Source organism: Escherichia ruysiae (assembly GCF_031323975.1).
Taxonomy (GTDB): Bacteria; Pseudomonadota; Gammaproteobacteria; order Enterobacterales; family Enterobacteriaceae; genus Escherichia; species Escherichia ruysiae.
Genome location: NZ_JAVIWS010000001.1, coordinates 227915 through 1150660, shown reverse-complemented (window position 1 = coordinate 1150660; position 922746 = coordinate 227915). Strand labels below are relative to the sequence as shown.

At 49.9% G+C, this 922746-nt stretch carries 878 protein-coding genes, 13 tRNA genes, 2 other RNA genes, 28 pseudogenes, 2 riboswitches and 2 other annotated features (2 of these 925 only partly in view); of the genes and pseudogenes, 515 read left to right on the top strand and 406 right to left on the bottom strand.

Annotated elements, in window-relative coordinates; all coding sequences use genetic code 11:
- The 6 genes from argT to rpnB all read left to right on the top strand — a co-directional run.
- Positions 1-755 carry the 3' portion of a lysine/arginine/ornithine ABC transporter substrate-binding protein ArgT gene (gene argT, locus RGV86_RS05815; protein WP_000748236.1) on the top strand. 28 nt of this gene lie to the left of the window's left edge, so 755 of the gene's 783 nt are visible here — the last part of the coding sequence; the start codon falls outside the window, past its left edge; the stop codon is at positions 753-755.
- A 220-nt stretch (positions 756-975) separates the two neighbouring features.
- Positions 976-1758: a histidine ABC transporter substrate-binding protein HisJ gene (gene hisJ / locus RGV86_RS05810; RefSeq protein ID WP_000737617.1), complete on the top strand. Its 783-nt coding sequence runs from the start codon at positions 976-978 to the stop codon at positions 1756-1758.
- A gap of 89 nt (positions 1759-1847) precedes the next feature.
- Positions 1848-2534, top strand: coding sequence for a histidine ABC transporter permease HisQ (hisQ, locus tag RGV86_RS05805; protein WP_000965518.1), 687 nt, complete (start codon positions 1848-1850; stop codon positions 2532-2534).
- Entirely contained in the window at positions 2531-3247 is a 717-nt protein-coding gene (locus tag RGV86_RS05800) for an ABC transporter permease (protein WP_000569947.1), read from the top strand. Before hisQ ends, RGV86_RS05800 begins: the two co-directional genes overlap by 4 nt.
- Positions 3248-3254: 7 nt before the next feature.
- The gene (hisP, locus tag RGV86_RS05795) at positions 3255-4028 is read left to right on the top strand and encodes a histidine ABC transporter ATP-binding protein HisP (protein WP_309508399.1); all 774 of its coding nucleotides are present in this window, start codon (positions 3255-3257) and stop codon (positions 4026-4028) included.
- Between the two features lie 196 nt (positions 4029-4224).
- Complete coding sequence (gene rpnB, locus RGV86_RS05790; protein WP_309508400.1) at positions 4225-5127, top strand: recombination-promoting nuclease RpnB; 903 nt, start codon at positions 4225-4227, stop codon at positions 5125-5127.
- 47 nt (positions 5128-5174) lie between these two features.
- Here rpnB and RGV86_RS05785 read toward each other — a convergent pair whose 3' ends face one another.
- Genes RGV86_RS05785 through yfcG form a run of 3 tightly spaced genes read right to left on the bottom strand, consistent with a single transcriptional unit; the run spans position 5175 to position 7155 of the window.
- The gene (locus RGV86_RS05785) at positions 5175-6068 is read right to left on the bottom strand and encodes a TIGR01777 family oxidoreductase (RefSeq protein ID WP_309508401.1); all 894 of its coding nucleotides are present in this window, start codon (positions 6066-6068) and stop codon (positions 5175-5177) included.
- Between the two features lie 20 nt (positions 6069-6088).
- Positions 6089-6451, bottom strand: a complete 363-nt coding sequence (gene folX / locus RGV86_RS05780) for a dihydroneopterin triphosphate 2'-epimerase (RefSeq protein ID WP_000068453.1) — start codon at positions 6449-6451, stop codon at positions 6089-6091.
- Between the two features lie 56 nt (positions 6452-6507).
- Positions 6508-7155, bottom strand: a complete 648-nt coding sequence (yfcG, locus tag RGV86_RS05775; protein WP_085460972.1) for a GSH-dependent disulfide bond oxidoreductase — start codon at positions 7153-7155, stop codon at positions 6508-6510.
- 134 nt (positions 7156-7289) lie between these two features.
- Here yfcG and yfcF point away from each other — a divergent pair, with 134 nt between their 5' ends.
- The 3 genes from yfcF to yfcD are packed head-to-tail and all read left to right on the top strand — an operon-like array spanning position 7290 to position 9141.
- Positions 7290-7934 carry a glutathione transferase gene (gene yfcF, locus RGV86_RS05770; RefSeq protein WP_000042423.1) on the top strand — a complete coding sequence of 215 codons (645 nt, stop codon included), beginning with the start codon at positions 7290-7292 and terminating at the stop codon, positions 7932-7934.
- A 55-nt stretch (positions 7935-7989) separates the two neighbouring features.
- On the top strand, positions 7990-8541 hold the full coding sequence (yfcE, locus tag RGV86_RS05765; RefSeq protein WP_010346680.1) for a phosphodiesterase: 552 nt from the start codon (positions 7990-7992) through the stop codon (positions 8539-8541).
- A 57-nt stretch (positions 8542-8598) separates the two neighbouring features.
- Positions 8599-9141 (top strand): NUDIX hydrolase YfcD, encoded by a 543-nt coding sequence (gene yfcD / locus RGV86_RS05760; protein WP_000437935.1) that lies wholly within the window; start codon positions 8599-8601, stop codon positions 9139-9141.
- 31 nt (positions 9142-9172) lie between these two features.
- Here yfcD and yfcC read toward each other — a convergent pair whose 3' ends face one another.
- The 3 genes from yfcC to ackA form a co-directional block, all read right to left on the bottom strand.
- Positions 9173-10693, bottom strand: coding sequence for a putative basic amino acid antiporter YfcC (yfcC, locus tag RGV86_RS05755; RefSeq protein WP_001274494.1), 1521 nt, complete (start codon positions 10691-10693; stop codon positions 9173-9175).
- A gap of 189 nt (positions 10694-10882) precedes the next feature.
- A complete protein-coding gene (gene pta, locus RGV86_RS05750; protein WP_016158687.1) occupies positions 10883-13027 on the bottom strand; it encodes a phosphate acetyltransferase in 2145 nt (714 codons plus the stop codon).
- A 74-nt stretch (positions 13028-13101) separates the two neighbouring features.
- Positions 13102-14304 (bottom strand): acetate kinase, encoded by a 1203-nt coding sequence (ackA, locus tag RGV86_RS05745; RefSeq protein WP_000095696.1) that lies wholly within the window; start codon positions 14302-14304, stop codon positions 13102-13104.
- 337 nt (positions 14305-14641) lie between these two features.
- Here ackA and yfbV point away from each other — a divergent pair, with 337 nt between their 5' ends.
- The 4 genes from yfbV (at position 14642) to RGV86_RS05725 (ending at position 18255) form a co-directional block, all read left to right on the top strand.
- A complete protein-coding gene (gene yfbV / locus RGV86_RS05740) occupies positions 14642-15097 on the top strand; it encodes a terminus macrodomain insulation protein YfbV (RefSeq protein ID WP_000106624.1) in 456 nt (151 codons plus the stop codon).
- Positions 15098-15180: 83 nt separating this feature from the next.
- The gene (locus tag RGV86_RS05735; protein ID WP_000426118.1) at positions 15181-15675 is read left to right on the top strand and encodes a YfbU family protein; all 495 of its coding nucleotides are present in this window, start codon (positions 15181-15183) and stop codon (positions 15673-15675) included.
- Positions 15676-15685: 10 nt separating this feature from the next.
- On the top strand, positions 15686-16336 hold the full coding sequence (gene hxpA / locus RGV86_RS05730) for a hexitol phosphatase HxpA (protein ID WP_001203421.1): 651 nt from the start codon (positions 15686-15688) through the stop codon (positions 16334-16336).
- A gap of 86 nt (positions 16337-16422) precedes the next feature.
- Positions 16423-18255 carry an SLC13 family permease gene (locus tag RGV86_RS05725; RefSeq protein WP_001012872.1) on the top strand — a complete coding sequence of 611 codons (1833 nt, stop codon included), beginning with the start codon at positions 16423-16425 and terminating at the stop codon, positions 18253-18255.
- Between the two features lie 86 nt (positions 18256-18341).
- On the opposite strand, the gene yfbR is transcribed toward RGV86_RS05725, so the two are convergent.
- Both yfbR and alaA read right to left on the bottom strand, forming a co-directional pair.
- Positions 18342-18941 carry a 5'-deoxynucleotidase gene (gene yfbR, locus RGV86_RS05720; RefSeq protein WP_000813872.1) on the bottom strand — a complete coding sequence of 200 codons (600 nt, stop codon included), beginning with the start codon at positions 18939-18941 and terminating at the stop codon, positions 18342-18344.
- 83 nt (positions 18942-19024) lie between these two features.
- A complete protein-coding gene (gene alaA, locus RGV86_RS05715) occupies positions 19025-20242 on the bottom strand; it encodes an alanine transaminase AlaA (RefSeq protein ID WP_000074519.1) in 1218 nt (405 codons plus the stop codon).
- 920 nt (positions 20243-21162) lie between these two features.
- Here alaA and lrhA point away from each other — a divergent pair.
- From lrhA to nuoN, 14 genes are all read left to right on the top strand, one after another.
- Positions 21163-22101 carry a transcriptional regulator LrhA gene (gene lrhA, locus RGV86_RS05710; RefSeq protein WP_085460971.1) on the top strand — a complete coding sequence of 313 codons (939 nt, stop codon included), beginning with the start codon at positions 21163-21165 and terminating at the stop codon, positions 22099-22101.
- A 628-nt stretch (positions 22102-22729) separates the two neighbouring features.
- Positions 22730-23173 (top strand): NADH-quinone oxidoreductase subunit NuoA, encoded by a 444-nt coding sequence (nuoA, locus tag RGV86_RS05705; protein WP_000062994.1) that lies wholly within the window; start codon positions 22730-22732, stop codon positions 23171-23173.
- Positions 23174-23188: 15 nt separating this feature from the next.
- Positions 23189-23851: an NADH-quinone oxidoreductase subunit NuoB gene (gene nuoB / locus RGV86_RS05700; RefSeq protein ID WP_000386733.1), complete on the top strand. Its 663-nt coding sequence runs from the start codon at positions 23189-23191 to the stop codon at positions 23849-23851.
- Between the two features lie 89 nt (positions 23852-23940).
- A complete protein-coding gene (gene nuoC / locus RGV86_RS05695) occupies positions 23941-25743 on the top strand; it encodes an NADH-quinone oxidoreductase subunit C/D (protein WP_000247878.1) in 1803 nt (600 codons plus the stop codon).
- A gap of 2 nt (positions 25744-25745) precedes the next feature.
- Positions 25746-26246 carry an NADH-quinone oxidoreductase subunit NuoE gene (nuoE, locus tag RGV86_RS05690; RefSeq protein WP_000545042.1) on the top strand — a complete coding sequence of 167 codons (501 nt, stop codon included), beginning with the start codon at positions 25746-25748 and terminating at the stop codon, positions 26244-26246.
- Positions 26243-27580 carry an NADH-quinone oxidoreductase subunit NuoF gene (nuoF, locus tag RGV86_RS05685; RefSeq protein ID WP_000789511.1) on the top strand — a complete coding sequence of 446 codons (1338 nt, stop codon included), beginning with the start codon at positions 26243-26245 and terminating at the stop codon, positions 27578-27580. Before nuoE ends, nuoF begins: the two co-directional genes overlap by 4 nt.
- A 156-nt stretch (positions 27581-27736) precedes the next feature.
- A complete protein-coding gene (gene nuoG / locus RGV86_RS05680; protein WP_085461033.1) occupies positions 27737-30463 on the top strand; it encodes an NADH-quinone oxidoreductase subunit NuoG in 2727 nt (908 codons plus the stop codon).
- Positions 30460-31437: an NADH-quinone oxidoreductase subunit NuoH gene (gene nuoH, locus RGV86_RS05675; protein WP_000118685.1), complete on the top strand. Its 978-nt coding sequence runs from the start codon at positions 30460-30462 to the stop codon at positions 31435-31437. Before nuoG ends, nuoH begins: the two co-directional genes overlap by 4 nt.
- Positions 31438-31451: 14 nt before the next feature.
- Positions 31452-31994: an NADH-quinone oxidoreductase subunit NuoI gene (nuoI, locus tag RGV86_RS05670; protein ID WP_000172749.1), complete on the top strand. Its 543-nt coding sequence runs from the start codon at positions 31452-31454 to the stop codon at positions 31992-31994.
- Positions 31995-32005: 11 nt separating this feature from the next.
- Positions 32006-32560, top strand: a complete 555-nt coding sequence (gene nuoJ, locus RGV86_RS05665) for an NADH-quinone oxidoreductase subunit J (protein ID WP_000393513.1) — start codon at positions 32006-32008, stop codon at positions 32558-32560.
- On the top strand, positions 32557-32859 hold the full coding sequence (nuoK, locus tag RGV86_RS05660; RefSeq protein ID WP_000612644.1) for an NADH-quinone oxidoreductase subunit NuoK: 303 nt from the start codon (positions 32557-32559) through the stop codon (positions 32857-32859). Before nuoJ ends, nuoK begins: the two co-directional genes overlap by 4 nt.
- Positions 32856-34697 carry an NADH-quinone oxidoreductase subunit L gene (gene nuoL, locus RGV86_RS05655; RefSeq protein WP_001056618.1) on the top strand — a complete coding sequence of 614 codons (1842 nt, stop codon included), beginning with the start codon at positions 32856-32858 and terminating at the stop codon, positions 34695-34697. The genes nuoK and nuoL overlap by 4 nt, the downstream gene beginning before the upstream one ends.
- A gap of 230 nt (positions 34698-34927) precedes the next feature.
- Positions 34928-36457 (top strand): NADH-quinone oxidoreductase subunit M, encoded by a 1530-nt coding sequence (nuoM, locus tag RGV86_RS05650; protein WP_000926452.1) that lies wholly within the window; start codon positions 34928-34930, stop codon positions 36455-36457.
- Positions 36458-36463: 6 nt separating this feature from the next.
- Positions 36464-37921: an NADH-quinone oxidoreductase subunit NuoN gene (gene nuoN / locus RGV86_RS05645; RefSeq protein WP_000156703.1), complete on the top strand. Its 1458-nt coding sequence runs from the start codon at positions 36464-36466 to the stop codon at positions 37919-37921.
- A gap of 68 nt (positions 37922-37989) precedes the next feature.
- Here nuoN and RGV86_RS05640 read toward each other — a convergent pair whose 3' ends face one another.
- The 3 genes and pseudogenes from RGV86_RS05640 to rbn form a co-directional block, all read right to left on the bottom strand.
- Positions 37990-38493 carry a YfbM family protein gene (locus tag RGV86_RS05640; RefSeq protein WP_085460970.1) on the bottom strand — a complete coding sequence of 168 codons (504 nt, stop codon included), beginning with the start codon at positions 38491-38493 and terminating at the stop codon, positions 37990-37992.
- Positions 38494-38594: 101 nt separating this feature from the next.
- Positions 38595-38795 (bottom strand): annotated as a pseudogene (locus tag RGV86_RS05635) (M28 family peptidase); the annotation flags it as partial.
- A gap of 145 nt (positions 38796-38940) precedes the next feature.
- Positions 38941-39858: a ribonuclease BN gene (gene rbn / locus RGV86_RS05630; protein ID WP_085460968.1), complete on the bottom strand. Its 918-nt coding sequence runs from the start codon at positions 39856-39858 to the stop codon at positions 38941-38943.
- A gap of 64 nt (positions 39859-39922) precedes the next feature.
- Here rbn and RGV86_RS05625 point away from each other — a divergent pair, with 64 nt between their 5' ends.
- From RGV86_RS05625 to pmrD, 9 genes are all read left to right on the top strand, one after another.
- Complete coding sequence (locus tag RGV86_RS05625; protein ID WP_000568146.1) at positions 39923-40384, top strand: GNAT family N-acetyltransferase; 462 nt, start codon at positions 39923-39925, stop codon at positions 40382-40384.
- A 54-nt stretch (positions 40385-40438) separates the two neighbouring features.
- Entirely contained in the window at positions 40439-40744 is a 306-nt protein-coding gene (gene elaB / locus RGV86_RS05620) for a stress response protein ElaB (RefSeq protein WP_000070617.1), read from the top strand.
- Positions 40745-40822: 78 nt separating this feature from the next.
- Complete coding sequence (gene menF / locus RGV86_RS05615; protein ID WP_001191450.1) at positions 40823-42118, top strand: isochorismate synthase MenF; 1296 nt, start codon at positions 40823-40825, stop codon at positions 42116-42118.
- Positions 42119-42206: 88 nt separating this feature from the next.
- Positions 42207-43877 carry a 2-succinyl-5-enolpyruvyl-6-hydroxy-3-cyclohexene-1-carboxylic-acid synthase gene (gene menD, locus RGV86_RS05610; protein ID WP_085460967.1) on the top strand — a complete coding sequence of 557 codons (1671 nt, stop codon included), beginning with the start codon at positions 42207-42209 and terminating at the stop codon, positions 43875-43877.
- Positions 43874-44632, top strand: coding sequence for a 2-succinyl-6-hydroxy-2,4-cyclohexadiene-1-carboxylate synthase (gene menH, locus RGV86_RS05605; protein WP_032225771.1), 759 nt, complete (start codon positions 43874-43876; stop codon positions 44630-44632). The genes menD and menH overlap by 4 nt, the downstream gene beginning before the upstream one ends.
- Positions 44633-44646: 14 nt before the next feature.
- Entirely contained in the window at positions 44647-45504 is an 858-nt protein-coding gene (gene menB / locus RGV86_RS05600) for a 1,4-dihydroxy-2-naphthoyl-CoA synthase (RefSeq protein ID WP_000640000.1), read from the top strand.
- Positions 45504-46466, top strand: coding sequence for an o-succinylbenzoate synthase (gene menC / locus RGV86_RS05595; protein ID WP_085460966.1), 963 nt, complete (start codon positions 45504-45506; stop codon positions 46464-46466). Before menB ends, menC begins: the two co-directional genes overlap by 1 nt.
- Positions 46463-47818 (top strand): o-succinylbenzoate--CoA ligase, encoded by a 1356-nt coding sequence (gene menE, locus RGV86_RS05590; protein WP_000577540.1) that lies wholly within the window; start codon positions 46463-46465, stop codon positions 47816-47818. Before menC ends, menE begins: the two co-directional genes overlap by 4 nt.
- Positions 47819-47927: 109 nt before the next feature.
- A complete protein-coding gene (gene pmrD, locus RGV86_RS05585) occupies positions 47928-48194 on the top strand; it encodes a signal transduction protein PmrD (RefSeq protein ID WP_000455127.1) in 267 nt (88 codons plus the stop codon).
- Here pmrD and arnF read toward each other — a convergent pair.
- From arnF to arnB, 7 genes are read right to left on the bottom strand one after another with little or no spacing between them, the layout of a single operon-like run.
- A complete protein-coding gene (arnF, locus tag RGV86_RS05580) occupies positions 48188-48574 on the bottom strand; it encodes a 4-amino-4-deoxy-L-arabinose-phosphoundecaprenol flippase subunit ArnF (RefSeq protein WP_000523886.1) in 387 nt (128 codons plus the stop codon). The two genes, pmrD and arnF, sit on opposite strands and share 7 nt — an antisense overlap.
- Positions 48574-48909, bottom strand: a complete 336-nt coding sequence (arnE, locus tag RGV86_RS05575; protein ID WP_085460965.1) for a 4-amino-4-deoxy-L-arabinose-phosphoundecaprenol flippase subunit ArnE — start codon at positions 48907-48909, stop codon at positions 48574-48576. Before arnE ends, arnF begins: the two co-directional genes overlap by 1 nt.
- On the bottom strand, positions 48906-50558 hold the full coding sequence (arnT, locus tag RGV86_RS05570) for a lipid IV(A) 4-amino-4-deoxy-L-arabinosyltransferase (RefSeq protein WP_085460964.1): 1653 nt from the start codon (positions 50556-50558) through the stop codon (positions 48906-48908). Before arnT ends, arnE begins: the two co-directional genes overlap by 4 nt.
- Positions 50555-51448: a 4-deoxy-4-formamido-L-arabinose-phosphoundecaprenol deformylase gene (gene arnD / locus RGV86_RS05565; RefSeq protein ID WP_085460963.1), complete on the bottom strand. Its 894-nt coding sequence runs from the start codon at positions 51446-51448 to the stop codon at positions 50555-50557. The genes arnT and arnD overlap by 4 nt, the downstream gene beginning before the upstream one ends.
- Positions 51449-51450: 2 nt before the next feature.
- Positions 51451-53427 (bottom strand): bifunctional UDP-4-amino-4-deoxy-L-arabinose formyltransferase/UDP-glucuronic acid oxidase ArnA, encoded by a 1977-nt coding sequence (gene arnA, locus RGV86_RS05560; RefSeq protein WP_137598264.1) that lies wholly within the window; start codon positions 53425-53427, stop codon positions 51451-51453.
- A complete protein-coding gene (gene arnC, locus RGV86_RS05555) occupies positions 53427-54395 on the bottom strand; it encodes an undecaprenyl-phosphate 4-deoxy-4-formamido-L-arabinose transferase (protein WP_000461630.1) in 969 nt (322 codons plus the stop codon). The genes arnA and arnC overlap by 1 nt, the downstream gene beginning before the upstream one ends.
- A gap of 3 nt (positions 54396-54398) precedes the next feature.
- A complete protein-coding gene (gene arnB, locus RGV86_RS05550; RefSeq protein WP_024212460.1) occupies positions 54399-55538 on the bottom strand; it encodes a UDP-4-amino-4-deoxy-L-arabinose aminotransferase in 1140 nt (379 codons plus the stop codon).
- A gap of 316 nt (positions 55539-55854) precedes the next feature.
- Here arnB and ais point away from each other — a divergent pair, with 316 nt between their 5' ends.
- Positions 55855-56457 (top strand): lipopolysaccharide core heptose(II)-phosphate phosphatase Ais, encoded by a 603-nt coding sequence (gene ais, locus RGV86_RS05545; protein ID WP_000879241.1) that lies wholly within the window; start codon positions 55855-55857, stop codon positions 56455-56457.
- A 38-nt stretch (positions 56458-56495) separates the two neighbouring features.
- Here the strand turns inward: ais and nudI are convergent, their stop codons facing one another.
- Complete coding sequence (gene nudI / locus RGV86_RS05540) at positions 56496-56921, bottom strand: nucleoside triphosphatase NudI (RefSeq protein WP_001249882.1); 426 nt, start codon at positions 56919-56921, stop codon at positions 56496-56498.
- Positions 56922-57199: 278 nt separating this feature from the next.
- Here nudI and RGV86_RS05535 point away from each other — a divergent pair, with 278 nt between their 5' ends.
- Positions 57200-57742 (top strand): YfaZ family outer membrane protein, encoded by a 543-nt coding sequence (locus RGV86_RS05535; RefSeq protein WP_000712688.1) that lies wholly within the window; start codon positions 57200-57202, stop codon positions 57740-57742.
- Between the two features lie 99 nt (positions 57743-57841).
- Entirely contained in the window at positions 57842-59047 is a 1206-nt protein-coding gene (locus RGV86_RS05530) for a nicotinamide mononucleotide deamidase-related protein YfaY (RefSeq protein WP_000921647.1), read from the top strand.
- Positions 59048-59100: 53 nt separating this feature from the next.
- On the opposite strand, the gene RGV86_RS05525 is transcribed toward RGV86_RS05530, so the two are convergent.
- The 7 genes from RGV86_RS05525 to glpA all read right to left on the bottom strand — a co-directional run bounded on the left by RGV86_RS05525 (position 59101) and on the right by glpA (position 68489).
- Positions 59101-60147: a fimbrial protein gene (locus RGV86_RS05525; RefSeq protein WP_128568110.1), complete on the bottom strand. Its 1047-nt coding sequence runs from the start codon at positions 60145-60147 to the stop codon at positions 59101-59103.
- 4 nt (positions 60148-60151) lie between these two features.
- Positions 60152-62638, bottom strand: coding sequence for a fimbria/pilus outer membrane usher protein (locus RGV86_RS05520; protein WP_085460958.1), 2487 nt, complete (start codon positions 62636-62638; stop codon positions 60152-60154).
- 61 nt (positions 62639-62699) lie between these two features.
- Positions 62700-63404, bottom strand: a complete 705-nt coding sequence (locus RGV86_RS05515; protein ID WP_085460957.1) for a fimbrial biogenesis chaperone — start codon at positions 63402-63404, stop codon at positions 62700-62702.
- A 57-nt stretch (positions 63405-63461) separates the two neighbouring features.
- On the bottom strand, positions 63462-64052 hold the full coding sequence (locus RGV86_RS05510) for a fimbrial protein (RefSeq protein ID WP_309508402.1): 591 nt from the start codon (positions 64050-64052) through the stop codon (positions 63462-63464).
- A 372-nt stretch (positions 64053-64424) separates the two neighbouring features.
- Complete coding sequence (glpC, locus tag RGV86_RS05505; RefSeq protein WP_001000376.1) at positions 64425-65615, bottom strand: anaerobic glycerol-3-phosphate dehydrogenase subunit GlpC; 1191 nt, start codon at positions 65613-65615, stop codon at positions 64425-64427.
- The gene (gene glpB, locus RGV86_RS05500; RefSeq protein ID WP_001209913.1) at positions 65612-66871 is read right to left on the bottom strand and encodes a glycerol-3-phosphate dehydrogenase subunit GlpB; all 1260 of its coding nucleotides are present in this window, start codon (positions 66869-66871) and stop codon (positions 65612-65614) included. The genes glpC and glpB overlap by 4 nt, the downstream gene beginning before the upstream one ends.
- Positions 66861-68489, bottom strand: a complete 1629-nt coding sequence (gene glpA, locus RGV86_RS05495; RefSeq protein WP_309508403.1) for an anaerobic glycerol-3-phosphate dehydrogenase subunit A — start codon at positions 68487-68489, stop codon at positions 66861-66863. Before glpA ends, glpB begins: the two co-directional genes overlap by 11 nt.
- A gap of 273 nt (positions 68490-68762) precedes the next feature.
- On the opposite strand from glpA, the gene glpT reads away from it, so the two are divergent.
- From glpT to inaA, 3 genes are all read left to right on the top strand, one after another.
- A complete protein-coding gene (gene glpT, locus RGV86_RS05490) occupies positions 68763-70121 on the top strand; it encodes a glycerol-3-phosphate transporter (protein WP_000948733.1) in 1359 nt (452 codons plus the stop codon).
- A 4-nt stretch (positions 70122-70125) separates the two neighbouring features.
- Positions 70126-71202 carry a glycerophosphodiester phosphodiesterase gene (glpQ, locus tag RGV86_RS05485; RefSeq protein ID WP_085460956.1) on the top strand — a complete coding sequence of 359 codons (1077 nt, stop codon included), beginning with the start codon at positions 70126-70128 and terminating at the stop codon, positions 71200-71202.
- A 239-nt stretch (positions 71203-71441) separates the two neighbouring features.
- The gene (gene inaA / locus RGV86_RS05480; RefSeq protein WP_000301024.1) at positions 71442-72092 is read left to right on the top strand and encodes a lipopolysaccharide kinase InaA; all 651 of its coding nucleotides are present in this window, start codon (positions 71442-71444) and stop codon (positions 72090-72092) included.
- Positions 72093-72145: 53 nt separating this feature from the next.
- On the opposite strand, the gene yfaE is transcribed toward inaA, so the two are convergent.
- From yfaE to nrdA, 3 genes are all read right to left on the bottom strand, one after another.
- Positions 72146-72400, bottom strand: coding sequence for a ferredoxin-like diferric-tyrosyl radical cofactor maintenance protein YfaE (gene yfaE / locus RGV86_RS05475; protein ID WP_000135040.1), 255 nt, complete (start codon positions 72398-72400; stop codon positions 72146-72148).
- Complete coding sequence (gene nrdB, locus RGV86_RS05470) at positions 72400-73530, bottom strand: class Ia ribonucleoside-diphosphate reductase subunit beta (RefSeq protein WP_000332038.1); 1131 nt, start codon at positions 73528-73530, stop codon at positions 72400-72402. Before nrdB ends, yfaE begins: the two co-directional genes overlap by 1 nt.
- Positions 73531-73618: 88 nt before the next feature.
- Positions 73619-75904, bottom strand: a complete 2286-nt coding sequence (gene nrdA / locus RGV86_RS05465; protein ID WP_001075191.1) for a class 1a ribonucleoside-diphosphate reductase subunit alpha — start codon at positions 75902-75904, stop codon at positions 73619-73621.
- Positions 75905-76584: 680 nt separating this feature from the next.
- Here nrdA and yfaL point away from each other — a divergent pair.
- Positions 76585-80313: an AIDA-I family autotransporter adhesin YfaL/EhaC gene (gene yfaL, locus RGV86_RS05460; RefSeq protein ID WP_085460955.1), complete on the top strand. Its 3729-nt coding sequence runs from the start codon at positions 76585-76587 to the stop codon at positions 80311-80313.
- A gap of 142 nt (positions 80314-80455) precedes the next feature.
- Here yfaL and ubiG read toward each other — a convergent pair whose 3' ends face one another.
- Entirely contained in the window at positions 80456-81178 is a 723-nt protein-coding gene (ubiG, locus tag RGV86_RS05455) for a bifunctional 2-polyprenyl-6-hydroxyphenol methylase/3-demethylubiquinol 3-O-methyltransferase UbiG (RefSeq protein ID WP_000990774.1), read from the bottom strand.
- Positions 81179-81324: 146 nt separating this feature from the next.
- On the opposite strand from ubiG, the gene gyrA reads away from it, so the two are divergent.
- From gyrA to RGV86_RS05440, 3 genes and pseudogenes are all read left to right on the top strand, one after another.
- A complete protein-coding gene (gene gyrA / locus RGV86_RS05450) occupies positions 81325-83952 on the top strand; it encodes a DNA topoisomerase (ATP-hydrolyzing) subunit A (protein ID WP_001281237.1) in 2628 nt (875 codons plus the stop codon).
- A 159-nt stretch (positions 83953-84111) separates the two neighbouring features.
- A pseudogene (locus RGV86_RS05445) lies at positions 84112-84201 on the top strand (hypothetical protein); the annotation flags it as partial.
- Positions 84192-84641 (top strand): annotated as a pseudogene (locus RGV86_RS05440) (YfaP family protein); the annotation flags it as partial. The pseudogenes RGV86_RS05445 and RGV86_RS05440, both read left to right, overlap by 10 nt.
- Positions 84642-84714: 73 nt before the next feature.
- Here RGV86_RS05440 and atoB read toward each other — a convergent pair.
- The 6 genes from atoB to atoS form a co-directional block, all read right to left on the bottom strand.
- Positions 84715-85899 carry an acetyl-CoA acetyltransferase gene (gene atoB, locus RGV86_RS05435; RefSeq protein ID WP_000786558.1) on the bottom strand — a complete coding sequence of 395 codons (1185 nt, stop codon included), beginning with the start codon at positions 85897-85899 and terminating at the stop codon, positions 84715-84717.
- A gap of 30 nt (positions 85900-85929) precedes the next feature.
- Positions 85930-87252: a TIGR00366 family protein gene (locus tag RGV86_RS05430; protein ID WP_074494152.1), complete on the bottom strand. Its 1323-nt coding sequence runs from the start codon at positions 87250-87252 to the stop codon at positions 85930-85932.
- Positions 87249-87899 (bottom strand): acetate CoA-transferase subunit beta, encoded by a 651-nt coding sequence (gene atoA / locus RGV86_RS05425; RefSeq protein ID WP_000339060.1) that lies wholly within the window; start codon positions 87897-87899, stop codon positions 87249-87251. The genes RGV86_RS05430 and atoA overlap by 4 nt, the downstream gene beginning before the upstream one ends.
- On the bottom strand, positions 87899-88561 hold the full coding sequence (atoD, locus tag RGV86_RS05420; protein ID WP_000850524.1) for an acetate CoA-transferase subunit alpha: 663 nt from the start codon (positions 88559-88561) through the stop codon (positions 87899-87901). Before atoD ends, atoA begins: the two co-directional genes overlap by 1 nt.
- A gap of 194 nt (positions 88562-88755) precedes the next feature.
- Entirely contained in the window at positions 88756-90141 is a 1386-nt protein-coding gene (gene atoC, locus RGV86_RS05415; protein WP_032225738.1) for an acetoacetate metabolism transcriptional regulator AtoC, read from the bottom strand.
- Positions 90138-91964 carry a two-component system sensor histidine kinase AtoS gene (atoS, locus tag RGV86_RS05410; protein WP_085460954.1) on the bottom strand — a complete coding sequence of 609 codons (1827 nt, stop codon included), beginning with the start codon at positions 91962-91964 and terminating at the stop codon, positions 90138-90140. Before atoS ends, atoC begins: the two co-directional genes overlap by 4 nt.
- Positions 91965-92130: 166 nt before the next feature.
- On the opposite strand from atoS, the gene rcsC reads away from it, so the two are divergent.
- A complete protein-coding gene (gene rcsC, locus RGV86_RS05405; protein WP_309508404.1) occupies positions 92131-94980 on the top strand; it encodes a two-component system sensor histidine kinase RcsC in 2850 nt (949 codons plus the stop codon).
- A 142-nt stretch (positions 94981-95122) separates the two neighbouring features.
- Here the strand turns inward: rcsC and rcsB are convergent, their stop codons facing one another.
- Together rcsB and rcsD are read right to left on the bottom strand one after the other, a co-directional pair.
- Positions 95123-95773: a response regulator transcription factor RcsB gene (gene rcsB, locus RGV86_RS05400; RefSeq protein WP_001516743.1), complete on the bottom strand. Its 651-nt coding sequence runs from the start codon at positions 95771-95773 to the stop codon at positions 95123-95125.
- Positions 95774-95789: 16 nt separating this feature from the next.
- Entirely contained in the window at positions 95790-98462 is a 2673-nt protein-coding gene (gene rcsD, locus RGV86_RS05395; RefSeq protein ID WP_309508405.1) for a phosphotransferase RcsD, read from the bottom strand.
- Positions 98463-99200: 738 nt separating this feature from the next.
- Here rcsD and ompC (RGV86_RS05390) point away from each other — a divergent pair.
- From ompC (RGV86_RS05390) to mqo, 6 genes are all read left to right on the top strand, one after another.
- The gene (gene ompC, locus RGV86_RS05390) at positions 99201-100307 is read left to right on the top strand and encodes a porin OmpC (RefSeq protein ID WP_021551088.1); all 1107 of its coding nucleotides are present in this window, start codon (positions 99201-99203) and stop codon (positions 100305-100307) included.
- 111 nt (positions 100308-100418) lie between these two features.
- Positions 100419-101474, top strand: a complete 1056-nt coding sequence (gene apbE, locus RGV86_RS05385) for an FAD:protein FMN transferase ApbE (RefSeq protein WP_085460952.1) — start codon at positions 100419-100421, stop codon at positions 101472-101474.
- Between the two features lie 73 nt (positions 101475-101547).
- The gene (ada, locus tag RGV86_RS05380; RefSeq protein WP_000786436.1) at positions 101548-102612 is read left to right on the top strand and encodes a bifunctional DNA-binding transcriptional regulator/O6-methylguanine-DNA methyltransferase Ada; all 1065 of its coding nucleotides are present in this window, start codon (positions 101548-101550) and stop codon (positions 102610-102612) included.
- Positions 102612-103262 carry a DNA oxidative demethylase AlkB gene (alkB, locus tag RGV86_RS05375; protein WP_000884981.1) on the top strand — a complete coding sequence of 217 codons (651 nt, stop codon included), beginning with the start codon at positions 102612-102614 and terminating at the stop codon, positions 103260-103262. The genes ada and alkB overlap by 1 nt, the downstream gene beginning before the upstream one ends.
- Before the next feature lie 75 nt (positions 103263-103337).
- On the top strand, positions 103338-104981 hold the full coding sequence (gene yojI / locus RGV86_RS05370) for a microcin J25 efflux ABC transporter YojI (RefSeq protein ID WP_032225729.1): 1644 nt from the start codon (positions 103338-103340) through the stop codon (positions 104979-104981).
- Between the two features lie 217 nt (positions 104982-105198).
- A complete protein-coding gene (mqo, locus tag RGV86_RS05365) occupies positions 105199-106845 on the top strand; it encodes a malate dehydrogenase (quinone) (protein WP_085460951.1) in 1647 nt (548 codons plus the stop codon).
- A gap of 82 nt (positions 106846-106927) precedes the next feature.
- On the opposite strand, the gene eco is transcribed toward mqo, so the two are convergent.
- Complete coding sequence (gene eco / locus RGV86_RS05360; RefSeq protein ID WP_000849222.1) at positions 106928-107416, bottom strand: serine protease inhibitor ecotin; 489 nt, start codon at positions 107414-107416, stop codon at positions 106928-106930.
- Between the two features lie 132 nt (positions 107417-107548).
- Positions 107549-107713 (bottom strand): hypothetical protein, encoded by a 165-nt coding sequence (locus RGV86_RS05355; protein ID WP_021551082.1) that lies wholly within the window; start codon positions 107711-107713, stop codon positions 107549-107551.
- A gap of 108 nt (positions 107714-107821) precedes the next feature.
- Here RGV86_RS05355 and napF point away from each other — a divergent pair, with 108 nt between their 5' ends.
- Genes napF through ccmH form a run of 15 tightly spaced genes read left to right on the top strand, consistent with a single transcriptional unit; the run spans position 107822 to position 119961 of the window.
- Positions 107822-108316 carry a ferredoxin-type protein NapF gene (gene napF, locus RGV86_RS05350; protein WP_000686746.1) on the top strand — a complete coding sequence of 165 codons (495 nt, stop codon included), beginning with the start codon at positions 107822-107824 and terminating at the stop codon, positions 108314-108316.
- Positions 108306-108569, top strand: a complete 264-nt coding sequence (gene napD / locus RGV86_RS05345; RefSeq protein WP_000557384.1) for a chaperone NapD — start codon at positions 108306-108308, stop codon at positions 108567-108569. The genes napF and napD overlap by 11 nt, the downstream gene beginning before the upstream one ends.
- A complete protein-coding gene (gene napA / locus RGV86_RS05340; RefSeq protein ID WP_000778067.1) occupies positions 108566-111052 on the top strand; it encodes a periplasmic nitrate reductase subunit alpha in 2487 nt (828 codons plus the stop codon). Before napD ends, napA begins: the two co-directional genes overlap by 4 nt.
- Before the next feature lie 6 nt (positions 111053-111058).
- Positions 111059-111754, top strand: coding sequence for a ferredoxin-type protein NapG (gene napG, locus RGV86_RS05335; protein ID WP_000091291.1), 696 nt, complete (start codon positions 111059-111061; stop codon positions 111752-111754).
- Positions 111741-112604: a quinol dehydrogenase ferredoxin subunit NapH gene (gene napH, locus RGV86_RS05330; RefSeq protein ID WP_000013513.1), complete on the top strand. Its 864-nt coding sequence runs from the start codon at positions 111741-111743 to the stop codon at positions 112602-112604. Before napG ends, napH begins: the two co-directional genes overlap by 14 nt.
- A complete protein-coding gene (gene napB / locus RGV86_RS05325; protein ID WP_000835177.1) occupies positions 112601-113050 on the top strand; it encodes a nitrate reductase cytochrome c-type subunit in 450 nt (149 codons plus the stop codon). The genes napH and napB overlap by 4 nt, the downstream gene beginning before the upstream one ends.
- Positions 113051-113059: 9 nt before the next feature.
- Positions 113060-113662 carry a cytochrome c-type protein NapC gene (gene napC / locus RGV86_RS05320; protein ID WP_000528377.1) on the top strand — a complete coding sequence of 201 codons (603 nt, stop codon included), beginning with the start codon at positions 113060-113062 and terminating at the stop codon, positions 113660-113662.
- Between the two features lie 12 nt (positions 113663-113674).
- Positions 113675-114298 carry a cytochrome c biogenesis heme-transporting ATPase CcmA gene (gene ccmA / locus RGV86_RS05315; protein ID WP_000525568.1) on the top strand — a complete coding sequence of 208 codons (624 nt, stop codon included), beginning with the start codon at positions 113675-113677 and terminating at the stop codon, positions 114296-114298.
- Positions 114295-114957, top strand: a complete 663-nt coding sequence (gene ccmB / locus RGV86_RS05310; protein WP_000971724.1) for a heme exporter protein CcmB — start codon at positions 114295-114297, stop codon at positions 114955-114957. Before ccmA ends, ccmB begins: the two co-directional genes overlap by 4 nt.
- 41 nt (positions 114958-114998) lie before the next feature.
- Complete coding sequence (gene ccmC / locus RGV86_RS05305) at positions 114999-115736, top strand: heme exporter protein CcmC (protein WP_001295447.1); 738 nt, start codon at positions 114999-115001, stop codon at positions 115734-115736.
- Positions 115733-115942 (top strand): heme exporter protein CcmD, encoded by a 210-nt coding sequence (gene ccmD / locus RGV86_RS05300; protein ID WP_000186547.1) that lies wholly within the window; start codon positions 115733-115735, stop codon positions 115940-115942. Before ccmC ends, ccmD begins: the two co-directional genes overlap by 4 nt.
- Positions 115939-116418 carry a cytochrome c maturation protein CcmE gene (gene ccmE / locus RGV86_RS05295; protein ID WP_001026418.1) on the top strand — a complete coding sequence of 160 codons (480 nt, stop codon included), beginning with the start codon at positions 115939-115941 and terminating at the stop codon, positions 116416-116418. Before ccmD ends, ccmE begins: the two co-directional genes overlap by 4 nt.
- The gene (ccmF, locus tag RGV86_RS05290; protein ID WP_000982467.1) at positions 116415-118358 is read left to right on the top strand and encodes a cytochrome c-type biogenesis heme lyase CcmF; all 1944 of its coding nucleotides are present in this window, start codon (positions 116415-116417) and stop codon (positions 118356-118358) included. The genes ccmE and ccmF overlap by 4 nt, the downstream gene beginning before the upstream one ends.
- Positions 118355-118912 (top strand): thiol:disulfide interchange protein DsbE, encoded by a 558-nt coding sequence (gene dsbE / locus RGV86_RS05285; RefSeq protein WP_000824453.1) that lies wholly within the window; start codon positions 118355-118357, stop codon positions 118910-118912. The genes ccmF and dsbE overlap by 4 nt, the downstream gene beginning before the upstream one ends.
- Positions 118909-119961 (top strand): cytochrome c-type biogenesis thiol:disulfide oxidoreductase CcmH, encoded by a 1053-nt coding sequence (ccmH, locus tag RGV86_RS05280; protein ID WP_001211595.1) that lies wholly within the window; start codon positions 118909-118911, stop codon positions 119959-119961. Before dsbE ends, ccmH begins: the two co-directional genes overlap by 4 nt.
- 212 nt (positions 119962-120173) lie before the next feature.
- Here the strand turns inward: ccmH and narP are convergent, their stop codons facing one another.
- The 4 genes from narP to RGV86_RS05260 form a co-directional block, all read right to left on the bottom strand.
- Positions 120174-120821 (bottom strand): nitrate/nitrite response regulator protein NarP, encoded by a 648-nt coding sequence (gene narP, locus RGV86_RS05275; protein WP_010348111.1) that lies wholly within the window; start codon positions 120819-120821, stop codon positions 120174-120176.
- A 182-nt stretch (positions 120822-121003) separates the two neighbouring features.
- Positions 121004-121080, bottom strand: a tRNA-Pro gene (locus RGV86_RS05270).
- A gap of 74 nt (positions 121081-121154) precedes the next feature.
- Positions 121155-122915 carry an LPS biosynthesis-modulating metalloenzyme YejM gene (gene yejM / locus RGV86_RS05265; RefSeq protein WP_085460950.1) on the bottom strand — a complete coding sequence of 587 codons (1761 nt, stop codon included), beginning with the start codon at positions 122913-122915 and terminating at the stop codon, positions 121155-121157.
- A 19-nt stretch (positions 122916-122934) separates the two neighbouring features.
- The gene (locus RGV86_RS05260; RefSeq protein WP_001135667.1) at positions 122935-123162 is read right to left on the bottom strand and encodes a YejL family protein; all 228 of its coding nucleotides are present in this window, start codon (positions 123160-123162) and stop codon (positions 122935-122937) included.
- A gap of 181 nt (positions 123163-123343) precedes the next feature.
- Here RGV86_RS05260 and yejK point away from each other — a divergent pair, with 181 nt between their 5' ends.
- Positions 123344-124351 carry a nucleoid-associated protein YejK gene (yejK, locus tag RGV86_RS05255; protein WP_000050780.1) on the top strand — a complete coding sequence of 336 codons (1008 nt, stop codon included), beginning with the start codon at positions 123344-123346 and terminating at the stop codon, positions 124349-124351.
- Positions 124352-124514: 163 nt separating this feature from the next.
- Here the strand turns inward: yejK and rplY are convergent, their stop codons facing one another.
- Positions 124515-124799, bottom strand: a complete 285-nt coding sequence (rplY, locus tag RGV86_RS05250; protein ID WP_000494185.1) for a 50S ribosomal protein L25 — start codon at positions 124797-124799, stop codon at positions 124515-124517.
- Between the two features lie 124 nt (positions 124800-124923).
- Positions 124924-126684: a DNA repair helicase RadD gene (gene radD / locus RGV86_RS05245; RefSeq protein ID WP_000578056.1), complete on the bottom strand. Its 1761-nt coding sequence runs from the start codon at positions 126682-126684 to the stop codon at positions 124924-124926.
- Positions 126685-126833: 149 nt separating this feature from the next.
- Here radD and rsuA point away from each other — a divergent pair, with 149 nt between their 5' ends.
- The 3 genes from rsuA to RGV86_RS05230 all read left to right on the top strand — a co-directional run bounded on the left by rsuA (position 126834) and on the right by RGV86_RS05230 (position 129424).
- Positions 126834-127529 (top strand): 16S rRNA pseudouridine(516) synthase RsuA, encoded by a 696-nt coding sequence (gene rsuA / locus RGV86_RS05240; RefSeq protein ID WP_024212366.1) that lies wholly within the window; start codon positions 126834-126836, stop codon positions 127527-127529.
- A 27-nt stretch (positions 127530-127556) separates the two neighbouring features.
- The gene (gene bcr, locus RGV86_RS05235; protein ID WP_000213383.1) at positions 127557-128747 is read left to right on the top strand and encodes a multidrug efflux MFS transporter Bcr; all 1191 of its coding nucleotides are present in this window, start codon (positions 127557-127559) and stop codon (positions 128745-128747) included.
- Positions 128748-129079: 332 nt separating this feature from the next.
- Positions 129080-129424: a YejG family protein gene (locus tag RGV86_RS05230; RefSeq protein ID WP_000202796.1), complete on the top strand. Its 345-nt coding sequence runs from the start codon at positions 129080-129082 to the stop codon at positions 129422-129424.
- 3 nt (positions 129425-129427) lie between these two features.
- Here RGV86_RS05230 and yejF read toward each other — a convergent pair whose 3' ends face one another.
- The 10 genes from yejF to yeiP all read right to left on the bottom strand — a co-directional run bounded on the left by yejF (position 129428) and on the right by yeiP (position 141866).
- Entirely contained in the window at positions 129428-131017 is a 1590-nt protein-coding gene (yejF, locus tag RGV86_RS05225; protein ID WP_085460949.1) for a microcin C ABC transporter ATP-binding protein YejF, read from the bottom strand.
- Between the two features lies 1 nt (position 131018).
- Entirely contained in the window at positions 131019-132044 is a 1026-nt protein-coding gene (locus RGV86_RS05220; protein ID WP_085460948.1) for an ABC transporter permease, read from the bottom strand.
- On the bottom strand, positions 132044-133138 hold the full coding sequence (locus RGV86_RS05215) for a microcin C ABC transporter permease YejB (protein ID WP_000501604.1): 1095 nt from the start codon (positions 133136-133138) through the stop codon (positions 132044-132046). The genes RGV86_RS05220 and RGV86_RS05215 overlap by 1 nt, the downstream gene beginning before the upstream one ends.
- Positions 133139-134953 (bottom strand): extracellular solute-binding protein, encoded by a 1815-nt coding sequence (locus tag RGV86_RS05210; protein ID WP_085460947.1) that lies wholly within the window; start codon positions 134951-134953, stop codon positions 133139-133141.
- A gap of 81 nt (positions 134954-135034) precedes the next feature.
- Complete coding sequence (locus RGV86_RS05205) at positions 135035-136591, bottom strand: cyclic di-GMP phosphodiesterase (RefSeq protein ID WP_000470615.1); 1557 nt, start codon at positions 136589-136591, stop codon at positions 135035-135037.
- 178 nt (positions 136592-136769) lie between these two features.
- Entirely contained in the window at positions 136770-137336 is a 567-nt protein-coding gene (gene mepS / locus RGV86_RS05200) for a bifunctional murein DD-endopeptidase/murein LD-carboxypeptidase (RefSeq protein WP_000241011.1), read from the bottom strand.
- 411 nt (positions 137337-137747) lie between these two features.
- The gene (gene lpxT, locus RGV86_RS05195) at positions 137748-138461 is read right to left on the bottom strand and encodes a Kdo(2)-lipid A phosphotransferase (RefSeq protein WP_010347233.1); all 714 of its coding nucleotides are present in this window, start codon (positions 138459-138461) and stop codon (positions 137748-137750) included.
- A 38-nt stretch (positions 138462-138499) separates the two neighbouring features.
- The gene (yeiR, locus tag RGV86_RS05190) at positions 138500-139486 is read right to left on the bottom strand and encodes a zinc-binding GTPase YeiR (protein WP_000198832.1); all 987 of its coding nucleotides are present in this window, start codon (positions 139484-139486) and stop codon (positions 138500-138502) included.
- 117 nt (positions 139487-139603) lie between these two features.
- The gene (locus RGV86_RS05185) at positions 139604-141070 is read right to left on the bottom strand and encodes a mannitol dehydrogenase family protein (RefSeq protein ID WP_085460945.1); all 1467 of its coding nucleotides are present in this window, start codon (positions 141068-141070) and stop codon (positions 139604-139606) included.
- A 223-nt stretch (positions 141071-141293) separates the two neighbouring features.
- Entirely contained in the window at positions 141294-141866 is a 573-nt protein-coding gene (yeiP, locus tag RGV86_RS05180) for an elongation factor P-like protein YeiP (RefSeq protein WP_001136827.1), read from the bottom strand.
- Between the two features lie 154 nt (positions 141867-142020).
- Here yeiP and RGV86_RS05175 point away from each other — a divergent pair, with 154 nt between their 5' ends.
- Positions 142021-142275 (top strand): YkgJ family cysteine cluster protein, encoded by a 255-nt coding sequence (locus RGV86_RS05175; RefSeq protein ID WP_024165195.1) that lies wholly within the window; start codon positions 142021-142023, stop codon positions 142273-142275.
- On the opposite strand, the gene setB is transcribed toward RGV86_RS05175, so the two are convergent.
- Positions 142272-143453, bottom strand: a complete 1182-nt coding sequence (gene setB, locus RGV86_RS05170) for a sugar efflux transporter SetB (RefSeq protein WP_000551953.1) — start codon at positions 143451-143453, stop codon at positions 142272-142274. The two genes, RGV86_RS05175 and setB, sit on opposite strands and share 4 nt — an antisense overlap.
- A 367-nt stretch (positions 143454-143820) precedes the next feature.
- On the opposite strand from setB, the gene fruB reads away from it, so the two are divergent.
- The 6 genes from fruB to RGV86_RS05140 all read left to right on the top strand — a co-directional run bounded on the left by fruB (position 143821) and on the right by RGV86_RS05140 (position 151233).
- Positions 143821-144951 (top strand): fused PTS fructose transporter subunit IIA/HPr protein, encoded by a 1131-nt coding sequence (fruB, locus tag RGV86_RS05165; RefSeq protein ID WP_085460944.1) that lies wholly within the window; start codon positions 143821-143823, stop codon positions 144949-144951.
- Positions 144951-145889 carry a 1-phosphofructokinase gene (gene fruK / locus RGV86_RS05160; protein ID WP_000091270.1) on the top strand — a complete coding sequence of 313 codons (939 nt, stop codon included), beginning with the start codon at positions 144951-144953 and terminating at the stop codon, positions 145887-145889. Before fruB ends, fruK begins: the two co-directional genes overlap by 1 nt.
- A 16-nt stretch (positions 145890-145905) precedes the next feature.
- A complete protein-coding gene (gene fruA, locus RGV86_RS05155) occupies positions 145906-147597 on the top strand; it encodes a PTS fructose transporter subunit IIBC (RefSeq protein ID WP_085460943.1) in 1692 nt (563 codons plus the stop codon).
- Positions 147598-148021: 424 nt separating this feature from the next.
- On the top strand, positions 148022-148963 hold the full coding sequence (locus tag RGV86_RS05150; RefSeq protein ID WP_001207111.1) for a pseudouridine kinase: 942 nt from the start codon (positions 148022-148024) through the stop codon (positions 148961-148963).
- Positions 148951-149889 carry a pseudouridine-5'-phosphate glycosidase gene (psuG, locus tag RGV86_RS05145; protein ID WP_001292473.1) on the top strand — a complete coding sequence of 313 codons (939 nt, stop codon included), beginning with the start codon at positions 148951-148953 and terminating at the stop codon, positions 149887-149889. The genes RGV86_RS05150 and psuG overlap by 13 nt, the downstream gene beginning before the upstream one ends.
- Before the next feature lie 93 nt (positions 149890-149982).
- Positions 149983-151233, top strand: a complete 1251-nt coding sequence (locus RGV86_RS05140) for a NupC/NupG family nucleoside CNT transporter (protein WP_000353893.1) — start codon at positions 149983-149985, stop codon at positions 151231-151233.
- Positions 151234-151303: 70 nt separating this feature from the next.
- On the opposite strand, the gene RGV86_RS05135 is transcribed toward RGV86_RS05140, so the two are convergent.
- Positions 151304-152002 (bottom strand): transcriptional regulator YeiL, encoded by a 699-nt coding sequence (locus RGV86_RS05135; protein ID WP_085460941.1) that lies wholly within the window; start codon positions 152000-152002, stop codon positions 151304-151306.
- A gap of 128 nt (positions 152003-152130) precedes the next feature.
- Between RGV86_RS05135 and rihB the strand changes: the two genes are divergently transcribed.
- A complete protein-coding gene (gene rihB, locus RGV86_RS05130) occupies positions 152131-153072 on the top strand; it encodes a ribosylpyrimidine nucleosidase (RefSeq protein ID WP_000415410.1) in 942 nt (313 codons plus the stop codon).
- 54 nt (positions 153073-153126) lie between these two features.
- Here rihB and RGV86_RS05125 read toward each other — a convergent pair whose 3' ends face one another.
- The 3 genes from RGV86_RS05125 to RGV86_RS05115 form a co-directional block, all read right to left on the bottom strand.
- Positions 153127-154215, bottom strand: a complete 1089-nt coding sequence (locus tag RGV86_RS05125) for a sugar kinase (RefSeq protein ID WP_001065007.1) — start codon at positions 154213-154215, stop codon at positions 153127-153129.
- A 2-nt stretch (positions 154216-154217) separates the two neighbouring features.
- Complete coding sequence (gene nfo / locus RGV86_RS05120) at positions 154218-155075, bottom strand: deoxyribonuclease IV (RefSeq protein ID WP_000873890.1); 858 nt, start codon at positions 155073-155075, stop codon at positions 154218-154220.
- A 73-nt stretch (positions 155076-155148) separates the two neighbouring features.
- Positions 155149-156198: a YeiH family protein gene (locus RGV86_RS05115; RefSeq protein ID WP_000182060.1), complete on the bottom strand. Its 1050-nt coding sequence runs from the start codon at positions 156196-156198 to the stop codon at positions 155149-155151.
- A gap of 98 nt (positions 156199-156296) precedes the next feature.
- Between RGV86_RS05115 and yieE the strand changes: the two genes are divergently transcribed.
- The 3 genes from yieE (at position 156297) to cirA (ending at position 161136) form a co-directional block, all read left to right on the top strand.
- Positions 156297-157178: a DNA-binding transcriptional regulator YeiE gene (yieE, locus tag RGV86_RS05110; RefSeq protein ID WP_085460940.1), complete on the top strand. Its 882-nt coding sequence runs from the start codon at positions 156297-156299 to the stop codon at positions 157176-157178.
- Positions 157179-157382: 204 nt separating this feature from the next.
- Positions 157383-158852, top strand: coding sequence for a lysine-specific permease (gene lysP, locus RGV86_RS05105; protein WP_000253268.1), 1470 nt, complete (start codon positions 157383-157385; stop codon positions 158850-158852).
- 292 nt (positions 158853-159144) lie between these two features.
- Positions 159145-161136, top strand: coding sequence for a catecholate siderophore receptor CirA (gene cirA, locus RGV86_RS05100; RefSeq protein WP_085460939.1), 1992 nt, complete (start codon positions 159145-159147; stop codon positions 161134-161136).
- A gap of 31 nt (positions 161137-161167) precedes the next feature.
- Here the strand turns inward: cirA and yeiG are convergent, their stop codons facing one another.
- A complete protein-coding gene (gene yeiG / locus RGV86_RS05095; protein ID WP_000425475.1) occupies positions 161168-162004 on the bottom strand; it encodes an S-formylglutathione hydrolase in 837 nt (278 codons plus the stop codon).
- A 257-nt stretch (positions 162005-162261) separates the two neighbouring features.
- Here yeiG and folE point away from each other — a divergent pair, with 257 nt between their 5' ends.
- The 6 genes from folE to mglC all read left to right on the top strand — a co-directional run bounded on the left by folE (position 162262) and on the right by mglC (position 169171).
- Entirely contained in the window at positions 162262-162930 is a 669-nt protein-coding gene (gene folE / locus RGV86_RS05090) for a GTP cyclohydrolase I FolE (protein WP_001139613.1), read from the top strand.
- Between the two features lie 16 nt (positions 162931-162946).
- Entirely contained in the window at positions 162947-164104 is a 1158-nt protein-coding gene (gene yeiB, locus RGV86_RS05085; RefSeq protein ID WP_000440930.1) for a DUF418 domain-containing protein YeiB, read from the top strand.
- Between the two features lie 141 nt (positions 164105-164245).
- A complete protein-coding gene (galS, locus tag RGV86_RS05080; protein ID WP_000628680.1) occupies positions 164246-165286 on the top strand; it encodes an HTH-type transcriptional regulator GalS in 1041 nt (346 codons plus the stop codon).
- Positions 165287-165565: 279 nt separating this feature from the next.
- Positions 165566-166564, top strand: a complete 999-nt coding sequence (mglB, locus tag RGV86_RS05075; RefSeq protein WP_001036964.1) for a galactose/glucose ABC transporter substrate-binding protein MglB — start codon at positions 165566-165568, stop codon at positions 166562-166564.
- Positions 166565-166624: 60 nt separating this feature from the next.
- A complete protein-coding gene (gene mglA, locus RGV86_RS05070; RefSeq protein WP_000255048.1) occupies positions 166625-168145 on the top strand; it encodes a galactose/methyl galactoside ABC transporter ATP-binding protein MglA in 1521 nt (506 codons plus the stop codon).
- Between the two features lie 15 nt (positions 168146-168160).
- Entirely contained in the window at positions 168161-169171 is a 1011-nt protein-coding gene (gene mglC, locus RGV86_RS05065) for a galactose/methyl galactoside ABC transporter permease MglC (RefSeq protein ID WP_001275122.1), read from the top strand.
- 152 nt (positions 169172-169323) lie between these two features.
- Here mglC and preA read toward each other — a convergent pair whose 3' ends face one another.
- The 8 genes from preA to RGV86_RS05025 form a co-directional block, all read right to left on the bottom strand.
- The gene (gene preA / locus RGV86_RS05060) at positions 169324-170559 is read right to left on the bottom strand and encodes an NAD-dependent dihydropyrimidine dehydrogenase subunit PreA (protein WP_000956051.1); all 1236 of its coding nucleotides are present in this window, start codon (positions 170557-170559) and stop codon (positions 169324-169326) included.
- Positions 170553-171791, bottom strand: a complete 1239-nt coding sequence (locus RGV86_RS05055; RefSeq protein WP_137598269.1) for an NAD(P)-dependent oxidoreductase — start codon at positions 171789-171791, stop codon at positions 170553-170555. Before RGV86_RS05055 ends, preA begins: the two co-directional genes overlap by 7 nt.
- Positions 171792-172055: 264 nt before the next feature.
- Entirely contained in the window at positions 172056-172295 is a 240-nt protein-coding gene (locus RGV86_RS05050) for a DUF2542 family protein (RefSeq protein ID WP_000383083.1), read from the bottom strand.
- A gap of 2 nt (positions 172296-172297) precedes the next feature.
- Positions 172298-173017 (bottom strand): outer membrane permeability protein SanA, encoded by a 720-nt coding sequence (gene sanA, locus RGV86_RS05045; RefSeq protein WP_000920075.1) that lies wholly within the window; start codon positions 173015-173017, stop codon positions 172298-172300.
- Between the two features lie 184 nt (positions 173018-173201).
- A complete protein-coding gene (gene cdd, locus RGV86_RS05040; RefSeq protein WP_000553574.1) occupies positions 173202-174086 on the bottom strand; it encodes a cytidine deaminase in 885 nt (294 codons plus the stop codon).
- A 130-nt stretch (positions 174087-174216) separates the two neighbouring features.
- On the bottom strand, positions 174217-174912 hold the full coding sequence (locus tag RGV86_RS05035) for a CidB/LrgB family autolysis modulator (RefSeq protein ID WP_000968197.1): 696 nt from the start codon (positions 174910-174912) through the stop codon (positions 174217-174219).
- The gene (locus RGV86_RS05030) at positions 174909-175307 is read right to left on the bottom strand and encodes a CidA/LrgA family protein (protein ID WP_001516704.1); all 399 of its coding nucleotides are present in this window, start codon (positions 175305-175307) and stop codon (positions 174909-174911) included. Before RGV86_RS05030 ends, RGV86_RS05035 begins: the two co-directional genes overlap by 4 nt.
- Positions 175308-175437: 130 nt before the next feature.
- On the bottom strand, positions 175438-176346 hold the full coding sequence (locus tag RGV86_RS05025; protein WP_000024642.1) for a LysR substrate-binding domain-containing protein: 909 nt from the start codon (positions 176344-176346) through the stop codon (positions 175438-175440).
- A 126-nt stretch (positions 176347-176472) separates the two neighbouring features.
- Here RGV86_RS05025 and mhbT point away from each other — a divergent pair, with 126 nt between their 5' ends.
- The 6 genes from mhbT (at position 176473) to dusC (ending at position 182458) form a co-directional block, all read left to right on the top strand.
- On the top strand, positions 176473-177831 hold the full coding sequence (mhbT, locus tag RGV86_RS05020; RefSeq protein ID WP_000194207.1) for a 3-hydroxybenzoate transporter MhbT: 1359 nt from the start codon (positions 176473-176475) through the stop codon (positions 177829-177831).
- An 11-nt stretch (positions 177832-177842) separates the two neighbouring features.
- A complete protein-coding gene (gene gtdA, locus RGV86_RS05015) occupies positions 177843-178871 on the top strand; it encodes a gentisate 1,2-dioxygenase (RefSeq protein ID WP_000131690.1) in 1029 nt (342 codons plus the stop codon).
- 15 nt (positions 178872-178886) lie between these two features.
- Positions 178887-179588, top strand: a complete 702-nt coding sequence (locus tag RGV86_RS05010; protein ID WP_000196042.1) for a fumarylacetoacetate hydrolase family protein — start codon at positions 178887-178889, stop codon at positions 179586-179588.
- Positions 179589-179596: 8 nt separating this feature from the next.
- On the top strand, positions 179597-180241 hold the full coding sequence (maiA, locus tag RGV86_RS05005; protein ID WP_000781173.1) for a maleylacetoacetate isomerase: 645 nt from the start codon (positions 179597-179599) through the stop codon (positions 180239-180241).
- A 14-nt stretch (positions 180242-180255) separates the two neighbouring features.
- A complete protein-coding gene (locus RGV86_RS05000) occupies positions 180256-181449 on the top strand; it encodes a 3-hydroxybenzoate 6-monooxygenase (protein ID WP_000170146.1) in 1194 nt (397 codons plus the stop codon).
- A 61-nt stretch (positions 181450-181510) separates the two neighbouring features.
- Entirely contained in the window at positions 181511-182458 is a 948-nt protein-coding gene (gene dusC, locus RGV86_RS04995) for a tRNA dihydrouridine(16) synthase DusC (RefSeq protein ID WP_001264860.1), read from the top strand.
- Positions 182459-182829: 371 nt separating this feature from the next.
- Here the strand turns inward: dusC and yohP are convergent, their stop codons facing one another.
- Positions 182830-182913 carry a small membrane protein YohP gene (gene yohP / locus RGV86_RS04990; RefSeq protein ID WP_000691708.1) on the bottom strand — a complete coding sequence of 28 codons (84 nt, stop codon included), beginning with the start codon at positions 182911-182913 and terminating at the stop codon, positions 182830-182832.
- A 222-nt stretch (positions 182914-183135) separates the two neighbouring features.
- Between yohP and mdtQ the strand changes: the two genes are divergently transcribed.
- Both mdtQ and RGV86_RS04980 read left to right on the top strand, forming a co-directional pair.
- A complete protein-coding gene (mdtQ, locus tag RGV86_RS04985) occupies positions 183136-184572 on the top strand; it encodes a multidrug resistance outer membrane protein MdtQ (RefSeq protein WP_085460937.1) in 1437 nt (478 codons plus the stop codon).
- 52 nt (positions 184573-184624) lie between these two features.
- Positions 184625-185386, top strand: coding sequence for an SDR family oxidoreductase (locus RGV86_RS04980; RefSeq protein WP_085460936.1), 762 nt, complete (start codon positions 184625-184627; stop codon positions 185384-185386).
- Between the two features lie 125 nt (positions 185387-185511).
- Here RGV86_RS04980 and RGV86_RS04975 read toward each other — a convergent pair whose 3' ends face one another.
- On the bottom strand, positions 185512-186090 hold the full coding sequence (locus RGV86_RS04975) for a DedA family protein (RefSeq protein ID WP_085460935.1): 579 nt from the start codon (positions 186088-186090) through the stop codon (positions 185512-185514).
- A 169-nt stretch (positions 186091-186259) separates the two neighbouring features.
- Between RGV86_RS04975 and RGV86_RS04970 the strand changes: the two genes are divergently transcribed.
- Both RGV86_RS04970 and pbpG read left to right on the top strand, forming a co-directional pair.
- Positions 186260-186847, top strand: coding sequence for a Yip1 family protein (locus RGV86_RS04970; RefSeq protein ID WP_000020073.1), 588 nt, complete (start codon positions 186260-186262; stop codon positions 186845-186847).
- A gap of 173 nt (positions 186848-187020) precedes the next feature.
- Entirely contained in the window at positions 187021-187953 is a 933-nt protein-coding gene (gene pbpG, locus RGV86_RS04965; protein WP_010347193.1) for a D-alanyl-D-alanine endopeptidase, read from the top strand.
- Positions 187954-188073: 120 nt separating this feature from the next.
- Here pbpG and dld read toward each other — a convergent pair whose 3' ends face one another.
- On the bottom strand, positions 188074-189789 hold the full coding sequence (gene dld / locus RGV86_RS04960; RefSeq protein ID WP_085460934.1) for a D-lactate dehydrogenase: 1716 nt from the start codon (positions 189787-189789) through the stop codon (positions 188074-188076).
- Between the two features lie 195 nt (positions 189790-189984).
- Here dld and bglX point away from each other — a divergent pair, with 195 nt between their 5' ends.
- The 5 genes from bglX to yehW all read left to right on the top strand — a co-directional run bounded on the left by bglX (position 189985) and on the right by yehW (position 196270).
- Positions 189985-192282 (top strand): beta-glucosidase BglX, encoded by a 2298-nt coding sequence (gene bglX / locus RGV86_RS04955; protein ID WP_000871484.1) that lies wholly within the window; start codon positions 189985-189987, stop codon positions 192280-192282.
- A gap of 251 nt (positions 192283-192533) precedes the next feature.
- On the top strand, positions 192534-193451 hold the full coding sequence (gene osmF, locus RGV86_RS04950; RefSeq protein ID WP_085460933.1) for a glycine betaine ABC transporter substrate-binding protein OsmF: 918 nt from the start codon (positions 192534-192536) through the stop codon (positions 193449-193451).
- A gap of 6 nt (positions 193452-193457) precedes the next feature.
- The gene (gene yehY, locus RGV86_RS04945) at positions 193458-194615 is read left to right on the top strand and encodes a glycine betaine ABC transporter permease YehY (protein ID WP_085460932.1); all 1158 of its coding nucleotides are present in this window, start codon (positions 193458-193460) and stop codon (positions 194613-194615) included.
- Positions 194608-195534, top strand: coding sequence for a glycine betaine ABC transporter ATP binding protein YehX (gene yehX / locus RGV86_RS04940; protein WP_085460931.1), 927 nt, complete (start codon positions 194608-194610; stop codon positions 195532-195534). Before yehY ends, yehX begins: the two co-directional genes overlap by 8 nt.
- Before the next feature lie 4 nt (positions 195535-195538).
- Positions 195539-196270 (top strand): glycine betaine ABC transporter permease YehW, encoded by a 732-nt coding sequence (yehW, locus tag RGV86_RS04935; RefSeq protein ID WP_085460930.1) that lies wholly within the window; start codon positions 195539-195541, stop codon positions 196268-196270.
- Here yehW and RGV86_RS04930 read toward each other — a convergent pair.
- Together RGV86_RS04930 and mlrA are read right to left on the bottom strand one after the other, a co-directional pair.
- Positions 196251-196358, bottom strand: a complete 108-nt coding sequence (locus RGV86_RS04930; protein WP_001216965.1) for a protein YohO — start codon at positions 196356-196358, stop codon at positions 196251-196253. The genes yehW and RGV86_RS04930 overlap by 20 nt on opposite strands.
- A 59-nt stretch (positions 196359-196417) precedes the next feature.
- Complete coding sequence (gene mlrA, locus RGV86_RS04925) at positions 196418-197149, bottom strand: HTH-type transcriptional regulator MlrA (protein ID WP_001240389.1); 732 nt, start codon at positions 197147-197149, stop codon at positions 196418-196420.
- Between the two features lie 221 nt (positions 197150-197370).
- On the opposite strand from mlrA, the gene btsS reads away from it, so the two are divergent.
- Genes btsS through RGV86_RS04910 form a run of 3 tightly spaced genes read left to right on the top strand, consistent with a single transcriptional unit; the run spans position 197371 to position 200289 of the window.
- The gene (gene btsS, locus RGV86_RS04920) at positions 197371-199056 is read left to right on the top strand and encodes a two-component regulatory system sensor histidine kinase BtsS (RefSeq protein ID WP_010347186.1); all 1686 of its coding nucleotides are present in this window, start codon (positions 197371-197373) and stop codon (positions 199054-199056) included.
- Positions 199053-199772, top strand: coding sequence for a two-component system response regulator BtsR (gene btsR / locus RGV86_RS04915; protein ID WP_000598641.1), 720 nt, complete (start codon positions 199053-199055; stop codon positions 199770-199772). Before btsS ends, btsR begins: the two co-directional genes overlap by 4 nt.
- 46 nt (positions 199773-199818) lie before the next feature.
- Entirely contained in the window at positions 199819-200289 is a 471-nt protein-coding gene (locus tag RGV86_RS04910; protein ID WP_010347183.1) for a YehS family protein, read from the top strand.
- Positions 200290-200331: 42 nt separating this feature from the next.
- On the opposite strand, the gene RGV86_RS04905 is transcribed toward RGV86_RS04910, so the two are convergent.
- From RGV86_RS04905 to metG, 3 genes and pseudogenes are all read right to left on the bottom strand, one after another.
- A complete protein-coding gene (locus tag RGV86_RS04905; RefSeq protein WP_010347181.1) occupies positions 200332-200793 on the bottom strand; it encodes a YehR family lipoprotein in 462 nt (153 codons plus the stop codon).
- Positions 200794-200899: 106 nt separating this feature from the next.
- Positions 200900-201139, bottom strand: a pseudogene (locus tag RGV86_RS04900) (SWIM zinc finger family protein); the annotation flags it as partial.
- Positions 201140-201312: 173 nt separating this feature from the next.
- Positions 201313-203346, bottom strand: coding sequence for a methionine--tRNA ligase (gene metG / locus RGV86_RS04895; RefSeq protein WP_137598273.1), 2034 nt, complete (start codon positions 203344-203346; stop codon positions 201313-201315).
- A gap of 132 nt (positions 203347-203478) precedes the next feature.
- Here metG and apbC point away from each other — a divergent pair, with 132 nt between their 5' ends.
- The 6 genes from apbC to RGV86_RS04865 all read left to right on the top strand — a co-directional run bounded on the left by apbC (position 203479) and on the right by RGV86_RS04865 (position 210272).
- Positions 203479-204588: an iron-sulfur cluster carrier protein ApbC gene (apbC, locus tag RGV86_RS04890; protein ID WP_001005449.1), complete on the top strand. Its 1110-nt coding sequence runs from the start codon at positions 203479-203481 to the stop codon at positions 204586-204588.
- A 262-nt stretch (positions 204589-204850) separates the two neighbouring features.
- A complete protein-coding gene (locus tag RGV86_RS04885) occupies positions 204851-205132 on the top strand; it encodes a YehE family protein (protein ID WP_032225669.1) in 282 nt (93 codons plus the stop codon).
- Positions 205133-205423: 291 nt separating this feature from the next.
- Entirely contained in the window at positions 205424-205966 is a 543-nt protein-coding gene (locus RGV86_RS04880; RefSeq protein ID WP_000682827.1) for a fimbrial protein, read from the top strand.
- An 85-nt stretch (positions 205967-206051) separates the two neighbouring features.
- Positions 206052-206726 carry a fimbria/pilus periplasmic chaperone gene (locus RGV86_RS04875; RefSeq protein WP_000677336.1) on the top strand — a complete coding sequence of 225 codons (675 nt, stop codon included), beginning with the start codon at positions 206052-206054 and terminating at the stop codon, positions 206724-206726.
- A gap of 15 nt (positions 206727-206741) precedes the next feature.
- Positions 206742-209222, top strand: a complete 2481-nt coding sequence (locus RGV86_RS04870) for a fimbrial biogenesis outer membrane usher protein (protein WP_085460888.1) — start codon at positions 206742-206744, stop codon at positions 209220-209222.
- A gap of 15 nt (positions 209223-209237) precedes the next feature.
- Positions 209238-210272 (top strand): putative fimbrial-like adhesin protein, encoded by a 1035-nt coding sequence (locus RGV86_RS04865; protein ID WP_000797247.1) that lies wholly within the window; start codon positions 209238-209240, stop codon positions 210270-210272.
- 81 nt (positions 210273-210353) lie between these two features.
- Here the strand turns inward: RGV86_RS04865 and rcnB are convergent, their stop codons facing one another.
- Both rcnB and RGV86_RS04855 read right to left on the bottom strand, forming a co-directional pair.
- Positions 210354-210692 (bottom strand): Ni(II)/Co(II) efflux transporter accessory subunit RcnB, encoded by a 339-nt coding sequence (gene rcnB, locus RGV86_RS04860; RefSeq protein WP_000155513.1) that lies wholly within the window; start codon positions 210690-210692, stop codon positions 210354-210356.
- 218 nt (positions 210693-210910) lie between these two features.
- Entirely contained in the window at positions 210911-211732 is an 822-nt protein-coding gene (locus RGV86_RS04855) for a nickel/cobalt efflux protein RcnA (protein ID WP_000134643.1), read from the bottom strand.
- Positions 211733-211852: 120 nt separating this feature from the next.
- Here RGV86_RS04855 and rcnR point away from each other — a divergent pair, with 120 nt between their 5' ends.
- From rcnR to RGV86_RS04830, 5 genes are all read left to right on the top strand, one after another.
- Positions 211853-212125, top strand: coding sequence for a Ni(II)/Co(II)-binding transcriptional repressor RcnR (gene rcnR, locus RGV86_RS04850; protein ID WP_000019944.1), 273 nt, complete (start codon positions 211853-211855; stop codon positions 212123-212125).
- A gap of 91 nt (positions 212126-212216) precedes the next feature.
- Positions 212217-212313, top strand: a riboswitch (TPP riboswitch).
- Between the two features lie 34 nt (positions 212314-212347).
- A complete protein-coding gene (gene thiM, locus RGV86_RS04845; protein WP_085460887.1) occupies positions 212348-213136 on the top strand; it encodes a hydroxyethylthiazole kinase in 789 nt (262 codons plus the stop codon).
- A complete protein-coding gene (gene thiD / locus RGV86_RS04840) occupies positions 213133-213933 on the top strand; it encodes a bifunctional hydroxymethylpyrimidine kinase/phosphomethylpyrimidine kinase (protein WP_085460886.1) in 801 nt (266 codons plus the stop codon). Before thiM ends, thiD begins: the two co-directional genes overlap by 4 nt.
- A 66-nt stretch (positions 213934-213999) precedes the next feature.
- Positions 214000-214818 (top strand): glycoside hydrolase family 25 protein, encoded by an 819-nt coding sequence (locus RGV86_RS04835; RefSeq protein WP_085460885.1) that lies wholly within the window; start codon positions 214000-214002, stop codon positions 214816-214818.
- A 51-nt stretch (positions 214819-214869) separates the two neighbouring features.
- The gene (locus RGV86_RS04830) at positions 214870-215616 is read left to right on the top strand and encodes a GntR family transcriptional regulator (RefSeq protein WP_000434025.1); all 747 of its coding nucleotides are present in this window, start codon (positions 214870-214872) and stop codon (positions 215614-215616) included.
- Here the strand turns inward: RGV86_RS04830 and RGV86_RS04825 are convergent.
- Genes RGV86_RS04825 through RGV86_RS04815 form a run of 3 tightly spaced genes read right to left on the bottom strand, consistent with a single transcriptional unit; the run spans position 215590 to position 218830 of the window.
- Positions 215590-216555: a carbohydrate kinase family protein gene (locus tag RGV86_RS04825; RefSeq protein ID WP_085460884.1), complete on the bottom strand. Its 966-nt coding sequence runs from the start codon at positions 216553-216555 to the stop codon at positions 215590-215592. The two genes, RGV86_RS04830 and RGV86_RS04825, sit on opposite strands and share 27 nt — an antisense overlap.
- A complete protein-coding gene (locus RGV86_RS04820; RefSeq protein WP_085460883.1) occupies positions 216552-217556 on the bottom strand; it encodes an ADP-ribosylglycohydrolase family protein in 1005 nt (334 codons plus the stop codon). The genes RGV86_RS04825 and RGV86_RS04820 overlap by 4 nt, the downstream gene beginning before the upstream one ends.
- The gene (locus tag RGV86_RS04815; protein WP_000858522.1) at positions 217553-218830 is read right to left on the bottom strand and encodes a nucleoside permease; all 1278 of its coding nucleotides are present in this window, start codon (positions 218828-218830) and stop codon (positions 217553-217555) included. The genes RGV86_RS04820 and RGV86_RS04815 overlap by 4 nt, the downstream gene beginning before the upstream one ends.
- Positions 218831-219085: 255 nt before the next feature.
- On the opposite strand from RGV86_RS04815, the gene fbaB reads away from it, so the two are divergent.
- From fbaB to RGV86_RS04775, 8 genes are all read left to right on the top strand, one after another.
- On the top strand, positions 219086-220138 hold the full coding sequence (gene fbaB, locus RGV86_RS04810; protein WP_000129560.1) for a class I fructose-bisphosphate aldolase: 1053 nt from the start codon (positions 219086-219088) through the stop codon (positions 220136-220138).
- Positions 220139-220366: 228 nt separating this feature from the next.
- On the top strand, positions 220367-221221 hold the full coding sequence (locus tag RGV86_RS04805; protein WP_032225655.1) for a tagatose bisphosphate family class II aldolase: 855 nt from the start codon (positions 220367-220369) through the stop codon (positions 221219-221221).
- 28 nt (positions 221222-221249) lie between these two features.
- Positions 221250-222512 carry a tagatose-bisphosphate aldolase subunit GatZ gene (gene gatZ / locus RGV86_RS04800; RefSeq protein WP_085460880.1) on the top strand — a complete coding sequence of 421 codons (1263 nt, stop codon included), beginning with the start codon at positions 221250-221252 and terminating at the stop codon, positions 222510-222512.
- 12 nt (positions 222513-222524) lie between these two features.
- A complete protein-coding gene (gene gatA, locus RGV86_RS04795) occupies positions 222525-222977 on the top strand; it encodes a PTS galactitol transporter subunit IIA (RefSeq protein WP_085460879.1) in 453 nt (150 codons plus the stop codon).
- Positions 222978-223008: 31 nt separating this feature from the next.
- Complete coding sequence (gatB, locus tag RGV86_RS04790) at positions 223009-223293, top strand: PTS galactitol transporter subunit IIB (RefSeq protein ID WP_000823282.1); 285 nt, start codon at positions 223009-223011, stop codon at positions 223291-223293.
- Positions 223294-223296: 3 nt separating this feature from the next.
- The gene (locus RGV86_RS04785) at positions 223297-224652 is read left to right on the top strand and encodes a PTS galactitol transporter subunit IIC (protein ID WP_137598275.1); all 1356 of its coding nucleotides are present in this window, start codon (positions 223297-223299) and stop codon (positions 224650-224652) included.
- A gap of 47 nt (positions 224653-224699) precedes the next feature.
- Entirely contained in the window at positions 224700-225740 is a 1041-nt protein-coding gene (gene gatD, locus RGV86_RS04780; RefSeq protein ID WP_085460876.1) for a galactitol-1-phosphate 5-dehydrogenase, read from the top strand.
- Between the two features lie 105 nt (positions 225741-225845).
- Positions 225846-226619: a DeoR/GlpR family DNA-binding transcription regulator gene (locus RGV86_RS04775; protein WP_010347143.1), complete on the top strand. Its 774-nt coding sequence runs from the start codon at positions 225846-225848 to the stop codon at positions 226617-226619.
- A gap of 89 nt (positions 226620-226708) precedes the next feature.
- Here the strand turns inward: RGV86_RS04775 and yegS are convergent, their stop codons facing one another.
- The 3 genes from yegS to RGV86_RS04760 form a co-directional block, all read right to left on the bottom strand.
- Complete coding sequence (gene yegS / locus RGV86_RS04770) at positions 226709-227608, bottom strand: lipid kinase YegS (RefSeq protein ID WP_085460875.1); 900 nt, start codon at positions 227606-227608, stop codon at positions 226709-226711.
- Between the two features lie 193 nt (positions 227609-227801).
- Positions 227802-228815: a site-specific integrase gene (locus RGV86_RS04765; RefSeq protein ID WP_309508406.1), complete on the bottom strand. Its 1014-nt coding sequence runs from the start codon at positions 228813-228815 to the stop codon at positions 227802-227804.
- A gap of 115 nt (positions 228816-228930) precedes the next feature.
- Positions 228931-229230 carry a helix-turn-helix domain-containing protein gene (locus tag RGV86_RS04760; RefSeq protein WP_000020919.1) on the bottom strand — a complete coding sequence of 100 codons (300 nt, stop codon included), beginning with the start codon at positions 229228-229230 and terminating at the stop codon, positions 228931-228933.
- Positions 229231-229351: 121 nt separating this feature from the next.
- Between RGV86_RS04760 and RGV86_RS04755 the strand changes: the two are divergent.
- The 9 genes and pseudogenes from RGV86_RS04755 (at position 229352) to RGV86_RS04715 (ending at position 235055) form a co-directional block, all read left to right on the top strand.
- Positions 229352-229628 (top strand): annotated as a pseudogene (locus RGV86_RS04755) (regulatory phage cox family protein).
- A gap of 10 nt (positions 229629-229638) precedes the next feature.
- The gene (locus tag RGV86_RS04750; protein WP_001005162.1) at positions 229639-229809 is read left to right on the top strand and encodes a hypothetical protein; all 171 of its coding nucleotides are present in this window, start codon (positions 229639-229641) and stop codon (positions 229807-229809) included.
- Positions 229806-230306, top strand: a complete 501-nt coding sequence (locus RGV86_RS04745) for a hypothetical protein (RefSeq protein WP_000217670.1) — start codon at positions 229806-229808, stop codon at positions 230304-230306. The genes RGV86_RS04750 and RGV86_RS04745 overlap by 4 nt, the downstream gene beginning before the upstream one ends.
- A gap of 63 nt (positions 230307-230369) precedes the next feature.
- Positions 230370-230594: a DUF2732 family protein gene (locus RGV86_RS04740; RefSeq protein WP_000557703.1), complete on the top strand. Its 225-nt coding sequence runs from the start codon at positions 230370-230372 to the stop codon at positions 230592-230594.
- Entirely contained in the window at positions 230594-230896 is a 303-nt protein-coding gene (locus tag RGV86_RS04735; RefSeq protein ID WP_001754915.1) for a DUF5405 family protein, read from the top strand. Before RGV86_RS04740 ends, RGV86_RS04735 begins: the two co-directional genes overlap by 1 nt.
- Positions 230896-231120 carry a TraR/DksA family transcriptional regulator gene (locus tag RGV86_RS04730; protein WP_001113263.1) on the top strand — a complete coding sequence of 75 codons (225 nt, stop codon included), beginning with the start codon at positions 230896-230898 and terminating at the stop codon, positions 231118-231120. Before RGV86_RS04735 ends, RGV86_RS04730 begins: the two co-directional genes overlap by 1 nt.
- Positions 231117-231392, top strand: coding sequence for a DUF5405 family protein (locus RGV86_RS04725; protein ID WP_000027664.1), 276 nt, complete (start codon positions 231117-231119; stop codon positions 231390-231392). The genes RGV86_RS04730 and RGV86_RS04725 overlap by 4 nt, the downstream gene beginning before the upstream one ends.
- Positions 231382-233649, top strand: a complete 2268-nt coding sequence (locus RGV86_RS04720; protein ID WP_309508407.1) for a replication endonuclease — start codon at positions 231382-231384, stop codon at positions 233647-233649. Before RGV86_RS04725 ends, RGV86_RS04720 begins: the two co-directional genes overlap by 11 nt.
- An 83-nt stretch (positions 233650-233732) precedes the next feature.
- Complete coding sequence (locus RGV86_RS04715) at positions 233733-235055, top strand: HEPN domain-containing protein (RefSeq protein ID WP_309508408.1); 1323 nt, start codon at positions 233733-233735, stop codon at positions 235053-235055.
- Positions 235056-235384: 329 nt separating this feature from the next.
- Here the strand turns inward: RGV86_RS04715 and RGV86_RS04710 are convergent, their stop codons facing one another.
- A complete protein-coding gene (locus RGV86_RS04710) occupies positions 235385-236419 on the bottom strand; it encodes a phage portal protein (protein WP_052893703.1) in 1035 nt (344 codons plus the stop codon).
- Positions 236419-238191, bottom strand: a complete 1773-nt coding sequence (locus RGV86_RS04705) for a terminase ATPase subunit family protein (RefSeq protein ID WP_000156861.1) — start codon at positions 238189-238191, stop codon at positions 236419-236421. The genes RGV86_RS04710 and RGV86_RS04705 overlap by 1 nt, the downstream gene beginning before the upstream one ends.
- A 173-nt stretch (positions 238192-238364) precedes the next feature.
- Here RGV86_RS04705 and RGV86_RS04700 point away from each other — a divergent pair, with 173 nt between their 5' ends.
- The 21 genes and pseudogenes from RGV86_RS04700 (at position 238365) to RGV86_RS04600 (ending at position 252428) form a co-directional block, all read left to right on the top strand.
- Entirely contained in the window at positions 238365-239219 is an 855-nt protein-coding gene (locus RGV86_RS04700) for a GPO family capsid scaffolding protein (RefSeq protein WP_001297840.1), read from the top strand.
- 58 nt (positions 239220-239277) lie between these two features.
- The gene (locus RGV86_RS04695; protein ID WP_016237184.1) at positions 239278-240351 is read left to right on the top strand and encodes a phage major capsid protein, P2 family; all 1074 of its coding nucleotides are present in this window, start codon (positions 239278-239280) and stop codon (positions 240349-240351) included.
- Between the two features lie 3 nt (positions 240352-240354).
- The gene (locus RGV86_RS04690; RefSeq protein ID WP_309508409.1) at positions 240355-241092 is read left to right on the top strand and encodes a phage terminase small subunit; all 738 of its coding nucleotides are present in this window, start codon (positions 240355-240357) and stop codon (positions 241090-241092) included.
- Positions 241093-241191: 99 nt separating this feature from the next.
- Positions 241192-241701, top strand: coding sequence for a head completion/stabilization protein (locus tag RGV86_RS04685; RefSeq protein ID WP_309508410.1), 510 nt, complete (start codon positions 241192-241194; stop codon positions 241699-241701).
- Positions 241701-241904, top strand: a complete 204-nt coding sequence (locus RGV86_RS04680) for a tail protein X (protein WP_001668220.1) — start codon at positions 241701-241703, stop codon at positions 241902-241904. The genes RGV86_RS04685 and RGV86_RS04680 overlap by 1 nt, the downstream gene beginning before the upstream one ends.
- Positions 241905-241907: 3 nt before the next feature.
- Positions 241908-242189: a phage holin family protein gene (locus RGV86_RS04675; RefSeq protein WP_000123123.1), complete on the top strand. Its 282-nt coding sequence runs from the start codon at positions 241908-241910 to the stop codon at positions 242187-242189.
- Entirely contained in the window at positions 242189-242686 is a 498-nt protein-coding gene (locus RGV86_RS04670) for a glycoside hydrolase family 24 protein (protein WP_032139888.1), read from the top strand. The genes RGV86_RS04675 and RGV86_RS04670 overlap by 1 nt, the downstream gene beginning before the upstream one ends.
- Before the next feature lie 14 nt (positions 242687-242700).
- Entirely contained in the window at positions 242701-243126 is a 426-nt protein-coding gene (locus RGV86_RS04665) for a DNZ54_00345 family protein (RefSeq protein ID WP_000736576.1), read from the top strand.
- Positions 243114-243539, top strand: a complete 426-nt coding sequence (gene lysB / locus RGV86_RS04660; protein WP_032139887.1) for an Rz-like lysis system protein LysB — start codon at positions 243114-243116, stop codon at positions 243537-243539. Before RGV86_RS04665 ends, lysB begins: the two co-directional genes overlap by 13 nt.
- Positions 243439-243684: an Rz1-like lysis system protein LysC gene (gene lysC / locus RGV86_RS04655; RefSeq protein ID WP_231552033.1), complete on the top strand. Its 246-nt coding sequence runs from the start codon at positions 243439-243441 to the stop codon at positions 243682-243684. Before lysB ends, lysC begins: the two co-directional genes overlap by 101 nt.
- Positions 243647-244114 carry a phage tail protein gene (locus tag RGV86_RS04650; protein WP_000917155.1) on the top strand — a complete coding sequence of 156 codons (468 nt, stop codon included), beginning with the start codon at positions 243647-243649 and terminating at the stop codon, positions 244112-244114. The genes lysC and RGV86_RS04650 overlap by 38 nt, the downstream gene beginning before the upstream one ends.
- On the top strand, positions 244107-244565 hold the full coding sequence (locus tag RGV86_RS04645; protein WP_032139886.1) for a phage virion morphogenesis protein: 459 nt from the start codon (positions 244107-244109) through the stop codon (positions 244563-244565). Before RGV86_RS04650 ends, RGV86_RS04645 begins: the two co-directional genes overlap by 8 nt.
- An 11-nt stretch (positions 244566-244576) precedes the next feature.
- Positions 244577-245317 carry a hypothetical protein gene (locus RGV86_RS04640; protein WP_224732889.1) on the top strand — a complete coding sequence of 247 codons (741 nt, stop codon included), beginning with the start codon at positions 244577-244579 and terminating at the stop codon, positions 245315-245317.
- 77 nt (positions 245318-245394) lie between these two features.
- Positions 245395-246030: a phage baseplate assembly protein V gene (locus RGV86_RS04635; RefSeq protein WP_032139884.1), complete on the top strand. Its 636-nt coding sequence runs from the start codon at positions 245395-245397 to the stop codon at positions 246028-246030.
- The gene (locus RGV86_RS04630; protein WP_032139883.1) at positions 246027-246374 is read left to right on the top strand and encodes a GPW/gp25 family protein; all 348 of its coding nucleotides are present in this window, start codon (positions 246027-246029) and stop codon (positions 246372-246374) included. The genes RGV86_RS04635 and RGV86_RS04630 overlap by 4 nt, the downstream gene beginning before the upstream one ends.
- 4 nt (positions 246375-246378) lie before the next feature.
- Complete coding sequence (locus tag RGV86_RS04625) at positions 246379-247287, top strand: baseplate assembly protein (RefSeq protein ID WP_309508411.1); 909 nt, start codon at positions 246379-246381, stop codon at positions 247285-247287.
- Positions 247280-247810, top strand: a complete 531-nt coding sequence (locus RGV86_RS04620) for a phage tail protein I (RefSeq protein ID WP_001285323.1) — start codon at positions 247280-247282, stop codon at positions 247808-247810. Before RGV86_RS04625 ends, RGV86_RS04620 begins: the two co-directional genes overlap by 8 nt.
- Before the next feature lie 10 nt (positions 247811-247820).
- Entirely contained in the window at positions 247821-250442 is a 2622-nt protein-coding gene (locus RGV86_RS04615) for a phage tail-collar fiber domain-containing protein (RefSeq protein WP_105280168.1), read from the top strand.
- Positions 250442-251020, top strand: a complete 579-nt coding sequence (locus RGV86_RS04610) for a tail fiber assembly protein (protein ID WP_105280169.1) — start codon at positions 250442-250444, stop codon at positions 251018-251020. The genes RGV86_RS04615 and RGV86_RS04610 overlap by 1 nt, the downstream gene beginning before the upstream one ends.
- 125 nt (positions 251021-251145) lie before the next feature.
- Positions 251146-251280 (top strand): annotated as a pseudogene (locus RGV86_RS04605) (IS3 family transposase); the annotation flags it as partial.
- Positions 251281-251348: 68 nt separating this feature from the next.
- Positions 251349-252428, top strand: coding sequence for a hypothetical protein (locus tag RGV86_RS04600; protein ID WP_001516654.1), 1080 nt, complete (start codon positions 251349-251351; stop codon positions 252426-252428).
- Positions 252429-252616: 188 nt separating this feature from the next.
- On the opposite strand, the gene RGV86_RS04595 is transcribed toward RGV86_RS04600, so the two are convergent.
- Positions 252617-252784, bottom strand: a complete 168-nt coding sequence (locus RGV86_RS04595) for a hypothetical protein (RefSeq protein ID WP_157917063.1) — start codon at positions 252782-252784, stop codon at positions 252617-252619.
- A gap of 78 nt (positions 252785-252862) precedes the next feature.
- Between RGV86_RS04595 and RGV86_RS04590 the strand changes: the two genes are divergently transcribed.
- From RGV86_RS04590 to ogrK, 8 genes are all read left to right on the top strand, one after another.
- Positions 252863-254053, top strand: coding sequence for a phage tail sheath protein (locus tag RGV86_RS04590; protein ID WP_105280170.1), 1191 nt, complete (start codon positions 252863-252865; stop codon positions 254051-254053).
- A gap of 12 nt (positions 254054-254065) precedes the next feature.
- Positions 254066-254584, top strand: a complete 519-nt coding sequence (locus RGV86_RS04585) for a phage major tail tube protein (protein ID WP_001251408.1) — start codon at positions 254066-254068, stop codon at positions 254582-254584.
- Between the two features lie 56 nt (positions 254585-254640).
- Entirely contained in the window at positions 254641-254916 is a 276-nt protein-coding gene (locus RGV86_RS04580; RefSeq protein ID WP_001031303.1) for a phage tail assembly protein, read from the top strand.
- 32 nt (positions 254917-254948) lie between these two features.
- Positions 254949-255068 carry a GpE family phage tail protein gene (locus tag RGV86_RS04575; RefSeq protein ID WP_000785970.1) on the top strand — a complete coding sequence of 40 codons (120 nt, stop codon included), beginning with the start codon at positions 254949-254951 and terminating at the stop codon, positions 255066-255068.
- Positions 255061-257508 carry a phage tail tape measure protein gene (locus RGV86_RS04570; RefSeq protein ID WP_105280171.1) on the top strand — a complete coding sequence of 816 codons (2448 nt, stop codon included), beginning with the start codon at positions 255061-255063 and terminating at the stop codon, positions 257506-257508. Before RGV86_RS04575 ends, RGV86_RS04570 begins: the two co-directional genes overlap by 8 nt.
- Before the next feature lie 14 nt (positions 257509-257522).
- Positions 257523-258002 carry a phage tail protein gene (locus tag RGV86_RS04565; protein ID WP_000978905.1) on the top strand — a complete coding sequence of 160 codons (480 nt, stop codon included), beginning with the start codon at positions 257523-257525 and terminating at the stop codon, positions 258000-258002.
- Positions 258002-259165: a phage late control D family protein gene (locus RGV86_RS04560; RefSeq protein WP_105280172.1), complete on the top strand. Its 1164-nt coding sequence runs from the start codon at positions 258002-258004 to the stop codon at positions 259163-259165. Before RGV86_RS04565 ends, RGV86_RS04560 begins: the two co-directional genes overlap by 1 nt.
- Positions 259166-259246: 81 nt before the next feature.
- Positions 259247-259465 carry a prophage transcriptional regulator OgrK gene (ogrK, locus tag RGV86_RS04555; RefSeq protein WP_000468308.1) on the top strand — a complete coding sequence of 73 codons (219 nt, stop codon included), beginning with the start codon at positions 259247-259249 and terminating at the stop codon, positions 259463-259465.
- Between the two features lie 272 nt (positions 259466-259737).
- On the opposite strand, the gene trhP is transcribed toward ogrK, so the two are convergent.
- The 10 genes and pseudogenes from trhP to mdtA all read right to left on the bottom strand — a co-directional run bounded on the left by trhP (position 259738) and on the right by mdtA (position 273549).
- Positions 259738-261099, bottom strand: coding sequence for a prephenate-dependent tRNA uridine(34) hydroxylase TrhP (trhP, locus tag RGV86_RS04550; protein ID WP_000476029.1), 1362 nt, complete (start codon positions 261097-261099; stop codon positions 259738-259740).
- 102 nt (positions 261100-261201) lie between these two features.
- A pseudogene (locus tag RGV86_RS04545) lies at positions 261202-261450 on the bottom strand (type II toxin-antitoxin system RelE/ParE family toxin).
- Positions 261451-261499: 49 nt separating this feature from the next.
- Positions 261500-261797: pseudogene (locus RGV86_RS04540) on the bottom strand (type II toxin-antitoxin system ParD family antitoxin).
- A gap of 209 nt (positions 261798-262006) precedes the next feature.
- Positions 262007-262339, bottom strand: a complete 333-nt coding sequence (locus RGV86_RS04535; protein WP_000929406.1) for a YegP family protein — start codon at positions 262337-262339, stop codon at positions 262007-262009.
- Between the two features lie 227 nt (positions 262340-262566).
- Positions 262567-263289 (bottom strand): envelope stress response regulator BaeR, encoded by a 723-nt coding sequence (baeR, locus tag RGV86_RS04530; RefSeq protein WP_000137883.1) that lies wholly within the window; start codon positions 263287-263289, stop codon positions 262567-262569.
- Complete coding sequence (baeS, locus tag RGV86_RS04525) at positions 263286-264689, bottom strand: envelope stress sensor histidine kinase BaeS (protein ID WP_000675167.1); 1404 nt, start codon at positions 264687-264689, stop codon at positions 263286-263288. Before baeS ends, baeR begins: the two co-directional genes overlap by 4 nt.
- A complete protein-coding gene (locus tag RGV86_RS04520; RefSeq protein ID WP_032225638.1) occupies positions 264686-266101 on the bottom strand; it encodes an MFS transporter in 1416 nt (471 codons plus the stop codon). Before RGV86_RS04520 ends, baeS begins: the two co-directional genes overlap by 4 nt.
- A complete protein-coding gene (mdtC, locus tag RGV86_RS04515; protein ID WP_085460873.1) occupies positions 266102-269179 on the bottom strand; it encodes a multidrug efflux RND transporter permease subunit MdtC in 3078 nt (1025 codons plus the stop codon). It lies immediately after the preceding gene.
- Positions 269180-272302, bottom strand: coding sequence for a multidrug efflux RND transporter permease subunit MdtB (gene mdtB, locus RGV86_RS04510; protein ID WP_085460872.1), 3123 nt, complete (start codon positions 272300-272302; stop codon positions 269180-269182).
- On the bottom strand, positions 272302-273549 hold the full coding sequence (gene mdtA / locus RGV86_RS04505) for a multidrug efflux RND transporter subunit MdtA (protein WP_085460871.1): 1248 nt from the start codon (positions 273547-273549) through the stop codon (positions 272302-272304). The genes mdtB and mdtA overlap by 1 nt, the downstream gene beginning before the upstream one ends.
- A gap of 278 nt (positions 273550-273827) precedes the next feature.
- Between mdtA and RGV86_RS04500 the strand changes: the two genes are divergently transcribed.
- The 5 genes from RGV86_RS04500 to RGV86_RS04480 all read left to right on the top strand — a co-directional run bounded on the left by RGV86_RS04500 (position 273828) and on the right by RGV86_RS04480 (position 277783).
- Positions 273828-273884, top strand: coding sequence for a type I toxin-antitoxin system Ibs family toxin (locus tag RGV86_RS04500; RefSeq protein WP_100792650.1), 57 nt, complete (start codon positions 273828-273830; stop codon positions 273882-273884).
- 270 nt (positions 273885-274154) lie between these two features.
- The gene (locus tag RGV86_RS04495; RefSeq protein ID WP_100692412.1) at positions 274155-274211 is read left to right on the top strand and encodes a type I toxin-antitoxin system Ibs family toxin; all 57 of its coding nucleotides are present in this window, start codon (positions 274155-274157) and stop codon (positions 274209-274211) included.
- Positions 274212-274428: 217 nt separating this feature from the next.
- Entirely contained in the window at positions 274429-275088 is a 660-nt protein-coding gene (locus tag RGV86_RS04490; RefSeq protein WP_000003183.1) for a vWA domain-containing protein, read from the top strand.
- Positions 275085-275846 (top strand): PP2C family serine/threonine-protein phosphatase, encoded by a 762-nt coding sequence (locus tag RGV86_RS04485; protein WP_085460870.1) that lies wholly within the window; start codon positions 275085-275087, stop codon positions 275844-275846. Before RGV86_RS04490 ends, RGV86_RS04485 begins: the two co-directional genes overlap by 4 nt.
- Positions 275843-277783 carry a helix-hairpin-helix domain-containing protein gene (locus RGV86_RS04480; RefSeq protein WP_085460921.1) on the top strand — a complete coding sequence of 647 codons (1941 nt, stop codon included), beginning with the start codon at positions 275843-275845 and terminating at the stop codon, positions 277781-277783. Before RGV86_RS04485 ends, RGV86_RS04480 begins: the two co-directional genes overlap by 4 nt.
- Positions 277784-277795: 12 nt before the next feature.
- On the opposite strand, the gene yegD is transcribed toward RGV86_RS04480, so the two are convergent.
- Positions 277796-279148 (bottom strand): molecular chaperone, encoded by a 1353-nt coding sequence (yegD, locus tag RGV86_RS04475; RefSeq protein WP_000469767.1) that lies wholly within the window; start codon positions 279146-279148, stop codon positions 277796-277798.
- 133 nt (positions 279149-279281) lie between these two features.
- On the opposite strand from yegD, the gene alkA reads away from it, so the two are divergent.
- Positions 279282-280130 (top strand): DNA-3-methyladenine glycosylase 2, encoded by an 849-nt coding sequence (gene alkA / locus RGV86_RS04470; protein ID WP_085460920.1) that lies wholly within the window; start codon positions 279282-279284, stop codon positions 280128-280130.
- A 79-nt stretch (positions 280131-280209) separates the two neighbouring features.
- Here the strand turns inward: alkA and RGV86_RS04465 are convergent, their stop codons facing one another.
- Complete coding sequence (locus tag RGV86_RS04465; protein ID WP_000042970.1) at positions 280210-283527, bottom strand: diguanylate cyclase; 3318 nt, start codon at positions 283525-283527, stop codon at positions 280210-280212.
- 318 nt (positions 283528-283845) lie between these two features.
- Here RGV86_RS04465 and udk point away from each other — a divergent pair, with 318 nt between their 5' ends.
- The 3 genes from udk to asmA all read left to right on the top strand — a co-directional run bounded on the left by udk (position 283846) and on the right by asmA (position 287035).
- Complete coding sequence (udk, locus tag RGV86_RS04460) at positions 283846-284487, top strand: uridine kinase (protein WP_000132077.1); 642 nt, start codon at positions 283846-283848, stop codon at positions 284485-284487.
- Between the two features lie 91 nt (positions 284488-284578).
- Positions 284579-285160, top strand: a complete 582-nt coding sequence (gene dcd / locus RGV86_RS04455) for a dCTP deaminase (protein WP_001234767.1) — start codon at positions 284579-284581, stop codon at positions 285158-285160.
- A 21-nt stretch (positions 285161-285181) separates the two neighbouring features.
- Positions 285182-287035 (top strand): outer membrane assembly protein AsmA, encoded by a 1854-nt coding sequence (gene asmA, locus RGV86_RS04450; protein WP_085460869.1) that lies wholly within the window; start codon positions 285182-285184, stop codon positions 287033-287035.
- A 67-nt stretch (positions 287036-287102) separates the two neighbouring features.
- Here asmA and RGV86_RS04445 read toward each other — a convergent pair whose 3' ends face one another.
- On the bottom strand, positions 287103-288686 hold the full coding sequence (locus RGV86_RS04445; RefSeq protein ID WP_085460868.1) for a TerC family protein: 1584 nt from the start codon (positions 288684-288686) through the stop codon (positions 287103-287105).
- Between the two features lie 650 nt (positions 288687-289336).
- On the opposite strand from RGV86_RS04445, the gene wza reads away from it, so the two are divergent.
- The 39 genes and pseudogenes from wza to wzzB all read left to right on the top strand — a co-directional run bounded on the left by wza (position 289337) and on the right by wzzB (position 331602).
- Entirely contained in the window at positions 289337-290476 is a 1140-nt protein-coding gene (gene wza, locus RGV86_RS04440) for a polysaccharide export protein Wza (protein WP_000978081.1), read from the top strand.
- Positions 290477-290481: 5 nt separating this feature from the next.
- Positions 290482-290925: a low molecular weight protein-tyrosine-phosphatase Wzb gene (gene wzb / locus RGV86_RS04435; RefSeq protein WP_000482919.1), complete on the top strand. Its 444-nt coding sequence runs from the start codon at positions 290482-290484 to the stop codon at positions 290923-290925.
- Between the two features lie 2 nt (positions 290926-290927).
- Complete coding sequence (wzc, locus tag RGV86_RS04430; protein WP_085460867.1) at positions 290928-293090, top strand: tyrosine-protein kinase Wzc; 2163 nt, start codon at positions 290928-290930, stop codon at positions 293088-293090.
- A gap of 138 nt (positions 293091-293228) precedes the next feature.
- Entirely contained in the window at positions 293229-294068 is an 840-nt protein-coding gene (wcaA, locus tag RGV86_RS04425) for a colanic acid biosynthesis glycosyltransferase WcaA (protein ID WP_000662438.1), read from the top strand.
- Between the two features lie 2 nt (positions 294069-294070).
- Entirely contained in the window at positions 294071-294559 is a 489-nt protein-coding gene (gene wcaB / locus RGV86_RS04420; protein WP_000888726.1) for a colanic acid biosynthesis acetyltransferase WcaB, read from the top strand.
- Positions 294556-295773, top strand: a complete 1218-nt coding sequence (gene wcaC, locus RGV86_RS04415; protein WP_085460866.1) for a colanic acid biosynthesis glycosyltransferase WcaC — start codon at positions 294556-294558, stop codon at positions 295771-295773. The genes wcaB and wcaC overlap by 4 nt, the downstream gene beginning before the upstream one ends.
- The gene (gene wcaD, locus RGV86_RS04410) at positions 295748-296965 is read left to right on the top strand and encodes a colanic acid polymerase WcaD (protein WP_309508412.1); all 1218 of its coding nucleotides are present in this window, start codon (positions 295748-295750) and stop codon (positions 296963-296965) included. The genes wcaC and wcaD overlap by 26 nt, the downstream gene beginning before the upstream one ends.
- 10 nt (positions 296966-296975) lie before the next feature.
- Positions 296976-297722, top strand: a complete 747-nt coding sequence (gene wcaE / locus RGV86_RS04405; RefSeq protein ID WP_000927036.1) for a colanic acid biosynthesis glycosyltransferase WcaE — start codon at positions 296976-296978, stop codon at positions 297720-297722.
- Positions 297723-297737: 15 nt separating this feature from the next.
- Positions 297738-298286 (top strand): colanic acid biosynthesis acetyltransferase WcaF, encoded by a 549-nt coding sequence (gene wcaF / locus RGV86_RS04400; protein WP_085460865.1) that lies wholly within the window; start codon positions 297738-297740, stop codon positions 298284-298286.
- Positions 298287-298312: 26 nt separating this feature from the next.
- A complete protein-coding gene (gene gmd / locus RGV86_RS04395; protein ID WP_000048207.1) occupies positions 298313-299434 on the top strand; it encodes a GDP-mannose 4,6-dehydratase in 1122 nt (373 codons plus the stop codon).
- A gap of 2 nt (positions 299435-299436) precedes the next feature.
- The gene (gene fcl / locus RGV86_RS04390; protein ID WP_000043606.1) at positions 299437-300402 is read left to right on the top strand and encodes a GDP-L-fucose synthase; all 966 of its coding nucleotides are present in this window, start codon (positions 299437-299439) and stop codon (positions 300400-300402) included.
- Positions 300403-300404: 2 nt separating this feature from the next.
- Positions 300405-300884: a GDP-mannose mannosyl hydrolase gene (gene gmm, locus RGV86_RS04385; protein ID WP_085460864.1), complete on the top strand. Its 480-nt coding sequence runs from the start codon at positions 300405-300407 to the stop codon at positions 300882-300884.
- Positions 300881-302104, top strand: a complete 1224-nt coding sequence (gene wcaI, locus RGV86_RS04380) for a colanic acid biosynthesis fucosyltransferase WcaI (RefSeq protein ID WP_085460863.1) — start codon at positions 300881-300883, stop codon at positions 302102-302104. The genes gmm and wcaI overlap by 4 nt, the downstream gene beginning before the upstream one ends.
- A 2-nt stretch (positions 302105-302106) precedes the next feature.
- The gene (gene cpsB / locus RGV86_RS04375; protein WP_000079280.1) at positions 302107-303543 is read left to right on the top strand and encodes a mannose-1-phosphate guanyltransferase; all 1437 of its coding nucleotides are present in this window, start codon (positions 302107-302109) and stop codon (positions 303541-303543) included.
- A 155-nt stretch (positions 303544-303698) separates the two neighbouring features.
- Positions 303699-305069, top strand: a complete 1371-nt coding sequence (cpsG, locus tag RGV86_RS04370) for a colanic acid biosynthesis phosphomannomutase CpsG (protein WP_085460862.1) — start codon at positions 303699-303701, stop codon at positions 305067-305069.
- A 127-nt stretch (positions 305070-305196) separates the two neighbouring features.
- Complete coding sequence (gene wcaJ / locus RGV86_RS04365) at positions 305197-306591, top strand: undecaprenyl-phosphate glucose phosphotransferase (protein ID WP_085460861.1); 1395 nt, start codon at positions 305197-305199, stop codon at positions 306589-306591.
- A gap of 1 nt (position 306592) precedes the next feature.
- The gene (gene wzxC, locus RGV86_RS04360) at positions 306593-308071 is read left to right on the top strand and encodes a colanic acid undecaprenyl disphosphate flippase WzxC (RefSeq protein ID WP_085460860.1); all 1479 of its coding nucleotides are present in this window, start codon (positions 306593-306595) and stop codon (positions 308069-308071) included.
- A gap of 178 nt (positions 308072-308249) precedes the next feature.
- Positions 308250-309530, top strand: coding sequence for a colanic acid biosynthesis pyruvyl transferase WcaK (gene wcaK, locus RGV86_RS04355; protein WP_085460859.1), 1281 nt, complete (start codon positions 308250-308252; stop codon positions 309528-309530).
- Positions 309527-310747 carry a colanic acid biosynthesis glycosyltransferase WcaL gene (gene wcaL / locus RGV86_RS04350; RefSeq protein WP_085460858.1) on the top strand — a complete coding sequence of 407 codons (1221 nt, stop codon included), beginning with the start codon at positions 309527-309529 and terminating at the stop codon, positions 310745-310747. Before wcaK ends, wcaL begins: the two co-directional genes overlap by 4 nt.
- Positions 310748-310757: 10 nt before the next feature.
- The gene (gene wcaM / locus RGV86_RS04345; RefSeq protein WP_085460857.1) at positions 310758-312152 is read left to right on the top strand and encodes a colanic acid biosynthesis protein WcaM; all 1395 of its coding nucleotides are present in this window, start codon (positions 310758-310760) and stop codon (positions 312150-312152) included.
- 174 nt (positions 312153-312326) lie between these two features.
- Complete coding sequence (gene galF, locus RGV86_RS04340) at positions 312327-313220, top strand: UTP--glucose-1-phosphate uridylyltransferase GalF (RefSeq protein ID WP_000183032.1); 894 nt, start codon at positions 312327-312329, stop codon at positions 313218-313220.
- 370 nt (positions 313221-313590) lie between these two features.
- Positions 313591-314676 carry a dTDP-glucose 4,6-dehydratase gene (gene rfbB, locus RGV86_RS04335; protein ID WP_085460856.1) on the top strand — a complete coding sequence of 362 codons (1086 nt, stop codon included), beginning with the start codon at positions 313591-313593 and terminating at the stop codon, positions 314674-314676.
- Positions 314676-315575 (top strand): dTDP-4-dehydrorhamnose reductase, encoded by a 900-nt coding sequence (gene rfbD, locus RGV86_RS04330; RefSeq protein WP_085460855.1) that lies wholly within the window; start codon positions 314676-314678, stop codon positions 315573-315575. The genes rfbB and rfbD overlap by 1 nt, the downstream gene beginning before the upstream one ends.
- Before the next feature lie 58 nt (positions 315576-315633).
- Positions 315634-316509 carry a glucose-1-phosphate thymidylyltransferase RfbA gene (gene rfbA / locus RGV86_RS04325; protein ID WP_085460854.1) on the top strand — a complete coding sequence of 292 codons (876 nt, stop codon included), beginning with the start codon at positions 315634-315636 and terminating at the stop codon, positions 316507-316509.
- 17 nt (positions 316510-316526) lie between these two features.
- Positions 316527-316937 (top strand): sugar 3,4-ketoisomerase, encoded by a 411-nt coding sequence (locus RGV86_RS04320; protein WP_085460853.1) that lies wholly within the window; start codon positions 316527-316529, stop codon positions 316935-316937.
- Positions 316924-317148: pseudogene (locus tag RGV86_RS22305) on the top strand (acyltransferase); the annotation flags it as partial. The gene RGV86_RS04320 and the pseudogene RGV86_RS22305, both read left to right, overlap by 14 nt.
- Before the next feature lie 60 nt (positions 317149-317208).
- Positions 317209-317367: pseudogene (locus RGV86_RS22300) on the top strand (DapH/DapD/GlmU-related protein); the annotation flags it as partial.
- Positions 317368-317383: 16 nt separating this feature from the next.
- Positions 317384-318490 carry a DegT/DnrJ/EryC1/StrS family aminotransferase gene (locus tag RGV86_RS04310; protein ID WP_085460851.1) on the top strand — a complete coding sequence of 369 codons (1107 nt, stop codon included), beginning with the start codon at positions 317384-317386 and terminating at the stop codon, positions 318488-318490.
- A complete protein-coding gene (gene wzx, locus RGV86_RS04305; RefSeq protein WP_085460850.1) occupies positions 318490-319752 on the top strand; it encodes an O2/O50 family O-antigen flippase in 1263 nt (420 codons plus the stop codon). The genes RGV86_RS04310 and wzx overlap by 1 nt, the downstream gene beginning before the upstream one ends.
- A gap of 16 nt (positions 319753-319768) precedes the next feature.
- Positions 319769-320818 carry a glycosyltransferase family 4 protein gene (locus RGV86_RS04300; RefSeq protein ID WP_085460849.1) on the top strand — a complete coding sequence of 350 codons (1050 nt, stop codon included), beginning with the start codon at positions 319769-319771 and terminating at the stop codon, positions 320816-320818.
- Positions 320819-320842: 24 nt separating this feature from the next.
- Positions 320843-321400, top strand: a complete 558-nt coding sequence (gene rfbC / locus RGV86_RS04295; RefSeq protein ID WP_085460848.1) for a dTDP-4-dehydrorhamnose 3,5-epimerase — start codon at positions 320843-320845, stop codon at positions 321398-321400.
- 66 nt (positions 321401-321466) lie between these two features.
- Complete coding sequence (locus tag RGV86_RS04290; protein WP_085460847.1) at positions 321467-322435, top strand: EpsG family protein; 969 nt, start codon at positions 321467-321469, stop codon at positions 322433-322435.
- Positions 322422-323309, top strand: a complete 888-nt coding sequence (locus RGV86_RS04285) for a glycosyltransferase family 2 protein (protein ID WP_085460846.1) — start codon at positions 322422-322424, stop codon at positions 323307-323309. Before RGV86_RS04290 ends, RGV86_RS04285 begins: the two co-directional genes overlap by 14 nt.
- A gap of 30 nt (positions 323310-323339) precedes the next feature.
- The gene (locus RGV86_RS04280) at positions 323340-324416 is read left to right on the top strand and encodes a DUF1972 domain-containing protein (protein ID WP_085460845.1); all 1077 of its coding nucleotides are present in this window, start codon (positions 323340-323342) and stop codon (positions 324414-324416) included.
- A 305-nt stretch (positions 324417-324721) separates the two neighbouring features.
- A pseudogene (locus RGV86_RS04275) lies at positions 324722-325829 on the top strand (ISAs1 family transposase).
- Positions 325830-325906: 77 nt separating this feature from the next.
- A complete protein-coding gene (locus tag RGV86_RS04270; RefSeq protein WP_286136342.1) occupies positions 325907-327526 on the top strand; it encodes an LTA synthase family protein in 1620 nt (539 codons plus the stop codon).
- 134 nt (positions 327527-327660) lie between these two features.
- Entirely contained in the window at positions 327661-329067 is a 1407-nt protein-coding gene (gene gnd, locus RGV86_RS04265; protein WP_085460843.1) for an NADP-dependent phosphogluconate dehydrogenase, read from the top strand.
- 245 nt (positions 329068-329312) lie between these two features.
- On the top strand, positions 329313-330479 hold the full coding sequence (ugd, locus tag RGV86_RS04260) for a UDP-glucose 6-dehydrogenase (protein WP_085460842.1): 1167 nt from the start codon (positions 329313-329315) through the stop codon (positions 330477-330479).
- A gap of 145 nt (positions 330480-330624) precedes the next feature.
- On the top strand, positions 330625-331602 hold the full coding sequence (gene wzzB, locus RGV86_RS04255) for an LPS O-antigen chain length determinant protein WzzB (RefSeq protein ID WP_137598307.1): 978 nt from the start codon (positions 330625-330627) through the stop codon (positions 331600-331602).
- Between the two features lie 96 nt (positions 331603-331698).
- Here the strand turns inward: wzzB and hisIE are convergent, their stop codons facing one another.
- The 9 genes from hisIE to hisL form a co-directional block, all read right to left on the bottom strand.
- The gene (gene hisIE, locus RGV86_RS04250) at positions 331699-332310 is read right to left on the bottom strand and encodes a bifunctional phosphoribosyl-AMP cyclohydrolase/phosphoribosyl-ATP diphosphatase HisIE (RefSeq protein ID WP_000954890.1); all 612 of its coding nucleotides are present in this window, start codon (positions 332308-332310) and stop codon (positions 331699-331701) included.
- Positions 332304-333080: an imidazole glycerol phosphate synthase subunit HisF gene (hisF, locus tag RGV86_RS04245; RefSeq protein ID WP_085460839.1), complete on the bottom strand. Its 777-nt coding sequence runs from the start codon at positions 333078-333080 to the stop codon at positions 332304-332306. The genes hisIE and hisF overlap by 7 nt, the downstream gene beginning before the upstream one ends.
- A complete protein-coding gene (gene hisA, locus RGV86_RS04240) occupies positions 333062-333799 on the bottom strand; it encodes a 1-(5-phosphoribosyl)-5-[(5-phosphoribosylamino)methylideneamino]imidazole-4-carboxamide isomerase (RefSeq protein ID WP_032225603.1) in 738 nt (245 codons plus the stop codon). The genes hisF and hisA overlap by 19 nt, the downstream gene beginning before the upstream one ends.
- Positions 333799-334389: an imidazole glycerol phosphate synthase subunit HisH gene (gene hisH, locus RGV86_RS04235; protein ID WP_001103560.1), complete on the bottom strand. Its 591-nt coding sequence runs from the start codon at positions 334387-334389 to the stop codon at positions 333799-333801. The genes hisA and hisH overlap by 1 nt, the downstream gene beginning before the upstream one ends.
- Entirely contained in the window at positions 334389-335456 is a 1068-nt protein-coding gene (gene hisB, locus RGV86_RS04230; protein ID WP_000080099.1) for a bifunctional histidinol-phosphatase/imidazoleglycerol-phosphate dehydratase HisB, read from the bottom strand. The genes hisH and hisB overlap by 1 nt, the downstream gene beginning before the upstream one ends.
- A complete protein-coding gene (gene hisC, locus RGV86_RS04225; protein WP_085460838.1) occupies positions 335456-336526 on the bottom strand; it encodes a histidinol-phosphate transaminase in 1071 nt (356 codons plus the stop codon). The genes hisB and hisC overlap by 1 nt, the downstream gene beginning before the upstream one ends.
- Positions 336523-337827: a histidinol dehydrogenase gene (gene hisD, locus RGV86_RS04220; RefSeq protein WP_000009582.1), complete on the bottom strand. Its 1305-nt coding sequence runs from the start codon at positions 337825-337827 to the stop codon at positions 336523-336525. Before hisD ends, hisC begins: the two co-directional genes overlap by 4 nt.
- 5 nt (positions 337828-337832) lie before the next feature.
- Complete coding sequence (gene hisG / locus RGV86_RS04215) at positions 337833-338732, bottom strand: ATP phosphoribosyltransferase (RefSeq protein WP_000131781.1); 900 nt, start codon at positions 338730-338732, stop codon at positions 337833-337835.
- A 46-nt stretch (positions 338733-338778) separates the two neighbouring features.
- Positions 338779-338902, bottom strand: a sequence feature (His leader region).
- Entirely contained in the window at positions 338878-338928 is a 51-nt protein-coding gene (gene hisL / locus RGV86_RS04210) for a his operon leader peptide (protein WP_001364200.1), read from the bottom strand. It overlaps the preceding feature by 25 nt.
- Positions 338929-339354: 426 nt before the next feature.
- Between hisL and RGV86_RS04205 the strand changes: the two genes are divergently transcribed.
- From RGV86_RS04205 to plaP, 4 genes are all read left to right on the top strand, one after another.
- Positions 339355-340179, top strand: a complete 825-nt coding sequence (locus RGV86_RS04205; protein WP_085460837.1) for an SDR family oxidoreductase — start codon at positions 339355-339357, stop codon at positions 340177-340179.
- Positions 340180-340224: 45 nt separating this feature from the next.
- A complete protein-coding gene (locus tag RGV86_RS04200; RefSeq protein WP_000803376.1) occupies positions 340225-341154 on the top strand; it encodes a LysR substrate-binding domain-containing protein in 930 nt (309 codons plus the stop codon).
- A 214-nt stretch (positions 341155-341368) separates the two neighbouring features.
- Entirely contained in the window at positions 341369-341431 is a 63-nt protein-coding gene (yoeI, locus tag RGV86_RS04195; RefSeq protein ID WP_105279388.1) for a membrane protein YoeI, read from the top strand.
- Complete coding sequence (gene plaP, locus RGV86_RS04190; protein ID WP_000019197.1) at positions 341421-342779, top strand: putrescine/proton symporter PlaP; 1359 nt, start codon at positions 341421-341423, stop codon at positions 342777-342779. The genes yoeI and plaP overlap by 11 nt, the downstream gene beginning before the upstream one ends.
- A 73-nt stretch (positions 342780-342852) precedes the next feature.
- Here plaP and sbcB read toward each other — a convergent pair whose 3' ends face one another.
- Positions 342853-344280 carry an exodeoxyribonuclease I gene (sbcB, locus tag RGV86_RS04185; RefSeq protein WP_000980575.1) on the bottom strand — a complete coding sequence of 476 codons (1428 nt, stop codon included), beginning with the start codon at positions 344278-344280 and terminating at the stop codon, positions 342853-342855.
- 209 nt (positions 344281-344489) lie between these two features.
- Between sbcB and dacD the strand changes: the two genes are divergently transcribed.
- The 4 genes from dacD (at position 344490) to RGV86_RS04165 (ending at position 348016) form a co-directional block, all read left to right on the top strand.
- Positions 344490-345656, top strand: a complete 1167-nt coding sequence (dacD, locus tag RGV86_RS04180) for a serine-type D-Ala-D-Ala carboxypeptidase DacD (protein WP_010347049.1) — start codon at positions 344490-344492, stop codon at positions 345654-345656.
- Positions 345657-345775: 119 nt separating this feature from the next.
- Positions 345776-346249 (top strand): DNA gyrase inhibitor SbmC, encoded by a 474-nt coding sequence (gene sbmC, locus RGV86_RS04175; protein WP_001105402.1) that lies wholly within the window; start codon positions 345776-345778, stop codon positions 346247-346249.
- A 207-nt stretch (positions 346250-346456) separates the two neighbouring features.
- Positions 346457-347515 carry an FUSC family protein gene (locus tag RGV86_RS04170; RefSeq protein WP_001200875.1) on the top strand — a complete coding sequence of 353 codons (1059 nt, stop codon included), beginning with the start codon at positions 346457-346459 and terminating at the stop codon, positions 347513-347515.
- A 171-nt stretch (positions 347516-347686) separates the two neighbouring features.
- Positions 347687-348016, top strand: coding sequence for a DUF496 family protein (locus tag RGV86_RS04165; RefSeq protein WP_000450409.1), 330 nt, complete (start codon positions 347687-347689; stop codon positions 348014-348016).
- 101 nt (positions 348017-348117) lie between these two features.
- On the opposite strand, the gene pduV is transcribed toward RGV86_RS04165, so the two are convergent.
- From pduV to pduA, 19 genes are read right to left on the bottom strand one after another with little or no spacing between them, the layout of a single operon-like run.
- Positions 348118-348561, bottom strand: a complete 444-nt coding sequence (pduV, locus tag RGV86_RS04160) for a EutP/PduV family microcompartment system protein (RefSeq protein ID WP_001189427.1) — start codon at positions 348559-348561, stop codon at positions 348118-348120.
- A 4-nt stretch (positions 348562-348565) separates the two neighbouring features.
- The gene (gene pduU / locus RGV86_RS04155; protein ID WP_137598290.1) at positions 348566-348916 is read right to left on the bottom strand and encodes a propanediol utilization microcompartment protein PduU; all 351 of its coding nucleotides are present in this window, start codon (positions 348914-348916) and stop codon (positions 348566-348568) included.
- Positions 348916-349470 (bottom strand): propanediol utilization microcompartment protein PduT, encoded by a 555-nt coding sequence (gene pduT, locus RGV86_RS04150; protein ID WP_309508413.1) that lies wholly within the window; start codon positions 349468-349470, stop codon positions 348916-348918. Before pduT ends, pduU begins: the two co-directional genes overlap by 1 nt.
- 2 nt (positions 349471-349472) lie before the next feature.
- Positions 349473-350816 (bottom strand): 4Fe-4S dicluster domain-containing protein, encoded by a 1344-nt coding sequence (locus tag RGV86_RS04145; protein WP_085460835.1) that lies wholly within the window; start codon positions 350814-350816, stop codon positions 349473-349475.
- A complete protein-coding gene (locus RGV86_RS04140; RefSeq protein WP_001091430.1) occupies positions 350813-351925 on the bottom strand; it encodes a 1-propanol dehydrogenase PduQ in 1113 nt (370 codons plus the stop codon). Before RGV86_RS04140 ends, RGV86_RS04145 begins: the two co-directional genes overlap by 4 nt.
- Before the next feature lie 10 nt (positions 351926-351935).
- On the bottom strand, positions 351936-353321 hold the full coding sequence (pduP, locus tag RGV86_RS04135; protein ID WP_085460834.1) for a CoA-acylating propionaldehyde dehydrogenase PduP: 1386 nt from the start codon (positions 353319-353321) through the stop codon (positions 351936-351938).
- Entirely contained in the window at positions 353318-354325 is a 1008-nt protein-coding gene (gene pduO / locus RGV86_RS04130) for a two-domain cob(I)yrinic acid a,c-diamide adenosyltransferase PduO (RefSeq protein ID WP_309508414.1), read from the bottom strand. The genes pduP and pduO overlap by 4 nt, the downstream gene beginning before the upstream one ends.
- Before the next feature lie 11 nt (positions 354326-354336).
- Entirely contained in the window at positions 354337-354612 is a 276-nt protein-coding gene (gene pduN / locus RGV86_RS04125; protein ID WP_000549827.1) for a propanediol utilization microcompartment protein PduN, read from the bottom strand.
- A gap of 3 nt (positions 354613-354615) precedes the next feature.
- Entirely contained in the window at positions 354616-355107 is a 492-nt protein-coding gene (gene pduM, locus RGV86_RS04120) for a microcompartment protein PduM (RefSeq protein WP_085460832.1), read from the bottom strand.
- Entirely contained in the window at positions 355104-355736 is a 633-nt protein-coding gene (locus tag RGV86_RS04115; RefSeq protein ID WP_000361049.1) for a phosphate propanoyltransferase, read from the bottom strand. The genes pduM and RGV86_RS04115 overlap by 4 nt, the downstream gene beginning before the upstream one ends.
- A gap of 2 nt (positions 355737-355738) precedes the next feature.
- Complete coding sequence (locus tag RGV86_RS04110; protein ID WP_085460831.1) at positions 355739-356161, bottom strand: BMC domain-containing protein; 423 nt, start codon at positions 356159-356161, stop codon at positions 355739-355741.
- Positions 356162-356184: 23 nt separating this feature from the next.
- Positions 356185-356460: a propanediol utilization microcompartment protein PduJ gene (gene pduJ, locus RGV86_RS04105; protein WP_001057752.1), complete on the bottom strand. Its 276-nt coding sequence runs from the start codon at positions 356458-356460 to the stop codon at positions 356185-356187.
- A gap of 19 nt (positions 356461-356479) precedes the next feature.
- Positions 356480-356830: a glycerol dehydratase reactivase beta/small subunit family protein gene (locus tag RGV86_RS04100; RefSeq protein WP_000444018.1), complete on the bottom strand. Its 351-nt coding sequence runs from the start codon at positions 356828-356830 to the stop codon at positions 356480-356482.
- Positions 356820-358652, bottom strand: a complete 1833-nt coding sequence (locus RGV86_RS04095) for a diol dehydratase reactivase subunit alpha (protein WP_085460829.1) — start codon at positions 358650-358652, stop codon at positions 356820-356822. Before RGV86_RS04095 ends, RGV86_RS04100 begins: the two co-directional genes overlap by 11 nt.
- Positions 358653-358661: 9 nt before the next feature.
- Entirely contained in the window at positions 358662-359180 is a 519-nt protein-coding gene (gene pduE / locus RGV86_RS04090) for a propanediol dehydratase small subunit PduE (RefSeq protein WP_085460828.1), read from the bottom strand.
- Positions 359181-359194: 14 nt separating this feature from the next.
- A complete protein-coding gene (locus RGV86_RS04085) occupies positions 359195-359851 on the bottom strand; it encodes a propanediol/glycerol family dehydratase medium subunit (RefSeq protein WP_000405044.1) in 657 nt (218 codons plus the stop codon).
- 9 nt (positions 359852-359860) lie between these two features.
- A complete protein-coding gene (gene pduC, locus RGV86_RS04080; RefSeq protein ID WP_001256909.1) occupies positions 359861-361525 on the bottom strand; it encodes a propanediol dehydratase large subunit PduC in 1665 nt (554 codons plus the stop codon).
- Between the two features lie 18 nt (positions 361526-361543).
- The gene (gene pduB / locus RGV86_RS04075; protein WP_000098932.1) at positions 361544-362356 is read right to left on the bottom strand and encodes a propanediol utilization microcompartment protein PduB; all 813 of its coding nucleotides are present in this window, start codon (positions 362354-362356) and stop codon (positions 361544-361546) included.
- Positions 362353-362637 carry a propanediol utilization microcompartment protein PduA gene (gene pduA / locus RGV86_RS04070; protein ID WP_001183616.1) on the bottom strand — a complete coding sequence of 95 codons (285 nt, stop codon included), beginning with the start codon at positions 362635-362637 and terminating at the stop codon, positions 362353-362355. Before pduA ends, pduB begins: the two co-directional genes overlap by 4 nt.
- A 510-nt stretch (positions 362638-363147) precedes the next feature.
- Here pduA and pduF point away from each other — a divergent pair.
- The 7 genes from pduF (at position 363148) to ldtA (ending at position 369487) form a co-directional block, all read left to right on the top strand.
- Positions 363148-363957 carry a propanediol diffusion facilitator PduF gene (pduF, locus tag RGV86_RS04065; RefSeq protein WP_085460827.1) on the top strand — a complete coding sequence of 270 codons (810 nt, stop codon included), beginning with the start codon at positions 363148-363150 and terminating at the stop codon, positions 363955-363957.
- A 202-nt stretch (positions 363958-364159) separates the two neighbouring features.
- Positions 364160-365074: a transcriptional regulator PocR gene (gene pocR / locus RGV86_RS04060; protein WP_000622042.1), complete on the top strand. Its 915-nt coding sequence runs from the start codon at positions 364160-364162 to the stop codon at positions 365072-365074.
- A gap of 88 nt (positions 365075-365162) precedes the next feature.
- Positions 365163-365337: riboswitch (cobalamin riboswitch) on the top strand.
- Between the two features lie 218 nt (positions 365338-365555).
- Positions 365556-365990 carry a cobalamin biosynthesis protein gene (locus RGV86_RS04055; RefSeq protein ID WP_085460826.1) on the top strand — a complete coding sequence of 145 codons (435 nt, stop codon included), beginning with the start codon at positions 365556-365558 and terminating at the stop codon, positions 365988-365990.
- 123 nt (positions 365991-366113) lie between these two features.
- Entirely contained in the window at positions 366114-366659 is a 546-nt protein-coding gene (cobU, locus tag RGV86_RS04050; RefSeq protein WP_085460825.1) for a bifunctional adenosylcobinamide kinase/adenosylcobinamide-phosphate guanylyltransferase, read from the top strand.
- On the top strand, positions 366656-367399 hold the full coding sequence (gene cobS, locus RGV86_RS04045) for an adenosylcobinamide-GDP ribazoletransferase (RefSeq protein ID WP_010347019.1): 744 nt from the start codon (positions 366656-366658) through the stop codon (positions 367397-367399). The genes cobU and cobS overlap by 4 nt, the downstream gene beginning before the upstream one ends.
- 11 nt (positions 367400-367410) lie before the next feature.
- Positions 367411-368490 carry a nicotinate-nucleotide--dimethylbenzimidazole phosphoribosyltransferase gene (cobT, locus tag RGV86_RS04040; RefSeq protein WP_001193769.1) on the top strand — a complete coding sequence of 360 codons (1080 nt, stop codon included), beginning with the start codon at positions 367411-367413 and terminating at the stop codon, positions 368488-368490.
- Between the two features lie 61 nt (positions 368491-368551).
- A complete protein-coding gene (gene ldtA, locus RGV86_RS04035) occupies positions 368552-369487 on the top strand; it encodes a L,D-transpeptidase (protein ID WP_000986313.1) in 936 nt (311 codons plus the stop codon).
- Between the two features lie 55 nt (positions 369488-369542).
- Here ldtA and RGV86_RS04030 read toward each other — a convergent pair.
- Positions 369543-369618 (bottom strand) — tRNA-Asn (locus RGV86_RS04030).
- Between the two features lie 326 nt (positions 369619-369944).
- Between RGV86_RS04030 and nac the strand changes: the two genes are divergently transcribed.
- Together nac and cbl are read left to right on the top strand one after the other, a co-directional pair.
- The gene (gene nac, locus RGV86_RS04025) at positions 369945-370862 is read left to right on the top strand and encodes a nitrogen assimilation transcriptional regulator NAC (RefSeq protein ID WP_085460918.1); all 918 of its coding nucleotides are present in this window, start codon (positions 369945-369947) and stop codon (positions 370860-370862) included.
- A 100-nt stretch (positions 370863-370962) separates the two neighbouring features.
- Positions 370963-371913 (top strand): HTH-type transcriptional regulator Cbl, encoded by a 951-nt coding sequence (cbl, locus tag RGV86_RS04020; RefSeq protein ID WP_001011042.1) that lies wholly within the window; start codon positions 370963-370965, stop codon positions 371911-371913.
- Between the two features lie 36 nt (positions 371914-371949).
- Here cbl and RGV86_RS04015 read toward each other — a convergent pair.
- Positions 371950-372025, bottom strand: a tRNA-Asn gene (locus tag RGV86_RS04015).
- A gap of 160 nt (positions 372026-372185) precedes the next feature.
- Here RGV86_RS04015 and RGV86_RS04010 point away from each other — a divergent pair.
- Positions 372186-373670, top strand: a pseudogene (locus RGV86_RS04010) (EmmdR/YeeO family multidrug/toxin efflux MATE transporter); the annotation flags it as partial.
- 103 nt (positions 373671-373773) lie between these two features.
- A tRNA-Asn gene (locus tag RGV86_RS04005) sits at positions 373774-373849 on the top strand.
- A 91-nt stretch (positions 373850-373940) separates the two neighbouring features.
- Here RGV86_RS04005 and amn read toward each other — a convergent pair.
- The 3 genes from amn to RGV86_RS03990 form a co-directional block, all read right to left on the bottom strand.
- Positions 373941-375395, bottom strand: coding sequence for an AMP nucleosidase (amn, locus tag RGV86_RS04000; protein WP_085460824.1), 1455 nt, complete (start codon positions 375393-375395; stop codon positions 373941-373943).
- Positions 375396-375496: 101 nt separating this feature from the next.
- Entirely contained in the window at positions 375497-376813 is a 1317-nt protein-coding gene (shiA, locus tag RGV86_RS03995) for a shikimate transporter (RefSeq protein ID WP_021550951.1), read from the bottom strand.
- Positions 376814-377156: 343 nt separating this feature from the next.
- A tRNA-Ser gene (locus tag RGV86_RS03990) sits at positions 377157-377246 on the bottom strand.
- A 93-nt stretch (positions 377247-377339) separates the two neighbouring features.
- Here RGV86_RS03990 and mtfA point away from each other — a divergent pair.
- Positions 377340-378137 carry a DgsA anti-repressor MtfA gene (gene mtfA / locus RGV86_RS03985; protein WP_085460916.1) on the top strand — a complete coding sequence of 266 codons (798 nt, stop codon included), beginning with the start codon at positions 377340-377342 and terminating at the stop codon, positions 378135-378137.
- Positions 378138-378237: 100 nt separating this feature from the next.
- Positions 378238-378313 (top strand) — tRNA-Asn (locus tag RGV86_RS03980).
- 95 nt (positions 378314-378408) lie between these two features.
- Here RGV86_RS03980 and RGV86_RS03975 read toward each other — a convergent pair.
- Together RGV86_RS03975 and hchA are read right to left on the bottom strand one after the other, a co-directional pair.
- Positions 378409-379467 carry a glycosyltransferase family 9 protein gene (locus tag RGV86_RS03975; RefSeq protein WP_085460823.1) on the bottom strand — a complete coding sequence of 353 codons (1059 nt, stop codon included), beginning with the start codon at positions 379465-379467 and terminating at the stop codon, positions 378409-378411.
- A gap of 298 nt (positions 379468-379765) precedes the next feature.
- Positions 379766-380617, bottom strand: coding sequence for a glyoxalase III HchA (gene hchA, locus RGV86_RS03970; RefSeq protein WP_000218185.1), 852 nt, complete (start codon positions 380615-380617; stop codon positions 379766-379768).
- A gap of 571 nt (positions 380618-381188) precedes the next feature.
- On the opposite strand from hchA, the gene RGV86_RS03965 reads away from it, so the two are divergent.
- Entirely contained in the window at positions 381189-381593 is a 405-nt protein-coding gene (locus RGV86_RS03965) for a universal stress protein (RefSeq protein WP_024212477.1), read from the top strand.
- 87 nt (positions 381594-381680) lie between these two features.
- On the opposite strand, the gene ompC (RGV86_RS03960) is transcribed toward RGV86_RS03965, so the two are convergent.
- The gene (gene ompC / locus RGV86_RS03960; RefSeq protein WP_105290846.1) at positions 381681-382874 is read right to left on the bottom strand and encodes a porin OmpC; all 1194 of its coding nucleotides are present in this window, start codon (positions 382872-382874) and stop codon (positions 381681-381683) included.
- Positions 382875-383522: 648 nt separating this feature from the next.
- On the opposite strand from ompC (RGV86_RS03960), the gene drpB reads away from it, so the two are divergent.
- The 4 genes from drpB to vsr all read left to right on the top strand — a co-directional run bounded on the left by drpB (position 383523) and on the right by vsr (position 386475).
- A complete protein-coding gene (gene drpB, locus RGV86_RS03955) occupies positions 383523-383804 on the top strand; it encodes a cell division protein DrpB (protein WP_016158467.1) in 282 nt (93 codons plus the stop codon).
- A 39-nt stretch (positions 383805-383843) separates the two neighbouring features.
- Positions 383844-384539, top strand: coding sequence for a phosphohydrolase (locus tag RGV86_RS03950; RefSeq protein WP_085460821.1), 696 nt, complete (start codon positions 383844-383846; stop codon positions 384537-384539).
- A gap of 66 nt (positions 384540-384605) precedes the next feature.
- The gene (dcm, locus tag RGV86_RS03945; protein ID WP_085460820.1) at positions 384606-386024 is read left to right on the top strand and encodes a DNA-cytosine methyltransferase; all 1419 of its coding nucleotides are present in this window, start codon (positions 384606-384608) and stop codon (positions 386022-386024) included.
- Positions 386005-386475, top strand: coding sequence for a VSPR family DNA mismatch endonuclease (gene vsr, locus RGV86_RS03940; RefSeq protein WP_085460819.1), 471 nt, complete (start codon positions 386005-386007; stop codon positions 386473-386475). Before dcm ends, vsr begins: the two co-directional genes overlap by 20 nt.
- Here vsr and yedA read toward each other — a convergent pair.
- Positions 386464-387384 carry a drug/metabolite exporter YedA gene (gene yedA, locus RGV86_RS03935; protein WP_001212251.1) on the bottom strand — a complete coding sequence of 307 codons (921 nt, stop codon included), beginning with the start codon at positions 387382-387384 and terminating at the stop codon, positions 386464-386466. The two genes, vsr and yedA, sit on opposite strands and share 12 nt — an antisense overlap.
- A gap of 171 nt (positions 387385-387555) precedes the next feature.
- Between yedA and RGV86_RS03930 the strand changes: the two genes are divergently transcribed.
- The 3 genes from RGV86_RS03930 (at position 387556) to dgcQ (ending at position 390611) form a co-directional block, all read left to right on the top strand.
- On the top strand, positions 387556-388473 hold the full coding sequence (locus RGV86_RS03930) for a DUF808 domain-containing protein (RefSeq protein WP_000922671.1): 918 nt from the start codon (positions 387556-387558) through the stop codon (positions 388471-388473).
- A 78-nt stretch (positions 388474-388551) separates the two neighbouring features.
- Positions 388552-388734 carry a YodC family protein gene (locus tag RGV86_RS03925; RefSeq protein ID WP_032225582.1) on the top strand — a complete coding sequence of 61 codons (183 nt, stop codon included), beginning with the start codon at positions 388552-388554 and terminating at the stop codon, positions 388732-388734.
- Between the two features lie 182 nt (positions 388735-388916).
- The gene (gene dgcQ / locus RGV86_RS03920) at positions 388917-390611 is read left to right on the top strand and encodes a cellulose biosynthesis regulator diguanylate cyclase DgcQ (RefSeq protein WP_077629652.1); all 1695 of its coding nucleotides are present in this window, start codon (positions 388917-388919) and stop codon (positions 390609-390611) included.
- Here dgcQ and RGV86_RS03915 read toward each other — a convergent pair.
- Together RGV86_RS03915 and yodD are read right to left on the bottom strand one after the other, a co-directional pair.
- Positions 390608-391423: a mannosyl-3-phosphoglycerate phosphatase-related protein gene (locus tag RGV86_RS03915; RefSeq protein WP_085460818.1), complete on the bottom strand. Its 816-nt coding sequence runs from the start codon at positions 391421-391423 to the stop codon at positions 390608-390610. The two genes, dgcQ and RGV86_RS03915, sit on opposite strands and share 4 nt — an antisense overlap.
- A 296-nt stretch (positions 391424-391719) precedes the next feature.
- Positions 391720-391947, bottom strand: coding sequence for a peroxide/acid resistance protein YodD (gene yodD / locus RGV86_RS03910; protein ID WP_010346997.1), 228 nt, complete (start codon positions 391945-391947; stop codon positions 391720-391722).
- 162 nt (positions 391948-392109) lie between these two features.
- On the opposite strand from yodD, the gene dsrB reads away from it, so the two are divergent.
- Positions 392110-392298, top strand: a complete 189-nt coding sequence (gene dsrB, locus RGV86_RS03905) for a protein DsrB (protein ID WP_000867217.1) — start codon at positions 392110-392112, stop codon at positions 392296-392298.
- Between the two features lie 43 nt (positions 392299-392341).
- Here dsrB and rcsA read toward each other — a convergent pair whose 3' ends face one another.
- The 14 genes from rcsA to fliF form a co-directional block, all read right to left on the bottom strand.
- On the bottom strand, positions 392342-392965 hold the full coding sequence (rcsA, locus tag RGV86_RS03900; protein WP_000104005.1) for a transcriptional regulator RcsA: 624 nt from the start codon (positions 392963-392965) through the stop codon (positions 392342-392344).
- 289 nt (positions 392966-393254) lie between these two features.
- Positions 393255-394040 (bottom strand): flagellar biosynthetic protein FliR, encoded by a 786-nt coding sequence (gene fliR, locus RGV86_RS03895; RefSeq protein ID WP_000942311.1) that lies wholly within the window; start codon positions 394038-394040, stop codon positions 393255-393257.
- Between the two features lie 8 nt (positions 394041-394048).
- Positions 394049-394318: a flagellar biosynthesis protein FliQ gene (gene fliQ, locus RGV86_RS03890; protein WP_000187358.1), complete on the bottom strand. Its 270-nt coding sequence runs from the start codon at positions 394316-394318 to the stop codon at positions 394049-394051.
- 9 nt (positions 394319-394327) lie between these two features.
- On the bottom strand, positions 394328-395065 hold the full coding sequence (fliP, locus tag RGV86_RS03885) for a flagellar type III secretion system pore protein FliP (protein ID WP_001253450.1): 738 nt from the start codon (positions 395063-395065) through the stop codon (positions 394328-394330).
- On the bottom strand, positions 395065-395430 hold the full coding sequence (fliO, locus tag RGV86_RS03880; protein WP_010346992.1) for a flagellar biosynthetic protein FliO: 366 nt from the start codon (positions 395428-395430) through the stop codon (positions 395065-395067). Before fliO ends, fliP begins: the two co-directional genes overlap by 1 nt.
- 2 nt (positions 395431-395432) lie before the next feature.
- The gene (fliN, locus tag RGV86_RS03875) at positions 395433-395846 is read right to left on the bottom strand and encodes a flagellar motor switch protein FliN (protein WP_001281690.1); all 414 of its coding nucleotides are present in this window, start codon (positions 395844-395846) and stop codon (positions 395433-395435) included.
- Positions 395843-396847 (bottom strand): flagellar motor switch protein FliM, encoded by a 1005-nt coding sequence (gene fliM, locus RGV86_RS03870; RefSeq protein WP_010346990.1) that lies wholly within the window; start codon positions 396845-396847, stop codon positions 395843-395845. The genes fliN and fliM overlap by 4 nt, the downstream gene beginning before the upstream one ends.
- A gap of 4 nt (positions 396848-396851) precedes the next feature.
- On the bottom strand, positions 396852-397316 hold the full coding sequence (gene fliL, locus RGV86_RS03865; protein ID WP_000133127.1) for a flagellar basal body-associated protein FliL: 465 nt from the start codon (positions 397314-397316) through the stop codon (positions 396852-396854).
- 104 nt (positions 397317-397420) lie between these two features.
- On the bottom strand, positions 397421-398548 hold the full coding sequence (locus tag RGV86_RS03860; protein WP_085460817.1) for a flagellar hook-length control protein FliK: 1128 nt from the start codon (positions 398546-398548) through the stop codon (positions 397421-397423).
- The gene (gene fliJ / locus RGV86_RS03855) at positions 398545-398988 is read right to left on the bottom strand and encodes a flagellar export protein FliJ (protein WP_000807573.1); all 444 of its coding nucleotides are present in this window, start codon (positions 398986-398988) and stop codon (positions 398545-398547) included. Before fliJ ends, RGV86_RS03860 begins: the two co-directional genes overlap by 4 nt.
- Positions 398989-399009: 21 nt before the next feature.
- Positions 399010-400380: a flagellar protein export ATPase FliI gene (gene fliI, locus RGV86_RS03850; RefSeq protein WP_000213313.1), complete on the bottom strand. Its 1371-nt coding sequence runs from the start codon at positions 400378-400380 to the stop codon at positions 399010-399012.
- Positions 400380-401066, bottom strand: a complete 687-nt coding sequence (gene fliH, locus RGV86_RS03845) for a flagellar assembly protein FliH (RefSeq protein ID WP_085460816.1) — start codon at positions 401064-401066, stop codon at positions 400380-400382. Before fliH ends, fliI begins: the two co-directional genes overlap by 1 nt.
- A complete protein-coding gene (fliG, locus tag RGV86_RS03840; protein WP_085460815.1) occupies positions 401059-402054 on the bottom strand; it encodes a flagellar motor switch protein FliG in 996 nt (331 codons plus the stop codon). The genes fliH and fliG overlap by 8 nt, the downstream gene beginning before the upstream one ends.
- Positions 402047-403705: a flagellar basal-body MS-ring/collar protein FliF gene (fliF, locus tag RGV86_RS03835; protein WP_001098223.1), complete on the bottom strand. Its 1659-nt coding sequence runs from the start codon at positions 403703-403705 to the stop codon at positions 402047-402049. Before fliF ends, fliG begins: the two co-directional genes overlap by 8 nt.
- Positions 403706-403919: 214 nt before the next feature.
- Between fliF and fliE the strand changes: the two genes are divergently transcribed.
- Positions 403920-404234: a flagellar hook-basal body complex protein FliE gene (gene fliE / locus RGV86_RS03830; RefSeq protein WP_085460915.1), complete on the top strand. Its 315-nt coding sequence runs from the start codon at positions 403920-403922 to the stop codon at positions 404232-404234.
- Positions 404235-404812: 578 nt separating this feature from the next.
- On the opposite strand, the gene pliG is transcribed toward fliE, so the two are convergent.
- A complete protein-coding gene (gene pliG / locus RGV86_RS03825; protein ID WP_000700153.1) occupies positions 404813-405214 on the bottom strand; it encodes a g-type lysoyme inhibitor PliG in 402 nt (133 codons plus the stop codon).
- 184 nt (positions 405215-405398) lie between these two features.
- Positions 405399-405803, bottom strand: coding sequence for a DUF1398 family protein (locus tag RGV86_RS03820; protein WP_085460814.1), 405 nt, complete (start codon positions 405801-405803; stop codon positions 405399-405401).
- A gap of 223 nt (positions 405804-406026) precedes the next feature.
- Here RGV86_RS03820 and zinT point away from each other — a divergent pair, with 223 nt between their 5' ends.
- Positions 406027-406674, top strand: coding sequence for a metal-binding protein ZinT (gene zinT / locus RGV86_RS03815; RefSeq protein WP_309508415.1), 648 nt, complete (start codon positions 406027-406029; stop codon positions 406672-406674).
- 126 nt (positions 406675-406800) lie between these two features.
- On the opposite strand, the gene yedF is transcribed toward zinT, so the two are convergent.
- Positions 406801-407034 carry a sulfurtransferase-like selenium metabolism protein YedF gene (yedF, locus tag RGV86_RS03810; RefSeq protein WP_000790504.1) on the bottom strand — a complete coding sequence of 78 codons (234 nt, stop codon included), beginning with the start codon at positions 407032-407034 and terminating at the stop codon, positions 406801-406803.
- Positions 407031-408236, bottom strand: coding sequence for a selenium metabolism membrane protein YedE/FdhT (yedE, locus tag RGV86_RS03805; protein ID WP_000118927.1), 1206 nt, complete (start codon positions 408234-408236; stop codon positions 407031-407033). Before yedE ends, yedF begins: the two co-directional genes overlap by 4 nt.
- 186 nt (positions 408237-408422) lie before the next feature.
- On the opposite strand from yedE, the gene yedD reads away from it, so the two are divergent.
- Positions 408423-408836, top strand: coding sequence for a lipoprotein YedD (gene yedD, locus RGV86_RS03800; protein WP_010346797.1), 414 nt, complete (start codon positions 408423-408425; stop codon positions 408834-408836).
- Between the two features lie 120 nt (positions 408837-408956).
- Here yedD and amyA read toward each other — a convergent pair whose 3' ends face one another.
- From amyA to fliD, 4 genes are all read right to left on the bottom strand, one after another.
- The gene (gene amyA / locus RGV86_RS03795; RefSeq protein ID WP_085460812.1) at positions 408957-410444 is read right to left on the bottom strand and encodes an alpha-amylase; all 1488 of its coding nucleotides are present in this window, start codon (positions 410442-410444) and stop codon (positions 408957-408959) included.
- Positions 410445-410521: 77 nt separating this feature from the next.
- Complete coding sequence (gene fliT, locus RGV86_RS03790; protein ID WP_001015044.1) at positions 410522-410887, bottom strand: flagella biosynthesis regulatory protein FliT; 366 nt, start codon at positions 410885-410887, stop codon at positions 410522-410524.
- Positions 410887-411297, bottom strand: a complete 411-nt coding sequence (gene fliS, locus RGV86_RS03785) for a flagellar export chaperone FliS (RefSeq protein ID WP_000286600.1) — start codon at positions 411295-411297, stop codon at positions 410887-410889. The genes fliT and fliS overlap by 1 nt, the downstream gene beginning before the upstream one ends.
- A gap of 15 nt (positions 411298-411312) precedes the next feature.
- Positions 411313-412728 carry a flagellar filament capping protein FliD gene (fliD, locus tag RGV86_RS03780; protein WP_000146827.1) on the bottom strand — a complete coding sequence of 472 codons (1416 nt, stop codon included), beginning with the start codon at positions 412726-412728 and terminating at the stop codon, positions 411313-411315.
- Positions 412729-412974: 246 nt separating this feature from the next.
- Here fliD and RGV86_RS03775 point away from each other — a divergent pair, with 246 nt between their 5' ends.
- The 4 genes from RGV86_RS03775 to tcyJ all read left to right on the top strand — a co-directional run bounded on the left by RGV86_RS03775 (position 412975) and on the right by tcyJ (position 416752).
- Positions 412975-414243, top strand: a complete 1269-nt coding sequence (locus tag RGV86_RS03775; protein ID WP_085460811.1) for a FliC/FljB family flagellin — start codon at positions 412975-412977, stop codon at positions 414241-414243.
- 304 nt (positions 414244-414547) lie between these two features.
- Positions 414548-415267, top strand: coding sequence for an RNA polymerase sigma factor FliA (gene fliA / locus RGV86_RS03770; protein ID WP_000839543.1), 720 nt, complete (start codon positions 414548-414550; stop codon positions 415265-415267).
- A 45-nt stretch (positions 415268-415312) separates the two neighbouring features.
- Positions 415313-415864: a flagella biosynthesis regulatory protein FliZ gene (fliZ, locus tag RGV86_RS03765; protein ID WP_024165180.1), complete on the top strand. Its 552-nt coding sequence runs from the start codon at positions 415313-415315 to the stop codon at positions 415862-415864.
- 87 nt (positions 415865-415951) lie between these two features.
- The gene (gene tcyJ / locus RGV86_RS03760) at positions 415952-416752 is read left to right on the top strand and encodes a cystine ABC transporter substrate-binding protein (protein ID WP_085460810.1); all 801 of its coding nucleotides are present in this window, start codon (positions 415952-415954) and stop codon (positions 416750-416752) included.
- 34 nt (positions 416753-416786) lie between these two features.
- On the opposite strand, the pseudogene RGV86_RS03755 reads toward tcyJ, so the two are convergent.
- The 3 genes and pseudogenes from RGV86_RS03755 to RGV86_RS03745 form a co-directional block, all read right to left on the bottom strand.
- A pseudogene (locus tag RGV86_RS03755) lies at positions 416787-417028 on the bottom strand (integrase core domain-containing protein); the annotation flags it as partial.
- Positions 417029-417051: 23 nt separating this feature from the next.
- Positions 417052-421023, bottom strand: coding sequence for an autotransporter outer membrane beta-barrel domain-containing protein (locus RGV86_RS03750; RefSeq protein WP_309508416.1), 3972 nt, complete (start codon positions 421021-421023; stop codon positions 417052-417054).
- A gap of 439 nt (positions 421024-421462) precedes the next feature.
- Positions 421463-421597 (bottom strand): annotated as a pseudogene (locus RGV86_RS03745) (hypothetical protein); the annotation flags it as partial.
- 239 nt (positions 421598-421836) lie between these two features.
- Here RGV86_RS03745 and dcyD point away from each other — a divergent pair.
- The 4 genes from dcyD to sdiA all read left to right on the top strand — a co-directional run bounded on the left by dcyD (position 421837) and on the right by sdiA (position 425208).
- Positions 421837-422823 (top strand): D-cysteine desulfhydrase, encoded by a 987-nt coding sequence (dcyD, locus tag RGV86_RS03740; RefSeq protein WP_085460808.1) that lies wholly within the window; start codon positions 421837-421839, stop codon positions 422821-422823.
- Positions 422824-422837: 14 nt separating this feature from the next.
- Positions 422838-423506, top strand: coding sequence for a cystine ABC transporter permease (gene tcyL / locus RGV86_RS03735; protein WP_032225570.1), 669 nt, complete (start codon positions 422838-422840; stop codon positions 423504-423506).
- Complete coding sequence (gene tcyN / locus RGV86_RS03730) at positions 423503-424255, top strand: L-cystine ABC transporter ATP-binding protein TcyN (RefSeq protein WP_001273017.1); 753 nt, start codon at positions 423503-423505, stop codon at positions 424253-424255. The genes tcyL and tcyN overlap by 4 nt, the downstream gene beginning before the upstream one ends.
- A 230-nt stretch (positions 424256-424485) precedes the next feature.
- On the top strand, positions 424486-425208 hold the full coding sequence (gene sdiA, locus RGV86_RS03725; protein WP_001154261.1) for a quorum-sensing transcriptional regulator SdiA: 723 nt from the start codon (positions 424486-424488) through the stop codon (positions 425206-425208).
- Between the two features lie 66 nt (positions 425209-425274).
- Here the strand turns inward: sdiA and yecF are convergent, their stop codons facing one another.
- Both yecF and RGV86_RS03715 read right to left on the bottom strand, forming a co-directional pair.
- The gene (yecF, locus tag RGV86_RS03720) at positions 425275-425499 is read right to left on the bottom strand and encodes a DUF2594 family protein YecF (RefSeq protein WP_000106474.1); all 225 of its coding nucleotides are present in this window, start codon (positions 425497-425499) and stop codon (positions 425275-425277) included.
- The gene (locus RGV86_RS03715) at positions 425486-425662 is read right to left on the bottom strand and encodes a hypothetical protein (protein ID WP_032155896.1); all 177 of its coding nucleotides are present in this window, start codon (positions 425660-425662) and stop codon (positions 425486-425488) included. Before RGV86_RS03715 ends, yecF begins: the two co-directional genes overlap by 14 nt.
- 296 nt (positions 425663-425958) lie before the next feature.
- Here RGV86_RS03715 and uvrY point away from each other — a divergent pair, with 296 nt between their 5' ends.
- The 7 genes from uvrY to yecA all read left to right on the top strand — a co-directional run bounded on the left by uvrY (position 425959) and on the right by yecA (position 430362).
- The gene (gene uvrY, locus RGV86_RS03710) at positions 425959-426615 is read left to right on the top strand and encodes a UvrY/SirA/GacA family response regulator transcription factor (RefSeq protein ID WP_000611331.1); all 657 of its coding nucleotides are present in this window, start codon (positions 425959-425961) and stop codon (positions 426613-426615) included.
- A complete protein-coding gene (gene uvrC / locus RGV86_RS03705) occupies positions 426612-428444 on the top strand; it encodes an excinuclease ABC subunit UvrC (RefSeq protein WP_085460807.1) in 1833 nt (610 codons plus the stop codon). Before uvrY ends, uvrC begins: the two co-directional genes overlap by 4 nt.
- Before the next feature lie 56 nt (positions 428445-428500).
- Positions 428501-429049 (top strand): CDP-diacylglycerol--glycerol-3-phosphate 3-phosphatidyltransferase, encoded by a 549-nt coding sequence (pgsA, locus tag RGV86_RS03700; protein WP_001160187.1) that lies wholly within the window; start codon positions 428501-428503, stop codon positions 429047-429049.
- Positions 429050-429200: 151 nt separating this feature from the next.
- Positions 429201-429276 (top strand) — tRNA-Gly (locus RGV86_RS03695).
- 53 nt (positions 429277-429329) lie between these two features.
- Positions 429330-429403 (top strand) — tRNA-Cys (locus RGV86_RS03690).
- Between the two features lie 12 nt (positions 429404-429415).
- Positions 429416-429502, top strand: a tRNA-Leu gene (locus RGV86_RS03685).
- A 194-nt stretch (positions 429503-429696) separates the two neighbouring features.
- The gene (yecA, locus tag RGV86_RS03680) at positions 429697-430362 is read left to right on the top strand and encodes a UPF0149 family protein YecA (RefSeq protein ID WP_000847898.1); all 666 of its coding nucleotides are present in this window, start codon (positions 429697-429699) and stop codon (positions 430360-430362) included.
- 62 nt (positions 430363-430424) lie between these two features.
- Here yecA and tyrP read toward each other — a convergent pair whose 3' ends face one another.
- The gene (tyrP, locus tag RGV86_RS03675) at positions 430425-431636 is read right to left on the bottom strand and encodes a tyrosine transporter TyrP (protein ID WP_000797587.1); all 1212 of its coding nucleotides are present in this window, start codon (positions 431634-431636) and stop codon (positions 430425-430427) included.
- A gap of 190 nt (positions 431637-431826) precedes the next feature.
- On the opposite strand from tyrP, the gene RGV86_RS03670 reads away from it, so the two are divergent.
- Positions 431827-432066 carry a YecH family metal-binding protein gene (locus tag RGV86_RS03670; protein ID WP_000094895.1) on the top strand — a complete coding sequence of 80 codons (240 nt, stop codon included), beginning with the start codon at positions 431827-431829 and terminating at the stop codon, positions 432064-432066.
- 37 nt (positions 432067-432103) lie between these two features.
- Here RGV86_RS03670 and ftnA read toward each other — a convergent pair whose 3' ends face one another.
- Together ftnA and yecR are read right to left on the bottom strand one after the other, a co-directional pair.
- On the bottom strand, positions 432104-432601 hold the full coding sequence (ftnA, locus tag RGV86_RS03665) for a non-heme ferritin (protein WP_000917207.1): 498 nt from the start codon (positions 432599-432601) through the stop codon (positions 432104-432106).
- Between the two features lie 178 nt (positions 432602-432779).
- Positions 432780-433103, bottom strand: coding sequence for a YecR family lipoprotein (gene yecR, locus RGV86_RS03660; RefSeq protein WP_000681392.1), 324 nt, complete (start codon positions 433101-433103; stop codon positions 432780-432782).
- A gap of 263 nt (positions 433104-433366) precedes the next feature.
- Here yecR and azuC point away from each other — a divergent pair, with 263 nt between their 5' ends.
- Together azuC and yecJ are read left to right on the top strand one after the other, a co-directional pair.
- A complete protein-coding gene (gene azuC / locus RGV86_RS03655; RefSeq protein WP_077629254.1) occupies positions 433367-433453 on the top strand; it encodes a stress response protein AzuC in 87 nt (28 codons plus the stop codon).
- A 115-nt stretch (positions 433454-433568) separates the two neighbouring features.
- Positions 433569-433820, top strand: a complete 252-nt coding sequence (yecJ, locus tag RGV86_RS03650; RefSeq protein WP_000082114.1) for a DUF2766 family protein YecJ — start codon at positions 433569-433571, stop codon at positions 433818-433820.
- Between the two features lie 83 nt (positions 433821-433903).
- On the opposite strand, the gene RGV86_RS03645 is transcribed toward yecJ, so the two are convergent.
- Positions 433904-434407 carry a non-heme ferritin-like protein gene (locus tag RGV86_RS03645; protein WP_000246122.1) on the bottom strand — a complete coding sequence of 168 codons (504 nt, stop codon included), beginning with the start codon at positions 434405-434407 and terminating at the stop codon, positions 433904-433906.
- Positions 434408-435196: 789 nt separating this feature from the next.
- Between RGV86_RS03645 and araF the strand changes: the two genes are divergently transcribed.
- The 5 genes from araF (at position 435197) to otsA (ending at position 441141) form a co-directional block, all read left to right on the top strand.
- The gene (gene araF / locus RGV86_RS03640) at positions 435197-436186 is read left to right on the top strand and encodes an arabinose ABC transporter substrate-binding protein AraF (RefSeq protein WP_000548667.1); all 990 of its coding nucleotides are present in this window, start codon (positions 435197-435199) and stop codon (positions 436184-436186) included.
- Positions 436187-436259: 73 nt separating this feature from the next.
- A complete protein-coding gene (araG, locus tag RGV86_RS03635; protein ID WP_001187835.1) occupies positions 436260-437774 on the top strand; it encodes an arabinose ABC transporter ATP-binding protein AraG in 1515 nt (504 codons plus the stop codon).
- A 14-nt stretch (positions 437775-437788) separates the two neighbouring features.
- On the top strand, positions 437789-438775 hold the full coding sequence (gene araH / locus RGV86_RS03630; protein ID WP_000100212.1) for an arabinose ABC transporter permease AraH: 987 nt from the start codon (positions 437789-437791) through the stop codon (positions 438773-438775).
- Positions 438776-438938: 163 nt separating this feature from the next.
- Positions 438939-439742: a trehalose-phosphatase gene (otsB, locus tag RGV86_RS03625; RefSeq protein ID WP_000138759.1), complete on the top strand. Its 804-nt coding sequence runs from the start codon at positions 438939-438941 to the stop codon at positions 439740-439742.
- On the top strand, positions 439717-441141 hold the full coding sequence (gene otsA, locus RGV86_RS03620) for an alpha,alpha-trehalose-phosphate synthase (protein WP_032225565.1): 1425 nt from the start codon (positions 439717-439719) through the stop codon (positions 441139-441141). Before otsB ends, otsA begins: the two co-directional genes overlap by 26 nt.
- A 6-nt stretch (positions 441142-441147) precedes the next feature.
- Here the strand turns inward: otsA and uspC are convergent, their stop codons facing one another.
- Positions 441148-441576 carry a universal stress protein UspC gene (gene uspC / locus RGV86_RS03615; protein WP_000122665.1) on the bottom strand — a complete coding sequence of 143 codons (429 nt, stop codon included), beginning with the start codon at positions 441574-441576 and terminating at the stop codon, positions 441148-441150.
- Positions 441577-442352: 776 nt separating this feature from the next.
- Between uspC and flhD the strand changes: the two genes are divergently transcribed.
- The 14 genes from flhD to flhE all read left to right on the top strand — a co-directional run bounded on the left by flhD (position 442353) and on the right by flhE (position 456450).
- The gene (gene flhD / locus RGV86_RS03610; protein WP_001516558.1) at positions 442353-442703 is read left to right on the top strand and encodes a flagellar transcriptional regulator FlhD; all 351 of its coding nucleotides are present in this window, start codon (positions 442353-442355) and stop codon (positions 442701-442703) included.
- Positions 442704-442705: 2 nt separating this feature from the next.
- Positions 442706-443284, top strand: a complete 579-nt coding sequence (flhC, locus tag RGV86_RS03605; protein WP_001291590.1) for a flagellar transcriptional regulator FlhC — start codon at positions 442706-442708, stop codon at positions 443282-443284.
- 123 nt (positions 443285-443407) lie between these two features.
- On the top strand, positions 443408-444295 hold the full coding sequence (gene motA, locus RGV86_RS03600) for a flagellar motor stator protein MotA (RefSeq protein WP_000906346.1): 888 nt from the start codon (positions 443408-443410) through the stop codon (positions 444293-444295).
- Complete coding sequence (motB, locus tag RGV86_RS03595; protein WP_000788499.1) at positions 444292-445218, top strand: flagellar motor protein MotB; 927 nt, start codon at positions 444292-444294, stop codon at positions 445216-445218. Before motA ends, motB begins: the two co-directional genes overlap by 4 nt.
- Before the next feature lie 4 nt (positions 445219-445222).
- Entirely contained in the window at positions 445223-447187 is a 1965-nt protein-coding gene (gene cheA / locus RGV86_RS03590) for a chemotaxis protein CheA (protein WP_077629640.1), read from the top strand.
- A 20-nt stretch (positions 447188-447207) separates the two neighbouring features.
- A complete protein-coding gene (gene cheW, locus RGV86_RS03585; protein WP_085460806.1) occupies positions 447208-447711 on the top strand; it encodes a chemotaxis protein CheW in 504 nt (167 codons plus the stop codon).
- 144 nt (positions 447712-447855) lie between these two features.
- Positions 447856-449517, top strand: a complete 1662-nt coding sequence (gene tar / locus RGV86_RS03580; RefSeq protein ID WP_085460805.1) for a methyl-accepting chemotaxis protein II — start codon at positions 447856-447858, stop codon at positions 449515-449517.
- A 148-nt stretch (positions 449518-449665) separates the two neighbouring features.
- Positions 449666-450526 (top strand): protein-glutamate O-methyltransferase CheR, encoded by an 861-nt coding sequence (gene cheR / locus RGV86_RS03575; protein ID WP_085460804.1) that lies wholly within the window; start codon positions 449666-449668, stop codon positions 450524-450526.
- Between the two features lie 2 nt (positions 450527-450528).
- Positions 450529-451578: a protein-glutamate methylesterase/protein glutamine deamidase gene (gene cheB, locus RGV86_RS03570; protein WP_000036399.1), complete on the top strand. Its 1050-nt coding sequence runs from the start codon at positions 450529-450531 to the stop codon at positions 451576-451578.
- 14 nt (positions 451579-451592) lie between these two features.
- On the top strand, positions 451593-451982 hold the full coding sequence (cheY, locus tag RGV86_RS03565) for a chemotaxis response regulator CheY (RefSeq protein WP_000763855.1): 390 nt from the start codon (positions 451593-451595) through the stop codon (positions 451980-451982).
- Between the two features lie 10 nt (positions 451983-451992).
- On the top strand, positions 451993-452637 hold the full coding sequence (gene cheZ / locus RGV86_RS03560; protein ID WP_000983593.1) for a protein phosphatase CheZ: 645 nt from the start codon (positions 451993-451995) through the stop codon (positions 452635-452637).
- Between the two features lie 201 nt (positions 452638-452838).
- Entirely contained in the window at positions 452839-453987 is a 1149-nt protein-coding gene (gene flhB / locus RGV86_RS03555; RefSeq protein WP_309508493.1) for a flagellar biosynthesis protein FlhB, read from the top strand.
- On the top strand, positions 453980-456058 hold the full coding sequence (gene flhA, locus RGV86_RS03550; RefSeq protein WP_000067001.1) for a flagellar biosynthesis protein FlhA: 2079 nt from the start codon (positions 453980-453982) through the stop codon (positions 456056-456058). The genes flhB and flhA overlap by 8 nt, the downstream gene beginning before the upstream one ends.
- Positions 456058-456450, top strand: coding sequence for a flagellar protein FlhE (flhE, locus tag RGV86_RS03545; RefSeq protein WP_001221459.1), 393 nt, complete (start codon positions 456058-456060; stop codon positions 456448-456450). Before flhA ends, flhE begins: the two co-directional genes overlap by 1 nt.
- 52 nt (positions 456451-456502) lie before the next feature.
- Here the strand turns inward: flhE and argS are convergent, their stop codons facing one another.
- Positions 456503-458236: an arginine--tRNA ligase gene (gene argS, locus RGV86_RS03540; protein ID WP_085460802.1), complete on the bottom strand. Its 1734-nt coding sequence runs from the start codon at positions 458234-458236 to the stop codon at positions 456503-456505.
- Positions 458237-458450: 214 nt separating this feature from the next.
- Here argS and RGV86_RS03535 point away from each other — a divergent pair, with 214 nt between their 5' ends.
- The 4 genes from RGV86_RS03535 to torZ all read left to right on the top strand — a co-directional run bounded on the left by RGV86_RS03535 (position 458451) and on the right by torZ (position 463721).
- Positions 458451-459017: a VOC family protein gene (locus RGV86_RS03535; protein WP_085460801.1), complete on the top strand. Its 567-nt coding sequence runs from the start codon at positions 458451-458453 to the stop codon at positions 459015-459017.
- A gap of 13 nt (positions 459018-459030) precedes the next feature.
- Positions 459031-459777 carry a copper homeostasis protein CutC gene (cutC, locus tag RGV86_RS03530; RefSeq protein WP_001185707.1) on the top strand — a complete coding sequence of 249 codons (747 nt, stop codon included), beginning with the start codon at positions 459031-459033 and terminating at the stop codon, positions 459775-459777.
- Between the two features lie 389 nt (positions 459778-460166).
- Positions 460167-461267 carry a NapC/NirT family cytochrome c gene (locus RGV86_RS03525; RefSeq protein ID WP_085460800.1) on the top strand — a complete coding sequence of 367 codons (1101 nt, stop codon included), beginning with the start codon at positions 460167-460169 and terminating at the stop codon, positions 461265-461267.
- Between the two features lie 24 nt (positions 461268-461291).
- The gene (gene torZ / locus RGV86_RS03520; RefSeq protein ID WP_137598298.1) at positions 461292-463721 is read left to right on the top strand and encodes a trimethylamine N-oxide reductase TorZ; all 2430 of its coding nucleotides are present in this window, start codon (positions 461292-461294) and stop codon (positions 463719-463721) included.
- A 34-nt stretch (positions 463722-463755) separates the two neighbouring features.
- On the opposite strand, the gene cmoB is transcribed toward torZ, so the two are convergent.
- Genes cmoB through RGV86_RS03495 form a run of 5 tightly spaced genes read right to left on the bottom strand, consistent with a single transcriptional unit; the run spans position 463756 to position 467337 of the window.
- On the bottom strand, positions 463756-464727 hold the full coding sequence (gene cmoB, locus RGV86_RS03515; RefSeq protein WP_000564729.1) for a tRNA 5-methoxyuridine(34)/uridine 5-oxyacetic acid(34) synthase CmoB: 972 nt from the start codon (positions 464725-464727) through the stop codon (positions 463756-463758).
- A complete protein-coding gene (gene cmoA / locus RGV86_RS03510) occupies positions 464724-465467 on the bottom strand; it encodes a carboxy-S-adenosyl-L-methionine synthase CmoA (RefSeq protein ID WP_000019591.1) in 744 nt (247 codons plus the stop codon). The genes cmoB and cmoA overlap by 4 nt, the downstream gene beginning before the upstream one ends.
- Positions 465468-465507: 40 nt before the next feature.
- Complete coding sequence (locus RGV86_RS03505; protein ID WP_010345040.1) at positions 465508-465903, bottom strand: MAPEG family protein; 396 nt, start codon at positions 465901-465903, stop codon at positions 465508-465510.
- Between the two features lie 52 nt (positions 465904-465955).
- Entirely contained in the window at positions 465956-466774 is an 819-nt protein-coding gene (locus RGV86_RS03500) for a DUF72 domain-containing protein (RefSeq protein ID WP_085460799.1), read from the bottom strand.
- Entirely contained in the window at positions 466771-467337 is a 567-nt protein-coding gene (locus RGV86_RS03495; protein WP_085460798.1) for a hydrolase, read from the bottom strand. The genes RGV86_RS03500 and RGV86_RS03495 overlap by 4 nt, the downstream gene beginning before the upstream one ends.
- Before the next feature lie 310 nt (positions 467338-467647).
- On the opposite strand from RGV86_RS03495, the gene aspS reads away from it, so the two are divergent.
- Genes aspS through ruvC form a run of 4 tightly spaced genes read left to right on the top strand, consistent with a single transcriptional unit; the run spans position 467648 to position 471191 of the window.
- Complete coding sequence (gene aspS / locus RGV86_RS03490) at positions 467648-469420, top strand: aspartate--tRNA ligase (protein ID WP_001258658.1); 1773 nt, start codon at positions 467648-467650, stop codon at positions 469418-469420.
- Positions 469413-469865, top strand: coding sequence for a dihydroneopterin triphosphate diphosphatase (gene nudB, locus RGV86_RS03485; RefSeq protein ID WP_077629663.1), 453 nt, complete (start codon positions 469413-469415; stop codon positions 469863-469865). The genes aspS and nudB overlap by 8 nt, the downstream gene beginning before the upstream one ends.
- 29 nt (positions 469866-469894) lie before the next feature.
- The gene (locus RGV86_RS03480; protein ID WP_085460797.1) at positions 469895-470635 is read left to right on the top strand and encodes a YebC/PmpR family DNA-binding transcriptional regulator; all 741 of its coding nucleotides are present in this window, start codon (positions 469895-469897) and stop codon (positions 470633-470635) included.
- Between the two features lie 34 nt (positions 470636-470669).
- The gene (gene ruvC / locus RGV86_RS03475) at positions 470670-471191 is read left to right on the top strand and encodes a crossover junction endodeoxyribonuclease RuvC (RefSeq protein ID WP_001295503.1); all 522 of its coding nucleotides are present in this window, start codon (positions 470670-470672) and stop codon (positions 471189-471191) included.
- 1 nt (position 471192) lies between these two features.
- On the opposite strand, the gene RGV86_RS03470 is transcribed toward ruvC, so the two are convergent.
- Positions 471193-471795 carry a YebB family permuted papain-like enzyme gene (locus tag RGV86_RS03470; protein ID WP_085460796.1) on the bottom strand — a complete coding sequence of 201 codons (603 nt, stop codon included), beginning with the start codon at positions 471793-471795 and terminating at the stop codon, positions 471193-471195.
- A gap of 275 nt (positions 471796-472070) precedes the next feature.
- Between RGV86_RS03470 and ruvA the strand changes: the two genes are divergently transcribed.
- Together ruvA and ruvB are read left to right on the top strand one after the other, a co-directional pair.
- Positions 472071-472682 (top strand): Holliday junction branch migration protein RuvA, encoded by a 612-nt coding sequence (gene ruvA / locus RGV86_RS03465; protein ID WP_000580342.1) that lies wholly within the window; start codon positions 472071-472073, stop codon positions 472680-472682.
- An 8-nt stretch (positions 472683-472690) separates the two neighbouring features.
- Positions 472691-473701 carry a Holliday junction branch migration DNA helicase RuvB gene (gene ruvB, locus RGV86_RS03460; RefSeq protein ID WP_000568522.1) on the top strand — a complete coding sequence of 337 codons (1011 nt, stop codon included), beginning with the start codon at positions 472691-472693 and terminating at the stop codon, positions 473699-473701.
- 87 nt (positions 473702-473788) lie between these two features.
- On the opposite strand, the gene dsbB is transcribed toward ruvB, so the two are convergent.
- Both dsbB and nhaB read right to left on the bottom strand, forming a co-directional pair.
- Complete coding sequence (dsbB, locus tag RGV86_RS03455) at positions 473789-474319, bottom strand: disulfide bond formation protein DsbB (RefSeq protein ID WP_000943446.1); 531 nt, start codon at positions 474317-474319, stop codon at positions 473789-473791.
- Between the two features lie 145 nt (positions 474320-474464).
- On the bottom strand, positions 474465-476006 hold the full coding sequence (gene nhaB / locus RGV86_RS03450) for a Na(+)/H(+) antiporter NhaB (protein WP_000406374.1): 1542 nt from the start codon (positions 476004-476006) through the stop codon (positions 474465-474467).
- Positions 476007-476227: 221 nt separating this feature from the next.
- On the opposite strand from nhaB, the gene fadR reads away from it, so the two are divergent.
- Positions 476228-476947 carry a fatty acid metabolism transcriptional regulator FadR gene (gene fadR / locus RGV86_RS03445; RefSeq protein ID WP_010350948.1) on the top strand — a complete coding sequence of 240 codons (720 nt, stop codon included), beginning with the start codon at positions 476228-476230 and terminating at the stop codon, positions 476945-476947.
- A gap of 144 nt (positions 476948-477091) precedes the next feature.
- Here the strand turns inward: fadR and RGV86_RS03440 are convergent, their stop codons facing one another.
- Positions 477092-478624: a SpoVR family protein gene (locus RGV86_RS03440; RefSeq protein ID WP_000190825.1), complete on the bottom strand. Its 1533-nt coding sequence runs from the start codon at positions 478622-478624 to the stop codon at positions 477092-477094.
- A 329-nt stretch (positions 478625-478953) separates the two neighbouring features.
- On the opposite strand from RGV86_RS03440, the gene dadA reads away from it, so the two are divergent.
- The 3 genes and pseudogenes from dadA to RGV86_RS22435 form a co-directional block, all read left to right on the top strand.
- Positions 478954-480252: a D-amino acid dehydrogenase gene (gene dadA, locus RGV86_RS03435; RefSeq protein WP_001266918.1), complete on the top strand. Its 1299-nt coding sequence runs from the start codon at positions 478954-478956 to the stop codon at positions 480250-480252.
- Positions 480253-480261: 9 nt separating this feature from the next.
- On the top strand, positions 480262-481332 hold the full coding sequence (gene dadX / locus RGV86_RS03430) for a catabolic alanine racemase DadX (protein WP_000197887.1): 1071 nt from the start codon (positions 480262-480264) through the stop codon (positions 481330-481332).
- A pseudogene (locus RGV86_RS22435) lies at positions 481293-481457 on the top strand (hypothetical protein); the annotation flags it as partial. The gene dadX and the pseudogene RGV86_RS22435, both read left to right, overlap by 40 nt.
- Here the strand turns inward: RGV86_RS22435 and RGV86_RS03425 are convergent.
- Positions 481386-483128 carry a potassium/proton antiporter gene (locus RGV86_RS03425; protein ID WP_000338387.1) on the bottom strand — a complete coding sequence of 581 codons (1743 nt, stop codon included), beginning with the start codon at positions 483126-483128 and terminating at the stop codon, positions 481386-481388. The pseudogene RGV86_RS22435 and the gene RGV86_RS03425 sit on opposite strands and share 72 nt — an antisense overlap.
- Positions 483129-483222: 94 nt before the next feature.
- A complete protein-coding gene (gene ldcA, locus RGV86_RS03420) occupies positions 483223-484137 on the bottom strand; it encodes a muramoyltetrapeptide carboxypeptidase (RefSeq protein ID WP_085460795.1) in 915 nt (304 codons plus the stop codon).
- A 99-nt stretch (positions 484138-484236) separates the two neighbouring features.
- Between ldcA and emtA the strand changes: the two genes are divergently transcribed.
- Positions 484237-484848 (top strand): membrane-bound lytic murein transglycosylase EmtA, encoded by a 612-nt coding sequence (gene emtA / locus RGV86_RS03415; RefSeq protein WP_000776968.1) that lies wholly within the window; start codon positions 484237-484239, stop codon positions 484846-484848.
- A gap of 1 nt (position 484849) precedes the next feature.
- Here the strand turns inward: emtA and ycgR are convergent, their stop codons facing one another.
- Positions 484850-485584, bottom strand: coding sequence for a flagellar brake protein YcgR (gene ycgR / locus RGV86_RS03410; protein WP_000020172.1), 735 nt, complete (start codon positions 485582-485584; stop codon positions 484850-484852).
- 200 nt (positions 485585-485784) lie between these two features.
- Between ycgR and RGV86_RS03405 the strand changes: the two genes are divergently transcribed.
- On the top strand, positions 485785-486039 hold the full coding sequence (locus RGV86_RS03405; protein WP_000511315.1) for a GlsB/YeaQ/YmgE family stress response membrane protein: 255 nt from the start codon (positions 485785-485787) through the stop codon (positions 486037-486039).
- 138 nt (positions 486040-486177) lie between these two features.
- Here RGV86_RS03405 and RGV86_RS03400 read toward each other — a convergent pair whose 3' ends face one another.
- Positions 486178-487869 (bottom strand): alpha,alpha-trehalase, encoded by a 1692-nt coding sequence (locus RGV86_RS03400; RefSeq protein ID WP_000804565.1) that lies wholly within the window; start codon positions 487867-487869, stop codon positions 486178-486180.
- Between the two features lie 330 nt (positions 487870-488199).
- Between RGV86_RS03400 and RGV86_RS03395 the strand changes: the two genes are divergently transcribed.
- Positions 488200-489555, top strand: coding sequence for a glycoside-pentoside-hexuronide (GPH):cation symporter (locus tag RGV86_RS03395; protein ID WP_032225544.1), 1356 nt, complete (start codon positions 488200-488202; stop codon positions 489553-489555).
- 52 nt (positions 489556-489607) lie between these two features.
- On the opposite strand, the gene dhaM is transcribed toward RGV86_RS03395, so the two are convergent.
- Genes dhaM through dhaK form a run of 3 tightly spaced genes read right to left on the bottom strand, consistent with a single transcriptional unit; the run spans position 489608 to position 492750 of the window.
- Positions 489608-491026, bottom strand: coding sequence for a dihydroxyacetone kinase phosphoryl donor subunit DhaM (gene dhaM, locus RGV86_RS03390; RefSeq protein ID WP_024212517.1), 1419 nt, complete (start codon positions 491024-491026; stop codon positions 489608-489610).
- Between the two features lie 10 nt (positions 491027-491036).
- Entirely contained in the window at positions 491037-491669 is a 633-nt protein-coding gene (gene dhaL, locus RGV86_RS03385; protein WP_032225542.1) for a dihydroxyacetone kinase subunit DhaL, read from the bottom strand.
- 10 nt (positions 491670-491679) lie between these two features.
- Complete coding sequence (dhaK, locus tag RGV86_RS03380; protein WP_085460794.1) at positions 491680-492750, bottom strand: dihydroxyacetone kinase subunit DhaK; 1071 nt, start codon at positions 492748-492750, stop codon at positions 491680-491682.
- 226 nt (positions 492751-492976) lie between these two features.
- Here dhaK and dhaR point away from each other — a divergent pair, with 226 nt between their 5' ends.
- Positions 492977-494896, top strand: a complete 1920-nt coding sequence (gene dhaR / locus RGV86_RS03375) for a dihydroxyacetone kinase operon transcriptional regulator DhaR (protein WP_085460793.1) — start codon at positions 492977-492979, stop codon at positions 494894-494896.
- Between the two features lie 91 nt (positions 494897-494987).
- Here the strand turns inward: dhaR and ychF are convergent, their stop codons facing one another.
- A complete protein-coding gene (gene ychF, locus RGV86_RS03370; RefSeq protein ID WP_000505860.1) occupies positions 494988-496079 on the bottom strand; it encodes a redox-regulated ATPase YchF in 1092 nt (363 codons plus the stop codon).
- 116 nt (positions 496080-496195) lie between these two features.
- Positions 496196-496780 carry an aminoacyl-tRNA hydrolase gene (gene pth / locus RGV86_RS03365; RefSeq protein WP_085460792.1) on the bottom strand — a complete coding sequence of 195 codons (585 nt, stop codon included), beginning with the start codon at positions 496778-496780 and terminating at the stop codon, positions 496196-496198.
- A gap of 276 nt (positions 496781-497056) precedes the next feature.
- Between pth and ychH the strand changes: the two genes are divergently transcribed.
- Entirely contained in the window at positions 497057-497335 is a 279-nt protein-coding gene (ychH, locus tag RGV86_RS03360) for a stress-induced protein YchH (RefSeq protein ID WP_309508417.1), read from the top strand.
- Between the two features lie 59 nt (positions 497336-497394).
- Here the strand turns inward: ychH and dauA are convergent, their stop codons facing one another.
- The 4 genes from dauA to lolB all read right to left on the bottom strand — a co-directional run bounded on the left by dauA (position 497395) and on the right by lolB (position 501771).
- Positions 497395-499074, bottom strand: a complete 1680-nt coding sequence (gene dauA, locus RGV86_RS03355) for a C4-dicarboxylic acid transporter DauA (RefSeq protein WP_071995177.1) — start codon at positions 499072-499074, stop codon at positions 497395-497397.
- Positions 499075-499198: 124 nt separating this feature from the next.
- Positions 499199-500146: a ribose-phosphate diphosphokinase gene (gene prs, locus RGV86_RS03350; RefSeq protein ID WP_001298109.1), complete on the bottom strand. Its 948-nt coding sequence runs from the start codon at positions 500144-500146 to the stop codon at positions 499199-499201.
- A gap of 150 nt (positions 500147-500296) precedes the next feature.
- Positions 500297-501148 carry a 4-(cytidine 5'-diphospho)-2-C-methyl-D-erythritol kinase gene (gene ispE, locus RGV86_RS03345; protein ID WP_085460791.1) on the bottom strand — a complete coding sequence of 284 codons (852 nt, stop codon included), beginning with the start codon at positions 501146-501148 and terminating at the stop codon, positions 500297-500299.
- Positions 501148-501771 (bottom strand): lipoprotein insertase outer membrane protein LolB, encoded by a 624-nt coding sequence (lolB, locus tag RGV86_RS03340; RefSeq protein ID WP_001130680.1) that lies wholly within the window; start codon positions 501769-501771, stop codon positions 501148-501150. Before lolB ends, ispE begins: the two co-directional genes overlap by 1 nt.
- A 213-nt stretch (positions 501772-501984) precedes the next feature.
- Between lolB and hemA the strand changes: the two genes are divergently transcribed.
- The 6 genes from hemA to kdsA are packed head-to-tail and all read left to right on the top strand — an operon-like array spanning position 501985 to position 507289.
- Positions 501985-503241 carry a glutamyl-tRNA reductase gene (gene hemA / locus RGV86_RS03335; RefSeq protein WP_085460790.1) on the top strand — a complete coding sequence of 419 codons (1257 nt, stop codon included), beginning with the start codon at positions 501985-501987 and terminating at the stop codon, positions 503239-503241.
- A gap of 40 nt (positions 503242-503281) precedes the next feature.
- A complete protein-coding gene (gene prfA, locus RGV86_RS03330; protein ID WP_000804726.1) occupies positions 503282-504364 on the top strand; it encodes a peptide chain release factor 1 in 1083 nt (360 codons plus the stop codon).
- Positions 504364-505197 carry a peptide chain release factor N(5)-glutamine methyltransferase gene (gene prmC, locus RGV86_RS03325; protein WP_085460789.1) on the top strand — a complete coding sequence of 278 codons (834 nt, stop codon included), beginning with the start codon at positions 504364-504366 and terminating at the stop codon, positions 505195-505197. The genes prfA and prmC overlap by 1 nt, the downstream gene beginning before the upstream one ends.
- Positions 505194-505586, top strand: coding sequence for an invasion regulator SirB2 (sirB2, locus tag RGV86_RS03320; RefSeq protein ID WP_000200410.1), 393 nt, complete (start codon positions 505194-505196; stop codon positions 505584-505586). The genes prmC and sirB2 overlap by 4 nt, the downstream gene beginning before the upstream one ends.
- 3 nt (positions 505587-505589) lie before the next feature.
- Entirely contained in the window at positions 505590-506399 is an 810-nt protein-coding gene (gene sirB1 / locus RGV86_RS03315) for an invasion regulator SirB1 (RefSeq protein WP_001257033.1), read from the top strand.
- Positions 506400-506434: 35 nt separating this feature from the next.
- Positions 506435-507289, top strand: coding sequence for a 3-deoxy-8-phosphooctulonate synthase (gene kdsA / locus RGV86_RS03310; protein WP_000811058.1), 855 nt, complete (start codon positions 506435-506437; stop codon positions 507287-507289).
- A 148-nt stretch (positions 507290-507437) separates the two neighbouring features.
- On the opposite strand, the gene RGV86_RS03305 is transcribed toward kdsA, so the two are convergent.
- Together RGV86_RS03305 and chaA are read right to left on the bottom strand one after the other, a co-directional pair.
- Positions 507438-507545 (bottom strand): type I toxin-antitoxin system toxin Ldr family protein, encoded by a 108-nt coding sequence (locus RGV86_RS03305; RefSeq protein ID WP_000170965.1) that lies wholly within the window; start codon positions 507543-507545, stop codon positions 507438-507440.
- Positions 507546-507951: 406 nt separating this feature from the next.
- A complete protein-coding gene (gene chaA, locus RGV86_RS03300; protein ID WP_000180147.1) occupies positions 507952-509052 on the bottom strand; it encodes a sodium-potassium/proton antiporter ChaA in 1101 nt (366 codons plus the stop codon).
- A 268-nt stretch (positions 509053-509320) separates the two neighbouring features.
- On the opposite strand from chaA, the gene chaB reads away from it, so the two are divergent.
- Both chaB and chaC read left to right on the top strand, forming a co-directional pair.
- Positions 509321-509551, top strand: a complete 231-nt coding sequence (gene chaB, locus RGV86_RS03295) for a putative cation transport regulator ChaB (protein ID WP_001146436.1) — start codon at positions 509321-509323, stop codon at positions 509549-509551.
- A gap of 157 nt (positions 509552-509708) precedes the next feature.
- Positions 509709-510404: a glutathione-specific gamma-glutamylcyclotransferase gene (chaC, locus tag RGV86_RS03290; RefSeq protein WP_010351803.1), complete on the top strand. Its 696-nt coding sequence runs from the start codon at positions 509709-509711 to the stop codon at positions 510402-510404.
- Positions 510405-510459: 55 nt separating this feature from the next.
- Here the strand turns inward: chaC and ychN are convergent, their stop codons facing one another.
- Positions 510460-510813: a DsrE/F sulfur relay family protein YchN gene (ychN, locus tag RGV86_RS03285; RefSeq protein ID WP_001169665.1), complete on the bottom strand. Its 354-nt coding sequence runs from the start codon at positions 510811-510813 to the stop codon at positions 510460-510462.
- Between the two features lie 183 nt (positions 510814-510996).
- On the opposite strand from ychN, the gene RGV86_RS03280 reads away from it, so the two are divergent.
- Complete coding sequence (locus tag RGV86_RS03280) at positions 510997-512391, top strand: YchO/YchP family invasin (protein WP_085460787.1); 1395 nt, start codon at positions 510997-510999, stop codon at positions 512389-512391.
- Here the strand turns inward: RGV86_RS03280 and narL are convergent, their stop codons facing one another.
- On the bottom strand, positions 512392-513042 hold the full coding sequence (narL, locus tag RGV86_RS03275; RefSeq protein WP_000070495.1) for a two-component system response regulator NarL: 651 nt from the start codon (positions 513040-513042) through the stop codon (positions 512392-512394).
- Complete coding sequence (gene narX, locus RGV86_RS03270) at positions 513035-514831, bottom strand: nitrate/nitrite two-component system sensor histidine kinase NarX (RefSeq protein ID WP_000918092.1); 1797 nt, start codon at positions 514829-514831, stop codon at positions 513035-513037. The genes narL and narX overlap by 8 nt, the downstream gene beginning before the upstream one ends.
- 338 nt (positions 514832-515169) lie before the next feature.
- Between narX and narK the strand changes: the two genes are divergently transcribed.
- The 5 genes from narK (at position 515170) to narI (RGV86_RS03245) (ending at position 523616) form a co-directional block, all read left to right on the top strand.
- The gene (narK, locus tag RGV86_RS03265; RefSeq protein ID WP_016158408.1) at positions 515170-516561 is read left to right on the top strand and encodes a nitrate transporter NarK; all 1392 of its coding nucleotides are present in this window, start codon (positions 515170-515172) and stop codon (positions 516559-516561) included.
- Positions 516562-516953: 392 nt separating this feature from the next.
- Positions 516954-520697: a nitrate reductase subunit alpha gene (locus RGV86_RS03260; protein WP_000032861.1), complete on the top strand. Its 3744-nt coding sequence runs from the start codon at positions 516954-516956 to the stop codon at positions 520695-520697.
- Positions 520694-522232: a nitrate reductase subunit beta gene (narH, locus tag RGV86_RS03255; protein ID WP_000702656.1), complete on the top strand. Its 1539-nt coding sequence runs from the start codon at positions 520694-520696 to the stop codon at positions 522230-522232. Before RGV86_RS03260 ends, narH (RGV86_RS03255) begins: the two co-directional genes overlap by 4 nt.
- Positions 522229-522939, top strand: coding sequence for a nitrate reductase molybdenum cofactor assembly chaperone (narJ, locus tag RGV86_RS03250; RefSeq protein WP_000571678.1), 711 nt, complete (start codon positions 522229-522231; stop codon positions 522937-522939). Before narH (RGV86_RS03255) ends, narJ begins: the two co-directional genes overlap by 4 nt.
- Positions 522939-523616, top strand: a complete 678-nt coding sequence (gene narI / locus RGV86_RS03245) for a respiratory nitrate reductase subunit gamma (protein WP_001160110.1) — start codon at positions 522939-522941, stop codon at positions 523614-523616. Before narJ ends, narI (RGV86_RS03245) begins: the two co-directional genes overlap by 1 nt.
- 151 nt (positions 523617-523767) lie before the next feature.
- Here narI (RGV86_RS03245) and RGV86_RS03240 read toward each other — a convergent pair.
- The 6 genes from RGV86_RS03240 to RGV86_RS03215 form a co-directional block, all read right to left on the bottom strand.
- Positions 523768-523899, bottom strand: a non-coding RNA gene (locus RGV86_RS03240) — RtT sRNA.
- Positions 523900-523942: 43 nt separating this feature from the next.
- Positions 523943-524027: transfer RNA gene (locus RGV86_RS03235), tRNA-Tyr, on the bottom strand.
- 33 nt (positions 524028-524060) lie between these two features.
- Positions 524061-524190: non-coding RNA, RtT sRNA (locus tag RGV86_RS03230), on the bottom strand.
- A 44-nt stretch (positions 524191-524234) separates the two neighbouring features.
- Positions 524235-524319: transfer RNA gene (locus RGV86_RS03225), tRNA-Tyr, on the bottom strand.
- Between the two features lie 159 nt (positions 524320-524478).
- Positions 524479-525321 carry a formyltetrahydrofolate deformylase gene (purU, locus tag RGV86_RS03220; RefSeq protein WP_000555850.1) on the bottom strand — a complete coding sequence of 281 codons (843 nt, stop codon included), beginning with the start codon at positions 525319-525321 and terminating at the stop codon, positions 524479-524481.
- Positions 525322-525370: 49 nt separating this feature from the next.
- Positions 525371-525829: a YchJ family protein gene (locus tag RGV86_RS03215; protein WP_016158404.1), complete on the bottom strand. Its 459-nt coding sequence runs from the start codon at positions 525827-525829 to the stop codon at positions 525371-525373.
- 112 nt (positions 525830-525941) lie between these two features.
- Between RGV86_RS03215 and rssA the strand changes: the two genes are divergently transcribed.
- The 3 genes from rssA (at position 525942) to galU (ending at position 529063) form a co-directional block, all read left to right on the top strand.
- The gene (gene rssA / locus RGV86_RS03210) at positions 525942-526853 is read left to right on the top strand and encodes a patatin-like phospholipase RssA (RefSeq protein WP_010344798.1); all 912 of its coding nucleotides are present in this window, start codon (positions 525942-525944) and stop codon (positions 526851-526853) included.
- Between the two features lie 86 nt (positions 526854-526939).
- The gene (gene rssB / locus RGV86_RS03205) at positions 526940-527953 is read left to right on the top strand and encodes a two-component system response regulator RssB (protein WP_000193438.1); all 1014 of its coding nucleotides are present in this window, start codon (positions 526940-526942) and stop codon (positions 527951-527953) included.
- Positions 527954-528154: 201 nt separating this feature from the next.
- On the top strand, positions 528155-529063 hold the full coding sequence (gene galU, locus RGV86_RS03200) for a UTP--glucose-1-phosphate uridylyltransferase GalU (protein WP_000718987.1): 909 nt from the start codon (positions 528155-528157) through the stop codon (positions 529061-529063).
- A gap of 146 nt (positions 529064-529209) precedes the next feature.
- Here galU and hns read toward each other — a convergent pair whose 3' ends face one another.
- Entirely contained in the window at positions 529210-529620 is a 411-nt protein-coding gene (gene hns / locus RGV86_RS03195) for a histone-like nucleoid-structuring protein H-NS (protein WP_001287384.1), read from the bottom strand.
- A gap of 602 nt (positions 529621-530222) precedes the next feature.
- Between hns and tdk the strand changes: the two genes are divergently transcribed.
- The gene (gene tdk / locus RGV86_RS03190; RefSeq protein ID WP_024165082.1) at positions 530223-530840 is read left to right on the top strand and encodes a thymidine kinase; all 618 of its coding nucleotides are present in this window, start codon (positions 530223-530225) and stop codon (positions 530838-530840) included.
- A 302-nt stretch (positions 530841-531142) separates the two neighbouring features.
- On the opposite strand, the gene adhE is transcribed toward tdk, so the two are convergent.
- Positions 531143-533815 carry a bifunctional acetaldehyde-CoA/alcohol dehydrogenase gene (adhE, locus tag RGV86_RS03185; protein ID WP_000301666.1) on the bottom strand — a complete coding sequence of 891 codons (2673 nt, stop codon included), beginning with the start codon at positions 533813-533815 and terminating at the stop codon, positions 531143-531145.
- A gap of 479 nt (positions 533816-534294) precedes the next feature.
- Between adhE and ychE the strand changes: the two genes are divergently transcribed.
- The 7 genes from ychE to oppF all read left to right on the top strand — a co-directional run bounded on the left by ychE (position 534295) and on the right by oppF (position 541263).
- Complete coding sequence (gene ychE / locus RGV86_RS03180) at positions 534295-534942, top strand: NAAT family transporter YchE (protein WP_000616769.1); 648 nt, start codon at positions 534295-534297, stop codon at positions 534940-534942.
- Between the two features lie 369 nt (positions 534943-535311).
- Positions 535312-535449, top strand: coding sequence for a hypothetical protein (locus tag RGV86_RS03175; protein ID WP_157941585.1), 138 nt, complete (start codon positions 535312-535314; stop codon positions 535447-535449).
- Positions 535450-535677: 228 nt separating this feature from the next.
- Complete coding sequence (gene oppA, locus RGV86_RS03170) at positions 535678-537309, top strand: oligopeptide ABC transporter substrate-binding protein OppA (protein WP_000182038.1); 1632 nt, start codon at positions 535678-535680, stop codon at positions 537307-537309.
- Between the two features lie 84 nt (positions 537310-537393).
- Positions 537394-538314 (top strand): oligopeptide ABC transporter permease OppB, encoded by a 921-nt coding sequence (gene oppB / locus RGV86_RS03165; protein ID WP_000911117.1) that lies wholly within the window; start codon positions 537394-537396, stop codon positions 538312-538314.
- Between the two features lie 14 nt (positions 538315-538328).
- A complete protein-coding gene (oppC, locus tag RGV86_RS03160) occupies positions 538329-539237 on the top strand; it encodes an oligopeptide ABC transporter permease OppC (RefSeq protein WP_000979659.1) in 909 nt (302 codons plus the stop codon).
- 11 nt (positions 539238-539248) lie between these two features.
- The gene (gene oppD / locus RGV86_RS03155; RefSeq protein WP_000110959.1) at positions 539249-540262 is read left to right on the top strand and encodes a murein tripeptide/oligopeptide ABC transporter ATP-binding protein OppD; all 1014 of its coding nucleotides are present in this window, start codon (positions 539249-539251) and stop codon (positions 540260-540262) included.
- On the top strand, positions 540259-541263 hold the full coding sequence (oppF, locus tag RGV86_RS03150) for a murein tripeptide/oligopeptide ABC transporter ATP-binding protein OppF (protein WP_000994883.1): 1005 nt from the start codon (positions 540259-540261) through the stop codon (positions 541261-541263). The genes oppD and oppF overlap by 4 nt, the downstream gene beginning before the upstream one ends.
- 51 nt (positions 541264-541314) lie before the next feature.
- Here the strand turns inward: oppF and RGV86_RS03145 are convergent, their stop codons facing one another.
- Both RGV86_RS03145 and cls read right to left on the bottom strand, forming a co-directional pair.
- A complete protein-coding gene (locus RGV86_RS03145; protein ID WP_000366958.1) occupies positions 541315-541644 on the bottom strand; it encodes an HI1450 family dsDNA-mimic protein in 330 nt (109 codons plus the stop codon).
- A 34-nt stretch (positions 541645-541678) separates the two neighbouring features.
- Positions 541679-543139 carry a cardiolipin synthase gene (gene cls, locus RGV86_RS03140; RefSeq protein WP_000214525.1) on the bottom strand — a complete coding sequence of 487 codons (1461 nt, stop codon included), beginning with the start codon at positions 543137-543139 and terminating at the stop codon, positions 541679-541681.
- A 142-nt stretch (positions 543140-543281) separates the two neighbouring features.
- Between cls and RGV86_RS03135 the strand changes: the two genes are divergently transcribed.
- Positions 543282-543455, top strand: coding sequence for a YciY family protein (locus RGV86_RS03135; protein ID WP_001309467.1), 174 nt, complete (start codon positions 543282-543284; stop codon positions 543453-543455).
- A 53-nt stretch (positions 543456-543508) separates the two neighbouring features.
- Here the strand turns inward: RGV86_RS03135 and kch are convergent, their stop codons facing one another.
- Together kch and RGV86_RS03125 are read right to left on the bottom strand one after the other, a co-directional pair.
- On the bottom strand, positions 543509-544756 hold the full coding sequence (gene kch, locus RGV86_RS03130; protein ID WP_010344796.1) for a voltage-gated potassium channel protein: 1248 nt from the start codon (positions 544754-544756) through the stop codon (positions 543509-543511).
- Positions 544757-545056: 300 nt separating this feature from the next.
- Positions 545057-545353 carry a YciI family protein gene (locus RGV86_RS03125; RefSeq protein WP_000967595.1) on the bottom strand — a complete coding sequence of 99 codons (297 nt, stop codon included), beginning with the start codon at positions 545351-545353 and terminating at the stop codon, positions 545057-545059.
- 223 nt (positions 545354-545576) lie between these two features.
- Between RGV86_RS03125 and tonB the strand changes: the two genes are divergently transcribed.
- Positions 545577-546296: a TonB system transport protein TonB gene (tonB, locus tag RGV86_RS03120; RefSeq protein WP_024212522.1), complete on the top strand. Its 720-nt coding sequence runs from the start codon at positions 545577-545579 to the stop codon at positions 546294-546296.
- A 39-nt stretch (positions 546297-546335) separates the two neighbouring features.
- On the opposite strand, the gene yciA is transcribed toward tonB, so the two are convergent.
- From yciA to RGV86_RS03105, 3 genes are all read right to left on the bottom strand, one after another.
- On the bottom strand, positions 546336-546734 hold the full coding sequence (gene yciA, locus RGV86_RS03115) for an acyl-CoA thioester hydrolase YciA (RefSeq protein ID WP_000108165.1): 399 nt from the start codon (positions 546732-546734) through the stop codon (positions 546336-546338).
- A 104-nt stretch (positions 546735-546838) separates the two neighbouring features.
- Complete coding sequence (locus RGV86_RS03110; protein ID WP_000808667.1) at positions 546839-547378, bottom strand: septation protein A; 540 nt, start codon at positions 547376-547378, stop codon at positions 546839-546841.
- Positions 547379-547407: 29 nt separating this feature from the next.
- Positions 547408-548151 (bottom strand): YciC family protein, encoded by a 744-nt coding sequence (locus RGV86_RS03105; protein WP_000028528.1) that lies wholly within the window; start codon positions 548149-548151, stop codon positions 547408-547410.
- Between the two features lie 354 nt (positions 548152-548505).
- Here RGV86_RS03105 and ompW point away from each other — a divergent pair, with 354 nt between their 5' ends.
- Positions 548506-549144: an outer membrane protein OmpW gene (ompW, locus tag RGV86_RS03100; protein ID WP_000737249.1), complete on the top strand. Its 639-nt coding sequence runs from the start codon at positions 548506-548508 to the stop codon at positions 549142-549144.
- A 57-nt stretch (positions 549145-549201) separates the two neighbouring features.
- Here the strand turns inward: ompW and RGV86_RS03095 are convergent, their stop codons facing one another.
- From RGV86_RS03095 to trpL, 9 genes are all read right to left on the bottom strand, one after another.
- Positions 549202-549708, bottom strand: coding sequence for a ferritin-like domain-containing protein (locus RGV86_RS03095; RefSeq protein WP_032225064.1), 507 nt, complete (start codon positions 549706-549708; stop codon positions 549202-549204).
- Positions 549709-549753: 45 nt separating this feature from the next.
- Positions 549754-550254, bottom strand: coding sequence for a YciE/YciF ferroxidase family protein (locus RGV86_RS03090; protein ID WP_001056502.1), 501 nt, complete (start codon positions 550252-550254; stop codon positions 549754-549756).
- A gap of 85 nt (positions 550255-550339) precedes the next feature.
- Positions 550340-550519: a con-10 family general stress protein gene (locus RGV86_RS03085; RefSeq protein ID WP_000807651.1), complete on the bottom strand. Its 180-nt coding sequence runs from the start codon at positions 550517-550519 to the stop codon at positions 550340-550342.
- A gap of 380 nt (positions 550520-550899) precedes the next feature.
- On the bottom strand, positions 550900-551706 hold the full coding sequence (trpA, locus tag RGV86_RS03080) for a tryptophan synthase subunit alpha (protein ID WP_000443104.1): 807 nt from the start codon (positions 551704-551706) through the stop codon (positions 550900-550902).
- Positions 551706-552899 (bottom strand): tryptophan synthase subunit beta, encoded by a 1194-nt coding sequence (gene trpB, locus RGV86_RS03075; RefSeq protein ID WP_000209511.1) that lies wholly within the window; start codon positions 552897-552899, stop codon positions 551706-551708. Before trpB ends, trpA begins: the two co-directional genes overlap by 1 nt.
- Positions 552900-552910: 11 nt before the next feature.
- Positions 552911-554272, bottom strand: coding sequence for a bifunctional indole-3-glycerol-phosphate synthase TrpC/phosphoribosylanthranilate isomerase TrpF (gene trpCF / locus RGV86_RS03070; protein WP_000983853.1), 1362 nt, complete (start codon positions 554270-554272; stop codon positions 552911-552913).
- Entirely contained in the window at positions 554273-555868 is a 1596-nt protein-coding gene (gene trpD / locus RGV86_RS03065) for a bifunctional anthranilate synthase glutamate amidotransferase component TrpG/anthranilate phosphoribosyltransferase TrpD (RefSeq protein WP_085460785.1), read from the bottom strand. It abuts the gene before it with no gap.
- Positions 555868-557430, bottom strand: a complete 1563-nt coding sequence (gene trpE, locus RGV86_RS03060; protein ID WP_001194557.1) for an anthranilate synthase component I — start codon at positions 557428-557430, stop codon at positions 555868-555870. Before trpE ends, trpD begins: the two co-directional genes overlap by 1 nt.
- Before the next feature lie 21 nt (positions 557431-557451).
- Positions 557452-557545: a sequence feature (Trp leader region), on the bottom strand.
- Entirely contained in the window at positions 557522-557566 is a 45-nt protein-coding gene (trpL, locus tag RGV86_RS03055; protein ID WP_001700591.1) for a trp operon leader peptide, read from the bottom strand. (Overlaps the previous feature by 24 nt.)
- 137 nt (positions 557567-557703) lie before the next feature.
- Between trpL and rnm the strand changes: the two genes are divergently transcribed.
- The 4 genes from rnm to rluB all read left to right on the top strand — a co-directional run bounded on the left by rnm (position 557704) and on the right by rluB (position 562200).
- The gene (gene rnm / locus RGV86_RS03050) at positions 557704-558585 is read left to right on the top strand and encodes an RNase RNM (RefSeq protein ID WP_001285663.1); all 882 of its coding nucleotides are present in this window, start codon (positions 557704-557706) and stop codon (positions 558583-558585) included.
- On the top strand, positions 558582-559202 hold the full coding sequence (locus RGV86_RS03045; protein WP_001516499.1) for an L-threonylcarbamoyladenylate synthase: 621 nt from the start codon (positions 558582-558584) through the stop codon (positions 559200-559202). The genes rnm and RGV86_RS03045 overlap by 4 nt, the downstream gene beginning before the upstream one ends.
- A 27-nt stretch (positions 559203-559229) precedes the next feature.
- Positions 559230-561113, top strand: a complete 1884-nt coding sequence (locus RGV86_RS03040) for a DUF2207 domain-containing protein (RefSeq protein WP_085460783.1) — start codon at positions 559230-559232, stop codon at positions 561111-561113.
- A 211-nt stretch (positions 561114-561324) separates the two neighbouring features.
- Entirely contained in the window at positions 561325-562200 is an 876-nt protein-coding gene (gene rluB, locus RGV86_RS03035) for a 23S rRNA pseudouridine(2605) synthase RluB (RefSeq protein ID WP_001291217.1), read from the top strand.
- A gap of 39 nt (positions 562201-562239) precedes the next feature.
- On the opposite strand, the gene cobO is transcribed toward rluB, so the two are convergent.
- Together cobO and RGV86_RS03025 are read right to left on the bottom strand one after the other, a co-directional pair.
- Positions 562240-562830 (bottom strand): cob(I)yrinic acid a,c-diamide adenosyltransferase, encoded by a 591-nt coding sequence (gene cobO, locus RGV86_RS03030; protein WP_085460782.1) that lies wholly within the window; start codon positions 562828-562830, stop codon positions 562240-562242.
- On the bottom strand, positions 562827-563585 hold the full coding sequence (locus RGV86_RS03025; RefSeq protein ID WP_085460781.1) for a YciK family oxidoreductase: 759 nt from the start codon (positions 563583-563585) through the stop codon (positions 562827-562829). The genes cobO and RGV86_RS03025 overlap by 4 nt, the downstream gene beginning before the upstream one ends.
- 218 nt (positions 563586-563803) lie before the next feature.
- On the opposite strand from RGV86_RS03025, the gene sohB reads away from it, so the two are divergent.
- Entirely contained in the window at positions 563804-564853 is a 1050-nt protein-coding gene (sohB, locus tag RGV86_RS03020) for a protease SohB (RefSeq protein ID WP_000422074.1), read from the top strand.
- A 35-nt stretch (positions 564854-564888) separates the two neighbouring features.
- Here sohB and RGV86_RS03015 read toward each other — a convergent pair whose 3' ends face one another.
- Positions 564889-565140, bottom strand: a complete 252-nt coding sequence (locus RGV86_RS03015) for a YciN family protein (protein WP_001031530.1) — start codon at positions 565138-565140, stop codon at positions 564889-564891.
- 379 nt (positions 565141-565519) lie between these two features.
- Here RGV86_RS03015 and topA point away from each other — a divergent pair, with 379 nt between their 5' ends.
- From topA to acnA, 6 genes are all read left to right on the top strand, one after another.
- Positions 565520-568117: a type I DNA topoisomerase gene (gene topA / locus RGV86_RS03010; RefSeq protein ID WP_085460779.1), complete on the top strand. Its 2598-nt coding sequence runs from the start codon at positions 565520-565522 to the stop codon at positions 568115-568117.
- A 208-nt stretch (positions 568118-568325) separates the two neighbouring features.
- Positions 568326-569300 (top strand): HTH-type transcriptional regulator CysB, encoded by a 975-nt coding sequence (cysB, locus tag RGV86_RS03005; RefSeq protein WP_000776255.1) that lies wholly within the window; start codon positions 568326-568328, stop codon positions 569298-569300.
- A 318-nt stretch (positions 569301-569618) separates the two neighbouring features.
- Entirely contained in the window at positions 569619-569759 is a 141-nt protein-coding gene (locus tag RGV86_RS03000) for a YmiA family putative membrane protein (RefSeq protein WP_001234284.1), read from the top strand.
- Positions 569760-569762: 3 nt separating this feature from the next.
- Positions 569763-569933, top strand: a complete 171-nt coding sequence (locus RGV86_RS02995) for a YciX family protein (RefSeq protein ID WP_000261429.1) — start codon at positions 569763-569765, stop codon at positions 569931-569933.
- 116 nt (positions 569934-570049) lie between these two features.
- Entirely contained in the window at positions 570050-570145 is a 96-nt protein-coding gene (gene ymiC / locus RGV86_RS02990; RefSeq protein WP_016158389.1) for a small membrane protein YmiC, read from the top strand.
- Positions 570146-570308: 163 nt separating this feature from the next.
- Entirely contained in the window at positions 570309-572984 is a 2676-nt protein-coding gene (acnA, locus tag RGV86_RS02985) for an aconitate hydratase AcnA (protein ID WP_085460778.1), read from the top strand.
- Between the two features lie 63 nt (positions 572985-573047).
- On the opposite strand, the gene ribA is transcribed toward acnA, so the two are convergent.
- Entirely contained in the window at positions 573048-573638 is a 591-nt protein-coding gene (ribA, locus tag RGV86_RS02980) for a GTP cyclohydrolase II (protein WP_001176295.1), read from the bottom strand.
- Positions 573639-573807: 169 nt separating this feature from the next.
- Between ribA and pgpB the strand changes: the two genes are divergently transcribed.
- The 5 genes from pgpB (at position 573808) to yciH (ending at position 577461) form a co-directional block, all read left to right on the top strand.
- Positions 573808-574572 carry a phosphatidylglycerophosphatase B gene (gene pgpB / locus RGV86_RS02975; protein WP_085460777.1) on the top strand — a complete coding sequence of 255 codons (765 nt, stop codon included), beginning with the start codon at positions 573808-573810 and terminating at the stop codon, positions 574570-574572.
- Positions 574573-574720: 148 nt separating this feature from the next.
- Positions 574721-575029: a lipopolysaccharide assembly protein LapA gene (lapA, locus tag RGV86_RS02970; RefSeq protein WP_000876289.1), complete on the top strand. Its 309-nt coding sequence runs from the start codon at positions 574721-574723 to the stop codon at positions 575027-575029.
- Positions 575030-575035: 6 nt separating this feature from the next.
- On the top strand, positions 575036-576205 hold the full coding sequence (gene lapB / locus RGV86_RS02965) for a lipopolysaccharide assembly protein LapB (protein WP_000891366.1): 1170 nt from the start codon (positions 575036-575038) through the stop codon (positions 576203-576205).
- Positions 576206-576397: 192 nt separating this feature from the next.
- Complete coding sequence (pyrF, locus tag RGV86_RS02960; protein ID WP_085460776.1) at positions 576398-577135, top strand: orotidine-5'-phosphate decarboxylase; 738 nt, start codon at positions 576398-576400, stop codon at positions 577133-577135.
- Positions 577135-577461 (top strand): stress response translation initiation inhibitor YciH, encoded by a 327-nt coding sequence (gene yciH / locus RGV86_RS02955; RefSeq protein ID WP_010344773.1) that lies wholly within the window; start codon positions 577135-577137, stop codon positions 577459-577461. The genes pyrF and yciH overlap by 1 nt, the downstream gene beginning before the upstream one ends.
- Positions 577462-577587: 126 nt before the next feature.
- On the opposite strand, the gene osmB is transcribed toward yciH, so the two are convergent.
- From osmB to RGV86_RS02940, 3 genes are all read right to left on the bottom strand, one after another.
- Positions 577588-577806 carry an osmotically-inducible lipoprotein OsmB gene (gene osmB, locus RGV86_RS02950; protein ID WP_000498252.1) on the bottom strand — a complete coding sequence of 73 codons (219 nt, stop codon included), beginning with the start codon at positions 577804-577806 and terminating at the stop codon, positions 577588-577590.
- A 268-nt stretch (positions 577807-578074) separates the two neighbouring features.
- Complete coding sequence (yciT, locus tag RGV86_RS02945; RefSeq protein ID WP_032225076.1) at positions 578075-578824, bottom strand: DNA-binding transcriptional regulator YciT; 750 nt, start codon at positions 578822-578824, stop codon at positions 578075-578077.
- An 88-nt stretch (positions 578825-578912) separates the two neighbouring features.
- Positions 578913-579086 carry a YciZ family protein gene (locus RGV86_RS02940; RefSeq protein WP_001288366.1) on the bottom strand — a complete coding sequence of 58 codons (174 nt, stop codon included), beginning with the start codon at positions 579084-579086 and terminating at the stop codon, positions 578913-578915.
- A 36-nt stretch (positions 579087-579122) separates the two neighbouring features.
- On the opposite strand from RGV86_RS02940, the gene RGV86_RS22430 reads away from it, so the two are divergent.
- Positions 579123-579251 carry a hypothetical protein gene (locus RGV86_RS22430; RefSeq protein WP_225762567.1) on the top strand — a complete coding sequence of 43 codons (129 nt, stop codon included), beginning with the start codon at positions 579123-579125 and terminating at the stop codon, positions 579249-579251.
- Here the strand turns inward: RGV86_RS22430 and pdeR are convergent.
- Positions 579233-581218, bottom strand: coding sequence for a cyclic di-GMP phosphodiesterase (pdeR, locus tag RGV86_RS02935; protein ID WP_000859925.1), 1986 nt, complete (start codon positions 581216-581218; stop codon positions 579233-579235). The genes RGV86_RS22430 and pdeR overlap by 19 nt on opposite strands.
- A gap of 53 nt (positions 581219-581271) precedes the next feature.
- Between pdeR and RGV86_RS02930 the strand changes: the two genes are divergently transcribed.
- Positions 581272-581394, top strand: a complete 123-nt coding sequence (locus RGV86_RS02930; protein WP_085460775.1) for a hypothetical protein — start codon at positions 581272-581274, stop codon at positions 581392-581394.
- A 65-nt stretch (positions 581395-581459) separates the two neighbouring features.
- On the opposite strand, the gene RGV86_RS02925 is transcribed toward RGV86_RS02930, so the two are convergent.
- The 13 genes from RGV86_RS02925 to puuA form a co-directional block, all read right to left on the bottom strand.
- On the bottom strand, positions 581460-583394 hold the full coding sequence (locus RGV86_RS02925) for an exoribonuclease II (RefSeq protein WP_085460774.1): 1935 nt from the start codon (positions 583392-583394) through the stop codon (positions 581460-581462).
- A 67-nt stretch (positions 583395-583461) separates the two neighbouring features.
- Positions 583462-584601 (bottom strand): CMD domain-containing protein, encoded by a 1140-nt coding sequence (locus tag RGV86_RS02920; protein WP_032225080.1) that lies wholly within the window; start codon positions 584599-584601, stop codon positions 583462-583464.
- A gap of 143 nt (positions 584602-584744) precedes the next feature.
- Positions 584745-585533, bottom strand: a complete 789-nt coding sequence (gene fabI / locus RGV86_RS02915; RefSeq protein ID WP_000506490.1) for an enoyl-ACP reductase FabI — start codon at positions 585531-585533, stop codon at positions 584745-584747.
- Positions 585534-586022: 489 nt separating this feature from the next.
- Positions 586023-586385, bottom strand: a complete 363-nt coding sequence (locus RGV86_RS02910; RefSeq protein WP_000357908.1) for a DUF559 domain-containing protein — start codon at positions 586383-586385, stop codon at positions 586023-586025.
- A 70-nt stretch (positions 586386-586455) separates the two neighbouring features.
- Positions 586456-587262 carry a peptide ABC transporter ATP-binding protein SapF gene (gene sapF, locus RGV86_RS02905; RefSeq protein ID WP_000573415.1) on the bottom strand — a complete coding sequence of 269 codons (807 nt, stop codon included), beginning with the start codon at positions 587260-587262 and terminating at the stop codon, positions 586456-586458.
- 1 nt (position 587263) lies between these two features.
- The gene (sapD, locus tag RGV86_RS02900) at positions 587264-588256 is read right to left on the bottom strand and encodes a peptide ABC transporter ATP-binding protein SapD (RefSeq protein WP_001128858.1); all 993 of its coding nucleotides are present in this window, start codon (positions 588254-588256) and stop codon (positions 587264-587266) included.
- A complete protein-coding gene (sapC, locus tag RGV86_RS02895) occupies positions 588256-589146 on the bottom strand; it encodes a peptide ABC transporter permease SapC (RefSeq protein WP_001146145.1) in 891 nt (296 codons plus the stop codon). The genes sapD and sapC overlap by 1 nt, the downstream gene beginning before the upstream one ends.
- Positions 589133-590098 carry a putrescine export ABC transporter permease SapB gene (gene sapB, locus RGV86_RS02890; protein ID WP_000583301.1) on the bottom strand — a complete coding sequence of 322 codons (966 nt, stop codon included), beginning with the start codon at positions 590096-590098 and terminating at the stop codon, positions 589133-589135. The genes sapC and sapB overlap by 14 nt, the downstream gene beginning before the upstream one ends.
- Positions 590095-591735: an ABC transporter substrate-binding protein SapA gene (sapA, locus tag RGV86_RS02885; RefSeq protein WP_001250190.1), complete on the bottom strand. Its 1641-nt coding sequence runs from the start codon at positions 591733-591735 to the stop codon at positions 590095-590097. Before sapA ends, sapB begins: the two co-directional genes overlap by 4 nt.
- Positions 591736-591974: 239 nt before the next feature.
- Complete coding sequence (locus RGV86_RS02880) at positions 591975-592220, bottom strand: YmjA family protein (RefSeq protein ID WP_001015108.1); 246 nt, start codon at positions 592218-592220, stop codon at positions 591975-591977.
- A gap of 133 nt (positions 592221-592353) precedes the next feature.
- Positions 592354-593739 carry a putrescine/proton symporter PuuP gene (gene puuP, locus RGV86_RS02875; protein WP_309508418.1) on the bottom strand — a complete coding sequence of 462 codons (1386 nt, stop codon included), beginning with the start codon at positions 593737-593739 and terminating at the stop codon, positions 592354-592356.
- The gene (locus RGV86_RS02870; RefSeq protein WP_120795382.1) at positions 593729-593893 is read right to left on the bottom strand and encodes a YmjE family protein; all 165 of its coding nucleotides are present in this window, start codon (positions 593891-593893) and stop codon (positions 593729-593731) included. Before RGV86_RS02870 ends, puuP begins: the two co-directional genes overlap by 11 nt.
- Before the next feature lie 148 nt (positions 593894-594041).
- A complete protein-coding gene (gene puuA, locus RGV86_RS02865) occupies positions 594042-595460 on the bottom strand; it encodes a glutamate-putrescine ligase (RefSeq protein ID WP_000449623.1) in 1419 nt (472 codons plus the stop codon).
- Between the two features lie 212 nt (positions 595461-595672).
- Between puuA and puuD the strand changes: the two genes are divergently transcribed.
- From puuD to puuE, 5 genes are all read left to right on the top strand, one after another.
- Positions 595673-596437: a gamma-glutamyl-gamma-aminobutyrate hydrolase gene (gene puuD / locus RGV86_RS02860; protein WP_010344757.1), complete on the top strand. Its 765-nt coding sequence runs from the start codon at positions 595673-595675 to the stop codon at positions 596435-596437.
- A gap of 26 nt (positions 596438-596463) precedes the next feature.
- A complete protein-coding gene (gene puuR / locus RGV86_RS02855; RefSeq protein WP_001278727.1) occupies positions 596464-597021 on the top strand; it encodes an HTH-type transcriptional regulator PuuR in 558 nt (185 codons plus the stop codon).
- 149 nt (positions 597022-597170) lie between these two features.
- Entirely contained in the window at positions 597171-598658 is a 1488-nt protein-coding gene (puuC, locus tag RGV86_RS02850; RefSeq protein ID WP_085460751.1) for an aldehyde dehydrogenase PuuC, read from the top strand.
- A 1-nt stretch (position 598659) separates the two neighbouring features.
- A complete protein-coding gene (gene puuB / locus RGV86_RS02845) occupies positions 598660-599940 on the top strand; it encodes a gamma-glutamylputrescine oxidase (RefSeq protein WP_000134843.1) in 1281 nt (426 codons plus the stop codon).
- A gap of 37 nt (positions 599941-599977) precedes the next feature.
- On the top strand, positions 599978-601243 hold the full coding sequence (gene puuE, locus RGV86_RS02840) for a 4-aminobutyrate transaminase (RefSeq protein WP_085460750.1): 1266 nt from the start codon (positions 599978-599980) through the stop codon (positions 601241-601243).
- A gap of 109 nt (positions 601244-601352) precedes the next feature.
- Here the strand turns inward: puuE and pspF are convergent, their stop codons facing one another.
- A complete protein-coding gene (gene pspF / locus RGV86_RS02835) occupies positions 601353-602330 on the bottom strand; it encodes a phage shock protein operon transcriptional activator (RefSeq protein ID WP_085460773.1) in 978 nt (325 codons plus the stop codon).
- A gap of 166 nt (positions 602331-602496) precedes the next feature.
- Between pspF and pspA the strand changes: the two genes are divergently transcribed.
- From pspA to tyrR, 8 genes are all read left to right on the top strand, one after another.
- Complete coding sequence (gene pspA / locus RGV86_RS02830) at positions 602497-603165, top strand: phage shock protein PspA (protein ID WP_000511032.1); 669 nt, start codon at positions 602497-602499, stop codon at positions 603163-603165.
- 53 nt (positions 603166-603218) lie between these two features.
- Complete coding sequence (pspB, locus tag RGV86_RS02825; RefSeq protein ID WP_085460748.1) at positions 603219-603443, top strand: envelope stress response membrane protein PspB; 225 nt, start codon at positions 603219-603221, stop codon at positions 603441-603443.
- Positions 603443-603802: an envelope stress response membrane protein PspC gene (gene pspC / locus RGV86_RS02820; RefSeq protein WP_000907390.1), complete on the top strand. Its 360-nt coding sequence runs from the start codon at positions 603443-603445 to the stop codon at positions 603800-603802. Before pspB ends, pspC begins: the two co-directional genes overlap by 1 nt.
- Positions 603803-603810: 8 nt before the next feature.
- Positions 603811-604032 (top strand): phage shock protein PspD, encoded by a 222-nt coding sequence (gene pspD / locus RGV86_RS02815; protein WP_001295585.1) that lies wholly within the window; start codon positions 603811-603813, stop codon positions 604030-604032.
- A gap of 74 nt (positions 604033-604106) precedes the next feature.
- Positions 604107-604421 (top strand): thiosulfate sulfurtransferase PspE, encoded by a 315-nt coding sequence (gene pspE, locus RGV86_RS02810; RefSeq protein WP_000473117.1) that lies wholly within the window; start codon positions 604107-604109, stop codon positions 604419-604421.
- Between the two features lie 118 nt (positions 604422-604539).
- On the top strand, positions 604540-605937 hold the full coding sequence (locus RGV86_RS02805; protein WP_085460747.1) for a YcjX family GTP-binding protein: 1398 nt from the start codon (positions 604540-604542) through the stop codon (positions 605935-605937).
- The gene (locus tag RGV86_RS02800) at positions 605934-606992 is read left to right on the top strand and encodes a YcjF family protein (protein WP_000138698.1); all 1059 of its coding nucleotides are present in this window, start codon (positions 605934-605936) and stop codon (positions 606990-606992) included. Before RGV86_RS02805 ends, RGV86_RS02800 begins: the two co-directional genes overlap by 4 nt.
- Before the next feature lie 150 nt (positions 606993-607142).
- Positions 607143-608684: a transcriptional regulator TyrR gene (gene tyrR / locus RGV86_RS02795; protein WP_010344747.1), complete on the top strand. Its 1542-nt coding sequence runs from the start codon at positions 607143-607145 to the stop codon at positions 608682-608684.
- A gap of 44 nt (positions 608685-608728) precedes the next feature.
- Here the strand turns inward: tyrR and tpx are convergent, their stop codons facing one another.
- Positions 608729-609235 carry a thiol peroxidase gene (gene tpx, locus RGV86_RS02790; RefSeq protein ID WP_000078460.1) on the bottom strand — a complete coding sequence of 169 codons (507 nt, stop codon included), beginning with the start codon at positions 609233-609235 and terminating at the stop codon, positions 608729-608731.
- Positions 609236-609353: 118 nt separating this feature from the next.
- Here tpx and ycjG point away from each other — a divergent pair, with 118 nt between their 5' ends.
- Positions 609354-610319 (top strand): L-Ala-D/L-Glu epimerase, encoded by a 966-nt coding sequence (gene ycjG, locus RGV86_RS02785; RefSeq protein ID WP_010344733.1) that lies wholly within the window; start codon positions 609354-609356, stop codon positions 610317-610319.
- On the opposite strand, the gene mpaA is transcribed toward ycjG, so the two are convergent.
- On the bottom strand, positions 610294-611022 hold the full coding sequence (gene mpaA, locus RGV86_RS02780) for a murein tripeptide amidase MpaA (protein WP_010344731.1): 729 nt from the start codon (positions 611020-611022) through the stop codon (positions 610294-610296). The genes ycjG and mpaA overlap by 26 nt on opposite strands.
- Positions 611023-611204: 182 nt before the next feature.
- Between mpaA and mppA the strand changes: the two genes are divergently transcribed.
- The 4 genes from mppA to RGV86_RS02760 all read left to right on the top strand — a co-directional run bounded on the left by mppA (position 611205) and on the right by RGV86_RS02760 (position 616016).
- Positions 611205-612818, top strand: coding sequence for a murein tripeptide ABC transporter substrate-binding protein MppA (gene mppA, locus RGV86_RS02775; RefSeq protein WP_105290187.1), 1614 nt, complete (start codon positions 611205-611207; stop codon positions 612816-612818).
- Positions 612819-613100: 282 nt separating this feature from the next.
- Positions 613101-614087, top strand: coding sequence for a glycoside hydrolase family 25 protein (locus RGV86_RS02770; RefSeq protein WP_085460745.1), 987 nt, complete (start codon positions 613101-613103; stop codon positions 614085-614087).
- A gap of 3 nt (positions 614088-614090) precedes the next feature.
- Positions 614091-614348 (top strand): hypothetical protein, encoded by a 258-nt coding sequence (locus RGV86_RS02765; protein WP_309508419.1) that lies wholly within the window; start codon positions 614091-614093, stop codon positions 614346-614348.
- 54 nt (positions 614349-614402) lie between these two features.
- Entirely contained in the window at positions 614403-616016 is a 1614-nt protein-coding gene (locus RGV86_RS02760; RefSeq protein ID WP_373921661.1) for a glycoside hydrolase family 25 protein, read from the top strand.
- 57 nt (positions 616017-616073) lie between these two features.
- Here RGV86_RS02760 and ynaI read toward each other — a convergent pair whose 3' ends face one another.
- Positions 616074-617105 carry a low conductance mechanosensitive channel YnaI gene (gene ynaI / locus RGV86_RS02755; RefSeq protein ID WP_000559884.1) on the bottom strand — a complete coding sequence of 344 codons (1032 nt, stop codon included), beginning with the start codon at positions 617103-617105 and terminating at the stop codon, positions 616074-616076.
- 243 nt (positions 617106-617348) lie between these two features.
- Between ynaI and RGV86_RS02750 the strand changes: the two genes are divergently transcribed.
- Positions 617349-617606: a DUF2534 family protein gene (locus tag RGV86_RS02750; RefSeq protein WP_000605087.1), complete on the top strand. Its 258-nt coding sequence runs from the start codon at positions 617349-617351 to the stop codon at positions 617604-617606.
- Positions 617607-617655: 49 nt separating this feature from the next.
- On the opposite strand, the gene uspE is transcribed toward RGV86_RS02750, so the two are convergent.
- The 4 genes and pseudogenes from uspE to RGV86_RS02730 all read right to left on the bottom strand — a co-directional run.
- Positions 617656-618606: a universal stress protein UspE gene (gene uspE / locus RGV86_RS02745; RefSeq protein ID WP_085460744.1), complete on the bottom strand. Its 951-nt coding sequence runs from the start codon at positions 618604-618606 to the stop codon at positions 617656-617658.
- Positions 618607-618757: 151 nt separating this feature from the next.
- Complete coding sequence (gene fnr / locus RGV86_RS02740) at positions 618758-619510, bottom strand: fumarate/nitrate reduction transcriptional regulator Fnr (RefSeq protein ID WP_000611911.1); 753 nt, start codon at positions 619508-619510, stop codon at positions 618758-618760.
- A gap of 194 nt (positions 619511-619704) precedes the next feature.
- Positions 619705-620220: a methylated-DNA--[protein]-cysteine S-methyltransferase gene (ogt, locus tag RGV86_RS02735; protein WP_000945016.1), complete on the bottom strand. Its 516-nt coding sequence runs from the start codon at positions 620218-620220 to the stop codon at positions 619705-619707.
- 17 nt (positions 620221-620237) lie between these two features.
- Positions 620238-620369: pseudogene (locus RGV86_RS02730) on the bottom strand (hypothetical protein); the annotation flags it as partial.
- Positions 620370-620389: 20 nt separating this feature from the next.
- On the opposite strand from RGV86_RS02730, the pseudogene RGV86_RS02725 reads away from it, so the two are divergent.
- Positions 620390-620585, top strand: a pseudogene (locus tag RGV86_RS02725) (LysR family transcriptional regulator); the annotation flags it as partial.
- Between the two features lie 172 nt (positions 620586-620757).
- Here RGV86_RS02725 and RGV86_RS02720 read toward each other — a convergent pair.
- Positions 620758-621573 (bottom strand): AraC family transcriptional regulator, encoded by an 816-nt coding sequence (locus RGV86_RS02720; protein ID WP_000156571.1) that lies wholly within the window; start codon positions 621571-621573, stop codon positions 620758-620760.
- A 96-nt stretch (positions 621574-621669) separates the two neighbouring features.
- On the opposite strand from RGV86_RS02720, the gene RGV86_RS02715 reads away from it, so the two are divergent.
- The 3 genes and pseudogenes from RGV86_RS02715 to smrA all read left to right on the top strand — a co-directional run bounded on the left by RGV86_RS02715 (position 621670) and on the right by smrA (position 624955).
- Entirely contained in the window at positions 621670-622698 is a 1029-nt protein-coding gene (locus RGV86_RS02715; protein ID WP_000587193.1) for an HlyD family secretion protein, read from the top strand.
- A 2-nt stretch (positions 622699-622700) separates the two neighbouring features.
- Positions 622701-624159 (top strand): annotated as a pseudogene (locus RGV86_RS02710) (DHA2 family efflux MFS transporter permease subunit).
- A 232-nt stretch (positions 624160-624391) separates the two neighbouring features.
- Complete coding sequence (smrA, locus tag RGV86_RS02705; RefSeq protein WP_001046841.1) at positions 624392-624955, top strand: DNA endonuclease SmrA; 564 nt, start codon at positions 624392-624394, stop codon at positions 624953-624955.
- A 20-nt stretch (positions 624956-624975) separates the two neighbouring features.
- On the opposite strand, the gene RGV86_RS02700 is transcribed toward smrA, so the two are convergent.
- A complete protein-coding gene (locus RGV86_RS02700; RefSeq protein WP_000207188.1) occupies positions 624976-626208 on the bottom strand; it encodes a sensor domain-containing diguanylate cyclase in 1233 nt (410 codons plus the stop codon).
- Between the two features lie 257 nt (positions 626209-626465).
- Between RGV86_RS02700 and zntB the strand changes: the two genes are divergently transcribed.
- The 3 genes from zntB to dbpA all read left to right on the top strand — a co-directional run bounded on the left by zntB (position 626466) and on the right by dbpA (position 629300).
- Complete coding sequence (zntB, locus tag RGV86_RS02690) at positions 626466-627449, top strand: zinc transporter ZntB (RefSeq protein WP_016158374.1); 984 nt, start codon at positions 626466-626468, stop codon at positions 627447-627449.
- A 274-nt stretch (positions 627450-627723) separates the two neighbouring features.
- Complete coding sequence (gene ynaL / locus RGV86_RS02685) at positions 627724-627897, top strand: proline-rich small protein YnaL (RefSeq protein WP_032225105.1); 174 nt, start codon at positions 627724-627726, stop codon at positions 627895-627897.
- A gap of 29 nt (positions 627898-627926) precedes the next feature.
- Positions 627927-629300 carry an ATP-dependent RNA helicase DbpA gene (dbpA, locus tag RGV86_RS02680; RefSeq protein ID WP_085460743.1) on the top strand — a complete coding sequence of 458 codons (1374 nt, stop codon included), beginning with the start codon at positions 627927-627929 and terminating at the stop codon, positions 629298-629300.
- A 94-nt stretch (positions 629301-629394) separates the two neighbouring features.
- Here dbpA and ttcA read toward each other — a convergent pair whose 3' ends face one another.
- The 4 genes from ttcA to nifJ form a co-directional block, all read right to left on the bottom strand.
- Positions 629395-630330 carry a tRNA 2-thiocytidine(32) synthetase TtcA gene (gene ttcA / locus RGV86_RS02675; RefSeq protein WP_032225108.1) on the bottom strand — a complete coding sequence of 312 codons (936 nt, stop codon included), beginning with the start codon at positions 630328-630330 and terminating at the stop codon, positions 629395-629397.
- Positions 630331-630506: 176 nt separating this feature from the next.
- Positions 630507-630941: a universal stress protein UspF gene (gene uspF / locus RGV86_RS02670; RefSeq protein WP_001082294.1), complete on the bottom strand. Its 435-nt coding sequence runs from the start codon at positions 630939-630941 to the stop codon at positions 630507-630509.
- Between the two features lie 140 nt (positions 630942-631081).
- Positions 631082-632215 carry a porin OmpN gene (gene ompN, locus RGV86_RS02665; protein ID WP_000836969.1) on the bottom strand — a complete coding sequence of 378 codons (1134 nt, stop codon included), beginning with the start codon at positions 632213-632215 and terminating at the stop codon, positions 631082-631084.
- A gap of 366 nt (positions 632216-632581) precedes the next feature.
- Complete coding sequence (gene nifJ, locus RGV86_RS02660) at positions 632582-636106, bottom strand: pyruvate:ferredoxin (flavodoxin) oxidoreductase (protein ID WP_000628249.1); 3525 nt, start codon at positions 636104-636106, stop codon at positions 632582-632584.
- A gap of 273 nt (positions 636107-636379) precedes the next feature.
- On the opposite strand from nifJ, the gene RGV86_RS02655 reads away from it, so the two are divergent.
- Positions 636380-636646 carry a putative hemolysin gene (locus RGV86_RS02655; protein ID WP_001200698.1) on the top strand — a complete coding sequence of 89 codons (267 nt, stop codon included), beginning with the start codon at positions 636380-636382 and terminating at the stop codon, positions 636644-636646.
- Here the strand turns inward: RGV86_RS02655 and hslJ are convergent.
- Together hslJ and ldhA are read right to left on the bottom strand one after the other, a co-directional pair.
- Positions 636643-637065, bottom strand: a complete 423-nt coding sequence (hslJ, locus tag RGV86_RS02650) for a heat shock protein HslJ (protein ID WP_010348254.1) — start codon at positions 637063-637065, stop codon at positions 636643-636645. The two genes, RGV86_RS02655 and hslJ, sit on opposite strands and share 4 nt — an antisense overlap.
- A gap of 156 nt (positions 637066-637221) precedes the next feature.
- The gene (ldhA, locus tag RGV86_RS02645; protein WP_000762235.1) at positions 637222-638211 is read right to left on the bottom strand and encodes a D-lactate dehydrogenase; all 990 of its coding nucleotides are present in this window, start codon (positions 638209-638211) and stop codon (positions 637222-637224) included.
- 207 nt (positions 638212-638418) lie between these two features.
- On the opposite strand from ldhA, the gene RGV86_RS02640 reads away from it, so the two are divergent.
- From RGV86_RS02640 to RGV86_RS02625, 4 genes are all read left to right on the top strand, one after another.
- On the top strand, positions 638419-641058 hold the full coding sequence (locus tag RGV86_RS02640) for a YdbH family protein (RefSeq protein ID WP_000901013.1): 2640 nt from the start codon (positions 638419-638421) through the stop codon (positions 641056-641058).
- The gene (locus tag RGV86_RS02635) at positions 641055-641240 is read left to right on the top strand and encodes a YnbE family lipoprotein (protein WP_000706311.1); all 186 of its coding nucleotides are present in this window, start codon (positions 641055-641057) and stop codon (positions 641238-641240) included. Before RGV86_RS02640 ends, RGV86_RS02635 begins: the two co-directional genes overlap by 4 nt.
- A gap of 7 nt (positions 641241-641247) precedes the next feature.
- On the top strand, positions 641248-641571 hold the full coding sequence (locus RGV86_RS02630; protein WP_000831643.1) for a YdbL family probable chaperone protein: 324 nt from the start codon (positions 641248-641250) through the stop codon (positions 641569-641571).
- Positions 641572-641976: 405 nt separating this feature from the next.
- Entirely contained in the window at positions 641977-648192 is a 6216-nt protein-coding gene (locus tag RGV86_RS02625) for a pectate lyase-fold domain-containing protein (protein WP_309508420.1), read from the top strand.
- A gap of 140 nt (positions 648193-648332) precedes the next feature.
- Here RGV86_RS02625 and azoR read toward each other — a convergent pair whose 3' ends face one another.
- Positions 648333-648938 carry an FMN-dependent NADH-azoreductase gene (gene azoR / locus RGV86_RS02620; RefSeq protein WP_000048934.1) on the bottom strand — a complete coding sequence of 202 codons (606 nt, stop codon included), beginning with the start codon at positions 648936-648938 and terminating at the stop codon, positions 648333-648335.
- A 200-nt stretch (positions 648939-649138) separates the two neighbouring features.
- Here azoR and hrpA point away from each other — a divergent pair, with 200 nt between their 5' ends.
- The 5 genes and pseudogenes from hrpA to RGV86_RS02595 form a co-directional block, all read left to right on the top strand.
- Complete coding sequence (gene hrpA, locus RGV86_RS02615) at positions 649139-653041, top strand: ATP-dependent RNA helicase HrpA (protein ID WP_085460742.1); 3903 nt, start codon at positions 649139-649141, stop codon at positions 653039-653041.
- Positions 653042-653312: 271 nt separating this feature from the next.
- Positions 653313-654113 (top strand): DUF218 domain-containing protein YdcF, encoded by an 801-nt coding sequence (gene ydcF / locus RGV86_RS02610; RefSeq protein WP_085460741.1) that lies wholly within the window; start codon positions 653313-653315, stop codon positions 654111-654113.
- A 526-nt stretch (positions 654114-654639) separates the two neighbouring features.
- Positions 654640-656328, top strand: a complete 1689-nt coding sequence (locus RGV86_RS02605; protein ID WP_000718747.1) for a T6SS phospholipase effector Tle1-like catalytic domain-containing protein — start codon at positions 654640-654642, stop codon at positions 656326-656328.
- Between the two features lie 10 nt (positions 656329-656338).
- Positions 656339-657025 carry a DUF2931 family protein gene (locus RGV86_RS02600; protein WP_001253647.1) on the top strand — a complete coding sequence of 229 codons (687 nt, stop codon included), beginning with the start codon at positions 656339-656341 and terminating at the stop codon, positions 657023-657025.
- Between the two features lie 69 nt (positions 657026-657094).
- Positions 657095-657314, top strand: a pseudogene (locus tag RGV86_RS02595) (aldehyde dehydrogenase family protein); the annotation flags it as partial.
- Between the two features lie 116 nt (positions 657315-657430).
- On the opposite strand, the gene gap reads toward RGV86_RS02595, so the two are convergent.
- Positions 657431-658432 (bottom strand): type I glyceraldehyde-3-phosphate dehydrogenase, encoded by a 1002-nt coding sequence (gene gap / locus RGV86_RS02590; protein ID WP_000048677.1) that lies wholly within the window; start codon positions 658430-658432, stop codon positions 657431-657433.
- Positions 658433-658620: 188 nt separating this feature from the next.
- Between gap and cybB the strand changes: the two genes are divergently transcribed.
- Together cybB and RGV86_RS02580 are read left to right on the top strand one after the other, a co-directional pair.
- Positions 658621-659151: a cytochrome b561 gene (gene cybB / locus RGV86_RS02585; RefSeq protein ID WP_010347364.1), complete on the top strand. Its 531-nt coding sequence runs from the start codon at positions 658621-658623 to the stop codon at positions 659149-659151.
- Positions 659152-659396: 245 nt separating this feature from the next.
- Positions 659397-659597, top strand: a complete 201-nt coding sequence (locus RGV86_RS02580) for a YdcA family protein (protein WP_286136290.1) — start codon at positions 659397-659399, stop codon at positions 659595-659597.
- Positions 659598-659670: 73 nt separating this feature from the next.
- Here RGV86_RS02580 and RGV86_RS02575 read toward each other — a convergent pair whose 3' ends face one another.
- Entirely contained in the window at positions 659671-659820 is a 150-nt protein-coding gene (locus RGV86_RS02575; RefSeq protein ID WP_024165206.1) for a type I toxin-antitoxin system Hok/Gef family toxin, read from the bottom strand.
- A gap of 400 nt (positions 659821-660220) precedes the next feature.
- On the opposite strand from RGV86_RS02575, the gene RGV86_RS02570 reads away from it, so the two are divergent.
- Entirely contained in the window at positions 660221-661861 is a 1641-nt protein-coding gene (locus RGV86_RS02570) for a methyl-accepting chemotaxis protein (RefSeq protein ID WP_000557614.1), read from the top strand.
- A gap of 37 nt (positions 661862-661898) precedes the next feature.
- Here the strand turns inward: RGV86_RS02570 and RGV86_RS02565 are convergent, their stop codons facing one another.
- A complete protein-coding gene (locus tag RGV86_RS02565) occupies positions 661899-662822 on the bottom strand; it encodes a LysR substrate-binding domain-containing protein (RefSeq protein WP_000414570.1) in 924 nt (307 codons plus the stop codon).
- Positions 662823-663038: 216 nt separating this feature from the next.
- Here RGV86_RS02565 and hglS point away from each other — a divergent pair, with 216 nt between their 5' ends.
- The 4 genes from hglS (at position 663039) to rimL (ending at position 667229) form a co-directional block, all read left to right on the top strand.
- On the top strand, positions 663039-664382 hold the full coding sequence (gene hglS / locus RGV86_RS02560; RefSeq protein WP_085460740.1) for a 2-oxoadipate dioxygenase/decarboxylase HglS: 1344 nt from the start codon (positions 663039-663041) through the stop codon (positions 664380-664382).
- Positions 664383-664606: 224 nt separating this feature from the next.
- Complete coding sequence (gene opgD, locus RGV86_RS02555; RefSeq protein ID WP_000375981.1) at positions 664607-666262, top strand: glucan biosynthesis protein OpgD; 1656 nt, start codon at positions 664607-664609, stop codon at positions 666260-666262.
- A gap of 141 nt (positions 666263-666403) precedes the next feature.
- Positions 666404-666628 carry an HP1242/YdcH family protein gene (locus RGV86_RS02550; RefSeq protein ID WP_010351400.1) on the top strand — a complete coding sequence of 75 codons (225 nt, stop codon included), beginning with the start codon at positions 666404-666406 and terminating at the stop codon, positions 666626-666628.
- 61 nt (positions 666629-666689) lie between these two features.
- A complete protein-coding gene (gene rimL, locus RGV86_RS02545; RefSeq protein ID WP_000140870.1) occupies positions 666690-667229 on the top strand; it encodes a 50S ribosomal protein L7/L12-serine acetyltransferase in 540 nt (179 codons plus the stop codon).
- On the opposite strand, the gene ydcK is transcribed toward rimL, so the two are convergent.
- Positions 667221-668201: a YdcK family protein gene (ydcK, locus tag RGV86_RS02540; protein WP_085460739.1), complete on the bottom strand. Its 981-nt coding sequence runs from the start codon at positions 668199-668201 to the stop codon at positions 667221-667223. The genes rimL and ydcK overlap by 9 nt on opposite strands.
- A gap of 123 nt (positions 668202-668324) precedes the next feature.
- Here ydcK and tehA point away from each other — a divergent pair, with 123 nt between their 5' ends.
- The 3 genes from tehA to RGV86_RS02525 all read left to right on the top strand — a co-directional run bounded on the left by tehA (position 668325) and on the right by RGV86_RS02525 (position 670859).
- Positions 668325-669317 carry a dicarboxylate transporter/tellurite-resistance protein TehA gene (gene tehA / locus RGV86_RS02535; protein ID WP_001190280.1) on the top strand — a complete coding sequence of 331 codons (993 nt, stop codon included), beginning with the start codon at positions 668325-668327 and terminating at the stop codon, positions 669315-669317.
- On the top strand, positions 669314-669907 hold the full coding sequence (gene tehB, locus RGV86_RS02530; RefSeq protein ID WP_000586748.1) for a tellurite resistance methyltransferase TehB: 594 nt from the start codon (positions 669314-669316) through the stop codon (positions 669905-669907). Before tehA ends, tehB begins: the two co-directional genes overlap by 4 nt.
- 283 nt (positions 669908-670190) lie before the next feature.
- Positions 670191-670859: a DUF3313 domain-containing protein gene (locus tag RGV86_RS02525; protein ID WP_001261028.1), complete on the top strand. Its 669-nt coding sequence runs from the start codon at positions 670191-670193 to the stop codon at positions 670857-670859.
- Between the two features lie 34 nt (positions 670860-670893).
- Here the strand turns inward: RGV86_RS02525 and ydcO are convergent, their stop codons facing one another.
- The gene (ydcO, locus tag RGV86_RS02520; protein WP_071987904.1) at positions 670894-672105 is read right to left on the bottom strand and encodes a BenE family transporter YdcO; all 1212 of its coding nucleotides are present in this window, start codon (positions 672103-672105) and stop codon (positions 670894-670896) included.
- A gap of 52 nt (positions 672106-672157) precedes the next feature.
- On the opposite strand from ydcO, the gene RGV86_RS02515 reads away from it, so the two are divergent.
- Both RGV86_RS02515 and rlhA read left to right on the top strand, forming a co-directional pair.
- Positions 672158-672694, top strand: coding sequence for a helix-turn-helix domain-containing protein (locus RGV86_RS02515; RefSeq protein ID WP_000429135.1), 537 nt, complete (start codon positions 672158-672160; stop codon positions 672692-672694).
- Positions 672695-672766: 72 nt separating this feature from the next.
- Positions 672767-674728, top strand: coding sequence for a 23S rRNA 5-hydroxycytidine C2501 synthase (gene rlhA / locus RGV86_RS02510; RefSeq protein WP_024212373.1), 1962 nt, complete (start codon positions 672767-672769; stop codon positions 674726-674728).
- Between the two features lie 92 nt (positions 674729-674820).
- Here the strand turns inward: rlhA and RGV86_RS02505 are convergent, their stop codons facing one another.
- Positions 674821-675051 carry a DUF2554 family protein gene (locus RGV86_RS02505; protein ID WP_000494236.1) on the bottom strand — a complete coding sequence of 77 codons (231 nt, stop codon included), beginning with the start codon at positions 675049-675051 and terminating at the stop codon, positions 674821-674823.
- Between the two features lie 221 nt (positions 675052-675272).
- Between RGV86_RS02505 and RGV86_RS02500 the strand changes: the two are divergent.
- From RGV86_RS02500 to patD, 8 genes and pseudogenes are all read left to right on the top strand, one after another.
- Positions 675273-675438 (top strand): annotated as a pseudogene (locus RGV86_RS02500) (type II toxin-antitoxin system HicA family toxin).
- Positions 675439-675482: 44 nt separating this feature from the next.
- Positions 675483-675899 carry a type II toxin-antitoxin system antitoxin HicB gene (gene hicB / locus RGV86_RS02495; RefSeq protein WP_085460770.1) on the top strand — a complete coding sequence of 139 codons (417 nt, stop codon included), beginning with the start codon at positions 675483-675485 and terminating at the stop codon, positions 675897-675899.
- A gap of 78 nt (positions 675900-675977) precedes the next feature.
- Entirely contained in the window at positions 675978-677387 is a 1410-nt protein-coding gene (locus RGV86_RS02490) for an aminotransferase-like domain-containing protein (protein ID WP_000760661.1), read from the top strand.
- Positions 677388-677628: 241 nt separating this feature from the next.
- The gene (ydcS, locus tag RGV86_RS02485; protein WP_000047453.1) at positions 677629-678774 is read left to right on the top strand and encodes a putative ABC transporter substrate-binding protein YdcS; all 1146 of its coding nucleotides are present in this window, start codon (positions 677629-677631) and stop codon (positions 678772-678774) included.
- Between the two features lie 17 nt (positions 678775-678791).
- A complete protein-coding gene (locus RGV86_RS02480) occupies positions 678792-679805 on the top strand; it encodes an ABC transporter ATP-binding protein (protein ID WP_000220384.1) in 1014 nt (337 codons plus the stop codon).
- Entirely contained in the window at positions 679806-680747 is a 942-nt protein-coding gene (locus tag RGV86_RS02475) for an ABC transporter permease (protein ID WP_001251309.1), read from the top strand. It abuts the gene before it with no gap.
- Complete coding sequence (locus RGV86_RS02470; RefSeq protein WP_000555451.1) at positions 680737-681531, top strand: ABC transporter permease; 795 nt, start codon at positions 680737-680739, stop codon at positions 681529-681531. Before RGV86_RS02475 ends, RGV86_RS02470 begins: the two co-directional genes overlap by 11 nt.
- Before the next feature lie 21 nt (positions 681532-681552).
- A complete protein-coding gene (patD, locus tag RGV86_RS02465) occupies positions 681553-682977 on the top strand; it encodes an aminobutyraldehyde dehydrogenase (protein WP_085460737.1) in 1425 nt (474 codons plus the stop codon).
- A gap of 98 nt (positions 682978-683075) precedes the next feature.
- On the opposite strand, the gene yncL is transcribed toward patD, so the two are convergent.
- A complete protein-coding gene (yncL, locus tag RGV86_RS02460) occupies positions 683076-683171 on the bottom strand; it encodes a stress response membrane protein YncL (protein WP_309508421.1) in 96 nt (31 codons plus the stop codon).
- A gap of 193 nt (positions 683172-683364) precedes the next feature.
- Here yncL and RGV86_RS02455 point away from each other — a divergent pair, with 193 nt between their 5' ends.
- Both RGV86_RS02455 and ydcY read left to right on the top strand, forming a co-directional pair.
- Positions 683365-683538: a GhoT/OrtT family toxin gene (locus RGV86_RS02455; protein ID WP_000061189.1), complete on the top strand. Its 174-nt coding sequence runs from the start codon at positions 683365-683367 to the stop codon at positions 683536-683538.
- Positions 683539-683623: 85 nt separating this feature from the next.
- Positions 683624-683857 (top strand): DUF2526 family protein YdcY, encoded by a 234-nt coding sequence (ydcY, locus tag RGV86_RS02450; protein ID WP_000018633.1) that lies wholly within the window; start codon positions 683624-683626, stop codon positions 683855-683857.
- Here ydcY and RGV86_RS02445 read toward each other — a convergent pair whose 3' ends face one another.
- A complete protein-coding gene (locus RGV86_RS02445) occupies positions 683858-684307 on the bottom strand; it encodes a DMT family transporter (RefSeq protein WP_001076560.1) in 450 nt (149 codons plus the stop codon).
- A complete protein-coding gene (locus tag RGV86_RS02440; protein WP_010347329.1) occupies positions 684304-684822 on the bottom strand; it encodes a GNAT family N-acetyltransferase in 519 nt (172 codons plus the stop codon). Before RGV86_RS02440 ends, RGV86_RS02445 begins: the two co-directional genes overlap by 4 nt.
- Positions 684823-685002: 180 nt before the next feature.
- On the opposite strand from RGV86_RS02440, the gene curA reads away from it, so the two are divergent.
- Positions 685003-686040 (top strand): NADPH-dependent curcumin/dihydrocurcumin reductase, encoded by a 1038-nt coding sequence (gene curA, locus RGV86_RS02435; RefSeq protein WP_000531446.1) that lies wholly within the window; start codon positions 685003-685005, stop codon positions 686038-686040.
- A gap of 39 nt (positions 686041-686079) precedes the next feature.
- Here curA and pqqU read toward each other — a convergent pair whose 3' ends face one another.
- Entirely contained in the window at positions 686080-688182 is a 2103-nt protein-coding gene (gene pqqU / locus RGV86_RS02430; protein WP_085460736.1) for a TonB-dependent receptor PqqU, read from the bottom strand.
- A 240-nt stretch (positions 688183-688422) separates the two neighbouring features.
- On the opposite strand from pqqU, the gene yncE reads away from it, so the two are divergent.
- Positions 688423-689484, top strand: a complete 1062-nt coding sequence (gene yncE, locus RGV86_RS02425) for a 7-bladed beta-propeller protein YncE (protein ID WP_000550658.1) — start codon at positions 688423-688425, stop codon at positions 689482-689484.
- Positions 689485-689596: 112 nt separating this feature from the next.
- Here yncE and ansP read toward each other — a convergent pair whose 3' ends face one another.
- Positions 689597-691096, bottom strand: a complete 1500-nt coding sequence (gene ansP / locus RGV86_RS02420) for an L-asparagine permease (RefSeq protein WP_032225162.1) — start codon at positions 691094-691096, stop codon at positions 689597-689599.
- Positions 691097-691388: 292 nt separating this feature from the next.
- Here ansP and RGV86_RS02415 point away from each other — a divergent pair.
- A pseudogene (locus RGV86_RS02415) lies at positions 691389-691454 on the top strand (glutathione S-transferase); the annotation flags it as partial.
- Here RGV86_RS02415 and RGV86_RS02410 read toward each other — a convergent pair.
- Positions 691455-692504, bottom strand: a complete 1050-nt coding sequence (locus RGV86_RS02410; protein ID WP_000236737.1) for a GGDEF domain-containing protein — start codon at positions 692502-692504, stop codon at positions 691455-691457.
- 105 nt (positions 692505-692609) lie between these two features.
- Positions 692610-694586 carry an alkyl/aryl-sulfatase gene (locus tag RGV86_RS02405; RefSeq protein WP_085460733.1) on the bottom strand — a complete coding sequence of 659 codons (1977 nt, stop codon included), beginning with the start codon at positions 694584-694586 and terminating at the stop codon, positions 692610-692612.
- A gap of 311 nt (positions 694587-694897) precedes the next feature.
- Here RGV86_RS02405 and pptA point away from each other — a divergent pair, with 311 nt between their 5' ends.
- Positions 694898-695125 carry a tautomerase PptA gene (gene pptA / locus RGV86_RS02400; RefSeq protein WP_001120152.1) on the top strand — a complete coding sequence of 76 codons (228 nt, stop codon included), beginning with the start codon at positions 694898-694900 and terminating at the stop codon, positions 695123-695125.
- A gap of 4 nt (positions 695126-695129) precedes the next feature.
- On the opposite strand, the gene RGV86_RS02395 is transcribed toward pptA, so the two are convergent.
- A complete protein-coding gene (locus tag RGV86_RS02395) occupies positions 695130-695699 on the bottom strand; it encodes a flavin reductase family protein (RefSeq protein ID WP_000077277.1) in 570 nt (189 codons plus the stop codon).
- Positions 695700-695873: 174 nt separating this feature from the next.
- On the opposite strand from RGV86_RS02395, the gene nhoA reads away from it, so the two are divergent.
- The gene (gene nhoA, locus RGV86_RS02390; RefSeq protein WP_000187937.1) at positions 695874-696719 is read left to right on the top strand and encodes an N-hydroxyarylamine O-acetyltransferase; all 846 of its coding nucleotides are present in this window, start codon (positions 695874-695876) and stop codon (positions 696717-696719) included.
- Positions 696720-696829: 110 nt separating this feature from the next.
- On the opposite strand, the gene RGV86_RS02385 is transcribed toward nhoA, so the two are convergent.
- The 7 genes from RGV86_RS02385 to yddG all read right to left on the bottom strand — a co-directional run bounded on the left by RGV86_RS02385 (position 696830) and on the right by yddG (position 707087).
- Positions 696830-697723 carry a PhzF family isomerase gene (locus RGV86_RS02385; protein WP_137598303.1) on the bottom strand — a complete coding sequence of 298 codons (894 nt, stop codon included), beginning with the start codon at positions 697721-697723 and terminating at the stop codon, positions 696830-696832.
- 79 nt (positions 697724-697802) lie between these two features.
- Positions 697803-698483, bottom strand: a complete 681-nt coding sequence (narI, locus tag RGV86_RS02380) for a respiratory nitrate reductase subunit gamma (RefSeq protein ID WP_000617141.1) — start codon at positions 698481-698483, stop codon at positions 697803-697805.
- Entirely contained in the window at positions 698480-699175 is a 696-nt protein-coding gene (narW, locus tag RGV86_RS02375) for a nitrate reductase molybdenum cofactor assembly chaperone (RefSeq protein WP_001166380.1), read from the bottom strand. Before narW ends, narI (RGV86_RS02380) begins: the two co-directional genes overlap by 4 nt.
- Positions 699175-700719 carry a nitrate reductase subunit beta gene (gene narH / locus RGV86_RS02370; protein ID WP_000702538.1) on the bottom strand — a complete coding sequence of 515 codons (1545 nt, stop codon included), beginning with the start codon at positions 700717-700719 and terminating at the stop codon, positions 699175-699177. Before narH (RGV86_RS02370) ends, narW begins: the two co-directional genes overlap by 1 nt.
- Entirely contained in the window at positions 700716-704456 is a 3741-nt protein-coding gene (gene narZ / locus RGV86_RS02365) for a nitrate reductase Z subunit alpha (protein WP_085460731.1), read from the bottom strand. The genes narH (RGV86_RS02370) and narZ overlap by 4 nt, the downstream gene beginning before the upstream one ends.
- A 109-nt stretch (positions 704457-704565) precedes the next feature.
- Positions 704566-705954, bottom strand: coding sequence for a nitrate/nitrite transporter NarU (gene narU, locus RGV86_RS02360; RefSeq protein ID WP_001207929.1), 1389 nt, complete (start codon positions 705952-705954; stop codon positions 704566-704568).
- A 251-nt stretch (positions 705955-706205) separates the two neighbouring features.
- On the bottom strand, positions 706206-707087 hold the full coding sequence (yddG, locus tag RGV86_RS02355) for an aromatic amino acid efflux DMT transporter YddG (protein ID WP_010347315.1): 882 nt from the start codon (positions 707085-707087) through the stop codon (positions 706206-706208).
- Between the two features lie 231 nt (positions 707088-707318).
- On the opposite strand from yddG, the gene fdnG reads away from it, so the two are divergent.
- The 3 genes from fdnG to fdnI are packed head-to-tail and all read left to right on the top strand — an operon-like array spanning position 707319 to position 711909.
- Positions 707319-710366 carry a formate dehydrogenase-N subunit alpha gene (fdnG, locus tag RGV86_RS02350; protein ID WP_085460729.1) on the top strand — a complete coding sequence of 1016 codons (3048 nt, stop codon included), beginning with the start codon at positions 707319-707321 and terminating at the stop codon, positions 710364-710366.
- Between the two features lie 12 nt (positions 710367-710378).
- Entirely contained in the window at positions 710379-711263 is an 885-nt protein-coding gene (gene fdnH / locus RGV86_RS02345; RefSeq protein ID WP_001240582.1) for a formate dehydrogenase N subunit beta, read from the top strand.
- Positions 711256-711909, top strand: a complete 654-nt coding sequence (fdnI, locus tag RGV86_RS02340; RefSeq protein WP_000045648.1) for a formate dehydrogenase-N subunit gamma — start codon at positions 711256-711258, stop codon at positions 711907-711909. The genes fdnH and fdnI overlap by 8 nt, the downstream gene beginning before the upstream one ends.
- Positions 711910-711959: 50 nt before the next feature.
- Here fdnI and RGV86_RS02335 read toward each other — a convergent pair whose 3' ends face one another.
- The 6 genes from RGV86_RS02335 to bdm all read right to left on the bottom strand — a co-directional run bounded on the left by RGV86_RS02335 (position 711960) and on the right by bdm (position 716161).
- Positions 711960-712244 carry a HigA family addiction module antitoxin gene (locus RGV86_RS02335; RefSeq protein WP_000781370.1) on the bottom strand — a complete coding sequence of 95 codons (285 nt, stop codon included), beginning with the start codon at positions 712242-712244 and terminating at the stop codon, positions 711960-711962.
- Complete coding sequence (locus tag RGV86_RS02330) at positions 712244-712522, bottom strand: type II toxin-antitoxin system RelE/ParE family toxin (RefSeq protein ID WP_000605676.1); 279 nt, start codon at positions 712520-712522, stop codon at positions 712244-712246. The genes RGV86_RS02335 and RGV86_RS02330 overlap by 1 nt, the downstream gene beginning before the upstream one ends.
- A gap of 186 nt (positions 712523-712708) precedes the next feature.
- The gene (gene adhP / locus RGV86_RS02325; RefSeq protein WP_000642407.1) at positions 712709-713719 is read right to left on the bottom strand and encodes an alcohol dehydrogenase AdhP; all 1011 of its coding nucleotides are present in this window, start codon (positions 713717-713719) and stop codon (positions 712709-712711) included.
- 133 nt (positions 713720-713852) lie between these two features.
- Positions 713853-715550, bottom strand: coding sequence for a malate dehydrogenase (gene maeA, locus RGV86_RS02320; protein ID WP_000433478.1), 1698 nt, complete (start codon positions 715548-715550; stop codon positions 713853-713855).
- Between the two features lie 156 nt (positions 715551-715706).
- Positions 715707-715844, bottom strand: coding sequence for a stationary-phase-induced ribosome-associated protein (gene sra, locus RGV86_RS02315; RefSeq protein ID WP_000841553.1), 138 nt, complete (start codon positions 715842-715844; stop codon positions 715707-715709).
- A 101-nt stretch (positions 715845-715945) separates the two neighbouring features.
- The gene (gene bdm / locus RGV86_RS02310; RefSeq protein WP_000495764.1) at positions 715946-716161 is read right to left on the bottom strand and encodes a biofilm-dependent modulation protein; all 216 of its coding nucleotides are present in this window, start codon (positions 716159-716161) and stop codon (positions 715946-715948) included.
- A 344-nt stretch (positions 716162-716505) separates the two neighbouring features.
- Here bdm and osmC point away from each other — a divergent pair, with 344 nt between their 5' ends.
- Together osmC and RGV86_RS02300 are read left to right on the top strand one after the other, a co-directional pair.
- Positions 716506-716937 carry a peroxiredoxin OsmC gene (gene osmC / locus RGV86_RS02305; RefSeq protein WP_000152304.1) on the top strand — a complete coding sequence of 144 codons (432 nt, stop codon included), beginning with the start codon at positions 716506-716508 and terminating at the stop codon, positions 716935-716937.
- A 310-nt stretch (positions 716938-717247) separates the two neighbouring features.
- Positions 717248-718171, top strand: a complete 924-nt coding sequence (locus RGV86_RS02300; protein ID WP_000928773.1) for an omptin family outer membrane protease — start codon at positions 717248-717250, stop codon at positions 718169-718171.
- 67 nt (positions 718172-718238) lie between these two features.
- Here the strand turns inward: RGV86_RS02300 and dosP are convergent, their stop codons facing one another.
- The 5 genes from dosP to gad form a co-directional block, all read right to left on the bottom strand.
- Positions 718239-720644 (bottom strand): oxygen-sensing cyclic-di-GMP phosphodiesterase DosP, encoded by a 2406-nt coding sequence (gene dosP, locus RGV86_RS02295; protein ID WP_000778561.1) that lies wholly within the window; start codon positions 720642-720644, stop codon positions 718239-718241.
- Between the two features lie 24 nt (positions 720645-720668).
- On the bottom strand, positions 720669-722051 hold the full coding sequence (locus RGV86_RS02290; RefSeq protein ID WP_000426304.1) for a diguanylate cyclase: 1383 nt from the start codon (positions 722049-722051) through the stop codon (positions 720669-720671).
- Positions 722052-722400: 349 nt separating this feature from the next.
- On the bottom strand, positions 722401-723720 hold the full coding sequence (locus RGV86_RS02285; RefSeq protein ID WP_000350415.1) for a family 10 glycosylhydrolase: 1320 nt from the start codon (positions 723718-723720) through the stop codon (positions 722401-722403).
- Between the two features lie 130 nt (positions 723721-723850).
- Complete coding sequence (gadC, locus tag RGV86_RS02280) at positions 723851-725386, bottom strand: acid resistance gamma-aminobutyrate antiporter GadC (RefSeq protein ID WP_085460728.1); 1536 nt, start codon at positions 725384-725386, stop codon at positions 723851-723853.
- A 156-nt stretch (positions 725387-725542) separates the two neighbouring features.
- Positions 725543-726943: a glutamate decarboxylase gene (gene gad / locus RGV86_RS02275; RefSeq protein WP_032225179.1), complete on the bottom strand. Its 1401-nt coding sequence runs from the start codon at positions 726941-726943 to the stop codon at positions 725543-725545.
- A gap of 870 nt (positions 726944-727813) precedes the next feature.
- On the opposite strand from gad, the gene RGV86_RS02270 reads away from it, so the two are divergent.
- Positions 727814-732697 carry an invasin domain 3-containing protein gene (locus tag RGV86_RS02270; RefSeq protein ID WP_137598466.1) on the top strand — a complete coding sequence of 1628 codons (4884 nt, stop codon included), beginning with the start codon at positions 727814-727816 and terminating at the stop codon, positions 732695-732697.
- Positions 732698-732846: 149 nt separating this feature from the next.
- Here the strand turns inward: RGV86_RS02270 and RGV86_RS02265 are convergent, their stop codons facing one another.
- Positions 732847-733704, bottom strand: coding sequence for a helix-turn-helix domain-containing protein (locus RGV86_RS02265; protein ID WP_024165164.1), 858 nt, complete (start codon positions 733702-733704; stop codon positions 732847-732849).
- Between the two features lie 701 nt (positions 733705-734405).
- On the opposite strand from RGV86_RS02265, the gene RGV86_RS02260 reads away from it, so the two are divergent.
- The 16 genes and pseudogenes from RGV86_RS02260 to RGV86_RS22295 form a co-directional block, all read left to right on the top strand.
- Positions 734406-736268, top strand: a complete 1863-nt coding sequence (locus tag RGV86_RS02260) for a metallophosphoesterase (protein WP_286136253.1) — start codon at positions 734406-734408, stop codon at positions 736266-736268.
- A 115-nt stretch (positions 736269-736383) separates the two neighbouring features.
- The gene (locus RGV86_RS02255) at positions 736384-737166 is read left to right on the top strand and encodes a prepilin peptidase (RefSeq protein ID WP_029365882.1); all 783 of its coding nucleotides are present in this window, start codon (positions 736384-736386) and stop codon (positions 737164-737166) included.
- 57 nt (positions 737167-737223) lie between these two features.
- Complete coding sequence (gene gspS2 / locus RGV86_RS02250) at positions 737224-737628, top strand: type II secretion system pilot lipoprotein GspS-beta (RefSeq protein ID WP_085460725.1); 405 nt, start codon at positions 737224-737226, stop codon at positions 737626-737628.
- Positions 737629-737745: 117 nt separating this feature from the next.
- Complete coding sequence (gspC, locus tag RGV86_RS02245; RefSeq protein WP_238151694.1) at positions 737746-738618, top strand: type II secretion system protein GspC; 873 nt, start codon at positions 737746-737748, stop codon at positions 738616-738618.
- 113 nt (positions 738619-738731) lie between these two features.
- Positions 738732-740711, top strand: a complete 1980-nt coding sequence (gene gspD / locus RGV86_RS02240) for a type II secretion system secretin GspD (protein ID WP_000960770.1) — start codon at positions 738732-738734, stop codon at positions 740709-740711.
- Positions 740712-740713: 2 nt separating this feature from the next.
- Entirely contained in the window at positions 740714-742207 is a 1494-nt protein-coding gene (gene gspE, locus RGV86_RS02235; protein ID WP_024165167.1) for a type II secretion system ATPase GspE, read from the top strand.
- Complete coding sequence (gspF, locus tag RGV86_RS02230; RefSeq protein WP_001173471.1) at positions 742207-743442, top strand: type II secretion system inner membrane protein GspF; 1236 nt, start codon at positions 742207-742209, stop codon at positions 743440-743442. The genes gspE and gspF overlap by 1 nt, the downstream gene beginning before the upstream one ends.
- A gap of 16 nt (positions 743443-743458) precedes the next feature.
- Complete coding sequence (gspG, locus tag RGV86_RS02225) at positions 743459-743917, top strand: type II secretion system major pseudopilin GspG (RefSeq protein ID WP_000286808.1); 459 nt, start codon at positions 743459-743461, stop codon at positions 743915-743917.
- Positions 743918-744472 carry a type II secretion system minor pseudopilin GspH gene (gene gspH / locus RGV86_RS02220; protein ID WP_000946124.1) on the top strand — a complete coding sequence of 185 codons (555 nt, stop codon included), beginning with the start codon at positions 743918-743920 and terminating at the stop codon, positions 744470-744472. It begins immediately after the preceding gene.
- Between the two features lie 5 nt (positions 744473-744477).
- A complete protein-coding gene (gene gspI, locus RGV86_RS02215; protein WP_000820082.1) occupies positions 744478-744852 on the top strand; it encodes a type II secretion system minor pseudopilin GspI in 375 nt (124 codons plus the stop codon).
- Entirely contained in the window at positions 744849-745442 is a 594-nt protein-coding gene (gspJ, locus tag RGV86_RS02210; protein WP_085460724.1) for a type II secretion system minor pseudopilin GspJ, read from the top strand. Before gspI ends, gspJ begins: the two co-directional genes overlap by 4 nt.
- A 7-nt stretch (positions 745443-745449) precedes the next feature.
- A complete protein-coding gene (gene gspK / locus RGV86_RS02205) occupies positions 745450-746415 on the top strand; it encodes a type II secretion system minor pseudopilin GspK (protein ID WP_024212690.1) in 966 nt (321 codons plus the stop codon).
- Positions 746412-747590, top strand: a complete 1179-nt coding sequence (gene gspL / locus RGV86_RS02200) for a type II secretion system protein GspL (RefSeq protein ID WP_085460723.1) — start codon at positions 746412-746414, stop codon at positions 747588-747590. Before gspK ends, gspL begins: the two co-directional genes overlap by 4 nt.
- Position 747591: 1 nt before the next feature.
- A complete protein-coding gene (gspM, locus tag RGV86_RS02195) occupies positions 747592-748140 on the top strand; it encodes a type II secretion system protein GspM (RefSeq protein ID WP_000943885.1) in 549 nt (182 codons plus the stop codon).
- Between the two features lie 644 nt (positions 748141-748784).
- The gene (locus RGV86_RS22425; protein ID WP_176241071.1) at positions 748785-749099 is read left to right on the top strand and encodes a helix-turn-helix domain-containing protein; all 315 of its coding nucleotides are present in this window, start codon (positions 748785-748787) and stop codon (positions 749097-749099) included.
- A pseudogene (locus RGV86_RS22295) lies at positions 749021-749533 on the top strand (ISNCY family transposase); the annotation flags it as partial. The gene RGV86_RS22425 and the pseudogene RGV86_RS22295, both read left to right, overlap by 79 nt.
- Before the next feature lie 142 nt (positions 749534-749675).
- On the opposite strand, the gene RGV86_RS02180 reads toward RGV86_RS22295, so the two are convergent.
- Positions 749676-750869, bottom strand: coding sequence for an MFS transporter (locus RGV86_RS02180; protein WP_000494214.1), 1194 nt, complete (start codon positions 750867-750869; stop codon positions 749676-749678).
- Between the two features lie 177 nt (positions 750870-751046).
- The gene (locus tag RGV86_RS02175; RefSeq protein WP_309508422.1) at positions 751047-752183 is read right to left on the bottom strand and encodes an alpha/beta hydrolase; all 1137 of its coding nucleotides are present in this window, start codon (positions 752181-752183) and stop codon (positions 751047-751049) included.
- A 172-nt stretch (positions 752184-752355) separates the two neighbouring features.
- Between RGV86_RS02175 and RGV86_RS02170 the strand changes: the two genes are divergently transcribed.
- Positions 752356-753240 carry a LysR family transcriptional regulator gene (locus tag RGV86_RS02170; RefSeq protein ID WP_001119030.1) on the top strand — a complete coding sequence of 295 codons (885 nt, stop codon included), beginning with the start codon at positions 752356-752358 and terminating at the stop codon, positions 753238-753240.
- A 463-nt stretch (positions 753241-753703) separates the two neighbouring features.
- A complete protein-coding gene (locus RGV86_RS02165) occupies positions 753704-754144 on the top strand; it encodes a GNAT family N-acetyltransferase (protein ID WP_000243017.1) in 441 nt (146 codons plus the stop codon).
- 145 nt (positions 754145-754289) lie between these two features.
- Here the strand turns inward: RGV86_RS02165 and RGV86_RS02160 are convergent, their stop codons facing one another.
- Complete coding sequence (locus RGV86_RS02160; RefSeq protein ID WP_309508423.1) at positions 754290-755243, bottom strand: hypothetical protein; 954 nt, start codon at positions 755241-755243, stop codon at positions 754290-754292.
- A gap of 380 nt (positions 755244-755623) precedes the next feature.
- Between RGV86_RS02160 and tam the strand changes: the two genes are divergently transcribed.
- Positions 755624-756382, top strand: a complete 759-nt coding sequence (tam, locus tag RGV86_RS02155) for a trans-aconitate 2-methyltransferase (protein WP_105280467.1) — start codon at positions 755624-755626, stop codon at positions 756380-756382.
- Between the two features lie 3 nt (positions 756383-756385).
- Here the strand turns inward: tam and RGV86_RS02150 are convergent, their stop codons facing one another.
- The 6 genes from RGV86_RS02150 to sad all read right to left on the bottom strand — a co-directional run bounded on the left by RGV86_RS02150 (position 756386) and on the right by sad (position 763469).
- Entirely contained in the window at positions 756386-757300 is a 915-nt protein-coding gene (locus tag RGV86_RS02150) for a bestrophin family protein (protein ID WP_024212389.1), read from the bottom strand.
- A gap of 196 nt (positions 757301-757496) precedes the next feature.
- Positions 757497-758948 carry a tagaturonate reductase gene (uxaB, locus tag RGV86_RS02145; protein WP_085460720.1) on the bottom strand — a complete coding sequence of 484 codons (1452 nt, stop codon included), beginning with the start codon at positions 758946-758948 and terminating at the stop codon, positions 757497-757499.
- Between the two features lie 226 nt (positions 758949-759174).
- Positions 759175-760593 carry a sensor domain-containing diguanylate cyclase gene (locus tag RGV86_RS02140; RefSeq protein WP_137598467.1) on the bottom strand — a complete coding sequence of 473 codons (1419 nt, stop codon included), beginning with the start codon at positions 760591-760593 and terminating at the stop codon, positions 759175-759177.
- 138 nt (positions 760594-760731) lie between these two features.
- Positions 760732-761091 (bottom strand): DUF4186 domain-containing protein, encoded by a 360-nt coding sequence (locus tag RGV86_RS02135; RefSeq protein ID WP_001191014.1) that lies wholly within the window; start codon positions 761089-761091, stop codon positions 760732-760734.
- Positions 761091-762017 carry a glutaminase B gene (gene glsB, locus RGV86_RS02130; RefSeq protein WP_000257398.1) on the bottom strand — a complete coding sequence of 309 codons (927 nt, stop codon included), beginning with the start codon at positions 762015-762017 and terminating at the stop codon, positions 761091-761093. Before glsB ends, RGV86_RS02135 begins: the two co-directional genes overlap by 1 nt.
- Before the next feature lie 63 nt (positions 762018-762080).
- Entirely contained in the window at positions 762081-763469 is a 1389-nt protein-coding gene (gene sad, locus RGV86_RS02125; RefSeq protein ID WP_000156607.1) for a succinate-semialdehyde dehydrogenase, read from the bottom strand.
- Positions 763470-763569: 100 nt separating this feature from the next.
- On the opposite strand from sad, the gene ptrR reads away from it, so the two are divergent.
- Together ptrR and ydeA are read left to right on the top strand one after the other, a co-directional pair.
- Positions 763570-764430 (top strand): putrescine utilization regulator PtrR, encoded by an 861-nt coding sequence (gene ptrR / locus RGV86_RS02120; RefSeq protein WP_085460718.1) that lies wholly within the window; start codon positions 763570-763572, stop codon positions 764428-764430.
- A 147-nt stretch (positions 764431-764577) separates the two neighbouring features.
- The gene (gene ydeA / locus RGV86_RS02115; RefSeq protein ID WP_000210512.1) at positions 764578-765768 is read left to right on the top strand and encodes an L-arabinose MFS transporter; all 1191 of its coding nucleotides are present in this window, start codon (positions 764578-764580) and stop codon (positions 765766-765768) included.
- 181 nt (positions 765769-765949) lie between these two features.
- Here the strand turns inward: ydeA and marC are convergent, their stop codons facing one another.
- Positions 765950-766615, bottom strand: a complete 666-nt coding sequence (gene marC, locus RGV86_RS02110) for an NAAT family transporter MarC (protein ID WP_000885044.1) — start codon at positions 766613-766615, stop codon at positions 765950-765952.
- 211 nt (positions 766616-766826) lie between these two features.
- On the opposite strand from marC, the gene marR reads away from it, so the two are divergent.
- Genes marR through marB form a run of 3 tightly spaced genes read left to right on the top strand, consistent with a single transcriptional unit; the run spans position 766827 to position 767914 of the window.
- Positions 766827-767261 carry a multiple antibiotic resistance transcriptional regulator MarR gene (gene marR, locus RGV86_RS02105; protein WP_000843428.1) on the top strand — a complete coding sequence of 145 codons (435 nt, stop codon included), beginning with the start codon at positions 766827-766829 and terminating at the stop codon, positions 767259-767261.
- 20 nt (positions 767262-767281) lie between these two features.
- A complete protein-coding gene (gene marA / locus RGV86_RS02100; protein ID WP_000091195.1) occupies positions 767282-767665 on the top strand; it encodes an MDR efflux pump AcrAB transcriptional activator MarA in 384 nt (127 codons plus the stop codon).
- A 30-nt stretch (positions 767666-767695) separates the two neighbouring features.
- Positions 767696-767914 carry a multiple antibiotic resistance protein MarB gene (gene marB, locus RGV86_RS02095; RefSeq protein WP_000803538.1) on the top strand — a complete coding sequence of 73 codons (219 nt, stop codon included), beginning with the start codon at positions 767696-767698 and terminating at the stop codon, positions 767912-767914.
- Between the two features lie 30 nt (positions 767915-767944).
- On the opposite strand, the gene eamA is transcribed toward marB, so the two are convergent.
- Positions 767945-768844, bottom strand: a complete 900-nt coding sequence (eamA, locus tag RGV86_RS02090; RefSeq protein WP_000087182.1) for an O-acetylserine/cysteine exporter — start codon at positions 768842-768844, stop codon at positions 767945-767947.
- Positions 768845-769039: 195 nt separating this feature from the next.
- Between eamA and ydeE the strand changes: the two genes are divergently transcribed.
- Positions 769040-770227, top strand: coding sequence for an efflux MFS transporter YdeE (gene ydeE / locus RGV86_RS02085; RefSeq protein WP_085460717.1), 1188 nt, complete (start codon positions 769040-769042; stop codon positions 770225-770227).
- Between the two features lie 35 nt (positions 770228-770262).
- Here the strand turns inward: ydeE and RGV86_RS02080 are convergent, their stop codons facing one another.
- Complete coding sequence (locus RGV86_RS02080) at positions 770263-770661, bottom strand: rhodanese-like domain-containing protein (RefSeq protein ID WP_001271098.1); 399 nt, start codon at positions 770659-770661, stop codon at positions 770263-770265.
- Positions 770662-770755: 94 nt separating this feature from the next.
- Between RGV86_RS02080 and ftrA the strand changes: the two genes are divergently transcribed.
- The 3 genes and pseudogenes from ftrA to RGV86_RS02065 all read left to right on the top strand — a co-directional run bounded on the left by ftrA (position 770756) and on the right by RGV86_RS02065 (position 772033).
- Positions 770756-771727, top strand: coding sequence for a transcriptional regulator FtrA (gene ftrA, locus RGV86_RS02075; protein ID WP_309508495.1), 972 nt, complete (start codon positions 770756-770758; stop codon positions 771725-771727).
- Between the two features lie 107 nt (positions 771728-771834).
- Positions 771835-771930, top strand: coding sequence for a protein MgtS (gene mgtS / locus RGV86_RS02070; RefSeq protein WP_085460715.1), 96 nt, complete (start codon positions 771835-771837; stop codon positions 771928-771930).
- Positions 771930-772033, top strand: a pseudogene (locus tag RGV86_RS02065) (hypothetical protein). The gene mgtS and the pseudogene RGV86_RS02065 overlap by 1 nt, the downstream one beginning before the upstream one ends.
- Positions 772034-772148: 115 nt before the next feature.
- Here RGV86_RS02065 and dgcZ read toward each other — a convergent pair.
- Together dgcZ and ydeI are read right to left on the bottom strand one after the other, a co-directional pair.
- Entirely contained in the window at positions 772149-773039 is an 891-nt protein-coding gene (gene dgcZ, locus RGV86_RS02060) for a diguanylate cyclase DgcZ (RefSeq protein ID WP_085460714.1), read from the bottom strand.
- Positions 773040-773293: 254 nt separating this feature from the next.
- The gene (ydeI, locus tag RGV86_RS02055; RefSeq protein WP_085460713.1) at positions 773294-773686 is read right to left on the bottom strand and encodes a YdeI family stress tolerance OB fold protein; all 393 of its coding nucleotides are present in this window, start codon (positions 773684-773686) and stop codon (positions 773294-773296) included.
- Positions 773687-773977: 291 nt separating this feature from the next.
- Here ydeI and RGV86_RS02050 point away from each other — a divergent pair, with 291 nt between their 5' ends.
- Positions 773978-774496 (top strand): 2-oxo-tetronate isomerase, encoded by a 519-nt coding sequence (locus tag RGV86_RS02050; RefSeq protein ID WP_032225211.1) that lies wholly within the window; start codon positions 773978-773980, stop codon positions 774494-774496.
- Positions 774497-774541: 45 nt separating this feature from the next.
- On the opposite strand, the gene dcp is transcribed toward RGV86_RS02050, so the two are convergent.
- Positions 774542-776587: a peptidyl-dipeptidase Dcp gene (gene dcp, locus RGV86_RS02045; RefSeq protein WP_085460711.1), complete on the bottom strand. Its 2046-nt coding sequence runs from the start codon at positions 776585-776587 to the stop codon at positions 774542-774544.
- 136 nt (positions 776588-776723) lie between these two features.
- Here dcp and ydfG point away from each other — a divergent pair, with 136 nt between their 5' ends.
- The 3 genes from ydfG (at position 776724) to ydfZ (ending at position 778623) form a co-directional block, all read left to right on the top strand.
- Positions 776724-777470: a bifunctional NADP-dependent 3-hydroxy acid dehydrogenase/3-hydroxypropionate dehydrogenase YdfG gene (gene ydfG, locus RGV86_RS02040; protein WP_010346482.1), complete on the top strand. Its 747-nt coding sequence runs from the start codon at positions 776724-776726 to the stop codon at positions 777468-777470.
- An 88-nt stretch (positions 777471-777558) separates the two neighbouring features.
- Positions 777559-778245: a DNA-binding transcriptional regulator rspR gene (gene rspR, locus RGV86_RS02035; protein ID WP_000215570.1), complete on the top strand. Its 687-nt coding sequence runs from the start codon at positions 777559-777561 to the stop codon at positions 778243-778245.
- A 174-nt stretch (positions 778246-778419) separates the two neighbouring features.
- Positions 778420-778623, top strand: a complete 204-nt coding sequence (gene ydfZ, locus RGV86_RS02030; RefSeq protein WP_000214710.1) for a putative selenium delivery protein YdfZ — start codon at positions 778420-778422, stop codon at positions 778621-778623.
- A gap of 35 nt (positions 778624-778658) precedes the next feature.
- On the opposite strand, the gene RGV86_RS02025 is transcribed toward ydfZ, so the two are convergent.
- Positions 778659-780119, bottom strand: a complete 1461-nt coding sequence (locus tag RGV86_RS02025; protein ID WP_085460710.1) for a mannitol dehydrogenase family protein — start codon at positions 780117-780119, stop codon at positions 778659-778661.
- A gap of 87 nt (positions 780120-780206) precedes the next feature.
- Positions 780207-781490: pseudogene (gene ydfJ / locus RGV86_RS02020) on the bottom strand (MHS family MFS transporter YdfJ); the annotation flags it as partial.
- A gap of 603 nt (positions 781491-782093) precedes the next feature.
- Between ydfJ and RGV86_RS02015 the strand changes: the two are divergent.
- The 3 genes from RGV86_RS02015 (at position 782094) to RGV86_RS02005 (ending at position 783416) form a co-directional block, all read left to right on the top strand.
- The gene (locus RGV86_RS02015; RefSeq protein WP_120795384.1) at positions 782094-782207 is read left to right on the top strand and encodes a YnaM/YnfT family protein; all 114 of its coding nucleotides are present in this window, start codon (positions 782094-782096) and stop codon (positions 782205-782207) included.
- 68 nt (positions 782208-782275) lie between these two features.
- Entirely contained in the window at positions 782276-782509 is a 234-nt protein-coding gene (gene ydfK, locus RGV86_RS02010; RefSeq protein ID WP_000836768.1) for a cold shock protein YdfK, read from the top strand.
- 316 nt (positions 782510-782825) lie between these two features.
- Positions 782826-783416 carry a recombinase family protein gene (locus RGV86_RS02005; RefSeq protein ID WP_000086527.1) on the top strand — a complete coding sequence of 197 codons (591 nt, stop codon included), beginning with the start codon at positions 782826-782828 and terminating at the stop codon, positions 783414-783416.
- 97 nt (positions 783417-783513) lie between these two features.
- On the opposite strand, the pseudogene RGV86_RS02000 reads toward RGV86_RS02005, so the two are convergent.
- The 35 genes and pseudogenes from RGV86_RS02000 to essD form a co-directional block, all read right to left on the bottom strand.
- Positions 783514-783624, bottom strand: a pseudogene (locus RGV86_RS02000) (tail fiber assembly protein); the annotation flags it as partial.
- Positions 783625-783643: 19 nt separating this feature from the next.
- Positions 783644-783937 (bottom strand): hypothetical protein, encoded by a 294-nt coding sequence (locus RGV86_RS01995; protein WP_000355601.1) that lies wholly within the window; start codon positions 783935-783937, stop codon positions 783644-783646.
- Between the two features lie 42 nt (positions 783938-783979).
- A complete protein-coding gene (locus tag RGV86_RS01990) occupies positions 783980-785020 on the bottom strand; it encodes a tail fiber domain-containing protein (protein WP_021560598.1) in 1041 nt (346 codons plus the stop codon).
- A 9-nt stretch (positions 785021-785029) separates the two neighbouring features.
- Positions 785030-785311 (bottom strand): hypothetical protein, encoded by a 282-nt coding sequence (locus tag RGV86_RS01985; RefSeq protein ID WP_000654155.1) that lies wholly within the window; start codon positions 785309-785311, stop codon positions 785030-785032.
- Positions 785308-786345, bottom strand: a pseudogene (locus RGV86_RS22420) (prophage tail fiber N-terminal domain-containing protein); the annotation flags it as partial. The pseudogene RGV86_RS22420 and the gene RGV86_RS01985, both read right to left, overlap by 4 nt.
- Before the next feature lie 233 nt (positions 786346-786578).
- The gene (locus RGV86_RS22290) at positions 786579-786908 is read right to left on the bottom strand and encodes a phage tail protein (protein ID WP_077881232.1); all 330 of its coding nucleotides are present in this window, start codon (positions 786906-786908) and stop codon (positions 786579-786581) included.
- A gap of 432 nt (positions 786909-787340) precedes the next feature.
- Positions 787341-787704: pseudogene (locus RGV86_RS22285) on the bottom strand (prophage tail fiber N-terminal domain-containing protein); the annotation flags it as partial.
- 58 nt (positions 787705-787762) lie between these two features.
- Positions 787763-791242 carry a phage attachment tail tip protein J gene (gene gpJ, locus RGV86_RS01975; RefSeq protein ID WP_021560600.1) on the bottom strand — a complete coding sequence of 1160 codons (3480 nt, stop codon included), beginning with the start codon at positions 791240-791242 and terminating at the stop codon, positions 787763-787765.
- A gap of 60 nt (positions 791243-791302) precedes the next feature.
- Positions 791303-791851: a tail assembly protein gene (locus RGV86_RS01970; RefSeq protein WP_000847646.1), complete on the bottom strand. Its 549-nt coding sequence runs from the start codon at positions 791849-791851 to the stop codon at positions 791303-791305.
- Complete coding sequence (locus RGV86_RS01965) at positions 791848-792591, bottom strand: C40 family peptidase (protein ID WP_309508424.1); 744 nt, start codon at positions 792589-792591, stop codon at positions 791848-791850. The genes RGV86_RS01970 and RGV86_RS01965 overlap by 4 nt, the downstream gene beginning before the upstream one ends.
- Before the next feature lie 5 nt (positions 792592-792596).
- Complete coding sequence (locus tag RGV86_RS01960) at positions 792597-793295, bottom strand: phage minor tail protein L (protein ID WP_001152368.1); 699 nt, start codon at positions 793293-793295, stop codon at positions 792597-792599.
- A gap of 9 nt (positions 793296-793304) precedes the next feature.
- Positions 793305-793634: a phage tail protein gene (locus RGV86_RS01955; protein ID WP_000447253.1), complete on the bottom strand. Its 330-nt coding sequence runs from the start codon at positions 793632-793634 to the stop codon at positions 793305-793307.
- Positions 793634-796699 carry a phage tail tape measure protein gene (locus RGV86_RS01950; protein WP_000372027.1) on the bottom strand — a complete coding sequence of 1022 codons (3066 nt, stop codon included), beginning with the start codon at positions 796697-796699 and terminating at the stop codon, positions 793634-793636. The genes RGV86_RS01955 and RGV86_RS01950 overlap by 1 nt, the downstream gene beginning before the upstream one ends.
- Complete coding sequence (locus tag RGV86_RS01945) at positions 796671-797000, bottom strand: phage tail assembly protein T (protein ID WP_001161009.1); 330 nt, start codon at positions 796998-797000, stop codon at positions 796671-796673. Before RGV86_RS01945 ends, RGV86_RS01950 begins: the two co-directional genes overlap by 29 nt.
- Before the next feature lie 8 nt (positions 797001-797008).
- On the bottom strand, positions 797009-797395 hold the full coding sequence (gene gpG, locus RGV86_RS01940) for a phage tail assembly chaperone G (RefSeq protein WP_001341514.1): 387 nt from the start codon (positions 797393-797395) through the stop codon (positions 797009-797011).
- A gap of 60 nt (positions 797396-797455) precedes the next feature.
- Positions 797456-798199 carry a phage tail protein gene (locus RGV86_RS01935; RefSeq protein WP_000211132.1) on the bottom strand — a complete coding sequence of 248 codons (744 nt, stop codon included), beginning with the start codon at positions 798197-798199 and terminating at the stop codon, positions 797456-797458.
- Positions 798200-798209: 10 nt separating this feature from the next.
- Positions 798210-798611 (bottom strand): phage minor tail U family protein, encoded by a 402-nt coding sequence (locus RGV86_RS01930; RefSeq protein WP_024176264.1) that lies wholly within the window; start codon positions 798609-798611, stop codon positions 798210-798212.
- Positions 798608-799186: a phage tail protein gene (locus RGV86_RS01925; RefSeq protein ID WP_000677102.1), complete on the bottom strand. Its 579-nt coding sequence runs from the start codon at positions 799184-799186 to the stop codon at positions 798608-798610. The genes RGV86_RS01930 and RGV86_RS01925 overlap by 4 nt, the downstream gene beginning before the upstream one ends.
- 11 nt (positions 799187-799197) lie before the next feature.
- On the bottom strand, positions 799198-799473 hold the full coding sequence (locus RGV86_RS01920; RefSeq protein ID WP_001283153.1) for a DNA breaking-rejoining protein: 276 nt from the start codon (positions 799471-799473) through the stop codon (positions 799198-799200).
- Positions 799466-799789, bottom strand: a complete 324-nt coding sequence (locus tag RGV86_RS01915) for a DUF2190 family protein (protein WP_001097054.1) — start codon at positions 799787-799789, stop codon at positions 799466-799468. The genes RGV86_RS01920 and RGV86_RS01915 overlap by 8 nt, the downstream gene beginning before the upstream one ends.
- Before the next feature lie 86 nt (positions 799790-799875).
- Positions 799876-801903 (bottom strand): ClpP-like prohead protease/major capsid protein fusion protein, encoded by a 2028-nt coding sequence (locus RGV86_RS01910; protein WP_137489990.1) that lies wholly within the window; start codon positions 801901-801903, stop codon positions 799876-799878.
- Positions 801848-803356: a phage portal protein gene (locus tag RGV86_RS01905; RefSeq protein ID WP_000985959.1), complete on the bottom strand. Its 1509-nt coding sequence runs from the start codon at positions 803354-803356 to the stop codon at positions 801848-801850. The genes RGV86_RS01910 and RGV86_RS01905 overlap by 56 nt, the downstream gene beginning before the upstream one ends.
- Positions 803356-803568 carry a DUF6148 family protein gene (locus RGV86_RS01900; RefSeq protein ID WP_001072975.1) on the bottom strand — a complete coding sequence of 71 codons (213 nt, stop codon included), beginning with the start codon at positions 803566-803568 and terminating at the stop codon, positions 803356-803358. The genes RGV86_RS01905 and RGV86_RS01900 overlap by 1 nt, the downstream gene beginning before the upstream one ends.
- Positions 803565-805667 (bottom strand): phage terminase large subunit family protein, encoded by a 2103-nt coding sequence (locus tag RGV86_RS01895; RefSeq protein WP_000934102.1) that lies wholly within the window; start codon positions 805665-805667, stop codon positions 803565-803567. Before RGV86_RS01895 ends, RGV86_RS01900 begins: the two co-directional genes overlap by 4 nt.
- Positions 805667-806161 (bottom strand): DUF1441 family protein, encoded by a 495-nt coding sequence (locus tag RGV86_RS01890; protein WP_000373425.1) that lies wholly within the window; start codon positions 806159-806161, stop codon positions 805667-805669. Before RGV86_RS01890 ends, RGV86_RS01895 begins: the two co-directional genes overlap by 1 nt.
- A gap of 552 nt (positions 806162-806713) precedes the next feature.
- Positions 806714-806920 carry a hypothetical protein gene (locus RGV86_RS01885; RefSeq protein WP_000548593.1) on the bottom strand — a complete coding sequence of 69 codons (207 nt, stop codon included), beginning with the start codon at positions 806918-806920 and terminating at the stop codon, positions 806714-806716.
- A gap of 295 nt (positions 806921-807215) precedes the next feature.
- Positions 807216-807389, bottom strand: coding sequence for a GnsA/GnsB family addiction module toxin (locus RGV86_RS01880; protein ID WP_001019207.1), 174 nt, complete (start codon positions 807387-807389; stop codon positions 807216-807218).
- A 172-nt stretch (positions 807390-807561) separates the two neighbouring features.
- Positions 807562-807792, bottom strand: coding sequence for a protein YnfN (ynfN, locus tag RGV86_RS01875; protein WP_000720961.1), 231 nt, complete (start codon positions 807790-807792; stop codon positions 807562-807564).
- Between the two features lie 4 nt (positions 807793-807796).
- A complete protein-coding gene (gene ynfR / locus RGV86_RS01870) occupies positions 807797-807862 on the bottom strand; it encodes a small protein YnfR (protein ID WP_120795388.1) in 66 nt (21 codons plus the stop codon).
- A gap of 2 nt (positions 807863-807864) precedes the next feature.
- Complete coding sequence (gene ymcF / locus RGV86_RS01865; protein WP_071524604.1) at positions 807865-808053, bottom strand: cold shock small protein YmcF; 189 nt, start codon at positions 808051-808053, stop codon at positions 807865-807867.
- Positions 808054-808063: 10 nt separating this feature from the next.
- Positions 808064-808276 (bottom strand): cold shock protein CspI, encoded by a 213-nt coding sequence (cspI, locus tag RGV86_RS01860; protein WP_000066495.1) that lies wholly within the window; start codon positions 808274-808276, stop codon positions 808064-808066.
- 362 nt (positions 808277-808638) lie between these two features.
- Entirely contained in the window at positions 808639-809136 is a 498-nt protein-coding gene (locus tag RGV86_RS01855; RefSeq protein WP_001071769.1) for a DUF2514 domain-containing protein, read from the bottom strand.
- Positions 809133-809666 carry a lysozyme gene (locus tag RGV86_RS01850; protein WP_001092974.1) on the bottom strand — a complete coding sequence of 178 codons (534 nt, stop codon included), beginning with the start codon at positions 809664-809666 and terminating at the stop codon, positions 809133-809135. Before RGV86_RS01850 ends, RGV86_RS01855 begins: the two co-directional genes overlap by 4 nt.
- Complete coding sequence (locus RGV86_RS01845) at positions 809663-809974, bottom strand: YdfR family protein (protein WP_000189915.1); 312 nt, start codon at positions 809972-809974, stop codon at positions 809663-809665. Before RGV86_RS01845 ends, RGV86_RS01850 begins: the two co-directional genes overlap by 4 nt.
- A 4-nt stretch (positions 809975-809978) precedes the next feature.
- Positions 809979-810194: a phage lysis protein EssD gene (essD, locus tag RGV86_RS01840; protein WP_000839590.1), complete on the bottom strand. Its 216-nt coding sequence runs from the start codon at positions 810192-810194 to the stop codon at positions 809979-809981.
- A 218-nt stretch (positions 810195-810412) separates the two neighbouring features.
- Between essD and ynfU the strand changes: the two genes are divergently transcribed.
- A complete protein-coding gene (gene ynfU / locus RGV86_RS01835) occupies positions 810413-810583 on the top strand; it encodes a putative zinc-binding protein YnfU (RefSeq protein WP_001405948.1) in 171 nt (56 codons plus the stop codon).
- A 363-nt stretch (positions 810584-810946) separates the two neighbouring features.
- Here ynfU and cspB read toward each other — a convergent pair whose 3' ends face one another.
- On the bottom strand, positions 810947-811162 hold the full coding sequence (cspB, locus tag RGV86_RS01830) for a cold shock-like protein CspB (RefSeq protein ID WP_000066484.1): 216 nt from the start codon (positions 811160-811162) through the stop codon (positions 810947-810949).
- A 298-nt stretch (positions 811163-811460) separates the two neighbouring features.
- Between cspB and cspF the strand changes: the two are divergent.
- Positions 811461-811663, top strand: a pseudogene (cspF, locus tag RGV86_RS01825) (cold shock-like protein CspF); the annotation flags it as partial.
- A gap of 174 nt (positions 811664-811837) precedes the next feature.
- Here cspF and RGV86_RS01820 read toward each other — a convergent pair.
- The 10 genes from RGV86_RS01820 to RGV86_RS01775 form a co-directional block, all read right to left on the bottom strand.
- Positions 811838-812590 carry an antitermination protein gene (locus RGV86_RS01820; RefSeq protein WP_001047131.1) on the bottom strand — a complete coding sequence of 251 codons (753 nt, stop codon included), beginning with the start codon at positions 812588-812590 and terminating at the stop codon, positions 811838-811840.
- A 13-nt stretch (positions 812591-812603) separates the two neighbouring features.
- Positions 812604-813653, bottom strand: coding sequence for a DUF968 domain-containing protein (locus tag RGV86_RS01815; protein WP_001265197.1), 1050 nt, complete (start codon positions 813651-813653; stop codon positions 812604-812606).
- Position 813654: 1 nt separating this feature from the next.
- Positions 813655-813933 (bottom strand): hypothetical protein, encoded by a 279-nt coding sequence (locus tag RGV86_RS01810; protein ID WP_001309521.1) that lies wholly within the window; start codon positions 813931-813933, stop codon positions 813655-813657.
- 66 nt (positions 813934-813999) lie between these two features.
- Positions 814000-814251 carry a protein Rem gene (gene rem, locus RGV86_RS01805; protein ID WP_000980999.1) on the bottom strand — a complete coding sequence of 84 codons (252 nt, stop codon included), beginning with the start codon at positions 814249-814251 and terminating at the stop codon, positions 814000-814002.
- A 216-nt stretch (positions 814252-814467) separates the two neighbouring features.
- On the bottom strand, positions 814468-814623 hold the full coding sequence (hokD, locus tag RGV86_RS01800; protein WP_000813254.1) for a type I toxin-antitoxin system toxin HokD: 156 nt from the start codon (positions 814621-814623) through the stop codon (positions 814468-814470).
- A gap of 734 nt (positions 814624-815357) precedes the next feature.
- Complete coding sequence (locus tag RGV86_RS01795) at positions 815358-816383, bottom strand: RelA/SpoT domain-containing protein (RefSeq protein ID WP_000547812.1); 1026 nt, start codon at positions 816381-816383, stop codon at positions 815358-815360.
- Between the two features lie 533 nt (positions 816384-816916).
- Positions 816917-817318 (bottom strand): DUF977 family protein, encoded by a 402-nt coding sequence (locus tag RGV86_RS01790; RefSeq protein WP_001151252.1) that lies wholly within the window; start codon positions 817316-817318, stop codon positions 816917-816919.
- A 40-nt stretch (positions 817319-817358) separates the two neighbouring features.
- Positions 817359-818324, bottom strand: coding sequence for a phage replication protein O (locus tag RGV86_RS01785; protein WP_000054495.1), 966 nt, complete (start codon positions 818322-818324; stop codon positions 817359-817361).
- On the bottom strand, positions 818305-818826 hold the full coding sequence (locus tag RGV86_RS01780; RefSeq protein WP_000705360.1) for a toxin YdaT family protein: 522 nt from the start codon (positions 818824-818826) through the stop codon (positions 818305-818307). Before RGV86_RS01780 ends, RGV86_RS01785 begins: the two co-directional genes overlap by 20 nt.
- Positions 818810-819037 (bottom strand): dicB transcriptional regulator DicC, encoded by a 228-nt coding sequence (locus RGV86_RS01775; protein ID WP_000921596.1) that lies wholly within the window; start codon positions 819035-819037, stop codon positions 818810-818812. Before RGV86_RS01775 ends, RGV86_RS01780 begins: the two co-directional genes overlap by 17 nt.
- An 80-nt stretch (positions 819038-819117) precedes the next feature.
- Between RGV86_RS01775 and RGV86_RS01770 the strand changes: the two genes are divergently transcribed.
- The 3 genes from RGV86_RS01770 to RGV86_RS01760 all read left to right on the top strand — a co-directional run bounded on the left by RGV86_RS01770 (position 819118) and on the right by RGV86_RS01760 (position 820223).
- Complete coding sequence (locus tag RGV86_RS01770) at positions 819118-819525, top strand: helix-turn-helix domain-containing protein (RefSeq protein WP_139723562.1); 408 nt, start codon at positions 819118-819120, stop codon at positions 819523-819525.
- Between the two features lie 168 nt (positions 819526-819693).
- Positions 819694-819846, top strand: coding sequence for a DUF1391 family protein (locus tag RGV86_RS01765; RefSeq protein ID WP_000379591.1), 153 nt, complete (start codon positions 819694-819696; stop codon positions 819844-819846).
- Positions 819847-819857: 11 nt separating this feature from the next.
- Entirely contained in the window at positions 819858-820223 is a 366-nt protein-coding gene (locus RGV86_RS01760; protein ID WP_001320327.1) for a hypothetical protein, read from the top strand.
- On the opposite strand, the gene RGV86_RS01755 is transcribed toward RGV86_RS01760, so the two are convergent.
- Positions 820192-820392, bottom strand: a complete 201-nt coding sequence (locus tag RGV86_RS01755; protein WP_000159335.1) for a hypothetical protein — start codon at positions 820390-820392, stop codon at positions 820192-820194. The two genes, RGV86_RS01760 and RGV86_RS01755, sit on opposite strands and share 32 nt — an antisense overlap.
- A gap of 502 nt (positions 820393-820894) precedes the next feature.
- Here RGV86_RS01755 and dicB point away from each other — a divergent pair.
- The 5 genes from dicB (at position 820895) to RGV86_RS01730 (ending at position 825475) form a co-directional block, all read left to right on the top strand.
- Positions 820895-821083: a cell division inhibition protein DicB gene (gene dicB, locus RGV86_RS01750; protein ID WP_000854559.1), complete on the top strand. Its 189-nt coding sequence runs from the start codon at positions 820895-820897 to the stop codon at positions 821081-821083.
- Entirely contained in the window at positions 821080-821271 is a 192-nt protein-coding gene (ydfD, locus tag RGV86_RS01745; protein WP_001083272.1) for a lysis protein YdfD, read from the top strand. The genes dicB and ydfD overlap by 4 nt, the downstream gene beginning before the upstream one ends.
- A 93-nt stretch (positions 821272-821364) precedes the next feature.
- On the top strand, positions 821365-823836 hold the full coding sequence (locus tag RGV86_RS01740) for a 3'-5' exonuclease (protein WP_001695751.1): 2472 nt from the start codon (positions 821365-821367) through the stop codon (positions 823834-823836).
- 72 nt (positions 823837-823908) lie between these two features.
- Complete coding sequence (locus RGV86_RS01735; RefSeq protein WP_000005552.1) at positions 823909-824160, top strand: excisionase family protein; 252 nt, start codon at positions 823909-823911, stop codon at positions 824158-824160.
- Positions 824161-824194: 34 nt separating this feature from the next.
- A complete protein-coding gene (locus tag RGV86_RS01730; RefSeq protein WP_000877000.1) occupies positions 824195-825475 on the top strand; it encodes a tyrosine-type recombinase/integrase in 1281 nt (426 codons plus the stop codon).
- Positions 825476-825662: 187 nt separating this feature from the next.
- Here the strand turns inward: RGV86_RS01730 and RGV86_RS01725 are convergent, their stop codons facing one another.
- From RGV86_RS01725 to RGV86_RS01715, 3 genes are all read right to left on the bottom strand, one after another.
- Entirely contained in the window at positions 825663-826682 is a 1020-nt protein-coding gene (locus tag RGV86_RS01725; protein ID WP_085460708.1) for a Zn-dependent oxidoreductase, read from the bottom strand.
- Between the two features lie 14 nt (positions 826683-826696).
- The gene (gene rspA, locus RGV86_RS01720; RefSeq protein ID WP_085460707.1) at positions 826697-827911 is read right to left on the bottom strand and encodes a starvation-sensing protein RspA; all 1215 of its coding nucleotides are present in this window, start codon (positions 827909-827911) and stop codon (positions 826697-826699) included.
- A 215-nt stretch (positions 827912-828126) separates the two neighbouring features.
- Positions 828127-828453 carry a YnfA family protein gene (locus RGV86_RS01715; protein WP_010346477.1) on the bottom strand — a complete coding sequence of 109 codons (327 nt, stop codon included), beginning with the start codon at positions 828451-828453 and terminating at the stop codon, positions 828127-828129.
- Positions 828454-828587: 134 nt separating this feature from the next.
- Between RGV86_RS01715 and RGV86_RS01710 the strand changes: the two genes are divergently transcribed.
- Positions 828588-828929, top strand: coding sequence for a DUF1283 family protein (locus tag RGV86_RS01710; protein ID WP_001027858.1), 342 nt, complete (start codon positions 828588-828590; stop codon positions 828927-828929).
- Positions 828930-828963: 34 nt separating this feature from the next.
- Positions 828964-829524 carry a spermidine N1-acetyltransferase gene (gene speG / locus RGV86_RS01705; RefSeq protein WP_000199501.1) on the top strand — a complete coding sequence of 187 codons (561 nt, stop codon included), beginning with the start codon at positions 828964-828966 and terminating at the stop codon, positions 829522-829524.
- A 2-nt stretch (positions 829525-829526) separates the two neighbouring features.
- Here speG and RGV86_RS01700 read toward each other — a convergent pair whose 3' ends face one another.
- A complete protein-coding gene (locus RGV86_RS01700) occupies positions 829527-830237 on the bottom strand; it encodes a YnfC family lipoprotein (RefSeq protein ID WP_077629694.1) in 711 nt (236 codons plus the stop codon).
- Positions 830238-830343: 106 nt separating this feature from the next.
- Between RGV86_RS01700 and RGV86_RS01695 the strand changes: the two genes are divergently transcribed.
- The 3 genes from RGV86_RS01695 (at position 830344) to clcB (ending at position 832923) form a co-directional block, all read left to right on the top strand.
- On the top strand, positions 830344-830649 hold the full coding sequence (locus RGV86_RS01695) for a DUF1161 domain-containing protein (protein ID WP_085460706.1): 306 nt from the start codon (positions 830344-830346) through the stop codon (positions 830647-830649).
- Between the two features lie 209 nt (positions 830650-830858).
- The gene (gene dmsD / locus RGV86_RS01690) at positions 830859-831473 is read left to right on the top strand and encodes a Tat proofreading chaperone DmsD (protein WP_000148722.1); all 615 of its coding nucleotides are present in this window, start codon (positions 830859-830861) and stop codon (positions 831471-831473) included.
- 157 nt (positions 831474-831630) lie between these two features.
- Positions 831631-832923, top strand: coding sequence for a voltage-gated ClC-type chloride channel ClcB (gene clcB / locus RGV86_RS01685; RefSeq protein WP_071987965.1), 1293 nt, complete (start codon positions 831631-831633; stop codon positions 832921-832923).
- On the opposite strand, the gene bioD is transcribed toward clcB, so the two are convergent.
- From bioD to RGV86_RS01670, 3 genes are all read right to left on the bottom strand, one after another.
- The gene (bioD, locus tag RGV86_RS01680) at positions 832876-833571 is read right to left on the bottom strand and encodes a dethiobiotin synthase (RefSeq protein ID WP_000919215.1); all 696 of its coding nucleotides are present in this window, start codon (positions 833569-833571) and stop codon (positions 832876-832878) included. The genes clcB and bioD overlap by 48 nt on opposite strands.
- Positions 833572-833696: 125 nt before the next feature.
- Complete coding sequence (gene mlc, locus RGV86_RS01675) at positions 833697-834917, bottom strand: sugar metabolism global transcriptional regulator Mlc (RefSeq protein WP_000225268.1); 1221 nt, start codon at positions 834915-834917, stop codon at positions 833697-833699.
- A 134-nt stretch (positions 834918-835051) separates the two neighbouring features.
- On the bottom strand, positions 835052-835945 hold the full coding sequence (locus tag RGV86_RS01670; protein ID WP_001019520.1) for a LysR family transcriptional regulator: 894 nt from the start codon (positions 835943-835945) through the stop codon (positions 835052-835054).
- 106 nt (positions 835946-836051) lie between these two features.
- Here RGV86_RS01670 and RGV86_RS01665 point away from each other — a divergent pair, with 106 nt between their 5' ends.
- A complete protein-coding gene (locus RGV86_RS01665; RefSeq protein ID WP_000091808.1) occupies positions 836052-837305 on the top strand; it encodes an MFS transporter in 1254 nt (417 codons plus the stop codon).
- A gap of 51 nt (positions 837306-837356) precedes the next feature.
- On the opposite strand, the gene RGV86_RS22280 is transcribed toward RGV86_RS01665, so the two are convergent.
- Complete coding sequence (locus RGV86_RS22280) at positions 837357-837461, bottom strand: KPN_01571 family protein (RefSeq protein ID WP_212592170.1); 105 nt, start codon at positions 837459-837461, stop codon at positions 837357-837359.
- 269 nt (positions 837462-837730) lie between these two features.
- Between RGV86_RS22280 and asr the strand changes: the two genes are divergently transcribed.
- The 3 genes from asr to RGV86_RS01650 all read left to right on the top strand — a co-directional run bounded on the left by asr (position 837731) and on the right by RGV86_RS01650 (position 839136).
- Entirely contained in the window at positions 837731-838039 is a 309-nt protein-coding gene (gene asr / locus RGV86_RS01660) for an acid resistance repetitive basic protein Asr (RefSeq protein WP_000756321.1), read from the top strand.
- A gap of 92 nt (positions 838040-838131) precedes the next feature.
- Positions 838132-838215 (top strand): small membrane protein YdgU, encoded by an 84-nt coding sequence (ydgU, locus tag RGV86_RS01655; RefSeq protein WP_000233094.1) that lies wholly within the window; start codon positions 838132-838134, stop codon positions 838213-838215.
- A 99-nt stretch (positions 838216-838314) separates the two neighbouring features.
- Positions 838315-839136, top strand: a complete 822-nt coding sequence (locus RGV86_RS01650; RefSeq protein ID WP_001260826.1) for a trypsin-like serine peptidase — start codon at positions 838315-838317, stop codon at positions 839134-839136.
- Positions 839137-839174: 38 nt separating this feature from the next.
- Here RGV86_RS01650 and mdtI read toward each other — a convergent pair whose 3' ends face one another.
- The 3 genes from mdtI to RGV86_RS22415 all read right to left on the bottom strand — a co-directional run bounded on the left by mdtI (position 839175) and on the right by RGV86_RS22415 (position 840133).
- Positions 839175-839504, bottom strand: coding sequence for a multidrug/spermidine efflux SMR transporter subunit MdtI (gene mdtI, locus RGV86_RS01645; RefSeq protein WP_000046659.1), 330 nt, complete (start codon positions 839502-839504; stop codon positions 839175-839177).
- Positions 839491-839856: a multidrug/spermidine efflux SMR transporter subunit MdtJ gene (mdtJ, locus tag RGV86_RS01640; RefSeq protein WP_000276160.1), complete on the bottom strand. Its 366-nt coding sequence runs from the start codon at positions 839854-839856 to the stop codon at positions 839491-839493. Before mdtJ ends, mdtI begins: the two co-directional genes overlap by 14 nt.
- Before the next feature lie 106 nt (positions 839857-839962).
- Complete coding sequence (locus RGV86_RS22415) at positions 839963-840133, bottom strand: protein YdgV (protein WP_085948676.1); 171 nt, start codon at positions 840131-840133, stop codon at positions 839963-839965.
- A 134-nt stretch (positions 840134-840267) separates the two neighbouring features.
- On the opposite strand from RGV86_RS22415, the gene tqsA reads away from it, so the two are divergent.
- Entirely contained in the window at positions 840268-841302 is a 1035-nt protein-coding gene (gene tqsA, locus RGV86_RS01635; protein ID WP_001118201.1) for an AI-2 transporter TqsA, read from the top strand.
- A 24-nt stretch (positions 841303-841326) separates the two neighbouring features.
- Here the strand turns inward: tqsA and pntB are convergent, their stop codons facing one another.
- Positions 841327-842715, bottom strand: coding sequence for a Re/Si-specific NAD(P)(+) transhydrogenase subunit beta (pntB, locus tag RGV86_RS01630; RefSeq protein WP_000014065.1), 1389 nt, complete (start codon positions 842713-842715; stop codon positions 841327-841329).
- Between the two features lie 10 nt (positions 842716-842725).
- The gene (gene pntA, locus RGV86_RS01625) at positions 842726-844258 is read right to left on the bottom strand and encodes a Re/Si-specific NAD(P)(+) transhydrogenase subunit alpha (RefSeq protein ID WP_309508425.1); all 1533 of its coding nucleotides are present in this window, start codon (positions 844256-844258) and stop codon (positions 842726-842728) included.
- 520 nt (positions 844259-844778) lie between these two features.
- On the opposite strand from pntA, the gene ydgH reads away from it, so the two are divergent.
- The 3 genes from ydgH to folM all read left to right on the top strand — a co-directional run bounded on the left by ydgH (position 844779) and on the right by folM (position 848049).
- Positions 844779-845723 (top strand): DUF1471 family protein YdgH, encoded by a 945-nt coding sequence (gene ydgH, locus RGV86_RS01615; RefSeq protein ID WP_085460704.1) that lies wholly within the window; start codon positions 844779-844781, stop codon positions 845721-845723.
- 184 nt (positions 845724-845907) lie between these two features.
- Positions 845908-847290 carry an amino acid permease gene (locus RGV86_RS01610; RefSeq protein WP_000412365.1) on the top strand — a complete coding sequence of 461 codons (1383 nt, stop codon included), beginning with the start codon at positions 845908-845910 and terminating at the stop codon, positions 847288-847290.
- A gap of 36 nt (positions 847291-847326) precedes the next feature.
- Entirely contained in the window at positions 847327-848049 is a 723-nt protein-coding gene (gene folM, locus RGV86_RS01605) for a dihydromonapterin reductase (protein ID WP_085460703.1), read from the top strand.
- On the opposite strand, the gene RGV86_RS01600 is transcribed toward folM, so the two are convergent.
- Entirely contained in the window at positions 848046-848381 is a 336-nt protein-coding gene (locus tag RGV86_RS01600) for a GlpM family protein (protein WP_000524882.1), read from the bottom strand. The two genes, folM and RGV86_RS01600, sit on opposite strands and share 4 nt — an antisense overlap.
- A 128-nt stretch (positions 848382-848509) precedes the next feature.
- On the opposite strand from RGV86_RS01600, the gene rstA reads away from it, so the two are divergent.
- The 3 genes from rstA to tus all read left to right on the top strand — a co-directional run bounded on the left by rstA (position 848510) and on the right by tus (position 851538).
- On the top strand, positions 848510-849229 hold the full coding sequence (gene rstA / locus RGV86_RS01595) for a two-component system response regulator RstA (protein WP_001092492.1): 720 nt from the start codon (positions 848510-848512) through the stop codon (positions 849227-849229).
- Positions 849230-849232: 3 nt separating this feature from the next.
- A complete protein-coding gene (rstB, locus tag RGV86_RS01590; protein ID WP_000732532.1) occupies positions 849233-850534 on the top strand; it encodes a two-component system sensor histidine kinase RstB in 1302 nt (433 codons plus the stop codon).
- 74 nt (positions 850535-850608) lie between these two features.
- Complete coding sequence (gene tus, locus RGV86_RS01585) at positions 850609-851538, top strand: DNA replication terminus site-binding protein (protein ID WP_000135175.1); 930 nt, start codon at positions 850609-850611, stop codon at positions 851536-851538.
- Here the strand turns inward: tus and fumC are convergent.
- Together fumC and fumB are read right to left on the bottom strand one after the other, a co-directional pair.
- Entirely contained in the window at positions 851535-852938 is a 1404-nt protein-coding gene (fumC, locus tag RGV86_RS01580) for a class II fumarate hydratase (RefSeq protein ID WP_000860011.1), read from the bottom strand. The two genes, tus and fumC, sit on opposite strands and share 4 nt — an antisense overlap.
- Positions 852939-853080: 142 nt before the next feature.
- Positions 853081-854727 (bottom strand): class I fumarate hydratase, encoded by a 1647-nt coding sequence (gene fumB, locus RGV86_RS01575; RefSeq protein WP_000066634.1) that lies wholly within the window; start codon positions 854725-854727, stop codon positions 853081-853083.
- Between the two features lie 198 nt (positions 854728-854925).
- Between fumB and manA the strand changes: the two genes are divergently transcribed.
- The gene (gene manA / locus RGV86_RS01570; protein WP_085460701.1) at positions 854926-856101 is read left to right on the top strand and encodes a mannose-6-phosphate isomerase; all 1176 of its coding nucleotides are present in this window, start codon (positions 854926-854928) and stop codon (positions 856099-856101) included.
- A gap of 99 nt (positions 856102-856200) precedes the next feature.
- Positions 856201-857709 carry a YdgA family protein gene (locus RGV86_RS01565; RefSeq protein WP_001043388.1) on the top strand — a complete coding sequence of 503 codons (1509 nt, stop codon included), beginning with the start codon at positions 856201-856203 and terminating at the stop codon, positions 857707-857709.
- A 44-nt stretch (positions 857710-857753) separates the two neighbouring features.
- Here RGV86_RS01565 and uidC read toward each other — a convergent pair whose 3' ends face one another.
- From uidC to malI, 6 genes are all read right to left on the bottom strand, one after another.
- Complete coding sequence (uidC, locus tag RGV86_RS01560) at positions 857754-859019, bottom strand: glucuronide uptake porin UidC (protein ID WP_085460700.1); 1266 nt, start codon at positions 859017-859019, stop codon at positions 857754-857756.
- A 38-nt stretch (positions 859020-859057) separates the two neighbouring features.
- A complete protein-coding gene (gene uidB, locus RGV86_RS01555; protein WP_001075886.1) occupies positions 859058-860431 on the bottom strand; it encodes a glucuronide transporter in 1374 nt (457 codons plus the stop codon).
- Positions 860428-862239: a beta-glucuronidase gene (gene uidA, locus RGV86_RS01550; RefSeq protein ID WP_137598436.1), complete on the bottom strand. Its 1812-nt coding sequence runs from the start codon at positions 862237-862239 to the stop codon at positions 860428-860430. Before uidA ends, uidB begins: the two co-directional genes overlap by 4 nt.
- Positions 862240-862610: 371 nt before the next feature.
- Positions 862611-863198, bottom strand: a complete 588-nt coding sequence (gene uidR / locus RGV86_RS01545; RefSeq protein ID WP_000369705.1) for a DNA-binding transcriptional regulator UidR — start codon at positions 863196-863198, stop codon at positions 862611-862613.
- A gap of 231 nt (positions 863199-863429) precedes the next feature.
- On the bottom strand, positions 863430-864197 hold the full coding sequence (gene hdhA / locus RGV86_RS01540; RefSeq protein WP_085460698.1) for a 7-alpha-hydroxysteroid dehydrogenase: 768 nt from the start codon (positions 864195-864197) through the stop codon (positions 863430-863432).
- Between the two features lie 111 nt (positions 864198-864308).
- On the bottom strand, positions 864309-865337 hold the full coding sequence (malI, locus tag RGV86_RS01535) for a mal regulon transcriptional regulator MalI (protein ID WP_000179525.1): 1029 nt from the start codon (positions 865335-865337) through the stop codon (positions 864309-864311).
- 175 nt (positions 865338-865512) lie between these two features.
- Here malI and malX point away from each other — a divergent pair, with 175 nt between their 5' ends.
- From malX to add, 3 genes are all read left to right on the top strand, one after another.
- On the top strand, positions 865513-867105 hold the full coding sequence (malX, locus tag RGV86_RS01530; RefSeq protein ID WP_085460697.1) for a PTS maltose transporter subunit IICB: 1593 nt from the start codon (positions 865513-865515) through the stop codon (positions 867103-867105).
- 9 nt (positions 867106-867114) lie between these two features.
- Positions 867115-868287, top strand: a complete 1173-nt coding sequence (gene malY / locus RGV86_RS01525; RefSeq protein WP_085460696.1) for a bifunctional maltose regulon transcriptional repressor/cystathionine beta-lyase MalY — start codon at positions 867115-867117, stop codon at positions 868285-868287.
- Positions 868288-868390: 103 nt separating this feature from the next.
- Positions 868391-869392, top strand: a complete 1002-nt coding sequence (gene add / locus RGV86_RS01520; protein WP_000567476.1) for an adenosine deaminase — start codon at positions 868391-868393, stop codon at positions 869390-869392.
- 67 nt (positions 869393-869459) lie between these two features.
- On the opposite strand, the gene RGV86_RS01515 is transcribed toward add, so the two are convergent.
- Positions 869460-870500: an oxidoreductase gene (locus RGV86_RS01515; protein ID WP_001282509.1), complete on the bottom strand. Its 1041-nt coding sequence runs from the start codon at positions 870498-870500 to the stop codon at positions 869460-869462.
- A 241-nt stretch (positions 870501-870741) separates the two neighbouring features.
- Between RGV86_RS01515 and blr the strand changes: the two genes are divergently transcribed.
- The 12 genes from blr to gstA all read left to right on the top strand — a co-directional run bounded on the left by blr (position 870742) and on the right by gstA (position 881077).
- Complete coding sequence (blr, locus tag RGV86_RS01510; RefSeq protein ID WP_032155957.1) at positions 870742-870867, top strand: division septum protein Blr; 126 nt, start codon at positions 870742-870744, stop codon at positions 870865-870867.
- Between the two features lie 272 nt (positions 870868-871139).
- On the top strand, positions 871140-871355 hold the full coding sequence (gene ydgT, locus RGV86_RS01505; protein ID WP_000126621.1) for a transcription modulator YdgT: 216 nt from the start codon (positions 871140-871142) through the stop codon (positions 871353-871355).
- An 86-nt stretch (positions 871356-871441) separates the two neighbouring features.
- Positions 871442-871882 (top strand): DUF2569 domain-containing protein, encoded by a 441-nt coding sequence (locus tag RGV86_RS01500; protein ID WP_010348242.1) that lies wholly within the window; start codon positions 871442-871444, stop codon positions 871880-871882.
- A gap of 76 nt (positions 871883-871958) precedes the next feature.
- Positions 871959-872540 carry an electron transport complex subunit RsxA gene (gene rsxA, locus RGV86_RS01495; protein ID WP_000133182.1) on the top strand — a complete coding sequence of 194 codons (582 nt, stop codon included), beginning with the start codon at positions 871959-871961 and terminating at the stop codon, positions 872538-872540.
- A complete protein-coding gene (gene rsxB, locus RGV86_RS01490; protein WP_000991800.1) occupies positions 872540-873118 on the top strand; it encodes an electron transport complex subunit RsxB in 579 nt (192 codons plus the stop codon). Before rsxA ends, rsxB begins: the two co-directional genes overlap by 1 nt.
- A complete protein-coding gene (rsxC, locus tag RGV86_RS01485; protein ID WP_137598438.1) occupies positions 873111-875237 on the top strand; it encodes an electron transport complex subunit RsxC in 2127 nt (708 codons plus the stop codon). The genes rsxB and rsxC overlap by 8 nt, the downstream gene beginning before the upstream one ends.
- The gene (gene rsxD, locus RGV86_RS01480) at positions 875238-876296 is read left to right on the top strand and encodes an electron transport complex subunit RsxD (protein WP_032225245.1); all 1059 of its coding nucleotides are present in this window, start codon (positions 875238-875240) and stop codon (positions 876294-876296) included.
- 3 nt (positions 876297-876299) lie between these two features.
- Entirely contained in the window at positions 876300-876920 is a 621-nt protein-coding gene (gene rsxG / locus RGV86_RS01475) for an electron transport complex subunit RsxG (protein WP_000920784.1), read from the top strand.
- 3 nt (positions 876921-876923) lie between these two features.
- Positions 876924-877619: an electron transport complex subunit RsxE gene (gene rsxE / locus RGV86_RS01470; protein WP_001289640.1), complete on the top strand. Its 696-nt coding sequence runs from the start codon at positions 876924-876926 to the stop codon at positions 877617-877619.
- Positions 877619-878254: an endonuclease III gene (gene nth / locus RGV86_RS01465; protein ID WP_001030339.1), complete on the top strand. Its 636-nt coding sequence runs from the start codon at positions 877619-877621 to the stop codon at positions 878252-878254. Before rsxE ends, nth begins: the two co-directional genes overlap by 1 nt.
- Positions 878255-878863: 609 nt before the next feature.
- Entirely contained in the window at positions 878864-880366 is a 1503-nt protein-coding gene (dtpA, locus tag RGV86_RS01460) for a dipeptide/tripeptide permease DtpA (RefSeq protein WP_000100947.1), read from the top strand.
- 105 nt (positions 880367-880471) lie between these two features.
- Positions 880472-881077 carry a glutathione transferase GstA gene (gstA, locus tag RGV86_RS01455; protein WP_000765736.1) on the top strand — a complete coding sequence of 202 codons (606 nt, stop codon included), beginning with the start codon at positions 880472-880474 and terminating at the stop codon, positions 881075-881077.
- Positions 881078-881115: 38 nt separating this feature from the next.
- On the opposite strand, the gene pdxY is transcribed toward gstA, so the two are convergent.
- The 5 genes from pdxY to anmK all read right to left on the bottom strand — a co-directional run bounded on the left by pdxY (position 881116) and on the right by anmK (position 885690).
- Positions 881116-881976, bottom strand: coding sequence for a pyridoxal kinase PdxY (gene pdxY, locus RGV86_RS01450; protein ID WP_085460694.1), 861 nt, complete (start codon positions 881974-881976; stop codon positions 881116-881118).
- A gap of 60 nt (positions 881977-882036) precedes the next feature.
- Positions 882037-883311 carry a tyrosine--tRNA ligase gene (gene tyrS, locus RGV86_RS01445; RefSeq protein WP_085460693.1) on the bottom strand — a complete coding sequence of 425 codons (1275 nt, stop codon included), beginning with the start codon at positions 883309-883311 and terminating at the stop codon, positions 882037-882039.
- A 128-nt stretch (positions 883312-883439) separates the two neighbouring features.
- Positions 883440-884096, bottom strand: coding sequence for a pyridoxamine 5'-phosphate oxidase (gene pdxH, locus RGV86_RS01440; RefSeq protein ID WP_001282324.1), 657 nt, complete (start codon positions 884094-884096; stop codon positions 883440-883442).
- Positions 884097-884154: 58 nt separating this feature from the next.
- Positions 884155-884478 carry a C-type lysozyme inhibitor gene (gene mliC / locus RGV86_RS01435; RefSeq protein WP_000734947.1) on the bottom strand — a complete coding sequence of 108 codons (324 nt, stop codon included), beginning with the start codon at positions 884476-884478 and terminating at the stop codon, positions 884155-884157.
- 90 nt (positions 884479-884568) lie between these two features.
- The gene (gene anmK / locus RGV86_RS01430) at positions 884569-885690 is read right to left on the bottom strand and encodes an anhydro-N-acetylmuramic acid kinase (RefSeq protein ID WP_085460692.1); all 1122 of its coding nucleotides are present in this window, start codon (positions 885688-885690) and stop codon (positions 884569-884571) included.
- 274 nt (positions 885691-885964) lie between these two features.
- Between anmK and slyB the strand changes: the two genes are divergently transcribed.
- Complete coding sequence (gene slyB / locus RGV86_RS01425; RefSeq protein ID WP_000597203.1) at positions 885965-886432, top strand: outer membrane lipoprotein SlyB; 468 nt, start codon at positions 885965-885967, stop codon at positions 886430-886432.
- Positions 886433-886478: 46 nt separating this feature from the next.
- Here slyB and slyA read toward each other — a convergent pair whose 3' ends face one another.
- Positions 886479-886913, bottom strand: a complete 435-nt coding sequence (slyA, locus tag RGV86_RS01420) for a transcriptional regulator SlyA (protein ID WP_016158207.1) — start codon at positions 886911-886913, stop codon at positions 886479-886481.
- Between the two features lie 200 nt (positions 886914-887113).
- Between slyA and RGV86_RS01415 the strand changes: the two genes are divergently transcribed.
- The 3 genes from RGV86_RS01415 to RGV86_RS01405 are packed head-to-tail and all read left to right on the top strand — an operon-like array spanning position 887114 to position 890222.
- A complete protein-coding gene (locus RGV86_RS01415; protein WP_000671001.1) occupies positions 887114-887350 on the top strand; it encodes a DUF1656 domain-containing protein in 237 nt (78 codons plus the stop codon).
- A 2-nt stretch (positions 887351-887352) separates the two neighbouring features.
- A complete protein-coding gene (locus tag RGV86_RS01410) occupies positions 887353-888210 on the top strand; it encodes an efflux RND transporter periplasmic adaptor subunit (protein WP_085460691.1) in 858 nt (285 codons plus the stop codon).
- Positions 888210-890222 carry an FUSC family protein gene (locus tag RGV86_RS01405; protein WP_137598439.1) on the top strand — a complete coding sequence of 671 codons (2013 nt, stop codon included), beginning with the start codon at positions 888210-888212 and terminating at the stop codon, positions 890220-890222. The genes RGV86_RS01410 and RGV86_RS01405 overlap by 1 nt, the downstream gene beginning before the upstream one ends.
- Here the strand turns inward: RGV86_RS01405 and sodC are convergent, their stop codons facing one another.
- The 3 genes from sodC to RGV86_RS01390 all read right to left on the bottom strand — a co-directional run bounded on the left by sodC (position 890223) and on the right by RGV86_RS01390 (position 892008).
- A complete protein-coding gene (gene sodC / locus RGV86_RS01400; RefSeq protein WP_000819796.1) occupies positions 890223-890744 on the bottom strand; it encodes a superoxide dismutase [Cu-Zn] SodC in 522 nt (173 codons plus the stop codon).
- 79 nt (positions 890745-890823) lie between these two features.
- Positions 890824-891720 (bottom strand): aldo/keto reductase, encoded by an 897-nt coding sequence (locus tag RGV86_RS01395; protein ID WP_000250650.1) that lies wholly within the window; start codon positions 891718-891720, stop codon positions 890824-890826.
- Positions 891721-891768: 48 nt separating this feature from the next.
- On the bottom strand, positions 891769-892008 hold the full coding sequence (locus tag RGV86_RS01390) for a DUF1289 domain-containing protein (RefSeq protein ID WP_032225257.1): 240 nt from the start codon (positions 892006-892008) through the stop codon (positions 891769-891771).
- 102 nt (positions 892009-892110) lie between these two features.
- On the opposite strand from RGV86_RS01390, the gene nemR reads away from it, so the two are divergent.
- From nemR to RGV86_RS01365, 5 genes are all read left to right on the top strand, one after another.
- Positions 892111-892710, top strand: coding sequence for a DNA-binding transcriptional regulator NemR (gene nemR / locus RGV86_RS01385; protein ID WP_032225259.1), 600 nt, complete (start codon positions 892111-892113; stop codon positions 892708-892710).
- Between the two features lie 38 nt (positions 892711-892748).
- Positions 892749-893846: an N-ethylmaleimide reductase gene (nemA, locus tag RGV86_RS01380; RefSeq protein ID WP_000093630.1), complete on the top strand. Its 1098-nt coding sequence runs from the start codon at positions 892749-892751 to the stop codon at positions 893844-893846.
- Positions 893847-893926: 80 nt separating this feature from the next.
- Complete coding sequence (gloA, locus tag RGV86_RS01375; RefSeq protein ID WP_001237802.1) at positions 893927-894334, top strand: lactoylglutathione lyase; 408 nt, start codon at positions 893927-893929, stop codon at positions 894332-894334.
- 102 nt (positions 894335-894436) lie between these two features.
- The gene (gene rnt / locus RGV86_RS01370) at positions 894437-895084 is read left to right on the top strand and encodes a ribonuclease T (protein WP_001282285.1); all 648 of its coding nucleotides are present in this window, start codon (positions 894437-894439) and stop codon (positions 895082-895084) included.
- 92 nt (positions 895085-895176) lie between these two features.
- Positions 895177-899793 (top strand): ATP-dependent helicase, encoded by a 4617-nt coding sequence (locus tag RGV86_RS01365; RefSeq protein ID WP_137598440.1) that lies wholly within the window; start codon positions 895177-895179, stop codon positions 899791-899793.
- 50 nt (positions 899794-899843) lie between these two features.
- Here RGV86_RS01365 and grxD read toward each other — a convergent pair whose 3' ends face one another.
- On the bottom strand, positions 899844-900191 hold the full coding sequence (gene grxD / locus RGV86_RS01360) for a monothiol glutaredoxin 4 (protein WP_000108172.1): 348 nt from the start codon (positions 900189-900191) through the stop codon (positions 899844-899846).
- A gap of 334 nt (positions 900192-900525) precedes the next feature.
- Here grxD and mepH point away from each other — a divergent pair, with 334 nt between their 5' ends.
- Both mepH and sodB read left to right on the top strand, forming a co-directional pair.
- Positions 900526-901353, top strand: coding sequence for a peptidoglycan DD-endopeptidase MepH (gene mepH / locus RGV86_RS01355; protein ID WP_000101173.1), 828 nt, complete (start codon positions 900526-900528; stop codon positions 901351-901353).
- Positions 901354-901480: 127 nt separating this feature from the next.
- Positions 901481-902062 (top strand): superoxide dismutase [Fe], encoded by a 582-nt coding sequence (sodB, locus tag RGV86_RS01350; protein WP_000007278.1) that lies wholly within the window; start codon positions 901481-901483, stop codon positions 902060-902062.
- Between the two features lie 145 nt (positions 902063-902207).
- Here sodB and RGV86_RS01345 read toward each other — a convergent pair whose 3' ends face one another.
- Positions 902208-903377, bottom strand: coding sequence for an MFS transporter (locus RGV86_RS01345; protein ID WP_000701028.1), 1170 nt, complete (start codon positions 903375-903377; stop codon positions 902208-902210).
- 165 nt (positions 903378-903542) lie between these two features.
- Entirely contained in the window at positions 903543-903632 is a 90-nt protein-coding gene (gene cydH, locus RGV86_RS01340; RefSeq protein WP_000102278.1) for a cytochrome bd-I accessory subunit CydH, read from the bottom strand.
- A gap of 297 nt (positions 903633-903929) precedes the next feature.
- Here cydH and purR point away from each other — a divergent pair, with 297 nt between their 5' ends.
- Complete coding sequence (gene purR / locus RGV86_RS01335; protein ID WP_000190978.1) at positions 903930-904955, top strand: HTH-type transcriptional repressor PurR; 1026 nt, start codon at positions 903930-903932, stop codon at positions 904953-904955.
- Here purR and punR read toward each other — a convergent pair.
- On the bottom strand, positions 904952-905884 hold the full coding sequence (gene punR, locus RGV86_RS01330; RefSeq protein ID WP_085460688.1) for a DNA-binding transcriptional activator PunR: 933 nt from the start codon (positions 905882-905884) through the stop codon (positions 904952-904954). The genes purR and punR overlap by 4 nt on opposite strands.
- A 112-nt stretch (positions 905885-905996) precedes the next feature.
- Here punR and punC point away from each other — a divergent pair, with 112 nt between their 5' ends.
- Together punC and cfa are read left to right on the top strand one after the other, a co-directional pair.
- The gene (punC, locus tag RGV86_RS01325) at positions 905997-907208 is read left to right on the top strand and encodes a purine nucleoside transporter PunC (RefSeq protein ID WP_001182342.1); all 1212 of its coding nucleotides are present in this window, start codon (positions 905997-905999) and stop codon (positions 907206-907208) included.
- A 289-nt stretch (positions 907209-907497) separates the two neighbouring features.
- A complete protein-coding gene (cfa, locus tag RGV86_RS01320) occupies positions 907498-908646 on the top strand; it encodes a cyclopropane fatty acyl phospholipid synthase (RefSeq protein WP_000098889.1) in 1149 nt (382 codons plus the stop codon).
- A 48-nt stretch (positions 908647-908694) separates the two neighbouring features.
- Here the strand turns inward: cfa and RGV86_RS01315 are convergent, their stop codons facing one another.
- Positions 908695-909321 carry a riboflavin synthase gene (locus tag RGV86_RS01315; protein WP_000493959.1) on the bottom strand — a complete coding sequence of 209 codons (627 nt, stop codon included), beginning with the start codon at positions 909319-909321 and terminating at the stop codon, positions 908695-908697.
- Between the two features lie 215 nt (positions 909322-909536).
- Here RGV86_RS01315 and mdtK point away from each other — a divergent pair, with 215 nt between their 5' ends.
- Positions 909537-910910 (top strand): multidrug efflux MATE transporter MdtK, encoded by a 1374-nt coding sequence (gene mdtK, locus RGV86_RS01310; RefSeq protein WP_085460687.1) that lies wholly within the window; start codon positions 909537-909539, stop codon positions 910908-910910.
- A gap of 38 nt (positions 910911-910948) precedes the next feature.
- Here the strand turns inward: mdtK and RGV86_RS01305 are convergent, their stop codons facing one another.
- Positions 910949-912205 (bottom strand): AIDA repeat-containing protein, encoded by a 1257-nt coding sequence (locus tag RGV86_RS01305; RefSeq protein WP_085460686.1) that lies wholly within the window; start codon positions 912203-912205, stop codon positions 910949-910951.
- A 307-nt stretch (positions 912206-912512) separates the two neighbouring features.
- Here RGV86_RS01305 and RGV86_RS01300 point away from each other — a divergent pair.
- The 4 genes from RGV86_RS01300 (at position 912513) to RGV86_RS01285 (ending at position 914812) form a co-directional block, all read left to right on the top strand.
- Positions 912513-912589, top strand: a tRNA-Val gene (locus RGV86_RS01300).
- Between the two features lie 4 nt (positions 912590-912593).
- Positions 912594-912670: transfer RNA gene (locus RGV86_RS01295), tRNA-Val, on the top strand.
- 106 nt (positions 912671-912776) lie between these two features.
- On the top strand, positions 912777-913082 hold the full coding sequence (locus RGV86_RS01290; RefSeq protein WP_085460685.1) for a monooxygenase: 306 nt from the start codon (positions 912777-912779) through the stop codon (positions 913080-913082).
- 125 nt (positions 913083-913207) lie between these two features.
- A complete protein-coding gene (locus RGV86_RS01285) occupies positions 913208-914812 on the top strand; it encodes an FAD-NAD(P)-binding protein (protein WP_085460684.1) in 1605 nt (534 codons plus the stop codon).
- On the opposite strand, the gene ydhT is transcribed toward RGV86_RS01285, so the two are convergent.
- From ydhT to fumD, 7 genes are all read right to left on the bottom strand, one after another.
- Complete coding sequence (ydhT, locus tag RGV86_RS01280; protein WP_085460683.1) at positions 914813-915625, bottom strand: protein YdhT; 813 nt, start codon at positions 915623-915625, stop codon at positions 914813-914815. It abuts the gene before it with no gap.
- 3 nt (positions 915626-915628) lie between these two features.
- On the bottom strand, positions 915629-916414 hold the full coding sequence (gene phsC / locus RGV86_RS01275; RefSeq protein ID WP_137598441.1) for a thiosulfate reductase cytochrome B subunit: 786 nt from the start codon (positions 916412-916414) through the stop codon (positions 915629-915631).
- A complete protein-coding gene (locus RGV86_RS01270; protein ID WP_050545344.1) occupies positions 916411-917079 on the bottom strand; it encodes a 4Fe-4S dicluster domain-containing protein in 669 nt (222 codons plus the stop codon). Before RGV86_RS01270 ends, phsC begins: the two co-directional genes overlap by 4 nt.
- A gap of 63 nt (positions 917080-917142) precedes the next feature.
- On the bottom strand, positions 917143-917793 hold the full coding sequence (locus RGV86_RS01265; RefSeq protein WP_137598442.1) for a YdhW family putative oxidoreductase system protein: 651 nt from the start codon (positions 917791-917793) through the stop codon (positions 917143-917145).
- Between the two features lie 12 nt (positions 917794-917805).
- Positions 917806-919908 carry an aldehyde ferredoxin oxidoreductase gene (locus tag RGV86_RS01260; protein ID WP_001273487.1) on the bottom strand — a complete coding sequence of 701 codons (2103 nt, stop codon included), beginning with the start codon at positions 919906-919908 and terminating at the stop codon, positions 917806-917808.
- 20 nt (positions 919909-919928) lie between these two features.
- Positions 919929-920555, bottom strand: coding sequence for a ferredoxin-like protein (locus tag RGV86_RS01255; RefSeq protein ID WP_001070270.1), 627 nt, complete (start codon positions 920553-920555; stop codon positions 919929-919931).
- A gap of 455 nt (positions 920556-921010) precedes the next feature.
- Positions 921011-921220 carry a fumarate hydratase FumD gene (fumD, locus tag RGV86_RS01250; RefSeq protein WP_000528337.1) on the bottom strand — a complete coding sequence of 70 codons (210 nt, stop codon included), beginning with the start codon at positions 921218-921220 and terminating at the stop codon, positions 921011-921013.
- A 354-nt stretch (positions 921221-921574) separates the two neighbouring features.
- Between fumD and ynhH the strand changes: the two genes are divergently transcribed.
- Positions 921575-921769, top strand: coding sequence for a protein YnhH (gene ynhH / locus RGV86_RS01245; RefSeq protein WP_242664678.1), 195 nt, complete (start codon positions 921575-921577; stop codon positions 921767-921769).
- 7 nt (positions 921770-921776) lie between these two features.
- A protein-coding gene (gene pykF, locus RGV86_RS01240) for a pyruvate kinase PykF (RefSeq protein ID WP_010346010.1) crosses the window boundary here: on the top strand, positions 921777-922746 show its 5' portion. It continues 443 nt past the right edge of the window; only the first 970 of its 1413 coding nucleotides appear in the window; the start codon lies at positions 921777-921779; the stop codon falls past the right edge of the window.

Here is a 922746-nt window from a genome sequence, read left to right as displayed (position 1 = left end):
TGTTAGTCGGTATTTCCGCAGCGGCCTCCAGCTATGCGGCGCTACCGGAGACGGTACGTATCGGAACGGATACCACCTATGCACCGTTCTCATCGAAAGATGCCAAAGGTGACTTTGTTGGCTTTGATATCGATCTCGGTAACGAGATGTGCAAACGGATGCAGGTGAAATGTACCTGGGTTGCCAGTGACTTTGATGCGCTGATCCCCTCACTGAAAGCGAAAAAAATCGACGCCATTATTTCGTCGCTCTCCATTACTGATAAACGTCAGCAGGAGATTGCCTTCTCTGACAAGTTGTACGCCGCAGATTCTCGTTTGATTGCCGCCAAAGGTTCGCCGATCCAGCCGACGCTGGATTCACTGAAAGGTAAACATGTTGGCGTGCTGCAAGGCTCTACCCAGGAAGCGTATGCCAATGATAACTGGCGTAGTAAAGGCGTCGATGTGGTGGCCTATGCTAACCAGGATTTGGTCTATTCCGATCTGGATGCAGGCCGTCTGGATGCCGCTTTGCAGGACGAAGTCGCGGCCAGCGAAGGATTCCTCAAGCAACCTGCCGGTAAAGAGTTCGCCTTTGCTGGCTCATCAGTGAAAGACAAAAAATACTTCGGTGATGGTACAGGCGTAGGGCTACGTAAAGATGATGCCGAACTGAAAGCCGCTTTTGATAAGGCGCTTGGCGAACTGCGTCAGGACGGCACTTACGACAAGATGGCGAAAAAGTATTTCGACTTTAATGTCTACGGTGACTGATACGTCGCTGGGAAGCTGTACCTGATGGAATGATCATCATGGTCCACGCCAGGTTTGTTGCACTATCGTGGTGCATTGAAATGCATACTTAAGCATTTTTAATGAAAAATAATACGTCTAACGGGGCGGGATATTTTGCCTTGATGGTCAATTTTATGGCACGATAAGTGTAACAAACCTGTAAATATTCCCTATAAAAAGACTGTCAGTTGAGGACATTATGAAAAAACTGGTGCTATCGCTCTCTCTGGTTCTGGCCTTCTCCAGCGCAACTGCGGCATTTGCTGCGATTCCGCAAAACATCCGCATCGGTACCGACCCGACCTATGCGCCATTTGAATCAAAAAATTCACAAGGCGAACTGGTTGGCTTCGATATCGATCTTGCGAAGGAGTTGTGCAAGCGCATCAATACGCAATGTACGTTTGTCGAAAACCCGCTGGATGCGTTAATCCCGTCCTTAAAAGCGAAGAAGATTGACGCCATCATGTCATCGCTTTCCATTACGGAAAAACGTCAGCAAGAAATTGCCTTCACCGACAAACTGTACGCTGCCGATTCTCGTCTGGTGGTGGCGAAAAATTCCGACATTCAGCCGACAGTCGAGTTGCTGAAAGGCAAGCGGGTAGGCGTATTGCAGGGCACCACCCAGGAGACATTTGGTAATGAACACTGGGCGCCCAAAGGCATTGAAATCGTCTCTTATCAGGGGCAGGACAACATTTATTCTGACCTGACTGCCGGACGTATTGATGCCGCGTTCCAGGATGAGGTCGCTGCCAGCGAAGGTTTCCTCAAACAACCCGTCGGTAAAGATTACAAATTCGGTGGCCCGTCTGTTAAAGATGAAAAACTGTTTGGCGTAGGCACCGGCATGGGTCTGCGCAAAGAAGATAACGAACTGCGCGAGGCACTGAACAAAGCCTTTGCCGAAATGCGCGCTGACGGTACTTACGAGAAACTGGCGAAAAAGTACTTCGATTTTGATGTTTATGGTGGTTAATCGCCATCGGTGAAGGAAAGCCCGCTCCCTTCGGGTAACCGGAGGGAGACAAGAGGCGGTAATTCACCACACACGACAGGACAGGCTGCATGTTGTATGGGTTTTCAGGTGTTATTTTACAGGGTGCGCTCGTCACGCTGGAGCTGGCTATCAGCTCTGTAGTGCTCGCTGTAATCATCGGTTTAATTGGCGCTGGCGGTAAGCTCTCGCAAAATCGGCTTTCGGGGCTGATTTTCGAAGGATACACCACGCTGATTCGTGGCGTGCCGGACTTGGTGTTGATGCTGCTGATTTTCTACGGTTTGCAGATTGCGCTAAACACGGTGACGGAGGCGATGGGCGTCGGGCAGATTGATATCGACCCGATGGTCGCCGGCATTATCACTCTCGGTTTTATCTACGGTGCTTATTTTACCGAAACGTTCCGTGGCGCGTTTATGGCAGTGCCGAAAGGACATATAGAGGCGGCGACGGCGTTCGGTTTTACTCGTGGGCAAGTGTTTCGGCGGATCATGTTTCCGGCGATGATGCGTTACGCCCTGCCGGGGATTGGCAACAACTGGCAGGTAATCCTCAAATCTACAGCCCTGGTTTCGTTACTCGGCCTGGAAGATGTGGTCAAAGCCACGCAGTTGGCAGGAAAAAGTACCTGGGAACCGTTCTATTTCGCCATCGTCTGTGGCGTGATTTATCTGGTTTTCACCACCGTTTCCAATGGTGTGCTGCTGTTCCTTGAGCGCCGCTATTCCGTGGGTGTGAAGAGGGCTGACCTGTGATCGAAATCTTACATGAATACTGGAAACCACTGCTGTGGACCGATGGTTATCGTTTTACCGGCGTGGCGATCACCCTGTGGCTGCTGATTTTGTCGGTAGTGATAGGCGGAATTCTGGCGCTGTTTCTGGCGATTGGTCGCGTCTCAAGTAATAAATACATCCAGTTTCCAATCTGGTTATTTACCTATATTTTTCGCGGTACGCCGCTGTATGTTCAGCTGCTGGTGTTCTATTCTGGCATGTACACGCTGGAGATTGTTAAGGGCACCGAGTTCCTTAATGCCTTTTTCCGCAGTGGCCTGAACTGTACCGTGCTGGCGCTGACGCTCAACACCTGTGCTTACACCACTGAGATTTTTGCCGGGGCGATCCGTTCGGTGCCGCACGGGGAAATCGAAGCCGCCAGAGCCTACGGTTTCTCAAGCTTTAAAATGTATCGCTGCATTATTTTGCCATCGGCGCTGCGTATTGCGTTACCGGCCTACAGCAACGAAGTGATCCTGATGTTGCATTCTACTGCGCTGGCTTTTACCGCCACAGTGCCGGATCTGCTGAAAATTGCCCGCGATATCAACGCCGCCACGTATCAACCATTTACCGCCTTCGGCATTGCCGCTGTGCTCTATTTAATTATCTCTTATGTCCTGATAAGCCTGTTCCGTAAAGCGGAAAAACGCTGGTTGCAGCATGTGAAACCTTCTTCAACGCACTGAGAATACGATGTCCGAGAATAAATTAAACGTTATCGATTTGCACAAACGCTACGGTGAACATGAAGTGCTGAAAGGGGTCTCTCTGCAAGCGAACGCCGGAGATGTGATAAGCATCATCGGAGCGTCGGGATCGGGGAAAAGTACCTTTCTGCGTTGCATTAACTTCCTCGAAAAACCGAGCGAAGGATCGATCGTGGTTAACGGCCAGACCATCAATCTGGTGCGTGATAAAGACGGCCAACTCAAAGTCGCCGATAAAAATCAGCTGCGCTTACTGCGCACACGCCTGACGATGGTGTTCCAGCACTTCAATCTCTGGAGCCACATGACGGTACTGGAAAACGTCATGGAAGCGCCGATTCAGGTGCTGGGTCTGAGTAAGCACGAAGCACGCGAGCGGGCGGTGAAGTATCTGGCGAAAGTCGGCATAGACGAACGTGCGCAGGGGAAATATCCGGTGCATCTTTCCGGCGGTCAGCAACAGCGTGTTTCCATCGCAAGGGCGCTGGCAATGGAACCGGAGGTTCTGCTGTTTGATGAACCCACCTCGGCGCTCGATCCTGAACTGGTAGGCGAAGTGTTGCGTATTATGCAGCAGCTCGCAGAAGAGGGAAAAACGATGGTTGTAGTGACCCACGAAATGGGCTTTGCCCGCCACGTCTCCACGCATGTAATTTTTCTTCATCAAGGGAAAATTGAAGAAGAGGGGGCGCCAGAACAGTTATTCGGCAACCCGCAAAGTCCGCGTCTGCAACAGTTCCTTAAAGGTTCGCTGAAATAATTACCTCTCCGGTGGCTAATGCTGCCGGAGTATTTTCAGGGGAAATTTGCGAGTCAGCTTCCGCTGAAATGTAAAAGTTGCAGTCCGCTAAAAATACTTCTGAATTCGCTGTCCAAAGATAAAAACTGCCTGCTGCATTAGCTATTAAGGATGGGTATTGTCACGTCATCTTAAATTTGAGGGGTGACGGAACGCCATGACAATATCGACAACTTCCACGCTGCATGATGCGGTATTTAAATCTTTTTTACGCCATCCAGACACCGCGCGGGATTTTATTGATATTCATCTTCCCGCACCGCTGCGCAAACTGTGTGATTTAACGACGCTCAAACTGGAACCTAACAGTTTTATTGATGAAGACCTGCGGCAATATTATTCCGACCTCTTGTGGTCTGTGAAAACGCAGGAGGGCGCGGGCTATATTTATGTAGTGATAGAGCACCAAAGTAAGCCAGAAGAATTAATGGCTTTTCGCATGATGCGCTATTCCATCGCGGCAATGCAAAACCATCTTGATGCGGGCTATAAAGAGCTTCCGTTGGTGATCCCGATGCTGTTTTATCATGGTTGCAGGAGTCCTTACCCTTATTCTCTCTGCTGGCTTGATGAATTTGCGGAGCCAGCTATAGCCCGCAAAATTTATTCATCGGCTTTTCCGCTGGTGGATATTACCGTAGTGCCGGATGACGAGATTATGCAACATCGCAAAATGGCGTTGTTGGAATTAATTCAGAAACATATCCGTCAGCGCGATCTGTTGGGATTAGTCGATCAAATTGTTTCGCTGCTAGTTACAGGGAACACTAATGACAGACAGCTAAAAGCTCTGTTTAATTACGTATTACAAACAGGGGATGCCCAGCGTTTCCGAGCATTTATTGGTGAGATAGCGGAACGTGCACCACAAGAAAAGGAGAAACTGATGACCATTGCTGACAGATTACGTGAAGAAGGGCGGAATGATGGATTAATTCTGGGCAAACGTGAAGAAGCCCTGCGTATTGCTCAGGAGATGTTGGAGAGAGGTTTAGACAGAGAGTTAGTTCTGATGCTGACCCGACTTTCGCCAGACGATCTTATCGCGCAAAGCTACTAATCCTGTAACGCCGGGAGTTAACTGGCGGATGTTTGCAGTAAACCACATCAGCGAACGACATCCGCCAGCGCCTCTTCTAAATCGTACCAGCGAAACGCAAAACCCGCTTCTTCCAGCCGTTTTGGCAACGCACGTTGTCCGCCCAAGACCAGAACCGATGATTCCCCCATCAGCAAGCGAATAGCTGTGGCAGGGACGCGCAAAATCGCCGGGCGATGCAGCGCATGACCAAGCGCATGGGCAAATTGTTCATTGTGTACCGGATATGGCGAGACCATATTAAATGGCCCGCGCAGATCGTTATCCAGCAGCCAGAGAATACCGTTGACCATATCATCAATATGAATCCAGGCCAGATACTGCCGACCGGAGCCAATCGAACCGCCCAGGCCAAGGCGAAACGGAGGCAGCATTTTACCGAGGATACCGCCATCCGAAGCCAGTACTACGCCGGTACGCAGCAGGCACACTCGTGTTTTGTCGCTTTGCGCCCGACAGGCAATTTCCTCCCAACGGGCGCAGAGTTTATGGGTAAATTCGTTATGTGGCGGTTCTTCTTCGGTGACCACGACTTCACCTAAGTCACCATAATATCCCGCCGCCGAGCCGGAAATGAGCACTGACGGCGGCGTGTCGCTGGCGTTAATCAAATCTACCAGTTTTTGCGTTATATTCCAGCGGCTTTGGCAGAGGCGATCTTTTTGCTCGCGAGTCCAGCGTTTATCGGCTATTGGTTCACCGGCCAGATTGATCACCGCATCAACGCCGTTGAGGTTGCTTTGATCGGCAAGCTCTTGCCATAGTGTCACCTGGGAGCCGAGAACTGAGCTGGCTTTCTGCGGGTTACGTGTTACAACCGTGACCTGATGGCCCAGTTCCAACAAACGTGGGATTAAATGACGACCAATTAATCCCGTTCCTCCAGTGATCACTATGTTCATGCAGCCTCCCGATATGGCGGTTAACGCTGCCAGCGTAAGGTCATGGATACCGAATCCGCGTAGCGCAGCGCGTGCAGTTTATCGATCTCCACTTCAGCATACGTCACCCAGTGATGTTCACGTGCGATATCGAGCACATCCTGAGTTAATTTTTCCAGCAAAGAGAAACGGTTATTCTCTACATGCTGAATAATGTTTTTCGTTACGGTGCGATAATTCAGCGCATCGTTGATATCTTCACTGGTTCGCGCTTTATCGGCGGGGTAGTGGATCGTCACATTGATAACAATATCCTGACGGTTGTTAATCTCTTCGTCCTTAATGCCAATAAACGTTCGTAAACGAAGGTTCTTTATCCGAATAATCGCGGCAGGTTGTGCCATTGCAGGTTCTCCGTTGTTTTATTTAGGATTAAATAATACACGAGAACCAGGTTCTGTTAACTATTCGAAATCTCATCATTTACTTGTGCTTTTAGTAGCGCCTGCCCGGTAGCAGGACGTGAGCGGATTCGTTCATACCAGTTTTTTACTGCCGGATACATTGCGAGTTCAATTCGCTGGCGAGTCCAGGCATTAACCCACGGCCAACAGGCAATATCTGCAATGCTGTAGTTTTCACCGCCCAGCCAGGGCGAGTTTTCCAGGCGCTTATTCAATACATGATACAGACGCTGAGTTTCAACCTGATAACGCTCAATTGCATAGGGAATAGTCTGTGGCGCTGCATGATTAAAATGGTGATTTTGCCCGAGCATCGGCCCCAGGCCTCCAACCTGCCAGAATAACCACTGTAATGTAGTGGCGCGCTCACGCGGTTGATGACCTAAAAATAGCCCTGTTTTTTCCGCCAGATACAACAAAATCGCACCTGATTCAAAGAGGCTTAATGGTTCTCCGCCGTCAGTCGGGGCATGATCAACAATCGCCGGAATTTTATTGTTGGGCGAAATGAGCAAAAACTCCGGGCGAAACTGACCACCTTTACCGAGGTCAACTTTGATTAAGCGATAATCCAGTCCCGCCTCTTCGAGAAACAACGTAATTTTGTGACCATTCGGCGTTGGGGCGAAATAGAGATCGATCATTGCAGCTCCGGTTATCTAATAATCTGAACACATCAAGTATAGAAAGCGCAGCGACTTGTGTAAGTTTTCATCAAGTCACCGTGACAAAAAGGCTCTATAGTTTGATAGCAAGCCCATTTATCGCTGAGGACATAATGAGTAAACCTGCTATCACGCTGTGGTCAGATGCCCATTTTTTCTCCCCTTATGTGTTATCCGCCTGGGTGGCGTTGCAGGAGAAAGGCCTGCCTTTTCATATAAAAACCATCAACCTCGACAGCGGTGAACATTTGCGGCCGACGTGGCAAGGTTACGGACAGACACGGCGCGTGCCGTTGTTACAAATTGATGATTTTGAGTTGAGTGAATCCTCTGCCATTGCAGAATATCTGGAGGATCGTTTTGCGCCGCCGACCTGGGAGCGCATTTATCCGCTTGATTTACAAAATCGGGCGCGAGCACGGCAGATTCAGGCCTGGTTACGCAGCGATCTGATGCCCATCCGCGAAGAACGTTCGACGGATGTTGTCTTTGCTGGTGCGAAAAAAGCGCCACTAACGGCGGAGGGAAAAGCCAGTGTAGAGAAACTGTTCGCGATGGCAGAACATTTACTGGCACATAACCAGCCGAATCTGTTTGGTGAGTGGTGTATTGCGGATACTGATTTGGCGTTAATGATTAACCGCCTGGTATTACAGGGTGATGAGGTGCCGGAACGTCTGGTGGATTATGCAGCATTCCAGTGGCAGAGGGCTTCAGTTCAGCGTTTTATTGCACTTTCGGCGAAGCAATCTGGCTGATAGAGGCGATAGAATCCAGTATCATAGCTTACGTTTTTTCGACGAGGAGTGAGTGATGAAACTGATGTTTGCATCGGACATTCATGGGTCGTTACCGGCGACGGAACGTGTTCTGGATTTGTTTGCCCAGAGCGGAGCTCAGTGGCTGGTGATTCTTGGCGACGTGCTGAATCATGGCCCGAGAAACGCCCTGCCTGAAGGGTATGCGCCAGCCAAAGTAGCCGAACGGCTGAATGAGGTGGCGCATAAAGTTATCGCCGTGCGCGGCAACTGCGATAGCGAAGTGGATCAGATGCTGCTGCACTTCCCGATAACCGCACCGTGGCAACAGGTATTACTGGAAAAACAACGTCTGTTTCTGACGCATGGTCATCTGTTTGGCCCGGATAATCTGCCGACTTTAAACCAGAACGACGTGTTGGTGTACGGTCATACCCATCTACCAGTGGCGGAACAGCGGGGTGAAATCTTCCACTTTAACCCCGGTTCGGTAAGCATCCCGAAAGGCGGTTATCCGGCGAGCTATGGCATGTTGGATGATGACGTACTAAGCGTAATCGCACTCAATGATCAAAGTATCATTGCGCAGATCGCGATTAATCCGTAATTTACCCACAACTCAAAATGCGCCGTAAGAGCGCCAGAAAAAGAAGGTTTCCTGATAATGGAACAGCGTCGTTTGGCAAGTACTGAATGGGTGGATATTGTCAATGAAGAGAACGAAGTCATTGCACAAGCCAGCCGGGAACAAATGCGGGCACAGTGTCTGCGTCATCGTGCAACTTATATTGTCGTGCATGATGGCATGGGCAAAATTCTTGTGCAGCGTCGTACCGAGACAAAAGACTTTTTACCCGGCATGTTAGATGCGACCGCTGGTGGTGTGGTCCAGGCCGATGAGCAACTGCTGGAATCCGCACGTCGCGAAGCGGAAGAAGAGTTGGGCATTGCCGGTGTCCCCTTTGCCGAGCACGGGCAGTTCTATTTCGAAGATAAAAATTGCCGTGTCTGGGGCGCGCTGTTCAGTTGTGTCTCTCACGGTCCATTCGCCCTCCAGGAAGATGAAGTCAGTGAAGTTTGCTGGCTAACGCCGGAAGAAATCACCGCACGTTGCGATGAGTTCACTCCAGACTCGCTGAAAGCACTGGCGTTGTGGATGAAGCGCAATGCCAAAAATGAAGCCGTAGAGACTGAAACGGCAGAATAAAAAAGAGCCGCAATTGCGGCTCTTAACATTTTTAATGGTAGCCCATTAACTGAGCGCCTATCACCACCACGCTGGACATAATAAACAGCAGTCCAAGCAGTGTCGCACCCACTTTCACCCAGTTACGGAAGTCCACCCGGCAAACACCGAGCGTGGCCATTAACGACGCCGAGGTCGGGTAAATGATGTGACTGAAGCCATCGCCGAACTGGAATGCCAGCACGGTAACCTGGCGGTTAACACCGACCAGATCGCCAAGCGGTGCCAGTAATGGCATGGTTAGCGCAGCCTGACCAGAACCGGATGTCACGAAGAAATTAAATACCGCCTGGAAGAGCAACATAAACCAGGCCGCGACTGCGTTATCCAGACCGCTAATGGCATTGGCAATGCTGTTGAGGATAGTATTCAGCACGCTGGCCTCACCGGCTTCACCGTTACCCACCAGCAGCAAAATCCCTTTGGCGAAACCTACCAGCAGGGCAGGGGCGATCATCATTCGCGCGCCTTCGGTAAAGGATGAAGCCATGGTATTTACCGTCATGCCGTTAAGACGGAAGACAACGCCGATGATGCCAATCACCAGCCCCATAGTGAAGAACTGGCTGGCGATTTCTGGAATAAACCATGCATTAACGATCACGCCCCAAATTACCCAGACCATCACGGCGGTCAGGACAATCAATACCAGCCAGTCACCAAAGGTAAACGGACGTTGTTCAACATCAGCCTGCTTTTCACGAAAGAAGCGGTCGGACTCATGCACGCGTGACAGAAGAGGATTCTTTTTCACTCGTGAGGCATAAACCATGGTAAAGATCAGGCCAATCAGAGTCGCGATAACCCACACTACAATGCGCAGGCCGGAGCCGGAAAGCACCGGAACGCCAGCAATCCCCTGGGCGACAACCACGCAGAACGGGTTCATCCACGAGCTGGCAAAACCGATTTGCGTGGCGATATAGGTCACCAGGACGGTAGTAATACTGTCATAACCCAGTCGTACCATTAGCGGGGCAATGATGATGGCAAAGGCGACAGCCTCTTCTCCCATGCCGAACACCGCACCACCGAGCGAAAAGAGAATAAACAGCGCCGGAATAAAGAGAATTTCATTCCCTCGTGTATGGCGGATAAGCGCCAGGATGCCGTTATCAATGGTTCCTGTACGCATCACGATGCCAAATGCACCGCCAATCACCAGCATAAACATGATGATGCCAACGGCTGTCCCGTATTTCGATCCGGAGGTTAACCCTTCAAACGGGAAGTTCATCAGGCCTGGACGTTCATCTCCGGTCGTGAACAGTTGTACGCGATGATACTCAGGTTCGCCGGCCTCGTTGGTCAGAATGCGAAATGAGTGAGGGTCTACGACTTTGCGTGTTTTCGTCTGACCATCAACCTGGTACTGCACTTCCTGACTGTCAAACATCCCCACCGGAACAACCCATGTGGCGAGGCTGGTTAAAATAGCGACAAAAAAGATAATCACCAGCGTATCGGGCATTGCCCATCTTCTGGTTGGTTTGGATTCAGTTATTGCGGACATAGCGCAAATTTTCCCTTGCACAAGACAAAGTGGTAAGTATGCAAAGTGATATGGCGCAATTCATTGATGCAGCGCAGTTAAGCAAGATAATCAGAAAGGAGTAATGCAAATTAAGAGAATAAAAAACCGGAAATAGTGACTATTTCCGGTTCAGATATCCGCAGCGTAAGGCTGCGGATGATGACGAGATTACTGCTGCTGTGCAGACTGAATCGCAGTCAGCGCGATGGTATAGACGATGTCGTCAACCAGAGCGCCACGGGACAGGTCGTTAACTGGCTTGCGCATACCCTGCAGCATCGGCCCGATGGAGATCAGGTCGGCAGAACGCTGTACCGCTTTGTAGGTGGTGTTACCGGTGTTCAGATCCGGGAAGATGAACACGGTAGCGCGACCTGCAACCGGAGAGTTCGGTGCTTTAGATTTCGCAACGTCAGCCATTACCGCAGCGTCGTACTGCAGCGGACCGTCGATCATCAGGTCAGGACGTTTTTCCTGCGCCAGACGAGTTGCTTCGCGAACTTTTTCTACGTCGCTACCTGCACCAGAAGTACCGGTGGAGTAGGAGAGCATAGCAACACGCGGTTCGATACCGAAGGCAGCGGCGGAATCTGCGGACTGAATCGCAATTTCTGCCAGCTGTTCTGCGGTCGGATCCGGGTTGATCGCACAGTCACCGTAAACGTAAACCTGTTCCGGCAGCAGCATGAAGAACACGGAAGATACCAGAGAGCTGCCCGGTGCAGTTTTGATCAGCTGCAGTGGCGGACGGATGGTGTTTGCGGTGGTGTGGACAGCACCGGAAACCAGACCATCAACTTCATCCTGTTCCAGCATCAGCGTACCGAGAACCACGTTGTCTTCCAGCTGTTCGCGGGCAACGGTTTCGGTCATGCCTTTGTTCTTACGCAGCTCGACCAGACGAGCAACATAGCTTTCGCGAACCACTTCTGGATCAACGATTTCAATGCCTGCGCCCAGTTCTACGCCCTGAGACGCGGCAACGCGGTTGATCTCTGCCGGGTTACCCAGCAGTACGCAAGTTGCGATACCACGTTCAGCACAGATAGCGGCTGCTTTAACGGTACGCGGTTCGTCGCCTTCCGGCAGAACGATACGTTTGCCCGCTTTGCGCGCCAGTTCGGTCAGCTGATAACGGAACGCCGGCGGAGACAGACGACGGCTGCGCTCGGAAGTGGCAGTCAGAGAATCGATCCAGTCAGCGTTGATGTAGTTAGCAACATATTCCTGAACTTTCTCGATACGCTCGTGATCGTCAACCGGAACTTCCAGGTTGAAGCTCTGCAGGCTCAGAGAAGTCTGCCAGGTGTTGGTGTTCACCATAAATACCGGCAGGCCGGTAGCGAAAGCACGTTCGCACAGTTTAGAAATGCGCGCGTCCATTTCGTAGCCGCCAGTCAGCAGCAGGGCACCGATCTCTACGCCGTTCATTGCAGCCAGGCAAGCGGCAACCAGCACGTCAGGACGGTCTGCGGAAGTCACCAGCAGAGAACCAGCACGGAAGTGCTCCAGCATGTGCGGAATGCTGCGTGCGCAGAAAGTGACGGATTTAACGCGGCGAGTGTTGATGTCGCCTTCGTTGATGATGGTCGCATTCAGGTGACGCGCCATATCGATCGCACGGGTTGCGATCAGATCAAAGCTCCACGGCACAGCGCCGAGAACCGGCAGCGGGCTGGATTCTTGCAGCTTCGCCGGATCGACGTTGTTGACTTTAGCTTTGGAAGAGTCGTCGAAAATCTCGGACAGATCCGGGCGAGTACGACCCTGTTCATCAACCGGTGCATTCAGTTTGTTAACGATAACGCCGGTGATGTTGGTGTTTTTGGCACCGCCGAAGCTGTTGCGGGTCAGTTCGATACGCTCTTTCAGCTGTTCCGGGGTGTCAGTGCCCTGAGACATGACGAAGACGATTTCCGCGTTCAGCGTTTTAGCGATTTCGTAGTTCAGAGACTGGGCAAATTGGTGCTTACGTGTCGGGACCAGACCTTCAACCAGAACCACTTCAGCGTCTTTGGTGTTAGCGTGGTAGTTCGCGACGATCTCTTCCATCAGCACATCTTTTTTATTGCTGGAAAGCAGACCTTCAACGTAACTCATTTTCAGCGGTTCAGCGGCTGTCGTGGTGGAAGAATTCGCACGCACAATAGTCGTTGTCTGATCGGGCGCATCGCCACCGGTACGCGGCTGAGCGATAGGTTTGAAAACGCTCAGACGAACGCCTTTGCGTTCCATTGCACGGATCACGCCAAGACTGACGCTGGTCAGACCGACGCTGGTTCCGGTAGGGATCAGCATAATAATACGGGACACGGTTTATCCTCTTTCGTTACCGCCGGTTTGGCGGGTTACAAAACAGCACCGCCAGCAGGGCTGGCGGTGTGGAATTAGGCGGTCAGGCGGCAGGCGTCTTGCGCGATAACCAGCTCTTCGTTGGTTGGGATCACAACAGCAGGGCGGGTGCCTTCTTTGTTGATGAAACCAGATTTGCCGAAACGTGCAGCCAGGTTGCGTTCATGATCAACTTCAAAGCCTAGCACGCCCAGTTTGCCCAGAGACAGTTCACGAACCATCGCGGCATTTTCACCGATACCACCGGTGAATACAACAGCGTCCAGACGGCCATCCATCAGTGCAGTGTATGCACCGATGTATTTCGCCAGACGGTGGCAGTAAACGTCCATTGCGCGCTTCGCGTCTTCTTTAGTCGCGTAGTTGTCTTCAACATAGCGGCAGTCGCTGGTGACTTCAGTCAGACCCAGCAGGCCAGACTCTTTGGTCAGCATTTTGTTGATTGCGTCAACGCTCATGCCCAGGGTGTCGTGCAGGTGGAAGATGATAGCCGGGTCGATATCGCCAGAGCGAGTACCCATTACCAGACCTTCCAGCGGGGTCAGACCCATAGAGGTGTCAACGCATTTACCGTTGCGGATAGCAGAAACGGAACCACCGTTGCCCAGGTGGCAGGTGATGATGTTCAGCTCTTCTACCGGTTTGTTCAGCATTTTTGCCGCTTCCTGGGTTACATAGAAGTGGCTGGTGCCGTGCGCGCCGTAACGACGGATGCCGTGCTCTTTGTACAGGTTGTACGGCAGGGCGTAGAGGTAAGACTCTTCCGGCATAGTCTGGTGGAACGCAGTGTCAAATACAGCAACGTTTTTGTCTTTCAGCTGCGGGAAAGATTTCAGAGCTTCTTCGATACCGATCAGGTGAGCCGGGTTGTGCAGCGGTGCAAAAGAAGCCGCATCTTTGATACCCTGAATAACAGACTCATCGATCACTACGGAGCTGGTATACTTCTCGCCGCCGTGTACGATACGGTGACCGATAGCGGTTAGCTGCGCAGAAAGTTCTGGTTTTTGTGCCAGAATATTATTAACGATAAAGTTGAGCGCTTCGCTGTGAGCGGCGCCTGCACCTAAAGCCGCTTCTTGTTTATTGCCGTCCATTTTCCATTTGATGCGTGCTTCGGGCAGGTGGAAACATTCGGCTAAACCAGAAAGGTACTCTTCACCATTTACAGCATCGATGATTGCAAATTTCAGTGAAGAACTACCGCAGTTCAGAACCAGTACTAACTTACTCGACATGGAAGTACCTATAATTGATACGTGGCTAAAAAAACGTCAGGGAGCCATAGAGCGTAGCGCATGATGACACCGACATTTATGATTAACATCATGCACTGCAAATTTTTTTTGCATGATGGAATAAATATCTTGAGTCTATGCCATTTTGCGTAATTTTCAGCCAATGGCATAATGTATATGAATTTGACGACTCAATGAATATGTACTACTTAGGCCTTCAGGCTGCTAAAGGATACCTGATAGTGGGTATGGAAGACAAAATGTTTTGAACGTTGTCCCGCTGAGTTGTGAATTTGCACAAATTTTTGAATCTTTATATGTGAAGTTGAGGTGAAGCATGTCAACGCCGGATAATCGTTCTGTTAATTTTTTTAGCTTGTTTCGCCGGGGACAGCATTACTCAAAGACGTGGCCGCTGGAAAAACGCCTTGCCCCGGTCTTTGTTGAAAATCGCGTCATCAAGATGACGCGCTATGCGATTCGTTTTATGCCGCCGATTGCTGTGTTCACTCTCTGCTGGCAAATTGCACTAGGCGGTCAGCTTGGGCCGGCTGTTGCTACTGCACTGTTCGCCCTGAGTTTGCCGATGCAGGGGCTGTGGTGGCTGGGCAAACGTTCTATTACGCCATTACCGCCGGCGATCCTGAGTTGGTTTTATGAGGTTCGTGGTAAATTGCAGGAGGCCGGGCAAGCATTAGCACCCGTAGAAGGCAAGCCTGACTATCAGGCATTAGCTGACACGCTTAAGCGCGCCTTCAAACAACTGGATAAAACTTTCCTTGATGATTTGTAATTGACCCCTGATTACGCATATAAAAGAAGGCAGACATCGGCCTTCTTTTTTTTCACCGTAGTAAAGTGATACAGGAGTCAACAATGGAAATGACCAACGCGCAACGTCTTATTTTGTCTAACCAGTACAAGATGATGACTATGCTCGATCCGGCAAATGCTGAACGTTACCGTCGCCTGCAAACAATCATTGAGCGTGGTTATGGATTGCAGATGCGCGAACTGGATCGTGAGTTTGGCGAGCTGAAAGAAGAAACTTGCCGCACTATCATCGACATTATGGAGATGTATCACGCACTGCATGTTTCCTGGTCTAATTTACAGGATCAACAAGCTATCGATGAACGCCGTGTCACCTTCCTCGGCTTCGACGCCGCTACTGAAGCGCGTTATCTCGGTTATGTACGCTTTATGGTTAATGTTGAAGGGCGTTACACCCATTTTGATGCCGGGACTCATGGCTTTAATGCTCAGACGCCAATGTGGGAGAAATATCAACGCATGTTGAACGTCTGGCATTCTTGCCCGCGTCAGTATCATCTGAGCACTAACGAAATTAATCAAATCATTAATGCCTGAGGAGGCTAGCGTGCGGTGCAAAGGTTTTCTGTTTGATCTTGATGGTACGCTGGTGGACTCCCTGCCTGCGGTAGAGCGGGCGTGGAGCAACTGGGCGAGACGCCATGGATTAACGCCGGAAGAAGTGCTGGCTTTTATTCACGGTAAACAGGCAATAACGTCTCTGCGCCATTTTATGGTGGGGAAATCGGAGGCGGAAATTGCTGCAGAGTTTACGCGTCTGGAGCAAATCGAGGCTACGGAAACCGAAGGGATCTCCGCACTACCTGGGGCGATAGCTTTGCTCAATCATTTGAATAAAGCAGGTATTCCATGGGCAATTGTCACTTCTGGTTCTATGCCAGTTGCACGAGCCCGCCACAAAATAGCCGGACTTCCCGCACCGGAAGTATTTGTTACTGCGGAGCGGGTGAAACGTGGAAAACCAGAGCCTGATGCATATCTGTTAGGCGCGCAACTGCTGGGGCTTGCACCACACGAATGCGTGGTGGTGGAAGATGCTCCCGCAGGTGTGCTTTCAGGCCTGGCGGCGGGATGCCATGTTATTGCGGTTAATGCCCCGGCAGACACTCCACGTCTGAATGAGGTAGATTTGGTTCTCCATAGTCTGGAGCAAATTACTGTGACCAAACAGCCAAATGGCGATGTTATTATTTCGTGAAACACCTAATCATGATTTAGCCCCGTCTCGTCGGGGCTTTTTTGTGGCAGAATCAAGCCATCCCCCTCAATTAACAAGGATAAGTTGTGAACGGTGAATTGATCTGGGTTCTCTCATTACTGGCCGTTGCCATAGTCCTGTTCGCTACAGGCAGAGTGCGTATGGATGCGGTCGCTTTGTTTGTTATTGTCGCGTTTGCATTAAGCGGAACGCTGACGGTTCCCGAAGTTTTTTCCGGCTTTTCCGATCCCAACGTTGTGCTGATCGCCGCCCTGTTTATTATTGGTGATGGTTTAGTCCGTACCGGCGTTGCAACCGCGATGGGGACATGGCTGGTTAAAGTAGCAGGCAACAGTGAAATCAAAATGCTGGTTTTACTGATGTTAACTGTTGCGGGTCTTGGCGCATTTATGAGTTCAACTGGCGTCGTCGCTATCTTTATTCCCGTGGTGTTAAGCGTTGCCATGCGTATGCAAACGTCGCCGTCGCGCCTGATGATGCCGCTGAGTTTTGCCGGGTTGATTAGCGGCATGATGACGCTGGTGGCGACGCCGCCTAACCTGGTGGTGAACAGTGAACTGCTACGCGAAGGTTATCACGGGTTTAGTTTCTTTAGCGTAACGCCTATCGGCCTGGTCGTATTGGTACTCGGCATCTTATACATGCTGGTGATGCGTTTTATGCTGAAAGGGGATTCCCAGACCCCGCAGCGCGAAGGCTGGACGCGTCGCACCTTCCGCGATCTTATTCGTGAATACCGTCTTACCGGACGTGCGCGCCGTCTGGCTATTCGCCCCGGTTCGCCGATGATTGGGCAACGACTGGACGACCTTAAATTGCGTGAACGCTATGGCGCAAATGTCATTGGTGTTGAACGCTGGCGTCGTTTTCGTCGTGTTATTGTGAATGTGAACGGGGTTTCTGAATTTCGTGCGCGTGACGTTTTGCTAATCGATATGTCAGCGGCTGATGTCGATCTCCGGCAATTTTGCAGTGAGCAATTGCTGGAGCCGATGGTTTTGCGCGGTGAGTATTTTTCCGATCAGGCTCTTGATGTCGGCATGGCGGAGATTTCATTAATTCCTGAGTCAGAGCTTATTGGTAAATCGGTGCGCGAAATTGGCTTTCGTACTCGCTACGGGCTGAATGTCGTGGGGCTGAAACGCAATGGCGTGGCGCTGGAAGGTTCGCTGGCGGATGAGCCTCTGCTGCTGGGCGATATCATTCTGGTGGTCGGTAACTGGAAACTGATCGGTATGCTGGCAAAACAGGGGCGCGATTTTGTGGCGCTGAATTTACCGGAAGAAGTGAGTGAGGCATCGCCCGCACACAGCCAGGCACCCCATGCCATTTTTTGTCTGGTGTTGATGGTGGCCTTAATGCTAACCGATGAAATTCCTAACCCTGTTGCCGCTATCATTGCCTGCCTGCTAATGGGGAAATTCCGCTGTATCGATGCCGAAAGCGCCTATAAATCCATTCACTGGCCGAGCATTATTTTGATCGTTGGGATGATGCCGTTTGCTGTAGCATTACAGAAAACCGGAGGTGTTGCGCTGGCGGTAAAAGGACTGATGGACATCGGCGGCGGTTACGGACCGCATATGATGCTGGTCTGTTTGTTTGTCTTGTCGGCGGTTATTGGGTTATTTATCTCTAATACCGCGACGGCGGTGTTGATGGCGCCGATTGCGCTGGCTGCCGCAAAAACAATGGGCGTATCACCTTATCCGTTCGCAATGGTCGTGGCGATGGCTGCATCCGCCGCTTTTATGACGCCAGTTTCTTCGCCCGTTAACACACTGGTTTTAGGTCCGGGGAATTACAGCTTCAGTGACTTTGTGAAGCTGGGTGTACCGTTCACCATTATCGTGATGGCGGTTTGTGTGGTGATGATCCCGATGCTGTTTCCATTTTGACAAGAGCCTGATGTCGCATCCGTCGCTTATTGCCTGATGCGACGCTGGCGCGTCTTATCAGGCTGTGTCGGCTGGTATCTGGCTGCTTACAGCGGTGAATCCTGGCTAATCTCATCGAGCGAAAGATGGAAGCTGGGAACAAATACTTCCATGAAGTAGTCCATCTCCTGGCTGCGGCGCGCTTCAAGCGTCGCTTCCAGCCGCGTTTTTGCCAGCAAAAATTCATTATTTCCGGCTGCGAGTTCTTCAAGGCATTTCAGATACGCACACAGCGCATCCGCCTGTTTAACCAGTGACTTTTCTTCATCGCTATACGCATTCTCATCGATTAAAGGCGCAAAGATATCCCGCAACTCCTCAGGAACCATATCGACAAGTTTTTGCTGAGCGATTTTCTCAATGGCTTTATATTCCTGGGCGATTTGCGAGTTGAAGTATTTCACCGGAGTAGGAAGATCGCCAGTGAGCACTTCAGAGGCATCGTGGTACATCGCCAGCAGTGCGATGCGTTCTGCATTCACCTGTCCGCCAAATTTGCGATTCTTGATGGCTGCCAGCGCATGGGCGACCATCGCTACCTGCAAACTGTGTTCGGACACATTTTCCGTCCGCACGTTGCGCATTAGCGGCCAGCGGTTAATGAGTTTCAGGCGGGAGAGGTGGGCAAAAAAATGGCTCTGTTTCATAGTGACCTTACGAGTGATGACATCCTGAGGCCATTGTGGAGGGATAACACTGCCGGATGCAATCTCCGGCAGTGAATTTAAGATTACAACTGATGATAACCGGAAAGGAAACGAGCGAACTTGCTCAAGGACAGTTCGATATCATCAACACGCGGAAGCGTAACAATGCGGAAGTGATCCGGCCACGGCCAGTTAAATGCAGTTCCTTGTACCAGCAGAACTTTTTCCTGTAACAGGAAATCCAGTACCATCTTCTGATCGTCGTGAATATTAAAGCGTTTGGCGTCGATTTTCGGGAACATGTACAGTGCGCCGCGCGGCTTCACACAGGAAACGCCTGGAATGTCGTTAATCAATTCCCAGGCGCGATTACGCTGCTCGTAAAGACGTCCACCCGGCATGATAAACTCGCTGATACTCTGATAGCCGCCGAGTGCGGTTTGTATTGCGTGTTGCGCGGGAACGTTGGCGCACAGTCGCATTGAGGCCAGCATTTCCAGACCTTCGATGTAGCCTTTGGCGTGTTTTTTCGGCCCGTTCAGCACCATCCAGCCCTGACGGAAGCCAGCGACGCGATACGTTTTCGACAGCCCGTTAAAGGTAATGGTCAGCAGGTCAGGAGCTAACGGCGCAATCGAGTGATGCTCTGCGTCGTCATAGAGGATTTTGTCGTAAATTTCATCGGCGAAGATAATGAGATTATGTTGACGCGCAATCTCCACAATCTCCATCAAAAGCTCTTTGGAATATACTGCGCCGGTTGGGTTGTTCGGGTTGATAATAACAATGCCGCGCGTGCGTGGCGTAATTTTGGCGCGAATGTCATCGAGATCCGGGAACCAGTCAGAGGATTCATCGCAAAGATAGTGCACTGCTTTACCGCCGGAGAGCGAAACTGCCGCTGTCCATAGAGGGTAATCAGGCGCAGGAACCAACATTTCGTCCCCACTGTTCAGCAATGCCTGCATTGCCTGAACGATAAGCTCTGATACACCATTGCCAATGTAAATATCTTCCACGGTAACATCACGCATACCACGAGCCTGGTAGTGCTGCATGATGGCTTTACGCGCGGAATAAAGGCCTTTGGAATCGCAATAGCCCTGAGCTGTCGGGAGGTTGCGTATCACGTCAACCAGGATCTCATCGGGTGCGTCAAAACCGAACGGCGCTGGATTGCCGATGTTCAGTTTCAGTACTTTGTTACCTTCTTCTTCCAGGCGTTTTGCTTCTTTCAGCACCGGACCACGGATGTCGTAACAGACATTCTCTAATTTGCTGGATTTTTCAATGGGGGACATGAATCTTGACCTTTTTGCTGTTATCGCCACTCCCTGCCGTGGAAGTCAGCTTAGAACAATGTACTCTCCCAGGGCGGCGTTTTGAAGTTCTGCAGAACAAGATTTTGCTAGCAGAGAAAGAGGAATTGTGCTGTTAATAACTTAATTATCGCAAAATAATAAGATGCATATACTTAATAAGCGATGTTTTGTAGTGATTTATTCTGAATATTAATTCGCTGTATGGTTTTTTTGTCTGGCAGATAAATGCGTAAAATTTCTTCGGCTTAAGAAATCACGAACATAAAGTGTTGATGATATTTTCGTTATAAGTGAAAAATTAACGAGTAGTGATTGCCGATGTGTCGTATAGGTGATGACGGGGGTAATTATTGTTAAGAGGAATTAATGAATGCGGGTGATGCTAATTAATTATTATTTAATATTCAAAAAGGTTTTGTTGTGCATATTAATAATAGAAGATTACTTTGCCTAACATAACATAACTTTGCATCAGATAATTCGCAATGACCCTTATAAATAAAAGGGTTTTAGGGTAAAATGCCTGCTTTAATGACGGAACACCTGCTTTTGATGCGGTCTCATCCTTGCTGTTTGTACGCGTATACGTATTAGCCGCGCTGCTGCGAGGAAGAGGAGCAGGGAGCAACATTTACATTTACACAAACTCGCGCATGTCATAAATAGAAAAGAGTGAGTAACTTAATAGATATGCGATCCCTGAAGATATATTCTGTGATCTACTTCAGGCATTATAACGGAACAATGTGAGCCACATTTTTAGTGCAACTCATATGCATTTTTACTTTCATCCGGGTTCCGGATGAAACTGCCAGGGAGGCACATTACAAATGGAATTGCTTGTTTGTGTGTGCACAGCATTAACCAGCTCAGTATGAGCCGCCAGTAAGTGATAATATATGATAAGTGCAAATCGTCCGATAATTAACCTCGACCTCGATCTGCTGAGAACATTTGTTGCTGTTGCCGATCTGAACACTTTTGCTGCTGCAGCTGCCGCTGTGTGTCGTACTCAGTCCGCTGTTAGCCAGCAAATGCAACGTCTGGAACAACTCGTTGGGAAAGAACTGTTCGCTCGGCATGGTCGCAACAAACTGTTAACTGAACATGGCATTCAGCTTCTTGGTTACGCCAGGAAAATCCTGCGTTTTAATGATGAGGCTTGCTCATCATTGATGTTCAGTAATCTTCAGGGCGTGTTAACTATCGGTGCTTCAGATGAATCTGCTGATACGATCTTACCTTTCCTGCTTAATCGCGTAAGTTCGGTTTATCCGAAACTTGCGCTGGATGTCCGCGTTAAGCGCAATGCCTATATGGCAGAAATGCTGAAGTCCCAGGAAGTGGATTTAATGGTTACCACTCATCGTCCTGATACCTTTAAGGCGTTGAACCTGCGTACTTCTCCTACGCACTGGTATTGCGCTGCGGAATATGTGTTGCAAAAAGGCGAGCCGATCCCACTTGTGCTCCTGGATGATCCTAGTCCGTTCCGTGACATGGTTCTGGCAACGCTCAATAAAGCGGATATTCCATGGCGCCTGGCGTATGTTGCCTCCACATTACCGGCGGTTCGTGCTGCAGTAAAAGCGGGTCTTGGCGTGACGGCAAGACCGGTTGAGATGATGAGTCCGGATCTGCGCGTTTTGAGCGCGGTAGACGGTTTACCTCTACTACCAGATACCGAATATTTGCTGTGCTATGATCCATCCAGCAATAATGAGTTGGCGCAGGTGATATACCAGGCGATGGAGAGTTATCACAACCCATGGCAATACAGCCCGCTGACTACCCAGGAGGGGGACGATTCCCTGTTGATAGAAGGGGATTACGAATAATCGTCCGGCAATAACAATTTCTGATGACAAGTTTGTAAAAATAAGCCACTGGTGACGAATAAAACGTCAGTGGCTTTTTTTACAATAAATCCTTAAGAATTTTCCTCACGACGAACAAAATCGTTCATTTTTCAATCATCAGCCATTCTCCTCGCTGACGAACAAAAAATCGCCTGAAAAAAATCTCCTGCTACAATGATGTTAAAAAATGCGTAAAATTTTTGCTGTATTTTTGTTATGGATTAACAAAAGCGTGTCACAGATCAAGAAAATACTCTCTTTTGGGGGGAGGAATCGACACAAATTCCTGTCAAAATAGACCCGTATTTTTTCCATTGCTTCACAACGGACACGATTCAACAACATCTAATTTTCCTGGAGTTGTCAACAATCTGGGGCTAAAGGGCATTAAATGCAAAAGTTGTTGATATCATGTAAATTAATGTGAAGAAACCTTTGTTAAAGTTGACAAAAGGTTATAGAAAGGAGTAAAAGACCACATCAATTAGCTGTATAAAATAGTTTCTACAGTGATTGTAAGGTTTTTTTTATTCCTCCCCATGAATCGATGTGGCGTCCATCTGCCGTGAAGAGCAGTGAATCTGGCGCTACTTTTGATGAGTAAGCAATGAGTATGTCAACATCCACTGAAGTCATCGCTCATCACTGGGCATTCGCTATCTTTCTTATCGTTGCCATTGGCCTGTGTTGCCTGATGCTGGTAGGCGGTTGGTTTTTAGGCGGTCGCGCACGCGCGAGGTCGAAAAACGTGCCGTTTGAATCAGGTATCGACTCGGTCGGCTCCGCCCGCTTACGCCTGTCTGCCAAGTTTTATCTGGTGGCCATGTTCTTCGTTATCTTCGACGTTGAGGCGCTGTATCTGTTCGCATGGTCAACCTCCATTCGCGAGAGCGGCTGGATTGGCTTTGTAGAAGCGGCAATTTTTATTTTTGTGTTACTGGCTGGTCTGGTTTATCTGGTGCGTATTGGCGCGCTGGACTGGACGCCCGCGCGTTCTCGCCGCGAGCGTATGAACCCGGAAACGAACAGTATCGCTAATCGTCAACGCTAACCGCGAGGCATTAAGATGGATTATACGCTCACCCGCATAGATCCCAACGGTGAGAACGACCGTTACCCCCTGCAAAAGCAGGAGATCGTAACCGACCCTCTGGAGCAAGAAGTTAACAAAAACGTGTTTATGGGCAAGCTCAATGACATGGTTAACTGGGGTCGTAAAAACTCAATTTGGCCGTATAACTTCGGTCTTTCCTGCTGTTACGTTGAGATGGTGACCTCGTTTACTGCGGTGCATGACGTGGCGCGTTTTGGCGCAGAAGTATTACGTGCTTCGCCGCGTCAGGCTGACCTGATGGTGGTGGCAGGAACCTGCTTTACCAAGATGGCACCGGTTATTCAGCGTCTGTATGACCAGATGCTGGAGCCGAAATGGGTTATCTCTATGGGAGCCTGTGCCAACTCCGGTGGTATGTACGACATTTATTCCGTTGTACAGGGCGTTGATAAATTCATTCCGGTTGATGTGTATATCCCGGGGTGTCCGCCGCGTCCGGAAGCGTATATGCAGGCACTGATGTTGTTGCAGGAATCTATTGGTAAAGAACGTCGCCCGCTCTCCTGGGTCGTTGGCGATCAGGGCGTTTATCGCGCCAATATGCAATCAGAGCGCGAACGCAAGCGCGGTGAACGCATTGCCGTTACCAACCTGCGCACCCCTGACGAGATTTAATTTGCGCCTGTCGGCAAAGGCATTTTTCTTCGCTTATTCCTAAATCTATTGCGCGAAGCCACGCCGACAGTCACCACGGACCATATGCAATGGTGAACAATATGACCGACTTAACCGCGCAAGAACCCGCCTGGCAGACCCGCGATCATCTTGATGATCCGGTGATAGGCGAACTGCGCAACCGTTTTGGGCCGGATGCCTTTACTGTTCAGGCGACTCGCACCGGGGTTCCCGTTGTGTGGATCAAGCGTGAACAATTACTGGAAGTTGGCGATTTCTTAAAGAAACTGCCGAAACCTTACGTCATGCTGTTTGATTTACACGGCATGGACGAACGTCTACGCACCCACCGCGAAGGGCTACCTGCTGCGGATTTTTCTGTTTTCTACCATCTGATTTCCATCGATCGTAACCGCGACATCATGCTGAAGGTGGCGCTGGCTGAAAACGACCTGCACGTACCGACCTTTACCAAATTGTTCCCGAACGCCAACTGGTATGAGCGTGAAACCTGGGATCTGTTTGGCATTACTTTCGATGGTCACCCGAACCTGCGCCGCATCATGATGCCGCAAACCTGGAAAGGTCACCCGCTGCGTAAAGATTACCCGGCGCGCGCTACCGAATTCTCGCCGTTTGAGCTGACCAAAGCCAAACAGGATCTGGAGATGGAAGCCCTGACCTTCAAACCGGAAGAGTGGGGGATGAAGCGCGGCACCGAAAACGAAGACTTCATGTTCCTCAACCTCGGCCCGAACCACCCGTCGGCGCACGGGGCTTTCCGTATCGTTTTGCAACTCGACGGCGAAGAGATTGTCGACTGCGTACCAGACATCGGCTACCACCACCGTGGCGCTGAGAAAATGGGCGAACGCCAGTCCTGGCACAGCTATATTCCTTACACCGACCGTATCGAATATCTCGGCGGCTGCGTTAACGAAATGCCTTACGTACTGGCGGTAGAGAAACTGGCCGGAATTACCGTGCCGGATCGCGTTAACGTGATTCGCGTAATGCTCTCCGAACTGTTCCGTATCAACAGCCACCTGCTGTACATTTCCACCTTTATTCAGGACGTCGGCGCGATGACGCCCGTGTTCTTCGCCTTTACCGATCGGCAGAAAATCTACGATCTGGTAGAAGCGATAACCGGTTTCCGTATGCACCCGGCGTGGTTCCGCATTGGCGGCGTAGCGCACGACTTGCCGCGTGGCTGGGATCGTCTGCTGCGTGAATTCCTCGACTGGATGCCGAAACGTCTGGCGTCTTACGAGAAAGCGGCGCTGCAAAACACCATTCTGAAAGGTCGTTCCCAGGGCGTTGCCGCCTATGGCGCGAAAGAGGCGCTGGAGTGGGGCACCACCGGCGCGGGCCTGCGCGCCACCGGGATCGACTTCGACGTGCGTAAGGCGCGTCCTTATTCTGGCTATGAAAACTTCGACTTTGAAATCCCGGTGGGTGGTGGTGTTTCTGACTGCTACACCCGCGTAATGCTGAAAGTGGAAGAGCTGCGTCAGAGTCTGCGCATTCTTGAGCAGTGCCTCAACAACATGCCGGAAGGCCCGTTCAAAGCGGATCACCCGCTGACTACGCCGCCGCCGAAAGAGCGCACGCTGCAACATATCGAAACCCTGATCACCCACTTCCTGCAAGTGTCATGGGGGCCTGTGATGCCTGCCAATGAATCCTTCCAGATGATTGAGGCGACTAAAGGGATCAACAGTTACTACTTGACCAGCGACGGCAGCACCATGAGTTATCGCACCCGTATCCGCACGCCGAGTTATGCGCATTTGCAGCAAATTCCGGCGGCGATCCGTGGCAGCCTTGTGTCTGACCTGATTGTTTATCTGGGCAGTATCGATTTTGTTATGTCAGATGTGGACCGCTAATTATGCACGAGAATCAACAACCACAAACTGAGGCTTTTGAGCTGAGTGCGGCAGAGCGTGAAGCGATTGAGCACGAGATGCACCACTACGAAGACCCGCGTGCGGCGTCCATTGAAGCCCTGAAGATCGTTCAGAAACAGCGTGGCTGGGTGCCGGACGGTGCGATCCACGCGATCGCTGACGTTCTGGGTATTCCGGCGAGCGATGTCGAAGGCGTGGCAACATTCTACAGCCAGATCTTCCGCCAGCCGGTTGGTCGCCATGTGATCCGTTATTGCGACAGCGTGGTCTGTCACATCAACGGTTACCAGGGCATTCAGGCGGCGCTGGAGAAAAAACTGAACATCAAACCAGGGCAAACGACGTTTGACGGCCGCTTTACGCTGCTGCCAACCTGCTGCCTGGGGAACTGTGATAAAGGGCCAAACATGATGATCGATGAGGATACTCACGCGCATCTGACCCCGGAAGCGATCCCTGAACTGCTGGAGCGGTATAAATGAAAAACATTATCCGTACTCCCGAAACGCATCCGCTGACCTGGCGTCTGCGTGATGATAAACAGCCAGTGTGGCTGGATGAATACCGCAGCAAAAACGGTTACGAAGGGGCGCGTAAGGCGCTGACCGGACTTTCTCCGGACGAAATCGTTACTCAGGTAAAAGACTCCGGCCTGAAAGGGCGCGGCGGTGCAGGCTTTTCTACAGGCCTGAAGTGGAGCCTGATGCCGAAAGACGAATCCATGAACATCCGTTACCTGCTGTGTAACGCCGATGAAATGGAGCCGGGCACCTATAAAGACCGCCTGCTGATGGAACAACTGCCGCACCTGCTGGTGGAAGGTATGCTCATCTCCGCGTTTGCGCTGAAAGCTTACCGTGGCTACATCTTCCTGCGTGGCGAATATATTGAAGCAGCAGTGAATCTGCGCCGTGCCATTGCTGAAGCGACCGAAGCAGGTCTGCTTGGCAAAAACATTATGGGAACAGGTTTTGATTTTGAACTGTTTGTCCATACCGGGGCAGGGCGCTACATCTGCGGTGAAGAAACAGCGTTAATCAACTCCCTGGAAGGGCGTCGCGCTAACCCGCGTTCAAAACCGCCATTCCCGGCAACCTCCGGCGCATGGGGTAAACCGACCTGCGTCAACAACGTCGAAACCCTGTGTAACGTTCCGGCAATCCTTGCTAACGGCGTGGAGTGGTATCAGAACATCTCGAAAAGTAAAGATGCTGGCACCAAGCTGATGGGTTTCTCCGGTCGGGTGAAAAATCCGGGTCTGTGGGAACTGCCGTTCGGCACTACCGCACGCGAGATCCTCGAAGATTACGCCGGTGGTATGCGTGACGGCTTGAAATTCAAAGCCTGGCAGCCAGGCGGCGCGGGCACCGACTTCCTGACCGAAGCGCACCTTGACCTGCCGATGGAATTCGAAAGCATCGGTAAAGCGGGCAGCCGTCTGGGTACGGCGCTGGCGATGGCGGTTGACCATGAGATTAACATGGTGTCGCTGGTGCGTAACCTGGAAGAGTTTTTCGCCCGTGAATCTTGCGGCTGGTGTACACCGTGCCGTGACGGTCTACCGTGGAGCGTGAAAATTCTGCGTGCGCTGGAGCGGGGCGAAGGTCAGCCGGGAGATATCGAAACACTTGAGCAACTGTGTCGATTCTTAGGCCCGGGTAAAACCTTCTGTGCCCACGCACCTGGTGCGGTGGAGCCGTTACAGAGCGCCATCAAATATTTCCGCGAAGAATTTGAAGCGGGAATCAAACAGCCGTTCAGCAATACCCATTTGATTAATGGGATTCAGCCGAACCTGCTGAAAGAGCGCTGGTAAGGACCTTTTACCCCTCACCCTAACCCTCTCCCCGGAGGGGAGAGGGGATGATCCTGAGCCGCTTTTCTCCCTCGCCCCTTAGGGGAGAGGGCCGGGGTGAGGGGAATGATTTCGATTAACGCTCAGTCTCTGACTGAGAAAACTGGAAGCATGCTAATGGCTACAATTCATGTAGACGGCAAAGAATACGAGGTCAACGGAGCGGACAATCTGCTGGAAGCTTGTCTGTCTCTGGGTCTTGATATTCCTTACTTTTGCTGGCATCCGGCGCTGGGAAGCGTCGGTGCTTGCCGCCAGTGTGCGGTGAAGCAGTACCAAAACGCGGAAGACACGCGTGGTCGCCTGGTGATGTCCTGTATGACACCGGCTTCCGATGGCACCTTTATTTCCATTGACGACGAAGAAGCGAAACAGTTCCGTGAAAGTGTGGTCGAGTGGTTAATGACTAACCACCCGCACGACTGTCCGGTATGTGAAGAGGGCGGTAACTGCCATCTTCAGGATATGACCGTGATGACCGGACACAGCTTCCGTCGCTACCGTTTCACCAAACGTACCCACCGCAATCAGGATCTGGGGCCGTTCATCTCCCACGAAATGAACCGCTGCATCGCCTGTTACCGCTGTGTGCGTTACTACAAAGATTACGCTGACGGTACGGATCTGGGCGTTTATGGCGCACACGACAACGTCTACTTCGGTCGCCCTGAAGACGGCACCCTGGAAAGCGAATTTTCCGGTAACCTGGTCGAAATTTGCCCGACTGGCGTATTTACCGACAAAACGCACTCCGAGCGTTACAACCGTAAATGGGATATGCAGTTTGCGCCGAGCATCTGCCAGCAATGTTCCATCGGCTGTAACATCAGCCCCGGCGAACGTTACGGCGAACTGCGTCGTATCGAAAACCGTTACAACGGTACGGTAAACCACTACTTCCTCTGCGACCGTGGTCGTTTCGGTTACGGCTACGTCAACCTGAAAGATCGTCCGCGTCAGCCAGTACAGCGTCGTGGCGATGATTTCATCACCCTTAACGCCGAACAGGCAATGCAGGGCGCAGCAGATATTCTGCGTCAGTCGAAGAAAGTGATCGGCATCGGTTCTCCGCGAGCCAGCGTAGAAAGCAACTTTGCGCTGCGTGAGCTGGTGGGCGAAGAAAACTTCTATACCGGTATTGCTCACGGTGAGCAGGAACGTCTGCAACTGGCGCTGAAAGTACTGCGTGAAGGCGGCATTTATACTCCTGCTCTGCGCGAAATCGAATCTTACGATGCGGTACTGGTGCTGGGCGAAGACGTTACCCAAACCGGCGCGCGCGTCGCGCTGGCAGTGCGTCAGGCGGTGAAAGGTAAAGCGCGCGAAATGGCGGCAGCACAGAAAGTGGCTGACTGGCAGATTGCGGCAATCCTCAACATCGGCCAACGTGCGAAGCATCCGCTGTTTGTTACCAACGTTGATGACACCCGTCTGGATGATATCGCGGCGTGGACTTACCGTGCACCGGTTGAAGATCAGGCGCGTTTAGGATTTGCCATCGCCCATGCGCTGGATAACTCCGCGCCAGCGGTTGACGGTATCGAGCCTGAGCTGCAAAGCAAAATCGACGTCATCGTACAGGCACTGGCTGGTGCGAAGAAACCGTTGATTATCTCCGGGACGAACGCCGGTAGCACAGAAGTGATTCAGGCGGCGGCTAACGTGGCGAAAGCCCTGAAAGGTCGCGGCGCTGACGTAGGTATCACCATGATTGCCCGTTCCGTCAACAGCATGGGGCTGGGCATTATGGGGGGCGGTTCGCTGGAAGAAGCGTTAACCGAACTGGAAACCGGACGCGCCGACGCGGTGGTGGTGCTGGAAAACGATCTGCATCGTCACGCTTCCGCAACCCGCGTGAATGCTGCGCTGGCTAAAGCGCCACTGGTGATGGTGGTTGACCATCAACGCACAGCGATTATGAAAAACGCCCATCTGGTGCTTTCCGCCGCCAGCTTTGCTGAAAGCGACGGTACGGTTATCAACAACGAAGGTCGCGCTCAACGTTTCTTCCAGGTTTACGACCCGTCCTATTACGACAGCAAAACGGTCATGCTGGAAAGCTGGCGCTGGCTGCACTCGCTGCACAGCACCTTGCTGAGCCGTGAAGTGGACTGGACACAGCTCGACCATGTAATTGACGCTGTTGTGGCGAAAATCCCGGAACTGGCGGGTATCAAAGATGCTGCGCCGGATGCGACATTCCGTATTCGTGGGCAGAAACTGGCCCGTGAACCGCACCGTTACAGCGGTCGTACCGCCATGCGCGCCAATATCAGCGTTCATGAGCCGCGTCAGCCGCAGGATATTGACACCATGTTCACCTTCTCGATGGAAGGTAACAACCAGCCGACCGCGCACCGTTCGCAAGTGCCGTTTGCCTGGGCACCGGGCTGGAACTCCCCGCAGGCGTGGAACAAATTCCAGGACGAAGTGGGCGGCAAACTGCGCTTTGGCGATCCGGGTGTGCGTCTGTTTGAAACCAGCGAAAACAGTCTGGATTACTTCACCAGCGTACCGGCTCGCTTCCAGCCGCAGGAAGGGAAATGGCGTATCGCGCCGTACTACCACCTGTTTGGCAGCGATGAACTGTCACAGCGTGCTCCGGTCTTCCAGAGCCGTATGCCGCAGCCGTACATCAAACTTAACCCGGCAGATGCCGCGAAGTTGGGTGTGAACGCGGGTACACGCGTCTCCTTTAGTTACGATGGCAACACGGTCACGTTGCCGGTTGAAATCGCCGAAGGGCTGACGGCAGGGCAGGTGGGCTTGCCGATGGGGATGTCCGGCATTGCTCCAGTGCTGGCTGGCGCGCATCTTGAGGATCTCAAGGAGGCACAACAATGAGTTGGTTATCACCGGAACTGATTGAGATCCTGCTGACCATCCTCAAAGCGGTGGTGATCCTGCTGGTGGTTGTCACCTGCGGGGCATTCATGAGCTTTGGCGAACGTCGCCTGCTGGGTCTGTTCCAGAACCGTTACGGACCTAACCGTGTTGGCTGGGGCGGTTCGCTCCAGCTGGTCGCGGACATGATCAAAATGTTCTTTAAAGAAGACTGGATCCCGAAATTCTCGGATCGCGTCATCTTTACTCTGGCGCCAATGATTGCCTTTACCTCGCTGCTGCTGGCCTTTGCGATTGTGCCAGTCAGTCCGGGTTGGGTGGTTGCCGACCTGAACATCGGGATTTTGTTCTTCCTGATGATGGCAGGTCTGGCGGTTTACGCGGTGCTGTTTGCGGGCTGGTCAAGTAACAACAAATACTCTCTGCTGGGTGCGATGCGTGCTTCTGCACAGACTCTGAGCTACGAAGTGTTCCTTGGGCTTTCTCTGATGGGCGTGGTGGCGCAGGCCGGTTCATTCAACATGACCGACATCGTCAACAGCCAGGCGCATGTGTGGAACGTCATCCCGCAATTCTTTGGTTTTATTACCTTTGCCATCGCGGGCGTGGCGGTGTGTCACCGTCACCCGTTTGACCAGCCGGAAGCCGAGCAGGAACTGGCGGATGGTTACCACATTGAATATTCCGGTATGAAATTCGGTCTGTTCTTCGTGGGTGAATACATCGGGATTGTGACCATCTCTGCACTGATGGTGACGCTGTTCTTCGGTGGCTGGCAAGGCCCGTTGTTACCGCCATTCATCTGGTTCGCGCTGAAAACCGCGTTCTTTATGATGATGTTCATTTTGATTCGTGCGTCGTTACCGCGTCCGCGTTATGACCAGGTAATGTCCTTCGGCTGGAAAATCTGCCTGCCGCTGACGCTGATCAACTTGCTGGTAACGGCGGCTGTCATTCTCTGGCAGGCGCAATAAGGGGCAATAAGACCATGACCTTAAAAGAATTGTTAGTAGGTTTCGGCACCCAGGTTCGTAGTATCTGGATGATCGGCCTGCACGCGTTCGCCAAACGCGAAACGCGAATGTACCCGGAAGAGCCGGTCTATCTGCCGCCCCGTTATCGTGGTCGTATCGTTCTGACCCGCGACCCGGACGGCGAAGAGCGTTGCGTAGCCTGTAACCTCTGCGCGGTAGCCTGCCCGGTCGGCTGTATCTCGCTGCAAAAAGCAGAAACCAAAGACGGTCGCTGGTATCCGGAATTTTTCCGCATCAACTTCTCACGCTGCATTTTCTGTGGTCTGTGCGAAGAAGCCTGTCCGACCACGGCGATCCAGTTAACCCCGGATTTCGAAATGGGGGAATACAAACGCCAGGATCTGGTTTACGAGAAAGAGGATCTGCTGATCTCCGGTCCGGGCAAATACCCGGAATATAACTTCTACCGGATGGCAGGTATGGCAATCGACGGCAAAGATAAGGGCGAAGCAGAAAACGAAGCCAAGCCTATCGACGTCAAGAGCCTGTTACCGTAAGGAGAGGGGCAATGGAGTTCGCTTTTTATATCTGTGGCCTGATAGCCATACTTGCGACCTTGCGAGTGATCACCCATACCAATCCGGTACACGCACTGCTGTACCTGATTATTTCGCTGCTGGCGATTTCCGGGGTGTTCTTCTCACTGGGCGCTTATTTCGCTGGTGCGCTGGAAATTATCGTCTACGCGGGTGCCATTATGGTGCTGTTCGTGTTCGTGGTGATGATGCTCAACCTGGGCGGTTCAGAAATCGAACAGGAACGCCAGTGGCTGAAACCGCAGGTGTGGATTGGTCCGGCAATTTTGTCGGCCATCATGCTGGTGGTGATTGTTTACGCCATTCTCGGTGTTAACGATCAGGGTATCGACGGTACGCCAATCAGTGCTAAAGCAGTGGGTATTACGCTGTTCGGGCCTTACGTACTGGCGGTGGAACTGGCTTCTATGCTGCTGCTGGCTGGTCTGGTTGTGGCCTTCCACGTCGGTCGTGAAGAGCGTGCGGGTGAAGTGCTGAGCAATCGTAAAGACGACAGCGCGAAAAGAAAAACGGAGGAGCGCGCATGATCCCCTTACAACATGGACTGATCCTCGCGGCAATCTTATTCGTTCTTGGCTTAACCGGTCTGGTTATCCGTCGCAATCTGCTGTTTATGCTGATTGGTCTGGAAATCATGATTAACGCCTCCGCGCTGGCCTTTGTGGTCGCCGGTAGCTACTGGGGCCAGACCGACGGTCAGGTGATGTACATTCTCGCCATCAGCCTCGCGGCGGCAGAAGCGAGTATCGGCCTTGCGCTGCTGCTGCAACTTCACCGTCGTCGCCAGAACCTGAACATCGATTCAGTAAGTGAGATGCGCGGATGAACATGCTTGCCTTAACCATTATTTTGCCATTGATTGGCTTCGTCCTGCTGGCGTTCTCCCGTGGACGCTGGTCTGAAAACGTCTCTGCGATCGTTGGCGTTGGCTCTGTGGGCCTGGCGGCGCTGGTGACCGCTTTTATCGGCGTCGATTTCTTCGCTAACGGCGAGCAGGCTTACAGCCAGCCGCTGTGGACGTGGATGTCGGTAGGCGACTTTAACATTGGTTTCAACCTGGTGCTGGACGGCCTGTCGCTGACTATGCTCTCGGTGGTTACCGGTGTGGGTTTCCTGATCCACATGTACGCTTCCTGGTATATGCGCGGTGAAGAGGGATACTCCCGCTTCTTCGCCTACACCAACCTGTTCATCGCCAGCATGGTGGTTCTGGTTCTCGCCGACAACCTGCTGCTGATGTACCTCGGCTGGGAAGGCGTGGGTCTGTGCTCCTATCTGCTGATCGGTTTCTACTACACCGATCCGAAGAATGGCGCAGCGGCAATGAAAGCGTTCGTCGTGACCCGTGTGGGTGACGTGTTCCTCGCTTTCGCGCTGTTCATTCTTTACAACGAACTGGGCACCCTGAACTTCCGCGAAATGGTGGAACTGGCACCAGCGCACTTTGCTGACGGCAATAACATGCTGATGTGGGCGACGCTGATGCTGCTGGGCGGTGCGGTCGGTAAATCTGCGCAGTTGCCGTTGCAGACATGGCTTGCCGACGCGATGGCTGGCCCGACGCCAGTCTCCGCGCTGATCCACGCCGCAACGATGGTAACAGCCGGTGTCTACCTGATCGCTCGTACCCACGGCCTGTTCCTGATGACCCCGGAAGTTCTGCATCTGGTGGGTATCGTGGGTGCGGTTACGCTGCTGCTGGCAGGCTTTGCCGCTCTGGTACAAACTGACATCAAACGTGTTCTCGCTTACTCCACCATGAGCCAGATTGGTTACATGTTCCTCGCGCTTGGCGTACAGGCATGGGATGCGGCGATTTTCCACTTGATGACCCACGCATTCTTTAAAGCGTTGCTGTTCCTGGCATCCGGTTCCGTCATTCTGGCCTGCCATCACGAACAGAACATCTTCAAGATGGGCGGTCTGCGTAAATCTATTCCACTGGTTTATCTCTGCTTCCTGGTGGGCGGCGCGGCACTGTCGGCACTGCCGCTGGTCACTGCGGGCTTCTTCAGTAAGGATGAGATCCTCGCGGGTGCGATGGCGAATGGTCATATCAATCTGATGGTGGCAGGTCTGGTCGGTGCGTTTATGACCTCGCTTTACACCTTCCGTATGATTTTCATCGTCTTCCACGGAAAAGAACAAATTCACGCTCACGCCGTGAAAGGGGTAACTCACAGCCTGCCGCTGATTGTGCTGCTGATCCTTTCCACCTTCGTTGGCGCACTGATTGTACCGCCGCTGCAGGGCGTGCTTCCGCAAACGACGGAACTGGCGCACGGCAGTATGTTGACCCTGGAAATTACCTCTGGCGTGGTTGCGGTCGTCGGCATTCTGCTGGCTGCCTGGCTGTGGCTGGGTAAACGTACTCTGGTGACCTCCATCGCCAACAGTGCGCCGGGTCGCCTGCTGGGAACCTGGTGGTACAACGCCTGGGGCTTTGACTGGCTGTACGACAAAGTGTTCGTCAAGCCGTTCCTGGGTATTGCCTGGTTGCTGAAACGCGATCCGCTGAACTCAATGATGAACATCCCGGCTGTCCTTTCCCGCTTTGCAGGTAAAGGCCTGCTGTTAAGCGAGAATGGCTACCTGCGCTGGTATGTGGCATCCATGAGCATCGGTGCGGTCGTGGTGCTGGCACTGTTGATGGTACTGCGTTGAGTTGTTGGCTGAGTGAATATACCCGGCGTTGCGCCGGGTCTGTGAACTAAGAATAAATTTTAGGTAACTGTTCCTGAAGTACAGGCGTCATCGGCGAAGTCAGACCGGATACCGCCAGCGCACAGCAACCGGAGCGTACTTAAGTACGTGAGGATTGCGAGCACTGCCGGGATTCGGGCTGGCGAGTGAGATAGCCTGAGCAGGAGTAAATATAAGGGACATACTTAGCTATGTTATTACCCTGGTTAATACTAATCCCCTTTATCGGCGGCTTCCTGTGCTGGCAGACCGAACGCTTTGGCGTCAAGGTGCCGCGCTGGATCGCGCTGATCACCATGGGATTGACGCTGGCGCTGTCGCTGCAACTGTGGTTGCAGGGCGGTTATTCACTGACGCAATCCGCCGGAATTCCACAGTGGCAGTCTGAATTCGACATGCCGTGGATCCCGCGTTTTGGAATCTCTATCCATCTCGCCATTGATGGTCTGTCGCTGCTGATGGTCGTCCTGACCGGTCTGCTCGGCGTGCTGGCGGTACTTTGCTCGTGGAATGAGATCGAAAAATATCAGGGCTTCTTCCACCTCAACCTGATGTGGATCCTGGGCGGCGTTATCGGCGTGTTCCTTGCCATCGACATGTTCCTGTTCTTCTTCTTCTGGGAAATGATGCTGGTGCCGATGTACTTCCTGATCGCACTGTGGGGGCATAAAGCCTCTGACGGTAAAACGCGTATCACGGCGGCAACCAAGTTCTTCATTTACACCCAGGCGAGTGGTCTGGTGATGTTGATCGCCATCCTGGCGCTGGTTTTTGTTCACTACAATGCGACTGGCGTCTGGACCTTCAACTATGAAGAGCTGCTGAATACGCCGATGTCCAGTGGTGTGGAATATCTGTTGATGCTGGGCTTCTTCATCGCCTTTGCGGTGAAAATGCCGGTGGTTCCGTTGCATGGCTGGCTACCGGATGCGCACTCCCAGGCACCGACCGCCGGTTCCGTTGACCTCGCGGGGATCTTGCTGAAAACCGCTGCTTACGGTCTGCTGCGTTTCTCCCTGCCGCTGTTCCCGAACGCGTCGGCAGAGTTTGCGCCAATCGCTATGTGGCTGGGTGTTATCGGCATTTTCTACGGTGCGTGGATGGCCTTCGCTCAGACCGATATCAAACGTCTGATCGCCTACACCTCGGTTTCCCACATGGGCTTCGTGCTGATTGCTATCTACACCGGCAGCCAGTTGGCCTACCAGGGCGCGGTAATTCAGATGATTGCGCACGGCTTGTCGGCGGCGGGTCTGTTTATTCTCTGCGGTCAGCTCTATGAACGTATCCATACCCGCGACATGCGCATGATGGGCGGTCTGTGGAGCAAAATGAAATGGCTGCCAGCACTGTCGCTGTTCTTTGCGGTGGCAACGCTTGGGATGCCAGGCACCGGTAACTTCGTCGGCGAATTTATGATTCTGTTCGGCAGCTTCCAGGTTGTGCCGGTGATTACCGTTATCTCTACCTTTGGGCTGGTCTTTGCATCTGTTTATTCGCTGGCGATGTTGCATCGCGCTTACTTCGGTAAAGCGAAAAGCCAGATTGCCAGCCAGGAACTGCCAGGGATGTCGCTGCGTGAGCTGTTTATGATCCTGTTGCTGGTGGTGCTGCTGGTACTGCTGGGCTTCTATCCGCAGCCGATTCTGGATACCTCGCACTCCGCGATTGGCAATATCCAGCAGTGGTTTGTTAATTCCGTTACTACTACAAGGCCGTAAATCGCCATGACAATAACTCCACAAAACCTGATCGCACTGCTACCGTTGCTGATCGTCGGCTTGACGGTGGTGGTTGTGATGCTCTCCATTGCGTGGCGACGCAATCATTTCCTCAACGCTACGCTCTCGGTTATTGGGCTTAACGCGGCGCTGGTTTCGCTCTGGTTTGTCGGCCAGGCTGGCGCTATGGACGTTACGCCGCTGATGCGCGTTGATGGTTTCGCCATGCTTTATACCGGGCTGGTCCTGCTGGCGAGCCTCGCCACCTGTACTTTCGCCTACCCGTGGCTTGAAGGCTATAACGACAACAAGGACGAGTTCTACCTGTTGGTGTTAATTGCCGCGCTGGGCGGGATCTTGCTGGCGAATGCCAACCATCTGGCGTCTCTGTTCCTCGGTATCGAACTGATCTCTTTGCCGCTGTTTGGCCTGGTCGGTTACGCTTTCCGTCAGAAACGTTCGCTGGAAGCCAGTATCAAATACACTATCCTTTCTGCCGCAGCATCTTCTTTCCTGCTGTTCGGTATGGCGCTGGTGTATGCACAGTCTGGTGACCTGTCGTTTGTCGCGCTGGGTAAAAACCTCGGCGACGGTATGCTCAACGAGCCGCTGTTGCTGGCAGGTTTTGGCCTGATGATTGTCGGCCTCGGCTTCAAACTCTCTCTGGTGCCGTTCCACCTGTGGACGCCAGACGTATACCAGGGCGCGCCTGCGCCGGTTTCCACTTTCCTGGCGACGGCGAGTAAAATCGCTATCTTCGGTGTGGTGATGCGTCTGTTCCTTTACGCACCGGTGGGTGACAGCGAAGCGATTCGCGTGGTGCTGGCGATTATCGCCTTTGCCTCTATCATCTTCGGTAACCTGATGGCGCTGAGCCAGACCAACATCAAACGTCTGCTCGGTTACTCGTCTATCTCTCACCTCGGCTATCTGCTGGTGGCGCTGATTGCGCTGCAAACCGGCGAGATGTCGATGGAAGCGGTAGGGGTTTACCTGGCCGGTTATCTGTTCAGCAGCCTCGGTGCGTTCGGTGTGGTCAGCCTGATGTCCAGCCCGTACCGTGGCCCGGATGCTGATTCCCTGTTCTCTTACCGTGGTCTGTTCTGGCATCGCCCGATACTCGCGGCAGTGATGACGGTGATGATGCTGTCGCTGGCAGGTATTCCGATGACGCTGGGCTTTATCGGTAAGTTCTATGTGCTGGCTGTCGGTGTCCAGGCACACCTGTGGTGGCTGGTGGGCGCCGTGGTTGTCGGTTCGGCAATCGGCCTCTACTACTACCTGCGCGTGGCGGTGAGCCTGTACCTTCATGGTTCAGAACAGCCAAACCGTGATGCGCCGTCAGACTGGCAGTACACAGCAGGTGGTATCGTGGTGCTGATCTCTGCCCTGCTGGTTCTGGTGCTGGGTGTATGGCCGCAACCGCTGATTAGCATTGTGCGTTTGGCAATGCCGATGATGTGAGTCGTCAGTCAGTAAGCTGAGAAAGCCGCCGACATGTTCGGCGGTTTTTTTATGGTGCCCTGACACCATCACCCAACAATAACCGTCAGCGCATGATTCCCTTGCCGCAGCATACGTCGATACGCACTAATCAGTTTTTCCATATCAAGCATGATCGAAGCAAAGAGTTGCCCCTCTAACTCCTCTGAAAAGGTCACTCCCGGATAAATATCCATTTCATTGAGTCGCTTAATGGAAAACTGTTTACGCAGTTCATTTCGGTCGAGTGCCTCCAGCCGGTCAATAGTGGCGGCTAACTCCTGATTCCAGGTCAATCCCAGGAAACCATCGATGCCATCTTCGAGACTATGTTCACCGAGCACCGCACGACTCAGCGGATCATTCTTCGCTGGATCAAAAGCAGAGGTGCCCGTCAGGCCAAAATGTAAAAAGTCCCAGCGTTTATCAATATCCAGTCGCCTTGAGCCTGAAATCGTTTCATGAATATCGTCCATTAAAGATTTCTCATTAGACTCAATCAATTTGTTGGCCTTTTCTGAGTTAATTTCCGCAAAATACGCAATCATTCCCATCTTATTTCTCCCGTCAGATTTCCTTTTGCGCATCTTAAAACAGACGGGGGGAAATAAAATATACAAGCTGCTTTTTCTGGAGCCGCCTCGAGAAAATTTTATTATTTACTGTTGTACAACAAGGTTATAACACCATCCACCACCTGCGCCATTTTCTGATAGTTCAGTCTGTCTGCGGTATCACCGGGCAGGTGATATTGTTTATTACGATAAAAAGCGGTGTCTGTAATCATGACGGCGGGGATATCTTGCTGCCAGTAATTAAGATGGTCAGAGAAATCGATACCGGGAATAAAACCAGGACATAGGCGAGTCTGTTATTTATCACTATTAATGATAAATATCATGCTCAAATATATTGTTGGCTTGATAGATTTATATAAAAGTAGCCTGAGTCATTGGCTGATGAAACAGGGCGATTTTGCCCTGTTATCAATTAATTAAAAATTATACGTGAAACACCGTGAAATCGCTCGCCAGTTCTGTTGCCGGGAAAATTGCCCGGCACTCGCGTAATAAATGCTGACAGCCTTTATCATCATAGCGTGAGCTGACGTGAGTAATGATCAATTTGCCGACACCCGCCTCACGAGCCAGAGTCGCCGCCTGACGGCTTGAACTGTGCCCACGGCTGTTGGCTTTGGCTTCCATCTCCATATCCAGCGTCGTTTCGTGAACCATTATGTCGACACCTTTAGCAAGATCGATTGCGGCATCGCAAGGGCCGGTATCACCGAAAATGGCGATTGATTTACCCGGTGTAGGCGCGGCTAAGTAATCAGCGCCGTTAATCTGCCGACCGTCTTCCAGCGTGACTGTTTTGCCTTTTTTCAAATCCTGGAACAGCGGACCAGGTTGTACGCCGGCATCTTTTAACGCCTGGGCATTCAGCGCGCCTGGTTTATCATGTTCTTCAATACGATAGCCGTAACACTCCAGTGGATGTTCCATTGGATATGCCGTTACCTTGCGCAGTCCATCATCAACTATTTCTCCTGCTGTAATTTCAACAATTTCCAGCGGATAATCGGTCCATGAGCCGCTAATGCGTAACGCTGTCTCAACAAATTCACGGATACCTTTCGGACCATAAATTGTTAATGGTTGCACAATGCCTGACATGGAACGACTGCATAGCAATCCTGGCAAGCCGAAAAGATGATCGCCATGAAGATGGCTTATAAAAATCCTGTCCAGTTTTCCTGGGTTAAATGCCGTGTGCAACATCTGGTGTTGTGTACCTTCACCACAATCAAATAACCAAAGCCCGGCTTGCGTCGGATGTTGCAGATTAAGCAATATTGCCGTGACATTACGTGTCCGGGTCGGAACACCTGCCGAAGTGCCTAAAAAAATTAATTCCATGAGTTCATCACGCTGCTGAAAATATTCCGGCTAGTATAAAGCAAACAGCACAAAGGAGCCTTCCATGATCGACTGGCAAGATCTGCATCATTCTGATTTATCCGTTTCTCAGCTTTATGCCTTATTACAACTGCGTTGTGCGGTATTTGTAGTGGAACAAAACTGTCCTTACCAGGATATCGATGGCGACGATCTGGTGGGAGAAAATCGCCACATTCTCGGTTGGCATAACGGGACACTGGTGGCGTATGCGAGGATTCTGAAAAGTGACGACGAACTGCAACCCGTTGTGATTGGTCGGGTGATTGTCAGCGAAGCCTTACGCGGCGAAAAAATTGGTCAGCAATTGATGAGTAAGGCGCTGGAATCGTGTACTCGCCACTGGCCGGAGAAGCCGATTTATCTGGGGGCGCAGGCGCATTTACAAAACTTTTATGGGCAATTTGGTTTCATCCCTGTGACCGATATTTATGAGGAAGATGGTATTCCGCATATCGGGATGGCGCGCGAGGTTATTCAGGCGTAATCGATAACCGTTGTCTATAGTTAGTGGCAGGTTTTACGCAAATGGAGAACGAGAATGTCTAATCAGTTTGGTGATACACGTATCGATGACGACCTGACGTTGCTGAGTGAAACACTTGACGAGGTACTACGTTCCTCTGGCGATCCCGCCGATCAAAAATATGTTGAACTAAAGGCGCGTGCAGAAAAGGCGCTGGATGATGTGAAAAAAAGGGTAAGCCAGGCTTCTGACAGTTATTACTATCGGGCGAAGCAGGCAGTTTATCGCGCCGATGACTACGTCCACGAAAAACCCTGGCAGGGAATTGGCGTTGGCGCGGCTGTTGGACTGGTGTTAGGACTATTGCTGGCACGCCGTTAAAACCTCCCTACACTGGGGTACTGCATTTTTTCTGTAGTACCCCGTATAATGTGAGGCTTTTAACAGGGAGAGGTCCGCGTGCAATCACTTACTACGGCGCTGGGAAATCTACTGCGCCATTTGTCGCAAGAGATTCCGGCGACACCCGGCATTCGGGTTTTCGACATTCCTTTCCCTCTCAATGACGCTTTTGATGCCTTAAGCTGGCTGGCCAGTCAGCAAACGTATCCGCAATTTTACTGGCAACAACGTAATGGCGATGAAGAAGCTGCCGTGCTGGGCGCAATCATCCGCTTTACGTCGTTGGGGCAGGCGCAACGTTTTCTTCGTCAGTATCCGGAACACACCGACTTACGCATCTGGGGATTGAATGCGTTTGACCCGTCGCAGGGTAATCTACTTTTACCACGTCTGGAATGGCGACGCTGTGGCGGTAAAGCCACGCTACGGCTGACGCTATTCAGTGAAAATTCCCTTCAGCACGATGCAGTTAAGGCAAAAGAATTTATCGCCACACTGGCGAATATTAAACCTTTGCCCGCGTTACGTTTAACCACCACGAAAGAACAACACTGGCCGGACAAAACTGGCTGGACGCGATTAATCGAACTGGCAACGAAAACCATCGCCGAAGGTGAACTCGACAAAGTGGTTCTTGCCCGGGCGACTGACCTGCATTTCGCAAGTCCGGTCAATGCGGCGGCGATGATGGCTGCCAGTCGTCGGCTCAATCTGAACTGCTATCATTTTTACATGGCCTTTGATGGCGAAAATGCTTTTCTTGGCTCAACGCCTGAGCGGCTATGGCGGCGGCGAGACAAAGCTCTGCGTACCGAAGCCCTGGCGGGAACGGTAGCAAATCATTCTGATGATAAGCAGGCGCAGCAGTTGGGTGAGTGGCTGATGGCGGATGATAAAAACCAGCGCGAGAACATGCTGGTGGTGGAAGATATCTGCCAACGATTGCAGGCCGATACCCAGACGCTGGATGTGTTACCGCCGCAGGTACTGCGCCTGCGTAAAGTGCAGCATCTGCGCCGCTGTATCTGGACTTCACTCAACAAAGCGGATGATGTGATCTGTTTACATCAGTTACAGCCAACGGCAGCCGTTGCTGGCTTACCGCGCGATCTGGCGCGGCAGTTCATCGCCCGGCACGAACCGTTCACCCGTGAATGGTATGCCGGTTCTGCGGGTTATCTCTCATTACAACAAAGCGAATTCTGCGTTTCCCTGCGCTCGGCGAAAATCAGTGACAATGTGGTGCGATTATATGCCGGAGCAGGCATTGTCCGAGGCTCAGACCCCGAGCAGGAGTGGCAGGAAATCGACAACAAAGCGGCAGGGTTGCGAACATTATTACAAATGGAATAGTAATGAGTCGCATCATTACCGATTCATATCAATAATCTATTTTTGTAGCTCCTTATACTTAGCCGCAATATTGATACCGGACAAACTCATGTCAGTAAGCGCATTTAACCGACGCTGGGCGGCGGTCATTCTGGAAGCATTAACGCGTCATGGCGTCAGACACGTCTGCATTGCCCCTGGCTCTCGTTCTACGCCGTTAACGTTAGCGGCGGCGGAAAATTCTGCATTCATCCACCACACCCATTTTGATGAGCGTGGGCTGGGGCATCTGGCACTGGGGCTGGCGAAGGTCAGCAAACAGCCGGTGGCGGTGATAGTAACTTCCGGCACGGCGGTGGCAAATCTCTACCCGGCACTGATTGAAGCGGGGTTAACCGGAGAGAAACTGATCCTCTTAACCGCCGATCGCCCGCCGGAACTGATTGACTGCGGCGCGAATCAGGCGATTCGCCAGCCGGGAATGTTCGCCTCTCACCCCATGCATAGCATTTCACTACCGCGTCCGACCCAGGATATTCCCGCTCGCTGGCTGGTATCTACCATCGACCATGCTCTCGGTACTTTGCATACTGGCGGAGTCCATATCAACTGCCCGTTTGCTGAACCGTTGTATGGCGAGATGGACGACACCGGGCTTAGCTGGCAACAACGTCTGGGCGACTGGTGGCAGGACGATAAACCGTGGCTGCGTGAAGCGCCTCGTCTGGAAAGTGAAAAACAGCGCGACTGGTTCTTCTGGCGGCAAAAGCGCGGCGTGGTCGTTGCGGGTCGCATGAGTGCGGAAGAGGGCAAAAAAGTCGCCCTGTGGGCGCAAACTCTTGGCTGGCCGCTGATTGGCGACGTGCTGTCGCAAACCGGGCAGCCGCTGCCGTGTGCCGATCTCTGGTTAGGCAATGCCAAAGCGATCAGCGAGTTACAGCAGGCGCAGATTGTGGTGCAACTGGGGAGCAGCCTGACCGGCAAACGGTTACTGCAATGGCAGGCAAGTTGTGAGCCGGAAGAGTACTGGATTGTTGATAATATCGAAGGGCGACTCGACCCGGCGCACCATCGTGGACGTCGGCTGATTGCTAATATCGCCGACTGGCTGGAACTGCATCCGGCAGAAAAACGCCAGCCCTGGTGCGTTGAAATCCCGCGTCTGGCTGAACAGGCAATGCAGGCGGCTGTGGCGCGCCGAGACGCATTTGGTGAAGCGCAACTGGCGCACCGCATCAGCGACTATCTGCCGGAACAGGGGCAACTGTTTGTCGGTAACAGCCTGGTGGTGCGTCTGATTGATGCGCTCTCGCAACTTCCGGCAGGTTATCCGGTTTACAGCAACCGTGGAGCCAGCGGTATTGACGGACTGCTCTCTACCGCCGCAGGTGTTCAGCGGGCGAGCGGTAAACCCACGCTGGCGATTGTTGGCGATCTTTCCGCACTTTACGACCTGAACGCACTGGCGTTACTGCGTCAGGTTTCCGCGCCGCTGGTATTAATTGTGGTAAACAACAACGGCGGGCAAATTTTCTCGCTGCTACCAACGCCGACAAGCGAGCGCGAGCGTTTCTATCTGATGCCGCAAAACGTCCATTTTGATCATGCTGCCGCGATGTTTGAGCTGAAATATCATCGCCCGCAAAACTGGCAGGAACTTGAAGCGGCGCTTGCCGACGCCTGGCGCACCCCGACCACCACCGTGATTGAGATGGTGGTTAACGACACCGATGGCGCACAGACCCTCCAGCAATTGCTGGCGCAGGTAAGCCATTTATGATCCTGCACGCGAAGGAAAAACACGGCAAGCCAGGTTTACCCTGGCTGGTTTTTCTGCACGGTTTTTCCGGTGATTGCCACGAATGGCAGGAAGTCGGCGAAGCGTTTGCCGACTACTCGCGGTTGTATGTTGATCTCCCAGGTCACGGCGGTTCGGCGGAAATTAGCGTCGATGGTTTTGATGATGTCACCGACTTACTGCGTAAAACCCTTGTTAGTTACAACATACTTAACTGCTGGCTGGTGGGGTACTCGCTCGGTGGACGCGTGGCGATGATGGCGGCTTGTCAGGGGATGCCGGGGCTGAGTGGGGTTGTTGTGGAAGGCGGTCATCCGGGGCTGCAAAATGCTGAACAACGCACGGAACGTCAGCGTTCCGATCACCGTTGGGCGCAGCGTTTTCGCACAGAACCATTAACGGCAGTATTTGCCGACTGGTATCAACAACCAGTTTTTGCCTCGCTTAACGACGAGCAGCGCCGGGAACTGGTGACGCTGCGTAGCAACAATAATGGCGCAACCCTTGCCGCCATGCTGGAAGCAACCTCATTGTCCGTCCAGCCTGATTTACGTGCTAACCTTAGCGCCCGCACATTTGCGTTTTATTATTTATGTGGTGAACGTGACAGCAAATTCCGCGCTCTGGCGGCGGAACTGGCTGCTGACTGCCATGTCATTCCTCGCGCCGGACATAACGCGCACCGGGAAAATCCCGCTGGCGTAATCGCAAGTCTGGCGCAGATCTTGCGTTTCTGACTAAAGGACACAATATGATTTATCCTGATGAAGCAATGCTTTACGCACCGGTTGAATGGCACGACTGCTCCGAAGGTTTCGAGGACATTCGTTATGAAAAATCCACCGATGGTATCGCAAAAATCACCATTAATCGTCCGCAGGTGCGCAATGCCTTCCGTCCTCTGACGGTAAAAGAGATGATCCAGGCGCTGGCGGATGCGCGTTATGACGATAACATCGGCGTGATCATTCTGACTGGCGCAGGCGATAAAGCGTTCTGCTCTGGCGGCGATCAAAAAGTCCGTGGTGACTACGGTGGTTATAAAGATGACTCCGGCGTACATCACCTGAACGTGCTGGACTTCCAGCGCCAGATCCGTACCTGTCCAAAACCGGTTGTCGCGATGGTGGCTGGCTACTCCATCGGCGGCGGTCACGTTCTGCACATGATGTGCGATCTGACCATTGCGGCAGAAAACGCCATCTTCGGTCAGACTGGGCCGAAAGTCGGTTCCTTCGACGGCGGCTGGGGCGCTTCCTATATGGCGCGTATTGTCGGGCAGAAAAAAGCGCGTGAAATCTGGTTCCTGTGCCGTCAGTACGACGCAAAACAGGCGCTGGACATGGGCCTTGTGAACACCGTTGTGCCACTGGCGGATCTGGAAAAAGAAACCGTCCGCTGGTGCCGCGAAATGCTGCAAAACAGCCCGATGGCGCTGCGCTGCCTGAAAGCTGCGCTGAACGCCGACTGCGACGGTCAGGCAGGGCTGCAAGAGCTGGCGGGGAACGCCACCATGCTGTTCTATATGACGGAAGAAGGTCAGGAAGGTCGCAACGCCTTCAACCAGAAACGTCAGCCTGATTTCAGCAAATTTAAACGGAATCCGTAATGCGTAGCGCGCAGGTATACCGCTGGCAGATCCCCATGGACGCGGGGGTGGTTCTGCGCGACAGGCGGTTAAAAACCCGCGACGGGCTGTACGTTTGCCTGCTCGATGGCGGGCACGAAGGGTGGGGAGAGATCTCCCCACTGCCGGGCTTCAGTCAGGAAACCTGGGAAGAGGCGCAAAGCGTGCTGCTTGCCTGGGTAAATGACTGGCTGGCAGGCGATTGCGAATTACCGCAAATGCCTTCCGTCGCCTTTGGCGTGAGCTGCGCGCTGGCAGAGCTTACTGATACGTTGCCGCAAGCAGCCAATTACCGTGCGGCACCGCTGTGTAACGGCGATCCGGACGATCTGATCCTCAAACTTGCCGATATGCCTGGCGAGAAAGTGGCGAAGGTCAAAGTGGGATTGTACGAAGCCGTGCGCGATGGCATGGTAGTGAATCTGTTGCTGGAAGCGGTTCCGGATCTGCATTTGCGTCTTGACGCGAATCGCGCCTGGACGCCGCTGAAGAGCCAGCAGTTTGCCAAATATGTCAATCCGGATTATCGCGACCGCATCGCTTTTCTCGAAGAACCGTGCAAAACACGCGATGATTCCCGCGCCTTTGCCCGTGAAACTGGCATTGCCATTGCCTGGGATGAAAGCCTGCGCGAGCCGGATTTTGCCTTTGTGGCGGAAGAGGGCGTGCGCGCGGTGGTGATCAAACCTACGCTCACGGGCAGCCTGGAGAAAGTACGCGAGCAGGTGCAGGCGGCGCACGCGCTGGGGCTGACGGCGGTGATCAGTTCTTCCATCGAGTCGAGCTTAGGCTTAACGCAACTGGCGCGGATTGCGGCCTGGTTAACGCCAGACACCATTCCGGGTCTGGACACGCTGGATCTGATGCAGGCGCAGCAGGTTCGTCGCTGGCCGGGTAGCCCGCTACCGTTAGTGGAAGTAGATGCACTGGAGCGGCTGCTATGATCTTCTCTGACTGGCCGTGGCGTCACTGGCGGCAGGTGCGGGGAGATGCCATCGCCTTGCGTCTCAATGACGAGCAACTCAACTGGCGCGAGCTTTGTGCTCGCGTCGATGAATTAGCGTCGGGATTTGCGGCGCAGGGCGTGGTTGAGGGCAGCGGCGTGATGCTGCGGGCGTGGAATACGCCGCAAACGCTGCTGGCCTGGCTTGCGTTGTTGCAATGCGGTGCGCGGGTGCTTCCCGTCAACCCACAGCTTCCGCAGCCGTTGCTTGAGGAGTTGCTGCCCAATCTTACGCTGCAATTTGCGCTGGTGCCGGAAGGGGAGAACACCTTTCCGGCGTTAACGTCACTGCAAATTCAGGCTGGAGAGGGCGCATATGCAGCTATGTGGCAGCCGACACGCCTGTGCTCAATGACGTTGACCTCTGGTTCTACCGGGTTGCCGAAAGCAGCTGTTCATACTTATCAGGCTCATCTTGCCAGCGCCGAAGGGGTGTTATCGCTGATTCCGTTTGGCGAGCACGATGACTGGCTGCTCTCTTTACCACTATTTCACGTTTCCGGGCAGGGAATTATGTGGCGCTGGTTGTATGCTGGCGCGCGGATGACGGTACGCGATAAACAGCCGCTGGAGCAAATGCTGGCAGGCTGTACTCACGCTTCGCTGGTGCCGACGCAGCTCTGGCGTTTGCTGGTTAACCGTAGTTCAGTTTCCCTGAAAGCGGTATTGCTTGGCGGCGCGGCAATCCCGGTCGAATTGACGGAACAGGCACGCGAGCAGGGTATTCGTTGCTTTTGCGGCTATGGTCTGACCGAGTTTGCCTCCACGGTGTGTGCGAAAGAAGCCGACGGTCTGGCAGACGTCGGTTCGCCGCTGCCCGGTCGGGAAGTGAAAGTTGTTAACGATGAGGTATGGTTGCGCGCTGCCAGTATGGCAGAAGGTTACTGGCGTAACGGGCAACTGGTGTCGCTGCTCAATGATGAAGGCTGGTACGCTACGCGCGATCGCGGCGAGATGCATAACGGTAAACTGACCATTGTCGGGCGCTTGGATAATCTGTTCTTTAGCGGTGGCGAAGGTATTCAGCCGGAAGAGGTGGAGCGGGTTATTGCTGCGCATCCTGCGGTTTTGCAGGTGTTTATCGTCCCCGTTGCAGACAAGGAGTTTGGTCATCGCCCGGTAGCTGTGGTGGAGTATGACCAGGACAGCGTGGATCTTAGCGAATGGGTGAAAGATAAGCTGGCCCGTTTTCAGCAACCGGTGCGTTGGCTGACGTTGCCATCAGAACTGAAAAACGGCGGCATTAAAATTTCACGCCAGGCGTTGAAAGAGTGGGTTCAACGCCAGCAGTAATGGAACATCCGTTTCACTTCTCATTTTTGCCATTCCATTGCCGTTGATAAAGAGTTTATCTGTTAATCTGTAACTTAATGTGAAAACTCTTAGTTAACAGGATAATGCAATGGAATGGCTGGTCAAAAAATCGTGTTGCGATAAACAAGATAAGAGACATGTAATTATGCTCTGCGATGCTGGCGGCGCGATAAAAATGATCGCTGAAGTGAAGAGTGACTTCGCCGTGAAAGTGGGGGATTTACTCTCGCCTTTGCAGAATGCGCTTTACTGTATTAATCGTGAAAAGTTGCACACGGTGAAAGTCCTCTCGGCAAGCAGTTACAGCCCCGATGAGTGGGAACGGCAGTGTAAATCGGCTGGGAAAATTCAGTAACGTTGTTTTGTCGTGGGAAGGAAAATCAGCATTAATCCGCTCGCAATACAGGTTACGCCCAGCAGCGCTTTCAGTGAAAAAGTCCCTTCCCAACCAGGAAGCACCATTGAAGCAATCCATACCAGTACATAACTCATACTCAGTAAGGCATAGGCTTTGCTGAGTGCCAGTTGATGTAACGCTTTATACCAGCAAAAAACGGAGATCAGATAACCAAGCAATCCGACCAGCAGAATCTGAGCACCGGTATCAAAAGCAAAAAACGCCGCGATAAAATCCCGCCACCGCGTCATCGATGGCAGATGACTTGCCGCATAACCCAGACTTAATTGTGCTGCAGAAGCAATCATGACGCTGAATAATCCCCACATCAGCCCCATTACACCGTACTCCCCAGGATCACAATGCCGCCAATAATGAATGCTACCCCGCACCAGTGACGCAGCGATACCTGCTCGTGCCACAGTTTTACTGCCGCCAGCGTCACCCAGACAAAATTCAGACTCAACATCGGGTAGGCAATGCCTACCGGAACGCTCTGCAAGACCAGTAGCCAGAGCACCATCGCAAGGCCAAGACAAGCCAGCGCCAGTCCCAGCCACAGTACGATATGTTTGCGCCGCTTTTTTATTGCCACAAAGCCGGTTGCCTGTTTCTGACACAACTGCCCGGCTACACTAAGCAGGCTGGCAAAGACTAAAATCATCCAGATCATTTTGGGCGGTACTGAATGAGCACCAGACGTCCCTGATGATCGATGGCATCAGCGGGCGGAATGGCGAGACTGTTGATGTCTTCATCGCGGTCAACCGAAAGCACGAGTGTAATCATCCCCTCCTGACGATGTTGATTAAGCCAGTTTGCGAACTCATCACCGCTGACAAATCTCCCTTGCGCATCCGGATAATTAAGGCCGTATTTCAATTCACCCGTCTGGCGATACATGATGATGTCATCGCGTTGCAGGCTCCATGCCAGACCAGCGGCAACGCCGACGCTGTCGGTAAGAATATAGCGGCTTGGCTGCAGTGATTCTTGTGTCATCTCGACAAAAAATTGCGGATGTTTTCCTTCCATAACTCTGTCAGGAATTGAAAATCCTACCAGCAACGCCATCCCCAGCGGGCAAAGCGCGGCATAAGGCCAGGTTTTATCCACGTTTGTTAAGGTATACCAGCCGAAAAATGCCCATAGCGAAAAAATCGACCATGCACAGAAGACTTTATAGCTCTCGAAGGTTTGCCACACTGGAGTGTTCATTGCTCCCCAGGGGGAGACTACAAACGTGGCAATAATGCCAGTGACACCAAAAGCGATGTTAATCCAGCCATTCATCCGCAACGCCAGAGGATTATTTTTTGCTGCCAGCAAAGCGTAATGCGCCATCAGCATTGCCAGAGGTGCAAAGCAGGAAAGAATATAGGTAGGTAATTTGCCTTTCGCGACGGAGAAAAACAGCAGCGGCATTATCGTCCAGCTCAACAAATAGACGGTTGCGGAATGCTTGCGGTTTTTCCAGCCTGTGTACAGTGCACCGGGGAGTAACCCCAGCCACGGCAGGCTACCGGCAATAATGACCGGCAAGTAGTACCAGAACGGAGCTTTATGCTGGGCATCATCCATCGCAAAGCGTTGAATATGCTCAACCCAGAAAAAATAATGCCAGAAGTCAGACTCCCGCTGCGCTATCGCCAGTCCCCAGGGGAGAACCGTCAGTACGCAACTGATAACCGCCAGCCAGCCGTAAATAAAGAGATCTTTCCAGCGTTTTTGCGTCGCTACCCATGGCAGCACGCTTAATACCGGCACGGCAAGGGCGAGAAAACCTTTAGTCATCACCCCCATGCCGCAGGTGATACCCAGCAGTAAAAATCCCACGCTTTTGCCTTTCCACGTCTGTGCCTGCATTGCCAGCCAGAAGCTGCACATTCCCGCCACCAGCCAGAATGCAATAAACGGATCGAGCACGGCATAAGTGCCGATGGCATAGACAATAAACAATGAGAGATAAATCACTGCGGCGAGTAGTGCCAGACGTTTATCGCGCCATAAGCGCAGTGTAAACCAGGCCACCAGCGCGGCGGTTAACAGGGTCGCAAAGATAACGCCTGCCCGCACACCAACGTTATTCGCACCAAATAGCCATTGCCCAATGCTGTTAATCCAGTATCCGGCAATGGGTTTTTCAAAATAACGTAGCCCTAACAGATGGGGCACAATCCAGTCTCCGGATGCCAGCATTTCCCGACTGATTTCCGCATAACGCGTTTCATCTGGTTGCCAGAGCAGACGATAATTAATCGGCAAGAGATAATAGGCGGTGATAAACGCAAAGAATGCTGCGTAATAGCGAATGGATTTCATGGAAGCATTCCCGCAGCTTGTTGGCAACCCAGCCAGCCTTCACGTCCGGCAATACTTCCGCGAACAACTTGTCCGAGCGGCAACGTCCCTGATAACAGTTCGCTTAAAGGGCAAAATGTCACGCCTTCCTGGGCTGCGCGTTTCAGGAGATCCACAAAATTATGCTGATAAGCGCAGCCTTCAACTTCGGCATGAATGGTATAAACCGGCGTGCCTTTATCTCGCAGGATGCGGTTGAGTAACCAACCGTTAAAATCTTCTGCTTTCACATCCCGACCAATCACTTCATCCCAGGTGGGTAAGGTCACCGGAATTTGCGCAGTGCCAGGGTTTCCTGATTCGAGCAGTGGCCGAAACGGCATGGCCCCACGACAATCGCTGTTGTAGCGCAAATGGAACGCTTCTTTTGCTTCGATCACCTGCTGGTCGGCACGCCAGCCCGCAGCGGCAGAACAGGTTACCGGTTGGCCGATAATCTCTTCAAGGGTGCGAAGACCACGTGCAATATCGTCGACCATTGTTTGGCGATCCCAGTTACCGCTCTGGGCTTGCCAGGCATGGTGATCCCAGGCGTGCAGGCCGACTTCGTGGTATTTAGCCGCTTCGCGAATGATATCGGCGTTGGCATAACCAATCTCTTTACCTGGCCATGCCGTACCGGCCAGTAAAATATCCCAGCCATAAAGCGATGCCGCGTTTGAGCGCAGCATCTTCCACAAAAACTGTGGTTTCACTAGCCGCCAGAGATGGCGACCCATATTGTCCGGGCCGACGCTGAAAAAAATGCTGGCCTGAATATTATGCTTACTCAAGATTTCCAGAAGACGCGGCACGCCTTCACGGGTGCCACGAAAGGTATCGACATCAATGCGTAAGCCCACTTTGGTCATGATCATTTTTCCGTAAGATCGACAGTGCGCAGGAAGAAATCCAGTGTTTCGTCGATGGTTTCCTGCATATCAATTTTCGGTTCCCAGCCCAGGCAGCGGTGGGCATTGCGGATGCTCGGTTTACGATGCTCTACGTCCTGATATCCTTTGCCGTAGTAGCTGCTACTTTCGACAACCCGAAAGCCCGCAAACGGTGGGAAGTGATGGCGCAGTGGATGTTTTTCGAAGCTCGCCAGCAGCATCTCGCCCAGTTCCTCAATGCTCGCTTCGTTATCAGGATTGCCAATGTTGATAATTTCGCCGTCGCAGCGATTTCCCGCATTTTCGATAATGCGGTATAACGCTTCAATGCCATCCCGAATATCAGTAAAGCAGCGTTTTTGTTTTCCGCCATCAATCAGCTTAATCGGTGAACCTTCCACCAGGTTGAGAATGAGTTGCGTAATAGCGCGCGAACTGCCAATTCGCGCCGCATTCAGGTTATCCAGCCGTGGCCCCATCCAGTTAAACGGACGGAAGAGGGTGAACTGTAAACCTTCTTTTTCGCCATACGCCCAGAGCACCCGATCAAGTAACTGTTTTGAAACCGAATAAATCCAGCGCGGTTTATTCACCGGGCCGACGATTAAATTAGAATGGTCTTCATCGAAGTATTTATCGCTACACATCCCATAAACTTCTGAAGTCGACGGGAAGATGATTCGCTTACGGTACTTCACGCAATAACGGATAATGCGCAGATTCTCTTCAAAATCGAGTTCAAATACGCGCAGCGGGTTGCGGGTATATTCAATCGGTGTGGCTATCGCCACCAGCGGCAAGACGACATCACATTTTTTGACGTGATACTCAATCCATTCGGAATGAATACTGATATCGCCTTCGACAAAGTGAAAACGCGGATGATTCAGAAAACGGCTTATCGCATCGCTGCCGATATCCAGACCGTAAACTTCATAATGATCTTCGCGCAGCAGGCGTTCTGTCAGATGGTTACCAATAAAGCCATTCACCCCGAGGATGAGTACCCGGGTACGGTGTCGGGCAGCGCAGGTTGATTGGCTATTTAATCGTGAACCTTGCACCAGCCCCAGCGTTTGCGCTAATTGTGAGCCTTGCATGGTAATGCCGTCGCCCGCCTGTCCGGTGACGATTTCCAGCGTGCCATAACCACAGGCAATCAACAGCGGTGAAACAGAAATCACGCTGCCCGACTGTGCGGCAGTAGTAAGGGAATGAACGCGGGACGACCAGACTGTAAATTTCTGATTGCCAACATAGCTAAAGGCGCCAGGCCAGGGATCGGCAACGGCACGCACCATGTTGTGGAGTTCACAAGCCGGTTTATGCCATTCGAGGCGGCTGTCCTCCGGTGTTCTGCGACCAAAACAGGTGGCTTCGTTCTCACGCTGGGCGATTTCCAGAATATTACCGTGTTTAATAGCGGGTAACGTCTGTTCCAGTAACTGACGCGCGGCGTGGCACAATTTATGATGTAGCGTAATGGCAATATCATCCGGCGCAATGGTAACGCGTAGCTGGGCAATAATGGCCCCGGCATCGGCACACTTCACCATTCGGTGCAACGTAACGCCCGTTTCCGTTTCACCGTTCACCAGCACCCAGTTCAGCGGCGCGCGACCACGATATTTCGGTAACAGCGAACCATGCAGATTAAATGCGCCTGCGGGAGCAAGCTGCAAAATCTCGTCGCTGATCAAATGTCGATAATAAAAAGAGAAAATCACATCAGGTGACAGTTGGGCTATGCGTTCTACCCACAGCGGATGGTTAACGTTATCCGGCGCGTAAACCGGAATGCCTCTTTCCGCCGCCAGACGAGCCACCGAACCATAAAACGCTTTTTCGCCAGGATTATCGGTATGAGTAAAAATGGCGCTAATTTCGTAACCGGCAGCCAGCAAGGCTTCAATGCCCAGGCATCCCATATCGTGATAGGCAAAAACGGCGGTTTTCATTATTCATTTTCCTTGCTGGATGGACGGATAACTTGCTGAACAAAATAGCGGGGGCGGGCGCGGACATCGGTGTAGATCCTGCCGATATATTCACCGAGCAAGCCCATGCCGATAAACTGAGCGCCAATAAAGGTAAACAGCACGGCAAACAGCATAAAGACTCCTTCAGCCGCCCATTGTGGTCCGAAGGTCAGGCGTAAAATCACCAGCAGCACCGCGATGCTAAAACCGCCAATCGCAATAATGCTGCCGAGCAGACTCAGCATACGTAGCGGCGTAGTGGTAAGGCAGGTCACCAGGTCGTACATCAAATTAATCAGGCGCATAAAGCTGTATTTGGATTCACCAAACTCACGCTCGGCATGATGCACCGGAATTTCAATGGCGCGGCGGGCAAAGATATTCGCCAGAATAGGAATAAAGGTGCTGCGTTCATGGCAGTGCAACATCGCATCGACAATATGCCGGCGATAAGCGCGCAGCATACAGCCGTAGTCGCCCATCGCTTTGCCGGTGGTGCGCTGGATAAGCCGGTTAATCATCTTCGAGGCGGTTTTACGAAACCAGCTGTCCTGGCGATTCTGGCGCACAGTCCCTACCACGTCGTAACCTTCATCGGCTTTTTCCACCAGGTGGGGGATTTCTTCTGGTGGATTCTGGAGATCGGCATCAAGAGTAATGATTAAGTCGCCGGTAACGTGACTGAATCCCGCCATAATTGCCGAATGTTGTCCGTAATTGCGGTTAAGCAAAATAGACACAATATGGCTGCCCTCCGCTTGTGAGGCATCGACCAGCATTTGTGCGGAGTTGTCGTTACTGCCGTCATCAACCAACAGTATTTCATACTCTTTGCCCAGTGATTCACAAGCTGCGGTGGTGCGCCTGATTAATTCCGGTAAACTTTCCTGCTCGTTATAAATGGGAATAACCACCGAGACTTTCTTAACAGGGTGGATTTCAAACATGGCTTATTGTCCTGCGAGTTGCTGAAGGGCAGTGATGACGCGATCGGCATCGGCGGTGGTCATATCCGGGAACAGCGGCAACGAACAGATGCGTTCGCTATTCCATTCCGTATTCGGCAACGACAGCGTTGGAAAACGCTCGCGATAATATTTTTGCGTGTGGGCGGCGCGGAAATGTAACCCGGTTCCAATGCCTCTTTCTTTTAACGCTTCCATCAGAGCATCGCGGCTGATACCACAACGTTGTTCATCAACACGAATGATAAACAGATGCCAGGCGTGAACGTGTGACCATGCAGGAACGCTTAAAGGCTGGAAAGGGAGAGTTGCCAGTGCTTGCTGATATTGCAGGGCAATGTCGCGACGGCGAGTATTTAGTTGCTCTAATTTATTCAACTGCGTCAGAGCTATCGCAGCGTTAATATCGGTCAGATTGTACTTATAGCCTGGCGTTAATACTTCAGCCTGCGGTGTGCGGCCCCAGGTTTGTCTGTCGTATGCATCGACACCCAGACCATGAAATTTCAACATGCGTAACTGGCGGGCGAGGTTTTCATTATCGGTAACAATCAGGCCGCCTTCCGCGCAGGTAATATTTTTGATGGCGTGAAACGAAAAAATAGCGGTGCCCTTTGCACCAGTATGCTGACCTTTGTAATACGTACCGACGGCGTGGGCGGCATCTTCAATGACCGCGATACCGTGGCGTTCAGCAATGGCGCGAATGGCGTCAATATCTGCTGGCGCTCCGGCATAATGCACCGGGATAATCGCTTTGGTGTAGGGCGTAATGGCCGCTTCGATCGCTTCAGGCGTGATCATCAGCGTATCGCGATCAACGTCCACCATCACCGGCGTTGCGCCCAACAGGGAGATCATATTGAGGGTTGAAACCCAGGTCATGGAGGGGGTGATGACTTCATCATCAGCGCCAATCCCCAGCGCCATCAGCGTGATATGCATTCCAGCAGTGGCCGAGCTGACTGCGATGGCATGTTGATTTCCTGTCAACTGGCAAAAGGCCGCTTCCAGTGCTTGATTCTTCGGGCCAGTGGTTATCCAACCGGATTCGAAAACCTCTTGAACTGCAGCGAGTTCTTCCGCGCCTATTGCCGGACGCGAAAAAGGTAAAAAGTCTGACATCGTTTTTCCTTCGGCCATTGAATACCTTTCCCTGTTATTCGCTAATATCTGTCATAGGGAACGTTATGTGTATTTTGCCATTTGGAATGAAATTCTAAGGGTAGAATATTAATTTAACCTTAAGGAATGAATATAAGGCTTAAATATTATTTTTTTTGTTTTTGTATCTTATTCAGGCTTTTAATTTGACAAGATTTAAGGCATTTTGCGTGCATCGTAATGTTTTAATACTATCCCAGCCACTATTTACCGGTGAAAATGTCGTTTGTTTTCGCGGTCATTTAGCTGGCTACGCTTGTCTATAGGTGGAGCTTAAGTGTTAGCTTTTAGTGGGACTTCGTTGAAGTCTAAAAAATATATCTACATTTTACTGGCGCTTGGGGCGATTGTGGGGCTGGGTACACATGCTGCCTGGAGCAGTAATGGTTTGCCGCGTATCGACAATAAAACGCTGGCCAGATTAGCGCAGCAGCACCCGGTTGTGGTTCTGTTTCGCCATGCGGAACGCTGCGATCGCTCCTCTAATCAATGCTTGTCAGACAAAACAGGCATTACGGTGAAAGGTGCTCAGAATGCCCGTGAACTGGGCAAAGCTTTTAGCGCGGACATCCCTGATTTCGATCTTTATTCCAGTAATGCCGTTCGGACTATTCAATCAGCGACCTGGTTTTCTGCTGGAAAAAAACTGACGGTAGATAAACGGTTTTTACAATGTAGAAATGAGATTTATAGCACAATTAAGGAGTTGCAAAGCAAAGCTCCAGATAAAAATATCGTTATTTTCACCCATAACCATTGTCTGACCTATGTCGCAAAAGATAAACGAAACGTGACATTTAAACCAGATTATCTGGATGGGTTGGTAATGCATGTGGAAAAAGGCAACGTTTTACTGGATGGTGAGTTTGTTAATCGGTGATTTGTTAATATGACAGCCAATAATGGCTGTCATTACTGTTACATCAGACCTTTCAAACGTAATGTTTTCTGAGTGGCGACATTCAAATCATAGTGAGCAAGATCTTCAGGTTTTACCCATGCGTATTCCTGAAACTCTTCGTTAATTTTCACTTCACGGTTGGCAGAGACGCAGTCAAAGATCAGGTAAATCATATAAATCTCTTCCTTGCGGCCATCTGCATATGTCTTGATGCGAATATCATCACTGAACGTCCACGGCGTGATGTCAGTAAGAATCAGTTGCTCGCCCAGCTCTTCTCTGATTTCACGACGTAATGCTTCTTCAATGCGCTCACCGGGTTCTACGCCGCCGCCAGACAGCGCCCATTGTCCGGGGAAAACGCCGCGATCGTCGGCCATTTTACACAGCAGATAAGCACCATCATTTTGAATTAAGGGACAAACTATAGTCCGTTGCCGCATGGGAATATTCCTTACCACCAAAAATAAAACAAAAGAATACGGCAATGGATCAACGCGTGAAAGTGGCATTGGTCTTTTTTGCGATGATAATCATGGTGATTGTTTTTTTTGGTTTCATCTTTTTGGTGGCTATTTTTTCTGCACTTAATTATTCAAGAAGTATTTAGTTACAATAAGTTAGCAGATCGCTTTTTTCACGCATTGAATCCTCTGTGTCAGGCAGTACAATCCCGCAGCTTTGGGGACTTTTAATTATCTTCTTGCGGGAAAAGGTAAAAATGAAAAAATTTGCGCTGCCAGTTCTGGCTGGAATGCTATTGGTTTCTGCATCGGCAAATGCGATAAGCATTAGCGGTCAGGCGGGAAAAGAATATACCAATATTGGCGTCGGTTTCGGTACTGAATCGACCGGTCTGGCATTAAGCGGTAACTGGACACATAACGATGACGACGGTGACGTCGCGGGCGTTGGTCTGGGATTGAATCTGCCGCTGGGACCGTTAATGGCAACTGTGGGCGGTAAAGGCGTTTACACCAACCCGAACGACGGCGATGAAGGTTATGCCGCAGCGGTAGGCGGTGGCTTGCAGTGGCAAATTGGCGATAGCTTCCGTCTGTTTGGTGAGTATTACTACTCTCCGGATTCGCTCTCCAGTGGTATTAAAAGTTATGAAGAAGCGAATGCTGGCGCGCGTTACACCATTATGCGTCCAGTCAGTATTGAGGCGGGTTATCGCTACCTGAATCTGTCGGGTAAAGACGGTAACCGCGACAACGCCGTGGCTGACGGCCCGTATGTCGGTGTTAACGCCAGTTTCTGATGCCTTCCGGCGCGGCGTTCTGCCGCGCCATTCAGTTTCTTACTACGCCTTATCTCCCTTTGCGTTATAGTGATTCGATAACAAAAGCAGGAGATAACCATGTTAAAAGTGGAAATGTTATCCACCGGGGATGAAGTGTTACACGGGCAAATCGTTGACACTAACGCTGCCTGGCTGGCGGATTTTTTCTTTCATCAGGGATTGCCATTATCTCGCCGCAATACAGTGGGCGATAACCTTGATGATTTAGTGACCATTCTGCGCGAACGTAGTCAGCACGCCGATGTGCTGATCGTCAATGGCGGACTGGGGCCGACCAGTGATGATTTAAGCGCACTCGCCGCAGCGACAGCCAAAGGTGAAAGCCTGGTTCTTCATGAAGCCTGGCTCAATGAGATGGAACGCTATTTCCGCGAACGTGGTCGCGTAATGGCGCCGAGCAACCGCAAACAGGCGGAGCTGCCAGCCAGTGCTGAATTTATCAATAACCCGGTAGGCACCGCTTGTGGTTTTGCCGTGCAGCTTAACCGTTGCCTGATATTCTTTACCCCCGGCGTACCGTCGGAGTTTAAGGTGATGGTGGAGCATGAAATCCTGCCGCGCCTGCGCGAGCGTTTTTCTTTGCCGCAGCCGCCGGTTTGTCTGCGGCTGACCACTTTTGGTCGTTCGGAAAGCGATCTGGCACAAAGCCTGGATATGTTGCAACTGCCGCCAGGTGTGACGATGGGCTATCGCTCTTCCATGCCGATTATTGAACTGAAACTCACTGGACCGGCAAGCGAGCAACAGGCGATGGAAAAACTGTGGCTGGACGTTAAACGCGTCGCCGGGCAGAGCATGATTTTCGAAGGCACAGAAGGGCTGCCTGCACAAATCAGTCGCGAACTGCAAAGTCGCCAGTTCAGCCTGACGTTGAGTGAGCAATTCACCGGTGGTTTATTGGCTTTGCAACTCGCGCGCGCAGGTGCGCCATTACTGGCATGTGAAGTGGTTCCTTCACAGGAAGAAACTCTGGCGCAAACTGCACACTGGATTACAGAACGGCGGGCCAACCATTTTGCCGGGCTGGCACTGGCTGTTTCTGGTTTCGAGAACGAGCATCTCAACTTTGCGCTAGCCACACCAGACGGCACTTTCGCTCTGCGTGTGCGTTTCAGCACTACGCGCTACAGCCTGGCTATCCGTCAGGAAGTGTGCGCAATGATGGCACTGAATATGCTGCGCCGTTGGCTGAACGGGCAGAACATCGCCAGTGAGCATGGCTGGATTGAGGTTGTTGAGTCGCTGAGACTGTCGCCGCAATAATAGTCCAGGTGCCGGATGCTTCCGGCACCTGTTCGCGGGTTTATTGCTGTTCATTACGGAAACGAAAGATAAAATGTCGCATCCGCATCCGCTTTTCCTGGCGTTACATTACTTTCTGTCTGAATATATCGCGCACTAAAATTCAACGACGTGGCTGATTGCTGAATATTACTTAACTGTAAAACGTAATCAGGTTGATTAAGGGGGATAATATTTTTATTCTTATCTAAGATCTGTACGCCAACCCCAGAGGCAGAATTATTCTGTTGAGTTAGCTTCAGGATTGAATTATTACTTCCACTTACCGTATCGCCTTCAAAACGTATGGCGACATTGGTTCCCGGATCACACGTTAGTCCGATATTAAAATCTACCAGCGCCGAAGTGGAGTTAATCCCTTTGAAGGTGGTGTCGGAATTAATTCCTGCGGCGGGTGATAATGAAACTGGAACATCAGGCGTGTTCAGGTCGCAGCTCAATGAGTGAAGATTAATAATGGTGTTGCTAAATTCGAGAGAAAATGCCTCAATATTATTCCACCAAATGCCAGCATTACTAAAACGAGATAAATCAATTTCACCACCCTGTAATTCCCCGATGACTTTTAATTGTATGCGGAAATTACCCTCAACGGAAAAGTTGTTTTTATTTGCAGTGCTGGTGCGTTTAGGGTATTCCATGCAGTAATTGTTTGGGGTGGTATTATTATTCTTTAAATCGTAAAATATTTTAATGCCGACGCCAGAATTTTTTCCATTAGTCAAAGGCACATTGAATAAACAGATATCACTGCCGACTAAAGTTGAAGGAGAAGTGGCAAACCCTTCACTGTAATCAGGATAATTATCTGAGCATGTGATCTGTCCTGAGTGACTGGAATGGTAACTTCGATCAAAAATTATGGTTCCTGGCGCTGTGTTTTTATTGTATTCAGAATTGATCGAAATATCAGAAAATGAAACTAATGCCGGTCCACCACTGGTGTAGCTACATGTTTTAGCGAAACTAAGAGAAGGAACAAAGGCTGCTATCAAAATAACCAGCAGCAATAACGCTTCACGACTTGTAACTTTATAAGTACTGATGATTTTTATCTTCATGATGTTAATCACACGCTGCGGTGGCAATAATAAGATTAGTCATGTTTTGCGGGGTCTGAAGTAGTTCTGGTAATATACGAACCTGGCAACTTTCAGTGGCCGATTTTCCCCACTTGACTTGCCATTTTTGATTAGCTTGTGCGCCGGATAAATACGTTTCACCGTTTCGCCCAACGAGGGTTGAAATTTGCTCATCTTCAGCAGTGACTACGGCTCCAAAGGGAACAAATTTGTCTTTATGCATTAAGGTTAAAAGTAATTTCTGACCATATCGCGTTGAAAAATTGGCTACGACTAATGCGCCTTCCGTAGGAATAACTTCTTGTACCGGTTCCGGTATTTCAACATTTGACGGCAAGGTTTGCGTATTGATGGCGATACGGTTGCGCTGAAATGCTGATGCATAAGGGATGATGGAGTATCCTCGCCAGTCGGTATAAACCGACGTTCCTCTGTTAATGCCCAGCCCACTGGCATCAGGCGCGCGCACCAGAATCGATGATTCACCTAAAGACTGGGCAAGGGTTAATCCATACGGATGCAGAACAATTGCGCCCTGCATATTGTAATTTAATTGCCGTTGATCCTGACTATAGTTCCAGCCTGCGCCAATTACGCCTTTACTGGAGCGATAACTGAGTGACGTATTGCCACCATAACCTTGATCGCCATGACTTTGTTGCAGACTATAACTGAGATTATTATCTTCCAGCGCAGTACCGTTAAGCGCCACACTGTTTAAAGTGTGACCGCTATTACTGCTGGTGTTATTGTAATTAACATGCGCACCAGGTAACCATTTTCCTAGTGGAACGCTGACAGAAAGTGAGAGTTGTTGATCGTTCTTATTATTGTCTGGCATTCGTGTCAGTAAATAACTTAGGCTAAAACTCACATTTTCCCAACTATGACTATACCCTACGCTGAGGCTGCGCTCTTTACCCCCGAGTCCCCAATAATCTTGTTGATAGCCTGAAATATTGAACTGACCAAACGAGGGGATCGCCTGATTAATGGTAAGTTGTAACCGACGATGGCGGTTATAGTTGTTACGGTATGAAAACGCGTCGTCCTCATCATACTCTTTATTATTTTGTGCTTCGCTAAAGGTATAGAAATTCTCTGTGGAATAACGGTAGCCAGCAAGCGTGATATTCGTTTCAGTGCTGGAGAAATTTTTCGAGTAAAGCAATCGGTAAGATTGTCCTTGTTGTGAACTGTCATCAACCGTCTGGCTATATGAACGAGTAATGTCTGCTGAAAGCGAGCCAAAGTGTTGTAAATCGATACCTGCGCCTAATGCGCCAGAACGATAATCACTGGCAAAAATTGTGCCACCATAGAGGGTAATGCCTGCAGGTAAACCGTAAATCAGCGTTGCCTGAGCAAAGCCGGGTTTATCATGGGAGTTATCAGATGAGCGATATTCTCCGCCAGATAAACTATAAGACATGGCTCCTTCTCGTCGCATGACAGGAATTGAAGCTGATGCCTGAATATATTTTTGTTCGCTACCATCAGATTCTTTCACCGTGACTTCCATATCCCCACCAGAAGAAACAGGAGAGACATCATGTAATTCGAAAGGACCTGGGGATACCGTACTTTGGTAAATAATATAATTATTTTGTCGAATCGTCACTTGCGCATTGCTTTTGGCAACGCCGCGAATAACGGGGGCAAAACCTCTCATGCTGTAAGGAAGCATATTTTCATTACTTTCCAGTTTTACCCCACGAAACTGGAAACTATCGAAAACGGCTGAATCTGTCCAGGTATCGCCAAGAATGAGTTTGCTGGTTAACGCAGGGATATTTCGCCAGATATAGGTATCAATATTTTGCCAGGTGCCATCGTTGTAATTAATGTTATTTCTTAAACGCCAGGGACCAAGATTAATACCATTATTCAGATTAAGGTATGAACTATTATCTGAACGACCATCTTGCCAATTATGTGAGCCGCTAAAATAGTAATTTGTAAACAACGCAGGCAATCCATTATCCCATAAAACCGGATCAATATACCCGTTTGCGGCATTGTTCATCGCCAGTTGTGGAACTGACAGATACAGGCGCAGCGAACTCTGCTCAAAGCGCACTGATGAAAAGGGAATATAATTTTCTAAATTCGTCACGATATCGTCATCTGCCAGCGTGGCAAATGACGCGGAGGGGCTATTGGCAACCCCCATAGCGATATACTCTTTTTTGCTTAACACAGGTAAGAGTTTGTTCGCTTTATCATCAACGACAAAATCAATATCTTTACGTGTAATGCGTTGATTATTCATAAAAACATCGACCCGATATTTACCGGGCACCAGGCCATCATTTTTGTCAAAATTTTTAATGGCTTCCAGTTCGCTTTCTGAAGCCCCTGACTCTAAAAGTTTGTAATTAAACACCTCGCGGGCGTAACTGTTTTGTAACAGTGTCAATGGCACTATTGTTACAACAACATGCAAACAAAATAGATGTAAGGAGTTCATGTTATTATTACTTTCCTTGTACGAGATAATTCCTGTCGTTTTCCTGAACAATCTATTGCGCTTATAACCGGGTCTTTATGGTACTTGTCGTACCGCCGTAATCATTTATTGCTGACCATTCAACACTATTGTTTTCAGAAGAGGATGCGGTCAGAGTATATGTTTGCTCGCCAAATGGATTGAGCATCATTTTCACAACGCCGTTTCCTTTATACGATACGGGCTTACCATTCACTGCCAGAGTGCGGAAGGTGACAAAGTAAGGTGTTGGGTTTTTGGCGATTAGCCTGTTGCCTTGTATCCGGAAAGCGATTTTGCTATAGGCGGTATTGGCATCATCAGCAAGCCTCAGCGGACGATAAAAAACTTTGAGCTGGCTCTGAACGGCAAATTGCAGTTGATTCGGCACCTGTGAAGACTCTTCTGACATCCCAGGAATGGATTTTACATTTAGCCAAAAAATGGATTCACGATCCTCCGGCAATTTTTGCGTACCGGTATAGATTAAGCGGAAAAGCGTGTTTTTCTGAGCTTCCAGTTTAACTAACGGCGGAGTGAGTACAAATGGCGTTTTCTTATTTGCATCATTGGCAAAGTCACTCATCCAGGCCTGAACAAGGTATGAACGCTCTTTATCTTGATTCGTCACTTCTACAGGGATTTCCCGCGCCGTGGACGGGTAAATAATTCTTGTTCCCCGAATAACCACTCCCCCGTAAGCAATGTTGGCAAATAATACAATCAGTAATAAAGAGTATTTTTTCATGCATTTTTACTTTAGTAATTAAGGGGTGTAGTAATTTCACCCCTTTGAAATATATCATTAATAGTAAGCGATACGATAATCCGCAGTCGCGTTACCCTGACCTTCAGTAATTGTATCTGCTGTTCTGACATAAACCGCTTTATAATTAAAGCTATGCTTGCCATCACCATTGGTTGGGCTAATGGATGAAAGTGTTACCGCAGAGCTTTCTGCATCGGTACGATCAGTAGCAAAATTAATCGGTGAAGAAGCACCTTCACGATAAATACGAATCCCTACGCCTGTTGCTTTATCTGCACCGGTGTCAATTGCCAGGGCTGTATTATCGGTGGCATCGGTGGTATTACCGCTAAATTCAAGGTTGATGCTACCTAATTGTGTCGTACAACCGGTAAGATTAATATTAAAATCTGTTGCAGAGTTTGCTGCTTCATTACCTACAGCAGCGCCAAAATCAGCAACGTCCACTGTCTGAAGCGTTACGGTCTGTTCATTCTGTCCCTTGCCTGTACCTTGCTCTAAGTCACAAGTTGATGCAGTAATTAGCCCATTGAAATGAACTTTACCGGCGGGAGTGTCCGCATAACTTAAAGCCGATATACCCATCAGGAGAACAGATAACGATGGAATGAGAATTTTTGCTTTCACTTAAGTTCCTTTTATATTGATGAATGGAATAATATTATATTTTTAATATATTAAACAGGCGGGATTATATACGCAAATAAATATTTATAAACAATTTTTTTGCGGGAATTATCAAAGTAATTCTAAACATATAATGCTGGTGAATATGTTTAATTTTTAATAATCGTATATTATTATTCTTTTAGGTAATGTGGTGGTGAATATTATTATTTATATCAATTAGTTTCTGAAGGGACATAATAAAGCTACTTTTAGATAGCGAGTGTCAATACATGGAAATGTGAAGTTAAGTAAAAAAATAGAGAGCAGTTATTCTGAAATATTCAGCGTGGATATGAATGGCAGGAGGTTTTCACGTCCTGCCAGTGAAGATTATTCAAGCGCCTGTGCCAGTAATGTTATTGGATGTTCGCAGCGTTTGCTGGTTGACATCTCAATCTGCCATTTACAGGTTTCGCAGTCGGTGACCACCAGATCCGCGCCGCTCTCTTCTATCTGGCGGAACAGTGGTGCACCGATGGCTTGTGAGGTGGGGTAGTTCTCTTTCTTGAAACCGTAGGTTCCTGCAATACCGCAGCACTGGGAATCCAGCACTGTTAGCTCAAGTCCTGGGATTTTGCGCAACAATTCCAGGGTGTAGAGCGTCCAGCCCATTTTTTCCATATGGCACGGGGTGTGATAGACCACTTTTAGCGGCAGTGGCTTCAGTGGCAAGGTTTTTCCTTCGTCCAGCTTGCGCCACAGCCAGCGGGTTGCCAGTTCGATATGATCGCGCAAGCCTTTGTTGTCGACATTCAGCACCTCCGGGTACTCGTCGCGCAGGGCAAATGTACAGGTTGAGGAGGTGGCAATCACCGGAATACCTTTTACCCCCACAGCTTCGCGGATCGACTCTACATTCGTGATTGCCTGTTTACGTGCTTTATCGGTAAAGCCGTTGGCGATCAGTGGTACGCCGCAGCATTTTTCTTTGCTGAGCAGTTGCACGCCGGTGCCCATCGCGTTGAGCACTTTAATTAAATCTTTGCCTAACTGCGGATGGTTGTAGTTAACGAAGCAGCCGTGGAAAAAGGCGACCTGGTCTTTATATTGCGCCTGCTGAGCCGCCACGCTGCGATACCAGCGACGGAACGTGCCGAAGGAGTATTTCGGCAGCGTGCGGCGATGATCGATTTTTAACGCCGCATCAAGCAGCTGCCGCACCGGTTTCAGCGAGGTAGCGGTGTTGACGATAGGCGCGAACGGCGTGGAAACGCTACCCATCAGGTCTGTATGACTCAACACAAAATTGCGCAGCGACGGGCGCGTGGTGTCATATTTCGCCCGCGCGCGTTGGATGATATCGCCAATCTTCACATCGGATGGGCAGGCGACTTCGCAACGTTTGCAGTTGATGCAATATTTCAGCGCCTCGTCATAAAGTGCACCATCTTTTAAACGCAGACGCTCACCGTCCGGCCCGGCCTGTTTGGGCCCCGGATAGCCAGGATTTACCCGGCTCACCGGGCAGGCGGTGGTACAGACGGTGCACTTAATGCAGTTTTCGAAGCTGGTATCGTTCATTGTTGGCCTCCTGCGCGTTGGGCAATCTGTTGAGCAGCATGTAATGCACTGACAGCACAAACGCCGCCGCCGCATCCCTGAGCGATAGGATCAAATCCGCCCAGCACTGAACCGATGGCAAACAAGTTTTCTACCGTCTGGCCTGCCAGCGACGGGCGTAGCGTCTCATCAGTGGTTACACCGAACTGCTGCCACGGTTGCGGCGCAAAAAAATCACTTCGATACCACTCACCCCGCGTGGTGGTTTGCAGCACATCAAGGCCGAGAATCGGCTCGCGGATGCCGTTACGTTCCGCGACCAGCCCGCCGCTAAAGAAACTGCCGCTGGCAAGTACCGCAAAGCGCGGACGTAGCGGAATATCGGCGTGATTACGTGTCCATATTTCACTGACTACGCCATTTTTGCAGGTCACTTTTTTCACTTCATCGCCCGGCATCCATACACCGCCCTGGCGCACGAACTGGCGCTGCAACTGGTTTTGCAGACGGATGCCCAGCACGGAAGGTGGCAGTGTCGGCAGTAACATTAATGAACAGGGCAATTGTTCGTTCAGCCAGCGCCAGAGTTTGTCATCAGCCAGGCCGAAGCAGGCGGGCATCAGGATCATTTCACAGGTGTTGGCAACAGGGATAAGCGCATCAAGCAACAGCGGCCAGTTTTCTTCGTTATCAAGGAAACGGGCAATATTTACCGCGCGGAACTCGGTGGCGTTATTACGTAGCACATCCAGTTCCGGCAGTTCAATTTCTGCGGTTTCAACCGAAAGATCCAGTTCACGTAACGAAGCCGCCGCAAGATGCGCCTGAAAATCCATTAGCCCGCTGATACCCACCACACATATTTTCTTCGCTGGCAGCGGCCAGACGGGGACTTCTGGCGAACTTAGCCAGGTTGAGCGCAGAGTGCCGAGCGGTGTAACCCGCTGGTGAGCCAGTTCAACGCTACCCTGCAATTGTGCACCGCTTTCAGCGATCAATGCCTGCGCCCGGCAAGCGAGATCGAGCACGCGCTGTGAGCCGAGAACACTGTAAGGATGGGCAGGAGCCTGATGGCTCAAAGATTCCAGGCCATCGTGAATGTCTGTCACCGGTTGACCGTCCGGTAGATGGCTCAGTAAATCCAGCGACCCGGACGAAAAATGCAGCGCGCTCTGACCACGAGTGACAATCGCACAACGCAGCCCGTGTTTTTGTAGTTGCAGGCCGCAGAGTAATCCGGCAAGACCGCCGCCCATAATGACAGTATCAAATCGCATCTTTCTGCTCCTTCTCCAGACCACACAGTCCCTGATAAACCCAACGGGTAAATTCGCTTTCGCGCAACGCATCGCCCCAGGCAACAGGTTGCACGCCTTTCCAGCGTTCGTTCAGGAAGGTGGAAAGTTGCTCGATAGATTGCGCAGATGTGGTGACATTAAAGCGTTGCAGCAGTCCGGCGGCGCGGCAGGCGCAGAGTTCGCCCTGGCAGGTGCCCATTCCCACACGGGTACGACGGCGCAAATCTAACAGGCTGTTAACGTTCAAATTTTCTACTGCATATTGCACTTCGCCTGCGGTAACGGCTTCGCACTCACAGACCAGGCTGCGGTGCAGACGGCCTTCGCTCAGCCAGGCAGGCGTGCGATCGCCATGACGATAAACCGCTGAACCGCGAAGTGGCGCTGGCAGAGAGATGACTTTTTGCAGGGTGACTTCAGCCGGTTCCTGTGAGCCAGGTAGTGCCAGGTCGGCGGTAGTGCAGGGGCGCGTGTTGCCCAGTTTGCGACATACCGCGTCGGTAGCCCATTCCGCCATCAGCCGATAGGTCATCAGTTTGCCACCGGTGATGGTGATAAATCCGTCAAGGCCATCGCGTTCAGCATGGTCGAGCAGCACAATGCCACGGCTGACGTTACGCCCACTTGGGTCGTCATCGCTGGCAACCAACGGGCGCACGCCAGAGTAGGCTCGCAGAATACGCGTTTTCGCCATCACCGGAGCCAGTTTCTCCCCTTCACGCAGCAGAATATCCACTTCTTCTGCCGTCACTCTGTTGTCGTCGATCTCATTGTAATCAATACGTAAAGAGGTGGTGCCAATCAGCGAAATGGTATCGCCGGGAACCAGAATATCGGCATCAGAAGGTTTACGGCAGCGGTTGATCACATGCTGATTAATGCGGTGATCCATGATCAGCAGCGATCCTTTCGCCGGGAACATGCGAATGCGCAGATCGGCATATTCGGCAATGTGTTGCCCCCAGATCCCGGCGGCATTAACTACGACAGGCGCATGAAGTGCCTGAGTTTCGCCGGTGAGATGGTTACGTACACGAGCACCACACACCGTCGCGCCTTCACGAATCAGCCCCGTGACTTCATGAGCGGTAAGGATAACGGCACCGTGTTCTTTGGCATCCAGCATGTTTGCTGCGGTCAGACGAAATGGATCAACGGTGCCATCCGGAACTTTCACCGCGCCAATCAGTGCCGGGTTAACGGAAGGTTCGATAATGCGCGCTTGCTGCGGGTCTATAGCTTCTGCGCTGATCCCTGCTTCCTGGCAAGCGTGGATAAACGTGGCCTGGAAGGAGAGGTCATCTTCCGGCAGGGTGATAAACAGACCGTTAGTTTGTTCAACGCAGTGGCGCGCAATGCGTTTTAATATCTTGTTTTCACTGATACATTCGCGGGCCGATTCTGCATCGGTTACCGCATAGCGCGCGCCGCTGTGCAGCAGACCGTGGTTACGCCCGGTCGCGCCTGTGGCGATGTCGTGGCGCTCAACCAAAATCACGCGCAGCCCGCGCAGGGCACAGTCGCGGGCAATCCCGGCTCCCGTTGCGCCGCCGCCAATGATAATCACGTCACTTGATTGCGAGTCGCGAGTTTTCATTGCTATCCCTCTGAAGTTCGTTTTTTACCATTTAGCCATAGTAAAAACATGAATTGTTTGATTTCGCGCATATTCGCTCATTATTCGAAAGTGAAACGTGATTTCATGCGCCTTTCGGAACATTTTGGCAATCTTATTTAATAATGTGTGCGGTAATTCACATTTAATTTATGAATGTTTTCTTAACATCGCGGCAACTCAAAAAAACAGCAGGTTCTTCCACTGAATCAGGCTGTTAATCATAAATAAGACCATGGGCCACGGAGGCTATAAATGTTGAGTATTTTTAAACCAGCGCCACATAAAGCGCGCTTACCTGCTGCGGAGATCGACCCGACCTATCGTCGATTGCGCTGGCAAATTTTCCTGGGGATCTTCTTTGGTTATGCCGCTTACTATCTGGTTCGTAAGAACTTTGCTCTTGCAATGCCTTACCTGGTGGAGCAGGGATTCTCGCGTGGCGATTTAGGTTTTGCGCTTTCAGGGATCTCAATCGCCTATGGATTTTCGAAATTCATCATGGGCTCGGTATCGGATCGCTCGAATCCGCGCGTTTTCCTGCCAGCAGGTTTGATTCTTGCTGCGGCAGTGATGCTGTTTATGGGCTTTGTGCCGTGGGCGACTTCCAGCATTGCGGTGATGTTCGTGCTGCTGTTCCTCTGCGGCTGGTTCCAGGGGATGGGGTGGCCGCCGTGTGGTCGTACCATGGTGCACTGGTGGTCACAGAAAGAACGTGGCGGCATTGTATCGGTGTGGAACTGTGCGCATAACGTCGGTGGTGGTATTCCGCCGCTGTTATTCTTGCTGGGGATGGCCTGGTTCAATGACTGGCACGCGGCGCTTTATATGCCTGCTTTCTGTGCCATTCTGGTGGCGCTTTTCGCTTTTGCTATGATGCGCGATACCCCGCAATCCTGTGGTCTGCCGCCGATCGAAGAGTACAAAAATGATTACCCGGACGACTATAACGAAAAAGCGGAACAGGAACTGACCGCGAAGCAGATTTTCATGCAGTACGTACTGCCGAACAAACTGCTGTGGTACATCGCTATCGCCAACGTGTTCGTTTATTTGCTTCGCTACGGCATCCTCGACTGGTCGCCAACTTACCTGAAAGAGGTGAAACACTTCGCGCTGGATAAATCTTCCTGGGCCTATTTCCTTTATGAGTACGCGGGCATTCCGGGCACCCTACTGTGCGGCTGGATGTCGGATAAAGTCTTCCGTGGCAACCGTGGTGCAACCGGCGTCTTCTTTATGACTCTGGTGACCATCGCAACTATCGTTTACTGGATGAACCCGGCGGGCAACCCGACCGTAGATATGATTTGTATGATTGTCATTGGCTTCCTGATTTATGGCCCTGTCATGCTGATCGGTCTGCATGCGCTGGAACTGGCACCGAAAAAAGCGGCAGGTACGGCAGCGGGCTTTACCGGTCTATTTGGTTACTTGGGCGGTTCGGTGGCGGCGAGTGCGATTGTTGGCTACACCGTGGACTTCTTCGGCTGGGATGGCGGCTTTATGGTAATGATTGGCGGCAGCATTCTGGCGGTTATCTTGTTGATTGTTGTGATGATTGGCGAAAAACGTCGCCATCAGGAATTACTGCAAAAACGCAACGGAGGCTAATGGCATGAAATTGACGCTGAAAAACCTTAGCATGGCGATCATGATGAGTGGAATGATCATGGGAAGCAGTGCAATGGCGGCAGACAATAGCGAGAAAATTGTAATAGCCCATCGCGGCGCCAGTGGTTATTTACCGGAGCATACGCTGCCAGCAAAAGCGATGGCATATGCACAGGGGGCTGACTATCTGGAGCAGGATTTGGTAATGACCAAAGACGACCATCTGGTCGTCCTGCATGACCACTATCTTGATCGCGTTACTGATGTCGCCGATCGTTTTCCGAATCGGGCGCGTAAAGATGGTCGCTACTACGCGATAGATTTCACGCTGGATGAAATTAAGTCTCTGAAATTTACCGAAGGTTTCGATATTGTAAACGGCAAAAAAGTGCAGACTTTCCCCGGGCGATTCCCGATGGGTAAGTCTGACTTTCGTGTCCACACTTTCGAAGAAGAGATTGAATTTATTCAGGGATTAAATCACTCGACGGGGAAAAATATCGGCATCTATCCAGAAATTAAAGCGCCGTGGTTTCATCATCAGGAAGGGAAGGATATTGCGGCAAAAACGCTGGAAGTGTTGAAAAAATATGGTTACACCAGCAAAGGGGACAAAGTTTATTTGCAATGCTTTGATGCTGATGAGCTGAAACGCATTAAAAATGAGCTGGAACCGAAAATGGGCATGAATCTCAATCTGGTTCAGTTGATTGCTTATACTGACTGGAATGAAACTCAGCAGAAACAGCCGGACGGAACCTGGGTAAATTACAGCTATGACTGGATGTTTAAGCCGGGTGCCATGAAGCAGGTGGCGGAATATGCCGACGGTATTGGCCCCGATTACCATATGGTGATTGATGAGACATCACAGCCGGGCAATATCAAACTGACTGGAATGGTGAAAGATGCTCAGCAGAATAAACTGGTAGTGCATCCTTATACCGTGCGGTCAGATAAACTGCCGGCATATACGACCGATGTGAATCAACTGTATGACGCTCTGTATAACAAAGCAGGTGTTAATGGGGTGTTTACGGACTTCCCGGATAAGGCAGTAAAATTCCTCAATAAAGAGTAAATTCAGTGTCGGATGGCACTTATGTGCCATCCGATGCCACTCTTCATCCACACCCCTACATATAGTGGACATAGTTAATTCTTCAATAAAATCTGTTGGTTATCCTTACTTGCTGTTATTTGGAGCGGGATGACTTGTTCCCGGCAAAAGAAATCCATTAAGAAACACTTTTTATTAAGTTTTTCTTAAGGTAAACACCTATAGTCATTGTCGTTAACAATAAAGACAGGCGACAGGGTATGGCAGTTTCAGCAAAGCACGATGAGTTCAATCATTGGTGGGCTACAGAAGGTGACTGGGTTGAGGAGCCGAATTACCGCCGCAACGGTATGAGCGGGGTGCAATGCGTCGAGCACAACGGCAAAAAGTTGTACGTGAAGCGCATGACTCACCACTTGTTTTATTCTATCCGCTATCCGTTTGGGCGTCCGACGATTGTGCGCGAGGTTGCGGTGATAAAAGATCTGGAACGCGCTGGCGTGATTGTGCCGAAAATCGTTTTTGGAGAAGCGGTGAAAATTGATGGCGAATGGCGCGCGTTGCTGGTGACAGAAGATATGGCGGGATTTGTCAGCATTGCTGACTGGTATTCACAACACGCAGTAACGCCTTATTCCGACGATGTGCGGCAAGCCATGTTGAAAGCGGTGGCGTTGGCATTTAAAAAGATGCATAGCGTTAATCGTCAGCATGGTTGCTGTTATGTTCGCCATATCTATGTGAAAACAGAAGGTAAGGCAGAAGCCGGTTTTCTTGATCTGGAGAAAAGTCGCCGTCGTCTGCGTCGCCATAAAGCGATTCATCATGACTTCCGCCAGCTGGAGAAATATCTGGAACCGATCCCCAAAGCCGACTGGGAGCAGGTGAAAGCGTATTATTCTGCCATGTAATCGTTGTAGGCCAGATAAGATGCATAAGCGTCGCATCTGGCGCTAGTACCCAATCACATCTCGATTTCAATATCGCCTTTTGCCCGGCAACAACAGGGCAAAATCTCCCCTGGCTGAATAAAGGCTAACGGTTCGGCAATCCAGTCCACCTGGCCTGCGACAAGGCGCGTGCGACAGGAGCCGCAGTAGCCTTCGCGGCACTGATACTCAACTGCCACATTGTGGGATTCCAGCGCCGCCAGAAGGGAAGGGTGTTCATCCTGGCACAGCAGTTGTGTGCCAGTGATGCGCAGGGTAACACGAGCCATCAGAGTTGGAAGTTACTCAAATCGTCGGTGTCTACTTCCGAGTCAATCTGTCCGACCAGATAAGAACTGACTTCCACTTCCTGCGGAGCAACCTGTACGTTATCAGACACCAGCCAGGTGTTGATCCACGGGATTGGGTTGGAGCGCGTCTGGAACGGCAGATCTAAACCAACCGCCTGCATACGGATATTGGTGATGTACTCGACGTACTGGCAGAGAATGTCTTTATTCAGACCAATCATCGAACCGTCACGGAACAGATAATCCGCCCAATCTTTCTCTTGCTGTGCCGCCTGGACAAACAGGTCATAGCACTCTTGTTTACACTCTTCGGCAATTTCCGCCATCTCAGGATCGTCCGCGCCGCTACGCAACAGATTCAGCATATGCTGAGTACCAGTCAGGTGCAGGGCTTCGTCACGGGCAATCAGGCGAATAATTTTGGCGTTGCCTTCCATCAGCTCACGTTCAGCGAATGCGAAAGAGCAAGCGAAGCTGACGTAGAAACGAATCGCTTCCAGCGCGTTAACGCTCATCAGGCAGAGATACAGTTTTTTCTTCAGCTCGCGCAGGCTAACGGTCACGGTTTTGCCGTTGACGGTATGAGTGCCTTCGCCCAGCAGATGCCAGTAACTGGTCATTTCGATCAGTTCGTCGTAGTAAGCTGAAATCCCTTCCGCGCGTTTCTGGATCTGCTCGTTGGTGACGATATCGTCAAACACAACAGACGGATCGTTAACGATATTACGAATGATGTGCGTGTAGGAGCGGGAGTGAATTGTTTCCGAAAACGCCCAGGTTTCTACCCAAGTTTCCAGTTCGGGAATGGAAATCAGCGGCAGCAGCGCCACGTTCGGGCTACGACCCTGAATGGAATCCAGCAGCGTCTGATATTTCAGGTTGCTGATAAAGATGTGTTTTTCGTGCTCCGGCAGCGCCTGATAATCGATACGGTCGCGGGAGACGTCAACTTCTTCCGGGCGCCAGAAGAAAGAGAGCTGCTTTTCGATCAATTTTTCGAAGATTTCATATTTTTGCTGATCGTAGCGAGCCACGTTGACCGGCTGACCAAAGAACATGGGTTCTTTGAGCTGATCATTCTTCGTCTGTGAAAAGGTGGTATATGCCATGAATGTGTCCTGTGGTTTTATTACCCCTCACCCTAACCCTCTCCCGCAAGGGGAGAGGGGACGGTTTGGTGCAAAGGCTGGGGGATTATCAGATCTTACATGCGCCGCTTTCGCAGCCATCGTCCTGGATTGACGGCACCAGATCGTCCTGCGCGTCTTCAGCGCCGTCACGGGTGTTCTGATAATACAGCGTTTTGACCCCGAATTTGTAGGCGGTGAGCAGGTCTTTCAGCAACTGCTGCATCGGCACTTTTCCTGACGGGAAACGTGACGGATCGTAGTTGGTGTTGGCAGAGATCGACTGATCGATAAATTTCTGCATGATACCCACCAGTTGCAGGTAGCCATCGTTACCCGGCATTTCCCACAGCAGCTCATAGGCGTCGTGCAGGTGTTCGTAGTCAGGCACCACCTGGCGCAGAATACCGTCTTTCGACGCTTTAATGCTGACGTAACCGCGCGGCGGCTCAATACCGTTAGTGGCGTTGGAGATCTGCGAAGAGGTCTCGGACGGCATCAGAGCAGAAAGCGTGGAGTTACGCAGGCCGTGCGTTTTGATTGACTCACGCAACGCTTCCCAGTCGTAATGCAGCGGTTCATTGGCGATAGCATCCAGATCTTTCTTGTAGGTATCGATCGGCAGGATGCCTTTCGCGTAAGTGGTTTCGTTAAACCACGGACACGCGCCTTGCTCTTTCGCCAGCTCGTTAGACGCTTTCAGCAGGTAATATTGAATAGCTTCGAAGGTTTTATGCGTCAAGTTGTTGGCGCTGCCGTCAGAGTAGCGTTTACCGTGCTTCGCCAGGTAGTAAGCGAAGTTGATTACACCAATACCCAGCGTGCGACGACCCATCGCTCCGCGTTTGGCTGCCGGGATCGGGTAGTCCTGATAATCCAGCAACGCGTCGAGTGCGCGTACCGCCAGAATCGCCAGCTCTTCCAGTTCATCCAGGCTATTAATTGCGCCCAGGTTGAAAGCAGACAGCGTACACAGCGCGATTTCACCGTTCTCGTCGTTGACGTCGTTCAGCGGTTTGGTCGGCAGGGCGATTTCCAGGCACAGGTTAGACTGGCGCACTGGCGCGATGGCCGGATCAAACGGGCTATGGGTATTGCAGTGGTCAACGTTCTGAATATAGATACGACCGGTAGACGCACGTTCCTGCATCATCAGCGAGAACAGCTCAACGGCTTTCACACGCTGCTTGCGGATGCTGTCGTCTTTCTCATATTTGGTATACAGACGTTCAAACTCTTCCTGATCGGCGAAGAACGCGTCGTACAGCCCCGGTACGTCGGACGGGCTGAACAGAGTGATATCTTCACCTTTCAGCAGGCGGGTATACATCAGTTTGTTGATTTGTACCCCGTAGTCCATATGACGCACGCGGTTGCCTTCAACCCCACGGTTGTTTTTCAGCACCAGCAGGCTTTCTACTTCCAGATGCCAAATTGGGTAGAACAGCGTTGCTGCACCGCCGCGCACACCGCCCTGAGAACAGGATTTCACCGCCGTCTGGAAATGTTTGTAGAACGGAATACAACCGGTGTGGAACGCTTCGCCACCGCGAATCGGGCTACCCAGCGCACGAATACGCCCGGCGTTGATACCGATACCCGCACGCTGGGAAACGTATTTTACAATCGCGCTGGAAGTCGCGTTGATGGAATCCAGGCTGTCGCCGCATTCGATCAGTACGCAGGAGCTGAACTGACGAGTCGGGGTACGCACGCCGGACATGATTGGCGTCGGCAGCGAAATTTTAAATGTGGAAACCGCGTCGTAAAAACGCTTCACATATTGCAGACGGGTTTCACGCGGATAGTTTGAGAACAGGCAGGCAGCAACCAGAATATACAGGAACTGGGCGCTTTCGTAGATCTCGCCGGTTACGCGGTTTTGTACCAGATATTTGCCTTCCAGTTGCTTAACGGCAGCGTAAGAGAAGGTCATATCACGGTCGTGATCGATAAACGTGTCCATCTGCTTGAACTCTTCTTCCGTGTAGTCTTCCAGCAGATGATTATCGTATTTGCCCATTTCGACCATTTTCTTCACATGGTCATACAGCGCAGGCGGCTCAAACTGGCCGTAGGCTTTTTTACGCAGGTGGAAAATTGCCAGGCGCGCGGCGAGGTACTGATAATCCGGTGCTTCACGGGAGATCAGGTCTGCGGCAGCCTTGATAATGGTTTCGTGGATGTCAGAAGTCTTGATACCGTCATAAAACTGAATGTGGGAGCGCAGTTCGACCTGGGAAATCGAAACGTTATGCAGTCCTTCTGCCGCCCAATCCAGAACGCGATGGATTTTGTCGAGATTGATGCGCTCTGTGCTACCGTTGCGCTTTGTCACCAGCAGATTCTGATTCATGTATGTAGTACCTGTTCTTTCCGAAATAGTTTCATGCAGACTACCTGTAGTGAGGGAAGTCGCTACAAACACTATATATAGGGGGTATGTTTGGGATTCACTGCAAGATAGTGTGAAAATGGCCCTCTTGCAAGTGTATAACTTTGTGGATAACTCGCGACGGAAAAGGCGGCTTCCACGCACCTTAGGTCAGACAAGGTGTTCGGGAAAGTCAATGGGAAGAGAAAAAATTGTTAAAAATAACCGTTCGGTGATTTCTTGAACGTTCAATTTAAGATAATTATTGATCCAGGTTATTTATTGCGCTTATGTCAGATGTGGCGAAAATTGATACCATCACAAACTCATATCACGTCGACACTTATTGTTATGTTTATGATGTGAGCAAATGTAAAGAGGTGTGGTTCACGAAACAGATATTTTTTAATCAGTAGATGTAAAATAAAAGTTTGCGATATTGATTATTCCAGGTAAACAAGAAATGAATTAATCAGTTTAATATGTTTTAATTATCATTGTTTAATAATCAGGTAAACTTTGAAAGAAATAATTAATTCCTTTCTGTAAATATTATTGCTGGTGCGCTTATTTTAAAAATTTCTTGTTTACAATTGGTTATTATCTACAATCGCAATATGCCTTTTAATGATAGCCTGTTATTTCTCACAGGCTGTCAGATCATGAATAAAAAATGGATTATTTTTATCAGGAAAGGATATCTGTTAATTTTCCTGGCTGTCGTTGCTTGCGTGTTTACGCGTGCAAACGCGGCGTCGCAGATTCTGTCTTCATGTCAGGGGGTTAATGTTTCTACCAGTTGCCTGGCCAGTCGCCAGAGCCTCTCAGGTAGTATGCAGACCTGGAGTGTTGCTGACGGGCAATGGCTTATTTTTTCCTCTATGGCAAATGATGCCAGTGGCGGGGCGGTATTTTTACAACAAGGAGCTGATTTCATATTGTCAGCACAAGGTGGAACAGGTATGACTCTGTTCGAAAATAATACCGTGAGTGGTGAATATAATAATGGAGGTGCTATTTTTGCGAAAGAAAACTCAACGCTGAATCTTACTCAGGTTATCTTCGACAGTAATGTGGCAGGAGGATATGGCGGGGCAATCTATTCTGCGGGTACAAATGACGCTGGTGATATTGATCTTAGCGTTACCAATGCTGTATTTACAGGTAATATTGCTAACGACGGCAAAGGTGGCGCAATTTATTCGATTAATAATAATATTTACTTAAATAATACGATTTTTAATCATAATCGGGCATATACATCAACAAGTTACAGTGATGGCGATGGTGGCGCTATCGATATCACTGATAATAATACGGAAACCATTCACCCATCAGAGTTCACAATAATTAATAACACCACGTTTACAGATAATATTGCTGAAGGTTACGGTGGCGCAATTTATAGCAGTAGTACGAACTCTCCCTATCTTATTGATATTTCGGTTGATGCCAGCTACAGCTACAACGGTGGCGTTTTGATGGATGAGAACAACAGTGCCGCAGGATATGGCGATGCGCCATCTGCATCGGCGGGCGGCTTTATGTACATCGATTCAAGTCAGGTCAGGTTTGATATCGCTGGTAATAAAACGTTGATTATTGGTGACCTGAGCAACGATGGTGCGCTCGATTCCATTGCCGGAACCGGAAGTATCAGCAAAACCGGCGCAGGCGAACTGGTGCTTAATGCGGATAATAATAATTTTACCGGCGAGATGCGGGTTGAAAACGGTGAAGTGACGCTGGGGCGTAGCAATTCGCTGATGAATGTTGGCGATGATCGTTGCCAGAGTAATCCACAAAATTGCTATGGACTGATGGTCGGCAGTATCAGTCATCGGGATGATCAGGCAGAACTTAACGTTGGCGCAACACAGCAGACTTTTGTTCACTCACTGACGGGTTTTCAGAATGGCACTTTAAATATTGATGCTGGCGGTAACGTGACGGTAAATGCCGGTGGGTTTAGCGGAACTATTGAAGGTGAAGGGCAACTGACCATTGCCGAAAATGGTAGCTATGCGCTGGCGGGGGCGTCGTCGATGGCGCTGACCGGCGATATTGTGGTGGAAGATGGCGCAATCCTCTCGCTGGCGGGAAACGCGGCGGATCTGGCGGCGATGCAGGACGATCCGCAGTCAATTGTATTAAACGGTGGCGTATTAGATCTTTCCGATTTCACCACCTGGCAGAGCGGTACGTCAGAGAACGATGGGCTGGAAATCAGTGGTAACGGCGGTACAGTGATTGGTCAGCAGGACGTTGTCGATCTTTATAGTGGTGAGGATTTGCATATTGGCGATGACGGGAAAAAAGGCGTCTATGTAGTGGTAGATGCAGGCGATGGACAGGTAAGCCTGGCGAATGACAATCAATACCTCGGCACAACACAAATCGCTTCCGGCACGCTGGTAGTGAGCAACAATTCTCAGCTTGGTGATACTCACTATAACCGCCAGGTTATCTTCACTGATAATCAACAAGATAGCGCGATGGAGATTACGGCTGATGTCGATACTCGCTCTGCGATGGCTGGTCATGGGCGTGATATCGAAATGCGCGCTGATGGCGAAATTGTGGTTGATGATGGTGCTGTGACGCAGTGGGGCGCATTGATCGCCGACAGCAGTGGACAGCACCAGGACGCGGGAACCACACTGACGAAAACCGGTGCAGGCACGCTGGAACTGACTGCCAGCGGCACGGCGCAGTCGGCAGTGCGAGTGGAAGAAGGTACGCTGAAAGGTGATGTTGCGGATATCTTTCCTTACGCTTCGTCGCTGTGGGTTGGTGACGGGGCAACGTTCGAGACTGGCGTGGATCAGGATATTCAGTCTATTGATGCCAGTTCCAGTGGCACTATCGACATCAGCGATGGCACGGTTTTGCGTTTAACCGGGCAGGATACGTCTGTGGCGCTCGACGCCTCATTATTTAACGGTGGCGGTACGCTGGTGAATGTCACCGATGGCGTTACGTTAACGGGCGAGCTTAATACCAACCTTGAAACTGACAGCCTGACTTATCTTCCTGGCGTGACGATCAATGGTGATCTGAGCAATACTTTCGGCGCGGTCAGCCTGCAAAATGGCGTCGCTGGCGATACCCTGATCGTAAACGGTGATTACAACGGTGGCGGTACGTTGTTGCTCGACAGCGAATTAAAGGGCGATGACTCGGTAAGCGACCGGTTGGTGTTGAACGGTAATACCGCTGGCAACACGACCGTGGTGGTTAACCCCATTACTGGCATTGGCGATCCGACATCTACAGGTATAAAACTGGTTGATTTCGCTGGCGATCCCACACAATTTCAAAATAACGCGCAGTTCAGTCTGGCGGGCAGCGGCTACGTCAATATGGGAGCGTATGACTACACGCTGGTGGAAGATAACAACGACTGGTATTTGCGATCACAAAAAGTCACGCCTCCATCGCCACCTGATCCAGACCCGACTCCCGATCCTGATCCCACGCCCGCTTATCAGCCGGTGTTGAATGCAAAAATTGGTGGATATCTTAATAACCTTCGGGCGGCAAATCAGGCGTTTGTGATGGAGCGACACGATCACGCAGGTAGCAACGGTCAGACGCTGCATTTGCGCATTATCGGCGGACGTTATCATTACACGGCTGCGGGGCAACTGGCTCAGCATGAAGACACCTCTACGGTGCAGCTTAGCGGTGATCTGTTTAGGGGGCGCTGGGGCGATGATGGCGAATGGATGCTTGGGATTGTCGGTGGCTACAGCGATAACCAGGGCGACAGCCGCTCGAATATGACTGGAACTCGCGCCGATAACCAGAACCACGGTTATGCCGTTGGGCTGACTTCGAGCTGGTTTCAGCATGGTAGCCAGCAGCAGGGGGCGTGGCTGGATAGCTGGCTGCAATACGCGTGGTTTAGCAATGATGTTTCCGAACAAGGCGATGGCGCGGATCATTACCACTCGTCGGGGAGCATCGCCTCTCTGGAAGCTGGCTATCAGTGGTTATCGGGGCATGGTGTGGTAATCGAACCACAGGCGCAGGTGATTTATCAGGGCGTGCAGCAGAATGATTTTACCGCCGCTAACCGTGCGCGGGTGTCGCAATCGCAGGGCGATGATATTCAGACGCGTGTCGGGATACATAGCGAATGGCGTAATGCTTTCCATATCACGCCAACCCTGGATCTGAATTATTATCACCATCCCCATTCGGCGGAAATTGAAGACGATGGCAGCAATATCAGCGACGATGCGGCGAAGCAGCGTGGTGAAATAAAAGTGGGGATAACAGGCAATATTAGCCAGCGAGTTTCCCTGCGCGGCAGCGTCGCATGGCAGAAGGGAAGTGATGATTTTGCCCAGACGGCAGGATTTTTGTCGATGACGGTGAAATGGTAATTGTTGTCCGCCCGGCATCGTTGCCGGGTGCGGCGTAAACGCCTTATCCGACCTACGGGGGAGTCATTTGTAAGCCTGATAAGACACAGCAAGCGTCGCATCAGGCATTGGTACGGTTGCCAGATGAATCCGGTCAACAATCTCACTTATTCTGCGTGTGCAGCATATAGTTCACATCCACGCCGGGGCCGAGCTTAAAGGAATTAGTGATCGGGTTGTAATGTAGCCCGGTCATATGGCGCTCTTTAAGACTGGTCTGATCCACCCAGCCCAGCAGTTCTGCCGGTTTAATAAACTTCTTCACATCATGCGTGCCTTTGGGCACCATGCGCAAAATATATTCCGCGCCGACCACCGCCATCAGCCATGACTTGCCGTTGCGGTTAAGCGTGGAGAAAAAGACATCGCCGCCCGGTTTCACCAGTTGCGCACAGGCTCTAACCACTGACTGTGGATCGGGGACGTGCTCCAGCATCTCCATGCAGGTCACCACATCATACTGTCCGGCATGTTTTGCTGCGTGTTCTTCAACGGTTTCCTGCACGTACTCCACCTGAATACCGCTTTCCAGCGCGTGTAGCTTTGCAACCTGTAGCGGTTCAAAACCCATATCCAGGCCGGTCACCGTCGCGCCTTCGCGCGCCATACTCTCAGCCAGAATGCCGCCGCCACAACCGACATCGAGCACCTTTTTGCCAAATAAACCGCCAGCACGCTCGGCAATATAGCCCAGACGCAGCGGGTTAATGCGGTGCAGTGGTTTGAACTCGCCTTCCAGATCCCACCAGCGGGAGGCGACGGCTTCAAATTTAGCGATCTCTTCGTGGTCTACGTTATGGTTTACCGGCGATTTTTCGGCATTCATTGGCACTTCTACTCCGTAATTGGCAAGGCAATCGAGTATATCAGGCATTGGATGTGAATAAAGCGTATTGGTTTACCTCAATCTGCGCGGCTGTGTTATAATTTGCGACCTTTGAATCCGGGATACAGTAGAGGGATAGCGGTTAGATGAGCGACCTTGCGAGAGAAATTACACCGGTCAACATTGAGGAAGAGCTGAAGAGCTCCTATCTGGATTATGCGATGTCGGTCATTGTTGGCCGTGCGCTGCCAGATGTCCGAGATGGCCTGAAGCCGGTACACCGTCGCGTACTTTACGCCATGAACGTACTAGGCAATGACTGGAACAAAGCCTATAAAAAATCTGCCCGTGTCGTTGGTGACGTAATCGGTAAATACCATCCCCATGGTGACTCGGCGGTCTATGACACGATCGTCCGTATGGCGCAGCCATTTTCGCTGCGTTACATGCTGGTAGACGGTCAGGGTAACTTCGGTTCTATCGACGGCGACTCTGCGGCGGCAATGCGTTATACGGAAATCCGTCTGGCGAAAATTGCCCATGAACTGATGGCCGATCTCGAAAAAGAGACGGTCGATTTCGTTGATAACTATGACGGTACGGAAAAAATTCCGGACGTCATGCCGACCAAAATTCCTAACCTGCTGGTGAACGGTTCTTCCGGTATCGCCGTAGGTATGGCAACCAACATCCCGCCACACAACCTGACGGAAGTCATCAACGGTTGTCTGGCGTATATCGATGATGAAGACATCAGCATTGAAGGGCTGATGGAACACATCCCGGGGCCGGACTTCCCGACGGCGGCAATCATTAACGGTCGTCGCGGTATTGAAGAAGCTTACCGTACCGGTCGCGGCAAGGTATATATCCGCGCCCGTGCTGAAGTGGAAGTTGACGCCAAAACCGGGCGTGAAACCATTATCGTCCACGAAATTCCGTATCAGGTGAACAAAGCGCGCCTGATTGAGAAGATTGCGGAACTGGTAAAAGAAAAACGCGTGGAAGGCATCAGCGCGCTGCGTGACGAGTCTGACAAAGACGGTATGCGCATCGTGATTGAAGTTAAACGCGATGCGGTCGGTGAAGTGGTGCTCAACAACCTCTACTCCCAGACCCAGCTGCAGGTTTCTTTCGGTATCAACATGGTTGCATTGCACCATGGTCAGCCGAAGATCATGAACCTGAAAGACATTATCGCTGCGTTTGTCCGTCACCGTCGCGAAGTGGTGACCCGTCGTACCATTTTCGAACTGCGTAAAGCCCGCGATCGTGCTCATATCCTTGAAGCATTAGCCGTAGCACTGGCGAACATCGACCCGATCATTGAACTGATCCGTCATGCGCCGACGCCTGCAGAAGCGAAAACCGCGCTGGTTGCTAATCCGTGGCAGCTGGGCAACGTTGCCGCGATGCTGGAGCGTGCGGGTGACGATGCTGCGCGTCCGGAATGGCTGGAGCCAGAGTTCGGCGTGCGTGACGGTCTGTACTACCTGACCGAACAGCAAGCTCAGGCAATTCTGGATCTGCGTTTGCAGAAACTGACCGGCCTTGAGCACGAAAAACTGCTCGATGAATACAAAGAGCTGCTGGATCAGATCGCGGAACTGCTGCGTATTCTGGGTAGCGCCGATCGTCTGATGGAAGTGATCCGCGAAGAGCTGGAACTGGTTCGTGAACAGTTCGGCGACAAACGTCGTACTGAAATCACTGCCAACAGCGCCGACATCAACCTGGAAGATCTGATCACCCAGGAAGATGTGGTCGTGACGCTCTCTCACCAGGGCTACGTGAAGTACCAGCCGCTTTCGGAATACGAAGCGCAGCGTCGTGGCGGGAAAGGTAAATCTGCCGCACGTATTAAAGAAGAAGACTTTATCGACCGACTGCTGGTGGCGAACACCCACGATCATATCCTGTGCTTCTCCAGCCGTGGTCGCGTCTATTCGATGAAGGTTTATCAGTTGCCGGAAGCTTCTCGTGGTGCACGTGGTCGTCCGATCGTCAACCTGCTGCCGCTGGAACAGGACGAACGTATCACCGCGATCCTGCCTGTGACCGAGTTTGAAGAAGGCGTGAAAGTCTTCATGGCGACGGCTAACGGTACTGTGAAGAAAACCGTCCTCACCGAATTCAACCGTCTGCGTACCGCCGGTAAAGTGGCGATCAAGCTGGTTGAAGGCGATGAGCTGATCGGCGTTGACCTGACCAGTGGCGAAGACGAAGTAATGCTGTTCTCCGCCGAAGGTAAAGTGGTGCGCTTTAAAGAGTCTTCTGTCCGTGCGATGGGCTGCAACACCACGGGTGTTCGCGGTATTCGTTTAGGCGAAGGCGATAAAGTCGTGTCTCTGATCGTACCGCGTGGCGATGGCGCAATCCTTACTGCAACACAAAACGGTTACGGTAAACGTACTGCGGTGGCGGAATACCCAACTAAGTCGCGTGCGACGAAAGGGGTTATCTCCATCAAAGTGACTGAACGTAACGGTTTAGTGGTTGGTGCGGTACAGGTTGATGACTGCGATCAGATCATGATGATCACCGATGCCGGTACGCTGGTACGTACCCGCGTTTCAGAAATCAGCATCGTGGGTCGTAACACCCAGGGCGTGATCCTCATCCGTACTGCGGAAGATGAAAACGTAGTGGGTCTGCAACGTGTTGCTGAACCGGTTGACGAGGAAGATCTGGATACCATCGATGGCAGTGCTGCGGAAGGGGACGATGAAATCGCTCCGGAAGTGGACGTTGACGACGAGCCAGAAGAAGAATAATTTTATTTATTCATGTCAAAAGGGAGCCATCTCCCTTTTTTGAATTGAAAAGTCCAGGCTGCAAAGTCTGGGCTTTTGTCGTATTAGGGCGCGATAAAGTTGTGCATCGCCCATAAAAAATGGCTGGCTTTACACAAGGAATGTGGCAATGAGTGGTGAAAAAAAGCGAAAGGCTGGCGGTTTTATGGCCTTGTAGGTTTTGGTGCAATAGCCCTACTTTCCGCTGGCGTCTGGGCATTGAAGGCAGCAACAGCGTGCAGGTCATCAGCCCGGGTGGGCAAAGCCGACAAAAAATGCAGTTTTACTCAACGCCGGGTACAGGAACGATTCGTGCACGTTTACGGCTGGTTCTCTCGTGGGATACGGATAATACCGACCTCGATCTTCATGTCGTTACGCCTGATGGCGAACACGCCTGGTACGGTAACACGGTGCTGAAAAACAGTGGCGCACTGGATATGGATGTCACGACGGGGTACGGACCCGAGATTTTCGCCATGCCAGCGCCAGTTCACGGGCGTTATCAGGTGTATATCAACTACTATGGCGGACGCAGCGAAACGGAATTAACCACCGCCCAACTGACGCTGATCACCGATGAAGGATCGGTCAATGAGAAACAGGAAACATTTATTGTACCGATGCGTAATGCTGGCGAGCTGACGCTGGTGAAAAGTTTTGACTGGTAATTAATGAGGTTACTTTCACTGTCGATGTTTAAGAAAACGCCCGATGACTTTCGCTATCGGGCGTTTTTGTTGGTTAATTCAATCGTTCAATCACCATCGCAATTCCCTGACCGCCGCCAATGCACAGCGTCGCCAGACCCAGCGTTTTATCGCGAGCCTGCATTGCATGTAATAGTGTGACCAGAATACGTGCACCGCTGGCGCCGATAGGATGCCCCAGCGCGATGGCTCCGCCGTTGACATTCACTTTCTCAGGATCAAAGCCCAGGGTTTTCCCAACGGCAAGGAACTGCGCGGCAAATGCTTCATTGGCTTCGATGAGATCAATGTCTGCCAGTTGCAGCCCCGCCAGTTGTAACGCTTTTTGCGTGGCAGGTACTGGCCCCATACCCATCAATGCAGGGGGCACGCCACCGCTGGCATAGCTTTTAATGCGTGCCAGTGGTTTTAGGCCTGCCGCCAGCGCCGCAGATTCTTCCATAATCACCAGTGCGGCAGCCCCATCGTTAATGCCAGACGCGTTCCCGGCGGTGACCGTTCCGGCTTTGTCGAAGGCCGGGCGCAATGCAGCAAGAGCTTCTGCAGTAGAATCTACTTTCGGGAATTCATCGCGATCGAAGACGATGTTTTTCTTCCGTGTGACAACATTTACCGGGACAATTTCGGCGGTAAAAGCACCGGACTCAATGGCTGCTGCCGCTTTACGCTGTGAATGTAGCGCCAGTTCATCCTGCATTTCACGGGTAATTCCGTACTCTTTGGCAACGTTCTCGGCGGTAATACCCATATGATAACCGTGAGTGGCGCACATCAGGCCATCGCGCAGGATCACGTCATAAACCTGTCCGTCTCCAAGACGATAACCAGAGCGTGCTTTTGCATCGAGTAAATAGGGCGCTAAACTCATGTTCTCCATTCCACCCGCTACGATGCTCTGTGCCTGACCGGCCTGAATTGCCTGGGCGGCAAGCGCCACGCTTTTCAGACCAGAACCACATACTTTGTTGACCGTAAATCCGCACACCGTTTCTGCCAGTCCGCTTTTTAGCAGTGCCTGACGAGCCGGATTTTGCCCCAGCCCGGCCTGCAATACGTTACCCATAATCACTTCATCGACGTGTTGTGAATCGAGTTTTGCGCGTTCAATGGCGGCCTGAATTACTGTTGCCCCCAGATCGATGGCGCTGGTGGAGGCGAGTGAACCATTAAAACTACCGATGGCAGTACGTACCGCACTGACGATGACACAATTTTTCATTTTATATTCCTTCTGTCTGTAGAGTTGCCGTCAGAACAGCGTTAAACCAATGACGAAAATGACGCCGGAGAAGAGCAGGGCAGTGATGCAATAGCCCATGATGTCGCGGACACCGAGCCCGGCGATTGCCAGTGCTGGCAGCGCCCAGAACGGTTGTGCCATGTTCATCCATTGCTCGCCGTAGGCGATCGCCATTACCGATTTACCGAGATCAGCGCCCAGCGCCTGGGCTGCGGGTATCACGAAAGGTCCCTGAATAACCCAGTGACCGCCGCCAGACGGAACGGCGAAGTTAATCAGTGCAGAACTAAAGAAGGCCATTACCGGGAAGGTGTCTTTGTTCGCAACATTGATGAAGAATTCGGTAATGAGTCCGCCCAGACCGGAGTGCTCCATCATCAGTTGGATCCCGGCGTAGAAGGGGAATTGCACCAGAATACCGGCGGTACTGCGTGCTGCCGCGCTGATAGCACGCATATAAGCCATTGGCGTTTTATGTAGCAGCAGACCCGCAATCATAAACATCAGGTTGACGGTATTGATGGTGATGTTGAAGCCATGTTCGCTGAAGTACATTGCCAGGTAAGCGATACCGAGTGCGCCGATGATCAACGTCAGAATGCGGCTTTCTTCCAGTCGCTCGGACGGTGGAGCATCTTTCGGTAGCTGCTTTTGAAAATCAGCCTCTTCCATGAGTAGTTTTGGATCGATACTCACCACGTCAGACGGTTTTGGCATCATCATGCGGGTGATAAATGGCATCACCACAATCAATGCCACAGTGATGAAAATGTTAAAACCACTGAACAGAGTATCGCCCACCGGGATAAGCCCGGCGATATGCTCAACCGGGTTGCCCGGTGTTGCAGCCAACAGAGGCATTGAGCCAGAGAAGCCGCCACCCCAGGTGAGAAAACCAATGTAGGCGCAGGCAATGAGCAACGGATAATCAGAGCCAGGTACTCGCCGGGCGACTTCACGGGCGAACATTGCGCCGACAACCAGACCAAATCCCCAGTTGATGACACAAGCGACGGAACCGAAGAAAGTGACCAGCATGACGCCCTGTACGGGTGTTTTTGCGGCGGAGGCGGCAGTCCGCAGCAAGCTTTTCACCGGAGCAGAGCTGGCAAGGGCATGACCGGTAACGATGATCAGCGCCATCTGCATACCGAACGCCAGCAAGTTCCAGAAACCGTCACCCCACATTTTCACCATGCTGATCGGCGTTTGTGGTGTTAACCAAAGCGCGATCACGAACGTTAGCAACGTCAGCAACATGGCAAAAATCAGAGGATCGGGAAGCCACCGGCTGACAAAACGCGTCATAAAACGTGAGATGCGACCAATCATAAATCACCCCGTTGCGTATTCAGATCGGCGGCTACTTCAAACTGAGCTTCGGTTTTGGCACGCACGGTGGCTAAATCACACCCGTCGGCAATTTCGGTGAGCCACATTTTGCCGTCAATAAAACGAAAGACAGCCAGTTCAGTGACCAGCATATGCACCGCGTGTTGCGCAGTGAGCGGCATGGTGCAGCGGCGCAAAATTTTCGGTGAACCATCTTTGGCGCAATGTTCCATGGCAATGATCACTTTGCGCGCCCCGGTCACCAGATCCATCGCGCCACCCATACCGGGCACCATTTTTCCAGGCACTACCCAGTTCGCGAGGTTGGCTTCTTCGTCTACCTGCAAACCACCGAGCACGCAGGCATCAATATGACCGCCACGGATCAGCGCAAATGACATGGCGCTGTCAAACATGGCTGCGCCGGGTAAAACGCCGCATGGTTGTCCGCCTGCGTTAACCAGATCTGGATGCGCTGTCGTGACCGGGCCTAAACCGAGGAAGCCGTTTTCCGATTGCAGAGTGATATGAATGCCTTCTGGCAAATAGTTGGCGACCATCGTCGGCAGACCAATGCCCAGATTCACGATGTCACCATCACGAAGCTCTTGTGCCACACGGCGCGCAATACGTTGTTTCGCATCCATTATTTGCTCTCCTGTGAAACGATGATGTGGTCGATAACGGCACCAGGGGTGACAATATGGTCAGGTTGCAGCTCGCCGACTTCGACCAGTTCATCTGGCTCCACCAGCGTGATATCAGCCGCAAGGGCAATCAGGGGGTTAAAGTTGCGGGCGCTAAGTTGATAGGTCAGGTTGCCAAGTGTGTCGCAACGATGAGCGCGAATGAGCGCCAGGTCGGCGCGCAGCGGGCGTTCAAGCAGCCAGGTTTTGCCGTCGAGTGTCAGTGTCTGTTTGCCTTCCTCTACGACGGTGCCGACACCGGTTGGAGTGAGAAAACCACCAAGTCCAGCGCCACCACAGCGAATTTGCTCGATTAGCGTACCTTGTGGCACCAGAACGACGTCCATTTCACCAGATATCATGCGCCGACCTGTTTCCGGGTTGGTGCCGATATGTGAAGCAATCACTTTGCGGACTCGACCATTGACGATGAGCGGACCGATGCCGGTATCAACAAACGCGGTATCATTGGCTATCAATGTCAGGTCGCGAACACCAGATTCCAGTAATGCTTCAACCAGGCGGGATGGAGTGCCAATCCCCATAAATCCGCCCACCATGATGGTCATGCCGTCACGAAAGAAGCCGGAGGCGTCTTGTAATGTCATCAATTTTGTTTTCATTATTTATCCCTCTTACATACACCGTTGTGGGTACAGTCAGGGAATAGCAAGGGGAGTGCCAGAATGAGAATATTTGATGTTGTTTTTAACTAATTGAATATAAAAGGATAAATAAGGTGGGGATTAAGAAGGAGGATGATTGGCTATGCAGAAATTTGCGCACTGTGCAAATTTCTGCATAGCAAGTTTTGGTGTTATACATCCGCCGGATCGATACCGTATTCCTGGAGTTTATACATCAATGCACGGCGACTGATACCCAGCATCAAAGCGGTGCGGGTTCGGTTTCCGTCCTGTTGTTCCAGCACTTCCATAATGATGCGTTTTTCGACGCGTTTAATTTCCTCTTTTAAATTACGCTCACCGACAGGGGCTGTTTTTGCCTCACCAGCATTACAGACTGGCTGACGAATCTGTGGCGGAAGATCCTCAGAAAAAATGATCGGACCTGAGTTCATTACGACGGCGCGTTCAATGACGTTGGAAAGCTCTCGAATATTTCCCGGCCATGACCAGGCGGTAAGCAGTGACATTGCCATCGGATCGATGTCGATAATATCGCGCTGATTCTCACTACTGAATTTTTGCAAAAAGTGATTAGCTAACAGGGAAATATCTTCCCGGCGATCGCGCAGAGGCGGCAGTATTAAATGAATAACGTTAAGGCGATAAAAGAGATCTTCACGGAAGGTGCCTTCTTTTACCATTGCCTGCAAGTCGCGGTTGGTGGCAGCAATGATGCGGATATCAACTTTTATGGTCTGATGGCCGCCAATCCGTTCAAATTCCCGTTCCTGCAGAATGCGTAGTAATTTGGCTTGCAGTACCAGCGGCATTTCGCCAATTTCGTCGAGGAGCAGAGTACCTTCGTTGGCACGTTCAAATAATCCCTGACGCAAGGTTTGTGCACCAGTAAATGCACCTTTTTCATGACCAAACAGTTCACTTTCGAGCAACGATTCCGGCAGCGCCGCGCAGTTGACTTTAATGAACGGCCCCTTTGCCCGCCGCGAATTGTAGTGAATCGCTCTGGCAATCAACTCTTTCCCGGTGCCGCTTTCACCGCTAATCAAGACGCTGGCCTGAGAAAGGGCAATTTTGGCGGTGTCTTTGCAGATGTCCATCATCGCCGGGCTGTTGGTGAGAATGTGCCCCCATTGCCAGCTGGTGCTCAATGCCTGGTGCAGATGGCGGATCTCTTTTTTCATTGACTGGAGTTGTAAAGCGCGCTGAACGATTAAATTCAACTCATCGAGATCAAACGGTTTGATAACATAGTCGAAGGCTCCGCAGCGTAGTGCTTCGACGGCGGTTTCCACTTCAGCATAGGCCGTCATCAGAATAACGGGTGTCCGGGTCTCATGACTGCGCATCTCCTTTAGTGCCTTGATGCCGTCCATCTCAGGCATACGGATATCCATCAACACCACGTCGGGGTGAATATCGGCAAACAGGTGTAATGCGGTGCGTCCGTTGTTCGCACAATGTGTTTCGTATCCTTGTAGTGCAAAAGCGGTGCTCAGCATACGGCGAACATTATCTTCATCATCAACAATAAGGATGCGATTAATAGCGGTCATACAGTCTGATTTCCCTGCGGGTTGATCGGTAAAATAAGGGTGAAGGTTGCGCCGTAGCCCGGCAAACTGGTGACGCGAATATCCCCCTGATGGGCATTAATGATGCGTTGACTTAACGCCAGACCAAGCCCGGTTCCTGAGGCTTTGGTGGTGAAAAAGGGATCGAAGATCTTTTTTTGCAGCGAGAGATCAATGCCACAGCCGTTGTCTTCTATCGAAATAGCCTGTTGTGAGTCGCTGTACTGCCAGGTTCGAATGCGAATTTTCCCTCGTGCACTGATAGCCTGGACGGCATTGATCAGGATATTCAGGAGTACCTGTTTGAGCAGTTCGCGATCGGCACTAATCGGGCTTAATTCATTGTCCAGTTCGCTTATGAAGTCGACTCGCGCTTGTACGCCGGCGGTTTGCACCAGTACCAGAGTTTCTTCAACCAATGCATTGAGGCTGACTTGTTGCCATTGACTGTGGCGTGGGCGTGAAAAATCGAGCAATTGCTGAATGACTTTGTTAATTGAGTCGATTTCTTTGAGTACTACAGAAAGATATTCCTGATGTATTTGGTCAGTGGTTTGTTGGCGCAAGATCTGTACATAACCACGAATAGCCGTCAGCGGATTACGGACTTCATGCGCCACGCCAGCCATCAGCTCACCCAGTGTGGCGAGGCGTTCAGCTTGCGCCATGCGGCGTTGGGTTTCTTTGCGGGCAGTTAAATCAGAGAAAATCACCAAAGCACCTATCATTTCACCATGCGTGTTATGAATACGACTGGTAGTGACACTGATTTCAATGGTGCGGTCACGGCCTGGAAAACTGATCTCCAGCGCCACGTGTTCGGTGCCATGTTCCAGCGTATCCAGAACTGGACTGTAGAACTGAGTATTGTCGAACAACATGGAGTAAGGCTGCCCTACCAGTTCATGACGTTGATAGCCAGTGATGACTTCTGCTGCTGGGTTCATGGTGGTTACATCACCCTGGCGGTCGATGGCAATGACGCCATCGGCAGCGTTTTCAATAATCAGATCGTTAAGTGTCCGCGTTTCACGCAGTGCCTGGGCGAGGTTGTTAACACTCTGACTGATTTGCCCCATTTCACCGGGCAATTGTGGTAATCGAGTGGGAATATTTTGCGCCAGAGTCGAGAGGCCATCGGTGATGATATCTATATTGGCGCTCAGGCGACGGGAGAAAAGCACAATCAACAGCAGGCTTATCAGCAAACCGGCGGTGAGCACAATGATAATCCTCACATCCATTTTCCAGGCCTGGCGGCGAATATCTTCGGTTAATTCATTGGCCCAGATATAGCCGAGGATTTCACCATTACGCTCAATGGGGATCATTGAATTCAAAATATCGCCGCGCACCTGCCTGCCTGAATAAACCAAAGGGGTATTTGTACGCATGACTTCGCGACCAGGGTGATCTGCGGCAATGGTAACGCCCACATTATTCTGATATAGCGCTGAAGGCGCGTAGGTGATTATCGCATCCAGCGTTTTGTTGTAATAACCAGCGCCGATGCCAGGGAAGGCGTGAGTGATATTTTCGGTAATGGGGGCAAGTTCTGCATTTAATGCGCGGATACGCTCCTCACGCGGTAAGTCGATGTAGAGATCGTAGCGATTGCCTAGCGCCTGATTAAGCAGGTTGACCACGGCAGAAAGTTTTTTCTCTTTTTCAGATAAGACTGCTGAACGTCCTTCCGTTTCTACGATATAACCAATAGTAAGCGTTGGGACAATGACCATCAGGATTGCCATCAGGATCATTTGATTGCGTAAGCGGCGTGGATAAATCCACTTCATATAATGCATGCTGAAATCCATCAATCTTGTCCGATATATGACGATTATCGGGGGTTAAGGTGATGATTTCTCGGCGGTGTATCATATTACCGAGAAGAGAGAACATTGCGGTGGCACGCTTTTACCGCTACCTTAACCACACTCCATCGGTCACCTGAGGCGGAGCTTCGCCCCTTTGAAATACCTTGCTTCTTTTCGCACAACCCTGAAAGTCTCGCGCTATATGTTCAGAGCATTGGCGTTATTGCTCTGGTTGCTGATTGCTTTTTCATCAGTGTTTTACATCGTCAATGCCCTGCATCAGCGAGAATCTGAGATTCGTCAGGAATTTAACCTGAGTTCCGATCAGGCTCAGCGGTTTATTCAGCGCACTTCTGACGTGATAAAAGAGCTGAAGTACATTGCTGAAAATCGCTTATCTGTAGAAAATGGCGTGCTTTCCCCGCGTGGGCGAGAAACGCAAGCGGATGTGCCGGTGTTCGAACCGTTGTTTGCTGATTCCGATTGTTCCGCGATGAGTAACACCTGGCGTGGCTCTCTGGAGTCACTGGCGTGGTTTATGCGTTACTGGCGCGATAACTTTTCTGCGGCTTACGATCTCAACCGCGTATTTTTGATCGGCAGCGATAACCTCTGCATGGCAAACTTTGGCCTGCGTGATATGCCGGTTGAACGCGACACCGCCCTGAAAGCTCTGCATGAGCGCATCAATAAGTATCGTAATGCTCCGCAGGATGACAGCGGCAGCAACCTTTATTGGATCAGCGAAGGCCCGCGTCCTGGCGTTGGATATTTTTACGCGCTGACGCCGGTGTATCTGGCGAACCGTTTGCAGGCCTTGCTGGGCGTTGAACAAACCATTCGGATGGAGAACTTCTTCTTACCAGGTACATTACCGATGGGGGTTACTATCCTTGATGAGAATGGTCATACCCTGATTTCGTTGACCGGACCAGAAAGCAAAATCGAGGCTGAACCGCGTTGGATGCAGGAACGTTCCTGGTTTGGTTATACACCAGGCTTCCATGAGCTGGTGCTGAAGAAAAATCTGCCGCCATCATCGTTAAGTATTGTTTACTCGGTGCCCGTAGATCAGGTGCTGGAACGCATTCGTATGCTGATACTTAACGCTATTTTGCTGAATGTGATTGCTGGTGCGGCGCTGTTCACCCTCGCGCGGATGTACGAGCGGCGTATTTTCATTCCGGCAGAAAGTGACGCCCAGCGTCTGGAAGAACACGAGCAGTTTAATCGCAAGATTGTCGCCTCCGCACCGGTGGGGATCTGTATTTTGCGCACCGCTGATGGCGTCAATATTTTGAGTAACGAACTGGCGCATACCTATCTCAACATGCTTACGCATGAGGATCGCCAGCGGCTGACGCAAATTATCTGCGGGCAGCAGGTCAATTTTGTCGATGTCCTGACCAGCAACAATACTAATCTGCAAATCAGCTTTGTTCATTCCCGCTATCGTAATGAAAACGTGGCGATTTGCGTACTGGTCGATGTTTCTTCGCGCGTGAAGATGGAAGAGTCGTTGCAAGAGATGGCGCAGGCAGCAGAACAGGCGAGTCAGTCGAAATCGATGTTCCTTGCTACCGTCAGCCACGAGTTGCGAACGCCGCTGTATGGCATTATCGGTAACCTGGATCTGTTGCAAACCAAAGAGTTGCCGAAAGGCGTTGACCGTCTGGTGACGGCAATGAATAACTCTTCCAGCCTGCTGTTGAAAATTATCAGCGACATTCTCGATTTCTCGAAGATTGAATCGGAACAGTTAAAGATAGAGCCACGTGAGTTTTCACCGCGTGAAGTGATGAACCATATCACCGCCAACTATTTGCCGCTGGTGGTGCGAAAGCAGCTTGGTTTGTACTGCTTTATTGAACCGGATGTGCCGGTAGCTTTAAACGGCGATCCGATGCGTTTACAGCAGGTTATCTCCAATCTGTTGAGTAACGCCATTAAATTTACCGATACCGGCTGCATTGTTCTGCATGTCCGTGCTGATGGTGATTATCTTTCTATTCGTGTTCGCGATACTGGCGTGGGTATTCCGGCGAAAGAAGTGGTGCGGCTTTTTGATCCCTTCTTCCAGGTAGGGACGGGCGTACAGCGTAACTTCCAGGGAACCGGTCTGGGGCTGGCGATTTGTGAAAAATTGATCAGCATGATGGACGGTGACATCTCGGTGGAGTCTGAACCAGGCATGGGAAGCCAGTTTACGGTGCGTATTCCGCTGTATGGTGCGCAATATCCACATAAAAAAGGTGTCGAAGGATTAACGGGTAAACGCTGCTGGTTGGCGGTACGTAATGCGTCACTATGCCAGTTTATCGAAACCAGTTTGCAGCGCAGTGGTGTAATCGTTACAACATACGAAGGTCAGGAACCTTCACCAGAGGATGTGTTGATTACGGATGAGGCGCTGAGCGAAAAATGGCAGGGTAGAGCGGTGGTGACGTTCTGCCGTCGGCATATTGGTATTCCGCTGGAGAAAGCGCCCGGTGAGTGGGTGCATAGCGTCGCCTCGTCGCATGAACTGCCTGTGCTACTGGCGCGTATCTATCGGATAGAAATTGAAAATGATGATCCTGCCAACGTTCTGCCATTGATGGACAAAGATTCCACCAGCAATGACGACATGATGATTCTGGTGGTTGACGATCATCCGATTAACCGTCGCTTACTAGCCGATCAGCTCGGATCGTTGGGTTACCAGTGTAAAACGGCAAATGATGGCGTCGATGCGCTTAATGTACTAAGCAAGAATCATATCGATATCGTGCTTAGCGACGTCAACATGCCGAATATGGACGGTTACCGGTTAACGCAACGTATTCGTCAGTTAGGGCTAACGTTGCCGGTAATCGGGGTGACTGCCAATGCGTTGGCTGAAGAGAAGCAGCGGTGTCTGGAGTCCGGTATGGATAGCTGTCTGTCGAAGCCCGTGACGCTGGATGTCATAAAACAGACGCTGACGATGTATGCCGAGAGGGTCAGGAAAGCGCGGAAATCGTAGGAGCGGTCGGAGCAAACGCCTGATGCGACGCTGGCGCGTCTTATCAGGCCTTGTGTAATGTATTGAAGTATTGGGATTTGTAGGCCAGATAAGGCGTTTACGCCGCAGCCGGCGGTCGGTGCTTATCTGGCCTGTCGGGAGATTACTCTTTATCTGCCGGGCTTAAGGTCACAGAAGAGAGATAGTTCAGCAGGGCGATATCGTTCTCGACACCCAACTTCATCATCGCGGATTTCTTCTGGCTGCTGATGGTTTTGATGCTACGGTTGAGCTTTTTAGCAATCTCGGTAACCAGAAAACCTTCTGCAAACAGGCGCAGTACTTCACTCTCTTTAGGTGAGAGACGCTTGTCACCGTAACCACTGGCGCTGATTTTCTCCAGCAGACGAGATACGCTTTCCGGGGTAAATTTCTTGCCTTTTTGCAGCGCGGCGAGGGCTTTCGGCAGATCTGTAGGCGCGCCTTGCTTCAGGACGATTCCTTCGATATCCAGATCCAGTACCGCGCTAAGAATTGCCGGGTTGTTGTTCATGGTCAGAACAATGATCGACAGGCTAGGGAAATGACGCTTGATGTATTTGATCAAGGTGATCCCGTCACCGTATTTATCTCCAGGCATGGAGAGATCGGTAATCAACACGTGCGCATCCAGTTTCGGCAGGTTGTTGATCAGTGCTGTGGAATCTTCAAATTCGCCGACAACATTCACCCACTCAATTTGCTCAAGTGATTTGCGAATACCGAACAGTACTATCGGATGGTCATCGGCAATAATTACGTTCATATTGTTCATGTAATAGGCTACCTTGCTACAGCAAGCTCTTGACATAGCTGTCAATGTCGCTGATGTATTTTTCTGTTCCTGGGACATCCTTCTCGCGAATAAGATGTTCCAGCGTTTCACATAACTGCTTGCCGGGTACCAGATTTAGCATGGCAAACACGCCTTTAAGACGATGAGCCGTTTGGGCTAATGCAGCAAAGTCACTGGTTGCTGCTTCAGTATACAGCCTCTTAACATCATCCGGTACTGTGTCTACAAAGAGCGCATAATAGCCGCTGGCATGGAGTTGTGCATTTTCATCTCCACCCATAGGCGATTCTGTCACCTCTTCCTGCGCCAGTTGCACTTCAATTAATTGTAAGACCGCTTCCTGCATAGCATTGCTCATATTGAAGTTGACGCACAATTGACCAGGCCCAATTTCCCGTACGCCAGACTCATCATCGCTTAAAAGCAAGCCAGAGGCAGTAAGATTAGACGGATTATCCGTTAAAAAGATATCATAATCCTGACTAATTAATCTTTCATCGGGTGTGATACAGGTTGCACCCCAATTTTCTAACTGGCGAGTGACAATATTCCGAATTTCTGTGGAAGTTACATCCACCATCACGGTGACATCATCCAGTAAACGTTCTTCTTCCTCTTCAACGTCCGGGGTAGCAGGGAGCATTTTTATATGCACGGAGTATCGTGTGCCAAGCCCGTCCCGCGTTTTAATATTTAAATGACCGCCCAGTTTTCGCGCTAGTTGATCACTTAACCAGAATGCCAGCGGGTTCGCCTTGCCATAGCGATCGCTTTGGGTCTGGTTGATGAACGGGAAGTGCAAATTATCCATTTCATGAATACTTACACCATCTCCGGTGTCAAGAATGCGGAAAGTCAGACGTTCGTCAGAGGATTCATCCTGATCAACCTCAAGGGTAATTTTCCCCAGTTGCGTTGAGGTGACGGCATATTGCATCAACAGCAGCAAAATACGGCGTAAAGCATCGCGATCGCCACGGCGCATATCGTGTGCTTTCAGATGATTGTTAATCAGCAGTTGCAGGCCTTTGCGTTTCATTGCTGGTAGCACTGCGGGCACTACTTCATCGATTAAATCCTGTACGGAGAAAAGCTCGGTCTCGCTCTTCCAGCTATCGTCCGCAAGAATATTCGCTAGCTGAATTTCATCGACCAGGCGCACCAGCACATCAGCCTGATTTGCCAGTTGTTTGCTTTCCGGGGAGTTGAGTTTAGCCGCACTCTCCGCCAGTGACCGTGCGGGTTCTTTCAGCGCATCGCCAATGTTTTGCATAAAGGCCATCCGGCCCTGCTGGTTTTTCTCATACAGGCGCTGCGCCTGCTTGAGTTTCTTGTTCACCAGCACCTCGCGATCCTGATCGCGAATGATGAAGATTTGCGTACGCGGCGCTATCTGGCTGCGGAACATGCGAATTTCATACAGCTCGTTATTGACGGTCGCCTGAATAATCCCCTGATGCTGTTCTGCCATGGTGGTGATGTTTTGCAGATTCAAATGCGGCAGCAGATGGTCGGCAATCTTATTGCTGATAACTGTGCGATTCGATTCCTGATCGTGAACCAGCAGACCGAGTGGCAGCAGTGACACAATCTCTTCATTTATTGCTCGCAAAATACGCAGTTCGTTATTCACTGCGGTGCTGGGAACGCTTTCTGTGCTGCGCCCGGAGAAATGGCGAAAGGTGGTGTAACCAAAAAGCGCCAGTGCCAGCAAACCGATATTCAGCAGCAGTGGCAGCAGAATATTTTGCAATGTATCCAGCAGCAAAGTGCCGTAAGGAACCTGCCAGACCAGCCGCATATCGGTGGAGTTGAGCGCCGAAGAGATTTCAATCTTCGAACTATTAAAGTTAATGCTGACGCTATCCGTTGCTTCTTTCTCATTATTATTGTTATCCGCAGTACCTGCTTCTGGTTCAAGACGGAAGCTATCCAGCGGCATCCCTGGCGGGATTAAATCATTAATAGGCAGATCAAATGCAACCACTGTTGCCAGATGTCCCGGCTGGTTAAAGGTTGTACGCAAGGTAAAATAATGACCGTTCTGCCAGGCAAGACGGCGCAGGTTAGAAAAACTTTCACGTTCATCCAGGGCATTAGCCTGCTGCAGCATCTCCGCGCGACGAGAATCAACAATGTCACTGACAGTCGATTCTTTAAATCCGGAGGTGAGATCTTTTAACGGCAAGGTCGAGATAAGAATCAGGCTGTTATCCTGACCGTTCAGATAATACATCGACCACGGTACATTTTCTGCGCCCCATAATGTGTCCAGATAAGTAGACATTCGTTGGGTCATCTCAAGCGTTGAGTTGTCGTGAGAACCAAAGATCAGGGCTTCTGTTTTGCGACGCGGTTTTTCCAGATAGTAGACATCCTGTTTCAGACGCGTCTCTTGCAAACTTTCACTGGTGGAAGGTGAAGTCGTTGCAGCGATGTTGTCGTAGATCTGCCAGGTCACGTAACGCCAGGTATCGACGCGCTTTTGTATAGCATGAGTAATGTCGACAATCTGGTAGCTTTTATCTTTCAGCCAGGCGTTGACTGCGCTTTGTACCATTACACCCATCATCACCAGCAACACAATGATCAACAGTAAAAAGAAGCGGGTAATGCTCCCCGGTAGGAGTGAAAAGCGGGTCGTGGCCGTTGTCTCTTTCTGACGCATTCGTGTTTATGACCTGTTAAAACTTCGCGAAGTGATAGGGCAGTATAAAGGGTACAGTGCGAAATTCCAGACTATTACCCGATAGATGACTCTCTCTTCCTCAACGATATGTCTCGTTCTGCCAGATGAGAAATAGATGTACACACCGCATTCTGCTGTACAAATAATCTGCAAAAAAGAAGAGCGAAATTAATTACGGATAAAGAAAAGATGGCGGGAATTATATCTTGTTAATTTTTTGTGAATTATTAACAGGCGTTATAATTTTCCAGCGGTAGTACAAAAAAATAAAAGTTGTGTAAAGAAGGGTAAAAAAAAACCGGATGCGAGGCATCCGGTTGAAATAGGGGTAAACAGACATTCAGAAATGAATGACGGTAATAAATAAAGTTAATGATGATAGCGAGACATATTTTAGTTGCGAGTGAAGATTTTGTTTTGGCATTCAGTGCTATCAAGTACTTAAGAATAAGTTATTGATTTTAACCTTGAATTATTATTGCTTGATGTTAGGTGCTTATTTCGCCAATCATCAAGAATCTTAAAAAGTTCCATCATATTTACATTTTGAAACATCTATAGCGACAAATGAAACATCTTAAAAGTTTTAGTATCATATTCGTGTTGGATTATTCTGCATTTTTGGGGAGAATGGACTTGCCGACTGATTAATGAGGGTTAATCAGTATGCAGTGGCATAAAAAAGCAAATAAAGGCATATAACAGAGGGTTAATAACATGAAAGTTAAAGTACTGTCCCTCCTGGTCCCAGCTCTGCTGGTAGCAGGCGCAGCAAACGCTGCTGAAGTTTACAACAAAGACGGCAACAAATTAGATCTGTACGGTAAAGTAGACGGCCTGCACTATTTCTCTGACAACAAGTCAGAAGACGGCGACCAGACCTATGTACGTCTTGGTTTCAAAGGCGAAACTCAGGTTACTGACCAGCTGACCGGTTACGGCCAGTGGGAATATCAGATCCAGGGCAATACCTCTGAAGACAACAAAGAAAACTCCTGGACCCGTGTGGCATTCGCTGGTCTGAAATTCCAGGACGTTGGTTCTTTCGACTACGGTCGTAACTACGGCGTTGTTTACGATGTAACTTCCTGGACCGACGTTCTGCCAGAATTCGGTGGCGACACTTACGGTTCTGACAACTTCATGCAGCAGCGTGGTAACGGCTTCGCGACCTACCGTAACACCGACTTCTTCGGTCTGGTTGACGGTCTGAACTTTGCTGTTCAGTACCAGGGTAAAAACGGCAGCGTAAGCGGCGAAGGCATGACCAACAACGGTCGTGGTGCTCTGCGTCAGAACGGCGACGGCGTTGGCGGTTCTATCACTTATGATTACGAAGGCTTCGGTATCGGTGCTGCAGTTTCCAGCTCCAAACGTACTGATGCTCAGAACACCGCTGCTTACATCGGTAACGGCGACCGTGCTGAAACCTACACCGGTGGTCTGAAATACGACGCTAACAACATCTACCTGGCTGCTCAGTACACCCAGACCTACAACGCAACTCGCGTAGGTTCCCTGGGTTGGGCGAACAAAGCACAGAACTTCGAAGCTGTTGCTCAGTACCAGTTCGACTTCGGTCTGCGTCCGTCTGTAGCATACCTGCAGTCTAAAGGTAAAAACCTGGGTGTCGTTGCTGGTCGTAACTACGACGACGAAGATATCCTGAAATATGTTGATGTTGGTGCTACCTACTACTTCAACAAAAACATGTCCACCTACGTTGACTACAAAATCAACCTGCTGGACGACAACCAGTTCACCCGCGCTGCTGGCATCAACACTGATGACATCGTAGCTCTGGGTCTGGTTTACCAGTTCTAATCTCGATTTATATCGAACAAAGGGCCTGCGGGCCCTTTTTTCATTGTTTTCAGCGTACAAACGCAGTTTTTTGGTGTACTCTTGCGACCGTTCGCATGAGGATAATCACGTATGGAAATAAGCTTTACCCGCGTGGCATTGCTGGCTGCCGCGCTCTTCTTTGTTGGTTGCGATCAAAAAACACAACCCGCCAAACCCCACGCTACTGAAGTTACCGTTCTTGAAGGCAAAACGATGGGAACCTTCTGGCGTGCCAGCATCCCTGGCATTGACGCCAAACGCAGTGCTGAACTTAAAGAGAAGATTCAGACCCAGCTGAACGCCGACGATCAGCTGCTTTCGACCTATAAAAAAGACTCCGCGCTGATGCGCTTTAACGATTCGAAAAGTTTGTCACCGTGGCCGGTAAGTGAAGCGATGGCCGATATCATCACCACCTCGCTGCGCATTGGCGCCAAAACCGATGGCGCGATGGATATTACTGTCGGGCCGCTGGTGAATCTGTGGGGCTTTGGCCCGGAACAACAGCCAGTACAAATCCCGAACCAGGAACAGATCGACGCGATGAAAGCCAAAACAGGTTTGCAGCACCTGACGGTCATTAATCAGTCGCATCAGCAATATCTGCAAAAAGATCTGCCGGATTTATATGTCGATCTCTCCACCGTCGGCGAAGGTTATGCGGCAGATCATCTGGCACGCTTAATGGAGCAGGAAGGTATTTCCCGCTATCTGGTGTCGGTGGGGGGCGCGCTGAACAGCCGTGGCATGAACGGCGAAGGGCAGCCGTGGCGGGTGGCGATCCAAAAACCGACCGATAAAGAGAACGCGGTTCAGGCCGTGGTGGATATCAACGGTCACGGGATTAGCACCTCCGGCAGCTATCGCAACTATTACGAACTGGACGGCAAACGCCTTTCCCATGTTATCGATCCGCAAACCGGGCGTCCCATTGAGCACAATCTGGTCTCCGTGACCGTGATTGCCCCGACGGCGCTGGAAGCCGACGCCTGGGATACAGGTTTGATGGTGCTCGGGCCGGAGAAAGCCAAAGAAGTCGTTCGTCGGGAAGGGCTGGCGGTCTATATGATCACCAAAGAGGGCGATAGCTTTAAAACCTGGATGTCGCCGCAGTTTAAAAGCTTCCTTATTAGCGAAAAAAATTAAAGCGCAAGATTGTTGGTTTTTGCGCGATGGTGACCGGGCAGACTAAAGGCTATCCTTAACCAGGGAGCTGATGATGAAAAACGCCACACGCTTAACTGATGATCAACGCTGGCAATCTGTCTTAGCCCGCGACCCGAACGCCGACGGCGAATTTGTCTTCGCCGTGCGCACCACGGGCATCTTTTGCCGTCCGTCTTGCCGCGCCAGACATGCCTTGCGGGAAAACGTTTCTTTCTATACGGATGCCAGCGAGGCGCTTGCCGCTGGCTTTCGCCCCTGCAAACGTTGTCAGCCAGACAAAGCCAATCCCCAGCAACATCGCCTTGATAAAATTACCCACGCCTGCCGACTGCTGGAACAGGAAACGCCTGTAACGCTGGAAGCCTTAGCCGACCAGGTGGCGATGAGTCCGTTCCATTTGCATCGATTGTTTAAAGCGACGACCGGAATGACGCCTAAAGCCTGGCAACAGGCCTGGCGCGCTCGTCGTTTACGGGAATCTCTGGCAAAAGGGGAAAGCGTGACTCAGGCGATTCTCAATGCCGGATTCCCCGACGGCAGCAGTTACTACCGTAAAGCCGATGAAACGCTGGGCATGACGGCTAAACAGTTTCGTCACGGTGGCGAAAGCCTGGCTGTGCGTTATGCGCTGGCTGATTGTAAGCTGGGTCGTTGCCTGGTGGCAGAAAGCGAGCGGGGGATTTGCGCGATATTACTGGGTGATGATGACGCGACATTAATCAGTGAACTGCGGCAGATGTTTCCCGCTGCCGACAACGCACCCGCTGACCCGACGTTTCAGCAACGCCTACGCGAAGTGATCGCCAGCCTCAATCAGCGCGATACGCCGCTGACGTTGCCGCTGGATATTCGCGGCACCGCTTTTCAACAGCAAGTCTGGCAGGCGCTGCGTACCATTCCTTGCGGTGAAACTGTGAGTTATCAGCAACTGGCAAACACCATCGGCAAACCGAAAGCGGTACGTGCCGTGGCAAGTGCCTGCGCCGCCAATAAGTTAGCGATCGTTATACCTTGTCATCGGGTGGTACGTGGTGATGGCACACTTTCCGGTTACCGCTGGGGTGTTTCGCGTAAAGCACAGTTGCTACGCCGTGAAGCTGAAAACGAGGAAAAATAATGTTGGATCTGTTTGCTGACGCTGAACCGTGGCAAGAACCCCTGGCACCTGGCGCGGTGATCCTGCGCCGTTTTGCCTTTAATACTGCGGAGCAACTGATGCAGGGAATCAGCAATGTCGCCCGCCAGTCACCGTTTCGCCAGATGGTCACACCCGGCGGATATACCATGTCGGTGGCGATGACCAACTGCGGGCGTCTGGGCTGGACCACCAATCGGCAGGGTTATCTCTATTCGCCCATTGATCCGCAAACAAATAAACCGTGGCCCGCCATGCCGCAGAGTTTTCATAATTTATGTCAACGTGCGGCTACGGCGGCGGGCTATCCAGATTTCCAGCCAGATGCTTGTCTTATCAACCGCTATGCCCCTGGCGCGAAACTGTCGTTACATCAGGATAAAGACGAACCGGATCTGCGCGCACCGATTGTTTCTGTTTCTCTGGGCTTACCCGCGATTTTTCAATTTGGTGGCCTCAAACGTAATGATCCGTTAAAACGACTGTTGCTGGAGCATGGCGACGTGGTGGTTTGGGGCGGTGAATCGCGGCTGTTTTATCACGGCATTCAACCACTCAAAGCGGGCTTTCATCCACTCACCGCCGACTGCCGCTACAATCTGACATTCCGTCAGGCAGGTAAAAAAGAATAAAAATAAGAATTATTATTGCTGTGAGCGCGGAGATGTTTAAACTGCGGGCTGTAATTCATTGTCCGGGTTTTCTGCATGGAACTTCTTGTACTTGTCTGGCGGCAGTATCGCTGGCCATTTATCAGTGTGATGGCGCTAAGCCTCGCCAGTGCGGCATTAGGCATTGGCTTAATTGCTTTTATCAATCAGCGCCTTATCGAAACGGCGGATACCAGTCTGCTGGTGTTGCCGGAGTTTCTGGGGTTATTGCTGCTGTTGATGGCCGTCACTCTCGGATCGCAACTGGCGCTCACCACTTTGGGGCATCACTTCGTTTACCGACTGCGTAGTGAATTTATCAAGCGGATTCTCGATACTCACGTCGAGCGCATTGAACAACTCGGTAGCGCCTCGTTGTTGGCGGGGTTAACCAGCGATGTGCGCAATATCACCATTGCTTTTGTGCGTCTGCCGGAACTGGTGCAGGGGATCATCCTCACTATCGGTTCCGCGGCGTATTTGTGGATGCTGTCGGGTAAAATGTTGCTGGTAACGGCTATCTGGATGGCAGTCACCATTTGGGGCGGTTTTGTGCTGGTGGCGCGGGTGTACAAACATATGGCGACCCTGCGTGAAACCGAAGACAAGCTGTACACGGATTTTCAAACCGTACTCGAAGGGCGCAAAGAGCTGACTCTGAACCGTGAACGCGCCGAGTATGTGTTTAACAACCTCTACATTCCTGATGCGCAAGAGTATCGCCATCATATTATTCGCGCAGACACCTTCCATCTTAGTGCTGTGAACTGGTCAAACATCATGATGCTGGGTGCTATCGGCCTGGTGTTCTGGATGGCGAACAGTCTCGGTTGGGCTGATACCAACGTTGCCGCGACCTATTCGCTGACGCTGTTATTCCTGCGCACGCCGCTGCTTTCTGCGGTTGGCGCATTACCGACGCTGCTGACGGCTCAGGTGGCGTTTAACAAGCTGAACAAATTCGCGCTCGCGCCTTTCAAAGCGGAGTTTCCACGCCCGCAGGCGTTTCCTGACTGGCAAACGCTGGAGCTACGTAACGTGACGTTTAGTTATCAGGACAACGCGTTTTCCGTTGGCCCACTCAACCTCACCATTAAACGTGGCGAACTGTTGTTTCTGATTGGTGGCAACGGTAGCGGAAAATCGACGCTGGCGATGTTGCTGACGGGGTTGTATCAGCCGCAAAGCGGTGAAATTTTGCTGGATGGTAAACCCATCAGCGGCGAAAAACCGGAAGATTATCGCAAACTGTTTTCGGCCGTGTTTACCGATGTCTGGCTGTTTGATCAACTGCTGGGGCCGGAGGGTAAACCTGCTAATCCGCAACTGGTTGAGAAGTGGCTGGCGCAGTTGAAAATGGCTCATAAGCTGGAGTTAAGTAACGGGCGTATTGTTAACCTGAAGTTATCAAAAGGGCAGAAAAAACGCGTGGCGCTGTTGCTGGCGTTGGCAGAAGAACGCGATATTATCCTGCTGGATGAATGGGCGGCGGATCAAGACCCACACTTCCGCCGTGAGTTTTATCAGGTGCTGCTACCGCTGATGCAGGAGATGGGAAAAACTATTTTCGCCATCAGCCATGATGACCATTACTTTATCCACGCCGACCGCCTGCTGGAGATGCGCAACGGGCAACTTAGCGAACTGACGGGCGAAGAGCGCGATGCTGCTTCGCGTGATGCTGTTGCCCGGACGGCATAATATTTTGACGCTGACCTGGCGGCTCGCTGCCGCCAGGTCAATATTCTAAAAATCCCTTCATTTCTAATAACCCTATAATTAATCAACGAAATTATAATGTTTCTAAAATTAGAATATAATTTATAAACATTATTTAAATGTTGTTACTTAAGTGTTACCGTTGATGCCGCGCAAATCTCACCTGCAATAAAGCGACTAAAAGTAAGGCATTAACAAGATGAAAAAAGTGACTGCCATGCTCTTCTCGATGGCCGTGGGGCTTAATGCCGTTTCGATGGCGGCAAAAGCGAAAGCGTCCGAGGAGCAGGAAACTGATGTACTGTTGATTGGCGGCGGCATTATGAGCGCCACATTGGGGACTTATTTACGCGAGCTGGAGCCAGAGTGGTCGATGACCATGGTAGAGCGCCTGGAGGGTGTCGCGCAGGAGAGTTCGAACGGCTGGAACAACGCCGGAACCGGGCATTCTGCACTGATGGAACTGAACTACACCCCGCAAAACGCCGATGGCAGCATCAGTATTGAAAAAGCAGTCGCCATTAACGAAGCATTTCAGATTTCCCGCCAGTTCTGGGCGCACCAGGTCGAGCGCGGCGTGCTGCGTACTCCGCGTTCATTTATCAATACCGTTCCGCACATGAGCTTTGTCTGGGGCGAAGATAACGTCAATTTCCTGCGTGCCCGCTATGCGGCATTGCAACAAAGTTCGCTGTTTCGCGGTATGCGTTACTCTGAAGATCACGCGCAAATCAAAGAGTGGGCTCCGTTAGTGATGGAAGGGCGCGATCCGCAGCAGAAAGTGGCGGCTACACGCACAGAAATCGGCACTGATGTGAACTACGGTGAGATCACTCGTCAGTTAATTGCTTCCTTGCAAAAGAAATCTAACTTCTCGCTGCAACTCAGCAGTGAAGTCCGCGCTCTCAAACGTAATGACGATAACACCTGGACCGTCACCGTTGCCGATCTGAAAAACGGCACAGCACAGAACATCCGCGCGAAATTTGTCTTTATCGGCGCGGGCGGTGCGGCGCTGAAGCTGTTACAGGAATCGGGTATTCCGGAAGCGAAAGACTACGCTGGTTTCCCGGTTGGTGGGCAGTTCCTTGTTTCGGAAAACCCGGACGTGGTTAATCACCATCTGGCGAAGGTCTATGGGAAAGCCTCCGTTGGCGCACCACCGATGTCGGTTCCGCATATCGATACCCGTGTGCTGGACGGTAAACGTGTAGTGCTGTTTGGGCCATTTGCCACCTTCTCAACCAAATTCCTCAAAAACGGTTCACTGTGGGATCTGATGGGTTCCACCACCACCTCTAACGTGATGCCGATGATGCACGTCGGGCTGGATAATTTCGATCTGGTGAAATATCTGGTAAGTCAGGTGATGTTGAGTGAAGAGGATCGTTTTGAAGCGTTGAAAGAGTACTATCCGCAGGCGAAAAAAGAGGACTGGCGTTTGTGGCAAGCAGGACAGCGTGTGCAGATTATCAAACGCGATGCCGAGAAAGGCGGCGTGCTGCGTCTGGGTACAGAAGTGGTCAGCGACCAGCAAGGAACCATTGCCGCGCTGCTGGGGGCATCGCCGGGGGCGTCAACCGCCGCGCCGATTATGTTGAATCTGCTGGAAAAAGTATTTGGTGATCGTGTTTCCAGTCCGCGATGGCAGGCCACGTTGAAAGCGATCGTTCCGTCTTATGGCCGTAAGCTGAACGGCGATGTGGCGGCAACAGAACGCGAGTTGCAGTACACCAGCGAAGTGCTGGGGCTGAAATACGATAAGCCGCAGGCGGCAGACAGTACGCCGAAACCGCAGTTGAAACCGCAACCCGTTCAAAAAGAAGTGGCGGATATTGCGTTGTAATGATGTGCCACATCCGGCATGGTATGCCGGATGTGGCGTAACCGTCTTATTCGGCCTACGGGGTGCCGCACCTCACAGCAGTTTAGCGAACTACCGCGTTGTCAATTTTCTCTTCCGCCTTCCAGACCCGGTACTTCACATCCACATTGTCTGGCGTATACACCACGATCGGCAGCTTACTGTTGTAACGCAGCATTCCAGCATCGCCCAGATACGCGGTGACAAATTTCTTCTCTTTCTTGCCATCCGGGCAGGCCATCATCGTCGAAACCGGGGAGCTTACTTTATCAAAGACATAATAATCATAGCCCCAGCCTTCCAGCGTTTTGCTTTCCAGCTTCCCGCCGAGACGATGCAAATTGCAATCGACTTCCAGCGTCTGACCGATTAACAGTTCTACTTTCAGGGTAGATTCATCTTCTTGCGGAGTTAACTGAATCACCTGACGCTTCATGCCTTTTTCAGCTTGTGGATAAGGCGCTACTTTCTCCAGTGGCTGGACACTCTCTGCCGCCCAGGCGGAGGTGGTAGCGAAAGCGGCAAACAATACTGCAGGTAGAATGGTCTTCATTTTTGCTTTCCTTCTTCATTTATAGGTTTTCACCGATGATGTCGCTGAAGGTTAACATATTCATCAGATTTATTAATTTGCTTTATGAATAACCTAAAGAATATTCAGACAATTTTACCTGCCCTTTTAGTGTTAAATTCTGATGAATGGTGAAGCCTGGAGAAATATTTCTGGTGAATTAATCGCTATATAAATATGTTTATAACCATTTGAAATGTGAGCAAAAGCCCGTTTTTGCCACTCTTCCCACCACTCTTTTGATCCTGCTACAGGTTTTACCCCGATCGGGGTATGCATCTTTGACACATCCTTTAATATCTTAGCGGCTATAAAAATGGCTTATTAATTATGCGGTTTATTTGGTCGCTCTCAGTTTTCAGAGCGCGTTAATGATGGAAGGTCAATGTGAAGATTGATGCATCCCGTCGGGGCATACTCACTGGTCGCTGGCGCAAAGCCAGTAACGGTATCCGTCCGCCCTGGTCCGGTGATGAATCTCATTTTCTGACCTATTGCACCCGCTGCGACGCCTGTATTAATGCTTGTGAAAACAACATTCTGCAACGCGGCGCGGGTGGCTATCCGAGCGTTAATTTCAAAAATAACGAGTGCAGCTTCTGTTACGCCTGCGCGCAGGCTTGCCCCGAATCGCTATTTTCTCCGCGCCACACCAGGGCCTGGGATTTGCAGTTCACCATTGGGGACGCGTGCCTGGCGTATCAGTCAGTTGAATGCCGCCGCTGTCAGGATAGCTGCGAGCCAATGGCAATTATCTTTCGCCCGACGCTCTCCGGGATCTACCAGCCGCAACTTAATAGCCAACTTTGCAACGGATGTGGAGCATGTGCAGCCAGCTGTCCGGTATCAGCCATAACTGCGGAGTATCTCCATGCACACTAACTGGCAAGTTTGCAGCCTGGTCGTGCAGGCCAAAAGCGAACGAATTTCAGACATCAGCACCCAACTGAACGCCTTTACCGGCTGTGAAGTTGCTGTCAGCGACGCGCCGAGCGGTCAGTTGATTGTGGTGGTGGAAGCAGAAGACAGCGAAACGCTGATCCAAACCATTGAGTCAGTACGCAACGTAGAGGGCGTGCTGGCGGTGTCGCTGGTTTATCACCAGCAGGAAGAGCAAGGTGAGGAAACACCATGAAACTCAGTCGTCGTAGCTTTATGAAAGCTAACGCCGTTGCGGCCGCTGCGGCGGCTGCCGGTCTCAGCGTGCCGGGCGTTGCCCGCGCCGTTGTTGGTCAGCAGGAAGCCATTAAATGGGATAAAGCGCCGTGCCGTTTCTGCGGTACTGGTTGCGGCGTTCTGGTCGGAACGCAGCAGGGGCGTGTGGTGGCCTGTCAGGGCGACCCGGACGCACCGGTTAACCGTGGCCTGAACTGCATTAAGGGCTATTTCCTGCCCAAAATCATGTACGGTAAAGACCGTTTGACGCAGCCGCTGCTGCGTATGAAAAACGGTAAATATGACAAAGAAGGCGAATTTACCCCAATCACCTGGGATCAGGCTTTCGATGTGATGGAAGAGAAATTCAAAACCGCCCTGAAAGAAAAAGGGCCGGAATCGATCGGTATGTTCGGTTCTGGTCAGTGGACTATCTGGGAAGGTTATGCCGCGTCCAAGTTGTTCAAAGCGGGCTTCCGTTCGAACAACATCGACCCGAACGCGCGTCACTGTATGGCGTCGGCGGTGGTTGGCTTTATGCGTACCTTTGGTATGGATGAGCCGATGGGCTGCTATGACGACATCGAACAGGCTGACGCGTTTGTGCTGTGGGGCGCGAACATGGCGGAGATGCACCCGATCCTCTGGTCGCGCATCACCAACCGTCGTCTCTCTAACCAGAACGTCACCGTGGCGGTGCTTTCTACCTACCAGCATCGTAGCTTCGAGCTGGCGGATAACGGCATCATCTTTACGCCACAGTCTGACCTGGTGATCCTGAACTACATCGCCAACTATATCATTCAAAACAATGCGATAAATCAGGACTTCTTCAGCAAACACGTTAATCTGCGTAAAGGGGCGACGGACATCGGCTACGGTTTACGTCCGACCCATCCGCTGGAAAAAGCAGCGAAGAATCCAGGTTCTGACGCCTCCGAACCAATGAGCTTTGAAGATTACAAAGCCTTCGTTGCCGAGTATACGCTGGAAAAAACTGCCGAAATGACCGGCGTGCCGAAAGACCAGTTAGAACAACTGGCGCAGCTGTATGCCGATCCGAACAAGAAAGTCATCTCCTACTGGACGATGGGCTTCAACCAGCATACTCGTGGCGTGTGGGCCAACAACCTGGTCTACAACCTGCACCTGCTGACCGGAAAAATTTCCCAGCCGGGTTGCGGTCCGTTCTCCCTGACCGGGCAGCCTTCCGCGTGCGGTACTGCGCGTGAAGTGGGCACCTTTGCTCACCGTCTGCCTGCGGACATGGTGGTGACTAACGAGAAACACCGTGATATCTGCGAGAAGAAGTGGAATATCCCGAGCGGCACCATTCCGGCGAAAATCGGTCTGCACGCGGTGGCACAAGACCGTGCGCTGAAAGACGGCAAGCTGAATGTTTACTGGACCATGTGTACCAACAACATGCAGGCCGGGCCGAACATTAATGAAGAGCGTATGCCGGGCTGGCGCGATCCGCGCAACTTCATCATCGTCTCCGATCCGTATCCGACAGTCAGTGCGCTGGCCGCCGACTTGATCCTGCCGACCGCAATGTGGGTAGAGAAAGAGGGCGCTTACGGTAATGCCGAACGCCGTACTCAGTTCTGGCGTCAGCAGGTACAGGCACCGGGCGAAGCGAAATCGGATCTCTGGCAGTTAGTCCAGTTCTCCCGCCGCTTCAAAACAGAAGAAGTATGGCCGGAAGAGCTGCTGGCGAAGAAACCGGAACTGCGTGGCAAAACGCTGTACGAAGTTCTGTATGCCACCCCCGAAGTGAGCAAATTCCCGGTATCCGAACTGGCGGAAGATCAGCTGAACGATGAATCCCGCGAGCTGGGCTTCTATCTGCAAAAAGGGCTGTTCGAAGAGTACGCATGGTTTGGTCGCGGTCACGGTCACGATCTGGCACCGTTCGATGACTACCACAAAGCGCGCGGTCTGCGCTGGCCGGTGGTGAACGGTAAAGAAACGCAGTGGCGTTACAGCGAAGGTAACGACCCGTACGTGAAAGCGGGCGAAGGCTATAAGTTCTACGGTAAACCGGATGGCAAAGCGGTGATCTTCGCACTGCCGTTCGAACCGGCGGCGGAAGCACCGGATGAAGAGTACGATCTGTGGCTCTCTACCGGACGCGTCCTGGAGCACTGGCACACCGGCAGTATGACTCGCCGTGTACCAGAACTGCACCGTGCCTTCCCGGAAGCGGTCCTGTTTATTCACCCGTTGGATGCGAAAGCGCGCGATCTGCGCCGTGGCGACAAAGTGAAAGTGGTTTCTCGCCGTGGCGAAGTGATCTCGATTGTTGAAACGCGCGGTCGTAACCGTCCGCCGCAGGGCCTGGTGTACATGCCGTTCTTCGACGCCGCACAGCTGGTTAACAAACTGACGCTGGATGCGACCGATCCGCTCTCGAAAGAGACGGACTTCAAGAAGTGCGCGGTCAAACTGGAGAAGGTGTAAGCCATTATGTCCCGGTCAGCGAAACCTCAAAATGGTCGCCGCCGCTTTCTGCGCGATGTTGTTCGCACAGCAGGCGGGCTGGCTGCCGTGGGTGTGGCGCTGGGGTTACAACAGCAAACCGCACGTGCATCTGGCGTGCGGTTGCGCCCGCCCGGAGCCATAAACGAGAACGCCTTTGCCAGTGCCTGTGTGCGTTGCGGTCAGTGTGTTCAGGCTTGCCCTTACGACACCTTAAAACTGGCGACGCTGGCCTCTGGCCTGTCGGCGGGCACGCCATATTTTGTCGCACGGGATATTCCTTGCGAAATGTGTGAGGACATTCCGTGCGCCAAAGTGTGCCCTAGCGGTGCGCTGGATCGTGAGATCGAATCGATCGACGACGCGCGAATGGGGCTGGCGGTGTTGGTGGATCAGGAGAACTGCCTCAACTTTCAGGGGCTGCGCTGCGATGTTTGTTATCGCGAATGCCCGAAAATTGATGAGGCAATCACCCTGGAGCTGGAGCGCAACACGCGTACCGGTAAGCACGCCCGCTTTCTGCCGACGGTTCACAGCGACGCCTGTACCGGCTGCGGTAAGTGCGAAAAAGTGTGCGTGCTGGAACAACCGGCAATCAAGGTGTTACCGCTGTCACTGGCGAAAGGGGAGTTAGGTCACCATTACCGCTTCGGCTGGCTGGAGGGGAACAATGGCAAATCGTAAACGTGACGCCGGGCGCGAGGCGCTGGAGAAAAAAGGCTGGTGGCGCAGTCACCGTTGGCTGGTATTGCGTCGCCTTTGTCAGTTCTTCGTGCTGGGGATGTTTTTGAGCGGCCCGTGGTTTGGTGTGTGGATTTTGCACGGCAACTACAGCAGTAGCCTGTTATTCGACACCGTTCCGCTGACCGATCCGCTGATGACGCTGCAAAGTCTTGCCAGCGGTCATCTGCCTGCCACGGTGGCGTTGACCGGTGCGGTAATTATCACCGTGCTCTACGCCCTGGCAGGAAAGCGATTATTTTGCAGTTGGGTCTGCCCGCTGAACCCGATTACCGACTTAGCGAACTGGTTGCGCCGGCGTTTTGACCTTAATCAGTCTGCGACGATCCCGCGCCACATTCGCTACGTGCTGTTGGTGGTCATTCTGGTGGGTTCGGCCTTAACTGGCACGCTCATCTGGGAATGGATCAACCCCGTTTCCCTGATGGGGCGTAGCCTGGTAATGGGCTTCGGTAGCGGCGCGCTGCTTATTCTCGCGCTGTTTTTATTTGATCTACTGGTCGTTGAACACGGCTGGTGCGGTCACATTTGCCCGGTCGGCGCGCTGTATGGCGTGCTGGGTAGCAAAGGTGTGATTACCGTTGCGGCCAGCGATCGGCAGAAATGTAACCGTTGTATGGATTGTTTTCATGTTTGCCCGGAACCGCATGTGCTACGTGCCCCGGTGCTGGATGAACAAAGCCCGGTGCAGGTCACCAGCCGCGATTGCATGACGTGCGGTCGCTGCGTGGATGTCTGTTCTGAGGATGTATTTACAATAACTACACGATGGAGTTCGGGAGCGAAATCATGAAAAGCCATGACCTGAAGAAGGCGCTGTGTCAATGGACGGCGATGCTGGCCCTGGTGGTAAGCGGCGCGGTTTGGGCGGCTAATGGCGTCGATTTTAGCCAGTCGCCGGAAGTATCCGGGACGCAGGAAGGGGCCATTCGGATGCCAAAAGAGCAGGAACGAATGCCGCTGAACTATGTGAATCAGCCGCCAATGATCCCGCATAGCGTTGAAGGTTATCAGGTAACGACCAATACCAACCGCTGCTTACAATGCCACGGTGTCGAAAGCTATCGCACCACTGGCGCGCCGCGTATCAGTCCTACTCACTTTATGGACAGCGACGGCAAAGTGGGCGCGGAAGTGGCTCCGCGTCGTTATTTCTGTCTGCAATGTCACGTACCGCAGGCCGATACCGCGCCAATCGTGGGGAATACCTTTACCCCATCAAAAGGTTACGGGAAATAAGAGGTTATTATGGGAAATTCTGACCGTAAGCCTGGTCTGATTAAGCGCCTGTGGAAATGGTGGCGTACCCCCAGCCGTCTGGCGCTGGGGACGCTGCTGTTGATCGGTTTTGTCGGCGGCATCGTCTTCTGGGGCGGCTTTAACACCGGTATGGAAAAAGCCAACACCGAAGAGTTCTGCATTAGCTGCCACGAAATGCGTAACACGGTGTATCAGGAATACATGGATTCCGTGCACTACAACAACCGTAGCGGCGTGCGTGCGACCTGCCCGGATTGTCACGTTCCGCACGAGTTTGTGCCGAAGATGATACGCAAGCTCAAAGCAAGTAAAGAGCTGTATGGTAAAATTTTTGGCGTTATTGACACGCCGCAGAAATTTGAAGCTCATCGCCTGACGATGGCACAGAATGAGTGGCGGCGCATGAAGGACAATAACTCGCAGGAGTGCCGTAACTGTCACAACTTCGAGTATATGGATACAACCGCCCAGAAATCTGTTGCCGCTAAGATGCACGACCAGGCGGTGAAAGATGGGCAAACCTGTATTGATTGCCATAAAGGGATAGCGCACAAGCTGCCCGATATGCGCGAAGTCGAGACAGGTTTTTAACAGGGTTATTGCTTGGGTATGCTTGAAGCCAGAGAATTACTTTGCGAGCGGGATGAACGAACCTTATTTAGTGGTTTGTCATTTACGCTGAACGCAGGAGAGTGGGTACAAATCACCGGCAGCAACGGCGCGGGGAAGACAACACTTCTCCGTTTGCTGACGGGATTGTCTCGCCCTGATGCGGGTGACGTTCTCTGGCAAGGGCAGCCCTTGCATCAGGTACGCGACAGCTACCATCAAAACCTGTTATGGATAGGCCATCAGCCGGGGATCAAAACCCGGCTGACGGCGTTAGAAAATCTGCACTTTTATCATCGCGATGGCGATACCGCACAATGTCTGGAAGCTCTGGCACAGGCCGGGCTTGCCGGATTCGAAGATATTCCGGTAAATCAACTTTCTGCCGGGCAACAACGCCGCGTCGCTTTAGCGCGTCTGTGGTTGACCCGTGCCACGTTATGGATCCTCGACGAGCCTTTTACCGCGATTGACGTTAACGGCGTCGATCGTCTGACCCAGCGTATGGCGCAGCATACGGAGCAGGGGGGGATTGTGATTCTGACTACCCACCAGCCGCTCAACGTTGCTGAAAGTAAAATTCGCCGCATTTCACTGACGCAAACGAGGGCCGCATGATGTTCTGGCGCATTTTCCGTCTTGAGCTGCGCGTAGCGTTTCGCCATAGCGCCGAAATCGCCAACCCGCTGTGGTTCTTCCTGATTGTAATTACCCTTTTTCCGCTCAGTATCGGTCCGGAGCCGCAACTGCTGGCGCGTATTGCACCGGGCATTATCTGGGTTGCTGCGCTGCTTTCATCCTTGCTGGCGCTGGAGCGACTGTTCCGTGACGATTTGCAGGACGGCAGTCTTGAACAATTGATGTTGTTGCCGTTACCCTTGCCTGCCGTTGTGCTGGCGAAGGTGATGGCGCACTGGATGGTAACCGGTCTGCCGTTACTCATCCTCTCGCCTCTGGTGGCATTGCTACTGGGAATGGACGTTTATGGCTGGCAAGTGATGGCGCTGACGCTGCTGCTGGGAACCCCAACGCTTGGCTTTCTCGGCGCACCGGGCGTGGCGCTGACGGTGGGGCTTAAGCGCGGCGGCGTGCTATTGAGCATTCTGGTGTTACCGCTGACTATCCCATTACTCATCTTTGCCACCGCCGCGATGGACGCGGCTTCGATGCATTTGCCCGTTGACGGGTATCTGGCAATTTTAGGCGCGTTGCTGGCAGGCACCGCGACATTAAGTCCTTTTGCGACGGCGGCAGCGTTAAGAATCAGCATTCAATAACGCTGGATTACTGATTTTTGTTCAAGTCTGGTATCGAAACTATGTGGAAAACACTGCATCAACTGGCGATCCCACCACGGCTGTACCAAATCTGTGGCTGGTTTATACCGTGGCTGGCAATCGCCAGTGTGGTTGTGCTTACCGTCGGCTGGATCTGGGGATTCGGCTTTGCCCCCGCTGATTATCAACAGGGAAATAGCTACCGCATTATCTACTTGCATGTGCCTGCGGCGATCTGGTCAATGGGGATTTATGCCTCAATGGCGGTGGCCGCGTTTATCGGCCTGGTCTGGCAGATGAAAATGGCCAACCTGGCGGTGGCGGCGATGGCGCCCATTGGTGCCGTGTTTACCTTTATTGCCCTGGTCACCGGTTCTGCGTGGGGAAAACCGATGTGGGGCACCTGGTGGGTATGGGACGCACGCCTGACTTCTGAACTGGTGCTGCTGTTTTTGTATGTGGGTGTGATTGCCCTGTGGCACGCCTTCGACGACCGCCGTCTGGCGGGCCGTGCGGCAGGTATCCTGGTGCTGATTGGCGTGGTGAATCTGCCGATTATTCATTACTCCGTGGAGTGGTGGAACACCCTGCATCAGGGATCAACGCGAATGCAGCAAAGTATCGATCCGGCGATGCGTTCGCCGCTGCGCTGGTCGATTTTCGGCTTCCTGCTGCTGTCTGCCACGCTGACGCTGATGCGGATGCGTAATTTGATTTTGCTGATGGAAAAACGCCGTCCGTGGGTGAGTGAACTGATACTGAAAAGAGGCCGTAAATGACCCCTGCATTTGCTTCCTGGAATGAATTTTTCGCAATGGGCGGTTACGCCTTTTATGTCTGGCTGGCGGTGGTGATGACCGTTATTCCGCTGGTGGTTTTGGTCGTGCACTCGGTGATGCAGCATCGCGCAATTCTGCGTGGCGTGGCGCAACAGCGGGCGCGTGAGGCGCGTTTACGTGCTGCGCAACAGCAGGAGGCTGCATGAATATTCGCCGTAAAAACCGCTTGTGGATTGCCTGTGCCGTGCTGGCGGGGCTGGCGCTGACGATTGGCCTGGTGCTATATGCGCTGCGCTCGAATATCGATCTTTTTTATACGCCGGGGGAGATTCTCTACGGCAAACGTGAAACCCAACAGATGCCGGAAGTCGGGCAGCGCCTGCGCGTCGGCGGAATGGTGATGCCGGGGAGCGTGCAGCGCGATCCCAATTCGCTGAAAGTAACGTTCACCATTTACGACGCTGAAGGCTCAGTGGATGTCTCTTATGAAGGCATTTTGCCGGATCTGTTCCGTGAAGGGCAGGGCGTTGTGGTGCAGGGCGAACTGGAAAAAGGCAATCATATCCTCGCGAAAGAAGTGCTGGCGAAACACGATGAAAACTATACGCCGCCAGAAGTCGAAAAAGCGATGGAAGCGAATCACCGTCGCCCGGCGAGTGTTTATAAGGATCCAGCATCATGATGCCAGAAATTGGTAACGGGCTGCTGTGCCTGGCGCTAGGAATTGCGCTGCTGCTGTCCGTGTATCCGTTATGGGGCGTGGCGCGCGGAGATGCGCGCATGATGGCGTCTTCCCGCTTGTTTGCCTGGCTACTGTTCATGACTGTGGCTGGCGCATTTCTGGTGCTGGTCAATGCTTTCGTGGTCAACGACTTTACCGTCACCTATGTTGCCAGCAACTCGAATACCCAGCTTCCGGTATGGTATCGCGTGGCGGCGACCTGGGGCGCGCATGAAGGTTCACTGCTGCTGTGGGTGTTGCTGATGAGCGGCTGGACGTTTGCGGTAGCGATTTTTAGCCAGCGTATTCCGCTGGATATTGTTGCTCGCGTACTGGCGATAATGGGGATGGTTAGCGTCGGATTTTTGCTGTTCATTCTCTTTACCTCAAACCCGTTCTCCCGCACGCTGCCGAACTTCCCGATTGAAGGGCGCGATCTTAACCCACTGTTGCAGGATCCGGGGCTGATCTTCCATCCGCCTCTGCTCTATATGGGCTACGTCGGTTTCTCGGTGGCGTTTGCTTTTGCCATCGCTTCTTTGTTGAGTGGGCGTCTGGACAGCACTTACGCACGTTTTACCCGTCCGTGGACGCTGGCGGCGTGGATCTTCCTGACGCTCGGCATTGTGCTTGGTTCCGCATGGGCCTATTACGAACTCGGCTGGGGCGGCTGGTGGTTCTGGGATCCGGTAGAAAACGCCTCGTTTATGCCGTGGCTGGTGGGGACTGCGCTGATGCACTCACTGGCGGTCACTGAACAACGCGCCAGCTTCAAAGCGTGGACATTACTGTTGGCAATCAGTGCCTTCTCGCTGTGTCTGCTGGGGACTTTCCTCGTGCGTTCCGGCGTGCTGGTATCGGTACACGCGTTTGCGTCTGATCCGGCGCGCGGTATGTTTATCCTCGCCTTTATGGTACTGGTGATTGGCGGTTCGCTGCTGCTGTTTGCCGCGCGTGGACACAAAGTTCGCTCACGCGTAAACAATGCGCTGTGGTCGCGGGAATCTCTGCTGTTAGCGAACAACGTTTTGCTGGTCGCCGCGATGCTGGTGGTGTTGCTGGGGACGCTGCTGCCGCTGGTGCATAAACAACTGGGGCTGGGCAGTATTTCGATTGGCGAACCGTTCTTCAACACCATGTTTACCTGGCTAATGGTGCCGTTTGCGCTGTTGCTTGGCGTCGGCCCTCTGGTGCGCTGGGGACGCGATCGCCCGCGTAAAATCCGCAATTTGTTGATTATCGCCTTCATCTCAACGCTGGTGCTGTCTCTGCTGTTGCCGTGGCTGTTCGAAAGCAAAGTTGTGGCGATGACGGTGCTTGGCCTGGCAATGGCCTGCTGGATTGCGGTGCTGGCAATTGCGGAAGCTGCGCTGCGTATTTCACGCGGCACGAAAACCACCTTCAGTTATTGGGGGATGGTGGCGGCTCACCTGGGGCTGGCAGTGACAATTGTTGGCATTGCTTTTAGTCAGAACTATAGCGTTGAGCGTGATGTGCGCATGAAGTCCGGCGATAGCGTCGATATTCATGAATATCGCTTCACCTTCCGTGATGTCAAAGAGGTGACTGGCCCGAACTGGCGTGGCGGTGTGGCGACTATCGGCGTAACGCGAGATGGCAAGCCGGAAACAGTGCTGTATGCAGAAAAACGTTATTACAACACTGCCGGGTCGATGATGACCGAAGCGGCGATTGACGGCGGCATCACGCGTGACCTGTACGCCGCGCTCGGTGAAGAGCTGGAAAACGGCGCGTGGGCAGTTCGTCTTTACTACAAACCGTTTGTTCGCTGGATCTGGGCGGGCGGGCTGATGATGGCGTTGGGCGGGCTGCTGTGCCTGTTTGATCCTCGCTATCGCAAGCGCGTGAACCCGCAAAAAACTGCGCCGGAGGCTGTATGAAGCGCAAAGTATTGTTAATTCCTTTGATTATCTTCCTGGCGATTGCCGCAGCATTGCTGTGGCAGCTGGCGCGTAATGCCGAAGGGGATGATCCGACCAATCTGGAATCGGCGCTCATTGGCAAGCCAGTGCCGACGTTTCGCCTCGAATCACTGGATAATCCCGGTCAGTTTTATCAGGCGGACGTGCTGACTCAGGGTAAACCGGTGCTGCTTAACGTCTGGGCGACCTGGTGTCCGACCTGCCGTGCGGAACATCAATATCTGAATCAGCTTTCTGCGCAGGGCATCCGCGTGGTGGGTATGAACTATAAAGACGACAGGCAGAAAGCAATTAGCTGGCTGAAAGAACTGGGCAATCCTTACGCGCTAAGCCTGTTTGATGGCGACGGCATGTTAGGGTTGGATCTTGGCGTGTATGGCGCGCCAGAAACGTTTCTCATCGATGGCAACGGCATCATTCGCTATCGCCATGCGGGCGATCTCAATCCTCGCGTCTGGGAAGAAGAGATCAAGCCGCTGTGGGAGAAATACAGTAAGGAGGCCGCACAATGAGGTTTTTATTGGGCGTGCTGATGCTGATGATCTCCGGCTCGGCGCTGGCGACCATCGACGTGTTGCAGTTTAAAGATGAAGCACAGGAACAGCAGTTCCGCCAGCTCACGGAAGAACTGCGCTGCCCGAAATGCCAGAACAACAGTATTGCCGATTCCAACTCGATGATTGCCACTGACCTGCGCCAGAAAGTGTATGAACTGATGCAGGAAGGTAAAAGCAAGAAAGAGATTGTTGATTATATGGTGGCGCGTTACGGCAACTTCGTCACTTACGATCCGCCATTAACACCGCTGACCGTGCTGCTGTGGGTGCTGCCAGTTGTCGCTATTGGTATCGGCGGCTGGGTGATTTACTCCCGCTCGCGGCGTCGGGTGCATGTGGCGCAGGAGGAGTTTCCTGAACAAAGCGTGCCGGAAGGTAAGCGTGCCGGATATGTTGTTTATCTGCCGGGTATTGTGGTGGCGTTAATTGTGGCAGGCGTCAGCTACTACCAGACTGGCAATTATCAGCAGGTAAAAGTTTGGCAGCAGGCCACGGCACAGGCTCCGGCGTTGCTGGACAGGGCGCTCGATCCGAAAGCCGATCCGCTCAACGAAGAAGAGATGTCACGTCTTGCGCTGGGGATGCGTACTCAACTGCAAAAAAATCCGGGAGATATAGAAGGCTGGATTATGTTGGGCCGCGTTGGCATGGCGCTGGGTAACGCCAGTATCGCGACCGATGCATATGCCACTGCGTATCGCCTCGATCCGAAAAACAGTGATGCTGCGCTAGGTTACGCGGAGGCATTAACGCGTTCTTCTGACCCCAACGATAACCGCCTGGGCGGCGAGTTGTTGCGTCAACTGGTGAGAAGTGACCACAGCAATATTCGCGTGCTGAGCATGTATGCGTTTAACGCCTTTGAGCAGCAGCGATTTGGCGAAGCCGTTGCCGCGTGGGAGATGATGTTGAAACTCTTGCCTGCCAACGATACTCGCCGTGCGGTGATTGAGCGCAGTATCGCGCAGGCGATGCAGCATTTGTCGCCGCAGGAGAGTAAGTAAGAAGAAGCCCGATGGTGACGCCATTGGAGCCAGGCGGATGACAACGTGCGCTATGTTTATGCCGGATGCGGCGTGATCGCCTTATTCGGCCTACAAAATCGTGCAAATTCAATACATTGCTCGATCTGAGTAGGCCTGATAAGCATAGCGCATCAGGCAGTTTTGCGTTTGTCATCAATCTCAGCCCGATGATAAATCCATCGGGCTATTTTTTATTGTGTCCCGCGTTGTTGCAGGAACAGAATGGTGGCCGCCACGCGTGAGCGGACATTGAGTTTACGCAGCAGATTGCGAATGTGCACTTTTACCGTCTGCTCAGAAATATTCAACACCGAGGCAATTTGCTTATTCGACAGCCCTTGCGCCAGCTCGTGCAGAACATCCAGCTCACGTTCCGTCAGCACGCTGAAGGGATCTTCTTCCGCACCGAACATTTCACGTTCGCGCAAGTACTGATTGACGCGTTCGCTAAAGACTTTGCTGCCTTTTGCTCCGGCGCGAATTGCTTCCAGCAATACTTCCGGGTCGCTGTCTTTTAGCAGATAGCCGTCTGCGCCTGCGTCTATCAGTGCAAAGACATCGCTGGAGGCATCTGATACGGTCAGGATAATAATTTGCGCGGTAACGCCATCCCTGCGCAAGGCATTGAGGGTATCCAGGCCACTCATACCTTTCATATTGAGATCCAGCAAGATAACGTCGATATCCAGTCGATTAGCCAGATCGATAGCACTAGCGCCGTCGCCTGCTTCGGCGACCACTTCAAAACCAGGATCAAGCTCCAGTAACTGACGAACACCGCGTCGCATAAGTGGATGATCATCCACAATCATCACCTGAAAAGGCGTTGCTTCAGGCATAGTAGTCTCCTGAGGTTTTATTAGAATCATTATGTTTGAGCGTAGCGTTGGTAACGCTACCAGGCGCGTGAATGTTACCCCATTTTATGTATGGGCATGTAGTAAAACTGCAAGTGAGGGTAGCAAGACAATGCTGTGGATATAAAAAAACCAACCGTAAAGGTTGGTTTTCTTGGGATTTTTGGTCGGCACGAGAGGATTTGAACCTCCGACCCCCGACACCCCATGACGGTGCGCTACCAGGCTGCGCTACGTGCCGACTCGTGGCTGCTTATACTACCGTTTTCCACACCGATTGCAAGTAAGATATTTTGCTAACTGATTTATAATTAATCAGTTAGCGATGAAACGCTTCTCGTCTGTCAGCACTTGCAATAACAAACTTAACTGTGGTTTTTCGTCTTTCACTCTTTCGCCACGTAAGTTGTAAGTGCGGTATTTACCGTTATTGTTCAGTACCAGCGTCATTTTCGGGGTGGTAATTGCCAGCGTATCGTTATTCGCCGCAGTCACCCAGTAATGACGGCGCTCAGGGTTGAACAAATCCTGACCTTGCGAATATTCGCTCGCTGGTGTGCTGACGTGTAGCAGACGTTGCATCAGCGTGGTCATCAGATCGGTATGGTCGGTCAGGGTATTAATTCGCTGTGCCGGTGTGCCTGGCCAGTGAATCACTAACGGCACCTGAAGATGACCGTGGGACCAGTCAAAGGTTTCTTCCTCTTCGACCAGCGGAATGCCCCGACCGGCAGTAATAATCACCACCGTATTGTCCAGCTTGCCGGACGCTTTCAGCGCATCAAGAACGCGGTTAATCTGGTCATCGACATTACCTGCCGCGCGGCTATATTTCCGTGCAAATGCTTGCTGGTTGCTGTCGTCAATGTTGGTGCCATTGAAAGATACCCATGAGAACCAGCGATTATCTTCTTGCGCGTAGCGGCTCAGCCAGTTGATCCACTGTGTAGCAGTCTGCTCATCGGATTGCGTGCGAACGCTCGGCATTGAGAAGTCTGACAACAATGCCTGACGATACAACGGGCTGGTAAAGCCATCGGATGAGAATAACCCCAGTTGATATCCTTGCTGGTTAAGCGCGGTAATTAATGCCGCAGGTGTACGGGTCGACAGAATGCCGTCCATATAACTTGGCGATATGCCATAGAACAGGCCAAAGATGCCGTTGTCGGTCGTGTTGCCGGAACTCATATGGCGCGTGAACGAAATATTTTGTTCCGCAAAGCCTGCCAGCGCAGGCATCTGCTTCTCAAAGCGTGAGTAGTTCAGTCCATCGACAGTAATCAGCAAGACGTTTTGCCCGGTGCCCATATCGCGGTAGCGCAGTTCGCTTAACGGATACTGTACGGAAACAGCATCTGGATTGCCTTGCTCAATAAGACGGCGTTGATACTCTTGTGCATCAAGCAAGCCATGCTTCTCAAGAAAACGTCGCGCCGTCATCGGGTACGAAAGCGGCAGGTTGGCGCGCTGCATGGTGATCGGGCGATAGAAGTTAGCATCGGCCCAAATATAAACCACATGCGAGGCAATAAAGGCGATGAATAAGAATGCGGCCAGCGGACGGGCGAAGCGCCGACGACGTGTCAGGCTGCGCAGCTTTTGCCAGCTCCACGTCGCAAATACCAGTTCAAGCAATAATATTACCGGCACACTGATGAACATCAGCTGCCAGTCGCGCGCCATCTCATTTTCGTCCGGGTTGATAACCAACTGCCAGACGATGGGATTAAGATGGAGATGGAAACGGGTAAAGACTTCGCTATCGATCAGTAATAGCGTCATTCCCGCTGTTGCCAGAATGACGGACAAAAACCTCATCAGCCTCTGGGAGCCGACAATAAAGGTCAGCGGGAAGAGGATCAGCAAATAGGTGGCGAACACCAGAAAGCTGAAATGACCGATAATGCTTACGTAGGAATAAATACGACCCGCAAGCGTTGTCGGCCAGTCGGCGATAAACAGGTAACGGCTGCCAATGACGAGCGAAAGCAGAATATTGAACAGTGCAAACCAGTGCCCCCAACTGACCATCTGGGAGACTTTTTCACGGTAGCGCTGACGATGAGTTACCATAACCTGTTATCTGTTTCCCTTAGTGCGCTTTGTCTTCGTTGATAGAGGACTGTAAGGCGCGGGCAAAAGAGTTGGCAATCGCCTGGCGCTGAGCCGGGGCAATGCTGGTGTTGATAAGGTTGGTGACCATATTGCCTAACACCATCAGGGAAAGGTCGGTCGGAGCCTTATGTTTTTCCAGTACGTTGAGCAGCTCTGCGAGCAATTGTTCAACCTGTTCATCACTGTAGCGGGAAATTTGTGGCATAAATCGAAATCAGTTAGTTGATGAAAGGGCAACATATTACCGTAGCAACGGTTTTTTTTCTGCTTTTTTATACTTTAAATCATTCGCGTTACGCCACCTTCTGTAAAATGACCGCCATCTTTTATTGCGTCGCTTAACCAGCGGTGGTTGAATACCGCCCGGTCTAAAAGGAGAGTTTATCATGAGTCTGGATATCAACCAGATTGCTCTGCACCAGCTTATCAAGCGTGATGAGCAGAACCTTGAGCTGGTGCTGCGCGATTCATTGCTGGAACCGACGGAAACCGTCGTTGAGATGGTGGCGGAGCTGCATCGTGTCTATAGCGCCAAGAATAAAGCCTACGGTTTGTTTAGCGAGGAGAGTGAACTGGCGCAGACGCTGCGCTTACAGCGTCAGGGCGAAGAAGACTTTCTGGCATTTAGTCGGGCAGCAACTGGTCGCCTGCGTGACGAACTGGCGAAATATCCTTTTGCTGACGGCGGCTTCGTGCTGTTTTGTCACTATCGCTATCTGGCGGTTGAGTATTTGCTGATTTGCGTACTGAACAATTTAAGCAGTATGCGCGTTAACGAAAACCTCGACATCAACCCAACCCATTATCTCGATATTAATCATGCTGATATCGTTGCGCGTATCGATTTGACCGAGTGGGAAACCAATCCAGAATCGACCCGTTATCTCACTTTCCTGAAAGGGCGAGTAGGGCGCAAAGTGGCTGATTTCTTTATGGACTTCCTCGGTGCCAGCGAAGGATTGAATGCGAAAGCGCAAAACCGTGGACTGTTACAGGCGGTCGATGACTTTACCGCCGAAGCGCAACTGGATAAAGCAGAACGGCAGAACGTTCGCCAGCAGGTTTATAGCTACTGTAATGAGCAATTGCAGGCGGGCGAAGAGATCGAGCTGGAGTCGCTGTCGAAAGAACTGGCGGGCGTCAGCGAAGTGAGCTTCACGGAATTTGCGGCTGAAAAAGGCTATGAACTGGAAGAGAGCTTCCCGGCAGATCGTAGCACGCTGCGTCAGTTGACTAAGTTTGCCGGTAGTGGTGGTGGCTTAACCATCAACTTTGATGCAATGCTGTTAGGCGAACGGATTTTCTGGGACCCGGCGACCGATACCCTGACCATTAAAGGCACGCCGCCGAACCTGCGCGATCAATTGCAGCGCCGGACGTCCGGCGGCAATTAATCGGTTTTGTGTTATGAATGCCAGATGCGGCGTGACGCCTTCTCTGGCCTGCAAATAACGGTAATACCTGTATGCCTGATAAGACGCACTGCGTCGCATCAGGCATAATCTGCGGATACAAAAAACCCCGCCGGAGCGGGGTTTTTTACAACTTATTCAGCAATTAAGCGCGAACGAAGTCGATGTGCTGCAGCTTCGGTTTGTACGGGTGACGCTGTACATCCTGAGCTTTAACTTTGATTTCTTTACCGTCAACAACGATGGTCAGAACTTCGCTGTAGAATTCAGCTTTAACTTGCATGTTCATGACTTTGTCGTGATCCAGCTCGATAGCCAGCGGCGCTTCTTTGCCACCGTAGATGATTGCCGGGAACTTGTTAGCGGCACGCAGGCGGCGGCTCGCACCCTTACCCTGCTCTTTACGTACTTCTGCGTTAATAGTAAACATTTCTTTCTCTCTTAAATTAATCCTGCTACAGGCGACCCAGCAACAGGTAAGTGATCTGCTTTGCGTATGCAAAAGCGGGCGAGATTCTATACTCAATCGCCTTATACATCAATCAAAACTACCATTAACCGCGTAATTCATGCGCCCGACGAAAACGACCTTCGTAATCGAACACTTTTTCACGCACTTGCCAGTACTGACCTTTCATGCGGGCAACAACAAAATCCGGATGGCGCAGTAACGCTTGCTGGGCGAGGATATCGGCAGCGGTGATCCAGCGCAGAGGGATGCCCGGTGTGCGCGTATGCGGGCGGATAAAAAGTTGTTCGAAGGCGGTACGCTGGGCGGGCGTTTGTAGACGGAAACGCTCACTCACATCCGCGCCGTCTTCATCGTAATAGGTGATTTTCAGCCATTCGCCTTTCTCGTCGTGACCATGCTGCAAAGACATGCCGCTACAGCGTAATACCAGCGCGTCTTTGAGTCGTAGCGCCGCTTTTAACATGTCGTCTGGATCAACCAGTACCGTGTCACATTCGCGGCAGCGTCGGGCGGCAATATCGTTTTCCGCGTTACATTGTGGGCAATTTTTAAAACGGAAACGGAAGTCACACTGTTCGCGATGACCGTCGTCATCTTCAAACCACCCCTGACAGCGACGACCAAAGTGTTCAATCAATGTACCGTCGGCGGTCGTTTTGCCCCAGAAGGTGTTGGCAAAACCGCAGGCAGGGCAGAAAACCTGTACCGGAACGTTGTCACTTTTGCCTTTTGGGGTGCCAACTTCTGGCGCGTAGAGATCGTGAGGATTACCCGCATAATCAAGAATTAAGCAATCAGTCTTGCCGGGCGCCAGACGCAGACCGCGTCCGACAATTTGTTGGTAAAGACTCACTGATTCAGTAGGGCGCAGGATGGCGATAAGATCGACGTGCGGGGCGTCAAATCCGGTGGTCAGTACCGCAACGTTGACCAGATAGCGAAAACGCTGGGCTTTAAAATCTTCAATTAATACATCACGTTCAGCGCCGGGTGTGTCACCGGTAATGAGTGCTGCATCTTCGGCGGGCAGCAATCCCACAATCTCTTTTGCGTGTTCAACCGTCGCGGCGAAAATCATCACCCCTTTGCGCGTTGCGGCGAACTCCATAATCTGGCTGATGATGTGCGGCGTAATACGTTGTTGTTTTTTCAGCTCGCGGTTGAGATCGGCTTCGCTGAACAGCCCATTACTCTGTGCCTGCAAGCGGCTGAAATCGTATTGCACTACCGGCATATCAAGCCGTTCTGGTGGCGTCAGATAGCCGTGTTTAATCATATAACGCAGCGGCAGCTCATAAATGCAGTCACGGAAAAGGGCTTTCTCGTCGCCACGTACCATGCCGTGATAATGGAACTGGTAGATCCAGCCTTTGCCCAGCCGAAAAGGCGTGGCGGTCAGCCCCAACAGGCGTAAGTGGGGATTCACTTTTGTCAGGTGAGTAAGGATTTGCTGATACTGGCTCTCTTCATCGTCGCCAATGCGGTGGCATTCATCGACAATCAACAGCGAAAATTCACCCTGAAAGGCATCGAGATTGCGTGCGACCGACTGCACGCTGCCAAACACCACTTTACCGTGGCTCTCTTTACGCTTCAGCCCGGCGGCAAAAATATCGGCTTCCAGCCCCAGAGCCTGATATTTTGCATGGTTTTGCGCCACCAGCTCTTTGACGTGCGCCAGCACCAGCACGCGACCACGCGCCAGCCGTGCCAGTTCCGCTATCACCAGGCTTTTACCTGCACCAGTAGGCAGCACGATAACGGCAGGAGTTTTATGACGACGAAAATGGTTGAGCGTGGCATCCACGGCTTCTTGCTGATATGGACGGAGTGTAAAAATCATGGTCTCGCGTAGGTAGATTATTCTGCTAATAGTATGCCACGGATCTTTTTCTCTTGAGGGAAGTTATTAGACCGCTATACTGGGCGAACAACAGTTCAGATTTTCGGGTCATTACCCGACCTCCGTTTTTTACAGGCAAAATCACACACATGCGACTTGATAAATTTATCGCACAGCAACTCGGCGTTAGCCGTGCTATTGCCGGGCGTGAAATCCGTGCCACTCGTGTCACCGTCGATGGCGAAATCGTCCGCAATGCAGCGTTTAAACTGCTCCCTGAACACAGTGTGGCTTACGATGGAAACCCGCTGGCACAGCAACACGGACCACGTTACTTCATGCTCAATAAGCCTCAGGGCTATGTTTGTTCTACTGACGATCCGGATCACCCAACGGTGCTCTATTTTCTGGATGAACCTGTGGCGTGGAAACTACACGCAGCAGGGCGGCTGGATATCGACACTACCGGCCTGGTGCTGATGACTGACGATGGTCAGTGGTCGCACCGCATTACTTCTCCACGTCATCATTGCGAGAAAACCTACCTGGTGACGCTGGAGTCCCCGGTGGCAGCCGATACGGCAGAGCAGTTTGCTAAAGGCGTGCAGTTACATAACGAAAAAGATCTCACTAAGCCTGCTGTGCTGGAAGTGATTACGCCGACGCAGGTACGTCTGACCATCAGCGAAGGGCGTTATCATCAGGTGAAACGCATGTTCGCCGCCGTGGGTAACCACGTGGTTGAGCTGCATCGTGAACGTATTGGCGGCATTACGCTGGATGCTGATTTAGCACCCGGTGAATATCGTCCATTAACTGAAGAAGAAGTTGCCAGCGTCGTCTAACACTTTAATAACTTTCAGGAGCCCGTTGTGACCACCCGACAGCATTCGTCGTTTGCTATTGTTTTTATCCTTGGCCTGCTGGCCATGTTGATGCCGCTGTCGATTGATATGTATCTGCCCGCGCTGCCAGTGATTTCTGCGCAGTTTGGTGTGCCAGCGGGCAGTACGCAGATGACCCTGAGTACCTATATTCTGGGTTTTGCGTTGGGGCAGTTAATCTACGGGCCGATGGCAGATAGCTTCGGGCGTAAGCCGGTGGTTCTTGGCGGTACGCTGGTATTTGCTGCGGCGGCGGTGGCGTGTGCACTGGCGCAAACTATCGATCAGCTGATTGTGATGCGTTTCTTTCACGGGCTGGCAGCGGCGGCGGCCAGCGTGGTCATCAACGCCCTGATGCGCGACATCTACCCGAAAGAAGAGTTCTCGCGGATGATGTCGTTTGTCATGCTGGTAACGACCATCGCGCCTCTGATGGCGCCGATTGTTGGCGGCTGGGTGCTGGTGTGGCTGAGCTGGCATTACATTTTCTGGATCCTCGCCGTGGCGGCGATTCTGGCTTCGGCGATGATCTTCTTCCTGATCAAAGAAACGTTACCGCCGGAGCGTCGTCAGCCGTTTCACATCCGTACCACCATTGGCAACTTTGCCGCACTGTTCCGCCATAAGCGCGTCCTGAGTTATATGCTGGCCAGCGGTTTCAGCTTTGCCGGGATGTTCTCATTCTTAAGCGCCGGACCGTTTGTCTACATTGAAATTAACCACGTCGCGCCGGAAAACTTTGGTTATTACTTTGCGCTGAATATTGTTTTCTTGTTCGTGATGACCATCTTTAACAGTCGCTTTGTTCGCCGCATTGGCGCGCTGAATATGTTCCGGTCGGGGCTGTGGATTCAATTTATTATGGCAGCGTGGATGGTCATCAGTGCGCTGCTGGGGTTGGGGTTCTGGTCGCTGGTGGTTGGTGTGGCGGCGTTTGTGGGCTGCGTGTCGATGGTGTCATCCAATGCGATGGCGGTCATTCTGGATGAGTTTCCCCATATGGCGGGAACGGCATCATCGCTGGCAGGAACCTTCCGCTTTGGTATTGGCGCCATTGTCGGTGCATTGCTCTCCCTTGCGACCTTTAACTCCGCATGGCCGATGATCTGGTCGATTGCGTTCTGTGCGACCTGCTCCATTCTCTTCTGTCTGTACGCCAGTCGGCCGAAAAAACGGTGATCTATTGCACAACGGGGAAGCTAAAAGGCTTCCTTTGTTGATGCATATCAACCGCAAATCTATCAGCCTCCCGTCATTTGTTTATTTTATGTAAAATCAATTTGTGTAAAAAGTCACATCATTGTAGTTAAAAAGGTTGAGTTAGATCGCAGAAACGGGTACATATAGCCCCGCAAACGTGACCACGCCCGCAGATATTATTTAAATCAGAGCCATAGAGGCCACGCAGGCGAGGCATCAATCTTTACGATCTGTTTAAAGACGGGTTGTTGTTGATGTGTTAAAATTGATGTAAACAAATTGTGAAGTAAATGTGCTTCCGGGGAAAATAAGTGACTTCATTACAACTCTCAATCGTCCATCGACTGCCGCAGAACTATCGCTGGTCTGCTGGTTTCGCAGGTTCGAAGGTTGAACCGATTCCGCAAAATGGACCGTGCGGTGACAACAGCCTGGTGGCGCTTAAATTGCTTAGCCCGGATGGTGATAATGCATGGTCGGTGATGTACAAACTAAGCCAGGCGTTAAGCGACATTGAAGTTCCATGCTCGGTACTGGAGTGTGAAGGTGAGCCGTGCCTGTTTGTAAATCGCCATGATGAGTTTGCGGCGACATGCCGATTGAAAAATTTTGGTGTGGCAATTGCCGAGCCCTTCTCAAATTACAATCCTTTTTAAGCGTCAGCTTAACGCCAGTAGCTGACGCGTATACTCCTGCTGTGGTGCGGCAAATACGCGCGCGCACGGTCCTTGTTCCACCACTTCCCCCTGTCGCAGTACGATAACCTGATGACATAGCGCGCGGACAACGTGTAAATCGTGGCTGATAAACAAATAGGCCAGTTGATGCTTTTGTTGCAATGATTTCAATAGCGTCAATATTTGCGCCTGTACCGTTTTGTCGAGCGACGATGTTGGCTCATCAAGAATGATCAGTGAAGGCTTAAGAATCAACGCTCTGGCAATCGCTATGCGTTGTCGTTGCCCCCCGGAAAACTCTGCCGGATAGCGGTGGCGTGTTTCAGGATCTAACCCCACTTCATGCATCACGGCTTTCACTTGTTCTTCGCGTTGTGCGGCAGAAAGCGTCGGCTGGTGAACCCGCAACCCTTCCTCAATTATCTGCAATACGTTGAGTCGTGGGTTGAGCGAGGAGTTTGGATCCTGAAATACCACCTGAATGCGATGACGAATAGGTAACAGCTGGCGGCGATTTAAATTTTGCAGTGGCTGACCGTCAAAGATAATGCTGCCCTGAGAGTTAATCAGTCTCAGCAGCGCCAGTCCCGTCGTGCTTTTCCCGGAACCTGACTCGCCTACTAAACCCAGTGTTTCACCCGCCCGTAGCGTAAAACTGATGTTTTTCACCACCACATTATGATCCACAATGCGCTTCAAGATCCCTTTACGAATGGGGAAGGCAACCTGAAGCTGTTCAACATCTAGCAACGTTGAGGCAGGTTCTGGCAATGGCACCGGGTCGCCTGACGGTTCACTGTTGAGTAGCTTTTTTGTGTAAGGATGTGTGGGTGAGGCAAATAGCGTAGCGGCGTTATTTTGCTCGACACAGCGACCGTTTTGCATTACCGCCACGCGGTGGGCCAGTTTTCTGACAATGCTGAGGTTATGAGTAATAAACAGCATACCCATATTCAGCTCGCCTTGCAGTTCGCGCAACAGCTGTAAAATCTGCGCCTGGACAGAGACGTCCAGCGCGGTGGTCGGTTCATCGGCAATTAATAATTCCGGGCGCGTTAATAGCGCCATTGCAATCATCACCCGCTGGCGTTCGCCGCCTGAGAGCTGATGAGGGTAATCTGCCAGTCGTTTTGCTGCCTGACGGATACCGACGCGATCAAGGCAATTTAATATCTCGCCACGTGCCGCTTCTCGTCGCATCCCGCGATGGAGTGAAAGCACTTCATAAAGCTGTTTTTCCAGAGTATGCAATGGATTTAACGACACCATTGGCTCCTGGAAGATCATGGCTACCTTATTACCGCGTACGCCGCGCAACGTTTGCTCGCTGGCATGAAGTAGCGATTCGCCATGAAAACGAATATCTCCAGCAAGATATTCTACCGGCGGGGAAGGGAGCAGACGTAAAATCGACAGCGCAGTAACGCTCTTGCCAGAACCTGACTCGCCCACCAGCGCCAGCGTTTCGCCAGCCTCAATCTGTAGTGAAACATCATTCACTACGGTACGGACAGTTTGCTGATGGCGAAAACCCACCGACAAGTTTTCAATCGCTAACAGAGTTTGCGTCATACTACACCGCCTTATTAGGAGCAAATGCATCGCGGACGGCTTCACCAATAAAAATCAGCAAAGACAACAATATCGCCACCGACAAGAAGGCGGTGATCCCAAGCCACGGGGCCTGAAGGTTATTTTTCCCTTGTAACAGCAGTTCGCCGAGTGACGGTGAACCGAGCGGCAGACCGAAGCCGAGGAAATCGAGTGAGGTCAGGGTAGTTATTGAACTGCATAAAATAAACGGTAAAAAGGTGAGGGTAGCGACCATGGCATTTGGCAACATATGACGCAGAATGATACTGCGATCGCTGACGCCAAGCGCCTGCGCCGCGCGGATGTAGTCGAAATTACGGGTACGTAAAAACTCCGCCCGCACCACACCGACCAGACTCATCCAGCCAAACAAGACGGTAATTGCCAACAGCCACCAGAAGTTAGGCTGTACGACGCTGGAAAGTAAAATGATCAAAAACAGCGTCGGCATTCCCGACCATACTTCAATAAAGCGTTGTCCCCAAAGATCGACTTTACCGCCGTAATAGCCTTGTAGCGCCCCCGCCAGCACGCCCATCACGCTGGAACAGAGAGTCAGCATCATGCCAAACAGAACCGAGATCCGCGTGCCATAGAGAATACGTGCCAGCACATCGCCGCCGTTGGCATCTGTTCCCAGCCAGTTTTGCCGGGAGGGGGGAGAAGGGAAGGGCTTATCGGTAGCAAAGTTGATACTGGTAGCACCAAAGCGAATCGGTGCCCACAGTACCCAGCCGTTATTTTCCAGCCGTTGTTTCAGCCACGGATCCTGATAATCTGCCTGGCTTGCCAGCAGACCGCCAAAATCGCTTTCGCTGTAGTTTTTCAGCAACGGGAAATACCAGCTGCCGTCATAACGCACCAGCAACGGTTTATCGTTGGCGATAAGTTCAGAACACAAACTCAAACCAAACAAGACGAGGAAAATCCATAACGACCAGTAGCCGCGACGGTTATGGCGAAAACGCGCCCAACGGGCCTGATTGACGGGGCTGAGTCGCGACATTAACGTCCCTCAAAATCAATACGCGGATCGACCAGCGTATAGCTGATATCACTGACGATATTCAGCAGCAGGCCAATCAGGGTGAAAATATACAAGGTGCCAAACATTACAGGATAATCGCGCGAGACGGTCGCTTCGTAGCCCAGTAAGCCAAGACCATTGAGTGAAAACATCACCTCAATCAGCAGCGAGCCGGTAAAAAACATGCTGATAAACGTCGCCGGAAAACCGGCAATCACCAGCAGCATGGCGTTGCGGAACACATGTTTCCAGAGAATATTTTTTTCACTTACCCCTTTCGCACGGGCGGTCACCACGTATTGCTTGCGCACTTCATCAAGGAATGAGTTTTTGGTCAGCATGGTCAGCGCCGCAAAGCCGCCAATCACTGTCGCCAGCACGGGTAACGTGATATGCCACAGATAATCAGTGATTTTCTGATACCACGGCAGCGAATCAAAGTTAGCGGAAACCAGGCCGCGTAGAGGGAACAGGTCGAAATAGCTGCCGCCTGCGAAGAAGACAATCAGCAGGATGGCAAACAAAAAGGCCGGAATGGCGTAGCCGATAATGATAAATGCGCTACTCCAGACGTCAAAGCGGCTTCCATTATAAACAGCTTTGCGAATGCCTAACGGAATCGACACCAGATAGATAATCAGCGTGCTCCATAATCCGAGGGTGATGGAAACCGGCAGACTGTCTTTAATCAGCGTCAGCACCGAGGCGCTGCGAAACAAGCTGTCGCCAAAATCAAAGCGGATGTAGTCCCAGAGCATTTTGAAGTAACGTTCGTGGATCGGCTTATCGAAACCGTAGCGATGAGTGATCTCGGCGATCACTTCTGGATCTAATCCGCGTCCGCCACGGTAATTACTGTCGCTGATATTGCCGACGCCCGTTTGCGCATGGCTGGCACGAACACCTTCACCGCCTGCGCCGGGTAATACTCCGGCATTACCAAACTCAATGGCGGCGATGGCCTGGTCGACCGGACCGCCAGGCGCAATTTGCACGATGAAAAAGTTGATGGTGATAATCGCCCATAACGTTGGGATCACCAGCAACAGACGGCGAATCAGATAAGCGCCCATCTACTCTCCCTGTTGTCTGGCTGACGGCAGTTTGGCCGCTTTATTGACGTCATACCACCAGGTATCGATACCGAGGCTGTAAATAGGGCGCACAGCGGGTTGGGAGAATTTATCCCACCAGGCGAGACGGTCTTCCGCCATGTACCACATTGGCAGCATGTAATAATTCCACGTTAATACGCGATCCAGTGCGCGCCCTAACGGCAGCAATTTTTCTTTATTTCCCTGCGCGGCAATAATCTGGTTGATCAGCGAGTCGATAACCGGACTTTGCACGCCGGGTGCATTATAAGTGGAGTTGATATATTCCGATGACCAGGAAATCTGTAAATCGGAACTGGGCCACGGCATTGCTCGCCACACGCGCGGCATCATGTCATAGTCGCGACTGCGCATTCGGTTGGTAATTTGCGAGTTATCCACCTTGCGAATGTCCATACTGATACCCAGCCGTTGCAGGCTGTGCTGGAACGGCAATACCCACTGACTATTGCTGCTTGAAGGCAGCAATAACTCAAAGCTGAGCGGTTGACCCGTTGTGGCATTTACGCGTTGCTGCCCCTTCAGCACCCAGCCCGCTTCGTTGAGAAGTTTGTCGGCTTTTAACAGGTTGTCACGATCGTAGCCATCGCCTTTGGATACCGGCGGCTGGTAGATTTGCGTGAAGACTTCTGGTGGTAACTCTTTTTTCATCGGCGCCAGAAGCACCAGTTCAGCTGCGTCCGGGTAATTTCTGGCCGCGTATTCGGTATTCTGAAAATAACTGTTCGTGCGACTCCAGGCATTGTAAAACAACGCCTTGTTCATCCATTCAAAGTCAAAGGCGAGAGTGATCGCTTCCCGGACCCGGCGATCGCTGAATACCGGACGCTGAATGTTAAACGCCAGCCAGCGCGTATCCTGTGCCGACTCGTTCTTTTGTTCGTCTTTGATAATGTATTTTTTGTCGAAATTTTTACCGGTATAGCGCGTGGCCCAGTTTTTGGCGTCGTTTTCCATACGCAAATCAAAAGCACCGGCTTTAAATGCTTCAAAAGCGACATTATCGTCGAGGTAATAATCGTAGCGAATGGTGTCGAAATTCCAGCGCCCACGGTTTACCGGTAAGTTTGCCGCCCAGTAATCTTTCACGCGGGAATAGACAATATTCTGCCCCATTTTCCAGGACGTAATTCGGTACGGACCACTGGCAAGCGGAGGCGTGGCGAGCGGGTCGCTAAGTTTGTGATCTTTCCAGTACTTTTCTGGAAACACCGGCAGCGAAAACAGACTCAGCATATCTTCTTTACCTGGTTTGGCTAATTCAATGCGCACGGTTAACGGCGCAATGGCTTTAACGGTAGTGCCTTTATAAACCAGACGAAATTGCGGCACGCCTTCGGTCATAAATTTTTGAAAAGTGAATTCAACATCGCGGGCAGTAATAGGCGAACCGTCATGAAAACGGGCGCGTGGATTAATGGCGACTTCCACCCAGGAATAATCGTCAGCATAGCGCGCGCTTTCGGCAATCAGCGGGTAATAACTGCCTGGCTCGTCATCGGAGGTGGTAAATAGCGTGTCGTACAACTGCTCGGTGCGTGCGCCGGGGTTGCCGCGCAATGCATAACGGTTGAAATTATCGAAGGTGCCGAGGGCTGACAACGTTATCTGCCCACCTTTTGGCACGGCGGGGTTCACATAATCAAAATGGTTGAAATTAAACGCGTACCGGGGTTCTCCCAGCACTGCAAAGGCATAGCTTTCCTTGATAGCCTGCGCCTGCGCACCAAAGGTGAACAGAGCGATAAACAGCAGCAGTATGCGCACAATCATCTGCAACGGATTTCCTTTTACTCATCATTAGCCGCAATCCGGCATACTTTCACTATGAATAATAAGGGACGCACGCACACCTTACCACTGTGGCGTATGAGGTTTCTCCAGCCAGCGGATAAAATCATCCAGCGGCAGGGGGCGACTAATCCAGTAACCTTGCAGGAAATTAACGCCACGTTCGCGCAGCCAGCGCGCCTGTTCCGGTGTTTCGACCCCTTCAGCAACTGTCAGCATATTGAGACGTTTCGCCAGCGTCAGCACCGCGTCAAGTACGGGTGAGGTGACCGTTTCCGTACCTATGGCGTTGATAAAGCCACGGTCAATTTTCAGGTAATCGAGCGTGAAACGTTCCAGATAAATAAGCGCGCTGTGCCCGGTGCCGAAGTCATCAATAGCAATTTCTACGCCGACTGAATGCAGCCAGGCGAAGAGTTGCGTGGCTTCTTGCTCTTTCAGCATATCGCGCTCGGTAATTTCCAGCACAATCTGGAAATGGTGTGCGGGCAGGGAAGTGAGCAGTTTTTGGATATCTGCTTTAAAGCTCTCGCTGTGCAGATGATCCGGCGCGATGTTAATGCCAAATTTCACGCCCACCGGCAGTATGTTTTCTAATTCTGCGGCATCACGAGCAATCAGCTCAAACAGATGCTGGGTGAGAGGTACAATCATCTTTTGCGATTCGGCATAGTGAATGAAGGCGTCCGGGGGAATTTCACCCACTACCGGGTGACGCCAGCGTAGCAGTACTTCCAGGCCAGTTACCCGCAGTGTTTGCGTATCAACCACCGGTTGATACACCACGTAAAATTGCTCACGTTTGATGGCCATCATAATTTCTCTGCCTGGGCGCATACGCACGCTCATCAGGTAATAGCAGAGCAGGCCAACGACAGTTCCACTCATACCACCCAGTAGAAACGCGTACCACACATCGTTCCATGTCCAGTCATCAGCATAAAGCCGAACGGTCAGCGGAAGGCCTGCAATTTTGGTTTCACGTACCGGCGTGCCGGTTAACTCACGGACGTTCATCAAATGCGACGTAAAAGTCGATAGCGCAGTATCACCAATAATGAGCGCGATACCGTTGAAATCTTGCTGGTGATAGCTATAGAAAATATACGGCGTCAGGTTCAGATTCAATGCTGCAAAAACGCCGCTATTTTTTAATAAAGGGTTACGATACCAGATGACGATCGTTGGTTTATTGGGCACCATCGGTGTGCCTGGCAATATTGCCATATCAATATCTTTGCCGATGTTTAGTGCCGGAATCAGTTCACTGAGTGGGATGTCCATCTCACCAGTTGCAGAAGAACAGAAGCTCTTTTTATCCTTTACCAGCACAAACGTTCGCACGTTCATGCTAAATGCTGCGCGTGCAGTCAGCTCCGGGTTAGCTTGCTGGCAGGTATCTAAGGTAAGCGGCTGGAGCCTGTCAGTGGTGGATTTCAGGTCGGCAAAATAGGTATTGAGATATTTTTGTACGTCGCTAATCAAGGTGTCGTATTTGACTTCGTGTTTATGCCAGGCCACTAAAAACTGAAGGCAGCTGACCAGTATCGCAATCATCACGCCCGCAATAATGCAGGTGAGCAGGATCTTACGTCCAGAAGAGGGAGCTCGTATGAACATGGTTCCGATAATATCCTGAAAATACGACAACACTAAAAGGAAAGAATGACGGGACTATAGCCTGGTTCAAGATGTGGAAACATCATTTTCTCGGATGAGAAAAACCAAAAAGCACTGCCTAAGCAGTGCTTTTCGTTAACTCGTCAGGATAGCCAAGGGATTGCATCCAAACGATTTATTAGCTACGGCTGAGAACCCGACGTGCTTCGTTGTAACGCTTCTTCCAGTACGGCTCATTCATGCTGGAAATAATTACACCACTGCTGGTGGATGCGTGAACAAACTGATTATTACCGATATAAATACCGACATGGCGTCCGGTTGAACCCGCGCGGAACAGGACTAAGTCGCCTGTACGCAAATTACTACGGGAAACTGATTTCCCCATTTCCTGCTGTTCATACGTTGAACGCGGAAGCTCTAAGCCAAATTGTTCACGGAATGTACGTTGTACGAAACCAGAACAATCGATACCTTTTTTGGTGCTGCCGCCCAGACGATAACGAACGCCTTTCCAGTCAGCATACTGATCCATAATTCGCGATTTCACGTCGACATTACGAACCAGGTTTTCAAATTCATCCTGAGAAGCTTGCAGTGATGATGTTTCACTACCCACTGCACGTGTCTCAGGATGCATATTCTTTGCGGTGTTGTTTGCACTACATGCAGAAAGCAGAACCGCTACTGCAATCGCGGGAATGCCGCGCAAGATATATCTCAAAATCGGTTGAGATTTGACCATGTTGTTTGTTTTCCCTTGAAGTCCTTAACGATAAATATCGTTATAAAAAATGCCAAGCGACACGAGACTAATTACCTGGGCATGTTGAAACAATTCCTTAAGGCCAAATCTGTGGACTAACGCACAAAATTATATGCTGTGAGGATAATTTAACGCCGAGGCAAAACGAGTCCGAGATTACCCGATTGGCGCGGTCTTGGCGAGCGGTTTTACATGATTTTTTATAAGAAAAAGTGATACAGAAAGTTAATAAGTGGGATTGGTCAATTAAAGAACGATTGTGCGAAAAACATGCAACCTATTCATTTGCTTAAAGAATGAGCATTGTATTCGATGAATGAAAGCAATCGTGCGCATCATCAGGATTATCCTTACTATAAAAATAAACCTGATGATGTTAATTACTGTGAGTTATTTGTTTTGGAAATGTTTGCTTTTTCCCGGTAGTGATTTGTCAAAAAAGGTGATTAATCGATCACTTAATGGCGTCAACAGCACCCAGGGTAAACCGATCAATATCACGGTCATGGAGCCGACAATGATATCGGTAAACCAGTGCGCGCCAATCATTACTCTGGGAAATGCAAAAACCACAAAAATAATAATGCCGATAAGACCTGCGACTTTTCCGAAATAGCGCCACATAAAGGCGGAAAAAATAAGTAACATCATGCCGTGATCGCCGGGAAAGCTATCTCGTGATGCATCTTTCGTGGGTACAGGTAGCAGTTCGCTGACGCGGTTAATATCTGTAAAGGTTAATGTCGGGCTGGCCCGTTTTACCGGAATTAATGCCTGACCCAGCTGGTTTAATACCACTGCGGTTAACAGCATGACCAGACCAATAATTACGATACGTCGTCTGCCAGGGGCATTTTCTTTCAGCCAGAAACTCAGCATCAACATTCCCATCGTCAGCAGTGAACAACCGTCGAAAGCGCGATTGTTGGTCAATGCAACCAGCCACAAAAAGGCCTTACTTTCGACCAGTTTCTGATTAAAGAAATAAAAAATATTCGTATCAATCGATAACCAGAATCCATGATTAACGGGTATGTACCAGGAAAGAAACAGCACGAGGCCGACAATGTTCAACAACACTATTTGCGGCAAATTTTTAATCATATTTTCTCTAATTATCTTACTGAAAAACGCAGGCAACCTTACGCGGTGGTCGCTAAACGAAGCTTCAACAGCGCGCTTTGTAAGGCGTTCCAGTCAGTTTCGCTACTGGAAATCAGCTCAATACGGCTATCCGGTGGTGCAACGTTTTGCGTTTCAATGTGCAGGTCATCGCCCTGACGGTTGATTCGCACAAGGCCTTCCGGAATGCGCATAACGCCTTTCACTCGCTCTACTGGTGCAAGTCGTGCCCATTCCAGAATGCCGATGGTGTCGAACACCGTATCAGCGTCGAATATCCAGCCACAGGCCTGATGTCCTTGTCCGCTGTTCAGACTGCGACGCCAGCGTTGATGTTCTGGCAGGCTTAACGCCGCTAACCCTTTTTTCACGCCATGCTGATGTGAATGGGCGGCGCTGGCAGGCAACTCAGTTAAATTGCGACGGGGTAAATCCAGAAGATGACCTTCAATTTGCCCATGTTCGCTGTGAATTAATTGCCGATCGCCACCATTTTGTTGCCACCAGCGTTGCAACGCTTGCTCGCTTTCGGGCGTCGCGCGGTCGGATTTATTGGCGACAATGATGTCTGCGGCAGCCAACTGGTCACGGAAGTTTTCATTATTGACACTTTTTTCATCCAACAGCAGGCGTGGATCGAGAATACACAACGTGGCGCGCAAGTCGATCCACGGTTCATAAACTGGTGCGGTTAACAGATCGAGGATCTGTTTCGGATGGCCCAGCCCGGTTGGCTCTATCAACAAGCGGTCTGGTTTTCCCTGACGCAGTAAGGTATTCAGACCTACCTGCATGGGTAAACCATTAACGCAGCACATGCAGCCGCCGGGGATCTCTTTCAGCAATGCGCCGCTATCGGCGAGCAAAGCGCCATCAATTCCGACTTCTCCAAATTCATTAACCAGCACCGCCCATTTTTCGTTGGGATCTTTATGGGCTAATAGATGAAGAATCGACGTGGTTTTCCCGCTGCCGAGAAAACCGGTGATGAGGTTGGTCCTGGTCACAGCGGCTCCGCAATACTCTGATAAGTTAACTGTGCGTTAATCCTGGCTAAAAAAGGCAGAAAAGAGAAGGGGAGAGCGGACGAAGACGGGCTTCATCCGCTTTAACCGCAGAAATCGTTAAATTTTGAGAGTGTTTAATAGCGCCTGATGCGCCCCAAACTGCGCGATTTGTTGCCAGGCTTGTTCGATAGCCTGCACAAAATGCGGGTTATTTGGCAGGTCATCACCGAAAACTTCACGCAGGGAAAGCAGGGCGGTTACGCGTTGTTCATTGCTGCTGCCCGCGACCAGGTCGCGAATTTTATCGCTAAGCGGATCGCGAACATCAATAGCATTTCCGGCATCATCAACACCGCTCACATAGCGCATCCAGCCAGCAACGCCTAATGCCAACAATGACCAGTTCGTTCCGCGCGCCTGATGTATGCGAATGCCTGCCAGCATACGCTGCGGTAATTTCTGGCTGCCATCCATCGCGATTTGCCAGGTCTTATGTTTCAGCGCCGGGTTAGCAAAACGTGCAATTAACTTATCCGCATATTGTGTTAAATCGACATCTTTGATCCGCAGCGTCGGCGCTTGCTCATCCAGCATTAATGTTCTGGCGGCATGGAGAAATGCGCGATCCTGCATACAATCACTGATATGGGCGAATCCTGCGAGATAACCCAGATAAGCGAGAAAAGAGTGACTACCATTAAGCATACGCAGTTTCATCTCCTCCCACGGCAGAACATCATTGACCATCTGCACGCCAGCGACTTCCCAGGCAGGGCGCCCCGCGAGGAAGTTATCTTCCACCACCCATTGGATAAACGGCTCGCAGCTAATCGCACAGGGATCATTCACGCCCAGATGCTGGCTAATTTCCGCCAGTGATTCGTCTGTTGCTGCCGGGACAATGCGGTCTACCATGGTTCCCGGAAAGCTGACGTGATCTTTTATCCATTCCGCAAGTTCTGGCGAACGTTTTTCCGCCATCCCCAGCACCGCGTTTTTCACCACATGGCCATTATCGGGAATGTTGTCGCAGGAGAGCACGGTAAACGGGGCAAGGCCGCGCTCACGGCGGCGCTTTAGTGCTTCGACGAGAATGCCTGGCGCGGAGTGAGGATCTTCGGGACTTTGTAGATCGTGAACGATACGTGGATTGCTGATGTCGAGTGTGCCGGTAGCCGGGTCGATGCAATAGCCTTTTTCGGTAATCGTCAGGGAAACAATCGCCACCTGCGGCTCGCAAAACTTCTCAATAATCGCCGCTAAGGAATCCAGTTTTGCATTCAGGCACTCGCGAACGGCTCCAATAATAATAGCCTGGTTGCCGTCTGCGCCTTTCTCTAACACGGTGTATAAATGATCCTGCGCGCGAAGCTGGCTCATCAACTGATCGCCACTGAACAGGCTGATTTCACAGATCCCCCAGTCGCCGCCCTGGGCATTCAGCACACGGTCGGTTAATAGCGCCTGATGCGCACGGTGGAAGGCTCCAAATCCAAAATGAACGATACGAGATTTCAATTGTTGCCGATCGTAGCGGGGCGAGTGTACATGCTGCGGGAGCGTAACGGAGGCGATTGTATTCATAGGAGTCACGTCTTAGTAACGATTAATTAACAACGACAGTGTAAAGTTATATGACAGCAATTGAAATTGGTCTGGATTGTTAATGCGATGAAGTGTGAGGGCGATCAATTTAGTGGTGAATATTGCGGGAGAACGATGTTCAGGAAGCGCAAAATAGAAGATTGGTATAATAAATTAAAAAAGGGACAGTCTGAGCCATCCCTTTTCTGATATCTGGCTGAAGTCAGTCAGCACGACCCATATAGCGGCGTTCTTCGATATGGATACGAATTTTTTCGCCTGGGCTTAAGTATTCTGGTACTTGAATGACCAGACCGGTGCTCAATGTCGCCGGTTTGTTACGGGCGCTGGCAGACGCGCCTTTGATGCCCGGTGCGGTTTCAACAATTTCCAGATCAACGGTTTGCGGCAGTTCAAGCGCCAGAAGTTGACCGTCCCAGGTCAGAACCTGCATATCCGGCATACCGCCTTCCGGCATAAACAGCAGCTCTTCTTCGATCTGATCTTTAGTGAAGGTATACGGGGTATAGTCTTCTTTATCCATAAAGACATATTCGTTGCCATCGACGTAGGAGAAGTCAACGTAACGACGGGTCAGCGTTACGGTGTCAACGATATCATCGCCTTTGAAGCGTTCTTCCACTTTCAGCCCGGTACGGACATCAGAAAAACGCATTTTGTACAGCGTAGCGGCACCACGGGCGGTGGGAGACTGAATATCAATATCCTTAACCAGCAGCAATTTGCCGTTGTAATTCAGTACCATACCTTTTTTAATTTCGTTCGCTCTTGGCATCGAAAAATTCCTGTTATCGAAAATGTCAAAAATATCGCGTCAAACTACTCGCGACGAGCCTTTCAGGCAAGTGGTATTCGCACTTTTGCTGGTGCAAAAAAGGTGGTACTGTGCGCGCTCATCAATCCGGTGGTTAACCTTAAGAGAACAACGTATGGAATGCCGTCCGGGTTGCGGGGCGTGTTGCACTGCCCCTTCAATTTCCAGCCCTATACCTGGTATGCCAGATGGCAAGCCCGCCAATACGCCCTGCATTCAGCTTGATGAACAGCAACGTTGTAAAATTTTTACATCGCCGCTACGTCCGAAAGTTTGCGCAGGTTTACAAGCCAGTGCTGAAATGTGCGGTAACACGCGTCAGCAGGCGATGACCTGGCTTATCGATCTGGAAATACTGACCGCGCCTTAAACATCTTTAATCCGCAGTAAGCAGAACAGAGTGGCGATAATCATCACCATCGCAAACCAGAACACGGCGTGATAATTCCAGATTTCGGCGACTATGCCCGCCACTGACCCCGCGATGATCCAGCCCACACGCGAGGTATTGGTATAGAGCGTGGTTGCTGAACCCGCCTGACCGGGCATCAGATCCTGAAAATAGAGCATCCCGATGCCACCCAGAATGCCAATAAAAATAGCATTCAGCAGCTGCAAGCCCAACAGAATGACAGGTGAATGCGCCATCAGCATACCTGCGTAAAAACAGACGCCACCCACGGCGGCAACGCGCATTAAGAAACGCTTACCCAGACGTTTGGCAAAATAACCCGCGATCAACATGGTCGGGATTTCCAGGCCTGCGGCGGTTCCCATCATCACGCCCGCCAGTTTCTCGGGAAGATGCAATTCGTTGATAATAAACAGTGGCATGTTGATGATGTACAGGCTATTTGACCCCCACATCAACGTACAAATGACAAACAGCAGTAGCGTATCGCGACGATTACGGCGCGGCGCTTCAACCGTGCCGGTCGCCAGCGGAACCTCTTTTTGCATCGACGGTAAAAATAGCCACACCATCAGGCCGCAGACAATAAACGCCACTGCTGCGCTGAGATACATCACCGTAAAGCTGAACCCCATCGCCAGGGCATAAGCCAGCGGCGGACCAATGACCCATGCCAACGAAACCTGAGCGCGTAAAAAAGAGCTGAACATCACCGCTTCACGCCCGGTTTTGTCAGCGTGCTCACGGGCGAGAGCAAACATTTGCGGGTTGGCGGTAGAGCCAAAGCTACTAAGAAAGACACCAACGAACAGCAAAACAAAGTAGTTGCGGTTCCAGGCAAAAAGGATGCAGGCCAGCACGCCTAACAGGCAGCAAAAGACAATCAGTGATTTACGATCGCCACGCTTATCAGAGCGTCCGGCGAGAAACTGACTCACCAGAATCCCGATGACAGCACTGCCGGTAAAGAAGAATCCCACCATCGCCGGACGGGCGTGCACTTCATCGGTAAGGAATATACTGAGCGTCGGGGTTTGCAGAGCGCCCGCAATACCGGTGAGAAAGGCAACGATTAAAAACGCCGTCGATGTCAGGTCAAACGATTTCGCGCTGGAGACTGCGGGGGAGTTATGCATGCTGGTCGATCACTGAAAGATGGAGACGCGGAGTTTACGCTGCTTGTCAGAAAATAAACAGTCAGTGAAATCAAACTCGCCACGAATAATCAAAATGCCATTTCACTCTTGTTGATTGTCTGCTGACGCTGCTGAAATGAAATTGCTGGCAACGAGTTTTCCCGTCAGCAATTAGGAAAAATGACAAAAAATTGTGCAGCGCATCAAAATTTTGGTCATAAGTTTACAGCTTCCCTTGCGTGCTGAAACAGAAGTATTATGCTTTATTGAAACGTTTCAGCGCGATCTTGTCTTTAACCGTAAGCCAGGTTGGCGCTTTTTTTCTCATAGAAGCTGAATCGTTTCAATTCAGCAAGAGAGGAGAACTATGTTCCAGTTATCCGTACAGGACATCCATCCGGGCGAAAAGGCCGGAGACAAAGAAGAGGCGATTCGCCAGGTCGCTGCGGCGCTGGTGCAGGCCGGTAATGTAGCTGAAGGCTACGTCAATGGCATGCTGGCGCGCGAGCAGCAAACCTCAACGTTCCTCGGCAATGGTATTGCCATTCCCCACGGCACCACCGACACCCGCGATCAGGTGCTGAAAACCGGCGTTCAGGTGTTTCAGTTCCCGGAAGGCGTCACCTGGAGTGACGGTCAGGTGGCATACGTGGCGATCGGTATTGCCGCCAGCTCGGACGAACACCTGGGCCTGCTGCGCCAGCTGACCCACGTGCTAAGCGATGATTCCGTTGCTGAACAACTGAAGTCAGCAACGACTGCAGAAGAACTTCGCGCATTGCTGATGGGCGAAAAGCAGAGTGAGCAGCTGAAACTCGATAACGAAATGCTGACGCTGGATATTGTCGCCAGCGATCTGCTGACTCTGCAGGCGCTGAACGCTGCACGTCTGAAAGAAGCGGGTGCCGTTGACGCCACCTTCGTCACTAAAGCCATCAATGAACAACCTCTGAATCTCGGACAGGGCATCTGGCTGAGCGATAGCGCCGAAGGCAACCTGCGTAGCGCGATTGCGGTAAGCCGCGCGGCAAATGCTTTTGATGTGGACGGCGAAACGGCAGCCATGCTGGTGAGTGTGGCAATGAATGACGATCAGCCCGTCGCGGTTCTTAAGCGTCTCGCCGATCTGTTACTCGACAATAAAGCTGACCGTTTGCTGAAAGCGGATGCGGCAACATTGCTGGCACTGCTGACCAGCGATGATGCGCCGACTGACGACGTGTTAAGCGCGGAGTTTGTGGTGCGCAACGAACACGGCCTGCATGCTCGTCCAGGCACCATGCTGGTCAATACCATTAAACAATTTAACAGTGATATTACCGTGACAAACCTTGATGGCACCGGCAAACCGGCAAACGGACGTAGTCTGATGAAAGTTGTGGCACTTGGCGTTAAGAAAGGTCATCGCCTGCGCTTTACCGCCCAGGGGGCGGATGCTGAACAGGCACTGAAGGCAATTGGCGACGCCATCGCCGCAGGTCTTGGGGAGGGCGCGTAATGAGCAGACGTGTTGCTACGATCACCCTCAATCCGGCGTATGACCTTGTTGGTTTCTGCCCGGAAATTGAACGCGGCGAAGTGAACCTGGTGAAAACCACCGGTCTTCATGCGGCGGGTAAAGGTATCAACGTTGCCAAAGTTCTGAAAGATCTGGGTATTGATGTCACCGTTGGCGGCTTTCTGGGTAAAGACAATCAGGACGGATTTCAGCAACTGTTCAGCGAGCTGGGCATTGCCAACCGTTTCCAGGTTGTACAGGGGCGTACCCGCATTAACGTTAAGTTGACGGAAAAAGACGGCGAAGTTACTGACCTCAATTTCTCGGGTTTTGAAGTCACTCCAGCAGACTGGGAACGCTTTGTGACTGATTCTCTGAGCTGGCTCGGTCAGTTCGATATGGTCTGTGTCAGCGGCAGTTTACCGTCAGGCGTCAGCCCGGAAGCATTCACCGACTGGATGACTCGCCTGCGTAGTCAGTGTCCTTGCATTATCTTTGATAGTAGCCGCGAAGCATTAGTGGCAGGTTTGAAAGCGGCACCGTGGCTGGTGAAACCTAACCGTCGCGAGCTGGAAATCTGGGCAGGCCGTAAACTGCCTGAAATGAAAGATGTCATTGAAGCTGCACATGCGCTACGTGAACAAGGTATCGCGCATGTCGTCATTTCACTGGGTGCCGAAGGCGCGCTTTGGGTTAATGCCTCCGGCGAATGGATCGCCAAACCACCGTCAGTCGATGTCGTAAGCACTGTTGGCGCAGGGGATTCCATGGTTGGCGGCCTCATTTATGGCTTGCTGATGCGTGAATCCAGTGAACACACACTGCGTCTGGCAACGGCTGTTGCAGCCCTGGCGGTCAGTCAAAGCAATGTGGGTATTACCGATCGTCCGCAGTTGGCCGCAATGATGGCGCGCGTCGACTTACAACCTTTTAACTGACAGCAGGAGAGGCATAATGAAAACGCTGCTGATTATTGACGCTAATCTCGGTCAGGCACGCGCCTATATGGCGAAGACCCTGCTGGGCGCGGCGGCGCGAAAAGCAAAACTGGAAATCATCGACAATCCGAACGACGCTGAAATGGCGATTGTTCTGGGTGATTCCATCCCGCACGACAGCGCGCTGAACGGTAAAAATGTCTGGCTGGGCGATATTTCCCGCGCAGTCGCGCATCCTGAGCTATTCCTGAGTGAAGCCAAAGGCCATGCGAAGCCTTACACTGCGCCGGTCGCTGCGACAGCACCGGTTGTCGCCAGTGGCCCGAAACGCGTGGTTGCGGTGACAGCTTGCCCAACTGGCGTAGCGCACACCTTTATGGCGGCTGAAGCCATTGAAACCGAAGCGAAAAAACGTGGCTGGTGGGTGAAAGTTGAAACCCGTGGCTCCGTTGGTGCGGGTAACGCGATCACGCCTGAAGAAGTGGCAGCAGCGGATCTGGTGATTGTGGCAGCAGATATCGAAGTGGATCTGGCGAAGTTTGCCGGTAAACCAATGTATCGCACCTCTACCGGTCTGGCGCTGAAGAAAACGGCTCAGGAGCTGGATAAAGCGGTTGCTGAAGCGACGCCTTACGAACCGGCGGGTAAAGCTCAAACGGCGACCACTGAAGGTAAGAAAGAGAGTGCAGGCGCGTATCGTCACCTGCTGACGGGCGTTTCCTACATGCTGCCAATGGTGGTTGCGGGTGGTCTGTGTATCGCGCTTTCCTTTGCTTTTGGTATCGAAGCGTTTAAAGAGCAGGGGACGCTGGCGGCGGCGCTGATGCAGATTGGCGGTGGTTCAGCCTTTGCGCTGATGGTGCCGGTACTGGCGGGTTACATTGCCTTCTCCATTGCCGATCGTCCGGGTCTCACGCCGGGTCTGATTGGCGGTATGCTGGCGGTCAGCACAGGTTCTGGCTTCATTGGCGGGATCATTGCGGGCTTCCTGGCGGGTTACATCGCGAAGTTAATCAGTACGCAACTGAAACTGCCACAGAGTATGGAGGCGCTGAAACCGATTCTGATCATTCCGCTGATTTCCAGTCTGGTGGTCGGTCTGGCGATGATCTACCTGATCGGTAAACCGGTTGCTGGCATCCTCGAAAGCCTGACTCACTGGCTGCAAACCATGGGTACTGCGAATGCGGTTCTGCTGGGCGCGATCCTCGGTGGCATGATGTGTACTGACATGGGCGGTCCGGTAAACAAAGCAGCGTATGCATTCGGTGTGGGTCTGCTGAGTACTCAAACCTATGGCCCGATGGCGGCGATTATGGCGGCAGGTATGGTGCCTCCGCTGGCAATGGGGCTGGCAACAATGGTGGCGCGTCGCAAATTCGACAAAGCGCAGCAAGAAGGCGGCAAAGCAGCTCTGGTTCTTGGTCTGTGCTTTATTTCAGAAGGTGCAATTCCGTTTGCTGCCCGTGATCCGATGCGAGTGCTGCCGTGCTGTATCGTTGGTGGGGCGCTGACTGGCGCAATCTCAATGGCGATTGGTGCGAAACTGATGGCACCGCACGGTGGTCTGTTTGTTCTGCTGATCCCTGGCGCCATTACGCCGGTACTGGGTTACCTGGTGGCAATTATCGCTGGTACGCTGGTGGCGGGTCTGGCCTATGCCTTCCTGAAACGTCCGGAAGCGGACGTTGTGGCGAAAGCAGCATAATAAAACGTGAACCACAGGGCAGAAATTTTCTGCCCTGTATCATTTGATGAGTGCAAGGTGAGTGATAAATTGTTGACGGCAATTCTATGATTTTGAATGGTTTTATTTTCCAATAGAAAGCTGACACTCTCATCAAACAGTAACGTCATTTCCTCAAGGGCAGATTAATTTCTGCCCTTTTTTATTGTTTCCATTCTGTGCATCACTTCACAATTTCTTCGCTTTTTCTAAAACCGCCAATAATAGCGTTTTGTGAGCCTGTTCAAATCTGCTCATTTTGCCCCTCTGGCGGTAATTTACTTTAAGTAAAACATGCATACTATGAGCACATGTTTAAATATGAACACATGTTTAAACCGTCTTTGCAGTTATCTCTATTCTTGTGGATTGAAAGGGTTGGTAATTTTTTACCAGAGGACGTGCTATGCGCGAAAAGGATTATGTCGTAATTATAGGTTCGGCGAATATTGATGTCGCCGGATATTCACATGAATCATTAAATTATGCGGATTCCAATCCAGGGAAAATAAAATTTACTCCCGGTGGAGTAGGGCGCAATATCGCACAAAATCTGGCGTTGCTGGGAAACAAAGCCTGGCTACTGAGCGCCGTAGGCAGTGATTTTTATGGTCAATCGCTCCTGACACAAACCAATCACTCCGGTGTTTATGTCGATAAATGCCTTATTGTGCCTGGGGAAAATACATCGAGCTATTTATCATTACTCGATAATACCGGTGAAATGCTGGTTGCTATAAATGACATGAATATTAGTAACTGTATTTCAGCGGAATATCTCGCACAGCACCGTGAATTTATTCAGGGGGCAAAGGTCATTGTCGCAGACTGTAATATCAGTGAAGAGACATTGGTCTGGATTCTGGATAATGCCGCTGGCGTACCGGTATTTGTCGATCCGGTTTCGGCCTGGAAATGCGTCAAAGTACGCGAGCGATTAAGTCAAATTCATACCCTGAAGCCAAACCGTCTTGAAGCGGAAACCCTGAGCGGGATTGCGCTTTCCGGGCGTGAAGATGTAGCAAAGGTTGCCGCCTGGTTCCATCAACATGGCCTGAACCGACTGGTTCTGAGCATGGGTGGTGATGGTGTTTATTATAGTGATATCAGCGGCGAAAGCGGCTGGTCTGCACCGATTAAAACCAATGTCATTAATGTTACCGGAGCGGGCGATGCCATGATGGCGGGACTTGCTTCGTGTTGGGTAGACGGGATGCCGTTTGCCGAATCTGTTCGTTTTGCACAGGGATGTTCGTCAATGGCGCTCTCCTGTGAATACACCAATAACCCTGATTTATCGATTGCCAACGTTATATCGTTAGTGGAGAACGCAGAATGTCTGAATTAAAAATTTCCCCTGAATTATTACAAATTTCCCCGGAAGTACAGGACGCTTTAAAAAACAAAAAACCGGTTGTGGCGCTGGAATCGACCATTATTTCTCACGGGATGCCGTTCCCGCAAAATGCCCAGACCGCAATTGAAGTTGAAGAAACAATTCGTAAGCAGGGCGCTGTACCAGCCACTATCGCTATTATTGGCGGTGTGATGAAAGTGGGCTTAAGCAAAGAAGAAATTGAATTGCTGGGTCGTGAAGGACATAACGTAACGAAAGTTAGCCGTCGCGATTTACCTTTTGTTGTTGCCGCCGGAAAAAATGGCGCAACCACCGTGGCTTCCACCATGATTATTGCGGCGCTTGCCGGAATTAAAGTATTTGCCACTGGCGGTATTGGCGGTGTTCATCGCGGGGCGGAAAATACCTTCGATATTTCCGCCGATTTACAGGAACTGGCGCACACTAATGTCACCGTAGTTTGTGCCGGAGCAAAATCTATTCTCGATTTAGGCTTAACCACCGAATATTTAGAAACTTTTGGTGTGCCGTTAATTGGCTATCAGACCAAAGCATTACCAGCGTTTTTCTGCCGCACCAGCCCGTTTGAAGTCAGCATCCGTCTCGACAGCGCCAGCGAAATTGCCCGTGCGATGGCGGTGAAATGGCAAAGCGGTCTGAACGGTGGCCTGGTGGTGGCAAACCCAATTCCGGAACAGTTTGCGATGCCGGAAGAAAGTATTAACGCTGCAATTGATCAGGCAGTTGCCGAAGCTGAAGAGCAAGGTGTAATCGGTAAAGAAAGCACGCCGTTCCTGCTGGCACGCGTTGCAGAACTGACCGGTGGCGACAGCCTGAAATCCAACATCCAGTTGGTGTTTAACAACGCCATTCTGGCGAGCGAAATTGCCAAAGAATACCAGCGTCTCGCGGGTTAATTTCTGACGGGCAGAAAGCCGTCGCCCGTACTCATCATACAAACCGAAACCTGGCGCTGGCGCCGGGTTTACGGGCATGAAGGGAAAATCATTATGGATATAATGAGAAGTGTTGTGGGGATGGTGGTGTTACTGGCAATAGCGTTTGTGTTGTCAGTGAATAAAAAGAGCATCAGTTTGCGCACGGTTGGAGCCGCGCTGCTGCTGCAAATCGCCATTGGCGGCATTATGCTCTACTTCCCACCGGGAAAATGGGCGGTAGAACAGGCAGCATTGGGCGTCCATAAAGTGATGTCCTACAGCGATGCGGGTAGCGCCTTTATTTTTGGCTCTCTTGTGGGGCCGAAAATGGATGTCTTGTTTGACGGCGCGGGCTTTATCTTCGCCTTTCGCGTACTTCCGGCGATTATTTTCGTTACTGCGCTCATCAGCCTGCTGTACTACATTGGCGTGATGGGACTCCTGATTCGCATTCTTGGCAGTATTTTCCAGAAAGCCCTCAACATCAGCAAAATAGAATCTTTTGTCGCGGTCACCACCATTTTCCTTGGGCAAAACGAGATCCCGGCGATCGTAAAACCGTTTATTGATCGTATGAATCGCAACGAGTTGTTTACCGCAATTTGTAGCGGCATGGCGTCTATTGCCGGTTCGATGATGATTGGTTACGCCGGAATGGGCGTGCCAATTGACTATCTGTTAGCGGCATCGCTGATGGCGATCCCTGGCGGTATTTTGTTTGCACGTATTCTTAGCCCGGCAACCGAGCCTTCGCAGGTCACATTTGAAAATCTGTCGTTCAGCGAAACGCCGCCAAAAAGCTTTATCGAAGCGGCGGCGAGCGGTGCGATGACCGGGTTGAAAATCGCGGCCGGTGTGGCGACGGTGGTAATGGCGTTTGTCGCAATTATTGCGCTGATCAATGGCATTATCGGCGGAATTGGCGGCTGGTTTGGTTTTGCCAATGCTTCTCTGGAAAGTATTTTTGGCTATGTGCTGGCACCGCTGGCGTGGATTATGGGCGTGGACTGGAGTGATGCCAACCTTGCGGGTAGCCTGATTGGGCAGAAACTGGCGATTAACGAATTCGTCGCTTACCTGAGTTTCTCGCCATACCTGCAAACGGGTGGCACGCTGGAAGTGAAAACCGTGGCGATTATCTCCTTTGCGCTTTGTGGTTTTGCTAACTTTGGTTCTATCGGTGTTGTCGTTGGGGCGTTTTCGGCTATTTCGCCAAAACGTGCGCCGGAAATCGCCCAGCTTGGTTTACGGGCGCTGGCAGCTGCGACGCTTTCCAACCTGATGAGTGCGACCATTGCCGGGTTCTTTATTGGGCTGGCGTAATGCTCGATTTGTAGGCCGGATAAGACGCATCAATCGTCGCATCCGGTAATCGCGCTATTGCAAATCATTTTTACTGCATCATCCCGGAGAGTTTATTCTCCGGGTCCATCTCCAGCGCCAGTCCCAACAACTTCTTTCTATTTTTAATGAGATATCCTTTCTTATTTTTAATTAATAAACCGTCGTGAATGAATTGTGCGAGAACATATAAAAGATGTCGATAAGAAACGCCTAAATACTCTGCCGCTTGCGTATGCTTTTCGTGATAAAGATCACCTTCCTGCGAGAGTAATATAAATGCTGCCAGGCGATTCACTAATGGAAATGATTGATTCTGAGTTAAAGAAACAATATTGCGATAATTTTTATGACTTAAGGTGACGCAGAGTTTTCGTAAAAATAGCGTGTCGTTTAATAACAGCGGACGGTAATGTTTCATGGGGAGTGCAATACACCAACACTCTTCAATAGCCTGCACCGCACGTGGTTCATGGTCTTTATCGATTAACTCAATCTCGCCAATAAAACAGGGCGCGGCAAAGAAATCAATCAGCGACACGCGCCCATTGGCAAGCGTGGCGTAAAGCCTGGCGCGGCCTCGCGTCAGGTAAAATAGCCAGGACGGCTGTTGCCCTTCCTGCACAATGTAGTCACGCGCTAAAAAATGAAACAGCCGCGTATCGGCTGAAACATCCGTTAAAAAGCACTCATTAAATGCGGACTCACTAATCAGTTGCTGCTTAAGTTCATTATTGTGGATTTCTTTCACGATGTTTATCCGCTATGAGATTTCTCATATTTAGCATACGTACGCTGTTGTTAAGATTCAATCATCGGCCGGTGGAAATTTCTTTGTTGTAGCAAAAAATAACGCAACTGAAACAGAGGAAATAAACAATGGAAAAGAGGAAAATTATTCTGGATTGTGATCCGGGTCATGATGATGCTATTGCCATAATGATGGCCGCGAAACATCCGGCGATTGATTTATTAGGTATCACCATTGTGGCGGGTAATCAGACGCTTGATAAAACATTAATTAATGGTCTGAATGTTTGTCAGAAACTGGAGATTAATGTTCCGGTTTATGCGGGGATGCCGCAGCCAATTATGCGCAAACAAATCGTTGCCGATAATATTCATGGCGAAACCGGTCTGGATGGCCCGGTGTTCGAACCGCTGACCCGCCAGGCTGAAAGCACCCATGCGGTGAAATACATCATTGATACCCTGATGGCAAGCGAAGGCGATATCACTCTGGTGCCGGTGGGGCCGCTGTCAAACATCGCGGTGGCGATGCGTATGCAGCCCGCAATCCTGCCAAAAATCCGTGAAATTGTGCTGATGGGCGGCGCTTATGGTACAGGTAACTTCACGCCGTCTGCCGAGTTCAACATTTTTGCTGATCCAGAAGCGGCACGCGTGGTATTCACCTCCGGCGTTCCGTTGGTGATGATGGGCCTGGATCTCACTAACCAGACCGTGTGTACCCCGGATGTGATTGCGCGGATGGAAAGGGCCGGTGGCCCTGCCGGCGAACTGTTCCGCGACATCATGAATTTCACCCTCAAAACCCAGTTCGAAAACTACGGCCTGGCTGGCGGCCCGGTGCATGACGCCACCTGCATAGGTTATCTGATCAACTCTGATGGCATTAAAACCCAGGAAATGTATGTCGAAGTGGACGTTAATAGCGGCCCTTGCTACGGGCGTACCGTCTGCGACGAGCTGGGCGTTCTTGGCAAGCCCGCCAATACCAAAGTCGGCATCACTATTGATACCGACTGGTTCTGGGGATTAGTCGAAGAGTGCGTTCGCGGCTACATCAAAACCCACTAAGTGTTGATAATAAGACCGGATAAGACGCGTCAAGCGTCGCATCCGGCAACATTGTTACACCATCGGCACTAATGAAAGCGCGTTATCAGCAGACAGGGTAGGGTTATTTATGCTGCCGCTGGCGCGTGAAATTGCCGCGCAGGCCATCGCAAAACGGGCGCTGTCGCGGAAACTGTATCCTTCAAGAAAGCTATATACCAGGCCCGCCATAAAACCATCGTCAGCACCAAAACTATCGACTGTCGTATGCGCTGGCGCGGTCAGCAAAAATTGTTCGCCATCCTTTTCGCTGCAATAAACGGATTCATCGGGCAAATAAACAAACAGTTGCTGAACACCTTGCTGATGCAACGCATTCACTGCGGCATGACGGTCAGCATCGCTGGTGATCGCCTTTTCCCACAAAATTTCCAGCTCCGGTAAAGTGGGTTTCAGGGTGTGAATATGCGCCAGCCAGTGTTTGATTTTGCCCGCTTTGAATTCTGAAACGGTATCGACAAATACCGGAATTTCATCGGCGAGGGTAAAGACCCACTCCAGCGCCTCGGCAGTCAGGTTGCAATCTGCCAGTACTACGCCCGCATGACGAAGTAAATCACGTGACCCGTTCAATAATTGCGGCGTTAACTGTTCCAGCAGATGGGTATCATTAATCGCCAATACGGTTTGTTCGTCTTGATTGGCAATTGCCAGATACGTTGATGTGCTTTGACCATGTAAACGAACGCAGCCAGAGACATTCACTCCAGCACGGCGCGTCTCTTCTAAGAGCATCTCGCCATAAAAATCATTGCCAATCACAGAGAGTAAATGGACATCGCGGCCTAACAGCGCCAGATTGTGGGCGATATTGCGCCCAACGCCGCCTGCCGAACAATGAATCGTACCGGGATGAGAAGCCGCTTGTGGGTAACGGATATCCGCCATCCCGCGAATATCCATATTGATTGTCCCCACCACGACGCAGTATTCCTGCTCGGTGAGAATGTAACCTTTGCCTTTAATCCGCCCTTTGCGCATTAAATCCATAATATGCGCCGCAACGCGCGAACGACTGATTTGCAGCATATCCGCAATTTCGTTCTGCTGAATCAGCGGGTTACGCCGTAAAATTGCAAGGATCTCCTTTTCCCGGTTATTCATCTTCAGGCTACCGCTTTTTCAGTTTGTTGCGCTTTTAGCCAGGCGATCTCTTCTGCCCAGATATCCGGGTTGATGGTTTCAAGGATCAGCGGAATGCCGTCGAAACGGTCGTCCTGCATGATCCAGCGGAACGCATCATGACCGATATTGCCTTCACCGAGGCTATGATGGCGGTCAACGCGGCTGCCAAAGGTGCTTTTCGCATCGTTAAGGTGCATCCCGCGCAGATATTTAAAGCCGACAATACGGGCAAAATCTGCGAACGTTTTCTCGCATTCGGCTGGAGTACGCAAATCATACCCTGCAGCGAAAGCATGGCAGGTATCAATGCAGACGCCGACGCGGGATTTATCTTCCACGCCATCGATAATCGCCGCGAGATGTTCGAATTTAAACCCTAAGTTGCTGCCCTGACCGGCGGTGTTTTCAATCACCGCTGTCACGCCTTGTGTTTTATCCAGCGCAATATTGATGGATTCGGCAATGCGCGCCAGACAATCCTCTTCTGAAATCTGCATCAGATGGCTGCCTGGGTGGAAGTTGAGCAAAGAAAGTCCCAGTTGTTCGCAACGCTGCATTTCATCTATAAACGCATCGCGCGATTTTTCCAGAGCTTCAGTGACCGGATGTCCGAGGTTAATCAGATAACTGTCGTGGGGAAGAATTTGCGCCGACGTGTAGTGATATTTTTCACAGGCGGCTTTGAATTCATCGATGGTTTGCGTCGTGAGCGGTGCGGCACGCCACTGACGTTGATTTTTGGTGAACAAGGCAAACGCGGTAGCGTCGATTTCGGCGGCGCGAATTGCGGCATTTGCCAGACCGCCAGCAGCACTAACGTGCGCTCCAATGTATTTCATATGTGGACTCCTGTTAAACCCGCTGGAGGAAAACGGTAATGATAGCGGGTTAACAGGAGCAAGATGTAGTGGTTTATGCGATGACGCTTTGAATTACATAGTTAATCGCAGCACCACCAACAATCAGCCAGGCAAACAGTACCAGTGCCATCAGCAGAGGTTTCGCCCCGGCTTTTTTCAGCGCGCTGACGTGAGTGGTCAGACCCAGCGCCGCCATCGCCATTGCCAGCAGGAAGGTATCCAGCGTTACCAGCATATCCACCACGCTCTGCGGTAACAGGTGGAACGAGTTAAAGATGGCAACCACGATGAACAGGATGGCAAACCACGGAATGGTGATTTTGCTTTTCTCGCCGCCATTCGCAGGAGACAGCTGTTTAACACGTGCCGCCAGCAGGATGAGGAACGGAGCCAGCATCATCACGCGCAGCATTTTGGAGATAACTGCTGCGTTCTCAGCTTCCGGGCTGATGGCATGACCAGCTGCCACTACCTGCGCCACTTCGTGCATGGTAGAACCAATGTAGATACCGAACGTTTCCGGGCTAAACCATTGGGTCATCAGCGGATACATTGCCGGGTAGAGGAAAATCGCGATGGTTCCGAAGATAACCACGGTTGCGACAGCCACAGTCACTTTACTGGCTTCTGCTTTCACTACCGGCTCAGTCGCCAGTACCGCCGCAGCACCACAAATACTGCTACCGGCACCGATCAACCAGCTGGTGTGCTTATCCAGGCCAAACACTTTCTGCCCCAGGAAGCAGGCCAGCAGGAAGGTGCTGGACAGTGTCAACACGTCAATGATGATCCCACTAATACCGACATCGGCAATTTGTGAAAACGTCAAACGGAAACCGTAAAGAATAATACCCAGACGTAGTAAATGTTGCTTGGCAAACAGCACACCGCCGTCACAGCTTTTCCAGATATGCGGATATACTGTGTTGCCTAAAACCATCCCCAACAAGATTGCGAGAGTGAGGGCACTAAACCCGGCACCCGCAACAGCGGGAATGGAACCACCCCACAGGGCGACCCCGGTGATAACTGCACTCAGGGCTAACCCCGGAATGAAATGCCACAGTGTACGATGTTGTTTCTGTAAGGTGATATTCGTCATAACCCTCTCCTTTATCCGGGCATAAGGTTACGACTAACTGGTTTAAAAATAAAATTGATTATATATTTATAATTAATCTTTATAAGTGGTAAGCGACTATGCACATCACCCTCCGGCAGTTGGAAGTTTTTGCAGAAGTATTGAAAAGTGGATCAACCACCCAGGCGTCGGTGATGCTGGCGTTGTCGCAATCAGCAGTGAGCGCGGCGTTGACCGATCTGGAAGGGCAGCTAGGCGTGCAACTGTTTGATCGCGTGGGGAAAAGACTGGTTGTTAATGAACACGGGCGGCTGCTCTATCCGCGTGCGCTGGCGTTGCTGGAACAGGCCGTCGAAATCGAACAACTGTTTCGCGAAGACAACGGCGCGATTCGTGTCTATGCCAGTAGCACCATTGGTAATTACATACTGCCCGCTGTTATCGCCCGTTATCGCCATGATTACCCGCAGTTGCCGATTGAACTTAGCGTTGGTAACAGCCAGGACGTGATGCAGGCAGTGCTGGATTTCCGCGTTGATATTGGCTTTATTGAAGGGCCATGCCATAGCACTGAAATCATTTCTGAGCCGTGGCTGGAAGACGAGCTGGTGGTTTTCGCCGCGCCGACTTCGCCGTTGGCTCGTGGTCCGGTCACCTTAGAACAACTGGCCGCTGCGCCGTGGATCCTGCGCGAACGCGGTTCCGGCACGCGGGAAATTGTCGATTATCTGTTGCTGTCACATTTACCGAAATTTGAGATGGCGATGGAATTAGGTAACTCCGAGGCTATCAAACATGCGGTGCGTCATGGGTTGGGAATTAGTTGCCTGTCGCGACGGGTAATTGAAGATCAATTACAGGCTGGCTCATTAAGTGAAGTTGCTGTCCCTCTACCGCGCCTGATGCGTACGTTGTGGCGTATCCATCATCGGCAAAAACACCTTTCCAACGCGCTACGGCGCTTTCTGGACTATTGCGATCCCGCTAATGTGCCGCGTTAAATTGCGGTACAGGAACATGCTGGTGCTGTGTCAATTTCGTGACGCAGCGCCAGCGTCATGCATTCGCCAGAAAAGAGATAGACTGCTTTACTTATAATTCCTGGGCGATCATGAAGGTCTCTTATAAAAGCGCATTTCTACCGGAAGGATTGCAAATCGTCTGCTACAATCGCGCCTCATTTTTAAGATGGATAGCATTTTTGTATGGTTTCCGAAACTAAAACAACAGAAGCGCCGGGCTTACGCCGTGAATTAAAGGCGCGTCACCTGACGATGATTGCCATTGGCGGCTCCATCGGTACGGGGCTTTTTGTTGCCTCTGGCGCAACGATTTCTCAGGCAGGTCCGGGCGGGGCGCTGCTCTCGTATATTTTGATTGGCCTGATGGTCTACTTCCTGATGACCAGTCTTGGCGAACTGGCGGCGTATATGCCGGTTTCTGGTTCGTTTGCGACTTACGGTCAGAACTATGTGGAAGAGGGCTTTGGCTTCGCGCTGGGCTGGAACTACTGGTACAACTGGGCGGTGACTATCGCCGTTGACCTGGTGGCTGCGCAGCTGGTCATGAGCTGGTGGTTCCCGGATGTTCCCGGTTGGATCTGGAGTGCGCTGTTCCTTGGCGTCATTTTCCTGCTGAACTACATTTCGGTCAGAGGCTTTGGTGAAGCGGAGTACTGGTTCTCACTGATCAAAGTCACGACAGTGATTATCTTTATCGTCGTCGGCGTGATGATGATTATCGGTATCTTCAAAGGTGCGCAGCCTGTGGGCTGGAGCAACTGGACGATAGGTGAAGCACCGTTTGCCGGTGGTTTTGCGGCGATGATCGGCGTGGCAATGATTGTTGGCTTCTCCTTCCAGGGAACCGAACTGATTGGTATTGCAGCGGGCGAATCTGAAGATCCTGGGAAAAATATTCCGCGTGCGGTGCGTCAGGTATTCTGGCGAATCCTGCTGTTCTATGTGTTTGCGATTCTGATCATCAGCCTGATCATTCCGTACACCGATCCAAGCCTGCTGCGTAACGATGTGAAAGACATCAGCGTCAGCCCGTTCACGCTGGTGTTCCAGCACGCGGGGCTGCTTTCTGCGGCGGCGGTGATGAACGCGGTCATTCTGACAGCAGTACTGTCGGCGGGTAACTCCGGTATGTACGCGTCTACCCGTATGCTGTACACCCTGGCGTGTGACGGAAAAGCGCCGCGTATTTTCGCCAAACTGTCACGTGGCGGTGTACCGCGTAACGCGCTGTATGCCACGACGGTGATTGCCGGTCTGTGTTTCCTGACCTCCATGTTTGGTAACCAGACGGTGTATTTGTGGCTGCTGAACACCTCCGGGATGACAGGCTTTATCGCCTGGCTGGGGATTGCTATCAGCCACTATCGTTTCCGTCGCGGCTATGTATTGCAGGGACACGACATTAACGACCTGCCGTACCGTTCGGGCTTTTTCCCGTTGGGACCGATCTTCGCTTTCATTCTGTGTCTGATTATTACCCTGGGCCAGAACTACGAGGCGTTCCTGAAAGATACCATCGACTGGGGCGGCGTAGCGGCAACGTATATTGGTATCCCGCTGTTCCTGGCCATCTGGTTTGGTTACAAGTTGATTAAAGGAACCCACTTCGTGCGTTACAGCGAAATGAAGTTCCCGCAGAACGATAAGAAATAAGTTTCCACCCTTCCTTGTTAAGCCCTCTCAACCGAGAGGGCTTTTTCAATTCTATTTCCCTGATAAAACACGAGGATATAAAATTTAACATTTGGATTGATAATTGTTATCGTTTGCATTATCGTTACGCCGAAATCAAAAAAGGCTGACAAATCAGAGACTGTTCAAGCTTTCTGGGATGATCACCTGCATACAAAAAAGTCCACCGCGATGCTGCCGTACGCAAGGGGACGTGAAGAAGATGTGAGCGATAACCCATTTTATTTTCGTAGTTACCTCATGGAGATATGGAATGTTTAGGTTGAACCCTTTCGTACGGGTCGGGCTGTGTTTGTCCGCAATTTCTTGTGCATGGCCTGTGTTGGCGGTTGATGATGATGGCGAGACGATGGTTGTCACAGCATCTTCTGTTGAACAAAACCTTAAAGATGCACCTGCAAGTATCAGCGTCATTACCCAGGAAGACCTGCAGCGTAAACCAGTACAGAATCTGAAGGATGTCCTCAAAGAAGTGCCGGGCGTACAACTGACTAACGAAGGGGATAACCGCAAGGGCGTCAGTATTCGTGGCCTGGACAGCAGCTACACGCTGATTCTCGTCGATGGTAAACGCGTTAACTCCCGCAATGCTGTCTTTCGTCACAATGACTTCGATCTGAACTGGATCCCGGTTGATTCCATCGAACGTATTGAAGTGGTACGTGGCCCGATGTCCTCGTTGTACGGTTCTGATGCGCTCGGCGGCGTGGTCAATATCATCACTAAAAAAATCGGTCAGAAATGGTCGGGCACTGTTACGGTCGATACCACCATTCAGGAACATCGCGATCGTGGTGACACATACAATGGTCAGTTCTTCACCAGTGGGCCATTAATTGATGGTGTGCTGGGAATGAAAGCCTACGGCAGCCTGGCTAAACGTGAAAAGGATGACCCGCAAAACTCAACCACCACCGATACCGGAGAGACTCCGCGTATTGAAGGATTCTCCAGCCGCGACGGTAATGTCGAATTTGCCTGGACGCCGAATCAAAATCACGATTTTACCGCCGGTTACGGTTTCGACCGTCAGGATCGTGATTCCGACTCGCTGGACAAAAACCGCCTGGAACGCCAGAACTACTCTGTCAGCCATAATGGTCGCTGGGATTACGGCACCAGCGAACTGAAATACTACGGCGAGAAAGTCGAAAACAAAAACCCTGGCAACAGCAGCCCAATTACCTCTGAAAGCAATACCGTTGATGGCAAATACACGCTGCCGCTGACGGCGATTAATCAGTTTGTCACGGTTGGCGGTGAATGGCGTCACGACAAACTTAGTGATGCAGTAAACCTGACCGGTGGCACCAGTTCCAAAACGTCTGCCAGCCAGTACGCGCTGTTTGTGGAAGATGAATGGCGGATCTTCGAGCCGCTGGCGCTGACGACCGGCGTGCGTATGGACGATCACGAAACTTACGGCGATCACTGGAGCCCGCGTGCCTATCTGGTCTATAACGCTACCGACACCGTTACCGTGAAAGGTGGCTGGGCGACAGCTTTTAAAGCGCCTTCTCTGCTGCAACTTAGCCCTGACTGGACGAGCAATTCCTGCCGTGGCGCATGTAAGATTGTGGGTAGCCCGGATCTGAAACCAGAAACCAGCGAAAGTTGGGAGCTGGGGCTTTACTATATGGGCGAAGATGGTTGGCTGGAAGGGGTTGAATCCAGCGTTACCGTTTTCCGCAACGATGTGAAAGATCGTATTAGCATCAGCCGCACGTCTGACGTTAACGCTGCACCGGGTTACCAGAACTTTGTCGGTTTTGAAACGGGAGCGAACGGGCGACGCATACCGGTATTCAGCTACTACAACGTTAATAAAGCGCGGATTCAGGGCGTGGAAACGGAGTTGAAAATTCCTTTCAATGACGAATGGAAACTGTCACTCAACTACACCTATAACGATGGTCGTGATGTCAGCAATGGCGAAAACAAACCACTTTCCGACCTGCCGTTCCATACCGCTAACGGTACGCTGGACTGGAAACCGCTGGCGCTCGAAGACTGGTCATTCTATGTTTCTGGCCACTATACCGGGCAGAAACGAGCCGACAGCGCGACGGCCAAAACGCCGGGCGGCTATACGATCTGGAATACCGGCGCAGCCTGGCAGTTGACCAAAGACGTCAAACTGCGTGCGGGCGTGCTGAACCTGACTGATAAAGATCTCAGCCGTGATGACTACAGCTATAACGAAGACGGTCGTCGTTACTTTATGGCGGTGGATTATCGCTTCTGATGAGAAGATGCCCGGCGAACCGGGCTAAGTTTTACTTCAGTAAATGCTGCGCATGGAAGCGCAGATGATCCTCTATAAAAGAGGCAATGAAGTAGTAACTGTGGTCATAACCCGGCTGAATACGTAACGTCATTGGCCACGCTTTCTGGCGTGCGGCCTCTGCCAGCACCGCAGGCTGGAGTTGGTCGGCAAGAAACTGATCGCTATCACCCTGATCAATAAGCGTCGGGATCGCATCCTGCGCATTACTGGCGTACATCAGCGCGCAACTGTCCCATTCCTCCCAGTCATTTTTATCCTCGCCCAGATAGGCGCTAAACGCTTTGATTCCCCACGGGACGCTGCACGGATTCACAATCGGCGCAAAGGCAGAAACGCTGGTGTATTTACCTGGGTTTTTCAGCGCCATAATCAGCGCACCGTGACCGCCCATTGAATGACCGCTAATGGCGCAGCGATCGCTGACGTTAAATTGCGACTGAATCAGCGCAGGTAATTCATCACGCAGATAATCATACATCCGATAATGCGCCGACCACGGCGGTTGCGTAGCGTTAAGATAAAACCCTGCGCCCTGGCCTAAATCGTAGCCGTCATCATTGGCAACCTGTTCGCCGCGCGGGCTGGTGTCTGGCATTACCAGTACAATCCCCAGTTCCGCCGCTACGCGCTGGGCACCCGCTTTAGTGGTGAAATTTTCGTCATTACAGGTTAATCCCGAAAGCCAGTACAGCACCGGCGGCGGGGCGTTATCGCGGGGAGGCGGGAGAAAGATGCTGAACGTCATCGGACAGTTTAAGGTACTGGAGTCGTGCCGCCAGCGTTGTTGCCAGCCTTCAAAACAGCGGTGCTCTTCGAGCATTTCCATGCGTGGCTCCTTGTTATGTTGTTTGCAATTTTTTCATCATACCGTTTATTCAGTGTGTTGTGAGTAACTTTCACTTCCGCATATGCATAACGATGTTTTAACATCTACGGCTGAAAGGCAGCGGCAATTACAATAATTATCGCTGTGAATACTGGATTATGTGCGTCACCTCACGCACAATAATCAGGCTGCTAATCAGCTTAATAACTTTGCCCCCACGCAGGGCGGAGGCGTCACACCTGCAGGAGAAAATATAAATGCCATCACTCAGTAAAGAAGCGGCCCTGGTTCATGAAGCGTTGGTTGCGCGAGGACTGGAAACACCGCTACGCCCGCCCGTGCATGAAATGGATAACGAAACGCGCAAAAGCCTTATTGCCGGCCATATGACCGAAATCATGCAGCTACTGAATCTCGACCTGGCTGATGACAGTTTGATGGAAACGCCGCATCGCATCGCCAAAATGTATGTCGATGAAATTTTCTCCGGTCTGGATTACGCCAACTTCCCGAAAATCACCCTCATTGAAAATAAAATGAAGGTCGATGAAATGGTCACCGTGCGCGATATCACTCTGACCAGCACCTGTGAACACCATTTTGTCACTATTGATGGCAAAGCGACGGTGGCCTACATCCCGAAGGATTCGGTGATCGGTCTGTCAAAAATTAACCGTATTGTGCAGTTCTTTGCCCAGCGTCCGCAGGTGCAGGAACGTCTGACCCAGCAAATTCTCATTGCGCTACAAACGCTGCTGGGCACCAATAACGTGGCGGTCTCTATCGATGCGGTGCATTACTGCGTGAAAGCGCGTGGTATCCGCGATGCGACCAGCGCCACGACAACGACCTCCCTCGGTGGTTTGTTCAAATCCAGTCAGAATACACGCCACGAGTTTCTGCGCGCCGTGCGTCATCACAACTGATTAAAAGGCAGGAACCATGGAGCGCAACGTCACGCTCGATTTTGTTCGCGGCGTCGCCATTCTGGGGATCCTGCTTCTTAACATCAGCGCCTTTGGACTTCCAAAGGCGGCTTATCTCAACCCCGCCTGGTACGGTGCTATTACACCGTCTGACGCCTGGACATGGGCATTTCTCGATCTCATCGGGCAGGTGAAATTCCTCACGCTTTTTGCGTTGCTGTTTGGTGCGGGGCTGCAAATGCTGCTGCCGCGTGGCAGACGCTGGATCCAGTCACGGCTCACCCTGTTAGTCTTGTTGGGCTTTATTCACGGCTTGTTATTCTGGGACGGCGATATTCTGCTGGCTTACGGGCTGGTGGGCTTAATCAGCTGGCGGCTGGTGCGCGATGCGCCATCGGTAAAAAGCCTGTTTAATACCGGCGTCATGCTATATCTGGTAGGGCTTGGCGTTTTGCTGCTGCTGGGGTTGATTTCCGACAGCCAGACCAGTCGCGCCTGGACGCCGGATGCGTCCGCCATTTTGTATGAAAAATACTGGAAACTTCACGGCGGCGTGGAAGCCATCAGTAACCGTGCCGATGGCGTAGGGAACAGTTTACTGGCACTGGGTGCGCAGTATGGCTGGCAACTGGCGGGGATGATGTTAATTGGCGCGGCATTGATGCGTAGCGGTTGGCTGAAAGGGCAGTACAGCTTGCGCCACTATCGCCGAACCGGTTTTGTGCTGGTGGCGATTGGGCTGATGATTAACCTTCCTGCTATCGCACTACAATGGCGGCTGGACTGGGCGTATCGCTGGTGCGCCTTCTTACTTCAGATGCCGCGTGAACTGAGTGCGCCATTTCAGGCGATGGGTTATGCGTCGTTGCTGTTCGGCTACTGGCCGCAATTAAGCCGTTTTAAGCTGGTGCTGGCGATCGCCTGCGTCGGACGGATGGCGCTGACCAACTACCTGTTACAAACGCTGATTTGTACCACACTATTTTACCACTTCGGTTTGTTTATGCAGTTTGACCGTCTGGAATTGCTGGCGTTTGTTATTCCGGTATGGCTGGCGAATATCCTTTTCTCTGTTATCTGGCTACGTTACTTCCGTCAGGGGCCGATAGAATGGCTCTGGCGTCAGCTCACCCTCCGTGCTGCGGGACCTGCATTGTCCAAAACATCAAGATAACGATCTTGATCACATTCATTAACAAAATGGTTGTAACCGTTTCCATTGCTGTGACTCGATTCACGAAGTCCTGTATTCAGTGCTGACAAAATAGCCGCCAGCAAGCAGTAACCTACTGCAATCTCACAACAGGTAGTGAATATGATCACCATTCGTGATGTAGCGCGTCAGGCTGGCGTCTCTGTGGCAACGGTTTCCCGAGTGCTCAATAACAGCACGCTGGTAAGTGCAGAAACGCGTGAAGCGGTAATGAAAGCCGTAAGCGAACTGGATTACCGACCAAACGCCAATGCCCAGGCGCTGGCAACTCAGGTGAGTGATACCGTTGGCGTGGTGGTGATGGACGTTTCTGATGCGTTTTTTGGCGCACTGGTGAAAGCCGTCGATCTCGTCGCCCAACAGCATCAGAAATATGTGTTGATTGGCAACAGCTATCATGAAGCGGAAAAAGAGCGTCACGCCATCGAGGTGTTAATTCGCCAGCGTTGTAATGCGTTGATTGTTCATTCGAAAGCGTTAAGCGACGACGAACTGGCGCAGTTTATGGACAACATTCCCGGTATGGTGCTGATCAATCGCGTTGTACCGGGTTACGCCCATCGTTGCGTTTGCCTGGATAATCTCAGCGGTGCCCGAATGGCGACGCGTATGTTGCTGAATAACGGTCATCAACGCATCGGTTATCTTTCTTCCAGCCACGGCATTGAAGATGATGCAATGCGCAAAGCCGGCTGGATGAGTGCGCTGAAAGAGCAGGATATTGTTCCGCCGGAAAGCTGGATTGGCACCGGCACGCCGGACATGCCCGGCGGTGAGACGGCAATGGTCGAGCTGCTGGGACGCAATCTGCAACTTACTGCTGTGTTTGCTTATAACGACAATATGGCCGCTGGCGCACTGACGGCATTAAAAGATAATGGCATTGCGATTCCGTTACATCTCTCCATCATCGGTTTCGATGATATCCCCATCGCCCGTTACACCGACCCGCAATTAACGACCGTGCGTTATCCCATTGCTTCGATGGCAAAATTAGCTACTGAACTGGCCTTGCAGGGCGCAGCAGGCAACATTGATCCGCGAGCCAGCCACTGTTTTATGCCGACGTTAGTGCGTCGGCATTCTGTCGCAACACGCCAGAATGCGGCGGCGATCACTAACTCAACAAATCAGGCGATGTAACCGCTTTCAATCTGTGAGTGATTTCACAGTATATTAACAATGCGATAGCTATGATTGCACCGTTTTAACGTTGTAACCTATATGTAACAGTGAATAATCACTTTTATCGAGGTTATAGCGTCATAACAACAATTAAAGCCGTTTTCTGGAGCGTTACCGGGCATGGAAGAACGAATTTTAAAACGTGAGCTTCGGCGTTCAGTAACACTTCATTAACTATACTGCCCCGCCGAGCATTTATCTCAAGCACTACCCTGCATAAGAAAAACCGGAGATACCATGAATAAGAAGGTGTTAACCCTGTCTGCTGTGATGGCCAGCATGTTATTCGGTGCCGCTGCACACGCTGCAGATACCCGTATTGGTGTGACGATTTATAAATACGACGATAACTTTATGTCCGTGGTGCGTAAGGCTATCGAACAAGATGCGAAAGCCGCGCCAGACGTCCAGCTGCTGATGAATGATTCACAGAATGACCAGTCCAAGCAGAACGATCAGATTGACGTGCTGTTGGCGAAAGGGGTGAAGGCGCTGGCAATCAACCTGGTTGACCCAGCTGCTGCGGGTACGGTGATTGAGAAAGCGCGTGGGCAAAACGTGCCGGTGGTTTTCTTTAACAAAGAACCTTCCCGTAAGGCGCTGGATAGCTATGACAAAGCCTACTACGTAGGCACTGACTCGAAAGAGTCCGGCATTATTCAGGGCGATTTGATTGCTAAACACTGGGCGGCGAATCAGGGTTGGGATCTTAACAAAGACGGTCAGATTCAGTTCGTACTGCTGAAAGGTGAACCGGGCCATCCGGATGCAGAAGCGCGTACTACCTACGTGATAAAAGAACTGAACGATAAAGGTATCAAAACCGAGCAGTTACAATTAGATACCGCTATGTGGGACACCGCTCAGGCGAAAGATAAGATGGATGCGTGGCTGTCTGGCCCGAACGCCAACAAAATCGAAGTGGTTATTGCCAACAACGATGCGATGGCAATGGGCGCGGTAGAAGCACTGAAAGCGCACAACAAGTCCAGCATTCCGGTGTTTGGCGTCGATGCGCTGCCAGAAGCTCTGGCACTGGTGAAATCCGGTGCACTGGCGGGCACGGTGCTGAACGATGCTAACAACCAGGCGAAAGCGACCTTTGATCTGGCGAAAAACCTGGCCGATGGCAAAGGTGCGGCTGATGGCACCAACTGGAAAATCGACAATAAAGTTGTCCGCGTTCCTTATGTCGGCGTAGATAAAGACAACCTGGCTGAATTCAGCAAGAAATAAGACTGATTGGGCGCAGTCGTTTACTGCGCCCTTATTGTATGGCCAACAAGGTAAAATTATATGGTCAGCTCAACGACTCCGTCTTCCGGGGAATACTTGCTGGAAATGAGCGGTATCAACAAGTCTTTTCCCGGTGTTAAGGCACTTGATAACGTTAATTTAAAAGTCCGGCCACATTCTATCCATGCATTAATGGGAGAAAATGGCGCAGGAAAATCAACATTATTAAAATGCCTGTTTGGTATTTATCAAAAAGACTCCGGCACCATTTTATTCCAGGGTAAAGAGATCGATTTTCATTCTGCCAAAGAAGCACTGGAAAATGGGATTTCGATGGTACACCAGGAGTTAAACCTGGTATTACAACGTTCGGTGATGGACAACATGTGGCTGGGGCGATATCCCACCAAAGGCATGTTTGTCGATCAGGACAAAATGTACCGTGAAACCAAAGCGATTTTTGATGAACTGGATATTGATATCGATCCGCGTGCGCGGGTCGGGACATTATCTGTTTCGCAAATGCAAATGATCGAAATCGCCAAAGCGTTTTCCTATAACGCAAAAATTGTGATTATGGATGAACCGACTTCTTCGTTAACCGAAAAAGAGGTCAATCATCTGTTCACTATTATTCGTAAATTAAAAGAGCGCGGCTGCGGTATTGTTTATATCTCGCATAAAATGGAAGAAATTTTCCAGTTATGTGATGAAGTCACCGTATTGCGTGACGGTCAGTGGATCGCCACCGAACCGCTGGCAGGGCTGACGATGGACAAGATCATCGCCATGATGGTTGGGCGTTCTCTTAACCAGCGTTTCCCGGACAAACAAAACACGCCAGGCGAAGTGATTCTGGAAGTGCGTAACCTGACGTCGCTGCGCCAGCCTTCCATCCGCGATGTCTCATTTGATCTGCACAAAGGGGAGATCCTCGGTATTGCCGGTCTGGTGGGGGCGAAACGTACTGATATCGTTGAGACGTTATTTGGTATTCGCGAGAAGTCGGCTGGCACCATTACGCTGCATGGCAAAAAGATCAATAACCATAACGCCAACGAAGCTATTAACCACGGATTTGCACTGGTCACTGAAGAGCGCCGCTCAACGGGAATTTATGCCTATCTGGATATCGGTTTTAACTCGTTAATTTCCAATATTCGCAACTACAAAAATAAAGTTGGTTTACTGGATAACTCGCGGATGAAAAGCGATACCCAGTGGGTGATTGATTCGATGCGGGTAAAAACACCGGGGCATCGGACGCAAATTGGTTCACTTTCCGGCGGTAATCAGCAAAAGGTGATCATTGGTCGCTGGCTGCTAACGCAACCAGAAATATTAATGCTCGATGAACCGACGCGCGGTATTGATGTTGGGGCGAAGTTTGAAATTTATCAGTTAATTGCCGAACTGGCGAAGAAAGGCAAGGGGATTATTATTATCTCCTCCGAAATGCCAGAGTTGTTAGGGATAACAGACCGTATTCTGGTGATGAGCAATGGTCTCGTTTCTGGAATTGTCGATACAAAAACAACAACGCAAAACGAAATTCTGCGTCTTGCGTCTTTGCACCTTTAAGATTAGGGGCTTCCTATGAGTGCGTTAAATAAGAAAAGTTTTCTTACTTACCTGAAAGAGGGCGGTATTTACGTCGTTCTTTTAGTTTTGCTGGCGATTATAATTTTCCAGGATCCTACTTTTTTAAGTCTGTTGAACTTAAGTAATATTCTCACCCAGTCATCGGTACGTATTATTATCGCGCTCGGCGTGGCAGGGTTAATTGTCACTCAGGGGACTGATCTTTCTGCCGGGCGCCAGGTAGGGCTGGCAGCGGTGGTAGCCGCGACGTTATTGCAGTCGATGGAAAACGCCAACAAAGTGTTCCCGGAAATGGCGACGATGCCGATTGCACTGGTTATTCTGATTGTCTGTGCCATTGGCGCAGTTATCGGTTTAATCAACGGCCTGATTATCGCTTATCTCAACGTAACGCCGTTCATTACCACGCTCGGCACGATGATTATCGTCTACGGCATCAACTCGCTCTATTATGACTTTGTGGGTGCGTCGCCAATTTCTGGTTTTGACAGTGGCTTCTCTACCTTTGCTCAGGGCTTTGTCGCGCTGGGGAGTTTCCGTCTCTCTTACATCACCTTCTACGCGTTGATTGCGGTGGCGTTCGTCTGGGTGTTGTGGAACAAAACCCGCTTCGGTAAGAACATTTTTGCCATTGGCGGTAACCCGGAAGCGGCAAAAGTATCTGGTGTCAACGTCGGCCTGAACCTGCTGATGATTTATGCGCTGTCTGGCGTGTTCTATGCCTTCGGCGGGATGTTAGAAGCCGGACGTATCGGCTCTGCGACTAACAACCTTGGCTTTATGTATGAGCTGGACGCCATCGCGGCGTGCGTGGTGGGCGGCGTATCGTTCAGCGGCGGTGTGGGGACGGTCATTGGCGTGGTGACCGGGGTAATTATCTTTACGGTCATCAACTATGGCCTGACGTACATCGGCGTAAATCCGTACTGGCAGTACATCATCAAAGGGGCGATTATTATCTTCGCCGTGGCGCTGGATTCACTGAAATACGCGCGTAAGAAGTGATATGAATGTAGGGATTGCCGGATAAGACGTTGGCGCGTTTTATCCGGCCTACAATGGGCTCAATATACTGATTTGTATGGTTTTTGTAGGCCGGATAAGGCGTTTACGCCGCATCCGGCGACAGGAGCCAAATGCCGGATGCGATGCTGGTTCTACAACGTTACCGGATGTTCTTTCTCTCCTTTTTTAAACTTCACTTCCCCGAGATCAATACACCCCACCGGACAGACATGACCGCAAAGCAAACAACCGACGCATTTTTCGGTATTGCAGTGCGGCGTGCGCGATTTCTCATCCCATTCCATCGCCTGATGCCCACCGTCGTAGCAGGAAATATAACAGCGCCCACAGCCGACACATTTATCAAGATTAATATGGGGATAGACGATATAACTGCGGTCTAAATCTTCCGCCGGGACAATATTATGATTCGCCAGGCCAACCATCTCCTGCAACGAATCAAATCCCTGATCGGCAAGATAATGTGACAACCCGCTCGCCATATCTTCCACAATGCGATAACCGTACTGCATGATGCCAGTGGTCACCTGTAACGTTGCCGCACCGAGTAATAAAAATTCCGCTGCATCTTCCCAGGTCTCAATACCACCGATACCGCTAATCGGGAAATCACGCAGTTCCGGATGGGTGCGCATTTGCTGAATAAAGCGCAGGGCGATCGGTTTCACCGCTTTACCGGAATAACCTGAAATACTCGATTTACCGTTAACGATCGGCATACCAATTTTCTGATTAAGATCGATATTGGTGATGGATTTGACGGTGTTAATCGCCGCAATGCCATCTGCGCCACCACGCTTCGCCGCCAGCGCCACTTCGCACATATCACCGATATTCGGCGTCATCTTCGCCAGCATCGGCAAAGTGGAACCGCGTTTCACCGCACGACAATATTTTTCTACCAGTTCCGGACTTTGCCCGACATCGCTCCCCATCGCATGAGAGGTCATCTGCGGGCAGGAGAAATTACATTCGATCATATCGGCGCCTGCTTTTTGCACCAGACGCGCCAGATCCTCCCATTGTTGCTCATTTTCCCCCATGATCGAGGCGATCAGCACCTTGTCAGGGTAATCTTCTTTCAACCGACGCAAAGCGGCCAGATTCTCCTCCAGGGGATGTTCGGCAATCTGCTCCATATTTTTGAAGCCAATAAAACCGGTATCTTCTTTCACCAGATGATCAAAACGTGGCGAAACTTCGTTGGCGATAAAAAAACCGATCGTTTTAAACACCACGCCGCCCCAGCCTGTGTCGTAGGCTTTGGCGCACATCTCATAGCAGTTGCCTACCGGCGAAGAAGAAAGGCAGAACGGGTTGGGAAACTTCACGCCGCAAAAGGTAATCGAAAGATCTTTCGTTAACATGAGCAAGCTCCCTCTAAATAGTGATGAATCGCCTCGGCGGCTTCTTTCCCGGTCTTCACGGCATAAACCACGGTTTTGTCGCCCTCAACAATATCGCCAGCGGCAAACAGTTGTGGGTCGCGAGTCTGGTAATTTTTCGTTTCGATGATGTTGCGCTTCGGCTCCAGCGCCGCAAAAGCGGTAAGTTCGGCATGTTGACCGACGGCGAGAATAATTTTGTCCGCTGCCATTGTCAGTTCGCCCGGCAAACGAACATGTTTAAAGGTAACTTTATTGCCCTCTACCGCCACTGGCGTAAAGCCATCAATAATCGATACCCCCAATTTCTGGGTGCTGGTGAACTCTTTCTTGCTTGCCGGAAATTCATCTAACTCTTCGCGCGCCACACAGGTCACCGCCTGGCAGCCGAGAACTTTCAGCGTGCTGGCAACGTCCATCGCGACATCGCCGCCGCCAATAATTAATGCGCTTTGCGGGATGCGGATATCGCCTTGTGCCTGACGCGCGCGTTGCAGGAAATCGACGGCGATCTCAACGTCGCTATGCTCAAACAGCGGCAGCCGAGAACCGCTCGATAACCCCACGGTGACCAGCACTGCGCGGTTTTCTGCTTTCAGTTGTTCCAGCGAAAGCGTTTTGCCAATTTCACAGTTGCACTTAATGGTCACCCCCATTTTTTCGATGCGAGCGATTTCCGCATCCAGCACCGACTGCGGCAAACGAAATTGCGGAATACCGTTACACAACCAGCCACCGGGTTGCGCTCCTTTTTCATAAATTGTGACGTCGTAACCCAGATTGGTCAGCGTCACGCTGGCTTGTAATCCGGCTGGGCCTGCACCAATAATCGCGACTTTACCGCGCGTCTTGCTGCCCGGTTGATAAATCTCCATTCCGGTTTGTTGTTCAAAATCAGTAACAAAACGTTGTAAGCGACCAATATCAATGGGGTCATCGACACCCGCACGGGTACAACCGCTCTGGCATAATTTTTCCGTAGGGCACACTCTGGCGCAAACGGCACCGAGGGCATTATTTTCGCGAATTGTCTCGGCAGCGCCTTTAAAATTACGAAAATAGATTGAGCGAATAAATTTCCCCGGATCGGTTTGCGCCGGGCAAGCCTGGCTGCAGGGCGCGTCGTGACATAATAAACAGCGGGAGGCTTCTTTAATCGTCAGTAAAGGCGTAAAAGCCGGAGTGAGTTCATCCAGATAATTTTGTTGCGGCATGTGATCTTCCTTAATGCTATGGGTAATTAAGGCGAACGCCTGTTTTACCCGCAATACTTCAAGTTACATGTGCTGCGATGTTGCGCCTTTCTGCAACTCAAATTATTTTGGGTAAATATAACGTACTAATATTAAGGCTAAGCGTGCGGGGGAATTTAAACTGTGAAAAGATTCACAAATAGCTGCGGTTCAGAATGTTATATCCGCAGCCTGGTGGGTGAACTAATAATTATTCTCAATAATTAGCAAGAGGAAGAAATAATATTATCGGTAAAAAATAAGATAAATAATCATGCCGATGGATAAAAGTCCGAAGCCGCTATATGCAACTATATAAGCGAAGAAGAGTCCGGGATTTTTGTCACGCCAGACATACACTGGTTCCAGGGAATTTTTAACCCGTTTATCAATTGCGCCAGCACGCCAGCCTTTCCAGGCTTCGCGAAAACAAAATACAGGGATCAGGAAAAAAACGGCAATGACAAAAAACTGCTGAACATCCATAACTACTTTCCTTGTTTCTTTTCTAATTCAAGTAATTGTTCGGGGGTAACGGCCGGATACCCCTGCGCATCTTCCGGCACCTGGTGCATTGCCGGAATAGGAACCAGAGGACCTAAAAAGCGTGGCTCACGTTTAAAGATATAAAGATCAGCCAGAGCGCCGAAACGAGCGGCAAATTCACGAATACGTACCGACCACATATCTTTGGGTGATGGTACGGCATAACACTGCGCCTGAATACCCATGTGCAGAGCGATAAATAATGCCCGTTCACAGTGGAAACGCTGAGTGATAATAATGAAGTCGTTAGTATCGAAGACTTTGCGCGTGCGTACGATAGAGTCGAGAGTTCGAAAACCTGCGTAGTCGAGAACAATATCAGCTGGATCGACACCAGCGGCAATTAAATCTTTGCGCATGGTCATCGGTTCGTTATAACTCTGCAACGCGTTATCGCCGCTAAGTAATAGATAATTCACCTTACCGCTGTTATAGGCATTTATTGCCCCCTGAATACGGTAGCGGTAATACTGATTAATCACCCCGGTGCGATAATACTTCGCGGTGCCAAGTACCACGCCGACCTGGCGGTAGGGGAGATCCTGTAACTCGTCGTAGATATAAGGCGCAGTTTTCCAGCTCATCCAGCGATCGAGGCCGAGCACAGTCAACAGCAGCAAGCCGATCAGGACTAACAGGCTGTAAAACACGCGCTTTAACATGCAGAAAACTCGATCTTGGGGAATTTCAATCAGGCTACTTTACCTGCGGGCTTTGCGCAAGAAACGGCAAACTGTTTGCCGGGATTTTCGACACCAGGATAAGTTGGCAAGCCTGATGCGACGCTTATCAGTGTGCCAGGGCTGTAGGCCGGACAAGGCGTTCACGCCGCATCCGGCACCAGGCTTAAGCGAGAAGAACGCGGTCGATATTGTTGCAGCCGAGAGCTTTCAGCGTTGCGGAGGTTGCATCCCACTGAATCAACGGCGCATCGGCTTTTTCTGCCAGAATCGCGCGCTGAATATCCGGGTAATCATACCCCTTGAGATTCAACAGAATTAACGCTCCTTGTAATGGCGGCAGAGTCGGGTTGAATGCCGCGTTTTCAGCGTAGCTACCGCTGAAAATACGACCGTCTTTACATTCCAGCGCCACGCCGCTTGGGGAGTTGCTGTAAGGCATGTGTGAACGGTTTGCCGCTGCGATCGCCGCCTGAGAAAGCGCATCGCCGGTCAGTGCAAAGCCGTGATCCTGCTCGTCCATCAGCAGCGTTTTAATCTCCAGATCTTTCGGCCCAAAAGCATCCGGCAGATAGTCACGCAGCGCGTGCGCTTCGCGACCCGGTAGATGAATACGCAGATCCAGACCGCTATTCAGTTCATTCATAAACTGACGGCAGTGACCGCAAGGCGTGTAGTTAACGGTGATAGCGGCGAGTGCTTTCTCACCGCTCAACCAGGCGTGGCTGATAGCACTTTGTTCGGCATGAACGGTTTGCTGCATTGTCGCGCCAATAAATTCCATATTGGCACCAAAATACCAGGTTCCACTCACGCCGCGCGCAATAGCGCCAACATTAAAATTCGACAATGGCGTGCGGGCACAGGCCGCCGCCAGCGGCAGCAGTGCGAAAGCCAGCGCGTCTTCGTCCAGCCCCGTTGCGCTCTTCAGCGAAGAGACCTGCTCTTTGGTCAACAACGCAGGAAAATACTTGTCTGCCAGAATGGGTTCCAGTGCAGATTGCAAGTTATCCGCAAGTTGGGCAAAAGCAGTTTGAAAACGTGGATGCATGGCGTTGCCTCATAATCATGTAATGGGATAACAGTTTACGAACCCGTTATGCCTTTATATGTGATCTGAATCTCATTAATTATGCAACGCGTGAAACTTACATCAAAAATGCGCGACGCATCGCAAAATTTTAGCCCATTACAGCCAGAATAATCGGGAAAAGGAACGGTGCGATCAGCGAGGTAATAATCCCGCACAGCACCAGTGCCAGCGAACTAAATGCGCCTTCCTGATAATCCAGCTCGGCACAGCGCGCCGTACCGAGGGCGTGAGAGGCCGTTCCCATCGCCAGACCGCGCGCCGCTTTGGTGCGAATACGCATCGCATTAAGCAACGTATGACCAAACACCGCGCCCAGAATACCGACGAAAATGACGCAAACTGCGCTAATTGCAGGGATACCGCCAATACTGCCGCCAACCGCCATCGCAATTGGCGTAGTCACCGACTTCGGCAAGATTGACGCGGCGATTTCTGGTGAAGCACCCATCAACAATGCCACGGAAGTCCCTGTCACCATCGCGACCACGCTACCGATAAAACAAATGGTGATGATCGATTTCCAGCGCGCGCGGATCTGATGCAGCTGTTCATATAAAGGATAGGCCAGCGCCACCACCGCCGGTTGCAGCAGATCGTTTAAAACCTCACTACCTTTAAAATAGTTGTCGTAAGAGATGCCGGTCAGCATTAAAAAAGGAATGATCACCACCATTGCCACCAGCAACGGATTGAGCAATGGAAATTTATACCGCGCTGCCAGTTTGCGGGCGGCAAAAAAGACAATCAATGTCAGCGGTAATGACCACCAGATATTCGCCATCATTTCTCTGATCCTTTCTGACCTATGACTTTACGTTCACCGTGTACCAGGTGCGAACTCCAGCTCACCACCAGAAAAACCACCAGCGTACTAATGGCACAGGAAACCACTACCGGGCCAAACTGTGCGCGCAGCAAATCAAAATATTGCATGACGCCTACGCCAATCGGCACAAACAATAGCGCCATATAGCGAATCAGTACGTAGCACCCCGGATTGACCCACTTCGCCGGAAGAATTTGCAAGGCCAGCAGGACAAACAGGATCAGCATCCCGATGATGCTGCCCGGAATGGTTACCGGTAGCAGGGAAGCAATGAAAATACCTGCATACAGGCAGGCATAAATCAGGACAAAAGCGCGTAAATATTGCCAGATAATGTTCAGTGTCTTACTCATGATCAACACCCCAGATGAGATGGATTCATCATACAATTAATCTGTAAAACGTGCTACCGATCACATCATGAAATCTGAGCATAGTTGAATTACAGGAGACGAATATCGGGCAAGCGCCCAATTCAGTGGTCTAATTCTGGTTCAAAAAGTGCAGGAACCGACTTAGCGCACGGGAGGGCGTTTCGTTATTACGCCAGAACACGCCGACGCTGCCTTTCTGTTCTATCTTCGGCAGGTTCAGGATCACCAGTTGCCCCTGACTGGCATAGCGTTGCGCCAGACGTAAAGAGAGTATAGAAATCATGTCGCTGCTTTGGAGCAGATTGGTGCTGACGTTCATTGACGCCGATTCAATGGTGTTTTCTGGCAGCATCACGCCATGTTCTACCAGCGCATTATCAATACTGAGACGAATAGGTGTCCCGGTTGGCCAGACTATCCAGCGCCAGTTAGCCAGATCATCCCAGCCAAGAGCGGCATATTTCGCCAGTGGATGGTTTGGGCGAGCGACAAAGCACACTGGCTCGGTGTAGAGCACCTGATAATTTAGCGGCAGTTGCAGTGCACGACCACCAATACGACCAACCACTACATCCACAGAACCTGCCAGCAGGTCTTGCAGTAATGGCGTCATCACCTTCTCTTCGATATTCAGGTGCAGCGTCGGCATCTCTTTTAGCAAATGCAAAATTGCCTGGGATACGCAGTCAGTGGCGACAGGAGAACAACCTATTTTCAGACTGCCGACCAGCCCGCCTTGTTTAAAGCGCGCCAGTTCATGTTGCGATCGCTCCATGTCATTGATTAATCGTTGGGCATGTTGCAATAACAATTTGCCACCTTCGGTCGGACGTAGCCCTTTGCTGTGCCGCTCAAAGAGTGTGAGGCCGATCTCATCTTCGAGTTGTGACAGCCATTTCGACAGCGCAGGCTGAGTGATATTCATCATCCGCGCCACATGGGTCAGATTACCCTGTTCGCCCAGCGCCACCAGCATTTGCAGGTGATGAAGTTTTAATTTCTGCGCCCAGTTTGCCATTTGCCATAACCTCCAGGTTATCTCTCTGCCGAAAATGCCATTGTACATTTCATCTCTTTAATCACAATATCGCAACATATACAAAACAATAGAAACATCTACCTTACCTGCACTGAGGCATTCACTATGACTCAACGACGTGATTTACAAGCACTGATCGATGCCGCTCCGGTCGGCAAGATGCAGTGGCGCGTTATCATCTGCTGTTTTCTGGTGGTAATGCTCGATGGTTTTGACACGGCGGCTATCGGCTTTATCGCTCCCGATATTCGTACTCACTGGCAACTCTCCGCAGGCGATCTCGCGCCGCTGTTTGGCGCGGGTCTGTTGGGATTAACCGCAGGCGCGCTGCTTTGCGGCCCGTTGTCCGATCGCTTTGGTCGTAAACGGGTCATTGAGTTGTGCGTCTTTTTATTTGGTGCGTTAAGTCTTGCCTCTGCTTTTTCACCAGATCTGCAAACACTGGTAATCCTGCGCTTTCTCACTGGGTTAGGTCTTGGCGGCGCAATGCCGAATACCATCACCATGACGTCGGAATATCTGCCAGCTCGTCGTCGAGGCGCGCTGGTAACGCTGATGTTTTGCGGTTTCACGCTGGGGTCAGCCTTTGGCGGGATTGTCAGCGCGCAACTGGTGCCGGTGATTGGCTGGCACGGCATTCTGGTGCTGGGAGGCGTATTACCGCTGATTTTATTTGTCGCGCTGGTGGTGGTTTTGCCGGAATCGCCACGCTGGCAGGTGCGTCGCCAGTTACCGCAGGCGGTAATTGCAAAAACCGTGAGTGCCATGACTCGCGAGCGTTATGTCGATACCCACTTTTATCTCAATGAACCAGCCGCTATTGCCAAAGGCAGCATTCGCCAGTTGTTTGCCGGGCGTCAGTTAACCATCACGTTGATGCTGTGGGTCGTTTTCTTCATGAGCCTGCTGATCATTTACCTGCTCTCAAGCTGGATGCCGACGTTGCTTAACCATCGTGGTATCGACCTGCAACATGCGTCCTGGGTCACCGCCGCATTCCAGATTGGCGGCACGTTGGGCGCGCTGGCGCTGGGCGTACTGATGGATAAATTCAATCCTTTCCGCGTGTTGGCGCTGAGCTATGCCATAGGCGTTGTATGCATCGTGATGATTGGCTTAAGTCAGGACGGATTATGGCTGATGGCACTGGCTGTCTTTGGCACTGGCATTGGTATCAGCGGATCGCAAGTGGGGCTGAACGCGCTGACCGCCACGCTCTACCCGACACAAAGTCGCGCCACGGGCGTGAGCTGGTCAAACGCCGTCGGTCGCTGCGGCGCGATTGTCGGTTCGCTTTCTGGCGGCGTGATGATGGCGATGAATTTCTCTTTCGACACTCTGTTTTTCATTATCGCTGTGCCTGCGGCGATCAGTGCGGTGATGTTAACGCTGCTGATTACCGTCGTTCGCCAGTCGACCTCTGTCCCTGACTCACTGCCTCGCGCAGGCGTTGTGAACGAATAAGGAGCATCTCAATGACTGATAACAATCAAAATAGCCGCGAGCAATTTTATCAGCACATTTCCGGGCAAAACCTGACCCCGCTGTGGGAGTCGTTGCACCATCTGGTGCCGAAAACGCCCAACGCTAATTGCGCGCCAGCGTACTGGAATTATCAGGAGATCCGCCCGTTGTTGCTGGAAAGTGGCAGCCTGATTGGCGCGAAAGAGGCGGTGCGTCGCGTACTGGTGCTGGAAAACCCGGCGCTGCGCGGTCAGTCCTCTATTACCGCCACCTTGTATGCCGGTTTGCAACTGATCATGCCAGGCGAAGTGGCACCAAGCCATCGTCATAACCAGTCGGCGCTGCGTTTTATTGTTGAAGGTAAAGGCGCATTTACCGCCGTTGATGGCGAACGCACGCCAATGAATGAGGGCGATTTTATCCTGACCCCGCAGTGGCGCTGGCACGATCACGGTAATCCTGGCGACGAACCGGTTATCTGGCTGGATGGACTGGATCTGCCATTAGTGAACACTCTGGGCTGCGGTTTTGCCGAAGATTATCCGGAAGAGCAACAACCGGTAACGCGCAAAGAGGGGGATTATCTGCCGCGTTATGCCGCCAATATGTTGCCGCTGCGCCATCAGACGGGGAACTCCTCGCCGATCTTTAACTACCGTTATGACCGCAGCCGCGAAGTGCTGCACGATTTAACCCGGCTGGGCGATGCCGATGAGTGGGATGGCTACAAAATGCGCTACGTCAACCCGGTCACTGGCGGGTATCCGATGCCGTCGATGGGCGCTTTCCTGCAACTGTTGCCGAAAGGGTTCGCCTCCCGCGTGGCGCGCACAACTGACAGCACCATCTACCACGTGGTGGAAGGCGGCGGGCTGGTCACTATCGGCAATGAAACCTTCACCTTTAGTGCAAAAGATATCTTCGTGGTGCCGACCTGGCACGGCGTGTCATTCCAGACCACGCAAGATACCGTTTTATTTAGTTTTTCGGACAGACCGGTACAAGAAGCCCTGGGGCTGTTCCGCGAAGCGCGTTATTAATTTGGGAGAGAAAAAATGACTCAATATGTATTCGAACCGCAAGCGCCCGTTACCGTACCGGTTGTTGGCAGTGATGAACAATTCCCCGTGCGTCGCGTTTACTGTGTCGGACGTAACTATGCTGCCCACGCCCGCGAAATGGGCTTCGATCCGGATCGTGAACCGCCATTCTTCTTCTGCAAACCAGCGGATGCCGTTGTTCCGGTTGCCGCTGGCGAAACGCTGGCGCTGCCATATCCGGCGCAGACCGATAACTACCATTATGAAATTGAGCTGGTAGTGGCAATTGGTAAAAAGGGCAGCGATATCCCGCTGGAAAACGCCCATGAATATGTCTGGGGTTATGCCACGGGGCTTGATATGACCCGTCGCGATCGTCAAATGGAAATGCGCCAGATGGGACGCCCGTGGGAAATCGGCAAAGCGTTTGATCTCTCTGCGCCGATCGCGCCGCTGCACAAAGCCAGCGAAACCGGCGGTATTGAGAACGCGCCAATCTGGTTACAGGTTAACGGCGAAGATCATCAGCGCAGCGATATTCGTCATCTCATCTGGTCAGTGAATGAAACCATCAGCTACCTGTCCGGCTTCTTTGAACTGCAACCGGGCGATCTGATCTTCACCGGCACGCCGGAAGGTGTTGGCCCGGTGGTGAAAGGCGATGTGATCACGGGCAACGTCGAGGGTTTAACCCCTATCGCGGTGAAGATTGTCTGAGGTGCAAGATGAAGCTGTACAGTTTTTTTAATAGTTCAGCGTCGTACCGGGTGCGTATCGCGCTGGCGCTAAAGGGTATCGATTACCAGACCGAAGGGGTGAATATCCGCATTGGTCAGCAAAACGAACTGGCCTACCGGCGGATGAATCCGGTCGGGCTGGTGCCGACGCTGCTGACCGATGATGGCGAGTCACTCGGTCAATCGCTGGCGATAATTGACTGGCTGGATCGTCATTATCCACAAGTTCCGCTGTTGCCGCAGGAAGAACCGGCTCGCAATAAAGTCCTGGAAATTGTTTATGCCATCGCTTGCGACATTCATCCTCTGAATAATTTGCGTGTGCTGCGCTACCTGACCGAAGAACTGAACGTCAGTGAAGAAGAGAAAAAACGCTGGTATGCGCACTGGATCCAGCAAGGGTTAAGCGCGGTGGAACAACTGCTGCGCCAGAGCCAGTCGGGGCAATTTTGTGTGGGCGAGACGCCGACGCTGGCAGACTGCTGCCTTGTCCCACAGTGGGCAAATGCGTTACGCATGAACTGCGACCTGAGTGCATATCCGCGCTGTAAAGTGGTGTACGACGCCTGCACGCAGCTGCCAGCATTTATAGCTGCCGCGCCAGAAAATCAACAAGATAAAATTTCAGCCTGACCAGGAGAAGCATAATGACGAAAGTGACACGCGCAGTAATTGTGGGAGGCGGGATCGGCGGTGCGGCAACTGCGCTGTCACTGGCCCGCCTGGGGATCAAAGTCGTGCTGCTGGAAAAGGCACATGAAATCGGTGAGATTGGCGCAGGCATCCAGTTGGGGCCAAACGCGTTTTCGGCGCTTGACAGTCTTGGCGTCGGGGAAATTGCCCGTCAGCGCGCGGTGTTTACCGATCACATCACCATGATGGACGCAGTAAACGCCGAAGAGGTGGTGCGCATTGAAACCGGGCAGGCCTTTCGTGACCATTTTGGCGGCCCTTACGCGGTGATCCATCGGGTTGATATCCATGCCTCGGTGTGGGAAGCGGTACTGACGCATCCGGACGTCGAATATCACACCTCCACACAGGTGGTGGATATTCGTGAGACGGAAGACGATGTCACCGTTTTTGACGATCGCGGCAATAGCTGGAGCGGCGATATTCTGATTGGCTGTGATGGCGTGAAGTCAGTGGTGCGTCAGAGCTTATTAGGCGATGTGCCGCGCGTTACCGGGCATGTGGTCTACCGTGCGGTTATCGATTGTGCCGATATGCCGGAAGATTTGCGTATTAACGCGCCGGTACTGTGGGCGGGGCCGCACTGTCACCTGGTGCATTACCCTTTGCGCGGCGGCAAGCAGTATAACCTGGTGGTGACATTCCACAGTCGCCAGCAGGAAGAGTGGGGCGTGAAGGATGGCAGCAAAGAGGAAGTGCTCTCCTATTTTGAAGGCATTCATCCACGCCCGCGCCAGATGCTGGATAAACCGACCTCATGGCGACGCTGGTCAACTGCCGACCGCGAACCGGTGGCGAAGTGGGGAACGAAGCGCATAACGCTGGTGGGCGATGCGGCGCATCCGGTGGCGCAATATATGGCGCAGGGTGCCTGTATGGCACTGGAAGACGCGGTGACGCTCGGTAAGGCGCTGGCAGAATGTGACGGCGATGCGGCACAAGCCTTTGCGCTGTATGAGTCGGTACGTATTCCACGCACCGCGCGCATCGTCTGGTCAACCCGTGAAATGGGGCGGGTATACCACGCTGCGGGGGTAGAACGCCAGGTACGTAACCTGCTGTGGAAAGGGAAATCGCAGGCAGAGTTTTATCGTGGTATGGAGTGGCTGTACGGCTGGAAAGAAGATAACTGTCTGCAACCACGTTGAGCACTTTAATCCGCTGACCGGAGGCGCTACCATAGCGCCTCATTTTTTTGCGGGTGATGATATGCGTGTACTACTGGCGCCGATGGAGGGTGTGCTTGACTCTCTGGTGCGTGAATTGCTGACCGAAGTTAACGACTACGATCTGTGCATCACCGAATTTGTCCGCGTGGTCGATCAACTGCTGCCGGTAAAAGTCTTTCATCGCATTTGCCCTGAACTACAAAATGCCAGTCGAACGCCATCCGGTACGCTGGTGCGCGTACAACTGCTGGGGCAGTTCCCGCAATGGCTGGCGGAAAATGCCGCTCGTGCGGTGGAGTTAGGCTCCTGGGGCGTGGATCTCAATTGCGGTTGCCCATCGAAAACGGTTAACGGTAGCGGCGGCGGGGCGACGTTACTCAAAGATCCCGAGCTCATCTACCAGGGGGCAAAAGCGATGCGCGAAGCTGTACCGGCGCATTTGCCCGTCAGCGTGAAAGTGCGGCTTGGCTGGGACAGCGGCGATAAGAAGTTTGAAATTGCCGATGCTGTTCAACAGGCTGGCGCCACGGAACTGGTGGTGCATGGGCGGACAAAAGAGCAGGGCTACCGTGCGGAGCATATTGACTGGCAGGCGATTGGTGAAATTCGCCAGCGGCTGAATATTCCGGTGATTGCCAACGGTGAAATCTGGGACTGGCAGAGTGCGCAACAATGTATGGCGATGAGCGGCTGCGACGCGGTAATGATTGGTCGCGGGGCGCTGAATATTCCCAACCTGAGCCGGGTGGTAAAATATAACGAACCGCGAATGCCGTGGCCGGAGGTGGTTGCTTTGCTGCAAAAATATACCCGTCTGGAAAAGCAGGGCGATACTGGGCTATATCACGTCGCGCGAATTAAACAGTGGTTGAGTTATTTGCGTAAAGAATACGATGAAGCAACGGAATTATTTCAGCATGTTCGGGTGTTGAATAATTCCCCTGATATTGCAAGGGCTATTCAGGCAATTGATATCGAGAAACTCTAAAAACCATAGTGATGTTTTTTGACAATGTGTTAGCTCTTTATCAATAGGCCGCACGGTTGTTTGGTGGCGCCAAAATCGCCGAGGCGTTCCCTGGAGGCCGGGGCAGCCCACATGGATGTGGGCTGAGGGCGCGTTTTACAGGGATGTTACCTCGCGCCCGACCCGGTAGCCGCAAGGGATAAGCCGAGGGCACCGCGCAGCGGCGATTTTGTTCGCCAGAGCCCGGGGGTGCAGGGGGCGGCGGCGATTGGCCGCCCCCTGCGCGCTCCTTGCGCCAGTGATTATATGAAGCAATGCACATGACAGGAGCGCAACAGGATGAGAGACTGAAATATTCTTGTTATTTTCGGATCTGATGACATTAATTAATTTTAAAATATCATCTTAAATACGCCAGTCACCACCAGTAGCCCAATCAGGAAAATAATCAATACAGCCCAGAGTATAATTTTCATTGGCGTTCCTTTATTTGTGAGTGCTGAGTAAGTATAGGAAAAAATAAAACCCTTTGCCGTTATTCATAACCGATTAAGATAAATCGGAGAATATCATTTACTTACTGTATGTTTTTCTGGATATGTCGTTTTATTGCCAGTGATGTATTGCCACGCGAAACTAAAAAATATATCGCAACACACGGTAATCTCCGCGCACCATTTCTTACCTGATTATTCCCCATGAATCGTGATCCCTTTTATCCAGCCATCGCCTGTTTTCCGCTGTTGCTTATGCTGGCCGGATGTGCGCCTGTGCACGAAACCCGCCAGGCGTTAAGCCAGCAAACGCCCGCTGCACAAGTTGACGCCGCATTACCCATGGCGCTGAAGAATGGTTGGCCAGACAGTCAGTGGTGGCTGGAATATCACGATAATCAACTCACTTCATTAATTAACAATGCACTACAGAACGCACCGGATATGCAGGTGGCTGAACAGCGCATTCAACTGGCTGAAGCCCAGGCGAAAGCTGTAGCCACTCAGGATGGTCCGCAGATCGACTTTTCTGCGGATATGGAGCGGCAAAAAATGTCGGCAGAAGGGTTAATGGGGCCGTTTGCTCTGAACGATCCTGCGGCAGGTACGACCGGTCCGTGGTACACCAACGGTACTTTTGGCTTAACGGCGGGCTGGCATCTTGATATCTGGGGAAAGAATCGGGCGGAGGTTACTGCTCGCCTGGGTACGGTTAAAGCACGGGTGGCGGAACGCGAGCAAACTCGCCAATTGCTGGCTGGCAGCGTGGCACGTCTGTACTGGGAGTGGCAAACCCAGGCGGCGTTAAATACTGTCTTGCAGCAAATCGAAAAAGAGCAGAACACCATTATCGCGACCGATCGCCAGTTGTATAAAAACGGAATTACCTCTTCGGTTGAAGGTGTGGAAACCGATATTAATGCCAGTAAAACCCGGCAGCAGCGCAACGATGCGGCGGGAAAAATGAAAATTATTGAGGCGCGGTTAAGTGCGCTGACTAACAGCCAGGCGAGCGCCTTAAAGCTGCATCCGGTCGTGCTGCCTGAAGTGGCAAGCCAGCTTCCTGATGAACTGGGTTATTCCTTGCTGGCACGCCGTGCCGATTTGCAGGCGGCGCACTGGTACGTTGAATCATCCTTAAGCAGCATCGACGCGGCAAAAGCGGCCTTTTACCCCGACATAAACCTGATGGCCTTCCTGCAACAAGATGCATTGCACTTAAGCGATCTGTTCCGCCATTCCGCGCAGCAAATGGGCGTTACGGCAGGCCTGACGCTACCCATTTTCGATAGCGGCCGTCTTAACGCCAACCTCGATATCGCGAAAGCCGAAAGCAACTTGTCTATCGCCAGCTACAACAAAGCGGTGGTTGAAGCGGTAAATGACGTGGCGCGGGCAGCCAGTCAGGTTCAGACGTTGGTGGAGAAAAACCAGCATCAGGCGCAAATTGAGCGCGATGCCCTGCGTGTGGTAGGTCTTGCGCAGGCACGCTTTAACGCGGGCATCATTGCTGGTTCCCGCGTCAGCGAAGCCAGAATCCCGGCGCTGCGTGAACGGGCGAACGGTCTGCTCTTGCAGGGGCAGTGGCTGGATGCCTCCGTTCAACTCACCGGCGCGCTGGGTGGGGGCTACAAACGCTGATGATATGCGCCTTCTATACTTAACGTTTATTCAGCGTTAAGTGGAGAACTCGATGGCACAGGTCGCGATAATTACCGCCTCCGATTCGGGGATCGGTAAAGAGTGCGCGTTATTACTGGCGCAACAGGGTTTTGATATAGGCGTTACCTGGCACTCAGATGAAGAAGGGGCAAAAGAAACCGCGCGTGAAGTGGTTAGCTACGGCGTCCGTGCGGAGATGGTGCAACTGGATCTCGGCAATCTACCAGAAGGTGCGCAGGCGCTGGAGAAACTCATTCAACGACTGGGGCGTATTGATGTGCTGGTGAATAACGCGGGAGCGATGACCAAAGCGCCGTTTCTTGATATGGCTTTTGATGAGTGGCGCAAGATTTTTACCGTTGATGTCGATGGTGCTTTTTTATGCTCGCAAATTGCCGCCCGCCAGATGGTGAAACAGGGGCAAGGTGGTCGCATCATCAACATTACATCGGTACATGAACATACGCCGCTGCCGGATGCCAGCGCCTACACCGCCGCTAAACATGCACTCGGCGGGTTAACCAAATCGATGGCGCTCGAACTGGTCAGGCATAAGATTCTGGTGAATGCGGTCGCGCCAGGTGCCATCGCCACGCCGATGAACGGCATGGATGACGGCGACGTGAAGCCCGATGCCGAGCCATCAATTCCCCTGCGGCGTTTCGGCGCAACGCATGAGATTGCCAGTCTGGTGGCCTGGCTATGTTCCGAAGGCGCAAATTACACCACCGGGCAGTCGTTGATTGTCGATGGTGGTTTTATGCTGGCGAATCCGCAGTTTAAACCGGAGTAGCGCAATGGGATATGTGGATATTTCAATGGGTATGTTGTAGGCATGATAAGACGCGCCAGCGTCGCATCAGGCATGGTGCACCTGATGTCGGATGCGGCGCGAACGACTTATCTGGGGCAACTGCTTTATGCCTGATTATTCGGCTTTTTCTTCCCGCGCCGTTTCAGCCACCAGCGCACGCCAACCACCAGAACCACGGCCAGAATCAACCAGACCCAGTGTTTCAGATGCTGATCAAGACTGTGCAACCACGGCGCAATCACCTGACCACCGGCGTAACCGATAGTGGTAAAAATCAACGCCCAGGCAAATGCGCCGAGAATATTCAGCGGCAGAAAGATTTTCGGCGGCAACTGGCTGGCACCAATCAGCGTCGGGCCAATGACCCGAAAGCCATACATAAAACGCGTGCCAATAACAAACAGATACGGATGGCGCTGGATCAGTTTCTGCGCCCGCTCAATTTTATCCTGATGCTTTGAGATACGACGCAACAGCTTGCCGCCAAACCGCCGTCCGCACAGATAAAGCACCTGGTCGCCAATCATGCCGCCAAGCGCCACAGAAAGAACCACCAGCGGGAATTTTAATAATCCCTGATGTGCCGCAACGCCTCCCAGCAAAGTCACGGTTTCACCCTCTGCCAGACTGCCGAGCACCAGCGCGGCATAACCATATTGTGAGATGAGTGTATTGAGATCCATAGGCCAGTCTGTCTCCCTTTGGTTGCCTGTAAGCATACACCCTGTGAATTGTTTGCGCAGAAAAAGGCGTTTCATCACGCGACGCAAATTTCACAACAGGGCAAAAAATAACCACAAGCTGACTTATACTTGAACTGTCAGGTTCAGCAACTCACAAAAAGGGGGCGGTATGAGCCATGTCTGGGGACTGTTTTCCCATCCCGATCGTGAAATGCAGGTGATTAATCGTGAAAACGAAACGATTTCTCATCACTACACCCACCACGTTTTGCTGATGGCGGCGATTCCGGTGATCTGTGCCTTCATTGGCACCACGCAAATTGGCTGGAATTTTGGCGATGGCACTATCCTGAAGTTATCCTGGTTTACCGGACTGGCGCTGGCTGTCCTGTTTTATGGCGTTATGCTGGCAGGGGTCGCGGTGATGGGGCGAGTCATCTGGTGGATGGCGCGCAAATATCCGCAACGTCCATCGCTTGCGCACTGTATGGTCTTTGCCGGATATGTCGCAACGCCGCTGTTTTTAAGCGGCCTGGTGGCGCTTTATCCGCTGGTTTGGCTGTGCGCGCTGGTCGGCACGGTGGCGCTGTTTTACACCGGCTATCTGCTTTATCTCGGTATTCCGAGCTTCCTGAATATCAACAAAGAGGAAGGTCTTAGTTTCTCCAGTTCGACGCTGGCGATTGGCGTACTGGTGCTGGAAGTGCTGCTCGCTATTACCGTTATTCTGTGGGGGTACGGTTATCGGCTGTTCTAGAAAGTTCTTTTGCGTTGCATTGCTGACGTAAATGTCAGCAATGCAGCATTTCCTCACGATTCTCCTTTGACGATCGCACTTTTTGCTCGTTATGATGGCGTCGCTAGCCTCAGTAAATCCTTACTCCGGCGGTGCGCAACCCGTGCGCGTGAACCACTATCTGAATGCTCATCATGCCGAAATTTCGAGTTTCTTTATTTAGCCTGGCTCTAATGCTGGCTGTGCCTTTTGCACCGCAGGCCGTTGCGAAAACGACCGCCGCTACCACAGCTTCGCAGCCGGAAATCGCTTCCGGTAGTGCGATGATTGTTGATCTGAATACCAACAAAGTGATCTATTCGAACCACCCGGATCTGGTGCGTCCGATTGCGTCAATCACCAAATTAATGACCGCAATGGTGGTGCTTGACGCACGACTGCCGCTGGATGAAAAACTGAAAGTGGATATCAGCCAGACGCCAGAGATGAAAGGGGTCTATTCGCGCGTGCGACTGAACAGCGAAATCAGCCGTAAAGATATGCTGTTGTTGGCGCTGATGTCTTCGGAAAACCGCGCGGCGGCAAGCCTGGCGCACCATTATCCTGGTGGTTATAACGCTTTTATTAAAGCGATGAATGCGAAAGCGAAGTCGCTCGGAATGAACAACACGCGCTTTGTTGAACCGACCGGGTTGTCGGTGCATAACGTTTCGACGGCCCGTGACCTGACCAAATTGCTGATTGCCAGCAAACAATATCCGTTGATCGGTCAGTTGAGTACCACCCGTGAAGATATGGCGACCTTCTCTAATCCGACGTACACCCTGCCGTTCCGCAATACTAACCATCTGGTTTATCGCGATAACTGGAATATTCAGTTAACCAAAACCGGTTTTACCAATGCCGCAGGGCATTGCCTGGTGATGCGCACGGTTATCAATAATAAACCGGTGGCGCTGGTGGTGATGGATGCATTTGGCAAATATACCCATTTTGCCGATGCCAGCCGCCTGCGTACCTGGATTGAGACCGGTAAAGTGATGCCTGTTCCGGCTGCGGCGTTGAGCTATAAAAAACAAAAAGCCGCTCAGATGGCGGCGGCGGGGCAGACGGCACAGAACGATTAAGTTTGCTTGCCTGTAGGCCGGATCAGGCGTTTACGCCGCATCCGGCATTCGGGCACGATGCCTGATGCGATGCTGGCGCATCTTATCAGGCCTACATCTGCATCAGGCATCCGGCTATATTTACTCTGCTTCCTGCCAGTTTTTCCGCTTGCTGGTTTTACCGATCCCAGGGTTCATACTGTTGGTTGGATCGTTCTCGCGATAAAACTTCTGCAACGTCTCCGGTGCTTTATACAAATGACCGACGTTATGCTCGGCAGGATATTGCGCGCCGCGCTGGCGTAACAGCTCCAGCATTTGTTCCTTCAACGCATGTACATCCACACCTTTTTTGACGATGTAATCCTGGTGGAAGACATAGCACATAAAATGGCCGTAATAGAGCTTGTGTACCAACTGGCTGTCGATCTCCGGTGGCAAATGCTCATACCACTCGGTATCGTTACGCCGCAGAGCAATATCCAGAGCCAGAATGTCTTCGACTTCATCGGAATGCACGGCCTGATAACGAATTGCCGCCCCCGCAGCGGCGAAACGGTGTAAAAATGCTTTGCTGCCTTCCTCCGGCGTACAGACAAAGAAATCACCTTCAGCCTGTTTGAAATAATCCACCAGCCACGATTTCGCTTCGCCAATGCCATCGCCCGCCATTTTTAACAGCAGATGATGTTCATATTTATCGCGCCAGCTGTTCATGCGCGGGGGTAAATGGCTGGGGAACAGATGACCGAATTTTTGCATCGCACGGTCGGTAAAATGCGGACGGAAGAATTTCACTTTCTCCAGCATCGCATCGGTACGCCCTTTGATGTTAAAGAAGAGAGGCATCTTGTCGGTGCCAAGTTTATCGATCATCAGGAAGGTGTCTTTGCCATATTTTTCCGCGATATCGTAGATATCCCGATGCATATATTCCCCTGCAACCGGCAGATTTTCGAAATTAGCCAGAATATGGCGGCGGATTTCAGTCAGCACTTCCGGCTGATTGGTGCCTATATAAAACACCTGCTGATTTTTTTCTGCTTCGAAGGTATCAAGACGTACCGCGAATACTGCCAGTTTTCCGGCGCAACCGGAGGATTCAAACAGGCGATCCGGGTCGGCGTTATAACGTGCGGGTGTGTCGGCTTCAATATCCCTAACGCGGTGAACATAATCATAATCGTGGGCGTGACGACCATCGTGGCGAACATCATCTTCTTTGATACGATCGTCATCCAGCTTGCTGAGGATCTGCTCTGGTGTTTCGCCCAGATCAATCCCCAGATGGTTCACCAGCGTCAGTTTGCCGTCTTCATTTATGCGCGCGAATAACGACATTTCGGTATATGCCGGGCCACGCTGCACCAGCGAGCCGCCGGAATTATTACAGATACCGCCGATGACCGATGCACCTATGCACGACGAACCAATCACCGAGTGCGGTTCGCGACCCAGCGGTTTGAGAGCTTTTTCCAGCGAATAGAGCGTGGTGCCAGGATATGCCAGCACTTGTTCGCCCTTGCCGAGAACGTGCAGTTTGTCGAGACGCAGGGTGCTGATGATCACGATATCGCGATCATAGTCGTTACCGTTTGGCGTCGAGCCTTCGGTCAGACCGGTATTGGCGGCCTGCATCAGAATAATTTTGTCGGCGGTAACGCAGGCTTTCAGCACCCGCCACAATTCCAGTAGTGAGCCAGGGAAAACGACAGCCAGCGCGTCGCCCTGACCAGAACGGAAGCCCTTGCGATAGCGGGCCGTTTTTGCGGGATCGGTGAGCAGGTGTGAATGACCGACCAGACGGGCAAGTTCATTCAAAAAGGCTTTATTATCAGTTGTTGTCATGGAAGACATTTTCCACTCCTTGTGGTGGCGAAAAAATATCACAAACTAGAATAGCGCCTTGTATGACAATTCAGCGAGTGAATATTTTGAAAATTCAGACAATAAACTGAGCATTCTTTTTCTCTCTCCATCATGCTTATGGCAAACTACGGTTTTTGCACCATTTTCGCTGCCACGTCGGGCAACAAAGGAAGAAAAATCCACATGAAATGGCTATGTTCAGTAGGTATCGCGGTAAGTCTGGCCTTACAGCCAGCACTGGCGGATGATTTGTTCGGTAACCATCCATTAACGCCCGAAGCGCGTGATGCGTTCGTCACCGAACTGCTCAAAAAAATGACGGTTGATGAGAAGATTGGTCAACTGCGCTTAATCAGCGTCGGCCCGGATAACCCGAAAGAGGCGATCCGCGAGATGATCAAAGACGGGCAGGTTGGGGCGATTTTCAACACCGTAACCCGTCAGGATATCCGCGCCATGCAGGATCAGGTGATGGAATTAAGCCGCCTGAAAATTCCTCTCTTCTTTGCCTATGATGTGCTGCACGGTCAGCGCACTGTCTTCCCGATTAGCCTCGGCCTGGCCTCTTCTTTTAACCTCGATGCGGTGAAAACAGTAGGGCGCGTCTCTGCTTATGAAGCGGCAGATGATGGCCTGAATATGACCTGGGCGCCAATGGTCGATGTCTCGCGCGATCCGCGCTGGGGACGTGCTTCCGAAGGTTTTGGCGAAGATACGTATCTGACCTCAATCATGGGTAAAACCATGGTGGAAGCGATGCAGGGTAAAAGCCCGGCAGATCGCTACTCGGTGATGACCAGCGTCAAACACTTTGCTGCATACGGCGCGGTAGAAGGTGGTAAAGAGTACAACACCGTCGATATGAGCCCGCAGCGCCTGTTTAATGACTATATGCCGCCGTATAAAGCGGGGCTGGATGCAGGCAGCGGCGCGGTGATGGTGGCGTTGAACTCGCTGAACGGCACGCCAGCCACCTCCGATTCCTGGCTGCTGAAAGATGTGCTGCGCGATCAGTGGGGCTTTAAAGGCATCACCGTTTCCGATCATGGCGCAATCAAAGAACTGATTAAACACGGTACGGCGGCAGATCCGGAAGATGCGGTGCGCGTGGCGCTGAAATCCGGGATCAACATGAGCATGAGCGACGAGTATTACTCGAAGTATCTGCCTGGTTTGATCAAATCCGGCAAAGTGACGATGGCAGAGCTGGACGATGCCGCGCGTCACGTACTGAACGTCAAATATGACATGGGACTGTTTAACGATCCGTACAGCCACCTTGGGCCGAAAGAGTCTGACCCGGTGGATACCAATGCTGAAAGCCGCCTGCACCGTAAAGAAGCGCGTGAAGTGGCGCGTGAAAGCCTGGTGTTGCTGAAAAACCGTCTCGAAACGTTACCGCTGAAAAAATCGGCCACCATTGCGGTGGTTGGGCCACTGGCGGACAGTAAACGTGACGTGATGGGCAGCTGGTCCGCAGCCGGTGTTGCCGATCAATCCGTGACCGTACTGACCGGGATTAAAAATGCCGTCGGTGAAAACGGTAAAGTGCTGTATGCCAAAGGGGCGAACGTTACCAGTGACAAAGGCATTATCGATTTCCTGAATCAGTATGAAGAAGCGGTCAAAGTCGATTCGCGCTCGCCGCAAGAGATGATTGATGAAGCGGTGCAAACCGCGAAACAATCTGATGTGGTGGTGGCTGTGGTCGGTGAAGCACAGGGGATGGCGCACGAGGCCTCCAGCCGTACCGATATCACTATTCCTCAAAGCCAACGTGATTTGATTGCGGCGCTGAAAGCCACCGGTAAACCGCTGGTGCTGGTGCTGATGAACGGTCGTCCGCTGGCGCTGGTGAAAGAAGATCAGCAGGCCGACGCGATTCTGGAAACCTGGTTTGCGGGTACGGAAGGGGGGAATGCGATTGCCGATGTATTGTTTGGCGATTACAACCCGTCCGGCAAGCTGCCGATGTCCTTCCCGCGTTCTGTCGGGCAGATCCCTGTGTACTACAGCCATCTGAATACCGGGCGTCCGTATAATGCCGACAAGCCGAACAAATACACTTCGCGTTATTTTGATGAAGCTAACGGGGCACTTTATCCGTTCGGCTATGGTCTGAGCTATACCACGTTCACCGTCTCTGATGTGAAACTTTCTGCGCCGACCATGAAGCGTGACGGCAAAGTGACGGCCAGTGTGCAGGTGACGAATACCGGCAAACGCGAAGGGGCGACGGTAGTGCAGATGTACTTGCAGGATGTGACGGCTTCCATGAGTCGCCCGGTGAAACAGCTAAAAGGCTTTGAGAAAATCACCCTGAAGCCGGGCGAAACTCAGACCGTCAGCTTCCCGATCGATATCGAGGCGCTGAAGTTCTGGAATCAACAGATGAAATATGACGCCGAGCCAGGCAAGTTCAACGTCTTTATCGGCACTGATTCCGCACGCGTTAAGAAAGGCGAGTTTGAGTTGCTGTAATGCTTTAGTAAGGGCGCGACGTTTGCGCCCTTTGCCTGATGTTCATATCTTAACTTGCTGAATTTTCGCCCTTTGTAGGCCGGATAAGGCGCTCGCGCCGCATCCGGCAGGAAACGCCGAACCGAATATGCCTCTTAAGTATTTATCTGATTCTGCAACTGAATCCGCCCAGTCAGGCTAACCCCGCCATTATCAACTATGCTTTTCTCTTAATTCGCTGAAAACAACAGTAAAAGAATGAGGAAAGCATCATGCCACTCTCAAAGGTCTGGGCAGGTTCACTGGTTATGTTGGCAGCCGTGAGCCTGCCGCTGCACGCGGCTTCCCCCGTTAAAGTCGGTTCAAAAATCGATACCGAAGGCGCGCTACTCGGCAACATCATCTTGCAGGTACTCGAAAGCCACGGCGTACCGACGGTCAATAAAGTGCAACTCGGAACGACTCCTGTGGTGCGTGGGGCGATTACTTCTGGCGAGCTGGATATCTACCCGGAATACACCGGCAATGGCGCTTTCTTCTTTAAAGATGAAAACGATGCGGCGTGGAAAAATGCCGGGCAAGGCTACGAGAAAGTCAAAAAGCTCGATGCAGAGCAAAACAAGTTAATCTGGCTGACGCCCGCACCTGCGAATAACACCTGGACCATCGCCGTGCGTCAGGATGTGGCAGAGAAAAACAAACTCACTTCGCTTGCCGACCTGAGTCGTTATCTGAAAGAGGGCGGCACCTTCAAACTGGCAGCCTCGGCAGAGTTTATCGAACGCGCCGATGCCTTACCCGCTTTTGAAAAAGCTTACGACTTTAAACTCGATCAGGATCAGTTACTGTCACTTGCAGGCGGCGACACGGCGGTGACCATTAAAGCCGCTGCCCAACAAACATCCGGCGTTAATGCGGCGATGGCTTACGGCACTGACGGCCCGGTAGCGGCGCTGGGACTGCAAACCTTAAGCGATCCGCAAGGCGTGCAACCTATCTACGCGCCTGCACCAGTGGTGCGTGAATCGGTGTTGAAGGAATATCCACAAATGGCACAGTGGTTACAGCCTGTTTTCGCCAGCCTCGATGAAAAAACATTGCAGCAACTGAATGCCAGCATTGCCGTTGAAGGACTGGATGCCAAAAAAGTGGCTGCCGACTACCTGAAACAAAAAGGGTGGACGAAGTAATTTCTCGTGACTTATCTACGTATTAATCCTGTTCTGGCGCTGCTGCTGTTGCTGACGGCAATCGCAGCGGCACTGCCGTTTATCAGTTACGCGCCTAACCGGCTGGTCTCTGGTGAGGGGCGTCATCTCTGGCAACTGTGGCCGCAAACGATCTGGATGCTGGTAGGCGTTGGTTGCGCCTGGCTGACTGCCTGTTTTATTCCCGGTAGAAAAGGCAGCATTTTTGCACTCATTCTTGCGCAATTCGTCTTCGTATTGCTGGTGTGGGGCGCGGGAAAGGCAGCGACACAACTGGCGCAAAATGGCAGTGTGCTGGCGCGTACCAGCCTCGGCAGTGGTTTCTGGTTGGCTGTGGCGCTGGCATTGCTGGCCTGTAGTGATGCCATCCGCCGAATCTCCACGCATCCGCTGTGGCGCTGGTTGTTGCATATGCAGATTGCCATCATTCCGCTGTGGTTGCTGTACTCCGGCGCGCTTAACGATCTCTCGCTAATGAAAGAATACGTCAACCGTCAGGATGTGTTTGACGACGCGCTGGCGCAACATCTGACGTTGCTGTTTGGCTCGGTACTGCCGGCGCTGGTGATTGGCGTGCCGCTGGGCGTCTGGTGCTACTTTTCCACCGCGCGGCAGGGGGCGATTTTTTCTCTGCTCAATGTCATTCAGACCGTGCCTTCGGTGGCGCTCTTTGGTTTGCTGATTGCTCCGCTTGCCGGACTGGTGACTGCCTTTCCGTGGCTGGGGACGATCGGCATAGCAGGAACCGGAATGACACCCGCACTGATTGCGCTGGTGCTCTATGCCTTGCTGCCGCTGGTGCGCGGCGTGGTAGTCGGCTTGAACCAGATCCCGCGCGATGTGTTGGAGAGCGCCAGAGCGATGGGCATGAGCGGGGCGCAGCGTTTCCTGCATGTTCAGTTACCACTGGCGTTACCGGTATTTCTGCGCAGCCTGCGGGTGGTGATGGTGCAAACCGTCGGCATGGCGGTGATTGCGGCGTTAATCGGCGCAGGCGGTTTTGGTGCGCTGGTTTTCCAGGGGCTGTTAAGCAGTGCCATTGATTTAGTATTGCTGGGGGTGATCCCGGTGATTGTACTGGCGGTGCTTACCGACGCGCTGTTCGATTTGCTTATCGCACTGCTGAAGGTGAAACGTAATGATTGAATTTAGCCATGTCAGCAAACTGTTCGGCGCACAAAAAGCCGTTAACGATCTCAATCTCAATTTTCAGGAAGGGAGTTTTTCGGTGCTGATTGGCACATCTGGCTCCGGCAAATCCACCACCCTGAAAATGATTAATCGCCTGGTGGAGCATGACAGCGGAGTGATCCGCTTTGCCGGAGAAGAAATTCGCTCGCTGCCAGTGCTGGAGTTGCGCCGCCGGATGGGATACGCCATCCAGTCGATAGGTTTATTTCCCCACTGGAGCGTGGCGCAAAACATCGCCACCGTGCCGCAATTACAAAAATGGTCGCGGGCGCGGATTGACGATCGTATCGACGAATTAATGGCGCTGTTGGGGCTGGAGGCGAATTTACGCGAGCGTTATCCACATCAACTTTCTGGTGGTCAGCAGCAGCGAGTCGGCGTTGCTCGTGCGCTGGCTGCCGATCCGCAAGTTTTGCTGATGGATGAACCGTTTGGCGCGCTGGATCCGGTGACGCGCGGCGCGTTGCAACAAGAGATGACGCGCATTCACCGTTTGCTGGGGCGCACCATTGTGCTGGTCACTCATGATATTGATGAGGCGCTACGGCTGGCAGAACATCTGGTGTTGATGGATCATGGTGAAGTGGTGCAGCAGGGCAATCCGCTGACGATGCTTACTCGTCCAGAGAATGATTTTGTCCGCCAGTTTTTTGGGCATAGTGAACTGGGTGTGCGCCTGCTTTCGTTACGTAGTGTGACTGATTATGTGCGCCGCAACGAACGCGCTGAAGGTGAGGCGCTGGCAGAAGAGATGACGCTACGTGATGCGCTCTCATTGTTTGTCGCTCGTGGTTGTGAAGTGTTGCCGGTGGTTGACGCTCAAGGTAAACCTTGCGGCACATTACATTTTCAGGATCTGCTGGTGGAGGCGTAATCGTATGAAAATAATGCGCGATCCGCTGTTCTGGCTTATTGCTCTGTTTGTGGGGCTGATTTTCTGGCTACCCTATAGCCAGCCGTTGTTTGGTGCTTTATTTCCACAATTACCTCGGCCTGTTTATCAGCAGGAAAGTTTTGCTGCCCTGGCGCTGGCTCATTTCTGGCTAGTGGGGATCTCAAGTTTGTTTGCCGTGATCATTGGTACCGGTGCCGGAATTGCTGTCACTCGCCCGTGGGGCGCGGAGTTTCGCCCGATGGTCGAAACCATTGCCGCCGTTGGGCAGACTTTTCCGCCCGTAGCTGTGCTGGCGATTGCTGTTCCGGTGATGGGGTTTGGTCAGCAACCGGCGATTATTGCTTTGATCCTTTACGGCGTGCTACCGATCTTACAGGCGACACTTGCCGGACTGGGATCGATTGATGCCAGCGTGACAGACGTTGCCAAAGGGATGGGAATGAGCCGGGGTCAGCGATTGCGTAAAGTGGAGTTACCGCTGGCAGCGCCAGTGATTCTGGCTGGCGTGCGGACTTCAGTGATTATCAATATTGGTACGGCGACCATTGCCTCAACGGTAGGAGCCAGCACGCTGGGTACGCCCATCATCATCGGACTTAGCGGATTTAACACTGCTTATGTGATTCAGGGGGCGTTGCTGGTGGCACTGGCGGCGATCATCGTAGACCGCCTGTTTGAACGGTTGGTGCAGCTACTCAGCCAGCACGCAAAATAAAGGTATAACCTGCGAGCATGACGCCACCGATACCGCCTAACGCCATCAACAGGAACAGGGTGATAACCCCAATTTTCGCTATGCGCATAATGCACTCCTTATGTTAACGAAAGGATTGTACAGTAAAGCGCATTTGTTAACGAATCATTAAATGCCGAGTGGGAAAATATCATGGCCTTGTTCCTGCCAGTTGGTGAGCTGCTGCTGCTGGGCGGGAGACTGGTTTTCACCGCACCACACCAATAGCGTGCGGCCTTCAAACAGTTCCGGGCGGAGCTGGTTGAGGGAATGGGCGAGGACATCAATGCGCCATCCTTGCTGGCTGGCAATCCAACCCTCCAGCCACAGCCGCGTGGTATCCTGAATATTCCAGCCAACCACCAGCGCATCTTTACCCTGTTTTTTACGTGCCGAAGCCAGACAAATGGCGATGTAGTTGATCAGTACACCGTCGAGGATCGCCAGTAACGCCTGGAGAGTTGGTTGCTGACACTGAAGACGTCGGCGCAGAGGAATGAACAGATGTGTGGTGAGCGTCTGGGCGGGGTAATCCTGACCACGTTCTTTGATCCACATTCGCAGACTTTGTAGATTGCCACTTTGCAGGTAATTAAGCAGAGTTTCTTGCTGATCGCGCCAGCCGTTTTGCACATCAACATTCTCATTACTGAGTAGCATTTTAACTTTGCTGACCTGCACACCGTTATCGATCCAGCGTTTGATCTCGCGGATCCGGTCGATATCGGCATCGTTGAACAGGCGATGACCGCCGTCTGTGCGCTGCGGTTTCAACAATCCGTAACGCCTCTGCCACGCGCGTAACGTGACAGGATTGATATCACAAAGCAACGCCACTTCACCAATTGTGTAAAGCGCCATCCTCTCACCCTTGCTCGCGAGGTCCCGGTTTAACTTTAGACGCAGATTTGCGAACCAGGTAGTTTTGTCCGTTTTTAGTTCATCGTTAGGGTGATTTTATTTTTGCCAGGTGATTTTGAGTGATCGTACTCACGAATTCTCATTTTTCTGCAAGAGTTCAAAGAAAGTTAAACGCAGGCAATGTATGTTACGCGTTTTAAAGGGAAGTGTGGTTTGCGGGTATGTACGATTTTAATCTGGTGTTGCTGCTGCTTCAGCAGATGTGCGTTTTTTTAGTCATTGCGTGGTTAATGAGTAAAACGCCATTATTCATACCATTAATGCAGGTCACGGTTCGTCTGCCGCATAAATTTCTCTGCTACATCGTCTTTTCCATTTTCTGCATTATGGGCACCTGGTTCGGGTTGCACATCGACGATTCGATTGCTAATACGCGGGCGATTGGTGCGGTGATGGGCGGCTTACTCGGCGGTCCGGTCGTCGGTGGGCTGGTTGGTCTGACCGGCGGGTTACATCGATATTCGATGGGGGGCATGACCGCGCTAAGTTGCATGATCTCGACCATCGTTGAAGGATTGCTCGGCGGCCTGGTACACAGCATCCTGATCCGTCGCGGGCGCACTGATAAAGTCTTTAACCCCATTACCGCCGGTGCCGTCACGTTCGTCGCTGAAATGGTGCAAATGCTGATCATCCTGGCAATCGCCCGACCTTATGAAGATGCGGTGCGTCTGGTGAGTAATATTGCTGCGCCAATGATGGTCACCAATACCGTCGGCGCGGCGCTGTTTATGCGTATATTGCTGGATAAACGCGCGATGTTTGAAAAATACACTTCGGCTTTTTCTGCCACCGCGCTGAAAGTCGCGGCCTCGACGGAAGGCATTTTGCGCCAGGGTTTTAACGAAGTGAACAGCATGAAAGTGGCACAGGTGCTGTATCAGGAACTGGATATTGGCGCAGTAGCCATTACCGATCGCGAGAAATTGCTGGCCTTTACCGGAATTGGTGACGACCATCATTTGCCAGGCAAACCGATTTCCTCAACCTACACCTTAAAAGCGATTGAAACTGGCGAAGTGGTCTACGCCGATGGCAACGAAGTGCCTTACCGTTGCTCTTTGCATCCGCAATGCAAACTGGGTTCGACGCTGGTGATTCCGTTGCGTGGTGAGAATCAGCGGGTGATGGGCACCATCAAATTGTATGAAGCGAAAAACCGTTTGTTCAGCTCAATCAACCGCACGCTGGGGGAAGGGATTGCGCAATTGCTTTCGGCGCAGATCCTCGCCGGGCAATATGAGCGGCAAAAAGCGATGCTCACGCAGTCAGAAATTAAACTGCTTCACGCCCAGGTGAATCCCCATTTCCTGTTCAATGCGCTTAACACCATTAAAGCCGTTATCCGCCGCGACAGCGAACAGGCCAGCCAACTGGTGCAGTATCTTTCCACTTTTTTCCGCAAAAACTTAAAGCGGCCTTCGGAGTTTGTTACTCTCGCCGACGAAATTGAACACGTGAATGCTTATCTGCAAATTGAAAAGGCGCGCTTCCAGTCACGGTTGCAGGTCAACATTGCTATTCCGGAGGAATTATCCCGGCAGCAGTTGCCCGCGTTTACCCTGCAACCAATAGTGGAAAACGCTATTAAACATGGAACCTCACAACTGCTGGATACAGGGCGAGTGGCAATTAGCGCAAGGCGTGAAGGGCAACATTTGATGCTGGAGATCGAAGACAATGCCGGTTTGTATCAACCGGCAACCAATGCCAGTGGGCTGGGGATGAATCTGGTGGATAAGCGTTTACGTGAGCGGTTTGGCGATGACTATGGGATAAGCGTCGCCTGTGAGCCTGATAGTTACACCCGAATAACGTTACGACTGCCATGGAGGGACGAGGCATGATTAAAGTCTTAATTGTCGATGATGAACCGTTAGCACGGGAAAACCTGCGCGTATTTTTGCAGGAGCAGAGCGATATTGAAATCGTTGGTGAGTGTTCAAACGCCGTGGAAGGGATCGGCGCGGTGCATAAACTGCGCCCGGATGTGCTGTTTCTCGATATCCAGATGCCGCGCATCAGTGGTCTGGAAATGGTGGGGATGCTCGACCCGGAACATCGTCCGTATATTGTTTTTCTCACCGCGTTTGACGAATACGCTATTAAAGCCTTTGAAGAACATGCCTTTGACTATCTGCTGAAGCCAATTGATGAAGCACGACTGGAGAAAACGCTGGCGCGTTTGCGTCAGGAGCGGAGCAAGCAGGATGTTTCGCTGTTACCGGAAAATCAGCAGGCGCTGAAATTTATTCCTTGTACGGGGCATAGTCGGATTTATTTACTGCAAATGAAAGATGTAGCGTTTGTCAGCAGTCGGATGAGCGGTGTTTACGTCACCAGTCACGAAGGGAAAGAGGGCTTTACTGAACTGACATTACGCACCCTGGAGAGTCGTACACCACTACTACGCTGCCATCGTCAGTATCTGGTTAACCTCGCGCATTTGCAGGAGATTCGCCTGGAAGATAATGGCCAGGCCGAGTTGATTTTGCGTAATGGCTTAACCGTGCCGGTCAGCCGCCGTTATCTGAAAAGCTTAAAAGAGGCGATTGGCCTGTAAAAGACTGCTAAAATGGCTTTTTGCCTCATCAACACCTGAAGGCCTCATGCTAAGTAATGATATTCTGCGCAGCGTGCGCTACATTTTAAAAGCCAATAATAACGACCTGGTGCGCATTCTGGCGCTGGGCAATGTCGAAACCACTGCCGAACAGATTGCCATCTGGTTGCGTAAAGAAGATGAAGAAGGTTTTCAACGTTGTCCGGACATTATTTTGTCCTCATTCCTGAATGGTCTGATTTACGAAAAACGCGGCAGGGATGAGTCTGCACCGGCACTGGAGCCGGAACGTCGTATTAATAACAATATTGTGCTGAAAAAATTGCGCATCGCGTTTTCACTGAAAACCGATGATATCCTGGCGATCCTCACCGAACAGCAGTTCCGCGTTTCTATGCCGGAAATTACTGCGATGATGCGCGCACCGGATCATAAAAACTTCCGCGAATGCGGCGATCAATTCTTGCGTTATTTTCTGCGTGGACTGGCTGCGCGCCAGCATGTGAAGAAAAACTAAGACAGGTCTGGAGGCCATGCAGAGAGCATGGCCTCCGGCAGATTATTTCACTTCTTTAAAGCCAGCGGCTTTCATCACCAGTTCCATTTGCGCCATAGTGATACCTTTTTTGGCATCGTCAGCAGAAATGTTAATGCCGGAAATACCCTGCAGGGCTTTAAAATCAACTTTTTCCATATCGATAGTCACGTTTTCCTGCGCGTAAGTATCAGTAAAGGTTAATTTTTCTTCAACGCCAGCAATGTTTTTATATTTTGCACTTAACGGCTCAAGCTTTTTAGCCGCCTCTTCTTTGTTAGCTGCACCGATGGTTGCAAACTGAATTTTGGTTTCTGAAGATTGCTTAAGCACCTTGTCGCCTTTGTAGACATAGGTAATGGCAATTTCAGTACCGTTCAGATTGGCACTAAATTTCTTTGATTCTTCTTTGTCACCACAGCCAGCGAGAGAGAAAACCAGAACAGATGCAACAACGAGGGAAAACAGCTTGTTGAAAGCCTTCATGTAAAACTCCATTTTATCAAGATCAGAAAACTGGTGACTCTCACCAGGGCGCTATAGAATATTCTTTATACCTCGTCTTGAGCAGTCCGGAAATGGAGTAGATCTCTTAATAAAAAGCATTTTTTCCTCCTTGTTGCTCAAGCATCAGTAACAACTGTTCGCAGAGTAAAACACAATTATTCAATACTTCTGCCAGTGTCTCGCTTTCCGAATTGCGTAATTGCTTCAACACATGCGCCAGCCGATAAAAACCGATTACGGTGAGTTCGTTCGCCAGCAAATCAGCCTGACTAATGGCGCTCTGTTCCTGATAGCGCCAGCCGTTATGGAGTAGCTGAATAATTATGTGATTTCTCGTCCTGATAGATAAAGTGTCTCATTCTGCATCCCTGTAATTTTATCCAGTTTAATACAGATGCTAACAGCATTTGCGCAGGTTACAGAGCGACAAAAAGGCGAGAAAACAACTTTAGGAATTTATAAAGAAAAGGCGCTGTTGATGCAGCGCCTTGAAGGGAGTTATTTCACTTGATGACCAGGTTTAGCACCGGCATCCGGGCTTAACAGGAAGATATCTTTCCCGCCAGGACCGGCAGCCATCACCATGCCTTCGGAGATACCGAAGCGCATTTTACGCGGAGCCAGGTTAGCCACCATAATGGTGTGACGACCAATCAGCGCCTGTGGGTCTGGGTAAGCAGAACGAATGCCGGAGAAGACATTGCGTTTTTCGCCACCCAGATCCAGCGTCAGGCGCAGCAGCTTGTCAGAACCCTCAACAAACTCTGCGTTTTCAATCAGCGCCACGCGCAGGTCAACTTTGGCGAAGTCGTCAAAGGTGATGGTTTCCTGAATCGGATCATCAGCCAGCGGGCCAGTAACTGGCGCGGCAGTTGCTTTCACTTCTTCTTTGGATGCTTCCACCAGTGCTTCCACCTGTTTCATATCGATACGGTTATACAGTGCCTTGAACGGATTCACTTTATGGCCCAGCAGCGGTTGCTGAATACCATCCCAGGTCAGTTCCGTATTGAGGAATGCTTCCGCACGTTCAGTCAGTTTCGGCAGTACCGGCTTCAGGTAAGTCATCAGCACGCGGAACAGGTTTATGCCCATTGAGCAAATCGCTTGCAGATCGGCATCGCGGCCTTCCTGTTTCGCCACCACCCACGGAGCCTGCTCGTCAACATAGCGGTTAGCCAGGTCAGCCAGCGCCATGATTTCGCGCACAGCTTTACCAAATTCGCGGCTTTCCCACGCTTCGCCAATAACTTCAGCGGCATCGGTAAAGGTTTTGTACAGTTCAGGGTCAGCCAGTTCGCTTGCCAACACGCCGTCAAAACGCTTGTTGATAAAGCCAGCGTTACGGGAGGCCAGGTTAACCACTTTATTGACGATATCGGCATTTACGCGCTGAACGAAATCTTCCAGGTTGAGATCGATATCATCAATGCGCGAAGAGAGTTTCGCAGTGTAGTAGTAGCGCAGGCTGTCAGCGTCAAAATGATTCAGCCAGGTGCTGGCTTTAATGAACGTGCCACGAGACTTGGACATCTTCGCGCCGTTCACCGTCACATAGCCGTGAACAAACAGGTTGGTCGGCTTGCGGAAGTTGCTGCCTTCCAGCATGGCAGGCCAGAACAGGCTGTGGAAGTAAACGATATCTTTACCGATGAAGTGGTACAGTTCGGCGGTGGAGTCTTTCTTCCAGTATTCATCGAAGCTTACGGTATCGCCGCGCTTGTCGCACAGATTCTTGAAGGAACCCATGTAACCAATCGGCGCGTCCAGCCAGACGTAGAAGTATTTGCCTGGTGCGTTCGGAATTTCAAAACCGAAGTAAGGCGCATCGCGGGAGATATCCCACTGTTGCAGGCCGGATTCAAACCACTCCTGCATTTTGTTTGCCACCTGCTCCTGCAACGCGCCGCTGCGGGTCCATGCCTGCAACATTTCGCTGAAAGAGGGCAGATCAAAGAAGAAGTGTTCGGAATCACGCATCACCGGCGTAGCACCAGAAACCACAGATTTCGGCTCGATCAGTTCAGTCGGGCTGTAGGTCGCGCCGCAGACTTCACAGTTATCGCCGTATTGATCTGGCGCTTTACATTTCGGGCAGGTGCCTTTCACAAAACGATCCGGCAGGAACATACCTTTTTCCGGGTCGTACAACTGAGAGATGGTGCGGTTTTTAATAAAACCGTTCTCTTTCAGGCGAGTATAGATAAGCTCAGACAACTGACGGTTCTCTTCGCTGTGCGTCGAGTGATAGTTGTCGTAGCTGATATTAAAGCCTGCGAAATCAGTCTGATGCTCCTGACTCATTTCGCCAATCATCTGCTCCGGGGTAATACCAAGCTGCTGGGCTTTCAGCATGATCGGCGTACCGTGGGCATCGTCGGCGCAGATGAAGTTGACCTCGTGGCCGCGCATTCGCTGGTAACGGACCCAGACATCAGCCTGGATGTGCTCCAGCATATGGCCGAGGTGGATAGAGCCGTTAGCGTACGGCAGTGCGCACGTCACCAGAATTTTCTTCGCGACTTGAGTCATAGTAGGCATTACTTCTTAGTAGTGAAAAGGGGTTAGATAGTACCAAATGGGAAAATGTTAAGTAAGTACTTATCTATTTTCTTCAGGTAAACTATTTAGCTGATGGTTTATCTATATAAATAAGGAGTCGGGATGAACGAACAATCCCAGGCCAAATCACCAGAAGCCTTGCGCGCAATGGTCGCCGGGACACTGGCTAATTTTCAGCACCCAACCCTGAAGCATAACCTTACCACGCTGAAAGCGTTGCATCATGTCGCCTGGATGGACGACACGCTGCATGTGGAGCTGGTTATGCCGTTCGTCTGGCATAGCGCGTTCGAAGAGTTAAAAGAGCAATGTAGCGCCGAATTGCTGCGTATCACCGGGGCAAAAGCTATCGACTGGAAACTGTCGCATAACATTGCCACGCTGAAACGCGTGAAGAATCAGCCGGGAATTAACGGCGTGAAGAACATTATCGCGGTCAGTTCCGGCAAAGGTGGCGTGGGTAAATCCTCCACGGCGGTAAACCTGGCGCTGGCGCTGGCGGCGGAAGGAGCGAAAGTCGGCATTCTGGATGCCGACATTTATGGTCCGTCTATCCCAACCATGCTGGGGGCAGAAAATCAGCGTCCGACCTCGCCGGACGGGACTCATATGGCACCGATTATGTCTCATGGCCTGGCAACCAATTCAATTGGTTATCTGGTCACTGACGACAACGCGATGGTGTGGCGTGGCCCGATGGCGAGCAAGGCGTTGATGCAAATGTTGCAAGAAACCTTATGGCCGGATCTGGATTATCTGGTGCTCGACATGCCGCCAGGCACCGGTGACATTCAATTGACACTGGCGCAAAACATTCCTGTAACCGGTGCAGTAGTGGTCACCACGCCACAGGACATCGCGCTGATTGATGCGAAAAAAGGTATCGTGATGTTCGAGAAAGTCGAAGTTCCGGTACTGGGTATTGTCGAGAACATGAGCGTCCATATTTGCAGTAACTGTGGTCATCATGAGCCGATTTTCGGCACTGGTGGGGCAGAGAAACTGGCCGAGAAATACCATACGCAGTTGTTGGGGCAAATGCCGTTACACATTAGCCTGCGTGAAGATCTCGACAAAGGAACACCTACCGTTATCAGCCGTCCGGAGAGCGAATTTACTACTATCTACCGCCAACTGGCTGACCGGGTTGCTGCTCAGCTCTACTGGCAAGGTGAAGTTATTCCAGGTGAGATCTCCTTCCGCGCGGTCTAACGTGCATTAGCCTTTCTGGTTGTTCGTCATACACCGCAGAAATGATACATTGATGCGGTGTATTTATTTTGTGGCTTTAAATGAACACTTTTTTAATGCTGTGAATATTCAGTGGATCTTAGTCCTAAACTGTACAAAGTAGATTGATCGTACAGGTAAAGCCTCTTTATCATCCTTCGTGGCTGTGTAGCGGATGTACAGCTATAGTTTGTTATGCACTCAATCTATCCAGGCATAACCTTTACTACAGGGATAACGTTCAATGAATAAGTATTGGCTGTCAGGAATCATTTTTCTTGCCTATGGATTGGCTTCTCCCGCGTTCTCTTCAGAGACTGCCGCATTAACGATTAATGGCAGGATCAGCCCCCCAACATGCAGTATGGATATTGTTAATAGCCAGCCCCAACAGCATTGCGGTCAGGTATCGCAAAGCGTTGATACCCGTCATCGGATTTCTTCGCCGGTAAAAGGCGTCACTACAGAGCTGGTTACAGCGGGCAACGATAGCAAACGTCGAATCGTATTAAATCGCTACGATTAATCAGGCAACACTCTTTTAATAATATTTGGAAAGCCTAAATCATTCCCGTGAATAATTTAGGCTTTTTTATTTATTTTAAGAATGTGGTTAACAGTAAATTATGTCAATTAATAGATGTGGTAAATATTTAATTCCCTTAAGTATTTGTTGTAATTATATTGCAATGGTTAACTTGTTTTAAATCAATAAAACAATACGTTTACATTGCGGTAACTTTTTTGATGTGAGAAATTTGTTTCCACGAGATACAGAGTCTTAACAATCAAAATAAACTATATTAAGGAACCTATTATGAAACATTCAATTATTGCTACCGCTGTCTTTTCTTCTTTTTTTATGAGTGCTGGCGTATTTGCTGCAGACGTTGATACCGGAACATTAACTATTAAAGGGAATATTGCAGAGTCTCCGTGTAAATTTGAAGCGGGTGGTGATTCAGTAAGTATTAATATGCCAACTGTTCCGACCACTGTCTTTGAAGGTAAAGCGAAATATTCTACCTATGATGATGCAGTCGGTGTCACCAGCAGCATGTTAAAAATTAGCTGCCCGAAAGAAGTTGCTGGTGTAAAACTCTCGTTGATCACCAATGATAAAATAACCGGCAACGATAAAGCGATAGCCAGTAGTAACGATACCGTGGGTTATTATCTCTATTTAGGCGATAACAGCGATGTCCTGGATGTTTCAGCGCCTTTTAATATTGAGAGTTATAAAACAGCGGATGGTCAGTATGCGATTCCGTTTAAAGCAAAATACCTGAAACTGACAGAAGACTCAGTGCAATCAGGTGATGTGGTCTCTTCTTTAGTTATGCGTGTGGCGCAGGATTAATAATTAAATAATTTCGCAAGTTTCTCCAGGAAATAAACATGGCCGCTATCTCCATGGCGGCCTTTTAATTTTAAGAGGCATTAAGATGAAAGGGTTATTAGCTTTACTCATTTCTTCTATGGTTCTTCCTGCACATGCCGGAATTGTCATCTACGGGACGCGAATTATTTACCCGGCTGAAAATAAAGAAGTGATGGTGCAGTTGATGAATCAGGGAAACCGATCTTCATTACTTCAGGCGTGGATTGATGATGGCGACACATCACTGCCGCCGGAAAAGATTCAGGTTCCTTTCATGCTAACGCCACCAGTGGCAAAAATAGGGGCTAACTCCGGACAGCAAGTAAAAATTAAAATCATGCCGAATAAGTTGCCCAGTAATAAAGAGAGCATTTTTTATCTGAACGTTCTGGATATTCCACCTAATAGTCCAGAACAAGAAGGCAAGAATGCACTGAAGTTTGCGATGCAAAACAGAATCAAATTGTTTTACCGACCGGCGGGTATTGCTCCGGTTAATAAAGCAACGTTTAAGAAATTGCTGGTAAATCGTAGCGGCAATGGGCTGGTGATAAAAAATGATTCGCCGAACTGGGTGACGATTTCCGATGTAAAAGCGAATAATGTCAAAGTCAATTATGAAACCATCATGATTGCGCCATTAGAAAGCCAGAGTGTAAACGTCAAAACTAATAATGCGAATAGCTGGTATTTGACCATTATTGATGATGATGGCAACTATATTAGCGACAAAATTTAATTGCAGGAGCTGCCCGTGTTGAGAATAACCCCACTCGCATTAGCAATCGTAGCGTTATTGCTCGGCATTGAAGCGTATGCAGCGGAAGAAACCTTTGACACCCATTTTATGATGGGGGGAATGAAAGACCAACAGGTTGCTCATATTCGCCTTGATGATAATCAACCTTTACCGGGCCAATATGACATCGATATTTATGTCAATAAACAATGGCGTGGGAAATATGAGATTATCGTTAAAGATAACCCCGAAGAAACATGCCTGGCGAGAGAAATTATCAAGCGGTTAGGTATTAATACCGATAACTTCGCCAGTAGTAAGCAATGTTTAACATTAGAGCAACTTGTTCAGGGTGGGAGTTATTCCTGGAATATCGGTGTTTTTCGTTTAGATTTCAGCGTTCCGCAAGCCTGGGTTGATGAACTGGAAAGTGGTTATGTCCCGCCGGAAAACTGGGAACGGGGTATTAATGCTTTTTATACCTCTTATTATATGAGCCAGTATTACAGCGACTATAAAGCGTCGGGTAATAACAAGAGTAGTTATGTTCGTTTTAACAGTGGATTAAATCTGCTGGGGTGGCAACTGCATTCTGATGCCAGTTTCAGCAAAACGGATAACAATCCTGGGGAGTGGAAAAGCAATATCTTATATCTGGAACGCGGGTTTGCACAAATTCTCGGCACGCTGCGTGTCGGTGATATGTACACCTCAAGCGATATTTTTGACTCTGTTCGCTTCAGTGGCGTGCGACTTTTTCGTGATATGCAGATGTTGCCTGACTCGAAGCAAAATTTTACCCCACGAGTGCAGGGGATTGCGCAGAGTAACGCGCTGGTAACCATTGAACAAAACGGTTTTATTGTTTATCAGAAGGAGGTTCCACCTGGCCCATTTTCGATTACTGATTTGCAATTGGCCGGTGGTGGAGCGGATCTTGATGTTAGCGTGAAAGAGGCTGACGGTTCGGTTACCACGTACCTGGTGCCTTATTCGGCGGTGCCAAATATGTTGCAACCGGGCGTGTCGAAATATGATTTTGCGGCGGGTCGTAGCCATATTGAAGGAGCAAATAAGCAAAGCGATTTTGTTCAGGTCGGTTACCAGTATGGCTTTAATAATTTATTAACGCTGTATGGCGGCACGATGATTGCCAATAATTACTACGCATTTACTCTTGGGACTGGCTGGAATACACGCATTGGCGCGATTTCTGTCGATGCAACAAAATCTCATAGTAAGCAAGATAATGGCGATATTTTTGACGGACAAAGTTATCAGATAGCCTACAACAAATTTGTGACTCAAACATCGACGCGTTTTGGCCTGGCAGCCTGGCGTTATTCTTCGCGCGATTACCGGACGTTTAATGATTATGTCTGGGCAAATAATAAAGATAATTATCGTCGCGATAAAAATGATGCCTATGACATTGCAGATTATTACCAGAATGATTTTGGGCGCAAAAATAGCTTTTCCGCCAATATGAGTCAGTCATTGCCAGAAGGCTGGGGTTCTGTGTCATTAAGTACATTATGGCGAGATTACTGGGGGCGTAGCGGCAGCAGTAAAGATTATCAGTTGAGTTACTCCAATAACTTGCAACGGATAAGCTATACCCTCGCAGCAAGTCAGGCTTATGACGAGAATCATCATGAAGAAAAACGCTTTAATATTTTTATATCGATTCCCTTTGATTGGGGTGATGATGTCACGACACCACGGCGGCAAATATATATGTCTAACTCAACGACCTTTGACGATCAGGGTTTTGCCTCAAACAATACAGGAATATCGGGAACGGTTGGGAGCCGCGATCAGTTTAACTATGGTGCCAACTTGAGTCATCAGCATCAGGGGAACGAAACGACAGCTGGGGCGAATTTAACCTGGAACGCGCCGATGGTGACAGTGAATGGCAGTTATAGTCAGTCGAGTATTTATCGACAGGCTGGAGCCAGTGTTTCAGGGGGCATTGTCGCCTGGTCTGGTGGTGTGAATCTGGCGAATCGTCTTTCTGAAACGTTTGCTGTGATGTATGCACCAGGAATTAAAGATGCTTATGTTAATGGACAAAAATATCGCACTACAAATCGTAATGGGGTGGTGGTATACGACGGAATGACGTCTTATCGGGAAAATCACCTGATGCTGGATGTGTCGCAAAGTGATAGCGAAACCGAATTGCGCGGTAACCGGAAAATTTCCGCCCCTTATCGCGGCGCGGTCGTGCTGATTAATTTTGATACCGATCAGCGCAAACCCTGGTTTATAAAAGCGTTAAGAGTGGATGGGCAACCATTAACGTTTGGTTATGAAGTTAATGATATCCATGGTCATAATATTGGTGTTGTCGGTCAGGGAAGCCAGTTATTTATTCGCACCAATGACGTACCGCCATCGGTTAATGTAGCAATTGATAAACGACAAGGACTTTCATGCATAATCACCTTCGGTAAAGAGATTGATGAAAGTAAAAATTATATTTGCCAGTAATAGTCAGGTGGTTCTATGAAAAATCGCATAATGTTATTTATATTAATGATGATGGCTATTCCTGTGAGCTATGCGGCATGTTATGGAGAGTTGTCAGCGCAGCATAATTTGGTTGTTCAGGGAGATTTTGCGCTAACTCAAACACAAACGGCGACATATGAGCATAATTTTAATGACTCGTCATGCGTGAGTACGAATACCATCAACCCCATGAGTCCGTCGGATATTGTTGTTGGACTTTATAACGATACCATTAAATTAAATTTACATTTTGAATGGACTAACAAAAACAGCATCACATTATCAAATAACCAGACCAGTTTCACCAGTGGTTATTCAGTAACGGTGACATCGGCAGCCAGTAACGCGAAAGTGAATGTTTCTGCAGGGGGCGGCGGAGCAGTGATGATTAATGGTGTCGCGACATTATCCAGTGCTTCATCAACAACGCGTGGAAGTGCTGCAGTGCAATTTTTACTGTGTTTGCTAGGAGGAAAGTCGTGGGATGCATGTGTGAATAGCTACAGAAATGCATTGGCACAAAATGCAGGTGTCTATTCCTTTAATCTGGCATTGTCATACAACCCGATAACAACGACCTGCAAACCTGATGATTTATTAATTACTTTAGAGAGTATTCCCGTTTCACAATTACCAGTCACAGGTAACAAAACAACAATAAATAGCAAGAAAGGGGATATTATTCTGCGTTGTAAAAATTTATTAGGTCAACAAAATCAAACATCACGGAAAATGCAGGTGTATTTATCAAGTTCTGATTTGTTAACCAGCAGTAACACGATACTGAAAGGTGCGGAAGATAATGGCGTAGGATTTATTCTTGAAAGTAATGGTTCACCAGTCACACTTTTAAATATCACTGACAGCAGTAAAGGATACACAAATTTAAAGGAAATTGCGGCGAAGTCAAAAATTACAGATACAACAGTCTTAATTCCGGTAACAGCCAGTTACTATGTATATGATAAAAATAAAGTTAAATCTGGCGCACTGGAGGCTACTGCCTTGATCAACGTGAAATACGACTAATAACAAGTAAGACGAGCAAGTGGCTAATAATAAAAAATAACAAGGTGTCTGCATTTCCCCCTCATGATGAGGGGGCTTTTTTTAGCGATGGTAGAATATTTCGCCGTCGTAGGCTTTAATGATTTTACCGTCAGTGTCGTTGATCAACACATATGCGCCACCCATATAGGTCCAGTGGGTTCCGGCGTCAGGGGCAGGCAGGTTACGTAACTGCCACTGCTTAATATTGTACTCATCGGTGCGGTACATCTCTGGAACGGTATCGCCTGGTTTGAAATGCTTAAAGTCAGCGATGAAACTGCTCAACTCATACTTTGAAATTCCAGAGGCATTGGTCGAACCCGCAGTGACCGGTGCGGCCCACGCTACGCTGGTTGCCAGCAACAGCGCACCCAACAATAACTTATTTCTTATGGTCATATACTCTCCACGTTGGGGATCAGCAAAATCAGTCGCATATCTTTCCTGTCATACAATATAACCGACAAGCGATATTTTGTTAGTGATCCCATGATTTCGTAAAAAGTGTAAATGAAAGGATGCTGTAAAAGCATCCTCATCGGGCGAAGAGTCAGCGGAAATAGCTGATTTAAGAATCATCCTGGGCTGAAGATAACATGCAAGCCCAAAGGATTGAGTTATCGCATTATGCCCATAAAGCCATGCACGCCCATATACACTCCGACTAAGCCAATTAACAAGCTGGAAAAATAGGGGGCTTTTTGGGCTAGTGTGTTAAATCCGCTCCAGCGTTTTGCCACTTGCTGGACACTGATTGCCGCGCCAACGCCCACGGTGACCAGCGTTAACGCAAGGCCAATACTGAAACTAACGACCAGAGTTGCTCCCAGAGTGAGGGCTTTCAGTTGAATACAAATCAGCAGCACAGTTATCGCTGCAGGGCAGGGGATCAGTCCGCCAGTCAAGCCAAACAGTAAAATCTGCCAGTTCGTGACATCCCTGCCATCAAAGCGTCGTTTAATGTCATTTGCGTGAGCCAGCTCATGGGCGTCCTGATATTCGACATTCTCGCCATGTCCGTGATGGTGATGATGTTCGTGATCATGGTCATGATGGTGGTGCTCGTGATCATGCCCGTGCATATTCTCAAGCCAGTTTCGTTCACCGCGCCATGTGCGCCAGAACATCCATAATGCGGTGCCGAGAATGATGACCGCAGAAATTAACTGTAGCCACGGTTCCGCCGACTGCGCAGTAAAGCGTTTGCTGATCACCATCCCGCCAAAGGCAATCAACCAGACTACCGCAGTATGCGAAATGGTTGCTGCCAGTCCAAGCATCACCGCCTGTTTAATCGTACCTTTAATGGCGATGATAAACGCCGCCATCATCGTTTTTGAGTGCCCAGGCTCCAGACCATGAAGTGCACCGAGTAAGATGGCGCTGGGGATGAAGAACCAGGCGTTTCCTTGCTGAAGAAGAGTGGTAAATTCAGTCATGATAATAATTCTTAGTATTAAATGGATGCAGAGATTCTACTCCCCCCCAGTACATGATACTACCCCCCAGTAGATTAATAGTGCTATGATTTTTCATTATCTTGTTAACCAGGTGTTGTTATGTCTCATACCATCCGCGACAAACAGAAACTGAAAGCGCGCGCCAGTAAGATTCAGGGACAGGTCGTCGCGCTTAAGAAAATGCTCGACGAACCGCATGAATGTGCTGCCGTTCTACAACAGATTGCCGCCATTCGTGGCGCGGTAAACGGCCTGATGCGGGAAGTGATTAAAGGTCATCTGACGGAACACATTGTTCACCAGGGCGATGAACTAAAGCGTGAAGAAGACCTGGATGTTGTCCTTAAGGTGCTGGATTCGTATATAAAATAGTTTCGTGACGTTATTGTAATACTGCCGTTTTTCCTCGTTTACAACGCGCGCGCCGGACATTACCATCCTCCTCTGCGATTTATTATCGCAACCAAACGACTCGGGGTGCCCTTCTGCGTGAAGGCTGAGAAATACCCGTATCACCTGATCTGGATAATGCCAGCGTAGGGAAGTCACAGACCATCAGGTCATTGCTTCTTCACGTTATGGCAGGAGCAAATTATGCAAGTCGACCTGCTGAGTCCGGCGCAATCAGCGCCCGTGTTACACCTTTTTCACCAATATTCCCCCCTTGTGCATTGCATGACTAATGATGTGGTGCAAACCTTTACTGCCAATACTTTACTGGCGCTCGGCGCATCGCCAGCGATGGTTATCGAAACCGAAGAGGCCAGTCAGTTTGCGGCAATTGCCAGTGCTTTACTGATTAACGTTGGTACACTGACGCAGCCACGCGCACAGGCGATGCGTGCCGCCGTAGAACAGGCAACACGCTCCCAAACACCCTGGACACTTGACCCGGTCGCGGTTGGTGCACTCGATTATCGCCGCCGTTTTTGTCTGAAACTCCTGTCTCTTAAACCAAGCGCCATACGCGGTAATGCTTCGGAAATCATGGCATTAGCAGGCATCGCTAATGGTGGTCGTGGTGTGGATACCACTGACGCAGCAGCCAATGCGTTGCCCGCCGCACAAACTCTGGCACGGGAAACCGGCGCAATCGTCGTGGTCACTGGCGAGGTGGATTATGTTACTAATGGTCGTCGCACCGTTGGTATTCACGGCGGTGACCCGTTAATGACCAAAGTGGTGGGAACTGGCTGCGCATTATCGGCAGTTGTCGCTGCGAGCTGTGCATTACCGGGCGATACGCTGGAAAATGTTGCATCTGCCTGTCACTGGATGAAACAAGCCGGAGAACGCGCAGTCGTCAGAAGCGAAGGGCCGGGCAGTTTTGTTCCACATTTCCTTGATGCGCTCTGGCAGCTGACGCAGGAGGTGCAGGCATGAAACGGATTAACGCTCTGACCATTGCTGGTACTGATCCGAGCGGTGGTGCGGGGATTCAGGCCGATCTTAAAACCTTCTCGGCACTTGGCGCTTATGGTTGCTCAGTTATTACTGCACTGGTGGCGCAAAATACCCGTGGCGTACAGTCGGTGTATCGCATTGATCCTGATTTTGTCGCCGCCCAGCTCGATTCGGTGTTCAGCGATGTGCGAATCGACACCACCAAAATCGGCATGTTGGCAGAAACCGATATCGTTGAAGCGGTGGCAGAACGGTTGCAACGTTATCAGATCCAAAACGTGGTACTCGACACCGTTATGCTGGCAAAAAGCGGCGACCCGCTGCTTTCACCTTCGGCGGTTGCTACGCTGCGCAGTCGATTATTGCCACAGGTTTCATTAATAACGCCAAACTTGCCCGAAGCTGCCGCCTTGCTCGACGCGCCACACGCGCGCACCGAACAGGAAATGCTGGAACAAGGGCGATCGCTGTTGGCGATGGGCTGTGGCGCAGTGCTAATGAAAGGTGGTCATCTGGATGATGAGCAAAGCCCGGACTGGCTGTTTACCCGCGAGGGTGAACAACGGTTTACCGCACCGCGCATTATGACCAAAAACACCCACGGCACTGGTTGTACGCTCTCTGCGGCGTTGGCTGCACTACGCCCGCGCCATACAAACTGGGCTGACACCGTACAGGAGGCAAAAAGCTGGCTGTCGGCAGCGTTAGCCCAGGCAGACACGCTGGAAGTTGGTCACGGGATTGGTCCGGTTCACCACTTCCACGCCTGGTGGTAAGCGCCGTACTATAGCTGCTTTGGTTATTGTCAGCTTTTTTTGTGCTGAAATTCAGGGATGAAACCAATGCAGCTAAAAATCGTCAGTCGCAAAAAATTCACCGCCTTGTTATGCGCTTTGGGGCTAATTTCCATCGTGGCGATTTATCCCCGCCAGACGGTGAATTTTTTCTATTCGACAGCAATTCAGATCAAAGACTACATCCACTTCTACGGTTATCGCCCGGTTAAATCTTTCGCTATTCGCATACCTGCCAGTTACACCATTCATGGTATTGATGTTTCACGCTGGCAGGAGCGGATCGACTGGCAGCGTGTTGCAAAAATGCGCGACAACGGTATCCGCTTACAGTTTGCTTTTATTAAGGCTACGGAAGGCGAAAAGCTGGTTGACCCGTATTTTTCGCGCAACTGGCAAAGAAGCCGCGAAAATGGCCTGCTGCGTGGGGCGTATCACTATTTTTCTCCGTCGGTATCCGCTTCAGTTCAGGCCAGATTATTTCTACAAACGGTGGATTTTGCCCACGGCGATTTCCCTGCTGTGCTGGACGTAGAAGAGCGAGGAAAATTATCGGCAAAAGAATTACGCAAACGGGTCAGTCAGTGGCTAAAAATGGTCGAAAAAAGCACGGGAAAAAAACCGATTATTTATGCTGGCGCGACGTTTTATCACACGAATCTGGCGGGCCATTTCAATGAATATCCGTGGTGGGTGGCTCACTATTATCAACGTCGTCCGGACAATGACGGAATGGCATGGCGTTTCTGGCAGCATTCCGACCGTGGACAGGTAGACGGCATTAATGGGCCGGTGGATTTTAATGTGTTTAATGGCACGGCGGAGGAGTTCCAGGCATTCGTTCATGGGATTAAAGAAACGCCTTAAATAAGAAGCAGTGATATACTCCCACCAGACTCCCCGGCAGGAAAAAGACAAATGGAACAAGCGCATACCCAGCTTATTGCCCAACTGAATGAACGTATTTTAGCGGCGGACAACACGCCGCTTTATATTAAGTTTGCCGAAACGGTAAAAAATGCCGTGCGTAGCGGGGTGCTGGAGCATGGCAATATTTTGCCCGGCGAACGCGATTTAAGTCAGTTAACCGGCGTTTCGCGCATTACGGTGCGCAAGGCGATGCAGGCGCTGGAAGAAGAGGGCGTGGTGACGCGTTCGCGTGGTTACGGCACGCAGATCAACAACATCTTCGAATACTCGTTAAAAGAAGCGCGAGGCTTTTCGCAGCAGGTGGTGTTGCGCGGTAAAAAGCCCGACACGCTGTGGGTTAACAAGCGAGTGGTAGAGTGCCCTGAAGAAGTCGCGCAGCAGCTGGCGGTTGAAGCAGGAAGTGATGTCTTCTTGCTTAAGCGCATTCGCTACGTGGATGAAGAAGCGGTATCGATTGAGGAGTCGTGGGTTCCTGCGCATTTAATTCATGATGTTGATGCCATCGGAATTTCTCTTTATGACTACTTTCGCAGTCAGCATATTTTTCCAAAGCGTACCCGTTCCCGCGTTAGTGCCCGGATGCCGGATGCCGAGTTTCAGTCACATATTCAGTTAGATAGCAAAATACCGGTGCTGGTGATCAAGCAAGTGGCGCTTGACCAACAGCAACGGCCTATTGAGTACAGCATCAGTCACTGTCGCAGCGATCTATACGTTTTTGTTTGCGAGGAGTAGTTCCTCGCGCGTTGGCGCGCAATCACCGCCGCGATGCCCGACAACCCACGATGCCACCGCATTACCCAGCAGCACCGCGTCTGCCAGCGGTAAACCGGAGGCCAGTCCCGCCAGTACGCCACCTGCATGACTGTCGCCTGCACCAATCGTATCAACGACTTGCGTGGGAAATGCCGGAACGCAGCCAGAAGCGCCGTTGCTGAAATACCAGGCACCTTCTTTATCCAGGCGAACGATCAATGGCGCGGCAAATTTCTCCTGCCACTGCTTGCCAAGTGTTGTTATATCTGTGGATAAACGAAAACGTTCGGCAGCAATTTCAGCCTCCTGGCGATTAAGCGACACCAGCGGTCGACAAGCCATGATGCGCACAAGTAATGCATCCGGGATATCGCCAATACGAGGGCCAAAATCAATAAACGGCGTCACGTCTTGCAGTCCCTCCAGCCAATCCACTAACAATTCGCCGCAGGGCGAGGCCAGTTGATAACCAGAAAAATAGAGCAGGCTACCAGGTGCAACGGTTAGTCGCGCCAGCCACTGGTGATTCCACTGATTTTCCACACCGCTGAACGACATAAAAGTGCGTTCGCCATCCGGCTCAACCAGCGCCAGACACCAGCCGTTATCACCTTCGGCGTTATCGATCAGGCTGATTAATCCCTCTTTTGCCATCCGGTTGCGAATAATCTCCGCCCACACCCCCTGACCGAGCGGCAGGGCGTTACCCGCTTCGATACCGAGGCGCTTTAACGCTACGGCAATGTTCAACGCACAGCCGCCAACATTTACGCTCTGCTGTTTCAGTTCGATATCGCACCCGCGCCAGGGCAGGGTGTAAGCGTCGGCGATCACATCAATGACCGCCGCGCCAATCACCATAACCGGCTGACGCGTGGTTAATTCAGGCAGCTGCGTGTGTAATCGAGCACCGCTCATACCGCCTCCCGTTGTTGGCGATATTTCTCCAGCGCCGTGGCATAGCGGTTGAAATCAAGCTGATTTACCGCATCCAGTTCCGCCTTTAACGCAGGATCGATAGCATTTACACCATGCAACGCGCCGCAAATTGCCGTCGCCATAGCACCGATGGTGTCTGTGTCGCCGCCAAGATTGGCGCACAGGACGGCGCAGCGGTTAGGATCGGTTTGTGCCAGTTCAACCAGCGCAATGGCGCATGGAACGGACTCGATAGTGCTGGTGCCCGCGCCAATCACCTGGTAAAGCTGTTCGCTGGCGGATTCGGTGCCGTCGGCGTGACGAACAATCTTCAGCGCAATCTCCAGACGCGCCGCCAGTGAGGCGCTGAACGTGGTAATGCGTTTTTGTTGAGCATGTCGCGCAATCGAAGGCAGTGAATCAACAATCGCTGACCAGCTTTCTCCGTCAATGGCACGAGAAATCGCCCATGCGATGACTACCGCGCCTGCAACCGCCAGATCGGATTTGTGGGTCGGGCTGGATGCCAGCGCCACATCATCAATAAAGGAATCAACATTGCGCGCCGGAAGTAAACAACCCAATGGGGAGACGCGCATCGCGGCACCGTTGGTCACGCCATTGTTTTCCAGTTCAGCAACGGGCTTTCCGTCGCGAATGGCGTTAAGCGCAATTTTTGAGGTCGGGCCAAGCACGTTTTTGTTGAAAGCGTCGAAACGCAGCGCCCAGTCGAGAATATTACGCCCAATCAGATCCGGGTCTATCTCGCCTTCACGTTCCAGCAGCGCATCCGCCAGACACAGCGCCATCGAGGTATCATCGGTGAATTCGGCGCGGTTAAAATAACAGGCCGCGTTATTCTCCTTTGGTCCAGGCAGAAATCGGTCAATCCAGCCAAAGTGTGCTTTGACGCGGGAACGAGGCCAAAGCTCGGAGGGCATCCCCATCGCATCCCCTAACGCCTGCCCGTAAAGAGCACCGAGAATACGTTCTGTTTTCATTTTGCTTCCTCTTGTGTCAACGCAATATCGCGATCATCGACCTTGATAGCCGTAATTTCGTTGTCTGATTCGCGGAAAAAAATCATGAACAGCACGGCGATAATGGCAATCATCACCGCGCCAAAAGTCCACATCCCGGCCCAGTTGAAAGTCAGTCCGTTTACCGGTTCCGGATAAGCGAACATCTTTTCCATCATCACACCGCCAAGACGATAGCCGAGCAAACTGCCGAAGCCCTGGCAGCAGAGCGTGATCAGCCCCTGCGCAGCGGTACGCATATGCTCGGGGGCTTTTTTATCGACATAGATGTAGGCGGTAACGTAGTAAAAATCGTAACTTACGCCGTGCAGCAAAATGCCGAGGAACAATAGCGCGTAGGTGAAATATTCATCCGCACTGCCGTAAATAAAGAAGCCATAGCGAATTGCGGCAGTGACCAGACCAAGCAATAATACCTTTTTGATACCAAAGCGTTTAGTGAAAAACGGCAATGCCAGCATAAAGAAGATTTCAGAGAACTGGCCGAGCGTCATCCAGCCGGTGGCGTTTTTCATGCCGACTTCGGTCAGATAACCGTTGGCAAAGATGTAATAGAACGCCAGTGGCATCGCAAACAGGAATGAACAGAAGAAAAAGACGAGGAAGTTTTTATCGCGCAGCAGGATCAGCGCATCCAGGCCGAGCATGACTTTAATGTCCATTTTGCCGGTGCTTTTTGGCGGCGTGTCGGGCAGGAAAAACGCAAACACACCGAGCAGAGCAGAACTTCCGGCGGTAATCAGCAGCGGGATGTTAGTCGGTGAGATATCGGCATACCCCAGCATTTGCGGCAAGAATCCACATGCCAGACCAGAGGCAATCCAGCCGATAGTGCCCATCACACGAATGCGCGGGAAATCACGCTCCACATCCGGCACGTTGGCAAAAGCGATACTGTTAGTCAGCGCAATGGTCGGCATATAGGTTAGCGAGTAGGCCAGCAGTAACGGGAAGAACCCGGCAAAAGTGGTCTGTTGCGCGGCGAAATACATCAGCACCGCACCAGCGAACATCAATACCGCCAGCACTTTCTGCGCCGAGAAAAAGCGGTCAGTGATGGAGCCAACCAGAATCGGCGACAGGATAGCCGCAATGGCAGTACAGGCATACGACCAGCCAATCTCTCCGGCACTAAAACCACTTTTACTTAACCACAACCACAATGGCACAAACCACGCGCCCCAGATAAACCATTCAACAAACATCATGAACGACAGCTTTGCTGTTGTTTTCATCTTTTAATTCCTTCATGACAGGTAATGTAAGGTACGCGCTGACAATACCACCTAACAATACCTTTTAAATACCTTTGCGATGAAAACTTGACCGCTGTAACACTTTTTTTGATGAATCGAGCCAACAGAAAACGCTGAAAAAACATCCTGAGAATGGAAAAAATAGCCCGTAACGACCAGGATTATGATTGCCCGCAAAGGCGGGCCAGGACAATCCATAGCCGATATCCAATCGGAATTTACGGGAGCATAGTAATGACAGATATTGCGCAGTTGCTTGGCAAAGATGCCGACAACCTTTTACAGCATCGTTGTATGACTATTCCTTCTGACCAGCTTTATCTCCCCGGACATGACTACGTAGATCGCGTGATGATTGACAATAATCGCCCGCCAGCGGTGTTACGTAATATGCAGACGCTGTACAACACCGGGCGTCTGGCGGGAACGGGATACCTTTCCATTTTGCCGGTTGATCAGGGCGTCGAGCACTCTGCCGGAGCTTCATTTGCCGCTAACCCGCTCTACTTTGACCCGAAAAATATTGTTGAACTGGCGATTGAAGCGGGCTGCAACTGTGTAGCGTCAACTTACGGCGTGCTGGCATCGGTATCGCGGCGTTACGCGCACCGCATTCCGTTCCTTGTCAAACTCAACCATAACGAGACGCTAAGTTATCCGAATACCTATGATCAAACGCTGTATGCCAGCGTAGAGCAGGCGTTCAACATGGGAGCGGTGGCGGTTGGTGCGACCATTTATTTTGGCTCAGAAGAGTCACGTCGCCAGATTGAAGAAATTTCTGCGGCCTTTGAACGTGCGCATGAACTGGGCATGGTGACAGTGCTGTGGGCCTATTTGCGTAATTCCGCCTTTAAGAAAGAGGGCGTTGATTACCACGTTTCCGCCGACCTGACCGGTCAGGCGAACCATCTGGCGGCGACCATTGGCGCGGACATCGTCAAACAGAAAATGGCGGAAAATAACGGTGGCTATAAAGCGATTAATTACGGCTACACCGACGATCGCGTGTACAGCAAGCTGACCAGCGAAAACCCGATTGATCTGGTGCGTTATCAGTTAGCTAACTGCTATATGGGGCGCGCAGGGTTGATTAACTCCGGTGGTGCTGCGGGCGGTGAAACTGACCTTAGCGATGCGGTGCGTACTGCGGTTATCAACAAACGCGCAGGCGGAATGGGGCTGATCCTCGGACGTAAAGCGTTCAAGAAATCGATGGCCGACGGCGTGAAACTGATTAACGCCGTGCAGGACGTTTATCTTGATAGCAAAATTACTATCGCCTGATACGTTTTAAACGAACAGCACTGCCCCGTAGGTCGGATAAGGCGTTCACGCCGCATCTGGCATAAAACCACTCGCACTTTGTTACGGCTTCCCCACGGGAGGCCTTTTTTTTGTCTGTTATTGCTGGATTAATTTTCATTTTGTCATTTTTGTGATCGTTATCTCGACATTTAAAAACAAATAATTTCATTATATTTTGAAATCGAAAGAAAACGACAGGATGTGAAAATGTACGTGGTATCGACAAAGCAGATGCTGAACAACGCGCAGCGCGGCGGCTACGCGGTTCCGGCATTCAATATTCACAATCTCGAAACGATGCAGGTGGTGGTGGAAAGCGCAGCCAGCCTGAATGCGCCGGTCATCATCGCCGGAACGCCAGGTACATTTAACCATGCCGGAACAGAAAACTTACTGGCGCTGGTTAGCGCGATGGCGAAGCAGTATCACCATCCGCTGGCGATTCACCTTGACCATCACACAAAGTTTGAAGATATCGCTCAGAAAGTGCGCTCCGGCGTGCGCTCAGTAATGATTGACGCCTCGCATTTGCCTTATGCGCAAAATATTTCACGGGTCAAAGAGGTGGTGGATTTTTGCCATCGCTTTGATGTCAGCGTCGAAGCGGAGCTGGGGCAACTTGGCGGCCAGGAAGATGATGTGCAAGTCAATGAAGCCGATGCGTTGTACACCAACCCCGCACAGGCGCGTGAATATGCCGAGGCAACCGGGATTGATTCCCTGGCGGTCGCCATCGGCACCGCTCACGGTATGTATGCCAGTGCTCCGGCGCTGGATTTCTCCCGCCTTGAGGCCATTCGTCAGCAGGTTGCGCTACCGCTGGTACTGCATGGTGCGTCGGGACTGTCTTCTGCGGATATTCGTCAAAGCATTAACCTGGGAATTTGCAAAATCAATGTCGCGACGGAGCTGAAAAATGCCTTCTCGCAGGCGTTAAAACGTTATCTGACCGAGCACCCCGAAGCGACCGATCCCCGGGATTATTTACAGTCGGCAAAATTCGCAATGCGCGATGTGGTGCGCAAAGTGATTGCCGATTGCGGCTGCGAAGGCAGGGCATAACGCATCTGCCATTTAACAAGGAAAAACCATGAAAACGTTAATTGCCCGGCATAAAGCCGGTGAACATATCGGAATTTGTTCAGTCTGTTCGGCGCATCCGTTGGTTATTGAAGCGGCGCTGGCTTTCGATCTCAACAGCACACGCAAAGTGCTGATTGAAGCAACGTCAAACCAGGTCAATCAATTTGGCGGTTATACCGGAATGACACCGGCAGATTTTCGCGAATTTGTTTTTGCGATTGCCGATAGAGTTGGGTTTGCGCGCGAGCGCATTATTCTCGGCGGTGATCATCTGGGGCCAAACTGCTGGCAGCAAGAAAATGCGGATGCGGCGATGGAAAAATCCGTCGAGCTGGTAAAGGCATATGTTCGTGCCGGTTTCAGTAAAATTCATCTTGATGCGTCAATGTCCTGTGCGGGTGATCCTGTACCGTTAGTGCCAGAAACGGTTGCTGAACGTGCCGCTGTACTTTGCTTTGCTGCGGAAAGCGTGGCGACAGATTGCCAGCGTGAACAACTGACTTATGTGATTGGCACCGAAGTTCCGGTTCCGGGCGGCGAGGCCAGCGCCATTCAGTCGGTGCACATCACAAGGGTAGAAGATGCCGCCAATACTTTACGCACACATCAAAAAGCGTTTATTGCCCGTGGCCTGACAGAGGCGTTAACGCGCGTGATTGCGATAGTGGTACAGCCTGGCGTGGAATTTGATCACAGCAATATTATCCATTATCAGCCGCAAGAAGCGCAGGCGCTGGCGCAATGGATAGAAAACACCAGAATGGTTTATGAAGCACATTCCACCGATTACCAGACCCGGACGGCGTATCGGGAATTAGTACGCGATCACTTTGCCATTTTGAAAGTAGGGCCAGCATTAACCTTTGCTTTACGCGAGGCGATATTTGCTCTGGCGCAAATTGAGCGGGAACTTATCGCGCCGGAAAATCGCAGCAGTTGTCTTGACGTGATTGAAGAAGTCATGCTCGACGAACCGCAATACTGGAAAAAATATTACCGTACTGGATTTAACGATTCTTTACTGGATATTCGTTATAGCCTTTCTGATCGTATCCGTTATTACTGGCCGCATAGCCGAATTAAAAATAGCGTCGAGATGATGATAGCTAACCTTGACGGTGTCGAAATTCCACTGGGTATAATTAGTCAGTATTTACCAAAGCAATTTGAACGCATCCAGAGTGAGGAACTCAAGGCGATACCACATCAGCTTATTATGGATAAAATTTTTGATGTTCTGCGCGCCTATCGTTACGGTTGTGCAAAATAATAAGGATGTAATATGACAAAGTTATTTGTTCGTAGCGGAATTTCTTTTGCCAATCGCCGCGAAGCACTAACCCATATTGGCAACGAAATGGTCGCACAAGGCGTTGTTCATGACTCCTGGCCGCAGGCATTAATTGGCAGAGAAGCGGAGTTCCCCACCGGGATCATGCTGGAACAGCACGCCATTGCAATACCGCACTGCGAGGCGATTCATGCAAAAACGTCAGCCATTTATCTGTTAAGACTCGCGGATAAAATCAATTTTCAGCAAGCAGATGATGATAATGAAGTGGCGGTTTCATTAATCATCGCCCTGATTGTAGAAAATCCACAGCAGCAACTGAAACTTTTACGCCGTTTATTTGGCAAGCTGCAACAACCCGATGTGGTCGAAACGCTTATCAGCATTCCTGAAGTGCAATTAATGGAATATTTCAAAACATCTGTTTTAGATTCAAATGAATAAAATCCCTCTGTACTAATAAAAAGGACTATTTATGAAACGCAAGATTATTGTCGCTTGCGGAGGCGCGGTTGCGACTTCTACGATGGCGGCGGAAGAGATTAAAGAGTTATGTCAGAGCCATAATATCCCTGTTGAATTAATCCAGTGTCGGGTTAATGAAATAGAAACTTATATGGATGGTGTCCATCTTATTTGTACGACAGCCAAAGTTGACCGCAGTTTTGGTGATATTCCGTTAGTTCACGGTATGCCTTTTGTTTCTGGTGTAGGGATCGAAGCATTACAAAATAAAATTCTGACTATCTTACAGGGGTGACCTATGTTTTCAGAAGTCATGCGTTATATTCTCGACCTTGGCCCTACGGTCATGTTGCCGATTGTCATTATTATTTTTTCAAAAATATTAGGCATGAAAGCAGGCGATTGCTTTAAAGCGGGTCTGCATATCGGGATTGGCTTTGTTGGCATCGGTCTGGTGATTGGCTTAATGCTGGATTCCATTGGCCCGGCGGCGAAAGCGATGGCGGAAAATTTCGACTTAAATCTGCATGTGGTCGATGTCGGCTGGCCGGGATCATCTCCAATGACCTGGGCGTCGCAAATTGCGCTGGTGGCTATTCCGATTGCGATTCTGGTTAACGTGGCAATGCTGCTCACGCGTATGACGCGGGTAGTGAATGTCGATATCTGGAATATCTGGCATATGACCTTCACCGGCGCGTTGCTGCATCTGGCGACGGGTTCATGGATGATTGGCATCGCGGGTGTGGTGATTCACGCAGCGTTTGTTTATAAGCTGGGCGACTGGTTTGCACGCGATACCCGTGATTTCTTTGAGCTGGAAGGCATTGCCATTCCGCACGGCACATCGGCGTATATGGGGCCGATTGCGGTGCTGGTCGATGCCATTATCGAAAAAATCCCTGGTATTAACCGGATTAAATTTAGCGCCGACGATATTCAGCGCAAATTTGGCCCTTTTGGCGAACCGGTCACCGTGGGTTTTGTGATGGGACTGATTATCGGCATTCTTGCCGGTTACGATGTCAAAGGTGTATTGCAACTGGCAGTAAAAACGGCAGCGGTGATGCTGCTGATGCCACGGGTGATCAAGCCCATCATGGATGGTTTAACACCCATCGCGAAGCAGGCGCGTAGCCGTTTACAGGCGAAGTTCGGCGGTCAGGAATTTTTGATTGGACTTGATCCGGCGTTGTTGCTGGGGCATACGGCTGTGGTGTCGGCAAGCCTGATTTTTATCCCGCTCACTATATTGATTGCCGTTTGTGTGCCGGGTAATCAGGTGCTGCCGTTTGGCGACCTTGCCACCATCGGCTTCTTTGTAGCGATGGCGGTCGCGGTGCATCGTGGAAACCTGTTCCGCACCCTGATCTCTGGCATCATCATTATGAGCATCACCCTGTGGATTGCGACGCAAACTATTGGCCTGCATACCCAACTGGCTGCCAATGCGGGCGCGTTAAAAGCCGGAGGCATGGTGGCTTCGATGGATCAGGGCGGCTCACCGATTACCTGGTTACTGATTCAGGTTTTCTCCCCGCAGAATATCCCCGGTTTCATTATTATCGGCGCTATTTATCTCACCGGTATTTTTATGACCTGGCGTAGAGCGCGTGGTTTTATTAAACAAGAGAAAGCCGTTCTCGCAGAATAATTTTTACCTGAGGGGGAGGTTATCCCCCTTAACAATCAGGAGTTTTTATGAAATCAGTGGTGAATGATACTGATGGTATCGTGCGCGTGGAAGAGCACGAGTTACCCGAAATTCATCATCAGGATGATGTGCGAATTAAAATTGCCAGTTCGGGATTATGTGGTTCCGATTTGCCCCGGATATTTAAAAATGGTGCACATTATTACCCCATAACATTAGGGCATGAATTTAGTGGTTTTGTTGATGCTGTGGGGAGTGGGGTAAATGATTTACAACCTGGCGATGCGGTCGCCTGTGTGCCGTTATTACCCTGTTTTCAATGTCCGGAATGTCTGAAAGGCTTTTATTCCCAGTGTGCGAAATATGATTTTATTGGATCACGGCGCAACGGGGGATTGGCAGAATATATTGTGGTGAATCGAAAAAATGTCTTCGCACTACCGGAGGAAATGCCGATTCAGGATGGCGCTTTTATTGAACCAATTACCGTCGGCCTGCACGCTTTCCATTTGGCGCAAGGCTGTGAAAATAAAAACGTCATTATTATTGGTGCCGGAACTATCGGCCTGCTGGCGATCCAGTGCGCCAGTGCGCTGGGGGCGAAGAGTGTGACGGCTATCGACATTAGCCCAGAAAAACTGGCACTGGCAAAATCCTTTGGTGCCACGCAAACATTTAACAGCAGTGAAATGAGTGCGCCACAAATGCAGGCTGTTTTACGCGAACTGCGTTTTAATCAGCTTATCCTTGAGACGGCTGGCGTACCGCAAACTGTCGAACTGGCGGTAGAGATTGCCGGGCCTCATGCACAACTGGCGCTGGTGGGCACGTTGCATCAGGATCTGCATTTAACGTCGGCGACGTTTGGCAAAATATTGCGTAAAGAGCTGACGGTTATCGGCAGTTGGATGAACTACTCCAGCCCGTGGCCTGGGCAGGAGTGGGAAACGGCGAGCCGGTTGCTGGCAGAGCGTAAGTTAAGCCTGGAGCCATTAATCGCTCACCGTGGCGGTTTTGAAAGCTTCGCTCAGGCGGTGCGTGACATCGCTCGCAATACCATGCCGGGTAAGGTGTTACTCATTCCCTGAAACCGTGGGCCAGCGTGATGCTGGCTCACCGTTGTGAAAAACAGATCATTCACCAATGCCCCCCCTTCGTTTACACTATGCGCAATTGAATATGGGTAAATGACGATGAATTCATTCGAGCGAAGGAATAAGATCATCCAATTAGTGAATGAACAGGGGACCGTGCTTGTTCAGGATCTGGCGGGAATATTTGCTGCCTCGGAAGCGACAATCCGTGCCGATTTGCGCTTTCTCGAACAAAAAGGCGTGGTCACGCGCTTTCATGGTGGTGCGGCGAAAATAATGTCCGGCAATAGCGAAACCGAGACACAGGAAGTAGGATTTAAAGATCGCTTTCAGCTCGCCAGTGCGCCAAAAAACAGAATTGCACAGGCAGCAGTAAAAATGATCCACGAAGGGATGACCGTTATTCTCGACAGCGGAAGTACGACAATGCTTATCGCCGAAGGATTAATGACCGCAAAAAATATTACGGTGATTACCAACAGTCTCCCGGCGGCATTTGCCCTTTCTGAAAATAAAGATATTACGCTGGTGGTTTGTGGTGGCACGGTACGCCATAAAACGCGCTCGATGCATGGTTCTATTGCCGAGCGTTCATTGCAGGATATCAATGCCGATTTAATGTTTGTCGGCGCTGACGGTATCGATGCGGTAAATGGCATTACCACCTTTAATGAAGGTTATTCGATTAGCGGTGCTATGGTCACCGCAGCAAATAAAGTGGTTGCGGTACTGGACTCAACGAAATTCAACCGCCGTGGATTTAATCAGGTACTGCCAATCGAAAAAATTGACATTATTATTACTGATGATGCCGTGTCAGAGGTGGATAAACTGGCATTGCAGAATACACGGGTGAAATTAATTACGGTGTAGTATTCATCTTTTCAGTTTGTAGGCCGGATAAGGTGTTTACACCGCATCCGGCATAACTGATTCTCCTTAATGCAGAGAGAATAATTTGATTAACGCAATAACGGGCAATCTGGTGGTAGCCGGCAACGCAATGCTGCCGGAAGTATTTCGATATGAAAACGTTGTCCGCTTAACGGTTCGCCATCAAGATTAAAGGTGATTTCATGCGGCGCTTGTATATCGAACCATGCCGAAGCGCCATCAATAATATTCGGGTTTTCTTCGTCAGGTTTTAAGGTTGAGAAGAGAGCTGGAAGAATTTCATCGCCGGTGAAAATACGCAGTTGTAACAAACCATCATTGATCAGCGCATTTGGGCACAGTTGTTGACCGCCACCGGCTTGACGCCCGTTGCCAATACCAATAACCAGCGCATCGCCTTGCCAGTGAAAATTTTCACCACGGATTTCACAGCGATCCGGTTGCAGCGTATCCATGCGCATTAAGCCGTGAATGATGTAAGAGACGCCACCTAGCGCGGCTTTTAATTTCTCGGGTGTTTCCGTGGTGATGCGCGTACCAAATCCGCCCGTCGCCATGTTGATAAAACAGGTTTGTTTGTTGACCTGTGCCATATCAATCGCAATAGCGTTACCAGCAATTGCCAGTTTAAGTGCCTTATCCAGCGCCTCAGGAATACCCACACTGGTGGCAAAATCGTTCGCTGTACCTAGCGGCAATATCCCCAACGCAGGAATTTCATTGCCCTCACACTGAATCAACGCCGTGGAGACTTCATTAGTAGTGCCATCGCCACCGCCGGCAATCACCGTTGCAACGCCAAGCTGGCGGGCTTCCTCAACAAAACGCGCAGCATCACCTTTCTCCCAGGTAACCCGCACATGGATAGTCATTCCTTCCTCACGCAGCAGCATAATTGCTTCGCGTAATGTTTCATTGTCAGCACTTTTACCGTTAAGAATCAGTAAGCTGGCGGGAAAATCTGCCATGGTCGTATGCCTTTATGATTGGTCTGTAGATAGTGTAGAGCAGAAAAGAAAAGGCGGTGTCAGAACAGGATGAAAGTCGTGGTACAAAAAAAATAAGCCCGTGTAAGGGAGATTTAGGGTGTCACCAGTAGGGGCTTTCAACGGTACAATGCGGGTTTGAGCGGCATAAATTACCACTGAAAGCCCTTAAACGTTACTCTACTGTGGACACTGTGTGGACACTCTCAACCTCAGTACCACCTCTTAGCGGATTAAGAGAAATGGCGTCCTGAAGGTACTCTGGCGCAAAATGAGCGTAAACCATAGTTTGCTCAATCCGCGTGTGACCTAGTATCCGTTGTAGCGTGATAATACTTCCTCCATTAATCATGAAATGAGTGGCAAAGCTGTGCCTTAGTGCATGTGTGGCTTGCCCCGTTGGCAAATCCGGTTTTATTGCTTTCATTGTTCGTCTGAAGCGAGGGTAATCAGCATCAGGGAATAAAAAACCTCGTTTGTTATCCGCGATCATTTTGGCAACAGCCTCTGAGATCGGGACGGTGCGTGGTTTGTTTGTTTTCGTTTTAACAAACGTGACGCGGTTATGGATGATATTTTCTGCTTTCAAACGAGCTGCTTCTCCCCAACGTGCTCCTGTACTCAGGCAAAGAATCGCAATCTTTTTGTTGTCGCCGTCAAGTGCTGCAAGCAGTAAGGCAATTTCTTCCTGTGTGAGATAGCCTGTTTCTGGTTTTTCCTCCTTAAGCCTCTTTGTCCCTCTGATAGGGTGCTCACCAAAGAATAACTCCGCTTCAATCAGGGCTGTAAACATGCCGCTAATACATGTTAAATCACGATTGATACTCGAAGGTTTAATACCCTGACTTCTTCGGGTGGCGCAGTACTGGCTGATAAGGGATTTCGTGATTTGAAATGCGCATGGGTCATTCGTTATTTTTGTGAAGATTTCAATTTTTCCAAGATTAGATTTCCCATGCTCTTCGTGTTTACCCTTTAAATCCCACCAGATCTGTGTCAGTTCCGACAGACGTCGTTTGTCTGTTGGTTTTGATAGCCATTCTTTATTGTGGTGGTTGTACAACGTGTATTTTTCGAAAGCGACAGCTTCGCTTTTCTTATCAAACTTCCTACGGATGCGTTTTCCGTTACGTCCAGTAGGGCGGATGTCCACTTCATATCGACCATCATCGAGTTTTTTGATTGCCATCAGAAAACCCTCCGAGTGGTACTTTTTTTTGCTACTACTAATCGCTTTTTTCGTGGTGGCTGAAATTTAGCCACCAATAGTAGGCACTTGTGATGAATATATTCACGATAAATTGTTAACCAGTCTTTTGACCGGAGTGGGGCGACGTTGTTTCGTTTTGCCCAAAGTGTGCGAGAGCGGGCGCAATTTGCCCGGCTTCTGGAGCTACCTGATCAGTCATGAACCACAAAGTATATTTAGTAAATCTGGGATGTTGTAAGACCTTCATTATGGCTTCAACTCCAGCGTTTTTTGACCGGCTCTCATAGCTCGAAAGTGAGCTGTAGGCTACACCAGTTAATTCACTGAATTCTTTACGGTTTAACCTTTCAGATTCACGGATTAGCTTCAACTTCTCCGAAACGTCTATTGACATAATTACTCCGATTGCGTAATTTCTTGCTGATAGTATGAAATGTTGTGCTTCTGGAGTTATCCTTTTAGGCAATAATTAGCCATTAGGAGCCATTAGAAGCACTAAGGGAGAATCGTAGCAGATGAATAGACAGCTTGTAAGCGTGACTGATGCTGTGCCTTATCAGGAGTTTGCAAAACTCATTGGTAAAACTCCAAGAGCTGTAAGGGGCATGATTGAGAAAGGGAAATTACCAGTTATTGAGATTACTGACCCTCAGTCAGTATCGGGGGCGTGCTGGTGAATATTGGGTATACCTTCCGGCATGGAATAACGGACTAAAACTGGCTTATGAAAGCCGTCCTAAAGAGATTCGTGACGGCTGGTTGATGTGGTTAGGTCTCGGTGAACCACGTTAAGGAGAACCGTATGAATGAGCCTCGTTGTATTGCTCAGTTATTGCGTAACGAAAGCCCCAGGGCGATTGACTTCACCATCACCCACGGTAAGGGGCGTAAGGGAATCATTATCCGCACCAAAAAACAGAGTCCGTTAAAAAAGGCTCTGACCTTTCTGAAAAGCCGGAGGGTCTGGAAATGACAGTGATGACGCTCAATCTCGTTGAAAAACAACCAGCAGCTATGCGCCGGATAATTGGTAAGCATCTTGCCGTTCCTCGCTGGCAGGATACATGTGATTATTATAATCAGATGATGGAGCGCGAACGGTTAACGGTTTGCTTCCATGCGCAGTTAAAACAGCGTCACGCAACGATGCGTTTTGAAGAAATGAACGACGTCGAACGTGAACGGCTGGTTTGTGCAATTGATGAATTGCGTGGGGCATTCTCAAAACGCCGTCAGGTTGGCGCAAGTGAGTATGCATATATTAGTTTTTTAACAGTCAGTCAGCGTCGTACTTTATTTATGCATGCCGGATTGACTGAAAAAGAATTCAACCAGCCATACTGGCGAATTAATGAAGAATCATGTTACTGGCGTGATGCTTTATTCCGTGCATTACGTGAATTATTCAGCCTGTTTGAGTATGCACCGACAATTCTGACGTCGGTAAAACCAGAGCAATATCTGCATTAAATAATTAACCAGAGTTTTTAACGCACTTAATCGTGCGGGGCTTCTTTTTGCCTGGAGAAAGTCATGCATACAGTTTCTGAAAATCAGTGCGGTAAATACGCATTACTGCTGCAACAGGCCAGAACCGAAGCACAGGCCGACGCAGCGACGCGCTTTTCTTCTCATCTTGACGCCATGATTCGCCACATCACAAAGGCGGAGTTATCCCGCGTGGAGATAGTCGAGCTGCTCAGTCAGGAGTCGGAAAAATTTCACAATATCGGATTATCTCGCGGGGAGGTGCTTTGATGTCCTGTTCTCATTCAGTTGTATTACTGAATAACGCCTTAAAAATCGCTGTTATGAAAAATGGCGATTTATCTCTTATTCAACTTGGTCTTGATAAAGAAAAACGCGAAATAACTGAGTCTGTTATCGCGATTTATCAGAACGAATTAAATCTCCTGTCTGATGTGGTCAATTTACTTGTTAAACGCGCTGTATTTCACAAGCAAATCTCCTCCGTGGATGAACTGACGAAATTAACGACAGAAATTGCCAGCTATTGCGCTGATGAATTTAAAAAACTTAACGACAAAAGGAGCTGGTAATGCCGGACAACGTAGATTTTATTCAGGAACAACAGGCTGAATTACTGGAGCGTCAGATTAACGCGGCAAGGGTAAAACATTGCGGTGCTTCTGCGCTGGTTTGCGAAGAGTGTGACGCGCCAATACCTGCTGCCCGTCGTGCGGCTTATCCGTCAGCCACGCGTTGTGTTTCCTGTCAGTCAGTCTTTGAAGCAAAAAACAAACATTACCGGAGAATGGCATGAGTATTCGTATCGAAATTGGCGAACGTTATGTCGTTACCAGTGACAGCTTTCAGTTTATTCTCCACGAGAAAAAGAGAGCGGAAAGCGGTAAAAACGCCGGTCAGGAATGGCTGGCGGTGGTTGGTTATTACCCGAAATTAAGCCAGCTCGTTTCCGGCCTGATGCATCACGATATTCTGACCGGAAGCGCAAAGTCTTTTGCTGATTTAAACGCGCAGGTTGAGCAACTCAGCAAGCGTTGTTCAGAGGCTTTTGGCTCATATGGCCGTTAAAGCCTCCGGGCGTTTTGTCCCTCCGTCAGCATTTGCCGCAGGCACCGGTAAGGCGTTTACCGGTGCTTATGCATGGAACGCGCCACGCGAGGCTGTCGGGCGCGAAAGACCCCTTACACGTGACGAGATGCGTCAGGTGCAAGGTGTTTTATCCACGATTAACCGCCTGCCTTACTTTTTGCGCTCGCTGTTTACTTCACGCTATGACTACATCCGGCGCAATAAAAGCCCGGTGCACGGGTTTTATTTCCTCACATCCACTTTTCAGCGTCGTTTATGGCCGCGCATTGAGCGCGTGAATCAGCGCCATGAAATGAACACCGACGCGTCGTTGCTGTTTCTGGCAGAGCGTGACCACTATGCGCGCCTGCCGGGAATGAATGACAAGGAGCTGAAAAAGTTTGCCGCCCGTATCTCATCGCAGCTTTTCATGATGTATGAGGAACTCAGCGATGCCTGGGTGGATGCACATGGCGAAAAAGAATCGCTGTTTACGGATGAGGCGCAGGCTCACCTCTATGGTCATGTTGCTGGCGCTGCACGTGCTTTCAATATTTCCCCGCTTTACTGGAAAAAATACCGTAAAGGACAGATGACCACGAGGCAGGCATATTCTGCCATTGCCCGTCTGTTTAACGATGAGTGGTGGACTCATCAGCTCAAAGGCCAGCGTATGCGCTGGCATGAGGCGTTACTGATTGCTGTCGGGGAGGTGAATAAAGACCGTTCTCCTTATGCCAGTAAACATGCCATTCGTGATGTGCGTGCACGCCGCCAGGCAAATCTGGAATTTCTTAAATCGTGTGACCTTGAAAACAGGGAAACCGGCGAGCGCATCGACCTTATCAGTAAGGTGATGGGCAGTATTTCTAATCCTGAAATTCGCCGGATGGAGCTGATGAACACCATTGCCGGTATTGAGCGTTACGCCGCCGCAGAGGGTGATGTGGGGATGTTTATCACGCTTACCGCGCCGTCAAAGTATCACCCGACACGTCAGGTCGGAAAAGGCGAAAGTAAAACCGTCCAGCTAAATCACGGCTGGAACGATGAGGCATTTAATCCAAAGGATGCGCAGCGTTATCTCTGCCATATCTGGAGCCTGATGCGCACGGCATTCAAGGATAATGATTTACAGGTCTACGGTTTGCGTGTCGTCGAGCCACACCACGACGGAACGCCGCACTGGCATATGATGCTTTTTTGTAATCCACGCCAGCGTAACCAGATTATCGAAATCATGCGTCGCTATGCGCTCAAAGAGGATGGCGACGAAAGAGGAGCCGCGCGAAACCGTTTTCAGGCAAAACACCTTAACCAGGGCGGTGCTGCGGGGTATATCGCGAAATACATCTCAAAAAACATCGATGGCTATGCACTGGATGGTCAGCTCGATAACGATACCGGCAGACCGCTGAAAGACACTGCTGCGGCTGTTACCGCATGGGCGTCAACGTGGCGCATCCCACAATTTAAAACGGTTGGTCTGCCGACAATGGGGGCTTACCGTGAACTACGCAAATTGCCTCGCGGCGTCAGCATTGCTGATGAGTTTGACGAGCGCGTCGAGGCTGCACGCGCCGCCGCAGACAGTGGTGATTTTGCGTTGTATATCAGCGCGCAGGGTGGGGCAAATGTCCCGCGCGATTGTCAGACTGTCAGGGTCGCCCGTAGTCCGTCGGATGAAGTTAACGAGTACGAGGAAGAAGTCGAGAGAGTGGTCGGCATTTACGCGCCGCATCTCGGCGCGCGTCATATTCATATCACCAGAACGACGGACTGGCGCATTGTGCCGAAAGTTCCGGTCGTTGAGCCTTTGACTTTAAAAAGCGGCATCGCCGCGCCTCGGAGTCCTGTCAATAACTGTGGAAAGGTCACCGGTTGTGATACTTCGTTACCGGCTCCCACACCTTCTGAGCACGCCGCAGCAGTGCTTAATCTGGTTGATGACGGTGTTATCGAATGGAATGACCCGGAGGTTGTGAGGGCGCTCAGGGGCGCATTAAAACACGGTCTGAGAACGCCAAATCGTCAGCAAAGAAACGGAAGCCCGTTAAAACCACATGAAATTGCACCATCGGCCAGACTGACCCGGTCGGAAAGAATGCAAATTACCCGTATCCGCGTTGACCTTGCTCAGAACGGTATCAGGCCGCAGCGATGGGAGCTTGAGGCGTTGGCGCGCGGGGCAACAGTAATTTATGACGGTGAGCGGTTTAGTTATGCTGTAAAAGACGATTGGGTGATGTTTTCTTAAACTGATGGCATCATGATACATTAACAAATCTGAAGCAATGCTTTAGTAGTCGTGCATTAATAACTTATAAGGAATTATTATCGATGAGTGCGTTAAGGGATGAAGTATCTATGAAGGTTGCGTTCTCTAATGGCATGATAAACAAATTATGCAAAAGTTTTTTTTATAGTCATGGTAAGGAGCAGCCTTGTATCCAAGTCGGTAAAGCATTAGAAGATTTTGTTTTTGGGCTTGCATATGATGATAAGGAGATTGCAAAATGTGCTAGTAGGTTATTAAAAGCATATGGCCCCCAATTAGGTATAAGTGACCTTCACAATGCGAAAAGATTATTGTTAGGTTTTTGTTCTGAAGCCTTCAATCGCATTGATGCTGATTTTCTGTCGCTTAATCCTGATAAGATTTGTGTTGATGATATTATAACGCAAGTTCATAGAAAAAATCTTAGTGAGATGTTTAAGTATTATATGCTTTCACGAATAAAATCCTGTCCGTATATTTATAATCTTGGGTGTGCTGGCTTTGATGGGAAGCTTGAGCTTAGAGAAAATTTATTTTTATATGGCCCGGGGCTAGGGGTGGAATTACTTTCTGATATTAAAGACAAAACTGACATCAAGGTTCCTGTTGATTTTTATGATGATGAATATATGCGGCATAAACCAATTGGGAAATATTTTCGACAGTCAAAATCCTGCTTGGTGGTGGCATATGCTTCATCAGAGGATAAAGCGGTGAAAATGTTTGATAGTTTGTTTGGAGCTTTATGTCTTGCGGTTGATAATCCTTTTGCGATTAATCGAGTTGCTGTTAATAATCTAGTTGAGTCTTTTGGTGTCGGGAAATATCATGAAAGTGAGTTTCGGGTGAATATTCCGTCTGTATATAATTTAAATATAACGGATTCAGCCTTGGCGATACTTACAAAAATACTTTCATCACCTGATAAAAGGATGTTGTCTGCTCTTTCCTTTATAGCGCACGGGTGGAGGGATGACAAACGTGAAAGGTTTTTGAATCAATTTATAGCATTGGATGCTATGTATGGAACCAATAATGGTAATAAAAATTCAATTATTGGCGGTGTTTGCAGAGATGCGGCGAAAATTATTGATATTGATTCAAAAATAGGAATAATCTATGAGCTTAGGTGTAAGTTTGTTCATGGAGATATTTCATCGTTATCTGATAATGATAGCTATCGAAAGTTTATTGATAGCTATGGCGTGGACCCTATTGTTTCTCTTTTTGAAATTCTTAAAGAATGCGTCCTTAATTATAATGGTACTTACAAAACGCCAAAAGATGTTGGAAAGGCAGATAGGTCTATTTGCGTTCCTGCTGAGTTGCTTCCAGCGGTTGAGAGGATGATAGCGGAATACAGTGGAGTTAAAAAAACAAACTAAAGATGTTCTTTTTAGCCTCGCCTGCATTAGGTGCATAAATTTGCATTCATTTTCAAATATATCTTTTGACAGCGAGCACCAGAACAGGCGCTTGCCGGGGGGATGATGCACCTGCATTAAAACCGCCCCATGAAGCGGGCGGGCGAGGCGGGGAAAGCACTGCGCGCTGGCGGTGGTGCTGATTTTATTTTTTCAGCGTCTGAGCGCGTCGTGATGGCGTTTAGATTGTGCGCCGGGGTGTTGGTGTGTCTGCGGGATGTTTTGTGCGGTGGTGAGCGTGTGAGGGCGTGATGACGGGGGGTAAAAAAGCCGCCCGCAGGCGGCGATGTTCAGCCGTTGTCAGTGTCCAGTGAGTAGTTTTTAAAGCGGATGACCTCCTGGCCGAGCCAGCCGTTTATTTCCCGAATCCTGTCCTGTAGCGGGATAAGCTCATTGCGGACAAAGACCTTTGCCACTTTCTCAATATCACCCAGCGACCCGACGTTCTCCGGCTTGCCGCCCATCAACTGAAAGGGGATGCGGTGCGCGTCCAGCAGGTCTGCGGCACTGGCTTTTTTGATATTAAAAAAATCGTCCTTCGTTGCCACTTCACTGAGCGGGATAATTTTAATGCCGTCAGCTTTCCCCTGTGGGGCATAGAGAAACAGATTTTTAAAGTTGTTGCGGCCTTTCGATTTAACCATGTTTTCGCGGAGCATTTCGATATCGTTGCGATCCTGCACGGCATCGGTGACGTACATGATGTATCCGGCATGTGCGCCGTTTTCGTAATACTTTCGGCGGAACAGCGTGGCCGACTCATTCAGCCAGGCAGAGTTAAGGGCGCTGAGGTATTCCGGCAGGCCGTACAGCTCCTGATTAATATCCGGCTCCAGCAGGTGAAACACGGAGCCGGGCGTGAAAGGTGTCGGCTCGTTGAAGGAAGGCACCCACCAGTAAACATCCTCTTCCACGCCACGGCGGGTATATTTTGCCGGTGAGGTTTCCAGTCTGATGACCTTACCGGTGGTGCTGTAACGCTTTTCCAGAAACGCATTACCGAACACCAGAAAATCCAGCACAAAGCGGCTGAAATCCTGCTGGGACAGCCACGGATGCGGGATAAATGTCGAGGCCAGAATATTACGTTTGACGTAAATCGGGGAGCTGTGATGCACGGCAGCACGCAGGCTTTTTGCCAGACCGGTAAAGCTGACCGGCGGCTCATACCATCTGCCGTTACTGATGCACTCGACGTAATCCAGAATGTCACGGCGGTCGAGTACCGGCACCGGCTCACCAAAGGTGAATGCCTCCATTTTCGGGGCGCTGGCGGTGATTGTTTTTGCCGCAGGTTGCGGTGTTTTCCCTTTTTTCTTGCTCATCAGTAAAACTCCAGAATGGTGGATGTCAGCGGGGTGCTGATACCGGCGGTGAGAGGCTCATTTAACAGGGCGTGCATGGTCGCCCAGGCGAGGTCGGCGTGGCTGGCTTCCTCGCTGCGGCTGGCCTCATAGGTGGCGCTGCGTCCGCTGCTGGTCATGGTCTTGCGGATAGCCATAAACGAGCTGGTGATGTCGGTGGCGCTGACGTCATATTCCAGACAGCCACGGCGGATAACGTCTTTTGCCTTGAGCACCATTGCGGTTTTCATTTCCGGCGTGTAGCGGATATCGCGCGCGGCGGGATAGAACGAGCGCACAAGCTGGAACACGCCGACACCGAGGCCGGTGGCATCAATACCGATGTATTCGACGTTGTATTTTTCGGTGAGTTTGCGGATGGATTCCGCCTGGGTGGCAAAGTCCATGCCTTTCCACTGGTGACGCTCAAGTATTCTGAATTTGCCACCGGCCACCACCGGCGGTGCCAGTACCACGCATCCGGCGCTGTCGCCACGGTGTGACGGGTCGTAACCAATCCATACCGGGCGGGAGCCGAACGGATTGGCGGCAAACGGCGCATAGTCTTCCCATTCTTCCAGCGTGTCGACCATGCAGCGTTGCAGCTCCTCGAACGGGAACACCGACGCCTTGTCGTCAACAAATTCACACATGAACAGGTTTTTAAAATCGTCGGCGCTGTTTTCGCGTTTAAGCTGCTCAATGTCGAACAGCGTGCAGCCACCTTTCAGGGCGTCCTCAATGGTGACAATCTGCCGCCACTGGCCGTCCGCACAGAGAAGCCCACCGGCAAGGGCGTTATGACTGACGTCGATTTCCACGCGTTCGGCGGCGCTGGCGCGTCCCCGGTTAAACAGTTCACCCGACCAGAACGGGTAGGCGTCGTGCGCCAGCGTGGACGGGGTGGAGAAATAGGTCGAGCGCAGGTGACTCTGTGAGGCCATACCTGATGCCACCTTACGCAGTACCTGAAAATTCGGGATCCAGAAAATCTCGTCGACGTACAGGTCGCCGTTATGGCTCTGCGCGGTGTTGGAGTTGGTGCCGAGAAAAATCAGTTTTGCGCCGTTATTGCCCAGGACAATCGGGTCACCGGTCAGGTCAACGTCAACCAGACGGGCAAAGGCGATGATGTATTCACGGAACACATACGCCTGCGTTTTACTGGCCGACAGAAAAATCTGGTTATGACCGGTTTTCAGGGCGCGCAGCAGCGCCTCGCGGGAAAAATAAAACGTCGCGCCAATCTGGCGGGATTTCAGGATATCGCGGATGCGGTGCTCAAGCCCGGCGCGATACCAGTGCAACTGATAATCGAAAGACTGCTCAAAGAAAATCTGCTCCAGCTTTTCGATGGCCTCGTCACTGAAAAAATTCTTTTTCGGTTTGCGCCGCCCGCCTTTGTTGCGGTTAGCGACGTTCGGATTAAGGTCTGCCTCGTTGCCGGTCTGGCTGTAGCGGTTTACCCGTGCCAGTCGTTCAATCTGGCGTCCCAGCAGGTCAATTTCCTTGAAATCACCGCCGGTTTTCTGCGGTTTGATGATGAGCTGGGTCAGCCGCGCTTCCAGACTCATTTCGACACGGCTGATGGGGGCAACGCTGTCCCAGCCGTCGCGCTGTTTCCAGCTCTGCACCGTCGGGCGTTTCATCTGCAACATGGCGGCAATCTGCGGCACGGAAAATCCCTGCCAGTACAGCAGCGCCGCCTGACGACGCGGGTCGTGTAAAAGAGTGGTGTCTGTGGTGATGGTCATGAATACCTCGCCGTGATGAATACACGGCAAGGCTACTGAGTCGCGCCCCGCGATTCGCTAAGGTGCTGTTGTGTCAGTGATAAGCCATCCGGGACTGATGGCGGAGGATGCGCATCGTCGGGAAACTGATGCCGACATGTGACTCCTCTAATCACTATTCAGGACTCCTGACAATGGCAAAAAAAGTCTCAAAATTCTTTCGTATCGGCGTTGAGGGTGACACCTGTGACGGGCGTGTCATCAGTGCGCAGGATATTCAGGAAATGGCCGAAACCTTTGACCCGCGAGTCTATGGTTGCCGCATTAACCTGGAACATCTGCGCGGCATCCTGCCTGACGGTATTTTTAAGCGTTATGGCGATGTGGCCGAACTGAAGGCCGAAAAGATTGACGATGATTCGGCGCTGAAAGGCAAATGGGCGCTGTTTGCGAAAATCACCCCGACCGATGACCTTATCGCGATGAACAAGGCCGCGCAGAAGGTCTACACCTCAATGGAAATTCAGCCGAACTTTGCCAACACCGGCAAATGTTATCTGGTGGGTCTGGCCGTCACCGATGACCCGGCAAGCCTCGGCACGGAATACCTGGAATTCTGCCGCACGGCAAAACACAACCCCCTGAACCGCTTCAAATTAAGCCCTGAAAACCTGATTTCAGTGGCAACGCCTGTTGAGCTGGAATTTGAAGACCTGCCTGAAACCGTGTTCACCGCCCTGACCGAAAAGGTGAAATCCATTTTTGGCCGCAAACAGGCCAGCGATGACGCCCGTCTGAATGACGTGCATGAAGCGGTGACCGCTGTTGCTGAACATGTGCAGGAAAAACTGAGCGCCACTGAGCAGCGCCTCTCTGAGATGGAAACCGCCTTTTCCGCACTTAAGCAGGAGGTGACTGACAGGGCGGATGAAACCAGCCAGGCATTCACCCGCCTGAAAAACAGTCTCGACCACACCGAAAGTCTGACCCAGCAGCGCCGCAGCAAGGCCACCGGTGGTGGCGGTGACGCCCTGATGACGAACTGCTGACCGGCGTCAGTCAGTCCGGGAAAACCTTCACGATTAACCCTTAATTTCAGGAAAAACTATGCGCCAGGAAACCCGCTTTAAATTTAATGCTTACCTGTCCCGTGTTGCCGAACTGAACGGCATCGACGCCGGTGATGTGTCGAAAAAATTCACCGTTGAACCGTCGGTCACCCAGACCCTGATGAACACCATGCAGGAGTCCTCTGATTTCCTGACCCGCATCAACATTGTGCCGGTCAGCGAAATGAAAGGGGAAAAAATTGGTATTGGTGTCACCGGCTCCATCGCCAGCACCACCGACACCGCCGGTGGCACCGAGCGTCAGCCGAAGGACTTCTCGAAGCTGGCGTCAAACAAGTACGAATGCGACCAGATTAACTTCGATTTTTATATCCGCTACAAAACGCTGGACCTGTGGGCGCGTTATCAGGATTTCCAGCTCCGTGTCCGTAACGCCATTATCAAACGCCAGTCCCTTGATTTAATCATGGCCGGTTTTAACGGCGTGAGGCGTGCCGAAACCTCTGACCGCAGCAGCAATCCGATGCTGCAGGATGTGGCGGTCGGCTGGCTGCAGAAATACCGCAATGAAGCCCCGGCGCGCGTGATGAGCAAGGTCACTGACGAGGAAGGGCACACCACCTCTGAGGTCATCCGCGTGGGTAAGGGCGGTGATTATGCCAGCCTTGATGCACTGGTGATGGATGCGACCAACAACCTGATTGAACCGTGGTATCAGGAAGACCCTGACCTTGTGGTGATTGTGGGGCGTCAGCTACTGGCGGACAAGTATTTCCCCATCGTTAACAAGGAGCAGGACAACAGCGAGATGCTGGCCGCTGACGTCATCATCAGCCAGAAACGCATCGGTAACCTGCCGGCGGTACGCGTCCCGTACTTCCCGGCGGATGCGATGCTCATCACGAAGCTGGAAAACCTGTCCATCTACTACATGGATGACAGCCATCGCCGCGTGATTGAGGAAAACCCGAAACTCGACCGCGTGGAGAACTACGAGTCAATGAACATTGATTACGTGGTGGAAGACTACGCCGCCGGTTGTCTGGTGGAAAAAATTAAGGTCGGTGATTTCTCCACACCGGCTAAGGCGACCGCAGAGCCGGGAGCGTAACCGATGACGAGTCCCGCACAGCGCCACATGATGCGGGTCTCGGCAGCGATGACCGCGCAGCGGGAAGCCGCCCCGCTGCGACATGCAACTGTCTATGAGCAGATGCTGGTCAAGCTCGCCGCAGACCAGCGCACACTGAAAGCGATTTATTCAAAAGAGCTGAAGGCCGCAAAAAAACGCGAACTGCTGCCGTTCTGGTTGCCGTGGGTGAACGGCGTACTGGAGCAGGGCAAAGGTGCACAGGATGACATTCTGATGACAGTCATGCTGTGGCGTCTGGATACCGGCGATATTGCCGGTGCGCTGGAGATTGCCCGTTATGCCCTGAAGTACGGTCTGACCATGCCGGGTAAACACCGCCGCACCCCGCCGTACATGTTCACCGAGGAGGTGGCGCTCGCGGCCATGCGCGCCCACGTTGCCGGTGAGTCTGTGGATCCCCGCCTGCTGACGGACACCCTTGAACTGACCGCCACGGCTGACATGCCTGATGAAGTGCGCGCAAAGCTGCACAAAATCACCGGTCTGTTTCTGCGTGACGGTGGTGATGCCGCCGGTGCGCTGGCACACCTGCAACGTGCGACACAGCTCGACTGTCAGGCAGGCGTCAAAAAAGAGATTGAACGACTGGAGCGGGAGCTGAAACCGAAGCCGGAGCCAAAAGCGGTCACCCGCGCCCCGCGTAAGACCCGGAGTGCGACACCGGCAAAACGTGGACGCCCGAAAAAGAAAGCCAGTTAACAACCGAATGCGCCCCGCGCCAGGGCGGCACGCCGGTCAGTGAGGGTGAATCACCTGACACTGCACCGGCGTCCACCGCCCGACTTTTCAGAGGTAGTCATGATGACGCTGATTATTCCGCGAAAGGAGGCTCCCGTGCCCGGTGAGGGTACGGTGGTCATCCCGCAACCGGCAGGCGACGAGCCGGTGATTAAAAACACGTTCTTTTTTCCCGATATCGACCCGAAGCGCATCCGGGAACGTATGCGCCTTGAGCAGACCGTCGCCCCCGCCCGTCTGCGAGAGGCCATCAAGTCAGGCATGGCGGAGACGAATGCGGAGCTGTACGAGTATCGCGAACAGAAAATTGCCGCCGGTTTTACGCGTCTGGCGGACGTCCCGGCGGACGACATCGACGGTGAAAGCATCAAGGTTTTTTACTACGAGCGCGCCGTGTGTGCGATGGCGACCGCGTCGCTTTATGAGCGTTATCGCGGCGTGGATGCCAGTGCGAAAGGCGACAAAAAGGCCGACAGCATAGACAGCACCATTGATGAGCTGTGGCGGGATATGCGCTGGGCGGTGGCGCGTATCCAGGACAAGCCGCGCTGCATCGTGAGTCAAATCTGATGAAGACCTTTGCGCTACAGGGCGACACGCTCGACGCCATTTGTGTCCGGTATTACGGGCGCACTGAGGGCGTGGTTGAGACCGTGCTCGCCGCAAATCCGGGACTGTCTGAACTGGGTGCGGTGCTGCCACACGGCACCGCCGTCGAACTGCCCGACGTTCAGACCGCGCCCGTGGCTGAAACTGTCAATCTGTGGGAGTAACGCATGACAGCAGAAGAAAAAAGCGTCCTGTCGCTTTTCATGATTGGGGTGCTGATTGTTGTCGGCAAGGTGCTTGCCGGTGGTGAACCCATCACCCCGCGTCTGTTTATCGGGCGCATGTTGCTCGGTGGTTTTGTCTCGATGGTTGCCGGTGTTGTTCTGGTGCAGTTTCCTGACCTGTCACTGCCTGCGGTGTGCGGCATCGGCTCCATGCTGGGTATCGCCGGTTATCAGGTGATTGAGATTGCCATTCAGCGCCGCTTTAAGGGCAGGGGGAAACCGTAATGCCGGTAATTAACACGCACCAGAATATCGCCGCCTTTCTCGACATGCTGGCCGTGTCCGAAGGGACGGCGAATCATCCGCTGACGAAAAACCGGGGCTATGACGTGATAGTCACCGGACTGGACGGGAAGCCGGAAATTTTCACCGACTACAGTGACCACCCGTTCGCGCATGGCCGACCGGCGAAGGTGTTTAACCGTCGCGGTGAAAAATCCACGGCCTCCGGTCGCTATCAGCAGCTTTACCTGTTCTGGCCACACTACCGCAAACAGCTTGCCCTGCCGGATTTCAGTCCGTTGTCACAGGACAGACTTGCCATTCAGTTGATCCGCGAACGCGGTGCACTGGATGACATCCGGGTGGGACGCATTGAACGCGCCATTTCACGCTGTCGCAATATCTGGGCGTCCCTGCCGGGTGCCGGTTACGGTCAGCGTGAGCATTCACTGGAAAAACTGGTCACCGTCTGGCGTACCGCCGGCGGCGTACCGGCTTAAACGGAGTAAACACCATGAAGAAATTATCCCTTTCACTGATGCTGAACGTGTCACTGGCGCTGATGCTGGCACTGTCCCTGATTTACCCGCAGAGCGTGGCCGTCAATTTTGTCGCTGCCTGGGCGATTCTGGCGACGGTTATCTGTGTGGTTGCCAGTGGTGTCGGCGTGTATGCCACGGAGTATGTGCTGGAACGCTACGGACGGGAGCTGCCGCCGGAATCGCTGGCCGTGAAGATTGTCACGTCGCTGTTTTTGCAGCCGGTGCCGTGGCGCAGACGGGCGGCGGCTCTGGTGGTGATGGTGGCGACGTTTATCTCGCTGGTTGCCGCCGGGTGGATTTTTACTGCGCTGATTTACCTCGTGGCGTCGGTGTTCTTCCGGCTGATACGTACGGCCTGCCGTCAGCGTTTTGAGGGGCGGGAACTATGTCAAAGCTGATGATTGTGATGGTTGTGTTGTTATCGCTGGCGGTGGCGGCGCTGTTTCTGGTGAAGCATGAAAACGCCAGCCTGCGCGCCTCGCTGGACAGGGCGAACAACGTCGCCAGCGGGCAGCAGGCGACCATCACCATGCTGAAAAATCAGCTTCATGTTGCCATCACCAGGGCAGACAAAAACGAGCTGGCGCAGGTTGCACTGCGTCAGGAACTGGAAAACGCCGCGAAGCGTGAAGCACAGCGCGAGAAAACCATCACGAGGTTACTCAATGAAAACGAAGATTTTCGCCGCTGGTACGGTGCTGACCTGCCTGATGCTGTGCGCCGGTTGCACCAGCGTCCGGCCTGCACCGACGCCAGTGATTGTCGCCAACGCCTGCCCGAAAGTGAGTCTTTGCCCGATGCCGGGCAGTGACCCGCAGACGAACGGCGATTTAAGTGCTGATATCAGGCAGCTTGAGAACGCGCTGGCACGCTGTGCCAGCCAGGTAAAAATGATTAAACACTGTCAGGACGAAAACGATGCTCAAACCCGACAGCCTGCGCAGGGCGTTGACTGATGCCGTCACGGTGCTGAAAACTAACCCCGATATGCTGCGGATATTCGTGGATAACGGGAGTATTGCCTCCACACTGGCGACGTCGCTGTCGTTCGAAAAGCGTTACACGCTCAATGTGATTGTGACCGACTTTACCGGTGATTTTGACCTGCTCATCGTGCCGGTGCTGGCGTGGCTACGGGAAAATCAGCCCGACATCATGACCACCGACGAAGGCCAGAAAAAGGGCTTCACGTTTTATGCAGACATCAACAATGACAGCAGCTTTGATATAAGCATCAGCCTGATGCTGACCGAGCGCACGCTGGTCAGTGAGGTGGACGGCGCGCTGCATGTGAAGAATATCCCTGAACCTCCGCCGCCGGAGCCGGTTACCCGCCCGATGGAGCTGTATATCAATGGCGAACTGGTGAGCAAGTGGGATGAATGAGTTTAAGCGTTTTGAAGACCGGCTGACCGGACTGATTGAGTCGCTGTCACCGTCAGGGCGTCGGCGACTGGCGGTAGATATTGCGAAGAAACTGCGCCAGCGCCAGCAGCAGCGAATTAAATTACAAAAAGGCCCGGATGGTACGCCGTATGTACCGAGAAAAAACCAGCCAGTGCGAAATAAGAAAGGCCGGATAAAGCGGGAAATGTTTGTGAAATTACGCACTAACCGGTTTATGAAAGCAACAGGTAGCGAGAGTGCGGCGGTGGTGGAGTTTGCCAGCGGAGTGCAACGAATTGCGCGAGTACATCAATTAGGGCTTAAGGATAAGCCGGGGCGTAATAGTGCTGTGGTGGAATATCCTGTTCGTGAGTTATTTGGTTTTGACAAGGAATCTATACAATTGATAGAAAGGGAGTTATTAGTGATTCTATCGAAAGATGTTATATGAGACGGGTGTTTATGGATGAAAAGTTTTCTATTTTGAGAAAAAGAGTAAAGCACTCTCAAAAGAAAGTTATGGATTGTATTATTGCTGACCATAATGCTGATATATGTGTGTTATGCGGGAGTTCTGACGATATTACTCGTGAGCACATTATTCCTCAGTGGGCCTTTGAGTCAAATGCTGAAAAATCTTTAATTAATAAAAAGAATAATCAGTCAACTCATTACATTAAAGCCACTGTACCAGCATGCAGAGTGTGCAATTCTGATTTGCTGGGAGTGTTTGAGTATAACCTGAAGAAATTTCTTACGGAAAAGAGGGGAGAGGAGTTAACAGATTATGAGTATGATTGCATCATATGGTGGTTGCAATACATGGGTTTTAAGTTGCAATTAATGGATTTGCGGAACCGCTTTCTCAGGTATAAAGGTGGTGATTATATCCCGTTCCTTGCAAACTTCCCGGTTGCAATGTTTTGGGGGAATGTCGATACGACGCCGGGGGATGTCTTCAGGATTATACGAAAATCGCGACGCAATCTGATGTCGAAATGGAAGGATAAAAAACATAATTCTTTGATGGTTTTTGAAACATCAAACAAGAGTTTTCATTTCTTTCATAAGGTTGATGAATTTATTTTTATTGAAATGCCTCAGGTTAAGAAGGCGTTTTTCTTCTTTTTTAATAAAGAATTTGACAGCCATGATTTAGCTCATGAGGAGTGTATGAAGATTATAGAGAAGTGCTACAACTAATATTTATTATGTTGTGTCACAGCTGACAGAATCCTCCATGATTGCTGCTGGTATCGTCCAGCGGCATCCTTCCCGTTATGAACACTCTCGCAAATATTCAGGAACTCGCGCGCGCACTGCGCAACATGATTCGTACCGGCCTTGTCGTCGAAACCAACCTTAAAGCCGGTCGCTGCCGTGTGCAGACCGGCGGCATGTGCACCGACTGGCTTCAGTGGCTGACCCATCGCGCCGGACGTTCGCGCACATGGTGGGCACCTTCCGTGGGGGAACAGGTGCTGATTCTGGCCGTGGGCGGTGAACTCGACACGGCGTTCGTTCTGCCGGGGATTTATTCCGGCGATAACCCTGCGCCGTCTGCGTCGGCTGATGCCCTGCATATCCGTTTCCCTGACGGGGCGGTGATTGAGTATGAACCCGAAACCAGTGCACTGACGGTAAGCGGAATTAAAACGGCCAGCGTGACGGCTTCTGATTCTGTTACTGCCACGGTGCCGGTGGTCACGGTGAAAGCATCAACCCGTGTCACTCTGGACACGCCGGAGGTGGTCTGCACCAACAGGCTGATTACCGGCACGCTGGAAGTACGGAAGGGCGGGACGATGCGCGGCAACATTGAACACACCGGCGGTGAACTCTCATCAAACGGTAAGGTACTGCATACCCACAAACACCCCGGCGACAGCGGCGGCACAACCGGGAGTCCTTTATGACAGCGCGTTATCTCGGAATGAATCGCAGTGATGGCCTGACTGTCACTGACCTTGAGCATATCAGCCAGAGTATCGGCGATATCCTGTGTACCCCCGTCGGCTCACGGGTGATGCGTCGAGATTACGGCTCGTTGCTGGCGTCAATGATTGACCAGCCGCAGACTCCGGCGCTTGAGTTGCAGATTAAGGTCGCCTGTTACATGGCTGTGCTGAAATGGGAACCCCGCGTCACCCTGTCATCCGTCACCACTGAGCGCGGTTTTGACGGGCGAATGACGGTCACGTTAACCGGCCAGCACAACGACACCGGCCAGCCACTTTCGTTAACCATCCCTGTGAGTTGAAACCATGCCGATTATCGACCTGAACCAGCTACCCGCACCGGATGTGGTCGAGGAGCTGGACTTTGAAACCATTCTTGCCGAACGCAAGGCGACACTAATTTCCCTTTACCCGGAAGACCAGCAGGAGGCGGTCGCCCGTACCCTGACGCTGGAATCCGAACCTCTCGTCAAACTGCTGGAGGAAAATGCTTATCGTGAGCTTATCTGGCGTCAGCGTGTGAATGAGGCCGCACGGGCGGTGATGCTGGCCTGTGCTGCCGGTAATGACCTTGATGTGATTGGTGCCAATTACAACACCACACGCCTGACTATCATCCCGGCAGATGATTCGACCATCCCGCCGACACCGGCAGTGATGGAGTCTGACACCGATTATCGTCTGCGTATTCAGCAGGCGTTTGAAGGTTTAAGCGTTGCCGGGTCGGTGGGTGCCTATCAGTATCATGGTCGCAGTGCCGACGGGCGTGTCGCGGATATCTCTGTCACCAGTCCTTCTCCGGCCTGCGTCACCATCTCTGTGCTGTCACGTGAAAATAACGGTGTCGCATCCGAAGACCTGCTGGCGGTGGTGCGTAACGCTCTTAATGGCGAGGACGTCAGGCCGGTGGCCGACCGCGTGACCGTGCAGTCTGCCGCCATCGTTGAATACCAGATAAACGCCACGCTTTACCTTTACCCTGGTCCCGAAAGCGAACCCATTCGCGCTGCTGCTGTGAAAAAACTGGAAGCGTATATCACGGCACAGCACCGGCTGGGGCGTGACATCCGTCTGTCTGCCATTTATGCCGCTTTGCATGTGGAAGGCGTGCAGCGTGTCGAACTGACTGCTCCGCTGGCCGACATCGTGCTCAACAGTACGCAGGCGTCTTTCTGTACCGAATACAACGTCGTGACCGGAGGCTCGGATGAGTGATTCGCGACTGCTGCCGACCGGCTCATCACCGCTTGAGGTCGCCGCCGCAAAAGCCTGTGCGGAAATTGAAAAAACGCCGGTCAGTATTCGTGAGCTGTGGAATCCGGACACCTGCCCGGCAAATCTGCTGCCGTGGCTGGCGTGGGCGTTTTCGGTCGACAGGTGGGATGAAAAGTGGCCGGAAGCGACAAAACGCGCCGTTATCCGCGATGCCTATTTCATTCACTGTCATAAGGGCACTATAGGCGCAATCCGACGCGTGGTGGAGCCGCTCGGCTATCTCATTAACGTAAAGGAATGGTGGGAGACAAACGACCCGCCCGGCACTTTCCGGCTTGATATCGGCGTACTGGAAAGCGGTATCACAGAGGAAATGTATCTGGAAATGGAACGGCTGATTGCCGATGCCAAACCCGCAAGTCGCCACCTTATCGGTCTGAACATTATCCAGGACATTCCCGGCTATCTGTATACAGGCGGTGTGGTCTGTGATGGTGATGTTATTACTGTTTATCCCGGATAAGTGAGAAACAATGAGCACGAAATTTAAAACCGTTATCACTACTGCCGGAGCCGCAAAGCTGGCTGCCGCCACTGTCCCCGGCGGGAAAAAAGTAACCCTGTCTGCAATGGCCGTGGGTGACGGAAATGGCAAATTGCCGGTGCCGGATGCCGGTCAGACGAAGCTGGTGCATGAGGTCTGGCGTCACGCTCTGAATAAAGTCAGCGTGGATAATAAGAATAAAAACTATATCGTGGCTGAACTGGTTGTACCGCCCGAAGTGGGCGGTTTCTGGATGCGTGAGCTTGGTCTGTATGACGATGTCGGAACACTGATTGCGGTCGCTAACATGGCAGAAAGCTATAAGCCTGAACTGGCTGAAGGCTCCGGACGTGCGCAGACCTGCCGCATGGTCATTATTGTCAGTAACGTGGCGTCCGTTGAGCTGAGTATTGATGCCAGCACAGTGATGGCGACACAGGATTACGTCGATGACAAAATCGCAGAGCATGAGCAGTCCCGCCGCCATCCTGACGCCACGCTGACAGAAAAAGGTTTTACCCAGTTAAGCAGTGCAACAAACAGCACCAGTGAAAAGCTGGCAGCAACGCCAAAGGCAGTAAAAGCAGCCTATGACAATGCTGAGAAACGTCTGCAGAAAGACCAGAACGGTGGTGATATTCCAGATAAGGGCGCTTTTCTGGACAATGTTGGCGTTACCAGCCTGACGTTTATGAAACACAATGGAATGATTCCAACCACTGACAATCTTGACTCCTATGGCCCAGAAGAAAAATATCTTGGAACGTGGTCATGCCCGTCACAATCCACTGCAAAACCAGAGTCTGGTTACCCTGAAGATAAAGGCAATGGGGTTCTGGAAGTATTCAATGCTGGTCGCTTTCACTGCACACAACGCTACACCACCCGAACCGGTAATATTTACATTCGGATGCTTGATGCAGAATGGAACCCTGTCAGTCCTGTATGGAGTGCATGGAGAGTTATTACAAGCGGGACTCGCCCATTAAGCACGCCAATTGACCTGAATTCTTTAGGTGGTGCGGAACACCTGGGAATATGGCGCAATAGCAGTACATCAATAGCCTCATTTGACCGTCATTTCCCGGAGGAAGGGAGTTTTGGGCAGGGTATTCTGGAAGTCTTTGAAGGCGGTCTGTATGGGAGGATGCAACGTTACACCACCCGTAGTGGGACTATGTACATTCGTGGACTGACTGCCTCATGGGATGCAGAAAATCCACAATGGGAGGACTGGATTGCTGTTGGGTATCAGTCCACGGGATGGACTTATTCAGGGGATCTTGATGACCTTTTAAAGCCTGGTATTTATAGCGTTACGAAACAGGCCACAAATGCACCTGTCACCGACTCTAAAGATCTTGCTGTTGGCTCAATAGTTGAAGTGAAAAAACGTTGTGATATTGAATCGTATATCCAGACATACACGACTGTTTCAGCAACGGATGCCTATAAAAACCGGACATTTCAGCGAACCCGCGCCAGCGGTGAAACTGACTGGGGGGAATGGGCGGAAGTATACAACTCAAAATCATTACTCACTAAATTAGGTGTCGGCGGTGTTACCGACAGGTTATCCAGTCTGGACTGGCAGACCTACGACTTTATACCGGGCAGCATGATAACTGTCAGGCTTTCAGATATGACCAATATTCCCGATGGGATGGAATGGGGCGTCATTGATACTAACCTGATAAATATCACTGTTGGCCCCAGTGAAGGCGGAGGTGTCGCCCGTTCAATGCAGGTATGGCGCAGCACTTCAAACAAAACCAACTATCGTTTTTTTACAGTCCGCTTATATGGAAATCCTGGGGAGCGTAGCTTCAATATTCGTCGGCTACCAATTATCGACGAAGCCCAGACATGGGAGGCAAAACAGACATTCAGTGCAGGCCTTTCTGGTGAACTGTCCGGCAATGCGGCTACAGCAACAAAGCTGAAAACGGCAAGGACAATTAACGGCGTAAAATTTGACGGCTCGGCAAATATTGAAGCATTTCCGCCTGGTGTTCCGCTGCCGTGGCCATCAGATACACCACCTGCGGGCTATGCAATTATGCAGGGGCAGACGTTTGATAAGGCAGCATATCCGAAACTGGCTATAGCCTATCCTTCTGGTGTTATTCCAGATATGCGCGGCTGGACAATCAAGGGCAAACCCGCCAGTGGGCGTGCCGTATTGTCACAGGAACAGGACGGGATTAAATCGCATACTCACAGCGCCAGTGCGTCAAATACGGACTTAGGAACGAAAACGACCAGTTCATTTGATTACGGCACGAAGACGGTCAGTACATTTAACCACGGCACAAAATCAACGAACAGTACGGGCAATCATACGCACACTGTCGGTGGTGTTTATGGCGGCGACTCTGTCGGTGGAAAACAGCGTGTACAGGCTTCAGGAAACAATCAGGTGTCCAGCACCGCCGGAGCGCACGCCCATACGGTGGATATTGGTCAGCATAACCACACTGTAGGTATTGGTGCCCATGCACACACTGTGGCCCTGGGTGCGCACGGACACACCATCACGGTAAATGCTACGGGTAATACCGAAAACACCGTCAAAAACATCGCATTTAACTATATTGTGAGGCTTGCATAATGGCTTTCAGAATGAGTGCAGAAGCACAAACTATCCGCGTTTTCAATTTACTTGATGGAACCAATGAATTTATTGGTGAAAGTGACGCATATATTCCGCCGCATACAGGTCTGCCTGCAAACAGTACAGATATTGCACCGCCTGATATTCCGGCGGGTTTTGCTGCCGTTTTCAATGCAGCTGAAATGAAATGGGAACTGATGGAAGACCATCGCGGAAAGACCGTCTACGAAACGAAAACGGGAGCAGCCATTTATATTTCTGAACTTGGCGCATTACCTCCAGACGTGACAGCCATTTCCCCGGATGGGGATTATCAGAAATGGAACGGAAATGCGTGGGTGAATGATGAGAATGCAGAGCGTGATGCGCTTGTCAGAGCGGCTGACTCTCAGAAGAAAGAGCTGATTGCATATGCAGGTGAAATTATTGCCACGCTGCAGGATGCTGTCGATTTAGATATGGCTACCGAGGAAGAAAAGTTAAGCCTGACACACTGGAAAAAATACCGTGTGCTACTGAATCGCGTTCAGCCGGAAAATGCTCCGGATATAGAATGGCCAGAAATGCCGCAATAAATCGTATTAGCTCTGGTGTGAGATTACTCATCTATGGCACAGAGTAAAACCTAATCTGACTGTCCGCTCTGTGCTAGGAGCGGACGTGATGCATATCTGTCACCAAATTTAATGTGCCACTACAAACAGAGTATATAGTTGAATATTATAGTGCACCCCGGCCTCATGAATATAACGGTGGATTACCGCCGAACGAGTCGGAAAATAGATACTGGAAAAACTCTAAAATCGAGGCCAGTTTTTGTTGTTCTCTACAATAATAATCGGATTTTCCCATGACAAGTTTAATAGTATTTAGGTGCCTGAAGTGAAGTTGAAGAAGCTATTGATGAAAGTTGTGAAAGTGGTAAAGGAGCAGGTTCTAAGTACCGTTATTTCGGGAATAATAGGCATAGCGGCTACAGTAGGGCTTTTCCATTTCACTTCACAGCCAATACGATCTGCTGATGTTCGCGAAAAATTAGTTGAAATGGCTCGGGAGTGCATCCAGCAGCAGCTTGCCACACATTTGGACTCAGTGGCGTTTGACTCAGTGGCTAGCGAGTCTCTCGATCTAAGCACCTCAAACTCCGTTGTAGTCTACGGAAGAGCTGTGAGCACAAATGGTGCCCTTAGCCGTTTCCTGATGGTCTTCGAGCCCTCTGGACAGAGTTTGATAGATAAGGTGGTTGGCAGACCTGGATTCTACGATATTGGGTATTGGGCAATCATCCCAGACGCAGGGGACGACGAGGTTGTGGCTTCTTCAGTAAACATTGAAGACCTCGACAAAGATGGTAACAAGGACATACTAGTCCGCTTAAAGTCAACTTACGCGGATGGTGTATCCAAAGGGCTTCTTATACTTAAAAAGGATATCCATGATGTATGGCATTTGATGGGGCTTCCATCAATGACAGAGATCATGCATTCCATTGCTGCAGGTCAGCCTCCCCAGCCGGAAGGTCTTCACCTTCCACTTCCGGCAATACAATGGTTTAGTAATGACGAAAAACTCAAACCAAAGTCTGATATCAAACAATATCTTAATTGGGAAATTGACGAAGATAACTTGCAGGTCGCTGATTCCACTGGAAATCATTCTTTTTGGATGTTCAGAAACGGCACCAAGATAAAAATGTTCGAGAATGGACAAGCCGGCTACAAGCACTTTGGTGTACTGGTCAACATCAATGATGAAGAGGCGATACAGGGAAGGCATCATCTCATGGTCAGCTTTTTCAAGATAGAGAATAATAGTTTGGTTCCTGATCCGAATTGGAACTGGGCCTATCCCATGTTCTCTATCGGATTAGAGGATAGCCAAGAAGTTGAATTGAGTGACATGCAGGAAGCGGGCTTACAAGCTCATGTTTCTGGTAGCTCCGTTTTCGGCCTGACAGAGTTTGGGAAAATGGACTCAGATTAATATTCGCTAACCTTACCAACGAAGAGCAGGTCACAGGTATGGCCTAATTATGTTTTCAGAGGAGTCAGGGCTCAAGAATGCCCCCAGATAAGCCGTAAATCCTGTAGCGCAAAATCGTCTCAGATGACGCAGAGATATTAAAAACGCCTCAACCTGTTCATCAATTAATTGATAGGTTGAACTGTTAGTTAAACTTTCACCAGCAGAAAGGTATGAACTTTTTCGACTCGCTCAAAGCTGGCTGTCAGAGCTGATAGCGTTTTGGCTACGTAAATTGTCAGTTGGAAACTGAGCGAGTACAAATCAAGACTGGCGGGCTGATTGCCCGCCTTTTCTTTATCTGTTGTTTCATCCACTGACCAGTCAGGTCAAATAGCGTCTCATGCACTGCCCAACAGAAAATAGTTGCACCCATTAACCACGGAGTTAAACGGATGAGTGACTATCATCACGGCGTGCAGGTGCTGGAGATTAACGACGGCACCCGCGTCATTTCCACCGTATCCACCGCCATTGTTGGCATGGTCTGCACGGCCAGCGATGCGGATGCGGAAATCTTCCCCCTCAATAAACCGGTGCTGATTACCAATGTGCAGAGCGCAATTGCAAAGGCCGGTAAAAAAGGCACGCTGGCGGCGTCGTTGCAGGCTATCGCCGACCAGTCAAAACCGGTCACTGTTGTCGTGCGCGTGGAAGACGGAACCGGCGACGACGAAGAAACGAAACTCGCGCAGACCGTTTCCAATATCATCGGCACCACCGACGAAAATGGTCAGTACACCGGACTGAAAGCCCTGATGGGGGCTGAATCGGTTACCGGCGTTAAACCGCGCATTCTCGGTGTGCCGGGGCTGGACACCAAAGAGGTTGCCGTCGCACTGGCATCGGTATGCCAGGAACTGAATGCATTCGGGTATATCAGCGCATGGGGCTGTAAAACCATTTCCGAGGTGAAAGCCTACCGCCAGAATTTCAGCCAGCGGGAGCTGATGGTCATCTGGCCGGATTTCCTCGCATGGGATACGGTCACCAGTACCACCGCCACCGCGTATGCCACCGCCCGTGCGCTGGGTCTGCGTGCTAAAATCGACCAGGAGCAGGGCTGGCATAAAACGCTGTCCAATGTCGGGGTAAACGGTGTTACCGGCATCAGCGCATCTGTATTCTGGGATTTGCAGAAGTCTGGCACCGATGCTGACCTGCTGAACGAGGCAGGCGTCACAACGCTGGTTCGCCGCGACGGTTTCCGTTTCTGGGGTAACCGTACCTGCTCTGATGACCCGCTGTTCCTCTTTGAAAGCTACACACGCACCGCGCAGGTACTGGCTGACACGATGGCTGAGGCGCACATGTGGGCTATTGATAAGCCTATCACCGCAACGCTGATCCGCGACATCATTGACGGCATCAATGCCAAATTCCGCGAACTGAAAAACAACGGTTATATTGTGGATGGCACATGCTGGTTCAGTGAAGAATCCAACGATGCGGAAACCCTCAAGGCCGGAAAACTGTATATCGACTACGACTATACACCGGTGCCTCCTCTCGAAAACCTGACCCTGCGCCAGCGTATTACTTCAAGATACCTGGCAAGTCTGGTCACCTCGGTTAACAGCAATTAAGGAGCCTGACCGATGGCAATGCCGCGCAAACTCAAGTTAATGAACGTCTTTCTGAACGGCTACAGCTATCAGGGCGTTGCAAAGTCCGTCACGCTGCCAAAACTGACCCGTAAGCTCGAAAACTATCGCGGTGCGGGGATGAACGGCAGCGCACCGGTAGACCTCGGCCTTGATGACGATGCGCTGTCAATGGAGTGGTCGCTCGGGGGCTTCCCTGATTCGGTTATCTGGGAGCTTTACGCCGCAACCGGCGTGGATGCCGTACCGATTCGTTTTGCTGGCTCTTACCAGCGCGACGATACCGGTGAAACGGTGGCCGTCGAAGTGGTCATGCGTGGCCGTCAGAAAGAAATCGACACCGGCGAGGGTAAACAGGGAGAAGACACCGAGTCGAAAATCTCCGTGGTCTGCACCTATTTCCGGCTGACGATGGACGGTAAGGAGCTGGTCGAAATCGACACCATCAACATGATTGAGAAGGTGAACGGCGTCGACCGGCTGGAGCAACACCGCCGCAATATCGGCCTGTGATTTTCATCCGGTCAGCCAGGCTGACCGGTTAACCCTGATTCAGAAGTGAGAAAACCATGAACAAAGAAAATGTGATTACCCTGGACAACCCGGTCAAGCGTGGTGAGCAGGTTATCGAACAGGTCACGCTGATGAAACCCAATGCCGGGACGCTGCGCGGTGTCAGTCTGGCTGCGGTCGCAAACTCCGAAGTCGATGCACTGATTAAAGTGCTGCCGCGCATGACGGCACCGATGCTGACTGAGCAGGAGGTCGCCGCGCTGGAGCTGCCTGACCTTGTGGCGCTGGCCGGTAAGGTGGTCGGTTTTTTGTCGCCGAACTCGGTGCAGTAACGTTTCCGAAAAATCTCTCGGTCGATGACCTGATGGCGGATGTGGCAGTGATATTTCACTGGCCGCCATCAGAACTGTATCCCATGAGCCTGACCGAACTCATCACATGGCGCGAAAAGGCGCTCCGGCGAAGCGGAAACACGAATGAGTAACAATGTAAAATTACAGGTATTGCTCAGGGCTGTTGACCAGGCATCCCGCCCGTTTAAATCCATCCGCACAGCGAGTAAGTCGCTGTCGGGGGATATCCGGGAAACACAACAATCACTGCGCGAGCTGAACGGTCACGCATCCCGTATTGAGGGATTTCGCAAGACCAGCGCACAGCTCGCCGTGACTGGTCATGCACTTGAAAAGGCACGGCAGGAGGCCGAAGCCCTTGCCACACAGTTTAAAAACACCGAACGTCCGACCCGTGCTCAGGCGAAAGTGCTGGAATCCGCAAAGCGTGCGGCGGAGGACTTACAGGCGAAATATAACCGCCTGACGGATTCCGTTAAACGCCAGCAGCGGGAACTGGCCGCTGTGGGAATTAATACCCGCAATCTTGCACATGATGAGCAGGGACTGAAAAACCGTATCAGTGAAACCACCGCACAACTTAACCGTCAGCGCGACGCGCTGGCGCGTGTCAGTGCGCAACAGGCAAAACTTAACGCAGTAAAACAGCGTTATCAGGCCGGAAAGGAACTGGCCGGAAATATGGCCTCGGTGGGCGCTGCCGGTGTGGGGATTGCGGCGGCGGGAACGATGGCCGGAGTTAAGCTGCTGATGCCCGGTTATGAGTTTGCGCAGAAAAACTCAGAATTGCAGGCCGTGCTAGGAGTGGCAAAAGACTCCGCCGAAATGACCGCACTCCGCAAGCAGGCGCGCCAGCTCGGCGACAATACCGCCGCCTCGGCAGATGATGCAGCCGGTGCACAGATTATCATTGCGAAAGCGGGTGGAGATGCTGCGGCTATTCAGGCGGCAACGCCGGTCACGCTGAATATGGCACTGGCGAATCAGCGGTCGATGGAAGAAAACGCGCAACTGTTGCTGGGGACTAAGGCATCCTTTCAACTGTCAAATGATGATGTCAGCCATGTGGGCGACGTGTTGTCGGCAACGATGAATAAGTCGGCGGCTGATTTTCAGGGACTCAGTGATGCACTGACTTACCTCGGGCCGGTTGCGAGGACGGCAGGTGTAAGTCTTGAGCAGGCAGCAGCCATGACAGGTGTGCTGCATGACAATAACATCAGGGGGTCAATGGCGGGGACGGGTAGCAGTGCCGTTGTCACCCGATTACAGGCACCGACTGGAAAAGCATGGGATGCACTCAAAGAGCTTGGCGTTAAGACCTCGGACAAAAAGGGAAATATGCGTCCGTTGTTCACCATTCTGAAAGAGATTCAGGCCAGCTTTGATAAACACAAGCTGGGAACGTCTCAGAAGGGGGAATACCTTAAAACCATTTTTGGTGAGGAAGCCCTGAAATCAGCGAACGTTTTACTGGCAGCGGCAGCAAGCGGAAAACTGGATAAGCTGACCGCCACGCTGAAAGCCTCGGACGGTAAAACGGAAGAGCTGGTTAAAATCATGCAGGATAACCTCGGCGGTGACTTTAAGGAGTTTCAGTCCGCTTATGAGGCGGTGGGGACAGACCTGTTTGACCAGCAGGAAGGCGCACTGCGTAAGCTCACTCAGACGGCCACAAAGTATGTGTTAAAACTCGACGGCTGGATCCAGAAAAACAAATCACTGGCGTCAACCATCGGCCTCATTGTCGGTGGCGCGCTGGCGCTTACTGGCATCATCGGTGCCATTGGTCTTGTAGCCTGGCCGGTTATCACCGGCATTAATGCCATCATCGCGGCAGCAGGCGCAATGGGGGCAATCTTCACGACGGTTGGCAGTGCTGTTATGACGGCCATCGGGGCGATTAGCTGGCCGGTTGTGGCTGTGGTGGCCGCCATTGTCGCCGGGGCGTTACTTATCCGTAAATACTGGGAGCCTGTCAGCGCATTCTTTGGCGGTGTGGTTGAAGGGCTGAAAGCTGCATTTGCGCCGGTGGGGGAACTGTTCACGCCACTTAAGCCGCTGTTTGACTGGCTGGGTGAAAAGTTACAGGCCGCGTGGCAGTGGTTTAAAAACCTGATTGCCCCGGTCAAAGCCACCCAGGACACCCTGAACCGTTGCCGTGACACGGGCGTCATGTTCGGGCAGGCACTGGCTGACGCGCTGATGCTGCCGCTTAATGCGTTCAACAAACTGCGCAGTGGTATTGACTGGGTACTGGAAAAACTCGGTGTTATCAACAAAGAGTCAGACACACTTGACCAGACCGCCGCCAGAACTCAAGCCGCCACGTATGGCAGCGGTGGTTATATTCCGGCGACCAGCTCTTATGTAGGTTATCAGGCTTATCAGCCGGTCACGGCACCGGCTGGCCGCTCTTATGTAGACCAGAGTAAAAACGAATATCACATCAGCCTGACGGGGGGTACTGCGCCGGGGACACAGCTTGACCGCCAGTTACAGGATGCGCTCGAAAAATACGAGCGGGATAAACGTGCGCGCGCCCGTGCCAGCATGATGCATGACGGTTAAGGAGGTGACGAAAAATGATGCTCGCGTTAGGTATGTTTGTTTTTATGCGCCAGACGCTGCCACACCAGACCATGCAGCGTGAATCAGATTATCGCTGGCCGTCAAATTCCCGTATCGGTAAACGGGATGCCTACCAGTTTCTCGGTGTGGGTGAGGAAAACATCACGCTTGCCGGTGTGCTTTATCCCGAACTGACCGGCGGAAAGCTGACGATGACCACGCTCAGGCTGATGGCAGAGGAAGGCCGGGCGTGGCCGTTGCTGGATGGCACCGGCATGATTTACGGTATGTATGTCATCAGCAAGGTGAGTGAAACAGGGAGTATTTTCTTTGCAGACGGCACACCCCGGAAAATTGATTTTACGCTGTCGCTCACCCGCGTTGATGAATCACTGGCCGCGCTTTATGGCGATATCGGTAAACAGGCGGAGTCGCTCATCGGTAAGGCTGGCAGTATGGCGACTAAATTCACGGGTATGACGGGGGCGGGATAATGCTGGATGCGCTGACATTTGATGCAGGCAGTACGCTGACGCCGGATTACATGCTGATGCTCGACAGCAGGGATATTACCGGCAATATCAGCGACCGTCTGATAAGCATGACCCTGACGGATAACCGGGGCTTTGAGGCTGACCAGCTTGATATTGAACTGAACGATGCCGACGGGCAGGTCGGGCTGCCGGTTCGTGGCGCTGTCCTGACGGTGTATATCGGCTGGAAAGGTTTTGCCCTGGTATGCAAAGGGAAATTTACCGTTGATGAGGTTGAACACCGGGGCGCACCGGATGTGGTCACCATCCGCGCACGGAGTGCAGATTTTCGCGGGACGCTCAATTCCCGCCGTGAAGGCTCCTGGCATGACACCACGCTCGGTGCGATTGTTGAGGCAATAGCCTCCCGTAACAAGCTGGAAGCCAGTGTCGCTCCGTCACTGGCCGGAATTAAAATCCCGCACATCGACCAGTCGCAGGAGTCTGATGCGAAATTCCTGACCCGTCTTGCAGAACGCAACGGCGGTGAGGTGTCGGTAAAAATGGGAAAACTGCTGTTTCTCAAAGCGGGGCAGGGGGTGACGGCCAGCGGTAAAAAAATCCCGCAGGTCACCATCACCCGCAGCGACGGTGACCGTCATCATTTTGCGATTGCTGACCGTGGAGCCTACACCGGTGTAACGGCAAAGTGGCTTCACACCAAAGACCCGAAGCCGCAAAAGCAGAAGGTAAAACTGAAACGCAAAAAGAAAGAAAAACACCTGCGCGCACTGGAGCACCCGAAAGCGAAACCAGTCACGCAGAAGAAAGCGCCAAAAGTACCGGAAGCGCGCGAAGGTGAATACATGGCCGGTGAAGCTGACAACGTTTTTGCCCTGACTACGGTATATGCCACGAAAGCGCAGGCCATGCGCGCCGCTCAGGCGAAGTGGGATAAACTGCAACGAGGCGTAGCGGAGTTCTCCATCAGCCTGGCTACCGGTCGGGCAGATATTTACACGGAAACACCGGTTAAAGTGTCAGGCTTTAAGCGCGTCATAGACGAGCAGGACTGGACAATCACTAAGGTGACACATTTTCTGAATAATAGCGGCTTCACGACGTCCTTAGAGCTTGAGGTCAGGCTTTCTGATGTGGAGTACGAAACAGAAGATGATGAGTGATGTTTTTATTTTATCTGTTTGTTTTATAAGGATAAATTAACTAAAATGACATCATCAACAAAACCGGAAGAGGTGCTCGCGATGTTTCATTGTCCTTTATGTCAGCATGCCGCACATGCGCGTACAAGTCGCTATATCACTGACACGACAAAAGAGCGTTATCACCAGTGTCAGAACGTGAATTGCAGCGCCACGTTCATCACTTATGAGTCGGTACAGCGATACATCGTGAAGCCGGGAGAAGTCCACGCCGTAAGACCGCACCCGTTGCCGTCAGGGCAGCAAATTATGTGGATGTAATTACAAACAGGAAGCCCCTCAGTCGAGGGGCTTTTTTGTCGATGTGGTCAATGTGTGGACGTGACCAGAAATAAATCCTTTTATTTCATTGTATTACGCGTAAAAAATAAGCCCGTGTAAGGGAGATTACACAGGCTAAGGAGGTGGTTCCTGGTACAGCTAGCATTTTATGGGTTATGTTTTTCAGCGAAACGGATGATAACCTTAATAAATGCAGCTGTATGTGATCGGTTTCTAAGAATTTTCCATCCGGGAAAAATAATCGAAATTAATCACTTACCGTGCGGGTTACGCGTGGTTTCACCAGAGAAATTACGCATCAGCAGTGCGTAATTGAGCTCAAGATCCTGCGGAACCGGGAGCCACACGGTATAACCATCGCCAGGTGCAACCGGCATCGCTTCACCTTTGGCATTTTCCATATGCTCAAGGGTAAAGTTGATGTTGCCCTGTGGCGTCATCAGTTCAAGGCTGTCGCCAACGGAGAACTTATTTTTCACCGCTACCGCCGCGAGATCGCCTTTGCGCTCACCGGTAAACTCCCCAACAAACTGCTGGCGGTCAGAAACGGAATAACCGTATTCGTAGTTCTGATAATCGTCGTGAGTATGACGACGCAGGAAACCTTCGGTGTAACCACGATGCGCCAGACCTTCCAGAGTTTCCAGCAGGCTGGTATCGAACGGTTTTCCTGCAGCGGCGTCATCGATAGCTTTACGATAAACCTGCGCGGTGCGTGCGCAATAATAGAAAGATTTGGTACGGCCTTCGATTTTCAGCGAATGCACGCCCATTTTAGTCAGACGTTCAACGTGGGCGATAGCGCGCAGATCTTTCGAGTTCATGATGTAAGTGCCGTGTTCATCTTCAAACGCGGTCATATACTCGCCCGGGCGCTGGGCTTCTTCAATCATAAACACTTTGTCAGTTGGCGCGCCGATACCCAGCGTTGGTTCGACGTTTTGTACCGGAATCGGCTCGTATTTGTGTACGATGTTGCCGACGTCATCTTCTTTGCCTTCCTGGACGTTGTACTCCCAGCGACAGGCGTTAGTGCAGGTGCCCTGATTCGGATCGCGTTTGTTGATGTAGCCAGAGAGCAGGCAGCGGCCGGAGTAGGCCATGCACAGTGCGCCGTGAACGAAGATTTCGAGCTCCATATCCGGCACCTGATTGCGGATCTCTTCAATCTCTTCCAGTGATAGTTCACGGGAGAGGATCACGCGGGTCAGGCCCATCTGCTGCCAGAATTTTACCGTCGCCCAGTTTACGGCGTTGGCCTGCACCGAAAGGTGGATCGGCATTTCAGGGAAGTGCTCACGCACCAGCATAATCAGCCCCGGATCGGACATAATCAGCGCATCCGGCCCCATTTCCACTACCGGTTTCAGGTCACGGATAAAGGTTTTCAGCTTAGCGTTATGCGGCGCAATGTTGACCACGACATAAAACTTTTTCCCCAGCGCATGGGCTTCATTGATGCCGAGCTGAAGATTTTCGTGGTTGAATTCGTTGTTGCGCACACGCAGGGAATAACGCGGTTGTCCCGCATAAACAGCATCTGCGCCATAAGCGAAAGCGTAACGCATATTTTTCAGCGTTCCCGCCGGGGAAAGGAGTTCCGGTTTAAACATAATTCTCTCGTTCTGATGACAGGTCAGAACCGCTTCACCTGATGAAGCGGTTAGGGGAGTGTCCCCACTTTAAGGGCGGGCATTGTAGCGCAATCGGCGGGTTTAGCTCCAGTGTAAATGTCTGGTAGCGTCCTGGTTTTGGTTAAGGATACGAGTGACGATAATTTCCCTTGGTGATTACAGGAAATAAATAACGTGGTGTTCAAAAGGAAGAACAAAAATGCCTTCGCCTAATTCAGGTCTGGGAGTACCAATATTATTGTTACTCAGAATCTGGAGAACGTCTGAAAGATGTTCAACATATTTGTCGGCTTGTGGTTCGCCGAAATGGTGATAACTGTAATACCAGATGCCTTCTCAATCCTCGTTGGCTTTTGGCATGAGCTTAATAATACGCACATTATTTCTTTATCCCTGCTTTCACCTTCCGTAAAAACGCATCCTTTTCCCACGGCTGAGCTTCACCACTATTCAACCCTCCTGCAAGCATGTCACGTAACGCTTGCAGGCGAGACTCTGCTTGTTTTTCTCGAAGTAAGCGCAGTGACTCACGGATCACTTCGCTTTGGGTGCGATAGTCGCCGGATTCAATTAAGGACTCGATAAATTCACGCAACTCATCGCCGAGATCAACTGTCATCGTTCTGGCCATGTTTATGCTCTCTTGTAAGTAAAAATCTTACGTCAGTGTATGTCATAAACCGGATAGCGCCACGAAAAGTATTAGAAGATATTTTGCTATATGAACATGTTCAGGAGGATAAGGATGGGGAGTGTTAAACAAAGAGAGGAGAATGAGTGCTTGCCTGTGCCTACTATTTTAATGGCGCAGATTAATCTTAATCATCAATAAATAAGTGTTTATTAGAAATAAAGCCGGACGCGTTATCCGCGCCCGGCTTAACTATTAAGTATTGTCTTTCACCTTCTGACTTGCGCCATTGGTTTTTACAGAAGCAATTCCGACTTCGCGTGATTGAGCGGTGGCATACATCTGGCTGGAACCGATTATCTGATGATTGCCAGCTTTCAGATTGAAATAAAATTTGCCGTTGCTCGCTGTTTTTTTCTCATAGCGTTCGTCCTGCGGGCTGTTGCTTTGCACCGAGGCAATGCCCTTTTCCGCAGCGGCTTTTGAGGTATACAGTTCGCTGGTGAGAATGATCTCGCCATTGCCCGCTTTTAGCACAAACCGGAACTGATTTTCACTGCTCTTATTGAGTTCAAACCAACCAGCCATAATGACTCCTTGATTGAAATTGCGTATCGAAAACAGTATGTAACGATTTAAGTATGGGTGATATTCAGTTGACTGCCAATCAGGGGAATACCCTCTAAAGGGTGGGGGAGATTACTGATAAATATGCAGGAATCTGAATGCGGATACGGTGTTATCCCTCTCCTTTCAGAGAGGGGCATGACGGGTTAATAAACAGGAAATTTTGCCCTCGCCAGGGCAACGATACATTAAACGATACGACAGGCGTCAGCTTCCCAGCGGTAACCGACACCGTAAACGGCACGGATAAATGACTGCTCTTCGTCCAGCGACTCCAGTTTACGGCGCAGGTTTTTAATGTGGCTGTCGATGGTGCGGTCGGTTACCACGCGGTAATCGTCATAAAGATGATTGAGTAATTGCTCGCGGGAGAATACTTTTCCCGGTTCATGGGAGAGGGTTTTCAAAAGACGAAATTCTGCAGGCGTCAGATCAAGCATTTTGCCACGCCATGAAGCCTGAAAACGACCTTCGTCGATAATCAACGGGCTTTCGGCATCCTGTTGCTGCAACTCGCGCTGCGGTTTGCAGCGGCGCAAAATGGTCTTAACACGCGCCACCACTTCCCGTGGGCTGTACGGTTTGCAGATGTAGTCATCGGCGCCAATCTCCAGCCCCAGCAAACGGTCGATTTCTTCGATTTTTGCCGTAACCATCACGATGGGGACATCGGAAAAACGACGAATTTCCCGGCAAAGTGTCAGACCATCAGTGCCTGGTAGCATCAGATCCAACAGGATCAGATCCGGTGGGGTCTGCCGCACATACGGCAGTACCTGATCACCGTGACTGATAAGGGTCGGCGCATAGCTCGCAGCACGCAGATAATCAATGAGCAACTGCCCCAGCTTCGGTTCATCTTCCACGATCAAAATACGCGGTGTGTTTTCGTCGATTGGTAACTCGGTCATACTTCTCTCTGTAAATCCCGTTCCAGCGGTAACTCTACTGTAATGCTTACCCCGCCAAAAGGCGAATGAGTGGCAACAATGCGACCACTGTGCGCTTCAACAATGTTAAGGCAAATCGCCAGTCCCAGCCCGGAACCGCCGCTGGCACGGTTGCGGGAACCTTCGGTGCGGTAAAAACGCTCAAACAATTTTTGCAGTTGTTCGTCGCTGACGCCCGGCGCACTGTCGGCAAAGGTCAGGCGCACCGTTTTGTCGCGCTGCTCGGCGGAGATTTGCAGGCTGCCGCCGCTGTCGGTGTAACGTAGACTGTTTTCCAGTAAGTTATTGAATAACTGCATTAAACGGTCGCGATCGCCAAATACGGTAATGCTATCCGGTAGGGAAAATTGCAGCTTCAGGCCACGGCTGGCGAAACGTTCACGAAAAGCGCCGCCTGCCACTTCCAGCAGCGGGATCAGATCCACAGGCGCTTTTTGATAGGCGAGAGCACCTTCATCTGACATCGACAGTTGATGCAGGTCATCCACCAGTTTGGTCAGTGTACCGACCTCCGCCTGTAAAGAAGCCACTGTCTCCGGTGTGAACTTACGCACGCCATCCTGAATAGCTTCCAGTTCTCCGCGCAGTACTGCTAAAGGCGTGCGCAGTTCGTGAGAGATATCAGCCATAAAATCGCGGCGCATCTGTTGGTTTTTCTCCAGCGTGCTGGCGAGCTGGTTGAAGTCTTGTGCCAGTTTGCCCAGTTCATCTTCACTGGTGGGCGTCACGCGGGTTGTGAAATCGCCCGCCGCCAGTTTGTGCGTGCCATCCACCAGCCGTTTCACTGGAGCGAGCAAACCGCGCGCCAGTGGGAATGTCGCCAGCGCCGCCAGTAAGGTAGATAAAGCGACAATCAGCCAACTGGTTTGCCGCTGTTGTTTATCGAAATTGATATCGGTATTGCGGGTTAACCGTTCAACGGGTGAGGCGATCACCGCGCCAACTTCAACACCATTGACCAGAATAGGGCGCCTTGTACCGTCCGGTGGAATGGGAGAGCGTGGGCCAACCAGCACTTTGTTGTTTTGATCGACCACCCAGAACTGAGTACGCCAGCCGTGTGGCGGCATACCGGGACCCGGTTTGTCTTCATTATTATCATGTTCAAATGAGCGCAGTATCTGAAATACAAAACGATCGTTATTACGCAGAAAGCGCCAGTTACCGTGCTGGGCGTATTGCTCGCCAAGTGCATCTCCGAGCATTTGCAGTCGCTGTTCATTACCATGCTTAATGTAATCGATAAAGCCGCGCTCAAAACTGATACGTACCGCCCAGTGCATCGTTATCAATAATACAATGCAGGTGGCGAAGATCGCCAGAAACAGTTTGCCGGTAATGCCGGGTCGCCAGAACTTCATTGCGCGCTCCTTTTTCTCCGCGAAATAGCCACGTTTTGATGCGTATCGTTCGGAACTCTGGCAAAGATGAACGCCGGAAGGGCGATGAGAAACGCCATGCTAAGCCAGGTGTACATAAAGACGGTTTGTGTGGTGCCGCTGTCAACGCTGACATGTTGGGAGCCAAAAAGACCCAGCAGCAGCCCGGCGATGGTCACACCGATACTCATCGACAATTGCATAATCATCGACAGCAGGCTGTTGCCGCTGCTCGCCAGATTGTCTGGTAGATCTTTCAGCGTCAGGGTGTTCATGGAGGAGAAACGCGTTGAGTTGACCATTCCTTGTAAAAACAGAACGAATGGCAAAACGTAGTACCAGCCAAGCATCGCGGTGGCCATAAACAGCAATGTGACCAGCGACAGACCCAGCGTGGTTGCCACCAGCACCCGACGATAACCAAAGCGGTTAACCACCTGCACCACAATACGTTTCATTCCCATGCTGCCGAGCACCATGGGGATCATCATCAGTCCGGCATGGAACGGCGAAAAACCGAGGCCGATTTGCAGGAAAACCGGCGTCATAAAGGGCAACATACCGCTGCCAATACGTCCGGCAAAACTTCCCGCCAGACCCAGCGAAAAGGTGCGGGTGTGGAACAGTTTCAGACTGAAAAGGGCGCGGTTGTTATTTCTGGCGTGCAGCAGATAAAGCACCAGTGCCACTACGCCAACCGCCACCAGGCCGACAATCGCCAGCGGCGAAAGTCCTGTGCCTTTACTGCCATCCAGCGCCAGCGTTAACACTGCCATGCCAACCGCCAGCAACAGAAAGCCGGAGAGATCGAAGCGCCGCGTCTGCATGGTGTAGTTTGGCATTAACATTAGCGTGGCGATCGCACCGATAATCCCCACCGGAATGTTGATCAAAAAGATCCAGTGCCACGACGCGTACTCCACCAGCAGACCGCCAAGCGCCGGACCGAGCAGCGGGCCGACCTGACCGGGCAGCGTGACAAAGGTCATCGCCGCCATATATTGCTCGCGCGGAACAATTTTCATCACCGTTAGCCTGCCGACCGGCACCATCATCGCACCGCCTACGCCCTGTAACGCACGTGCCAGCAACAGTTCATTAAGGGTGCCGGAAAGCGCGCAAAACAGCGAACCGAGGGTAAACAGCACGATAGCGGTAAAGAAAATATTGCGCACGCCGACTTTGTCCGCCAGCCAGCCGCTGGCAGGCAGCATCACCGCCACGGTCAGCACATAAGAGACAATGACCATGTGCATATGCAGCGGGCTTTCCCCCAGGCTTTGCGCCATTGAGGGAAGGGCGGTGTTGACGATGGTGGTGTCCAGCGACTGCATAAAGAAGCCGAAAGCCACAATCCACAATTGCCAGCGGGTGCTGTCAGGAAGATCTGTCATTTACTCGGTTACCGTTTCTTTAGATTTTCGCGAAAAACGCAGCCGCAGACGGTCGAAAAAAAGATACACCACCGGCGTGGTATACAGCGTCAGGAGCTGACTCATTACCAGACCGCCGACAATGGTGATCCCTAATGGTTGACGCAGTTCCGAGCCGTCGCCGCCAGATAACACCAGCGGCAGCGCACCAAACAGCGCCGCCAGGGTAGTCATCATAATCGGACGAAAACGCAGCAGACAGGCCTGGAAAATGGCTTCCTGCGGCGTCAGATTTCCATTCCTTTGAGCTTCGAGCGCAAAATCGACCATCATGATGGCGTTTTTCTTCACAATGCCGATTAATAACATGATCCCTATCAGGGCGATTAGGCTGAACGGGGCATTGAACAGCTCCAGCGCCAGCAGCGCCCCAACGCCCGCCGAGGGTAGGGTGGAGAGAATCGTCAACGGATGTACGTAACTCTCGTAAAGGATACCCAGCACGATATACACCGTGGCGATCGCCGCGATAATCAGGATCACCTGCGAGTTCATTGTCTCCTGGAACACCTGCGCCGTTCCGGCAAAACTGCCGCGCACCGTCGAAGGCACGCCAAGCTGCGTCATCGCACGATCGATTGCCGCACTGGCGTCCGAAAGCGATTTCCCGGTCGGCAGGTTGAACGAGATGGTCGAGGCCGCCGATAATCCCTGATGATTCACCGACAGCGGCGCGTTTGCCGGTTGCCATTTGGCGAAATACGACAACGGGATCGCTTTGCCTTCGTTATTAATGACGAACATTTTTTCCAGCGCGCTGATGTCCTGGGTATAGCGCGGATCCACTTCCATCACCACTTTATACTGGTTCATTGGCTGGTAAATGGTCGAGATTTGCCGCTGACCAAAGGCGTTATTCAGCAGGCTGTTGGCGGCCTGCACATCGATCCCCAGCCGCGCCATCGTGTCGCGATCGTAAACCAGGTTCATCTCCGCGCCGTTATCCTGCTGGTCGGAGTTAACGTCCGCCAGTTCCGGCAACGTTGCCAGTTTTTTGCGGATTTTCGGCTCCCATTCGCGCAGCGCCGCCAGGTCGTCGGATAACAACGTGTACTGGTAGCTGGCGTTCGACTGACGCCCACCAACGCGAATATCCTGCACTGCCATCAGGAACAGATTCGCCCCCGGTTCTTTCGCCAGTTTTACGCGCAGACGGTCGATAATTTGCTGCGCCGTTTCGCTGCGTTCGGCGCGTGGCTTGAGGGTGATAAACATCATCCCGCTGTTCACTCGCGAACCGCCGGTAAATCCGGTGACATTATCCACTGCCGGATCGTCACGGATAATTTTCATGAAATCCTGCAACTTACCGCGCATTGCCTGAAACGAAATGCTCTGATCCGCCTGTATCCCGCCCATCAGCACGCCGGTGTCCTGCTCCGGGAAGAAGGTTTTCGGGATCGAGATATACAGCCAGATATTGAGCGCAATGGTGCCAAGCAGCACCACGCCCACCAGACGGGTGTGATTGAGTACCCATTTCAGCGACTTACCGTAGCCTTGTTGCAGGGCAACCAGCATCCGGCCAAAACCACGTAACCGTGTTTGTTCACGCGGCTTGCTGGCTTTCAGCATCCAGCCGCACATCATCGGCGTTAATGTCAGAGAAACCAGCAACGAAATACCAATGGCGACAGAAAGCGTCACGGCAAACTCGCGTAACAGTCGGCCCGGCAATCCGCCCATCAACAGCAGCGGCAGGAACACCGCCACCAGTGACAGACTCATCGACAGCACCGTAAAGCCGACTTCGCGAGTACCTTGCAGCGCGGCCTGTAGCGGTTTCATCCCCGCTTCCAGATGACGGGCAATGTTTTCCAGCACCACGATGGCGTCATCCACGACAAAGCCTGTGGCGATGGTGAGCGCCATCAGCGACAGGTTATTGAGACTGAATCCGCACAGATACATCGCCGCAAACGTACCAATCAGCGAAACGGGCACCGCAACGGCGGGAATAATGGTGGCGCGACCTGAGCGCAGGAACAAAAAGACCACCAGAATCACCAGTGCCACCGAGATAATCAGCGTTTGCTCGACTTCTTCCAGCGAGGCGCGAATGGTAGGGGAGCGATCCTGGGCAATTTGCAGATCAATCGCCGCCGGAATGGTCTCCTGCAACTCCGGTAATTTTGCCCGGATGCTGTCAACCGTCTGGATAATATTGGCTTCCGGCAGCTTGCGGATCATCAGCAAAATAGCCGGTTTGGCGTTGGTCATCCCGGCGTTGCGCACATCTTGTACAGAGTCGGTCACCGTCGCCACATCGCCCAGACGAACCACGCCGCCGTTGTTGTAATGAATAATCAGCGGCTGATATTCAGCGGCGGTTTTCAGTTCATCGTTGGTCTGGATCTGCCAGCGGTGAGTACCATCTTCCAGCGCCCCCTGCGGTTTACGCACGTTGGCATTGCTGATGGCGGTGCGCACATCGTCCAGCGATACGCCCTGATTAAACAGCGCCTGCGGATTCAGCCCGACGCGCACGGCGGGCAGCGAACTGCCGCCGACATCGACATCACCGACGCCGTCGATTTGCGCAATCGTCGGAGCCAGCTGCGTCGAGGCGAAATCGTACAGTTCACCCTGGGAATAAGTATCGGACGTCAGCGTCAGGATCATAATTGGCGCATCCGACGGGTTTGCTTTGCGATAGGTCGGGCGGCTGGGCATCCCGCTGGGCAGCAAACTTTGTGCGGCGTTGATCGCCGCCTGCACATCGCGCGCCGCGCCGTTGATATCCCGGTCAAAATCAAACTGCAAAATAATGCGCGTGCTGCCGAGCGAACTGCTGGAGGTCATTTCACTGACCCCGGCAATACGCCCAAGCGAGCGTTCCAGCGGCGTGGCAACGGAAGACGCCATTGTCTCTGGCGACGCACCGGGCAGCGAGGCGCTGACCATAATCACCGGAAAATCGACCTGCGGCAGCGGGGCGACCGGCAGCATACGGAAGCCCAGTATGCCGCACAGGGTAATGGCAACCGACAGTAAAATCGTCGCCACCGGGCGGTAAATGAAGAGGGCAAAAAACTTCACTTACGCCTCCTCTTCATGACGGGCAAAGCGGCTTTTTGCCCACAATGCCAGACGGTCGAACAGCAGATAAATCACCGGCGTGGTAAACAGTGTCAGCACCTGGCTGACAACCAGACCACCGACCATGCCGATGCCTAACGGACGGCGCAGTTCCGCGCCGACTCCGGTACTTAACATCAGCGGCAGCGCGCCAAGCAGTGCCGCCAGAGTGGTCATCAGGATCGGACGAAAACGCAACAGACAAGCCTGGTAGATTGCATCGCGCGGCGACATGCCTTGCTCACGCTCAGCAGCCAGCGCGAAGTCGATCATCATGATGGCGTTCTTCTTCACGATACCGATCAGCAAAATAATGCCGATAATCGCAATCACATCCAGTTCGCTACCGGCAATCATTAATGCCAGCAGCGCGCCGACCCCTGCGGTGGGTAGCGTCGAGAGAATGGTGATCGGGTGAATAAAGCTCTCGTACAGAATGCCGAGCACGATATACATCGCCACCACCGCCGCGACAATCAGCCAGACAGTGCTGCCAAGCGCCGACTGGAAGGCGAGGGTGCTGCCCTGGAACTGCGTGGTGATATCCACCGGTAGATTCAGCGTCTTTTCGGTGTCCATAATCGCCTGCACCGCATCGCCCAGCGAATAGTTATCCGGCACGTTAAAGGAGATGGTCGTTACCGGGAACTGATCCAGATGGTTGATGGAAAGTGGCGCAAAACGCTGCTCAATTTTGGCAATTGAGCTTAACGGCACCACGCCACCGTCGCTGCTGGTCAGGCGAATGGTATCCAGCGCCGCGAGGCCTGGGGTATTTTCGGTGTTGTGTTCCAGCACCACGCGATACTGGTTAGCCTGAGTATAAATAGTGGAAATCAGTCGCTGACCAAACGCGTTGTACAGGGCGTTATCGACATCCGCCATGCTGATCCCCAGACGGCTGGCGCTGTCGCGATCAACATTGACATACGCCACCAGCCCTTTGTCCTGCCAGTCGCTGGAGACATCAGAAAGCTGTGGCAATTGCTGGAGTTTTTCCATGAGCTGCGGCACCCAGGTACTGAGCGCATCCAGTGACGTGGCCTGCAAGGTAAACTGGTACTGGGTGCGGCTGACCTGAGTATCGATGGTCAGGTCCTGCGTTGGTTGCAAGAAGAGATCGACGCCCGGCACTTTATCCACCGCCGTTTGCAGACGGGTGATGACTTTTTGCACCCGATCATCACGTTCATCCAACGGTTTGAGGTTGATCTGTAAACGCGCACTGTTCAGCGACGGGTTAGTGCCATCAACGCCAACAAATGAGGTCAGGCTTTGCACTGCCGGATCTTGTAAAATCACATCCGCGACCTGGCGTTGCCGCTGGGCCATATTGGCAAAGGAGCTGGATTGCGGTGCCTGCAAGGTGCCCTGAATAATGCCGTTGTCCTGTACCGGGAAGAAACCTTTCGGAATGAACACCCACAGCAGTACGCTAAGCAGCAGCGTGCTGAGCGCCACGCTTAAGGTCAGCCACGGATGATTCAGCACTTTCGCCAGTCCACGACCATAGGCGGCGATTATCCTGTCGAACATTTTCTCCGAGGCACGGGAGAATCGGTTTTGTTTACGCAGCGACTCCTGGCTGAGCATCCGCGCGCACATCATCGGCGTCAGGGTCAGCGACACCACGGCTGAGATCAAAATTGCTACCGCCAGGGTAATGGCAAACTCGCGGAACAGTCGCCCGACGATATCGCCCATAAACAGTAGCGGGATCAGCACTGCAATCAGCGAGAAGGTCAGCGAGATAATGGTAAAACCGATTTCACCTGCGCCTTTGAGCGCCGCCGCCAGCGGTTTTTCGCCTTTTTCGATATAGCGCGAAATGTTCTCGATCACCACGATGGCGTCATCGACCACGAATCCGGTGGCGATAGTTAACGCCATCAGCGTCAGGTTGTTGATCGAAAAATCGAGAAACACCATGACTGCGAAGGTGCCGATTAATGACAGCGGCACCGCAACGCCGGGAATGATGGTCGCCGGAATGTTGCGCAAAAACAGGTAGATAATCATGACTACCAGCGCGATAGCCATCATCAATTCAAACTGAGTATCATCGACGGATGCGCGGATATTGGTGGTGCGATCGGAAAGCACCGTTACTTTTACCGATTTCGGCAAACTTTCGGTGAGTTGTGGCAGCATCTGCCGGATGCTGTCGGCGGTAGAGATAATGTTAGCACCGGGCTGGCGCTGAACATTCATCACTATGGCCTGTTCTTTGTTCGCCCACGCGCCGAGCCAGCTGTTTTCTGCACCTTGCTCTACAGTTGCGACATCGCCCAGACGAATCGGCGCGCCGTTCTGGTAGGCGATGATTAGCTGGCGATACTCTTCTGCGGATTGCATCTGGTCGTTCGCCGACAGCGTGACCGCGCGGGAAGGGCCGTCGAGGCTACCTTTGGCTGAGTTAACGTTAGCGCCAGTAATGGCGGTGCGCACGGTTTCGCTGGTTAGTCCAAGAGCGGCAATCGCCTGGGCGTTAAGTTTGACACGAACAGCCGGACGCTGACCGCCGGAAAGCGTCACCAGCCCGACGCCGGAAATCTGCGAGATTTTCTGCGCGACGCGGGTTTCCACCATATCTTCCACCTGCGTCATCGGCATGGCGGTTGAGGTGACAGCGAGTGTCATGATTGGCGGATCTGCCGGGTTCACTTTGCTGTAAACCGGCGGGTTAGGCAGGTCGCTCGGCAACAGGTTAGTGGCGGCGTTAATCGCGGCCTGCACTTCCTGCTCGGCGACATCCAGCGGTAATGTTAGCTGGAACTGCAAGGTGATAACTGACGCGCCGCCGGAACTCTGCGATGACATCTGTTTCAGGCCAGACATTTGCCCAAACTGGCGTTCGAGCGGCGCGGTAACGGCAGAGGTCATGACATCCGGGCTGGCGCCGGGGTAGAGCGTGACCACCTGAATAGTCGGGTAGTCCACTTCCGGCAGCGCCGAAACGGGCAGGGCGCGATAGCCGATAATCCCGGCGAGTAAGATCGCCACCATCAGCAGCGTGGTGGCGACAGGGCGCATAATAAACAGGCGCGACGGGCCGCCTGTGCTGCTCGGAGGTAACACCTGCATCAGGAGCGCACTCCTTTTTTCGCGTATTCACGGCTGGTGGCTTTCTCTTCCGGCGAGGTGGCGCTCTGGGCTTCCACCACTTCCACTTTCGCTCCTTCAGTCAGGCGATCAATGCCGTCTGTTACTACGCGATCGCCTGCGGAAATACCCGCGCGGATCACCACTTTCTGACTGTCCTGAATGCCCGGCGTCACCAGATGTTTGCTGACTTTGTTTTCGCTATTCAGCGCCCAGACAAAATGGCCTTCGTTGCCCATTTGCAGGGCGGCGGTGGGGATCACCACGGCGTTTTGTTCGGTGTCCACTAACATGCGTGCGTTAACAAACTGATTGGGAAACAGCGCATCATCCTGATTATTGAAGCGCGCTTTCACTTTAATGGTGCCAGTAGTGGCATCGATTTGGTTATCGAGACTTAACAGCGTGCCTTCACTTAACTTCTTCGAGTTGGTGCGATCCCAGGCTTCAACAACCAGCGGTTTTCCGGCTTTTTGTGCCTGCACAACGGTGGTGATATCGCTTTCCGGCAGGGTGAAGAGCAAATCGATAGGATGCGTCTGGGTGATCACCACAATCCCGCTGGTATCACCACTGGAGATTTGGTTACCGACATCAACCTGCTTCAGGCCAACGCGACCATCGACTGGCGCAGTAATCCGGCTCCAGTCGAGTTGCAGTTGTGCGCTGGCGACGCTCGCTTCATCGGCTTTAATGGTGCCTTCGGTTTCACTGACCAGCGCCTGTTGGGCGTCCAGTTCCTGACGGGAAACGAGATTGGTTTTTGCCAGTTGTTGATAACGCGCCAAATCACGGCGCGCGTTGGCAAGTGTGGCTTTATCTTTTGCCAGTTGCCCCTGGGCTTGTGCTAATGCGACTTTGAACTGGCTGGGGTCAATCTCTGCCAGTAAATCGCCTGCTTTGACCTGCTGGCCTTCCTGGAAATGCAACGCCATCAGTTGACCGTCCACGCGGCTGCGCACCGTAACAGTATTAGCGGCGGTAATAGTGCCAAGCCCGGTGAGATAACGTGGAACGGCCTGTTCAATGGCGGTTGCCGCCTGTACTGGTGCTAAAGGGCCGGAACGCATACCACGGCGACCACCCGCTGGCGGCTGCTGTGCTTGTTTCGTCGCACCTGGGGCTGCGCTCTGGGATTCATTGCGGCCTTGCCAGAACCAGAATGCGGCGATGGCGGCGATAACCACCACGATTACGATTACCCAACGGGATTTATAACTGTCTTTCATCGTTAAGAGTTTCTCTTCCTGAAACGTTTCGCGCAATGTTACTAGTGTAGCCAGCCAATAAGGGAGAAAAATGGAGGAATTATGAAACAGTTTCGCGAATAGTCTGAATGGTGGTGCACTTTGCGAGCGCGCATCCAGTAATGACGCAGGAAACTATTTTCTCTGCAAGTTAGCGATAGACTACGTACATGGCGAAAGGAGGTAAGCCGAAGATTTCAGCGGGACGCTGAAACGGGAAAGCCCCTCCCGAGGAAGGGGCCTTAAATAAGGACAGGGTCATGATGAAGATACTCATCATCGTGGTGCTCTTAGTCATTAGCTTCCCGGCTTACTAAGACTACCAGGGCGGGGGAAACCCCGCTCTACCCTCACTCCTGAAAATATGCCTTCACGGTCAGATTGTCAATCCGCAGGCTTTGCCGTCTGCGAGCCTGCCAGCAAATATTCTTTGCGAGTCGTTACGCAATAATCACAGATGAAACTATGTTATCCGCGAGTCAGCGATAGACTGCGTACATGGCGAAAGGAGGTAAGCCGACGATTTCAGCGGGACGCTGAAACGGGAAAGCCCCTCCCGAGGAAGGGGCCTAAATAAGGAAAGGGTCATGATGAAGATACTCATCATCGTGGTGCTCTTAGTCATTAGCTGGCCAGCTTACTAAGACTACCAGGGCGGGGGAAACCCCGCTCTACCCTCACTCCTGAACTTATGTTACTCCACCCTTATTGTCAATCTGTAAGCCCACGTTCTTGCGAGGCGAATAGCAAACTTATCTGCGCCGCCGGGCTTAATTCTGAAAGTATCTTCGCTTGCTCTTAATTTATTATTGCTCTCGGTATGATACCGAATCTCAATAATTCTCTAAGAAAGGAACTCTTATGAGCGAACAAATTACGTTTGCCACCAGCGATTTTGCCAGTAACCCGGAACCACGTTGCCCCTGTATTTTACTGCTGGATGTTTCTGGCTCGATGAGCGGTAGACCCATTAACGAACTTAACGCAGGATTGGTGACCTTTCGCGATGAACTGCTTGCCGATCCGCTGGCCTTAAAAAGAGTGGAACTCGGCATTGTGACTTTCGGCCCGGTGCATGTGGAACAACCATTTACCAGCGCCGCTAACTTTTTCCCGCCTATCTTGTTTGCTCAGGGCAATACGCCAATGGGCGCTGCAATTACCAAAGCCCTGAATATGGTTGAGGAGCGGAAACGTGAGTACCGTGCAAATGGTATTTCGTATTATCGCCCGTGGATTTTCTTGATCACCGATGGCGCGCCAACCGATGAGTGGCAGGCTGCTGCCAGTAAAGTGTTTCAGGGAGAAGAAGATAAGAAGTTTGCCTTCTTTACCATCGGTGTTCAGGGGGCTGATATGAATACTCTGGCACAAATCAGCGTCCGTCAGCCTTTGCCGTTGCAGGGATTACAATTCCGTGAACTGTTTAGCTGGTTATCTAGTTCGCTACGTTCGGTTTCCCGCTCCACGCCGGGAACGGAAGTTGTACTGGAAGCGCCAAAAGGCTGGACGTCAGTGTGAGCTGGCGTCTGGTCTATTCATCAGCCGTCGGAACGTCGCATATCAGCGCGGACTTACCTTGCCAGGATGCCTGCCAGATGCAGGTTGTCTGGCTAAACGACCAGCAACCGTTACTGGTGATGTTCCTTGCTGATGGTGCAGGTAGCGTTTCGCAGGGTGGCGAAGGCGCGACGCTCGCCGTCAGTGAAGCGATGGCGTTTATGATGCAAAAAGTACAGGGTGGTGAATGTGCTCTGAATGATGTGCTTGCGACAGATATTGTGCTGGCAATTCGCCACCGTATTAGTGCCCGTGCACAAGCTGAAGAACTGGCGGTTCGTGATTTTTCCTGTACTTTTCTGGGCGTTATATCATCAGCGACCGGCACGTTGATTATGCAGATTGGCGATGGTGGCGTGGTGGTGGATTTTGGTGAAGGGCTACAGCTACCACTAACGCCGATGAATGGCGAATATGCCAATATGACCTATTTCATTACTGATGAAGATGCTGTCACGCGCCTTGAGACTTACAGTTGCGATGCGCAGGTGATAAAAGTGGCTGCATTTACGGACGGTATTCAGCGGCTGGCGTTAAATATGATGGAAAATTCTCCCCATGTACCTTTCTTTGCGCCATTTTTCAATGGACTGGCGTCAGCAACGTCAGAACAACGCGATATATTGCCAGATTTGCTAAAGCAATTTTTGTCCTGCCCCGCAGTGAATGAACGCACCGATGATGATAAAACGCTGGCGCTGGCCATGTGGTTGCCGTGAAATCAACTATATATACCGCAGCTGGCGATTGCGTGACGCCAGGTCATGAATTAGGCAAAGGCGGCGAAGGCGCGGTTTATGATATCAATGAGTTTGTCGATAGCGTCGCCAAGATTTATCACACGCCGCCACCCGCCTTAAAACGGGACAAACTTGCCTTTATGGCTGCGACAGCTGACGCACAGTTGCTCAATTATGTCGCCTGGCCGCAGTCAACGCTTCACGCTGGACGAGGCGGAAAAGTTATCGGTTTTATGATGCCGAAAGTCTCCGGCAAAGAACCTATTCATATGATCTATAGCCCGGCACATCGTCGTCAACGTTTCCCTCATTGTGCATGGGATTTTCTACTCTATGTTGCGCGCAATATTGCTTCATCTTTTGCTACGGTTCACGAGCACGGGCATGTCGTGGGTGACGTAAACCAGAACAGCTTTATGGTAGGCCGTGACAGCAAAGTGGTGTTGATCGACAGCGACTCCTTTCAGATTAACGCTAATGGCACGCTGCATTTATGCGAAGTCGGCGTGTCGCATTTTACGCCGCCAGAGCTGCAAACCTTGCCGTCATTTGTTGGATTTGAGCGCACCGTAAATCACGATAATTTTGGCCTTGCGTTGCTGATTTTTCACGTCTTGTTTGGTGGTCGGCATCCTTATTCCGGTGTACCGCTTATTGCCGAAGCGGGTAATGCGTTGGAGAAGGATATTGCTCATTTCCGTTATGCCTATGCATCAGACAATCAGCGACGTGGCTTAAAACCGCCGCCACGATCTATTCCGCTATCGATGTTACCGGGTGATGTTGAAGGCATGTTTCAGCAGGCATTCACCGAAAGTGGCGTGGCAACCGCGCGTCCGACGGCAAAAGCGTGGGTAGCGGCACTGGATTCTTTACGCCAACAGTTAAAGAAATGTACTGCTTCGGTAATGCATGTTTACCCCGGTCATTTGACCGACTGCCCGTGGTGTGCGCTGGATAATCAAGGCGTTATCTATTTTATTGATCTCGGCGAAGAGGTTGTTACCACCGGCGGGGATTTTGTGCTGGCGAAAGTCTGGGCGATGGTGATGGCATCAGTAGCACCGCCAGCATTGCAACTGCCATTACCCGATCACTTCCAACCGACTGGCAGGCCGCTTCCTTTAGGCCTGTTACGGAGTGAATACATCATTCTGATTGAGATCGCACTGTCAGCGTTATCGCTGTTGCTTTGCGGCCTTCAGGCAGAACCGCGTTATATTATTTTAGTTCCTGTGCTGGCGGCTATCTGGATTATTGGCAGCCTGACAAGCAAAGCGTACAAAGCAGAAATCCAGCAACGCCGTGAGGCGTTTAATCGTGCAAAAATGGACTATGACCATTTAGTTAACCAGATCCAGCAGGTGGGTGGGCTGGAAGGTTTTATCGCCAAACGGACGATGCTTGAAAAAATGAAGGACGAGCTTTTGGGATTGCCGGAAGACGAAAAACGCGAGCTGACAGCACTTCACAACACCGCAAGGGAACGCCAGAAGCAGAAGTTTCTGGAGGGATTTTTTATTGATGTTGCCTCTATTCCCGGCGTTGGTCCCGCGCGTAAAGCGGCGTTACGGTCCTTTGGTATCGAAACAGCGGCAGATGTGAACCGCCGTGGAGTTAAACAAGTGAAAGGATTTGGCGACCATCTGACCCAGGCGGTTATCGACTGGAAAGCGAGTTGCGAACGCCGTTTTGTTTTCAGGCCGAACGAAGCGGTAACGCCAGCAGACAGACAAGCGGTAATGGCGAAAATGACCGCCAAACGTCATCGGCTGGAAGCCGCATTGACAGAGGGCGCGGCAGAGTTACAGCGATTTCGCCTTCATGCTCCCGCACGAACCATGCCGTTGATGGCGCCGTTACATCAGGCGGCAGGAAAACTGGCTCAGGCGCAGGCAGATTTAAGCCGCTGCTGAGCCATTTCTTATTTAACGAAATACTACTTCTGCCCAGCGCGCCAGCCCGGCGGTGACGGAGCCAAAGTCGTCGCCACCTGCAATCGGGATGCCCGGCAGCTGTTCCGCCAGTGCCTTTTTAATCAGCGGCGATCGGGCGCTACCACCTGTCAGATAGATGACGTCTGGTTTTTCCTGGGCGTTATCCAGCGCCAGTTGCACCTGTTCCAGAATCCGCGCCAGCGGCTGGTTGAGGGCGCTTTCCAGTCCATGCTGGCTAATCAACGTTGCCAGTTCGTCACCGATAAACGGCAGCGACGCGCAGGTTTCCGCTGCGCTTGAAAGGGCAATTTTGCACTCTTCCGCGCTGCGCACCAGACGATAACTTAAACGTTGCCGCCAGACTTTCTGTAACAGGGCGACTTTCTCTGGCTCGCGGGCGTCGCGTACCAGGTCGTTAAGCAGGCGACCGTTGGCGCTACTGTAGAAATCACTCTGCGCAGGTACGTCGTTGATGGCAACCGCATTCCACCACGGTAGGATCGGCAGGGCGATACCTTTTTCGGTTTCGCCACCCATGCCCAGTAACGGCATCAGGTTTTTAAACGCCAGTGCGATATCCAGATCGTTACCACCAATACGGCAACCACTGTGACCCAGTAGGCTGGATTCACGATCGAGACGCGAACGCCACTGCGGCCCCATCAGCAACAATGAACAGTCAGTAGTACCACCGCCGATATCCACCACCAGTACGCGTTTTTCTTCCTGCAAGGTTGCTTCGTAATCCAGCCCTGCCGCCACCGGCTCGTACTGGAATACCACATCCTTGAATCCGGCACGCTTCGCCGCACGTTCCAGAATCCCTTGCGCCTGGGCGTTTGCTTCATCGCCGCCCAATCCCTGGAAGTTGATTGGACGACCAATGACTGCCTGGGTAATTGTTTCTGGCAGTTGCGCCTGCGCTTGTTGGCGAATGTGCAACATCATTGCGCAGACCAGATCCTCAAACAGCGCCACCTGCTGTGGTTTTAACCCGCTGGCACCGAGGAACGATTTCGGTGATTTCACAAACCACACTTCTTCCGGATCATCAATATACTGCGCCAGTGAGGAAAGACCGAACTGCACGCTTTTCGCCGTGACGTCGATATCTTCTTCGCGGTTATAACGAAGCGCCCGACGTAACAGCGCCTGCGTTTCATCATCGTTTGCCGGAACATCATGATGGCGGTACAGCCACTCGCTTACTGCTTCACGCGTTGGTGCGCAAAGCATTGAAGGCAGCAGCGTGCTGTCATTTTCCATTTTCAACATCTGCGGTTTACCGTCGCGCATCACCGCCACTGAACAGTTTGCTGTACCGTAATCAAAACCAATAAACACGAAATAATCCCCATGCCGGTGAAGAAGGGGCGTGACTTTAGCGAAATGTTGCCGTCGCGACAACCGGAATATGAAAGCAAAGCGCAGCGTCTGAATAACGTTTATGCTGAAAGCGGATAAAAAAGGAGATGCGATGTATACCCTGAACTGGCAGCCGCCGTATGACTGGTCGTGGATGTTGGGATTTCTTGCCGCCCGTGCGGTGAGTGGAGTGGAAACAGTTGCGGACAATTATTATGCCCGTAGTCTGGCGGTGGGCGAACATCGCGGCGTGATAACGGTGGTTCCTGATGTCAAAACTAATACGTTGCAAGTGAACCTAAGTTCGGGATTAGAACCTGTGGCGACCGAGTGCCTGGCGAAAATGAGCCGCCTGTTTGATCTGCAATGTAATCCGCAGATTGTTAACGGTGCATTGGGTGAATTAGACGCGGCGCGACCCGGATTGCGTTTACCAGGCTGTGTTGATGCTTTTGAGCAGGGCGTGCGCGCGATTTTAGGCCAACTGGTGAGCGTGGCGATGGCGGCAAAATTGACTGCCAAAGTGGCGCAGCTTTATGGCGAACGGCTGGATGATTTCCCTGAATATGTCTGCTTTCCCACGCCCCAACGACTGGCAGCAGCCGACCCGCTGGCACTAAAAGGGTTGGGGATGCCGTTGAAACGGGCAGAGGCGCTGATTCATTTAGCCAATGCGGCACTGGATGGCTCCTTACCGATGACAATGTCGGGCGACGTTGAGCAAGCGATGAAAACGCTGCAAACATTTCCTGGAATTGGGCGCTGGACGGCGAATTATTTCGCCTTGCGTGGCTGGCAAGCGAAAGATGTTTTCCTGCCGGATGATTATTTGATTAAACAGCGATTTCCTGGAATGACGCCGGCACAAATCCGCCGTTATGCCGAACGCTGGAAACCCTGGCGTTCTTATGCGCTGTTGCATATCTGGTATACGGAAGGCTGGCAACCAGAAGAAGTATGATGCTGGTCGTCTTATCCAGTCTGGGGAATGAGCGAATTGTAGACCTGATAAGACGCGTCAGCGTCGCATCAGGCAATACTCAGTTAATCGCGAAATAACTGCTATTAATCAGCAAATCCAGAGGCTGAGCGTCGGCAATGACATCGCCATAAATCAGATCAACACCCATGCCGGAAAGCGTATCCATCACCAGCGGCAACGCTACTGGCCCCGCGATGGTCTTCACCCCCAGCCGCTGGGCATGACCCTGAATGATCGATATCAGCATCTCATCCATCAAATTACCCTGTACGCTGGCGCATAACTCACCGTCGAGCAGCAGATAATCCGCCATATTTGCTTTCAGTGTGTTGAAGAGCTGCAGATCGCGCCCCACCTGACTGAGCACGATCCGGCAGCCTGCCAGCCGCAATTTATGCATATTTTCTGCGTGGTCGAAAATCGCTTCAGCCGGAATAATCAGATGTAATAACCGTGACGGTAGGGAACTGCTTTCCAGTTGCTCAAGCAGTTTATCCACCAGCGGGGCGCTGCTTAACCCGGCAACGGAAAGGGGGAGGGCGATGCTTAAGCCTTTACTGGCAACCGCTTTTGCTGTCTGCTGGAAAAACTCATGTAATATCCGACGATCAAGGGCGTGATTGAGCGCCGGATCGCTGAAACTACGACGAAATGCCAGTTCATCAATAGTCTCACCTTCACTACTCCAGAGCTTAAGCGAAATCAGCCACAAATTACGCGTAGCCGGGATTCGTGGTGAAGCGACGCCGTGGGCGATCATCATCAGTTGATTCTCTTTGATCATCCGCCACTGTTCATCGAGTGACATCATCGCCTGTTCGCTATGTTTGGCAGTTTGCTGTGGTTCGTAAATCGTCACCCGACCACGCCCACCATTTTTCGAAGCATAACAGGCGATATCGGCCTGCGACATCACGTCTGCCGCCTGATGATTGCTGTCATCGATAAGGGTAATCCCTGCGCTGGCACCTACCCGATGCACGCGGCCTTCCCACATAAAGTGATAGTCATTAATCGCACTGATAATGCGTGTGGCGATAAAGCGGGCACTTTCAACATTACAGTCCGGTAGCAACAGACCAAATTCATCACCGCCGAGTCGCGCCAGCACGTCGCTGGAGCGCAGCATACTCAGCATCAACGACGCCAGTTCACGCAGTAAAGCATCACCCGCCGCGTGCCCGGCGCTGTCATTCACCGCTTTAAAATGATCAAGATCGATAAACACCAGTGCATGTCGATGATGCGTGCTGCTTACCGTTTGCAGCAGTATTCGCAGTTGTTTTTCAAAACTGGCACGGTTAGTGAGATGCGTCAGGGCATCATGGGAGGCGCTATAACTAAGCTGGCGCAGCATTTTGCGTGACTCAGTCACATCCTGAATGACCAGTACCGAACCAATATTGCTGCCATCCAGCGTACTTAACGGCGTAATGCTGTAATGGACGTCGTAGCTTCCGCCGTTGCGGCAGTGGAGAACGACATCTTGTTCAATAGCGGAACGCGACGTGTCGGCACTGTAAATGTTCTCCATTAATGGCCCATTGTCGCCAAATGTAATTTGCAACGCTGTTAATAGTGGAACGCCCAACGCCTCTTCTTGTGTCCAGCCGCTCATCTTCTCTGCAACCGGATTCATAAAGGTAATTTTCATCGCCATATCAATACAGACCACGGCTTCGCCGATGGAATCCAGCGTAATGTGCAGGCGCTCTTTTTCCTGAAACAGCGCCTCGTTCAGCTGTTTCACTTCGGTCATATCAATGTTAATACCGAGCAATCGTTCGACTTCGCCTTCTTTATTCAGCACCCGATTGGCGAGGGCGCGGATATGACGAATACCGTCTTTCACGGTGATGCGAAATTCCAGCTTAAAGGGCAAGCGAGCCTGTAATGAATCACGAATCACTTTTTCGGCGTGTTGGCGATCTTCCGGCAGCACGCAGTCATACCACACCTGCCAGTTCGGTTTGATATGTGGCGAAATTTCATACAGCTCGAACATCCGCTTATCCCAACTAAAAATATCCGGCTTCAGTTCCCACTCCCAGATGCCAATCCCACCCGCTTCATTAGCCAGCGTTATCCGTTCCATCAGGCGTTTGTTAATCTGTTCGGTGCGTTTAAGATCGTTTATGTCTTCAATCTGCGCAATAAAGTAGAGCGGCGTGCCATCGGTGTGGCGCACCAGCGAGACGGCAAGCAGCGCCCAGACAACGTCGCCATTACGGTTGTAATAACGTTTCTCCATCGAGTAGGTATTTATTTCACCGCTAATTAGCTTCTCAACGTGTTGCAGATCTTTATTGAGATCTTCCGGCCAGGTAAGTTGCTGGAAGGTGAGGGCGCGCAACTCTTCCTGGCTGTAACCGAGAAACTGGCATAACGCTTTGTTGGATTGCAGCCATTGCCCCTCGGTGCCCACTAATGCCATGCCGATGGCGGAATATTCCATAGCGTTACGAAAGCGGGTTTCGCTTTCTGAAATATGCTTGCGTTCAGCGCGAAAGGCGTACATCACCATGGTCATGATGTTGGCGGGCAGCAGGATCAGCAAAAATGGTAGCCACGGTACGTGACTCATCAAGTAGGTTCGCGGCGTGGCAAGTAAAGTCGGATCGGCCGCCATCATCAGCGACACCATCATCACTGTAGTGAGGAAGATCAAAAAGGCTTCCATCCGTGGCAGGCGCACGGCACTCCACATCAGTAGCACAATAATGAAAGTAAAAGGCCACGGTAGATATAGCATCGAGAGCCAGCTTAACGTCAGCGTGATGGCTAATGTTAGTAGTGTTTCAAACAACAGCCGTGGATCACGGTGACGGAGCAGGTAATGTGGCTTAAATAACAATCCTAGCGGTACTAGCGCCAGTGCGCCGATTGATTCGGAAAGTACCCAGATTAGAAATGCTCTAAGCGGATCGTCGTCTGATACCAGCAGGATAACCAGCACGCCACCCAATACTGGCGGTACGATGGCGCTGCCAAATGCGAGACGTAGCCAGTCAGCCAGATTTTGCAGTGGGTTATACCACGGCAGCAATTTCCGCAGCAGCATTGCCCCCACGACGGCCTCAACAATGTTGATTGCCGTCCACGTCATATTCAGCGAACTGGTAGAGAAGAGCAGTACGGATGCGGCGATATTCCCCAGCGAGCAGGCCAATGCGATTCCCGGCCACATCCGTCCGGCATGGCGGTAAAATGCCACCATCATAATGGACGTGGGGAACCAGAGTGGCGCAAGTTGCGTACCGAACTGTGAAAGCTCAAGCGAGAAAAGGGTAAAGATGAATGAGACTAAACCTAAACTGACGAGGTGAAGCAGGGGATGAGGCAGGGTAATTAAAACACGTTGTGATGGTTTACTCATTACCGCTCTATCCGTATGACCAGGTCGTCAGTATTAGTATCTGTGTTTATGCTAGTACAAAAGTTTTACATTTTATATGCGGATTGTTCATAAAGTGACGTGGTGGCAGATAATTTGTGCAACTTTACACAACATTTTTTACCTTGCGTTAAAACCGAACAATTAAATTTGCGTCAGGGAATTGATCGTCAACAATTAACTCTAAGTGTGCGGCAACGCTATTCGACTGGTATCAGGCGGATGAAATCCCTATAATTGCCGCGTTTGGCGCTTCGGCGCCCCCTTCCTAACATCCAGGTTAATCAGGTCGCTAAATTTATGACTGATCAGTCTCATCAGTGCGTCATTATCGGTATTGCTGGCGCATCGGCTTCCGGCAAGAGTCTCATTGCCAGTACCCTTTATCGTGAATTACGTGAACAAGTGGGTGATGAACACATCGGCGTTATTCCGGAAGATTGTTACTACAAAGATCAAAGCCATCTGTCGATGGAAGAACGCGTTAAGACCAACTATGACCATCCGAGCGCGATGGATCACAGTCTGTTGCTTGAACATTTACAAGCGTTGAAACGCGGCTCGGCTATCGACCTGCCGGTTTACAGCTACGTTGAACATACGCGTATGAAAGAAACGGTGAAGGTTGAGCCGAAGAAAGTCATTATTCTCGAAGGCATCTTGCTGCTGACGGATGCGCGTTTGCGTGACGAACTTAACTTCTCAATTTTCGTTGATACCCCACTGGACATCTGCCTGATGCGCCGCATCAAGCGCGACGTTAACGAGCGTGGGCGTTCGATGGATTCTGTAATGGCACAATATCAAAAAACGGTGCGTCCGATGTTCCTGCAATTCATTGAACCTTCCAAACAATATGCGGACATTATCGTGCCGCGCGGCGGTAAAAACCGCATCGCGATCGATATATTGAAAGCGAAAATAAGTCAGTTCTTTGAATAAGCTTGATAAATTGTGTACCGTTCAGTGATAACCTGGTATGCCCTTGACGTAATTGGCGTTAAGGGAGTGATGCGCGAAAGGAGAAAATGCCATGCGTCTGTGTGACCGAGATATTGAAGCCTGGCTTGATGAAGGCCGTTTGTCGATCAACCCACGTCCGCCGGTGGAGCGTATTAATGGCGCGACGGTAGATGTGCGCCTGGGCAATAAGTTTCGTACCTTCCGTGGTCACACGGCAGCGTTTATCGATCTGAGCGGTCCCAAAGATGAAGTGAGCGCCGCGCTCGATCGGGTGATGAGCGATGAAATCGTGCTCGACGAGGGCGAGGCGTTTTATCTCCATCCGGGAGAACTGGCGCTGGCGGTGACGCTGGAGTCGGTCACGCTGCCTGCCGATCTTGTGGGCTGGCTGGATGGGCGCTCCTCACTGGCGCGTCTGGGGTTGATGGTTCACGTTACCGCTCACCGTATCGATCCAGGCTGGTCTGGCTGCATCGTGCTTGAGTTTTACAACTCCGGTAAATTGCCGCTGGCGCTGCGTCCGGGCATGTTAATTGGCGCGTTAAGTTTTGAGCCGCTTTCCGGCCCGGCGGCGCGACCATACAACCGTCGTGAAGATGCGAAATATCGCAACCAGCAGGGCGCGGTTGCCAGCCGAATCGATAAAGACTAATTCAGGCTCATTGAGGATACCATGAGACGATTTCTGACGACCCTGATGATAATCCTGGTCGTGCTGGTGGCCGGATTATCTGCGTTAGTGTTGCTGGTGAATCCGAATGATTTCCGCGACTATATGGTCAAGCAGGTCGCTGCACGTAGTGGTTATCAATTGCAGTTGGATGGGCCGCTGCGTTGGCACGTCTGGCCGCAGCTTAGTATCCTCTCCGGGCGAATGTCCCTCACCGCCCAGGGCGCGAGCCAGCCACTGGTGCGCGCCGATAATATGCGCCTTGATGTGGCGTTATTGCCGTTATTGAGTCATCAACTGAGCGTTAAGCAGGTGATGCTGAAAGGCGCGGTAATTCAACTTACGCCACAGTCGGAAGCGGTTCGTCGTGACGATGCCCCTGTTGCGCCGCGCGACAATACGTTGCCGGATCTGTCAGAAAATCGCGGCTGGTCGTTTGATATCTCCAGTCTGAAAGTGGCGGACAGTCTGCTGGTGTTCCAGCATGAAGATGACGAGCAGGTGACGATTCGCAACATCCGTCTGCAAATGGAACAAGATCCACAGCATCGCGGTTCGTTTGAGTTCTCCGGGCGGGTTAACCGCGATCAGCGCGATCTCACGTTATCTCTCAAGGGCACGGTGGATGCTTCTGATTATCCGCATGATTTAACCGCAGCCATTGAGCAAATTAGCTGGCAGCTGCAAGGCGCAGATCTGCCACAGCAAGGTATTCAGGGGCAGGGGAGCTTCCAGGCTCAGTGGCAAGAGCCACATAAACGCCTTTCATTTAATCAAATCAATTTGACCGCGAATGACAGCGCGCTTAGTGGACAAGCGCAGGTCACGCTGACTGAAAAGCCCGAATGGTTGTTAAGATTGCAGTTTTCGCAACTGAATCTTGATAATCTCATACCGCTTAATGAAGCCGTTAACAGTGAAAACGGAACCACGCAACAGGGGCAGAACCAGCCAATGCTGCCGCGTCCGGTCATTTCCTCGCGTATTGATGAGCCGGCCTATCAAGGGTTGAAAGGTTTTGCGGCTGATATTTTGTTGCAGGCCAGTAACGTGCGTTGGCGCGGGATGAATTTTACTGATGTTGCTACGCAAATGACCAATAAATCGGGTTTGCTGGAAATCACCCAACTGCAAGGCAAACTCAATGGTGGACAGGTATCGCTGCCGGGGACGCTGGACGCGACATCAACAAATCCACGTATAAGCTTCCAGCCACGGCTGGAGAACGTTGAGATTGGCACCATTCTGAAGGCATTTAACTATCCGATTTCGTTAACCGGAAAAATGTCTCTGGCTGGCGACTTCTCTGGCGCTGATATTGATGCCGACGCATTCCGCCACAACTGGCAAGGGCAAGCGCATGTTGAAATGACCGACACGCGCATGGAAGGGATGAACTTCCAGCAGATGATTCAGCAAGCGGTAGAACGTAACGGCGGTGATGTGAAGGTCGCTGAAAACTTCGATAATGTGACTCGTCTCGACCGCTTTACGACCGATCTCACGCTACATAATGGCCTCGTGACGTTAAACGACATGCAAGGTCAATCGCCGGTGTTGGCACTGACAGGGGAAGGCACGTTGAATCTGGCAGAGCAGACCTGCGATACCCAGTTTGACATTCGCGTCATTGGCGGCTGGAACGGAGAAAGCAAACTGATTGATTTCCTCAAAGAAACGCCAGTACCGCTGCGGGTTTACGGCAACTGGCAGCAACTCAATTACAGCCTGCAAGTGGATCAGTTACTGCGCAAACACTTACAGGATGAAGCCAAACGTCGCTTGCACGATTGGGCTGAGCGCAATAAAGATTCCCGCAATGGCAAAGATGTGAAGAAGTTGCTGGAGAAGATGTAAGTTTCCAGATGATATAATTTGTAGGCCTGATGCAACGCTTTACGCGTTTTATCAGGCCTACATACCATCACACCTCGTACTCCAAATTATCTTCCTTACGCAGCGGAATAATCTGCACCTTCTGCACGCGATGGCTTTCCACCTGCAACGTTTTAAGCAAATAATCCCCCACCTGAACTTCTTCGCCAGGTTTTGGAATACGCTGTAAATATTCCATCAGCAGCCCGGCGATGGTGTGATATTCACGTTTTTCATCCAGCGGCAGCGGCACATATTGCACCAGATCTTCCAGTGGCATATGACCATTCGCCGTCCAGGAACCGTCGGCGTTTTTCTGAATATCATGGCGGGCGTCGATCTCTTCCACTTCGTTCGGTAAGTTACCAGCAATGGTTTCGGTGACGTCACTTAATGTCACAATCCCTTCCACCGAGCCAAACTCATCCACCACAAAAGCAAAGTGCGTGCGGGCGTTGCGGAACTGCTCCAGGGCAGGTAACAGCGGCAAGGTTTCCGGGAAAACCAGCGGCTGGCGAATCAACACCCGCAGATTGAGCGGTTCGCCGCGCAGCGACTGTTGTAGCAGATCGATAACGTGAACAACACCAAGCAAATCTTCCGCGTCATCGCCATCGGTAACGACCAGACGCGTATGTTGATTTCGCTCCAGCAACTGGCGGATCTCGTCTTCCGGCGCGTTGAGATCGATATGCTCGATATCGTGGCGCGAGGTCATGATGCTGCTGACGGTACGCTGGTTAAGATTAAGCACCCGCTCGATCATCCGCCGCTCCTGCGGATTAAAGATTTGCTGATTATCATGATCCACCAGCATTGATGCGGTTTCGGCGTCCAGTTCCGCATCTTCTTTTTGCCCGCTTAACAGGCGCATTACCGCTTCGGTGGTGCGCTGGCGCAGGGTCTGGTTAGCGGAAAGAAAACGTCGCCGGTTAAAGATGGCTAACTGATTGAGCGCCTCGATCATCACCGAGAAACCAATCGCAGCGTACAGATAGCCTTTCGGAATGACGAAGCCGAAACCTTCCGCCACCAGGCTAAAGCCAATCATCAACAGGAAACTTAAGCAGAGAATAACGATCGTCGGGTGACTGTTAACAAATTGCGTTAACGGTTTACTTGCCATCAGCATCAGGCTGATAGCGATAACGACGGCAGCCATCATGACCAGCAAATGGTCGACCATCCCGACGGCGGTAATCACCGAGTCGAGTGAGAAGATGGCGTCCAGCACCACAATTTGCGTCACCACACCCCAGAACTTCGCACCTTTGCGTTGCGTGGGATTATTGCTGTCTTTCCCTTCCAGTCGCTCGTTCAGCTCCATCGTGGCTTTGAACAGCAGGAAGAAACCACCAAACAGCATGATTAAGTCGCGGGCGCTAAAGGTAAATGAGCGGAAGCTGAACAGTGGTTGAGTCAGGGTGACCAGCCAGGAGATTGACGCCAGCAGTAACAGGCGCATTAACATTGCCAGCAGCAGCCCGGTAACCCGTGCGCGGTCGCGCTGCTTCGGCGGTAGTTTTTCGGCGAGGATGGCAATAAAGACCAGGTTATCAATGCCGAGGACCAGTTCGAGCACAATCAGCGTGATTAACCCGGCCCAGATAGACGGATCGGCAATCCATTCCATAGTAAGTACAAAACCTATTCGTTGTATGACAAATGTCACAATTCGATCATGGATAAATCGGGGCAAAAATGCAATGTTGCAGCACTATTTATCTGACTTTATTTGAGAACTATAACATTGCATTATCCCTGAATTAAAAGGGGTAATAATAAAATATTATTTAAGAAATATCGCATATAGAGATGCTATATTAAATATTGTCAACCTAAAGAAACTCCTAAAAAACACCACAAAGTACACTTACTATAATTCTTAAAAATAGCCCATTGTCGAATTGTTACCTTGCCTGCTATTCCGTTAGCTGTAACACTTCCTCCTGCATTATTGGAGAGCCAATATTCAATTACCATAATGCTACCTTATATTCGGAAGTTAATTTCTTGAATAACCCTTTCTCATCAACGACTGTATGCTGAGAGGGTTTTAAAAACCAAACTAAATCAGTGTATTGGTAGCTAAAAAGCCAGGGGCGGTAGCGTGTCTGGATGCCTGAAAGACCAGTCTGAATTATTCTGTCAATAGCCTGCGGATGAAATCAATTTTTTTAGGACTGATGCCAGTTAAATTCTTATTCAATTAGCTGCAAGGTAAATGTGCATGTCGATAAATAATGCACAGGATAATTACTCTGCCAAAGTGATAAATAAACAATGATGAAATCCAAAATGAAATTGATGCCATTATTGGTGTCAGTAACCTTGATAAGCGGTTGCACAGTACTTCCGGGCAGTAATATGTCTACGCTGGGTAAAGACGTCATCAAACAGCAGGACGCTGATTTCGACCTCGACAAAATGGTGAATGTTTATCCGCTGACCCCGCGCCTGATTGATCAATTACGCCCACGCCCGAACGTGGCGCGCCCCAATATGACGCTGGAAAGCGAGATTGCTAATTACCAGTATCGCGTCGGGCCGGGCGACGTTCTTAATGTCACCGTCTGGGATCACCCGGAACTCACTACGCCAGCCGGTCAGTACCGCAGCTCCAGCGACACTGGCAACTGGGTACAGCCTGACGGCACCATGTTCTACCCGTATATCGGCAAGGTTCACGTGGTGGGGAAAACGCTCGCTGAAATCCGCAGTGATATTACCAGCCGCTTAGCGACGTACATCGCTGACCCGCAGGTGGACGTTAATATCGCCGCCTTCCGCTCACAAAAAGCCTATATCTCAGGTCAGGTGAATAAATCCGGTCAGCAGGCCATCACCAACGTACCACTGACCATTCTCGACGCCATTAATGCCGCAGGTGGCCTGACCGACACAGCCGACTGGCGCAATGTGGTGCTGACACACAATGGTCGTGAAGAACGCATTTCTTTGCAGGCGCTGATGCAAAACGGCGACCTCAATCAGAACCGACTGCTTTACCCCGGCGATATTCTCTACGTGCCGCGTAATGATGATCTGAAAGTGTTTGTGATGGGTGAAGTGAAGAAACAGAGCACCCTGAAAATGGACTTTAGCGGCATGACCCTGACTGAAGCGTTAGGCAATGCCGAAGGTATCGACATGACCACCTCCAACGCCAGCGGCATCTTTGTCATTCGTCCGCTGAAAGGCGAGGGCGGGCGTAACGGCAAGATTGCCAATATCTACCAGCTGGATATGTCCGATGCCACGTCGCTGGTGATGGCGACGGAATTCCGCCTGCAACCTTATGACGTGGTGTATGTCACCACAGCCCCGGTTTCCCGCTGGAACCGTCTGATCAATCAGTTGCTGCCAACTATTAGCGGTGTCCGTTACATGACGGATACAGCCAGCGACATTCATAACTGGTAATCGTCATGTTTAACAACATTTTAGTTGTCTGTGTCGGCAATATTTGCCGTTCCCCGACGGCGGAACGCTTACTGCAACGTTATCACCCGGAGCTGAATGTGGAGTCCGCTGGACTCGGCGCGCTGGTCGGTAAGGGCGCTGATCCTACCGCCATCAGCGTCGCCGCCGAGCATCAACTGTCTCTGGAAGGTCACTGTGCACGGCAAATCAGCCGCCGCCTGTGTCGCAACTATGACCTGATTTTGACCATGGAAAAGCGCCATATTGAACGCTTATGCGAGATGGCGCCGGAGATGCGCGGCAAAGTGATGCTGTTTGGTCACTGGGATAACGAATGTGAAATCCCCGATCCGTATCGCAAAAGCCGGGAAACGTTTGCAGCGGTGTACACATTACTTGAACGGTCTGCCCGCCAGTGGGCGCAGGCATTGAACGCAGAGCAGGTATAAGAATGACAGAAAAAGTAAAACAACATGCCGCTCCGGTAACGGGCAGTGATGAAATCGATATCGGTCGCCTGGTCGGCACCGTCATTGAAGCGCGCTGGTGGGTGATTGGTATCACCGCCGTGTTCGCTCTCTGTGCTGTGATTTACACCTTCTTCGCCACGCCGATTTATAGCGCCGACGCGCTGGTACAAATCGAACAAAGCGGCGGCAATTCGCTGGTGCAGGACATTGGTTCGGCGTTAGCCAACAAACCGCCAGCCTCGGACGCTGAGATCCAGTTGATTCGTTCGCGTCTGGTACTCGGTAAAACGGTAGACGATCTTGACCTCGATATTGCGGTGAGCAAAAACACCTTCCCGATTTTCGGCGCGGGCTGGGAGCGCCTGATGGGACGTCAGAATGAGACGGTGAAAGTCACCACCTTTAACCGTCCAAAAGAAATGGCAGATCAGGTGTTTACACTTAATGTTCTGGACAACAAAAACTACACGCTGAGTAGCGACAGTGGTTTTAGCGCCCGTGGGCAAGCGGGCCAGATGCTGAAAAAAGAAGGCGTCACGCTGATGGTTGAAGCCATTCACGCCAGCCCGGGGAGTGAGTTTACCGTCACCAAATACTCCACGCTGGGGATGATCAATCAACTGCAAAACAGTCTGACGGTAACGGAGAACGGCAAAGACGCTGGCGTACTGAGCCTGACTTATACCGGTGAAGATCGCGAACAGATCCGCGACATTCTTAACAGCATCGCTCGTAACTATCAGGAACAAAATATTGAGCGCAAATCGGCGGAAGCGTCGAAAAGCCTCGCTTTCCTCGCGCAACAATTGCCGGAAGTGCGCAGCCGCCTCGATGTTGCCGAAAACAAACTGAATGCCTTCCGTCAGGATAAAGATTCTGTTGATCTGCCGCTGGAAGCGAAAGCGGTGCTCGATTCGATGGTGAACATCGACGCGCAGCTGAACGAACTGACCTTTAAAGAGGCGGAAATTTCTAAGCTGTTCACCAAAGTTCACCCGGCGTATCGCACGCTGCTGGAGAAACGTCAGGCGCTGGAAGACGAAAAAGCCAAACTTAACGGTCGCGTAACGGCGATGCCGAAAACCCAGCAGGAGATTGTGCGTCTGACCCGCGATGTCGAGTCTGGTCAGCAGGTCTATATGCAACTGCTGAACAAAGAGCAGGAGCTGAAAATCACCGAAGCCAGCACCGTTGGCGATGTGCGCATTGTTGACCCGGCAATCACCCAGCCTGGCGTGCTGAAACCGAAGAAAGGGCTGATTATTCTCGGTGCGATTATTCTTGGCCTGATGCTCTCCATTGTTGGTGTGCTGCTGCGCTCGCTGTTTAATCGCGGCATCGAAAGTCCACAAGTGCTGGAAGAACACGGTATTAGCGTCTATGCCAGCATCCCGCTGTCGGAATGGCAGAAAGCGCGCGATAGCGTCAAAACCATCAAAGGGGTTAAACGCTATAAACAGAGCCAGCTATTGGCGGTGGGGAATCCAACCGATCTGGCGATTGAAGCCATCCGCAGTCTGCGTACCAGTCTGCACTTCGCGATGATGCAGGCGCAGAACAATGTGTTGATGATGACCGGGGTTAGCCCGTCAATCGGTAAAACCTTTGTCTGCGCCAACCTGGCGGCGGTGATCAGCCAGACCAATAAACGGGTGTTGTTGATCGACTGCGATATGCGCAAAGGCTATACCCACGAGCTGTTGGGCACCAATAACGTCAATGGCCTGTCAGAGATTTTGCTTGGTCAGGGCGATATTACTACCGCTGCTAAACCCACTTCGATTCCCAAATTTGACCTGATCCCGCGCGGTCAGGTGCCGCCAAATCCTTCTGAACTATTGATGAGCGAACGCTTTGCCGAACTGGTGAGCTGGGCGAGTAAAAACTACGACCTGGTGTTGATTGATACGCCGCCGATTCTGGCGGTAACCGATGCAGCGATTGTTGGTCGTCACGCCGGAACCACGTTGATGGTAGCGCGTTATGCAGTCAACACCTTAAAAGAAGTGGAAACCAGCCTGAGCCGCTTTGAGCAAAACGGTATTCCGGTGAAAGGGGTGATTCTGAACTCCATCTTCCGCCGCGCCAGCGCGTATCAGGATTATGGCTATTACGAATACGAATATAAGTCGGATGTGAAATAACGAGATCCGCTGTCGGATGCGATGCTGACGCATCTTATCCGACCTACGTTCACTGCATTCGCATCGCCCCGTAGGCCGGATAAGGCGTTCACGCCGCATCCGGCAAGCAAACCAGCTCATAAGTCGGGAGAACAACCTATGAAAGAAAATCCGCTGATCTCAATCTATATGCCGACCTGGAACCGCCAACAACTGGCGATTCGGGCGATAAAATCGGTCCTGCGCCAGGACTACAGTAACTGGGAGATGATCATCGTGGATGATTGCTCCACCTCCTGGGAACAACTGCAACAGTACGTCACCGCCCTCAACGATCCGCGTATTACCTACATTCACAACGACATTAACAGCGGGGCGTGCGCGGTACGTAACCAGGCTATTATGCTGGCGCAAGGGGAATACATTACCGGGATCGATGACGATGATGAATGGACGCCCAACCGCCTGAGCGTCTTCCTCGCCCATAAACAGCAACTGGTCACTCACGCCTTTTTGTACGCTAACGATTACGTTTGCCAGGGCGAAGTCTATTCCCAACCGGCAAGTTTGCCACTGTATCCCAAATCGCCGTATTCACGCCGCCTGTTCTATAAACGCAATATCATTGGCAATCAGGTCTTTACCTGGGCGTGGCGTTTCAAAGAGTGTTTGTTCGATACCGAACTGAAAGCGGCACAGGATTACGACATCTTCCTGCGGATGGTGGTGGAGTATGGCGAACCGTGGAAAGTGGAAGAAGCGACGCAGATCCTGCATATCAATCACGGTGAAATGCAGATCACCTCGTCACCGAAAAAATTCTCCGGATACTTCCACTTTTACCGCAAGCACAAAGACAAATTTGACCGCGCCAGCAAAAAATATCAGCTGTTTACCCTCTACCAGATCCGCAATAAACGCATGACCTGGCGGACTTTGTTGACGCTACTGTCGGTGCGTAACGGCAAACGTCTGGCTGATGGAATACGGGGGCGTTAAGGATGCTGGAAGATCTGCGCGCCAACAGCTGGAGTTTACGCCCGTGCTGCATGGTTCTCGCCTATCGTGTCGCCCATTTTTGCTCGGTGTGGCGCAAAAAGAACGCCCTCAATAATCTGTGGGCGGCTCCGCTGCTGGTGCTGTATCGCATTATCACTGAATGCTTTTTCGGTTATGAAATCCAGGCCGCCGCGACCATTGGCCGCCGTTTTACTATCCATCACGGTTACGCCGTAGTGATCAATAAAAACGTGGTCGCGGGGGATGATTTCACCATTCGCCACGGCGTCACTATCGGCAATCGTGGCGCCGATAACATGGCATGTCCACACATTGGCAATGGCGTCGAACTTGGTGCCAACGTCATTATTCTGGGTGATATCACGCTTGGTAACAACGTCACCGTGGGCGCGGGCAGCGTGGTGCTCGACTCTGTCCCGGACAACGCGCTGGTGGTGGGAGAAAAAGCGCGAGTGAAGGTAATTAAATGAATATTCTGCAATTTAATGTGCGACTGGCGGAAGGCGGGGCGGCAGGTGTGGCGTTAGATCTCCACCAGCGTGCGCTGCAACAGGGGCTGGCGTCACATTTTGTCTACGGCTACGGCAAAGGCGGCAAAGAGAGCGTCAGCCATCAGAACTATCCGCAGGTCATCAAACATACGCCTCGGATGACCGCGATGGCGAACATCGCGCTGTTTCGTCTGTTTAATCGCGATCTGTTTGGCAATTTCAATGAGTTGTATCGTTCCATAACCCGCACTTCGGGGCCGGTAGTCCTGCATTTTCATGTGTTGCACAGCTACTGGTTGAATCTTAACAGCGTGGTGCGCTTTTGCGAAAAAGTGAAAAACCACAAACCAGACATCACTCTGGTCTGGACGCTGCATGATCACTGGAGCGTTACCGGGCGCTGCGCCTTTACCGACGGTTGCGAAGGCTGGAAAACGGGCTGCCAGAAATGCCCGACCTTAAATAACTATCCACCGGTGAAGATTGATCGCGCACACCAGCTGGTGGCGGGTAAACGCCAGTTGTTCCGCGAGATGCTGGCGCTGGGCTGTCAGTTTATTTCCCCCAGCCAGCATGTGGCTGACGCTTTCAATAGCCTGTATGGCCCAGGGCGTTGCCGGATTATCAATAACGGTATTGATATGGCAACCGAAGCGATTCTGGCGGATTTGCCTCCGGTGCGCGAAACCCAGGGCAAGCCGAAAATCGCGGTGGTGGCGCATGACCTGCGTTACGACGGCAAAACTAACCAGCAACTGGTGCGCGAGATGATGGCGCTGGGAGACAAAATCGAACTGCATACCTTCGGTAAGTTCTCGCCGTTCACCGCTGGTAATGTGGTCAATCACGGCTTTGAAACCGACAAACGTAAGCTGATGAGTGCGCTCAATCAAATGGACGCGCTGGTCTTCAGTTCTGGTGTCGATAACTACCCGCTGATTTTGTGTGAGGCGCTATCGATTGGTGTGCCGGTGATTGCTACCCATAGCGACGCAGCGCGGGAAGTACTGCAAAAATCCGGTGGTAAAACCGTCAGCGAAGAAGAGGTGCTGCAACTGGTGCAGTTAAGCAAACCGGAAATCGCACAGGCGATATTTGGTACCACGCTGGCTGAGTTCAGCCAGCGCAGCCGCGCCGCCTACAGTGGACAACAGATGCTGGAGGAGTATGTCAACGTCTATCAGAATCTGTAGCTACCTGCTGCTGCCGCTGATCTACCTGCTGGTTAACGTCAAAATCGCCCAGCTTGGCGAAAGTTTCCCCATCACCATCGTCACTTTTTTACCTGTCTTGCTGCTGCTGTTTTTAGAGCGCATCAGCGTTAAAAAATTGATGATAGCGTTAGGGATTGGCGCGGGGCTCACGGCGTTTAACTATTTGTTTGGTCAGTCTTTGGATGCCAGTAAATACGTCACTTCAACCATGCTATTTGTCTATATTGTGATCATTATTGGCATGGTGTGGAGCATTCGCTTTAAAACGATTTCGCCACACAACCATCGCAAGATATTACGTTTCTTTTATCTGGTGGTTGGGCTGGTGGTGGCGCTGGCGGCGGTGGAGATGGCGCAAATTATTCTCACCGGCGGCAGCAGTATTATGGAGTCGATTTCGAAATATCTGATTTACAGCAACAGCTATGTACTGAATTTCATTAAATTCGGCGGTAAGCGAACTACGGCACTTTATTTCGAACCAGCATTTTTCGCTCTGGCGTTAATCTCAATTTGGCTCAGTATCAAACAGTTTGGTATCAAAACGCCTAAAACTGATGCTATGATTCTCTCAGGAATAATATTATCCGGATCGTTTTCAGGTGTTATGACCTTTATCCTGTTTTATTTGCTGGAGTGGGCATTTCAGTATCTGAATAAAGAAGCGATTAAGAAAAAGTTACCGTTAGCATTGATTTCTCTGGCTGTATTCCTGATTGGTGTGGTAATCGCGTTTCCTTATATTTCCACCCGTCTGGGAGATTTAGGCACAGAAGGGTCGTCATCGTATTATCGTATTGTCGGTCCGCTGGTGATGGTCGGTTATTCTTTGACCCATATTGACGGTGTAGTCAGATTTGGCTCACTTTATGAATATGTCGCATCATTCGGAATATTTAACGGTGCGGATGTCGGAAAAACCATAGACAATGGTTTGTATCTGCTGATTATTTACTTTTCCTGGTTCGCGGTGTTTTTATCTCTGTGGTACATGGGGAAAGTGATAAAAATGATGCTCAACGCTTTTGGCGATAATCGTAATTTTCGCGTGCAGCTTTATCTTTTTACGCCGGTATCGCTGTTTTTTACCGGTTCGATATTTAGCCCGGAATATGCTTTTTTAATCGTCTGTCCGTTTATTTTGCGAAAAGCGTTAAATATTACGAGGTAAGAATAAGAACATGTTGCTTAGCATAATCACTGTCGCGTTTCGTAACCTCGAAGGGATAGTCAAAACGCATGCCTCGCTGGCGCATCTGGCGCAGGCTGACGATATCAGCTTCGAATGGATTGTTGTCGATGGCGGTTCCAACGACGGCACCCGTGAGTATCTGGAAAACCTCAATGGTATCTATAACCTACGCTTTGTCAGCGAGCCAGATAACGGTATCTACGACGCCATGAACAAGGGCATTGCGATGGCACAAGGCAAGTTCGCGTTGTTTCTCAACTCGGGCGATATTTTTCATCAGGATGCCGCAATTTTTGTCCGTAAGTTAAAAATGCAAAAAGATAACGTGATGATCACCGGCGATGCGCTGCTGGATTTTGGCGACGGGCATAAAATTAAACGTAGCGCCAAACCGGGCTGGTATATTTATCACAGCCTGCCCGCCAGTCATCAGGCGATATTTTTCCCGGTATCCGGTTTGAAAAAATGGCGTTATGACCTGGAATATAAAGTTTCTTCCGATTACGCCCTGGCAGCCAAAATGTATAAAGCCGGTTATGCATTTAAAAAACTCAATGGTCTGGTGTCTGAATTTTCTATGGGTGGGGTATCTACCACTAATAATATGGAATTGTGTGCAGACGCGAAAAAAGTCCAACGGCAAATATTACATGTACCTGGCTTCTGGGCAGAATTATCCTGGCATTTACGCCAACGTACTACCTCAAAGACGAAAGCCTTATATAACAAAAGCTGAATATAAGGGAAAACGATGCAAGATTTAAGTGGTTTCTCGGTGCCGAAAGGGTTCCGGGGCGGCAACGCTATTAAAGTGCAATTGTGGTGGGCAGTACAGGCAACAATATTTGCCTGGTCGCCACAAGTATTGTATCGCTGGCGGGCATTTTTATTACGTTTATTCGGCGCAAAAATAGGAAAAAACGTAGTTATTCGTCCGTCAGTAAAAATTACCTATCCGTGGAAATTAACCTTAGGTGATTACGCGTGGGTCGGCGATGAGGTCAATTTATATACCCTCGGTGAAATAACCATTGGCGCACATTCGGTGATATCGCAAAAAAGTTATTTATGCACCGGTAGCCACGACCATGCAAGTAGTCATTTCACCATTAACGCCACGCCCATTGTGATTGGTGAGAAATGCTGGCTGGCAACCGATGTCTTTGTTGCCCCTGGCGTCACGATCGGCGATGGCACCGTCGTGGGTGCGCGAAGCAGTGTTTTTAAATCGCTTCCGGCAAATGCCATTTGCCGGGGGAACCCCGCAGTGGTGATACGCGAACGCGTTGAAACTGAATAAATTCAAAAAATACAGAGGAATAAGACATGTCAAAAGTCGCTCTCATCACCGGTGTAACCGGACAGGATGGTTCTTACCTGGCAGAATTGCTGCTGGAGAAAGGTTACGAGGTGCATGGCATTAAGCGTCGTGCATCGTCATTCAACACCGAGCGCGTGGATCACATTTATCAGGATCCGCACACCTGCAACCCGAAATTCCATCTGCATTATGGCGACCTGAGTGATACTTCCAACCTGACGCGTATTTTGCGTGAAGTGCAGCCGGACGAAGTATACAACCTGGGCGCAATGAGCCACGTTGCGGTTTCTTTTGAGTCACCGGAATATACCGCAGACGTTGATGCGATGGGCACGCTGCGTCTGCTGGAGGCGATTCGCTTCCTCGGTCTGGAAAAGAAAACCCGTTTTTATCAGGCTTCCACTTCTGAACTTTACGGTCTGGTGCAGGAAATCCCGCAGAAAGAGACCACGCCGTTCTACCCGCGCTCTCCGTATGCCGTCGCCAAATTGTACGCCTACTGGATCACCGTTAACTACCGCGAATCCTACGGCATGTACGCCTGCAACGGCATTCTGTTTAACCATGAATCTCCGCGCCGTGGCGAAACCTTCGTCACCCGCAAAATCACCCGCGCAATCGCCAACATCGCCCAGGGGCTGGAGTCGTGCCTGTACCTCGGCAATATGGATTCCCTGCGTGACTGGGGCCATGCCAAAGACTACGTAAAAATGCAGTGGATGATGCTGCAACAAGAACAGCCAGAAGATTTCGTAATTGCTACCGGCGTTCAGTACTCCGTGCGTCAGTTCGTGGAAATGGCGGCGGCACAGTTGGGTATCAAACTGCGCTTTGAAGGCACGGGCGTTGAAGAGAAGGGCATTGTGGTTTCCGTCACCGGGCATGACGCGCCGGGCGTTAAACCGGGCGATGTGATTATCGCCGTTGACCCACGCTACTTCCGTCCGGCTGAAGTTGAAACGCTGCTCGGCGACCCGACCAAAGCGCACGAAAAGCTGGGCTGGAAACCAGAAATCACCCTCAGAGAGATGGTGTCTGAAATGGTGGCTAATGACCTCGAAGCGGCGAAAAAACACTCTCTGCTGAAATCTCACGGCTACGACGTGGCGATTGCGCTGGAGTCATAAGCATGAGTAAACAACGCATTTTTATCGCTGGCCATCGCGGGATGGTCGGTTCCGCCATCAGGCGGCAGCTCGAACAGCGCGGTGATGTGGAACTGGTATTACGCACCCGCGACGAGCTGAACCTTCTGGATAGCCGTGCGGTGCATGATTTCTTTGCCAGCGAGCGCATTGACCAGGTCTATCTGGCGGCGGCGAAAGTGGGCGGTATTGTCGCCAACAACACGTATCCGGCGGATTTCATCTACCAGAACATGATGATTGAGAGCAACATCATTCACGCCGCGCATCAGAACGACGTGAACAAACTGCTGTTTCTCGGATCGTCCTGTATCTACCCGAAACTGGCAAAACAGCCGATGGCAGAAAGCGAGTTATTGCAGGGTACGCTGGAGCCGACCAACGAGCCTTATGCCATTGCCAAAATTGCCGGGATCAAACTGTGCGAATCTTACAACCGCCAGTATGGACGCGATTACCGCTCGGTTATGCCGACTAACCTGTACGGGCCGCACGACAACTTCCATCCGAGTAACTCGCACGTGATCCCGGCATTGCTGCGCCGCTTCCACGAGGCGACGGCACAGAATGCGCCGGACGTGGTGGTGTGGGGCAGCGGTACACCGATGCGTGAATTTCTGCATGTCGATGATATGGCGGCGGCAAGCATTCATGTCATGGAGCTGGCGCACGAAGTCTGGCTGGAGAACACCCAGCCGATGCTGTCGCACATTAACGTCGGCACGGGCGTTGACTGCACTATCCGCGAGCTGGCGCAAACCATCGCCAAAGTGGTGGGTTACAAAGGTCGGGTAGTTTTTGATGCCAGCAAACCGGACGGTACGCCGCGCAAACTGCTGGATGTGACGCGCCTGCATCAGCTTGGCTGGTATCACGAAATCTCACTGGAAGCGGGGCTTGCCAGCACTTACCAGTGGTTCCTTGAGAATCAAGACCGCTTTCGGGGGTAATGATGTTTTTACGTCAGGAAGACTTTGCCACGGTAGTGCGCTCCACTCCGCTTGTCTCTCTCGACTTTATTGTTGAGAACAGTCGCGGCGAGTTTCTGCTTGGCAAAAGAGCCAACCGCCCGGCGCAGGGTTACTGGTTTGTGCCGGGAGGGCGCGTGCAGAAAGACGAAACGCTGGAAGCCGCATTTGAGCGGCTGACGATGGCGGAACTGGGGCTGCGTCTGCCGATAACAGCAGGCCAGTTTTACGGTGTCTGGCAGCACTTTTATGACGATAACTTCTCCGGCACGGATTTCTCCACTCACTATGTGGTGCTCGGTTTTCGCTTCAGAGTAGTGGAAGAAGAGCTGTTACTGCCGGATGAGCAGCATGACGATTACCGCTGGCTGACGCCGGACGCACTGCTCGCCAGTGACAATGTTCACGCTAACAGCCGCGCCTATTTTCTCGCTGAGAAGCGTGCCGGAGTACCCGGATTATGAAAATACTGGTCTACGGCATTAACTACTCGCCGGAGTTAACCGGCATCGGCAAATACACCGGCGAGATGGTGGAATGGCTGGCGGCACAAGGTCATGAGGTGCGGGTCATTACCGCACCGCCTTACTACCCGCAGTGGCAGGTGGGCGAGAACTATTCCGCCTGGCGCTACAAACGAGAAGAAGGGGCCGCCACGGTGTGGCGCTGCCCGCTGTATGTGCCAAAACAGCCGAGCACCCTGAAACGCCTGTTGCATCTCGGCAGTTTTGCCGTCAGCAGTTTTTTCCCGCTGATGGCGCAACGTCGCTGGAAGCCGGAGCGCATTATCGGCGTAGTGCCAACGCTGTTTTGCACGCCGGGAATGCGTCTGCTGGCGAAACTCTCTGGCGCGCGTACCGTGCTGCATATTCAGGATTACGAAGTGGATGCCATGCTGGGGCTGGGCCTTGCCGGAAAAGGCAAAGGCGGCAAAGTGGCACAGCTGGCAACGGCGTTCGAACGTAGCGGACTGCATAACGTCGATAACGTCTCCACCATTTCGCGCTCAATGATGAATAAAGCTGTCGAAAAAGGCGTGGCGGCGGAAAAGGTCATCTTCTTCCCCAACTGGTCGGAAATCGCCCGTTTTCAGCATGTCGCAGAGGCTGATGTTGACGCCCTTCGTAACCAGCTTGGCCTGCCGGATAACAAAAAAATCATTCTTTACTCCGGCAATATTGGTGAAAAGCAGGGGCTGGAAAACGTTATTGAAGCTGCCGATCGCCTGCGCGATGAACCGCTGATTTTTGCCATTGTCGGGCAGGGCGGCGGCAAAGCGCGGCTGGAAAAAATGGCGCAGCAGCGTGGACTGACCAATTTGCAGTTTTTCCCGCTGCAATCGTATGACGCTTTACCCGCACTGCTGAAGATGGGCGATTGCCATCTGGTAGTGCAAAAACGCGGCGCGGCAGATGCCGTATTGCCGTCGAAACTGACCAATATTCTGGCGGTAGGCGGTAACGCGGTGATTACCGCAGAAGCCCATACAGAACTGGGGCAGCTTTGCGAAACCTTTCCGGGAATTGCGGTTTGCGTAGAACCGGAATCGGTCGAGGCGCTGGTGACGGGGATTTGTCAGGCGCTCCTGCTGCCCAAACACAACACGGTGGCACGTGAATATGCCGAACGCACGCTCGATAAAGAGAACGTGTTACGTCAATTTATAAATGATATTCGGGGATAATTATGGCGCAGTCGAAACTCTATCCAGTCGTGATGGCAGGTGGCTCCGGTAGCCGCTTATGGCCGCTTTCCCGCGTACTTTATCCCAAGCAGTTTTTATGCCTGAAAGGCGATCTCACCATGCTGCAAACCACCATCTGCCGCCTGAACGGCGTGGAGTGCGAAAGCCCGGTGGTGATTTGCAATGAGCAGCACCGCTTTATTGTTGCGGAACAGCTGCGTCAACTGAACAAACTTACCGAGAACATTATTCTCGAACCGGCAGGGCGTAACACTGCACCTGCCATTGCGCTAGCGGCGCTGGCGGCAAAACGCCATAGCCCGGAGAGCGACCCATTAATGCTGGTGCTGGCGGCGGATCATGTGATTGCCGATGAAGACGCGTTCCGTGCCGCCGTGCGTAACGCCATGCCATATGCCGAAGCGGGCAAGCTGGTGACCTTCGGTATTGTGCCGGATCTACCTGAAACCGGATATGGCTATATTCGTCGCGGTGAAGTGTCTGCGGGTGAGCAGGATACGGTGGCCTTTGAAGTGGCGCAGTTTGTCGAAAAACCGAATCTGGAAACCGCGCAGGCCTATGTGGCAAGCGGCGAATATTACTGGAACAGCGGCATGTTCCTGTTCCGCGCCGGACGCTATCTCGAAGAACTGAAAAAATATCGCCCGGATATTCTCGATGCCTGTGAAAAAGCGATGAGCGCCATCGATCCGGATCTCGATTTTATACGGGTGGATGAAGAAGCGTTTCTCGCCTGCCCGGAAGAGTCGGTGGACTACGCGGTCATGGAACGCACGGCAGATGCGGTTGTGGTGCCGATGGATGCGGGCTGGAGCGATGTCGGCTCCTGGTCTTCATTATGGGAGATCAGCGCCCACACCGCCGAGGGCAACGTTTGCCACGGCGATGTGATTAATCACAAAACTGAAAACAGCTACGTGTATGCCGAATCTGGCCTGGTCACCACCGTCGGGGTGAAAGATCTGGTGGTAGTGCAGACCAAAGATGCGGTGCTGATTGCCGACCGTAACGCGGTGCAGGATGTGAAAAAAGTGGTCGAGCAAATCAAAGCCGATGGCCGCCATGAGCATCGGGTACATCGCGAAGTGTATCGCCCGTGGGGCAAATATGACTCTATCGACGCAGGCGACCGCTACCAGGTAAAACGCATCACCGTGAAACCCGGTGAGGGCTTGTCGGTACAGATGCACCATCACCGCGCGGAACACTGGGTGGTTGTCGCGGGAACGGCAAAAGTCACCATTGACGGTGATATCAAACTGCTTGGCGAAAACGAGTCTATTTATATTCCGCTGGGGGCGACGCACTGCCTGGAAAATCCAGGGAAAATTCCGCTCGATTTAATTGAAGTACGCTCCGGCTCTTATCTCGAAGAGGATGATGTGGTGCGCTTCGCGGATCGCTACGGACGGGTGTAAACGCCTTATCCGACCTACGGTTCGGATTTGTAGGCCTGATAAGACGCGGCAGCGTCGCATCAGGCAATGAATGCCGAACCGCGATGTAAATAACGACAAAAACAAAATTGGCCGCTTCGGTCAGGGTCAACTATTGCCTGAAAAAGGGTAACGACATGAAAAAATTAACCTGCTTTAAAGCCTATGATATTCGCGGAAAATTAGGCGAAGAACTGAATGAAGATATCGCCTGGCGCATTGGTCGTGCCTATGGCGAATTTCTCAAACCGAAAACCATTGTGTTAGGCGGTGATGTCCGCCTCACCAGCGAAACCTTAAAATTGGCGCTGGCGAAGGGGTTACAGGATGCGGGCGTCGATGTGCTGGATATCGGCATGTCCGGCACTGAAGAGATCTATTTCGCCACGTTCCATCTCGGCGTGGATGGCGGCATCGAAGTTACCGCCAGCCATAATCCGATGGATTACAACGGCATGAAGCTGGTACGCGAAGGGGCTCGCCCGATCAGCGGCGATACCGGACTGCGCGACGTCCAGCGTCTGGCAGAAGCCAACGACTTCCCGCCTGTCGATGAAACCAAACGCGGTAGCTATCAGCAAATCCACCTGCGCGACGCTTACGTTGATCACCTGTTCGGCTATATCAACGTCAAAAACCTCACGCCGCTCAAACTGGTGATCAACTCCGGGAACGGCGCGGCGGGGCCGGTGGTGGACGCCATTGAAGCCCGCTTTAAAGCCCTCGGTGCGCCTGTGGAATTAATCAAAGTGCACAACACGCCGGACGGCAATTTCCCCAACGGTATTCCTAACCCACTACTGCCGGAATGCCGCGACGACACCCGCAATGCGGTCATCAAACACGGCGCAGATATGGGCATTGCCTTTGATGGCGATTTTGACCGCTGTTTTCTGTTTGACGAAAAAGGGCAGTTTATCGAGGGCTACTACATTGTCGGCCTGCTGGCAGAAGCGTTCCTCGAAAAAAATCCCGGCGCGAAGATCATCCACGATCCGCGTCTTTCCTGGAACACCGTTGATGTGGTGACTTCCGCAGGTGGCACACCGGTGATGTCGAAAACCGGACACGCCTTTATTAAAGAACGTATGCGCAAGGAAGACGCCATCTACGGCGGCGAAATGAGCGCGCACCATTACTTCCGTGATTTCGCTTACTGTGACAGCGGCATGATCCCGTGGCTGCTGGTCGCCGAACTGGTGTGTCTGAAAGGAAAAACGCTGGGCGAACTGGTGCGCGACCGGATGGCGGCATTCCCGGCAAGCGGTGAAATCAACAGCAAACTGGCGCAACCCGTTGAGGCGATTAATCGCGTCGAACAGCATTTTAGCCGCGAGGCGCTGGCGGTGGATCGCACCGATGGCATCAGCATGACCTTTGCCGACTGGCGCTTCAACCTGCGCTCCTCCAACACCGAACCGGTGGTGCGGTTGAATGTGGAATCGCGCGGTGATGTGCCGCTGATGGAAGCGCGAACGCGAACTCTGCTGACGTTGCTGAACGAGTAATGTCATTACTTTCCCCCTCCCCCTGACGCTCTACTGCCTGCGGAGAGAAGAGAGCACGGAACTTTCTTCTCCCCTCGCCCCTTTGGGGAGAGGGCCGGGGTGAGGCGACAATAGAACAGGAACAACGATGACAAATCTAAAAAAGCGCGAGCGAGCGAAAACCAATGCATCGTTAATCTCTATGGTGCAACGCTTTTCAGATATCACCATCATGTTTGCCGGGTTATGGCTGGTTTGCGAAGTCAGCGGACTGTCATTCTTCTACATGCACCTGTTGGTGGCGCTGATTACGCTGGTGGTATTCCAGATGCTGGGCGGCATCACCGATTTTTATCGCTCATGGCGCGGTGTTCGGGCAGCGACAGAATTTGCCCTGTTGCTACAAAACTGGACGTTAAGCGTGATTTTCAGCGCCGGACTGGTGGCGTTCAACAATGATTTCGACACGCAACTGAAAATCTGGCTGGCGTGGTATGGGCTGACCAGCATCGGACTGGTGGTTTGCCGTTCGTGCATTCGTATTGGTGCGGGCTGGCTGCGTAATCATGGCTATAACAAGCGGATGGTCGCGGTGGCGGGGGATTTAGCTGCCGGACAAATGCTGATGGAGAGTTTCCGTAATCAGCCGTGGTTAGGGTTTGAAGTGGTGGGCGTTTACCACGACCCGAAACCGGGCGGCGTTTCTAACGACTGGGCGGGTAACCTGCAACAGCTGGTCGAGGATGCGAAAGCGGGCAAGATTCATAACGTCTATATCGCGATGCAAATGTGCGACGGCGCGCGAGTGAAAAAACTGGTTCATCAACTGGCGGACACCACCTGTTCGGTGCTGCTGATCCCCGATGTTTTTACCTTCAACATTCTCCATTCCCGTATCGAAGAGATGAACGGCGTACCGGTGGTGCCGCTGTATGACACGCCGCTTTCCGGGGTTAACCGCCTGCTCAAACGTGCGGAAGACATTGTGCTGGCAACGCTGATCTTGCTGCTGATCTCCCCGGTGCTGTGCTGCATTGCGCTGGCGGTGAAACTCAGTTCACCGGGGCCGGTTATTTTCCGCCAGACTCGCTACGGCATGGACGGCAAGCCGATCAAAGTGTGGAAGTTCCGTTCGATGAAAGTGATGGAGAACGACAACGTGGTGACCCAGGCGACGCAGAACGATCCGCGCGTCACCAAAGTGGGGAACTTTCTGCGCCGCACCTCGCTGGATGAATTGCCGCAGTTTATCAATGTGCTGACCGGGGGGATGTCGATTGTGGGGCCACGTCCGCACGCGGTGGCGCATAACGAACAGTATCGACAGCTCATTGAAGGCTACATGCTGCGCCATAAAGTGAAACCGGGCATTACTGGCTGGGCGCAGATTAACGGCTGGCGCGGCGAAACCGATACACTGGAGAAAATGGAAAAACGCGTCGAGTTCGACCTTGAGTACATCCGCGAATGGAGCGTCTGGTTCGATATCAAAATCGTTTTCCTGACGGTATTCAAAGGCTTCGTTAACAAAGCGGCATATTGATATGAGCTTACGTGAAAAAACCATCAGCGGCGCGAAGTGGTCGGCGATTGCCACGGTGATCATCATCGGCCTCGGGCTGGTACAGATGACCGTGCTGGCGCGGATTATCGATAACCACCAGTTCGGCCTGCTTACCGTGTCGCTGGTGATTATCGCGCTGGCAGATACGCTTTCTGACTTCGGTATCGCTAACTCGATTATTCAGCGAAAAGAAATCAGCCACCTTGAACTCACCACGCTGTACTGGCTGAACGTCGGGCTGGGGATTGTAGTGTGCGTGGCAGTGTTTTTGTTGAGTGATCTCATCGGTGACGTGCTGAATAACCCGGATCTGGCACCGTTGATTAAAACATTGTCGCTGGCGTTTGTGGTGATCCCCCACGGGCAACAGTTTCGCGCGTTGATGCAAAAGGAGCTGGAGTTCAACAAAATCGGCATGATCGAAACTAGCGCGGTGCTGGCGGGCTTTACTTTTACGGTGGTTAGCGCCCATTTCTGGCCGCTGGCGATGACCGCGATCCTCGGTTATCTGGTCAATAGTGCGGTGAGAACGCTGCTGTTTGGCTACTTTGGTCGCAAAATTTATCGTCCCGGTCTGCATTTCTCGCTGGCGTCGGTGGCACCGAACTTACGCTTTGGTGCCTGGCTGACGGCGGACAGCATCATCAACTATCTCAATACTAACCTTTCGACGCTGGTGCTGGCGCGTATTCTCGGCGCGGGCGTGGCGGGGGGCTACAACCTGGCCTATAACGTGGCCGTTGTACCGCCGATGAAGCTGAACCCGATCATCACCCGCGTGCTGTTTCCAGCGTTTGCCAAAATTCAGGACGATACCGAAAAGCTGCGCGTGAACTTCTACAAGCTGCTGTCGGTAGTGGGAATTATCAACTTCCCGGCGCTGCTGGGGCTGATGGTAGTGTCGAATAATTTTGTGCCGCTGGTCTTTGGCGAAAAGTGGAACAGCATTATTCCGGTGCTGCAATTGCTGTGTGTGGTGGGGCTGCTGCGTTCGGTGGGTAACCCGATTGGTTCGCTGCTGATGGCGAAAGCGCGGGTGGATATTAGCTTTAAATTCAACGTATTCAAAACTTTTCTGTTTATTCCGGCGATTGTTATCGGTGGGCAGATGGCGGGCGCGATCGGCGTCACGCTCGGCTTCCTGCTGGTGCAGATTATCAACACCATTCTGAGCTACTTCGTGATGATTAAACCGGTGCTCGGTTCCAGCTATCGCCAGTACATCCTGAGTTTGTGGCTACCGTTTTATCTCTCGCTTCCGACGCTGGTGGTCAGTTATGCGCTGGGCGTGCTGCTGAAAGGGCAACTGGCGCTGGCGACGTTGCTGGCGGTGCAAATTACCGCAGGCGTACTGGCGTTTGTGGTGATGATTGTGCTGTCGCGCCATCCGCTGGTGGTGGAAGTGAAGCGTCAGTTTTGTCGCAGCGAAAAAATGAAAATGCTTTTACGGGCGGGGTGAAGTGTTGTTTTCGGTTCCGGCAATGGTTGCCGGATGCGGCGTGAACGCCTTATCCGGCCTACGGTTCAGGAACTCGGTTTTGTAGGCCTGATAAGACGCGTTAGCGTCGCATCAGGCAAAAAGCAGTAATGAAAACAACAAATACAGCCTCACCTGGCATCAAATTTATGAGGAAAAAATGAAATTACTTATTCTTGGCAACCATACTTGTGGCAATCGCGGCGACAGTGCCATCCTGCGCGGCTTACTTGATGCCATCAACATCCTCAATCCACACGCCGAAGTGGACGTGATGAGTCGTTATCCGGTCAGTTCTTCCTGGCTGCTTAATCGCCCAGTGATGGGCGATCCGCTGTTCCTGCAAATGAAACAACACAACAGCGCAGCGGGCGTTGTCGGGCGCGTTAAAAAAGTCCTCCGTCGCCGCTACCAACATCAGGTATTGCTCTCACGCGTCACCGACACTGGCAAGTTGCGTAATATCGCCATCGCCCAGGGATTCACTGACTTCGTGCGCCTGCTGTCAGGTTACGACGCCATTATTCAGGTCGGCGGATCGTTTTTTGTCGATCTCTATGGCGTGCCGCAGTTTGAGCACGCGCTTTGCACATTTATGGCGAAAAAGCCGCTGTTTATGATTGGTCACAGTGTTGGCCCCTTCCAGAATGAGCAATTTAACCAACTGGCGAACTACGTTTTTGGTTACTGCGACGCGCTGATCCTGCGCGAATCGGTCAGCCTTGATTTGATGAAACGCAGTAATATCACTACCGTAAAAGTGGAACATGGCGTTGATACCGCGTGGCTGGTCGATCACCACACCGAAGATTTCACCGCCAGCTATGCCGTCCAACACTGGCTGGACGTTGCCGCACAACAGAAAGCGGTGGCAATTACCCTGCGCGAACTGGCACCGTTCGACAAACGTCTCGGCACCACTCAACAAGCGTATGAAAAAGCCTTTGCCGGGGTGGTCAATCGCATTCTCGACGAAGGCTATCAGGTGATTGCGCTCTCCACCTGCACGGGCATCGATAGCTATAACAAAGACGACCGTATGGTGGCGCTCAATCTGCGCCAGCACATCAGCGATCCTGCCCGTTACCACGTAGTGATGGATGAACTTAACGATCTGGAAATGGGCAAAATTCTGGGAGCCTGTGAACTCACCGTCGGTACGCGCCTGCACTCTGCCATTATCTCGATGAACTTTGCCACTCCGGCAATTGGCATCAACTACGAACATAAATCCGCCGGGATTATGCAGCAGTTGGGACTGCCAGAGATGGCAATTGATATCCGTCATTTATTAGACGGCAGCCTGCAAGCGATGGTTGCGGATACCTTAGGCCAGCTTCCGGTGCTGAACGCTCGACTTAACGAAGCCGTCAGTCGCGAACGTCAGACGGGAATGCAGATGGTGCAGTCTGTGCTTGAGCGCATCGGGGAGGCGAAATGAAGGTCGGCTTCTTCTTATTGAAATTTCCGCTGTCGTCAGAAACCTTCGTCCTCAATCAAATTACCGCGTTTATTGATATGGGCTTTGAGGTGGAGATAGTCGCGCTGCAAAAAGGCGATACAGAGAACACCCACGCGGCATGGACGAAATACAACCTTGCCGCCATAACCCGCTGGTTACAGGATGAACCTACGGGCAAAGTGGCGAAGCTGCGCCACCGCGCCAGCCAGACCTTACGCGGCATTCATCGTAAAAATACCTGGCAGGCGCTCAACCTCAAACGCTATGGTGCCGAGTCGCGGAACCTGATTTTGTCTGCCATTTGCGGCCAGGTCGCAACACCGTTTCATGCCGATGTGTTCATCGCTCATTTTGGCCCTGCGGGGGTAACCGCAGCAAAATTACGCGAACTGGGTGTCATTCGCGGCAAAATCGCTACCATTTTCCATGGTATTGATATCTCCAGTCGGGAAGTGCTCAATCATTACACTCCCGAATATCAACAACTGTTTCGCCGTGGCGACCTGATGTTGCCAATAAGCGATCTGTGGGCAGGGAGATTGCAAAAGATGGGCTGCCCGACGGAAAAAATCGCTGTATCGCGCATGGGGGTGGACATGAATCGCTTTAGCCCTCGTCCGGTTAAAATGCCAGGAACACCGCTAGAGATTATTTCCGTTGCTCGTTTAACCGAGAAAAAAGGCCTGCATGTGGCGATCGAAGCCTGCCGTCAGCTCAAAGAGCAGGGCGTGGCATTTCGCTATCGCATTCTCGGCATCGGCCCGTGGGAGCGGCGTTTACGCACGCTCATCGAACAGTATCAACTGGAAGATGTGGTGGAGATGCCAGGCTTTAAACCGAGCCACGAAGTTAAGGCGATGCTCGACGACGCGGATGTCTTTCTGCTGCCTTCAGTCACGGGCGCGGATGGCGATATGGAAGGGATACCCGTGGCATTGATGGAAGCGATGGCGGTCGGCATTCCGGTCGTTTCTACTCTGCATAGCGGCATTCCGGAACTGGTGGAGGCCGATAAATCGGGTTGGCTGGTGCCTGAGAACGATGCTCGCGCACTGGCGCAACGGCTGGCGGCGTTTAGCCAACTGGATACCGACGAACTGGCTCCGGTTGTCAAACGTGCTCGCGAAAAAGTCGAAAATGATTTTAACCAGCAGGTGATCAATCGAGAGTTAGCCAGCTTGCTGCAAGCTTTATAGAGGAGAACGCATGTCATTTAAAACAATCTCCCGACGCACCTTCCTGACGGCAAGCTCCGCGCTTGCCTGCCTCCATACCCCTTTCGCCCGTGCACTTCCCGCCCGACAAAGCGTAAATATCAACGACTACAATCCACACGACTGGATCGTCTCATTTAAACAAGCCTTTAGCGAAGGGCAAACGGTCATCGTGCCTGCCGGATTTGTTTGCGACAACATCAACACCGGCATCTTCATCCCTCCTGGCAAAACCTTACACATTCTCGGTAGCCTGCGCGGCAACGGCAGAGGGCGATTTGTCTTACAGGACGGCAGCCAGGTGACAGGGGAGGAGGGCGGCAGTATGCATAACATCACACTGGATGTGCGTGGCTCTGACTGCACCATCAAAGGGCTGGCGATGAGCGGATTTGGCCCGGTAACGCAGATTTATATCGGCGGCAAAAATAAACGGGTTATGCGCAACCTGACCATCGATAACCTGACCGTGAGCCATGCTAATTACGCCATCTTACGCCAGGGATTTCATAACCAGATTATCGGTGCCAACATCACCAATTGTAAGTTCAGCGACTTACAGGGCGACGCCATCGAATGGAACGTGGCAATCAACGACCGCGATATTTTAATTTCCGACCACGTAATAGAACGTATCAACTGTACTAATGGCAAAATCAACTGGGGCATCGGCATAGGCCTTGCGGGAAGTACCTACGATAATAACTATCCAGAAGACCAGGCGGTGAAAAACTTTGTCGTGGCGAATATTACAGGATCGGATTGTCGACAGCTGATTCATGTTGAAAATGGTAAACATTTCATTATCCGTAATATCAAAGCGCGCAATATTACGCCTGATTTCAGCAAGAAAGCCGGTATTGATAACGCCACTGTAGCGATATATGGATGTGATAACTTTGTTATTGACAATATAGAAATGGTTAATAGTGCCGGGATGTTAATCGGCTACGGCGTCATTAAAGGCAGGTATCTCTCCATACCGCAAAACTTCAGACTGAATAATATTCACCTTGATAATACTGACCTTGCCAGGAAATTGCGCGGGATACAAATTTCAGCAGGTAACGCTGTCTCCTTTGTTGCACTGACCAATATTGAGATGAAACGTGCTTCTCTGGAGCTACACAACAAACCGCAGCACCTTTTTATGCGTAATATCAATGTGATGCAAGAATCTTCGGTTGGCCCGGCATTGACCATGAACTTTGACTTGCGTAAGGATGTCCGTGGGACATTTATGGCAAAGAACGAGACGCTACTGTCACTGGTAAATGTTCATGTGGTGAATGAAAAAGGACAAAGCTCTGTCGATATCGACAGGATTAATCACCATATCGTTAATGTGGAAAAGATAAACTTCAGGCTACCGAAACGGGAACGATAGATTTGCGACCATTCCTGGAAAAATGGCACCATACTTAAGAATAACGCTACTGCAATCCTGGACAAAGCGGCGTAACATCGGAAGGAAATCAGTAATCAATTCAGGGTAATTGATGCTGGCGAAAAAAATCGAACAAGCTATAATTCAGCAACCATTTTACAGGTGGATGAAATAATGACGAATTTAAAAGCAGTTATTCCTGTAGCGGGTCTTGGGATGCATATGTTGCCTGCCACTAAGGCGATTCCTAAAGAGATGCTACCCATCGTCGATAAGCCAATGATTCAGTACATTGTTGACGAGATTGTGGCTGCAGGAATCAAAGAAATCCTCCTGGTAACTCATGCGTCTAAAAACGCGGTCGAAAACCACTTCGACACCTCTTATGAATTAGAATCTCTCCTTGAGCTGCGCGTGAAGCGACAGCTGCTGGCAGAAGTGCAGTCCATCTGCCCACCGGGTGTGACCATTATGAACGTGCGTCAGGGCGAACCATTAGGTTTAGGCCACTCCATTTTGTGTGCCCGGCCGGCTATTGGTGATAATCCATTTGTCGTCGTACTACCCGATGTGGTTATTGATGATGCCAGCGCCGATCCGTTACGTTACAACCTTGCCGCAATGATTGCGCGCTTCAATGAAACTGGTCGCAGTCAGGTATTGGCAAAACGTATGCCGGGTGACCTCTCTGAATACTCCGTCATCCAGACTAAAGAGCCGTTGGATCGCGAAGGTAAAGTCAGCCGCATCGTTGAATTTATCGAAAAACCCGATCAGCCGCAGACGCTGGACTCAGACATTATGGCCGTAGGTCGTTATGTGCTTTCTGCCGATATTTGGCCGGAACTGGAACGTACTCAGCCTGGTGCATGGGGACGAATTCAGCTGACTGATGCCATTGCTGAGCTGGCGAAAAAACAGTCCGTTGACGCAATGCTGATGACTGGTGACAGCTACGACTGTGGTAAAAAAATGGGTTATATGCAGGCGTTTGTGAAGTATGGACTACGCAACCTGAAAGAAGGGGCGAAGTTCCGTAAAGGTATTGAGAAGCTGTTAAGCGAATAACGAAAATCTGACAGGAAGTGTCGGTCAGTAAGAAATTAAAAACGGCAGTGAAGATTCATAGCATAAGTTTTGCGCATTGAATTTTCCTGCCGTTGTTTTTTATAAAGCGTATAAAAACAAGGAGTTACTTGCTTCATATTATTCAAATTTTTCCAGGATTTTCCTTGTTTCTACGGCTGTTTGGTAAGACAATTAGCGTTTGAATTTTTCGGATTTTGCGCGAGTGAGTAACGCTCGTCACATCGTAGTCATGCACGCAGTGCTCTGGTAGCTGTTAAGCCAGGGGCGGTAGCGTGCATTAATGCCTCTATTAATCAATTCTGGAGCAGTCTATTTCACAGCATGCTCTATAGCTATATGGAATAAAAAAGTGAAGATACTTGTAACTGGTGGCGCAGGGTTTATTGGCTCTGCTGTAGTTCGTCACATTATAAATAATACGCAGGACAGTGTTGTTAATGTCGATAAATTGACTTACGCCGGAAACCTGGAATCACTCGCTGAAGTTTCTGATTCTGAACGTTATGCATTTGAGCATGCAGATATCTGCGATGCCGTAGCTATGGCGCGTATTTTCGCACAGCACCAGCCAGACGCGGTGATGCACCTGGCGGCAGAGAGCCACGTTGACCGTTCAATAACTGGCCCTGCGGCATTTATTGAAACCAATATTGTGGGTACATATGTTCTTTTAGAAGCGGCGCGCAATTACTGGTCTGCTCTGAATGATGAAAAGAAAAAAAGTTTCCGCTTTCATCATATTTCTACTGATGAAGTGTATGGCGATTTACCCCATCCGGATGAAGTAAATAATAACGAAGCGTTACCGCTATTTACGGAAACGACAGCCTACGCGCCAAGTAGCCCGTATTCTGCTTCTAAAGCTTCCAGCGATCATTTGGTACGCGCATGGAAGCGGACTTATGGTTTACCGACCATTGTGACTAATTGCTCTAACAATTATGGTCCTTATCATTTCCCGGAAAAACTTATTCCATTGGTTATTCTGAATGCTCTGGAAGGTAAGGCATTACCTATTTATGGCAATGGGGATCAAATTCGCGACTGGTTGTATGTAGAGGATCATGCTCGTGCGTTATATACCGTCGTAACCGAAGGTAAAGCGGGTGAAACGTATAACATTGGTGGACACAACGAAAAGAAAAACATCGATGTAGTGCTCACAATTTGTGATTTGCTGGATGAGATTGTACCGAAAGAGAAATCTTATCGTGAGCAAATTACTTATGTTGCTGATCGTCCAGGGCATGATCGCCGTTATGCAATCGATGCCGATAAAATTAACCACGAATTGGGCTGGAAACCGCAAGAAACGTTTGAGAGCGGTATTCGCAAAACGGTGGAATGGTATCTGGCTAATACAAATTGGGTTGAGAATGTGAAAAGTGGTGCTTATCAGTCGTGGATTGAACAAAACTATGAGGGCCGCCAGTAATGAATATCCTGCTTTTCGGCAAAACAGGGCAGGTGGGTTGGGAACTGCAACGTGCTCTGGCACCGCTGGGTAATCTGATTGCTCTTGATGTTCACTCCACTGATTACTGTGGCGATTTCAGCAACCCCGAAGGTGTGGCTGAAACTGTCAAAAAAATTCGCCCTGATGTTATTGTTAATGCGGCTGCTCACACTGCAGTAGACAAAGCGGAATCAGAACCGGATTTCGCACAATTACTTAACGCGACAAGCGTCGAAGCGATTGCAAAAGCAGCTAATGAAGTCGGAGCCTGGGTTATACACTACTCCACTGATTATGTTTTCCCAGGCAACGGTGACACGCCATGGCTGGAAACGGATGCAACAGCACCGCTAAATGTCTACGGTGAAACCAAGCTAGCTGGGGAAAAAGCGTTACAAGAACATTGCGCAAAGCATCTTATTTTCCGTACCAGCTGGGTATACGCTGGTAAAGGAAATAACTTTGCCAAAACGATGTTACGTCTGGCAAAAGAACGCGAAGAGTTGGCTGTGATAAACGATCAATTTGGCGCACCAACAGGTGCTGAATTGCTGGCTGATTGCACCGCTCATGCCATTCGCGTGGCAGTAAACAAACCAGAAGTTGCTGGTTTGTACCATCTGGTTGCTGGCGGTACAACAACCTGGCACGATTATGCTGCTCTGGTATTTGAAGAAGCGCGCAAAGCAGGGATCAGCCTTGCTCTTAACAAACTCAACGCCGTGCCAACAACGGCCTATCCCACACCAGCCCGTCGTCCCCATAACTCTCGCCTCAATACAGAAAAGTTTCAGCAGAACTTTGCGCTTGTATTGCCTGACTGGCAGGTGGGCGTGAAACGTATGCTCAACGAATTATTTACGACTACGGCAATTTAACAAATTTTTGCATCTCGCTCATGATGCCAGAGCGGGATGAATTAAAAGGAATGGTGAAATGAAAACGCGTAAAGGTATTATTCTGGCTGGTGGTTCCGGCACTCGTCTTTATCCTGTGACGATGGCAGTAAGTAAACAACTTCTGCCGATTTATGATAAACCGATGATTTATTATCCGCTTTCAACACTTATGTTGGCGGGTATTCGCGATATTCTTATTATCAGTACGCCACAGGATACGCCGCGTTTCCAACAATTGTTGGGGGACGGGAGCCAGTGGGGGCTTAATCTACAATATAAAGTACAACCGAGTCCGGATGGCCTGGCGCAAGCGTTTATCATTGGTGAAGACTTTATTGGTGGTGATGATTGTGCACTCGTGCTTGGCGATAATATCTTCTATGGACACGACTTACCGAAATTAATGGAAGCTGCTGTTAACAAAGAAAGCGGTGCAACGGTATTTGCTTATCACGTTAATGATCCTGAACGTTATGGTGTCGTGGAGTTTGATAATAACGGTACGGCAATTAGTCTTGAAGAAAAACCATTAGAGCCAAAAAGCAATTATGCTGTAACCGGACTTTATTTCTATGACAATGACGTTGTAGAAATGGCGAAAAACCTTAAACCATCTGCGCGTGGTGAACTGGAAATTACCGATATTAACCGCGTTTATATGGAACAAGGACGTTTGTCTGTTGCTATGATGGGGCGTGGCTATGCGTGGCTGGATACAGGGACGCATCAAAGCCTTATTGAAGCAAGTAACTTCATTGCAACGATTGAAGAGCGTCAAGGGTTGAAAGTTTCTTGCCCGGAAGAAATTGCTTATCGTAAAGGATTTATTGATGCAGAGCAGGTGAAGATATTGGCCGAGCCGCTTGTCAAAAATCAATATGGTCAATATTTGCTGAAAATGATCAGCGAATAGCATGTGGGAACTCAATAATGGATATTAAATTAATCTCTTTAGAAAAACATGGGGATAAGCGTGGTGCATTAATTGCGCTTGAGGAGCAAAGGAATATACCTTTCGAAGTCAAAAGAATATATTACATACTCGAGACACTTAATGGTGTAAGACGCGGATTTCATGCACATAAGGTTACCCGTCAGTTGGCTATTGTGGTTAAGGGAGCTTGTAAATTTCATCTGGATAATGGTAAGGAAACAAAGCAGGTGGAACTTAATGATCCAACAATAGCCTTGCTGATAGAACCTTATATATGGCATGAAATGTATGATTTTAGCGATGATTGTGTGCTGCTTGTAATTGCTGATGATTACTATAAAGAGTCTGATTATATCCGTAATTACGATGATTTTATTAGAAGAGTAAATTCAGTTGAAAATTCATAAGTTAAGTGACGTCCAGACAACATCAATTGGTGATGGAACGACTATCTGGCAGTTTGTCGTGATACTCAAAGGTGCTGTAATTGGTAATAATTGCAACATTTGTGCAAATACCTTGATTGAAAATAATGTTGTGATTGGTAATAATGTCACAGTTAAAAGCGGTGTGTATATTTGGGATGGTGTAAAAATAGAGGATGATGTATTTATTGGTCCTTGTGTGGCATTTACAAATGATAAGTATCCACGTTCTAAAGTCTATCCTGATGAATTTTTGCAAACAATAATACACAAAGGAGCATCTATAGGCGCTAATGCAACTATCCTGCCTGGAGTTGAAATTGGTGAAAAAGCAATCATTGGTGCGGGCAGTGTCGTAACCCAAAATGTACCACCTTGCGCAATCGTAGTAGGTAATCCAGCTCGATTTATTAAATGGGTAGAGAATAATGAATAAAATTGATTTTTTAGATCTTTATGCAATTAACCAGCGACAGCACAAAGAATTAGTCTCTGCTTTTAGTCGAGTGCTAAATTCTGGTTGGTATGTTATGGGGGAAGAACTTGAGCAGTTCGAGAAAGAGTTTGCAGAATACTGTGGAGTTAAGTATTGCATCGGTGTAGCAAATGGCCTTGATGCTTTGATCTTAGTATTGCGAGCATGGAAAGAACTCGGCTATCTAGAAGATGGTGACGAGGTATTAGTACCAGCAAATACTTATATTGCTTCTATTCTTGCTATAACAGAGAACAAACTTGTTCCTATTCTAGTTGAACCAGATATAGAAACCTATAATATTAATCCTGCTTTAATTGAAAATTACATTACGGAAAAAACTAAAGCAATTTTACCGGTTCACTTATATGGTCTATTGTGCAATATGCCAGAAATTAGTGAAATCGCAAGAAAATATAATCTTTTGATTCTTGAAGATTGTGCACAAGCACATGGTGCAATACGTAATGGTCGCAAAGCAGGTGCTTGGGGGGATGCAGCCGGATTTAGTTTTTATCCAGGAAAAAACTTGGGAGCTTTGGGGGATGCGGGGGCTGTTACTACAAATAATGCAGAATTAGCTTCTACTATAAAGGCTTTGCGAAATTATGGGTCACATAAAAAATATGAAAATATTTATCAAGGATTGAATAGTCGATTGGATGAATTGCAGGCAGCCTTATTGCGAGTAAAACTCCATACATTAGCTGAAGATACTGCGATTCGGCAAAGAATCGCTGAAAAATATATTCGTGAAATAAAAAATCCTGCGATTATGTTGCCAGTGTTCGAAAGTCAAGGTGCGCACGTTTGGCATTTATTTGTAGTAAGAACCGCTAATCGCGAAAAATTCCAGTCATACTTATCAGAGAAGGGGATTCAAACCTTAATTCACTATCCATTGCCACCCCATAAGCAGCAAGCATATCAGGATATGTCCAGTCTTAACCTTCCAATTACTGAGCAAATTCATGATGAAGTAATTTCTTTGCCAATAAGCCCGGTAATGAGTGAAGATGATGTCGATTATGTAATCAAAATGGTCAATGATTACAAGTAATGAAAAAATTTCTTCAGGTAACTATATTATCCGCCATCTATACATTCATTAAAATGATTGCGGGTTTTATCATCGGTAAGGTAGTAGCAATTTATACAGGGCCTTCGGGGGTCGCAATGCTTGGTCAAGTGCAAAGCTTAATCACAATAGTTGCAGGTACTACCTCAGCTCCTGTAAGCACAGGCCTTGTTCGATATACTGCGGAAAATTGGCAAGAAGGAAAAGAAGCATGCGCGCCATGGTGGCGCGCATGCTTAAAGGTTACGGTGTTATTATTCTTGCTTATTATTCCTGTTGTTATTTTTTCATCAAAAAATATTAGCGAGCTACTTTTTAGCAATGGGCAATACTCATGGTTAATCATTTTTGCATGTTGTATATTGCCATTTTCAATTTTAAATACATTAATCGCTTCAGTTTTAAATGGTCAACAATTCTATAAACAATATATATTAGTTGGAATGTTTTCTATATTCATTTCTACTATATTTATGATTTTGTTGATTGTAGCTTATAATCTTAAAGGTGCATTGATTGCCACAGCTATAAATAGTGCTATTGCTGGTCTTGTATTGATTTTATTTTGTCTCAATAAATCTTGGTTTAGGTTTAAATATTGGTGGGGTAAAACGGATAAAGACAAAATTATAAAAATTATTCATTACACTCTTATGGCTCTGGTTTCTGTTATCTCCATGCCAGTAGCATTGATGTGTATCAGAAAAATATTGATTGCTAAAACTGGTTGGGAGGATGCGGGGCAATGGCAGGCCGTATGGAAGATATCCGAGGTCTATCTCGGTGTTGTGACAATTGCTTTGTCAACATATTTTTTACCAAGATTGACAATTATAAAAACAAGTTTCCTTATAAAAAAAGAAGTAAATAGTGCTATATTATATGTAATATTTATTACTTCATTCATGGCACTGAGTATCTATTTATTCCGCGATTTGGTAATAACAATTTTGTTTACTGATGAGTTTCGCTCTGCGCGTGAATTATTTTTATTACAACTTGTAGGGGATGTAATAAAAATTGCTGGGTTTCTTTACGCATACCCTCTTCAAAGCCAGGGGCATACTAAACTATTCATCAGCACAGAAGTGCTTTTTTCCATTCTCTTTATTATTACTACCTATATTTTTGTTGTAAATTATGGAGTACATGGTGCTAACATAAGTTATGTCATTACATATAGCTTATATTTTTTGTTTGCATTTGTTTTTACTAATTTTATTAATGTCAGAAGAAATAATTAAAAACAGAGGTTGAATTTTGAAAATAATTATACCTGTCTTAGGTTTTGGCAGGGCTGGTGGTGAAAGAGTCCTTTCTAAGCTGGCAACTGAATTGATGAGTTATGGACATGATGTAAGTTTTGTTGCTCCAGATAATAAAACTAAACCATATTATGCTACCACAGCAAAAATCGTCACAAGTAAGAGTAGTCAAAACCGCGTAAAAATATTTAGAATTATTAAAGTGTACTATAATCTTTGGCGTAAATGTATAGAATTAAAACCTGATGCGGTAATTGCTAGTTTTTATTTGACTGCCTATCTTGTTGCATTATTACCAATCAAACGTCACAAGAAATTTTATTATATTCAGGCGTATGAGGCTAATTTTTTTGATAATAAAATATGGAAGTTAATAGCGAGTCTAACATATTGTTTACCACTTAATAAAATATTAAATAGCCCTAATTTGCTTCCTCGTAAATATGATGATTTTATAGGAATAGTTCCCGCAGGAGTAGATTTAAATATTTTCTATCCAAGACCAAAAAATAAGTTATTAAATGGTTGCGCATCAATTGGGATTATTGGTAGAAAAGAAAAGCACAAAGGAACTAGCGAAGTTATTTCAGTATTGTGTGCACTGGAAAATAAAATTGGAATTATAATTAATATTGCAATATATTTAGGGGAAATTGATAAGGAGCGTTTAGTTTCTGCAGGGTTCCAGGTTAATTTTATTCCGATTACATCTGATTCAGAATTAGCATCCTTTTATCGAAGCAATGACATCATGATTGCTGTTGGGTTAATTGAAGATGGCGCTTTCCATTATCCTTGCGCTGAAGCAATGGCTTGTGGCTGTCTTGTTATTTCAAATTATGCACCACTTACTGAAACTAACAGTGTACTTAAATTAGACAAGTTTGATGCTTGCAAACTTGGTGAGGCAATTAATCTTTGTCTCAGTCTCGACCAGGAAGAAAAAAGCAAAGAAATCCAATCGAATATTTCCGTATTGAATAAATATGGCTGGGAAATTGTTGGCGAAAAGTTCAATAATTTATTGTCAAATGCAAATAAATAAATACTATACGTTGATGGGAAAAATATGAATATTCTTAAAACTGATATTCCAGATCTGATCGTTCTAGAACCAAAAGTGTTTAGTGATGAACGCGGATTTTTTATGGAGAGTTATAATCAGGTTGAATTTGAGAAGGCAATAGGCAGGCACATAAATTTTGTTCAGGATAATCATTCAAAATCTAGCAAAGGCGTCCTACGGGGGTTGCATTACCAATTAGCGCCGTATGCACAGGCTAAATTAGTTCGATGTGTTGTAGGTCAGGTATTTGATGTTGCTGTTGATCTTAGAAAAAATTCACCAACGTTCAAAAAATGGTTTGGGATAACCCTTTCCGCAGAAAATAAACGACAATTATGGATTCCTGAAGGATTTGCTCATGGTTTCTTGGTGACCAGTGATGAAGCAGAGTTTATTTATAAAACGACTAACTACTATGCTCCTGGTCATCAGCAAGCAATTATTTATAACGATCCTGTTTTAAATATCGATTGGCCTTCCTGCAGTAGTACCTTGGCATTATCGCAGAAAGATCAAGAAGCAAAATTATTTTCAGAATTATTGGACAGTGAACTGTTCTAATAAAGTGTGCCACCTTATCCTTCTGAAGGAAAGGTGGTCACTTATATTCTTGAGTATGTTTGTATAATGATAAAAAATAGTCCGAAGTATAAACACGATAAAAACTTAATAAGTATTATCTACTTATTTTTTGTACTTACACTTATTATAGGATTTATTGTCGCAAATACGCAGTTTCTGGGAAAAAGTAGAGACTATAATAATTATATACAGATCTTTTCTGGTGAAGAAGGGGGGGGGGTTCTTGAGTTATTTTATCGTGGATTGATGTTAATAACTAACAGTTATGAAGCTATCATTTTTATAATTTTAACATGTTCTTTTTTTATTAAGGCAAGGTTTCTTGCTAACTATCCGCGAAATTTTTCAGGGTTGACTTTATTCTTTATTTATTATGTTTGTGTTGCACTTTGGGTTTTAGATTATACTCAGTTCAGAAATGGTCTATGCATTTCTATTTTAATGTTTTCTGTATATTATTTGTTTATAAATAAACCGATTTATTTTTATTTTTCGGTATTCTGTGCCATTGCAACTCATTGGTCTGCTCTACCTTTTTTGTTTTTATACCCTTTTGTCTATTCGTCAAAAATAAGATGCTTTGGTTATTTTTGTTTCAGTATTCTTGTTTTACTTGCAATATCAGGAGAAGGAAAAGAGTTTATATATTTAATAAGAAATTTTGGTGTGGGACAAAAAATAGGCAATGAAGCTGGTGTCAATTTAATAAATTCATTATCCCTTACCGCTATTACTTGGTTTATTATTAGTTACATATCAATTATCAGAAATGAAAGGCCGTTTTTAAGGTTTTTCTTTTGTTATGGTATTATGCAATACGTGACTTTTAGTCTTTTCTCTCTTCCTGTTATGGCTTTTCGTATTTTGGAAATGTATTTTTTCCTTATGCTAACTATTGGGGTATTTATTAAGCAAAAAACGAATTATTATTTTATTTTTTTCAAACTGTTAATTTTATTGTATCTAACATACTATTATCATATGGTTTTTGGAGTGCTTAATGTGTCAGGCTAAGGTGTTAGCTATAATTGTTACTTACAACCCGGAAATTATTCGTTTGACGGAATGTATTAATTCTTTAGCTCCACAAGTTGAGAGAATAATTCTTGTAGATAATGGCTCAAATAATAGTGAGTTGATAAAAAACATTGTTGTTAATAACCTTGAAATTATTTTACTTTCTGAAAATAAAGGCATTGCATTTGCTCAAAACCACGGTGTCAAGAAGGGCGTGGAAGCAAAAGAGTTTGACTATTTATTTTTCTCAGATCAGGATACTTGTTTTCCTACCGATGTTATTGAAAATCTTAAGAGTACGTTTACGAAAAATAAAAAACAAGGTAAAAATGTTGCTTGTGCTTCCCCTTTTTTTAAAGACCATCGTTCAAAATATATGCACCCATCAGTCAGTCTAAATGTTTTTACAAGTACAAAAGTTGTATGTAGTGAAGTTGACGATGATCTTTATCCCTCACATGTTATTGCCTCTGGGATGTTAATATCACGTGAAGCATGGAGTGTAGTAGGGCCATTTTGTGAAAAACTCTTTATAGACTGGGTTGACACAGAATGGTGTTGGCGTGCGTTAGCTAAAAATATGATTATTGTCCAGACTCCATCAGTTATTATTTCTCATGAACTTGGATATGGGCAGAAAACTTTTGCTGGTCGATCTGTAACGATACATAATTCTTTCAGAAATTTTTATAAAATACGCAATGCAATATACTTAATGATGCATTCAAATTATAGTTTTAAGTATCGTTATCATGCCTTTTTTCACGCAGCAAAGAATGTTGTATTCGAAATTTTATATTCAAAAGAGAAGTTAAATTCATTGAAGATTTGTGTTAAAGCTGTGCATGATGGTATGTTCAATAATTTTTAATAATAAAATGGTTAGGCTCAAGGTGTTTAAATGGAAGCAAATAAAATGAAGACGGTCGCTGTAGTTGGCACAGTGGGTGTTCCTGCTTGTTATGGTGGATTTGAATCACTGGTTCAGAACCTAGTCGATTATCAATCTGATGATATACAATATCAGATATTTTGCTCTTCAAAAAAATATGAAAAAAAAATGAAAAATTATAAAAAGGCAAAATTAATCTATCTGCCTATAAATGCCAATGGTGCCGCTAGCATAATTTATGATATAATGTGCTTAATTTTTTGTTTATTCAAAAAACCAGACGTTACTTTAATATTAGGAGTGTCTGGTTGTTTATTTCTACCAATTTATAAACTATTTTCAAAATCTAAGATTATTGTTAATATCGATGGGCTTGAATGGCGTAGAAATAAATGGGGAGTGTTTGCTAAGAAATTCCTTAAAAAATCTGAAGCGATTTCTATTAAATTAGCTGATGTTATAATTTCAGATAATCAAGCAATAGCTGATTATGTAGAAAATAGGTACAAGAAAAAAAGTGCAGTTATAGCTTATGGAGGAGATCATGCAACTAACTTTAGTATACTAAAAGATGATCTTCAAAAAAAAGATGATTATTATTTGGGGCTTTGCAGGATAGAGCCTGAAAATAATATAGAAATGATTCTGAATGCCTTCGTTAATACAGATAAAAAAATTAAATTTATGGGTAATTGGGGAAACAGTGAGTATGGACGCCAGCTAAAAACTTATTATTCCAATTATCAAAACATCACATTACTTGAGCCTAACTATAATATTAAAGAGCTTTATAAATTAAGAAAAAATTGTCTTGCATACATTCATGGACATTCTGCGGGTGGAACAAACCCTTCTTTAGTTGAAGCAATGCATTTTAATATTCCTATTTTTGCCTTTGATTGCAATTTTAATCGTTACACAACTAATGATTTAGCACATTATTTTAGTAATTCTGAACAGCTTAGTTCATTAGTAGAAAGTTTGTCTTTTGGAAATCTTAAATGTCGAGTATTTGATATTAAAAAATATGCTGAAGATATGTATAACTGGAGAAATATAGCAGCCATGTATGAATCTACTTATTAAAAGTAATGTAATTAGGTTTACATTGTTATTTTCTAAGCTGCAATATCTTAAGTGTTATCTCAAATACACTTCCTTTAGAACTAATGATTAGCACTGTGAGGCTATAGCGTGACCAGGGAAAGGTCATGGTATGCTAGGGAAAGATCACGTAACGCTGCTTTTTTGTACTAAATAATTCGCATTTTATGTTCAATAATTGAGATATTCTTTATTACCTAAAGCTGTTTTTCATAGCTTATATATGATCATATACTCCTTTCATAAATAAGGAGAACAAAATGGAACCTAAAACATTGATGTAACATATTTCTATTATCCCCGATTACAGACAATCTTGGAAAGTAGAACATAAATTGTCAGATATTCTACTGTTGACTGTTTGTGCCGTCATTTCTGGTGCAGAAGGCGGGAAGATATAGAGGATTTTGGTAAAACACATCTCGATTTTTTGAAGCAATATGGTAATTTTGAAAGTGGTATTCCTGTTCACGATACCATTGCCAGAGTTGTATCCTGTATCAGTCCTGCAAAATTTCACGAGTGCTTTATTAACTGGATGCGTGACTGCCATTCCTCAAATGATAAAGACGTCATTGCAATAGATGGAAAAACGCTCCGGCACTCTTATGATAAGAGTCTCCGCAAGGGAGCGATTCATGCCATTAGTGCGTTCTCAACAATGCACAGTCTCGTCATCGGACAGATCAAGACGGATGAGAAATCTAATGAGATCACAGCTATCCCTGAACTTATTAACATGTTGGATATTAAAGGAAAAGTTATCACAACTGATGCGATGGGATGCCAGAAAGATATTGCAGAGAAGATACAAATACAGGGAGGTGATTATTTATTCGCTGTAAAAGGAAATCAGGGGCGGTTTAATAAATCCTTTGAGGAAAAATTCCAGCTGAAAGAATTAAATAATCCAGAGCATGACAGTTACGCAATTAGTGAAAAGAGTCAAGGCAGAGAGGAAATCCGCCTGTATATTGTTTGCGATGTCCCTGATGAACTTATTGATTTCACGTTTGAATGGAAAGGACTGAAAAAATGACGCGTGTAGTCTCCTTTCGGTCAATAATAGCAGAGAAAAAGAATGAGCCAGAAATGACGGTCAGATATTATATCAGTTCTGCTGATTTAACAGCAGAGAAGTTTGCGACAGCGATTCAAAATCACTGGCACGTAGAGAATAAGCTGCACTGGCGTCTGGACGTGGTAATGAATGAAGACGACTGCAAAATAAGAAGGGGAAATGCAGCTGAATTATTTTCGGGGATAAGGCATATCGCCATTAATATTTTGACGAAAGATAAAGTATTCAAGGCAGGGTTAAGATGTAAGATGGGAAAAACAGCTATGGACAGAGACTACCTCGCGTCAGTCTTTGCGGGGAGCCGGCTTTCGTAATCTTGCGCTGGTGATACAATGCTGAATAAATAACATTAAAAATTTCAAATAATATGGTTTAACCCAACATGAACTTTATGAATATTATTAGAATAATTTTACCTTTCTGTATTTTTTTGAGTGTTTTACTTTACTCTGGAAGGGCGGATTGTGCTTTTTTATTTACTATTGAATACACATTTACAAGTGTGGCAATCTTTCTGATAAAGAGAAAGTTTGTAAGTAATATTTTATGGAGAATTTATCTTTGCATTTTAGGTGTGCAGGCAGCGTCGCTATTTAGTTCAGGACAATATTTGATGCCTCTTGCCTTGTCGAATGCTGCAGAAATTGAATCCCTGGGTATTGGTGAGGTAATTAAAGTTTTTTTTGTTTTTATTTTATTTGTTATAGTTTCATTCATTACAATGCCTTCAGGTGCTCTAATCGAGCGTATTAAATATTATAAATTTAACCTTCTCTGTATAGTATTATTGCTTGTGTGTTCTTTCATAAGTGCGGGACCAGTATATGCTTTTTATGAAACGGCAAAATTGTTCTATTTACAGCAAACCTTTAAGCCTAGTAAGAAGATCGGAGATGCAGGGAAATCTTTTTTAAAAACAAGTGTTTTTATTAACCCTATAGAAAATAACTACAGTTTCAAAGGTCGTAACGTTATTGTAGTATTTACTGAGGGATTTTCATCTGAAATTGTGGGCAACGCCAAACCAGGAGCATTTTCAGTTACACCTAATTTAAATAAGTTATCTACTGAAGCACTAAGTTTTAAAAATTATTATAACCATACAGCTGCAACATTTCGAGGATTGAGAGGTCAGTTAACTTCTGGTTATCAATTTCGAGATGGTTTAACTGATGCTGGTACAGGTATTGCACAATTATCTAACGCAGAAATTAATAACATTTACCTTCATCGTCAAACCTCTTTATCGGATATATTAAAAGAGTATGGCTATAAAAGTTATTTTATAGCTTCCACCGAAAAAAATAGCCCACTGAATACAATGTTGAAGACACTTAATTTTGATAAAGTTCTTGGTATGGGTGATTTTATTGGTTATCAACGAGACAGAATGACGGATAAGCAAACATTTAATGCACTGCAATATTTTTTACGTTCTCAGGAAAATAAAAAAGAACATTTCTTTATTGGTGTCTATCCATCTGGTACTCATCATGGTCAAGATAGTCCAAATGAAAAATATTTTGATGGTAAGAACCCGCTCTACAATAAATTCTATAACTATGATTTTCAGTTAGGGAAATTTGTTGACTTCTTTCGGCGTAGTTCATTTTATAATAATACATTATTAATAATAACGTCAGATCATTCAACATTTCCTTCGACAGAATATAAAAAAGCATTTAATAGCGATTCTCGTTACTTTGTAGGCGAAATACCATTTCTGGTTATTGGAGGAGATATCACTCCTGAAATTTTGGATGCAGACGGTAAAAATTCATTAAGCTTTGCGCCAACAATATTGCACATGTTAGGGATTCAGTATTCAATGAACTATTTTTTGGGATGTTCTCTTTTTGATAAGGAATGCACATCGCCATTTTCACATCTTTCTGCTATTGGTAGTGACTATTTCATTACAAGCAAAGAAAATCATGTTGAACTAATACCAAATAATAGTGATAGTGAATTAATAAAACTTGCTGAACGTTTTTATAATATCAGTGGATAAGTAGATGATTGGGTAAGAAGTAATCGATCTCCTAATTATGAAAAATATGACTGTAAAATAAGATATAAATTAAGCTATTCTTTATCTTAAATAAGCCGCAACCCCGCGGTGACCACCCCTGACAGGAGTAAACAATGTCAAAGCAACAGATTGGCGTCGTCGGTATGGCAGTGATGGGGCGCAACCTTGCGCTCAACATCGAAAGCCGTGGTTATACCGTCTCTATTTTCAACCGTTCCCGTGAGAAGACGGAAGAAGTGATTGCTGAAAATCCAGGCAAAAAACTGGTTCCTTACTATACGGTGAAAGAGTTTGTTGAATCTCTTGAAACGCCTCGTCGCATCCTGTTAATGGTGAAAGCAGGTGCAGGCACGGATGCTGCTATTGATTCCCTGAAACCATACCTCGATAAAGGCGACATCATCATTGATGGTGGTAATACTTTCTTCCAGGACACCATTCGTCGCAACCGTGAGCTTTCCGCAGAAGGTTTTAATTTCATCGGTACTGGTGTTTCCGGCGGAGAAGAGGGCGCGCTGAAAGGGCCTTCCATCATGCCTGGTGGTCAGAAAGAAGCCTATGAACTGGTTGCGCCAATCCTCACCAAAATTGCTGCCGTAGCTGAAGATGGCGAACCGTGTGTTACCTATATTGGTGCCGATGGTGCAGGTCACTACGTAAAAATGGTTCACAACGGTATTGAATACGGCGATATGCAGCTGATTGCGGAAGCCTATTCTTTGCTGAAAGGTGGCCTGAACCTTTCCAACGAAGAACTGGCTCAGACTTTCACCGAGTGGAATAACGGTGAGCTGAGCAGCTACCTGATCGACATCACTAAAGATATCTTCACTAAAAAAGATGAAGACGGTAACTACCTGGTCGATGTGATTCTGGATGAGGCAGCTAACAAAGGTACTGGTAAGTGGACCAGCCAGAGCGCACTGGATCTCGGTGAGCCTCTGTCACTGATCACTGAATCAGTGTTTGCACGTTACATCTCTTCTCTCAAAGAGCAGCGTGTTGCGGCGTCTAAAGTACTGTCCGGTCCGCAAGCACAACCTGCAGGCGACAAAGCTGAATTCATTGAGAAAGTTCGTCGTGCGCTTTATCTGGGTAAGATTGTTTCTTACGCTCAGGGCTTCTCACAGCTACGTGCCGCGTCTGAAGAGTACAACTGGGATCTGAACTATGGTGAAATCGCGAAGATCTTCCGTGCTGGCTGTATCATCCGCGCTCAGTTCCTGCAGAAAATCACTGATGCTTACGCTGAAAATCCGAAGATCGCTAACTTGCTGTTAGCGCCGTACTTCAAGAAAATCGCCGACGATTACCAGCAAGCTCTGCGTGATGTAGTAGCCTATGCGGTACAGAACGGTATCCCGGTTCCGACCTTCGCCGCTGCGGTTGCCTATTACGACAGCTACCGTGCTGCGGTACTGCCTGCGAATCTGATCCAGGCACAGCGTGACTATTTCGGTGCGCATACTTATAAACGCATTGATAAAGAAGGTGTATTCCACACCGAATGGTTGGATTAATCTGATTTAATCAGTAATAAACTAAGGCCCGGCATTTATCGCTGGGCTTTTTTTTGCCATAAATCTTATAGACTAAATTTCATTGCTTAATATTAACTTAATAAATATTAGCTATTCTTATAAAGAAAATCTGAATTGTTTTTCGTTGCGTTGACCAGTCATCATCGTAGCGTTAAAACTTTTAACTCTTATCAGGATGCTAAAAACATCATGATTCATAGTTAAGTTAATTCTGAGAGCATGAAATGAAAATCACCATTTCCGGTACTGGTTATGTAGGCCTTTCAAATGGGCTTTTAATCGCACAAAATCATGAGGTTGTAGCATTAGATATTTTACCAGCACGCGTCGAAATGCTGAATGATAGGATATCTCCTATTGTTGACAAGGAGATTCAGCAGTATTTGCAATCAGATAAAATATGCTTTAATGCCACTTTAGATAAAAATGAAGCCTACCGGAATACAGATTATGTGATTATCGCAACTCCGACTGACTATGATCCTAAAACTAATTATTTCAATACATCCAGCGTAGAATCAGTAATTAAAGATGTAACAGAGATAAATCCCCAGGCGGTAATGGTTATCAAATCCACGGTTCCGGTAGGTTTTACCGCCGCTATGCATAAGAAATACCACACCGAAAATATTATTTTCTCCCCCGAATTCCTTCGCGAAGGTAAAGCCCTTTACGATAATCTTCATCCTTCTCGTATCGTGATCGGCGAACGTTCTGAACGTGCAGAGCGTTTTGCCGCGTTATTACAAGAAGGGGCAATCAAACAAAATATTCCGACCCTGTTTACTGATTCAACAGAAGCTGAAGCAATTAAACTTTTTGCTAATACCTATCTCGCGATGCGTGTGGCGTACTTTAACGAACTGGATAGTTATGCAGAAAGTTTAGGATTGAACACCCGTCAAATTATTGAAGGCGTTTGTCTTGATCCGCGCATCGGCAACCACTACAACAATCCATCATTTGGTTACGGTGGCTACTGTCTACCGAAAGATACTAAGCAGCTGTTGGCAAACTATCAGTCTGTTCCCAATAATATTATCTCCGCCATCGTTGAGGCTAATCGTACCCGGAAAGACTTCATCGCTGATGCTATCTTGTCGCGCAAACCTAAAGTAGTTGGAATATATCGTCTGATTATGAAGAGTGGTTCGGATAACTTCCGCGCTTCGTCCATTCAGGGGATTATGAAGCGGATCAAAGCTAAGGGTGTTGAAGTTATCATTTATGAACCAGTGATGAAGGAAGAATCGTTCTTCAACTCGCGACTGGAACGTGACCTCACAACGTTTAAGCAACAGGCTGATGTCATCATTTCTAATCGTATGTCTGAAGAGCTTAAGGATGTAGCAAATAAGGTCTATACCCGTGATCTTTTCGGTAGTGACTAACCTATTGTTATCATGATGGTTTTCTGTACGCACGTCATTTAATGTTTGTGGATTAATTCGGTATTTTTATTGTTACTCCTATAGCATTCATACAGATTATCGCTAAACTATGGCGACCTGAAATTTTCCGTCTGTTAGGGTAATGATGAGAGTTGAAAATAATAATATTCCTGGGCATAACCATGACCCGGAACAGATTGATTTAATTGATTTACTGATGCAGTTGTGGCGTGGGAAGGTGACAATCTTCATCACTGTTATTGTGGCAATCGCTCTGGCTATCGGATATCTGGCGGTCGCGAAAGAGAAATGGACGTCGACAGCCATTGTTACTCAGCCAGATGTGGGGCAAATTGCTGGCTATAACAATGCCATGAATGTTATCTATGGTCCGGCTGCACCGAAAGTGTCGGATTTACAGGAGGCGTTAATTGGTCGCTTCAGTTCTGCCTTCTCTGCATTAGCTGAAACGCTGGATAATCAGGAAGAACCAGAAAAACTGATCATTGAGCCTTCTGTTAAAAACCAGCCGTTGCCGTTAGCTGTTTCTTATGTCGGGCAAACTGCGGCGGACGCACAGAAGAAGCTGGCTGAATATATTCAACAGGTTGATGACCAGGTGAATGAAGAGCTGGAAAAGGACCTGAAAGATAATATTGCCTTGGGTATGAAAACCCTGAAAGACTCATTGAAAACGCAGGAAGTGGTGGCGCAGGAGCAAAAAGATCTGCGTATCCGCCAGATTCAGGAAGCGTTGCAATATGCGAATCAGGCACAGTTGGCAAAGCCACAGATTCAACAGACCGAAGACGTAACGCAGGATACGTTGTTCCTTCTGGGGAGTGATGCACTGGAGTCGATGATAAAGCATGAAGCGACCCGTCCGCTGGTTTTCTCTCCTGGCTACTACCAGACTCGTCAAAACCTTTTGGATATCGAAAGCCTGAAGGTTGATGATCTTAATATAAATGCCTACCGTTACGTTATGAAACCCACACTGCCAATTCGTCGCGATAGCCCGAAAAAGGCCATCACCTTGATTCTGGCTGTGCTGCTGGGTGGTATGGTTGGCGCGGGGATTGTGCTTGGGCGTAATGCGCTGCGCAATTACAACGCGAAATAATCTTTTTAGCTTTAAAGAATACGGGCAGGGTGGTGACACCGTGCCCGTTTTTTGTTGCCGATGTGACAACAACATCACATCCAGTTAGCCTGCAACTCACTGATGTCGTTTGCGCAGGTTCTCAATCACCGTCGTTAAATCCAGATCCTGATCCTGCAACAGCACCAGCAGGTGATACATCAAATCAGATGCTTCGTTGGTCAGTTCAAAGCGGTCATGTACCGTCGCGGCCAGCGCAGTTTCCACACCTTCTTCACCCACTTTCTGTGCGATACGCTTGGTGCCACTGGCATACAGTTTGGCAGTGTAGGAGGTTTCCGGATCGGCAGATTTGCGCTCGGCGAGCAGTTGTTCCAGTTGATACAGGAACAGCCACTGGTGAGCGGTGTCGCCGAAGCAGCTGTTGGTGCCTTTGTGGCAGGTTGGGCCGATGGGATTCGCCAGCACCAGTAGTGTGTCGTTGTCGCAGTCCGGCGCAATGCTCACTACGTTGAGGAAATTGCCTGACGTTTCGCCTTTGGTCCACAGTCGCTGTTTAGTGCGTGAGAAGAACGTGACTTTGCCGCTCTCTATGGTTTTATCCAGGGCTTCCGGGTTCATGTAGCCCAGCATTAACACTTCGCCGGATACCGCGTGTTGCACAATCACCGGCATCAGTCCGTCGGTTTTTTCCCAGTCCAGTTCGCGACGTTGTTGTTCTGTTAACATATCCTGATCTCCACGCCCTGTGTTGCCAGGTACGCTTTTAATTCACCAATATTGATTATTTGTTTGTGGAATACGGAAGCAGCCAGCGCGCCGTCAACGTCGGCATCGCGGAAGGCTTCGAGGAAGTGTTCCATAGTGCCCGCGCCACCGGAGGCAATCAGCGGGACGTGGCAAACTTCACGCACTTTTTTCAGCTGCTCGAGATCGTAACCGTTACGCACGCCATCCTGATTCATCATATTAAGAACGATTTCTCCGGCACCGCGTTTTTGCACTTCCTGTACCCAGTCGAGCGTTTCCCACTGGGTAACGCGGGTGCGGCTTTCATCGCCGGTATATTGATTCACATGATATTTACCGGTTTCGGCGTCGTACCAGGTGTCAATGCCTACCACAATACACTGCACGCCAAAGCGATCGGCCAGACGAGTAATTAATGTCGGGTCCGCCAGCGCAGGGGTGTTGATGGAGATTTTATCCGCGCCAAAGGAAAGAATTTTCGCAGCGTCATCCAGAGACTTAATCCCGCCAGCAACGCAGAAGGGAATATCGATCACTTCCGCCACGCGAGATACCCAGCTTTTATCTACCACCCGTCCATCGCTGGAGGCGGTAATATCGTAGAACACCAGTTCGTCAGCGCCTTCTTCGGCGTAGCGTTTTGCCAGCGGTACAATATCGCCAATGATTTCATGGTTGCGAAACTGTACGCCTTTCACCACCTGACCATCACGAACGTCGAGACACGGAATTATGCGTTTTGCCAGCATGCGATGGCCTCCTTCACGGTGAATTTACCTTCCAGCAATGCACGACCAACTATTACGCCGCGCACGCCAGTACCACGCAGGGCAGCGACATCATCAATGCCGCCAATGCCGCCGGAGGACTGAAATGCCACCTGCGGATATCTGGCGCACACTTCTTCATATAAAGAGACGTTAGAACCTGTCAGCGTGCCGTCGCGCGAGATATCGGTACACAGTACATGTTTCAGGCCGACGGGCAGATAGGTTTCCACCAGTTGTTCCAGTGAAACGCCCGAGTTTTCTTGCCAGCCGCTCACTGCCACCTGTTTGTTGCCTTGCTCGTCAATGCGTACATCCAGCGCCAGCACCAGCGCATCGGCACCGAAGCGTTCAAACCATCCTTTCACCACGTCAGGTGATTTTACCGCAGTGGAGCCGACGACCACGCGGGCAACGCCTGCGTCCAGTAATGCTGCCACGTCTTCTTCGCTACGCACGCCGCCGCCAACCTGCACCGGAACGTTAACGCCCGCGACCAGCGTTTTAATCAGGGGGATTTGGCGTTTAGCCGGATCTTTTGCCCCGGTCAGATCCACCAGATGCAGCACTTCGGCACCCTGCGCGGCGTAATCCTGTAAGCGTGGCAGCGGGTCGTTACCGTAATCACGCTGCTTGCCGTAATCGCCCTGATGGAGACGCACCACGGTGCCGTCGATTAAATCTAATGCCGGAATAATCATTACATCTCCAGGAAGTTTTTCAGCAACTTAGCGCCAGCGGCACCAGAACGCTCCGGGTGGAACTGCACGCCGTAGAAGTTATCTTTTTGCACCGCAGCGGTGAACGGTTCGCCGTAATTACACTGGGCGATGGTCCACGGATTGACCGGCATCGCGTAGCTGTGAACAAAGTAAAAGTAAGCGCCGTCTTCAATTCCCTGAAAAAGACGGTTGCCTGCCTGCGGGTAAACGCGATTCCAGCCCATATGCGGCAGCGGCAGACCAAAGTCGGTCATTTTCGGCACATCCTCGTCGATGATGCCCAGCAAATCGACGCCGTTGCTCTCTTCGCTACGTCGTCCCAGCAGTTGCATCCCTAAGCAGATGCCCAGCACCGGTTGAGTACAGGCTTTGATGAGATCAAACAGCTCGCGCTCACGCACCTGATCCATCGCCGCTTGTGCTGTGCCGACGCCGGGTAAAAACAGTTTATCGGCCAGCAACACTACGTCCGGATCACGGCTGACTTTCGGTTCATAGCCGTGACGCGCAATGGCAGACTTCACCGAGTTCAGGTTGGCGCAGCCAGTATCAAGGATCACCACGTTCATTACAGCACTCCTTTCGACGAGGGCAGGGTGTCGCCTTCCACGCGGATGGCCTGGCGCAGGGTGCGACCAAAGGCTTTGAACAAGCTCTCTACACGGTGATGATCGTTTTTACCTTTGGTTTTCAGGTGCAGGGTCACGCCCATGGTGTAAGAGAGCGAACGGAAGAAGTGCTCGATCATTTCAGTGCTGAGATCGCCCACGCGCTGGTAGGTAAATTCGGCTTTATATTCCAGGTGTGGGCGACCAGAGATATCCAGCGCGCAGCGGGCAAGGCATTCGTCCATCGGCAGCACAAAACCGAAGCGGCAAATACCGCGTTTGTCGCCGAGGGCGATTTTTAACGCTTCGCCCAGCGCCAGGCCGGTATCTTCGACGGTGTGGTGATCGTCAATATAGAGGTCGCCTTTGACGTTGATTTCCATACGGAAACCGCCGTGGGTGGCGATCTGATCCAGCATGTGATCAAAGAAGCCAACGCCGGTGTTAATTTTGCTGCCGCCTTCGCGATCCAGCCACACCTGAACGTCAATCTGCGTCTCTTTGGTGTTGCGTACCACGTGAGCGTAACGATCACGTTTGGTGAGTTGCTCGCCAATCATCGGCCAGTTCAGGGTTTCGCGGTTGTAGCGTAAACCATTAATGCCCATGTTTTCTGCGAGTTGAATATCGGTCGCGCGATCGCCAATCACATAACTGTTGGCACGATCCATTGCTTGTTCAGCCAGGTAACGCTCCACCAGTTTTACTTTCGGTTTACGGCAGTCGCACTCATCTGCGGGCAGGTGTGGACAAATCAGCACTTCATCAAACTGAACGCCTTGTGAGGTGAAGATCTGCATCATCAGGTTGTGCGGGCCATCGAAATCCGCCTGCGGGAAACTTTGCGTCCCCAGACCATCCTGGTTGGTGATCATCACCAGTTTATAGCCCGCTTTTTGCAGCTTCAGCAGTTCCGGGATCACGCCTGGTTCAAAGGCGAGTTTGTCAAAACGGTCCACCTGAAAATCACTCGGCGGCTCGCTAATCAGGGTTCCATCGCGATCGATAAAAAGATACTTCTGGCTCATCAAACTTGCTCCGCACGTAAGGCGTCAATGACGCGCTGGCTTTCTTCACGGGTTCCGACGGTAATTCGCAGGCAGCCGCTTAAAGAGGGTTGTTTATTCTGATCACGTAAGATAATGCCCTGATCCCACAAAGATTTAAACACCGCGCTGGAGGCTTTAAAGCGCGCCAGAATGTAGTTGGTTTCGGAGTCGAAAACCTGCTCCACGCAGGGGATTTCTTTCAGTGCGGCAATCAGGTATTCGCGTTCTGCAATAATTTGCGCCACCCGCTCACGCATGGCGATGATTCCCTTCTGGCTTAACGCCTGTGCGGCAATGTCGGCAACCGGCGTCGAGAGCGGGTAGGGGGCGATCACTTTCATTAACAGGTTGATGACTTCTTCGTTTGCCAGCGTAAACCCGCACCGAAGACCCGCCAGAGCGAAGGCTTTCGAAAGGGTGCGCAAAATAGCCAGGTGCGGATATTCCGCCAACCAGCCAGCCAACGATGCCTGTGGGCAAAATTCAATATAAGCTTCATCGGCGACCACAATGGCTTTACCGCGCGTTAACCCCAGCAACGTGCGAAAATCCTGCGGGTTGATCAGTTGCCCGGTTGGGTTGTTGGGGCTGCAAACGTAGACCACTTTCACGCCGTCCAGCTTGTCGGAAATCCCCTGCAAGTCCAGTTGCCAGTTTTCCAGCGTAGGTACGGTACGGCACTCGACGCCAATGGTTTCGGCGCTGACGCTGTACATGCCGTAAGTTGGCGGGCAATAGAGAATGGCGTCTTTCCCTGGTTCACAAAAAGCGCGAATCAGCAGTTCAATACCTTCGTCCGCGCCACGGCTGACCAGCACCTGCTCCGGTTTCACGCCTGCATACTGCGCATAATTTTCAATGACCGCTTTCGGCTGACATTCCGGGTAGCGGTTGAGCGTTTGCTGTGTTAGCTGAAACTCGACGGCTGTGGGATATTCGTTGGCGTTCAGCCAGACATCGCCGTTACCACCCAGACGACGTGCCGACTGATACGGCGTCAGGTTGCGAACGTTTTCACGCGCTAAATCGGTAATAGTCACGGTGCTCATGCTTGCTCCTTAAGGGCGTTAACACGCAAAGTAACGGCATTTTTGTGGGCGGTCAGGCGCTCGGCGGCGGCCAGCGTTTCAATGGTCGAAGCTAGCGCGGAAAACCCTTCTTTTGACAGTTCTTGCACGGTCATACGCTTCTGGAAATCCGCCAGGCCGAGGCTGGAACAGGTGGCGGTATAACCGTAAGTCGGCAGCACGTGATTGGTGCCGGAGGCGTAGTCGCCCGCCGATTCCGGTGACCAGTCACCAAGAAATACCGAACCGGCACTGGTGATGCTATCGACCAGTTCACGGGCGTTGCGGGTCTGAATGATCAGGTGCTCCGGGCCGTACTGGTTGGAGATCTCTATGCACTGCGCTAAATCGTTGGTCACGATCAGGCGACTGGCGCTCAGTGCCTGACGTGCGGTTTCGGCACGCGGTAGTTCTGCCAACTGGCGTTCGACGGCTTCGGCAACGCGACGCGCCATATCAGCATCGGGCGTCAGCAAAATCACCTGTGAATCCGGGCCGTGTTCTGCCTGGGAGAGTAAATCAGAAGCGACAAAATCCGGTGTTGCGCCGCTGTCGGCAATGACCAGCACTTCCGACGGGCCTGCGGGCATATCGATCGCCGCACCGTCCAGACGCTGGCTAACCTGACGTTTTGCTTCGGTGACAAAGGCGTTACCCGGCCCGAAGATTTTGTCCACTTTTGGCACGGATTCAGTACCAAACGCCAGTGCGGCAATGGCCTGCGCGCCACCGACGTTAAACACTTCTTGTACGCCGCACAGCTGCGCTGCGTAGAGGATCTCATCGGCAATCGGCGGCGGTGAGCACAGCACGACTTTATTGCAACCCGCAATACGCGCCGGAGTCGCCAGCATTAATACGGTTGAGAAAAGCGGGGCGGAGCCGCCAGGAATATACAAACCAACTGAAGCTACTGGGCGCGTTACCTGCTGGCAACGCACGCCAGGCTGAGTTTCGACATCTACCGTCGGCAGTTTCTGGGCATTATGGAAGTTTTCAATATTCTTAACTGCCACCGCCATCGCCTGTTTCAGGTCGTCGCTCAGGCGTTCGCAGGCTGCGGCAATTTCCTCAGTAGTTACTTTCAGCGCGGTAACCGTGGTTTTATCAAACTTCGCGCTGTATTCCCGTAAGGCGTCATCGCCGCGAGTTTTCACGTTATCTAAAATTTCACGGACGGTACGGGTGATGCTTTCAGAGGCGGAGATCGCCGGGCGCATTAACAGTTGGCGTTTTTGCTCCGCAGTACAGCTATTCCAGTCAATGATTGTGTTAAAGCTCATGGCTATTACTCCATCATCTTCTCAATTGGCAGAACCAGAATCGAGCTGGCGCCCAGTTCCTTCAGTTTTTCCATGGTTTCCCAGAACAGGGTTTCGCTACTAACCATGTGCATTGCTACGCGCTGTTGGTCACCCGCCAGCGGCAGAATAGTCGGGCGTTCTGCGCCAGGTAGCAGGGCGATGACGTCATCCAGACGTTCGGTCGGTGCGTGCATCATGATGTATTTCGATTCGCGCGCCTGGATCACGCCCTGAATACGGGTTAGCAGTTTGTCGATCAGTTGCTGTTTGGATTCTTCCATTTCGCCATCGCGCTGGATCAGGCAGGCTTTCGAGCGGTAGATAACTTCGACTTCGCGCAGGCCGTTGGCTTCCAGCGTGGCACCGGTGGAAACCAGATCGCAAATCGCATCCGCCAGTCCGGCGCGCGGGGCGACTTCGACAGAACCGTTCAGTAAGCAGGATTTAAAAGAGATACCTTTCTGGTCGAGATAACGTTTGAGCAGGTGAGGATAAGAGGTGGCAATACGTTTACCGTTTAAGGAGAGCGGGCCGTCCCAGGCTTCATCAACCGGCGTTGCCAGCGAAAGGCGGCAGCCGCCGAAATCCAGACGACGCAGGGTAAAGTAGCGCGGATCTTCACCCTGGGCGCGGCGGTTAAGCAGTTCTTCTTCCAGCACGTTTTCGCCGATAATCCCAAGGTCAACCACGCCGTCCATTACCAGACCGGGAATGTCGTCGTCACGCACGCGCAGAATATCAATCGGCATGTTTTCAGCCATTGCGATCAGGCGCTGGGTGTGAAGATTGATTTTAATACCACAGCGCGCCAGTAATTCGCGCGAGTCATCACTTAAACGCCCTGATTTCTGCATAGCTATGCGTAAACGAGTGTTGTCTGTCATTTTCTTCTTCCTCTTTTAACCTGTCTGAATCGGTATCAACCACGCAATAAAAAAGCCCCCGGAAGGCGATCTTCCGGGGGCTTTCTCATGCGTTCATGCACCACTGGAAGATCTGAATGTCTTCCAGCACACATCGCCTGAAAGACTAGTCAGGATGATGGTGATGATGGTGGTGTTTAAATTGAACGCGTGTCATAAAATTCTCTGTGAATGTTTATTCAACTGATGCCTTTTAACCTAAACCACTTTCACGTTAGAAAGCAAGGGCTTTTTTATATATTTTATGGCGATGGATTTGTTTAATGAATGAGCGGGGAAAGGAGGGGGCCAGGAGTGGCTACGTTAAAAAAGTAATCGTGAAAATATGTCTTTAAAACCCTCAAGAACATTGTGTTCTGTAACTAAAGTGGGCTTTGTTCCTGCCGGATGCGGCGTGAATGCCTTATCTGGTCTACAAATGTTGCCTAAATTCAATATATTGATGTTTTTGTAGGACTGATAAGCGGAGCGCATCAGGCAATTGTATATTTGCTAACAGTTTCGATTTCATTCATAGAATGAATTGTCAGTTTTGATACGCTAGCGTAGCCTTATAGATCTAAGGTGTATCAGGAGAAAACGGATGAAAAAGGTCGCAATTGTCGGGTTAGGGTGGTTAGGTATGCCGCTGGCGATGTCACTTTCAGCGCGAGGCTGGCAGGTCACCGGGAGTAAAACCACACAAGATGGCGTCGAAGCGGCCCGAATGAGCGGGATTGATAGCTATCTGCTTCGCATGGAGCCTGAGTTAGTTTGTGATTCTGACGATCTGGATGCCCTGATGGATGCCGATGCGCTGGTCATTACGCTTCCTGCACGTCGCAGTGGCCCCGGCGATGAGTTCTATTTACAAGCTGTGCAAGAGCTGGTGGATAGCGCGCTGGCTCATCGTATTCCTCGCATTATTTTTACCAGCTCAACGTCTGTCTATGGCGATGCACAAGGCACTGTGAAAGAAACTACCCCGCGTAATCCGGTGACCAACAGTGGACGAGTATTAGAAGAACTCGAAGACTGGCTGCACAATTTACCCGGTACTTCGGTCGATATTCTGCGTCTTGCGGGGCTGGTCGGACCAGGGCGCCATCCCGGACGCTTCTTTGCCGGAAAAACCGCGCCTGACGGTGAACACGGTGTTAATTTAGCCCACCAGGAAGATGTTATTGGCGCTATCACCCTGTTGTTACAGGCACCTAAAGGCGGACACATCTATAATATATGTGCGCCAGCTCACCCTGCGCGCAATGTTTTCTACCCACAGATGGCTCGTTTACTGGGGCTGGAACCCCCGCAGTTCAGAAACAGTCTGGACAGCGGTAAGGGTAAAATTATTGATGGCAGTCGGATTTGCAATGAACTGGGATTTGAATACCAGTATCCCGATCCGCTGGTAATGCCGCTGGAGTAAACGATCACGCCAGCAGGACGCCGCATACACTGCAAGGGGGCGTGTATGAAACCACTGCTGGATGTGTTGATGATCCTCGATGCCTTAGAAAAAGAAGGCAGTTTTGCGGCGGCGTCGGCCAAACTCTACAAGACGCCGTCCGCTCTGAGTTATACCGTTCATAAGCTGGAAAGCGACCTTAATATTCAATTACTCGATCGCAGCGGTCACCGCGCTAAATTCACCCGTACCGGAAAAATGTTATTAGAGAAAGGGCGGGAAGTTCTCCATACCGTGCGAGAACTGGAAAAGCAGGCTATCAAACTTCATGAAGGCTGGGAAAACGAGTTGGTGATTGGGGTAGATGATACGTTTCCTTTTTCCCTGCTTGCGCCACTCATTGAAGCCTTTTATCAACATCATAGCGTGACGCGCCTGAAGTTTGTCAATGGTGTACTCGGTGGTTCCTGGGATGCCCTGACTCAGGGGCGAGCGGATATTATTGTTGGCGCGATGCATGAGCCACCGTCTTCCAGTGAGTTTGGTTTCTCGCGGTTGGGCGATCTGGAACAAGTTTTTGCGGTAGCGCCTCATCATCCGCTAGCCCAGGAAGAAGAACCGTTAAACCGTCGTATCATTAAGCGGTATCGGGCGATTGTGGTGGGTGATACTGCGCAGGCAGGCGCTTCTACGGCCTCGCAACTTCTCGATGAACAAGAAGCCATAACCGTATTCGATTTTAAAACCAAACTGGAGCTACAAATAAGCGGTCTTGGTTGTGGCTATTTACCCCGCTATCTGGCGCAACGTTTTCTCGATAGTGGCGCGTTAATTGAGAAGAAAGTGGTCGCCCAAACTCTTTTTGAACCGGTCTGGATTGGCTGGAACGAACAGACCGCAGGGCTTGCCAGCGCATGGTGGCGGGATGAGATTTTAGCAAATAGTGCGATTGCTGGAGTTTATGCAAAATCTGATGACGGAAAATCAGCCATTTAAATAAAAAATTTTATGACAAGCCTCTCATTCTCTTGTCATTTACCCCCCATTTAGGCACAATGCGCCGCTGTCAAAAAATGACTAAAAACCGACGTTTTATCCGCGTCGGTTATTTTTTGCTTCAAACCAATCATTCATACCAAGAGGCCGGGCTTCGTACCGGATAGATATTTACTAAAAATCGACAGTTGTTGTCGCTGAGGAATCCAAAAAAATGGGGCAATTTTTTGCTTACGCGACGGTTTTCACCGTAAAGGAGAATGACCATGTCGCATAACGTTACTCCAAACACCTCTCGCGTGGAATTGCGTAAAACGCTTACGTTAGTTCCGGTTGTAATGATGGGTCTTGCCTATATGCAGCCGATGACGCTGTTTGATACTTTTGGTATCGTTTCAGGCCTCACGGATGGTCATGTGCCGACAGCCTATGCGTTCGCATTAATTGCGATCCTGTTTACGGCTTTGAGCTACGGGAAGCTGGTTCGCCGCTATCCTTCTGCTGGCTCTGCATACACTTACGCCCAGAAATCCATTAGCCCGACCGTTGGCTTTATGGTGGGTTGGTCTTCTCTGCTCGACTATTTGTTCGCGCCGATGATCAACATTCTGTTGGCGAAAATTTATTTTGAAGCCCTGGTGCCTTCCATCCCATCGTGGATGTTTGTGGTGGCGTTGGTGGCCTTTATGACCGCCTTTAACCTGCGTAGTCTGAAATCCGTGGCGAACTTCAACACGGTAATCGTAGTGTTGCAGGTTGTGCTGATCGCGGTAATTTTGGGCATGGTAGTTTACGGCGTATTTGAAGGTGAAGGCGCTGGTACGCTGGCGAGCACCCGTCCGTTCTGGTCTGGCGATGCGCATGTTATCCCGATGATTACCGGGGCGACAATCCTGTGCTTCTCCTTTACCGGCTTTGACGGCATCAGCAACCTGTCGGAAGAAACCAAAGATGCAGAGCGCGTGATCCCGCGTGCGATTTTCCTGACCGCGCTGATCGGCGGCATGATCTTCATCTTTGCAACTTACTTCCTGCAGCTGTACTTCCCGGATATCTCTCGCTTTAAAGATCCGGATGCGTCACAGCCTGAAATCATGCTGTACGTTGCGGGTAAAGCGTTCCAGGTTGGCGCGCTGATCTTCTCCACCATTACCGTACTGGCGTCCGGTATGGCGGCGCACGCAGGCGTAGCGCGTCTGATGTACGTAATGGGTCGTGACGGCGTGTTCCCGAAAAGCTTCTTCGGTTATGTACACCCGAAATGGCGTACCCCGGCAATGAACATTATCCTGGTTGGCGCGATTGCTCTGCTGGCAATCAACTTTGACCTGGTGATGGCAACGGCGCTGATTAACTTTGGTGCGCTGGTAGCATTTACCTTCGTTAACCTGTCGGTCATTTCGCAGTTCTGGATCCGTGAGAAGCGTAACAAAACGCTGAAAGATCACTTCCAGTATCTGTTCCTGCCGATGTGTGGTGCTCTGACTGTAGGTGCGCTGTGGGTTAACCTGGAAGAAAGCTCAATGGTTCTGGGTCTGATCTGGGCGGCAATCGGTCTGATTTATCTGGCTTGCGTGACGAAGAGCTTCCGCAATCCGGTTCCGCAATACGAAGACGTTGCATAATATTACAAGCCGGATGATGTAACCATTCGGTAAGTCACTAAAAACCGGAGTTTATCGCTCCGGTTTTTTCTTTTCAGACGATCTCTTCAGCGTACTGCCAAAGCGCCTTTAACAGCGCCACTTTCTCTTTATCATCGGCATATTGTTGTGCCAGCATTTGCAATTCATCAGCATAATCTTGCAAAAACTCTGGCGTGAAGACCTGACGACGGTGCTCCAGCCAGCGTTGCTGTTCGGCGTAGTCCAGCGTTCCTGGGAAGTTACGCGCACGATAATTGAACAACAGCTTCTCAATGCGTTTATCGACAAAGGTGATATCCAGTGCCGGTAAATTACGCGGCTCGGTTTCCAGTACAATTTTCATTGCCGCGCGATCGGCGTCGCTGAAAAAGCCGTTATAAAGTTGGGCATCCACGTTATCTGAAGGCGTAAATGGTTCGGCTTCAGCGAATATCGCCACCACTTTTTCACGCACTTGCGGATTTTCACGCAGAATTTTCAGGTTATCGAGACAATGCTGGCGATTAATGCCCAGCCGATCGGCATCTTCCGGGCGAAGCGTATTCGCCTGTGCTAATACCGGACATTTATTAATATGCACCAGCTTAACCGGAACGGCGGCGTTATCGCCCAGATCGGCTTTCGCGGTATACAGGCGCTCGCGCAGCGTGTCGCTATCCAGTTCCAGTAATGGCGAAATATCTCCAGCTAAATCCACCATAATCACGGCATTGCGATTTTCAGGATGCCATGCCAGCGGCGCAACCCAACTGGTATTGCCGCGCCATGCACCAAACATACCGGAAACGTGAACCAGGGGTTTCATCTGTGGCACATCAATCAACGCCATCAATTTGTGCTTGTTGCGATGGCTGTAGAGATAATCAAACAGGCGTGGCTGACGCGTTTTCACCAGTTTCGCCATCGCAATAGTGGCGTACACATCGGCCATCGCATCGTGGGCATTGCTATGTTCAATACCATTCGCTTTGGTTAAATGTTCAAGGCGAAAACTCGGTAGACCGTCATCATTTTCAGGCCAATTGATTCCCTCCGGACGCAGCGCATAACAGGCGCGCATGACGTCCAGCAGATCCCAGCGAGAGTTATCATGCTGCCAACTCCAGGCATAGGGATCGTAGAAATTACGATAAAAAATGTTGCGTGTGACTTCGTCATCGAAACGTACATTGTTGTAGCCCAGAATACAGGTCTTCGGTACGGTAAAAAGCGAATGAATGCGAGCGGCAAACGCAGCTTCGTTTTCTCCTTTCGCCCGCGCTTCCTGCGGGGTAATACCCGTGATTAAAACTGCTCCTGGTTGGGGTAAATAATCATCTGCAGGCTTGCAATAAAAAACCTCTGGTTCGCCGATGATATTGAATTCGCTATCGGTGCGAATGGCAGCGAACTGCGCAGGGCGATCTAACGCAGGGTGCGTGCCAAAGGTTTCATAATCGTGAAACAAAAAGGTAGATTGTTGCTTACCGTCATTCATCATTAGGTTAAATCCGTTATTTCTGCTGTATGTCAGAGTATCAAATATCACCGTGCTAATCAGCTTTAGAGCGACAATTTGACAGGGAGTAGCAACTGATAATGTCAGGTTAAAAATGAGATAAATGTCACATTTTCTTGCACTTTATTCCAGCCAGTTCATCAGGATTTCCGTAAAAAGAACTGCTATTTGAAACTCCTGAGGATTTGCTGTTGAAACGCCGTCTTATTATTGCTGCTTCTTTGTTCGTTTTTAATTTATCGTCTGGTTTTGCGGCGGAAAATATTCCCTTTTCACCCCAGCCTCCACAAATTCATGCGGGATCATGGGTCTTGATGGATTACACAACCGGTCAGATCCTCACGGCGGGTAATGAGCATCAACAACGCAATCCTGCCAGCCTGACTAAGCTGATGACTGGCTATGTCGTTGATCGTGCAATCGATAGCCATCGTATTACGCCAGACGATATTGTTACGGTGGGGCGCGATGCATGGGCGAAAGATAATCCGGTATTCGTCGGTTCTTCACTGATGTTTTTGAAAGAGGGCGATCGCGTATCGGTACGTGATTTAAGCCGTGGTTTAATTGTGGACTCTGGCAATGACGCTTGTGTTGCACTGGCTGATTATATTGCCGGTGGGCAACGGCAGTTTGTCGACATGATGAACAATTATGCTGAGAAGTTACATCTTCAGGATACGCATTTTGAAACAGTGCATGGTCTGGATGCACCCGGTCAGCACAGTTCGGCCTATGATTTAGCCGTCCTTTCTCGCGCTATCATCCACGGCGAGCCTGAGTTTTATCATATGTACAGCGAAAAAAGCCTCACCTGGAACGGTATCACCCAGCAAAACCGTAACGGATTATTGTGGGATAAGACCATGAATGTTGACGGCCTGAAAACCGGGCATACTTCTGGTGCCGGGTTTAATCTCATTGCGTCGGCGGTGGATGGTCAGCGTCGTCTCATTGCGGTGGTGATGGGGGCTGACAGCGCAAAAGGTCGCGAAGAAGAAGCCAGGAAACTGTTGCGTTGGGGGCAACAGAACTTTACTACGGTGCAAATTTTACACCGGGGGAAAAAGGTTGGCACAGAACGAATCTGGTATGGCGATAAAGAAAACATCGCTCTGGGAACGGAACAAGAGTTCTGGATGGTGCTGCCAAAAGCGGAGATTCCTAATATCAAAGCAAAATACACCCTTGATGGTAAAGAACTGACCGCGCCAATTAGCGCCCATAAGCGGGTTGGGGAAATTGAACTTTATGACCGCGATAAACCGGTGGCGCACTGGCCGCTGGTCACCCTGGAATCTGTCGGAAAAGGCGGTATGTTTTCCCGGCTGAGTGATTATTTCGAGCATAAAGCCTGACCTTTCTTACGCCGCAGACTGGCAGGAGTGCGAGTCTGCTCGCATAATCAACACTCATTCCTTGTGGTTTTTATATTACAAATCATGCTGTATATAAAACCAGTATAAGTGGAGGCGTCATGAACTACGAGATTAAACAGGAAGATAAACGTACCGTTGCAGGTTTCCATCTCGTTGGCCCGTGGGAACAAACGGTAAAGCAAGGTTTTGAGCAGTTGATGATGTGGGTTGATAACAAAAATATTGTTCCGAAGGAGTGGGTGGCGGTCTATTACGATAATCCAGATGAAACACCTGCCGAAAAGTTACGTTGTGACACCGTAGTTTCGGTGGCAGATAGTTTCACACTTCCCGAAAACAGTGAGGGCGTCATCCTGACAGAAATTTCGGGTGGTCAGTATGCGGTGGCGGTAGCCCGCGTAGAGGGGGATGATTTTGCGAAACCCTGGTATCAGTTCTTTAACAGCCTCTTGCAGGACAGTGCTTACGAAATGTTACCAAAACCCTGTTTTGAGGTTTATCTGAACAATGGCGCGCAAGATGGTTATTGGGATATCGAAATGTATGTCGCGGTGCAGCCAAAACGGCGCTGATAAATGACGTCGGGTCAGAGGTTAACCTGATTGCCACGCTGTTTTTCGTTATGTAAAAGAGTAAGATCCGTCTTTAGTTTTCTGACAACCAAACCGGGAACGTCCGCTATTCCCGGTTTGCCGGACAGATTTGTTACGTAGCGTTATTGCACCTGGTTTGTCAGATTGAATTATGATCGTTTTTTCCCTCTTTCACGGAGTGCCCGCGTGCGTGCCGATAAGTCCTTAAGCCCGTTCGAAATTCGAGTCTACCGTCATTACCGCATTGTTCATGGTACTCGTGTTGCGCTGGCGTTCTTGCTCACCTTTCTCATCATTCGCCTGTTTACTATTCCGGAAAGCACCTGGCCGTTGGTCACTATGGTGGTGATCATGGGGCCAATTTCGTTCTGGGGTAACGTTGTCCCTCGTGCGTTTGAACGTATTGGCGGTACGGTGTTTGGCTCGATTTTAGGTCTTATTGCTCTGCGACTGGAGTTAATCTCTTTACCGCTGATGTTAGTCTGGTGCGCGGCTGCCATGTTTCTTTGTGGCTGGCTGGCACTCGGCAAGAAACCGTATCAAGGTTTATTGATTGGTGTGACGCTGGCAATTGTTGTTGGTTCCCCAACAGGTGAAATTGATACGGCATTATGGCGAAGTGGCGATGTGATCCTCGGCTCTTTACTGGCAATGTTGTTTACCGGTATCTGGCCGCAACGTGCGTTCATCCACTGGCGCATTCAACTGGCGAAAAGTCTGACCGAGTATAATCGGGTCTATCAATCTGCATTCTCACCGAACTTACTTGAACGCCCACGACTGGAAAGCCATCTGCAAAAACTCCTGACCGATGCCGTGAAAATGCGAGGGCTGATTGCACCAGCCAGCAAAGAAACCCGCATTCCAAAATCGATATATGAAGGTATCCAGACTATTAATCGTAATCTGGTTTGTATGCTGGAGCTGCAAATCAATGCCTACTGGGCCACGCGTCCCAGTCATTTCGTGTTATTGAACGCGCAAAAACTGCGTGATACACAGCACATGATGCAGCAAATAGTGCTGAGCCTTGTTCATGCGCTGTATGAAGGTAATCCGCAGCCGGTTTTTGCCAATACGGAAAAATTGAACGATGCTGTGGAAGAGTTGCGTCAGTTGCTCGATAGCCACCATGACCTAAAGGTCGTAGAAACGCCGATTTATGGTTATGTGTGGCTGAACATGGAAACGGCACATCAGCTTGAGTTGCTATCGAATCTGATTTGCCGGGCCTTGCGCAAATAATTCCTGAACTTCAGAATCATCTTGCAGCTGCTTCGATTCAGCAAGGATAAAGGGTATGATAATGAAAAGGGATAAAAGCATTGTCATCTGCGGCAGCTATGAGTAATGTTGGCCCTAACGAATAGCGGTTGCTTAAACGAATCCGACTCTCACATTATCAGGGGTATAAAAATGGAAACTACCAAGCCTTCATTCCAGGACGTACTGGAATTTGTTCGTCTGTTCCGCCGTAAGAACAAACTGCAACGTGAAATCCAGGACGTTGAGAAAAAGATCCGTGACAACCAGAAGCGTGTCCTGCTGCTGGACAACCTGAGCGATTACATTAAGCCTGGGATGAGCGTAGAAGCAATCCAGGGCATCATTGCCAGCATGAAAGGTGACTATGAAGATCGCGTTGATGATTACATCATCAAAAACGCCGAGCTCTCCAAAGAACGCCGCGATATCTCCAAAAAGCTGAAAGCTATGGGCGAAATGAAAAACGGCGAAGCGAAGTAATTTCTGCTTTATTCGATGAGGGTTGCCCGGCAACCCTCATTATTCATTGACTCTTTTCTGTGTATCACAAGTCATCATTCCCATCTGATAACCTATCAAAATTAGCGACAGCCTTCTTCTGTATGCAGCAAGGCAAAAAGCTCTGCAACTCCGATGTTATTAACCGCACTGGTCACTAACACGTTGCGCGCTCCAGCTTCCCGTAACCAGCATTTCACCAAAGATATTTGTTCCATGCTGGCTAAATCTGCTTTGGTTACTACTCCAATGACCGGGCGATTCATTGACGAGGTAAAGCCTGGCGAAAAAGGTGACCACGGTGCGTCCGCATTAAGCACAAGCGCGATAATGTCCGCTTCGCAGGCACTGACCAGCAGTGCGCTGTAAAGACTACGGTTTTCGAGGTATTCGCCTGGTGTGTCAATGGTGGCTGGTGACCAGACAATGGCCTGCGTTTTCTGATACTGAAGATCTTCTCCGCGCAGACATTGCGTGAGTGATGTTTTTCCGCACTGACTGGGGCCGATGAGCATCATACGTTGCATAACGTCAGGTCCGTGTAATGGGGCAGGCGGCAAAGTGCATCATTTCACCCAGCGTGCGGGTAACCTGATTAAGTGCATATTCGATAGCTGAAACATCGCCAGTCAGTACTACGGCACCAGTAAAACGATCAAGAAAACCAATTTCTACAGCTCCCGACTTTGTGGCGATATCGCACGCGATAATAGACGCTTCGCTGGGGGTAATCGTCAGAATGCCAATGGCGGAAACGGTATCTGGTAAACCTAATTTCTTAAACAGCTCCTTCCCTGGGTTAGCAATGACATGCGCCAGCGTAACCTGTTTACCGGGGACATATTCCTGAATCATCCGTTCAGTAGCGTGCTGAGTTGTCATTATCCCTCCACCATCTGACGCCACAAGGCTTCATGCGGACGGGCAATTACCGAGCGATAGACCAGCAATCCTTTTTCCCCCGCGCGCTCGCTGGCGACAGAGACCGCATTATTAACATCTGAAATATCGCCAGCAACCACCATGTAGCATTTACCGCCAATACCGAAGGCTATATGCACTCGAACGAGAGTGACATTCGCAGCTTTAACTGCGCAATCGGCTGCGTCAATGCAGGCTGCCACACTCCAGGTTTCGACCACACCGATAGCCTGACGCTGTTCAACATGGTTCAGTCCGCTGATTGCGGGCAGAATGCTGGGATGAATATTAGGGAGGATCAGGCTGTCGACCAGCATTTCACCTGCAAGGGATGCGCCGCTGCTGATGGCCTGTTGCACCGCACCGACATCGCCACCGAGCATCAGCAGAAATTTCCCGGGACATAGCGTTTTGCTGACCAGTAACTCAACATTGGCGCTTTTCAGCATGGCATCGCCGGTTTCCATCCCTTTTGCGATACTGCTAAGTTCTAAAATACCTACCGCTTTCGACATGGTTAACCTCTCACAACCGTAATAGCGTTTTCTGTCACATCGCTGACCGTGCCATTAATACTGGCATGAATGGGAGCACCTAATGTGCCGTGTGGAATTTGGCCTACACATTGTCCACGAACGACACGATCGCCTTTTTGTACACACGCAATTGCGCTGGCACCGATATGCTGGCGTAACAATAGAGTCACTTTTTCGGGCTGAGGCACCTGTTCAGACAATGGCGCATCCTGATACCACGGGGTTAATCCCAGTCTGGTTACCAGCCGTTTTACTGGGATCAGCCGATAATTTGCCATGACATCCTCAGGATTTAAGGCACCTTCGTAGCGGAGATTTTTGGCGCGTAATTCCTGCTTAAGCAGGCGGTTTATGCGCATCGGCGAAATACCTACCGGACAGGCGACGCTGGCGCAGACGTTGCACTCCGAACAGGTGAGAGCTGTCAGTAATAGTTGTGGCGTAGCGAGCTGTTGATAGTTAACCGCACGTACTAACAAATGTGGCGACAGTTCGTGACCAATTAAATGACGCGGGCAGAGATCGGTACATAAGCGGCATTGCTCACAAACGGTTTTCGCGACGGCAAGTACGCTACGGTCATCCTGCATTTGACGTTGGATGATTGAATGAGAATTGGGTAAAACCAGCAAGCCGCCAGTGGTTTTGCTGATTGGCGTGTCGAGCGATGTGATCAAACTACCCATCATCGGACCGCCATTGATAAAACCAGGATTATCCACTGTTGCGCCGCCCGCCAGCGCCAGTACTTCGCGTAAAGACATCCCGATGGGAACGGTCACTGTGATTGGTTTAGCCACTGCACCATTAACAGTAAGCGTGCGTCGCGTCACCGGATACTGTTGTTCAACGGCTCTGGCAATATTCAGTACGGTTTGCACATTATTGACCACCACACCGACACTAACGGGTAACGCAGCGGGAGGAACGCGGCGACCTGTTGCCATCCAGATGGTCAGCACTTCGTCTCCTGCGGGGTAAACGTCGGGTAAAATATGCAGGCGGATATCCTGCGGAAGCAATGGTGTGAGTGCGTTTATTGCTGGTTGATACTTCTCTTTCAGCGCGATAATTCCGCTCCTGGCTCCGGTGGCTTTCATCGCATAGTGAACACCACGAAGCAGGCGGCTGGCTTGTTGTGCCATTAGCTGTTGATCCACTTTCAACATTGGTTCGCATTCCGCCGCATTCACCAGGAAAGTGTCAACCCGCGCCTGTAGCTTAATATGTGTTGGAAAGCCTGCGCCACCAGCGCCCACGACGCCTGCTGCCTGTACTCGCTCGCGGATCGTCTGTTCGTCAAAGGACATTAACTCGCCGTTCATACCAACTCCTCAAGCATTTCTGCTATAGCGATGGCATCAGCCGCTCGTGGATTGGTACGCAGTGTGGCATCCGCCAGCGCAGCCCGAACCATATCTGGAATACGTGATGACCATTCTGCTTTTTTATCTTTCAGTGCATTGGCGAGAGTCGGCATTGAACAGGCTTTTTTTAGCTGTTCAATATGTTGAATGAGTGCATTCAGGCTTGCGGTGTCATTGGCATCGTCAGGGCATAAATGGCACGTTTTCGCCAGCCGGGCATAGCGTTTGGCAGCACGCGGATCGCCAGCATTAAAACGAATAACCGTCGTAAGCAGGAGCGCATTCGCCAGGCCGTGTGGCAGATGAAACTGCCCGCCGAGTTGATGGGCAATTGCATGATTTAACCCAAGCCCAGCCTGACTAAAGGCCATTCCTGCAAGCGTAGAGGCATTATGCATTTTGCCGCGAGTAGCAAGACAATCGCCTTTATTCACTGCTGTGGGCAGGTAGTGAAAAACAATTTGCACGGCTTTTTCGGCCAGTGCATCCGTGAAGTCACTGGCATGGGGAGAAACATAAGATTCAAGGGCATGGGTTAAAACATCCATTCCGGTATTGGCAGTTATCGCGGCTGGCACACTGACGACCAGCGAGGGATCGAGCACCGCTATATCCGGATAAAGCGCATTATCGAAAAGAGGATATTTAATCCCTTTATCGGGATCGCTGATGACACAGGCGCTGGTCACTTCCGAACCGGTGCCGCTGGTGGTGGGAATAGCAACGCAGGTTTCAATCTCAATAGCACACTGGCGACTAAACCAGACAATCGCTTTTGCGGCGTCCAGTGCAGAGCCTCCGCCAAAACCGATAACCACATCCGGGCGTAAAGTCTGCATTTGTGCAATGCCTTTTACCACAGTCTGGATCGTTGGATCGGGCGTTATTTCGCTAAAAATACTGATGCGGTTGCTATCAGGCAACGACTGACACAACGTGTCAATCAATGGCGAACCAGCCAGGAAGGCGTCGCAAATAATCCAGATGTGCTTATTGGTGAAACGGCTAAGGACTTTGAGACTTCCCAAACCGCTGTATAAACGTGTCTGCAATGAAAAAGTATTCATTTCCGTTTCTCTAGCGAATGGAAAAGCCACTGGTTAACACGCAGCGTCGTGAGCGGGCAAAAGTCCGTGCTGACGTTGTCCCTTCGCCAGTCGGTGTAGCAATGGTGAAGGTCGTAAAGCCTTCGCCGCCGACGCCAATACCCGCCCAGGAGGGGCCGTTTTTGACAAAGATTGAGGTTTGCATAACGCGCGCAGCAAGGTTGAGTCGTGAGACGTTCTGCGAGTGCATAATTGCCGTGTGGTGCAAACCGTCTTCGACTTTCAGCGCCAGGGTGAGGGCGCTGTCAAAATCGTTGACTTTTACAATGGGTAGCATCGGCATCAGTTGTTCACAGGTAACCCAGTTATCATCGGCGTCAACAACGGCAATCAGTAATCGTGGCATTTTCTGCGGTAGAGGAATTCCAGCCGCTTCCAGAAGATGGCATGGGCTTTTTCCGACCAGTTTTTTGTTGGCGACGCCGTCGGGCAGACAAACGGCGCGCAATTTTTCAGTTTGCTGATGGTTAAGAAGAAATGCGCCAAAACTTTGCATCTGTTGAATTAAATACTCTGCCACTGACGCTACGACAATCAGGCTTTTTTCAGCGATACATGGCAGGTTGTAATCGAAAGAAGCGCCGTTGATGATGTCTTCGGCGGCTTTCACAATATCCGCCGTTTCATCGACGATACACGGCGGGTTACCCGCACCGGCACCAATCACTTTCTTACCACTTTTCATTCCCATCGCGACGATACCCGGACCGCCGGTAATCGCCAGAACGCTGATTTTAGGGTGCGCCATCATCTGTTCGGTGGCTGTAAAGGTCGGTTCAGATACGGTAACGATCAGGTTATGAATGCCACTACAGCGAAACGCGATGTCTTCGATTATGGCAATGAGTTTCAGCGATACGTTTTTGGCTCCCGGATGAGGACTGAAGTAGATGCTATTGCCTGCTGCCAACATGCTGATGCTGTTATTAATGACGGTTTCCGTAGGATTGGTACTCGGCGTGACCGAGCCAATAACACCAAACGGAGAGTATTCAAATAAAACCATGCCACCATCACCGGTTAGTGCCGTGGTGGTTAAATCTTCAATTCCTGGCGTGTTATCAAGTGCCGCTTTGTTTTTTAGATACTTATCTTCTTTATTTCCCATCCCCGTTTCGCTGGCGCTTTCTTCTGCCAGTTCGGTAAGGCGGGGCGTTAATTCTTCGCGAATGGCGCTGATAATGGCGCTGCGGGTTTTAAGCGGACACTGTTGAAAGCGCAAAAAGGCCTGGTGTGCAGCGCAGACGGCCTCATCGACAGTCTGGAAAATACCATTTCTTTGTATTTGTAAGGCACTGGGCATCAGTTTTTCGCGCAGGATATTGCGGATAATCATTTCTAATTCAGTCGGATTCATTGGTTTGCTCCTGCATTAATTGCTGCCATTGCGGCTTGTGCAATATCCATATCTTGTTCAACGCTACCACCGCTGATGCCAAGTCCCCCAAGCAATATCCCGTCTCGCCAGAGAGGAAAACCACCACCAAAAGTGACGACTTTGCCTTGCATATGGCTTTCGAGCCCGTAAAGTGGCGCTCCGGGTTGTACGGCGTCAGCAAGTTTGTGTGTTGCCGTTTTCATCGCCACGGCGGTCCAGGCTTTTTTCGGTGCCAGCTCACTGCTGACCAGCAGTGCATCGGGCATCCGCCAGGTAACACTTTCTGTCCCGTTGGCATCAACAATGCTGATGACTACGGGAATATGTAGTTCATCCGCGCGTATTGCCGCACTACGAATGAGCTGGTGAAGATCCTGAAAAGTGAGCGGCATCGTGCGTTCCTTCAATGCTGGAGTGTGATTGGCTTCGTGATAACGTTTTGTGATTTCCCGAATCATCAGGTTTTGATGAACAACGTTGTCTTCCACGCGGGCGAGGGCATACAAGCAATCGGAAAGTCGGTTGATATAGTGCAACAAAACATGGCGGACGGTGGCTTCCGTTGTCAGTTCAACCAGAAGTCTTTCAGCCCGCCGGGATACCGTGCGGGCGACATGCATACGGCTCGCGGCTTCACAACGACCAGGCAGTATGAAGCTGTGAACTGGAGGGACAGCGTTCATTGCGCTGTCGATCGCTTTTTCCAGCGCGGCAATTTCTTCTGTTCCGATGTAACGCTGCTGCGCTGACGGCTGTTCGCTTTCACTGGCGAGCTCGGCGCTAAACCAAAATATTTGTTGCTGAATAGCTTCCAGTAAGATGCGATGGCTTTCGATGGAGGTGGCGCAATAACACAGACTGAGTGTTGCGTTTAGCTCATCCAGCGTGCCATAGGCTTCGACACGTCGATGAGTTTTACTGACACGCTGTCCGGTAAATAGAGACGTACTTCCTGAATCACCTGTTCGGGTATAAATCGCCATCGTTAAAGCCCTTAGCGTGAAAGCGTATCGACAATGCCGACCACTGCCAGATCAATGGCTTCGTTGGGGCCGGAAAAAACATGTCTGGCGCTGGAGCCGCTGCTGAGGAGTACCAGTTCACCAACGCCTGCGCCGACTGAATCAACGGCAACTTCGTCGCCGGTTAACGGTGTAAGAGGCAATTCGCCGTCGGCACTGACCCGGCGAACCAACAGCAGTTTTTTCCCGATCAGAGAAGGTGATTTTTGCGTGGATACCACCGCGCCGGTGACTCGAGCCAGATGCATGGGTTACTCCTGCCTGATTAACTGAATGTTTCGGGTAATTGCCGCTTCACGCGCAAGTGCGGTCACACAACATTTCCGCTGTAGTACCAGTATCCCCGCGCATAACGGTGCTACGTCGACATAACTTAAAAGTCGACCACGATGAAGGTGGATTGGTTGTCCTTGTTCGTCGCACCAGCTTAGCGGTAGACGGGCGAGAGTCTTCAATTCAATGGCGTTCAGTAAATGACGCTGCAACGATAATTGAAGGTGCATTCCCCATGCTAACGCCTCGTGAAGGTGGGTTACTGCTCCGCCTGACGTATCGTTCTCTGCAAGCTGTCGCAACAACGGCAGATCGACGTATCGAATTTGTAACGATGCATACTGATGAACTATCTTGTGAACGCTGGCTTCTCGCAGTTGCGAAACGGTCAGCGTGAGTGTTTTTTCCGCACGTTGTTTCAGGCGAAAAATCACTTCGTCAACAATGCGTTGCATCAGCACATGATTCATGGCAGCGCCACCAGCATGGCAAAAACGTCAGGATTATCAGCGCCTGCAGCGTTGGCTTCGTCGGTATCAATATGCATTTCAAGACGCATATCCGGTGAGACGCGAACAGCCACGTTATCGAATATCAGTCGTCGCTCATCACCTTCAATGGCGACCGCCACTTTATCGCCATGCGTAACGCCATAAATCAGGGCATCAAGCGGAGACATATGGATATGCCGTTGCGCGACAATTACGCCAGAAGCGATTTCCAGTTCGGCAAACGGACTTATCAGCCGAATCCCAGGTGTGCCGCTGAGATCGCCTGACATGCGTAGCGGAGCGGTGATCCCCAACGTTCTGGCATCTGTCCGGGAAATTTCCACCTGGCTTGCGTTGCGTAGCGGTCCCAACAAGCGAACGTTGTGCAATTTGCCTTTTGGTCCCACCAGCGTAACAACTTGTTCAGCAGCGAATTGACCTGGTTGCAATAACGGTTTTTTCTCGCTGATCGGTTGTTCAGGAAAAAGGCGCACATAATCCGCAGTCGAAAGGTGAATATGACGACTGGAGACGCCCAGAGGGATAGGGCGCTCGCGCATCTCATCCAGAACCTGGCTCACTGTTTCTTGCAAGGTTTGTTTGTCCATTGTTACTCCTCTCGCTTATCGGAGTGGAGGCAAAGTGAACGTGGCTCACCTTTTTGCCGTTGACACGCCGGGTCAAGACACAAATTACAACTGATACTCTCTGAGGTGACTGTGGCTGCTGGTGTTTCGCTTGCTTCAACCCTTACATTCAATGCTTCTGTTGTGCGGGACAGTATTCCCTCTCCTGGACGGGCAATCACTTTGTGCGCGACAAAGCCATTTCGCTGCCCGGCGAAGCTGGCACCCGTCTCGATCGCTGCATTAACCGAGGCGACGTCACCGGTGATTTTAATGAGCGTCCAGCCTGAGCCATTGGTCTTCTCAAGACCAACCAGCGTGATGGACGCGGCTTTTGCCATAACATCCGCGCAACTGATGGCGAGTGCCAGACCACTGACTTCAAGTAATCCCAGTGATTGCTTCACGCTGTGCTCCTTAGCGAATTGGGTTATGCAGATTTTGGTAAAATGGCCTCAACATCGCTGTGCGGCCGTGGGATGACATGGCAGGATTTCACTTCGCCAACGGCGCTTGCGGCGGCGCTCCCCGCGTCAACGGCGGCTTTTACTGCGCCAACATCGCCGCGCACCATCACCGTAATCAGACCTGAACCAATCTTTTCATAGCCGACCAGTTGTACGTTGGCGGATTTAACCATGGCGTCTGCGGCTTCAATCGCGCCGACTAACCCTTTTGTTTCAACCAGTCCCAGTGCGTTATTCATACGGTGTTTCTCCTGTGGATTATGAGTGGTATTCCTTGAAGGGAATCCCTTTGACCAGCCGGGCTGCGTTATTGCCGGTGCTGCGCCGGGCATGGTTATCTTGTTGATGCATCAGCGTAAACAGTGGCTCTGATGCCGGTAAGTTTTTGTAATGCACAATCAGTTTTTCCTGGTCACAGGCTATGCCAACCAACAGGGGAGACTGACGAGCAGCCTGCCAGGCGCTATCGATGATTTCACCTGATGGAATGTGTTGAATGCGAAAGGGAATACCTTCCTCTTCAATGCCAAGAAGAACCTCATTCCATTTATTGATACAGTCACCGATTTCAGTGACGACAATGGTTGGTGCTCGCTCTTTACTTTCCATGAACCGACGCCTTGTGCCAGGAGATGAGTAGCCCGGTAGCCACCGCATTGCGCGGGCCTTCTCTACCACGGATATTCCCGCGCCCTGCGACCAGTCGATAATGTGCCAACGCATCGGTGACTAACTGCGGGACTTCGAAATCCAGTGAAGAGCCGCCCACCAGAACGACGAACGGAATGTTGCGAATATTTCCACCAGGACTCACCTGACGTAGTGCGCGCAGGGCGTTCGTTACGAAGACCCGCTCTTTTGCACTGCGACGAATGGTTCGCACTTTTTCCAGCGTTATATCACCGGGAATGGGCACCAGTTCGTCGGGTTTCACCACACAAACGCGGGCAAATACCTGAGGGGATAGTGGGGTAGGGAAGAACTGAACGCTGCCGTCTTCATGGCGTAAGTGGAACAGGCTTTCTACTTTTGCCAGTGGGTGTTTTTTGATCTCCTCTGCCAGGTAGCGATCATTTAAGCCCAGTTCCCTGGCGATAATCATCGTCACCATGTCGCCCGCTCCCGCAAGGTGAGTGGCAATCATTTCCCCTTTTTGATTGATGATGGAGGCATCGGTAGAACCTGCGCCTAAGTCCAGAATTGCCAGGGGACGTGTAGTTCCTGGGGTAGTCAACGCTCCCTGAATTGCAGCTTCTGCTTCTGCGCCTCCGACCTGAACATCAACATGCAGTTTTTGCTTAATTTCACTGGCGATCATCGCCATTTGCAGACGGTCGGATTTCACCATTGACGCTATACCAACAGCCTGTTCCAGTGAAAATTCGCCTGCCAGACCACCGGTAACGCTGACGGGAACAGAGGTATCTATCGCCAATAAATCCTGAATAAAAATTTCGTTGCTGGGTTTATTGGTCAGCTCCGCCATGGTCTGGCGAACATTTTCCAGCATCCCGCCGATGTTGGTGCCCGGTTCGCCCGTCACATTTTCCAGTTTTGGGCATTCACCGACTGCTTTCATTATTGCATCGGCACCAGCGGCAACATCAACCCGAGTTGTGCGCCCGGCAGAAAGAAACTCGATATTTCCGGCGGGTATCGAACGGGCTTTAACGTCGCCAGAAGGCGTTTTCACGACCACAGCTGAACGGTTGCCGATTAGCGCCCGTGCGACAGGAACGATATTTTTAGTCTCTTCAGCATTGAGGGCGAAAACGGTGGCAATCCCATATGGGTTAGAAAGGGTTTCGATAACTTTCCCGGGAACAGCGACTTCAATAGCAGCTAACATGCCGAGCGGAATACGATCGATGTAGAGGACTTCATCAACAATGGGTAAAGGGTTTTCCAGTCGGTTACTGACCAGCACGCCATCGTCGCGTTGCAGAATAACGCCTGTCAGCTGATATCCGGCACGCACGGAGGCATTTATCATGGTTGCGATATCGGCAAAATCAAAAGCCGATGACACGACCAGAATGTACGGTGTGTCCGCCGGGCGTGTTAACAACTCTTGCGGAGTGATGGTGAGTCCTACACCCAGCCCCACTCCGCCTGGAGTTTTCGGGTTGTGACCGATCATGGTTGATTCAGTGATAATGGTTTCCGTAATGGTTTCCATCGCCACATCGCCAATGACCGGGGTTGCTTCGTTGATACGAATAAGCGAAATATCACTGACATTGATGCCGGCTTTTTTCGTTGCCTGCGCGAGTGCCTCCTGAATGCCATGTACGTTACGCAACGTACCTTTGATTCCGGTGGTTTCTGCCAGGGCGCTGCTCACGAACGACAATTCGCCAGACGCACTGAGCGTTGCCAGCGCAACCTCTGTGGATGAGTTGCCGATATCAATGCCTGCTATATATCGCATAGTTCGCCCTTAATCGTCGCCTTTCAGTTTTTTACGCTCGACATAGAGTTCCGCAGCTTCACGGACAAAAGCGGCACAAATTCTGGCCTGATAACAACGCTCAAGAGCGTCGGCAATGGCAATGAGTTCTTGCTTAGTCGAACGATAAGGGCGTAACGCATTGTAGATTTCGAGGATGCGATCATCCGGCACTGAGGTAAGCTCGGCGGCGCGTTCAAAATTCATCGCCAGGCGATCGCGTCCAGCATCTCTGGCAATTGCGGCCTGAATACGCAACGTTTCCGGGGTTATGCGCATGTCCTGGGCGGTGACTTTATCGCTGAGTACATTTTCCAGGGTGAAATCGTCGAGCGTTTTATTCGTCGCCGTTTTGACCCATTCTGGATGTTTATTTGCCAGCGGGTAATCACTCACTTTGGCGTTCAGTGTTGATGAGTGGGATGGCGCAGAGACAGGAGCTGTATCCTGGAGACTGTTCATTCGGTTCAACACGTCCCTGACCATCGACTCAATTGCATCGGTATTCATGAAGGTTTCCTTTGTTAAAACGTCACGCGCAGTTCTTGCGGTTTTTTGCCAGTGACCACGTACTTAGTCTCTTTGATATGTAAGATGGCGGACTTGGCCTGGTATTTCGGCCGCGCCATTTGATCGTTGAGGGTCGGAACAGGTTGTGGAGACTCGCGCTTCGCATAACGCGCGGCGTTTTTGCCAATCTGGCGATAAGTTTCCAGCGTCAACAAAGGTGCTTGCGGGAAAAGTTCCAGGTTAGACAAAGGGGGAAGCCCCTGCTGGTGGATAACTGTGGTGCCTTTTGACTGAATACCAATAGCAATGCCGGAACCGCTGAGACGATCGCCTTCAACCGCCACGAAGGCAACATCAGACGATTTAAAGCAGCGAATCACACGGGCTTTAACACCTTCTTCTTCGATACCGGCAATCACTTCGCGCAATATGTTTTTATGCGGAATACCGATGATATTGACGGTTTGCGCCAGGCCAAACGCCGGGCCTACAGCGATAATAACTTCATCTTGCTGAGTGCCTTGTTGGGCTTCGCCAATTTCGGTCAGAAAACTTTCGCTATCCGGTGCGGAAGAGACCGGTGCGCGAAATGAAACGGACTTATCGCTGGTTTGCATTTCTGCCAGCACGTCTTCGATTATCTGACGTAGTAATTTTTCGTTAATTTCCATTTCTCACCCTTAGTCAATATCGTTGGGATCAAGTGCACCGGGAATATTTTTGATCTCTTCCCAGCGTTCCCCTTGCAGGCGATAACCTGTAGCCGGTCCGGCGTAATCATTGACGTCATTGACCGCAGAGCGCACTTGTCCGTCATCGACGATAATGGCGGAGGTATGGAGATAGTCGCCGGTCAGTTTTGCTTTTTGCATGTTGAGCATGTCCTGGGCGACATCGGTAAAACCGGCTTGCGCCAGGGCTTTCACCACTTCCAGGCTGTTACGGTTTTTATTGATAATTTCCTGGGCGAACTTGATGTCTTCCACGATGTTGCGCTCTGGCATATCTTTCGAACCGTGGGCATAGGTTGCCGCTTCGACCTCTTCATCGGTGATAGGGGGTAATCCCATACCGGCAAAAACAGCCTGTAAAGCGCGTGCGGCTTTATTGCGGATAGCGATAACATCTTCTTCGCGCACTGGTCGCAGGCCACCATCAACCTTGAGGTCACGTTGAATGACGTTGTAATCATCGAAGTCTTCGGCATCTTCGTTTGAACCAGCAAACATGTTGTCGTAGTTCGGCACAGCGGAAAAACCGGAAGAGATAAAGTCGGTGCCTGGCAGAAACTGCATCAGAAAACGTGCGGTACGGCGCATATCTGAGTGGGTAAAGGTCTGGTCATTACTGGAGGCGCATTCCAGATCCAGTGATGAACAAATTAAGTTTTCCGCCAGCACTGCGCGGATGCCTGACGGCACTGCCGATGGAACGCCGATGCAGCTTACGGAACCATTCTGTAGACCCTGAACACCTGCGGCTTTGGTGATGTAAATGCAACGAGCCTCAAGGTAAAGCATTGATTTACCTTCCGCATAGCCCATCTGCACTTCAGAGCCGGAGCCGGAAGTAAAGCGCATTTTTAAGCCGCGAGAAGCATAAGATGACGCGAGAAATCCTTTTGACCACGGTGTATCGTCGCCGTCGGTGAAAACAGGTTCCGTGCCGTAGACAGAAATCGTTTCGGCGTAGCAGGTATGGCCTAACATACCGAGTTTCAGTTCGGTGGCTTCCTCCAGTGAACACTGGGTCAACACGCCCGGGCGTCCTACCTGTGAACCGACCAGAAGAGCGATGGCGTTGAACGGTGCATAGCGAGCAACGGCAACGGTGGTTTCCTGTTCGTCAAATCCGCGCCATGCGCCTTCAGCCGCGTCGGCAGCAATTTGTACCGGATTGTCTTTGATGTTGGTGACGTGAGCCTGTTGCGATGGTGTTCGACGAGCGCGCATTTTCTGCATCGCCATCATCATCTCTACCACGTTCATCTGTGAAACCACTTCGACGATTTTGGCGGGCGTCATCGCAGTGGTCAGGGGAACAATATCGCTACGTTTGACATTTGGATCGCACAACATATTGGCAAGTTTAACCGAATCCATTGCGATGACTTCTTCGGCGCGCGCGAGATTGATACCGTAGCGGGCGATAAAATGGTCGATCAGGTCAAACTGGCTGGCAGGTTTCCCATCCAGTTCGGTGACGACGCCGTTAACAATTTTGATTGACGGTTTAGGATCGTTCGGGCTTTCCATCGCAATGAAGCCTTCTTCAATCCACTCTTTAACGAAACCGTCCTGGTTGACCGGGCGTTTTGCCAGTGCTTCAAATCTTTTCGATCTCATGAATCTGCCTCAGGGAATTCAGATGTAGGAAGGGCGATCGTTTTTCGGTGTATCGCCGAGAGTCGAAAGTACGGTTTTACCGATTTCGCGTGCGGAGATGACCGCCTGACGGACTGCGCCGGAGTCTCCTGAGATAATCAGGATGACCTCATTGCTAAAGCTGGTGCCATGAGCCGGGGAGCTGTATGCCACGACATCCACATTGGCGGACTTCAGGGCGGTATCGGCCATCAGAACACCCACGGCGGCAGGAGCGCCGACAATAACGCCGCAAGCGCGACCCAGTGGTGCGCCAAACGCTTTTTCCAGTGCATAGCTGGCGCGGGCGGTATATTGCAGTTCCAGATGTCCGGCTTCGTTGGCATAGACATCACCAAAGGTTCTGTCGAGTTCTTTTAGAGCAACTTCAATACCGCGTTTCACGTCGGAAACATCGTTGCCACCTAAAAGGATTAACGAGCCGTGTCCGGCACCGCCTTTAGTATCGCGAGGAAGTTCAATGCTAATAACTTCGGTGTTGGTGGCTTTTACGGCTTCATCAGCGGCCATAATGTGTGGCCCAGCACCAATACGTGCGCCCAGAATGCCAATGGAGCGATAGCGTTTTTCAAGTTTCATCGCGTCCAATAGGGCGCTATCAACGTTTGCAATGACCAGACCTACAGTGTCGCCAATAGCGGTGCCAACAAATTCCGTTAACGTGCAGCTTTTTTCTGCCATAGCCGTCTCTCGTGTTTGATGATTGGTTTCCGGGAGAACCTCATGCTTCGGTGTCGCTACGCGTGCGATGACCTGCGCCATGATCTGTTCGACCAGTTCACTGCTGCTCATGGGTTAATTCCCTTTGGTAATATTTTTTCGACATCGGTATGTGGGCGGGGGATAACGTGTACGGCTTTCACTTCGCCGACATTACGCGCAGCGACGGCACCTGCATCTGTTGCCGCTTTAACCGCCCCGACATCACCACGAACGATGACGGTCACCAGCCCGGAACCAATTTTTTCGTAGCCGACCAGCAATACATTTGCCGACTTCACCATGGCGTCTGCGGCCTCTATGGCGGCAGTTAATCCTTTGGTTTCTACCATTCCTAACGCTTCTTGTTGCATAAAGACCTCGCCTGGATTTTTTGACGATATGACTATAAAAAAAAGCGAGGAAAAAGAATGGCTGACTTAATCGCTAATGAGAAAAATTAATAGAGGACAAATATTATAAAATTGCTTTCAGAGATTATATGTTATTCATTTATTGGTTGTTTTTGACGTGGTTTAATGTGAATTAATTGCATTGGGGACGGTGTTTTAATTTAAAATAATACTTCGTCGAGTTTGATTTTCTGAAATTAACTGTGATATTTGTTTAAATTTTATTATGCAGGCATGGCAATTTTTTATTGTATCAGATTGGCGATATATATAACGCCAATAGTGATGATTGCTGTAGTGAATGCTATAGCAATGACAATAATTTGCTATAGCAATACTATTTTTCCACGAATCTGACATGCATGTTGGCAATATTTTTTCCCGCGCAATTTTTATAGTTGCGTTCGATATACACAACAATCAGCGCATTGTTGGCTGATAAAGAAAAAACTCTGTGAAAAAGGTGTCAGTATGAATGATTCACTCAAGGCGCAATGCGTTGCCGAGTTTTTGGGCACCGGTCTGTTCCTCTTTTTTGGCATTGGTTGTTTGTGTGCCCTAAAACTTGCCGGTGCAAGCCTGGGACTGTGGGAAATTTGTATTATTTGGGGGTTAGGTATTTCACTTGCTGTTTACCTTACGGCAGGCATTTCCGGTGCTCATCTTAACCCGGCGGTTACTATTGCTCTGTGGTTGTTTGCCGCTTTTCCTGGTCGTAAAGTGCTGCCATTTTGTGTGGCGCAATTAGCGGGAGCCTTTGGTGGCGCAGTTCTGGCATATTTTTTATACAGCAATTTGTTTGTCGATTTTGAATCTGCTCACAATATGGTTCGTGGTAGTGCAGAAAGTTTACAACTCGCCAGTATCTTCAGTACTTACCCGGCAGCAGCGATAAATGTATGGCAGGCTGCCTTGGTTGAGGTGGTCATAACGTCCATGTTAATGGGGTTGATTATGGCGTTGACCGATGACGGCAATGGCGTACCCAAAGGGCCGCTTGCGCCTTTACTTATTGGTATTCTGGTTGCTGTTATTGGTGCTTCTACCGGACCATTAACCGGTTTTGCCATGAATCCAGCGCGTGATTTTGGACCAAAAATTTTCACCTGGCTTGCTGGTTGGGGAGAAATTGCGATGACTGGCGGACGTAATATTCCTTATTTCATTGTACCCATTATTGCTCCGGTCATTGGAGCCTGTGCTGGCGCGGCGATTTATCGCTTTCTTATTGCACAAAATTTACCTGTCAATAGTGTTACGCCTAAAGAGAACAGCGAATAGTGAAATAGCCTGGCAGTTATAAACGTTTATTTTTTTAGTGTTTGTGATCTGCTTTCCGAACTTATTAAAAAGTCTCCCGCTTCATGGAGGCTTTTGTTATTGTCCGTTTTGCTTCTCGTCAGTAAATCATTAAGGATGATGTGAAGATTAAATGTAAAACAATTGTTTTACCATAACAATAAATTAACTGGGAGGTTTTATCATGATTTCTGCGGCGACACTTAATTCAGAACTCATTAATAAAATCGCACAGGATTTTGCGCAGGCGACTAGTCTTGCGGTTGTCGTGGTCAATATCCACGGTGATGAAATCTCCGAGCTGTTTAACTTCACTCCATTTTGTCAGATGATGCGCCAACACCCTCAGCTTAGCACTCGCTGTCGCATGAGCGATCGTTGTGGTGGTCTGGAAGCCTCTAAATCAGATCAGCCTTGTATTTACCGCTGTCATGCAGGGTTAACTGATTTCTCTATTCCTCTGGTGATTGCCGGGCATTTAGTCGGCTTTGTGTTGTGTGGACAAGTTCGCCTGCGTAATGATGATGTTGATTTGATCAATATTCTGAATGTCGATGATTGTTGGCAAGCCGACCCAGAACTACTTAATGAATTTCGCAAAGTTCCTGAGATGGATTACTCGAGAGTTATGGCCTCTGCTGATTTATTGAAGTTGATTGTGGAAAATTGCCTCAAAAAGCAACTCAATTTTGTCGTTATTAAAGAGAATAAACCTCATTCGGGTTCAGTTCGTCAGACCCGTGCGCCTAATCCCCATGATAATAAAATGAAAAAAGCATTGCGCTATATCGATGCACATTTGTCAGACGATTTGCGTCTGGAAGATGTTGCCTCGCATGTTTATCTAAGCCCTTATTATTTCAGTAAGTTGTTTAAGAAATATCATGGGATTGGTTTTAATGCGTGGGTAAACCAACAACGAATGGCCAGCGCGCGTGAGCTGCTGTGCCATAGTGACTGGAGTATCGCCAGTATCGCGCGTAATTTAGGCTTCTCACAAACCAGTTATTTCTGCAAAGTTTTTCGCCAGACGTATCAGGTGACTCCGCAGGTATATCGTCAGCAAATTAGTGAAAATGTAGCAGCGGAAACAGCATAAAATTAATGTGGAAAATGAGGGATGATTAAATAGACGCTGGCAATATTAATTAACGTTATTTACGTGTTATGGGATAAGTGAGATCAGCTCATAACATACGCTGACAGGTTCGGCACATTTGTGCCTGGGAAGAGGGTGAAAATCCCTCGCAGCCCCCGCTGCTGTAATGCTGACAACCCCGAAAATACCACTGATCGCGAGATTGGGAAGGCCGGGGAAGGATGATGCGAAGCCAGAAGACCAGCCTGTCAGTCAATACCAACAACTTCGGTGGGAAGTGGGTTGTCCGGAAGCGCACGGTTGAGTATTGGCGCGTCTTTATACCCCTACCACCCTGAGAGGATCAGGGTATGGCGGCATCATTTAGTTCCTTCATTGTAGTGCCGACAGGCACCTGGGCTGCTCTCAATGCGCGGCAATCGTTTTTCATGGTATATCAGCCTGACCGTCATTACAGGAAACGAAGCGGAGGACGGGGGATATGAAAACGATAAAACCCGAATCGATAGCCCTTTTTTGCCTCTCCTCTGGCGATATTAATCTGGCGAAATATCTGGCTGAAATGTTGCCAATGACCTGTTTTGTTGGTGAGGACTGGCAGCAAGGTTTCTTGTCTTTTAAAGGTGGGGCTGTTCAATCGTTATCAGACGCGTATACCGATTATTCAGTGCTGTTATTGATTGCTGAAAACAGGGTCTCCATACCAGAAAATTTCTCTCATCCTGATGGCGCGACGGTAATCGTAATCACACGGCATAATGCCCGTTTGCTGGCTGGTTCGGCTGGTGGTGCAGTAGCATTAATCCATTATCTGAATGAAATATGTCAACGCAGTGAAAATATTGCCAATGACGCATTCTGCCAGACGTTTACACAGGGAAATCGGACTATTTCACAACACCGCCTTCGTTCGTAATGGATTGAGAACGCTGGATTTTTATTTTCATTACGCGCAGTATTAATTGCGGAAATGTTATTACGATCAGCAACGATGGTTCTGGTCAATGAATACCATCATACAATTGAACCAGGAGTCCGTATGATGATTTTGGTGACAGGTGGTGCACGGAGCGGGAAGAGTCGGCACGCCGAGGCGCTTATTGGGGATACTCCACAGGTTCTGTATATCGCCACTTCGCAAATCCTTGATGATGAGATGGCGGCACGGATTGAGCATCATCGGCAGGGGCGTCCGGCGCATTGGCACACGGTGGAACGCTGGCAGCAGCTTGATGAGTTAATTAATGCAGACATTAATCCGCAGAACGCTGTGTTGCTGGAATGCATTACGACAATGGTGACTAATCTGTTGTTTGATTATGGCGGCGATAAAGATCCTGAAGGATGGGATTATGTGGCGATGGAGCAAGCGATAAATGGCGAGATTCAGTTGTTGATTGCTGCCTGTCAACGTTGCCCTGCAAAGGTCGTATTAGTGACCAATGAAGTGGGAATGGGTATTGTGCCGGAGAATCGTCTGGCGCGACATTTTCGTGATATTGCCGGGCGAGTGAATCAGCAACTGGCCGCTGCGGTAGATGAAGTATGGCTGGTGGTTTCGGGTATTGGAGTAAAAATCAAATGAGTAAATTATTTTGGGCGATGCTCTCTTTCATTACGCGTCTGCCTGTACCGCGTCGTTGGTCCCAGGGGCTGGATTTCGAACATTATTCTCGCGGTATCATTACTTTTCCCTTAATTGGGTTATTGCTTGGTGCGATTAGTGGGCTGGTCTTCATGGTGTTGCAGGTATGGTGTGGTGTACCACTGGCGGCACTATTTAGCGTGCTGGTTCTGGCGCTGATGACAGGGGGATTCCACCTGGACGGTCTGGCAGATACCTGTGATGGTGTATTTTCTGCACGTAGCCGAGATCGTATGTTGGAAATCATGCGTGATAGCCGTTTAGGCACCCACGGCGGTCTGGCATTGATTTTTGTTGTGCTGGGAAAGATTTTGATTTTGAGCGAACTGGCTCTGCGTGGTGAGCCTATCCTGGCATCGCTGGCTGCAGCATGTGCTGTCAGCCGTGGTACTGCCGCATTATTGATGTATCGTCATCGTTATGCTCGGGAAGAAGGGCTTGGCAATGTGTTCATCGGCAAAATTGATGGGCGACAAACCTGCGTCACACTAGGCTTAGCCGTAATTTTTGCTGCTGTATTACTGCCTGGTATGCATGGTGTGGCTGCTATGGTGGTGACGATGGTGGCAATTTTCGTCCTCGGTCAGCTTTTCAAACGTACTCTGGGCGGGCAAACCGGCGATACGCTGGGAGCTGCCATAGAGCTTGGTGAGCTGGTCTTTCTGCTGGCGCTGCTATAAAGAGACGCAACATGCAAACACTTGCCGATTTACTGAATACGATCCCGGCCATCGATCATGCTGCTATGTCGCGCGCACAACGGCATATTGACGGGTTACTCAAACCCGTCGGTAGTCTGGGAAGGCTGGAGGCGCTTGCCGTACAACTGGCAGGAATGCCGGGGCTGAATGGTGTTCCTCATGTGGGTAAAAAAGCGGTAGTGGTTATGTGTGCCGATCACGGCGTCTGGGATGAGGGTGTCGCTATTTCCCCGAAAGCGGTGACAGCCATTCAGGCTGAAAATATGACACGCGGAACAACCGGCGTGTGTGTTCTGGCAGCACAGGCGGGGGCTAAAGTTCATGTAATTGATGTAGGGATAGATACTGCGGAGCCAATACCCGGACTTATCAACATGCGTGTCGCTCGAGGTAGCGGCAATATAGCTTCAGGTCCTGCAATGAGCCGCTGTCAGGTTGAAGAGTTGCTTCTGGAAGTCATTCGTTATACGCGTGAACTGGCGAAAAATGGCGTCACGTTGTTTGGCGTGGGTGAGCTGGGAATGGCAAACACGACGCCGGCTGCGGCGATAGTCAGCACAATTACTGGACGCGATCCCGAAGAAGTGGTTGGTATTGGCGCAAATCTGCCGACAGATAAACTGGCAAACAAAGTTGATGTTGTTCGTCGGGCAATTACGTTGAATCAACCGAATCCGCTGGATGGTGTTGATGTACTGGCAAAAGTTGGTGGATTTGATTTGGTCGGAATGGCTGGCGTGATCTCAGGAGCCGCTTCCTGTGGTTTACCCGTGTTGTTGGATGGCTTTCTTTCTTATGCCGCCGCGCTTGCTGCGTGCCAGATGTCACCTGCAATCAAACCGTATCTTATTCCTTCCCATTTGTCGGCAGAAAAAGGGGCGCGTATTGCGTTGGCACATTTGGAGCTGGAGCCGTATATCAATATGGAAATGCGTTTAGGTGAGGGGAGTGGTGCGGCGCTGGCGATACCCATCATCGAAGCTGCTTGCGCGATATACAACAACATGGGCGAACTTGCTGCCAGCAACATTATTCTACCGGGGAATACAACTTCTGAATTGAACAGCTAAAAACGAAAAGTCTGATAAAAGCTATACTTATCGGATGGCTTTCGCGACTTAGGAAAGGGATATGATGCGTCGTGTAAATATTCTTTGTTCATTTGCTCTGCTTTTTGCCAGTCATAATAGCCTGGCGGTAACTTATCCATTACCCCCAGAGGGGAGTCGTTTAGTGGGGCAGCAACTTACAGTAACGGTTCCCGATCACAATACCCAGCCGCTGGAAACTTTTGCCGCGCAGTACGGACAAGGGCTGAGTAATATGCTGGAAGCGAATCCGGGGGCTGATGTTTTCTTGCCGAAGTCTGGTTCGCAGCTCACCATTCCGCAGCAACTGATTTTACCCGCAACTGTGCGAAAAGGAATTGTGGTTAATGTCGCCGAGATGCGTCTGTATTACTACCCACCAGACAGTAATACTGTGGAAGTGTTTCCTATTGGTATTGGTCAGGCTGGACGAGAAACCCCGCGTAATTGGGTGACAGCCGTTGAGCGTAAACAAGAAGCACCAACCTGGACGCCAACCCCTAACACTCGTCGTGAATATGCAAAGCGTGGGGAGAGTCTGCCTGCATTTGTCCCAGCCGGACCCGATAATCCTATGGGGCTGTACGCTATTTATATCGGCAGGTTATATGCCATTCACGGTACTAATGCCAATTTTGGGATTGGCCTACGGGTAAGTCAGGGTTGTATTCGTCTGCGCAATGACGATATCAAATATCTGTTTGATAATGTCCCGGTAGGGACGCGCGTGCAACTTATTGATCAGCCAGTGAAATACACAACGGAGCCGGATGGTTCAAAGTGGCTGGAAGTTCATGAGCCGCTGTCGCGCAATCGTGCAGAATATGAGTCCGACCGAAAAGTGCCATTGCCGGTAACCCCATCTTTGCGGGCGTTTATCAACGGGCAAGAAGTTGATGTGAATCGCGCGAATGCTGCGTTGCAACGTCGATCGGGAATGCCAGTACAAATTAACTCTGGCTCAAAGCAGATGTTTTAAAATAGCTGTTGTATAAAAAGCAAAAAGCCTGCTCTAAAGCAGGCTTTTTTGAATTTGGCTCCTCTGACTGGACTCGAACCAGTGACATACGGATTAACAGTCCGCCGTTCTACCGACTGAACTACAGAGGAATCGTGAGAACGGGGCGCATATTAATGGCAGTACATGGCGATGTCAAAGGGGGAAATGCATTTTTTTGTTCGTTTGCTGCCAATTTCAACAAAATGATGAACTTTCAATCTTTTTAATCATGTTCCATCGTGGTGCATGACATCCTTTCATGGGGCAGGGAATGCTTCTCCTGGCTTAAAGAGCCAATGACGAAACAATCATAATCTCTTATTTGACGGGCGATTAGCTTTCGTATCAACGCCAAAACGAAACTGGCAAGTATCTTGCAATCTGGTTGTTAGTAATGTCGGCACTCGGGCTGACGCTTAAAAAAACCGGAGGCACCATGAACTTTAGACGCTTGAAATACTTCGTCAAAATTGTAGATATTGGTAGCCTGACTCAGGCTGCTGAAGTATTGCATATAGCACAGCCTGCGCTCAGTCAGCAGGTTGCCACGCTGGAAGGTGAGCTAAATCAGCAACTTTTGATTCGCACAAAACGTGGCGTTACGCCGACAGACGCCGGAAAAATTCTCTATACCCATGCGCGGGCAATTTTACGTCAGTGTGAACAGGCCCAACTGGCGGTGCATAATGTAGGTCAGACATTGTCAGGTCAAGTCTCGATTGGCTTTGCGCCAGGAACCGCAGCGTCATCTATCACCATGCCTTTATTACAGGCGGTACGCACTGAATTTCCGGAGGTCGTTATCTATCTCCATGAAAATAGCGGTGCTGTGCTTAACGAAAAACTTATAAACAACCAGCTTGATATGGCGGTGGTTTATGAGCATTCCCCTGTGTCTGGTGTATCCAGTCAGACTTTGTTAAAAGAGGATCTGTATCTTGTCGGAACTCAGGATTGCCCAGGGCAAAGCGTTGATGTTAATGCGATAGCGCAAATGAACCTCTTCCTTCCCAGCGATTACAGTGTAGTAAGACTTCGTGTTGATGAAGCTTTTTCCCTGCGCCGGCTTACAGCGAAAGTCATCGGTGAAATTGAGTCTATCGCTACGCTTACCGCTGCGATTGCCAGCGGTATAGGCGTTGCAGTATTACCTGAATCGGCCGCACGTTCGTTATGTGCCGCAGTTAACGGTTGGATGTCACGTATTACCACGCCTTCAATGAATCTCTCGTTGTCATTAAACTTACCCGCCAGATCAGTTTTATCGCCACAGGCGCAGGCAGTGAAAGAGCTGTTATTGTCAGTGATTAGTTCTCCAGCCATAGAAAAAAGACAATGGCAATTGGTGAGCTAAACGTTATACCTGGATGGAATAAGATGCGGGTTTTTATTATTTGTTATGCCGGGCATTAGACTCTAACAATAATGGATGTCTGATATGCCCGGAGTTTACCGTGAATTTCCAACAACTAAAGATAATCCGCGAAGCTGCCCGTCAGGATTACAATCTGACAGAGGTTGCGAATATGCTCTTTACCTCACAGTCAGGTGTCAGCCGTCATATTCGAGAGCTGGAGGATGAACTTGGTATCGAAATATTCGTTCGTCGTGGCAAGCGGCTGCTTGGCATGACTGAACCGGGCAAAGCATTACTGGTCATTGCAGAACGTATTCTGAATGAAGCCAGTAATGTTCGACGGCTTGCAGACCTGTTTACCAACGACACATCTGGCGTACTCACTATTGCAACGACGCATACTCAGGCTCGTTACAGCTTGCCTGGGGTCATTAAAGCCTTTCGCGAACTTTTCCCCGAAGTGCGACTCGAGCTTATCCAGGGGACGCCGCAGGAAATTGCGACTCTGCTACAAAACGGCGGAGCTGATATTGGCATAGCCAGTGAGCGTTTGAGCAATGATCCCCAACTCGTCGCTTTCCCCTGGTTTCGTTGGCACCATAGTTTGCTCGTTCCTGTCGATCATCCCTTAACACAAATTACGCCATTGACGCTGGAATCAATAGCGAAGTGGCCGTTGATCACTTACCGACAGGGAATTACGGGGCGCTCACGTATTGATGACGCCTTTGTCCGCAAAGGTTTACTGGCAGATATTGTATTGAGTGCTCAGGATTCTGATGTCATCAAAACCTATGTCGCCCTCGGTTTGGGGATAGGATTAGTTGCCGAACAATCCAGCGGTGAGCAAGAGGAAGAGAATTTAATTCGTCTGGATACGCGGCATCTTTTCGATGCTAATACTGTCTGGTTGGGACTCAAGCGAGGACAACTTCAGCGTAACTATGTCTGGCGTTTTCTGGAATTGTGCAATGCTGGATTGTCGGTTGAGGATATTAAGCGGCAGGTGATGGAAAATAGTGAAGAGGAAATTGATTATCAGATATAGCAAAAAGCCCGCTATCAAAGCGGGCTTTTCATAATTTGGCTCCTCTGACTGGACTCGAACCAGTGACATACGGATTAACAGTCCGCCGTTCTACCGACTGAACTACAGAGGAATCGCTGTTGAGGCACATCTTAACGGCGAAAAATCATTTGTCAAACCTGTTTTTTAAATTCATCAACCGTTTGCCGTTTCTATCAACAGTTTGTTGCATTTGCAGACAATTTGTCGGCGAAAATCTTTGCAGCTTTTCTGATTCTCCCTCATTATTTGAAATGTGGTTTCACTTTCTGCAATTAAGGTCGGCTTTGAATATCCCCTCAGCTTTACGCCAGGTTGTTCGCCACACTCGCTGGCACTCAAAACGTAAGAGTTACAAAGTGTTGTTCTGGCGCGAAATAACTCCGCTTGCTGTTCCTATCTTTATGGAGAATGCCTGTGTCCTGTTGATGGGCGTGCTGAGCACTTTTCTGGTCAGTTGGCTGGGAAAAGATGCGATGGCGGGCGTTGGGTTGGCGGACAGCTTCAACATGGTCATTATGGCCTTTTTCGCAGCTATCGACCTTGGTACTACTGTCGTTGTGGCATTTAGTCTCGGTAAACGTGATCGACGGCGAGCCAGAGTAGCAACACGGCAATCATTGGTGATCATGACGTTATTTGCCGTGCTGTTGGCAATTCTCATTCATCATTTTGGCGAACAAATTATCGATTTTGTTGCAGGTGATGCCACGACAGAGGTTAAAGCACTGGCGTTGACTTATCTGGAACTGACGGTGCTCAGTTATCCAGCCGCTGCCATCACCTTGATTGGCAGTGGGGCACTTCGTGGCGCCGGGAATACGAAAATACCGCTACTTATAAATGGTAGCATGAATATTTTTAATATTATTATTAGCGGTATATTGATTTACGGGCTTTTCTCCTGGCAGGGGCTGGGGTTTGTTGGCGCAGGGCTAGGATTAACTATTTCCCGTTATATTGGCGCAATTGCAATTTTGTGGGTACTGGCGATTGGCTTTAATCCTGCACTACGAATCTCGTTAAAAAGCTATTTTAAGCCATTGAATTTCAGCATTATCTGGGAAGTTATGGGGATTGGTATTCCCGCGAGCGTTGAATCAGTATTGTTTACCAGTGGTCGGTTATTAACACAAATGTTTGTTGCTGGTATGGGAACCAGCGTCATTGCCGGAAATTTTATCGCTTTTTCGATTGCGGCTCTTATCAATTTACCAGGGAGTGCGCTCGGTTCTGCTTCTACAATAATTACTGGTCGAAGGCTGGGAGTAGGGCAGAGAGCGCAAGCAGAAATACAGTTGAGGCATGTTTTCTGGTTGTCCACCCTTGGGTTAACAGCGATAGCCTGGTTAACGGCTCCCTTTGCCGGGGTTATGGCGTCATTTTATACCCAGGATCCCCAGGTTAAACACGTGGTTGTGATTCTTATTTGGCTAAATGCTTTGTTTATGCCTATTTGGTCGGCCTCATGGGTATTACCTGCGGGTTTTAAAGGTGCTCGTGATGCCCGCTACGCTATGTGGGTATCTATGTTGAGTATGTGGGGATGCCGAGTGGTAGTAGGTTACGCGCTGGGAATTATGCTTGGCTGGGGCGTGGTTGGCGTTTGGATGGGGATGTTTGCTGACTGGGCCGTGCGTGCTGCGTTGTTTTACTGGCGGATGGTGACCGGGCGCTGGCTATGGAAATATCCTCGCCCTGAACATGAAAAGTGTGAAAAAAAGGCAGTTGTGTCGGAATTAACGACAAAACGCAGAATATTTCAGCAAACGATTTCAAAATTAAAAAACAGGCTTTGACAATGTAGATGGGCATCGTTAATATTCGCCCCGTTCTCACGATTCCTCTGTAGTTCAGTCGGTAGAACGGCGGACTGTTAATCCGTATGTCACTGGTTCGAGTCCAGTCAGAGGAGCCAAATTATGAAAAGCCCGCTTTGATAGCGGGCTTTTTGCTTTTTACTTATAAAATCCTTCACATCTTTTCTTGATGCAAAGGATCTTCGCTCATTATCGGAACGGCGGCTCATTAAAGGTGCGCAGTTTACGGGAATGCAGTCGATCGCCTTCCGCGCGCAGTAAATCAATTGCCCGGATGCCAATCTGCAAGTGTTCGGAAATCGCACCTTCATAAAAACGGTTAGCCTGGCCGGGAAGTTTAATCTCACCATGCAATGGCTTATCTGAAACACACAGTAGCGTCCCGTATGGCACGCGGAAACGGTATCCTTGTGCTGCAATGGTTGCGCTTTCCATATCAATCGCTACGGCCCGACTTAAATTAAAACGAAGTGCAGAAGCCGAGTAACGCAATTCCCAGTTCCTGTCATCAGTAGTTACCACAGTGCCAGTACGTAGCCGCTGTTTAACTTCCTCACCCGGCCTGCCGCTGACGAGTTTGGTGGCGTCATAAAGCGCGCGTTGCACTTCAGCAATGCTGGGAATAGGGATATCGGGCGGTAAAACTGCATCAAGAACGTGGTCATCGCGTAAATAAGCATGTGCAAGTACATAATCACCAATGGACTGGCTTTCACGTAATCCACCGCAGTGACCAATCATCAGCCAGACATCCGGGCGTAGCACCGCCAGATGATCGCAGATGGTTTTAGCATTTGATGGCCCCACACCAATATTTACCAGAGTAATACCCTGGCCATCGGCAGTGATTAAATGCCATGCTGGCATCTGGTGTTTTTTCCATGCGAGATCAGAAATCGCCTCTTCAGGGGCTTCTGTTTCGGCGGTGATCCATATCCCTCCAGCACAGGAAAGAGCAATGTAGGGACTATCAGGATCGAGGATCTGGCTGCACCCCCAACGAACGAATTCATCCACATAACGTGTGTAGTTGGTAAACAAAACGAACGGCTGAAAATGTTCGACTGGCGTGCCGGTATAATGGCGTAACCGCGCGAGGGAAAAATCGACCCGGCGCGCATCGAAATGCGATAGCGGAGAAAATTCCGTTGGGTGATAAATGCCGTCTGCAGTTTCATCGCCAATTTGCGCCAGTTCTGTTGTCGGGAAGTAACGAGTTAGCCCGGCGCTCATCGAACGATCAAGTGTCAGTTCAGAGCCATCGATGACATAGGGATAGGGGATTTCATGCTGCGAGGGTTGCACGGAGATGTGCGCACCATAATCTTGATACAGTAACGTTAGTTGTTCATTGAGATACGAACGAAAGAGAGCAGGGCGGGTAATAGTGGTGGTATAGCTGCCAGCGTGAGTAAAACGTCCAAATGCGCGTGTTTTGGGAGGATTTGTGGCGCAGCCATCCCAGGTCACGGTCAATGATGGATAGACAAAAAGACCTTGTTTGCGGGCGTTTTCATCAGGTAATTCGCCACTTTTAATATAGTTGCCAATGGCATTGCGTAAAGCGACTACAGATTGCTCATACAGCACGTCAAGTTTATCCAGTGCCTGAGCTGGGGTCAGACCGGAGCCCTTATTATTCATGTGTGTCTCCTGTTCCATACAATTACCGCACATCCGATAGTATGTCACAGGAATGTGAAACAAAAGTGTAAGGCGAAGATCGAATGATCTTCGCCAGACCATCAGATGCGTTGATTGTCTTTCATCAACAAAGCGGTCATTGCGGAAATCAGGCATCCAGCCAGCAAATAAATGGCGACGCTATGCCAGTCCCCGGAAAAATAAGTAATGAGGGCGGCGGCAATAAAAGGGGTAAATCCTCCACCTACCACACTGGCAACTTGATATCCTACCCCAGCGCCGCTGTAGCGATAACTGGCACCAAACATCTCTGTGAACATCGGTTGTTGCACACAAACCACCATGTCATGCGCAATATTCGCCAGCATAATGGAGAAGAAGACTATCCAGAAAATGGATTGAGCCTCGAGCGCCATGAAGAAAGGAAACGCGCTTAAGGTTCCGATAACTGCACCAGTGATATAAACCCTGCGGCGACCAAAACGATCGGCAAGCCAGGCAAAACAGGGAATTGTCAGGCAGCTTAACCCTCCCACCAGCAAACCAATATTCAGGAATAATTCGCGTGGCAGACCCATATTCTGGGTTGAGTAGTTAAGCGCAAAGGCGGTAACGATATACATCGTCAGCAACTCGCACAGTCGCAGCGCAATAATCTTCAGAAAAGCCCCTGGATGTAGTAACAGTGCCTGGATAACAGGGATTCGCTTTTTCACTGCCGCTTGATTATGTTGCTGTTGCTCAAATTCAGCGGATTCCTCCATACCATTACGCACCCACAATGCCCCCAACACCAGTACGGTGCTAAACAGGAAAGGAATGCGCCAGCCCCAGCTCAAAAACTGCTCGTCAGTCGTCATCATACTAATCAGAGAAACCAGTCCAGTTGAAAGCAGTAACCCTACACCGTAGCCAACTTGTACACCGCTACTGTAAAAGGCTTTTTTATTTTTCGGCGCGCTTTCAACGGACAGCAATGCTGCGCCTCCCCATTCTCCGCCGACGGCAAATCCCTGAATAGCACGCAGCGTCACCAGTAAAATCGGTGCCCACCAGCCAATAGTCGAGAATGAAGGAAGAATACCAATCAATGCTGTTGCGATCCCCATCATCCAGACAGTCAGCATCAACATGCGCTTACGCCCCAGGCGGTCGCCAAAATGGCCGAAAATGACACCTCCAAGTGGACGGAAAAGGAATCCGACGCCAAAAGTGGCAAATGCTGCGAGAGTTCCCATTGCCGGGCTCACTTGTGGGAAAAACTCTCGATTAAATACCAGTGCTGCAGTAATGCCATAGAGTAAAAAATCGTACCAGTCGACGACGGCACCGGCAAAACTGCCTAATGCAGCTCGTCGGGCGCGACTTAACGAAAGCGTTCCCTCATCGGGACGCGTGGAGATGAGCGTGGAGTCCATAGTGTTCCTGTCTGTACTGTCTTTTTATAATTAGTATGGAAAAAGGTCACTCACATTGCCGTCAATCTATAAACGAACCTTATGAGACTACCGCGACAGAGAGCATCTGCAAATATTTTTATACCTGAAAATGAGCATGGAGGGCGGATAGGGTCTACTGTAATGTGCTGGAAACGAACAAAATTGTGGATTCAGGTGCGTATTAGAAAATCAAAAGACAGAGAAATGTGATCGCTAAGGTAGCACTGGCTACTTGCTGGCGTTATTTTTGCAGATGAATTTTTCGAATTTTCTCAATGAGATTTGTGTCACTGACACGGGGTGGGCTAATTGCTTGAATGATTGGCGGAGAGAGGGGGATTTGAACCCCCGGTAGAGTTGCCCCTACTCCGGTTTTCGAGACCGGTCCGTTCAGCCGCTCCGGCATCTCTCCGTTCAGATTGTTGCAATGATGCCAGGAAATTTGGCATTTTAACAGTCCCTGTCCGTGCAATTTTGTTCAAGTGACGAGTTTGCGAGCAAAACGATGATTAAGTGGCCCTGGAAAGTACAAGAAACCGTTCATGATGATGCAATTCCGTGGAAGGAAGCTCTGTCGATACCTCTTTTGACAAGTTTGACTGAGCAGGAGCAAAACAAATTAGTCACTCTTGCTGGACGTTTTTTGCAACAAAAACGGTTGGTTCCTTTACAAGGGGTTGAACTTGACGCTTTGAAAAGCGGTCGTATCGCCTTGCTGTTTTGTTTACCTGTTATGGAACTGGGGCTGGAATGGCTGGATGGTTTCCATGAAGTGTTAATTTATCCAGCACCATTTGTGGTAGACGATGAATGGGAAGACGATATAGGACTGGTACATAATCAACGCATCGTTCAGTCAGGTCAAAGCTGGCAGCAAGGCCCCATCGTACTGAATTGGCTCGATATACAGGATTCCTTCGATGCCTCTGGGTTTAATCTGATCATCCACGAAGTTGCACATAAACTGGACACCCGGAACGGCGATCGCGCCAGTGGTGTCCCCTTTATTCCTTTACGTGAAGTCGCGGGCTGGGAACACGATCTTCACGCGGCGATGAATAACATTCAGGACGAAATTGAATTAGTGGGCGAAAATGCCTCCAGCATTGATGCTTATGCCGCCTGTGACCCTGCAGAATGTTTTGCCGTGCTTTCCGAATACTTTTTTAGTGCCCCGGAGCTTTTTGCTCCTCGTTTCCCCTCTCTGTGGCAACGTTTCTGCCAATTTTATCAGCAGGAACCGCTGCAAAGACTGCGAAATGCGAATGAACGAGGCACATATTCAGCACCAGATGTTCATTAAATATCAAATTTGTTGCTTAATTAACCGATTGAAATAACGTGTGAATTTTAGTGTTGACACTCGCAGTGTCACTCAGTAATATTCGCCTCGTTCTCACGATTCCTCTGTAGTTCAGTCGGTAGAACGGCGGACTGTTAATCCGTATGTCACTGGTTCGAGTCCAGTCAGAGGAGCCAAATTTTGAAAAGCCTGCTTTCGAGCAGGCTTTTTGCTTTTCGATGTTAGCCATAACCGGATCCGTATCTAACCTCCCTTAAATCTGATAACTACATCAGGGCTGAATTTTTGCGATAATTCTTTTTATCGTATTTCTGAACTCATCCAGATTGATGTGATCAATATTTTTCCCTACCACAATCGTCTCTGAAATATCGGCCATAGCAGGCCAGCGTGTTTTATAATCGGCATATACTGCGATGACAGGGACATTATAAGCACTTGTCATATGTAAAACAGAAGTATCAGGTGTTATTGCGAGAAAAGCATCTTTTATGACGGCGGCAGAACGTGGTATTGAAGGTGACAATGATAAATGATAGACATTGTCAAAACACTGCGTTAGTTCTATTGCTTTTTCAGTACCATTCGGGCCATGAACAATGACAATTGGCATATTTATTTCATTTTTAATTGTAGCTATTAGTTTTTGAGCTATTGAGCCTGAAAAAGTTCGCTCCTGAACACTACCATCAAGATTAAGAGCAATATATGCGCCCAATGAGGTAAGTTCATAACGTACCTCGTTTATTACCTCTTTGTTGATCGGCAGTTCAAATAAGGGGCGGACAGGCGGGAAACCAGCCTCTCGCATCATGAATGCCCATGTCATTGGTACTGGCGCCCGAAGAGACTGATCCATTTTCGACGCCGATTTGCATAAGGAGGAATAACATTTCATTGTTAAACCCACCACTTGTAAATTGGTTTTGGCTTTTAAATAACTTATGAACAGCATTGTCTTCAGGTTTTTCTTGCGCATAGCTTCAATGCAGAGATCCGGTGTACCGTATTGATCTCTTATACTTTGCGCCAGACTTTTTATTTCTCTAAAGCTGGCATGATCCTGCATTGTCATACTGACTAATGTTAATTTAGTCTCTTTAAGACAAAGCGAATCAAAAACAGATTTATTAATTGTGGATGCGACAATTAATAAATGTTTTATTTTATGTGATTCCAGCGATCTAATTATGGGGTAAATGGCCATTGCATCACCAATTTGGTCGGGGATGTGAATGACCACAAATTCAGTATTTGTTATATTGATATCTTCACATGAATAATCATAATAGCTGAATGCAATGCGTCTAAAAATTGACACTAACGACATTTCCAACCTCGCTTCCCTACTGGTTAAAACGTGATGGAGTTTATCAGAGATAGTCGTTTTCTAAAATCGCTAAATAGCGAGATAATACATAATTTATTTCTATTATTAATTTTTAATTATTCAATTAAATTATGTTTGTATCGCAAAAATACTTGTATTGCATAGCTTCAATGTACATTTCAATCTGAAGTCGATGCAAAGTGAAGGTAAGAGAAGAGATAAAACGTCAGCAATCAGAGTGATCATCTAAGTGGGGGAAATACCCCCACTTTTTTATTATACCGTAAGTGATGTCCGATTAACCCTGGTATGCAGCCAGCATTTCCTGTGCTGCGAGTTTACCCAGCGCATTCGCTGCAAAAGGACTGTCGCCGGTGAGAAGTTTACGATCCTTATGTACCCGGCCGGTAATATCATCATTGATGATATTCATTCCCATTTTCTTCAGTTCTTCACCAAAGTACCAGGTCAGATGGCCAGGCATATAGCCAATATCTGGCGTTTGTTTGTCTGCGGCGTCAGGGAACGCACAAATGGAATAACCGTTCAGCGGGTTATCACCATGACGAAGTGCCAGAAACGCAGCCGGACCATGGCAGAGAGAGATAACAAAACGGTCATTTTCAACTGCCCATTGTAGAGCGGTTGCAACTTCTTTGCTTTCCGGTAAGCCAATGAGAGCGCCATGACCGCCGGGAACAAAAATTGCTGCGTACTCGCTGTCTGCGTTTAAGTTGGCGACAATATCCGCTAATTTTTTCGGATTGCGGAACAAAGATTTGTGTTGCTCAAAGAATGGCATCACTTTTTCATCTTTGTGCGGCATAGCCCAGTATTCAAACTTCGTCATCAGGCCGGAGATGGTCGCAACTTCGAACTCGAAACCTGCTGCATACAGGTGATACAGCGGCAGCAACGTTTCAATCGGATGGTTGCCCGTTGAGAACAGTTTACCGTTATCGGTCGGCAGATAACGTTCGTCAGCGGCGATCACCAGAATTTTGTGCTTGCCGCTATACGGTTTTGGATAGTCCACTCCATCAAGATCAGATACCGGGCTGGTATACTGACTAAGCGAAAATTCTGAAGGGAAGAACGCATTATCTTCAGCAATATCGATCTGCGGATTCTTACTTGTTTGAACAGTCATAGTGTATTCCTTATTGTAACTTAGGTAGGTTAGTCACTATATTCGCGACTGAGCTGGGTGCTATATTTAACCAGGAGAGTAAAATGAGTCAATATACCGAAAGCGGTAGGAGAGTATGTTAAATATGGTTGGGTAAATACACAGCTATTATCGAATAGTGATCTCACTGATTCCACCTTATTTGCAATAAAAACTCAAAGCGTAGCAATATATTGTAGTCCATTTTTCAGAAAAGATGAGATTGCATATCCTCGTTACAGAGGGGGAGTGCAAAATTCGTAAATGAGATTTTTAGCAAAAAAATAATGATTAAACTGCCCTGTAAGGCCGTGAATCGCGAAAAAATGATGATCCAGATTAAGGTTTAACTGATGGCAGATATGATTAATTACATGGCATCAGATGTGCTAATTACAGGAGCTGCCTGGAGTTGCTCTGCCAGGAGTGACCAAGGCGCAGCTGATTTAATGTGCCCAATGATGCTGTATTTATGGCGTAAGTATAAAATTTAACAGATAAATTAATTATAACGTAAATTCTTTTTATATTCAGATGTTTTCAGGGATTTTCTATGTACCGAAATATTGTTATTCCGGTGAATGTCTTTTCCCGGGATGATAGAGAGCAAGCGTTTTGCCATGCGCAATTTTTCGCCAACGTTTCATCAGGGCATGTTCATTTGCTTGGCTTTATACCGGAGTATGTAAGGATACTGGAGCGGGGATATGTTTCTGACATGCATCGTTTGGAATATGTGCTACGTGATCAGGCTTTGCGCCGTTTAGCTACACTGGCAGAACAGTTGGTTTTGCCTGAAGGGTTTATCCATACCTATGTTTATCTTGGGACTCTTCCGGAAGGGGTGAAGGAACTGGCTGAACAGCAACTGGAAGATGTTATTGTGCTGGGAGCTACTCAGGAATTGGGTTTTGTCGATATGCTACGGCAGTTTAGCGTGCCGCTGTTGCTGATTTAATGACGATAAAAAAGCCTGAGTTCGATGAGGGACGAACTCAGGCGGGTATTAGGTTTTTACAGTAACACGCCGAGGCGCGTTGGCTGATTAGAACTGGTAGACTAAGCCTACAGCAACGATATCATCGGTCGCGATGCCGTTTGCTTTGTAGAAGTCATCATCGTTGTCCAGCAGGTTGATTTTGTAATCAACATAGGTGGACATGTTTTTGTTGAAATAGTAGGTTGCACCGACTTCAACGTATTTAACCAGATCTTTGTTGGTGTAACGCGGGTCGCCGTTGCCGTCATGAGCCCAACCGCCTAAATCCTTACCTTTAGATTGCAGGTAAGCGATGGACGGACGCAGACCGAAGTCGAACTGATACTGAGCTACAACTTCAAAGTTCTGTGTTTTGTTAGCGATTGCTGATCTTGAATCACCATTATCAAACTCGCCACCACCATAAGGGGTCATATTGCGAGTTTCCGCATACATAGCTGCTAAATACACATTATTGGCATCATATTTTGCACCAACAGTCCATGCTTCTGCGGTTTCACCACCAGCATTTCTGTTGTTACGGCTACGATCATTTAAACCAACGCCAACCTGACGATCGGAACGATCAGAGTTTGAATATGCAGCCCCCAGACTTAAACCGAAGTCGAAATCGTAGGAAGTAGACATACCGAAACCATCACCATTTTCTTTGGAAAGACTACGTCCATCACCACTACCGGAGCCTTCCTGACCGAATGGTCCACCACTTTCATTATTACCCTGATATTGCAGAGCAAAGTTCAGACCATCAACCTGACCGAAGAAGCCATTGTTACGGTAGGTTGCTACACCATTGGTACGGCCGTTCATGAAGTTGTCGGCGCCAGCATAAGTATCGCCACCAAATTCAGGCAGCATATCGGTCCACGCTTCGATATCATACACAACACCGTAGTTACGACCGTAGTCGAAAGTACCGTTCTGACCGAAACCTAAACCAGCGAACGCCAGACGGGTTGCTGAGTTATCACCGTCACCTTCAGTACCATTTGCTTGCAGGTTGTATTCCCACTGACCGTAACCAGTAAACTGGTCAGCGATCTGAGTTTCGCCTTTGAAACCGATACGGGCATATGACATGTCGCCATCAGCGCCCGAGTTGTCAGAAAAATAGTGTAGACCCGCTACTTTTCCGTAGAAATCCAGTTTATTACCATCTTTATTATAGACTTCAGCCGCATTTGCTGCGCCAGCAACTAATAACGCCGGGACCAGCATTGCCAGAACTTTTCTTTTCATTATGTATTCCCTTGTGATTATAATCTTCATGAATATAAAAATAAGTGCCGTTATCCAAAAAAAGCACATTTGGATACTATTCTATGAAGTTCATTTTATTTTAAGAAATACATGTAACAAATGTATTTAAAAGATTTCAAAATGTTTCTAATCTATTTAATATAATTCACGATTATGAGTTAAAACCATAAATATTCATGACATTTATGGTTTTATATCAAATAGTTATTGGTTTTTGATAAGAATGGATTGCGTCAATGATTGTTTCGCTAAAAATCGTGTGTGATCTTGCGCACATTATAAAATGACATAAAAAAAGCCGGCATCATGCCGGCTCAAAAATATAAACAAGACGATAAAAGGCTAATAACGGAGTTATCATGACACAGAAAACAAAAAAGGTATAATTGTATTCCTCGCTGATATATTGAATTAGTGAATTAATAAAACTACGATCAAAGTTAAATAAAATTTTTAATAGCTGTTTTTCCAGTAATTATTGCCATTGAACAAAAATCATCTATTTGTTCAAAAAATGAATGAGACTTGACTGGCTCAACCGATGTGGAAAAATGTGACTTTCATCACATAATAGGATCAGGTCTTAATTTTCCGGGTTATCTCAAAATGGAGCATGGTTCGACAACAATGGAAGAAAGACTCTCTCGCAGCCCTGGCGGCAAACTGGCTTTGTGGGCTTTCTATACATGGTGTGGCTATTTTGTCTGGGTGATGGCGCGTTACATCTGGGTAATGAGTCGGATCCCCGATGCCCCCGTGTCAGGATTTGAAAGTGATTTAGGTTCAACTGCGGGAAAGTGGTTAGGTGCGTTAGTGGGATTTTTATTTATGGCTATGGTCGGGGCATTGTTAGGTGGTATTGCCTGGTACACCCGACCACGGCCTGCGCGAAGCAGACGCTATGAGTAAAAACTGCTAAGGTTGCGCCCCTTGGGCAGCGGAGCGCGTATGAACTTACAACACTGGCAGGCACAATTTGAACGTTGGTTGAAAAACCATCATACACACCAGGACTCGGCTCATGACCTGTGTCATTTTCGTCGCGTCTGGGCGACAGCGCAGAAACTGGCGGCAGATGAAGACGTCGATATGCTGGTCATTTTAACCGCCTGTTATTTTCATGATGTCGTGAGTCTGGCGAAAAATCATCCGCAACGGCAGCGTTCCTCTTTACTGGCGGCAGAAGAAACGCGTCGCATTTTAAGTGCGGAATTTGCTGATTTTCCGTCAGAGAAAATAGACGCCATTTGCCATGCCATCGCGGCACACAGTTTCAGTGCGCAAATTACGCCTTTAACGGTGGAAGCCAAAATCGTGCAGGATGCAGACAGGCTGGAAGCATTAGGTGCGATAGGTCTGGCGCGCGTGTTTGCAGTTTCAGGTTCATTGGGGATGGCGCTATTTGACGGTGAAGATCCGTTCGCGCAACGTCGCCCACTCGATGATAAACGCTACGCGCTGGATCATTTCCAGACGAAGTTGCTGAAGCTACCGCAAACTATGCAAACGGCAAAAGGTAAACTGCTGGCACAACATAACGCCCGTTTTCTGGTGGAGTTTATGGCTAAGCTCAGTGCCGAACTGGCGGGCGAGAATGAAGGTGTGGATCATACGGTGATTGATGCGTTTTCGCCGGTTGACTGACCGCGTAGCCCTAAACAGAAGTAATTATGTTAACCTGTCGGCCATCTCAGATGGCCGGTTAAATCTATGCAGGAAAATATATCAGTAACCGATTCATACAGCACCGGGAATGCCGCACAGGCAATGCTGGAGAAACTGCTGCAAATTTATGATGTAAAAACGCTGGTAGCGCAACTTAATAGCGTGGGAGAAAACCACTGGAGTCCGGCGATTTTAAAACGTGCGCTGGCTAACGACTCGGTGTGGCACCGCTTAAGCGAAAAAGAGTTCGCCCATTTGCAAACGTTGTTACCCAAACCGCCAGCACATCATCCGCATTATACGTTTCGCTTTATCGATCTCTTTGCCGGTATTGGAGGCATCCGTCGCGGTTTTGAATCGATTGGCGGTCAGTGTGTATTTACCAGCGAGTGGAATAAACATGCGGTGCGCACCTACAAAGCTAACCATTATTGCGACCCGGCGACGCATCACTTTAATGAAGATATCCGCGACATCACTCTGAGCCATAAAGAGGGTGTGAGCGATGAAGTGGCGGCAGAACATATTCGTCAGCACATTCCTGAACATGATGTTTTATTGGCCGGTTTTCCTTGCCAGCCGTTTTCACTGGCTGGCGTATCGAAAAAGAACTCACTTGGTCGTGCGCACGGTTTCGCTTGCGATACCCAGGGCACGCTGTTCTTTGATGTAGTGCGTATCATCAATGCCCGTCGTCCGGCGATTTTTGTGCTCGAAAACGTCAAAAACCTGAAAAGCCACGACCAGGGCAAAACATTCCGTATCATCATGCAGACGCTGGATGAACTGGGCTATGACGTGGCCGATGCCGAAGATAATGGCCCGGACGATCCGAAAATCATCGACGGCAAACATTTTCTGCCGCAGCACCGAGAGCGCATCGTGCTGGTGGGCTTTCGTCGCGATCTGAATTTGAAAACAGATTTCACCTTGCGGGATATTAGTGACTGCTATCCGGCACAACGTATTACGCTGGCGCAGTTACTGGACCCGGTTGTCGAAGCAAAATATATCCTGACGCCGGTGCTGTGGAAGTACCTCTATCGCTATGCGAAAAAACATCAGGCGCGCGGTAACGGCTTTGGTTACGGAATGGTTTATCCGGACAACCCGCAGAGTGTTACGCGTACGCTTTCTGCCCGTTATTACAAAGATGGTGCGGAAATTTTAATCGATCGCGGCTGGGATATGGCGACAGGTGAGAAAGACTTTGACGATCCGCAGAATCAGCAACATCGTCCACGTCGATTAACGCCTCGAGAATGCGCACGCTTGATGGGCTTTGAAGCACCCCATGAAGCAAAATTTCGTATTCCGGTTTCTGACACTCAGGCCTATCGCCAGTTCGGCAACTCGGTGGTAGTACCGGTATTTGCTGCAGTGGCAAAATTGCTTGAGCCAAAAATCAAACAGGCGATGGCGTTGCGTCAGCAAGAGGTACAACATGGCCGACGTTCACGATAAGGCCACGCGTAGCAAAAACATGCGCGCGATTGCCACGCGCGATACGGCAATCGAGAAACGTCTCGCCAGCTTATTAACCGTGCAGGGGCTGGCGTTTCGTGTTCAGGATGCCAGCCTGCCCGGACGCCCGGATTTTGTCCTCGATGAGTATCGCTGTGTAATATTTACACATGGCTGTTTCTGGCATCATCATCACTGTTATCTGTTTAAAGTGCCTGCTACACGCACTGAGTTCTGGCTGGAGAAGATTGGCAAAAATGTAACGCGTGACAAGCGGGACATTAGCCGCTTACAGGAATCAGGTTGGCGTGTATTGATTGTCTGGGAGTGTGCGTTACGCGGACGGGAGAAGTTGACCGATGCGGCGCTTGCCGAGCGTCTGGAAGAGTGGATCTGCGGCGAGGGCGCCAGCGCGCAGATCGACACTCTGGGGATTCATTTACTCGCGTGATCCATCCTGAATGACTGGCGCGACAATCGGTTTTGCCGGGAAGAGATATTTTCCCAACGTGACCAGCACCACTGCGAAGACAATCACGCCCAGCGCCAGCCATTCAATCTTCGACAACGTTTCGCCGCCCAGCCCCGTACCCAGCAAGACCGCGACTACGGGGTTAACGTATGCATAGCTGGTGGCGAGAGCCGGGCTGACATTGCGGATTAAATACATATAAGCATTGATGGCGATGATCGAACCAAACAGCGCCAGATACCCGACCGCAAGGAAGCCCGAAAGAGAAGGGAGCTTCGCCAGTTTTTCACCTGCAATCATCGACGCGATCATTAACACCACTCCAGCCGCCAGCATCTCAATGGCGCCCGCCATCATTCCTACTGGTAGGGTAATGCGCGAGCCATAAACCGAACCAAACGCCCAACTCACAGAACCGATCAAAATCAGAATCGCGCCCCACGGATTGCCGCTTAAATTACCGCCGCTATTGAGCATGATGATTCCGGCAAGCCCAATGGCGATACCCACCCATTCCAGCTTGCGCGTTTTAATGCCAAACAGGCGACTGAAACAGAGAGTAAAGAGAGGTACTGTTGCCACCACCACGGCGGCAATGCCGGAAGGAACATTTTGATGTTCAGCCACCGTTACCATACCGTTACCGACAGCAAGCAGTAATAAACCAATCAACGCGGCATTAAGCAGGGGACGCAGTGGCGGCAATTTGTGCCCACGCAGCAGTAAAAAGGCCATTAATAAAATACCGGCAGCCAGAAACCGCACGCCTGCCATCATTAACGGTGGCCAGCTTTCAACCCCAATCCGAATGACAAAATAGGTTGAGCCCCAAATGATATACAACGCAAACAGCGCGCCAAAAAGCGGTAACAACTGGCGGAAACGCATAATCCCTCACGATGGAAATAAAAAGGCGGTTCATAGTAAACGTGAAAATCATTTCGCTGGCGAGAGATATAATTGTGTTTGATTGTTAAAAAAATGTTGACCTGTGAAGCAAGTATCAGCCGGGCCGATTTTGCTTCATACTTAGCGCGTCAACGATAAAAATGAGAGGGAATGCTTTTGGCCGGGAGTAGTTTACTGACATTGCTCGATGATATCGCCACTTTGCTGGACGATATCTCCGTGATGGGCAAGCTGGCGGCGAAGAAAACCGCCGGTGTATTAGGGGATGACTTGTCGCTCAATGCGCAGCAAGTTTCAGGTGTGCGTGCCAATCGGGAGTTGCCCGTGGTCTGGGGCGTGGCGAAGGGATCGCTTATCAACAAAGTGATTCTGGTGCCGCTGGCGCTGATCATCAGTGCTTTTATCCCGTGGGCGATTACGCCACTGTTGATGATTGGTGGCGCATTTCTCTGCTTTGAAGGGGTAGAGAAGGTGCTGCATATGCTGGAGGCGCGTAAGCACAAAGATGATCCGGCGCAAAGTCAGCAGCGTCTGGAGGCACTGGCGGCGCAAGATCCACTGAAGTTTGAAAAGGACAAAATAAAAGGGGCGATTCGAACCGATTTTATTTTGTCTGCGGAAATCGTTGCCATCACGCTGGGGATTGTGGCGGAAGCGCCGTTGCTTAATCAGGTGCTGGTACTTTCAGGGATCGCACTGGTCGTGACCGTGGGTGTTTATGGTCTGGTGGGTATCATCGTTAAAATTGATGATTTGGGCTACTGGCTGGTGGAAAAATCCAGTACGGTTATGCAAGCGACAGGCAAGGGGTTGTTGATTATTGCCCCCTGGCTGATGAAAGCGTTATCGATAGTCGGTACGTTGGCGATGTTCCTGGTCGGCGGCGGTATTGTGATACATGGCATCGCGCCGCTGCATCATGCGATTGAACATTTCGCCGGGCAGCAGAGTGCGCTGGTCGCAATGATATTACCGACTGTTTTAAATCTGATTCTTGGTTTTATCATCGGTGGTATCGTCGTGTTGGGAGTGAAAACGATAGCGAAATTGCGCGGTCAGGCACATTAATATTCTCATTGGCTATTATGCAAAATTCGCCATTCTCGACTAAGGTGAACAAGTTTCACTCGAAAAAAGGAGGCGAGTATGAGCTTTGTGGTTAGTGAGGAAGTGACGGTCAAAGAGGGCGGCCCGAAGATGATTGTTACTGGGTATTCCAGCGGCATGGTTGAGTGTCGGTGGTATGACGGTTACGGTGTCAAACGGGAAGCCTTTCATGAAACTGAGCTTGTTCCGGGGGAGAGGCGTCGTTCGCCGGAAGAAGCCTGAAAGCGTATAATTAACACCAAGCCGGATAAGGCGTTCACGCCGCATCCGGCTGTTGTGCCAATGTCTGCATTGAATGCCTGATGCGTCTTATCATGGCAACATTATAAAATTATTGCTGTTTGGCGGTACGTTATCGCCAGGTTATGCCAGAATCATAAGAAAGCAGGTTGGGAGTCGTCAGGGTGCAGCACGAGACAGAAATGGAAAACCAGAGCTGGCTGAAAAAACTCGCGCGCCGCCTGGGGCCTGGTCATGTCGTTAATCTCTGCTTTATTGTGGTGTTGATCTTCTCAACGTTACTTACATGGCGTGAAGTGGTGGTTCTGGAAGATGCCTATATTTCAAGCCAGCGTAACCATCTGGAAAATGTTGCCAACGCGCTTGATAAACAACTGCAATATAACGTTGATAAATTATTGTTTTTACGTAACGGGATGCGTGAAGCCCTCGTTGCGCCGCTCGATTTCACTTCTCTGCGCAATGCCGTTACCGAGTTCGAACAACGTCGCGATGAACATGCCTGGCAGATAGAACTCAACAGACGGCGCACCTTGCCAGTAAACGGTGTCTCGGATGCGTTAGTCAGTGAGGGGAGTCTGCTTTCCCGCGAAAATGAATCCCTGGATAATGAAATTACCGCCGCGCTGGAAGTTGGTTACTTACTGCGTCTGGCGCACAACTCCTCATCAATGGTTGAACAAGCGATGTATGTCTCGCGCGCCGGATTTTACGTTTCGACGCAGCCGACGCTATTTATGCGTAATGTGCCTGGGCGTTACTACGAATTTGTCACCCAACCCTGGTTTATCGGTCATTCACAACGAGAAAACCGTCAACGCGCGGTGCGTTGGTTTACCTCTCAGCATGAGCATAACAATGCTACTGAACCACAGGTCACTGTAAGCGTGCCGGTCGATAATAATAATTACTGGTATGGCGTATTGGGGATGAGTATTCCCGTGCGTTCAATGCAGCAATTTTTACAAAATGCTATCGATAAAAATCTCGATGGCGAATATCAACTCTATGACAGCAAACTGAAATTATTGACCTCATCTAACCCGGACCATCCTGGCGAAGATCTCTTTGATCCTCGTGAACTGGCATCACTTGCGCAGGACATTGAACACGATACGCGCGGTGGGATTCGGATGAACAGCCGCTATGTTAGCTGGGAACGGCTGGATCATTTCGATGGCGTATTAGTGCGTATCCATACGCTTAGTGAAGGTGTACGTGGTGATTTTGGCAGCATAAGTATTGCATTAACCCTGCTGTGGGCGCTCTTCACCACCATGCTACTTATCTCCTGGTATGTGATTCGCCAGATGGTAAGCAATATGTTTGTCCTGCAAAGTTCGCTGCAATGGCAAGCGTGGCACGACACCTTAACTCGCATGTATAACCGTGGTGCACTGTTCGAAAAAGCGCGTCCGCTTGCTAAATTGTGCCAGACACACAAACATCCTTTTTCTGTCATTCAGGTCGACCTTGACCATTTTAAAGCGATTAATGACCGCTTTGGTCACCAGGCAGGCGATCGTGTGTTGTCACATGCCGCCGGATTAATTAGTCGTTCATTGCGAGCCCAGGATGTTGCCGGACGAGTTGGCGGCGAGGAGTTTTGTGTGATTCTGCCGGGCGCTAACCTGGAGCAGGCAAAAGAAGTTGCCGAACGCATTCGTCTGAAGCTGAATGAAAAAGAGATGTTGATTGCCAAGAGCAAAACCATCCGCATTAGTGCTTCGTTGGGGGTGAGCAGCAGCGAGGAAACCGGCGATTATGATTTTGAACAATTACAGTCGCTTGCCGATCGTCGGCTTTATCTCGCTAAACAGGCAGGGCGTAATCGGGTTTTTGCGAGCGATAACGCTTAACGAGCGGTGAAAAAGTGATCCAGTCCTTCGCGCCAGCCTTCCGGTCCTTCTCGCTGCGTTCGCCAGACCCTGGCAGGCTCCTCATTTTGCAGATGAACACCTTCCCGGTTTAGCCCTTTCACAATGACTGCGTAATCCATCACCTCCAGTAAGGGGGCATCATTTGGACCATCGCCTAAGCCGATCGTCGTCGGACGTTCTCCCCCTGATTGTTGATATATTGCGATGATCCAGTTAGCTGCCTGATCTTTTCCGGCAGAGGCATCCAGTACATGCCAGAAGCGAGCGCCTTGTACAAACTGTAACCCCAGCTCGTTCAGGCGGGCGGTAAATTGCGCCATCCGCTCGTCACTGTCGCGCCAGATGAGCGTGACTGAGGCTTCATGTAACTGCGTCAGCGCCGCCTGGCTGCGGCTTAATCCCGTCCATTCCGCAATGGTTGTATCATCGACATCATCAAAGGTGGTGAATTTGAAATGTTCTTTCTCGCGCAGCGTATTCAACACCAGACTGATTTCACTATGGGCAATGCCCGAGATGATCCGGGGATAACCGTCGATATCTTGCCATTGATGATCCAGTTGGATCACCGCGCCGTTTTCGGCAATCATCGGCAACCCTTGTAGCCCCACGTTTTTTTGCAGGTACAGCATTTCCGCTGACGTTTTACTGCTACAGAGAATCACAGGCACGCCTGCTTCCCGTAAACGGTTTAACCAGGGAGCGGCAGGCTGCCAGTCATAACTATGACTATCTAACAGGGTGCCATCGAGATCGGTGAAAATCAGCAGTGGTTGTTGAATTGAAAGCATGGTAGCGCATACTCCCTTTACCAGGATGTTTCTCAAAATAGCACGATTTGTATTTGATCATTTTTCGGGAGCGATCCCGCTCGTAGCAGAGCTCGTAAGGGGTGACGGAAGTCACAGTTCCATTCATTAATGACATTAATCATTCGCGCAAAGAATATTTCCTTGTCAGCGAAAAAAATTGCAGATAAGGTGATGAACACATCAGATTTCCTGGTGTAACGAATTTTTTAAGTGCTTCTTGCTTAAGCAAGTTTGATCCCGACCCCCACAAGGGTCGGGATTTTTTTATGTTGCATTTAGCGGTTCACTTCCGAGACGCTAAAGTCATGGATGTCCAGCTCAAAGGCATCCGCTAATTCACGCCATGTATGATATTCACGCCCATCAACGCTGACGTGCTCAGAATCGCTCTGGCTGCGATGAACTTCGCTTTCGCTAATTTCATTGATCGCCGCCAGCAGGGCATCGACATCGACGCTGACCTCTCGTTTTGCGGTATCGCTGTACTCTTTTGCGGTCTTCATCATCTTTCCTCGCAACCGTTACTCATTTGTTGCTGCCGACCGTTATGTCAGCCTGGCATCTCTTAAGTATAGACCGTCGAGAAAATCAGCACTCGCGTGCGCCCGGCGCTGCCAGAAAAACGAAATTGTTCTACACTGGCACAAAGCCACAGGAGGAAAACGATGAAGGTGAATGATCGGGTAACAGTCAAAACGGATGGCGGTCCGCGTCGTCCTGGCGTGGTACTGGCAGTTGAGGAGTTTAGTGAAGGCACAATGTACCTGGTTTCGCTGGAAGACTACCCGCTCGGCATCTGGTTCTTTAATGAGGCAGGGCATCAGGACGGTATCTTTGTGGAGAAAGCAGAGTAATTTTATTCATTCTGACTGGTGGGAAACCACCAGTCAGAATGTTTTAGCGCATGTTGACAAAAATACCATTAGTCACATTATCCGTCAGTCGGACGACATGATAGATAACCTGTTTATTATGCGTTTTGATCTTACGTTTAATATTGCCTTTATGCGATGAAACGGTCTTGGCTTTGATATTCATTTGGTCGGAGATTTGAATGGTTCCCTGACCTGCCATCCACATTCGCAACATACTCGATTCGGTTCGACTCAATGATAATGTCGGCATATTTAAAACAGTGGCCATCGTTGTCTCTTTTTTCAGAATATCGCCAAGGATATCATCGAGAGATTCCGGTTTAATCGATTTGGAACTGATCAATAAATTTTTTCTGACCAACAGATATTCATCAAAATGAACGTTGGCAATCGCCATAAAAACGATAAATAACGTATTGGGATGTTGATTAATGATGTGCTTGATGCGTTGACTGTTAGAAGTATCGTGGATAAAACAGTCCTCATTAATAAACACCACTGAAGGGCGCTGTGAATCACAAGCGATGGCAAGGTCATCAACGGTTTCGATGTCGTTGATTTCTCTTTTTTTAACCCCTCTACTCAACAGATACCCGGTTAAACCTAGTCGGGTGTAACTACATAAATCCATAATAATCGTTGACATGGCATACCCTCACTCAATGCGTAACGATAATTCCCCTTACCTGAATATTTCATCATGACTAAACGGAACAACATGGGTCACCTAATGCGCCACTCTCGCGATTTTTCAGGCGGACTTACTATCCCGTAAAGTGTTGTATAATTTGCCTGGAATTGTCTTAAAGTAAAGTAAATGTTGCGATATGTGAGTGAGCTTAAAACAAATATTTCGCCACAGGAGTATCCTGGAAGATGTTGTCTGATTTTATTTTTCAGATAATCCTTAGGATAACACGATAAACATTACGGAATCATATTGCTGGAAATTCGCTAATAATGTCCGCCAGTAAATTAAAAATTTCACTAAATAAATGTTCGCAAAATGGAGCAATTAACGGCATTAATGCTGCCATTAATGAAATGCCGACCGTCAGCGTTAATGGAAAACCGATAACGAAAATTGATAATTGCGGAGCCATACGATTAAGCAATCCCAGCGCCAGATTCAGCGTCAGCAGCAGGGTAATAAGCGGTAATGCCAGCATAAATCCGTTGAGAAAAATCAAACTTCCCGCTTTGGTGAGTGCCAGAAAAGCATTGCTGTTAAGCGGTTCGCCACCAATCGGCAGGGTGTGAAAGGTATCGACCAGCAGCGAAATCAACCATAAATGACCGTTAAATGTCAGGAACAGCAGTAACGCCAGCATATCCATGATGCGCGCTAAGACGGGCATATTGAGATGGCTACCAGGATCCACAAACGTCGCAAATGACAGCCCCATTTGCAGACCGATAATTTCGCCTGCGGTTCGTACAGCGGCAAAGGCAAATTGCATGGTAAAGCCAAGCGCAATGCCAATCAGGATCTGCTGCATTGCCAGCCACAGGGCATTAAACGAAAAAATGGAAACATCGTTGGCAGGTAATGCCGGAGCTATGGCGAACGTGATCATCATTGCGAGACCCAGTTTCACCCGTTTCGGCACGCTGCGTTCGCTCAAAATGGGCGCGGTAGAAATGAGCGCCAGCACGCGCAGTAATGGCCAGAAATACAGGCTTAACCAGGAAAGCCATTGATCGCTTGTCACCTGCAACATAGTACGGGTTACCCGATGATATACGGCAGGTTAGTGAACAAGGTGCGGACGTAATCCAGCAACAGGTTGAGCATCCACGGTCCGGCAATAATAATGGCGATAAATACGGCGATAATTTTCGGAATAAACGACAGCGTCATTTCGTTAATCTGCGTGGCAGCCTGCAAAATGCTGATGATAAGGCCAGTGACCAGCGCCACCAGCAGCAGCGGGGCAGCCAGCGCCAGCGCGACTTTCATCGCTTCTGTCCCCATCATCATGACCGATTCGGGTGTCATTTTGCCTCTCTAGCTGTAAAAGCTCTGCGCCAGCGAACCGACAAGCAATTGCCAGCCATCCACCAGCACAAACAGCATCAGTTTAAAGGGCAGAGCAATGGTGGCGGGTGGAACCATCATCATCCCCAACGCCATCAAAACGCTGGCAATCACCAGATCGATAATCAAAAAAGGAATGAAAATCGTGAAGCCTATCTGGAATGCGGTTTTTAACTCGCTGGTCACGTAGGCCGGGAGCAAAATGCGCATCGGCACAGCCTCCGGTCCCTGCAACGGGCCAGTATTCGCCAGTCTGGCAAACAACCCTAAATCCGCCTCGCGGGTCTGACGCAGCATAAATTCACGCAGCGGCTGCGCTCCTTTTTCCAGCGCCTCCTGCATGGAGATTTTCTCTTCGCTGAATGGCTGGTATGCATCGACATAAATTTTGTCGATCACCGGAGACATAATAAAAAAGGTCAAAAACAGCGCCAGCCCCAGCAATACCTGGTTGGGCGGCGCGGAGGGCGTTCCCAGCGCGTTACGTAATAAACCAAAAACAATGATGATGCGGGTGAAGCTGGTCATCATCAGTAAAATCGCCGGAATAAACGTCAATGAGGTGATGAACACCAGCGTCTGCACCGGGAGCGACCAGCTTTGTCCACCGCCAGGTAGCGGCTGGCTGGTGATACCAGGCAGTTGCGCGAACGCGAGGGGCGTAACCAGCCAGAGAAGAACCGGCGCGACAGACAACAAACGACGCATCAGGATCTCCCGCTTCGCTTGAGCAAGTTTTTCATGACCGACTGAAAATCGGCCTGTGGTATCTCTTCTGTGGGTGCTGAAGGGGGAAGTTTATGCAGCAAATTGATTTGCCCTGCGGTAACGCCGAGCACCAGCCGCGCATCGTCCACATCGACCACCACGACCCGTTCACGCGCGCCCAGCGAGGCGCTGGCACTAATTTTCAGACCGTTAATGCCAGTGCGTTTAGGGGCAAATCCCAGCCGTTTTACCAGCCAGGCAGCAGCGAGGATCAGGACAATAATGGCAATCAGTGCGCCACTCACCTGAAGGAGCGGCGCGGTGGAAACTGGCGCAGAAGATTGCACAGTGGCGTGGTTATTCATCACTAACGGCTCAGGCGGCGCATTCGCTCAGACGGGGTAATGATATCGGTGATCCGCACGCCGTATTTATCGGCAACGACCACCACTTCGCCCTGGGCGATTAAATAGCCGTTGATCAGAATATCCAGCGGTTCGCCCGCCAGACCGTCCAGCGCCACGACTGACCCTTGCGTCAGACGCAACAGCTCTTTGATGGTCATACGTGTGCGACCCAGCTCGACGGTCAGCTTAACCGGAATATCCATAATCAGGTCGATATCCTGCAATGTTCCACTGACGTCGCCGCCGCCAAGCTGCTGGAACACGGCTTCAGTCGCGCTTTTGCCGCTTGTTGATTTTTGTTCGCTCAACGCTTCAGCCCACAGATCGTCCATTGCGCCGTTGTTGTCATCGGCCGGATTATTCAAGTCACTCATTTGGGCTGTTCCTCGTTCAGAGAATTCAAAATCGGGTTAATCAAATGTTCTATCCGTAACGCATATTGACCGTTGATGGTGCCGTACTGGCTGGTCAGTACCGGAACGCCGTCAACATGGGCGATGATGCGATCGGGTTTTTCTATCGGCAGGACATCGCCGGGTTTCAGTTTCAAAATCTGCGACAGGCGCAGCGATATATCGGCAAAGTTGGCGACCAGTTCCAGCTGTGAGTGCTGCACCTGACGCACCAGGTTATCGCGCCAGTTCTGATCTTCATTACGCGAGTTTTCCAGCGGTGGGTTAACCAACAATTCCCGTAGCGGCTCGATCATGCTGAATGGCAGGCAGATATTAAATTCGCCGGTCAGGTTGCCAATTTCGACATGAAAAGGCGTGTTAACCACAATGTCGTTCGGCGAGGTGGTGATATTGGTAAATTTCACCTGCATTTCGGAACGCACGTACTCTACTTCCAGCGGATTAATCGCCTTCCAGGCGTCGCTATAGCCTTCAAGTGCCAGCTTCAACATGCGATTAATGACGCGCTGTTCGGTATGCGTAAACTCGCGACCTTCTACTTTGGTCGGGAAGCGACCATCACCGCCAAACAGGTTATCCACGGCGATAAACACCAGACTTGGCGAGAACACCACCAGCCCGGTGCCGCGCAGCGGTTTCAGATGGATAAGGTTCAGGTTGGTCGGCACCGGCAGGTTGCGGGCAAATTCATGATACGGCTGAATGCGGATCGCCCCGACGGTAATGTCCGGGCTACGGCGCAGCAGGTTAAACAGCCCCATGCGGAAATGACGGGCAAAACGCTCATTAATGATTTCCAGCGCCTGCAAACGTTCGCGCACAACCCGTCGTTGGGTATTGGGATCGTACGGACGAATATCACTTTCGCCGCCAGCACTGGTTGTCGGTTCGTCTTTGACCTCGCTGTCGCCATTCAACAGCGCATCAATTTCAGCTTGAGAAAGAATACTATCGCCCATGTCGTTATCGCAGAATAAAAGCGGTATACAGCACGTCGGTGACATCCTGTTTCGGTTGCCCGGCAACGAGCGGGGTGGAGAGTGTGGCTTTAATTGCGGCAATCAGCTTTTGCTTGCCTTCTTCAGTTGCCAGCACGGCGGCATCCTGACGCGAAAACAGTAACAGCAAGCGACTGCGGACTTCCGGCAAATACTCGCTCAGGCGCGAACGGGTGGCTTCATCTTTCAGTCGCAGTGTTATGCCGATATAAAGCACGCGATCCGCTTCGCCCAGATTGACCGTAAAAGTGTCCAGTGCATAGAAGACAGGTGAGAGTACGACGTGTTGCTGTGCTTTGTCGTCAGTAGCAGCCTGACGCGAATGCCAGTAGCTGTAACCCGCGCTGGCGCAGGCCGCGAGAGTAATGAATACCAGGATCGGGAGCCAAAGCGATCGCTTGCTTTTCTTGCTTATCGCGTAATCAGTCATGTGTTGCGGTCTTCCTGTGTCGCTACTGCTTATCGGCTAATTATCCTGTGTCTTAAGCGCGGCAAAGCGTGGAAAAGACGTGGATTACGGTGCCACCTCTGACGTTAGGCGAAAATATCAACGCCGCTATTGCCTGTTGCACGCCCTTGTAAAGAGGCGGGAACCGGCAGTGCATCGTCATCTTCGACAGCCAGGTGTTCATGGCTTGTTGTGCGCGGACTTTGCTGTTGCTGGGACGCGGCCTGCTGCTGACCGTTAAAACTCTCGCCGCTGATATTGCTCTGTCCTAACTGAATACCGCTTTCTGCCAGTTGTGTGCGCAGTGCTGGCAGAGCCGCCTCCAGTGCCGCGCGAACGTGCTGATGCGGCGAAACCATCTGGATTTGCGCCTGGTTGTCATCCACCTTAAGGGAGATTTGCACCTCGCCTAAATCCTGCGGATGCAAACGCAGCTCGGCACTTTGTTGTCCCTGACGGGTAAACAGCGAAATATGCTGGCTTAATGATTGTTGCCATTCGTGAGAACCCAGCGGTGCACTCAAAACAGGCGCTGCGACGGTGGGCAGTGGCTGCGTCTGGTGCGAAGTGATTAGCGGACTGGCGGCAGCGGTCACCGGCGATGGCGTGCTGATGACTTCCGCTTTACTCTGGGCTTCAGCAATCAGCGGTGTTAATGGCTGAGTTGGAGCGCCAGGGGCATCGTCAGTCTGTGCTGTGGTGAGTTGCGCAGAAGTCAGTTTTGTGAAAAGCGTTGGCTTCTCTGTCGGTAACACGGTTGACGGCGTATTAGTCACTTTGGGTGTATTGTCAAAACCCGGTAACATCGCGAAAAGGGCGCTCAGGCTTGCGGTGACGTCTTCATTAAGATCATCCGCTTTTTCGTCTTTTGTCGTATTTTTGTCAGCCGCCGCAGCCAGCGTCATCGCCTGAGCGGCGGTTAACGGTGTTGATGTGGCGTGTTCGTCATTAACGACTGGCGGTGTATCATCCACAGGGAGCAGTAAATCCGCTTGTTGCGTATCGGAAAGAATATCACTCACCAGCGGTTCGCCTTTTGTGGCAGGTTTATTTGTTGCCACCAGCAATTGGATCGCAGCTTTGTCGGTTGTTGTATCGTCTGCTAATGCCCCGCTCAACAATGCGAGAAAATCTTGAGCGACATCACTGGCTTTGCCGCCGGGCAATGCGGAGGTGTCAACGTCAGCGGTAATCAAGGGCGCTAAGCGAATCATTCTGGTTTCCTCATGGCGGCGCGCTGGGCGAACTCATCCATCTTTTTCTGATCGAGGCGGTTTTCTGCCAGTAGCGCCGCCGTGGATTGCCGTTCCTGTAGTGTCTGCCAGGCCTGCAAACGTTGTTTTTTCTCCCGCCAGTTATTCAGGGCAACATCAACTTTTTGTGTCCACTGCGTGAGTTGCTGGTGATGCTGGGTAATGGCTTTTTCCAGCGTCTGAATAAACTGCTGATAGTTGATCCAGCGGTTGCTGGTCATCCCGGCACTCATATCGCTATTCAGGTTGTTTCGATATTCATTCTGATAATCGATCAGCATTTTGAGTTGTTCTTCTGCCTGCTGACATCCGCGACGCATTTCACCCAACAGACGTGCGGCGTTATCCACCTCTTTTTCTGCCAGATCTTTCAGGGTCGCCAGTGCGCCATGTTCTGCCATCTGCTGTTATCTCCTGCGTAGTCACACTGTCGGAAAAATACGTTCCAGCCCCTGAAGAGAGTCTTCCCAGTCCGCGCGTTCAAAAATACCTTGTTGCAAATAGCCCTCCAGCTGCGGCCACAGGGCGATGGCTTTATCGAGCATTGGATCGCTGCCTTTGGCGTAAGCGCCGACACTGACCAGATCGCGATTACGCTGAAAGCTCGACAACAACTGTTTGAATGTGCGCACTCGCGCATAATGTTGCTCGCTGATTAACGCCGTCATTGCACGGCTGATCGACGCTTCAATATCGATAGCTGGATAGTGCCCGGCTTCCGCCAGTCGGCGAGACAGCACAATGTGACCGTCGAGGATTGCCCGCGCGGAGTCAGCAATCGGATCCTGCTGGTCATCGCCTTCGGTGAGCACGGTATAAAACGCGGTAATCGAGCCGCCGCCGCTGATGCCGTTTCCGGCACGCTCGACCAGTGCTGGCAATTTGGCGAACACCGACGGCGGATAACCTTTGGTGGCTGGCGGTTCGCCAATCGCCAGCGCAATCTCACGCTGAGCCATCGCGTAGCGGGTGAGGGAGTCCATAATCAGCAACACATGCTGACCACGATCGCGAAAATCCTCGGCAATGCGCGTGGCATAGGCGGCACCCTGCATTCGCAGAAGTGGGGAAACATCTGCCGGTGCGGCAATCACCACTGAGCGTGCACGTCCTTCAGCACCGAGGATATTCTCAATAAAATCTTTTACTTCGCGCCCACGCTCGCCAATCAAACCCACGACAATCACATCGGCGCGGGTGTAACGTGCCATCATTCCCAGCAGCACACTTTTACCGACGCCGGAACCGGCAAACAGCCCCATACGCTGCCCGCGCCCGACGGTAAGCAGGGCATTGATAGGACGCACGCCCGTGTCCAGCACATGTTCAATCGGTGTGCGTTGTAACGGGTTAAACGGCGGGGTAATCAGCGCACCGGTTTCAGTCGTATCGGGGGAGGGGAGGCCATCGAGCGGTTTACCGCTGCCGTCCAGAACGCGACCTAATAACGCCGAACCGAGCGGCAACTGTTTGCCGCTTTGCAGGCCATCGCCGGAGATATTTTTGGCATAAACGCGTGCGCCGGGCAGGACACCTTCCACTTCCTCCAGTGGCATTAAAAACAGTCGTTGACCATTAAAGCCAACCACTTCGCTTTCTACTTCGTGAGTTTCAGTGCCGTTCTGGCGTTCAATCACACAGGTTGCGCCGAGCGGCAATTGCAATCCGGTAGCTTCCAGCACCAGCCCGGTGGCGCGGGTTAATCGCCCGTAGCGACGCACCGCAGGCAACTGCGCCATTTTGGCTTCAAAGTTGTCCAGTGTGGTTAGCCAGCGTGTCAGGCGCGTGGTCATTACACTACTCCCGGCGCTGCCAGACGGCAGAGTTCTTGCCAGCGAGTGGCGACACTGGCGTCGAGATCGCCTTCATCGGCGGAGACTTTGCAGCCGCCGGGATGGAGTGTCGGATCGCCCCGCAAGCGCCAGCCATGCAAACCTAAGGTTGCGCCGAGCATTTCATCGATGCGTTGCAGATCGTCCGGGTGTACGCGCAGCTGCGGTTTGCCGCTGAATAACGGTTCTTGCTGTAACAACTGCTGGATCTGCTTAATCAACGCCGCATTGTCCACCGTTGGCGTCTGACCGATCACCTGACGCGCCGCCTCCAGCGCCATCTGCATCAGGCGCGAAGCAATCACACTATCAAGCGCATCAAGCGTGGTTTGAAATTCGCTGACCAGTTGCTGCATCCGGGCATGAATCGGCGCTTGCTGGGATTTTGCTTGCGCCAGTCCTTGTTCCAGCCCCTGAGCGATTCCTTCCTGATAGCCTTGTTCGTGGCCTTGCTGGCGACCTTCGGTAATTCCCGCCTGATAACCTTGCTCATGGGCCTGCATTTGCAGTTGCGCCAGTTGTTGCTCAAGGTTGGGTTCGGCCTCTTCAGGAATGCTCTCTTCTGGCTCGACCATGGGTACAAACACCGCCTGCGGCGGCGCAAGATCGTCCGGTGTCCAGGTTTTCCACGGCAGATTATCAGACATAGGTATCCTCGCCGCTGCCAATCACAATCTCGCCGGTTTCGGCAAGACGGCGCACAATCAGCAGAATCGCTTTCTGTTCGTTCTCGACCTGCGACAGACGCACCGGACCACGATTGGCGAGATCGTCGCGCAGAATATCGGCGGCACGCTGCGACATATTGCGCAGGAATTTCTCGCGCAGTGGCTGCTCGGCACCTTTCAGGGCGATCAGCAGCGATTCTGAATCCACTTCCTGCAACAGGCGCTGGATGCTGCGATCATCGACATCCACCAGATTTTCGAACAGGAACATCTCGTCGATGATCTTCTGCGCCAGCTCACCGTCAAATTCACGCACGGCGGTAATAACCGCTTCTTCCTGCTGGGTTTTCATCAGGTTGATAATCTCGGCTGCCGTTCTCACGCCGCCCATTTTGCTGCGTTTGAGATTCTGACCGTCGAGAAGGCCATTGAGTACTTCGGTCAGTTCCGCCAGCGCGGCAGGCTGTACGCCGCCAAAGGTCGCAATACGCAACATCACGTCGTGGCGCAGACGTTCATCGAACAACGCCAGAATATCAGCGGCCTGGGCGCGCTTCAGATGCACCAGAATGGTGGCGATAATCTGCGGATGCTCATCGCGGATCAGATCGGCGGCGCTCTGCGGTTCCATAAAGTTGAGTGTCTCAATACCACTGGCGGTATCGCGGGTTTCGAGGATATCTTCCAGCAGGCTGGCGGCACGCTCTTCACCAAGGGCTTTGACCAGCACCGAACGTAGGTAATCGTTGGCGTTGATATTCAGCGCCGCGAACTGTTCAGCTTCTTGCTCAAACTCTGCCAGCACATCCGTTAACTGCTTATTGGAGATCTGCGTGACGTTTGCCATCGCCGCACTCAGGGTTTGCACTTCGCGCTGGGAGAGGTGTTTGAATACCTCAGCCGCCCGGTCTTCGCCAATGGTCATTAGCAGGATGACGCTCTTTTCGGTGCCTGTCAGGTTACTCATGATCGTTGTTTATCCACTGGCGAATGACCAGCGCCACCACGCGCGGATCGTTATCAGACATGTCACGGATACGCTGGCTCATTACTTCAGCTCCCAGACGTTGGTTAGTGCGGCGTTGCTGTAGTTGTTCGTCTTTGCTCAGGCGGACTTCTACCGCATCTTCCTCTTCCGCGCGGCTCTGTGCCTGTTGCTGTACAGCTTTCATCGTCTCGGCGCGACGTGTTAGCTGTGGGCGTACCGCTTTACGCCACAGCAGCCACGCCACCAGCAGCACCAGCAACCAGCGCCCGGCAGCCAGCAACTGATCGATAAATGCCTGCTGTTGCCAGAATGGTAGTTCTCCACCGCTTTCGTCAGTGCTATTGAATGGCGAGTTGACGACATTGAGCGAGTCGCCGCGTTTTTCCGAAAAGCCCATCGCTTCGCGGGTCAGATCTTCAATCTGCTTCATCTGTTCGGTGCTGAGAGGCAACGGTTTGCCATCTGGCAACGTTTTGTAATTCACCACTACCGCAACGGATAAGCGTTGCACATCGCCCACGTTCATCTTGGTATGACGAATGGTGCGATCGACTTCGTAGTTACTGGTTTCATTACGCTGCGTGCTACGCGGTCCACTATTGCTGGTGGTGCTCGCCTGCTGCTGGCGATTATTTTGATTTGCCGGAGGCGTACTGATTGGTGCGTTATTCGCAGGCGCTGGCTGATTCGACAACGCACCCGGTACGCCGCCCGGATAACCGGAACCGCTTTGCTCGCTCTCATTAAGCTGGCGTGAGCGGAGCGCCGCCTGTGATTCGTTGCCGTTAGGGCGATACTGTTCTTCTGTTTGCTCTTTACTGGCGAAGTCCAGTTGTGCCGTTACCTGGGCGTGAATATTGCCGTTGCCGACAATAGGCGACAGGATCGCTTCAATACGCCGCTGAATGCGTCCTTCGACATCGCTGGCATATTTCAACTGGACGTCATTAAGGTCACGCCCGCTGGTGTTGGATTGGGTTAACAGATGTCCGCCCTGATCCACCAGCGTGACATTTCCTGGTGGTAGACCGGCAACCGCGCTGGAAACCAGATGTACAATGGCGCTAATTTGCCCTTCATCCAGCGCGCGGCCTGGCAACAAATTTACCGTCACTGATGCCGAAGGAGATTTTTGTTCACGAACAAATAAAGAGGGTTTTGGCATCGCCAGATGCACGCGCGCCCCTTTTACCGGGCCAATAGTTTCGATGGTACGGGAAAGCTCGCCTTCCAGCGCCCGCTGATAATTCACCTGTTCACTGAACTGGCTGATGCCAAATTTTTCCTGATCGAGCAGTTCAAATCCAACTGCACCGCCTTTAGGTAAGCCTTGCTGCGCCAGACGCAGACGCAGCTCGTGAACTTTATCGGCCGGAACTTCAATCGCGCCGCTGGCTTCGCTGAAGCGGTAAGGAATATTCATTTGCGTCAGTTGGCTGACGATTGCGCCACCATCCTGATCGGAAAGATTGCTGAATAACGTGCGGTAATCAGGGGCTTTTGCCCACAGAATTAACGCGACTATCACTGCCACCGCAGCGGAACCAGCAACAATCAGGGGAATTCTCGGATTCGCGCGCAGGCGATTGAGCCACTCAAGAGATTTTGTCTGGGCTGCGGTCGTATTCATCGCGCACCTCGCGGCAGATGATAGACGGCGGTATTGGCAAAGTGGAACAAGACGCACTCCCGGGTCAGCACACTCGAAAAATTAACGGCCTCATTATTTGTGGTTTTATTTTTTTCTATGCGCCAATTAACCCGTTTTTTTATCGTTATTTAACGCCTTTATCTTATTGACTTGCTGATAGGCTCTGCTACCAGAAACTATTTGGGAGATGAGTATGTCAGCCATACAAGGGATCGAAGGGGTTATCAGCCAGTTACAGGCCACGGCAATGAGTGCGCGTGTCCAGCAGCCACTGTCGCAACCCACAATCAGTTTTGCCGGACAGCTTCATGCCGCGCTCGATAGCATAAGCGATACGCAAACCGCCGCGCGCACGCAGGCAGAAAAATTCACCCTCGGCGAACCCGGCGTGGCGCTAAACGATGTGATGGCCGATATGCAAAAAGCGTCGGTTTCGATGCAAATGGGGATTCAGGTGCGTAATAAGCTGGTGGCAGCATACCAGGAAGTGATGTCCATGCAGGTGTAGGTTTTAACTTGTTGACTGTGCTTGTTTAATGACATCCGATCCTACAGCGTGGGGCATGGATGGGGCAAACGCACCCAATTTCTGATACCTGCTCCTGATGGTTTTCTGCCATCCTCAACGATTTGCACTGGATACAATCCAGACTTTCTTCTCCCGTGCAGCCGATCTTTTGTATTCCGCGTTTGAATGCGTGAAGGCAAAGTTCGTAAGTTAGCGATGGATTAGATAGTGAAAAGAAACGCGGCTGTCGGATTGGAGCCGCGGGACAAGGCCAAAAATTTTCCAAGAGTTGTTGAATTTCCCAGCTTTTTTGGAAGCGCATGTATCTTACTAATAACTAAAAAAGGTTTAAACCATAAAATTAATCGTATTTTCAGGTAACACTTACCGATATATCCCCACACTATTCAGACGGTTAAAGCAGCAAGTATTTAACGCGTAAACAGGGCGCGGATTTGTCGCTCGCGCCAGCAGGTGTGATGTGGGGAAAACCGTGTCACAGCCAGCTCCTGTTTGTTACTGACAGTCATTTTCAAGTACAGGAAAGTAATGACGGGGATAGCCCCGTCGTTCTCTGTCTACTTAATCTGGATGTTGACGCTGTATTTTTTAGCCTTGTTTTTACGAGCGTCATTGCGGGTTTGAAGCACCCTTAGCTCATATTTACCGGAAGCGGGAAGGATGTACTGACCGTTGTCATCAAGCTCGGGAGAGTATCTGGAGAGATCAACCGAATCGCTGATTCCGGGCCCAAAGAGGACAATATCAGCTCCCTCATTGGAGATGCTGACGTGCACCTTCTGGCCTTTTTGGGCATAGAAGTTATATGTGTCGTAATCGTATCCTTTTATCTCTCCTGAGTACTGCGCACTATTATGCCCCTTCCTGAACTCAACATTAACGTCCTTGCCAGCGGCAGAGGCCGTTGAGGTTAGCAGTGCAAAAAGAAAAATGGCTTTACTTACACCATTGATTTTCATGTGTGTTCTCCTCAGTCATGGAAAAACTATCGTTGTTATAATATAACAATTTTTGACAGATATTTTCCATGAGCCTCCCGCCTGGAAGTTGCTATGGCGCGTGAGTGGTGTCAGGGAAGAGATAATCTGACAGATACCTGTACAAATAACGGATAACTGTCAGATCTGAGATGAGCTAATACACTTAAATTAAGGGTTTATTGTTTTCAACATCTTCAATATATAAGAGTGTATTATCGATGGAATAGTAACGACGTTTATTATCATTAACGTCAGTAACCCACCGGAAAACACCCGCATTCGCGAGCGTTATACAATATTCCCGAAAAGTAGACTTTCTGGAAATGTGAGTCCGGGCTGCTTTTATTACTTGCTCAGGGTTCTTAGTGGCACTGACTTTTAATAGATTTCTGCTTCCTCTTATTAACAACACCTTGTCATCGTGTGTGACGATCCTAATGTTATCTGTAGCAAGATAGTAAATGTAATGCGTAATATGATGACGTTTTAACTCTGTGTAAAACCAGGAAAAGTTTAGCTCCGTTCTCACTTGCTCAAACATCTTTTGGAAAATAGCAACCTGATCCATCAGAGGGAATAATCTCTTGTTAGTTGTGAGAGTTTGTAGTTTGCATGATTGGTGCTATTCCTTCAATCAGATCCGATGACTTAATGCGGGTGACAAAGACGTACTAAATATAGGGTTATGATGCGTGTGTCTGGTTAGGTTTTGCTATTCGTTCTTCAGTATTGCATTCGCAAAATGTTATGTTATAACATTTAATGAATGTTGAAGCGGGAGGATAAACTGGATGACGGTTGTTAATAAATTGGCTTTTGCGCTGGGGTTACTATTGACTGGCAACTATGCACTTGCTCATGGGCATCATTCACATGGGGCACCACTGACAGAAATAGAACAAAAAGCAGCAAAGGGTATTTTTGATGATGATAACGTGAAAGACAGGTCACTCACTGACTGGGATGGTATTTGGCAATCGGTATACCCCTTGCTTCAAAGTGGTGACCTTGATCCTGTTTTTGAAATGAAAGCAAAAAAAGAACCGGGTAAATCATTTGCGGATATTAAGTCCTATTATCAGCAGGGATATACGACGGATATTGACACTATCGGTATCGAAAATGGTGTTATAGAGTTCCACAGAGGGGAGGAGGTGACTTCCTGTAAATATAATTATAGTGGATTCAAGATATTGACATATAAATCAGGAAAGAAAGGTGTTCGTTATCTGTTTGAGTGCCGTGATCCTGCCAGTAAAGCACCTAAGTTTGTGCAGTTTAGCGATCATATTATTGCCCCCCGGAAATCCTCTCATTTCCATATATTTATGGGCAATACGTCACAACAGCAATTACTTGAAGAGATGGATAACTGGCCAACTTATTATCCTTATCAGTTACAGACGAAAGAAATTGTGGATGAGATGCTTCATCACTAGTTCATTTCAGGATTGCCATAAATCCTTGAGAATATTTGTCTGATATATCGCGTACTTTTCTCTGCCTCTACAGCAGAGCATTTGTAGCATAGACACTCCCGCTGCCTGAAACAGCGGGAGAAAAGATTACTTTTGAATCAAATAACGAATGGTCGGCCCGTCTTGCTGGATATCCAGTACGGTATAGCCGTGATTACGCGCATCCAGCGGAATATTGTTAATTGACTGCGGGCAATCGCTGACCACTTCGAGGATCTCGCCTTTCTTTAACTGCGGCATCGCCTCAAGAGTAGCGACCGCCGGATAAGGGCAGGGTTCGCCCACCATATCTAGACGGTAATCAGGAACGATATTTTTCATGCGATCTCCTTAGCAGTCTGCGGCGCCGCACGGCGGAAGAAGCGTTTCTCCCAGCCGATAACCAACATTAACGCAGCGAACAGCATCAAATATGTCACCAGCAGGCCGCCCATTGGGCCAAAGGTTTTCAGCAGGTTGATTTTGTCCCAGTCGGTTGCCAGCGCCGGGGCGAAATCATCCCAGTAATAAGCCAGAATCGTCGAGCCGATAACGTTGCCCAGGCCAACCCACCAGTAGTGCACCTGGCCTTCCACCGCGCGGTACATCCAGCCAGTTTCACAGCCGCCTGCCAGAACAATACCAAAACCAAACAGTAACCCACCAATGACAGCGTTCGGACCCGCCCACATTATTTTCGGTTCTACGCCTAACTGTACATAACTGAAAATACCGATGGCACTCACCGCCATACCGATAATGATCGCTTTCGCCATATGGGTTCGTCCGGTGATCCACATATCGCGGAACGCCGAGGTAAAGCAGATTTGCGCGCGTTCAATCAGTAAGCCAAAGCCGACGCCAAATAGCATAGCCAACCCCAGCTTCGGTTGATTCATTGCTGTCAGCAGCGCCCAGCCCAGCATACCGAAAAATACCAGCATACCGAGGCGGAAGCGACGCCGTGCCTGATCCGGTTTTTGTGTTAGCGGTGATGCGGCAGAGACTTTCTGCATTTTTACCGGGATGCGGAACATCGGCAGTAGGGTAAAGCGCGCACCAAACCATGAGCCGATGGCGGTGGCGATAGCAAAGAACCAGGCGTGCAACGAGAACTGCGGAATACCGGTGAAGAACGCAGCCAGGTTACAGCCCATCGCCAGACGTGCGCCGAAACCGGCGATAATACCGCCAATAATGGCCTGCATAATGCGGATACGGCTGCGCGGCATACGTAATTTAACGTTGTTGGCCCACAGAGCAGCGGCAAAACAGCCGCCAAACATACCCAGAATCATCATTCCGTCGATGCGGGTTAATGGCGATCCTTCCAGATGAATTATTTTAAAATAACCCCACTCTTCAGCATGGACGCCAAACAGTTGCAGGAGCTGACCGCCCCAGCGGGTAAATTCACCCGTAACTGCCCAAAAGGTGCCGGTGATGCCAAAATAATAAGTGGAGAGAATACCCGCCGCGATGACTGCGGGGATGGGGGCCCAGAATTTAATCAACCAGGCTTGCTTGAATTGCTGCCATGACATGTATGTAGCCTCTGAACTCAGAAGGTTTGTAACAAGAGCAGCGAATCATACACCATGTAAATTTATTTTCGGGTCAATAATTCACAAAAATAATGGTTAGATCAAATTTCACCTTGGGTCTGGAAAGGCTGGCAGCATCAAGGCATTAATGCCACAATCCTCTTTTCTTCTCATGCAGGATGAATGATGAAAAAACTCGCAATTGCAGGCGCACTTATGCTGCTGGCTGGCTGTGCCGAAGTTGAAAATTATAACAATGTTGTGAAAGCACCCGCGCCAGAGTGGCTGGCGGGCTACTGGCAGACCAAAGGGCCACAACGTGCTCTGGTCAGCCCTGAAGCGATAGGTAGCCTGATTGTTACTAAACAGGGGGATACGCTGGATTGTCGTCAGTGGCAGCGGGTGATTGCTTTACCGGGTAAGTTGACGCTGATATCGGATGATCTCACTAACGTTACTGTCAAACGTGAGCTATATGAAATTGAACGTGACGGTAACACTATCGAATATGACGGCATGACAATGGAACGCGTGAATCGACCGACGGCTGAATGTGCTGCCGTGCTGGAAAAAGCGCCGTTGCCGACGCCACTACCGTAATGAAATCCCCCTGGCGCTGGGGGATTTTTATGTCAAAAAAAGTGCCCGATGCGCAAGCTTATCGGGTCTGGAACTGTAGCGCCCCCGCAATAACGATGAGTGTATTTTCAGTGATCGGTTTTAAATCACCTCTTCGATAACCCACACACTGACGCTACCGCCGTTGCAAAAGAAGGTCGCTTCGCCATTTTCATCGGTTACTACGCTCTCTTGTCGATTACCCAGAAAGTCGCGCCAGGTTTTATTGCCGTAATTCTCCCCCAGATTAATGTTTTTTTCGCCATCGTCGCCGTTTGACATGACCACCACGCAGCCAGGATATTCGTCAGTACCGCTGCGACTAAACGCAATACAGTTCGGATGGTCGAAAAATAACGTCTGTACTCCGTGGGCGAAACGCTGGCGGGCGAGAATCAACTCATCAAGCTGTTCGATTATCGGCATATCTATCGGATAAGTTTGTCCGTCATCGCCGACATCTTCGTAATGAGCACCGTACAAATCAGGGTAGAACACGGAAGGGACGCCATTTTCCCGCAGCAAAATCAGGGCATAAGCCAGCGGTTTAAACCACGGTTCAACCGGCGCTTCAAGGGCTTGTAACGGTTGGGTGTCGTGATTGGCGACCAGCGTAACAGCATGGAAAGGATCGGCTTCCACCAGCGTACCGGTGAAAATCTGCGTCATGTCGTAGTCGCGCCCCATGCGTGATGCTTCGTGAAATTTCATCTGTAGCGGCGCATCAAACAGCATGGTTTTGCCTTCAACTTGATCAATATACGTTTGCAGCTTATCAACTTCGCGCGACCAGTATTCCGCCACAATAAATAGCGGCTTTGGCGCGACTTCCTGCACGTGTTCGATCCACTCTTTATAAAACCAGGCCGGAATATGTTTTACTGCGTCGAGACGAAAACCGTCGCATTGCGTTTGCTCCATCACCCAGCGCGCCCAGTATTTGAGCTCTTCCGTAACGGCATGGTTGCGAAAATCGATATTTTCACCCATCAGATAGTCAAAATTACCAAGCTCATCATCAACCTGGTCGTTCCAGCCTTCGCCGGTGTAGTCGTTGACGATTTTAAAGATACCGTCTTCGTTTGGGTTTTCGATATGGTCGATACCGCTAAAACATTTGAAATCCCAGATAAACTGCGAGTATTGCCCGCCACGAGCGGGAAAGGTGTAACGCGTCCAGCCTTCGCACTCAATGATTTCATCATCAATTTGCGTGCGATCGTCAGCATTGACGCGCTGTACGCGAATGGCTTCTTTTTCATCTGCGCCCATTTTGTGGTTGACGACCACGTCCAGCAGTACCGCAATGTCATTGCGTTTGAGTGCATCAATGGCGGCCAGCAGTTGTGCTTTATCGCCATATTTGGTGGGGATGCTGCCTTTTTGATCAAATTCGCCTAAATCAAATAAATCGTAGGAGTCGTAGCCGACCGAATACCCGCCCGATGCGCCTTTATAGGCTGGTGGCAGCCAGATCATATTGATACCAATATCATTAAAACCGTCGGCGCGCTCGGCCAGTTCAGGCCAGAGCTTGCCGCCTTCCGGGTAATACCAGTGAAAACATTGCAACAGCGTGGGATTACGCATTCTTCGACTCCACTCAAGGGGAACATTAGAAGCGTAGCCGTAATCGGATTATTCGCGAGCCATCATCTTTTTAAGCGTCAAAAGAGGTTTTCCTGCGGCGCCAGCACGTAGCCCCCCTGATCACCGTAGGCGCTTAACACAGATTTTTGCATTGATGACTGACCGACCAGTTTCGCCAGTTCATCCATCCGAATCTGCAATAACTGTTTTACTTTGTTTTCGTTTTCCAGAACGAGGCGCAGCAGCGGTCTGAGTTGCTCCTGTATCATGGCAGAGGGTTCCGTTTCTTCCGTTAGGTGTGCGATCTTTTGCACCGCATTGACATATTCCATTTCGCTGGCGATGAGTTCATTCCATCGTCCTTCTGTCGCCAGGCGTAACATGAGTTGGCTTTTTTCGACGAGTTGTTGCCAGGCAAAATACAAGTGCGGTGCGTGGTTCATCAGACAGGATCCTGAATCAAAGAAGGGGAGAGTAAAGACTCTTTCCAGGCATCGGCAAGGTTGCGCATCAACGTTTCCACTTCTTCGACTGCGGAGACATCGTTGCGTAAATTGGCTTGCAGCAAACGCCTGATCATATAGCTATACAGGGCTATCAAATTCTGGGTTAATTCGTCCTGGCTTTCTTCGTCAAGACCGATCCTCAGCCCGTTATCAATAATGCTGATCGCTTTTGACAAAGAGACGCCTTTTCCTTCCTGATTGTTGTCCTGCATAAACAGGCGCGCTCTTACCAGTGCACTCAACACGCCGTCAAATAGCATGGTGACCAATTGTTGTTGGCTGGCGCTCATTACGGCGCTTTCGACGCCAATTTGGGCATAGGCCTGGGTGCCTTTTGCGCTGTACATAGTCTCTCCTGAAGATTATTTCGAGCTGCTATTTGAGGTATCGAACTGCTGTGTCAGATAGCTACTGGTGGAGTTCAGCGAGTTCATTAACACATCTAATTGGGTAAACTGGGCTTTATAGCGCGCCATTAAGGTATCGATACGTTCACTGGCTGCGTTGTACTGATCAGTCAAATTGTTCAGCGTTTTGCTGACGCCATCTTTTGCTGCCTGGATTATCCCGGTGGAGGAGAGCCAACTGGTCAGATTGCTGCTAATGCCGGTGGTTACCCCTGTACTTTTACCGTCACCAATAAACATTTCACCGACGCCAGCGGCATCTTTCTTCAGCGCCGTTTGCAGCTTGTCGGTCGCGATTTCCAGCTTGCCGGTACTGGCATCGCTGGTAATGCCAATCTGTGCCAGCGTTTTATAGTTTGAACTGCTGTGGGTATTGGCGAGCAAGGTTTTAAGCTGAGTCTGGATGGTACGCAGTGTGGAGTCGCCGAGTAATGCGCCATTGCTGGAGTCCTGACTTTCTGCGCCGGCATCGACGGCGGTGTATTTGGTTAAGCTGCTGAACGTATCCTGCAATGTGTTATAGGCATCCACCCACGCTTTAACCGCATTTTCAGCTTTTGATGTGTCTTTACTGATGGTCAGTGTCTGATTACCAGTGGTGACGTCATTCAGGTTGAGGGTGATATCTTCCAGTGCGTCGCTGATAGTGTTACTGCTGTTTTCAATCTCAACGTTATTGACCGTCAGTTTGGCGTTTTGCGCGGTGACGCTTTCAATCATGCCATTGCTGCTATCACCTGAAGTTCCGTTGTAACCCATAAAACTTTCCAGGGCGCTGTCGCCGCTGACGCTAAGTTTCATCGCGTTATCGCTGCCCGTATCGTTAGCGGTGATGGACAGACGATACTCGCCGTTACCTACATTGATGATACTGGCGCTGACGCCAGCTTTGGCGTTGTTAATGGCATCGCGAATACCGGAAAGTGACGAGTTAGCCGCGCTGATATCAATCGTGACCGGATCTTTACCGCCGCCTTGCTGGATGGTCAGTACGCTATCGCTGGTGGCGATGGCGGCTTTACTGTCTTTTTGACTGTTTTTGGTGGTCAGCGTCTGTGCCTGCGCCAGTTGGCTGACGCTAATGGTGTATTTCCCGGCAATCGCGCTGCCCGTGGTGGTGGCGCTGAAAGCCGATGAACTACTGGTGGTTGAGGTGGCGGTAAATAAATCGGCTTTATTCAGTGCTGTGTTGGCTGTCTGGAAACTCTCCAGTGCGCTTTTCAGCGTCCCGTAGGCGCTCAGTTTTGCGGTGTAAGAGCTTTGCTGTTTTGATATCGGCGTCAGGGTAGATTTTTCTGCCGCCTCCAGACTGTCGAGGATGCTGCTTAAGTCCAGCCCCGACCCAACCCCAAGCGTTGAAATACTAGCCATATTGATTCCTTAATCATGCGACATGTAGAACGAATACCGGGGTTATCGGCGTAAGCGGGGCAAAGTTTACGATTTATTTTTTGGCTTAATGACACGAACAGCAACGAGGAAGGGGAGTATTTCGACCGCTAGAAAAAAATTCTAAAGGTTGTGAGAGACCAGACGATAACAGGGTTGACGGCGACGAAGCCGAAGGGTGGAAGCCCGATACTTAAACCGTAGAGCTAAAAAACAGGAATAAAAATTATGGCACAAGTCATTAACACCAACAGCCTCTCGCTGATCACTCAGAACAACATCAACAAAAATCAGTCTGCGCTGTCGACTTCTATCGAGCGCCTCTCTTCTGGTCTGCGTATTAACAGCGCGAAAGATGACGCCGCAGGTCAGGCGATTGCTAACCGCTTTACCTCTAACATTAAAGGCCTGACTCAGGCCGCGCGTAACGCCAACGACGGTATTTCTCTGGCGCAGACCGCAGAAGGCGCACTGTCTGAAATCAACAACAACTTGCAACGTGTGCGTGAGTTGACCGTTCAGGCGACGACCGGCACTAACTCTGATTCTGACCTGTCTTCTATTCAGGACGAAATCAAATCCCGTCTGGATGAAATTGACCGTGTTTCCGGTCAGACCCAGTTCAACGGCGTGAACGTGCTGGCGAAAAATGGTTCCATGAAGATTCAGGTTGGCGCGAATGATGGGCAGACCATCTCTATCGACTTGCAGAAAATTGATTCTTCCACGCTGGGGCTGAAAGGATTTGCCGTAGACGGTAATTCTTTAAATGTTGGCAATTCGATTACAAGTGTACCTCAGGACACAGGGGCCCCGAAAAATGTTACATTTGCAGCAACAACAGCTACAACGTTAGGTATTGCGGATACTAATAACTTAAGCCTGCATAATATTCTTGATAAAGATGGGGTCGCTACAGGAAATTACGTTGTTAAATCTGGTAGTGATTATTATGCGGCAACGCTGAATCAGACTAGTGGTGAAGTGACAATTAACACATCTGATGTAACTTACACTACTGCTGACGGTGCCACTGCGACTAAAAACGGTGTTGCAGTTAAAGTTGCAAATGATCCTACAACGGGCAATGCAGCTGGTTTTGTGACAGTTGATGGTAAAAATTATAAAGCTGGTACTAATGGTACAGATATTCTGGCCACTACAAATATTAATACAGTAATTAAGATGTCAACAGATACTGAATTTGCAGGTGCTTCGACCAGCGATCCGCTGGCGCTGCTGGACAAAGCGATTGCTTCTGTTGACAAATTCCGCTCCTCCCTCGGTGCCGTTCAAAACCGTCTGGATTCTGCGGTCACTAACCTGAACAACACCACCACCAATCTGTCTGAAGCGCAGTCCCGTATTCAGGACGCCGACTATGCGACCGAAGTGTCTAACATGTCGAAAGCGCAGATCATCCAGCAGGCGGGTAACTCTGTGCTGTCTAAGGCTAACCAGGTGCCGCAACAAGTTCTGTCTCTGCTGCAGGGTTAATCGTCGTAATATAACGACAGCAAACGCCAAATTGCCTGATGCGCTGCGCTTATCATGCCTAAAAGGTGAATCGCAATTAATAAATTTGCATATTCGCGTAGGTCGGATAAGGCGTTTACGCCGCATCCGGCAAGATGAGGCTGACGTTGTCAGCAATCTTAACCCCGCTCCGGCGGGGTTATTCTGCTCGTTATTTACCGATTACCCTAAATAACCCCTTATTTCACCCATTAATCGTCCGATTAAAAAACCTGCAGAAACGGATAATTATGCCGATTATTTATATAACGCAGGGCTGTTTATCGTGAAATCACTCTATACCGCTGAAGGTGTAATGGATAAACATTCGCTGTGGCAGCGTTATATCCCGCTGGTGCGTCACGAAGCATTGCGCCTGCAGGTTCGACTGCCCGCGAGTGTAGAACTTGACGATCTGCTACAGGCAGGCGGCATTGGATTACTTAATGCTGTTGAACGTTATGATGCCCTGCAAGGAACGGCATTTACAACTTACGCAGTGCAGCGTATCCGTGGTGCTATGCTGGATGAACTTCGCAGCCGTGACTGGGTGCCGCGCAGCGTGCGACGCAATGCACGTGAAGTGGCGCAGGCAATAGGGCAACTGGAGCAGGAGCTTGGCCGCAATGCCACAGAAACTGAAGTGGCAGAACGTTTAGGGATTGAAATCGCCGACTATCGACAAATGTTGCTTGATACGAATAACAGCCAACTTTTCTCCTATGATGAGTGGCGCGAAGAGCACGGTGATAGCATTGAACTGGTTACTGACGATCATCAGCGGGATAACCCATTGCAGCAATTACTGGACGGTAATTTGCGTCAGCGGGTGATGGAAGCCATCGAAATGTTACCGGAGCGCGAACAGTTGGTATTAACGCTCTATTACCAGGAAGAGCTTAATCTCAAAGAGATTGGCGCAGTGCTGGAAGTCGGTGAATCTCGGGTCAGTCAGTTACATAGCCAGGCTATTAAACGGTTACGCACCAAACTGGGTAAGTTATAACTTAGGTAAATGCCGCACATTAATTTTGAATACCAGGAGTTCTTAATAATGGTGCAGCACCAGAAAAGGCGGCCATTAAGCCGCTATCTTAAAGACTTTAAACATAGCCAGACTCATTGCGCATATTGCCGTAAATTACTCGATCGTATTACTCTCGTGCGCGATGGCAAGATAGTGAATAAAATAGCGATATCTCGCCTTGATACGCTGCTTGATGAAAATGGCTGGTTTGAGGAACAAAAATCATGGGCGGCATTATGCCGTTTCTGCGGCGATTTACATTGCAAAACCCAGAGTGATTTTTTTGATATTATCGGCTTTAAACAGTTTCTCTTTGATCATACTGAAATGAGCCCCGGCACTGTGCGTGAATATGTGGTACGTCTACGTCGTTTGGGTAATTATTTAAGCGAACACGATATTTCCTCCGACCTGCTGCAGGATGGTTTTCTTGATGAAAACCTGGCTCCCTGGCTGCCCACCACCAGCACCAATAATTATCGCATCGCATTACGTAAGTACCAGTGCTACCAGATGCAAACCCGTGGTGACCTTACGCAGAAATCCCCCAGCCTGTCAGCTTCTGATATATATTAAATAAGAATAAGATGTAGCAGAGTTGTTTTTGTGTCTTCGAACAATGGCTCTACACTGCAAACCAACATAACAACATTCGGGGTGAATATGAAATTAGTACATCTGGGACGTCAGGTGCTGATGGGGGTTATGGCCGTGGCGCTGGTTGCGGGTATGAGCGTGAAAAGTTTTGCCGACGAAGGTCTGCTCAATAAAGTGAAAGAGCGGGGCACTTTGCTGGTGGGACTGGAAGGGACTTACCCGCCGTTTAGCTTTCAGGGCGATGACGGTAAATTGACCGGTTTTGAGGTGGAATTTGCGCAACAACTGGCAAAACATCTGGGCGTGGAAGCCGCATTAAAACCGACAAAGTGGGACGGTATGCTGGCGTCACTGGATTCTAAGCGCATCGATGTGGTGATTAATCAGGTCACCATCTCTGATGAACGTAAGAAAAAATACGATTTCTCTACCCCGTACACCATTTCCGGTATTCAGGCGCTGGTGAAAAAAGGTAATGAAGGCACCATTAAAACCGCCGACGATTTGAAAGGTAAAAAAGTTGGCGTTGGTCTGGGGACTAACTATGAAGAGTGGCTGCGGCAGAATGTTCAGGGTGTTGATGTGCGTACCTATGATGATGATCCGACCAAATATCAGGATCTGCGCGTAGGTCGTATTGATGCCATCCTGGTTGATCGTCTGGCTGCGCTGGATTTGGTGAAAAAAACCAATGATACGCTGGCAGTAACCGGCGAAGCCTTCTCCCGCCAGGAGTCAGGTGTGGCGCTGCGTAAAGGTAACGAAGACCTGCTGAAAGCGGTTAACGATGCCATTGCAGAAATGCAAAAAGACGGCACCCTGCAAGCCCTTTCCGAAAAATGGTTTGGTGCTGATGTGACCAAATAATCACCTGCTTTAAGTTGACAGTTTTCTGTCTGTAAAACGCCTGATGAACTCCATCGGGCGTTTTGTATTTCAGTGCCAGGTGTGGTCGCTCATGGTTATAAATTGCCACGGATTTTTTTACCATTTCCCAGGTCTACGTCAGGTTTGTAGGACTCGAGAGTAAAACTCATTTTTCAGGATCTCATTTATTCGTTCAGCCAGCGCATTCTGGTCGCAGTCATAACCAACGGTCATTGAACAGGTTATCCCGTTTCTCTCATGCACTGACTGATAAAGAACTGGCCACTAAACTACCCGGTTCAGAATGTATACTTCACACCCAGCATGGCAGAGGCGTCGCTGTATCCCTCGTCACCGATCTGTACACCCACATTGCCCCACAGGTTCAGATGGTCATTTATCTGTCCCTCAACACCGGTTTTTACTTCTCCGATATTGCTGGCGGCGTCCTGATGTACCGTCACACCGTTCATGCGGGTGCCAAAATCACGGGTGTTGTGCAGCCAGTTCACCTCAACGGACGGACGGAACTCATGGGATTTGCCGCCGTTCATTCTGTTGTGCCCCTTAATCCAGGTTTTCACACCCAGACGGGTACGGACGTTGCCATCACCGGTGCTTTCAACATGGGTACCATTGCGTTCGCGGTGCTCATCAGCTTTTACGCCCATCCAGATAACCTGAGCCTGAGGCTGGACATACCATTCGTTCAGACTGCCATGGCTACCGGTAAACTCACCGGCTTTCCAGGCATAACCGGTTTCCAGTGAGGCTGTCAGACCTTTTGATTTCCAGGATTCCCCCGGCAGGCCGTCACCTTTCACATCGTTATCGAACCAACTGTACTGTGCCCAGCTATCCAGATAAGCCCCGCTATGTGTCTCATCATTAGCATACCAGGTGGCATACAGACCTGTGTTGTATCCTTTCACACTGCCTTTTGAACTGTATCCGGTACGTACAGAATCTGTATTGTTATGGTCATTACCGTAACCAGCCATAACCCCCAGATGCCAGCGGTCAGAGCTGTTCCGGCTCCACTGAGCCAGGTCACCGCCCATCTGCAGGACGTAACGGTTACCCTGTGTTTTCAGTTGGCCTGTACCGTCACGCCAGCGGTTGTGTCCCCCTTCATGGTGCATCCACATGCTGGTTTCTTTCTGCTCACCGGTAATCACATCGGTGTAATGCATCGGCCCCTGGCGTTCATAAAGACGGGATACGAACATGGTGTTTGCTGCAGCAATGTTCGCTGTGTAGGAGCCAGCTTCCGGACGCAGGTCGTTGTCATGACCACCCGGAGCAGGTTCAGGGGCAGGGGGGTGCATTGCTTTCAGAGCGCGCAGCAGGAACGGAGTGTTTTTACCACTGGTCAGATACCAGTTATCACGGTTGCTTCCCTGACCACGTCCCAGCGTGTAGTCATAAGCCCCGGCGGCAATACGCCCGGCCTGAATAAATGCAGCACTGTCAGCATTTCCGTCGACATGAATCAACTCAATACCGTTCAGTGTCTGTGCTCCGGTACCACCTGCATTTATAACAACCACTCGGGTCTGACTGGAAGCATTGCCTTTAATAACTAGTTTGTCTGTTGCGGAGCTGTCATTCCCCAGAGCGGTGTTCATGAGCAGTAAGCCATTATTACCGGTATAGTTACCTCCGATCGTCAGTACATTACCCGGAGCATCGGCTCTCAGGTCAAGAGTACCGCTGTTGGTTACGTTCCCGGCGACACCACCAGAGCCAGAGAGTGTCCCCTGCTGAGCGATGGTGACCTGGCTGTTAGCAAGCATGACAGGTGCATCAGCCTTGCCCAGAATCAGTGTGCCGGCAGTGTTAACCGAGCCTGCTCCCAGTCCGTCAGTAGTAAGCACCTTCACCATTGCCTTTTCTGCGATAGTGGTGGTGGCATTCAGGGCGCGGGTGGCACCAGTAATAGCGAACACGCCACCGCTGATGTTCAGGGAGCCAGAGCCGATGAGGGTACCTGCAGACAGGCCTCCACCTGCGAGGGTCAGATTACCGCCATTAATGTTCAGTATGGAACCTGCTGCGCTGTTCAGTTTACCTGCGGTCTGGCTGTGACCGTTCATGTCCAGCATGGTGTCGTCTGCCAGACGAATCTCGCTGGTCTGTCCCAGAGCACTGTTGCTGTTCATGCGAACATTGCCGCCACGGATGTCTGTTACACCCGTGTAAGTGTTTTGGGAGGACAGAATCAGTGTTCCTTCGCCGGCTTTGGTCAGCGTTTTTCCATCCCAGCCATGAGATAACTGAGCAGCATTGTTATCTGCAAGCCGTACCTTCAGCTCTAACACCGCGCCATTTCTCAGATCAAACGTGCCATATCCATTTCCTGAGGGGTCATTCCACTTCAGGGAAGAACTGACCTCTTTTACTGTCTGCCCGTTACCTCTAAGTGATGTTAAAACATAGTCTTCAGCACCATCACTCAGTAGATTATTATGTTGATAAATATTATTTTCAGAGAGCCCTGTTATGCCGTCGGAGGTCGTCAACAAGCCGTACTCATTTTGCTTCCATATTGTCATGGCAGTATCAACATTAAGCACTGCACCGTTATTGAACTGCATACTGTTGGCAGTTAAATGACTGGAACCTGTACCCATATTCAGCGATGAATCTTTGTCAAATACCGAACTTCCGCTAAAAGTGACATCAGCTCCCGAAACGGAAACATGTGTACCTGTACCCGCACTCAGATTGCCTTTTATCTCAGAGCTGGCGGAGTCTTTATTTGTAATGGACAGAAAATTACCATCAGCATTATTTACAGCACTATTCAAAACAATATCACCTTGAATGGTAGAACCGGCGTAGAGATTCAACGAGTTAGTTCCACCATTCAAAGATATTGCGGTGTCACAATCTTGCCCTCTGTTACCAGATACTCCTCCGGGGAAGTGAACGTTACTTTCACCTTCCTGTCCGCCACTACCAGGCAATATCCTGCCATGATTATTTATCGTAATATCACTCCCGGATATAGCAGTACCACCATTACCTCCGTTGCCACCATTACCTCCGGCACCAGTTTTATTATTTTCAAGGGAACGCCCTCCATCGCCACCATCACCACCAGTGCCGCCATTTCCGCCAATAATATTTCCATAATTATTTATTTCCATATTATTTCCAGATATGGCAATCCCCCCGGTGCCACCAATACCACCAATACCACCAGAACCAAGGGGCGCTGAGTCAGTGTGATCATATTCATCTGTACCACCTCTACCACCTTCACCACCAGTGCCCCCCTGTCCGCCAGTTATATCTCCCGTATTATTTATCTTAATATTATTACCATATATAGCAGTCCCTCCAATACCACCATTACCACCGCTACTCCCATTAATATTCTGATCGGTAGTAAATTCGACACTACCTTCGCCACCGCGAGCACCATCCCCCCCCTGGCCACCTGTAATGTGATTATTATTTGTTATCTCCATATTATTTCCGGATATGGCCGTGCCTCCATTCCCTCCGGTGCCGGCAGAAGAGCCCCATACTGCCCACCAGGCACCACTACTACCTTGCCCGGCAGTGATATTTCCGTTATTGCTTATTTGAAGATTATTGCCAGATATGGCAGTCCCACCAACAGCAGGAGTCCCAGTTAAACCACCGCTTTCATCGCCATAACCACTGGCTCCAGGCATTCCGCCATTGCCACCCGTAATGCTTCCGTTGTTCGTAATGGTAAGATCATCTCCGGAAATAGCGATACCCGCTTCACCTGCATCGCCTCCGCCATTACCATAACCTCCCCAACCGCCCTTACCACCGGAAATATAACCAGAATTAACAAGAGTAAAATTATTTCCAGTAATGGCTGTACCGCCCTGGCCCCCAGCAGAGCCCATTTTAGTAACATCATCATCACCAGCCCATCCGCCTTCACCGCCACTAATGCGAGTACCGCTGTTAATTGTCAGGATATTTTCATTCTGTAACGAACCGGGTACAACATTAACAGTGAGAGCATCTTCACCGGCCTCCCCATCATCATTACCCGACCTGTCCTGCGAGCCATCAGCACCAATGATATTTTCAGATATTTCAGCAGGGTTTCCTTCAGAAAGAGTAACTTCCTTTTTAGCTCCCAAAGCAGGCTGAATGGCCAGAGTGGCAGATATAAGGCTGCATAGTAACGTTGTCTTCATTCCCTCTTGCGTTATGCCGAATGTTTTTCTGTTTTTTATATAGATATCAAACCTTTCTTTTTTATTAATTTTGATTTTCACAAAAGCTCCAATTTTTTTGTTTAAGAATGTTGGTTAAATAGTTTGACTGTGTAATGTTATTGAGAAGTAATATGCATTATCTAATCATCATACAAATGAACGAAGCGAGCGAGCATTATTGCAAATAAACAGAAAAAATCTATCTCAAGCAATCAGGTTGATTTTTTTTGACAAGTAATTTGAAATTGTAATGTTTTCTGGATGTTAGTTTGTTTATTGATTAGTGTAATTTTAGATAGTGAGTGTTTCTCTGCTTCTTTTATAGGAAAAGTGTCTGAAAATATTCTCGGAGAATATAATATTCTTTTCCTAAAAATAGACTTAGGTATAAATAATAATTAATGCAGAGATAATGATTTTCATATTAATGAATGGGGGGATAACCAGACTTGAACAACCGAAAATGCCAGGAGAAGTTATACTCGTAACCAGGGGACATCAGATGTTCTGCTTTATGGATATAAGCAGCCTTTACACAGTTACGTTCCTGATGATCCATCGGACATTCAACAGTATCACGGGACCACAAACCTGATTCTATTAATGCACTACATGCCATCACCCGGAATCCGTGACTACTACAGTTGCCAGACGCTCAACGAAAGACCGATAAAACGCCAGAGTATGAATCACCCGCAGAGCGGTTCAACCAGTATGTTGCATCCATCGGGTGAAATCACAGCCAGAAACGTGTCAACGCTGTTCTGGACGGGGCATAATGACAAAAAAGGTGCTTTAATTAGCGCCTTTTTTATTTAAGCGTTTTTTGCGTGCATAATAACAATATCACAACAACACATACCGGAGGCTTTTATGCCACTGCATAATTTAACTCGTTTCCCACGGCTGGAGTTTATCGGCGCACCAACGCCGCTCGAATATCTGCCGCGTCTTTCTGATTATCTTGGGCGGGAAATTTTCATTAAACGGGATGACGTCACTCCGATGGCGATGGGCGGCAATAAATTACGCAAACTAGAGTTTCTCGCGGCAGACGCCCTGCGTGAAGGTGCCGACACTCTGATTACCGCCGGAGCGATTCAGTCTAACCACGTGCGCCAGACTGCCGCCGTCGCCGCAAAACTTGGGCTGCATTGTGTGGCGCTGCTGGAGAATCCTATCGGAACAGCCGCAGAAAACTATTTAACCAACGGCAATCGCTTGTTGTTGGATCTCTTCAATACCCAGATTGAAATGTGCGATGCGCTGACCGATCCCAATGCCCAACTGGAAGAGCTGGCAACGCGAGTCGAAGCGCAAGGGTTCCGTCCGTATGTCATTCCGGTTGGAGGTTCTAATGCTTTAGGCGCGCTGGGCTATGTGGAGAGCGCGCTGGAAATCGCGCAACAGTGTGAAGGGGCGGTTAATATTTCTTCGGTGGTGGTGGCGTCGGGCAGCGCCGGAACGCACGCTGGACTGGCAGTAGGATTGGAACAACTAATGCCAGAAAGCGAACTGATTGGCGTGACCGTGTCACGTTCCGTTGCTGACCAGTTGCCAAAAGTGGTTAACCTACAACAGGCAATAGCGAAAGAACTGGAACTGAGCGCATCAGCGGAAATTTTACTCTGGGATGACTATTTTGCGCCTGGCTACGGCGTGCCGAACGACGAAGGCATGGAAGCGGTGAAACTGTTGGCGCGGCTGGAAGGCATTCTGCTTGATCCTGTGTATACCGGAAAAGCGATGGCGGGGCTGATGGATGGCATCAGTCAGAAACGCTTCAAAGACGAAGGGCCGATTCTGTTTATTCATACTGGCGGCGCGCCTGCGCTGTTCGCCTATCATCCTCACGTCTAGCCCCGGAAACGCTCATGCAAGAAAGTATACAACTGGTTATTGATTCTTTGCCGTTCCTGCTTAAAGGGGCTGGGTATACGCTGCAACTCAGCATCGGCGGCATGTTTTTTGGCTTACTGCTGGGATTCATTCTCGCGCTGATGCGCCTGTCGCCACTCTGGCTCGTGCGCTGGCTGGCACGTTTTTACATTTCCATTTTTCGCGGTACGCCGCTCATCGCGCAACTGTTTATGATCTACTACGGCCTACCGCAGTTTGGCATTGAACTAGATCCGATTCCGTCGGCGATGATTGGCCTGTCACTGAACACCGCTGCCTATGCTGCCGAAACGCTGCGTGCCGCCATTTCATCTATTGATAAAGGTCAGTGGGAAGCCGCCGCCAGTATTGGCATGACGCCGTGGCAAACTATGCGTCGCGCAATTTTGCCGCAGGCGGCTCGGGTGGCGCTGCCGCCGCTGTCGAACAGCTTTATCAGCCTGGTAAAAGATACCTCGCTGGCAGCGACGATTCAGGTGCCGGAACTGTTTCGTCAGGCGCAGTTGATTACCTCGCGCACGCTGGAAGTTTTCACCATGTATCTGGCGGCTTCGCTCATCTACTGGATTATGGCGACAGTGTTATCGACGCTACAGAACCATTTTGAGAATCAACTTAACCGCCAGGAGAGAGAACCAAAATGAGTGCCATTGAAGTTAAAAACCTGGTGAAAAAATTCCACGGTCAGACGGTACTGCACGGTATCGATCTGGAGGTCAAAACTGGCGAAGTCGTGGCGATTATCGGCCCGAGTGGCTCCGGCAAAACCACGTTGCTACGCAGCATAAATTTGCTGGAGCAACCGGAGGCGGGGAGCATCACCGTTGGGGATATCACTATTGATACTGCGCGTTCGTTAAGCCAGCAAAAATCGCTGATTCGCCAGTTGCGCCAGCATGTCGGATTTGTCTTTCAGAATTTTAATCTGTTTCCGCATCGCACAGTGCTGGAAAACATTATTGAAGGGCCGGTGATCGTTAAAGGCGAACCGAAGGAGGAGGCCACGGCGCGCGCTCGCGAGCTGCTGGCAAAAGTTGGACTGGAAGGGAAAGAGACCAGCTATCCGCGTCGTTTGTCCGGCGGTCAACAGCAACGTGTGGCGATTGCGCGTGCGCTGGCGATGCGCCCGGAAGTCATTTTGTTTGACGAACCCACTTCGGCGCTGGACCCGGAGCTGGTGGGGGAAGTCCTGAATACCATACGCCAGTTGGCACAGGAAAAGCGCACCATGGTGATTGTGACGCACGAAATGAGCTTTGCCCGTGACGTTGCTGACCGCGCGATCTTTATGGATCAAGGGCGGATAGTAGAGCAGGGCCCTGCAAAAACCTTATTTGCCGATCCTCAGCATCCCCGCACACGCCAGTTCCTTGAGAAGTTTCTGTTGCAATAAGATAAGAAAAAATCAGCCCCGGCAGCTTTTTAGTCGGGGCGAAAACGCATTCCTGACCGCATAAATCGCTTAATAAATCAGCATAACTTATTAATAACATAAGAGAATGCTATGTCTTGCAAAAGTAATTCATTGTCTGAATAATATAAATTATATATAAATCTTATTTATGTGATAGCTTGAGTTATCAGTATAAATGATACTCACTCTCAGGGGCGTTGCGGTTAACTATGCAGGATACGGATTTTTTCAGCTGGCGTCGCACGATGTTGTTGCGTTTTCAGAGGATGGAGGCCGCAGAAGAGGTCTACCATGAAATAGAGCATCAGACTTACCAACTGGAGTTCGATTTTTATTCATTATGTGTGCGCCACCCGGTGCCATTCACGCGACCGAAAGTGGCTTTCTACACCAATTATCCGGAGTCATGGGTCAGTTATTATCAGGCCAAAAACTTTCTCGCCATTGATCCTGTGCTTAACCCTGAAAACTTCAGTCAGGGGCATTTATTGTGGAATGATGAGTTATTCAACGAAGCACAGCCGTTATGGGAAGCCGCACGTGCGCATGGTTTACGCCGTGGCGTCACTCAGTATTTAATGCTGCCGAATCGGGCGTTGGGGTTTTTGTCCTTTTCCCGTAGCAGTACGCGTGAAATACCCATTCTTAGTGATGAACTGCAATTAAAAATGCAGCTATTGGTGCGTGAAAGTCTGATGGCGTTGATACGTTTAAATGATGACATAGTGATGACGCCAGAGATGAATTTCAGCAAGCGGGAAAAAGAAATTCTGAAATGGACCGCAGAAGGTAAAACGTCAGCAGAGATAGCGATGATCCTGTCAATCTCTGAGAATACTGTCAATTTTCATCAGAAAAATATGCAGAAAAAAATCAATGCACCGAATAAGACGCAGGTTGCCTGCTACGCAGCCGCAACTGGCTTAATATGATATCTATTACATTGGGCATGAAAGATGCCAAACCGGCTGAAAGGTGCGCTTTCAGCCGGTTTTATATTACTGACGGTAGGCTTGTTTAATTTGCTTAACCGTTTTGGAAAATACCGCAGCCTGGGTTTCGTCTTCGATCAGCGCAAGCTGTTTTTCCATCTTTAACATCACGCGGCCCGCGTCAGCTTGTCCCATCGCCTGCAGCATCAGCGTCAGCATCGCTTTCAGGCAGGAGACTTCATTTGCCAGTTCTTGATTATTCTCGGCAGTAGAAAAATCAGGCGTACTCATTTATTTTCCTCGTCATGTTGCAATGAAAATTTGCGGTGAAAAATGTTAAGGCGGCGGAGTATACCATAAGCTTTGCTAAAAATAGCAGTGGTTGTTTTTTGCGCACGATATCAGCAATAGTAATAAAACAGGGAATATAACGCGCAATAAATATTTTTATCATGAATGTTTTTCGCGCGTATTGTTCGGGTTAATTCATGTTACATATTCATGCCGCTGATTTTTCATTTATGCTGAATAAAGTCAATTTTTGTCACATTTCGTCGTTGGCCTTACTGCGAAACGCGCTGGCAAACCTTTGATGACGGACGTGACGATAACTCTGGACAATCGAATTTACAAAAACGAGAGAAAAATCGAATACCCACCATTTTTAACGTTTCAAAGTTGCAATAAAAACCGCTAATATACGAATGACTAACTATCAGTAGCGTTATCCCTATTTCTGGAGATATTCCTTTGATCAACGTTCTACTTGTTGATGACCACGAACTGGTGCGCGCAGGGATACGACGCATTCTGGAAGATATAAAGGGTATTAAAGTCGTCGGTGAGGCATCCTGCGGTGAAGACGCCGTTAAGTGGTGCCGGGCAAACACCGTTGACGTCGTGCTAATGGACATGAGTATGCCTGGCATTGGCGGTCTTGAGGCGACGCGTAAAATCGCTCGCTCGACAGCAGATGTCAAAATCATCATGCTTACGGTTCATACTGAAAACCCTTTACCAGCGAAAGTCATGCAGGCCGGTGCTGCGGGCTATCTCAGCAAAGGTGCGGCTCCGCAGGAAGTTGTGAGTGCGATTCGCTCTGTCTATTCGGGGCAGCGTTATATTGCTTCTGACATTGCTCAACAAATGGCATTAAGCCAGATCGAACCAGAAAAAACAGAAAGCCCATTTGCCAGTTTGTCTGAACGTGAATTGCAGATTATGCTGATGATTACCAAAGGCCAAAAGGTCAATGAGATCTCAGAACAGCTTAATCTCAGCCCGAAAACGGTGAACAGCTATCGCTACCGTATGTTCAGTAAATTAAACATTCATGGCGATGTTGAGCTGACTCACCTGGCAATTCGCCATGGTCTGTGTAATGCGGAGACATTAACAAGTCAGTGAGTGTTCAGTTTGACGCAAAAGCGTTTTTAAAAACCGTAACCAGCCAGCCTGGCGTTTATCGCATGTATGATGCTGGTGGTACGGTTATCTATGTCGGCAAAGCGAAAGACCTGAAAAAACGGCTTTCCAGCTATTTCCGTAGCAACCTCGCTTCGCGCAAAACCGAAGCGTTGGTTGCCCAGATCCAGCAAATTGATGTGACGGTTACCCATACCGAAACCGAAGCTCTGCTGCTGGAACACAACTACATCAAACTCTATCAGCCGCGTTACAACGTTCTGTTACGCGATGATAAATCTTATCCTTTTATTTTTCTTAGCGGCGATACCCATCCGCGTCTGGCTATGCATCGCGGTGCAAAGCACGCCAAAGGTGAATATTTCGGCCCGTTCCCAAACGGCTATGCCGTGCGTGAAACCCTGGCGCTGCTACAAAAGATTTTCCCGATTCGCCAGTGTGAAAATAGCGTTTATCGCAACCGCTCGCGTCCGTGTCTGCAATATCAGATAGGGCGCTGTCTGGGACCGTGCGTTGAGGGTCTGGTGAGTGAAGAAGAGTACGCCCAGCAGGTAGAGTATGTGCGCCTGTTTTTATCCGGTAAGGACGATCAGGTGCTGACTCAACTGATCGGTCGCATGGAAATAGCCAGCCAGAATCTGGAGTTTGAAGAAGCGGCACGTATTCGCGACCAAATCCAGGCGGTGCGACGCGTAACCGAAAAACAGTTTGTCTCCAATACAGGTGATGACCTTGACGTTATTGGCGTCGCTTTCGATGCGGGCATGGCTTGTGTCCACGTCTTGTTTATTCGTCAGGGCAAGGTGCTCGGTAGCCGTAGTTATTTCCCGAAAGTGCCTGGCGGTACGGAGCTGGGCGAAGTGGTGGAAACCTTTGTCGGTCAGTTCTATTTACAGGGCAGCCAGATGCGCACTTTGCCGGGTGAGATCCTGCTCGACTTTAATCTTAGCGATAAAACGCTGCTCGCCGATTCCCTTTCAGAACTGGCAGGGCGCAAGATTAACGTTCAGACTAAACCGCGTGGCGATCGGGCTCGTTATCTGAAGCTGGCGCGCACCAATGCGGCGACGGCCTTAACGACCAAACTTTCGCAGCAATCTACGGTTCACCAGCGTCTGACCGCGCTTGCAAGCGTGTTGAAATTGCCGGAAGTGAAGCGGATGGAGTGTTTTGACATCAGCCATACCATGGGTGAACAAACGGTCGCTTCGTGTGTGGTGTTCGATGCTAACGGCCCGCTGCGTGCGGAGTATCGGCGCTATAACATTACCGGCATTACGCCTGGTGATGATTATGCGGCAATGAATCAGGTGCTGCGTCGGCGTTACGGTAAAGCCATCGACGACAGTAAGATTCCGGACGTGATCCTGATTGATGGCGGCAAAGGCCAGCTTGCGCAGGCGAAAAATGTCTTCGCCGAGCTGGATGTCTCATGGGATAAAAACCATCCGCTGCTGCTTGGCGTGGCGAAAGGAGCCGATCGTAAGGCTGGGCTGGAAACGTTGTTCTTCGAACCTGAAGGTGAGGGCTTCAGTCTGCCGCCAGATTCACCGGCGCTGCATGTCATCCAGCATATCCGCGATGAATCACACGATCACGCGATTGGTGGGCATCGCAAAAAACGCGCAAAAGTCAAAAATACCAGCACGCTGGAAACCATCGAAGGCGTTGGACCAAAACGTCGGCAAATGTTGTTGAAATATATGGGCGGTTTGCAAGGTTTACGTAACGCCAGCGTTGAGGAAATTGCAAAAGTGCCGGGTATTTCGCAAGGTCTGGCAGAAAAGATCTTCTGGTCGTTGAAACATTGATGTCTCTGTAGCAACATAGGGGTAATCTTACTGACAACAGATAGTTACCCGTCATTATGCAATTTAATATCCCTACGTTGCTCACACTGTTCCGTGTCATCCTTATCCCATTCTTTGTATTGGTCTTTTATCTGCCTGTCACCTGGTCGCCGTTTGCTGCCGCGCTCATTTTCTGCGTTGCGGCGGTAACTGACTGGTTCGATGGTTTTCTGGCGCGTCGCTGGAATCAGAGTACCCGCTTTGGCGCTTTCCTTGATCCAGTAGCAGATAAAGTGCTGGTTGCCATTGCCATGGTGCTGGTAACTGAGCATTACCATAGCTGGTGGGTCACTTTGCCAGCGGCAACGATGATCGCCCGTGAAATTATTATTTCTGCTCTACGTGAATGGATGGCTGAACTCGGTAAACGCAGCAGTGTGGCTGTCTCCTGGATTGGTAAAGTAAAAACGACTGCCCAAATGGTGGCGCTGGCCTGGCTGTTATGGCGTCCGAACATTTGGGTTGAGTACGCTGGTATTGCACTTTTCTTTGTGGCTGCGGTACTGACTCTGTGGTCTATGTTGCAATATTTGAGCGCAGCTCGCGCAGATTTGCTTGATCAGTGATCGTTTCGGCGCAAAATTCAGCAAACGATCAAAAGTGGTGAAAAATATCGTTGACTCATCGCGTCAGGTAAGTAGAATGCAACGCATCGAACGGCGGCACTGATTGCCAGACGATAATAAAATCAAGTGATTAGCTGATTGCTTGATGAATGCGGGAATAGCTCAGTTGGTAGAGCACGACCTTGCCAAGGTCGGGGTCGCGAGTTCGAGTCTCGTTTCCCGCTCCAGTTTAAAAGACATCGGCTTAAGCGGGTGTCTGGCTGAAAAGCCTGAAGAATTTGGCGCGTTAACAAAGCGGTTATGTAGCGGATTGCAAATCCGTCTAGTCCGGTTCGACTCCGGAACGCGCCTCCACTTTTTTCCCGAGCCCGGATGGTGGAATCGGTAGACACAAGGGATTTAAAATCCCTCGGCGTTCGCGCTGTGCGGGTTCAAGTCCCGCTCCGGGTACCATGGGAAAGATAAGAATAAAATCAAAGCAATAAGCAGTGTCGTGAAACCACCTTCGGGTGGTTTTTTTGTATCTGCCACTTATCGTTATACCCCTCTTATTTTTAATCACTGGGTAATCCACTCAAAAAGTATCTCTATGCCAGACCGACATGTAAGATAGACGCTGGCGAGTCGAGATCCACAAGGAAAAGCGTATGAAAACGGGACCGTTGAACGAAAGTGAGTTGGAATGGCTGGATGATATCCTGACCAAATACAACACAGACCACGCCATCCTTGATGTAGCTGAGCTGGACGGTTTATTGACGGCGGTGTTGAGTTCTCCGCAAGAAATTGAACCAGAACAGTGGTTGGTGGCCGTCTGGGGTGGGGCGGACTATGTACCGCGCTGGGCGTCAGAAAAAGAGATGACGCGCTTTATGAACCTGGCTTTTCAACATATGGCCGATACCGCAGAGCGTCTGAACGAATTTCCTGAACAGTTTGAGCCGTTATTTGGTCTGCGAGAGGTTGATGGTAGTGAGTTGACGATTGTTGAGGAGTGGTGCTTTGGCTATATGCGTGGCGTTGCTCTCTCTGACTGGTCGGCATTGCCTGAATCCTTAAAACCGGCGCTTGAGGCGATTGCGCTGCACGGTACGGAAGAAAACTTCGAGCGGGTAGAGAAGCTGTCGCCGGAAGCGTTTGATGAGAGTGTGGATGCCATTCGACTGGCGGCACTTGATTTGCACGCTTACTGGATGGCTCATCAGCAGGAAAAGCCTGTTCAGCAACCGATAAAAGCAGAAGAAAAACCGGGTCGTAACGATCCTTGCCCGTGCGGTAGTGGTAAGAAATTTAAGCAGTGCTGCTTGCATTAAGAGGTCACATTGGGTGCCAGAGTTAATTCTGGCACCCAACAGGGATATGTGAGGTTATTTGATCACCCCACTTCTGGTAACCACCCTGCTGCAATCAAAAATTGCACTCCAATCACGCCAATACCACAGAGAAACACCAGTATCAACGCTGGACGGCCGCCTTTCACCCGATAACCTGCTTGTGGATTATGCTTTCTGCTCTGCCAGGTCAACAGGGAAGGGATAATCAACGCCAGCACAGCCAGCGCCACACCGGCGTAACCCAGCGCCATTACAAAGCCACGTGGGTAAAACAGCGCAAATGCCAGCGGTGGCAGAAAAGTAATTGCCCCGGTTTGCATTCTCCCGCCAACGCTATTTGATCGCTGAAACAGATCCGCAAGATAATCAAATAAGCCTAATGCTACGCCGAGGAAGGAGGTTGCGAGGGCTAAGTCAGCAAATAAATGCACCGCCAGTTCGACATGCGGTGAGGCCACCACTTCGCGTAATGCCTGTAACAGCCCGTTTAGCCCGGCATGATTAGCCAACAATCCCATAAAGGTTGTGGAATCAATGCTGCCCAGCGTCGCCAGTTGCCAGAATATATACGCCACCAGAGGGATCGCACTACCGGTAATAAATACCCAGCGCAGCTTGCGAATGTTGCCATCCATATAACTGACGATGCTCGGTACACTACCGTGGAAGCCAAATGACGTAAAAATTACCGGGATCGCCGACAACGCAAGTCCTTGTTGTAGCGGCAGGGTTAAAAGATTCACTTTGTGAATATGCGGTAGCAGCAATACCAGCATCACCACCAGAAAAATAATTTTGGCGCTGAACAGAAAGCGGTTAAATAAATCGACCAGCGACGTCCCGACACAAACCACACCACCGGCAACAAAAGTGAACAACAACACGCCAGTGGTTGCCGACACTGGAATACCCGTCCAGTCGCTGATGCTGGAGGCCAGCAATTCACCGGCGCCGCTAATGTACGCCGCCGTCAGGGCGTACATTAAAAACATCATACTGAAGCCTGTCAGCCACTGCCCATAATGCCCCAGATAGCGTTTTGCCAGCGTGCCCAGACCGGTATCTGCGGGTACATGCTGATACACCTCCAGCAATAGCAGTGCGGTGTAACACATCAATGCCCACAGACCAACTAACAATGTCAATGTGACACTAAAACCGACGCCTGCTGCCGCCAGCGGCATTGCCAACATACCCGCGCCAATTGTGGTTCCTGCCACGATAAAAACACTTCCCAGAGTTCTGTTTTTCACGCTTTCTTCTGTCCTGACGATCTTTATGAGTGATATCTGCGGCGCAGGTTAAGGCATTCTACATTTTTCGTCAAATCGGCGTTACATTTAGTGTAAATAAAAATGTACAATAAAATGCATTCAGAACTGCGCTGGCGCAAAGCCTTGATGAGCAGCTATCGCTACGCTATGCCCTTTTTGAGGAGGAACGATGAGCTCTATTCACGGTCATGAAGTGTTAAATATGATGATTGAATCAGGCGAGCAATATACGCACGCCAGTCTGGAAGCGGCGATCAAAGCGCGTTTTGGTGAACAGGCGCGTTTTCATACCTGCTCGGCGGAAGGGATGACTGCGGGAGAACTGGTGGCGTTTCTGGCGGCGAAAGGTAAATTTATTCCCGGTGAAGAAGGGTTCTCAACCGATACAAGTAAAATTTGTCGCCACTGATATGAAACGGCGGCAGTAAATCTGCCGCCAGAGTAGATTAATTTTGCGCGTCGAGGGTAGAAAGTTCTTTATCGATGAAATAAAGACCTTCGCCGCTTTTACCGGCCAGACTTAATTTATCAATAATCGATTTGAACAATTTCTCTTCTTCATGTTGCTCAGAAACATACCATTGCAGGAAATTAAACGTTGGGTAATCCTGGTTGGTCATGGCAGCGTGAGCCAGTTCATTAATTTTCTGCGTGATTAATTGTTCATGCTTATAGGTTTCCTGGAATAATTCATCAAGTGAAGAATATTCAGCAAACGGGGATTCAACGGTATTAATACGCGGTAAGTTTCCGGTATCGGTCAGATAGTCAAACAGACGCTGCATATGCGTCATCTCTTCCTGGGCGTGTCGGCGGAGAAACGCAGCCGCGCCTTCAAAGGTATGATAGCTGCACCAGGCGCTCATTTGCTGATAAAGCAGTGAAGAGTACAGTTCCAGGTTCATCTGCTCATTGAGTTTTTCAATCATTTCTGGTTTCAGCATGATAGTGCTCCATAAAGGTTATTTTTGTTGCTGTGGCGCCACTATAATTTGTTATTTTATTATTTGCAAAAGGTAAAATATTAAATTCAATTATTAAAAATACGAATGGGAATAAAACGCATTAACGCTATTCGTGGAATTAATTAACCAGCGAAGCATCCCTCGCTGATTAAGGTCTTTATTGATAAGTCGAGGGCATTAAATTTTGGCACTGATACGACAGCGTAAATTCCGTATTCAGGCATAACGATCCCGCAAACAGACTACAGTTACTTACAGGTTGCCCAAACGCAATAGCGCGGGTAAACCCTGCGTGCTGACATGCGCGTTCCGCTATTCTTTGATTAAGATAGCTGTCAGTACGGGCGTGTTGTAAAAATGCCTGATTATAAACGAGGCGCACAATACCGCTCGTGACATTAACTTCGCTCAATTGAGCCTGACGAGTTACGGTGCAGCCCGCTAATGTTAAAAGTGAAAAAATAAATATCAGATGTTTCATGTCACGGCCTGAAGAGGGAGAAGAAACTGGTATTGTACCCGCGCGCAGTACCAGGTTATGGACAGAAAAGACGACGGATCGGTGCTATTCCTTGCTTTTCCCAGAAGTCAGGCGCTTTATGGGGACTTTGTGGTTATCAATTTCATAACATTAAAGGGGTATTTATGTGATATATATCACATAAAGATTGATTTTTGTGATGGATGTCATATTATAAGCGCAAAGACGATAACACCTGCATAACAAATGGTCGGAGTACCTCGATGAAACTACGCAAAATCCTGAAAAGCATGTTTGATAACTATTGCAAGACGTTCAAAGACGTACCGCCAGGCAATATGTTCAGATAACAAAAAAACCTGCTTCGGCAGGTTTTTTTGTGCCCTGGTGATGGCGGATGTGACTATCGCTGTGGAGGGGAAGCCGCTACTATAGCGGCTTTCAAAAAGCTATCAGGAGTTTACAATGTCCCAGCCGCTGAATGCCGATCAGGAACTGGTCTCTGATGTTGTCGCTTGCCAGTTGGTAATCAAACAAATTCTCGACGTACTCGATGTGATCGCACCTGTTGAGTTGCGTGAAAAAATGTCCAGCCAGTTGAAGAATATCGATTTTACTAACCATCCCGCCGCAGCCGATCCGGTAACGATGCGCGCTATCCAAAAAGCCATCGCGCTGATTGAACTGAAATTTACTCCGCAAGGTGAATCCCATTAAAAAAACCGCTGCTTCAAAGTATGAAGCAGCGGCTTTCTCAAAATTATTTGTATCCGGCGCATGTTTTAAAGCGCCGAACATGATTAATGTATCTGATGCGACACGACATTAAGAACATGCTGGTCGGTCTGGACAGGGCACATACCGGCAAGTTTCGCGCTGCGTACTTCATCAAGAATGGTTTGCAACAACAGACCATCGTGCTGCTGTTCTTTTTCCAGATCGCGCAGGAAATCGACGGTAGAATCATCATTCAATTCTTTAGCTTCATCGGCTAATTGTGACAGCTTGCTTGAACGCTGCTCATATTCTTCCATCGTCTTTTGGAAGAGTTCTTCCAGGGAGTTAAGCTTTTCTCCTGGTACATCGATAGCTTTAACGATGGGAGTTGCTCCGATACTTTTCATAAAGTTAAACATGCGCATCATTTGCGTCACGTTACTCTGTGCCTGGGCGCGAAGGAAAGTAGCGGTGCCATTCAGACTTTGTTCAGAACACCATTTGCTCAGGTGAAGGTAGAGATTGGATGCATAAAACTCGCGGTTCATTTGGGTGTTGAGTTTGAGAAGCATTCCAGTGGTTGCCATACCTAATATCCTTATATCCAGAAGACGTGAGGTGCAAGATGAATCAAAACACCGTAATTACTGATTGCAGAATAATTCCTTTCTGCATGTCCAAAATGTGATCGTGGAGTCAATTCTGACGATGATCTGAAATAAGCATAACGTCTGAACGGATATAAGAAAATCCTTAAATCACCAGATTTATATTTTTTTACATTTCATTGATGAGAACAATTAGTTTGCAATAATTCCTAATGCGCTGTGTTGGTATATCTCATTGATATTGAAATAAATTATTAATAACATGATGATGTTTTGATATTTTAAGATATTTTTTTAGTTATGCGATGATGCTCTCATTATAGCGTTACCCTTAATTAATAATGGTGGTGATAATTAATGTGGAAATTGATTGTTGCAAGGATTAGAGACTTCATCCTCCTTCACTATTCAGCGTAAATGAACAACCTCTTACCCGGTAATAATTAGATTAAAAAAAGACACTCCCAGCCTCTCAACGCATACCACAAGGATTTCCAGGCTAATGTCATGGATTATTCTGCTAATGCCTTTTTGAATTGTCAGACAATTACCGTTTCCAGTATGTCATTTCTCGCTGAATTTATGCACGTTCTCACTGTAATTCTGCTATGTGATATTGCTCTCCTATGGAGAATTAATTTCTCGCTAAAACTATGCCAACACAGTCAATTATCTTTTCGCTAAAGGTAATGCTTTGTTTTCCGATTGAATTAACAAAAGTTCTTAGTTTTTGCCCTACACAAAATGACGCTAAAGCTGGAGATAACCATGCACAAATTTACTAAAGCTCTTGCAGCCATTGGTCTGGCTGCCGTTATGTCACAATCCGCTATGGCGGAAAACCTGAAACTCGGTTTCCTGGTAAAGCAACCAGAAGAGCCGTGGTTCCAGACCGAATGGAAGTTTGCCGATAAAGCCGGGAAAGATTTAGGGTTTGACGTTATTAAGATTGCCGTGCCGGATGGCGAAAAGACGCTGAACGCCATCGACAGTCTGGCTGCCAGCGGTGCGAAAGGGTTTGTCATTTGTACGCCAGACCCGAAACTGGGTTCCGCAATTGTGGCGAAAGCACGTGGCTATGGTATGAAAGTGATTGCCGTGGATGACCAGTTTGTAAATGCCAAGGGTAAGCCGATGGATACCGTGCCGCTGGTGATGATGGCGGCGACCAAAATTGGTGAGCGTCAGGGCCAGGAACTGTATAAAGAGATGCAAAAACGTGGTTGGGACGTAAAAGAAAGTGCCGTAATGGCGATTACTGCCAACGAACTGGATACCGCTCGTCGCCGTACCACGGGGTCTATGGACGCGCTGAAAGCCGCCGGATTCCCGGAAAAACAAATATATCAGGTTCCCACCAAATCTAACGACATCCCTGGGGCATTTGACGCCGCCAACTCCATGCTGGTTCAGCATCCTGAAGTTAAACACTGGTTGATTGTCGGGATGAACGACAGCACCGTGCTGGGCGGTGTACGTGCAACGGAAGGTCAGGGCTTTAAAGCGGCGGACATCATTGGTATCGGTATCAATGGGGTGGATGCGGTGAGCGAGCTGTCCAAAGCGCAGGCTACCGGTTTCTACGGTTCACTCCTGCCAAGTCCGGACGTACATGGCTATAAATCCAGCGAAATGCTCTACAACTGGGTAGCGAAAGACGTAGAACCACCAAAATTCACTGAAGTTACCGATGTAGTTCTGATTACGCGCGACAACTTTAAAGAAGAACTGGAGAAAAAAGGTTTAGGCGGTAAGTAATCTGCCGTAAAAATTCCCCTCTGCCTTTATTGTGCAGAGGGGGTGTGAAAGACCAGTGATTCACGGAGACGTTATGCAACAGTCTACCCCGTATCTCTCATTTCGCGGCATTGGTAAAACTTTCCCCGGCGTTAAGGCGTTGACGGATATTAGTTTTGACTGCTATGCCGGTCAGGTTCATGCGTTGATGGGTGAAAATGGCGCAGGAAAATCAACACTCTTAAAAATCCTTAGCGGAAACTATGCGCCAACCACGGGTTCTGTAGTGATTAATGGACAAGAAATGTCCTTTTCCGACACGACCACTGCGCTTAACGCGGGCGTGGCGATTATTTACCAGGAACTGCATCTCGTGCCGGAAATGACCGTCGCGGAAAATATTTATCTCGGCCAGCTTCCCCATAAAGGCGGCATTGTAAATCGTTCACTGCTGAATTATGAAGCAGGTTTACAACTCAAACATCTGGGTATGGATATTGACCCGGCTACGCCGCTGAAATATCTCTCCATTGGTCAGTGGCAGATGGTTGAAATTGCCAAAGCTCTGGCGCGTAACGCCAAAATTATCGCCTTTGATGAGCCAACCAGCTCCCTGTCTGCCCGTGAAATCGACAATCTTTTCCGCGTTATTCGTGAGCTACGAAAAGAGGGGCGGGTGATCTTATACGTTTCTCACCGTATGGAAGAAATATTTGCTCTCAGCGATGCCATCACCGTCTTTAAAGATGGACGTTACGTCAAAACTTTCACCGATATGCAGCAGATTAACCACGACGTTCTGGTACAGGCGATGGTCGGTCGCGATATCGGCGATATCTACGGCTGGCAACCGCGTAGCTATGGTGAGGAGCGATTGCGCCTGGATGCAGTTAAGGCGCCAGGCGTGCGCACGCCAATAAGCCTGACCGTTCGCAGTGGTGAAATTGTTGGTCTGTTTGGTCTGGTGGGGGCTGGACGCAGCGAATTAATGAAAGGCATGTTTGGTGGTACGCAAATCACCGCCGGTCAGGTTTATATCGACCAAAAGCCGATTGATATTCGCAAGCCGGGTCACGCCATTGCCGCTGGCATGATGCTCTGTCCGGAAGATCGCAAAGCGGAAGGTATTATTCCGGTGCATTCCGTTCGTGACAATATCAACATCAGTGCCCGTCGCAAACATGTGCTTGGTGGTTGTGTGATCAATAACGGCTGGGAAGCGAATAATGCTGATCACCATATTCGTTCGCTCAATATCAAAACGCCGGGAGCGGAGCAATTAATCATGAATCTCTCCGGTGGTAATCAGCAGAAAGCCATTCTGGGGCGTTGGTTATCGGAAGAGATGAAGGTCATTTTGCTGGATGAACCTACGCGCGGTATTGATGTGGGAGCCAAGCACGAAATATATAACGTGATTTATGCGCTGGCGGCGCAGGGCGTGGCGGTGCTGTTTGCCTCCAGCGATCTGCCCGAAGTCCTCGGCGTTGCCGACCGTATTATCGTCATGCGTGAAGGTGAAATCGCGGGTGAATTGCTACACGAGCAGGCAGATGAGCGTCAGGCACTAAGCCTTGCTATGCCTAAAGTCAGCCAGGCAGTTGCCTGAGTAAGGAGAGTATGATGTCTTCTGTTTCTACATCGGGTTCTGGTGCATCTAAGTCGTCATTCAGCTTCGGGCGTATCTGGGATCAGTACGGTATGCTGGTGGTGTTTGCGGTGCTGTTTATCGCCTGTGCCATTTTTGTCCCGAATTTTGCCACCTTCATTAATATGAAAGGGCTGGGGCTGGCAATCTCCATGTCGGGGATGGTGGCGTGCGGCATGTTGTTCTGTCTCGCGTCGGGTGACTTTGACCTTTCTGTTGCTTCGGTAATTGCCTGTGCAGGTGTTACTACGGCGGTGGTTATCAATCTGACCGAAAGCCTGTGGATAGGCGTGGCGGCAGGTTTGCTGCTGGGCGTCCTCTGCGGTCTGGTGAATGGTTTTGTTATCGCCAAACTTAAAATTAACGCTTTGATTACCACGCTGGCGACGATGCAGATTGTCCGTGGTCTGGCGTATATTATCTCCGACGGTAAAGCGGTCGGTATCGAAGATGAAAGTTTCTTTGCTCTCGGTTATGCCAACTGGTTCGGCCTGCCTGCGCCAATCTGGCTCACTGTCGCTTGCCTGATAATCTTTGGCTTGCTGCTGAACAAAACTACCTTTGGTCGTAATACGCTGGCGATTGGTGGTAACGAAGAGGCCGCGCGTCTGGCAGGTGTACCGGTTGTCCGCACCAAAATCATTATCTTTGTTCTCTCTGGTCTGGTATCGGCGATTGCCGGGATTGTTCTGGCTTCGCGCATGACCAGCGGTCAGCCGATGACCTCGATTGGCTATGAGTTGATTGTTATCTCAGCCTGCGTTTTAGGTGGCGTTTCTCTGAAAGGTGGCATCGGAAAAATCTCATATGTGGTGGCGGGTATCTTAATTTTAGGTACTGTAGAAAATGCTATGAACCTGCTCAATATTTCTCCTTTCGCGCAGTACGTTGTTCGTGGCTTAATCCTGCTGGCAGCGGTGATCTTCGACCGTTACAAGCAAAAAGCGAAACGCACTGTTTGATGCTTTTTTCCGCAAAAATTTAGTCCTTTTTTCCTCCACAGCCAGCCGCCACAACGGCTGGCTGTTCTTTTTTACAAATGGCGAGCTACGTCACACTGTCTATACTTACATGTCTGTAAAGCGCGTTCTGCGCGAACTATAAAAAGATAAGGAGGAGTACCGGGTGACAGAACCGTTAACCGAACCCCCTGAACTATCCGCGAAATATGCCTGGTTTTTTGATCTCGATGGAACGCTGGCGGAAATTAAACCGCATCCCGATCAGGTCGTCGTGCCTGACAATATTCTGCAAGGACTTCAGCTACTGGCAGCCGCAAGTGATGGTGCATTGGCATTGATATCAGGGCGCTCAATGGTCGAGCTTGACGCACTGGCAAAACCTTATCGCTTCCCGTTAGCGGGTGTGCATGGGGCGGAGCGCCGTGACATCAATGGTAAAACGCATATCGTTCATCTGCCGGATGCGATTGCCCGCGATATTAGTGTTCAACTGCATACGGCAATCAGCCACTATCCCGGTGCGGAGCTGGAGGCGAAAGGGATGGCGTTTGCGCTGCACTATCGTCAGGCGCCGCAGCACGAAGACGCCTTATTGAGATTAGCGCAACGCATTACCCAGATTTGGCCGCAAATGGCATTACAGCAGGGAAAGTGTGTCGTCGAGATTAAACCAGGAAACACCAGTAAAGGGGAGGCGATTGCTGCCTTTATGCAGGAAGCTCCCTTTATCGGCCGTAAGCCCGTTTTTCTGGGCGATGATTTAACCGATGAATCTGGCTTCGCGGTCGTTAACCGACTGGGTGGAATGTCAGTGAAAATTGGCACCGGAGCGACTCAGGCATCATGGCGGCTGGCGGGCGTGCCGGATGTCTGGAGCTGGCTTGAAATGATAACCAACGCATTACAACAACAAAAAAGAGAAAATAACAGGAGTGATGACTATGAGTCGTTTAGTCGTAGTATCTAACCGGATTGCACCACCAGACGAGCACGCCGCCAGTGCCGGTGGCCTTGCTGTCGGCATACTGGGTGCACTGAAAGCTGCAGGTGGACTGTGGTTTGGCTGGAGTGGCGAAACGGGGAATGAGGATCAGCCGCTAAAAAAGGTGAAAAAAGGAAATATTACCTGGGCCTCTTTTAACCTCAGTGAAAAGGATCTCGACGAATACTACAACCAATTCTCCAATGCCGTTCTCTGGCCTGCATTTCATTATCGACTCGATCTGGTGCAATTTCAGCGTCCTGCCTGGGACGGCTATCTACGCGTAAATGCGTTGCTGGCAGATAAATTACTGCCGCTGCTAGAAGACGATGACATTATCTGGGTTCACGATTATCACCTGTTGCCATTTGCGCATGAATTACGCAAACGAGGGGTGAATAATCGCATTGGTTTCTTCCTGCATATTCCTTTCCCGACGCCGGAAATATTCAATGCGCTGCCGACGTATGACACCTTGCTTGAACAGCTTTGTGATTATGATTTGCTGGGTTTCCAGACAGAGAACGATCGCCTGGCGTTCCTGGATTGCCTTTCTAACCTGACCCGCGTTACGACGCGTAGCTCAAAAATCCATACGGCCTGGGGCAAAGCGTTTCGAACCGAAGTTTACCCCATTGGCATTGAACCAGATGAGATAGCCAAACAGGCTGCCGGACCATTGCCGGCAAAACTGGCGCAACTAAAAGCGGAACTGAAAAACGTACAAAATATCTTTTCTGTCGAACGACTGGATTATTCCAAAGGTTTGCCGGAGCGTTTTCTCGCCTATGAAGCGTTGCTGGAAAACTATCCGCAACATCACGGTAAAATTCGCTATACCCAGATTGCGCCAACGTCGCGTGGTGATGTGCAAGCGTATCAGGATATTCGTCATCAGTTGGAAAATGAAGCCGGGAGAATTAACGGCAAATATGGTCAATTAGGCTGGACGCCGCTTTATTATCTGAATCAGCATTTTGATCGTAAATTACTGATGAAAATCTTCCGCTATTCTGATGTTGGATTAGTGACGCCGCTGCGCGACGGAATGAACCTGGTCGCGAAAGAGTATGTTGCCGCACAGGATCCTGCCAATCCGGGCGTACTGGTACTTTCGCAATTTGCCGGAGCGGCAAACGAACTGACGTCGGCGTTAATTGTAAACCCCTACGATCGTGATGAAGTTGCGGCGGCGCTCAATCGGGCGTTGACGATGTCGCTGGCGGAACGTATTTCCCGCCATGCAGAAATGCTGGAAGTTATTGTGAAAAACGACATTAATCACTGGCAGGAGTATTTTATTCGCGACCTAAAGCAGATAGTTCCGCGAAGCGCGGAAAGTCAGCAGCGCGATAAAGTTGCTACCTTTCCGAAAATGGCGTAATGGCAGTTAATCTCCCTTAAGCGGAACCAGTAGTACATCGACCTCGCTTGAGGCAATCACACTTTTCGCTGAGCAGGATGCTCGCGAAAAGAAACTGTGGTTATGATTGCCGCAAATCACCAAATCGAATTTATGCTTACGGCACACTGCCAGAATATGTTCGCTTAACTCACCGTAAGCAATAAATGTCTCTTCTACCGGATATCCCGCATCCTTTATTAATTTATCAAGAAAGTTTTGTGTTTCTTCATGCATCACGCTGCGTAAATCTTCAAGCATCGGTGCGGCTAATTGATTGAAGATTTCCGGGTCGGAAGCGAGAGTGATCAAACTTATGCGCCCATTAACCGGACGGGCGATAGAGACCGCTTTTGTCAACAGTTGCTGGCTTTCTGGCGAGACAGCTACAGCAACAAGAACATTGGTATAGCTCATAACCTGCTCCTTATTCTGTGAACTTCAGGTGTTATTACAGCTTTACTCTGAATGAGGCATTGATGCAATAACAACTCAGTCAAAAAGGTAAATATTAGGCTGGTTACTAGTAAGAATAATTAATTAGTGCCGCAATGTTATTATTCGATCGCCAGTATGGCTGTAAGAAGTAAAATTATCTATTTTCCTTATAAAACAAATGGTTAATGTTTGAAAAACATTTATATAACATTTAAGGGGGTCTCGGCTTTATTTTCACTTGAACTGGGTCATGTTATGTAACTCTCTGTTTGAAAATAAGTTATAGAGGGTAAATAAATTTATTTCATATATAACAGATGGTTATTTACGGTGATTTATATTAACAGTGCGCAACATAATAAATTTATGCCTCTACTTCATTTTTGAAGCCAGAGGCGCTGAAAAACTTTTTAACAGAATGAAATATCATCAAAACAAAAGTATGACTTATACATTAATGTTAAGTAATTGAGTGTTTTGTGTGATCTGAGTCACACATTATCGAAAATCGCAGCGTCGCTCCGTTGTATGTGTGAGTGGTGACGAGTACAGTTGCGTCGAATTAGGAAAAATCTTAGTTAAGTGTAAAAAACACTATTCTCTGTAAGGGATTGTTTCATCGCTTACGATGCTTGTGTTTTTTCGTTGATCGCAACTATTCCATGGTTATTTACTTTTTACCGGGATTTCCCGGCGACATCACGGGGTGCGGTGATACCGCATAAAAATAAAGTTAGTTATTCTGGATGGGAATAATGCATACCTCCGAGTTGCTGAAACATATTTATGACATCAATTTGTCATATTTACTTCTTGCACAACGTCTGATCGTTCAGGACAAAGCGTCCGCCATGTTTCGTCTCGGTATTAATGAAGAAATGGCAACAACGTTAGCGACGCTGACGCTTCCGCAAATGGTTAAACTGGCAGAAACCAATCAACTGATTTGTCATTTCCGCTTTGATAGCCACCAGACTATTAATCAGTTGACGCAGGATTCCCGCGTTGACGATCTCCAGCAAGTTCATACCGGTATCATGCTCTCTACGCGTTTGTTGAATGATGTTAATCAGCCCGAAGAAGTGCTGCGTAAAAAAAGGGCCTGATAATGAGCGAAAAAAGCATTGTTCAGGAAGCCCGGGATATTCAGCTGGCAATGGAATTGATCACTCTCGGCGCTCGTTTGCAGATGCTGGAAAGTGAAACACAATTAAGTCGCGGACGCCTGATCAAACTCTATAAAGAACTGCGCGGAAGTCCGCCGCCGAAAGGTATGCTGCCATTCTCCACCGACTGGTTTATGACCTGGGAACAAAATGTTCATGCGTCGATGTTTTGTAATGCATGGCAGTTTTTGCTGAAAACAGGGTTATGTAACGGCGTCGATGCAGTAATCAAAGCCTATCGTTTATACCTCGAACAGTGTCCACAAGCCGAAGATGGGCCGCTGCTGGCGTTGACACGCGCCTGGACACTGGTGCGATTTGTTGAAAGTGGTTTACTACAACTTTCCAGTTGCAAGTGCTGCGGCGGTAATTTTATCACCCATGCCCATCAGCCTGTTGGCAGCTTTGCCTGCAGCTTATGTCAGCCGCCATCACGAGCGGTAAAAAGACGTAAACTTTCTCAAGACCCTGCCGATATTATCCCTCAACTGCTGGATGAACAGAGAGTACAGGCTGTTTAACTCACGCGATATGGCGAAACATTCCAGCAGCGGCAACTGATTGTCGCTGCTTTTTTCCCCGACCGTAAGTTAACGCCTGACGACTGAACATCCTGTCATGGTCAACAGTGAAAGGATGATGTCGTGCTTATCTTATTAGGTTACCTGGTTGTTCTCGGTACAGTTTTCGGCGGTTATTTGATGACCGGCGGAAGCCTTGGAGCACTTTATCAACCCGCTGAACTGGTGATTATTGCCGGTGCAGGTATTGGGTCGTTTATTGTCGGCAACAACGGTAAAGCCATCAAAGGCACGCTTAAGGCGCTGCCGTTACTGTTTCGCCGCTCCAAATACACCAAAGCAATGTATATGGATCTGCTGGCGCTGCTTTACCGGCTAATGGCGAAATCACGCCAGATGGGCATGTTTTCGTTGGAGCGCGATATTGAAAATCCTCGCGAGAGCGAGATCTTCGCCAGTTATCCTCGCATTATGGCTGATGCCGTCATGCTTGATTTTATTGTCGATTATCTGCGCCTGATTATTAGTGGTCACATGAATACCTTTGAAATCGAAGCTTTGATGGATGAAGAGATCGAGACTCACGAAAGCGAGGCGGAAGTCCCGGCAAACAGTCTGGCGCTGGTCGGTGACTCGCTCCCGGCATTTGGTATTGTCGCGGCTGTGATGGGAGTGGTTCACGCGCTCGGTTCGGCTGACCGACCTGCCGCCGAACTGGGGGCGTTGATTGCTCATGCGATGGTGGGGACTTTCCTCGGTATCTTATTGGCTTATGGATTTATTTCCCCGCTGGCAAGTGTTTTGCGCCAGAAAAGCGCAGAGACCAGCAAAATGATGCAGTGCGTCAAAGTCATACTGCTTTCTAATCTCAACGGTTATGCACCGCCAATTGCGGTTGAATTTGGTCGCAAAACGCTCTACTCCAGCGAGCGCCCGTCGTTCGTCGAACTGGAAGAGCACGTTCGTGCAGTGAAAAATCCGCAACAGCAGACGACAACCGAGGAAGCATGAAGAATCACGCGCATCCAATTATTGTCGTCAAGCGACGCAAAGCGAAAAGTCACGGCTCGGCGCATGGATCGTGGAAGATTGCTTATGCTGACTTTATGACTGCGATGATGGCTTTTTTTCTGGTGATGTGGCTGATCTCCATCTCCAGCCCAAAAGAGCTGATTCAGATTGCGGAATATTTCCGCACGCCGCTGGCGACGGCAGTAACGGGCGGTGATCGCATTTCTAATAGTGAAAGCCCAATTCCTGGCGGGGGTGATGATTACACCCAAAGCCAGGGAGAAGTGAATAAGCAACCGGACATTGAAGAACTGAAAAAACGCATGGAGCAAAGTCGGCTGCGGAAATTGCGGGGCGATCTCGACCAGCTTATTGAATCAGACCCGAAACTACGGGCGCTGCGTCCACATCTCAAAATCGATCTGGTGCAGGAAGGTTTACGCATTCAGATTATCGACAGCCAGAATCGCCCGATGTTTAAAACCGGCAGTGCTGACGTCGAACCCTATATGCGTGACATTCTGCGGAGTATTGCGCCTGTGCTGAACGGTATTCCTAACCGTATCAGTCTCTCCGGTCATACCGATGATTTCCCTTACGCCAATGGTGAGCAAGGCTATAGCAACTGGGAGCTTTCTGCCGAACGCGCCAATGCGTCGCGCCGTGAGCTAATGGTGGGCGGTCTGGCTGATGGCAAAATTCTGCGCGTTGTCGGCATGGCAGCCACCATGCGTTTGAGCGATCGTGGACCTGATGATGCCGTCAACCGTCGAATCAGCCTGCTGGTTCTGAACAGACAAGCAGAACAAGCTATTTTGCATGAAAACGCTGAAAGCCAGAATGAGCCGGTAAGTGTTCTGGAAAAAACAGGGAGCGCACCGCAGGTCAGTGTTCCTACAATGCCATCAGCCGAACCGAGGTGACTGCGTGAGCATGGATATAAGCGATTTTTATCAGACATTTTTTGATGAGGCGGACGAACTGTTAGCCGATATGGAGCAGCATCTGCTTAATTTGCAGCCAGAAGCGCCAGATGCCGAACAGTTGAATGCCATCTTTCGTGCAGCCCATTCCATCAAAGGAGGGGCAGGAACCTTTGGTTTTACTGTGTTACAGGAAACCACGCATCTGATGGAAAATCTGCTCGATGAAGCCAGACGTGGTGAGATGCAGCTTAATACCGACATTATCAATCTGTTTTTGGAAACGAAGGACATCATGCAAGAACAGCTCGACGCTTATAAACAGTCACAAGAGCCAGATACCGCCAGCTTCGATTATATCTGCCAGGCCTTGCGTCAACTGGCATTAGAAGCGAAAGGCGAAACGGTATCCGCAGTGACCCGATTAAGTGTGGTTGCCAAAAATGAACCGCAAGATGGTCAGAATAGCCGCCAATCGCCGCGACGAATTATCCTTTCGCGCCTGAAAGCGGGAGAAATCGATCTGCTGGAAGAAGAGCTGGGACATCTGACAACGTTGACTGACGTGGTGAAAGGAGCCGATTCGTTATCGGCGACATTAGCGGGAGATATTGCGGAAGACGACATTACTGCGGTGCTTTGTTTTGTCATTGAGGCCGATCAGATTGCCTTTGAAAGCGTTGAGTCTACGGCGAAAGTATCTGCGCCACCGGTGCTTAAACTTGCCGCCGCAGAAGCGCCAGTTGTACGGACAGAACGGGAAAAACCGCCGCGCGGCAGCGAATCCACCAGTATCCGTGTGGCTGTAGAGAAGGTTGATCAACTGATTAACCTTGTCGGCGAACTGGTCATCACCCAGTCGATGCTGGCTCAGCGTTCGAGCGAACTGGACCCGGTTAATCATGGTGATTTGATTACCAGCATGGGGCAGTTACAACGTAACGCCCGTGATTTGCAGGAATCGGTAATGTCGATCCGCATGATGCCGATGGAATATGTCTTTAGTCGCTATCCCCGGCTGGTACGTGACCTGGCGGGAAAACTCGGCAAACAGGTAGAACTGACGCTGGTGGGCAGTTCCACTGAACTCGACAAGAGCCTGATAGAACGCATTATTGACCCGCTGACCCATCTGGTACGCAACAGTCTCGACCACGGAATTGAACTGCCGGAAAAACGCCTCGCCGCAGGCAAAAACAGCGTCGGAAATTTGGTTCTGTCTGCTGAACATCAGGGCGGCAACATCTGCATCGAAGTGACCGACGATGGCGCGGGGCTAAACCGTGAACGGATTCTGGCAAAAGCTGTTTCACAAGGTCTGACCGTCAGCGACAACATGACAGATGACGAAGTGGCAATGCTGATATTTGCTCCTGGTTTTTCTACAGCAGAGCAGGTTACCGATGTCTCCGGACGCGGTGTCGGTATGGATGTGGTCAAACGTAATATCCAGGAGATGGGCGGTCATGTCGAAATCAAATCGACGCCGGGCGCAGGAACTACGATCCGCATTTTACTGCCGCTGACGCTGGCGATCCTCGATGGCATGTCTGTACGTGTTGCAGATGAAGTTTTCATTCTGCCGCTGAATGCCGTCATGGAATCACTGCAACCCCATGAAGCCGATCTGCATCCACTGGCGGGCGGCGAGCGGGTACTGGAAGTACGTGGTGAATATCTGCCTATCGTCGAACTGTGGAAAGTGTTCAACGTCACGGGCGCGAAAACTGAAGCGACTCAGGGAATTGTGGTGATCCTGCAAAGTGGCGGTCGCCGCTACGCTTTGCTGGTGGATCAATTAATTGGTCAACACCAGGTAGTAGTGAAAAACCTGGAAAGTAACTATCGCAAAATCCCGGGAATATCCGCCGCAACGATTCTCGGCGACGGCAGCGTGGCACTGATTGTTGATGTTTCTGCCTTGCAGACGATAAACCGCGAACAACGTATGGCGAACACCGCCGCCTGAATGAGTAAAAAGGTAACAATATGACCGGTATGACGAATGTAACAAAGCTGGCCAGCGAGCCGTTAGGCCAGGAATTTCTGGTATTTACCCTTGGTGATGAAGAGTACGGTATTGATATTCTGAAAGTGCAGGAGATCCGTGGCTACGATCAGGTAACACGGATTGCAAACACGCCAGCGTTTATCAAAGGCGTCACGAATCTGCGCGGCGTTATTGTGCCGATTGTTGACTTACGAATTAAGTTCAGCCAGGTGGATGTGGACTATAACGACAACACGGTAGTTATCGTACTGAATCTCGGACAACGGGTGGTCGGCATCGTGGTTGACGGCGTTTCAGACGTGCTTTCATTGACGGCGGAGCAAATTCGTCCGGCACCGGAATTTGCCGTGACGCTTTCAACAGAATATCTCACTGGATTGGGCGCACTGGGTGACCGTATGTTGATTCTGGTGAACATCGAAAAACTGCTGAATAGCGAAGAGATGGCGCTGTTAGATAGCGCGGCGTCAGAAGTGGCGTAATTCTCCTGATTTCCTCAATTGAAATGAACCCGATGATCTGCGCATCGGGTTTTTTATTTCAATTTCGCGGCGGGTGGCATCAGCAATAAAGTTTCCCCCTTCCTTGCCGATAACGAGATCAACTTGTTTTCAGGAAGGTGCCTTATGATTAACCGTATCCGCGTAGTCACGCTGTTGGTAATGGTGCTGGGGGTATTCGCACTGTTACAGCTAATTTCCGGCAGTTTGTTTTTTTCTTCGCTTCACCATAGCCAGAAAAGCTTTGTCGTTTCCAATGAACTACGGGAACAACAGAGTGAGCTAACCTCAACCTGGGATTTAATGCTACAAACGCGCATTAATTTGAGCCGTTCGGCGGTGCGGATGATGATGGATTCATCCAATCAACAAAGTAACGCCAAAGTTGAATTGCTTGATAGCGCCAGGAAAACATTGGCCCAGGCAGCGACTCATTTTAAAAAATTCAAAAGCATGGCACCGTTACCTGAAATGGTCGCCACCAGTCGTAATATTGATGAAAAATACAAAAACTATCACACAGCGTTAACTGAACTGATTGATTATCTTGATTATGGCAATACTGGCGCCTATTTCGCTCAACCAACTCAGGGAATGCAAAATGCGATGGGCGAAGCGTTTGCTCAGTACGCCCTCAGTAGTGAAAAACTTTACCGCGATATCGTCACTAACAATGCGGAAGATTACCGCTTTTCCCAGTGGCAACTGGCGGTTATCGCGCTGGTGGTGGTATTGATTTTGCTGGTGGCGTGGTACGGCATCCGCCGTATGTTGCTTACCCCGCTGGCGAAAATCATTGCTCACATTCGCGAAATTGCCGGTGGTAACCTGGCGAATAGCCTCATCATTGATGGGCGCAGTGAAATGGGCGAACTGGCGCAGAGCGTTTCGCATATGCAGCGTTCTTTGACCGACACAGTCACCCATGTGCGCCAGGGGTCGGACGCCATCTATGCCGGTACACGTGAAATTGCAGCGGGCAATACCGATCTTTCATCACGCACTGAACAGCAGGCATCCGCGCTGGAAGAAACTGCCGCCAGCATGGAACAGCTCACCGCGACGGTGAAACAGAACGCCGATAACGCCCGTCAGGCCTCGCAACTGGCGCAAAGTGCCTCCGACACCGCCCAGCACGGCGGCAAAGTGGTGGATGGCGTAGTGAAAACGATGCATGAAATCGCCGACAGTTCGAAGAAAATCGCCGACATTATTAGCGTAATCGACGGCATTGCCTTCCAGACCAATATCCTCGCACTGAATGCCGCTGTTGAAGCCGCGCGTGCCGGGGAACAGGGCCGTGGTTTTGCCGTGGTGGCAGGCGAAGTGCGTAATCTTGCCAGTCGCAGCGCCCAGGCAGCAAAAGAGATCAAAGCTCTGATAGAAGACTCAGTTTCCCGCGTTGATACCGGTTCTGTGCTGGTCGAAAGCGCCGGGGAAACGATGACGAATATCGTTAATGCGGTTACGCGCGTCACCGACATTATGGGGGAAATTGCTTCAGCCTCCGATGAGCAGAGCCGTGGCATTGATCAAGTTGCGCTGGCCGTGTCGGAAATGGATCGCGTCACTCAACAGAATGCCTCGTTGGTGCAGGAGTCAGCCGCCGCTGCTGCCGCACTGGAAGAGCAGGCCGGTCGTTTAACGCAGGCAGTATCCGCATTTCGTCTGGCAGCCAGTCAGCTCAACCACAAACCCCCCCTAAAATCCCAGCCTGCCAGTGAGCAATCACCTGCGCAGTCGCGGCGGCGTATCGCTGAACAAGAGCCAAACTGGGAAACATTTTGATGGGTATTTACTCAAGCGCCATTGCCGCCAGATGAGGCTGATGATGCAACAGAACGTCGCGCTTATCGTTTCTGGTGGCGCTATTACAACACAATCGGTGCAGTTACAGGCTGTGCCAGTGGTTTCCTGAAGTGATTGAGAAGGCGCTATGACATCATCTCAGCCCTGTGGGCAAACGTCTTTATTGTTACAGATGAGCGAGCGCCTTGCGCTTTCCGACGTTCATTTTCGGCGGATAAGTCAATTGATCTATCAACGTGCGGGGATTGTTCTGGCCGAGCACAAGCGTGACATGGTCTACAACCGGTTGATACGCCGTTTGCGCTCGCTGGGACTGGCCGATTTTGGTCATTATCTGAACATGCTGGAATCTAATCAGCTTAGCGGCGAGTGGCAGGCATTTATTAACTCGCTGACTACCAACCTGACGGCATTTTTCCGTGAAGGGCATCATTTCCCACTGCTCGCGGCTCACGCTCGCCGTCGTTCTGGGGAATATCGTGTATGGAGCGCGGCGGCGTCGACTGGTGAAGAGCCGTACAGCATTGCCATGACGCTGGCGGACACATTAGGCACCGCGCCTGGACGCTGGAAAGTGTTCGCCAGTGATATCGACACCGAAGTGCTGGAAAAAGCCAGAAGCGGCATTTATCGCCATGAAGAGCTGAAAAACCTGACGCCACAACAACTCCAGCGTTACTTCATGCGCGGCACGGGGCCGCATGAAGGGCTGGTGCGCGTGCGCCAGGAACTGGCGAGCTATGTCGATTTTTCCTCGCTGAATTTGTTGGCGAAACAGTACACCGTACCGGGGCCGTTTGATGCGATCTTCTGCCGTAACGTCATGATCTACTTTGATCAAACGACCCAACAGGAGATTTTGCGCCGCTTCGTGCCACTACTTAAACCTGACGGATTGCTGTTTGCGGGGCACTCTGAAAATTTCAGCCACCTTGAGCGCAGCTTCACGCTGCGTGGGCAGACGGTGTATGCGCTAAGTAAGGATTAACCATGAGCAAAATCAGGGTGTTGTCTGTCGATGATTCGGCACTGATGCGCCAGATCATGACGGAAATCATCAACAGCCATAGCGATATGGAAATGGTGGCAACGGCGCCCGATCCGCTGGTCGCGCGAGATTTGATTAAGAAATTCAACCCCGATGTGCTGACGCTGGATGTTGAAATGCCACGGATGGACGGACTGGATTTCCTCGAAAAGTTAATGCGTTTGCGTCCAATGCCCGTTGTGATGGTTTCTTCTCTGACCGGCAAAGGTTCTGAAGTGACGCTGCGTGCGCTGGAGTTGGGGGCGATTGATTTTGTCACTAAACCGCAACTGGGTATTCGAGAAGGGATGCTGGCGTACAGCGAAATGATCGCTGAAAAGGTGCGTACGGCGTCGAGGGCGAGCCTCGCGGCGCATAAACCATTATCGGCTCCGGCAACGCTGAAGGCGGGGCCGTTGTTGAGTTCAGAAAAACTGATTGCGATTGGTGCTTCAACGGGGGGCACCGAGGCAATTCGGCACGTATTGCAGCCGCTGCCGCTTTCCAGCCCGGCACTGTTAATCACCCAGCATATGCCGCCTGGCTTTACCCGTTCTTTTGCCGACCGCCTGAATAAGCTGTGTCAAATCGGTGTTAAAGAGGCCGAAGACGGAGAACGTGTTTTGCCGGGACATGCCTATATCGCACCGGGCGATCGACATATGGAACTGGCGCGCAGCGGCGCGAACTATCAAATCAAAATTCACGATGGCCCGGCGGTTAACCGCCATCGACCGTCGGTGGATGTGTTGTTTCATTCTGTCGCCAGACAGGCGGGGCGCAACGCGGTTGGAGTGATCCTCACCGGTATGGGCAACGACGGTGCGGCGGGAATGTTGGCGATGCGTCAGGCGGGGGCATGGACCCTTGCGCAAAACGAAGCAAGCTGTGTGGTGTTCGGTATGCCGCGCGAGGCCATCAATCTGGGGGGCGTCTGCGAAGTGGTCGATCTTAGCCAGGTAAGCCAGCAAATGCTGGCGAAAATCAGTGTCGGACAGGCGATACGTATTTAAATCAGGAGTGTGAAATGGCGGATAAAGAACTTAAATTTTTGGTTGTGGATGACTTTTCCACCATGCGACGCATTGTGCGTAACCTGCTGAAAGAGCTGGGTTTCAACAATGTTGAGGAAGCGGAAGATGGCGCTGATGCTCTCAACAAGTTACAGGCGGGCGGTTATGGCTTTGTGATTTCCGACTGGAATATGCCGAATATGGATGGTCTGGAGTTGCTGAAAACCATTCGTGCTGATGGTGCGATGTCGGCGTTGCCAGTGCTGATGGTGACCGCTGAGGCGAAGAAAGAGAACATTATCGCGGCAGCACAAGCGGGGGCCAGTGGCTATGTGGTTAAGCCATTTACCGCCGCGACGCTGGAGGAAAAACTCAACAAAATCTTTGAGAAACTGGGCATGTGAGGATGCGACTATGATGCAACCATCAATCAAACCTGCTGATGAACATGCAGCCGGCGATATCATTGCGCGCATCGGCAGCCTGACGCGTATGCTGCGTGACAGCCTGCGCGAGCTGGGACTGGATCAGGCGATAGCCGAAGCTGCGGAAGCTATCCCTGATGCCCGCGATCGCTTGTTCTACGTTGTGCAGATGACTGCGCAGGCCGCAGAGCGGGCGCTGAATAGCGTTGAGGCGTCGCAACCGCATCAGGATGAAATGGAGGAATCGGCAAAAGCATTAACCCAACGCTGGGATGACTGGTTCGCCGATCCGATTGACCTTGCCGACGCCCGTGAACTGGTGACAGATACGCGGCAATTTCTGGCGGATGTGCCCGCTCATACCAGCTTCACAAACGCGCAGTTACTGGAAATTATGATGGCGCAGGATTTTCAGGATCTCACCGGGCAGGTGATTAAACGGATGATGGATGTGATTCAGGAAATTGAACGCCAGTTGTTGATGGTGCTGCTGGAAAATATCCCGGAACAGGATGCGCGTCCGAAACGTGAAAACCAGAGTTTGCTTAACGGACCACAGGTCGATACCAGCAAAGCCGGTGTGGTTGCCAGTCAGGATCAGGTGGACGATTTGTTGGATAGTCTTGGGTTTTGATTTGTATTGCCTGATGTGACGTGACCGCGTCATATCAGGCGGTCGGATAAGGCGTTTACGCCACATCCGACAAACGTGCGCCCTGTCTGATGTACTGCGGTAAAAGCCCTAAAGCCCACCTGTTTTGCCACTTATTCCAGGCATTGAATGCTTTCCGCTCTGGCATTATTCACGCTTATTACCATTTCCAGGATTGGCGACGTGTCTGACGAGAGCGACGACAAAACAGAAGCTCCCACACCTCACCGACTTGAAAAAGCGCGGGAAGAGGGGCAGATCCTGCGCTCCCGTGAGCTGACCTCACTGCTCATTTTACTGGTGGGCGTGTGTGTTATTTGGTTTGGTGGCGCGTCTCTGGCACGGCGGTTGTCGGGGATGCTCTCCGCCGGGCTGCATTTTGATCACAGCATCATCAATGACCCCAACCTCATTCTCGGACAGATTATTTTGCTGATCAGAGAAGCCATGCTTGCACTGTTGCCGCTGATTAGCGGTGTGGTGCTGGTGGCGCTTATTTCGCCGGTCATGCTGGGGGGGCTGGTATTTAGTGGTAAATCATTGCAACCGAAGTTTTCCAAACTCAACCCACTACCGGGCATTAAACGTATTTTCTCGGCGCAAACTGGCGCGGAGCTGCTGAAAGCTATCCTGAAATCTACACTGGTTGGCTGCGTTACTGGCTTTTATCTCTGGCATCACTGGCCGCAGATGATGCGCTTAATGGCGCAGTCACCCATTACCGCAATGGCTAACGCGATGGATGTTGTGGGGTTGTGTGCACTTTTAGTGGTGCTTGGTGTCATTCCGATGGTGGGATTTGACGTCTTTTTTCAAATTTTCAGCCACCTGAAAAAGCTGCGTATGTCACGGCAGGATATTCGTGATGAGTTCAAACAAAGCGAAGGCGATCCGCATGTCAAAGGGCGAATTCGTCAGATGCAGCGTGCTGCCGCGCGGCGTCGGATGATGGCCGATGTGCCGAAAGCGGACGTCATTGTTAATAACCCAACTCACTACTCAGTGGCATTGCAGTATGACGAAAACAAAATGAGCGCGCCGAAAGTTGTTGCTAAAGGCGCGGGGCTGGTGGCGTTACGCATTCGTGAAATCGCCGCTGAAAATAACGTCCCGACTCTTGAAGCGCCGCCGCTGGCGCGCGCGCTGTATCGACACGCAGAAATCGGCCAACAAATTCCCGGTCAACTGTATGCCGCCGTGGCGGAAGTGCTGGCCTGGGTCTGGCAACTGAAACGCTGGCGTCTGGCCGGTGGACAACGTCCTGAACAGCCCACTCATCTTCCGGTGCCGGAAGCCCTGGATTTTATCAACGAGAAACCGTCCCATGAGTAATCTGGCCGCGATGCTGCGCCTGCCCGCAAACCTGAAATCGACACAGTGGCAGATCCTTGCCGGACCTATTTTGATCCTGCTGATCTTGTCGATGATGGTGCTGCCACTGCCCGCATTCATTCTCGACCTGCTGTTCACTTTCAACATTGCCTTGTCGATTATGGTGTTGCTGGTGGCGATGTTTACCCAGCGCACGCTTGAGTTTGCCGCGTTTCCGACCATTCTGTTGTTTACCACGCTGCTGCGTCTGGCGCTTAATGTGGCTTCCACGCGTATCATTTTGATGGAAGGGCATACTGGCGCGGCGGCGGCAGGGAAGGTGGTTGAAGCATTTGGTCATTTTCTCGTGGGCGGTAACTTTGCCATCGGCATTGTGGTGTTTGTCATCCTCGTGATCATCAACTTTATGGTCATTACCAAAGGTGCCGGACGTATCGCGGAAGTGGGTGCGCGCTTTGTTCTCGACGGAATGCCAGGAAAACAGATGGCGATTGATGCCGACCTCAACGCTGGCCTGATTGGCGAAGATGAAGCAAAAAAGCGACGTTCAGAAGTGACCCAGGAAGCTGATTTTTACGGCTCAATGGACGGGGCGAGTAAGTTTGTCCGTGGTGACGCCATCGCCGGGATCCTCATCATGGTCATTAACGTTGTTGGCGGATTGCTGGTTGGGGTGTTGCAACATGGCATGAGTATGGGTCATGCAGCGGAAAGTTATACGCTGTTGACCATCGGTGATGGTCTGGTCGCGCAAATACCTGCGCTGGTTATTTCTACCGCTGCGGGGGTTATCGTTACGCGAGTCAGTACCGATCAGGACGTTGGCGAGCAGATGGTGAATCAGCTTTTCAGTAACCCCAGCGTCATGTTGTTAAGTGCCGCAGTGCTCGGTTTACTGGGGCTGGTGCCGGGAATGCCAAACCTGGTATTTTTACTGTTCACAGCGGGATTGCTGGGGCTGGCATGGTGGGTTCGTGGACGTGAACAAAAAGCGCCCGCTGAACCGAAACCAGTGAAGATGGCGGAAAATAATGCCGTTGTCGAAGCGACCTGGAACGATGTGCAACTGGAAGATTCTCTGGGAATGGAAGTGGGTTATCGGCTGATTCCGATGGTCGATTTTCAGCAGGATGGCGAGTTGCTTGGTCGTATTCGCAGTATTCGCAAGAAATTTGCTCAGGAGATGGGCTTTCTACCGCCAGTGGTGCACATCCGCGACAATATGGATCTACAGCCTGCCCGCTATCGTATCTTGATGAAAGGCGTTGAGATTGGCAGTGGTGATGCTTATCCGGGGCGCTGGCTGGCCATTAACCCAGGAACAGCCGCCGGGACGCTACCCGGTGAAGTGACTGTCGATCCGGCATTTGGACTTAATGCTATCTGGATCGAAAGTGCGCTAAAAGAACAAGCGCAGATTCAGGGATATACGGTGGTTGAAGCCAGTACAGTGGTGGCAACGCATCTTAACCACCTCATTAGTCAACATGCCGCAGAACTGTTTGGTCGTCAGGAGGCGCAGCAGTTACTGGATCGCGTGGCGCAGGAGATGCCAAAACTGACGGAGGATTTGGTTCCTGGCGTTATCACGCTTACCACGCTGCATAAAGTGCTACAAAACCTGCTTGATGAAAAAGTACCGATCCGCGATATGCGCACCATTCTTGAAACACTGGCGGAACATGCGCCTATCCAGAGCGATCCGCATGAATTAACCGCCGTCGTGCGCGTGGCGCTGGGGCGGGCAATTACTCAGCAGTGGTTCCCCGGTAAAGATGAAGTTCACGTTATTGGTCTGGACACGCCACTGGAGCGTTTACTGTTACAGGCGTTGCAGGGCGGTGGCGGACTGGAACCGGGGCTGGCGGATCGTTTGCTGGCACAGACCCAGGAAGCATTATCCCGTCAGGAGATGCTGGGTGCGCCGCCAGTACTGTTGGTGAACCACGCGCTGCGTCCGCTATTGTCTCGCTTTCTGCGCCGTAGCCTGCCGCAACTGGTGGTGCTGTCGAATCTCGAACTCTCTGATAACCGGCAGATTCGGATGACGGCGACTATTGGGGGTAAATAATGAGGATCTTACTGGCGATATTGTTGTTTCCGCTGGTTGTACAAGCCGCCGGGGAGGGGATGTGGCAGACAAGTAGTGTGGGCGTTACGCTAAATCATCGCGGTGAGTCGATGTCGTCAGCGCCTCTTTCTTCGCGACAACCAGCATCAGGATTGATGACGCTGGTGGCGTGGCGTTATCAGCTTATCGGCCCGACACCATCGGGGCTGCGGGTACGCTTGTGTTCACAATCTCGTTGTGTCGAGTTAGACGGGCAGAGTGGGAGCACTGTGGCCTTTTCCGGTATACCGGCGGCAGAACCGTTGCGATTTATCTGGGAAGTGCCTGGCGGTGGGCGGTTAATTCCGCCGCTGAAGGTACAACGTAATGAAGTGATTGTGAATTACCGTTAGTGATAAAAAAGCCGATGTCTGCAACGACATCGGCCTTTGCGGTATAACGCGATTACATACGCTCTACCGTCTCAATACCCAGCGTATCCAGACCCAGTTTCAGCGTCTTCGCCGTCAGTTGCGCCAGTTTCAGACGGCTGTTACGCACTTCTTCGTTTTCTGCGCTAAGGATCGGGCAGTGCTCGTAGAAGCCAGAGAACAGACCGGCCAGATCGTACAGATAAGCACACATCACGTGCGGCGTGCCTTCACGGGCAACCACAGTGAGGGTTTCTTCAAACTGCAGCAGGCGAGCAGCCAATTGTGCTTCGCGATCTTCACGGATGATCACCGGAGCCGCAGCCAGTTGCTCTTCGTTAATTTCTGCTTTACGGAACACGGACAACACACGGGTGTAGGCATACTGCATGTACGGCGCAGTATTACCCTCAAACGCCAGCATGTTGTCCCAGTCGAAGATGTAGTCGGTGGTGCGGTTTTTGGAGAGATCCGCGTATTTCACCGCACCGATACCCACGGCATTGGCCAGTTTTTCCAACTCGTCGGCTGGCATATCCGGGTTCTTCTCTGCCACCAGACGACGTGCACGCTCCAGGGCTTCATCCAGCAGATCGGCCAGTTTCACTGTACCGCCAGCACGGGTTTTAAACGGTTTGCCGTCTTTGCCCAGCATCATGCCAAACATGTGGTGTTCCAGCGGTACGGATTCCGGCACGTAGCCTGCTTTACGGACGATCGCCCACGCCTGCATCAGGTGTTGATGCTGACGGGAGTCGATGTAATACAGCACGCGATCGGCATGTAGCGTCTCGTAACGGTACTTCGCACAGGCGATATCGGTGGTGGTGTAGAGATAGCCGCCATCTTTCTTCTGAATGATCACGCCCATCGGTTCGCCTTCCTTGTTTTTGAACTCATCAAGGAATACGACGGTTGCGCCTTCGCTTTCTACTGCCAGACCTTTGGCTTTCAGATCCGCCACGATACCCGGCAGCATCGGGTTGTACAGGCTTTCGCCCATCACGTCATCACGGGTCAGCGTCACGTTCAGACGATCGTAGGTGATCTGGTTCTGCGTCATGGTGATGTCGACCAGCTTGCGCCACATGTCGCGGAAATATTCGTCACCGCTTTGCAGTTTTACCACGTAGTTACGTGCACGCTCGGCGAACTCTTCATCTTCGTCGTAATGCTTTTTCGCATCGCGGTAGAAACCTTCAAGGTCAGCCAGCTCCATTTCACCGGCGTTTTCCTGCTGCTGCTTTTCCAGCCATGCAATCAGCATACCGAACTGAGTGCCCCAGTCGCCGACGTGGTTAGCACGAATCACTTTGTGACCGAGGAACTCCAGAGTACGTACTGCCGCGTCACCAATGATAGTGGAACGCAGATGACCGACGTGCATCTCTTTCGCCACGTTTGGCGCGGAGTAGTCAACCACAATGGTCTGTTTTTCTGGCGTAGCAACACCGAGACGATCGGAGGCCAGCGCCTGCTGAACATGTTCAGCCAGGAATGCCGGATCAAGGAAAATGTTGATAAAGCCAGGACCGGCGATCTCAACTTTGCTGGCGATACCGTTAAGATCCAGATGAGTCAGCACCTGCTCTGCTAATTGTCGCGGTGCCATACCCAGTTTTTTAGCAACTGCCATCATGCCGTTAGCCTGATAGTCGCCGAACTGAACTTTTGCTGACTGACGAACCTGCGGTTCGCAATCCGCAGGCGCGCCTGCCGCAATCATGGCCTGACGGACTTTTTCTGAGAGAAGAGCCTGAATATTCACCGGAATACCTTACATTGATGAAGCGAGCAAAAATTGCCCGCACCAGTTAAAGAAATTAGGGCGGGAGTATACTGCAAATGGCTGTTTTCGTCAGCAACGTGCGCGTGGCGTATTGCTGTTTTCACTATTGCATCAGGAGCGGCGTGAAATCAGCGGTTGGTTGGCGCAGGGCAACAGGGTAAATTAACGCTTTTACCGAAGACGAAGAGTGATTATGGCGAACTGGCAATCTATCGACGAGTTGCTGGATATTGCAACGGATTTACCGCGATTTATCCACGCATTAGACGAACTTTCACGGCGTCTGGGGCTGGATATTACTCCGCTGACTGCCGATCACATTTCTTTGCGTTGCCATCAAAACGCCACCGCTGAACGCTGGCGTCGCGGGTTTGAACAGTGCGGCGAACTCCTGTCAGAAAATATGATCAATGGTAGACCGATTTGCCTGTTTAAATTGCGTGAACCGGTACAGGTTGCTCACTGGCAGTTTTCGATTGTTGAGTTGCCGTGGCCAGGGGAAAAACGCTACCCGCATGAAGGTTGGGAACATATCGAAATTGTTCTGCCAGGAGAGCCGGAAACGCTGAATGCCCGCGCGCTGGCGTTGCTTTCTGATGAAGGACTAAGCCTGCCGGGGATCTCGGTTAAAACCAGTTCGCCAAAAGGTGAGCATGAACGATTACCGAATCCGACGCTGGCGGTCACCGATGGCAAAACGACGATAAAATTTCATCCATGGTCCATTGAAGAGATCGTTGCCAGCGAGCAGTCGGCGTAATTAAGGAGCAAAAATGGCATTACTGGAAATTTGCTGTTACAGCATGGAATGCGCGCTGACGGCGCAGCAAAACGGTGCCGACAGAATAGAATTGTGTGCGGCACCGAAAGAAGGGGGGCTAACGCCGTCACTGGGCGTTCTGAAGTCCGTGCGCCAGCATGTTACGATCCCCGTACATCCGATCATCCGTCCACGCGGTGGCGATTTTTGCTACAGCGACGGCGAGTTTGCCGCCATTCTTGAAGATATCCGCACAGTGCGTGAATTAGGATTTCCTGGACTGGTGACGGGGGTTCTGGATGTTGATGGTAATGTCGATATGCCACGAATGGAAAAAATAATGGCGGCTGCTGGTCCGCTGGCCGTCACTTTTCATCGTGCCTTCGATATGTGCGCTAACCCTTTAAATACATTGAATAACCTTGCTGAATTAGGCATTGCCAGGGTGCTGACATCGGGGCAAAAATCTGATGCACTGCAAGGTTTATCAAAAATTATGGAACTTATTGCCTATGGTGATGCTCCAATCATCATGGCCGGAGCAGGAGTCCGTGCAGAAAACCTGCACCATTTCCTCGATGCCGGGGTGCTGGAAGTCCATAGCTCTGCAGGAGCGTGGCAAGCCTCACCGATGCGTTATCGTAATCAGGGATTGTCCATGTCATCGGATGCACACGCGGACGAGTATTCGCGTTATGTCGTAGACGGGACGGCGGTTGCTGAAATGAAAGGAATCATTGAGCGCCATCAGGCCAAATGATTTTTACCGTTGCATCATGTCGCCCAATATGATGCTTGCTCGTACCAGGCCCCTGCCCATTCAACAGGGGCCTTTTTTTATCCTTGAGAAGTATGAAAAATGAACAGTTGCCGTGTCATATCGACTTCGTAATAGCGCGCCAAATCATGCTACTAAAAATGTTATATATATTCATATTAACTATGTAATTTAAATTATTAAAACTGCCAAATATATATTAAAAAATAACGGCTGGTTTCTTCTTTAATAATTAATGGTTAAATTGCAATAAATCATATTCTTTGTCGATTATTTCAGGCAGTGTTGTGCCGAATTTAGTGAGTTATTAATTCGTTGTATATTTATTTATACAGCTGGTTCGGTGTACTGGAATTTAATTAGAGGAATCTATGCGAGGGAAAAAACGCATTGGGTTATTTTTTCTGCTCATAGCAGTAGTGGTGGGTAGCGGTGGGTTATTGTTGGCGCAAAAAACGTTGCACAAAACGTCGGAAACGGCATTTTGTCTTTCCTGCCACTCAATGAGCAAACCGTTTGAGGAATATCAGGGGACTGTCCATTTCTCTAATCAAAAAGGTATTCGTGCTGAATGTGCCGATTGCCATATTCCAAAGTCAGGAATGGATTATTTATTTGCTAAATTAAAAGCATCTAAAGATATTTATCATGAATTTGTTAGCGGCAAAATAGACAGCGACGATAAGTTCGAATCCCATCGTCAGGAAATGGCCGAAACAGTGTGGAAAGAATTAAAAGCCTCAGACTCTGCAACGTGCCGTAGTTGCCATTCTTTTGATGCCATGGATATTGCATCGCAAAGTGAAGCTGCGCAGAAAATGCATACCAAAGCGCAAAAAGATGGCGAAACGTGTATTGATTGCCACAAAGGGATTGCCCATTTTCCGCCAGAAATAAAAATGGATGACAACGCGGCGCATGAACTGGAAAGTCAGGCCGCCACATCAGTGACTAATGGCGCGCATATTTATCCTTTCAAACCTTCCCGCATAGGTGAACTGGCTACTGTGAATCCAGGCACCGATCTTACGGTTGTTGATGCCAGTGGCAAACAGCCGCTCGTCCTGTTGCAGGGTTATCAGATGCAGGGCAGTGAAAACACGCTCTACCTGGCGGCAGGTCAACGACTGGCGTTAGCCACACTAAGCGAAGAAGGTATCAAGGCGCTAACGGTAAATGGGGAATGGAAAGCTGACGAATACGGTAATCAATGGCGTAAGGCGTCATTACAGGGGACGCTTACCGATCCTGCATTAGCGGATCGTAAACCGCTATGGCAATACGCTGAAAAACTCGACGATACCTATTGCGCTGGTTGCCATGCACCTATTGCCGCCGATCATTACACCGTCAATGCATGGCCGTCCATTGCCAAAGGGATGGGGGCGCGAACCAGCATGAGCGAAAACGAACTGGATATTTTGACGCGGTACTTCCAGTACAACGCTAAAGATATTACCGAGAAACAGTGATCCTCGTTGATCAGGGAGGAAGTTATGACATTAACAAGACGTGAGTTTATTAAACATAGCGGTATTGCGGCAGGGGCGCTGGTGGTGACATCGGCTGTACCGTTACCTGCATGGGCAGAAGAGAAGGGCGGTAAAATTCTTACCGCAGGCCGTTGGGGAGCGATGAACGTAGAAGTGAATGACGGTAAAATTGTTTCTTCTACAGGCGCGCTGGCGAAGACCATCCCGAACTCTTTGCAATCTACGGCGGCGGATCAGGTGCATACCACGGCGCGTATTCAGCATCCGATGGTGCGAAAAAGCTATCTCGATAATCCACTGCAACCGGCGAAAGGTCGTGGCGACGACAGTTACGTTCAGGTGAGCTGGGAACAAGCATTAAAACTGATTCATGAGCAACACGATCGCATTCGCAAGGCCAATGGACCATCTGCCATTTTTGCCGGATCTTACGGCTGGCGTTCTTCTGGCGTGTTGCATAAAGCGCAAACTTTACTGCAACGTTATATGAATCTGGCGGGTGGTTATTCAGGACATAGTGGCGATTACTCAACCGGAGCAGCGCAGGTGATCATGCCGCATGTTGTCGGTTCCGTGGAGGTTTATGAACAGCAGACCTCCTGGCCGCTGCTTCTGGAAAACAGCCAGGTGGTGGTGCTGTGGGGGATGAACCCGCTGAATACCTTAAAAATTGCCTGGAGTAGTACCGATGAGCAAGGGCTGGAGTACTTCCATCAACTGAAGAAATCCGGCAAACCGGTGATTGCCATTGATCCTATCCGTTCCGAAACGATCGAGTTCTTTGGCGACAACGCTACCTGGATCGCGCCGAATATGGGGACTGACGTGGCGCTGATGTTAGGGATTGCGCATACCCTTCTGACACAAGGCAAACACGATAAAGCGTTCCTTGAAAAATACACCACTGGCTATCCGCAGTTTGAAGAGTATCTGACAGGCAAGAAAGATAATACGCCGAAGAGCGCGGCCTGGGCGGCGGAAATTACCGGTGTGCCGGAAGCGCAGATAGTCAAACTCGCCGAACTGATGGCGGCGAATCGCACGATGCTGATGGCCGGCTGGGGAATCCAACGCCAGCAATACGGTGAACAGAAACACTGGATGCTGGTGACCCTGGCGGCCATGCTAGGGCAGATTGGTACGCCGGGCGGCGGCTTTGGTTTCTCTTATCATTACTCCAACGGTGGTAATCCAACACGCGTTGGCGGCGTACTGCCGGAAATGTCTGCGGCGATTGCCGGACAGGCCAGCGAGGCCGCTGATGATGGCGGAATGACGGCGATCCCTGTCGCCCGTATTGTCGATGCGCTGGAAAATCCTGGCGGCAAATATCAGCACAACGGTAAAGAACAAACTTACCCAAATATCAAAATGATCTGGTGGGCTGGCGGCGGTAATTTCACCCATCACCAGGATACCAATCGTCTGATCAAAGCCTGGCAGAAACCAGAGCTGATCGTCGTTTCTGAATGTTACTGGACGGCAGCAGCTAAACACGCGGATATCGTATTACCGATCACCACATCGTTTGAGCGCAATGACTTGACGATGACCGGTGATTACAGCAACCAGCACATCGTACCGATGAAGCAAGTGGTTGCGCCGCAGTTTGAAGCACGTAACGATTTTGACGTGTTTGCCGATCTTGCTGAATTACTGAAACCTGGCGGAAAAGAGATCTATACCGAAGGTAAAGATGAAATGGCGTGGCTGAAATTTTTCTATGATGCCGCTCAGAAAGGTGCGCGTGCGCAACGCGTCACTATGCCGATGTTTAATGCCTTCTGGCAGCAAAATAAACTGCTTGAAATGCGCCGCAGCGAGAAGAACGAGCAATATGTTCGCTATGGCGATTTCCGCGCCGATCCGGTGAAAAATGCGCTGGGTACGCCAAGCGGCAAAATTGAGATTTACTCCAAAACGCTGGAAAAATTTGGCTATAAGGATTGCCCGGCACACCCAACCTGGCTTGCGCCTGATGAGTGGAAAGGTACCGCCGACGAGAAGCAGTTGCAGCTTCTGACCGCGCATCCGGCACATCGTTTACACAGTCAGCTTAACTATGCGGAACTGCGTAAAAAATATGCGGTTGCCGATCGTGAACCAATCACTATTCACACCGAAGATGCTGCTCGCTTTGGTATTGCGAATGGCGATCTGGTGCGTGTCTGGAACAAACGTGGTCAGATACTAACAGGTGCGGTGGTGACTGACGGGATCAAAAAAGGCGTGGTATGCGTGCATGAAGGTGCATGGCCAGATCTGGAAAATGGCTTATGTAAAAACGGCAGTGCGAACGTGTTAACGGCGGATATCCCCAGCTCGCAGCTGGCGAATGCCTGTGCCGGTAACTCTGCGCTGGTGTATATCGAAAAATATACGGGTAATGCGCCGAAGTTAACGGCGTTTGATCAGCCAGCTGTTCAGGCGTAAGGCGTGAATAGCGCCCGGAAACGGGCGCTAATCTTTACGGTTTGCGCGCAATCAGCACCGCGCGTTTAGGCGCGGGATAACCTTCTACCGTTTTACCCGGATCATGCGGGTCGAGGAAATCGGACAGAGACTCGGTAACCATCCATTCAGTGCGACGCTGCTCTTCTGTTGTAGTGACGCTCACGTCCGCAATGCGGATATCAACAAAACCACACTTCTTCAGCCAGTTTTTCAGCGCCAGCGCCGAGGGAATAAAGTAGACATTACGCATTTGCGCGTAACGATCGCCCGGCACCAGTACCGTGTTTTCGTCGCCATCAATAACCAGTGTTTCCAGTACCAGTTCACCTTCATTCACCAGCTGATCTTTCAACTGCCAGAGATGCTCCAGCGGCGAACGGCGATGGTACAGCACACCCATCGAAAAGACGGTATCAAAGGCTTTCAGTGCCGGAAGCTGTTCAATACCTAACGGTAACAGATGAGCGCGCTGATCGTTACCCAGCAGTTTGCGCACCGCTTCAAACTGGCAGAGGAAAAGTTGGGTCGGGTCGATCCCCACCGCGAGGTGCGCGCCTGCGCCGATCATGCGCCACATGTGATAACCGCTGCCACAGCCGACATCGAGGATCGTGCGCCCGGTCAAATCAGAGAGATGGGGCAGAACACGATCCCATTTCCAGTCGGAACGCCATTCGGTATCAATGTTAACGCCATACAGCGAGAACGGCCCTTTGCGCCACGGCATCAGGTTGCGCATCAGGGTTTCAATGCGTTTAATTTGCCCGGCACTCAGCGGCTCTTCGCTTTCTGCCGTCACGCTATGCAATAAATCAAGACGATACGGTTTAATTTCAGGTAGAAACTCCACCGCATTTGACCACTGCTTAAACAGACCGTGCTGCTGTTCACGCTGCCAGTTAGCAATCTGCGCAGGCAGTGTTTCCAGCCAGTGCGAAAGGTGATTTTTGGCAATCAGAGAATAAAAGTTACCAAAGTCGATCATGCAGCATCCTCTGCTTTTAATGCCACCAGCGAACCAAAGTTAAAGCACTGGAACCATAGCTCGCTATGTTCAAACCCGGCTTGATGCAGACGCGCTTTGTGGGTTTCAACAGAATCGGTCAGCATTACGTTTTCTAACATGCTGCGCTTCTGGCTGATTTCCAGCTCACTGTAACCGTTGGCTCGTTTAAAGTCGTGGTGCATGTTGAAGAGCAGTTCACCAACTTTGGCATCTTCAAAACTGAATTTTTCCGAAAGCACCAGCGCGCCGCCTGGGTTCAGCCCTTGATAAATTTTATCCAGTAACGCCTGGCGCTCGGAAGGTTCCAGGAATTGCAGGGTAAAATTCAGTACCACCATTGACGCGTTTTCAATAGCGATATCGCGAATGTCACCTTCGATCACGTCTACAGGTGTCGGCGCTTTGTATGCATCGATATGGCGACGGCAGCGTTCGATCATCGCCGGGGAGTTGTCGATGGCAATAATTTTGCAATTATCATGATGAATGTTGCGACGCACCGAGAGCGTCGCCGCGCCCAGAGAACAACCCAGATCGTAAACCTGCGTACCAGGTTGAACGAAGCGTTCGGCTAACATACCAATCATGGAAATAATATTGGAATAGCCGGGAACGGAACGCTGGATCATATCCGGGAAGACTTCAGCTACCCGTTCATCAAAGGTCCAGTCGCCCAGTCTGGCGATAGGGGCAGAAAATAGCGTGTCGCGGTGAGACATAACGTAAAAATCCGGGAAAAAGAAAGTGGCGTATTGTGCGCTAACGCAGGGAGAAAACCAACTCCCAGGGCATATACCAAAGATTCGCCAGCACCATCAGCAACAGCGCACACCAGGTGGCGCTCATGCCGGAACGTCGCCAGCGGAACAGACGGTGATGAAAACCGTAATAATGCATCAGACGACCAGCAAGCAAAACGATGCCGCAAATATGCACCATCCAGGTTTCTGCGCCATTCATTTCCATAAACAGCATCAACACAATCGCGATGGGAATATATTCCACCGCGTTACCGTGAATGCGAATGGCGCTTTGTAGTTCGCTAAAACCGCCGTCGCCATAGGCAACGCGATATTGCAAACGCAGGCGAACAACATCGAAAGAGAACTTCATTAATAACAACGCACCTAAAACGGCATACAGCGCGCTTACCATACAAACTCCCTTTAAAATGGCCGATGGCACTTGTCTATGATAGGTGGCAATTTCAGAAAAGAGAAGATTGCTGTGGAATAGCCGGAACTGCTCCGATCTCTGGGAGTGTTTTACGCAAGTCTTCCCACAGAGTATGTACCAGTTCCGGTGCCTGGGCGATATCAGGTGTATGCAGGAAAAGATAAGGCGTGGTGGTCTGTTGCCATTGCGCTAATTTTTGCAACCAGACCTGAAATAATTCCCGGTTTTGTGTCATATCATCGCTACCGATAAAACGGATCAGCGGATTCTTTGCCGTCAACACGGCATGTACCGGAACTTTCGGTTTTTTCCGTTGCGCATCGCGAATGGCTTCATTATGCGGACGTGCTGCATGAACCGGACGGCTGTCTAAAATCACCCGATTAACGCTGCGTTGATGCAAACCTCGATTAAGCGTTTGTTCTTCTTCGCCTTTGGTGAAAAACTGCGGATGGCGGACTTCCACACCATAGGTAAATTCGCCAGGAAGAGAATCGAGAAAGTGCCATAGCGCAGGCAAATCCCGTGGAGCAAACGTGGCGGGCAATTGCAGCCAGTATTGGCCAATGCGCGGCGCTAACGGCGACATACGGGTCAAAAATTCAGTCACTAAATCATCGCAATGCCGCAATGCTGCCTGATGCGAAATGGTTGCCGGAAATTTAAAACAAAAACGAAAATCATCGGTGGTCTGCTCGCGCCAACGCAGAACCACTTCCTGCTTTGGCAGAGCATAAAGGGTGGTGTTGCCCTCCACACAGTTAAAGTGGCGGGCATACTCTTCCAGGCTGGAGATCCCCAAACGCACCCATTTTGAATGCGACCATTGCGGCAGACCGATGTAAATCATAATGCGTTGAGGATCTCTTCCACGCGACGCACGCGGGCAATGCGCGGGTAGATATGGTTGATGCTGTTATTGTGCTGTTCGGTGCTGGCTGCACTACAGGCGTCTTCGGCAATCACCAGATTAAAGCCCAGCTCCCAGGCATTGCGGGCAGTTGATTCGACACCGATATTGGTCGAGATCCCACATAAGACGATGGTGTCAATGCCACGACGGCGTAATTGCAACTCCAGATCCGTACCGTAAAACGCCCCCCATTGACGTTTGATGATTTCGATATCGCTGTCAGTTGCACCTAACGCCGCAGGATGTTGCCACCAGTTTTCCGGTAACGTTCTGGCAGGTGAGGGAGCATCAACTGGCTGTTTTAATGCTTCGGCGTAATCGGCAGACCAGCCGACGCGCACCAGAAACACAGGCTGACCGTTAGTTCGAAATTTCGCCGCCAGCTTCCCGGCGCGATTAACGACATCTTCAGCAGTGTGCGGACCACCGGCAAACGGTAAGATGCCTTCTTGTAAATCAATCACCACCAGCGCAGTGGTTTTAGCATTCAGTTCAAGCATGATGACTCCAGATAAAACAAAATCGAGCCTCTCACCTTAATGCGATTAGCCGATGGCAGAACGACAAATTTTGTTAATTTTTATGTGCTCAGGCAACACCTTTATAGCAAACAAGGGTAGAGTCTGATTTCAGGCCTGATATAAAGTGGTAACGAGTCGTTCCAGAGCGGGCCAGACTCTTACGGTGCGGCAGAATTTCCAGTATAATAGCCGCCTTTTTTCATTCAGTTGTGACATACAGCTAACGCTGCGACTTAGGTCACCTGCGCAGCAGGGGACGTCCGCCGGCAGCTAAGTTAAGGGATATCTCATGCGTACAGAATATTGTGGACAGCTCCGTTTGTCCCACGTGGGGCAGCAGGTGACTCTGTGTGGTTGGGTCAACCGTCGTCGTGATCTTGGTAGCCTGATCTTCATCGATATGCGCGACCGCGAAGGTATCGTGCAGGTATTTTTCGATCCGGATCGTGCGGACGCGTTAAAGCTGGCCTCTGAACTGCGTAATGAGTTCTGCATTCAGGTAACGGGCACCGTGCGTGCGCGTGACGAAAAAAATATCAACCGCGATATGGCGACCGGCGAAATCGAAGTGCTGGCGTCCTCGCTGACCATCATCAACCGCGCAGACGTTCTGCCGCTTGACTCTAACCACGTCAACACCGAAGAAGCGCGTCTGAAATACCGCTATCTTGATCTGCGTCGCCCGGAAATGGCTCAGCGCCTGAAAACCCGTGCAAAAATTACCAGCCTGGTGCGCCGTTTTATGGACGACCACGGCTTCCTCGACATCGAAACCCCGATGCTGACCAAAGCGACGCCGGAAGGCGCGCGTGACTACCTGGTGCCTTCTCGTGTGCATAAAGGCAAATTCTACGCGCTGCCGCAATCTCCGCAGTTGTTCAAACAGTTGCTGATGATGTCCGGTTTCGACCGCTATTATCAGATAGTCAAATGCTTCCGTGACGAAGACCTGCGTGCTGACCGTCAGCCAGAATTTACCCAGATCGATGTGGAAACTTCTTTCATGACCGCGCCGCAAGTGCGTGAGGTAATGGAAGCTCTGGTGCGTCATCTGTGGCTGGAAGTGAAGGGCGTGGATCTGGGCGATTTCCCGGTAATGACCTTTGCGGAAGCCGAACGCCGTTACGGTTCCGATAAACCGGATCTGCGTAACCCGATGGAACTGACCGACGTTGCCGATCTGCTGAAATCTGTTGAATTTGCGGTATTCGCGGGTCCAGCGAACGATCCGAAAGGCCGCGTCGCTGCTCTGCGTGTTCCGGGCGGTGCATCGCTGACCCGTAAGCAGATCGATGAATACGGTAACTTCGTCAAAATCTATGGCGCGAAAGGTCTGGCTTACATCAAAGTTAACGAACGTGCGAAAGGTCTGGAGGGTATCAACAGCCCGGTAGCTAAGTTCCTCAATGCTGAAATCATTGAAGCCATCCTGGATCGTACTGCCGCGCAAGATGGCGATATGATTTTCTTCGGTGCCGACAACAAGAAAATTGTTGCCGACGCGATGGGCGCACTGCGCCTGAAAGTGGGTAAAGACCTTGGTCTGACCGACGAAAGCAAATGGGCGCCGCTGTGGGTTATCGACTTCCCGATGTTTGAAGACGACGGCGAAGGCGGCCTGACCGCGATGCACCATCCGTTCACCGCACCGAAAGACATGACTGCTGCCGAGCTGAAAGCGGCACCGGAAAATGCGGTGGCGAACGCTTATGATATGGTCATCAATGGTTACGAAGTGGGCGGTGGCTCTGTGCGTATCCATAATGGTGATATGCAACAGACTGTATTTGGCATTCTGGGTATCACCGAAGAGGAACAGCGCGAGAAATTCGGCTTCCTGCTCGACGCCCTGAAATATGGCACTCCGCCGCACGCAGGTCTGGCATTTGGCCTTGACCGTCTGACCATGCTGCTGACCGGCACTGACAACATCCGTGACGTTATCGCCTTCCCGAAAACCACAGCGGCAGCGTGTCTGATGACTGAAGCACCGAGCTTTGCTAACCCGACGGCTCTGGCTGAGCTGAGCATTCAGGTTGTGAAGAAGGCTGAGAATAATTGATATGACTTATAAGCGTCCCGTTTCGATCTTAGTGGTCATCTATGCACAAGATACGAAACGGGTGCTGATGTTACAGCGGCGTGACGATCCCGATTTCTGGCAGTCGGTAACCGGCAGCGTGGAAGAGGGTGAAACCGCGCCGCAAGCTGCCATGCGCGAAGTAAAGGAAGAGGTCACCATTGATGTTGTCGCTGAACAACTGACCTTAATTGACTGTCAACGCACGGTAGAGTTTGAAATTTTTTCACATTTGCGTCATCGCTATGCGCCGGGTGTGATGCGCAATACAGAATCATGGTTCTGTCTTGCGCTCCCGCACGAACGCCAGATTGTTTTTACTGAACATTTGGCCTACAAGTGGCTTGATGCGCCCGCAGCAGCGGCGCTCACTAAGTCGTGGAGCAACCGGCAGGCGATTGAAGAGTATGTAATTAACGCTGCCTGAACAGGCAGGGCTATTTGGAGATATTTTTTATGGCAGGTCATAGTAAATGGGCCAACACCAGACATCGTAAAGCCGCGCAGGATGCTAAGCGCGGTAAAATCTTCACTAAAATCATTCGTGAGCTGGTGACCGCAGCTAAACTGGGCGGCGGCGATCCGGATGCTAACCCGCGTCTGCGTGCGGCCATTGATAAAGCACTGTCTAACAACATGACCCGTGACACTCTGAACCGCGCAATTGCACGTGGTGTGGGCGGTGATGATGATGCGAACATGGAAACCATCATCTACGAAGGTTACGGTCCTGGCGGCACTGCAATCATGATTGAATGTCTGTCTGACAACCGTAACCGTACTGTTGCTGAAGTGCGTCACGCATTCAGCAAATGTGGCGGCAACCTCGGTACTGACGGTTCCGTAGCCTATCTGTTCAGCAAAAAAGGTGTGATCTCCTTCGAGAAAGGTGATGAAGACACCATCATGGAAGCGGCGCTGGAAGCAGGTGCAGAAGACGTTGTGACCTATGATGACGGCGCAATCGACGTCTACACTGCATGGGAAGAGATGGGTAAAGTACGTGATGCACTGGAAGCGGCAGGTCTGAAAGCAGACAGCGCAGAAGTTTCCATGATCCCGTCAACCAAAGCCGATATGGATGCAGAAACTGCACCGAAACTGATTCGTCTGATCGATATGCTGGAAGACTGTGACGACGTGCAGGAAGTTTACCATAACGGTGAGATCTCTGATGAGGTTGCAGCGACCCTCTGATGAGGCCGGCTAAACAACAAAACGGAGACGCGTGATGGCTATTATTCTCGGTATTGACCCGGGTTCGCGCGTTACTGGCTACGGCGTTATCCGTCAGGTGGGCAGGCAACTGTCCTACCTGGGCAGTGGATGCATACGCACCAAAGTGGATGATTTACCGTCTCGTCTGAAGCTCATCTATGCGGGCGTGACGGAAATCATCACCCAGTTCCAGCCTGATTATTTCGCAATCGAACAAGTCTTTATGGCGAAGAATGCCGACTCTGCCCTGAAACTGGGGCAGGCACGCGGCGTGGCGATTGTGGCGGCGGTGAATCAGGAATTGCCAGTATTTGAATATGCGGCACGTCAGGTAAAGCAAACGGTGGTAGGTATTGGTAGTGCCGAAAAAAGCCAGGTGCAGCATATGGTGCGCACTTTGCTAAAACTACCCGCCAACCCACAGGCGGACGCCGCCGATGCGCTGGCGATTGCCATCACCCACTGCCATGTCAGCCAGAATGCGATGCAGATGAGCGAATCGAGGCTGAATCTGGCTCGCGGGCGACTGCGTTAAGTTATACCGCCTCGGTCAGTTCTTGCTGAGGCGTTACTACTCCTTCTGCATGTATTAACGCCAGATCCGGATGATGCCACAAACTCGCTGGAGTGACCGTTTTACGCGCCCACGGAATCGAACCTAAAAACCAGAATTTCCAGAAGGTGAGTTTTGCATTCGGATTGCTGTTTAACAGTTCTTCAAATGTCTCTATTTCACCCACCGGGATACATAGCGCCTCTTTATAAATATCAAAAACGAATTTTGAACAGAACTGGCGGGAAGATTCGTATTTAAAACCGGTATGGTAGAGCTTGCGTAGCCGGGAGGGAACCTGTTCTACCAGCCGTTGTTTTTGCTGTTCTGTTAGCCCGGCACCTAATCGCTTTACTGCATAGCGTTGGTTAGCAGAGCGTTTAATAAAGCGGGACAGTGTGGTTATGGTGGAAAGGGGAACACGGCTTTCTGCGACCAGATAATCATCGCTGTCATGACCGATAATGATCCCGACGTGATTACTCCAGCAATTTGATGCGGCAGATATTTGACCAAATAATGCAGCACCTATACATGTAAATACAATATCGTCAACTTCATATTCAGAAGGGTAATTAATTTTCACTTTGTCATTCCATTGAAATAAATATGAATATGCGTAATACCATAAAAAATATTTTTTTGCAGGAGCAGAAAGGTTTATTTTTTTTTGCAGATTTATCCACTAAATATTTAACATTAAAATATTTATTATAAATATGGCTTAGCGGATCAATTATACTGCGCCATTTTTCAGTTCATCGAGACGACTCGCAATTTTTCTTCATCCTTCGCTGGATATCTATCCAGCATTTTTTTATCATACAGCCTTATCTTTGATTCATTACGCAGGAGCGTCATGTGATAGGCAGGCTGAGAGGCATCATTCTGGAAAAACAACCCCCGCTGGTGTTACTTGAAGTGGGCGGCGTAGGCTATGAAGTGCATATGCCGATGACCTGTTTTTATGAACTCCCTGAAGCGGGCCAGGAAGCGATTGTTTTCACCCACTTTGTGGTGCGTGAAGATGCGCAGCTACTGTATGGTTTTAACAACAAACAAGAGCGCACGTTATTTAAAGAGTTGATCAAAACTAACGGCGTGGGACCGAAACTGGCACTGGCTATCCTCTCGGGTATGTCAGCGCAGCAGTTTGTAAATGCCGTTGAGCGTGAAGAACCTGCGGCACTGGTGAAATTACCGGGCATTGGTAAGAAAACTGCTGAACGCCTGATCGTTGAAATGAAAGATCGCTTTAAAGGTCTGCATGGCGATCTGTTCACACCGGCTGCCGATCTGGTATTGACCTCACCGGCAAGCCCGGCAACCGACGATGCCGAACAGGAAGCTGTTGCTGCGCTGGTGGCGCTGGGCTATAAACCACAAGAAGCCAGCCGCATGGTGAGCAAAATCGCTCGCCCTGATGCCAGCAGTGAAACATTAATTCGCGAAGCCCTGCGCGCCGCGTTATGAGGTAAAGGATGATTGAAGCAGACCGTCTGATTTCTGCCGGTACGACTTTGCCGGAAGATGTGGCAGATCGCGCCATTCGCCCCAAACTACTGGAAGAGTATGTTGGTCAGCCGCAGGTTCGTTCACAGATGGAAATTTTCATCAAAGCGGCGAAACTGCGCGGCGATGCCCTTGATCATCTATTGATTTTTGGTCCTCCGGGTCTGGGTAAAACCACACTTGCCAACATCGTCGCCAATGAAATGGGCGTCAATTTACGCACCACGTCCGGCCCGGTACTGGAAAAGGCGGGTGATCTGGCGGCGATGCTCACCAACCTTGAACCACACGATGTGTTGTTTATTGATGAGATCCACCGTCTTTCGCCTGTGGTGGAAGAAGTGCTGTATCCAGCCATGGAAGACTACCAGTTGGATATTATGATTGGTGAAGGCCCGGCAGCGCGTTCAATTAAAATCGATCTCCCCCCGTTCACCCTGATTGGCGCGACAACGCGTGCTGGTTCATTGACATCGCCACTGCGTGACCGTTTCGGTATTGTGCAGCGCCTGGAGTTTTACCAGGTGCCTGATTTGCAATATATCGTCAGTCGTAGCGCACGGTTTATGGGGCTTGAGATGAGTGACGATGGCGCGCTGGAAGTGGCTCGCCGGGCGCGAGGTACGCCACGTATCGCCAACCGCCTGCTGCGTCGTGTGCGAGATTTCGCCGAAGTGAAGCATGATGGCACCATCTCGGCGGATATCGCTGCTCAGGCGCTGGATATGCTGAACGTTGATGCTGAAGGTTTCGATTATATGGATCGCAAGTTATTGCTGGCGGTGATCGATAAATTCTTCGGTGGGCCGGTTGGCCTGGATAACCTGGCAGCGGCCATTGGCGAAGAGCGTGAAACTATTGAGGATGTGCTGGAACCTTATTTGATTCAGCAGGGCTTTTTGCAGCGGACGCCGCGCGGGCGTATGGCGACAGTGCGTGCGTGGAACCACTTCGGGATTACGCCGCCAGAAATGCCGTAGGCCGGGCAAGGCGTCTGCACCGCATCCAATATTAAGCTCTCGGCAAGGTGAAGCCAGACAGGCGCTCCCGCAGGAGCGCCGAATTGATTAGCGACCAAACAGGTCACGTTTTTTCGCTTTAAACGGCTGAGAGAGTACCACCAGCACTGCGACAATCAGGTAAGCAACAAAAATACCGAGCAGCCACTGCGGCATATCCAGGCCTAAAAAATCCCACTGACGCTCAGCGCAATCGCCAGAGGCGACAAACACTTGTGGCACCCATTTATCCAGCGGCAGCCAGTCCGGGAATCGAACCATGAAATCACAGGTCATAAACGGTGAAGGATAGAGCTGGAGCATGGTGTGCTCGTAAGTTAATTGCACGCCACGAAAAGCACTATACAGCCAGATGATCATCGCCACATAACGCAGCGGAGTTTTCGGGGCGATAGCGCCAATCAGCGCGGCGCCCAGAATGCCGAATAACGCACAGCGTTCATAAATACAGAGCACGCAAGGTTTAAGTAACATCACATGCTGGAACCACAGCGCCGTCAGTTCCAGAGCCAGAGCGGTAAATGCCATTAACAGCCACGCCCCCCGGCCTTGTGAACATTGGTTCAAAAATCGCAACATAATAATTTCCCTGCAATATGCATCGAATGCGCAGTTTAAACCAATTCATTCGTTGCGCCACCAGGAGGGAGTAAAAATAGGATGTAATTGAACAATTATCGGGCGGAAAGGCAAACCGGGCATAAATATGCCCGGTAAGTTGTTATCAAAGCGTTGCAATCCACCCCATTTGCATAAACCATTCAGTTACAGGAGCAAGCGTAAACTCTACGCAGAGTAATCCGACGAGGGTCAGTACGAGAGTGTAGGGCAGAGCCATCCACACCATGCGGCCATAAGAAAGACGTATTAATGGCGCGAGTGCTGAGGTCAACAGGAATAAGAACGCAGCCTGTCCGTTCGGCGTGGCGACGGAGGGCAGGTTGGTTCCGGTGTTAATGGCGACTGCCAGCAGTTCATATTGCTTCAGTGTAATCGCGCCGCTTTCCATTGCCGCTTTTGCTTCGTTGATATAAATCGTCCCTACAAAGACGTTATCCGAAATGGAAGACAGCAAACCGTTGAAGATATAGAACAGCGATAGCTGAGCGTGTTCTGATGCCTGCAATACAAACTGGATAATTGGGGAGAACAGTTGTTGGTCGATAATCACCGCCACTACCGAGAAAAAGACCGTCAACAGTGCGGTGAATGGCAGAGACTCGGTGAAGGCTTTGCCGATAGCATGTTCATCAGTTACACCGGTCAGTGATGTCGCCAGAATAATGACAGACAAACCAATCAAGCCGACCTCTGCCAGATGCAAAGCCAGCGCGGTGACCAGCCAGACGCCGATAATCGCCTGGACAATCAGACGAATTTTATCCTGACGTGTACGCTGGAGACGGCTTTGATCGTCAAACTGTTGCAGCACTTCGCGGACTTTCTCCGGCAGCGTTTCGCCGTAGCCAAACCAACGCAGCTTCTCCACCAGCAGGCAGGTTAACAGGCCGCAAATCAGGACAGGGACGGTCACCGGTGACATGCGCAGGAAGAAATCGCCAAAATGCCAGCCAGCAGCTTTGGCAATGATCAGGTTCTGTGGTTCGCCTACCATAGTCATCACGCCGCCTAATGCAGTGCCGACACCCGCATGCATCATCAGGCTACGCAGAAAGCCACGGAACTGCTCCAGAACCACTTTGTAATGCTTGTCGATATGGCTGTCGTCTTGCAGGTCGGTATCTTCGGTGCGGGAAGAAGCTACGCGGTGATAAATGCCATAAAAACCAACTGCAACACTGATCACTACGGCAACGACGGTTAAGGCATCGAGGAACGCAGAGAGAAACGCCGCCGCCATGCAAAAAGAGAGCGACAGCAGCATTTTGGAGCGAATGCTTAACAGTAAACGGGTAAATATGAACAGCAGAAGCTGTTTCATAAAATAGATGCCCGCCACCATAAACATCAGTAACAGCAAGACTTCAAGATTTGCCGCCACCTCTTCACGGACGTGTTCCGCACTGGTCATGCCGATGAAGACAGCTTCGATAGCCAACAGACCGCCGGGGAGCAGCGGATAGCATTTCAGAGCCATCGCCAGAGTGAAAATAAATTCCGCGACAAGCAGCCAGCCAGCAACAAAGGGGCTGATGAGGAAAATTAATGGGTTAACAATTAAGAAAATAATAAGGGCAAGTTTGTACCAGTCAGGTGACTGACCCAAAAAATTGCGCCATAACGCGCGGCCCCAGGAGATCTCCATGATGGTTTCCCTTACCTTACAAATAATAAATGATGTTTTTATGTTAGAACGCAAAGCTTAACGGTCAGGGGGGAGCGAGGCAAGTCTTGATAGTCAAGGGGAAAGAGATACAGAAAATGAAGCCTTGATCCCTTTTTTCTTCTTTTTGTCTGCTATCAGCGTTGTTAGCCCTCTGGTATGATGAGTCCAACTTTGTTTTGCTGTGTTATGGAAATCTCACTATGGTCATTAAGGCGCAAAGCCCGGCGGGTTTCGCGGAAGAGTACATTATTGAAAGTATCTGGAATAACCGCTTCCCACCCGGGACTATTTTGCCCGCAGAACGTGAACTTTCAGAATTAATTGGTGTAACGAGAACGACGTTACGCGAAGTGTTACAGCGCCTGGCGCGAGACGGCTGGCTGACCATTCAACACGGCAAACCGACGAAGGTGAATAATTTCTGGGAAACCTCCGGGTTGAATATCCTTGAGACGCTGGCGCGACTGGATCACGAAAGTGTACCGCAACTCATAGATAATTTGCTGTCAGTGCGCACCAATATTTCGACCATTTTTATTCGCACCGCGTTTCGTCAGCATCCTGATAAAGCGCAGGAAGTGCTGGCAACGGCTAATGAAGTGGCCGATCACGCAGACGCCTTTGCTGATCTGGATTACAACATTTTTCGCGGTCTGGCGTTTGCCTCTGGTAACCCGATTTATGGTCTGATCCTTAACGGAATGAAAGGGTTGTATACGCGCATTGGTCGTCACTATTTCGCCAATCCGGAAGCGCGTAGTCTGGCGCTGGGCTTCTACCACAAGCTGTCTGCGTTGTGCAGTGAAGGTGCTCACGATCAGGTTTACGAAACAGTACGCCGTTATGGGCATGAGAGTGGCGAGATTTGGCACCGGATGCAGAAAAACCTGCCGGGTGATTTAGCCATTCAGGGGCGTTAATCCATCCATACTGATGACCAACGCATAGTTGCCTGATGCGCTATGCTTATCTGGACTATTGAATTTGTGATGCTTTGCAGGCGGATAAAGCGTGTACGCCGCATCCGGCAAAAATGCCCCCTCCTCAAATGAGGAGGGGTTTTTTTATAGATTCCCCATTCTTGGCGGGCAGCGTTCCAGCAACTCGACGCTGCCGTCTTCGTTTTGCTGTTCCAGCATCACATCAAATCCCCACAGGCGATGTACATGCTTCAGCACTTCTTTACGCCCCCGATCCAGCGGTGCGCGGTTATGTGGAATGTAACGCAGCGTCAGCGAACGGTCGCCGCGCAAATCCACGTTCCAGATCTGAATATTCGGCTCCAGATTACTTAAGTTATATTGCGACGATAAACGGTTACGGATCTCCCGATAACCTTCCTCATTATGAATGGCGGAAATCTCCAGATAATTATGCCGATCGTCATCCAGCACGGTGAAGAAGCGAAAATCACGCATTACCTTCGGTGACAGGAACTGGCTGATAAAGCTCTCATCTTTGAAATCACGCATCGCGAAATGCAGCGTTTCCAGCCAGTCGGAACCGGCGATATCCGGGAACCAGTATTTGTCTTCTTCCGTTGGCGACTGACAAATCCGTTTAATATCCTGAAACATAGCAAATCCGAGGGCATACGGGTTAATTCCGCTGTACCACGGGCTGTTATAGGGCGGCTGGAAGACCACATTGGTGTGGCTATGCAAGAACTCCAGCATAAAACGTTCGGTCACTTTCCCTTCATCATACAGATGGTTAAGGATGGTGTAGTGCCAGAAGGTCGCCCAGCCTTCGTTCATCACCTGAGTCTGTTTTTGCGGATAAAAATACTGGCTCACTTTACGTACAATACGCAGGATTTCACGCTGCCATGATTCCAGCAGCGGTGCATTTTTCTCCATAAAATAGAGCAGATTTTCTTGTGGCTCGGACGGATAGCGGCGCGCTTCGGCAACGGTTTTCTCTTCCTCGCGCTTAGGCAGCGTTCTCCAGAGCATATTGACCTGGCTCTGCAGATACTCTTCGCGACTTTTCTGCCGGGCTTTCTCCTCTTGCAGCGAGATTTTTTGTGGGCGTTTATAACGATCCACACCGTAGTTCATCAGCGCATGGCACGAATCCAACAGCTTTTCTACCTCATCAACGCCATAGCGTTCTTCGCACTCGGTAATGTATTTGCGGGCGAAAATCAGGTAATCGACAATCGAACTGGCATCGGTCCAGCTACGGAATAAGTAATTGTTTTTGAAGAAAGAGTTGTGGCCATAACAGGCGTGTGCCATCACCAGTGCCTGCATGGTAATGGTGTTCTCTTCCATCAGATAAGCGATACACGGATTAGAGTTAATGACGATTTCATAGGCCAGCCCTTGCTGACCGTGCTTATACAGACGCTCGGTTTCAATAAACTTTTTACCAAACGACCAATGCGGATAGTTAATTGGCATACCGACGCTGGAGTAGGCATCCATCATTTGCTCTGATGTAATTACTTCAATCTGGTGCGGGTAGGTATCCAGCCGGTAGAGTTTTGCCACCCGGTCTATCTCTGCCAAATAAATATCCAGCAGGTCGAATGTCCAGTCAGGTCCATCGCTCAAACGTGTGGAGTCCTTATTCATAGAATCGATCGTCGCCATACGCGCACCTCATTGTTGTCGGCGCTCTCTGTGTGGAACACCTCATTTCAAGCATAGAACACCAGTTAAAAACCGCGTCGCTGGAGAATTTTTTTCTTTGCGATTTCTTATTATCGGAGTGCCAATAATTAGCTTTTGAACGGAATTTTCTGCTGGATATAAAGCGCGACCAGCAGGAGATACCAAAGACGCCATATTCCCGCAAAGTCAGGGAGATGTGAGCCAGCTCACCATAAAAAAGCCATATGTTGAATAATATTTTCATCTGGGTTATCAAGATGTAATTAGATTATTGTTCTTTTACTGTATCTACCGTTATCGGAGTGGCTATGCGAGTTGTCATACTGGGAAGTGGTGTGGTAGGCGTTGCCAGCGCCTGGTATTTAAATCAGGCTGGACACGAGGTCACCGTCATTGATCGGGAACCTGGGGCAGCACTTGAAACCAGCGCAGCAAATGCCGGGCAAATTTCTCCTGGATATGCCGCGCCGTGGGCGGCGCCAGGCGTGCCTTTAAAAGCGATTAAATGGATGTTCCAGCGACATGCGCCGCTGGCGGTTCGTCTCGATGGTACGCAATTCCAGTTGAAATGGATGTGGCAAATGTTACGTAACTGTGACACCAGCCACTATATGGAAAACAAAGGTCGGATGGTGCGCCTGGCGGAATACAGCCGTGATTGCCTGAAAACATTGCGCGCCGAAACCAATATTCAGTATGAAGGACGGCAGGGCGGGACGCTGCAACTGTTCCGCACTGAACAACAGTATGAAAACGCTACTCGCGATATCGCCGTACTGGAAGATGCAGGCGTGCCATATAAGTTACTGGAATCCAGTCGCCTGGCGGAAGTTGAACCTGCGCTGGCGGAAGTTGCGCACAAACTGACTGGTGGCCTGCAACTACCCAATGACGAAACCGGTGACTGTCAGCTCTTTACCCAGAATCTGGCGAGCATGGCGGAACAGGCGGGGGTAAAATTCCGCTTTAATACACCAGTCGATCAGCTGCTTTGTGACGGCGAGCAGATTTATGGTGTGAAGTGTGGTGGTGAAGTAATTAAGGCCGATGCGTATGTTATGGCATTTGGCTCTTACTCGACGGCGATGCTCAAGGGCATTGTCGATATCCCGGTTTATCCGTTGAAAGGTTATTCTTTGACCATTCCGATTGCGCAGGAAGACGGTGCGCCGGTGTCCACCATTCTTGATGAAACCTACAAAATCGCCATTACCCGTTTCGATAACCGTATCCGCGTTGGCGGAATGGCGGAAATTGTTGGCTTTAACACCGAGCTGTTGCAACCGCGTCGTGAAACGCTGGAGATGGTGGTTCGCGACCTTTATCCGCGCGGCGGCCATGTTGAGCAGGCCACGTTCTGGACGGGGCTACGTCCGATGACGCCAGATGGCACGCCGGTTGTGGGGCGTACACGCTTCAAAAATTTGTGGCTGAATACCGGTCACGGTACGCTTGGCTGGACGATGGCTTGCGGTTCTGGTCAGTTGTTAAGCGATCTGCTTTCTGGCCGCACGCCAGCGATCCCGTATGAGGATCTAAGTGTAGCGCGCTACAGTCGTGGATTTACGCCATCACGTCCAGGCCATTTACATGGCGCGCACAGTTAAGGAATCGAGATGACTCGTCCGATACAGGCCAGCCTCGATCTGCAGGCATTAAAACAAAATCTGACCATTGTCCGCCAGGCCGCGCCGCATGCGCGCGTCTGGTCGGTGGTAAAAGCGAACGCTTACGGGCACGGTATCGAGCGTATCTGGAGCGCGCTCGGGGCGACCGATGGTTTTGCGTTACTTAATCTTGAAGAGGCCATTATCCTGCGCGAGCGCGGCTGGAAAGGGCCAATCCTGATGCTGGAGGGTTTTTTTCATGCTCAGGATCTGGAAATTTATGACCAGTACCGTCTGACCACCTGCGTGCACAGTAACTGGCAGCTCAAAGCACTGCAAAATGCGCGGCTAAAAGCGCCGCTGGATGTTTACCTTAAGGTGAACAGCGGAATGAATCGGTTGGGGTTCCAGCCCGATCGCGTGCTTACTGTCTGGCAGCAGCTGCGGGCGATGGCGAATGTTGGCGAAATGACTTTGATGTCGCATTTTGCCGATGCGGAGCATCCTGATGGGATTTCTGGCGCGATGGCGCGTATTGAGCAGGCAGCGGAAGGTCTGGAGTGTCGGCGCTCGTTGTCTAATTCGGCGGCAACCCTGTGGCATCCGGAAGCGCATTTTGACTGGGTTCGACCTGGCATTATTTTATATGGTGCTTCGCCGTCCGGTCAGTGGCGCGATATCGCCAATACCGGATTACGCCCGGTCATGACGTTAAGCAGTGAGATTATTGGTGTTCAGACGCTAAAAGCGGGCGAGCGTGTGGGCTATGGCGGTCGCTATACTGCGCGCGATGAGCAGCGAATCGGCATTGTCGCCGCCGGATACGCCGACGGCTATCCGCGTCATGCACCAACCGGAACACCTGTTTTAGTGGACGGGGTGCGCACCATGACGGTGGGGACAGTCTCGATGGATATGCTGGCGGTCGATTTGACGCCTTGCCCACAGGCGGGGATTGGTACGCCGGTTGAGCTGTGGGGCAAGGAGATCAAAATTGATGATGTCGCCGCCGCTGCCGGAACGGTGGGCTATGAGTTGATGTGCGCGCTGGCGCTACGTGTACCTGTTGTGACGGTGTAACTTGTGGCAAGCCGGATAAGACGCACACGTCGTATCCGGCGATACAAACTCCATCAAATTTTAGATTCGGCTTCGTCCTCTGCCACCCGAACGCCGATCTTCAACACTGCATTATCTTCTTTCTCAGCCACCGTCCAGATCATCCCGGCAAACTCTACCTGGTCACCGACCACCGGTGCCGCGCCTAACAACTGCTGAACAATTTCACCCAGCGTTTGCTGTTTATCGCGATACTCCCGACCATCTTCCAGACCATAAATCAGCGCCACATCGGCATATTTCGCGCTGGCTTCGAGAATGAAGTCACCAAAGAAGCGTTGATCCAGCGCGACAGGCGGCGACTGGCTAAACAGTTTTCCGAGTGCCGGAAGATCGCGTTCCCGACCAATCACACATAATACGTCGCCTTCACGCAGTCGGGTGCTGCCGGTGGGGTGAAGCAACTGGTTATCACGAAACAGTGCCGCAATGCGCGTCTCTTTTGGCATATGCAGGTCGCGCAGCGCCGCGCCCACGCACCATTTATCGGCACTCAATTGGTAAACAAACTGCTCCCACGGATTTTCCGGATGAATATCCAGTCCAACGCGTGACACCGGACGTCCCACTGGCGGAACCACCACTTTAGCTTTTTTCGCTGCCCACGACAGCGATGTTCCCTGCAATAGCAGTGAAACCAGAACTACGAAGAAGGCGACATTAAAGAACAGACGCGCATTATCCAGCCCCGCCATCATCGGGAACACCGCCAGGATGATCGGCACTGCGCCGCGTAATCCAACCCAACTAATAAACACGCGCTCGCGCAGATTGAAGCCACGGAACGGTAGCAATCCGGCAAATACCGAAAGAGGACGGGCGAAGAATATCATCCATGCGGACAAAATGAGCGCCGGAATGGCAATAGGCAGCAGGTCGCTTGGGTTAACCAACAGTCCCAGCACCAGGAACATGGCGATTTGTGCCAGCCAGGCGAGGCCGTCGAAATTTTGCAGAATGCCGTAGCGGTTGCGAATCGGACGATTACCCAGCAGGAAACCGCACAGATAAACAGCCAGAATGCCGCTGCCTTCCAGCGCCGTGGTTAAAGCAAAAATCAAAATACCGCCGCTTAATGCCAGCAATGGATACAAGCCCGCAGGCAGGGCGATGCGGTTAATCATCTGCAGCAGTAAATAACCACCGCCAAGACCGATTACGATCCCCAGGCCAAATTGCTGCAGAATATCGACAACGAACATCCAGCTAATAGTGCTTTCATGCTGCTGGATCATCGCAATCAAGGTAATTGTCAGAAAGACCGCCATCGGATCATTGCTGCCGGACTCTATCTCCAGCGTCGAGCCAACACGTTCGTTAAGCCCTTTGCCGCCAAGCAGAGAAAAGACCGCTGCGGCGTCGGTAGAGCCGACAATTGCGCCGATTAATAAACCTTCAATCAAATCAAGATTAAACAGCCATGCCGCCATCATGCCGGTTAAACCGGAGGTGATAAGCACGCCCAGCGTCGCCAGTGAAAGAGCAGGTCCTAACGCCACGCGAAATGAACTGGCCTGGGTGCGCATTCCGCCATCGAGCAAAATAATCGCCAGTGCCAGGTTACTTACCATGTAGGCAAAAGGATAATTATCAAACGGAATGCCGCCGACACCATCGACCCCAGCCAGCATACCGATCGCCAGGAAAATAACCAGAATCGGAATGCCAAGGCGGGAAGAAAATGAACTAAGTAAAATACTACTGGTGACAAGGATGGAGCCTAAGATGAAAAGGCTAATAATTGTTGCGGCATCCAACGGTCGGTTACTCCTGATTACGCTGTCTCGTACTATAAACCTACCATATTCACGGCAGAAACAGCGTTTTACTTAGCCCGGAAGCGTGATTTTTTTACGCTTTAAGAACAGGATGACCGCTAATCGTCAATTGTGTACCGTTTTTGGCGTTTTTGAGGATAGCATGTGCGCCCAACGGGAGGGTAACTGTGCGTTGTTCATGACCAAAGTCGAGGCCGGTAATCAGCGGAATCGACAGGCGGGAGCGCAAGAACGTGTACACCGACGCCAGGTTGTAACCCGCATCATAATCATTGGGCGTGCTGCCACTAAAGCTGCCGAGAATAATCGCCTTCTGGCGCTGTAAAATTCCAGCATGATAAAGCTGTAATAACATGCGTTCGACACGGAACGGATGTTCGTTGATGTCTTCCAGTACCAGAATACCGTTCTCAATTTGTGGCATCCACGGCGTACCGATAAGCGAAATCAGCATCGCGAGGTTGCCTCCCCACAGTGTTCCTTCTGTCTGACACGCCGGGCCTTCCCCTTGCCATTCAATGCTGAACGATTCATTGCGTAACGCCAGCCAGAAGTGATGCTCGGTAAAGGCATTCAGCTCATCCGCGCCAAAATTTGCCACCAGCATCGGGCCGCTAAAGGTGATGACATTGCCTTGTGCCAGAAGACCGCACTGAATGGCCGTAAAATCGCTATGCCCGCAGATAAGCAACGGATCATTTTGTTGGCGAGCCACCAGAGCCTGCCAGTCAATATCCGCCAGTAAGCGACTGGCACCGTAACCGCCGCGTACTGCCAGCACGATGGTGTTGGGCGAAGTCAGTCTGGCAAGGGTATTGAGATCTTCCAGGCGCTCCGTTTCCGTACCAGCAAAACGCTCACAACGACGGGCGATAACCTCGACGTTATTGACCTGATGCCCCGCATCGGTAAGGCGCTGAATGCCGCGCTGTGCGGCGTGCTGATTAATGCAGTAACCCGACGGGGCAATTAAGTGAAACTGATACATGGCAATTCCTTGCTGACAACAGAAACGAAATGTATATCATGCCGCTTAGGTGTGCCGTTGTCACCTCAACGGCGATTCCAGGCGATAAGGATAGATGAAGTGAAATTGAGATGGTTTGCCTTTTTGATTGTGTTATTAGCGGGTTGTTCTTCAAAGCATGACTATACGAACCCGCCGTGGAATGCGAAAGTCCCGGTACAACGTGCGATGCAGTGGATGCCAATAAGCCAGAAAGCCGGAGCGGCCTGGGGTGTCGATCCGCAATTGATCACGGCGATTATCGCTATTGAATCAGGCGGTAACCCGAACGCGGTAAGTAAGTCGAATGCTATTGGTTTGATGCAGTTAAAAGCCTCAACCTCCGGACGTGATGTTTATCGACGCATGGGCTGGAAAGGTGAGCCGACGACCAGCGAACTGAAAAACCCGGAGCGCAATATCTCAATGGGGGCGGCTTACCTGAATATTCTGGAAACCGGCCCGCTGGCAGGCATTGAAGATCCGAAGGTCCTGCAATATGCGCTGGTGGTGTCATACGCTAACGGGGCTGGTGCGCTGCTACGGACTTTCTCATCAGATCGGAAAAAAGCGATCAGCAAAATCAATGATCTGGATGCTGATGAGTTCCTCGATCACGTAGCAAGAAATCATCCTGCACCGCAGGCACCACGCTATATCTACAAACTTGAGCAGGCGCTGGACGCGATGTAACTCAGTCGCGCACTTTGTCCGCTTTCTCCCGGGCTTCCCGTTCGAGTGAGAATATAATCCGCTGTAATTGCCGCTCCACCGTCGGGCTGACGTTAAGAAAACGAAAGCTCAGGCGGGGAGTGGAGATCGTTTCATTTCTGCTATCAATCACTTTGCGCTCGCTGATGGTCAGTAACTGGGCGTCAAAGTGAAAAACGCCCCATTGTCCCATGTTGACTTCAATCTGTGCGAAGCGCATACCTTCGTGCAACCCGCCAGGTTTTTCCGTTTCCAGTAATGCACCCATGCCACCTAGCGATAAGTCACTCAGGCGAAAACGTAACGTACTGTTATCCGCCAGTTTGGTCTGACAATAATAAGGCGGATGAAGTGGGGCGGAGATGCGGAAATATCTGCGTCGTTGCACAAACCATAATGCGGGCGGGGGAGTGGCGATAAACGCCGGAAGCTGCAAATATTCACTTTGCTGTAATTGCGCAAGGGTAAATTCGATTTTGGCGCCTTGCGTTTCGGCGGTAATAGTGATTTGACGCGCTTTAAGCACGGCATTGTTGTCTTCTTGCTGACTACCAAAATCCAGCACCAGTTTATCAGGGCTTATCGCCAGTATATTGCTGATCAGCTGACCATCTGACCAACTGATACGCAGTGGCACTGCGGCTTTATGTAAATCGCGTAAAACGCCCAGGACTGCTAACGGATTTTGTTTCAGGAACTGCTCATGGTAATGACTCACGCGGAAAAACTCCTGACCGACAAACTGTCTTTGGTTTATCGGTAGGGACTAACAAAACTTAATACAAATGCGTGAATTTTTTTTACAACTTACGACTAATTCAACCGACAGCCTCCCTCCATTGATCCTGTGCTTGCCTATACTTAGAGCGTTGACGTAAGCATTTCTTGCGTCCGATTCATCGAAACGAGGGCCTGAACATGGGAATTATTGCCTGGATTATTTTTGGCCTGATAGCCGGCATTATCGCCAAGCTGATCATGCCAGGGCGTGATGGTGGTGGATTTTTCCTGACCTGCATTCTCGGGATAGTCGGTGCGGTTGTCGGCGGCTGGCTGGCGACCATGTTTGGCATTGGCGGCTCCATCAGTGGTTTTAATTTACATAGCTTCCTGGTGGCGGTGGTCGGCGCTATCCTGGTGCTGGGGGTATTCCGCCTCCTGCGAAGAGAATAACGTAATCTTTCTGGCGGATAGCGGTGCAGGCATCGCTATCCGCTTTCAAATTATGTGTAAACCTCACGGTGTTTGAAAACCAGATAAAACGGCAACGTCATCCAGATAAGCAGAATGACGCTGTCGGGAGAAGAAAAATTAAGGTGTGGGTTCTGTGACTTTTGTTGGCTGCGTTGCGGAAGCACTGGTCGGGCGCGTTGCCGGAACGTTGTCACACGGTTTTTCTTTCGGGCAGATCAAATCCAACATTTTCAGCGTTACGCCGTTGGTCCAACCAAAACCATCCTGCAACGGATATTCGCCACCACCGCCACCTGTTCCGGTGGTGCTGACATCATATTTCTCCACCAGCTTTTTCTCCCGGTCATAGGTGTGCTGAACATTGGTCAGAAAGTGCCAGCTAATGTCCATCGCTACATCTTCCTGCCCGTAGTTTTGCAATCCTTCAGTAGCGACCCATTGTAACGGCGCCCAGCCATTTGGCGCGTCCCATTGCTGCCCACTTTTCACCGAGGTGGTGTTCAGTCCGCCAGGTTGCAGCAGATGCGTTCTGGTCGCCGTTGCCATTTTACTGGCGCGATCTTTCGCTGCTGCATTAACGTACAACGGGAACAGGGCGGCGGCAGTTAACTGATTACGTACTTTATTACTCTTCAGATCGTAATCGGCATACCAGCCGTGTTGATCGTTCCACAAGTATTTTTCGATCCCTTTCTGACGGGAATTTGCCAGCGTTTCGTATTGACTGGCCATCGCGTTATCCCCGGCGGCTTTACTGGCGCTGGCAAGGATTTTTTCCATTTTATACATCAGGCTATTGAGATCGACCGGTACGATGCTGGTGGTGCGTAATGTATTTAACTGCTGAGGATTGTCCATCCAGCGCGAGCTGAAATCCCAGCCAGATGCGGCGGCGGAACGCAGGTCACGGTAAATTTCAGTGGCAGGGCGATTTGGATTGCTTTTCGCGGTGGCGATATCCTCTACCCATGACTCCGGACGCGGTGTATCGCGGTCGTCCCAGTAGCGGTTAAGAATAGTGCCATCCTTGAGCTTTACAACGCGCTTTTCCTGTTGCCCGGCTTGCAGATTTTCAACGCCGTCCATCCAGTAAGCATATTCTTTTTGTAGTTGTGGCAGATACTGTTTCAACGCGGCGTCGCCTTCATGTTGCGCCAGTAACTCCACCATCAACGCAAAGAAAGGCGGCTGCGAACGGCTTAAATAGTAGCTGCGGTTCCCGTTGGGAATGTGTCCATAAGTATCTATTTCATAACCAAAATTCGCCACCATATCCGCCACTTTATCCCAGTGACCGCTTTCGCCAAGCCCCAGCATGGTGAAGTAACTGTCCCAGTAATACACTTCCCGAAAACGACCTCCCGGCACGACATAGGGTTTCGGCAATGGCAACAGAGAGTCCCATTTTTCGGTGCTTTCCGTTGTGCGGGTTAATACCGGCCAAAGTCCATCAATATGTTCACGCAGCGACTGTCCCTTCGGCGGGACATGCTTCTCGCCTTCTTTTGGCAGGGTGAAATTAACTTTCACGAAGTGACGCAAATCAAACCCGCTCTGGTTCTGTTGCATCCGATAGTCAGCGAGGATCATTAGCGGGTCGCTGTTGGGCACGGCGTCGGCAAAAGTTTTTTGATCAGGAAAAAGTTTGGCGTTTTGAACATCGTCAAACAACGGTCCCAACAAAATATCAGGTGATTGTGGTGTGACGGCGATTTCTTCCGCCTGTGCCGATAGCGTGGCAAAACACAATAAAACGGTGGTGGGAATTAACGCCATTCTTTGCAGGTGACGAGGGACACGTGGTTTCATCAATCATTCTCCTTTGGCGATACCGAACAAAACGGTAATCAAGTATCAGAAAACCTTAGTTCAGGATCGCGGCAACTGCATGATTGAAATCTCATTCTGCGAAGTGTCAGGCATTATGGACGATGTAATTAACGGCCTAAATAGTGTTGCAATATATTCATAAAATATATGTTGTTTATTAAATGGGCAGTGACTTTTGTTGTGTGATCACAGAAGAAAAAAATCATAAGAATTTAATGAAAAAACATAATAGACCGACCAAAAACTTCCGTGAAGAATTGTGCCAGTGAAAGGTATTCCGTGAAGTAAATTTATAGATAAGGATAAAACATGTCTAATGTGGAAAAATTGCCAATAAAAGAAAAAATAGGCTATAGCCTGGGCGATGCCGCCAGCCATATCGTCTTTGATTCTTCTGTTGCCATCCTCGCTTATTTCTATACCGATATTTATGGTCTGCCGCCAGCCGTAATGGGAACCATGTTTTTACTGGTGCGTCTACTGGATGCAATTACCGATCCGATTATGGGGGCAATCGCCGATGCAACCTCATCTCGTTGGGGGCGTTTCCGTCCGTGGCTGTTGGCCATCTGTGTACCATTTGCGGTCAGTTGCGTGCTGGTTTACTCCATTCCTGATTTCTCTGATAGCGGTAAGGTTGTCTACGCGGTTGCTGCATATATATTTATGACATTAATGTATACGGCCATTAATATTCCTTACTGCTCATTGGGCGCGGCGTTGACATCCGAACCACGTGAAAACCTGTCATTGCAATCCTGGCGTTTTGCCATCACACCTATTGGCGGTGCGTTAGGTACAGCATTTATCCTGCCGGTCGCTGACTTCCTCTCGCCAGGCGATCGGGCTACTGGTATCCAGATTGCGATGGCGGTGTTTGGCGTTATTGGCTGCATTATGTTTTTAATCTGTTTCCTGACCACCAAAGAGCGGGTACAACCTATTCAGGAAGAAAATCTGAATATTGCGCGCGATTTGAAGATTCTTTTTAAGAATGATCAGTGGCGCATCCTCTCTGTTTATAATTTTATGATGCTGGTGGCGGTGGTTATCCGTGGCGGTGCTGTTGTTTATTATGTTAATACCGTTTTAAATAAAGGTTCAGATATTCTTACCTGGTTTATGCTCGGCGGAATGTTTGCTTCTATGTTAGGTTCTGTACTGGCGAAACCATTTGGTACTCGCTTTTGTAAAATTAAACTTTCATTCTGGGTTAATATTATTAATGCGGCGTTGGGCGTGCTCTGTTATTTCCTGCCGGTGGAATACTGGGTTATTCCATTACTGGCTCATCTGGCAATTCAGATTATTCAGGGCGGAAATGGCGCACTCCAGTGGTCGATGATTACCGATGCGAATAACTATGGTGAATGGAAAACGCGTCGTCGTATTACGGGGATGAACGTTGCTGCGAATATTTTTGTCATCAAACTGGGCGTTGCAGTAGGTGGGGCGGTGATTGGTTGGGTACTGGCTTATTATGGCTATGCAACCAGTAGCACAACTCAATCCGCTAATTCAGTACAGGGCGTAGTGTTACTGTTTACCCTCCTGCCGGCATTCTTCTACTTCCTGACTGCAATTTCTATTAAGTTTTATCTGTTGAATGAAGCGAAAATGAACAAAGTAGTACAGGATTTACAACATGGTCAGTACGCTGGCTAATAGCGTAAGGCTTTCCCGGATGGCATCGTAACGACGCCATCCGGACACTGGTTTAGCCATCATGGCTAAAACGTTGTGTTTTAACGTCCAGAGTTAACGTCTCTTCAGGTTGTACCGCGTACAGTTTTTCACCCTGTAAGCAAACCCAGCCAATACCCAGTTCACGGGCAATTAAGGCGCTATGGGATACCGGACTTCCGGCACTAAGGCAGATGCCTTTAACGACCGTCGGATCCAGTTGCAGCACGGTGGAGGGGTAAATGTTCTCTGCCAGCAAAATGGTTGGTGCGCTAAATTGCGGTAGTTCTTCTTTTGTCTGTGTCAGATGGAGCAGGGTGCGATGCAGAAGATCATCCACATCGATATAGCGCGCCTGCAGATATTCATCATCAATCTGCTGATATTGCTGGCTAAGTTCTTTAAGAACCTGCTGCCAGGCATACTCTGCGGTGCAATGTTCATGCAGAAGAAGTTCGCTTGCTGCTGCCAGCAGTTCAGGATCGTCTAACAGAGTATGGTGACCGGAAAAGATCGCGGCGATATCGTTAAGCCCGCTTGCTTCTGCCTTTGCCGTTAACGTCATCAGGTCTAACAACGTAAAATCAATTGCCTGGCGTAATCGTTCCTGTTCTTGTTCCACCGTAAGGACTGATTTCGCCTGTACGGCGCATAAAACGGGTTGATAATAAAAGGCTTTCCCCGTAACAGGATTAACCTGGTGCAGCGTTGGCGGCGTAATATCTTCTGTTTCACCAAAGTTATCTTCAGCCAACTGGCGGAAAGCGGCCAGCGCCTCTTCAGCTTCTGGCCCTTTCACAATCAGGCGCAGAGTATCGTTATAGCGGACTTGTAATAGCGCAATCTGGTTAATACTTTCCGGCGTGACGCATTTGCCGTTTTTCTCCAGTAACATGTCTGCATTAAATACCGATAAGGTATAGACCAGTCGAGAGGCCGGGCGCACGTGGAGGCCGTTACGGTTTTTAATCACCACAGCCAGGGAACGGGCTTCTTCATCGTGCGGCGGGCATGTGTCAGATATCTCACTGGCGGATGACGGTAAACCCAGTTGTTCGCGTTTGGCTTCCAGCGCAGACATAGCATCATAAATAACTTTGTCGATATCGGCACCTGATGCCGCGCTAACTGTTGCCGCCAGAGTTCCTTCGACCAATGGCGCTGCGCACAAACGTACTTTTGCGGCGATCTCTGGCGCCAGCAATTCCAGAGCGGTTTCTGCACTCAATAACGCGCTCCCCATGTCCATCATAACCAGCACATGGTCGGCATCAGCAACGGATTCGATGGCTTCCATCACTTTGACGGCATCAGTACCAATGGGATTTTGCGGGTCATCAATCCCAGCGGCAATGGCGATTTTACAACTATCGCTCATTAACATCTGACGGGCTAATTCACCGACACCTTCACCCAGCCGGGCGCTATGTGAAACTATGACCAGGTTTACCATCACCAATTCCTTACTCTTTCGCGGCTAACGCCAGCATTTGCATCATAAACATCACGGAGGTCGCGCCAGGATCCTGGTGACCAATACTGCGTTCGCCGAGATAACTGGCACGGCCTTTGCGAGCTTGCATCGTAATCGTGCTTTGTGCAGCGGATTCAGCGACACTGCTGGCTGCGTCGAGCGCAGCCGGAACAGAGAGATTTTGCTCGCTGGACTGGCGTAACGACTCAACCACTGGTTCCCAGACATCGCACATGGTTTTATCGCCAGGTTCGGCTTTCCCCCGACTGATTACGCCGTCCACACCATCGCGAAACATCTGATAAAGCTCTTCCAGCGTCAGGCTCTGGCGCGCCTGAGTCGCCTGCGCGGCGCGAATAAAGAATGTACCGAATAGCGGACCACTGGCTCCACCGACGCTGGAAAGCAGTGTCATACCGGTATTTTTGAGGATGAAACCAATATCCTTGTCCTCAATGGCGGGTAGTTTTTCCACCACTTTGCTAAATCCTCGATTCATATTTAGCCCGTGGTCAGCGTCGCCAATTTCACGATCCAGCCCGGTAAGATAATCGCTCTCTTTGCTGAAGATTTCTCCACAGCGAGTAAGCCAGTTAACAATTTGAGTTCTGCTCAGTGACATCGTTATCTCCTTATTTACCCCAGTTCAGCGCCGGGGTGTGGACTGGGGCATCCCATAACGCCAACGTTTCGTCATCAACCTTCAGTAAGGTGATGGAAAAACCGGTCATATCCAGTGAAGTGCAATACGCGCCGATTAAATTGCGTTCGATAGTCAGACCCGCTTGCTGACAACGCGTAGTCAGACGGTTATAGACGCCGTAAAGCTCAGAAAGTGGTGTGGCGCCAAGATTGTTGACCAGCGCAATCACCCGATCGCCAGACTGTAGCTGCTGTTTGGTTTGAATCTCTTCCTGCCAGTTTCCTTGTTGATAATTCCAGAAGCGCAGTGTGCGATGATATGTGCCATTTTCCAGCAGCGTGTCGAACATTTCATCGACGGTTTGATCAAGGGAAGAGAAGGGGCGACGATCGATACCCGGCTCGCCATGAATGCCGACGCCAAACTCCATCTCATTATCTGCCAGCGTAAATGAGGGTTTGCCAGCGGCTGGAACGGTACAGGCACCGAGAGCGATACCAATTGAGTGACCCTGATTATTCAGCTTACGCCCCAGTTCCGCACAGGCATCCAGTGAGTCGCCACGTTCTGCCGCCGCACCCACAAGTTTTTCTATTAACACCGTATTGGCAACACCGCGCCGCCCGGCGGTATAAAGACTGTCTTTCACCGCGACGTCGTCATCAATGACCACCGTGGTCACTTTTACGCCGCTGTCATGGAGTAATTCGGTTGCTGTTTCGAAGTTAAGAATATCGCCGGTGTAATTTTTGATGATCAGCAGTACGCCTTCGCCGCCATCAATCTGCATGGCGCATTCAAAGATTTTATCGGGGGTAGGTGAAGTGAAAATTTCGCCCGGACACGCCCCCGAAAGCATCCCCTGACCGATATAACCGCAGTGCATTGGTTCGTGTCCGCTGCCGCCGCCTGACAGCAGGGCGACTTTTCCGGCAACCGGTGCATCAGCTCGTGTGACGTACAGCGGATCCTGATGCAATGTCAGCGAAGGATGCGCTTTCGCCAGCCCTGCCAGTTGTTCGTTCAGTACGTCTTGCACATCATTGATCAATTTTTTCATTATCTTGCTCCAGCAATTATCGTAGGGCATGGATGATGTTCAACGACACGGCGACCACTGACTGCCGATGAATCCATTGTGCATCAGACTTGGGAAAAGAAAATTCATACAAATTATGTTTCATGCTGAAACATATGTTTTAATAAATGTTCCATTATGGAACATAAGAATGCCCTGATACTTAAAATTGCGAGTCAGAACACCTTTTGCCAGAAGTGAGCGGAATATGAGAGGCGGTTTTCACAACGATGACCAGGCTAACGCCCCCTGGATTGCAGCATCCTGGGAGCGATGCCGCAAACTGATGAAACGGGAGTCGTGGAGCGTACCGCACCAGGCCCAGGGCGTGACATTTGCTACCATCTGTCGGCGTAAAAAGGCGATGCTGACACTCGGGCAGGCGGCGCTGGAAGATGCCCTGGAATATATGGCGCCACGAGCGTGCGTTTTGCTTATTCTCGATGAAACTGCCTGCATCCTTAGCCGTTATGGTGATCCGCAGACTATGGAGCAGCTTAGTGCGTTGGGATTTAATGACGGCACTTATTGCGCCGAAGGAATCATCGGTACTTGTGCGCTATCGTTAGCGGCTATCTCTGGTCAGGCGGTGAAAACGATAGCCGATCAACATTTTAAACAGGCGCTCTGGAAATGGGCATTTTGTGCAACGCCGCTGTTTGACAGCAAGGGGCGATTGACCGGGACGATAGCCCTGGCGTGTCCAGCGGAACAATCGACAGCAGCCGATTTGCCGTTGACGCTGGCAATTGCTCGCGAGGTGGGAAACTTACTGCTAACGGACAGTTTGCTGGCTGAAACTAATCGGCATTTAAATCAACGTAACGCTCTGTTAGAAAGTATGGACGATGGCGTGATTAGCTGGGACGAGCAGGGTAATCTGCAATTTATTAATGCTCAGGCGGCGCGTGTTTTGCGTCTGGACGCAACGGCCAGCCAGGGAAGAGCAATCACGGAACTGTTAACGTTACCTGCCGTGCTGCAACAGGCAATAAAACAGGCACATCCGCTCAAACATGTGGAAGCGACCTTTGAAAGTCAGCACCAGTTTATTGATGCGGTCATTACCCTTAAACCGATAATTGAACCCCAGGGAACCAGCTTTATTCTGCTGCTGCATCCGGTGGAGCAGATGCGGCAATTGATGACCAGTCAATTAGGCAAAGTTAGTCATACTTTTGCTCATATGCCACAGGATGATCCGCAAACCCGTCGCTTGATTCATTTTGGTCGTCAGGCGGCGCGCAGCAGTTTTCCGGTGTTACTTTGTGGAGAAGAAGGCGTTGGTAAGGCTCTGTTAAGTCAGGCGATTCATAATGAAAGCGAACGCGCTGCAGGTCCCTATATCGCCGTCAATTGCGAGTTATATGGTGATGCGACGCTGGTGGAAGAGTTTATTGGCGGCGATCGCACGGAGAATAAAAATGGTCGTTTGAGTCGTCTGGAACTGGCACACGGCGGCACGCTGTTTCTCGAAAAGATTGAGTATCTGGCGGTGGAGTTACAGTCAGCATTGCTTCAGGTCATCAAGCAGGGCGTTATCACGCGGTTGGATGCGCGGCGTTTAATCCCGATTGATGTCAAAGTGATTGCCACGACGACCGCAGATCTGGCAATGCTGGTGGAACAAAATCGCTTTAGTCGCCAGCTTTATTACGCCCTCCATGCATTTGAAATTACCATCCCACCTCTGCGTATGCGGCGCGGCAGTATTCCGGCGCTGGTGAATAATAAATTACGTAATCTCGAAAAACGCTTCTCAACCCGATTAAAGATTGATGACGATGCGCTTGCTCGTTTGGTCTCCTGCGCATGGCCCGGTAATGATTTTGAACTGTATAGCGTCATTGAGAACCTTGCGCTAAGCAGTGACAACGGACGCATTCACGTCAGTGATTTGCCTGAGCATCTGTTTACCGAACAGGCGACAGAAGATATCAGCGCCACGCGTCTTTCCACCAGTCTGTCATTTGCGGAAGTCGAAAAAGAAGCGATTATTAACGCCGCCCAGGTGACAGGTGGGCGTATTCTGGAAATGTCGGCGTTACTTGGAATTGGTCGCACCACGCTTTGGCGAAAAATGAAACAATATGGCATTGATGCGGGTCAGTTTAAGCGTCGGGGATGATCGACAAAAACAAAAAAGCCATTATGTGCATCCACACATAATGGCTGATTTTTTGCGCCAGTACGGAGACTTCAGTACTGGTAGTAACGTATTAAACGTTAAACAGGAAGTTCATCACATCGCCATCTTTAACGATGTAATCTTTACCTTCTGCACGCATTTTGCCTGCTTCTTTCGCGCCTTGTTCACCTTTGTAAGTGATGAAATCTTCAAACGCGATGGTTTGTGCACGGATAAAGCCTTTTTCAAAATCGGTGTGGATTTTGCCAGCCGCCTGCGGCGCAGTTGCACCAACCGGAATGGTCCATGCGCGCACTTCTTTCACCCCTGCGGTGAAGTAAGTTTGCAGGTTCAGCAGTTTATAACCGGCACGGATCACACGGTTCAGACCCGGCTCTTCCAGTCCCAGTTCCTGCATAAACTCGTCACGTTCTTCGTCGTCCAGTTCGGCAATGTCTGCTTCAACAGCAGCACAAACCGGAACGACAACAGAACCTTCTTTCGCCGCGATTTCACGCACCTGGTCCAGATACGGGTTGTTTTCAAAACCGTCTTCGTTGACGTTGGCGATGTACATTGTCGGTTTCAGCGTCAGGAAGCTCAGGTAACGAATAGCAGCTTTTTCTTCTGCGCTTAAATCCAGCGCGCGCAGCATACCTGCGTTTTCAAGTTGTGGCAGGCATTTTTCCAGTACCGCCAGCTCGGCTTTCGCGTCTTTATCGCCACCTTTGGCTTTTTTCTGTACCCGGTGAATTGCACGTTCACAGGTGTCGAGATCCGCCAGAGCAAGCTCGGTATTGATAACGTCAATATCGTCTGCCGGGTTAACTTTGCCGGAAACGTGAATGATGTTGTCATTTTCAAAGCAGCGAACAACGTGACCGATCGCTTCGGTTTCACGGATGTTGGTCAGGAACTGGTTACCCAGACCTTCGCCTTTCGACGCGCCTTTTACCAGGCCAGCGATATCGACAAACTCCATGGTCGTGGGAAGCGTACGCTGCGGTTTTACGATTTCAGCCAGTTGATCCAGACGCGGATCGGGCATTGGCACAACGCCTGTGTTCGGCTCGATGGTGCAGAATGGAAAGTTGGCCGCTTCAATACCGGCTTTGGTCAGCGCGTTGAACAGGGTAGATTTCCCGACGTTGGGCAAACCGACGATACCGCATTTGAATCCCATGATTTAAATCACCTTAATATCTTAATAATCAACCTGTTATCGTAAACAGATTGTAGAAATGGAAATAACTCTGCCTATTATACACGGCACGCGGCAAAAATGCCGCAGACAACGACTTATTGCGCTTTAAAGGCGTGCAATCGGTTCGTTGCTTTGGTCAAGCCATCTGTAAACCACATTTCAGTACAACGTGCCGCTTCGTCGATGGCTTCATCAATTAACTTCTGTTCACTAACAGGAGGTTTGCCTAACACAAACCCGACAACTTTGTTTTTATCGCCCGGATGACCGATTCCAATGCGTAAACGGTGAAAGTTAGGGTTATTACCCAATTTACTGATGATGTCTTTCAGTCCATTGTGACCACCATGACCGCCGCCCAACTTAAATTTGGCGACGCCAGGGGGCAGATCCAGCTCGTCGTGGGCGACCAGAATTTCGTCCGGATTAATGCGGAAAAAACTGGCCATCGCCGCGACGGCTTTGCCGCTGAGATTCATAAATGTGGTCGGGACTAACAGGCGGATATCTTCGCCTCCAAGGGTAACTCGCGAGGTATAACCAAAGAATTTAGCTTCTTCGCGCAAGGGAGCGCGCAAACGCTCCGCCAGTAAGTCAACGAACCAGGCGCCAGCATTGTGTCGCGTTGCGGCGTATTCAGCGCCGGGGTTCGCCAGGCCGACAATCAATTTAATCGTCACGTTTTTTGTCCTGAGTGAGTGCATAACTGGCGCGTAGTTTACTGGTTGTGGCCTCGCTTGACAAAAAACAGCACCTTATACGCAGACAACATAATAATTGCCTCTGCGAACTATTAGAAAGTCAGGATGTTCAGGCGTTTATTTGTAAAGTTTTGTTGAAATAAGGGTTGTAATTGTGATCACGCCCGCACATAACCTACAGGGTGTTGTCTATACTTTACACATAAGGAAGAGGGGTATTCCCTGTTACAACCCAGAAAGTTCCGGAGGTGACACATGAAACGCAAAAACGCTTCGTTACTCGGTAACGTGCTCATGGGGTTGGGTCTGGTGGTCATGGTGGTCGGCGTGGGGTATTCAATCCTCAACCAGTTACCACAGTTTAATATGCCCCAGTATATCGCACATGGTGCAGTGCTGAGTATTTTCGTCGGTGCCATTCTCTGGCTGGCGGGTGCCCGTGTTGGCGGGCATGAACAGGTGTGCGACCGTTACTGGTGGGTTCGTCATTATGACAAACGTTGCCGCCGTAACGATAATCGTCGTCATAGCTAACGCATAATGCAGTTTGCTGACCAGTCAGTTTGTGCTGACTGGTCAATTTAATGCCTTTCTTACAGATCAGCCATTGCTGCGCTGCGATTCGGGAAGAATGCCAGGCGTCCAGGGATCGGTTGAATACCAGAACGAGCCATGGTGCGCAGTGGCTGGAACTCCACATTACACACCCGCAGTTCACATCCTTCAGGCAGGCGCTTCACAAAACGCTGGAACGCATCAAGGCCACCGGCATCAAGAACCGGAACTGCATCCCACTTCAGAATAACAATTCGTTTGCCTTCCAGACGTGATTCAAGATCGGTGAATAAGCCTTCAGCCGCAGCGAAAAACAGCGGACCAATAACGCGCAGAACCAGTACATCCTCAGGAACATCTACCGCCACGGGTGCCAGACGAGTCATACGGGCGATACGGCGCATAAACAGCAGCGATGCCAGTACGATACCCACACTGATGGCAATAACCATATCAAACAGCACGGTCAGCGACATGCAAAGCAGCATGACGATGATGTCATCTTTCGGCGCATGGCGCAGCAAGTCGACCACTTTGTGTGCTTCACTCATGTTCCACGCCACCATCAATAGCAGGGCAGCCATGGCGGAAAGCGGCAGCCAGGAGAGCAGCGGTGCCAGTACCAGCAGAGCGAGAATAACCAGAATAGAGTGGATCACCGCCGAGATAGGGGAAGTTGCACCGGCACGGACGTTAGCGGCAGAACGCGCGATGGCAGCTGTAGCGGTAATACCACCAAAGAACGGAGCGATGATATTCCCCAGCCCCTGACCGACCAGTTCGCTGTTCGCCTTGTGTTTCGTCCCGGTCATGCCATCCAGTACCACCGCGCAGAGCAGAGATTCGATTGCGCCGAGCATTGCCATTGAGAATGCCGCAGGCAGCAGTGTGCGAATAGAATCCCAGGTTAGTGTGAATTCTGAATCGGGGAGATCCCACGGCAGTACCAGTTGCGGCAGCAGTTGCGGAATACCATTACCCTGGGAACCATCGGCCAGAACGTAGTGGAATTGCGAGCCGATGGTAGCAACGTGTCCACCGAGCAGGTTAACAATGCCCATCACCGCACAACCAGCCAGCAAGGCCGGAAGATGACCTGGTAAACGAATGCCCAGACGCGGCCAGAAAACCAGAATGCCAAGCGTCACAATGCCAATGGCAGCATCACCCACATTAATGGTGGGCAGCGCCATAAATAATGCGCCGACTTTTTGCAGATAATGTTCCGGGACATGTGCCATTTGCAGACCGAGAAAATCTTTAATCTGCATCGTACCGATGGTGATCCCGATACCCGAAGTGAAGCCTAAGGTAACGGAAACCGGGATATACTCAATCAGGCGCCCGAAGCGCGCCAGCCCCATCAGGATCAAAAAGATCCCGGACAACAACGTCGCAACCAGCAGGCCTGCCAGTCCAAACTGTTGCGAAACGGGATAGAGAATTACCACAAATGCCGCAGTTGGACCGGAAACGCTAAAACGCGACCCACCCGTCAGAGCAATGACAATCCCTGCAACAGCAGCGGTATATAAACCGTACTGTGGAGCCACGCCACTACCAATTGCCAACGCCATCGCCAGCGGAATAGCAATAATCCCGACGGTAATCCCGGCAATCAGGTCACGGGTAAACCGTGCGGCAGTGTATTTTTCTTTCCAGCAAGCGTCGATCAGAGCGCGGAAAGGCATCACATGTGAGGAGAATATTTTGTTCACAATAATGTTTCATCCGTGAGCGCATCATCTGTCAACTAAATGGCAGGTGAAGGAGGCATAGGTCATACAAATGGATATTACAGACAAAAAAACCCGCCGCAGCGGGTCTTTGAGCCGGGTTCGATTAATGTTCGAACATAGCAGAGATCGATTCTTCGTTGCTGATACGACGAATCGCTTCGGCCAGCATACCTGACAGAGTCAGAGTACGCACGTTCGGCAGTGATTTGATTTCATCGCTCAGCGGAATGGTATCGCAGACAACGACTTCATCAATTACAGAGTTACGCAGGTTGTTCGCCGCGTTGCCAGAGAAGATCGGGTGAGTCGCGTATGCAAATACACGTTTAGCACCACGTTCTTTCAGAGCTTCAGCAGCTTTACACAGCGTACCGCCAGTGTCGATCATATCATCGACCAGTACGCAGTCACGACCTGCAACGTCACCGATGATATGCATCACCTGGGAAACGTTCGCACGCGGACGACGTTTATCGATGATTGCCATATCGGTATCGTTCAGCAGCTTAGCGATAGCGCGGGCACGCACAACGCCGCCGATGTCCGGAGAAACCACAATTGGGTTATCCAGATTCAGCTGCAGCATGTCTTCCAGCAGGATCGGGCTACCAAATACGTTATCAACCGGAACGTCGAAGAAACCCTGAATCTGTTCAGCGTGCAGATCCACTGTCAGCACACGGTCAACACCGACGCTGGAGAGGAAATCTGCAACCACTTTCGCAGTGATTGGCACACGAGCGGAACGGACGCGACGGTCCTGGCGCGCATAGCCAAAGTAGGGGATAACAGCGGTGATACGACCTGCGGAAGCACGACGCAGGGCATCAACCATCACGACTAATTCCATCAGGTTGTCGTTAGTAGGGGCACAAGTGGACTGGATGATGAAAATATCACCACCGCGTACATTTTCATTGATTTGTACACTGACTTCGCCGTCGCTAAAGCGACCTACAGCGGCGTCGCCGAGTGAAGTGTACAGGCGGTTGGCAATACGTTGTGCTAGTTCCGGGGTGGCGTTACCAGCAAAAAGCTTCATATCAGGCACGAGAAGAACCTCAGGCATGCGTCCATTGGTGGAAAGAATCTGCCGAAAACTGTGCGGGCCAGGCAATATTCTTTCCAGGCGGTGTATTAAAGAGCGCGATGCAACGTCTGGAACAAGGTGACGTTGTCACCGAAACTCAGCTTGCCCGGCTTAAAGCATGGCTCTGTGCAATGGGGAAAGATTAACACCTTTCGCCACAAAGCCATTGAGCCATTCCGGGGCTTGCTCTAGCACCTGGCGGGCTTCAGACTCTGTATCAAATTCAGCAAAGACACAGGCTCCTGTCCCAGTCAGGCGCGACGGGGCGTATTCTAACAGCCAGGAAAGCACCGCATCAACCTCGCGAAAACGTTTTCTTGCGATAACCTCGCAATCATTACCGAATTCACATTTTAGCAACGTATCAATTGACCTTTTCGGCGTGTTGCGCGGGAGTTCAGGATCTTTAAAAATCACCGGTGTCGGAATACTTACACCAGGGTGTGCCACCAGATACCATTTCTCCGGTGGATTCACTGGCGTTAATATTTCGCCAACCCCTTCAGCAAACGCGGCATGACCGCGTACAAAGACAGGAACATCTGCGCCCAACGTCAGACCCAGTTCCGCCAGTTCATCAATACTTAGCCCGCATTGCCAGAGATGATTTAACGCCACCAGCACAGTCGCGGCATTCGATGAACCACCGCCCAGACCGCCGCCCATCGGCAAACGCTTGTCAATGCTGATATTTGCACCGCTCCCCGCCGGAAGACGCCCGCTGTCTGCCGCTGTTTTCATCAACAACCGTGCTGCGCGAACGATCAGGTTATCTTCGTGCTCCACGCCTTCAACGGGCGTTAACAGACAAATATCCCCATCGTCACGAAGTTCAATGCTGATGGTGTCGCCGTAATCAAGAAACTGAAACAGCGTTTGCAGCGTGTGGTAATCGTCCGCTCGCTGACCGGTAATGTATAAGAACAGATTAAGTTTTGCCGGAGAGGGCCACTGTGTCCGCATTATTTCACTATCCAGTTATCCATTTTTAACTTGATGCGCTGACCACCGTCGGTGAGTTCCATATTGGCTGGCATCGCAGGTTGCGTTTTGGTGTCATAACCACCGTATACGACTTTCCAGTTTTTGCCGTTCTGGCTGTAGGTGATTTCGCTCAGGCGGTACTGGTCGTCCAGTTTGTAGTCGGTTGCATCACCAGGCAAACCTAAAATCCACTGGCGCAAACTGTTGAGCGGAATCGGCATTCCTGTCAATTTGCCAATCATCTCTTCGGCGTCATCGGCGGTGTAACGCTGACCTTTGTTATCTACCAGCTGCACGTTACCCGGCTGAGCATTCAGCTCCAGTTCGGTGCTTCCCAATGGGTTGGTCAGCAGCAGACGGTAGCGATCCTGGCCAGTTTGCTGCCAGAAGAAGCGGGCATACACTTTCTGCTGGTCAGAAATATACGCAAATGCACCGCGTGTCTGATACTGGTTGAGGTTACGAACCTCTTGCTGATGCTGACGCCACTGCGGGGAGTCCGGGCTTTTGCCGGGGCCTTTTGGTGTGGTAACGGAACAGGCAGTGAGCACGAGGGCAGCCAGCGGTAGCAGGCGGATAAAGCGAAAATCGGGCAGGGGCATGATAATGACAAGTCCTTGAGATACGTTGCAGTTATAACCCTTAATGCTAGCGTTACCGTCCGCTATCGTCTATGTTCAAGTTGTCTTAATTGCCAGAATCTAACGGCTTTTGGCAATTACTCCAAAAGGGGGCGCTCTCTTTTATTGATCTCACGCATCCTGTATGATGCGAGCAGACTAACCATATCAACGTTGGTATTATTTCCCGCAGACATGACCCTTTTAGCACTCGGTATTAACCATAAAACGGCACCTGTATCGCTACGAGAACGTGTATCGTTTTCGCCGGACAAGCTCGATCAGGCGCTTGACAGCCTGCTCGCGCAGCCGATGGTGCAGGGCGGCGTGGTGCTGTCGACGTGTAACCGCACAGAACTTTATCTTAGCGTTGAAGAGCAGGATAACCTGCAAGAGGCGCTCATTCGCTGGTTGTGCGATTACCACAATCTCAACGAAGAAGATCTGCGTAATAGCCTCTACTGGCATCAGGATAACGACGCGGTTAGCCATTTAATGCGTGTTGCCAGTGGCCTGGATTCACTGGTTCTGGGGGAGCCGCAGATCCTCGGTCAGGTTAAAAAAGCGTTTGCCGATTCGCAAAAAGGCCATATGAAGGCCAGCGAACTGGAACGCATGTTCCAGAAATCTTTCTCTGTAGCGAAGCGCGTTCGCACTGAAACGGATATTGGCGCCAGTGCTGTGTCTGTCGCTTTTGCGGCTTGTACGCTGGCGCGGCAGATCTTTGAATCGCTTTCTACGGTGACGGTATTGCTGGTTGGTGCGGGCGAAACCATCGAACTGGTGGCGCGTCATCTGCGCGAACACAAAGTGCAGAAGATGATTATCGCCAATCGTACTCGCGAACGAGCCCAAATCCTGGCAGATGAAGTCGGCGCAGAAGTGATTGCATTGAGCGATATCGACGAACGTCTGCGCGAAGCCGATATCATCATTAGTTCCACTGCAAGCCCGTTACCGATTATCGGTAAAGGTATGGTGGAGCGCGCATTAAAAAGCCGTCGCAACCAACCGATGCTGTTGGTGGATATTGCCGTTCCGCGCGATGTCGAACCGGAAGTCGGAAAACTGGCGGATGCCTACCTTTATAGCGTTGACGATCTGCAAAGCATCATTTCGCATAACCTGGCGCAGCGTAAAGCCGCCGCAGTTGAAGCGGAAACTATCGTCGCTCAGGAAACCAGCGAATTTATGGCGTGGCTGCGCGCACAAAGCGCCAGCGAAACTATTCGCGATTATCGCAGTCAGGCAGAGCAGGTTCGCGATGAGTTAACCGCCAAAGCGTTAGCAGCCCTTGAACAGGGCGGCGACGCGCAAGCCATTATGCAGGATCTGGCATGGAAACTGACTAACCGCCTGATCCATGCGCCAACGAAATCACTTCAACAGGCTGCCCGTGACGGGGATAACGAACGCCTGAATATTCTGCGCGACAGCCTCGGGCTGGAGTAGCAGTACATCATTTTCTTTTTTACAGGGTGCATTTACGCCTATGAAGCCTTCTATCGTTGCCAAACTGGAAGCCCTGCATGAACGCCATGAAGAAGTTCAGGCGCTGCTGGGTGATGCGCAAACCATCGCTGACCAGGAACGTTTTCGCGCATTATCTCGTGAATATGCGCAGTTAAGTGATGTTTCGCGCTGTTTCACCGACTGGCAACAGGTTCAGGAAGATATCGAAACCGCACAGATGATGCTCGACGATCCTGAAATGCGTGAGATGGCGCAGGATGAACTGCGTGAAGCTAAAGAAAAAAGCGAACAACTGGAACAACAACTTCAGGTTCTCTTGCTGCCAAAAGATCCTGATGACGAACGCAACGCCTTTCTCGAAGTGCGTGCCGGAACTGGTGGTGATGAAGCCGCATTATTTGCAGGCGATCTGTTCCGTATGTATAGCCGTTACGCAGAAGCCCGTCGCTGGCGCGTGGAAATCATGAGCGCCAGCGAGGGCGAGCATGGTGGCTATAAAGAGATCATCGCCAAAATCAGTGGCGATGGTGTGTATGGTCGCCTGAAATTCGAATCTGGCGGTCATCGCGTGCAGCGTGTTCCTGCTACGGAATCGCAAGGTCGTATTCATACTTCTGCTTGTACCGTTGCGGTAATGCCAGAGCTGCCTGACGCAGAACTGCCGGACATCAACCCGGCAGATTTGCGCATTGATACTTTCCGCTCTTCAGGGGCAGGGGGGCAGCACGTTAACACCACCGATTCGGCAATCCGTATTACTCACTTACCAACCGGTATTGTTGTTGAATGTCAGGACGAACGTTCACAACATAAAAACAAAGCTAAAGCACTTTCTGTACTTGGTGCTCGCATCCACGCAGCAGAAATGGCAAAACGCCAGCAGGCGGAGGCGTCTACCCGTCGTAACCTGCTGGGCAGTGGCGATCGCAGCGATCGTAATCGTACCTACAACTTCCCGCAGGGGCGCGTCACTGACCACCGTATCAACCTGACGCTCTACCGTCTGGATGAAGTGATGGAAGGTAAGCTGGATATGCTAATTGAACCGATTATCCAGGAACATCAGGCTGACCAACTGGCGGCGTTGTCCGAGCAAGAATAATGGAATATCAACACTGGTTACGTGACGCAATAACCCAACTTCAGGCGAGCGAAAGCCCACGGCGCGATGCTGAAATCCTGCTGGAGCATGTTACCGGCAAGGGGCGTACTTTTATTCTCGCCTTTGGCGAAACGCAGCTGACTGACGCGCAGTGTGAGCAACTCGACGTACTGCTGGCGCGTCGTCGTGCAGGTGAACCTATTGCTCATTTAACCGGTGTGCGTGAATTTTGGTCGTTGCCGTTATTTGTTTCGCCAGCGACCTTAATTCCCCGTCCTGACACGGAATGTCTGGTGGAGCAGGCACTGGATCGGTTACCTGAACAGTCTTGCCGTATTCTCGATCTCGGTACGGGCACCGGGGCAATTGCGCTGGCGCTGGCTAGCGAGCGCCCGGACTGCGAAATTACCGCTGTAGATCGTATGCCCGATGCCGTCGCCCTGGCACAACGTAATGCCCAGCATCTGGCGATCAAAAATATCCACATTCTGCAAAGCGACTGGTTTAGCGCGCTAGCCGGGCAGCAGTTTGCGATGATTGTCAGCAATCCGCCGTATATTGACGAGCAGGACCCACATCTTCAACAAGGCGATGTCCGCTTTGAGCCGCTCACTGCGCTGGTTGCGGCAGACAGTGGAATGGCAGACATCGTGCATATCGTCGAACAGTCGCGTAACGCGCTGGTATCCGGCGGCTTTCTGCTTCTGGAACATGGCTGGCAGCAAGGGGAAGTGGTTCGACAGGCATTTATGCAGGCGGGTTATCGTGATGTCGAAACCTGCCGGGACTACGGTGATAACGAGCGCGTGACGCTTGGTCGCTATTATCGATGACAAGTTTTACTACGCTGCTTAGCGTTCATCTCATTAGCGTTGCGCTTTCTGTTGGGCTATTAACCTTACGTTTCTGGCTACGTTATCAGGAGCATCCTCAGGCATTTGCTCGCTGGACGCGCATTGCGCCGCCGGTTATTGACACGGTGTTATTGTTAAGCGGCGTGGCGCTAATGGCTAAAGCGCACATCCTGCCATTTTCCGGGCAGGCACAATGGCTGACTGAAAAGCTGTTTGGAGTTATCATTTATATCGTTTTGGGTTTTATTGCTCTCGATTATCGTCGGGTGCACAGTCAGCAGGTGCGCATTATTGCCTTCCCGCTGGCGCTGGTGGTGCTGTACATCATCATTAAACTCGCCACCACAAAAGTACCGTTACTGGGGTAAGTCATGAGATCGTTAGCTGATTTCGAATTTAATAAAGCGCCGCTGTGCGAAGGCATGATCCTGGCTTGCGAAGCAATCCGCCGCGATTTTCCCTCGCAAGATGTATACGACGAACTGGAGCGTCTCGTTAATCTGGCGAAGGAAGAAATTAGCCAGCTTCTGCCTTTAGAAGAGCAGCTGGAAAAATTGATCGCGCTGTTTTACGGCGAATGGGGATTTAAAGCCTCACGCGGTGTTTATCGTCTTTCCGATGCACTATGGTTGGATCAGGTGTTAAAAAATCGGCAGGGCAGTGCGGTATCATTAGGCGCCGTTTTGGTGTGGGTCGCTAATCGTCTCGATTTGCCGCTGATGCCGGTGATTTTCCCGACGCAGCTTATATTGCGCATTGAATGTCCGGATGGCGAAATTTGGTTGATTAACCCTTTTAACGGTGAATCGTTAAGCGAACATATGCTGGATGTATGGTTAAAGGGAAATATCAGCCCGTCGGCGGAACTGTTTTATGAAGACCTGGATGAAGCCGATAACATTGAGGTTATCCGCAAACTATTGGATACGCTGAAAGCGTCGCTGATGGAAGAAAATCAGATGGAACTGGCATTACGCACCAGCGAGGCCTTATTACAGTTCAACCCTGAAGATCCGTATGAAATTCGCGATCGTGGGTTGATTTACGCGCAACTGGATTGCGAACACGTTGCGTTAAATGATTTAAGTTATTTCGTTGAACAGTGTCCGGAAGACCCGATCAGCGAAATGATTCGTGCGCAAATTAATAACATCGCGCATAAACATATTGTGCTGCATTAATTAATCGACATTTTACTTAAGATTAAGGCGATCCTATGAAACAAAAAGTGGTTAGCATTGGCGACATCAACGTAGCAAATGACCTGCCGTTCGTGCTGTTTGGCGGTATGAACGTGCTGGAATCTCGCGATCTGGCGATGCGCATTTGCGAACACTACGTAACCGTGACCCAGAAACTGGGTATCCCTTACGTGTTCAAAGCCTCTTTTGACAAAGCCAACCGCTCCTCTATCCACTCTTATCGTGGACCGGGCCTGGAAGAAGGGATGAAAATCTTCCAGGAATTGAAGCAAACTTTTGGCGTGAAAATTATCACCGACGTTCACGAACCAAGCCAGGCACAGCCAGTTGCTGATGTTGTGGATGTGATCCAGTTACCGGCATTTCTCGCTCGTCAGACTGACCTGGTGGAAGCCATGGCGAAAACCGGTGCGGTAATTAACGTCAAGAAACCGCAGTTTGTCAGCCCGGGTCAGATGGGTAACATCGTTGATAAATTCAAAGAAGGCGGCAACGATAAAGTGATTCTTTGCGATCGCGGCGCTAACTTTGGCTATGACAACCTGGTTGTCGATATGCTGGGTTTCAGCATTATGAAGAAAGTGTCTGGTAACTCGCCGGTGATTTTTGACGTGACCCACGCACTGCAATGCCGCGATCCGTTTGGCGCTGCTTCCGGCGGTCGTCGTGCTCAGGTGGCTGAGCTGGCACGAGCCGGTATGGCGGTAGGTCTGGCGGGGCTGTTTATTGAAGCTCATCCGGATCCGGAACATGCGAAATGTGATGGCCCATCCGCGCTGCCGCTGGCTAAACTGGAACCGTTCCTCAAGCAGATGAAAGCGATTGATGATCTGGTGAAAGGTTTCGAAGAACTGGATACCAGCAAGTAATCTTTTTTGCTTGAAAAATAAAGTGTTAGCGTTCTGCGTTAAGACTTTTTTCATGGGTGCCAGATACAAAAAAGGCCACAGGCTGTTACCCCTGCGGCCGGTTTCGGGCGCATATTGCCATCACGGCAGCCTGACGCCCGTTTTCGCCTTACTTCCGGTTACGCCACCAGCTGACAATCGCTGCGGTAATAATTCCCGCCAGGATCGGTGCTGCCAGGTCGTGCCAGAAAGTCATGGCAAACTGCGCGAGCGTCATATAGCCGCCTTGTTGTAATGACAACATTTTGCGGCTATTCTTGAATTGTTGATGGTTCAAGATTAGCCCCCGTTCTGTTGTCAGGTTTTACCTCTCAACGTGCGGGGGTTTTCTCTTTCCAGCAACCAATGCCACCAGGGATAAAGCCCCCGCAACATTGCGCCTCACCGGATAACGCCGGCTTGGTGTGGATACTACGTCTCAAGCCTTCTTTACTTCACCACTGAAACGTTCGTAATGAAGAGTACATTCCAGCTTTTCATCAACTGTTGCAGTGCTTTCTTGCATGTTGTGGTGCAGGCTCGCAATTATGTCTGACGAATTGTTCAGAATAACTGAAGAAAGGAACCGGGCAGGTATTTTTATTATCTCCCCCAGCTTCCGCCGCCAGGGGGAGATATCAATGTCAGGCAAATATTGTCATCAAATAGGCGGCAAAGAGAGCCAGATGTGCCGCGCCGTTGAGTACGTTAGTACGTCCGGTGGAGAAGGAGATATGGCACAGCACCAAAGAGGCTACCATCACCACCATTTCTGGCGCACCAAGCGCAAACTGCAATTCATTGCCTGTCATAAAGGCGATCAGCGTGACGACAGGTACGGTAAGTGAAATGGTTGCTAACACCGAACCAAAGAACAGATTCATCGCGCGCTGGACCTGGTTGTTTAATACCGCTTTTAACGCCCCTAAGCCTTCCGGCGAAAGAATCAATAGCGCCACCAGGAAACCGGTAAAGGCCACCGGAGCATTCATGCTGGTGAGCAGTGTTTCCAGCGGACTGGCGTTCATTTTGGTAACCGCTATCACCGCAATTAAATGGATAATCAACCAGACGGCATGCCACAGGCTGCTATGGGCAGACGGTTTACCATGGTGCGGATCGTCATCATCACTGTCATCTTCATGTTCATAGACAAACAGACTCTGATGCGTTTTGGTCTGAATTAGCAAAAATACGCCGTACATTGCTGCGGAAATTAATGCCACCAGCAACGCCTGACCAGTTGAAAAATTCGCCGCAGGCAGAGCCATCGGGAATACCAGCACAATAATTGCCAATGGAAACAGGGCGATTAAATACTGTTTAATACCAAACAGATTCATATATTGGGTGGCAAATTTGCGCCCGCCCAACAGTAATGAAAAACCAACCAGTCCACCAGTAACAATCATAATGATTGAATAGAGTGTATCTCGCATTAACGTCGGCGCCGCATCGCCGGTCGCCATTAAGGCTGATATCAAACTGACTTCAAGAATAACCACGGAAAGGCTAAGAATAAGAGAGCCATAAGGTTCCCCCAGTCGATGGGCTAATACGTCCGCATGACGGACAACACTAAAGGCGCTGCTTAAAATACCAATAAGCGCAAGAAGATTGATGCCTATGACCACTGGTAGTGTTTGACTGCTTCCCCACAGGAACAGCACTACCAGCGCCAGAACCGGGAAAATAAGCGAGGTCTCCTTGTGGCGGGTTTTTACCGCCTCGTGAGCATTTGTCATTATGGTTATCCTTTGCAGATGAATTTGTCGAAAATGTAATAAATAGGCAGAAAAAATAACAGAAAGTGTCTGGATATCGGTAACATTTTACGAAATTTTACCCCGCTGTCGCTTTTTTACTCTTTGGGGTATAAAAATAATCAACGTGTTTAGACAATGTTTGTATTAGCACCTCTTAAGAAGAGTCTGACGTGAAAAGTCTTATATGCTGGCAAGCGTGGATATTGTTGACCACACTTAAAGTTCACCTTTAAAAAAGGAGTCAACAATGCCGTATAAAACAAAAAGCGATCTGCCGGAAAATGTAAAACACGTTCTACCGTCCCATGCCCAGGATATCTATAAAGAGGCATTCAACAGCGCCTGGGATCAATATAAAGATAAAGAAGATCGGCGTGATGATGCCAGTCGGGAGGAGACAGCGCATAAAGTGGCCTGGGCAGCAGTGAAACATGAATATGCTAAAGGGAGTGATGATAAATGGCATAAAAAGTTATAACTCCCGGTGATGAGTTAAAGCTATTCGTGCGGCGTCGCCTTGCAAGTGGTCTGCAGATTGCATATTGTCCCGGTAATGGTTCCAAAATGAGCAGTAAAAATGTCTGGAAGACACCAAAAAGTTGTCGCAGGGAAGTATGCAGTGGCGGAGGTATAAGGTGATAACGCGGGATTTCTTGATGAATGCCGATTGTAAAACGGCATTTGGCACTATTGAAGAATCACTCTTATGGTCGGCAGAACAGCGGGCAGCCTCGCTGGCAGCTACGCTGGCTTGTCGTCCTGATGAGGGGGCGGTGTGGATCTTCGGTTATGGATCGTTGATGTGGAATCCGGCGCTGGAGTTTATCGAGTCCTGTACCGGTACGCTGGTTGGGTGGCACCGGGCGTTCTGTCTGCGTCTGACCGCCGGAAGGGGGACGGCACACCAGCCGGGAAGAATGCTTGCTCTGAAAGAGGGCGGCCGCACCACGGGAGTGGCGTATCGCTTGCCGGAAGAGACGCTGGAGCAGGAACTGACCTTGCTGTGGAAGCGGGAGATGATTACCGGCTGCTATCTGCCAACCTGGTGTCAGCTTGATCTTGATGACGGGCGCACAGTCAACGCGCTGGTGTTTATTATGGATCCGCGCCATCCTGAATATGAGTCCGATACCCGAGCTCAGGTGATTGCTCCGTTGATTGCTGCGGCGAGTGGTCCACTTGGAACCAATGCACAGTATTTATTTTCTCTGGAACAAGAGCTCAACAAACTGGGGATGCAGGATGACGGGCTGAATGATTTACTGGTGTCGGTGAAAAAACTGCTGGCGGAGAATTTCCCGGATGGTGTCTTACGGCCCGGTTTTGCCTGATGAAACTGTTATCACAGCGGGGCGTTTCTGTAACCTTGAGCGCCCCATACTGCAATTAAAACGTGAGCACTTTATCGGCAACCAGCGTCCATTGCGCCAGTTCGACCAGTGTGCCAATTTCAACTCCATCAATCAGCGGAAGTGGGCTGATACCGCGACCATCGGTGCAGGTTTTGCACAATTTCACAGGCACATTTTGTGCAGTGAGGATCTCGAGCATTTGCTGAATATTGTAGCCTTCCCCCGGTTTTTGTCCGCGTAATCCGGCAGTTACCGCATCAGACATCAGAAACAAACGCAGATCCAGGTTGCTCTCCTGTTCCCGTAGCGCAATGGCCAGCCGCAGGCTATTAAATAAGGATTCGCTCCCGTAGGGCGCGCCATTGGCAACGATCACGATTTTTTGCATTACTCACTCCTGTATTCAGATAATTAGATTTTCGACTTCTATCTTACTGCTTTTACGCTGTCTGACCAATTTGCCACATTTTTAGGATTTTCCATAAAGCATGAGAAAGTACGAGAAAAGTTACCAGTAATCGTTATTCTATAAAGTAATGGGTGTTCATTTTTACCGGAAATTACTGACGTTTTGAGCCGTATCGTCTCTCGTGTTACCCCACTTTATTTACTCTTGCTGCTGGCAGGCGGTATAGCTAGCGCACAGCCATCCGTTGAGCAGCAATCGGTAAATCCTTTTGATAACGATAAGGATGGTCTGCCGGACTTAGGAATGGCACCGGAAAATCATGACGGTGAAAAACACTTCGCCGAAATCGTGAAAGATTTTGGTGAAACCAGTATGACTGATAACGGTCAGGATACAGGCGAACAGGCAAAAGCCTTCGCGCTGGGAAAAGTCCGTGATGCGCTCAGTCAGCAGGTTAATCAACATGTGGAGTCCTGGCTTTCGCCGTGGGGGAACGCCAGTGTTGACGTTAAAGTGGATAACGAAGGGCATTTTACCGGCAGCCGGGGGAGCTGGTTTGTACCGTTGCAGGATAACGAGCGTTATCTTACATGGAGCCAACTTGGGCTCACCCAGCAGGACGATGGTCTGGTAAGTAACCTTGGCATTGGTCAACGCTGGAGGCATGGCACATGGTTGATGGGATACAACACGTTTTATGACAACTTGTTAGATGAAAATCTTCAGCGGGCAGGGGTTGGCGCTGAAGCCTGGGGAGAATATCTGCGTCTGTCGGCAAATTATTATCAGCCTTTTGCCTCATGGCATGAACAGACTGCCTCGCTCGAGCAGCGTATGGCACGTGGTTATGATCTGACTGCCCGGATGCGAATGCCGTTTTACCAGCATCTCAACACCAGTGTCAGCCTCGAACAATATTTTGGTCAGCGTGTCGATCTGTTTAATTCTGGTACGGGTTATCATAATCCTGTCGCCATGAGTCTGGGGCTTAATTACACCCCTGTTCCACTCGTTACTATGACCGCTCAGCATAAACAAGGCGAAAGTGGAGAAAGCCAAAATAATCTCGGGCTGAATATTAACTACCGCTTTGGTGTGCCACTAAACAAACAACTTTCTGCTGGCGAAGTTGCTGAGAGTCAGTCGTTGCGCGGCAGTCGCTATGACAATCCGCAGCGGAATAATCTGCCGGTCATTGAGTATCATCAGCGTAAAACCTTAACGGTATTTCTGGCGACGCCCCCCTGGGATCTTAAACCTGGTGAAACGGTGCCGCTGAAATTACAAATCCACAGTCGTTACGGTATTCGACAATTGATCTGGCAAGGGGATACACAGATGTTAAGTCTGACATCGGGAGCCACAGCCAATAGTGCGGATGGCTGGACGCTGATCGTGCCGGACTGGCAAAGTGGAGAAGAGGCGACCAATCGATGGCGCTTGTCGGTGGTGGTGGAAGATAACCAGGGACAGCGTGTCTCTTCCAATGAGATCACGCTAACGCTTGCCGAACCTTTCGATGAAATGGCAAAGGACGAACTGCGCTGGGAACCATAATCAGAAAATACGTTCCTGATGCACCCATACTGCGGCTTCCACACGAGATTTAAGCTTCATTTTTTTCAGCATGTGCTTCACGTGCACTTTGACCGTGCTTTCAGTGATGTCCAGGCGACGGGCGATCATCTTATTCGGTAAGCCCTGAGCAATCAGTTTCAGAATATCGCGCTCGCGCGGCGTTAACTGGTTGACGTCGCGTTCAGTCGTGGCGCGGTTAGCACGCAGGCTGGCGGCCAGAACAGGGGTTAACGCCTCGCTTAATACCATTTCACCAGCTGCAGCCTGGTGTAACGCTTTCAACAGATCTTCCGGCTCCATATCTTTTAACAGATAACCATCTGCGCCGCGTTTCAGCGCGGTGACGACGTCCTCTTCATGATTAGAGACGCTGAATACCACAATGCGACCGGATAAAGATTTTTCGCGTAGTTTATCCAGCGTTTCCAGACCGTTCATGCCGGGCATATTCAGATCAAGCAGAATCAGATCAGGATCGAGAGATTCCGCAAGTAAAATACCCTGCTCGCCATTGCTCGCTTCGCCAACCACAGTGATATCGGGGGCCATGCTGATAAGCTGTTTTACGCCAGTTCGCAGCATCGGGTGATCGTCGATCAGCAGGATAGTAGCCGGTTCCTGATTACTCATGGATATCTCCTTGGACGTCTGTGAAAGTTTTTTCGGGAATAAAAGTGACCACCACTTCGGTGCCACCTGATTCACGACGGCGGACGCGACAGTCGCCACGCAGACTTTGCGCACGGTCACGCATAATTATCATGCCGTAGTGATTGCTGCGGATGGCATTTTCAGGCACCCCGCAGCCGTTATCCTGGACGGTCAGTTTGACCTGATTATCGTTTTGCGCCACCGTCACAACGACCTCGCTCGCTTGCGAATGTTTGAGGGCGTTACTTAATGCCTCACGGGCAATTTGCAACAGATGGATTGCCTGATGCGAGGGCACCAGACGCGGTGGCAACTGGTAATCCAGCTTCACCGGGAAGCCAAATTTGGCGCTGTACTCTTCACAACTTGCCTCCAGTGCCGGGCGTAATCCCGGTTCTGTGAGCTGCAAACGGAATGTGGTGAGCAACTCACGCAACTGCGCCCATGACGCATTCAGTTCGTTACGGATCTGGCTTAACAGTTCGCGGCTGCTTTCTGGCAGTGCGTCGCCTTGCATCTGTAAACAACTCACCTGCATCTTCATACAAGAGAGAGATTGGGCAATAGAATCATGTAGTTCGCGCGCAATGGTGGCACGCTCTTCCATCACGATCAACTGCTGCTGGCGTTCCTGATGGCGATCCAGCGCCAGAGTGGCGGTTAATTGTTCGACCAGCGTATCCACCAGTTGCTGTTGATCATGGCTCAGATGGCGCCCCTGAGGCAGGGTCGCCAGCAAAATGCCGTACTGCATATGGGAATCTGCCAGTCGCCATTTCAGGGTAGTGCCGCGATCACCAACGGGTAATACCCCGCGCGGGCAGAGTTGGCAGCCTTTGTCGTCGCAGGTCATATCCGGCTGGCAGGTGAACTCCTGATGATTCTCTTCATCTTCAGTGTCATATACACGCAGTTCGATATCACGCAGCAGGGTTAAATTTTGCAATCCGTTGAGTACAGGTGACAGGCGTTCACACAGTGGGGCGCGAGAATGCAAACGACGGTTAGCCTGCCACAAAAACGAGAGTATTTGATTTTTATGCTCCAGCCCGGCGGTTTTCTCCTGTACCCGATGCTCAAGTACGGCATAACTCTCCGCCAGTTCCGCAGACATATTGTTCAGTGCCGTTCCGAGCATTGCCATTTCGTTGCGCCCGCTGATATTCGCCCGCTGGGTAAAATCGCGATGGCTGACGGCACTCGCCATCGCCAGCAATTGCCGCCACGGCTGTAGCAGCCGTGCCCGCAGCCATATGATGGTAAATACCAGCAGAAGTGCCATAAACACAGCCATCACCCGATGAACCAGTACGACCGTCTCAATGCGCATTTCTGTGGTGCGGTCAAAACCAGACACCAACTGATCAAGCCCGGCGACAAACTGGCTGACGTCAGCCGACACCGTTTCGCGGCTTTGTGCGTGTAGCAGCGCAGGAATCAGCTCATGGCGCCAGTAATCCTGCAAACCCTGTAATTGCGCCAGTTGCCCGTCTCGTTCTGCTGCTCGAGTTAATTCGGTGCTAAATGCCGTTTGTTCCATCTCTTTGATTAAGGGCTTGTCTTTCTCGCTTAATGGTACTGCCGCCAGTAGCCGGTAAGTTTGCATACGCAGCGATCCCGCTTTGTTAATAGCATGGGCGCTGCCCTGAACGCCTTGTACCAGCCAGCCAGAAACCGCCATCCCCGCCAGTCCAATAGCGGTAGAAAGCAAAACAATAAGCGCAACCTGATTAACCAGGGTGAGCGGAGAGAGACAACGTTTAAGCATGTAAACCTCTTCCTTCAGGCTTTGAATGAGCAATAACCTTAATGAATGTGACGATACATTCTGGAATGGCGTTATTCTCGGCTATTGGCTGAAGTATACCCATACCTGGAAAGAGTTACTCCTTATTTGTCGTGTGGTTAGTCGATTTACATCAGTAAGGGTAGGGATTTTACAGTACTGTGAAAAATCTCATAATTTTTATGAAATCTCCGTACTCACTATGGGTAATCATAAATATCAATGATAGATAAAGTTATCTTATCGTTTGATTTACATCAAATTACCTTTGGCTACAGACACTAAGGTGGCAGACATCGAAACGAGTATCAGAGGTGTCTATGAGTCACTCATCCGCCCCCGAAAGGGCTACTGGAGCTGTCATTACTGATTGGCGACCGGAAGATCCTGCGTTCTGGCAACAGCGCGGCCAGCGTATAGCCAGCCGCAATCTGTGGATTTCCGTTCCCTGTCTGCTACTGGCGTTTTGTGTATGGATGTTATTCAGTGCCGTCGCGGTAAATTTACCGAAAGTCGGCTTTAATTTTACGACCGATCAGCTGTTTCTTTTGACCGCACTACCTTCGGTTTCTGGCGCATTATTGCGTGTGCCATACTCCTTTATGGTTCCAATCTTCGGTGGTCGTCGCTGGACGGCGTTCAGCACCGGCATTCTCATTATTCCTTGCGTCTGGCTGGGTTTTGCCGTGCAGGACACCACTACGCCATACAGCGTATTCATCATTATTTCTCTGCTGTGCGGCTTTGCTGGCGCGAACTTCGCATCCAGTATGGCAAACATTAGCTTCTTCTTTCCCAAGCAGAAGCAGGGTGGTGCACTGGGGCTGAATGGTGGTCTGGGCAACATGGGCGTTAGCGTCATGCAGCTGGTTGCTCCGCTGGTGGTATCACTGTCAATTTTTGCTGCATTTGGCAGCCAGGGCGTAACACAGCCGGATGGCACCGAGCTGTATCTGGCTAACGCGTCCTGGGTATGGGTGCCGTTCCTCGCCATCTTCACCATTGCAGCATGGTTTGGCATGAACGACCTTGCTACCTCGAAAGCCTCTATCAAGGAGCAGTTGCCAGTACTCAAACGGGGTCATCTGTGGATTATGAGCCTGCTGTATCTGGCAACCTTCGGTTCCTTCATCGGTTTCTCTGCGGGTTTTGCCATGCTGTCAAAAACGCAGTTCCCGGATGTACAGATCCTGCACTACGCCTTCTTTGGGCCGTTTATTGGCGCACTGGCGCGTTCTGCGGGGGGAGCATTGTCCGACCGTCTCGGCGGTACTCGGGTCACGCTGGTGAACTTCGTGCTGATGGCGATTTTCAGTGGCCTGCTGTTCCTCACCTTACCGACTGACGGGCAAGGCGGAAACTTCATGGCATTCTTTGCGGTCTTCCTGGCGCTGTTCCTGACGGCGGGGCTGGGTAGTGGCTCCACCTTCCAGATGATTTCCGTGATCTTCCGTAAACTGACGATGGATCGCGTGAAAGCAGAAGGCGGTTCTGACGAACGTGCCATGCGTGAAGCGGCAACCGACACTGCGGCGGCGCTGGGCTTCATCTCCGCGATTGGCGCTATCGGTGGCTTCTTTATCCCGAAAGCGTTCGGTAGCTCACTGGCATTAACAGGGTCGCCAGTCGGTGCAATGAAAGTATTTTTGATTTTCTATATCGCCTGCGTAGTAATTACCTGGGCGGTATATGGTCGACATTCTAAAAAATAAATCGTAATATTTGATTATCCTTTGCGCGGCATAATGTCGCGCTTTTTTTATTTGTCATTTAGTTACAACATACTTATAGAGAGATGATTATTTCAACGGCGTCAATTAAGCACCATTAATATGTCATCCATGGGGGATACTCCTTAATACCCATCTGTATAAAAATCCGAAGTGATTAAATGACATTGGATGTAAAAAACATTAATTTACAATAAGTTGGATAATAAATATCAATTACCCCAAAGAGGTATATTAGGAATTTACTTTATTTTTCATCCCCACCACTCTTGATCGTTATCAATTCCCACGACGTTTCAGAGCGTTACCTTCGTTTTAAACATTAGCAATGTCGATTTATCAGAGAGCCGACAGGCTCCCACAGGAGAAAACCGATGAGTAAATTCCTGGACCGGTTTCGCTACTTCAAACAGAAGGGTGATACCTTTGCCGATGGGCATGGCCAGCTTCTCGATACCAACCGTGACTGGGAGGATGGATATCGCCAGCGTTGGCAGCATGACAAAATTGTCCGCTCTACCCACGGGGTAAACTGCACCGGCTCCTGCAGCTGGAAAATCTACGTTAAAAACGGTCTGGTGACCTGGGAAACCCAGCAGACTGACTATCCGCGTACTCGTCCGGATCTGCCAAACCATGAACCTCGCGGCTGCCCGCGCGGTGCCAGCTACTCCTGGTATCTCTATAGCGCCAACCGTCTGAAATACCCGATGATGCGCAAACGCCTGATGAAAATGTGGCGTGAAGCGAAGGCGCAGCATAGCGATCCGGTTGAGGCATGGGCTTCTATTATCGAAGACGCCGATAAAGCGAAAAGCTTTAAGCAGGCGCGTGGACGCGGTGGTTTTGTTCGTTCTTCCTGGCAGGAAGTGAACGAACTGATCGCCGCGTCTAACGTTTACACCATCAAAAACTACGGCCCGGATCGTGTCGCTGGCTTCTCGCCAATTCCGGCAATGTCGATGGTTTCTTACGCATCAGGTGCTCGCTATCTTTCGCTGATTGGCGGTACTTGCTTAAGCTTCTACGACTGGTACTGCGACCTGCCTCCTGCGTCTCCGCAAACCTGGGGCGAGCAAACTGACGTACCGGAATCCGCTGACTGGTACAACTCCAGCTATATCATCGCCTGGGGCTCTAACGTTCCGCAGACCCGTACCCCGGACGCTCACTTCTTTACCGAAGTGCGTTACAAAGGCACCAAAACCGTTGCCGTCACGCCGGACTACGCTGAAATCGCCAAACTGTGCGATCTGTGGCTGGCACCGAAACAGGGCACCGACGCAGCAATGGCGCTGGCAATGGGTCACGTGATGCTGCGTGAATTCCATCTCGATAACCCAAGCCAGTATTTCACCGATTATGTGCGTCGCTACACCGACATGCCGATGCTGGTAATGCTGGAAGAGCGCGACGGTTATTACGCTGCGGGTCGTATGCTGCGTGCCGCCGATCTGGTTGATTCGCTGGGTCAGGAAAACAACCCGGAATGGAAAACCGTCGCCTTTAATACGCAAGGTGAAATGGTTGCGCCGAACGGTTCGATCGGTTTCCGTTGGGGCGAGAAGGGCAAATGGAATCTTGAGCAGCGCGACGGCAAAACCGGCGAAGAAACCGAGCTGCAACTGAGTCTGCTGGGTAGTCAGGATGAGATTGCCGAAGTGGGCTTCCCGTACTTTGGCGGCGACGGCACGGAACACTTCAACAAAGTGGAGCTGGAAAACATTCTGCTGCACAAGCTGCCGGTAAAACGCCTGCAACTGGCTGATGGCAGCACCGCACTGGTGACCACCGTTTATGATTTGACGCTGGCAAACTACGGCCTGGAGCGTGGTCTGAACGACGTTAACTGCGCAACCAGCTATGACGACGTGAAAGCCTACACCCCGGCCTGGGCCGAGCAGATCACCGGTGTTTCTCGTAGCCAGATTATCCGCATTGCCCGTGAATTTGCCGACAACGCTGATAAGACGCACGGTCGTTCAATGATTATCGTCGGTGCGGGGCTGAACCACTGGTATCACCTGGACATGAACTATCGCGGTCTGATCAACATGCTGATTTTCTGCGGCTGTGTCGGTCAGAGCGGGGGCGGCTGGGCGCACTATGTAGGTCAGGAAAAACTGCGTCCGCAAACCGGCTGGCAGCCGCTGGCGTTTGCCCTTGACTGGCAGCGTCCGGCGCGTCACATGAACAGCACTTCTTATTTCTATAACCACTCCAGCCAGTGGCGTTATGAAACCGTGACTGCGGAAGAACTGCTGTCGCCGATGGCGGATAAATCCCGCTATACCGGACACCTGATCGACTTCAACGTTCGTGCAGAACGTATGGGCTGGCTGCCGTCTGCGCCGCAGTTAGGCACTAACCCGCTGACTATCGCTCGTGAAGCAGAAAAAGCGGGGATGAATCCGGTGGACTATACGGTGAAATCCCTGAAAGAGGGTTCAATCCGTTTTGCTGCGGAACAGCCGGAAAACGGCAAAAACCATCCGCGTAACCTGTTTATCTGGCGTTCTAACCTGCTGGGCTCTTCCGGTAAAGGTCATGAGTTTATGCTCAAGTACCTGCTGGGGACGGAACACGGTATCCAGGGTAAAGATCTGGGGCAGCAGGGCGGCGTGAAGCCGGAAGAAGTGGACTGGCAGGATAACGGTCTGGAAGGCAAGCTGGATCTGGTGGTGACGCTGGACTTCCGTCTGTCGAGCACCTGTCTCTATTCCGACATTATTTTACCGACGGCGACCTGGTACGAAAAAGACGACATGAATACTTCGGATATGCATCCGTTTATTCACCCGCTGTCTGCGGCGGTCGATCCGGCCTGGGAAGCGAAAAGCGACTGGGAAATCTACAAAGCCATCGCGAAGAAATTCTCCGAAGTGTGCGTCGGTCATCTGGGTAAAGAAACCGACATCGTTACGCTGCCAATCCAGCACGACTCCGCCGCCGAACTGGCGCAGCCGCTGGATGTGAAAGACTGGAAAAAAGGCGAATGCGATCTGATCCCAGGTAAAACCGCACCGCATATTATGGTGGTTGAGCGTGATTATCCGGCCACTTACGAACGCTTTACCTCTATCGGCCCGCTGATGGAGAAAATCGGTAACGGCGGTAAAGGGATTGCCTGGAACACCCAGAGTGAGATGGATCTGCTGCGTAAGCTCAACTACACCAAGGCTGAAGGCCCGGCGAAAGGCCAGCCAATGCTCAACACCGCAATTGATGCGGCAGAGATGATCCTGACGCTGGCACCGGAAACCAACGGTCAGGTAGCCGTGAAAGCCTGGGCGGCACTGAGCGAGTTTACCGGTCGTGACCATACGCATCTGGCGCTGAATAAAGAAGACGAGAAGATCCGCTTCCGCGATATTCAGGCACAGCCGCGCAAAATTATCTCCAGCCCGACCTGGTCTGGTCTGGAAGATGAACACGTTTCTTACAACGCCGGTTACACCAACGTTCACGAGCTAATTCCGTGGCGCACGCTCTCTGGTCGTCAGCAGCTGTATCAGGATCATCAGTGGATGCGTGATTTCGGTGAAAGCCTGCTGGTTTATCGTCCGCCGATCGATACCCGTTCGGTGAAAGAAGTGATGGGACAGAAATCTAACGGTAACCCGGAAAAAGCTCTGAACTTCCTGACGCCGCACCAGAAGTGGGGGATCCATTCCACTTACAGCGACAACCTGCTGATGCTGACTTTAGGTCGCGGTGGTCCGGTGGTCTGGCTGAGCGAAGCCGATGCTAAAGATTTGGGTATTGCCGACAACGACTGGATTGAAGTCTTCAACAGCAATGGTGCGCTGACTGCCCGTGCGGTTGTCAGCCAGCGTGTTCCGGCAGGGATGACCATGATGTACCACGCGCAGGAACGTATCGTTAACCTGCCGGGTTCGGAAATCACGCAGCAGCGTGGGGGGATTCATAACTCGGTCACCCGTATCACGCCGAAACCGACGCATATGATCGGTGGCTATGCCCATCTAGCATACGGCTTTAACTACTACGGCACCGTAGGTTCTAACCGCGATGAGTTTGTTGTAGTGCGTAAGATGAAGAACATTGACTGGTTAGATGGCGAAGGCAATGACCAGGTACAGGAGAGCGTAAAATGAAAATTCGTTCACAAGTCGGCATGGTGCTGAATCTCGATAAGTGCATCGGCTGCCACACCTGTTCAGTTACCTGTAAAAACGTCTGGACCAGCCGCGAAGGCGTTGAGTACGCGTGGTTCAACAACGTGGAAACCAAGCCGGGTCAGGGGTTCCCGACCGACTGGGAAAACCAGGAAAAATACAAAGGCGGTTGGATCCGTAAAATCAACGGCAAACTGCAACCGCGTATGGGTAACCGCGCGATGCTGCTGGGTAAAATCTTCGCCAACCCGCATTTGCCGGGGATCGACGATTATTACGAGCCGTTCGATTTTGATTATCAGAACCTGCATACCGCGCCGGAAGGCAGCAAATCGCAGCCGATTGCCCGTCCGCGTTCGCTGATTACTGGCGAACGGATGGCGAAAATCGAAAAAGGGCCGAACTGGGAAGATGACCTGGGCGGCGAGTTTGACAAACTGGCGAAAGACAAGAACTTCGACAACATCCAGAAGGCGATGTATAGCCAGTTCGAAAACACCTTCATGATGTATTTGCCGCGTCTGTGCGAACACTGCCTCAACCCGGCATGTGTGGCGACCTGTCCGAGCGGGGCTATCTACAAACGTGAAGAAGATGGCATCGTACTGATCGATCAGGATAAATGCCGTGGCTGGCGTATGTGCATCACCGGATGCCCGTACAAAAAAATCTACTTCAACTGGAAGAGCGGTAAATCTGAGAAGTGCATCTTCTGCTATCCGCGTATTGAAGCCGGTCAGCCGACGGTGTGCTCAGAAACCTGTGTGGGTCGTATCCGTTATCTTGGCGTGTTGTTGTACGATGCCGACGCTATTGAACGTGCAGCCAGCACCGAGAACGAGAAAGATCTCTACCAGCGTCAGCTGGAAGTGTTCCTCGATCCGAACGATCCGAAAGTCATTGAGCAAGCGATTAAAGACGGTATTCCGCTGAGCGTTATTGAAGCCGCACAACAGTCGCCGGTGTATAAAATGGCGATGGAATGGAAACTGGCGCTGCCGCTGCATCCGGAATATCGCACATTGCCGATGGTCTGGTACGTGCCGCCTCTGTCACCGATTCAGTCTGCGGCAGACGCGGGCGAACTGGGCAACAACGGCATTTTGCCAGACGTAGAAAGCCTGCGTATCCCGGTTCAGTACCTGGCGAATCTGCTGACCGCCGGTGATACCCAACCGGTACTGCTCGCGTTGAAACGTATGCTGGCAATGCGTCATTACAAACGAGCTGAAACCGTTGACGGTAAAGTTGATACCCGTGCGCTGGAAGAGGTCGGCCTGACCGAAGCCCAGGCACAGGAGATGTACCGTTATCTGGCGATTGCAAACTATGAAGATCGCTTTGTGGTGCCGAGCAGCCATCGTGAACTGGCGCGGGAAGCCTTCCCGGAGAAAAATGGTTGCGGCTTTACCTTTGGTGACGGCTGCCACGGTTCAGATACCAAATTCAATCTGTTCAACAGCCGTCGTATCGATGCCATCGACGTGACCAGTAAAACGGAGCCGCATCCATGATCGAACTCGTGATTGTATCGCGTCTCCTTGAATATCCGGATGCTGCCTTATGGCAGCATCAACAAGAGATGTTTGAGGCGATTGCCGCGTCGGAAAATCTGTCAAAAGAGGATGCCCATGCGCTGGGCATTTTCCTGCGCGATTTAACTGCGATGGATCCGCTGGACGCTCAGGCGCAGTACAGCGAACTGTTCGACCGTGGTCGTGCCACGTCGCTGTTACTGTTTGAACATGTGCACGGCGAATCCCGCGATCGTGGTCAGGCGATGGTGGATTTGCTGGCGCAGTACGAGCAGCACGGCTTGCAGTTAAACAGTCGTGAACTGCCGGATCATCTGCCGCTGTATCTGGAGTACCTGGCGCAGCTGCCGCAAAGCGAAGCCGTGGAAGGTTTGAAAGATATCGCGCCGATTTTGGCGTTGCTAAGTGCTCGTCTGCAACAGCGTGAAAGCCGTTATGCAGTGCTGTTTGATCTGCTGCTGAAACTGGCGAATACCGCTATCGACAGCGACAAAGTGGCGGAAAAAATTGCCGATGAAGCGCGCGATGATACGCCGCAGGCGCTGGATGCTGTCTGGGAAGAAGAGCAGGTTAAATTCTTTGCTGACAAAGGCTGCGGTGATTCGGCAATCACTGCTCATCAGCGTCGCTTTGCCGGTGCCGTCGCGCCGCAATATCTGAATATCACCACCGGAGGACAGCACTAATGCAATTCCTGAATATGTTCTTCTTTGATATCTACCCGTACATTGCCGGGGCGGTCTTCCTGATTGGTAGCTGGCTGCGCTATGACTACGGGCAGTACACCTGGCGCGCGGCGTCCAGCCAGATGCTGGATCGCAAAGGGATGAACCTTGCGTCTAACCTGTTCCATATCGGAATTCTGGGGATTTTTGTCGGTCACTTCTTCGGTATGCTGACGCCGCACTGGATGTATGAAGCGTGGTTGCCGATTGAAGTGAAACAGAAAATGGCGATGTTTGCTGGTGGTGCCAGCGGCGTGCTGTGCCTGATTGGCGGTGTGCTGTTGCTAAAACGCCGCCTGTTCAGCCCGCGCGTGCGTGCAACGACTACCGGAGCGGATATCCTGATCTTGTCGCTGCTCGTTATCCAGTGTGCGCTGGGGCTGCTGACCATTCCGTTCTCCGCTCAGCATATGGACGGTAGCGAGATGATGAAACTGGTTGGCTGGGCGCAGTCGGTAGTGACCTTCCACGGTGGCGCTTCTCAGCACCTTGATGGTGTCGCGTTTATTTTCCGTTTGCACCTGGTGCTGGGGATGACGTTATTCCTGCTGTTCCCGTTCTCGCGTCTGGTGCACATCTGGAGCGTACCGGTGGAGTATCTGACACGAAAATATCAGCTGGTGCGTGCTCGCCACTAAGCGAAATTTAGTTCACATAGACCCTGCTTCGGCGGGGTTTTTTGTTTTGTGTAAAAGTGTGCAGACCTAAAAACAGGCATGACGAATTCTGTGTGACAACAAGAAATAAATGGTTAGTAAATTGGTTTAGAAGAGTATTTTCAGGAAGTAATGGTGGTGGGGGAAGGATTATTCGTCGCTTCGCTCCTCACCCTTCGGGCCGTTGCCTGCGGCAACGTTCTCTCGCTTTCGCTCGAGTCGAACCTTAATCGAAGGTTCTCACCCTTCCTCGATGAGTGCAAAGATTAACAATCTCACCGAAGTTACCACATCGCTGTGGTGAATAATGGTGGTGGGGGAAGGATTCGAACCTTCGAAGTCGATGACGGCAGATTTACAGTCTGCTCCCTTTGGCCGCTCGGGAACCCCACCAGGGGAAAATCAAATTGTAGGTAATGCTGAAGATGGTGTGGGGGAAGGATTATTCGTCGCTTCGCTCCTCACCCTTTGGGGCGTTGCCTGCGGCAACGTTCTCTCGCTTTCGCTCGAGTCGAACCTTAATCGAAGGTTCTCACCCTTCCTCGATGAGTGCAAAGATTAACAATCTCACCGAAGTTACCACATCGCTGTGGTGAATAATGGTGGTGGGGGAAGGATTCGAACCTTCGAAGTCGATGACGGCAGATTTACAGTCTGCTCCCTTTGGCCGCTCGGGAACCCCACCACGGGGCAATACTTTTTACTGGCCTGCTCCCTCATTGGGAAGCGGGGCGCATCATACCAAATGACACGCTGCTGTAAAGCGTTACGTTGAGAAAAATGAACTGGTTGCGTAATTTTCATCCGTAACGGATTAAAGGCAACCAGTTCTTTTTGCTGGCGATTAAAGAATAATCGTCCGGTTACCGTAAACAAACACACGTTGCGCCAAAACCTGGTAAAGGGCGCGGCTTAATACGTTTTTCTCGACGTCACGACCTGCCCGCATCATATCTTCGGCTGTATAAGTGTGATCCACATGAATAACGTCCTGCATAATGATTGGACCTTCATCCAGATTGTCATTTACATAGTGTGCCGTTGCGCCAATTATCTTCACGCCGCGTTCATAGGCCTGATGATACGGACGAGCCCCAATAAACGCCGGCAGGAATGAGTGGTGAATATTGATAATTTTATTCGGGAAGCGCGCCACAAATTCCGGCGTTAATACGCGCATATACTTCGCCAGCACAACGTAATCAGGCTGATAAGCATCAATGGCATCCGCCATCTTTTGATCGTGCTCGTTGCGACTTAATCCTTCATGGCTGACCAGTTCAAATGGAATATCAAAACGTTCAACCAGCGAACGCAAGGTATCGTGGTTGCCGATGACTGCCGCGATTTCCACATCCAGTCCACCGTAATTGGCTTTCATCAGCAGATCGCCAAGGCAATGCGCTTCTTTAGTGACCAGAATGACTATCCGGCGACGACCGGCGGGATTTAGTTCGCGCACAGAGCCTTCCGGCAATGCGCTATCGAGATCCGCCAGCAGGGTCGAATCATTAAAAATGCCTTCCAGTTCCGTGCGCATAAAAAAGCGTCCGGTACGATGATCAACAAATTCATTGTTCTGCACGATATTTAACTCGTGCTTGTAGCAAATATTCGTAATGCGCGCGATCAGACCTTTTTGATCCGGACAAATAGTACGCAGAACTTTTCGTTGGAGTGAGTGCATTGCTGGAAAAACCTTGTTGAGAGTGTTTGCTAAACCGTACCGTCAACCATTATTGGCCGCAGCACTTTTTAAATTTTTTACCTGAACCACAAGGGCAGGGATCGTTGCGGCCAAACTGTGGACGTGTACCGTCAATATAGTACCACTGACCGTTTTCTTTCAAAAATCGCGAACGTTCAATTATCGCTCCTGTTTTACCCTGTTCGGCAAATCGAGCAACGAAGCTAACATAACCTACGTTATCTCCTTCGTGATATGAACGCTCAAATACGGTCAGCCCTAACCATTCGGTATGCGCAAATCCGGCAATCAATTCGGCACGTAACGCCGCTGCGCCACAGGACGGATGCCAGGTCTTAATTAAATAATCTGCGTCCTGCATCACAAAAGCGCAGTAACGCGAACGCATGAGATGTTCTGGATCAGGTGCGACCTTTTCACCAGACACATAACGGTGGCAACATAGGCTATACTCGACAGCACTACCACAGGGACAAAGCTCAGACACAAATAATCTCCCTGGAAACAATAACGGCGTATTAATCGCCTGCGTAGCACTATGTTAACCGAGCAGTAGCGATGTGGCTACGGCTGCATTCCAGGGGAAGCCTTCAGGAACAATGAGAAAGATAAAAATAGGGCTGGCGCTAGGATCTGGCGCGGCGCGAGGATGGTCGCATATTGGCGTCATTAACGCGCTTAAAAAAATGGGCATTGAAATAGATATCGTCGCTGGATGTTCAATCGGTTCGCTGGTGGGCGCTGCTTTTGCATGCGATCGCCTGACCGCGCTTGAACAGTGGGTTACCTCTTTTAGCTATTGGGATGTTTTACGGCTGATGGATCTTTCCTGGCAGCGTGGTGGATTGTTGCGCGGTGAGCGTGTGTTCAACCAGTACCGCGAAATAATGCCGGAAACAGAGATCGAAAATTGTTCACGCCGTTTCGCTGCGGTTGCCACTAATTTAAGCACGGGGCGAGAACTCTGGTTTACCGAAGGCGACCTCCATCTTGCTATTCGTGCATCATGCAGCATCCCCGGCCTGATGGCGCCGGTCGCTCATAACGGCTATTGGCTGGTTGATGGCGCAGTTGTTAATCCGATTCCTATTTCCCTCACGCGTGCGATGGGCGCTGATATTGTGATTGCGGTCGATCTGCAGCACGATGCTCATTTAATGCAACAAGATCTCCTTTCATTTAATGTCAGTGAAGATAATGGCGAGAACGACGATCCTCTCCCGTGGCATGCGCGTCTGAAAGAACGATTAGGCAGTATAACGGCACGTCGGGCAGTGACTGCGCCAACCGCAACAGAGATTATGACCACGTCTATCCAGGTGCTGGAAAACCGTCTTAAACGAAACCGTATGGCTGGGGATCCGCCTGATATTCTGATTCAACCTTTATGCCCGCAGATATCCACTCTGGATTTTCATCGTGCAAATGCTGCCATTGCGGCAGGACAATTAGCGGTAGAGAAGAAAATGGATGAACTTTTACCGCTGGTTCGAACCAACGTTTTGACCTGATTTTTTATCTACACTTAAGTTAATTCTGACAGGCACTGATGGCAATAGCATGTCACTATTGAATAAAGCCAGTCAGGGGAGAGAACATGACGCAGCCATTGGTCGGAAAACAGATTCTCATAGTTGAAGATGAGCCAGTCTTTCGCTCGCTTCTGGATTCATGGTTTTCCTCATTGGGAGCAACAACAGTACTGGCGGCTGATGGGGTGGATGCCCTTGAGCTACTGGGAGGTTTTACACCCGATCTGATGATATGTGATATTGCAATGCCAAGAATGAACGGCTTAAAACTGCTGGAACATATACGCAACCGGGGAGACCAAACCCCGGTTCTGGTGATTTCTGCTACGGAAAATATGGCAGATATTGCGAAAGCATTACGGCTGGGTGTGGAAGATGTTTTGCTGAAACCAGTTAAAGATCTTAATCGCTTGCGTGAGATGGTTTTTGCTTGCCTGTATCCCAGCATGTTTAACTCCAGGGTTGAGGAAGAAGAAAGGCTTTTTCGCGATTGGGATGCAATGGTCGATAATCCGACAGCCGCCGCGAAATTATTGCAAGAATTACAACCACCGGTTCAGCAGGAGATTTCCCATTGTCGGGTTAATTATCGCCAACTCGTTGCTGTTGATAAACCTGGTCTGGTACTTGATATTGCTGCACTTTCGGAAAACGATCTGGCTTTTTATTGCCTTGATGTAACCCGTGCTGGACATAATGGCGTCCTTGCAGCCTTGTTATTACGTGCGTTGTTTAATGGCTTATTACAGGAACAGCTTGCGCACCAGAATCAACCTTTGCCTGAGTTAGGCGCGTTATTGAAGCAGGTAAACCATTTACTACGCCAGGCCAATCTGCCCGGTCAATTTCCTCTATTAGTCGGCTATTATCATCGTGAATTAAAAAATCTCATTCTGGTATCCGCAGGCTTGAATGCGACGTTGAATGCGGGTGAACACCAGATTCAAATCAGTAATGGCGTTCCGTTAGGAACATTAGGCAACACTTATTTGAATCAATTGAGTCAGAGATGTGATGCCTGGCAATGCCAAATTTGGGGCGCTGGTGGAAGGCTACGTTTGATGCTGTCTGCGAATTGAGCAAACGATAATTTGGGATAAAATTGCATTACCTGCTAATGTCTGCTGGTGGTACTATCGTCGCCATTCGTATAAGTAATTGTCTTAATTATGTTAACTCGCTTCCTTTTCGGAACCAGGCGTCGCCAGGGTACTGATATACTGGGATGTGATACAGAAATATGAACACGTTCAATACACGAACAGTCCAGGAGAATTTAAATGGCTGCCATTAACACGAAAGTCAAAAAAGCCGTTATCCCCGTAGCGGGATTAGGAACCAGGATGTTGCCGGCGACGAAAGCTATCCCGAAAGAGATGCTACCGCTTGTCGATAAGCCATTAATTCAATACGTCGTGAATGAATGTATTGCGGCGGGTATTACTGAAATTGTGCTGGTGACTCACTCATCGAAAAACTCTATTGAAAACCACTTTGATACCAGTTTTGAACTGGAAGCAATGCTGGAAAAACGTGTAAAACGTCAGCTGCTTGATGAAGTGCAGTCTATTTGCCCGCCGCACGTGACTATTATGCAAGTTCGTCAGGGGCTGGCGAAAGGTTTAGGGCACGCAGTATTGTGTGCTCACCCGGTAGTTGGTGATGAACCTGTGGCTGTTATTTTGCCTGACGTTATTCTGGATGAATATGAATCCGATTTGTCGCAGGATAACCTCGCAGAGATGATCCGCCGCTTTGATGAAACTGGCCATAGTCAGATCATGGTTGAGCCTGTTGCTGATGTGACTGCATACGGTGTTGTGGATTGCAAAGGTGTGGATTTAGCGCCTGGTGAAAGTGTACCGATGGTCGGTGTAGTAGAAAAACCGAAAGCAGATGTTGCACCGTCTAATCTCGCTATTGTTGGTCGTTACGTACTTAGCGCCGATATTTGGCCGCTGCTGGCAAAAACTCCTCCGGGAGCAGGCGATGAAATTCAACTTACCGATGCTATTGATATGCTGATCGAAAAAGAAACGGTTGAAGCCTATCACATGAAAGGGAAGAGCCATGACTGCGGTAATAAATTAGGTTACATGCAGGCTTTCGTTGAATACGGTATTCGTCACAACTCGCTGGGTGCTGAATTTAAAGCCTGGCTTGAAGAAGAGATGGGCATTAAGAAGTAACACCAATAGCGGTGTTTTCTACGAAACGGCATTGAGTTATCAATGCCGTTTTTTTATAGCTTATTCTTATTGGATAGTCTTAAAACGGACAATAAAAAATCCCGCCAATGGCGGGATTTTAAGCGAGCGTAATCTAAAAAAGATTATTACTTGATCAGGAAATCGTCGAGGGATTTACCTTGCTCATCCATTGCTTTTTTGATTACAGCCGGAGTACGACCCTGACCAGTCCAGGTTTTGGTTTCGCCGTTCTCGTCAACGTAGCTATATTTAGCTGGACGCTGTGCGCGTTTAGCTTTGGTGCCAGATTTAACAGCAGCCATGCTATTCAGCAGTTCGTTCGGGTCGATACCGTCAGCGATCAGCATTTCACGATATTGTTGCAGTTTACGAGTGCGTTCTTCAACTTCAGCAGCAGCCGCACTTTCTTCTTCGCGACGCTCGTTAACAACTACTTCTAATTTTTCCAGCATTTCTTCCAGCGTTTCAAGTGTACATTCTCTTGCTTGCGCACGAAGAGTACGGATGTTGTTCAGAATTTTAAGTGCTTCGCTCATTGTAGTAATCTCAAACTTATATTGGGGTGGTTTGTTGAGGTAATAATAGAGCCTTAAATTCAGTTGTGCAATAGCCAGGAATGTAAGGAATTCAAAATTGTTCTTTATTTTGTGCCGCCAATAAATATCTTTTCATAAAATTAGCCAGAAAAGATGCGGCATATAGCCCTATTTGTACCGATGATTTCGCATCATCTAAGGTTAAAACTTCCTGATTCATGTCACATTTTATGTAGGGATTAACACGCGCTGACGTCTTTTACTCTTCGGTATTAGTCATGTTTACAAAAAATCCGCTATTAAGAGAATGATGAAAAGAAGAACAGTCGCAATAAGTGCAGGGACTTCGTATTGCCGTATCCTGGAGGTCAACAGAGGGTTATTACTTGTGCAACAAGTTAAAGATTGTGAATAGTTACCTGGAGTCATTTACGCGGTTATAACAAGCAATACAGACACAATGATAGCTCTGAAGGATTATGTCATCCTTCTTAAGGAATGATGTATATACGCTCTTCTGCGTGTACTGTTGCGCTGTAAAACTGGCGAATTATGATAAACTTCAGCCAACTTTATTTCATATCATTGAGGGCCTGTGGCTGATGGCACAGCTATATTTCTACTATTCCGCAATGAACGCGGGTAAGTCTACGGCATTGCTGCAATCTTCATACAATTACCAGGAACGCGGTATGCGGACTGTCGTATATACGGCGGAAATTGACGATCGTTTCGGGGCAGGGAAAGTCAGCTCGCGTATAGGTTTGTCATCTCCGGCAAAATTATTTAACCAAAATTCATCATTATTTGATGAGATTCGTGCGGAACATGAACAACAGGCAATTCATTGTGTACTGGTTGATGAATGCCAGTTTTTAACCAGACAACAAGTATATGAATTATCGGAGGTTGTCGATCAACTCGATATACCCGTACTTTGTTATGGCTTACGTACAGATTTTCGCGGTGAATTATTTACCGGCAGTCAATACTTACTGGCATGGTCAGACAAACTGGTCGAATTAAAAACTATTTGCTTTTGTGGTCGTAAAGCAAGCATGGTGCTACGTCTTGATCAAGCGGGTAGGCCTTATAACGAAGGCGAACAGGTAGTTATTGGTGGTAATGAGCGTTACGTCTCGGTTTGCCGTAAACACTATAAAGAAGCGTTAGAAGTCGGTTCTTTGACGGCTATTCAAGAAAGACATCAACACGATTAATAAGATTTTCTTTACTGACAGGATGAATCGAGGCCTTTATCCTGTCAGTTCGTTTTACTAACTTCTTCCGAACCATAATTCTTTCTCTGCTCCTAACCATCGCTAAAACGTAACAGAACGATTTAGTGCTTCGTCATCTACGATGTTGAGTCATTTTCAGGTTATCGCGGTTAGTGCGCATTAGATAACAGTATATATGAGCATACTAATGCAGTTGGGTTATTTGGCTTTGTATAGCGTGTAGCGAAAACAAAAAAACGGCCCCAAAAGGGACCGTTTATGAGGATGTACAGAGTTACTGATTAAGCGGATTTCTTCGCTTTTTTCTCTGCTTTAGCTGGAGCTGCTTCCTTTGCTGCTGGTGCTCCTTCTACGTAATCACGACCATAGTAGGTATCCAGCAGAATCTGTTTCAGCTCGGAGATCAGCGGGTAACGCGGGTTAGCGCCGGTGCACTGGTCATCGAATGCATCTTCAGACAGTTTATCTACGTTCGCCAGGAAGTCAGCTTCCTGAACGCCAGCCTCACGGATAGATTTCGGAATACCCAGTTCTGCTTTCAGCGTTTCCAGCCATGCCAGCAGTTTCTCGATCTTCGCAGCAGTACGGTCACCCGGTGCGCTCAGACCCAGATGGTCTGCGATTTCAGCATAACGACGACGAGCCTGTGGACGATCGTACTGGCTGAATGCAGTCTGCTTGGTCGGGTTGTCATTCGCGTTGTAGCGGATAACGTTACAAATCAGCAGGGCGTTGGCCAGACCGTGCGGAATATGGAACTGGGAGCCCAGTTTGTGCGCCATTGAGTGACATACACCCAGGAAGGCGTTCGCAAACGCGATACCGGCGATAGTAGCTGCACTGTGAACACGTTCACGCGCTACCGGGTTTTTAGCCCCTTCGTGGTAAGACGCTGGCAGATATTCTTTGAGCAGTTTCAGCGCCTGCAGAGCCTGACCATCAGAGAACTCAGATGCCAGTACAGAAACATAAGCTTCCATGGCGTGAGTGACTGCGTCCAGACCACCGAAAGCACACAGGGACTTCGGCATATCCATAACCAGGTTGGCGTCAACAATCGCCATATCCGGGGTCAGTGCATAGTCTGCCAGCGGATATTTCTGACCTGTTGCATCGTCGGTTACAACCGCAAACGGAGTCACTTCAGAACCCGTACCGGAAGTGGTGGTGACGGCGATCATTTTCGCTTTCACGCCCATTTTCGGGAACTTGTAGATACGTTTACGGATATCCATAAAGCGCAGCGCCAGTTCTTCAAAGTGGGTTTCCGGATGCTCGTACATAACCCACATGATTTTCGCGGCGTCCATCGGGGAACCACCACCCAGCGCGATGATCACGTCTGGCTTGAAGGAGTTTGCCAGTTCTGCACCTTTACGAACGATGCTCAGTGTCGGGTCAGCTTCAACTTCAAAGAAGACTTCAGTTTCAACGCCGGCAGCTTTCAGTACAGAAGTAATCTGGTCGGCATAACCGTTGTTGAACAGGAAGCGGTCAGTCACGATGAGCGCACGTTTGTGGCCATCAGTAATCACTTCATCCAGCGCGATTGGCAGTGAGCCACGGCGGAAGTAGATAGATTTCGGAAGTTTGTGCCACAACATGTTTTCAGCTCGCTTAGCAACGGTTTTCTTGTTGATCAAGTGTTTCGGACCAACGTTTTCAGAGATGGAGTTACCACCCCAGGAACCACAACCCAGAGTCAGGGACGGTGCGAGTTTGAAGTTATACAGGTCACCGATACCACCCTGAGAAGCCGGGGTGTTGATCAGGATACGGGCAGTTTTCATTTTCTGACCGAAGTAGGCAACGCGTGCCGGTTGGTTATCCTGGTCGGTGTACAGGCAAGAGGTATGACCGATACCGCCCATGGCAACCAGTTTCTCTGCTTTCTCTACCGCGTCTTCGAAATCTTTTGCACGGTACATTGCCAGCGTCGGGGACAGTTTTTCATGTGCGAACGGTTCGCTTTCATCAACAACGGTCACTTCACCAATCAGAATCTTAGTGTTTTCTGGTACAGAGAAGCCCGCCAGTTCAGCAATTTTATAAGCCGGTTGACCAACGATAGCTGCGTTCAGTGCGCCGTTTTTCAGGATAACGTCCTGAACGGCTTTCAGCTCTTTACCCTGCAGCATGTAACCGCCGTGGGTAGCGAAACGTTCACGTACAGCGTCATAAACAGAGTCAACAACAACAACAGATTGTTCAGAAGCACAGATTACGCCGTTGTCGAAGGTTTTGGACATCAGTACGGATGCAACTGCACGTTTGATATCTGCGGTTTCATCGATAACAACCGGAGTGTTACCAGCACCTACACCGATTGCCGGTTTACCGGAGCTGTATGCTGCTTTAACCATGCCCGGACCACCAGTCGCGAGGATCAGGTTAATATCAGGATGGTGCATCAGCGCGTTGGACAGTTCAACAGAAGGTTGATCGATCCAGCCAATCAGATCTTTCGGTGCACCAGCAGCGATAGCAGCCTGCAGAACGATATCAGCAGCTTTGTTAGTTGCATCTTTTGCACGCGGGTGCGGAGAGAAGATAATAGCGTTACGGGTCTTCAGGCTGATCAGCGATTTGAAGATTGCAGTTGAAGTCGGGTTAGTCGTTGGAACGATACCGCAGATAATACCGATTGGTTCAGCGATAGTGATAGTACCGAAAGTGTCGTCTTCAGACAGAACACCACAGGTTTTTTCATCTTTATAGGCGTTGTAGATATATTCAGAAGCAAAGTGGTTTTTAATTACTTTATCTTCGACGATACCCATGCCGGATTCGGCAACGGCCATTTTCGCGAGTGGGATTCGAGCATCTGCGGCAGCCAGAGCGGCGGCGCGGAAGATTTTATCAACTTGCTCTTGAGTGAAACTGGCATATTCACGCTGGGCTTTTTTTACACGCTCTACGAGTGCGTTAAGTTCAGCGACATTAGTAACAGCCATAATGCTCTCCTGATAATGTTAAACTTTTTTAGTAAATCATCTGCTCGAATACGAGAGTATAGTCAGTGTGGTGATGATTTGCTTAACCTATGAAAATCAAAAGCTTACTCGCGCTCACACTCACTGTGATTTACTAAAAGAGTTTAAACATTAGAGAGACTAATCTCTAATGCGTCACTTCCAGGTGGCGTAAGCAAGATTACTCACTTCTGGGTACTGATTACGTGATCTAGATCAAAATTCCGCAAAGCTGACACCTTTCAGCTCCGCTTTTAGCTATAAAAGCTAATAGTTAATAAATTGTAGTATTTATTGTTGGCTACATTAGCATGTTTTGCACGACTAGATAACAATAATGAATGATAGTAATTTTAAGCGGTTAGGAGGTGAAAAATGCTGCCAAAAGGCGTATTGTCAGCGCGTATTTTTTTACCTTTGCTTATGGCTAACATTATCCGGCTTTTGCTTCGGAGCTAACCGTGATTCAGACACTCTTTGATTTTCCCGTTTACTTTAAATTTTTCATCGGGTTATTTGCGCTGGTTAACCCGGTTGGGATTATCCCCGTGTTCATCAGTATGACCAGCTATCAGACTGCGGCAGCGAGAAACAAAACAAATCTGACTGCCAACCTGTCGGTAGCGATTATCTTGTGGATCTCGCTTTTTCTCGGCGACACGATTCTGCAACTTTTTGGAATATCGATTGATTCGTTCCGCATCGCGGGCGGCATACTGGTGGTTACAATTGCGATGTCGATGATCAGCGGTAAGCTTGGTGAGGATAAACAGAACAAACAAGAGAAATCAGAAACCGCAATTCGAGAAAGCATCGGCGTTGTACCGCTCGCATTGCCTTTGATGGCAGGACCAGGGGCGATCAGTTCAACTATCGTTTGGGGAACGCGTTATCACAGCATTGGTTATCTGTTCGGCTTTTTTGTGGCAATTGCATTGTTTGCTTTATGTTGCTGGGGCTTATTCCGCATGGCACCCTGGCTGGTGCGAGTTCTGCGCCAGACCGGTATAAACGTGATTACTCGTATTATGGGGTTGCTGCTGATGGCATTAGGGATTGAATTTATTGTTAATGGAATCAAAGGGATTTTCCCTGGTCTGCTCAATTAATTTCTTTCATACGAAACGGAGCCATGGTGCTCCGTTTTTTCGTCATTATTTTTACTTTTGCCCAGCACAGTTATCAAAAGCAAACGAAATAGATAAATATTTTTCCTCATATTACAGCCAGTTATAAGAATATCCTTACCCCGCCATCCTCCTCATCATGTTATTTTCGCGACATCATAATCCTGGGTCTTGCTGAAGAATAATTGAAATGATATTAGTAATTCCACTGCATTTGGCAGAGGAATGTGCTAAATAATGACCTTTTGTTAAGTTATTGTATATTTCTCTATCGTGACAGCAACCAGAAAAAACAGACTTGCTTTACGAGGTTTTATCTTATTGTTTTTAAATGGTTTTATTGGAAGTCTGATGAAGTCTTTGGATATTGGCGCGGTCAGTAAAAGAGAATTGCTTAACAATTTTGCAAAATGTATTGGCGGGCAAGAAGCGCATTTGATACTTTCCGGCCAACCGTCAGGCGATTTTTTTGGTAATGAGAATAATTAACAATAAAAATTGCTGCATTAAATAGTAAATGTGTCTCGACAGGGGAGACACAGTAGGAACCGACGTAAGGTGGTCGTTCGAATCGCCAGAATAAATAAAGTCGGTGATAGCAAAGCGTAACGATATATCAACCTGGCAGCAGAAAGTCTCCGAATCTGTCCAGGGTCCCAACCCGGGATTACACATGCTGGTTAAAGCCAGTAATTATAATGAGGGAGTCCAAAAACAATGACCAACATCACCAAGAGAAGTTTAGTAGCAGCAGGCGTTCTGGCTGCGCTTATGGCAGGGAATGTTGCGCTGGCGGCTGATGTACCCGCTGGTGTTCAGCTTGCAGAAAAACAAACGCTGGTGCGTAACAATGGTTCTGAAGTTCAGTCATTAGATCCGCACAAAATTGAAGGGGTTCCGGAGTCTAATATCAGTCGCGACCTGTTTGAAGGCTTGCTGGTCAGCGATCTCGATGGTCACCCGGCGCCTGGCGTCGCGGAGTCCTGGGATAATAAAGATGCCAAAGTCTGGACATTCCATCTGCGTAAAGATGCGAAATGGTCCGACGGCACGCCAGTCACTGCGCAGGACTTTGTATACAGTTGGCAACGTTCTGTTGATCCGAACACCGCTTCTCCCTATGCCAGTTATCTACAATATGGGCATATCGCCGGTATTGATGAAATTCTCGAAGGGAAAAAACCGATTACCGATCTCGGCGTGAAAGCCGTCGATGACCACACTTTAGAAGTCACATTAAGTGAGCCTGTTCCGTATTTCTATAAATTACTGGTTCACCCATCGACTTCTCCGGTGCCAAAAGCCGCTATTGAGAAATTCGGCGAGAAATGGACCCAGCCAGGAAATATTGTCACCAACGGTGCCTATACCTTAAAAGATTGGGTCGTTAACGAACGTATCGTTCTTGAGCGCAGCCCGACCTACTGGAACAACGCGAAAACCGTCATTAACCAAGTCACCTATTTGCCGATTGCTTCTGAAGTCACCGATGTTAACCGCTATCGCAGCGGCGAAATCGATATGACCTATAACAACATGCCGATCGAGCTGTTCCAGAAGCTTAAAAAAGAGATCCCGGACGAGGTTCACGTCGATCCGTATTTGTGCACCTACTATTACGAAATTAACAATCAGAAACCGCCATTCAACGACGTGCGTGTGCGTACCGCACTGAAACTGGGTATGGATCGCGATATCATCGTTAATAAAGTGAAAGCACAGGGCGATATGCCCGCCTATGGTTACACTCCTCCTTACACAGATGGTGCAAAATTAACTCAACCGGAATGGTTTGGCTGGAGCCAGGAAAAACGTAACGAAGAAGCGAAAAAGCTGCTGGCTGAAGCGGGCTATACCGCAGACAAACCGTTGACCATTAACCTGCTATATAACACGTCCGATCTGCATAAAAAGCTGGCGATTGCCGCCTCTTCACTGTGGAAGAAAAACATTGGTGTAAACGTCAAACTGGTTAACCAGGAGTGGAAAACCTTCCTCGATACCCGTCACCAGGGAACTTTTGATGTGGCTCGTGCAGGCTGGTGTGCTGACTATAACGAACCAACATCCTTCCTGAACACCATGCTGTCGAACAGTTCGATGAATACCGCGCATTATAAGAGCCCGGCCTTTGACAGCATTATGGCGGAAACGCTGAAAGCGACTGACGAGGCGCAACGCACTGCGCTGTACACCAAAGCAGAACAGCAGCTGGATAAAGATTCGGCCATTGTTCCGGTTTATTACTATGTGAACGCGCGTCTGGTGAAACCGTGGGTTGGGGGGTATACCGGCAAAGATCCGCTGGATAATACCTACACCAGAAATATGTACATTGTGAAGCACTAATGGCAATACGTGGGGCAGGGGAACTTGCTCCACGGTGTCTGATTTTTATCGCATTATAGAAGGCACTGGCCAGAAGGTACGGCAATGTTAAAATTTATTCTACGTCGCTGTCTGGAAGCGATTCCGACGCTATTTATTCTGATTACTATTTCGTTCTTTATGATGCGTCTGGCGCCAGGAAGTCCGTTCACTGGTGAACGGACGTTACCGCCAGAAGTGATGGCCAATATCGAAGCGAAATATCATCTTAATGATCCGATCATGACACAGTATTTCAGCTACCTGAAACAACTGGCGCATGGCGATTTCGGTCCGTCTTTTAAATATAAAGATTATTCGGTCAATGACCTGGTAGCATCCAGTTTTCCTGTTTCTGCAAAATTGGGGGCAGCCGCGTTTATACTTGCAGTAGTGCTGGGTGTTAGTGCTGGCGTTATTGCCGCATTAAAACAAAACACCAAATGGGACTATACCGTGATGGGGCTGGCAATGACCGGGGTGGTTATCCCCAGTTTTGTGGTTGCGCCATTATTAGTCATGATATTTGCGATCATTTTGCATTGGCTACCAGGCGGTGGCTGGAATGGCGGGGCGCTGAAATTCATGATATTGCCGATGGTGGCATTGTCTCTCGCCTATATCGCCAGTATTGCGCGTATTACCCGTGGTTCGATGATTGAAGTTTTGCATTCCAACTTTATTCGTACTGCCCGCGCGAAAGGTTTACCTATGCGCAGGATCATCCTTCGCCACGCATTAAAACCTGCTCTGCTACCCGTGCTCTCCTATATGGGACCCGCATTTGTCGGCATTATTACCGGTTCTATGGTCATCGAAACCATTTATGGTTTGCCGGGGATCGGGCAATTGTTCGTTAATGGCGCATTGAACCGTGACTATTCATTGGTGTTAAGCCTGACCATTCTGGTTGGTGCATTAACCATTTTGTTTAATGCCATTGTCGATGTGCTATATGCGGTTATCGACCCGAAAATCCGTTACTGATACTGGAGCTCGCGATGATGTTAAGTAAGAAAAACAGCGAGACGCTGGAAAATTTCAGTGAGAAGCTGGAGGTCGAAGGGCGCAGCTTGTGGCAGGACGCACGTCGACGTTTTATGCATAACCGTGCGGCGGTCGCCAGTCTGATAGTGCTGGTACTGATCGCGTTATTTGTTATCCTGGCACCAATGCTTTCGCAGTTTGCCTATGACGATACCGACTGGGCGATGATGTCCAGCGCCCCGGATATGGAATCCGGTCACTACTTTGGTACTGACTCATCTGGCCGCGACTTGCTGGTACGCGTTGCTATTGGTGGACGTATCTCACTCATGGTCGGGGTTGCTGCGGCACTGGTCGCAGTGGTTGTGGGGACACTTTATGGTTCGCTTTCTGGTTATCTTGGCGGCAAAGTGGATTCGGTAATGATGCGTCTGCTGGAAATCCTCAACTCCTTCCCATTCATGTTCTTCGTCATTTTGCTGGTGACCTTTTTCGGTCAAAACATTTTGCTGATTTTTGTAGCGATTGGCATGGTTTCCTGGCTGGATATGGCGCGTATTGTGCGTGGGCAAACCCTGAGTCTGAAGCGCAAAGAGTTTATTGAGGCGGCACAAGTTGGCGGTGTATCTACGCCGGGCATTGTTATTCGCCACATTGTGCCGAATGTGCTTGGTGTTGTAGTGGTCTATGCATCGCTACTGGTGCCCAGCATGATCCTCTTTGAATCCTTTTTAAGCTTCCTGGGGCTGGGTACACAAGAGCCGTTAAGCAGCTGGGGCGCATTGCTGAGCGATGGCGCGAACTCGATGGAAGTCTCTCCGTGGTTACTGCTGTTCCCTGCGGGATTCCTTGTGGTGACGCTGTTTTGTTTCAACTTTATCGGCGATGGCTTGCGTGATGCCCTCGACCCGAAAGATCGTTAAGGAGTGCAGCCATGAGCGTAATTGAAACTGCAACTGTGCCGCTCGCACAACAACAGGCTGACGCACTACTGAACGTGAAAGATTTGCGTGTCACCTTTAGCACCCCGGATGGCGACGTCACGGCGGTCAATGATTTGAATTTTTCACTGCGTGCCGGGGAAACACTGGGTATCGTTGGTGAATCTGGTTCGGGTAAATCGCAAACCGCGTTTGCCTTAATGGGGCTTCTGGCGGCCAACGGACGTATTGGCGGATCGGCAACCTTCAATGGGCGAGAAATCCTCAATCTTCCAGAGCGAGAACTCAATAAACTGCGCGCTGAACAAATCTCGATGATTTTTCAGGATCCGATGACCTCGTTAAACCCTTATATGCGCGTTGGTGAGCAGTTGATGGAAGTGCTGATGCTGCATAAAAGCATGAGCAAGGCTGAGGCGTTTGAAGAGTCAGTGCGGATGCTCGATGCGGTAAAAATGCCGGAAGCGCGTAAACGCATGAAGATGTTCCCGCATGAATTTTCTGGTGGGATGCGTCAGCGCGTCATGATTGCGATGGCGTTGCTGTGTCGGCCTAAACTGCTGATTGCCGATGAGCCGACAACTGCGCTGGACGTGACCGTACAGGCGCAAATCATGACGCTATTGAATGAACTGAAGCGGGAATTTAATACCGCCATCATTATGATCACCCACGATCTGGGTGTGGTGGCGGGGATCTGTGACAAAGTTCTGGTGATGTACGCCGGGCGCACGATGGAATATGGCAATGCGCGCGATGTCTTTTATCAACCCGTTCATCCTTATTCTATCGGTTTGCTCAATGCGGTGCCGCGTCTCGATGCGGAAGGTGAAACCATGTTGACCATTCCCGGTAATCCGCCAAACCTGCTGCGATTACCAAAAGGTTGCCCGTTCCAGCCACGTTGTCCACATGCGATGGAAATTTGTAGTAGCGCACCGCCGCTGGAAGAGTTTACCCCTGGCCGTCTGCGTGCATGCTTTAAACCGGTGGAGGAACTGTTATGAATGCTGTAACTGAAGGAAGAAAAGTCCTCCTCGAAATCGCTGACCTGAAAGTGCACTTTGAAATCAAAGATGGCAAACAGTGGTTCTGGCAACCCGCAAAAACACTGAAAGCGGTCGATGGTGTCACGCTTCGCTTGTATGAAGGGGAAACATTGGGTGTGGTAGGAGAATCGGGATGCGGTAAGTCCACCTTTGCTCGTGCCATCATCGGTTTGGTCAAGGCTACTGATGGTCGTGTTGCCTGGTTAGGCAAAGAGTTGTTGGGAATGAAGCCCGATGAATGGCGTGCCGTTCGTAGTGATATCCAGATGATTTTTCAGGATCCGCTGGCATCGCTGAACCCGCGTATGACCATCGGTGAGATCATCGCTGAACCGCTGCGCACCTACCATCCGAAAATGTCACGCCAGGAAGTTCGTGAGCGCGTGAAGGCGATGATGATGAAAGTCGGCTTGCTACCCAATCTGATTAACCGTTATCCGCATGAGTTCTCCGGCGGGCAGTGTCAGCGTATCGGGATTGCTCGTGCACTTATTCTTGAACCGAAGCTGATTATCTGCGATGAGCCGGTGTCGGCGCTGGATGTGTCAATTCAGGCGCAGGTAGTCAACCTGCTCCAGCAGTTGCAACGTGAGATGGGATTGTCATTAATCTTTATCGCCCACGATCTGGCCGTGGTAAAACACATTTCCGATCGCGTGCTGGTGATGTATCTCGGACATGCGGTAGAACTGGGGACGTATGATGAGGTCTACCATAATCCGCTGCATCCTTATACCAAAGCATTGATGTCGGCAGTGCCCATTCCTGACCCGGATCTGGAAAAGAATAAATCTATTCAGTTACTGGAAGGGGAATTACCGTCGCCGATCAACCCGCCTTCTGGTTGTGTTTTCCGTACCCGCTGCCCGATTGCCGGTCCTGAGTGTGCCAAAACGCGACCTGTGCTGGAGGGGAGTTTCAGACATGCCGTTTCTTGCCTGAAAGTCGATCCGCTTTAAAACAAAAAGGGCTGACAACTGTCAGCCCTTTATCACGCCAAAAGCGATTATTTATTCTCGCCAGATAATATGGCAAAGTTTGTGATCTTTTTCGCGACATAACAGAATGCGGGCGAAAATATCGTTAATTTCGCCATCTTCACTGTCCGCCAGGCCAATCACCACTTCGGCAAAAAAGTCCGGGTTTAAATCGAAATCAACATGCTCTTGCCAGTCTTCTGCCGGGTCGAATAACTCCGCACCGCCGCGCTCTTCAAACTGAAGATTGAACAGCAGAACATCAGCCGGATCGAGATTATCTGCGGCCAGTTCGAGAAAAATATCATAGGCCTGTTCAAGTGTTTCATCTTCGGTCAGGCGATTGTTTAAATCCATATCCATAGTCACTACCCGTTTAACATCTGTTGGCCACGTTTTACAGCAACGGGCTGAAGAAGTAAAACAGTCGCTCGGCAACGCGTTGCCAGAGTGGTCGTTTCGCCCACAACCGCGCATCAAGTAAACGTGAGCGCGAAATATAATCGTCCTGAACGGCGGCCAGGTCAGCACCAAAACCTTTATCGTCGATCGCCAGCGTGATTTCAAAGTTCAGCCAAAGACTACGCATATCGAGGTTAACGGTGCCCACCAGACTTAACTCGCCATCGACCAGCACGCTCTTGGTATGCAGCAATCCGCCTTCAAACTGATAAATTTTAACCCCAGCGGCCAGCAGCTCAGTAAAGAACGCGCGACTGGCCCAGCCAACCAGCATTGAGTCATTTTTACGTGGCAGGATAATACTGACATCAACACCACGTTGCGCTGCCGTGCAAATTGCGTGAAGCAAATCATCGCTGGGCACGAAGTAGGGCGTCGTCATGATCAAATATTCACGCGCCGAATAAGCCGCAGTCAGTAATGCCTGGTGAATCAGGTCTTCCGGGAAGCCGGGGCCAGAAGCAATGGTATGGATCGTATGACCGCTGGCCTGCTCAAATGGCATAATATTGACATCTGGTGGCGGCGGCAGAATACGTTTCCCGGTTTCAATCTCCCAGTCGCAGGAATAAATAATCCCCATCGCGGTGGCGATGGGGCCTTCCATACGCGCCATCAGGTCAATCCATTGTCCTACGCCCGCATCCTGTTTGAAGAAGCGCGGATCGACCATATTCATACTGCCGGTATAGGCAATGTAGTTATCGATCATGATCATCTTGCGGTGCTGGCGCAGATCCATACGGCGTAAAAATACGCGCATCAGATTAACTTTTAGGGACTCGACCACTTCGATACCGGCATTACGCATCAGTTCTGGCCACGGACTGCGGAAGAACGCGACGCTACCGGCGGAATCGAGCATCAGTCGGCAATGAATACCGCGTCGGGCTGCAGCCATCAGTGACTCAGCCACCTGATCCGCCATACCGCCGGGTTGCCAGATATAAAACACCATCTCAATATTATGCCGGGCGAGCTGGATGTCGCGGATTAACGCCTGCATCACATCATCAGACTCGGTCATCAGTTGTAGCTGATTTCCTTTGACCCCGGCGATCCCCTGACGACGCTCGCAAAGCTTGAATAACGGGCCGGCGACACTGCTGTTTTCTTCTGCGAAGATATGTTTACAGGCTTTAAGATCGTTAAGCCATTTAGCGGTAGAAGGCCACATCGCTCTGGCGCGTTCGGCACGGCGTTTACCTAAGTGGAGTTCGCCGACTGCAAGATAGGCAATAATTCCGACCAGAGGCAGAATATAAATGATTAACAGCCAGGCCATGGCGGAGGGAACTGCACGTCGTTTCATTAGAATGCGTAATGTTACGCCTGCAATGAGCAACCAGTATCCCAGAATGGCCAACCAACTCACCAACGTATAAACGGTTGTCATAGATTAGAAATCCTTTTGAAAGCGCATTGTTATGAGTTTACGCATATGGATTCATCTGGCAAATAAAAACGCGGGAAAAGCACTAGTCAGCGTCGGGGGCGAGGGTATAATGACCATTCTGTTATTGCATAGAGTAGTTAACATGAAGCGGAGTAGAACGGAAGTGGGACGCTGGCGTATGCAGCGTCAGGCTAGCCGGCGTAAATCGCGTTGGCTTGAGGGGCAGTCTCGCCGAAATATGCGTATCCACAGCATCAGGAAGTGCATTCTAAACAAACAGCGTAACTCGTTATTGTTTGCGATCTACAATATCTGAATGTTCCGGGCACCATTGCGGTGCCCAGCAAGTTTACCTTCAGCCTTTTAAATCTATTTTTGCGCCGATTCATTACTGTCAGTTTTCGTTTCATCGTCATCGCTGAAAATACCATGCCCGGAGTTCAGCAACATTGAGACGAGCATATCATTATTAATCTCTTCACCATTTAAAACCCGCGCCAGAATTTCGCTGCCAAAAAGCTGCGGCGAAAGAATGATGTCCGGATGTACCATTTTAATTTTATTCAGGTTTTTGCTATCGCTGACGGCCAGCACCGTTTTGACATCTTTGCTCATATCTTTGGCTGACAGGACGACAAAAGCGTTATCTGCATCGTTATCACTGAGCGCCAGAATAGCCCGACAGTGATCGATTCCCGCTTTTTTTAATACCGAACTGTCATTGCTGTCACCGGGAATAACATCAGCATTGTCGCCTAATCGTTGCTCAAGTTGTTTGATGTCATCTTCTGGCAAATTGCTGATAACAGTCACGTTTTGTCCGCGTTGATTCAGTTGCAGAATCGTGTTGATTGCCAGAATGGAGTGACCGCAAACAATAAAGTGATCTTTACGATTCATCGTATGCTTGTTTCCTTTCACTAGTTTATTGAATCCTCCTCGGATAAGAGGACCAAAAATAGAGGTCATGGAGGTGGCGAAAACGGTAATGCCGGAAATAATGACTGAAATAGTAAACAGGCGTGCCGATTCAGACACGGGAACGATATCGCCATAGCCCACGGTTGACATAGTTTCTATCGAAAAATAGAAAGCAGTCATCAGGCTCTCTATTCGCGGATTGAAACCCTCACTTAAATACAGCGCGCCGTAGGTGGAGTAAAACAGTAACGTCGTAAAACTAATAAAAGCAAAAATTGTCCCGGCGGCGGCACTACTGTGTGAGAAGTCTTTGCGCAGCACCAGCAGAATCACCAGCGTAAAGATGCAAAAACCAATACTAAATTTCAGCCAAGGATAAAAATGCAAGGTGTAGATCAGCGTAATCAACAACAAAATAATACTGATTGCCCATGCCAGTTTTGCTCGAAATAACAAGCCGATCGAATTCAGAACAAGAAAGACGCCGAGCATAAACAGCGGCGCATTGGCCAGCAAGGAGAGATCAAGTTCCGAAAATGCCTGGATATGGAAAATATCGAGCAGATTGACCGACATACCATAGATTGTTTTAAAAATAAGCAATCCATTTGAAAAGACGGCTAGCGCGATAATATCGTGCCGCAGGGTCACCCATAAATTTACTGCTGTTTGCTTGAATGTAGCCCAGTGACTCACTGATACCTCTGTAACCACAATTTTGTTTAATTATCTCTACGCGTACATAATGTGAGCATACATGCGACGCGTGAATATGTTAAACAATAGTAGATGACTTTATCCGCAGTAATCAAAGGATTTGATTGAGCAATACCTTGTCAGGGAGGGGCATTTTTCCTGAATATGCTGACATCGTATAAAGAAATACAGATAAAGTTATTATCTGTTTGTTATAGCGGCTGCGATGGCATACCTACAAGGAAAGGCCAAACAAGAACACGGTTGCTAAAACCGTGTTCTAAGATGTTGAGCCTCTATTCAGAACACTTTCTTAAAGGGCTTGACTGAAACGTGTTCATACACTCCAGCCGCCACGTAAGGATCGGCATCAGCCCATGCTTGCGCTGCTTCCAGAGATTCAAATTCAGCAATCACCGTCGAACCGGTAAAACCTGCGGCACCAGGATCATTACTATCAACTGCTGGCATTGGTCCCGCAGTCAGCAAACGACCTTCATCATGCAGTAACTGCAAACGCGCTAAATGTGCCGGACGAACGGAAAGACGTTTTTCGAGACTATCGGCTTTGTCTTGAGCGTAAATTACATACAACACGGGCACAACTCCTTGTTCGGAAAAGTTGTAAAGTACGTTATTTGAAAGGGCGAAGATCTGCAACGGAAAGATGATGTCTTTGTTAAGAGTCTGGATAAAGTCAGGTCAATTACGCCAAAAATTGCGTTTTCACTGATCCTGATCGTTTTGTGTTATTGAATATGATTGCTATTTGCATTTAAAATTGAGGCCTGGTTTTTCTACTGAAATGATTATGACTTCAATGACCCTTGATTTACCTCGCCGCTTCCCCTGGCCGACGTTACTTTCAGTCTGCATTCACGGTGCTGTCGTGGCGGGTCTACTCTATACCTCGGTACATCAGGTTATTGAACTACCTGCGCCCGCGCAGCCGATTTCTGTCACCATGGTTGCGCCAGCGGATCTCGAACCGCCACAAGCCGTTCAGCCGCCGCCGGAGCCGGTGGTAGAGCCAGAGCCGGAACCTGAGCCGATACCTGAACCGCCAAAAGAAGCGCCGGTGGTCATTGAAAAGCCGAAGCCAAAACCTAAGCCAAAACCGAAGCCAGTGAAAAAGGTGCAGGAACAGCCAAAGCGCGATGTTAAACCAGCGGAGTCGCGTCCGGCATCACCGTTTGAAAATACGGCACCAGCGCGCCCGACCACCAGCACTGCAACGGCTGCAACCAGCAAACCAGTCACTAGTGTGGCTTCAGGACCACGCGCATTAAGCCGCAATCAGCCGCAGTATCCAGCGCGTGCGCAGGCATTGCGCATTGAAGGGCAGGTTAAAGTTAAATTTGACGTTACACCGGATGGTCGCGTGGATAACGTACAAATTCTTTCCGCCAAACCCGCAAACATGTTTGAGCGCGAAGTGAAAAACGCGATGCGCAGATGGCGTTACGAGCCGGGTAAGCCAGGAAGTGGAATTGTGGTAAATATTCTGTTTAAAATTAACGGCACCACCGAAATTCAGTAAGTAAAAAGTCAAAAGCCTCCGACCGGAGGCTTTTGACTATTACTCAACGGGTAAGGCGCGAGGCTTTCCTTCAGGATCTACAGCGACATACTTAAATAATGCTTCCGTCGCTTTATAGCGTTGCCCAAGTGGTTCAGACGCCACCTTTTTCACCCACACTTCAATATTAATACTGACAGATGTTGTCCCTTTTTGGACACAGCGTGCATAGCAGCACACTACATCGCCGACCGCAACCGGCCGCAAGAAAGTCATTCCTTCAACCCGCACGGTTACTACGCGACCGTGTGCAATTTCTTTTGCCAGAATGGCACCACCAATATCCATCTGCGACATTAACCAACCACCAAAGATGTCACCATTGGCATTGGTATCGGCAGGCATGGCTAAAGTTCGTAAAACCAGATCGCCCTGGGGGACGTTATGTGTTGTTGACATGGTAAAACCGACTAAAAAGGAAAATCACAGGCGCGATGCTACTATGATTTTCCTGAGGAGAACAGAGGAGATACAGCGCCAGCCCCGAAGGACTGGCAGTCTGGTTATGATTTATCTTCCTGTGGCATGTGGCGGTAGATATAGATACCGCTTAACAGCGTGAAGATTAAGGTGAGGGCGGTCAGACCGAACACTTTGAAGTTGACCCAAATATTTTGTGGTAGCCAGAAAGCGATATAGATGTTTGCCAGCCCGCAAAGGATAAAAAAGACTGCCCAGGCCAGATTCAACTTCGACCATACTGGCTGCGGCAGGGTAAGCTCTTTACCCAACATACGTTGAATCAGCGGCTTTTTCATTACCCATTGGCTAACCAACAGAGCACCGGCAAACAGTGCGTAAATTACGGTGACCTTCCATTTAATAAACTCATCATTGTGGAAGAATAGCGTCAGACCACCGAAGACAACCACCAGAACAAAGGTGATCAGAGCCATCTTCTCAACCTTACGAAAGCGAACCCAGCTATAAATAAGCACAATCGCTGTGGCGACGATCAGCGCCGCAGTTGCCGCATAGATGTCATAAATCTTATAGAACGCGAAGAAGACAACCAGCGGTAGAAAATCAAGAAACTGCTTCATTTTACGATTCCGTAATCAAATGCTTAGGGTTATTGGCGAATCAACATGTACAGACGGAACAGATAGATGAGCAATACGGCTGAAATCAGGTTGCTCAAGGTGTTCGCCAGTACAGCGCCAATTTCTGGGGTTAATGCGGCAAACGAAGAGGCAAACAGCAACAACAGAGTTTTTGCCAGTAACCAGCTCAATACCGCAGGTGCCACCAGACGCATATTCGCCCATGTCAGCCGCATACTGCTGCGCATGGAGGCGAAAACGCCCATTTTATCCTGGACCAGCATCACGGGAGCCAACGCCAGCAGGATGGCCATGATGATACCAGGAACGACCACCAGCATGATGCCTATTTGCACAATCAATGTTGTCAGGAGGATTAGCAAGAATAGCTTCGGTAATACCGGAGCGCTCGCGCCAATTGCCCGTAATGCGCTGACCCGCTGACCGGCGGACACTAGCTGGATCATTAATAATACGCCGCCCGCAAGAATGGCGTTACCGATTAATCCTGAAAAGGTAGAAGCAGCGGACGCACGCAGCAAAATCTGCTGTTGTTCCGGGGACATATTTTGTACCAGGTCGAACAACCCACCGCCGCCACTAACGGGTACACCGTCATTGAGCTGCGCAAGTTGAGCGTCACTGGGTGAGAAAACATGTCCTAACACCACTGTGATAAATGCACAAAGCAACGATACCAACAGAATGGTCATAAATTGATTACGGAAGAAATTTCCGGTGTCACGGTATACGGACTGCGCCGTGATAGACATGCACTCTCCTTGAGTTTTATGCAGGTGTTAATTAGCGGGCAATTGTACCCTGGTTAGCCTCTCAGTGGCAGCATCAGGTCATGTATGGAAAAGCATATCTTTGTAAAGCGGAGGTAATTGTTGGCATTTATGTGTGCAGACGGGAGCAAGTGGCGAGCGCGTTAATATTTGCGCAGCGCAAATATTCGAAAATTGATTTAAATCACATTAACCAGGATTTGTGATGCAACTTCTAAATTAATCCAGATCAATAAAGGGTGATTTAGAGGATGTAGTGTGATCTGTGTAGGATCATTTGTTACCCCAATGTAGGTATATTTGTCACGTTTTTATAACCATAACGACGGAGCGGATATGAAAAAATTAACAGTGGCGGCTTTGGCAGTAACAACACTTCTCTCTGGCACAGCCTTTGCGCATGAAGCAGGCGAGTTTTTTATGCGTGCAGGTTCTGCGACTGTGCGTCCGACAGAAGGCGCTGGTGGTACGTTAGGAAGTCTGGGGGGATTTAGCGTGACTAATAACACTCAGTTGGGCCTGACGTTTACGTACATGGCGACTGACAATATCGGTGTTGAATTACTGGCAGCGACGCCTTTCCGCCATAAAATCGGTACTCGCGCGACCGGTGATATTGCAACAGTCCATCATCTGCCGCCAACACTGATGGCGCAGTGGTATTTTGGTGATGCCAGCAGCAAATTCCGTCCTTACGTTGGTGCCGGTATTAACTACACCACGTTCTTTGATAATGGATTTAACGATCATGGCAAAGAGGCCGGGCTTTCCGATCTCAGTCTGAAAGATTCCTGGGGCGCTGCCGGGCAGGTTGGGGTGGATTATCTGATTAACCGTGACTGGTTGGTTAACATGTCAGTCTGGTACATGGATATCGATACTACCGCAAATTATAAACTGGGCGGTGCACAGCAACACGACAGTGTACGCCTCGATCCGTGGGTGTTTATGTTCTCAGCAGGATATCGTTTTTAATTCCCCGCAAAATGACCCCGTAATTACGGGGTCAATAAGGACATGGTATAAAGGGTATTATTTCTTCGCTTCTACACCATCAGTTTCAGCACGAATTAAAAATTTCTCAGTTGTTTGCGGAATATGCTGAATTAGCCAGTCGGCCATCTGCTTTTCCTCATTTAAAATCGCTTCGATGACCGGAATAGAGGCTGTATCACCGGCATTTTTTGCCGCAGCTAATAGTGAGGTATAGCAGGCGATTTCAAATTGCTCGAAGACATAGCCGCTAATGGAACCTTTGACAATTTCATCAGAAGGAAAAATACCACCGATAGACTGCCCAAGCGCCGCCATTTTACTCATGGAATCTTTAATGACTGAACGCGAAATGTCATTACGGTCAAGAATAGTTTCCAATTGAACAATCTGGTTTTTAGTTTCGCTAAGATGTTGTTCAATACGTGCGCGTAAATCAGGATAATTATCTATGCGGCTGGCCATGGATTCAAGCATAGATTCGGCTTGCTTTTCCATTGCGTGGGCGTCACGTAGCCAGTCATGATAATGTTCAATACGATTCATGAAAATGTCCTCTTTATAAAATTACTGAAAGTTGAAGTTCATATTTCAGGCTTTATTTTCGGCTTTCTTATTTACGTTATTAAGAGCCAGATCAGTCAGTTTGATGTCGGTGGCCTTTTCTTCTTCCAGAGTTTCTTTCAGAAGCTTCGCTGCTTTACGGTAACCTAATTGTTCAGCCAGCGTCGCTAAGGTCCCGTAACTGGCGATCTCATAGTGCTCGACTTTCTGTGCAGCTGCAATGAGCGCGGCGTCACGCACTTCGTTTTTTTCTGTGCTCTCAATGACCTCATTAGCTTCTTCAATGAGTCCTTCCATTGCTACGCACTTCATGCGTTTAATTTTAAGATTTGATTCGGATTCTACGACTTGATCAATACGTTCTATCTGTCCATGAGTTTCCTCAAGGTGCGCATGAAAAGCCTGACTTAGTTTTTCGTTTGATGTCGCTCTGGAAAGTTTTGCCAGCGCGCGAGTTAACTGTTTTTCTGCGCTGTAGGTGTCTGAAAGCAGGTGAATAAATACATCTTCAATGGTCTTCATATTCATATTTTTCTCCAGTGAAATCACTGCGAGCCATACGGCCCGCAGATACAATTATCTTTATCAGCTGATATTAATAATTAACGGTGGATCAGGATTTTCCTGATTTATTACCACCGCTTTGTTGACCGCCTTTTTTACCCGCTTCGGATGCGCGTTGCGGATCGTTTTTAAAATTACCGCCGCTGTGCTGACCACCTTTACGACCTGCGTCGGATGCCTTCTCACGATCTTCGGCGAAATTTCCTGAACCACCACGATGTTCGGCCATGTTATTTCTCCCGTTACGTTGCATTGTTTGACTAATATGAGTGTTGTGTGTCGACACTCATTAAAATTAGTTGCTAATAAGAATTAGTCAAATTAAGCGTGACAAGGAGGGAGGGTGGGAAATATATTTTGAGGAAGGTTCTGGATATATTAGCAATTGCCTGAGGAATAAGTGACTTAGGAAAAATTATTGATTTTACTGGTGTTATGTTGCGGGATTAATTTGTTTGATTATATTACTGTTGGGCGGAAAAATGACGTAAGTTGACGTATGTTAGGTTAAGCGAAACGGTAAAAAGGCAAATAATGAATAAAATTAAGATTTTTCTGGCTTCGTTAAAGGAATACAAAATGCCGCCAGCAGAACTGACGGCTGTGGGATTAACTGCGTGTTGCCGCTTTCATCGGTTGTATAAAAGCTTTCAATGCCACCAACATTTTCTCTGGCTCATCAATATGTTGCTCGATGATTTTAACAATGGCCGAACCAGAAATCGCGCCCGCAGCTCCTGCATCAATCGCTGCTTTTACCTGTTCCGGGGCGGAAATACCAAACCCTTGTAACGGAGGCGCAGCATTGTACTCTTTCAGCTTCGCGAGCAGATGATTGAGGGGTAACGCTGCGCGGTTTTCAGCTCCGGTCACGCCCGCACGCGACAGCAAATAGGTGTAACCACGACCATAAGAGGCTATCTGACGCAGCAAATCATCGTCGGCATTCGGCGGGCAGATAAATATAGGTGCGACGTTATGGCGCAACGAAGCCTGGCGGAAGGGCGCAGACTCTTCCACGGGCACATCGGCAACCAGCACCGAATCGACGCCGACTTTCTCGCATTGGGCATAAAACTCATCAATACCTTTGTTAAACACCAGGTTGGCATACATCAGAAGGCCAATGGGAATATTCGGGTGTTTCTGGCGAATCAGTGCCAGCATTTCAAAACATTGTGCCGGGGTCACACCCGCCGCAAAAGCACGCAGTGTGGCGTTTTGAATCGTCGGGCCATCCGCCAGCGGGTCAGAGAAGGGGATGCCTAACTCCAGCGCGTCAGCACCGGCTTCAATTAGCGCATCGATAATTTTCAGCGACTGCTCAATGCCCGGATCACCGAGCGTGACGAAAGGAACGAATGCGCCTTCTTTGCGCTCCTTCAAACGGGCAAACAGAGTTTCATAGCGTTCCATCAGATTTCCCCTCGTGCTTTCAAAATATCGTGAACGGTGAAGATGTCTTTATCGCCGCGACCGGAAAGGTTAACCACCAGCAGCTGCTCTTTTTCCGGGTTTTCGCGCATCATTTTCAGCGCATGAGCCAGGGCATGGGAGGATTCCAGCGCCGGGATGATCCCTTCATGCAGGCACAGCGTTTTAAAGGCGTCCAGTGCTTCATCATCGGTAATTGAGACATAATCAGCGCGTCCAGTGCTGTTGAGATACGCGTGTTGCGGGCCGACAGACGGGAAATCCAGCCCGGCTGAGATGGAGTAAGATTCTTCAATCTGCCCGTCTTCTGTCTGCATCATCGGCGCTTTCATACCGAAATAGATGCCCACACGACCATGTTTCAATGGTGCACCGTGCTCGCCGGTTTCGATACCGTGACCGCCTGGTTCCACCCCAATCAGGCCAACGTCGGTTTCGTTGATGAAATCAGCAAACATCCCGATGGCATTCGAACCGCCGCCAACACAGGCGATAACGGCGTCCGGTAGGCGACCTTCTCTTTCCAGAATCTGTGCTTTGGTTTCTTCGCCAATCATCCGTTGAAACTCACGCACAATGGTCGGGTAAGGATGCGGGCCAGCTGCGGTGCCCAGCATGTAGTGCGCGGTTTCATAACTGCCGGACCAGTCGCGCAGAGCCTCGTTACAAGCATCTTTCAGCGTCGCGGAACCGCTATGTACCGGGATCACTTCCGCGCCCATTAAGCGCATACGAAAAACGTTGGGCGACTGACGTTCGACGTCTTTGGCACCCATATAAATTCGACATTTCAGGCCAAGCAGGGCGCTGGCAAGGGCAGACGCCACACCATGCTGACCGGCACCGGTTTCGGCGATGATTTCGGTTTTACCCATCCGCTTCGCCAGTAAGGCCTGACCCAGCACCTGGTTTGTTTTATGTGCGCCGCCGTGCAGTAAATCTTCACGTTTCAGGTACAACGTGGTGTTAGTGCCGGCCGTAATATTCTGGCATTTAGTCAGCGCGGTCGGGCGTCCGGCATAGTTTTTTAGCAGATCATTAAACTGCGCCTGAAATTCTGGATCTTTTTGTGCGCTGACGAAGGCTTCTTCCAGCTGGCGCAGGGCAGGCATCAGGATTTGTGGCACGTACATGCCGCCAAACTCACCAAAATACGGGTTAAGTAATGTTGTCATTGTTCCTTTCCTTAATATGCGCGCAGTGTCTGGAAAACCGAGGCCAAAAGACGTGCGTCTTTGATGCCCGGTTGCGACTCTACAGCAGAATTAAAATCAAGCCCGGCGCAGCCGGTTTGTGCCGCTTCCACGCAGTTATCTGCGCCTAAGCCACCCGCCAGCAGAACGTTGCCAAGCGATTGACCGTTTAACAGTGACCAGTCGAAACGTTGCCCGCTTCCGCCCTGGCCGTTATCGAAAACATATTTATCAACGTGCTGAAAATCGCGCGCGGGCAGGGTTTCTCCAACGCTCAATGCTTTCCAGATGGCAACGTTTGCTGGCAGAGCATCACGCAGTGCGTCGATATATTGCTGATCTTCACTGCCATGCAGTTGCACTGCCACCAGCGATAACACCTTAGCTTTGCCTGCCACATCGGCAATATCGTGATTGCGGAACACGCCAACATACTGCAACGGTGCCGCAGCCATCACTTCCTGCGCCTGTTCAACGTTGACGCAACGTGGTGATGTCGCAACAAAAATCAACCCACCGTAAATCGCGCCCGCGTCATAAGCTGCTTTAGCATCTTGCCCACGCGTCAGGCCACATACTTTATTCTCACCCAGCAACACCCGACGCACGGCGGCGTGCAAATCGTCATGGGCCATCAACGCCGAACCAATCAGAAAACCGTTAGCGAAGTGGCTTAACTCGCGCACCTGAGCGTAAGTATTGATGCCGGATTCGCTGATTACCGTCACGTTGTGCCCCAGTTTCGGCGCAAGCTCGCGGGTACGGTTGAGATCAATCGACAAATCACGCAGATCGCGGTTGTTGATGCCAACGACCTTTGCCCCCAATGCAATGGCGCGCTCCAGTTCCTCTTCATTACTGACTTCGGTCAGCACACCCATCTTCAAACTATGGGCGACGGCTGCAAGCTGGCGATACGATTCGTCGTCCAGCACTGAAAGCATTAATAAGCAGGCATCAGCCTGGTAATAGCGCGCCAGATAGATCTGGTAAGGGTCGATAATAAAGTCTTTACATAAAATCGGCTGTGGCGCGATTTGGCTGACGATGGGGAGGAAATCAAAGCTTCCCTGGAAATATTTCTCATCAGTCAGCACCGAAATTGCCGAAGCGTAATGCTTATAAATCGAGGCAATGCGTGCCGGATCGAAATCATCACGGATCACGCCTTTTGATGGCGACGCTTTCTTGCATTCCAGAATAAATGCGGTACGTGCACCCTGTAGCGCATCATAAAAATGTCGCGTGCTCGGCTGAATTTCATTCTGAAAACTGGCAAGTGGTTGCTGCTGTTTACGGGCTTCTACCCAAATCGCCTTGTCCGCGACGATTTTCGCTAAAACGGTTTGCATCATTTACCCTCGTGCCGCCAGTGCGGTGACTCTGTCGTAAGCGGAACCACTACGCAGTACCTCAAGAACGGTTTGCGCATTGGCTTGCAGATCTTCCTGGCCATGCAGGCGCATTAACATGGCGACATTCGCCGCGACGGCTGCCTCATGGGCGGCGTCGCCTTTACCTTGTAACAAACGTGTTAAAATGTCACGGTTTTCTTCCGGCGTTCCGCCTGCCAGTTGTTCCTGGTGGTAGGGCGTCAGGCCAAAATTTTCTGCGGTCAACTGATAGCTTTTAATTTCGCCATCGTGCAACTCGGCAACAATCGTTGGTGCGTGTAACGAAACTTCATCCATTCCGCCGCTGTGCACAACCGCTGCGCGTTGATACCCCAACACGCGCAGCGTTTCGGCAATCGGCAGTACCAGCTCCGGACTATAAACACCAATTAACGCCAGCGGCGGATGCGCCGGGTTAATCAATGGCCCCAGCACGTTGAACAGAGTGCGGGTTTTCAGTTGCTGACGAACCGGCATCGCGTGGCGGAATCCGGTGTGATATTTCGGTGCAAAGAGGAAACAGACGCCTAACTCATCTAGCGCCTGGCGCGATTTATCGGCGTTCATATCAAGATTAATACCGAACGCCGCCAGCAGATCCGAAGAACCCGATTTACTGGAGACGCTGCGGTTGCCGTGTTTCGCCACTTTCAGCCCACAGGCTGCTGCAACAAAAGCACTGGCGGTAGAAATGTTGATACTGTTGCTGCCGTCACCGCCGGTGCCGACAATATCGGCAAACAGATAATCCGGGCGCGGGAACGGCGCAGCGTTTTCCAGAAGCGCAGTTGCTGCTCCGGCGATTTCGTTCGGGTGTTCGCCACGAATTTTCATGCTCACCAGCGCCGCCGCCAGTTGTTCCGGCTTCAGTTCACCACGTACCACTGCTGAAAATAGCTGGTGGCTTTCCTGCTGGCTAAGGGTCTGCGCCTGATACAGTTTTTCCAGAATCGGTTGCAGCGTGTTGGTGGGTTCCAGCTTTTGCTGCGCCCAGGCCAGCGTTTGTTCCAGCAAGCGAGCGCCCTGGGTGGTGAGAATGGATTCCGGATGGAACTGGAATCCACAGACGCGATCCGCATCATGACGAACCGCCATCACCATGCCATTAAAATGGGCGTTGATGGTTAAACCGGCCGGAATGTTACTGCCCACCAGCGAGTGATAACGCGCCACTGGCAGAGGGTTTGTTAACCCGGCAAACATCGCCTGACCGTCATGTTCAATGCTCGACGCTTTACCGTGCAGAATTTCGCCCGCCTGGCCGACATAACCCCCATAGGCTTCGACAATCGCCTGATGACCGAGGCAAATGCCAATAATCGGCAGCTTGCCGCGCAGACGAGTAAGCAGTTCCGGCATGCAACCCGCTTCGCTCGGCACACCGGGGCCAGGAGAAAGCATCAGCACCGGATTGCTCATCGTCGCCAGGCGTTCAATTAAGGTCTGCGCCGGAATATGGTTGCGGTAAATCACCACGTTATGACCATTGCTGCGCAACTGATCTGCCAGGTTGTAAGTAAAAGAGTCGATATTATCGAGCAGCAGAATGTCAGCCATCAGAAAGTCTCCTGTGCATGATGCGCGGTGGCGATAGCGCGCAGTACAGCGCGGGCTTTATTACGGGTTTCGTCGGCTTCCGACTGCGGAACAGAATCAAGAACCACGCCAGCACCGGCCTGCACGGTGGCGATGCCGTTTTCCACCAGTGCCGAGCGGATCACAATGCAGGTGTCGAGATCGCCGTGTGCGGTGAAATAACCTACCGCGCCGCCGTAACTGCCGCGTCGACGACCTTCCGCTTCGGCAATTAACTGCATGGCGCGCACTTTCGGCGCACCGCTTAATGTGCCCATATTCATACAGGCGCGATAAGCGTGCAGGGCGTCAAGATCGTGGCGCAATTCACCGACAACGCGGGAGACGAGATGCATCACGTAAGAGTAACGGTCAACTTTGGTGAGGTCGGCAACGTAGCGGCTGCCGGGGGTGCAAATGCGTGCCAGATCATTACGGGCGAGATCCACCAACATCAGATGTTCCGAAAGCTCTTTATGGTCGGTACGCATCTCCAGTTCTATGCGGCTGTCGAGGTCTCTGTCCAGTGAACCATCGGCGCGACGACCTCGTGGGCGTGTTCCTGCAATCGGGTAGATTTCAATCTGGCGGCTGGTGGCGTCATACTTGAGCGAACTTTCCGGCGACGCACCGAACAGAGTGAAATCATCATCCTGCATAAAAAACATATACGGGCTGGGGTTACTCTTTTTCAGCACGTAATAGGCTGCCAGCGGTGACGGGCAGGGCAGTGAGAAACGGCGAGAGGGGACGACCTGGAAAATTTCTCCGGCGCGAATCGCTTTTTGCAACGAACGCACTACGCCACCGAACTCTTCATCGCTCTGATTACATTCACAACGCATATGCGGTACGGAAACCACTGGCAGCGGCGGCGCGGCTTCGGTCAGTTGCTGACGTAGTTCGTTCAGACGTGCAGTGAGACGCTGTTTTTCTTCTTCATTCGGCGCAAACAGGCTGGCCTGAATGCGGGTGCTTTTTTTCTGATGGTCAATCACCATCAGCGTTTCAGCGAGATAAAAACAGAAATCAGGGCAGTTATTTTCCGCTGACAATTGCGGTAAATCTTCAAACCCCGCGACCAGGTCATAAGAGAACAGGCCGCCAAAGAACATCGCTTCCCGTTCTTCCTTCGGTACATTCAACAGATTCTGCAATAAGCGGAAAGCGTCAAAAACCGAAAGGGAGCATAAGCGGGCGTCTTCATCCAGCAGTGGACTGACAGGGGGGAAGCGCAGCACACGGCAGTTTGGTGATTGTTCATTTTCCACCCCCGCAGGCAGGGCGTTATCCAGTAGTGTCAGCAGGGTTTCGCCATTGCCGGAAAGCGCCTGGATTGTGACAGTGTCACCTAGTGCTGTAATGCGCAGCGCACTGTCTACCAGCAGCAGGCTTTTTAAATCATCTTTGCTGTCGATATCTGCGGATTCCAGCAGCAGCGTTGCCGGACGATCCCCACACAACTGGTGAAAAAGCGCGGTGGGATTGTCGCGATAAGCGCCTTCGCAGGTTAGCAATTCGAGATTCGGTTTTTGTGTTTGCATTGTTATTCTCTAATTTTGTTCAAAAAAAAGCCCGCTGATTAGGCGGGCTGGGTATCTGATTGCTTTACGCATGGTGAATACACTGCCCGTTTCAGGAAGTGCGCCACCAACCTTTCAGTACGAAAATTGCTTTCATTGTCGATACCCTTTTTGCGTGAACTTGCGTACTAGTTAACTAGTTCAATGATTAATTGTCAACAGCTCATTTCAGAATATTTGCCAGAACCGTTATGATGTCGGCGCAAAAAACATTATCCAGAACGGGAGTGCGCCTTGAGCGACACGAATTACGCAGTGATTTACGACCTGCACAGCCATACGACAGCTTCCGATGGCTGTCTGACGCCAGAAGCATTGGTGCACCGTGCAGTCGAGATGCGCGTCGGCACCCTGGCGATCACCGACCATGACACCACAGCCGCAATCGCGCCAGCAAGAGAGGAAATTTCACGTTCGGGGCTGGCGCTGAATCTTATTCCCGGCGTGGAAATTTCCACGGTCTGGGAAAATCATGAAATTCATATTGTCGGGCTGAATATTGATATTACTCATCCGCTAATGTGTGAGTTCCTCGCGCAGCAGACAGAACGGCGCAATCAGCGGGCGCAGCTAATTGCCGAAAGACTTGAAAAAGCGCAAATACCTGGTGCGCTGGAAGGCGCGCAACGGCTGGCGCAGGGCGGCGCGGTGACGCGCGGTCATTTTGCTCGTTTCCTTGTGGAGTGCGGCAAAGCCAGTTCAATGGCGGATGTCTTTAAAAAGTATCTGGCGCGCGGGAAAACCGGATACGTTCCGCCACAGTGGTGTACAATAGAACAAGCTATTGATGTCATTCATCATTCTGGCGGTAAGGCGGTACTAGCTCATCCTGGGCGGTACAATCTTAGTGCTAAATGGCTGAAAAGATTGGTTGCGCATTTTGCCGAACACCACGGCGACGCGATGGAAGTCGCGCAGTGCCAGCAATCGCCCAATGAACGCACCCAACTGGCGACACTTGCGCGTCAGCACCATTTATGGGCATCACAAGGATCTGATTTTCATCAGCCATGCCCGTGGATCGAACTGGGTCGTAAACTCTGGCTGCCCGCAGGCGTTGAAGGCGTCTGGCAGCTATGGGAACAGCCGCAGAACACCACAGAGAGGGAATTATGAGTCAGTTTTTTTATATTCATCCTGATAACCCGCAGCAACGTCTGATCAATCAGGCGGTGGAGATCGTGCGTAAAGGCGGGGTGATTGTTTATCCAACCGATTCCGGCTATGCGCTCGGCTGTAAAATTGAAGATAAAAACGCCATGGAGCGTATTTGTCGTATTCGCCAGCTGCCGGACGGTCACAACTTTACCCTGATGTGTCGCGATCTTTCTGAACTTTCGACCTATTCCTTTGTGGATAACGTCGCGTTTCGTCTGATGAAAAACAACACGCCAGGTAACTATACCTTCATCCTTAAGGGGACGAAGGAAGTGCCACGCCGTTTGTTGCAGGAAAAACGCAAAACCATCGGGATGCGCGTGCCGTCAAACCCCATCGCCCAGGCGTTACTTGAGGTGCTGGGTGAACCGATGCTTTCCACTTCGTTGATGCTGCCGGGCAGCGAATTTACCGAATCCGATCCGGAAGAAATTAAAGACCGTCTGGAAAAACAGGTGGATTTGATCATTCACGGCGGTTATCTCGGCCAGAAACCGACAACGGTCATCGACCTCACCGATGATACGCCAGTCGTGGTGCGTGAAGGCGTAGGTGATGTGAAGCCTTTCTTATAAAAAATTGCGTTCCACGGATGGAAGATTATGGCAGGGACATTTCGCTGCATTTTGCTGTTGATAGCTGGGCTGCTTTTCTCATCGCTGGGTTACGCGAAAAACATGGAGATTCCTTATCATGAAGAAGGGATCTCGCTCTTTGATGTTGAGGCCACCATGCAACCTGATGGGGTGCTCGACATTAAAGAGAACATTCATTTTCAGGCGAGAAATCAGCAGATTAAGCATGGATTTTATCGTGATTTGCCTCGATTATGGATGCAGCCTAATGGTGATGCGGCGCTGCTAAACTATCGCATTATTGGCGTCACTCGTGATGGTATTCCTGAACCCTGGCAACTTGACTGGCATATCGGGTTGATGAGTATTGTCGTGGGCGATAAGCAGCGTTTCTTGCCACAAGGCGATTATCATTATCAAATTCATTACCAGGTTGAAAATGCTGTACTACGTGAGGGTGATTCTGACCTGCTTATCTGGAACGTAACTGGTAATAACTGGCCGTTTGAAATCTATAAGACCCGATTTTCACTCAAGTTGCCTGATATTGCGGGTAATCCATTTAGCGAAATCGATCTCTTTACTGGAGAAGAGGGCGACACATATCGAAATGGCCGCATCCTTGAGGACGGAAGAATTGAATCCCGCGATCCGTTTTACCGTGAAGATTTCACTGCACTCTACCGTTGGCCTCATGCCTTGCTGGATAATGCCCCGGCACAACACACGACGAATATTTTTAGCCATCTTTTTTTGCCCTCAACATCGTCTCTTATCATTTGGTTACCGTGTCTGTTACTGGTGTGTGGATGGTTATATCTCTGGAAGCGCAGGCCACAATTTACGCCGGTAGATGTGAGTGAAACTGAAATCATTCCCCCAGATTACACGCCTGGCATGTTGCGTCTCGATGCGAAGCTGGTTTACGACGATAAAGGTTTTTGTGCCGATATCGTAAATCTGATTGTGAAAGGAAAAATTCATCTGGAAGACCTGTATGACAAGAACCAGCAAATCCTGATTCGTGTTAATGAAGGCGCGACCAGAAATAATGAGGTACTACTGCCCGCAGAGCAGTTATTACTGGAAGCGTTATTTCGTAAAGGCGATAAGGTCGTTCTTACGGGGAGACGCAACAGAGTCTTACGCAGGGCATTTTTACGGATGCAGAAATTTTATCTGCCGCGTAAAAAGTCTTCGTTTTACCGACCGGATGCGTTTTTGCAATGGGGCGGACTGGCGATATTAGCAGTCATTTTTTATGGAAACCTGAGTCCCGTTGGCTGGGCAGGTATGAGTCTGGTGGCTGATATGTTTATCATGACCTGCTGGCTTCTTCCTTTTTTGTTTTCTTCCCTTGCGCTTTTGTTTGCCCGCGATGATGACAAGCCTTGCGTTAATCGTGTAATCATCACTTTGTTTTTACCACTGATTTGTTCAGGCGTGGCTTTCTATTCTCTCTACATCAATGTCGGAGATGTGTTCTTTTACTGGTATATGCCAGCCGGTTATTTTAGTGCCGTTTTCCTGACGGGGTATCTCACCGCCCTGGGGTATATTTTTCTGCCACAGTTTACACAAACTGGGCAGCAACGTTATGCCCACGGCGAGGCTATCGTCAACTATCTTGCGCGTAAAGAGGCGGCAACGCACAGTGGGCGGCGGCGGAAAGGGGAAACACGGAAACTGGATTACACTTTGTTAGGTTGGGCGGTCTCGGCAAACCTTGGCAGAGAATGGGCAGCACGTATCACTCCGTCACTTACAGCGGCTGTTCGCGCTCCGGAAATTGCCCGTAGCGGCGTTTTATTCTCATTACAGATGCACCTGAGTCTGGGAGCTAATACCAGTTTGTTGGGGCGAAGTTATTCCGGTAGTAGTGCCGGTGGCGCAGGCGGTGGTGGCTGGTAATCAAGCTGATGTTAATCGAAACAAGCTTTAACCCTAAAGATAGTGTAGTATGTTGCGCCTCAAAGCCAGGCCAGTTAAAACGTCATGTCGTTGACTTAAGGCCGGAAGAGTTCGAACAGACTTTACTATCAGTGAGTCAGATGTAAGTTCTGACTCACTGTTGCACAAAGCATATCAGACGCCTGGGAAGGCGACACCAAAAGGAAGCTCTATGAGCGAAAAGCTACAGAAAGTGCTGGCGCGTGCCGGCCACGGTTCTCGCCGTGAAATCGAATCTATTATTGAAGCCGGTCGTGTGAGTGTTGATGGCAAAATTGCTAAACTCGGCGATCGCGTTGAAGTTACTCCTGGACTGAAAATTCGTATCGATGGTCACCTGATTTCGGTGCGTGAGTCCGCTGAGCAAATTTGTCGCGTGCTGGCCTATTACAAGCCGGAAGGTGAGTTATGTACTCGTAACGACCCGGAAGGGCGTCCAACAGTGTTTGACCGTCTGCCGAAGCTGCGTGGCGCACGCTGGATTGCCGTAGGTCGTCTCGACGTTAATACCTGTGGTCTGTTGCTGTTCACCACCGACGGTGAACTGGCAAACCGTTTAATGCACCCAAGCCGTGAAGTTGAACGTGAATATGCCGTGCGTGTATTTGGTCAGGTTGACGACGCGAAACTGCGTGATTTGAGTCGTGGCGTGCAGTTGGAAGACGGTCCGGCAGCCTTTAAAACCATTAAATTCAGCGGCGGCGAAGGGATCAACCAGTGGTACAACGTTACTCTGACCGAAGGCCGTAACCGTGAAGTTCGTCGTTTGTGGGAAGCGGTTGGTGTGCAGGTAAGCCGCCTGATCCGTGTTCGTTACGGTGATATCCCACTGCCAAAAGGTCTGCCACGCGGTGGCTGGACGGAGCTGGACCTTGCCCAGACTAACTATCTGCGCGAACTGGTGGAGCTACCGCCAGAAACCAGCTCTAAAGTCGCTGTAGAAAAAGACCGTCGTCGCATGAAGGCGAATCAGATTCGTCGTGCGGTGAAACGTCACAGTCAGGTGAGCGGCGGTCGTCGTTCTGGCGGACGTAATAATAACGGTTAATCAAAGTATGCCGGACGTCATATCCGGCATTTTTACAGATTAGTAATCAATCCCTATCTGCGCTTTTACACCGGCATCAAACGCATGTTTGATGGGGCGTAATTCACTTACCGTATCCGCCAATTCAAGAATATCCCGATGACAGCCACGACCCGTGATAATCACTGTTTGCTGATGTGGACGATCATTTAAGGCCTGCATCACTTCTTCCAGTGGCAAATAGTCATACGCCACCATATACGTCAGCTCATCGAGCAAAACCATATCCAGTGAGGAATCCGCCAGCATTCTTTTTGCATGTTGCCAGACTTCGCGGCAGGCGGCGGTATCGGACTCGCGGTTTTGTGTATCCCAGGTAAAGCCGGTTGCCATTACCTGAAACTCAACGCCGTGCGGCTCCAGCAGATTTCGTTCGCCATTAGGCCAGGTGCCCTTAATAAATTGCACGACGCCCACTTTTTTTCCGTGACCTACTGCGCGTGTTGCCGTACCAAATGCCGCTGTGGTTTTGCCTTTTCCATTGCCAGTAAAAACGATAATAATGCCGCGTTCATCCTGGGCCTGCGCCACACGGGCATCCACTTTTTCTTTAACTCGCTGCTGACGCTGTTGGTAGCGTTCATCACTCATTGGGAAATTCCTGGTTTACGGCCCGGTTGGGCGTCAAAGGTCATGCCGGTTTTACGGCGGCTATCATCGCCCATCAGCCAGAGGTAAAGTGGCATGATATCAGCGGGGGTTTTGAGTTTCTGCGGATCTTCCGTCGGGAAGGCGCTGGCACGCATGGCGGTGCGCGTACCGCCTGGGTTAATGCAGTTCACGCGCAGGCGCTGTTGATATTCATCGGCCAGTACCTGCATCATTCCTTCGGTGGCAAATTTTGAGGCAGCGTATGCACCCCAATTAGCCCGACCCTGACGCCCGACGCTTGATGAGGTAAAGACCAGCGAACCGGCGTCCGATTTGAGTAATAAAGGAAGCAGTGCCTGGGTCAGCATAAAGGTGGCATTAACGTTGACCTGCATGACATCCTGCCAGACCTGCGGATTTTGTTCACTCATCGGGCAAACTTCGCCAAGCAATCCGGCATTATGCAAAACGCCGTCCAGACGCGGATAATTAACGGCAATGCGCTGTGCCAGTTGATGGCAATCTTCGGATGTGCAGGTCAGTAAATCGAGAATAAACCACTGTGGATGACGTCCGGTCTCTTCGAATATACGCTGGGCGACCTGACGTAATTTTTCTTCATTACGACCCAGTAAAATCACTGTCGCGCCATAACGCGCATAAGTCTGAGCGGCTTCACGACCAATGCCGTCGCTGGCGCCGGTTACCAGGATAATACGATCATTGAGTAAATCTTGTTTTGGTTGGTAATGCATGGCTACTCCTCAACGACATCATCAGTCGCGCTGCCAGTGTACTTTATGACTTTGAGGGGTTATGCCTTAAACAGAGGCGCATTTCAATCGGCCTGGGGCGATAACGCCGCAAAATGAATACTTTGTCATACTTTCTCGTCAAGAATATCTCTGCGAGACGGCTTAACGTGCCTGTTGTAAACTGTGAGGCAAAGCGTTGTTTAACCAAGGTGGGACTCGTGGAATTGTTGTCTGAATATGGTTTGTTTTTGGCGAAAATTGTCACTGTTGTTGTGGCGATTGCGGCTGTTGCCGCCATTATTGTCAATGTTGCGCAACGTAATAAACGCCAGCGTGGCGAGTTACGGGTTAACAATCTCAGCGAACAATATAAGGAGATGAAAGAAGAACTGGCAGCAGCGCTGATGGATCCGCATCAGCAAAAGCAGTGGCACAAAGCGCAGAAGAAAAAGCACAAGCAAGAAGCGAAAGCAGCGAAAGCAAAAGCCAAACTGGGTGAGGTGGTGACTGACAGTAAACCCCGCGTCTGGGTACTGGATTTCAAAGGCAGCATGGACGCGCATGAAGTTAACTCATTACGTGAAGAGATAACCGCAGTACTCGCGGCATTTAAGCCAAGGGATCAGGTTGTTTTGCGTCTGGAAAGCCCCGGCGGTATGGTTCATGGTTATGGCCTGGCAGCCTCACAATTGCGGCGTCTGCGCGATAAAAACATTCCTTTAACCGTTACGGTAGACAAAGTGGCTGCCAGCGGCGGGTACATGATGGCCTGTGTGGCGGACAAAATTGTTTCTGCGCCGTTTGCCATTGTTGGTTCCATCGGTGTGGTAGCGCAAATGCCCAACTTTAACCGCTTCCTGAAAAGTAAAGATATTGATATTGAACTGCATACTGCCGGGCAATATAAGCGCACGCTGACATTGCTGGGTGAAAATACTGAAGAAGGGCGCGAAAAATTCCGCGAAGAACTGAACGAAACACATCAGCTATTTAAAGATTTTGTAAAACGTATGCGTCCATCTCTGGATATTGAAGAGGTGGCTACCGGTGAACACTGGTACGGGCAACAGGCGGTAGAGAAAGGCCTGGTTGACGAAATCAACACCAGTGATGAAGTGATTCTTAATCTGATGGACGGTCGAGAAGTGGTCAATGTGCGTTATATGCAGCGTAAACGGTTAATCGATCGGTTTACCGGCAGTGCGGCAGAGAGCGTCGATCGATTGTTGCTACGCTGGTGGCAGCGTGGGCAAAAGCCTTTGATGTAAAAGACAAACGCGAGGTTCAGGCCTCGCGTTTTGCTTTAATCTACCAGATGATATTTTTCCGAGAGCACGTGTGCCAGGTGTTTGAACATATTAAACACCGCAGTGCTTTTCGCTGTCGGCAGCCCTTGCTCATCTAAAAAGTAATCGCCAGTAAACACCAGCACGCCATTACGCTGCGTGACGCCGGTGGCTTCAATTCCTGCGAGTGTGTCCTCATGCTCACGAATGATTTTGTTGGCCTCTTTCAACAGCGTTTCGCGGTCAATGGGTTGTGTCTCTTTGTTCATTATTTACTCCTTAAACAAGGACATTAGTCTACGCCAGGCATGGCATGCGGACAAATATACCACGCTGGCGTCAGGAGCGCCTTACTGGCAACTTTGGATTTTGCATGCTAATAAAGTTGCGTAACGGATTTTATCAGGTACAGTGTGACGCTTTCGTCAATCTGGCAATAGATTTGCTTGACATTCGACCAAAATTCCGTCGTGCTATAGCGCCTGTAGGCCAAGACCTGTTAACTCAGTCACCGGAATTTTCGTGAACAGAGTCACGACAAGGGGTTGATATCCGCAGAGAGCGAGTCCATATCGGTAACTCGTTGCCAGTGGAAGGTTTATCAATGTGCGACGCATTCCTGGAAGAATCAAATTAGGTAAGGTGAATATGGGTAAAGCTCTTGTCATCGTTGAGTCCCCGGCAAAAGCCAAAACGATCAACAAGTATCTGGGTAGTGACTACGTGGTGAAATCCAGTGTCGGTCACATCCGCGATTTGCCGACCAGTGGCTCAGCTGCTAAAAAGAGTGCCGACTCTACCTCCACCAAAACGGCTAAAAAGCCTAAAAAGGATGAACGTGGCGCTCTCGTCAACCGTATGGGGGTTGACCCGTGGCACAATTGGGAGGCGCACTATGAAGTGTTGCCTGGTAAAGAGAAGGTCGTCTCTGAACTGAAACAACTGGCTGAAAAAGCCGACCACATCTATCTCGCAACCGACCTTGACCGCGAAGGGGAAGCCATTGCATGGCACCTGCGGGAAGTGATTGGGGGTGATGAAGCTCGCTATAGCCGAGTGGTGTTTAACGAAATTACTAAAAACGCGATCCGCCAGGCGTTCAACAAACCCGGCGAACTGAATATTGATCGTGTTAATGCCCAGCAGGCGCGTCGCTTTATGGATCGCGTCGTGGGTTATATGGTTTCTCCGCTGTTGTGGAAAAAGATCGCTCGCGGTCTTTCCGCCGGGCGTGTGCAATCCGTAGCGGTTCGCCTGGTGGTTGAGCGTGAGCGTGAAATTAAAGCGTTCGTGCCGGAAGAATTCTGGGAAGTCGATGCCAGTACGACTACGCCGTCTGGTGAAGCGTTGGCTTTGCAGGTGACTCATCAGAACGATAAACCGTTCCGCCCGGTCAACAAAGAACAAACTCAGGCTGCGGTAAGTCTGCTTGAAAAAGCGCGCTACAGCGTGCTGGAACGTGAAGACAAACCGACAACCAGTAAACCAGGCGCTCCTTTTATTACCTCTACGCTGCAACAAGCTGCCAGCACCCGTCTTGGTTTTGGTGTGAAAAAAACCATGATGATGGCGCAGCGTCTGTATGAAGCTGGCTATATCACTTACATGCGTACCGACTCCACTAACCTGAGTCAGGACGCGGTAAACATGGTTCGCGGTTATATCAGCGATAATTTTGGTAATAAATATCTGCCGGAAAGCCCGAACCAATACGCCAGCAAAGAAAACTCACAGGAAGCGCACGAAGCGATTCGTCCTTCAGATGTCAATGTGATGGCGGAATCGCTGAAAGATATGGAAGCAGATGCGCAGAAACTGTACCAGTTAATCTGGCGTCAGTTTGTTGCCTGTCAAATGACCCCAGCGAAATATGACTCCACCACGCTGACCGTTGGCGCGGGTGACTTCCGCCTGAAAGCGCGCGGTCGTATTCTGCGTTTCGACGGCTGGACGAAAGTTATGCCTGCGCTGCGTAAAGGCGATGAAGATCGTATTTTACCGGCTGTCGATAAAGGTGACTCCCTGTCGCTTGTTGAACTGACGCCTGCGCAGCACTTTACCAAGCCGCCAGCCCGTTTTAGCGAAGCTTCACTGGTTAAAGAACTGGAAAAACGCGGGATCGGTCGTCCGTCTACCTATGCGTCGATCATTTCGACCATTCAGGATCGCGGCTATGTGCGTGTGGAAAACCGTCGCTTCTATGCGGAAAAAATGGGTGAGATCGTTACTGATCGCCTGGAAGAAAATTTCCGCGAGTTAATGAATTACGACTTTACCGCGCAGATGGAAAACAGCCTTGACCAGGTGGCAAATCACGAAGCAGAGTGGAAAGCTGTACTGGATCACTTCTTCTCGGATTTCACCCAGCAGTTAGATAAAGCGGAAAAAGATCCGGAAGAGGGCGGTATGCGCCCGAACCAGATGGTTCTGACCAGCATTGACTGCCCGACCTGTGGTCGAAAAATGGGGATTCGCACCGCCAGCACCGGGGTATTCCTGGGCTGTTCCGGTTATGCGCTGTCGCCGAAAGAGCGTTGCAAAACCACCATCAACCTGGTGCCGGAAAACGAAGTGCTTAACGTGCTGGAAGGCGAAGACGCTGAAACCAACGCGCTGCGCGCCAAACGTCGTTGCCCGAAATGCGGTACAGCGATGGACAGCTATCTCATCGATCCAAAACGTAAGTTGCATGTCTGTGGTAATAATCCAACCTGCGACGGTTACGAGATCGAAGAGGGCGAATTCCGTATTAAAGGTTATGACGGCCCGATCGTTGAGTGTGAAAAATGTGGTTCTGAAATGCACCTGAAAATGGGGCGTTTCGGTAAGTACATGGCTTGCACCAATGAAGAGTGTAAAAACACACGTAAGATTTTACGTAACGGTGAAGTCGCGCCGCCGAAAGAAGATCCGGTTCCGCTGCCAGAATTACCGTGCGAAAAATCGGATGCTTATTTCGTGTTGCGTGACGGCGCTGCCGGCGTGTTCCTGGCGGCCAATACTTTCCCGAAATCACGTGAAACGCGTGCGCCGCTGGTGGAAGAGCTTTATCGCTTCCGCGACCGTTTACCAGAAAAATTGCGTTATCTGGCTGATGCGCCACAGCAAGATCCAGAAGGTAATAAGACAATGGTTCGTTTTAGCCGGAAAACCAGGCAGCAATATGTCTCTTCGGAAAAAGACGGAAAGGCAACTGGCTGGTCAGCATTTTATGTTGATGGCAAATGGGTTGAAGGGAGAAAATAACCTTTAATTCTTTCTGGTTTTTAAAACAAAGGGTCGCAAAAGCGACCCTTTTTTATTGCATATTATTTTATCTCCACACCTATACACTAAAGCTATAAATGATATAGTGGTTATAGTTAGCACCTTTTTTATTATTAAATCGTATTAGTCACCCGTCAGGAGTGACGAAAAAACGATGTTCTGATGGCGTCTAATTGGATGGTTTAACATGAAATTACAACAACTTCGCTATATTGTTGAGGTCGTCAATCATAACCTGAACGTCTCATCAACGGCTGAAGGACTTTACACATCACAACCTGGGATCAGTAAGCAAGTCAGAATGCTGGAAGATGAGCTGGGTATTCAAATTTTTTCCCGTAGCGGTAAGCATTTGACGCAGGTTACTCCAGCCGGGCAGGAAATAATTCGTATCGCTCGTGAAGTTCTGTCGAAAGTTGATGCTATTAAATCGGTCGCCGGAGAGCATACCTGGCCTGATAAAGGCTCGCTGTATATCGCCACCACGCATACTCAGGCGCGCTATGCATTACCGAATGTCATCAAAGGTTTCATTGAGCGTTATCCTCGCGTTTCTTTGCATATGCATCAGGGATCGCCGACACAAATCGCCGATGCCGTCTCTAAAGGTAATGCCGATTTCGCTATCGCCACGGAAGCACTTCATTTGTATGAAGATTTGGTGATGCTGCCATGCTATCACTGGAATCGGGCTATTGTGGTGACACCTGACCATCCGCTGGCGGGCAAAAAAGCAATTACCATTGAAGAACTGGCGCAGTATCCGTTGGTGACGTATACCTTCGGTTTTACCGGACGCTCCGAGCTGGATACCGCCTTTAACCGCGCAGGGTTGACGCCGCGTATTGTTTTCACGGCTACCGATGCTGACGTGATTAAAACTTACGTTCGCTTAGGGCTGGGTGTTGGGGTAATTGCCAGCATGGCGGTGGACCCGGTTTCTGACCCTGACCTGGTTCGTGTTGATGCGCATGACATTTTCAGCCATAGCACAACCAAAATTGGTTTTCGTCGCAGTACGTTTTTGCGCAGTTATATGTATGATTTCATTCAGCGTTTTGCGCCGCATTTAACCCGCGATGTCGTTGATGCCGCCGTAGCACTGCGTTCCAATGAAGAAATTGAGATCATGTTTAAAGATATCAAATTGCCGGAAAAATAATTACCTGCATTATTTCCGGCACCTTTTATATTTTCGGGGTGCCGGAATATATTCTCTGTTCTTTCTTATTTGTACACCGCTCACAATATTATTATCCCTGAAATCTTTATGGTAAATCGGACGTAAAGTAGTGTCTAATTACCTGCCTCGCAAACTCCAGCCTTCAAATATCTATTTCAGGTCAAAAGATTGAATTATTCACTGGAGACGATTCGTAAATTAGCTGGATTTTTGGCTAAAGTTTCATTAGGATTTGTCTCATCAGTTGATTAATTATACCAATCGTTTAGCGTATTACTGATAAGTGATGGCGATTATATGAGGTTAGCAATGCCTTCTGGAAATCAGGAACCCCGCAGGGACCCTGAATTGAAACGCAAAGCCTGGCTTGCGGTATTTCTTGGTTCTGCGCTCTTCTGGGTGCTTGTTGCACTGCTAATTTGGAAAGTGTGGGGGTAAAGCATGGTCGTTCAGGAGCAGCATCAGATTGCTTTGCCACTGTCTCAGCATAGTGACAATGAAACGGAAACGAAACGGGAATGTTCAGTCGTTATTCCGGATGGCTGGAAACTGACGTCGCAACAGCAAGCGTTTATAGAGATGTTTGCTGAAGATGAGCAGCAGAAACAATAATTATCATCATTCTTATTATCCGATATATTCGTGAATTAAACGGTTTTTAATACACCACAGCAATAAAAGGTTGAATAATTTCAACAGAAAGTAATAACAAGTGAGGGGTGTAGCCTATGATCACCACAAATATGAAATATTGGTCCTGGATGGGCGCATTTTCTCTGTCGATGCTCTTCTGGGTTGAACTCATCTGGATAGTTGCTCACTAATCTCTGACCTCGCTGTGGCGAGGTTTTTCTTTTCTTATCCGCAAGATTTCTCCTCTTTTATCAATTTGGGTTGTTATCAAATCGTTACGCAATGTTTGTGTTATCTTTAATATTCACCCTGAAGAGAATCAGGGCATCGCAACCCTGTTATTAAGGAGGAGCTATGTCGTCAACCCTACGAGAAGCCAGTAAGGATACGTTGCAGGCCAAAGATAAAACTTACCATTACTACAGCCTGCCACTTGCTGCTAAATCACTGGGCGATATCACCCGTCTGCCTAAGTCACTCAAAGTTCTGCTCGAAAACCTGCTCCGCTGGCAGGATGGTAACTCGGTTATCGAAGAGGATATCCACGCGCTGGCGGGCTGGTTGAAAAATGCCCATGCTGACCGTGAAATTGCCTACCGCCCGGCAAGAGTGTTAATGCAGGACTTTACCGGCGTGCCCGCTGTCGTGGATCTTGCGGCGATGCGAGAAGCGGTAAAACGTCTCGGCGGCGATACCGCGAAAGTGAATCCACTCTCACCGGTTGATCTGGTCATTGACCATTCGGTGACCGTCGATCGTTTTGGCGATGATGAGGCATTCGAGGAAAACGTGCGTCTGGAAATGGAGCGAAACCACGAACGTTATGTATTCCTGAAATGGGGACAGCAGGCCTTCAGCCGTTTTAGCGTTGTGCCGCCAGGTACAGGGATTTGCCATCAGGTTAACCTCGAATATCTCGGCAAAGCAGTGTGGAGCGAATTGCAGGATGGTGAATGGATTGCTTATCCGGATACGCTCGTCGGCACCGACTCACACACTACGATGATCAACGGTCTTGGCGTGCTGGGGTGGGGCGTTGGCGGGATCGAAGCAGAAGCCGCAATGTTAGGTCAGCCGGTTTCCATGCTTATCCCGGATGTAGTGGGCTTTAAACTCAGCGGAAAATTACGTGAAGGTATCACCGCCACAGACCTGGTTCTTACCGTCACTCAGATGCTGCGCAAACATGGCGTGGTGGGGAAATTCGTCGAATTTTACGGCGATGGGCTGGATTCGCTGCCGCTGGCGGATCGCGCCACCATTGCCAATATGTCGCCAGAATACGGTGCGACCTGCGGCTTCTTCCCAATCGATGCGGTCACCCTCGATTACATGCGTTTAAGCGGGCGCAGTGAAGATCAGGTCGAACTGGTCGAAAAATATGCTAAAGCGCAGGGCATGTGGCGTAACCCGGGCGATGAACCGATTTTTACCAGTACGTTAGAACTGGATATGAATGACGTTGAAGCGAGTCTGGCGGGGCCAAAACGCCCACAGGATCGCGTTGCACTGCCCGATGTACCAAAAGCTTTTGCCGCCAGTAACGAGCTGGAAGTGAATGCCACGCATAAAGATCGCCAACCGGTCGATTATGTTATGAACGGACATCAGTATCAGTTGCCTGATGGCGCAGTGGTTATTGCTGCCATCACGTCATGTACCAACACCTCTAATCCAAGTGTACTGATGGCCGCAGGCTTGCTGGCTAAAAAAGCCGTAACTCTGGGCCTGAAGCGGCAACCGTGGGTCAAAGCGTCGCTGGCACCGGGTTCGAAAGTGGTTTCTGATTATCTGGCAAAAGCCAAACTGACTCCGTATCTCGATGAACTTGGCTTCAACCTTGTGGGATATGGTTGTACCACCTGTATTGGTAACTCTGGTCCGTTGCCCGATCCTATCGAAACTGCAATCAAAAAAGGCGATTTAACCGTCGGTGCGGTACTGTCCGGCAACCGTAACTTTGAAGGCCGTATTCATCCGCTGGTTAAAACGAACTGGCTGGCTTCGCCGCCGTTGGTGGTTGCCTATGCGCTAGCGGGAAATATGAATATCAACCTGGCTTCAGAGCCTATCGGCCATGATCGTAAAGGCGACCCGGTATATCTGAAAGATATCTGGCCATCGGCACAAGAAATTGCCCGTGCGGTAGCACAAGTCTCTACAGAAATGTTCCGTAAAGAGTACGCAGAAGTTTTCGAAGGGACAGCTGAGTGGAAAGAAATTAACGTTGTACGATCCGATACCTACGGATGGCAGGATGATTCGACCTATATTCGCTTATCGCCGTTCTTTGATGAAATGCAGGCAACACCAGCACCAGTGGAAGATATTCACGGTGCGCGGATCCTCGCAATGCTGGGGGATTCAGTCACCACTGACCATATCTCTCCGGCGGGCAGTATTAAACCCGACAGTCCGGCGGGTCGATATCTACAAGGTCGAGGTGTTGAGCGGAAAGACTTTAACTCCTACGGTTCGCGGCGCGGTAACCATGAGGTGATGATGCGCGGCACATTCGCCAATATTCGCATTCGTAACGAAATGGTGCCCGGTGTTGAAGGTGGAATGACGCGGCATTTACCTGCCAGCGATGTCGTTTCTATTTATGATGCAGCGATGCGCTATAAGCAGGAGAAAACGCCCCTGGCGGTGATTGCCGGTAAAGAATATGGTTCTGGCTCCAGCCGTGACTGGGCGGCAAAAGGTCCGCGTCTGCTTGGTATTCGTGTCGTGATTGCCGAATCGTTTGAACGAATTCACCGCTCGAATTTAATTGGCATGGGCATTCTGCCGCTGGAATTTCCGCAAGGCGTGACGCGTAAAACATTAGGGCTGACCGGGGAAGAGAAGATTGATATTGTCGATCTGCAAAATCTACAACCGGGCGCGACGGTTCCGGTGACGCTGACGCGTGCTGATGGTAGCCAGGAAGTTGTGCCGTGCCGTTGTCGCATCGACACCGCGACGGAATTAACCTATTACCAGAACGACGGTATTTTGCATTACGTTATTCGTAATATGTTGAAGTAACGAGTATTTGCTTGCCGGAAGTAAGATAACCGGCAAGCAAATTAACTTTACAACGTAAGTGGGTTATTTGTTCAGCAAATGCCCCATTTTCTCGGCTTTGGTATCGAGATAATGTTCGTTATTGGGGTTACGACCAACAATCAACGGCACGCGTTCAACAATATTAATCCCGGCTTCGGTCAGAATTTCGACTTTTTTCGGGTTATTGGTTAACAAACGGACTTCATTGACACCAAGGAGTTTGAACATATCAGCGCAAAGAGTGAAGTCGCGCTCATCTGCAGCGAAGCCTAACTGGTGGTTAGCCTCTACGGTGTCGTAACCTTGATCCTGTAATGCGTAAGCGCGAATTTTATTCAGCAGACCAATGTTACGACCTTCCTGGCGGTGATACAGCAAAATACCACGGCCTTCTTCGGCGATTTGTGTCAGCGCCGCCTCCAGCTGGAAGCCACAATCGCAGCGCAAGCTGAACAGGGCGTCACCGGTCAGACATTCGGAATGGACGCGCGCAAGTACCGGGGTATGCCCGGAAATATCGCCATAGACTAGCGCGACATGATCGTGTCCGGTTGCCAGTTCTTCAAATCCCACCATCAGGAAATCGCCCCATGGGGTTGGCAGTTTGGCTTCTGCCACACGTTTAAGCTGCATGAAATTCTCCAGATAATGCTGGTTCTGTATTGGCTTATTTTGCCATAACGCGAAGGCGTTCACCTAATCACGACGCGTCGATCGTTCACTGAATGGCACAAATCTGTCAATTTTTCCAGGTCAGGGCATTTTCAGTTATGATTGTGAGACTTATAAGAAAGGAGAGACCATGCGTTCGATTGCCAGACGTACCGCAGTTGGAGCTGCACTATTACTTATCATGCCTGTAGCGGTATGGATTTCTGGCTGGCGTTGGCAACCAGGAGAGCAGAATGGGGTGTTAAAGGCGGCTTTTTGGGTCACTGAAACTGTCACTCAGCCCTGGGGCGTTATTACGCATCTGATTTTATTCGGCTGGTTCCTTTGGTGCCTGCGTTTTCGGATCAAAGCGGCAATTATGTTGTTTGCCATACTGGCTACGGCGATCCTGGTCGGACAAGCGGTAAAATCCTGGATTAAAGACAAAGTTCAGGAACCGCGCCCGTTTGTTATCTGGCTGGAAAAAACACATCATATTCCGGTTGATGAGTTCTACACTTTAAAGCGTGCAGAGCGCGGAAATTTAGTGAAAGAACAGTTGGCTGAAGAGAAAAATATCCCGCAATATTTGCGAACTCATTGGCAGAAAGAGACCGGTTTTGCCTTTCCTTCTGGTCACACAATGTTTGCTGCCAGTTGGGCTCTGCTGGCCATTGGGCTGTTATGGCCGCGTCGGCGAACCGTAACCATTGCACTCTTGCTGGTTTGGGCAACGGGAGTCATGGGAAGTCGCCTGTTGCTTGGGATGCATTGGCCGCGCGACCTGGTGGTGGCTACGTTGATTTCGTGGGCGCTGGTCGCGGTAGCAACCTGGCTTGCACAACGTATTTGTGGGCCATTAACACCACCACCGGAAGAAAATCGTGAGATAGCGCAACGAGAACAAGAAAGTTAATACTGGTTGAATTTCTGAATTTAACCCTCAAATCATCAACAATGATTGTGGCTACCATTTCGCAGACGTCGTGAAAATGGTAATTTAAAGGGCTATTGCGGTAAGTTGACCATAATTTATTCGCTCTAACCACATAACGGGAAGTAATGTGAAATATTTACTCATTTTCTTACTGGTGTTAGCGATTTTTGTGATTTCTGTCACATTAGGTGCGCAGAATGATCAACAGGTAACATTTAATTATCTGTTAGCGCAAGGGGAGTATCGTATCTCTACTTTGCTGGCGGTATTGTTTGCTGCGGGTTTTGCTATCGGTTGGTTGATTTGTGGCCTGTTCTGGCTGCGAGTTCGTGTTTCTCTGGCGCGCGCTGAACGTAAAATAAAGCGACTGGAAAACCAGCTTTCACCTGCGACTGGCGTGACGGTAGCGCCTGATTCGTCAGTGGCGAAGGAATAACTTTCTATGCTGGAGTTGTTGTTTCTGCTCTTGCCTGTAGCCGCTGCCTATGGCTGGTATATGGGCCGCAGAAGTGCGCAACAAAACAAGCAAGATGAAGCCAACCGCCTGTCACGCGATTACGTTGCAGGGGTTAACTTCCTGCTTAGTAATCAACAGGATAAAGCGGTTGATCTGTTCCTCGATATGCTCAAAGAGGACACCGGCACCGTTGAAGCCCATCTTACGCTCGGAAATCTGTTCCGTTCGCGTGGCGAAGTCGATCGCGCGATTCGTATTCATCAAACCTTAATGGAAAGTGCCTCGTTGACTTATGAGCAACGCTTGCTGGCAATTCAACAACTGGGGCGTGATTACATGGCGGCGGGTTTATACGATCGCGCGGAAGATATGTTTAATCAACTGACCGATGAAACTGACTTCCGTGTTGGCGCATTGCAACAGCTGTTACAAATCTATCAGTCTACCAGTGAATGGCAGAAAGCAATTGATGTTGCAGAACGCCTGGTGAAGCTGGGCAAAGATAAGCAACGCGTCGAGATTGCCCATTTCTACTGTGAACTGGCGCTCCAGCATATGGCCAGCGACGATCTTGATCGCGCTATGACCTTGTTGAGAAAAGGGGCGGCGGCAGATAAAAACAGCGCCCGCGTATCCATCATGATGGGACGTGTGTTTATGGCGAAAGGAGAATACGCCAAAGCGGTCGAAAGCCTGCAACGCGTCATTTCCCAGGACAGAGAACTGGTCAGCGAAACGCTGGAAATGCTGCAAACCTGCTATCAGCAACTGGGTAAAACTGCCGAATGGGCAGAGTTCCTGCAGCGCGCGGTGGAAGAGAATACCGGTGCCGATGCTGAGTTGATGCTTGCAGACATCATCGAAGCGCGCGAGGGCAGTGATGCCGCTCAGGTCTATATTACGCGCCAACTACAACGTCACCCGACCATGCGCGTGTTCCACAAGTTAATGGATTACCACCTGAATGAAGCAGAAGAAGGGCGCGCTAAAGAGAGCCTGATGGTGCTGCGTGACATGGTTGGTGAGAAGGTGCGTAGTAAGCCGCGTTATCGTTGCCAGAAGTGTGGTTTTACCGCATATACGCTCTACTGGCATTGTCCGTCATGTCGGGCCTGGTCAACCATTAAACCCATTCGCGGCCTTGATGGACTGTAACTTCTAAAAAAAATCCAACTTTAGTTACAACATCCTTATTGTTGCTCTCACATTTTGCTTCGGCAACTCCAGCGTAGAAAAGCCTGACAGGGGAGAAATCGCAACTGTTAATTTTTTATTTCCACGGGTAGAATGCTCGCCGTTTACCTGTTTCGCGCCACTTCCGGTGCCCATCATCAAGAAGGTCTGGTCATGACGTTAACTGCTTCATCTTCTTCCCGCGCTGTTACGAATTCTCCTGTCGTTGTTGCCCTTGATTACCATAATCGTGACGCCGCGCTGGCATTTGTCGACAAGATCGACCCACGTGATTGTCGTCTGAAAGTCGGCAAAGAGATGTTTACGCTGTTTGGGCCGCAGTTTGTGCATGAATTGCAACATCGCGGTTTTGATATTTTCCTCGATCTGAAATTTCACGACATTCCCAACACCGTAGCGCACGCTGTGGCAGCAGCGGCTGACTTAGGCGTGTGGATGGTGAACGTTCATGCCTCAGGTGGGGCACGTATGATGACCGCAGCACGTGAGGCGCTGGTTCCGTTTGGTAAAGATGCACCGCTATTAATTGCTGTGACTGTATTGACCAGCATGGAAGCCAGCGACCTGGCCGATCTTGGCGTGACACTGTCACCAGCGGATTATGCAGAACGTCTGGCGGCATTGACGCAAAAATGTGGCCTTGATGGTGTGGTGTGTTCTGCTCAGGAAGCTGTGCATTTTAAACAGGTATTCGGTCAGGAGTTCAAACTGGTTACGCCGGGCATTCGTCCGCAGGGGAGTGACGCTGGTGACCAGCGCCGCATTATGACGCCAGAACAGGCGTTGGCGGCTGGAGTTGATTATATGGTGATTGGTCGCCCGGTAACGCAATCGGCAGATCCAGCGCAAACGCTGAAAGCGATCAACGCCTCATTACAACGGAGTGCATGATGAGTGATTCCAACAGCCGTCTGGTTTACTCAACGGAAACCGGACGTATTGATGAGCCAAAAGCGGCCCCTGTACGCCCTAAAGGCGACGGCGTGGTACGCATTCAACGTCAAACCAGTGGACGTAAAGGAAAGGGCGTTTGCCTGATCACCGGAGTCGATCTCGATGATACCGAGCTGGCAAAACTGGCGGCTGAACTGAAGAAAAAATGCGGCTGCGGCGGAGCAGTAAAAGACGGAATTATCGAAATCCAGGGAGATAAGCGTGATTTATTAAAATCACTCCTTGAAGCGAAAGGAATGAAAGTAAAACTCGCGGGCGGGTAACAAAAAAAGCCACGGAAATATTCCGTGGCTTTCGTTTATTTTACTGTGTGTACTATTCAGTTATTTCGTAATGAACAGAGTCAAGCGTATTATAATTGCGAGTCGCTTATCGACATTTATTTACGATTATTTACCGACCTGGTGACCGATAATACCACCAACTGCTGCACCACCTAATGTACCCAACGTGCTGCCATCAGTCAGTACTGCACCACCTAAAGCCCCTGCGCCCGCACCGATTGCGGTGTTGCGGTCTCGTTTAGACCAATTAGAACAGGCGCTTAGAGACATTGCCAGTGTAATTGCCAGAACAGCTGCGGTCATTTTTTTGCTCGTTACAAACATAATACTCTCTCCTGAATTTATGATTCACGGAAGTAAGCTCTCTATAACTATAATAGTTCAGAATACGCCCGGTAAAATAATTCCGTGAAATCCTCTCGCGCGCAGGGTTATATCACGCAGGTGATAGTGACTTCCTGTTATATCGCTGATAATAAGTTTATAACTTTAGGATGTTAATAACAGGTAAATAGTCTTAATTATCAACCAGGAATCATCTTAGAGCGGATGATTTGCGTCAGGGTAAATCATCCGTAGGGAAGGAAAATGATTACATGTCAACGACGTGAACGATTAATTTACTGTGTTCTAAATGCATCGTATCGCTGGCGCGAATCTTCGAATCGGTTATAACACGCTTGATTCTCTCCACAGGACCGATGGAGTAAGAGTGTATGGCACCAAACTTAGAACTGTCAGTCAGGACTATGACTTCGCATTCTTTTTCCAACACGGCATTGACCACATCGGTACGCATCATGTCGCGACCTGTAAATCCAGTTTCAGGTTGCCAGCCATCGATACCAATAAATGCCTTACTGAAATGCACCTGTTGGATGCACTGACGTGTCAGTGGGCCAACCATACTTTCGCTTTTTTTCTGGTACACGCCGCCAAGTAAAATGACTTCACAAGGCGCGTCTTTCAGTAAATGCGCTATATAGCTACTGACCGTAATGATGGTGACATTTTTCTTCTGCTCACCTAATGCGCGAGCCAGAAGGGCATTACTGCTACCATTCTCGATAAAGATGGTTTCACCCGGTTGAACCAGTGAGGCGGCAAACTCGGCGAGTTCACGCTTCAGCGTATAATTACTCATCATACGGGTTTCGACGTCATCACTATCAAGCGAAACAGCAAAGCCATGTGCACGGCGTAGATAGCTAAGTTTTTCGAGGGTGTTGAGATCCTGGCGAATGGTAACTTCGGAAACTCCAGTGGCTTTTGCCAGATCGGTTACACTAACCTGACCCTGCTCAATGACCATCTGTAGAATAGTTTGTTGTCGGGAATTCATCGCTGTAATTCTTATAACGTTATAATACTAAATAAAAAATGCTGACGCGCCGGGCATCCTTAAATAGGGAAACCTGAAAGCACGATTGTTAAATCTCCCACGGTGCCTTCGGGATGTCTGGCGTAGATGCAGCAACCTGGCGCAACAGTTCTGCTTTAAGTATCTCGAGATTATGGATCGCAGAGTGGTAATCGCCCGCCACAAGGATATCTAACACAATATCAATACGTTCGGCAACGCGTTGGGCATCAAATTCAGACATCAGGGTATCCTCAAGGCAAAAAAGTGAAAATGAATAATGCAAAAATTGCCGCTAAAAGAGAAGTGTTTAACGGCAAAGGCTAATTATCATTCATTAATACGATATGTAATGGAATTATATACTGTTACATTTATATATTCGTCTCTTTATGCGCGCTTCAGATAACGTTTATACCAGCGTTCAAAAGCCACGGCAGGCATCGGTTTAGCAAACAAAAATCCTTGTCTCTCATTGATGCCATTTTTGGTCAAAAAGGCATCTTCTTTTGCACTCTCTACACCTTCGGCAATCACCTGAAGATTGAGCGCCTGAGCCACGGCGACGATCGCACGTACCAGCGACTGCGAGACTGGCTGTTTGTGAATATCACGGACAAAAACCTGGTCGAGTTTTATAGCATCGATGGGGAATCGTGCCAGTTGGGAAAGAGAAGAGTAACCCGTGCCGAAATCATCCAGATGAACCTGTGCGCCTAATTGACTGAATTGCTGAATAACGGAAAGCGCCAACTGATCGTTTTCAATCAGACAGCTTTCAGTCAGCTCGACATCAATAGGGCAATACTCAAATTTAAGTTCCTGGAGTACCTGTTTCAGGTCAGTGAAAATGGTTTGATCGGCAAGTTGGCGTGCTGAGACATTCACCGCAACCCGAAGATTAATGCCTTTATCTCTCCATTTTGCTACCTGGCGCACGACGTCGAGAATAACCCAACGGCCTAGAGGCACAATCAGACCGGACTCTTCGGCATAGGAAATAAAGTCCAGAGGGGGAATTAAGCCACGTTCGGGAGACTGCCAGCGTACCAGGGCTTCCAGACTGCGTACTTCACCCCGCCAGGTGATTTTCGGCTGATAGTGAATAACTAACTGATCGTTTTCCAGAGCTTTACGCAGGTTGGTATCCAACCACAGATATTCGAATACCCGTTGATTCATTTCCGGCGAAAAGACGCAAAATTGTCCTCGTCCGCCTTCTTTGGCACTGTACATTGCCGTATCGGCATGGCGAATAATCGCCGCGCTGTCTGATCCATGTTGCGGTGAAAGTGAAATACCAATTGAACAGCCGGTATAAACTTCGATTAAACCGATGCGAAAGGGTTGGCGCAGGCGGGTCAAAATCCGCGATGCCATTGCTTCCAGGGCACTTTGCGAGGTGTTTGGTGCGAGTACCAGAAATTCATCGCCGCCAAGACGTGCTAACACCTGATCCTGCTCAAGACAGCTTAAAATAGCCAGTGAAACCTCGCGTAACAGCTGGTCGCCAAACAAATGCCCGTAGGCATCGTTCACTTTTTTAAAATTGTCTAAATCGAGATAAACCACTCCGACTTTACCCTCGTCGGCCTCATTAATGGCGTAGTCGATTAATTCCTGCATTGCGTTACGATTCGGTAGCCCGGTGATGCTGTCAGTGTTAGCCAGGATTCGCAATCGTTCCTGGGCGTGACGTTCTTCGGTGATATCGGTGCCGGAACAAATTAAATAGATCTCATTTTTGCCGCTACCGCTGTGGACAAATTTGTTGCGAAACAGAAACAGTCGCTGACCTTTGCGCGTCTGTACCCAACGCTCGACTTCATAGGCGTTGCCACTACGAAAAAAACTGCTGTTGTTACGCCGGGAGATCGCGGCTTCACGGCGACTCATAAATAATTTAAACACACTTTGCCCAATGACATCGTGTTCTTTCAGCCCTGTGTATTCTTCGCATAACCGATTAAAACGCTGGATATTCCCTCGGCTATCCAGAATCACTATTGCGGAATGTGCTTCAGAAACCACCTGTTCAGCAAAGGAAAGTCCGTGTGATAAATCACGAGCAACCGCTGGTGTGTCATGCCATGCCGACGCGTTGCCACCCCATTCGCGCTTATTGATTTTTCGTCCCACCAGATGGACAGAAAGGTCGCTCTCATCGACTGTCAGGCTCATCATCAGGCTGGAGGTGATGACCGTCATTTCCCGGATACGAGCAGCCTGTTCGGCAGATAACTGCAGAGTACGTTCAGGTTCTGTTGTTTCAGTGGTGGAAAAGCGCAAAACATCACTGTTTTCCGACAACCGCCAGTATGGGTTGTGCGAGCCGAGAAAGTTGTACAACGTTGTGGACTCCCTAACGGTTTTCATGATGCATACCCTACGGTTAACGGCGAAGCTCACCATTAAATGAAAGGTTCAACATGACTTACATGAAATTAATGTCGGCTAAACGTATTGTTTTATTTATATATTTATTTGTAATCCAGTTTTGGGAAAACGCCAGTTTTCAAACGGAAGCCATTAAAAAAAATCTGCTGAGATAAAACGAAGGCGAAGGGAGGGGGAAAAGCAAACGGCCCATCCGTAATGAACGGGCCGTGAAAGGGGATTACGCGACCGGGCGCGCAATAATACTACGGGTTTCCATGCGTACTTCTGCGATGGTGACGTCGATAACGTCGGTTACCTTGTAAACCGTTTCACCTTTAATTTGTACGGTGCCGTTTTCCTGACTGCAAACCAGTTCATCGCGCACGGCGTGTAAGAATGGTGCAGGGATAAAGGCGATTGCGCCGTTATCGACCAGCCGCACACGCATACCGCCACGGCTGATATCGACGATTTCCGCCGCAAAACGGGTATCGGTTCCGGCTTTATCTTTCAGGAAACGTGCGTATAACCAGTCGCCGACATCACGTTCTGCCATTCGGTTGAGGCGGCGACGCTCTGCCATTTGGACGGTGATCTCATCCTGTGGACGCGTCGCTGTTTCGCCTTTGATGATCGCTTTCAGCAGACGATGGTTGATCATGTCGCCATACTTACGAATCGGTGAAGTCCAGGTGGCATACGCTTCCAGACCGAGACCAAAGTGAGGGCCAGGTTCGGTGCTGATTTCTGCAAAAGACTGAAAACGGCGAATGCGGCTGTCAAGGAAACCTGTCGGTTGCGCATCCAGCTCACGGCGCAGTTTGCAGAAGCCGTCCAGTGTGAGCACTTCTTCGGCGTCAACATGCAGGCCGTGCGTTTTCAGTAATGCTGCCAGCGCGTCGGCATTTGCCGGATCAAAACCCATATGCACGTTATAGATACCGAAACCGAGCTTATCGCGCAGCACGCGAGCCGCACATATGTTGGCGGCGATCATCGCTTCTTCGACGATACGGTTGGCAATACGACGCGGTTCAGCGATGATATCCAACACTTCACCTTTTTCACCCAGAATAAAACGGTAATCCGGGCGATCTTTAAACACCAACGCATGGTTATTACGCCATTCGCCGCGACGCTGGCAAATTTGCGCTAACAGGCGGATTTGTTCCGCAATCGCATCACTTTCTGGCTGCCAGTCACCGGTGTTTTCCAGCCAATCGGAAACCTGGTCATAAACCAGTTTCGCTTTGGATTCGATGGTGGCAGCAAAAAATTCGATGTCGTCTTCAATGGTGCCGTCAGCGGATAGCGTCATCCGACATGCCAGCACCGGACGCACTTCATTGGCACGCAGGGAGCAGAGATCGTCGGAAAGTTCCCGTGGCAGCATTGGGATATTGAAGCCTGGCAGATAGTTGGTGAACGCACGAATTTTCGCGGCTTTGTCCAGCTTGCTGCCTTCTGCGATCCACGCGGTTGGGTCGGCAATCGCCACAATCAACTGTAGTTTGTCATCCGGCAGCGCCCTGGCGAAGAGGGCATCATCCATATCTTCCGTGCTGGCGCTGTCAATGGTGACAAAGTCCAGTGCAGTCAGGTCTTCACGTACCAGACCTTCATCGAGCATTTCGGTAGCGACACCGTCTGGCGCTTCTTTTTCCAGATTATGGCGTGCCAGGGTTACCCACCACGGCACGAAATGGTCGTCACCAAAAGTGATGTATTGTGTCAGTTCCGCATAGAATGAGCGATCGCCTTTCAACGGATGGCGGCGCATTTCGGCAACCGCCCAGTCGCCTTCTTTAAACTCATGGGTCAGGCCACGAGCCGCGCGACAAGGAATGGCGTCTTTTAAGAGTGGATGATCAGGAACGATGGCCAGACGGTCATTTTTGCCCTGAACTTTCCCCACAAAACGAGTCAGAAACGGTTCAACCAGTTCTTCTGGCTCTGCGGATTCACGTTCTTTTTCACTGTGGATCACCGCGATAATTCGGTCGCCATGCATGACTTTTTTCATCTGCGGCGGCGGAATGAAATAACTTTTCTGTGCGTCGACTTCCAGGAAGCCAAAGCCTTTTTCAGTGGCTTTTACCACCCCTTCAGCGCGGGGCGTCTGGGAATGCAGTTGCTGTTTAAGCTGCGCTAGCAGCGGGTTGTCCTGAAACATAATTGTCTATTTTGGTGGCCATTAGAGCGGCTGACAGTTTTACGCGATTCTGCCTGACGCAGCAAGGTTAATGTGTTTCACCCAACGCGATTTTTAAGCGATTTATCCAACCACAAAACCCGCTCCATACCAGCAGATTGATAACCTGAGCTGATGATATTTCATGTTCGAGTAATGGGCTAAACTGGGCGGCGCTAAAGCGATCGGGTGCTCGTGTCAGCCATTGTATCGCCTGAACGGTAGCGCGCTCAACAGAATGACGGTCAGCCCATTGGTTTATTTCGTTTTCGCCCTGAAGCAGAATGCATATTGCTTCTTTATATTCAACATTTGAATGAATTAAAGAGGTGAAACAGGCAACGCTCCCGTTAATTCGTGCACTGAGTAAGGCAGCAAGTTGATGGCTGGATTTTGTTGTTACCAAGGAACTGGATAGCAACGTCACAAAGAGTGAAAGTGAGGCAGGGTGCAGATTCAATATTGCTATCAGTTGGCGGAGTTCGGATGGTAGCTGTCGGAGAGCATTCATCTCTTGCTCTTGCGGATATTTATCCACTTCGTAGCAGGCACGCCAGCCAGTTGATGCTTCAGCAAAAAGTGAACCGTCTGCGTAGCTTTGCACTTCCAGACCGGGTAGCCAGCGTATCGGGTGCTCAAGATAAGCCTGAAATGTGGCGATCGCTCGCGCCTGAAAACCAACAAAGCCGATGATTTGATTGATAATTACACAGTCCCAGGCGGTAAGCCCGACATCGTTAAGATGCTGGCGGGACTGACCGTCGATAATAGATGGAGAACCAGCCAGTTGACGGGCATATTGCGTGATTTGCGCCAGCCGATGATTGCTTTCCCTGGAGGAGTCTGGCCCGGGAAGCGGTGTCAGACGCGCGGAATAGTAGTTGCATAACCGCTGGACGCCGCAGACCTGGGCAACCGTCAGGGCGGTCGTCAGGCGTTCATAGGCGGTGAATGTTTGTAAGCGTGTCACTGCAAGCTGGTCGGGGAAGAACTCTACAGCAAGAGCACGCGCCGGGATCAGCCACGAATGAAAGGGATCAAGTGTTTCTTCATCAAGGATCACGTCGAGCAGAAAAGGATCGGTTACCTTTGCGGCTCCCGGAACCAGTGGCAAAACGTCATACTCCGAAGTACTGGATTGCGTTTCATGATACCAGTGGCTTTTGCCGGTAATGTGGCGTTGTTCCATGGGTACTCCTTGGTCGTAAAGGAAATCGTTATCCTGACGCAAGGCTGGGAGGGGAGAAAGACGGATCGGCGATAACAAATATCAGAAAGGTATAACAGAGAAATCGGGCGGCAGAACGCCGCCCATCTTTACCAACAGAACGATTATTTCAGTTCCAGTTCGTTCATGGCAGCGATGCTGAAACCGCCATCAACGTGAACGACTTCACCGGAGATACCAGCGGAGAGGTCGGAGCACAGGAACGCTGCAGAGTTACCTACATCTTCAATGGTAACGGTACGACGAATCGGTGTAACCGCTTCGCAGTGAGCCAGCATTTTACGGAAGTCTTTGATGCCGGAAGCCGCCAGAGTACGGATCGGACCCGCAGAGATGGCGTTAACACGCACACCTTCCGGACCCATCGCGTTAGCCATATAGCGTACGTTCGCTTCCAGAGACGCTTTTGCCAGACCCATAACGTTGTAGTTCGGGATAGCGCGTTCGGCGCCCAGGTAGGAGAGGGTCAGCAGGGCAGAACCCGGATTCAGCATGGAACGGCAAGCTTTTGCCATTGCAACGAAGCTGTAAGAGCTGATGTCGTGGGCAATTTTGAAGCCTTCACGGGTAACGGCGTTAACATAGTCACCATCCAGCTGATCGCCAGGTGCAAAACCAATAGAGTGTACGAAGCCGTCAAATTTCGGCCAGACTTTACCCAGTTCAGCGAACATGGTGTCGATGCTGGCATCTTCGGCAACATCGCACTGCAGAACGATGTCAGAACCTAATTGAGCGGCAAATTCTTCTACGCGGCCTTTCAGTTTGTCGTTCTGGTAGGTGAATGCCAGTTCAGCTCCTTCGCGGTGCATCGCCTGAGCGATACCGTAGGCGATGGACAGTTTGCTGGCAACACCGGTTACCAGAATGCGCTTACCGGAAAGAAAACCCATAGCTTTAATCCTTATTGTTGATGCTTGTTGTGCCTGAAAATCAGGCGATTCGTCGTTTAAATAAACAGTACGAACAGATAAACGGTTATTATAATCAACCTGGCTGTGGGTGGCTATAGTTGCCAGGTCCGACCGGAGCAGGGCGCGGGCAGGGTGGGGCTTTTCCCCTCACCCTAACCCTCTCCCCAGAGGGGCGAGGGGATCGTATTGTGCAAATATTGTCACCCCAGCAACAAACAGGCACATACAGCCCCCTAGTCCTTTCAGGGAGAGGGTGACCGGCAGTTCAGTCCTGGCCGAATATTCTTTATCATCCGCCTCTATATTTTCACCACAACAGCCACCCGGCTCGGTCGGCTTCCTCGCCCTTTCAGGGAGAGGGCTGGGGAGAGGGTGACCGGCGATTCAGTCCTTGCCGAATATTCTTCACCATCCGACTCCATGTTTTCACCACAGCAACTACCCGATTCAGTCGGCTCCCTTGCCCTTTCAGGGAGAGGGCTGGGGTGAGGGTGACAGGCGACTCAGTTCCTGCAGAATAATCTCCAGCACCGCCTCCTCATTACAATCAATCTCGTTATTCCAGAAACGCAGCACGGTCCAGCCCTGCGACTCAAGCCAGCGTGTGCGCCTGGTATCATAGGCAACTGTCGAATCATGCTGCCCACCATCCAGCTCAACTACTACACGCGCCGAGCAGCAGGCAAAATCGAGAATGTAGCTCCCCACCGGATGTTGACGGCGAAATTTGAAATCACCAAAACGTCGGCTGCGAAGATATCGCCAGAGCTTTCGTTCCTGCGGGGTGAGATTGCGTCTTAAATAACGCGCATTTGATTTTATTTTATCCATCCACTCATTCTGACAAGATTTAATCCCTTGTCAGAATGAGGTGAATTATCTGGAAGGCGGGTTCAGAAAATCAACGATCTTTGCGCCACGCATCCGCCGTCAACGCTTCGCCAAAGTGCCCGGAAATGAGCCGTTTGGTGAGTTCATGTAGCGGCGATGCCAGCACGTCAGCCGTACTACCGCGCTCGACCACTTCACCCTGATGCATGACCAGAACCTGGTCGCTGATATGCTTCATCATCCCGATATGTTGGGTAACATAAATATAAGAAATGCCCTGTTTCTCTTGTAGCTCCAGCATCAGATTAATCAACTGCGAACGCATCGACATATCCAGCGAGGCGAGAGCTTCATCCGCGATAATAACTTTTGGGCGCAATATCAGCGCGCGCGCCAGACCCAGACGTTGTTTTTGCCCTGGTGCCAGCATATGCGGATAGTAACTGACGTGATCCGGTAGCAGCCCGACCATACGCATTGTTTCAATAATCTGTTTGCGGCGCTGTTCAGGTTCCAGATCGGTGTTCAAACGCAGAGGAAAATCAAGGATCTGCGAGATACGCTGACGCGGATTCAACGAGGTCGATGGATCCTGAAAAATCATGCGAATCCGCTGGCTGCGGAAGGAGTAATCGCCAAAATGCAGCGGATGATCGTCAATCAATAACTCGCCGCTGGTTGGCTCAATCATTCCTGCCAGCATTTTCGCCAGCGTCGATTTACCGGAGCCGTTTTCACCAATAATCGCCAGCGTCTGGCGTTCACGTAGCGTAAAGCTCAAGGGTTTTACGGCTTCTACGGTCTGACGACGAAACCAGCCAGTTCGGTAGCGGAACGTTTTGCTTAAATTACGCACTTCGAGCAGCGTTTCGATCATCTCACTCTTTCTCCATATTCAGCGGGAAATGACAGGCATAGAGATGATTTTTCGCGCCCGTCAGGCGCGGCGTCACTATACATTCTCGTTGTGCATATGGGCAACGTGGCCCCAGACGACAACCAATGGGTAATTGTTCCAGAAGCGGGATTGCACCAGGCAGCGTATTGAGGCGACTTTTATGCGGCATCGCGCTGCCGAAATCCGGTATCGCGCGGATCAGCGCCTGGGTGTAAGGATGATGCGGCATTGTCACCAGCTCCTTACTTGGCGCGGTTTCCACTGTCTGACCACAATATAGCACGTTGATTTTATCCGCCCATTGGCTAAGCATTTGTAAGTCATGGCTGATAAGCAAAATAGTAGTATTGCTGTTTTGGTTGAGACGCGTCAGCAGGCGAAAGATTTGCGCCTGTGTTGTTGGCTCCATTGAGTTTGTAGGTTCGTCAGCTATTAGCAGACGTGGTTGATTCGCCAGCGCGATGGCAATCATCACTTTCTGGCATTCACCTTCGGTCAACTCATATGGAAAGCTGCGCATCGCATCTTTGTGATCTTTAATCCCCACGCGGTGCAGCAGCTCAATGGCACGGCGTTTGCGCCAGCCAAAACGCTGCCACCAACGGCCTTTATAGGTCCAGGCCGGGATGTTTTGCATTAACTGACGCCCCACACGTTCAGAAGGGTCGAGACACGATTGTGGTTCCTGAAAAATCATCGACACGTTGTGCCCAACCAGCTTGCGCCGTTCGCGCGCGGAAAGACGCAGCAGATCGATGTCATCAAAACGCATACGGTCAGCGGTAACACGCCAGTTATCTTTATTGACGCCACAAATCGCTTTCGCAATCAAACTTTTGCCGGAGCCGGATTCACCAACAAGGCCCCGGATTTCGCCTTCGGTTAAGGTCATACTCACGCGGTCAACGGCTTTAACCCACTCATCACCGGTTTTAAATTCAATGGTCAGGTTACGAATATCCAGTAACGGCATTATTCCACCCCCGCAATAATTGCACGACGCACACCATCACCAAGGAGGTTAACCAACAACACGCTGATCATAATTGCCGCCCCAGGAAGCATGACGGTCCACGGGGCGACATAAATCAGTTCCAGTGCATCGCCGAGCATCGCTCCCCATTCAGGAGAGGGGAGTTGCGCGCCGAGATCAAGAAAGCCCAGCGCGGCAATATCAAGAATTGCCATTGACAGTGCGCGGGTGATCTCAGTGACCAGTCCAGCGGTGATGTTTGGCAGTACGGCAAACCAGAGAATATTCAGCGTCGTTGCCCCATCCAGGCGAGCAGCGATAACGTACTCTTTTTCCAGTTCATCATGCACCATGCTGTAGACCGAACGCACCATACGCGGCAGCAGCGCCAGCCAGACGGCAAACATCGCGTGCGACAAACTCGGCCCGGCAAATGCCACAACGATAATTGCCAGCAGCAGGGACGGGATCGCCAGTAAGGTATCCAGAATATGATTAAGCACCGCTGACCGTAGACCATGCGTCGCACCGGCGAAGGTGCCGAGCACCAGACCACAGATGGTAGCAGCAAGTGTCACCACAAATGCGCCGCCAACGGTAGGCGCAGCGCCGCTCAATAAACGGCTTAAAACGTCGCGTCCGAGGTCGTCAGTCCCCAGGAAGAAAGAGACTTCGCCATAGCGAGACCATGACGGTGGCAACAATTGATAACCGAGAAATTGCTGGTCAATGCCGTAAGGCGCAAACCAGCCGCCAAAAATACACAGCACAGCCAGCCCCGCGCAGCCGTACAGGCCGACCATTGCAGCGGCATCACCATAGAATTTGCGCCAGGCGGTACGCAGCGTGCCCGGTGGGCGCTTCTCGCTGTATACGCTATCGTAAGGCATACCATTCCTTATGTTTCAGAGGGTTAGCCATAGCACCCAAAATATCAGAAATCACGTTAATAATAATGACCAGAGAGCCACACACCATCACACCGGCGGAAATCGCTGCGTAATCTTGTTGGCGAATGGCGTTAATTAACCAGCGCCCCAAACCAGGCCAGCTAAAGACCATTTCGGTGATCATCGCCAGCGTCAGCATGGTGGAAAATTGCAAGCCCAAACGAGGGATGACGGGGGGTAGCGCGTTATGCAGCACATGGCGACGCAAAATAGTAAAGCGTGACAAACCACGGGTCGCCGCCGCTTTCACATAGTTCTGGTCATACACTTCGATAGTGCTGATACGCATCAATCGGATCACTTCAGTTGTTGGCGCAACCGACAGGGTGATAACCGGCAACACCATATGGCGTATTGCGCTCATGATCATTTCATCCCGCCACGGAGAGTCTGAAAGCCAGGCATCAATCAACGCAAAGCCAGTAACAGGTTTCACTTCATAGAGCAAATCGAAACGCCCTGAAACGGGCAGCCAGCCCAGCGTCAGCGAACAAAACAGCGTCAGCAGAAGCGCCAGCCAGAAAACCGGGATTGAAAAGCCCAGCAACGCGATGGCATTGATCAAGTTATCTTGCCACTTATGGCGCGTAATCCCGGCAATCATGCCCACCGGGATGCCGACAATTAGCGCAAAGCCGAAAGCGAGGATGCATAGCTCAATCGTTGCCGGAAAAACCTCTTTTAACTGTTCGGCTATCGGTTGTCCGTTAATGCTGGAAACGCCAAAATCCCAGTGGATCAGGCCGTTAAACCAGAATACCCAGGCATTCCCCAGTGAAGCGCCTTGTAACGGCGCATGTGGCGTGAAATAGCTCAAACTGAAGCCAACAAAAGTCAGCAAGAACAGGGTCACGATCAATAATAAAACGCGGCGTAAGGTGAAGATAATCATGGTTTTTTCACCTCTTGCTTTTCGCGGTATACGCCAGCGAAGGAGGCGTTACCAAATGGGCTAAGAACCAGCCCTTTGATATCGTACCGATAGGCCTGCAAGCGTAATGATGAGGCCAGCGGCAGAATGGGTAACTCCTGCGCCAGAATACTTTGCGCTTCGTCATAGGCTTCAATACGCGCCGCCAGTTGCTGCGAAGAGAGCGCCTTACGCAACACGTTGTCGAATTTCGGGTCGCACCAGTGGGCGAGGTTGGTCTGCGAATGAATTGCCGCGCAGCTCAGTAGCGGACGGAAGAAACTGTCCGGGTCGTTACTGTCCGTCGCCCAACCGGATAACGTCAGATCATGGCTCATATCCATCAACCGCGCCTCCTGAAAACGACCTTCTACCGGCACAATCACCACTTTCACGCCGACCTGTGCCATATCCGCCTGAATCAGTTCGGCAGTTTTCAGCGGACTGGGGTTCCACGCCTGCGAACGTGTTGGCACCCACAGTTTCAGCGTTAAGTTTTCCAGCCCCAATGCCTTTAACTGTTCGCGTGATTTCGCCGGATTGTATTCGGTAATTTTAGCCTCGTTGTCATAAGCCCACGAGGCGCGCGGTAAAATAGAGGCCGCCGTTTCAGCCGTACCGTAATAGATAGATTGCATCAGGCGCTGGTTATTAATCGCCAGTGCCAGCGCATGACGGACAGCCGGATTATTTAGCGGCGGTTTGGCGGTGTTAAATGCCAGATAGGCGACGTTCATCCCTGGACGCAGCGTTAAACGCAAACGCGGGTCGTCGCGCAAAATGGATAGCTGGCTGGCAGCAGGCCAGGCCAGAACATCACATTCACCGGTCAATAGTTTCGACAGACGTCCGGTGCCACCAGAGCCTAAATCCACCACCACCTGCGGCATCAACGGTTTGCCTCGCCAGAACTCATCATGACGTTGCAGGCGAATATATTGCCCCGTGCGATTTTCCGACAGTTTATACGGCCCGGTGCCTACGGGTTGGCGGTCGAGTTGTTCCTGACGATCTTCTTTCTCTAATTTCTGCGCATATTCGGCAGACATTACCGACGCATAATGGGTCGCCAGATGCCATAAAAAAGAAGCATCCGGCTGGGCGAGACGAAACTCAACGGTGTGATTATCCAGCTTGCGGACGCTTTTCACGTTATCAGCAAATTGCAGGCTGTCGAAATAGGGGAAATTGCTCCCGTTGACGTTATGCCACGGGTTGTTACGGTCAAAAATTCGCTGGAAGGTAAACACCACATCGTCGGCATTCATTTTGCGAGTAGGCGTAAACCAGTCGGTTTTTTGAAACGGGACATCGCGACGCAGGTGGAAGCGATAGGTCGCGCCGTTGTCGAGCACTTCCCAGCTTTCGGCAAGTTCCGGCATCAGACGATAAGTATAAGGATCGACATCCAGTAGTCGATCATAAAACTGGGCGGCAAGGGTATCGACAATTAACCCACTGCTCGCTTTGGATGGGTTAAAGGTGTTGACCTGCCCGCTGACGCAATAGACAAAACCGCTGTCGCGGATATCAGCGTGCGGGGTGGGTTCAGGCGCGGCGATTGCCTGACCACTCACAAGTCCAGCAATCACCAAAAGAGACGATAATACCTGGCGCATAATATTAAGGGATTTTATGTAAAGAGGCTATCTTACTAATATTTAATGACATTTGCCATTACCGTTTGTGTTCAGGGGTCGCAATGAGGGCAGTATGGTTGGTTGTTGCACATGTGGCGTCGCCATCTGTTCAACATTCGTACCCGTGATTTCTTATAACTATAACTCACAGAACTACTTAGCGAGGTGCCGTTTGACTTGCTCGTAAGAAGCCAGCCCGAACTGGCCTTAATAAAGGATTACTCATTACCCCATTGATTCAAAAACTCTGCGATCTCATCAATGCGTGCGGGATTGATCCCCGCTTCAGCAGCCATGTCATGCTGAGCTTCTTCGCTGATCTCTTCATTATTCATCAAACGGGTGAGCAGTAACTGGAAGTAGTGAGCCAGTGGCGTGCGTTCAGCTTCTGCGACAGGTTCTGCGCATTCGGTCGCGTACTCATCGGCAATATCAAAATATTTTAGTGGGATATCGTGGTTCATTATCTGCCCTGGGGTTAATGCGTTAAGCACAGGGGCGGATGATAGCACTCGTGATCCGGGTCATACATCTTTTTATGGATAATGGCGCTGCGTATTGCCAACAGGCAGGGCAATACGCAGCGCATCCAACACATTACGTCTCGCTCACTGGTGTTCTGTCACCTTCATACAACGGCACTTTGCGATAGCGGCGGATCAGATACCACAAATATGCGCCGCCTAACGAGGCCCAAACCAGACCGAGCGTCAGTGAAGTTGACTCCAGGTTAACCCACAACACGCCTACCGTCAGCGCGCCAACCAGCGGCATCAGCAAATAGTGAAAGTGATCCTTCCAGCTTTTATTCATTCCTTTACGCCGCCAGAAATGATTAAACACCGACAAATTGACGAAGGTAAATGCCACCAACGCGCCGAAGTTAATCAATGCTGTAGCGGTGACTAAATCAAAGAACAGCGCCGACAACGCGACAATCCCGACCATAATGACGTTCAGCGCCGGGGTGCGCCATTTCGGGTGCACATAGCCAAACACGCGCTCCGGAAACACATTGTCACGCCCCATCACATACAGCAGACGCGACACGCTGGCATGTGAAGCCAGGCCAGACGCTAATGTGTTCACAAACGTGGTGCAGAGGAAAATCGACTGGAACAGCTTGCCGCCGACGTACAGTGCAATCTCCGGCAGTGCGGCATCCGGGTCTTTAAAGCGGCTGATATCCGGGAAGAACAGTTGCATAAAGAACGATGCGGCAATAAAGATAACGCCGCCGTAGACCGCCGTCAGGAAGATGGCTTTTGGAATAACGCGCGCGGCGTCCGGCGTCTCTTCTGAAAGCGTGGTCACCGCATCAAAACCAAGAAACGAGAAGCACACGATCGTCGCCCCGGTAATAATCGGAATCAGATGCGCGTTCTCACTGATAAACGGCTGTAGCGACCAGACGGTGCCGACACCTTCCCCTTTATGTAGCCCCTGAACCACCAGGAAGATGAACACCACCATGATGGAGATCTGCACCAGTACAAACAGGGTATTGAAGTTAGCGACCAGGTTGACGCTCTTCAGATTCGCGGCGGTTAAAATGGCGACGAAGGTTACCATCCACACCCACGGCGGCACTTCCGGGAAGAGGGCGGAGAGATAGATTTTCGCCAACAAAACGTTGATCATCGGCAAAAAGAGATAATCCAGCAGCGATGACCAGCCGACCATAAAGCCGACGTGCGGGTTAATCGACTTTTGCGCGTAGGTATACGCCGAACCGGCCTCCGGAAACTGGCGAACCAGTTTGCCGTAGCTGATAGCGGTAAACAGCACACCCGCCAGCGCCAGCAAATAGGACGCCGGAACGTGACCGTCGCTAATGCCAGATACAATACCAAAAGTATCAAATACGGTCATCGGCGTGAGATAGGCCAGACCCATCATCACCACCTGCCACAATTTCAGTGATTTTCGCAGACGGGTTTTGCCGGGTTGCGCAGCAATATTCAGTGGTGAATTAATAGCCATAATTGCTGCCTCCCCTGCGTAATAAGGTTTGCGGTCGTGTCGACCTGAAATCAAACCTGTTTAGCAAGGGAAGCAAAGGGGGCGGAGTCCAGTCAGTCGCAGGAGGGGCGCATACGCAGCCTCCCTCGCCATGCGGGGATTTAATCATCGGCATCATCTCATTTCCTCGTCACAGTCTTAATCGTTAACGGAAGCCCGTTGCCGCCTGTGCTCCATAACGCGACATCCGGGAAATGTCTGGATTACCAGCAAATGTCAGGCCTGGCTCCGCTCAGGCCGATGAAACAACCCCGCAAGGGGTATTACGCGTTTTTCAACATCCACTCAATTTCTGTTTCTGTGATGAGGCGCTCAAACTGCAACAGCTCATCATTTTTACAGGCGTGATACACATGACAGAAACGTTCGCCTAAATAGTGGCGCAGGTGATCATTCTCGATAAACTCACCCAGGGCATCGCTCTGGCGAATCGGGAAGGGTAAGCCTTCCTGTTCCAGGCCGTTGCCTTCGACTTCTTCCTGTAACGGCAGCTCGTTATCAAGGCCATGCAAAATACCGGCAAAAATCGCTGCCATCACCAGATATGGGTTGGCATCGGCACCCGCCACGCGATATTCCACGCGGTGGTTATGACGGTCGCCGCACGGAATACGCAGGGCGACGGTACGGTTGTTATGGCCCCACGACGCCTGCGTCGGTACATACATACCTGGCTGGAAGCGGCGATACGAGTTCACGTTTGGTGCCAGCAACGCCATTGATGACGGCATCAGGTCAATCATCCCGGCGAGCATCTTTTTCAGCAGCGGCGAATCTTCGCCTTCCGCGTCAGAAAGCACGTTCTCGCCACGATTATTTTGCATACTGATATGGATATGCATCCCGCTGCCCGCGTGTTCTTCATACGGCTTCGCCATAAAAGTGGCGTGCATCTTATGCTTTTCCGCCATCAAGCGCACCAGGCGTTTAAGGGCTAATGCATCATCGCAGGCTTCCAGCACGTTATCGGTATGGTAAAGGTTGATTTCAAACTGGCCTGGCGAAGCCTCGGCGACCGCACCATCTGCCGGAATCAGCTGTAATTGCGCCAGTTCATCAATATCATTGAGCACATCGGCGAAGTGGTTGAGGTTATCGACAGAGTAGACCTGGCTTTGGGTATTGCGGTCATCGGTGCCTGGCGCACAGGGCGGTTGCAGATACCCTTCGGCGTCGCGCTGGCGATCCAGTAAATAGAACTCCAGCTCTACCGCTACGACCGGGAACAATCCGCGCTGGCGTAGCTGCTGCCACAGGCGGTTGAGTACATTCCTCGGCTCAACGTCAAAGGGAGCGCCATCTTCATCGACCATGGTCAGAAGCATTTGACCAATAAACTCAGGATCGGCGGCAGAAGGGGTTAAAGAACCGAGAATAGGGATACAGGTACGATCTGGCTCGCCCATTTCTTGACCTAGCCCTGCTTCTTCTACCACATTGCCCAGAATATCCATCGCAAACACCGAAGCCGGGAAGTAGCATCCTTTCTCCAGTTTTTTCAGGCTGGAGAAGGGGACGCGTTTTCCACGAAAACAGCCATTCAGATCGGTAAGTAAAACATCAACATATTGCGTATTCGGGTAGCGATCCAGGTAGCGTTTCACTTCCTGCGTGAAGGCGCTACCCCGCCTCTCTTCTGACTGCTGAACAAAGTTTTCTACTTCAACGATATTGGTTTCCATGATTCTTCGCCTTTGGTTTTGTTTTCCACTCGTTATCAGAGCGTAAAATATAATGACCACTCTTCGAATCTGTATGCAAACTAAATGTTTGTCAAATGTTAAATTAAGTTTGCAAAAAAGAAAACTCACTGCTAGATTGAAAAAATATTGAACAGAAGGGTCATTTAAACCGCAGTAATGGCGATAATTTAGTCCACTTTGTGAGATTGAGCATGGAAAATATAATGAACAATCCTGTTATCGGTGTCGTAATGTGCAGGAACAGGCTTAAGGGTCATGAGACCCAGACTCTGCAAGAAAAGTACCTGAATGCCATCATTCACGCAGGTGGTTTGCCGATTGCGCTTCCCCATGCGCTGGCTGAGCCGTCATTACTTGAAGAACTTTTGCCGAAACTTGATGGCATTTATCTTCCTGGTAGCCCCAGCAATGTGCAGCCGCACCTATATGGTGAAAACGGCGATGAGCCTGACGCCGATCCCGGGCGTGATCTTCTGAGCATGGCGTTAATTAACGCTGCACTCGAAAGGCGCATCCCCATTTTCGCCATCTGCCGGGGTTTACAGGAACTGGTGGTGGCAACCGGAGGTTCGTTGCATCGCAAGCTGTGCGAACAGCCTGAATTGCTGGAACATCGGGAAGATCCCGAACTGCCGGTGGAGCAGCAATATGCGCCGTCGCATGAAGTTCAGGTTGAAGAGGGGGGATTACTGTCTGCGCTGTTACCTGAATGTAGCAACTTTTGGGTAAACTCTCTGCATGGACAAGGGGCGAAGGTTGTTAGCCCACGGTTGCGTGTTGAAGCTCGCTCGCCGGATGGCTTAGTTGAGGCGGTGAGCGTCATCAATCATCCTTTTGCGCTGGGCGTACAGTGGCACCCGGAATGGAACAGTAGCGAGTACGCGCTTTCGCGTATATTGTTCGAGGGCTTTATCACCGCTTGTCAGCACCATATCGCTGAAAAACAGCGACTCTGACCACTACAGTTTAAGGAAATGCAAATATGAGTGATGAGGGACTGGCGCCAGGAAAACGCTTGTCGGAAATCCGCCAGCAGCAGGGGCTTTCACAACGTCGTGCCGCCGAACTCTCCGGGCTGACTCACAGTGCTATCAGTACGATAGAACAGGATAAAGTCAGCCCTGCCATCAGTACGCTGCAAAAGCTGCTGAAGGTGTATGGACTGTCACTCTCGGAATTCTTTTCCGAGCCGGAAAAACCTGATGAGCCGCAGGTCGTCATTAATCAGGACGACTTAATTGAAATGGGTAGTCAGGGTGTGTCAATGAAGCTGGTTCATAACGGTAACCCGAATCGCACGTTGGCGATGATCTTTGAAACGTACCAGCCGGGCACAACCACTGGGGAAAGAATTAAGCATCAGGGTGAGGAAATAGGCACTGTACTGGAAGGTGAAATTGTTCTGACCATTAATGGACAGGATTATCACCTCGTCGCGGGGCAAAGTTATGCCATTAATACCGGCATCCCGCACAGTTTCAGCAATACGTCGGCAGGCATTTGCCGAATTATCAGCGCCCATACACCCACCACGTTTTAATCTTTTAGCTCTGTAAGCCGGGTAAGCGCAATGCGCCCGGCAATCTATAAAGAATGTCGCCAGAAATAAACGGGCATACGGCCCGGGGATCTCTGCGCCCTGACGTTCACAAACTGCATATATCTGATAGACGTGAAACAGGAGTCATAATGAATTTTCATCATCTGGCTTACTGGCAGGATAAAGCGTTAAGTCTCGCCATTGAAACCCGCTTATTTATTAACGGTGAATATACCGCTGCGGCGGAAAACGAAACCTTCGAAACCGTTGATCCGGTCACCCAGGCGCCGCTAGCGAATATTGCGCGCGGTAAAAGCGCCGATATCGACCGCGCAGTGAGTGCGGCACGCAGCGTATTTGAACGCGGCGACTGGTCGCTCTCTTCTCCGGCTAAACGCAAAGTGGTACTGAATAAACTCGCCGATTTAATGGAAGCCCACGCGGAAGAACTGGCGCTGCTGGAAACCCTCGACACCGGTAAACCGATTCGTCACAGCCTGCGTGATGATATTCCCGGCGCGGCGCGCGCCATTCGCTGGTACGGCGAAGCTATCGATAAAGTTTACGGCGAAGTGGCGACCACCAGTAGCCATGAGCTGGCGATGATTGTGCGCGAACCGGTCGGCGTAATTGCCGCCATCGTCCCGTGGAACTTCCCGCTGTTGCTGACCTGCTGGAAACTCGGCCCGGCGCTGGCGGCAGGTAACAGCGTTGTCCTGAAGCCGTCTGAAAAATCACCGCTCAGTGCGATTCGCCTTGCGGGGCTGGCGAAAGAAGCAGGTCTGCCGGATGGCGTGCTGAACGTAGTAACTGGTTTTGGTCATGAGGCGGGGCAGGCGCTTTCTCGTCATAACGATATCGATGCCATCGCCTTTACCGGCTCCACGCGTACCGGTAAACAACTGCTGAAAGACGCAGGCGACAGCAACATGAAACGCGTCTGGCTGGAAGCAGGTGGTAAAAGCGCCAACATCGTTTTTGCTGACTGCCCGGATTTGCAACAGGCGGCAAGCGCGACCGCCGCAGGCATCTTCTACAACCAGGGGCAGGTGTGCATCGCCGGAACCCGTTTATTGCTGGAAGAGAGCATCGCCGATGAGTTTTTAGCCCTGTTAAAACAGCAGGCGCAAAACTGGCAGCCGGGGCATCCACTTGATCCTGCAACCACGATGGGCACCTTAATCGACTGCGCTCATGCCGACTCGGTACACACCTTTATTCGTGAAGGCGAAAGCAAAGGGCAACTGCTGCTGGATGGTCGTAACGCTGAACTGACTGCGGCCATCGGCCCGACCATCTTTGTCGACGTAGAGCCCAATGCGTCTCTAAGTCGCGAAGAGATTTTCGGCCCGGTGCTGGTGGTCACGCGTTTCACATCAGAAGACCAGGCGCTACAGCTTGCCAACGACAGCCAGTACGGGCTCGGTGCGGCGGTATGGACGCGCGATCTCTCCCGCGCGCACCGCATGAGCCGTCGCCTGAAAGCTGGTTCCGTCTTCGTCAACAACTACAACGATGGCGATATGACCGTACCGTTTGGCGGTTATAAGCAGAGCGGCAACGGTCGCGACAAATCCCTGCACGCCCTTGAAAAATTCACTGAACTGAAAACCATCTGGATAAGCCTGGAGGCCTGAAATGACCGAACATACCAGTAGTTACTACGCCGCCAGTGCGAATAAATATGCGCCTTTCGACACGCTGAATGAGTCGATTTCCTGCGACGTTTGCGTGGTTGGCGGCGGCTATACCGGGCTTTCCTCCGCGCTGCATCTGGCAGAAGCGGGCTTTGACGTGGTGGTTCTTGAAGCCTCACGCATCGGCTTCGGCGCAAGCGGACGCAATGGCGGGCAGCTTGTGAACTCCTACAGCCGCGACATCGACGTGATCGAAAAAAGCTACGGCATGGACACCGCCCGTATGCTCGGCAGCATGATGTTTGAGGGTGGCGAGATCATCCGCGAACGTATCAAACGTTATCAGATTGACTGCGACTACCGCCCCGGCGGCCTGTTTGTGGCGATGAATGATAAACAGCTCGCGACGCTCGAAGAGCAGAAAGAGAATTGGGAACGCTACGGCAATAAACAGCTGGAGCTGCTGGACGCCAACGCCATTCGCCGTGAAGTAGCCAGCGATCGCTACACCGGCGCGCTGCTGGATCACAGCGGTGGGCATATTCACCCGCTGAACCTCGCCATTGGTGAAGCCGATGCCATCCGCCTGAACGGCGGGCGTGTGTATGAACTTTCTGCGGTCACGCAGATCCAGCACACCACGCCAGCCGTTGTGCGCACTGCCAAAGGCCAGGTGACGGCGAAGTATGTGATTGTCGCCGGGAATGCGTATCTGGGCGATAAAGTAGAGCCGGAACTAGCGAAACGCAGCATGCCGTGCGGCACGCAGGTGATCACCACCGAACGGCTGTCGGAAGATTTAGCCCGTTCGCTGATCCCGAAAAACTACTGTGTGGAAGACTGTAACTATCTTCTTGATTACTACCGCCTGACTGCCGATAACCGCCTGCTGTACGGTGGTGGCGTGGTGTATGGCGCACGTGACCCGGATGACGTTGAGCGCCTGGTGGTGCCGAAACTGCTGAAAACCTTCCCGCAACTGAAGGGCGTCAAAATCGACTACCGCTGGACGGGCAACTTCCTGCTGACCCTGTCGCGCATGCCGCAGTTTGGTCGCCTTGATACCAACATCTATTACATGCAGGGTTACAGCGGCCACGGCGTCACCTGTACTCATCTCGCCGGACGTTTGATTGCCGAACTGCTGCGCGGCGACGCCGAACGTTTCGATGCCTTCGCCAATCTACCGCATTACCCGTTCCCCGGCGGGCGCACGCTGCGCGTGCCATTTACCGCGATGGGCGCGGCTTATTACAGCCTGCGCGATCGTCTGGGCGTTTAATTTCCGATTAACCGTGAAGAGTCAAAAGGTGTGAAACATGAGCAACAATGAATTCCATCAGCGTCGTCTTTCTGCTACCCCACGCGGAGTTGGCGTGATGTGTAACTTCTTCGCCCAGTCGGCAGAAAACGCCACGCTGAAGGATGTAGAGGGCAACGAGTACATCGATTTTGCCGCAGGCATTGCGGTGCTGAACACCGGGCATCGCCACCCTGAACTGGTCGCGGCAGTGGAACAGCAGTTGCAGCAGTTCACCCATACGGCGTACCAGATCGTGCCATACGAAAGCTATGTCACCCTGGCGGAGAAAATTAACGCCCTTGCCCCGGTGAGCGGGCAGGCCAAAACCGCGTTCTTCACCACCGGTGCGGAAGCGGTGGAAAACGCGGTGAAAATCGCCCGCGCCCATACCGGACGCCCTGGCGTGATTGCGTTTAGCGGCGGCTTCCACGGTCGCACGTATATGACTATGGCGCTGACCGGCAAAGTCGCACCGTACAAAATTGGCTTCGGCCCGTTCCCCGGTTCGGTTTATCACGTGCCGTATCCGTCAGATTTACAGGGCATTTCGACGCAAGATTCTCTCGCCGCCATCGAGCGTTTGTTTAAATCAGACATCGAAGCGAAGCAGGTTGCCGCCATTATTTTCGAACCGGTACAGGGCGAGGGCGGTTTTAACGTGGCGCCAAAAGAGCTGGTTTCTGCGATTCGCCGTCTGTGCGACGAGCACGGTATTGTGATGATTGCTGATGAAGTGCAAAGCGGTTTTGCGCGTACCGGTAAACTGTTTGCCATGGATCACTACGCCGATAAGCCGGATTTAATGACGATGGCGAAAAGCCTCGCGGGCGGGATGCCGCTTTCGGGCGTGGTCGGTAATGCCAACATTATGGATGCGCCTGCACCGGGTGGGCTTGGCGGCACCTACGCCGGGAACCCGCTGGCAGTTGCCGCCGCGCACGCAGTGCTCAACATTATCGACAAAGAATCCCTTTGCGACCGTGCGAATCAACTCGGTCAGCGCCTGACGCAAACGCTGATTGAGGCCAAAGAAAGCATTCCGGCCATTGCTGCGGTACGCGGTCTGGGGTCGATGATTGCGGCAGAATTTAACGACCCGCAAACGGGCGAGCCGTCAGCCGCCATTGCGCAGAAAATTCAGCAACGCGCGCTGGCGCAGGGGCTGTTACTGTTGACCTGTGGCGCATACGGCAACGTGATTCGTTTCCTGTATCCGCTGACCATCCCGGATGCGCAGTTCGATGCGGCAATGAAAATTTTGCAGGATGCGCTGAGAGATTAATAGCCCAACGCAATAATGCCTGATGCGCTGCGCTTATCAGGCCTACAAACGGCGTATTGATTTTGTAGGCTTGATCGCCTCATCCGGCAAGCCACATTGCCCAACTCCACTAAATCTGGTGCTTTTTAAGCAATGCGCGGAATTGATGATAGGTTAACCCCAGTAATTCAGCCGCGCGCTTCTGGTTATATTTCCCCTGTTGCAAACTGAGTTGCAGCAACTCTTTTTCCTGCTGCATCTGAAACTCACGTAAATCCAGCGGCAGTGCCGGAAGCGAGGTGGTTTCTGAAACGGCGATAGTGTCTTCAGGTGGACGCCGTTTAAAGGGATCAATAATGATCTCATCAAGCGGATAATCGCTGGTGCCGTGGCGATACACCGAACGTTCCACCACGTTTTTCAATTCACGGATATTTCCTGGCCAGCGATAGTTCAGCAACGTTTCTCTGGCACGCTCCGTAAAACCAGGAAACAGAGGCAGTTTTATTTCCCGACACATCTGGATGGCGAAGTGCTCCGCCATCAGCATAATGTCGCTTTCACGCTCGCGTAGTGGCGGCAGTTGCACCACGTCGAAAGCCAGGCGGTCGAGCAGGTCGGCGCGAAAAGTACCTTCATTGACCATCGCCGGAAGATCGGCATTCGTCGCGCATACCAACCGCACATTCACCTGCAATGGCTGGCTGCCGCCAACGCGCTCCAGTTCACCGTACTCAATCACACGCAATAATTTTTCCTGCACCATCATCGGTGCTGTAGCGAGTTCATCAAGAAATAGCGTACCGCCGTCGGCACGTTCAAATCGTCCCGGATGGCGTTTTTGCGCTCCGGTAAACGCACCGGCTTCGTGACCAAACAGTTCGGAATCCAGCAGATTTTCATTTAACGCTGCGCAGTTAAGGGAAATAAACGGCCCTTGCCAGCGGGAGGAGAGATAATGCAAACGGCTGGCGATCAGCTCTTTACCGGTGCCGCGCTCGCCAATAATCAAAACCGGTTTGTCCAGCGGCGCGAGATGCGAAACCTGTTCCAGCACTTCAAGAAAGCTGTTCGCCTCACCGAGTAAGTTATCTTTGTATTCTGCCATGATGAAATTCGCCACTTGTTAGTGTAATTCGCTAATTCATCCTGGCATGTTGCTGTTGATTCTTCAATCAGATCTTTATAAATCAAAAAGATAAAAAATTGGCACGCAAATTGTATTAACAGTTCAGCAGGACAATCCTGAACGAAGAAATCAAGAGGACAACATTATGGGTATTTTTTCTCGCTTTGCCGACATCGTGAACGCCAACATCAACGCCCTGTTAGAGAAAGCGGAAGATCCGCAGAAACTGGTGCGTCTGATGATCCAGGAAATGGAAGATACATTAGTTGAAGTGCGTTCTACCTCGGCGCGTGCACTGGCGGAAAAGAAACAGCTGACTCGCCGTATTGAACAAGCGTCGGCGCGTGAAGTTGAGTGGCAGGAAAAAGCCGAACTGGCGCTGCTGAAAGAGAGAGAAGATCTGGCGCGTGCGGCGTTAATTGAAAAACAGAAACTGACCGATCTGATTAAGAGCCTGGAACACGAAGTGACGCTGGTGGACGATACGCTGGAGCGTATGAAGAAAGAGATTGGTGAGCTGGAAAACAAATTGAGCGAAACACGTGCTCGCCAGCAGGCATTGATGTTGCGTCACCAGGCAGCAAACTCGTCGCGTGATGTGCGTCGTCAACTGGACAGTGGCAAACTGGATGAAGCAATGGCGCGTTTCGAATCTTTCGAGCGTCGTATCGACCAGATGGAAGCGGAAGCAGAAAGCCACAGCTTCGGCAAACAAAAATCGCTGGACGATCAGTTTGCCGAACTGAAAGCCGATGATGCAATCAGTGAGCAACTGGCACAATTAAAAGCCAAAATGAAGCAAGACAATCAATAATAACATCCAGGCGGCGTCCGAACGCGCCGCCGCTCATCGTCTAAGGAGTACTTATGAGCGCGCTATTTCTGGCTATTCCGTTAACCATTTTTGTGCTGTTTGTTTTACCGATCTGGTTATGGCTGCATTACAGCAACCGATCCAGTCGCGGTGAATTGTCGCAAAGCGAACAGCAGCGATTAGTGCAACTGGCTGATGAAGCAAAACGGATGCGCGAACGCATTCAGGCGCTGGAATCCATTCTTGATGCAGAACATCCGAACTGGAGGGATCGCTAATGGCGGGTATTAATCTCAATAAAAAATTATGGCGTATTCCACAGCAGGGCATGGTGCGCGGCGTCTGCGCGGGGATTGCTAATTATTTTGATGTACCGGTAAAACTGGTGCGTATCCTCGTGGTGCTGTCGATTTTCTTCGGCCTGGCGCTATTTACCCTGGTTGCTTACATCATTTTGTCATTTGCTCTTGACCCGATGCCGGACAACATGGCGTATGGTGAACAACAACCTTCCAGCAGCGAATTGCTGGATGAAGTCGATCGTGAACTGGCTGCCAGTGAAACGCGTTTACGCGAGATGGAACGTTATGTCACTTCCGATACCTTCACGCTGCGTAGCCGTTTCCGTCAATTGTGAGGAAAGTTATGAATACTCGCTGGCAACAAGCTGGGCAAAAGGTGAAGCCTGGTTTCAAATTAGCAGGCAAGCTGGTTCTTCTCACCGCTCTGCGCTACGGCCCGGCGGGTGTGGCGGGTTGGGCGATAAAATCTGTTGCTCGCCGACCACTGAAAATGTTGTTGGCTGTGGCGCTGGAACCGCTGTTAAGTCGGGCTGCCAATAAACTGGCGCAGCGTTATAAAAGGTGAGGGGAGTTTCGCAAAAATTGTTAAATCTCAGGCGTATAATGGATGGCAATTTTCATCCATAGAAGGACGCTTACATGTTTAAAAAAGGCTTACTTGCGCTGACGCTGGCGTTTTCACTGCCTGTTTTTGCTGCTGAACACTGGATCGATGTTCGTGTTCCAGAACAGTATCAGCAAGAACACGTTCAGGGAGCCATCAATATTCCCCTGAAGGAAGTGAAAGAGCGCATTGCCACCGCCGTTCCGGATAAAAACGACACCGTGAAAGTGTATTGCAACGCCGGACGCCAGTCCGGGCAGGCAAAAGAGATCCTCAACGAAATGGGATATACCCACGTTGAGAACGCCGGTGGTCTTAAAGACATTGCGATGCCGAAGGTCAAAGGTTAACAAATTACTTATTGAGCGGTGTAAATAACGCCGCTTATTCATTTGATAAATCAAAATTAACCCACATTATTATCTCCAGCATCTCATCCTTTCTACAGCTTTCTGGCACAGGACAGCAATGAAGCGACTCAAAAATGAACTTAACGCGCTGGTGAATCGTGGCGTCGACAGGCACCTGCGACTGGCGGTAACCGGACTTAGCCGTAGTGGCAAAACGGCGTTTATCACCGCGATGGTCAATCAGTTGCTCAATATTCATGCAGGAGCACGCTTGCCGCTGTTAAGCGCGGTGCGTGAAGAGCGCCTGCTGGGTGTGAAGCGTATTCCACAGCGCGATTTTGGCATTCCGCGTTTTACTTACGACGAAGGGTTAGTGCAGCTGTACGGCGACCCTCCCGCCTGGCCGACGCCAACGCGCGGCGTCAGCGAAATCCGCCTGGCATTGCGTTATAAATCGAATGATTCGCTACTGCGTCACTTCAAAGACACCTCCACGCTGTATCTGGAGATTGTGGATTATCCCGGCGAGTGGCTACTCGATCTACCAATGCTGGCGCAGGACTATTTAAGTTGGTCACGCCAGATGACGGGCTTGCTTAATGGTCAGCGCGGCGAGTGGTCGGCAAAATGGCGGATGATGTGCGAAGGACTTGATCCGTTAGCGCCTGCCGACGAAAACCGTCTTGCAGATATCGCCGCCGCGTGGACCGATTATCTCCACCACTGCAAACAGCAGGGGCTGCACTTTATTCAGCCTGGGCGCTTTGTTCTACCGGGGGATATGGCAGGCGCACCCGCGCTGCAATTCTTCCCGTGGCCGGATGTCGATGCCTGGGGCGAATCGAAACTGGCACAAGCAGATAAGCATACCAACGCCGGAATGCTGCGCGAGCGGTTTAATTATTACTGCGAGAAAGTGGTGAAGGGGTTCTATAAAAACCACTTTTTGCGTTTTGACCGCCAGATTGTGCTGGTGGATTGCCTGCAACCGCTCAACAGTGGACCGCAGGCATTTAATGACATGCGTCTGGCGCTGACGCAGTTGATGCAAAGTTTCCACTACGGGCAACGTACGCTTTTCCGCCGCTTGTTCTCGCCAGTTATCGACAAATTGCTGTTTGCCGCGACGAAAGCGGATCATGTGACCATCGATCAGCACGCCAATATGGTTTCATTACTGCAACAACTGATTCAGGATGCCTGGCAAAATGCGGCGTTTGAAGGGATCAGCATGGATTGTCTGGGGCTGGCCTCCGTACAGGCGACCACCAGCGGCATTATCGACGTCAACGGCGAGAAAATCCCGGCTCTGCGCGGTAATCGACTGAGCGATGGCGCACCGCTCACCGTTTACCCTGGTGAAGTTCCTGCGCGTTTGCCCGGTCAGGCGTTCTGGGATAAGCAAGGCTTCCAGTTTGAAGCGTTTCGCCCGCAGGTGATGGATGTCGATAAACCGCTGCCGCATATTCGCCTTGATGCCGCGCTGGAATTTTTAATAGGAGATAAATTGCGATGACCGAACCGTTAAAACCACGTATTGATTTCGACGGTCCGCTGGAAGTCGATCAGAACCCTAAATTTAAGGCGCAGCAGACCTTTGATGAAAATCAGGCGCAAAATTTTGCCCCGGCAACGCTCGACGATGTGCCGGAAGAAGAGGGGCAAGTCGAAGCGGTAATGGATGCGGCGCTGCGTCCGAAACGCAGTCTGTGGCGTAAAATGGTCATGGGTGGGGTGGCGCTGTTTGGCGCGAGCGTTGTTGGCCAGGGCGTGCAGTGGACGATGAATGCCTGGCAAACTCAGGATTGGGTAGCACTGGGCGGTTGTGCCGCTGGGGCATTGATTATCGGGGCTGGCGTTGGCTCAGTGGTAACAGAGTGGCGACGCTTATGGCGCTTGCGCCAGCGTGCGCACGAACGCGATGAAGCGCGCGATTTGTTGCATAGTCACGGCACTGGCAAAGGGCGCGCATTTTGCGAGAAACTGGCGCAGCAGGCCGGTATTGATCAGTCGCATCCGGCGCTGCAACGCTGGTATGCCTCAATCCATGAAACGCAGAACGATCGTGAAGTCGTCAGTCTGTACGCACATCTGGTTCAGCCAGTGCTGGATGCGCAGGCGCGCAGAGAAATCAGCCGTTCGGCGGCAGAATCTACCCTGATGATTGCCGTAAGCCCGTTGGCACTGGTGGATATGGCGTTTATTGCCTGGCGTAATCTGCGGTTGATTAATCGTATTGCTACGCTCTATGGCATTGAACTGGGTTATTACAGCCGTTTGCGCCTGTTCAAACTGGTATTGCTGAATATCGCTTTTGCCGGTGCTAGCGAGCTGGTGCGTGAAGTGGGGATGGACTGGATGTCACAAGATCTCGCTGCTCGTTTGTCAACGCGTGCTGCCCAGGGGATTGGCGCCGGACTCCTGACCGCGCGACTGGGAATTAAAGCTATGGAACTTTGCCGTCCGCTGCCGTGGATCGACGATGACAAACCTCGCCTGGGGGATTTTCGTCGCCAGCTTATCGGTCAGGTAAAGGAGACGCTGCAAAAGGGCAAAACGACCAGCGAATAATAACGCAATATCGGGTGCTGATCGGATATCTTTACGCCGAAGTGCCCGATTATCCGTCGTTGTGTCAATCTTTGTTGACAGAAATCTTCCTGCCACTCGAATAGTGTCATATCATCATATTAATTGTTCTTTTCTCAGGTGAAGGTTCCCATGCGTCTGGAAGTCTTTTGTGAAGACCGACTCGGTCTGACCCGCGAATTACTCGATCTACTGGTTCTAAGAGGCATCGATTTACGCGGTATTGAGATTGACCCAATCGGGCGGATTTACCTCAATTTTGCCGAACTGGATTTTGACAGTTTCAGCAGCCTGATGGCGGAAATTCGCCGTATTGCAGGTGTTACCGATGTGCGCACTGTGTCATGGATGCCTTCCGAGCGCGAACATCTGGCGTTGAGCGCATTGCTTGAGGCGTTGCCTGAACCCGTGCTTTCGGTCGATATGAAAAGCAAAGTGGATATGGCGAATCCGGCGAGCTGTCAGCTATTTGGTCAAAAACTTGATCGTTTACGCAATCATACCGCTGCGCAATTGATTAACGGATTTAATTTTTTACGCTGGCTGGAGAGTGACCCGCAGGATTCGCATAACGAACATGTGGTGATTAACGGGCAAAATTTCTTGATGGAGATAACGCCGGTTTATTTGCAGGATGAACACGACCAACACGTCCTGACCGGTGCGGTAGTGATGCTGCGCTCGACGATTCGTATGGGGCGTCAGTTGCAAAATGTGGCTGCGCAGGATGTCAGCGCCTTTAGTCAGATTGTCGCCGTTAGCCCGAAAATGAAACACGTTGTCGAGCAGGCTCAGAAACTGGCGATGTTAAGCGCGCCACTGCTGATTACGGGTGACACGGGTACTGGTAAAGATCTCTTTGCTTACGCCTGTCATCAGGCCAGCCCTCGCGCCGGTAAACCTTACCTGGCGCTGAACTGCGCGTCTATACCGGAAGATGCCGTTGAGAGCGAACTGTTTGGACATGCCCCGGAAGGGAAGAAAGGGTTCTTTGAGCAGGCGAACGGCGGTTCAGTGCTGCTGGATGAGATTGGTGAGATGTCGCCGCGAATGCAGGCTAAATTGCTGCGTTTCCTTAATGATGGCACTTTCCGTCGGGTTGGCGAAGATCACGAGGTGCATGTCGATGTGCGGGTGATTTGCGCGACGCAAAAGAATCTGGTTGAGTTGGTGCAAAAAGGCGTATTTCGGGAAGATCTCTATTATCGCCTGAATGTGTTGACGCTGAATCTGCCACCGCTGCGAGACTGTCCGCAGGATATCATGCCGTTAACCGAATTGTTCGTCGCCCGCTTTGCTGACGAGCAGGGAGTACCCCGGCCGAAATTGGCTGCCGATCTGAATACCGTGCTGACACGTTATGGCTGGCCGGGTAACGTGAGGCAGTTGAAAAATGCTGTCTATCGCGCACTCACCCAACTGGACGGCTACGAACTGCGTCCACAAGACATTTTGCTGCCAGATTATGACGCGACAACCGTTGCCGTGGGCGAAGATGCGATGGAAGGTTCGCTGGATGAAATCACCAGTCGATTTGAGCGTTCGGTGTTAACCCAGCTTTATCGCAATTATCCCAGCACGCGCAAACTGGCAAAACGTCTGGGCGTTTCACATACCGCGATTGCCAACAAATTGCGTGAATACGGCCTGAGCCAGAAAAAGAGCGAAGAGTAAACACGTAAAATGCCTGATGGCGCAATACCATCAGGCATAATAAATTACGCTTTCAGTACCGCCAGAGCTGCTTCGTAATCTGGCTCAGTGGTGATTTCATTCACCAGCTGGCTGAAAATCACATTGTCATTTTCATCAATTACGACAACTGCGCGCGCAGCCAGACCTTTCAGTGGGCCTTCAGCGATCTCAACGCCGTAAGCTTGCAGAAATTCGCTATTACGGAAAGTGGAAAGGGTGATGACGTTGTTAAGACCTTCCGCACCGCAGAAACGAGACTGGGCGAACGGCAGATCGGCGGAAATACACAGTACAACGGTGTTGTCGATTTCTGTCGCCAGTTGGTTAAACTTACGTACTGATGCGGCGCAAACACCGGTATCAATACTTGGGAAAATGTTCAGCACTTTGCGTTTACCTGCAAACTGCGTGAGGGTGACGTCAGACAGATCTTTTGCCACGAGAGTAAAAGTCTGCGCTTTGCTACCCACTTGCGGGATGGAATTGGCGACTGTAACCGGGTTGCCCTGGAAATGAACGATTTGTGACATGATTATCTTTCCTGTTTACATATAGTTAACGTCATACCTAGTTTATGCTAACTGTCAATAACACAGCAATCGCTATTTGCGCTTAATCCGCAGTCCATCGCGGCAACAAGGAGTAAAGATGAGAACCGTAAAGGTATTTGAGGAAGCCTGGCCGTTACATACCCCGTTTGTAATTGCTCGTGGCAGCCGCAGTGAAGCGCGCGTGGTGGTTGTTGAACTGGAAGAAGATGGTGTTAAAGGTGCTGGGGAATGCACTCCCTATCCGCGCTATGGTGAAAGTGACGCTTCAGTAATGGCGCAAATTATGAGTGTTGTGCCGCAACTGGAAAAAGGGCTGACACGTGAAGAACTGCAAAAAATACTGCCAGCGGGCGCGGCGCGTAATGCGCTGGATTGTGCATTGTGGGATCTCTGTGCACGTAAACAGCAGCAGACGCTGGCTGAATTTATCGGTATAACGCTTCCCGACACCATTACCACTGCACAGACGGTTGTCATCGGTACGCCTGATCAAATGGCCAGCAGTGCTGCGGCACTATGGCAAGCAGGGGCGAAATTGCTGAAAGTGAAACTGGATAACCATCTTATTAGCGAGCGGATGGTGGCAATTCGCTCGGCTGTACCCGATGCGACGTTGATTGTTGATGCGAATGAATCCTGGCGCGCAGAAGGATTGGCAGCGCGATGTCAGTTGCTGGCTGACTTAGGCATCGCGATGCTGGAACAACCGCTTCCCGCACAGGACGATGCGGCGCTGGAGAATTTTATTCATCCGTTACCCATTTGCGCTGATGAAAGTTGTCATACCCGTAGCAATCTGAAGGCGCTGAAAGGGCGCTATGAGATGGTTAATATCAAACTCGATAAAACGGGGGGGCTGACCGAAGCCCTGGCATTGGCGACCGAAGCGCGTGCACAAGGTTTTAGTCTGATGCTGGGCTGCATGTTGTGTACCTCTCGTGCTATTAGCGCCGCTTTACCGCTGGTGCCGCAGGTCAGTTTTGCCGATCTTGATGGGCCGACCTGGCTGGCGGTGGATGTGGAGCCGGCGCTACAGTTTACGACCGGCGAATTGCATCTTTAGGATGCCAGCGCAGTAAATTCGCCATTGCAAAGAGATACTTTTCACTGGCTTCATCGGAGGAGATGGGCGGAAACTCGGCGGTAATACAGTGCAGGTTCAGATCCGCACACCAACTGCCGAAGGAGCCGGGGGTTTCGTATCCGACGCTGGTCACCAGCGGCAATTCAAATGCCTGAGCCAGCCACTCACCTAATTCACTGTGTCGGGGATCTTCAATACAAGCCAGCGGATCGTGAAAAGAGACAATCCAGGCGGGGTGGATACGATGAATGAGCTGGCACAAAGCCTGAGTTTCAGGTTCGGAGCCGGGTTTATCGCCGGTCAGCAAGACCACGTCGCGCTCTTCGGCGGCACTGTTCCAGCGGTACACCGTTTCACCTTCCTTCCAGTTCGCCGCCGGAAAGTTTCTGTTTAGATCCACACCATTGGCATTAGCCCGCAGACCAAGCTGGCAACCGTCAGGATTCACACAGAGGACGACATGATGGCGGCGCAGAGACGGTGTTAACGTGCGTAATGCGCAGGAGAGGGTGACGACGGAAGAATTTTCGTCGCCGTGGGTGCCAGCCAGGATTAAACCACTTTCGCTGCTGGCGGCAGAAGCCGGAAACCAGATCAACGGCGCACCTAATAATGAACGTCCGTAATGTTCGGTTCCTGGCGGAAAAGCGCCCCGTTCGGCGCGCGGGCGGGTCACGGTCATAATCGTCTCGAATATAAGAAGTATTACAGGCAGTGTTGTGCAAATTTTGCGGATTATCAAATCCTTTTCGACAACGATATGTTATCGATCCTTTATCACTTTTTTGCCGGAAGTTATTTGCATTTCTTCAAGGAGAAACAAATAATTACGCATCATTATTAACGCAGGTTTGAGGGTAACTTATGAAGCACTCTGTTTCAGTCACGTGTTGTGCGCTGTTGGTCAGCAGCATTTCCCTGTCGTATGCTGCAGAAGTTCCGAGCGGCACAGTACTGGCAGAGAAGCAGGAGCTGGTGCGCCACATTAAAGATGAGCCTGCGTCGTTAGATCCCGCCAAAGCAGTGGGCCTGCCGGAGATTCAGGTCATTCGCGATTTGTTTGAAGGTCTGGTGAATCAAAACGAGAAAGGGGAGATAGTGCCTGGTGTCGCCACGCAGTGGAAAAGTAATGACAATCGTATCTGGACTTTTACCCTGCGCGATAACGCAAAATGGGCGGATGGCACACCGGTAACGGCGCAAGATTTTGTCTATAGCTGGCAACGTCTGGTGGATCCCAAAACATTGTCGCCATTTGCATGGTTTGCCGCGCTGGCGGGAATCAACAACGCACAAGCGATTATTGATGGTAAAGCCACGCCTGACCAGCTTGGCGTCACCGCAGTTGATGCCCATACTTTGAAAATTCAGCTTGATAAACCATTGCCGTGGTTTGTGAATTTAACCGCTAACTTTGCCTTCTTCCCGGTGCAAAAAGCCAACGTAGAAAGTAGTAAAGAGTGGACGAAACCCGGAAATCTGATCGGCAATGGCGCTTATGTTCTTAAAGAGCGCGTAGTTAATGAAAAACTGGTCGTGGTGCCGAATACCCATTATTGGGATAACGCCAAAACGGTGCTGCAAAAAGTGACCTTCCTGCCAATTAATCAGGAATCCGCAGCCACTAAGCGTTATCTCGCAGGCGATATTGATATCACTGAATCCTTCCCGAAAAATATGTACCAGAAACTGTTGAGGGATATTCCAGGGCAGGTTTACACGCCGCCACAGTTGGGGACGTATTATTATGCATTTAACACGCAAAAAGGGCCGACGGCAGATCAACGAGTGCGTCTGGCATTAAGTATGACGATTGATCGCCGCCTGATGACGGAAAAAGTGCTTGGTACAGGTGAAAAACCAGCATGGCATTTCACGCCAGATGTTACTGCCGGATTTACGCCAGAACCTTCGCCGTTTGAACAAATGAGTCAGGAAGAACTGAATGCCCAAGCGAAAACATTGTTGAGCGCCGCCGGGTATGGTCCACAGAAACCGTTGAAACTTACACTGTTATATAACACTTCGGAAAATCACCAGAAAATTGCTATCGCTGTGGCGTCGATGTGGAAAAAGAATCTTGGCGTAGATGTCAAACTGCAAAATCAGGAATGGAAAACCTATATCGACAGCCGTAATACCGGCAATTTTGATGTTATCCGCGCCTCGTGGGTGGGGGATTATAATGAACCATCAACCTTCCTGACGCTGTTAACGTCAACACACTCAGGAAATATTTCCCGCTTTAACAATCCGGCATACGACAAAGTGCTGGCTCAGGCATCGACTGAAAACACCGTTAAAGCACGCAACGCCGATTACAACACGGCAGAGAAAATCCTCATAGAGCAAGCACCGATTGCGCCAATTTATCAATATACCAATGGACGGCTAATCAAGCCGTGGCTGAAAGGTTATCCCATTAATAACCCGGAAGATGTGGCTTATAGCCGGACTATGTATATTGTAAAACATTGATTATGTTCTCATCTGGCGCAAAAAGTTGCGCCAGATTTTACAACCCCAATAAAATTTCTCTCTTTTTTAAATTTACCCTATAAAAGATTGCTCTCAAGATGAGACTGTGAAATTTCCAGTTTATATTAAGTACAAACTCTAATCATAAATTTTATTTGTCTGCTGTATTACATACTCCAAATATAAGCTGTGCTTTACTTTTTTTACAACGTGAATGCATTTCATCACTTGTAAAACATCTTCATTTGAAAATAAACACACAGCTAAAAATGGGGTGGTAAAATGAAAAAAGCCTCTGCTATTCCGTTAGTTATCTCTCTATTCCTCTCTCATTATTCTTCTTTTAGTCTGGCCGCAGAGCCGCTTCCCAATGCCGCATCACTGGGACTGGAAAACTTAACTCATGATCTCTCACGACAGGAGTTATTTGTAAAAATCCTGGGATCAGATCTTTCCCGTGAAATGGAATATGACACGTTCGCAGTAAAAAAATACTTTAAATTTCCGACTGATGTCTCTTATGACTCGGTATTAAATCAACCGCGACCAAGTTCTTTATTTGGAGTGGATATCAGCCATCATAACGGTAAGAATTTTCCAATCGAACTGTTGGCAAAAAATAAGTCTGTGTTTCTGTATATGAAGTCCAGTCAAGGAACGCGTTATGTCGATCCCGAATTTTCCGGTTTCTGGCAACGGGCCGGGGATACGGAACGGGGGGTAAAATTACACCGTGGAGCATATCATTTTCTTTCCAGCGGCACTCCGGCAGACGACGCTGAAACATGGGGACGTAAGCAGGCGATGACGTTTGTTAAAATTATTAAAGCTAACGGGGGATTACGCGCAACGGATATGCCACCGGCGGTGGATGTGGAGTGGGATGTGGACTCATCAACGGGTAAGGATCGTTGGCAAAAGCGTAAACCTGCTGAAATTATAACGATGATCAAGGCGTTTACCGCACAGGTCGAAGCCGATTTAGGGCGTAAACCGGTTATCTACACTGCGCGAGCCTGGTGGAAAGATGCCGTTGGTGGGGAAAATAGTTTTGCCCAGGTTGCAGATCACAAACTGTGGCTGGCTGATTACTCTAATCAGGCTCAGGCCAGTGAAACCCCGCGTTCAATCAACCAGACAAAATGGGCGATCTGGCAGTTCACCGACGCAGCACAGCTTAATTTAGGATCGAGTAAGAAGTTTGATGCCAGTATTTATAAAGGTCCAATTGCTGAATTTTATACCACTTTGGGCGTGCAGGAATTTTAACTTATGAACAGACGATGGCTTACTTTATGTATATCAGTTCTGGGGCTATTCGTTGCCGGAATATCACAGGGAATATCAGATGCACGTGCAGATGATATTTGTAAAAATGGTGCAATGGTTCCTGATGAGTATTGTCGTTTTTTTATCCATTATGGGCCTGAGGCTCCTGGTAAACTGGATATCCGAATCAGTGATGCGTTAAAAATACCAGATCAGGATGCAGCGAAAACCCGCGCGATTGGGCTGATTATTTCAATTTAAAAATATCCACTGTTACATGCAGATATTCCAGCAGCTGCAGTAGACGGTCAAAGAATGGCTGATTTTCTTATTAATGGGCAAAAGTTTGATGAGGTTATTTTACTGAAAGATCAGGATGCGTCACTGGATAACATTAATTATTTTCTGAAAGAATATCTCCCTGCCAGAGGGATGATGTTTGATAAGAAAGCTCGCTTGTTAATTGCTTATTCAGGTCATGGGCGTTTTGGCACTCAAAATGGTAATTCTGATAAGGCACCGGCATTTGTTTTGAGTAATGCTACAGATATCGATGGTTCAAAAGGTATGTATGAAATGCCAGCTTTGAATGCTCAACTCAACATTCTGGCAAAGCGTTATTTCCATATTTTGACTTTAGTCAATGCTTGTTTTGGTTCAGGTCTTTTTGGCATGACAGATGGCGCAGGGAATTCAAACGCGTATAGTAAACCAGGTGCGTATGCGATAGCCGCTGGTGATGATAAAACAGAAGTTTATTCCCTGGAAAAAGATAAAGGCAGTGTATTTTTTGATAGCCTTATAAAAGGAGTTGCTGATGGCATTGCCGACGAACGCTTCGGGAAATCGTATATGGTAAAAATTGATGGTAAAAAGGAATACTACGCGGGCATTACCCGAACATTAAGTTTGTTTATCTATGTGAACGACCAATATATAAAAATCAATGAAAAACTGGACGAGGAAGGGAAAGGAATACATCTTAGTGATGCCTGGATAGGAGCAACAGAAAACCCAGCCGGACCGGGTGGATTCTTCTTTATTAACGATCCTGCGGTCAGTCATCTGGATAAAAAAACACAATTATCAGCCGGGAATGCAGATGAATTTACGAATGTTGATAAGACCGCATATTCTATTAAAGAACCGCCTACTGCGCCAGATGAACCAAAGAACAAAGATATAATACCTATTGAAATTCCTTATGGCCCCGTAAGTGCAATTCCCAACCGACCTGATATCCGTATCTTCAAAACACCGGATATTTACCCGATCAGTGGCCATGATATCTCGTCTAACGATGGCGAAATCGACTGGAAATTGTTTCAGGAGAAATCACCTGCGCGTTTTGTCTACGTGAGAGTGGTTGGCTGGAGAGGGCCAGACTCGTCGTTTAAGGCTCACTGGAAGCAATTAGCAGATTCAAAATTTGATCGCGGAGGCTATTTTAAATTTGATTTTTGCCGCACTCCTGAGGCGCAACTGGAAACAGCAAAAAGCCTGCTGCCTGAAGACCCGAAAATGTTGCCTCCCGGTATTTTACTGGTGAATCCAGAAGGTGAAGATACAACCCAACTGGCTTGTTTTAAAAAATCGGGAATGGTGAATGCACGGAATGATATTTTACGTTTTGCTGCCCTGATATATAAAAATTACCATAAAATACCAATATTTTATGGCAATCATAATAATTTGTCCCATTTCATGGACAGTCGGTTCGACCAGTATATGGTGTGGATGGGGTATTGGGGACAAGCTGGTGTGAAGCTTGAGGGGCGTAATCCCTGGACACTTTGGCAATATTCAGGAAACGAAAAGGTGCCGGGCATTGGTCACAGCACAGAGTCAGAAGTATTCTTTGGTACTGAAGAACAGTATGCCCAGTTTAAAGCGGGTGAGAATAATGTCGCTCTGGCTGCGGTAAATTGAGGTAATAAATAAAACCGGATGTCGAATATTATTATCGTCATCCGGTTTTGTTGAGTTTTATTTAAGCTGTTCGGGAGGTGTAATATTATCCATATACAGCGTCTGGCTGGGGAACGCAAAATCCGCGCCGTGCGACTGCACAATATCGATAATCTTCAAATAAACATCCTGCTGGGCGGCCAGCCATTCGGCCCAGACCGTGGTCTTAGTAAAGCAATAGACCATAATATTTAATGACGAATCGGCAAACTGGTTGAAATAAACCAGTAAGGTTTGTCGCTGGTCGATAGCAGGGTGATTTTTCAGCATCTCACGTACGGCTTCGACAATAGCCCCAACTTTTGCGGCATCTTCATAACGTAAACCAATAGTAGTGGTAATACGCCGGTTGGTCATTCGCCCCGGGTTTTCTACGCTAATGGACGAAAAAAGCGAGTTTGGTACGTACAGTGGGCGATTATCAAAGGTGGTGATTTTTGTAATACGCCAGCCAATTTCTGCTACTGTGCCTTCGATATTCCTGTCCGGTGAACGGATCCAGTCGCCAATACTAAAGGGGCGATCGAAATAGAGCATAATCCCGGAAAAGAAGTTACTCAGAATATCTTTACCGGCCATACCGACAGCCAGACCACCAATACCACCAAAGGTCAACAAACCGGAAAGGCTCATGCCGAAATGTTCGCCATAAAGCAGAACAATCACCACGATAATGCTGATTTTGATGATGCGCGACATAATCCGCGCGCTGGTGATATCTCGACCTTTTTTTATCTGTTGCCTTTCAAACTGATTAATCAGGAGAAATAACTTAACCGTCAGAATAAGCGCAATCAGTGACGTACAGATAAAATCGATAACGCCTGGGGTGATAAATTTGAGTTTGTAATTTTCAATAACATAATTAATGATGCTGCCGACAGCACTGATAATTATGGTGTAGATCAAAAATTGAACCGCATGGAATAAGAATCCTTTTCTTTTACGATTTCCACGACGAAACCAAAAGCTCATCAGAATCAATGCTGCGCAGCTACCGAAAATAATGACCAGATTAAGCGCATTATTTGTAAACAGTTCAGCGATCATTGTTTTATCAGGCTCCTCCAGATAATTGATGTCATGCCGGAAACCCCTGGCGGGGGTATTTTATCGCGATAATTCATTCATATCATCAATAGACAGGGAAGGAAGTAGCAACATTAGCGAATTTATCAATGGGTTGATGATTTGAACGACAACAATCTCGTGCTTTCGGGGCAGACAACGAGGAAATGTCATGATATTGTTACACACAAGTAACAAAGGGTTTATCTGCATAAGGATTACATCATGATCATGGCGAAGCTGAAGTCAGCAAAGGGGAAGAAGTTTCTCTTTGGTCTGTTGGCGGTTTTCATTATTGCGGCGTCAGTTGTGACTCGCGCGACTATCGGCGGTGTTATCGAACAATATAATATTCCGCTTTCTGACTGGACGACATCAATGTATGTGATTCAGTCATCGATGATTCTTGTTTATAGTCTGGTCTTTACTGTATTGCTGGCAATCCCGCTGGGAATTTATTTCCTCGGTGGTGATGAGAAGTAAATAAAAGAAAGGCCCGAGATATCGGGCCTTGCAAGTAATTGATAAACAATTAATCGTCTTCTTCGTCATCCAGTTCTACAGGCGTCTGGTACTGGTCAGGTTTAATCACCAGCAAATCGCAGCGGAGATGATCAATCACCTGTTCAGCCGTATTACCAAGGAATGCCGCAGAGATACCGGTGCGTCCCACAGTGCCAAGAACGACAATCCCCGCCTGCAGATGTTCGGCCAGATCTGGAATCACTTCTTCTGGCAGACCTTTTTCAACGTGCGTCATGTTTTCATTAATGCCGAATTTCTGCCGCAGGGCTTTCATCGCCAGCAAATGTTGTCCACGAATGGCATCGTTATAAATACTTGGATCAAATTCCGGCAGTTCAATGGCAATATTGATAGGTGTTACGGGGTAGGCGCCAACCAGATGGACTTCGGTGTGATTTACCTGTTCCGCCAGCTCGATCGTTTCTTTCACCAGTTTTTCATTGAGCGCATTATGATATGGCTCTTCACTGGCGAGATTCACCGCCACCAGCGCCTTACCACCTTCCGGCCACGGCTGGTCTTTCACCATCCACACCGGGCTTGGGCATTTGCGTAACAGGTGCCAGTCGGTAGGGGTGAAAATAACCGCTTCCAGACGGTCATGTTGGTGCGCCATTTTTAGCACCAGATCGTGCCCACTGCTAACCACTTCCTGAATGATGGCTTCGAAAGGACGGTTATGCCATACCACTTTAATTTCAATCGGGACGCCAGCGTTGAGATAATACTTTGCCTGCTCATGGATCCAGGCAGTACGCTGGCTGATGACGCCCTGACGCATCGCGGTACGTTCGTCCGGGGAGAGCAGGGTAGTCATTTCGTATGAGAAGTCATAAATCGGCAAAAAGGCTTTAATTTTGCCACCAATCCGTTGATGTAAATAAACAGCTCGCCGTAATGCCGGTTGATCGTCCTGGTTAGGATCGATAACAACGAGCATGTTCTGATACATAGCCATACAGGGTCTCCTTACAACAACTGTCAACGCAGTTTGTAATTAAAAGATTAACCCATATCTGGTGAATGAAACAGTGATGAACCTTCTGCCAGATCAATAAATCAGAAAAATTTAATGATATGACAGAAGGATAGTCGATTATGCGGAAAAATCAGGCTACGTTGCGCGTATGACCAGCAAGCTGAGCCAGCGCATCGTTATTTTCGATGGTGATGTATTTACCTTTGACCGCCAACATGCCGCTTTTCTGGAAACGACCCAGCAGACGACTGATGGTTTCTACCGTCAGGCCAAGATAGTTACCGATATCGCCACGAGTCATCGTCAGGCGGAATTCACGAGGGGAGAAGCCGCGTTGGGCAAAACGACGGGACAGGTTGTAGATAAAAGCAGCCAGGCGTTCTTCTGCATTTTTCTTCGACAACAGCAGGATCATGTCCTGATCGCCTTTGATTTCACCGCTCATCAGACGCATCATCTGCTGACGCAGATTCGGCATTTTACCAGACAGATCGTCCAGGGTTTCGAACGGGATTTCACATACCATTGAGGTTTCCAGCGCCTGGGCGAAACTCGGGTGATGACCGCTACCAATAGCGTCAAAACCTACCAGATCGCCTGCTAAATGGAAGCCAGTGATTTGCTCGTCGCCTTGCTCTGTGATGGTATAACTTTTAATCGTACCGGAGCGGATGGCATAAAGCGATTTAAGTTCATCACCAGCCTTAAACAGCGTCTGGCCTTTCTGAATAGGCTTCTTTCGCTCGATGATATTATCAAGCTGATCAAGCTCATGTTCGTTGAGTGTGAACGGGATGCAAAGCTGACTGATGCTGCAATCCTGGCAATGGATAGCACAACCGCCAGACTGAATGCGCCGTATAATTCGCTTTTCCGGGATCATAGGTCTGCTCAAGCCGTAATTGATATTTGTCAATTTTAACATCTTTTTAGGGAGCAAGTAAGTCTAAGCAAACCTTAACAGCGGAGAATTCCGATAATAGATGTAAATTTATGTCTATCCCTTTGAAAAGCTTTAAATTGTTAAGGGTAACTTTACATAAAACTGTGAAAAAATCGGCACAAATTGTTTAAGGTTTACAGTAGCAGATAGCCTTCATGGCGCAATAACCACTCTTTTCGCTGCACTCCGCCTGCATATCCTGTCATCGTGCCGTTTCGTCCAATAACCCGGTGGCAAGGGACGACGATGCTGATCGGATTAGAGCCATTTGCTGCGCCAACGGCACGCGCTGCACCTGGTCGACCCAGATATTCAGCCAGTTGACCGTAATGCATTACCTGCCCGCAGGGGATAGTGCGCAGTGCCTTCCAGACTTCGCGCTGAAATGGCGTGCCTCCCGTGGCGGTAGGAAGCGTATCAATAATGCTAAGATTCCCGGCGAAATAGTCACGAAGCTTGTCGCTTAAACCACCTGGGTTGGTGGCAGAAATGCGCTTATAACCTTCTTTGCGATAATGGATGTCCAGCAGCTGCACCATGCGTTCGCTGTACTCTTCCCATTCAACCGCCCGCAGACGAAATTGTTCATCGCAGATCACCCACAGCGGTCCCAGTGGCGTGGCAATTTTTTCTTCAAGTAATCTCAGCATCCGTTCTCTCTTAATACTTAAGACAAACGTGGGTAAATCCCCGAACCAATAGGCAGACCGATAAGATACCACGCCAGCAACATTAGCAGCCATACCACCAAAAAGATTAAGACTAACAAAGAGTAAGTAGCTGGTTTCGCGTCTGGTTTGTCGCAGTCTGGTAGCATAAAGCGATTTTTTGATTTTTCAGCCTGAAGAAATGAGGGCAATCCTTCACATGGATCGAGGCTGGAATAATTCCAGTCAGCGAAATTTTACCGAAGGCGACCTGTTATTTGATTCAGCAGCGTGATAGCCGCCAGGCACCACTGATCTCGTCATTCATCACCCAATCCCGGCGAGAATGTGGTTATTTACAGAGCTAAAAATGAATAAAAAAATAGAGCCTGTCGACATCCGCCAGACTCTACAGTACACACAGCAGTGCATCCGCGTCTTAAATCCGGCCTGGGTTCCTGGTGACCGGTGACAGTGTTATAACGGTTTTGCCCATCCGTTGCCAATTTTCTTCAGTGACAGATTTCACGAAAATATAAGTTAAATCATTCGTCTCGTGATTGCATAATCATGCATCGCTAATCGACTGGTAAATTTACCGGGCGAGTAACCCGTTCGACGCTTAAACATATTGCCGAACGATTCGGCTGAGGCATAGCCCAGACGATGGGCAATTTTGGCCAACGAATATCCATCATCAAGAAGCGTTACTGCAGAAATAACGTGCATTTGCTGAACCCAGTGGCGAAATGTTAATCCCGTTTCTTTAACAAATAAGCGCATGAGTGTACGGCTACTGACGTTAATTTTATCCGCCAGATTATCCAGTGTTGGCAGATACCCTTGGTTGTTTAGCAAATTCTCACAAAGCTGCTGTAGCCGCTCATCATTTGGCCAGGGGAGTTCAAGTGACATTTTCACCCCCATTTTTATTTCCTGAAGTATCAGTGTCTCGAGGGCTGAAAAACGTAACTGTTGTTTATCTGTGGTATTTTGCGACGGTGGAAGTTGGTTAATTGCAATTAGTAATTCCCTTAACAGGGGTGAAATACCGGTCATGAAGCAAACTTTTCCCAGCGTTTCACTTTCCGCTTCTGAAACCAGTACGGTTTTTAAAAGTACGTTGCCCGTCGCAACAAACTTATGCGGCATTTGTGGAGGCAGCCAAAGCGCGCTGCTGGCATGGACTAGCCAGACGCTTTCTCCAGCCCATACACGAACGACGCCTTCAGCCGGGTAAAGCAACTGGGCATAGAGATGTTTATGCCAGGGAACTGTGCCTCCATTCAGATGTTCCGAATCCAGTCCGATAATGTGATGCCCTGGTGATGCTTTGGGTTGCAGTGTGATTGTCATTTACAGTAGGTATTTTGTCAGAAATCATCAAATAAGCCATGTTAAATTTTAAATATGACGTATGCAAGTTTCCGGATATATACGGTGTAAAGAGTGATGATAATTTCTAAAAAACAGCTTATTGGGGTGGTTGCGATCGGTATTCTTTTGGCTGGCGTTGTCTTTTTTATCTGGTGGGTAAGCAAAGGAAGATTTATACAGACGACGGATGATGCTTACATTGGTGGTAATATCACCACGGTGGCAAGTAAAGTTTCTGGTTATATTTCTGCTATAGAGGTGCTCGATAATCAGAGCGTAAAAAAAGGCGATATTATCCTGCGTCTCGATGATCGGGATTATCGTGCAAATGTCGCCAGGCTTGAGGCAAAAATAAAAAGTAGCAAAGCCAATCTCGAAAGTATTCAAGCCACTATTGCGATGCAGCAGTCGATAATTCAAAGTGCCAGTGAAACATGGCAGGCAGTAAAACATGAGGCGCAAAAGCGCCTGCGAGATACTGAACGTTATGAAAAACTCGCACAATCAGCGGCAATATCGCAACAAATTATTGATAACGCCAGGTTTGACTACCAGCAGGCCGCAGCAAAGGAGCGCAAAGCCGCGAACGATTTCCTGGTGGAGAAGCAACGGCTGGCGGTTTTATCTGCTCAGGAAGAAAATGCACGTGCGAGTATCGAAGAAGTTCAGGCCGCTCTGACTCAGGCACTACTGGATCTGGAATATACCCTTGTTCGTGCGCCGATTGATGGCATTGTCGCAAACCGCAGCGCCCATACAGGCAGTTGGGTGGAGGGCGGCACATCGTTAGTTTCACTAGTACCAGTCAGTGAGTTGTGGGTTGATGCAAATTTTAAAGAAAACCAAATAGCGGGAATGAAGCCTGGAATGAAGGCTGAGATCCGCGCAGATGTGCTCAAAGGGAAAGTGTTCAAGGGCTATGTTGAGAGTCTCGCCCCAGCGACAGGTGCCAGTTTCAGTTTGATCCCGATAGAAAATGCCACCGGAAATTTTACCAAAATTGTCCAGCGTGTTCCGGTACGGATTGCCTTTGACAGGCCAACAGAATTAAAGCAACTCCTTCGTCCGGGGCTGTCAGTCACTGTTAGTATTGATGAAAAATGATGATGGGGATGGCTATGCGTAAACATATTGCCTTCGCCAGTATGTGTATTGGGTTATTTATTGCTCAGCTTGATATTCAAATTGTTTCGTCATCCCTAAATGAAATAGGTGGTGGTCTGTCCGCAGGTAAAGACGAAATGGCCTGGCTTCAGACCAGCTATTTAATTGCTGAGATTATTATTATTCCGCTCTCTGGGTGGCTGTCACGGGTATTTTCCACTCGTTGGCTTTTTACGCTATCTGCGGGAATATTTACTTTAATGAGTATCGCTTGTGGTCTTGCATGGAATATTCAGAGCATGATTTTGTTTCGTGCTTTACAGGGAGCTGCTGGCGCATCCATGATCCCTTTAGTTTTCACGACGGCATTTATTTATTACCAGGGCAAAGAGTTGGGGTTGGCTGCTGCGGTAGTCAGTGCGCTGGCCTCATTGTCACCGACGCTAGGGCCAACTCTGGGGGGCTGGATCACTGATAACCTCGACTGGCGATGGCTATTTTATATCAATATATTACCGGGCATATATTTAGTTTTGAGTATTCCTTTTCTGGTTAATTTTGATAAACCTGATCTCTCTTTACTGAAAGTTGCTGATTATCCTGGTATTATCCTGTTGGCTCTGACACTAGGATGTCTGGAATATACCCTTGAAGAAGGAGCGCGCTGGGGATGGTTGAATGACAATACTATTTTGCTGACATCAGTTCTGGCATTGGTGAGTTTTACTTTATTTGCTGCGCGTACACTTACAATATCCAATCCGATCATGGATCTTCATGCTTTTAAGGATAAAAATTTTACGCTGGGATGTTTTTTTTCTTTTTCTGGAGGAGTTGGGATATTCTCTACTGTATATTTAATACCTGTATTTTTGGGGCGGGTTCGCGGATTAAATGCCGAAGAGATAGGTTTTGCCGTTTGCACAACAGGTATCTTCCAGTTACTTTCTGTTCCCTTTTACTTCTGGTTAACTAAAAAAATAAATCTGCGATGGCTGTTGATGGCGGGGCTGGGGGGATTTGTGTTTTCAATGTATCTTTTTACCCCTATAACCCACGAATGGGGATGGCAGGAGTTACTGTTTCCACAGGCCATCAGAGGGATTTCGCAGCAGTTTGCGATGGCTCCCATCGTAACATTAACGCTGGGAAGAATTCCCAAAGAACGGCTGAAGTTAGCCTCAGGTGTATTTAATTTAACACGTAATCTTGGGGGCGCGATTGGTATTGCCCTGTGTGGCACTATTCTCAATAACCGAACTAATTTTCATTTTTTGAGAATGGGTGAAAAAATGGTTTCTGTTCCCCATACGGTGAATGACTTCATTTCCAGAAGTGCTTTATTTTTTAATCGCAGTGGAAGTGACCAGACATCGGAAATACTGGCTTCAACCAAATTGTTGAGTCAATTGATGTTGCGGGAGGCACAAACTATGGCATTTTCGGATACCTTTCTGCTAATTAGTGGTCTGTTACTCATCGCATTTATGTTGACTCCTGCGATGAACAAATCACCCTGATCGGATGCCTGTGCTGAATTAAACCCGGTCTAAACTGTTCGATACTGTCACCAGGCTAGTATAAAATGCCCCGCCTGTGCAGACACCAGCAGGTATGGAGCAAAGTATTGTTTCAATCTGTGAAGTGAACGATGCAGCAAATATCAGATGTGTGAAGGTGCATAGGAGGTTACATGAACCTTGACGACAAATCGCTGTTTCTTGACGCCATGGAAGATGTCCAGCCACTGAAGCGCGCTACAGATGTCCACTGGCATCCAACGCGTAACCAACGTGCGCCGCAGCGTATCGACACGCTGCAACTTGATAATTTCCTTACTACTGGATTTCTCGACATCATCCCGCGAAGCCAGCCGCTGGAGTTTCGGCGGGAAGGGCTGCAACATGGGGTGCTGGATAAGTTACGCAGCGGTAAATATCCGCAGCAGGCCAGCCTGAATCTTCTACGTCAGCCGGTGGAAGAGTGCCGCAAAATGGTGTTCATTTTTATTCAACAGGCATTGGCGGATGGTTTACGTAACGTGCTGATTATTCATGGCAAAGGGCGGGACGATAAATCGCACGCCAACATTGTTCGCAGCTATGTGGCGCGCTGGCTGACTGAATTTGATGATGTCCAGGCATATTGTACCGCGCTACCGCATCATGGCGGCAGCGGGGCGTGTTACGTCGCACTCCGTAAAACGGCGCAGGCGAAGCAGGAAAACTGGGAGCGCCACGCTAAACGCAGCCGTTGATCACGGGACGCTTCCGTGGCTTATGCTGCCAGCACGCGGTTGCGTCCATCATTTTTTGCCCGATACAACGCATCATCGACCCGTTTAAACAGTTCATCGATACTTTCATTTCCTTCGTGATGCGCCACGCCAATACTGACGGTGAAGCGCGGCAAGCCCGAAATGCTCACTTTTGCCACGCTCAAGCGGATCGTTTCAGCCAAGGAAAGTGCAGTATCCAGAGGGGTTCTGGGCAATAATAAGACGAACTCTTCACCACCCCAGCGAAACACCAAATCGCCTTTGCGGGCGCTGCTTTCGAGTGTACGGGCAAGCGTGCATAACACTTCATCCCCTTTCTGATGACCGTATAAGTCATTGATATGTTTAAAACGATCGGTGTCGATGAGCAACAAACTGTAGTCCTGAGCGATTGCCAGGTGCTGCATCTGTCCTGGGTCAGTTATGTGGTAAAACTGTCGACGGTTAAGTAACCCCGTTAGCGCATCATGGTGGGCAGCATGTTCCAGCTGTTCCTCCAGCCTTTTTTGCTCAGTAATATCATGTACGATACATAACATTAACCTGTCACCGTAAATCTCAATTGGCCCAGCATAAGTTTGTACGTGTCGAACGGAACCATCTGCCAGTTTATGGACAAAATTGAGGGGTTTATGCCCGCCGGGCAAACGTGAAATTTCATGCATGACAGGCATAACGCGACGCCCAAGCATATTAATTTCCCAGGTGTGTTTCTGACACATTGTTTCATGGTTATAGCCATAGAAATTAAGCGCGGCCAGATTAGCATCGACGATTTGGCCATCACGCGAGGGATCTATCAACAACATTGGCGCGGAGTTAGTCAGAAAAAAACGAGCATAAAACCCTTGTTTTTTACGTTGATAATTCGCTGAACGGCTGGCCTTTAAACCCAGAGTTGCGGGTGTTTCCATTCCTTCAAATATAATGACTTTTCCAGTGTCACTAATCTCGTTGAGGGTCAACCGACAGCTTAATGCTGTATCTTCACCATTACGCTGGACAGTGAGGATTTCTACAATATCAAGCTGGTTATGCAGGTCTGTCAGGTATTTTGGCAGTTCGTTTTGCGAGGAGATGGAATAGAGCCCGGTACGTAGCTGACTAAAAGTGCGTTCTTGCATCAACAGTCGCGCAGCACTATTGGCATAAATTAATTTTTCCTCGAAAGGGGAAACGATCCAGACAGGACTTGTTAATAAGTCCAGAGTATTGAAGTTGTGCGTAGTCATTGAAATCCCGTTATTTTTATCAATCTTTTGTTACTACCTGATCGCAAAAATGCCACGACAAATGATCAGATAATTCTGATAATGATAGACGCTATTTAACGCTTTACACGTTTTCAAATCAGGAAAAGTATTTTGCTTTCTGTATTTAATTTTGACAGGATTTTATTAATCATTTCAGGGTAATGGGGTGATGAGATTTTGCGTAACATGACCAGAAGACTAGACTACAAAATAATCCGTTGATGATGGAGGCAACTGTGGAAGTGATTAAGGGAGCGGACGTAAATGTCCCGGATGCAGTATTTGCCTGGATTCTGGATGGCAAAGGTGGCGTTAAACCGCTGGAAAATACAGATGAGATAGATGAAGCGCATCCTTGCTGGCTCCACCTCAATTATGTGCACCATGACAGCGCCCAGTGGCTGGCGACGACACCACTGCTGCCAAATAATGTGCGCGATGCGCTGGCGGGAGAAAGTACACGGCCCAGAGTCAGTCGTCTTGGCGAAGGGACGCTGATTACTTTGCGCTGCATTAATGGCAGTACTGATGAACGTCCCGACCAGTTGGTGGCCATGCGTGTTTATATGGACGGACGGTTAATTGTCTCGACCCGACAACGTAAAGTGTTGGCGTTGGATGATGTGGTTAGCGATCTGGAAGAGGGCACTGGTCCGACCGATTGCGGCGGCTGGTTGGTGGATGTGTGTGATGCGTTGACCGATCATTCCAGTGAGTTTATAGAACAACTGCACGATAAAATTATCGACCTGGAAGATAATCTACTCGATCAACAAATTCCTCCGCGCGGTTTCCTGGCGCTACTGCGTAAACAATTAATTGTTATGCGTCGCTATATGGCGCCTCAACGTGATGTTTATGCTCGTCTTGCCAGTGAGCGCCTGCCGTGGATGAATGACGACCAGCGCCGCCGAATGCAGGATATTGCCGATCGTCTCGGACGTGGTCTGGATGAGATTGACGCTTGTATTGCCCGAACTGGCGTGATGGCGGATGAAATCGCCCAGGTCATGCAGGAAAACTTAGCGCGTCGCACGTATACGATGTCCTTGATGGCAATGGTCTTTTTACCCAGTACGTTTTTAACGGGATTATTTGGTGTCAACCTTGGTGGTATTCCTGGCGGGGGATGGCAATTCGGTTTTTCGCTTTTTTGTATTCTGTTAGTTGTTCTTATTGGTGGTGTTGCTTTATGGTTGCATCGTAGTAAATGGTTGTAACAAAAGAAAATTTGTCTACTTCCTGTATACAAAAACGCCGTAAAGTTTGAGCGAAGTCAATAAACTCTCTACCCATTCAGGGCAATATCTTCCTCGCAGGTGAATGCAACGTCAAGCGATGGGCGTTGCGCTCCATATTGTCTTACTTCCTTTTTTGAATTACTGCATAGCACAATTGATTCGTACGACGCCGACTTAGATGAGTCGGCTTTTTTTTGCCTGTTATTTGTCAGCGTCTACCCTTTAAGAGTCCACCCAATGACCGGAGGGAAATATGACGACACTCATTTATTTGCAAATTCCTGTCCCTGAACCGATTCCTGGCGATCCCATTCCTGTGCCTGATCCGATTCCTCGTCCGCAACCTATGCCCGACCCGCCGCCAGATGAAGAACCGATTAAATTGTCGCATCGTGAGCGTAGATCTGCGAGGATACGCGCCTGCTAATTTTGCGTCGATGACCACGAGAATAGATTGTGACCGCTTTTTCTACCCTGAACGTTTTGCCTCCCGCCCAGCTCACTAACCTTAATGAGTTGGGTTATTTAACCATGACACCGGTACAGGCCGCCGCGCTTCCGGCGATCCTTGCCGGAAAAGACGTTCGCGTGCAGGCGAAAACCGGCAGCGGCAAAACGGCGGCATTTGGCCTCGGGTTGTTACAGCAAATTGATGCGTCGCTGTTTCAGACCCAGGCTTTAGTACTGTGTCCTACGCGTGAGCTGGCGGATCAGGTTGCCGGGGAGTTACGTCGGTTGGCGCGTTTTCTGCCGAATACCAAAATTTTGACCTTGTGCGGTGGTCAACCGTTCGGTATGCAGCGTGATTCGCTGCAACATGCGCCGCATATTATCGTGGCAACGCCGGGTCGTTTGCTGGATCACCTGCAAAAAGGCACGGTATCGTTGGATGCGTTGAATACGCTGGTGATGGATGAAGCCGACCGCATGTTGGATATGGGATTTAGTGATGCCATTGATGAGGTGATCCGTTTTGCACCGGTTTCTCGTCAGACGCTTTTGTTTTCGGCGACCTGGCCAGATGCAATTGCCGCGATTAGCGGTCGTGTTCAACGCGATCCTTTGGCGATTGAAATTAACTCAACAGATGCTCTGCCACCCATTGAACAACAATTTTATGAGACATCCAGCAAAGGCAAAATTCCGCTGTTGCAACGGTTATTAAGTTTGCATCAGCCATCCTCTTGCGTGGTGTTTTGCAATACCAAAAAAGATTGTCAGGCTGTGTGTGACGCGCTTAATGAAGTAGGGCAAAGTGCATTGTCGTTACATGGCGACCTGGAGCAACGTGATCGCGATCAGACCCTGGTACGATTTGCTAACGGTAGCGCCCGCGTGCTGGTAGCGACCGATGTCGCAGCGCGCGGTCTGGATATCAAATCTCTTGAGCTGGTAGTGAACTTTGAGCTGGCGTGGGATCCCGAAGTTCATGTACATCGCATCGGGCGTACAGCGCGTGCAGGAAATAGCGGACTGGCGATCAGTTTCTGTGCCCCGGAAGAAGCACAGCGCGCCAATATCATTTCTGACATGTTGCAGATAAAACTTAACTGGCAAACGCCGCCAGCCAGTAGTTCCATTGTGCCGCTGGAAGCAGAGATGGCGACGTTGTGCATTGATGGCGGGAAAAAAGCCAAAATGCGACCGGGTGATGTGTTAGGTGCGTTGACGGGCGATATTGGTCTTGATGGCGCAGATATTGGCAAAATCACTGTGCATCCGGCGCATGTTTATGTCGCAGTGCGTCAGGGTGTTGCCCATAAGGCATGGAAGCAGTTACAGGGCGGGAAGATTAAAGGGAAAACGTGCCGGGTGCGGTTATTAAAATAATGAAATGTTGTAATGCCGGATGCGACGCTGGTTGCGTCTTATCCGGCCTAAACAACAGTTGCCCGATAATCTTGCGCATCGGGCGCTATCCTGGTTATTTCACTTCAACCACATTCAGCCGTAATTCATCCAGCTGATTCTCATCTTCTTCAGGCTGCCAGCCCGCTGGCTGTAGTGGGATATCTTCGCGATCAAACGCCAGATCACCGCCGTTAACCACTTCGGAACCGTGGGTAATGCCTTTGAAATCGAAAAGAGTGGTATCGCACAAATGAGACGGCACAACATTCTGCATCGCGCTGAACATCGTCTCAATTCGCCCCGGATAACGCTTATCCCAGTCACGCAGCATATCGGCAATCACCTGACGTTGCAGGTTAGGCTGTGAACCGCAAAGGTTGCACGGAATAATCGGAAACGCTTTCGCATCGGCAAAACGTTGAATATCTTTTTCGCGGCAGTAGGCCAGCGGACGAATCACGATATGTTTGCCATCATCGCTCATCAGTTTCGGCGGCATACCTTTCATCTTGCCGCCGTAGAACATATTCAGGAACAACGTTTGCAGGATATCGTCACGATGGTGACCCAGCGCGATCTTCGTCGCACCCAGCTCCGTTGCAGTGCGGTAAAGGATACCGCGACGCAGACGAGAGCACAGTGAGCAGGTAGTTTTGCCCTCAGGAATCTTCTCTTTCACGATACCGTAAGTGTTCTCTTCAACAATCTTGTACTCAACGCCCAGCTTTTCGAGATACTCCGGCAGAACGTGTTCCGGGAAGCCAGGTTGTTTCTGGTCGAGGTTAACGGCAACCAGCGAAAAACTGATTGGCGCACTTTGCTGCAAATTACGCAAAATCTCCAGCATGGTATAGCTGTCCTTACCACCGGAGAGGCAAACCATAATGCGATCGCCATCTTCAATCATATTGAAGTCAGCAATGGCTTCGCCTACGTTACGACGCAGACGTTTTTGCAATTTGTTCAGGTTGTATTGTTCTTTCTTACTAATTTCTTGATTTTGCGACATTTAAAAGCGACTCAATTCGTTATATGGCATCAGAAGAGTATGCGTCATGCCGGAATGTCCAGCATAAGAAATCTGATATAAAAACTGTGGCGTGTATGGTACGGATTAGAGGGGAAAATGTCAGCACATTTGCGAAATGAATCAAAAAGCCCGCAGCGACGTGCGGGCGTTAGTTTTTAGCGCACGACCAGCACGGAGCACTCTGCATGACGCACGACGGCGGCGGCGTTAGAGCCGAGCAGGTAGGTGGTGATATCCGGTCGATGGGAGGCAATGATGATCATATGAGCAGGGATCTTTTTCGCCATTTCCAGAATGCGGTCTTTTGGCGAACCTTCTTCAACATGAACATGCACTCTGTCAGTCGGCAGTTTGAATTTTTTAATTATCTCTTCCAGTTGCGATTTAGCTTCCGCTTTCAGGTCATCCATTGCCGGCAATTCTGCGGAATACGCTAAACCCAGAGAGGCATAGTAGGGCAGCGAAGGTATTACCGTCAGGAAATGAACCTCTGCATCATCAATCTTTGCCTCGGCTTCAACGTGACTAATCACGCGTTGAGTTAATTCTGAATCGGAAATATCGATAGGGACAAGAATCGTTCTGTTCATAAAACCTCCTGTTTTAGTATCCGCATAAAGTGTAACGCCAGATGAGGTCTTTTGTATAATGACGGAGTTCACATTTTTAATTTAGATTAAGCAGGATTCAATAAGTAGAAAAAGCCCGCCAGAGAGGCGGGCAGGCAGGATTAGAACTGATAAACCAGACCTAAAGCGACAATATCATCGGTAGAGATACCGTTGGCAGCGTAGAAGCTGTCATCTTCATCCAACAAGTTAATTTTATAATCAACATAGGTAGACATATTTTTGTTGAAATAATATGTCGCGCCAACGTCGGCGTATTTGACCAGATCTTTATCGTCAACACCGGCCGGATTATCAGTACCACCGGCAGCATTCAGGTCACGCCCTTTAGACATCAGGAAAGACACTGCCGGTCGCAGACCAAAGTCAAACTGATATTGGGCAGTGACTTCAAAGTTCTGGGTCTTGTTCGCAACGGCGTAATCGCTGTTGCCAAATGGTGTCATATTACGCGTTTCGGAATACATGGTTGCCAGATAAATGTTGTTAGCATCATATTTTAATCCGGCAGTCCAGGCATCGGCTTTATCGCCACCTGCCGCAGTATGGTTGACCTGATCATTGGTGCGGTCTGAGGAGGTGTATGCCGCGCCCGCGCTAAAGCCCATACCTAAATCGTAGGTTGTGGAAAGCCCCCAGCCGTCGCCGTTTTCATGACGAACATCACGTCCGTTGTTGGTGCCTTCCTGACCGTTGTTTGCACCTTCGTTATTACCCTGATACTGCACTGCGAAGTTCAGACCATTAACCAGGTCGAAGAAATCAGTATTACGATATGTCGCTACGCCATTAGCACGACCGGTCATAAAGTTGTCTGCATTGGTGTAGGAGTCACCGCCAAATTCTGGCAGCATATCGGTCCAGCCCTCTACGTCGTACATTACACCGTAATTACGTCCGTAATCGAAAGAACCGTAATTTGCAAACTTCAATCCGGCGAATGCCAGACGAGTCCAGGACTGGTTTTTTGAGGATTCAGTATTGTTTGCCTGAATATTGTATTCCCACTGACCATAGCCAGTGAGTTGATCGTTAATTTGTGTTTCGCCTTTAAATCCAAGACGTGCATAGCTCTGATCGCCATCTTTTGCAGAACTATCAGAAAAATAATGCAGGCCATCAACTTTGCCATAAAGATCTAATTTATTGCCGTCTTTATTATAAATTTCTGCTGCATGTACAGCACCTGCGGCGAGCAGGGCAGGGATTAAGAGTGCCAGTATTTTGCTTTTCATTGAAAAAATCCTTTAGTTATTTTATTTGCCTTTTTCTCCCCGTTTGGGAAGTGAAAACATCCTAAAGGAAAAGTTCCATTAGCCGATAAATGTCATTTGTTACGCCTTAAGTAAAACCTTAATCAAATAATTCCTGAGAAATGATGATTGGTTTGGTGAATGATTTGATGGTTATACATACAAAATAAAAATTATACTTTTAAAAAATGATGCGTTATTCTGCGTGGGTTATATGCCTTTATTGTCACAGATATTATTTGTTGTTGGGTCATTGCTATAGTTATTTCTTTCCCAACAAATAAAAAGACAAGCCCGAACTTTCATTCGGGCTTTTTTTTCGTTCTGGATAATCCTTATCCGACGACGCTACTCGGTGCCACTTTTATCCGTTTTTCCTGCCATTTGCGCGAGGAAGTCATAGCGTTTTTGCAGATCGGCTGCGGCATCTTTCCATAACTGTTCCGCCACTTCTGGCTGTTGCGAATTCAGACGGCGGAAACGTTGCTCATGGAGCAATGTCTCTTCCAGAGCCTCTGATGGCGGACGTGAATCCAGCGCCAGTGGCAGTTTGCCTTCATCAGCACGACGTGGATCAAAGCGATACAGCGGCCAGAAGCCGGTTGCGGTGAGTTGGCGCATCTGGTCGTGACTCAATGCCAGGTCATAACCGTGCTCTTCACATGGACTGTAAGCAATGATCAGCGACGGCCCAGGATAGGCTTCCGCTTCCTGAATTGCTTTTACCGTCTGGTTCAACTGCGCGCCGAGAGAAATCTGCGCCACATAAACATGACCGTACATCATCATACTGACGCCGAGGTCTTTACGCGCTTTGCGTTTACCGTGTTCGCCAAACTTAGTCACCGCGCCGAGCGGCGTGGCTTTTGACGCCTGACCACCGGTATTGGAATAGCATTGCGTGTCCAGCACCAGAATGTTGACGTTTTCCGTCAGGCTTAATACATGATCCAGACCTCCGAAGCCGATATCGTAAGCCCAGCCATCGCCACCTATCAGCCAGATTGATTTTTCCACCAGCGCATCAGCGTCGCGTAGTAGTTCATGAGCTTCACTCACATCTTTGAGATGCTGGCGCAGCGTGGCAACCTGTTCGCGACGAACGTCTGGCGTGGCATCTGATTTCAACGCTGCCAGTAACTCCGCAGGAATTTTATCAGCAAACTGATCCAGCAGACGCAACACGCGGACACGATGCTGATCGACCGTCAGGCGGAAGCCCAGGCCAAATTCGGCGTTATCTTCAAACAGTGAGTTCGCCCATGCTGGGCCTCGACCGTTGGCATCAGTGGTATACGGTGTGGACGGCAGATTACCGCCGTAAATTGACGAACAGCCCGTGGCGTTAGCGATTAACATCCGGTCGCCATAGAGTTGAGTCAGCAATTTGATATATGGCGTTTCGCCACAACCGGAACAAGCACCAGAATATTCAAACAGCGGTGTGATTAACTGCGAAGTCCGAATATCAATACGTTCCAGTTTGCTGCGGTCAATTTCCGGCAGGTTGAGGAAGAAGTCGTAATTGATTTTCTCTTCTTCCACATGTTCCAGACGCGACATCATATTGATGGCTTTGATCTCTGGATTCTGGCGGTCTTTCGCCGGGCAAACTTCAACACACAAATTACAGCCGGTGCAATCTTCCGGTGCGACCTGCAACACATATTTCTGCCCGCGCATATCGCGCGATTTTACATCCAGTGAATGCAGGCTGGCAGGGGCGTTTTCCATTGCTTCGGGCGGCACCACTTTTGCGCGAATAGCTGAATGTGGGCAAGCGGCGACGCAATGGTTACATTGGGTACAGAGTTCCTCTTTCCAGATAGGGATCTCTTCGGCGATATTGCGTTTTTCCCAGCGCGTGGTTCCCATCGGCCATGTGCCGTCTGGCGGCAGCGCCGAAACGGGGAGGGCATCGCCAAGTCCGGCGAGCATCGCAGCGGTAACGGTTTTAACGAAATCAGGTGCAGCATCGGAAACCACCGGTGGACGATTCGCACTATGCGGATTGACCGGCTGTAACGGGACTTCTTCCACGGATTCTCGCGCCAGCGCCAGTGCCTGCCAGTTACGTTCCACCAGATCCTGGCCTTTGCTGCTGTAGCTTTTGGCAATCGCCCCCTGCAACTCGGCCAGGGCGCTGTCGCCAGGCAGAATTTGCGTCAGGTGGAAAAACGCCATCTGCATTACGGTGTTAATACGAGCCGCCAGTCCACATTCACGCGCGATTTTCGCTGCGTTAATGACATAAAAGCGTGCTTTTTTCTGATTCAGTACTGCCTGCACTTCTTGCGGCAACCGCGACCAGACGTCATCGGCACTGTACGGGGTGTTAAGCAGGAAAATGCCGCCGGGTTTCAGACGTTCTGCCATCTGATATTTGTCGATAAACTGCAACTGGTGGCAGCCAACAAAATCAGCCTGGGGAATCAGATATGCAGAACGAATTGGATGTTCGCTCACGCGCAGGTGAGAAACTGTCAGACCACCGGCTTTTTTGGAGTCGTAAACAAAATAACCCTGTGCATACCACGGCGTGGAGTTACCAATAATCTTGATATTATTTTTGGTCGCGGAAACGCTGCCATCACTGCCCAGACCATAAAACAGGGCTTCCAGCTTCGCGGAGTTTGGCAGGGTATTTTCTGGCAATGGTAGCGACAGATTGGTTACATCATCGTAAATACCGACGGTAAAACGGGGTTTTGGTTTGGCTGTGTTAAGTTCGGCAAATACTGCCAGCACGCAATCCGGGCCAAACTCTTTGGACGATAAGCCATAGCGCCCGCCAATGACGCGTGGCAGTGTTTCACGCTCGCCATTATTAAAGGCTTCCGCCAGCGCGGTCATTACGTCCAGATACAGTGGTTCTGCCTGGGCGCCCGGTTCTTTGGTGCGATCCAGCACCGCGACAGTTCGCACAGAGTCTGGCAATGTTTGCAGTAAATGTTTGGCGGAGAACGGGCGGTATAGTCGAACTTTCAGCACCCCGACTTTTTCGCCACGGGTAAGTAACTCATCAACCACTTCTTCACAAGTACCGATGGCAGATCCCATCAGGATAATCACCCGTTCTGCTTGTGGATGCCCGTAGTATTCAAAAGGCTGATACTGACGACCCGTAGCGGCGGCGAAATCATTCATCGCCTGTTCAACATGGTCGTAAACTGCGTTGTACCACGGGTTAGTAGCTTCACGAGACTGGAAGTAAGTATCAGGATTGGCGGATGTACCGCGAATCACCGGATGTTCCGGGTTCAGCGCGCGGGCGCGGTGGGCATCAATTTCTGCCTGCGGCATCAGTTCAAGAATCGTGTCGTCAGCCAGTGGAACAATTTTGTTGATCTCGTGGGACGTGCGGAAACCATCAAAAAAATGAATAAACGGCACACGGCTTTTTAGTGTCGCGATATGCGAAATGAGGGTGAAGTCCTGCGCTTCCTGAACGTTTGCTGCACACAACATGGCGCAACCGGTTTGGCGCACGGCCATCACATCTGAATGATCGCCAAAAATAGAGAGTGCATGAGTAGCGACGGTACGCGCTGCTACATGCAGTACAAACGGCGTCAGTTCGCCCGCCAGTTTGTACAACGTCGGAATCATCAGCAGTAAACCCTGCGATGATGTAAACGATGTCGAGAGAGCACCCGTTTGCAACGCGCCGTGCACGGTCGCGATAGCACCAGCTTCTGACTGCATTTCAACCACACGAGGCGTATCTCCCCACACGTTTTTCAAGCCGTTTCCGGCCCAGGCATCGGCCTGTTCCGCCATCGTGGAACTTGGGGTAATAGGGTAGATGGCGATAACTTCACTGGTGCGAAATGCCACCGAAGCTACCGCGCCATTACCGTCAATTGTGATCATACGACACCCTTACATTGCGCAAATGAGGGGCACACGAAAAAGCTGCGCGCCCAGTAGTTATCTCTCAATTTTAGCAAATGGCCTTCTGTTGCATTTTCGCTTTTGTGTCCCTCATATCTGCGTAATGAATGTTTTGATCAAACAGTGGACAAAAAAATAGCGATAAAAAAGTAACAATGCGTTGCAACACACATAGTTGTTCTCGACGTAGTCGTCTGTGCTGCCTATTATTTACGGCGGTGTCGTTTGGTTTAAAGATTAGAGGAAGTAAAGATGCGAGCAGCGTTGTGGGTCGGGTGTGCCGCTTTATTGTTATCGGCGTGTAGTAGTGAACCAGTTCAGCAGGCAACTGCGGCGCATGTGGCGCCTGGTTTAAAAGCGTCCATGTCCAGTAGCGGTGAAGCGAATTGCGCGATGATTGGTGGTTCGCTATCCGTTGCCCGTCAACTTGACGGAACGGCTATTGGCATGTGTGCATTACCCAACGGCAAACGCTGTAGCGAACAGTCACTTGCCGCCGGAAGCTGTGGCAGCTATTAATTCATTAAATCCGCCAGCTTATAGGTTAATGTCTGTTTTGCGGTGGCCAGCGTTAACTGGTTCGCAGTCAGATCGACTTGCGCACCTTCTTTCAGCATTTCGCTGATGGTGTGATCGAGTTCATTAAGCTGAGGAGTGGCACACATCATGCGGGTCATTGCCAGCCCTTTAACTTTCAGTTCACCGCCAGAAAGTTTACCCTCGCCGCTAAAGCGGTTGCACATTTTGCCGGAAATCATCATCTTTTCACCAAAGCTGATTTCTGGCGGGTTTTTATCGCTGGTAACAGGTTGACCGTTGACACTTTCCAGCACAAAGCGGTGATGCTGTAATTGTTCTGGCGTCACAGCAATTTTGTCATTACTTACACATCCCGCCATCAGCAGGCTTAACGCAACAAGCGCGGCTACTTTCTTCATTTTGGTTCTCAACTTAAGGTATAAATCAGGTGCTGACTGCCGAATGCAACGCGACGCGTCTTATCCGTCCTGCAAAACATATTTTAAGAATAGAGGATGAAAGATCTTTGGGGATTATCTGAATAAGCTCCCCTGACTTGCAGGGGAGCAGCAAGATTAAACCAGTTCGTTCGGGCAGGGTTCGCCTTTTTCCAGATTGCTTAAGTTTTGCAGCGTGGTCTGGGAAATACTGGTCAGAGCTTCTGCCGTCAGGAATGCCTGGTGTCCGGTAAACAGCACGTTATGGCAGGCAGACAGACGACGGAACACGTCATCCTGGATCACGTCGTTGGATTTATCTTCAAAGAACAGATCGCGTTCGTTTTCATACACGTCCATCCCCAGCGAGCCAATTTTCTGGTTTTTCAGAGCTTCAATTGCCGCCTGAGAATCAATCAATGCGCCACGACTGGTGTTGACGATCATTACGCCGTTTTTCATCTGTTCAAACGCTGCCTCATTCAGCAGGTGGTAGTTCTCCGGCGTCAGTGGGCAGTGCAGGGAGATAACGTCTGATTCAGAGAACAGGGTCGGCAGATCAACATACTCCACACCAAGTTCCAGCGCCGCCGCACTTGGGTACGGATCGAACGCAAGCAGACGCATACCAAAACCTTTCAGAATGCGCAGCATCGCCACACCGATCTTACCGGTGCCGATAACGCCCGCTGTTTTGCCATACATGGTAAAGCCAGTCAGACCTTCCAGAGAGAAGTTGGCGTCACGGGTACGCTGGTACGCGCGGTGAATACGGCGGTTCAGCGTCATCATCATACCGATAGCGTGTTCAGCGACGGCTTCCGGATCGTAGGCTGGAACACGGACTACTTTCAGCCCAAGTTCTTTTGCCGCATCAAGATCGACGTTATTGAAACCGGCACAGCGCAGGGCGATATATTTAACGCCGTGCTTTTTCAGCTCTTCCAGCACCGGGCGGCTGCCGTCATCGTTTACGAAAATACATACCGCTTCGCAGCCATTGGCGGTTTTGGCGGTTTTTTCCGTCAGCAGAAAGTCAAAAAATTCCAGCTCAAAGCCAAAGGACTCGTTCACCTGTTGCAGGTACTTCTTGTCGTACTGTTTTGTGCTATAAACGGCGAGTTTCATAAGACTTTCTCCAGTGATGTTGAATCACATTTAAGCTACTAAAAATATTTTACAAAATTTAAAATATAATTGAAAGCTATGACCATATTGAAAAATTCATCAACAACTATGCTTAGTGTAGGCGCAACCTTCAACTGAACGGTTAAACATGCCACAATACCCGTATTGAACGCTTAATTTTTCGCTAAATCAGGATATTAACTACCCATGTTGGGTAAATATAAAGCTGTTCTCGCGCTGCTATTACTGATTATTCTTGTGCCGTTGACGTTGCTAATGACGCTCGGATTGTGGGTTCCCACGCTGGTGGGCATCTGGCTACCGCTCGGGACACGTATTGCATTAGATGAAAGCCCACGCATTACGCGTAAAGGTTTAATCATTCCCGATCTCCGTTATCTGGTGGGAGATTGTCAGCTTGCGCATATCACCAACGCCAGCCTTTCACATCCCAGCCGCTGGTTATTGAACGTTGGCACGGTAGAACTTGATTCTGCTTGCCTGGCGAAATTGCCGCAGACAGAGCAATCTCCAGCCGCCCCGAAAACCCTCGCGCAGTGGCAGGCCATGTTGCCTAACACCTGGATCAATATCGATAAACTGATTTTTTCTCCCTGGCAGGAATGGCAGGGAAAACTCTCTCTCGCATTAACCTCTGATATCCAGCAACTGCGTTATCAGGGCGAAAAAGTTAAATTTCAAGGCCTGCTTAAAGGGCAACAATTTACAGTCAGCGAACTGGATGTTGCCGCGTTTGAAAATCAGCCGCTGGTAAAACTGGTGGGGGAATTTACTCTGCCGCTAGTGCCGGATGGGCTTCCTGTAAGTGGTCATGCTACCGCGACGTTGAATTTGCCGCAGGAACCGTCGCTGGTGGATGCTGAACTCGAGTGGCAGGAAAATAGCGGGCAATTGATTGTGATGGCACGAGATACCGGCGATCCGTTGCTCGATTTACCGTGGGAAATTACCCGTCAGCAATTGACTGTCAGTGATGGTCGCTGGAGCTGGCCATATGAAGGTTTTCCCCTTAGTGGGCGATTGGGTGTCAAAGTCGATAACTGGCAGGCCGGGCTTGAGAACGCATGGGTTAGTGGTCGACTGAGTGTGCTGACCCAGGGGCAAGCAGGTAAGGGCAATGCGGTGCTTAATTTTGGCCCAGGAAAATTAAGCATGGATAACAGTCAGATGCCACTGCAACTGACCGGTGAAGCGAAACAGGCGGATCTTATTTTATATGCTCGCTTACCGGCGCAGCTAAGCGGAAGTCTGGCTGACCCAACGCTGGCCTTTGAACCTGGCGCGTTATTACGTTCAAAGGGAAGAGTCATCGATTCACTGGACATCGATGAAATTCGCTGGCCTTTAGCGGGAGTAAAAGTCACCCAACGTGGTATTGACGGGCGTTTACAGGCCATTTTGCAGGCACATGAAAATGAACTGGGCGACTTTGTGCTGCATATGGATGGTCAGGCGAATGATTTTCTCCCTGATGCAGGACGCTGGCAGTGGCGTTACTGGGGAAAAGGCAGTTTTACCCCGATGAATGCCACCTGGGATGTCGCAGGAAAAGGTGAGTGGCATGACAGCACGATTACGCTTACCGATCTTTCGACCGGTTTCGACCAGTTGCAATATGGCACGATGACGGTAGAAAAGCCGCGCTTAATTCTTGAGAAACCTGTTGTCTGGGTACGCGACACGCAGAATCCGTCTTTTAGTGGTGCGCTTTCGCTGGATGCAGGGCAAACGCTTTTCACGGGGGGCAGCGTGTTACCGCCATCAACCTTAAAATTTAGTGTTGAAGGGCGCGAACCAACTTATTTCCTCTTCAAAGGCGATTTACATGCTGGCGAGATTGGTCCGGTTCGGGTAAATGGTCGCTGGGACGGTATTCGTCTGCGCGGTAACGCCTGGTGGCCTAAACAATCACTGACTGTATTCCAGCCGCTGGTGCCACCCGACTGGAAGATGAACTTACGCGATGGCGAACTGTATGCCCAGGTCGCATTTTCAGCTGCGCCGGAACAAGGATTCCGCGCGGGAGGGCACGGCGTGTTGAAAGGCGGTAGTGCCTGGATGCCAGATAATCAGGTTAACGGTGTCGATTTTGTCCTGCCTTTCCGTTTTGCCGATGGAGCCTGGCATCTGGGGACTCGCGGCCCCGTTACGTTGCGAATTGCCGAAGTGATTAATCTGGTGACAGCGAAAAATATTACGGCTGATTTGCAAGGGCGCTATCCGTGGACAGAAGAAGAACCATTGCTGTTGACTGATGTTAGCGTCGATGTGTTAGGCGGTAACGTGCTGATGAAACAATTACGTATGCCGCAACATGACCCGGCGCTGTTGCGGCTGAATAATCTCTCATCCAGCGAACTGGTTAGCGCCGTCAATCCGAAACAATTCGCCATGTCCGGGGCATTTAGTGGTGCACTGCCGTTATGGCTAAACAATGAAAAATGGATAGTGAAAGACGGTTGGCTGGCAAATAGCGGGCCAATGACCTTACGTCTGGATAAAGACACTGCGGATGCAGTAGCAAAAGACAATATGACCGCTGGAACCGCCATCAACTGGTTGCGCTATATGGAAATTAATCGATCATCGACAAAAATTAATTTAGATAATCTCGGTGTGTTAACCATGCAGGCAACGATTAGCGGTAATAGTCGGGTTGATGGCAAAACAGGCACTGTGAATCTTAATTACAGTCACGAAGAGAATATTTTTACGTTATGGCGCAGTTTACGCTTTGGCGATAATCTCCAGGCGTGGCTGGAACAGAATGCCCGTATCCCGGAAAATGACTGCCCGTCAGGAAAAGAATGTGAGGAAAAACAATGAAAATAGTGATAGCCGCGCTCGCGTCCTCTTTTATGTTGGTTGGTTGCACTCCGCGCATAGAGGTGGCTGCGCCGAAGGAGCCAATCACCATTAATATGAACGTTAAAATTGAGCATGAGATCATCATCAAAGCGGACAAAGATGTTGAAGACCTGCTTAAAACTCGTAGCGATCTTTTTTGAGGTCATGATGAAAAGAACATTACTCATAATAGTGTGGATTATTGGCCTGATGAGTAGCAGTGCGATGGCATTAACTCTGAATGAAGCCAGAAGTCAGGGGCGGGTCGGTGAAACGCTTAATGGTTACCTGGTGGCGCTGGAAACGGATGCTGAAACACAGGCATTGGTAAGAGATATTAATGAAGCTCGTAATCGTAGTTACCAGCAACTGGCAAAACAGAATAATGTATCCACAGATGAGATAGCGAAACTGGCAGGGCAAAAACTTGTCGCGCGTGCGAAGCCGGGTGAATATGTACAGGGGATTAATGGTATATGGTTGCGAAAATAAATTATATTTCACAACAACATGTTTATTACATATGTTTATATGATTCTTTGTGTTTTTAGCCAAGCAGGTCTTATTAACAGATCTGTTTATATATTCTATTATTATCTCGTCTGTTAATTACAATTCATCATTTGTGTGGATGTGAGCCAATAATCTATTCATGATGTAAATGGATTATTAATGTCTTTTTCTCGCCTGTTTTTAATTATTGTTTGAAATGACTTGCTCGCAGAATATAATTTAATAAATGCTCTGATGTGGTTTTTAAACTGCTTCGACTTAATATTCACCATACAAATAACATAACTATTATTTAATGAATGTTTCGTTGCAGGCATTTAGTGCTTTCTGTTTTTACGTTTTGCGTAGTTTGTTACGCGGGAACTATTTTTTAAGGAGTTATATATGCAAAGGAAAAAATTGTTGTCTGTATGTGTTGCGATGGCGTTAAGTAGCCAGACATGGGCTGCGGATACCACTACAACCGAGTCAGCAGACGAAACACGGAAATCCAGCAAAATATCATGTCCGGCAAATATTCAAATATTAAATAAAGAACAGCTTGAACATTTACCTGCAGAATGTAGAGATCTTAAAGACAGTGCCGTTTTACCCTGGGCCGCCGCTGGTCTGGCGGCGGTAGTAACTGGTGTCGCGGTCTATGCCCTACACGATGATAATAATCATCACGACGATCCGTCTCCGGTGCCGGATGATGGCGGTAATACACCAGTACCACCGGATGATGGCGGAGACACACCAGTACCGCCAGACGATGGCGGAGACACGCCAGTACCGCCAGACGATGGCGGAGACACGCCAGTACCGCCGGACGATGGCGGAGACACGCCAGTACCGCCGGACGATGGCGGAGACACGCCAGTACCGCCGGACGATGGCGGAGACACGCCAGTACCGCCGGACGATGGCGGAGACACACCAGTACCGCCGGACGATGGCGGAGACACGCCAGTACCGCCGGACGATGGCGGAGACACACCAGTACCGCCGGACGATGGCGGAGACACGCCAGTACCGCCGGACGATGGCGGAGACACACCAGTACCGCCAGACGATGGCGGAGACACGCCAGTACCGCCGGATGACAAACCGGATCCGATCAAATACAACAACAACGTTACCTGGGATCAAGCTGAAAAAACGGTGCAGATCCGTAATGCAACCTTTACCTACACCGAGAATGCGGATGGCAGCTATACCCTGACGGCAAAAGATGGTCGCCAGACAATCGTTAAGCAGTGGAAAGTAAATGAAGACAGCAACACGGCAGTCTTCGAAGGCGTTAACAAAGCGGGCGGAATCATCTGGAGCTACGACGACGAAGGCAAAATCCACATCACCAAAGAAGCCGGCGTGGTGGTTGATGGAACAACAGGCAACGATATCAAAGTGAGTGACGCCATTATTACCGACCTGGGCGGCAACACTGCGCTGAATGGCGGTACGGTAATGACCGTGGAAGGCGATAATATTGTTCTGAACAATGACGGGAAAACCACTGCGATTGGCGAAGGTTCCGTGGTGGGTATCCTGACTGGTGATGACATCACCATCAATAACAATGGCGAAACCGAAGTGAATGGCGGTACAGCCGTTATTGTTAACGGCAACAACTCGACGATTAATACCCAGGGCGACGCCATATTTACCAACGGCGGTACCGGTAGTCTGATTAACGGTGACGATGCCGCTATCGATAATAAAGGGAATATGACCGTCGATGGCGAAAACTCGGCAGCGACCAAAATTGTTGGTAATGACGCACTTATCAAGCAGGAAGGCGATCTTTACGTCAGTGACGCTGCACACGGTATTGACGTTACGGGGAATGGCACCATTGTCAGTAACAAAGGCAATATTACCGTGGTGGATGATAAATCCATCGGCGTATTGCTGGATGGCAGTGACGCCACGTTCATGAACATTGGTGATATTACTGTTGGTGATAAGGGGCACGAAGGTAATCCATTCGGTGTACTGATCGATGGCGATAATGCAACCTTTGTCAACGTGGGGGATATCACCACTAACAATAGCGGTACAGGGATTAAAGTTGCCGGTAACGAAGGTAGTGTTTCACTTTCAGGCAAGATGTCTGTTAACGACGCCACTACGGGTCTGGAAGTAAACGGCAACGATAACAGCATCACGCTGACAACGTATGAGCTGAGCATTGCGGGCGAAAATGCGACGGGCGTAAATTTATCTGGCAACGGCAACAATCTTGAAATTTCCGGTGATATGTCCGTAGATGGTAAAAATACCGTCGGAACGCGAGTTATGGGTGATGATGTAAGCATTCTTCAGAACGGCGATCTTTACGTCAGTGGTTCCTCGCATGGTATTGATATAAAAGGTAAAAATGCCAAAATTGGCAATACTGGTAAAATCACCGTTATCGACAAAGATTCTGTTGGTGTACTGATCGAAGGTGATGATGAGCAGTTCGGTAACATCGGTGAACTTAATGTTTCGCAAAATGCCATTGGTGTTTCCCTCGTTGGCGATCGTGAACTGGTGTCTCTGCGTGGCGATATAAATGTCACGCATGAGCGGGATGACAGCGGTAATTTCCAGGGGGCGACGGGCATAAGTATTGCCGGAAATGATAGCCAGGTAACGCTGGAGGGTGACATCAATCTGGCCTCAGATATGAGCACATCGCCGACGACATCCGATGAACATCTTAACGGTTTAATTGTTACCGGTGAAAATAACACGGTTAATTTAAGCGGTAATTTAAATATTGAAGCCTACTCTCCTTTATTTGGTGCTGCACACGACGAACAGCCTGAACTGGATGGTGTGGTTGTTATTGGGGATGATAATGTCATTAATCTGAATGGCGGTATAAATATAACAGGGGATACCGGCGGTCATGTTATTAATGGTATTAATGTCTCTGGTAAGAGTACGGTTAATATCAGTGGGCATTCTGTTCTGGATGTTACCGCAGTGCGCAGTACAGTGTCGCTTTTTTATGTTACGGGAGGCGGTCAGGTTATAATTGATGAAAATTCCGTTACGGATATTTTCAGCCCGGTTCGCGACTCCAATTTTTTTGGTCATAACTCGATCATTTCGGCGAATGGTATTGGTTCGAGTGCAGAGAATAAAGGAATCATTAACGCCTCGGCGGCGAAAGAAATCATGACTGCTGTTAGCGGTGCCAGGATCGTCAATACTGGAACAATGAATGTTAAAACCGGAACAGACAGTTCGAGTGATGGTAAAACAGCAGTAATGCGCTCTAACGGGCAAGATAGCTTCGCATCCAATGCCTCAGGTGGGGTAATTAATCTGACATCTACGCTCTCTCCAGTTGGTGGAGGGGGAGAAGGCGTTTATCCCCTGGGATGGCTTAACAGAACCTACTACGCGGTGCTCGCAAGCGGTTATGGGGAAGCCGAAAACCAAAGTGGCGCGACAATCAATCTGCGTGGTGCAGGAACCTATGGGGTTTCTGCATCAAAAGGTACCGCCAGCAATGACGGAGAAATAAACGTCGATAGCTTTATTCCGACTATGGATGAGAACGGCGATATCACCAGTGAAACTTATTGGCAAACTGATACTGTTTACTTGATGGGCGGTGGTATGCTGATAGGCTCAACCGACGCCGGTTGGGCTGATGCTACCGGGCTAAATACCGGAACCATCAACGTCAAGAATGAAGGTTTTGGTATGCTAGCACTTAATGGCGGTACAGCGGTAAACCAGGGCACTATCAATCTGACGGCGGATGAAGACGTCACTAAGCAGCAGGATAACCAGCTATTTGCGATGGGCGCGATTGGCAGTGGCGTGGCGATTAACGACAAGACCGGCGTGATTAATATTAATACCGGTGTCGGCCAGGCTTTTTATACCGACGGTTCAGGCACCATTATTAATTACGGTACCATTTGCACGCTGGGCGTTTGTGAAAATTCCAGTGAGTATAACCCGACCGATCCGGCAGTTAGCCTGGTCTACACCGGGGGAGACACGCTCAGCACCGAAGGGCAGTCAACGAATTTCGCTCAGTCTGTGGTGATTACTAACACCACGCCAGGCAGCGTCATCAACTCCGGTACGATTTCTGGCCCAGTGGTGACGGTGCTGAACGGTGAACTGGAAAATACCGCAACAGGAAATATCAACAACCAGATTAAACTGAACGAAGGCGGAGAGGTCGATAACGCGGGTACACTTAGCAATATCGATGTTGATGGCGGCACGCTGAATAACGATGGCACGGTTTCTGGCCAGGTAACAATGTATGCTGGCAAAAATACTTCGCAGGTGAACAACTCTGGCACGGTTAATAAACTGGTGCAGAAAGCGGGCGTCTTTAACAACAGCGGCACCGTCACCAGTCGCATCGACCAGCAGAACGGCATCTTCAATAACCAAAAAGACGGCATTGTAAAACATGGTTCTAAATTAACCAATAATGCAGTGGTGAATAACGACGGCACCTGGATTCTGGGCAACAGCAGCGAAGACAATAATGCCGGGATGCTGGAAATCGATAACAATGCCGTTTTTAACAACCACGGCGAATTTATTCTCGATAACAACAAAAACGCCGTTCACATCAACCAGTCTGGCACGCTCTACAACACCGGGCATATGTCACTGACGAACTCCTCCCACAACGGCGCAGTCAATATTTGGGGGGGGAACGGGCGCTTTATTAACAATGGTAAAGTGGATTCAATCGCCAAATCAGTCGTTGTCAGCGCCAGTAACGCCGCAGCTACGGACGCGTTCTTCTGGAACATGAGTGAAGGCGAGATTAATTTCGATCATGATAACGCCAGCGCCGTGAAATTCACGCACACCAACTATGTCGCGCAGAATGACGGCACCATGAACATCAGCGGCAATAATACCGTGGCGATGGAAGGGAATAATAACGCGCAACTGGTCAATAAGGGCATTATTAATCTGGGAACGGAAGGCACGACCGATACCGGCCTGATTGGTATGCAACTGGATGCCAATGCCACGGCGGACGCAGTTATTGAGAACAATGGCACCATTAATATCTATGCCAATGATTCTTATGCGTTCAGTGTGCTGGGGACGAATGGCCACGTAGTCAACAACGGTACGGTAGTGATCGCCGATGGCGTAACCGGGTCAGGCCTGATCAAACAGGGCGACAGCGTGAACGTGGAAGGTATTAACGGTAACAACGGTAACTCCACCGAAGTCCATTACGGCGATTACACGTTGCCGGATGTGCCGAATACCACGGTGACATCGTTTGTTGATAACACAACGGGCGAAGAGAGCGGCACCAACAGCCTCAACGGCTACGTTGTGGGAACCAACGCTGATGGCAGCGCCGGTAAGCTGAAAGTAAACAATGCCAGCATGAGCGGCGTGGAAATCAACACCGGCTTCGCCGCAGGCACAGCAGACACCACAGTCACCTTCGATAACGTGGTGCAGGGCAGTAACCTGACGGATGCTGATGCCATCACCTCCACCTCTGTGGTGTGGAATGCGCAGGGTAGCACCGATGCCAGCGGTAACGTTGACGTCACCATGAACAAAAACGCTTATACCGATGTGGCTACCGATGCCTCGGTGAATGATGTTGCGCAGGCGCTGGACGCGGGTTACACCAATAACGAGCTATACACCAGTCTGAACGTAGGCACCACGGCGGAGCTTAACAGTGCGCTTAAGCAAATCAGCGGCAGTCAGGCGACCACCGTATTCCGTGAAGCACGGGTGTTAAGCAACCGCTTCAGTATGCTGGCGGATGCCGCACCGAAGGTGGGCAACGGTCTGGCGTTCAACGTGGTGGCAAAAGGCGATCCGCGCGCGGAACTGGGCAACGACACGCAATATGACATGTTGGCGCTGCGTAAAACTCTCGACCTGAGTGAAAGCCAGAGCCTGAGCCTGGAGTATGGGATCGCCCGTCTGGATGGTAACGGTTCTGACTCGGCAGGGGACAACGGCGTAACCGGCGGCTACAGCCAGTTCTTTGGACTGAAGCACCAGATGGCGTTCGAAAACGGGATGAGCTGGAATAACGCCCTGCGTTATGATGTTCATAACCTCGACAGCAGCCGTGCCGTAGCCTACGGCGACGTCAGTAAAACAGCCGATACCAACGTGAAACAGCAGTACCTGGAGTTCCGCAGCGAAGGGGCGAAAACCTTTGAACCACGCGAAGGGTTGAAAATAACGCCGTATGCCGGAGTGAAACTGCGCCACACGCTGGAAGGCGGTTATCAGGAACGCAACGCCGGTGACTTTAACCTGAATATGAACAGCGGCAGCGAAACGGCGGTGGACGGCATCGTTGGCCTGAAACTGGACTACGCAGGTAAAGACGGCTGGAGCGCGAACGCGACGCTGGAAGGTGGCCCAAACCTGAGTTATGCGAAGAGCCAGCGTACAGCAAGTCTTGCCGGAGCTGGCAGTCAGTACTTTAATGTTGACGACGGGCAGAAGGGCGGCGGTATCAATAGCCTGGCAAGCGTTGGCGTGAAGTACAGCAGCAAAGAAAGTTCGCTGCATCTGGACGCTTACCACTGGAAAGAGGACGGCATCAGCGATAAAGGCGTGATGCTGAACTTTAAGAAAACGTTCTGATTTTTAATCTGCGACACAAAAACCGCAACGCTGATACAGGTTGCGGTTTTTTTTATCGTTATCCCTAAACAACCTCCTCAAGAGGTCGTTCAGGGATAACAATAAAAAGCCTCCCACAGTTGCAGGAGGCCTCTTAAAACTTATGCTGTAACAACTTCGTCAATTGCTGCTTTGGCGTCTGCCTGCGCTTTCTCCGCCATTTCCGGACCGTAGGCAATACCTTCCGCAAAGACGAATTTCACATCGGTAATACCGATAAAGCCCAGGAATGTAGACAGATACGGCGTCACCAGATCCGTCGGCCCATCTTTATGGATACCGCCACGGCTGGTAATCACGATGGCTTTTTTACCGGTTACCAGACCTTCCGGACCGTTCTCGGTGTAGCGGAAAGTAACGCCTGCACGCGCAACCAGGTCAAAATAGTTTTTCAGCTGAGTCGAGATGTTGAAGTTGTACATCGGTGCCGCAATTACGATAACGTCATGGGCTTTCAGCTCGGCAATCAGCTCATCGGAAAGAGCCAGAGCTTCCTGCTGACGCGGGGTCAGCGGCGCATCGCTCGGACGCAGAGCGCCAACCAGTTCGCCATCCAGCACCGGAATCGGATTTGCAGCCAGATCACGCACGGTGATTTCATCAGCAGTGTGCTTTTCGCGCCATTGTTCAACAAAATAATCGGACAACAAATTAGACTGAGAGTACCCTGCCAGGATGCTGGATTTAAGAACTAATACCTTGCTCATGGTGTTTCCTTATAGATGTTTGAATGGGCGATGCCCCGTTGCTTGTTGACACTTTATTCACAATCCTGCCACAGAGATAGCGCAATAAATCGAAGTCTATGTTCGAATTTATTGAACAACGCATAGAAAGCCGCGATGTGGTACTCTATATCTATCATTTAAAAGAAAATTAATCAGGCAGACTACTGCCCACTAACGTTATGACAGAACAACAAAAATTGACCTTTACTGCTTTGCAGCAGCGGCTGGATTCGCTGATGCTGCGCGACAGACTGCGTTTTTCCCGCCGTCTGCATGGTGTGAAGAAGGTTAAAAATCCTGATGCACAACAGGCTATTTTCCAGGAAATGGCAAAAGAGATTGACCTGGCAGCAGGGAAAGTCCTGCTGCGTGAAGCGGCGCGTCCGGAGATTACTTATCCGGAAAATTTACCGGTTAGTCAGAAAAAACAGGACATTCTCGAAGCGATTCGCGATCACCAGGTCGTCATTGTCGCCGGTGAAACGGGTTCCGGTAAAACCACCCAGTTACCGAAAATCTGTATGGAACTGGGGCGCGGGATTAAAGGGCTGATCGGCCATACCCAGCCGCGTCGCCTGGCGGCACGAACGGTAGCGAACCGTATTGCTGAAGAGTTGCAGACCGAGCCCGGTGGTTGTATCGGTTATAAGGTTCGTTTTAGCGATCACGTAAGCGACAATACGATGGTCAAACTGATAACTGACGGTATCTTGCTGGCGGAAATCCAGCAGGATCGCCTGCTGATGCAGTATGACACTATCATCATCGACGAAGCGCACGAGCGTAGCCTGAACATTGATTTTCTGCTCGGTTATCTGAAAGAGTTGCTGCCGCGTCGTCCAGATCTGAAAGTGATCATCACCTCGGCGACCATCGATCCTGAACGTTTCTCACGCCACTTTAATAATGCGCCGATCATCGAAGTCTCCGGTCGCACTTATCCGGTGGAAGTGCGCTATCGTCCGATTGTTGAAGAAGCGGATGACACCGAACGCGACCAGTTGCAGGCTATTTTCGATGCCGTAGAAGAGCTAAGCCAGGAAAGCCCTGGTGATATCCTGATCTTTATGAGCGGCGAGCGGGAAATTCGCGATACCGCCGATGCGCTGAACAAGCTGAATCTGCGTCATACCGAAATCTTGCCGCTTTACGCACGACTATCTAACAGCGAACAAAACCGCGTCTTCCAGTCGCACAGCGGACGGCGCATTGTGCTGGCGACCAACGTCGCGGAAACGTCGCTGACCGTACCGGGTATTAAATACGTTATCGACCCCGGTACGGCGCGTATCAGCCGCTATAGCTATCGCACGAAAGTGCAGCGTTTGCCGATTGAGCCGATTTCGCAGGCTTCTGCTAATCAGCGTAAAGGTCGCTGCGGACGTGTGTCAGAAGGGATCTGTATTCGTCTCTATTCCGAAGACGATTTTCTCTCGCGCCCGGAGTTTACCGACCCGGAAATTCTGCGTACCAACCTGGCCTCGGTTATTTTGCAGATGACCGCGCTGGGGCTGGGCGATATTGCCGCGTTCCCGTTTGTCGAAGCGCCGGATAAACGCAATATTCAGGACGGTGTGCGTCTGCTCGAAGAGCTGGGCGCGATCACCACTGATGAACAGGCCAGCGCCTATAAACTGACGCCGCTCGGTCGTCAGCTCTCGCAGTTGCCTGTCGACCCACGTCTGGCGCGTATGGTGCTGGAAGCGCAAAAACATGGCTGCGTGCGTGAGGCGATGATTATCACGTCCGCGCTCTCCATTCAGGATCCGCGCGAACGTCCGATGGACAAACAGCAGGCATCGGACGAAAAACATCGTCGCTTCCACGACAAAGAGTCTGACTTCCTGGCGTTTGTGAATCTGTGGAATTATCTTGGCGAGCAGCAAAAGGCGCTTTCTTCAAACGCCTTCCGTCGCCTGTGTCGTACCGATTATCTCAACTATCTGCGTGTGCGCGAATGGCAGGATATCTACACCCAGTTGCGCCAGGTAGTAAAAGAACTTGGCATTCCGGTTAACAGCGAACCGGCGGAGTATCGCGAAATTCATATCGCCTTACTGACCGGTTTGCTTTCGCATATCGGCATGAAAGATGCCGATAAACAGGAATATACCGGCGCACGTAACGCGCGTTTCTCCATCTTCCCCGGTTCTGGTTTATTCAAAAAGCCACCGAAATGGGTAATGGTGGCGGAACTGGTAGAAACCAGCCGTCTGTGGGGGCGTATTGCGGCACGCATCGATCCGGAATGGGTAGAACCCGTCGCTCAGCATTTGATTAAACGCACCTACAGCGAACCGCACTGGGAACGGGCGCAAGGCGCGGTGATGGCAACGGAAAAAGTCACCGTTTACGGGTTGCCAATTGTTGCTGCGCGTAAGGTCAACTACAGCCAGATTGATCCGGCATTATGTCGTGAACTCTTTATTCGCCACGCGCTGGTGGAAGGTGACTGGCAGACGCGGCACGTATTCTTCCGCGAAAACCTGAAACTGCGGGCGGAAGTAGAAGAGCTGGAACACAAATCACGTCGGCGCGATATTCTGGTGGACGACGAAACGTTGTTTGAGTTTTACGACCAGCGCATCAGCCACGATGTGATCTCCGCACGTCACTTCGACAGCTGGTGGAAAAAAGTCAGCCGCGAAACGCCTGATTTGCTGAACTTTGAAAAGAGCATGTTGATCAAAGAAGGGGCGGAAAAAATCAGCAAGCTGGATTACCCGAACTTCTGGCATCAGGGCAATCTCAAGCTGCGTTTAAGTTATCAGTTTGAGCCGGGGGCGGATGCGGACGGCGTGACGGTACATATTCCGCTGCCGTTACTTAACCAAGTGGAAGAGAGCGGTTTTGAGTGGCAGATCCCCGGTCTGCGCCGCGAACTGGTGATTGCTCTGATTAAATCGTTGCCGAAACCGGTACGGCGTAATTTTGTACCCGCGCCAAACTACGCCGAAGCGTTCTTAGGCCGCGTCACGCCACTGGAGCTGCCGTTGCTCGACAGCCTTGAGCGCGAGCTGCGGCGGATGACCGGCGTTACCGTTGACCGCGAGGACTGGCACTGGGATCAGGTGCCCGATCACCTGAAAATCACCTTCCGCGTGGTGGATGACAAAAACAAGAAGCTAAAAGAAGGGCGCTCGCTACAAGATCTGAAAGACGCGCTGAAAGGCAAAGTGCAGGAAACGCTGTCTGCGGTGGCGGATGACGGTATCGAGCAGAGCGGCTTACATATCTGGAGCTTTGGGCAACTGCCGGAAAGCTACGAGCAGAAGCGCGGCAACTACAAAGTGAAGGCGTGGCCGGCGCTGGTGGATGAGCGCGACAGTGTGGCGATCAAACTGTTTGATAATCCGCTGGAACAGAAGCAAGCGATGTGGAACGGTCTTCGCCGTTTGCTACTGCTGAATATTCCATCGCCGATCAAGTACTTGCATGAAAAGTTACCAAACAAAGCCAAGTTAGGGCTGTACTTTAACCCGTATGGCAAAGTGCTGGATCTGATCGACGACTGTATCTCCTGCGGTGTGGATAAATTGATCGATGCCAACGGTGGCCCTGTCTGGACGGAAGAAGGCTTTGCTGGGCTGCATGAAAAAGTGCGTGCCGAACTGAACGATACGGTGGTGGATATTGCGAAGCAGGTCGAGCAAATCCTCACAGCGGTGTTCAATATCAATAAACGCCTGAAAGGGCGCGTTGATATGACGATGGCGCTGGGACTTTCAGATATCAAAGCGCAGATGGGCGGGCTGGTATATCGCGGTTTTGTCACCGGTAACGGTTTCAAACGTCTGGGTGACACGCTGCGTTATTTGCAGGCGATTGAAAAACGACTGGAAAAACTGGCGGTTGACCCGCATCGTGACCGTGCTCAGATGCTGAAAGTCGAAAACGTCCAGCAGGCGTGGCAGCAGTGGATCAACAAACTGCCGCCAGCACGTCGTGAGGATGAAGACGTGAAAGAGATTCGCTGGATGATAGAGGAGTTGCGCGTCAGTTACTTCGCTCAACAACTTGGTACGCCTTATCCTATTTCTGACAAGCGTATTTTGCAGGCGATGGAGCAGATTAACGGATAACGCTGCAATCTGGTTGATAAATCTAAAACCCGGTAAGCATTTAGCGCCGGGTTTTATATTAATTCTAAAAACGGTAAGGGCAAAATTCAGGAGTTCAGAAAAATACAATTCTCTGCTGCAAGATGAATAATGTTTATCTACAGCTTTTCTGTAAAACATATGCCATGTTTGCGCAGAGGCGGTTAACGAAATACGACTTCCTCCTTTCAGAGTGCTCCGCTTCTCATTATTATCTCACGCAGTATTCTTAAGGGAACGAGAAGGAGGAACCATGAATATTACCCCGTTTCCGACGCTTTCGCCGGCAACCATAGATGCCATAAACGTTATCGGTCGATGGCTGGCGCAGGATGATTTCTCCGGTGCTGCTCCGTATCAGGCTGATTGCGTGATCCTTGCAGGTAATGCGGTTATCCCTACTATCGACGCCGCTTGCAAGATTGCCAGAGATCAGCAAATTCCTTTACTGATCAGCGGTGGTATCGGTCACTCGACAACGTTTTTATACAGTGCCATCGCCCGGCATCCGCATTACAACACCATTCGCACAACAGGCAGGTCAGAAGCTACCATCCTGGCGGATATTGCCCATCAGTTCTGGCATATTCCACATGAAAAAATCTTGATTGAAGACCAGTCAACAAACTGCGGAGAAAATGCCCGCTTCAGTATCGCGTTACTGAATCAGGCCAAAGAACGGGTTCACACGGCTATCGTCGTGCAGGACCCCACCATGCAGCGGCGCACGATGGCGACGTTCCGACGTATGACCGGGGACAACCCCGATGCACCACGCTGGTTAAGTTATCCGGGATTTATACCACAATTAGTGAATGACGCAGACAGTGTTGCATTTGCTAATCCACTGGAAGGATTATGGCCAGTTGAGCGTTATCTATCACTACTCACTGGCGAGCTGCCGCGTTTACGCGATGATAGCGATGGCTATGGGCCACGCGGGCGCGATTTTATCGTTCACGTTGACTTTCCCGCTGAAGTCACCCAGGCCTGGCAGACGCTGAAACACGACGCTGTGCTTATTGAAGCGATGGAAAGTCGTTCACTACGTTAAAAATTGCCCGTTTGTGAAATACCGTTGGCAAACGGGCATGACTCTTTACTTTTACTTCTGCCTTTTATTCCTTTCACACTTGTTTTTATGAAACCCTTCACAGAATCGTTTTTCCACGATGCTGTCATCTACGATGATTGATGTTTACACAGGAACAGACTTTTTTGACCGGGACGAGTCGCGTTTGCTTACTGACGAGCTTTCCCTGCTAGCTGGAATGACCAATACAGGGCCATTATCCTGAATACACCTTCAGTTGTTGTGAATGCTATTGCTCAGCAGATCGGATGCACTCCGGTATCTCTTCCGCTTCAGGGACGGCAGGCACCGCACCTTGTATCCTCCCGTTAAATCCGGGTGACAGAGCATATCAGTGGCTCCGTTGCTGTCGGTGAACACCAGGAATCCATACATTTGAATATGGCAACTGCATCTTGTGCAGAAGATAGAGCGTTGATTTTATTTAAGAACTGAAGGGGGGAGTATGATGTGCCTGATTTAACCTTTCAGACAAAATGGATTTTTTATGGCAGCAGGCGAGAATACTGAGCCGGGTAATACCGGCTATCACCGGTATGAAACTACCGGGGAGAACACGCACTACACCGATGTTTTATGCAGTGGAAAAGTCATCCGGTGCCGGCGGGTGCCGGTCAGAGGGATCACGCTGACGGTGGGGGTGTTCTTTGATGGTACCGGGAATAACCGGGCAAACGCAGACGATCTGCGGTTGGCGTATGCCCACTGCGCCGGTTTGGTCGGTGAGGAACGAGCCAGGGCGTGCGCGAAGTATGAAGAACACGCCAGAGAGGGGGCAGGCAACGCCAGCTGGCAGGGCGGCATCACCAATATTTCCCGGCTCAATGACCTTTACAAATCTGATACTGCCCTTGGTGAAGATGAGATGGAGGCGCAGGTGAAAGCCTACGTCAGCGGCATCGGGACGGCAGATGGGAAAAGCGACTCGTTGCTGGGGATGGGGCTGGGCAGCAGCCTTATCCGGCGGTTTGAGGGAGTGGTGACCAAGACCGATGAAGCTCTTGAGAAAATTGCTTCCGCACTGAATATATTTATCAGTCGTAACCGCGATAAAGCGGCGATCGCGAAGGTGCAGTTTGATGTGTTCGGGTTCAGTCGCGGCGCGGCAGCGGCACGGCACTTTGCCAACCGGGTGATGAACCAGGATACGGCGATAGTGGCTGCAATAGAGAACGGGCTGGATATGTCCAGATACCATGGAAAACCTGCGGGAGAGGTGCGCTTTCTGGGGCTTTTTGACACAGTGGCAGCCATCGGGAGCCTGCTGAATTTCTACGATATTAACGGACGCAGTAATCCTGGTGTCAACCTTGAGCTGCGTCCTTCCGTGGCGCAGAAGGTGTTTCAGATAAGCGCAATGCACGAGTGCCGTTATAACTTCAGTCTGAACAGCATCGCGGGGATGTGGCCGGAGCTGGCACTGCCGGGGGCGCATTCGGACATTGGCGGGGGCTACAACGCGGGCGAGGATGAGATTTCCCTGCTGACGATGCCGGACTTTGACGTGATACCGGAGAGCGCGGACGAGACGCAGACTGCGGTGTACCGTCAGGCGGAGAAGATGCGTCAGGCGCTGTTTTCACTGCCGGCGCTGAAGTACCTGATGCCACACGGTAAGGTGGAGACAAAAATGATTTCGTGGCCGCTGGTTAACCTTGACAAGGCTCGGGCGTTTATTTTTGAGAAGAAAGCCGGCGCGGCGGTGTTTATGACGCGCAGGGCGGTGCCGAACGACTGGGAAAAGGTGTGTATGCGGGTGATGCTCGATGCGGCACAGGACGCCGGGGTAATATTTGGAGATATTGACCCGCAAAACCCTGACACAGCTCTTCCTGCTGAGCTGGTTCCCCTGTGTGACAAAGCAACAGCCCAGGGGCGTGCGATCCGGCGTGGCGCAGAGCCGGAGGGCTTCACGGCGGAGGAGATGCGAACCATCGGGCGTTATCTGCACTGTTCGGCGAACTGGAACATCGACTCGGACCTGAGCCTGTGGGTGAGTCCGTCCTCGGGAGAGGTTTTTCTGCGAAACCACTATGCGCCGACTGACGACCGCTCGTTCGTGTGGCCGATGGCTCCGGGCAAAGGGTGGGTGCGGACGGTGTGGAGGATGGATGACCAGCAGCAGTGGGAAGACCGGGCGCGGGCGAACGTGGACGTGCTGGACGAACTGTTCTGAGGAGGAAGGGATGAGACGATTACCGCTGATGGTGGCCGTGCTGGGGGGCATTCTGCTTTCAGGCTGCCATGACCGCCGGGCAGGCGTAAAGACGCTGCTGGGAGACGGCGTGGAGCAGTGGGGAAAGAAGCTGCCTTACGATAACTGGAATTTTAGCTTTATATACCCGAAAAATCTGCCTGCACTAGTGACGATGGTGTACCTGGAGGACGGGGATATTCGGGAAAGTATCTTCCGTCGGTTAGATCCTATGGACATCAGTGATCTGAGTGTCGGGCGCTGGCATGATTTGATAGGGGGGTATGGCGGGTATTTTAACCGGGGAAAAGCACTGCCGGTACGAATGACGGTGTGCTGGGACTCGGTTATCGACAAGAAAGCGTATGAAACGGAGATCTGGTTCAGCCGGGAGACGTGGCAGCAGATGGCTACGGCATATCCTGACCCGTATCATCCTGGTAAACCTTACTACCGGAAGCGAATGGCTGTTGGTCTTGCTCCAGGCGGTACTGTACGGATCTGGCTTGAGGATAACGGGAACCCATCCGTACTCCAGCAACCAGCACGGCAGCTTACCCTGACGGGGGATGATATGCTGATATGCAAAGGGGTAACGAAACATCCTAACGGGTATGTTTATTACGGAAAGACACCAGATTTCATCAAAGGGAAAACCTATCCGTATGGTAACTGGTAGGGCATAACGATTAGAAAACTCAAAAGGATCTTCTTGAGATCCTTTTGAGCATCAATCTGATTGTTTTAACGGGTTAAACTTCAATACCGCGAACGCGCCAGAGAAATCAGTACGCTGATTGTCGAGTAAGGGGGCAAGAGCCAGCAATTGGCTGAAATCGAAGTGGGCGTGGCGTTATGAGGGAAAAATTATTCAAAGCGATCATATTATTCTGTTTAAACGTGCTCTTGGCGTGACCACCGGTATTCTGCCGTGGAACTTCCCGTTCTTCCTTATTGCCCACAAAATGTAGCCTGCTCTAGTGACCGGTAAACATGGCTTGCATGAGTACCTTCAAACCCAGGTAGTCTATTTACAGTCATAATGTGTAAAACAGGCGGAGGCATTTTTCTCCGCCTGTATCTGTCAGAGTTTGGCGAATTTTTCGAGAGTGCGAATAAGCTGGGTAACAAACCCATATTCGTTATCGTACCAGGCGACTGTTTTCACCAGTTGTAGATCGCCCACGGCGGTAATCTCCGTTTGCGTGGCATCAAACACCGAACCGAAATGGCTACCAATGATATCGGAAGAGACTATTTCTTCATCGGTATAACCAAATGACTCGTTATTGTTTGTCGCTTTTTTAAGCGCGTTGTTCACCTCTTCGGCAGTGACTTTTTTCCCGAGAATAGACACCAGTTCGGTGACCGAACCTGTTTTCACGGGTACACGCTGCGCATGGCCTTTCAGTTTGCCGCTCAGTTCCGGGATCACCAGGCCAATGGCTTTTGCCGCGCCAGTGGTGTGGGGAATGATATTTTCTGCCGCCGCACGTGAAGCGCGTAGATCTTTACCACGCGGACCATCCACCAGTGACTGGGTGCCGGTATAGGCATGAATAGTCGTCATCGTGCCGACTTCTATTCCGAAACTGTCGTGCAAGGCTTTGGCCATCGGCGCAAGACAGTTGGTGGTGCATGACGCCACGGAAACAATGGTGTCGTTGCCATCCAGAGTGTCGTCATTGACGTTATAAACGATAGTTTTCATCTCACCGGCAGGGGCGGAAATCAGTACCTTCCTGGCGCCAGCATCCAGATGCGCCTGTGATTTTTCTGCAGAGGTATAAAAGCCTGTACATTCGACAATGATTTCTGCACCTTTTGCTTTCCACGGAATATTTTTCGCCTCTTTTTCGGCGTAAACCGCAATGCTTTTCCCATCGACGATAAGTGAGTCTTCTGTGAAATCAACGCTCCAGGGGAACGGGCCGTAGTTTGAATCATGTTTCAGCAGATAGGCGAGAATTTTCGGGGATGTGAGATCATTAATAGCGACAACGTCTATGTTGCTTTTGACCTCAAGTAATCGACGCAACACCAGTCGACCGATACGACCAAAGCCGTTAATGCCAACTTTACTCATGGTTTTCTCCTGTAAGGAACTCTTGGGTGAAAATTGATCCTTTCCAGGCTTAGACCAGGATGGCGGGATGAGCAATCTACATTCGTGCAGCGAAACGTAACGTACTGAAAAAGGGCGAACAATATTTAATGAAATTTTAAGAAAAGCTGGTTATGTTAACGGAAAATTGTTTTAAAGCAGGAAATGTTATGGAAAAGAAATATTCAAGGTTACAAATTGGCATTCACTGGCTGGTCTTTTTGCTGGTTATTGCAGCGTATTGCGCAATGGAGTTTCGTGGCTTTTTCCCGCGAGCCGATCGGCCGCTCATCAACATGATCCATGTTTCCTGCGGCATTTCGATTCTCGTACTAATGGTGCTTCGTCTTGTGCTAAGACTGAAATATCCAACCCCGCCAATTGTGCCTAAACCGAAACCGATGATGACGGGGCTTGCGCATCTTGGGCATCTGGTCATTTACCTGCTGTTTATCGCGTTGCCACTGATTGGTATCGTGATGATGTATAACCGTGGCAATCCCTGGTTTGCGTTCGGTGTAACGATGCCTTACACATCAGAGCCAAATTTCGATCTGGTGGATATTTTAAAGTCGTGGCATGAAACGCTGGCAAATTTGGGATATTTCGTTATCGGGCTACATGCTGCTGCTGCATTGGCACACCACTATTTCTGGAAGGACAACACGCTTCTGCGCATGATGCCGCGTAAGCGTTCCTGACGACAATAAAAGAAAGCGCCTGTACTAAACCAGACCCGTGGTACAGGCGAAGAATACGGGTCTACATCGGAAGCATCTATTATATTTATTTGTATGACAAATAAAACCATAATTAGCCTTTATGTGTTTATCTGGATTATATTTAACCAATTTATCTTTCAGTTAAGATTGAAATCCAATTTCCTCAATTTTTGATCTCTCTAAGTGAAATCAAATCCACCAAGCGTATAACTTTTATACCGAACATAAAATTTGGTAAACAATGGAGGTTATATGAAAAAATTGCACTTATCTTGTTTGTGGGAATGCTTGTTTCGTTTTATGCCGATGCCGGGCGCAAGCCGTGTTCTGGTTCGAAAGGTGGGATATCCCACTGTACTGCTGGTGGCAAATTTGTTTGTAACGATGGATCTATCAGCGCATCGAAAAAGACATGTACTAACTGAAAGGAAAAAAGGGGTGCCATGAGAAAATGAACCTGCCAGCCAGATGCGCGGGGAAAACTCCCCGCGCTGGCCCTTACCTGGACTTACAGGCCATGAGAGCCGCCACCTCCTTATTACCGTCCCGGAACCGCAGTTCGTAGAGCGTTTGTCGGGTCAGAAGTGTGAATGCCAGTATTGTGAAACAAATAATGAGCAGACACACCACCAGAGGGTTGCGCTTCATAGCCTTTCTCCTTGCCGGATGGCGGGTAAGAGGCTAACATCTGAATTGTTGGGTTCATTCGTCGGCCTCGGTTGATAGAAATATCGGTCGGGGCCTTCGTCTTTCTGATTCCCGGTTAGCCTGAAAACAGAAAGTCTCAGGCACCCGCGATCATCCTATGCAGTTTCTCTTAGCAGGGAAATAATCACTTTACGGAATTGCGTAACGCTTTCCAGAATTTCACGCAATATACCTCACAAAGCATTCTTATTCGCCAGCCTATTGATTGCGGCGCCCGATGATCTCTTAACGCATAAAATGTTGTCAAAATGTGAAGTGAAAACGTTTTTGGCAGTAAGCAATTACCATCGATTGCCGATGATTCTCTCTCGGGAGTAAATCTGGAAGAGAGACAACGGCCATGCATACAACACCCTCACACCGCTTAGGTTTTTTACATCACATCAGGTTAGTTCCGTTATTTGCCTTTATTCTGGGCGGCATATTACTTCTTTTTGCCCTGAGTTCAGCTCTGGCTGGGTATTTTCTCTGGCAGGCTGACCGCGATCAGCGTGACGCTACTGCGGAGATCCAGACTCGCACCGGTCTGGCAAATAGCTCTGATTATCTGCGTTCAGCCCGGATCAATATGATTCAGGCCGGGGCGGCGAGCCGTATCGCAGAAATGGAAGAGATGAAGCGAAATATCGCACAAGCGGAATTGCAGATTAAACAATCGCAGCAAGGTTATCGTACTTACCAGAATCGCCAGGTGAAAACGGCTGCAGATGAAGCTCTGAACGCTGAATTAAATCAACGTTTTCAGGCTTATATAACTGGCCTCCAGCCTATGCTGAAATATGCCAAAAATGGCATGTTTGAAGCGATTATTAATCATGAAAGTGAGCATATCCGAACGCTGGATAATACTTATACCCATATATTAAACAAAGCCGTTGAAATACGTAGCGCCAGAGCGAACCACCTGGCGGAGCAGGCGCATCAGCGCACTCGACTGGGTGTGATGTTTATGATAGGTGCGTTTATGCTTGCCCTAGTCATGACGCTGATGACCTTCATTGTTTTGCGTCGGATTGTGATTCGACCTCTGCAACATGCCGCGCACCGTATTGAACAAATCGCCAGTGGCGATCTGACAATGAACGACGAACCGACGGGGCGCAGTGAAATTGGACGTTTGAGCCGCCATCTACAGAAAATGCAGCATTCGCTGGTGATGACCGTCGGGACGGTACGCCAGGGGGCGGAGGAGATTTATCGCGGCACCAGCGAAATTTCCGCTGGCAATGCTGACCTTTCTTCACGCACTGAAGAACAGGCGGCGGCGATTGAACAAACCGCTGCCAGCATGGAGCAACTCACCGCGACGGTGAAACAGAATGCGGATAATGCACACCACGCGAGCCGTCTGGCACAAGAGGCTTCCGTTAAAGCCAGCGATGGCGGGAAGACAGTTTCCGGCGTGGTGAAAACGATGGGCGATATCTCCAGTAGCTCGAAAAAAATTTCCGAAATCACCGCCGTGATCAACAGTATTGCTTTCCAGACAAATATTCTGGCGCTCAATGCCGCCGTTGAAGCCGCGCGAGCTGGTGAGCAAGGTCGCGGATTTGCGGTTGTTGCCAGCGAAGTGCGTACACTTGCCAGTCGCAGCGCCCAGGCAGCGAAAGAAATTGAAGGCTTAATCAGCGAATCAGTTGAGTTGATTGGACAAGGGGCTGATGAAGTGGCAACAGCAGGTAAAACGATGAGTGCCATTGTGGATGCAGTGGCGAGCGTCACACATATCATGCAGGAAATTGCCGCTGCTTCGGATGAGCAAAGCAGGGGAATAACGCAGGTTAGCCAGGCGATTTCTGAAATGGATAAAGTAACACAACAGAATGCCTCTCTGGTGGAGGAGGCGTCTGCAGCGGCGGTGTCGCTTGAAGAGCAGGCGACACGATTAACTGAGGCTGTGGATGTATTCCGCCTGAAGAAACAATCGTTACCTGTGGATCAACGAGGAGCAGGCAACTCGGTTAGTTTGGCAACGGCGTGATAATGTCAAAGAAGGGATCGCAAGATCCCTTCACCTTTCAGAATGGCATTGATTTCCGAATTGCGTTAATCATTAGCTGACAGCCGGAAGAGAGCGTTGCATCTACGCGGGTCAGTATTCCAATCGGTTCGCCTGCGCCATGTCCCGGAACAGGCAGCGCCACCAGCGAGGCATGACGCAGGTCGTCTTTTACTGCGCCAGAAGGGACAAACCACACATAGTCATATTCAACCGTAAGCTGACGCGAAAGCGATGCTGAAAGCGTTTCAATACAACCCGAAGGAATTTTGCAGCCCTGGCTTTGTACTAACGCATCTGAATGTTGGCGGGGCGCAGTGCCTTCCGGCGATACGACAACCGGCCATTCCAGTACCCGGCTTAGCGTCACGTTTTCCTGAAGAAGCGGGTGGTTAGGCCGGACAACCAGTTTCAGCGATTCGAGAAACAGCAATTCGTAATTAAGCCCGGTCATCAGTTCAGGATCTGACATCCGGCCAACACCGATATCAATTTCTCCCGTTTTTAAGCCTGCCAGAATCATGGTGTTACTCATGGTAGCAACTTGCAGAGTGGTCTCTTTTTGTTGCTGATGAAACTGACCAATAACGGAAGGCAAGATCCCCAGTGCAGCTGTGGGTAATGCACCAACCCTTACAACATCATTGTTAAGCCCTTCTTTACGATTAAGCGCCTGACCTGCGGTGTTGATGGCGTCAAGCACTCTGACTGCATGGGTTAAAAATTGCTCACCAGGTAAGGTGAGCTGCGCGCCCTGACGTCCACGGTCAAATAAGCGGGTGCCTGTCAATTGTTCAAGTTCATTCAATGTCTTAGAGAGCGCAGGTTGACTCAAATTAAGGGTTTCAGCCGCGCGCCCCAAAGTTCCTTGTTGTGCGACAGCTACGAAAGTATGAAGGTGGCGCAAACGGATGCGCTGACTAAACAGACTATTTTTTTCCATAAGCGATGTTAAAAACGAAGCGGTGCCGCTGACAAGTGAAGTTGTTTGATTATGATAACTTGATTGCAAAATATTATTAACATATAAAGCAATTTTGTTACGTTTTCAGGCGTGGTTTTACTGATTTCGTGGGGAGATCACAGTTTGTAAATTCTTCCCACCAGAGTAAATGTGGTTACCTACACTCCAGATTACTGACCACTGGAGGCAGAGATTATGGCGAACAGCATCACGGCGGATGAGATTCGGGAACAGTTTTCGCAGGCTATGTCAGCCATGTATCAGCAAGAAGTTCCACAGTACGGTACGCTGCTGGAACTGGTGGCTGACGTCAATCTGTCTGTGCTGGAAAACAATCCCCAATTGCATGAAAAAATGGTAAATGCGGACGAACTGGCGCGACTTAACGTTGAACGTCATGGGGCGATCCGCGTCGGCACAGCACAAGAGCTTGCCACTCTACGGCGGATATTTGCCATTATGGGGATGTATCCGGTCAGTTATTACGATCTCTCGCAGGCGGCGGTGCCGGTACATTCCACAGCATTTCGTCCTATCGATGATGCCTCGCTGGCGCGTAATCCTTTCCGGGTTTTTACCTCATTACTTCGCCTTGAACTCATCGAAAACGAAACCTTGCGCCAGAAGGCGGCGGAGATTTTACATCAGCGCGATATCTTTACCCCGCGTTGTCGGCAACTGTTAGATGTATATGATCGGGAGGGCGGCTTTAGCAAAGCTCAGGCGCGGGAGTTTGTGCAGGAAGTCCTGGAGACGTTTCGCTGGCATCAGTCAGCAACAGTAGATGAAGAAACCTATCGCGCGTTGCACAACGAACATCGACTGATTGCTGATGTGGTCTGTTTTCCTGGCTGCCATATTAACCACCTGACGCCACGCACGCTCGACATTGACCGGGTGCAGTCGATGATGCCCGAATGCGGTATTGAACCCAAAATTCTGATCGAAGGGCCGCCGCGCCGCGAGGTGCCGATTTTACTGCGCCAGACCAGTTTTAAGGCGCTGGAAGAGACCGTGTTGTTTGCAGGGCAAAAGCAGGGAACGCATACCGCACGCTTTGGTGAGATAGAGCAACGTGGTGTGGCATTAACGCCGAAAGGACGGCAACTGTATGATGAGCTTCTGCGTAACGCCGGAATCGGACAGGATAATCTCACTCACCAACTGCATTTGCAGGAAACCTTCAGCGCCTTCCCGGACAGTGAATTTCTGATGCGCCAGCAGGGATTGGCATGGTTTCGCTATCGTCTGACGCCATCGGGTGAGGCGCATCGTCAGGCGATCCATCCCGGTGACGATCCACAACCTTTGATCGAACGTGGTTGGGTAGTGGCGCAACCTATTACCTATGAGGATTTCCTGCCGGTTAGTGCTGCGGGGATCTTCCAGTCGAATCTGGGTAATGAAACGCAAATGCGCAGTCACGGTAATGCCAGCCGGGAGGCTTTTGAACTGGCGCTGGGGTGTCCGGTATTTGATGAGTTTCAGTTGTACCAGGAAGCGGAAGAACGCAGTAAACGCCGCTGTGGTTTGCTTTAAATTCTGTCCAACCGACTTTGCAAAAATTTGCCTGATTTTACAAACGAATCAGGCTCATCCCATCGACAGAAAAAAATTGCCGATTTATGCATATTCTCTGAGTTCAACAATTGGATTATTAATAAATATTGTCTAGAGTGAGCGGTCATTAATAAGCATTTTCTTGCCGCTGAATACGACCAGCGCGGGACCATTCACTACACCAGAAGGACTCACTTTCAGGTATGGATCGTAGACGATTTATTAAAGGTTCAATGGCTATGGCCGCCGTGTGCGGGACTAGCGGCATTGCTTCTCTTTTTTCTCAGGCTGCGTTCGCAGCAGAATCTGATATTGCCGACGGGCAAACCCAGCGTTTTGACTTCTCTATTTTACAGTCAATGGCGCACGACTTAGCGCAAACAGCGTGGCGTGGTGCGCCGCGTCCGTTACCCGATACGCTGGCGACGATGACGCCGCAGGCTTATAACAGCATTCAGTATGACGCCGAAAAATCACTCTGGCATAACGTTGAGAATCGCCAGCTGGACGCTCAGTTCTTCCATATGGGGATGGGATTCCGTCGCCGAGTTCGCATGTTCTCTGTTGATCCAGCAACACATCTGGCGCGCGAAATACACTTCCGTCCGGAGTTGTTCAAATACAACGATGCGGGTGTTGATACCAAACAATTAGAAGGGCAAAGCGATCTCGGTTTTTCGGGATTCCGTGTATTTAAAGCACCGGAGCTGGCGCGCCGCGACGTGGTTTCTTTCCTCGGTGCCAGTTATTTCCGTGCCGTTGATGACACTTATCAATATGGTTTGTCGGCGCGTGGTCTGGCGATCGACACTTACACCGACAGCAAAGAAGAGTTCCCCGACTTTACCGCCTTCTGGTTCGATACGGTAAAACCTGGCGCGACCACTTTTACCGTTTATGCGTTGCTCGATAGCGCCAGCATTACTGGTGCTTACAAGTTCACCATCCACTGTGAGAAGAACCAGGTGATTATGGATGTCGAAAATCACCTGTATGCGCGTAAAGACATTAAACAACTGGGCATCGCGCCGATGACCAGTATGTTCAGTTGCGGGACTAACGAACGTCGTATGTGCGACACCATTCATCCGCAAATCCATGATTCCGACCGTCTTTCCATGTGGCGGGGCAATGGCGAGTGGATCTGCCGTCCGCTGAATAATCCGCAGAAATTGCAGTTCAATGCCTATACCGATAACAATCCAAAAGGGTTTGGCTTGTTGCAGCTGGATCGTGATTTCTCCCATTATCAGGACATTATGGGCTGGTATAACAAACGCCCAAGTCTGTGGGTGGAACCGCGTAACAAGTGGGGTAAGGGCACTATCGGTTTGATGGAGATCCCGACGACGGGAGAAACGCTGGATAATATTGTCTGTTTCTGGCAACCAGAGAAAGCAATCAAAGCGGGCGACGAACTGGCGTTTCAGTATCGTCTTTACTGGAGTGCACAGCCTCCCGTTCATTGTCCATTAGCACGAGTTATGGCGACGCGTACCGGCATGGGAGGCTTCCCGGAAGGCTGGGCGCCAGGTGAACATTATCCGGAAAAATGGGCTCGTCGTTTTGCCGTCGATTTTGTCGGTGGTGATCTGAAAGCGGCTGCGCCGAAAGGGATTGAGCCTGTTATCACACTTTCCAGTGGTGAAGCGAAACAAATAGAAATTCTCTACATTGAGCCGATTGATGGTTACCGTATTCAGTTTGACTGGTATCCGACTTCGGACTCAACTGATCCGGTCGATATGCGTATGTATTTGCGCTGCCAGGGCGATGCCATCAGTGAAACATGGCTGTATCAGTATTTCCCTCCAGCACCGGATAAGCGCCAGTATGTTGACGATCGCGTGATGAACTAATCTTCATTTTTTAGGCACCTTCTTCCGGGAGGGTGCCGTCTGGTTAAACACGATCCCGCTCGCATTTTTCCTCAAGTTAAATGGGTAATCTGATGTTGTATATTCCATATACACGTTGTCAGCCACTAACAGGGAGTGCGTATGTTTCCAGAATATCGAGATTTAATATCCCGTCTGAAAAACGAAAATCCTCGCTTTATGTCCTTGTTTGATAAACATAATAAACTTGATCATGAAATTGCCAGAAAGGAAGGCTCTGACGGTCGAGGATACAATGCGGAAGTCGCTCGCATGAAAAAACAGAAATTACAAATGAAGGATGAGATGCTTAAAATCCTGCAACAGGAGAGCGTCAAAGAGGTGTAAACTTTCCTAAGCCGCCTGCCAGGCGGCTTTTTAACGACTGCAAAGAGTAACAGGAGATAAGATGACTGAAACGATAAAAGTAAGCGACTCACTTGAATTACATGCCGTTGCAGAAAGTCACGTCACACCTCTTTATCAGTTAACCTGCAAAAATAAAAACTGGTTACAGCAGTCGCTAAACTGGCCGCAGTTTGTTCACAGCGAAGAGGACACGCGAAAAACGGTGCAGGGTAATATGATGTTGCATCAACGCGGTTACGCCAAAATGTTCATGATCTTCAAAGAAAATGAACTCGTCGGCGTTATCTCTTTTAATCGAATTGAACCGCTAAATAAAACCGCCGAAATCGGCTACTGGCTGGACGAATCCCATCAGGGACAGGGGATCATTTCTCAGGCGCTACAGGCATTGATTCACCATTACGCCCAGTCTGGTGAACTTAGACGCTTTGTGATCAAATGTCGGGTGGACAACCCGCAAAGCAACCAGGTTGCCTTGCGCAATGGTTTTAGCCTGGAAGGTTGCCTGAAACAGGCTGAGTTCCTGAATGATGTCTATGATGATGTGAATTTATACGCGCGCATTATCGATTCACAATAACCCAGCCAGCGGCGTTCGCGTAATACGTTCCTCACTGTTAATGACTTTTGGACCACGGACATGAATGGTGTCGCCACCAAAGGCTTCAACGACGGCGTGGTCGGTTATCTCCACATGGTTTTCAATCATTACCGCACCTGAAATACGGCTCTTTCCTTGTATTATAACGTGATCGTCAAGTAGAACCGGACCGCCATGCACAACGGCATTTCCGCCAATCAGGACATGATGTTTTAACACGCAATTGCCTTCTACAATGGCATATTCCGCCACCTGTGAGCTGTAATGAATTGTTGGAATCGCATCTTCTTCAGTTCCGGCAATCACACGTGCGTGACCGTAGACTTTCGCACAGTCGCACAGCCAGACGTTGTTTTCTTCATTACCTTCAATACGCGCAAAATCAAAAACTTCGGCACGATGCTCAATAAAAGCATGGCGGACGACGGCATCGCCATAAATTTGCGCCTGATGGACAACGCGTGAGGCGCTGACGCTGGCGCGGTCATAAATTTGTAGCAGAAGATGGTGGTCGGGCGTTAAGCCTTGTGTGGCGACGATCATTGAATGTTGATCGATACAGACCTGACCAAAAATTCTGCACTGACCGCAAACTATTGAATCACGAATGGTGACACTGTCACTTACATGGACGCCCTGGCTGATTTCACTGTTATCGATCCAGGTGTTATCCGTCGTGCAAACCTCTCCCCATAGCACGCTGGCGCCGGTAATACGCGTATTACCGGAAATCACCGTTCCGCCGAACGCAAGAGCATTCTGGTCGTAAATCCAGCAATTACCTTCCTGCGCCAGCACAGTTTCGCTATCGATCCAACCACCAGCCGTCCCTGCTATCACATCATTAAAATCGGCTATGGCAATAATCTGCCGTAATAGCACACTTTTTTTGAAGCCATCTTCCTGATAACTAAAGGCTCGTTGCTCTTCACTTAGACGATATTTGCGCATAGCGTTTTCCCGCAGGTGACTTACTATAACCGTAGCAAATTCTGCGACTCTGGCTATGTTTGAGAAATTTCCATAAAATGCATTTCAAATATACTTTATAAATTAAACAAAATGAGTAACAAGATGCAGAGCGATAAAGTGCTCAATTTACCGGCAGGTTATTTTGGCATTGTGTTGGGGACGATAGGGATGGGATTTGCCTGGCGCTATGCCAGCCAGGTTTGGCAGGTTAGTCACTGGTTGGGGGATGGGCTGGTGATTCTGGCGATGATCATCTGGGGATTATTGACCACCGCATTCATTACCCGACTGATGCGCTTTCCGCAAAGCGTGCTGGCGGAAGTTCGCCATCCGGTGATGAGCAGTTTTGTGAGCTTGTTTCCGGCAACGACGATGCTGGTGGCGATTGGTTTTGTCCCGTGGTTTCGCCCGCTGGCAGTATGTCTGTTCAGCGTTGGGGTAGTGATTCAACTGGTTTACGCTGCCTGGCAAACTGCCGGATTATGGCGCGGTTCTCACCCAGAAGAAGCGACGACACCAGGGCTTTATTTGCCTACTGTTGCCAATAACTTTATCAGCGCGATGGCCTGCGGTGCGCTGGGTTATACCGATGCCGGACTGGTATTTTTAGGCGCTGGCGTCTTCTCCTGGTTAAGCCTTGAACCGGTGATCCTTCAACGACTGCGCAGCTCGGGAGAATTACCCACGGCGCTGCGGACATCGCTTGGCATTCAACTCGCTCCGGCTCTGGTGGCCTGTAGTGCCTGGTTAAGCGTCAACGGCGGCGAGGGGGACACGCTGGCGAAAATGCTCTTTGGCTATGGGCTGCTGCAATTACTGTTTATGCTGCGCCTGATGCCGTGGTATCTCTCACAGCCGTTTAATGCCTCATTCTGGAGTTTTTCGTTCGGTGTTTCCGCGCTGGCTACCACCGGTTTGCATCTGGGAAGCGGTAGCGATAATGGTTTTTTCCATACGCTGGCGGTGCCGTTGTTTATCTTTACCAATTTTATTATTGCATTACTGCTCATCCGTACTTTCGCGCTTCTGATGCAGGGAAAATTGTTAATCAGAACTGAGCGCGCCGTTTTAATGAAATCCGAGGACAAAGAATGATCATTCGTGACGAAAACTACTTTACTAACAAATACGAATTAACCCGCACACACTCCGAAGTTCTGGAAGCGGTGAAAATCGTTAAACCGGGGAAAACGCTGGACTTGGGCTGTGGCAATGGTCGTAACAGTCTTTACCTTGCAGCCAATGGTTATGATGTTGACGCATGGGATAAAAATGCCATGAGTATTGCCAACGTTGAGCGCATTAAAGCCATTGAAAATCTGGAAAATTTACGTACTCAGGTTGTCGATCTGAATAGCCTCACGTTTGATGGACAGTACGATTTTATTCTTTCTACTGTGGTGCTGATGTTCCTGGAGGCGAAAACCATCCCAGGGCTGATTGGCAATATGCAACGTTGCACTAAACCTGGCGGTTACAACCTGATTGTGGCTGCGATGGATACTACTGATTTTCCATGTACCGTCGGCTTTCCGTTTGCCTTCAAAGAGGGAGAGCTACGTCGTTATTATGAAGGCTGGGATTTATTGAAATACAATGAAGATGTCGGTGAATTACACCGCACCGATGCCAACGGTAATCGTATTAAACTGCGTTTCGCTACTATGCTGGCACGTAAAAAATGACCTGAAAAGGATCAACGTAAGAAGTTTGCCTGTTGATCTATTCGGTAAGCATATTTTTTAGCAGGATGATGTGAAATAAGTCACAGCGGATGTGCTTTTTTATCGCCTCAAGTCTCTGAAAATAAATCAATGATGATTGACTCAGCTCCTTTTTCAGCATTGACTATATTGTCGAAAAAGGGGTCGATAAATTTATTTCTGCCAACACTTTTTTTGCCACAACACGAAGCGGTGCTTTTTGCTATAACTTAAAAAGTAATATAATCATCTCAGGAAACTATTCATGCGTACCACATCAATTGCGAAAGTTGCAGCTTTATGCGGCTTGTTGGCTCTGTCCGGCTGTGCCTCTAAAATCACCCAGCCGGATAAATACTCTGGCTTTTTAAAGAATTACTCTGATCTTCAAGAAACAACATCGGCAACAGGTAAACCCGTTTTACGCTGGGTTTCCCCTGATTTCGACCAAAGTAAATATGACAGTATTGTCTGGAATCCAATCACTTATTATCCGGTGCCGAAACCTTCTACTCAGGTAGGGCAGAAAGTATTGGATAGAATTTTGAGTTATACCAATACCGAAATGAAAGAAGCGATTGCGCAGCGCAAACCACTGGTTACCACTGCTGGCCCGCGTAGTCTGATTTTCCGTGGTGCTATTACTGGTGTTGATACTAGTAAAGAAGGACTGCAATTCTATGAAGTGGTTCCTGTTGCATTAGTGGTAGCGGGAACACAAATGGCAACCGGTCACCGTACCATGGATACCCGCCTGTACTTTGAAGGTGAACTGATTGATGCGGCTACCAATAAACCTGTTATCAAAGTCGTTCGTCAGGGCGAAGGTAAAGACCTGAATAACGAAAGTACGCCAATGGCTTTCGAAAATATTAAGCAAGTTATTGATGACATGGCGACCGATGCCACCATGTTTGACGTTAACAAAAAGTAATGCCAGTTGCGCCATCGTAAGATGGCGCTTCTTATTATCGGTTTCTGTCAGCAATTAAATTCAACACCACGTAACAGACGCCGCCGGCAATTAATCCCCAAAACGCCGAACCAATCCCAACCAATGTCAGCCCGCTCGCTGTTACCAGAAATGCCACCACAGCAGCGTCGCGCTCACGCTCATTATGTAGCGCCTGATACAAACTACCGCCAATGGTGCTTAACAGCGCCAGACCAGCCAGCATCTGGATCCAGCTAACCGGTAGGGCTGCCATCATTCCGGTAATGGCGCTACCAAACAGACCCGCAAGCAAATAAAAGACGCCCGCAACGGCGGCAGCCAACCAACGCCTATCTTTGTCCGGATGCGCTTCCGGGCTTTGGCAAATAGCGGCAGTAATTGCCGCAATACCGACGGAATAAACCCCGAAAGGGGAAAAAATCAGCGCCAGCAAGCCAGTGAATACAATCAGTGGCGAAACCGGAGCCGAATACCCGGCCGCTTTCATTGCCGCAATACCCGGTGCGTTTTGCGATGCCATCGTCACCAGAAAAAGGGGGAGTGCAACGCTCAAAGTGTGAGCAAACGAAAATTCAGGGGTAATATAAATGGGGAGAACGGGTTTAAAGACAACATCAGTTGTGACAACGTCACCTTGCGCGATAACGATCACGATCCCAATAATCATCGCGGCAATTACCGCATAGCGCGGTGCAACGACCTTGGTTGCCAGCCATACCAGCAACATACTGCCACACAACGTAAACTGACCATCCAGACTGGCAAACGCCTGTAAACCAAAGCGTAATAAAATCCCGGCAAGCATTGCCGCCGCAAGCGAGTGCGGAATAATGCGCATCAGACGAGCAAAGAGTCCCGTTATGCCGCAGAGGACAATTAATGCGTTGGTGACTATAAAAACGCCGATGGCTTCGTTAAGTGTTAGCCCCTGTAAACCAGTGACCAACAGCGCCGCGCCAGGCGTTGACCATGCGGTGAGAACAGGCACGCGATACCATAATGTCAGCGCCAGCGTACTGACTCCCATTGCCAGTCCCAGCGCCGTCATCCAGCCGGAGATTTGTGCAGTGGTTGCTCCGGCGACAATCGCCGCTTGCCAGATTATTGCTGCTGAACTGGCGTAGCCAATCAATACCGCCAGAAACCCCGCCAGTAGCGTGGGGGGAGGAATAGAAAACAGACGCATAGTCACCTCGTGCGTTATAGCGTACAGGCACCGTAGCATCTGTCCGTTATAACGCACAAGTGATAAACTCCTGTTTTGCCGGAGGAGTCGCATGGAAAATCTCGCTCGCTTTTTATCCACTACGCTTAAACATCTTCGTCAGCAGCGAGGCTGGAGTCTTTCGCGACTGGCAGACGCCACGGGCGTTTCTAAAGCCATGTTAGGGCAGATTGAGCGCAATGAGTCCAGTCCGACGGTCGCGACACTCTGGAAAATTGCCACCGGGATGAACGTGCCATTTTCGACATTTATTTCGCCGCCGCAGACCATTACGCCATCAGTTTATGATCCACAACAGCAGGCAATGGTGATCACTTCGCTGTTTCCTTATGATCCGCAACTCTGCTTTGAACACTTCTCGATTCAGATGGCACCCGGTGCAATAAGCGAATCGACGCCGCACGAAAAAGGGGTAATTGAGCATGTTGTCGTCATTGATGGACAGCTTGATCTGTGCGTTGATGGTGAATGGCGTAGTCTTAATTGTGGAGAAGGTGTTCGTTTTGCTGCCGACGTCAGGCATGTCTATCGTAATTGTGGGGAGCAAACCGTACATTTTCATTCCCTCATCCATTACCCGCGTAGTTAAGCGGGAAAACTATTTCGCAACGTCGCGCTTGTGGCTAAAATAGCCGCCATTTTTCAGCTACTGGATAAGAAAGTGACCGTATCTTCTCATCGTCTTGAACTGTTAAGCCCGGCACGCGATGCCGCCATTGCCCGCGAAGCTATTTTGCACGGTGCCGATGCTGTTTATATCGGCGGACCTGGTTTTGGTGCCCGTCATAATGCCAGTAATAGCCTGAAAGATATTGCCGAGCTGGTGCCATTTGCCCATCGTTATGGTGCAAAAATTTTCGTCACGCTTAACACCATTTTGCATGACGATGAACTGGAACCGGCGCAGCGACTGATTACCGACCTTTACCAGACAGGCGTTGATGCACTGATCGTTCAGGATATGGGGATTCTGGAACTTGATATTCCGCCGATTGAACTGCACGCCAGTACGCAGTGTGATATTCGCACTGTAGAGAAAGCGAAGTTTCTTTCGGACGTCGGTTTTACGCAGATTGTGCTGGCGCGAGAGCTGAATCTTGAGCAGATCCGTGCGATTCATCAGGCCACGGACGCGACCATTGAGTTCTTTATTCATGGTGCACTGTGCGTGGCATATTCCGGTCAGTGCTACATTTCTCATGCGCAAACAGGGCGTAGCGCCAACCGTGGCGATTGCTCGCAGGCGTGCCGTTTGCCATATACATTGAAAGACGATCAGGGGCGGGTGGTTTCCTATGAAAAACACCTGCTGTCGATGAAAGATAACGATCAGACTGCCAACCTGGGCGCTTTGATTGATGCAGGCGTGCGTTCCTTCAAGATTGAAGGGCGTTACAAAGATATGAGCTACGTGAAGAATATCACCGCCCACTATCGCCAGATGCTGGATGCCATTATTGAAGAACGTAGCTTTTTGGCGCGAGCTTCATCCGGTCGTACTGAGCACTTCTTCGTACCGTCGACAGAAAAAACCTTCCATCGTGGCAGCACCGACTACTTTGTTAACGCGCGTAAAGGCGATATTGGCGCATTCGATTCACCGAAATTTATCGGCCTGCCGGTGGGTGAAGTATTGAAAGTGGCGAAAGATCATCTTGATGTTGAGGTTACCGAACCGCTGGCTAACGGCGATGGACTGAACGTAATGATTAAGCGTGAAGTCGTCGGCTTTCGTGCCAACACGGTAGAGAAAACTGGGGAAAATCAGTACCGCGTCTGGCCAAATGAGATGCCAGTGGAGCTGCACAAAATTCGCCCGCACCATCCGCTTAATCGCAACCTCGACCATAACTGGCAGCAGGCGTTGACCAAAACCTCCAGCGAACGTCGGGTGGCGGTAGACATTGAACTGGGCGGCTGGCAGGAACAACTGATTCTGACTCTGACCAGTGAAGAGGGCGTCAGTATCACTCATACGCTGGACGGGCAGTTCGACGAAGCGAATAACGCCGAAAAAGCACTCCTCAATCTGAAAGAGGGATTGTCGAAGCTTGGGCAAACCATCTATTACGCCCGCGATGTGCAAATTAATTTGCCGGGGGCGCTGTTTGTGCCAAACAGTCTGTTAAATCAGTTCCGCCGTGAGGCTGCTGAAATGCTGGATGCTGCGCGTCTTGCCAGTTATCAGCGCGGTAGTCGTAAACCGGTTGCTGACCCTGCGCCAGTTTATCCGCAAACGCATTTGAGTTTCCTCGCGAACGTATACAACCAGAAAGCTCGTGAATTTTATCATCGCTATGGTGTGCAACTGATTGATGCTGCCTATGAAGCGCATGAAGAGAAGGGCGAAGTGCCGGTAATGATCACCAAGCATTGTCTGCGCTTTGCCTTCAATCTGTGCCCGAAACAGGCGAAAGGCAATATCAAAAGCTGGAAAGCAACGCCAATGCAACTGGTTAACGGCGATGAAGTGTTAACGCTAAAGTTTGATTGCCGGCCGTGTGAGATGCACGTCATTGGCAAAATCAAAAATCACATTCTGAAAATGCCGTTACCGGGGAGTGTTGTCGCCTCCGTAAGCCCGGATGAACTGATGAAAACATTGCCGAAGCGAAAAGGGTAAAACGCAAATTTTCAGACCTGTTAACAACTTATTGAATTTGCAGATATTACAGGCCGGGTAAGGCGTTCATACCGTATCCGGCAACAACCGACTCAACGCTGTCCCGCTTCTGGTTTGCGTGACTTTTGCCAGTAAAAATGCTCGCGCAAACCTTCTGCCGATTCTTCCGCAACGGCGCGCAATTCATCACTGTCCGCTTCATGACGCAGTTGATGATCCACATTTTTTACCCACAAAAATTCATGTCCTTTGTGTCCTGCCATCAACTGTCCAGAGAACAGCGCACACGTTAATAAGACAACCGCTAACGCCTTCGTAAACATCCCGACACCTTTTTCTTACCTTTTGCCGCTATGATGCCGATAGTTTCTTGAGGTTATTATTCAGTTTTGCAAATTAGCGCAAAGAAATTCTGGAATCAGCCTTCCTTATTTGGCATCGCATTCTGCCGTTGCGGCGATTAAGTGCTATTTTCGAGCAAATTACACACGGAGGTAAACATTAATGTTTACTTTGTTGATATACTCAGCGGCAGGGAGGCGATGTGAAACAAAGCGAGTTCAGACGTTGGCTCGACTCTCAGGGCGTCGATGTAGCGAATGGCAGCAACCATTTAAAACTCAGGTTTCACGGGAGGCGCAGTGTCATGCCGCGTCACCCAAGTGAAGAGATTAAAGAAAGCAATTCTGAAACAACTCGGTTTGAGTTAATCGCCAATTAAAAGGTTAATGACATGCGAGAGACAGTCGAAATTATGCGTTATCCCGTCACTCTTACACCCGCGCCGGAAGGCGGTTATATGGTTTCTTTTGTGGATATCCCTGAAGCGTTGACCCAGGGCGAAACTGTCGCTGAAGCGATGGAAGCGGCAAAAGATGCTTTACTGATCGCATTTGATTTTTATTTTGAAGACAACGAGCTTATCCCGTTACCTTCGCCATTAAATAGTCACGATCACTTTATTGAAGTGCCTTTGAGCGTTGCCTCTAAAGTATTGCTGTTAAATGCTTTTTTGCAGTCAGACATTACTCAGCAAGAGCTGGCGAAGCGAATTGGTAAACCTAAGCAGGAGATCACCCGCTTGTTTGATTTGCACCACGCGACAAAAATCGACGCCGTCCAGCTTGCGGCTAAAGCTCTGGGCAAAGAGTTATCGCTGGTGATGGTTTAATTACAGTTAACGAAAAGTTGTCATTTTTAACAACTGATATAGACTGCCGGATCATCTGCACATAAAAACGATCCGATAATGAAAAAATACCAGCAACTGGCAGAACAATTACGCGAGCAGATTGCGTCGGGCATCTGGCAACCCGGCGATCGTTTGCCTTCGTTGCGTGAACAGGTGGCGCTTTCTGGTATGAGCTTTATGACCGTCAGCCATGCCTACCAGTTACTCGAAAGTCAGGGGCATATTATCGCGCGACCGCAGTCGGGTTATTACGTTGCACCACAGGCATTAAAAATGCCGAAAGCCCCAGTCGTTCCAGTCACACGTGATGAAACAGTCGATATCAATACTTATATTTTTGACATGTTGCAGGCCAGTCGCGATCCTTCAGTGGTGCCGTTTGCATCCGCTTTTCCCGATCCGCGCTTGTTTCCGCTTCAACAACTCAATCGCTCCCTGGCACAGGTAAGCAAAACCGCAACGGCGATGAGCGTGATTGAAAACTTACCTCCAGGGAATGCTGAGCTTCGTCAGGCTATTGCTCGTCGCTATGCCTTACAGGGCATCACAATTTCGCCCGATGAAATCGTCATCACCGCCGGGGCGTTAGAGGCATTAAACCTCAGTTTGCAAGCGGTAACCGAGCCGGGTGATTGGGTGATTGTCGAGAATCCTTGTTTCTACGGCGCGTTGCAGGCGCTGGAGCGGTTACGGCTGAAGGCGTTATCGGTAGCGACGGATGTTAACGAAGGGATCGACCTTCAGGCGCTTGAACTGGCGTTACAAGAGTATCCGGTGAAAGCGTGCTGGTTAATGACCAACAGCCAGAACCCGCTCGGTTTTACCTTAACGCCACAGAAAAAAGCGCGGCTGGTAGAACTCCTTAGTCAGTACAACGTGATGCTGATTGAAGATGACGTCTACAGCGAACTTTACTTCGGACGGGAAAAACCGCTGCCCGCAAAAGCGTGGGATCGCCACGATGGCGTGCTGCATTGTTCATCATTCTCCAAATGCCTGGTGCCAGGTTTTCGCATCGGTTGGGTCGCCGCAGGAAAACATGCGCGTAAAATCCAACGTTTGCAGTTGATGAGTACACTTTCCACCAGTTCACCGATGCAGCTTGCCCTGGTGGATTACCTTTCTACACGCCGCTACGATGCGCATCTGCGTCGTCTACGTCGTCAGCTTGCGGAACGCAAACAACGCGCCTGGCAGGCGCTGCTGCGTTACCTGCCTGCGGAGGTGAAAATACACCATAACGACAGTGGTTATTTTCTCTGGCTGGAACTTCCCGAACCGTTAGATGCAGGCGAATTAAGTCTGACGGCACTGGCGCATCACATCAGTATTGCGCCGGGTAAAATGTTTTCTACTGGCGAACGCTGGTCGCGTTTTTTCCGTTTTAATACCGCGTGGCAATGGGGAGAGCGCGAAGAACAGGCAGTAAAAGAATTAGGCAAACTTATTCAAGAACATCTGAAGTAACTTTCAATTTAATTCCTCTCAGGTTGGGTAATATGAATTTCGAATAGAAGCCATATTTCGTAACCCCTTGTCTATACTCCAGAAGATAGCTTCACAGACGGCATAATGCGCGTTAGCTCACAACCTGATTAAATTTTCTCAGGGGTGAAGGTGTGCCTGCAAGCCGCCGTCTATGGTTAAACAAGGAGATATTTTTACGGCACGGCGGCTGAACAATTAATTACGACAGGAGTAAGACCTTATGAGCAAGACATTTGCCCGCAGCAGCCTGTGTGCGCTCACCATGACTATAATGACCGCTCACGCCGCCGAACCGCCTACCAATTTAGATAAACCGGAAGGGCGACTGGATATTATTGCCTGGCCGGGATACATCGAACGCGGACAAACTGATAAACAATACGACTGGGTAACGCAATTCGAAAAAGAGACAGGTTGCGCGGTAAATGTGAAAACCGCCGCGACTTCCGATGAAATGGTCAGTCTGATGACCAAAGGGGGTTACGATCTGGTCACGGCGTCCGGCGATGCCTCGCTGCGTTTGATTATGGGTAAACGCGTGCAGCCGATTAATACCGCGCTAATTCCTAACTGGAAAACACTCGATCCGCGTGTAGTAAAAGGCGACTGGTTTAACGTTGGCGGTAAAGTATATGGTACGCCGTATCAGTGGGGGCCTAACCTGTTGATGTACAACGCCAAAACCTTCCCGACACCGCCGGATAGCTGGCAAGTGGTTTTTGTTGAGCAGAATCTGCCGGACGGCAAGAGTAATAAAGGTCGGGTACAGGCCTATGATGGCCCCATTTATATTGCCGATGCCGCGTTGTTCGTCAAAGCTACGCAGCCGCAGTTGGGCATCAGCGATCCGTACCAACTTACCGAAGAACAGTACCAGGCGGTGCTGAAAGTGCTGCGCGATCAACATAGTTTGATACATCGCTACTGGCATGACACCACCGTGCAAATGAGCGATTTCAAAAACGAGGGTGTGGTTGCTTCTAGTGCCTGGCCGTATCAGGCCAACGCGTTGAAAGCCGAAGGCCAACCAATCGCCACAGTATTCCCGAAAGAGGGGGTTACCGGCTGGGCTGATACCACCATGCTGCATAGCGAAGCGAAACATCCGGTTTGCGCCTACAAATGGATGAACTGGTCATTAACGCCAAAAGTGCAGGGTGATGTGGCAGCCTGGTTTGGCTCATTGCCGGTAGTGCCGGAAGGATGTAAAGCCAGTCCGTTATTAGGCGAAAAAGGCTGTGAGACCAACGGTTTTAACTATTTCGATAAAATTGCTTTCTGGAAAACGCCTATAGCAGAAGGGGGCAAGTTTGTTCCCTACAGTCGCTGGACGCAGGATTACATTGCCATTATGGGCGGTCGCTAACTTCGCTGAGGTGTTTTATGACGTACGCAGTGGAGTTTGACAACGTCTCGCGGTTGTACGGTGACGTGCGCGCGGTAGATGGCGTCAGTATTGCGATAAAAGATGGTGAGTTCTTTTCAATGCTGGGGCCGTCCGGCTCCGGCAAAACCACCTGCCTGCGCCTGATTGCCGGATTTGAACAACTTTCCGGCGGGGCGATCGCTATCTTTGGTAAACCCGCCAGCAATCTGCCACCGTGGGAGCGGGATGTTAATACCGTTTTCCAGGACTATGCGCTGTTTCCCCATATGTCGATTCTCGATAACGTGGCCTACGGGTTAATGGTCAAAGGTGTGGAGAAAAAAAAGCGTTACATCATGGCGCAAGAGGCGCTGGAAAAAGTGGCGCTTGGTTTTGTTCAGCAACGTAAGCCGTCACAACTTTCTGGTGGTCAGCGCCAGCGGGTTGCTATCGCCAGAGCATTAGTAAATGAACCACGCGTATTATTGCTGGATGAACCACTCGGCGCGCTGGATCTCAAGTTGCGTGAGCAGATGCAACTTGAGCTGAAAAAGCTGCAACAATCTCTCGGCATCACGTTTATCTTCGTCACCCACGATCAGGGGGAAGCATTATCAATGTCCGACCGTGTGGCAGTGTTCAACAACGGTCGCATTGAGCAGGTCGATTCACCACGTGATCTCTACATGCGCCCGCGCACGCCGTTTGTTGCCGGATTCGTCGGTACATCCAACGTTTTTGATGCGCTGATGGCAGAGAAACTTTGCGGAATGATGGGTAGCTTCGCATTGCGCCCGGAACATATTCGCCTCAATACACCTGGCGAAGTGCAGGCTAATGGCACGATCCAGGCGGTGCAGTATCAGGGCGCGGCGACCCGTTTTGAACTGACACTGAGCGGCGGTGAAAAACTGCTGGTAAGTCAGGCAAATATGACGGGGGAAGAACTCCCCGCTACGCTTACTCCAGGACAACAGGTGATGGTTTCCTGGGCGCGCGATGTGATGGTGCCGCTGGTTGAGGAGAGGTGAATGGCGATGAACGTATTGCAATCACCTTCACGTCCAGGTCTGGGCAAGGTGTCAGGTTTCTTCTGGCGGAATCCGGGGCTGGGGCTGTTTTTGCTGCTGCTTGGCCCGTTGATGTGGTTTGGCATCGTCTATTTCGGTTCGCTGCTGACGCTGTTATGGCAGGGCTTTTATACTTTTGATGATTTCACCATGTCGGTAACACCGGAACTGACACTGGCGAATATCCGCGCGCTGTTTAATCCGGCCAATTACGACATCATTCTGCGCACGTTAACAATGGCAGTTGCTGTGACCATCGCCAGTGCTTTTTTGGCCTTTCCGATGGCGTGGTATATGGCGCGCTACACCAGCGGTAAGATGAAAGCGTTTTTTTACATTGCGGTAATGTTGCCGATGTGGGCGAGCTATATCGTCAAAGCCTATGCCTGGACGTTATTGCTGGCGAAAGATGGCGTGGCGCAGTGGTTTTTACAGCATTTGGGGTTGGAACCGTTATTAACTGCGTTTCTCACGCTACCGGCGGTGGGTGGTAATACACTGTCAACTTCCGGACTGGGACGCTTTCTGGTGTTTCTCTACATCTGGCTGCCGTTCATGATTCTGCCGGTGCAGGCGGCGCTGGAGCGTTTGCCCTCGTCACTTTTGCAAGCCTCAGCGGATTTAGGCGCACGTCCACGGCAAACCTTCCGTTATGTGGTGTTACCGCTGGCGATCCCTGGCATTGCAGCCGGCTCTATTTTTACCTTCTCGCTAACGCTGGGCGATTTTATTGTCCCGCAGCTGGTTGGCCCGCCGGGGTATTTTATCGGCAACATGGTTTACTCGCAGCAAGGCGCGATTGGCAATATGCCGATGGCAGCAGCGTTCACCCTGGTGCCGATTGTTTTGATCGCACTGTATCTGGCGTTCGTGAAACGTCTGGGAGCGTTCGATGCACTCTGAGCGCGCACCGTTTTTCCTCAAACTGGCGGCCTGGGGCGGCGTGGTTTTCCTCCATTTTCCCATCCTGATTATCGCGGCCTATGCTTTTAACACTGAAGATGCGGCGTTTAGTTTTCCACCGCAAGGTCTGACGCTGCACTGGTTTAGCGTGGCAGCACAGCGTAGTGACATTCTTGATTCCGTGACGCTGTCACTTAAAGTGGCGGCGCTGGCGACATTAATTGCGCTGGTATTAGGGACGCTGGCCGCCGCCGCGCTCTGGAGACGAGACTTTTTCGGCAAAAACGCCATTTCGCTGTTATTGCTGCTGCCCATTGCGCTGCCGGGCATTGTCACAGGCCTGGCGTTATTAACCGCGTTTAAAACTATCAATCTGGAGCCGGGGTTTTTCACCATCGTAGTCGGTCATGCGACTTTTTGTGTAGTGGTGGTGTTTAACAATGTCATCGCCCGTTTTCGCCGTACCTCATGGAGTCTGGTTGAGGCGTCAATGGATCTTGGGGCCAATGGCTGGCAAACCTTCCGCTACGTGGTGTTACCGAATCTCAGTTCGGCGCTACTGGCAGGAGGAATGCTGGCGTTTGCCTTGTCGTTCGATGAAATCATCGTTACGACCTTTACGGCAGGTCATGAACGAACGTTACCGTTGTGGTTGCTCAATCAGCTTGGGCGACCACGTGATGTACCGGTAACCAACGTGGTGGCACTGCTGGTTATGTTGGTAACAACCTTGCCGATCCTGGGAGCCTGGTGGCTAACCCGCGAAGGCGACAATGGTCAATAACCACTGATACAGGAATATGCTATGCAACATAAGTTACTGATTAACGGAGAACTGGTTAGCGGCGAAGGGGAAAAACAGCCTGTCTATAATCCGGCAACGGGGGAAGTATTACTGGAGATTGCCGAGGCCTCCGCAGAGCAGGTCGATGCTGCTGTGCGCGCGGCAGATGCAGCATTTGCCGAATGGGGGCAAACCACGCCGAAAGTGCGTGCGGAATGCCTGCTGAAACTGGCTGATGTTATCGAAGAAAATGGTCAGGTTTTTGCCGAACTGGAGTCCCGTAATTGTGGCAAACCGCTGCATAGTGCGTTCAATGATGAAATTCCGGCGATTGTCGATGTTTTTCGCTTTTTCGCTGGTGCGGCGCGCTGCCTGAACGGTCTGGCGGCTGGCGAATATCTTGAAGGTCATACTTCGATGATCCGCCGCGATCCGTTGGGGGTTGTGGCTTCTATCGCGCCGTGGAATTACCCGCTGATGATGGCAGCGTGGAAACTGGCTCCGGCGCTGGCGGCAGGGAACTGCGTGGTGCTTAAACCATCAGAAATCACCCCGCTAACAGCGTTGAAGCTGGCAGAACTGGCGAAAGATATCTTCCCGGCAGGCGTGATTAACGTGTTGTTTGGCAGAGGCAAAACGGTGGGTGATCCGCTGACCGGACATCCAAAAGTGCGCATGGTGTCGCTGACGGGGTCTATCGCCACTGGTGAGCACATCATCAGTCATACGGCACCGTCCATCAAGCGCACTCATATGGAACTTGGCGGTAAAGCGCCAGTGATTGTCTTTAATGATGCTGACGTTGAAGCGGTTGTCGAAGGTGTCCGTACATTTGGCTATTACAATGCCGGGCAAGATTGTACTGCTGCCTGCCGTATCTACGCGCAAAAAGGCATTTACGACGTGCTGGTAGAAAAACTCGGTGCCGCAGTGGCAACGTTGAAATCAGGCGCGCCGGATGATGAATCCACAGAGCTTGGCCCGTTAAGTTCACTGGCGCATCTCGAACGCGTCAGCCGGGCGGTGGAAGAGGCGAAGGCGACGGGACACATTAAGGTGATCACCGGCGGTGAAAAGCGGCAGGGTAATGGTTATTATTATGCGCCTACATTGCTGGCGGGTGCGTTACAAGAAGATGCTATCGTCCAAAGAGAGGTATTTGGGCCGGTAGTCAGCGTGACGGTCTTCGACAACGAAGAGCAAGTAGTTAACTGGGCGAATGACAGCCAGTATGGCTTAGCTTCTTCAGTATGGACGAAAGATGTGGGTAGAGCGCACCGCGTCAGCGCACGTCTGCAATATGGCTGCACCTGGGTTAATACCCATTTCATGCTGGTGAGTGAAATGCCGCACGGCGGGCAGAAACTTTCAGGTTATGGCAAAGATATGTCACTTTATGGGCTGGAAGATTACACCGTAGTACGCCACGTAATGGTTAAACATTAAGGATAATGTTGTAAATCTGGAGAGTGTGAGAAGATCTAACGCACTGTCAGAGAGTTGATTTTTCTCTGACAGTGCGTACTGCGTGCAATTTTGCTACATCAGATAAACCATCCAAATCTCATAGAGATAAGAGTAAACAACCCAACAACAGCAAAGAGATTTATCAGCACTACAGTTCTACTGGAAACGTTCATTTTTGCCACCTTTTGTCATAGCCCTTATGTGTATAGTACGGGTTAAGAAAATCCGCAATCATACTTATTCTGAAGATGGACAAGAACATGCGGTAGGTTATTGAATTTATCTCAAATGGACTGAAAACTTGATACACATCAAGAAATGACGCATATTTGCGCGCGTTTTATTCATCTGGCTGGACGCCCATACATGTCTCTTTATCAATATATGCTTGTTTTTTATGCTGCCATGGCAGCAATCGCCTTTCTCATTACCTGGTTTCTTTCCCACGATAAGAAGAGCATTCGCTTTCTGAGCGCCTTTCTGGTGGGGATTACATGGCCAATGAGTTTTCCGGTGGCGCTACTGTTTTCACTATTTTAAATCTTACACGCTGGCTTGACGGCACAACGCAGACTTATATCATTTGAGTGAATCGATAAATTTCACAAGTGGCTGAGGAGAAAGTATGTCGCATCTGGATGAAGTCATCGCGCGCGTGGATGCCGCGATTGAGGAGAGCGTCATTGCCCATATGAACGAGTTGTTAATCGCCCTGAGTGATGACGCAGAGTTAAGCCGGGAAGATCGCTACACACAGCAGCAGCGTTTGCGTACCGCAATCGCTCATCACGGACGCAAGCATAAAGAAGATATGGAGGCACGCCACGAACAATTAACCAAAGGCGGCACCATCCTCTGATTAAAACGTGCGTCTGGCCACCAGCCAGGCGCCAACTACCAACAAAACTGCCCCGCAAATTGGGCCAATCAGCGCCCGAAGTGGTACGCCATGACTGCGGAAAATATCCAGCACCAGACCACCAATAAGTTGACTGGCGACCAGTACCGCAATGGTCGTTGCCGCGCCAACATTCTGATATCCGCTGATACTGGCGAAAACAAAAAACGATCCCAACAAACCAGGGATTAGAGTCCACCAGCGCACGCTGGACACCAGTTCGCCAAAGCCTGCTGTTCCTTGCTTAAACCATAAAATAGACACGAACAGCACAATCCCCACCAGTGAATTCAGCAGCATGGCGATGAGAATGGTGGAGGATGTCTGGGTGATGCGTACCATCAATGTGTTTTGCACCACAAGACCAATCCCGGCAGTGATCAAAAAGGCAAGGGTAAGCGACTGATTCATCCAAGTGAGTCCGGTTCGCTACGATCGTCAAGCTGCAATTGCATAAAGGTGAGATCCAACCAGCGACCAAATTTAGTACCAACTTGGGGCATTTGCGCTGTGACGACAAATCCCAGCGACTGGTGCAGATGCAACGACGCCTGATTTTGTGATTCTATGCCGGCAACCATCACATGCTTACCGCAGTTCCGCGCTTCATCAATCAACGCGCGTAACAATTTTCGCCCAAGACCTTTGCCCTGATGATCCGGATGGACATAAACCGAATGTTCCACGGTATGGCGAAAACCGTCGAAACTACGCCAGTCACCAAACGAGGCATATCCTGTAACTACGCCATCTTCTTCGCTCACCAGCACCGGATAACCCGATAAAGTTCGTGCTTCAAACCAGGCAATGCGGTTATCTGTATCCACAGTCTGGTCGTTCCAGATAGCTGCCGTATGCAGTACAGCGTGGTTATAAATTTCCGCAATTGCAGCACAATCGGCTTTGCGGGCAGAACGGATGGACATCTTAAGCCTCGATAAAATAATGATGATGACGTTATCAATACTATCGAAAACAGCCCGAAGCAACGGATTCCTCGATGAAATTATTGCGTGTCGCAGTAGTGATGTGACGGCTGCAAACTAAACCAATCCAGTGAGCCTGCTACTATTGATGGATTCATGCCAAAAGCACAGGAGAGCATTATGGGTCAACAAAAGCAACGTAATCGCCGTTGGGTTCTGGCGTCGCGTCCACACGGCGCGCCGGTTCCGGAGAATTTCCGTCTTGAAGAAGATGATGTCGCCACGCCGGGTGAAGGACAGGTGTTACTGCGCACGGTCTACCTGTCGCTCGATCCGTATATGCGCGGGCGCATGAGCGATGAGCCATCTTATTCACCACCGGTTGATATTGGTGGCGTGATGGTCGGCGGCACGGTGAGTCGGGTGGTGGAATCTAATCATCCGGATTACCAGCCTGACGACTGGGTGCTGGGTTACAGCGGTTGGCAGGATTACGACATATCCAGTGGCGATGATCTGGTGAAACTTGGCGATCATCCGGAAAATCCTTCGTGGTCACTAGGTGTGCTGGGGATGCCAGGCTTTACGGCTTATATGGGGCTGCTGGATATCGGTCAACCTAAAGAGGGAGAAACGCTAGTGGTTGCTGCAGCAACGGGGCCGGTCGGTGCGACAGTGGGGCAAATCGGCAAACTAAAAGGTTGCCGCGTGGTGGGTGTTGCCGGTGGCGCGGAAAAATGTCGCCATGCCACAGACGTTCTCGGTTTTGATGTTTGCCTTGATCATCATGCAGATGATTTTGCCGAACAACTCGTGAACGCGTGTCCGAAAGGCGTTGATATCTATTATGAAAACGTTGGTGGTAAGGTGTTTGATGCGGTGCTGCCTTTACTCAATACATCCGCGCGTATTCCCGTTTGCGGTTTAGTGAGCGGCTATAACGCCACCGACCTGCCTTCCGGGCCGGATCGTTTACCGCTACTTATGGCTACGGTGCTGAAAAAACGTATTCGCCTGCAAGGGTTTATTATTAGCCAGGATTATGGTCATCGCATCCATGAGTTCCAGCAAGAGATGGGGCAATGGGTGAAGGCGGGGAAAATTCACTATCGTGAACAAATTACCGATGGTTTAGAGAACGCCCCGCAGACATTCATCGGTCTGCTGAATGGTAAAAACTTCGGCAAAGTCGTGATCCGTGTTGCGGATGATGATTAACATTTCAGGTGGCGGCATTCTTGCCGCCACTAATGAATATTATTCAAATCGCCATGCGAGATTTACGCCTACACCATAATTCCGCCCAGGCGCAGGCTCGTAATATCGACCATTCGATTCATTAACAATCACCGAGCCGACATATTCTTTATCGAATAAATTATCGACACGACCAAATAAATCTATTGTCATATTGCGATAATTATATTTGTAACCGGTGAACAAACCGACGAGAGTGTAAGAGGGCGCTTTTGCCGTATTTTCGTCATCCGCCATGATATCGCCCATATAACGTGCTTCTGTGCCTGCATACCAGCCTTCTTCTGGTACATAACCTAATGACGCAAAGCCCATATTGCGGGCGATCCCGGGCATTCGGTTACCATTACAGTCCTGAGCGTTACAAACATTGCTGCGATAAGTTGCGTCAAGCCGCGTCCACGACGCTTTCACACGGAAATCTCCGGCAAAACGCTGATCCCAGGCCAGTTCAGCCCCCTGACGGCGCGTCTTCCCGGCATTTTTATACGTGGTACGCCCGCCGCTACTGCTATCAACAACGATTTCATCATCGGTATCAGTCTGGAATAACGCAGCGGTAAACAAGCCATCGCCGATACGCGTTTTACTGCCGATTTCGATTGTGTCGTTGGTGGACGGTTTTAAACCAAAGTTCATGCCACTTTGCCCGTCAGCACGGTAAGAAAGCTCGTTAATGGTTGGCGTTTCAAAACCGCGCCCGGCTGCCAGATAGACGTTCCAGGCATCGGTTATGGCGTATTTCAACGATCCCGCAGGAAGCCATTTGTGATAACTGGCATCACCGCTGTCATCACCGTTACCCGGGGTAACGTAATGATCGTCAGAGTCAAACCACACGGAGCTGTAGCGCACACCAGCATCCAACGATAGTTTGTCAGTTAGTTGCCACTGGGTTTGTAAATAGGGATCGACGTTCCACATCAGATTGCGCTCGTCGCGGCGCAGATCACCTTTTTGCCCGTACTCCGGCACGCCGTTATTAAGGCGGAAGTTATTGTAACCCTTGCGGTTTTCACTCATGTTTTCATAGTTCAGGCCAGTAGTGAAAGAGACCGGAACTCCCAGCTCTCCACGATGTGTCCAGCGGCTGTCTATACCCTGGTAATGACGTTGCAGAGTAATTACGCCGCCCGCATGAGATGGGGTAAGTTGGGGGGCCATCGGAATCGATTGATACTGGGTCGTTTCCCGTTCACCTGCGTACATCATCACGCTCATATCATCCCGCGAACTCAGGCTGCGCTCATAACGCAACCCTGCCTGAGTTTGCTTGATGGTTTTTCGCGTGTCGTACTGTTCTGCACGAGGCGCTTGTTGCGGATTCGCTTTCCATTCAGCTTCGGTCAACCCACCAGGGTCATCGGCTTTGATATCCACACTGTTGAAAATCAGGTTTAACTTACTGGCGTCATCAATGTGTACGCCCAGTCTGGCATTGGCTAAATTTTTCTGTGCGCCGCTATGGTCACGATAGCCGTGAGTTGTAAAACGCGTGGTCGAAACGGTGTAATCGACATCGCCAGGCTGTGTGCCGTCGCCCGTTGCGCCCGTTGCTTTCAGGCCATAGCGCCAGCTACCAAAACTGCCGTAGTAACTACTGGCTTCAATGGTTGGCGGCTGTTCGCCGATTTGGGTAGTGACGTTCATTACGCCGCCGGACGCATTGCCATACAGGGCAGAGAAGGGGCCTCGCAGCACTTCCACATTTTGCACACTGCTTAAATCGATATTGGATGTTTGCCCTTGTCCGTCGGGCATGGTAGCGGGAATACCATCAACATACAGGCGAATACCGCGAATACCGTAAGTGGAACGGGAGCCAAATCCGCGAATAGACAGTTGTAGATCCTGCGCATAGTTCTGCCGGTTTTGTACCTGCAAACCAGGCACACTGGTCAGTGATTCAGACAAATTGATGCGCGGCGTTGCCAGACGCATCTCCTCGCCATCGACCACGCTTACCGCAGCGGGTGTGTCCAGTTCAGAAACTACCTGCGGCGCGGCGCTAACAATCATGGTTTGTTCATTAGCGGCAAAAGTGGAAGGAGAAAGGAGAATCAGTGCGGGTAAAACGGTCTGTCGGACGGAAAAAATCTTCATGAAAAAAGCCAGGTTAAGAATGGGAAAACGCTTCAATGGTAATAAACTTGTAAATTTATGGAAAACGAAACGGCACAATACGTTAATCAATTGAGAAAATTGTAGTCGTAACAACAAGAAATGCTCCACATTTGAGAAAATAATGATTACCATTCCCATTTATAACAAGGGCGTAACGAAGATTATGCTCAACGAAGCATTGTGAAGCAGCTATAAATCGGTTCATCAAAGGGAGTCGTCATGCATTTACGTCATCTGTTTTCATCGCGCCTGCGTGGTTCATTACTGTTAGGTTCATTGCTTGTTGCTTCATCATTCAGTACGCAGGCCGCAGAAGAAATGCTGCGTAAAGCGGTAGGTAAAGGTGCCTACGAAATGGCTTATAGCCAGCAAGAAAACGCGCTGTGGCTCGCCACTTCGCAAAGCCGCAAACTGGACAAAGGCGGTGTGGTTTATCGTCTCGATCCGGTGACTCTGGAAGTCACTCAGGCGATCCATAACGATCTCAAGCCGTTTGGTGCCACTATCAACAACGCGACGCAAACGCTGTGGTTTGGTAACACAGTAAACAGTGCGGTCACGGCAATTGATGCCAAAACGGGCGAAGTGAAAGGGCGTCTGGTGCTGGACGATCGCAAACGTACAGAAGAGGTGCGTCCGCTGCAGCCACGTGAGCTGGTTGCTGACGATGCCACGAACACTGTTTACATCAGCGGTATTGGGAAAGAGAGTGTGATTTGGGTGGTTGATGGCGAGAATATCAAACTGAAAACCGCCATCCAGAACACCGGTAAAATGAGCACCGGCCTGGCGCTGGATAGCAAAGGCAAACGTCTCTATACCACTAACGCCGATGGTGAACTGATTACCATTGACACTGCCGACAACAAAATCCTGAGCCGTAAAAAGCTGCTGGATGATGGCAAAGAGCATTTCTTTATCAACATCAGTCTCGATACTGCCAACCAGCGAGCGTTTATCACTGACTCCAAAGCGGCAGAAGTGCTGGTGGTCGATACCCGTAACGGCAATATTCTGGCGAAGGTAGCAGCACCGGAATCCCTGGCTGTGTTGTTTAACCCGGCGCGTAATGAAGCCTATGTGACGCATCGGCAGGCGGGTAAAGTCAGTGTGATTGACGCGAAAAACTACAAAGTGGTGAAAACGTTCGACACGCCGACCCATCCTAACAGCCTGGCGCTTTCTGCCGATGGCAAAACGCTGTATGTCAGCGTGAAGCAAAAATCGACTAAACAGCAAGAAGCCACTCAGCCGGACGATGTGATTCGTATTGCGCTGTAATAGATATGGCGAGGGTGAAAATGGAGTGACTTGCCTGACTTTTATCACGCCGCATCCGGCACCTTCGTCAGTAATTTGAATTTGCCCGGCACGTAGCCGGGCAATTTTGCAATTAACTCGCCGTTTCAGGCTTAAACACAATTTCCTGTTGTTCTTCATCTTCCTTGACGACTGGCGCAGTGCTGTGAATTTCAGCAACGCGTTTGCGCACACCAAACCAGCCTATAACCAGCAGAATACCGATAATCGGCAGCGCCGCGATGGTATAAGTCCCGTTCGGGTAATCGAACGCCATCAGCACAAGAACACTCAGTAAAAACAGTAATGTCAGCCAGGAAGTGAAGGGCGCGCCAGGCAGTTTAAAACTGACATCTGCCGCTTTACCTTCTTTGATGGCTTTACGCAGGCGCATCTGACAAACAATGATAAACGCCCACGAGGCGATAATTCCCAATGACGCGAAGTTCAGGACAATCTCAAATACGCGCGACGGCACCAGATAATTGAGGAATACGCCAACGACATACACAACCAGCGTCGCCAGAATCCCGGCATACGGCACATGCTGGCGACTCATTTTCGCCATAAAACCCGGCGCAGATCCGCCCATCGCCATCGAGCGCAGAATACGCCCGGTGCAGTACAGACCAGAGTTCAGGCTGGAGAGGGCAGCGGTCAATACCACAATATTCATGATGCTACCAATGTACGGCACACCGAGTTTAGAGAAGAAGGTCACAAAAGGACTTTGACCGGCCTGATACGCACTCCACGGCAATAACATAACTAGCAACACCACGGAACCGACATAAAACAGGCCAATACGCCAAATCACGCTGTTAATTGCTTTTGGCACCATAGTCTGCGGATCTTTACATTCTCCGGCGGCAGTGCCGACCATTTCGATGGAGGCAAAAGCAAATACCACGCCCTGAATTAACACCAGCGCAGGCAGCAAACCGTGCGGGAAGAATCCGCCATTATCGGTAATTAAATGAAAGCCAGTGGTGTTGCCATCCAGCGGCTGACCGCTACCGAGGAACACTGTACCCACGACCAAAAAGGTCACAATGGCGAGCACTTTAATCAGCGCAAACCAGAACTCCATCTCTGCGAACCATTTCACACCAATCATATTCATGGTGCCAACGATGGTCAGCGCAGCGAGCGCAAATACCCATTGCGGCACGCCGCCAAACGCGCCCCAGTAATGCATATACAGTGCGACGGCGGTGATATCGACAATCCCGGTCATCGCCCAGTTGATGAAGTACATCCAGCCGGCAACATAAGCGGCTTTCTCTCCCAAAAATTCACGCGCATAAGAGACAAAACTACCACTGGAAGGGCGATGTAATACCAACTCACCCAACGCACGCAAAATAAAAAACGAAAACAGGCCGCAGATTAAATAGACCAGTGCCAGTGCCGGGCCGGCCATTTGCAGTCGGGCACCCGCGCCTAAAAACAAACCAGTCCCAATCGCGCCGCCAATGGCGATCATCTGCACCTGGCGATTACCCATCGCTTTGTGATAACCCTCTTCATGGGCATTAAGCCAGCGGCGTTTCGCGGCGTGTTGATCTGAAGTGTCGGTGTCGTGTTTACTCATTGCTCTCCCTGATTGCTTCGTTGAAAAAGTCTTATAAGCCGCCATGAACAATGTTTATTCATCCTGGCGATGACAGTTATTACCATTATTCTTTATGGGTATAAAACTATCGGCGCAGCATCCTACCTGTTATCGATAAACGATGCAAAATATCCCCTTACAAGTTGAGTGGGGATTAAAAGGATTGCTGAAAAAATGACAAATCTTAGTCCTGGCCGCCCTGTTTACTGACCTACACTTAAGCTTTAACGCTGTGTGGGGGAAATATGATTAAGGTGTATGGGGTTCCACCATGAGTGAACTGATGCTGACTTTGGCTGATATTCCCTATAAGTTTGTTGATGTCAGCGGAATAGAGTTATTTAGCCCACCGATTTCGCCCATTTTCTTTCGCCCGATATAACGCGGCATCGGCATCAGCAACTATTTGTTCAGCCGTTTTTGCAGGAGCAGAACAGGCAATCCCCTGACTAACCGTAACAAATGCACTAACAGCAGATGCCTGATGCGGGATAGCCGCCAGTTTAAGTTCTTGCTTAACTCTGGCTGCTATCGCTTCGGCTTCCTGCAAGCCCGCATTGAAAAGAATAATGGCAAACTCTTCACCGCCATAGCGCGTAACTACATCTTCGGGCTGGCGAATTGCACGTTGCAGTGCGTTGGCAACTTGTATCAGACAACGATCGCCAGCGGGGTGCCCATAAGTGTCGTTGTAGCGTTTAAAAAAATCGACATCCAGCATAATTAAAACGAACGACGTCTTTTGTTCGACGGCATCGCGTAAAATACTATCCAACGCTCGTCGGTTTGCCACTCCAGTTAAGGGATCGCGATGAGCTAATGCATCGAGGCGATGAATCAACTGGTTGTTGTACTTATTTTGTTGCCATGCTTCTTCAAACCAACGCAACAAAATAAAACGTCCGCCATAGAGAGCCAGTGAAAAAATGCTCCAGATAACAGCGAAATGAATATTCACATACTGATTGAGCACAAGACTGGCTAACGGGATGGTAAACCATAATGGAATGACAAATGCGAGGAGTGATGGGGTGTGGAAATATAGCGCAACAACGGCACTAAGCATTAGTAATACGCACAGTGGATATGCAAAAGGCAGCGTCCAGTGTGCAATAAAATAAAAACAACACCATGACCATAGTAGGCTTAGAATAACCAATAACTGCTGAATGTACTGTACTTTGTTGCGTGGGCTAACTAATAAAAGACCACTGATTAGCAGAATACCTAATGATGAAATATCAATCGTATGTACAAGATTTTTCTCATTAAACCATGGAGTCGTGCCTTCATTAAACAATACCCCTCGAAGCAAAACCAACGATGAAAAACTGATGTTAATCAACGCAAACCACGGCAGGCTAATCGCCATACCGCGAATAACCATATCCTGGCGGTTTTTCCATGAATAATGAGGGTGTTTTCTTTTGTCAGAATACATGTTTGTTTATAACCCCAAAAGGGCAGGGAACCTGCCCGACTTACACGAAAATTATGGCGTTACAATATTGAACCAGAATTCAAAGTTGTCCATATAACCTAACAGTTCGTTGAGTTTTTCCTCATTTCCAGTGATTTTTACTTCGCCTTTATCCGTGGCTTCTTTTAATGTCTCTTCCTTCAGGATGATTTTATTCAGGACATCGCGGGAGAGGGTGATAGTCGCATCGGCGTCAGAGGCTTGCGTATCAGCCGTGTGATTGAGCACACCGTTCTCCAGTTCCACTTTATAAGTGCCGCCATCTTCACCGAAATCAAAATTCAATACTGCTTTAGCGTCTGCCGCTTTCTCGCCATTTATATGCACAGCAAGATAATCAAAGAACATTTCCGGCGTCATGGCACGAACGGTGTCAGGACTGGCTGTATTTGGCGTAGGCAGTTTTTGCACACCATTGCGTAATTCCTGTGCGCCAGTGAGATAAAAATTACGCCACGGCCCGGATTCGGCCTGGTAGCCTAACTGTTCAAGCGCATCGGCTTCCAGATTCCTTGCAGCCTGGTTGTTTGGATCGGCAAACACCACCTTACTGACAACCTGGGCAACCCAGCGGAAATTTCCCTGGTCATAATCCTGTTTGGCTTTTTGTAAAATGGCATCAGCACCGCCCATATACTCCACGAATTTTTTAGCGGCTTCTTCTGGTGGCAGTTCATCAAGAGTCGCGGGGTTACCATCAAACCAGCCAAGATAAAGCACATAAGTTGCTTTCACATCATGGCTCACTGAACCGTAATAACCGCGATTCGCCCAGGTGTTAGCAAGTGAAGAGGGCAATTTGAAGTTTGCGGCAATTTCATCACGAGTCAGCCCCTGATTCGCCATGCGTAGCGTTTGATCGTTGATATAACGGTACAAATCGCGTTGGCTTTTTAGCAGTTTGACAACGTTATCGTTACCCCAGGTTGGCCAGTGATGCTGGGCAAGAATAATCTCCGCTTTATCGCCCCACAGATTGAGGGCTTCGTTGATGTATTTAGACCACGGGAGAGGTTGACGAATTTTGGCACCACGCAGAGAATAGGTGTTGTGGAGGGTGTGCGTGACATCTTCTGCGGTTTCGATCAGTTTCTTTTCTTCAATAAACCACAGCATTTCGGAAGGTGCTTCGGAACCGGGCGCCATCAAAAAATCATAGGTCAGCCCGTCGATAGTCTCTTTTTGTCCGGTTTTGGTGATGTAGTTGGTAGGGGCAATCAATGTAACCGTTCCGGCTGAGGTCGTTGTTCCCAGCCCAGCGCCGACCTGACCTTTAGCATCAGGTTTCAACAAATTACCGTACATATAACTGGCTCGACGGCTCATTACATTGCCAGCCATAATATTTTCTGAAACAGCCTCTTCTAAAAATCCGGCTGGCGCATAAATTTTTGTTTTTCCTGACTTAACGTCAGCTTCATCAACCACACCGCGAACGCCGCCGTAGTGATCGACATGACTGTGCGTGTAGATAACCGCCACCACTGGTTTTTGACCGCGATTTTTATAATAAAGATCCATGCCAACTTTAGCTGTTTCTGCTGAAACCAGTGGATCAACAACGGTAATACCTTCTTTACCTTCAATGATGGTCATATTTGATAAATCGAGATTGCGAATCTGATAGACGCCTTCAGTCACTTCAAATAAGCCGCTGATATTTATCAGTTGCGCCTGACGCCATAAACTTGGATTGACAGTATCAGGTGCTTTATCGCCTTCTTTGATAAAAGAATATTGCTGTGGGTTCCAGATTACATTCCCTTGTTCACCCTTAATCACTTCCTGAGGTAAAGGAGCAATAAAACCTTTATGAGCATCAGCAAAATCGCTGTTATCGGAAAACGGCAATTGACTATAAAGTGCGTTATTCGCTTGTTGGGTGGCAGCGGAGGCCTCTTTGGGCGCTTCTGCTGCGATGAGAGGAAGTGAACTTGTTGTGAATAATCCCATGACTAGCAGACTTTTAGCAATATGGTTAAGCTGCATCGCAAGTGTCTCCAGAAAGACTTTATAAAAGAAAGGATATTACGATTGAAAATTATGATTGAGGGCAAGAATAACTATAATTGGCATTAATAAATCAGCAAGCTGGATGTCGTGAATCTTCTTAATATGATAATAAATAAAGAATAGATTCTGTATGTTACAGGACGGGTGCTTATTGGCGCGGAAGCTAATAGTATATGTATGTTATTAAAGTGACGGCGTATATATCGCACATCATTTCGCATCAAATAACACATGACGTTTTCGGCTTGTGCTAAATTTGCTGGCAGTCTTTAAAAAGGAGCACAACAATGCCGCACATAGACATTAAATGTTTTCCCCGTGAACTGGATGAACAACAAAAAACGGCACTGGCGGCGGAGATTACCGACGTCATTATTCGCCATCTGAACAGTAAAGAAAGTTCGATAAGCATTGCCCTACACCAGATACAACCGGAATCGTGGCAAGCTGTCTGGGACGCCGAAATCGCGCCCCAAATGGAGACTTTGATAAAGAAACCCGGTTACAGCATGTAATTGCTTAACCAGCCGTAACACGCTTGCCGCTGGTAACAAAGGTGCCAGCGCCTAAATGATGTAGCGTATTGAGTTTATCGTCATCAAATTGCCAGCGGCCTTCGACAAAAACACGAGCGTCTGCCGCTGCTGATACCACTTCGCCAAACAGCGTGTCGTATTTTTCTTGCGCAGAAGTCGCGGGAAGCAAGCGGCACTCCATCCATGCCAGACATTTCTTTTCGACCACCGGCAAGCCAAGCACCGGACCTTTCACAACCGGAATGCCATAACAGTTAAACTTATCTTCATCACGCCCAGAAATGCTGCCCACTGCCCACGTCCAGTTTGTTGCTGCGACGCCTGGGATCACAATGCCAAACATGCCACTACGTTCAATCAACTCCCGTGACCATGTCGATTTATCGACCACAATTGCCACGCGTGGTGGTTCGAACTCCACGGGCATCGACCAGGCCGCAGCCATAATGTTACGTCGCTGGGATTGCTCATCGAAACTGGTGATCAGGACGGTAGGGCCGTGGTTTAACAGACGGCTGGCATGATGCAACTCAACGGGAATAAATTGGCTCACGGTATCGCCTCGCTAAGAAAGTGGTTTTAAAAGCGTAGCTCGTAACGCAATAAGTAACGAAATTAACGGGATTGGCGATTTGCGAACGTGATGCTTGTCCGCGATCGCACAAAATAGCCGGTGTGGCGTCCATTCCAGGTTATAAATTGAGAAAACCACTAAGGGAAACGCCTGATGACGCCCATTCTGAATCACTATTTTGCCCGTATTCGCTGGACGGGTGCTGCTGCGGTCAATATCGATACGCTACGAGCATTACACCTGAAACACAATTGCACTATTCCATTTGAAAATCTCGACGTTTTGCTGCCGAGAGAAATCCAGCTTGATGATCAATCGCTTGAAGAGAAGCTGGTGACTGCGCGACGTGGCGGTTACTGTTTTGAGCAGAATGGTGTGTTTGAGCGAGTGTTACGTGAGCTGGGATTTAACGTTCGCAGTTTGTTAGGTCGCGTGGTGTTATCTAACCCACCATCGTTGCCGCCGCGCACGCACCGTCTGTTGTTAGTAGAACTGGAGGGTGAACAATGGATTGCCGACGTCGGTTTTGGTGGTCAGACGCTGACCGCGCCAATCCGTTTAGTGCCGGATATCGCGCAAACCACGCCACACGGAGAGTATCGGTTGTTGCAGGAGGGTGATAACTGGGTTTTGCAGTTTAATCATCATCAGCACTGGCAGTCGATGTACCGTTTTGATCTCTGCGAGCAGCAACAAAGTGATTATGTGATGGGCAATTTCTGGTCGGCGCACTGGCCGCAGTCGCATTTTCGCCATCATCTGTTGATGTGCCGCCATTTGCCGGACGGTGGCAAGCTGACGCTGACCAATTTCCATTTCACCCATTATGAAAATGGGCACGCGGTGGATCAGCGGAATCTATCGGATGTGGCGTCGTTATATGCCGTGATGCAGGAACAATTTGGGCTGGGCGTGGATGATGCGAAACATGGGTTTACCGTGGATGAACTGGCACTGGTGATGGCAGCGTTCGACACACATCCGGAGGCAGGGAAATAGTTTGTGCCGGATGCGGCGTAAACGCCTTATCCGGCCTAAATTAGCCAACAGATTCACGCTTGTAGGTCTGATAAGCGAAGCGCATCAGGCAATTGGGACCGGCAACGGTTTCAGAGATCAATGGCCCATTCGGCATGAAACAAAATCACCGCTGTGCCAGAAATGGTGACTTTCTCCGGTTGGTTGTCCCGAATAGTCACTGTCACATCAATCACGCCGTCACGCCCCAGAGCTCGCCCCTGATGGCCTTTAACACGCAACACGTTGCCATCGTGGGGCAATACGTTGTGATGCACTAACCATGCGCCCATTGGGCCATTGGCATTGCCGGTCACCGGATCTTCCACAATACCAATCGCCGGCGAGAACATGCGACCATCGGTTTCATTTTTGCCTGGGCGGATCTGGAAGGGGAAGAAACCATTGCAGCCAATCTGTTTACTGATAGCGGTCAGCGCAGCAAGGTCAGGCGAAAGGGCGTCGATATCCACTTCCGGTTTCAGCGGAATCATCACTTTTGAGTGTCCTGTGGTTGCCACCTGAATTGGCAAGCCTGGCAAAATATCGTCTTCAGTGAGATGGAGCGCGTTGATAATTGCCGCGCGAGCTTCACCTTCCAGCGGCGGTTCAAAGCCCGGCGTGCCTTGCTCCAGAGAAATACGATAATCACCGTTTTGTTTTTCGATAGTGACACGGTGCTTTCCCGCCAACGATGTTTGCCAGACGGTGCAATTTCCCAAACCCAATACCTTTGAACGTACATAGTGCGCTGCTACCGTCGCGTGACCGCAAATTGGCACTTCAACCATTGGCGTAAAGTAGCGAATGTGTACATCGCTGTCGTCACTGCGCAGCAGAAAAGCCGTTTCCGAATGGCCTAACTCGCGGGCGATAAGTTGCATTTGCGCTTCGCTAAGATTATCGGCAGGGAATACAACACCGGCAGAATTGCCGCGAAACGGTTGAGAGGTAAAAGCATCGACGTGGTAAATCTGCGGTTTCATTACTGTTCTCCTGTGGCTGGAGAACTATCATAGCCTGCAATCGGCCGGAGAGCGAAAGGCTATCCGGCCGGCATGAGAATTATCGCCGTGAGCGCACAATCTGATACCTGCGGGTAAAGTACTCAAACGGTGCGCTCCATACATGCACCAGTCGGGTGAACGGGAAGAGCAGGAAGATGGTCATTCCCAACACCAGATGAACGCGGAAGATATATGCTACGCCATCAAGATGCGTCGATGCGCCGCCCTGGAAAGTGACGATGCTTTGCGCCCATCCCACCAGCTTCATCATTTCACTGCCGTCCGGATGTTGTGCTGAAAAGGGTATGGTGGTTAACCCAAGAATGCACTGAATTAACAAAATGGCGAGGATCAGGATATCCGCACCAGAAGACGTCGCCCTGATACGCGGATTTGTTAAACGACGCACCAGCAGCCCCGCACCGCCAATCAGCGTCAACACCCCGCAAATACCGCCGAGGATCATCGCCATCTGCTGTTTTACCGCCACCGGAAGGAACCACGCGTACATCCAGTGCGGCGTTAACATGCCGAACAGATGACCGAAGAAGATCCCCAGAATACCGATATGGAACAAGTTCGACCACAGCACCATTCCGCGTTTATCCAACATCTGGCTTGAGGAGGCACGCCAGGTGTACTGCCCGTAATCGTAGCGCAACCAGCTTCCGAGGATAAAAACCGTGCCACACAAGTACGGGTAGATATCGTAAAAAAAGACGTTCAGATACTGAATCATTTCCCACCTCCCGCACTGATGTCCACATACTGCGGTGCGACATCCTGACTAAAGCGTCGCTGATATTGATTAAGCGGCGAGCTGTCACACGCCGTGGCGTTATCTTCAATAAACTTCACCTGTTCCTCTTCCCACACGGCATCCAGTGCCTGACGGGTGTCGTCGCGCTCCTCGCTGCGTATCTGTTTTGTGACACTGTCACTTGAGAGTGTACTTCCCGCCAGATGCAGCAGGGCGTCAAACAACGGATACCACGGCGCCTCACGTTGTTTTAAGCGCCCGCCGAGCAGGGCGAGGATTGGCGCAACGTTGAGCAAACCTTCTTTAGCCTGGTTGTCGGGTAGCACACTTAAATACTCCAGATACAAAGGCAGATAATCAGGCAACTCGCGACAATTTAGTTGCAGGCCGACTTTTTCATACTCCGCCAGCAGATCCACCATTGCCTGACCGCGATCGCGTGACTCGGCATGAACATGTTCAAATAGCAGCAGCGAGGTGGTACGTCCACGGTCAAACACTTCACACCATTCAGCCTGTTTATCCAACAGCGGCGCATTAAGCAGGTCGCAGGTGAAATCGGTGAGCATCGGCGCGTCGTGGCGAATCAGCGCCAGCGCGTCGTCTTTGTTCTCCCATAGCAGCTCGTCCGGATACTCCATCAACAGGCCAATCACTTTGAGGATTTGCATTATTCCCCCTCCGCTTTATTGCGTACTTCGGTAATGTCGATAGCATCGATCCGGCTACTGTTGAACAGATTGAATTTAGTATCAGAGCCGTGGCAACCGTCGCCAAAAGTAAAGCCGCAGCCGTTGCGTTCACCGAAGGCGTCGCCCGCCATTTCCCGATGACTGGTCGGAATGACAAACCGATCTTCATAGTTGGCGATAGCGAGATAGCGATACATATCTTCCACCTGGGCGACGCTCAGCCCGACTTCGTCGATCGCGCGGGTATCAGTTACACCTTCTACGGTTTGCGAACGCATATAGTGGCGCATTGCCATCATCCGTTTCAGCGCCCGCAGTACAGGGCCGGTATCGCCCGCACTCAACATATTGGCGAGGTATTGCACCGGAATACGCAGGCTTTCGATGGCGGGAAGTACGCCTTCGCTTTTGGGCAGTCCGCCCGCGTCGGCGTAAGACTGAATCGGCGACAGCGGCGGCACGTACCAGACCATCGGCAGGGTGCGATATTCCGGGTGCAACGGTAGCGCCAGTTTCCAGTCCATTGCCATTTTGTAAACCGGTGAACGCTGGGCTGCCTCAATCACGTTTTGCGGGATACCTTGTTTCAGGGCTTCTTCGATCACTGATGGATCGTGCGGATCGAGGAACACTTCGCACTGGCGTTCATAGAGATCAACTTCGCGCTCGGTGCTCGCTGCTTCCTCGATGCGGTCGGCGTCGTAGAGCAGTACACCAAGATAACGAATGCGCCCCACGCAGGTTTCGGAGCAGACCGTGGGCTGACCGGACTCAATTCGCGGATAACAGAAGATGCATTTTTCCGACTTGCCGCTTTTCCAGTTGAAGTAGATTTTTTTGTACGGACAACCGCTAATGCACAAGCGCCAGCCACGACATTTATCCTGATCGATCAGCACAATGCCGTCTTCTTCGCGTTTGTAGATAGCGCCGCTGGGGCAGGTCGCCACGCAGCTGGGGTTGAGGCAGTGTTCGCAAAGGCGCGGCAGGTACATCATGAAAGTGTTTTCAAACTGACCGTACATCTCCTTTTGCATGGCTTCGAAGTTGCGGTCGCGGGCGCGTTTTTCAAACTCGCCGCCCAGCAATTCTTCCCAGTTTGGCCCCCAGATCACTTTGTCCATCCGTTTGCCGTCAATCAGCGAACGTGGGCGGGCAGTGGGAATGTGTTTACCTTCCGGCGCGCTATGCAAATGTTCGTAGTCGAAGGTGAAAGGTTCGTAGTAGTCGTCAATCTGCGGTATCACCGGGTTGGCGAAGATTTTAGTTATTACGCCCATCTTGCTGCCCAGGCGAGGGCGGATCTTGCCATTCACATCACGTACCCAGCCGCCTTGCCACTCTTCCTGATCTTCCCAGTTTTTCGGATAACCAATGCCCGGTTTGGTTTCGACGTTGTTAAACCATGCGTACTCCATGCCTTCGCGCCCGGTCCAGACGTTTTTACAGGTCACCGAACAGGTGTGGCAGCCGATACATTTATCGAGGTTAAGCACCATGCCGACTTGCGAACGTATTTTCATTTTTTCGCCTCCTGTACCTGATCGCGACCTTCATCGTCCAGCCAGTTAACGTTTTTCATCTTACGGATCATGATGAACTCATCGCGGTTCGAGCCGACGGTGCCGTAGTAGTTAAAGCCCCAGGCCAGTTGCGCGTAACCGCCAATCATATGCGTCGGTTTCGGGCAAACGCGGGTGACTGAGTTGTGAATACCGCCGCGCATTCCGGTCACTTCTGAACCGGGGATATTCATAATGCGTTCCTGAGCGTGATACATCATGGTCATGCCCGGCGGCACTCGCTGACTGACTACCGCACGAGCCGTCAGCGCACCGTTGGCGTTAAACACTTCCACCCAGTCGTTATCAACAATGGTCAGTTCGCGGGCATCGGTTTCGCTGATCCAGACAATCGGCCCGCCGCGCGAGAGCGTCAGCATTAGCAGGTTTTCACTGTAGGTAGAGTGAATGCCCCATTTCTGGTGCGGCGTCAGGAAGTTAAGTGCTTTTTCCGGGAAGCCGTTTGGCGGGATCTGACGCATGTCACTGACACTGCGGGTGTCGATAGGCGGGCGATAAGCCACCAGACTTTCACCAAAGGCGCGCATCCAGGGATGATCCTGATAGAGCTGCTGGCGTCCCGACAGCGTGCGCCACGGAATTAACTCGTGAACGTTGGTGTATCCCGCGTTATAGGAGACGTGATCGCTTTCCAGACCGGACCAGGTGGGGCTGGAAATGATTTTACGTGGTTGCGCCTGAATATCGCGAAAGCGAATCTTCTCATCCTCTTTGTGTAGCGCCAGATGAGTATGTTCACGCCCGGTGATCTCGCCCAGCGCCTGCCAGGCTTTTACCGCTACATGGCCGTTGGTTTCCGGTGCCAGCGCCAGAATGACCTCTGATGCATCAATAGCGGTGTCAATCAGCGGACGCCCCTGTGCCGGGCCATCGCGTTTGGTGTAATTGAGTTTGCCGAGGAAATCGATTTCATCCTGGGTATTCCACGAAATCCCTTTACCGCCGTTGCCAAGTTTGTCCATCAACGGCCCCAGCGAGGTAAAACGTTCATAGGTAGCAGGGTAGTCGCGCTCCACCGCCACAATATTCGGCGCGGTCTTACCTGGGATTAGGTCGCATTCGCCTTTGCGCCAGTCGAGCACTTCACACGGTTGGGAGAGTTCAGCCGGAGAGTCGTGCAATAACGGTTGCAGTACAATATCTGTTTCTTTGCCAAGATGTCCCACGCAGACTTGCGAGAATGCTTTGGCGATACCTTTGTAGATTTCCCAGTCGCTGCGTGACTCCCACGCCGGATCGACCGCCGCTGAAAGTGGATGAATAAACGGATGCATATCCGAGGTATTCATATCGTCTTTTTCGTACCAGGTCGCGGTAGGCAGGACGATATCGGAGAATAAACAAGTGCTGGACATGCGGAAGTCGAGCGTCACCAGCAGGTCGAGCTTGCCCTCTATCGCGGCGGTTTGCCACTCGACTTCTTCCGGTTGAATTCCCTCCGTTGGCCCAAGTTCTTCCCCCTGAATACCGCTTTCCGTACCCAGCAGATATTTCTGCATATACTCATGGCCTTTGCCGGAGGAGCCAAGCAGGTTAGAACGCCAGACAAACAGGTTACGCGGATGATTGCTGCCGTTATCTGGCTGCTCGCAGGCCATACGCAAATCACCCGATTTCAGCGCCTGAGCGGTAAATTCAGTGGGTGATAATCCGGCCTTGTCGGCTTCAGCTTTCAACGTGAGCGGATTACGCCCCAACTGCGGCGCAGAAGGTAGCCAGCCCATGCGTTCGGCGCGAACGTTGAAATCAATCAGATGACCGCTGTATTTACTGGCATCGGCGAGCGGTGAGAGCAATTCCTGAGCGGTGACTTTTTCATAGCGCCACTGGCTTGAGTGATTGTAAAAAAATGAGGTGCTGTTCATCTGGCGCGGTGGGCGGTTCCAGTCAAGCGCAAAGGCCAGTGGTAACCAACCGGTTTGCGGACGCAGTTTTTCCTGACCGACATAGTGTGCCCAGCCCCCGCCGCTTTGCCCAACACAACCGCAGAAGATCAACATATTGATCATTCCCCGATAGTTCATATCCATGTGATACCAGTGGTTAACACCAGCACCGAGGATAATCATCGAACGTCCGTGGGTTTTATGGGCGGTATCGGCAAATTCACGGGCGATGGTTTCAATATACTGGCGCGGCACGCCGGTAATTTGCTCGCCCCATGCCGGCGTGTAGGCTTTGATTTCAGCGTAATCTTTCGCGCTGTTTTCGTCTTCCAGCCCGCGATCAAGACCGTAATTCGCCAGTACCAGATCATAAACGCTGACCACCGGACAGACACTGCCATCGGCGAGCGTCAGATTTTTCACCGGAAGCTGGCGTACCAGAATCGGATCGTGTTTTACGCTGCGAAAATGCGGGTTTTCAATGCCGCCAAAGTAGGGAAAAGCCACGCCAGCAACAGCGTCGTGTTGACCGAGCAGGGTTAACGACAATTCGGTTTCTGAACCTGCGGCAATGGATTCCAGATTCCATTTGCCTTTTTCTCCCCAGCGAAAACCAATCGAACCGTTCGGCACCACCAGTTCTCCAGCGGTATTAAACGCCACGGTTTTCCACTGCGGATTGTTGTTTTCGCCCAGCCCGTCAACCAGATCGGATGCCCGTATCATCCGTCCGGGAACGTAGCTGCCATCGTCGCGCTGTTCCAGCATTACCAGCATCGGCATATCGCTGTAGCGACGGCAGTAGTTGATAAAGTAGTCGCTGGGGTTATCGAGGTGGAACTCTTTTAAGATCACATGGCCCATCGCCATTGCCAGCGCGCTATCGGTGCCTTGCTTTGGCGCCAGCCACTGGTCGCACAGTTTTGCTACTTCGGAGTAGTCCGGGGTAATGGCGATAGTTTTGGTGCCTTTGTAGCGCACTTCGGTAAAGAAGTGAGCGTCTGGCGTGCGCGTCTGCGGTACGTTAGACCCCCATGCGATGATGTAGCTGGAGTTATACCAGTCGGCGGATTCCGGTACGTCGGTTTGTTCGCCCCAGGTCATCGGCGAGGCGGGCGGCAGGTCGCAATACCAGTCATAGAAACTTAAGCAGGTGCCGCCTAGCAGTGACAGATAGCGTGTTCCGGCGGCGTAAGAAACCATCGACATCGCCGGGATCGGCGAGAAACCGGCAACGCGATCAGGGCCGTAAGTTTTGATGGTCCAGACATTAGCGGCAGCAATCAGTTGATTCAGTTCCTGCCAGTTGGAGCGGATAAACCCACCGCGCCCGCGTACCTGCTTGTAGCTCAGGCACTTTTGCGGGTCATTCATAATTGATGCCCACGCCAGTACCGGATCGCTGTGTTGTTTAAGTGCTTCGCGCCACAGTTCAATCAGCCGTTTACGAATTAGCGGGTATTTCAGACGGTTTGCACTGTAGAGATACCAGGAGTAACTTGCGCCACGCGGGCAGCCGCGTGGTTCATGATTGGGCAGGTCAGGGCGAGTGCGTGGGTAGTCGGTCTGCTGAATTTCCCAGGTCACCAGGCCATTTTTAACGTAGATTTTCCAGCTACAGGAGCCGGTACAGTTAACGCCGTGGGTGGAACGCACGATTTTGTCGAACTGCCAACGCTGGCGATAGCTGTCCTCCCAGTCGCGGTTGCTATGCATCACCTGTCCGTGACCATCGGCAAAAGTTTCGCCCTTTTGTTTGAAGTAGCGAAAGCGATCCAAAAGTTTACTCATGACATGACTCCTGCTCCAGGAATGATTTGGGATCTGATGCCTTGTCAGATGCGGCATAAACGCCTTATCCGACCTACGGGTGCGACACGTCGCATCAGGCATCGATCTCTTATTTTTGGCTAAACTTCCGCCGACCATAGACCAGCCAGGTCAGCAGTACACAGATGATGTAAAAGATTAAAAACACTTTCATCGCGCCCACCGGAGAGCCTGTCATATTCAGCGACATGCCAAACGCCTGCGGAATAAAAAAGCCGCCAACTGCGCCAATGGCTGAGATAAAGCCCAGCGCCGCCGCCGTTTCGGTGATCGCTTCTCGCTGCGCTTCATCATCGCTGCCACCTTTCATCTTGACGCGATAAATGGTTATCTGGCGGAAGATGACAGCAATCATCTGGAAGGTGGAGCCACTTCCCAGACCCGCTGTCAGGAACAACCCCATAAACACGACGAAAAATGCGATGAAATTGCCGGAACCTGTACCAGGCAGAGTGAGGAACAACAGGGCACTGAAAAGCGCCATAAAAATAAAGTTGATAAGCGTCACCCGCACGCCGCCAAATTTATCGGAGATAGCACCGCCAACTGACCGGGCAATCGCGCCGATAAACGGCCCAAAGAACGCCAGTTGCAGTATATTCACATCCGGGAACTGAGTTTTCGCCAGCATGGCAAAACCAGCGGAAAAACCGATAAACGAACCGAAGGTGGCGAGATAGAGCAGACTCAACAGCCAGAGATGCAGACGTTGTAAAACGGGCAACTGGTCGGCAATTGACGCGCGTGAACTGGCGATATCGTTCATCCCAAACCAGGCGGCGATAGTGGCAATTGCCAGCAGTGGCACCCAAATCCATGCGGCGTTCGCCAGCGACATCACTGAGCCATCGGCCTGTGGTACGCCATTAACACCGAGAAAGGCAAATACCGGAACAAAAATCACCAGTGGCGCAACCAGTTGCATCACGCTGACGCCTAAATTGCCTAATCCGCCATTAATCCCTAATGCGCTACCTTGTTTTGCTTTCGGGAAGAAAAAACTGATATTGCCCATACTGGAAGCAAAATTCGCGCCAGCGAAACCACACAGCAAGGCAATAACAATAAATATTCCAAAAGGAGTATGGGGATTTTGTACGGCAATACCGAGCCAGACGCAGGGAATAATCAGGATCGCGGTACTAAAAACAGTCCAGCGACGCCCACCAAATATAGGCACCATAAAGGAGTAGGGGACACGTAATAATGCGCCAGAAACGGAGGGTAATGCGGTTAATAAAAAAAGCTGATCGGTCGTAAAATTAAAGCCAATTTTATTGAGATTAACGGTGACTGCGCTAAATAACATCCAGACACAGAATGCAAGAAGTAAACAACTGACTGATATCCAGAGATTTCTTCGTGCTATATGTTTTCCTTTATTTTCCCAGAAGGCCGGATTTTCTGGCTTCCAGTCGCGCAAAAGATAACGATTACTTTTCTCATTTTGCAGTGCCATATTCTTCCTCACATGCACACGTTGGTAATGAAAAAAAGAAAGACAGGACGTTGGGCGCGATGACCCACTTTTAGAATTAAGAGAATCAGGTGAGATACTGACTGAAAGAATAGATAAGAAAGCGCAGCCGCGCGGTGAGAATGCGGATTATCTGAAGGGTTATGTGTTACTGAATGTAACAAAGATATATCATTGCCTTCACTAATATTTCAATCCGCATACCCTGAACGAACTTTGTTGCAGCATGAAACTTATCGGTGACGTGTCGCCAGCCAACAGAGCAGAGAGCCGCCACAGACCATGAGTGCGCCTTGCCAGAATGAGAACGATAGCGGTGCGTTGAGTAGCACGGCAGCCAGAGCAGAAGAAAGTACAGGCGTAAAATAAGAACCAACCGCCATAATCGTTACGTTGCCATGTAAAATACCGACATTCCAGGCGGCGTAAGCAAATCCTAAAGTAAATGCCGCAGATATGAGTTTAACGATGACAGGAAAGCTAAAAACCATCTCTGGTTGTGGCGTTATAAAATAGTAAATCCATAGACTTGCCCCCGTCAGAAGAACGAAAACAGTAATGCCGTTAAATCCACGGGCATATTTATTCGTGACTGTGCAATAAGCTGCCCAGATAAACGCACCAATAAACGCCAAAAAATAACTTAATGGACTGGTGGTAATATTATTGATGATTTCATCATATTGTAGCCCGTTGTCGCCGCCTAATACCCAACAGACACCCATCAAAGCTAAAAGCAATCCGGGAATAATCAGCCAGTTTGTTTTCTGACCATTAAAAAGAATGGCGAAAAGTATCGTCAGGCTGGGCCATAAATAGTTCACCATGCCTACTTCTATCGCCTGATGACGGGTAGCAGCATAACCTAAGGAAAGCGCGAGGCAGATTTCATAACTCACGAACAATACGCTGCCAGCAAGTAAATAGCCTTTCGGGATCTGCCGGATACGCGGGAACCCAACGGTGAAGATTAACAGCAGCCCGCTTAATGAATAGATCGCCGCCGCACCACCGACCGGGCCGAGCCCCTCGCTGACGCCGCGAATTAACCCCACCATGGTGCTCCACAGGACGATCGCGATTAGCCCTATGAGCGTTGCTTTTTGTCGTGTCATGCGAGTTGTTTAGTCTCTCTTGCCGTTAAAAATTAAGCTGAAATTTATAGCATTTTTTTAACCGGCCTGTCAGGCAGTGGTGTGTTTTTCTACCGCCATTGAGGTAGGTCAATTTGCGCAGGCGGATTATTTTGTGGCAAACACGTGTTCTTTTTGATTTCGCGCAAAAAGATTCAGAATTTTACTGTTAGTTTCCTCGCGCAGTAATACCCCTGAAAAAAGAGGAAAGCAATGGACGTCAGTCGCAGACAATTTTTTAAAATCTGCGCGGGCGGTATGGCTGGAACAACGGTAGCGGCATTGGGCTTTGCCCCGAAGCAAGCACTGGCTCAGGCGCGAAACTACAAATTATTACGCGCTAAAGAGATCCGTAACACCTGCACATACTGTTCCGTAGGTTGCGGGCTATTGATGTATAGCCTGGGTGATGGCGCGAAAAACGCCAGAGAAGCGATTTATCACATTGAAGGTGACCCGGATCATCCGGTAAGTCGTGGTGCGCTGTGCCCGAAAGGAGCCGGTTTGCTGGATTACGTCAACAGCGAAAACCGTCTGCGTTACCCGGAATATCGTGCGCCTGGTTCTGACAAATGGCAGCGCATTAGCTGGGAAGAAGCATTCTCCCGTATTGCGAAGCTGATGAAAGCTGACCGTGACGCCAACTTTATTGAAAAGAATGAGCAGGGCGTAACGGTAAACCGTTGGCTTTCTACCGGTATGCTGTGTGCCTCCGGCGCCAGCAACGAAACCGGGATGCTGACCCAAAAATTTGCCCGCTCCCTCGGGATGCTGGCGGTAGACAACCAGGCGCGCGTCTGACACGGACCAACGGTAGCAAGTCTTGCTCCAACATTTGGTCGCGGTGCGATGACCAACCACTGGGTGGATATCAAAAACGCTAACGTCGTGATGGTGATGGGCGGTAACGCTGCTGAAGCGCATCCCGTCGGTTTCCGCTGGGCGATGGAAGCGAAAAATAACAACGATGCAACCCTGATCGTTGTCGATCCCCGTTTTACGCGTACCGCTTCTGTGGCGGATATTTACGCACCTATTCGTTCCGGTACGGACATTACGTTCCTGTCTGGCGTTTTGCGCTACCTGATCGAAAACAACAAAATCAATGCCGAATACGTTAAGCATTACACCAACGCCAGCCTGCTGGTGCGTGATGATTTTGCTTTCGAAGACGGTCTGTTCAGCGGTTATGACGCTGAAAAACGCCAGTACGATAAATCGTCCTGGAACTATCAGTTCGATGAAAACGGCTATGCGAAACGCGATGACACGCTGACTCATCCGCGCTGTGTGTGGAACCTGCTAAAAGAGCACGTTTCCCGCTATACGCCGGACGTCGTGGAAAACATCTGCGGTACGCCAAAAGCCGACTTCCTGAAAGTGTGTGAAGTGCTGGCCTCCACCAGCGCGCCGGATCGCACAACCACCTTCCTGTACGCGCTGGGCTGGACGCAGCACACCGTCGGTGCGCAGAACATCCGTACTATGGCGATGATCCAGTTGCTGCTCGGCAACATGGGTATGGCTGGCGGCGGCGTGAACGCACTGCGTGGTCACTCCAACATTCAGGGTCTGACCGACTTAGGTCTGCTCTCTACCAGCCTGCCGGGTTATCTGACGCTGCCGTCAGAAAAACAGGTTGATTTGCAGTCTTATCTGGAAGCGAACACGCCGAAAGCGACGCTGGCGGATCAGGTGAACTACTGGAGCAACTATCCGAAGTTCTTCGTTAGCCTGATGAAATCTTTCTACGGCGATGCCGCGCAGAAAGAGAACAACTGGGGCTACGACTGGCTGCCGAAGTGGGACCAGACCTACGACGTCATCAAGTATTTCAACATGATGGACGAAGGCAAGGTCAGCGGTTATTTCTGCCAGGGCTTTAACCCGGTTGCGTCCTTCCCGGACAAAAACAAAGTGGTTAGCTGCCTGAGTAAGCTGAAGTACATGGTGGTTATCGATCCGCTGGTGACTGAAACGTCTACTTTCTGGCAGAACCACGGCGAGTCGAACGATGTCGATCCTGCGTCTATTCAGACTGAAGTATTCCGTCTGCCTTCGACCTGCTTTGCTGAAGAAGATGGTTCTATCGCTAACTCCGGTCGCTGGTTGCAGTGGCACTGGAAAGGTCAGGACGCGCCGGGCGAAGCGCGTAACGACGGCGAAATTCTGGCGGGTATCTACCATCATCTGCGCGAGCTGTACCAGGCCGAAGGTGGTAAAGGCGTAGAACCGCTGATGAAGATGAGCTGGAACTACAAGCAACCGCACGAGCCGCAGTCTGACGAAGTGGCAAAAGAGAACAACGGCTATGCGCTGGAAGATCTCTATGATGCCAATGGCGTGCTGATTGCGAAGAAAGGTCAGTTGCTGAGTAGCTTTGCGCATCTGCGTGATGACGGTACGACTGCATCTTCTTGCTGGATCTATACCGGTAGCTGGACAGAGCAGGGCAACCAGATGGCCAACCGTGATAACTCCGACCCGTCCGGTCTGGGGAATACGCTGGGATGGGCCTGGGCGTGGCCGCTCAACCGTCGCGTGCTGTACAACCGTGCTTCAGCGGATATCAACGGTAAACCGTGGGATCCGAAACGAATGCTGATCCAGTGGAACGGCAGCAAGTGGACGGGTAACGATATTCCTGACTTCGGCAATGCCGCGCCGGGTACGCCAACCGGGCCGTTTATCATGCAGCCGGAAGGGATGGGACGCCTGTTTGCCATTAACAAAATGGCGGAAGGTCCGTTCCCGGAACACTACGAGCCAATTGAAACGCCGCTGGGAACTAACCCGCTGCATCCGAACGTGGTTTCTAACCCGGTCGTTCGTCTGTATGAACAAGACGCGCTGCGGATGGGTAAAAAAGAGCAGTTCCCGTATGTGGGTACGACCTATCGTCTGACCGAGCACTTCCACACCTGGACCAAGCACGCATTGCTCAACGCAATCGCCCAGCCGGAACAGTTTGTGGAGATTAGCGAAACGCTGGCGGCGGCGAAAGGCATTGCCAATGGTGACCGTGTCACTGTCTCCAGCAAGCGTGGCTTTATCCGCGCGGTGGCTGTGGTAACGCGCCGTCTGAAACCGCTGAATGTAAACGGTCAGCAGGTTGAAACGGTGGGTATTCCAATCCACTGGGGCTTTGAGGGTGTCGCGCGTAAAGGTTATATCGCTAACACTCTGACGCCAAATGTCGGTGATGCAAACTCGCAAACGCCGGAATATAAAGCGTTCTTAGTAAACATCGAGAAGGCGTAAGGGGGCGAACAGATGGCTATGGAAACGCAGGACATTATCAAAAGGTCCGCAACTAACTCCATCACGCCGCCTTCTCAGGTGCGTGATTACAAAGCAGAAGTCGCGAAACTTATCGACGTTTCCACCTGTATCGGCTGTAAAGCCTGTCAGGTGGCGTGTTCGGAGTGGAACGACATCCGTGATGAAGTGGGGCACTGCGTCGGGGTTTATGATAACCCCGCCGATCTGAGCGCCAAGTCCTGGACGGTGATGCGCTTTAGCGAAACCGAACAGAACGGCAAGCTGGAGTGGCTGATCCGTAAAGATGGCTGTATGCACTGTGAAGATCCGGGCTGCCTGAAGGCGTGCCCGTCTGCTGGTGCAATCATTCAGTACGCTAACGGGATTGTCGATTTCCAGTCGGAAAACTGCATCGGCTGTGGTTACTGCATTGCCGGGTGTCCGTTTAATATTCCGCGCCTCAACAAAGAGGATAACCGGGTATATAAATGCACGCTCTGCGTCGATCGCGTCAGCGTCGGCCAGGAACCGGCTTGTGTGAAAACCTGTCCGACCGGGGCTATCCACTTCGGCACCAAGAAGGAGATGCTGGAGCTGGCGGAACAGCGCGTGGCAAAACTGAAAGCGCGTGGTTACGAACATGCTGGCGTCTACAACCCGGAAGGGGTCGGTGGTACGCACGTTATGTACGTGCTGCATCACGCCGATCAGCCGGAGCTGTATCATGGTCTGCCGAAAGATCCGAAGATCGATACCTCGGTAAGCCTGTGGAAAGGCGCGTTGAAACCGCTGGCAGCGGCTGGCTTTATTGCCACTTTTGCCGGGTTGATTTTCCACTACATCGGTATTGGCCCGAATAAGGAAGTGGACGATGACGAGGAGGATCATCATGAGTAAGTCGAAAATGATTGTGCGCACCAAATTTATTGATCGCGCCTGTCACTGGACCGTGGTGATTTGCTTCTTCCTGGTGGCGCTGTCCGGGATTTCGTTCTTCTTCCCGACGCTGCAATGGCTGACGCAAACCTTCGGTACGCCGCAGATGGGACGCATTTTGCACCCGTTCTTCGGCATTGCGATTTTCGTCGCGCTGATGTTTATGTTTGTGCGTTTTGTGCATCACAACATCCCGGATAAGAAAGATATTCCGTGGCTGTTGAACATTGTCGAAGTATTAAAAGGCAATGAGCACAAAGTGGCGGATGTTGGTAAGTACAACGCCGGGCAAAAGATGATGTTCTGGTCGATCATGAGCATGATTTTCGTGCTGCTGGTGACCGGGGTGATTATCTGGCGTCCGTACTTTGCGCAGTACTTCCCGATGCAGGTTGTTCGCTACAGCCTGCTGATCCACGCGGCTGCCGGTATCATCCTGATCCACGCCATCCTGATCCATATGTATATGGCATTCTGGGTGAAAGGGTCGATTAAAGGGATGATCGAAGGGAAGGTGAGCCGTCGCTGGGCGAAGAAACACCACCCGCGCTGGTATCGTGAAATCGAGAAGGCAGAAGCAAAAAAAGAGAGTGAAGAAGGGATATAATCTCTTTTGAACTTTAAGCTGAAAATGGCGCTGTAAAAGGCGCCATTTTTTTATTGCGTAACCAGACGGCGTAGTCGCGACACATCCACCGTTTTTTCAGCCTCTGCCAGACTCCACGCGTTTTGCAGATTCAACCACATTTGCGGCGAACTGCCGATCACCACGGAAAGTTTAATCGCCATTTCTGGCGTCAAAGCCGCTTTTCCGGTCAGCAATCGGCTTGCCGTTGAGGGCGCAATTTCCATTGCTCTGGCAAATTCGCGCAGGCTGACGTTCAGCTCGTCCAGTGATTCCTGAATGATGTCCCCCGGACGGGGATGATTGGCCATTTTCATCAGTGATAGTCCTCGTAATCCAGTATGTATGCATCGCCATTGACGAACTCAAACGTTATCCGCCAGTTGCCCGAGACAGAGATTGCCCAAATTCCATCGCGATCGCCGCTTAACGGGTGTAGTCGGTAACCTGGCATATCGATATCAGCAAGACAGCTTGCTGCATCAATTACAGCGAGTCGGTGGCGTAATCTTTTGACTTGCGTCGGTATAACGCCGGAGGTTTTGCCAAGAAGAAACAAGTCACGCAATCCCTTGTGTCTGAAATTCATTATCATCTCTTCATCCTTGTTCCTTCGAAAGGAACACTATCACTATTGTTCCGTGCAGCGCAACAAATTTCGCTACGTTTTCGCGAATTGTGAGGGGAAAGATGAGGGAGGAAAAGAAGAAGAGTTAAATAGCGGAAAGCGTCTCGCAAAACAGGCTGCGACACCAGGACTGGCAGTCGCAGCAATGGTCTCTTAGCGGCGGAAATCAATCACCATACGGCCACGGATTTTGCCTTCTTCCATCTCGGTAAAGATGGTGTTGATGTCCGCTAACGGACGCAGGGCGACTTTCGGCACCACTTTGCCTTCGGCGGCAAACTGGAAGGCTTCAGTTAAATCCTGGCGCGTGCCGACCAGCGAACCGACCACTTCAATACCATCCAGCACAAGACGTGGGATATCCAGGCTCATAGACTCCGGCGGCAGACCGACAGCCACAACACGACCGCCTGCACGGACAGCATCAACTGCCGAGTTAAACGCAGCTTTAGCTACTGCTGTTACCACCGCAGCGTGAGCGCCACCGGTTTTCTCCTGCACAATTTTGGCGGCGTCTTCGGTGCGTGAGTTAATCGCTAAATCTGCCCCCATTTCAGTCGCCAGTTTTAACTGCTCATCATTGACATCAATGGCGATCACTTTGGCGTTAAAGACATTCTTCGCGTATTGCAGGGCGAGGTTACCCAGACCGCCAAGACCGTAGATAGCAATCCACTGACCGGGACGAATTTTTGACAGTTTAACCGCTTTGTAGGTGGTGACCCCCGCACAGGTAATGCTGCTGGCCGCCGCCGAGTCCAGACCATCTGGCACTTTTACCGCGTAATCGGCGACCACGATGCACTCTTCCGCCATCCCGCCATCAACGCTGTATCCGGCATTTTTAACTGAACGGCAGAGCGTTTCGTTACCACTGTTACAGTATTCGCAATGACCGCATCCTTCGTAAAACCACGCCACGCTGGCACGATCGCCTGGTTTTAATGAGGTGACACCTGGGCCAACTTCTGCTACCACACCGATGCCTTCATGGCCCAGAATTACGCCGGTTTTGTCACCAAAATCGCCATTCTTAACATGAAGATCGGTATGACATACACCACAACACTCCATTTTCAGCAGGGCTTCGCCATGTTTCAGTGAGCGCAGTGTTTTATCCGTAACGTCAACATGATGATCCTTCGTAACAACTGCAGCCTTCATAGTTCCTCCTTTTCGGATGATGTTCTGCATAGCAGGTGAGGCAAATGAGATTTATTCGCCACTACCCAGTATGGATGAGATCTGAAAAAGGGAGAGGGAAATTGCCCGGTAGCCTTCACTACCGGGCGCAGGCTTAGATGGAGGTACGGCGGTAGTCGCGGTATTCGGCTTGCCAGAAATTATCGTCAATGGCTTGTTGCAAAGCTTCGGCAGACGTTTTCACCGCCACGCCTTGCTGCTGCGCCATTTTGCCAACCGCAAACGCAATTGCGCGGGAGACTTTCTGAATATCTTTCAGTTCCGGCAGTACCAGACCTTCGCCGTTCAGCACCAGCGGCGAATACTGAGCAAGCGTTTCACTTGCCGACATTAACATCTCATCGGTGATACGTGACGCGCCGGAAGCAATAACGCCCAGCCCGATGCCAGGGAAAATAAAGGCGTTGTTGCACTGGGCGATAGGGTAGATTTTATCTTTCCATACCACTGGATTAAACGGGCTACCGGTGGCGACCAGCGCGTTACCTTCGGTCCAGGCGATAATGTCCTGCGGTGTGGCTTCCACGCGTGACGTCGGGTTAGACAGCGGCATCACGATCGGACGCGGACAGTGTTTATGCATCTCACGGATGATCTCTTCCGTAAACAGCCCGGTCTGTCCTGAGACGCCAATCAGAATATCTGGTTTTACATTGCGCACCACATCCAGCAGTGACAGCACATCGCTGTCGGTATCCCAGTCACTAAGATTTTCGCGTTTCTGCACCAGTTTGGTCTGGAAAGGCAGTAGGTTTGGCATCTTGTCGGTGAGCAGACCAAAGCGATCGACCATAAACACTTTCTGTCGCGCCGCTTCTTCGCTTAATCCTTCGCGCTGGGTCTGGGCGATAATCATTTCGGCAATGCCGCATCCCGCTGAACCGGCGCCGAGGAAGACAATCTTTTTCTCGCTTAACTGACCACCTGCTGCGCGGCTGGCTGCGATCAGTGTGCCGACCGTTACCGCTGCGGTGCCCTGAATGTCATCGTTAAAAGAACAAATTTCATGGCGATAGCGGTTAAGCAACGGCATCGCATTTTTTTGTGCAAAGTCTTCAAACTGCAGCAACACGTTCGGCCAGCGTTGCTTCACTGCCTGGATAAATTCGTCAACGAATTCATAGTATTCATCGTCAGTGATGCGCGGATTACGCCAGCCCATATACAACGGGTCGTTAAGCAGTTGCTGGTTGTTGGTGCCGACGTCTAGCACCACCGGAAGGGTATACGCCGGGCTGATGCCGCCACAGGCGGTATAGAGCGACAGTTTACCGATCGGAATACCCATCCCGCCGATGCCCTGGTCACCAAGACCCAGGATACGTTCGCCATCCGTCACCACAATCACTTTAATATTATGGTTCGGCACGTTTTGCAGAATATCGTCCATATTGTGCCGGTTCTGGTAAGAGATAAACACGCCGCGTGAACGGCGGTAGATCTCAGAAAAACGCTCACAGGCTGCGCCGACGGTTGGGGTATAAATAACAGGCATCATCTCATCAAGATGATTGTTTACCAGACGGTAGAAGAGGGTTTCGTTAGTGTCCTGGATGTTACGCAGGTAGATGTGTTTGTCGATTTCGGTTTTGAATCCCTGATACTGGATCCATGCTCGTTCCGCTTGTTCTTCGATGGTTTCGACCACCTCCGGCAGTAACCCCAGCAGGTTGAAGTTACGGCGTTCTTCCATGCTGAAGGCGCTGCCTTTATTCAACAACGGAAATTCCAGCAGTACAGGGCCAGCGTAAGGAATATAAAGCGAACGCTGTTTTTTTGTTTTTGGTTCCATGTCACTCACTCTTTTTTGAATATCCATCCCTGGGGTGCTTTTATCGTCTTTGCTTTACCGCCAGGGCGTCGCCCCCAAGTATAAAGCAGATAAAAACAAAAACACCATTGCGCAGGCAATGGTGTTTAATCGTCATTGAGGACTGATTGTTAAGGATTACTTTTCAGCGGGGCATTTTCTGCCGGTTGGGTTATTTACCACGCTGGATTTGTCACCTTCGGTAACTATTTTGCGCTGGTTAGAAATTTTATGATCCAGTCCAAGAATATGACGTGCCTGACGGTTCGATTTCATTTGTACTCCTCAATCCTGTTGCTAGTTTTAAGGACAACATCGCCGTAGCGAAGAAACACGTGCTAAACCCCTAAATTAGGTTGCCGATCAAGCATAGCAGCTTAAAGCATAGGGTGCTGGCCACTGACCACATAATTGATCGTTTGCTGGTAGATATCACTGAGGATGTCGTTATCAGAAGCTTCCACCCATTTGGTCAGCTCCATGAGAATGTCATCTTCAGTGACAACACCGTGCTCTGCCCGAAGGCCTTGCTCAATGGCATTAACCAGAGCGGGTTCTGCTGTTGAATTTTCTGCCTGATAATAAGTAAACATAGTGATTCTCCGTGTCTGTGTATTTATGGTGTCTGCTACGGATCGCAGATTTATAAAGCACATTCAGCATGGCAAATATTTGCCGCTTCGTTGTTAAGATTAGTCCTGGTTGATGTGTTTTATATTTTAACTGCATGATATTCATGACTATTGTTATTGGCATTCGTTGCTTGATATTGCTGCAATATCTTTTAAACCATATATTCCCCGCCTTCTGTTGTGGTAATTTTATTTAAGTTCGGAGGTAATATTTTCGCCGGATTTTATTCGGAATATCCTGCTTATCCTCGTGCTGTTTCTCACGTAGTCTATAATTTCCTTTTTAAGCCCACAGGAGAGCAACAATGACAATCCATAAGAAAGGTCAGGCACACTGGGAAGGCGATATCAAACGCGGGAAGGGAACAGTATCCACCGAGAGCGGCGTGCTGAACCAACAGCCGTATGGGTTTAACACGCGTTTTGAAGGCGAAAAAGGAACCAACCCTGAAGAATTGATTGGCGCTGCACATGCCGCTTGTTTCTCGATGGCGCTTTCATTAATGCTGGGGGAAGCGGGATTCACGCCAACATCGATTGATACCACTGCCGATGTATCGCTGGATAAAGTCGATGCTGGTTTCGCGATTACCAAAATCGCACTGAAGAGTGAAGTTGCCGTACCGGGTATTGATGCCTCAACCTTTGACGGCATTATTCAGAAAGCAAAAGCCGGATGCCCGGTTTCTCAGGTACTGAAAGCGGAAATTACGCTGGATTACCAGTTGAAAGCATAAGTACTCGCCGGATGATGTTGTCATCCGGCAAGCATTTACACCAATATTTTCTGATTATCTCAATGAAATCTCGCATTTAAACGGCATCGTCATTCTTTTCGTTATTCCCGCCTGTTCCCGAACAATCATTATTGCATCAGGTTGTAAACTCCTATTTCGTTCAGAATAACAGTAAAACTCTGTTTATTTATGTTCTCTGTTTGATGGTGAGAAACATTTATGGCATTGTAAGATTCAGTTGATTTAATTAATTTGAATTAGTTAAATTTAATTAATGAGCTAATTAACATTGTTTAATAAGGATGAAACTATGTTGATGAAAAAGGTCTCTTTTGCTATTGCTTTAATTTCTCTAAGTCAGTATGCAAGCGCATCTTCAGAATTTAATTTCTTATCTGACAATGTTTTTGGTGATGCTTCTCTTTCATTTCTGAATGGTGAGTCAGGTGAGTTTGTTTATAGCGATGGCGGTAAACTTAGCCAACTGGACTGGAAAATTCAAAATACCCCCATTATTAAAATGGGGCTAACCTGGGATGCAATCTCATGGCTGACGCTTAATGCTAAAGGCTGGACGACGATTGCGTCTGCCGGTACGCTAATGGATGATTATGACTGGCTGGAGCCGGGGCAGCACCACTGGAGCGATTGGTCACATCACCCGGCAACGCGGTTGAATTTTGCAAATCAGTTTGATCTCAATATGACAGGTTGGTTTTTAACGGATCCGAGTTACCAACTCGGCGCTATGTTAGGCTATCAGGAGACGCGTTTCAGTTGGCTGGCGAAAGGAGGTTACTATAGTTATGATAATGGTGCCGACACTGGAGATATTCCTCATGACCAAAGAGTTATTGGCTACCAACAAAAATTCAGTGCGCCTTATTTAGGTCTTTCTGGTAAATATGTCTATCATGATTTTGATATTATTGCTCAATTTAAATATAGCGCCTGGGGAGAAGGGAAAGGAACAGATCAGCATTATTTGCGCAACATTACATTTAAAGATAAAGTATCCAACCAAAAATATTATTCAGGTCTTATTAATGCGGGGTATAACATTAACTCACAGGCGCGGATTTTCACAGAAATATCATGGAGTAGATTCTCTAATGATATTGGTAACACAGTAATTTCTTATAAAGACAAGGGTGAAAGCGTAAAAGAGAAAGATTCGCCAGGGATGCAAAACTATAATTACATTATTGGCGCGGGCATTCAGTACAAATTTTAATATAGCATCGGGCGAATGGCGGAATATGAATACGTGAAATCTTGCCCGCCTGCGCGGGCAAGATGTACTAAGCGTCGATTTGAAGCGGTAGCGTAGTAGACATCCAGCCAGGGATCTCCTCAGCGGGCAAAGGACGTGAGAAGAAATAGCCCTGAATCACGGGGCAGTGAATCTTGCGTAACATCTCAAACTGTTCTTTCGTTTCCACACCTTCTGCCACTACGGTTAAGTTCAGGCTTTGCCCAATGCTGGTAATGGCTTCTAATAAGGCACGGATGCGTTTTTCGCTCAGGCAACGATCGACAAAACTTTTATCGATTTTAATTTCCGTTACCGGCAGGCTGACTAAGCGTGACAGGCCGGAAAAGCCTGTACCGAAATCGTCGACAGATAAACCTACGCCCATATCCCGCAGGATCTGGATGCGTTTAAAGATCTCCGTATCGTGTTCCATCATCATGCTTTCAGTGATTTCCACCGTCAGCTGGTGGCCGTCAATCTGCCAGGCTTCCATCGCATCGCAAACCTGATTGGGTAGCTGATTACTGCGAAAATGCAGCGCAGATAAGTTTACGGATAACGCCGGGATATGAATATTCTGGCTTCGCCATTCTGCTAACTGGCGACAGGCTTCAGCAATTACCCAACGACCAATATTTTCAATTTCACCAATCTCTTCTGCGAGGGGAATAAACCGGGAAGGGGGAACATGTCCATGCTGCGGGTCATACCAGCGAGCAAGAGCTTCAATACCATACAGTTCGCCCGTTTCGGCGAAGATCTGCGGCTGGTAAACCAGCTTCAACTGGTTGTTGCTGATTGCTTCTTTCAGCGCCGCGCCTAATATCAACCGCTCTTTAACCATCTCGTTCATTGTCGGGCTAAAGAACTGCCAGCCGTTACCGCCGTTTTTGCGAATGAAATCCATCGCATTGTGGGCGGTAGAAAGCAGGTAGTCACGGTTTTTGCCAACGTCGTAACTGATACCAATACTTAAGGTTAAAGGAAAAGGCTGATTGTCAATGATGACCGGTTTGCTAACGACGTTGCGTAGCTCATCAGCGATTTGGGTAATGTTGCTGACTTCATCCTCCAGACTAATGAGGACAAACTGTGCACCTTCAACGCGGCAGAGATACTGGTCGGGTTTGAGTTTTTCGCGAAAGCGATTAACGACTTCTAACAATGCCTGATCGGCCCACGCATAGCCGAGGCTGTCGATCACATCCTGAATATGGTCGACGCCAATAAGATAAACCACCGGAGATACAGCTCTATCGACAAGGTCATCGAGGTAATTGTGCAGATTATTGCGATTTGGCAGACCGGTCATCGGATCAAACTGGATTAGCTGTTCGATGTGCTGGCGGCTTTTCTCCTGTTCCAGCGCCAGTGCGGCCATATGCTGGCTGATGTCTGCCACGCGTTCGACAAATGCACTGGTTTCTGTCCCTGCAGCCGTCTTGATTTGCAGAACTCCCGCTGGTGCGCCATCGCGCTGGCGAATGGTAACAGCCCAGCTTTGTGCATTCTTTACTTCTGTCCCATGAGAGGACGACGCCCAATGCACTGGCATCCCATTACGCAATGCATACAGTGACACATGCGATTCATGAAGAATGGCTTCAATATTACGGCAAATGATTTCACCCATTTCGTGAAACGGTGGGCTGCTGCACATGGCGGCGAGGATGTTGCCTTCCAGCTGGCGGATTTGCCGTTCTTCGGTGATATCTGAGAAGGTCATTACCAGATTTTGTAGATGAGCAAGCACGTCATAGACCGGACTGATAGACGCTTTAATCCAGATATTTTCACCCGTGCGCGTTAATAGCAAAAATTCATCTTGATCGCGGGAGGTTTTCCACAAAAGCTGCTGTAAGCGGATGCGGTTATCTGTCGGGTATTCAGGAATGTTAAGCAGCGCATCGGGCTGCATACCGCTGGCTTCGCTGATGCAATAGCCGAACATTTCTGTAAACGCGCGATTGCACTGAACGATATGACGCTCAGGATCAAGCACAATCACAGGTCGGTCGAGATGATCCACGGCAATGAGCAACTGCCGGGTCTGTTCTTTCTGCGCCATTTCAACGCTGGCATCTCGCACCAGCGCCAGGTAATAAATTTTCCCCTCGGCAGTCACTTTTGACAGGGCAAATCGTGTCCATATTTTACTGCCATCTTTTTTCTCCAGCTGCAATTCCCGGCTCATTCCTTCGACACGCGCTTTACCTCCTTCGCGGTTATGCCGGATGTATTCAGGGTGTGCTGGGCGCAAATTATGGGGAATCAGCATATCGATGTTATTGCCAATGACCTCTTCGCGTTTATATCCCCAAAGCTTCTCTGCAGCGGGGTTGAAAAACATGACTTCATCATTTTCGTTGATTAACACCGCGCCCATCATATTTTGCTCAAGCGCGGGGAAAAAAATGCCGTCAGCGGCATTTTCTGCATCGGTTAGCTTCATGATTACCTCTGCATCCGGGTGAATCTAAAGACTGGCTTTCCAGAGTTCAACACGGTTTCTACCTCGTCTTTTGGCGATATACAGAGCTTCGTCGGCTATTTGAATTAAACGTTCATAATCCGGATGTCCATTAAACATGGCGGCACCAATGGACAGAGAGAGGTAAATATCTTCGCCGTTTGCAGCTTTCAGTTTGGTTTTTTCTACCCGACTGCGAATACGTTCTGCGGTACGTAAAGTGTCAGTTTCTGAGGCTTCCGTCAGTACAATGATAAATTCATCACCACCGTAGCGGAAAACATAATCACTACTACGGACGTTGTCGTAAAACGCCTGCGAGACTTTACGCAGAATTTCGTCGCCGGTGTTATGTCCCCATGTATCATTGATCTCTTTGAATTTATCAACATCGATGATGAGAACAGATAACGGCGTGCCAGCCCGATTGGCATGGGCAATTTCACGTTTGAAGATAGTCGGCAGGAAACGGCGGTTAAGTAGCTTAGTCAACACATCCATTCCCACTTCATGGCGAGAAACTTCTTCAAACAGTTCTCGCAATAAGGTTGTAATTTGCGATACGGTATTTCGTATCTGCAATAAAAACTTCACTCGCAGAGTTTTGTTACTCAGATTCTTGGCATGGAGTATTGTCTGATTAAAAACCCCGTCGAAATCCTGAATAAGGCGGGAGATATGACCGACTTCGGCAATACCGCTAAAATAATGCCGACCTTTATGGTTAAACCATAAGCCAAAATCAGCCTGGCTTAACGGTAAGCTGCTGCCTAAATCAGAATCCAACAGGACTTTATAAATAACATCTAATTCCCATGAAAGTAATGAGGCTATTTGCCGTTCTTTTTCTTCTTCGGCATTTTCAAGTAGTGAGAAGATACGATAATTCTCGTCTTCTTTAGCCGCACTACTGTCGCTAAAGGTAAACGCCCGGGTCATAACTTCCATGGCTATATCAATACTGTTAATCGAAAAATGATAAACCTGAAGTTTATCCGCTGGCGAATAATCAGAGGAAAATATCGCTGGATAGAGGATTTTCTTCAATACACGAAAACCCATCTCAACGATTTCTACGGGAATGCCGATACGGGCATGTACTTCGGCCACGGTATGTTGGATTTGTATAAGCCTATCAACATCGTCCGCTTGAGCAGAGAGCACATCGATAATCCATGTTTCCAGAGCACTTTTAAGTTGCCTTTCAACCTGTTCGTTACTCAAAAACTCTTCGGCATGTGGGTCTGTGCGTACAATACGATAAAACTCATTGCTCAGGTAATGGGCATGTGCAACAGCAATTTCTGCGGCTTTAGCGCGAATGAGAGGGGAAGCCTGGGTAACTAATCCAGTCCACTCATCTTTCATTCTTTTAAAGTACATCTCCATAATTCAGCCCCTTATACGACTGGAAAGGCAGATGGGATCAAAAAACGAAACGCAACATACTGGACAGACTTATCGCACCATATTCTCCTGAAATATGAGGATATAATGAAAAGAAATAAACGGATTAGACAGTTTTAATCTACGCTACTGTTCTTCTGAAGAGTATAGCCCATCGTGATTATTTTTCGGTGGTGACGAATATCGTATTGTTTTTCATGTTGATACTAATTAATCAGAGGATTGTAGCAATTTGCTTATATGGAGATAATTTTATTTAAGAGGTTACGGCATTTTGCAGGGTGTCATGCCGGTGCTTGCATCACCGGCATGACACAGTAAAAGAGGGCGTTTAACTACCCCAACGACTTTGCAGATAACTAACGGCTTGTTGGGTCTGTGGCTTATTAAGGTAATCTTCGCGGAACAGAATCGTGCCGCTAATTTCGGGTACAGCATCGTTAAGATCAAGCTGCTTTTTTAGTTCTGGCACGCCGCCGTTAACCATCCAGTCAGGTTCTATCTTTGAGGGTTCACCCACTTTATAGAAGGCAATACCGATATATAGACGGGTTTTGGTCGGTTTGACGACATCTGCCCACCATTTTGCCAGTACGTCATAGCGTGCTGCGCTACGTGAGAAAGGCCAGTAAATTTGTGGGGCAATATAATCCAGTAAACCATGTTCTACCCAACGGCGGGTATCTGCATAGGATTCGTCATAGGCTGCTGCGCCTCGTGTATCGGAACCGAGCGGATCGTGTGATCGGTTGCGCCAGACGCCCGCCGGGCTAACGCCAAATTCAACCTCAGGCTTAATGCTTTTGATGGTGTGCGATACCTTTGCAATTAATTGCTGAGTATTGTTGCGCCGCCAGTCTGCTTTTGATGCAAAAGCTCTCCCATATTTGCGGTACGTCTCGTTATCGTTCAGCAGCGAACCCGGTGATTCAGTATAGAAATAATCGTCGAACTGCACGCCATCTATCGGATAACGGGAAACCACTTCCGCAACTATTGATGTGATCCAATCCTGAACCTCAGGGATACCAGGGTCGAGAACAAAACGGTCGCCCGACGTTCTGATCCAGTCGCGATGCTGCACGTAGACACTGGCTGGTTGCTGTGACAGGGTGCTATTCAATTCCCTGATAGTTCCGGGTTTTGTATTAACCGACACGCGGTAGGGATTAAACCATGCGTGCACTTTCATCCCACGCTTGTGGGCTTCGTCGAGCATAAATTGCAGCGGATCGTAACCTGGATCTTCACCAATCTTGCCGGTCAGAAGATCGGACCACGGTAAAATTTTCGATGGCCAAAGGGCTGTACCATCGGGCTTTACCTGGAAAAAGACCGTATTTATGCCGAGACGTTGTAGATGATCTAACTTGTCAATCATCGCCTGTTGTTGTGCGCGGGCTCGGCTGGTGGGGTTACTGATATTAACCGAGGAAACGGGGGGCCAGTCGAGGCGAGAGACAGTAGCCAGCCAGATACCTCGCATCGGCTGCGCTGGTTGATGTGTTGTCGCTGGTGGTTTTGAACCTGCTGGTGGTGTAGTTATTGGCGTTGGCGGTGTGGTCTTACAACTACACAGTAAAAGAGCCAGAGCAACGAGTGTGGCTGGCTTTTTGATCGTTAATTTCACGTTTCGGGAGCAGATATCCATATATGCTGGTTTCCGGTAAACAGATGTGTTGCTCATTCTCGTACTTATCTGGGGCAAGTCAATACGATAACAGGTACGAAAAAGGGAGCGATTAACTATCGCTCCCTTGTCCTATCCCCTTCAGAGATGGTTAATGTTTCTTGTCATTCATCACTATATAGTGCGGTGAACGAGCACGTGGATGCAGGAAGAAGTGACCTTTCGGTGCGTTCTGGCTGTTAATTGGCTCCAGTGTCACACCGGTATTCGCTTTGCCTTTACGATCGTGGATGGCATAGAGAATAAAGGGCAGGGCAAGTACCACCAGGAAGCTAACGACCAGTAATTCGACATACATATCGGTAGAGTCACCCTGGATATTATCCGGCGGCAGGAAGGAAACAATAAACGCCATGATTGAGGTCAGCAGGCCGACAATAGCCACAACCAGTTTCACGCCTTTACCACCAGGAATATTAAATGTGCGTTTTAAGTCAGGATGTTTAAGGACTAACACAATGTAGCCAATAAACAGCATGAAATAAGCACACAGATAAATCACCACCGTCAGCGCCAGTGCGATCAGGAAGGACATGTTGTTACCACCACCGGTATTGGTGAGGATAATCAAGGCGATAGAGGTAATCACTAGCTGAGAAATAACCAGAGTGACCGGCACGCCATTTTTGTTCATTTTGGCGAACGCTGGAGGTAGCAGGTTTTTCTGCGCTGTGACATACATCCCGCGAGAAGGACCGACAATCCAGGAGGCGATTTCTGCCAGAACACCCAGCAGCAGCAGTGCGGAGATCACGCGAACCGTCCACTCAATTTCCGGTGCCACATGGGACATCAGAACGGTAAAGGTTTGCATTACCCCAGCGGACAGATTGATTTCATTACCCGGAATGACCATCGCAATGGACAAACCACCAACCGAGCTTAAACAGATTGCCGCCACCATCAGCAATAACATTGCCAGCGGATAATCTCGCCCCGGATTGCTCATTTCATTGACGTGGGTTGCGGAGGCTTCTACACCCATATAACTCAATATGAAGGCGACAAACACAACCAGGGTGCCAACTTTAGAGAAATCCGGGAAGAGGGTTTTTGCATCCATTTCGATAGCAACTGGCGCACCGGAGTGCAGGTAAATCGCCGCTAATGCAATCAAAATAAATGCGGGTAACAGGATACCGGCAAAGAAGCCGACTTTAGCAATTCGCGCTGTATATTTAGTACCGCCAAACTGAGTTAATGCCAGAACCCAAAGAATGATGAGTGCCGCAATGGTTTTTGTTACCGGGTCTTCATTCAGTGCTGGCCATTTAAGAATGTAGGAGAGTGCCCCTAACACGAAATAGAGCATCGGAATAAAGCCGATAGCGATTTGCAGATAGCCAAATGAGATCGCTGCAAATCCCCATTTTAACCCCAGGGTATTCGATACCCAGGCGAAAACGCCGCCTTCCTCCCAACCGTCCACGGTAGCCATTTCCGCAGCACAGAGTCCAACGGGGATAAACCATAAAATCCCGCCTAATAGCAGGAAGAAAACTAATGAAAAACCGGATGTTGCAAAGGTAGGGTATTCATAAACAGCCATTACCATCGATGCCGTAATAGCGAAGAACCCAAGTAATGTTAGCTGCTTAGCTTTACCTGTCTGTACTGATGTAGCCATATTTTCCCCCTAAAACGGTATTCCTGTCGGAACCGCGCCTGTCTTGTTCTGAAGCGTATTCAGAGCAATATTTTCCATTGCTAATGCCAGTGAACAGACTTTGGAATTTGTCCCGAAACGAGAGCGTTCCGGGACACCGTTACCACTTAAACGTTATCAGGTATGTTTAAAGCTGTTCTGCTGAGCAATACCCTGCAGTTTCGGGTGATCGCTGAGATATTTCAGGGAGGCTTTGTAGTCTTCCAGCAACAGTTCAGCGAAGTCCATTTCGAAACCACGACGGCACATAATACGCATCACCACAATGTCGGTGGCTTCACCGCCGAGGGTAAAGGCCGGAACCTGCCAGCCGCGCAGACGCAGACGTTCAGAGAGGTCATACAGGGTGTATCCCGGATTTTCCCCGTCTTTCAGTTTGAAGCAGACCGCTGGGATACCTTCGTCCGGGCGACCTGTACAGATGAACTCATACGGCCCCAGTTTAGCGATTTCATCCGCCAGGTAAGTGGCGACCTGGTAAGAGGCGTTTTGTACTTTGGTGTAGCCTTCGCGACCAAGGCGCAGGAATTCATAGTATTGCGCAATTACCTGACCGGCAGGGCGAGAGAAGTTGATAGCGAAAGTCCCAATCTGACCGCCGAGATAGTCAACGTTGAACACCAGTTCTTTCGGCAGTGCTTCTTCATCACGCCAGATAACCCAGCCGCAGCCCAGCGGAGCCAGACCAAATTTATGACCTGAAGCACTGATCGATTTCACGCGCGGCAGGCGGAAGTCCCAGACAATATCCGGAGCCACGAACGGTGCCAGGAAGCCACCGCTGGCGGCGTCGATGTGCATGTCGATGTCGATACCGGTGTCGGCCTGGAATTTATCCAGCGCATCGTGCAGCGGTTGCGGGAACTCATAGTTACCGGTGTAGGTCACACCAAAAGTCGGCACCACGCCGATGGTGTTTTCGTCGCAGGCTTCAATCATGCGTTTCGGATCCATGAACAACTGACCGGGGCGCATAGGGATCTCGCGCAGTTCCACATCCCAGTAGCGGGCAAATTTATGCCAGCAGATTTGCACCGGCCCGCACACCAGGTTGGGTTTATCGGTCGGTTTACCTGCGGCTTCCATTCGTTTGCGCCAACGCCATTTCATTGCCATCCCGCCGAGCATACAGGCCTCGGAAGAACCAATGGTGTTGGTGCCAACGGCCTGACCGTTTTTCGGCGCAGGCGCGTGCCACAGGTCGGCAACCATGTTTACACAACGCAGGTCAATAGCTGCGGACTGCGGATATTCTTCTTTATCGATCCAGTTTTTGTTGATCGACAGATCCATCAGCTTATGAACATTTTCGTCGTCCCAGGTCTGGCAAAATGTGGCAAGGTTTTGTCGGGCATTGCCATCCAGGTATAATTCATCATTGATAATCTGGAATGCGATGTCATCGCGCATTTCGTGCAGCGGAAAACGTTTAGATTCCGCGATAGTGGAAATAGATTTCGCACCAAAACGTGAATCGAGTAGTTCTGACCTTAAATCCGTTACTTGCTTCTTATCCATTTCAAACTCCTTAAAATGATTGGATCGCATTAAAAAAAGTAGGATTTATCGATAAAGTAAGCAAGCGTAATGGCTTGGGTTTTAAATAACAAAATCCTAACCGATTTTTGATTTTCGGAATAAGTGCAGTGTATTTTTCATAATTAATTACAATGAGATACAACAGTTTCCGATAAGGGGTTTTGAGTGATATGTTGTTATTTTTCTGTGATTTTACTACGCGCCATGATTATCACATAAAAATCAGCTCGTAAAATATCATTATTCGCTCGTCATTAATTTATGAAAGCGATGGATAAGATTGTCAAATAACAAAGGTTATTACTGAAATCTCTGCCAACCATGCTGGCGGGTGAGGTTTTTATTCCTTCAGCAATAGTCCAGTATAGATGTATGCAGATAATGACTATGCGAAAAATTAAGTAATGTCTATCGCGAGTGATTAAGATATTTCCTAATCGAAGAACACATGACTATAAATGAGGATTGGCATACCACCGAAGGCTTATTGACTTATTTTGACTGAAATGCCTTTCCGCTATAAAAGGCCAGTAACGATACCTAAACAATCCAATTCTAAATAACCAGGTAACCATAATTTAGTCAGCATCCAATAGAACTTGCCCCTTTATATTAGCTCTTGCACAAAAAGCTAAATTCATATTTACAAACAAAAATATAATCCCGGCCCTGTCACCAGACGAGTTATTGCAACCACTGAATATTCAGGGTGGCGATGCGCTTTCTTTCATAAAGGTATTTCCTTTTCTGCGGAAAAGGAAACCGGGAAATACCCGGTTTTTCTGACAAGCAAACATTTTATTTGCGTTTGCTTATGTTCGTTAATTCGTTCATCAGGAAATTATCTCAATGTCACGTTTTAAAAAAGCTAATAAACAACCACGCTTTCGTTATTCAGCCCTGGCTCACTGCGTGGCGTGGGCAAACATCTCTATTCAGGTTCTTTTTCCACTGGCTGTCACCTTTACGCCGACAATGACGGCGCGAGCGGCTCTGCCTCGTCTAAGTACGGAAAATACTGCGGTTGCGACTGACAATAATGCAGAAAAAAATATCGCGTCGTTTGCCGCGAATGCCGGTAAATTTTTAAGCAGTCAGCCGGATAGCGATGCGACACGCAATTTTGTTACCGGAATGGCCACAGCTAAGGCTACCCAGGAAATCCAGGAGTGGCTTGGAAAATATGGTACGGCGCGTGTCAAATTGAATGTCGATAAAGATTTCTCGCTGAAGGACTCTTCGCTGGAAATGCTTTATCCGATTTATGATACGCCTTCAGACATGCTGTTCACTCAGGGGGCAATACATCGTACCGACGATCGTACTCAGTCAAATATTGGTTTCGGCTGGCGTCATTTTTCAGGCAATGACTGGATGGCGGGGCTGAACACATTTATCGATCATGATTTATCCCGTAGTCATACCCGTATTGGCGTTGGTGCGGAATACTGGCGCGATTATCTGAAACTGAGTGCCAATGGTTATATTCGGGCTTCTGGCTGGAAAAAATCGCCGGATATTGAGGATTATCAAGAGCGTCCGGCTAATGGTTGGGATATCCGCGCAGAGGGATATTTACCGGCATGGCCGCAGTTTGGCGCAAGCCTGATGTATGAACAATATTATGGCGATGAGGTAGGGCTGTTTGGTAAAGATAAGCGCCAGAAAGACCCACATGCCATTTCTGCTGAGGTGAACTATACGCCAGTGCCTCTTCTGACACTGAGTGCAGAGCACAAGCAGGGCAAGAGCGGTCAGAATGACACTCGCTTTGGCCTGGAAGTTAACTACCGGTTTGGCGAGCCTCTGGAGAAACAACTCGATACGGATAGCATTCGCGAGCGTCGGGTACTCGCAGGCAGCCGTTATGATCTGGTTGAACGTAATAACAATATTGTTCTTGAGTATCGCAAAGCTGAGGTGATCCGTATTGCTCTCCCTGATCGTATTGAAGGTAAGGGCGGACAGACGGTTTCGCTTGGTCTTGTAGTCAGCAAAGCAACTCACGGTCTGAAAAATGTGCAATGGGAAGCGCCGTCCTTGCTGGCTGCAGGCGGTAAAATTACCGGTCAGGGTAACCAGTGGCAAGTGACGCTCCCGGCTTATCAGGCAGGCAAAGACAATTATTACGCAATTTCTGCGGTCGCATACGATAACAAAGGCAATGCCTCAAAACGCGTACAGACTGAGGTGGTTATCACCGGGGCAGGTATGAGCGCCGATCGCACTACGTTAACGCTTGACGGTCAGAGCCGTATCCAAATGCTTGCTAACGGGAGTGCGCAAAAGCCGCTGGTTCTGTCTCTGCGAGACGCCGAAGGGCAGCCAATCACGGGTATGAAAGATCAGATCAAAACTGAACTGACGTTTAAACCTGCCGGAAACATCGTAACGCGGGGCATTAAGTCTGCTAAATCACAGGCGCAACCAACTCTGGGGGAGATCACCGAAACAGAAGCCGGGGTGTACCAGTCGGTCTTCACCACCGGTACGCAATCAGGTGAAGCAACCATTACGGTGAGCGTTGATGGCATGAGCAAAACCGTCACTGCTGAACTGCGTGCCACTATGATGGATGTGACAAAATCGACTCTGAGCGTGAATGAGCCGTCAGGTGACGTGGTTGCCAATGGTCAGCAATCCTACACGCTGACGCTTACTGCCGTGGATACCGATGGCAACCCTGTAACGGGAGAAGCCAGCCGCCTGCGATTTGTTCCACAGGACAGCAATGGCGTTACCATTGGCAGCATTTCGGAGATAAACCCAGGGGTTTACAGCGCCACGGTTTCTTCAACCCGCGCCGGAAACATTGTTGTGCGTGCTTTTAGCGAGCAGTATCAGTTGGGAACGTTACAACAAACGCTGAAGTTTGTCGCCGGACCGCTTGATACAGCGCATTCAACCATCACCCTGAACCCGGATAAACCGGTAGTTGGTGGCACGCTTACAGCTATCTGGGCAGCAAAAGATGCCTATGACAACCCGGTGACCGGTCTCACTCCAGATACACCGTCATTAACGGGGACTGCCGCTGCGGGTTCTTCCGTTTCAGGCTGGACGGATAATGGCGACGGGACGTGGACTGCGCAGATTTCTCTGGGTACTACGGCGGGTGAATTAATTGTTATGCCGAAGATCAACGGTCAGGATGCTGCAGCTAATGCGGCGAAAGTGACTGTGGTAGCTGATGCTTTATCTTCAGGCCAGTCGAAAGTATCCGTTGCAGCGGATCGCGTAAAAGCAGGGGAAAGCACGACTGTGACGCTTGTGGCAAAAGATGCGCATGGTAACGCAATCAGCGGTCTTTCCCTGTCGACAAGTCTGACGGGAGCTGCGTCTGAAGGGGCGAGCGTTTCCAGTTGGACTGAGAAAGGTGACGGTTCCTATGTTGCTACGCTGACCACCGGCGGAAAGACGGGTGATCTTCACATCATGCCGCTATTCAATGGCCAGCCAGCAGCCACCGACGCCGCGCAGTTGACTGTTGTCGCGGGGGATCAGGCAGTTTCTACTTCAACGCTGACAGTAAAAGATGCCAATCTTGCTATTGAAAGCACGACGGAACTGACTTTCTCCGCCAGAGACCAGTTTGGAAACGCGCTTACCGATATTGACACCGCTAAACTTGGCGCATCGCTTTCCGGTGACGCTGCGTCTGGTAGTTCAGTTACAGGCTGGAGCCATAAAGGCAACGGCGAATACACGGCTGTTCTGCGTTCGGGAACGCGGGCAGGCGCGCTGAACATTATGCCGCAGATCGATGGCAAAAACGCTACAGCACAGGCAACTCCGGTTAACGTTAAAGCGGGGACTATTGCGGTTGACCACTCGGAAATGACCGTATCAAAAACGTCGATTACCGCAGGCGAAAGCATCACGCTGACGCTGACTGTGAAGGATAAATTCGGCAACGCAATCACCGGTATTACACCGGAAACACCGCAATTTGGTGGTGATGCATACAACGTCAACCAGCAGCGCCCATCCGTCAGTCAGTGGACGGAGAAGGGCAATGGAACCTATACGGCGATGCTGACTGCTGGCGCAACGGGAGTTGGTGAGCTGACCATCATGCCGCGCGTTGATGGCGCTGATGCTCTGAAGCAGGCGGTTTCTGTCACCATCGCCGCCGGGGAGATGTCGTTAGTGAACTCCACGCTTGTTGCAGATAATGAAGCCCCGATGATCAAAACGACGACACAATTGACCTTCACGGCGAAGGATGCGAACGGTAACCCTGTAAGTGGTCTGAAACCTGATGCTCCAGAATTTAGTGGCGTAGCCAGCACAGGGACGGAACAACCTTCGGCAGGAACCTGGACGGAACAAAGCAATGGCACCTATGTTACGACGTTAACCACAGGCTCTGCAGCCGGTCAACTGGTTATCTGGCCTCGAGTGAATGGCAAAGATGCTGCTTCGAAACCACTACTGCTGAACGTTGTGGGTAACGCTTCTGAGGCTAACATTCACGATATTTCAGTGAATGTTGATAACCAACTGGCTGATGGACAGTCCGCCAACAAGGTTACCCTGACCGTAACAGATTCCTATGGTAACCCGTTGCAGGATCAAACGGTAACACTGACTCTGCCTGAGGGAGTGAGCAGCAAGACAGGGAATACGGTAACAACGAATGCGGCAGGTAAAGCCGATATTGAGCTGATGTCCACAGTTGCCGGGGAACACACAATCACAGTCTCGGTGAATAAAAATCAGAAGACTGCCACGGTGAAGTTCAAAGCGGATGCCAAAACCGGTCAGGCAAGCCTTCAGGTTGATACCGTCGATCAAAAAGCAGCAAACGGCAAAGATGCCTTTACGCTGACGGCAACTGTTGAGGATAAAAACGGCAACCCTGTTCCCGGAACTATGGTCGCCTTTAATCTGCCTCGGGGCGTCACACCGCTTAATGACGAGAGTACCTGGGTGAAGACCAGCGATGAAGGTAAAGCCGAGCTGCGAGTCGTTTCTGTGATTGCGGGAACGTATGCAATCACCGCAACGGCAGGAAATGACCAGATGTCGGATGCGCAGAGCATCACGTTTGTGGCTGACAAGGCTACGGCAACCATCTCGAGTATTGAGGTGATTGGCAACCGCGCACTGGCAGATGGTAAAGCCAAACAGACTTATAAAGTTACGGTTACTGATGCCAATAACAACCTTGTGCAAGGTAGTGAAGTGACGCTGACCGCCAGCCCGACAACATTAGATCTGGAGCCGAACGGGACTGCAACAACTAATGAGCAAGGGCAGGCTATATTCACCGCTTCTACCACTAAAGCGGCGATATATACGCTAACAGCGAAAGTGAATCGGACCGACGGTCAGGTATCGACGAAAACTGCCGAATCCAGATTCGTTGCGGATGATAAAAATGCAGTACTTGCTGCATCATCTGATGTAAAAGAACTGGTAGCAGACGGAGTGGCGACCGCAACGCTGGATGTTACTCTGATGTCGGCTGGCAACCCTGTTGGGGGAAATATGTGGGTCGACATTAAGGCTCCGGAAGGCGTGACGGAGAATGATTACCAGTTCTTGCCGTCGAAAGCTGACCATTTCGTGAACGGGAAAATCACGCGTAAATTCAGTACCACTAAGCCAGGGGAATATACATTTACATTCAACACTCTGACGTATGGCGGGTACGAAATACAGCCTGTGACGGTGACAATTAACGCTGTGAAAGCTGCTACTGAAGAGGGTGAGGAGGTCGTAAAATAATTGTCCCCGGAATGAAAAACTCGCTGTAATAAAGAATAATGGCGTTGACATTCTCAACGCCATTATTCCACTAAATACCTACCCTGATACTGATTAGACGGTAGCAGGGTAGGGTAATCCTTAATGTGAGAATGTGACACAGAGACAAACTAAGCTGGGCGAACGGGGATGAAAATTTCGCAAACAACATAATTGCTATCCTTTTCTACGAAAGTTTTATCGTAGTAAAATCGCTCAATATCACTGCCGTTGACTCTGACTAACCCCCTGGCAGGCAGTTCTATCAGATAGAGATTCCGCACCCAGTTCGCGTAGTGCTCCCAATCTCCTTCATAGCGGAAAGATGCATAAAGCCCTCCAGCCGTTATCCATTCCTTTGGCATGTCTGTATCCGCATGGTTGCATACAGTACCGGCGAAAGTTTCAACTGTGAGCAAATCTACCGATTTTGTTGATGGTGTATACGCTGAGACGTAATAGATATCCATCTTCAAATTTTGCAGACACCGGGATAAATGATTACGGCGCAGTTTTGCTTCTTCATCTGGTGGCGTATTAGATAGCTCAATATCATATTTAAATGCATTGCCAAAAATACGTGTTTCAGGAAGATGGATTAATGTGCAATCTGTCTTTTGATGTTGACGCGTTAATAACGGGGGTAAAATATTTGTTAGATCCCAAAAATCACGGTGCCGATATTCTCTGGGAGAACATCCAAACAATTTTTTAAATTCACGACTGAATGACTGCTGTGAATCAAAATGCAAAGAGAGCGCAATATCAAGCATTGATTTGGCAGTAAGTCTGACAAGAATGGCTGCCCGACAAAGTCTTCGTTTGCGGATGTATGCGCCCAGGGGCATGTGCATGAAGTTTCTGAACAGGAGTTGAATATTGCGTCTGCTGTAGCCAGATTTCTGTGCGATATCTTCGATTGAGATAGGGTGATCGAGATTACACTCAATCCACTCCAGGAGCTGCTGTAAAATCTTCTGCCTGATCATAACATTCTCCATTTATCTTTAGTCACTTTGCACATTTTCCTGGCGACAATGGCTTTGAGTATATCAAAAACAGAAATGCCCGAGGCAAAACGATTGATAGTGCCTGTCGGGGAATGGGGAGGGAGCATGTACATTAGAGCTATGAGGTCAAATCGTAGCCTGTGTTTGTCTCCTGGCAGGCCTCAGTCAAGCGAACCGAGCTTGTGCATCGCTGGCAATCAGCTGCCCGTTTCAAGAAAAAGTTTTGGAAAATGCCACTATGTAGTTCTGGTCAACAATTAGTTGAGCAGAATCACGTTTGAATTCAGAGCTAAATTTTTGCTTTTCATTAGTGCACCTGTGTTGTCTGAGGTGAGACCATCACCTCTGTTCAGATAGCCAATTTTAATAAATCATCACATATTAATACTATGCGATAAATAAATAACAGATAAATACAATTCTCAATTCGAGTTTGATACTCTCGTGTAAATTATAATTTACTTTGTTTCATATCTGTTATGGCCGTATGCAGATCACGGTATGGACGGTAGTATGCTTATTTTCTATATCAAAGCGAACAGGCCAAGAACAAAAAGGCAAGGTTAATTGTTAACAGCTAATACAATAAAGCAGATAATGTCAAATGGTGATATTGTAGATATAAATCTTTAAACGTTAGTAATCCCTTACCTCATTAAAATAGTTATTAAAGTGCAAAGATGATGATTAGACATTCTTTTATCGTGTTTCTTGCGATTTTTCCAAAAATTTTGATGGCGCATCCATTTAAACATGAAGGTTTGGTGATGAGTGTATTTGATAGCCAATTCTCTAATGGTTCTGCTATCATCTTTTCTCCCCCTCATAATGGAGATAATCAGAATTTTATATACTCAAATGGAAATATAAAAGTTGCCACTCAGACAAATTATTGTCTCAGTATCAATAGAGATAATGACGATAGCAAAGCTATACTCTGGGAATGTAATGGTGAGGATAACCAAAAGTTTACAATAAGTCAAAACACCATCAGACCTTATGATAAGCCAGATGAATGCCTGACGGTGAGACAAGATAACACTGTAACGTCTGAAGTTTGTGAGTCTTCATCTAATCAAACGTTTTATATTCCGAAGGTTTGCCTCTATAAAGATGTAAATTACAGAAATATTAGCGAGTGTTCAGATAATGACATATCCAATGTCAAAGAAAATGACACTTTATCTTCTATAAGCGTAGTCAATTCCACAGGGACTCTTTTCGAACATTTTAACTTTGAGGGGAATAAAATAAGTTTTCATGGCAACATTGGGTCATTATCAAGTTTAAATGACAAGGTGTCTAGTTTAAAAATATCCCCTTTACGTTCATTTTTAATAACATCTGATCCACAATTAGTATGTCAGGGCAATTGCAATAATATTTCTGCTGAGACCTCTAAAGGTAATATCAAAAAACAATATGAGATGTTTAATAGACATCATTCTGATGTCGACGCGGTGTTGATTAATGGTGATCTTACTGAATATGGTCATGGAAGTGAATGGAACGACTTTGAGAATATTATCAAAACATTGGGAATTCCTTATTATTTCGGATTAGGCAACCACGACATGTATAATAACTATAATGATTGTCATGAAAACAATTGTTTTATACGGAGTATAACAAAACTATTTCACCATATTAATGGTAAAGAAAATATAGCGAGCTTTGACGCACACTACTATTACGGGTATTTATTTCCTGATATTGTTGAGTCAATTAAAGGTTCTTTGTCATATTCTATTGATTTTGGGGATGTTCTTGTTATTCAGCTCAATGATTTTGAATCGCGAAAAAATCCATTATCTTTAAACCAATACTCATCTGGTGGTTGGGGTAATGGGGCAATGCGTTATATAATTGAGAGATATCAGGATCCGGGGTACTCATGGCTTGAAAGTCAATTATATTCAGCTTACAAGAAAAAACAGATTGTGATCTTTAACCAGCATCGTGATGATGCAGATGCCGGCAATCTACAAAACCTCCTTGATAAATATAAGGTAAAACTACGATTTTCTGGTCATTATCACAATTCAGTTGGCGAGACTCGCAACGGTTTTATCCTTTCTGGTTCAAGCGCATTAGGTACCTACCTCAAAGCGGAAATCGACACAGTTAAACAAACTGCAAAAATATATAAGGGAGTAGATAATACAAATGAACCTGAACTAATAAGCACTGTTAATCTTGAGGATTCTCAAAGTATTACACCGCCGCAGGCACCTGCGCCATCCCCAATTTATGTACGTGTAAAGACATCCGGCGGATATGAGGCTTTTGTTTCTTTAATTTACAATACACAGGATGGTAAACAGGAGACGATCAATTCCGATAAACTACTTGCAGGTAATTCCTGGGAGTACTTTGTGCCTGCAGGCTCTACAATCGAATCTCTGGAAGTTAAAAATAATACAGGATTAGTCTGGGAGCCGCAGCGAAGAATATTCAAAGTAAACAATATAAGGAAAGATACTTGTTTTGCCACATGGGGGACTACATTGAATGCGGCATGGCAACAAGTTAGCTGTCGTTGAATAACTTCATCATTCAATGTTTTCTCTTGTCATCACAATTTATAATTATGGTTGTGGGGTCTATAAATATAGACCCCAGTCTTTAATGGCTTATAATTTAACATAAGGGCTTTTTTTGGCACTTTACTTTATTTTATTCTTTATTGGACTTATCACAGGTAGTTTTCTGAATGTCGTAATTTGGCGTTATCCAATCATGTGCAAACAGCAACTGGCAGAATTTCAGGGAGATATTGATAGCTCACAACCCAAAATTAGCCTTGCCCGACCTCGCTCACACTGCCCATATTGTCGTCAGACTCTGCGGGTTTACGATATTATTCCTTTATTCTCATGGTTGATACTAAAGGGATATTGCCGTAACTGCCATGAGAAAATTGGTTTGCGCTATCCGTTGACCGAATTATTAACCGCTTTCTCCTTTTTACTTGCGTGGTTTGTCTGGCCAGCCAATATCTGGAGTGTAGCGGTAATGATTTTATCTGCTTTGCTGATCGCTGCGAGTTTCATCGACATTGAGCATCAATGGTTACCCGACGTATTTACTCAGGGCATATTGTGGACAGGCCTGATTGTCGCATGGACACAGCAAAGTCCGTTGTCATTACATGAAGCAGTTACTGGCGTGCTTGCGGGATTCGCCTCCTTTTATTCCCTAAGATGGGGGGCTGGAATCGTTCTACGGAAAGAGTCGCTGGGTATGGGGGATGTATTATTGTTTGCCGGGTTAGGTGGTTGGGTAGGGGCATCATCATTGCCCTATGTGGCACTGATTGCTTCACTCAGTGGCTTAGTGTATGCCGTCATTATGAGAAACCAATCAGGCCTGTTGCCCTTTGGACCCTGTCTCAGTTTAGGCGGTTTAGCGACTCTCTATGTCCAGAGAATGTGTCAGTGACAACGTTCATCTCTTGACGGCAGTCTCGTTTCATAATGAATCAGTGAGTCTGAAAACATGTCAGTAAAAGAAGTATTACATAAAAGATTAACATACTTACTTTTTAGTGTCGTTTGCATTTTGTTAACAGGATGTTCAGGTCATAATCAAAATGCCAGTTCATTGGCTAAAGAATTGGCGCGGAATATTAGTCAGAGTCTGCCAGTTCAATCCGCTGGTTATACATTAGCGTTTGCCCGTAGTAGTGGGTCGACAGTAACAATGACCGTTATCAGCGAAGCAGGGACACAACCTATTTTAACGCCTGAAAAGTTTTTGTGGAATTTTCAACAACAAATGTGTGCTGATCCTTCAGTGGTAAATATGATTTCCAGGGGTATTCTTTATGAGATTATGATCAATGATATATCCTCAGGTTCTTCCTATCAGAGTAAGTTGAATCGTACAACCTGCAGAATATGATAATTATCATATCAAAGAGTTTGAGCCTGCACGAATGAAATATTGTAATATTATACGCAACTTTATTGAATATATTAATAAAATAATCAAAGCGCAGACTATGTATAACATTCCCATATGAACAGAATTTTTTTTCTGAATATTGTTCGCTATATGCTTTGGATACTTCTTTTTAGCCTTTATTTAAAGATGTCGCTATCACTTTGGCGTTATATCACTTTACCTACAGAATACACGAAGGTTTCCAATTCGGTTACCGAAAAAAAAAGGGTGGATTCGGTAATGGTTAACACCGAATCTTTAAAGCTTATCCAACAGCAAAATTGGTTTGGTAAATATCAACCGACAACAGCATTCGTACATCAACCTCAATCTGCTTCTGTAACAAAAAACTCTCTCAATGTGAAGTTACGCGGTATCGCTTTGGGTGCCAGACCTGGTGCTGTTATTGAAGATGGGGATAAACAGCAGGTTCTTTTACTGGGTGAGTCGCTGACAAACAATAAAGCTGTTATTACAGGTATCTATCCAGATCATGTGATGATAAGCCATCAGGGAAAAATTGAGTGTCTACGTCTGGTCGATGAGAGTTACTCCACCGATCAAAGTAAAACTGAAAACGACGACGTCCATAAAGTACAAACTCTGCCTGTTACAGAGTCAACTTTTCCCCGTAAGACTAATGTGCTCCCAATGACCGTGCGTGAAATGTTGGCAAAAGATCCGCAGGAAGTTTTTAACTTTATTCAGTTTACTCCCGTGCGTAAAGCGGGCGTTGTTGGTTATACAGTTAAGCCGGGCGTTGACCGTGCTCTTTTTGATGCCAGCGGTTTCAAAGAGGGAGATATAGCGGTTGCTTTAAATCAGCAGGATTTAAAAACACCAGATGCCTTAAATAAACTGAGACAGCAAGTCTATTCCATGACATCCATGCAAATTACGATTTTAAGAAATGGGTCGTATGAAGATATTTCGATTAGCCTACACTAATAATATTTTTATTTAATCCCGGAGATTTATTCATCGTGTTTCTATGTGATATTACATCACTTGCCTGGCGTAAAAAAAAGAAAGTTGTTTGCAATTCAAGAATACATCTGCTGATGCTGGTAATGATATTGTTCAGTTCAGTGGTCTGTGCAAATGAAACAACCTTCACTGCTAATTTCAAAGATACGGATCTCAAATCGTTCGTTGAAACCGTTGGAGCCAATCTTAATAAAACCATCGTGATGGGGCCTGGTGTTGAAGGGCGAGTGAGTATACGAACCATGACTCCACTGAATGAACACCAGTACTACCAACTCTTTCTTAACCTGCTTGAAGCTCAAGGATATGCCGTCGTTCCTATGGAAAACAATGTGCTGAAAGTCGTCAAATCCGTTGTCGCAAAAGGTGAACCACTGCCACTCATTGATGAAGGCGGTAGAGATTACAGCGGTGATGAAATGGTTACCAGAGTAGTACCTGTACATAATGTTTCTGTTCGTGAATTAGCCCCTGTTTTGCAACAAATGCTTGATAGTGCTGGTTCTGGCAACATCGTCAATTACGAACCATCTAATGTCATTATGCTGACCGGACGTGCATCGGTTGTGAAACGTTTGACTGCGGTGATTCAAAGAGTAGATCACGCGGGAAATCGAACCGAAGAGGTTATCCCCCTTACAAATGCATCAGCGTCTGAAATTGCCAGAGTGCTTGAAAGTCTGTACAGAAATAGTGGAGAGCACCAGTCTGCAGCATCTAAAACGCAGATTGTCGCTGATGAACGCACTAACAGCGTAGTGATTAGTGGCGATGTTGGCGCACGTGACAAAATGCGCAGACTGATACGCCGACTGGATTCAGAAATGGAGCGCAGCGGCAATAGTCAGGTGTTCTATCTCAAATATAGCAAAGCGGAAGATTTAGTTGATGTCCTGAAACAGGTCAGCGGCACGTTGACTGCCGCTAAAGAAGAAGCCGAAGGGACAACTACCAGTGAACGCGAGATTGTCTCTATTGCAGCCAGTAAACACAGCAATGCACTGATCGTCACTGCGCCGCAAGATATTATGCAGTCTTTACAGAAGGTTATTGAACAACTTGATGTTCGTCGTGCTCAGGTACATGTTGAGGCGTTAATTGTTGAAGTTGCTGAGGGAAGCAATATCAATTTTGGCGTCCAGTGGGCGTCGAAGGATGCGGGATTAATGCAATTTGCCAATGGGACACAAATTCCTATTGGTACGTTAGGGGCAGCAATTGCCCAAGCGAAGCCCCAGAAAGGATCAACCGTCATTAGTGAAAATGGTGCGACAACCATTAATCCTGATGTTGAAGGAGATCTTTCCACACTTTCCCAATTGCTTTCTGGTTTTAGCGGCACTGCGGTTGGCGTGGTAAAGGGTGACTGGATGGCACTCATGCAGGCAATAAAAAATGATTCCAGCACAAATGTACTCTCCACGCCAAGCATTACTACCCTGGATAACCAGGAAGCCTTCTTCATGGTGGGACAGGATGTTCCTGTATTAACAGGGTCCACTGTGGGGTCAGATAACAGCAATCCTTTCAATACAGTAGAAAGGAAAAAAGTGGGGATCATGCTGAAGGTGACACCACAGATCAACGAAGGTAATGCAGTCCAGATGCTCATTGAGCAGGAAGTTTCGAAAGTGGAAGGACAGACCAGTCTGGATGTTGTGTTTGGTGAGCGTAAACTAAAAACCACCGTTCTCGCCAATGATGGTGAATTAATAGTTCTTGGTGGATTAATTGACGAACAAGCGGGGGAGAGCGTGGCAAAAATTCCTCTTCTGGGCGATATCCCATTGATTGGTCATCTGTTTAAGTCCACCGCAGATAAAAAAGAAAAACGCAATCTGATGGTGTTTATTCGCCCGACAATTCTACGTGACGGTATGGCAGCAGACGGTGTTTCACAGCGTAAATATAATTATATGCGCGCTGAACAGATCTATCGGGATGAGGAAGGAATAAGTCTGATGCCGGAAACCACTCAGCCGATACTCCCTGCCCAGAATATGTCATTACCAGCAGAAGTACGCGCGTTTCAAAATGCCGGGAGGTCGGGTTAAAAGTGGCAGTGCCAGAGGAAACGGCCGCATGTACCGTCCGATTACCCTATAGTTTTAGTCGTCGGTTTAACCTGATAGCCTGGTGTGAATCATCGCTGGAGATCTTGCATGTCTATCCACTGTCAGTTTCCGTCTTGCAGGAACTACAGCGTCGATTGAGCGTTCCATTCACACTAAGGACAATTGGTGAGGCAGAATTTGAACAGCGTCTTAATGCATTATGGCAGCGGGACTCTTCTGAGGCCCGCCAACTTATGGAAGATATCAGTTCTGCCGGGAATTTCTTTACCCTCGCAGAGGAACTACCTGAAACTGAAGACCTTCTGGAAAGTGACGACGATGCCCCCATCATCAAATTAATCAACGCAATGTTGGCAGAGGCAATTAAAGTGGGAGCCTCCGATATACATATTGAGACGTTTGAAAAGAGTCTGGTAATCCGTTTTCGTGTTGATGGAACGCTACATGAAATGTTACGTCCCGGACGAAAATTGGCCTCATTGCTGGTATCGCGTATTAAAGTGATGGCTCGCCTGGATATTGCCGAAAAACGTATTCCACAGGATGGGCGAATCGCGTTGCTACTGGGCGGTCGGGCGATTGATGTACGTGTCTCCACAATGCCATCAGCCTGGGGAGAACGGGCGGTGCTTCGTCTGTTGGATAAAAGCCAGGCCTGCCTCTCTCTTGAGTATCTCGGACTGAACCACACTCTAACCGCGCAACTGCGGCAACTTTTACACCGCCCCCATGGCATATTTCTGGTCACTGGGCCAACAGGTTCCGGCAAAAGCACTACGCTCTATGCAGGTTTACAGGAGTTGAACAACCACACGCGCAACATCCTTACAGTTGAAGATCCTGTTGAGTATATGATTGAAGGAATAGGCCAGACGCAAGTTAATAACCGCGTTGGGATGACCTTCGCCCGTGGCCTGCGGGCGATTTTACGCCAGGACCCTGATGTCGTGATGGTTGGCGAAATTCGAGACACCGAAACGGCGGAAATTGCTGTTCAGGCTTCTCTAACAGGGCACCTGGTCCTTTCCACCCTACATACCAACACTGCCATTGGAGCCATAACCCGTCTGCAAGATATGGGGATTGAACCATTTTTACTTTCATCCAGTTTGATAGGAATGATGGCGCAACGTCTGGTTCGCACCCTATGTCCAGATTGCCGTCAGGCTGTTCAGGCTAACGATGAAGAAAAACGTCTTATGGGGCTTACCGAGGCACGTGATGTCATCCTGTACCACCCGGTGGGGTGTTCTGCATGTAATCACAAAGGATACAGAGGGCGAACAGCTATTCATGAATTAATTCTTGTTGACGCAACGCTACGTAATTTGATTCATCGTAAGGCAGGTGAAAGGGAGATGGAGCGTTATATTCGGCAGTACTCCGCCGGGATCCGGACAAATGGTATCGAAAAAGTCCTTTCTGGTGAAACGACGCTCAGGGAAGTTCTACGCGTTACTCAGGAGGAGCAGTAATGGCACTATTCTACTATCAGGCACTACAGCATAATGGTCACAAAGCGAAAGGTCTGATTGAAGCGGACTCTGCACGTCACGCACGCCAGTTGTTACGAGGAAAAGGTCTGATTCCTGTACGTGTTGAAGTACGATTGCATGATTTTACTGGCAAGAACTTACGTGGGATGTTACAGCACCAGTGGCATTCACGCCGACGTGTTGCATCTGCCGAACTTGCCCTTTTCACACGCCAGCTTGCAACATTAGTTCAGTCCGCAATGCCGCTGGAAACCTGCTTACAGGCGGTCAGTGAGCAAAGTGAAAAACTGCACGTGAAAAGCCTGGGAATGGCATTGCGCAGCCGGATTCAGGAAGGTTATACCCTGTCGGACAGCCTGCGCGAACATCCCCGCGTCTTTGATTCTCTGTTTTGTTCGATGGTGGCTGCCGGAGAAAAATCCGGGCATCTCGGCGTGGTGCTCAATCGACTGGCGGATTACACGGAACAGCGCCAGCGCCTGAAATCCCGCTTACAACAGGCAATGCTCTACCCGATAGTACTGCTGGTTGTCGCTATTAGTGTGGTTTCTATTTTGCTGACGGCAGTGGTCCCCAAAATTATTGAGCAGTTTGATTATCTGGGACACGATTTACCTGCTTCTACCCGAATGCTTATCTCTCTGAGCAATGCGTTACTGTCAGGTGGCCTTTACTGGCTGGCCGGATTTCTGCTTCTGTCTTTTTTCATCCAGCGGTTATTAAAAAAAGCCAACTTTCGCCTGTGCTGGGATAAGACACTTTTACGCCTGCCGGTGGCAGGGCGGGTTGCAAAGGGGCTTTACACTGCTCGTTTCTCTCGTACGTTGAGTATTCTCACGGCCAGTAATGTCCCACTGCTGGAAGGGGTACAAACTGCAGCTGCTGTGTCGGTTAATTGCTATGTCGAACAACAATTGCTGAAAGCCGCAAGCCGCATACGTGAAGGCAGCAGTCTACGTGCCGCGCTTGCGGAACAAGGTCTGTTCCCACCAATGATGCTATATATGATTGCATCAGGAGAACAAAGCGGCCAACTGGAAAAAATGCTTGATCAGGCTGCAATAAACCAGGAACGAGAATTTGACTCCCTGGTGGGGATAGCGTTAGGGCTGTTTGAACCGGCCCTGGTGATGTTGATGGCCGGTGTAGTGCTATTTATCGTTGTCGCAGTCCTTGAGCCTATGCTGCAGCTTAACAATATGATTGGAATATAATTTACGGAGCTATCAAATGTATTCATTTCCTCGCCATCATAAACACCGGGCTGGATTTACCTTGTTAGAGGTGATGGTAGTCATTGTTATTCTGGGTATTTTGGCCAGTCTGGTCGTGCCAAACTTGCTGGGAAATAAAGAGAAAGCCGATCGACAAAAAGCGGTGAGTGATATCGTGTCGCTGGAAAATGCATTGGATATGTACCGACTGGACAATGGACGATACCCGACGACAGAACAAGGTCTGGAAGCATTACTTCAGAAACCAGTAAATACGTCCAGTAGTAGCGATTACTCGTCCAGAGGGTACATCAAACGCCTGCCGAAAGATCCCTGGGGCAATGATTATCAATATCTGAGCCCTGGGGAAAGAGGTGTCTTTGATCTTTACACGTTAGGCGCGGATGGCCAGGAAAATGGCGAAGGAGCTGCGACTGACATTGGCAACTGGAACTTGCGGGAATTTCAGCGATAAATGCTCAGACGCGGATTCACCATTGTAGAAATCATGCTGGTGCTTTTCCTTATCGGACTTGTTAGTGCAGGCGTGGTGCAGACCTTTGTTTTCCCCTCCATATCTCCAGCAAAAAAAGCGGCACAGAATTTTATGACCCTCTTTTCACATCTTAAAGACAGGGCTCTGATCGAGGGACGAATGATGGGGGTATTAATCACGCCTTCAGGCTATCAGTTTATGCAATATCACTCAGGTCAATGGGAGCCTGTGACTGCAACGCGTTTAGCTGCTCAGTCCTCTGTGCCGAAACAGGTGCATATGATATTGCTGCCAGTGAGCAGTATCTGGCAGAAGGAAGATATTCTGGAACTAGAACACCATCGTCTGACTCTGAATGATATTGAGCTGGAGTTAAAAAAAGAGGAAAAAAGGAAAACGCCACAAATTCGTTACACACCATTTGAACCGGCTATGCCATTCGCGCTTCAGTTTAATTCCCCAGAAAAGCATACGTGCTGGGCGGTCAACATGACGTCTGATGGTGAGTTATCTCTTGATAATTGTGATGAGTAGGGACGATGAAGCGCGGATTTACACTGCTGGAGGTAATGATTGCCCTGTCTATTTTTGCTCTTGCTTCCATAGCGATCTTACAAATCACCTGTAGCGTGTTGAATTATCAGAATAAAATTGAAGAAAAAACGGTGGCGGGTTGGGTAGTTGAGAACCATATGACCTTGCTTTATTTAATGGATCCTGCACAACGCGCGACGGATCAGCATGGTGAGGAAGAAATGGCCGGGATTCTCTGGTACTGGCGAACCGTGCCCTTAAAAGCAGACAACACCTTGATAAAAGCAGTGGATATTGACGTTAGTCGCCAGAAAGACTTTTCCAGTGTAGTTAATTCTGGACGCGCATGGTTTAGTGCAGATGAAGGAGCACTACCTTGAAGATTGTTCGCTCTGGTTTTACGTTAGCTGAAGTGCTGATTGCTATTGCTATTTTTGCCTCACTGGTCTTAATGGCGCAGCAGGTAGCTAACGGCCTCTCAAATGTCAACGTCGTTGTCACCGAACATGATCATAAACTAAAAGCACTTCAACAAACGATGAGTTTTATGAGTCATGATTTGACACAAATTGTGCCACGCCAGATGAGAAGGGAAAACGGTCAGTGGGAATCGTCATTTCTGGCTGGCGAAGGTGTACTGGCCTCAGAAAGCTGGGGAATACGCTTTGTCCGCAGTGGGATAATCAATCCGGGAATGCAGCTACCACGTAGTAATTTACTCACTGTCGGGTATCGTATCCGCAGCGGTTATCTCGAACGCTTATCCTGGCCATTGATTAATGTAAACCCTGTCGTACAAAAATTGATTAAGGTCGATACATTCAGCCTGTTTTTTTATGATGGCTCAGTCTGGCAGACGAGTTGGCAGTCATCACAGGAGTTACCCTTTGCTATGCGAATAATACTGCATACGCAAAAATGGGGCATGATAGAACGCGTTTGGTTACTTCATGGGCCACAAATTAAATAACGATATAATGATACGAACACCGCCAAAACGAGGTATTGCACTTGTCGTAGTGCTGGTGTTACTGGCAACAATGATGCTGATGGTTACCAGCCTCTCGACCATGATGTGGCAGCAACAGGAAAGAGCACATATTCAGCAAGATTATCAGCAGGCAATGAGTTACAGCGCCAGTGTTGAAAGCCTGGCGCTGAGTATATTAAGTCGGAGTCTGAAAAAAGAAACGCGTGTACATTTGGGGCAGGAATGGGCCTCAGGCCCTCGTCTTTTTCATTTACCGCAGGGGAAAGTGGTCATTACCCTGCAAGATGCTCAGGCCTGCTTTAATCTGAATATTTTCTCCAGGTCGGCAACAACTTCACACTTCCTTGCTGTTCAACAACTCATCGCTCTGCTTTTACGTCTGGAAGTTCCAATCAACCGAGCTGAAAAGATTGCTGAAAACCTGCGGGAGTTTATTGGTACAGATACTCGGCAGGGGCGAGAGGACAGAGAATACGGGGCTCAAACAGAGCCTTTCTATACGGCAAATCAGCCACTGGCGGACATCAGTGAGATGCGAATTGTTAAGGGAATGGATGCAGATATTTATCGCAAAATGAAACCGCTGGTCTGTGTACTGCCGATGAACATGCAGCAGATCAATATCAATACATTAGATATCTCACAAGGTATCCTTTTGGAAGCATTATTCGATCCGTGGTTAACATCCGTTCAAGCCAGCGTATTACTACAACAACGTCCCGCAGAAGGATGGAAAGATGTCGATCAGTTTCTTTCTAATCCGATACTAACTCGTGTCGATGAGTATACAAAAAGAAAAGTAAAAGACGTACTGGTCGTACAGAGTAATTACTTTTGGTTGCGCTCAGATATTACTGTGAATGAGACAGAACTGACAATGAATTCTTTGATTGCCCGCCAGGGACCTCAATATTTCTCGGTTCAGCGACATCATACAGGGGACAGTGAGTGAGAGCTATTCTGAAGTTTTTTTTTCCCTTTTCTGCCTCCGGGGTAATACGCTGGCAACGCCATGCACAAGAAGTGGAACAAGGTATTTGGCCCACAACTCCCGACGAATTGCTTATACAGTGGTGCCAAACAGATATAATTCAACTCTATATTCCCGGTGAATGGCTCAGCGTCTGGCAAGTTGAAATACCAGACGTCCCTCACAACCAGGTGCAGAATATTATCCCGGCATTACTGGAAGAAAATCTGAGTGAAGATATTGATGAATTGCACTTTGCAATTTTGAGGACTGTAAAACAACAGGCAATAGTTGCAGTAATACATCAGCAACATATGAAATATATTGTTGACTGGTTGCAATGTTATGATATTAACCATGCAACTGCCGTTCCGGACTGGATGTCCATTCCTTGTGGGAATATGATTTTCCATGCTGACCGAGTGATCGCTAGAATCGATATATGCCAGGGATGGAGTGGTGCCCCAGATCTGATAGCTGACATATTACGCGCGCAGATTAGTGCTCAAAACCATCCACTCCAGCTAACAGTGATCGGGAAATCGGCTCAAGAGGTAGCAGCCAGGATTGGTACTGATAGTGAAAAACTGAAAATTACCAGCGAACTCTCTCTCTGTGAGCACGGTCAACCTGAAGGGAATTTGCTGACCGGACCATGGCAACCCCGGGTCAGTTATCAAAAACAGTGGATACGTTGGCGGGCAGTAGTTTTACCTGTATTCCTGATTCTGGTTAGTTTATTAGCAGATCGTGTGGTGACGTTATGGAGCATTAATGAGCAGGTAATACAAAGCCGTATACGTGTTGAGAAACAATTTTTATCGGTTTTTCCGGAGCAAAAGCGAATCGTTAATTTGCGCTCACAGATTATAACAGCGATCAATAATTCTCGGTCTCGAGCAACTGATAAGACGTTTCTCGAACATCTGTCGGTTATTGCTAATGCTCTTAAATCTGCCTCGCTCTCAAAGTTAGAAATCCGTAGTTTCACTTATGATCAAAAACATCAGACACTGCATTTCAGGTTAAGTGCTCCAGACTTCTCCAGCTTCGACAAACTGCGAGATGCGCTTGCTGTAGATTTTTTTGTGCAACAGGACGCGTTAATAAATGAGGACAATTATGTGTCAGGAGCAGTAACGTTACGGAGAAAATAACGTGTTACGTCATGAATTCATTCAATTTTTTAATCACTACCGTGATCGGTGGTCAAATGCAGTAGAAAATTGGGTTACTCAATACTATGTTGGTCGTTCGCTAAGAGAAAAAGGACTGTTGATCGGTGCGTTGTTAATCATGTTTTGCGCAGGATATTATTCGCTATTATGGCAGCCATTGAATATACGTATAGAGCAACAAGAGAGGGAATTGCAACAATTAAACACTCTGCTCAAAAACCTTCAAACAGCAACGCCTGATATTATCAGCGCCAGACAAAAACGAGCAACCTTTGACAATTTGTCAATTTCGCAGATTTCACAGATTATCAACACTACTTCTTCGATTCATTCTATTGTCATCAGACAAATAAAACAAAATGGGGCTAATATTCAGGTAGCGATTGAGCCCGTCATTTTTGATGATTTGCTGAAATGGCTTAGTTTGCTGAGTAAAAAATACTCACTAGAAGTTATACAAATTGATGTTATCTCTATTGAACAAAAGGGGATGATTAAAGTTGAGAATCTTGTATTAGCTCCATATTGACTGGAGCCTGCTTAAAATAGAGTAGGTAATATGGTAACCAGCAGGCGGACAACCATTGATTTTCCTATGTAGGCTATGATCTTAAAATCAGTACAGTGTTAAATGTCTTTCTGAAGACTTCGGATTAATTCGGCCGGAGTCATGTCATTTAATGCTGAAGTTTCAAAGCATCACAAACGCAGGAGCGAACGTCGTTCCTTCAACTCCCGTAATAACTGAAGGGTAAGGGAGATTGAAATGTGCATACTGAAGACCTCCAGATATGCTATTTCAAAACAGAAATGCCCGAGGCAAAACGATTGATAGTGCCTGTCGGGTAGTGGGGAGGGAGCATGTACATTAGAGCTATGAGGTCGGTACGGTGGTCAGGGGCATTCTGATATCTCTCATTTAACATAATATACATTATGCGCACTAAAGTTGTCAGCACAAAGCGTTATTGTCGTCTCACCACAATTCAGCTTTCATTTTGCTCAGCACAGGACCGCAATCTTATGTTGGTGACTATGACAGACAGAGAACTTTACCGACTTGGCATCATTCAGCGAGTATTTGACCGGGCTTTGCTTCAGCTCTTCATGGATGACGCCACCGGTCGTCTGATGCACCTGCGATTCTGTGATTCAGAAAATGCGTTCGACTACATGATGGCCACCCAGCAATACATTGATAATAAACGTTACCGTGAGCTGGGACCTGCCGGTCTGGTCAGCCAGCGCAGGGGAAAGCCCGGCAACCATCAGTTAAACACTGCCATCAGAGACCAGACCCTGCAGTTTATTCGCACACGTGGTCGGGGGATGAATCCGTCTGCAATCTGGCGAATTCTGACCACAGAATACGGTGTCCGGATTTCAAAAGAGACCGTGCGGAAAATGATGATTACAACCGGCGCTTTGCGAAATCGCCTCGGCATGACTTTGATGTTCACCGGCCACTTGAAACTGATGATGATCTAGCCGCATCTTTCACATGGCGGGAACTGCGACGTGTTTCAAAATCTTTAACGGTGCAGTACTTTATCTGATTGAAGATAATGAGATGAGTTAAGCCGCAGGGCTATCGGGAAATATATCGAGGTCTGGCATTACCCGGAAGGTCGTAAAGAACTCTGCCTTAACGGTGAAGCTCTTCCCTACTCCACCTATGATCGGCTCCAGGAAATCGACCAGGGGGCTATCGTGGACAACAAACGACTCGGACGTACCCTTGAATTTATCAAACTGTTTCAGGATAAACGCGATAATAACCGTTCACAGGCACTCCCTGCCGGTGATGGCCCAGAAAACCAGGCGAAAAGAAATCGCAACGTTCACTGAATGGTGACGATATGCTTGATGCGTTGAAGACGTTACAGTCCCGTTCTGAAGAAATTTTCGGTACAAGGAAATGACGAAGCTCTGAAGGCAGACATAATCCCACCCTTCACAGAACTGAATTGCCAGAGACATTAATGTCCGCTTTGAGCGAGGAGCGGTCATTAGCCCCTCAGCCGTATGCCTTAAAGAACGTACGCCAGAAATAAAAGGATTGCGCTACTGCGCATTCCTACTTTGACGGGATGTGACCCATGTCATCGCCACCGCTCCCAGAAGTAACAAACCACTTAAACCAAAAGCACTTCTCCATCCCAGACTGTCGAATACCAGACCTCCAGCCGTTGAACCAAGTGCAATAGATAGCTGAATCACCGCAACCATGAGGCCTCCCCCCGTCTCTGCATCTTCGGGTAACGCACGTGCTATCCATGTCCACCACCCCGTTGGCGCAGCCGTTGCAAGTAGCCCCCACAGGCTGAGTAAAACGGCAACAGCCCAGATGTGGTGTCCGACCAGCAGTAACGCACCGGTAATCGCTGCCATAAGCAACGGGATCATGATTAATGTCTTATAAAATATGGTGTTCAGGAATGTTGAGACGAGCATTGTGCCGACAAAACCTGCTACACCTATTGCGAGCAAAATCAGAGAAAGATCAGAAGCTCCCACTCTGGTGACGCTTTCCAGAAAGGGGCGCACGTAGGTAAATAAAGCAAACTGTCCCATAAAGAAGAGCCCACAGGCCAGCAGTCCCGTTGGTACGATGGCGACACTGAACAGACGAAGCACAGACCCCTGTGGTTTATGTGTTTTATCGCTTTCCATCGAAGGCAGGCTGATCCATTGCCAGATGAACGCAGCTATCGCAAGGGGGACCAGACATAAAAAGGTGCCACGCCAACCGATGGTTGTCCCCAGATAGCTACCAAGCGGCGCAGCCACAACGGTGGCCAGCGCGTTGCCGCCGTTAAAAATTGCCAGTGCGCGGGGGACCTGGTGCTGCGGCACGAGCCGAATGGCGGTTGCAGCCGACATTGACCAGAATCCTCCGATGACGACGCCAATCAGAGCCCTCCCCAGCATATAAACCGGATAGTTAGGCGCTATGGTGATAACTATTCCCGATATGGCCATTAAGACCGTCAGCCCCAGCAGAAGATATTTTCGATTCAGGTCTCCGACAATACGGGAGATAGTCAGACTGGTAAGCACCGCCAGCGCGCCAGACACAGCAATTCCTTGCCCTGCCAGCCCTTCGGTAACGTGTAAATCATGGGCAATGAGCGTAAGCAGGCTGACTGGCATAAACTCAGAAGCGATCAGCACAAACACGCAAAGCGTCATGGCAAATACGCCGCTCCAGTATGCATGCGTTTTTTCGTATGATTGTTTTAGACTTATAGTGAACATTATTAGCATCCCTTAATATCGAACCAGCCAGATTCAGGCGCAGTCGGGTCAGAAGTTATTCAGGGAATAACGACATAATAGTTGGGTGAGAATAGAGGGCGATGTGGCATATTCTGCATCACACCAGGCAGTTAAAAGCCACCCGTTTACGACAGGTGGCCTGGTAAACCTTTCGGGTTATCTTAAGTTTGCCTTGAAAAATTGCTCAAATTTGGTAAATGGGATCTTACCCGCAACGTTGTCATACAGATCAACATGGTTTGCCCCGGGAACAATCACTAACTCTTTCTCTTTGCTGCCGATCGCGTTAAAGGCATCTTCAGCAAAATAGCGTGAATGGGCTTTTTCGCCGGTCACGATGAGTGTAGGGATAGTAACTTCATTAGCGTAACTCAGCAGCGGCATATTCATAAATGACAGCGGCATGGTTGCATTCCAGGCACCGGTTGAGTTGACCGAACGCGCATGGAAACCACGCGGCATGCGGTAATAATCAAAGAACTCTTTCAATACCGGATTAGGATTCGTGGGCAGAGTTTCCGGTAAAATACGATCGGAAGCGGTGACGTTGCCCTTCTCATCAACGTAAATGTCATGCCCGCCTGGCGCGAAAGCGCCATTTTCCGCATCCTTCCAGCGCTGCATGTTCAGATACTGCAATACGGCACGACGATCGGCAGTGGTATAGCGGTCTTTGCCATCGCCCACGCCATGACCCATTGCACGGCTCATGTCATACATCACGCTGCTCGCCACCGCCTTGACACGCGTGTCCATCGCAGCGTCGTTTAAAGCCATGCCGCCCCATCCGCAGATACCGAGCAACCCGATACGGTTGCGATCCACCTCTTTTTGCAGGCCTAAGAAATCAACCGCCGCGCTGAAATCCTCGGTGTTGATATCCGGAGATGCGACGTTTCGCGGGTAGCCGCCGCTTTCACCCGTGTATGAAGGGTCGAAAGCCAGAGTGACAAATCCCTGTTCAGCCAGCGTCTGCGCATACAGGCCGCTGGATTGCTCTTTCACCGCCCCGAAGGGGCCACTAACAGCAATAGCGGCCAGCTTGCGATCTCCACGATCCTTCGGTATGTAGAGATCCCCGACTAAGGTGATCCCGTACCGGTTCGGAAAGGTCACCTTACGGTGATCAACTTTCGTGCTCTCAGCAAAAGTTTTATCCCATTTCTCAACCAGCGAAACGGGCGCGTTCGGATTGGTTGTATCAGCGTAACTCATATTTGTGACTCCACTTAATGATGCGCATAACAGCATGGCGGGTATCGCAGCTGTCAATTTTTGGGTGAAAGCAGTCATCAAAATCCCCTTCATAAAAGTGCCAGATACTGGTTTCATACGGCCAACGCTGCCGTGCTTTGTTGCAACGCGCATATTATAGTTAGCACTAATAGTGCTGATTAGAGGGTAAATAATGCTAAGATTAATACCATATTGTTCTGAATTGTGATGCAGCAGCAGAGGAAGAATGATGGCGAAAAGGGAAAACTATAACGATCTCTATCTGTTTATGCAGGTCGTGCGAGAAGGGAGTTTTACCGCCGCCGCACAGAGGCTTGGTCTGGCGCAGTCAGGAATTAGCCGTGCAGTGCGCGAGCTGGAAGAACGACTGGGCGTGCAGCTTCTGGTACGCACCACGCGCAAGCTATCGCTCACCCATGCTGGCGAGTTGCTCTATAAAAACGTCGAATCTGGATTTGACGCCTTAGATATGGGGCTTGCCACGCTGGCCCATTATCGCCATACACCATCGGGTACGGTCCGTATTAATGCCAGCCAGCACGCCATTGACAAAGTACTGCTGCCGAAGCTGGCGGTGTTTAAACAACGCTACCCGGATATTCGGCTGGAGCTCATCAGTGAAAGCCGGTTTGTCGATATTATTACTGAACGCTTCGATGCCGGTATACGTCTGGGCTCGGAAGTGGATAGCGGTATGGTCGCGGTGCGTATTTCGCCCGATATGGAGATGGCCGTTGTCGGCACACCCGAGCACTTTCGTCGCTACGGATTTCCGCAAACCCCCACCGATTTAGTGGGTCATCCCTGCATCGCTTACCAGTTCGGCGACGGCAGCCTGTATGCCTGGGAACTCAATCAGGACGGTAAAAAGATCACCCATCAGCCTCAGGGACAATGGGCCTTTGCTGACAGTTATATGGAAGCCAAAGCCGCGAGGCTAGGTCTGGGACTGGCTTATGTTCCGGAGGAATTGGTATCTGATGATATAGAACAGGGGGCGCTGATCAGAGTTTTGCAATGCTACAGCCAACGCCTGGAAGGTTCATATATCTATTATCCGCACAGAAATGTGTCACCCGCTCTACGAGCGGTTATCGATACATTGAGAATTTAAGGGATGAAGATGAGATGATTCGCAGGCCTGGGTAATAGTTGGAAAACAACGTCCGTTTCTGGCACACAGCGGACATTTCAGCTTTACCCTGCCCCGGACATCTGAACTTAGCTTTGACATAGGTTGTAGAGGCTAAATTGAGATGTCCATTTCTGGCAAATATAGCCATGCCCGCGCTACAGTCTCACCACTGCTTTCAAAGGATGAGACTCATAACTGCATTCGGAACTGAGTTTTTCTCAATGACCGATGTTAATCAACTCAGGCTCTTACAGGACGTGTTTGGTTCCACACAGGCTTCGCGCCCCCAAAATTCAGCAGCCAAGGATCGACATGCTTGTACTGGTGAGCTCATTCAGCAACATTGTGCGTCCATCAGTTGAATTCACAGCGGAAAGCAACCCTGGCAACTTTAGAGAGACTGGGATATTTTTACTTAACTCTTCTGACAAAGGTTATGGCAATGGTCTTAATCAGGACTCCTGAATTAAAAGATATACCATCTCTACAAAAGCTCTTTCTGCAATTGGGTTATCAGACAGATGTAGAACGCTTAGAAAATCATATTAACCAGAAGCATACCAGTCTTAGTATTTTGGTTGCTGAAGCAGAAAAGGAACTCTGCGGGGTTATTGTGATGAATTTTATCACCCCTGTACATGAAAACGGTTTGTGGGCATTAATTTCAGCTCTGGTCATAGATGAATCGTCGCGAGGAACAGGTATCGGAAAGAAGCTTCTCATTGCCTCTGAGCAAATCGCACTGGATAAGGGATGTTCTCAAATTGAGCTTTCAAGCAGTGAACGTAGAATCAGAGCACACAAGTTTTATGAAAGCCACGGTTATCAGGAAGTGAGGAAGCGTTTTGTTAAGCTTCTCGCAGACATGCCCATTGTTAAATAACTCTCCAGCGAGGTTTGCATGTCGGATTCGAGTACGAGCGCAAGCTGATTATTATAACCACTTCGTAAGTTGTGCCACCTGGTGTATATCATCTGACTTGATGTACACCAGGTATTCTACAGTAGTAAATCCAGTGTTTTCAGGGTCAAGCCCCCTTCCCCATGATTGTATTTCTTTTCAATTTAATTGCATTCCTCAGTTCGAGGTTGAATTTAGCCTCATCAATAAGTTTGTCCTTAAGTTCCTGTGCAATTCGCTTTAATTCCGTAAACGCAAGCGGCTTTTGCCCATGTAAGAATTGAACACCAGAACGTTCATAATACTTATCAATATGTTTTAACCTGTATTTTGCTAACTTTCTTATTTCACCTATAGAGCCCTGTTGTCCATTGTCTATTAGTCGGTTGATTGTATACTCAACAAACTCTTTTTTATCTTTTCCGAAATAACTCAAGACCAACGGAAGTAAAAAGCTTTGCATACAGATATCATATGAGAAAACCATAGAAAAATCGGCACCTAAAAGATCACAAGCTCCATCGAAATCATTATATAAAAAGATATAACGGTAAAAATCTTTAAACCTGCTAATTATACTTGCGTCAGTAACTTTGTTTGCGCCAATATAGCAGCCATAAGGGCTTCCTTTTGCAAACTCTATATTTTCTGTTGATTTGAAACTGTCACATCCCGCGACAATGGCCAGTAGATTATTCATTGTATGCTTGTTTATCATTAAAAATAAATCATTCATCTCCCCCCAGGAGATATATTTTTTAATTCCAGGGAGAAACATTCCTTCCTCGGGTGAACCATGACACTCAAAATGCACTATAGGAATTAACCCTTTTTTTATGACTCCTTTTTCCAGCTCTTTAAAGAAAGAATTCAGCATGGGGATATTATGTATCTTAACAAAAACAATAGGAATTGGCACTTTCAGACTTGATATGGATTTAAATAGTTTTGAGGTGGTATTACTTTTAAGCGTTATATCATCTGGTTTATTATTGATTTTGATGTCACTCGGGGAATCAAGATCCTCATCACCTAAAACATCAATGATGTATAAAATGTTGAATGCAAATTTTCTCGTCATGTTTTATATCTCTATATCCGATAGAGTTAGTGTCCAAAATGCCATGATTGCACAAAAAACTCCTTCAAATCTGGCTCCTGCCCTAAGGATATCAAAAAAAATCCTCTGTGGAATTATTTACTTCATGGATATTTGGCTGGCAGATATTAAAATTAGATATTGAATATTCTGTATGTTAATAGATTCATATAAAATCAACAAAAAGCTTAATATATGGATTTCATTTGTTTTAAAGTGGTTGTAATTAAAATTTACGCCAGGCTACATTTGAGTTAATCACGTAGGCCACGTACAAAGCGCGTGTTCAATGGATTGATGACGTGCGGCGAATCCATCAGTTTTATCTACACTTGGGATAATGCGCTGACGGGAGTAAAAAAATGGCTGACTGGAATCCCTCTTTATATCTGCACTTCAACGCCGAACGGTCACGACCGGCAGTAGAACTGCTTGCCAGAGTCCCTCTGGAAAACGCCTGGGAAATAGCCGATCTTGGCTGTGGCCCAGGCAATAGCACCGCCCTGCTACATCAACGCTGGCCAACGGCTAAAATTACCGGCATTGATTCGTCTCCGGCGATGATTGCCGAAGCGCGCGCAATTTTACCAGAATGTCAGTTTGTGGAAGCAGACATCCGCAATTGGCAACCGAACCATGCACTCGATCTGATTTTCGCCAATGCCTCGCTGCAATGGCTGCCCGAACACTATGAACTGTTTCCGCATCTGGTATCGTTACTCAATCCGCATGGCGTGCTGGCGGTGCAAATGCCGGACAACTGGCTGGAGCCGACGCATGTGTTAATGCGCGAAGTCGCCTGGGAGCAGCATTATCCGGATCGTGGACGCGAACCGCTGGCAGGCGTTCATGCTTACTACGATATTCTGAGCGAAGCCGGATGTGAGGTTGATATCTGGCGCACCACCTACTATCACCAGATGCCGTCGCACCAGGCGATTATTGACTGGGTGACAGCCACCGGATTACGCCCATGGTTGCAGGATCTGACGGAGAGTGAGCAGCAGCATTTTCTTACGCGCTATCATCAGATGCTGGAAGAACAGTATCCACTGCAGGAGAACGGGCAGATACTGTTGGCATTTCCGCGTCTGTTTATTGTTGCCCGGCGCACGGAGTAATTATTACGTCAGCTGGTAATGGCGATCGGGAAGAATCTTCGGCGGAATTTCTGTTTCGTCGTTCATCTGTAACAGGTCAATTTCAATAGCGTTGCAGATGGCATCCAACGGTAAATCATTGTTTTCAGTACCGAACGGATCTTCCAGCTCTTCCGCCAGACAATCCAGTGAAATAAAGGTGTAGGAAATTAGCACTGAGATAAAAGGCGTCATGTAATGCAGGTCCACGACCAGCGCGAACGGCAGCATGATACAAAACAGATAAACGGTACGATGCAAAATCAGGGTGTAGGCAAAGGGAATTGGCGTATATGCAATACGCTCGCACCCTGCCAGTACCGCAGAAATATCATTAAGACGATCGTTCAGACTAATAAACAGAATGTCAGAAAGTAGCCCGTTTCGCCGCTGAACGGCCAACCACTCACCCATTATCAATAAAATACGGTTAGCTGGAGAGTTGGAAGCCAGTACTCGCTGAAGATCTCCAGTATTAAGATAATGTGCCAGCACTCCCGCCTGTGGCTGTTTGCGTAATGTCATGCGTAAACAGTGGGCGAAGGCGATTTGTAGCCGGGCAAACTCCTTTACACTTGCCGAATCAGGTAATGTCGTTTTTACCTCACGCAGTAACGACCGTGAGGCAATCATCAACTGCCCCCAAAGTTTGCGCGCTTCGACATAACGGGCATAACCTGCGTTATTACGAAAACCCAGAAAGATGGCGATGGCGACACCGAGAATGCTGAACGGTGCGAGGGTGAATTTGATGCCCAAATGCGTGTACCAGGGCAGCATGAAAATAACAGCGATAGAAAAGAGAAAATTGAGTAGTAAGCGCGAGGATATCTTGGATAATACTGAACCGTGCCAGACAAAAATACGGCGCAGCCAGTGTTGTTGTGGACGAACAATCATGATTATCTTCAGGCGTGGAAAAGTCGCACTATTAAACGTGATTCCGATCACATTCTCAAGACACTACTTACAAATTACCTACAAGCTTACAACATTAACAGGTGCTGCATGTGGCACCTGTTAATGATAAAGGCACATAGGATGTTGTAACTAATATAATCAAATAAGAAACCCGGTCGAAACCGGGTTCAGAGTATTAGCACAACGGACGTACAGCTTCGCGCATTCCTTTTTCGAGAATCGCATCCAGGTCATTAGCAACCTGCTCAACCAGACCAGGTACTTGCGTCAGGTCTTGCACCCAGTGGTCTTTTTCTGCTAACACAATCGCAACCAGTTCCTGGGTGCCGATAACGCGGTCACGATGCTGGCTCCAGAGTTGCTGGTAACGTTCCAGCCAGTGGGCATCGTCCTGTACCGGATACGTTTCTCCGTTACGCTCTCCGCGATAGAACGCAATCAATGCCGCTAATGCGAAAGTGAGGCGCGCCGGAAGTGTGCCGTTTTCCTTCTGCCCTGCCAGCAACTGCGGCAGGATGCGGGTGCGGAACTTGGTCATACCGTTGAGCGCGATAGACAGCAGCTGATGCTTAATGTACGGGTTACGGAAACGCCCGGTAACGGCGCTGGCGAAAGATTCCAGTTCATCACGTGGCAGATCCAGCACCGGAATAATCTCTTCGTAAATGGCTTTTTCAACGAATGCGCAAATTTCAGCATCGTTCATCGCTTCGCCGACGGTATCCAGCCCTGCCTGGAACGCCACCGGCACCAGCGCGGTGTGTGCGCCATTAAGGATTGCTACTTTGCGCTCTTTATACGGTTTAATATCGTCAACAATCAGCACGTTAAGCGGATATTTATCCAGACGCAGTTCAGTCGCTAAGGATTTCGGTCCCTGAATCACAAACAGGTAAAAGTGTTCAGCGGTGTCGAGGAAACCATCGTGATAGCCGAGTTCAGCTTCCAGTTTAGCCACTTCATCACGCGGATAACCGGTAACGATGCGGTCCACCAGCGTAGAACAGAAACTGTTAGCCTGATCCAGCCATTGAATAAATGCTTCGGGCAGTGCCCATTCTTGTGCGTAGCGCAGCACCAGTTCACGCAACGCGTCGCCGTTGTAGTCGATCAGCTCACACGGAATGATGATCCAACCTTTATCCAGCGCGCCGTTGAAATGGCTGAAACGTTCGAACAGCAGACGCGTCAGTTTTGCCGGATAGCTTACTGCTGGCGCATCATCAAATTTGTCGCCCGCATGATAGCTAATACCCGCTTCTGTGGTGTTGGAAAAGACGAAGCGCATTTCCGGATTATGTGCAAGTTTCAGGAATTCATCGTAGTCACCGTAGACGCTGATTTCACGGTTTACAGAACGAATCAGACGCGCATCGCTGACCGCTTCTCCCTTCTCATTCAGGCCACGAATAATGGTGGTATACAGCCCATCCTGCGTGCTCAGTGACGGCGGGAATGAAGTTTCAATCGGACGAACAACGACCACGCCAGAATTCAGGTCGGTGTGTTCATTCAGGAGATCAATTTGCCAGTCAACAAAGGCGCGCAGAAAGTTACCTTCACCAAACTGAATGATTCGTTCTGGATACTGTGCACCGGGAAAATCGCGACGATTTAGTGTTTTCACAATGGGTTCCCTTTTGATTAGTCATACAACCTGCTTGAATTGGTACGACAGGTTAGCAAACTTTAATACATTGAACCCCTGTTTTGATCAACTCGTGATGATTAATTAGCAGGTTTAAGATAAAAATGTGGCACAGATCATGGTTCCATCGAGGATTTTCCTCTTTCTCCAGTCGACAGAGTGGTAGAACACATTACGCTAAAACTGTGACAAAATAACAAAGCTGTCAGACAACTTCCTCACCATAACGCATGGTACTGGTGCGGTTACGCCCGTCTTTCTTCGACCGATAGAGACACGTATCAGCTTCGACCATCAATTTATTGAAGTCATCGGTTAGTGTGCGGTATGAAGCATCCCCACTACCGACGCCGATGCTAACCGTCAGATAAAGCGTCTTTTGTTGCCAGGTAAACGGTTGTAGTTCAACGCCTTTACGAATTTTCTCCGCCATCAGCAGACCATCAACGGGATTCATTGATGGCACGGCTACGGCAAACTCTTCGCCTCCCATTCTCGCCACCAGCCCCTTATCGCCGACAATTTTCTGAATATGCTGGGCAAACACGCTTAACACTTTATCGCCACACTCATGACCATAGTTATCGTTAATGCTTTTGAAATAGTCGATATCAAGCAACATGACAGTCAGATGTTGTGTCTGTTGCAGCGATGGACTTTTCAGCGCCTCATAAAGACCGGATCGTGAGTAAACCTGAGTCAGAAAATCAAAGTCGGCTCGCAGCGCAACTTGCTTCATTAGCGAATTAATCGCTGCCACGCTAAAGGAAACCATAATTGGGCAAATCGCCATCGTGGCAATGCCCAGACGTGCGGAAAACATCTGCGGAATAAAGAACGGCGAACCGACGGCGATATCAATTACCGAATTTGCTACCAGTACGATCTCCACTGCTCCGGTGATAAAAGTCAGCAGACACGTCACCTGTGGCGTATAGCGCACTGCACACCAGATTAATGCAGGCAGCGGGAACGCCAGACTCCCCGCTCCGCCAATGACGACCGAGGCAATAACCGACACAATAAGCGCAATGGCTGGCATCATCTGCTCTGCTTTAAAGCGCGGCAATACCCCAGGAATTGCCAGCGTCAGCATACAAGGCACAATCAACACGCCTGTTGAGAATTGTTCACTAAACCAGTCAGCAAGCAAAGGCCAGAAATCCAGGCTATCAATACTAACCGAACCAATCGCCCCGACGATGGCACATAATAAAGCGGCAATCAGACAATAATTAAATAACCGTAATGCGCTTACTGGCTCGTACTTATTTTTCCCCAGACGCTTATCCCGCATAACCAGTAGGGAGACAGTTACGATAAACATCATATTGGACAAATTGATAACCAGTGAAACCAGCCCCCATTCGGTGGTCATGGCATCATAAACCAGCATTGCTACGTAACAGATGGCATAGTAATGCAGACGATTAAGCCAGACGTAGCGGGCAAATACCCCTGCCATCACGCCATTCAGCGGCCAGAAAAGAGAAAGTTCGTGAACCAGGCGTAGCTCTGCACCTATAAAATAGAACAGCGTCGTTAGCGCAAAAATTGCAATGCTATTACGTAGTAGATGACCTTCCTGGAACAAACGGAAAGTGGATATGGGGTGTACATGCATTAATTATCTGTCCATACAATTGCGAGTGGCAATTATCTCAACGCAATAAGTAAATTCTCATAAAGGATAGCATGTTCGCTGACAGCGGCGACAAAGAAAGATATCAATCAGATGATCTTTTGGCTTTTACCACCATTCTTATGGCTGATTCATCTGAATAACCAGCCAGTGATAGATAACCGTCACGATATAACGTTGTTGTTCCTCACTTAACGAAACACCCTGCGGAATGTTATGCCACTTAGCCAGACAGCCACGGCAGCAGGTCGCGGTGGCGTGTTGAGCGATAAACACCGGATGCCCGCGCATGGGGGTTTGCTTCCCGTCGTTCGCCGGTAATGCCGGCGCAAGACGCTTAGCGACAAAATCTGCCGCATGTTGTTCAATAACCGGCGCGCCCTTCTCCAGACAATACTGACGCTCCTTGACGCCCAGACGAAAGCGAGAGCGAAATTTTGAACGGGCTAAACGCGCGAAGAGTGGATCAAGTGACTGCATTAATAAACCGAGCGTCCTAACTGTTTCGTTAATTGTTCAAGTACTGCAATACCGGCAAGAGAGTTACCTGCGTCATCCAGCTCCGGGCTCCATACCGCGATGGCCATTTCATGCGGGACGATCGCAACAATACCGCCGCCAACACCAGATTTTGCCGGAAGCCCTACCCGCCAGGCGAATTCACCCGCGTTTTGATACATTCCACTGGTCGCCATCAACGCGTTAATTTGCCGCGCCTGCATCGGCGTCACTACGGGCTCATCGATATGAATAGCCTTTCCCTGATTTGCCAGAAAAACAAACGTCCGCGCCAGCTCAACGCAGCTCATTTTCAGTGCACAGTAATGAAAGTAGTTTTGCAGAACGGTTGTCACATCATGATGGAAATTGCCAAACGACTTCATCAGCCAGGCAATAGCCGCATTTCGCGCGGAATGTTCAAACTCGGAGCGGGCAACCACCGTATCGTAGGCAATATCAGACACGCCGCTTAAGCCACGCACGACTTCCAGCATACGTTGCCGTGGTGCGCTTAATCGCCCTTGCAACATATCGCAGACCACCAGCGCACCGGCATTAATAAACGGATTACGCGGAATGCCCTGCTCCATTTCCAGTTGCACTAAGGAATTGAACGGAGATCCCGACGGATCTTTGCCGACGCGTTGCCAGATTTCTTCTTCGGAGTAATGACGCATAGCAACAACGAGACTGAGCACTTTGGAAATAGACTGAATAGAAAAACGTTCTTGCGCGTCTCCGGCCTGGAAAAGCTGCCCATCAACGGTACAGATAGCAATCCCCAGACGGGAACCATCGACGGTTGCCAGTGCCGGAATATAATCAGCGACTTTACCCTGACCAATTAGCGGACGTACTTGCCGCAAGATATTTTCTAAAATTGCATTATCCATGGCGACTGCCACTCTCTGCTCCTTGCTCGCAGGTCTGAAAAGACCTGCGAGTATAACAGAGCTAAATATGTGACGTCAGATCCGGTCTTTCCACACCGTCTGGATATTACAGAACTCATGTAAGCCGAAATGAGAAAGTTCACGCCCAAAACCGCTCTTCTTCACACCGCCAAAAGCGACCCGTGCGTCGCTGGCGCAGAAACCATTGATAAACACGCCGCCGCATTCCAGACGTGCCGCCATCTGTCTGGCTCGTGTTTCGTCAGCGGTAAAGATCGTCGCTGAAAGGCCGAACTCACTGTCATTCGCCAGTTCCAGCGCATGTTCTGCATCTCTCGCTACGGTGATTGCCGCAACGGGGCCAAACATTTCTTCACGAAACGCGGTCATTTCTGGGGTGACATTTGCCAGAACCGTTGGCGGATAGTAGTTACCTGCCCCAGCCATCTTTTCCCCGCCCAGTAACAAACGTGCGCCCTGCGCCAGGGTTTTTTCCACCTGATGATGCAACTCATCACGCAAGTCAAAACGTGCCATCGGACCAAGATCGTTCTCTTCGTCACGGGGATCGCCCATTTTCAACGCTGCCGCAGCTGCCACAAAACGTTCGGTAAATGCCGAAGCAATCCCCTCTTCGATGATAAAACGTTTTGCCGCCGCGCAAACCTGTCCGGTATTCTGGTAACGCCCGGCAACCGCCGCTTTAACCGCCAGTTCCAGATCGGCATCGTTAAGCACAATAAACGGATCTGAACCGCCCAGCTCCAGTACGCATTTTTTCAGTGCCGCACCAGCCTGTGCACCAATAGCCGCTCCCGCACGAACACTCCCGGTCACGGTGACTGCCGCAATACGTGGATCTTTAATCATCTGACTGACACCATCGTTATCGGCATTTAGCCAGCCATATACGCCCTGAGGGATACCCGCGTCTTTAAACACCTGGGCAATTAGCTGAGCACAGCCCGTCACATTCGGCGCGTGCTTAAGTAAGTAGCCGTTACCTGCAAGAATGATGGGAACAGCGCCGCGCATCACTTGCCATAAAGGAAAGTTCCACGGCATAACTGCCAGAATCGTCCCCATTGGTCGATACTCAATAACCGCCTGCTGATTCTCAACCAGCGTTGGCTCTGCTTTCAGCATTGACGGGCCATGTTCTGCATACCAGTCACACAAATTCGCCGATTTCACCACTTCGGCACGTGCCTGCTTGATGGGTTTACCCATTTCGCGGGTGATCATTTGCGCTATCTCTTCGCTGCGAGTACGCAGAGCTTTACCGATATCTCGCAGTTTTTCCGCCCGGTAATCTACGCTTGTCTCGCGCCAGCCGCGAAAACCTTCCACTGCAAGCTGAAGAGCGTTTTCAATATCGTCAGCGCCTGTCCAGGGCAGTGAGGACAGTTGTTCACCATTGGCTGGATTTATCGAAATGGCATGGGTCGCCGGAGTGATGGTCATTGGGGTATCTCCTTTATGAGTTATGGTTTGAAGATACGTAGATTTACTCTTGTTTGAAAATGAATAATATTAAGCCACTTATTCACAAATCGAGAATGCTATGGATCTGACTCAACTGGAGATGTTCAACGCAGTTGCCGAGGTAGGCAGCATTACCCAGGCTGCGGCTAAAGTACATCGTGTGCCGTCGAATCTCACGACTCGTATACGTCAACTGGAAACAGAGCTCGGTGTTGAGCTGTTTATCCGCGAAAATCAGCGTTTACGGCTTTCTCCCGCCGGGCATAACTTTTTACGCTACAGCCAACAAATTCTCGCGTTGGTGGATGAGGCGAGAAATGTCGTGGCTGGCGATGAGCCACAAGGTCTGTTTTCTCTCGGATCGCTGGAAAGCACCGCCGCAGTGCGTATTCCGGCAACGCTGGCAGAATTTAACCGTCGTTACCCCAAAATTCAGTTTTCACTTTCCACCGGCCCTTCCGGCACGATGCTGGACGGCGTACTGGAAGGAAAGCTGAATGCGGCATTTATTGATGGGCCGATTAACCATACCGCCATCGACGGGATACCGGTGTATCGTGAGGAGCTGATGATCGTCACGCCGCAAGGACATGCGCCAGTAACCCGCGCCAGTCAGGTTAATGGTTACAACATCTATGCCTTTCGCGCCAATTGTTCGTATCGCCGTCATTTTGAGAGCTGGTTTCATGCTGACGGTGCCGCACCGGGGACTATTCATGAGATGGAGTCGTATCACGGGATGCTGGCCTGTGTGGTCGCGGGTGCGGGCATTGCGCTTATCCCTCGTTCTATGCTGGAAAGTATGCCCGGGCATCACCAGGTTGAAGCATGGCCGTTGGCTGAGCAATGGCGTTGGTTAACAACCTGGCTGGTCTGGCGTCGCGGTGCGAAAACGCGCCCGCTTGAGGCGTTTATTGAACTGCTGGATGTACCAGACTAAATGTTGTACCGGCTACTCACGCTGCCGTTGATACAGCATGACATGAATCGGCGAAACGCGACATAGATCACAAAACCGTTGTATTCAGATCATTAACCGTTTTAAGATCATTTCATTACCTTTTCGCAACTCATCCGATAATCGGTTATGACAACAAATATGGTTTCCCGCAAAGTGGCGTGGCTACGGGTCGTTACGCTGGCCGTTGCCGCCTTCATCTTCAATACCACCGAATTTGTGCCTGTAGGTTTGCTTTCTGATATTGCGCAAAGCTTTCATATGCAAACCGCACAAGTCGGTATCATGTTGACCATTTATGCGTGGGTAGTGGCGCTATTGTCACTGCCTTTTATGCTAATGACCAGTCAGGTCGAACGCCGCAAATTGCTGATCTGTCTGTTTGTGGTGTTTATCGCCAGCCACATACTGTCGTTTTTATCGTGGAGCTTTACCGTTCTGGTAATTAGTCGCATTGGTGTGGCTTTCGCCCATGCTATTTTCTGGTCGATTACGGCGTCTCTGGCAATCCGTATGGCGCCAGCCGGAAAGCGAGCGCAGGCATTGAGTTTAATTGCCACCGGCACAGCACTGGCGATGGTATTAGGTTTACCTATCGGGCGCATTGTGGGGCAGTATTTCGGCTGGCGAACAACCTTCTTCGCGATTGGTATCGGGGCGCTTATCACCCTTTTGTGCCTGATCAAATTACTTCCATTGCTGCCCAGTGAGCACTCTGGTTCGTTAAAAAGTCTTCCGCTGCTGTTTCGTCGCCCGGCATTGATGAGCATTTATTTGCTGACGGTAGTCGTGGTCACCGCCCATTACACGGCATACAGCTATATTGAACCTTTTGTGCAAAACGTTGCGGGGTTCAGCGCCAACTTTGCCACAGCATTGCTGTTGATGCTCGGTGGTGCGGGCATCATTGGTAGCGTCATTTTCGGTAAGCTGGGTAATCAGCACGCATCGGTGCTGGTCAGTGCGGCGATTGCGCTATTGCTGGTGTGCCTGGCACTACTGTTGCCTTCGGCAAGTAGCGAGATACACCTCGGCGTGCTGAGCATTTTCTGGGGGATCGCGATGATGATCATCGGACTTGGGATGCAGGTTAAAGTACTGGCGCTGGCACCAGATGCCACCGACGTTGCGATGGCGCTCTTTTCCGGGATATTTAATATTGGTATTGGCGCCGGGGCGCTGGTGGGTAATCAGGTAAGTCTACACTGGTCGATGTCGATGATTGGTTATGTGGGTGCAGTTCCGGCTCTCGCCGCGTTGATATGGTCAATCGTCATATTCCGCCGCTGGCCTGTGGCACTTGAAGAACAGACGCAATAGCTTCCATGCACGAACGAGCCTTTCAGATTATTGACAACGTGCGCTTTGTTTATGCCGGATGCGGCGGGAACGCCTTATCCGGCCTACAACTCAATACATTGCAGAGATTACGTAGGCCTAATAAACGTAGCGCATAGGCAATGTTGCGTTTGTCATCTGCTCAGACCCATTTGGGTCTTTTTTAATGGTAAGTTTTAATAATTTCCAGGATGCCGTTAATAATAAATTGCACGCCCATACAAACCAGCAAGAAGCCCATCAGGCGGGAGATCGCTTCAATTCCCCCTTTCCCCACCAGCCGCATAATGGCACCGGAGCTACGTAGACTTCCCCACAAAATGACCGCCACCAGGAAAAAGATCAGCGGCGGCGCAACCATCAGCACCCAGTCCGCGAAGGTTGAACTCTGACGCACCGTTGACGCCGAGCTAATGATCATCGCAATGGTTCCCGGTCCGGCGGTACTTGGCATTGCCAGTGGCACAAAAGCAATATTGGCGCTGGGTTCATCTTCCAGCTCTTCCGATTTGCTTTTTGCTTCCGGTGAATCCGTTGCCTTTTGCTGGGGAAAGAGCATACGGAAACCGATAAATGCAACAATTAACCCCCCAGCAATACGTAGACCGGGAATCGAAATGCCGAACGTATCCATCACCAGTTGCCCGGCGTAATACGCCACCATCATGATGGCAAATACGTATACCGAGGCCATCAACGACTGGCGGTTACGTTCGGCGCTGTTCATGTTGCCCGCCAGGCCAAGAAATAACGCGACTGTCGTTAATGGGTTGGCTAACGGCAGCAACACCACCAGCCCCAGACTAATTGCTTTAAACAAATCTAACATTGGTGGTTGTTATCCTGTGTGTCTGAGTCATCAGCGAAAAGTATAAAGGGAAAACAAAGAGAAAGTTTCACTCTTTAACTAATCTTGCATAGCACTGACCAAAACTTGAACCGATTTAGCAAAACGTGGCATCAGACAATTCATTCATTTGACTTATACTTGCCTGGGCAATATTATCCCCTGCAACTAATTACTTGCCAGGGCAACCAATGTGAAAAGTACCAGCGACCTGTTCAATGAAATCATCCCCTTGGGTCGCTTAATCTATATGGTTAATCAGAAGAAAGACCGTCTGCTTAACGATTATCTGTCTCCGCTGGATATCACTGCGGCACAGTTTAAGGTGCTCTGCTCTATCCGCTGCGCAGCGTGCATTACGCCGGTTGAACTGAAAAAAGTGTTGTCGGTCGACCTGGGGGCACTGACCCGTATGCTGGATCGCCTGGTCTGTAAAGGCTGGGTGGAACGGTTGCCAAACCCGAATGACAAGCGCGGCGTGCTGGTAAAACTCACCGCCAGCGGCGCAGCAATATGTGAACAATGCCATCAATTAGTTGGCCAGGATCTGCATCAAGAATTAACAAAAAACCTGACGGCGGACGAAGTGGCAACGCTTGAGCATTTGCTTAAGAAAGTCCTGCCGTAAACAAAAAAAGAGGTATGACGATGTCCAGACGCAACACTGACGCTATTACCATTCATAGCATTTTGGACTGGATCGAGGACAACCTGGAATCGCCACTGTCACTGGAGAAAGTGTCAGAGCGTTCGGGTTACTCCAAATGGCACCTGCAACGGATGTTTAAAAAAGAAACCGGCCATTCATTAGGCCAATATATCCGCAGCCGAAAGATGACAGAAATCGCGCAAAAGCTGAAAGAAAGCAACGAGCCGATACTCTATCTGGCAGAACGTTATGGTTTCGAGTCCCAGCAAACGCTGACCCGAACCTTCAAAAACTACTTTGATGTTCCGCCGCATAAATACCGGATGGCTAATATTCAGGGCGAATCGCGCTTTTTACATCCATTAAATCATTACAATAGCTAGTTGAAACGTGACAACGTCACTGAGGCAATCATGAAACCACTTTTATCCGCAATGATAACCGCGCTTATTGTCTTTTCTGCGCAAGGCTTTGCGGAACAAACCACGCAGCCGACGGTTATTCCCTGTGGTGATGAAGTGATTGTTCCCCCATCGCAGGAACAACCACCATTCGATTTAAATCACATGGGTACAGGCAGTGATAAGTCGGATGCGCTGGGCGTGCCCTATTATAATCAACACGCCATGTAGTTAATTCTGGCCCCGACATATCGGGGCTTATTAACTTCTCACCTTCACCGCTTTACGCCACCGCAAACCAAACACATTGATATACAGCCCGCCCATTATCAGCACCGCACCGAAAAATTGCAGACCCGTTAATCGTTCATCTAACAATAACGCCGCACTTGCCAGACCGACTACCGGGACAAGTAACGATAACGGTGCCACGCGCCAGGTTTCATAACGCCCAAGCAGCGTACCCCAGAGCCCATAGCCGACAATCGTCGCCACAAACGCCAGATACATCAGAGACAAAATGGTGGTCACGTCGATAGTGACCAGGCTGTGAATCATTGTTGCGGAACCATCGAGAATGAGCGAGGCGACAAAGAACGGGAGAATCGGGATCAATGCGCTCCACACTACCAGCGACATCACTGCCGGGCGCGATGAGTGCGACATGATCTTTTTATTGAAGATGTTGCCACACGCCCAGCTAAATGCTGCCGCCAGGGTCAGCATAAAACCGAGCATCGCCACATGCTGACCGTTCAGGCTACCTTCAATCAACACCAGCACGCCAAATATCGCTAAGGCGATCCCCGCCAGTTGCTTGCCATGTAGTCGTTCACCGAAAGTAAACGCGCCGAGGACAATCGTAAAAAACGCCTGTGCCTGTAAAACCAGCGAGGCCAGACCTGCTGGCATACCGAAGTTAATGGCGCAGAAGAGAAAGGCAAACTGCGCAAAACTGATGGTTAAACCATACCCCAGCAGCAAATTCAGCGGTACTTTCGGTCGTGCGATAAAAAAGATTGCCGGGAAGGCCACCAGCATAAAGCGCAAACCGGCCAACATCAGCGGTGGCATATTATGAAGCCCCACTTTGATGACCACAAAATTAAGCCCCCACACAACCACTACCAGTAGCGCCAACAACCCATCTTTTCGCGACATTCTACCGCCCCTGAATTTTCATCTTTTGTAAGCAATCAACTTAGCGGAATTTACTTTTTTTTAACAGTTGATTCGTTAGTCACCGTTTACGACGGCATTAATGCGCAAATAAGTCGCTATACTTCGGATTTTTGCCATGCTATTTCTTTACATCTCTAAAACAAAACATAACGAAACGCACTGCCGGACAGCCAAATGAACTTATCTCTGCGACGCTCTACCAGCGCCCTTCTTGCCTCGTCGTTGTTATTAACCATCGGACGCGGCGCTACGCTGCCGTTTATGACTATTTATTTGAGTCGCCAGTACGGTCTGGGTGTCGATTTGATTGGTTATGCGATGACAATTGCGCTCACTATCGGCGTCGTTTTCAGCCTCGGATTTGGCATTCTGGCGGATAAGTTTGACAAGAAACGTTATATGTTACTGGCAATTACCGCCTTCGCCAGCGGCTTTATCGCCATTCCCCTGGTGGACAACGTGACGCTTGTGGTGCTGTTCTTCGCGCTCATCAACTGCGCGTATTCCGTTTTTGCTACCGTGTTGAAGGCCTGGTTTGCCGATAATCTTTCCTCTGCCAGTAAAACGAAGATCTTCTCGATCAACTACACCATGCTCAACATTGGCTGGACCATCGGCCCACCGCTCGGCACGCTGTTGGTGATGCAAAGTATCAATCTGCCCTTTTGGCTGGCAGCCATCTGTTCTGCGTTTCCTGTGCTTTTCATTCAAATTTGGGTGAAACGCAGCGAGAAAATCATCGCCACAGAGACAGGCAGCGTCTGGTCTCCAAAGGTTTTGTTACAGGATAAAGCTCTGCTGTGGTTCACCTGCTCAGCCTTTCTGGCCTCTTTCGTGAGCGGAGCGTTTGCCTCGTGCATTTCACAATACGTGATGGTGATTGCTGATGGTGATTTTGCCGAAAAGGTGGTCGCGGTTGTTCTTCCGGTTAATGCTGCGATGGTAGTTACGTTGCAATATTCCGTGGGCCGGCGCATTAATCCGAGCAACATCCGCGTGCTAATGACGGTCGGCACCCTCTGCTTTGTCGTCGGTCTGGTCGGGTTTATCTTTTCGGGCAACAGCCTGCTACTTTGGGGAATTTCAGCCGCCGTGTTTACTCTTGGCGAAATCATTTATGCCCCTGGTGAATATATGTTGATTGACCATATTGCACCGCCAGGGATGAAAGCCAGCTATTTTTCCGCCCAGTCTTTAGGCTGGCTTGGTGCAGCGATTAACCCATTAGTGAGTGGCGTCGTGCTCACCCGCCTGCCGCCGTCCTCGCTGTTTGTCATCTTAGCGTTGGCGATCATTGCTGCATGGGTGCTGATGTTAAAAGGCATTCACGCAAGACCCTGGGGGCAGCCGGTTCTTTGTTGACTCTCTGCCGTGCCTTAACGGCACGGCTTGACTCATTATTTTCCTGTTGCAAAGGCGTAGCCTTCATCTTCCCAGCCGGTTACCCCGCCGATCATGATTTTAACTGGCCTTCCTAACCGAGCCAGTTTGAGTGCCGCGCGGTCTGCGCCGTTACAATGTGGCCCCGCGCAATACACCACAAACAGAGTATCTTCCGGCCATTGAGCCATTCTCTCTTCGGTCATTTGCTTATGGGGCAGATGAATTGCGCCTGGGATATGCCGATGAGCGAAATCCTCTTCACGTCCGACCACATGCAGCAAAACGAAATCATCGCCAATGTAGGCCAGCGAGTCATGAACATCGGCGCAATCCGTTTCAACACTCAAACGCATGAGAAAATGCGCTTCGGCAACGTCCGGTTTCGCTGCGGTAAATTCAGTGACATAACGCATATTGCTTTTTCCTTTTGGGTTGTTGTGTTAACAATAATGTAACCAATCAACCTTTCACTGACTGCCTCACGATATGCCAGAAAAGAGTAAAATGATGCCAACATTGCAGCGCCCGCTGGTTGTTGTATTGGCTTATGACGGACTATGCACTTTCGAATTTGGTGTAGCCGTTGAAATCTTCGGCCTGCCGCGACCGGAACTGGGCGATAACTGGTATCGGTTTGCTGTTGCTGCGGTAGAACCCGGTGCGCTGCAAGCTACTGGCGGGATCCACGTAGTTGCGGATGGCGGGCTGGAGCTACTGACTGAAGCCGATATGATTATTATTCCAGGCTGGCGCGGTATAGATGCAACAGTACCAGAAATGCTATGCCAGGCGTTGCGCGAAGCACATCAACGCGGTACTCGCCTGGTTTCGATATGCTCGGGCGTATTTGTCCTTGCCGCCGCTGGCCTTCTTCACCAGCGAAAAGCAACCACCCACTGGCGCTACACTGAACAACTCCAGCATCGTTACCCTTCAATTCACGTAAGTGACAATGTGTTATATCAGGATGAAGGACAAGTGATAACCTCCGCCGGAAGCGCAGCGGGGATCGATCTGTGCTTACATATCGTGCGCAAAGATTATGGTCACGAAATTGCTAATAATGTCGCCCGGCGGTTAGTCATTCAGCCGCATCGCCACGGTGAGCAACCACAAAACCTGACACGACCGATGGCTTCGCCGCGTGAAAGCCATACGTTAGGCGCATTATTCGACTTTTTACAGCAAAATCTGGCACAAACGCATACCGTTGCCTCTCTCGCCGGACGAGTGAATATGAGTCAACGTACTTTTTTAAGACGCTTTGTCGCCTTAACGGGTATGACACCCGCCCGCTGGCTTCTCAATGAGCGATTAATACGAGTGGAAGATTATCTGCAAAATTCGTCGTTTAGCATCGATAAAATTGCAGATCTGACGGGGTTTGGTAATTCATCTTTACTGCGTCATCATTTTCACCAGCGTTTTTTATTATCCCCTTCACAATATCGGAAAAACAGCCGTTCCTCATCACATTAACCCTCTAATTCAGTCTTCGTTTAGGTTACCTCTGCTAATATCTTTCTCATTGAAATGAAAATTAAGGTAAGAGAGGAAACACACCACACCATAAACGGAGGCAAATAATGCTGGGTAATATGAATGTTTTTATAGCCGTATTGGGAGTAATTTTATTTTCTGGCTTTCTGGCCGCGTATTTCAGCCACAAATGGGATGACTAATGAACGGAGATAATCCCTCACCTAACCGGCCCCTTGTTACAATTGTGTACAAGGGGCCTGATTTTTCTGACGGCGAAAAAAACCGCCAGTAAACCGGCGGTGAATGCTTGCATGGATAGATTTGTGTTTTTACTTTTGCGCTAACAGGCTTTTCTGTGCACTGGTAACGGATCATTGACACAGTAGCATTATTTTTCTCAATGAATGTTAAACGGTGCTTAAACTCGGGTAATCACGTTTTGTTCGTCAATAAACATGCAGCGATTTCTTCCAGTTTGCTTACCCTCATACATTGCCCGGTCTGCTCTTCCGATGACCACATCCAGCGGTTCTTCAGGAAATGCGCGGCTCACACCTGCGGTCACGGTTATGTTGATATGCCCTTCAGAATATGCGATTGCATGGTTATCGACTCGCTGGCAAATACGTACTCCGGCACGACATGCATCTTCATCATTAGCAGCTTTGACAATGATGATAAATTCTTCGCCACCATAGCGATAAACCGTTTCGTAATCACGCGTCCAGGTAGATAAGTAAGTTGCCAGGGTGCGTAATACCACATCACCGATTAAATGCCCGTAGGTATCATTAACCAATTTAAATCGGTCTATATCCAGCAGCATTAAATAGAGATTCAGTGGTTCAGCATTACGTAATTGATGATCAAAGGATTCATCAAGAACCCGACGGCCAGGTAATCCAGTCAGAACATCCATATTGCTACGAATCGTCAGCAAATAAATTTTGTAATCTGTTAATGCTGCCGTAAAAGAAAGTAACCCTTCCTGAAATTCATCAAAATGAGCGTCCTGCCAGCGATTTTCGACAATAGCCAACATTAATTCCCGACCACAGTTATGCATATGTTGATGGGCAGAATCCATTAGCCGAACGTAAGGTAATTCATCGTTATCGAGTGGCCCCAGATGATCAATCCAGCGACCAAACTGGCACAGTCCATAAGAATGGCTATCCGTAATTTCTGGCTTACTGGCATCTCTCGCGACCACGCTGTGAAACATACTCACCAGCCACTGATAATGGGCATCGATAGCCTTATTGAGATTTAGCAAGATGGCATCGATTTCCGTTGTCTTCTTGATCATTGCCACTCCTTTTTCACAGTTCCTTGTGCGCGCTATTCTACCGAGAGAAAAGAAAAATTACGTCAATATTTTAATAGAAATCCTAATCTGAGACGACGTTAAAGATAACATTCTGATTTAAAACAAAATAAGCAGATGAAAAAGTGTTTAATACTGTAAATTATCTCTTCCTTGCACCATAAAACAGAGGCAAATAACATAAACAGCAAAGCCTGATGCCCCTATTGATTGGGCCATCAGACGCATTTATTTTTCTATTTCTGCAGATGTGTGACCCGAACGACGGCTGGAGTGCTTTTCTTATCCAGACTCCCGCTAATGTTGATCATCTGGTCAGGCTGAACTTGTCGTCCATCAAAGACGGCAGCAGGAATAACAACATTAATCTCACCGCTCTTATCACGAAAAACGTAACGGTCTTTACCCTTGTGGGAAATCAAATTACCACGTAATGAAACTGAGGCACCATCATGCATAGTTTTCGCAAAATCAACGGTCATTTTTTTTGCATCATCAGTTCCGCGATAGCCGTCTTCTATTGCATGTGGCGGTGGTGGCGCAGCATCCTGTTTTAAACCTCCCTGATCATCTGCCAACGCATAAGGCATGACAAGAAAACCTGCTAATACAATGGCCTGAAATTTCATACTAACTCCTTAATTGCGTTTGGTTTGACTTATTAAGTCTGGTTGCTATTTTTATAATTGACAAATAAGAATCGTACTGATTGTTATAAAACAATTAAAATCAGTCAGCTAGCAACAAAATTTGCTGCAAATTTAACTCAAAAAAGACAATAAAAAGATTAATGAAAGCTGTGTTTAAGTCTTAAATATATTTTCAGAATAATCGGATTTATAAATCTGATTTTTATTATAGTGAAAGAACATACCAAAAAGGCAAATCACCTTTGCAGCTAATAACGTGGACAAACAACGATGAACATTAATAGCAATAAAATTGTACAACTTGCAGATAGCGATACTATTGAAAACCTGACATCCGCGTTGAGCCAAAGACTTATCGCTGATCAATTACGCTTAACTACCTCCGAATCATGCACTGGCGGTAAGTTGGCTTGCGCGCTGTGTGCTGCTGAAGACACACCAAAGTTTTACGGCGCAGGCTTTGTCACTTTTACCGATCAAGCCAAAATGAAAATCCTTGGCGTCAGTCAGCAATCTCTTGAGAAATATACGGCGGTGAGCGAGAAGATAGCGGCAGAAATGGCAACTGGCGCCAAAGAGCGCGCAGATGTCGATATTAGTATTGCCATTACCGGCTACGGTGGGCCTGAAGGTGGGCAGGATGGTACGCCCGCAGGCACAGTCTGGTTCGCATGGAATATAAAAGGAAATACGCATACTGCGGTTATGCATTTTGATGGTGATTGCGAAACAGTATTAGCATTGGCGGTTCGATTTGCACTGGCGCAGCTTTTGAAATTACTGGAATGACTTTCTGGCCAGGCTTTACGCCAGACCAGCTATATTTACAGAAAATTAGACGTTCAGTCCACGATGTTGCAACATCGGCGCAATCTGTGGTGCCTTACCGCGCCATTGACGATACAAACGTTCTAAATCTTCGCTGTTGCCTCTGGAAAGAATCGCCTCGCGAAAACGTTGCCCATTCTCACGCGTTAAGCCGCCCTGCTCGACAAACCATTGATAACCGTCGTCTGCCAGCATTTGCGTCCACAAATAGGCGTAATATCCCGCCGCATATCCGCCACCAAAAATGTGGGCGAAATAACTGCTGCGATAACGTGGCGGTATGGCGGGAAGATCCATATTTTCCGCCACCAGCGCCCGCAGTTCGAAATCATTCACATCCTGCATCGCTTCATGCTCTTGCAGACAGTGCCAGCGCATATCAAGAAGTGCGGCGCTAAGCAATTCGCTCATCTCATAACCTTTATTGAACAGGCTGGAATTACGCATTTTTTGTTGTAACTCTTCCGGCATTGCTTTCCCGCTCTGATAATGCCGGGCGTAGCGCGCGAATACCTGCGGATGCATTGCCCAATGCTCGTTGATTTGCGAAGGAAATTCGACAAAATCGCGTGGTGTATTGGTGCCAGAAAGCGTGGCATAACGCTGGCAGGCAAACAGACCGTGCAACGTATGCCCAAACTCATGGAATAATGTAATAACATCGTCCCACAGCAACAATGCGGGTTCGTCTGCCGCCGGTTTCTGATAATTACAAACGTTATAGATTACCGGGCGTGTTTCATTAAGCGTAGATTGTTCTACAAAATTCCCCATCCATGCGCCGCCGCTTTTTGAGTCACGGGCGAAGAAATCACCGTAAAATAACGCCAGCCCCACGCCATTATGATCAAAAATTTCCCATACGCGGACATCAGGATGGTAAACAGGAATATCAAAACGTTCGACAAACTTAATACCGAAGAGCTGATTCGCAGTCCAGAATACACCTTCATTCAACACTGTGTTTAATTCGAAATAAGGTTTGAACTGCGCTTCATCAAGACAGAATTTCTCCCGCCGCACCTGTTCAGCATAAAATGCCCAGTCCCACGGCTGCGCGCTAAACCCGCCCTGCTGATTATCGATAACCGCCTGTATAGACGCTAATTCATCGCTCGCACGTTGACGCGCCGCCGGAACAATTTCCCGCATAAAATTGAGTGCTGCTTCTGGTGTTTTTGCCATCTGATCGGCAATTTTCCACGCGGCATAATGAGGGAAGCCAAGTAATTTGGCCTGTTGGGCGCGGATCTCCACCAGCCGTTGAATGATGGAACGAGTATCATTGCCATCGTTTTTTTCCGCGCGTGTCCACCCCGCAGTGAACAGTTTTTCACGTGTAGAACGATCGCTGAGTTCCGCAAGCGCCGGTTGTTGCGTGGTATTCAGCAATGGGATGAGCCATTTGTTTTCCAGACCTTTCTCGCGAGCCGCCTCTGCCGCCAGCGCAATTTCTTGCTCACTCATGCCTGCCAGTTGCGAAACATCGTCAACCACCAGCCCTCCGGATTTGTTCGCAGCTAATAACCGCTGGTTAAACTGACTGGTCAGGGTAGCGGCTTCTGTGTTCAGCACTTTTAATTTTTCTTTATCGGCATCTTCAAGTTTGGCACCGGCAAGAACAAAACGCTGATGAATAACTTCTACCAAACGAACAGATTCACTATCAAGGCCCAGCGTTTCACGCCGCTGCCAGACAGCATCTACCCGCGCGAATAATTCGCCATTCAGGTAGATATCATTAGCCAGTTCCGCCAGTTCCGCCGAGAACTGTTCATCGAGACGCTGTAATTCATCATTAGTATGCGCCGAGGTCATGGCAAAGAAGACGCTGGTAACGCGAGTGAGTAACTCCCCGCTCTTTTCGAGAGCCAGAATAGTGTTAGTAAAATCGGGCGTCTGCGGGTTTAAAGCTATCGCCTCTATCTCAATCCGCTTTTGCCGCATCCCCTCATCGAATGCCGGGCGATAGTGTTGATTTTCAATCTGATCAAAATGAGGAGCCATATACGGCAGAGTGCTCTGCGTAAGGAAAGGATTCGTCGTTGACATTTTCTACTCCTGAAAACGAGGTGTTCCATAGCGTAGGCTTACTGATAACGGAGTGCAATCTTGCAAACCAGTATTACCCGCTCTTAAGCATCACGTGCTATGTTATTGACACACAAAATCGTTGAGGAACAGTGAGATGATCGTTTTAGTAACTGGAGCAACGGCAGGTTTTGGTGAATGCATTACACGTCGTTTTATTCAACAAGGGCATAAAGTTATCGCCACTGGCCGTCGCCAGGAACGGTTGCAGGAGTTAAAAGACGAACTGGGAGATAATTTGTATATCGCCCAACTGGACGTTCGCAACCGCGCCGCCATTGAAGAGATGCTGACTTCGCTTCCTGCCGAGTGGCGTAATATCGATATTCTGGTAAACAATGCTGGACTGGCGCTGGGTATGGAACCTGCACATAAAGCCAGCGTTGAAGACTGGGAAACTATGATTGATACCAACAACAAAGGCCTGGTGTATATGACCCGCGCTGTCCTGCCTGGCATGGTCGAGCGTAATCATGGTCATATTATTAACATTGGCTCAACGGCGGGTAGCTGGCCGTATGCTGGTGGTAACGTTTATGGCGCGACAAAAGCGTTTGTTCGTCAGTTCAGCCTGAATCTGCGCACTGACTTGCATGGTACGGCAGTACGTGTCACCGACATCGAACCGGGGCTGGTGGGTGGCACCGAGTTTTCCAATGTTCGCTTTAAAGGTGACGACGATAAAGCGGAAAAAACCTATCAAAACACCGTTGCGCTGACGCCAGAAGATGTCAGCGAAGCAGTCTGGTGGGTTGCTACACTCCCTGCTCACGTCAACATCAACACACTGGAAATGATGCCGGTTACCCAAAGCTATGCCGGACTGAATGTCCATCGCCATTAATTTTTATACCCGGCTTAACCGCCGGGTTATTGCTTGTCACAAAAAAGTGGTAGACTCACTGAGTTAACCCACTCACAAGCAAGAACGAATGACCGTCGAAACGCAACTTAATCCCACACAACCTGTCAATCAGCAGATTTATCGTATTCTTCGCCGCGACATTGTCCATTGTCTAATTCCACCGGGCACACCGTTGTCGGAAAAAGAAGTTTCTGTTCGTTTCAATGTGTCACGCCAGCCGGTTCGTGAAGCCTTCATAAAACTGGCAGAAAACGGCCTGATTCAAATTCGCCCGCAGCGTGGCAGCTACGTCAATAAAATTTCCATGACTCAGGTACGCAACGGTAGTTTTATTCGTCAGGCTATTGAGTGTGCCGTCGCCCGCCGGGCGGCGAGCATGATTACCGATAGCCAGTGCTATCAGCTTGAGCAAAATCTCCACCAACAACGTATTGCCATTGAACGCAAACAACTGGATGATTTTTTTGAGCTGGATGATAACTTCCATCAAATTCTGACGCAGATTGCCGACTGTCAGCTTGCGTGGGACACCATTGAAAACCTGAAAGCAACTGTTGACCGCGTGCGCTATATGAGCTTTGACCACGTATCGCCACCTGATATGTTGTTACGTCAACATATGGATATTTTTACTGCTCTACAAAAACATGATGGTGATGCGGTAGAAAAAGCAATGACTCTGCATTTGCAGGAAATAAGTGAATCCGTGCAGCTGATCCGCCAGGAAAATAGCGACTGGTTTAGCGAAGAGTAATTCATTTCCTCTCATCCCATCCGGGGTGAGAGCCCATCCCTTTCTTCTGGTTCATGCAAGCATCAAAAAAGATGTGAACTTGATCATAAACAAAAAAATATTCACTCGACAGGAGTATTTATATTGCGCCCGTTACGTGGGCTTCGACTGTAAATCAGAAAGGAGAAAACACCTATGACGACCTACGATCGTAACCGTAACGCAATCACCACTGGCAGCCGTGTTATGGTTAGCGGCACCGGTCACACTGGCAAGATCCTGTCGATTGACACTGAAGGTCTGACCGCAGAGCAAATCCGTCGCGGTAAAACCGTGGTTGTTGAAGGTTGTGATGAAAAACTCGCGCCTCTGGACCTGATTCGTCTCGGCATGAACTAAGCGTGTGAATGCCGCCGATGGCGGCATTGCTGTTTTTACCTCTCGATATATTTCGCCACGGTCGCTTTCGCGCCATGCGCTAATAGAGACAAGTACGCTTCCGTCACCTTTGCAACAAACAAGTTATTGTTCGGCAAATTATCACCAAATATCGCCTTAATCGCCATCAACGACTGCACACGCGTTTTCCCTTCGGCACTACTTTGCACAGCCTTTTGAATGACCGCTAGTAACGGATCGCTAATCTCAATCTGATTTCCCTGTTCATCAACACCACCAACATAACGCATCCAACCAGCGACGCCCAGCGCCAACAGATCGAACGCGCTGTCATGCGCCAGATGCCAGCGAATTGAATCCAACATCCGCTGTGGCAGTTTCTGACTACCGTCCATTGCAATCTGCCAGGTTCGGTGGCGTAAAGCCGGGTTGCTGTAGCGTTCAATCAATCGATCGGCATAATTTTGCAAATCTACACCCTGTACTTTCAGCGTGGGCGCCTGTTCCTGCAACATCAAGGCATGTGCTGCATGACGATAATTTTCATCTTCCATACAGTCGTTAATGTGCTGATATCCCGCCAGATAGCCCAGATAAGCCAGGAAGGAGTGGCTGCCGTTGAGCATACGCAGTTTCATCTCTTCATAAGGCAGCACATCGCTGACCAGTTCAGCGCCTGCTTTTTCCCATTCCGGGCGTCCGGCAACAAAATTATCTTCAATCACCCACTGACGGAACGGCTCACACGCCACGCCTGCCGGATCGCGCACGTTGGTAAGTTGTTCGATTTTATCCAGCGTTTCCGCCGTCACTGCGGGTACAATGCGATCCACCATTGTCGATGGGAAAGTCACGTTTTCCTCTATCCATTGCGCCAGTTTTACATCCACTGCTCTGGCGTATGAAGTGACAACGTCACGCATAACGTGACCGTTTTCTGGCATGTTGTCGCATGACATAACGGTAAACGCGGGAAATCCTGCGGCTTTACGGCGAGCCAGCGCCTCGACAATCACGCCTGTTGCTGTTTTCGGCTGGTGGGGATTTTGCAAGTCGGCAGCTACCATCGGGTGCTCCATCATTAACTGTCCGGTCGCCGGAGAGTGGAAATACCCTTTTTCGGTGATTGTCAGAGAGACAATTGCGATTTGCGGTTCACACATCGCGGCCAGCACGGCTTCTAAGCCATCAATTTGTACGTGCAGCGCCTTTTTCACGACGCCAACTACGCGAGCGGTCCACGCATCAGCCGACATTTCCGCAACGGTATAGAGATTATCTTGCTGTTTAAGATCGACGATTTGCTGTTCGCCGCCAATCAGATTCACTTCATAGTAGCCCCAATCGCTGTGATGCTGGGCAGCCAGGATATCGGCATACACGCCCTGATGCGCGCGATGAAATGCGCCAAACCCTAAATGAACAATTTTTGGCGTCAGGTTATTACGATCATAAACAGGGAGTGTCGCTTTTGCGGATAACAAATTATTTCCCATGACGTTTCCTTTAATTTAAATATGGCAAGCTGAATGGTTTGTTATATGAATAAAAATCCCTCCTCACTAAGAGAAGGGATTCTGGATTTACAGACTTGTTGAAGGTTGCGCAGCTCTTACAACGCGCGGTTGATCTTCTGCAGCATCTTCCAGCGCACTCAAATCGCGGTCTTTAACTTCTGGCATTTTCAGCGCGGAAATTAAGCCGATGACGGAATAAGCCATAATCATTATTGCAATCGGATACCAGGATCCTGTCATGTTACAGAAAATACCGGCCAGAATAGGACCAAACCCTGAAGCGATAAGACCACCAATTTCTTTAGATATTGCCATTCGGGTAAAGCGGTTTTTACAGCCGAACATCTCTGCCATGGTAATGTTTTCCAGGGCAAATAATCCCAACACCGCACAGTTGTGAATCACAATGAGTGCAACCATGATGGTGCCCGGTGCATAGCTTTTATCTACAATGATAGAAAGCATTGGCCACGCCAGGACAATAGCTGAAGTATTCATAATGATATAAGGAATACGACGGCCAATTTTATCGGATAACCAACCGAGGAAAGGAATCGTCATAAAACCGATAATAGAACTGATCATTAATGCATCTGTGGGAATTGCTTTATTAAACAGCAAAGTTTGCACTAAATAACCAGCAAGGAAAGTTTGAATCAGACCTGAGTTTCCTGCCTGTCCAAAACGCAGACCTGTTGCCAGCCAGAAGGATTTGCTCTGGAACATGCTACCGACAGGTGCAGGTTTTGCTGTAGGTTGGTTGCTGTCGTTAACCTTCTCAAAAACCGGGCTTTCTTTCAGGTTCATTCGCAACCAGATAGCAAAGACCATCACGACAACGCTCGCCAGGAACGGTATACGCCATCCCCATGCCAGCAGTTCTTCTTTACTAAGAATAAAGAACATAAAGGCCCAGATTGCCGTTGCGCTCAAGGTTCCGCAGTTAGTACCCATAGCCACAAATGAGGAGATAATTCCGCGCTTACCTTTCGGCGCATATTCCGCCAGCATCGTACCGGCACCGGAAATTTCCGCACCTGCCCCCAGCCCCTGAATAATACGCAACGTCACCAGCAAGATTGGCGCAAAAACACCAATCTGCGCATAGGTCGGCAACACACCAATTAAGGTAGTACAGATCCCCATCATGGTGATGGTAATAAAGAGCACTTTTTTACGCCCTATTCTGTCGCCCATTTTGCCGAAAATAAATGCTCCGACAATACGTGCAACATAACCAGCACCGTAAGTTCCCATTGCCAGAATTAACGCCATTGCGGTTGACGATTCCGGAAAAAATATTTCATGGAATACTAACGCTGCACCGAGCGAGTATAACTGAAAATCCATAATTCACAGGTGTTTTTTCCCATCCTGTGGTTTCCTTGGCGTTTTCTAGGTTTTTTCAGATAGTTGCATTTTTTAAAAAGCATCCTAAGTTCGATCTCAGTGTCTATCTGGGGCCTATTTCTGTCCCATATATGCCCCAAAAAAACTCCTCAACAGATAAGTAGTTTTTTCATGGAGTTACGCGTAAAATCAATAACGGCTGGAAATCATTCAATACTCGCACTATCGAAAAATTTACCAGCCAACCGCAGCACGTTCTTGCATAAGGCGTGTCTGCGGTTTTTCAACTATTCAGATACATCACTCCCATCACATTCATTCCTCCGCATCAAAGGCATATAGGCTATATCACCTTGATATTTTTCTTCTTCAGATAAAAACTGTTATCTATGTATACTTTTAAACCCAATCCGTGTAGAGTCTCTGCATAAGATAGTTTGCAGTTGCCACTTCAGCTTGCGCCATAAACCGCCTGATTTTTGCCGCCATCTGTTAGCATTCCTGTATACCTGAAACGACAATGTTTATCTACGAACTTTAAGAACACCCAGGATAAAAATTGTCAACTATATCATATATAACACATTACTAATTCGAGGCTATATGAACAGCATACTGATAATCACTTCGCTCCTTATCATATTCAGCATTTTTAGTCATGCTCTAATAAAATTAGGGATTGGCATATCCAATAACCCAGACAAAACCGATGTATAAGTCAACATATCCTGAATCAGACATACAATATCGCAATGAAAATCAATAATATTTTAAGGAATATATTCATGAAATCAAAAGACACCCTAAAGTGGTTCCCTGCGCAGCTTCCTGAAGTCAGAATTATCCTAGGGGATGCTGTAGTGGAAGTAGCAAAACAGGGAAGACCTATCAATACCAGAACATTGCTTGATTACATTGAAGGAAACATAAAGAAAAAATCATGGCTGGATAACAAAGAATTATTACAAACAGCGATATCAGTTCTTAAAGACAACCAAAATTTAAATGGTAAAATGTAATATAATAAACTTACTTTTTTATCATTTTTCCACTTTAACAACATTTTGCTCCACTTTTCCACGACCAAACAACTTGAAATCTGGTTAAAATAACACGCAACACTATTCTTCTTCCTTGAGTCCGCCCGGAACTCGAAAAACAAACCGAGTTAAAGCCATTTTTCACAAAATCGATTTTGGGTCTCACCAAAATTACGGGGTTGCATACGCATTCGTTTATTTTCGAACGTGTACATACAAACATGCACAAAAATAATCAAAATTATTTTCTGAGATGCATTATGATATGAACACCAATTTCGTATAGAGTCTCACTATGTCTCGAATTTTTGCTTACTGTCGGATATCAACGCTGGATCAGACCACCGAAAATCAACGCCGGGAAATCGAAAGTGCAGGTTTTAAAATCAAACCTCAGCAAATAATCGAAGAACACATTAGCGGCTCAGCAGCAACCAGTGAGCGTCCTGGTTTTAACCGGTTGCTTGCTCGCCTGAAATGTGGTGATCAATTGATTGTGACAAAACTGGATCGCCTTGGTTGTAATGCAATGGATATCAGGAAAACAGTGGAACAACTGACCGAAACAGGTATCAGAGTGCATTGCTTAGCATTGGGGGGCATTGACCTGACCAGTCCAACAGGAAAAATGATGATGCAAGTAATTTCAGCAGTCGCTGAATTTGAACGAGACCTTTTACTTGAACGCACTCATTCCGGGATAGTAAGAGCCCGGGGCGCAGGGAAACGTTTTGGTCGACCACCTGTGTTAAATGAAGAACAGAAACAGGTGGTATTCGAACGGATTAAGTCAGGTGTAAGTATAAGTGCCATTGCCCGGGAATTCAAAACCTCGCGGCAAACCATTTTAAGAGCCAAAGCAAAACTTCAGACACCTGACATATAAAAAATAATCTCGGTGTGAGATGCCTTACGTCTTCCAAGCCCCCTTCCTTGCCGTAAATGGAAAGATACATCTAATTATAGAATTTATATGTTTTACCCTACGGCAGTGCTGGCCATTCAATATCCTGTGCAGTTGACGTATCAACACGGTTCAGCAACACCCGATACTTCTTCCAGGCTTCCCGCAACGAGGTTTCTTCCTCCGTTGCATATACAGCTCACCTTTTTTCACCCACGATTAACCAACAGCCAGACCAGCAGACACGCCACCACCGGCACAGCAAAATCCATCAGGCTTGCCACATCCCACGCGCGCGGATCAAAACCGCCCCACCACGGCATATTCATTCGCTTGCCATGCCCGAACATTTCAATCCAGCGATATTCTGCCTGGGTGTGTTCACGCGCAATGAAGAACGTACAACCGGCTATCGCCCCGTAAGCCCAGTTCCCGGTAAAAAGACCAATCAGTAGCTGCGCAGCCACAGCACAAAGCGCATGAAGGAAAGGTGTTATATCCATTTTCATCCTACCCAATAAAACGGGGCGCTCGGCCCCTTAATATTATTTAGACACAAGCGCCGCCTCAATTGCAGATAATCTTTGTCTTAATTCTGCGTTTTCTTCTTCCAGTGCTGTTATTCTGTCGTCTGACTCTCTGGCTACCTGAACAAGCAAGCCAGTAACACCAGAATAATCTACTGTGTAATAACGTTCACCTTCTTCACCTTCCGATCCGCTCGCACCGTCCTGATATTTCATTGCGGAACCTACAACTTCTGGGATTGCTTCCAGAGCTTCCTGTGCAATGACACCAGCATAGGGCATACCGTTTTCTTTAAGCGTGTATGTATAGCCGTTCATTTTACGGATGCGGTCGGTTGCATTATCGATCACCTGAATGTTGTCTTTCAGATCCCGGTCGGAATGCTGGTTAAATGCGGTGGCATGACATGCACCATTAACGCTTAACATATAGGTGTTATCGGTATTTTTCTGCGCATAGAACATATAAGCGCCACCATCAACACCGACTTCATAAACAACAGGACGGCTGGAGTTGCCCCACAATTGAGCAGTAACACCAGCATAAGCGGTTCCCTGTGTGTTTAATGTCATGGTTGACCCATGATTGGCATATTTGATCTGTAATGTGTCGGTGTAATCAAATTTAATAAGCGCGTTACTTCCACGCTTGCTGTATGACATAAGGCAGTTACCCATTTTGAGGTATCCGCTGTCACCGGGAAAAATCATCGTACCGCCATAAAGGTTGGTAAAGTCCCAGCAAATGTTTGTCCCGTTATCGTTCAGGTTAAGGCGCGCCATTGCGTTACCTGGACTGTCTATCCATTTTTTGAGGTATAGTTCGCAATACGCATCCTCAACACCTGCCGTCCTGTGAGTTGAGCGGAGTTTTCTCCCAAATATAGCTCCGCTAGTTGGCAATACCTGCTGATACCATGAAGCAGACCAGTCACCAACGATTTCATCTTTGCTGTCTACATATAATTTTGTTGCGTAGCTTCCTTGATCGTTTTTTAATTTGCTAACGTCGGATTTTAGCGTTTTGATGTCATCAGGAATTACTGTCGATGTAGCCATTTTTCTTCCTCACATCCAGCCACGAAGTTGATGCTCAACAGCAACCACGTATTCATCGAATAATGACGATATTTGCGAATCATTAATGATGCGCACGTTTACAAAATATCCGTCTTCCTTAACACATACCGGTTCGCCATCTTCAGTCAGTTCTCCGGTTTCTTTGTACACGTTACCTATCACGTCAATAAGAATATCATCCTGCATCGACTCGTCATCATAATAGCCAATACTCTCCATAAAGGCCGAAAAGTCGGCCCTGTCGGCAAATTTGAGTGTTAAATCTTTCATTTAATACTCTCCCCCATTTGCGCATCAGTTAATTCTTTATGCCAGAGACGAAGATTTCTCAAATGGCCGAATAGATGACGTGTCCCTGATGTGGCTTGACCTCCTATTCGAATAAAGGTCCGCGTTTTTACGCCCGTCCATTCCGTTTTCATGGTTTTAGTAGCCTCACCGTTAGAAACTACTCGTTTAGTACCATCAGAATAAATATTAAAACCACCAATGAGTTTTCGAACATCCGTTCGACCAGTAAACAAACTAGAAACGTAACTACTTGTCGACGCTTTATAAGTTTGCATATAAAGCTGACCGTAATATTTCTCGGTTGTGTTAAAAGCGTATGTGATTGACTCAATAGGCGGCACACCAGAAAAATCAAAAATACGCGGTGCTACATTAGGAGGAATATCGCCCCAATTCCTGTTAACCTCGACCAAACAAGTAAGCGGTCTGTTATAAATGTTGTTTTCGGTCGGGATCGTAACCATATCACTCGCACGAGTCGCCGCCGTCGTTCCTGATATAATAAAAGATGATACACAAGCCCCATTCTCTACTTGTGGGGTAGCCAGATAAATATAGTCACCTGATACGGTTGCCCCTCCCTGCTTAGGTGAATACTGTATCTGAGAGCCTATTTTTAACTCACCATCAATTGCCTGAATTGTTGCCTCAGCAAAAATCCATCCTGTAGTTTCATCCTTCCTGACTCGTGCCGTAATTCTACCGGAAGCACCACCTGTCATATTAATTTCAAGCGTTTGTGTATCAATATACGCATCACCAAGAAAAGTTGTTGCGCTACCGTCATATTTATCAAATCGGATACGCAACCTTACCTGCAGTTCTGTTTTAAAACGACATGAGGTTGTCACGTATTTATTATCGCCTGAGACATCAACTGACTTTGTTGCAGCAATTGATGCCATATTAATGGCTGAGGTTTGCCCAATCAGAGAATCGTTACAGACAAACTTTCCATAGGTAAAACCAAAACTATCCGTCCCGGTTTCGGGAACATCCATATTTGACGATCGCCCCCAACTGGCAGGGCTTTCCGAATTGAGCATGTAGTTCGTTCTTTGCCCCTCAATAAGCAGGCCATCACGTTCAAACCGTGGCTCGTCAATGGCAGCCTCTGTCAGCACACCAGATTTATTAATATAGGTTGCTTTCGATGCGCGTTTAAACTTAACAACCTTGTCGCCAGGCATCGTTATTTCATCATCACCAATAACAATCTTTTTATATGATGGCGAAAAACCCGTAATCATATCCAGCGAATCGTTAAATGGTATCCACACATCAGGAAGCGGCTGCAATACTTGTTTATACGGCTCCGCAGCCTGGCTTGCATACTCTCTGGCTGCATCCTCACTTGCTTTAGCTGCTGTCTGGCTTGCTGCCGATGCTTGCGCCGAGTTCGCCGCTGCAGTCTCGCTTGTCTTTGCATTGGTTTCACTGGTTTTTGCAGCTTTTTGACTGTTTGCTGATGCAGTGGCAGAAGCAGCCGCCGCACTTGCAGAACCAGCTGCGGCACTCTCGCTTTCAGCTGCTGCATCCTGACTGCTTTTCGCCGCAGTTTCGCTGGCTTTGGCATTCGTTTCGCTGGTCTTCGCTGCCGTCTGGCTGGACTTTGCGTTAGTTTCGCTCGTCTTCGCTGCTTTCTGGCTGTTAGCCGCAGCAGTTGCTGATCCAGCTGCTGAAGTCGCAGAACCAGCTGCCGCACTCTCGCTTTCGGCTGCTGCATTCTGGCTATTTTTCGCCGCAGTTTCACTGGCTTTGGCATTCGTTTCGCTGGTTTTCGCTGCCGTCTGGCTGGACTTTGCGTTGGTTTCGCTCGTCTTTGCGGCTGTCTCGCTATTTTTCGCGTTGGTTTCTGATTTTTTGGCTGCTGTCGCGGAGTTTGCCGATGCAGTCTGCGAGGCCGCTGCCGCCTGTGCGCTGTTAGCTGCATTCGTTTCTGAGGTTTTCGCCGCGTTCTTCGATGATGCCGCAGCCGTTTCGGATTTCTTTGCCGCCGCTGCGCTCTGAGAGGCGGCTTCAGCGTTGCGTGCCGCTTCTTCCACCATTTCCTCAAAACGACGCAATGCCTCCGGCATGACATCATCCTCCGTCATGGCACCGAGAAAATCATTCAGCGTACCTGGTCTGGAGCCTTCATAGACGGTAATGGTCCCGGCATGTGAAGGCGGAAAACCTTCAACCAGCAGGATGACGCTGTACTGGCCATACTCAACATCCATGCTGTAACGCCCGGCTTCATCCGGATTTTCAGAGGCCACTGTGTTCACCAGTACCGTGGTGCTGTTACGCTTTGCTTTGAGCTGAATAGTGCAGTTCTGTATTGGTTTTCCTGCACCGTCTTTCAGCACACCTGAAATCTGTACTGCCATATTCACTCCACAAATAAAAAAGGCACCATTTCTGGTGCCCGAATTTGGGTTTTAAAATTCAGCTAATCGTGATGCCTGCAGTGGCTTTCTTCATCACAACAACCAGCAAATCGCTGATACTTGCTGTGGGATACCAGCCATTTACCCACCATGCTGATACAGAAAACTCCAGTGTCATTACGCCACTGCCTGCTGGCATATCAATAACACCCGTGTAAATCAGAGTATTATCCAGAGCCGTTCTGTTATAAATTTCAGCCCCATTTTTCTTCACTATCAGGCGGCATGACGAATAAGTATCGCTATTCTCCCGTTCATGTCTGGCACCGCTAAAAGCCACCGCTGGAATAACAATTTGCCGGTCAAACGGCTGATCGTCATAAACCCTGACGGTAATGGTCCCTGATGGCCACCGCTCCGGTGCACGGGAGTCCCGGGGGAAAGCTTTGCCCACTGTTTTAACGAGATCGCCTTCAATCTGGTTCGCGGACAGTTTTCCCAGAACCCGACAGTTCTCGTTAATCGTGACGTTGTTGAGCGTCCCGGAGTTCGCATTCACGTTACCGCTGATATCGGCATTTTTCGCCGTCAGCCGCCCGTCCGGTGTCAGGGAAAATACCGGAGGATTGCCACCGCTGGTAATGGTGGGAGCCGTCAGATATTTCAGGAACACTTCATTCATAAATATCTGATCGCCCTGACCAACAAACATCGGCTTTGTATTGCCATTCGCAGGATTAATCATCGCAATCCTGTCCGCCGCCAGCAGCACCTGACTCTGCATACCGTCAGGGGTATTCTCAATACCGGCACCAATACCCGCGATATAAAGGCGTCCGTCCTGCATCTGCTGCAGCTTCACAGCCCACATGCTGTTCAGGTTATTATTTGTATCAACCTGAACCTTCTGTATCTGCTGGATCGCTGCACTCTGGTCTTCCAGCTTCTTATTGACGGTCTGCGTGATTTCATTGTTGACATCCGTAATGGACATCCTGATTTCAGCCAGGTCAGGCGCAAGCTGACCGTTATCAATCTGCGTCCACAACTCCTGAGCCAGATGGGTTTTCCCTATCTCGCCTTTGAAAAAATCCAGATAGCCGGATGCGTCATCACTCGGCTGACCAACAGCCTCCACAAATGCCGATTTGCCAACGGTGTTCACACTGCGGATGTAAAAATAATAATCATGGCCCGGTTTGATATTGATACTGGCGGCTATCCAGTACAGCGCCGTACCAAGATAGCGGGCTGTGGTTTCAACCTGCCTGATATCGGTAATCCGCTTTTCCGAGAACCAGAACTCAAACTGTACCGTCGGATCATAAACGGCAAGATACGGCGTGGCGGTTATCTGAAAATAGCCCGGCGTCAGCTCAATCCGCGACGGTGCTGCCGGTGCGGCAATCCGGAACGATACCGATGCCGGATCGCCCTGCTGCCCCCAGGCATTTGCCGCCCGGACTGTCAGCCTGTAGTTTCCCAGCGCCAGTTGCGTGAAGCGGTATGTGGTTTCCGTCGTCCGGGCCGTGCTGACCAGCCGCTCACTGCCGTCATCCGCTGCCACGGTCAGGCGAAGCATAAAGCTCACGCCCTTCACCACCTTCGGCGTATCCCAGCGCGCCAGCACCTGGTATTCCCCGCTGTCTGCGGTGACTTCGGCGGTCAGGTGCTGCACCGCTGGCGGCGTGACACCATTCACCGTGCCGCTCTGGTCGCCGTCAAAGTGCGCCCCGTTATCCACGATGGCTTCTTTTTCCGGTACATGCTGCACGGCAGTGATGGCATACGTGCCGTCATCGTTCTCACGGATACTCACACAGCGGAACAGGCGCTGACGCAACGTCGGCAACTTCAGCCCCCACACACTGTATTCTGCAACGCCGTCAGGAACCCGATTCACTTTCACCTTAAGTCCGTCGGTGACGGACTGAACCTCCACGCTGACCGGATTACCACTTCCGTCAACCAGGCTTATCAGCGTGGTACCGGAGGATGGCAGCGTGATTTCACGGTCGAGCGTCAGCGTCCGGGTCTGGCTGTTCACCGCCAGCACGCGACCACCGGTGCTGATACCGGCATAGTCATCATCGCAGATTTCAATGACATCGCCCGGTACATGGCGAAGCCCTTCAGCGCCCACGCTGAAGTCCACGGTCTGCGTCTCCAGCAGTTCCGTTTTAATCAGCCACAGCCCGGCTCGGTGTGCCTGCCCCCGACTGGTACAACCAAAGGCATCCATCTTCGTGACATTACGACCGTAACGGGCAATGGCCTGCGTATCTTCAACAAGCTCTGTCGCCGTCTCCCAGCCGTTGTTCGGGTCAATCCAGTTCACCTCAACGGCATTATGGCGGTCCTTCAGGGCGCTGAAGCTGTAGCGGAACGGCGCGCCATCATCCGGCATCACCACATTACTGCGGTTATAGGTCCACACCTTATCCGACTGTCGGTCCTGCACGAACGTCAGCGTCTGCCCGTTCCATACCGGCATACAGCGCATCGCCGAGCAGAAATCACTGAGCACATCCCACGCCTTGCGCTGTGTGGTCAGGTAAGCGTTACAGGTGATGCGCGGCTCCGTGCCGCCAAAGCCGTCCGGCACCGACTGGTCGCAATTCTGGCCGATGACATACAGCGCCCATTTATCCACATCCGCCGCACCAAGACGTTTCCCCATGCCGTAGCGCGGATGGGTCAGCATATCCCACAGACACCAGGCCATGTTGTTGCTGTATGCCGGTTTTAACGTTCCGTCCCAGATACCGCTGTATTGCCGCGTCTGCGGGTTATAGTTCGACGGCACCTGCAGAATGCGCCCGCGAAGATGATAATTACGGCTCACCTGCTGGCTGCCGAACTGCTCCGAGTCCACCTGCACGCCAACCAGTGCCGTGTTCGGGTAGCACTGTTTCACATCGATGATTTCGGTGTATGACGACCAGAGCGTTTTGTTCTGCAGCTGGTCTGTGGTGCTGTCCGGCGTCATCCTGCGCATCCGGATATTAAACGGGCGCGGCGGCAGGTTACCCACCACCACCGAGGCCAGATACTGTGAGGTGGTTTTGCCTTTAATGGTGATGTCTTTTTCCGTCACCCAGCCACCGTTACGTTGTATCTGAACCAGCAGGCGGACTTCCGACGGATTCCTGTCCCCCTTTGAGGTGGTTTCCACCAGTGCCTGCACGCCGAAGGTAAAACGCAGTCGGTCAATGTTTGCCGACGTGATGGTCCGGGTGATCGGCGTGTCGTATTTCACTTCCGTACCCAGCACCGTCTCGGAGCCGGAGGATTCAAATCCCTCCGGCGGTGTTTGCTCCTGCTCACCGGCCCGGAACACCACCGTGACGCCGGAGATGTTGGTATTCCCCTCAGTGTCCAGCACTGGCGTACTGTTCAGCAGCACGCTTTTTAATCCATCCACCGGACCTTCAATCGGCCCTTCGCTGATGGCATCGATCACACTCAGCAACTGCGTGGACTTCAGGTTGTCCTTCGCTTCGCGCGGAGTATGCCCCTTACTGCTGCCTTTACCCATTCCTAACGCTCCATAAACGACAAAACCGCCCGGAGGCGGTTTCACATAAAACGTTTTTCATCAGCGACCAATCACCACAACCTGACCACCATCCCCTTCGTCTGCCGTGCTGATCTCCTGAGAGACCACCCGCGACCCCACGCGCATTTCACCGTACAGAACGGGCAGAACATTGCCCTGGGCAACCATGTTATCCAGTGAGGAGAAATAGGTGTTCTGTTTGCCGTTATCTGTACTTGCTGCCGTGGGCGTCCTGGCTTTCGGTGCCAGCATCTGCGCCACTCCGCCCAGGATCATACTGGCCCCTGCCGCATACATGCCCGATACAGCCGCGGCACCCAGCCAGCCCACAGGGTTCCACCATGCCACCGCAATCAGCGCCGCCCCCAGCACCACCTGAAACACACCGCCACTTTTAGCTCCCGCCAGACGCGGCACGATGTGGATCACGGCACCATTTGCCAGCGGCTCATTAAGACGGGCAGACAATTCGGTTTCACCTGCATCACGCCCGGCAATGCGTACCTGGTACCAGCCGTCGCTCAGTTTCTGACGAAACGCCGGGAGCTGTGTGGCCAGCGCCCGGATAGCTTCAGCCCCCGTTTTCACACGAAGATCGATGCGGCGGCCAAATCGTTGCAAATCCCCGTAAAGGCAGATGCGTGCCATGCCCGGTGACGCCAGAGGGAGTGTGTGCGTCGCTGCCATTTGTCGGTATACCTCTCTCGTTTGCTCAGTTGTTCAGGAATATGGTGCAGCAGCTCGCCATCACCACAGTAAATGGCGGCATGATTCGGCACCGATGAACCAAAACAGCACAGCAGCACATCGCCCGGTTGTGCTGATGACAACGGCACCTGATACAGCCCTGTGGCCTCCAGATTATCCAGATAGAGATTCTGACCGTGACGCCACCAGTCATCCTCGCGATGAAAATCCGGCATCTCAATCCCCGCCAGATGATAAGCATCCCGGAACAGCGTGTAACAGTCCGTCACCCCGTGCTCAAAGCGCCGCCCGGTGAGATGCGGCACACAGCGGAACTTATGAATCGCCCCCCGGCAGACCAGCAACCACGGCAAATCACTCTGCACCTGCAGCCGCCGGTCGGCCTCACTCAGCCAGGGCAGACCACCGGGGTGGCTGTGGACCAGCGCCACAATCTCACCCTGCATTTCTGCCTGCAGCCAGTCTTCCGGCGACATACGGAAATACGCCTCCGGCTCACCGGAGATATTCACGCAGGGGAAATATCTTTCCCCCTCCGGCGTGCTTACCACGAAGCCGCACGACTCCGCTGGCGCACATCGCCGGGCGTGCGCCAGAATCGCTGATTCTGTCTCTGTCATGGGATTCACTGCGAAAGTTTGTTAATGGAAAGGAAGCCGCCAAAGTTGCCGACGTTATTGCGAAACTTACAGCCGCTCAGGCATTTGCTGCATTTATCCTTCGTGATATCGGACGTCGGCTGATCATATTCATCCGCGACCGCCGGACCGTGATAACCGCACTCATCACCGCGATAGGTCCAGGTGCAGGTGTTGGCCAGCATGATACGTCCCGGAAAAACGGCACCGTCCGTTTCCGTCGGCGTGGACAGTACAAAAGAGGCACTCACCGCGCTCAGTTCGCTGCACTGCTCGATGCGCCAGCGGCTGATCACCTCCTGCTCCGGATCGGCGTCACTGTTTCCGTTGACGAAGTTCACCGCATCCAGAAAACGGGCGTAAACCTTACGCCGGACCACCGTTCCTCCGACCAGACTCTGCAGGTCTTCCGCCATCCCGGTGACCATGCCGTGCAGGTTAGAAACCGTCAGTGTCGGACGGGCAGCACTGCCCTTGCCGTTCAGTTCAAATCCCGTCCCCTGAATGGGGTATACCTGATACTGCCGCCCCTGCCAGATAACCGGCTCACCTTTTTCGTTCTGCTCATTACAGAAAAAATAACGTTCACCACCGACCTCTGTCAGATCGATTTCCCAGAGCACCACCTGGGCTGACTGAGTGAGGCGTGTCGTCTCATGATGTGTTTCCTGTGGAATATCCTGCATCAGAGCCTCCTATGCCACGACCTGTTCAAAATCTGCCGTTATGGTTACCCACAGCGCCCCCACGCTTGCCGACCATTTACGACAAACCACCCTGATCGGTTTCCAGTCATAAGGTGGCGTCCACTGAAATGCACGGACGCCACCGTGCCGTTCCAGAAAGGCTTTTAAAGATGGGTGTTCACATTTACGAACACGTATCGTCACGCTGTAAGTCGACAACTGGTTATTCAGTCCCGCCGCACGACGCTGTTCATAACCATCGCCCAGCTTCACTGTCACCACTTTCGGCTCTGATACCACATTCATATCCGGGCGCACTTTCCAGTGAAACGTCTCCATTACCGATATGCTCCACTTAACCGACCACCATCACGGGCCTGCTGTTGCATAAAGTCCGCTGCCGCTTTTTTCCCGAGGTCATAAACCGCCTTCAGGGCAGCCGGACCTATCTGCCCGTTCGTGCCATCGTTATTGATCTCGATGTTGTACTGCGGGGAAAACATCGCCATACCTGAACCCCCAATATCCGCCACAACCCCCAGCTTACCGTCAGCACCACGACGCAATGGCAGAATGGCTTCAGGTCCCGCTTCCCCCATCACACCCGCGCCTTTTGCAAAAGCAAAAAACGTCGGACGGTTAACCACCGTGCCACTGTAACGACTCAAATCAGCAGACTGATAAATCCCCCCATTGGCATTCAGGGAAAGGCTGCTGAGATCAAATCCCAGTACACTGCCAATCCCTTTTATCGATTTCATCATGGTTGCCTGCGCCAGGATTTTCGCCATATCTGACAGCACAGAAGAGGTGAAGGATTTGAAATTGAGTTTGCCGGTAGTGACAAAAGTTGCCAGGCCATTTCCCATGTTGCTGAAGGCTGACGAGAACACCTGTTCTGCTGTTTCTGCCGTATTATCTGCATCCACGGTAAAATCCTGAAATGCACGCAGGACTCCGTTTTTCCAGTTACCCTGCACAACTTCAAGCTGTTGCCAGTAACGGCGATTCTCATTCAGTTGTCGGTTCAGGCTCTCCGTCAGCGCCTGCTCGGCCTTTCTGTAGTCATCCGTGTTATATGTCCCTTTCTGCTCACTATCCCGCCTCAACTGCTCCAGCTGTTGCTGGTATTTCTGGCGAAGACTCAGTTGTACCTGATATCGCTGTCGCTGCTGATCACCCATACCCACCGTGGCGATATCCAGGTCATGTTGCTGACGCTGAGCGCGCTCTTCTTCAGCCAGTTGACTGGTCAGCTGAATTGTTTTTTTCTTCAGCTCGTTGAGTGCCGTCTGTTTCTGAAGCTCCTGCTGTTTTACATCCAGCAGCGTCAGTGCCTGAATCAGTTCATCTTTACGGGCCAGCACACTCTTTTCATCTGCCGTCAGTTTTTTCCCGTCCAGGTCGCTGATGCGCTGCTGCAGAGCCAGAAGCTGTTTATGCGCTTCTGTCATCCTTTCCGTGGCAATGCCTGCTGACTGTCTGGCAGCAGCAATCTGTCCTTCCACCTGTGCCTGTTGCTGACTGTACTGCAGCAATAACCGGGTGGCCTCATCATTACGGGTTTCACGTGTTTTTTTCTTACCGGATGCCAGGGCTTTCTCGTAACGTTCATTTTCACGTTGTATCGCCGCATCCCTGACAGCCTGATCGGCGTACTGCATGGCATTAATACGCGCAATTTCACGCTGATGTCGTGCTGCTTCCGTTTCATTCATCCGGTTCAGTGCAGCATTTTCAGCATTACGGCGTTTCTGTTGCTCCTGATAATTCCGCTCTGCCTGCTCTTTTGCATCCTGCAAATCCTTCTGGCGTTTTTTCTCCTGAAGATCGTTAAGACGCTGCTGATCGTATTCAACCTGAGAAGATGATGCCGTCCAGGGGAGTCTTTTCGCCCGCGACACTTTCTCCTGTAAAGCGGCAATCTGTTCATCCAGCGAGTCTTCACGACCAATATTCATGGCCGCATCCCAGAAACGACTCCACAAATCAGACAGATACTTCAGCGTACTGCCAAGCGCATTGAGGTTATTATCAATATCCGCAGTACGCCGACCGGTTTCCTCTGCCAGTGCAGACATGGCTATCCGTGCAGCATCACTGGACCGCCCCTGCTCCCCAAGGACGCGTATCTGCTCAAGCTGAGTGGCAGTAAGAAAATGCAGCTCATTGTCCAGAGCCTTCGCGGCATTTACAGGATCATCCTTCAGCCGCTTAAACTGATTTATGGTATCGCTGACCGACTGGCCAACCGATCGCTCCATCTGTGCGGCAGCTCTCGCCACCATACCGATATCGTTTCCACGAAATGCACCACTCCCCACCACCTGAGCCAGCGCACCGGCTGCAGCATGTTGCGTGATACCATTCCCGGAAATAGCACGACTGAGCGTCCACAGCTGCCCGGCAGTGACTCCGGCATAATGCCCCGTCAGCGACAACTGGCGGTTAAATTCTTCCCCCTCCTTCTGACCGTCATACCAGGCTTTACCCAGACCATAGACGGCCGCGGCAATACCGCCAATAACCCCGCCAAGCATCATGCCTTTCTGTGACATTAGTGTGTCTATCCATCCGGCACGGTTAGCCAGCGTTATCCCGGATCCCCTCAGCGCCCCTAAATTGCCGCGGGCCAGTTCACCTATCAGAACGCCTATCTCCTGGCGGGCTGCTGCACTTTTCAGACCCAGCGAATGCGTGGCTTTTCCTGCCTGCTCCATTTTGCGGATATACACTTCTGCAGCACTGCTTACCCCCAGCTGGGCTGCCTTAGCACGAAGCAACTCAGAAGATGAAAGATTCAGGCGGGTTGCCTGCTCTTTAAGCTGACGGATAAACGCCACTTTCTGTCGGGTAGCCTCTTCCTCAGCCTGTGTAAGAACACGGGTTTTCGCAGTAACCTCAGAAATCAGCGCCAGATAATCCTGCTGACCAATCCCGCCACTGTTTCTGGCCTGTCGGATCTGCTGCTGAATACGCTGTAATTCCTGCAGCCCCGCACTGGCCTGTTTCACACTGTCAATCTGACGATAAAACGCAGCAGCCGCTTTATCCTGAGCCTCCGCCAGAGCCATGGCCTGCGCCTGTTCCTCGCGCATTTTCTGGCTCAGTGCCTCCATGCGCTGGCGGGTTTTCTCCACCTCGCGGGCCATGCGTTCATGAGCCTGTGCGTTCTTCTCCACCGTCTGCGCATGGACGGATGCGGCTGTTGCAGCCGAAGAAGCTGCCTGCGTTGTCTGCCGGGCGGCCTGAGTCTGACGCTCCATAAAACGCTGCATACGGGCAGAAGACCGTTCTGCATCGCTGGCTGCACCATTCAGAAGGTTTTTGATACGGGGAATTTCATTTTTAAACTCTGCCGCATCAATCCCCAAATCAATGACCAGGTTGGCTATCTGGTCCATAACGCACACCTCCGGAAATACCTTCCCCAAGATGCATCAGTTCTTCGTCCGTTCGCTCCGGTATCCCGTTCTCTTCCGGTAAAAGGCTGAAATCAGCCACCGCAGCATCACTGCTGCCGGACACCATTCTCACGATCAATGCCTTCAGCGAGGCAAACTGCGCATCCATCCACACATCACTGAAGCTCTGCATCCGGAAATAATCGCCCCACTCACCAAGCTCAGTGGCCGACATTTCCGACAGCATCCGCCGCCAGTCTGCCCGCCGGAACTCCCGGGCAAGCCGCATGACAAACTGCATTTCCCGCGTCAGGACTTTTCCGGCGTCAGCGCCTCATGCTCATCATCCACAGCATTATCAATGGCCCCCATACCGCTCAGCGACAGAACCATCTCCGCCCCCGCACCCAGGGCATCATACGACCATGTTGTAATAACGGATGCGCAAAGCGTCTCTACATCCTTAGACTGATCCGCATTCCACAGTGAGCGGGAAACCAGCCAGGCATTGATATCCATCCCCATCCGCAGAAAAGCAATCTGTCGTTCAGCCTCCGGCAGTTCTCCCTCCCCGGCATCAAACTTTGCCGTTCGCTGCTGAACAAACGTCAGATATTCAATTCTCTGCAGCCCGGACAGCTCACTGAGCACCACGGACTGTTTTTCATAATTAAACGTGTCCTGTTTCAGAAACATCATGTTCTCCACCTGCAAAAAAGCCCCGCATAACCGGGGCAAATGATGAGTATCGTCCTGTTAACCTGCTGCGCTGACAGTCACCGCAGTCACAGCCACAAAATTCCCGTCAGCGGTCATGCCCACAATGCTGACACTGCCCTGCTTCACGCCTTTTACCGTGGCCACAAGTCCGTTCAGGGTAACCGTGGCAGTCTGTGGATCTGACGAATGCACACTGATCGCTTTGTCACTGGCTCCGTCAGGTTTTACTGTAAAGGTCAGCGTGGTGGTTGCTCCCACTTTTACACTGGCAGACGCCGGTGATACTGTCAGCCCGGTAACGCTCACGGTTTCAGTGCCTTCCTCTGCCAGATACGGACGCCCCACACCGCTGATTTTCACAGTGCGGGTCATCACGTCTTTTGAGGCAATGGTTTTACCCAGTGAGCTCAGCCAGCCACGGAAAACATCAACAGTGCCGTTGGGATATTTGATACGAAACGCGCAGACTTCACCGGAGTCGAACAACTGAACCAGTTTTTTCTGCCCGCTGTCACCCGGACGCCAGGCCAGCGTCGCCGAAGTATCACCAACGGATTTCTGCCCCTGGGTTGTCGTTTTCCAGTCTGCATCTTCATCATCGAGATAAGTGTCATCTTCTGCATCAGCGGTCATTTCGCCAGGTTGCAGATCCTTCACCATCGCAAGACGCAGCCAGTCAGTGTCCGACAAAGGGTTCGCAAACGCATCGCCGTTGCCGGTATACATCCAGAACGTCGTCCCCGCACCTTTCGTCTTTGCCAGTGGATTTGGTGTGGTCATTACCACCTCCTTAATTCGTGTACGTGATCTGGTACGTGATTTCCGCCATCGCCCAGGTGGCCATCTCATTATCACGTTGATAGTTAAAACCGAGTGGGATCAGGGTGTCGATGAGTCCGGAAAGTGCCGGTATATCATTCAGGGCAGGGAAAATGGTGCTCTCCATCCACATATCCAGCTCTGAATCCAGTGCCTGTGCCCGGATGAAGACGGCAATATGCAGAACAGCCTGCCAGTCATCTTCATCCGTCATTTTTCCGGTGTACTGAGCATCACTCAGCCACACCGCCACGGCAGGCAGTTCCTGCGCATCAATAAATGCCGGAAGCCCGTCAAAAAACGTGGCGCTGTCTCCACACTGTTCCCGAAGGCGTGCCAGTACGGCCTGGCGGATTTGTGTATGTCGGTTCATCGGGTCAGCCATAACCTCAGTTGTTGTTTCAGTGCATACCCCAGCTGTTTCGGCATTTCCGCAGCAATGATGTGGTCGCGGGCATCTTCAAATGCCTGTGTCAGCGGTCCGGACAGCGGGATTTTCACCACATCAATGGGGTAACGATTTTTGCCATCAATACGTCGCATCACATGCCAGCGACCATTCGCCAGTTGCTGAATAAACGCATCCCGGAAAAGATATTTACCCACCTTCAGCACACTGCCACGGTACTGCAGTTTTCCACCACGCCGGGCCAGTCTGACCCGGGCTGTCCCTAGCTTAATGGCGGGCAGATTGCCCCGGTTAACGCGGATCCTGGCCGTCATTTTTCCTGACGGACTGGCTTTAAACACCCGGACACGCTGACGTACCAGTTTCAGGGGGATCCCTTTCACCTGGTTATCTCCCGCAACGGTATTCCCGGCAACCTGCCGGGTGGCAACCGAGACCGCTTTCTGTGCCACACGGTTTATCGCCCATGCGCTGGCCTGTGGCACCATACGGGTATCAAGGCTGTTCAGATTGCGGATGGCATTCTCAAGCCCCTTCATCCCACACCTCTTTACTCAATAAAGATCATTGGCTTACCGTTAAAACGTTCATGCCGTGTGACCGTCCATTGTTGTCCGTCATAAACAACGCGATCCCCGCGCCGTGGGCGGTATCCCGAAGAAAACACCACCAGAGAGACCGCAGGTCCGGACAGAGCATTCAGCTCTGCCAGTGTTTCTCCCGGGATCACAGTCATATCGACATCATTAATCGAGGCTGTCTTTCCCATCTTTCTGACCGTGATCGCATCCATACGCGCTGCCAGCCGGGAAAAGGGATCAGACATTGAGTTTTACCGGCACTTCTTCTGCACTGGTTCCGGCATCTGCCCATACAACCCCGACCAGCGGATCAGAGCCGCTGTTAGTCAGCTGAACTTTTCCTGACTTCAGATAAACCTTCTTACCCGTTTTCATGTCATCCGTTTTCAGCTTAGGCAGCATAAACACACCTTCGGTTATGCCGTCGCCTGTTTCTCCCTGTGGAATATCGGTCAGCGCCACCGCAAAAACATCACCCACCCGCACCAGATCTCCGCTGCTGATGGCTGCACTGGCAACAATCGCCACCGTTTTTCCTTCTTCTACAAAATTCTTTGCCATAACTGTCTCCGCACAGCCCCGTTCAGGGGCTGATTTCAGGTACAAAAAAAGCCCTTACGGGCCATCAGAGTTGTTGTCTGCGACGTTTACGCCGTACATTTCACCAGGCCGCGGTGATCAACTGGCGCAACACCAGCGTCAATACGCACTTTCGTTGTCACGCCATCCACACTGAAGCCCTCCATCTGATCAATATATGGCGTATCCACACCGTTGAGATAAGCCACTTCAATCGTATCGGAGCCTTTGGACGCAGCCAGGTAGAAGGTGGTCTGGCTGTTATCATCAAGACGAGGCTCTGCAATAACGGTCGCAAAATCTTTCACCGGGTTAATAATACCGGCGTTAATGTCAGCCCCCTTGACACTTGAGGAGCGAATGACCTGGTTAGCAACAGACTCCATCGCCGTCGGTACCAGTACGAACGCAGGACGAATATTCAGATGACGCTCACCCTCTTTCTGAACGCGCATCAACTGGCGGGCTTTATCCAGCGATGCCACGTCCATTGCCGCGCTCTCCAGTACGTTTGCATGTTTCGCTTTATCGAACAGACTTACATTATCTGTGGAGATTTTCGGGTTAGACGTCAGAATGGCATAAACCAGATCGGCAATAGTGGATTTCGCCGCACGGCCTAGCTTCATCGGGATATCGGTCAGCATATTCAGATCATCATTGATAATGGCCTGACGGGTGATACTGAACAGCTCGCCATAGGTCGCCAGTGCAATAGTGGCCTGTTTATCTCCGGTGGTGACGTATTTATATTCTGCCCCTTCACGCACCTGACGCAGAGCACTGAAGCCCCCCATACCCACACGATGGGCAATTTTAAAATCAGACAACTGACCTTTCCGCGTCCACTGTTCATAGGTTTCAGGGGCATCTTCCCAGCCCTGCAGAATGGCTTTGTTCGCAACATCCAGCAGAATATTACCGAAGTCAGACGTACTGTGTGTGAACGCCGCACCGACCATCTGCATCGGGTTATAACTGGAAACACCAATACCACGTTCAGTCAGTGACATACGGGCATATTCACGCAGGGTCATCCCGTTGTAGACATTATCACGTTCAGTTTTTTCAAACCCGGCGCGCGCCATCAGCGCCTGGCGGATCCCGTCCCCCACAAAATTACCGTTACCGGCATAAATATGAGCCGGGGTATTTTTATTGGATGGCGTGGACTCGCGCCCCATCTCGTTCAACAGCTTTTCGCGGGCCTGCTCCAGCGAACATTCAGGATCGGCAAGACACTGAGCCTGCAACGACTGATAACGCCCGCCAAACATGGCAAACAGATCATTAATACCGTTTACACGCGCTTTTTGCTCTGCCAGGACCTGCGCACGGATGCTGTTTTCATCCACCACGGGTGCTGCTGCCTGCACTGGCGTCCGGGAGGCTGCAGGTCCATCATCCTGTACGCGTGGAGCACTGTTGCGTGGCGGAGTAATCATATTTCGAATGGATTCCGGCATCTTTTTAAATTCCTCTGTACGTTTTGACTGAATACATGCCATTGCCTTAACGGCTGGTGTCACCTGATCAGCAAATCCCTGTGCCAGACATTCGGCACCGGACATCCAGGTCTCATCCGCCAGCATGGCAGCAATTTCATCGGTGGTTTTCCCGGTTTTCTGTGCATAAGCGGGTAACAGAACCGCCTCAACTTTATCGAGCAGGTCGGCATAGGTGCGCATGTCCTCCGCATCACCGCCCGTAAAGCCAAATGGTTTATGAATCATCATGAAGGAGTTTTCCGGCATAATGACCGGGTTTCCCACCATCGCAATGACCGACGCCATTGACGCCGCCACACCGTCGACATAAACGGTAATGGACGCACCATGTGTTTTCAGTGCATTAAAAATGGCGATGCCTTCAAAGACATCGCCACCCGGTGAATTAATATGGAGATTAATGTGGGTGATATCGCCCAGTGCATTCAGATCACTGATAAACTGCTTCGCCGTAACACCCCAGAAACCAATCTCGTCATAAATATAAATATCCGCGTCACTCTGGTGACCTGCCTGCATCCTGAACCAGGAATTATTCTTCGGACTGGTCGTCGGTGTGCTGCGGCTCCTGTCGTTTCGTTGCGGCACTGCTGCCTCCTTTATCACTGGCCGGATCGGTATCAAATACCAGATCCAGCTTGCGGTTTTCATCAATTTCGGCCTTGCGCCGACGTTTGACATCATCTGGATTACGACCACCTGCACGTACCCAGTCTGATTCTGTCGCCGCTCCACCACGAATCTGAATTTTCCAGGCCTCAGCCTCCTTAACAGGGTCAATCCACGGCATCACCGGTCCGGAATACACCGCGGTATACAGTGAATATCGGTCCAGATCGCGGGGTAGCCTGATAACACCGGATACCACAGCCTGTTTCAGCCAGGCACGGTACATCGGGCGGGTGACGGCACCAATAAACCAGTCCTGCAGGATCAGGTAGCCATCAGTAGATTCAACCAGCTCCTGACGCTGGGCGCTGTAAGTGCCGTTATAGTTGCGCGCTGTACTGGAAAAACTCAGACGACTGCCCGCAGCCACGGCACGCAACTGACCATTACGAAAAGTTTCAAGGTTAGGATTGGGGCGATCCGACTTCACCATTCCGATTTCTTCGCCGGGTTTCAGATCGTCGTAAATAATGCCTGGCTGAATGGTAAGCTCGCGTTCATTCTCCTTGCTGTCATTACCATCCGTTTCATAGCTCTGTCCGTCGCCTTTCCGGATGTACATCCCCAGAGCAGCGGCGATCCTTGCTGCAGTCAGCTCAGAATCTTCATACTCTTTCAGAGCACTGAGGCGGATCAGCACACCGGACAACAAAGACGTCCCGCGCATCTGGTGCAGACGGCGAACAAATTTAAGATGCAGCATTCGCTCTGCATCCACTTCTTTGGTTTCCATCTGCCGCCCGGATACGGGACGGCTTTTATACACCAGATATTTTTCGGGACGCCCCCAGTCATCAACAAACACGCCCTGATTCAGCCTGTTGCTCTCATCACTGGTCATGGGAATAAAGTCCGGCTCGAGCGCCTCCAGCCAGAAATGAACACCGGCAGAAGGCGTCAGGCTGTTTATGCGCCCGGAAACCATCTGGGCAAACACCTCACCATCGCGCAGCCAGGTACGCAGCATCAGACGTTCCAGCATCGGACGGGTAAACTGCCCGGTGACCTCCGGACTGACAGACCATTCACTCCATCGGGTACGTATCTCCGCTGCCAGATCACGGGCAATGGCCCCATTGCGTAATACCGGATGTGGCTCGACAATAATCCCGTTTTTCCCCACCACCCGTTCTTCCAGCTTGTCAAATACACCAATGACCAGATCGTGGTTGTTATCAAGGTAACGAGCCTGCTCACGTAACGACACGGCCCCGTACTGGCTTAACTGGTCGGCAGTTCGGTTCTCCCGTCGGGCTTTGTGTGTCCGCGTCGTTTTTACGGCCTCATAAGCCTGGATCACCGCACGGGAACGCAGCCTTGCCGCTTTCCATCCTGGTGAAAAAACGCCAATCACATCATCAAGAATTGCCATCAGAACCTCGCCAGCCGGTACCCGGGATGCCCCCGTCGTCGTGTAATCAGAGCCGCAAGGCGGCGCTCCCACTCCTGCCGCCCCTGCCGGATCTCAGATAAGTTTTCCATGGTCATCTGCTGACCATTAAAAGTGACGGATTTTCCGTCCAGCACCGCCATTTCAGCTTCCGTATAACGCTGAATCATGGCTTCAATATCATTCTGATTCATAACCATCCTCCGGAAGTCAGCCAGGGGTTAACATCGTCAGTTACTGTTTTCTTCCGTTTTTGTTTTTTAACAGGCGTGGGTACCGGTTCCGGTGAGGGTGACGGTTCGGTACTGTCCGGGACACACTCCAGCCAGGTTTCCCGGCTCGCCCACTCCGGTGCATCCGGCCAGCGGATCTTTTCGTATCCATGCAGAATGACCAGAGCCTCGGCATACACCATCAGGTCAAAAGCTTCGTTGGCACCGCGACCCGGCTTACTCCATTTCCCGTCACTGCTCCGCTCTTCATACGTCAGTTCGTCGTAAAACCAGCTCCCCAGCCAGTCAGGGAAATGCACATAGCCGGGACCTAGCGAGTCACGCCATAACGCGTTATTCACCCGGTCTTTCAGGGCATCCGTCTGAAGAAGCCAGAGCGGCACATCACCTGCGGCCTGCGCCCGTCGGCCCGTTCGTCCGGTGTTATCAGGGAATGTACGGGTGATCAGTTTTGCTCGCCGGATGCTGTCGCCCTTAAACAGGTAAATACGTTTACCAAGGCCATCACGACGGCAACGACGCCAGAATTTATAGGCATTATCAGTGACCCCGTCTTCACCGCCGGAGTCCACCGCCATTGCCATCAGTCGCATTTGTTGAGAAGGGTCGGAGGCCAGCGGCCAGCTTTTATGAAAAACATCCGTCAGCAGGACATCCCAGTCTTCCGGATAGCTGGCCGGATCAATTCGCTGGCTCTCCCCGTCGCTGTCACCGCGCAATGACTGCGTGATGTTGTAACGATCAATAATCCAGCGTTCGCCACGGCTGCCATAGCCCGTTACCTGAACCACAAAACGGCGATGACGTCCCGCTTGCACATCCACTGTCGCCACAAGGAAATTAACGCCATCCGGCACACTGCGGGAAGGAACTGGCTCTGCCCGCTGCTCAAGCAATTCACTTTTTCGTTGCTCCATGCTGGCGCGGGGAAGATAAGGTAATCCCCAGTCGGTATTGATAACCGTCTTGAGTGTCTCTTCACTTCCGGTTGTCTCGTATTCCTGTTCTGCAGTAAGCAGTTTGTAAACGAGTTGCGAGAGTGTCTGATAAGCAGCTGCCGGACCCTCCATCCAGAATGACGCAATACGTGAACGCCGGGGATCACCATAACGACTGCCATCTGCATTGATGGATTCACCATCCCGTAACCAGACCCCACGTCCGTTCAGCTCGCGTTTTTGTTCAGGCAAAATCCGTCCTGAACAGGAAGGACACTGAATATAAGCCGCCTCACTTGCCAGCACAGGATCGGCAATATCACGGAAACCAGCAACCACATCGCCGCAGGGCTGAAAATACTCACCACAGTGTGGACAGGGCCAGTACCAGCGACGGCGATCGCCACGGTTATAGAGCGACAGGATCCCCGTGGTTGGTGGAGCCTCATGCGGTGAAGTCCGTCGCCATTTCACATCCTTCACATCCCTGCCGGGGGAACTCTCCACCAGCGTCATACCACTGGACATAAATGTGGTGGTACGTTTTGAGGCAAGAGAGAAGGCATCCCCCTCACCATCAATATCTTCCGGAAAACGGTCATAATCCGTCAGCGCCACGCATTTATAATCTGATGAAGACATGATATTGACTGACGGCCAGCCGATTTTCAGGTAGTTGCCAGCAAGGAATGTTCTGTCATAAACGTTGTTGTCATTTTTGTTCGGACTCAGGCGACTGACCACTTCCGGGCTGACGCGAAACGTTCTGGCGAGTCGTTTTTTGGAGTGTTCGCGGGCTTTTTCCTCCGTCATCTGAATGATCAGCATATCAGCAGGATCGCAAATCACGTTGTAAATCACCCAGCCGTCAATCAGGCCGATAGTCTTGCCGGTTCGTGCCGGGCCAACAAATATCACTGCGTCGTATTCACGCGAGGCCAGGCAGTTCATAGGCTCAATAACATACGGTGCCACCAGCGGATCCCACGGGACTGAGTTCCCTGCCCCCATGGGCACCCGCATATACTGAGCAACGGCATCAGCAACCCGCATTCGTCTCGGTGCGCGAAGGATATAACCTGAATCGGTTCGTGCTGCCTTTGCGGTTTCCTGATTCAGCATTACTCCTCCTGCTGTAATTCCTCCTCATCATCCGCACCTGCTTCAGTCACCCGCAGGGCTATCTGATCGCGCAGATCATCAATAATGGACTGAACACGGCTCACAGCGGCAGGCTGCAGACCGCAGTCACGTTCAAGAATATCCGGTAATGTCTCCAGCACCTGCACGACCGCTTTTGCCCAGATGGCAAACTCCCGTCTGACATCACTGGCCGGAATGAGTTGTGCCGTTTCCTGTTCGAACTTAAGACGCTCACGTTCAGACTGATACCAGGCTTTGCGCTCATGTGCGTCCATTTCGCCTTCTGCAACCGGCGGTGGTAATGCCAGAAATGCCGACACAATATCAACCACCCGATAAAGCTTGAGGTTGCTTTCATGCCCCCCTGCAACGGGTAGATTTTGCAGCCTTGCCGCAGCAGTCTGGCGATGTACACCTGACAGTGCCGCCAATTGACTGATATTCAGCGTCAGATTTTTTAACTCTCGATCCATACCCGCTCCAGAATGTTTTAAACATGCATCTTGCGAACGACTTTAGGCAAACGGTGTTAGTGATGAACAAAAAACAATCAAAATCGACACCACAAAAATAAAAATACTGTAATATCAATCTATTACAGTAGTGGTGATGACGGATGAAATTTCAAAAACTAGCCTTTTTCCGCGACGCTCCCGCCCCGTGGCAGGGCCCCCCACTGGGAGGACCCGACAGCCTGACAACCGTGACGAGCATCTGTAACAGAGCTTTACATAATGGCATGGGGATAATTCAGAAGGACATCACAGCATGCCCACACAAATTAGTGTGAGTGTCCTGTTTCTTACTACGCGCAGGACTGACGAGCATGAGGGGAAAATACGAGAACCGAAATGCCTTATCTTCAGAAATGCAGCCGGCATCCGAACTGGACGATATTGTAAATTCACCTAAATACGAGGCATTGCTGTAGTTGAATTGCATTGCTGTATTAGCCTGACAGTGACAGAATACGATATTGACTCTGTCACTTGTGAAATGGTCAGAATGGTTAGCAGTTATGGTGATCAGTCAACCACCAGGGAATAATCCTTCGTATTCTTATCGTGCTTTACTAACGCGGCCTCAATTGCCCTGAATGCTTCCAGAGACACTTGATGTTCTATACATGCAATTACAACATCCGGGTAACCCATCGAAATGGTGCTATTAAGCATAGTTTTTACACGAACCTGCTCCTGGGAGGGGGCATCAGTGTATTGATCTTTATGCATTTTGTCGCTCCATGCGTTTGCTCTTCACTTACGGCTAAAAATATAACGTCAAATCACTCAGCATGAAAGAGTTAAAGATTCAGCGCGTTTCCCTTACATAATCTGTCGTTTGTATTCTCTTCAGGCATACCGGAAAGACTAGGTATTGTCACACAACCAATACCATCGACAATCGAGATTTATACCTATTCGGTAATGTTTAAATATAACAAAACCCCGTAAAAACGAGGTTTATGGGTAATTTGTATTGTTGAATAGCATCTGATGAGAAATTGATGCTAATACTATAAACAGACTAGATTAAATCAATCTTGATATCATAGCTTTCAAGACCAGTCATTTTTTCCCGTGCAGTAAACTGGATACTGGTAACTTCTTTCCCGGTCTTTTTCTTAAGCTCAATGATTTTTTTTGTTATATATTCAGAAATATCTGCTTCTGTTTTTGTTTTTAACTCTTCAATGTTCATCATTTCCTCTTTTAGTCTGTTATGACTTTCCTGGTACACAGTAGTGTCAATTATATGGAGCAAACGTATAAAAGATAAGATGAAACATCGCAATAATCAACATACGACGGTCTAAATTTCACACAAACAGATAAAGATGATTATCATTTATTATCAATGCATTAGAATCAAATCAATTCAAGAGTCTCATTGCTGCTTCCAGAATTTCTTCTGAAGTTACATGTCGATCCGCTGCTACATAAATGACTTTATGATCTCCGGTCAGAGATGGAAACCCTGCGGCCATTACAGTAAGGTGTGTTTTTTCGCCATTTGGATATTCACGCATGATGGTGTTAACTCCAGTCATCGCTGGCATTACCACTGCTGGTTCAGAGTTAAAAAAAACTATGATTTTTTTCATGATGTTACCGTAGTATGTGAGTATCCATCGAATAGACACCAAGCAAAAAAGCTCCCGAAGGAGCCTTCATTTTCACTTTTTTAAATCCAACGACAGACGGCTGGCATTTAAGTATTGTGAAATATTATCAAATGTAATCATCATTGATTTACAAAAGATACATTTTGCCCCGAAAGGATTCATGTCAGAAACATCAAAAGATGATGTTCTATACTGGGAACCATGACAACACGGGCATCTAAAGTGAATATGGTTTGTAATATTGTCTACCTCAAAGCGCCACTACATGAACAGCGGCAGGACCTTTAGGTCCGTTCTCAATACCAAATTCAACTTCCTGATTCTCAGTTAATGTTTTGAAATCGTTGCTCTGAATTGCTGAGAAATGGACAAACACATCTTTGCTGCCATCTTTCGGCGTGATGAAACCAAAACCTTTTTCAGGGTTAAACCATTTCACTAAACCAGTCATTTTGTTAGACATAATTATTACCTTTTGAAGAAATTAGCCCTTGGGCAGAATGGTCCGAAAAAAAATATCAGAGAGAAAAACCAACAAGGAAATCTCAAGAGGTACAAATAATAAAATTATAACAATGACTGCTTCAGATAAATTTGTAACAAACCAGAACACCATTAACGCATGATTAACCACCCATAGCAAGGATTACTTTTGTAAAGAAAAACACAGCAATGAAAGAATGGCTTTATTTATTAATAAAACGCGTCATTCTGATTAAGACCTTTTATCTTACCCTTAAGATTTCAGAAATTTTGACTCATGGAAGAGTCCTTTTTATTTAAATTTTACATTCAGCGATGTAAATGTTCCGATTTAATATTACCCTACATTTGATGCTTTTTATCTCTTAAAGATTCATAGATCTGTTGACAAGTCACTCCTGCGATGTAGCGTTCGTCAGCAATTTCAGCATAAAGCTGAGCTTCTGCTGCAATATCTCCGAGCATGTTGGTGAGCATTCCTTCGGCGGTTTTGGTTGTTTTGCCTCTGACGGCAGCGGCAAGATCTGCGGTATGCTTCGCTGCGTCAAGGCGTATGGCATATTTTTTTGCTTCGGCACGCAACTGGTTAACACTATCAGACAGATAAGCAGCCCTGGCAGAAATTTCAGCAGATTTCTGTTGTGCATCTTTAACAGCCTCATCACGGGCTATAGTTCGCCCCTGTTCAATTATTCGAGCAGCAAATTGAGCATTTACCTCTTGTGATAATGCGGCAGCATCACGTTCCGCCCATTTTTTTTGCCATCCTCTGTCGCTCCAGACATTTCCGACGATAAATCCTGACAACACGAGAAAAATCACCATGAATATCTGATTCACTGTTCTATCCCCCAGCAGGTTAATGCGCTCTCCTGGTCACGACGAATAACCTGACCGTAACAGTTATTTGAACGAACGCGGCAATTGCGTCCGCCATCCTTAATCCACCAGCGAATCGCTTCGCATGCACCTTTACGATCACCAGCATTCAGCCGCTTATAAAACGTCGACGGGAAACACTTACCGGGACCAATGTTATAGGGACAAAATGACGCGATACCCGCTTTTTGTGGTTCGGTCAGTGGTACTTTAATATTGCGCTCCACCCATGCCAGCGCCTTATCACGCTCAATGGCGTTGACCTGGTCGCATTTTTCCTTCGACAGTTTCATATTGGGAAAAACGGTTTTTCCATCCACCACTGTGGCACCCCGACAGATGGTCCATATGCCAGAACCATCGCGGTATGCCATTGTGTGGTTACCTTCTTTTTCGTCCAGAAACTGGTCAAGTATCTGAGGAGCAGATGCGCCAGCACCAATCAGCGCCAGAACGGCAGCCGACAGGCCGTATCTGATTTTTGTGTTCATATATATTTATGATGAGGACGCTCGTGCTTATTGGCAGGATTTTCAATCTTAAAGGAGTACTGATGCTGCAGATAAGACTCAACTTTTTCTGACAATTTTTCTGCTACTTCCAGGAAGACTTGCCGGACGCTCCTTCTGGCTGCTGCCTCATAAAACTCCAGCGCAGCTCCTTCAACACGGTCCATGGCGACATCCAGGTCAAAAATTTCACCGTCAAAGCGTTCTTTGTCCTGTAAGGCTACAGTTACCGTAACTTTATTCTCAAAATTACGGACTCCTTTCACAACCAGTTCATAGTCTTGAGTCATTGGATTACTCTCCTCTCGCAGCCTTACGCCTGTCTTCTTTAATCTTGAAATAAAGATTTGTCAGATACGTCAGCAGGCCAAAAACCAGGCTACCCAGCACACCGATTGCAGCCCACTGTGACGGAGTTACTTTATCGAGTAACTGCAATGCCCAGAAACCAGCATTACCCGCCGATGTGCCATAGGCAACACCTGTTGTTAACTTATCCATTGATTTCATATCCTCACCCCGATGTACACGGATGGTGCAATATGTTTGAAAAGATCGGAGTCTACGGGGTAGTTTTGACAGCACACGTTGTTCTCAACGGCGCTAAAAAACATACACATTAAAAATGTGGGTAATTATTTTGAAAGAAAATCATATATAAAATAATAATACGAGAAATGTTTTCATATTTAGTGTACTGTATACGGCCATTTATACAGGAAAAGCCTATGTCAGAACGTAAAGACTCAAAATCACGCCGTAATTATCTCGTTAAATGTTCCTGCCCAAACTGCACCCAAGAGTCAGAACACAGTTTTTCAAGAGTACAAAAAGGTGCCCTTTTGATCTGCCCTCATTGCAACAAAGTATTCCAGACAAATCTTAAAGCTGTAGCCTGATTGATTTTATTAGTAACAAGTATTTTTTATATTTTAATAATATATTTAAAGCAGATAATAAAAAACCCGCCTGAGCGGGTTTGAGATTGTGGTGCTTTTTGTGGGAGTCATCCACTTACGCACTTTGTTTTGCCATGCCAGCAGTTAGCTTCTGCTGTAAAACTATTCATGCAGCAAACCTGCACTTCACCACAATGGTTAGCATACTTTTCCTGATTAAGATTTTGCCAAATATGCTAGCCATTGTTTCATGTATTGGACCTCCTTACTTTTTATTAAAAAGATCCAATATTCACTACTCTGTCCGTATCTCTACTCAGGCATCAGCCTTCTTCGTTATCGTATACAGACGAGCGATGAATTTTAATCAGTAATGATGACATTTGCTGCTGCAGGACCTTTAGCACCACTCTCTATAGAGAAGGTAACCTTTTGACCTTCAAATAAGGTTCGATAATTATCATTCTGAATCGCAGAAAAATGCACAAACACATCTTTACTACCATCAACAGGAGAAATAAAGCCGAAACCTTTATCAGCGTTAAACCATTTTACTAAACCAGTCATTTTATTTGACATTCTACATTCCTTAACTTGAGCCTTTCGGCATAAATGGTTTGCATAACAGAAACGACTTCGTACTTAATTGGAGAGACTCAAAGAAGGAATAAGTGAATAACACCTGAAATGAGAACTGCTTTAGTAAACTACTTCGTATATCGTCTGTTCTTCAAACCGACGCAGTCATTAACTCATAGTTGAACATATGAAGCAATGTTTATTTTAGACATCCAGCCACCTTCAATCCTATCAAAAAAGTAGTTTTCTCCAGGAACGTGTGTATGGTGCACCAGGTTATCAGTATTAAGGAGTTTTTCTGTCCCCTAAAATGACAGGAATTGTCAAAAACTTTGACTACAAAAGCAGCAAAGGTCTTATATTCCCATCCGATGGCGTATCGATGCCCAGCTTCACGTTTCAGCTCTCAATCTTCGAGATGCAGAAGAAATTACCACAGGATTACGCGTGGAATTTTGCTGGATAAATGGTTCGCGTGGACCTTCAACTGCCAATGTTTATCCCGGGATGAGATTCAATATCTCTATTGCCCCATTTAAAGCACAAAAACCCGCTTATAAGCGGGTTTTCTACTTTTTTCTAAACGTCGGATACGCAAAGCCCATCGTTGAGAAAATCTTATCCATGTTTTTTGAAAAATGCAAACATCATGTCGCCATCTTCAGCAAAAATCATTTATCTCGTCACCTTCCTCAATTGCGCTTCCGCGTATGCTTCTTCCTGCCAGCACTTTGTTACCAGTTTACCAATGACGTCCGCATACCCCTTATACCACTGATAATCGGTCAGGTCTGGTACCAGCTTCTGGACATGACGTCGTGCCAGCGTGGTCGGTAAACGACTAAACCGGTTTCCATTACAACGCCCACAAATCTTATATACCGGTACGCCATGAAACCGGGTTCTTTTTTCATCCAGAACAATCCCTTTCCCCTTACACCCTCTGCACGCTGTGCTGACTTCGCCCTTACCATGGCAATGCTGACATAGTTCCTTCACCCATTCTTCCTTGATTACAGATTCCCCGCGTCTGTAGTGTTTCACCACTTCGCGCAATACATTATAAAATCCCGTACCTGAACAATGCTCACAGCGAGCCTTACTTGCCGCAGACCTGGAGTAATCAGCAAAGGCAAAATTCACGAGGTAAGGAATAATCTGTAACCGGATTTCTTCACTCAATTTGTTCAATGTCGGGTTATCCAGTGCCATCGCGTAATTTAGCAGGCCTTCAATCGCAAACTGAGCGTCCTGAACACCAACTTTTGCCAGAAATAAGGCCAACCCAAGTGGTGCTTTCGACTGCACCATCCCCTGCGCTGCCATTACATCCGTAATTGTTAAACAACCGGTGCCTGTCGCTGGAGCGTCATCGCTCAATTTTGGAGATTTTGGGGAGTAATATTTTGGTAAGGCTTCAAGGTTCATGCTCGTTCTCCACTTACGCCAGTACGCCAGTTGCCAGCGCGCGATCGATAAAACGAAATATCAGCTCCAGTTGGGAGCCATACTTCTCTTCAAATGCCACTGTATCCGTATGCAGCTCGTTGTGATGCTTTCTGCACAAAGGCAACACAAAGAGATCATGTGCTTTTGTTCCCATTCCGCCCTGCCCGTGACCAATCAGATGATGCGGATCGTCGGCTGGCATACCGCAGCAAGCACACGGCTGTGTCTTAACCCAACGAGTGTATTTCTCCTTAACCCAGCGGCGACGTTTAGGCAGCTTCATGAAAGATTCCGGAGACTCTGGATCAACGTTGATGCTTACCACCGTCTTTTCCTGTGGTGGTTTTTGTTGCTGGTGGGCGTAAGGCAACGGTGCAAGATTTTTTGTGCGTTGTTTCAATATGCTGGTGGCGGTCTGCTCTCCCGGTACGATGTCGCTTTCGCGGTACACCGAGCAGATTTTTTCCGCTGGTAATCCCAGCGAACGACGCGATACAGCCTCAGGTAGTGCATCCACCACCTGATTGCAGACCGCCCACCAGGATAATTCAGCCAAAGATAATTCCCGCTCCTGCGTACCGCTTATTGCGTGACGGATGACGTCAATCACCCATGCTGTCAGATTTTGTTGAGCAAGCAGCTCCAGTGATTCCGATGTCTGGTCACGCAGTTGGTTGTCGCAGTGCCAGCACAACACCATTGCGCCGGTACCATAACGGTGAATGACTGTTTCAGTGTGATGGTAATCGCCATTAGGCCACTGGCAGGATGTAACATGACGTAATAGCCAGTCAGACAATGCGCCAACGCCGCCAGCAGCACGAATCACCCGTTCGTTACTAAAAAACGGCAGCAATGTTTTGTCTTCCGCCAGCGGCTGGCGAACGGCAGGAACGACTCCGGATGGCAGATTACGCATGCTTTTTGGTTCCGGTTCCACCAGCACTCGAGGATTATGAAATATCTGTATGGATTCACGGCCCGGCTTAAGGACCACCAGCCCAAGCTCAGGCACCAGAACAGGTCTAAGTAATACCCGCACGTTACCTCCAGATCCGTTGCTGGAAAGTGCGGGACGCACGTGGTGGGCGTTCGGAATAAGGCAGCCTGACAGAGATTATCCAGTGCCGATAGTCGAGACTGAGAGCTTTCTTAACCTCGAACCCGCGCCTGCGGTAAGAATGAATCAGCCATTCGGCCTGTTCTGCAGTGCATGGAGGGTGCTGGAACCATTCAGACTTGAATGCGTGAGAATACCGCCCGTGCGTGCAGGCAAGAACGGGCGAATTATCAGAATTGTAATATTTTACGTTGCGTGCCATCGGTTTTCTCCGGTGGCACGGTGTTACTCAGCGGGAGTTCAGCCCCGCGCAAGATTGTAGATGAGTTTATTCTTCTGCAAAAGCTGAAAAGCCTGCTTTTATTCCGATCTCTTTCAGTGCCTGTAATGAAGTGACAAACTCACCTTCGCGCAAGATAAATCCGTCTGTCACTCGACCATCCACAAAATTAATTAACGCAGCCCCATTCTTTCGCAAACACATAATGCGGTAATGACTAACAAGATTTCCATTTTCAACGCACACAGCATAGAGGCCATCTTCACAAAAAATTTTACGCAGTTCTTCGATGTTCATCATCAGAATCCTTCCGGATAATTAGCTCTCCCCTTTAAGGGACCATCCCTCTTATCCCTGCGCGCTACTTAAGTATTTTTGATTCTATTCCGGCACCGTCCAGAACTTCAAACGCGTTGAAAATAAAAACAAAAACCCGCCGAAGCGGGTTAAGTGCGGGTGCGTTGAGGATGCCTGCCACATCAGAGGTGGCGAGGGATTTCTCCCTCGCCGGGTCTCTTACTCCTCAGGTTCGTAAGCTGTGAAGACAGCGACCTCCGTCTGGCCGGTTCGGATTCGTACCTCGCAGAGGTCTTTCCTCGTTACCAGTGCCGTCACTATGACGGTTAAACAGATGACGATCAGGGCGATTAACATCGCCTTTTGCTGCTTCATAGCCTGCTTCTCCTTGCCTTCCGGCACGTAAGAGGCTAACCTACATGTGTCTAGCATGAAATTGGCCTCAGATTAATGTTAAGCGTCTTGCAGGACGCGTAATGTTAACTGGGGCTTTTCTCTATCTGCCTTTGGTGTTCATGCCCGAGGCAGATAGCCTCAAGCACCCGCAGCCATTCTACTTAACTACCTTTACCTCGCCAATATGAAATCAGTCAGAAAGGCGATCCATAAGAACAATAGCAAGACAATAAATCGCCATTACAGCCGTAATAGCCAGCGCACATTTGAGAACCAGCACCACAACCTCCTGTATTGGACGTACACCAGTCCTGATGAATATGAGGCTGTCTCGTCAGTGATTCAATACAACTATTGGGTATAGTTTCTCTGATTTTTTCTGTGGAAATGGGGCTCAACCACTAGTCACCACCAGCACTTCTTTTAATACGCAAAGTCCGACACAAGCTAACCTTCTAGTCCGCTTTGAGCAAGGAGCGGAAGTCAGTCCAAATTAGCCAAATTCTCGCAACAAGCTGTTGCCACCATACCGACCAGGGACAAATAATTCGCTTAAGCCTCCATGAATGTCATTGAATAACTTTACAACAACCACCACCTGCCGGCTTTGTTATTTTATGTTGACTAGCAGCAGAACCTCACAGGCCATTGTGGTCAGAAGCGGTCTGAAAAAACTAAGTTAGTAGAATTCAGACCACTCCAGATAACATTTTTTATTTTATAAAAACATACCTACTGAGATAATTTAAAAAAGTTTTCGTATCTAAAAAGTAAGCAGGATATGCATTTTTTAATTCACTAATTGAACTAACAGAAACCATAGCCACTTCACAGCCTTTATTTTCCGCGCAGTATTTTTCAGACTCGACATAAGCTTCTGCCGCCTTCGCATGATTGTGATTTTCGAAGCTCTTTATATTTATATTCCGCTTTATGGTATCAACAACAATTATGCAAAGTCCTTTATCATATTTTTTGCTACCCTCAATATGGCTAACTACGGCATTGTAAGCAGCTAATATATCGAAAACATTCAACTCGACGGATAAATAACTTAATTCTTCTGATATTTTTATATAACTCCCAGATGGTTCTTTTTCATACTCAAGTTTATAAAAAAGCTCTGATACCAATTCAAAAAACCTAAGCCATCTTGCATCACCAAAACCAGATTTCAATGATTCCTTTCGAAACAAACCAACCATTTCAACTGCTGTAGCCCAGCTATGTTGAATAGCTGTTCTTATTTGCATTTCAATGCGCAACCCATTTAAAGATGGAAATTTTTTATTTTGGAATGAATAGACCATATGAAAGCTTCTATAACCAGAATCTTTCACGTCTATCATGTAATCATCCATTCTAACTAGTTCATGTGAGAATTTAGATGATTTTATTTTATTAACTAAATCATACACTTGATCCAGATTATTTAAAATAGCCCGGCACCCACCAAGATCCTGCATCTTATTTAACTTCATATCAGGAAATCTAGAAAGCTTAGTAACAATGGAAGGCATCCTCTTAATTCTAGAGGATAGTAACGCATTTTTGTTTAAGGAAATAGCCTCTCTTTCCATATAAAATTGTATTTTACTTAAAGGATATAAATGCAACATCCTCCACTCATGAAGAATTTGTACATCTTCCTCTTTATATTTTTCACCTGTACCAAACTGAGAAACTAATCTATCCCCAGCTCTTCCAACTTCCTTTTTTGAAACAGATAAAATGTGCATAGTAAGAGGCCTTATAATAAAATTATGCTAGTTTAGGAATTACAACTTACAAAGACCCGACAGCGGACAAGGTTAACAAACCAGCGCCAATTAAGAGAGCTAGTCCGTGCCAGTATGGCATCAGGGTAACTGAAATGAATTGGATGCACCAGACGTGCGACAAGGAGCCTGCTTGAAAAAGGGAATTAAAGCTGTTTTTTAACCAATTGGCTGATCGCTACTCCTCAACTTGCGGATTTATGACGTTTTAGTGCCCGAAACTGAATGTAATCATTCGTTGGAGTGGCTCGAAAAAATCCACGAAAATGCTCACATCAGACTAGAAGTACCGTACATGAGGGCATTTTTGAATTCCATTTCGCGGGATGGAGGTGACCAGCTCCCGTTTTTAACTCACAGTTTCGTTAGTAACGTCCGCTGTTGGCACAAAGCGGACAACCACGCCAGATCTACCCTGTGCCATGAAAAATGAGAATGTCAATTCACTCCTGAACTAATGCTTTTTAATCTAGTAACGTCTAAAATACCTAACATTATCCCTGATAAAATGCCAGTATGCGCTGCATAACTTCACTCTTCCGGCACTCGCGGCAGATTATGTTCTGACGCCTGTCGTAGCGACGTATTTCTCCGTCAGGTAATGACCAGATAAGGTCCGGATCAACCGCAGATGGTTTCTTCAGCTTTGCCCTTGAGAGCTTTTTACGGGCATTTTGCCAGTCCTTACGCGCCTGTTCAGACGGGAATAACCCGTAACCAGAGTTGTATACATCGCCGCTGGCAACCAGCTCTCTTGCGAGAACGCTCATCAGATATCTTGTCGCACCTGTCTTGACTTCCAGTTGCCGTAACGTCTCACGCCCACTCCGGCGTACGAGTTCAACAACCTGCCCTTTAATTTTTTCCCGCTCTTCTTGTGTAAAAACTTTTGCCACAAGTCCCCCTTAAAATTATCTCATGACCTGAAATCAACACTTATCCCCTGAAACCAGGCGGAATTTCTGTATCCGGTTCAGAAATATGATTCACACAACGCTGTACAGGTGAACGTCCCAGGCGGATGACCAGTTCGTCCCATTTTTCGCGGAGTTTTGACGGGCTCATGATGTTTTTTACCCAGAATGGATCCCGCTGTACCCGACCAAACATTTCGCAAATTTGTCTGTGGCTTCTGCCATCCAGCATCCGCATTGTGCGCACGTCATTGGCCCAGGCTGTCCAGTTAGGCTCTTTTGGTCGCATGATCTCTCCATCGTCGCTGGCAGCCTGTTCGTAAAGGTTCACGATCCGCCCCCAAATCCACTGCGCACACGCCAAATCCTCCCTGCTACCCCACTGGCGTTTTTTCACACTAAACACAACCGCGTCGGGGTTCCGGGTTAAAAAATCCTGTTCAGTCGTCTGCGGGTCCGGTTGCGAAGCTTCCGGACGAAAAGTGTTTTTATTCTCTGTAGTAATCTCTGTTGTATTCTCTGTAAGATCATCAGGCCATTTTGACCCGATGACATTGGGTCGTTTTGAACCAATGGAGCGTTTCATTTTGACCTCTTCCATCGTGTCATTTTGACCTGATGGAGCGGCGCATTTTGAACCGATGGATTCGTTCAATTTGCCACCATCTAAAAGCTCGCTCCCATAGTTGATCGTGTAGAAATTGGTCATATCGCGCTTTGATTTATTGAGCTTTTCACAACGCAAAAGCCCCAGCGTTTTCAGACTTGCAAACGCGCGCTTTAACGTTGACTCTGACCAGAATGGGAACTGTTCCAGCCATTGTTCCGTTGTGTTATAAATCCAGCGAACACCATCACATTCCATACCGGAGTTGGTATCTCTCAACCAGTAGTGCAGTTGTTGCAAAACAATGGCTTCGTTTAAGCCGATTTTCATTGCCAGCTGCGTGTTTATAACCAGTGGGCGTTCAGCAAAAAGAAGACTCATAATTCCATCCAGCTTTTTGTTGGTATTGCTGTCGATACGCAAGCTTGAAAGCAATTGCTTTTTCTATAAGTTCGTCAGTTTCACGATCTACAACGGCAGGATCTGCAAAAAGCAGTCCGGATTCCACCACATCGCCATATTCTTTATTTAACCCGGCGATCATGTACGTAATACTTTTTCCATCACTGATCTCACGATACAACCTGAAATCACTAATCCGGATAGCCTCCATAATTGCAGGCACTAGCGCTGTGAACTTTTCACGCTTATCCCTGGTGTCGATAGCCTTCCAGCGTTCGAATATCTTCACTCGATTAACGCTAAGCGCTCGCTGATCAACCGCGCCACCTTCATATGTGACACGCTGAACATCGATGTTCGGGCGCTCTTTCAAAGCCCAGAATGCTTCAGTGATTAATATCGTCGCCTGCTCCTGTGTCATTCCTGGTCGACATATCCAGGCATCCAGAGCCTCACGAGCCTGTTCAGGAGTGATTTTCATTGTTCAACCGCCCCGCCCGCTTCGTCTTACGATATTCGTCATAAACTTTGGGATCATACTGAAGCTCCCCGCCAGATGCCTCCTGTAGACGCATCGCGCGACCTTCAGGAACCAGTATCCCCCAAGCAGCAACACTTGCCAGTCTCACTCCTGCGGCATTGGCAAGCTTTGTTTTGCTGCCAAAAAAAGTAATTGCGTCAACTTTAAGCATCAAAGCCCCCTCTTGTTAGACTTTTCTAACATTATTGTGCGCGGGATACCTAAGTCAAGAAAAATTAGAATTACCTAACTATGGATACAAGAACCCTAGGCCAGCGAGTTCTGGCGCGACGAAAAGAATTACGCTTAACACAACGAGAAGCTGCGCGCCTCGCTGGAGTTGCTCACGTCACAATTTCACAATGGGAAAGAGACGAAACCCAGCCAGTCGGAAAACGATTGTTTGCTTTAGCGGATGCTCTGAAGTGCTCACCTACATGGCTAATGTTTGGTGACGAAGACAAGGCACCAGTGCCTGCACAAGAACTTCATGTGGAAACAGAGCTAACTCCCAACCACAAAGAATTGATCGAATTATTCGATGCTCTTCCATCTTCCGAGCAGGAAGTCTTGCTGTCTGAAATGCGCGCAAGAGTAGAAAACTTCAACAAACTCTTCGAAGAAATGCTTAAAGCGCGTAAAAATAAATCAATAAAATAACATTCTTTTCAAGTGATTAGTTGCGCCCACTCTTTTTGTTAGATCAATCTAACAAAAAACACTTGCCTCTCATGTTAGGTTATTCTAAATTACTTTCCATCAAGACACCGCACGGTGTTCTCAGCAAACAGTTCCGCGACCCCGGCGTTAAGGGGAAATGAGGTCAGCATGGATACTATCGATCTTGGCAACAGCGAATCTCTGGTATGTGGCGTGTTCCCCAACCAGGACGGTACGTTCACCGCGATGACATATACCAAAAGCAAAACGTTTAAAACCGAATCTGGCGCGCGTTGCTGGTTAGCCAGAAACACTGACTGATGAGGCTGACGATGGAATTTAAAGATTTACCGTCTGATGTACAGAAAACAGCAGCTCATACATTGCATTCTGTGCTGCGAGAAATCGGGAAAGATATTGCAAGCGAGCCAGCAAAAGATCTGGCCCGGAAAATCAAGACCGCTTTCGTTGAGCTTTATAATGTTGGCACTGACTCTGAAACTGTCGAGACCAAGACCGTAAGTTCACCAATATTCTCACTTGAGCCAGGCGTATTATCAGGTGAAATATGCACCGAGATTTCCAGCGAACTGCTTCCGGTAATACGAGAAGCAATTTGCCGTCGCGGTTTGGATGGAAGTTACGATCATGACGTCCTGCAAGTTCTCAGGACAATGGTGACTTCACTGGGGATTTGATCCCTGCGTCCTCTAACCTTTTGATATAGCGGTCCTCCAAGAAGCGGTAAATTTTGTCGAAATCATCTTTCCCCTCTGGTTTATTCAGAGGATTACAGGACCCGTAAGTAGCGGCATACATTTCAACCGTTTTATCAAAAATATAAGAGACAAATTCTTCTTTAGTCATATAGATTTCCTTCTTGGTTATTCGGAATAAGAAGGATACCACCTCGCCTGACGTGGTTAAAAGCAGGCACACAACACGAAAGCGCACGGCGAAGTTCGTCTCACTGTACGGTGTCGTTAAATTTAATTCGACCGTGCGCTTCCGGTTGTGGCAACCCGCGAAATGGCGCGGCGGTAAGTATGGCGGGGTTATTCCTTCCCCGTTGAGGACACCGAGTTGTCAGGTTGACCATACGCTTAAGTGACAACCCCGCTGCAACGCCCTCTGTTATCAATTTTCTGGTGACGTTTGGCGGTATCAGTTTTACTCCGTGACTGCTCTGCCGCCGTTTTTAAAGTGAATTTTGTGATGCGGTGAATGCGGCTAAGCGCACGCGGAACAGTTAAAACCAAAAACAGTGTTATGGGTGGATTCTCTGTATCCGGCGTTAATTGTTAACTGGTTAACGTCACCTGGAGGCACCAGGCACTGCATCACAAAATTCATTGTTGAGGACGCGATAATGAAAACGTTATTACCAAACGTTAATACGTCTGAAGGTTGTTTTGAAATTGGTGTCACTATCAGTAACCCTGTATTTACTGAAGATGCCATTAACAAGAGAAAACAAGAACGGGAGCTATTAAATAAAATATGCATTGTTTCAATGCTGGCTCGTTTACGTCTGATGCCAAAAGGATGTGCACAATGAATTCAGCATTTGCGCTTGTTCTGACAGTTTTTCTTGTTTCCGGAGAGCCAGTTGATATTGCAGTCAGTGTTCACAGGACAATGCAGGAGTGTATGACAGCAGCAACCGAACAGAAAATTCCCGGTAACTGTTACCCGGCCGATAAAGTTATTCACCAGGATAATATCGAAATCCCGGCAGGTCTTTAAAACAGTTCCGTAATAAATATCCGGTTTCATTCTTATATGCCAGCAATGGCAGGGATTTGTTCATCCTTAAATCTGTCATGAGGTTAAAACAAAATGAGTAAAGTCTTTATTTGCGCCGCTATTCCTGACGAACTGGCAACAAGGGAAGAAGGCGCTGTGGCTGTAGCCACAGCCATTGAAGCTGGCGACGAACGCCGTGCTCGAGCAAAATTTCACTGGCAGTTCCTGGAACATTATCCGGCTGCTCAGGACTGCGCTTATAAATTTATTGTCTGCGAGGATAAACCTGGCATACCCCGCCCTGCCCTCGATTCATGGGATGCTGAATATATGCAGGAAAACCGCTGGGATGAGGAGTCTGCTTCTTTTGTCCCGGTTGAGACTGAATCCGATCCGATGAACGTCACTTTTGACAAGCTGGCCCCTGAAGTACAGAACGCTGTCATGGTTAAGTTCGACACATGTGAAAACATCACCGTTGATATGGTTATTAGCGCACAGGAATTGTTGCAGGAAGACATGGCAACATTCGACGGACATATCGTTGAAGCGTTGATGAAAATGCCAGAAGTTAACGCCATGTATCCGGAGCTTAAGTTGCACGCCATTGGGTGGGTTAAGCATAAATGTATTCCTGGTGCTAAATGGCCCGAAATTCAGGCAGAGATGCGCATCTGGAAAAAACGTCGTGAAGGTGAACGCAAGGAAACCGGAAAATACACGTCTGTTGTTGATCTCGCCCGCGCCAGAGCCAATCAACAGTACACTGAAAATTCAACAGGAAAAATCAGCCCGGTCATTGCTGCCATTCATCGCGAATACAAGCAGACATGGAAAACACTGGATGACGAACTGGCCTACGCTCTCTGGCCTGGTGATGTGGATGCCGGAAACATTGACGGCAGCATCCATCGCTGGGCAAAAAAAGAAGTTATCGACAACGACCGCGAAGACTGGAAGCGTATCTCGGCATCAATGCGCAAACAGCCTGATGCCCTTCGCTACGACCGCCAGACTATTTTTGGCCTTGTCCGTGAGCGTCCGATCGACATTCACAAAGATCCCATAGCACTGAACAAATATATCTGCGAATACCTGACGACAAAGGGCGTGTTTGAGAATGAAGAAACAGACCTGGGCACTGTTGATGTTCTCCAGTCATCAGAAACACAAACTGATGCAGTGGAAACTGAGGTATCTGATATCCCAAAAAATGAAACCGCGCCGGAAGCTGAACCATCTGTAGAGCGTGAGGGGCCGTTCTATTTCCTCTTCGCAGATAAGGACGGAGAAAAATACGGTCGCGCAAACAAACTTTCTGGTCTGGATAAGGCACTGGCTGCTGGCGCCACTGAAATCACAAAAGAAGAATATTTTGCCCGAAAAAATGGCACATACACGGGCTTACCGCAAAATGTAGATACCGCTGAAGATTCAGAACAACCAGAGCCGATAAAAGTTACCGCTGACGAAGTAAACAAAATTATGCAGGCAGCCAATATCAGCCAGCCTGACGCCGATAAGTTGCTTGCTGCATCACGTGGTGAATTTGTTGAAGGGATTAGTGACCCGAATGATCCGAAATGGGTTAAGGGGATCCAGACCCGCGATTCTGTGAACCAGAACCAGCATGAATCGGAACGGAACTACCAAAAAGCGGAACAAAACAGCACAAATGCGTTACAAAACGAGCCAGAAACGAAACAGCCTGAACCAGTGGCGCAACAGGAAGTGGAAAAAGTCTGCACCGCCTGCGGTCAGACCGGCGGCGGCAACTGCCCTGATTGTGGCGCGGTGATGGGCGACGCAACATACCAAGAAACATTCGATGAAGAGTATCAGGTTGAAGTTCAGGAAGATGATCCGGAGGAAATGGAAGGCGCTGAACATCCACACAAGGAGAACACTGGCGGCAATCAGCATCACAATAGCGATAATGAAACTGGCGAGACGGCAGATCACTCAATTAAGGTGAACGGTCATCACGAAATCACATCCACCAGCAGGACGTGTGACCATCTAATGATCGACCTTGAAACCATGGGAAAAAATCCTGATGCCCCGATCATCTCAATAGGTGCAATATTTTTCGATCCGCAAACCGGAGATATGGGACCGGAATTTAGTAAGACTATCGATCTGGAAACTGCTGGCGGAGTCATTGATCGGGACACCATTAAATGGTGGCTTAAGCAATCACGCGAAGCGCAATCTGCCATTATGACCGATGAAATCCCGTTAGATGATGCACTGTTACAATTGCGGGAATTTATCGACGAAAACTCCAGTGAATTTTTTGTTCAGGTTTGGGGAAATGGAGCCAACTTCGACAACACGATTTTGCGCCGTTCATACGAACGGCAGGGGATCCCCTGCCCGTGGCGTTACTACAACGATCGCGATGTACGCACAATCGTTGAGCTGGGGAAAGCCATAGACTTCGATGCCAGAACGGCTATTCCATTCGAAGGTGAGCGCCATAATGCACTTGATGACGCCCGTTACCAGGCAAAATACGTTTCAGTTATCTGGCAAAAACTGATCCCGAGTCAGGCTGATTCTTAATGTTCAACTGTCGCCGGTTGTGACTGGTATTCTGCAACCGGCGCTCGTCTGATGTAAGAGATAAAGAAATCGATGAGCGAAGTAATCATGATTGTCTCTCCCGGCAAATGGGTATCCGAAGAGCAGTTAATTGCGCTGAAAGGAATAAAAAAAGGTACGTTAAAAAAGGCCCGGGAAAAATCGTTTATGGAAGGAAGGGAATATAAGCATGTCGCTCATGACGGTATGCCATGGGATAACAGTCCATGCTTTTACAACCTGGAAGAAATTGATCGCTGGATTGAGCGCCAGGCATCAGCGAGACCAAGACGTCATCTTACTTGACTAAAAGCCACACTAACTAATGAGAGAAGTTGAAATGAAATATCCGACAGGCGTGGAAAACCATGGAGGGAAATTACGTATCTGGTTTGTTTATAAAGGCGTAAGAGTCAGGGAAAATCTGGGGGTTCCTGACACAGCAAAAAACAGGCGCGTTGCAGGTGAACTACGCTCCTCTGTTTGTTACGCAATAAAAACTGGTGTTTTCGACTATGCAAAACAGTTTCCCTCCTCACGCAATCTGGAAAAATTTGGTGAGGCCCGACAAGATTTAACCATAAAAGAACTGGCTGAAAAATTTCTGGCACTGAAAGAAACTGAAGTCGCCAAAACATCACTCAACACATACCGTGCCGTCATCAAAAATATCCTAAGCATAATCGGTGAAAAAAATCTTGCCTCATCGATTAATAAAGAAAAATTACTGGAGGTTCGTAAAGAGCTACTGACTGGATACCAGATCCCCAAAAGTAACTATATTGTTACACAACCAGGGAGATCGGCTGTAACTGTAAATAATTACATGACAAATCTTAACGCCGTGTTCCAGTTTGGTGTTGATAACGGTTACCTGGCAGATAATCCGTTTAAGGGGATCTCGCCATTAAAGGAATCAAGAACCATTCCGGATCCTCTTTCGCGGGAGGAATTTATCCGTCTTATCGATGCGTGCAGAAATCAGCAAGCAAAAAATTTATGGTGTGTTTCTGTTTATACTGGCGTTCGCCCTGGTGAGCTGTGTGCACTTGGATGGGAGGACATAGATCTGAAAAATGGAACAATGATGATCAGGAGAAATTTAGCAAAAGACCGTTTCACGGTACCAAAAACACAGGCGGGAACCAATCGGGTCATTCATCTTATTAAGCCAGCAATCGACGCTCTCCGGAGTCAGATGACATTAACGAGACTGAGCAAAGAGCATATCATTGATGTTCACCTCAGAGAGTATGGCAGAACAGAAAAACAAAAATGCACCTTTGTTTTTCAACCTGAAGTATCAGCGAGAGTAAAAAATTATGGTGACCATTTTACCGTTGACTCAATAAGGCAGATGTGGGACGCAGCGATAAAACGTGCCGGACTCCGCCATCGAAAATCATATCAGTCGAGACATACTTATGCCTGCTGGTCGCTGACTGCTGGTGCTAACCCGGCATTTATAGCAAACCAGATGGGCCATGCAGATGCGCAAATGGTATTTCAGGTATACGGAAAATGGATGTCTGAAAACAATAATGCACAGGTAGCTTTGTTAAATACACAGTTAAGCGAGTTTGCCCCAACCATACCCCATAACGAAGCAATGAAAAATTAATTTAATATTTATCAAATAGTTGACACGTATGACTCTTGAAATCCATAAATTCAAGTGCCGTACCTAACCATCCTGATACCGCTGCCTTCACTAAATCCTTAGTGCTTCTTTCATGTTTATCTATTGTCATAATTGTTATCTCTAAATAAGAGGTAAGATGCGTAATGCTTATTCGCTATTATTGGTATTATTCAGAAAACGTGAGTAAAACTTTGCAACAATGCTTTTGATCCTTTTCAAATAATGAAATGGCATCAGCAACATGCAGATAATCAAATGTATGGGTAATTAATTTATCAGGATTAATTAACCCTTTGCTTAACCAGTCGATAACTACCGGGAATTTATTGGCATTTAACCGGGAAGAAAAAATAGAGAGTTCCTTGCCGGTAATTCCCTGCTGAATGACTTCAGACGGTTCACTGGAGAAGCCCATTAACACAATTCGTGCCGCCGGAGAAGCCAGCATAACCGCTTCTTTCAAAATGGAAGGATGGCAAGCAGCATCAATAATTAATGTTGGTTTGATGCCCTTTTCAGCGAATATTTCGCCAAGCGATGTCTGGCTGTTATTAATCGCCCAGTCTGCCCCGCTCTCTTTCGCTTTATCCAGTCGTTCATCAATACGATCGGCGACAATCACATTTTTAACGTTATAAACACCTTTCAATACCTGAACGATAGTCAGACCAATCGGGCCGGCACCATAAACCAGCACGGTGTCATCTTCAGTCGGCTGACCGTGTCCAGTAACGTTCGCCGCAATGGTAAAAGGTTCGATCATTACAGCGAACTGATCAGCCACCCCATCGGGAATTTTCCACGCATTCTTCGCCGGAACGACTGCATATTCGCTAAAACCGCCATCAGCGTGAACACCTAATACAGCTAAAGTTGTGCAAACGTTGGGTTTACCCATTGAGCATGGATAACAATGTCCGCAGCTGACTACGGGATCTACCGCAACACGTTCGCCAACTCTGGCGTTATCCACACCTTCACCTACGGCATCAATCACACCAAAAAATTCGTGACCAATGACGCGCGGATATTTCGCAAACGGATTATGACCGCGATAAATGTGACTATCCGATCCACAAATTCCCGCGAGTTTCACTTTTACTCGAACTTCCCCCACTGCCGGGGTCGGAATTTCACGTTCGATAATCGCCAGTTGATTCGGTTTTTCAACTAAAATACTTTTCATTATTGTATGACTCCTTACCAGTTCCATAGCGTGCCATCTTCCAGACGTGCGACTGGTAGATAGGCAGGTTCGTAGGGATATTTTGCCGCCAGCTTTTCATCGAATTCGATGCCAATGCCTGGCTTATCACCAGGATGCATATAGCCGTTATCGAAGCTCCAGTTGTGCGGGAAGACTTCAAGCATTTGTTCTGAATAGCCCATATACTCCTGGACGCCGAAATTCGGCACCCACAGGTCAAAGTGCAACGCCGCAGCCATGCAGACTGGCGACAAATCGGAAGGACCATGTGAACCAGTACGTACCTGGTAAAGCGAAGCAAAATCGGCAATTCTGCGCATACCTGTGATGCCGCCAGCGTGGGTCAGCGTTGTACGGATATAGTCGATGAGTTGTTCTTCAATCAGCTGTTTGCAGTCCCAGATGCTGTTAAAGACTTCACCCACCGCAATTGGCGTTACGGTATGTTGGCGAATGAGGCGGAAGCACTCCTGGTTTTCTGCGGGTGTCGGATCTTCCATCCAGAACAGGCGATAATCTTCAATACTTTTGCCAAAGCGTGCCGCCTCAATGGGTGTTAAACGATGGTGCATGTCATGCAGTACATGCTCATTAAAGCCAAACTTATTGCGCACTGCGTCGAACAGTTTTGGCATAAAGTCGAGATACTTTTCCGTTGACCACAACTGCTCTTCTGGCCACTGCCCTTTGGTCGCAGGTTCATAAGCCAGCCCTTTTCCTTTGGACATACCGTAAGTCGTTTTCATACCGGGAATACCGCACTGCACGCGGATAGCTTTGAATCCCAGTTCTTGATGACGAGCGTAATCATCCAGTGCTTCATCAATACTGTGACCGGTGGTATGACAATAGACCATTACGCCTTCACGGGAAGCCCCACCTAACAGTTGGTAAAGCGGCATGTTTGCGGCTTTGGCTTTAATGTCCCACAGCGCCATATCAACAGCGGAAATAGCCGACATGGTGACAGGGCCGCGACGCCAGTAAGCGCCTTTATAGAAAAACTGCCAGATATCTTCGATACGATGGGCATCGCGGCCTATAAGTTGCGGACAGATATGATCCTGCAAATAGGACGCAACGGAAAGCTCGCGCCCGTTCAGAGTGGCATCACCAAGACCGGTAATACCGTTCTCGGTGGTGATTTTTAAGGTGACGAAATTACGTCCCGGACAGGTAACAAAAACTTCAGCCCCTACGATCTTCATGTTCTATTCCTTGCATCGCTTGTCGTGATGCATGAAATTTACGCAACTGAGCTACTACCATACAAGTATTAAGATCAAGAAAAGCCAGAGCGATCACAAAAAAGGCGCATATTTGCGCCGTGAATAGTTCTAAAAACAGTCAAACTTTATTGTTTTTTCGGGGATCGACTAGTGCGTATATTATTGATAACAAAACATGAGTTATATCAGATAAGTCAGGCGCGTCCCCAGCCAGCAACAATAATCAACATGCCGAAAAGTGCAATTATCGCTCCCGTCCAATCGTAGAGACTGAGCTTCACTCCATCCACAACCCGCAGCCACAGGAGCGCCGTACAGACATAAACACCGCCATATGCTGCATAAACTCGCCCACTTGCTGCTGGATGCAACGTTAACAGCCAGACGAAAAGCGCCAGGGAAATTCCCGCCGGAACCAACAACCAGACACTGGCATTCCGTTTCAGCCACAGCCAGGGCAAAAAACAACCAATGATTTCGCACAAAGCGGTAGCAAAAAACAGTAACGTTGTTTTAATCATCTTTGTCACTCATTGACATCATGTATATTTATAGGACGACATAATATCATCAACATAGACATCCTTCTGGTACGTTTCGCGTTCACAGTGGATCGTGTAAAATCGCCCTTAATCATTCATGTAAGGAATAGATCATGAATATCACTCTCTGCAAAAAACTCAGCCTGCTCGCTTTTCTGCTGCCTTGCGCACTGGCATTTAGCGCAACTACCCATGCAGAAACCAACAAACTGGTGATTGAATCTGGCGACAGCGCACAGAGTCGCCAGCAGGCAGCAATGGAAAAAGAGCAATGGAATGACACGCGTAATCTGCGTCAAAAAATCAACAAACGCACCGAGAAAGAATGGGATAAAGCTGACGCCGCATTTGATAACCGCGATAAATGCGAGCAGAGTGCCAACATTAATGCCTACTGGGAGCCGAATACTTTACGCTGCCTGGATCGTCGTACTGGTCGCGTAATCATCCCCTAACCTGTTATTGATATAAGGAATGTAAGGACACGTTATGACTAGCGCCCACAGTGTTAAGCTACGTCCGCTGGAGCGTGAAGATTTACGCTATGTGCATCAACTCGACAATAACGCCAGCGTGATGCGTTACTGGTTTGAGGAGCCCTACGAAGCCTTCGTTGAACTCTCTGATCTGTACGATAAACATATTCACGATCAGAGTGAACGTCGTTTCGTCGTGGAATGTGATGGCGAAAAGGCAGGTCTGGTGGAACTGGTAGAAATTAACCACGTCCATCGCCGCGCAGAATTTCAGATAATCATCTCCCCGGAATACCAAGGTAAAGGTCTGGCAACCCGCGCCGCGAAATTAGCGATGGATTATGGTTTCACTGTTCTTAATCTTTATAAGCTTTATCTGATTGTTGATAAAGAGAATGAGAAAGCGATTCATATATATCGTAAGCTCGGTTTTACGGTCGAAGGTGAACTGATGCATGAATTCTTTATTAACGGTCAATATCGTAATGCCATTCGCATGTGCATATTCCAGCATCAGTATCTGGCGGAACATAAAACGCAAGGGCAAACTCTACTAAAACCGACCGCGCAATAGTATTAATAATAATCAATGGTATTTTTGATGGTGTAAACCCGTTCGACGGCGGGTTTTACTCCCTCATCCACAATGATTAATTGGCAGTCCACTGGATTCGCGTGGCTGTCATATTCACAAGTCTGTCTGACATTACCAACCTGTTGATTATTCAGTAAAGTAATTGCCGTATAATCCAGTTTTTTGATCGGGTCCGTTGATGGTGTGGCGCTGACAGATAACGTTTTGTCGTTACTTTTCGTCGTTTTCCCCAGCGGATAACCCTGATCATCATAGTGATATTCCATCTGCATCTGTTTGCTGCTGGCCTTAACCACGAAACCATTATCATCAGTTTCCCAACTTACACCGGCAGAAGGTAATTCTGCTAACTGGCATTTTCCCTGTAGACGTACTCTTTTCTCCAGCGTCTGTGCATCCCGATAATAATTTGCATCCAACACCAGGGTAATCACGGTATTATTTTCCAGATCCAGTAATTCGAGGGAATCAAAACAGCCCTCTTCCGATAAATTCCCCGAAACACGTTTCGTGACTTCCCCTTGCTCATTCATTAACGTCTGAGTGAAATCTTTAACCGGCCCACGCAGCGGGTCAAAATCAAATTCATTAGAGAAACTGGCCATTTCTGGCGTTAATGAAAGAGTTACCTCTGTACGGTCACATCCTGTGAGTATTATCGCAAGCAAACATGGCAGTAATTTGTAATTCACATCAATCACCAGACAGTAGAGATGATTCTCAATCATAGTAGTAAATACAGTAATTTACACGTGAAATGCTATGCTTATTTAGTAATATTCATGTAAGGAGCCAATGATGAAAATCATAGCCTGCAGTGCCGCACTTCTGCTCACCCTGGCCTCATCCACAGTGCTCGCCGCGTCGGATTCATGTGAGCGCATAAAAAGTGATATTTCACAGCGTATTATCAATAACGGCGTACCAGAAAGTGGCTTCACTTTAAGTATTGTGCCGAATGATCAGGTCGACCAGCCTGATTCACAGGTCGTCGGGCATTGCGCTAACGACACGCATAAAATTCTCTACACCCGCACCACCAGCGGTAATGTTTCTGCCCACACCCAGCCACCCCATGATAATGAGCCTGCGGAATCGCATTAATAAACCAGTGACTGCCTGATACGATGCTTACGCATCATATCAGGCCTGCCGTGTGGTATTGTTATGCGCAGGCAGTGTCCGCTAGCTGGGACACCTGCGGTGAGATGATCGGGCGTGCGCTCGTTTATGGCCTGCACATAATGCCCGGAATGACCATCGCAGGTTAACAAATTGGTGCGGGATAAACCGCACGTTTCAGGATGATAGGAATGACGCATTTCTCACAACAAGATAATTTTTCTGTCGCGGCGCGCGTGCTGGGCGCGCTGTTTTATTACGCTCCTGAGAGTAAAGAGGCCTCTCCACTGGTTTCTGCGCTAACCAGTGACGATTGGGTCACCCAGTGGCCTTTATCACAAACGTCATTAGCGCCGCTGGCAACGGCTTTTAAGGAAGAATGTGAAGAGTCGCGTACTCAGGCCTGGCAACGATTATTTGTCGGGCCGTGGGCGCTACCCTCTCCTCCGTGGGGATCTGTCTGGCTGGATCGCGAATCGGTGCTGTTTGGCGATTCTACTTTGGCGCTTCGTCAATGGATGCGCGAAAAAGGCATTCAGTTTGAAATGAAACAAAACGAACCGGAAGATCATTTTGGTTCGCTGCTGTTGATGGCAGCATGGCTGGCAGAGAACGGTCGTCAGACCGAGTGCGAAGAGTTGTTGGCCTGGCATCTTTTACCGTGGTCAACACGCTTTCTTGAGGTGTTTATCGAGAAGGCGGAACACCCTTTTTATCGCACGCTCGGTGAGCTGGCTCGTTTAACGCTGACACAATGGCAGTCACAGTTGCTGATTCCTGTCGCGGTAAAACCCCTGTTTCGCTGAATAATCCTGAGTAAGACCGAAGGGCGTAAACTGCACGCCTTTCGGCTCCGGTAAGTGACAACGTCACGCTTAATACCACATAAAGCACGCACAGCTTTTGCGCCAGGCTTCTTTTCCCGCAAAATAGAGACCCGTGTTTAATTTGCCGTTTCTGCTCATGCAACATCTACATGTCTACCCGGATCTGCGCACCATGTTCCGCCGCCTGCTTATCGCAATGGTCGTAGGCATTCTGGCGGCCTTTGCCGTTGCAGGGTTTCGTCATGCGATGCTGCTACTGGAGTGGCTGTTCCTCAATAATGACTCCGGCAGTCTGGTCAATGCAGCAACGAACCTTTCTCCGTGGCGTCGGCTGCTAACGCCGGCGCTCGGCGGACTGGCGGCTGGTTTGTTGCTGATGGGTTGGCAGAAACTCACTCAACAACGCCCCCATGCGCCTACCGATTATATGGAGGCGTTACAAACCGATGGGCAGTTTGATTACGCCACCAGTCTGATTAAATCCTTCGCTTCTTTGCTGGTGGTGACCAGCGGCAGCGCCATTGGTCGTGAAGGTGCGATGATCCTGTTGGCGGCACTTGCTGCATCCTGGTTTGCCCAACGTTTTACCCCACGCGAAGAGTGGAAATTGTGGATTGCCTGTGGCGCGGCTGCGGGGATGGCAGCAGCCTATCGCGCCCCACTTGCCGGGAGTTTATTTATTGCCGAAGTATTGTTTGGCACCATGATGCTGGCCTCCCTTGCACCAGTAGTAATCTCTGCCGTAGTGGCATTGCTTATTAGCAATCTTCTTAATCACAGCAATGCTTTGCTCTACAGCGTGCAACTCTCCATGATGATTCAGGCTCGTGACTATGCACTGATTATCAGTACAGGCGTGCTGATGGGTTTGTGCGGTCCATTGTTTTTAAAGCTAATGAACGCCAGTCATCAGGGTTTTATTAATCTAAAACTTGCACCGCCCTGGCAACTGGCATTGGGAGGGTTAATCGTGGGTCTGCTTTCCCTGCTCACTCCTGCCGTGTGGGGCAACGGCTATAGTACGGTGCAATCCTTTTTAACAGCCCCGCCACTGTTTATGGGCATTGCCGTGATCTTCCTCTGCAAGCTAGTTGCCGTGCTGGCCAGCAGTGGTTCCGGCGCGCCTGGGGGCGTGTTTACGCCGACCTTATTTATCGGACTGGCAATTGGCATGTTGTATGCCCGGAGCCTGGGGTTATGGTTTACTGACAGTGAAGGAATTACGCTTTTACTTGGGCTAACCGGGATGGCAACACTACTGGCTGCGACTACACATGCGCCCATTATGTCGACACTGATGATATGTGAAATGACCGGGGAGTATCAGCTACTCCCCGGTTTATTGATTGCTTGTGTGATTGCGTCAGTAATGTCGCGGACGTTACATCGTGATTCTATCTACCGCCAGCACACTACGCAGCATGGATAAGCGGATATATTGCCCCAGTTCACGCTGTTCTGCGCGAGGCAGATAAGGAAGCTCACCAATAAGCGGTGCCGGGAGTTTTTTACCCAATACATCAATGATTTCAGCGTAATGTGCTAACCCTGGGTTGATACGGTTAGCCACCCAGCCAATCAGCGGCAGTCCGTCGTTGGCAATCGCCTGTGCGGTCAGAAGCGCATGGTTAATACAACCTTCCTGAATACCTACCACCATCAACACGGGTAGCTGCTCCTGAACCACCCATTCAGAGAGCGGACGCAGGTCATTCATCAGGCTACGCCAGCCACCAGTACCTTCAACAACCACATGGTCGACTTTATCAGTCAGATTAGCCAGGCCATTTGAAATAAGGGTGTAATTGATCGGGCAACTGTGCGCCACACTGCTTTCTTCTTCGCTTAACGCTATGGGATTGACTGCTTCATAAGGCAGTTCAATTGATGAAACACTCTGCAACACCAGGGCATCTTTATTACGTAGCCCATCAGGTGTCTCTTTGCTCCCCTTCGCCACGGGTTTATACCCCGCAACCGTTTTTCCCTGGGAGGCTAACGCTTGTAGCAATGCGCGGGAAACCACTGTTTTCCCCACAGAAGTGTCTGTACCTGTTATAAAGAAACGCTTCAGCATCACTAACTCCACCGTTATGCTTCACAAATATAAGCCAGGAAAATAATTCAACTTTGGAAGTCTAAGTTATGCGTTCCTGGCTCAATTTGAGATAGCGCAAATTTTGGTAGAACAGTTAAAAAATGTTAACCCTGCAACAGACGAATCAACAAAGAACCGTTATACATCGCGTCTTTTACCAACGCCGCCCCCGCCATCGTCCCCTGATTAGAGAACTGGGTACTCTCGACGCTAATATGCTGGCTGTAGGCGGGAAGCGCCTGCTGACGGATACTGTCAGAAATTACAGGGAACAGGATCTCTGCAGCTTTGCTTAGCGGCGAACCAATCAGTATTTTTTGTGGGTTGAATAAATTCACCATAATGGCAAGAATTCGCCCGACGTGCGTCCCCACGCCAGTAATAATATCTTTTGCCAGCAGATCGCCCTGCAACGCAGCCAGACACAATGAATCCACAGTTAATGGCTGCCCATGTAACATCGAACTCATAGATTGATTCAAACGTAATTGTGCAAGCTCAAGAATACTATCAACACTAGCAATGGTTTCCAGGCAGCCGTGGTTACCGCAATAACAGCGTTTCCCGTAGGGATCGACCTGAGTGTGACCAATTTCCACAAGGCTACTGCTTCCCGCGTGTAGCAAATGACCATCGGTAATCACACCAGCACCCACGTTGTGATCAATCACCACCTGAATCACATCGCGTGCTCCGCGTGATGCGCCGAACAAGGCCTCAGCCATCGTCCATGCGCTAATATCATGCTGAATATAAACCGGTACACCGGTGTGCTGCTCCAGTACTTCGCCGAGCGGCATCTCTTTTACGTCCTCATAGAACGGCATACGATGCACAATGCCATTTTCCGTATCAATAATTCCCGGCAAGGTTATGGCAATCGAAGTTAGACGCTCCAGTTTTTTCTGATGGCGGATAAAAAACTGATCAATATGATTAATGATGCGATCCAGCAGTGGCGAGTCATCTTTCAACGCCAGCTCCTGCGACTCTTCCACCACCAGTTTGCTGCTCAGATCGCGCAGGGCAAGGAAAATCTCCCCGCGACTAATGCGCAAAGAAAGATAGTGCCAGGCTTCGGTTTCAACCACTAGCCCCACCGCTGGACGACCACGGTTCCCCGCTTCTTTAATTTCCAGCTCTTGCACCAGGTGCGCTTCGAGCATTTCACGGACAATTTTGGTGATACTGGCTGGCGCCAGTTGCGCCAGCCGGGAAAGATCGATACGCGAAACTGGACCAAGCTGATCAATCAGGCGGTAAACCGCGCCCGCGTTGGTCTGCTTTATTTGATCAATGTGCCCAGGCTGGTTTTCAGCAACCACCGCATACTCCCTATATTTTCGCGCTCCGAAATAATCTGTAGGTTATGGTGAAGTACTTCAATATGCGTCGTCAAATTTTTACTTCGTCATGTGATTGACAGCACATTTTTCGGTTTTTTTTGCTGAATTATCCCTCACCGGAGTGCATTCATCAGCTGAATACGAAAGTTTCGCGCTGCCGGGCTTTGTTCACGATGCTTTGGCCAAACCAGCCACATTTCAGAAACCGCATCCTCTTCAGCAATAGGTAACCAGCGCATTTCATTGAGTTGGACACGTTTAAAAGAGGCGGGCAAAATCGAAACACCAAGACCGGCGGAAACCAGACCGATGATCGTCATCGCCTCGCCAACTTCCTGGGTGATGACCGGAGTCAGATTATAACGCCGCATCAGGCCAATAATGTCGTCATACAGCCCTGTCCCTACGTGCGGATCAAAAAAAACAAACGGCTCTTTTGCCAGTTCCGCCAGCGTTACATTCGGTTTATTTGCCAAAGGATGATCGTGCGGGATCATCGCCATAAGCGGTTCATGCACGATTACTGCGTGATCCAGCGTCTCCGGCAACACGGTGTTTCGTAACAACCCCATATCGAGCGTCCCTTCGGTAAGAGGGTCTATTTGCTCGCGAGTATTCATCTCACGCGTCTGCAAATGGACATCAGGAAATTCACAGCGAAATAGCGATAAGGTATCAGACACTGCGCGAATAAAGGGTGCCGACGAGGTAAAGCCAATGCGTAACTCTCCCGCCTCTCCCTGATGCAGACGCTCAGCGCGAGCGGCTGCGTCATCCACCATAGACAGGATTTGCCGACTATCAGCAAGGAACTGCTTTCCTGCTGCCGTAAGCAGCACGCTGCGGTTGGTTCGTGCCAACAGTCGCGCGCCAATTTGTTGCTCCAGAGCCTGAATCTGCTGACTTAACGGCGGTTGCGAAATGTTCAGGCGGGCAGCCGCGCGTCCAAAATGCAGCTCTTCCGCAACGGCAACAAAGTACCGGAGGTGACGCAATTCAATATTCATATCTTAAACATCTTATTTGAGATTATTAATATATTAGACATAACAATTCGATTTTCCTACTCTATTCCTAATCCCACATCACGGGCATAATTAGCAAGGATTTCAAGTGAGTCGTACTACAACTGTTGATGGCGCTCCGGCAAGCGACACTGACGAGCAACCCCTTTCCCAGCCAAACGAATTCATTAAACGCGGTACACCGCAATTTATGCGTGTCACCCTGGCGCTATTCTCTGCCGGGCTGGCAACCTTCGCGCTTCTCTATTGCGTGCAACCTATTCTTCCGGTGCTTTCGCAAGAATTTGGCTTAACGCCTGCTAACAGTAGTATTTCACTGTCCATTTCAACGGCGATGTTAGCTATCGGTTTGCTGTTTACTGGCCCGCTATCCGATGCCATTGGTCGCAAGCCAGTGATGGTGACGGCGCTACTGTTGGCCTCCATCTGTACGTTACTTTCGACAATGATGACCAGCTGGCACGGCATTTTGATTATGCGCGCCTTGATTGGCCTGTCGTTAAGTGGTGTAGCTGCTGTTGGTATGACCTACCTTAGCGAAGAGATCCACCCCAGTTTTGTGGCCTTTTCAATGGGACTGTATATCAGCGGCAACTCGATTGGCGGCATGAGCGGGCGCTTAATCAGCGGTGTATTTACTGACTTCTTTAACTGGCGAATTGCGCTGGCGGCTATCGGCTGTTTCGCCCTGACCTCGGCGTTAATGTTCTGGAAAATTCTCCCGGAATCACGTCATTTCCGTCCTTCTTCGCTGCGCCCAAAAACACTGTTTATTAACTTCCGTCTGCACTGGCGCGATCGGGGACTCCCCTTATTATTCGTCGAAGGTTTTTTGCTGATGGGCTCATTCGTAACGCTGTTTAATTACATCGGTTATCGGTTGATGCTCTCCCCATGGCATGTTAGCCAGGCAGTGGTTGGGTTATTATCGCTGGTCTATTTGACAGGCACCTGGAGTTCGCCAAAAGCAGGCACCATGACTACCCGCTTCGGTCGTGGCCCGGTGATGTTATTTTCGACAGGTGTTATGCTTTTGGGTCTTATCCTGACATTGTTCAGCTCACTTTGGCTCATTTTTATCGGTATGATGCTTTTCTCAAGCGGATTTTTTGCCGCTCATTCTGTTGCCAGTAGCTGGATTGGCCCTCGTGCTAAACGCGCCAAAGGCCAGGCTTCTTCGCTTTATCTATTCTGTTACTACCTGGGTTCAAGCATTGCCGGAACATTAGGTGGCGTCTTCTGGCATAACTATGGCTGGAACGGCGTCGGTGCATTTATTGCCCTGATGCTGGTGGTCGCTATTCTGGTCGGAACACGTTTACATCATCGGCTGCACGCCTGAAAAAATAAGTCCGGACGATGTGTTAAATTTCTGTCCGGACTTATTGCTTGCTCAACTCAACGTTAATAACCACCCCAAAATAGACGAAGCGCCTGCCATTTCTCGCAGAGCATCTAACGTCATCAGGATAATAAATACCCAAATTAGCGGATTCATTTTGCTGTGTGTCATTTATTGCAAATACACAGTGATTCTACCAATTTATAGGTAGTGAAAAAGTTAAGTTATTCAATACTACCGATATTGGTGGGAAATTCGCCTTACGTTACAATACGTTATTATTTCCTTCGTCATCGTTATCCGCTTTGTACATATCGTTACATGCCGAAACCAACCACTCACGGAAACCTGTCATTTCCAGAGATATAGTCATGACATCGGCCCCGCAGTGGGGTTGCATAAAAAACAAAATTGAGGGTATGACAATGAAAAAAGTATTAGCTCTGGTTGTTGCCGCTACTATGGGTCTCTCTTCTGTCGCATTTGCTGCAGAAACTGCGACCACGCCTGCTCCGACTGCTACAGTCACCAAAGCAGCGGCTGCAAAAACAACGCATCATAAAAAACAGCATAAAGCGGCACCTGCCCAAAAAGCGCAGGCGGCTAAAAAGCATCATAAAAAAGCGAAAAATGAACAGAAAGCGCCTGAGCAAAAAGCACAGGCAGCCAAAAAGCACAGCAAAAAACACAGCCAGCAGCAATCTGCAAAACCAGTTGTACAACCAGCCGCGTAAGTTTTCGGCAGTAATAATGGCGCGCCCCCTCGCGCCTGAAAATTACGGTGTTAAACGAATAACGTTTAACACCGCCTTTAGCGGAGGGTACTATGGTGGGCCGTTATCGCTTTGAGTTCATTCTTATCACCCTTATTTTATGCGCCCTGATTGCCACCTGTTTTTATCTTTCCTGAGCGTAGTTATCTGATTTTACTCCCACTTTCATCCCGTCCCGTCTATAGTATTTACGAGGGTTTGCTTTTAATAATCATAATTACTCACCAGAGTGTGATATGCGTACAACCATTGCTGTAGTACTGGGTGCAATTAGTCTGACATCTGCATTTGTGTTTGCGGATAAACCGGACGATCATAAATCGACCAATAATGAGGTCAGCACCCTATTTTTTGGTCATGATGATCGTGTATCAGTAAATAACACGAGCCAATCGCCGTGGGATGCGGTTGGGCAACTAGAAACGGCCAGCGGCAATTTGTGTACGGCGACGCTAATTGCGCCGAACCTGGCATTAACGGCAGGACACTGTTTATTAACGCCGCCGAAGGGCAAAGCGGATAAAGCAGTTGCGTTGCGTTTTGTGTCAAATAAAGGTCTTTGGCGCTATGAGATCCACGACATCGAAGGCCGCGTTGATCCGACGCTAGGGAAGCGGTTAAAGCCGGATGGGGATGGCTGGATTGTTCCCCCCGCAGCCGCGCCGTGGGATTTCGGTTTGATTGTGCTGCGCAATCCCCCTTCGGGCATTACGCCGTTGCCGTTATTTGAGGGAGATAAAACCGCGCTTACCGCTGCATTAAAAGCTGCGGGTCGTAAAGTGACTCAGGCGGGATACCCTGAAGATCATCTCGATACGTTGTACAGTCATCAAAATTGCGAAATAACCGGCTGGGCGCAAACCTCGGTAATGTCGCACCAGTGCGATACCCTACCAGGTGACAGTGGTTCGCCACTGATGCTTCATACTGATGACGGCTGGCAGTTAATTGGGGTACAAAGTTCAGCTCCTGCAGCAAAAGATCGCTGGCGCGCCGATAACCGGGCCATTTCTGTCACCGGTTTTCGCGACAAACTCGAAGAACTGACCCGGAAATAACGTTCAAACGCTGCCCGCATTATCGGGCAGCGTGGTCATCAGGCGAGTTTCACCATAATCATTCCAGCCAACAGCAAGACCAGACCAACCCAGCCTTTGCGATTTAAACGTTGACCAAACAAGATCCAACCAGCGGCTAACGTGGCAGCAATACCAAACCCGCCCCACAACGCATACGCCACCGACAAATCTATGCCCTTTACTGCCTGGGAGAGTGAGCTAAAGGCCGCAAGCACCGCTGCCAGCGAAAGCAAGCCATAGACTTTGCGGCGAAAGCCGTCAGAATATTTCAAAAAGACGTTAGCAATGATTTCCAGCACGATTGCCAGTGCCAGCCAGGCGGCGTGAACCCATTCAAACTGCGCCATGATTCACCTCCAGCGAGGGTTTACGCACTTTGCGAGTACCAGATTTAATCAACACAATCCCGAGCACCAGGGTTGTTAACCCGGCAATTTTTAGCAGCGATAAGCTTTCGTCAAATAACAGAACACTAAATAGCGTAATAAATAAAATACCGATACCTTCCCACAGAGCATAAGCCACGCCAAGTGCTATTTTTTTCACGGCGAAAGAGAGAAATATATATGACAGCGAAATCATCACCAGCATTAAAATAAAACCGCCGCTTCCCTCACTAACGCTCGCCCATTTCATTGACAGCGTGCCGGTAATTTCTGTGGCAATAGCCAGACCTAATAAAACCCAATAAATATACATCGTCCTTCCCCTGCAAGAGAATTATTTTAACATTCGCTCGACTCAGCGAAACCAAAAGAAAAGTATTCAGCCCAGCGCAGAGCGCCAGCTTTGGCAGAGGAAGGGACTAAAGCGCGTTGCGCCAGTGTTGCTCACCTGCGAGCAAGATGGTGGTTGAGGTACGAAAATGAGTAAATGTAGAAAATAACGTCCTGAACAAATTGTCCATAATATTACAATTATCCGCAGTGTTGCTTCTCGTCATCGCGGATGATAATTGTCCTCGGTAGTTGTACACGTCTGATTTGTATCATAGCTTAAGAATTAACTCAAAACATTTTCATTTCTTTACCTGAGGAGTTTGATTTTCGTTATAATGCCACGGCTAAAAAGAAAATATTATTAGCGAAGGAAGAAAAAACGGGGATACGCATGGCAAAGCCGATCATCACGCTCAATGGTCTAAAAATAGTCATTATGTTGGGAATGCTGGTCATTATTCTCTGCGGTATCCGTTTTGCCGCCGATATCATCGTACCCTTTATCCTTGCCCTATTTATCGCAGTCATTCTTCATCCGCTGGTACAACGCATGGTTCGTTGGCGCGTGCCGCGTGTGTTGGCTGTGTCGATTTTAATGATAATCATCGTGATGGCGATGGTGCTATTACTGGCCTATCTCGGCTCAACGCTTAATGAGCTGACCCGCACTTTGCCACAGTATCGCAGCTCAATCATAAAGCCTCTGCAAGTTCTGGAGCCTTTATTACAACGCGCGGGTATTGATGTCTCGGTTGACCAACTGGCGCATTACATTGATCCGAACGCGGCGATGACGTTGCTCACCAACTTGCTGACACAGTTATCTAATGCCATGTCATCCATATTTTTATTGTTGCTGACGGTGCTGTTTATGCTGCTCGAAGTGCCACAACTTCCCGGCAAACTCCAGCAAATGATGGCGCGCCCGGTCGAAGGTATGGCGGCGATCCAGCGCGCCATTGACAGTGTGTCGCATTACCTGGTGCTGAAAACAGCCATCAGCATCATCACCGGTCTGGTCGCCTGGGCGATGCTCGCCGCACTCGATGTTCGCTTCGCTTTTGTCTGGGGATTACTGGCCTTCGCGCTTAATTACATCCCTAACATTGGTTCGGTTCTCGCGGCTATCCCCCCTATCGCTCAGGTACTGGTGTTTAATGGTTTCTATGAGGCGTTACTGGTACTGGCGGGATATCTGCTGATTAATCTGGTCTTCGGCAATATTCTGGAGCCGCGCATCATGGGGCGCGGACTGGGGCTTTCCACACTGGTAGTTTTTTTGTCGTTAATTTTTTGGGGATGGTTGTTAGGACCGGTGGGAATGCTGCTTTCCGTGCCGTTGACGATTATTGTCAAAATTGCGCTTGAACAAACGGCGGGAGGCCAAAGCATCGCCGTCCTGTTAAGCGATCTCAATAAAGAGTAACGGCCTCCGCAGAGGCCGTCAGGGTTACAGGGCTTTCAGGATTGCATCCACGCTGGCTTTGGCGTCACCAAACAGCATGTGGGTATTTTCTTTGAAGAACAGCGGGTTTTGCACGCCAGCATAGCCGGTGTTCATCGAGCGTTTAAAGACAATCACGTTCTGTGCTTTCCACACTTCCAGCACAGGCATACCAGCAATCGGACTCTTCGGATCATCCTGCGCCGCCGGGTTAACCGTATCGTTAGCGCCAATCACCAGCACAGTATCGGTATCAGCAAAGTCATCGTTGATCTCGTCCATTTCCAGCACGATGTCATACGGCACTTTCGCTTCTGCCAGCAATACGTTCATATGCCCCGGTAATCGACCTGCAACCGGGTGAATACCGAAACGCACATTGATACCACGGGCACGCAATTTCTCGGTGATTTCTGCTACCGGATATTGTGCCTGCGCGACCGCCATGCCGTAGCCTGGGGTGATGATCACCGAGTGCGAATTTTTCAGCAATTCTGCCGTCTCTTCCGCAGTGATTTCGCGGTGCTCGCCCACTTCCTGATCGTCACCGGTGGAAGAACCATCTGTGCCGAAACCACCTGCAATGACGCTGATAAAGGAACGGTTCATCGCCTTACACATGATGTAAGAAAGGATGGCACCAGAAGAACCGACCAGCGCACCGGTCACAATTAGCAGGTCATTACTGAGCATAAAGCCCGCCGCTGCCGCTGCCCAACCAGAATAAGAGTTCAGCATCGACACCACCACGGGCATATCTGCGCCACCGATGGAAGCCACCAAATGCCAGCCGAAAACCAACGCAATGGCGGTCATTATCAGCAATGCCAGAACTTGCAGGCCAACGCTTTCAGTGCGAACAAACACAATCAGCAGCAGGAAGGAAACAACCAGTGCCGCCAGGTTCATTTTGTGACGGTTTGGCAGCATCAGCGGTTTAGACGAAATTTTACCGCACAGCTTACCGAACGCCACGACTGACCCCGTGAAGGTTACCGCACCGATGAAGATGCCGAGGAACACTTCCGTCAGGTGAATATTCACCAGAATCGGCGCCATTTCCGCGTCGTGATGCAGATAGCTGTTAAAACCAACCAACACCGCCGCCAGACCAACGAAGCTATGCAGGATCGCCACCAGTTCCGGCATTTCGGTCATTTCAACCTTCTTCGCCAGACGGATACCAATCGCCCCACCGATGACCATTGCCAGTAAGATCCAGCCAACGTTGCCAGTATCCGGTCCAAAGATAGTTGCAATTAAAGCAATCGCCATCCCGGCGATACCGAGGTTGTTACCCCGGCGAGACGTTTCATGTTTTGAAAGCCCGGCCAGACTGAAGATAAACAGGATCGCGGCAACAATGTATGCAGCTGTAACTAATCCTCCAGACATATGTTACCCCTTAGTTTTTGCGAAACATTTTCAGCATACGCTGAGTCACGGTGAAGCCACCGAAAATATTAATGCTGGCTATAAGCACCGCGATAAAACTAAGGAAGCTAACCCAGCCGCCCTGGCTAATCTGTAAAAGTGCTCCGACAACAATAATCCCTGAAATCGCATTGGTGACCGACATCAATGGTGTATGTAGCGCGTGCGAAACATTCCACACCACGTAATAGCCCACAACGCACGCCAGCGCGAACACGGTGAAGTGTCCGAGGAACTCTTTCGGTGCAACATTCGCCAGCCAACCGAAAAGGATAATTGCCAGCGCCATCAAGGCGTATTTACGCCACGGCGAACAGGCACATTTTTCCTCGGTTTTGACTTCCGGTGCTGCTTTTTGTGCCGCCTGCGGCTGAGCTGATACCTGAATCGGCGGTGCCGGCCAGGTAATTTCGCCCGCACGGATCACGGTCACGCCGCGAATCACCACATCATCAAAATCAACAGTGATGTTGCCGTCTTTCTCTTTGCACAACAATTTCAGCAGATTGACGAGGTTGGTGCCATAAAGCTGTGAGGATTGCGTCGGCAGACGCCCCGGAAGATCGGTATAACCAATGACTTTGACGCCATTTTCAGTGGTGAAGATTTGCCCCGGCACGGTGTATTCACAGTTACCGCCGTTTTGTGCTGCCAGATCGACAATCACACTGCCCGACTTCATGGAGTCCACCATTTCACGGGTAATCAGTTTCGGTGCCGGTTTGCCTGGAATAAGCGCAGTGGTAACAATGATATCGACGTCTTTTGCCTGCGCAGCAAAAAGCTCCATTTCCGCTTTGATGAACGCTTCCGACATCACTTTGGCATAGCCATCGCCGCTGCCTGCTTCCTCTTTAAAATCCAGTTCAAGGAATTCCGCGCCCATACTCTGAACTTGTTCTTTCACTTCCGGACGAGTATCGAACGCACGCACAATTGCGCCGAGGCTGTTTGCTGCACCAATGGCCGCCAGACCAGCAACACCCGCACCAATCACCATGACTTTTGCCGGCGGCACTTTACCTGCCGCAGTGATTTGTCCGGTAAAAAAGCGACCAAACTCATGAGCTGCTTCGACAATAGCGCGATAACCTGCGATATTCGCCATCGAACTTAACGCGTCCAGCGACTGGGCGCGAGAAATACGCGGTACGGAGTCCATCGCCATCACGGTGACGTTACGTTCCGCAAGTTTTTGCATTAGCTCCGGATTCTGCGCAGGCCAGATAAAACTTACCAGCGTTGTACCTGGATTCAGTAGTGCAATTTCATCATCTAACGGTGCATTGACCTTCAGAATGATCTCTGACTGCCAGACGTTATTCCCTTCTACTATTTCAGCGCCCGCTTGCACAAACGCTTTATCGTCAAAACTCGCCAGTTGACCCGCGCCGCTCTCTACCGCGACGGTAAAACCTAGTTTCAGCAACTGTTCCACTGTTTTTGGCGTTGCTGCAACACGGGTTTCATTGGTTAACCGTTCTCTTGGTATGCCAATTCGCATGATATTCCCTTCCATCGGTTTTATTGATGATGGTTTGCCTGTGTTTCAAGTACACAAGCCGCTCATGAACGAGCTAAATGTTACTCCGTTAAAATAAATTAGTAACAAACGTCTATAACGTACTGAAAATAATGCCTGTGATCTAGCGCCAAAAATCAGTATCTCGGCGTTAACTCGAAAAATATTAACGATTCAGCCTTGATAGTGGGATAAACACCATAGAACACAGGATAAGGGGCGATAATTGTCTTCGATAGCCAGGTAAAACATGAGATCACCCCGTCGCAAGCCGCCAGTTAACATTAAATTAACTTATACAATTCAGCCATTTCAGCCATTTTATGTTACTGCGGTTACTTTTTAATCACAGATGGTTATTCGAACAGGTTTAACATCAAATCAAGAAGTCTGATATGAAAAATCACGCAGACAGTTACACCGTTTAAATGCAATAATCAGCCACGTTTCTCGTTAATAACAATACCAGTACCTGGTTTGCGCAAGGCGAAGGATTATTTTTATGAAGCTTAAGAACACCCTCCTGGCGTCGGCACTGCTTTCTGCTACGGCATTCTCCGTTAACGCAGCAACAGAACTGACACCGGAGCAAGCGGCAGCGGTTAAACCTTTTGACCGTGTAGTGGTTACCGGACGTTTCAATGCCATTGGCGAGGCGGTCAAAGCCGTATCCCGCCGCGCTGATAAAGAAGGCGCAGCCTCTTTTTATGTTGTCGATACGTCAGATTTCGGTAACAGCGGTAACTGGCGTGTGGTCGCTGACCTCTATAAAGCCGATGCTGAAAAAGCAGAAGAAACAAGTAATCGCGTAATTAACGGTGTTGTCGAACTGCCGAAAGATCAGGCTGTTCTGATAGAACCCTTTGACACGGTCACTGTCCAGGGCTTCTATCGTAGCCAGCCAGAAGTCAATGACGCCATCACCAAAGCGGCGAAAGCAAAAGGCGCATACTCTTTCTATATTGTTCGTCAAATCGATGCCAACCAGGGCGGTAACCAGCGCATTACGGCCTTCATCTATAAAAAAGATGCTAAGAAACGCGTAGTACAAAGCCCGGATGTGATCCCGGCGGATTCCGACGCGGGACGTGCAGCCCTGGCGGCCGGTGGCGAAGCTGCGAAGAAAGTTGAAATCCCAGGCGTTGCCACTACTGCATCACCAAGTTCCGAAGTCGGTCGCTTCTTTGAAACCCAGTCATCAAAAGGCGGGCGTTACACTGTCACGCTACCTGACGGCACTAAAGTAGAAGAACTGAACAAAGCGACCGCAGCGATGATGGTGCCGTTCGACAGCATTAAGTTCTCAGGTAACTACGGCAACATGACCGAAGTCTCCTACCAGGTTGCTAAACGTGCCGCGAAGAAAGGGGCTAAGTATTACCACATCACCCGCCAGTGGCAGGAACGTGGCAATAACCTGACCATCAGCGCAGACCTGTATAAATAACTATTCAGTATCACGATAAGGCGGCTTTATGCCGCCTTTAGCATTATTAGCCACAAATTTTCCCCTAACCATTGCATGACGATACATCTCTTCGTAAAATCCCGCGCCTTAGTGACAAACACCATTTTTATGCGTTTTGTCCTAATATTTATTCTTCCAAACACGTTTTGATCACTGGATACAGATGGAAAAGAAACTGGGACTGAGCGCGCTCACTGCGCTGGTATTAAGCTCAATGCTGGGCGCAGGTGTTTTCAGTCTGCCGCAAAATATGGCGGCGGTAGCCAGCCCGGCAGCATTATTGATCGGCTGGGGTATCACCGGCGCAGGGATTTTATTACTGGCCTTCGCTATGCTGATCCTGACGCGTATTCGTCCCGATCTTGACGGCGGTATCTTTACCTATGCCCGTGAAGGGTTTGGCGAACTGATTGGTTTCTGCTCCGCATGGGGATACTGGCTGTGCGCAGTTATCGCCAACGTCTCCTATCTGGTGATCGTCTTTTCCGCATTGAGTTTCTTCACCGATACGCCGGAATTGCGCCTGTTTGGCGATGGCAATACCTGGCAATCGATTGTCGGTGCATCCGCCTTATTATGGATTGTTCACTTTTTGATCCTGCGCGGCGTGCAGACTGCTGCCAGCATTAACCTGGTGGCTACGCTGGCAAAATTATTGCCGCTAGGTCTGTTTATTGTTCTGGCGATGATGATGTTCAAACTGGACACCTTCAAACTCGACTTCACTGGCCTTGCACTTGGTATACCGGTATGGGAACAGGTGAAAAACACAATGTTGATCACACTGTGGGTATTCATTGGCGTGGAAGGTGCAGTGGTGGTTTCTGCGCGAGCGCGTAATAAACATGATGTCGGCAAAGCAACACTTCTGGCGGTACTTTCCGCGCTGGGCGTTTATTTACTGGTAACTCTGCTTTCGCTGGGGGTGGTAGCACGCCCTGAACTGGCTGAAATCCGTAATCCCTCTATGGCCGGCCTGATGGTGAAAATGATGGGGCCGTGGGGTGAGATTATCATCGCTGCCGGACTGATCGTTTCCGTTTGCGGCGCGTACTTAAGCTGGACCATTATGGCGGCAGAAGTCCCCTTCCTGGCTGCCACTCATAAAGCATTCCCGCGCATTTTTGCTCGCCAGAATGCGCAAGCTGCGCCGTCTGCCTCACTGTGGCTGACCAACATCTGCGTGCAAATTTGCCTGGTACTCATCTGGCTAACCGGTTCCGATTACAACACATTGCTCACCATCGCCTCAGAAATGATTCTGGTGCCCTATTTCCTGGTTGGCGCGTTCCTGCTGAAAACCGCTACCCGTCCACTGCATAAAGCAGTAGGTATCGGTGCCTGCATTTATGGCTTATGGTTATTGTACGCCTCTGGCCCAATGCACCTGCTGTTGTCCGTCGTTCTGTATGCACCTGGGCTTCTGGTGTTCCTGTACGCGCGTAAAACGCATACACATGATAATGTACTGAATCGTCAGGAAATGGTGTTAATTAGCATGTTGTTAATTGCCGCAGTTCCGGCGACCTGGATGCTGGTGGGATAACGTTCGTCCCATCGTTGGATAGCAAAGGAGATAACGATGGGTAAAACCCACCCCTTGCCAATATTAATTACTGGCGGAGGCCGTCGCATTGGCCTCGCCCTCGCCTGGCATTTCATTAATCAAAAGCAACCGGTGATTGTCAGCTATCGGACGCGCTATCCTGCCATTGATGGACTGATTAATGCGGGTGCGCAATGTATTCAGGCTGATTTTTCAACCAACGACGGTGTGATGGCGTTTGCCGATGAAGTATTAAAAAGCACCCATGGCCTGCGTGCTATTTTGCACAACGCCAGCGCGTGGATGGCTGAAAAACCAGGTACGCCACTGACTGACGTGCTGGCCTGCATGATGCAAATCCACGTTAATACCCCATACCTTCTTAACCACGCTCTGGAAAGATTACTGCGTGGGCACGGACACGCCGCCAGCGATATCATTCACTTTACCGATTATGTGGTGGAGCGCGGAAGCGACAAACATGTTGCCTATGCTGCGAGCAAAGCGGCGCTGGATAATATGACACGCTCGTTTGCCCGCAAGCTGGCACCGGAAGTGAAAGTGAATTCTATCGCGCCATCGCTGATCCTGTTTAATGAGCATGATGATGCTGAATATCGTCAACAGGCGCTGAATAAATCACTGATGAAAACCGCACCAGGCGAGAAAGAAGTGATCGACCTGGTCGATTATTTACTCACCAGTTGCTTTGTTACCGGACGCAGTTTTCCGCTTGATGGCGGTCGACATCTGCGTTAATGCAGCTTCATCCAGCATATAATCAACACCCATGCGCTTATCCCCCAGCACGCAACGGAACCCACAAAAGCGGCGGGCAAGCGCATTATTCCGGTGAAATACCACAGCGACGCCAGGTAAATAAAATAGGGAATAATCGACCACATGCTGAAAATGATGGTTGCGCGTAAGGCTTCAATGCCGCGTTCGCTGGCAACAATATAATGCGCAATAAGCGCAAAGGTCGGGAAAAGCGGAATCAGCCCGGCGATATAGTAATTTTTCGTTTTTGCTAATACACCAATTAACACCACCACCAGCGCACCAAGCGCGGCTTTGATTACCAGCCCCATCTTTTTACCTTAACACTTCCATAACAAGTCATCCGTAGAATACCTGATGAAAACTTGTTTAGGAACGATTGATAGTAAGTAAAAACAACGCGGTGTATTGTGACGTTTTTATATCTACCGTGAATAATATGAACACTATCGTATTTGTGGAAGATGATGCGGAAGTCGGTTCACTGATTGCCGCGTATTTGGCGAAACATGATATACAGGTAACCATTGAACCTCGCGGCGACCATGCAGAAGAAACAATTCTGCGGGAAAATCCGGATTTGGTGCTCCTCGATATCATGCTACCAGGCAAGGACGGCATGACTGTCTGTCGTGATTTACGCACTAAATGGAGCGGGCCTATAGTTCTGCTGACATCTCTCGATAGTGATATGAACCACATTCTGGCTCTGGAAATGGGCGCCTGCGACTATATTCTCAAAACAACGCCCCCCGCAGTCCTGCTGGCGCGGTTACGTTTACATTTGCGTCAGAACGAGCAAACCACGCTGACCAAAGGTATACAAGAAGCACCTCTTACTCCTTATAAGGCATTGCATTTCGGCACGTTAACCATCGATCCCATTAACCGTGTAGTTACGCTTGCTGACTGCGAAATTTCACTCTCTACCGCCGATTTTGAACTGCTCTGGGAATTAGCCACCCACGCGGGGCAAATTATGGACAGAGATGCGTTGTTGAAAAATTTACGCGGCGTCAGTTACGACGGTCTGGATCGTAGCGTGGACGTGGCTATTTCGCGGTTAAGAAAAAAACTGCGCGATAACGCTGCCGAACCTTATCGCATTAAAACCGTGCGAAACAAAGGCTATCTCTTTGCGCCTCATGCGTGGGAATAAGCGATGAAAAAACTGTTTATCCAGTTTTATCTTCTACTGTTTGTCTGCTTTCTGGTGATGTCCCTACTGGTTGGGCTGGTGTACAAATTTACCGCCGAACGCGCGGGCAAACAGTCGCTGGATGATTTGATGAACAGTTCTCTATACCTGATGCGTAGCGAATTGCGCGAGATCCCCCCACACGACTGGGGAAAAACGCTGAAAGAGATGGATTTAAATCTCTCTTTTGATCTGCGCGTCGAACCGTTGAGTAAATATCATCTCGATGAAATCTCCATGCATCGACTGCGTGGCGGCGAAATTGTCGCCCTGGACGATCAGTACACATTCTTACAGCGTATACCGCGCAGCCACTACGTGCTGGCAGTCGGTCCCGTGCCTTATCTTTATTACCTCCATCAAATGCGATTACTGGATATCGCGCTGATCGCTTTTATTGCCATCTCCCTCGCCTTTCCCGTGTTTATCTGGATGCGTCCGCACTGGCAGGACATGTTAAAACTGGAAGCAGCGGCGCAACGATTTGGCGATGGGCATCTCAATGAACGTATTCACTTTGATGAAGGTTCGAGTTTTGAACGGCTTGGCGTGGCGTTTAACCAGATGGCGGATAATATCAACGCCTTGATTGCCAGTAAAAAACAGCTTATTGACGGTATCGCCCACGAACTGCGAACGCCGTTAGTGCGCCTGCGTTATCGACTGGAGATGAGCGAAAATCTGAGCGCAACAGAATCTCAGGCGTTGAATCGCGATATCAGCCAACTGGAAGCCTTAATTGAAGAGTTGCTGACTTATGCCCGACTCGATCGCCCGCAAAATGAGCTCCATCTTAGCGAACCAGACCTGCCGTTGTGGCTGTCAACGCATCTGGCCGACATTCAGGCACTAACTCCCGATAAAACGGTACGGATAAAAACCATCATGCAAGGTCATTATGCGGCGTTGGATATGCGCTTGATGGAGCGCGTGCTGGATAACTTGCTCAATAATGCCCTGCGCTACTGCCATTCAACAGTCGAAACCAGCCTGCTACTGGCAGGAAACAAAGCGACATTAATTGTTGAAGATGATGGTGCAGGGATTGCACCACAGGATCGAGAGCATATCTTTGAACCCTTTGTTCGCCTCGACCCCAGCCGTGACCGTGCAACCGGCGGCTGCGGGCTGGGACTGGCAATTGTCCACTCAATTGCACTGGCAATGGGCGGCACGGTTAATTGTGACACCAGCGAACTGGGCGGCGCCCGCTTCTCGTTTAGCTGGCCGTTATGGCACAACATTGCGCAATTTACCTCTGCCTGACGCTACGCGCACGGTGGTCAAGTCGTCGCCAATGTGCTATAACATAAGTATGTTGTAACTAAAGTGGTGATTTTATGGCTCGTTACGATCTCGTAGATCGACTCAATACTACCTTTCGCCAGATGGAGCAAGAACTGGCCGCATTTGCCGCTGAGCTTGAACAGCACAAGTTGCTGGTTGCCCGGGTATTCTCTTTACCGGAAGTCAAAAAAGAGGATGAGCATAATCCGCTGAATTGCATTGAAGTTAAGCAACATCTCGGCAAAGAGGCGCAGGCGCTCGCGCTACGTCATTTCCGCCATTTGTTTATTCAGCAACAGTCTGAAAATCGCAGCAGCAAGGCCGCTGTTCGTCTGCCCGGCGTGTTGTGTTATCAGGTTGATAACCTTTCACAAGCGGCGCTGGTAAGTCATATCCAGCGCATCAATCAACTTAAAACCACTTTCGAGCATATCGTCACGGTTGAGTCAGAACTTCCTACGGCGGCGCGTTTTGAATGGGTGCATCGCCATTTGCCGGGGCTGATCACACTGAACGCTTACCGCACCCTCACCGTTCTGCATGACCCCGCAACTTTACGTTTTGGCTGGGCGAATAAACATATCATTAAGAATTTGCATCGTGATGAAGTGCTGGCGCAGCTGGAAAAAAGTCTGAAATCACCCCGCAGCGTCGCACCGTGGACGCGTGAGGAGTGGCAGGGAAAACTGGAGCGTGAATATCAGGATATTGCTGCCCTGCCACAGGACGTGAAGTTAAAAATCAAACGTCCGGTAAAGGTGCAGCCGATTGCCCGCGTCTGGTACAAGGGAGATCAAAAACAGGTACAACACGCCTGCCCTACGCCGCTTATTGCACTGATTAATCGGGATAATGGCGCGGGCGTACCGGACGTTGGCGAGTTGTTGAATTACGATGCCGACAATGTGCAGCACCGTTATAAACCGCAGGCGCAGCCGCTTCGTTTGATCATTCCACGGCTGCACCTGTATGTTGCAGATTAACGCCCGGATTTCATGCTGCCGACCATCTGTTCTGGTCGTACCCAGCTGTCAAACTCGGCTTCGCTAAGATAGCCCAGCGCAAGGGCTGCAGCTTTTAAGGTCAGCCCTTCTTTATGCGCTTTTTTTGCAATCTCGGCGGCTCTGTCATAGCCAATGTGGGTGTTGAGTGCGGTCACCAGCATCAGCGATTCATTGAGTAATTGATTGATTCGCTCACGATTCGGCTCAATCCCCACTGCACAGTGTTTGTTAAAACTTTCCATGCCATCTGCCAGCAAGCGTACCGATTGCAGGAAATTGTAGATAACCATCGGGCGGAAGACGTTCAGTTCAAAGTTTCCGGAAGCGCCACCCATGTTGATCGCCACGTCGTTCCCCATCACCTGACAGCAAAGCATGGTTAACGCTTCACACTGCGTTGGGTTCACTTTCCCAGGCATGATTGAACTGCCCGGCTCGTTTTCCGGGATTGAGATTTCACCAATTCCGCAGCGAGGGCCAGATGCCAGCCAACGAACGTCATTGGCAATTTTCATCAGTGACGCAGCCAACCCTTTCAAGGCGCCGTGCGCCTGAACCAGCGCATCACAGGTCGCCAGAGCTTCAAATTTGTTCGGCGCGGTAACAAACGGCGCGCAGGTAATTACCGAAAGTTCATCCGCAACGCGACGCGCATATTCCGGATGAGTGTTCAGCCCCGTCCCTACTGCTGTACCACCCAGCGCCAGTTCCGCCACGTGCGGCAGACTGTACTCGATATGTTTGAGATTATGCTCCAGCATCGCTACCCAGCCAGAAATCTCCTGCCCCAGCGTCAGCGGCGTGGCGTCCTGCAAGTGGGTACGACCAATTTTGACGATATCGGCAAATGCACGCGATTTTTCACTCAGCGTCTGTGTCAGGGTTTTAAGCTGCGGAATGAGTTGCTTGCGCAGCGCCAGCAGCGCCGCAACGTGCATCGCCGTCGGAAAGACATCGTTGGAACTTTGGCTTTTGTTCACGTCGTCATTAGGGTGAACTTTACGTTCCATCCCGCGCACGCCGCCGAGCAATTCGCTCGCGCGGTTAGCCAGCACTTCGTTCATATTCATATTGCTTTGCGTACCGGAACCGGTCTGCCAGATAGCCAGCGGAAATTCATCGTCATGCTGTCCCGCCAGCACTTCATCTGCCGCCTGACGAATGGCACTCGCTTTCTCTTCAGACAGCAAGCCTAAATCTTCATTAACTTTTGCCGCTGCGCGCTTGGTTAGCGCCAGCGCATGAATCAGTGAGGTTGGCATTTTCTCCGTCGAAATGCGGAAATGCTCCAGCGAGCGTTGAGTTTGTGCGCCCCACAGCTTATCTGCCGGGACATCGATCGCACCCATCGAATCTTTTTCGCTGCGTACTGTTTTCATGGACTGCTCCTCACCTGATTAATTTTTTCTTTCTGTTTTGCTTACGTTAAGCAACTTTTAGCTCACTCATTATTTACTATTTGATAACAAATGTTTGGTCTTTCGTGCCATGTAAAAAAGCCGCCCCGAAGGGCGGCTCTGTTTATTTCACGCAGCGGGTGCACTGCGTGAGCTGTATCTGCTGGAAGAAGTCATTTCCTTTATCATCCACAAGAATAAACGCCGGGAAATCTTCCACTTCAATTTTCCAGATCGCTTCCATTCCCAGTTCAGGATACTCAACACATTCCAGACTCTTAATACTGCCCTGCGCCAGCACTGCCGCCGGGCCGCCAATACTGCCGAGGTAGAAGCCACCGTGTTTTTTACAGGCATCCGTCACCTGCTGGCTGCGGTTGCCTTTCGCCAGCATGATCATACTTCCGCCCTGCGCTTGCAGTTGATCGACATAAGAATCCATCCGTCCGGCGGTCGTTGGGCCAAGAGAACCGGAAGCATAACCTTCTGGCGTTTTTGCCGGACCCGCGTAGTAAATCGGGTGATCTTTGATGTATTGCGGTAGCCCTTCGCCGTTGTCCATGCGCTCTTTCAGTTTGGCGTGGGCAATATCACGACCGACGATAATCGTGCCGTTAAGCGATAAGCGCGTAGAAACGGGATACTGCGACAACTGTGCGAGGATCTCTTTCATCGGACGGTTAAGGTCAACGCGAACCGCTTCGCCTTCTCCCGCTTTGCGCAGCTCTTCCGGAATATATTTGCCTGGATTATGTTCCAGTTTTTCGATCCAGATCCCCTGACGGTTGATCTTCGCTTTGATATTACGGTCAGCAGAACAGGAGACGCCCATTCCGACCGGGCAGGATGCACCATGACGCGGCAGGCGAATCACGCGGATGTCGTGAGCGAAGTATTTACCACCAAACTGCGCGCCCAGTCCAAGATTTTGCGCTTCGATCAGCAATTCTTTTTCCAGCGCCACATCGCGGAACGCCTGACCGTGCTCATTCCCTTCCGTTGGCAGTTCGTCATAGTATTTAGCGGAAGCCAGTTTCACCGTTTTAAGGTTAGTTTCCGCAGACGTTCCGCCAATAACGAACGCAATATGATACGGAGGACACGCCGCCGTACCCAGCGTGCGCATTTTCTCAACCAGGTAATTTTTCAGTTTCCCCGGCGTCAATAACGCTTTGGTTTCCTGATAGAGATACGTCTTGTTTGCCGAACCGCCACCTTTGGCGATACAGAGGAATTTGTACTCGTCGCCATCAACGGCATAAAGATCGATCTGCGCTGGCAGATTGGTGCCGGTATTCACCTCTTTATACATATCCAGCGGCGCGTTTTGCGAGTAGCGCAGATTATCTTCGATATAAGTGTTATAGACACCGCGCGCCAGCGCCGCTTCGTCACCGCCACCGGTCCATACGCGCTGCCCTTTTTTACCAACGATAATCGCGGTGCCAGTGTCCTGACAGGTTGGCAGAACGCCTTTTGCCGCGATATCGGAGTTACGCAGGAATTGCAGCGCCACATATTTATCATTTTCGCTGGCTTCCGGGTCACGCAGAATGTCGGCCACCTGTTGTTGGTGAGCCGGACGCAGCATAAACGACGCATCATGAAACGCCTGACGCGCCAACAGAGTTAACGCTTCGGGTGCGACTTTCAAAATCTCCTGCCCTTCAAATTCAGATACGCTAACGTGTTCGCTGGTCAGCAGGTAATACTCGGTATCATCTTTTTTGAGTGGGAAAGGAGCCTGATAATGAAAGGGTTTGTTTGACATTGTTCTCTCACTTACTGCCTGGTTTGGTTATGCTCTGGGCGGGTGTTCCGTTGCCCTGTTAAAAGCGAGTAACAATATCCTACACACTTTTTTAACAAAAACTGAGACAAGTACGACTTTTTGCGGCTCCAGGTTACTTCCCGTAGGATTCTTGCTTTAATAGCGGGATTAATTTCCACATTTAAACAGGGATTGATCATGCAAAAACTCATTAACTCAGTGCAAAACTATGCCTGGGGCAGCAAAACGGCGTTGACTGAACTTTATGGTATGGAAAATCCGTCCAGCCAACCGATGGCCGAGCTGTGGATGGGGGCACATCCGAAAAGCAGTTCCCGTGTGCACAATGCTGCCGGAGATATCGTTTCACTGCGTGATGTGATTGAGAGTGACAAATCGACTCTGCTTGGAGAGGCCGTTGCCAAACGCTTTGGCGAACTGCCTTTCCTGTTCAAAGTATTATGCGCAGCTCAGCCGCTCTCCATTCAGGTTCATCCGAACAAACGCAATTCTGAAATCGGTTTTGCTAAAGAAAATGCCGCAGGTATTCCGATGGATGCCGCCGAGCGTAACTATAAAGATCCTAACCACAAGCCGGAGCTGGTTTTTGCCCTGACACCATTCCTCGCGATGAACGCGTTTCGTGAGTTCTCCGAGATTGTCTCCCTGCTCCAGCCTGTCGCGGGCGCGCATCCGGCGATTGCTCACTTTTTACAGCAGCCCAGTGCAGAACGTTTAAGCGACCTGTTCGCCAGCCTGTTGAATATGCAGGGTGAAGAAAAATCCCGCGCGCTGGCGATTTTAAAATCGGCCCTCGACAGCCAGCAGGGTGAACCGTGGCAAACGATTCGTTTAATTTCTGAATTTTACCCGGATGACAGCGGTCTGTTCTCCCCGCTGTTGCTGAATGTGGTGAAACTGAACCCTGGCGAAGCGATGTTCCTGTTCGCTGAAACACCGCACGCCTACCTGCAAGGCGTGGCGCTGGAAGTGATGGCGAACTCTGATAACGTGCTGCGTGCGGGTCTGACGCCAAAATATATTGATATTCCTGAGCTGGTTGCCAACGTGAAGTTCGAAGCCAAACCAGCTAACCAGTTGTTGACCCAGCCGGTGAAGCAAGGTGCAGAACTGGACTTCCCGATTCCAGTGGATGATTTTGCCTTCTCGCTGCATGATCTTAGTGATAAAGAAACCACTATCAGCCAGCAAAGTGCCGCCATTTTGTTCTGCGTTGAAGGTGAAGCAACTCTGTGTAAAGGTTCTCAGCAGTTACCGCTTAAACCGGGTGAATCAGCGTTTATTGCCGCCAACGAGTCACCGGTGACAGTGAAAGGCCACGGACGTTTAGCCCGTGTTTACAACAAGCTGTAAGAGCTTACTGAAAAAATTAACATCTCTTGCTAAGCTTATTAAAGGCTTATAACACTTCAGGCGGCCAGTCCGCCTGATTTCATTTTATGGATAATCACTATGAATAAATCGCTGGTAGCGGTAGGCGTCATTGTTGCGCTCGGCGTAGTCTGGACAGGCGGCGCATGGTACACAGGCAAGAAAATAGAAACCCATCTCGAGGACATGGTCGCGCAGGCGAATGCGCAACTTAAACTGACGGCTCCTGAATCCAACCTGGAAGTGAGTTATCAAAACTATCATCGCGGCGTGTTCAGCAGCCAGTTACAGCTGGTGGTGAAACCCGTTGCCGGGAAAGAAAATCCGTGGATTAAAAGCGGTCAGAGCGTCATCTTCAACGAATCGGTTGATCATGGTCCCTTTCCCCTGGCCCAGCTTAAAAAACTGAATCTGATCCCGTCGATGGCGTCGATTCAAACCACGCTTGTCAACAACAATGTGAGCAAGCCACTGTTTGATATGGCAAAAGGAGAAACACCTTTTGAGATTAACTCCCGCATTGGTTACAGCGGTGATTCCAGCTCAGATATCTCTCTCAAGCCACTGAATTACGAACAAAAAGATGAAAAAGTCGCCTTTAGCGGCGGCGAGTTCCAGTTAAATGCTGACAGAGACGGCAAAGCTATCTCCCTTTCCGGGGAGGCACAAAGCGGCCGGGTGGATGCGGTTAACGAATACAACCAGAAAGTGCAGTTGACCTTTAATAATCTGAAAACCGACGGTTCCAGCACACTGGCAAGTTTTGGTGAGCGCGTGGGTAACCAAAAACTGTCACTGGAAAAAATGACCATTTCGGTAGAAGGCAAAGAACTGGCACTGCTGGAAGGCATGGAGATCAGCGGTAAATCAGACCTGGTCAATGACGGTAAAACGATCAATAGCCAACTGGATTACTCGCTAAACAGCCTGAAAGTACAGAATCAGGATCTGGGCAGCGGCAAGCTGACTTTAAAAGTTGGTCAGATTGATGGCGAAGCCTGGCACCAGTTTAGCCAGCAATATAACGCGCAAACCCAGGCTCTGCTGGCACAGCCAGAGATTGCCAACAATCCCGAACTTTATCAGGAGAAAGTGACGGAAGCCTTCTTTAGCGCCCTGCCGCTGATGTTGAAAGGCGATCCGGTGATAACTGTCGCTCCGTTAAGCTGGAAAAACAGTCAGGGTGAAAGTGCGCTGAATCTGTCGCTGTTCCTGAAAGATCCGGCAACGACTAAAGAAGCGCCGCAGACACTGGCTCAGGAAGTTGATCGCTCGGTTAAGTCTCTGGAGGCAAAACTAACCATTCCGGTCGATATGGCAACTGAGCTGATGACCCAGGTAGCGAAGCTGGAAGGTTATCAGGAAGATCAAGCGAAAAAACTGGCGAAACAGCAAGTTGAAGGAGCATCAGCAATGGGGCAGATGTTCCGTCTGACCACCTTGCAGGACAATACCATCACCACCAGCCTGCAATATGCTAACGGTCAGATCACGTTAAACGGGCAGAAAATGCCACTGGAAGATTTTGTTGGGATGTTTGCGATGCCGGCATTAAACGTTCCGGCTGTACCCGCTATTCCGCAGCAGTAATTCACAGCCAAAACGCCGGAGATTTTTCTCTCCGGCGTTATTTCTTACTTCAACATAAAGTCATACTGAATACTCATTTTCACATCCCAGTAATTCAGGCGATCGCCCAGCGCACTGCCATCGCGCTTTTCCCGCCCTTTATCGGCGGCAAGAAAGAAATTCATCCCTTGTAACGGCCCTTCGCTGACCCGATAGTTCATACCACCTAAGATACCCGCGCCTTCAATCCGCACATCTCGTTTACTGGATTCATAGCCGCGAGTCACAATCGGTGCAAATGTCAGCGTAAATTGCGGAGTTACACGGTAGTTGACACCTAATTGCCAGGACTGCATTCCTTCACGGTTACGATCAAGACTTAATGAAAAGGGATAGCCAATGTCGGTATCCACCACGGCACCATTCATTGCATGGCGCAAATAACCACCACTGCCAAATACGCTTCCCCACGGCGCATTCCAGGTCAATTGTCCACTAACCAACGCCGTTTCATTGGGCTGGCTGGTATTACGACTTAAACCTTCGAGCTGCGCGTAAAAGCCGAGCAACTCCCCTTTCAACGTATAATTCGGGTCGAGCGGTATGCTTTTCTCAAGAATACTTTGTATCTGATTGGAAACATCTTTCTGTACCGATGCCCCCAGAGAATAGCGACTGGTATTATCATGCCAACTGGCGGCTAAAAAAGAACGTGCGCGATGTTTATCGTATTTTCCCGTCTGGCTGTTATACACCCCTTCATCACGAATACCGGTTGTTGAATCAGTCCATAAAAATACTCGTGAACGCCACATTCCCCACAGATCAATATTTGGCGTTAAAGCCCAATAACCTAATGCTCCTTCAGAAACAGTCGGTAATGTACGTTGCGAACTGCCAGCCATTAACGGAATACGATAAGGTAAGCTACCATAACTATAATCCGTCCCGAAGCGACCTAATTTAAGCAGGCTATTTTCACTGGGTTTTATTTTTACTGCCCCCAGGGCAAAGCCAAAACTTTTATCACCATCAAGATACCACCGGGTACTCATATCAGCACGAGCACCTAATTTATAAACATAATACGCCCCGCCTTCAACGCCAATAATATTGGAATAATAACCACTATTGAAATCGAGCAATCCTCCCTGTACCCATGCGTAAATGTCTCTTCCCGCGCCAGCACTGGGCTTATCAGCCCTGCGCAATTCGTTTTTCAGTCTGATGCGTAGTCCCGCTTCATCGTCAGCCAGTTGCGCCGCGTAAGCAGAGGTAAGGCCAGAGGCAGCCGTCAGGCAAATAACGGCCATGGCCACTATTTTTCTCATAGTTGCACCTTTGATGTTCTGATTATTTTTATTGAATATTAATTAGTGATATCGCTGATTAATTGCTGCTGCACTTTTTTACGATTATCAATTTCAACCACGATTTCTTTGAATTTTTTATCCGTGAGCGGATAAAACCAGATAATGACGAATGCCAGTAGCATAAATCCGCAAGGTATTAAGGCTATTGATGTACGGATGCCCATAATAACTTCCGGCGTTTGCGCCTGATTGGCGATATATCCGCTTAATCCCAAAATAAAGGCGGGAATTGAACCGCCTATTGCCTGGCCGCATTTGCGGGTAAATGAGAATAGCGAATAGGTAAGCCCTTCAATTCGCACGCCGGTCAGGTATTCACCGTATTCTACGGTATCAGCTTCCAGCGCCCACATCACGGTCATGGTAACGCCCTGACCAATTGAAGCGATGGCTAACGCGACCAACGCCACTGGCAGCGACCAGACGGAAACCCAGAAGAACAGCAAATAACCGCAGGTCCCCAGCAGAGCGCCAATCAGGAAAGTATTCTTTTTACCGATCCTGGCGACCATTCCTGGCACCAGCGGTGCCGACGCCACTGTACCGACCAGGTTTTGCACCAGTACCAGTACAGTAAACAGACCGGTGTCATTCAGCACATAGCGAACATAGAACAACGACGATGCGCTGACCGCGAAGGTCGAAATCAGCACACACAGTGCACCGATGCACAACATAAACAGCGGACGATTCCGTTTCAGCGTTTGCAGACTGATCTTCAAGGACGGCTGCGCCACGATACGTACCACATTCTCACGCGTCGATTTGAAGCAGATGAAGTAAAGCACCATACCGGCAATTGCCAGTACAATCGTCCAGAAATGGTACACCGACACCATCTCCTCCGGGCTGGAGTTTTTAATGCTCGGTCCTATCAGAAAAGCCAGACAGACAAATGTCAGCGAAGCGGCAATTCCTCGAGCCGCGCCCAGACGGGCGCGGGACTGCGGTTGTTGGGTCATCGCGGTAGCAAGTGAACCATAAGGAATATTCACCAGGCTGTAGCAAAGCCCGAGACCCATGTAGGTCAAATATGCATACACAACTTTGCTGCTATGACTCCAGTCGGTCGGCACCCAGAATACCAGCACGCTGAAGATCATTAACGGCGCAGTACCGAAGAGTAAAAACGGGCGGAATTTTCCCCAGCGGGTATTCACACTGTCCACCACTCGTCCGGCAAAGACGTCGGCGAAGGCATCGAATACCCGCACCAGTAACAGCATGGTGCCCGCCGCAGCGGCACCGACGCCAGCGACGTCGGTGTAGTAACTCAACAGGAAGAGCGCCCCCATTGCGAAGGCGAAGTTATTGGCGACGTCACCGAGGCTGTAGCCGACGATGGTGCGCCAGGAGAGTTGTTGATTCATTGTTTGCCTCCCTGCTGCGGTTTTTCACCGAAGTTCATGCCAGTCCAGCGTTTTTGCAGCAAGAAAGCCGCCGACTTCGGTTTGCGGTCGCGGGTGAAGATCCCTTTCTTGTTACCGCCAACGCGCAAAATGCCCTGCGAGGTTGCAAAATCGGCGAAATTCCATACCTGTTCACCGACGACGGCGCTGACGCGATCAAAGACGCGGTGATACATATCCAGCCATGCACACTGATACTCTTCACTCCACATGTCGGTGTACATCGAGTGCAGACCGGCTAACGTATCCACGCCGTATTCGGTGATGATAATCGGCTGATGCAGTTTCTCCTGCCAGGCCAGAAGTTCTTTTTCCAGTACCTTCTCTGCCGTTTCCAAATCGCCGCTTTGTACATACCAACCGTAATAACGGTTAAGACACAGCACATCGAAGAGATCGCTGATGGTATCGGTGTGAGCGTCGCAGAACATCACATTGACGCAGGTGATCGGTCGCGTCGGGTCGAGTTTACGCGTTGCTTCCGCCAGTGGCGCGAAATATTCCCGTGCACCTTGCGGGCGGGTATCCGGTTCATTGGCAATGCTCCACATCACCACGCTAGGGTGGTTTTTGTCACGCGCAATCAGTTCTTTAATCGCCTGTAAGTGCGCTTGCTGGGTTTCCCCGTTGACCGCCTCTTCGCTGTAGAGTTCTTTCGGCTTGTTGCCCGCTTCGAAACCAATGCCTAAAGAGAGGTTAAAGCCGACAGCTGCAGTTTCATCAATCACCACAATGCCATGTTCGTCTGCCCAGTCGAGCATCTCTTCAGCGTAAGGGTAATGCGAGGTACGGTAAGAGTTGGCTCCAATCCAGTCCATTAATGCGTGATCGTGCACCATCAGCACGTTATCGAATCCTTTGCCGCGCAAATCCGCATCTTCATGACGGCCAAAGCCAGTAAAGTAGAACGGTTTGTGGTTGATCAGGAACTGTTCGCCCTTCACTGCCACTGACCGGATGCCGACGCGCAGCGGGTAGATATCACACTCTGTCTGGCTTTTGGCTGTGACGCACAGTTCATAGAGATAACCTTCACCCGGTTGCCAGAGGTGCGGATTCACCACTTGCAAAGTCCCGCTGGTGCCTTGTCCAGTTGCAACCACCTGTTGATCCGCATCACGCAGTTCAACGCTGACATCACCATTGGCCACCACCTGCCAGTCAACAGACGCGTGGTTACAGGCTTGCGCGACATGCGTCACCACGGTGATATCGTCCACCCAGGTGTTCGGCGTGGTGTAGAGCATTACGCTGCGATGGATCCCGGCGTAGTTAAAGAAATCATGGAAGTAAGACTGCTTTTTCTTACCGTTTTCGTCGGTAATCACCATTCCCGGCGGGATAGTCTGCCAGTTCAGTTCGTTGTTCACACAAACGGTGATACGTACACTTTTCCCGGCAATAGCATATGGCGTGACATCGGCTTCAAACGGCGTATATCCCCCCTGATGCTCCATCACTTCCTGATTGTTTACCCACACTTTGCCGTAATGAGTGACCGCATCGAAACGCAGCACGATACGCTGGCCCGCCCAACCTTTAGGTATAAAGACTTCGCGCTGATACCAGACGTTACCCACATAATTACGAATATCCGCATCGGCGAACTGATCGTTAAAACTGCCCGGCACAGCAATTGCCCGGCTCTCTTGTAATGCGCTTTCCCACCAACGCTGATCAATTCCACTGTTTTCGCGATCCAGACTGAATGCCCACAGGCCGTCGAGTTTTTTGATTTCACGGGTTGGGGTTTCTACAGGACGTAACATAAGGGACTCCTCATTAAGATAAAAATACTGGTCAACCTTTAATCTGATTAGTTAACCAATTTTGTGATGTACACAGTTATCTGTGAGAAACCCATGGAAGAGAAATGGAAATAAAAAGAACTGACACCGCGATCAAAAAACCAAAAACTGCAATACCCACAGCGTGATACGGATCGCATTAATCTTTAAAACAGCGTTGACAGAAGCCACAAAATAAGCAATCGAACGTTCATTCGAATAGATTTTAAATGGTAAATTCACGTGTCATATGGCTACTGTGTATGTGTTAACGGTGGTTTTGTGACGAAACGGAAAGAGTTTCTATGCAGGATTAAGCGGGCCAGTCTTCACCGCCCCGCGAAAAGACAGAATCAGGATGCAGTTAAAATACCACCAATCATCGCGCGTAATCCCCGGGCGAATGACGCTTCACAAGCCAGGTCTTCGGCTTCGATATCGGCCAGTACGCCATAGGTCAAATCCAGCAGTAAGCGAGAGGTCATTGCCGTGTTGATGTCAGGGTTTATCTCACCTTTTTGCTGGGCATCGCGCATACGCTGGGCGATAAACTCCGTAATCGTCAGATGCTTATTCTTAAGCATGGCGGCGACCTGTGGATTGCGCATCCCTTCCGCCATAATCTCGACCACCAGCGCCCGCTGTCCAAAGGCTTCATGAGTGAGAGAAACTATCGACTCGACCATATAGTCAACGAAATGAATCCCTTCGATAGGTTCGCGGAAGCGGATCACCGCCCTCTCCTGATCCTGAAGGATAATCGCCTGAATCAGGGCTTCTTTAGAAATGAAATGGTGATAGAGCGTTCCTGGGCTTATGCCGCAAGATTTACAGATGGCTTTCATCGAGGCACTGTGAAATCCATTTTCTGAAAAAATCTCTCTGGCAGCATTGAGGATCCGGGTCCGTGTCGGTTGTGCTTCAGTCTGCATGTTATCCATCGTTAAACCATTATAGTTAGCGTGAATAAGTAGTTTACCGCTTTGCCATGCAAGCGCCTAACATTGCAGGTCAAATGTGCGAAGCCCCCCGCATTCGAGTATTATTCACACGATAATTGGTCAACCAGTAATCGAAATATAGCAACCACTAGCGAGATAGATGCATTTTTCTGATAACCCATCAGCATCGGAAAACAACGCTGAGTTGCGTTGTTTTCCGGGTTATTCGAATTAATTGAGTTCCTGTACCCCACCGCCGGAGACAGTGAGAATTTGTCCGCTTATCCAGCTGGCTGCGGGTGAACACAAGAACAACGCCGCATTAGCAATATCTTGCGGTTGGCCCAGACGTCTGATTGGCGTGTGTTGCAACATTTTTTGTTCGATTTCTGGTGTAATAACGGATTTGAGGGCATCCGTTAATATTGCTCCCGGCGCAATACCATTCACCCGAATATTTTTCTCACCCAGGTCAAACGCCATATTCCTGACCAGATGACTGGCCGCAGCTTTAGATGACGCATACGAGGTCATGTTTTTATTTTTATTTTCTGCCGCCATGGAAGTGATAGTCAGAATAACGCCACCGCCATTTTTTTCCATTTCTGGCGCAATGAGTTGTGAAAGATGGAAAAAAGAAAAGACATTCAGTTCATAAGCGCGGCGAAAATCTGCCATTGGCATATCAAACGGTTTAGGACCACCGCCACCGGCGTTGTTAACCAGGATATCAACTTTACCCAGCTTACTGACGGCAAAGTCTGCCAGTGCAGAGAGTTCCTGTTCGGAAGTAATATCACAACGGCAGGCAAATGCCTCACCACCCAGTTGTTGAATTTCATCTACAACATGGTTAGCTGCGTCGGCGTTAATATCACTGACCACCACAGATGCGCCAGCTGTCGCGAATGTAATGGCAATTTCTTTACCAATACCTGCACCGGCACCTGTGATGATGGCACATTTTCCGTCGAGTCTCAGGTTGTCAGAATTAAACACATAAACCTCCTGTGAACTTCAGTAAAAATAAAAGGCACCGCCTGTGTGCCACATTTTTTATCATTAACCTTGAGGAAAGGACACTACCAGGTATAGCAGATAAAGAGAGGATTATTTCGCCGCAATGAGCCGGGCGGGAATAATAAGATTGCGTGAGTGCGTCTCTTCATGGGTGATTTTTTGCATCATGCGATCCGCAAGTGTTGTACCAAGTTCCCGCGCAGGTGTACTTGCCCAGGTAACGGGTATGTCATCAAGTGTGGTTTGCGTCGCATCGGTAAATGCCGCCAGCGAAACCTGTTGCTCAAAGTAACGATCGACTCCGCTCTCCCCGCTTTGCCGCCCTGCTTTCAGCAAACCAAACCATGCCCCCATCGCAATAGTTTCGTTATAGCAAACCACGGCGCTGATAGTCGGGTTACGGCGCAAAAGTGCTGTGATAGCTTCCGCAGCTTGTTTCTGGCTGGAAGTGCACTCCAGTACCCAATCGCTGTGAAACGGCAGGCCAAATTTTAATAATGTCGCGCAATATCCCCCCACCCGCTCCGCGCGGGTTAATGAGGAACTTTGCCCTCCCAACCAGGCGATACGCTGATGTCCATTGCGAATGAGATGCTCCGTCAATAACTGCGCAGCCTGCATGTTGTCCGGGCGAACCGTATCGACATCATCAAGATAACTGGCACGGGAAGCGAAAATCACCGGGATACCTTTTTCTTCTGCCATCCGCCGCAGGCCATCGCTGCTTCCCGCCGCACCGGCAATCACTACACCATCGACGCCCTGGTTGAGCAACAGTGAGAACCGCTGTGCCAACTGCTCGCCGTCTTTACCGCCGTGAAGCAAAAAAACCATCCGCCCCTGCGCCTCCAGAGCTTCCGTCAATCCGGCCGTTAATTCAGCGTAAAATGACGTAGATAAATCACGGACGATCAAACCAATGACGCCGCTTTGCCCGCCGCGCAGTGCCGACGCCTGGCGATTGCGCACAAATCCCAGCTCTTCAATCGCTGCGTTAACCCGTTCCCCCGTAGCGGTAGATATTCGTCCTTTCCCGCTAAGTACCAGCGAAACGGTACTGACCGACACGCCCGCAGCCAGCGCAACATCATGAATGGTGATTTTTTTGGCGGTAGCCATACAGATGACCTACTCCCTGATTTTTGTGACAGATAAAACGTTTTACCTTTAATTTATCTTATACCCGCTATTATCGTCGCGTAATGTGATTTATGCCTCACTAAAGTTTGATAAAACGTTTTATCTTCTCGCGCAATTTATTGAATCCAGACTGTTCTTAACAAGGAGTCGTTTTATGACGGCGAAAACAGCACCGAAAGTCACGCTGTGGGAATTTTTCCAGCAGTTAGGCAAAACCTTTATGTTACCCGTCGCATTGCTGTCGTTTTGCGGCATTATGTTAGGGATTGGTAGTTCCCTTAGTAGCCATGATGTCATCACCCTCATCCCGGCATTGGGTAACCCCGTGTTGCAGGCTATATTTACCTGGATGAGTAAAATTGGCTCGTTCGCTTTTAGCTTTCTGCCGGTGATGTTCTGTATTGCGATCCCGCTAGGGCTGGCGCGCGAGAACAAAGGCGTAGCGGCATTCGCTGGTTTCGTGGGTTATGCGGTAATGAACCTGGCGGTTAACTTCTGGTTGACCAATAAAGGCATTCTGCCAACCACAGACGCCGCCGTTCTGAAAGCCAATAACATCCAGAGCATTCTTGGGATCCAGTCGATCGACACCGGGATCCTCGGTGCGGTGATCGCCGGTATTATCGTCTGGATGCTGCATGAGCGTTTTCATAATATCCGCCTGCCGGATGCGCTGGCATTCTTCGGCGGTACCCGCTTCGTGCCAATTATCTCCTCGCTGGTGATGGGGCTTGTCGGTCTGGTGATTCCGTTAGTCTGGCCGATTTTTGCCATGGGTATTAGCGGCTTAGGTCATATGATCAACAGCGCGGGTGATTTCGGACCTATGCTGTTTGGTACGGGTGAACGTCTGCTATTGCCGTTTGGTCTGCATCACATTCTGGTGGCATTAATTCGCTTTACTGACGCGGGCGGCACGCAGGAAGTCTGTGGACAAACCGTCAGCGGCGCACTCACCATCTTCCAGGCGCAATTAAGCTGCCCGACCACTCACGGTTTCTCTGAAAGCGCCACGCGTTTCCTCTCCCAGGGTAAAATGCCTGCGTTCCTCGGCGGTCTGCCAGGTGCTGCATTAGCCATGTATCACTGTGCTCGCCCGGAAAACCGTCATAAAATTAAAGGACTACTCATTTCTGGCCTGATCGCCTGTGTTGTTGGCGGCACCACCGAACCGCTGGAGTTCTTGTTCCTGTTCGTAGCGCCAGTTCTCTACGTCATCCACGCGCTGTTAACCGGCCTCGGCTTCACCGTCATGTCTGTGCTCGGCGTCACCATCGGTAATACCGATGGCAATATCATCGATTTTGTGGTGTTCGGTATTTTGCATGGCCTGTCGACTAAGTGGTACATGGTGCCAGTGGTGGCGGCAATCTGGTTTGTCGTTTACTACGTCATCTTCCGTTTCGCTATCACCCGCTTCAATCTGAAAACACCGGGTCGCGACAGTGAAATCGCCAGCTCAATCGAAAAAGCCGTTACCGGTGCGCCGGGTAAATCGGGTTACAACGTTCCGGCAATCCTCGAAGCCTTAGGCGGTGCCGACAATATTGTCAACCTGGATAACTGCATTACCCGTCTGCGTTTGTCAGTGAAAGATATGTCGCTTGTTAATGTACAGGCGCTAAAGGACAATCGGGCAATTGGCGTAGTACAACTTAATCAACATAACCTGCAGGTTGTTATCGGGCCGCAAGTTCAGTCAGTAAAAGACGAAATGGCTGGTCTGATGCGTACTGTTCAGGCATAAGGATAAAATATGTTCGATTTTTCAAAGGTCGTGGATCGTCATGGGACATGGTGTACACAGTGGGACTATGTCGCTGACCGTTTCGGCACTGCTGACCTGTTACCGTTCACGATTTCAGACATGGATTTTGCCACCGCCCCCTGCATTATCGAGGCGCTTAATCAACGTCTGATGCACGGTGTATTTGGCTACAGCCGCTGGAAAAACGATGAGTTTCTCGCGGCTATTGCCCACTGGTTCTCCACCCAGCATAACACCGCCATTGATACGCAGTCGGTGGTTTATGGTCCTTCTGTTATCTATATGGTGTCGGAATTGATTCGCCAGTGGTCTGCTGTCGGTGAAGGTGTAGTGATCCATACCCCAGCTTACGACGCATTTTACAAAGCCATCGAAGGTAATCAGCGCACCGTGATGCCCGTTGCTTTAGAGAAACAAGCAGACGGCTGGTTTTGCGATATGACCAAACTGGAAGCGGTGTTGGCAAAACCGGAGTGTAAAATTATGCTCCTGTGTAGCCCGCAGAACCCCACCGGTAAGGTCTGGAGTTGTGACGAACTGGAGATAATGGCAGACCTGTGCGAGCGGCATGATGTGCGCGTTATCTCCGATGAAATCCATATGGATATGGTATGGGGCGAGCAACCGCATATTCCCTGGAGTAACATGGCGCGCGGAAACTGGGCGCTGCTGACCTCTGGCTCAAAAAGCTTCAACATACCCGCTCTGACCGGAGCCTACGGCATCATTGAAAATAGCGATAGTCGCGAGGCGTATTTATCGGCACTGAAAGGTCGCGATGGATTGTCCTCACCAGCCGTACTGGCGCTTACCGCCCATATTGCCGCCTATCAACAAGGCGCGCCGTGGCTGGATGCCTTACGTGTCTATCTGCAAGACAATCTGACATATATCGCAAATACGATGAATGCAGCATTCCCGGAACTCAACTGGCAGCTACCACAATCCACTTATCTGGCCTGGCTTGATCTACGTCCGTTGAATATCGACGACAACGCATTGCAAAAAGCCCTGATTGAGCAAGAAAAAGTAGCGATCATGCCGGGATATACCTACGGTGAAGAGGGTCGTGGCTTTGTTCGTCTCAATGCCGGATGCCCGCGTTCAAAACTGGAAAAAGGTATTGCCGGTTTGATTAACGCCATCCGAACTGTACGCTGATTACGATTGCGCAACGTAAATAATCGTTGCGCAATCGTAGATTTTTACCCGGTTTTGTTTTTATAATGGTGCGCACTTTTATATACAGAAAAAGAGTGCGACCATGATTGATACCACCCTGCCATTAACCGATATCCATCGCCACCTTGATGGCAACATTCGTCCCCAGACCATTCTTGAACTTGGCCGCCAGTATAATATCTCGCTTCCTGCACAGTCCCTGGACACGTTGATCCCTCACGTTCAGGTCATCGCCAACGAACCCGATCTGGTTAGCTTTCTGACCAAACTTGACTGGGGCGTTAAAGTTCTTGCCACGCTCGACGCCTGCCGTCGCGTGGCGTTTGAAAATATAGAAGATGCTGCCCGTAATGGCCTGCACTATGTTGAACTGCGTTTTTCGCCGGGTTATATGGCGATGGCGCATCAGTTGCCTGTCGCAGGCGTCGTTGAAGCAGTCATTGATGGCGTACGTGAAGGTTGCCGCACCTTTGGCGTGCAGGCGAAACTTATCGGAATTATGAGCCGAACCTTTGGCGAAGCCGCCTGTCAGCAAGAGCTGGAAGCATTTTTAGCTCATCGCGATCAGATTACCGCACTGGATTTAGCCGGTGATGAGCTTGGTTTCCCGGGGAGTCTGTTCCTTTCTCACTTCAATCGCGCGCGTGATGCAGGCTGGCATATTACTGTCCATGCGGGCGAAGCCGCCGGGCCAGAAAGCATCTGGCAGGCTATTCGTGAACTGGGGGCGCAGCGTATTGGACATGGCGTAAAAGCCATTGAAGATCGGGCGCTGATGGATTTTCTCGCTGAACAGCAAATTGGTATTGAATCTTGTCTGACCTCAAATATTCAGACCAGCACCGTAGCGTCTCTGGCGGCACATCCGCTGAAAACGTTCCTTGAGCATGGTATTTGTGCCAGCATTAACACTGACGATCCAGGCGTACAGGGCGTGGATATCATTCACGAATATACCGTTGCCGCGCCGGCTGCTGGGTTATCCCGCGAGCAAATCCGCCAGGCGCAGATTAATGGTCTGGAAATGGCTTTCCTCAGTGCAGAGGAAAAACGCGCACTGAAAGAAAAAGTAGCGGGGAAATAAGAACATGCCTGATAAGACGCGTAAGCGTCGTATCAGGCATTAAACTCATCAAGAATGTCTACATTATTTACGCCAGACACAGCGTCGCGCGATGTTTGGCGGATTCAATGCCCAGCTCAATCAGCTCCATCACCTGGATTGCCTGACTTGCCGGAACCGGATTTTCTCCATCGCCATTCAACGCATCACGAATAGCAGCATAGTAAGCCGGATAATTTCCCGGCACCGTCAGCAGTGTTTCTTCGACACGTTCTTCACCTTCAACGCGGGTAAGTACGCCGTCACGCATATCGTAGCCCCAATCCTCTTGTGGCAGACGCTCGCCATTTTTCAAGCGTTCTTCCTGTGGATCGAGGCCATATTTAATATAGCTGCCGCGAGAGCCATGAACGATATAACGCGCCGACTCTGCCGCCGCCAGCATAGTGCCGTGTAAAATAACCCGCCGTTGTGGATAGGACAAAATGGCGTGGAAATAATCGGTCGACTGCGCTCCTGGACGTAACTGTGCTAAATCCACGGTCATGCTGACAGGTAAGCCAAACAACGTAATGGCCTGATCGAGCAGATGCGGTGCCAGATCGTACCAGATACCGCTGCCAGGACCGCCCTGTTCACGCCAGCGATCGCGTACCTGCGGACGGAAACGATCAAAATGTGACTCAAAGTAAGCAACCTCACCCAGCACACCTTCCGCAAGTAATCCTTTCAGCGTCAGAAAATCACTGTCCCAGCGACGGTTATGAAACACGGACAACACGCGTCCAAGGCTTTTTGCCAGCGCATCCAGTTCTCGCGCTTGTGACAGTGTCACGGTAAAGGGCTTATCAACGACTACGTGTTTACCCGCTTCCAGCGCCGCTTTCGCTAACGGAAAATGAGTATCGTTGGGCGTAGGAATGACAATCAGGTCAATATTGGGATCATTAAAGAGATGCTTCGGTTCAGAGACAACCGTAACCGTTGGCCAGTCGGCCTTTACTTTTGTTTCGTCACTGCTGGAGATAACTGCCAGCTCCAGCCCGGGCGTGCCCGCAATCAGGGGCGCATGGAAGGTTTTACTCGCATAACCGTACCCAATCAACCCAACACGGATGTTGTCGCTCATGTCATTGCCTCTCATTGAAGTATGATTGCTATTTGACACTATCCTTTACCCTCTCTCAACAGTTTAATAACCTGCCAGCAATAAGGGATGTTATTTAACTTAAGTCAAAAAAATAGCTAATTTTCCGAAGGAAAAAGATAAATATCGCAAAAACATCAGTAAAAATCTTGCTGGCGCAATTATTGCTAAGTAACATTTACGGCCTTAGTTAATGGATCAATCAACATAGATGTGGGCAGTAATGAATCGTCTTATTGAATTAACAGGTTGGATCGTTCTTGTTGTTTCAGTCATTCTTCTTGGCGTGGCGAGTCACATTGACAACTACCAGCCGCCAGAACAGAGTACCCAGGTGCAACACAAGTAATCTCTGCGTTTGCAAGACAACATGCAGCCATTCGGGTGCATGTTTTAACTTGACAGGTATTTAAACCAGGAATTTATTATCTTGCTCGATGGAGTTGACGATTGTCAGGAATAGTAAAGCGCGTTACTCTTTTATTAGCAGTATTTCATCCCTGAATATTTGCCATCAGCACATTCTTATTATTGTTATTGCAAAAGCGTTCACCGCTGGTGAAATTTTATCATAACATATAATGCCTACCACTTTGGTATTAGTTATTTTATGGATCTTTTATGACTGCTCAGGAATACTTATTAAAGTTTCGTAAAATCAATTCTCTCGAAAGTCTGGAAAAACTCTACGACCACCTTAATTACACCCTGACGGACGATCAGGATATTATCAATATGTATCGCGCAGCCGATCACCGCCGTGCTGAACTGGTCTCTGGCGGTCGATTGTTTGACCTTGGACAGGTTCCAAAGTCCGTCTGGCACTATGTTCAATAAAGAAAGTAGCGATTGGTTATAAAAGCCTTATAATAACGCCCCTAAAATTAGATTTGCCTGTTTGCTGTCGCTATTCTGGAGAACGTATGATCACCACAACGCCACAACGTATTGGAGGCTGGTTGCTTGGGCCATTGGCCTGGCTGTTAGTCGCCCTATTGAGTACGACGCTGGCGTTGTTGCTGTACTGTGCAGCGTTATCCTCTCCTCAAACATTTAAAACGCTCGGCGAACAAACAATGACGACGCAAATCTTATGGGGCGTTTCGTTTATTACCGCTATTGCCATGTGGTATTACACCTTGTGGTTAACTATCGCGTTCTTTAAACGCCGGCGTTGTGTTCCTAAACACTATATTATCTGGTTACTGATTTCCGTATTACTGGCGGTTAAAGCCTTTGCGTTTTCGCCAGTTGAAGATGGTGTCGCCGTTCGCCAGTTGCTGTTTACTTTGCTGGCAACCGCATTGATCGTCCCCTATTTCAAACGCTCGTCGCGGGTGAAAGCGACGTTTGTGAATCCGTAATAACCTTACAGTTAACCTGTTGTCGCCTGCTCTGGATTAACGGATAATAGGCGGCTTTTTTATTTCAGGCCGAAAAATGACTGACTACCTGTTACTGTTTGTCGGAACTGTACTGGTCAATAACTTTGTACTGGTCAAGTTTCTGGGGCTTTGCCCGTTTATGGGCGTTTCCAAAAAGCTGGAAACCGCAATGGGCATGGGGCTGGCAACAACATTTGTGATGACGCTGGCGTCTATTTGCGCCTGGCTTATCGACACGTGGATTTTGATCCCGCTCGATCTGATTTACCTGCGCACCCTGGCCTTTATTCTGGTGATTGCTGTGGTCGTGCAGTTCACCGAGATGGTGGTACGTAAAACCAGCCCGGTGCTTTACCGACTGCTGGGGATTTTTCTACCGCTTATCACCACCAACTGTGCGGTGCTCGGCGTGGCATTGCTGAATATCAATCTCGGACACAATTTCTTGCAGTCGGCACTGTACGGTTTTTCTGCTGCTGTCGGCTTCTCGCTGGTGATGGTGCTTTTCGCCGCCATTCGCGAACGCCTTGCTGTGGCTAATGTCCCGGCACCTTTTCGCGGTAATGCCATTGCTCTCATTACCGCAGGTCTTATGTCTCTGGCCTTTATGGGCTTTAGTGGTTTGGTGAAGTTGTAATGAATGCTATCTGGATTGCCGTTGCCGCCGTGAGCCTGCTGGGTCTGGCGTTTGGCGCCATTCTGGGTTATGCCTCCCGCCGTTTTGCGGTGGAAGACGATCCGGTCGTTGAGAAAATTGACGAAATCTTACCGCAGAGCCAGTGTGGGCAGTGCGGTTATCCTGGCTGTCGCCCCTATGCTGAAGCCATCAGCTGTAACGGTGAAAAAATCAACCGCTGCGCCCCTGGCGGCGAAGCTGTAATGCTAAAAATTGCCGAACTGCTTAATGTCGAGCCGCAGCCGCTGGATGGCGATGCGCAAGAGTTGACGCCTGCGCGGATGGTGGCGGTTATTGATGAAAATAACTGTATTGGCTGCACCAAGTGCATTCAGGCGTGTCCGGTAGACGCCATCGTTGGCGCTACCCGTGCCATGCATACGGTAATGAGTGAGCTCTGTACGGGCTGCAATTTATGCGTTGACCCGTGCCCGACGCACTGCATCTCGTTGCAACCGGTCGCAGAAACGCCTGACTCCTGGAAATGGGATCTGAACACCATTCCCGTGCGCATTATTCCCGTGGAACACCATGCTTAAGTTATTCTCTGCATTCAAAAAAAATAAAATCTGGGATTTCAACGGCGGCATCCATCCACCGGAGATGAAAACCCAGTCCAACGGTACTCCCCTGCGCCAGGTTCCACTGGCGCAGCGTTTTGTCATTCCACTGAAACAGCATATTGGCGCTGAAGGTGAGCTGTGCGTTAGCGTCGGCGATAAAGTATTGCGCGGCCAGCCGCTTACCCGTGGTCGCGGTAAAATGCTGCCAGTTCACGCGCCAACGTCTGGCATTGTTACGGCTATTGCGCCCCACTCTACGGCTCATCCTTCAGCCTTAGCTGAATTAAGCGTGATTATTGATGCCGATGGTGAAGATTGCTGGTTCCCACGTGACGGCTGGACCGATTACCGCTCACGCAGCCGGGAAGAATTAATTGAACGCATTCATCAGTTTGGCGTCGCCGGGCTGGGTGGTGCGGGCTTCCCGACAGGCGTTAAATTACAGGGCGGCGGCGATAAAATCGAAACCTTGATTATTAATGCCGCCGAGTGCGAACCGTATATTACCGCCGATGACCGTCTGATGCAGGATTGCGCAGCTCAGGTGGTGGAAGGCATTCGCATTCTTGCGCATATCTTACAGCCGCGCGAAATTCTTATTGGTATTGAAGATAACAAACCGCAGGCGATTTCCATGCTTCGCGCGGTGCTGGCGGATTCCCACGATATTTCTCTGCGGGTGATTCCAACCAAATATCCTTCCGGCGGCGCCAAACAGTTAACGTACATCCTGACCGGGAAACAAGTGCCGCACGGCGGTCGCTCGTCGGATATCGGCGTGTTAATGCAAAACGTTGGCACGGCTTACGCAGTAAAACGCGCAGTAATCGATGGTGAACCGATTACCGAGCGCGTGGTGACGCTGACCGGAGAAGCGATTGCACGTCCAGGCAACGTCTGGGCGCGTCTGGGTACGCCGGTGCGTCATTTATTGAACGATGCCGGATTCTGCCCTTCTGCCGATCAAATGGTGATAATGGGCGGCCCACTGATGGGCTTTACCTTACCGTGGCTGGATGTACCGGTAGTTAAAATCACCAACTGCCTGTTAGCTCCGTCCGCCAGTGAACTGGGCGAACCGCAGGAAGAACAAAGCTGCATCCGCTGTAGCGCCTGTGCCGATGCCTGCCCTGCGGATCTTTTGCCGCAGCAGTTGTACTGGTTCAGCAAAGGTCAACAGCACGACAAAGCCACCACGCATAACATTGCCGACTGCATTGAATGCGGTGCCTGCGCGTGGGTTTGCCCGAGTAATATTCCCCTGGTGCAATATTTCCGTCAGGAAAAAGCCGAGATTGCCGCCATTCGTCAGGAAGAGAAACGCGCCGCAGAAGCTAAAGCGCGTTTTGAAGCTCGTCAGGCACGCCTGGAACGCGAAAAAGCGGCGCGTCTTGAACGACATAAGAGCGCAGCAGTCCAACCGGCAGCCAAAGACAAAGATGCGATTGCTGCCGCACTGGCACGTGTGAAAGAAAAACAAGCTCAGGCCACGCAACCGATTGTGATTAAAGCGGGTGAACGCCCGGATAACAGCGCGATTATTGCGGCACGGGAAGCCCGTAAAGCACAAGCCAGAGCAAAACAGGCAGAATTGCAGCAAACTAACGACACCGCAACCGTTGCTGATCCACGTAAAGCGGCAGTAGAAGCCGCAATTGCTCGAGCTAAAGCACGCAAGCTGGAACAACAACCTGCTAACGAATTGCCGCAGGAACAGGTTGACCCGCGCAAAGCCGCTGTCGAAGCTGCTATCGCCCGCGCCAAAGCACGCAAGCTGGAGCAGCAGCAGACAAACGCAGAACCAGAAGAACAGGTTGACCCGCGCAAAGCCGCTGTCGAAGCTGCTATCGCCCGTGCCAAAGCACGCAAACTGGAACAGCAGCAGGCAAACTCAGAACCAGAAGAACAGGTTGACCCGCGCAAAGCCGCCGTCGAAGCCGCTATTGCCCGCGCCAAAGCACGCAAGCTGGAGCAGCAGCAGGCTAACGCAGAACCAGAAGAACAGGTTGACCCGCGCAAAGCGGCAGTTGCTGCGGCTATCGCCCGCGTTCAGGCCAAAAAAGCCGCTCAGCAAAAGGTTGTAAACGAGGACTAAATGGTATTCAGAATAGCTAGCTCCCCTTATACCCATAACCAGCGCCAGACATCGCGCATTATGTTGCTGGTACTGATCGCAGCCGTGCCCGGAATCGCTGCGCAACTTTGGTTTTTTGGCTGGGGTACTCTCGTTCAGATCCTCCTGGCGTCGGTCAGTGCACTTTTAGCCGAAGCTCTTGTGCTGAAACTGCGCAAACAGCCTGTTTCCACAACCTTAAAAGATAATTCGGCGCTTTTAACAGGGCTGTTACTCGCCGTAAGTATTCCGCCCCTCGCACCATGGTGGATGGTCGTGCTGGGTACGGTGTTTGCGGTGATCATCGCTAAACAGTTGTACGGCGGTCTGGGGCAAAACCCGTTTAACCCGGCGATGATTGGCTATGTGGTCTTACTGATCTCCTTCCCGGTGCAGATGACCAGCTGGCTGCCACCGCATGAAATTGCGGTCAACATCCCTGGCTTCATCGACGCCATACAGGTTATCTTCAGCGGTCATACTGCCAGCGGCGGTGATATGAACACGCTACGCTTAGGTATTGATGGCATTAGCCAGGCAACGCCACTGGATACGTTCAAAACTTCTGTCCGCGCCGGTCATTCGGTTGAGCAGATTATGCAGTATCCGATCTACAGCGGTATTCTGGCGGGTGCTGGTTGGCAATGGGTAAACCTCACCTGGCTGATTGGCGGCGTGTGGTTGCTATGGCAGAAAGCGATTCGCTGGCATATTCCGGTCAGCTTCTTAGTAACGCTGGCGTTATGCGCAACGTTGGGCTGGTTGTTCTCACCAGAAACACTGGCATCACCGCAAATTCACCTGCTGTCTGGCGCGACCATGCTCGGCGCATTCTTTATTCTGACCGATCCGGTGACCGCTTCTACGACCAATCGTGGTCGTCTGATTTTCGGTGCGCTGGCGGGCTTATTAGTCTGGTTGATCCGCAGTTTCGGCGGCTATCCTGACGGCGTGGCTTTTGCTGTCTTGCTGGCGAACATCACGGTTCCTCTGATCGATTACTACACGCGTCCGCGCGTCTACGGCCATCGCAAAGGATAAACCATGCTGAAAACTATCCGAAAACACGGTATTACACTGGCGCTGTTTGCTGCGGGTTCAACAGGTTTAACGGCGGCCATCAACCAGATGACCAAAACGACGATTGCTGAACAGGCCAGCCTGCAACAAAAGGCGTTATTTGATCAGGTGTTGCCAGCCGAACGCTATAACAATGCGCTGGCGCAGAGTTGCTACCTGGTGACGGCACCAGAGTTAGGTAAAGGTGAGCATCGGGTTTACATCGCTAAACAGGATGACAAGCCGGTAGCCGCCGTTCTGGAAGCGACCGCGCCGGATGGCTATTCCGGTGCGATTCAGCTACTGGTCGGAGCCGACTTTAACGGCACGGTACTTGGCACTCGCGTGACAGAACATCACGAAACGCCAGGGCTTGGCGATAAAATCGAACTGCGCCTTTCAGACTGGATCACCCATTTTGCGGGTAAAAAAATCAGCGGTGCTGACGACGCGCACTGGGCGGTGAAGAAAGATGGCGGTGATTTTGACCAGTTTACTGGGGCGACCATTACGCCTCGCGCGGTGGTGAATGCGGTAAAACGCGCCGGATTGTACGCTCAGACGTTACCGGCACAACTTTCTCAACTTCCTGCCTGTGGAGAATAAACCGTGAGCGAAATTAAAGATGTTATTGTTCAGGGGTTATGGAAGAACAACTCCGCACTGGTTCAGTTGCTTGGCCTCTGCCCACTGCTGGCGGTCACGTCCACTGCCACCAACGCTCTGGGTTTAGGGCTTGCGACGACACTGGTGCTGACGCTTACCAACCTGACTATCTCGACGCTGCGTCACTGGACGCCAGCTGAGATCCGTATCCCCATTTACGTCATGATCATCGCCTCGGTGGTCAGCGCCGTACAGATGCTGATCAACGCCTACGCCTTCGGCCTGTATCAATCGTTAGGGATTTTTATTCCACTGATTGTCACTAACTGTATCGTTGTGGGTCGCGCTGAAGCCTTCGCCGCCAAAAAAGGTCCGGCGCTTTCGGCTCTTGATGGTTTTTCGATAGGCATGGGCGCAACCTGCGCAATGTTCGTGCTGGGTTCACTACGCGAAATCATCGGCAACGGAACGTTGTTTGACGGTGCCGATGCGCTGTTGGGTAACTGGGCAAAAGTATTGCGGGTGGAGATCTTCCACACTGATTCCCCTTTCCTGCTGGCAATGTTACCACCAGGCGCATTTATTGGTCTGGGACTGATGCTGGCAGTGAAATATCTGATTGATGAAAAAATGAAAAAGCGCCGCGCTGAAGCAATCGCCGAACGCGGCTTGCCGAACGGTGAAACAGGGAATGTCTGATGAACAAAGCAAAACGCCTGGAGATCCTCACACGTCTGCGTGAGAACAATCCTCACCCCACAACCGAGCTTAATTTCAGTTCGCCTTTTGAATTGCTGATTGCCGTACTGCTTTCCGCTCAGGCCACCGATGTCAGCGTTAATAAGGCGACGGCGAAGCTCTACCCGGTGGCTAATACGCCTGCGGCAATGCTCGAACTGGGTGTTGAAGGCGTAAAAACGTATATCAAAACTATTGGGTTATATAACAGCAAAGCGGAAAATATCATTAAGACCTGCCGTATCTTACTGGAACAGCATAATGGCGAAGTTCCGGAAGATCGCGCGGCGCTGGAGGCCTTACCCGGCGTTGGACGTAAAACAGCTAACGTGGTGTTGAATACCGCTTTCGGCTGGCCGACCATCGCTGTAGATACCCACATTTTCCGGGTCTGCAACCGCACCCAATTTGCGCCAGGAAAAAATGTCGAGCAGGTTGAGGAAAAATTGCTGAAAGTGGTTCCGGCAGAATTTAAAGTCGATTGCCACCACTGGTTAATTCTTCACGGGCGTTATACCTGCATTGCCCGCAAGCCGCGCTGTGGCTCCTGCATTATTGAAGATCTTTGTGAATACAAAGAGAAAGTTGACATCTGACACAAATAGATGGTGTCGTCTACCCATCCATTACCTTTCCTTATCTTCTTCAAAAACATCCCTCTAACGTTAATGATGCCGCCTCGCTGCGGCATCATCAGGCAATCCGTTTGTGAATAACCAAAAATGCAGGTTAATTGTTTTTTTAATAGCGAAATTTTCTATCTATTCGTGATCAAGATCACACTGATACTGAAATGTAAAAACAATGCATTTTAAAAGTTAAATTTGACAAAGCATTGATTCAATCCGTCCTGAAACCTACAAAACATTACACTGGCTATTTTTCAGATAATGGACTATCCCACTACATAAAACACCTTATAGCAGAACATATCGCCAAACTGGAATTATTACCCTATCTCAGTAGTGAAAAAATCTGCCTTTACGTTTTTTGAAAAATTTAACGCTGGATAACATTTCCCGGAGCCGATGAATTCTCCACGCCAGTTATATGTAACAGATTATTACAAAGGACTTGTCTGAAAGTGCAAGATAGTGAACATTACCTGCCGTTTCCCCTCCCACTATAACAATTGCGCGTATGTTTTTTAGACATCACGCGAGAAAGCACCCCCGTTAATATGGGATGTAAAAAAAGAGGTAAAAGTGTCCACTGCAAACCAAAAACCAACAGAAAGCGTCAGTTTGAACGCTTTCAAACAACCGAAGGCGTTCTATCTCATCTTCTCGATTGAGTTATGGGAACGTTTTGGTTATTACGGCCTGCAAGGAATTATGGCTGTCTACCTGGTTAAACAACTGGGTATGTCTGAAGCGGATTCAATCACCCTTTTCTCTTCCTTTAGCGCCCTGGTTTATGGTCTGGTCGCTATCGGCGGCTGGTTAGGTGACAAGGTACTGGGTACTAAACGCGTTATTATGCTTGGTGCTATTGTACTGGCCATTGGTTATGCGCTGGTTGCATGGTCTGGTCACGACGCCGGTATCGTCTATATGGGTATGGCGGCTATTGCCGTAGGTAACGGCCTGTTTAAAGCCAACCCGTCTTCGCTGCTCTCTACTTGCTATGAGAAAAACGACCCGCGTCTGGACGGTGCATTTACCATGTACTACATGTCCGTCAACATCGGTTCTTTCTTCTCTATGATTGCAACCCCATGGCTGGCTGCCAAATATGGCTGGAGCGTCGCGTTCGCCCTTAGCGTAGTAGGTCTGTTAATCACTATCGTTAACTTCGCCTTCTGCCAACGCTGGGTTAAGCAGTACGGCTCAAAACCTGACTTTGAACCAGTCAACTACCGTAACCTGCTGCTGACCATTATTGGTGTTGTAGCCCTGATCGCAGTTGCAACCTGGCTGCTGCACAACCAGGAAGTAGCACGTATGGCGCTGGGCGTTGTTGCCCTGGGTATCGTGGTTATCTTCGGTAAAGAAGCGTTCGCCATGAAAGGTGCTGCGCGTCGTAAAATGATCGTCGCCTTCATCCTGATGCTTGAAGCAATCATCTTCTTCGTGCTGTACAGCCAGATGCCGACGTCGCTGAACTTCTTTGCGATTCGTAACGTTGAACACACTATTCTTGGTCTGGCCGTCGAGCCAGAGCAGTATCAGGCGCTGAACCCATTCTGGATCATCATTGGTAGCCCGATTCTGGCCGCTATCTATAACAAGATGGGCGATACCCTGCCGATGCCGACCAAGTTTGCAATCGGTATGGTGATGTGTTCTGGTGCGTTCCTGATCCTGCCGCTGGGTGCGAAATTCGCGTCTGACGCCGGTATCGTTTCTGTAAGCTGGCTGGTAGCTAGCTACGGCCTGCAGAGTATCGGTGAACTGATGATCTCTGGTCTGGGTCTGGCGATGGTTGCACAGCTCGTTCCGCAGCGTCTGATGGGCTTCATTATGGGTAGCTGGTTCCTGACCACTGCCGGTGCAAACCTGATTGGTGGTTATGTTGCGGGTATGATGGCTGTTCCGGATAACGTAACCGATCCGCTGATGTCGCTGGAAGTGTATGGTCGCGTGTTCTTGCAGATTGGTGTCGCCACTGCCGTTATTGCTGTGCTGATGCTGCTGACCGCGCCGAAACTGCATCGCATGACCCAGGACGATGCTGCAGACAAAGCGGCGAAAGCTGCCGTAGCGTAAATTTCAGGGAAACTCTTTTACAAGCCGCTAACTTTTCGTTAGCGGCTTTTTTTTTGTTCAGCAACGCACTACCATACTTTAAACCACAGCCAAAAGGAGTTACCGATGAAACTGTTCTACAAACCGGGCGCCTGCTCTCTTGCTTCCCATATCACCCTGCGTGAGAGCGGAAAGGACTTTACGCTCGTCAGTGTGGATTTGATGAAAAAACGTCTCGAGAACGGTGATGATTACTTTGCCATTAACCCTAAGGGACAGGTTCCTGCGTTGCTACTGGACGATGGTACTTTGCTGACGGAAGGCGTAGCAATTATGCAGTATCTTGCTGACAGTGTTCCCGACCGCCAGTTGCTGGCATCGGTAAACAGTATTTCTCGCTATAAAACCATCGAATGGCTGAACTATATCGCCACCGAATTGCATAAAGGGTTCACACCACTGTTCCGCCCGGATACCCCGGAAGAGTATAAACAGGCTGCCCGTGCACAACTGGAGAAAAAGCTGCAGTATGTTAACGACGCGCTGAAAGATGAGCACTGGATCTGCGGGCAACGTTTCACCATCGCTGACGCCTATCTGTTTACGGTTCTGCGCTGGGCATACGCGGTGAAACTGAATCTGGAGGGTTTAGAGCACATTGCAGCCTTTATGCAGCGTATGACTGAAAGACCGGCGGTGAAAGCCGCGTTGACGGCGGAAGGCTTGCAGTAATCGTCATCGGCCCACAGGAAGCTGTGGGCCGAGGTATTTCAGAGCTTCGTTGCGCTGAAATAGTGTTCCGGTTTGGCTATACGATCTTGCGCGGCAACCACCTGCAGTTCATATTCCTGCATTGCTTTGGTGGTTACCATAATTTCGTATACTGCCGCCGTCACGTGTTCCAGTGCCTCCTGCAGCGTTGCCCCCTGCAACAATTTCACCAGCAGTAAACCGCTCGTCACATCACCAACACCTACCGGCTGGCGCATACCGAAATCGACCAGCGGACGGCTGATATGCCAGGCTTCATCAGCAGTAACCAGCAGCATTTCAAAACGATCTGTGCTGTAGCCCGCACGTGCAAGGTGTTTAACCAATACGATTTGTGGCCCTTGCGCAATAAGCTCACGCGCAGCGTTAACGGCCTCTTCGACGTTATGTACTGGATGTTCACAAAGAATTTCCAGCTCGACCAGATTCGGCGCGATGATATCGCTGGCTGGCATACCGTGACGGACATGAAATTCCGCCACGCCTGGCGCAACGATGCAACCTTTTTCCGGGTGCCCCATTACGGGATCGCAAAAATATTTCGCTTGTGGATTCGCCGCTTTTACCTGACGGACAATACCGAGGATATGTTCGCCCTGCTCCGCCGATCCCAGATAACCACTGAGTACGGCATCACAGGTGTGTAATTTATCAATGGCGGCAATGCCCTGCACAATTTCGGTTAAATGGCTGGGCGGCATCACACAGCCAGTCCATTTGCCGTATTGAGTATGATTAGAAAATTGAACGGTATTCAGCGGCCAGACATTCGCGCCCAGGCGGCGCATCGGAAACTCTGCCGCACTGTTACCCGCATGACCATAAACAACGTGAGACTGGATAGCGAGAATATTTTTCATTGTGCTCCCTGTATAAAAATCAGGGGAGTGATTTCTCACTCCCCCTTTCCACTTAGTGCATTATTTCCAGCAAATCAGACAGTAATTCTTTTTGCCGCGACGCAGTAAGGTATAACGACCAAACAGGCGATCTTCTTCTTTAAAGAAGTATTCAGGATCGGACTGTTTTTCACCGTTAATGGTGATGGCATTGGAGGCGATAGTTTTACGCGCCTGACCACGGGACGGTTGCAGTTCAGAATCGACCAGCGCCTGCATCAGATCAGCGCCTTTTTCCATCTCAACCATCGGTACGCCGTCCTGCGCCAGCTGTTCAAAGTCCGCTTCGCTAAGCACACTCAAGGAACCGCTGAACAGACATTCGGTAATACGTTTCGCGGCTTGCAAACCTTCTTCACCGTGAACCAGACGCGTCACCTGCTCCGCCAGTACATACTGGGCGCGCGGTGCTTTGCCGCTGTTTTTATCTTCTTCTTCGAGGGCATTGATCTCTTCAATGCTCATGAAGGTGAAGAACTTCAGGAAGCGGTAAACGTCGGCATCAGCGGTGTTGATCCAGAACTGGTAGAACTTGTACGGACTGGTCTTCTTCGGATCCAGCCATACTGCGCCGCCTTCAGTTTTACCAAATTTGGTGCCGTCAGCCTTGGTGATCAGCGGAACGGTCAGGCCAAACACCTGATTCTGATGCAGGCGACGGGTCAGATCGATACCAGAGGTGATGTTACCCCACTGGTCAGAGCCGCCAATCTGCAACGTAACACCATACTGTTTATTCAGACAGGCAAAGTCATAGCCCTGCAACAGGTTGTAAGAAAACTCGGTGAACGAAATACCCTGATCTTCACGGTTGAGACGCTGCTTAACCGCTTCTTTGTTGATCATCTGGTTAACGGAGAAGTGCTTACCGATATCGCGCAGGAAGGTCAGCACATTCATATTGCCGAACCAGTCATAGTTGTTCGCGGCGATAGCAGAGTTTTCTCCACAGTCGAAATCGAGGAACGGGGCAACCTGCTTGCGGATTTTGTCCACCCACTCCTGAACAGTTTCTTCGGTGTTCAGCTTACGCTCGGCAGCTTTGAAGCTTGGGTCGCCAATCAGACCTGTCGCGCCGCCTACCAGCGCAACCGGCTTGTGGCCCGCCTGCTGGAAGCGTTTCAGGCATAACAATGGAACAAGATGCCCCAAATGCAAGCTGTCAGCGGTAGGATCGAAGCCGCAATAGAGCGCGATCGGGCCTTGCGCCAGTCGCTCTGCTAACGCTTCTTCGTCCGTCACCTGGGCCACCAGCCCCCGCTCTTGCAATTGTTTAATCAAGTTACTGCTTGCCATCAAAATCTCCATGTATATAACGACTGCACCTTTGCCGGTACACGACTTTTCGCCAGATGCGAAAGAGACATAGAATAAAGTGCCGGAATCAGGAGTGCCAGCGATTAAAGCAAGATTTTTGCATCTTTTCAGGGTGCGAGACGATCGATTTTCCACGCCTCATTTTCACGCTGGTACAAAAAGCGGTCATGCAGACGATGCTCACCGCCCTGCCAGAACTCAACCTGCTCAAGACTTACGCGAAAACCGCCCCAGAAACTCGGTAACGGGACGTCGCCCTGCTGAAACTTCTGCTTCAGCTCAAGGAATTTGCTCTCAAGGATCCCTCGCGCGGAAATACGGCTGGACTGCTTAGATACCCACGCGCCAATCTGGCTATCGCGCGGACGACTATGAAAATATTTCATCACTTCGAGAGTCGAAAGACGCTCCGCTTTACCGGTCACCATCACCTGGCGTTCAAGAGTATGCCACGGGAAAAGCAGGCTAACGCGCGGGTTATTTTCGATTTGATGCGCTTTGCGACTGCCGAGATTGGTGTAAAACACCATCCCTTTTTCGTCGTAATGTTTGAGTAACACGATGCGCTGATAAGGCTGACCATGTTCATCAACGGTTGCGACGACCATCGCGGTGGGGTCAACCAGTTTGGCTTCACAGGCCTGGGAGAGCCAGCGTTCAAAAAGGGTTAAAGGATCGGCGGGAAGATCGCGGCGGCGTAAACCGCCTTTGGTGTATTCACGGCGCAGATGCGCGATTTGCTGCAATTCGTCGTTATCAGACATGGTTTTCTTTACGGATTGTCAGTGGGTGACGCTATTGTGCGCCGCCCCTGGAAAAATCTCAACGCTGCGGATTTTGTAACTGACAGTTATTCAAGACGATGCGGTCACGCTTATAGACCGTTGCCTCATCACCTTTTGACCAGAAAACATAAATGCCATCGGTATAACGTGCGCCAGAGGCTGAAATGCCCTGTTTAAGGTGAATTAATTGATTGTCGTAGACAAAACTGACTTCCTGACGCGGATTATTCAGTTTTACCGTCAACGGTTTTTCATCACACTGGTATTCCAGCGTATCAGTTTGCATACGTTCAACCAGTTGATTAAACGCGCCACAGCCAGTGAGAAGCACCGGCAAACAGATCAGTAACAGTTTTTTCATAAACACATCCCGAAGACTTTCCTGGTCCGGAGAGCAAAACGCTCTCCTCAACTTCCAAGTGTAACGGCAGACGCAGTAGGAAAAATTCAGTTAACTCTGATATCGCGGGTTTGCAGGGAAAATTGCGCCCAGCACCGTCGCCTCGCTTGCGCCGGTGACCGAAGGCAGGTTGCCTGGCAGCCCCGCCAGCGTCCGCCAGGCAAGCCACGCGAAGGCCAATGCTTCCATGTCATCACCACTAATGCCGACGGCGTCAGTGGTAGTCACTTCGGTTCCTGGCAGCAAGGCAGCAAGTCGCGTCATCACCAATGGATTACGGCTTCCGCCACCACAGACCATCAAACGATCGCAGCCGCCACTCAATAATACCTGTTCAGAAATGGTCACGGCGGTAAGTTCCGCCAGCGTCGCCTGGACATCACGCGCATCAACACCCGGGAAATGGCGCAAATGCCGTTCCAGCCAACCGTAGTTAAAGTATTCGCGCCCGGTGCTTTTCGGCGCGGATTGGGAAAAATACGCATCACTAAGCATATTCTGCAACAGGGGCAAAATGACTTTCCCCCCCCGCGCCCACTCAGCGTCTTTATCGTAAGGTTTACCGGCCTGACGCCAGATCCACGCATCCATCAACATGTTACCCGGCCCGGTATCGTACCCCCCCACCGGCTGCCCTGGAATCAACAACGACAAATTGGCGATACCACCAATGTTGAGAACCATTCGCCGCTCTGTCGGATGAGCCAGTAATGCGTGATGAAACGCTGGCACCAGCGGCGCCCCCTGCCCACCTAAGGCAATATCGCGACGGCGAAAATCACCAACGACAGTAATTCCAGTGTGCGCCACAATTTGATTGTTATCACCAATCTGTAGAGTATGCGGTGCAACGCCAGTAGGTTCGTGCCAGACAGTCTGTCCGTGACACCCGATGGCGACGATATCTTTTGGCTGCAAATTTTCTTGCTTGAGCAGTGCGTTAACGGCATCGGCAAACAAGCGACCAAGTTGAGTATCCAGTTGACCGAACTGAGAAAGCGTAAGCTGCTGCCCCTGACAAATATCCAGTACTGCTTGTTTAAGTGATGGGGGAATCGGCCAGCTCAAACTTGCCAACTGCGCCACCCTGTGTTCATCGATAGTCGCCAGTACAACATCGACACCATCCAGACTAGTGCCTGACATTACGCCAATAAAGCGGCCTGATTTCATAGTCCATCCTTTTTCAACCTGTCGTTTGCGCTCCACTCAAACACAAACCTCTCACGAATTCCATGCATGAGCGCCGATTTTTACCATTACCAGGAAAACATTATATTCATATCAATAATTACTATGAATGTTTTGTTTATACTTGGTTAACCGTATTCTAATTATGATTCCATCATGTTTTAGTGGAACATGTAATCATAGTTATACCAATGCCATTTACTTTGGCCATGAGGGATGCTTGTGAGGCGTTTCATGGTAATCAGGAGATTTTTCAATGATTAAGCGCGTACTGGTTGTATCAATGGTAGGTCTGTCTCTTGTCGGTTGTGTTAATAACGATACCCTTTCTGGCGATGTCTATACCGCCTCTGAAGCGAAGCAAGTGCAGAATGTCAGCTATGGCACAATCGTTAATGTACGACAGGTACAAATTCAGGGCGGTGATGATTCCAACGTTATCGGCGCAATTGGCGGTGCGGTTCTCGGTGGCTTCCTTGGGAATACCGTTGGTGGCGGAACTGGGCGTTCTCTGGCAACTGCGGCAGGCGCTATCGCAGGTGGCGTAGCGGGTCAGGGCGTGCAGAGCGCAATGAACAAAACTCAGGGTGTGGAGTTGGAAATTCGTAAAGATGATGGCAACACCATTATGGTGGTACAGAAACAGGGCAATACCCACTTCTCTCCGGGACAACGTGTTATCCTGGCCAGCAACGGTAGCCAGGTGACTGTCTCTCCGCGCTAAATAAGTTGACGTGTGGTCAGGTCACTGACCACACGCCTTCTTCATTTCACCCTTTGGCCTGCAGCTCAGTAATATTATGCTCAAGTTTTGCAATGAGCTTAATCAACTGTTCTACTTCCTCTGCGGAAATTCCATGCAATATTTCCGCCCGGGTTTTGTTAATAACCGCTTCCATTTCGCTAATCAGCGGCTCCGCTTTTTCCGTCAGTTTAATACGTTTAGCCCGACGATCGCTGGCGCAAGTTTGACGCGAAATTAACCCTTTTTCTTCCAGTTGGTCCAGCGTACGAACCAGTGAAGGCTGCTCAATGCCGATCGCTTTTGCCAGTTGAATTTGCGACTGGTCTGGAGGTAACTGATGGATATTGTGCAACGTTACCCAATGGGTTTGCGTTAACTCCAGCGGTTTCAGGCGATGGTCTATCAGAGCACGCCATATGCGCACCAACCGTGCCAGATCAGAACCTAGTGGCGATTCCAATTTCATCTCCTTATAATTAGCTTGCTAAGATATTATACAGCTTTTAGAATAGTGTGCAGCAATTGTATTGCTAAAACAAATGTATTGCTGCATTTGCTTACCGTCAGACATGCTTTTCAGAAATTGCGCGTAACTTTTTCGCACTTAAAGAATATTTATTAATCTAACGCAATATATTCGGTCGTAAAGGAATCTATTTTGTGAAGTTTATGCTTAATGCAACGGGATTGCCCTTACAAGATCTGGTGTTCGGTGCGTCCGTCTATTTTCCTCCGTTTTTCAAAGCGTTCGCGCTTGGATTTGTCCTCTGGCTTGTTATACACCGCCTGCTTCGCGGCTGGATCTACGCCGGTGACATCTGGCATCCCTTGTTAATGGATTTATCGCTGTTTGCGATTTGCGTTTGCCTTGCTCTGGCAATACTGATTGCGTGGTAACTATGTCAATTAAAACAATTAAGTATTTCTCAACAATTATTGTAGCGGTTGTTGCGATTCTTGCCGGATGGTGGCTATGGAACTATTACATGCAGTCACCGTGGACACGCGACGGAAAAATACGCGCAGAACAGGTTTCTATCACGCCTCAGGTGTCTGGACGTATTGTTGCGATGAATATAAAAGACAACCAGTTGGTTAATGCTGGTGATATTTTACTCACCATCGATAAAACGCCCTTCCAGATAGCCGAACTGAACGCCCAGGCTCAGTTAACGAAAGCGCAATCTGACCTCGCCAAAGCCAATAACGAAGCTAATCGTCGCCGTCATCTCTCACATAATTTTATCTCTGCCGAAGAGCTGGATACCGCTAACCTCAATGTTAAAGCGATGCAGGCCAGTGTTGATGCCGCACAGGCGACGCTTAAACAGGCACAATGGCAACTGGCGCAAACGGAAATTCGCGCTCCGGTGAGTGGATGGGTAACTAATCTCACTACCCGCATCGGCGACTACGCCGACACCGGAAAACCCCTGTTTGCCCTGGTGGATAGCCATTCGTTTTACGTCATTGGTTATTTTGAAGAAACCAAATTGCGCCATATCCACGACGGTGCACCAGCACAAATTACGCTCTATAGCGACAACAAAACGTTACAGGGTCACGTTTCCAGTATCGGTCGGGCGATTTATGATCAGAGCATTGAAAGTGATTCCAGCCTGATTCCGGATGTGAAACCTAACGTCCCCTGGGTGCGTCTCGCCCAACGCGTTCCCGTCCGCTTTGCTCTGGATAATGTTCCCAGCGATGTCACGCTGGTATCCGGTACAACATGTAGCATCGCCGTAGGTCAATAATGAACGCATCGTTATGGTCCTTGCGCAATTTGCCCTGGTGCAGGGCCTCGCTGGCGCAATGGTGTTATGCGTTACGCAATACCATTGCCATGTGCCTGGCGCTGACGGTTGCCTATTATTTAAATCTCGATGAACCCTACTGGGCGATGACCTCGGCTGCGGTGGTAAGCTTTCCCACCGTTGGCGGTGTCATCAGCAAAAGTCTCGGACGCATCGCTGGTAGTTTGCTGGGAGCCATCGCGGCACTGATTCTTGCCGGGCATACGCTTAACGAGCCGTGGTTTTTTCTATTGAGCATGTCGGCGTGGCTTGGCTTTTGTACCTGGGCTTGCGCGCACTTCACGAATAACGTGGCGTATGCCTTCCAACTGGCGGGCTACACTGCGGCCATTATCGCCTTTCCGATGGTCAATATCACGGAAGCAAGCCAGTTATGGGATATCGCTCAGGCACGCGTTTGCGAAGTCATCGTCGGTATTCTCTGCGGTGGCATGATGATGATGATCCTGCCGAGTAGCTCCGACGCCACTGCGCTTTTAACCGCGTTGAAAAACATGCATGCCCGTTTACTGGAACATGCCAGCTTGCTCTGGCAGCCTGAAACAACCGATGCCATTCGCACAGCACATGAAGGAATCATTGGGCAAATATTAACCATGAATTTGCTGCGCATTCAGGCGTTCTGGAGTCACTATCGTTTCCGCCAGCAAAATGCACGCCTGAATGCGCTACTCCACCAGCAATTACGCATGACCAGCGTCATCTCCAGCCTGCGACGTATGTTGCTCAACTGGTCATCAACGCCCGCCGCCACACGTGAAATTCTCGAACAGTTGCTGACGGCGCTTGCCAGTTCGCAAACTGATTTTTACACCGTCGCACGTATCATTGCCCCACTGCGCCCAACCAACTTAGCCGACTATCGGCACGTCGCCTTCTGGCAGCGACTACGCTATTTTTGCCGCCTTTATCTGCAAAGCAGTCAGGAACTACATCGTCTGCAAAGCGGTACAGATGATCGTGCCAGACTCCCACGAACAGCCGGCCTGGCACGTCATACCGATAACGCCGAAGCTATGTGGAGTGGACTGCGCACATTTTGTACGTTGATGATAATTGGCGCATGGAGTATTACCTCGCAATGGGATGCCGGTGCCAATGCATTAACACTGGCAGCAATTAGCTGCGTACTCTACTCCGCCGTCGCGGCACCGTTTAAGTCACTGTCGCTACTTATGCGCACGCTGGTATTACTTTCGCTATTTAGCTTTGTGGTTAAGTTTGGTCTGATGGTTCAGATTAGCGACCTGTGGCAATTTTTGCTGTTTCTCTTCCCGCTGCTGGCGACGATGCAACTTCTCAAATTACAGATGCCAAAATTTGCCGCGTTGTGGGGACAACTGATCGTATTTATGGGTTCGTTCATCGCTGTCACTAATCCCCCGGTGTATGATTTTGCTGACTTTCTTAACGATAATCTGGCGAAAATTGTTGGCGTGGCACTGGCGTGGTTAGCGTTCGCCATTCTGCGACCTGGATCTGATGCCCGTAAAAGTCGTCGTCATATTCGCGCACTGCGCCGGGATTTTGTCGACCAACTAAGCCGCCATCCAACCCTGAGTGAAAGCGAATTTGAATCGCTCACTTATCACCACGTTAGTCAGTTGAGCAACAGCCAGGATGCACTGGCTCGCCGTTGGTTATTACGCTGGGGCGTGGTGCTGCTGAACTGTTCACATGTTGTCTGGCAATTGCGGGACTGGGAATCGCGTTCCGATCCGTTATCGCGAGTGCGGGATAACTGTATTTTTCTGTTGCGGGAAGTAATGAATGAGCGTGGCGTTCAGCAAAAATCACTGGCGGCCACACTTGAAGAATTACAGCGGATATGCGACAGCCTTGCCCACCATCATCAACCCGCAGCCCGTGAGCTGGCGGCGATTGTCTGGCGTCTGTACTGCTCGCTTTCGCAACTTGAGCAAGCGCCGCCGCAAGGTACGCTGACCTCTTAATTACTTAATGACACCACAGGCATAGCGTTCACCGCCACCGCCCAGCAGTTTTGGTTGATCGGACATATTATCGCCGCCAACGTGGATCATCAGCGCCTTGTCTTTGATTTCATCAAGTGATTTCAGACGAGGCGCGATGACGGCATCGGTTGCTTTACCGTCATTGTTAACCACCAGTGCCGGCAGATCGCCTAAGTGTCCTGCACCTTCTGGCCCTTCATGCTTACCAGTATTTTGTGGATCAAGATGCCCGCCTGCGGATTCTGCGGCGCTGGCTTTGCCATCTTTCATTGCTGGCTGGCAGCTTCCTTTGGCATGAATATGGAAGCCATGCTCACCGGGTGGTAATGCTTTCAGATCGGGTGAAAACTCCAGACCTTTATCGGTTTCAGTAATTGTTACACTACCGATTGACTGCCCAACCCCTTGCGACGTGACGAGGTTCATCTCGACTTTTTCACTGGCAGCTTGTGCGCCGGTTGCAACAACCAGCGCCAGAATGGCCAGACTAAAACGTTTCATAGGACCTCCGTTCAATGTGCATACCCGTTAAGTGTAAACCAGTGACACATATTTGAACGGCGGCTATTCCTAAAAGTGTTTACGGTACGTCGTAACCCAGTGCCGCTTTACGGATACGGAACCATTGTTGGCGGGTCATTTTCAATGTTTCCGCTTCGACAGCAGCCCGCACGCGCTCAATTTTACCGGAGCCGATAATCGGCAGCGGCTGCGATGGCAGACGCAATATCCAGGCATAAACCACCTGCTCGATAGAGCCCGCGTTTAATTCTTCCGCCACCACAGCAAGTTCATCACGTAGCGGCCTGAAATAATCATCATTAAACAGACGACCACCGCCAAGACAAGACCAGGCCATCGGGCGAATACGCAGTTGTTGCAGTTGGTCGAGCGTGCCATCCAGCAGTAACGGCTGATGCACCGGGGATATTTCCACCTGATTAGTGGCAAGGGTAAACGGCAAGCGCGATTGCAACAGCGCAAATTGCGCAGGCGTGAAGTTGGAGACGCCAAAATGGCGTACTTTTCCGCTCTGATGCAGATGTTTAAACGCATCTGCCACTTCATCGGCATCCATTAGCGGGTCGGGGCGATGGATCAGCAGCAGATCCAGATGATCGGTCGCAAGATTAATCAGCGACTGTTCGGCGCTCTTAATGATGTGGTCGCGGTCAGTGATGTAATGACCAATGACGTTTTCTTCACGCGCGGTCGTCGCGATACCGCATTTACTGACGATTTCCATCCGTTCACGCAGGTGAGGCGCCAGTTTCAACGCCTCGCCAAACGCCGCTTCGCACTGATAGCCACCATAAATATCAGCGTGATCCACAGTAGTCACGCCGAGATCCAGATGCTCTTCAATAAAACTGACTAACTGGCGGGCGGACATATTCCAGTCCATCAATCGCCAGTAGCCCATCACAAAACGGGAAAACTCCGGGCCTTGCGGCGCAATAGTAATACGCTGAACCATAATCGCTTCCTCTTATCAGATATGAGAGGAGTATACGCAAGATTAGGCTCAAAAGAGTGATGGTTGCTCAGGTTCGTCTGATGGCGCTGGCTTATTCGCGCGTAATTTACGCATAAGTCGTTGCCGACAAAGGCGCAACACTTCTTGTTTTTCGCCATCGCTCATTTTATTCCAGTTAAAACGCTCATCCCGGCTACGATAACAGCCACGGCAAAATCCGCGTTCATCGGACTGGCAAATTCCCCGGCACGGGCTCTGGACGGGAAAGAACTCTAATTGCTCCGCCACTTCGCCCTCCTAAGATAAGATTATTACCACTATTGAAGCTGTTAATGCCCAAAGTAGCAACTTTACTTGCACTAGACCGACCGGTCTACTACACTCGAACACATGAACAAACACACCGAACATGATACTCGCGAACACCTCCTGGCTACGGGTGAGCAGCTTTGCCTGCAACGTGGATTCACCGGGATGGGATTAAGCGAGTTACTGAAAATCGCTGAAGTGCCGAAAGGGTCGTTCTATCACTACTTTCGCTCTAAAGAAGCGTTTGGCGTTGCCATGCTTGAGCGTCATTACGCGGCGTATCACCTGCGACTAGCGGAGTTGCTGCAATCCGGCGAAGGTAACTACCGCGACCGCATACTGGCTTATTACCAGCAGACACTTAACCAGTTTAGCCAGCATGGAACTATCAGCGGATGCCTGACAGTAAAGCTCTCTGCCGAAGTGTGCGATCTGTCAGAAGATATGCGCAGCGCGATGGATAAAGGCGCTCGTGGCGTGATCGCCCTGCTCTCTCAGGCACTGGAAAATGGCCGTGCCAGCCACTGTTTAACCTTTTGTGGTGAACCGCTACAACAAGCGCAAGTACTTTACGCGCTGTGGCTGGGCGCCAATCTGCAGGCCAAAATTTCGCGCAGTTCCGGGCCGCTGGAAAACGCGCTAACACATGTAAAAACCATTATTGCGACGCCTGCCGTTTAGCAGGCATTTTTTTCATCACCAGACGACCGGGAGCCTTTATGTCATCTGAAAAACTGTATTCCCCACTGCAAGTGGGCGCGATCACGGCGGCAAACCGTATTTTTATGGCCCCTCTGACACGTCTGCGCAGCATTGAGCCGGGTGACATCCCTACTCCGTTGATGGCGGAATACTATCGCCAACGTGCCAGTGCCGGCTTGATTATTAGCGAAGCCACTCAAGTTTCCGCTCAGGCAAAAGGGTATGCGGGCGCACCTGGTATTCATAGCCCGGAGCAAATCGCGGCATGGAAAAAAATCACCGCTGGTGTTCATGCTGAAAATGGTCATATCGCCGTACAGCTTTGGCATACGGGGCGCATTTCTCACGCCAGCCTGCAACCTGGCGGCCAGGCTCCGGTAGCACCTTCGGCACTTAGTGCGGGAACGCGTACTTCTCTGCGCGATGAAAATGGTCAGGCGATCCGCGTCGAGACATCTATGCCGCGTGCACTGGAGCTGAAAGAGATTCCGGGGATCGTCAATGATTTCCGTCAGGCCATTGCTAACGCGCGTGAAGCCGGTTTTGATCTGGTAGAGCTTCACTCCGCTCACGGTTATTTACTGCATCAGTTCCTGTCGCCTTCTTCAAACCATCGTACCGATCAGTACGGCGGTAGCGTGGAAAATCGCGCACGTCTGGTACTGGAAGTTGTTGATGCCGGGATTGAAGAATGGGGTGCCGATCGCATTGGCATTCGCGTTTCGCCAATCGGTACTTTCCAGAATACGGATAACGGCCCGAATGAAGAAGCCGATGCACTGTATCTGATTGAACAACTGGGCAAACGCGGCATTGCTTATCTGCATATGTCCGAACCTGACTGGGCAGGCGGCAAACCATATACCGAGGCTTTCCGCGAAAAAGTACGCGCCCGTTTCCACGGCCCGATTATCGGGGCTGGTGCATATACGGTAGAAAAAGCGGAAACGCTGATCGGCAAAGGGTTAATTGATGCGGTGGCATTTGGTCGCGACTGGATTGCGAATCCGGATCTGGTCGCTCGCCTGCAGCGCAAAGCCGAACTTAACCCACAGCGTGCCGAAAGTTTCTACGGCGGCGGCGCAGAAGGTTATACCGATTACCCTACGCTGTGATCTAACATTGCGAGCGGCGCAAAGCCGCCGCTATACTAAAACAACATTTTGAATCTGTTAGCCATTTTGAGGATATAAAGATGCGTCTTCTTCACACCATGCTGCGCGTTGGCGATCTGCAACGCTCCATCGATTTTTATACCAACGTGCTGGGCATGAAACTGCTGCGTACCAGCGAAAACCCGGAATATAAATACTCACTGGCGTTTGTTGGCTACGGCCCGGAAACCGAAGAAGCGGTGATTGAGCTGACCTATAACTGGGGCGTGGATAAATACGAACTCGGCACCGCTTATGGTCACATCGCCCTTAGCGTTGATAACGCCGCTGAAGCGTGCGAAAAAATCCGTCAGAACGGCGGTAACGTGACCCGTGAAGCCGGTCCGGTAAAAGGCGGTACTACGGTTATCGCATTTGTGGAAGATCCGGACGGTTATAAAATTGAATTGATCGAAGAGAAAGACGCCGGTCGCGGTCTGGGCAACTAATCTCCTGCCGGGCGTGCACTCATCACGCCCGCATCTTTACTGCATCGGCAAGTAATATTTGTCATAATGCGCGCTGCAATTTATCCGTATTAAGAGAATCAGATGTCCGATAACGCTCAACTTACCGGTCTGTGCGACCGTTTTCGTGGTTTTTATCCTGTTGTGATCGATGTTGAAACAGCCGGATTTAACGCCAAAACCGATGCGCTGCTTGAGATTGCCGCCATCACCCTGAAAATGGATGAACAAGGCTGGCTGATGCCGGACACCACATTACATTTCCACGTCGAGCCGTTTGTCGGCGCTAATTTGCAACCAGAAGCCCTCGCCTTCAACGGCATTGACCCGAACGATCCCGATCGTGGCGCGGTCAGTGAATACGAGGCACTGCATGAGATTTTCAAAGTTGTACGTAAAGGCATTAAAGCGAGCGGCTGTAACCGTGCCATTATGGTGGCGCACAATGCCAATTTCGACCACAGCTTTATGATGGCCGCCGCAGAACGCGCCTCACTGAAACGTAACCCGTTCCACCCTTTCGCCACTTTTGACACTGCTGCACTGGCCGGGCTGGCGCTCGGACAAACCGTATTATCAAAAGCCTGCCAGACCGCTGGCATGGAGTTTGACAGCACTCAGGCACACTCCGCGCTGTACGATACCGAACGCACCGCTGTGCTGTTTTGTGAAATCGTCAACCGCTGGAAACGGCTGGGAGGTTGGCCGCTGCCTGCCGCCGAAGAGGTGTAATCGAGTCGATGCCTGATGACATGCAATGAATCAGGCATCTATAGTGAGGCTATTCCACGCATCATGCATGATATTCACGGGGAATAGCGTTAATGGCAGATAACCCAAATCCTTCATCGTCGCTGCCGGACGTTTTTTCACCGGCGACCCGCGACTGGTTTCTTCGCGCCTTTAAACAGCCGACCGCTGTTCAGTCACAAACCTGGCATGTGGCGGCACACGGTGAACATGCACTGGTGATTGCACCGACAGGTTCCGGAAAAACGCTGGCAGCTTTTCTCTACGCCCTCGATCAACTCTTCCGCGAAGGCGGAGAACATGCAAGCGAAGCGCATAAGCGTAAAACCTCGCGCATCCTCTATATTTCACCAATTAAAGCCTTAGGCACCGACGTTCAACGCAACTTACAGATCCCGTTACAGGGCATTGCGGATGAGCGGCGGCGGCGTGGCGAAATGGAAGTCAACATTCGTGTGGGTATCCGCACTGGCGATACTCCCGCACAAGAACGCAGCAAACTGACCCGTAATCCGCCGGATATTCTGATAACCACGCCCGAATCACTCTATCTGATGCTGACCTCCCGCGCACGCGAAACGCTACGCGGCGTCGAAACGGTAATTATTGATGAAGTCCACGCGGTAGCGGGCAGTAAACGTGGTGCGCATCTGGCGTTAAGTCTGGAGCGACTCGATGCGCTGCTCCACACCTCAGCACAGCGAATTGGCCTTTCTGCCACTGTGCGCTCAGCCAGCGATGTGGCGGAATTTCTGGGTGGCGATCGCCCGGTCACGGTAGTCAACCCGCCCGCAATGCGCCATCCGCAAATCCGGATTGTCGTTCCTGTCGCCAATATGGATGATGTCTCATCGGTCACCATCGGCACCGGCGAAGACAGCCATGCAGGCAGAGAAGGATCAATTTGGCCATATATTGAAACCGGCATTCTTGATGAAGTGTTGCGCCATCGCTCGACCATTGTTTTCACCAATTCTCGCGGACTGGCGGAAAAACTGACGGCACGACTAAATGAGCTTTACGCTGCACGATTACAGCGTTCCCCGACTATCGCCGTTGATGCGGCAAATTTTGAGTCTACCTCCGGCGCAACCTCTAACCGCGTGCAAAGTAGCGACGTTTATATTGCCCGTTCGCATCACGGTTCCGTCTCTAAAGAACAACGAGCAATCACCGAACAGGCGCTGAAATCGGGTGAATTACGCTGCGTGGTCGCCACTTCCAGTCTCGAACTGGGGATTGATATGGGCGCGGTGGATCTGGTGATTCAGGTGGCAACGCCGCTTTCTGTTGCCAGTGGGTTACAACGCATTGGGCGCGCCGGACACCAGGTCGGTGGCATCTCCAACGGGCTTTTCTTCCCCCGAACCCGGCGTGATTTAATCGATTCCGCCGTCATTGTGGAGTGTATGTTCGCAGGCAAGCTGGAAAACCTTACACCACCGCATAATCCACTCGACGTTCTGGCGCAGCAAACTGTTGCCGCTGCGGCGATGGACGCATTACAGGTGGACGAATGGTACGCCCGCGTGCGCCGTGCCGCACCGTGGAAAGATCTACCGAGGCGCGTTTTTGACACCACGCTGGATATGCTTTCCGGGCGCTATCCTTCTGGTGATTTTTCCGCTTTTCGCCCAAAACTTATCTGGGATCGGGAAAGTGGAATATTAACTGCGCGTCCAGGCGCCCAACTGCTGGCGGTGACCAGCGGTGGCACCATTCCGGATCGTGGCATGTACAGCGTGTTATTACCGGAAGGTGAAGAACAGGCCGGATCTCGTCGGGTAGGAGAACTGGATGAAGAGATGGTGTATGAATCGCGGGTGAATGACATTATCACCCTCGGTGCTACCTCCTGGCGGATCCAGCAAATTACCCGCGATCAGGTGATTGTGACGCCTGCGCCCGGACGCTCCGCCAGACTTCCCTTCTGGCGCGGCGAAGGAAACGGACGTCCGTCTGAATTAGGCGAGATGATCGGCGATTTTCTCCATTTGCTGGCGGATGGCGCGTTCTTTTCCGGGAGTATTCCCCCGTGGCTGGCGGAAGAAAATACGCTCGCCAATATTAAGGGACTGATTGACGAGCAGCGCAAAGCAACGGGCATTGTTCCTGGCAGCCGTCATCTGGTTCTCGAACGGTGCCGTGATGAAATTGGCGACTGGCGTATTATTTTGCACTCTCCCTATGGGAGACGCGTGCATGAACCCTGGGCGCTGGCGATTGCAGGACGAATACATGCACTATGGGGCGCTGACGCCTCAATAGTTGCCAGTGATGACGGCATTGTTGCGCGCATTCCTGACACCGATGGTAAATTGCCTGACGCCGCCATTTTCTTGTTTGAACCAGAAAAATTGCTGCAAATTGTCCGCGAAGCGGTAGGCAGCTCGGCTCTTTTCGCCGCTCGTTTCCGTGAATGTGCCGCGCGGGCATTGCTGATGCCCGGCCGCACGCCGGGGCATCGCACGCCACTGTGGCAACAACGACTACGAGCCAGCCAGTTGCTGGAAATCGCCCAGGGTTATCCTGATTTTCCGATCATTCTCGAAACCCTACGTGAATGCCTGCAAGATGTTTATGATCTTCCCGCGCTGGAACGTTTGATGCGTCGCCTGAACGGTGGTGAAATACAAATATCCGATGTAACGACTACTACGCCCTCGCCTTTCGCCACAAGTTTATTGTTCGGCTATGTCGCGGAATTTATGTACCAGAGCGACGCCCCGCTGGCAGAGCGCCGGGCATCCGTACTGTCGCTGGACAGCGAGTTACTGCGCAATCTACTCGGTCAGGTCGATCCGGGTGAATTACTCGACCCGCAGGTCATACGCCAGGTGGAAGAAGAGTTACAGCGGCTAGCGGCTGGCAGAGAAGCGAAAGGTGAAGAAGGTTTGTTTGACCTGCTACGCGAACTGGGGCCAATGACCGTTGAGGATCTGGTACAACGGCATACAGGCAGCAGTGAAGAGATTGAGACGTATGTGGAAAACCTTCTCGCGGCAAAACGAATCTTCCCGGCGATGATTGCAGGTCAGAAGCACCTTGCCTGCATGGATGACGCAGCCAGGCTACGAGACGCCCTCGGTGTACCATTGTCGCACTCACTACCCGAAATCTACCTGCACCGCGTAAATTACCCGCTTCGCGATCTCTTTCTGCGCTATCTCCGGACTCATGCTCTGGTCACGGCTGAACAACTTGCCCGTGATTTTGGCCTCGGTATTGCCATTGTCGAAGAGCAACTTCAGCAACTGCGCGAACGGGGGCTGGTGATGAATCTGCAACAAGACGTCTGGGTGAGCGACGAAGTTTTCCGTCGTCTGCGCTTACGCTCGCTGCAGGCTGCCAGAGAAGCGACGCGTCCAGTTCCGTCTACAGTCTATGCGCGATTGCTGCTGGAACGTCAGGGCGTGTTGCCCGCTACCGATGGCAGCCCGGCGCTTTTTGCCGCAACGTCTACAGGCGTTTATGAGGGGGTGGATGGTGTCATGCGGGTGATCGAACAACTTGCCGGTGTTGGTTTACCCGCCTCGCTCTGGGAAAGCCAGATCCTGCCAGCCCGCGTGCGCGACTATTCGCCAGAAATGCTCGATGAACTGTTGGCAACCGGCGCAGTTATCTGGTCGGGGCAAAAAAAACTGGGCGATGATGACGGTCTGGTGGCTCTGCATTTGCAGGAATATGCCGCAGAATCGTTAACACCAGTAGAAAATGATCACGCAAAACGTTCAGCGATTCAGCAAGCGATTATCGCGGTTCTGGCTGACGGCGGCGCCTGGTTTGCGCAACAAATCGCTCAACGGGTAGGCGAGAAAATCGGTCAACCTGTAGATGCTTCGCCCCTGCAAGAAGCGTTGTGGGAGCTGGTCTGGCAAGGCGTCATTTCCTGCGATATTTGGGCACCGTTACGCGCCCTCACCCGCAGCAGTACCAGCGCGCGTCCCTCAACTCGCCGCAGTCACCGGACCCGGCGTGGACGTCCTGCCTATACGTCGTCCATCTCGCCACTGGTATCTTACAACACGCCGAAGCTGGCTGGACGCTGGTCGTTATTACAGGTGGAGCCACTTAACGATACTGAAAGGATGCTGGCGCTGGCGGAAAATATGCTCGACCGCTACGGCATCGTCAGTCGTCAGGCGGTGATAGCCGAGAATATCCCTGGCGGATTTCCGTCAATGCAAACGCTTTGTCGAAGCATGGAAGACTCCGGGCGAATTATGCGTGGTCGTTTTGTTGAAGGTCTTGGCGGCGCGCAATTTGCTGATCGCCTGACTATTGACCGATTGCGCGATCTGGCGACACAAGCCACGCAGACGCGACACTATACGCCAGTGGCGCTCTCTGCCAACGATCCGGCTAATGTGTGGGGAACTCTCCTGCCCTGGCCTGCACATCCGGCAACGCTGGTTCCAACGCGTCGGGCGGGTGCGCTGGTGGTCGTTTCTGGCGGCAAATTGTTACTCTATCTGGCGCAAGGTGGCAAAAAAATGCTGGTCTGGCAGGAAAAAGAGGAATTACTCGCCCCAGAGGTTTTCCAGGCGCTGACTACCGCACTGCGTCGCGAACCACGGCTGCGCTTTACGCTGACAGAAGTGAATGATCAACCCGTCCGGCAAACGCCGATGTTTACGCTGCTGCGTGAAGCGGGATTTTCAAGTTCGCCACAAGGGCTGGATTGGGGATAGATAAAGCACTGACGGATGCTTGTTTGCATCCGTCAGTATTGCAGGACGGATTACTCCGCGTCCGGCTCTTCAGACTTGTATTTAGCGGCAGTTTCTTTGATCAGCTGTTGCAGTTCGCCGCGCTGATACATTTCGATCACGATATCACAGCCGCCTACCAGTTCGCCGTCAACCCACAGTTGCGGGAAAGTCGGCCAGTTAGCGTATTTCGGCAGTTCCGCACGAATGTCCGGATTTTGCAGGATATCAACATAGGCAAAACGTTCGCCACATGCGGCAAGCGCCTGGACTGCCTGGGCAGAGAAACCGCAGCTCGGCAGTTTCGGTGAACCTTTCATGTACAGCAGGATCGGGTTTTCAGCAATCTGGCGTTGGATTTTTTCGATAGTGGTGCTCATTGTCTTGCTTCCTCAAACTTCTTTACGGCAGTAATCTGACATTGTAGCGGGTCAGTGCGGCAACGGAAAATAACATTTTCATCACGCTTTTGCTATTTTATCCCTTTGCTCTATATGTTGCATTTCAAATATTCTTTTCTTCTCTGGCACGCAGCAACGTGGTGTTTTTATAACCATTTTTAGCTTTGCCTGCTGCATTTTTTTGCGCTCGCCGACGAAACGTATTTTTTAACAATAAAAGCTATTAACTTTCTCTTCTTCTATGCATTAGAATCATCAAGTTTTGTAAATCAGACGCAGGCATGATAGACCTGCCTTAACAGAGGGACGCTCAGTGGCGCGGATAAACCGTATTTCGATCACGCTCTGTGCTTTACTTTTTACCACCCTGCCTTTAACGCCTATGGCACATGCTTCAAAGCAAGCCAGGGAGAGTTCTGCTACCACTCACATCACCAAAAAAGCAGATAAAAAGAAAAGCACGGCAACCACCAAAAAGACCAATAAAGCCAGCCAGAAAACAGCGAAAAAAGCCGCCAGTAAAAGTACTACTAAAAATAAAACTGCTTCTTCCGTTAAAAAATCCTCCATTACAGCTTCTAAAAACGCCAAAACTCGCAGCAAACAAGCCGTCAATAAAACGGCGTCAGTCAGCTTTACGGAAAAATGCACCAAACGTAAAGGCTATAAGTCACGTTGTGTGAAAGTCAAGAATGCCACACAGGGAACCATCGCCGACGCGCATAAAGCAAAAGTACAGAAAGCCACAAAAGTGGCTATGAATAAGCTGATGCAGCAAATTGGCAAACCATATCGCTGGGGCGGCAGCTCACCGCGTACCGGTTTTGATTGCAGCGGACTGGTTTATTACGCGTATAAAGATCTGGTGAAGATCCGTATTCCACGCACGGCTAACGAAATGTATCACCTGCGTGACGCCGCGCCGATCGATCGCAGCGAACTGAAAAACGGCGACCTTGTCTTCTTCCGCACTCAGGGGCGCGGAACCGCCGATCACGTTGGCGTGTATGTCGGCAACGGCAAATTTATTCAGTCACCACGCAGTGGTCAGGAAATTAAAATCACTTCGTTAAGTGAAGATTACTGGCAACGCCACTATGTTGGCGCTCGTCGGGTGATGACCCCAAAAACACTTCGCTAAAACTTTACCCTGTTGTTACGGCAACAGGGTAAGTTCATCTTTTGTATCACCTTTTAATTTGCTACCCTATCCATACGCACAATAAGGCTATTGTACGTATGCCAATTAATAATAAAGGAGAGTAGCAATGTCATTTGAATTACCTGCACTACCATATGCTAAAGATGCTCTGGCACCGCACATTTCTGCGGAAACTATCGAGTATCACTACGGCAAACATCATCAGACTTATGTCACTAACCTGAACAACCTGATCAAAGGTACTGCGTTTGAAGGTAAATCACTGGAAGAGATTATTCGCAGCTCTGAAGGTGGTGTATTCAATAACGCCGCTCAGGTCTGGAACCACACTTTCTACTGGAACTGCCTGGCGCCAAACGCGGGTGGCGAACCGACGGGTGAACTGGCTGAAGCTATCGCCGCTTCTTTTGGCAGCTTTGCCGATTTCAAAGCTCAGTTTACTGATGCTGCGATCAAAAACTTTGGTTCTGGCTGGACCTGGCTGGTGAAAAACAGCGATGGCAAACTGGCTATCGTTTCCACTTCTAACGCAGGTACTCCGCTGACCACCGATGCGACTCCACTGCTGACCGTTGATGTCTGGGAACACGCTTATTACATCGACTATCGCAATGCACGTCCGGGTTATCTGGAGCACTTCTGGGCGCTGGTAAACTGGGAATTCGTAGCAAAAAATCTCGCCGCATAATCACTGATGGCAAATGCAGCATTGCCTGATGCGCTACGCTTATCAGGCCTACGCGGATGAGGCATTAACACCACATCCGGCAAGATAAATCGCACTTTGCCTGCAAACTGTAACGCAGAAGGTTATCCTTCTGCGTTTTTGTTTATTAGCTGTTGGCAACGCAAACTGCTTCAGGTTGTTTTCTGGCTGACATAAATACCAGCAACAATGCCAGCCCCGCGACAATCGCCCCCATCACCGGCACAAAACTGTATCCCAGACCACCGGAAATCACTGCACCACCGGCTGCGGCACCCAGCGCATTTCCAAGGTTAAAGGCACCAATATTTACTGATGAAGACAAACCCGGCGCTTCGCTGGCAACGCGCATTACACGCATCTGCAACGGTGGTACAACCGCAAAGGTTGCAGCGCCCCACACCACCATGCTAATAGCCGCGCCAAACTCATTTCGCGCCAGGAACGGGATCGCGAGCATAATCACCATCAGCAGCAGCAAAAAGCCTTTCAACGTGCCGTTAACTGAACGATCTGCAAGTTTGCCGCCGAGAAAGTTACCGATAGAGAATCCGACACCAATCAGCACCAGCATTGCAGTGACGAACACCGGCGTTGCGTGAGTGATACTTTGCAGTACCGGAGAAATATAGGTGTAGAGGGTGAACATTGCGCCAGCGCCCAGCACCGTCGTCAGCAATGCAGACAGCACCTGTGGACGCAACAGTACCGCCAGCTCTTTTTTCACGTCAGGCCGCGCCCCTGCGCCACCTTTAGGTAAAGAGAAGAACAGGCTCACCATTGAAATCACACCCAGCCCCGCCGTTGCCAGAAATGACATACGCCAGCCAATAGTTTCCCCAAGCCAGGTTGCCGCCGGAACGCCACCGATATTCGCCAGTGTTAAGCCCATAAACATAGTTGCAACTGCGCTGGCCTGTTTATGTTTTGGCACCACGCTTGCTGCCACGACAGACCCCAGACCAAAAAACGCCCCGTGATTCAGGCTGGTTAAAATGCGTGAAAGCATCAGCGTCATATAGTCCGGTGCGATGGCAGAAAGTACGTTACCGAGCGTGAAAATCGCCATCAGGAAAATCAGCGCACTACGGCGGGCACGATGAGAAAGCAGAAGCGTCATCAATGGCGCGCCAACCATCACGCCAACCGCATAGGCGCTGATTAACATTCCGGCAGCGGGAATCGAGACATCCACACCACGCGCAATAACGGGCAACAAGCCCATTGGCGAGAATTCCGTTGTCCCGATACCAAATGCGCCAATTGCCAGCGCCAGCAACGGATAGTTAATTTTCATGCCTAATCTCCACCTCTTCGCGTCATCACGCGATGTTCATCAAAGTGGCGAAAGCATGACATCAATCACAAAAGAATGAAAATAACAAAAAGAGAAAACACTTTTGCCATTTTGCTAACAAAGAGGAAGGAGATGTGAGGGAGAACGCGCTCCCTCGAGGGGAAATCAGTGTAGCGCGGCAGTCAAACCCACGGCCACGATCAAACCAAGAACGATAATGGTTGTTACCAGTGAAAATTTAAGGTCGGTGCTCATCAAGTTTTCTCCTTTTTATTACCCCACAAAAAGTGATATTACGCATTTTTACATACTGTGATGAAAAAATCTCCCGTCATTTATAATGATAAGTGTTTTTACTACTTCCCCTTTTCATCAAGATCGGCCAAAATTCCACGCTTACATTATTTGCGTACTGGCCATTGACCCCTTCCTGACGCTCTGTGTCATTTTCCCGGCGTACCGCAACACTTTTGTTGTGCGTAAGGTGTGTAAAGGCAAACGTTTACCTTGCGATTTTGCAGGAGCTGAAGTTAGGGTCTGGAGTGAAATGGAATGGCAACAATAAAAGATGTAGCGAAACGAGCAAACGTTTCCACTACAACTGTGTCACACGTAATCAACAAAACACGTTTCGTCGCTGAAGAAACGCGCAATGCTGTGTGGGCAGCGATCAAAGAATTACACTACTCCCCTAGCGCGGTGGCGCGTAGCCTGAAGGTTAACCACACCAAGTCTATCGGTTTGCTGGCGACCAGCAGCGAAGCGGCCTATTTCGCCGAAATCATTGAAGCGGTAGAAAAAAATTGCTTCCAGAAAGGCTACACGCTGATTCTGGGCAATGCGTGGAACAATCTTGAGAAACAGCGGGCTTATCTGTCGATGATGGCGCAAAAACGCGTCGATGGCCTGCTGGTGATGTGTTCGGAGTATCCGGAACCGTTGCTGGCGATGCTGGAAGAGTATCGCCATATCCCGATGGTGGTGATGGACTGGGGTGAAGCAAAAGCAGACTTTACCGATGCGGTTATCGATAACGCTTTTGAAGGCGGTTACATGGCCGGGCGCTATCTGATTGAACGCGGTCACCGCGAAATTGGCGTTATTCCTGGTCCTCTGGAGCGTAACACCGGTGCAGGTCGTTTGGCGGGCTTTATGAAAGCGATGGAAGAAGCCATGATCAAAGTGCCGGAAAACTGGATTGTGCAAGGTGACTTTGAGCCTGAATCAGGTTATCGCGCCATGCAGCAAATCCTGTCGCAACCACACAGACCTACCGCTGTCTTCTGTGGCGGCGATATTATGGCAATGGGCGCACTCTGTGCCGCTGATGAAATGGGGCTGCGCGTCCCGCAGGATGTTTCGCTGATCGGTTATGATAACGTGCGCAACGCTCGCTACTTTACCCCGGCACTGACCACTATCCATCAGCCAAAAGATTCGCTGGGTGAAACGGCGTTCAATATGCTGTTGGATCGTATCGTCAACAAACGCGAAGAACCGCAGTCAATTGAAGTTCATCCACGGTTGATTGAACGTCGCTCCGTGGCTGATGGCCCGTTCCGCGACTATCGTCGTTAATCACCCGTTGCGGGAGTCTCTTCCGGCTCCCGCAGCCACTCCTTATTCAGCGTCTCACTATCGCCGAGATACTCAAGCAACCAGGTTAAAGCAGGCGACATATCATTCTGCTGCCAGGTCAGACAACATGCTGAATCAGGGAATGGATTTTCCAGTTCTAGTGCTACCCACTTCCCCTCATTAAGCCACGGTTTGGCGAAATGTGTCGGCACCATACCGATGCATAACCCAGCCGAAATACACGTTGCCGATGATTCCCAGTCCGGTACAACAAGGCGCTTTTGGTTATCCAGCAGCCAGGTAATACGTTTTGGTAGCGTCCGCGAGGTGTCTTCGCGCACCAGCGATGGCCAGTTGCGCAACGTATCATCGCTGAATGGCCCATTCATTGACGCAAGCGGATGATGACGGGCAACAACACAACTCCAGCTCAACATCCCCATATCACGGAAGGCGTAACGACCGCCCACCGGAATCGCTCGTGTCGCGCCAATCGCCAGTTCCACGCGCCCGTCGGAAAGCGCATCCCAGACACCGTTAAATACTTCCTGAAATACCAGAAGTTCAACGTCATCAAAATGGCGATAGAAATCAACGATCATCTGCCGTGTACGTTCTGGCCTGACGATATTATCCACCGCAATGGCTAACTGACCGCGCCAGCCGTTCGCAATCTGCTGACATTGCTGGCGAGTGATCTGCATTTTTTTGACAACAGAGCGCCCTTCTTTGAGAAACCACGCCCCGGCAGCGGTCAGTTCCACATCACGATGACGCCGTTCAAAAAGCGGCACCGCCAGCCACTCTTCCAGCTGACGCACGGTATAGCTGACCGCTGAAGGAACGCGATGTAACTCCTGAGCCGCAGCACTAAAACTGCCATTACGCGCTACCGCATCAACCACTTCGAGAGAATACTCAGACCACATAGTTTGCCTGCAAAATTTTTGAAACCAGTCATCAAATATTACCGTTTCACAACAGGAATTTCACTCCCTACACTTTGCGACGGTGTTTAACTGAGAAATTTAGAGAATATACATGCAACCTGGGAAAAGATTTTTAGTCTGGCTGGCGGGTTTGAGCGTACTCGGTTTTCTGGCAACCGATATGTATCTGCCCGCTTTCGCCGCCATTCAGGCCGATTTGCAAACGCCTGCGTCTGCTGTCAGTGCCAGCCTTAGTCTGTTCCTTGCCGGTTTTGCCGCAGCCCAACTTCTGTGGGGGCCGCTCTCCGACCGTTATGGTCGTAAACCGGTGTTATTAATCGGCCTGACAATTTTTGCATTAGGTAGTCTGGGGATGTTATGGGTGGATAACGCCATCACTCTGCTGGTATTACGGTTTGTGCAAGCGGTTGGTGTCTGTGCCGCCGCAGTTATCTGGCAGGCGTTGGTGACGGATTACTATCCTTCACAAAAAGTGAATCGTATTTTCGCCACGATCATGCCATTGGTGGGACTCTCTCCTGCCCTTGCTCCTCTTTTAGGTAGCTGGCTGCTGGTTCATTTTTCCTGGCAGGCGATTTTCGCCACCTTGTTTGCCATTACCGTAGTACTTATTCTGCCCATTTTCTGGCTTAAACCCACGACTAAAGCACGTAACGATAGTCAGGATGGACTGACCTTTACCGATCTGCTGCGTTCAAAAACCTATCGCGGCAACGTGCTGATTTATGCGGCCTGTTCAGCCAGTTTCTTTGCCTGGCTGACCGGTTCACCGTTCATCCTTAGCGAGATGGGCTACAGCCCGGCAGTCATTGGTTTAAGTTATGTACCACAAACCATCGCGTTTCTGATTGGTGGTTATGGCTGTCGCGCAGCATTGCAAAAATGGCAAGGCAAACAATTATTACCGTGGCTGCTGGCGCTGTTTGCTGTCAGTGTCGTGGCGACCTGGGCTGCTGGCTTCATTAGCCATGTTTCGCTGGTCGAAATCCTGATCCCATTCTGTGTGATGGCTATTGCTAACGGCGCAATCTACCCGATTGTTGTCGCCCAGGCGCTGCGCCCCTTCCCACATGCGACCGGCCGCGCTGCAGCATTGCAGAACACACTGCAACTGGGACTGTGCTTCCTCGCAAGCCTTGTGGTTTCCTGGCTCATCAGCGTTAGCACACCACTGCTCACCACCACCTGCGTGATGTTATCGACCGTGGTACTGGCTTCTCTGGGTTACATGATGCAACGTTGTGAAGAACCTGGTTGCCAGAATCATGGTAATGCCGAAGTCGCTCATAGCGAATCACATTGATCTATATCGACATCTTTATACTTAGGCTGCTAACAAAATTTTGTTGTATGATTGAAATTAGCGGCCTATACTAATTTCCAGTTGTTAAGATTACGATAAATATTATGTTTTTACGGGGACAGGAGCGTTCCCGGATTGCTATGGATGGTCATTTCGGCAAGGGTTCCTCCTTTCCCTCTGTTCTACGTCGGATTATAGACTCGCGGATTTTCTGCGAGATTTCTCACAAAGCCCAAAAAGCGTCTACGCTGTTTTAAGGTTCTGATCACCGACCAGTGATGGAGAAACTATGAGTTCATCGTGTATAGAAGAAGTCAGCGTACCGGATGACAACTGGTACAGAATCGCCAACGAATTACTTAGCCGCGCCGGTATAGCCATCAACGGTTCTGCCCCGGCGGATATTCGTGTTAAAAACCCCGATTTTTTTAAACGCGTTCTGCAGGAAGGATCGTTGGGGTTAGGCGAAAGTTATATGGATGGCTGGTGGGAATGTGACCGACTGGATATGTTTTTTAGCAAAGTCTTACGCGCAGGTCTCGAAAACCAACTCCCCCATCATTTCAAAGACACTCTGCGCATCGCAGGCGCTCGTCTCTTCAATTTGCAGAGTAAAAAACGTGCCTGGATAGTCGGCAAAGAGCATTACGATCTGGGTAATGACCTGTTCAGCCGTATGCTTGATCCCTTCATGCAGTATTCCTGCGCTTACTGGAAAGATGCCGATAATCTGGAATCTGCCCAACAAGCGAAGCTTAAAATGATCTGTGAAAAATTGCAGTTGAAACCAGGGATGCGCGTACTGGATATTGGCTGCGGGTGGGGCGGACTGGCGCACTACATGGCGTCTAACTATGACGTAAGTGTGGTGGGTGTCACCATTTCTGCTGAACAGCAGAAAATGGCTCAGGATCGCTGCGAAGGTCTGGATGTCACCATATTGCTGCAAGATTACCGTGACCTGAACGATCAATTTGACCGCATTGTTTCAGTGGGAATGTTCGAACACGTCGGGCCGAAAAATTACAACACCTATTTTGAGGTGGTAGATCGCAATCTGAAACCGGAAGGTATTTTCCTGTTACATACTATCGGCTCGAAAAAAACCGATCTGAATGTTGATCCGTGGATTAATAAATATATTTTCCCGAACGGTTGCCTGCCCTCTGTGCGCCAGATCGCTCAATCCAGCGAACCACACTTTGTGATGGAAGACTGGCATAACTTTGGCGCCGATTACGATACCACGCTAATGGCCTGGTATGAACGATTCCTCGCCGCCTGGCCGGAAATTGCGGATAATTACAGTGAACGCTTTAAACGGATGTTTACCTATTATCTGAATGCTTGCGCTGGTGCTTTCCGCGCCCGTGATATTCAACTCTGGCAAGTGGTGTTCTCTCGAGGAGTCGAAAACGGTCTTCGGGTTGCACGCTAAATGTTATTCTATCGCCCCCGTTTGGGGGCGATATCATATTTCAGTCCGTTATTGATTCAACGCCTTTTCCCGCATCGCCAGCACACGTTCTACCGTATCTACCACTGCCTGAGTTTGTGGATCGATTTCAATATTGACGCGTGCACCGAGTTTTTTCTTACCGAGGGTGGTACGTTCCAGCGTTTCTGGAATTAAATGCACGCAGAAACGTGTTGACGTTACTTCGCCGACGGTCAGGCTAATACCGTCGATTCCGATAAATCCTTTGTACAGGATATATTTCATCAACTGACTATCCTGCACTTTAAACCAGATCTGGCGATTATTTTCAGAGGTTAATATTTTCGCTACTTCAGCGGTGGTCATAATATGACCCGACATTAAATGCCCGCCAATTTCATCACTGAATTTAGCCGCACGCTCTACGTTTACCCAATCCCCAACCTGTAAATCGCCAAGATTAGTAATGCGTAACGTCTCTTTCATCAGATCAAAACTGATATGGTTACCGTTGATTTCCGTCACGGTCAGGCAACAACCGTTGTGTGCCACAGACGCACCGGTCTCCAGACCATCCAGCATATAGTCAGGTAACTCAACCACATGAGTACGAAAATTTGGTTTCTCGTCAATCGACACCAGTTTTGCAGTGCCCTGCACTATCCCCGTAAACATACTTACAACTCCTGAAATCAGTTAAGGCATTCTGTTCAGCACAATAGCAGGTGGGAAACACCCTTACCAGTAAAGGGGGCTGAATGGTTATTTTTTCACTGGAGAATTAATAAATCCTCGCTACAATAGACTGAATTTCCCCTGCTTCTTCTTTTTGCTGCCCATTCAGGCGGCTTTTTAGTCTCTCATATAACAACAATATAAAAGGTGTTCACGTGCAGAAGTATATCAGTGAAGCGCGTCTGTTATTAGCATTAGCAATCCCGGTGATTCTCGCGCAAATCGCCCAAACAGCGATGGGTTTTGTCGATACTGTCATGGCGGGCGGCTATAGCGCCACCGACATGGCGGCGGTCGCCATTGGTACATCTATCTGGCTCCCGGCTATTCTTTTCGGTCACGGACTGCTGCTTGCGTTGACGCCAGTGATCGCGCAATTGAATGGTTCTGGTCGCCGTGAACGCATAGCGCATCAGGTACGACAAGGTTTCTGGCTAGCCGGCTTTGTCTCGGTGCTCATTATGGTGGTTCTGTGGAATGCGGGTTATATCATCCGCTCCATGCAAAATATCGATCCGGCGCTCGCCGATAAAGCGGTAGGTTACCTGCGTGCACTGCTGTGGGGTGCTCCGGGCTATCTGTTCTTTCAGGTCGCGCGTAACCAGTGTGAAGGGCTGGCAAAAACCAAACCTGGGATGGTGATGGGTTTTATTGGCCTGCTGGTGAACATTCCGGTCAACTATATCTTTATTTATGGTCATTTCGGAATGCCTGAACTCGGTGGCGTCGGTTGTGGTGTAGCGACGGCGGCTGTGTATTGGGTGATGTTCCTCGCCATGGTTTCTTATATTAAACATGCCCGTTCCATGCGCGATATCCGCAACGAAAAAGGCACCGCGAAACCCGATTCCGCCGCATTGAAACGACTGGTGCAGCTTGGTCTACCTATCGCGCTGGCGTTGTTCTTTGAAGTGACACTGTTTGCTGTAGTGGCGCTGTTGGTATCTCCGCTCGGTATTATCGATGTGGCAGGCCACCAGATTGCACTGAACTTTAGTTCACTGATGTTCGTGCTTCCAATGTCGCTGGCCGCAGCGGTAACCATCCGTGTTGGTTATCGTCTGGGTCAGGGTTCAACGCTGGATGCACAAACAGCCGCGCGGACAGGGCTTATGGTTGGCGTTTGTATGGCAACTCTGACCGCAATTTTCACGGTTTCACTACGAGAGCAGATTGCCCTGCTGTATAACGATAATCCTGAGGTCGTAACGCTGGCGGCACATTTGATGTTGCTGGCGGCGGTGTATCAGATTTCTGATTCCATACAGGTTATCGGCAGTGGGATTTTGCGTGGTTATAAAGATACGCGGTCGATTTTTTATATTACCTTTACGGCGTATTGGGTATTAGGCTTGCCGAGCGGCTACATTCTGGCGCTGACCGATCTGGTGGTTGAGCCAATGGGGCCAGCAGGTTTCTGGATCGGCTTTATTATTGGCCTGACTTCTGCCGCTATTATGATGATGCTGCGTATGCGTTTCCTGCAACGTCTGCCATCAGCCATCATTCTGCAACGCGCAGCTCGCTAAAAAACAAGGCGCAACCTTCACAGATTGCGCCTTCGTTTTTATTCGGGCTGGAGCGTTGCGCCAATCCTGTCTTCGTCAGGTTGCAGTTTAAGCGCACTGCAAATTGGTTGCCGACTGGCATCCGTTATCTCAACGAGGATATTGCCACTAACTTCCCCTTTCACATTGATGAAGTCAGGTGAAATTTCTTTCGCGCTGGTTTGCAGGCAAATCGTTCCCTCTCCGTGCAGGCGTTTCACTTTCAGTTGCACATGTGTGGCTGCTGCCGTGATCAGCCACACTTTTCCGCCATCGAGATTGACGTTGCCAACATTTAAAGTGACGTTGTCACCTTTTACCGTACTGCCATCGAGAATCAACACGCCACCCTGCTGTACCGTAACCGTTGATTGTTGCAGATCTGCACCATAGCCAATAATCATTGAAGCACCGTCCAGAACGGCAACACTCCCGGTCAGTTCAACCGGTGCTCGATCTTCTTCTACAACAAAATTTTCGTCCGCGCTGGTGGGTGACATCAGGATCACCGTCCCACCTTGTATGACCGCGTTTTCCAGCGTACCAGCATGCACTTCAGCCCGACCACCAGCATTAACGGCCAGGTTTTGCGTCTTACCGGAACTATAAAGCTGAAGGCCATCCGTCCCCAGACGGTAAATGGCTCCATTTTCAACAATGGTATTATCGTCTTCACCACCGAGATTATTCATGGTGCCACCAGCAAGCAACGTATCACTGGCTTTCCCCGCCAGCATAAAGACACCGCCCTGATTAATCTCACAATTGCCGGCTTCCCCACCCGGATACACCAACAATTCACCGCCATCATCCACTATTGCTGATGAAGCCGTCCCGTTGACCAATAAACCACCAGCCTGATCGAGAATAATTTTTTCTGCCCGATGACCTTCCAGTACGCGCAAATTTCCGCCATTCTCCAGCAACAAACCGCAGGCATAGCCCTTATCAACGCTAAATTCACCTTCGGGATGGCGACCATTAACAGTAGCGAGCGTTGAGAGGCTAATTGCTCCACCGTCAGATTGAACAATGTCTGTGGCAATTGCACCGTCACTGACCGATAGCGTGCCATTGTTGCCATATTGTGTGCCTTTGGCGATCCCACCAGTTTCCACTTTCAGCCAACCCGCATCTGTCACTACGGTGTTTTCTGCTCTTCCGCCTGTCTCAACGAGCAACTCACCGTCAGTAAGTTGAGTCGCGCTAATGACCTCGCCGGTCTTAACAATTTGCACTTTCCCGTCGCTCATCAAGTTTTTTGCATCAGATCCCATGATTTATTCCTTTGCTGCATCTGTGTGCCCTTATCGCTACCTAAGTGTAAAGGCTACGGAGGATTTATCCACGATAGAATTGATTTGCTGGCAAACGACTCGGTTTATATCCTGATGCGCGAGATAGTGGGTTGTGTCAGATGTAAATGCGATCCTGAATAAAAATCGCCCTTGCAAATCAACAAAATATAGCCAATTTGCTTAAAAGCTCTGCAAACGGTCGAAATACCGCAGAAAATTACGTTTTGCCTCTTGCCACCTTCCCACTCTGCCGCTAATATTCGTCCCCGTTGTCACCTACAACGTTGCGTTCATAGCTCAGTTGGTTAGAGCACCACCTTGACATGGTGGGGGTCGTTGGTTCGAGTCCAATTGAACGCACCATCCTGCGTCCGTAGCTCAGTTGGTTAGAGCACCACCTTGACATGGTGGGGGTCGGTGGTTCGAGTCCACTCGGACGCACCAGATTTCTTAATCTGGTCTTCTCCCTTTTCCCTCTGTTTCTTCTCTGTATCCAATACGTTAAAAGATTTACACTGTCTTCGTATGCGTTATCAGAAGGAGAATCGCTATGGCAACTTTGTTACAACTTCATTTTGCTTTTAATGGCCCATTTGGCGACGCAATGGCTGAGCAGCTTAAACCGCTTGCCGAGTCGATTAATCAGGAACCTGGTTTTCTGTGGAAGGTATGGACGGAAAGTGAAAAGAACCGCGAAGCCGGTGGGATCTACCTTTTCACTGATGAAAAAAGCGCCCTTGCCTATCTGGATAAACATACTGCCCGTCTGAAGAACCTCGGCGTTGCAGAAGTTATCGCCAAAGTTTTCGATGTCAATGAGCCACTGAGTCAAATCAATCAAGCAAAACTCGCCTGACAAGTCTCCATGAAGGGCGGTTAGCGCCCTTTTCATCTCTGTCTGAAATTTCCCAAATTCTAAAAATATCAACCAAACTTATCTGATAACACTAAATTCAAAAGAATACATTCAGGTAAGTAACAATGAAAAAAATTGCCATTGTGGGTGCCGGACCAACAGGGATCTACACTCTCTTCTCGCTTTTACAGCAACCAACGCCGCTTTCTATTTCCATCTTCGAACAAGCTGACGAGGCCGGTGTCGGAATGCCGTACAACGACGAAGAAAACTCTAAATTAATGCTGGCAAATATTGCCAGCATTGAAATACCGCCGATTTATTGTACGTATCTCGAATGGCTACAAAAGCAAGATGCCAGCCATCTACAACGTTACGGCGTTAAAAAAGAAACCTTGCACGATCGTCAGTTTTTACCGCGTATTTTGCTGGGAGAATATTTCCGCGATCGATTTTTACGATTAGTAGATCAGGCGCGACAGCAAAAATTTGAAGTGGCTATTTATGAATCATGCCAGGTTACCGATCTGCAAATTACAAATGCTGGCGTGATACTTGCTACAAATCAGGATTTACACACAGAGACGTTTGATTTAGCGGTAATAGCCACCGGTCACGTCTGGCCTGATGAAGAAGAAGCAACCCGAACGTATTTTCCCAGCCCGTGGTCGGGTCTGATGGAAGCAAAGATCGATGCCTGTAACGTGGGCATTATGGGAACATCCTTGAGCGGACTGGATGCGGCAATGGCAGTGGCTATTCAGCATGGTTCGTTTATTGAAGAAGATAAACAACGAGTTATCTTTCAACGTGATAGCAACAGTGAAAATCTGCACATTACGTTGATGTCGCGCACGGGCATTTTACCGGAAGCCGATTTCTATTGCCCCATCCCCTACGAACCGTTACGCATCGTCACAGAACAGGCCTTAAATACAGAAATAGAAAAAGGTGCAGAAGGCCTGTTGGATCGGATATTCAAATTGATACAGCAAGAAATTAATTCTGCCGATCCAGACTGGAGCCAACGCATAGCGTTAGAGCGCCTCAATGTCGATACCTTTGCGCAAACCTGGTTTGCCGAGCGTAAACAGCATGACTCTTTTGGCTGGGCGGAAGAAAACTTAGCCGAAGTCGAGCAACATAAACGGCAAAAACATACCGTCCCCTGGCGTTATGTCATTCTGCGTTTGCATGAAGCTGTACAGGAAATTGTGCCGCATCTGAATGAACACGACCATAAGCGATTCAGTAAAGGTCTTGCCAGAGTCTTTATCGATAATTATGCGGCAATCCCTTCAGAATCTATAAGACGATTACTGGCCTTACGCGAAGCGGGGATCATTCATATTCTCGCCCTCGGTGAGGACTACGAGATGGAAAACAACGAAACGCGCACAATTCTGAAAACAGCGGATAACAGCTACTCGTTTGATGTTTTTATTGATGCCCGAGGCCAACGTCCACTCAAAGTGAAAGATATTCCTTTCCCTGGGCTACGCGAACAATTGCAGAAAACAGGCGAGGAAATCCCTGATGTTGGTGAAGATTATACGCTACAGCAACCTGAAGAAGTTCGTGGTCGCGTGGCGTTCGGTGCTTTACCCTGGCTGATGCACAACCGGCCTTTCGTCCAGGGACTTACGGCTTGTGCAGAAATTGGCGAGGCTATGGCGCAGGCCATTGTAAAACCTGCATCCCGTGCACGTCGGCGTCTTTCGGTTGATTAATCAGCACTCAACAAACTGATGCTGTGCATTGAGACGATAGCGGACTCCGGCACGGATATTGTTTTCACCTTCAATGGCGACGGCGAAGCGCACTCTTTCGCCATCATGATATGCCAGTGCGGCGCTGCCACCAAGCCCGAGGACAATCGAGTCAACCACGCCCGTACTGACTACTGTTGAGTTAGCACCGCTGGCAATGATGTGAACATTATCACCGCTGTTAGCAATTTTCGCGTTTGCGCCAAAGCTGGCAATTTGTACCAGACCGCCATTACTGGCGACATGACACCTTTCACCTGGAGTACAGACGCGTACTCTCATCCCGGCATTTGCAATACGACTACCATCTCCGGCACTGCTGATTCGAGTCGAGTTACCCGCCACTGCCACGCGGGCACGCTCGCCTGAGCTGCCAATATGGCTGTTAAAACCCACACTAGCCATCCGTACGCTGTAGCCCGTGCTGGCAATTTGCGCCGCATAACCTGCTGTAACTATTCTGGCGTTATCGTCGCAACACCCGACGCGTGCGTTATCCTCGGCACTGGAGAACTGGCGGCAAAATGTCGGTTCCTCTGGTTCTGTGACCAGTTTTTGCATAGAAGAAACTTCCTGGCGGGCAAAGTTTTCGTCTGTCAGCCATTTGTTCCACGCATACTCAACCAGACTATCTGCCCAATCCGTATACCCTTCGTCGATCAGCGCATGGTGAACATCGGCATAGCTGCCGTCCTGCGGAAAATGGCGCAAAAACCAGCGGTATATGACCGCTCCTACACGCCACTCTCGCAGGTTCTCTCGCGTAATGATCATACGTTAATGTCGGTGATAGCCATCGATCATACATTTAAAGGTTTCGTGCGGAGTACGCCCCGTAGTGCAAAGATAGAGATGACCGAAGATGAAAAAGAGGCTAATAAATGCCAGAGCAAAATGCGCTTGTAATAACCAGTATCTTACGCCAGGAAACACATCGCCCACGACTTGCGGATAGAGACACAGCAGCCCCGTCACCAGTAACAACGGCAGTAATCCATACATCACCCCGATATAGGCTATCTGCTGTAAGGGGTTAAATTTAGACTGCATTGTCGCCGGAAAAGGGTGTGCTTCCCCCTGCATAATGCCAGACAGATAAAATCGCGTTTGTTTCACCGCTCGCCCCAGCCATCCTTGACGACGAATGCGATAGTGGCGACCATTACCCCCAACGGCATTAATCAGAACAAAGCCAAGCCAGCATACCAATAACAAGAATCCACAAACTTCATGCACAGCAGCCAGACTTTTGACCGCAGCTGCGCCCACCAGCGCAAAGTGATTAATTAGCCCACTTCCCAGCAACAATACGAAGAGTAATGCGTTCGACCAGTGCCATAATCTGACCGCCTTGCTGTAAAGATAAACCTTCTCGCCATGATCGGTGGCTGATTTCTTCACACCACGAGCACGAAGCAAAGCGTGCAGGCCCAGGACTAACCACATCCCAACCAGCAATAGCCCGGCAATGACCAGCCACACCGGCCAAAATTCAGGGGTGAACTGTGGTACATAGTTCGCCAACTGGCTCTGAAACTGTTCAGCATTTTGCGACGGGTTCATACATTTTCCTTCTTAATCAAATGTTGACCGAACCGGCGATACAAATGCGGTTTCCCGGCACCAGGTAGCTGATATTGATAGTATTTATTTTCCTGTAACCACGCCTGAATTTCTGGGCTATCTTCGCGGCCAAAGATCAATGCGTGTTCCGGGCAGGCGCTGACGCAAATGGGCGGAAACCCTTTTGCCAGCCGGGACTCGGCGCAGAAATCACATTTATCCGCTACTTTAGTCACAGGGTTAAGGTAACGAACCTGGTACGGACAAGCGCCAATGCAATAACTGCAGCCGATGCACTGCGATTTTTCTACCCGCACGATCCCCTGCTCATCACGCCACGACGCCCCTGTTGGGCAAACGTCAATGCAAGGAGCATCTTCGCAGTGCTGGCATGACTGGCGAAAAAAGTGATACAGCGTTTCGTTGTCGTTATCGGTGACAGGAATGTGTGCTATCGATAAACGGCTTCCCTGAGCAGGAACGTAATTGGTCTTGCGACATGCACGGGCGCAAATATTACAACCATTGCACCGTGACTCATCGTGAATCATGGCATACCGAACTTCCTTTTCTTGCCTGGTGTTCGCTAACAGCGAAGACGCAGAACCAGTAAAAAAGATTACTGTTCCCATCCCCAGAACAAATTTGCGTCGAGTGAAGGACATCTGATTATCCCCTAATGCAGTGGCTGCAACTGTCCACCCTGTCCATGACATTTCCCTGAAATTTCAGGGATTCTGAAACTGCTCTACCTCGAACCATTCGCATAAGCCATAAGCCTTGCCATAGCTCATATACCGCTCACTAAACAGGTACAGCACCGCTGTCGATGACTCAACCTGGCGTATATCGGCATATTCAGGGGCAACATCCATCGCGGCTATCGCGGCTTCAATCTGCGCGTCCTGGAAGTAATATGGCGCTTGCCTCAGCATGGCGACTTTGTAGGGTCGCGGATACGTCTGGCACTCAAAACGAACGACATGAGCAATGGCGCGACAAATGTCCTGCTCCACAACTTGCAAAGACATCGCCGCGTAGTTTTCGCTCATGGCCTGCGTTGAGTAATAGTAATCATCGTGAGTTCCCGTGATACAGGCGATATCCGCGTAGTCTCCGTTCTGTTTTATGCCTTCCAGAAAAACAGACAGATCCTCTTCAGCAACCGAATAGGGTGGCGAGAGAAACACGCCGCGCGCCACCAGTTGACCCGCTACCGAATGCTGGCGGATAAACTCTGCCAGGACGTCTGTAGGTTCTGGTTCTGCGATGTCTTCACTGACCGTATCACCGGTGTGACGCATCCCCTGCAACCATTGACGCTTCACCTCATCAACTTCGCTGACGCCGGGTAGCGGCAGCTCATCCTGATGGCTCATCTCACCTATTCCTTACGCCGGAAGCAGATTGTGTGCAGCCAGATCGGTGGCAATATCTTCCAACCCCAGACGCTGCAACGTTTCACGTGTCGGACAACCGAGTTGTGGATCCCAGCCCATTTCCTTGTAGAACATCGTGAGAGACGCGTACATATCGTCGCGATCCATTTTGTCAGTTCCTTCGGTAAAGACCGGGATCTGCGGATCCTTGTCGAATACCCAGGAGCAAATAAGATCGTGCTCATTACGCATATCTTTGGTTTGCATCAGTTTTACCGTGTAAGCACGATGCAGTGTAAAGATACGTTCAGCGGCTAAATCTAATTTTTCCTGGGTCATCTCTTCACCGGTGATCGCTTTGAAGAATTTGGCTTCTAAAGCAAGGTCACCACGGTAATTACGGCTCTTCAGCGGCGAAACGGTCATTGGCCAGACCCAGTTGCACAGGGTGACGGCGTTATGCAAACAGACCCGCAACAGTGACCATTTGGCATATTTAATTTTTGCGTCATTGATCGGCGTGTAGTTTTTGGTTTCGTCGTAAGCATCTTCAGAGCCAAAAAGCTCTTTCGCCACTTCACGCTGCAATTTCAACGGCAGACCGGAACCAATAAAGTTAATGTGGGTGTGCGTCATGCAATCGCGGTTGAACATGCAGTTAACAATGGAACCAACTTGCGCCGAGGCTTCATTAGCATGGTGAACCGGATAGCCAAATGGTGACCAGAGTTTATTTTTCGCGTAACCCCAATACTCTTCGCCCAAATTCCAGCGTTCCGCAATGGCATATGAGCCATCAGCCAGGTGGCTCAACTCACCCACGCGATGCGCCAGACGGTAGTAAAAATCTTTGATGAAGTTAACGTCACCCGCTTCCAGCTGATCCCAGCGAATTTCCGCATACTCTTCAGCAGGCAGAACGCGTTTGAACACGCCTTTGCTGTAGCAATACGAAAAATCTCGATGTAGCTGCCCGTAGTTACACCACAGACCATAGTCATCAAACAGATTCAGACCAACCAGATTACCAATGACACGACCATCGTCTTTATCTTCAAAATCTTTCGGCCCGTTCGGGAAGATGGTGGTATGGACAAAGTTTGCTACACAAGTGTTACCGCCGGTGCTGGGCACGCCGAACTCTTTGACCCGAGGAATGTTCATCTGGGTCATACAACGAATTGGGCAAGAGTGGCAGCCGCTCATTTTTACCGTGTATTTCTCTGCCGCCGGACCTAAGTCAAAAACGGATTTATAGGTGCGAAAACCGACCGTGTTCTGATTTCCCGGCGGGATCTCTCCTGTTTCAATCGGGCCGCCTTCCGCCGCTCCCCAGAACAAACCTTTACGCGCCGTCCAGCGAGACTTGGGATCGGAGTACTCCGCCCACGATTGCGGTGTACTTGGCACCACATGGTTGTTATTAGCCCCGATAAGTTCGGTCATCATGTAGTCATTGAGACGTTTCATTTCCTGACGATCGGCAATGTTGACCCCCTTAGTCCCTTCAACTGCAATCGCCTTGAGGTTTTTCGACCCCATTATTGCGCCAGTTCCCGCGCCACCGCTGTGATTACGGCTATTCAACATGCCAGAGAGCGGCACAAGGTTTTCACCAGCCTGACCAATAGCTGCCACACAGGTTTCCGGGCTGGTCAAACGACAAATTTCTTCCGTCGTGGCTCGCGTCCCTTTACCCCATAGGAAATCTGCTTTTTCAAGGGTAACTTTGTCATCTTTAATATTCAGCCAAACCGGTGATTTCGCTTTCCCTTCGATAATAATGACGTCGTATCCAGCGAATTTCATTTGCGCGGCAAAAAAGCCGCCCATATGGGCATCGACGACTAAATTTCCTTTGGTAAAAGTGGAAAGTGAGGTGATATTTACGCGAGAACTACAGGGAGCACCAGAGCCAGTTAATGGCCCTGTAGCGAAGACTAATTTATTCGCTTCATCGAAAGGTTTAGTGCCAGCCGGCACTTCGTCATACATAATTTTGTAGCCAAAGCCCATGCCACCGACAAAACTTTTAAACTTACTGGAATCTTCGAGGGTAATATTTCCTGTCGTGAGATTGACTCTTAATATATTACCTGTCCAACCGTTAGCCATGATTTTTTCCTTTGCAAGATTCACACAGTAATATCTTTCCACTCGATAATTTTTAACGCCCCTGTTGGGCAGGCATTTGCGCATTCACCGCATAGCACACATTTCGAGGATTTTTTACTTTCGGTATTTACGGTAGCCATCATCCACGGACATGCTGTGGTACAGGCGCTACAACCAATACAACGTTTATGATCGACGACAATACAGCCTTCTTCCTGCTGCCAGGTAATCGCGCCAATCGGGCAAACGTTCATGCATTGCGGATCTTTACATTGACGACAGGTGTCAGCGGTATAGTTCAGATCGCCATACAGGCCACCGCCTGATCCTATTCCATTGTCGCCAAAGAAATAATTGCGATGAATTTTAATGCGGGAGAAAAAAGTGCCCACTGAGCCATCGTTGAAGTTGGTACAAGAGATTTCACAGCGATGACAGCCTGTGCATCTCGCTCGCTGGGTCACCAGCACCCCTTTGGGGGTATTTATCAACCCAACCGTGCCGCTATCAATATCTTCCTGTTTGCAACCCAAAAGTGACAGTAACGCAGGGGCAATTGTTAAACCAGCAAGGCCTTTTCCTGATATACGCAAGAATTCTAATCGCGTTAAGCCAATATCTAATAGTGGACGTCCAACCGGGTTCATTTATTTCGCATCCTCTTCGCAAACACAGTGCTGACAATTCAGCAGCCTGATATTAAGCATTCAACTAATACGCTGCTGACTCTGTCCCCAACACCAGATATTTTCCCTAACCCGATAGTGTATGAGAAAGATTTAACGCTGATAAACTAATCCTTTATGGTTAGGAGAAAAAATAATGTGATTATTCTGAGCTCTTAACATTGATCGTTATCAATTAAAATCACAAAGTGAAAAATTAAAAGTGGACTGATATTTATTATCATCTGAAATTAATTTCATTTAAGCGACAATTATTTGTGATATTCATTCCAGAAAATAAAAATAACATTATCGTTATACACTTTAATACATATCGCAACTGATATAATTTCATCAGTTGCTATTTATGAAAATTAGCTGTGACTGCGATTGAAAGAAACGTATCAGGATGAAGCGTTGCACTTCATCCTGAACGATCATTTTACCAGCGCGTTAATGACGGTTTCCATCGCCTGTTTTTCCAGTTCACTACGTTGAATGCGTTTATTGGCTAAAGCCGTGCGTAATACGCCAGCGATGACAATATGTTTTGGTTCCTGTCCCAAATCGCGCATTTCCAGCACAACTTTACCGACTACCCTGCACATCTCGCGGTACAGTTCGTCATCTTTTGTTCGATTTCCCATTCTTTATACCTATTTATCATGCCAACTATCAGCATATATCAATCTAATCAATTAAACAAAAACCAAATAAAATCATATAAATAACGCGATAAATTATTTTGACTGTAGCGATTGAGCGATGGTGTATTTATACACCTGATGAACATACACTCCTCCCCACTCTGGCGACCTCACCTCCAGATGTTGCGCAAACAACGAAGTTTTTGCGTAATCTTTTCCCAGGAACGTCAAATCTTTGATAACAATTTATTGTCTGGCGACTTGTATATTTTTTGAAACGCTGTTTTTGTTTTCCTTTTGGATTAATTTCAGCGTATAATGCGCGCCAATTGACTCTTGAATGGTTTCAGCACTTTGGACTGTAGAACTCAACGACTCAAAAACAGGCACTCACGTTGGGCTGAGACACAAGCACACATTCCTCTGCACGCTTTTTCGATGTCACCTATCCTTAGAGCGAGGCACCATCACTTTCGTAATACCGGATTCGCTTTCCGGCAGTGCGCCCAGAAAGCAAGTTTCTCCTATCCTTCTCAACTTAAAGACTAAGACTGTCATGAAAAAGACCAAAATTGTTTGCACCATCGGACCAAAAACCGAATCTGAAGAGATGTTAGCTAAAATGCTGGACGCGGGCATGAACGTCATGCGTCTGAACTTCTCTCATGGTGACTATGCAGAACACGGTCAGCGCATTCAGAACCTGCGCAACGTGATGAGCAAAACAGGTAAAACTGCCGCTATCCTGCTCGATACCAAAGGTCCGGAAATCCGCACCATGAAACTGGAAGGCGGTAATGACGTTTCTCTGAAAGCAGGCCAGACCTTTACTTTCACCACTGACAAATCTGTTATCGGCAACAGCGAAATGGTTGCGGTAACTTATGAAGGTTTCACTTCTGACCTGTCCGTCGGCAACACCGTACTGGTTGACGATGGTCTGATCGGTATGGAAGTTACCGCCATTGAAGGTAACAAAGTTATCTGTAAGGTACTGAACAACGGTGACCTGGGCGAAAACAAAGGTGTGAACCTGCCAGGCGTTTCTATTGCCCTGCCGGCACTGGCTGAAAAAGACAAACAGGATCTCATCTTTGGTTGCGAACAAGGCGTAGACTTTGTTGCTGCTTCCTTTATCCGTAAGCGTTCTGACGTTATCGAAATCCGTGAGCACCTGAAAGCGCACGGTGGCGAAAACATCCAAATCATCTCCAAAATCGAAAACCAGGAAGGCCTCAACAACTTCGACGAAATCCTCGAAGCTTCTGACGGCATCATGGTTGCACGTGGCGACCTGGGTGTAGAAATTCCGGTTGAAGAAGTTATCTTCGCCCAGAAGATGATGATCGAAAAATGTATCCGCGCACGTAAAGTCGTTATCACTGCGACCCAGATGCTGGATTCCATGATCAAAAACCCACGTCCGACCCGCGCAGAAGCCGGTGACGTTGCGAACGCCATCCTCGACGGTACCGACGCAGTAATGTTGTCTGGTGAATCCGCAAAAGGTAAATACCCGCTGGAAG

Bases quoted from the DNA above. Each gene is read 5' to 3' on its own strand.
- inaA (WP_000301024.1), top strand. From the start codon at position 71,442: ATGGCAGTTTCAGCAAAGCACGATGAGTTCAATCATTGGTGGGCTACA.
- wcaI (WP_085460863.1), top strand. From the start codon at position 300,881: ATGAAAATACTGGTCTACGGCATTAACTACTCGCCGGAGTTAACCGGC.
- RGV86_RS01810 (WP_001309521.1), bottom strand. From the start codon at position 813,933: ATGGCACGCAACGTAAAATATTACAATTCTGATAATTCGCCCGTTCTT.
- punR (WP_085460688.1), bottom strand. From the start codon at position 905,884: ATGTGGTCTGAGTATTCTCTCGAAGTGGTTGATGCGGTAGCGCGTAAT.
- ldhA (WP_000762235.1), bottom strand. From the start codon at position 638,211: ATGAAACTCGCCGTTTATAGCACAAAACAGTACGACAAGAAGTACCTG.
- gad (WP_032225179.1), bottom strand. From the start codon at position 726,943: ATGGATAAGAAGCAAGTAACGGATTTAAGGTCAGAACTACTCGATTCA.
- RGV86_RS04620 (WP_001285323.1), top strand. From the start codon at position 247,280: ATGAGTGATTCGCGACTGCTGCCGACCGGCTCATCACCGCTTGAGGTC.
- RGV86_RS01915 (WP_001097054.1), bottom strand. From the start codon at position 799,789: ATGGCAAAGAATTTTGTAGAAGAAGGAAAAACGGTGGCGATTGTTGCC.
- dgcZ (WP_085460714.1), bottom strand. From the start codon at position 773,039: ATGATCAAGAAGACAACGGAAATCGATGCCATCTTGCTAAATCTCAAT.
- RGV86_RS04610 (WP_105280169.1), top strand. From the start codon at position 250,442: ATGGCTTTCAGAATGAGTGCAGAAGCACAAACTATCCGCGTTTTCAAT.
- galS (WP_000628680.1), top strand. From the start codon at position 164,246: ATGATCACCATTCGTGATGTAGCGCGTCAGGCTGGCGTCTCTGTGGCA.
- adhP (WP_000642407.1), bottom strand. From the start codon at position 713,719: ATGAAGGCTGCAGTTGTTACGAAGGATCATCATGTTGACGTTACGGAT.
- cydH (WP_000102278.1), bottom strand. From the start codon at position 903,632: ATGAGCACCGACCTTAAATTTTCACTGGTAACAACCATTATCGTTCTT.
- pyrF (WP_085460776.1), top strand. From the start codon at position 576,398: ATGACGTTAACTGCTTCATCTTCTTCCCGCGCTGTTACGAATTCTCCT.
- essD (WP_000839590.1), bottom strand. From the start codon at position 810,194: ATGAAATCAATGGATAAGTTAACAACAGGTGTTGCCTATGGCACATCG.
- pbpG (WP_010347193.1), top strand. From the start codon at position 187,021: ATGCCGAAATTTCGAGTTTCTTTATTTAGCCTGGCTCTAATGCTGGCT.
- dosP (WP_000778561.1), bottom strand. From the start codon at position 720,644: ATGAAGCTAACCGATGCAGAAAATGCCGCTGACGGCATTTTTTTCCCC.
- RGV86_RS01930 (WP_024176264.1), bottom strand. From the start codon at position 798,611: ATGAACCGACATACACAAATCCGCCAGGCCGTACTGGCACGCCTTCGG.
- RGV86_RS03975 (WP_085460823.1), bottom strand. From the start codon at position 379,467: ATGTCGTTAGTGTCAATTTTTAGACGCATTGCATTCAGCTATTATGAT.
- arnD (WP_085460963.1), bottom strand. From the start codon at position 51,448: ATGACCAAAGTGGGCTTACGCATTGATGTCGATACCTTTCGTGGCACC.
- RGV86_RS01995 (WP_000355601.1), bottom strand. From the start codon at position 783,937: ATGGATATAACACCTTTCCTTCATGCGCTTTGTGCTGTGGCTGCGCAG.
- nuoK (WP_000612644.1), top strand. From the start codon at position 32,557: ATGATCCCCTTACAACATGGACTGATCCTCGCGGCAATCTTATTCGTT.
- nuoM (WP_000926452.1), top strand. From the start codon at position 34,928: ATGTTATTACCCTGGTTAATACTAATCCCCTTTATCGGCGGCTTCCTG.
- hisQ (WP_000965518.1), top strand. From the start codon at position 1,848: ATGTTGTATGGGTTTTCAGGTGTTATTTTACAGGGTGCGCTCGTCACG.
- azuC (WP_077629254.1), top strand. From the start codon at position 433,367: ATGAAACTACGCAAAATCCTGAAAAGCATGTTTGATAACTATTGCAAG.
- tcyL (WP_032225570.1), top strand. From the start codon at position 422,838: ATGCAAGAAAGTATACAACTGGTTATTGATTCTTTGCCGTTCCTGCTT.
- plaP (WP_000019197.1), top strand. From the start codon at position 341,421: ATGTCGCATAACGTTACTCCAAACACCTCTCGCGTGGAATTGCGTAAA.
- pduA (WP_001183616.1), bottom strand. From the start codon at position 362,637: ATGCAACAAGAAGCGTTAGGAATGGTAGAAACCAAAGGATTAACTGCC.
- nemA (WP_000093630.1), top strand. From the start codon at position 892,749: ATGTCATCTGAAAAACTGTATTCCCCACTGCAAGTGGGCGCGATCACG.
- fliN (WP_001281690.1), bottom strand. From the start codon at position 395,846: ATGAGTGACTTGAATAATCCGGCCGATGACAACAACGGCGCAATGGAC.
- RGV86_RS01960 (WP_001152368.1), bottom strand. From the start codon at position 793,295: ATGCAGGATATTCCACAGGAAACACATCATGAGACGACACGCCTCACT.
- sirB1 (WP_001257033.1), top strand. From the start codon at position 505,590: ATGAGATCGTTAGCTGATTTCGAATTTAATAAAGCGCCGCTGTGCGAA.
- atoA (WP_000339060.1), bottom strand. From the start codon at position 87,899: ATGGATGCGAAACAACGTATTGCGCGCCGTGTGGCACAAGAGCTTCGT.
- yejF (WP_085460949.1), bottom strand. From the start codon at position 131,017: ATGACGCAAACTCTGTTAGCGATTGAAAACTTGTCGGTGGGTTTTCGC.
- hicB (WP_085460770.1), top strand. From the start codon at position 675,483: ATGCGTTATCCCGTCACTCTTACACCCGCGCCGGAAGGCGGTTATATG.
- nth (WP_001030339.1), top strand. From the start codon at position 877,619: ATGAACAAAGCAAAACGCCTGGAGATCCTCACACGTCTGCGTGAGAAC.
- RGV86_RS02405 (WP_085460733.1), bottom strand. From the start codon at position 694,586: ATGCAGCTTAACCATATTGCTAAAAGTCTGCTAGTCATGGGATTATTC.
- blr (WP_032155957.1), top strand. From the start codon at position 870,742: ATGAATCGTCTTATTGAATTAACAGGTTGGATCGTTCTTGTTGTTTCA.
- yedF (WP_000790504.1), bottom strand. From the start codon at position 407,034: ATGAAAAATATCGTTCCTGATTACCGTCTAGATATGGTGGGCGAACCC.
- trpCF (WP_000983853.1), bottom strand. From the start codon at position 554,272: ATGATGCAAACCGTTTTAGCGAAAATCGTCGCGGACAAGGCGATTTGG.
- pduB (WP_000098932.1), bottom strand. From the start codon at position 362,356: ATGAGCAGCAGTGAACTGGTCGAACAGATCATGGCGCAGGTCATCGCA.
- RGV86_RS04675 (WP_000123123.1), top strand. From the start codon at position 241,908: ATGACAGCAGAAGAAAAAAGCGTCCTGTCGCTTTTCATGATTGGGGTG.
- hisF (WP_085460839.1), bottom strand. From the start codon at position 333,080: ATGCTGGCAAAACGCATAATTCCGTGTCTCGACGTTCGTGATGGTCAG.
- aspS (WP_001258658.1), top strand. From the start codon at position 467,648: ATGCGTACAGAATATTGTGGACAGCTCCGTTTGTCCCACGTGGGGCAG.
- RGV86_RS01345 (WP_000701028.1), bottom strand. From the start codon at position 903,377: ATGAAAATTAACTATCCGTTGCTGGCGCTGGCAATTGGCGCATTTGGT.
- ompW (WP_000737249.1), top strand. From the start codon at position 548,506: ATGAAAAAATTAACAGTGGCGGCTTTGGCAGTAACAACACTTCTCTCT.
- ompN (WP_000836969.1), bottom strand. From the start codon at position 632,215: ATGAAAAGCAAAATACTGGCACTCTTAATCCCTGCCCTGCTCGCCGCA.
- RGV86_RS02410 (WP_000236737.1), bottom strand. From the start codon at position 692,504: ATGGTTATTCGCGGTATGGCGATTAGCCTGCCGTGGTTTGCGTTGATT.
- RGV86_RS04565 (WP_000978905.1), top strand. From the start codon at position 257,523: ATGATGCTCGCGTTAGGTATGTTTGTTTTTATGCGCCAGACGCTGCCA.
- RGV86_RS05640 (WP_085460970.1), bottom strand. From the start codon at position 38,493: ATGGGAATGATTGCGTATTTTGCGGAAATTAACTCAGAAAAGGCCAAC.
- gpJ (WP_021560600.1), bottom strand. From the start codon at position 791,242: ATGGGTAAAGGCAGCAGTAAGGGGCATACTCCGCGCGAAGCGAAGGAC.
- RGV86_RS05525 (WP_128568110.1), bottom strand. From the start codon at position 60,147: ATGAAGATAAAAATCATCAGTACTTATAAAGTTACAAGTCGTGAAGCG.
- gpG (WP_001341514.1), bottom strand. From the start codon at position 797,395: ATGTTTCTGAAACAGGACACGTTTAATTATGAAAAACAGTCCGTGGTG.
- RGV86_RS04165 (WP_000450409.1), top strand. From the start codon at position 347,687: ATGGAAACTACCAAGCCTTCATTCCAGGACGTACTGGAATTTGTTCGT.
- cspI (WP_000066495.1), bottom strand. From the start codon at position 808,276: ATGTCTAACAAAATGACTGGTTTAGTGAAATGGTTTAACCCTGAAAAA.
- RGV86_RS04670 (WP_032139888.1), top strand. From the start codon at position 242,189: ATGCCGGTAATTAACACGCACCAGAATATCGCCGCCTTTCTCGACATG.
- ubiG (WP_000990774.1), bottom strand. From the start codon at position 81,178: ATGAATGCCGAAAAATCGCCGGTAAACCATAACGTAGACCACGAAGAG.
- yciH (WP_010344773.1), top strand. From the start codon at position 577,135: ATGAGTGATTCCAACAGCCGTCTGGTTTACTCAACGGAAACCGGACGT.
- alkA (WP_085460920.1), top strand. From the start codon at position 279,282: ATGTATACCCTGAACTGGCAGCCGCCGTATGACTGGTCGTGGATGTTG.
- ydgU (WP_000233094.1), top strand. From the start codon at position 838,132: ATGGTGGGCCGTTATCGCTTTGAGTTCATTCTTATCACCCTTATTTTA.
- tus (WP_000135175.1), top strand. From the start codon at position 850,609: ATGGCTCGTTACGATCTCGTAGATCGACTCAATACTACCTTTCGCCAG.
- ymiC (WP_016158389.1), top strand. From the start codon at position 570,050: ATGATCACCACAAATATGAAATATTGGTCCTGGATGGGCGCATTTTCT.
- sbcB (WP_000980575.1), bottom strand. From the start codon at position 344,280: ATGATGAATGACGGTAAGCAACAATCTACCTTTTTGTTTCACGATTAT.
- RGV86_RS02570 (WP_000557614.1), top strand. From the start codon at position 660,221: ATGCATACAACACCCTCACACCGCTTAGGTTTTTTACATCACATCAGG.
- opgD (WP_000375981.1), top strand. From the start codon at position 664,607: ATGGATCGTAGACGATTTATTAAAGGTTCAATGGCTATGGCCGCCGTG.
- wzc (WP_085460867.1), top strand. From the start codon at position 290,928: ATGACAGAAAAAGTAAAACAACATGCCGCTCCGGTAACGGGCAGTGAT.
- narU (WP_001207929.1), bottom strand. From the start codon at position 705,954: ATGGCACTGCAAAATGAGAAAAGTAATCGTTATCTTTTGCGCGACTGG.
- hemA (WP_085460790.1), top strand. From the start codon at position 501,985: ATGACCCTTTTAGCACTCGGTATTAACCATAAAACGGCACCTGTATCG.
- RGV86_RS04560 (WP_105280172.1), top strand. From the start codon at position 258,002: ATGCTGGATGCGCTGACATTTGATGCAGGCAGTACGCTGACGCCGGAT.
- gspI (WP_000820082.1), top strand. From the start codon at position 744,478: ATGAAGCGCGGATTTACACTGCTGGAGGTAATGATTGCCCTGTCTATT.
- RGV86_RS02715 (WP_000587193.1), top strand. From the start codon at position 621,670: ATGATAATTTCTAAAAAACAGCTTATTGGGGTGGTTGCGATCGGTATT.
- lolB (WP_001130680.1), bottom strand. From the start codon at position 501,771: ATGCCCCTGCCCGATTTTCGCTTTATCCGCCTGCTACCGCTGGCTGCC.
- RGV86_RS05735 (WP_000426118.1), top strand. From the start codon at position 15,181: ATGGAAATGACCAACGCGCAACGTCTTATTTTGTCTAACCAGTACAAG.
- nuoF (WP_000789511.1), top strand. From the start codon at position 26,243: ATGAAAAACATTATCCGTACTCCCGAAACGCATCCGCTGACCTGGCGT.
- lysP (WP_000253268.1), top strand. From the start codon at position 157,383: ATGGTTTCCGAAACTAAAACAACAGAAGCGCCGGGCTTACGCCGTGAA.
- RGV86_RS03040 (WP_085460783.1), top strand. From the start codon at position 559,230: ATGGCAGGGACATTTCGCTGCATTTTGCTGTTGATAGCTGGGCTGCTT.
- RGV86_RS04815 (WP_000858522.1), bottom strand. From the start codon at position 218,830: ATGAAAACAACAGCAAAGCTGTCGTTCATGATGTTTGTTGAATGGTTT.
- RGV86_RS05220 (WP_085460948.1), bottom strand. From the start codon at position 132,044: ATGTCGCGACTCAGCCCCGTCAATCAGGCCCGTTGGGCGCGTTTTCGC.
- RGV86_RS02925 (WP_085460774.1), bottom strand. From the start codon at position 583,394: ATGTTTCAGGACAACCCGCTGCTAGCGCAGCTTAAACAGCAACTGCAT.
- purR (WP_000190978.1), top strand. From the start codon at position 903,930: ATGGCAACAATAAAAGATGTAGCGAAACGAGCAAACGTTTCCACTACA.
- RGV86_RS01955 (WP_000447253.1), bottom strand. From the start codon at position 793,634: ATGGAGACGTTTCACTGGAAAGTGCGCCCGGATATGAATGTGGTATCA.
- amyA (WP_085460812.1), bottom strand. From the start codon at position 410,444: ATGCGTAATCCCACGCTGTTGCAATGTTTTCACTGGTATTACCCGGAA.
- setB (WP_000551953.1), bottom strand. From the start codon at position 143,453: ATGCATAACTCCCCCGCAGTCTCCAGCGCGAAATCGTTTGACCTGACA.
- RGV86_RS04865 (WP_000797247.1), top strand. From the start codon at position 209,238: ATGAAAAATCGCATAATGTTATTTATATTAATGATGATGGCTATTCCT.
- RGV86_RS01775 (WP_000921596.1), bottom strand. From the start codon at position 819,037: ATGCTTAAAGTTGACGCAATTACTTTTTTTGGCAGCAAAACAAAGCTT.
- sapF (WP_000573415.1), bottom strand. From the start codon at position 587,262: ATGATCGAAACGCTGCTCGAAGTGCGTAATTTAAGCAAAACGTTCCGC.
- rsxC (WP_137598438.1), top strand. From the start codon at position 873,111: ATGCTTAAGTTATTCTCTGCATTCAAAAAAAATAAAATCTGGGATTTC.
- fliR (WP_000942311.1), bottom strand. From the start codon at position 394,040: ATGTTGCAGGTGACAAGCGATCAATGGCTTTCCTGGTTAAGCCTGTAT.
- RGV86_RS04975 (WP_085460935.1), bottom strand. From the start codon at position 186,090: ATGGATCTCAATACACTCATCTCACAATATGGTTATGCCGCGCTGGTG.
- preA (WP_000956051.1), bottom strand. From the start codon at position 170,559: ATGTTAACGAAAGATCTTTCGATTACCTTTTGCGGCGTGAAGTTTCCC.
- RGV86_RS04095 (WP_085460829.1), bottom strand. From the start codon at position 358,652: ATGCGATATATAGCAGGCATTGATATCGGCAACTCATCCACAGAGGTT.
- RGV86_RS01795 (WP_000547812.1), bottom strand. From the start codon at position 816,383: ATGCACATTTTATCTGTTTCAAAAAAGGAAGTTGGAAGAGCTGGGGAT.
- sapD (WP_001128858.1), bottom strand. From the start codon at position 588,256: ATGCCGTTACTGGATATTCGTAACCTGACCATTGAATTTAAAACCGGT.
- RGV86_RS01725 (WP_085460708.1), bottom strand. From the start codon at position 826,682: ATGAAAAGTATTTTAGTTGAAAAACCGAATCAACTGGCGATTATCGAA.
- RGV86_RS02135 (WP_001191014.1), bottom strand. From the start codon at position 761,091: ATGCAGTCACTTGATCCACTCTTCGCGCGTTTAGCCCGTTCAAAATTT.
- folE (WP_001139613.1), top strand. From the start codon at position 162,262: ATGCCATCACTCAGTAAAGAAGCGGCCCTGGTTCATGAAGCGTTGGTT.
- ribA (WP_001176295.1), bottom strand. From the start codon at position 573,638: ATGCAGCTTAAACGTGTGGCAGAAGCCAAACTGCCAACCCCATGGGGC.
- RGV86_RS03495 (WP_085460798.1), bottom strand. From the start codon at position 467,337: ATGCTTGAACTGAATGCTAAAACCACTGCGCTGGTGGTGATTGATTTA.
- RGV86_RS02290 (WP_000426304.1), bottom strand. From the start codon at position 722,051: ATGGAGATGTACTTTAAAAGAATGAAAGATGAGTGGACTGGATTAGTT.
- sodC (WP_000819796.1), bottom strand. From the start codon at position 890,744: ATGAAACGTTTTAGTCTGGCCATTCTGGCGCTGGTTGTTGCAACCGGC.
- RGV86_RS01305 (WP_085460686.1), bottom strand. From the start codon at position 912,205: ATGGGATCTGATGCAAAAAACTTGATGAGCGACGGGAAAGTGCAAATT.
- yfaL (WP_085460955.1), top strand. From the start codon at position 76,585: ATGAATAAAAAATGGATTATTTTTATCAGGAAAGGATATCTGTTAATT.
- RGV86_RS02285 (WP_000350415.1), bottom strand. From the start codon at position 723,720: ATGGATATCTGCTCCCGAAACGTGAAATTAACGATCAAAAAGCCAGCC.
- RGV86_RS02910 (WP_000357908.1), bottom strand. From the start codon at position 586,385: ATGGATAAAATAAAATCAAATGCGCGTTATTTAAGACGCAATCTCACC.
- wcaK (WP_085460859.1), top strand. From the start codon at position 308,250: ATGAAATTACTTATTCTTGGCAACCATACTTGTGGCAATCGCGGCGAC.
- fdnI (WP_000045648.1), top strand. From the start codon at position 711,256: ATGAGTAAGTCGAAAATGATTGTGCGCACCAAATTTATTGATCGCGCC.
- marB (WP_000803538.1), top strand. From the start codon at position 767,696: ATGAAACCACTTTTATCCGCAATGATAACCGCGCTTATTGTCTTTTCT.
- rsxG (WP_000920784.1), top strand. From the start codon at position 876,300: ATGCTGAAAACTATCCGAAAACACGGTATTACACTGGCGCTGTTTGCT.
- RGV86_RS01965 (WP_309508424.1), bottom strand. From the start codon at position 792,591: ATGACAGAGACAGAATCAGCGATTCTGGCGCACGCCCGGCGATGTGCG.
- menD (WP_085460967.1), top strand. From the start codon at position 42,207: ATGTCAGTAAGCGCATTTAACCGACGCTGGGCGGCGGTCATTCTGGAA.
- cdd (WP_000553574.1), bottom strand. From the start codon at position 174,086: ATGCATCCACGTTTTCAAACTGCTTTTGCCCAACTTGCGGATAACTTG.
- arnC (WP_000461630.1), bottom strand. From the start codon at position 54,395: ATGTTTGAAATCCACCCTGTTAAGAAAGTCTCGGTGGTTATTCCCATT.
- narZ (WP_085460731.1), bottom strand. From the start codon at position 704,456: ATGAGTAAACTTTTGGATCGCTTTCGCTACTTCAAACAAAAGGGCGAA.
- ompC (WP_021551088.1), top strand. From the start codon at position 99,201: ATGAAAGTTAAAGTACTGTCCCTCCTGGTCCCAGCTCTGCTGGTAGCA.
- puuD (WP_010344757.1), top strand. From the start codon at position 595,673: ATGGAAAATATAATGAACAATCCTGTTATCGGTGTCGTAATGTGCAGG.
- RGV86_RS01850 (WP_001092974.1), bottom strand. From the start codon at position 809,666: ATGAACACAAAAATCAGATACGGCCTGTCGGCTGCCGTTCTGGCGCTG.
- ydcO (WP_071987904.1), bottom strand. From the start codon at position 672,105: ATGCTACGGTGCCTGTACGCTATAACGCACGAGGTGACTATGCGTCTG.
- RGV86_RS01290 (WP_085460685.1), top strand. From the start codon at position 912,777: ATGGCAACTTTGTTACAACTTCATTTTGCTTTTAATGGCCCATTTGGC.
- wcaM (WP_085460857.1), top strand. From the start codon at position 310,758: ATGTCATTTAAAACAATCTCCCGACGCACCTTCCTGACGGCAAGCTCC.
- fliL (WP_000133127.1), bottom strand. From the start codon at position 397,316: ATGACTGATTACGCGATAAGCAAGAAAAGCAAGCGATCGCTTTGGCTC.
- pduJ (WP_001057752.1), bottom strand. From the start codon at position 356,460: ATGAATAACGCACTGGGACTGGTTGAAACAAAAGGGTTAGTCGGCGCG.
- RGV86_RS04465 (WP_000042970.1), bottom strand. From the start codon at position 283,527: ATGAGTAAACCATCACAACGTGTTTTAATTACCCTGCCTCATCCCCTG.
- RGV86_RS04625 (WP_309508411.1), top strand. From the start codon at position 246,379: ATGCCGATTATCGACCTGAACCAGCTACCCGCACCGGATGTGGTCGAG.
- fliG (WP_085460815.1), bottom strand. From the start codon at position 402,054: ATGAGTAACCTGACAGGCACCGAAAAGAGCGTCATCCTGCTAATGACC.
- RGV86_RS01845 (WP_000189915.1), bottom strand. From the start codon at position 809,974: ATGACTCAAGACTATGAACTGGTTGTGAAAGGAGTCCGTAATTTTGAG.
- puuC (WP_085460751.1), top strand. From the start codon at position 597,171: ATGAATTTTCATCATCTGGCTTACTGGCAGGATAAAGCGTTAAGTCTC.
- rcsA (WP_000104005.1), bottom strand. From the start codon at position 392,965: ATGTCAACGATTATTATGGATTTATGTAGTTACACCCGACTAGGTTTA.
- RGV86_RS04880 (WP_000682827.1), top strand. From the start codon at position 205,424: ATGAAACATTCAATTATTGCTACCGCTGTCTTTTCTTCTTTTTTTATG.
- malX (WP_085460697.1), top strand. From the start codon at position 865,513: ATGACGGCGAAAACAGCACCGAAAGTCACGCTGTGGGAATTTTTCCAG.
- RGV86_RS04835 (WP_085460885.1), top strand. From the start codon at position 214,000: ATGCAGCTAAAAATCGTCAGTCGCAAAAAATTCACCGCCTTGTTATGC.
- RGV86_RS05030 (WP_001516704.1), bottom strand. From the start codon at position 175,307: ATGAGTAAGACACTGAACATTATCTGGCAATATTTACGCGCTTTTGTC.
- menC (WP_085460966.1), top strand. From the start codon at position 45,504: ATGCGTAGCGCGCAGGTATACCGCTGGCAGATCCCCATGGACGCGGGG.
- cfa (WP_000098889.1), top strand. From the start codon at position 907,498: ATGAGTTCATCGTGTATAGAAGAAGTCAGCGTACCGGATGACAACTGG.
- gtdA (WP_000131690.1), top strand. From the start codon at position 177,843: ATGACTGATAACAATCAAAATAGCCGCGAGCAATTTTATCAGCACATT.
- otsA (WP_032225565.1), top strand. From the start codon at position 439,717: ATGAGTCGTTTAGTCGTAGTATCTAACCGGATTGCACCACCAGACGAG.
- RGV86_RS03670 (WP_000094895.1), top strand. From the start codon at position 431,827: ATGAGCTCTATTCACGGTCATGAAGTGTTAAATATGATGATTGAATCA.
- mglB (WP_001036964.1), top strand. From the start codon at position 165,566: ATGAATAAGAAGGTGTTAACCCTGTCTGCTGTGATGGCCAGCATGTTA.
- fruK (WP_000091270.1), top strand. From the start codon at position 144,951: ATGAGCAGACGTGTTGCTACGATCACCCTCAATCCGGCGTATGACCTT.
- gyrA (WP_001281237.1), top strand. From the start codon at position 81,325: ATGAGCGACCTTGCGAGAGAAATTACACCGGTCAACATTGAGGAAGAG.
- hisD (WP_000009582.1), bottom strand. From the start codon at position 337,827: ATGAGCTTTAACACAATCATTGACTGGAATAGCTGTACTGCGGAGCAA.
- yieE (WP_085460940.1), top strand. From the start codon at position 156,297: ATGCACATCACCCTCCGGCAGTTGGAAGTTTTTGCAGAAGTATTGAAA.
- RGV86_RS04750 (WP_001005162.1), top strand. From the start codon at position 229,639: ATGAATGAGCCTCGTTGTATTGCTCAGTTATTGCGTAACGAAAGCCCC.
- ydfZ (WP_000214710.1), top strand. From the start codon at position 778,420: ATGACGACCTACGATCGTAACCGTAACGCAATCACCACTGGCAGCCGT.
- RGV86_RS02720 (WP_000156571.1), bottom strand. From the start codon at position 621,573: ATGACAATCACACTGCAACCCAAAGCATCACCAGGGCATCACATTATC.
- RGV86_RS02165 (WP_000243017.1), top strand. From the start codon at position 753,704: ATGGTCTTAATCAGGACTCCTGAATTAAAAGATATACCATCTCTACAA.
- yfbV (WP_000106624.1), top strand. From the start codon at position 14,642: ATGTCAACGCCGGATAATCGTTCTGTTAATTTTTTTAGCTTGTTTCGC.
- ydeE (WP_085460717.1), top strand. From the start codon at position 769,040: ATGAACTTATCTCTGCGACGCTCTACCAGCGCCCTTCTTGCCTCGTCG.
- arnT (WP_085460964.1), bottom strand. From the start codon at position 50,558: ATGAAATCCATTCGCTATTACGCAGCATTCTTTGCGTTTATCACCGCC.
- flhE (WP_001221459.1), top strand. From the start codon at position 456,058: ATGAGGATCTTACTGGCGATATTGTTGTTTCCGCTGGTTGTACAAGCC.
- mepS (WP_000241011.1), bottom strand. From the start codon at position 137,336: ATGGTCAAATCTCAACCGATTTTGAGATATATCTTGCGCGGCATTCCC.
- fliT (WP_001015044.1), bottom strand. From the start codon at position 410,887: ATGAACCACGCACCGCACTTGTATTTTGCCTGGCAACAACTCGTCGAA.
- dmsD (WP_000148722.1), top strand. From the start codon at position 830,859: ATGACGCATTTCTCACAACAAGATAATTTTTCTGTCGCGGCGCGCGTG.
- RGV86_RS03715 (WP_032155896.1), bottom strand. From the start codon at position 425,662: ATGATAAAAATATTTATTGCGCGTTATATTCCCTGTTTTATTACTATT.
- ynaI (WP_000559884.1), bottom strand. From the start codon at position 617,105: ATGATCGCTGAACTGTTTACAAATAATGCGCTTAATCTGGTCATTATT.
- gspD (WP_000960770.1), top strand. From the start codon at position 738,732: ATGCTGGTAATGATATTGTTCAGTTCAGTGGTCTGTGCAAATGAAACA.
- ccmB (WP_000971724.1), top strand. From the start codon at position 114,295: ATGATGTTCTGGCGCATTTTCCGTCTTGAGCTGCGCGTAGCGTTTCGC.
- RGV86_RS03480 (WP_085460797.1), top strand. From the start codon at position 469,895: ATGGCAGGTCATAGTAAATGGGCCAACACCAGACATCGTAAAGCCGCG.
- glpA (WP_309508403.1), bottom strand. From the start codon at position 68,489: ATGAAAACTCGCGACTCGCAATCAAGTGACGTGATTATCATTGGCGGC.
- rsxB (WP_000991800.1), top strand. From the start codon at position 872,540: ATGAATGCTATCTGGATTGCCGTTGCCGCCGTGAGCCTGCTGGGTCTG.
- RGV86_RS04570 (WP_105280171.1), top strand. From the start codon at position 255,061: ATGAGTAACAATGTAAAATTACAGGTATTGCTCAGGGCTGTTGACCAG.
- osmF (WP_085460933.1), top strand. From the start codon at position 192,534: ATGCCACTCTCAAAGGTCTGGGCAGGTTCACTGGTTATGTTGGCAGCC.
- topA (WP_085460779.1), top strand. From the start codon at position 565,520: ATGGGTAAAGCTCTTGTCATCGTTGAGTCCCCGGCAAAAGCCAAAACG.
- pspF (WP_085460773.1), bottom strand. From the start codon at position 602,330: ATGGCAGAATACAAAGATAACTTACTCGGTGAGGCGAACAGCTTTCTT.
- ynfU (WP_001405948.1), top strand. From the start codon at position 810,413: ATGTCAGAACGTAAAGACTCAAAATCACGCCGTAATTATCTCGTTAAA.
- cysB (WP_000776255.1), top strand. From the start codon at position 568,326: ATGAAATTACAACAACTTCGCTATATTGTTGAGGTCGTCAATCATAAC.
- RGV86_RS01780 (WP_000705360.1), bottom strand. From the start codon at position 818,826: ATGAAAATCACTCCTGAACAGGCTCGTGAGGCTCTGGATGCCTGGATA.
- RGV86_RS02750 (WP_000605087.1), top strand. From the start codon at position 617,349: ATGATCATGGCGAAGCTGAAGTCAGCAAAGGGGAAGAAGTTTCTCTTT.
- RGV86_RS01600 (WP_000524882.1), bottom strand. From the start codon at position 848,381: ATGGGGCTGGTAATCAAAGCCGCGCTTGGTGCGCTGGTGGTGGTGTTA.
- rluB (WP_001291217.1), top strand. From the start codon at position 561,325: ATGAGCGAAAAGCTACAGAAAGTGCTGGCGCGTGCCGGCCACGGTTCT.
- RGV86_RS04280 (WP_085460845.1), top strand. From the start codon at position 323,340: ATGGAAGCAAATAAAATGAAGACGGTCGCTGTAGTTGGCACAGTGGGT.
- RGV86_RS04520 (WP_032225638.1), bottom strand. From the start codon at position 266,101: ATGACAGATCTTCCTGACAGCACCCGCTGGCAATTGTGGATTGTGGCT.
- ydfK (WP_000836768.1), top strand. From the start codon at position 782,276: ATGAAATCAAAAGACACCCTAAAGTGGTTCCCTGCGCAGCTTCCTGAA.
- RGV86_RS05000 (WP_000170146.1), top strand. From the start codon at position 180,256: ATGACGAAAGTGACACGCGCAGTAATTGTGGGAGGCGGGATCGGCGGT.
- ydcY (WP_000018633.1), top strand. From the start codon at position 683,624: ATGTCGCATCTGGATGAAGTCATCGCGCGCGTGGATGCCGCGATTGAG.
- cheY (WP_000763855.1), top strand. From the start codon at position 451,593: ATGGCGGATAAAGAACTTAAATTTTTGGTTGTGGATGACTTTTCCACC.
- RGV86_RS04910 (WP_010347183.1), top strand. From the start codon at position 199,819: ATGCTAAGTAATGATATTCTGCGCAGCGTGCGCTACATTTTAAAAGCC.
- mdtJ (WP_000276160.1), bottom strand. From the start codon at position 839,856: ATGTATATTTATTGGGTTTTATTAGGTCTGGCTATTGCCACAGAAATT.
- tonB (WP_024212522.1), top strand. From the start codon at position 545,577: ATGACCCTTGATTTACCTCGCCGCTTCCCCTGGCCGACGTTACTTTCA.
- wcaC (WP_085460866.1), top strand. From the start codon at position 294,556: ATGAATATTCTGCAATTTAATGTGCGACTGGCGGAAGGCGGGGCGGCA.
- RGV86_RS02575 (WP_024165206.1), bottom strand. From the start codon at position 659,820: ATGAAGCGCAACCCTCTGGTGGTGTGTCTGCTCATTATTTGTTTCACA.
- ldcA (WP_085460795.1), bottom strand. From the start codon at position 484,137: ATGTATCAGTTTCACTTAATTGCCCCGTCGGGTTACTGCATTAATCAG.
- punC (WP_001182342.1), top strand. From the start codon at position 905,997: ATGCAACCTGGGAAAAGATTTTTAGTCTGGCTGGCGGGTTTGAGCGTA.
- pspE (WP_000473117.1), top strand. From the start codon at position 604,107: ATGTTTAAAAAAGGCTTACTTGCGCTGACGCTGGCGTTTTCACTGCCT.
- cheW (WP_085460806.1), top strand. From the start codon at position 447,208: ATGACCGGTATGACGAATGTAACAAAGCTGGCCAGCGAGCCGTTAGGC.
- sra (WP_000841553.1), bottom strand. From the start codon at position 715,844: ATGAAATCGAACCGTCAGGCACGTCATATTCTTGGACTGGATCATAAA.
- rihB (WP_000415410.1), top strand. From the start codon at position 152,131: ATGGAAAAGAGGAAAATTATTCTGGATTGTGATCCGGGTCATGATGAT.
- arnF (WP_000523886.1), bottom strand. From the start codon at position 48,574: ATGGGGCTGATGTGGGGATTATTCAGCGTCATGATTGCTTCTGCAGCA.
- RGV86_RS01260 (WP_001273487.1), bottom strand. From the start codon at position 919,908: ATGGCTAACGGTTGGACAGGTAATATATTAAGAGTCAATCTCACGACA.
- pdxH (WP_001282324.1), bottom strand. From the start codon at position 884,096: ATGTCTGATAACGACGAATTGCAGCAAATCGCGCATCTGCGCCGTGAA.
- wcaD (WP_309508412.1), top strand. From the start codon at position 295,748: ATGTCAACGTCTATCAGAATCTGTAGCTACCTGCTGCTGCCGCTGATC.
- RGV86_RS03015 (WP_001031530.1), bottom strand. From the start codon at position 565,140: ATGAACAAAGAGACACAACCCATTGACCGCGAAACGCTGTTGAAAGAG.
- RGV86_RS02550 (WP_010351400.1), top strand. From the start codon at position 666,404: ATGTTTCCAGAATATCGAGATTTAATATCCCGTCTGAAAAACGAAAAT.
- yegS (WP_085460875.1), bottom strand. From the start codon at position 227,608: ATGGCAGATTTTCCCGCCAGCTTACTGATTCTTAACGGTAAAAGTGCT.
- cpsB (WP_000079280.1), top strand. From the start codon at position 302,107: ATGGCGCAGTCGAAACTCTATCCAGTCGTGATGGCAGGTGGCTCCGGT.
- fabI (WP_000506490.1), bottom strand. From the start codon at position 585,533: ATGGGTTTTCTTTCCGGTAAGCGCATTCTGGTAACCGGTGTTGCCAGC.
- nuoL (WP_001056618.1), top strand. From the start codon at position 32,856: ATGAACATGCTTGCCTTAACCATTATTTTGCCATTGATTGGCTTCGTC.
- RGV86_RS01950 (WP_000372027.1), bottom strand. From the start codon at position 796,699: ATGGACCAGATAGCCAACCTGGTCATTGATTTGGGGATTGATGCGGCA.
- pduN (WP_000549827.1), bottom strand. From the start codon at position 354,612: ATGCATCTGGCTCGAGTCACCGGCGCGGTGGTATCCACGCAAAAATCA.
- dhaR (WP_085460793.1), top strand. From the start codon at position 492,977: ATGAGAGGCGGTTTTCACAACGATGACCAGGCTAACGCCCCCTGGATT.
- mliC (WP_000734947.1), bottom strand. From the start codon at position 884,478: ATGAAAAAACTGTTACTGATCTGTTTGCCGGTGCTTCTCACTGGCTGT.
- osmC (WP_000152304.1), top strand. From the start codon at position 716,506: ATGACAATCCATAAGAAAGGTCAGGCACACTGGGAAGGCGATATCAAA.
- rsuA (WP_024212366.1), top strand. From the start codon at position 126,834: ATGCGACTTGATAAATTTATCGCACAGCAACTCGGCGTTAGCCGTGCT.
- tpx (WP_000078460.1), bottom strand. From the start codon at position 609,235: ATGTCACAAATCGTTCATTTCCAGGGCAACCCGGTTACAGTCGCCAAT.
- RGV86_RS04905 (WP_010347181.1), bottom strand. From the start codon at position 200,793: ATGAAGGCTTTCAACAAGCTGTTTTCCCTCGTTGTTGCATCTGTTCTG.
- tar (WP_085460805.1), top strand. From the start codon at position 447,856: ATGATTAACCGTATCCGCGTAGTCACGCTGTTGGTAATGGTGCTGGGG.
- dcyD (WP_085460808.1), top strand. From the start codon at position 421,837: ATGCCACTGCATAATTTAACTCGTTTCCCACGGCTGGAGTTTATCGGC.
- RGV86_RS04885 (WP_032225669.1), top strand. From the start codon at position 204,851: ATGAATAAGTATTGGCTGTCAGGAATCATTTTTCTTGCCTATGGATTG.
- narH (WP_000702538.1), bottom strand. From the start codon at position 700,719: ATGAAAATACGTTCGCAAGTCGGCATGGTGCTTAACCTCGATAAATGT.
- RGV86_RS04875 (WP_000677336.1), top strand. From the start codon at position 206,052: ATGAAAGGGTTATTAGCTTTACTCATTTCTTCTATGGTTCTTCCTGCA.
- RGV86_RS01895 (WP_000934102.1), bottom strand. From the start codon at position 805,667: ATGCTGAATCAGGAAACCGCAAAGGCAGCACGAACCGATTCAGGTTAT.
- btsR (WP_000598641.1), top strand. From the start codon at position 199,053: ATGATTAAAGTCTTAATTGTCGATGATGAACCGTTAGCACGGGAAAAC.
- rfbD (WP_085460855.1), top strand. From the start codon at position 314,676: ATGAATATCCTGCTTTTCGGCAAAACAGGGCAGGTGGGTTGGGAACTG.
- RGV86_RS04600 (WP_001516654.1), top strand. From the start codon at position 251,349: ATGAAAGTTGTGAAAGTGGTAAAGGAGCAGGTTCTAAGTACCGTTATT.
- ruvB (WP_000568522.1), top strand. From the start codon at position 472,691: ATGATTGAAGCAGACCGTCTGATTTCTGCCGGTACGACTTTGCCGGAA.
- mpaA (WP_010344731.1), bottom strand. From the start codon at position 611,022: ATGACCGTGACCCGCCCGCGCGCCGAACGGGGCGCTTTTCCGCCAGGA.
- RGV86_RS04580 (WP_001031303.1), top strand. From the start codon at position 254,641: ATGAACAAAGAAAATGTGATTACCCTGGACAACCCGGTCAAGCGTGGT.
- RGV86_RS02605 (WP_000718747.1), top strand. From the start codon at position 654,640: ATGGCAGCAGGCGAGAATACTGAGCCGGGTAATACCGGCTATCACCGG.
- RGV86_RS01765 (WP_000379591.1), top strand. From the start codon at position 819,694: ATGGATACTATCGATCTTGGCAACAGCGAATCTCTGGTATGTGGCGTG.
- cobO (WP_085460782.1), bottom strand. From the start codon at position 562,830: ATGAGTGATGAACGCTACCAACAGCGTCAGCAGCGAGTTAAAGAAAAA.
- RGV86_RS02445 (WP_001076560.1), bottom strand. From the start codon at position 684,307: ATGAATCAGTCGCTTACCCTTGCCTTTTTGATCACTGCCGGGATTGGT.
- RGV86_RS03175 (WP_157941585.1), top strand. From the start codon at position 535,312: ATGAAGTCTTTGGATATTGGCGCGGTCAGTAAAAGAGAATTGCTTAAC.
- slyB (WP_000597203.1), top strand. From the start codon at position 885,965: ATGATTAAGCGCGTACTGGTTGTATCAATGGTAGGTCTGTCTCTTGTC.
- chaA (WP_000180147.1), bottom strand. From the start codon at position 509,052: ATGACAAATGCTCACGAGGCGGTAAAAACCCGCCACAAGGAGACCTCG.
- ompC (WP_105290846.1), bottom strand. From the start codon at position 382,874: ATGAAAAGAAAAGTTCTGGCAATGCTGGTCCCGGCGTTATTAGTTGCT.
- RGV86_RS01785 (WP_000054495.1), bottom strand. From the start codon at position 818,324: ATGAGTCTTCTTTTTGCTGAACGCCCACTGGTTATAAACACGCAGCTG.
- yfcD (WP_000437935.1), top strand. From the start codon at position 8,599: ATGGAACAGCGTCGTTTGGCAAGTACTGAATGGGTGGATATTGTCAAT.
- fliO (WP_010346992.1), bottom strand. From the start codon at position 395,430: ATGAATAACCACGCCACTGTGCAATCTTCTGCGCCAGTTTCCACCGCG.
- fbaB (WP_000129560.1), top strand. From the start codon at position 219,086: ATGACAGATATTGCGCAGTTGCTTGGCAAAGATGCCGACAACCTTTTA.
- RGV86_RS01715 (WP_010346477.1), bottom strand. From the start codon at position 828,453: ATGATTAAAACAACGTTACTGTTTTTTGCTACCGCTTTGTGCGAAATC.
- RGV86_RS04200 (WP_000803376.1), top strand. From the start codon at position 340,225: ATGAAACCACTGCTGGATGTGTTGATGATCCTCGATGCCTTAGAAAAA.
- RGV86_RS02180 (WP_000494214.1), bottom strand. From the start codon at position 750,869: ATGTTCACTATAAGTCTAAAACAATCATACGAAAAAACGCATGCATAC.
- mdtB (WP_085460872.1), bottom strand. From the start codon at position 272,302: ATGCAGGTGTTACCTCCGAGCAGCACAGGCGGCCCGTCGCGCCTGTTT.
- smrA (WP_001046841.1), top strand. From the start codon at position 624,392: ATGAACCTTGACGACAAATCGCTGTTTCTTGACGCCATGGAAGATGTC.
- rfbA (WP_085460854.1), top strand. From the start codon at position 315,634: ATGAAAACGCGTAAAGGTATTATTCTGGCTGGTGGTTCCGGCACTCGT.
- rstA (WP_001092492.1), top strand. From the start codon at position 848,510: ATGAACACTATCGTATTTGTGGAAGATGATGCGGAAGTCGGTTCACTG.
- hisH (WP_001103560.1), bottom strand. From the start codon at position 334,389: ATGAACGTGGTGATCCTTGATACTGGCTGCGCCAACCTGAACTCGGTG.
- pduU (WP_137598290.1), bottom strand. From the start codon at position 348,916: ATGACAACTCAGCACGCTACTGAACGGATGATTCAGGAATATGTCCCC.
- ccmE (WP_001026418.1), top strand. From the start codon at position 115,939: ATGAATATTCGCCGTAAAAACCGCTTGTGGATTGCCTGTGCCGTGCTG.
- yfcE (WP_010346680.1), top strand. From the start codon at position 7,990: ATGAAACTGATGTTTGCATCGGACATTCATGGGTCGTTACCGGCGACG.
- narJ (WP_000571678.1), top strand. From the start codon at position 522,229: ATGATCGAACTCGTGATTGTATCGCGTCTCCTTGAATATCCGGATGCT.
- nrdA (WP_001075191.1), bottom strand. From the start codon at position 75,904: ATGAATCAGAATCTGCTGGTGACAAAGCGCAACGGTAGCACAGAGCGC.
- RGV86_RS03535 (WP_085460801.1), top strand. From the start codon at position 458,451: ATGGCGAACTGGCAATCTATCGACGAGTTGCTGGATATTGCAACGGAT.
- pduO (WP_309508414.1), bottom strand. From the start codon at position 354,325: ATGGCGATTTATACCCGAACAGGTGATTCAGGAAGTACGTCTCTATTT.
- fruA (WP_085460943.1), top strand. From the start codon at position 145,906: ATGAAAACGCTGCTGATTATTGACGCTAATCTCGGTCAGGCACGCGCC.
- pduT (WP_309508413.1), bottom strand. From the start codon at position 349,470: ATGTCGAAAGCGGTAGGTATTTTAGAACTTAGCAGTATCGCAAAAGGG.
- RGV86_RS04320 (WP_085460853.1), top strand. From the start codon at position 316,527: ATGGATATTAAATTAATCTCTTTAGAAAAACATGGGGATAAGCGTGGT.
- manA (WP_085460701.1), top strand. From the start codon at position 854,926: ATGCAAAAACTCATTAACTCAGTGCAAAACTATGCCTGGGGCAGCAAA.
- RGV86_RS02475 (WP_001251309.1), top strand. From the start codon at position 679,806: ATGGCGATGAACGTATTGCAATCACCTTCACGTCCAGGTCTGGGCAAG.
- rcsB (WP_001516743.1), bottom strand. From the start codon at position 95,773: ATGAACAATATGAACGTAATTATTGCCGATGACCATCCGATAGTACTG.
- oppA (WP_000182038.1), top strand. From the start codon at position 535,678: ATGACCAACATCACCAAGAGAAGTTTAGTAGCAGCAGGCGTTCTGGCT.
- rem (WP_000980999.1), bottom strand. From the start codon at position 814,251: ATGATGAACATCGAAGAACTGCGTAAAATTTTTTGTGAAGATGGCCTC.
- dsbB (WP_000943446.1), bottom strand. From the start codon at position 474,319: ATGTTGCGATTTTTGAACCAATGTTCACAAGGCCGGGGGGCGTGGCTG.
- uspF (WP_001082294.1), bottom strand. From the start codon at position 630,941: ATGAACAGAACGATTCTTGTCCCTATCGATATTTCCGATTCAGAATTA.
- yeiG (WP_000425475.1), bottom strand. From the start codon at position 162,004: ATGGAAATGCTCGAAGAGCACCGCTGTTTTGAAGGCTGGCAACAACGC.
- gloA (WP_001237802.1), top strand. From the start codon at position 893,927: ATGCGTCTTCTTCACACCATGCTGCGCGTTGGCGATCTGCAACGCTCC.
- hns (WP_001287384.1), bottom strand. From the start codon at position 529,620: ATGAGCGAAGCACTTAAAATTCTGAACAACATCCGTACTCTTCGTGCG.
- RGV86_RS03105 (WP_000028528.1), bottom strand. From the start codon at position 548,151: ATGTCTATCACGGCGCAGTCCGTATACCGTGACACCGGAAATTTCTTC.
- RGV86_RS02995 (WP_000261429.1), top strand. From the start codon at position 569,763: ATGGTCGTTCAGGAGCAGCATCAGATTGCTTTGCCACTGTCTCAGCAT.
- RGV86_RS04705 (WP_000156861.1), bottom strand. From the start codon at position 238,191: ATGACCATCACCACAGACACCACTCTTTTACACGACCCGCGTCGTCAG.
- napG (WP_000091291.1), top strand. From the start codon at position 111,059: ATGTCCCGGTCAGCGAAACCTCAAAATGGTCGCCGCCGCTTTCTGCGC.
- gspH (WP_000946124.1), top strand. From the start codon at position 743,918: ATGCTCAGACGCGGATTCACCATTGTAGAAATCATGCTGGTGCTTTTC.
- RGV86_RS05215 (WP_000501604.1), bottom strand. From the start codon at position 133,138: ATGGGCGCTTATCTGATTCGCCGTCTGTTGCTGGTGATCCCAACGTTA.
- cspB (WP_000066484.1), bottom strand. From the start codon at position 811,162: ATGTCAAATAAAATGACTGGTTTAGTAAAATGGTTTAACGCTGATAAA.
- nrdB (WP_000332038.1), bottom strand. From the start codon at position 73,530: ATGGCATATACCACCTTTTCACAGACGAAGAATGATCAGCTCAAAGAA.
- RGV86_RS05530 (WP_000921647.1), top strand. From the start codon at position 57,842: ATGTTAAAAGTGGAAATGTTATCCACCGGGGATGAAGTGTTACACGGG.
- RGV86_RS03400 (WP_000804565.1), bottom strand. From the start codon at position 487,869: ATGAAACCACGTGTCCCTCGTCACCTGCAAAGAATGGCGTTAATTCCC.
- ccmC (WP_001295447.1), top strand. From the start codon at position 114,999: ATGTGGAAAACACTGCATCAACTGGCGATCCCACCACGGCTGTACCAA.
- flhD (WP_001516558.1), top strand. From the start codon at position 442,353: ATGCATACCTCCGAGTTGCTGAAACATATTTATGACATCAATTTGTCA.
- ynfN (WP_000720961.1), bottom strand. From the start codon at position 807,792: ATGAAAAAAATCATAGTTTTTTTTAACTCTGAACCAGCAGTGGTAATG.
- narW (WP_001166380.1), bottom strand. From the start codon at position 699,175: ATGCAAATCCTCAAAGTGATTGGCCTGTTGATGGAGTATCCGGACGAG.
- add (WP_000567476.1), top strand. From the start codon at position 868,391: ATGATTGATACCACCCTGCCATTAACCGATATCCATCGCCACCTTGAT.
- nhoA (WP_000187937.1), top strand. From the start codon at position 695,874: ATGACGCCCATTCTGAATCACTATTTTGCCCGTATTCGCTGGACGGGT.
- RGV86_RS02480 (WP_000220384.1), top strand. From the start codon at position 678,792: ATGACGTACGCAGTGGAGTTTGACAACGTCTCGCGGTTGTACGGTGAC.
- malY (WP_085460696.1), top strand. From the start codon at position 867,115: ATGTTCGATTTTTCAAAGGTCGTGGATCGTCATGGGACATGGTGTACA.
- pduE (WP_085460828.1), bottom strand. From the start codon at position 359,180: ATGAATACCGATGCAATTGAGTCGATGGTCAGGGACGTGTTGAACCGA.
- mglC (WP_001275122.1), top strand. From the start codon at position 168,161: ATGAGTGCGTTAAATAAGAAAAGTTTTCTTACTTACCTGAAAGAGGGC.
- ccmD (WP_000186547.1), top strand. From the start codon at position 115,733: ATGACCCCTGCATTTGCTTCCTGGAATGAATTTTTCGCAATGGGCGGT.
- prfA (WP_000804726.1), top strand. From the start codon at position 503,282: ATGAAGCCTTCTATCGTTGCCAAACTGGAAGCCCTGCATGAACGCCAT.
- malI (WP_000179525.1), bottom strand. From the start codon at position 865,337: ATGGCTACCGCCAAAAAAATCACCATTCATGATGTTGCGCTGGCTGCG.
- lrhA (WP_085460971.1), top strand. From the start codon at position 21,163: ATGATAAGTGCAAATCGTCCGATAATTAACCTCGACCTCGATCTGCTG.
- dsrB (WP_000867217.1), top strand. From the start codon at position 392,110: ATGAAGGTGAATGATCGGGTAACAGTCAAAACGGATGGCGGTCCGCGT.
- pduV (WP_001189427.1), bottom strand. From the start codon at position 348,561: ATGCAACGTATGATGCTCATCGGCCCCAGTCAGTGCGGAAAAACATCA.
- RGV86_RS02635 (WP_000706311.1), top strand. From the start codon at position 641,055: ATGAAAATAGTGATAGCCGCGCTCGCGTCCTCTTTTATGTTGGTTGGT.
- cheB (WP_000036399.1), top strand. From the start codon at position 450,529: ATGAGCAAAATCAGGGTGTTGTCTGTCGATGATTCGGCACTGATGCGC.
- pdeR (WP_000859925.1), bottom strand. From the start codon at position 581,218: ATGAAAACCGTTAGGGAGTCCACAACGTTGTACAACTTTCTCGGCTCG.
- RGV86_RS04285 (WP_085460846.1), top strand. From the start codon at position 322,422: ATGTGTCAGGCTAAGGTGTTAGCTATAATTGTTACTTACAACCCGGAA.
- RGV86_RS04980 (WP_085460936.1), top strand. From the start codon at position 184,625: ATGGCACAGGTCGCGATAATTACCGCCTCCGATTCGGGGATCGGTAAA.
- yedA (WP_001212251.1), bottom strand. From the start codon at position 387,384: ATGCGTTTCCGCCAGTTGTTACCGCTTTTTGGCGCGCTGTTTGCGTTG.
- motB (WP_000788499.1), top strand. From the start codon at position 444,292: ATGAAGAATCACGCGCATCCAATTATTGTCGTCAAGCGACGCAAAGCG.
- yeiB (WP_000440930.1), top strand. From the start codon at position 162,947: ATGGAGCGCAACGTCACGCTCGATTTTGTTCGCGGCGTCGCCATTCTG.
- amn (WP_085460824.1), bottom strand. From the start codon at position 375,395: ATGAATAATAAGGGCTCCGGTCTGACCCCAGCTCAGGCACTGGATAAA.
- RGV86_RS04575 (WP_000785970.1), top strand. From the start codon at position 254,949: ATGGCGGATGTGGCAGTGATATTTCACTGGCCGCCATCAGAACTGTAT.
- RGV86_RS01755 (WP_000159335.1), bottom strand. From the start codon at position 820,392: ATGACTAAAGAAGAATTTGTCTCTTATATTTTTGATAAAACGGTTGAA.
- RGV86_RS04775 (WP_010347143.1), top strand. From the start codon at position 225,846: ATGAATTCATTCGAGCGAAGGAATAAGATCATCCAATTAGTGAATGAA.
- fliD (WP_000146827.1), bottom strand. From the start codon at position 412,728: ATGGCTAGTATTTCAACGCTTGGGGTTGGGTCGGGGCTGGACTTAAGC.
- RGV86_RS01315 (WP_000493959.1), bottom strand. From the start codon at position 909,321: ATGTTTACGGGGATAGTGCAGGGCACTGCAAAACTGGTGTCGATTGAC.
- prmC (WP_085460789.1), top strand. From the start codon at position 504,364: ATGGAATATCAACACTGGTTACGTGACGCAATAACCCAACTTCAGGCG.
- nifJ (WP_000628249.1), bottom strand. From the start codon at position 636,106: ATGATCACAATTGACGGTAATGGCGCGGTAGCTTCGGTGGCATTTCGC.
- RGV86_RS04140 (WP_001091430.1), bottom strand. From the start codon at position 351,925: ATGAATACTTTTTCATTGCAGACACGTTTATACAGCGGTTTGGGAAGT.
- ycjG (WP_010344733.1), top strand. From the start codon at position 609,354: ATGAGAACCGTAAAGGTATTTGAGGAAGCCTGGCCGTTACATACCCCG.
- yecR (WP_000681392.1), bottom strand. From the start codon at position 433,103: ATGAAACATCTGATATTTATTTTTTCACTTTTAACATTAGCGGGCTGC.
- RGV86_RS02150 (WP_024212389.1), bottom strand. From the start codon at position 757,300: ATGATTGTTCGTCCACAACAACACTGGCTGCGCCGTATTTTTGTCTGG.
- pqqU (WP_085460736.1), bottom strand. From the start codon at position 688,182: ATGAAGATTTTTTCCGTCCGACAGACCGTTTTACCCGCACTGATTCTC.
- pocR (WP_000622042.1), top strand. From the start codon at position 364,160: ATGATTTCTGCGGCGACACTTAATTCAGAACTCATTAATAAAATCGCA.
- ydgT (WP_000126621.1), top strand. From the start codon at position 871,140: ATGACTGCTCAGGAATACTTATTAAAGTTTCGTAAAATCAATTCTCTC.
- RGV86_RS02270 (WP_137598466.1), top strand. From the start codon at position 727,814: ATGTCACGTTTTAAAAAAGCTAATAAACAACCACGCTTTCGTTATTCA.
- RGV86_RS03925 (WP_032225582.1), top strand. From the start codon at position 388,552: ATGAGCTTTGTGGTTAGTGAGGAAGTGACGGTCAAAGAGGGCGGCCCG.
- RGV86_RS05150 (WP_001207111.1), top strand. From the start codon at position 148,022: ATGCGCGAAAAGGATTATGTCGTAATTATAGGTTCGGCGAATATTGAT.
- RGV86_RS02525 (WP_001261028.1), top strand. From the start codon at position 670,191: ATGCGTACCACATCAATTGCGAAAGTTGCAGCTTTATGCGGCTTGTTG.
- RGV86_RS22290 (WP_077881232.1), bottom strand. From the start codon at position 786,908: ATGCCAAAGCCAGCGAAACTGCGGCGAAAAGCAGTCAGGATGCAGCAG.
- RGV86_RS02050 (WP_032225211.1), top strand. From the start codon at position 773,978: ATGAACATTAATAGCAATAAAATTGTACAACTTGCAGATAGCGATACT.
- ydfG (WP_010346482.1), top strand. From the start codon at position 776,724: ATGATCGTTTTAGTAACTGGAGCAACGGCAGGTTTTGGTGAATGCATT.
- RGV86_RS01770 (WP_139723562.1), top strand. From the start codon at position 819,118: ATGGATACAAGAACCCTAGGCCAGCGAGTTCTGGCGCGACGAAAAGAA.
- RGV86_RS03775 (WP_085460811.1), top strand. From the start codon at position 412,975: ATGGCACAAGTCATTAACACCAACAGCCTCTCGCTGATCACTCAGAAC.
- ynaL (WP_032225105.1), top strand. From the start codon at position 627,724: ATGACGACACTCATTTATTTGCAAATTCCTGTCCCTGAACCGATTCCT.
- yejM (WP_085460950.1), bottom strand. From the start codon at position 122,915: ATGGTAACTCATCGTCAGCGCTACCGTGAAAAAGTCTCCCAGATGGTC.
- cybB (WP_010347364.1), top strand. From the start codon at position 658,621: ATGGAAAAGAAATATTCAAGGTTACAAATTGGCATTCACTGGCTGGTC.
- ydcK (WP_085460739.1), bottom strand. From the start codon at position 668,201: ATGCGCAAATATCGTCTAAGTGAAGAGCAACGAGCCTTTAGTTATCAG.
- RGV86_RS03505 (WP_010345040.1), bottom strand. From the start codon at position 465,903: ATGGTAAGCGCGCTGTATGCCGTTTTAGGTGCGTTGTTATTAATGAAG.
- gspG (WP_000286808.1), top strand. From the start codon at position 743,459: ATGTATTCATTTCCTCGCCATCATAAACACCGGGCTGGATTTACCTTG.
- RGV86_RS03145 (WP_000366958.1), bottom strand. From the start codon at position 541,644: ATGGATATGGATTTAAACAATCGCCTGACCGAAGATGAAACACTTGAA.
- RGV86_RS04700 (WP_001297840.1), top strand. From the start codon at position 238,365: ATGGCAAAAAAAGTCTCAAAATTCTTTCGTATCGGCGTTGAGGGTGAC.
- RGV86_RS04145 (WP_085460835.1), bottom strand. From the start codon at position 350,816: ATGAACGGCGAGTTAATGTCCTTTGACGAACAGACGATCCGCGAGCGA.
- fumD (WP_000528337.1), bottom strand. From the start codon at position 921,220: ATGGGAAATCGAACAAAAGATGACGAACTGTACCGCGAGATGTGCAGG.
- cutC (WP_001185707.1), top strand. From the start codon at position 459,031: ATGGCATTACTGGAAATTTGCTGTTACAGCATGGAATGCGCGCTGACG.
- lpxT (WP_010347233.1), bottom strand. From the start codon at position 138,461: ATGATTAAAAATTTGCCGCAAATAGTGTTGTTGAACATTGTCGGCCTC.
- RGV86_RS01710 (WP_001027858.1), top strand. From the start codon at position 828,588: ATGAATATCACTCTCTGCAAAAAACTCAGCCTGCTCGCTTTTCTGCTG.
- RGV86_RS01935 (WP_000211132.1), bottom strand. From the start codon at position 798,199: ATGACCACACCAAATCCACTGGCAAAGACGAAAGGTGCGGGGACGACG.
- RGV86_RS04445 (WP_085460868.1), bottom strand. From the start codon at position 288,686: ATGGAATGGATTGCCGATCCGTCTATCTGGGCCGGGTTAATCACGCTG.
- clcB (WP_071987965.1), top strand. From the start codon at position 831,631: ATGCAACATCTACATGTCTACCCGGATCTGCGCACCATGTTCCGCCGC.
- ttcA (WP_032225108.1), bottom strand. From the start codon at position 630,330: ATGTCGCAAAATCAAGAAATTAGTAAGAAAGAACAATACAACCTGAAC.
- gatB (WP_000823282.1), top strand. From the start codon at position 223,009: ATGAAACGCAAGATTATTGTCGCTTGCGGAGGCGCGGTTGCGACTTCT.
- RGV86_RS01740 (WP_001695751.1), top strand. From the start codon at position 821,365: ATGAGTAAAGTCTTTATTTGCGCCGCTATTCCTGACGAACTGGCAACA.
- arnB (WP_024212460.1), bottom strand. From the start codon at position 55,538: ATGTCAGACTTTTTACCTTTTTCGCGTCCGGCAATAGGCGCGGAAGAA.
- ydcF (WP_085460741.1), top strand. From the start codon at position 653,313: ATGAATATTACCCCGTTTCCGACGCTTTCGCCGGCAACCATAGATGCC.
- pduC (WP_001256909.1), bottom strand. From the start codon at position 361,525: ATGAGATCGAAAAGATTTGAAGCACTGGCAAAACGCCCGGTCAACCAG.
- gspF (WP_001173471.1), top strand. From the start codon at position 742,207: ATGGCACTATTCTACTATCAGGCACTACAGCATAATGGTCACAAAGCG.
- yfbR (WP_000813872.1), bottom strand. From the start codon at position 18,941: ATGAAACAGAGCCATTTTTTTGCCCACCTCTCCCGCCTGAAACTCATT.
- RGV86_RS03260 (WP_000032861.1), top strand. From the start codon at position 516,954: ATGAGTAAATTCCTGGACCGGTTTCGCTACTTCAAACAGAAGGGTGAT.
- RGV86_RS05520 (WP_085460958.1), bottom strand. From the start codon at position 62,638: ATGAACTCCTTACATCTATTTTGTTTGCATGTTGTTGTAACAATAGTG.
- ccmH (WP_001211595.1), top strand. From the start codon at position 118,909: ATGAGGTTTTTATTGGGCGTGCTGATGCTGATGATCTCCGGCTCGGCG.
- ispE (WP_085460791.1), bottom strand. From the start codon at position 501,148: ATGCGGACACAGTGGCCCTCTCCGGCAAAACTTAATCTGTTCTTATAC.
- mlrA (WP_001240389.1), bottom strand. From the start codon at position 197,149: ATGGCGCTTTACACAATTGGTGAAGTGGCGTTGCTTTGTGATATCAAT.
- alkB (WP_000884981.1), top strand. From the start codon at position 102,612: ATGTTGGATCTGTTTGCTGACGCTGAACCGTGGCAAGAACCCCTGGCA.
- RGV86_RS01760 (WP_001320327.1), top strand. From the start codon at position 819,858: ATGGAATTTAAAGATTTACCGTCTGATGTACAGAAAACAGCAGCTCAT.
- cheR (WP_085460804.1), top strand. From the start codon at position 449,666: ATGACATCATCTCAGCCCTGTGGGCAAACGTCTTTATTGTTACAGATG.
- thiM (WP_085460887.1), top strand. From the start codon at position 212,348: ATGCAAGTCGACCTGCTGAGTCCGGCGCAATCAGCGCCCGTGTTACAC.
- torZ (WP_137598298.1), top strand. From the start codon at position 461,292: ATGACATTAACAAGACGTGAGTTTATTAAACATAGCGGTATTGCGGCA.
- narP (WP_010348111.1), bottom strand. From the start codon at position 120,821: ATGCCTGAAGCAACGCCTTTTCAGGTGATGATTGTGGATGATCATCCA.
- RGV86_RS04270 (WP_286136342.1), top strand. From the start codon at position 325,907: ATGAATATTATTAGAATAATTTTACCTTTCTGTATTTTTTTGAGTGTT.
- pduM (WP_085460832.1), bottom strand. From the start codon at position 355,107: ATGAATCATGTGCTGATGCAACGCATTGTTGACGAAGTGATTTTTCGC.
- dcm (WP_085460820.1), top strand. From the start codon at position 384,606: ATGCAGGAAAATATATCAGTAACCGATTCATACAGCACCGGGAATGCC.
- rnt (WP_001282285.1), top strand. From the start codon at position 894,437: ATGTCCGATAACGCTCAACTTACCGGTCTGTGCGACCGTTTTCGTGGT.
- baeS (WP_000675167.1), bottom strand. From the start codon at position 264,689: ATGAAGTTCTGGCGACCCGGCATTACCGGCAAACTGTTTCTGGCGATC.
- hisIE (WP_000954890.1), bottom strand. From the start codon at position 332,310: ATGTTAACAGAACAACAACGTCGCGAACTGGACTGGGAAAAAACCGAC.
- RGV86_RS04710 (WP_052893703.1), bottom strand. From the start codon at position 236,419: ATGAGCAAGAAAAAAGGGAAAACACCGCAACCTGCGGCAAAAACAATC.
- ada (WP_000786436.1), top strand. From the start codon at position 101,548: ATGAAAAACGCCACACGCTTAACTGATGATCAACGCTGGCAATCTGTC.
- RGV86_RS03645 (WP_000246122.1), bottom strand. From the start codon at position 434,407: ATGGCAACCACTGGAATGCTTCTCAAACTCAACACCCAAATGAACCGC.
- RGV86_RS04535 (WP_000929406.1), bottom strand. From the start codon at position 262,339: ATGGCTGGTTGGTTTGAACTCAATAAGAGCAGTGAAAATCAGTTCCGG.
- wcaL (WP_085460858.1), top strand. From the start codon at position 309,527: ATGAAGGTCGGCTTCTTCTTATTGAAATTTCCGCTGTCGTCAGAAACC.
- rssA (WP_010344798.1), top strand. From the start codon at position 525,942: ATGAGAAAGATAAAAATAGGGCTGGCGCTAGGATCTGGCGCGGCGCGA.
- wzx (WP_085460850.1), top strand. From the start codon at position 318,490: ATGAAAAAATTTCTTCAGGTAACTATATTATCCGCCATCTATACATTC.
- yecF (WP_000106474.1), bottom strand. From the start codon at position 425,499: ATGAGTACGCCTGATTTTTCTACTGCCGAGAATAATCAAGAACTGGCA.
- nemR (WP_032225259.1), top strand. From the start codon at position 892,111: ATGAACAAACACACCGAACATGATACTCGCGAACACCTCCTGGCTACG.
- RGV86_RS05515 (WP_085460957.1), bottom strand. From the start codon at position 63,404: ATGAAAAAATACTCTTTATTACTGATTGTATTATTTGCCAACATTGCT.
- RGV86_RS05205 (WP_000470615.1), bottom strand. From the start codon at position 136,591: ATGTTCATACGAGCTCCCTCTTCTGGACGTAAGATCCTGCTCACCTGC.
- dcd (WP_001234767.1), top strand. From the start codon at position 284,579: ATGCGTCTGTGTGACCGAGATATTGAAGCCTGGCTTGATGAAGGCCGT.
- RGV86_RS02025 (WP_085460710.1), bottom strand. From the start codon at position 780,119: ATGGGAAATAATTTGTTATCCGCAAAAGCGACACTCCCTGTTTATGAT.
- narK (WP_016158408.1), top strand. From the start codon at position 515,170: ATGAGTCACTCATCCGCCCCCGAAAGGGCTACTGGAGCTGTCATTACT.
- wcaA (WP_000662438.1), top strand. From the start codon at position 293,229: ATGAAAGAAAATCCGCTGATCTCAATCTATATGCCGACCTGGAACCGC.
- yejK (WP_000050780.1), top strand. From the start codon at position 123,344: ATGAGTCTGGATATCAACCAGATTGCTCTGCACCAGCTTATCAAGCGT.
- vsr (WP_085460819.1), top strand. From the start codon at position 386,005: ATGGCCGACGTTCACGATAAGGCCACGCGTAGCAAAAACATGCGCGCG.
- cmoB (WP_000564729.1), bottom strand. From the start codon at position 464,727: ATGATCGACTTTGGTAACTTTTATTCTCTGATTGCCAAAAATCACCTT.
- nfo (WP_000873890.1), bottom strand. From the start codon at position 155,075: ATGAAATACATTGGAGCGCACGTTAGTGCTGCTGGCGGTCTGGCAAAT.
- cheZ (WP_000983593.1), top strand. From the start codon at position 451,993: ATGATGCAACCATCAATCAAACCTGCTGATGAACATGCAGCCGGCGAT.
- pspB (WP_085460748.1), top strand. From the start codon at position 603,219: ATGAGCGCGCTATTTCTGGCTATTCCGTTAACCATTTTTGTGCTGTTT.
- gatA (WP_085460879.1), top strand. From the start codon at position 222,525: ATGACAAAGTTATTTGTTCGTAGCGGAATTTCTTTTGCCAATCGCCGC.
- pmrD (WP_000455127.1), top strand. From the start codon at position 47,928: ATGGAATGGCTGGTCAAAAAATCGTGTTGCGATAAACAAGATAAGAGA.
- folX (WP_000068453.1), bottom strand. From the start codon at position 6,451: ATGGCACAACCTGCCGCGATTATTCGGATAAAGAACCTTCGTTTACGA.
- hisJ (WP_000737617.1), top strand. From the start codon at position 976: ATGAAAAAACTGGTGCTATCGCTCTCTCTGGTTCTGGCCTTCTCCAGC.
- phsC (WP_137598441.1), bottom strand. From the start codon at position 916,414: ATGAACCCGTCGCAAAATGCTGAACAGTTTCAGAGCCAGTTGGCGAAC.
- mppA (WP_105290187.1), top strand. From the start codon at position 611,205: ATGAAGCACTCTGTTTCAGTCACGTGTTGTGCGCTGTTGGTCAGCAGC.
- speG (WP_000199501.1), top strand. From the start codon at position 828,964: ATGACTAGCGCCCACAGTGTTAAGCTACGTCCGCTGGAGCGTGAAGAT.
- yfaE (WP_000135040.1), bottom strand. From the start codon at position 72,400: ATGGCTCGTGTTACCCTGCGCATCACTGGCACACAACTGCTGTGCCAG.
- RGV86_RS01730 (WP_000877000.1), top strand. From the start codon at position 824,195: ATGAAATATCCGACAGGCGTGGAAAACCATGGAGGGAAATTACGTATC.
- RGV86_RS05430 (WP_074494152.1), bottom strand. From the start codon at position 87,252: ATGATTGGTCGCATCTCACGTTTTATGACGCGTTTTGTCAGCCGGTGG.
- araG (WP_001187835.1), top strand. From the start codon at position 436,260: ATGCAACAGTCTACCCCGTATCTCTCATTTCGCGGCATTGGTAAAACT.
- bdm (WP_000495764.1), bottom strand. From the start codon at position 716,161: ATGTTTACTTATTATCAGGCAGAAAATTCAACAGCAGAACCCGCTCTG.
- gmm (WP_085460864.1), top strand. From the start codon at position 300,405: ATGTTTTTACGTCAGGAAGACTTTGCCACGGTAGTGCGCTCCACTCCG.
- wcaF (WP_085460865.1), top strand. From the start codon at position 297,738: ATGCAAGATTTAAGTGGTTTCTCGGTGCCGAAAGGGTTCCGGGGCGGC.
- RGV86_RS05535 (WP_000712688.1), top strand. From the start codon at position 57,200: ATGAAAAAATTTGCGCTGCCAGTTCTGGCTGGAATGCTATTGGTTTCT.
- pspA (WP_000511032.1), top strand. From the start codon at position 602,497: ATGGGTATTTTTTCTCGCTTTGCCGACATCGTGAACGCCAACATCAAC.
- ydgH (WP_085460704.1), top strand. From the start codon at position 844,779: ATGAAGCTTAAGAACACCCTCCTGGCGTCGGCACTGCTTTCTGCTACG.
- RGV86_RS03500 (WP_085460799.1), bottom strand. From the start codon at position 466,774: ATGATTTACATCGGTCTGCCGCAATGGTCGCATTCAAAATGGGTGCGT.
- uspE (WP_085460744.1), bottom strand. From the start codon at position 618,606: ATGGCTATGTATCAGAACATGCTCGTTGTTATCGATCCTAACCAGGAC.
- RGV86_RS02175 (WP_309508422.1), bottom strand. From the start codon at position 752,183: ATGACTGCTTTCACCCAAAAATTGACAGCTGCGATACCCGCCATGCTG.
- pntB (WP_000014065.1), bottom strand. From the start codon at position 842,715: ATGTCTGGAGGATTAGTTACAGCTGCATACATTGTTGCCGCGATCCTG.
- adhE (WP_000301666.1), bottom strand. From the start codon at position 533,815: ATGGCTGTTACTAATGTCGCTGAACTTAACGCACTCGTAGAGCGTGTA.
- maiA (WP_000781173.1), top strand. From the start codon at position 179,597: ATGAAGCTGTACAGTTTTTTTAATAGTTCAGCGTCGTACCGGGTGCGT.
- yfcC (WP_001274494.1), bottom strand. From the start codon at position 10,693: ATGTCCGCAATAACTGAATCCAAACCAACCAGAAGATGGGCAATGCCC.
- napB (WP_000835177.1), top strand. From the start codon at position 112,601: ATGAAAAGCCATGACCTGAAGAAGGCGCTGTGTCAATGGACGGCGATG.
- fadR (WP_010350948.1), top strand. From the start codon at position 476,228: ATGGTCATTAAGGCGCAAAGCCCGGCGGGTTTCGCGGAAGAGTACATT.
- RGV86_RS22430 (WP_225762567.1), top strand. From the start codon at position 579,123: ATGCAAAAATTGCCGCTAAAAGAGAAGTGTTTAACGGCAAAGGCTAAT.
- RGV86_RS03110 (WP_000808667.1), bottom strand. From the start codon at position 547,378: ATGAAGCAGTTTCTTGATTTTCTACCGCTGGTTGTCTTCTTCGCGTTC.
- RGV86_RS02655 (WP_001200698.1), top strand. From the start codon at position 636,380: ATGCGAGCAGCGTTGTGGGTCGGGTGTGCCGCTTTATTGTTATCGGCG.
- RGV86_RS03090 (WP_001056502.1), bottom strand. From the start codon at position 550,254: ATGAATATGAAGACCATTGAAGATGTATTTATTCACCTGCTTTCAGAC.
- yojI (WP_032225729.1), top strand. From the start codon at position 103,338: ATGGAACTTCTTGTACTTGTCTGGCGGCAGTATCGCTGGCCATTTATC.
- ydeA (WP_000210512.1), top strand. From the start codon at position 764,578: ATGACAACAAATATGGTTTCCCGCAAAGTGGCGTGGCTACGGGTCGTT.
- dusC (WP_001264860.1), top strand. From the start codon at position 181,511: ATGCGTGTACTACTGGCGCCGATGGAGGGTGTGCTTGACTCTCTGGTG.
- RGV86_RS22425 (WP_176241071.1), top strand. From the start codon at position 748,785: ATGATGGCCACCCAGCAATACATTGATAATAAACGTTACCGTGAGCTG.
- nuoG (WP_085461033.1), top strand. From the start codon at position 27,737: ATGGCTACAATTCATGTAGACGGCAAAGAATACGAGGTCAACGGAGCG.
- nuoN (WP_000156703.1), top strand. From the start codon at position 36,464: ATGACAATAACTCCACAAAACCTGATCGCACTGCTACCGTTGCTGATC.
- RGV86_RS04645 (WP_032139886.1), top strand. From the start codon at position 244,107: ATGAATGAGTTTAAGCGTTTTGAAGACCGGCTGACCGGACTGATTGAG.
- glpT (WP_000948733.1), top strand. From the start codon at position 68,763: ATGTTGAGTATTTTTAAACCAGCGCCACATAAAGCGCGCTTACCTGCT.
- trpB (WP_000209511.1), bottom strand. From the start codon at position 552,899: ATGACAACATTACTTAACCCGTATTTTGGTGAGTTTGGCGGCATGTAC.
- RGV86_RS02515 (WP_000429135.1), top strand. From the start codon at position 672,158: ATGGAAAATCTCGCTCGCTTTTTATCCACTACGCTTAAACATCTTCGT.
- uidB (WP_001075886.1), bottom strand. From the start codon at position 860,431: ATGAATCAACAACTCTCCTGGCGCACCATCGTCGGCTACAGCCTCGGT.
- RGV86_RS02625 (WP_309508420.1), top strand. From the start codon at position 641,977: ATGCAAAGGAAAAAATTGTTGTCTGTATGTGTTGCGATGGCGTTAAGT.
- trpA (WP_000443104.1), bottom strand. From the start codon at position 551,706: ATGGAACGCTATGAAACTCTGTTTGCCCGTTTGAAGGAGCGCAAAGAA.
- flhA (WP_000067001.1), top strand. From the start codon at position 453,980: ATGAGTAATCTGGCCGCGATGCTGCGCCTGCCCGCAAACCTGAAATCG.
- RGV86_RS03405 (WP_000511315.1), top strand. From the start codon at position 485,785: ATGGGAATTATTGCCTGGATTATTTTTGGCCTGATAGCCGGCATTATC.
- pptA (WP_001120152.1), top strand. From the start codon at position 694,898: ATGCCGCACATAGACATTAAATGTTTTCCCCGTGAACTGGATGAACAA.
- sanA (WP_000920075.1), bottom strand. From the start codon at position 173,017: ATGTTAAAGCGCGTGTTTTACAGCCTGTTAGTCCTGATCGGCTTGCTG.
- fliQ (WP_000187358.1), bottom strand. From the start codon at position 394,318: ATGACACCCGAATCGGTCATGATGATGGGGACAGAAGCGATGAAAGTC.
- yfcG (WP_085460972.1), bottom strand. From the start codon at position 7,155: ATGATCGATCTCTATTTCGCCCCAACGCCGAATGGTCACAAAATTACG.
- hisG (WP_000131781.1), bottom strand. From the start codon at position 338,732: ATGACAGACAACACTCGTTTACGCATAGCTATGCAGAAATCAGGGCGT.
- RGV86_RS01395 (WP_000250650.1), bottom strand. From the start codon at position 891,720: ATGGTTCAGCGTATTACTATTGCGCCGCAAGGCCCGGAGTTTTCCCGT.
- RGV86_RS01985 (WP_000654155.1), bottom strand. From the start codon at position 785,311: ATGAAAGATTTAACACTCAAATTTGCCGACAGGGCCGACTTTTCGGCC.
- RGV86_RS04830 (WP_000434025.1), top strand. From the start codon at position 214,870: ATGGAACAAGCGCATACCCAGCTTATTGCCCAACTGAATGAACGTATT.
- maeA (WP_000433478.1), bottom strand. From the start codon at position 715,550: ATGGAACCAAAAACAAAAAAACAGCGTTCGCTTTATATTCCTTACGCT.
- dcp (WP_085460711.1), bottom strand. From the start codon at position 776,587: ATGTCAACGACGAATCCTTTCCTTACGCAGAGCACTCTGCCGTATATG.
- hisA (WP_032225603.1), bottom strand. From the start codon at position 333,799: ATGATTATTCCGGCATTAGATTTAATCGACGGCACCGTGGTGCGTCTC.
- asmA (WP_085460869.1), top strand. From the start codon at position 285,182: ATGAGACGATTTCTGACGACCCTGATGATAATCCTGGTCGTGCTGGTG.
- araH (WP_000100212.1), top strand. From the start codon at position 437,789: ATGTCTTCTGTTTCTACATCGGGTTCTGGTGCATCTAAGTCGTCATTC.
- RGV86_RS04650 (WP_000917155.1), top strand. From the start codon at position 243,647: ATGCTCAAACCCGACAGCCTGCGCAGGGCGTTGACTGATGCCGTCACG.
- rstB (WP_000732532.1), top strand. From the start codon at position 849,233: ATGAAAAAACTGTTTATCCAGTTTTATCTTCTACTGTTTGTCTGCTTT.
- rsxD (WP_032225245.1), top strand. From the start codon at position 875,238: ATGGTATTCAGAATAGCTAGCTCCCCTTATACCCATAACCAGCGCCAG.
- atoC (WP_032225738.1), bottom strand. From the start codon at position 90,141: ATGACCGCTATTAATCGCATCCTTATTGTTGATGATGAAGATAATGTT.
- RGV86_RS05055 (WP_137598269.1), bottom strand. From the start codon at position 171,791: ATGCCGCAACAAAATTATCTGGATGAACTCACTCCGGCTTTTACGCCT.
- narI (WP_001160110.1), top strand. From the start codon at position 522,939: ATGCAATTCCTGAATATGTTCTTCTTTGATATCTACCCGTACATTGCC.
- kdsA (WP_000811058.1), top strand. From the start codon at position 506,435: ATGAAACAAAAAGTGGTTAGCATTGGCGACATCAACGTAGCAAATGAC.
- shiA (WP_021550951.1), bottom strand. From the start codon at position 376,813: ATGGACTCCACGCTCATCTCCACGCGTCCCGATGAGGGAACGCTTTCG.
- yohP (WP_000691708.1), bottom strand. From the start codon at position 182,913: ATGAAAATTATACTCTGGGCTGTATTGATTATTTTCCTGATTGGGCTA.
- ansP (WP_032225162.1), bottom strand. From the start codon at position 691,096: ATGAGTAAACACGACACCGACACTTCAGATCAACACGCCGCGAAACGC.
- RGV86_RS02015 (WP_120795384.1), top strand. From the start codon at position 782,094: ATGAACAGCATACTGATAATCACTTCGCTCCTTATCATATTCAGCATT.
- eco (WP_000849222.1), bottom strand. From the start codon at position 107,416: ATGAAGACCATTCTACCTGCAGTATTGTTTGCCGCTTTCGCTACCACC.
- yehW (WP_085460930.1), top strand. From the start codon at position 195,539: ATGAAAATAATGCGCGATCCGCTGTTCTGGCTTATTGCTCTGTTTGTG.
- glpC (WP_001000376.1), bottom strand. From the start codon at position 65,615: ATGAACGATACCAGCTTCGAAAACTGCATTAAGTGCACCGTCTGTACC.
- RGV86_RS04310 (WP_085460851.1), top strand. From the start codon at position 317,384: ATGAATAAAATTGATTTTTTAGATCTTTATGCAATTAACCAGCGACAG.
- RGV86_RS01820 (WP_001047131.1), bottom strand. From the start codon at position 812,590: ATGAACCTTGAAGCCTTACCAAAATATTACTCCCCAAAATCTCCAAAA.
- RGV86_RS05355 (WP_021551082.1), bottom strand. From the start codon at position 107,713: ATGCATACCCCGATCGGGGTAAAACCTGTAGCAGGATCAAAAGAGTGG.
- RGV86_RS03860 (WP_085460817.1), bottom strand. From the start codon at position 398,548: ATGATTCGCTTAGCGCCCTTGATTACCGCTGACGTTGACACCTCCGCA.
- tyrR (WP_010344747.1), top strand. From the start codon at position 607,143: ATGCGTCTGGAAGTCTTTTGTGAAGACCGACTCGGTCTGACCCGCGAA.
- menE (WP_000577540.1), top strand. From the start codon at position 46,463: ATGATCTTCTCTGACTGGCCGTGGCGTCACTGGCGGCAGGTGCGGGGA.
- RGV86_RS02765 (WP_309508419.1), top strand. From the start codon at position 614,091: ATGAACAGACGATGGCTTACTTTATGTATATCAGTTCTGGGGCTATTC.
- rcnR (WP_000019944.1), top strand. From the start codon at position 211,853: ATGTCTCATACCATCCGCGACAAACAGAAACTGAAAGCGCGCGCCAGT.
- ydeI (WP_085460713.1), bottom strand. From the start codon at position 773,686: ATGAAATTTCAGGCCATTGTATTAGCAGGTTTTCTTGTCATGCCTTAT.
- RGV86_RS02170 (WP_001119030.1), top strand. From the start codon at position 752,356: ATGGCGAAAAGGGAAAACTATAACGATCTCTATCTGTTTATGCAGGTC.
- mdtQ (WP_085460937.1), top strand. From the start codon at position 183,136: ATGAATCGTGATCCCTTTTATCCAGCCATCGCCTGTTTTCCGCTGTTG.
- gmd (WP_000048207.1), top strand. From the start codon at position 298,313: ATGTCAAAAGTCGCTCTCATCACCGGTGTAACCGGACAGGATGGTTCT.
- RGV86_RS05260 (WP_001135667.1), bottom strand. From the start codon at position 123,162: ATGCCACAAATTTCCCGCTACAGTGATGAACAGGTTGAACAATTGCTC.
- RGV86_RS01285 (WP_085460684.1), top strand. From the start codon at position 913,208: ATGAAAAAAATTGCCATTGTGGGTGCCGGACCAACAGGGATCTACACT.
- pduP (WP_085460834.1), bottom strand. From the start codon at position 353,321: ATGAATCCGACTGAATTAGAAATGATTATCCGCAATATCCTGCGCGAA.
- yddG (WP_010347315.1), bottom strand. From the start codon at position 707,087: ATGACACGACAAAAAGCAACGCTCATAGGGCTAATCGCGATCGTCCTG.
- uidR (WP_000369705.1), bottom strand. From the start codon at position 863,198: ATGGATAACATGCAGACTGAAGCACAACCGACACGGACCCGGATCCTC.
- gadC (WP_085460728.1), bottom strand. From the start codon at position 725,386: ATGGCTACATCAGTACAGACAGGTAAAGCTAAGCAGCTAACATTACTT.
- cobS (WP_010347019.1), top strand. From the start codon at position 366,656: ATGAGTAAATTATTTTGGGCGATGCTCTCTTTCATTACGCGTCTGCCT.
- nuoJ (WP_000393513.1), top strand. From the start codon at position 32,006: ATGGAGTTCGCTTTTTATATCTGTGGCCTGATAGCCATACTTGCGACC.
- hrpA (WP_085460742.1), top strand. From the start codon at position 649,139: ATGACAGAACAACAAAAATTGACCTTTACTGCTTTGCAGCAGCGGCTG.
- fliH (WP_085460816.1), bottom strand. From the start codon at position 401,066: ATGTCTGATAATCTGCCGTGGAAAACCTGGACACCGGACGATCTTGCG.
- RGV86_RS04590 (WP_105280170.1), top strand. From the start codon at position 252,863: ATGAGTGACTATCATCACGGCGTGCAGGTGCTGGAGATTAACGACGGC.
- RGV86_RS05010 (WP_000196042.1), top strand. From the start codon at position 178,887: ATGACTCAATATGTATTCGAACCGCAAGCGCCCGTTACCGTACCGGTT.
- RGV86_RS01920 (WP_001283153.1), bottom strand. From the start codon at position 799,473: ATGTCTGATCCCTTTTCCCGGCTGGCAGCGCGTATGGATGCGATCACG.
- RGV86_RS05025 (WP_000024642.1), bottom strand. From the start codon at position 176,346: ATGGCAAACTGGGCGCAGAAATTAAAACTTCATCACCTGCAAATGCTG.
- gnd (WP_085460843.1), top strand. From the start codon at position 327,661: ATGTCAAAGCAACAGATTGGCGTCGTCGGTATGGCAGTGATGGGGCGC.
- yodD (WP_010346997.1), bottom strand. From the start codon at position 391,947: ATGAAGACCGCAAAAGAGTACAGCGATACCGCAAAACGAGAGGTCAGC.
- nuoH (WP_000118685.1), top strand. From the start codon at position 30,460: ATGAGTTGGTTATCACCGGAACTGATTGAGATCCTGCTGACCATCCTC.
- drpB (WP_016158467.1), top strand. From the start codon at position 383,523: ATGGAAGAAAGACTCTCTCGCAGCCCTGGCGGCAAACTGGCTTTGTGG.
- RGV86_RS02005 (WP_000086527.1), top strand. From the start codon at position 782,826: ATGTCTCGAATTTTTGCTTACTGTCGGATATCAACGCTGGATCAGACC.
- nuoC (WP_000247878.1), top strand. From the start codon at position 23,941: ATGGTGAACAATATGACCGACTTAACCGCGCAAGAACCCGCCTGGCAG.
- pntA (WP_309508425.1), bottom strand. From the start codon at position 844,258: ATGCGAATTGGCATACCAAGAGAACGGTTAACCAATGAAACCCGTGTT.
- RGV86_RS01610 (WP_000412365.1), top strand. From the start codon at position 845,908: ATGGAAAAGAAACTGGGACTGAGCGCGCTCACTGCGCTGGTATTAAGC.
- lysC (WP_231552033.1), top strand. From the start codon at position 243,439: ATGCTGTGCGCCGGTTGCACCAGCGTCCGGCCTGCACCGACGCCAGTG.
- hisC (WP_085460838.1), bottom strand. From the start codon at position 336,526: ATGAGCACCGTGACTATTACCGATTTAGCGCGTGAAAACGTTCGCAAC.
- ccmF (WP_000982467.1), top strand. From the start codon at position 116,415: ATGATGCCAGAAATTGGTAACGGGCTGCTGTGCCTGGCGCTAGGAATT.
- oppF (WP_000994883.1), top strand. From the start codon at position 540,259: ATGAATGCTGTAACTGAAGGAAGAAAAGTCCTCCTCGAAATCGCTGAC.
- atoS (WP_085460954.1), bottom strand. From the start codon at position 91,964: ATGCATTATATGAAGTGGATTTATCCACGCCGCTTACGCAATCAAATG.
- nhaB (WP_000406374.1), bottom strand. From the start codon at position 476,006: ATGGAGATCTCCTGGGGCCGCGCGTTATGGCGCAATTTTTTGGGTCAG.
- RGV86_RS02330 (WP_000605676.1), bottom strand. From the start codon at position 712,522: ATGATAATGAATTTCAGACACAAGGGATTGCGTGACTTGTTTCTTCTT.
- RGV86_RS03525 (WP_085460800.1), top strand. From the start codon at position 460,167: ATGCGAGGGAAAAAACGCATTGGGTTATTTTTTCTGCTCATAGCAGTA.
- cobT (WP_001193769.1), top strand. From the start codon at position 367,411: ATGCAAACACTTGCCGATTTACTGAATACGATCCCGGCCATCGATCAT.
- RGV86_RS04725 (WP_000027664.1), top strand. From the start codon at position 231,117: ATGAGTATTCGTATCGAAATTGGCGAACGTTATGTCGTTACCAGTGAC.
- RGV86_RS05625 (WP_000568146.1), top strand. From the start codon at position 39,923: ATGATCGACTGGCAAGATCTGCATCATTCTGATTTATCCGTTTCTCAG.
- RGV86_RS04205 (WP_085460837.1), top strand. From the start codon at position 339,355: ATGAAAAAGGTCGCAATTGTCGGGTTAGGGTGGTTAGGTATGCCGCTG.
- narX (WP_000918092.1), bottom strand. From the start codon at position 514,831: ATGCTTAAACGTTGTCTCTCTCCGCTCACCCTGGTTAATCAGGTTGCG.
- RGV86_RS02565 (WP_000414570.1), bottom strand. From the start codon at position 662,822: ATGGAAAAAAATAGTCTGTTTAGTCAGCGCATCCGTTTGCGCCACCTT.
- narL (WP_000070495.1), bottom strand. From the start codon at position 513,042: ATGAGTAATCAGGAACCGGCTACTATCCTGCTGATCGACGATCACCCG.
- yncL (WP_309508421.1), bottom strand. From the start codon at position 683,171: ATGAACGTTTCCAGTAGAACTGTAGTGCTGATAAATCTCTTTGCTGTT.
- RGV86_RS03045 (WP_001516499.1), top strand. From the start codon at position 558,582: ATGAGTCAGTTTTTTTATATTCATCCTGATAACCCGCAGCAACGTCTG.
- napA (WP_000778067.1), top strand. From the start codon at position 108,566: ATGAAACTCAGTCGTCGTAGCTTTATGAAAGCTAACGCCGTTGCGGCC.
- wcaB (WP_000888726.1), top strand. From the start codon at position 294,071: ATGCTGGAAGATCTGCGCGCCAACAGCTGGAGTTTACGCCCGTGCTGC.
- dhaL (WP_032225542.1), bottom strand. From the start codon at position 491,669: ATGTCACTGAGCAGAACTCAAATTGTTAACTGGCTTACTCGCTGTGGA.
- grxD (WP_000108172.1), bottom strand. From the start codon at position 900,191: ATGAGCACCACTATCGAAAAAATCCAACGCCAGATTGCTGAAAACCCG.
- RGV86_RS04695 (WP_016237184.1), top strand. From the start codon at position 239,278: ATGCGCCAGGAAACCCGCTTTAAATTTAATGCTTACCTGTCCCGTGTT.
- ydcS (WP_000047453.1), top strand. From the start codon at position 677,629: ATGAGCAAGACATTTGCCCGCAGCAGCCTGTGTGCGCTCACCATGACT.
- radD (WP_000578056.1), bottom strand. From the start codon at position 126,684: ATGATTTTTACACTCCGTCCATATCAGCAAGAAGCCGTGGATGCCACG.
- RGV86_RS01500 (WP_010348242.1), top strand. From the start codon at position 871,442: ATGATCACCACAACGCCACAACGTATTGGAGGCTGGTTGCTTGGGCCA.
- RGV86_RS04685 (WP_309508410.1), top strand. From the start codon at position 241,192: ATGATGACGCTGATTATTCCGCGAAAGGAGGCTCCCGTGCCCGGTGAG.
- RGV86_RS01905 (WP_000985959.1), bottom strand. From the start codon at position 803,356: ATGGCAATTCTTGATGATGTGATTGGCGTTTTTTCACCAGGATGGAAA.
- menB (WP_000640000.1), top strand. From the start codon at position 44,647: ATGATTTATCCTGATGAAGCAATGCTTTACGCACCGGTTGAATGGCAC.
- dhaM (WP_024212517.1), bottom strand. From the start codon at position 491,026: ATGGTAAACCTGGTCATAGTTTCACATAGCGCCCGGCTGGGTGAAGGT.
- hglS (WP_085460740.1), top strand. From the start codon at position 663,039: ATGGCGAACAGCATCACGGCGGATGAGATTCGGGAACAGTTTTCGCAG.
- ydfD (WP_001083272.1), top strand. From the start codon at position 821,080: ATGAATTCAGCATTTGCGCTTGTTCTGACAGTTTTTCTTGTTTCCGGA.
- RGV86_RS04115 (WP_000361049.1), bottom strand. From the start codon at position 355,736: ATGGACAAACAAACCTTGCAAGAAACAGTGAGCCAGGTTCTGGATGAG.
- yedD (WP_010346797.1), top strand. From the start codon at position 408,423: ATGAAAAAACTCGCAATTGCAGGCGCACTTATGCTGCTGGCTGGCTGT.
- RGV86_RS04680 (WP_001668220.1), top strand. From the start codon at position 241,701: ATGAAGACCTTTGCGCTACAGGGCGACACGCTCGACGCCATTTGTGTC.
- RGV86_RS04820 (WP_085460883.1), bottom strand. From the start codon at position 217,556: ATGAAAACAGAACGTATTCTCGGTGCTCTTTACGGGCAGGCGTTAGGG.
- RGV86_RS03950 (WP_085460821.1), top strand. From the start codon at position 383,844: ATGAACTTACAACACTGGCAGGCACAATTTGAACGTTGGTTGAAAAAC.
- tehB (WP_000586748.1), top strand. From the start codon at position 669,314: ATGATCATTCGTGACGAAAACTACTTTACTAACAAATACGAATTAACC.
- mhbT (WP_000194207.1), top strand. From the start codon at position 176,473: ATGACTCAACGACGTGATTTACAAGCACTGATCGATGCCGCTCCGGTC.
- RGV86_RS03930 (WP_000922671.1), top strand. From the start codon at position 387,556: ATGCTTTTGGCCGGGAGTAGTTTACTGACATTGCTCGATGATATCGCC.
- ruvC (WP_001295503.1), top strand. From the start codon at position 470,670: ATGGCTATTATTCTCGGTATTGACCCGGGTTCGCGCGTTACTGGCTAC.
- rspA (WP_085460707.1), bottom strand. From the start codon at position 827,911: ATGAAGATCGTAGGGGCTGAAGTTTTTGTTACCTGTCCGGGACGTAAT.
- RGV86_RS02160 (WP_309508423.1), bottom strand. From the start codon at position 755,243: ATGACGAGAAAATTTGCATTCAACATTTTATACATCATTGATGTTTTA.
- RGV86_RS01365 (WP_137598440.1), top strand. From the start codon at position 895,177: ATGGCAGATAACCCAAATCCTTCATCGTCGCTGCCGGACGTTTTTTCA.
- RGV86_RS04630 (WP_032139883.1), top strand. From the start codon at position 246,027: ATGACAGCGCGTTATCTCGGAATGAATCGCAGTGATGGCCTGACTGTC.
- ogt (WP_000945016.1), bottom strand. From the start codon at position 620,220: ATGCTGAGATTACTTGAAGAAAAAATTGCCACGCCACTGGGACCGCTG.
- narH (WP_000702656.1), top strand. From the start codon at position 520,694: ATGAAAATTCGTTCACAAGTCGGCATGGTGCTGAATCTCGATAAGTGC.
- yehX (WP_085460931.1), top strand. From the start codon at position 194,608: ATGATTGAATTTAGCCATGTCAGCAAACTGTTCGGCGCACAAAAAGCC.
- RGV86_RS02505 (WP_000494236.1), bottom strand. From the start codon at position 675,051: ATGTTTACGAAGGCGTTAGCGGTTGTCTTATTAACGTGTGCGCTGTTC.
- RGV86_RS04760 (WP_000020919.1), bottom strand. From the start codon at position 229,230: ATGTCAATAGACGTTTCGGAGAAGTTGAAGCTAATCCGTGAATCTGAA.
- arnE (WP_085460965.1), bottom strand. From the start codon at position 48,909: ATGATCTGGATGATTTTAGTCTTTGCCAGCCTGCTTAGTGTAGCCGGG.
- eamA (WP_000087182.1), bottom strand. From the start codon at position 768,844: ATGTCGCGAAAAGATGGGTTGTTGGCGCTACTGGTAGTGGTTGTGTGG.
- cirA (WP_085460939.1), top strand. From the start codon at position 159,145: ATGTTTAGGTTGAACCCTTTCGTACGGGTCGGGCTGTGTTTGTCCGCA.
- RGV86_RS01255 (WP_001070270.1), bottom strand. From the start codon at position 920,555: ATGAACCCGGTTGGACGTCCACTATTAGATATTGGCTTAACGCGATTA.
- ychH (WP_309508417.1), top strand. From the start codon at position 497,057: ATGAAACGCAAAAACGCTTCGTTACTCGGTAACGTGCTCATGGGGTTG.
- fnr (WP_000611911.1), bottom strand. From the start codon at position 619,510: ATGATCCCGGAAAAGCGAATTATACGGCGCATTCAGTCTGGCGGTTGT.
- rplY (WP_000494185.1), bottom strand. From the start codon at position 124,799: ATGTTTACTATTAACGCAGAAGTACGTAAAGAGCAGGGTAAGGGTGCG.
- RGV86_RS02640 (WP_000901013.1), top strand. From the start codon at position 638,419: ATGTTGGGTAAATATAAAGCTGTTCTCGCGCTGCTATTACTGATTATT.
- RGV86_RS02630 (WP_000831643.1), top strand. From the start codon at position 641,248: ATGAAAAGAACATTACTCATAATAGTGTGGATTATTGGCCTGATGAGT.
- lapB (WP_000891366.1), top strand. From the start codon at position 575,036: ATGCTGGAGTTGTTGTTTCTGCTCTTGCCTGTAGCCGCTGCCTATGGC.
- gspS2 (WP_085460725.1), top strand. From the start codon at position 737,224: ATGTCAGTAAAAGAAGTATTACATAAAAGATTAACATACTTACTTTTT.
- yecA (WP_000847898.1), top strand. From the start codon at position 429,697: ATGAAAACGGGACCGTTGAACGAAAGTGAGTTGGAATGGCTGGATGAT.
- purU (WP_000555850.1), bottom strand. From the start codon at position 525,321: ATGCACTCACTCCAACGAAAAGTTCTGCGTACTATTTGTCCGGATCAA.
- atoD (WP_000850524.1), bottom strand. From the start codon at position 88,561: ATGAAAACAAAATTGATGACATTACAAGACGCCTCCGGCTTCTTTCGT.
- elaB (WP_000070617.1), top strand. From the start codon at position 40,439: ATGTCTAATCAGTTTGGTGATACACGTATCGATGACGACCTGACGTTG.
- rimL (WP_000140870.1), top strand. From the start codon at position 666,690: ATGACTGAAACGATAAAAGTAAGCGACTCACTTGAATTACATGCCGTT.
- fliI (WP_000213313.1), bottom strand. From the start codon at position 400,380: ATGACCACGCGCCTGACACGCTGGCTAACCACACTGGACAACTTTGAA.
- flhC (WP_001291590.1), top strand. From the start codon at position 442,706: ATGAGCGAAAAAAGCATTGTTCAGGAAGCCCGGGATATTCAGCTGGCA.
- RGV86_RS01410 (WP_085460691.1), top strand. From the start codon at position 887,353: ATGTCAATTAAAACAATTAAGTATTTCTCAACAATTATTGTAGCGGTT.
- folM (WP_085460703.1), top strand. From the start codon at position 847,327: ATGGGTAAAACCCACCCCTTGCCAATATTAATTACTGGCGGAGGCCGT.
- glpQ (WP_085460956.1), top strand. From the start codon at position 70,126: ATGAAATTGACGCTGAAAAACCTTAGCATGGCGATCATGATGAGTGGA.
- RGV86_RS03440 (WP_000190825.1), bottom strand. From the start codon at position 478,624: ATGGCGACGATCGATTCTATGAATAAGGACTCCACACGTTTGAGCGAT.
- RGV86_RS01270 (WP_050545344.1), bottom strand. From the start codon at position 917,079: ATGTCCTTCACTCGACGCAAATTTGTTCTGGGGATGGGAACAGTAATC.
- sdiA (WP_001154261.1), top strand. From the start codon at position 424,486: ATGCAGGATACGGATTTTTTCAGCTGGCGTCGCACGATGTTGTTGCGT.
- RGV86_RS03025 (WP_085460781.1), bottom strand. From the start codon at position 563,585: ATGCATTACCAACCAAAACAAGATTTACTCAATGATCGTATTATCCTG.
- alaA (WP_000074519.1), bottom strand. From the start codon at position 20,242: ATGTCCCCCATTGAAAAATCCAGCAAATTAGAGAATGTCTGTTACGAC.
- tcyJ (WP_085460810.1), top strand. From the start codon at position 415,952: ATGAAATTAGTACATCTGGGACGTCAGGTGCTGATGGGGGTTATGGCC.
- gap (WP_000048677.1), bottom strand. From the start codon at position 658,432: ATGAGTAAAGTTGGCATTAACGGCTTTGGTCGTATCGGTCGACTGGTG.
- dld (WP_085460934.1), bottom strand. From the start codon at position 189,789: ATGTCTTCCATGACAACAACTGATAATAAAGCCTTTTTGAATGAACTT.
- RGV86_RS01945 (WP_001161009.1), bottom strand. From the start codon at position 797,000: ATGCAGTTTGTCATGCGGCTTGCCCGGGAGTTCCGGCGGGCAGACTGG.
- RGV86_RS05185 (WP_085460945.1), bottom strand. From the start codon at position 141,070: ATGAATACAATCGCCTCCGTTACGCTCCCGCAGCATGTACACTCGCCC.
- mdtI (WP_000046659.1), bottom strand. From the start codon at position 839,504: ATGGCGCAGTTTGAATGGGTTCACGCCGCCTGGCTGGCACTGGCAATC.
- RGV86_RS01670 (WP_001019520.1), bottom strand. From the start codon at position 835,945: ATGAATATTGAATTGCGTCACCTCCGGTACTTTGTTGCCGTTGCGGAA.
- rcnB (WP_000155513.1), bottom strand. From the start codon at position 210,692: ATGACCATAAGAAATAAGTTATTGTTGGGTGCGCTGTTGCTGGCAACC.
- RGV86_RS05050 (WP_000383083.1), bottom strand. From the start codon at position 172,295: ATGGATGTTCAGCAGTTTTTTGTCATTGCCGTTTTTTTCCTGATCCCT.
- fliP (WP_001253450.1), bottom strand. From the start codon at position 395,065: ATGCGTCGTTTGTTGTCTGTCGCGCCGGTTCTTCTCTGGCTGGTTACG.
- RGV86_RS05125 (WP_001065007.1), bottom strand. From the start codon at position 154,215: ATGAATAACCGGGAAAAGGAGATCCTTGCAATTTTACGGCGTAACCCG.
- dicB (WP_000854559.1), top strand. From the start codon at position 820,895: ATGAAAACGTTATTACCAAACGTTAATACGTCTGAAGGTTGTTTTGAA.
- yecJ (WP_000082114.1), top strand. From the start codon at position 433,569: ATGTCCCAGCCGCTGAATGCCGATCAGGAACTGGTCTCTGATGTTGTC.
- ychF (WP_000505860.1), bottom strand. From the start codon at position 496,079: ATGGGATTCAAATGCGGTATCGTCGGTTTGCCCAACGTCGGGAAATCT.
- trhP (WP_000476029.1), bottom strand. From the start codon at position 261,099: ATGTTTAAACCGGAACTCCTTTCCCCGGCGGGAACGCTGAAAAATATG.
- puuB (WP_000134843.1), top strand. From the start codon at position 598,660: ATGACCGAACATACCAGTAGTTACTACGCCGCCAGTGCGAATAAATAT.
- trpE (WP_001194557.1), bottom strand. From the start codon at position 557,430: ATGCAAACACAAAAACCGAATCTCGAATTGCTAACCTGCGAAGGCGCT.
- RGV86_RS02440 (WP_010347329.1), bottom strand. From the start codon at position 684,822: ATGTCCATCCGTTCTGCCCGCAAAGCCGATTGTGCTGCAATTGCGGAA.
- ugd (WP_085460842.1), top strand. From the start codon at position 329,313: ATGAAAATCACCATTTCCGGTACTGGTTATGTAGGCCTTTCAAATGGG.
- RGV86_RS01565 (WP_001043388.1), top strand. From the start codon at position 856,201: ATGAATAAATCGCTGGTAGCGGTAGGCGTCATTGTTGCGCTCGGCGTA.
- mgtS (WP_085460715.1), top strand. From the start codon at position 771,835: ATGCTGGGTAATATGAATGTTTTTATAGCCGTATTGGGAGTAATTTTA.
- hslJ (WP_010348254.1), bottom strand. From the start codon at position 637,065: ATGAAGAAAGTAGCCGCGCTTGTTGCGTTAAGCCTGCTGATGGCGGGA.
- RGV86_RS02490 (WP_000760661.1), top strand. From the start codon at position 675,978: ATGAAAAAATACCAGCAACTGGCAGAACAATTACGCGAGCAGATTGCG.
- gstA (WP_000765736.1), top strand. From the start codon at position 880,472: ATGAAACTGTTCTACAAACCGGGCGCCTGCTCTCTTGCTTCCCATATC.
- RGV86_RS02455 (WP_000061189.1), top strand. From the start codon at position 683,365: ATGTCTCTTTATCAATATATGCTTGTTTTTTATGCTGCCATGGCAGCA.
- cobU (WP_085460825.1), top strand. From the start codon at position 366,114: ATGATGATTTTGGTGACAGGTGGTGCACGGAGCGGGAAGAGTCGGCAC.
- RGV86_RS01735 (WP_000005552.1), top strand. From the start codon at position 823,909: ATGAGCGAAGTAATCATGATTGTCTCTCCCGGCAAATGGGTATCCGAA.
- mdtA (WP_085460871.1), bottom strand. From the start codon at position 273,549: ATGAAAGACAGTTATAAATCCCGTTGGGTAATCGTAATCGTGGTGGTT.
- sapC (WP_001146145.1), bottom strand. From the start codon at position 589,146: ATGCCTTACGATAGCGTATACAGCGAGAAGCGCCCACCGGGCACGCTG.
- RGV86_RS04970 (WP_000020073.1), top strand. From the start codon at position 186,260: ATGAGCCATGTCTGGGGACTGTTTTCCCATCCCGATCGTGAAATGCAG.
- RGV86_RS02870 (WP_120795382.1), bottom strand. From the start codon at position 593,893: ATGCCGATGATTAAATCCCCGCATGGCGAGGGAGGCTGCGTATGCGCC.
- galU (WP_000718987.1), top strand. From the start codon at position 528,155: ATGGCTGCCATTAACACGAAAGTCAAAAAAGCCGTTATCCCCGTAGCG.
- RGV86_RS03135 (WP_001309467.1), top strand. From the start codon at position 543,282: ATGAAGCGGAGTAGAACGGAAGTGGGACGCTGGCGTATGCAGCGTCAG.
- rsxA (WP_000133182.1), top strand. From the start codon at position 871,959: ATGACTGACTACCTGTTACTGTTTGTCGGAACTGTACTGGTCAATAAC.
- fliJ (WP_000807573.1), bottom strand. From the start codon at position 398,988: ATGGCAGAACATGGCGCACTGGCGACCCTGAAAGATCTGGCAGAAAAA.
- RGV86_RS02940 (WP_001288366.1), bottom strand. From the start codon at position 579,086: ATGTCTGAATTTGATGCCCAACGCGTTGCCGAACGTATTGATATTGTG.
- uidC (WP_085460700.1), bottom strand. From the start codon at position 859,019: ATGAGAAAAATAGTGGCCATGGCCGTTATTTGCCTGACGGCTGCCTCT.
- fcl (WP_000043606.1), top strand. From the start codon at position 299,437: ATGAGTAAACAACGCATTTTTATCGCTGGCCATCGCGGGATGGTCGGT.
- rspR (WP_000215570.1), top strand. From the start codon at position 777,559: ATGACCGTCGAAACGCAACTTAATCCCACACAACCTGTCAATCAGCAG.
- cls (WP_000214525.1), bottom strand. From the start codon at position 543,139: ATGACAACCGTTTATACGTTGGTGAGTTGGTTGGCCATTCTGGGATAC.
- galF (WP_000183032.1), top strand. From the start codon at position 312,327: ATGACGAATTTAAAAGCAGTTATTCCTGTAGCGGGTCTTGGGATGCAT.
- apbC (WP_001005449.1), top strand. From the start codon at position 203,479: ATGAACGAACAATCCCAGGCCAAATCACCAGAAGCCTTGCGCGCAATG.
- trpD (WP_085460785.1), bottom strand. From the start codon at position 555,868: ATGGCTGACATTCTGCTGCTCGATAATATCGACTCTTTTACTTACAAC.
- btsS (WP_010347186.1), top strand. From the start codon at position 197,371: ATGTACGATTTTAATCTGGTGTTGCTGCTGCTTCAGCAGATGTGCGTT.
- pspC (WP_000907390.1), top strand. From the start codon at position 603,443: ATGGCGGGTATTAATCTCAATAAAAAATTATGGCGTATTCCACAGCAG.
- yciA (WP_000108165.1), bottom strand. From the start codon at position 546,734: ATGTCAACAACACATAACGTCCCCCAGGGCGATCTGGTTTTACGAACT.
- RGV86_RS04730 (WP_001113263.1), top strand. From the start codon at position 230,896: ATGCCGGACAACGTAGATTTTATTCAGGAACAACAGGCTGAATTACTG.
- RGV86_RS01265 (WP_137598442.1), bottom strand. From the start codon at position 917,793: ATGAGCCATCAGGATGAGCTGCCGCTACCCGGCGTCAGCGAAGTTGAT.
- glpB (WP_001209913.1), bottom strand. From the start codon at position 66,871: ATGCGATTTGATACTGTCATTATGGGCGGCGGTCTTGCCGGATTACTC.
- asr (WP_000756321.1), top strand. From the start codon at position 837,731: ATGAAAAAAGTATTAGCTCTGGTTGTTGCCGCTACTATGGGTCTCTCT.
- thiD (WP_085460886.1), top strand. From the start codon at position 213,133: ATGAAACGGATTAACGCTCTGACCATTGCTGGTACTGATCCGAGCGGT.
- puuR (WP_001278727.1), top strand. From the start codon at position 596,464: ATGAGTGATGAGGGACTGGCGCCAGGAAAACGCTTGTCGGAAATCCGC.
- tehA (WP_001190280.1), top strand. From the start codon at position 668,325: ATGCAGAGCGATAAAGTGCTCAATTTACCGGCAGGTTATTTTGGCATT.
- ogrK (WP_000468308.1), top strand. From the start codon at position 259,247: ATGTTTCATTGTCCTTTATGTCAGCATGCCGCACATGCGCGTACAAGT.
- rpnB (WP_309508400.1), top strand. From the start codon at position 4,225: ATGACAATATCGACAACTTCCACGCTGCATGATGCGGTATTTAAATCT.
- narI (WP_000617141.1), bottom strand. From the start codon at position 698,483: ATGATTCAGTATCTGAACGTCTTTTTTTACGATATCTACCCGTACTTG.
- ptrR (WP_085460718.1), top strand. From the start codon at position 763,570: ATGGATCTGACTCAACTGGAGATGTTCAACGCAGTTGCCGAGGTAGGC.
- RGV86_RS03965 (WP_024212477.1), top strand. From the start codon at position 381,189: ATGTACCGAAATATTGTTATTCCGGTGAATGTCTTTTCCCGGGATGAT.
- wza (WP_000978081.1), top strand. From the start codon at position 289,337: ATGATGAAATCCAAAATGAAATTGATGCCATTATTGGTGTCAGTAACC.
- lysB (WP_032139887.1), top strand. From the start codon at position 243,114: ATGTCAAAGCTGATGATTGTGATGGTTGTGTTGTTATCGCTGGCGGTG.
- mglA (WP_000255048.1), top strand. From the start codon at position 166,625: ATGGTCAGCTCAACGACTCCGTCTTCCGGGGAATACTTGCTGGAAATG.
- sapB (WP_000583301.1), bottom strand. From the start codon at position 590,098: ATGATTATCTTCACCTTACGCCGCGTTTTATTATTGATCGTGACCCTG.
- RGV86_RS04930 (WP_001216965.1), bottom strand. From the start codon at position 196,358: ATGCGCATAGCGAAAATTGGGGTTATCACCCTGTTCCTGTTGATGGCG.
- RGV86_RS04085 (WP_000405044.1), bottom strand. From the start codon at position 359,851: ATGGAAATTAACGAAAAATTACTACGTCAGATAATCGAAGACGTGCTG.
- RGV86_RS03915 (WP_085460818.1), bottom strand. From the start codon at position 391,423: ATGCTTTCAATTCAACAACCACTGCTGATTTTCACCGATCTCGATGGC.
- wzxC (WP_085460860.1), top strand. From the start codon at position 306,593: ATGAGCTTACGTGAAAAAACCATCAGCGGCGCGAAGTGGTCGGCGATT.
- pliG (WP_000700153.1), bottom strand. From the start codon at position 405,214: ATGAAAATCAATGGTGTAAGTAAAGCCATTTTTCTTTTTGCACTGCTA.
- puuE (WP_085460750.1), top strand. From the start codon at position 599,978: ATGAGCAACAATGAATTCCATCAGCGTCGTCTTTCTGCTACCCCACGC.
- RGV86_RS01885 (WP_000548593.1), bottom strand. From the start codon at position 806,920: ATGCATAAAGATCAATACACTGATGCCCCCTCCCAGGAGCAGGTTCGT.
- sad (WP_000156607.1), bottom strand. From the start codon at position 763,469: ATGACCATCACTCCGGCGACCCATGCCATTTCGATAAATCCAGCCAAT.
- nudI (WP_001249882.1), bottom strand. From the start codon at position 56,921: ATGCGGCAACGGACTATAGTTTGTCCCTTAATTCAAAATGATGGTGCT.
- ydhT (WP_085460683.1), bottom strand. From the start codon at position 915,625: ATGATCATTACGCGAGAGAACCTGCGAGAGTGGCGTGTAGGAGCGGTC.
- wcaJ (WP_085460861.1), top strand. From the start codon at position 305,197: ATGACAAATCTAAAAAAGCGCGAGCGAGCGAAAACCAATGCATCGTTA.
- tam (WP_105280467.1), top strand. From the start codon at position 755,624: ATGGCTGACTGGAATCCCTCTTTATATCTGCACTTCAACGCCGAACGG.
- RGV86_RS02930 (WP_085460775.1), top strand. From the start codon at position 581,272: ATGACTTACATGAAATTAATGTCGGCTAAACGTATTGTTTTATTTATA.
- sbmC (WP_001105402.1), top strand. From the start codon at position 345,776: ATGAACTACGAGATTAAACAGGAAGATAAACGTACCGTTGCAGGTTTC.
- RGV86_RS03095 (WP_032225064.1), bottom strand. From the start codon at position 549,708: ATGAATCGTATTGAACATTATCATGACTGGCTACGTGACGCCCACGCA.
- pgsA (WP_001160187.1), top strand. From the start codon at position 428,501: ATGCAATTTAATATCCCTACGTTGCTCACACTGTTCCGTGTCATCCTT.
- pgpB (WP_085460777.1), top strand. From the start codon at position 573,808: ATGCGTTCGATTGCCAGACGTACCGCAGTTGGAGCTGCACTATTACTT.
- pdxY (WP_085460694.1), bottom strand. From the start codon at position 881,976: ATGAAAAATATTCTCGCTATCCAGTCTCACGTTGTTTATGGTCATGCG.
- oppB (WP_000911117.1), top strand. From the start codon at position 537,394: ATGTTAAAATTTATTCTACGTCGCTGTCTGGAAGCGATTCCGACGCTA.
- RGV86_RS02470 (WP_000555451.1), top strand. From the start codon at position 680,737: ATGCACTCTGAGCGCGCACCGTTTTTCCTCAAACTGGCGGCCTGGGGC.
- napH (WP_000013513.1), top strand. From the start codon at position 111,741: ATGGCAAATCGTAAACGTGACGCCGGGCGCGAGGCGCTGGAGAAAAAA.
- RGV86_RS01925 (WP_000677102.1), bottom strand. From the start codon at position 799,186: ATGAAGGGGCTTGAGAATGCCATCCGCAATCTGAACAGCCTTGATACC.
- RGV86_RS01650 (WP_001260826.1), top strand. From the start codon at position 838,315: ATGCGTACAACCATTGCTGTAGTACTGGGTGCAATTAGTCTGACATCT.
- RGV86_RS04490 (WP_000003183.1), top strand. From the start codon at position 274,429: ATGAGCGAACAAATTACGTTTGCCACCAGCGATTTTGCCAGTAACCCG.
- RGV86_RS05175 (WP_024165195.1), top strand. From the start codon at position 142,021: ATGGAATGCCGTCCGGGTTGCGGGGCGTGTTGCACTGCCCCTTCAATT.
- RGV86_RS01515 (WP_001282509.1), bottom strand. From the start codon at position 870,500: ATGAGCGACAACATCCGTGTTGGGTTGATTGGGTACGGTTATGCGAGT.
- RGV86_RS02805 (WP_085460747.1), top strand. From the start codon at position 604,540: ATGAAGCGACTCAAAAATGAACTTAACGCGCTGGTGAATCGTGGCGTC.
- sirB2 (WP_000200410.1), top strand. From the start codon at position 505,194: ATGACAAGTTTTACTACGCTGCTTAGCGTTCATCTCATTAGCGTTGCG.
- osmB (WP_000498252.1), bottom strand. From the start codon at position 577,806: ATGTTTGTAACGAGCAAAAAAATGACCGCAGCTGTTCTGGCAATTACA.
- nuoI (WP_000172749.1), top strand. From the start codon at position 31,452: ATGACCTTAAAAGAATTGTTAGTAGGTTTCGGCACCCAGGTTCGTAGT.
- ychN (WP_001169665.1), bottom strand. From the start codon at position 510,813: ATGCAAAAAATCGTGATCGTTGCCAATGGCGCGCCCTACGGGAGCGAA.
- fruB (WP_085460944.1), top strand. From the start codon at position 143,821: ATGTTCCAGTTATCCGTACAGGACATCCATCCGGGCGAAAAGGCCGGA.
- RGV86_RS04805 (WP_032225655.1), top strand. From the start codon at position 220,367: ATGTACGTGGTATCGACAAAGCAGATGCTGAACAACGCGCAGCGCGGC.
- dadA (WP_001266918.1), top strand. From the start codon at position 478,954: ATGCGAGTTGTCATACTGGGAAGTGGTGTGGTAGGCGTTGCCAGCGCC.
- mqo (WP_085460951.1), top strand. From the start codon at position 105,199: ATGAAAAAAGTGACTGCCATGCTCTTCTCGATGGCCGTGGGGCTTAAT.
- dsbE (WP_000824453.1), top strand. From the start codon at position 118,355: ATGAAGCGCAAAGTATTGTTAATTCCTTTGATTATCTTCCTGGCGATT.
- RGV86_RS22280 (WP_212592170.1), bottom strand. From the start codon at position 837,461: ATGAATCCGCTAATTTGGGTATTTATTATCCTGATGACGTTAGATGCT.
- RGV86_RS04640 (WP_224732889.1), top strand. From the start codon at position 244,577: ATGGATGAAAAGTTTTCTATTTTGAGAAAAAGAGTAAAGCACTCTCAA.
- RGV86_RS02600 (WP_001253647.1), top strand. From the start codon at position 656,339: ATGAGACGATTACCGCTGATGGTGGCCGTGCTGGGGGGCATTCTGCTT.
- zinT (WP_309508415.1), top strand. From the start codon at position 406,027: ATGACGGTTGTTAATAAATTGGCTTTTGCGCTGGGGTTACTATTGACT.
- RGV86_RS03820 (WP_085460814.1), bottom strand. From the start codon at position 405,803: ATGGATCAGGTTGCTATTTTCCAAAAGATGTTTGAGCAAGTGAGAACG.
- metG (WP_137598273.1), bottom strand. From the start codon at position 203,346: ATGACTCAAGTCGCGAAGAAAATTCTGGTGACGTGCGCACTGCCGTAC.
- RGV86_RS04635 (WP_032139884.1), top strand. From the start codon at position 245,395: ATGAACACTCTCGCAAATATTCAGGAACTCGCGCGCGCACTGCGCAAC.
- RGV86_RS03000 (WP_001234284.1), top strand. From the start codon at position 569,619: ATGAGGTTAGCAATGCCTTCTGGAAATCAGGAACCCCGCAGGGACCCT.
- wzb (WP_000482919.1), top strand. From the start codon at position 290,482: ATGTTTAACAACATTTTAGTTGTCTGTGTCGGCAATATTTGCCGTTCC.
- tcyN (WP_001273017.1), top strand. From the start codon at position 423,503: ATGAGTGCCATTGAAGTTAAAAACCTGGTGAAAAAATTCCACGGTCAG.
- fliF (WP_001098223.1), bottom strand. From the start codon at position 403,705: ATGAATACGACCGCAGCCCAGACAAAATCTCTTGAGTGGCTCAATCGC.
- ftrA (WP_309508495.1), top strand. From the start codon at position 770,756: ATGCCAACATTGCAGCGCCCGCTGGTTGTTGTATTGGCTTATGACGGA.
- nuoB (WP_000386733.1), top strand. From the start codon at position 23,189: ATGGATTATACGCTCACCCGCATAGATCCCAACGGTGAGAACGACCGT.
- fumB (WP_000066634.1), bottom strand. From the start codon at position 854,727: ATGTCAAACAAACCCTTTCATTATCAGGCTCCTTTCCCACTCAAAAAA.
- RGV86_RS05115 (WP_000182060.1), bottom strand. From the start codon at position 156,198: ATGACGAATATCACCTTACAGAAACAACATCGTACACTGTGGCATTTC.
- ftnA (WP_000917207.1), bottom strand. From the start codon at position 432,601: ATGCTGAAACCAGAAATGATTGAAAAACTCAATGAGCAGATGAACCTG.
- RGV86_RS02335 (WP_000781370.1), bottom strand. From the start codon at position 712,244: ATGAAAATGGCCAATCATCCCCGTCCGGGGGACATCATTCAGGAATCA.
- bglX (WP_000871484.1), top strand. From the start codon at position 189,985: ATGAAATGGCTATGTTCAGTAGGTATCGCGGTAAGTCTGGCCTTACAG.
- RGV86_RS01405 (WP_137598439.1), top strand. From the start codon at position 888,210: ATGAACGCATCGTTATGGTCCTTGCGCAATTTGCCCTGGTGCAGGGCC.
- RGV86_RS01900 (WP_001072975.1), bottom strand. From the start codon at position 803,568: ATGAATCAGAATGATATTGAAGCCATGATTCAGCGTTATACGGAAGCT.
- menH (WP_032225771.1), top strand. From the start codon at position 43,874: ATGATCCTGCACGCGAAGGAAAAACACGGCAAGCCAGGTTTACCCTGG.
- chaB (WP_001146436.1), top strand. From the start codon at position 509,321: ATGCCGTATAAAACAAAAAGCGATCTGCCGGAAAATGTAAAACACGTT.
- RGV86_RS04720 (WP_309508407.1), top strand. From the start codon at position 231,382: ATGGCCGTTAAAGCCTCCGGGCGTTTTGTCCCTCCGTCAGCATTTGCC.
- RGV86_RS04615 (WP_105280168.1), top strand. From the start codon at position 247,821: ATGAGCACGAAATTTAAAACCGTTATCACTACTGCCGGAGCCGCAAAG.
- RGV86_RS02260 (WP_286136253.1), top strand. From the start codon at position 734,406: ATGATGATTAGACATTCTTTTATCGTGTTTCTTGCGATTTTTCCAAAA.
- RGV86_RS02140 (WP_137598467.1), bottom strand. From the start codon at position 760,593: ATGCATGTACACCCCATATCCACTTTCCGTTTGTTCCAGGAAGGTCAT.
- RGV86_RS04715 (WP_309508408.1), top strand. From the start codon at position 233,733: ATGAGTGCGTTAAGGGATGAAGTATCTATGAAGGTTGCGTTCTCTAAT.
- RGV86_RS02080 (WP_001271098.1), bottom strand. From the start codon at position 770,661: ATGCGTTATGTCACTGAATTTACCGCAGCGAAACCGGACGTTGCCGAA.
- RGV86_RS04055 (WP_085460826.1), top strand. From the start codon at position 365,556: ATGAAAACGATAAAACCCGAATCGATAGCCCTTTTTTGCCTCTCCTCT.
- fumC (WP_000860011.1), bottom strand. From the start codon at position 852,938: ATGAAAACAGTACGCAGCGAAAAAGATTCGATGGGTGCGATCGATGTC.
- RGV86_RS05140 (WP_000353893.1), top strand. From the start codon at position 149,983: ATGGATATAATGAGAAGTGTTGTGGGGATGGTGGTGTTACTGGCAATA.
- tdk (WP_024165082.1), top strand. From the start codon at position 530,223: ATGGCACAGCTATATTTCTACTATTCCGCAATGAACGCGGGTAAGTCT.
- baeR (WP_000137883.1), bottom strand. From the start codon at position 263,289: ATGACCGAGTTACCAATCGACGAAAACACACCGCGTATTTTGATCGTG.
- RGV86_RS03085 (WP_000807651.1), bottom strand. From the start codon at position 550,519: ATGGCCGAACATCGTGGTGGTTCAGGAAATTTCGCCGAAGATCGTGAG.
- gspK (WP_024212690.1), top strand. From the start codon at position 745,450: ATGATACGAACACCGCCAAAACGAGGTATTGCACTTGTCGTAGTGCTG.
- RGV86_RS02770 (WP_085460745.1), top strand. From the start codon at position 613,101: ATGAAAAAAGCCTCTGCTATTCCGTTAGTTATCTCTCTATTCCTCTCT.
- RGV86_RS04690 (WP_309508409.1), top strand. From the start codon at position 240,355: ATGACGAGTCCCGCACAGCGCCACATGATGCGGGTCTCGGCAGCGATG.
- cmoA (WP_000019591.1), bottom strand. From the start codon at position 465,467: ATGTCTCACCGCGACACGCTATTTTCTGCCCCTATCGCCAGACTGGGC.
- yciT (WP_032225076.1), bottom strand. From the start codon at position 578,824: ATGAATTCCCGACAACAAACTATTCTACAGATGGTCATTGAGCAGGGT.
- RGV86_RS05210 (WP_085460947.1), bottom strand. From the start codon at position 134,953: ATGATTGTGCGCATACTGCTGCTGTTTATCGCTCTGTTCACCTTTGGT.
- RGV86_RS03395 (WP_032225544.1), top strand. From the start codon at position 488,200: ATGTCTAATGTGGAAAAATTGCCAATAAAAGAAAAAATAGGCTATAGC.
- yeiP (WP_001136827.1), bottom strand. From the start codon at position 141,866: ATGCCAAGAGCGAACGAAATTAAAAAAGGTATGGTACTGAATTACAAC.
- yfcF (WP_000042423.1), top strand. From the start codon at position 7,290: ATGAGTAAACCTGCTATCACGCTGTGGTCAGATGCCCATTTTTTCTCC.
- RGV86_RS02265 (WP_024165164.1), bottom strand. From the start codon at position 733,704: ATGATCAGGCAGAAGATTTTACAGCAGCTCCTGGAGTGGATTGAGTGT.
- RGV86_RS02760 (WP_373921661.1), top strand. From the start codon at position 614,403: ATGGCTGATTTTCTTATTAATGGGCAAAAGTTTGATGAGGTTATTTTA.
- RGV86_RS04825 (WP_085460884.1), bottom strand. From the start codon at position 216,555: ATGAGCGGTGCTCGATTACACACGCAGCTGCCTGAATTAACCACGCGT.
- rbn (WP_085460968.1), bottom strand. From the start codon at position 39,858: ATGGAATTAATTTTTTTAGGCACTTCGGCAGGTGTTCCGACCCGGACA.
- nuoE (WP_000545042.1), top strand. From the start codon at position 25,746: ATGCACGAGAATCAACAACCACAAACTGAGGCTTTTGAGCTGAGTGCG.
- RGV86_RS04290 (WP_085460847.1), top strand. From the start codon at position 321,467: ATGATAAAAAATAGTCCGAAGTATAAACACGATAAAAACTTAATAAGT.
- hisP (WP_309508399.1), top strand. From the start codon at position 3,255: ATGTCCGAGAATAAATTAAACGTTATCGATTTGCACAAACGCTACGGT.
- dhaK (WP_085460794.1), bottom strand. From the start codon at position 492,750: ATGAAAAAATTGATCAATGATGTGCAAGACGTACTGAACGAACAACTG.
- RGV86_RS02880 (WP_001015108.1), bottom strand. From the start codon at position 592,220: ATGAACCACGATATCCCACTAAAATATTTTGATATTGCCGATGAGTAC.
- araF (WP_000548667.1), top strand. From the start codon at position 435,197: ATGCACAAATTTACTAAAGCTCTTGCAGCCATTGGTCTGGCTGCCGTT.
- cpsG (WP_085460862.1), top strand. From the start codon at position 303,699: ATGAAAAAATTAACCTGCTTTAAAGCCTATGATATTCGCGGAAAATTA.
- RGV86_RS01990 (WP_021560598.1), bottom strand. From the start codon at position 785,020: ATGGCTACATCGACAGTAATTCCTGATGACATCAAAACGCTAAAATCC.
- RGV86_RS01890 (WP_000373425.1), bottom strand. From the start codon at position 806,161: ATGGATCGAGAGTTAAAAAATCTGACGCTGAATATCAGTCAATTGGCG.
- fdnH (WP_001240582.1), top strand. From the start codon at position 710,379: ATGGCTATGGAAACGCAGGACATTATCAAAAGGTCCGCAACTAACTCC.
- RGV86_RS04855 (WP_000134643.1), bottom strand. From the start codon at position 211,732: ATGACTGAATTTACCACTCTTCTTCAGCAAGGAAACGCCTGGTTCTTC.
- fliS (WP_000286600.1), bottom strand. From the start codon at position 411,297: ATGTACAGCGCAAAAGGCACCCAGGCCTATGCCCAAATTGGCGTCGAA.
- apbE (WP_085460952.1), top strand. From the start codon at position 100,419: ATGGAAATAAGCTTTACCCGCGTGGCATTGCTGGCTGCCGCGCTCTTC.
- napD (WP_000557384.1), top strand. From the start codon at position 108,306: ATGCACACTAACTGGCAAGTTTGCAGCCTGGTCGTGCAGGCCAAAAGC.
- yncE (WP_000550658.1), top strand. From the start codon at position 688,423: ATGCATTTACGTCATCTGTTTTCATCGCGCCTGCGTGGTTCATTACTG.
- psuG (WP_001292473.1), top strand. From the start codon at position 148,951: ATGTCTGAATTAAAAATTTCCCCTGAATTATTACAAATTTCCCCGGAA.
- napC (WP_000528377.1), top strand. From the start codon at position 113,060: ATGGGAAATTCTGACCGTAAGCCTGGTCTGATTAAGCGCCTGTGGAAA.
- dadX (WP_000197887.1), top strand. From the start codon at position 480,262: ATGACTCGTCCGATACAGGCCAGCCTCGATCTGCAGGCATTAAAACAA.
- RGV86_RS01695 (WP_085460706.1), top strand. From the start codon at position 830,344: ATGAAAATCATAGCCTGCAGTGCCGCACTTCTGCTCACCCTGGCCTCA.
- azoR (WP_000048934.1), bottom strand. From the start codon at position 648,938: ATGAGCAAGGTATTAGTTCTTAAATCCAGCATCCTGGCAGGGTACTCT.
- RGV86_RS02385 (WP_137598303.1), bottom strand. From the start codon at position 697,723: ATGAAACCGCAGATTTACCACGTCGATGCTTTTACCTCTCAACCGTTT.
- puuP (WP_309508418.1), bottom strand. From the start codon at position 593,739: ATGGCTATTAATTCACCACTGAATATTGCTGCGCAACCCGGCAAAACC.
- ackA (WP_000095696.1), bottom strand. From the start codon at position 14,304: ATGTCGAGTAAGTTAGTACTGGTTCTGAACTGCGGTAGTTCTTCACTG.
- fliE (WP_085460915.1), top strand. From the start codon at position 403,920: ATGTCAGCCATACAAGGGATCGAAGGGGTTATCAGCCAGTTACAGGCC.
- RGV86_RS02700 (WP_000207188.1), bottom strand. From the start codon at position 626,208: ATGACTACGCACAACTTCAATACTCTGGACTTATTAACAAGTCCTGTC.
- yedE (WP_000118927.1), bottom strand. From the start codon at position 408,236: ATGTCATGGCAGCAATTCAAGCAAGCCTGGTTGATTAAATTCTGGGCC.
- sapA (WP_001250190.1), bottom strand. From the start codon at position 591,735: ATGCGCCAGGTATTATCGTCTCTTTTGGTGATTGCTGGACTTGTGAGT.
- gatZ (WP_085460880.1), top strand. From the start codon at position 221,250: ATGAAAACGTTAATTGCCCGGCATAAAGCCGGTGAACATATCGGAATT.
- RGV86_RS02920 (WP_032225080.1), bottom strand. From the start codon at position 584,601: ATGGAACAACGCCACATTACCGGCAAAAGCCACTGGTATCATGAAACG.
- marC (WP_000885044.1), bottom strand. From the start codon at position 766,615: ATGTTAGATTTGTTTAAAGCAATTAGTCTGGGGCTGGTGGTGTTGCTG.
- arnA (WP_137598264.1), bottom strand. From the start codon at position 53,427: ATGAAAACCGCCGTTTTTGCCTATCACGATATGGGATGCCTGGGCATT.
- RGV86_RS04100 (WP_000444018.1), bottom strand. From the start codon at position 356,830: ATGGAAAGTAAAGAGCGAGCACCAACCATTGTCGTCACTGAAATCGGT.
- gspC (WP_238151694.1), top strand. From the start codon at position 737,746: ATGAACAGAATTTTTTTTCTGAATATTGTTCGCTATATGCTTTGGATA.
- hisB (WP_000080099.1), bottom strand. From the start codon at position 335,456: ATGAGCCAGAAGTATCTTTTTATCGATCGCGATGGAACCCTGATTAGC.
- fliM (WP_010346990.1), bottom strand. From the start codon at position 396,847: ATGGGCGATAGTATTCTTTCTCAAGCTGAAATTGATGCGCTGTTGAAT.
- uidA (WP_137598436.1), bottom strand. From the start codon at position 862,239: ATGTTACGTCCTGTAGAAACCCCAACCCGTGAAATCAAAAAACTCGAC.
- curA (WP_000531446.1), top strand. From the start codon at position 685,003: ATGGGTCAACAAAAGCAACGTAATCGCCGTTGGGTTCTGGCGTCGCGT.
- tqsA (WP_001118201.1), top strand. From the start codon at position 840,268: ATGGCAAAGCCGATCATCACGCTCAATGGTCTAAAAATAGTCATTATG.
- RGV86_RS04740 (WP_000557703.1), top strand. From the start codon at position 230,370: ATGCATACAGTTTCTGAAAATCAGTGCGGTAAATACGCATTACTGCTG.
- bioD (WP_000919215.1), bottom strand. From the start codon at position 833,571: ATGCTGAAGCGTTTCTTTATAACAGGTACAGACACTTCTGTGGGGAAA.
- hchA (WP_000218185.1), bottom strand. From the start codon at position 380,617: ATGACTGTTCAAACAAGTAAGAATCCGCAGATCGATATTGCTGAAGAT.
- RGV86_RS04735 (WP_001754915.1), top strand. From the start codon at position 230,594: ATGTCCTGTTCTCATTCAGTTGTATTACTGAATAACGCCTTAAAAATC.
- uspC (WP_000122665.1), bottom strand. From the start codon at position 441,576: ATGAGCTATACCAATGTTCTTGTTGCTGTAGCTGTCTCGCCAGAAAGC.
- RGV86_RS04745 (WP_000217670.1), top strand. From the start codon at position 229,806: ATGACAGTGATGACGCTCAATCTCGTTGAAAAACAACCAGCAGCTATG.
- rcsD (WP_309508405.1), bottom strand. From the start codon at position 98,462: ATGCGTCAGAAAGAGACAACGGCCACGACCCGCTTTTCACTCCTACCG.
- RGV86_RS02300 (WP_000928773.1), top strand. From the start codon at position 717,248: ATGTTGATGAAAAAGGTCTCTTTTGCTATTGCTTTAATTTCTCTAAGT.
- RGV86_RS01880 (WP_001019207.1), bottom strand. From the start codon at position 807,389: ATGAACATTGAAGAGTTAAAAACAAAAACAGAAGCAGATATTTCTGAA.
- oppD (WP_000110959.1), top strand. From the start codon at position 539,249: ATGAGCGTAATTGAAACTGCAACTGTGCCGCTCGCACAACAACAGGCT.
- sodB (WP_000007278.1), top strand. From the start codon at position 901,481: ATGTCATTTGAATTACCTGCACTACCATATGCTAAAGATGCTCTGGCA.
- RGV86_RS04785 (WP_137598275.1), top strand. From the start codon at position 223,297: ATGTTTTCAGAAGTCATGCGTTATATTCTCGACCTTGGCCCTACGGTC.
- pduF (WP_085460827.1), top strand. From the start codon at position 363,148: ATGAATGATTCACTCAAGGCGCAATGCGTTGCCGAGTTTTTGGGCACC.
- ldtA (WP_000986313.1), top strand. From the start codon at position 368,552: ATGATGCGTCGTGTAAATATTCTTTGTTCATTTGCTCTGCTTTTTGCC.
- RGV86_RS05035 (WP_000968197.1), bottom strand. From the start codon at position 174,912: ATGATGGCGAATATCTGGTGGTCATTACCGCTGACATTGATTGTCTTT.
- mtfA (WP_085460916.1), top strand. From the start codon at position 377,340: ATGATTAAGTGGCCCTGGAAAGTACAAGAAACCGTTCATGATGATGCA.
- rfbC (WP_085460848.1), top strand. From the start codon at position 320,843: ATGAATATTCTTAAAACTGATATTCCAGATCTGATCGTTCTAGAACCA.
- puuA (WP_000449623.1), bottom strand. From the start codon at position 595,460: ATGGAAACCAATATCGTTGAAGTAGAAAACTTTGTTCAGCAGTCAGAA.
- acnA (WP_085460778.1), top strand. From the start codon at position 570,309: ATGTCGTCAACCCTACGAGAAGCCAGTAAGGATACGTTGCAGGCCAAA.
- gatD (WP_085460876.1), top strand. From the start codon at position 224,700: ATGAAATCAGTGGTGAATGATACTGATGGTATCGTGCGCGTGGAAGAG.
- wzzB (WP_137598307.1), top strand. From the start codon at position 330,625: ATGAGAGTTGAAAATAATAATATTCCTGGGCATAACCATGACCCGGAA.
- oppC (WP_000979659.1), top strand. From the start codon at position 538,329: ATGATGTTAAGTAAGAAAAACAGCGAGACGCTGGAAAATTTCAGTGAG.
- RGV86_RS04585 (WP_001251408.1), top strand. From the start codon at position 254,066: ATGGCAATGCCGCGCAAACTCAAGTTAATGAACGTCTTTCTGAACGGC.
- RGV86_RS05785 (WP_309508401.1), bottom strand. From the start codon at position 6,068: ATGAACATAGTGATCACTGGAGGAACGGGATTAATTGGTCGTCATTTA.
- tyrS (WP_085460693.1), bottom strand. From the start codon at position 883,311: ATGGCAAGCAGTAACTTGATTAAACAATTGCAAGAGCGGGGGCTGGTG.
- RGV86_RS03305 (WP_000170965.1), bottom strand. From the start codon at position 507,545: ATGACGCTCGCGCAGTTTGCCATGACTTTCTGGCACGACCTGGCAGCA.
- anmK (WP_085460692.1), bottom strand. From the start codon at position 885,690: ATGAAATCAGGCCGCTTTATTGGCGTAATGTCAGGCACTAGTCTGGAT.
- RGV86_RS04665 (WP_000736576.1), top strand. From the start codon at position 242,701: ATGAAGAAATTATCCCTTTCACTGATGCTGAACGTGTCACTGGCGCTG.
- wcaE (WP_000927036.1), top strand. From the start codon at position 296,976: ATGTTGCTTAGCATAATCACTGTCGCGTTTCGTAACCTCGAAGGGATA.
- marA (WP_000091195.1), top strand. From the start codon at position 767,282: ATGTCCAGACGCAACACTGACGCTATTACCATTCATAGCATTTTGGAC.
- hokD (WP_000813254.1), bottom strand. From the start codon at position 814,623: ATGAAGCAGCAAAAGGCGATGTTAATCGCCCTGATCGTCATCTGTTTA.
- RGV86_RS02800 (WP_000138698.1), top strand. From the start codon at position 605,934: ATGACCGAACCGTTAAAACCACGTATTGATTTCGACGGTCCGCTGGAA.
- udk (WP_000132077.1), top strand. From the start codon at position 283,846: ATGACTGATCAGTCTCATCAGTGCGTCATTATCGGTATTGCTGGCGCA.
- patD (WP_085460737.1), top strand. From the start codon at position 681,553: ATGCAACATAAGTTACTGATTAACGGAGAACTGGTTAGCGGCGAAGGG.
- atoB (WP_000786558.1), bottom strand. From the start codon at position 85,899: ATGAAAAATTGTGTCATCGTCAGTGCGGTACGTACTGCCATCGGTAGT.
- pspD (WP_001295585.1), top strand. From the start codon at position 603,811: ATGAATACTCGCTGGCAACAAGCTGGGCAAAAGGTGAAGCCTGGTTTC.
- rssB (WP_000193438.1), top strand. From the start codon at position 526,940: ATGACGCAGCCATTGGTCGGAAAACAGATTCTCATAGTTGAAGATGAG.
- nuoA (WP_000062994.1), top strand. From the start codon at position 22,730: ATGAGTATGTCAACATCCACTGAAGTCATCGCTCATCACTGGGCATTC.
- RGV86_RS04765 (WP_309508406.1), bottom strand. From the start codon at position 228,815: ATGGCAATCAAAAAACTCGATGATGGTCGATATGAAGTGGACATCCGC.
- nac (WP_085460918.1), top strand. From the start codon at position 369,945: ATGAACTTTAGACGCTTGAAATACTTCGTCAAAATTGTAGATATTGGT.